Here is a 922,746-nt window from a genome sequence, read left to right on the forward strand (position 1 = left end):
CCAAGTAGCACAAACAAATGAAAGTAATAGTGATACTGTTGCTAACTTTAAACTAACTCTTAATGAATTAGAAGTAGCAGATATTACATCTGTAAAAATAACAGATGGAGATGGAACAGTAACTACTCTTACAACAGCTGCAGAAATACAAGCTTTAGTAGATACAGGAGTAAGTTTAACAATAGATGCAAATAGTTCACAAACACCAACAGTAGAAATTACACCAGTTGATGATTCAATATATGAAATCAGTGAAGCCTTTGGATCAGTAATAACAACTTCTTCAGATGTAAACTTAGGAACAGATACAGCAGTAGCAGCAATAGATGATGAAGATAAAGATGGAGATACACCACCAGATGATAAAGAAGGTGATAAACCAACATTAAATTTAACAGCAACAGATGCACTAGCAATAGAAGGTGTAGCAAATGATGTAGTAATCTTCCAAGTAGCACAAACAAATGAAAGTAATAGTGATACTGTTGCTAACTTTAAACTAACTCTTAATGAATTAGAAGTAGCAGATATTACATCTGTAAAAATAACAGATGGAGATGGAACAGTAACTACTCTTACAACAGCTGCAGAAATACAAGCTTTAGTAGATACAGGAGTAAGTTTAACAATAGATGCAAATAGTTCACAAACACCAACAGTAGAAATTACACCAGTTGATGATTCAATATATGAAATCAGTGAAGCCTTTGGATCAGTAATAACAACTTCTTCAGATGTAAACTTAGGAACAGATACAGCAGTAGCAGCAATAGATGATGAAGATAAAGATGGAGATACACCACCAGATGATAAAGAAGGTGATAAACCAACATTAAATTTAACAGCAACAGATGCACTAGCAATAGAAGGTGTAGCAAATGATGTAGTAATCTTCCAAGTAGCACAAACAAATGAAAGTAATAGTGATACTGTTGCTAACTTTAAACTAACTCTTAATGAATTAGAAGTAGCAGATATTACATCTGTAAAAATAACAGATGGAGATGGAACAGTAACTACTCTTACAACAGCTGCAGAAATACAAGCTTTAGTAGATACAGGAGTAAGTTTAACAATAGATGCAAATAGTTCACAAACACCAACAGTAGAAATTACACCAGTTGATGATTCAATATATGAAATCAGTGAAGCCTTTGGATCAGTAATAACAACTTCTTCAGATGTAAACTTAGGAACAGATACAGCAGTAGCAGCAATAGATGATGAAGATAAAGATGGAGATACACCACCAGATGATAAAGAAGGTGATAAACCAACATTAAATTTAACAGCAACAGATGCACTAGCAATAGAAGGTGTAGCAAATGATGTAGTAATCTTCCAAGTAGCACAAACAAATGAAAGTAATAGTGATACTGTTGCTAACTTTAAACTAACTCTTAATGAATTAGAAGTAGCAGATATTACATCTGTAAAAATAACAGATGGAGATGGAACAGTAACTACTCTTACAACAGCTGCAGAAATACAAGCTTTAGTAGATACAGGAGTAAGTTTAACAATAGATGCAAATAGTTCACAAACACCAACAGTAGAAATTACACCAGTTGATGATTCAATATATGAAATCAGTGAAGCCTTTGGATCAGTAATAACAACTTCTTCAGATGTAAACTTAGGAACAGATACAGCAGTAGCAGCAATAGATGATGAAGATAAAGATGGAGATACACCACCAGATGATAAAGAAGGTGATAAACCAACATTAAATTTAACAGCAACAGATGCACTAGCAATAGAAGGTGTAGCAAATGATGTAGTAATCTTCCAAGTAGCACAAACAAATGAAAGTAATAGTGATACTGTTGCTAACTTTAAACTAACTCTTAATGAATTAGAAGTAGCAGATATTACATCTGTAAAAATAACAGATGGAGATGGAACAGTAACTACTCTTACAACAGCTGCAGAAATACAAGCTTTAGTAGATACAGGAGTAAGTTTAACAATAGATGCAAATAGTTCACAAACACCAACAGTAGAAATTACACCAGTTGATGATTCAATATATGAAATCAGTGAAGCCTTTGGATCAGTAATAACAACTTCTTCAGATGTAAACTTAGGAACAGATACAGCAGTAGCAGCAATAGATGATGAAGATAAAGATGGAGATACACCACCAGATGATAAAGAAGGTGATAAACCAACATTAAATTTAACAGCAACAGATGCACTAGCAATAGAAGGTGTAGCAAATGATGTAGTAATCTTCCAAGTAGCACAAACAAATGAAAGTAATAGTGATACTGTTGCTAACTTTAAACTAACTCTTAATGAATTAGAAGTAGCAGATATTACATCTGTAAAAATAACAGATGGAGATGGAACAGTAACTACTCTTACAACAGCTGCAGAAATACAAGCTTTAGTAGATACAGGAGTAAGTTTAACAATAGATGCAAATAGTTCACAAACACCAACAGTAGAAATTACACCAGTTGATGATTCAATATATGAAATCAGTGAAGCCTTTGGATCAGTAATAACAACTTCTTCAGATGTAAACTTAGGAACAGATACAGCAGTAGCAGCAATAGATGATGAAGATAAAGATGGAGATACACCACCAGATGATAAAGAAGGTGATAAACCAACATTAAATTTAACAGCAACAGATGCACTAGCAATAGAAGGTGTAGCAAATGATGTAGTAATCTTCCAAGTAGCACAAACAAATGAAAGTAATAGTGATACTGTTGCTAACTTTAAACTAACTCTTAATGAATTAGAAGTAGCAGATATTACATCTGTAAAAATAACAGATGGAGATGGAACAGTAACTACTCTTACAACAGCTGCAGAAATACAAGCTTTAGTAGATACAGGAGTAAGTTTAACAATAGATGCAAATAGTTCACAAACACCAACAGTAGAAATTACACCAGTTGATGATTCAATATATGAAATCAGTGAAGCCTTTGGATCAGTAATAACAACTTCTTCAGATGTAAACTTAGGAACAGATACAGCAGTAGCAGCAATAGATGATGAAGATAAAGATGGAGATACACCACCAGATGATAAAGAAGGTGATAAACCAACATTAAATTTAACAGCAACAGATGCACTAGCAATAGAAGGTGTAGCAAATGATGTAGTAATCTTCCAAGTAGCACAAACAAATGAAAGTAATAGTGATACTGTTGCTAACTTTAAACTAACTCTTAATGAATTAGAAGTAGCAGATATTACATCTGTAAAAATAACAGATGGAGATGGAACAGTAACTACTCTTACAACAGCTGCAGAAATACAAGCTTTAGTAGATACAGGAGTAAGTTTAACAATAGATGCAAATAGTTCACAAACACCAACAGTAGAAATTACACCAGTTGATGATTCAATATATGAAATCAGTGAAGCCTTTGGATCAGTAATAACAACTTCTTCAGATGTAAACTTAGGAACAGATACAGCAGTAGCAGCAATAGATGATGAAGATAAAGATGGAGATACACCACCAGATGATAAAGAAGGTGATAAACCAACATTAAATTTAACAGCAACAGATGCACTAGCAATAGAAGGTGTAGCAAATGATGTAGTAATCTTCCAAGTAGCACAAACAAATGAAAGTAATAGTGATACTGTTGCTAACTTTAAACTAACTCTTAATGAATTAGAAGTAGCAGATATTACATCTGTAAAAATAACAGATGGAGATGGAACAGTAACTACTCTTACAACAGCTGCAGAAATACAAGCTTTAGTAGATACAGGAGTAAGTTTAACAATAGATGCAAATAGTTCACAAACACCAACAGTAGAAATTACACCAGTTGATGATTCAATATATGAAATCAGTGAAGCCTTTGGATCAGTAATAACAACTTCTTCAGATGTAAACTTAGGAACAGATACAGCAGTAGCAGCAATAGATGATGAAGATAAAGATGGAGATACACCACCAGATGATAAAGAAGGTGATAAACCAACATTAAGCGTTAGCAGTATAACTGTAACAGAAGGCACAGATGCATTTGCTCAATTTACAGTTAGTTTATCTAATAAATCAACACAAGATGTTGGATTTAATTTGTCATTATCTAATATTCAAGCTTTAGGTTTAGGGGTAGATTATGGGAATAATAGTGCAAGTAATTTACAAGTGTCTACTGATAATGGTGGAACTTGGATAAATGCGACAAGTGCAATTATTCCTTCTGGATCTTCTTCCGTATTGGTTAGAACACCAATTACAAATGATCTTACGACAGAATCTGATGAAACATTTAAATTAACTGCTACTGTTACTTCAGGTTCTGTTACAAATACAACTGATGCTTTTGGAATAGGTACTATTTTAGATAATGATACTAATGTAGTAATAGGAACACCACTTGATGCAGCTGTTGATGAAGATGATTTAAGTGATGGTAATGATACTGGAAAAGAGCCATTGCTTATTACTAAGTCTTTAGATATTACAGCTGGTACTGATTCTTTTGATATAACATTTAATGGAATTACTGATGGACAAGATAGTGGATTAACGCAAAATGGTAATACTATTTATTACTATTTAGACAATAATAGTCATATTTTAACTGCATCCACTTCAAATAGTGAAGGTGGAATAAGTTCATCAAATACAATTTTTACTAATACTATTAATAATCCAACAAGTGCTAATTCTAGTTATACTTTTGAGTTAAAAGATTCAATTGATCATGCGAGCGCAAATGGAGAAAATATAAAAGCTTTAGATTTCAATATAGTTGCTACTGAGGATAATGGATATACAACTACAGATAGTTTTACAGTAAGTGTAACAGATGATGTACCAACTATTTTTGACGTAGAAGACTCTGTATTTATTGGACCAAAGACGACAAATTTAATATTAGTTTTAGATGCTTCTGGAAGTATGCAATGGGATTTCTCACAAAATAGTGGTTCTTCAAATGTGAGAATGAATGCTATGAAAGATGCTGCAAAAGCAATGATTGATGGTTATGAAGAATTAGGTAAGGTAAATGTAATGATCACTTCTTTTGGTGGGGCTAATATTATAACATATACAGCAAATGGTTCAATGACAAATACTCAAAATTCATGGGATGGAACAGGGGAAAGTATTTGGTTAGATTCGGATACAGCAAAAAACAAAATTGGTGATAATTCAAATGGTATTCAAGCAGGTGGAGGAACACAGTATAAAGAAGCTATGGATAATACATCTGATGCATATATTAGTTCTGCAAATGCAGGGAATAATCCTGATTCAGATTTTACATATGTTTATTTTATGTCAGATGGTGAACCTAATGAAGGACATGAACCACAGTTATCAACTAAATGGGATGATTTAATAAATAGAGCTGAAATAGATGCTGTTGATGGTGTAGCAATTTCTCAAGCAGTTAATGTTGATAATTTAGAAATAGTTGCAGGAACTGACGATTCTAATGTATTAGGAATAAATTCAGGTAAAGGGGAAGCTTATTCTGTTACAACTGCAGCTGAAATGCAAGTAAAACTTCTTTCTGAGACAACTATTACTATAACAGGAAGTGTTTTCTCTGATGGGACGCTACCTGGAATTGGAGCAGGGGCTGATGAAGCATATGTAACATCAATAGTTATAGGAAATAAAACTTATAGCTATGATGGAAATTTAATAATTGATGAGTCAAATAATACTATTGGATCAGGTTCAATTATGACTGATATTAATACTACTTTAACAGATGGTACTAATGGAATTGGTTCAAAAATAACTTTAGATTTTAAAACAGGAGAATATTCGTATACAGTTAATTCTAGTCTTTCTGGTAAAGAGTATAGTGAATCATTGTCAACATCGGTAATCGATAGAGATGGAGATAGCATAACTAAGGATATTATTTTAAAGGTAAATACATCTAAAACAGGAACAGGTGGTAATGACACTATGTTATTTGATGATACTCAAGCTCTAGATTTCTTAGCTGGAAATGATTCTTTGGTATTAGATAATGGAATAAATTTAGATTTTGATACAAAAAATGCAACAATTAATAATGTAGAAAAAATAGATTTAAATTCAAATGGTAATCATAATATTACTAATCTAGGAATTCAAGATGTTATTGATATGACAGATTCAAATAATATTTTACAAATATTAGGTAATTCACAAGATAGTGTAAATCTAAAAAATGGAGATGGTGGTAATTGGGTTGATACAGGAAATAATGATACAATAGATGGACAAGATTACGATATTTATAGTAAATCAGGTGATAACACAGCAGTAACATTAAAAATAGACCAAGATATAACAATAATATAAAAATAGGGAAGAAAAATGCAAATTAAAAAAGTAGTAGGATTAGTATTATTAAGTGCAACATTAAGTTTTGGAAGTATGGCATCAATATTCACTGGTGAAAATGTAACAAAGAGTGAATATAAAAATGGGGAAAGAGGAATAATAGTAAAACAAGATATTGATGCTGATGGAATAATAGATAGTAAAGATGATTGTTTAGAAACAATTCCATGTAAAGAAGAGGGATGTAAAGAACCTGAACCAAAACCAGTAGTAATAGGTGATGATGATAAAGATGGAGTTTTAAATAATATTGATGAATGTCCAAATACACCAAAAGGTTTTGAAGTTGATGAAGTAGGGTGTAGTAAATTAGTAAATTTAGAAGTTCTTTTTGATAGAAATAAATATAACATAAAAGAAAACTTTACTCAAAAATTAGATATTTTTGTAGATTTTATGAAAAAACACATAGAATATAAAGCAGAAATACAAGGACATACAGATAGTAGAGCTACAGAGAAATATAATGAAGTATTATCTGAAAATAGAGCAAGTACTATAAAAACATATTTAATCGAAAGTGGAATTGAAGAAGAAAGATTAACTTCAATAGGTTATGGGGAATTAAGTCCCATTGATACTAATAAAACAAAAGAGGGAAGAGCAAATAATAGACGAGTTATTGCAGTTCTTAAAAAATAGTTATTTATAATATTTTACTTTTTTTGTTATAGAATTAAAATATAGAATTAATTAGACAAAATTCATTCTTTTACTCACATTTATAGGGTATAATGATGCTAGAAAGTTAAAATAAGGAAAAATGAGTGGAAAATAATTTTTTTATAAAAAAAGTAATATTATTATGTTTACTTTTAAGCCAAATGAACGCTGCAGAGTATTATAAAAAAGTAGTATTAGCAAGTTTTGTAAATGAAACAAGAGCAGAAGCTAAATTTTCAAAGCTTCAAAATATAATTGAGTCAAAAATTCAAAAACAAAAAGAAGAATATCCCTTTAGTGTAGTTGTAAGACCTTCTGGAAATAAATATATAATTGCAGTAGAACCTTTTAAGAGTTATGAAGAAGCAAAAAAAGTTTTATCAGCATTAAAATCTTCTTTTCCTACAGCATTTATAAATAATAATGCTCAAGTAGTTGATAATAATATAGAAGTTATTCAAGATATGACTATACTGAAAGTTAAAGAAGAGGTTAAAGAAGTTGATAAAACAGTAGTTGTTAAAGAAAAACCTGAACTTAAAAGTGAAGTAAATAAGGTATCTAACCCTTATTCATTAGAACGAATGCTAAATGAACTTATTTATACTGACCCTGAAATTAAAGAGAGACTATTTCAATATAACTCAATAGTAGAAGAAATTGATATTTCAGATGCTGGATATTATCCAACAGTTGATTTTATAGGAAAACTTGGTGAAAAACGAAGTGAAAAAGAGCAACCAGATGACTCGATTACAAAAGATACTTATGGTACATCAGAATTAACACTTAGAGTAGTTCAAAATTTATTTAATGGCTTTGGAACACAAGCTGCTGTTAATAGAGATGAAGCCAGAGCAAAAGCTGCATTTAATAAATATATTGAAGTTGCACAAGATAAAATGTATAGAGCAATTGAAGCATATATAAAAGTAATAAGATATAAAGAAGTTTTAGAAATTGCAAAGAGTAATGTAAAAATACATGAAGAGACACTTGTAAAAATTGAAGATAGATATGAAAAAGGTTTTAGTACATTAAGTGAAGTAGAAAGAGTAAAAGGTAGACTAGCCTTATCTAAATCAAACTATGTATCAGAAACAAATAATCTAATTGATGCAAAGTTTAATTTCCATAAAGCACTAGGAAGAAATGTAGATGAAACAAGATTAGTAATGCCTGAGTTTAATGGTAATATACCAAAATCATTAGAACATGCAACAGATATTGCTATACATAAAAACCCATCAATTTTAGTAGCAAATCATGATATTAAAGTACTACAAGAATCATTACAATATTCAAGAAAAAATGATTATCCTACTTTAGATTTGGAACTTGAGGGTTCAAGATATAATAACCTTAATGGTTCATCAGATGCTAATGAAGATGATTTAAGTGCAATGTTAGTTTTAAACTATAATTTATATAGTGGCGGAGCACATAGAGCAGAGAAACAAAAGTATATAAGTTTGCTAAATTATGAATATGCACATAAAAATAAATTAAAAAGAGATGTAATAGAAGCTTTAGGTTTATCTTGGAGTGCTAATAAAATGATTGAAGAGCAATATAAATATCAATTAGAATACCGAGATTTAACAGCAAAAACAAAAGCAGCTTATGATGAAGAGTTCCAATTAGGAAGAAGAACTTTAATTGACTTACTAGATGTTCAAGATGAAGTTAATAATATAAAAATAAAAGTTATTCATAATAGTTATGATTTATTATTCTCAAAATATAGAATTATTGATGCAATGGGTGAACTATATCAATCATTTGGTCATGAATTTAAAGAAGATTATAAAAAAGATGCAGTTCTTGCTTATGTAGATCAAGATGGAGATAAGATTTTAAATACTGAAGATCAATGTGATAACTCAGCAACTCCAGAAACAAATATTTATGGTTGTGAAGGAATTAACTGTATACAAGTTAATGAAATCAAATTTAATACAGAACTTAAAGATCAAGAAAATCAATTAGATACCACAGGGATTCAAAACTTATGGGGTGTTAAAAACTAAAAGAATTTAAATGAAAAAATATTTAGCTTTTATCTTTTTATCCTTACTCACAGCTCTTTTTTCAAAAGAGCTGTATACTAATAATCTATTAAAGAAAATAAATCAGAAATATGGTAAATATACTGAAAATAGATTTATTTTATTGAAAAAGAAAATAAATAGTGTAAGAAATAAAAGTGATATTGAGAAAATAGAAACAATAAATAATTTTTTTAATAAAGTAAAATATTCATCTGACTTAAAAGTATGGAATAAAAAAGATTACTGGGCGACTCCTTACGAATTTTTAGCAAAAGACAAAGGTGATAGTGAAGATTTTGTTTTTGCTAAGTATTTTACTTTAGTAAATGATTTAAAAATGGATAGTAATAAGTTATCATTCACTTATGTTAAATCAAAGAAAAAAAAAGTTTCATACATGGTGTTAACATATTATAAAAGTAAAAAATCCATACCTATAATCTTAGACTCAATAAATTATAAGGCATTGCCTGCTTCCAAAAGGCAGGATATTGTGCCAATTTATAGTTTTAGTGCAAAAAGTGCAGGATTAAATAGAAAAAGTAATAGTAAATTTAAAGCTTCACAGAGTTTAAAATTTAGAAGACTTTTAGAGAATATCAGACAGGAAAAAATATGAGTTTATTTAAACAATTAACAATTTTAATTACAACTTTTTTAGTATTTATGCTTACTATTTTACTTTGGTTCATATTAAGTTATGATAAGAGTCTAATAGAAAATCAATTAAATTCTAATGCAAAAAATAGTGCTTCTTTTTTAGGTTTATCTATAAGTAAAGCAGTAGATTTTGAAGATATAGCAACTATTGAGGGTATGCTAAGTGCTACTGTTGATAATGGTTTTTATGAATATATTGCTATTTATGATATAGATGAAAATGTAAAAGTGAAACTTTCAAGTCCAAGAGAAGTAGTAAATACACCAAAATGGTTTGCTAAGATATTTGAAATAAATGCACCAAGTTCAACTGCAAATATTATGAAAGGTTGGATAAATGTAGGAACAATAGAAGTAAAAATTCATCAAGATTATGCAAATAATCAGATGTGGGATACTTTTAAATCTATTTCTAATATATTTTTAATTTTAACAATTGTTTTACTTGTGCTATTTTACTTCTTTATTGATAAATTGTTAAAACCTTTAAAAAGGTTAAGCCTTCAAGCTAAAGCAATTGATAATAATGAATTTATAGTTGAAAAAACTCTACCTAATACTATAGAATTTAAAAATGTTGTACATGCTATGAATAAAACAATTTCTAAAATGGAAACAATATTTAATAAAGAAGTTGAAACATTAAATAAATATAATAATTTATTGTATAAAGATAGTGATACAAATTTAGGGAATAAGAACTATTTAATTGTAAAACTAAACTCTTATTTAAAAAATTCTCATGGATTATTAACTTTTATTGAAATAAAAGATGAAATTTCATTTAAGAAAAAAGTAGGCTTTAAAAACTATTTTGCTTTTAAATCTTTTATCATTGATGAAATTAATAACAACTTTTCTTCTAATAAAAATATAGTCTTTTCGGTATTAACTGAAGGTAGTTTTGGAATACTTCTTCCTAATACCTTATATGAAGATGTAAATGAAAAATGGAATGAAATATACTCTAAAGTTCAAAAGTATATAAAAGATACAAAGTTAAATGAGTTATTTGATGTAAAAATTGCATTTGGTATTTCAAATTATGTACAAAATACTTCAGTTGAAGCTATTTTGTCAAAAACAGATCAATCTTTATCTATTGCTATGCAAAATAAAACTTTAAAATTAAACTACCTAGAGGAAGATGTAAAGTTTACAAAACAAGAATGGATTGAACTTTTACAATGGGCCTTTAAAAATGATGGTTTAGTATTTGATACTCAAAATGTTGTAGATATTTTATCTAATAAAACATATATGAAAGAGTATTATACTAGATTAAAAGATGATACAGGAGCAGTATATTTCCCAGGTGATTTTTTATCTATTATTCATTCAATGGGTTGGACTTGTCAGCTAGAAAAACAAATTATTGAAAAAATATTTAAAGATAAAATAGAAAATAAGAATAAAGATAATGCAGTTCTGAACTTAACATCTGATTTTATATCAAATAAAGAAAGTGTTGATTGGTTAATTAATGAGTTAAAATCAAAATTTACTAACTCTAACACAATATTTTACTTCGAATGTTTAAATTCTGAGATTTTAGAATACCTAGAAGATTATAAATATTTTACAAAAGAGATATCTAAAACTAAACATAAGTTTGCAATTGAAAGTTTTACGTTTGATAATGATAATTTAGATTATTTAAAGATTCTTAAGCCTGAATATCTAAAAATCTCTAAATCATATTTAGTAGATAAGAATAGAATCACTGATAGTATTTTATTAAATATTACTTCTACGATTGGTGCTTACTTGATTGTGAAACATGTAGAAAGTAAAGAAGAATTTGAATTTTTAAAAGATATTGGTATTAAATATTTACAAGGTAGATATATTGATAAATTAGAGGTTCGTTAATGTTTAAGAATCTAGAACATAATAAACTATCTTCTTCTTTATTTGATAACTTAATTTACTTTTTAAAGTATTATCATAAGTCAATAAGTGCAAATACACTTATTGAAGGCTTCCCTTTAAAACAAGAAGAGAAAATTCCTGATATGTTAAGCTCTTATGATGGGAAACCTTTATTTGTATCTCTTGCAAGAAAGGCAGGTTTTAAGTCAAAGTATGCAAAAAAAGAGTTTAAAGATATCTCTGCATTAATACTACCCGCAATTATTATTCTAAAAGATAGCTCTTCTTGTATCTTAGAAAAAATTGATAGAAAAAAGCAAACTGCAATCGTTCATGTAAACGATTTTGCAGAAGTCCAAGAAGAAATTGATTTAAATAAACTTGAAGAATTATATTCAGGAGAGATGTTTTTACTAAAAAAAGATCATTTCGAAAGTGAAGTAAAACCATCCCTATTAGAAAAAAATGATAGTCATTGGTTCTGGGGTACAATAAAAAAGAATTTTTCTATATATAAAGATGTGATAATAGCATCAATACTAATTAATATATTTGTATTAACTACACCATTTTTTGTGATGAATGTATATGATAGAGTTGTTCCTAACTTTGCATTAGAAACATTGTGGGCCTTGGCTATAGGTATTTGTATTATATATATATTTGATTTAGTTACAAAATTTATTAGGGCTTATTATATAGATATTAGTTCAAAAAAAGTTGATATTATAGTATCTTCCAAATTATTTGATAAAATACTAAATATTAAACTAGAACATAAACCTAAATCAATCGGATCTTTTGCAAATAATATTAAAGACTTTGAACTTATTAAAAACTTCTTTTCTAGTTCAACAATGGCTGTTTTAGTCGATTTGCCTTTTGCTATTTTATTCTTAGTTGCTATTTTTTATATTTCAGGCTCTATTGTGATAATTCCTTTAATTTTTATTACACTTATTCTAATATATTCCTTACTTATTAGAAATCCATTACAAAAAAGTATAGAAGCATCAAATGAAGCAGTATCTTATAAAAATGGTATTCTTATTGAAAGTTTAAGTGGACTTGAAACAATTAAAAGCTTAGGTGCTTCAGGGCATCTTAGATGGAAGTGGGAAGAGAGTACTGCTGATATTTCAACTAAGTCATTATTTACTAAAATGATAACAACATCAATTACAAATGTAAATGCTTTCTTTGTACAACTTACAACAATTTTCATAGTAATTTATGGAGTATATGCAATTTCTGAAAATGAATTAACACTAGGAGGCTTAATAGCAGCTGTAATTTTAGGCTCACGTGCAATTGGTCCTATGGGACAGTTTGCCTCACTTATAAGTAATTATGAACAAGCAAAAACTTCATATAATATGATTGATAATATTATGAATCTTCCAGAAGAAAGATCTAAAAATAAAGCAGCAATTCATAAAGAATATATTTCAGGTTCTTTTGAATTTAAAGATGTTTCATTCTTTTATAATGAAAATAAAAAAGTATTAGACTCTTTAAATTTTACGGTTAAACATGGAGAAAAGATAGGAATAATAGGAAAAATAGGTTCAGGTAAATCTACAATTATGAAACTTTTAATGAAACTTTATGATGCAAATGAAGGTGAAATAATTGTTGATGGTATTGAAATAAAACAAATAGAACCCTCTGATGTTAGAAAAAATATTGCTTATGTTTCCCAAGATACCTTACTATTTAATGGAACATTAAAAGAGAATATTTTATATAAATACCCTTATGAAAGTGATAAAACCTTAATTACAGCTACAAAAACAGCACAATTATTAGATTTTGTTAATGCACATCCTGAAGGCTTTGACTTGCGTGTAGGGGAGAGAGGTGATACTTTATCTGGTGGACAGAAAAAAGCTATTTCATTAGCTCGAGCATTAGTTGGTAATTATTCTACTTTACTATTAGATGAACCAACAGATAGTATGGATATTTCTACTGAAAAAAATCTAATAAGTGCTTTAAAAAATGAGATTAAAGATAAAACAGTAATTCTTACTACTCATAAAAATTCAATGCTAGAATTAGTTGATAGATTAATTGTTGTTGATAATGGAAAAATAGTTTTAGATGGTGAAAAATCGTATGTATTAAATGCACTATCAAATAAGGTTAAATAATGAAAGAACAAGATAAAACAAATGATTACGAATATATAAATTCCGTATCTAAAGCCTTAGTTGAAAAAGTACCAAATAGTACAAAAGTTCTTTTATATCTAATTTTTTTATTAATAACGTGCTTCTTTATCTGGGCATATTTTGCAAATATTGATCAGTTAGTAAGAGGTGAAAGTAAAGTTATACCTTATGGTCAAAATCAAGTTGTTCAAAATTTTGAGGGTGGTATTATTACTAAGATTCTAGTAGAAGAGGGTGACTTAGTAAATAAAGGTGATATCTTATTAAAACTAAAAAATAAACAATCTTCATCTACTTATGAAAAAAATATATTAGAAATAGATGTCTTGAAAGCACAAAAAAATAGATTATACGCAGAAGCAAATGATAAAGAATTTGTATTTGATGAGAAAAATGATATTTATCAAGAAGAGTATGATTTATATAAAAGTAATATTTCTCAACTTGATTCAAAACTTAGAGTATTAAAAGATCAAATTTCTCAAAAAGAGAAAGAAAAAAATGAAATAAGATCTAGAGTAAGACATTTAAATCAAAATTTCAAACTTATTAGAGAAGAACAAAAAGTTATGGATCCTTTAGTAAAAAGAGGAATCGTTTCTAAAGTTGAATACTTAAAACTACTAAGAGAAGCAAATAGTATTAAAGATGAATTAGAATCTTCTAGATTATCATTAAAAAGAGTTTCATCTTCTGTAAATGAAGCTAAAAATAGATATAAAGAAGCGAAGATAGAATTTAAAAATAATGCGCAAAAAGAATATAATGAAGTTATAGGAAAGATAAATCAGTTTTCAAAACAAAATCAGGGGTTAGCAGATCAAGTTGATAGAACATCAGTCCTTTCTCCTGTAACAGGTTATATAAAGAAAATGCATGTAAATACAATAGGTGGAAGTGTACAACCTGGTATGGATTTAATAGAAATAGTTCCTAAAAATAAAAAGCTTTTAATTGAAGCAAAAATAAAACCAGAAGATATTGCTTTTTTACATCACAAGCAAAATGTAACATTGAAATTTACAGCTTATGATTTTACAATCTATGGATCATTAGATGGAACAATTGAAAAGATATCTCCTGATTCAACAACAGATCAAGAAAATCATACATATTATTTAGTCTATATTCGTGCTGATAAAGATCACTTAGGTACTGATAAAAAACCTTTAATGATTATGCCTGGGATGAGAGGAAGTGCTGATATCTTAACAGGAAAAAAGACGGTTCTAACATATCTTTTAAAACCACTTATTAAAACAAAACAATATGCATTTACGGAAAATTAGAATGCGAATAATTTTTATTTCCCCTAATAGATTATTGCATGAACAATGGAGCAAAGCTATTGAACATCAGATAAAGGTTTCTAATTTATACTTTGAAAAAGAGATAAAAGATTTTGTTTTTTTTAAAGAAGATATAGTCTTGTTTGATTATGATAATTTAAAAGAATATTTATCTTTTACTTTAATAAGTAAAGTTTTATGTTTAAGTTCAAAGTTAGATAATATAAAGGGGTTTAAGCTTTTAAAACAAGGGGTAAAAGGTTATGGTAATAATTATATGACTCCAATGAATTTAAAAGAAGCTATTAAAGTTATCAAAAGTGATAAGGTTTGGGTAAATCCAGATTTAATGAGTTTTATTATTGAGAATTCTACACTATCAAACTTAGTAAAATATGATGATAAAATAGATGAATTAAGTCAAAGAGAATTAGATGTTTCAAAGTTTGTTTCAAAGGGGTTTACAAATAAAGAAATAGCACATGAGCTTAATATTACCGAGAGAACTATTAAAGCTCATATCTCAACTGTATTCCAAAAGTTACAAATAAAAGATAGAGTAACTTTAGGAATTATGATGAAAGAGTATTTAAATTCTTAAGTAAAAAATACTCTTACTCAAAAGTATTAAGAATTTATATTAAACCTACAACATCTCTTAATACTCTCATTTTTTCTACAGCTACTTTAGAAGCTTTTGAAGCCCCGTAAGCTAATATCTCATGTACTTCTTTTGGATTTGCTAAAAGATGTTCTCTTCTTTCTTGATATGGTGCAAAGTATTCAGTCATTTTATCTAATAAAGTTAATTTAAAATGTCCATAACCTTCACCTGGTGTTTCATATCTAGTTTGTAATTCTTTTAACTCTTCATCATTCATAAATAATTCACATAATTTGTAAATATTACAGTTTTCCCACTCTTTAGCTTCCTCAAGTTCTCTTGAATCAGTTACAATTCCCATAACTTGTTTTTTGATTTTCTTTTTTGTATTAAACATATCAATCGTATTTCCATAAGATTTAGACATTTTAGCTCCATCAGTTCCTGGAACTGTAGCTAGTACTTCATCAACTTTTGATTGAGGTAATACAAATAAATCTTGTTTATATGTATGGTTAATTGAAGTTGCAATATCTCTTGCTATTTCAACGTGTTGTATTTGGTCTTTTCCTACTGGAACTATTTGAGAATCAAATAATAAAATATCTGCAGCCATTAATACAGGATATGAGAATAAACCATGGTTTGCTTGAATTCCTCTGGCAGTTTTATCTTTGTAAGAGTGAGCACGCTCAAGTAATCCCATAGATGTATGGTTTGAAAGTAACCAATACAACTCTAAAACCTCTTTTACATGATGCTGTACCCAAAAAGTTGCTTTCTGGGGATCCATTCCTAATGCTAAAAAGTTTACTGTTGCTTCAAAGGTATTTTGCTCTAAAACTTCTTTGTCTTTTACTGATGTTAATGCATGATAAGATGCAATAAAAGCAAATAGTTCTCCCTGATTTTGTGATTCAATAATTCTTTTAATTGCACCAAAGTAATTTCCTATGTGCAGTGTTCCAGAAGGTTGAATACCTGATAAAATTCTCAAAATATATTTCCTTGTAATTTTTTTGTAATTATAGCAAAAGTAGCTAAAATTAATTATTGTTTATTTTACTTTGTATTTTTGAAATTATAAGTTCTAAATGCATTATTAAATCATAATATTCACCCATATAGGATAAAGGTACTTTTGTTTCTGCTTTTATCTCTTTTTTTAATTCTTCAACTTCTAAAAGTTTACTTCTTAATTCCTCAATTTTGAGGCCTTCTAAAGCTAGATCAAGTGCTTGAAGTTCATCATACCATCTATATATTTTTGAACGAACACTCCATTTATAAAGTGGAAAACCACCTTTTATTAAGGGTATTAAAAGTGTTAGTAAAGGTATGATAAGAATTTTTAATCTATCAAGATTTGAAGCAATCCAATAAGGAAAAATTTTCTCAAGCCATGTGTCCCCATAAACAAAATATCTTTGAGCTTCTTCACTTGCAGGAATTGTTATATTTTCAATACTTGGAAATTGATTTTCTACTTCAAATAGACTTTTTTTATTGTGAATAGTTTTAATACTTTTTAAAACTAATCTTGTTAACTCTTCAGAGAAATCATCTCTTACTACAATTGTTGCAGTTGTAGAAAGTAGATTTACATCATGAAAAGGAAGATTTTTATATAAATTTATTGTTCCTTCATAGAGTTCAATTGATTCAAGAAAGTTATATTGTCTACTATATGCCTTTGCTCTTTTAAAACTAAAAAGATTTATATCAGGATTTTCTAGTAACTCTTTAATGGCAGGAGAATGAGGAGAACCTACAAGAAATATTGCATCAAGCTTTCCACTTAAAAGTTTTTCTTTTCCTTCTTTACTTGAGTCGTTAAAGATATTAGAGTTTGTATTATTTATTTTGTTATCACTTAATATCTTTGATGCTAAATCAAATGTACCACTACCTTTTTTACCAATTGATATCTTTTTTGATGTTAATTCAACAATATAATTCATTGTATATTTTTCATTTTTATAAAATATCCATAAGGGCTCATAGTATATAGAAGCAAGTGATTTTATTTGAACATCTTTTTTGTCATAATCGATACCATTTTGAACAAAAGCCATATCAACTTTTTTATTTTTTAATAAATTAAGATTATCAACAGAACCATTTGAAGTAATAATATTAACTTTAACTTTTTGCTTTTCTAAAACTTCTTTATATAATAAAGCAGTTTTATAATATTGACCATTTTTTGAACCAGTTGCAATTACAAACTCTTTTTTAGAAGCAGGTTGTATAAATTGAGAAGTTATGTAAAATGAAGTAACTACTAGTATTAAAGTTAGAAAAGAGACAGTTAAAAATTTATTTTTCATATAAAATCTTTTTTATACATATCTTATACAAAACTTTATAAAAATATATATAAGAAAGTAATAAAAGCTAATTAAAATATGTTTATGATACAATTCGCAAAAATTTAAAGGAAATATGATGGCAATTGTAAGAGTTGAAAGAGCATGTGGTTGTTTTAGAAATTCAGACTTTGAACAAGTTACTGAATGTGAAACAATTGATGCTGCATTAGAAAAAGCAAATGAAATGTGTACAATTATGAACGAAGATTTTTGTGAAAAACATAGATTTAAAACTCAATATGTTGAGGGTGAAGTTCTAATTAAAATGGAAATGAACGGATAATACTTATTTCATCTAATCTCTTTGTAGCAATTTTTAGATATAATCTCAAAAAAATATTAAATACAAAGAGAAAAGATGATTGATATAAAACTACTACAAAAAGATTTTGACAATGTTGCAAGTGCCTTAAAAAGAAAAGGTGTAGCACAAGAAATTTTAGACAACTTAAACTCTATCTCACAGAATGCAAAGCAAAAAAGACAAGACATGGAAAATGTTACAGCTGAGCAAAATAAACTATCAAAAGAATTCGGAAGATATAAAAAAGAAGGGCTAGATATTGCTCCTTTGCAAGCTAATATTAATGAATTAAAAGCAAAAAAACAAGTATTAGAAGATGAAGTTAGAGTAATTGAAGAAGAACTTACTTCTATTATTTTAGGTGTTCCAAATATGCCAGATGATTGTGTGCCAGATGGAGCAGATGAAAATGAAAATGTAGTTTTAGAAACAATTGGTGAAAAACCAGAGTTTTCATTTGAGCCAAAAGAACATTGGGATTTAGGTGAAAAAGATGGTTCATTAGATTTTCCAAGAGGTGTTAAATTAGCAAAATCTAGATTTGTAGCTATGCGAGGGCAAGCTGCTAAAATGGAGAGAGCACTTATAAATTATATGCTTGATTTTAATGCTAAAAGAGGTTTTGAAGAGTGGTATGTTCCTTTTATGGCAAATACTAATACACTTCAAGGAACAGGTCAACTTCCAAAATTTGAAGATGATTTATTTAAAATTGAGGACGAGGATTTATACTTAATTCCTACAGCAGAAGTTGTTTTAACAAACCTTTATAATGATGAAATTATTCCAAGTGAAGAATTACCAATGTTAATGACTTCTTATACTCCTTGTTTTAGAAAAGAAGCAGGAAGTGCAGGACGTGATACAAGAGGTTTAATTAGACAACATCAATTTGATAAAGTTGAAATGGTTGCTATTACTACACCAGAACAAAGTGAAAAAGTATTTGAAGATATGGTTTCTTGTGCAAGTGATTTATTAACTTCTTTAGGTTTATCTCATCAAAAAGTGCAGCTTTGTACTGGTGATTTAGGTTTTTCTGCAGCCACAACAATTGACTTAGAAGTTTGGTTACCAGGTCAGAATAAATATAGAGAAATTTCATCTATTTCTAATACAAAAGAATTCCAAAGTAGACGTGCAAAAATCAGATATAAAGATGGAAAGAAAAACATTTTAACTCATACTTTAAATGGTTCAAGTTTAGCAGTTGGTAGAACACTTGTTGCTATTATGGAAAACTATCAAAATGAAGATGGAAGTATCACTATCCCAGACGTTCTTAAAAAATATATGTAAAAGAATTAAGCTTAAGCTTAGTTCTTTTATCTCTCTTCTAAACTCCTAAAAATTATTACTAAATTGATTAATCGTTAAAATAAAGATATACTATTGTTATAAGGGTATAAAATGAAAATAATAATATTATTTATGATGTTTTTCTCAAGTGTAATAGCACAAATAAATATAGAAAAAAATGAATCTTTCTCAGATATTGAAAAAGAGTATATAAAAACAAATACAGTAACAATTGGAATGATAGAAGATTACTATCCTTTTGCATTTAAAAATAATGGAAAACCAAATGGATATTCATATGATTATTTAAATTTGATTATTAAAAAAAGTGGTTTAAAAATAGATATCAAAATGGATACATGGAGTAATATATTAAAAAAATTCAAAAATAAAGAACTTAATTTAATTGATACTATTTCATATAAAAAAGACAGAGAAAGTTTTACAAACTTTACAGAGCCTTATTTTCAAATTGCAAATGTAATTTTTGCCCGTAAAGGTGAGTTCCTTGATTATGAAAACTTTGAATCTTTAAAAGGAATGAAAATTGGTATAACAAAAGATATCTATTATTACGATACGGTAAAAGATTTAAATCTTTTTGAGCTAGTAACTTATAAGAATTCTAAGGAAAATATGAAAGCATTAGCATTTGGAGATGTTGATGCTGCATTTAATAATCATATGAGTGGACAAAGATATGTTAGTGAAGCTGGATATACAAATATAAAAATTCTTGATGAGTTAAATAGTAATACAATAAAAAAAGAAGATTTGAGAATTGGAGTAGAAAAAGAGAATGATATTTTATATTCAATTATAAATAAGTCTATAAAATTAATCTCAAGAAAAGAACTGGAGAAACTAAATAATAAATGGTTTAGTACACGTATAATACCTGATAATCAAGTTAATGATATTGGTTTAACCAAAGAAGAAAAAAAATATTTAGATGAAAAAGAGTTTATAAATATGTGTATTGATCCTCATTGGATGCCTTTTGAAAAACTTGATGAAAAGGGTAATCATATAGGAATTACGGCAGATTATTATAAAGTTTTAAGTAAGATGATAAATCAAAATATAAGAGTAATAAAAACAACTAGTTGGAATCAATCTATAGAATATGCAAAGAGTAGAAAATGTGATATTTTATCTTTAGCAATGCAAACACCAGAACGAAAACAATATATGGATTTTACAACTCCGTATTTAAAAATACCAATAGTTATTGCTACAAAACTAGATGTTCCTTTTATTGATAATATTGCAAGTTTAAAAAATAAAAGTGTTGGAATTCCTAAAGGATATGCTTTTGTTGAATTATTAAAGAAAAAATATAAAAATATAAATATTATTGAAGTTGATGATATTAAAGATGGATTAAAAAAAGTTAATCAAGGTGAATTATATGGCTATATAGGAACACTAGCTAGTATTAGTTATCAATTCCAAAATGGTTTAGGCACAGCTCTTAAGATAACTGGAAAGTTTGATGAGAAATGGGAACTTGCAATTGCTGTTAGGAATGATGATAAGATATTATTTAATATTTTAGAAAAACTAGTTGAAAAGATGGATGTTTTAGAACATCAAAGGATATTAAGTAATTGGATATCTATAAAATATGAAAAAGAAATTAATTATACAATTATAATATATTTATTAGTTGCAGTATTTGTAATAGCTTTATTATTTTTATATAGACAATATAGCTTAAAAAAATCTAATAGAGATTTAAAAATTGCTGTGGAAAAGAAAACAAAAGATTTACAAGCATTAAATGAAAGTTTAGAATCAAGAATTAAAGAAGAGGTAGAAAAGAACTTAGATATACAAGAAAAGCTTTTTAAATCAGAGAAAATGGCATCTATGGGAGAAATGATAGGAAATATTGCCCATCAATGGAGACAGCCTTTATCTATGATATCTATGGGAGCAACAGGTATGCAATTACAGAAGAGTCATGGCTTACTTAGTGATGAATTCTTTGAGCAAACTTGTATTGATATAAATGAAAATGCTCAATATCTTTCTAAAACAATTGATGATTTTAGAAACTTTATTCTAGGTGATAGAACTAAAGTTGTATTCACTTTAAGTAATGAAATCAATAGGTTCCTAAGTTTAGTAAAAGGTTCTATTACTAATAATAATATTAACATGATTGTTAATATAGAAAAAGAACTTGAATTATTTGGCTATCCTAATGAACTTCTTCAATGTGTGATTAATATTTTTAATAACTCTAGAGATATATTATTAGAAAGAGAAATTAAAAACAAATATATTTTCATTACATCGTATACTGAAAACAACAATATAATCATAAAAATAAAAGATAATGCAAGAGGAATAAATAAGGATATTCTTCCTAAAGTTTTTGATTTATATTTTACTACAAAACATCAATCTAAAGGGACAGGTATTGGACTTCATATGACATATAACTTAATTGTAAAAGGTATGAATGGAAGTATTGAAGTTCATAATGCAAAATATACTTATGAAAATAATGAGTATAGTGGGGCTGAATTTGTGATTAAAATTCCTAAGGAAACTTAGGAAATATTAGATTTAGCCCAAGTCCCAAAAGCTTGTTTTTCAAACTTCATTTTTCCTTTTTTGCTTTTATAAATATTTATCCATGCTTGCCAGTTTTTATTATCAAGATTAGGATAATCTAACCTAAAATGACTACAACGACTCTCTTTTCTCATTAATGATGCTTTTAATTTCATTTTTGCACTTATTATCATATTGATAGTTTCATGTGCAAGTCTTAATTCATGAAAATCTTCTGCTTTTAAATATGGAAGATGAGATTGTTCAAGCTCTTCTACATAAGCTAAAGCACCTTTTAGCATATTTTCTTTTTTTATATATAAAACAAAATTTGGAATCATTATTCCTTGCAGTGTTTGAGTTACCCAAGCAGGAGAATATCCAGCTTTTTTATTTAAAGGTTCTAAGATTTCTTTTTTTATTGTTGCTATTCTTTTATCTGAAATCTTTGTCATTTTTATATTTTTTGCATACTCAGCACTTGCTTTTCCTGCTATATCTCCTTGAACAGCTGATCCTGCCAAAGATGAACCAATTTGAGTATATATACCACCTGACATATAAGAGCCAAGAGCATCTCCAGCAGCATATAAGCCTTTAATTGTAGACTCACAAAATTCATTTATAGGAACTAGTCCCTCTGATTTATGTATTGCTAATCCAGCACTAGAACCTCCAACAGGAGTTCCATTCATACCTGGAGGTAAACCTTCTTTTTTGCCATTTCTTGGAGGAGGAGGTCCTTTTCTGTGTTTATGATCACCTCTTGGGTCTTCAGTCATTTTAAATTCACTAGGAGTATAAGGCCCACCTTTTATATCACTTGTAATCATCCCTGGAGGTCCCATTTTCACATCATTACCACTTGTATATGCCATATAATTAATATCTACTCCTAAATGATGATTTACTTGAACTTGTGTAGTTTCAGGTTTTTTCTCAAACATTCCATGCCAATTACCAAAAGCATCTGCAGGGTTTTTTGAATTCCCAACATGACCATCATTCCACTCTTTCCCTGTAACTTTTGCACCTATATTATAAGCCATAATTGTTCCATCATGAGTTAAATCTCTTAATGGAAAACCGTTAGGTTTAAAGCCTCCTGCTCCTGTACATAAAATCACACTTTTTGCAGTAAAAGTATATATCTTTTCATCATCTAAACTAAATCCTGCTGCACCAGCAATCTTACCATCTTGTTTAATCAAGTGAGTTATCATTACACGTTCTAAAAGTGGAATATTTCTTTCTTCAATAGGTTTAGAAAAAGATTTATTATATAAAGCTGATTCAAAAAAACCCCAATCTTTTAATTCTTTAACTCTTTGTTTTGAATTTTGTGCCATTTGTTTTGTATAAGTTTTATTATTTGTACCTAAAGCTGATCTTGAAACTTTTTCAACAAATTCATCAATAGATAGTTTTTCTTTTTCTTCATCATAAGAGAATATTCCTTTTGCAAATGGAGTTTGACCAGAAGTTCCAAGTCCTCCTTTTGATACCATCATGACTTTTGCACCTGCATCATGAGCTTTTACACTTGCAAAGAGTCCAGCCATTCCACTACCAATTACTAGAACATCAACTTCATAGTTACTCTCTTCTAGGTTTTCTAGATTAATCTTTACTTCATTATTAGCCCATCCAAGTGTAGAACTTAAGCTTGTTAACCAAAGCATACTAATTGCATTACTTGTAATATTTAAAAATTCTCTTCTTGAAGTATTATTTTCTTTCATGATTCTATCCTTTGTTTTTATTTGTTGTAAAATACGATTTAAATAGAAGTATAGAAGCTGCTAAGCTAATTAAAATTACTAAGATACTCATGCTGAGATTCATATGTCTACCTGTTTCAATTGAATGCCAAGAAGCAAAAATTATAAAGACTAAAGCTAAACTTCCATGGAATATTTTCCATGCTTTATAACTCATTTTTAATTTATCTTTTAATATTGAAGTAAGTCCAAGAAGTAATATTAAACACCAGCCAATAATACCTATTATAATTGCTAAGCTATCAAAAGTTGTAATCATTTTTATAAATGAATCTAGAGGTCTTGGTCCAACTTCAAAGAATCTAGGAACAACAATTAAAAAAGGATGAAATAATAGTATAGGTATAGCTGTATATCCAAGAATTTTATGTATTTTTATAATTTTTGAAGATTGAAAAATGCTCTTTAATCCAATATTTAAATTTGATAAAAAGAATTGTAAGAGTACTACAAAAAAAGCAAGGATTGTAATAATTGAAATAGTATCTTTTAAAATGCTTCTTTGTGGTATTTGTGTTAATATAAAAAAAACCATAGGTAAAAAGACAAAAAATATTAATAGCAATACCATATATAAGGATTTAAGATTTAAGTTCATTTCTAACCCCAAGACACTATTACTGGAATTGATTTTTCTGATGTTATTGTTATTGCATCTACAGGACAATAGAGTCTGCATAAATGACAAATCTGGCAATCTTCAACATATTTTATTTCTGCTTTATTTGATTTTCTGTTCATTCTAATTACATCAGTTGGACATACTTTAACACATGTTTCACACCCAATACAACCGCTAATATCTGATATAGCCATAATAATCACTCCATATTTTTATAAAGTAATTATAGGCTTGTTGTTTAAACAAGTTATAAATATTAAGTAAATAAAGGTAAATGAGTAATTATTAAAAATTTTGGATTGTAATTATTTTGATTTTTATATTGAAAGTTTAAAAGAGAAGTCTTATCCTGAAAAAAATTTTACAGCTACGTAATTTCTTTACTAAGGAGAGATAATAGATAAAACTTCTATTTCAAAAATTATATCATAAAAAATGCTATTTTAATGCTACGTTAGTATTTTTTTTTGAAATTTGTATATTAGAATATAAATTTAAGTAAATTTTAATTTTTGTAAAAAGAAAATGAACATAAGTAATGGATGATTTTTTAAGAAAGGTATAAAAGAAGTTTTATCATGAAAAATCTTATATTGACTTTTTATTTTAAAAGGAGGGGAGAGATAAAACTTCTTATTATGGTGTAATTGTATCAGTATCAAAATCTTAAGTTAATGACATAAATCAATAAAATGCTATTTTACAAAAACTTTTGAATCATATAGTTTTTTATTAATTCTTACTTCAAGATAACCTTTTGTCACCTTTTTATGTATAAAGGTTTGTTCTTGCGCTATTTTTATTTTTTGCTTGTTATAAATTGAAATTGACTTAGTTAAAACTCCAGTAGAATTTCCTATTCTTACATCTGCTTTATCTTTATTCATATTTCCAAAAATTACAATTTTTGAATAACAAGTTCCATTGTAATTATCTTTTGTTTCTTTTAGATGTTGAACATTTTCACCTTTGCCATTTTCATGAAAAATTCCAATAGCATGTACTTTTTTAATTTTTGAAGAGTAAGCATTTAAACCGCTTATTGAAAGTAATAGTAAAGTTAAAATTATAAATATTTTTTTCATAAGATAACTTTACTATATTTTTGTGAAATATTTGTAAATTATTTTTTATAAGGTGAATAACTTACATGACGAATTAATTCACCAGAAGTTAATTTTAGTTGGTCATATTTAACTTGATATTCAACTTTTTTTTCAAAACTCATTGGTGTTCTAATAGATTTATATTCAATTAATTTATCATCTTTATATACACCAGAAATTTCAGCATATACCCAGTAATAACCTTGGTCTTTTCGTAAATTTTTTACATAACCTGACCACTTACCTTTTGTTTGTAATTCATTCCATAAGTCTTGAAATACAGCTTTTGGCATATCAGGGTGTCTTACAACATTATGAGATTGACCCAATAACTCATTTGCTTCATATCCTGAAATTTGTGCAAATGTATCATTTACATAAGTAATAACACCTTTTAAATCTGTTCTTGATACGATTAACTCTTCACTTGGTACAATTGTTTCTAATAAAAAATTACTTGAATTATATTCCATGATTATTTTCCTGTATTATCAAATGTTCTTGCAAAACCTTCTAAATCTTTCTTTTTTAAATCCCCATTATAAACTATATCTTTAGGATCTATATCTTCGTCATTTAAAACTTTTGGTACAACTTCCGCATTATCTAAAACTTCCATATGTGCACTTAACTCATCTTCACTATATGCCATTTGCATATCAGCTGATGCTACATGTGGAATTGCTTCTATTACTCTTAATTTCTTTAGCTCTTCTTCAACTCCAGCACCTTCAATAGTAATAATAATTCTTCCTAATTCATCATGCATATGATAATCACATACATCACATTTTTTTAAAGACTCTACTACTTCATCTAGATACTTTGGTAATGTTTGCACTACAATACTTGAAACGTTCATTTTATAATCCTTTTGTTTTAATCAATTAATCTTAATCAATTTTATAGTAATTTATTCTTTCATCATCACTTGTGACAAAAACTTCTTTCTCATTTATAAATACAATATTTGTAAGAGTTGTATTATTACCTTTTAGCATAGATAAATCTCTTTGTGTTTTAGTATTAAAAACTTTTACTTCATTTTGTTCATTACTTGCAATTCCTGCAATTTTTCCACTTGGACTTAATCCTGCACTATAAATTAAAAAAGATGTGTTTTTATGATAAGCACTATTAGCTTTTATATCATAAACAGCAGCACGTCTATCTTGACCTGCTGTTAAAATGATATTGTTTTTTATATCTACTTGAAAAACATTATCTAAGTTTTGTTTTGCAAATGTTTTTATTAAATCAGAACTAGCAACATCTACAAGTTTTAAAATACCACTTTCATCAGCTACTACAACTTGTTTTCTATCTTCGTTTAAAGAAAAGTTAGAAAACTTTGATTGTGATAATTGTATATCATATATTTTTTTATTTGTTTTTAAATCATATAAATATAATTCATTTGATAAAAGTGCAAATAATATTTTATCTTCTGATACAAATTTTGCACGTGCAATATACATTTTTTCTTTTGCTGAAATTATTTCTTTTAGCTTTGAATCTTTATAAATATTTATAGCTCTTCCACCTTTGTTTCCTTGTGAAAGTATTAGTATTGAGTCTTTTAAAACATCAACACTATATATTTTAGAATTAATTTCATCACCCATAAAATCTTTTATTTTAGGTAATGTAATTGAAGATATCTTTTCTTTTGTGTTTATATCAAAAATATCTACTTTTGATGCTTTTGTTGCTACATATAACTTACCATTTTTTATTACAAGATCTGTAATACCACCACTTGCTAAATATGTGTAGCTTGGATTTATATCTTTTGCATTTAATGTAAAAAGAAATAAAACTAGAAAAATAGCTGCTTTGATAAAAGTCATAGTTTTCCTTTATTAGATTATTTTTATAGCTTGTGTTGGACATACTTTTATGCAAAATCCACATGATGTACAGTTATCATTTATTTCAGGTCTAAACATACCTAAAAAATCGATAGCTTCATCAAAACAAGGATCTTTACAAGAAAAACACATAGTATCATTCCATGCTAAACAAGTACTTATATCTATTTGTATTTTAGCATTTATATTCTTTTTATCTTCAATAGATAAAACTTCATTTGGACAAGCAATTGCACATTCATCACAATATGTACATCCATTTAAGGAAAAGTCAATTATTGGAGTTTTATCATCTTTTATAACGATAATATTTTCTTCACAAACAGTACTACAAATTCCATCACACTCTATACAGTTTGTTAAAAAAACTTCTTCATCTTTATAATAAGGTGGTCTTAAAATAATCTCTTGCTTTTCTTTTGTTTTAAAAGAAGAAGCAAGAGAGCTAAATAGCTCTCTTCTTTCCATAACTAATACTTATTTTTTTAATGTATCTAAGTCATCAAGGATTACTTCATCCCAGCTTGATTTAAATTCACCATCTTTTTTAGTAAAAGCTGCTTCAAAATTATTTTTAACTGCTAATTTACCAGTTGTTTGAGGTGCATGACATTGAGTACAATTAAATCTTGCTCCTGCTAATTGCTCAATTGGTTTTACTGAAACTTCATTTTTCATATTATCAATTGATTTTGTAAATTGTTTCCCATCAAATTTATGTTTTGGTCTAAAATCCATAAAGTGTGATTTAGGAATTGGTGTTGCGCCCATTGATTCTGCAACTGCAGGTTCATGACACATTGTACATTGGTTATTATTAATAGTAATTGGTAACATACCATCTACATCATGAGGAATCATTGGTGGAGCATCTTGAAATGCTCTTTTGATTTTCTTAGATGTACCTGCTGCATCTGTTCCATACATTACTTTATCAGCAGTAGTATCTTTTTCACTATAAATAGTTGTTTTTCTTAATCCTAAAGATTCTTCACTAACAGTCTTTTCTGCAGCACTCATTGTTGTAGCGTATAAAGTTGCTACTGCAGCAATTGCTAAAGTTAATTTACCTAACTTCATTATCTTTTCCTTTTTTTAAATTCTTAATTGAAAAATTAAGAGCATCATCATCACACACTTCAATACATCTTCCACAATTTGTACATTCTCCGCTTAATACGGGAATTGATTCTTTTGTAACCATATGAAGAACTTGTACTTCAGGACAAACTTCTTTACATTTCATACAAGCTGTACAATTTGGTGCATTATGATGAACTCTAATTAGACTAGTTTTCCCTATTAGTGAATAAGCTCCACCAAGAGGACAAACATGTCCACACCAGCCATTTTTTAAAACAAATAAATCAAAAAGAAATATTACTAGTATTGCAGCCCAACCAAAACCTAAACCGAATATAATTCCTCTATGAACCATAGAGATTGGTGAAATAAACTCAAATGCAGCTAATCCCATAAAAAATGAAATAACTAAACTAATAGCAAGTACCCAATATCTTATATTTCGTGAAGCTGGTTGCTTTTTTTGGATTTGATTAAATCCAAGTTTTCTTCTTAAATAGTTTGCTAAATCTGTAATCATATTTACAGGACAAACCCAAGAACAAAAAGCACGACCACCAACAGTCATATAAAAAATTGTAATGATTAAAGCTCCAACAATAATATCAATTGATATTACTGCACCTGCAACAAACATTTGTAATACTGCATATGGATCACTAAGAGGAATAATTCCTGCTAATAATGATGAAGATAAATTTCCTGTTAGAAAATTTATTCCATATACATTCGCAATTACATATAAAACCATAATTAAAACTTGTGAGATTCTTCTTGCTATTAAAAATCTATATTTATCTAATAGTGTTTTCATTAGTATAAGTCTCCTGAGTCATTTAAAGAATCTAATGCAGAATCTTTACTAATTTCAGTTCTTGTTTCTTTACTTGTTGCATTTTCAAGTCTTTTTTCATCTGTTTTATCCCAGCCTTTGATATAATAATCACCTGCTTTTCCTTCTGCAACTTCTCTAGGAAGTACAAAAATCGCTGCTTTATCAGTTACACAAGCTTTTTCACACATTCCACAACCAGTACATACGTCCGCGTGAACGATTGGTTTCATAAATGCGTGTTTACCTGTTCTTTCATTCTTTGTGTATTCAATGCTAATAGCTTCTCCTAAAAGAGGACAAGCTCTATAACATGCATCACATTGAATTCCCCAAAAAGCAATACAAGAATTATCATCAATAACTGCAACACCCATATCTGCTTTAGCTATATCTAGTTCTTTTTTGTCATTTTGCACCGAGAAAATATCAAGTGCATCTGTAGGACATACAGGAACACAAGGAATATCAGGACACATATAACAAGGAACATCTCTTGGCTCAAAAAATGGAGTACCAAGAGGTTTATTATCACCTGGTTTTGCTAATTTTAATGTATCAAATGGACATGCTTCAACACACATACCACATTTAATACATGTTGCTAAAAAGTCCTCTTCTTCAAGAGCACCAGGAGGTCTTAATATTAGTCTATTTGCTGTAACTTCACTAACATATGCACTCCATGTAAGACCTCCTAAAACTGCAAGACCAATAGCTCTTGCAATTGTTAGGAAAAATCTTCTTCTATCATTAATAGGACTTTTTTTACCAGTATTCATTTTTGACTCTTTTTTAATTGAAGGATTAATATTGCTCAAAACAATACACCCTCCTTATTTACGCTTTATAAATTTTAACTGCACACTTTTTAAAGTCTGTTTGTTTTGACTGAGGACAAGTATAATCAGCACATACTTTGTTAATGAAAACTTTCTCATCAAACCAAGGTACAAATACTAAACCTTTTGAAGGTCTATTTCTTCCTCTTGTCTCAACTCTAGCTTTAACTTTTCCACGTCTAGATTCAACCCATGCTAAACCACCTTGTTTAACACCATATTTCTTAGCATCTTCAGGGTGCATGTAACATAATGCTTCTGGTACTGCTCTATATAATTCAGGTACTCTCATAGTCATAGTTCCTGAATGCCAGTGTTCTAAAACTCTACCTGTACTTAACCATACTGGGTAAGTTTCATCTGGAACTTCTGGAGGATCCATATATGGTCTTGCAAATATTTTAGCTTTATTTTTTAATGATTTTTTAGCTTTTTCTTTAACACCTAATAAATCACCTTGAGATAATGCTTTTGCTAATGTACCATAGAATGCAAAATCAGTTCCATCTTTACCATATTTTTTAGCGTATGGATCGTATTTAGTATTAAATCTCCATTGAGTTTCTTTACCATCAACAACTGGCCATTTAAGTCCTCTTACTTTGTGGTAAGTATCAAAATCAGCTAAATCGTGAGCATGTCCACGTCCGAAATCTGCGTATTCTTCAAATAAGTATTTTTGAATAAAGAATCCGTATCCTTTAAATACTTTACCATCTGAACCAATCACATTTCTTGAATCACCTAGTGCTTCAGAGTTATCATAACCAGCTTGAATTGGATCTTCTAAATCAACTTTATAAGATTTTGCTTTTTCATTTGCAAAAAGAATTTCATACATAGTTGTATCTTCTGTATATCCCATTGCTTTTGCTGCTGCTATTACGTCTGGTAATTTTTTTCCACCTCTTAGTGGTTGTTCACCCCATACGTCTTTTACAGTAAATCTTTTTGAAAGTTCAACCCATTGCCATGTATCAGACATTGAATCACCTACTGGTAATACTTGTTGTCTCCAATGTTGTGTTCTTCTTTCAGCATTTCCGTAAGCTCCCCATTTTTCATAAATCATAGCAGATGGTAAGATAAGGTCAGAAACTTTTGCTGAAATACCAGGGTATCCATCAGAAGTTACAATAAAGTTATCCATTTCTCTTGCTGCTTTAATCCAGTGAGTAGCAGATGCTGTATCTTGGTAAGGATTACAAACATTAACCCATGCAAATTTAACAACACCATCTTCAATATCTCTGTGGATTTTCATAATATGTTGGTTTCCAACAGGATTTAAAGTTCCAGCAGGTACTTGCCATGCTTTTTCTGTAATTGCTCTGTGTTTAGGATTTGCTACCATCATATCAGCAGGTAATCTGTGACAGAAAGTTCCAACTTCTCTTGCAGTTCCACAAGCAGATGGTTGACCTGTTAATGAGAATGCTCCAGAACCTGGCTTAGCTTGTTTATTTAATAAGAAGTGAACATTGTATGCTAAAGTATTAACCCAAGTTCCTCTTGTATGTTGATTCATTCCCATAGTCCAGAAAGATACAACTTTTCTATTTTTTTCAATATAAAGGTTTGCTAATTCTTGTAATTTAGCTTTAAATTTATTGATATCTTCATCAGGATTACCTTTAGAAATTTTTGCAACATAATCTAAAGTATATGGCTCTAAGAATTTTTTGTACTCTTCAAAAGAAATTTCCCAGTGTTTAAGACCAGCTGGTTTATTTTCCATTTTATCGCCAGCTTTATATCCATAAGGAGCTAATGCAGGTGCTTCAGTTTCAGAAACAACTTTAACCATTTCTTTATCAATAGTTTCCATTTCTAATTTAGAATATTTACCATCAACAATAGATTTTTCACCAGCTCTTCTCATACCATAACCCATATTAACAGGAGATGCTGCAAATACGATATGTTCTTTAACGAAATCCCAATCAATTGATTCAGGTGCGTTATATACGATTTCTCTTGCAATATAATTCCATAAAGCAAGGTCTGTATTTGGAGTGAAAATGATTTCACTATCAGCTAAGTCAGAAGTTCTATGTCTATAAGTTGAAATATTAATTACTTTAACTTTATCAGGAGCAGATAATTTTCTATCAGTAACTCTTGACCATAAAATAGGGTGCATTTCTGCCATATTAGAACCCCAAGATACAATAGTATCAGTAAGCTCAATATCATCATAACAACCAGATGGTTCATCAATTCCAAAAGTTTGGTAGAAACCAACAACAGCAGATGCCATACAGTGTCTAGCATTTGGATCAATTGCATTTGATCTAAATCCACCTTTCATCATCTTTTGAGCTGCGTATCCTTCCATAACAGTGTATTGCCCAGAAGCAAATACACCAACACCTTCAGGTCCACTTTCTTTTAAAGCTTTTTTGATATTAAGTTCCATCTCATCAAAAGCTCTTTCCCAAGAAACTGGTGCGAAGTTACCTTTTTTATCAAAGTTACCTTTTGCATTTACTCTTAATAATGGTTGTTTTAATCTGTCAGCTCCATACATAATCTTAGCATTAAAGTAACCTTTAATACAGTTAAGACCTCTGTTTACTGGTGCTGCTGGATCACCTTTAACTGCAACAATCTTACCACCTTTAGTAGCAAGCATAATTCCACATCCAGTTCCACAGAAACGACAAGCTGCTTTATCCCATCTCCAACCACCTTCGGCTGCAGTTGCTTTTGCTGCTAATTCTGTTGGTACATTCATACCAATTGCTGCTGCTGCTGAAGCTGCTGCTGAGCTTTTAAGAAAATCTCTTCTTGATAGCGACATACTTTCTCCTTTAATCAAGTTAATTTTTTACTTAAGAATTATAGCAATTAATTACTATCTATCAATTGACTAATGTCAAGCAAATTAAGTTTAAATTAAGATAGAATTTGTCCTATATTAAGTAACAGGGGAAACTATGGCCTTTCATGAATATATTAGAGCAGTTGGAACTGGTCCAAAATCTAACAGAGAATTAAAAAAAGAAGAAATGATAGATGCAATGGAGTCGATTTTAAATCAAAATGTACATTCTGAACAAATTGCTGCGTTTTTATTAGGATGGAGAGTTCGTCTTGAAACAATAGAAGAACTAAAAATAACTTTTAATGTATGTGATAAATATATAAAAAGAAAAACTGTTGAAAACTCAATCGAGTTAGGTTATCCATTTGATGGAAAAGCAGATAATCCATATATATTACCTTTAGTTTCAAAACATTTAAAGAAGTTTGATTTGAATTTGGTTATTAGTGGTGACGAATTACAACCTGCTAAAAAAGGTCTAACCTTAAAAGAATTAAATGCAAACATTAAATTAGATAATAATATCCATTATTTCGATAGAGCAGACTATTTTAAAGAGTTAAGTGATTTAACTAAAATTAGAAATATCTTAGGATTAAGAACTGCTTTTAATACAGTAGAGAAGTTGCTAAATCCAGGAAATTCTAAATATGCAATCAATGCAGCTTTTCATAAACCTTATGTTGTAAAGTATAATGAACTATTTGGAAAAAATTATGAACATTTGGTAATTATTAAAGGAAATGAAGGAACACCAGAGATTTTTTCTAAGTGTAAATATTGGTTAAATAATGATGGAGATATAAGTGAACATTTAATAGACCCTGAATACTTTGGTATTAATTATAAAAAATCTACTACTATAATAAGTAAAGAAGAATCTTTAAATATGACAAGAAATCCAAGTGATGAATTAGAAAAACTAGCTAAGTTAAATGCGGCAATGTTTTTAATAGCTGCAAAAAAAACTAAAGATATAAAAAAAGCATACGAAATGATTAATTAGTATCTTATTTTTTTGTGTATAATCCTTTTTTAATTAAGGATTATTATGGATTTTATAAACTTAGCTTTACTTGCTGTATTCATTCCTACATTTTTTGTAGTATCAATTACTCCAGGAATGTGTATGACATTATCTTTAAGTATGGGAATGAGCATTGGCTTAAAGAAAACATTTTATATGATGTATGGAGAATTACTTGGAGTTGCTTTAGTTGCAACTTCCTCTGTTATTGGTGTTGCTACAATTATGCTTAAATATCCTACAATTTTTTTAGTTTTAAAATATGGTGGTGGAGCTTATTTGATTTATCTGGGAGTTCAAATGTGGCTTTCACGCGGGAAGATGGCAATTAACCTTGATGAGTGTAATTACAATATTTCAAAGAAAAGTTTAGCTATTCAAGGTTTTATAACAGCAATTGCAAATCCAAAAGGTTGGGCATTTTTTATAGCACTTTTACCACCTTTTATTGATGATTCTTTGCCTATGACTTCACAACTAGTTGTACTAATAATTATGATTTTACTTTTAGAATTTTTATGTTTAATTATTTATGCAAGTGGAGGTAAAACTTTACGAAAACTACTTCAAGATAGCTCAAACGTTAGATTAGTAAATAAAGTTGCAGGTACCTTAATGATGATTATTGGAGTTTGGTTAGCTAGTAGTTGATGATATTAAAAAGTAGAAATATTGCTACTTTTTAATATGGTTAAGATTTATATTTTAAAAGCTTTCCCATTCGTCTGTATCAACTTTTTCAGTGATTTCTTTTTTAATTGGACTTGTTTTCTTAGTAACTTTTTCTTTTGTAACTTCTCTTATTACTTCTTTTTGTACAAAATCTTGTTTTTCTTCTATTTTACGTTTAGTATCTTTCCCTTCAAAACTGTTTTTATCAACATTTTGAACAACTCTTGATGCTATTGTATTTGTCTCAATTGCAATCTCTTTTGTTTTGTCTGCAATAGCAGCATTTTGTTGTGTAAAGCTATCTAGTTGATTAATTGCATCAGATATTTGTGTCATACCAATACTTTGCTCTTTCGCAGCATTTGTTACATCATCTATTAATGCATTTGTATTAGAAATTTTTGCTTCTAAGTGAGTAAAGCCATCAATCATTTTAGTACTTATTTGTTTACCATTATTGGCTTTAGCTGTTGCATTTTCTACTAAATTCTTAATTTCTTTTGCTGCTTCAGCTGATCTTGTAGCAAGATTTCTTACTTCTTGTGCAACAACTGCAAAACCTTTTCCAGCTTCACCTGCTGTTGCTGCTTCTACTGCGGCATTTAAAGAAAGAATATTAGTTTGGAATGCAATTTGATCAATTACTGAAATTGATTCATTAATATTTATAACAGTATCATTAATTTCATCCATAGCCTTTGCTGTATCATCAGCTAGTTTTTGACCTTCATTTGCAGATGATTTTGTGTCATTAGAAATTGTTGACATCTCTTGTGCTTTTTGATTAGTTTGTTGGATATTACTTGTAATTTCATCAATTGAAGCAGCTGTTTCTTCTAATGATGCTGCTTGACTTGTTGCATTGTTAGAAAGTGTACTTACATTTTCAGTAAGTTGGATTGAACTATTTTGTAAAGTGATACCATCTTCTTGATTTGTTTGTAGTATTTCTGTAATCATATCATGCATTTCAATAATTTTATTTCCAACTTCACCTGAAGTTTTAGAATCAAGTTTAGCAAGAAAATCTCGTTGTGAATACTTACTTAATACATCACTTAATTTATTTAAATCTTCACCTAAAAGTTTTTCTAGATTTTCAAGCATTTCATTTAGAAGATTTTTTAATGAATTAACGCTTTCATTTGAAGTTGAACCTTCAATTCTTCTTGTCATAATCCCAGCTTTTACTTCAGTAACAACACTTAGTGTTGAATTAATAATTACTTCATTTTCTTTTTGTTCTTGAGTGATTTTATTTAAAGTTTCATCAGATTGAATTTTTAATCTTTCAGCAAGAATAAATTGTGCAATTGAAGAGTAAATAATAAATGTTAGTAAAATTGCTTCAAGTGCAAACATTACAATATGAAGTAGTGTAATTTCCCATGAACAACCATAAGAAAAATACATTATAACTTCACCATTCATTTGAACATTGCTTAACTGTAAATATGTAAATAATACGTGATTTATAACAGCTGCTAAAGTTGCAGATAATAATGCTGTTAAGTCTTTGTATCTAGCAAGTGTAGCAGCAAGAATAAAGTAAGCAAAGTGCATTTCAATCATTCCAGAATTTTGAATAATCATAATTGAAGGATAACTCATAAGAACAATACCAAAAATTATTCTTGATATCATTGTTCCTTTAAAAAACTTATAAGCAATAAAACTAAGTGCAAATAGTATTCCCCCAGTAATTAAGCCAAATAAATACATACTATTTGGTATAGAAGAAATACCAACTGTAATTAATAATAACACTGATGAAATAATCATCATATACTTATCACTATCTTCATAATCTTTTGTTAAGATTACTTTAATTTTATCTTCTAAATTACTAAATATTGGAAATAACATATGTAATTTTTCTTTCATTATTTATCCTTTAAGATTTTATTTATATCTTTTTTTATTAAATCTATATCATAAGGTGTATTTGTATAAACATATTTTTGTTTATATCCCTTATCATTCTTTTGAAATAGATATAAAAATCCAGTATGATTTATCTCTTCTTTATTTAACAATGAGGGTGCAAAATTTACTTTTAATTTTGTTGTAATTTTAAAAAGTTCTTGCTTTGAAAAATTTAAAGCAGTAAAATCTTTATTAAAAGACTTAACATAATCGTTAGTTAAATTTTTATCTGCATTTGTTAAAAGATTTATAAAATAGACTGAGACTCTTTTTTTATCTATTGTTTTATATAAATTGTTAAGTTGATTCAAGGCAATTATACAAATGTTTGAACATCCTGTATATCCAAAATATAAAATTGCTATATCTTTTTTTTCTTCTTTTAAGAATTTAAAATTAACATTAAGTTCTTTTTGGATTTTTCCAGAATCACTAAATAAATATATAAAATTAATAAATGCTATCATAGTAAAAGAAATTATAATTAATAATATTCCAAGAAATAATTTCTTTTTTGACACAACCTATCCTTTTTACAGATAAATTCTAACATATTTAAAATTAAAGTATAAGTTTTTTTTATTTTAATAATTTTTAGGTCTTGTAGATTTGTTTAAAGAAAAGAACGAATACTAATCATTAGTATTCGTTTTATTTTTAAGTTTTAGTGGTCTAATATTTGTTCTAAGAACATTTTTAACCTATCAGATTGTGGATTATCAAAGAATTCATTTGGCTCATTTTCTTCAACTATTTGACCTGCATCCATAAAAATTACTCTATCAGCAACTTTTTTTGCAAATCCCATTTCATGTGTTACACAAACCATTGTAATTCCATCATCTGCTAATTCTGTCATTACATCTAAAACTTCACCAATCATTTCAGGATCAAGTGCTGCTGTTGGTTCATCAAATAGCATAATATCTGGATTTGAACATAAACATCTTGCAATTGCCACACGTTGTTGTTGTCCACCAGATAATTGATTTGGATATTTATCAGCTTGGTCTGCAATCTTTACTCGCTCTAAATAATGCATTGCAGTTTCAATTGCTTCTTTTCTAGGCTTTTTACCAACCCATGTTGGTGCTAAAATTAAATTTTCTAAAATTGAAAGATGAGGGAAAAGATTAAAATGTTGGAATACCATTCCAACATGAGTTCTAACTTCTCTAATTCTTTTAACATCTTCAGTTAATTCTAAACCATTAATCATAATTTGACCTTCTTGAAAAGGTTCTAATCTATTCATACATCTAATAGTAGTTGATTTTCCAGATCCTGATGGTCCACAAATTACAACTCTTTCACCTTTTTTTACTTTTAAATTAACATCTTTAAGTACATGAAAATCTCCATACCATTTGTTAACTTCATTCATTTCTATCATATTTTCTAATTTGCTCATAATTCTTCCTATTCTTTACTATTTATGATCTGTATTAAATTTATCTTCAATTGATTTAGCATATTTAGACATACTAAAACAAATAACCCAATATATCATTGTTACAAAAACGTAACCTTCTGTTTCGAATCCTAACCAATTTGTATCACTATTTGTTAATGTAACCATTGCTAAAATATCAAATAACCCAATAATTAAAATTAGAGTAGTATCTTTAAAAAGTGAAATAAATGATCCTACAAGATTTGGTATTGATATCTTAAGTGCTTGCGGAAGAATAATTAATCCCATTGATTGCCAATAAGAAAGTCCCATTGCATCAGCAGCTTCATATTGACCTTTTGGAATTGCTTGTAATCCACCTCTTATAACCTCTGCAATATAAGCAGCTTGGAATAATGTAATACCAATTAAAGCTCGCAGTAACTTATCAAAATCCATTCCTTCAGGAAAAAATAAAGGTAAAATTACAGATGACATAAATAGTAATGTAATTAAAGGAACACCTCTAATAAACTCAATATATAAAACAGATATAGTTTTAATAATTGGCATATTCGATTGACGACCAAGTGCAAATAAAATCCCAATTGGAAAAGATGCAACAATACCAACAGAAGCCACAATAATAGTTAGAAGTAATCCTCCCCATTTTTCTGTTTCAACGTGTTCTAAACCAAAACCACCAGCTACTAAAGTATAAGTGATAATTGGAAAAGAAATAATAATAAATGCTTTTAATTTAACATTAACTCTTTTGAAAGCAATTATATATGCAACAAAAATTACTAAGGCTAAATTAGGTCTCCAATATAATTCTTCTGGATAAAAACCATAAATAAACTGATTGAATTTTTCAAAAATAAAAATCCATCTAGCACCATCTTTTGTAATTTCTTCTTTTGTTCCACTCCAAGTTGCATCAAAGATCATCCAATCTAATAATGGAGGAATAGTAATATAAAGAATATAAAAAGAGATAATTGTTAATATCGAACTTAAAACAGAAGGAAAAAGGTTTTCTTTAACCCAATGTACTATTCCTTTTGTTCCTTGGGGAGCTGGTTTAGCTTCTAATTTTTCATAAATTGCCATCTTATCTCTCCTTTATTTGCATTCTTGAATTTAAGTAATTCATTAAAATAGAGATGATAATACTTAAAGTTAAATATACTGCCATTGTCATAAGAATAATTTCAATTGCTTGACCAACTTGATTTAGCGAAGTACCTGAGAAAACTGTAACTAACTCAGGATATCCAATTGCAGTTGCAAGTGAGGAGTTTTTAACTAAGTTAAGATATTGATTAATCACTGGTGGAATAATTACTCTAAGCGCTTGTGGTAATACAACTTTTTTCAAAATAGTACTATCTTTTAATCCTAAAGCAGCAGCTGCTTCTTTTTGCCCTTTTGGAACAGCTTCAATACCAGCACGAACAGCTTCGGCAATATAAGTAGCTGTATAGATACTAAGTGCAAAAGCAAGTGCTAATAATTCAGGAATTAAAGTCCAACCACCTGTAAAGTTAAACCCTTTAAGTGCTGCAAACTCTAAAGTTGCAGGACTTCCACTTAAAAAGAATACTAAGGTAGGTGCTGCTATTAAAATACCAATAGAAACCCAAAATAAAGGAAAATCCTCTCCGGTTTCATCATGTCTTTTAGTTGCCCATTTTTTTAGATAAATTACAGATGCAATTGCAATAATAAATGCAATAATTACTGCTGTAAATCCACTTTCTAAAATAGGTCTTGGAATATATAAACCCCTATTATTAAAGAAAATTGAATCAAAGAAAGATATACTTTGTCTTGGACTCGGAAGTGAAGCTAATACAACATTATACCAAAATAGAATTTGTAGTAATATAGGAATATTTCTGAATGTTTCAACATAAATCATAGATAATTTTGAAACCATAAAGTTTTTTGATAATCTTCCAATTCCAACTAAAAGTCCAATTATTGTTGCAAATATAATACCAATTACAGAAACTAAAATAGTATTTAATAATCCAACAAGAAATACTTTTCCATGTGAATCTGATTCGTCATATGCAACTAGTGATTGTAAGATTCCAAAGCCAGCTTCGCTGCTTAAGAAATCGAATCCTGTATTAATCCCACGTTTTTCAATATTTTCAAACATATTGTTTAAAATGAAATAGGTAAAGATAAAGATACCTGCAAGTGCAAGTACTTGATATATTATGGCTCTATTTTCGGGGTTATTATAAAAAGCAACCTCTTTTTGTCGAGCTTTTTTGTGTGTTTTCATTTGTTTGCCTTGTCATTAAAAAAGGGGAAATTAAATTTCCCCTTTTTTTTAATTAGATGTGTATATATTAAATTTATATTTGACTATCTAATTGGTGCTCCGTATTGTAATCCACCTTTAGTCCAAAGATTATTTAAACCTCTAGAAATTTTAAGTGGAGAATCTTTACCAACATTACTTTCAAATGACTCACCGTAGTTTCCAACATTTTTGATAATATTGTACGCCCATTTAGCATCTAAACCTAAGTTTTTACCAGCTTCACCAGATTCACCTAAGATTCTTTTAATTCCAGGGTTTTTACTACCTTTCATTGAATCAACATTTGCTTTAGTAATACCAAATTCTTCAGCATTTAACATTGCAATATGAGACCATTTAACGATATTAAACCATTTGTCATCACCTTGTCTAACTACTGGTCCTAAAGGTTCTTTTGAAATAATTTCAGGAAGTACTTTAACTGAAGATGGATCTTTTACTTTTAATACTAGACCATATAATTGAGAAGCATCAGAAGTTACAACATCACATCTTCCTGATTTAAATCCTTCAATTGTTTGACCAGATGTATCATAAGTAATAGGTTTATAAGTCATTTTATTAGCTTTGAAGTAATCAGTTAAGTTTAACTCAGTTGTAGTTCCCGCTTGAATACAAACAGTTGCACCATCTAATTCTTTAGCTGAATTAACACCAATTTTAGTAGAAACTAAAAAACCTTGACCATCATAATAATTTACACCAGCGAAGTTAAGACCTAAAGAAGTATCTCTAGTATTTGTCCATGTAGTTGATCTTGATAACATATCAATTTCACCACTTTGTAAAGCTGTAAATCTTTCTTTTGCAGTTAAAGGAACATATTTAACTTTTGAAGCATCACCAAAAACAGCAGATGCAACAGCTTTACACATATCAACATCTAAACCTTTCCATTGACCACTTGAATCTGTAGCAGAGAAACCAGCAATACCAGTAGAAACACCACAAGATAGTGTACCTTTTGCCTTAACATTATCTAGAGTATCAGCAGATACTACACTTGAAGCTAAAGCTAATGCAGCAACTGATAATGAAGCAGTTTTTAAAAATTTCATTTTTTTAATCCTTTTTATTTTAATCTGAAATAATTGTATATTTTAAATGTAGCAATTACATAGCAAAATTGTATATTATATAAACAATTTCAATATTTGTGTAATTAATAGATAATTTATATGAAATTTAGTGAATAAGAAGTATTTATTAAAAGAAGTAAAATTTGATTTATTTTACTTCTTGTGTAATTATTTAGATAGAGTTATTGGCACATATTTAATACATCTAGCTGAAAAAAATTCTCTTGAATAATTAGGTGAACTAAACATGTGATCTTTTAAAGACCATTCATTTGATTTCTCAATACTAACACTTTGGGCAACTTTTCTAACTGCACGACTTTCACAAAGTACTTTTTCACCACTATTAAAAGCAGTTTCAACTTCTGAAATTCTGCTTGAAGTTACATAATAATGTAATGCTATAAATGTAAAAGAAAGTGAAAACATTAAAAGAAAGCCTTTTTTTAGAGCACCTTTTGGCATAAAAGGTCTTGTCGTTACAATTAATGTTATGACTAATGCAAAGGCTGCAATTCCTAGATAACCAGCTTCTAATTTTAAAAATAGTTCCATTTTTATTCCTTATTTAATATATTTTTCTTCCCAGATTTTAAATTCATCACTAAAGTATTTGATTCTAATTTTTTTAAATTCTCTTGATGAATAAAGTGGCATATTTGATTTATATGGTATTTCTTTTTGAATACTTTCAATCACTGCTTGTGTATCTTCTTTTGTTTTTCCATGAATCATAGTAAATAAATTATAATTCCAAGTAGGATATTTAGGTCTTAAATAACAGTGAGAAACTGCTGAAAACGAAGCTGCTATTTCTCCTATTCTTTCACCTTCTTTTCCTTCTTCTATATCCCAAGCTACCATTGCATTTGCACCAAAGCCTGCTTTTCTATGATTTAATATACAAGCAAATCTTCTCATAACCCCTGCATCTTGCAAGTCTTGGAGTGTTTTGAAAAAATCTTCATAAGTAATATTGAGTTTTTCTATTATTTCTTTAAAGGGTTCAGATACAATTTTGATATCATTTTGTGCTTCTTTTATTACACTATAATGAAATTCATTTAATTCTAAATCTTTAAAGTTCTTTTTTTCTACTTTCTCTTTTTTGTCTTGTTTATTTGTTGTATCAAGTTTAACAGATATTTTAAATAGTTTTAGAGTTGGTAGAAGAATATAATCGTTTGCTTTTGTAAGTTTTGATAGTAATTCAACTGTATCTTCAAGATTAGATTTTGATTGAGGTGAAATAGCAATTGTAAACCAAATATTGTATTTGTGGTTTCTTTCATAATTATGTGATATTCCAGGATTAGAGTTTAGAATAACAACTGCATCATCAATTTTATCTTCATCAATTTCAAAAGCTACAAGTGAAGATTTGTATCCTAATTTTTTAGTATCAAAAATTGCAGATGTTTGTCTTATTATATTATTGGCTTTTTCTTCTTGTAGAATTTTTATTACTTCGTCTTCTGTTGTATTTAACTCTTTTGCTATTTGTTCAAAAGGTTTTTTTACTAGTGGAAAATTCTTTTGTACTCTATATAAAATTTCATCTTTCATACTTATTCCTATTATCAATTTGAGCAAAGTATATCAACAATTTTTTTTCACTGCATTGATTTAAAACAATTATTTTCCTTGATATAAATTAAGGGTTTAACTTATTTTTTTAATTATAATTCTAAGCATAAAACTCAAGGATAAAAAATGAAAACAAAGAATTTATTAATAATTGCATTTTTTGCAATATTTATGTTTTTAGGAATTAGTGCATTAAAACAAGGAATGCCTTCACCTAAGAATGAAAGAGTTTATTCAATATTACAAAAGCACATGCCTTATGTGGTTGAAAAAAGAGCAGGTGGATTTTCTATTAAAAGTAAAATCACAGGAATAAAAGAAAAGCCACCAGCAAAAGATATTTTTCTAAGATTAGAGCAATTAGAAAAACAATGGGGAATGGAGTTTTTAAAACTAGAAGGAAATAATCTATTTATTCTTGATAAAAATAAAAAAGAGATTACAAAAATCATACTAAAAAATCAAGAAGAACTTTCATGGGTAAAAGATTACTTTGAATTTAAATAAAAATATTTAACACTTAACATAAGTCAAGTGTTAAGGTTTAATTTTTAACTATACTTTCATTAAAATAACACCGAAATATAAGGAGTTTACATGAAGGTTAAGTTAAAAGATATTTTCCTATTTCAAGATTTAAGTGATGATACACTATCTCAGATTGAAGAATTTACTACACTTATCAAATTATCAAAAGACAATATACTATTTTATGAAGGTGATGAATCTAAATATCTTTATTTATTAGGTTCTGGAATAATAAAGTTGTATAAAACTGCATCAAATGACAAAGAAATTGTTATGAAATATTTTCATTCAAATGAATTAATAGCCGAAGTTGCAAATTTTGAAGGTATTCCTTATCCTGCAACTGCTCAAGCTTTTAGTCCTTGTGAAGTATTAAGAATTGATTTTATTAAATTAAAAGACATTATGTATAAAGATCCAAAATTATCATTTATGATTCAAACTTCACTTATTAAAAAAATTAGAAACTTAGAAAAACTTGTTTCTTTACATGTAGTACTTGATTCAAAAGAAAGAATTGCAAAGTATTTATGTGAACATACAGAAGATTTTTTCAATACAAAAAACATTATGGTTGCTGAAATATTAAATATTTCTCCTGAGACTTTATCAAGAATGTTAAGAGTATTTAAAAATGATGGTTTAATTGATAGTAAAGCAAAAACAGTAGATAAAGAAAAGTTGAGACTTTTCTTTTCTTAGATTAAAAGGTGAGAAAATTAAAGGACTAATAAGTCCATTTAATTTTTTCTCTTAATTTTACAACTTCTCCTACAACTATAATAGCTGGTGTTGGCATACCTTTTGAATCTTCAACAATGTTTTCTAAAGTTGAAACGGTAACTTCTTGATCAGGTGTTGAACCTTTTGAGATTACTGCACATGGATAGTCTTTACTTTTACCATATTTCATTAGTTTTCTTGTAATTAATCCAATATTATGGAATCCCATTAAAAATACAAGTGTTTCATCATTTAAGAAACTTTCCCATTCTATTTGAGAAATTCTTTTTGTTGATTCATGTCCAGTTACTACTCTAAATGAAGTTGTAATACCTCTGTGAGTTACTGGAATTCCTGCATATGCAGGTACAGAAATAGATGAGGTAATACCAGGAATTATTTCAAATTTAATTTCTCGTTCGAATAAATAAATTGCTTCTTCTCCACCTCGACCAAATACAAAAGGATCTCCACCTTTAAGTCTTACAACTTTTTCATGCTTTAATGCTGCTTGATAAATGATCTCATTTATTTCATCTTGTGGCACTGAGTGTTTTCCATCTTGTTTTCCAACGTAGATTAATTCACATTCCTTTTTTGCCGTTTCTAAAATTTTTGGATTAGCTAATCTATCATAGATAATAATGTCAGCTTCTGTAACAATTCTAGCAGCTTTCACTGTCATTAATTCAATATCACCAGGACCTGCGCCTGTTAAGTATACTTTTCCCATTTTATTTTCCATCCTCATATATAAATATTCCCGAAGGTTTTTTAACATTAAATATTTCTCTATTTAAAAACCACTCTTTTGTATGTATTACTGCTATTTTATTCGTGTCATTTACTGATACATATAATTGTGGTGATTTATTTGACCATCTTATATGTAATACTTTTCCATCAAAATTAAATGTATGTATAATTTTTAATGTTTTTGTGTCTATTATTTGTATTGTAGGAAAATCTTTTCCTGAATAAGTTACTGCTAAATGTTTTTTATCAGGACTTAAACTTGTAAATACAGGTAACCCTTGAGTCTCAATATTTTTGATAAAGTTGAAATCTTTATCATAAACTAAAACTTTATTATCTCCAACAGCAGGAACGAATACTTTATCTCCACCTATACTCCAAAATCCGAAGTGAGGTACTTTTAATACCATTTTTCGCTCATCATTTAAATAGATTTTGATTTTTTTGAAAGTCATTGTATCTAAATCAACAACTCCATAGTGTGCTGAGGTAAAAAATCCTGCAATATAGTTATTATCTTTTATCATTGCATCAAAAGGTAACTCTCCTACATCTTTAAACTCTTTAAAAACTTTAAAATCAGCTTTACTTTTTCCTTCACTCATGTCTTTATAAACAGAAATAGTGTCATTATCCATTTGAGAGAAAATTAAATAGTCTTTATATATTTTAATACCAACATTTTTAGAATTGGTTTTAATCTTTTTAATTGGATTTAAATCTCTATCTAAAATATCAACACTTTTGTCATCATAGTTCGCAACTGCAACATAAGTTTTCCCAATTACAAAGCCAATTGCTGATTTTGATGTTTTGTATTCTGCTAATATTTTTTCAGCTTCTGGGTCAAATTTAATTACATAACCATCTCTTGAAATTACATAACCATCTTTACCTTCAAATTTTACAACCCCATGGTTCATATTTCGCATACCTTCTATATTAGTTCTTTTTAAACCATTATAGATTGTTGCAAGTGAAGAACTTTCTCTTTCAACTACAAAGAATTTTTCTTTTGCATAACTTGAACTTAGTGCAATTACTGCAACTAAAAGTATTTTTATAAGTTTCATTTTATCTCCTAATCTCATCATCTGTTAAATAACATGATGGGTCTTCTTGCCACAAATCACCTGTCATTGCATAAGCTCTGCTTCTTGAACCACCATTACAAATATCTATATATTTACAGTTTGAACATTTTCCTCTTATTTCACGAGGGCTTTGTCTTAATTTATTTAAAATTTCATTTTCATTTGAAGTCCAAATTTCATCAAAAGGAGTTTCTAAATAGTTTCCAACTGTAAAAGGGAAAAATGGGTCTGGTTTTACATTTCCTGCCCAATCCATATTTCCAAGTCTATTTCCAGCAGAGTTTCCACCCCAAGCTTTTAGTTTTTTCTCTAAAATCTCAGCTTTTTGTGGATATTGTTTTTTAAATCTATTTAATAACAGTATTGAATCCATTTCCATGTTTCCAGTTACTAGGTCAATTTTACTATTATCTTTATAATATTCAAAGGCTTTATCGATTATAAACTCAACATATTCTCTTCTTTGCTCTTTTGAAATGTCAATTTCTAGATTCTCTTCTCCCCGTCCTGAATAAACAAGATGAGAGATATAAAGTTTATCTACATTTAATTCTTCACATAAATCAAACATTGCATAAAAACTATCTTGTGTTTCTTTTGTAATTGTAAATCTAATACCTGCATTTCCACCGTGAGCTTGAACTAATTTAATTGCTTCAATAGATTTCTTATAAGAACCTTTTTGACCTCTAAATTGGTCATGGATTTCTTCAATACCATCAATTGAAATACCAATATAATTAAATGTGTCAATAATTTGGTCAACATTCTTTTCATTTATATATAAACCATTTGTAGATAGATAAGTCATAATTCCATTATCTTTCATACACTGTGCAATATCAAAAATATCTTTCCTTAAAAGAGGTTCTCCACCTGAGAAGATGACAAAGTTAACTCCTCCTTTTTTAAGTCTTGAAATAGTTTGTTCTATTTCTTCATAAGTTAAAGTGTCTTTTTCATTTGCATCAGCTTTACTGTAACAATGATGACATGATAAGTTACAACGATTTGTAAAGTTCCATATCATAATAGAACCATTTAGAGTTCTAGATTTTGTATCTTCTAAAGTAGTTTTGATTAAGTTTGACAATCTAAACATTTTATTTATCCTTTGATGATTTAAATGTGTATATAAAATCAGTTATTGCATTTAATTCTTCAATAGAAAGCTTGTCTTGGAAACTTGGCATTACTGATCTTTTGTGACCTAATTGCTTATATGTAGATTTAGGTGCAATTATATGACCTTGAATTTCACCTCTTGTTCTTTTATCTGCCATTTCTTGAAATGAGGGTCCAAAAGCAACTGAGGTTTGGTGATGACAACCCCAACAATACGTTTTAAATACTTTTTCGCCACTTATATCTTGTGCAAAGCTAAATGAACAAAAAAATATTAGTACAAGTGGTATTTTTTTTATTATACTCATTTTGTACTCCTTATTTTTTTTATGTTAAATGTTAACATAAATGCAAATATGAAGACTTGATAGCTATCAATATATTATGAATATAATTAGATAAAATTATAGATATATTTATAAAGGAGATAATAATGAAAAAAGTATTATTAGCTTTATCTTGTGCTTCCTTACTTTTTGCAAGTAATTATGATGATGGATTAGAATCATATAAAAATAAAGAGTTTAAAAAAGCTTATGACTTATTTTTACAAAGTGCAAACAATGGCAATTCGAAATCTGCTCATAATCTATCTATTATGTACAATAATGGGGATGGAGTTAAAAAAGATTTAAAAGAGTCTATTGAATGGTTAGAAATTGCAAGTAATGCAAAAAACTCTTATGCAATGACTCAATTAGCAAGTAATTATATGCAAGGTTATGGAGTTTTAAAAGATTATAAAAAAGCAGTAGCACTGTTTACAGAAGCTGCACTTTTAGATAATTCACAAGCTTCATTTAATTTAGCATATATGTATACAGTAGGACTTGCTGTAAAAGAAAATCCAAAAGAAGCAGTTTACTGGTATGAAAAATCTGCAAACTTAGGTAATACAAACGCACAAGTAAATTTAGGATTTATGTATATATCAGCTCAAGGTGTAAAAAAAGATTTGAGTAAAGCTGCTATGTATATAAAAAAAGCAAAAGATTCTGGAAACCCAAAGGCTTTAGAGCTTTGGAATGAATTTGAATTATCAAAATATTAAGGAATAAAAAATGGAAATAGTATTAACTTTAGTTTTCTCATCGGTACTTTTAGTTTTTATGATTTATCCTGCTATGAAAATAGTAGAATTTGTAGAAACAAAAATAGAAATTAGTGATAGAATTTATGATATTTCAACAGTTGTTTTAACAATTGTACTTTCATTAATTACTGGTGCACTTTTATATTATCTATAATCTTGTTTCATAAAATACTTATTAAGAATACCATGATATATTATATGAAAAACATGAACTAATAAAAATTAATAATAGTAGAATAGTTTTTATCATTTAATTTTTAATTGAACTGTTTGACCTAAGATTTGTTTGGTTAATTCTTTATCTGTAATATCAAGTTTTTTAGCAATTTTTGGAGCTATGATATATGAAACCCACGTGGATTTTATAATATCACCTTTTTTTAACTCTTTAAGTTTATAGATAACTCTTTTTTCTTCTTTTGATTTTAAGTTATTATTATAAATATATCCTTTTGCAAAAGCTGGAAAAGTTGGTTTATTATTTATATCTTTAAATATTATAGAAAAAGTAGTATCTTTATCTTTATAAGGATTTTTATCAAAATTTTGCCATATGATTTTTTTATCTCTTAAAATTTCTGTTTTAGCATATTTAAGTCTCATAGGCTGTGTAATTATGGAATGACCCATTTTATTTTTTATATATAATTCAAATGAATTGTTTGATAGTTGTTTTAATTTTAACTCAATAGCTTGTTTAACCATTTGTTCAGAGTGTATTCCTAAAAACTCATGTGAAGTATATTCTACTCTCGCTTTTGCATTTAATTTTGTAGGTGTTCCTTTTTTCTTTGGCATATGACATGAAATACAATCACTTGTTTGTCCAACTTCATCTAAAGTACTACAAATTTGAATATCATTTTTATTGATTTTATGTGAATGACAACCCATACAGACTTTACTGTTTACATAGTTTGAATTATTACTAGAACTATTATGTTTACTTGAACTCTCTGGACTTTCTAGATTTCCAAAAAATGTTGGTTTTAATTTATCATTCATAGTTGAAAAATTAACACCTTTTTGTTTAGTAAAAATCACTTTTGAAATTTGGTGACAATATGAACAGGAAACTCCATCTTTTAATCTATGATCAAATTCACTTGGCTGAGATTTTCCTTGCATTAAAGGTCTTAAATTTTTTACAGCAGGTGTATGACATATAGCACATGCATATTTTCTTGGACTTATTGCTTCTTTCATTTTAGTATGAATTTCATCAGTATAAATAGAAGATTTGTGATGCATACTTGAAGCGTGCTCTTTATAGATGGTTGGATGACATTCGTTACATGATTTTGAATCTAAGTATTTTGAAAATAAGAGTTGAGAGTTAAAAAGAAGGATTAAAATTAAAAGTTTTATTAAAATATCTTTTTTCATTTTAATCCTTTTGATAAATATTCATCTCAAAAGAGATGAATATTTACATATTCCTAATTATGCACCAGGGATATGTTGTCTGTGTTCAACAGAGTATGTAAATGTAGGAGTAGTTAAGTTATTAATATATTTAATAAATTTTCCACTTTCAGATTCATAAATACCAATTCTACCAGTTGTCCATTCAGAAATCATAGTCCATTTACCATGGTTTGCAGGTTCTGCATGAAGTAATCTTGGTTGTACAGGTTCTTTAACTTTATCACCTAATTTAGAAGTATATTCAATAACTTTATCTTTACCAATTTTTGGATTAGATTCAGGGAATGTTATAGTTTTATACTGTGTTGCATCCCAAGTTTGTAATACTTTTTTAGTTTTAGCATCAATTAATTGACCTTCTTTTTTACCAACTTTTACAATTTTATCAGTTTCTAAAGTTTCTTTGTTAATTAAGTAAACTTCATTATATGTTGCTGGTTTACCAAGAACTGTATCTGCCCATAAATATGGAGTATGTGGTGCAGTTCCGATGAATAATCCACCACCTGAAGTTTCTACTTTTTTAACAATTTCCCAGTTAGAATCCCAAATAACTACAGAACCTTGATTCATAGTTACAGTTGCATGTAATTGTTTACCCATTTTTTTATTAAACCAAGAAGATCCTTGACCTGGATGTGGTTTAGATTTTTTACCTGTGTAAACTTTTGCAGCTAAATTTTTCTCTTTGTAATCAACAATACCCATTACATCTGAACCTTGAGATGCAATCATGTAATATCTACCAAAATCTTCACCTTCATCTTCATTTAAGAATGCATCATGAAGTACTTCACCGATATTTGGAACATCTCCAACGATTGGGAAATCAGGTTTAGAATAATCAATAATATATACTCTACCAGCATCTTTTAACGCCATTGCAAAGTAAGGACCATAAGGAGTATCAGCTAAAGATGCAACTCTTGACGCTTCAATTTGACCTTTCATATTAATTACTGCAGATGTATCATATGCTTTTAATGGCTCTAAAGTCATTGCATCACATAAAACTGCTCCACCTGGAGTATAGTTTCCAGCAATTACATATTTACCATCTGGAGATACTGCTAATCCTCTTGATTCAAAACCAACTTGAACAGAAGCAAGCGCTGGTTGACCAGGTGCTGCAATATCAAACATAGTTAATCTTCCAGATCTTGAAATTGAGTAAGCATATCTTGGGTTTTTCTTATTTGTTACTGTTACGTGAACTGCGAATCCAGCTTTATGTCTAGATAATACTTTTCCATTAGTTGAATCAATAAAGTCAACTAAAGAGGCATCTCTTTCAGTTGCAAATGTAATATCAAGAACTGATTTAGTATCTGCTGATTTAGTATATTTTTTAGCTAATGCTTCTCTATCAGCTAATTTTGTCCAAGTTGAGTGAATTTGATCGAAATCTAATTTATAATTTGTATTATCTTTCCAATCCATTAACCAATCAACCATACCATCTGCATCATCTTTAGAGAATGAATGATCCCATTGAGGCATTGCTGTATTTTCAACACCTGCTAAAATTGCATCTCTTAATACGTGTCTTTCTTTTTTCTTTAAAGCACCTGGTCTTAAATCTGATCCAACCCCACCTTGGTGAATTGGTCCATGACATCCTTGACACTCTTTTTCATACACTTCTGCAAAATTCATATCTGATGTACCTGCAAACAAAGAACCTGCTGTTACAACTGTACACGCTGCTAAACTTAAAACTTTACCTAATTTCATAATTTCTCCCTTTATATTTAATATAAAATAATCATTGAAGGCCAAGATATTAGTTATTTACCCTCTTTAGATAAATAAGTAACATCTCGGCGAAGTTTTCTCTTAAAATCATTTAAACGAGAGGAACACGACTTCCTCTCATTTTTTTAATCTTCTTCTTCCTCTAGTTTTCTCTTCTCTTGTTTATAAATCCAAAACATTGGAATTATAATAAATGTGTGAAGAAAAAGTGTTAGTGTTAAAGGACCTTGGTTTAACGTAGCAAAAAAGCTAGGTACTAGGTCAGTCATTGGTTCAAACATAATATCTCCTTATCTTTCGTGTCTTGCATTTTTTGATGTAGTTAATAAATCTTTTATTAAGTACACAAAACCTATGAAAGTCATTACACCTGTTGCTAATCTCCATCCTAGACCTTGTACAAACCATACCATGTCTTGAGATACAAAGAATGCTTCCCATGTTGCTCCCATTTGAGCACGTTCAACTAATACTTGACCATATCCAGCTACTGTTAAAGAAACAGTCATTCCTAAAACACCAAATGTGATTAAGAAAATCGCCATTTTAGATTCAAATGTAGCTTTCATAACTTTAATTCCATTTTTACCTTGAACACCAAGATAGAACATACCAATTAAAATAGTTGCATAAGCTCCAAAGAACGCTAAGTGACCGTGAGCTGATGTAAACTGTGTACCGTGTGTATAAATATTAACTTGTGGTAATGTATGGAAGAATCCCCAAACACCAGCTCCTAAGAAGTTACCAAAAGCATTTGTAACAAACCATGCAAAAGCAGGTGAGTTATTCATTGTTTTTTCACCAGATTGTGCGCCTTCTTTAATTCCAGTCTCTTTACCCCAGTCATAAACAACGTGTACAAACATAGCTACTAAAGGAACAGGTTCAAGTGCAGAGAATAATGCTCCAATTTCCCACCAGTACTCAGGAGTACCAATCCAGAAATAGTGATGACCCATACCTAAGATACCAGATCCAAATAACATAGCTACTTCAATCCATAACCACATTTCAACTACTTCTCTTCTTGCACCAATGATTTTGATTAATCCATAAGATAATAAACAACCAACAAATACTTCCCAAGTTGCTTCAACCCATAAGTGAATTACCCACCACCACCAGTACTGATCCATAGAAATGTTATCAGTAAAGAACATACCAGCTAGATATAAACCAGCAAGTGCTAAAACATCTGCCATTAATACAGTAACAATACCTGTTTGTTTACCTTTCATTGCAGTTGCAAAAAGGTTAAAAACAAATACTAAAACAACAACAACAATACCGATATCAGCCCATCTTGGAGCTTCAATGTATTCTCTACCTTCGTTAATAAACCAAATAGTAGATTCAGTTGCAGGTCCAATTTGAACTAGAATATATACTAAAACAACTACAGTAACAGCTGCTGTTAAAATATAAAAAGCTAATTTACCAATTGCAATACCAACAGTTTCAATACCAGTTTCTTCAGGTAAAAGGTAATAAACAGAACCAATCATTGCATATAACATCCAAACAACAAGTGCATTAATATGTACCATTCTAGCTACTGAAAAATCAAAGATTTCAAAAAGAAAACTTGGATATAAGAATTGAGTGGCTGCAATAAGCCCCATTAATAATTGTGCACCAAATAAAATAGCTGCAACTACAAAATAGTTAATCGCTAATTTTTGAGATTCAAATTTTAAATTATTTTCCATGAATCGCTCCTGTTACTCCATCAGTTGACATTCTCGCAAAGTTTCTTGGGAAACCGTTTGTATCAATAGATGACATATGTTTTAAGAATGCTACAAGTCCCATAGCTTCTCTTTCAGTAATATCTAAATCCGGCATCATTCTTTCATGAGTTGGATATTGTGAAGGGTCTTGTAAAAATTTAGACATAGCTTCTTCTTTTGTAGTAGAATTAGTCATTCCTAAATATGGCCCATTTGGTCCCCATGCTGGATCTAACCACGCTTTTGTTAAATCAGGAGCATAATAAGCACCATTTCCAAGTAAAGTATGACAGTTCATACAGTTTTTAGCTTGTGAACCTAATTTACCTAAGTGAAGTAACTCACGAGCTTCTTCTTCGCTCCAGTCATCTCTACCAAAGAATTTTTCTTTCTCACCAATAACTGGCACCTCATGACCTCTTTTTGTATCCATTTCGTAAGTAATTTTGTAATTAATTACTGTTGGTCCTGGTACTCTTTTTGTAATACCAGCTTTAAGATCTTCATCTGTCCCCATACTAATTTGACCTAACGAATCAAATGTTAACCAAATTAATAATATTGAAGCAAAACCAGTTACCCACGCTGCTGATCTTCTCCAAAAAGGAATACTCGTCCATACTGAAACAACTTTTTTTGACACTTGTTCCTCCTAATTTTTTTACTGTTCGTATCTTTGTTCACTTCTAATATTCAAATAGTAGTAAAGGTGTGGAAGGATCAAATAACACACCATTGTTACCATTAATGCTTTTATAGTAAAAGCATTACTTTGAATAGTAGTAGCAACGTAATACATACAATATGTTTGTAAAGCCCAAAACATATATGCGAATGGCATATATACTGTTCTTATCTTCTCCATTTTCACTAGCGTATATATTGCTATGTAAAACAGTCCAAATAACAATACAAATGAAGATGATAAAAATATAGGTAAGAAATCATCTAATGCAATTTCCGGTCTAATAATTAAAACAGGTTCCATACTTCTTCTCCTCTTTTGTTAATACAAGAACTATGGAAAAATTTTAGTCTAAAGAGAGTATAAAAAAAATGATATATGTCAATTTTGAGTGAAATTTATAAGGAATTTAAATAAAAAAGTAAATAGTTTTTAAAACTATTTACTATTGGTCTTTTTTAGGTTTACAAGCTTGTAAAAGCGTATTTAATTGGTCTTTTAAATTATTAAGTTTTTCTGTAGATTTTATTAAGTCTTCATGTGATTGAATAACCATATCTTCGCTTTTATCTAGATAAGTTGAAAGATCTCCTGAATGCTTTAGTTCATCAATTATCTTATCAAACTCATCTGTAATTTCTTCAAGCTGTACTGAAGCATTTTGTGATTGTTCAATTGCTTCTTGTGAATAATTAACAGCTGAATTTATCTTATTAATAAAACAGTTAATAGTATCAGAAGCTTCTACAATCTCTTTTTCTGCTTCAATTTTCATTGGTTTTAATTCAGAAACATCAGATGTTTGAACTAATTCTTTAGAATATTGTAAAAACTTTTTTGCATTACTTTCCATTTTTCTTAATTGAATAAAACTATATATTATTAGAAGAATACTAAACAAGAAAAATAAGTATTGAATATATCTAATAAAATCAGTTTTTTCCTCTGCGTGCAATGTATACAAAGTAACTAAGCTATCTACTTCATTTAAAAGTATATTATTTGTATTATGAATAGTGTTTATAATATCTTTTATTTTTTGTTCATTATTTGTTTGTTTATCCATTGTATATTTTTTAAAATTATTTATCTCTAAATAAAAATCATCCCAAAGTTTTTGTATTTTAGAAATTTGATTTGAAATTACTTCTGTAGGAGATTTTTCAATACCAATTAAAGTATTTCCATCTTTTAAAGAGTTTAGATTATATATAAATTCAATAGTTGCCATATCAAGTTCATTAAAAGAATAGTGCTTATTATGATAAGTATAAAAAATATTTTTAGAAATCTTTTGAGTAAGCATTCTTTCTTTTCCTGCAAGATTTATAATCAAGGCATCTTTTTTATTTTTTTCACTAAGATAAATAGTTGTATTAATTATACTTAGCATTAATAGTATGAATAAAATTCCTAGTAGTTTAATTTTTCTGCTTATTGTATTTGTTTTCATATTCCAACTCCTGTGAAGATATTCTCTAAAGAAGTTTTATTTGTAATTATTACTTCACCATTATCAATTTGTATTGTTCCATTTCTTGATAGCTTTTTTAATACTCTAGATAGAGTTTCAGGTTGTATATGTAGCATAAAAGAGACTTCTTGACGTTTAAGTTTATTAAACATTTCAAGATCTTGATTTAACATAAAAGCTACTTTTGAAGTAGCATCAAATACAAGCTCTCTATTTAAAATACATTGTAATTGATGAGTTTTATCTAGTAATATTTCCATAAGCTCTGTTGTTAAAATATTTTTAGATAAAAAATTCTCTTGGAACTGTTTAAAGTCAATTGATAAGACAAGTGAATCTTTTACAAACTCAGCATTTGAAAAACAATATATATCATGATTCTTAATCGATGATAACTCAGATATCATAGAGTTTTTATATATATGATAAAGAAAAATTTCATTATCGAACTTATCTAATTTGAATATTTTTAGTAATCCAGAAACTAAAAAAAGTATATTTTGTTTAGTTTCACTTTCATAGTATAAAATAGAGTCTTTTTCATATTTTGAAATACTTGATATTGAAGCAATCTGTTCTTTTTGCATTTCATCTAAAGTATGGAAAAAACTTATCTCATTTATAGTTTCTTGTATGGTCAAGGTATTCCTAACTTATTGTTTTATTTAAGCAATTCTATATTATCCTTTTGTAAAAGTATATTAAACAATAAAATAAGGTTATTTAAAATGAATTTTAAAAAGTATATTAAAGCAGTTGGAACTGGTCCTAAAGGTAATAGAGAATTAGAAGAAGATGAAGTAATTAATGCAGTAGAAGCAATCTTAGAAAACAAAGTTACACAAAGCCAAATAGGAGCTTTTTTAATTGGATGGCGAACAAAACTTGAGACAAATGAAGAACTAACAGCTGCTGTAAAAGCTTTAAAAAGATACATGAAGTTTAGCAAAGTTGAGAATTCATTAGAATTAGGATATTCGTTTGATGGTAGAACTAATAATCCATTTTTATTTCCTTTATATGAAAATATATTAAAAGAATTTCATGAAAAAAATAAAGATATAAGGGAATTAAATCTAATTATTTCAGGGGATTTACTACAACCTGCAAAAAATGGAATTACAACAAAAGAAATATTTGAATCTCTTGACCTAAAGCAACACGTATACTTTTTCAATAGGATAGAATACTTAAAAGAGTTAAGTGATATAACGCCTTTAAGACATGAATTAGGATTAAGAACTGTATTTAATACAGTTGAGAAGTTATTAAATCCTGCTCAAAGTGAATATGGAGTTACAACAGCTTTTCATAAACCCTATGTAAAAAAATATTTAGCAATGTTTAAAGAATATTATAAAGAAGTTCTAGTTGTAAAAGCTAGTGAAGGAAGTCCTGAGGTATTTAAAGATGGAAAATACTGGAAAGAAGTAAATGGAGAAATCCAAGAATTTCCTTTTTCATTAAAAGATTTTGGAATTTCATATGATAAAACGTATGATAAAATTTCTTTAGAAGAAGCCTTAGAGATAGTTAAAAATCCAGATGAAGAGATTATAAAACTTGCAAAGTTTAATATTGCTCTTTATTTAGTATTTGCCAAAAGAGTTGATAGTTTAGAAGAAGCTTGGGAAAGGTTAAATTAATTTGACCTTTTTAAGTTAAATTATATTAATCTTGCAAGTTAAGAATAGAAGGAAAAAATATGTTAATAGATGGATATGGTAGAAAACACGACTACTTAAGAGTATCAGTTACAGAAAGATGTAATTTTAGATGCCAGTATTGTATGCCTGAGAAACCTTTTTCGTGGGTTCCTAAAGAGAATTTACTTTCATATGAAGATTTATTTAAATTTATAAGTGCATCAATAGATGAGGGTATAAAAAAAGTAAGAATTACAGGTGGTGAACCACTTTTAAGAGAAGGTTTAGATACTTTTATAAAAATGGTTTTTGATTATAAAAATGATATAGATTTAGCATTAACAACTAATGCTTTTTTACTTCCAAATGCAGCTCAAAAATTAAAAGATGCAGGATTAAAAAGAATTAATATTTCATTAGATACCTTAAGACCTGATGTAGCAGCAAAAATTGCACAAAAAGATGTTTTAAAAACAGTTTTAAAAGGTATTCAAGCAGCAGATGATGCAGGATTAAAAATCAAAATAAATTGTGTTCCAATTAAAGGAATTAATGATCAAGAGATTGTTGAGGTATTGGATTTTTGTAAAGAACGTGGTTATGTTATCAGATTCATTGAATTTATGGAAAACAACCATGCAAAAGATGGAGCTAAAGGTTTAACTTCTGATGAAATGAAAGAGATTATTTCAAGAAAATATAAAAACTTCAAAGAAGTTCCAAGAGATACAAGCTCACCTGCACAATATTATGAATTAGAAGATGGATATCAATTTGGTATTATCGAACCTCATAAAGATGATTTTTGTTCAGCATGTAATAGAATTAGACTTACTTCGGAAGGTTACTTAATTCCATGTTTATATTTTGAAGATGCAATGAGTATCAAAGAAGCAGTTCAAAATGATAGAATTGATGAAGCTGTTGAAATCTTGAAAAAAGTATTAGCTGGTAAACCTGAAAAAAATAAATGGTCAGTTGATGATGGTAATGAAGTATCAACTAGAGCCTTCTATGAAACAGGTGGATGATATTAGATAAGTATTAAACATACTTATCTAAAAGAGATGTTGTTCTATCTTTGTCTTTTTTATTAAAAGCATCGATTCCTGCTCTTAGAAGCATTTCTTGATGTGTTTGTGGTATAAGATTTAAATCATTATATCTATCTTCTTCTCTACGTTTAAAATTATTCTCTGTATTTATTTCATTTACTCTTTGATCAATTTTAAAATCTTTTAAAAATAAATTTTTTTCTAGTAAATAAACAATTGCATAAATTTCAAAAGGGTCAATTTTTTGATTCTCTTTTTCTTCATTTATTGATTTCATCCAATATAATGTTGTAATTATGTCATGTGTAATATGATTAATTATATTTAAATTTTTTGCATAATCAATTATTTTGTATTCATTTACATTTAACCATCTATCTTTTAAATTTGTGCCTTTATCATTAAAGTTTTTTTTGTCATCAATTACATTATATAAATTTTTAATTCCGAAATCTTCGATTCTTCTTTGGATATTTATTACAACAGCATTCCAAATAGCAAATAGGGAATAAGTGTATTTTTCTATTTTAATTAAATCATAAGCTTCTTTAAAAGAATAGTTTTCAGATTCACTTAAATTAAAACTTTTATCATTAGGATTTCTTAATATTTCTGGTGTATTAATCATAGTAACCCTTTATTTTTTTGTATAAAAAATATTATAACATATTATTTAATAATATATTATAGTCTTATTTTAACTATTTTATAGTTCTATTTAACTTTTATTAAAGGAACTTTTACTATAATACGCGTCCACTTACAAAAATTGAAGTGAAATACATATACCTATTAGGAGGTCATGATGGCTTTAGATCAGGATTTAAAAGCAGAGATTGTTGCAAAATACGCAAAAAAAGACGGTGATACAGGTTCAGCACAAGTACAAATTGCTATATTAACTAAGCAAATTTCAGTATTAACTGAGCACTTAAAAACATTTAAAAAAGACCACTCTTCAAGATTAGGACTTTTAAAAATGGTTGGAAAAAGAAAAAGACTTTTAAAATATTTAAGAAGAACTGACTTTGCAGGATTTACTGAATTAGTTGCTTCATTAGGAATTAGAGCTAAATAATTTTAGTTTTCTAACTTCTTTAAAAAAGGTTTACAGTTTTACTGTAAGCCTTTTTTTTTACTCAAAAAATTAAATTTTACAATTAATTCTTTAGAATAACGAATATTAATGATGTTTTATGTAAAATATAAACAATAAAATATGTCAGGATATAAATGTTATTAACAAAAAAAAGTGAATATGCACTACTTTCTTTGATTTCAATTGCTAGAAGCGATGAACCAATTAACGTAGATGTATTATCAAAAGAATTAAATATATCAAAATCATTTTTAGCAAAAATTATGCAAAATTTAGCGAAGCACGAAATTGTAGTCTCTCATAGAGGGGTTAATGGTGGATTTGCTTTAAAAAAATCTTATGATCAAATTACTATATTAGAAATTACAACAGCAGCAGAAGAAAAAGTACCTTCTGTTTTTGAATGTTCACCGTCAGTGAATTCTTGTCCAAGTCAAGTAGGAATGTTATGTACTATTTGGCCTTTATTAAATAATTTACAAGCAAAAATTGATGGATTTTTAGGGGATTTAACTTTAAAAGATATTGCTTCATGACTCTATTTCATATTTCACATACAGATTTAGATGGATATGGATGTCAATTAATTACTAAAGAGATGCTTCGTTTAGAACATTTTAAAGAAGCTTTCTTTTACAATGCAAATTATGGTCAAGAAGTTAAGTTAACTATTAAAAAAGTTTTAAAACAAATAGAAGATTATAAAGAAGAAGAGATTTTTCTATTAATTTCAGATTTAAATTTAACTACTCAAGAATCAAAAGATTTAGATAAAAATATAAATGAATTAAATGAAAATGGTTTTAATATAAAGTTACAGGTTCTAGACCATCATGCAACTGGACAAAAAAGTGCAGACATGTATCATTGGTACTATTTAGATATAAATAGATGTGCTACAAAAATTGTATATGATTATATGTGTGAAGAGTATAATGCTTTTAATTGCGATGAAAGAGCATGGCTTTCTCCTTTAGTAGATGCAATTAATGCTGTTGATATTTGGCTGGATCATGAAATTAAAAACTTTGAGTTTGGTAAAGTTTTATTAATGATGGTTTCAAAAGCAAGAGAGGTAAATAATATACTTTTTGCTGATCTAAATAGAGAATATAGAATTTACTTATTAAAAGAAGCTTGTAAATATTTAGAGAAAAGAGATGGAAATATCTTACTTGATAATGCTCTTCATTCTATGAAGAAAGAGTTTTTAAAGCTAGATAAAAAAGATGATACACTAGATAACTTATCGGCTAAGTTTTTAGTAAAATCACTTGCTGATATTAAAGATAAATTAACAATTACATACAAAGGTCATAAAGGACTTTTAACATATTGTTTAGGTTCTATTTCTATTCCAGCAAATGCATTTTTAAAAGCAAATACAGATTTTGATTTTTTTATTGATGTTGGAAGAAAAGGTAATTCTAGCTTTAGAGCTGATGGAAAAGTTGATGTTGCACAAATGGCAGCTAAGCTTGCAAAAGGTGGAGGTCATGTAAATGCTTCTGGTGCAAAATTCCTTGATTTTAAAGAAACTATCAATTATGAAGATGTAAAAACTTATGTACAAGGAAAATTAGACAAAATCTAATTTTCCTTTTCCCCCTTTAAACCCCTATTTTAAACCCTTCCTTCTATACTAAAACTTTTTATATTTTTTAGGATGTAAAAATTAAATACTGTGATATAATTCAAAAAGTTTAATACACTAATCAACTAAAGAGAAAAAATGAAAGAAAAAAAGATAATAGGTAAAAGAGAAATTATCTCAATTTTAGATTTAGATTTATATGATTTAGATGCAAAAGTTGACACAGGTGCAGATTCAAATGCCTTACATTGTGATAATATCGTTATTGAAAATGATATGGTACATTTTTGTTTATTAGATGAAGTACATGAGTCTTATCATGGAAAAAGAATGTCACTTCCTTTATATAAAGTAAAAAAGGTAAAAAGCTCAAATGGTGAGATTCAATTAAGACCTTCTATTAAAGTATCTGTTGAGTTTATGGGAAAGAAATATAAGAGCATTATATCTTTAACCAATAGAGCTGATATGAAATTTCCTATGTTAATAGGGAGAAGATTTATGCAAGAAAGATTTTTAGTTGATGTATCAAAAGAATACATGAGTAAAGAAATAAAAAAGGAAACAAAATGATTGTTTACATATTATCAAGAAATGCAAAGTTATACTCAACTGCAAGATTAGTTGAAGCTGCACAAGAAAGAAACTGGGACGTTCGAGTTATTGATTATTTAAAATGTACAATTGAAATAATGAAAGGTGAATTAGTAATTAATTATTTAGGAAAAGTTCTACCTACACCTGATGCTATTATACCAAGAATTGGTGCGAGTAGAACATTTTATGGAACTGCAATGGTTAGACACTTTGAGATGATGGATGTTTTCTCAACTTCTGGAAATTTAGCAATTGCAAGAAGCCGAGATAAATTAAGAAGTTTACAAGTACTTTCAAAAAATGATGTAGATATGCCTAAAACAGTTTTTGCTTCAAATAAATCAAGTGCAAAAGATGTTATTGCTTTAAGTGGTGGAGCTCCTTTAGTACTTAAAATTCTTGAAGGAACTCAAGGTGTTGGTGTTGTTTTAGTTGATAGTGAAAAAGCGGCTAAATCAGTTCTTGATGCATTTTATGGAATGGATGTAAACTTACTTGTTCAAGAGTTTATAGAAGAAGCAGGTGGAGCTGATATTAGAGCTTTAGTTGTTGGCGGTGAAGTAGTTGGTGCTATGAAAAGACAAGGTGCAGAGGGTGATTTTAGATCAAATTTACATCAGGGTGGAAGTGCAACTGCCTATAAGTTAAATAGAAAAGAAAAATCAACTGCACAAGCTGCTGCTAAAGCTATGGGTCTTGGTTTTTGCGGGGTTGATATGATTCCATCAAGTCGTGGTCCTTTGGTTATGGAAGTTAATTCGTCTCCTGGATTAGAAGGTATTGAAAAATCTACTAAATTAGATATTGCAGGAAAGCTTATGGATTATATTGAGAAAAACGTTACTCCAACAACTCCTAATAAAAAAAGAAAAATAAAAAGAGACAACATTGGAGCATAAGAATTCAAAGGTAGAGTTTGCAGGTACAGAAATATTAAAAGGTACAAACGTAACTTTAAATTTAGAACTACCTAAACTTTATCACTCTCCTATGGATTTACCAATTAGAGTAATTAGAGGGAAGAAAGATGGCCCTACTATTTTTATTAGTGCTGCAATTCATGGTGATGAATTAAACGGTATTGAGATAATTAGAAGATTTAGAAAGCTAAGTGAATTAAAAAGACTTAAAGGAACTGTTGTTTTAATTCCTATTGTTAATATCTATGGAGTGATGACATTATCTCGATATATGCCAGATAGAAGAGATTTAAATAGATCTTTTCCTGGAACAAAAAAAGGTTCACTTGCAAGTAGGGTTGCAAAAGTATTTTTTGATGAAATTGTATCAAAGTGTGATTTTGGAATAGATTTACATACAGCTGCAATTCATAAATCAAATTTACCACAAGTAAGAACAAATCTTAATAATGAGTTTACAAATAACTTAGCTAAGAAGTTTGAAGCACCAATTGTATTACACTCAGAATTAAGAGATAATTCACTTCGTGCAGAAGCACAAGAAAAAGGAATACCTGTACTTTTATATGAAGCAGGAGAGGCTTTACGATTTGATGAAACTTCTATTAGAATTGGGGTAAAAGGCATTGTAAATGTTCTAAGAGAACTTGATATGCTTCCTGCTGTTAGTAAAAAAAGAAAATACAAAATGCCTATTGTTACAAGAAGTAGCCAATGGATTAGATCAACTGAAAGTGGAGTTATTAGAACTATTAAAGCACTTGGTGATATTGTAAAAGAAAATGAAGTAATTGCTTATGTAGATGAGCCTTTAGATGATGAAAGTTTTGAAATAAAAGCATCTTTTGATGGCGTGATTATTGGAAAATCTGAAATACCTTTAATACAAGAAGGTGATGCAATTTTTCATATTGCAAAGCTAAAAGATTTAGAAATTGCAGAGAATAAAATTGAATACTTTAATGAAGACGCAATTTTTGAAAGTGAATTTCGAGAATTAAAAGAAGAAGAAACAATAGAATAGGGTGATGCAACTATAATAAAATTATAGTTGCAAGACCTAAGAAGCTAAAGAATCCTACAATATCAGTTACTGTTGTTAATATTACAGTTGAACCAATAGCAGGGTCAATATCTAATTTTTCTAAAACTAATGGAATTACTGCTCCAAAAAAACCAGCACTTACTAAATTTATAATCATAGATATTGCAATTACAATTCCAAGAAGTGGAATATTAAACCAAAAATATGCAATTACTCCAATAACAAAAGCAAATAATAAACCATTTACAAGTGAGATTATCACTTCTTTTATAATAGTCTTTTTTGCATCATCATATTCAATTGAACCCAATGCCATTTGTCTTACTGTTACTGTAAGTGTTTGTGTTCCTGCATTTCCACCCATTGAAGCAACTATTGGCATTAAAACTGCAAGAGCAACTAGTGATTGGATTGTTGCATCAAATAATCCAATTACAATTGAAGCTAAAATGGCAGTAATTAAGTTTATACTTAACCAAAAAGCACGATTTTTACCAATTTTAAAAATACTTTCTTCTTCTTCGGCTTTATCACTAACCCCTGCAAGTGAGTAAAGTTGTTTTGTATCTTGTTCTTGCATAAGATTTCTTACATCATCATGCGTTACTCGACCAAGAAGTTTATTATCAGAGTTTATGATTGCTAAAGCATTTAAGTTATAGTTTGTAAACATACTAACTACTTCATCTATTTCTTCTTTATCATTAAAGCTATAGTGTTCAATGATATCCTTAGGTAGTTCTTTAAAAGTTTGAGTTCTCTCAAATAAAATCAACTCTTCTAAACCAATTGAACCTAAGTAGTTATTCTCATCATCTGTTAAAAAAGCATGGAAAATATCATGTAAGATATTTAAATCTTTTTCTTTTTTTAATCTTTTTAAAGCAGTATCAATTGTTTCATTTATATTTACAGAAAATAGCTCTTTTTGCATAAATGCACCAGCTTGCTCTTCTTCATAAGCATTAAGCTCTTCAATAATTTGTTTATCTTCATCATTTAGCTTAGATAAAACTGTTTGTGCTGCATCTTCATCTTTTTGAGATATATTATAAATAAGCATAGATGCATCATCACTATCCATACTTGACGTTACTTTTGCAACTTTCTTTTCACTTATTATATTAGTAATCTCTTCTTGAATATATGTTGGCATATTCACTAATATTTGTGCAAATAAATCACTTGGGATTTTTTTACAGATATTTTTGTATTCATTAATTTCAATATCTCTTAAATCTTGTAAATCTTTTGCAATATCAAAAGGATGAATATCACTAATACCTTTTTTATAATCTTCAATAATTGATATTAACTTTGTATTTAATTCTAATACTATTTGTGTTTGATCCATTTCTTCCCTAGTTAAATTTATTATTCTTCACTATCTTTTTTTATAACTTTTTTTGCTGCTTTTAGTTTTATATTCTCATTTTTTTCATACTCTTTTAGTAAAGATATCGATATTTCGCCTCTTTTACTAGATACTGTTTTATAGTTTATTTGATATGAAATTATCGCTATTATAGCTGTTTTTGTAGAGTTTAGTGAATATGAAAGTGTATGTATTAAATCAAACTTTTCAAATACTTTAGCTGTTACTTCTTCAATAAAATCAAAATTATTGTCTATATCAAATTCAAACTCAATTAAATCATTTATAATTCCATTCTTTTTTAAAGAGTAGTTATAAAAAACTTTTGTAAAAATATAGCTATTTGGAATATAAATAGTTCTACCTACATTTTTAATTTCTTTGATATTTGTATAATCACTCACTTCATTTAGTTTGATTTTGATTAGTGAAATATTAGTAATGTCTCCAATAGTATGTTTAGTTTCAAATTGAACCATAACTCTATCTCCCACTCTTATTACATTTGAGAAAAAGATATAAATTGCACCTGCTATATTTAGTATTATCTCACGTGTTGCAATTGTTAAAGCAGCAGCAATAATTCCTAAAAATGTAATAATATACATGATATCGTTGATATATCTTATAATGATAAAAATTAAAATAGAAAGTACAAAAAGTAAGGCCATAAGTTTTCTATAATTCTTTTCAAGTTCTTCACTTTCTTTATTTCTTACAAGATAAAAGAAAATAAATAATGAAATTTTATATATAAAATAAGAAACTATAATTATGCTAAATGTTGTTATATGTTTAATAAAAACTTCGTTTTTATACTCTTCATATTTTCTTTTTAAATCATCTTTTGTTTCTAAAAGTGTTTCATACATTTTTTCTATATTTTCAGTATATTCACTAAAATAGTCAATTTGTTCTTTTAATTGAATTACTCTTTTACCTTTAGAATCAACTTTTAATTGCTCTTCATAAGAGTCTTGAAGATAAACAAAAGCTGAGTAAAACTCTTTTTTTAAAGAGTCATATTTTCTTATTTTATTTCTTAATTCTTCTTCTGAGATATTAAACAAATAATCATAAATATTAATATTAGGAATCTCATATTTTTTGTTTTTAAGTAATTCATCAAAACTACTTTTCTTTTCATATAAAAATAGTTTTGATTTATAAATATTTAATTTATTCATATATTCTTGTAGTTTTGATTGATTGTTTCTTATTTTAGGTTTTAGAATTTCTAATTCAATTTTATTTATATTATTTAAAACTGTATTATAATTTTTATAGTTCGAATATGTTTTTAACCAAATATTTGTATTTGAAATTTTTTTTGTACTAGCTTCATTAAGTTCATTTGTAAAAGCTACTGAAGTAAATAAAAGTAAAAAAAGAATAATAAATTTTATTTTCATTTTTTATTCTTTTGTATAAAAGATAAATTCTTTTTTCTTACATCAACGATAAAATCTTTTTCCAAAAATTCTCTTCCTAATAAAATTGGATAACTCATTTTTTTCCTATCTCTTAATGTAAACTCAACTTCATAACTTTTATTAAAAATTATAACTTCTGTTGAAATCACATATCTTTTTTCAACTATGCCATTTGAACTTCTAACTTTTGCTATTCTTTTAATTGGCATAATATACTTTTGGTCTTTATATTTTTTATGTGATTTATCTAATACATCAAATTCTACTTTTCCATCTTCTATTTGCTTAATAAGCATACAATGTAAAGATGAAGTTTTAGCACCTGTATCAACTTTTGCTCTTAAGTTTTTTAACTTTAATAAAGGTAAATCAACTCTATCATATTTTCCAATTACTGTACTATTTGCGATTAAAAACTGAATAGATATAAATAAAAAAAAGATAAACTTAAACATTCTTTTCTTCTAAATAAAGCTTTTGTAAAACTAATAAAATACTATCAATTGATTGTATTAATGCAGTTTCTTCAACTGTATGATACCCAATAGTAGGAACTTGTAATGTTGTTCCTTGAATACTACCTTTACTTGCACTAATTATTCTTCCAAGCTCTGTAATACCAAGTGATGATTTTGTATTTGTTTGTTTCATAATAGTTTTTAAGTATTCATCTTTATAATGATATTTGATTCTATTTTTTAAAGCTATTTTTTTTATTTTTGCTTTAAGTGGTGATCTAAAATATGCATTCTCATCTCTATTTCTTAATACAATATCTAATAATTTAATATCTTCAATTGTTTTATAAGGACTAGTATCTAAAACTAAAAGTTCATTTGTAGTAATATCAAATCTTCTGAAGTACTCAAGTAAAAATCTCCAGCTCTTTCCAGCTTCCTCACTTGCTGTAAAAAATGCAGTTCCTTGGTATCCTAACTCATACATATAAACTAAAATGGCAACGCTTAAAACATTATCAAGCTGTGCTGCAATTGTTTCATTTCCTATTTGAAGTTTATCCATAAAGGCAATTGGAGTTCCGGGAAATAAATGATCAAACTCGTTTATTTTAAATATGATATTGTTTCTTCTTTCACAAAGAAAAGCATTTTCAATTGTCCCCATTCCTAAATATGAACCAGACCATGGCTCATAAGCTTGAACTTTTTGATTTACAAATCTCTTTTCAAAGTTTTTTAGCATTTGATTTCTATTTGAAACATTATCTAAATCTGATTGATTTTTTGCTACATATGCTGCATATTGAAACTCATTGTGTCCTGTACAAATTAATCCATGTCTATCAGAATGCGCTGAAATATAACCACTTGTAGGATTATTTCCTTTTGCAACAAGTACACCATCATAGTACTCAACAGTAACATTTAAATCTTCTAATTCTCTTTTTAGGTACATAAAAAAAGAGTGTTCATATCCAACTACTGTTGGTATTTTTATAAGTTGTTTTAAAATATCGTAAAAATTGTTCATTAAAGCCATTTCTTCTTTCTAAAAATATATAGTTGTACTACAACTATAAATATTAACGATATTGTAAATATAGAGAAAGAAAAACTATTTTCAGCCCCTGGTATTCCACCTACATTTACACCTAAAAGCCCTGTTAAAAAACCAAGTGGTAAAAAAATCGCTGAAATTATTGAAAGTACATACATTCTTTGATTTAATTGCTCACTTAAGTTATTGGATATTTCTTCTTGAACTAAAGATATTTTGTCTTTTATTGAATCAAGATCTTCAATATACTTAATTAATCTATGATTGATTTCTCTTAATTGTATTTTTTCATACTCATTAATCCAAGTAATTTTTTGCTCATATAGTTTAAATATTGCTTCTTTTTGAGGACTTAAATATCTTTTTAAAGAAATTGATTCTCTTTTTATTTGTGAGATACTTGTTCTTAAGGCGGCATTACTTGATTCAATACTTTGCTCTTCTAAACTTGAAGCTCTATCTTCTAAGTCTAAAATATAATCTTCCATTCTATCTGTTAATCTATCGGTTAGTTCTATTAAAAATTCAGATGAATTCTTAGGTCCCTTACCTTGTTCAAAATATTCTAATATATCATTTACTGAAAAAAGATCTCTTTTTTTAGTACTAATTATTATGTTTTTACTAAGATATAATCTAATAGAAATCATATCTTCAGGATCACTATTAGGATTTAGATTTATTCCTCTTAAAGCTAATAAAACTGAGTCATTTAAAATAGTTGTTCTAGGTCTTGTTATTTGCGATAGTAAAGCTTCTGCTGCGATTGGATCAATACCACTTTTATTTGTAATCCAATCTATACTTTGCTCTTTTGTATAATCAAAATGCACCCACAAAACACCCATTGAAGAATCGTAACTATCAAGTTCTTCAAAACTTATATCTTTTGCTCCACCTTTACCATCGAAAATAATTCCATGGCAAAAGCCATTTTCATTAATAGAGTTTTCCATTATTAATTAGCATTTTTTAAATTATATTTTTCAATAAAAGTAGGAAGGAATGAATAAAAATCTTCAATGATTTCTTCATCTTCTATATCTTCATTTACAATATCTTTTATCTCTTCAGTATTAATAGTTAAAAGTAAAAGTACAATAGCTTTTTTAATACTTATTTTTTCATTTATACAATAATCTATAACTTCATTTCCACATGTTTTTAAACTATTAAGATTAGTATATGGTTTATTTGAATTGATATTATGTTCATATTGAATATTTATCTTATGTATTGATGTTTCAATTATTTCACTTAACTCATTTTTATAATCTGATTTAATAGCAAGTTTATTTTTCAAATCTTTTAAATCTTTGTTTTGAAAAAAGTTTTTAGCACCAAAGTATTTTTTTAGAATAGAAATAGATTCTATTGAATATTCAGTCTCAATATCTTCTATCAAATTTCTTTTTTTATTTACTAAATATTTAACTACAAAAAAGATAATCAAAAGTATAAGTATAATTAAAAGTATTTTCAATGTTTTCTCCATATTAATTTGTGCAATTTTATTCTTTATATACTTAAAATAAGTACTTTTTTGTAAATTAATATAATATAATCATTTATAATATTCAAGGACAGAAAAAAATGAAATATATAATATCTCTTATGCTAGTTGTTTTTACACTTTTTAGTGCACAAATAGATACAAAATTATATGATTTAACACAAAATAAAACATATTTTCAAGAGATTGATGAACAAATTAATCAAAGTGCCAAATTAAAATCAAAAAGTGGAGATATTATAAGTGCAGAAAAAGGCAATTTAAAAAGATTAGAAGAAACATCTTCTATTAAAATAAAGCTTGATGCATTTGATTTAACTTTATTAGAAAAAGAAAAAGATTTAAAAAATTCAATTTTAAAAGCATTATTTTATATATCTGAAATTGAAGTAAAGCAAAACAAACAAAATGAAATTTCTAATGATATTCAAAATAAGTTATCACTTCTTAAAAAAAGAATAGAAAATATTATTGAAAAAGATAAAGATTTTTTATTATCATATCAATTGCAATATGCGTATTATAAAATACAAAAAAATAACCTTGAAAGCAGTCTAAAATTATTTGATATTAATAAAAATATTGTATTAAATGCAATTGTTGAACTATTGGAAAAAAGAGACTCTTTTTCAAACAACAAAGATATAAAAGAGTTAGAGAAAATTAATGAGAATATTAAAAAGATTGAACAGCAAAAAGTTGGATATGAAATTGAGTTAGAAAAAGAAACTATTATTGGAAATGAAAAAAATAAAGAACAACTTCAAAAAGAGATATTAAAAGTAGAAAAATTACTACAAACAGAGTATTTTACAAAAGTTAATTTTTTAACTGAAAAGGTTTTGGATTCCATAGTTTCTAAAGACAATCAAACTTTTCTAAAATTGCATGAAGAAATTAATATTCTAATACCAAATTTAAACACAGAAATTGTAAATATATATCTTGTTCAAAATATAATATTAAAAAATATTTCAAAAAAAATATTTGGAAATACTAAAGCCCTTTTAGGTAAGTCATTATTTGAAAGTAAAAACTATATAGGTGACTTGAAGAGTTATTTTACTACTACTCTTTTTGTGTTTAATGAACAAGCAATAAGTTTTTTAAGTATTTTAAAAGCATTATTTTTGATAATAATAGGATTCTTATTTGGATTCTTCTATAAAAGATGGATTTTCAAAATTTCTGCAAGATGGCCAAATATGAGTCAAATGTCATTAAGATTAATTGCAAATATTGGGTATTACCTAATTATATTAATTACAATAATGGTTTCTATGAGCAGTGTTGGAATTGATATGTCTTCTATCTCACTAATTGCTGGTGCTTTATCTATTGGTATTGGTTTTGGGCTTCAAACTGTTGTTTCAAATTTTATAGCAGGTATTATTCTAATGTTTGAACGAACTATTAGAATAGGAGATATTATTGAAATAAATGACTTATTAAAAGGAACTGTAACTGATATTAGAATTAGATCTACTACTATTAAAACTTTTGATAATATAGATATAGTAATTCCAAATTCATCGTTTATTCAAAATAATGTAATAAATTGGACACTAGATGATGCAACAAGAAGACTTCATATTCCTTTTGGTGTTGCTTATGGTACTAAAATTGAAAGAGTAAAAGAGATAATTTTACATGAACTTCAAAATAGTGAATTAACATATTTAAAAAATATAAAAGATAAGCAACCAGATATAAGACTTGAAAATATGAATACAAGTAGTGTAGATTTTGAACTTTTAGTTTGGGTAAAAGCAAATGATAAATTTAGACCAAACTCATTAAAATCAGACTTTTTAACACTTATTTATAATTCATTATATAAATATGAAATTGAAATACCATTTCCTCAACTGGATTTACATTTAAAGAAAAAGTAGTTTTTTGATATAATCTGTATTTACAAAAATAACAAAAACTAATAAAAGGACATAAATATGGAGTGCGAATTCCCAAGTGTTAATTCAAATAATGAAGAAATAAAAGAGATTTTTAAAAATACAAAAACAATAGCAATTGCAGGTCTTTCTCCAAATGAAGAAAAAGCTTCGAATATGGTTGCACGTTATTTACAAAGAGCTGGTTTTAAAATAGTTCCTATTTATCCAAAAGAAGAGACTATTTTAGGCGAAAAAGTTTATAGAAGTTTAGAAGAAATTCCATTTAAAATTGATATGGTAGATGTATTTAGAAAACCCAATGCAATTGCTGCAGTTGTAGATGCTTGTATTGCAAGAGGAGATATTGATTGTGTATGGACTCAATTAGGTTTAGTAAACAATGAAGCTGCACAAAAGGCTGAAAAAGCTGGAATGAAAGTAGTTCAAAATAAGTGCACTAAAATAGAACACGCTAATTTATTTTAGAATTTAAATATCCATAATATTTGATGTATTGTTAATAACAAGTTTAGCAATACATCCTTCTTTTTGATCTTTTCTATTTTTTATAGATATTTTTGCTCTTAATGCATCTGCTGCATTTTTTGCTAGAAATAGACCAAGTCCAACTCCACTTTGGTTTCCATATCTTTTAAATGGAGCAAATAAATCCATTTTTTCATCAATTCCTGCTCCTTCATCGGTTACAGTAATTACAACTTTTGTTTTAGTTTTTTTCAATCTAATAGCAATTGATTTATTTTCAGGTGTAAACTTGATAGCATTTTGTACGAAGTTTTGTAATATTTGATTTAATAAAGTTACTTGAATAGATGTTTTTAAAGTGTTTACATTTGAGAAAAATGTGATAATGATATTCTTTTGAGCACTTAGCATTCGGTAATCGTTTGATTTTTTCTTTAAGTATTCTACTAAATCTAAATCAATTGTTTGTTCAAACTGAGCACCTTCTGCACGACCTATATCTAAAATAGAAGAAATCATTACATTCATATCATCTATTTGTTTTACAGTTAGCTTTAATGTTTCTTCATAATCTTCTACTTCTCTTGTTTTACGTAATGTTACTTCATTTTTTAGCTTCATTACTGCAAGTGGAGTTTTAAGCTCATGCGCAGCACCAATAAATAACTCTTTTTTAAATTTTACATAGGTTTCAATTCTATTTGTTAATGAGTTAATAGAGTTTGATAAGGAGTGAAATTCAATTGGTAAATCTTTTTTATCAATCTGTGTTAGTGAGTTTTCATCCATATTCGATAGTTTTTTATTTATTTGAATAATAGGTTTAAGTAATGATTTTGAAACAGCAAGTGAATATAAAAGCATTAAAATAAAACCTGGAATTGCTAAAATAAAAAGATTCTTAAATATTATTGAATATACTAAATCTCTTTCAAAATTAATATTTCTGTTAATTTGAACAAAAAGTTTATTATTTAAATCAAGAGGATAAATCAATTTTATATAGTAAGTTTCATTTTTTTTGTATCTGTAGAATTTGTATTTTTTTATACTTATATTACTAACTAGTTCAATTGTAACATCATCATGTTCAATTGCTTCAAAGTTTTCTTTTGTAAGTTTTTTCTTTAGAGATATTAAATAAATTTCTTTTGCACTCTTTAACATCTTTTCTTGGATGTTTTCATAAACAGTACTTCTTGTGTATTCGTAGAATATAAATGAAAGTGTAATAATGAAAAGCGAAGTTGCAATTATTAGTTTTGTATAAAACTGTTTATATATACTCTTCGCTTCCATCTTTGCCTAATTAGCTATTGTTTTTTGCTGCTTTTTCATCTTCAGTTAAGTTAGGGTAACAGAATCTGTAACCTCTTCTTCTGATAGTTTCAATAGTAGAAATTTGTAATGGTTTATCCATTTTTTGTCTAATTTGATTAATTGCAACTTCAATAACATTTGGAGTTACTAATTCTGGCTCTTCCCAGATTGCGTCTAATAATTGTTCTTTAGAAACAATTTGATCTCTATGTCTTGCTAAATGAGTTAAAACTTCAAAAGGTTTACCTTTTAATTCTATTTCATTTCCTGCATATTCGATTTTTTCTTCATCTGGATTGATAATTAAGTCATCAATTTCAATTACATTAGTTCCACCAAATCTTAATCTAGCTTCAATTCTTGCTAATAAAATGTCAAAATCAAAAGGTTTTTTGATGTAGTCATCAGCACCTGATTTTAATGCTTCAATTTCAGATTCTTTATCATCTCTTGCAGAAATGATAACAACAGCAGTTCTTGAACTTCTATTTTTAACCATTTTACATAATTCAAGCCCATCACCATCTGGTAACATCCAATCTGTTAAAACTAAATCATAGTTTCTAATGTCAATAAAGTATTCAGCATCTTTATAGTTTTCTGCAGCATCAACTTGATAACCAAAATCAGTCAAGCCTTCTTGAAGTGTTCTATTTAAAGTTATTTCATCTTCAATTATTAATATTCTCATAAGTTGTATCCCTTAAATTAAGTTAAGTTTAATATTTGTCGGAATTGTATCATAAATAAATCAAAAATTAAAGGTATTTTAAGCTAAATTTTAAAATTCTTTTAAGTTAACCTACTATTAACTTAAAATTGATAAAATAATCAAAAATAAAACTTACAAGGAAAAAAATGAAAAAAATAATTTCAAGTTTAGTAGCAACTTTAGCAATTACTACTGTATCGTTAAACGCAGCTGATTATTATGCGTCAGTAGATGGAGATAAAATTACAAAAGCTGATGTAGCTTTAGTTTTACAAGATCCAAGAATTGATTTTTCAAAATTACCAAAAAATGCGCAAAAGCAAGTATTAGAACAAATTATTAATAAAAAGCTTTTAGCAAAACAAGCTATTAAAGATGGAATTGAAAATGATAAAGCATATAAAGACGCTTTGAGTAAAATGAAACAAGATTTAGCATTTCAAGTTTGGCAAAAAAATGAACTAGCAAAGCATAAACCAAGTGATTCTGAAATTAAATCATTTTATGATAAAAATAAAGCAAACTTTGTAGTTCCAACAACATTAGAAGCTAGTCATATTTTAGTTAAAACTGAAAATGAAGCTAAAAGTATTATTAAGCAAATTAATAGTGCTTCAAATAAATCTGCAAAATTTACATCTTTAGCAAAAACTAAATCAATTGGACCAACTGGTGTTAAAGGTGGTTATTTAGGTAAATTCCCATCAAATCAAATGGTACCAGAATTCTCAGCAGCAGCAAATAAGTTAAATAAAAACTCTTATTCAAAAACACCTGTAAAGACACAATTTGGTTACCATGTTATTTATTTAAAAGATAAAACAGCTGGTAAGTCATTATCTTTTAATGAAGTAAAAGGTAATATTGCACAAATGTTAGTAGGAAATGCTTACAATAAAAGTGTAAAAGAGATTTCTGACAAATTAAGAAAAACAGCAAAAATTGTAATTAAATAAATTTTAAGGGGATTAGTTTTGGGTGTATTAGAAATAGTAAAAGCAGGAGTTTTAACTGGAAGTGAAGCAAAGAAATTATTTGCTTACGCAAAAGAAAATAAGTTTGCCATTCCAGCAGTAAATGTTGTAGGAACAGATTCAGTTAACGCAGTTTTAGAAGCTGCTGCAAAAGTTAACTCTCCTGTAATAATTCAGTTTTCAAATGGTGGAGCAGGGTATTATGCAGGTAAGGGTTTAAAGACTTCTGACGCTGCTGTTTTAGGTGGAGTTTCTGGTGCAAACCATGTTCACACTATGGCAAAAGCTTATGGTATTCCTGTTATTTTACATACAGATCACGCAGCTAGAAAGCTTTTACCTTGGATTGATGGTTTATTAGAAGCTGGAAAAGAACACTTTGAAAAAACAGGTCGTCCTTTATATACATCTCACATGTTAGATTTAAGTGAAGAACCTTTAGAAGAAAATATTGGAACATGTGTTGAATATTTTAAAACAATGAACGAACTTGATATGATGATTGAAATTGAACTTGGAATCACAGGTGGAGAAGAAGATGGTGTTGATAACTCTGATGTTGACAACGCACTTTTATATACTCAACCAGAAGAAGTTTCATATGCTTATGAAGAGTTAAGTAAAGTAAGTCCTAACTTTACAATAGCAGCTTCATTTGGAAATGTGCATGGTGTATATAAGCCAGGAAATGTTCAACTTTCTCCAAAAATCTTAGATAATTCTCAAAAATTTATCCAAGAAAAACATGGAACGCAAATTGAACCTGTTGATTTTGTATTCCACGGTGGTTCTGGTTCTGAACTATCTGAAATTAGAGAAGCAATTGATTATGGTGTTATCAAAATGAATATTGATACAGATACTCAATGGGCAACTTGGGATGGTGTGCGATCTTATGTTGAGAAAAATCATGCTTATTTACAAGGTCAAATTGGAAATCCAGAATGTCCAGATAAGCCAAATAAATCTTATTATGATCCAAGAAAATGGTTAAGAGCTTCACAAGAATCAATGATTGCAAGACTTGAAATAGCATTTTCTGATTTAAATGGTTTAAACAAAAACTAAAAAAACTAGATAAAAATTAAAACATATAAAAGGAATATATCTATGATAAAATACTTTTTTTTAATCATATTTATATTCCTTTCTTCTTCACAAGCTTATCAAAATAGTTCAAAAAAAAATTGTCCAGTACCCTTTAAAGATTTAAAACTTCTTTCTATTAAACATCTAGGATATGATGGAAAAGATAAAATAGGGGAACTTTTAGTTCATAAAGATATCTCTTCAAATGTAGAAAAAATATTTAAAGAGTTATATGAAATAAAATACCCAATTTATCAAATGAAATTAGTAAGTAATTACAATAATGATGATTGGAAATCAATTGAAGCAAATAACACATCAGCTTATAACTGTCGTGTAGTTGCAGGTACAAAAAAATGGTCAAATCATTCTTATGGAAAAGCAATAGATATTAATCCTATTGAAAATCCTTATATTTCAAGAAAGGGCTATATTTCTCATAAAGAGTCCTTAAAATATAGAAAAAGAGTGTATAAAGAGAATACTTTAAAAGATAGAGCTATTTTATTAAAAGATGATGAAGCTGTTAAGATATTTAAAAAATATGGATGGAGTTGGGGTGGAGATTGGATTACAATCAAAGATTACCAACACTTTGAATACAAAAGAAAAGGAAAATAAATGAATATTAAATTATCAAAAAAAGAACTAAGTAATATTGATTGCGATATTGAATTAGTAGTAGTAAAAGATTTAAAAAAATTAGAAAAAAAAGAGCAAAAACTTCTTAAAAAAGTATCATTTGATTTAAAATCATTTGATACATTCTTTGATGCAAATAAAAACAAGTTTTATGTTTCAACATTAAAATTAAAAAAAGAAGATTTAAAACTATGTTTCAGTTCTGCAATTAGATCAATTAAAAAATTAAATATCAAAAGTGTAAAGTTTGATTTAATTCAAGATGAAAAAGAGTTAAAAATAGACGAAATTGTAGAAGGTTTAATTTTAGGTGCATATGAATTTACTAAATATAAATCAGCTAAGAAAAAAGAAAAAAAACTTGAAATTACTATTTCTACAACAAATTCAAAAAAAGATAAAGATGAACTTCAAAAACAATTAGATGAAAGCTTAGCAGTTACAGCAAGTGTAAATATGGTTAGAAATATTATCAATACTCCTCCTGAAGATTATTTCCCAGATACAATGGCAAACGATGCAAAAAATATTGCAAGTGAAAATGGCTTACAATGTATTATTCAAGGAGAAGAATATCTTCTTAAAAATGGTATGAATGCAATGTATAATGTTGGACGAGCTTCAAGACACGAATCAAAGCTTATACACCTATCATATAAGCCAAAAGAACCAAAAGGTAAGATTGTACTAGTTGGAAAAGGTTTAACGTATGATAGCGGTGGTTTAAGCTTAAAAGTTGGTGGAAGTATGGTTTCTATGAAATGTGATAAAGGTGGGGGAAGTGCCGTATTAGGAATTATGAATACTTTAAAAGCTTTAAATTTTGATTATGAAGTTCATGGAATCATTGGAGCAGTTGAAAATATGATAGGTGGAGATGCTTATAAACCTGATGATGTGTTAGTTGCAAAGAATGGTAAAACAATTGAAGTTAGAAATACTGATGCAGAAGGTAGACTGGTTCTTGCTGATTGTTTATGTTATGCACAAGATGAAATAAAAGATATTGATTATATTTTTGATTATGCAACATTAACAGGTGCTGTTGTAGTTGCACTTGGAAATCAAATGATTGGAACTATGGGACATAATGATAAGCTAAAAGATAAAATGCAAAAAGCAGCAAACACTTCAGGTGAATTAATTGGAGTACTTCCATTTAATAGATATTTACCAAAAGAATTAAAAAGTTCAATTGCAGATCTTGTTAATTCTACAAATACAAGAGCAGCAGGATCTATTACAGCTGGATTATTTTTAGATAACTTTATCAAAAAAGAGAATAAAAAGAAATGGTTGCATTTAGATATTGCAGGTGCTGCATATACTGAATCACCATGGGGATATAACTCATTTGGAGCAACTGGAGCTGGAGTTAGATTAACATTAGATTTTATAAGAAATTTAGATAAATAGTAGGATTCCTACTATTTATCTTTATTGTAAGGCAAGAGGAATTTCATAATTAACATCATACTTATTAAATATCTTTTCTAAAGTACCACTTCTTATATATTCTTCAATATACCCCTCAATTTCATATCCTAGGGGTCTAAAATCAGTTCTTACAGCAATACCTATATCCCATTTAGATTTTACATAATCTATTTTTTTTGTCATAAAATATTTGTCTTTGTTTTGATTAAATTTTAGTTGTTGTTCTAGTTGTGACTTCAAGCCCGCTACTGCTTGGATTTTGCCACTTTTTAAATCTTCTATTGCTGTAAGTATTGAAGGATAATGAACTACATTATTACGAAGTTTTCCCATAAATGATGATGTTAAATGAGCGTCAGGCAAAGTATCTAATTCAACACCTATTTTGTTGTACATAAAAACACCAAGTGTATTTATTTCAGGAATTTTTTCTTTATTTGTTGCTATTACCCATCTTTCTGTATGATAAGGTGCTTTCATAACTACAAGATCATTGTTTAATTCACCTGTACTTTTGTCTTTTTCTCTAATAAATTCATAATCATAAGGAATACGAAGCATCACATCAGCTTTTGTTTTGTGAATTAAATGCCCCTTCCAAATTACATTTCTTAAATCATCATCTAAAGTCTCATCTGAACCTGTCCAATACCAAGTTGGTTTTACACCTATTGATTTTGCAATTTGCTTACCAAGGTCTATATCTATACCTTTTGGTTCATCGTTTTCAATATATGAATAAGGAGGGAAATTCTCATATACAGCTATTATAATATCGCCAGATTCTTGGATTTCTTCAAGAGATCTAGCACTTAGGTTTGATATTAGTAAAATGATTAGAAATGTAATTTTATATAACATGATTAAATCTTATAAATCATCTGTTGGTAAAGTTTCAACCCATGATCTAATTGACCAAATTGCAGCTGGTGATAATACTTCTCCAAATGGAGGCATATATACATTACCATTTCTAACAGCACCTTCTATAACTTTAGTAACAAAATATTCATCAATATCATCATCCCCTGCATCTAATGCTCTTAAATCAGGAGCAACACCACCTGAAACTGCACCTAAACCATGACATCTTGCACAGTTAGTATTATAAGCACCTTTCCCAATTTCTATTGCTTTTTCATTTCCTCTAAATGGATTAACTATTACATCATCTGCAACATTTGCTAAACCTTTAGTTTCTACTGAATGTGGTACAACGTCTCCATGACCAAATGCTAATGTAGAAGTAGCTAATGCAACTAATACAACTTTTTTTAAACTTTTCATACTTATCCTTTTTATTTGATATTTTTTTAAGATGTTGAAAGTATATATTTATTTTATAGCTTGATTATAGCGATTATATAGAAAAAAATAGCGCTATAATCAGGCTATTTTCTTGCATTACAATATTGAAAATAAAGAAGGAATAATTATGAAATTAAAACTAATAATTATATTATTTGCTACACTTATAAATCTTTTTGCAAATGAAAAAATCAAAATAGGTGTTTTAGCTTTTGGAACTGTAAATTGGGAATTAGAAGTTTTAAAACATAATAACTTTGATAAAAAATATGGAATTGAAGTAGAAGTAGTAAAACTAGCTTCAAAAAATGCAGTGTCAATTGCTTTACAATCTAATAGTGTTGATGTTATTGTAAATGATTGGATTTGGGTAAATAGACAAAAAGCTTCTAATAAAGATATCTCTTTTTATCCTTATTCTAAAGCAGTTGGAGCTTTATATGTAAATGATAAGAAAATAAATTCTATTTTAGATTTAAAAGATAAAAAACTAGGAATTGCAGGTGGAAGTGTAGATAAAACATGGTTGTTATTTAGAGCTTATTCAAAAAAGATGTATGATAAAGATTTAAAAAATATGCTAGAACCTGTATTTGCGGCACCTCCTATTTTATATAAAAAGATGCTTGATAAATCTTTGAGTGCTGCAATTAATTTCTGGCATTTCAATGCCAAACTAGATTCAAAAAAAATGAAAAGACTGTTAGGTGTAAAAGAAATACTTAATGAGTTTAATATTAATAGTGATATTCCTTTAATTGGTTGGACATTTAATAGTGATTATGGAAGAAAAAACATGAAAACTATTAATAGTTTTTTACAAGCCTCATATGAAACAAAAAAGCTATTAAGCACTTCAAGTGAAGAATGGATTAGAATAAAACCTTTAATGAAAGTAAAAAATGAGAAAATGTTTGAAGCTTTAAAAAATGGATATATAAATGGTACTGTAAAGAATTTTAATAAAGAACATATTGAAAGTTCAAAAAAAGTATTTGATATTTTATATAAGGAAGGTGGAGAAAAACTTGTAGGAAAAAGTAAGTTTTTAGATGAAAAAATATTTTGGGATTTTACTCCAAATATTAAGTGGTAAAATAAAAAATGCCAAGTCAAACTAGATTCCTTTCAATTTTAACTATATTTATCCTTTGGCAAACATTGGCATTACTTATATCTTCCGATACATTTCCAACAGCTGTTTCTGTATTTAAAAGCCTTTTTTATCATATAAGTGAAGGTGAGCTTTTTTATCATTTAGGTATTACTTTATCAAGAGTTGCAATTACATTTTTCATTGCAATGAGTATTGGAGTTTTCTTTGGTATTTTAATGGGGGAATATAAAAGAATTGATAATTCTTTAGATACATTACTAGTAATTGGGTTGAATATTCCAGCACTTGTAACAATAATTATTTGCTATATTTGGTTTGGTTTAACAGATTTTGCAGCTTTATTAGCTGTTGTTTTAAACAAAGTTCCAACTGTAATAGTTACAATTAGAGAAGGTGCGAGAACAATTGATTTAAAATATATGCAAATAGCTCAAGTTTATAAAGTTTCAAAGTATGATACTTTTACAAAAATATATTTACCTCAAATTTACCCATATATAATGGCTAGTGCTAGAACTGGGCTTTCACTTATTTGGAAGATAGTTTTAGTAGTTGAATTATTAGGAAGAAGTTCAGGTATTGGATTTCAGTTGTCTATGTTTTTTCAGTTTTTTGATATTGAAAGTATTATGGCTTATTCTATGGCTTTTATTATTGTAATACTTTTAATTGAAACATATATTTTAAGACCCTTAGAGAAAAAAGCAAACAAGTGGAGATAAGATGTTAAGTATAAATATAAATTCAAAAAAATATCAAGAAAATAAAATAATTGATAACTTTAAATTAAAAATTAACAAAAGCGAATTTATATCTATCATAGGACCATCAGGATGTGGGAAAACATCACTTTTAAATATAGTTTCAAATATTGATGATGACTATTTAGGTTCTATATTATTTGATAATGAAAATATCTCTAAGAGTAATATTGGTGTAATGTTTCAAGACTCAAGAATCATTCCATGGCTTAGTGTTTTTGAAAATATCATGTTAGTTTCTATATCAAAAAATGAAGAAGAGATTAAAAATGCATTAATTGAAGTAGGTTTAAAAGATTATATAAACTCATATGCAAAAGAGCTCTCAGGAGGAATGCAAAGACGTGTTGCACTTGTACGTGCTTTTATAAATAAACCAGAAGTATTATTACTTGATGAACCTTTTATCTCTCTTGATCATCCAACAGCTCAGAGTTTACGAAATGACTTTATGAGGTTTTACGAGAAGTATAAACCTACAGTTATATTAGTGACTCATGATTTAAAAGAAGCAATTACTTTATCAAAAAGAATTGTTTTTTTAGATTCAAAACCTATGAAGGTTATTTTAGATTTTGAAAATAAAAAAGATTTCTCTTCTAATTTAGACTCTTTAGAAATTGAGCAAATAAAAGAGAATATCTTGTCAAAATATCCAAAAATATTAAGTGGAGATATAAGTTAGTATTTTTACTTCTTACACGCAACTTGATAAGATGCAATACCTAAAGTATCCAAATCATTTGTAGGATGTAAAAAGCCATCTTGAGGTGATGTTGATACTAGTGCATTTGGCTGTACTAGAGCAACTGGCATTCTAATTTGTCCATTGAAATCTCTATATGTTAATTTTCTTCCTTTATAAGCTCCTAATTCAAAATCTTTTGAATAAATAAAATTTAAAGCAGTTTTCATATCATTACTTTTTGTCTTAGTAATACTTGTAACAATTGTTCTAATAGCAATCCAAGCGGCAAAATCTTCATCTTCCATCCATCTTGAAGCAAACTTTTCAAACCTTTTTTGCATTTGAGCTGCACCCCATTGTTCAATTACTTTATGCCAGGTTTTAGGCGTTAGTCCTTGTGTTCCAGCAAGTGGTCTTGGAAGCCAAGAATTAAAATAAATAAACTCTCCAAAATCTCCATAATTATCTGCTGTTACTATTACATCATAATCCTTAGCTTGTGTAAATACAGGAATCTCATCAGCAGCTTTTCTTCTAATATCTGCATCATAAGTCCATTGCTTTTCTTCTACAATTTTTGCATTGAACTTTTTTACGGCTCTTTTAATATCTTTTGTAATTTGTAAATCTTTTTGCTTTGTTCCTGAAATTAAAAAGATATCTTTAAAATCTCTTTTTACCAAAAATTGAACTAATCCATCATATAACATTGCATTTGATGCAATTGTATGTAAAAGATTTGTTTGACATAAGTTCTGTCTAAAATCAGAGTTCTTATTTGCAATATTAAAAAATACTGCTTTTTTAAATAAAGGATTATTTATAAGCTCTTGTAAAAAATCATCTTCAACTTTTAATAAAACAAAAGAGTTTTTCTCATTTATAAATTTTTCAAGTGAAGATAATAAATCTTTTTTATCAAATGAAATCTTTTCAATTAAATTATATTTCTGATTTAAAAACCTTGCTGTTTTATTTGAATCTTTTACAGCAATTTTAGCTCCTTGTATTCCTAAATCATCCGGAATTTTAATTACATTTGATAAAACAGGAGGTCTTTTTATCTTTTGTTCTAAGTATAAGATATTTGTTTCTAGAATATCTGCTTTTATAAATGAAAATAAAAGTGTCAAAAATAGTACTATTTTCATAGAGTTCCCTTCTTTTTTCTTTTAGTATATATTATTTTTATAGCTTCAGTTTAGCAAAATATATATTGCTAAACTCAGGCTATAATTATTTACTACACTTTCATAATCAAAAAATTAAGGATAGAAAATGAAAAAAATTGCAATGTTAGTAATGATGGTATTTATAACAGCAGAGTTTGCAAGTGCAAAGAATTTAAAGGGTTTATTACACTCAAGAACTACATTAGCACCTATTAATATTAGTGCAGGTGAACCATTAGCTACAGAACCTTATAAATTAGAAGCAGGTAAGTACTACAAGTTAGTTTTAAAAAGTGATGGTTCAAGAGAAGTTCCAATTGTTGGAGCTGAATTTTTTAGAAATATCTGGGTAAATCAAGTATCTATTAATGATATTGAAGTAAGACCATTAGGAATTGATAGTTTTGAATTTGATGATGAAGGTGAGATTGAACTTACATTTATTCCAATTAAACCTGGAACTTTTACTTTAGGTTTACCAACTGCTAAAAGTGATAGAGAAAGAGCTATTATTATAGTTGAATAAAAATTGTTAATAAAATATTTAAGGAGATAAAAAATGCTAAAGAAAATTGGATTAGTCACTATTTTAAGCTCAGCTCTATTTGCAGATACAATATTTGTATCAAATGAAAAAGACAATACTATTTCTGTAATTGATTCAGTTACAAATGAAGTTGTTAAAACTTATGAAGTAGGTCAACGACCTAGAGGAATAACTCTTACAAAAGATTATTCAAAACTATATATTTGTGCAAGTGATGATGATACTGTTCAAGCAATGGATACTAAAACTGGGAAGATTTTATATAATCTTCCTTCAGGAGAAGATCCAGAACAGTTTTCATTACACCCAGATGGAACTGAACTTTATATTTCAAATGAAGATGATGGTATTGTAACAGTTGTAGATACTGTAAATAAAACTGTTATAAAACAAATTGAAGTTGGAATTGAGCCTGAAGGTATGGCTGTAAGTCCTGATGGATCTGTAGCTATTAATTCATCTGAAACATCTAACTTTTTGCATTGGATTGATACAAAAACTAAAGAAATTGTACATAATACTTTAGTAGATGAAAGACCTAGACATATTGAGTTTTCAAAAACTGGAGATAAAGTTTGGGCATCAAGTGAAATTGGTGGAACTGTAATCATTCTTGATACAAAAACAAAAGAATCACTTGGTAAAATTTCTTTTAAAATTCCAGGTATTTATAAAGACAAAATTCAGCCAGTTGGTATTAAACTAACAAGCGATGGGAAATATGCTTTTGTAGCCCTTGGGCCTGCAAATCATGTAGCTGTAGTTGATGCTAAAACTTATGAAGTTATTAAGTATTTGTTAGTTGGTAAAAGAGTTTGGCAATTAGACTTGGCAAACAATGAAACAAAACTGTATACTACTAATGGTGTTAGTTCAGATGTATCAATTATTGATGTAGAATCTTTAAAAGTTGAAAAAACAGTAAAAGTAGGAAGATTCCCATGGGGAATTGCAGTTAAACCAACAAAGTAGGTCAAATGACAAATCAACTTGAAATAAAAAATGTTTCTTATAAATATGATAAAGATTTAGTTTTAAAAAATGTAAATCTAAATATAAAACAAGCATCATTCTTAGTCCTTCTTGGACTAAATGGTGCTGGAAAATCTACTCTTTTTGCACTAATTACTAGATTGCTTAAACTTCAAGATGGTGATATCTTGATTGACTCTTTTCCTCTTTCAAATTATAAAAAAGCCTTAGAAAATATCGGTATTGTTTTTCAAGAACCAACACTTGATTTAGATTTGACTGTAAAACAAAATCTAATATTTTATGGTTCTTTAAAAGGAATATCTTTTAAAGAAACAATGAATTCAATAAAAGATGAACTAAAAACATTAGAATTAGAAGAAAAATTAGATGTAAAAGTTCGTGCTTTAAATGGTGGTCATAGAAGAAGAGTTGAGATTTTAAGAGCTTTAATAAATAATCCTAAACTACTTTTATTAGATGAAGCAACTTCAGGTCTTGATATAAAAAGTAGATACTCAATAATCTCTTATGTAAAAGATATTGTAAAAAAAAGAGGAATTTCTGTTTTATGGATTACACATTTATTTGATGAAATAAATGAAAATGATGATGTTGCTATTATCAAAAAAGGTGAAATAATTGCAAGTGGAATTGTAAAAGATGTAATTGAACAAAACAACAAAGATTCATTAACTGAAGTTTTTGAATACTTAACTAAGTAAAAGCAAAAGTGAAAGTAGAGAAATGAGAAATGAGAAAATTATATTACTGTGCCTTAGGAATTATTTACAAAGAATTATTAAGATTTATCAAACAAAAAAGTAGGTTTTTTTCAGCACTTGTAAGACCTTTACTTTGGCTATTTATTTTTTCAGTTGGATTTAAATCAGCACTAGGCCTTGCAATTATTCCACCATATGAAACATATATAACTTATGAAACATACATTGTGCCTGGTCTTGTTGGAATGATTTTACTTTTTAATGGAATGCAAAGCTCCTTAGCTATGATTTTTGATAGAGAAATGGGTTCTATGAAAATACTTTTAACTTCAAATATTTCAAGGTCATATCTTCTATTTTGTAAAATGTTTGCAACTGGTATAGTTTCAACAATTCAAGCTACAGTATTTTTATTTATTGCTTTTTTATATGGAATTGATATTCCAACTTTAGGATATTTTCTAGTAATTCCTGTGATTTTATTTACTTCAATTATATTGAATGCTTTTGCTTTATTTATCTCTTCTGTTATAAAACAACTTGAAAATTTTGCTTCAGTTATGAACTTTGTAATCTTTCCAATGTTCTTTTTATCTTCAGCTTTATATCCATTATGGAAGATAAAGGATTCTAGCTTGTTTTTATATGAAGTTTGTGTATTAAATCCATTTACTTATATAGTTGAATTTGTAAGATTTACACTTTATTTAAAATTTGATTTAAATACTTTTTTAATTATTTTAGGAATCTTTATAATTACACTAACACTCGCTTTTATAGGATATAACACTAAGAATGTACTAAAAAGATAGGACTCTTATTTAGTAAAAAACACTACTTTTTTTCTTGCCTATATTCAGGCTATATTTCTCATGTATACTTCTTTCAAGACAACTTAAAGTTGCCAGATTAATCTTAAGGAGAGAGGTATGGGGAAGAGTAAATTTCTTAATAATGTAGCAAAAGTTACATTATCAACATTACTAAGTGCAAGTGCAATAACTGCATTATCAGCTAATGCAGGTTTTGCACCTGTAACTGATGCAGATATTGCAAATGATGCAAAAACTGTTGAAGATGTAGTAACATATGGTTTAGGTCAAAAAGGTCAAAGATATTCACCTTTAGATCAAATTAATAAAAAGTCAATCAAAGATTTAGTTCCAGTATGGAATTTTTCATTTGGTGGTGAAAAGCAAAGAGGTCAAGAAGCGCAACCTTTAGTTAAAGATGGTGTTATGTATGTAACTGCATCTTATTCTAGAATGTATGCTATTGATTTAGCAAGTGGTGAAGAACTATGGCAATATGATGCTAGACTTCCTGGTGCTATTTTACCTTGTTGTGATGTTATCAATAGAGGTCCAGCACTATATGAAAACTTAGTAATTTTTGGAACATTAGATGCAAAACTTGTTGCACTTGATAGAAAAACTGGAAAAGTTAAATGGAAGAAGAAAATAGCTAACTATAAAGATGGTTATTCTTATACAGCAGCTCCTTTAATTGTAAAAGGTTTATTAATTACAGGAAATTCTGGTGGTGAGTTTGGTGTTGTTGGACAATTAGATGCAAGAAACCCATTAACAGGTGAACTTGTATGGACTAGACCAATGGTTGAAGGACATATGGGAACATTAAATGGTAAAGATAATGGAATCACAGGTCAAACAAATGCAACATGGCCAGCTGATTTATGGAAACATGGTGGTGCTGCTCCTTGGAATGGTGTAACTTATGATCCTGATGCTGATTTAATTTATGTTCCAACAGGAAATCCATCTCCATGGAATTCACATGATAGACCGGGTGATAACCTTTATTCTGCTTCAAGAGTAGCAATTAATCCAGATACAGGAAAAATTGTTTGGCATTTCCAAACAACTCCAAATGATGGTTGGGATTATGATGGTATTTCTGAACTAGTTGCTTTTGAATATAAAGATAAAGCAGGTAAAACAATTAAAGCAGGAGCAACAGCTGATAAAAATGGTTTCTTCTATGTATTAGATAGAGTTACAGGTAAATATATCAGATCAGTACCTTTTGTAGAAAATATAACATGGGCAAAAGGAATGGATAAAGACGGTCGTCCAATAGTAAATGAAGATAATAGACCTGGAAAACCAAGTGCTGATAAAAAAGGTAAAACTGTTTACTCAACACCTTCATTCTTAGGTGGTAAAAACTGGAATCCAATGGCTTATTCACAAGATACTGGATTATTCTATGTTCCTGCAAATGAGTGGGGAATGGATATTTGGAATAAACCTGTTGCATATAAAAAAGGTGCTGCTTATTTAGGTGCTGGATTTACAATTAAACCAACATTTGAAGATCACATTGGTGCTTTAAAAGCAGTTGATCCTAAAACTGGTGAGATTAAATGGACTTATAAAAATAAAGCTCCATTATGGGGTGGTGTTTTAACTACTGCTGGTGGACTTGTATTTACAGGAAATCCTGAAGGTAAGTTAATGGCATTTGATGACCAAACTGGTGAAATTGTTTGGCAATTTAATGTTGGTACTGGTATTGTAGGTTCTCCAATTACTTGGAGTACAGATGGTGTTCAATATATCGCTGTAGTTGCAGGTTGGGGTGGAGCTGTTCCTTTATGGGGTGGTGAAGTTGCAAAAACTGTTAAGTATTTAAACCAAGGTGGATCAGTTCACGTGTTTAAATTACACAAATAAAAAGTAAAAATAAAATCTTAATGAAAGGAGATTATCATGGAATGGAAAAAACCAACTTATGTAGATAATAGATTTGGCTTTGAAGTTACAATGTACATTTGTACAATATAATTTCATTAATGATTTGAAAAGATTAGAAGCCTTGGTTTCTAATCTTTTTTTATTTAAATGGGCTTTTTTTAAAGCTTATTTAAATGAAAATGTAAAGGATTTATTTTGAAAATTCAAGTTTTAGGCTCTGGTGCAGGAGGAGGTCTTCCTCAATTTAATTGTAACTGTGATAATTGTAAAGCATATAGAGCAGGTTCAAAAACAGTAAAAAGAAGAACTCAAAGTTCTATTACAGTTAGTGAAGATGGTGTTAATTGGGTTTTATTTAATACTTCACCAGATATTTTAGAGCAAATACATAATTCTCCTTTTTTACATCCTTCAGAATTAAGAGAAACAAAAATAAAAGCTATTATTTTTAATGATGGACAAATTGACCATACAACTGGGCTTTTAATGTTACGTGAAGGCTGTCCTCATGAGGTATACTGTACAAAAGAAGTAAATGAAGAACTATCAACATCTTTCCCATTGTTTAAAATGCTTGAGCATTGGGGTGGAGGTGGTACAAAATGGAATGAAATTCTTCCAGATAGCACAACAAAGTTTGAAATACCTGTGATGCCTTCTTATGAATTTTATGCACATGCATTAATTTCAAATGCACCACCATATTCAAAATATCGAGATATACCTAGAAAAGGTGATAATATTGGAATTACTGTAGTAAATAAAAATACTGGAAAAAGATTATTTTATCTTCCTGGACTTGGAGTTTTAGAAGACCATGTTTTCGAAGAAATGAAAAAAGCAGATGTCTTACTAATAGAAGGAACTCTTTGGACAAATGATGAAATGATTAAAGGTAAGTTCTCAAACAAACTTGGAACAGATATGGGACATATTCCTTTAAATGGAGAGCATGGTTTGATTAAAGTTTTAGATACTTTAGAAAAACCAAGAAAAATATTAATTCATATTAATAATACAAATCCTATTTTAGATGAAGCAAATGATGAATATAAAGAGCTTATCTCACATGGAATTGAAGTTTCATATGATGGTATGAGTATTGAAATTTAAAGATAAAGGAAATAAATATGAGTGAATTATTAAGTAAAGAAGATTTTGAAAAAAAACTAAAAGATATGGGATCAATGTATCATATTCATCATCCTTTTCATGTAAGAATGTATGAGGGGTCTTGTACTAAAGAAGAGATACAAGGTTGGGTTGCTAATAGATTTTATTACCAATGTGCAATTCCAATAAAAGATGCTGCTATTATGTCAAATAATCCTCCTATTGAAGATAGAAGAAAATGGGTTGATAGAATACTAGATCATGATAGTGTTGGTGGTGGAATTGAAGCTTGGCTTGATTTAGGAGTTGCAGTTGGTTTAAAAAAAGAAGATTTAGAATCTCATAAATTTGTATTACCAGCTGTTAAATTTGCAGTTGATGCTTATGTTAATTTTGCAAGAAGAAGTCCATGGAAAGAAGCTGCAATGTCATCTTTAACTGAAATGTTTGCACCTCAAATTCATCAACAAAGATTAGACACTTGGCCTAAAAATTATCCTTGGATAGAACAAAATGGTTTAAGATATTTTCAAAAAAGATTAAGTGAAGCTAGACGTGATGTTCAACATGGTCTTTCAATGACTTTAGTTGAATTTGACACAGTAGAGTTACAAAATAGAGCTTGTGAAATACTACAGTTTAAATTAGATATTCTATGGACAATGTGTGATGCTTTATATTTAGCATATGAATTAAAAAGACCACCATATTTTAATATTAAGGATTGTAATGCAACTAGAAAAATCACTTGCAATTAATGCGCACTTTCAATTACAATGGGAAGAAAAACAAAATTGTTTCGTATTATTATATCCAGAAGGAATGGTTCAATTAAGCCAAAGTGCTGGTGAGATTATGAATTTATGTAATGGAGAAAATACAACTTTAAATATTACAGATTTACTAGAAAAAAAATTTAATTTAGTTGGTTTACAAAGTGATATTATAGAGTTTTTAGAAGACGCAATGAATAGAAAGTGGGTAATTTATAATGACTAATGAAATAAAACCTCCGTTATGGATACTTTTGGAATTAACACATAAATGTCCTTTAGAATGTTCATACTGTTATAACCAATTAGATTTTACAAATACAAAAGATGCTATGAGTAAAGCTGATTGGTTTAGAGTTATGGATGAAGCAAGAGATATGGGTGCTGTTCAGCTTGGAATTTCTGGTGGAGAGCCACTTTTAAATAAAGACTTAGTTGAAATTGTAGAGTATGCAAATAATAAAAAGTTTTATACAAACCTTATTACTTCTGGTGTTGGTGCTCCAAAAGGAATTGTAAAAAAGCTAAAAGAAGCAGGACTTAAAACTGTGCAATTAGGTATTCAATCTCATGATAGAAATACTATGACATTGATTACTAATAATAAAAATTCATATGATGAAAAAATTGCCTTTGCCAAAGAAGTTAAAGAAGCAGGGCTTCAACTTATAATTAATACTTGTATAACAAGACAAAATATTCATCAAGTAGGTGAAATTATTGAGTTTGCAGATGAACTTGAAGGAAACTATTTAGAAATTGCAAATATTCAATATTATGGATGGGCATTAAAAAATATAAATGCACTTCTTCCAACACAAGAGCAGTTAGATGAAGCAAAAAGAGTAACAGATTCTTACAGAAGTAAAGAAAAAGCTATGAAAGTATTTTTTGTAGTTCCTGATTATTTTGCAGATCGTCCAAAAGCATGTATGAATGGATGGGGAACAACTTTCTTAACTATTAATCCAGACGGTGTTGCACTTCCATGTAATACAGCAAATACTTTACCATTAGAGTTTCCAAATGTAAAAGAGTTTTCAATTGAACAAATTTGGAATGAATCTCATGCTTTCAATTATTTCAGAGGTGATAGCTGGATGAATCCAACATGTGCCTCATGTGATGAAAAAGAGAAAGATTTTGGAGGGTGTCGATGTCAAGCCTTTGCACTTACAGGCGATATGAATGAAGCTGATCCTGTTTGTTCAAAATCTGATTTTCATCATGTAGTTACTGATAAAGTTGCTGAAAGTTTGGGTACTACAGATGCAAAGATATGGTACAGAAATAGAAAAAATTCACTATTACTTTCTTAGAAGTTTAGATTATGAAATTTAATTTCATAATCTAGAGTTTTTATCAGTTTATCTTCTTTTTTTACTTCTAGTTTTAGAAACTCTCTTTGGATTAATTTTAAAATTATAATTAAGATATTTTTTTATCATTAATTCAGAAATATCATACATTTCATCAATATCTGTTTTAACTTTCCATGTAGTTTTATTGTCTTTATTTGCTATATTTTTTTTAAGTTCTAAATTATTTTTATTATATATTTGTAATATTTTTTCAATTGGAAAATTATCTATTAATGGATATAAATTTAAAGATTTTCCATGCTCTTTTTTATAATTATAAAGTAGTGAGAAGGCTAATAATTCGGGAATCCACATTGAACCTTTTTGTATCTTTGTAGAAAAAATAGCACTTAGATACTTATAATAGTCTCGCATAGGCTCTAAACTTCTTTTTATTTTACTATTTAGTGCTGATGGATTTGGGTTTTTATATAAATTTACTAAAGTATCTTTGCTTATAATATTTGAATCAAGATAATTTGTAAGACTTTCTACACTTTTATTTATAAGTGTTATATCACTTTTACTAGCACTTATAAGCATTGGATTTGAATCATCAGAGAAATCTAACTTATCAAAATCATTTAGTAAGGAGTGTACAACTAAAAGTAGAGTATCAACTTTTAGTTTTTGTAAATTAATACCTTCACATTGTTTTAATACTAATTTAATTTGACTTTCATTATTCATAATAATCCTACTTGTAAAACTTAAGCACCATTGTATTGATTTTTTTAAATTAGTTCTTCTTATTTATTGCTATAATAATGTTCTATTTGTGCTAATTTATTGGTTTGTTTGTGTTAAAATATATTATGAAAAAAGAAACTCTAGAAAAAAGAACAAAAATTGCTAATGATATTTTGTACTATATTTATACTCACATTGAAATACATATTGATTTAGAAGAGCTTAGTATTGATTTAAAGGTAAGCAAATTTCATATGCACCGTATTTTTAAAGAGGTATTTGGACGAAATATTTATGAAAGTATTAAATCAATTAGATTACAAAAAGCATCAAATCTACTTTTAACAAATAAATACTCAACAATTTCTAATGTAGCAAATATGTGTGGCTATTCATCTCAATCCTCTTTTATAAAAATTTTTAAAGATAGATTTGAACAAACTCCTAAACAGTGGAGAAAAGGTGGATATAAAGAATACTCAAATAAAATTTTAGAACAACTTGAAATTGCCAAAAATTCAACAGCAGACTTTTCAAATGTAAAGCCTGATATTGTAAAAATGCCAGCGATGAAAAGCTACTATATAAGAAACAAAGGTTATACATCCAATATCAAAGAAACTTGGCAAAAACTTAAAACTTGGGTTTTAATAAATGAAATTAAAGATTATAAACAAATCGCACTTTTTCATGATAATCCTACTATCACACCTCTAGATGATTGTCAATATATAGCTTGTATAGTTCCAAGCAATGATGAGAAAATAAATAGTGATAGACTTCCTTCTTTTAATATAGCTTCAGGTGTTTATGCAAAATTTGATTTGCAAGGTAAGCAAGGAGATGTTTTAAAATTCATTCATTGGGTTTATCATGAATGGCTTCCAAAAAGTGAGTATGAAACAACAACAAAACCATCTTATACTGTTTATAGAAAGAATAATCATTTAAATAATTCAAATGAATTTGACATTAGTTTTTATGTTTCTATTAATTTTTAGGATTTGAAATTTGAAATAAAGATAAAAAGACCTAATTAGGTCTTTCTACCATATAGCCACTTCCTCTAATATTTTTAATAAAATCTTCTTTTAAAACTTTTTTTACTCTATTTACTTCTGCTCTTATTGTTGCATTATCTATAAAGTCATCATTCCATACATAGTTTCTAAACATATCATATTGAACAACTAAAGATCTATTATGTGCTAGTAACTCAATAATTTGTATTTGTCTTTTTGGTAGAATATGAGGTTCATTATTAAACAATAAAGTCATAGTTTCTGAATCATAAGAATAATTCTTTGATAGTCTTTTATGTCGTTGAGGAACAATAGTTGTTTTTAAAATCTTGTTTATTCTAATAGTTAACTCTTTTAAATGAAATGGTTTTTTCAAATAATCATGACAGCCAATATCAAAGGCTCTTGAAATATCTTCAATTTCAATAAGTGCTGATATATAAATTGTTGGAATCATTCTTTTTTGTTCATGTAAACTTTCTAATATTGTAAAACCATTAATATCAGGTAAGTTAATATCTAAGATTAACAAGTCAAATTTTTCTTCACTTAAAGTTTGTATACACTCTTTTCCTGTAGTTGCACTTTTTACAACATGTCCTGTTGAGCCTAAGTATTCACTTATCATCTCATTTAACATTACGTCATCTTCTAATAGTAATATTTTCATTTTATTTCCTTAAATATATATGTAAATGATGCCCAGTTTTCACCTGACTCTAGTTGTATACCAACATTTTCTTCACTACAAATTCTTTTTACTAGATTTAACCCAAGTCCAAAACCTTCTTGGTCACTTATTTGTTCTCTATAATACTCTTCAAATATTTTTTGTTGATCTAGTATTTGCTTTGAACGACTTTCAATTACTAAATAACAATCTTGGTTTAAAACATTCATTTTTACTTTTATTGTTTCATTTGGTAGTGAATATTTAATTGCATTTGTAAGGTTATTATCTACAATTCTTTGAAGTTTAATTTCATTAAAGTTTAATAGTATTATTTTTCTTTGCGATGAGAAGTCAAAATTACATTTAAATTTTATTGCAGATTGTGAGAAGAAATCAATTCTTGATCTTACAAAATCAACAAGGTTTATTTCATGTGTTGCTTCATTGACTTGATTTTTTTTAATTAAATAGCTTAAGTCATCATATATACTTGAAATATTTTTCATAGCAACTTCAATATTCGTCATATGTTTATTTTTACCACTTTCCATTTCATACATTTCAATATTCCCCATAATAATTGATAAAGGAGTATTTGTTTCATGAACTGCATGTTTTAGAAATTGTTTTTGAGAATCTACTAGATTTTGCGCATAAATCTTTCCTTCTTCTAGTTCTTTTGATTGTTCATTATAATCTTTTGATGATTGTTGTATTAAATGAGTCAAGGCTTGTAAACTTCTCGCATGTTCACTTATTGGCTGATTTGATGTTTGAATATCACATGATATTTTTTTATTTGTATCATTAATTTTCTCACTTAAAGCAACAATAGTAAATGTTTGATTTAGTAATTCATTATGTCCATTATCATGATAAAACTCTCCATAAGTAAAGAAACCTGAAGTAGGGGCGATTTGTGAAAAAGGCTTTATTTCAATTTCAACCATACTTGGCATATATCTTCTTCTTGCCATACATGAGTAAATGAAAAAAGATTGAGTGTCTTTTATATTACATGTATCAAATAATGACTCTAAGGGATTACTCATGATAAGTTCTACATTACCAAAACCTAATTTTACATTATCTCCTTCATATAAATTACCTGCAAAACTAAGACTTCCATCTTTGTGTTTATTTATAACAGCACGTGCTACTGGTAAACCATTTCTATGTGCAATTAATGGAAATTCAATTCCAGTAGCTGGAAGTGCTTTTGCTACATACTCTCCTAAATACTTTTCATAAAAGTCTAAAGGTTTCATTCCTGATATTTGATACACTCTATTATCTTTAACTTTATCAATAGTATGTTCTATTCCAATTGGTGACCAATTAAAATTGTAAGCATTACAAACTTTTAATGTTTTGGAGTTTAAAGCAACTCCTACTGCACCATTTATAATAACTTCACCTTGTGAAGAAACAAAGGTTTGTGTAAAGTTTGCATTATCACCTGCCATTCCTCCTGAAACTATTACCTTATTATTTACAGATTGAATACCTTTTATAAAAGCTTCACCATTTGTCTTTGCACCATCAGAAAATGTAATAAGAAGTTTAGTATCTTCTTTGCATAACTTTTGAGCTAATTCAACACCATTTGTAAAAGAGTCTTTTTTTCTTACAAAAGTTGTTTCTAATGTAGTGTTTTCAAATATTGAAATAGAAATAATTGTATGGCAAGTTGTTACTTTACTATTATTAATTTCTCCATCAGTAGATGAACCTATACAAATAGCTTGTGGAAGTTTTTCTAATAATTGTGTTGCAATTACTTTTAATACATTTTTATTGTGTCCGCAAAAAATTTGTATTAGAATGTTTTTTTCTTTTTTTAATAATGAAAAGTCTATTAATATATCTAAGTCTTCTTCATTATATGTATAGTTAAATGTTTTCATAAAATATTGTATCATATATATTGAAAAATTAGAAGAAAAAAATCGTGTTAAAAGTACCTAAAATTGGGAAATTGTAACAAAAAAACGCAGCGCTATATTCAAGCTATACAATAGCTATAATTAGGCTATAAATCTCATGTAGAATTTCACTAAGCGAAAAACATAAACTCTTTTAAAGAGATGTTTTTTCATAAAATAAAAACTAAAAGGATATAAAATGGCATACGCTAAACCTCAATATAAAGAACAATTTGAAAATTTCATCGGTGGAGAATGGGTTGCACCATTAAGTGGAGAATATTTTGATAATATCTCACCTGTAGATGGAGAAGTTCTTACAAGAATTCCAAGATCAAATGAAGCTGATGTAGATGCAGCAGTTGCAGCTGGTATGGTTGCTTTTGAATCATTCAAGCATTCTACAGTAATTGAAAGATCAACTATGTTAAATAAAATTGCAGATGCAATTGAAGAAAACTTAGAAGCTTTAGCAATTGCTGAAACTTTAGATAATGGTAAAGCAGTAAGAGAAACACTTGCAGCTGATGTACCTTTAGTTGTTGATCACTTTAGATATTTTGCATCTGTTATTAGAGGTGAATCTGGTGATGTTTCTGACTTAGACGAAAATACAATTTCTCAAGAAATTCATGAGCCTTTAGGTGTTGTTGCTCAAATTATTCCATGGAACTTCCCATTATTAATGGCAGCTTGGAAAATTGCACCAGCATTAGCAGCAGGAAATGCAGTTGTATTAAAGCCAGCATCAGCGACTCCAATGTCAATTTTAATGTTAATGGAAACAATTCAAGAAGTTCTTCCAAAAGGTCTTGTTAATATTATTAATGGTGCTGGTGGAAAAATTGGTAAGCATTTATCAACTCATCCAGATATCAAAAAAGTTGGATTTACAGGAGAAACTACAACTGGTCAATTAATTATGCAGTATGCAACTGAGAATATTATTCCTTCTACATTAGAACTTGGTGGTAAATCGCCAAATATTTTCTTAGAATCAATTATGGATAAAGATGATGAATTCTTCGATAAAGCAATCGAAGGTTTAGTATTATTCGCATTTAACTCAGGTGAAGTTTGTACAGCACCAACTAGAGCATTAATTCAAGAATCAATTTATGAGCCATTTATGAAAAGATGTTTAGAAAGAATTGAAGCAATTACACAAGAAAACCCATTAGATCCAACTACTAAAATGGGTGCACAGTGTTCAGTTTCACAAAAAGAGAAAATTCTTTCTTATATTAAAATTGGTAAAGATGAAGGTGCTGAGTGTTTAATTGGTGGTGAAGCTTATGATAATAAAACTTTCCCTAATGGAAACTATATCAAGCCTACAATCTTTAAAGGTCATAACAAAATGAGAATCTTCCAAGAAGAAATTTTTGGACCAGTTTTAGCAGTAACTACTTTTAAAACAGAAGAAGAAGCACTTGAAATTGCAAATGACACTATCTACGGATTAGGTTCAGGAGTATGGTCAAGAGATGCTCACCAATTACATAAATTCTCAAGAGGAATTGAAGCTGGTAGAGTTTGGGTAAATTGTTACCACATGTACCCATCTCATGCATCATTTGGTGGATATAAAAAATCAGGAATCGGAAGAGAAACTCACATGATGATGTTAAACTCTTACAGACACACAAAAAATATCTTAACATCTTACTCAAAAGATGCTATGGGATTCTTCTAGGCCAAAAGCCTTAAATCTAAACAGTTAAGATAAATGCATAGAAGATTTCTTCTATGCATTTTTTTTTGCATCTTACATAATATAAAGGATTTATTATGAGTATAGAAAGAGTAGCTATAACTCCTGCAGCAGCAGATGTAGTTGAAAGATTAAAAAAAGAAAATGGCGAGTTAGTATTTAACCAAAGTGGCGGTTGCTGTGATGGAACAGCTCCTATGTGTTATGCTAAAAGTGATTTTTATGTTCCAAGTAGAAATGTTAAGTTAGGTGAAGTATGTGGAGTTGAGTTTTTTATTGATAAAGACCAGTTTGAATACTTTAGACATTCTCATATTACTATTGATGTTAAAGAAGAAAAGGGTGCTTTTGGTAATTCTTTTTCTCTAGAGATTGATTTAGGTTATCAGTTTATTACCGTTTCACGGATTTTTACTGATGAAGAATATAATCAGTTAAGCCCTGAAGAGAAAAAATAGAAAAATAAAAAGTAGAATTTATTTTCTACTTTGTTTTATTTTTCTTCCTCATTTGTAACAAGTGCTAAGTTAGATAAATTATACTTTTGAAGCAAATCTAAAACTTTTATTACTCTTTGATATTCAACTTTTTTATCTATTCTAACTATTACAGATTTACTTTTGTTTTCAATTGCTTTCAAGTTTTCTTCAAGTGATTCAAACGATACTTCAATACCTTTAATAGCTAGTTTTTGTGAGCTTAACTCAATAAATACTTGATCTTTATCTACTTGCATTTCTTTTGCATTTGAACTTGGTAAATCAAGTATTAAAGCTAGTTCATCTTTTTTAAAAACAGAAGAAACAATAAAAAATATTAAAAGAATAAAAACAACATCAATAATTGGAGTTAAGTCTAAGCCTAATGCTTCTCTTCTTTTCATTTATTTATGAACCAACTATTTCTTTTTTAGCTTTTAATTCAATTGCATCAAGCATTGAAATAAAATGATTATATGCAATATGATGAGGAATGGCTACTATTAAACCTGCAATTGTAGTAATTAATGCAATTGCAATACCATTTGAAAAAATAGTAGGATCACCTAATCCACTTTTAGTAATTGCTTCAAAAGATTTATATACACCAAATACTGTTCCTAAAAGACCAAGTAAAGGTGCAATAGTTGCAATATTCTTAATAAGTGTTAGTCCAGATTCAAGTTTTTTAACTTCATATTCTATTTGTGAAAATATTGTAGATTTACTATTTAAATCAGTTTTACTTTTTATTCTTTCTATCATTGCATTTTTTCGAGGAAGTGTAAAAAACTTCCAAAGAATTATTGTAAATCCAATTGCATTAAGTGCAATTAAAATATAAACTATTATTCCACCTTTATCAATATAATCCATTAAAACCATAAATACCTCATAAATTTTTCTTTTATTGTACAAAACTTTTGTTAATAGATGGTACAATTTTTTATGAACTATACAAATTCCCCAATACAACAAATTACATTTAACAATCAAGAGATTTTTGTAAAAAGAGATGATTTATTGCATAAAGACTTTTCAGGAAATAAAGCTAGAAAGTTTTACTATTTTTTAAAAAATGACTTTAAAGATATTAAAAAAGTAGTATCTTATGGTTCTTGTCAATCTAATGCTATGTACTCCCTTTCTTGTCTTTGCAAAATTAGAAATTGGGATTTTGAGTATTATGTTGACCATATTCCAAGCTATTTAAAAGATAAGCCAATTGGTAATTATAAGGGTGCTTTAGATAATGGTATGTGTATTATTGAAAAAGAATTAGAAAAAGAAATCCCATCAAAATTTGAAGAGGACACAATTTTTATTCCTGAAGGTGGAGCTTTGCAAGAAGCTCAATATGGAATAAAAATACTAGCAGATGAAATAATATCATGGTCAAAAGAAACAAAACAAAAAGACTTAAAAGTTTTTTTACCCTCAGGTACGGGAACAACTGCTTTATATTTACAAAAGTATTTACCTTTTGAAGTATTAACATGCGCTTGTGTAGGTGATAGTGAATATTTGAAAAAACAATTTAATCTTTTAGAAAGAAATAATCATCCAACAATTTTAGAAATGGAAAAAAAATACCATTTTGGGAAATTATATAAAGAGTTTTATGAAATTCATAAACAGTTAAATAAACAAACAAATATTGAATTTGATTTGCTTTATGATTCTTTAGGGTGGTTATGTGTAAATAAGCATTTATATACTAAGAAATATAATATTTTATACATACATCAAGGCGGATTACTAGGTAATATATCAATGAGAGAAAGATATAACTATAAATATGATAAAATCCAATAAAAATTTGGAAAACTATGCTATCAAAAAATGAAAAAAAGATATTAAAACTAATTAAATATACCCCAGTTTTAATAGTAGGTTTCTTTTCAATCCTTATAACTTATCTAATTTTTTTAGATAAAAACATACAATACAAAAAAGATGTAGATTCTTTAAAAAGTAGATTTCTTGAAGATAATAAAAATAGAATAAACTTAGAAGTAAATCGAGTTTATAATTATATACTTCATGAAAAAACTAACAGTGAAAAAAGACTTAAAATTTTACTTAAAGAAAAAGTAAATGAAGCTCATAAAAATATGACATTTATATATGAAAAATATAAAGACAAAGAGTCAAAAGAACAAATAATAAATAGAATAAAAGATTCATTACGTAATTATAGATTTAATCACAATAGGGGATATTTTTATATTTATGAAAAAAGTGGTAAAAATATTCTATTACCAACTAAAAAACATCTAGAAGGGAAAGATTTTTGGGAATATAAAGATTCAAAAGGTTCTTTTATAATTCAAGATATGGTTAAATTACTTAAAAATAATAGTGAATCTTTTTATGAATGGTATTGGTACAAACCAAATGATAATACGAAACAAAAAAGAAAATTAGGAATTATAAAAGAATTTGAAGCATATGATTTATTTGTTGGGACTGGTGAATATATTGAAGATTTTGAAAATGAATTAAAAGAAAAAGTATTATCTTATATTCAAGATTTAAAATACTCAAAAAATGGCTATGTATTTATTTTGGATTTTGAAGGTAAATATTTAGCCCATGTCAAAAAAGAGTATATAGGTTTAAATAGAATATCTTTAAAAGATAAGAATAATTTTATGATTACAAAAGAGATTATAAAACATGCTAAAAATGGCTCTGGATTCTTAAAATATATTGGAACAGTAAAACCAAATACAAATTTGCCTGCTGAAAAAACTACTTATGTTAAAGGTTTTGCACCATGGGAATGGGCAATTGCAACTGGCTTTTATACAGAAGAATTAGAAGAACAATTAAAAAAGAAAGAAAAAGAAATAGAAAAAAATAATGCTGATGATATTTTTAATTTTCTTTTAATTAGCGCAATACTAATTTTTATTTTTATTTTATTGTCTTTTTACATATCAAAAATCCTAGAAAAGCAATTTTTAAAATATAAAAAAGAAGTTTCTTCACATATTGAAGAAAATAGAAAAAAAGATACTGTTTTAGCACAACAATCAAAAATGGCAGCAATGGGAGAAATGCTTCAAAATATTGCACATCAATGGAGACAGCCATTAAATACGATTAGTACTATTTCTAGTGGAATTAAATTTAAAAAAGAGTTTGGATTATTAGAAGATGATGAACTTATAAAATCAATGGATAGTGTTAATGGTTCTGTTATGTATTTATCCCAAACTATTGAAGATTTTAGAGAGTTTTTTAACCCAGATAAAAAAATAAGTACTTTTGATTTAAAAAAGACAATCAATAAAGCAATAAAACTTCTTGAAATACAATTTGAAAATAAAAATATATTAATAATAAAAAATGTTGAAGAAGTTCAAATTCATGGCTATGAAAATGAACTAATACAAGTAATAATAAATATTTGTAATAATTCAAGAGATGAATTAATAAAAAAAGACCAAAACGAAAAAATTATAATCATTGATATGTATAAAAAAGATAATGAAATAAAACTTATCATAAAAGACAATGCAGGTGGAATTAAAGAAAATATACTAAGTAGAGTATTTGAACCTTATTTTACTACAAAACATAAAAGTCAAGGTACTGGAATAGGGCTTTATATGTCTCAAGAAATCATAGTAAAACATATGAAAGGTTCAATTATTGTGTATAATGAAGAGTTTAGCCATAATGGAATAAAATATAAAGGTGCAACTTTTGAAATAACTCTTCATTAGATTAAGTAAATTAATATAGGGATTGAAAATGCTTTCAGGAAATGAAAAGAAAATTATTAACTTTATTAATTATTTACCTTTCTTAGTATTCATCTGTTTATTACTTCTTATATTCCTTATTTATTTACATAATATTTCTACATATCAAAAAGATGTAAATAATTTAAAAAAAACTTTTATAAAACAAAACAAAGAAATTATTAACTCAGAAGTAAATAGAGTATATAAATATATAGTACATGAAAAATCAAATAGTGAAGAAAGATTAAAAGAATCTGTAAAAAATAGGGTTAATGAAGTACATTCTATAATAACTGCCAATTACAATAAATATAAAGATATAGAAACAAAAGAACAAATTACACAGAGAATAAAAGATATTTTAAGAAATTATAGATATAACAATAAACAAGGCTACTTCTTTATAAATAATTTTGATGGTTTAAATGTTTTACACTCCTTGAATCCTTCACTTGAAGGTACCAATATAAGTAATTTAAAAGACAAAAGAGGGAATTTTACTTTTCTTGATTCTATAAAAACTTTAAAAAATAAGAATAGTTCTTTTACTACAGTATATTGGGGTAAAGAAAATGATTTAGATAATGATTATAAAAAGATTAATTACAATAAAGTATTTAAGCCATATAATTGGTTTATAGGTACTGGAGAATATGTTGTTGATTTTGAAAAAAAGCTTAAAAATAAGATACTTTCTTATATTAGCTCTCTTCGGTATTCTGAATATGGTTATGTTTTTATTATTGATTATGAGGGAAATTATTTAGCTCATATTAAAAAGAATTATTTAGGTCTTAACCGAATTAATTTAGTAGATAAAAATGGTGTTGAGATTACAAAAGAGACTATTAAAACTGCTAAAAATGGAGATGGTTATATCCAATATATGGGTACAATTAAACCAGAACCTAATATTGCTTCACCTAAAACTACTTATACCAAAGGTTTTCAAGATTGGAACTGGGCCGTTTCAAGTGGTTTCTATCATTATGAATTAACTAAAAAACTAAAATTAAAAGAATTAGAACTTTATAATAAAAATAAAAAAGAGCTAATAAGTTTATTAAGTATAAGTATAATTTTTTTAATAGTATTTACATTATTATCTTTATATATTTCAAGGTTATTAAAAAAAGAATTTTCAAGATATAAGAGTGAAGTTTTTAAGTACATAGAAAATAATAGAGAAAAAGATAATCTTCTAGCACAGCAATCAAAAATGGCTGCAATGGGAGAAATGCTTCAAAATATTTCACATCAATGGAGGCAGCCTTTAAGTTTAATAAGTACTATTTCTACAGGAATAAAAGTAAATAAAGAATTAGGACTTTTTGATGAAAAGACATTAATAGAATCGATGACAAGGATTAATGATTCTACAAAGTATTTATCTCAAACAATTGAGGATTTTAGAGATTTCTCAAACCCAAATAAAAAACAAATTGAATTTGATTTAAAAAAAACAATTAAAAAAGCAATAAGTTTACAAGAAGTACAGTTTAAAGAAGAAGATATTAATCTAATTTCTTATCTTGATAAAATAAAAGTATTTGGATACGAAAACGAGTTGATTCAAGTTCTTCTTAATATAATTAATAACTGTAAAGATGAATTTAAAAGATCAAATCTTGAAGAAAGAATAATTATTATTGAACTTATAAAGAAAAACAAAAAAGCAAATATACTTATAAAAGATAATGCAGGTGGAATTGATGAAAGTATCATAAATAGAGTCTTTGAACCATATTTCACAACAAAAGACAAAAGTCAAGGTACAGGAATAGGACTTTATATGTCAAGGGAAATAATTGTAAAACATTTGGAAGGTTCTATAAGTGTTAAGAATGAAGAATTTACTTTTAATAAAAAAGAGTATAAAGGTGCAAGGTTTAAAATATCTCTTGATTTAAAAAATTAAGTTAAATCTTTTTTATACTCTTTTATTTAAGTTTAGATATAATCGCTAACTATGAAAAAGAACAATATAATATTAATAGGTTTTATGGGTGTTGGCAAGGGTACAATTGCAAGAGGATTAGTGAATAATTCTACTATGTTTGCTATTGATACTGATGATTTAATTGAAAGTATGGAAAACCGAAAAATAAAAAAGATTTTCGAAATTGAAGGTGAACCTTACTTTAGAAATTTAGAAAAGAAAACTGCACTATGGTTGGAAGATAATGTATCAAACACGATTATTTCAACTGGTGGAGGTTTTTATAAGCAAGAAAATATTAACAATATTGGAAGAGTAGTTTATTTGAAATCATCTTTTCAAGGGATTTTAGACAGAATAAACGCTTGTCCAAATGCAGATAAAAAACTTAAAAAAAGACCACTTTTACAAAATCTAGAAGAAGCTACAAAGCTTTATGATTCAAGAGTAAGTGATTATGAGAGAGTAGCTGATATTGTTATTGATGTTGAGAAAAAAGAATTAGAAATTATTGTTGAAGAGATTTTAGGACAGATATAAATGAAAATAATAAATACGCAAGATAAAAATTTTAAAGAAGAGTTTGATGGAATTTTAGCACGTGCTAAAAGTGACATAAAAGGTGTTTCATCAATTGTTACAGGAATTATTGACGAAATCGTTGAAGAAGGTAATACAGCTTTAAAAAGACATATTTCAAAGTTTGATAAATGGGAAGTTAAAGATGATAATGAGCTTTTAATTTCAACTGTTGATATGGAAAATGCTTATAATAATATTGATGAAAAATTAAGACAAGCACTTCATACGACATACGATAGAATTAAAAAATACCACGAAAAACAACTTCCTAAATCATGGTTAGATTTTGAATCAAATGGAACTATTCTAGGTCAAAAAGTATCAGCAGTTGATAGAGCTGGACTTTATATTCCTGGTGGAAAAGCAGCATATCCAAGTTCTCTTTTAATGAACGCAATTCCTGCAATTGTAGCTGGAGTTGAAGAGATAGTTGTTTGTACTCCTACACCTGATAATGAAATAAATGAATTGCTTTTAGCAGCTTGCCACCTTTGTGGAATTAAAAAAGCTTATAAAGTAGGTGGTGCATCAGCAGTTGCAGCAATGGCTTATGGAACGGAAACTATTCCAAAAGTTGATGTAATAACAGGTCCTGGTAATATTTTTGTAGCAACTGCTAAAAAGTTAGTATTTGGGGAAGTAAATATTGATATGATTGCAGGACCATCTGAGATTGGAATTCTTGCAGATTCAAGCGCAAAGCCTAAATACTTGGCGATTGATTTATTATCACAAGCAGAGCATGATGAAATGGCTAGTTCTATTTTGATTACAACAGATGAAAATATTGCAAAGCAAACAAGTGATGAGGTAGAAAATTACCTTAAAACTTTAGAACGTGAAACAATTGCACGAACTTCTATTGATAATAGAGGTGCTATTATTGTTGCAAGTTGCATGGATGAAGCAATTGAGCTTATGAATGAAATAGCTCCTGAGCACTTAGAAGTTATGACTGTAAATGCTTTTGAATTATTACCATATATCAAACATGCTGGAGCTATTTTCTTAGGTGAAAATACACCTGAACCTATTGGTGATTATGTAGCAGGTCCAAATCATACCCTTCCAACAGGAAGTACAGCTAAGTTTTATAGTCCCTTAAATGTGGAAAATTTTATGAAAAAAAGTTCAATAATAAACTTTTCAAAAAATGCTATAAATGAACTTGGTGAAGCTTGTGCACTTCTTGCTGATACAGAAGGTTTAACAGCACATGCAAAATCAGTTAGAGTTAGATTAGAAGATAAATAGAATTATAAAATAAAAGAAAATAAAAGGAAAAATAATGTCAGTTTTTAATGAATGGTTAAGTGAAGATGAAGATGATATATTTATGGGAAGCCCAAAATCAAAGTTTTTTGATGTAAGTAGAGAGGCATCTGTTGATGTTGTTGAAGATGAATGGGATAAAGTAATTGAAAAATTAGCAGTATTAGAAATGATGCTTTCAGAAGGAAAAGGCGAAGACTTTGATATCAATCAAGTTATTAAGCAATACACTTTTGATAATATAGAAAAAGTAAATGCAGTAAAAAAAGGTTTATACGTTGAATTTACTGGTGAGATTATTTGTAGATTAGATTCATAAGGTAAAAAGTGGAAGAGTTAGAAGCTGTAAAAAGTAAAATAAAGACATTTGTAGAAGATTGTAATGATGAAAAAAGTTTAGAATTATTAGAAAAATTAGCAACTGGAAAGATGCTAAGATCTAAACTTATTTTAAAAATTGCAGGTGAAAGTATTGAGAGTATAAAATTATGTGCAGTTGTTGAGATGATTCATGCTGCATCACTATTGCATGATGATGTTATTGATGAAGCAGATACTAGAAGAGGAAAACCTTCTGTAAATGCTTTATATGATAATAAAACATCTATTATGTTTGGAGATATTCTTTATTCAAAAGCCTTCACGCAACTTACTTTAATGGATAAAAAAATTGCATATACAGTTTCTAATGCAGTTACACTACTTAGTATTGGTGAAATGTTAGATGTAGATTTAACAAATAGTTTTAATACTTCTTATGAAAAATATAATGATATGATTTATAAAAAAACTGCCTCATTAATTGAAGCAGCAGCAAAAGCAGCAGCTATACTAGCAGGTTTAGATGAAGAGAAATATGCCCTTTATGGTAGAAACCTTGGTCTTGCTTTTCAAATGATAGATGATATTTTAGATATCACACAAGATAGTGCTACTTTAGGAAAACCTGCAATGTTGGATTTTGTAGAAGGTAAAGTAACTATTCCTTATCTTTTATTACATGAAAGATTAGAAGATAAATCAAAGCTAGAAAAATTATATAAAAAAGATTTATCACAAGAAGAATCTTCTTGGATTAAAGAGCAAATGAGTGAAACAAAAGCTTTAGAAGATTCAATTAAAATGGCAAAAGACATTGGTAATGAAGCAATACAAGCTGTTAAAGATGAAGAGAATAGTCAAACTTTAATTTTTATAATGAAAGCAATGATTGAAAGAGAGTTTTAATGAGTTATTTAATAATTAGTTTTTCTCATAAAAATACAGATATTGAAATGAGAGAAAAACTAGCTTTTGGATCTGATGAAGAAAAAGATAGATTTTTAAAATTAATTTTAGAAGATGGTATTACAAAAGAAGCAGTTTTATTATCAACATGTAATAGAGTTGAAATAATCACAAGATCTTTAAATCCCAACAATAGTGCAAAATTAATTTTAAAACAACTAGCAATTTATTCTAGCGTTGAATATGATGTTTTATATAAACGTGCAGATATTTATGATAATGATGGAGCTGTTCACCATCTTTTCACTGTTGCTTCTGCACTTGATTCACTTGTAATTGGTGAAACACAAATTGTAGGACAGTTAAAAGATGCTTTTAGATTTTCTCAATCAAAAGGGCACTGTGACCAAAAGATTATTAGAATAATGCACTATGCTTTTAAGTGTGCAGCAACAGTAAGAAATGCAACATCATTAGGAACTGGTTCTGTTTCAGTGGCTTCCACAGCAGTTGCAAAAGCAAAAGATATTATCAAAAATACATGTGGTGTAAAAGCTCTTGTAATTGGTGCTGGAGAAATGAGTGAATTAACAATTAAGCATTTACTTTCAAGTGGTTTTGATGTAATTTTAACGAGTAGAGATATTAAAAAAGCTCAAAATTTAGCAAATAGTTTTGAAGAAAATATTGATGTAGCACCTTATGAGAGTTTATCTACACTTTTAGGTCAAGTTCCTGTAATGATAACAGCAACTTCAGCTCCCTATCCAATTATTACAGAAGATAATACTCCTGATGTAGATTTTCAAAGATATTGGTTTGATATTGCAGTTCCAAGAGATATAGATGATATTAATAAATTTGGTTTAGAGATTTATTCAGTTGACGATTTACAAGATATAGTAAATGAAAATATGAGTTTAAGAGCAGAACAAGCTAAAACTGCATATTCAATTGTAAGTAAAATGTCTTTAGAATTTTACGATTGGTTAAAATCTTTAGATATAGAACCAGTTGTAAAAAACCTTTATACAAAAGCTGATTCTGTGATAGATAAAAAAGTAGAACATGCAATAAAAAAAGGTTTTATAAGAGCTGAAGATGAAGAGAATATTAGAAAACTTTGTCAAACAGTTATTACGGAATATTTACACACTCCATCAAAGAAATTAAAGAATATTTCTAAAAATATGGAATGTGATATTGTAGTAGGAACAATACAAAATATGTTCGCACAAAATAGTGATGAAAATCATGAACAATATAAATGTGAACATTTATCAAAAAATTAAAATAGGATAACAATTAATGAAATTTAGCAGATTATTTATGCCAACAACTAAAGAAGCTCCAAAAGATGCAACTTTACCATCTCATCAATATTTAGTAAGAGGTGGGTTTATTAATCAAACTGGTGCTGGAATTTATGATTTTTTACCATTAGGTAAAATTGTTCTTGAAAAAATCAAAACAATTGTAAAAGAAGAAATGGATAACGCAGGTTGTAATGAAATTCAAATGGGATTTATTACGCCAATGTCTTATTGGGATGAATCAGGTCGTTCAACTGCAATGGGTCCTGAGTTACTTAAATTTAAAGATAGAAAAGGTGCTGATTATGTATTATCACCTACAAATGAAGAAGCAGTTGTAAATATTGTAAAAAATAGAGTAACTTCATATAAAGATTTACCATTAAATCTTTATCATATTAACTTAAAATTTAGAGATGAAGCAAGACCTAGATTTGGTCTTATGAGAGGTAGAGAATTCTTAATGAAAGATGCTTATTCTTTCCACTCAACGCAAGAAGATTTAGTAAGAGAATTTAATCTAATGGAAGAGACTTATAAAAAGATCTATAATAGATTAGGTTTAGAGTTTAGAGTTGTAGAAGCTGATAGTGGTGCTATTGGTGGAAGTGGTTCAAAAGAATTTCACGTATTAGCAAATTCTGGTGAAGATACTATTGTAGTTTGTCCTGATTGTGAATATGGTGCAAATATTGAAGCTGCTGTTAGAAAAAAAAGACATTTTGATGCATGGTTTGAAAATACAAATACTCCTGCAACTATGGAAAAAGTTTTAACACAAGATTTAAAAACAATAGAAGACGTTTCAAATTTTTTAAGTGTTGCAAAAGCACAGAATATTAAAGCTGTAATGAAAAAAGCTATTTATGAAGAAAATAGTGAAGCTGTTATTTTCTTTGTAAGAGGTGATGATGAATTAGAAGAAACAAAAGCTTGTAATTCTATTGCTGCTTTAGAATTAGAAGATATTTCAGAAGAAGAGCTTAAAGCTGCTGGTCTAACTCCAGGTTATTGTGGACCTTTTAATTTACCTGAGGGAATTAATTTTGTAATTGATAGTGAATTAGAAAATGAAGTAGGTCTTGCTTGTGGAGCAAATGAAGAGCACTATCATTTTGTAAATACTGATTTATCTGCATTAAAAGATGCTAAATATGCTGATTTAATTACAGTTCAAGAAGGTGATATTTGTTCTTGTTGTGGTGGAAAATTAGAATATACAAAAGGAATTGAAGCTGGACATATTTTCCAATTAGGAAATAAATACTCTGAAGCAATGGATGCAAAATTCTTAGATCAAAATGGAAAATCACAATCATTTATTATGGGTTGCTATGGTGTTGGTATTTCTAGATTAGTTGCAGCTGTAATTGAGCAACATCATGACGATAAAGGATGTATTTGGACTAAAACAACTGCTCCTTTTATGGTTGATGTAATTGTTTCAAATGGAAAAAAAGAAGATGAGTTAAACGCAGGACTTAAAATCTATGAAGATTTAAAAAGTGCAGGTATTTCAACTATTATTGATGATAGAGTAAAAGAAAGATTTGGATTTAAAATGGGTGATTTTGAATTAATTGGATTCCCTTACGCTGTTGTTGTTGGTAAAAAATTACAAGATGGTTTAGTTGAAATCGTAGATAGAAAAAATACAGCAGATAAAATTGAAGTTTCAATTGAAAACGTGGTATCAAAATTACAAGAATTAATATAAAAAATTAGGAAAAAAATTGGAAGAATATTTAAACGCAGAAAGAATAAATGCATTAGTTGATATGGCTATTCCTATTGGAATTAATATTTTAGTAGCAATTGCAGTATTTGTTATTGGTAAATGGATAGCTAGAAAAATTACAGATATTATAGTTGTTTTACTTAATAAAGTAAAAGGTATGGATGAAACATTAGTAAGGTTTTTAGAAAATATTATTTACTATATTTTAATGATGGTTGTTGTTTTAACAGCACTTTCAAAATTAGGAGTTGAAACTACATCATTTTTTGCAATCTTAGGAGCTGCTGGTTTAGCTATTGGTCTTGCACTTAAAGATTCACTTGGAAACTTTGCTTCTGGTGTTATGCTAATTATGTTTAAACCTTTTAAATTAGGTGATTTTGTAACAGTTGCTGGAGTATCAGGAACTGTAAAAGAGATTTCAATTTTCAGTTCTGTAATTATTACAGGTGATAATCAAAAAATGATTGTACCAAATGGTGCAATTACATCTGGAACTATTGTAAATGTAAATGCTAATCCAACTAGAAGAGTAGATTTACTTGTAGGTATTGGTTATGATGATGATATTAAAAAAACAAAAGATGTTTTAACAAATATTTTAGAAAGCGATGACAGAATTATTCATAATAAAGGTTTAACAGTAGCTGTTTCAGAACTAGCTGATTCTTCTGTAAACTTTGTAGTTAGAGCTTGGGTTAATACGCCTGATTATTGGGCTGTAAAGTTTGATTTAACTGAACAAGTTAAATTAAGATTTGATAAAGAAGGAATTTCAATTCCTTATCCTCAACAAGATGTGCATCACCATAATCAAGCCTAATATTCCTTCAATATTAGAAGAGATTCTAAATGACCTACAAAAAATAGGAGCAAAACCTATTTTAGTAGGTGGTTGTGTGCGAGACAGTCTTTTACAAATTCCTTGCAAAGATTATGATGTTGAAATCTTTGAAATAAACTGCTTAGAAACTATAGAAAAATCCTTAAAAAAATTTGGTAATGTTAAACTTGTAGGAAAATCTTTTGGAGTTTTAACTCTAAAAATAGATGAATATGACTTTGATTTTGCACTTGCAAGAACAGAAAAAAAAATTGGTCTTGGTCATAATGACTTTGAGGTAAGTACAAATGCTTTTTTAAGCTATGAAGAAGCTGCTTTAAGGCGTGATTTTACAATCAATTCAATTGGCTATGATTTTATAAATGATGAGTTTTTAGACCCCTTTAATGGAATAAAAGATTTAGAAAATAAAAAGCTAAAACATATAAATGATGATACTTTTATTGAAGATGCTTTAAGAGTTTATCGAGTTATTCAATTTGCTTCAAGATTTGAATTTGATGTGGATGAAAAGACAAAAGAACTTTGCGAAAAAATGGTTTTAAATGATGATTTAAAACACTTAGCAATTGAGCGAATTTATGAAGAGTTCAAAAAACTTTTTTTAAAATCACAAAAACCATCAATAGGGTTTAAACTATTAAAAGACTTAGGTGCGTTAAGGTACTTTCCTGAACTTCAAGCCTTAGTAAATTGTAAACAAGATAAAGAGTATCATCCTGAAGGTGATGTTTGGGTTCATACTTTAATGACTTTAGATGAAATGGCAAAAATAATAAGAGAAAAAGAAATAAAAGATGAATATAGAATTTTATATTTATTTTACGCAGAACTTTGTCATGATTTAGGAAAGCCTTTTTGTACTGAAGAAATAAATGGAAGAATAACTTCGCATAAACATGAAAGTTTAGGAATTGAACCTACAAAAACTTTTTTAGCAAGACTTACAAATGAAAAAAAATTTGTAGATTTGATACTTCCTTTAGTAAAAAATCACTTAGCACCTTTTCAATTATATTTAGCAGATTCTTCATTAAAGGCAGTAAAAAGATTATCCTTAAAAGTTAATATTGAAGATTTATGTTTAGTTTGTCTAGCAGATTGTTTAGGTCGAGATATAAAAGATAAAGAAAAATGCCCAAAAGCTACATCTTGGCTTTTAGAGCAAGCAAAAGAATTAAATATTGAAAAATCAGCACTTAAACCACTTGTTCTTGGACGAGATTTAATAGCTCTTGGTATGAAACCATCAAAACAATTTAAAGAAGTTTTAGATTTTGCATTAGATTTACAAATTGAAGAAAATTTAGAAAAGAATAAAATAATAAAGAGAGTAATTAAAAGATATAAAAAGTAATATAGGATAAAATAGAAGAAATTAGGATTTATAATGATATTAATTAAAAATAAGTTTTTAGAAATTATTAATATTTTAAGAGCTTCTTTTATTTCATTAGTGCCTTATTATGTTTTATATTCAACAGTTTTATTATTAATTGAAATATTAAAGCATTTTAATTTATTCTCATCTTTTTTTACATTAGAAGAATCACATAATTTAGTAAAATTAGTAGTTGGTTTGTTGCCTTTATTAGTCAATATTAGTATTTCATTTCATTTGACAAACTCCCATTTCACAAGTGCTAATAGATTTTTGACAATTATTTTATCTTTAATTATTTATTTATGCGTAGAATTAATTGTATTTGGTATTAACATAGAAAAATATATCTTACCTCAATCTATGATATTTGCAATTTTAATACCACTTGTAGTAAATTTTTTACTTTCAAATTATTTAAAAATATCAAAATCTTATCAAGAAAAATTAAATAATAGTATTTCAAATAATATTGCAACTATGTTAATTTATATTATACCTTTTATCTTAATTTTTTTCTTCTAACATTTCTTTTTTCAAGCGTTAGTATTGCATTAGATTTAACCAGTAATATAACTATTTTTGAAGAAGGGCAAGAGACTTTGCTTCTTTTTTTCCGAACAATAATATCTAATTTCTTATGGTTACTAGGAATCCATGGTATTAACTTTTTTGATACATTAATTAATATTCAAATTCTTGATAATTTCATTTCAGAGAACTTAACTTACAAAGAGTTTTTTAATTTATTTGTGCTTCTTGGTGGTTCAGGTGCAGGATTATCTTTACTTTTGTCAATATTTCTATTTTCAAAAGATAAACATACCACATTAATTGGAAAAATGTCTTTGCCTTTTGTTATTTTTAATATCAATGAAATATTAATCTTCGGAATACCTATTTTTATGAATTTTTCTTTAATAATTCCTTTTATATTAGTTCCTATTTTTAATTTTACACTATCGTATATTTTTATTTCTTATACAGATATTATTCTTTTTAATGATACATTTCTTCCTTGGACAACTCCTGCTTTAATGAATATTTATTTAAGTACAGATGGAAATATAATTGCTATACTTTTTCAACTTTTTCTTATTATTATTGGATCTTTTATTTATATGCCATTTATTAAAAGTTATACAAGAACTCAAAGTTCTACTGTTTCGCTAGAAAAAACTGCAAGAAAATTTGATATTTCTTTAGAAGTTGAATCAAGAAGAGACATTAAATTTCAAGAAGCTCAATCTTCTCTTATTAAATCTCATCATAAAATCAATAAAATTATTGATGAGATAAATCAAGATAATCTTACTCTTTATTATCAACCTAAAATAAATATTCAGAATAAAACTTGTAATGAATTTGAAGCACTTATAAGAATAAAAGACAAAAATGGGATTATGAGAGGACCTGATTTTATTATTGATATTGAAGATTCAGGTTTAGCTTCAATTATTGATATTTGGGTATGCAAAGAAGTTAAAAAAGATTTAGAGTTATGGGCTGAAAAAGATTTTTATCCAGAAATTTCAATTAATATTTTTCCTCATACTTTAGAGGACAAAAATTATATCAATGATATTATTAGTATTCTAAAAGGTTATAATATTTGTTTTGAAATTATTGAAAGACGGTCTTCGTTAAATAAAAATGTTTTTGAAAATATTAAATTGATGAAACAAGAAGGTTTTAAAATCTCATTAGATGATTTAGGAGTTGGTTTTACCAATTTCTCTATTCTTTATGAAATACCACTTAGTAGTGTAAAAATAGATAGAAAAATAATCGAGTATACAAAAGATAAAAAAGGGTTTATTTTATACAAAAACATTTGTGAATTATGTTCAGACTTAAATTATCAAATAATTTTAGAAGGAATTGAAACACAAGATGAATATGATAAACTAGTTAATCCCAAAATTAATATAATTCAAGGCTGGTATTATTCAAAAGCTATTTATTTTGATGAAGTTTATCAATATTCAAAATCTTTTTAGAGTAAATTTAGGGTCTAAATATAAAGTTTTCACTTCCATTTACAACATGAAAAATCGTAATATCATATTTTTTTGAATAATACTTAAGTAATAACTTCTGTAGTGTTGGTTCAATTGAAGGTGTAAACCATGCATTATTAGAAGTTGCAATCATATATTTAACATCATTTAAATTTTCAAATATTTTATCCGTTGTTGCTTCATAACATATTGCATTTCTGAACTTTTGTCCTTTTATTTCAAAATCAGTTGCTTCAGAAGCTTTTGCATAATCTTGTGCACCATTGTAAAAAATATCATTAATTATATTAACAAGAAATTTTGGAAAAGGTATTTCTTCACCAAAGGGAACCAAAACAACTTTTTTTGCAATTTTAACAATACCATTTGATATGTGATAAGTTGCATTATAGTATTGATTATCTTCTAAAAATAAAGAACCCGTAATAATATCAATTTTGTATGATTTATCTTTTAATTGTTTTAATAAAACTTCATCTTTATTTAAAAGTGTTGGATATGCAGTTTCCGGTAAAATTACTAAATCTTTTTTATTTTCAATTGCTTTGTTTATTTCAAACAAATTCTTTTCAAATATTGTATTTCTGTAATCTTTTTCCCATTTAAGATTTTGTTTTATATTCATTTGTGGCATAGCTATTTTCGCATTTGGATTGTCTATATATAAACCATTTTGAATATTTATTGCAAAAAGTAGTGGAAGAATTGATAATATTTTCATTCTATGAAGTTTTATCATCAAAAATAATGAAAGTAAAATTAATGCAAAATCTTCTTTCGACGTACCTAAATATGAATCAATAAATATAAGTTCAAACTTCATCCAATTAAAACCAAAAGGAGCTATAAATGTAAATGTAAATATTAAAATTAGTCTTATTGATGTTTTATCAAATATAGCAAATATTAAAAAAATCAAGCCATAAACAAGGCCAATTAAAATTAACAAAATTGGAGTTAAATAAACTAAATCATAATATTCTAAACTTACAGTCATCCAATAACACCATAAAACACCAGTTGTGAAACCTGCAAAAAATACAGATGGTCTTGGAATAGTAAGTAAAAAATATAGTCCTAAAAGCCCTAAAACTGTATTGATAAATCTATATTCGATGTTAAAATAACTTAAGTAAATAAAAGCACTTAATAAAATGCCAGTAATCAAGCCCTTTATTATAAATTTTTTGTTAAAATTAGCGCGTTTTACTAAAAACAAAATAAACTACTTATAAAAAGGAAATTTAATGGACAGTTCAAGTACTGATTTAATAAGCTCATTATTACCTCTTGTTGCATTATTTGCAATATTTTACTTCTTAATCATTAGACCACAACAAAAACAAGCTAAAGCTCATAAAGAGATGATTGCTAACTTAAAAAAAGGTGATAAGATTGTAACAAATGGAGGCTTAATCGTAGAAGTTTCTAATGTAGGTGAAGAAAGCCTTACTGTTAAAAATAGTGACGGTGCAGAAATGAAGCTTGTTAAAGAGTTTGTTTCTAAACTTTTAGAAGACTAAACTTCATTATATAAAACATGTAAATTATTTACATGTTTTACACTTCAAAATACAAAACCCTTACTAAGGACCAAGATTGAAAATCTTTAATTATAGACTTGTTATCTTTGCATTAAGTATTATATTTGGTGTTGTTTTTGCAATTCCATCTTTTTTACAAACAGATAGCGGAAAAAAAATATCTCTAGGACTTGATTTACAAGGTGGACTTCACATGCGACTTGGTGTGAATACTCATGAAGCCGTAATTTCTAAAATCAAAACAATTGCAACAACAGTAAAATATTATGCTGATGATGAAGACTTACTTATTGATGGTTTATCTATTGATGATGAAAGTGTTAACTTTACTGTATTAGATAAAGACGAAATTCCAAAAATGGATGAAATGTTAAAGCAAATAAAAGGGCTTGAAGTTTCAAAAAACGACTTATCTTATACTCTTATTTTGACAGCAGATGATATAGAAAAAACAAAAGATTCAGCAGTATCACAAGCTGTTGAAACAATTAGAAATAGACTTGACCAATTTGGACTTGCTGAGCCTTCTGTTGTAAGACAAGGTGCTACTGATATTGTAGTAGAATTGCCAGGAATTAAAACTCAAGCTGAAGAAAAAGCAGCAAGAGAACTTATTTCAAAACCTGCAAAACTAGAACTTATGGAAGTTGATGAAGAAAGAGCTGATCAAGTATATACACTTACAAGATCACAAGCTTCTGAATATGGTGACATAATTTTAGAAGATACAAATGATGTTAATAGAAAATATCTAGTAAAAGAAATTCCAATTTTAAATGGTTCTCAAGTAATTGATGCACAAGTTGCATTTGATCAAGGGAATCAACCTATAATTAACTTTACACTTAACTCTACAGGTGCTAGAATTTTTGGAGACTTTACAGGAAGAAGTGTAGGAAAAAGATTAGCAGTTGTTTTAGATGGGAAAGTATATTCAGCACCTAATATTAGAGAAAGAATCGGTGGTGGTTCTGGACAAATATCTGGAGGATTTTCAACTTTAGAAGCGGGAAACGTTGCAATTGCTTTAAGATCAGGAGCATTACCTGCTTCTGTTAATTTACTTGAAAAAAGATCTGTTGGACCATCACTTGGTGCTGATTCAATTAAAGCTTCTACAATTGCTTTAGTTTCAGGTTTTTTAATAGTATTTGTATTTATGATAGTTTATTACAGACGTGCTGGAGTTATTGCAAATATTGCATTAATTACAAATATTTTCATAATCATCTCGGTTATGGCAATGTTTGGAGCAACACTTACTTTACCTGGTATGGCAGGAATTGTATTAACAGTTGGTATGGCTGTTGATGCTAATGTTATTATTAGTGAAAGAATTAGAGAATTATTAAAAGCTGGAAACTCAGTTGCAAAATCTATCGAAGATGGATACTCAAATGCAATGAGAGCAATTTTAGATGCAAATGTTACAACACTTTTAGTTGCTGTAATTTTATATGCATATGGAACAGGACCTATTAAAGGTTTCGCTGTTACTATTTCTATTGGTATTTTAGCTTCTATGTTAACTGCAATTTTAGGTACTCATGGTATCTATGAAGCATTGCAAGGAAAAATATCAAAAGATAAAGACTTAAAAAAATGGTTTGGAGTTAGCTAATGGAAATTTTTAAATCAAATAAAATTTATAATTTTATGGGAAGTAGATTACCTTTCTTAGGTTTATCTTCTTTATTAGTTATTGCTTCAATTGTTTTATTGTTTACAAAAGGTCTTAATTTTGGTATTGATTTTGAAGGAGGAACTATTGTTCAAGCTAAATATGAACAAAAAGCTCCAATAAATGATATTAGAAATATTTTAAAAGATACAAAATACAATAATGCTTCAATTACTGAATTTGGAAGCCCTGATGAAGTTGTAATTAGAATTACAGGTTCATCTTCAAATATTGCAAATGATATTGGTGATGAAATGCACCAAATATTAAAACCAACTGGTGATTTTGAAATCAGAAGAGTTGATATTGTAGGACCAAAAGTAGGTGGTGAATTAAGAGAAAAAGGTATCATGGCTTTAGCTTTATCTTTAATTGTAATTTTAGCTTATGTATCATTCAGATTTGAATGGCGTTTTGCAGTTGCTTCTATTTTAGCACTTGCTCATGATATTATAATTGCAATGGGTGCTATTAGTTTATTTAGCATTGAAGTTAATCTTGATATTTTAGCTGCGATCTTAACAATTTTAGGATACTCTCTTAATGATACTATTATTGTATTTGATAGAATTAGAGAAGGTGTTCAAACTTCAAAAGAGTCTATTTTAGAAAAAGTTGTAAATGAATCTGTAAGTAAAACTTTATCAAGAACTACTCTTACTTCATTAACAACATTCTTTGTTGTTGTAACGCTTTATTTATTCGGTGGTGAGATTATTAATGGATTTGCCTTTACAATGCTTGTAGGAGTTATTGTAGGTACTTATTCATCTATATTTATTGCAGCATCTTTTTTAGTTCAATTAAAATTCTCAATTGATGATTTTAGAACTAAAGAAGCAAATAAATTAAAAAGACAAAAAGAAAAGGATAAAATGAGAGCTATGTACGAACAAGGTACTATGTAATTATTTTATAATTTAAAAGTTTGTTTAAAAAGGCTAAGAAGTTTCTTCTTAGCCTTTTTTTATTTAAGACTATTTAATTATATTTGATAAAGTTACATCAAATAATGGAAAAGATTGGGTATTGGCATTTATTTGGATAGTTATTTTAGAACTTTTTTCTAGTATTCTAGAGTATATTTATCTTGATGTTGGAAAAGCTTATGTTTTTCATATGGAAGAGAGTATTTTCAAAGAACTTTTAATCTCTGCAATTTTTGTATCTTTTGTTTGGTATCTTGTAAGTAGTATTATATTTATGTATAGAAAACAGTTTGTAATATTAAGCTTGTATGGTTCAGTTTGTATTTATCTTGCAATTACACATGACTTGACTTTTAATTTATTACTTCATAACCTAAATCCTTTTGAGTTAGGAATTGATGGTTTTGGCTTTTATATGATTTTTCAAGTGCTGTTAAAAATAGTTATTATCTACTTATTAATTAAAATGTTTTTAGCTATCAAAACTAAAAAGCAAAGTTAGTAGAAGCAATTTATTATTAAAAATTAGCTATTATCTCCTATTAATTTAAAAGTAAAACTATAAAAGGATAAAAATGGATTGGGGTAAAGTAACATATATATTTTTCTCACTAATGTCTCTTACAACTACAGCTGGGTTTTTATATGAACAAAATGAAATAGCATTATTCATAGCAGCAGGTGTAAATGTAATATCAACAGTTTTAAAACTTGGTGTTAAAAACTTATTAGCAGCAGAATTACTAGCAAGTTCATTAGTAGCAGATTTACATCTAATTCCAGCATTTATGGTATTAACTTTTATGAATGATATATCTTTAGCAATTTCATTAGCTATTGGTGCAGTTGTTGCAAATATTTTCTCAATAGCCTTAGCATTAATAGAAAGCGCAAAAAGTCAAGACAAGGAAGAATTTTAATGGAATACAGTGCAAAAGCAATTGAAGATAAATGGCAAAAATTTTGGAGCGAAAATAAATCTTTCGAACCAGAAGATGATAAAAGTAAAGAAAAAAAATATATCTTAAGTATGTTTCCCTACCCAAGTGGACGGATTCACATGGGGCATGTTAGAAACTACTGTTTAGGTGATGCTTTTGCTAGACACTTTAGAAAATCTGATTTTAACGTTTTACATCCAATTGGTTGGGATAGTTTTGGAATGCCAGCTGAAAATGCAGCAATAAAACATAAGTCACATCCTAAAAAATGGACTTATGAAAATATTGATTATATGAAAGATGAGTTAAAAGGTTTAGGTTTATCTTTCTCTGAAACTAGAGAGTTTGCTACTTCTGATGAGTTATATACAAAATGGGAACAAGAATTCATCATAAAAATGTATGAAGAAGAGTTATTATATAGAAAATCTACAACAGTTAATTGGTGTGAACCTTGTCATACAGTTTTAGCAAATGAACAAGTAGAAGAAGGATGTTGTTGGAGATGTGACACACCTGTTGAGCAAAAAGAAATGCCAGGATATTATATTGGTATTACAAAATATGCACAAGAATTACTTGATGATTTAGATGGACTAAAAGACACATGGCCTTCACAAGTTTTAACAATGCAAGAAAATTGGATTGGGAGAAGTGAAGGTTTAGAGTTTAAATTTGAATTATCTATTGATGCAAAAAATAAATTAAATAGATCTTTTTCTAAATATTTAGTATTTACAACTAGACCTGATACAATTTATGGAATTTCATATTCAGCACTTGCACCAGAACATCCAATTGTTAAGTATATTTTAGAACATAAGTTGTTACCTGAGAAAAAACTTCAAGCAATTAAAGATATGCAAAAAGTAAGTGAAAGAGATAGAGCAACACAAAATAAAGCTGGAGTATCATTAGAAATTGATGTAATGCATCCTTTAACTGGTGAAACAATTCCTGTATGGGTTGCAAACTTTGTTTTAGCTTCTTATGGTGGAGGTGCAGTAATGGCTGTTCCTGCTCATGATCAAAGAGACTTTGAATTTGCAAAACAATATGATTTACCAATAAAACAAGTAATTGTAGGAAGTGATGGTTTAATCGAAAATCAAACAGAAGCTTATGTCTTTGAAGGTGAATTAATTAATTCTGAAAGTTTTACAGGATTAAAAAATACAAAAGCTAAAAAAGCTATAACTTACCATTTTGAGCAAAATTCATTAGGTATAAAAAAAGTTAATTTCAAATTAAGAGATTGGGGAATTTCAAGACAAAGATATTGGGGAGCTCCTATTCCATTTGTTCATTGTGATTCTTGTGGATTAGTTCCTGAAAAAAGTGAGAACTTACCAATTGCATTACCTGAAGATGTAGAAATTACAGGTGAGGGTAATCCTTTAGATACTCATCCTACATGGAAATATACATCTTGTCCTAAATGTGGAAAAGATGCTACAAGAGAAACTGATACTTTAGATACCTTTGTACAATCATCATGGTATTTCTTAAGATATGCAACAAATCCTAAAAAATGGAATGAAGAAGGTATTTCAAAAGAAGATAGTGATTACTGGATGGATGTAGATCAATATATTGGTGGAATTGAACATGCAATTTTACACCTTTTATATGCAAGATTCTTTACAAAAGCACTTAATTCTTTAGGATATACAAACTCAAAAGAACCCTTTAAAAAACTTCTTACACAAGGTATGGTTTTAAAAGATGGTGCTAAGATGTCAAAATCTAAAGGAAATGTAGTTGATCCTGATTTAATTGTTAAAAACTATGGTGCTGATACTGCAAGATTATTTATGATGTTCGCTGCACCTCCAACTAAAGAATTAGAGTGGAATGATTCAGCAGTTGAAGGAGCATTTAGATTTATTAAAAAGTTCTTTGAACGTGCTTCAAATGTTACTCAAGTTGGAGTAGATGGTTTTAAAAATATTAATCATAATGATTTAAGTAAAGATGAAAAAAATGCTAGAAAAAAAGTATATGAAGCTTTACAAAAATCTAATGAAGTATTTAATAAAACATACACATTTAATACTTTAATAGCTTCATCAATGGAAGCTTTAAATGCCTTATCATCACAAAAAAATGAGCTTGTTTGGACAGAAGGGTATTATATATTATCTAATATTTTAGAGCCTATTATTCCTCATGCTTGTTGGGAAATATCTAATTCATTATTTAAAAAAGAGAATTTCAATAATACTTTAGAAGTAAAAGAAGAAGTTTTCCAAATGGATTCAATAAATTTAGCTGTTACTATTAATGGTAAGAAAAGATGTGAAATTGAAGTTGAACCAAATGCCTCAAAAGAAGATATTTTAGCTCTTGCAAAAGAAAATTCACAAAAATGGATTGAAGGTAAAGAAATTATAAAAGAAATCGTAGTACCTAATAAATTAGTAAACTTAGTAATCAAAGGATAATTAAAGTATGAAAAGTATAAATAATATTAAAAAAGTGCTATTTGTACTTTTAACTTTAAGCCTTTGTTTTTTTACTCTTAATGGCTGCGGATATAAGCCTACAGTTTCTTATGCGAAAAAAGAATTAGCAGGAAAAGTATTTGTGAATTTATTTGTTAATATAAAAGACCCAAGAAATTCTGTTTTAATAAAAGATTCAATGAACCAATTATTAGTACAAAAATTAGGGGCTAAATTAGTTTATGATGAAGCACAAGCTGATACTGTTATGAACTTAAAAATAAATTCAGTTGATATGTCTGTTTTACAATATGATAGTGAAGGATATAATCAACTTTACAGAGCTAGTGTAAATATTTTAGTAAGTTATACTAAAAAAGAGAAAAATATCCCAACAACATTTACTGTTAGTGGAGAAAATGATTTCTCAGTTGGTGATGACGACGATGATACTATTACTGATACAATTAGATTTGAAGCGATTAAAGAAGCTTCAGATGATGCTTTAGATGAAGTATTATCAAAAATTGCAGTAGCTTCATTTAGAAAATAATTAATGAATCTTGATTTAAAAAAAGCTTCATTATCACAATTTTTAGAGTTTAAAACTCTTTATTATGACAAGATTGATTTTACAACAGTAAAATCTTCTTGGGAAATGCTATCTAAAAAAATTAATCTACCTTTTGTAATTCATCTTGTTGGAACAAATGGAAAAGGAAGTACAGGAAGGTTTTTAGCTCACTATTTGAATAAAAGTAATTACAAGGTTTTACATTATAGCTCTCCACATATTATTAAATTAAATGAACGAATTTGGATTAATGGTAGCGATGTAAATGATTTTGATTTAGAAGAAGCACATCAATTTTTACAAGAGTTATATCCTTTAGATTTATTAGAAAAACTTACTTATTTTGAGTATCTTACACTTTTATCGTTTTATTTATCAAAAAATTGTGATTATCTTGTACTTGAAGCTGGTTTAGGTGGTGAGTTTGATGCTACAAATGTAGTTAAAAATGATTTATCTTTAATAACTACAATTGATTTAGACCATCAAAGCTTTTTAGGAAATACTGTAGAAGAAATAGCTGAAACTAAAATGCGTTCAGTTGATAAAAAAATGCTAATTGGGTACCAACTTCATGATAGTGTAAAACAAAGTGCACAAAAAGTAAAAGAACAAATATTAAAAGAAAGAAATATAAATATTGAAATCGACTATGTAGAAAACTTTGAAAAATATTCTTTAGATAAAAAGTTTGCAACTTATTTAAAACGTAATTTACATCTAGTAATCAAATGTTTAGAAGAGCTAAAGATTCCTCTTAATTTAGATTTTTTTGATGATGTTGAACTTTTTGGAAGATGTCAGAAAATTAGAAAAAATATAACTATTGATGTAGGGCATAATCCTCTTGCTGCAAAAGTTTTAAAAGAAGAATTTAAAGATAAAAAAATTACATTGATATATAATTCATATGCAGATAAAGATTATGAAGAAGTTTTAAGAATATTAAAACCAATAATAAATAAAATAATTATAATTGAACTTGATGATAAAAGGATTGTTCCTAAAAATAATTTATTAAAAATTATAGATAAATTGAATATAATAAATGAAGAAATAATTGAAATTAATGATAATGAAGAGTATTTAGTCTTTGGTTCATTTTTAGTTGTTGAAAAATTCTTATATTTGATTGGGATAAATGAAAAATAGATTAATAATTACTGTTTCAGATATAAAAGGAACAAAGTCTTATAATATACATCAGCTATTGAAAAAAGTTCTGGTTTCTGTAATATTAATTGTTTTATTAGTATTAGCTTGTAGTTTTTGGTTTATATCGTATTTAGATAATGAAGTCACAAGTGTTAAAAAAAATAAAGAAATAGAATTTAAAATATTAAATGAAAAAGAAGAAAAACTTCTTGCTCAAAATAAACTTTATTCAATACAAATAAAAAGTAAAATTAATGATATTGATGAATTAAATCAAAAACTTGATGAAATTCACACAATTATTGGAGTTGGCAAAAATGCAACTAAAGATGAAATTAGTAAAAAAACTTTGTCTGCAATTAATCTTAAAAAGAAAAAATATACTTTAAGAGTAATTCCAAATGGTAAACCACTTGATAAAATTAAGGTTTCTTCAAACTTTGGTTATAGAATAAATCCAATAACAAAAAGAAAACAATTTCATCGCGGTATTGATTTAGCAGCTCCTAGAAAAACGCCAATCCGTGCTACTGCTGATGGAATAGTAGAACATGTGCAAAGTAAAAATGTAGGAGATTATGGTAGAGTTATAAAAGTAAGCCATAATTATGGATTTAAGACTACTTTTGCTCATATGCATAAAACTTATGTTAAAGTTGGTGAAATAGTAAAGAAAGGCCAAATTATAGGTCTAGTAGGTAGTTCAGGTAGGAGCTCAGGTCCACATTTACATTATGAAATTAGATATGCAAGTACATTACTTAGTCCAAAAAATTTTATAAATTGGAATCTTAATACGTATGAGAGTATTTTCAAAAAAGAAAGGAAAGTTGAATGGGAGTCTTTAATAAATCTGATAAAGGATCAACACCCAATGGAGCTACTGTAATAGCTCAAGGAACATGTATTATTGGTGGTATTAATACAAAAGGTACAGTTCATATTGATGGAAAGTTTGAAGGTGTTATTTTAGAAGCTGATGTAATTTCAATAGGTCTTACAGGTGAAGTTATTGGAGATATAAAAGCAAATAATTTAGTAGTAAATGGTCTGTTTGATGGAAAAATTGATTGCAATATTGTTCAAATTTTAGCAGAAGGAAAAGTAATTGGTGATATGCAATATAATGAACTAATTATAGAATCTAATGGAAAGTTTGAAGGAAGAGGAATTAGAAAGAATTCTGATTTAAAAAGTCGATACAATGAAGTTGAGCAAAAGATTAATAATATTATTGTTTCACCTTCTGCAATAGCTCATGACAAGTCTTGAAAAAAAACTAGAAGATCTTTATTTACAAAAAGAAAATATTGACGTACAGATTAAAGAACTTGAAGATAAAATAAAAAGTGAAAAAACTAAAAAATCATCAAAAACTACATTTTCAAAACTTGAAAAAATAGATATATTTAAATCACTATTTATTGCACGTTTTGATATTTATGCAAAAAAATGGATTTCTAAGGATGGAAATAAACAAGGGTTTTATCCTGTTACACAAACCTTTCAAGGTGAAGATTTTATACCTATTACAAATAAAGAAATAGAAGCACATTTAAGAGGTTTACTACATCTTGCAACTTATTGTATTGATTCAAATAATTTATCAAAATTTATTGCTTTTGAAATTTTAGATGAAGATAAATTTAAACTTCAAATTGCTTTGAACTCTCTAAATATTAGAGCTTATTATGAATTAAATACTTATAATTCTTTAGTAGCATGGATATTTTTAGAAGAAGCAATAGATAGTAAAATTGTTTATAATTTTGCTTCATATATTTTAAAAAAAGCAAATATAAATGCAAAAACATACCCAAATCAAGAATTCTCAAATAAATCAAATTTAGGTAATTGCATTGAAATTCCTTTGCATTTAAAAAATAGAGAAAAGAATAAAACTATTTTTATTGATGCAAACACAAATAAAATATATGAAGACCAATGGGTAGTTTTAAATAATGTTCAAAAAGTTTCAAAACAAATTATTTATAATAACACACAAACAAGTTCAAGTTTAAATGAAGAAAAAGATTTTGGGAATATTGATTTTCCACTTGATTGTATAGATATGGTTTCATATGATTATTTATATATTCCAACTGCAAAGTTGTCAAAAAGTTTAATTAATAAATTGAAATCTTTTGCATCTTTTGAAAATCCTCAAATAAAAGTATTATTGGCTTTACGAAAGCCTTTGTACAATACTCCACGACTTATACAAAGCTTTGAAGAAGATAACACTCACTTAATGCTTCCAAGAGGTTTACAATCGAAAGTTTGTGATTTTTTTACTTCAAATGCAGTGTCTTTTAATGTTGAAAATAAAAGATATTTTAACTCATGTGAAACTAAAAAAGTGCAATTTACTTTAAGACCAGAACAAAATGATGCTATAAACCAGATTTTGAAAAATGATTTTTGTATTTGTGTTGCACCTCCAGGTTTTGGTAAAACTTTACTTGGTGCGAAAATGTTTGAAAAAAGAGCTTGTTCAACTTTAATAGTAGTTAATAAAAATATGCTCTTAAATCAATGGATAGAAAGATTTGTTGATTATTTTGGATATGACAAAAAAGATATAGGATACCTTGGAAAAAGCCAAAATAAATTAAATGGAATTATTGATGTTGCAACAATGCAAAGTTTAAAAAATAATCCAGATTATATACATAATTATTCTTTTGTAATTGTTGATGAATGTCATCATATACCAGCTCTTACTTTTGAGCAAATAATCAAAAAATTTAGAGGGAAATATATTTTAGGTTTAAGTGCAACTCCTAATAGAAAAGATGGGTTACAGCCAATTTTATATCAACAATTAGGAAATGTTGCCTATGAATATAAAAAGAAAAGAACACATACAAATAAACTTGAAGTTGTAAGAACAGATTTTATTTGTCAAGCTGATAATTATGCAAGTATAATAAATGAACTTTGTATTGATGAAAATAGAAATAATTTAATAATTGATGCAATAAAGAACAATATTAATAGAAAAATTTTACTTTTAACTGATAGAATAGAGCATATAAATATTCTAGAGCATTTATTGATGTGTGAGAATATTGATTATGTAAGTATACATGGAAGTCAAAATAAAAAAGAACAAGTTAAAAATATGAATTTAGTAAAACAAAAATCTTTGATTCTTGCTACTACTTCTTATTTTGGTGAAGGAATTGATTTCCCTCATTTAAATACTATTCTTTTTGCAACGCCAATTTCATATTATGGAAGGTTAGTTCAATATCTAGGACGAATAGGAAGAGGAAATCAAGAGTGTTTAGCTATTGATTTTTTAGATTCAAATAATGCAATGCTTAATTCAGCTTTCAAAAAAAGAGCTGAAGGTTATAAGCAAATGCATTACAAATAAAAAAAGGAGTATATAAAATGTTAGGAATAATTGTTGCGACAATATTTATTGCATTAGTAATAAATTTAATTTTAAAAAAATTTCAATTACCCACTATTATAGGTTATATTATCACAGGGACTATCATTGCTTACTCTTTTAATTTACACGATGCTGTAAATAATCATGATTTAAAAGAAATAGCAGAGTTTGGGGTAGTATTTTTAATGTTTACAATTGGATTAGAATTCTCAATTGAACATTTAAAAAAGATGAAAAAAGAGGTTTTCTTCACAGGTTCTTTGCAGATTATTCTTACAACAATTTTTGTTTTTTTAGTGTCTCATTACGCAATTGGTTTAGATGTTAAATCTTCAATGGTAATAGGTGCTGCACTTTCTTTATCTTCAACTGCAATTGTTTTAAAAACCTTTAATGAAACAAAAGAGATTAAAAAACCTTATGGAAAAAGAGTTCTTGGTATTTTAATTATGCAAGACATTGCTGTAATTCCTATTTTATTAATGATATCATTTTTCACAATGGGTGAAGAAAGTAGTGTTGCATATATGATTTTTGAAACACTTATTGCTGCTGTTGTATTATTAGGCTTATTGTTTTTATCAGGTAAATATTTGCTTGAGCCTTTTTTAACACATGTATCAAAAACAAAGTCTGATGAATTATTCGTGGCTTCTGTTTTACTTCTAGCAATTGGATCATCATACTTAGCTTACTATTTCGGTTTTTCATACTCACTTGGTGCATTTATCGCAGGTATGATGATTGCAGAAACAAAATTTAAACATCAAGTGGAAGCTGACCTTATTCCTTTTAGAAATATTTTATTAGGTGTGTTTTTTATAACAGTTGGAATGCAAATTAATTTTACAGTAATTTCAGATTATATTTTAATTATTCTTGTTTTACTTCCGGTTTTAATGGGTCTTAAATATCTAATTATTTATTCATTAGTTAGGCTTGATGATACAAGAAGAGTTGCTTTTAAAACAGCATTCTCACTAATTCAAATAGGAGAGTTTTCTTTAGCAATTTTAGAATTAGGAAGAAGCCAAGGTTTAGTTGATCCAACATATTCACAAATTTTAATTGTAACTATAGTAATTTCTATGATATTAACACCTATAATTCTAAAAAACCTATCAAAAGCAGCAGGATTATTAATAAGCGAAGATCCTTTAGTTGTAAATACTACATACAATATTGATAAAGATACAGAAAACCATGTTGTTGTTTTAGGATATGGAAGATATGGACAAGCAATTGTTGAAGAGCTTAAATCTTTAGGTCAAAAATATATTATTATTGAGCATAATGTACAGTTTTTCCAACTTGGACAAGATAGGAAAGAACCAATTGTATTTGGAAATGCAGCGCAAAGACATATTTTAACATCTGTAAATGTTACTAGTTCATCAGCTGTAATTGTTGCAGTTAATAATCCTGAAGCCTTACATTTAATTTGTGAAGCAGTTGATTCTTTAACACATAATACAAAAACAATCGTTACAGTTACAACAGAGAGTGAAAAAGAGACTTTAGAAAGTTTACATTTACAACATATTGTAGTTGAAACTAAGCATTTATCAAAAGCAGTTGTTGATGAAGTTATGTATTGTAGACTTGATTAGATAGAGAGTTATTCTCTATCTATATATCTTTTTCTTGGAGCATTTTTAATTTTATTTACATTTACTAAAATAAAACCATCAACACAATCTGCAAAATCTTGATCTACATTAAAACCTAAAAATTTTACACCACCTTCTTCAGTGATTTCACTGTATTGTTTGTATAAAGTTGGAACAGAAACTCCCATCCCTAAAAGAGTAGATTTTAAAAATTTAAAATCTTTTTTCTTATCATCTAAGCAAAATAGCCCTTTAATCTCATTTATATTATTTGAATATTGATAAGGAAGTTTAGGACTTACTAATTGTTTTGGCTCTTTGAAATAATGTGAATAATAGAATATCATCATATCTTTTGCAATACTTGGAAAACTTGCACTAATACTTACAGGACCAAACATATACTTAATATTTGGATTCTTTTTTAAATAAGCTCCAATTCCATACCATAAATAATCAAGTGCTCTCGTACCCCAGTATTTTGGTTGAACAAAACTACGTCCAAGTTCAATAGAGTTTTTTAAATATGGAGTTAACCCTTCATTATATTTAAATAAAGTATTTGAATAAAAACCTTTTACTCCAATATTCTTAAAGATAAAATTAGCATTACCAATTCGATATGAACCTACAATTTCTAAGTCATTCTCATCCCAAAGAATAATATGTTGATAATATATATCATATTTATCAGTATCTCTTTTTTTATTTATACCTTCGCCAACTTTCCTAAAAGATAGCTCTCTTAATCGTCCTAGTTCTTTTAATACAATTGAATCATCTGAGTAATCATATAGATATATTTTTTTCCCATCATTTGTCTCTCCAATTAATTGAGAAGATTTTAATTCATTAATTAGATCTTGTCTTTTTTGAGGATGTGCAATTGCACTTTGTGTTTGGAAAAAACTCTTTTTTCTTTTTTTTAGTGAGTATAAATGTTTTTTATAAAGATTAATTAAATATTTTTTATCTAAGCCTTTTGGTTTAATATTTTCATTTGGAATAATTTCTCCAATTTTAATATTTATTCTTTTTGACTTTTTATTAAACATCTCATTTGAAAGTAAGAGTGTTGAAAAAGTTTTATTTATTAGAGAAATAGTATAAAATGTTTTAGAGTTTTTTGCATCTAAAAATATTGGTAGAATTGGAGAGTTTGAATTTTGTGCGAAATTTAAAAAGCCTTTACTCCATGAAGGATCTTTTATTCCTTTTCCACTAGCACGACTTACTTCACCTGCTGGAAAAATAATGATTGCTTCTTCATTTTTTAGAGCTTCATATATCTTTTTTATGTCTTTTTTTGATTGTCTAATTTTATAATTATCAATTGGAATTAAAAGATTATTTAAAGCATCAAAACCTACAAGAAAATCATTGGCTACTATTTTTACATCTGATCTTACTTGAGAAATCAATCTTAGTAAACAAAGGGCATCTAAACCTCCTAAAGGATGGTTTGCAATAATCACTACTTTTCCTGAACTTGGAATATTTTGTAAATCTGTACTTGAAACATTATAATCAAAATCGAAATAATCTAATACGCAATCAACAAACTCAAGCCCTTTTAAATGTGAGTTTTCTTTTAAAAATTTGTTTATAGAGTCTTCATGGACTATTCTTTTAGCAATTTTAAATAGAGATTTTTTTAAGAAGTCTTGTTTCTTGTTTATATTTGGAAACTTCTTTTCTATTTCTTTTTGTACATCTATCATATGTAATCCTTTTTTTTATTGTAATAATCTTTGATTACAAAGTGGTAACAGCCCTAAGAAAAGAAATAAGTTTTTAAAAATATTTTTTATGTTAAAATCACTTTTTAAAAAAGGATTTTTTACATGAATAAATCAGATATCACTAATATACTTACAATTTTAATAATGGCTTATGGTTACTCAAATGGCTATGATATAATTTTTACTGTTGGGCTATTTGCTCTAAGTGGAGCAATTACAAATACTCTTGCGATTCACATGCTTTTTGAAAAAGTCCCTTATCTTTATGGAAGTGGAGTAATTGAAAAGAATTTTGGAAAGTTTAAAAATTCAATCCATAATTTATTAATGAATCAATTTTTTACAAAAGAGAATTTATCAAGATTTTTTCAAGATGAGATGAATAGTGCAAAAAATACAATAGATTTTGAAAAGATATTAAATAAAACAGATTTTACACCTGCTTATAATTCTTTAAAAGAATCAGTAATGGAATCATCTTTTGGAGGAATGTTAGGAATGTTTGGTGGAGAGGCTGCACTTGAACCTTTAAAAGAGCCTTTTACAAATAAACTTCAATCTTCAATTGTAGATATCACAAAATCAAAAGCTTTCCAAGATGTACTAGAAGAAGCTTTAAAATCAGATAGTTTATCAGATGATATATATGAAAAATTAAGTTCAATTGTAAATAAAAGATTAGATGAATTAACACCTTCAATGGTAAAAGTTATGGTTCAAAATATTATAAAAGAACATTTAGGTTGGTTAGTTGTTTGGGGTGCAGTATTTGGTGGACTAATTGGATTTGTTTCTACTTTTCTTTAAATAGTTTATAAGTAGGCTTTTAAAGCCTACTTAGTAATTCATTTTTCTTTGTATTAAATTCATTATCAGAAAGAATACCTGCTTGATGTAAACGACCAAGTTGTTCAATCATTTCTATAATTTCATTAGATGATTCATTTTTAGTAGAATTAGGTATAGGTGCTTCTTCAATAACAGCAGAAGGTTCTATAAAGTTTGTTTGAGGTGTTTGCGAAAAATCATTGTTTTGCATAGATGGAATATTTCCTCCTGAGATTATTGGAAGAGAAGAAACACTAATTGTTCCATATTGACTAGAAAAAGTAAGAGAGTTATCTCCTCCTTGTTGTTGTGAAACTCCACCTATATTATTATCTAGTGTATCATATACAGTTACTTCAGAGTTTACTTCAACAGCAAGTCTATTTGGGAAAACTGCATATCTTGTATTATTTTGTGAACCGCTTGAAAAAGGAACTCCTAATTCCTTTGGCCACCATTGATTACTTCCTGGTGTTCCTGCTTCAATAACAGGAAAAACTTGCACACTTAATAATGCATTTGAGATTTCAGAACACAAATTATCGACAGTATTTTTAAGGCCATTATTAAACATGTCACCTACCATAGTCATCCCACCTTGCATCCATTGACCTGAACCACCTAGTTCTGGAGAATTAAACTGTGCCATTGTTCCTCCCCCAGTATTTACAGCTCCAATCATATGAATGATGGCATCTGCACTTAAGTTGTATTTATTTGATAGATTATTTACTAGGTTTTGACCTTCTTGTGTAAGTGTTTGCAAAATTTTTCCTTTTAATTTGTTTAAAGTTTTTATGTGACATTCTATCATAGTTTAACATTGTAGATGTTTTTAAATTTATTCAGATTGCTATTTATTTCGCATGTTCTTTGTTTATAATAAATAATTGTTGAATAAATCATATTTAATTGTCTAAATGATATATAATATACAAATAGTAATGCAATTTAATTTTATTTCAGATAGAATTATTGTATCAATATTATACAAATGTAAAATATACTCCATTTACTATAAAAAATAGTTTTTTAGTAATTTGAAGCAGAAAAAATTTTTGACTAAGGGTGTTCAATGTTAGAAAAACCAACGGAAATTAATACAAAATTTTGGGAAATATTTTCAAAACAAGATAGACAAAAGATAGAAGAGTTTAAAGTTTATATGGATAAGTTTGCAGTCAATTTTAATCTTTATAAAGATGGAAATTTTGTAGAACAATCTTTACCTTTTGATGTAATACCACGTATTATTTCTAAACAAGAATTTAGTAAGATTGAAAAAGGATTAGTTCAAAGAGTAACAGCTCTAAACCTTTTTTTAGAAGATTTGTATACAGATGCTAAAATTGTGAAAGATGGTATTGTTCCTAAAGAATTTATTGAAAATGCAGAAGGTTACTTAAAAGAGTTTGTTGGTTTTTCACCATCAAAAAAAATAAGAGCACATATAAATGGTATTGATCTTGTAAAAGATTCTAAAGATGATGAATGGGTTATTTTAGAAGATAACTTAAGAGTACCAAGTGGTTCAAGTTATCCATTATCAGTACGTAATACTTATAGAAAAATATATCCAGAGTTTTTTGAAAACTTTAAAATAGAACCAATTCAATCTTATCCAAAATTTATTACTGATGCGATGAATTATGTAAACACTGGAGGAATTAATGTTTTATTAACTCCTGGACGATTCAACTCTGCTTATTATGAGCATAGTTATCTTGCTGAAAAAATTGGTGCACAACTTGTACGTGCTCATGAATTAGTAGTAATAGATAAAAAAGTATATTTTAAAAATTATAATGGACAAAAAATACTTGTAGGTTCAATATATAGAAGACTTGATGATGATTTTATTGATCCGAAGTTTTTCAATCCTGAAAGTCTTATTGGAGTTCCAGGTCTTGTAGAAGCATATTTAAGTGGTAATGTTGCTTTAATGAATGCAATTGGAAATGGTGTTGCTGATGATAAAGGGATTTATTACTTTGTACCTAAGATGATTAAATATTATCTTAATGAAGAACCTATTTTAAAAAATGCTCCAACTTATCTTCCTTATTTTAAAGATGATATGGATTATGTAATGAAAAATATGGAAAAACTAGTAATAAAAGATGTTGCAGAGGCTGGTGGTTATGGTGTTTTATTCGGACATTCTATGAGTGCATTACAAATTGAAGATCTTAAAGTTACTATTAAAGCAAATCCACGAAGATTTATAGCACAAGAACTTATTCAATTCTATGATGAAAAGTGTTATTTAAATAATGAATTAAAAGATAGAAAAGCAGATTTTAGGGCATATGTTGTTGCAGGAGAAGATGTAAAAGTTTGGAATTGTGGACTTACACGATATGCATTAGAAGAAGGAAACTTCCTTGTAAATTCTTCACAAGGTGGCGGATTTAAAGATACTTGGGTAATGGAGTTATAAAATGGATCAATTATTAACAGCAAATGTTGCTACAAATATGTATTGGCTTGGCCGATATTTAGAGCGTGTTGAAACAGCACTTTATAAAATAGAAAAAGCATTTAATATGACGATTGATGTTGATAAAAATGCTGGTGTAGATCTTTACAAAAAATTTGGTGTAGAATTAGAATATACTGATTCATCAGACTTTTTAAAAGAAGCTATATATGGTGATCATGAAGCTAATGTTATGAATATTACAAGTAATGCTAGAGAAAGTGCAATTATTAGTCGTATTTATATAAATAATTCTGCATTTGGTGAGATTATTGAATTAGATGCACTATTTAAAAGAAAATTTAATGATACTATTCCTATAGATTATAAAGATTTAGATCATGCACTTTCTTTAATAAAAGAAATTTGGGGTGAAACTGCTAGTAGAAAAAAACAAAAAAGTAGTGATTACTTTTTTAAACTTGGCAGACTTATTGAAGAATTAGATATTTGCATAAGATTCTCTAGAGATTTTGAAATACTAAAGCAAATTATCGAAGAGATTAATTCAATATTTGAAATTCTCAATCCAGAATTAGACTTAAAAATTGATTCTCCAAAAGATGAATCAGATATTGATATTAATAAAATTCATAGCTTAGTTAATGAATTAATAGTTGAAGATTAATAGCAATTAGCACTTAGATTTTTCTTTGTGCTAATTACCTTTTCATTTATTGTTGATTTTGTTGTTGAGTTTGTATATTAATTAGTTCTTTTTCTTCTTTTCTTACATCAACCATAACTGTTAATTTACTATTTCCACTACTGTATACTACACCTTTTAAAGGTGAAATATCATTGTAATCTCTTCCTGAACCTAAAAGTATATGTTGATCTGTCGGAATAAGATTATTTGTAGGATCAAACTCTACCCATCCTGCATTTGGTATATATATACTAAACCATGCATGAGAAGCATCAGCTCCAAAAAGTTTTTTCTCACCCTTTGCTGGTAATGTTTCTATGTAACCACTCATATATTTAGCAGGCAAGCCTATTGTTCTTAGTGCAGATATTGCAAATTGTGCAAAATCTTGGCATACCCCTTTTTTTGCTTCAAAGATTTTTTCAATGGGTGTAGTTATATCACTAAAGCCTGAAACAAATTTAAAATCTGTAAAAATACGTTGCATAAATTCTTGAGTAGCTTCGAAAACATCTCTATTTTTTTGAAAAGATACTAAAGCATATTCTTTTATTTTTAAAGATGCTCTTGGAATTAAATCAGATTCAAATAGATATTGCTTTGCATGTAAATCATCAATATTAAACTTTGATAAACGATCAATTGAAGCTCCATATGTTAGGCTATTTTTTTTAATATTTTCAATATATTCTCTTCTTTGTTCAGGATATAATTCTATTTTAGATTTTCCAATAACACTAAGTGATGTATGAGGTTCTCTTATTAACATGTAAGTATTTGTATTTCCAAACATATCAATAAACTCTTTTGAATCGTAAACTTCAGGTGATATCTGCATTGTAAAGTCGATTACCCTTTGATAGTTTGTACTTTTAGGTTTAAGTCTGGCAATATTATGACTAAAAGAAACACTATCTTGATATCTAAATTCTGTCTTATGATAAATATTATAAACCATTGTTACTCGTCATTATGTGAAAAATAAGTATTTGAAAACTCATTCGAGCACTCTAAAAATAAATCTGATAACGAAGATAATTTCTTATCTAATTGCACATATATTCCTTCTTCTTCTTTAATTTCCATTAAAGTTTGTAAATTCATTGATTTTAATAGTTCTTGTGCTTTTAACATAGCTTTTTCGTATGAAGTAAAATCTTTTTTGGCCTTTGGTAATTCCTTAAACTCTTTTAGAAGATTTTCAGTCATATAGGTTAAAGATTTTGGAAATTGTGGATTTAGTATTAAAAAATCTACAACATTTTCTAATGTTAATGAGCTTTTATAATGTGCTCTATAAGCATTAAAGCTACCTAATGAAGTTAATATTCCTTCTAAAACATCATATCCAATTGATTTATCAAGTTTTAAACATAAAATAGACCTAGCTTTTGAAATCAGATGTAATGAATCTTCAATTTTATAACCAATATCGTATAGTATTAAACCTTGTTCTTTAAAGATACTTTCTTTTACTAGTTCTTTATACGCCATCATATAAATAAGAAACTTATCAAGTTCACTTGCCATTGACATAGATGAATCATTTTTTTTGTTTATAAATTTATTCCAACTTTTTTGCATTTCTTCAAAAAGTTTCCAAGATTCTAATGTTAAAAGATCTTTAATATTAACATTAGTATTTGCAAGCATCATTACCGTTGATGCTAAAGAACCAGCTCTATACATATCCTTAATTACAGATGTAATTTCTTTAATTGGATTAATATTTTGAACTTTTTCATTATCAGCGTTAATAAAACCTGGATAAGTCATTGTCATATGTGTTAATGCATTTTGTAATATTATTTGAGATTCATTTGAAGTTAATACTTCATTTCTATAGAAATTTGTAATCTTCTTGATTATATGTAAAATTAATCTAGAAGTAGAAATAGACCTAGAAAGATATCTTCCTAACCAAAAAAGATTTTCAGCTTTTAATGTAGAAATTTCATCAATTGAAGTTTCAATATATGGCGTGTGAGTTAGTGAATTGATTTGACTTAAAGGAATATCATCTTTTCCTAATATCCATAAATCTTTACTAATTCCACCTTTTCTTTTTGATGAAGTAAGTAAGTTTTCTTTATTTTCTGAAATTCTTACAAGTCCACCATTCATTACAGAATAATCTTCATCTTTTTTTAAACAAAAAGTTCTAATCACGGCATTTCGTGGTTCAATTTTTCCTTCTGTATAGTAAGGTACCGTTGAGAATTCTATTTCTTCTTGAGCAACATATTGATGTGGGTTTTGAATAAGAAGATTAATAAGATTTTTTTTCTCATCTTTAGATAATTTTCTTCCAAAATATACTTTTATATTATTTGGTATATCAATTTTTTTGATAATTAGTTTGTCAAAATGTTCTAAAACAAAATCAAGTTCTTTTTTTTGTCCACACCACCAAGTTGCAATTTGAGGAAGTATTAAATCTTCTTTTAAAAAGTATTGACAAATTTTTTTCATAAAAGGATTAAGTCCAATATTTTCAGCAACTGCACTTCCTATTGGATTTATCATATTAAGATTATCTTCTCTTAATGCTTCTACAAGTCCAGCAACACCAAGTCTAGAATCATTTCTTAACTCAAGTGGATCTGAGTATCTATCATCAACTCTTCTTAAAAGTGTATTGATTTTTTTAAGGCCACTTAAACTTTTTAGCCATACTGTGTTATTTTTTACAAGTAAATCTTGGCCTTGAACCATATTTAATTCTAAAAAATTACTAAGGTATGCATGTTCAAAATATGTTTCATTGTAAGGTCCAGGAGTTAACAACGCAGCAGATGAAATATCACCTTTTGTTAGTTTTTTTAATAAGTCTTTAAACTCTTGTATAAATGATGCTAATTTTTTTGTTTCAATACTAGGATATAAATCTTGAGCAACAACATTCATTGTTAATCTATTTTCAATAGCATAGCCTAATCCAGATGGTGCTTGTGTTTTATCACTAACAACCCACATTTTACCATTTGGACCTCTTGCAATATCAGCAGCATAAAAGTAAAGATTAAAATCTTCTTTACTTCCAAAATCAAAAACTTCAGTTGTAAAACCTTTGTACCCATAGATAACTTCTGCAGGTACAATGTTGTTTTTTATAAGTTTTTGTTCTGAATATAGGTCTTTAATAATTAAATTAAAAAGCTTTGCTCTTTGTTGAAGACCTTTTTTAACTATTTTCCATTCTTCTTCTTCAATAACAAAAGGAATTGGATCTAAGCTCCAAGAACGGTTCTTAGGTCCATCATGGTCATCATAGATATTATATGTTACACCATTATCTTGAAGATGCCAATCAATTTCACTTTGTTTATCTTCTAAAGTATGTAATCCAGCATTTTCAATATCAGATACAACTTCTTTCCAACAATCCCTTATGTTATCCTTGTCATCATGCATTTCATCAAATAATGACTCAGAAACATAAGTATCAAATATGCTCATTTATTGCTTTGCCCACTTTCTTCTTAAATCTAATGTATTTGGATATTCTAAACTTACAGGAATTTCTTGGAAAAGGAATTTCTCATTATTAAGTTTATCTTTTAAAACTACTGCTCTTTTAGCGCCATTTATTTCTACTAAGTTTTTTTGTACACTTGAAGAAGAAATATGTTCTATTTCTCCTTGTGTATGATTAAATGGTTGGAATCTATTAATTCTTCTTGATTCTGCTTCACCTGCATTAATTGGGAAAGTTTCATAAGTTCTTCCACCTGGATGTGATACATGATATGTCATTCCACCAATTGATCTTTCATTCCATTTATCAACAATATCGAATGTAAGTGGCGTATCAACACCAATTGTAGGATGTAATGCTGACCAAGGTTGCCATGCTTTATATTTAACACCTGCAACAAATTCACCTTCAACTCCAGTAGGGCTTAAAGGAATTACAACTGAATTACAAGTAAGAATATATCTTTCAGGAACAAAATTATTTACTTTAATTTGAACTCTTTCTAATGATGAATCAACATATCTAGATGTTCCTTGAGAACCACTTTCTTCTCCAAGTACATGCCAAGGCTCAATTGCAGCCCTAAGCTCTAGATGTACATTTTCAACTGTAGCCATTCCATATAGAGGGAATCTAAATTCAAAGAAAGGATCAAACCAATCAAGATTAAAGTCATAACCTTCATTATTTAAAAACTCAACAATATCTTTCATATCTTCTTTTACATAATGCTCTAATAAAAACTTATCATGAAGCTGTGTATTCCATCTTACTAGCTTATGAGTATATGGTTTTTTCCAGAACAATGAAACTAATGTTCTAATTAGTAAATTCTGCATTAGTGCCATTTTAGGATGTGGAGGCATATCAAAACCACGTAGTTCTAAAATACCAAGTCTTCCTGTACTTGAATCTGGTGAATAAAGCTTATCTATACAAAATTCAGAACGATGAGTATTTCCTGTAATATCAGTTAACATATGACGGAATAGTCTATCAGTTAACCAGAAAGGTACGTCTTCACCTACTGGAATTTGAGAAAATGCAATTTCTAATTCATAAAGATTTTCTAATCTTCCTTCATCAACACGAGGTGCTTGAGATGTTGGACCTATAAAAGCTCCTGAGAAAAGGTAAGATAAACCAGGGTGATGTTGCCAAAATGTAATAAAGCTTCTAAGAACTTCAGGACGTCTAAGTAATGGACTGTCTTCTGGTCTCATTGCTCCAATTGTAACGTGATTTCCACCACCTGTTCCTGTATGTTTTCCATCAAGCATAAACTTCTCTGTTCCAAGTCTAGATTCTCTTGCATCATTATAAAGTGTAAATAAATTTGATGTTAAATCTTTCCATGTATTTACAGGTTGAATATTTACTTCAATTACACCTGGATCTGGAGTAACTTTTATAGTTTCTAAACGTAAATCATGAGCTGGTTCATACCCTTCTAGAACTATTTTTATTTTAAGTTTTCTAGCAACTGCTTCAATTGAAGCAATTAAATCTAAAAATGCTTCTGTATGATTTAAAGGTGGTAAGAATATATAAAGCTTACCATCTCTTACTTCAACATTTAATCCTGTTCTAATAAATGTATCTTCTGGATTATTTTTATTTTTTTTATTTCCTGCATCTTGAGCACGTTTTTCTGCTTTTTTCAAAAACTTCTTAAGTTTTGGTGCTTTTGCAAAAAGATCTGGCTCAAAATGTAAAGGTAATTCATTTTCAGGATTTTCAATAAGAGAATCCATAGGTAATCTAAGTCCTAAAGGTGAATCACCAGGAATTAAGAAAATCTTATCCCGTCTAAATGTCCAATAAGAAGTCATCCATTCACTTTCAGCATAGTTTAAAGGTAAGATATAACCAACAGGTTTACTTAAACCTTGACTAAGAACTCTTGCAATAGTTTTTCTTTCAATTGAATTATCAATATCATATTCAGCTGAATCAATATCAATTGGTAATTCAGCTTCTTTCATAATATAATGAATAGGATCTTCGTAAGCTGGAAGTATAGTTTTATCAGATACTTTTAAAGTAAGTGCTAAATATTCAATAAATTTTTTAGCATCATCATTTGTGTATTCATATGTTTCATTCATATTTGCAAATAAATCTGGGTTTTTCCAAATTTTCTTACCATCTTTTCTCCAAATAATTGAAGTTTGCCATCTAGGAACTGGTTCACCTGGATACCATTTCCCTTGTGCGTAATGAAGCATTCCACCTTTACCAAAAGAGCTTAAAAGTCTTCTTGACAATTTATCTGCTAATTCTCTTTTTAAAGGACCATCAGCAGCTGTGTTCCACTGCTCAGATTCCATATCATCAATAGATACAAAAGTAGGTTCTCCACCCATTGATAATCTTACATCATTTTTTTGAAGTTCATCATCAACTTTATAACCTAAAGAATTTATTGCATCCCATTGGTCATCTCTGTATGGTTTTGTAACTCTTGGAGATTCAAAGACTCTTGTTACAGTATTTGAAAAATCAAACTCTGTTTCACATTTATCACTTAAACCTTCAATTGCATGAGCACTTTCATAATGTGCAGTACATGCAAGTGGTATATGACCTTCACCTGCAAATAATCCACTAGTAGAATCAAGTCCTACCCATCCAGCACCTGGAAGATAAACTTCTGTCCAAGCATGTAAGTCTGTAAAGTCTTCTTCAGGACCACTAGGACCATCAAGAGATTTTTCATCTTGTTTTAATTGAACTAAGTAACCTGATACAAATCTTGCTGCAAGACCTAAACTTCTTAATACTTGAACAAATAACCAGGCATAATCTCTACAGCTTCCAAGTTTTTTATCAAGAGTAGTCTCACAATCTTGTACACCAGCTTCTAAACGAACTGTATAATCTAAATATTTATATATTTCTGTATTTAAATAAACAAGGTAGTCATTAATTTTACATTCTTTTAAATCAAGTGATTTAACGAATTTCTTAAGCTCTTTCCCACTTTCCGTAACTTCAAAATATGGTTTTAGTTCTGCTTTCAATTCAGGTTTATATTCAAAAGGAAATTGCTCAGCATATTCTTCAACAAAAAAGTCAAAAGGATTAATTGAGATTAAGTCTGCAATAACTTCTACATCAATTCCAAACTCTTTTACTTTTTCAGGGAAAACAACTCTTGCTAAATAATTCCCATAAGCATCTTGTTGCCAATTAATAAAATGATTCTCAGGAGTTATCTTCATTGAGTAAGCATCAATTGGTGTTCTACTATGAGGTGCTGGTCTCAACCTAATTGTGTGTGGTGAAAGAGAGATATACTTATCGTATTTATAATGTGTTTTATGAGATAGGACTACTTTTAATGACATTTTTTTTCCTTAATAGATTAATTAATAAATATAAAATTATAACATTTAATTTTATGTCAGTTTTGTCTATACTTAAATATTCAATATAGACAAAAAACTTGTAAACTTGTTTACTATTTTAACTTTAATTATAACATTGTAACACTTATAGGAGACTACAAGTTTCTAAAAATCAAATTTACTTCTTGATAGATATCTAACATTGTGTAACCCATACTCCAACATCAAGATTAGATTTTGCATCACCTGCAAATGAGCCAGATATTGGAGGAACAGCATGTGCAAGCCTAGATACTGCAACTGGAATATGATCTTTCCCAACTAAATCTCCAATTGTAGGATCAAAACCTTTCCATCCAACCCCTGGCAAATAAACCTCTGCCCAAGCATGTGTAGAGCCTATTTGTTCAGACATAAGTGGTGCATAAAGATAACCACTTACAAATCGTGTTGCTAATCCTAGACATCTAACAGCTTCCATAAACAAAAATGCAAAATCACGACAAGAACCTGAATTTAAACTTAATGTTTCTTTAATACTTTGAACACCAGTTTCTTCTCTGATGTTATATACTAATGAGCTATAGATATATTTTGTTATTTTTTGAAGAAGTGTATATGTTTGAATTTCTTCATCATATTTCCAGATATTGAAAATCCAATTATTTAATAATTGTCTAGTTTCTTCATCTGGTAAAACTCTATAAGGTGATAATAGAAACTTGTCATCTTCTTTATAGTCAAATGGGTAAGTAATAGCATAGTCTGAAACTATAAAATCCAATGGTGATATATTATATTGTTGAAGTATTACTTCACTTTCAATAAGAAGTTGTTGTGTAATATGATTAAAGTTTGCTACTGCAACTGAGTTGTTTTCAATATCTCTGTGCCACAATATCTTAGTTTCGGGTGTACATTTTAATGTAAAGGATTCTATTCTTAGTTCATAATCTTCTCTTGGACGTAAAAGTAAATGATGAGTTCCTAAGTCTACTCTTTCTGTATAATTATAGTAAGTACGATGAACTATTTTATATCGTTGCATATTAATATCCTAATACAGAGTTATTATAAAGTTAAAGTGCTAGTTATATATAAAAAGCTGTACATATCTTAGCAAATTTTTTGAAGTAATTAATTAACATCTGTTTATTTTATAGTATATATGTAGAATAATTTAGTTTTAAAGAAGTATAAATAAGAGTTTATTTAAAAGACTCTTATTCATAAATTAAACCTATTTTTAATACAATACGATTTAATGAGATAAATATATAGGAATTATAAATTATGGAAAATATTGAAGTATTAGTGTTATTAGATGTAAGTGGTTTAGAAGATGAAGAAAAATTAAATAAATTTTTAAAAAGAAAAAGTTTTAAAGTAGTAGAGGGTGAAAAGAATGTTTATACATCAACATCAACTACAACTTTAGTTACAACAAAAGCATTCATCTTACAAATGTTCAAAGAAGGTTTAGAAAAAGCAGGGTTTAGTGATGCAAATTTAATCTTTTTATTAAATGAAACACCTTATCCAGCATATTACTATGATAAAATAACAAAAGAATTCGAACTTTCAAAAGAAGAAAATCAGTAGTGAATAATATTTATGAATTTTTAAAAAATTTAAAGGATGATAAAAAACTAAAAGAGTGTGAACTTTTAATTGTAAATGACGATAAGCAAGCTCAAATTGCTAGTGATATTGTCTCTTTTTTAGGTTTTACTCCTTTTGTATTATCAGATTTTAGAGCAAACTTTGGTGATGATTTATTATCTTTTTCAACTGAATTACAAGAAATCACTAAAGTATTAAATGAGTTTTACTCTCACAAAAAACAAAATAAGATTTTAATTTCTCCTGTACGTACAATCTCTTTTTCTCTTCCTAAAGAAAAATGCTTTGACTCCTATGAAATAAATTTTGCAGATACTATAAAAATAGAAGAATTCAAGTCAAAACTTTACAATTGGGGATACTATTTTGTAGATATTGTAACAAGTGAAGCAGAAGCTTCAATTAGGGGAGATATTATTGATATTTGTCCACTAGGGAGCGAATTTGGATATAGAATCTCACTTTTTGATGATGAAGTTGAAAGTATTAGAAAATTTGATATTGAAGATCAAAAATCAACTAAAGATGAGATAGAAACTATACAAATTAGTCCTGCTTTTTTAGCTTTAGATGAAGAAACATATGAAGGTATAACAGAAGAAATTCTAAAAGTTTCAAGTGATGCCTTTATTAAGGATATTCATTCTTTAGGTTTTTGGTATTTAAATGACTTAGGTGAATTTTTACCAAATTCTATGAATTGTTTTATAACTCAAGAATCACTTGAAGAACTCGATGAAGTTTATGTTTTTGAAGAAAAAAGAATAAATAAAGATAAGTTTTTAACAACTCCACAAATTTTTAAAAGTAAAACTCATAAAGAAATAGCTCCTGCAAATATTAAAGAGTTCATCTCTTTTCATGAAGGTAAAAAAGTTACTATTATTTCTAGTACAGAAGCTAAAGTAAAAGCTCATGATTTAGATTTAAGTGATAGCAAAATCAAGTATTTAATCGAACCTTATATTATTAATCTTGTAAGTAATGATGAGGTAATAATCTCACTAAATCAAGAGATTAAAAAAAGAAGAAAGAAAAAAATAAAACTAGTAATTGATGAATTACAAGTAAATGATTTTGTTGTTCATGAAAAACATGGAATTGGACAATATAAAGGAATAGAACCTGTTACTGTAATGGGAGCAAAAAGAGATTTTGTAATTGTTACATATGCAGGAGATGATAAGCTTTTAATTCCTGTTGAAAATATTGATTTAGTAGATAGATATGTAGCAGATGGAAGTTCATATGCTGTAGTTGACAAACTTGGAAAAGGCTCTTTTGCTAAATTAAAAGAAAAAGTAAAAGATAGATTATTTGCTATTGCAAATGATATTATAAAATTAGCAGCAGCACGTGAGCTTGTAAATGGTATAAAAATAGATACTAATAAACACACACTACAAGAGTTTAGAAAAAGTTCAGGTTTTGATTATACAAAAGATCAAAGTCGTTCTGTTAGTGAAATTTTTAAGGATTTAAGCTCAGGTCGAGTTATGGATAGATTGCTTTCAGGAGATGTTGGTTTTGGTAAAACAGAAGTTGCTATGAATGCACTTTTAGCAACAATTCTAGATGGACATCAAGCAATTTTTGTCTGTCCTACGACACTACTTGCAACTCAGCATTTCCATGGAATGCAAAAAAGATTTGAACCTTATGGAATTTCAATGGCTAAACTTGATGGAAAATCAACAGCAAAAGAAAAAAGTGAAATCAAAAAAGGTTTAAGTTCTGGAGAAATACAGTTTGTAATTGGAACTCATTCATTATTAGGAATTACTGCTAAAGATTTAGCTTTAGTAATAATCGATGAAGAACATAAATTTGGTGTAAAACAAAAAGAAAAACTTAAAAACTTACGAGAAGATGTTCATATTTTCTCAATGAGTGCAACCCCAATACCAAGAACACTAAATCTTGCCCTTTCAAAATTAAAAGGAATGAGTTCACTACTAACACCTCCTAGTGAAAGATTAGGTGTTAGAACTTATGTAAAAGAGTATAGTGACAAATTAATTAAAGAGATTGTTTTAAGAGAAAAAAGAAGAGGTGGACAGCTTTTTTATGTTCATAATAATATTGCTTCAATTGAAGCAAAAAAAGCAGATATAGAAGAGATTATCCCAAATATTAAAGTTGAGATTATCCATTCAAAAATCAAACCAGCAGATGCTGAAAAAATTCTTGATGCCTTTGAAGAAAAGAAATTTGATATTTTACTTGCAACTTCAATTGTTGAATCAGGACTTCACCTTCCAAATGCAAACTCAATTATAATTGATGGTGCAGATAGATTTGGAATTGCAGATTTACATCAATTACGTGGACGAGTTGGACGAAGTAATAAAGAAGGATTCTGTTATTACGTAGTTGAAGATAAAAAGCAAATTACATCAGATGCAGTTAAAAGATTAGTAGCTTTAGAATCAAACTCATATTTAGGAAGTGGAACAGCATTAGCTCATCAAGATTTAGAAATAAGAGGTGGTGGAAATATTATTGGTGAAGCTCAAAGTGGTCATATCAAACAAATTGGCTATGGTTTATATCTAAAAATGTTAGAAGATGCACTTTCAACTCTTAGTGGAGATTCAAAAGAAGAGAAAAAAAGTGTAGATATTAAGTTAGCTATTTCTGCATTTATCTCAGATGATTACATTGTTGAAGATAGAGTACGACTTGAATTATACAGAAGGCTTTCAAAATCAATAGATAAAGAAGAAGTTTATAAAATAGAAGAAGAAATGGAAGATAGATTTGGAAAACCAGATCTTCCTACAAAACAATTCTTAGAATTAATTATGATTAAGATTTTATGTTTACAAAAAGGTATTCAAACAGTAAGTTCATATGAAATGAATATTACTTTTACAAAAGCAGATGATACAAAAGAAACAATTAAAAGCCCAAGTAAAGATGACGATGATATTATTATTACAACTTTAAAATACTTAAGAAAATAAATTAGCATAAAAAAAGGCCAAATATCTTTTGATATCTGGCCTTTTTTCTTAAGGAGAAAAGTAAAAATCGCAAAAAAATTACTTTTATTTGAGTAAGAAAGATTCGCGGTCTTTCTTAAACGATAAAAGTATTATATACTTCAATTGTTAAGCTTTTGTAAATACTTAATTAATGAAAGGTTAATTCGCACAAAACTTGTGCATGATCACTTGAAAGTAGTGAACCATCATGATTAGTTTTAATAGCTTCATCAAAAACTTCAAAAGAAGAAACAGAAGCTATGTTTTTTTTATTTTTTTTATTAAACTCTTTTGATAAAAAAATATAATCTAAAACGTTTCCTTTTCCAGCAAAGTAACTAGTAGGAACTCTCTTCGCTTCTTTTTGTTCAGGGTGAGGATTATATACTTTATTCTCAATTTGAAAATATGAATCATGTAATATAAATGATTCTCTTCTTTTTTCATCATGATATTTATTGTTACTTAAAGCATCTATTGTAATTGAAAACTCTTTATCATTTAAATCTGTCATTAAAACACATGGTTTCTTAGATTTCTTAATATCAAAGAATAGTGAAGAAGCTTCACAAAGTCTAGTTTTCAATGCTTCGGAATATTTATCTTTAAGTGCTTTATTGATTAATTCTTTTTTGTGTTCTAAAGTATCTTTTTCATTAAATACATATTCAAATTCATTTAATCTATTTGATTTTAGATGACAAACATAAACTAAAAAGTCTTCTTCATTAGGAAGAGTAATTGTAGCTTTAATTGGAATTCTAGAAAATTTAAAAAATCCTTCATATTTATGTTTTTTAATACTTGGAATATGAACTTTTACTTCTTGCATATTAGAAATTGGATATTTAGAAGCAATTGCAACAGTCGTAGACATATAAATTAAAGGATTAGTTTTACTAACTTTTGGAACATCTACTGTTTCAAAATAATTGTATCCAAGTTCATTAACTAAAGTCTTAAGTGCATCTCTAGAGAATACTTCTTGAAAACCAATAATATCTGCGTTCATTTTAAGTATTTGCTTTTTAATCCATGAAGTTTTTATAAGCCATTGCTTTTCTGTAAATCTTTCTTTTTTCGTGTACCAAGAGTATGGAGGTTTTGTAAATTGAAATAGGTTAAATGTGGCAAGTCTTATTTTCATGCCCAAATTGTATCTAATTTTAGACAATATATTCAAGCATCTTTGGTTATTATTAGCAAATGAAAACAAATATATATGATCTAATAGTAATAGGTTCTGGCGGTGCTGGAATGATTGCTGCAATAACTGCAAGAAAATTAGGAAAAAGTGTACTTCTTTTAGAAAAACTTCCAACACTTGGTGCAAAATTAAAAGCAACAGGCGGAGGTAAATGTAATTTAACTAACACATTAAGTAATGAAGACTTTATGAACTCATTTGGGAAAAATGGTCGGTTTATGAGTACTGCAATACAAATGTTAGATAAAAACTCATTGAGAGAATTTTTTGAAAGTATTGGAGTTCAAACTGATACAAAAGATGGTTTTAGAATTTTTCCAGTAACTCACAACTCATCTACAATAATTAAAGCTTTAGAAAAAGAGTTAAATAACTTAGCAGTTGAAATACAATGTGATGTAAAAGTTGAGAATTTACTTTGTAATGAAAACAGTATCTCAGGAGTTAAAACAAACAAAGGAAACTTTAATTGTAGGAATGTAATTGTTGCAACAGGTGGTTTGGGCTTTCCAATGTTGGGTGCTAATGGTGATGGTTATTCTTTTGCAAAAGAGTTAGGACATAAAATTACAGATTTATATCCTGCAATGCTTCCTGTTTATACAAAAGAAACATGGGTGGCAAATTGTACAGCGGATACTATTGCAAAAGCAATTATAAAAATTGATTTAAAAAAAGCAAAGAAACTAAAAGCAGTTGGAGATTTGATATTTACATCAAAAGGTTTAAGAGGTCCAGTTGTTTTAGATTTTTCAAGAGAAATTACACCATTATTAGAAAAATATGATGAAGTGCCTTTACTTATAAACATGGTAAAAGGAAAAACTGAAGATGATATTTTTTCACACTTTAAAAAACAAGCAAAAGAAAAACCAGATGCAAATGTTTTAGAAGTTTTATCTTTACTTCTTCCTCAATCAGTTTCAAAAGAGTTATGCAATATTGTAAATGCAGATACTTCTTTAAAATTTAAAGACCAAATAGGAGAAGTTAGAAATAATCTTGTGAAAATTGTAGCTTTAACTCCATTAACAGTAATAGATTCAGTTGGCTACAAAAAAGCAATGATTACAAGAGGTGGAGTAACATTAAAAGAAATAAATCCAAAAACAATGCAAAGTAAATTAATAAATGGTTTATATTTTTGTGGTGAAGTAATGGATTTAGATGGACCTTGTGGCGGTTATAATTTACAATGGTCATTTTCAAGTGGTAATCTTGCAGGACATCTATTAAAAGAGTAAAAACTTAAATTTTAAAATTTAAGCTTATTTAAAGAAAAACCTCTTGACAAAGCATAAAAAATTCTCTATAATTCCCGTCCAATTTAAGTAGAGCGCAAGCGACACATAAACGGATGATCTTTAACAATGTAATGAAGTTTGTAAAGTAATCTTTATAAACTGAATATAATACTCTAATATATAATCTAAAATAAATAGATTTAAAAAAAATAAAAAAATTATAACAAGAATTAATTCTTGTCTATAAATTTGAGTGATAATTTTGTATAACAATACAAATTTGTCAGTATCAAACTAAACGCGTTTATAAAACTTGACATTAAGTCAACTTTGTATCGCACTTCTTTATGGAGAGTTTGATCCTGGCTCAGAGTGAACGCTGGCGGCGTGCTTAACACATGCAAGTCGAACGAGAACGGATTAAAGCTTGCTTTAATTGTCAGCTAAGTGGCGCACGGGTGAGTAATATATAGGTAACGTGCCTTCAAGAAGGGGATAACAATTGGAAACGATTGCTAATACCCTATATGCCTTTAAGTCTTAAGACTGCAAGGGAAATATTTATAGCTTGAAGATCGGCCTGTACAGTATCAGTTAGTTGGTGAGGTAATGGCTCACCAAGACAATGACGCTTAACTGGTTTGAGAGGATGATCAGTCACACTGGAACTGAGACACGGTCCAGACTCCTACGGGAGGCAGCAGTGGGGAATATTGCACAATGGACGAAAGTCTGATGCAGCAACGCCGCGTGGAGGATGACACATTTCGGTGCGTAAACTCCTTTTATATAGGAAGATAATGACGGTACTATATGAATAAGCACCGGCTAACTCCGTGCCAGCAGCCGCGGTAATACGGAGGGTGCAAGCGTTACTCGGAATCACTGGGCGTAAAGAGAATGTAGGCGGATAGAAAAGTCAGAAGTGAAATCCAATAGCTCAACTATTGAACTGCTTTTGAAACTTTCTATCTAGAATATGGGAGAGGTAGATGGAATTTCTGGTGTAGGGGTAAAATCCGTAGAGATCAGAAGGAATACCGATTGCGAAGGCGATCTACTGGAACATTATTGACGCTGAGATTCGAAAGCGTGGGGAGCAAACAGGATTAGATACCCTGGTAGTCCACGCCCTAAACGATGCACACTAGTTGTTGTGAGGCTAGACCTTGCAGTAATGCAGTTAACACATTAAGTGTGCCGCCTGGGGAGTACGGTCGCAAGATTAAAACTCAAAGGAATAGACGGGGACCCGCACAAGCGGTGGAGCATGTGGTTTAATTCGACGATACGCGAAGAACCTTACCTGGACTTGACATAGATAGAATATAACAGAGATGTAATAGTGCTAGCTTGCTAGAACTATCATACAGGTGCTGCACGGCTGTCGTCAGCTCGTGTCGTGAGATGTTGGGTTAAGTCCCGCAACGAGCGCAACCCTCGTCATTAGTTGCTAACAGTTCGGCTGAGAACTCTAATGAGACTGCCTGGGTAACCAGGAGGAAGGTGAGGACGACGTCAAGTCATCATGGCCCTTACGTCCAGGGCTACACACGTGCTACAATGGGGTATACAAAGAGCAGCAATACCGTGAGGTGGAGCAAATCTCAAAAATATCTCCCAGTTCGGATAGCAGTCTGCAACTCGACTGCTTGAAGTTGGAATCGCTAGTAATCGTAGATCAGCAATGCTACGGTGAATACGTTCCCGGGTCTTGTACTCACCGCCCGTCACACCATGGGAATTGAACTCATTCGAAGCGGGAATGCTAAAGTAGCTACCCTCCACAGTGGATTCAGTAACTGGGGTGAAGTCGTAACAAGGTAACCGTAGGAGAACCTGCGGTTGGATCACCTCCTTTCAGAGAAAGAGACTTAATTCGTTTTAAGTCTCATCAAGAAAAACAATAAAGAGTATTATGTTCGGTTTATAAAGATTATTAAAAACCTTACATATTAGAGTTTAGTTATTCAAACTAAATATAAGTACTTAATATAAAGTATTTATATTTGGTTTAATTACCAAAACGCGTTACCTTGAAAAAACTTGTTTTTTTAAGCTAGCAAGATATTTAAAAATATAATGTTAAAGTCTTTTAATTTTTTCATTAATTAATACTAATTTATTAGTAAAGATTAATAAACAATTTTAAAAACTATCTAAGAGATTAGATAGAACACAATTTATTATTTTATGTAATGTACAGAAATGTATGTTTAATAAGATAGTAGCCAAAGAATAATTATCAAATGCGACAGATTAAATTCTGTTTATTATAAGCTATTAAGGGCTAATGGTGGATGCCTAGACTGTAAGAGGCGATGAAGGACGTACTAGACTGCGAAAAGCTACGGGGAACTGTCAAGAAGTTTTGATCCGTAGATCTCCGAATGGGACAACCCAGCTAATAGAGATATTAGTTACACGAAAGTGGGCAAACCTGGTGAAGTGAAACATCTCAGTAACCAGAGGAAGAGAAATCAAAAGAGATTCCCAAAGTAGCGGCGAGCGAAATGGGATTAGGACAAACCCTATGCTTGCATAGGGGGTTGTAGGACCAAGATGTGAGACTAGAGAATATAGATGAATAACCTGGAAAGGTTAAGCGTAGAAGGTGATACTCCTGTAATCGAAATGTTCAATAGCTCTATTGGTATCCTGAGTAGGACGGAACACGTGATATTTTGTCTGAATCTAGGGGGACCACCCTCTAATCCTAAATACTACTTACAGATCGATAGTGAACAAGTACCGTGAGGGAAAGGTGAAAAGTACTCCAGCGAGGAGAGTGAAATAGAACCTGAAACCATTAGCTTACAATCATTCGGAGCCCTATGATTTATCAGGGTGACGGACTGCCTTTTGCATAATGAGCCTGCGAGTTGTGGTGTCTGGCAAGGTTAAGCCAAGTGCGAAGCCGTAGCGAAAGCGAGTCTTAATAGGGCGACTTAGTCAGATGCTGCAGACCCGAAACGAAGTGATCTATCCATGAGCAGGTTGAAGCTGGTGTAAGAGCCAGTGGAGGACCGAACCGGTGTGCGTTGAAAAGTGCTCGGATGACTTGTGGATAGGGGTGAAAGGCCAATCAAACTTCGTGATAGCTGGTTCTCTCCGAAATATATTTAGGTATAGCCTTGCGTAGTAGCATATAGGGGTAGAGCACTGAATGGGCTAGGGCTGCTTACCGCGGTACCAAACCCTATCAAACTATGAATACTATATGTGTAATCGCAGGAGTCAGGCGTAGGGTGATAAAATCCTATGTCGAGAGGGGAACAACCCAGACTAACAGCTAAGGTCCCAAAGTCATATCTAAGTGGAAAACGATGTGGAGTTACTGTGACAACCAGGAGGTTGGCTTAGAAGCAGCCATCCTTTAAAGAAAGCGTAACAGCTCACTGGTCTAGTGATTCTGCGCGGAAAATATAACGGGGCTAAGATATGCACCGAAGCTTTAGATTCAATATTTATATTGAGTGGTAGGAGAGCGTTCTATTCAGCGTTGAAGATGTACCGGTAAGGAGCGTTGGAGCGGATAGAAGTGAGCATGCAGGCATGAGTAGCGATAATTGAGGTGAGAATCCTCAACGCCGAAAACCCAAGGTTTCCTACGCGATGCTCGTCATCGTAGGGTTAGTCGGGTCCTAAGTCGAGTCCGAAAGGGGTAGACGATGGCAAATTGATTAATATTTCAATACCAACAAACAAGCGTGATGTGGGGACGCATAGAGTTAATCGAGCTCACTGATGGAATAGTGGGTCGAAGGACGTAGGTCGTAATTTAGGCAAATCCGGATTACATGAGACCGAGATCTTACAGGCTCCTGACACTCTTCGGAGGAGATGGAGAATCGATGATACTGTCGTGCCAAGAAAAGCCACTAAGCATATTGTTTGTTGCCCGTACCGTAAACCGACACAGGTGGGTGGGATGAGTATTCTAAGGCGCGTGGAAGAACCCTGGTTAAGGAACTCTGCAAACTAGCACCGTATCTTCGGTATAAGGTGTGCCTACTTTGGTATAGGAATTTACTTCCGAAAGCTAGAGAGGTTGCAACAAAGAGTCCCTCCCGACTGTTTACCAAAAACACAGCACTTTGCTAACTCGTAAGAGGATGTATAAGGTGTGACGCCTGCCCGGTGCTCGAAGGTTAACTGATGATGTTAGATTTATCGAAGCATTTGATTGAAGCCCGAGTAAACGGCGGCCGTAACTATAACGGTCCTAAGGTAGCGAAATTCCTTGTCGGTTAAATACCGACCTGCATGAATGGCGTAACGAGATGGGAGCTGTCTCAACCAGGGATCCAGTGAAATTGTAGTGGAGGTGAAAATTCCTCCTACCCGCGGAAAGACGGAAAGACCCCGTGCACCTTTACTACAGCTTGACACTGTAGCTTGGATATTCATGTGCAGGATAGGTGGGAGGCTATGAAACTAGGATGCCAATTCTAGTGGAGCCATCCTTGAGATACCACCCTTGAATATTTGAGTTACTAACTGGGAAGAGTTATCCTCTTTCAGGACAATGTCTGGTGGGTAGTTTGACTGGGGCGGTCGCCTCCTAAAAAGTAACGGAGGCTTACAAAGGTTAGTTCATGGCGGATGGAAATCGCCAGTTGAGTATAATGGCATAAACTAGCTTGACTGTGAGACATACAAGTCGAACAGAGACGAAAGTCGGTCATAGTGATCCGGTGGTTCTGTGTGGAAGGGCCATCGCTCAAAGGATAAAAGGTACGCCGGGGATAACAGGCTGATCTCCCCCAAGAGCTCACATCGACGGGGAGGTTTGGCACCTCGATGTCGGCTCATCGCATCCTGGGGCTGAAGCAGGTCCCAAGGGTATGGCTGTTCGCCATTTAAAGCGGTACGCGAGCTGGGTTCAGAACGTCGTGAGACAGTTCGGTCCCTATCTTCCGTGGGCGTAGGAAAGTTGAGGAGATTTGTCCCTAGTACGAGAGGACCGGGATGAACGTACCACTAGTGTACCAATTGTTCTGCCAAGAGCATCGTTGGGTAGCTACGTACGGATGAGATAAGCGCTGAAAGCATCTAAGCACGAAGCCAACTCCAAGATTAACTTTCCCTGAAGATCCCAGCAAGACTAGCTGGTTGATAGGCTAGATGTGTAAGCGTTGTAAGACGTTTAGCTGACTAGTACTAATAGATCGTTTGGCTTATTTATAATTCAAATTTAGTATTCTTTGGTTTACTATCTTATTAAGTGTACAGTATGTATGAATAAAAAATAAAATGTGTTGACTTTAACATTATTAATATCTTTACTCACAGATTAAGTTGAGTAATGAGTATACTAGCATTTTTGCAATGGTATATTGATTACTCAGTTTTGCTGGTGGTTATAGAGAAGAGGAAATACCCAGCTCCATTTCGAACCTGGAAGTCAAGCTCTTCATCGCTGATAATACTGCAGGGTCCCCTTGTGGAAACGTAGGCCACTGCCAGCTCTTGAGTATTTATTCAATTAGCTTATCAACTAACAATCTTTATTGTTATTTGGTAAGCTTTTTTTTAGCCTTTTTTTTAGCTTTTTTACCTTCATTTTCCTTTTAAATTAATCATTTTTATTCTTGTTATAATCCGTTAAAATTCTTATGTCATAATTATTCAAATAAAGTAATGAATGAAAAAGAGATAATATGATAAAATCATTTAAACAGTTTAAAACACTTAAGGAAATATTTTGATAGAAATAGCAATGATTGAAGATGATACAGAGCTTGCTGAAATTTTAACAGAATATTTAAAACAATTTAATATTAAAGTAACTAATTATGAAGATCCTTTTTTAGCTTTATCTTCTTTAAAATTAAATACCTATGATTTAATTATCCTAGATCTTACACTTCCTGGTATGGATGGTTTGGATGTTTGTAAAGCAATTGTAAAAGATTTTGATATCCCTATTATAATTTCTAGTGCAAGAAGTGATATTACAGATAAAGTTACTGCTTTACAATTAGGTGCGGATGATTATTTACCTAAGCCTTATGATCCTAGAGAACTTGAGGTAAGAGTAAAAACAATTTTACGAAGATTTAATCATACAAATGTTCAAGAAGAAAAGAGTAAGACTTTTAAATTAGATTTAGACAAAAAAGAAATTACAAAAAATGATAAATATATTAAATTAACAGCAGCAGAATTTGAAGTATTGTCTTTACTTATAAAAAGAGAAGGCTTTGTTATTTCACGTGAAGATATTTTTGATAATTCAGATTTATTAAATCAAGATTATGAAGGTTCTGGTTCTTTAGCAGTTATTATAAATAGAATTAGACAAAAAATTGAAGATAATCCAAAAGAGCCAAAATATCTTCATACAATTAGAGGAATGGGGTATAAATTTCATAATGAATAGACAATCAATATTTTTTACTATTACAGTTAGTTTTATAATTTCAATTATTTTAGTAATTGCAAGTTTTGGTATTTTGATGACTGAAAACTATAAAGTTAAAGAAGCTGAGTTATTAAAAAAATATATGCCAATTATTAAAGTAGTTATTCGTAAACATCACAAAGGTGGATTAAACCTTAGTTTTGCAAAAAGTTTGGAAGATTCAAATTTTACATTATTTAGTAACAATGGTAAAATCAATGCAATTACATATAATCCACAAACGAAAGTTTTGATTGAAAGAAAAGACCCAAGAGCAAAAATTATATTTAGAATATTGCAATTAAAAGATAATAATTACTTGTATATGAAAAGAAAAAATAAAACAATCTTAATTAAAGATAATTCTAATACTGAAGGTAATAGTCAGATTTATATTATTTTAGTTTTTGCTATTGTAATTATTACTATTATCTTAATGTATCTTATTACAATACGAAAATTAATGCCTTTAAAAATATTAAAAGATAAAGTAAAGACTTTAGGGGATGAGAATTTTGATTTTGAATGCTGTAATAGTGATTCAAAAGATGAAGTTTCCCTTTTAGGAATGGAGTTTAAACAAACTGCATTAAAATTAAAAAGTTTGAAAGAATCTAGAAATATTTTTATTAGAAATATTATGCATGAGTTAAAAACACCAATTACAAAAGGAAACTTTTTAACTCAATTAGAACAAAATGAAGAAAACAATGAAAAACTAAAATCTGTTTTTTCAAGACTAGAGCAGCTTATAAATGAATTTGCATCTATAGAAGAGTTAATTTCTTCTACAAAAAATATTGAAAAGAAATTTTATTTTTTAGATGATGTAATTGATAATGCTAAAGATATCTTAATGCTTGAAGATGAATCTGTAATTAGTAAATATGAAAATAAAAAAATAAATGTAAATTACAAACTATTTTCAATTGCTAGTAAAAATTTAATAGATAATGCTCTTAAGTATTCATTAGATAAAAAAGTTACAATTTCTACTGAAAATGAGAATATAATATTCGAGAACTCAGGAAAAGAATTAGAATATGAATTAGAAAAATACTTTGAACCATTTTTTGCAAATGAAGATAAATCAAAAGATTCTTTTGGTTTAGGATTATATATTGTTCATAACATTTTAAAAGCGAATAACTATACATTAGAGTATGAATATAAAGATGGACTAAATAGGTTTATTTGTAAAAAGGAAGAAGAATCTACGATATAGCAATAATAGGTGCGGGAGCCAGTTCTTTAATGCTTGCTTCTAATCTTGATAAAAGAAAATATAAAAACATTTGTGTAATAGATACAAATAAAAAAGTTGGGCCAAAAATAAAAGTTTCAGGTGGAGCTAAATGTAATATAACAAATGAATTAGTTACAAATAAAAACTATTTAGGTGATAGAAATTTTGTTAAAGAAATATTATCTAAATACACTAAAGATGATTTACTGAATTTTTTAAATAAAAATGGTGTAAATCCAAAAATAAATCCTAAAATTGTAAAAGGTACATATTTTTGTAACTCATCTCAAGATGTTATTGATATGTTTTTAAAGCTTATTACTCATGTTAAGAAATATTTAGACACAAAAGTTTTAGATCTTGATTTTATTGAAAAGAACAAATACTATAAAATTAAAACAAATAAGCAAATTATTGAAGCAAAAAAAATAGTTGTTGCCAGTGGTGCTTTATCTTATCCAGTTTTAGGAGCTAGTTCAATTGCTTTTGATATAGCTTCAAAATTTGGTCATAGTGTTGAAAAACTTGAACCTTCACTTGTTGGTTTTACAGTTCAAAAAGATCAATTTTGGTTTAAAAACTTATCAGGAATTTCTACATATGTAAATACTTTTGTTGAAGGAAAAAGATTTGAAGGTTCATTTCTTTTTGCACACAAAGGATGCTCAGGTCCTGTTATTTTAACTTCATCACTGTATTGGAAAAAGGGACAATTAGCTATTGATTTTTTACCAAATAAAAAAATGGAAAGTTTTTTTAAAAGTAATAAAAAAATATCTTCAAGTTTACCACTTCCTAAAAGATTTATAGAAGAGTTTTTAAAATCAATTGATTTAGAAGATAAAGCTATTTCATCACTGAAAAATGATGAAAAAGAAAAATTATCATTATTAAAATATTATGAGTTCTCACCTGCTGGAAACTTTGGATATACTAAAGCAGAAGTCACACGTGGTGGAATAAATACGGATGAAATTGATCATAATACTTTTGAAAGCTTGAAACAAAATGACTTATATTTTATAGGTGAGTGTTTAAATATTACAGGAGAACTAGGTGGTTTTAATTTTCAAATAGCATTTTCACAAGCAAATATTTGTGCAAAGCATTTAAATCAACTCTAAAGAAAGTTATACCTAAACATACACTTGCTACAATCACAAAATATAATGAAAATAGTTTTGAAGGATTCAATTGAGAATTGCATTTATAGGTGACATCGTAGGCCGGCCTGGACGTAAGATTATTAAAGATAATTTATCTAAAATAAAAGAAGAATATAATATTGATTTTGTCATTGCAAATGGTGAAAATGCGAGTCATGGTTTTGGTTTAACTATTAAAAACTGTGACGAATTACTAAAAATGGGAATTGATTTAATTACAGGTGGTAACCACTCTTTTGATAAAAAAAGAGAGATGATGGTTTTACTTGAAACTAAACCAGTTTTACGACCTGATAATTATCCTCCAGGTTTAATAGGAAGTGGCCTAAAAGTATGTGATGTACTCACTCCTAATGGAATTGAAAAATTAGCTGTTATAAACTTAATGGGTCAATATACAATGCCAACAGTTGAAAACCCTTTTAATTGGGCTATAAAATTAGTAAATCAACTTCATGAAGATGGTATAAAAAGTATTTTTATAGATTTTCACGCAGAAGTTACAAGTGAAAAAAGAATTATGCTAATGATGCTTCAAAATGAAGTTAGTATGATTTGTGGAACGCATACTCATGTTGGAACTGATGATTTACAAATATTTAATAATACTGCTTACTTAACTGATATAGGATTAACAGGCTGTAGAGATAATGTAATTGGTATGGATAAAAAGATACCTATACAAAAAGTTACAACTGGTTTAGGTGGTCACTTTGAAGTTCCAAATTCTTGCAAAACAATTCTTCAAATGATGGTTACTGATATAAATGAAGAAGGGAAAGCTACAAATAGTTTTAAAATAAAAAAATTTTGCAATAATCACGAATATATTATTACAAAGGCTATGATTGATTAGTATATCAAACTCTTATGATCTTTTTTTGTTTTTAAAAGAACAAAATTTAATAGATGATAAATATGAATACTGGTGGCCTAATAATGATGCATTTGAAATATTATTAGGGGCAATATTAACTCAAAATACTAAATGGACTAATGTTGAAATGTCCTTAGAAAACTTAAGAGTATTAAATATCAATTCCCTTGAAAAAATAGCAAATATTGATTTAGAAACTTTTATAATAGCAATTACTCCAAGTGGTTTTAAAAATCAAAAATCACGTAGATTAATTGCACTTGCTAAAAATATTATTAAAGATTTTGAAACCTTTGAAAACTTTTGTTTAAAGGTTGACAGAACTTGGCTTCTAGAGCAAAAAGGAATTGGACCTGAAACTGCAGATGCAATACTTTGTTATGCATGTAGGCAAGATTATATGGTAGTTGATTCTTACACAAACAAACTTCTTAAAAGATTCGGATATGAGTTTGAAGATTATGAACAATTACAAGCTTGGTGTGAATTTGGTATTAATGAAAATTACGATAAAATTGCCAAATTATATAATTATGACATCTCATTAAACAAATTATATGCTCGATTTCATGGAAAAATTATTGAGTATATGAAATGTAATCCAAAAGGTTAATTTAAATGATTATTATTCCTCAAACAAAAGGTGGCGTAGGTAAATCTACTGTTGCTATGCAAGTTATTGCTCCTTATCTTTATAAAAAACATGGTAAAAAAATTACATATATCGAAATTGATGATGAAAATAACGATTCTAAATCTTTTACAAGAACTGAAATTGTAAATAAAAGAATGTTAGGGACTAATAAATTAACTGAACTTGATGAATTAATTTTAATGGATGACAATCATGAAGTTATTGTTGATGTTGGTGGTAATAAAACTTCAACACTAGTTTTAGATGAGATTAAAAAAGTTGGTACATTTGGAAATATCAAGTGGATTATTCCTTTAGGGGATGGTGAACTTGATGGTAAAAATGCAATTGCTACGATGAAAAAAATAAAGAAAATTGAAGATAATCCATCTGAAAATGTAATTTTTGCCTTAAATAGAGCTATTTCCATGCAACCTGATTATATAGAAGAACAATTTATTAATTTTTTTGGTCACAAGTATATTGATTCGAACTCAGTTATTTGCGATTTTGTAAAAAATCCAAAATATTTCCCTGTTAAAAATGATAAAGTTATTACTATGAGTAGATATTTAGGCTCAACTGTATGGGAAATGGCTTATAATAATACGGATTTTGCACAAAAAGCAATTAAAGCAAAAGAGTTAGGTGATATTGAAAGTGCAAGAAAATATCTATTTTTTAGAAGAATACAAACAGATGCAAAAGATTATGTAATTACAGTATTAAACAAAATATTCTGTGATTTAGATACTTGGATAGATATTAAGAAATGAGTGAAATGAGTTTTAAACAAGCTAAAGAGCTTGTTGAAAGAATGGAATTTTCAGAGTTAGCACTTAAAAATGCAACTAAAGTTTTAGATGATTCATATAAAACTTTAGGAAAAGCTAGTGAGAATTTTGATAAAACTCTTAATAAACAAGAAAAAATACTAGAACAAATCCCACAAAACAATAAAAAAATGTCTATGATGTTTTTAGCTGTTGCTGTTAATATAGGTTTTATATTAGGACTTATAATTGGGAAATATATACTATAAAATTTTAAACTAGGAAGATATAATTATGGGTAAACAAGAAAAAATTGTCTCAATGTTTAATGACATTGCAGGAACTTATGATGTAGCAAATAGAGTTTTATCAATGGGAATTGATAAGTCTTGGAGAAATAAAGCATGTAATAAAACTTTTGATTTTTATGGAAAAGATAAAATAGAAAAGATTGTTGATGTTGCTTGTGGAACAGGAGATATGATTCAACATTGGAAAAAGATAGCAAAAGAAAATAGTATCGATATTCAAAATATTGTAGGTATTGATCCAAGTGTTGGAATGATGGCTGAAGGTAAAAAGAAACTTCCTGAAGTTGAATTTATTGAAGCAGGAGCAGCTTCTATGCCACTTGAAAATGATAGTACTGATATTATTTCAATTTCTTATGGAATTAGAAATGTAGTTCAAAGACAAGAAGCTTTTCATGAGTTTGCAAGAGTTCTAAAAAAAGATGGATTAGTTGCAATTTCAGAATTTACTAAAAATGAGAAAACAAATCCTTTAGATTATTTAACTGATTTTTATATGAATAAAATTTTGCCAGTTTTAGGTGGATTAATTTCAAGAAATAAAGAAGCTTATACTTATTTACCAGATTCAATTGATGAGTTTTTAACAACAGAAAATTTATGTAAAGAATTAAAACTTGCAGGTCTTGAACCAATTCATGTGAAAGCATTTTCAATGAATATTTCAACATTAATCATTGCAAAAAAAATATAAATAAGAAAGAGATTTTATGAATACACCAATTAATGTGTCAACTTTAAATACACAAATAAAATCTCTTTTAGAAACTACCTTTATTCAAGTTTATGTTGAAGGTGAAGTTTCTAATTTAACTTATCATAACTCAGGTCATATTTACTTTTCAATAAAAGACCAAAGCTCAACAATCTCTTGTGTGATGTTTAGAGGTAATACTAAATATTTAAAATTTCAACTTGAAGTTGGACAAAAAATAACAATCACTGGAAATATCACAGTTTATGCTCCTCGTGGTAATTATCAACTTCTCTGTAATAAGATTGAACCTTCAGGTCAAGGTGCGCTAGCTTTAGCTTATGAACAATTAAAGACTAAACTTGAAAATAAAGGATATTTTGAACAAACAAGAAAAAGAATTCTTCCTAAGTATCCTAAAAAAATTGTACTTGTTACATCAGCAACTGGTGCAGCTATTGAAGATATGAAAAAAGTTGCACTTCATCGTTGGCCTTTAGTAGAGTTCATTTTAATACCAACTTTAGTTCAAGGTGAAGGAGCTGCTTATGATATTTCAAACTCAATTAAATATGCAGATACTTTAAATGCAGATGTTATTATTGCAGGCCGTGGGGGAGGAAGTATTGAAGACTTATGGGCTTTCAATGAAGAAATAGTTGCAAATGCAATTTATGAAGCTAAAACTCCTATTATCTCAGCAGTTGGACATGAAGTTGATTATTTAATTTCAGATTTCGTAGCTGATGTTAGAGCTGCAACTCCATCTAATGCAATTGAAATAGCACTTCCTGATATAAATGAACATAGAATGTATTTAGATACATTAGTAAATGATTATGATAATTTATTAAAAAGAATATTGTTTAACAAAGAACAAGATGTTATTAATTTAAAGCGTTTATTTGAGCAAAACTCTATGGAAAATAAATTCAAATTTATTGAATCAGAAATAAAACTATTAAAATCTTCTTTTCAATCAAATTTATCTCAGAAAATGACAAATTCTAGAAATGAGATAGAGATACTTAGAAAAACTTTTGATAATAGTTATTCTCAAATCATCTTAAAACTTCAAAATAATGTTGATTTATTAAAAAATAATTATGAACTAAACCATCCTGATAAAAAAGATAAAAATGGCTTTGTTCAAATATCAAAAGATAATAAATTAATTTCATTAGATAATATTCAAATTGGAGATATAGTATCTTTACAAAGTCCCAAATATATTGCTACATGTGTAATAAATAATTTAAAAAAACAATAAGCTTTAAGTTTAGAATTGATAAAATAAATTAAATTGTAGAAAAAGAAGTATACTAAAAGGAATTAATATGGATAATAACGAAGATAAAGTAATTGATTATGCAAACACTAGTGAATTTATGACATTTGAACTTGGTGCTATGAAATATGCAATTGAATTACCGAAAATTAGAGAAATTCTAACTTATCCAGATAATATTACAACGCTACCTAATACTTCAAAATGGGTAAAAGGGCTTATCAATTTAAGAGGAGAAGTTGTTCCTATTTTAGATATTAGACTTAAATTTAATACAAGTGTTGGTACATACGATGAAAATACTTCCGTAATTGCTGTAATTACTGAAGATAAAAGAATGGTAGGTATTATTGTTGATTTAGTTGATGATGTTCAAAGATTGGATACTACTGCTCTTGCACCTGTATCAGAAATGGGTTCAGCTATTCCTTCAAAATATTTAAAAGGTTATGTGCGATTAGATAATAATGAAATGTTAGTTATAATGGATATTGAAAGAGTAGTAGATAAAGAAGAATTACAAGACTAACTAAATTGGAAAAAAAATGCATGAAAAAATAGAAAAATTAAGAGGTTTAAAACTTCTTTTTGTTGAAGATGAAGAAGACTTACTTTCTATAATTAGTGATGCATTAACTAAACTACAAGCTAATTTCCTTACTGCAAATAACGGTATTGAAGCCTTAGCTATCTTAAAAGAAAATCCTGATATCGATGCTATTATTACAGATATAAATATGCCTTTAATGAATGGTTTAGACATGATAAAAAATATAATTGATCAAGGATTTGATATCCCAATAATTATTATGTCAGCTCATACAGAAATAGAATATATTACTAAAGCTGAAGAATATGGTGTTAATGAATATTTATTAAAGCCTTTTGATTTTATAAAATTTATTGAATTAATTACAAGTATGGAAATAAAAAAATATGTCAATAGATAAAAAGTTATTAAAAAGACTACGAATATTATATGTAGAAGATGATGCTGTTATTAGAACAGAATTATCTCAGTTATTATCAAACTTTTTTGAAACTGTTTATACTGCAGAAGATGGAAAAGAAGGTCTAGAATTATACTTAAAAAATCAAGATGATATTGATATTATCTTGTCTGATATTAATATGCCAAAACTAAGTGGTATTGACATGGTTAAAACAATTAGAAGGGTTGATACAAAAGTTCCAATATTTTTTGCAACTGCCCATTCTGATAATGAATTTCTTTCTGAAGCAATTAAATTGAAAATTTATGAGTATATAATTAAGCCAATTGATATAAGACATCTTTTATCATTGATGAATGAATTAGCTGGCATTTTATATCAAGATTTTTTAATTGATCAAAAAAATAGAGAATTAGAAAAATATAAAGAAGTAACAGATTTAAATAATATTGTTATTGAAACTGATATTCATATGAAAATTGTAAAAGTAAATGACTTGTGTTGTAAGGTATCTGGATACACAAAAGAAGAATTACTTGGTCAAGATTTTAAGTTTTTAAAACATAGTGAAGCTTCAAATGATTTATATGTAAAACTGTATGCAGATGTTCTTAATAATCAATCTTGGCAAGGTCAATTAAAAAATAGAACAAAAGATAACACAAGTTTTACAACCGATTGCTATATGATTACACTTTTAAATGATGCAGAAGAAGTTGAAGGTGCAATTTCTATTCAAAGAGATATAACTGAAGAACTTACAAAAAAAAGAGAAATGCAACGTGCTTTAATGAAAGATAAAAGTGAAATTTTTATTAGAAGTAAAGAAGGAAATGCAGAACAGTACACAATTATCAATGATTTAAAAATGAAACTAGAAGATGCTCAAGAAGAACTCTTTAAAGTACAAAGAAGTACTGATAAGTATATATATACAGCGGAAAAGTATTCTCTTGAAAATAGAAATCTAAAAACTGAACTAAATACATATAAAAGAAACTCAGATAAATTAAGTAATTCTTTAAAATTAACAAAAGAAAACTCAGATTTAAGACTTGATATAAAAAGATTAAAAATAAAGATTGAAGATAATCAAATAAAGTTTGAAAAAGATAAAAAACAAGCAGAAGTTAATTTCCAAATTGAAATAGATGAAATCACAGAAAAATTAACAAAACTAAAAGAAAAATATGAAGCAATACAAACAGATGATGTACTTGTTCAAAAGTTAGCGTATTGGAAAGAAAAAGCTAATAATGAATCAAAAAGATTTGAAAACTTAGAAAAACAAATTATGACTCATGCTAATAAAGACATTTTAAATAAAGTTTTTAGTTAAATAAATCAAGTTTTACTTGATTTATTTAATTGTAATATTAATTATTTTTTGTTCACTTAATGGTTTATCCCCACCACTTCTTCCTGATGTTGGAACACTTTCGATTTTTCTTACTATATCCATACCTTTAGTTACATAACCAAAAATTGTATGTTTACCATTCAACCAATATGTAGGAACTGTAGTTATAAAAAATTGACTGCCATTTGTATTTCTTCCTCTATTAGCCATAGCTAAAATTCCTGGTTTATCAAATAATGCTTTTGATGAGAATTCATCTTCAAAATTTTTCTTCCAAATAGATTCACCACCTCTTCCTGTACCTGTTGGATCTCCTGTTTGTAACATAAATCCTTTAATAACTCTATGGAAAATTAATCCATTGTAATAACCATTTTTTGAATGTGTTACAAAGTTTTCTACTGCTTTTGGAGCAAGATCTTCTCTTAATTCTATTTCTATATTACCTTGATTTGTTTCTATTATAGCTATTGGATTTGCAGCTTGCAAAGCTAAGATAAATGAACAAAGAATAAAAAGTATTTTTTTCATATGTAGCCTTTTATAATTAAAAATTTGAGTAAATAGTATATTATTTTAGATTTAAAAAAAAATTAAATAGCATTTTTTATTAAGTTTTAATAAAAAAGTGTTAGAATTCACTAAAATTATACAAATTTTATCTATAAAAGGACAAGATATGTCACTGCCTTCAGTTCCGCAACCAACATTTTATATTTTCAAGTGTGAACAAGCATCACCTCCAGGTATGCCAAAACCTTCATGTGTAAATGAAAATACAAGAGATTTATTTAATCATACTGCACAATCATTAATGCAAAAAGGATTAATGGGACCCGTACAGGCAATTAGAACTTCATGTCTTGGTAGATGTCAAATGGGACCAGTTATGTTAATTGAGCCTGGACATCATATGTACTGTCAGTTATCTAAGGAAAAAATAGATAAAATCATAGAAGAACACATATTAGGTGGGAACCCTGTTGTTGAGTATTTAATGCCTGAACAATATTGGGGTGAGCCTGCAAAACTATAAATTTAAAGAGGACTAAATTATATGACATTTGAGATGCTATATAGTAAAATTCATAGAGCAACTGTTACTGATGCAAATTTGAATTATGTTGGATCAATCACTATTGATGAAGATTTAATGAAAGCTTCAAGTTTAAGAGTAGGACAAAAAGTCGAAATTGTTAATGTTAACAATGGCGAAAGATTTGCTACTTATGTTATTAAGGGTAAAGCTGGAAGTAAGGACATGTGTCTAAATGGAGCAGCTGCGAGAAAAGTAGAAATAGGTGATAAAATCATTGTAATTTCTTATGCTTCTTATTCTGAAGAAGAATTAGAAAATTATAAACCTATTGTTGTGATTGTTGATGATGAGAATAATATTGATATGATTACAAATGAATTAGTAGGAAGTGACCATGTTTGATGGAATTGATTTAAAAAATTTAAACTTAAATGATATGATGGGACAGTTTCAAGATATGGCTGCAAATGCAAAAGAAGAAAATGCTTCAAAAGTATTTACTTCTAAAGCAGGTGGAGGAATGATTGAGATGTCAATAAATGGGAACTCAGAAGTTATTGATTTAAAAATTGATGATTCTTTACTTGAAGATAAAGATTCTTTACAAATTTTATTAATATCATGTATGAATGATGTTATCAAACAAGCTGAAGAAAATCAAAAAATGATGGCAATGAATATGATGGGTGGATTAGGTTCAATTGGACAAAAATAGTCAAATGAAGGATTTACTTAATGAATTTGAGAATTATTTATTAGTTAATCTTCCATCTTCAAAAACATTTCATCCTAATTTTGAACAAGCTTTAGCAGACATGTTACAAGCTGGCGGGAAAAGATTCCGTCCTATGCTTTTACTTTCAGTTATAAAATCAAATAAAAGTTTACTTATTAAAAACTCTTTACCTGTTGCTTTAGGTATTGAGATGCTACATACTTATTCACTTATTCATGATGATTTACCTTCAATGGACAATGCAGATTTAAGACGTGGATTTGAAACATTACATAAAAAATATGATGAAGTAACAGCTATTTTAGTTGGAGATGCTTTAAATACAGAAGCATTTAACAAAATAGCTAATGCACCTTTGCATAATGATGTGAAAATTAATCTTATTAAATGTTTAGCAAGCAATGGTGGAATTGATGGTATGATAATTGGTCAAGCAATCGATTGTTATTTTGAAAATGTAAAACTTGAACTTTCTCAATTAGAATATTTACATATCCACAAAACTGCAAAATTAATTGCAGCATCACTAAAAATGGGTGCGATTATTTCTGAATATGATTCAGAAGTGCAAGAAAAATTATATGATTTTGGAATTGATTTAGGATTATTATTTCAAATACAAGATGATATTATAGATGAAACTTGTAGTTCTGAAGAAGCTGGTAAAACAACACAAAATGATGAAGCAAAAAATTCATTTGTAAACTTATTAAGCCTAGATGGTGCGATAAAAGCAGCAGATAAATTAGCAGTAAAATGTGAAGAAACTTTAGCAAGTTTAGATGATAATTTAAAGCAATCATTAGAAGAATTACTACTAAAATATATAAATAGACATAACTCTTAGTCAATTTAACTCAAACTACTTGACAATTAAACAAAAATTATATAAAATTTAGCACTCAAAAAAATAGAGTGCTAAACTATTAATTATAAATAAATATTATAAAACTTAATAAAAGGATTAACATGAATTTCAAACCATTAGGAAAAAGAGTTCTAGTACAAAGAACAGAAGTAGAAAGTAAAACAGCAAGTGGGATTATTTTAGTTGATTCAGCTAAAGAAAAACCAAATACTGCAGAAGTAAAAGCAATCGGTGGAGAAATTACTGAAATTAAAGTAGGTGATACAATCGTTTTTGAACAGTTCAGAGGAACTGAGTTTACACTTGATGGTGTAGATTATTTAGTGTTAGAACAAGAAAATATTATAGGAGTTATGTAAGATGGCAAAAGAAGTATTATTTAGCGATTCAGCAAGAAACAGATTATATTCAGGTGTTGAAAAATTATCAGATGCAGTAAAAGTTACAATGGGTCCTAGAGGACGAAATGTATTATTACAAAAAGCATTTGGAGCACCAACAATTACTAAAGATGGTGTATCTGTTGCAAGAGAAATTGAACTTGAAGATACATTAGAGAATATGGGTGCACAATTAGTTAAAGAAGTTGCTTCTAAAACTGCTGATGAAGCAGGGGATGGAACTACAACTGCAACTGTATTAGCACATAGTGTTTTCAAAGAAGGTTTAAGAAACGTTACTGCTGGTGCAAATCCAATTATTCTTAAAAGAGGTATGGATAAAGCTACTGAAGCTATTTTAGCTGAACTTAAAAAAGCTTCTAGAGTTGTTGCTGATAAAAAAGAAATTGAGCAAGTTGCTACAATTTCTGCAAACTCTGATACTGCGATTGGTGCTATGATTGCTGAAGCTATGGATAAAGTTGGAAAAGATGGTGTTATTACTGTTGAAGAAGCAAAGGGTATCTCTGATGAATTAGATGTTGTTGAAGGTATGCAATTTGATAGAGGTTACTTATCTCCTTACTTTATTACAAATACTGAAAAAATGACTACTGAAATGGAAAATCCATATATTTTATTATGTGAGAAAAAGATTTCTAATTTAAAAGAAATGTTACCTATTTTAGAAGCTGTAAATCAAACTGGACGTCCTTTATTAATTATCTCTGAAGATGTTGAAGGTGAAGCTTTATCTACTTTAGTTGTAAATAGATTAAGAGGTTCATTAAATATTGCAGCGGTTAAAGCTCCAGGTTTTGGTGATAGAAGAAAAGCAATGTTAGAAGATATTGCTGTTTTAACTGCTGGAACTGTTATTTCTGAAGAAATGGGAATGAAACTTGAATCATCTGGAATGGAAGTATTAGGAACTGCAGCTAGAGTTGTAATTGATAAAGATAATACTACTATTGTAAATGGTGCTGGTGAAGCTGATAATGTTCAAGCTAGAGTAAACCAAATCAAAGCTGAGATGGAAGGAACTTCATCTGAGTATGATAAAGAAAAATTACAAGAAAGATTAGCAAAACTTTCAGGTGGTGTTGCAGTTATTAAAGTTGGAGCTGCTTCTGAAACTGAAATGAAAGAGAAAAAAGATAGAGTTGATGATGCATTAAGTGCAACAAGAGCTGCTGTTGAAGAAGGTATTGTAATTGGTGGAGGAGCTGCATTAATTAGAGCTGCTGCAAAAGTTTCATTATCATTAGAAGGTGATGAGCAAATTGGTGCAGATATTGTACTAAGAGCTATTAAAGCACCTTTAAAGCAAATTGCATTAAATGCTGGTTTTGATGCTGGTGTTGTTGCAAATGAAGTTGAAAAATCTGATAATGAAAATTTAGGATTTAATGCTGCGAGTGGACAATATGTAGATATGTTTGAAGCTGGTATTGTAGATCCTGCAAAAGTTGAAAGAGTTGCAATGCAAAATGCAGTTTCTGTTGCATCATTATTATTAACAACTGAAGCTACAGTTACAGATATTAAAGCTGATACTCCAGCTGCACCTTCTATGCCTGATATGGGTGGAATGGGTGGTATGCCTGGTATGGGAATGTAATTTACATTCTCTCTTAGACGTCCTATTCTTAAGGACGTCTACTCTCTTCCTCAAAATTTCGTAACCTATTCTTAACCATAATGTAGATTTTAATATTATTTATTATACTAATTTAACTAATTAATAGATAGAATGTATACTTAAATAAAGGAACTATATTGCATATAAGAAATACAATTTATAAACTTCAAATATTATTTTCATTAATTATCTTAGTAATCTTTTCTTTATTTTACACAACATATAAAAATTCATATCAAACAGATTTAGATACATATATACAAAAAGAAATAGAATTCAATAAAAATCGAATTATAGATTCATTAAAAATAGTATCATCTAAATATGAAGATAAACGTAATTCTTTTTTGAATATTCATAATTATTCATTGAAATTATTAAAAGAAGACTCTTCTCTTACTCTTAAAGAATTAAAAAAAGATATTAAAAATAAATACAATTTAACTGATATTGAAATTGAACTTTATTTAATTGATAAAAACTATGTTATCTATGAAACAACTTTTACAAAAGATTTAGGTTTTGATTTGTCTGTTATAACAGAAGCAAAAGACTTTTTAGATAAAACAAAAATAGATGAAAAAGTTTATTTAGCAGATAATATATCAGAGGATGCTATTGATGGAAAATATAAACTTTATTCATATTCTAAACTAAAAAATGATACTTACTTAGAATTAGGATTTACAGATACCAAACTTTTCAATAGTATTTCAAATGATTTAAACAACCATAAAAATTTATCTTTATATAGAGTAAATACAAATGGAGAATATCAATACTATTATAAGATGGAAAAAAGAAATAAAAATATTTCAAAAGAGGATCATTTTAAAGAATTAAAAAAGTTTTCTGTAAATGAAAAGTCTGATGATATCATTTTGAATACAATTAGAAATAATAAGTCAGTAATAGTAGAAAAAGACAATGAAGTAATTTCATATACCCCTTTATTGGAATATAAAGAATTCTCTCTTTTAAAATATACAGATATAGTTATGCAAATAAAAATTGATATTACTCAAAAAATAAAAGCATTAGAAGATTTTAAAAAAATATTTATTTTTGCTTTTGTTATTACAATATTATTTTTATATTTTATGTTTAATTGGATAAAAAAGAATTTTACAAAACCAATTGAAATTATTGCAAATTCAATTAGAAAAGAGGAAACAATAGATTACTTCAATGAATCTAAAAATGATTGCGAATTAACTTATATTTCAAATGAATATAATAAACTCTATGACAAACTAAAAAATGAAATTCAAATAAATAAAGATTTAACATATATAGATGTACTTACAAATATAAAGAATAGAAAAGCTTATAATGAAAAATTAAAAGAGGATTTATCTTTAAAAAAGCGTTACAACACACCTTTTTGTATGCTTATATTGGATATAGATAATTTTAAGAAAATTAATGATTTTTATGGACATAAAATGGGAGATAAGGTACTTATTGAGTTATCTAAATTAATACAAAACAATATTAGAGTAAATGATAATTTATTTAGAATAGGAGGGGAAGAGTTTGTGATAATCTTTTCTCAAACTATTTTAGAAAATGCAAAAATAGTTAGTGAAAAAGTAAGAGATATTATTCAAAGAGATTTAAATACAATTGAAAATCAAAAAATTACTGTAAGTATCGGCTTATCTGAAGTTACACTTGAAGATAATGAAGATATGATTTTTAAAAGAGTGGATACATTAATGTATAAATCTAAAAATAATGCTAAGAATAAAGTTTCTATAGGATAAATATAAATCAAAAAGAGAACCTATTTTCATAGGTTTTCTCTATGTTCTTTTATTTTTTTATAAGAATTAAGTATATTTCTAATCTACAAGTATTAATAAATCTTAGAACCCACCATATAAATATATATAAAGTGGTATTGTAATAACTGAAACTACGGTACTTAAAAATACTGCTAAGCTAGCTTTCTCTGGTTTTGCATTTAGTAATACAGCTAGAGTTACTGTGTTTCCTGCAAGTGGTACTATTGAAAATAAAAACATTACATCATATAGCTCTTGATTTAAGATAAATAAATATTCTTTATCTATAAAGATAACTCCTAATATTGCTAAGGGCCAAAAAATAAATTTTAGAAAGAATGTAATAGAAATAAACTTCACATCAAAATTATCAGGTTCACTTTTTAATCCAATTAGCCCCATACCCAACATCATCATTCCTAAGATCCCATATGCACCTTTAAATTGTGCAGTATATGAACTAATTGTTTCAGGAATTTCAAAACCAGCTATGTTTAAAACAATACCTAATATAAAAGCATAAAGAATTGGAAGTTTTGACATTTTTTTCAAAGCTTGCGAAACTGTAAAATTTCCTTTTGCAGTTACATAAAAACCTGTTGTACTTTCATATAAAAGAGATGTTAATACTGTAAAAATATAAATATCAGCAAGATGTGGTGGAAATAAAATTATTGCTAAAGGGATACCAAAAAAACCTGTATTTCCAGTTCCTGCAGAAAAAGATAAAATATTACCTGTTGGGTCCTTCCATGAGTTTTTGAATATCGCAAGAGATGCAAAAGCAATAATTGAACAAAAAATAAATAAAAATATTGGAAGCATTGCAACTGCAAAATCTATTTTAACACTTATAGTTGCAGAGAATACTACAATTGGACCAAGTATATAAATTAGTAAAGTAGCAATTGATTCTCTTTGTACATTTAAAACCCTAGAAGATAAATATCCAAGTACAACATTAATATAAATTGGAAACACTTTTAAAAGAATAACAAAAAATAAGCTCATTTTTTTCCTTGCATGACAGTTTAATTTTGAATAATATTAATTGTATTTAAAAATTAATTTATATAGACTGAATAGTCAAGAAGAATGAAACTTAATAATTATTTATTTTTTAATTAAAAGAAACAAAATCCTCAATAATTTCAGCAATTTCATCTTTTTTAATATCTAATTGATCTACTGATAATATTTCTCTAATTTTTTCACTCTTAATATCATTTAAGCTTTTTAAATTTTTATAACCCATATCCCAATTTGGAAATAATCTAGTTGCATCATTTTCATCAACTAAATCTATTATATTTTCATGTCTATCATCTTTTAATATTTTATTATAAACTTCTAGAACATTATGTTTTTCTCCTTCAAGACATTGAAGGAATGTTCTCCCTTTTACAATAAGTAAGCCTGTTAATTCTTTTTCATGATTATTTATTCTAGCTTTTTCTAAGATTTCTTCTAACTCATCATCTAAAATATTGCGAGTTGCAGTACTCATATACATTATTCTATACATAATAATTTCTCCTATATACTTTAAAAACTAATTATAACAAAATAATGTATCAAAAAAGTATCATGTTATGGCTAATATATAAGTTTTATATCATCATTATCAACTATATAATTAATTTTATGAATATTTAATAACTCAATAATTGAGATTAATTCTTTTATATTGCTCTTTTCTTGAATTAAAGTTATTTTTGACAGGTCTTTTATATATGCATAGTAAGTAAATTGTTTCATCACATCTTCAAGTATTTCAATTATGTTAGTTGAAGCTACTGAATATTTACAAGGTAGAGTATGATAATTTTCAATATAATTTACTAAATCATTTGCACTAAGTGGTTTTAGTAAAAGTTTTCTTTTATATTCAAAAGAGCACTCTTTGCATGATAACTCACTATTATATGTTAATGTAGTACTTATTACTAAAAAATTATAATTTTTATTTAATTTAGTAGCTTCTTTAAAAATATTATCTCCAAGGCTTGTTGTTACATCAATTACTAGTAGGTCATAATTTATTTGCTTTATTTTTTCTAAAAAAATATCAGTTCTATTTGTTTTGTGAATAACTGTATTCCTTATGTATTTCTCAACAATATCATAAATATCATTTTCATTAATTTCTAAGTCAAATACTAATATTTTCATCATTTAAGTACCTTGAAACATTTTTCTAATTTTAAAAATCTCTTCTATATTTTCAAGAATAAATAAAGTAAAAAGTAACTTTCAATATCCTTTAAAATTTTTATTTGTTTTTATTTTATCACTTGTTTCTTAATTATATTATAAATAATGGATAATAAATAACATTTTAATGATATTAGAGTTAATCATTTTATAATTCTTCTTTGCTAAAATAAAGCAAATAAAATAAATTAACAAAATGGAATTTTTAATGAAAGATAAATTAATAGAAATTATAAAAGAAGCTGGAGTTATATTAAAAGATGGATATTATTCAAAAAAAGATGTAAGTTTTAAAGCTAAAAAAGATTTAGTTACGAAATATGATGTTGCAGTTGAAAATTTTTTAAAAGAAAAATTTGAAAAAGAATTTAGTGATTTTAATGTCATAGCAGAAGAATCAGATAATACAAATAAGGTTTTCTCAAACTCTATAATAGTTGACCCAATTGATGGAACAACAAATTTTGTAAATAAACTACCACATACTGCAATTTCAGTTGGTGTTTATAAAAATAAAAAGCCATTTATAGGAATTGTTTATAATCCTATTTTAGATGAACTTTACACAGCAGTTGTAGGTGAGGGTGCTTTTTGTAATGGAGAAAAAATTGAAGTTTCAGATGAGAATGATTTCCAAAAGTCACTTCTTTCAACAGGTTTTCCCTATACATCAGGAACGTGTGAGGATGATTTAAATGATGTGATAGAAAAAATTAAGAAGATTTTACCAAAATGTCAAGATATAAGAAGACTTGGTTCTGCTGCACTTGATTTATGTTATGTCGCACGTGGAGTTTATGAAGGCTATTATGAAATGAATCTTAAAGCTTGGGATGTTAGTGCTGGTTTAATCATTTTACAAGAAGCTGGTGGAAAAGTTTCTAATATTGATGGAAATGAATATGTATTATTTGAAAATAAGTATATTGTTGCTTCGAATAATAAAATTCATAATGAATTAATTAAGAATTTAAACCAATAGAAAATAATGTTTTTAGTAAGAAAGCAATTTTTTAGTAACTTTTAAGTACAATCTTTGATTAAATTTAATTTCAAAGGTGTGTCTTTATGTGTGGAATAGTTGGATATATAGGTAAAAACAATACTACTAAAATATTATTAGATGGTTTAAAAGAGCTTGAATACAGAGGCTATGACTCTGCAGGTATTGCTGTTTTAAATAAAGATAAAATTGATGTATTCAAAGCTTTAGGAAAACTTCATAATTTAGAAGAAAGAATTAATAACACAACGACTCAAGATAGCTATGAACTTGGAATTGGTCACACAAGATGGGCAACACATGGGCAACCAACAGAACTTAATGCACACCCACATTTAGGTGAGTATTCTTATGTAGTACACAATGGAATCATTGAAAATTACAAAGAATTAAAAGAAGAATTAACAGCACTTGGACATAAATTCGTATCACAAACTGATACAGAAGTTATTGTTCATTTATTTGAAAATTATAATAATAAATTAAATGATACAACAAAAGCATTTCATAGTACAATTGATAGATTAGAAGGTGCTTTTTCAATTCTACTAATTACAAAAGCAGATCCTACAAAAATATTTTTCTTTAAACATGGTTCACCTTTAATTGTTGCAAATGGAAATGAAAAAGAAGAAGTATTATTTTCATCTTCAGATGCACCATTAATTGGTTTAGCTTCTGATGTTGTTTATTTAGAAGATGGAGTTGGTGGAATTGCAACTGCAAAAGGTATTGAATTTTTTAATGATAATTATTCATGGTCAACACTTCCAACTTCAAAACAATTTGCACAAAAAGATGGTTTTAGATTCTTTATGGAAAAAGAAATTTATGAGCAAAGTGATGTTGTAGGCGATTGTATGTTAGGTCGACTTAATGATGAAGAAATTTTATTTGATGAAATAGATAAATCATTAATTGAAGGAATAAACGAAATTAAAATTTGTGCTTGTGGTACTTCGTACCACTCAGGATTAACTGCATCATATCTTTTTGAAAGACTTTCAAAAGTTAAATGTAATGTTGAAATCGCAAGTGAATTTAGATATAAAGATCCTTTATTAACAAAAGATACACTGTTTATAGTAATATCACAAAGTGGTGAAACAGCTGATACTTTAGAAGCTTTAAAAATGGCAAAAGCTGCAGGACTTAAATCTCTTGTAGTTTGTAATGTTGATAATTCTTCAATGACAAGAACTGCAGATGCAACGATTTTAACACGTGCTGGAATTGAAAAAGGTGTTGCATCAACAAAAGCATTTACTACACAAACAGTTGTATTATGGATGTTAGCACTTTATTTTGGAAAAGCAAAAAATGTTTTACAAAGTGATAAATTACAAAATGAACTTAAAGCATTAAGAGAAGTTCCAAAGTCTTTAATAATTGATGATAAAATTCATGAAAAAACTAAAAGACTTTCAAAAAGGTACCTACATGGTCATGGCTTCTTCTTTATTGGTCGGGATGTATTTTTCCCACTAGCATTAGAAGGAGCTTTAAAGCTTAAAGAAATTTCATATTTACATGCAGAAGGTTATCCTGCAGGTGAAATGAAGCACGGCCCAATTGCATTAGCTGATCCTGAGTTGTTCACTATTGCACTTATGCCTGAAAATTTACTTTATGATAAAATAAAATCGAATGTTGAAGAATTAAGTGCTAGAGATAGTACTATTTGTTCTATATCACCACTTAAATTTGATTTAAGTGATGACTTTATTAAAACTAAAAAAACTGATCATTATATGTTAGAATTTTTTGAAATGTTAATAGCATTACAGTTATTATCAATGGAAATATCAGTTAGATTAGGAAATGATGTTGATATGCCAAGAAACTTGGCAAAATCAGTAACAGTAGAATAGACTCGACTTGCTGTTGTATTTGTTATTTTTTTAGCAGCAAAATTGGAATTAAAAATAATGGAAAACAAAAATGGAAAACCACAAAGGAAAACAAAAATGGAAAACAAAAAAGAGTATTTATTTACTTCAGAAGTAGTAAGCCCAGGTCACCCTGATAAATGTGCAGATATTATTGCGGATACTATTGTTGATAAATTAATTATTGAAGATAAAAACAGCAGAGTTGCATCTGAAGTTTTTGTAGCAGGAAAAAATGTTGTAATTGGTGGAGAAGTTAAATCAACTTGCCAATTATCTAATGAAGATTATGAGAAATTAGTTAAAGATGCTTTAGCAAAAATTGGTTATGACGGAAAGTCAAGCTTTACAAAAGAGCAGTGTTTACATCCTGATGATGTAAATGTTCAAGTTTTATTAAACCAACAAAGCCCAGATATTTCTCAAGGTGTTGATCAAACAACTGGTGATATTGGTGCTGGTGATCAAGGTATTATGTTTGGTTTTGCATCAACTGAAACTGCTGATTATATGCCAGCTGCTATTTCATATGCGAGAATGTTAAGTGATAAAGTTTATAATTATGCATTAGCGCATAATCATAAATTAGGTGTTGATATTAAAACACAAGTTACTGTTGATTATGGAACAAAAGAAAATTTTGAAAATTGTAAACCACAAAAAATTCATACTATTGTAGTATCTGCTCCTTCTGTTGAAGGTATGGATATTAAAGAAGTTAGAGAATTAATTCAAGGTTTAATTGATGATTCTGGACTTCCAACAAATATGTATGATAAAGAAAGTACAATTATTCATATTAACCCAACGGGAAGATATGTATCTCACTCATCGTTACATGATAGTGGATTAACAGGAAGAAAACTTATTGTAGATTCATTTGGAGGTTACTCTCCAATTGGTGGAGGAGCTCAAAGTTCAAAAGATTATACAAAAGTTGATAGATCTGGTTTATATGCAGCAAGATGGCTAGCTAAGCACATTGTTGCAGCTGGACTTGCAAGTAAAGCTGTTGTTCAGATATCTTATGCGATTGGAGTTGCACGTCCTACTTCAGTTTCAGTTGATACAATGGGTACATATACAAGTGCTAATGATGATGATTTATCTGCTTTTGTTATGGAAAACTTTGCATTAACTCCAAAATGGATTACAGATAAATTTGCCTTAGATAAACCAAGTGCAGAGACTTTCCTTTATGCAGATGTAGCTGCACGTGGGCAAGTAGGTCAAAGTGATTACCCTTGGGAAAAACTTGACGAATTAGAAAAATTTAAAAATTTATAAGATTTAAAAAGGATTTAGTATGGATTTAAAAAACTTATTTAGCAAAATATCATTTGACAGTGACTCAAAAGAACAAGCAACAAAAAAAGATGCTCCATCTCACTGGATAAAGTGTCCAGAATGTAATGCTTTGATGTTCTTCAAAGAGGTTGAAAATCAAGATAATATATGTCCTAAATGTAATTTTCATATGAGAATTGGTGCTAAAAGAAGAATTGAAATTTTAGCAGACGAAGGTACATTTGTTGAGTATGATGAAGATTTAAGACCAAACGATCCTTTAAAATTTGTAGATAAAACTTCATACAAAAAAAGAGTTGAAGTTGCAGAGAAAAAAACTGGAAGAACTTCTTCTGTTCTAAGTGGAGAATGTGAAATAAACGGTAATGCTGTTCAAATTGTTGTATTTGATTTCTCTTTTATGGGAGGTTCATTAGGTTCTGTTGAGGGTGAAAAAATTGTTCGTGCTGTAAACAGATCTTTAGAAAAACATCAAGGTTTAATAATTGTTTCTGCATCAGGAGGTGCAAGAATGCAAGAGTCTACTTTTGCATTAATGCAAATGGCAAAAACTTCTGCTGCGTTAAAAAGATTAGATCATGCAAAACTACCTTATATTTCTATTTTAACTGATCCTACAATGGGTGGTGTTTCTGCATCATTTGCATTTTTAGGTGACATTATTATGGCCGAACCTGGTGCTTTAATTGGGTTTGCAGGTCAGCGAGTTATTAAACAAACTATTGGAGCTGATTTACCTGAAGGATTCCAAAGAGCTGAATTCTTACTTGAAAAAGGTTCAATTGATATGGTTGTAAATAGAGCAGATATGAAGCAAACTTTATCTGATTTATTAACAATGTTTAAAAAAGAGAAAATAGCTAACTAGCAAACTAATAAAACTTTGGAAACTTTAGGGTTTATACCTAAAGTTTCTATTTTCTGACTTATATAATCTAACTTTTTATAAAGGCAAAAACTTCTTATGAAAATCAATATTTATTCAATTGTAAAACCTTCAAAAGATCAATTTGACGATTTAATTAAAGAATTTATTAAAATGTCTTCTAAATATGCAAAAGTTGAAGTACATTACATATTTAATAAAACTATAGCAAAAGCACAAACTATCGGTGAAAAAGAAGCACAGCAATCATATAGTGATACTTATGACCCTTTATTAAAAGGTTACAACGTTGCCTTAGATGTTTTAGGAAAGAAAATAGACTCTTATGCTTTTTCTAAGCTATTAGATGGGAAGAATGAAGTAAATTTTTTCATTGGTGGCGCTTTTGGCTTTCAGCGAGATTTTTTAAAGAAATGTGATAGTATAATATCTTTAAGTGATTTAACAATGGCTCATAAAATAGCCAATGTTGTTTTGGCTGAACAGATTTTTCGTGGACTTTGTATTAAAAATAACCACCCATATCATAAATAATTTAAGAAATTTTTTGTATAATGGCAAAATTTTAAATTTAAGGGTATAATGTGGCTAACGCAAAACAAGTTGAAGAGTTAAAACTAACTTTATTAGAAAGAAAAGAATTAATCATTAAAAATATCCAAGGTAGTCGTGATAGTATTGATTCTTTGAAGAATTCTGAATGTAAAGATGAATTTGATTATGCAGAAATATCAAGTGATAGTTTTAAAGAAGGAATTATTGCAAATCAACAAGTTAAAGAATTAGGTGAAATTGAGGACGCATTAAAAAGAGTTCAAGATGGAAGCTATGGTATTTGTGATATGTGTGATGAATCAATTGCAATTGGTAGATTAAGAGCAAAACCATTTGCAAAGTTTTGTACACCATGTAGAGAAATTTATGAAGTAGAAAAATAGTAAAAAGGATTTAATTATGGGTTTTAAAAAATATATTGTTTTTTCAGTATTGTTTATTGGTGTTATTTATGGATATACATTTAGTTTAGAGTTAGGAGATTATAAAGTTACAATACTTGATATCTCATTGCTTTTACCAATAGCAGTTTGGATTATTCTTCCGCTAGCAATTTTATTTATAGCAACAATTGGACATATTTTATTTTATGGTTTAATAAATGCATTTAAACAAAGAGCTATTAATAAAGATAAAGAAACAATGATTACTCTAATTAAATCAAATTTATTAGAAAAAAATCCTCCAAAGAGATTTAAAACAAAAGCTTTTAAAGAACTTTCTTCAGTGATTTCACAATTTAAGTTAAATGTAAAAGAAAGTACATTTTCTTCTTCAGATCCTGAGTTAAATAATTTAATAGCTAATATTCAAGATATTAAAGCTGGAAAATATATTGTTGATAAGTCAATAAAACTAAATGAAATTTCAGATTTAGCAAATCAAAATTTACTTAATAAAGTAAATGAGCAACCAGATTTTGCAGTAGACGTTCTTAAAAAAGTAGAAAATTATGCTCCAAATATTGTAAGACAATCTTTTATTAATGTTATTAATGAAAAAACTATGACGACAATAAAAAAACTTTATAAAAATGTTAAATTAGATAAAGAACTTGCAAGAATGTTATTTGAAAAAGATGCTGCAAATAATGAATTTGGTTTTTCTTCAGAAGAAATTTCTAAAATTGTTAAAGATTTAGATTACACTACAGAAGATTATTTAGCTCTTGCTAGAAATTATGAATCAATTTTACAGCCAGATCAAATTATCGCATTATTTGAGAAACTAAGTTCTGAAATTGATGCTTCAACACCTGCATACTTACATGTTTTATTTGAATATGAAATGATTGATAAAGTTAGAGAAATTGTTGATACTACACCTGAAGGTGAGTATACATCATTTAAAGCACTTTTAGATTTAAAAGATGCTGGAAAACACTACGATTTAGAATCGATTTCATATAAATAATGACAAAAAAAATTGATTTTAGCCAACCCTTAATGGTGTTGGCGCCACTTGCTGGTTATACTGATTTACCCTTTAGATCTGTAGTTAAAAAATTTGGTGCAGATATTACTATTTCTGAAATGATTTCATCAAATGCTTTAGTTTACAAATCAGAAAAAACATTAAAAATGATTGAAAAATCTCCTAGTGAAGATCCTTATATTGTACAAATTGCTGGAAATAGTCCTGAATTAGTTCGAGATGCAGTTTTAATTTTGAATGATATTGATGGAATTGATGGTATTGATTTAAACTGTGGGTGTCCTGCTCCAAAAGTATTCTCTCATGGTTCAGGTTCAAACCTTTTAGGTGATTTAGATAAACTTGAAAGTATTTTATCAACTGTTAAAAAATATTCAACAAAACAATATACAAGTGCAAAAGTAAGAATTGGGGTAAATGATAAAATACCAGTTGAAATTGCAAAAGCAGTTGAAGCTTGTGGTGTTGATTTTGTTTCAGTTCATGGACGAACAAGAGCTGGAAAATATAAAGCACCTGTTGATTATGATGCAATTAAAGCAATGAAAGAAGCTGTTTCAATTCCTGTTATTGCAAATGGTGACATAAAAGATTATGCAAAAGCTAAAGAAGTATTAGAATACACAAAAGCTGATGGCGTAATGATAGGTCGTGGTGCAATTGGACGTCCTTGGATATTTCATCAATTAAAAGAACAAATTGAAGATAAAGATATATCGGAAGCTTTAAAAAAACAAATTGTATTAGAACATTTTGATGCAACACTGAAATTTCATGGTGAACATGGAACGGTAATGTTTAGAAAACTATTACATTCATACTCAAAAGGTTACACTGGAGCTCATGAATTTAGAGATATTATAAATGGTATTTCTGATGCATCTGTAATGAGAGACATGATAGAAAGCTTTTTCAACCCTTCTTAATATTACTTACATAGTAGTTTAGATAAAATATCTCACTTTTTATAAAATAATTTAATTTTATATAGTTAAATAAAAAGGAAATATTTGTCTGAATACTATTTTGAATTAACAATTAATCCAAATAAAAATTATGAACTTTTCTTAGACTTACTTACGTCTTTAACAAACAACGCTATTGAAGAACTTGATGGTACACTAATTGCAAGAAGTGAAGAAGATTTAAGTGATGTAAAAGAAGGTATTGTACAATTTGCAAATGCTTTAAATATTGAGTGTAAAATTACTCATGAAAAAAAAGAGAATATTGACTGGATCAAACAATATCAACAATCTGTAAAGTCAGTTGAAATTGGTAACTTTTATATTCGTCCTTCATGGGAAGAAAAAAAAGATGATAAAATTGATATTATAATTGATCCTGCACTTTCTTTTGGTTCAGGTCATCATGAAACTACTTCATCTTGTATTGAAGCTATTGATAAATATGTGAATGAAAATTCTAATGTTTTAGATGTAGGAACAGGAAGTGGTATTTTAGCAATTGCTGCTGCTAAGAAAAATTGTATAGTTGATATTTGTGATACTGATGATGTTTGTATAAAAGATACTGCAAGTAATTTTGAATTAAATGAAGTTAACTTTAAAAACTCATGGATTGGTTCAGCTAATAAAGCAGTAAAAAAATATGATGTTGTGATTGCAAATATTGTTGCAGATGTATTAGCCATGATTTCAAAAGATTTAAAAAATAGTTTAAATGATAATGGTATATTGATAATTTCAGGTATTTTAGATAAACACATTGATAGAGTGTTAAACAAATTTAAAGATTTAGAACAATTGGAACTTATTCATAAAAATGAATGGGTAACAGTTGTATTTAAAAATAATTAGGAGTTTTAATTTATGAACGATAGACAAGATAATAACAATAATGGTGGAAATAATAATAACTTTTTTAATAATAATCCATTATTAGTATTTGTAATTTTTTCGATAGTTACTATTTTTGCTTTTAAAGCATTATTCCCAGAAAATCAAATGGGTGGTAACTCAAACAATGGTGTAACACCATTTAATTCACAAGCTAAGAATCAAACAATCCCTTATTCAGACTTAAAGAAATTAATAAGTTCTGGAAAAATTGAATATGTTGGAATTGGAAATACTCAAATTAGAGCTGTTTCTAAAAATGGTACTGGTCAAGTTACAACTTATACAGCAAGAAGAGTTATTCCTGATGAAACATTAGTTCCTTCACTAGAAAAATACGGAATTAATTATGGTGGAATTAACGAAGAGAATGTATTAGCAGATATTTTATTTGGTTGGGTTTTACCTATTTTTATTTTCTTTGCTATTTGGATGTTTATTGCAAAAAGAATGTCAAAATCAATGGGTGGAGGAGGCGGTGGCCTTCTTGGAATTGGTTCATCTAAAAAGATGATTAATTCTGAAAAACCAAACGTTAAATTTGAAGATATGGCTGGAAATAAAGAAGCTAAAGAAGAAGTTCAAGAAGTAGTTGAATTTTTAAGAAACCCAGAAAGATATGTAAAACTAGGAGCACAAATTCCTAAAGGTGTATTACTTGTAGGACCTCCAGGAACTGGTAAAACATTATTAGCTAAAGCAGTTGCTGGTGAAGCAGATGTAGAGTTTTTAAGTGTTTCAGGTTCTGCATTTATTGAAATGTTTGTAGGAGTTGGAGCTTCAAGAGTTAGAGATTTATTTGAGCAAGCTAAAAAAGTTGCACCTGCTATTATTTTTATTGATGAAATTGATGCAATTGGTAAATCTAGAGCTAGCGGTGGTCCAATGGGTGGTAATGATGAAAGAGAACAAACTTTAAATCAATTACTAGCTGAAATGGATGGATTTGCTACTGAAGAAGCACCTGTTATTGTATTAGCAGCAACAAATAGACCAGAAGTTTTAGATCCAGCACTTTTAAGACCAGGAAGATTTGACAGACAAGTTTTAGTTGATAAACCTGATTTTGAAGGTAGAAAAGAAATCTTAAATGTACATATTAAAAATGTAGCCGTTGGAAAAGATGTTGATTTAGAAGAAGTAGCTCGAATGACAGCAGGTCTTGCTGGGGCTGATTTAGCTAATATTATTAATGAAGCAGCATTATTAGCAGGTCGAGCAAATAAAGAAGAAGTTACTTATGAAGATTTCAAAGAATCAGTAGAGCGACAAATTGCTGGTTTAGAGAAAAAATCAAGAAGAATATCTCCTAAAGAGAGAAAAATTGTAGCTTACCATGAATCAGGACATGCTGTAATTGCTGAAATTACAAAAGGGGCTAAGAAAGTTAATAAAGTTTCAATTGTTCCTAGAGGAATGGCAGCTTTAGGTTATACTTTAAATACACCAGAAGAGAATAAATATTTAATGCAAAAGCATGAATTAATTGCTGAAGTTGACACACTTTTAGGTGGACGAGCAGCTGAAGAAGTATTTATAGGTGAAATATCAACAGGTGCAGGTAATGACTTAGAGCGAGCTACTGATATTATCAAATCAATGGCTACTATTTATGGAATGAGTGATGTTGCTGGACTTATGGTTTTAGAAAAAAGACAAAATCAATTCTTAGGTGGACAAACACAAAAAGACTTCTCAGATGATATGGCTAAAAATTTAGATGAGCATGTTAAGACTATCTTAAATGAAAGATATGCCATTGTTCTTGATGCATTAAGAGATAATAATGATGCAATTGAGCAAATGACAGCTGAGTTATTAGATATTGAAGTAATTACTGGACAAAGAGTTCGAGATATTATAAAAGAAAACGGTGGAACTGTTTTTGAAGAAGAAGATTTACATAGTGATGCACTTGTAAAAGATGAAGAAGAAAAAGATACTAAATCATCAGAAAATAATAATGATGAAACTACTGAAGAAGAAAATCCAAAAAACGATTAATCAAAATATATAAAAGGTAAAAATAATTATTACCTTTTATATCTATTCTGCTATACTATTTAAAAATAATATTTAGGCTAATGATGAATAATTTACTTAAATTATTACTTATACTTATATTCTCTCTTACTTTATATGCAAAAGAAGATTTCGTAAATCGCTTTGGTTTTTTATCCGAAGGTACAATTTTATCTTCATTTAAAGACGCACGTGTTGCACTTAAAGTTTGGCTGGAAGATACAGCCCATGATAATGATACTAAAGTAGAAATAGAATTTCACAAAACTTCAAATTCTTTATATAAAGCTTTAAAGAATAGAGAACTGGATATGGTTGTCCTAGACCTACCTTTTTTTATTAAGAATCAAAAAGATATTTTTAAAACAAGTGATAACTTCTGGTCTTTGAATATAGTTGATGATAAATTTACACAATATTATTTAATAGCAAAAAAATCTTTAAACGCTAAAGGTTTTAAAGATATAAAAAATAAAACAGTATCTTTAAAAAAAGGTACTTTAGGAAGTTTTGTTTGGGCTGATAAAAACTCTTATATTATTAATAAATCTTCTTTGAAAAAAGTGACAAAAGAAATTCAAGAAAAGAAAAAAGAATCTTTCGCAGTTTTAAATGTTTTTTTTAATAAATCGGATTTTGCAGTCATTAGAAAAAAAACATGGGATATAATGACAGAACTAAATCCTTCTATTAGTAATAAATTAGAAGTTATCAAAAAATCTCAAAAGAATCATATTCCTTTCATAGGAATCTTTCATAAAAACACAAATAAAAAAGTTATTGATATATTTTTTAAATTAAGCAAAGAATTAAAAAATGTTGATGGTATTGAGAAAATGGTTGAGTTATTAAAAGTAAATTCCATATTTAAAATAGATAATGAATTTTTAAAAGTTTTAGATAAATATTATAGTGAATATTTTAGTTTAATAAAGAAGTACAAATGAGTATAAAGAACTTTAAAAATACTATCTTTTTAAAAGTGTTTTTATTAATTTTTATGGCAATCTTCTTAGTTTTAAGTATCTTTTCTTATGAAGTAACACGATTGCAAAAAGAATCAATTCTTGAGACAATTCAATCTCAAGCAAAAAGTATGGCAGATTCTATTATTTTTAGTAATTCAGAATTTATGATTATTGATGATGAAATAAAAATACTTGAATTTGTTTATGATTTTGTACAAGTGAATAAAGTAATAGAACAGCTTATAGTTTCTAGAAGAAATGGTAATGATTTACTTATTCAAGTAAATAAATGGGAACTTAAAGAAAATACTATTAAAGTTGATGATAAAGATCAAGTTAAAGAAGAAAAAGAACGATATAGCATAGGCTTTTCTAAGTCTTTAAATAAAAATGTATTCAAGTATTCTTATCCTGTATACTTGACAGCAATTCATTGGGGATGGCTACATTTTGAATTATCATTAGATGAGTATAATAAAAAACTAAATAGTATGTATAATCAATTTTTATTGTTAGCAATAATTATATTTTTTTCAACATTAATTGTTTCTTTTTTAATTGCAAAAATGGTATCTAGGCCTATTGTAAAATTAGAAGAAATTTCAGAAAAAATCTATAGTGGAGATTTATCAAAAAGAGTAAATGTAAAAAGTACAGATGAAATAGGAAAATTATCGATAACTTTTAATAAAATGATTGATAGATTAGAAAAGTCACAATTAGAATTAAGAAAGTCTCATTTTCAATTAGAATCAAGAGTACAAGAAAGAACAGATGAATTAGAAAATAAATCAAAACAACTTAAAGAACTAAATGATAATCTAGAATCAAGAGTACAAGATGAAATTTCAAAAAGACAAAAACAAGAACAATTACTTATTCAGCAATCTAAACTAGCAGCTATGGGAGAAATGATTGGTAATATTGCTCACCAATGGAGACAGCCATTAAATGCACTAGGTTTAGTTATCCAAAATATTCAATTATCTTATATGATGGATGAAATGAATGAAGAATTTCTTGATAAATCAGTAGAAAAAGCAAATTTATTAACAAAATCAATGTCTAAAACAATTGATGATTTTAGAAACTTTTTTAAACCGAATAAAGAGATTACAGAATTTAAACTTGATGTTGCAATTAATAACTCATTTGAATTAATAGGTTCGACTCTTAATCATAATAATATAGAATTAGAATATGATTTTAATGAAGAAATTGTTGTTATTGGTTTTCCAAATGAATTTTCACAAGTTATTTTGAATATATTAACAAATTCAAAAGATGCAATACTTGAAAATAAAATCAAAAATGGAAAAATCACATTAGAAATTAAAAAGTGTAGTGATTATGGTTATGTAACTATAAAAGATAATGCAGGTGGAATAGCATTAAATATTATTAATAAAATATTTGATCCTTACTTTACAACTAAAGAAGAAGGTAAGGGTACAGGAATAGGGTTATATATGTCTAAAATTATTATTGAAAAAAATATGAATGGACAATTAAGTGTGGATAATACAAATTTAGGTGCAATGTTTACAGTTAAGGTCCCTTTATGTATAATTTAAATAATAATTTTAATACCATTAAGGGAAAGTATAATTGAAAAGAATAAATAAAACATTATTAAGTAATATCACTATCCTTTATGTTGAAGATGAAAAAATGATTAGTGAAGAAGTCTCTTTCTATTTTAAAAAATATGTAAAAGATTTTTTTATTGCAAATAATGGAGAAGAGGGTTTAAAACTTTTTAAAGAAATACAGCCTGATATTTTAATAACTGATATTCAAATGCCAAAAATGAATGGGCTTGATATGATAAAAGAAATAGGTGTAACATCTGTACCTATTATAATTACTACAGCGTATTCTGATATTGAGTATTTTTTAAAAGCAATTGAGCTTAAAATCTGTAAGTTTGTAATAAAACCAATTAATTTAATAGAATTAATCTTAGATGTCCAATCTTGTGTTTCAAATAATTATCTTCAAGATAAATTATTTGAAAAAGAAAACCTCTTAAAAATAGTTGATGAAAATGTTCTTATTTCAATTACAGATAAAGAAGGTACTATTATTGATGTTAGTAGTGCATTTTGTGAATTTACTCAGTATAAGAAAGATGAACTAATTGGAGAAAATCACAGACTTTTAAGGCATGAGGAAACTCCTGATAGTTTTTATGAAAATATGTGGAACATTATTAGTGTAGGAAAAACATTTAATACTGAAATAAGAAATAAGAAAAAAGACGGAACAGTTTATTGGGCAAATTTAACAATAACACCTGTTTTTAAAAATGAAGAAATAATCAATTATACAGCTGTTAGAAGTGATATTACAAATAAAAAGAAATTAGAACAATTAATAATTGAAGATGATTTAACTAAACTTTATAATAGAAGGCATTTTAATAATATACTAAACCAAGAAATTAGAAGAGCAAAAAGAGAAAACTCTACAATTACATTAGTTAGTATTGATATTGATCACTTTAAGAAATATAATGATACTTATGGCCATCCAATGGGTGATAAAGTCTTATATACTATTGGAAAAGTATTAAAAGAAAATACTTTAAGATCTAGTGATTATGCTTTTAGAATTGGAGGAGAAGAGTTTTGTTTAATCTTCTCTAATTCAACAATTACTGATTCTTGTTTGCATGTTGAAGATATTATTAAAGAAATTGAAGATCTAAAAATTGAACATAAAAATAGTAAAAATAGTGACTTTGTAACTGTTTCTGCTGGAATAATTGTGCAAAATGCAAGTGATATAGTTAATGAAGAAACATTATATAAACATTCCGATATCGCTTTGTATCAAGCAAAAGTTAAAGGTAGAAATCAAGCAGTTCTTTCTGAATATTCTAAATAAGTCTTGACAAAATAGATTAAATTAATTATACTACTGCATATTTAAAATTTAAGGAGAGTTCTATGAAAATATTTAATTTTGCTAACAACCATTTCATCAAAAGTGTTAACTCTTCATTGCTACTTACAAAATCTCTCTAATTTCTACAATTAGATTTTCTCAAACAAATAAATTACATTACAGTTTTTCTTTTTTTATATAAAAAAAGATATAATAATATACATTTTAAAGGGTACAACAATGGACAAAAATAGGATTATAGTATTTGATACAACATTAAGAGATGGAGAACAATCACCTGGTTGTTCAATGAATACAGAAGAAAAAATTAAAATTGCATTACAGTTAGAAAAACTAGGTGTTGATGTTATTGAAGCAGGTTTTGCAGCAGCAAGTCCTGGAGATTTTGATGCAGTTTCAAGAATTGCTGAAAGAGTTTCTAATTCTTCTATTTGTTCACTAAGTCGAGCAATTGATAATGATATCAAACAATCAGGTTTAGCAGTACAAAAAGCAGCTAAACATAGAATTCATACATTTATTGCAACTTCACCAATTCATATGAAATATAAATTAAAAATGAGTGAAGAAGAAGTTATCAAAAGAGCAGTTCATGCAGTAGAATACGCAAGAACTTTTGTTGATGATGTTGAGTTTTCATTAGAAGATGCAGGTAGATCTGAAATTCCTTTTATGAAAGAAGTAATGGACGCAGTAATTGCTGCAGGTGCTTCTACTATTAACTTACCAGATACAGTAGGTTATAGATTACCTCATGAATTAGGTGCAATGGTTAAAGAATTATCTGATTTTGCAGGTGATCGTGCGATTATTTCTGTTCATAATCATAATGACTTAGGATTAGCAACTGCTAATACTTTAGATGCTGTAATGAACGGTGCTAGACAAATTGAAGTTACAATTAATGGATTAGGAGAAAGAGCTGGAAATTCTGCTTTAGAAGAAGCGGTAATGGCTATTAAAACAAGACGTGATGCTTTTGGTGATTTATACACGGGGATTAATACAGCTGAAATTTATCCTACATCGAGATTAGTTGCAACAATTACAGGTGTCGAACCACAACAAAATAAAGCAATTGTTGGAAAAAATGCATTTTCACATGAAAGTGGAATTCATCAAGATGGTGTTTTAAAACATCAAGAAACTTATGAAATCATGAAACCTGAAGATGTTGGAGTATTTAAAGATTCTACATTAATTTTAGGAAAACACTCAGGTCGTGCTGCATTTAGAGATAAAATTGAGCACTTAGGTTTTGATAAAGTTACAGATGAAGAGTTAAATGCTGCTTTTGAAAGATTTAAAATTTTAGCTGATAAGAAAAAAGATGTAAGTGATGATGATATCAGAATGTTAATTACTGATGAAGCATTAAATCAAGATAAAACTTATGAGTTAGTTGGTTTACAAATTTCTGATTGCTCAAACGGTGTTCCAACAGCGGCTGTTTCTATTAAATTCCAAGACCAAATTATGCAAGATGCTGCAATTGGTGATGGAACAATGGATGCAATTTTTAAAACTATTGATAGATTAACAGGATACAACGGTGAACTTAAAGATTATAAAGTTACATCTGTATCTGAAGGTAAAGATGCTTTAGCAAAAGTTACAACTAGAGTTGCTTTTGATGAAAGTTCACCTGCATTTGTTGGTCATGGTTTAAGTATTGATACAATGCTTGCAACTGCAAAAGCATATTTAAGTGCATTAAATTCTTATCTTTCTCAAAAAGAAAGATTATCTAAACAAACTTCTCACCAAGTTTAATAATATAAAGTAGAGTTTCTCTACTTTATAAATAACTTGATATAAATCAATTTCTTATCAAAAAAAGGCTATAATATCTATATTAGCTAGATTAAATAATAATCTAGAATAACATGGAGGACATATAGTTATATGATGCAGTTTAACTTCTTTTTAAAACTTTTAAGAGAATCTTTTAGGGATTTAATTCCAATTATTGTTGTGATTTTATTTTTCCAGTTAGCAATTATTCAAGCTGTACCAGAAGGTTGGGTAAATACTGCAATTGGTTTAGGTATTGTAGGTGTGGGACTTGCAATATTTTTACAAGGTCTTGAAATTGGTGTTTTCCCTGTTGGTGAAGGATTAGCAAGGGATTTTGCAAAATCTGGATGGACAACTTGGATTTTAATATTTGGTTTTTTAATTGGTTTTGGTACCACTATAGCAGAGCCTGCACTTGCTGTAATTGCAGATAAGGCAGCTTCAATTTCAAGTGGAAGAATTGATGCAAGTGTCCTTAGATTTGTAGTTGCTGGTTCTGTTGGTTTTGCAATTTTATTAGGTGTATTTAGGATTATTAAAGGTCATCCTATCCATTACTATATCATTGCTGGATATATTTTAGTAGTTACAGTTACATTTTTTGCACCTCCTGAAATTATTGGATTATCTTATGATTTAGGTGGAGTTACAACTTCAACTGTAACAGTACCTTTAGTAGCAGCTCTAGGTATTGGTTTAGCCTCAAATATTAAAGGAAGAAATCCTGTAATTGATGGTTTTGGTCTTATTGCTTTTGCTTCATTAACACCAATGATATTTGTTCAAATTTACGGAATTGCAGTATATAATCTAGTAGATGCACAAGATGTTGCAAATGTTGTGGTTAAAGCTGCTATTTCTTCACCTACAGATATTACATTTGAATCTATTCTTTATGGAATAGCATCAGTAATTAAAGATGTAATTCCTATTTTAGCAATTATCCTTTTCTTTCAATATGGTGTATTAAAAAAACCTATTCAAAATCTTAAAACAGTATTTTTAGGTTTTGCACTTGTAATTATCGGATTATATGCCTTTATTTTAGGTCTTGAAATGGGTCTATTCTCACTTGGTGAGACAATGGCTTATCAATTAACAAAAAGAGATTCTGTATTTGTAATTTATGCTTTTGCATTTGCTATTGGTTTTTCTACAACTATGGCAGAACCAGCTCTTATGGCTATTGCAAAAAAAGCAAAAGACATTTCAGATGGTAAAATCAATGATTTTGCACTAAGATTATTCGTAGCACTTGGTGTTGCTATTGGTATTGCTTTAGGAGCATTTAGAATTGTTGATGGTGGTCATATTCACTACTATATTATTGTTGGATACTTAATTGTTATTCTTCTTACTTTTATAGCTCCTAAATATATTATTCCAATTGCTTATGATTCAGGAGGAGTTACAACTTCAACAGTAACAGTTCCTCTTGTAGCTGCTCTTGGTATTGGACTAGCAACTAATATTGAAGGAAGAAGCCCTTTAATTGATGGTTTTGGTCTTATTGCTTTTGCTTCATTATTTCCAATGATTACTGTTATGGTATATGGAATTTTAACTGAAAAATTTGGTGTTAAATCAGATACTCAAATTGAGCAAGAAGATTTACTTCATGATAATTTAGCTGATGCTGAAAATATGGACTTAGCAACTGTTAATATTGATGGTTCAACTACAAGACACTCTTTATCTTTAGAGTTTTCAGCTGTTGTTGTAATAGTTCCTGTTGATAAAAAACTTGATGCAATTCAAGCTGCACATAAAGCAGGAGCATCTGGTGTTACGGTTTTAAGAGCAGATGGAATTGGACTTGAAGAAATGGCAAACTTCTATCGAACATCTTTTGAAGCAAATGATACTTTACTATTGTTCTTACTTCCAAAATATTTAGTAAATGAAGTTGTAAAACAAATTATTCATTCATTGCATATTACAACAAGTGGAAAAGGTATTGCTTTTGCCTTTCCATTAACACATATGAAAGGTATTTCTTTATCAAAAGAAGATATATTTAAAGAACAAGCTTATCAAGTAAACCTAAATAAAGATGAACCAATCTCTTGTTTAGATGAAGAACATGAGGATAATAATGAAACAAGTACAAAACCTTCAACAATTACAAAATAGTATTAATACAGGTGCTCCTGTATTAGTATATTTTTCAGGAGAAAACTGTTCTGTTTGTAAGGTTTTAAAACCAAAAATAGAAGAAGAGATAAAAAAGAATTTCCCATTATTTGAAACTTATGAAGTTAAAACAGATATACATAAAGAAATTACAAGTCATTTTACGGTATTTTCTATACCTACAATGTTGGTATTTTTTGATAAAAAAGAGTTTTTTAGAAAAGGTCGTAATATGTCAGTTTCTATGTTTATTGAAGAATTAAAAAGACCATATGATTTAATGACAAAATAGAGTATATAAATGAAAAGAACACTTCTTATTTTTTTAATTGTATTTATAGTAATGCAGTTTATTCAAACAGAACAATCAAATGAAGCTATTGTTAAAGATAATGAAATAAAAGCTCCTTTAGAGGTTTTTACTATCTTAAAACAGTCTTGTTATGATTGTCATTCAGATAATGTAAAATGGCCTTGGTACTCAAAAATTGCACCTGCGTCTTGGATTATAAGTTCACATGTAAATAGTGGAAGAGATGCATTAAATTTCTCACAATGGGAAACATATACAAAAGAAGAAAAAGAAAAAGAACTAAAAGATATATATAGAACGGTTTACGCAGTAATGCCATTACCAAGTTATATTTGGCTTCATCCTGAAGCAGATTTAACAAAAGAACAAAGAAGTTTAATTAGAAAATGGACTGGGGTTAGAAAGTAAAGTGAGAGAAGAAGTAGCTGAAATATTAAGTGATAGGAAAACACTTTTAACAATCACATATTTTAAATTACAAAGATTGTTTGAAAAGAAATATGGTAAAAATACTGTAGTTCTTATGGAAATAGGAACATTCTTTGAAGTTTATGAAGTAAATAATGATGAAGAGCAAATTGGTAAAGCAAAAGAGATTGCAGAACTATTAAATATACAACTTACAAGAAAAAATAAAACTATTTTAGAAAACTCTCCAACAAACCCTATAATGGCAGGTGTTCCAGCAATTTCACTTGAAAAACACCTTGCAAGAATAATTTCAGAACAAAAATACACAGTAGTTCTAATAAAACAAAAAGGAATTCCACCTAATGTTACTAGATATTTAGACACAGTAGTAAGTCCTGGAACAAATTTTGATTTTGTATTAGATCAAGATGAAAACAATATCACTTCAATTTTAATTGACCAAATTAGAGGAATATATTTACTTGGATATTCTGCAATTGATGTAACAACTGGAAAGTGTTATTACAATGAAGTTCATGGAACTAGTGAAGATAAATTTTTTGCCTTAGATGAGGTATTTAATTATATGAATATGCATAAAACCAATGAAGTTGTAATTACTTTTGCAGATAAAAATATAAATCAAAAAGAGGTAATCGATTATCTTGAATTATCTTTAAAAACTTTTCATATTGCATCTTTTAGACCTAAGATTTCTTATCAAAATGAGTTGTTTAAGAATGTATTCAATATACAATCACTTCTAACTGCAATTGAGCATTTAGATATGGAAAGAGTTCCTTTAAGTACAGAATCACTTTGTGTTTTAATTGATTTTGTAATAGGGCATGATTCTAATATTATTCAAAAACTCTCACTTCCTTCTAAACTTGATATTAGTAAGTATATTTATTTAGGAAATAATGCAATTGAGCAATTAAATATAATTGAAACATCACATAATCCTAGTTTGATAAAACTAATAAACAACACTTCAACAGCAATGGGAAAAAGACTTTTAAAAGAAAGACTAACTCATCCTGTAAAAGATTCAAAAGAGCTTTTGAGAAGATTTGCTCTATCAAAAGAGTTGTTTGATTATCACGCTCCTATTGAAAATGAATTAGCAAATATTTATGATATTGAGAGATTAACAAGAAGAATTAAATTAAATCGTTTACATCCTTTTGAGTTAAACTATTTATATGATTCACTTCTTAGTATAAAAGAAGTTGTTTCTTTTATGGAAAACTATAAGTTTATTAAACCACCTTGTACAAGTGCACAATTAGAACAATTTATTCAATCAATTGATTCTACATTTGATTTATCAATTTGTGGAAAGTATATGCTAAAAGATGTTGAAGGCAATATGGTAAATGGTGGAATTAATACACAAATTGATGAGCTAAATACACAAAATGATATTTTATATTCAAAACTAGAACTTTTAAAAAAACATATATTAGGCTTTTTAAATAGCAGTGAAGACTCAAATTTTGTAGGAATAAATAGATTAGATAAAGAAGGATTCTTCTTAACTTTAACAAAAAATAGATTTAATTTAATCAAAGAAGATTTATTAAATTCTCATATTATTATTGATGATGATTTACTTTTATTTAAAGACTTTAGTATAAAAATTCAAACAAACTCTGTAAAAATATTTTGTAAGTTAACAGAAGAAGTTTCTGATAAATATGTACATAATTTAAGAAAAATTATTGAATTAAATAAGCTTGTATTTAAAGAAAAGATTACAGAATTTGAAAAAAAGTTTGCAATACTTCTAGAAGAGTTAGTGCAGTTTATAGCAGAAGTTGATTTAACTGTATCAAATATTAAAACAGCAAAAAAATATAATTATGTTTGTCCAAAAATCGTAAAAACAAAAGATAATGAAAATTTTATTGAAGCAATTGATTTAAGACATCCAATAATTGAAGCAAATGAAGAACAAGGTATTTATGTACCAAATGATATTATTTTAGGTGAACTTAGTCTTGCATCAAAAGAGTATAAAAACAATGTAATCATTAAAAACTCAAACCCTGTTAATATGAATAACAATAAAATGCATGGTGTTTTATTATATGGAATTAATTCATCAGGAAAATCTTCACTTATGAAAGCAATAGGAATAGCTGTAATTCTTGCACAAGCTGGTTTTTATGTTCCTGCAAAATCTATGAGGTTTTCAATTTTTGATGCTGTTTATACTAGAATTTCTGGAGCTGATAATATTGCAAAAGGATTATCTTCTTTTGCAGTTGAAATGCTTGAGTTAAAAAACATTTTCAATCGTGCTACAAAAAAATCACTTATCTTAGGTGATGAAATATCTCACAGTACTGAAACCATGAGTGGTTTATCAATAGTTGCAAGCTCAATTTTAAAGCTTTCAAAACTTGAGTCAATTTTTGTTTTTGCAACACATTTACATCAATTACCTGAAATTGAAGATATTGAAAAACTAAAAAATATAATTGCGCTTCATTTATCTGTTATGTACAATAACGATGAAGATAAGCTAATCTTTGATAGAAAGCTAGCTTATGGAAGTGGTTCTTCTATGTATGGTTTAGAGTATGCTAAATCTTTACATATGGATAAAGAGTTTTTATCTGTAGCAAATGATATTAGAAAAAAACTAACAGATGATTATGATTCAATTGAAAGATTAAGCATGCGTAAAACTTCTAAATACAATAAGAACGTATATGCAAGCTCATGTGTAATTTGTGGAAAAGCTTGTGATGATGTTCATCATATAAAAGAGCAAGCAAGAGCAAATAAAGAAGGTTTTATTGAACACATCAATGCAAATCATAAATATAATCTTATTCCTTTATGTAAAGAGCATCACAAGCAAGTACATGATGGAACAATTAATGTAAATGGCTTTGTAGCAACTTCAAATGGTTTAGAACTTCATTATACTGATGCTGGTAAATCATAAGTATATGAAGTTTTAAATAGTTTAATAGTTATTCTTTTATTTCTACTTTAAAGTATTTATCTAAAACCTCATTCATTTCATTATAGACAATTGGTTTTGCAATATGCATATTCATTCCAGCTTTTAATGACTTATCAATATCCTTAGGCATAACACCTGCACTTAAAGCAATAATAGGAATATCTTTATTGTTCTTTCGTATTATTTCTGTTGCTTCATAGCCATCCATAATTGGCATTTGTATATCCATAAAAATAATGTCATATTCATTTTCCATTACTTTATCTACTGCTTGTTTCCCATTTATTGCATAATCAGTATTAAAACCAATTTTCTTTAATGTTTCAGATATCACAATTTGATTAATCTCATCATCTTCTACAAATAGTGCTTTTTTACTTTTTATTAAAGAATAATAAGTACTAGTAGGTATTTCTTTTACCTCATTTTTGATACCAGTACTCTTTAATGAAAGCTCTACAAAGAATGTACTTCCTTGACCTATAGTTGATTGAGTAGATACTTTACCTTCCATAAGTTTAACTAATTGGTAGACAATTGAAAGCCCTAATCCTGTTCCTTTATGCTCTCTTGTATTTGATTGATCAGATTGATTAAAAGAATTAAATAAAGATTTTTGAACTTCTTTATTCATTCCAATTCCTGTATCAACAATAGTGAATTTTAAAATACTATCACCATTCTTTTTAATTTTTTTTCTAATTTTTAGTTTTATATAACCTTTATTTGTAAATTTAGTAGCATTACTTATTATATTCATTAAAATTTGTGAAATTCTAAACTCATCTCCAATTACATTTTCTTGTATTTCCTCATCTATATCAATGATATACTTTAATCCTTTTTCTTTTATATTTATCTCAGTTATTGATTTAATATGAGCAATCATTGACCTAAGTGAAAATTCTTCTTCAAATAGTTTTATATTTCCCGTTGATAGGGCTGAGTAATCTAATATATCATTAACAATATTAGTTAATATCTCTGATGATTTTTGAATGATTTTTAGTTGTTCTTTATGCTTTTGTTTAATATCCTCACTGTCATCTAACATAAGTCTGGTAACACCTACTATTCCATTTAAAGGTGTTCTAATTTCGTGAGACATATTTGCTAAAAACTGAGCTTTTATTTTAGACAGCTCAAGAATTTTTTCATGCTGACTAATTAATTCAACTTGTCTAATACGTAAATCTTCTTCTGTAATTAAAAGCTCTTCATTTGAATTTTGAAGTTCTTGATTTGTAGTTTGTAATTGTTCATTAGATATTGATAATTTTAAGTTAAGGTTTTTTAAATCTTTTGTTTGCTCATTTACTTTCTCTTCTAAATTTTCATTAAATTTTAGTAGTTTAATATTTATCTTTTTTAATTCTTTTCTACTTTTAAAGTCTTTATAAAAATAATAAAAAGCTAAAACTAAAAGTACAATTGAAATCATAATATAAAAGATATTATTCTTCTTTACTTCTTTTATTTCAATTTCCATCCATTTATTTTGGATATCTTTATGCTCTTTTTCAGTAATCTTAGAGAGTGCTTTTTCTAAAATATTATGAAGGATAATTTTATCTTTTCTACTTGCGATACTTAAATTCATTTCGATATCTGTATATCCTGCTATTTGAATATGTTTTGTATTAAAGTGACTTGAATTATATGAAAGTGTAGGTAAAATAGCTAAAGCAGCATAGGCCTCTTCCTTTGATACTTTTCTTAAAGAATCAAGGAAATTCTCTGTCTCAATGATTTTAGTATTTGGATATTGTTCTAAGATTTGCGTAATTGTTGCTGAACCTTCTTTTCTTGCGATTGATTTATTAACTATATCTTCTAATCCTTTTGTAAAAGGTTTATCATCTTTTGTAATAATTGCGTATTTATAGTTAAGATAAGGCTTTGTAAAAAGAGCATATTTAGATCTTTCTTCATTTTTAACTAATATTGGTATGATATCACACTTTTTATCTTTCAAAAACTCTTGTGTTTGCTTCCATGTAGTCGTATGAATGTATTCAAACTGAATATTATTATCAAGTTTTTGTTTAATAAGATTCATAGTATCAATAGAAATACCTTCAGGTTGTTTAGAAGTTTTATTATAAAAACCAATTGGTTCCCAAATTGGATTTGAACACATTTTTATAATTCTATTATTTTTAAGCCAGTTTTGTTCTTCTTGTGATAAAAATGATTTAATAGGAGTTTCAATGAACCATTTATCTTTAAGATTATTTATTTGTGCAACTGATAATGATTGAATAGTTTTATCAAATATAGATTTTAGTATTTCATTAGATTTATTAAATATCATATGAATTGGTTTTCTATAAAAATGTTCATTGTTTAAAAGTTCATTTGAAAGTTCATCGTATAATTGGTTATCTTTTCTTAGGTAATTTAGTATAGAATAATTTGAAATGGCAAAATCACTAGTTTCATTAATAACCGATTGAATTAAATCAAAATTATTATTCAAAAGCTTTATTTTTACTTTTGGATAATATCTCTTTAATAGCTTTACAAGGTGATATCCTTTTATTACACTTATAGTTTTACCATTAATATCTTTAAATGTATAATTTTTACTTTTTTTTGATAATAATCCTGTATTTGCATCAAGAAGTGATTCTTTTGAAAATAAAAACTCTTTTTCTCTTTGAGGAGTTTTCAAATGATGACTTACAAAATCTAGCTTATTATCTTGAAGCATTGAGCTTGCTTCTTTTTTATTTTTTATTACAATATAGTCTATTTTCTTATCAAGTTTTTCACTTATTATCTTCATTAAATCAATAACAAAGCCTCTTTTTTCACCATCTTTTATAAATGAGTATGGGAAATATTGGTCTTCTAATTGTGTTCTAAGAAAAGGTTTAGAATCAAGGTATTCTAATTCTTGATTTGTTAAATTTAGGTTTGATAACTTGACATCATTCCCTAAATATTTCTCAAATATTTTTACTTTTTCATCTGCTGTTATAGAAGATATTGCTTTATCCATAATTGATTGTAATATAATATTATTTTGTTTAATCGCAGTAGTGGTCATAAAATTTAATTCACTTATAGTATATACAGCTTTTATATTAGTAAACCCGTATTTTATACGAACATATTTATCTCTATTAAAAGATATGATAGCATCTAAAGAACCTTCATTTAATTTATAAAAAGAATCAAGTGTATTTTTCATTGGAATAAAATCAATATCATTTTTATATTTATCTAAGGCTTTGTATAAAAATATTATATTTCCATCGAATCCGACTTTTTTTCCTTTTAAATCCTTTAAAGAATTTATTTTATCTGTGTTGTCAGTTCTCATATATATATTTAAAGAACCATTTATAAAGGCACTACTATGCAAAAAACCTTTTTTTTGGCAATATCATAATTCATAATAGGTATTAAATCTATTTTCCCAAGTTCTAAGTTTTCTAATGTTGTTTTCCAATCCTGTATATCATAGTCAAAATTTAAATTATATTTTTCGTTTAAAAGTTTATATATATCAGGTATAACTCCCTTAAGATTCCCCGTAGGTGATTTAATTATATAAGGTTCAAATACATCAGTAAAACCTACTTTAATAATTGGATTGTTTTTTAAATATTCTATTTCTTTTGAATTAAAATTTATTTCTTTATTATTATTTGCAAATGCTGAAAATAAAAAAATGAATAATATTAATAAATACTTCATTCTAACTCCTTATTTTAATATATTATAATATCATAGAGTTACTATAATTAAGCTAGAAGATAAAATTATTTATTTGTTTTTAAGAAATAATTAAGAGGAATTATTCTTTTGTAACATCAGGAAGTTTTAAAGCCATAAATATTCCAAGTATACCAATTAAAGAAAGTAGTAAAATAATTCCATTTAGACCAATTAAAGAACTTAAAAATCCAATGAAGCCTGTAAATAGTAAAACAAAACCAATTATTGTATTACTAACAGCTACATAATCCGTTCTTTTATTACCACCTGCTAAATCTACAAGATAAGTTTTTCTTCCAATTCTTATACCTTGATACCCAACAGTTAAAACAAAATAGATTAAAGGCATTATCCAAATAATAGAGAAAATATTCTCAAAAAATGTAGCTAGAATAAATACTAAAAACCCTAGAGATGTTGCAATACTGGCTCCTAATATCATAGATTTTTTACTAGATACATCAGAAAGTTTTCCCCAAAAAATTGATGAAGAAAAATCTGCAAGTCCAGAAGCTAGAATAAATAAACCTAATAAATAATTATTTGAATCTGCTTGTTGTTGAGCTAAGATTACAAAAAATGGAGCAGATAAAACTGAACATAAAAATAAAGCTCTTGAAATTACAAATAATCTAAAATTTTCATCTGTTTTTAATAAGCCAATTTTTTTTAAAGCAACACTAATTGCATTTCCTCCACCATCAGTTTCACCTTGAAATTCATTAATTTGTAAATAAACAAAACCTGCAATTATCCAAAAGAATCCTGCACAAAATAGTAGTATTCCAAAGTTTTGAGGTGAAAAAGGTTTCTCTCCCACAAATAAAAAATAAACTCCAAGTCCTATAATTAGAACTCCTGCTAAACTCCCTGAGTAACCATTTAAAGCTCCCCGTCTAGTTTTTGGTATGGTTTTTCCTAGTACATCTTTGGCTGCAACTGAGCTTAAACCTCTTGCTAAACTAAAAAGTATAATCAGAAAAATAATAGCAATTCCTGCACTAAGTCCTTGCATATTCCAAGCAACTATTCCAATTCCAATCATTGTCAAAGCTTGTAAAAAAGCTCCAATACTCCAAATATATTTTCTTATAGGAAGTTTTCTTACATAAGCAGCTATTAAAAGTTGAGGTAAAAGTGAACCAGATTCTCTAATTGGAACTAAAAAACTTATTAAAAATAGTGGAACTGCAAGGGACTCCATAATCCAAGGAATGATTACTTTTGTATTAGCAACTGAATCTGCAAGTTTATTAAAAAAATAGCTAATAATAGTTAAAAAGAAATTTCCAGGAACTACTTTACAAGCTTTTTCATCAATAGCTTTACAAACTCTTGCATCTTCTTCATTCATCATTTTTTCATAAATTGATTCTGATTTTAATCTAAGTTTTTCTTTCATTTTGAGTTTCTATCTTTTTTTGTTTTGAGTATATTTCTAAGCATTAATAAAATAAAAAATAAAGCAATAGAAATATTTATATAAAAGCCTTGCATATTTCCATCTTCAAAAAATGTATATGCAAGAAATGAGAATATTATAGAGATAATAAGGCAGATTAAAGAGCCTTAAAACCTTCTTCTAAATCAAGTGTACCTTCATAAAAAGCCTTTCCTACAATTACACCTGCAATGTTTCCATTTTTTTTACAGTTTGTGATATCGTTGATATCTTTTACTCCACCAGAAGCAATTGTATCAACACCAGATGCTAATGCAATTGATTCTGTAAACTCAACATTTACACCACAAAGCATTCCATCTTTTGAAATATCAGTACAAATAATAGCTTCAACACCTGCATTTGCAAACTCTTTAGCTAAAGTAGTAGCTTCCATAGTAGAAACTTCTGCCCAGCCTTCAACTGCAACCATTCCGTTCATTGCATCGATTCCTACAGCAATTGGATATTTAGCTGCCATACTTTTAACAAATTCTGGGTCTTTTACTGCAATTGAACCTAAAATAAGTCTATCAACTCCAAGTTCAATATACATCTTAATAGTTTCTTCATCTCTAATTCCACCACCAAGTTCAATTTTTAAATTACAGTTTTCTCTAATTTTTTTAATTTGTTCTAAGTTTGCTGGTTCTCCTGCAAAAGCTCCATTTAAATCAACAATATGAAGCCATTTAGAACCTAACTCTTCAAATCTTTTAGCAACCATCCATGGCTCATCTGAGTATATTTTTGCACTTTCCATCAAACCTTTGCTAAGTCTTACTGCTTTCCCGTCTTTTAAATCAATCGCTGGTAAAATATCCATAATTTATTATTCCTCTTTTTATATCTTCATAAAGTTTTGTAAAATTTTTAGTCCATTATCATGCGACTTTTCAGGGTGTGGTTGGAAACCGTAAATATTATCTTTATTAACAGCACTTACAAAATCATAACCATAAGTTGTTTTTCCAATAATATTTTCTTCTTTTGTTACTGCATGATATGAGTGAACAAAGTAAAGATAAGGGTCTTTTAAACCTTCAAAAAGTGCATGTTCTTTATTAGTAATTGTATTCCAACCCATGTGAGGTATTTTAAAATCTTCATGCATTTTAGTTTTATCAAATTTAATTACTTCACCTTCAATTAATCCAAGACCATCAGTATGTCCAAACTCTTGTGAACTTTGAAATAAAAGTTGCATTCCAAGACAAATACCAATCATTGGTTTTCCACTTTTTGAAAACTCATGAATCGCACTATACATACCAGTATCGTTTAAGTGTTGCATTGCATCTTTATATGCTCCAACCCCTGGTAGTATGATTCTATCATAGTTTTTTAAGTCGTTTGGATCTTTAATAATTGTAGCTTTTGCATCTAATAAATGACAAGCATTGTAAACACTTGCTAAGTTTCCCATATTATAATCAATAATTCCTATCACATTAATCCCTTTATTAAAACGCAATTATACTAAAGTTTAGCATCTGCTAAGGTTAAAGAAAAGAGGATTTTATTGTTTTTCTTTTCTAAAGTTGCTTTTGCTTCAAGTATTGTGCTACCTGTTGTAATTAAATCATCACAAAGTATAACGTTTTGATTAGAGATATCATTTATTTCAAAATTTCTAGGATTGTTTTTTCTAAACTCTTGGTCTTTTCCTGCATATTTTACAATATTTCTAGCTTTACATATATTATATTTGGGTTTTATAATTTTTGATTTAAGATGTTTTGCAAGTATCGCAGTATGAGAAAACTCATGTCTTGTATGATCATCAATAGCAATTGCAATAATATTTTCATCATAATTGAAATTTTTAGAAAATTTTGCAAAAGAGAGTTTGGCTAATAGATTAAAAACTCTATCCCCATGAAAATAGTATTTTGATAGTATTAAATCTTCAATATCACTAAAAGCATAAAATGAATAATTATAAAAGTCTTTTGATATTTCTCTTTTATGAAAAGAGGGACAGAGGAAGTTTTTTTGACATGTTTTACAAATTATTGAAAAACATAAAGTATCACAAGTTAAACATTTCATATATAATAATACTATTTATTATTATAAATGTAAAGCTTTGGTATTAAAGAATTAAATCTTTAATACCGCCATAAATGCTTCTTGAGGAACATTAACTTTTCCAATAGATTTCATTCTTTTTTTACCAGCTTTTTGTTTGTCAAGTAGTTTTCTTTTTCTTGTAATATCACCACCATAACATTTTGCTGTTACATTTTTACCTGTTGATTTAACAGTTTCTCTTGCAATAATATTAGCTCCAATACTAGCTTGAACTGCTACTTCAAATAGTTGTCTTGGAATTAATTCTTTTAAGGCTTTAATAAACTCTCTACCTTTTGATAAGGCTTTATTTTCTGGAACAATAATAGATAATGCATCTACAACTTCACCTGCAACTTTAATATCAAGTTTTTGTAAAACACCTTCTCTAAAACCAATTGGTTCATAATCAAAAGATGCATAGCCTTTTGTAGTTGACTTTAATCTATCATAAAAATCCATTACAATTTCATTCATTGGAATATCATAATCTAGTAAAACTCTTTTACCTATGTAATCCATTTTATTTTGTACACCTCTTTTATCATTAAGAAGTTTAATTACATTTCCTAAAAACTCATCAGGAACTAAAATAGTTGCTTTTACATAAGGTTCAAAAATTGTATCAATATGATTTGGCATAGGAAGTTCACTAGGGTTTTGAATTGAGATTTTTTCTCCATCAACTTTTAAAACTTCATATACAACAGTTGGAGCAGTTGCTATTAAATCAAGATTAAATTCTCTCTCTAATCTTTCTTTGATTACTTCCATATGAAGCATCCCTAAAAATCCAGTTCTAAATCCACTTCCTAATGCTGCTGAGCTTTCTGGTTCATAAGAGATTGAAGAATCATTAAGTCTTAATTTGTCTAATGCATCTCTTAAATCTTCAAACTTATCTGTATCAATTGGATAAATTCCAGCAAATACGAAAGGTTTAGCAGGTTCAAAACCATCAATAGCTTGAGGAGTTCTGTTTTTTGCATCTGTAATTGTATCACCAACTGCAATAATATCTACAGTTTTAATTCCAAGAACTACAATACCAATTTCACCTGTTTTGATTTCATCAGTTTGTTGCTTTTTTAAAGGATGAGGATACATTAAAGATAATACTTGTTGTTCATGTTCTGTATTCATCATACGAACAACTTGACCTTTTTTAATACTTCCTTCATATACTCTAACAAGTGCTAAGGCACCTAAGTAACTATCAAACCATGAATCATAGATTAATGCTTTTGTAGGTGCATTTGTATCACCTTTTGGAGCTGGAACTCTATCGACAATTGAATCAATTAAATCTCTTACACCTAATCCTGTTTTTGCAGATATTAAGTTGTGCTCTGTACAATCAAGTCCAATAGCTTCTTCAACTTCTTCTAACACTCTATCAGGATCAGCAGAAGGTAAATCAATTTTATTAACAACTGGTAATAACTCTAAATCATTATCCATTGCAATATATACATTTGCAATAGTTTGAGCTTCTACACCTTGAGTTGAATCTACAATTAAAAGTGCACCATCAGATGAAGCTAAAGACCTACTTACTTCATAAGAAAAGTCAACATGTCCTGGAGTGTCAATTAAGTTTAAAACATAGTTTTGACCATCTTTTACATAATCAAGTCTTACACTTTGTGCTTTAATTGTAATACCACGTTCTTTTTCAATATCCATAGTATCCATTACTTGTGCTGACATATCTCTATCGGCTACTGAACCACATTCTTGAATTATTCTATCAGCTAGTGTTGATTTTCCGTGATCAATATGAGCAATGATACTAAAGTTTCTAATATTTTCTTGCAAGGTTATTATCCTTAATGTCTATTATTTATCGCGATTATATCTAAAGTTTTGTAAGTTTATTGTTAAATTTTAAAAGTAGTAGTTTTACTGTGTAGATAAAGACTTAGATAATTTATCTAAGTCTTATATATTTTAGAAGATTATTGTTTGTTATTGGTTAATTAAACCTGTAACTCTTCTGTTTTCTGCTCTTCCTTCAGCTGTATCATTTGTAGCAATTGGTTGAGTTTCTCCATATCCAATTGATTGAAGTCTTGAAGGTAAAATATTTAATTTTTCTAAAGATCTTACTGTTGAAGCAGCTCTTTTTTCAGATAGTCTTTGGTTGTAGCTTTCAGAACCTCTTGAATCTGTATGTGCTTCAATTGTAGCTTTTAAGTTTGTATTTTCATTTAATAAATTTGCAAACTCTTGAAGTTTAGAATTGTATCTAGATTTGATTTTATCAGACATAGTATCAAATTTAATATTTAAGTTGATTGTTGCCACACAACCATCTTCATTAACTTGAACATCAGGAGATGTATTTGGACATTTATCAAGTCTGTTTACAATTCCATCATTATCATCATCAATTTCACAACCATTTTCATTAACAACTGCACCTGGAAGTGAATCTGGACATAAATCTTTTGAATTTAATACTCCATCATTATCGTCATCACCATCAACAACTGGTACAACAGCAACAGGTTCTTCAATAACTGGAACTTTAGCAGCAATATTTTCTGAGTATTTTTTACCTAAAGGCATTGCAAGTCCAAGTGTATACATTACATCATTTGATTTGTCATTAAATCCAAATAAGTGTCTTACATCACCTTTTACAGCAACTCCATAATATGGAAGATCATATCTTAATCCAACACCATAGTTTACTAATGCCGAATCATCATGATCTTTTATTTCTTGAGTTACATCTTGGTATCCCGCACCAACTAAACCATAAGCAGCTAATTTTTCAGTTAATGGTAATTTTTTCACAGCATTTAAAAATACTCTATTAATATTAGTATTTCCATTTGTTGTACCTTTATAATTAAGGCTATCACTTCTCATAATTGCAAGTTCAACTTGGTCTAAAAAAGATTCTTTTAAATTTTTAGCTAATGAAATACCAGCATTTGCATAATTGTCATTTGCAAGATTTGATTGACTATCAGATAAAATTCCTGCAGCAAAAGGAGTTACTTCATAGCTATAGTTACTACTTGGTGCACTTTGAGCGAACATAATAGATGCACATAATGCAGATGTTAATAAAATTTTTTTCATTTAACTTCCTTGTATTTAAATAATTTAATTCATTATAGCAAAATTTATTGATTTTTTTATTAAAAGTTTTTTTTTATGTTATAAAATTTAATTTTGAAGATGTTTTGAGGAGAAAAAGTAATAAGATTAGGATTTAATCCTAATCTTATTTATAAGAAGAAACTAATTATTTAGTAATAACAGCATGAACTCTTCTATTTTGAGCTCTTCCTTCTTTTGTCATATTAGATACAGCTGGTTTAGTTTCACCATAACCAACAGCAGTTAATCTAGATGCATCAATATTTAATGATTTTAAAACTTCAACTGTAGAAGCTGCTCTTTTTTCTGATAATTTTTGGTTGTATTTAGCAGAACCAACTGAATCAGTATGTGCTTCAATTGTAGCTTTTAATTTTGTGTTGTTTTTCATTGCATTTGCAAAGTTAGCAATTCTTTTATTGTATTGATCTTTTACAACTGCAGAGTTAGTATCAAAGTTAATATTTAAATTAACTAATGTCATACATCCAACAGTATCAACTTTTGCACCAGAAATAGTATTTGGACATTGATCTAATCTATTTACAACACCATCTTTATCATCATCCATTTCACAACCCATTGCATTTACAGTAGCACCTGCAACAGTATTTGGACATTTGTCTTTTGCGTCAATTACACCATCGTTATCTGAATCCATTGGAGCTACAACAACAGGAGCTGCAACAACAGGAGCTGCTTTAGCTACTTGTCCAAATGGAATAGAGAAACCTAAGTTATATAATAAAGTGTTATCTCCATGATCAGCTTCAATTAAGTGTCTTACATCTGCTTTTAATGCAAATTGTTCAGCAATTTTATACTTCCAACCAAAACCATAGTTTCCTACAATTCCATTTTCATTATTGTCATTAGCTTCATCATCAAAGAATTCAACACCAGCACCAGCTAATGCATATAATGAAAAGTTTGAAGATAATGGGTAATCTTTAACTAAGTTAACAAAAACTCTAGTAATTCCAGTATCTCTTCCACCTAAGTTATAATACTTTGCATCTTCAACTGTTCTGAATGCTGCAATCTCAACTTGATCTATCATAGAATCAGTTTGATTAAATCCTAAAGCTAAACCACCGTTTACGTAGTTTTGTTGCATACCTAAGTTACCTTCTGTATACGCTCCACCAATCATAGGTGTAATTTCATATTTGTACTCATTTGCTGCTAACATCATTGTTGCACAAGCAACTGTAGATAAAATAATTTTTTTCATTGTTTTTCCTTTAATTTTAATAATTTTTCGTATTATAGCTAAAAAATTGTAATTTGTATATTAAGCGATAAAAATCGAGTTTACAGACTCATTATTTTGAATTCTTCTTATTGTCTCACCAATTATAACAGATGCAGTTAATACTGTAATCTTTTTAGCATCTTTTCGTGTAGGAATTGTGTCAGATACAATTAATTCATCTAAAACACCATTTGCAATTCTATCATATGCTGGTCCTGATAAAACAGCATGAGTACAACAAGCCATTACAGAAGTTGCACCTCTTTTCTTTAATACTTCTGCAGCTTTAACAAGTGTTCCAGCTGTATCAACCATATCATCAACTAAAATTACATCTTTACCTTCAACATCACCAATAATATTCATAACCTCAGATTCATTAGCTTTTTCTCTTTTTTTATCAACGATTACTAAATCGTATCCTAATTTATCAGCATAAGATCTAGCTCGTGCAACTCCACCAATATCTGGACTTGCAATAATAGGATTTGCTAATTTTTTGTCTTTGATATAATCAACAAATAAAATAGAACCAAATAAGTTATCAGCTGGAATATTAAAGAAACCTTGAATTTGAGCTGCATGTAAATCAATAGTTACAACTCTTGTAATCCCAGCAGCTTCTAGTAAATCTGCAACTAATTTTGCTGTAATAGGAACTCTTGGAGCTGCTTTTCTATCTTGTCTTGCATATCCATAGTATGGAATTACTGCTGATATTGATTTTGCACTAGATCTTTTTAATGCATCTACCATAATTAATAGTTCCATTAAATTGTCATTTGTTGGAGCACATGTAGGTTGAATTATAAATACATCTTGACCTCTTACACTTTCTGTAATTTGAACAGACATTTCTCCATCACTAAATGAGTTACATTTAGCATTAGATACTGGTACTCCTAAATACTTTCCAACCTTTGCAGCAAACTCAGGATTTGCAGTTCCACTAAAAATTTTATATCTTGACATGAAAATTCCCTTAATTAATATGTTTATATTTGCGATTTTATCTAAATAGTACTTAATGAATAGAAAAAATAAAATGTATATTTAGTATACAAAATTTATGTATACTAAATTTAAAAATATTGATAAAATTTTAATGTTCTTCTAAAAAAAATAATATGTAGCGCGTACATATTTATAAATAATTAAAATAAAAGGAAATTATATGAATAAAAAAATTAGTTTAGTAACATGTGGTTTATTATTAAGTACAAGTATGGCATTTGGAGCAGATTCAATAGATGAAGCATTCAAAACAGGTAGTGTATCAGGAGATATAACATTATATGGTTCTACAGCAGATAATAAAGATGGAAATCCTGATAGTGATTTTGCAGCAGCAACAACAGGATTAGCATATGAAACAGCATCTTTCAAAGGATTAAAAGCAAAAGCTGGATTTAGAGCAGGACATGTATTTGGTAATTCAGCTCCATTAGGAGCAAAAGCGGTAATGACAGAAGCAAATGTAAGCTATGCAACTGATGCATTTTCTTTAACTGTTGGTAGACAAGCAATTGATTTAGAATGGTTAGGTGATTATAATGAAGCAGTAGTTGCAGGAATTACAGCAATACCAAATACATCAATTGTTGTAGGTTATGTAAACCAACAAGCAGTAGCAGATGAAGATGAAATAGAAGAATTTGCAGAAGTAACAGAAGATGGTGTATATGTAGTTGATGTGAAATATACTGGATTAAAAAATGTTGAATTAAATCCTTATTTCTATAGTGCACCAGATGCCGTTAACTTCTATGGATTAAAAGCAAGTTTCTCTACAGATATGTTTGGTTTAGTTGCACAATATGCAGCAAGTGATGTAGATACAGTATATGGAACTGCAAATAGTATTTCAGATGGATCAATAGGACATGTAGAAGCAAGTACTTCAATTGCAGGAATCTCAGCAGCTTTAGGATATATCAAAACAGATAAAACAGGTGGAACAGGTGGAATTGATTCATATGGTGATAATATTTCTCCATTCGATAAAGGTGAAAATACTTATTCAGCAGATGCAAAAACAGTATATGGTTCTTTAGGATACTCAATTGCAGGAGTTGATTTAGGATTATTATATGGTGAAACAGACTATGCAGTAAATGGTGAGGAAAAAGAGTTAAATTTAATGTCTTCTTATAACATTACTGATAGCTTAGGATTATCTTTATTATATGTAAAATATGATGAAGAAGCTTCTCCTGGTAACGATAGTGATTATGCTACTGCTACTTTAGCTTACTCATTTTAATATAAGAATAATTTAGGAGTTTAACTCCTAAATTATTTAGTACTTTCAATCCACGCACTTCCTAAAACTTTTTCATTATCATAAAAAACTGCAAGTTGACCAGATGCAACTCCAAATGCGGGTTCTTTTAACTTTATATATGCTTTATTATTTTCTATTTTAACTTCGCAAGGATTTGCGTTTGATCTATATCTTAATTTTACATTTGCAGTAAAAGTTTTATCATCAATAAACATATTAAGTCCATTTGCTATAACTTCATTTACTTCTAAGACTTCTTTTTTACCTACAACAATGGTATTTGTTTTAGGATTTAATTCTTTTACAAAGTGTGGATGTTGTGCACCTTTTACTGTAAAACCTCTTCTTTTTCCAATTGTATAGTGCATATAACCTTTATGCTCTCCTACAATATTGCCTTTTTCATCTAAAACATCTCCCGGCATATCTATATTTGCGTGTTTTTTAATCACATCTGTATAAACAGTTTCAACAAAACAAATCTCTTGAGATTCATTTTTTTGTGTAATTTTTTCAAAAACATTATCTAAATCTTTTGCAAATTTAAGAATATCTTCTTTTTTATAAGTACTTAATGGAAACTTCATGAAAGCAATTGCCTTTTTATCAACCTGTGATAAAAAATAGCTCTGGTCTTTTGATTTATCATCAGCTTCATAAACAAAAGTTCCATCACTTTTAGCATAATGTCCTGTTGCTAAAAAATCACAGCCTTTATCTTGTGCAAATTTTAACATTGAACCAAATTTAATTTGTTTATTACATTTTACACATGGATTTGGTGTTGTACCTTCTAGATAAGACTCTACAAAATAATCATAAATCTCACGTGTAAATTTATCACTTAAATCTAAAATATGGTATTTAATATTTAAAAACTTTGTTATATCTTCAATATGCTCTAAGTTTTTTTCATGATAACCATCATTTCTATTATGAAGTTTTAAATAAACTCCTTCAATTTCATAGCCATCTTTTTGAAGCATATAAGCAGTCACAGAAGAATCAATTCCTCCACTCATGCCTACCATTACTTTTTTTTTCATTACAGACACTTAAGAATAATCACTTATAAATCCGCCACCTAAGCAATAATCGCCATCATATAAAACAAGACTTTGTCCTAAAGTTACAGCTCTTTGTGGTTTATCGAATTTTACTATTACTTTATCATCTTTAGTTTCAACAACAGTACATGCTTGTTTTTGTTGACGATATCGAACTTGTGCCATTAATTTATCCCCAACTTTTGCAGGTGTTTCTAAAACCCAATGCATATGACTAGCTTCAACATTTTCATTCATTAGTAGTGGATGAACTGTGTCTTGAACAACTGTTAAGGTATTATTTTCAAGATCTTTTTTAGCAGCATACCATGGTTTATGAATATGACCATCACTTTCTGTTTCTTTAATACCACCAAGACCAATACCTTTTCTTTGACCTAATGTATAACAAATAAGACCTTTGTGTTTTCCTATTATTTTTCCATGTTCATCAATAATATCACCAGGTACTGCTTTTAAATGTTGTGTGATAAATTCATCAAATCTTTGATTACCAATAAAACAAATTCCCGTGCTATCTTTTTTATCACTAACACTTAAATTATGCTCTCTTGCTATTTCTCGAACTTCCATCTTTGTTAAATCTCCAAGTGGAAACATTGCATGTGAAAGTTGTTCGCTTGATAGTGCATGTAAAAAATATGTTTGATCTTTTGAAGAATCTTTTGGAGTATCTAATACAAAATGCTCACCATTTTTTGCTATTTTTGCATAATGTCCAGTTGCTATCATATCAGCACCCATTTTTTTTGCTTCATTTAAAAATACATTAAATTTAATCTCACGGTTACATAAAATATCAGGATTAGGAGTAAGACCTTTTTTTAGACCTTCTAAGAATACATCAAATACTTTTGTTCTATATTCTTCAACAAAGTCAATTCCTTTTACATCAATTCCTAAAAGTTTTCCTACTTTTTTTGCATCTTCAAACTCGATTCTATTAGGACATTGGCTACCTTTAATTCCATATTCCCAATTTCGCATGAATAAGCCTTGTACTTCATAGCCTTGTTGCTTTAATAATAAAGCAGTAACTGAAGAATCAACGCCACCTGACATTCCTACAACTACTTTTTTCTTCATTTATATATCCTTTTCATTTCTTCTAAAGGAATAATCACTGATTCTCTATTTGCCCGATCTTTATGAGGAATAATAAGTTTTTCTGTATTGATTTTTTTATTATCAAAAAAGATTATATCTATATCCAAGGTTCTAGGCGCATCTTGAAAGGATCGCTTTCTTCCGAATTTGTTTTCATATCTTTGCATTGCTTTTAATACAGCATTTGCACTAAGATTAGTTTTAAACGTGATTATACCATTTAAAAAATCATTTTGTTCTAAGAATCCAAAGGGAGGATTAAGTAGAAGTGGTGATGTTCTAAGTACAGTAAATCTCGTATCTTGTTTTAAACATAAGATTAATTTATCAAATGTTTTTTTCATATTTCCAATATTTCCCCCAATACCAATGGTTACATGATATTTTTTTCTTGTATCTTTTTTATAAGATTTAGGAAAATTTGGAGTATAAAAAAGTGTTAAATCTTTGCTAATTTTTTTTTTCAAATTTTTCTTCTTTTATCTTTATTAGCTTTAACTTATAATATTACAGCTTTACCATTTTTCATAACAACAGTATCTTCAATTCTAACACCAAACTCTTTTGGTAAATAAATCCCAGGTTCAATTGTAAAAACCATATTATCTTCAATTATCACATCTGATTTAGCATTTATATTTGGAAATTCGTGAATATCAAGGCCTACACCATGACCAGTACTATGAATAAACTTATCTGCGTATCCTGCTTTTTCAATTACAGTACGTGTTAGTGCATCAATTTGAGAGGCTTTCATTCCTACACGTGCTTTTTCAATTGCATTTAATTGTGCTTTGTAAACTAAATCATAAATTTTTTGATGTTTTTTGTTCTTAAACTTTTGCTCTCTTTTAAAAGTAAGTTTTTCAAAATTAGCAGATGTAACACAAGTTCTATCTGAACAATACCTTTTATATTTTACTCCTGCATCAACTAGTATTAAATCATCTTTTCTTAGTTTTTTTGAAGTAGGTAAGGCATGTGGTTTTGCTGCATTTTCATTTATGGCAATAATTGGATCAAAGCTTAAGTCTAGTTTTCCACTTTGACTCATTTTTTCAATACCTTTGAAAAATAAATATTGCTCACTTTGTTTAAAGCCATTTTTTCTAATAAATTTAGCTAAATCTTTAAACCCTTCACGACCAAGTTTTGCTGCTTTTTTTAATATTTTAACTTCTTCATCTGTTTTTATTATTCTTTTTAATTTTGAAAAGTTCTCTTTTGGAATAAGAGTTGTTTTAATATTTTCTGACAATTTTACATAAGTAGAATATTTAAAATCATTTGGATCAAATACTATTTTTTTAATTTTGTTTTTGATTAATATTTCTTGTGCTGTTTTTATTAAGTTTGATGACTCAATTACTTCACAGTTTTTTGTAAACTCTTTTGCTTCTGTTGTATATCTTGCATCTGTAATAAAATAATTATCTCCACTTAGTGATAAAAAAAGTACATTATCACAAGAAAAAGAAGCTTCAAAATATACAGCATTCTCATTTAATAAAATAAAATTTTTCATAAAATCTCTTTCCTTTGGTATGGTTTAACGTTAATTTAAATATAATCTTACCTAAATTTTATAAAAGGAATATAATATGAAAATAGCCGTAATTCAAGGACCAAACTTAAATATGTTAGGTATTAGAGAGCAACACATCTATGGTCCAATGAACTTAGAACAAATTCACGATCAATTAAAAAACGCAGCTTCACAAAATGGAGTTGAATTAGAGTTTTTCCAATCAAACTTAGAAGGTGAATTAGTTGATAGAATTCAAGAATGTTTAGGAACTGTAGATGGAATTATGATTAATCCAGCTGCTTATTCTCACTCATCTATTGCTATTAAAGATGCATTAAGTGCAGTTGAACTTCCAACAGTAGAAGTACATATTTCAAATATTTACAAAAGAGAAGAGTTTAGACAAAAATCTGTAACTGCAAGCGCAACTACTGGTGTTATTTCAGGATTTGGACCATTTGGTTACCACATGGGATTAATTGCATTAATGCAAATTATTTCTGAAATTAAAGCTGTTGAAGAAGCTCAACAACAAGAAGTAACTGAATAATTCAATATAAATGAATATATTAAGTGCTAAGTGGGTTATTACCTGCGATGAAAACTTTAGCATCATTGAAAATGGTGCTATTGTTTTTTCTGACAAAATTATTGATATTGATACAATTTCAAATATCCAAAAAAAATATCCAAATGAAGAAATACAAGAAGCAGAAGCAAACTCTGTTTTAATGCCTGGACTTATTAATTCTCATGTTCATTTAGAATTTTGCGCAAATACAACAACATTAAAATATGGTAACTTTTTAGATTGGTTAAACTCTGTTATTAAAAATAGAGATACTTTAATAGAAAAAGCTACTCAAAAATTAATTTCTACAAAACTTGATAGAATGAAAAAAACAGGTACTACAACAATTGGTGCAATTTCATCTTATTCATTTGATTTAGAACCATGTGTAAAATCACCTATTAATACTGTATTTTTTTGTGAAATAATTGGAAGTAAGGCAGATATGGCTGATACATTGTTTGCTGATTTTAAAAGTAGACTTGAAAGTGCTAAACAGTGCTCTTCAAAAAGTTTTATTCCAGCTGTTGCTATTCATTCTCCTTATTCAGTGCATCCGTTTTTAGTAAGAGAGAGTTTAGCATTAGCAAAAAAAGAGAATCTTGCTGTTTCAAGTCATTTTTTAGAATCAAGTGAAGAGTTTGAATGGTTACATAAAAATGAAGGTTTATTTATAGATTTTTTTAAAAACTTTTTAAATCAAAGTACAGCGGTTACAAAACCTATGGAGTTTTTAACACAATTCTCAAATGTTAAAAAACTCTCTTTCACACATTGTGTGGAAGCAAGTAATGCTGACTTTGAAAAGATAAAATCTTTGAATGCAGTTATTAATCACTGTCCCACATCAAATAGGGTGCTTAACAATAGTAAATTAGATTTATCAAAATTAAAAGATATAAAGTTTTCTATTGGAACTGATGGTTTGAGTTCAAATAACTCTTTATCTATGTTTGATGAGTTAAGAACTGCTTTAATGATTCATGTAGATGAAAATATAATCGAATTTTCTAAAACTCTTTTAAAAGCTGCTACTTTAAATGGTAATATTGCTTTAGGATTGAATAAAGGAAGTTTAGAAAAACAAAAAGACGCAGATATAATATCTTTTAAATTACCAGATGAAATTGAAGATAAAGAAGATTTAGCGATGCAAATTATTTTACATACTAAATCTGTAAATAAAACTATAATAGGAGGAGAGTTTGTTTAATTTTTTTAAAATATTGTTTTCACCAATTATTGCAATATTAGACTTTATTACAAAATATTTTAAAACAATAGTATTTTTAACAATAATGTATTTTGTTGTTTACTCACCAAATGATAAAATGAACCAAAATGGCACTTTTGAAGTTGCTAATTTACAAAAAATTGAACTTTTTGGTCCAATTCTAGATGTTAGTAAAACCATGGGTGAAATTCAAAAAGCAAAACAAAATGTAAATATTAAAGGTGTGCTACTAGAAGTTAATTCTCCAGGTGGTGCAGTTGCTCCTTCTGTTGAATTAGCATATGCCATCAAAGAATTAAGTGCAATTAAACCTGTTGTTGTATATGCAAGTGGAATAATTGCAAGTGGTTCTTACTATGCTTCTATTTGGAGTGATAAAATTATTGCAAATCCTGGTGCAATGGTAGGTTCTATTGGAGTTATTATGCAAGGTGTTAACACTGAAGAGTTAATGGCAAAAATTGGAATTTCTACACAAACTGTAAAAGCTGGAAAATATAAAGAATCAGGGACTCCTACACGAAAATGGTTTGATTATGAAAAAGAACAATTACAAAGTATAATTGATGATACTTATAATATGTTTATCACAGATGTTGCAAATGCTAGAAAACTTGATGTTAAAAATCACACGCAATTTGCTGATGCAAAAGTATTTACTGCATCTCAAGCAAAAGAAGTTGGTTTAGTTGATGAGGTAGCTACTGTTTCAAGTGCAGAGAAAGCAATTGTTGAGTTAGCAGAAGTTGATATTGCTATTTGGCAAAAACAAGATAAATTTGATAAGTTTATTGATAAATTTATTAGTGAAACTGTTTCATCTATTTCAATGAATTTTGTAAGTGGATTAAAAGCTTATTAGAAAGTTTCTTTTGATTTAAAGAAGACAAAAGCAGATAGTTTTAAACTATCTGCTTTTTTTATGTTTGAATTACTTTTCAAGTCCTGTAACGATTTTATATGTATCATTTGCAATAACATACTCTTCATTTGTAGGAATAACAAAGATTCTAGCAGTAGAACTATTTGTAGCAATATCTCTAGGCTCTTGTGATCTTTTATTATTTTTAGTTGGATCTATATTTAATCCCATTCCATCAAGACCAGCACAAACAATTTCTCTGATTAATGCTGAGTTTTCACCAATACCACCTGTGAAACATAATGCATCAACACCATCAAGTGCAGCAACATAAGCTCCAACATATTTTTTGATATTATATGCTACCATTTCAACTGCTAATTTACATCTTTCATCACCAGCTTGCATACCTTCAAGAACTTCTCTTAAATCTGAAGATTTTCCAGAGATTCCTAAAATTCCTGATTTTTTGTTCATTACATCTAAAGCACCATCAATAGTTAAATTCTCTTGACTCATCATATATGAAAGTGCACCAGCACCAACATCACCAGCACGAGTTCCCATCATTAAACCTTGAACAGGAGTAAGACCCATTGATGTATCAATACATTTACCATTTAAAACAGCAGATACAGATGAACCGTTTCCTAAATGACAAACAATTACTCTTGTATTGTGTTTTTTGTCTAACATACCTTGCGCTTCATTTGATACAAAGTAATGTGAAGTACCATGGAAACCATATTTTCTAATACCATGTTTAGTATATTGGTCATAAGGTAATGCATACATGTAAGCATAATCAGGCATTGTTTGATGGAATGCAGTATCAAATACAGCAACATTAGGTTTACCTGGAATTAATTCTTGACAAATTTCCATTCCCATAATGTTTGCTGGATTATGTAAAGGAGCTAAAGGAATTAACTTTTTCATTGTTTCAATTACTTTTGGAGATACCATTACAGATGAAGCAAATTCTTCTCCACCATGAACAGCTCTATGTCCAATTGCATCAATATCATTAATTGAATCAATAACTTTACCTTCACCCTCACATAATGTTTTTAATACTAATTCAATAGCTTCTTTGTGTGTAGGCATTGCAACTTCTAATTTAAGTTTTGCATCATCACCAAATTCATGTTTTAAAACACCATCAATTCCTATTCTTTCACATAGCCCTACTGCTAAAACTTCTTTGCTTACTGGGTTCATTAACTGATACTTTAATGACGAACTTCCTGCGTTTAAAATAAATACTAACATATTTGCTTCCTTTTTTTTAGTTTAATTTAATTGTTATGCTTGAGTTGCTGTAATTGCAACTAAATTTGAGATATCTTCTACTGAACAACCTCTTGAAAGATCATTTACAGGTTTTGCTAAACCTTGAACAATTGGTCCATGAGCATCCGCTCCTGCAAATCTTTGAACTAATTTATATCCAATGTTTCCTGCTTGTAAATCTGGGAATACTAATACATTTGCATGACCAGCAACTTTTGAACCTGGTGCTTTTTTTGCTCCAATAGCTTCAACAATTGCAGCATCTGCTTGCATTTCACCATCAAAAGCGAAATCAACGTTTCTATCCTTTAAGATTTGTACAGCATTTTGTACTTTATCAACTAATGGATGCTTAGCACTTCCCATTGTTGAGAATGATAACATTGCAACTCTTGGATCTAAACCAACTACAGAACTAGCAGTTGCAGCAGTTGAAGATGCAATATCAGCTAATTGCTCAGCATTTGGATCTGGTAATACAGCACAATCTGCAAAAAGAATTAAACCATTATCTCCAAATTTACCATCAGCTGTTTCCATAACAAAAGCAGATGATACTGTTTTAATACCAGGAGCTGTTTTAATAACTTGAATTGCAGCTTTTAAAACATCAGCAGTCGGTGAGTTTGAACCAGCAACTAAACCATCAGCATCGCCAAGTCTTACCATCATACAACCAAAAAATCTTGGTTCTGTAGTCATGATTTCTGTAGCTTCTTCTCTAGTTAAACCTTTTTTTGCTCTAAGTTCAACTAACTCATCAATATATTTTTCAATACCATCAAATGACTTAGGATCAATAATTGTAGCTCCACCAATAAAAGCTCCACAAGATGCAGCTTGAGTTTTAATAGTCTCTTCATTACCAATTAAAACAACATTTGCTGTTTTTTCATCTAATACTTGTTGAGCAGCTTTAAGTACTCTTTCATCTTCTGTCTCTGGAAGAACAATAGTCTTTAAATTTGATTTTGCTTTCTCTTTAATACTTTCGATTAAACCCATTTTACGTTATCCTTTCTACTTTATAAAGTTGTGAAAGATTATAATTAAAAATCATAGCAAATAGATAGCATAATTTTATAACCTTCTTCGATATATATTGTATATTATATTTTTCTAAAAGTACATAAAATATACATAAAAATTTTAAAAATATAAAATTGTGACTTTTGGTAATAAAATATGATATAAATACCCTTTAAAGAGATTTCTTTAAAGTAAAATGTATAAAAGTTGTACGTTATGTGTAATAATTAAACGATATTAACTATCTGATTTTAACTTTTGGAAAATTTGTTAGTTTTACAAATATTAAAGCAGTCATAACTGCATCATTATATGCATCATGTTTTCCCATAGTAGGAATTTGCAAATCTCTCATTATCGTGTCAAATCTTAAATCAATATTTGCTTGAGGAATTTTTTCAATTTTATAATCATAATAAATTGCAGATACTTCATAATTTTTATTTGGTAGGTATATTCCAAGTTTTGGTTTTATGTATTTATTTATCATTGCAATATCAAACTCTAAGTAATAACCAACAAGTTTTCTATTGCCAATAAAGTCAAGAAATTCTTCAATAACATTATCAATATCTTCTGCTTCTTCTAAATCCATCTCTCTTATATGATGAACTTTTATTGCTTCTATTTGTAGTTTTGTCTTTGGCTTTACAAATCTTACAAACTTTTTACTTGAAATTATTGTATTGTTTTTTATAATTACAGCACCTATAGATATAATATCATCAACTTTTGGATCTAAACCTGTAGTTTCACAATCAAAGCAGACAAATTCATCATCATTAGCTTTATCAAAAAGATAAGAGTACTTTTCATCTTTTAGATTTTTTTTATTAAAGTAGTTTTTTATTTGATTAAACATAATTCAACTTATAATGATGCTCTAGTTTTTTCTTTAATCTATTAACAATTTTAAAACTGTCTTTTAATAAATCTTTTTCCATTGTATTTAAATTATCGGGATTTATATAATTATCAATAACTTCACCACTATCCATTTTTTCAAGATTAGATTTTAATTTTATTGTTAATAAGAATTTAAATGCTTCAATTAATTCTGAAGCAAACTCTTCATCAAGTTCTCCTTTTTCTTGAAGTTCCTTGATTCTTTTTATTGTATTTAATCTCATTGATTTATATTCTAAAGATAATGTTCTTATACTTTGTACAATTATAAAAATACCACCTTTTTTAATATCAATTTCATTATTATGTTCTTTATTTTTTGAATCAAAAACAAAACCATCAAAGAAACCTAAAGGAACATCAAAATCCATAATGATTTTTGCAAAATGCATATAAAATGTTTTTGAAGTTGAGCCTATTTTAAAAATATATTCTTTTAGTTCTGTAAGCATTGCTCTATTTTCATTTACAGCCATTGCATCATAAAAAATTGCAAGATTCATAAAGTTATCACCACTTGGTTGTGTTATCCATTCATAAATTAGATCTTTATAATCTTTTTGTCTTCTACACCAATATGGATTTGAAACCATAATATTACCTTCACATCTAGGAAATCCAAAATCAACAAGATATTCAGTATATTCATGTGTGAATTTTAATATTTCTTCATCGCTTAAAGAACAATTATCATCTATTATTAAAGCATTATCTTGGTCCGTTTTTAGTATTTGCTCACCTCTCCCTTCACTACCCATAACAACAAGACAGGCATTTGTTAATAATTCTTTTGGTGCAGTCATTTTAAATAGTTTATCCATTACATTTCTATTTAATTGATTAATTAATTTAGAAATAAAATCTACTTTTACACCTTTTGCATTAAGAGATTTTATAATTTTTGTAAAAGATTGACTTGCTTTTTTTAATTCTTCAATTGTTTCGGCTTTTGCAATTGTATTTGATACAGAGAATGTATGTGTTGCAAAGAAAGAAGATAAAGATATTTGGTCAATAATTCCACAAATTTCATCATTATCATTTTTTACTACGACTCTTTTTAATCCATGTTTAGCCATGATTAATTGTGCATTAAACAAAAAATCATTTTCATTAACGTATACTAGACCTTCATTTGATATTTTTCCAACAATATCATCAAAATCCATTCTATTTAAAATTACTTTTTCTCTAAAATCTGAATCTGTAACAATATACATTTTATTCTCATCATCTTTTAAAAGTAAAGTTGGAACTTTCTCTTTTTTGATTGTAGTAACTGCATCAAAAATAGATGTTTCATAAGGCAAAACTATAGCCCGATGGACATTTGCTTCTTTTACCTTTGCTACCATTAAATTTGAAAGTTCTTTGTTTTTTTCATTATTAATATTTGCATTTAGTTTTTGAGATATTGATTGAAAGAAAAAACTCTCTAATAAGCTATTTTCTCGTAAAGTTTTAATAAAAACTTCTTTTGCTAAGACATAACAAATAGTCTCTTGAGCAGTTACAAAAGTATGTTTAGAATAATTTTCAATTAGAGAAATTGGATCAAAAAACTCATTATTTGAATAGATTGATAAAACTTCATCTTCATGTTTTTCTTGAACTAAACCTTTTAAAATAAAGTAAATATTTTCTGGTTCGTCTCCTTGCTTTTGTATAATTTCATCTTTTTTCAAGTAGACAATATCTAAGGCTTCAGCAAATTTCTCTAACTGAGCTTTTGTAAGATTTTCAAAAGGGTGAATTGATTTTAGAAAAGTTGTTTGTTCTAGTATACTCATTTTAAAGTCTTTATTATTAATTTTTGATTCTTATAGTTAAAGATTATCATAGGCAAAATGATATAAAACTGAAATCAATAATAAAAATTTACAAAATATTTATTTTTTATTTAACAAAGAGGTTTTATCCTCTTTGTTTTAAACTACTAATGATCAACAGCTCCAGCTGACCCAATACCAGTATTTGCTCTAACATTTTGAGCTCTAAACATCTCTTTTTCATCTTTTCCTCTTTGAGAATTATCTGTTTTAGAGAAGAACCAAATTGAAACAAATGCTAAAGTTACTGAGAATAAAGCAGGGTGTTTATAAGGGAATAAAGCTTCTTCATTTCCTAAAATAGAAACCCATACAATTGGCCCAATAATTACAAGAGTAACAGCAGTGATAAGACCGATAAATCCACCAATAAATGCACCTCTCGTTGTTAATCCTCTCCAGTAAATAGATAAGAATAAAATTGGGAAGTTAGCAGATGCAGCAATACCAAACGCTAATCCAACCATATAAGCAATATTTTGTTGCTCAAATGCAATACCAAGTGTAACACCAACAATTCCAACGATTATAACTGTAATTTTAGAAATTTTTACAACTTTTTCGTCAGTTGCATTTGGGTTAATAACATTTGCATAAATATCATGAGATATTGCAGAAGCACCTGCAAGTGTAAGACCAGAAACAACTGCTAAAATAGTAGCAAATGCAACAGCTGAAATAAATCCTAAGAATGCATTTCCACCTAACATATGTGATAAGTGAATAGAAGCCATATTATTTCCACCAAATAACTTACCATCTACGAAGTATTGAGCTCCATCTGCAGAGTTTAAGAATGCAATTGCACCAAAACCAACGATTGTAATAATAATCCAGAAATAACCAACAAAACCAGTTGCATAAACAACAGATTTTCTTGCTTCCTTAGCATTACCAACAGTAAAAAATCTCATAAGAACGTGAGGTAAACCAGCAGTTCCTAACATAAGAGCCATACCTAAAGAAATAGCAGAAATAGGGTCAGAAATAAATCCACCAGGAGCAAGAATTGATTCACCTGCTGAATGATTTTCAACAGCTTGAACTGCTAAAGATTCAAAAGAGAAATCAAAGTGATATAAAACCATAATTGCCATGAATGATACACCTGAAAGTAATAAACAAGCTTTGATAATTTGTACCCAAGTAGTTGCTAGCATTCCACCAAATGTAACATATACAATCATTAATGCACCAACCATGAATACAGCATATTCATATTCCATACCAAATAATACTTGAATTAATTTACCAGCTCCAACCATTTGAGCAATTAAATATAAAATTACAACGGCAATAGAACCAAACGCAGCAAGAGTTCTAATTTCTTTTTGGCCTAATCTATAAGCAGCAATATCAGCAAAAGTAAATTTACCTAAGTTTCTTAACTTTTCTGCCATAAAGAATAAAATAACTGGCCAACCAACTAGGAATGAAACTGCATAGATAACACCATCATAACCTTTTAAGTAAATAAGACCTGAAACTCCTAAGAATGCAGCAGCAGACATGTAATCTCCAGCAATTGCTAAACCATTTTGAAAACCTGTAATTCCACCACCAGCAGTATAAAAATCACTTGCAGATTTAGTTTTACTAGCAGCCCAGTAAGTAATACCAAGTGTACCAGCAATAAAAATTAAGAACATAATAATCGCAGGAATATTAAGATCTCTTTGAACCGCTTCAAATTCAGCATCACCAGCAGCAAACGCTGTTAGTGCAAAAATTGTAATTAGTGTTAATATTTTAAGCATTAAATTAAATCCTTTACATCTTTTTTAATTTCATTTGTTAAGTCTTCAAACTCACCATTTGCTCTTTTTACATAAATAAGAGTTGTAATAAAACTAATAACTAAGATTGCTAAAGCAATTGGAAAAGCTATTGTAGTAACTCCATCACCAATTTTTGTTGCTAATACTTCTTTGTTAAATGCAATTACCATGATAAATGTATAAAACATTACTAATACAAAAACACCTAATTTTATACCGAAACTAGTTCTTTTAGATACTAATTCTTGATACTTTGGATTAGATTCAATTCGTTCAACTAAGTCCTTGTTCATTCTGCTTCCTTGTCATATAATATAACTAAATATTATACTTATATTTAAATTTTGATAATCAATGCTAATGATTGTAGTAGCATTAAAATAGCAAATCTTAATTTATTATACATAGATAAGATCATAAAAAGTTCAAAAATCATAAAAAGTTATGTAGAAATAATGTACATTTTGTAAAAAAGTAACAAAAATAAGCATAATAAATTATTAAATTTAATAGTAAAATTTAATATCAATTTAAGGTATGTTAAAAAGCTATATTATAATATTAAAAATTATATATTTTGAGTAGTATAGTAATATAAAGAGATAAATTGTTACTAAAGAGATAAACTCTTTAGTAACATTATTTTTCTAATCTAGTGATCAACAGCACCATCAGCGCCGAAACCAGTTTCCGCTCTAACTTTTTGTGCTTCGAAAGCATGAATTTCATCTTTTGCTCTTTGCGATTTATCAGTAATTGAGAAGAACCAAATACTTATAAATGCAACAGCAACAGAGAATAGTGCAGGGTGTTTATAAGGGAAGATAGCTTCTTCATTTCCTAATACAGAGACCCAAACAACAGGACCTAATATCACAAGTACAACAGCAGTGATAAGACCCATAAGTCCACCAATAAATGCACCTCTTGTAGTTAATTTAGACCAATAAATTGATAAGAAAAGAATTGGGAAATTTGCAGATGCTGCAATAGCAAATGCAAGTCCTACCATAAATGCAATATTTTGATGTTCAAAAGCAATACCTAATGCAACACCAACAACACCAATAATAATAACAGATCTTTTTGAAACTGCCATTTCTTTTGCTTCATCAGCTTTACCTTTACAAATTACATTAGCATAAATATCATGAGATATTGCAGATGCACCAGCTAGTGTAAGTCCTGAAACAACAGCTAAAATAGTAGCAAATGCAACAGCTGAAATAAATCCTAAGAATATATCTCCACCAACAAAATGTGATAAGTGAATTGCAGCCATATTATTTCCACCAAATAGTTTTCCATCAACAAAATACTGTGCACCTGCATCAGAATTTAAGAAAACAATTGCTCCTAATCCGATAATTGCAATTACTAAATAGAAGTAACCAATAAAACCAGTTGCATAAACAACAGATTTTCTTGCTTCCTTTGCATTACCAACTGTAAAGAATCTCATTAAAACATGAGGTAAACCAGCAGTTCCTAACATTAATGCAAGACCAAGTGAAATAGCAGAAATAGGATCAGAAATAAAACCACCTGGTGCCATAATATCTTGACCTAAGGTATGTGTTTCAACAGCTTTTGTAGCTAATAATGTAAAATCAAAATCAAATTGTTGTAAAATCAAGAATGCCATAAATGTTACACCTGATAATAATAAAACTGCTTTAATAATTTGTACCCAAGTAGTTGCAAGCATACCACCAAAAGTAACATAAATAATCATCATAACACCAACAAGCATTACAGCATATTCATATTCTAAACCAAATAATACTTGAATTAATTTTCCAGAACCAACCATTTGTGCGATTAAATATAATGTAACAACTGATAAAGAACCAAATGCTGCTAATACTCTAATTTCTTTTTGACCAAGTCTAAAAGCTGCAATATCGGCAAAAGTAAATTTACCTAAGTTTCTTAATTTTTCAGCCATTAAGAATAAAATTACAGGCCATCCAACTAAGAATCCAACTGCATAAACTAAACCATCATAACCTTTTAAGTAAACTAAACCAGAAAGTCCAAGGAATGATGCAGCTGACATATAATCACCAGCAATTGCCATACCATTTTGGAATCCAGTTATTCCTCCACCTGCTGTATAAAAGTCACTTGCAGATTTTGTTTTGCTAGCTGCCCAATAAGTAACACCTAAAGTTGCTCCAATAAATACAAAGAACATTACAATCGCAGGAATATTAATATCTCTTTGAACCGCTTCAAATTCTGCATCACCAGCTGCGAATGCAGCAATTGCAAAAATAGAAATTAGTGCTAAAATTCTAAACATTATAATGCATCCTTTATATCTTCTCTTATTTCATTTGTTAAATCTTCAAATTCACCATTTGCTCTTTTTACATAAATTAATGTAGTAATAAAACTAATAACAATAATAGCTGCTGCAATTGGAAATGCTACTGTCATTACACCATCACCTAATTTTGTACCTAATAAAGTTGGTTCAAATGCTATAGTTAAAATGTATGCATAAAACATAACTAATACAAAAATTGCAAGTTTGATTGAAAAACTTGACCTTTTTTTAATTAGTTCTTGATACTTTGGGTTGTTTTTGATTCGTTGTACTAACTCATCATTCATTTCTGCCTCCTACGGTTTATTAAATGAAGAAAATTAATATATTCTAATTGAAAAATTAAAACATAGCAATAGTCTAGCATTTTAAAAATGAGCCTAATTATAGTAGTATAAAATTATGTTAAAGAGGTGTTTAGGGTATTTAAGTTTAATTTAAATTTAAATAATAATAAGTGTAACTTTTAGAAGCGCCAAGGAGTAAAAGAATAATTTATTCTTTTACTCCTTGATATTTTAGCTTGTGTAAAATGTTGTTTTTGCTGGAGTTAAGTTTCTAAGTTTTAAAAACATCATTGATGTCATAATTGCATCATTTAAAGCATCATGTTTTCCTAAAGATGGAATATCTAGTTCTTTCATAATAGTATCAAATTTTAAATCAATAAATTCATATTCACTAGTTTTTTTCTTTGATTTAAAAAACATTGATGATACTTCAATACTTTCATTTGGTAAGTTTATTCCAATATATTGTTTAGTGTATTTTGAGATCATTGCTATATCAAATTTTATGTAATAGCCAACTATTGGACGAGAGCCAATAAAATCTAATAATTTTAGTATTGCTTTTTTAGGACTTACTGCATTTTCTAAATCTATAGGACGTATATGATGAATTTTAATAGATTCAGCACTAATATTTTTTGAAGGCTTAACAAAAATATTAAACGTTTCTCTCATAATTACCTTATTATCTTTTATATGAACTGCACCAATAGAAAGTATTTCGTCTTTTCTTGGGCTTAACCCTGTTGTCTCACAATCTAGACATACATATTCATTATTTAAAGGTTCATCAAATAAGAAGTCATATTTCTTATCTTTTAATTTTTTTCTATTCCAATTTTTTAAAAACTTGTTAAACATTATGAAATCTTATCTGTTTTAAAAGAGTAGGCTATAAACTTTTTAAAATCAATTACAATTTTGAAAGAATCTTTTAATAAATCTCGTTCAATTTTACCAAGGTTATGAGTATCTATTTCATTGTTTATTTCTTTATTTTCAAGTATTTTAACTAGTTGAGACTTTAATCTTAAAGTATTTACAACATCAAAAGCTTCAAGTAATTCGGCAGCTTTTTCTTTTTCTAAAACTTTTCTTTGCTCTAATATTTTGATTCTTTTTACTGTTGTAGTTTCTCTAATTTTTTCTCTTAATGCTAATGATCTAATACCTTGAACAATTGGGAAAACTGCAGTTTTTTTAATATCTATATAATGTACTTTTGTCATAAAATTTGCAACCGTACTAGGTGTGTCAAAAGCTAAAGTAGCTTTTGCAAAATATGCCATAAAAACATCTTTGTCATGTAGTTTATCAAATAAATCATCTTTTAAATTAATTAAAAGTTGCTTGTCTCCTGCAACTGCAAAAGAATCAAAGAAAATAGCTAAATCCATATAATTTTGCATATCAGGAGCATCGATCCATCTTTTTGTCTCTTCTTTATATTCACTAACAGTTTTACACCAAAATGGATTAGAAACCATAATATTACCTTCACAAGGAGGATAACCAAAATCTATAAGATGTGCTGTCAGTTTTTCCATATAAGGTCGATATAAATTTACGTCAACGCCATCTTTAATAACTAATGCATTGTCTTGGTCAGTTTTTATGATTTGCTCATTTCTTCCTTCACTTCCCATAACAATCAAACATGCATCTTTTTTAAGTTCAGTTGGAACAACTAAGTTATATAGTTTTTGGTAAACTTTTGTATTTAGTTGTCCAATCAAATTTGAGATATGGTTTACTTTCACACCTTTTGCTTGTAAACTTTTAATAATATTAATTAAATCATTACTTGAATTTTTTAATTCTTCAATTGTTTTAGCTTTCTTGATTTTTGTATCAACAACATATGTATTATTAGCAAAATGTGATAGAACATCAATTTGTTCTAAAACACCAATCATTTTACCTTCATTATTTGTTACACCAATTCTTTTGATATTTCTTTTGATTAAAACTGTAAGTGCTTCAAATAAGTAGTCATCATTACAAATAGTCATTAATGGGAATACCGCAATATCAGATACTGGTATATCAAGAGTTCTTTTCTCTAATAATACTTTAACTTTTAGAAGTGAATCTGTAATTATCCCATAAGTTTCATCTTCTTTTTTTACAATAATTGTTGATGTTTTAAAGTTCATTGATTTTTCAATAGCATCTATTAATTTTGTATTCTCATCAACTATACAAGCTTCATGTATAATTGTATCTTCAACTTTTGCAATCATAAAAGATGATAATTCAGATGTATACTCTTTGTCTTTTAATGTTTGAATTTTATTTACAAGGTTTTTTAAAAAAAAATCTTTAAATTTTTGATTTTCTTCAATTAGCTTTAAAAATGTTTTCTTTTCTAATTCGTAACAAATTAAATCTTCATGAACTTTAAAAGTATGTTTTGTTTCATTATATATTAAAGAGTTAGCATCAAAGGAATCTTCTTGATGATAATCCATAACAACTTCATCATCACTATATTCATAAACTGAACCTTTTATAATAATAAAGAAATGATTAGATATTTTACTTGGACAAATTAATGTTGAATCTTTTGGATAATAAGCTATATCCATATGTTTAATACAATCGTTGATTTGATTTTGATTTAAAACTTCGAAAGGATGTATATTTGAAAGAAAGTCTTCTTGATCTCTTAAGCTCATTAAGTTTCCTTGAATTAGTATTTTTTTATATTAATTAATTTTAACATAAAAAAATACTAAAAGTATGCCCAAGGGCATACTTTATAGTAAGTCTAACTAGTGATCAACAGCCTCACCAGCTCCAGAAGGAATTCTGATTGACTCTACAAGATCTTGAATCTCTTGTGGAGGCTCAGGAGTCATTCTAGAAATAACTAACGCCACTACTAAGTGAAGTATTGTTCCAATCGTACCGAAGCTCGCTGGAGAAATTCCTAAGAAGTAATCTTCAGGTTTTCCGCCACCCCAGATGAAATAGAACGCATAACCAACAGTTGCAACAAGACCAGTAATAATACCAGCAATCGCACCCTCTTTGTTCATTCTCTTATCAAATACACCAAGGATAATTGTTGGGAAGAATGCAGCTGCAGCAATACCAAATGCTAAAGCAACAACTTGTGCAACAAATCCTGGAGGGTTAATCCCTAAGTACCCCGCAACACAAATAGCAGCTACTGCTGATATTCTTGCATAAGTTAACTCTGTTTTTTCATTTAATGTTGATTTACCAGTTTCTTTGTCTTTGTAAACAACTTGTCCCATAAGGTCATGAGAAATTGCTGATGCAATTACAAGTAATAACCCTGCTGCTGTTGATAATGCTGCTGCTAAACCACCAGCTGCAATAAATGCAATTACCCAGTTAGGTAAGTTTGCAATTTCAGGATTCGCAAGTACCATGATATCTCTATCAACGTATAACTCATTTGCAATTCCGTTACCTTTAGCAAGTTCTGCAGCATCTGCAGCACCTTTACCATTAGTTACAAGTCTATGTCCATCTTCGCCTCTTTTATCACCATCAAATGCTGGTTTACCTTTAGCTCCATCGAATGCTTTACCTGTAGCATATTGAATTTTACCATCGCCATTTCTATCATGCCATGCAATTAATCCACCATTTTCCCAAGTTTTAAACCAGTTCCCATTGTTACCTTCAATCTCACCATTTACAAACGCTTTATATTCAGTGTTTTGTAAGTTTTTGATTAAGTTAACTCTTGAGAATGCAGCAACAGAAGAAATAGTTGTATACATAATCGCAATAAAGATTAACGCCCATCCAGCAGATATTCTAGCATCTTTAACAGTTGGTACTGTAAAGAATCTAACAATAACGTGAGGAAGTCCAGCAGTACCAAGCATTAACGCTGTAGTTAACATAAATGTATTCCATAAGTTACCTGGTTGTGTATATTCAGTAAATCCTAAATCAGAAATAGACTGATCAAGTGCATGTAACAGATATGTTCCTTCAGGAATTACAGAAACTCCAGAATCAAATGCAAATGTAGTTTGACCAAACACACCTAATTGAGGAATGAATGTATCAGTAACTTGTAATGATAAGAAAATTGCAGGAATCATGTATGCAAAAATCATAACAACATATTGAGCAACTTGTGTATATGTAATACCTTTCATTCCACCTAAAACAGAATAGAAGAATACAACACCCATACCGATTAATACACCAGTATTTACATCAACTTGTAAGAATCTAGAGAATACAATTCCAACACCTCTCATTTGTCCAGCAACATATGTGAACGAAACGAAGATAACTGAAATAACTGCAACTAATCTAGCTGTGTCAGAGTAGTATCTGTCACCAACAAAATCAGGAACTGTAAACTTACCAAATTTTCTTAAGTAAGGAGCAAGTAACATTGCAAGTAGAACGTATCCACCAGTCCAACCCATTAAGAAAGCACCACCATCAGAACCTTTAAAAGAAATAAGACCTGCTAGTGAAATAAATGAAGCTGCTGACATCCAGTCTGCTGCTGTCGCCATACCATTTGCAATTGGATGAACACCACCACCTGCAACATAGAAATCTTTAGTTGAACCAGCTTTTGCCCATAAAGCAATACCAATATAAACTGCGAATGAAATACCTACAAATAGGTAAATTAATGATTGTAATTCCATTTTTTGAATCTCCTATTCGTGAACGCCGTATTTCTCGTCAATTCCTGTCATTACTTTAACGTAAACAAAAATTAATACTACGAATACATAAATTGCACCTTGTTGTGCAAACCAAAATCCTAATTTAACACCACTAATCTCAATAGCGTTAAGTTCGTTAATAAATAAAATACCACAACCGAAAGAAACAATAAACCAAACTACAAGTAGTTTAAGAATCATTGAAATGTTTTCTTTCCAGTATGCTTGTGCCTTTTCTGGACTCATCCTGCTCTCCTTATTTTTTATCATTAAATAAATGAATCATTTAATAATTTAACATTGAAAGTATAATAAGTGTAGATAGCAAAAAGATAGCAATTAAAATTTTTTTTGAAAAGTTTTTTTTGAAGGTAGCGTTAAGGTAGCAAATAACGCTAGTAAAGCCCAAATAATGGGCTTAGTTAAACAGAGTAATATCTGTCAATTTTGTAACCTAAACCTCTAATATTCTTTATGAAATCTTCTTTTAGTGCTTTTTTTAGCCTTGAGATTTCTGCTCTTATAGTAGGATTATCAATATTCTCTCCATCCCAGATGTCAATTCTAAATCGCTCGAAGTCTACTATCATATTTATATTAAGTGCTAGAATATGAATTATCTCTAATTGCTTCTTTGTTAGGTTCTGTGGTTCTCCATTAAAATATAAGGTTTGAGTATCTTTTGCATAAGAGTAATTTTCTGAGAATCTTATGTGAGAAGTATTGCTTTGATCTTTTTTTAATAATTGGTTTATTTTTATACCTAGTTCTTCTAGATGAAAAGGTTTTTTTATATATTCTCTACAACCTAAGTCATATGCTTTAGAAATATCTTCAATATCAATTTGCGCAGATATATAAATTGTCGGAATATATATCTTTTTTTCATTAAGTTCAGACAAAATTGTAAAGCCATCTTTAGTAGGAACGTTTATATCCATAATTAGAAGGTCAAAAGAGGTATCAACACTGTCAATAACATCTTGTCCATCAGTAAAACTTTCAACCATATGCCCAATATTTCTTAAATACTCACATATTGAGTTATTTAACATTAATTCATCTTCAAGTAATAGTATTTTCATTTATTTTAAACCTATAAGTAAATTTTGTTTCTTTATCGTTTGAATCTAATCTTATTATAACTAAATTCTTGTCACAGATTTCTTTTACAATTTTTAAGCCCAGACCAAATCCACCACGGGCAGAATTTTCTCTATAAAAATCATCAAAAATTTTATTTTGATATTCAATTTTTTTAGAATGTGTTGTAATTGAAAATTCAACTTCATTATCATTTATATAATCAAGTCTTACAAAAATAGGTGATTTTGCATATGAATATTTTATGGCATTTGATATATTATTATCTATAACTCTTTGAAATTCTGTAATATTAAATTTTATATAAATATCTTCTTGTATATTACTAACAAAATATAAAGAGTTTGATTTTGCAATTTCTCCAAAAAAATCTAATCTATGCATAACGATATTTGAAAGATTTAAATACTCTTTTTCATATATAACTCTATCTTTTTTTATTAAATATGATAGGTCATCATAAATATATTGAATTATTTTTGCTCCTGATTCTATATGGGTAATATATTTGTTTTCAGGAACTTTCATTTTTAGTAAATCAATATTTGTTTGAATTATTGATAAAGGAGTGTTGATTTCATGTACGGAGTTTTTTATAAAAGTTTTTTGTGATTCAATAAGCTTTGTAAGCTCTTTTGTCTTTTCATCTACTTTATATTCTAGATTTTTATTTAAGTCTTCTAGCATATGAGTTTTTAATTTTATATTATTCATTGCATCTGTTGCATAATTTGCAATAACTTTAAACTCTCCAAAAATAATTCTATTTTGATTTATTGGTTCATCATTTTTTTGTGATTCTTTAAAATATTTACCAATTTCTTTTACATCATTTAAAATAAGTATAGTTGCATTTTTATAAATGAATATAGAATAAAGTACTAACATTATTGTTAGTGATGTTATTTGTAAAGTATAATCAGATATTTTTTGATTGTACTCATAGTTTTTTGCAAGTACAAGTTTATTTATCTTATCTAAATATACACCTTTGCCAATAGTCCAGTTCCATTCTTTATATGAGTTTGCATACGATATTTTTTTTGCATTATCTTCTATATCTGGTTTATACCAAACATAATCAATATAACCTCCCTCATTTTTTTTTGAAATATTAATTAATTCTTCTATAACTTTTTTTCCATTTACATCGGTAAGTTTAATTAAATTTTCTCCAATTTTAGTATTTTCAATTGGATGATATAAAGAGGTTCCATCAAATTCATATATAAATAAATAGTCATTTATATTATCACTTACTCTTAGTTTTGTTAATGCTTCTAATACTTCTTTTTGTATTTGTTTAGTACTTTTATTTTTTTTATGTTTAGTATGGTAATAATCTATAAAATTAATTACAGAGTTAACATCATTTTTTATTAAAGCTTGTTGATTAGTTGAATAATCAGTTTTTAATGTAAGAATTTTTTCTTGTAACTCTTCATGAGCATTGTTAATTATTATAAAAGTAAAAAAAGAAATTAATATAATAATAAAAAGTATACTGTAAAGAATTAGATGATATAGACTTTTGGCTTTGAACATTGAGTTTATCCTAGGTAAATTTAATGAAGTTGTATATTAAGGATATCTTTTTTTTGATAAAGAGTTACTTTGAAAATATGATTTGTAGATTAGTTTATTGTAAGATTTTATGGTGACCCGTGATGGATTCGAACCATCGGCCACCTCCTTAAAAGGGAGATGCTCTACCAGCTGAGCTAACGGGTCACATAAATAAAAAGTGGCGCGGTAGAAGGGACTCGAACCCTCGACCTCCTACGTGACAGGCAGGCGTTCTAACCAACTAAACTACTACCGCGCTTAAAAATACTAAATACAAAAATTGTAAATAGATGTCACAATTAAAATAAGATTTGAAAATCAATGCCACTGCATTTTGTGATTCTTAAAAATGGTGGTCGATGCAAGACTCGAACTTGCGACGTCTACCTTGTAAGGGTAGCGCTCTACCAACTGAGCTAATCGACCATATAAATGTTAGTGGTGATCCCTAGGGGATTCGAACCCCTATGGTTGGAATGAAAATCCAAAATCCTAACCATTAGATGAAGGGACCATAATCAAATAACATTTATAAATGGTGACCCGTGATGGATTCGAACCATCGGCCACCTCCTTAAAAGGGAGATGCTCTACCAGCTGAGCTAACGGGTCACATAAATAAAAAGTGGCGCGGTAGAAGGGACTCGAACCCTCGACCTCCTACGTGACAGGCAGGCGTTCTAACCAACTAAACTACTACCGCGCTTAAAAATACTAAATACAAAAATTGTAAATAGATGTCACAATTAAAATAAGATTTAAAAATCAATGCCACTGCATTTTGTGATTCTTAAAAATGGTGGTCGATGCAAGACTCGAACTTGCGACGTCTACCTTGTAAGGGTAGCGCTCTACCAACTGAGCTAATCGACCATATAAATGTTAGTGGTGATCCCTAGGGGATTCGAACCCCTATGGTTGGAATGAAAATCCAAAATCCTAACCATTAGATGAAGGGACCATAATCAAATAACATTTATAAATGGTGACCCGTGATGGATTCGAACCATCGGCCACCTCCTTAAAAGGGAGATGCTCTACCAGCTGAGCTAACGGGTCACATAAATAAAAAGTGGCGCGGTAGAAGGGACTCGAACCCTCGACCTCCTACGTGACAGGCAGGCGTTCTAACCAACTAAACTACTACCGCGCTTAAAAATACTAAATACAAAAATTGTAAATAGATGTCACAATTAAAATAAGATTTGAAAATCAATGCCACTGCATTTTGTGATTCTTAAAAATGGTGGTCGATGCAAGACTCGAACTTGCGACGTCTACCTTGTAAGGGTAGCGCTCTACCAACTGAGCTAATCGACCATATAAATGTTAGTGGTGATCCCTAGGGGATTCGAACCCCTATGGTTGGAATGAAAATCCAAAATCCTAACCATTAGATGAAGGGACCATAATCAAATAACATTTATAAATGGTGACCCGTGATGGATTCGAACCATCGGCCACCTCCTTAAAAGGGAGATGCTCTACCAGCTGAGCTAACGGGTCACATAAATAAAAAGTGGCGCGGTAGAAGGGACTCGAACCCTCGACCTCCTACGTGACAGGCAGGCGTTCTAACCAACTAAACTACTACCGCGCTTAAAAATACTAAATACAAAAATTGTAAATAGATGTCACAATTAAAATAAGATTTAAAAATCAATGCCACTGCATTTTGTGATTCTTAAAAATGGTGGTCGATGCAAGACTCGAACTTGCGACGTCTACCTTGTAAGGGTAGCGCTCTACCAACTGAGCTAATCGACCATATAAATGTTAGTGGTGATCCCTAGGGGATTCGAACCCCTATGGTTGGAATGAAAATCCAAAATCCTAACCATTAGATGAAGGGACCATAATCAAATAACATTTATAAATGGTGACCCGTGATGGATTCGAACCATCGGCCACCTCCTTAAAAGGGAGATGCTCTACCAGCTGAGCTAACGGGTCACTATTATCTTAAGAATATTTTCTTAAAATGGAGTGGAATTATAATAGATTTCTTTTTATTTGTCAATAGTTTTTTTAATAAATTCATAAATTTTTGCAAGGGCTGTTTTTGCTGCTTGAATTTGTACTTCTTCTCTATTGCCATTAAAGTGATAAATATCAATTATTTTTTCTTCTTTAAAGCCCATTATACCGATAACAACAGTACCTATTGGTTTATTAATTGAGCCTCCACCTGGACCTGCAATTCCTGATACTGCAATAGCATAATTTGAATCAAGTTTTTTTGTAATTCCATCAAGCATTTGACTTACAACTTCTTCACTTACAGCTCCATATTTTTCAAGTGTAGAATTCTTTACATTTAATTGTTTATTTTTTATATTATTTGAATAGCTTACAATTGCCCCATTAAAAATATCTGATGAATTTGGCACTTTTGTAATCATATATGAAATAAGACCACCTGTACAAGATTCTGCTGTTGTAATTGATTGTTTATTAATTCTAAGTATATCTTGAAGTTCTTGCATTTGTATGTCATTGAAAATTTCATCATACATAAGTATTACCTTTATATATTATTAATATATTATGATATACAAAATTAAATTAAAAAAGATTTATTTATGGAAGTTTTGGATTAAAAATTAAGTTAATAAAATAAGAGATAAAACTCTTATTTTATTTTTTAGAAATTAAACAGGTTCTGGATCTGTTAAGTCTGCTAAGAATTGTTCTTCATCAAATTCTAAATTTAAGTAGTCACATACTTCTTTAATATCTCTTTGTGCATTTCCTAAACAAGAAGTTGCACCTGGAGATGGAGTCATATTAAAGATAATACCATTACCTTCACTTAATGATGCTTCTCCTAACATTAGTTTTTGTTCATCTTTATTAAGAACTTGAGGTCTAACACCACCAAATCCTTTTGCATATTCAATATCATCTTTTGTTAATGATGGAACAATTTTTTGTGCATCTTTAACAAATAAACCTTTATTAATTCCTGGAACTTCAAATAAGAAGTTTTTAAATACATAGTTTCTAATTTCTGAATCTTTTAATAAGTCCCAGAATATTTTTAAGATATTTCCATCAATATTCATAGTTTTTAAACATTGACCAACAGAACTTAATCCTTTATATCTTTCTAATACACCAAGTGCTAATGCAGTTGGTCCGAATCTTGTTTTACCATCTTCTAAAATATCTGGATCACCATGTAATGCAGCAAATGGTAATTTATCATTTTGTACCATGTAAACTTTTCCATTTAAAAATTCACCACTAGTAATATAAAACGATCCAGCCATTGATAAAGAACCCATATGTTTACCATAACCCATTTTATGAGCTAAGTATAATGAGTGAGCACCAGCGTTTACAACAACAAAATCAGCTGTATATACAGTACCATTTACAGTTGTTAATTTGTATTTATCTCCAACTTTTTCTATATCTTCAACTTCAGAGTTATAGAAAATATCTGTTGTTTTTGATTCATCAGCTTCTTGACCAGCTTTTGCTAATTCTTCAGTCATAGCACCATAATCAACAGTAGTGTACTCATCTCTAGCACCCATTGCTACGATTTCTTCTGGTCTGTCTTTAGTTTGCTCTTTGTCGGCATAAACTAATTTAGGTTCTAATTCTCTTAATTGTTCTTTATCCCATAATTCTAAGTAAGGGAATAATTCTTTGAATTCATTGTATCTATTTGTAATAAATTCAACTTCTTCTTTTCCAACACCTAAAGCCATTTTTTGATGTTTAAACATGATTTTTTCTTCTAGTCCATATTGTAAACAGAACTTTTCAATCATTTTTGCAGTTCTTTTTGTGATTTTCGCTTTGTCTAAAGTATAGTTCGTTTCGATATCACCAACGTGAATTGTTTGAGAGTTACTACTACCTTTTGAATTTAAAGTAGCTAAAGCTTCATACTTTTCTAACATACAAATATTTTTTGCAGTAGAATATTTTGCTAGTTCGTAAAATAATGCTGCTCCTGAGATTCCCCCACCAACTATTACAACTTCATAATGTTTTTCGTTCATGTACACTTCCTATGTATTGTTTAATTATCTCAAAAATATTAACACATAAATGTTTTGGACTAGCTAAATGAAATTAGAAAACACTTTATAAATCAATAAAATATAGAGATTGGTAACACCTTGTAAAATTTATACACAGTGTAATGATTTTATTTCAAACTATATATAGATTATATAAAATTTAATTTATTTTAGTTATAATCTACGATTTAATGAAAAACAACAAATATGATAATTGAAGGTATTTTGAAAATGGATTATAAAGAGAGTTTACTACTACCAAAAACTGCGTTTCCAATGAGGGGAAATCTTCCTCAAAACGAACCAAAAAAGTATAAACAATGGGATGACCAAAAAGTTTATGACAAGATGAAGAAAAATAGAGAAAGTGCTCCTTCTTTTACACTTCATGATGGACCACCTTATGCAAATGGTCATATTCATATTGGTCATGCTTTAAACAAAGTTTTAAAAGATATTATAAATAAATTTCACTATTTTGATGGAAAATCAATTAGATATGTTCCAGGTTGGGATTGTCATGGTTTACCAATTGAACAAAAAGTTGAAGAAAAAATTGGAAGTACAAAAAAGAAAGAACTGCCAAAATCAAAATTAAGACAATTATGTAGAGACCATGCAACTAGATTTGTTGATATTCAAAAAGATGAATTCAAAAAATTAGGTGTTATTGCTGATTGGGAAAACCCATATTTAACAATGGACTTTAAGTTTGAAGCAAATATTTTTAGAGAACTTTGTGCTATTGCAAAACAAGGTTTATTAATTCAAAGATCTAAGCCAGTTTACTGGTCATGGGCCGCACAAACTGCTCTTGCTGAAGCTGAAGTTGAACATGAAGATAAAGTCTCTCCATCAATTTATGTTGCATTTAAACATGAAACTTTAGATGCAAGTGTAATTATTTGGACTACAACTCCTTGGACACTTCCTGCAAATACTGGTATTTCACTAAATGGTGAAGAAGAATATGTATTAACTGATGATAAATTTATTGTTGCTAAAAAATTATATAACTCATTAATTGAAAATGAAGTAATTTCTGGAAAAGTTGTTAAAGATATTAATCCAAATGATTTAGAAAATACTTATGCGATTAATCCGTTAAATGATAGAAAATCTAAAATTATTTTAGGTGAACACGTAATGATGGATTCAGGTTCAGGTGCTGTTCACACTGCGCCAGGTCATGGTGAGGATGATTATAAAGTAGGTTTAAAATACGATTTAGATGTAATTATGCCTGTTGATGCTTTTGGAAAGTATGACCAAACAATCGTAAGAGAAAAACTTTTTAGAGATACTGATAAATACTTAGGTATTAATGTATTCAAAGCAAATGAACCAATTTTAGAAGAATTGGGTGATGCTTTATTAAAAAGAATTGATATTACTCACTCGTATCCACATTGTTGGAGAACTCATACACCAATTATTTTTAGAGCAACTAAACAATGGTTTATCTCTATTGATGATGAGTATGGAAAAGAGAAAAAAACATTAAGAGAAAATGCTTTAAAAGTTGTTGAAGATTTAACTTTCTATCCTGAATGGGGAAGAAATAGATTAAAAGCTATGCTTGACGGACGTCCTGATTGGTGTATCTCAAGACAAAGAGATTGGGGTGTTCCAATTGCATTCTTTAGAAATAAATTAACTGATGAAATTATTTTTGATGAAGAAGTTATGACTCATACTGCTAAAATTTTTGAAGAAAAAGGTTGTGATGCTTGGTATGATTTAGAAATTCACGAGTTATTACCTGAAAATTCAAAATATAATGCAAGTGAATTAGAAAAAACTACTGATATTTTAGACGTATGGTTTGATTCAGGTTCTACTCAAAATGCAGTTTTAAGATCAGGGAATTATGATGCAGGAACTTTCCCTGCTGATATGTATTTAGAAGGAAGTGATCAACATAGAGGTTGGTTCCAATCTTCACTTTTAACTACTTTAGCTTCATCTGAGATTGCACCTTATAAGTCAATTTTAACTCATGGCTTTACTGTTGATGAAAAGGGTGAAAAAATGTCTAAGTCAAAAGGAAATGTTGTTGCACCTGATAAGGTAATGAAACAGTATGGTTCTGAGATTTTAAGACTATGGGTTGCTATGAGTGATTATCAAAGTGATTTAAAAATTTCTGATAATATTTTAAAACAAAATGCTGAGCTTTATAGAAAAATTAGAAATACAGCTAGGTTTTTACTTGCAAATGTTTCTGATTTAGAAGAAATTATTTCTGTTGATAAAATGGGTCCTTTAGATAAATGGGTTTTATCTCGAGCGAAATCAGTATTTAATGAAATTGAAGAAGCATTTAAAGTTTATGAATTCTCAAAAGGTTTAAATAAATTAAACAATTTCTTAGTTGTTGATTTATCTGGAATTTATTTAGATGTATGTAAAGATAGATTATATTGTGATGATAAAAATGATATTCATAGACTTGCATCTCAAAGTGCGATGGCATTAATTGCTAAAAAGTTAATCTCTACACTTGCTTGTATTTTAACTTATACAATGGATGAATTACTTTCTTTTGCACCAGCATTTTTAAAAGAAGATTGTAATGATATTTTTGATTATAAAAAAGTTGAATTACCAGAAGTTGAAGTTAATATTAATGCAGAAGTGTTATTATTAGCTAAAGAGAAGTTCTCTGAAATCAAAGATTCTTTAAGTAAAGAAAAAGTGATTAAATCAACACTAGAATTAGATTTATATACTAATAATTCTGATATTTTAGTTTTAGATAATACTGAAGCCTCAGATTGGTTCTTAGTTTCTTCTGTTTCAAATGAAAAACTTCAATCAGAAGTTCTAGGTTCTTTTGAGATTGATGGAACAAACTTTGAAGTTTATAAAGCTTCAATGCATAAGTGTCCAAGATGTTGGAAATTTACATCAACAAAAGAAGATTCTCTTTGTTCAAGATGTGAAGAAGTGATGAATTAGGAAATAATATTATGTTTCAAGATGAAGTAACATTAACATTTATATTTCAAACAATAGGAGCTATTTTAGCTCTTACTGCACTTGGAATATTTTTAGTGAAAAAAAAAGCAAAAGAGGAAAAATAAAATGATGCCATTTTCAGATGAAGACTTACAAGCTCCAGTAAGTTCAATTATAAAAACAAAAATTGCTCCAATGTTAGCACGAGATGGTGGTGCTATTGAATTACTAACAATTAAAGATGCAAGAGTATTTATCCAATTACAAGGTTCTTGTGTTGGTTGTAGTGCAAGTAGTAGTACTTTAAAGTATATTGTAGAAAAAGAATTAAAAACTGCAATTCATCCAGACTTAGATATTGTAAATGTACCTCAAGGAATGGAAGATAAATTAGAGGAGCTTTAATGATAAATGAAAGTAGATTATTAAATGAAGCTAATAGCTTTTTCTTACAAAGAAATTTTGAAAAAGCATTATTTATTTATGCTCAATTATCATCAACTTTTAAAGACAATAAAGAATACCCAATTTATGCATTATTTTGTGATATTGCAAGTGAAGATGAAGAAAAAGCCTTGTCTTTATATGACTATTTTTCTGTAGTAAAAGAAGATAGTTTGGAAGAAGCTATAACTTATGTTGAAGACATTGTGGATGCTTATGATGGTGATATTGACAAAATGATGGAAATGCTTAAAGATTTAAGTCTTTCTACTGTTGATGCTTTAGATGCTATAAAATATGAAGATTTTAAGAAACTAATAAGCGCAAGAGGTTCTTTTCGAATTGCTTTTGAAGATATAATGTTTTCTACAAAAGTAGCAATTGAAAATAAAGATGATTTTTTTGATTTTGTTACTAAATTAATTGATAATGATTTTAATAGTACGGCTTATACTTACTTAGATGGGTTTAATGAGTATTTTGCTTATGATGATGAAATTGAAAAACTATATAAAAGATTAGAAGAGAAGAACTTTGCAGCTAACAATCAATAATAAAATATTTACAGATAATTCAAATGAAGCGAATGAAAATGTTGCTTTTGTACTTTCATCTTTTAATGAAAGATTTAAACAAAGTGCTATAGATAATGGTTGTAAGGAAATTATTGCTTCAAGTGATTTAAAAAACTATCTTGATATGTCAAGTATCAAAATAATTGGAATTACTGGAACTAATGGTAAGACTACAACAGCAGCTGCTATTTATTCTATTCTTTTAGATTTAGGATACAAAGTTGCGCTTCAAGGTACTCGTGGTTTTTTTATCAATGATGAAAGAGTTGAAGATTACTCACTAACTACTCCAATGCAACTTGGAAATTTTGCACATATACAAAAAGCTATGCAGAATAAATGTGACTTTTTTATTATGGAAGTAAGTTCTCATGCAATAGTTCAAAAAAGAATTGAAGGTTTGAGTTTTGAGCTTAAAATTCATACTAATATTACAAGAGATCATTTAGATTATCACAAAACTATTGAAGAGTATATCAATATTAAAAATTCATTTTTTTCTGATGAGTGTAAAAAACTTATTAATAAAGATGACAAAATTGTAAAATATAATGTAAAAAATGGTTTTGCATATTCACTTGATGACCCATCAACTTATAAAGTCGGAGCATATTCTTTTAAAAATGGTATGCATGTGATGTTTTCATATTTTAATGAAATGCACTCTTTTTCATCATCAATGATGGGAATATTTAACGTTTATAATTTAATGGCTGCTTTAAGTGCTGTTCATATTACAACTCAAAAGCCTTTAGACGAGATTTGTGAAGCTGTTGAAAACTTTGCAGGGGTAAGTGGACGAATGGAAGTTATTAGTGATAATCCTTTAGTAATTGTTGATTTTGCTCATACTCCTGATGGGATGAAAGAAGTTTTACAAAGTTTTGCTCATAAAGATATTATTTGTGTATTTGGTGCAGGTGGAGATAGAGATCAAGATAAGCGTCCTTTAATGGGGCAAATTGCAGCAAATTATGCAAAACATATTATTGTAACTAGCGATAACCCAAGATTTGAAGACCCTGATTTAATTATTGAAGATATTTTAAAGGGCATTAAAAATCATCAAAGTGTAAATATTGATGTTAATAGAAAAGCAGCTATTAAAAAAGCTATTGAAATGGCTGATGAAAACTCAGTTGTTCTAGTTTTAGGAAAAGGCGATGAAATGAGTCAAATTATTTATGATAAGAAACTTCCTTTTTCTGATAAAGAAGAGATTTTAAAACAATTAAATCACTAGATTTTAAATATACAATTCCTAGTGAACTTCGCGATTTTACTTCATGGCACAAAGGAATTAAGCATTTTGGATTTTGGGCTATTGAAGTTTCAAATTCAAGATGTGCAGAAAAAATTCTACAATTTCAAAATCACTTAAGTAATAAATTACATGCAAATTATTTAAGACAAGCTCATATTACACTAAGTGCAGCAGGTTTACTTCATGATGAACATTTTAATCAAGACTTACTTTTGAAACAAATTCAAAAAATAAAAGAAAGTAAAATAAACTCTTTTCCTTTAAAATTATCAAATTTTGACAGTTTTGCTACTTGTCCTTATTTACAAATAAAAGATGATTCAAAAATATTAGATGAGATAAGAAATTCTTTAAATTCAATATCAAAGGAGAATAGTGCAAGTACTTATACTCCTCATGTAACTTTAGGCTTATATAATAAAATTTATGAAATATCTGATGTATTCAAGGATATATCATTGGCTAGTTTTAATGATATTGAATTTGATGTTAATGAAATTGTTTTTGCTCAATATGAAACAAAAGATGTTCAAGGTCCTTATAAAGTCTTACATCGAATTTGCTTAGAATAATAGGTTATTACTCTTTATTTTTTAAATAAATATATAAGATTAAAAATAAAACAGCAAAAAATAGTGGATAAAAGAATAAGTAGTCTTTTAAAATAATTTTATTTTGGTCAATTTTAGATTTTTCAAGTTTATTAATATCATCATAAATATCAATTAAATCTTCTTTTGAATATGCTGTATAAGATTTTGCATTTGAGTTTGTTGATATTTGATTTAATACATATTTATTAGAGTTTCCAATTCCTATTGTATAAGCTTTGATATTATATTTTTTAAGAAGTTTTATAACTACTTTTAATGGAATTTTGCTTGCAGTATCTTCTCCATCACTTAATACTATTATTACATTTGATTTTGCTTTTTTATCTTTTAATATATTTACACTTCTCGCAATTGAATCAATTAATGCTGTTTGTTTTCCTGCCATTCCTACTTCTAAATAATCTATGATTTCTCTTTGTGCATTTTTATCAAAACTTAATGGACTTGCCATCATTACAGAATCTCCAAAAATTAATAAACCAATATTATCAGAGGGCCTTTTTTTTATAAAATCTTTTACAATATCTTTTACTACATCAAATCTATTTTTACTAGTATCTTCTTTATCTAAATCATTATAATTCATCGAACCACTTGCATCTAAGTCTAATAATATATTTATTCCATCATTTTTTATTAGTTGGGTGTCTTGATTTTTTACAGGAGAAGCTAGTGCTATTATAGAAAGTGTGATAATAGAAAACTTTAATAAATTCATGATTAAAGAAGATTTTTCATTTGATTTTTGAAATATATTTAAATGAGGAATTAAATATGATGGAGTTTTTGCTTTACAATAAATAGAGCAAAAAATAAATACTAAAATCAATAATAAAAGATACGGAAATTCAAAAGAAAGATTATTAAACATCAATTATCCCTAAAATTGTATTTAGTTTATTTTTAATGCTATTACTTATTTGAGGTACTTCTTTTTTGTATTTATACTCTTCTAACTCATTTATTAACTCATTTGCTAATATCTTTTCTCTATCATTCTTGATTAAAAGTCGTAAATATTTTGTAATAGTGTAAGCATCTTCTTTTGAGTTTTTAAACTCTATATTTTGTAAAATATCAAAATAAATCTTTCTTTGATTTACTTTTTTATTTTTAAAATATTTTATAATGGCTAAAACTATTATCAAAGAAAGTAAAAAGCCTAAAAATATTAATCCATAATAAATAAATATAGAGTTATCAGGAATTTCTACAATATCTTTTATATCATGTATTTTTGAAGTAATATCTTCATTCATTACTTTAATAGTCCTATTAGTTTTTTTGTTGCATCTTCATGTGTATAAATTTTTACAAATCTTATTGCATTATCTTGTAAATGAGAAAAAAGTTTATGGTCATTTTCTTTTACTTTGTTTACATAGTTTTTAATTGTATTTGAATTTAAAACACCTTCAAAGTTTTGATTTGTAGATGGGTCATTGAAGTTTACATTTCCAAGTTCACTTGGGTTCTCTTCAAATTTATCTCTTACAATAATTGCAAATATTTCATGTTTTTTTGATAATAGTTTTAAATCCAATTTTTCAATATCAAAAAAATCTCCAATTAAAAAAATTATTGATTTATGATGGATTTTCTTAAATAAATCATTTGTAATAAATTCATAATCAATGTTTTTTCCAATTACATCATAGTTAAAAAGCTGTTCTGCCATAAAATTTACATTAAATATTTTTTTAGATTTTTTAGTACAAAGTTCACAGGTTTCATTTGCAATATATGAAGCAAAAGGGTCACCTTGTTTTACACAAATAAATCCTAACATTGAAGCAATTTGAGTTATTACTTCTTGCTTAAATTTTTTTGTTCCAAAATAAGTAGAACCGTTTAAAAAAGATACAATTTTTATATTTAATTCTTTTTGTGCATGAAAAACTTTTACATAAGGTTTTTGCATTTTTGCAGAAATAACCCAATCAATATTTTTTACATCTTCTCCATACTCATACTCTTTTAGTTCACAAAAATCATATCCTTCTCCTTTTAAAAAAGAAATATTGTTTCCTATGATTTCTGAAAAAACTTGTTTTTTAGTTTTTATGAGTATTTTTTTTAAAGCTTGATTCATAGCTTATGGAATACTAACTTTTTCAATAATTTTTTGAATAATTGAATCAACTGTTATTTCTTTTGCTTGTGCTTCATAAGTTAAAATTATTCTATGTCTTAAAACATTTTTTATAACCATTGTAATATCTAAAGGGGATACAAAATCATTTCCACGAATAAAAGCATTTGCTTTTACAGCTTTAAACATATCAATTGTAGCTCTTGGGCTTGCTCCAAAATGTATTAAATCGCTTAATTCTTCTAAGTCATACTCTTTTGGATTTCTAGATGCATCAATGATATCAACTATATATTCTTCAAGTTCTTTATCTATATGAATATTTAAAACTTCATCTTTTAATGTTTGTAAGGTTTGTTTATCAATTATTTTTGAAATTTCTTCAAAAGAGTTCATAGTAACTTTTTTTGCTATTTCATACTCTTCTTCTTTGTTATTATAATCTACAACAATTTTAAACATAAATCTATCAAGTTGGGCTTCTGGTAGTGTATAAGCACCTTCTTGTTCAATTGGGTTTTGAGTAGCAAGAACTAAAAAAGGAGTATCAACTTTAAAAGTATCATCAGCAATTGTAACTTGGCGCTCTTGCATAACTTCAAGAAGTGCTGATTGAACCTTTGCAGGTGCTCTATTAATTTCGTCTGCTAATAAAAGGTTCGTAAAAATAGGGCCTCTTTTTATTTTAAACTCTGCTGTTTTCATATCATAAATTTGAGCACCAATAATATCACTTGGCAATAAATCAGGTGTAAACTGAACTCTCTTAAAATCTAAATCAATAGAATCAGCTACTGCTTTTACTGCTGTTGTTTTAGCAAGTCCTGGTACACCTTCTAATAATATATGTCCAGAAGTAAGTAATCCTATAAGAATAGAATTTATCATTTCTTCTTGGCCTATTACACCTTTGTGAATCTCTTTTTTTAAGTTTGATAGTTTGTCATGAAGACTCAAATTTCTTCCTTGATTTTTTATAATTTTCTATTTTAGCTAATTACATATAAATAAAATTTAAATCACTTAACCTAAAGCTTTATATTGTAAAATTATTAAAACCTAAAAAGGATTTATAGTGTCTGAAAAGAAAAGTGATAAATTAGCTGTATTAATTGATGCTGATAATGCTCAAGCTTCAGTAATTGCAGAATTATTAGCAGAAGTTTCAAAATTTGGAACAGCAAGTATTAAAAGAGCATATGGAGATTGGACAACACCAAACTTAAAAAAATGGAAAGATTATTTGCATAAACATGCGATTCAACCTATTCAGCAGTTTTCTTATACAACTGGAAAAAATGCAACAGATGCATCTTTGATTATTGACGCAATGGATATTTTACATGAAAGTGATTTAGATGGCTTTTGTTTAATTTCTTCAGATAGTGACTTTACAAGACTTGCAACAAGAATAAGAGAAGCTGGATTAGTTGTATATGGTTTTGGAGAGAAAAAAACTCCTGAAGCTTTTATTGCTGCATGTGATAAATTTGTATTTACAGAGATTTTAAGAGAAAAAGATGTTCCTACTCAAAAATCTGAATCAAATACTTCAAGTTTAAGACCTATTATTGTTTCAGCAATTAATGCAGTTTCAAAAGATGATGGATGGGCAAGGTTATCAAATGTAGGTAATTATATAAATAAAAATAATCCATCTTTTGATTCACGAAATTATGGATATGAAAAACTTGGAAAATTAATATTTGATTTAAACTATATATTAGTTGATGAGCGTGAGTTTAATGATGATTCTTCAAATGTACATATATATGTAAAACTTCGGTAAATTGATTGCTTAAACTAACTTTAAAATTTCTTTGGATAAAATCACGGTTCTAATTTCGTATTAGAAACCTCACATGTATCAATCCTGGTATGGGTTGTGACTAGTTTATCTAGGCATTAAGGGATACAGAGGCTAAACCCAAATTAAAAATATACAAGGAAATTGTCATGGTTACAATGAAAGACTTATTAGAATGTGGTGTACACTTCGGACACCAAACAAGAAGATGGAATCCAAAAATGAAAAAATTCATTTTCGGTGTAAGAAAAAATATTTATATTATTGACTTACAAAAAACACTTAGATACTTTAGATACACTTATAATGTAGTAAGAGATAGAGCTGCTGAAGGTCAAACAATGATCTTTGTTGGTACTAAAAAACAAGCTTCTGAAGCTGTTAAAAGAGCTGCAGAAAATTGTAATATGCCATACGTTAACCACAGATGGTTAGGTGGAATGTTAACTAACTACGGAACAATTAAAAAATCAATTAGAAAATTAGAAATCATCAAAAAGATGAGAGAAGAAGGTCAATTAGACTTACTTACTAAAAAAGAAGCATTAATGCTTACTAGAAAAGAAACTAAGTTAGAATTATACCTTGGTGGAATTAAAGAAATGCACACTATTCCAGACATGATGTTTGTTCTTGATGCAGTTAAAGAAAAAATTGCTATTCAAGAAGCTAGAAGATTAGGAATTACTGTTGTTGCTCCTTTAGATACAAACTGTGATCCAGATGTTGTTGATTTACCAATTCCAGGTAATGATGATGCAATTAGATCAATTCAATTATTCTGTAACGAAATGGCTGCAGCAATGAATGAAGGTAAAGCATCTAGAGAAGAAGAAGTTGAAGAAGAAGCTCCTGTTTCTACTGAAGAAGCTGCAGAAGTTGTTGCTGAAGCAGTTGCAGAAGGTGAAACTGAAGCAAAGACTGAGGAAGCATAATTATGGCAGGTGCTACTCCAAAATTAATTAAAGAATTAAGAGAAAAATCTGGTGCAGGAATGCTTGATTGTAAAACAGCTCTTAACGAATGTGAAGGTAATATTGACGACGCAATCAAATATTTAAGAGAAGCAGGTTTATCTAAAGCTGCTAAAAAATCTTCAAATGTTGCAGCTGAAGGTATCATTACTATTTTAGTAAATGATACTAATACAAAAGCAACAATGACTGAAGTTAACTCTCAAACAGATTTCGTTGCTAAAAATGAGCAATTCCTTAACTTAACTAATGGAATTACTGCACATGCACAAGCAAATGATATCAACGATGCTGAAGCTTTAGCTGCTTCAACAATCGAAGGTCAAGATTTCCCAACTTTCTTAAATGAGAAAATCGCTGTAATTGGTGAAAATCTTGTTGCAAGAAAAGTTACTAATGTTGAAGGTACTGTTGTTAATGGTTACGTTCACTTAGGTAAAGTTGGTGTTATTTTAGCTGCAACTTGTGATGACGCTGCTAAAGAAAAAACTGTTGATTTATTAAAAAAAGTTGCAATGCATGCAGCTTCAATGAAACCAACTGTAATTTCTTATAAAGATTTAGATGCTGAGTTTATTGCTTCTGAAAATAAAGCAATTATTGCAGATATTGAAAAATTAAATATTGAGTTACATAGACTTGGTAAACCAGAGAAAAATATTCCTGAATATGTTTCAAGAGTTCAATTAACTGATGAAGCAATTGCAACTGCAGAAGCTGCTATGAAAGAAGAATTATTAGCTCAAGGTAAACCAGAGAAAATTATTGGAAACATCGTTAAAGGTAAAATTGCTAGATGGATTGAAGATAACTCTCAATTAGATACTGCTCACGCATTATTATCTCAAAAATACGTTATGGATGATTCAATGACTGTTGAAGAAGCTATTAAAGCTGTTGATGCATCAATTGAATTAACTTCATATGTAAGATATGAATTAGGTGATGGTATTGAGAAAAAAGAAGAAGATTTTGCTGCAGAAGTTGCTGCACAAATGGGAAAATAGTAAATATCAATAAAATTGATAAATAAGGATATCATGACATGAGTGAATTAAAACAAAATGAGTCACTCATGACTGGTAACCTTTTACTACAAGCAAACAATATATCTCACAAGTTCGATTATGAACTTTTTAATAACATAACATTATCTTTACAAAAAAAACAATCAATTGCAATAATAGGAATGAGTGGAAGTGGTAAATCAACACTTTTAAATATTCTTTCATCACTATTAAAACCTGTAGAAGGTGAAGTATTATTCAATGATAAAGAAATATATTCTTTAAAACAAAAAGAACTTTTAAATATTAGAAGGAACGATTTTGGTATAATTTTTCAAGCTCATTATCTTTTTAGAGGATTTTCTGCTAGTGAAAACTTAGATATATCTACACTTTTAAGCGGTGAAGAATTAGATATGCAATTATTAAGTGACTTAAAAATTAATCATGTTTTATCTCAAGGTGTTGGAGAGTTAAGTGGTGGACAACAACAAAGACTTTCAATTGCTAGAATAATGACAAAAAAACCAAAAATTATATTTGCAGATGAACCAACTGGTAACTTGGATAAAGATACTGCTAATATTGTAATGGGTACACTATTTAATTATATTAAAAACAATGATGCTGGTTTAATACTTGTAACACATGAAAGTGATTTAGCTTATCAATGTGACAAGGTTTATAAACTAGAAGATTTAGTATTACAGGAGTTGAAATGAATTTATTATTGATATGTGAAACGCTAATAATAGAGCAAATTTTTTCACTTGTATGTAAAAAGTTAAACATTGAGTTAACAATACAAAAATCAAATGATGTTAATGAAAAATTTGATTTAATCGTAATAGATCAAAACTTTATTGACGATAAGTTTAATATAATTAAGCAGTTTTCAAAAAGGCTTGGTGCAATATCAAGTGAGGAATTACCTTTTGATAAATCAAGAGATTTTATAATTCCTAGACCTTTTTTACCTACAAAATTACAAGAAATATTAAAAGAACAAATAGAGTTTATTTCAAAAGAAGAAATTACAACTACATCAAACAATAATAGCACTTATGTTCAAGATTTAGATGAATATGAAGAAGATGAAGAAGTAACAGTTCCTATTATTACTGATTATGTTGAATCTTTAGCTGAAGATGTTTATTTAGATATTGAAGATGAGAATGATGAAAGTATTGTAAATTTAGCTTCATTAAATAATGGTGGTATTCTAGATAATAATGAATTATCAAAAATTAACGATATTTTAAAAGAAGAAGTTATTCATAATGAAGTTGTTATGAACAAAAAAGATTGGAAAGATATTTCAGATATTATAGATGATGCTCTTGATGAAGTAAAAGAGTATGAGTTTGATTTAAAAGATGAGTCAGTTTCTTCTGCTAATCTTTTAAAATTAATACTTACAGATTATAATATTAATGAATTAAAACCCTTACTTGAAAAACTAAACCAAGAAACTATTGATAAGCTTTCACAAGGTGAGAGTATTGATATTAGGCTTATGTTAAAGGATGAGAATTGATTAATGAAAAAAAAGGTGCAATATTAATTTTATCGGGACCTAGTGGCTGTGGTAAGTCTACTTTATTAAAAGAAGTATATAAAGATATAAATGATTATTATTTTTCTATTTCAACAACTACAAGAGCTCCTAGAGTAGGTGAGGTTGATGGAGTTGATTACTTTTTTGTTACTAAAAAAGAGTTTGAAGAAGATATAAAAGATGATAATTTTTTAGAATATGCACTTGTTCATGGAAACTATTATGGAACATCTTTAAAACCTATTAATAAAGCTTTAGATGAAAAGAAGTTAGTTATCTTTGATATTGATGTTCAAGGTCATGAATTAGTTAGAAATAAACTTGATAGTATTGTAACATCTGTATTTATTACAACACCTTCTTTAAAAGTTTTAGAAGATAGATTAAACAGTAGAAACACTGATGATAAAGAAGTAATTGAAAATAGAGTTAAAAATGCTAAAGCTGAAGTAGAATATTTTAGAGATTATGATTACTTAATTATAAATGATAATTTAGAAGAAGCTTCAAAACAGCTAGTTTCAATTGCAAATATTGCTAGAATTAAAACTAAGCTTTTTTCAAAAGAATCAATAGTATCATCTTGGCTATAAAAGCTATTTGATACTTTCGTATCCAACTGGTTTCTCAAAGTAATAACCTTGACAGTAATCTATACCTAACTCTTTAATCTTCTTGTAAATTTCTTCACTTGATACATATTCAGCAACTGTTTTTACTTTAAACTCTTTTGAGAAGTTAGCAATAGTACTTACAATAATTTCTAAATCTTTTGAAGTAGTAATATTTTCAATTAATGAGCCATCAATCTTTACAAAATCAATATCAAGTAGAGTTAATAAGTTAAAGTTAGAGTATCCAGCTCCAAAATCATCAACTCCAACAGTACAATTAAACTTTCTTACATTTGAAATAAATTTTGTTACTTGATTAAAATCAGAGATTTCTTCTGATTCTAAAATTTCAAACTCTAATAAATCAGTATATTCTTTGTTTTTTTCTAAAATTTCATAAATAAATGCTGTTGTTTCATCATTAGCTATATCATCAAAAGAGATATTTACAGAAACTCTTTTCTTTTTATTTTTAATTAATTCAAAAGAATCATTGATAATTATCTTAATAATATTAGGATAAAGTTTTGTTCTTTTTGCAACATCTAAAAAGTTTATTGGTGCAATTTCTTTACCTTCTTTAGTTATATATCTAATTAATGCTTCATATTTATATACTTCTTCTGTCCTTGTATCAACAATACATTGAAAGTATGCTTTAAATAGATTATCTCTAAATCCTACTTTAACTTGTTTAACCCATTTTATATTTTCTTCGAAGGATTGTTGTATATTAAAAGATTCATTATAAATCATAATTCTTTGAAGCTTAGCTCTTGCATAATTTATAACTCTTTGTGAGTATTTATATGCTCTTTCACCATCACCTTTTGCAATACCTATTGTAATATTGATATCAATTTCATCATCATTTATAAATAAAGAATCTTTTTCAATTTTATCCGCAAATGCTACACATAAATTATAAAAAACACTTGTATCTAATTCTTCATCTAAAGATAAAATAGCAAATTTATCTGCATCCATTCTATAAATAGAAAATTTACTATCTTTAAAAAAGTTCTTAAGTGTATTTGCAAGTTCATATAAAATGATATCACCATTCTTTTCACCAAAAAGATCGTTAATTGTAGAAAACTCATCAATATCTAATAATGCCATTAATTGAATGTTTTTATTTTCAAGATCTTTTTTTAGTTTATTTCTATTTGGTAAATGTGTTAGGTTATCTATATATAAATCTTTTAGTTCATGATATAGCAAAGACTGAGACATTACTTGTAAAAGTTTTGATATATCAATAGGTTTTAAAACATATTTATCAATACCTATATCAATAGCTTCAAGTAAGTATTCTTTATTTGAAAAAGCAGTGGCAACAATAATTGGAATATTTAAATTTATTTTTTTAATCTCTTTTACCATTTCTAAACCATTTAGAAGTGGCATATTTACATCTGTAATAATTAAATCAATTTCATTTTCATGTTCTTTAAATAGCTCTAAACCTTCTTGGCCATTTTTTGCTACATATTGTTTTTTAGTAAAGCCTTTTAAGATTTGATGAGTTACTTCTCTTAAATCTTTTTCATCTTCTGCGTATAATATGGTAATATTTTTTAGTATAGATATATTATTTATCATTAAGAATCACTCCAATGTTATTAAGGTATAATATCATAAATAAACATAATAAGTAAGTAAAAATTGATTAAATAATAAAATCTACATTAGGAATTTATACGTGTCCCAAGTAAAGTGTAATCATTGTCACTTAAGTTTTGATGATGAAATAATGATAAAAGAAAATGATTTAAATTTCTGTTGTAAAGGCTGCCAAGGAGTTTATCATTTACTCAAAAGTGATGGCTTAGACTCTTTTTATGATAAATTAGGAAATAAGACAATCACTCCTCCTTTAAATTTAAAAAATGATGACCTTTCAAAATTTGATACTCCTAGTTTTATGAACACATATGTACAAATAACAAAAGATGGGTTTAATGAAGTTGATTTAATTATTGAAGGTATTCATTGTGCTGCTTGTGTTTGGCTAAATGAAAAAATACTTCATGATACAAAAGGCTTACTTGAAGCAAATATAAATTTTACAACTAATAAAGCAAAAATCACCTGGGATAGTGATGAATTAAAACTATCAGATATAATTTTGCGTATTAGGTCTATTGGCTACAATGCTTACGCTTATGATTCTTCAATAGCAGATGAAAATGCTATAAAAGCAAAACGAGAATATTTTATTAAAATGATGGTTGCTGTAATTGCAAGTATGAATATTATGATGCTTAGTGTTGCAAAATATACTGGATTTTTTACTGGAATTACACCTGAAGTAATGCATATGATTCATATTGGCGAGTTTTTATTATCTACACCAGTGCTTTTTTATTCTGGTTGGGTATTTTTTAAAGGTGCTTATTTTGGATTAAAAAACAAAATATTAAATATGGATTTCTTAGTTAGTTCAGGGGCAACTTTAACTTATATTTATTCATTATTTATTCTTTTTGGAGCTAAGGGTGAAAGCTACTTTGATTCGGTTGCTATGATTATCACCTTTGTTTTAGTTGGTAAATACCTTGAAGTAATTGGTAAAAAATCTGCAGTTGATACTCTTGATAAAATCAAATCATCTCTACCTTTAGAAGCTACTATTATAGAAGGCGATAATAAAAAACTTGTAGCATTAAATAGTATTAATATTGGTGATATTGTTGAAATCAAAACAGGAGAAAAAGTTCCTGTTGATGGAGTGATTGTAAAAGGTGAGGGGTCTTTTGATGAGGCTAGTTTAACAGGAGAGTCTATACCTATTTATAAAAAAATAGGTGATAGTGTTTATAGTGGAACAATAAATACAAATAATCTTATTCATTTTGAAGTAACAAAAGATTTTAAAAATTCTACTTTTTCTTCAATTGTAACACTACTTGAAGACTCATTAAATTCAAAACCACAAATACAAGACAAGGCAAATGAAGTATCACGTGGTTTTACAGTTACTATTTTAACTTTATCAATTTTGACTTTTTTAGTTTGGTATTTCTTTGGACTTGATTTAGGTTTTGATTATGAAGGAACTAATCATTTTGAAAAATCATTTATTGTTGCAATTTCTGTAATTGTAATAGCTTGTCCTTGTGCTCTTGCACTTGCTACACCAATTGCTAGTTTAATAGGAATCTCTGAGTTAGCAAAAAAAGGTTTGCTGTTCAAAGAAGCTAAGTTCATTGAATCTTTAGCAAAAGCAAATACTGTAGTATTTGATAAAACTGGAACTCTAACAAAAGGAGAACTTTCCGTTTCTAAAGCTACAATATTTAATGATAGTAAAGAAAATATGGATTTACTCTATTCATTACTTGATTCTTCAACTCATCCAATTAGTAAATCTTTAAAAAAATATTTAGAAGATAAATATGATTTAAATAGTAAAAAATTAAATGATATTAGAAATATTGATGCACGAGGAATGAGTGCTATTTATGAAGATAAAAATGGTAATAACACTACTTTACTTGGTGGAAATTTACAATTAATAAAAGATGAAAATATAAACTTTGATTTAGAAGTTGAAAATAGTGTATATATTTTTGCAATAAATAATCAAGTTATTGCTAGTTTTGAACTAATTGATGAGGTTAAAGATTATGCAAGTGATTTAATCTCTTATTTAAGTTCAAATAATATTGATGTAATAATGCTAACAGGTGATAATGAAAAAGTTGCATTAAGTGTTGCTAAACAATTAGATATTAAAGATTATCATGCTTTTCAAACACCAGTTTCAAAAGCTAACTTTATAAAAAAATTAAAAGAAGAAGATAAAATAGTTATTATGGTGGGTGATGGAGTAAATGATAGTATTGCTTTATCAAATGCTGATGTTGCAATTGCAATGGGAACATCTGCTGATATATCTATGGAAGTTTCTGATATTGTTTTATTAAACTCATCTTTAACTTCACTAAAAGATGCTTTTGAAATATCAAGTAGAACATATAAATTTATAAAGCAAAATCTAGGTATTTCTTTATTATATAATTTAGTTACAATACCATTTGCAATGTTTGGATATGTAATACCTTTAGTTGCAGCTTTATCTATGAGTTTAAGCTCACTAATTGTTGTATTAAATTCACTTAGAATTAAAATAAAATAGGAATATAAATGATAAATGACACACTTTTTTTTATGCTAATTGTAGGAATAATAATTTCAGCAGCACTTTTACTTATCTTCGTTTGGGCAGCAAAAACTGGACAATTTGATGATTCAAATAAATTAATAGATGGAATGTTGTTTGATAGTACAGAAGATTTAAATGATGCTATTGAAAAAGAAAAAAAGATCAAAGAAGCTAAAGAGAATAAGTTAAATAAAGAAAAAGCTAAAGAAGCAGAATAAAGAGATAAATCTCTTTATTCTATTGGTAATTACTTACCGATATACTCTGCTAATTCAGCGATGTCAGCATCAGTAAGTTTCATAACATTACCTTTCATAACACCTTTCATTTTTCCACCATAAGAACCATCTTTATAACCTTTTAAAGCTGTTGCTACTTCTGCTTTAGTTAAGTTTGCTGGAATTTGTGTTGGAGTTGCTGCGAATGCTTTTTCACCTTTTGCACCATGACATGCAACACAAGAACTATAAGACGCTGGAGCCGCTGCGAATGCAACTGCTGCTGCTAAAATTGAACCTAATACGATTTTTTTCATTTTTTCTCCTTAAATTTTAAAGCTACATTTTAGCTTTTTATTTATTTTCCTTAGCTTAATAATTAAAACTACAAGTTAAGTATTAGTATAAGTGTTACCTATAATTGTATATTAATTGTGTATAAATAAAAAATATTTTTGCAAATATAAAGGCATATTTTTATATAGTATATTTTTAATATAAAGGTATTTTATTGAACAAAGAATTGATTTTAAATATAAAGAATCTAAACTTCTCATACAAAGAAAATAATCCAATATACAAAGATTTTTCTTTGTCTTTAAAACAAGGTGAACTTGTTACTATTTTTGGAAAAAGTGGAAGTGGTAAAACAACTCTTTTCGAACTTATAATTGGAACATTAAAAGCAAAAAGTGGAACTATTGAAAAAGAAAATCTAAGTTTGATATTTCAAGATCCATATAATTCTTTTCACCCAAGTTATCCAATTATAGAACAAATTAAAGATGTTGTACAAAGAGATTTTAAAGATGAATTAAAAAGTTTTTTAAAAGAATTAAATTTAGATTATGAGTTACTTTTAAAAAAGCCACATGAGTTAAGTGGTGGTCAATTACAAAGATGTTCAATTTTAAGAGCTCTTTTAATGAAACCAAAATTATTACTTGTAGATGAGCCAACATCTGCATTAGATAATATCATTGCATATGATGTGATGAAACTTCTTATAAAATATTTAGATACGTGTGCAATATTACTTATTACACATGATGAACAAATGGCAAAATGGTGTAGTGATAAAATAATAAGGTTAGATGAAAATGAAAACAAATAAAGCATTAGTTTTACTTAATATGGGTGGAGCTAGAAGTAAAGATGAATTAAAAACTTTTTTAACAAATATGTTTAATGATAGAAATATATTAACTATTAAATGTGGTTTTTTTAGAGGTTTAGTTGCTTCAATGATTGTAAAAAGTAGATTAAATTCTGCATGGAAGAATTATGAAGAAATAGGAAGTGAAACTCCTTTACATAAGTTAACTGAAAAATTAGTAGATAAATTAAATGCTAATCTTGAAGGATACAAAACTTATCAAGTTATGAGATATACTGCTCCTTTTGCAAGTGATGTAATAAAACAAATGGAAGAAGATGGTATTGATGATATTACAATACTACCTTTATATCCTCAATTTTCAACTACAACAACAAAATCATCTCTTGAAGATTTTGAATTATATTCAGATGATAAATTTACTACAAAAATAATTAAAACTTTTTATAAAAATGAAAAGTTTAATAATTGTATAGTAAATGAAATTATGAGTCAAACTGATACTCCAAAAGAGTATAACTTAATTTTTTCAGCTCATGGTTTACCTCAAAAAATAGTTGATGCAGGTGATCCTTATGAAAAACAAATGAATGAACATGTCGAGATTCTAAGTAATATGTTAAAAGAAAAAGGTTATGAGTTTAATTCTGTATCTTTAGCGTATCAATCAAAAGTAGGTCCTTTAAAATGGCTAGAACCAAGTTTGGATGATGCTTTAGTTGATTTCAAAGATAAGAATGTGATTATTTATCCTTTAGCTTTTATTGTTGATAATTCAGAAACAGATTTTGAACTTGATTTAGAGTATAGAGAAATAGCAGAAGAAATAGGTGTTGGTGATTATAAAGTTTGTAAGTGCGTTAATGATAGTGATGAATTTATAGAAGCAATAAAAGATATTATTAAATAAGGGTTTTTATGAATAAAGATATATTACTAAAAATTGCAAATGATGCAATTGCATGTAAGTTTGACGAAAGTTTTAAAATTGATAAAGAGCAACTTATAAAAGAATATCCTTTTTTAGATGAACCTGCAGCTTGTTTTGTGACACTTAATTTAAATGGAGAATTAAGAGGATGTATTGGAAGCTTAGAAGCTTATGACATGTTAATTGATGATTTAATTTCAAATGCATATAATGCAGCTTTTTTAGATCCTAGATTTTTAGAATTATCAGAAGAAGAGTTTGCAAAAATAGACTTAGAAATATCTATTTTAACTCCTGCGATTAAATTAGAATACAAAGACAAAGCTGATTTAAAATCAAAAATAAAAGTAGGGCTTCATGGTGTTGTATTAATGGATGAAGAAGAGCGTTCTACTTTTTTACCACAAGTTTGGGAACAATATCAAAATTTTGAAGAATTTTTTGAAAAACTAATTATCAAAGGAAATTTTGATAAAGATTGTTTAGACAAAAATATTAATGTTTTAGTTTATGAAGTTATAAAAGTAAAATAAATGAGTATTAGAAAAACAGTAGTTTCTGGTAGTTTTTATCCAAATGATAAAGATGAACTAGAAAAGTTAATAAAAAGTTTTTCTAATAATATTAATAAAAATGAAGATAATGGATTTAAACATATAAATGCAATTGTAAATCCACATGCAGGGTATATATACAGTGGAAAGCTTTGTAATCTATCTTTTAATACTGCTTCAAAACAAAACCCTAAAAGAATAATAGTAATAGGACCTTCTCATAATACTTACTTTGAAGGTTCAAGTATTTGTCTTGATAATTTTTATGAAACGCCTTTGGGAAATATTGAAATTGATTTAGAATATTCAAAAGCTTTAATGCAAAGATATGATTTTTTAACTACAAATGAAGAGTGTGCTTTTGAACACTCAAGTGAAACACAAGCTCCATTTATTAAATACTATTTTCCAAATGCAAAAATTATTGAAATAGTTTATGGAAATCAAGACTCTAATACTCTTAGTTTATTACTTGATGAGCTAATAAAAGATGAAAATAACTTACTTGTAATCAGTACAGATTTAAGCCATTTTCACCCATTGCAAATTGCAAAAAAAATTGATGAAAATTGTATAAGTGCAATAAATGAAAAAGATTTAAGTAAATTGGAAAATTGTGAAGCTTGTGGAAAAACAGGAATAAAAGCCTTACTTGAATCATCTAGTAAAAATAGTTTAAATACTAAAGTTTTAGATTATTCTACAAGTTGTGATGTTAATAATGATAAAACAAGAGTTGTAGGTTATTTATCAGCTATTGTAGGAAGTTAAATGTTTTTACTTAAAAAGATTATTTCTGCTTTTTTATTACCTATTCCTATTGGTCTTTTTTTACTATTTATTGCTTTTTATTTTTTAATTACTAATTCATACAAGAAAGCAAAAGTATTTTCTTTTTTTGCACTTCTTTGGTTTACACTTTTATCTTCACAAATAGTTTCAAATGCAATTATAAATCCTTTAGAAAACTCGCACAAAGCACTTTTAGAAATTCCAAAAGTTCAATATGTTTTAGTTTTAGGTTCCGGTCATATTACAAATGAAAACCTAAGTATTACTTCACAATTAAATCAAGTTGCAGTTGTTAGATTAAATGAAGGAATAAGAATTTTTAAAAAACTTGATAATGCTAAATTAATTGTATCAGGATACAAAGGCTTTGATAAAAATTATCATTCAACTATGAGTAAATCTCTTGCTGTTGATTTAGGAATAAAAGATAAAAATATCATAAAGATGGATAAACCAAAAGATACAAGAGAAGAAGCAATACAAGCTAAAAAAATAATAGGGAGTAAACCTTTTATTTTAGTTACAAGTGCATCACATATGAAAAGGTCAATGCTATTATTTAAAAAGCTTGGATTAAATCCCATTGCCGCTGCTACATATCATTTAGGAGAGGATAAAAAAGATTATAGTTCTATCTTTGCTAGTGAGAATTTATATAAGGTAAAAGTAGCTTTTCATGAATATCTAGGATTAGCATGGGCTTATATTAAAGGATATATTTGATACAATTGCGACTTTGTTGCAAATAAAGGTAAATATTGGAAATTTTAAATATAAAAGACTTATCATACGCGTATAAAGAGAATTATAAAGTACTAGAAGATATAAATCTAACAATTAATAATGATGATTTTCTAGCAATTATTGGACCAAATGGTGGCGGAAAATCAACACTTCTTAAACTAATTTTGGGTTTATTAAAACCTCAAAATGGAAAAATATCAAAAAATATCAAAAATGAATTAATCGGTTATGTTCCTCAAAATACAAACTTAAATATTGATTTTCCTATAACTGCACTTGAAGTAGTTTTAATGGGACATATCGGAAATAAAAAGAAGCTTTTTGGATATAGCAAAGAAGATATTTCTTGTGCTATGCACTCATTAGAAAAAGTAGGAATGAGTGATTTTTCAAATAGACGAATTGGTGATTTAAGTGGAGGTCAAAGGCAAAGAGTTTTTATTGCACGTGCATTATGTGCAAATCCAAAAGTAATGCTTTTAGATGAACCAACGGCTAGTATTGATGTAAAAGGTCAAAAAGAAGTTTATGAATTACTAAAAGAGTTAAATAAATCAATTTGTATAGTAGTAGTAAGTCATGATATTTCTGTTTTATTAAACTATGCAAATAATGTTGCTCATGTAAATAAAAATCTTGTTTATCATAATTTAGAAAGTATACAAAAAGATATACATACTGTTGATGACCACTTGTGTGAAGTTGAGCTTTTAAAAGCTTTAGGAAAAACACAAGTTTGTTGTGATCATAAACTTCAGTAGGAAATGAAATGTTAGAAATATTAGAATACGATTTTATTCAAAATGCATTATTAGCTGGTTTATTAATTTCTATAGCAGCTGGAATAATTGGTTCACTTGTTGTTGTAAACAAAATCACTTTTTTAACAGGTGGAATTGCACATAGCTCTTATGGTGGAATTGGGATTGCAATTTATCTAGGTTTACCTGTGTTATTTGGTGCAACTGTTTTTGCTTTAATTACTGCTGTTATAATTGCGATATTGACTTTAAACAATAGAAATAGAGCAGATGCAATTATAGGAATGATGTGGGCTTTTGGTATGGCTATTGGTATTATTTTTGTAGATTTAACACCTGGTTATAATGTGGATTTGATGTCCTATTTATTTGGTTCAATAATCGCAGTTTCAAGCGATGATATCATTTATATGACAGTTTTAGATGTATTTATTGTTCTTATTGTAATGTTTTTTTATAAAGAAATATTAGCTGTATCTTATGATAGTGAGTTTGCAAAATTAAGAGGAATTAATACAAAATTCTTTTATACACTAATTTTAGTATTAGCTTCATTATGTGTTGTTGCAGCTATTAAAGCTGTTGGGCTTATTTTAGTGATTGCTTTACTTACTATTCCTACCTATTTAGCAGAAGCATTTTCAAATAAACTATCTCAAATGATGATAATAAGTTCAATTTTTGCAAGTATTTTTACACTTAGTGGTTTAGTGATTTCATATCTTTATGATATATCCTCAGGTGCAAGTATTATCATCTCAGCTGTAGTAATACTTACACTTGTAAAACTTATAAAAAGAAAATAAGTAGCTTTAATAGCTACTTATTTTCTACTAACTAATTTTTCTTTGGCATCTTTTCTAAAGTAATTTCTCTTTGTATTTTTTTATCTCCAACAGTTTTTGCAAACCATTTATAAACTCTTGCAGACCATTTATTTTTTGAATTACCCTCTGTTATATAAATACTTTGTAAATGCCAACCTGGTTTTGATTTACTATTATCATGTCTAATCATAACTTTTTTAATTTCGCCAAAATATTTATCTACAGGAATATTTTGAATTGTACGAGAACCTCTTTCAAAATCATCACTTATTGTATCAATATGATACTCGGGACTTTCCCAATTATCACCTTTTAAAGTAATAAATACTTTTGCACTTGTACCTGCATTTTTTTCATTACTTGTATTTATTTCAATATTGTAATACTTTAACTCTTTGCTAGGTACTAAATCATTTTCAAAAGCTCCATTATTTTTCATATTAATAACTCTTACTCTACCACTGTATTTATCTAATAAGAATAGTTTTAATTTTGTATTTCTTGCTTTAAAGTATTGAATATTACTCCATTGTTCCATTGGTACTAATCCCATAACAAATTTGTTTCTAAAATAATTGTCATCAATTAGTTTTCCAATTTTTGCATCATTTTTAAGGTTGTTGATTTTATGAATATGCATAATTCCATTTCTACTTACACCTTTACTTATAATTAAGTAAGATTTTTTCTCAGAAGCTTTAAATATATTCATTCTAACCCATCCTGTAGACCAATCTTGCGTATCTATCTGTTCAAAATTAAATTTTTTATTTTTTAAGTAAAATTTACATTGAGAATATATTGTTCTTTTACCTGTATTATTAATTCCATAAATATAAACAGCATTTTCAGTTTCAATTACTTGAATATCTGTACCTACAATAGATTTAGAATTCTTTAAAAAATTTGCTTCTTCAATTACTTTCTCTCCAAGTGTTCCATTGCTATTCATAACTCTAATATGTACTGTCCCATCATCTCTGTTTAAGATTACATAAGTTTTATTTTTAAAATAAAAAAACTCTATTTTATTCCAACCCGAACGCCAGTCATGTTTTTCTATGACTTTATCAATTGTTCCATTATCATTAACTTTGTTTATATGAACAAGTCCATTTGTATAACCATCACCTTTTCCTGCTTTCATTAAAAAAAGATAAGTTTTCCCTTTAACTGTATAGAAATTTATATTACTCCAACCCTTAGTCCAATCATATGTTTGTATGTTTCTTCCAATACTTCCATCTGCTTTTATATTATGAATATGAACAAGTCCATTACTTGGTTTTAATAAAAATAAGTATTGTTTACCTTTTACTTCATATATCTTACTATTCCAACCTTTTGACCACTTATCAGCATATAAAACAGAATCACTTTTTAAACTAATTACTGTTCCTGAAACATAACTTGATGCATATTGTCTTCCCCAAAAACTACTCCATCCTAATATTTTTAAATCAATAAATTTAGCGTAACAATCTTCTCCTGAAGTTAAGTCTAAATACCAAACACATGTCTTTTCAACATCAATATCACCATTAGTTTTATATTTACAATCCATTCCTACAATTGTTACCCAATGATTACCTTTACTAATTAGTGCAACTACAGGAATAGCTCTTCTTAAGTGATGTCTAACTTTTTGTATAATAGAACTATTTGTGCCTTTATTATGTCTTATAGTGTCGTTTTCAATATCTTTTCTAGAAGTTAAATTTTTTTTAGTAAGTTTATCAAGCCCCACTGCTAATTGTGCAGGAGTTGTAAAATAATCATCTCCTGGATTAAAAATTATACCTCCTAAAAGAAGTTTGTTTGCATACTTTCTAAAATCACTTGGTCCTGATGTAACTTTGACATATTTTTTAATTCTACTTCTTGGTATTGCATTAACAAAATAACCCATAAAACTATGTGCAGCATCAATTCCACATCCTACATATGAGCCTGCTTTTGCATTTACTGAATAAGGTGCGCCATTTACGTAAAGTCTTAGTCTTTCATAGTTGTTTTCTTCATCGTTTGTAATTTTGACTTGTCTTGTTTTGTTATATTTTAGGGCATAGAATTCTGTTGACATGATATTTCCTTATGATTTGGACTGTTGTTTAAAACACCTATAGTATAAGCTAAACTAATAGTTTAGCTATACTGTTTCCTTATTCTAATTTTACTCTTATATATCTTAATATGTTATATAATTATTAAATAGCTTAAGAAAGTTTTATTTAGCTATAATGGACAAAATTAAACAAAACGGAATTACTAAAAATGACAGAAAATCAAGAACAGTTAATAAATGAACATATATATGTTGGTGAAATAAATAAACTAGCAGTATATAGAAAAAGCGAACCGGGAATTTACTTAATTAGTGAAGACAAAGAAGAAGTACTTCTTCCAAATGCTTATGTAACAAATGAAATGGAACTAGGTTCTTTTTTAGATGTATTTATCTATACAGATAGTGAAGATAGATTAGTTGCAACTACACTTGACCCATACCTATATGTAAATGAATTTGCATATTTAGAAATTGTAGATACTGCTGCTTTTGGAGCTTTTGTTGATATAGGGCTACCAAAAGATATTCTAGTTCCTAAAAATAAACAAAGAAGTATTTTTCATAAAGGTCATAAAAAAGTTTTAAAAATGATTCTTGATGAAAAAACTGATAGACTTATTGCTACAGAAAAATATACTTTAGAGCAAAATATAAAAGACTTAAGTGAAAAAGATGAGGTGGAAATCCTTGTTTATTCAAAAACTCCACTTGGATATAAAGTAATTGTAAATGACTTATACGATGGAATGATTTTCCATACTGAAATATTTGAAAATATTTATTTTGGTGATAGAAAAAGAGCTTATATTAAAAAAATAAGAGATGATAATAAATTAGATATTTCACTTCAAGAAATTGGTAAAAAAGTAAAAGACGATAAAGTTTTTGAGATTTTAAAGAAAAATGGTGGAAAACTTGATTTTACTTATAAAAGTGATGCAGAAGATATCAAAAAAGTTTTTGGTATTAGTAAAAAAGCTTTTAAAGCAACGCTTACAAAACTGTTAAATGAAGAGAAAATTGTCCTAGAAAGTAATTGTATTAGAGTTAAATAGTAATAGTTACAACTTGATTGCGCACAATTAAGACAAAATTTATCCGAATTTATTATAATGTCAAGAAATATTAAAAATAAAAGGAAATTATATGGCAACAACAAAATTAAAAGGTAATGAAGTAGAGTTAAGTGGAGCAGAAGTAAATGTTGGTGATAAAGCACCTGTAGTTACTGTTGTAGCAAAAGATTTATCTGATGTTCAAGTTGGTGGAGAAAATGGTAAATCACAAGTAGTTGTAGTTGTTCCATCTTTAGATACACCTGTTTGTGCAGCTGAAACTAGAAAATTCAATGAAGAAGCTGCAAAAATGGAAAATGCAGAAGTAATTGTAGTTTCTATGGACTTACCATTTGCAATGGGAAGATTTTGTACAACTGAAGGAATTGAAAACTTAACTGTTGGTTCTGATTTTAGAGCAAAAGCATTTGCTAAATCTTATGGTGTATTAGTTGCATCTGGAGCATTAGCTGGAGTTACTTGTAGAGCAATTTTTGTTATCAATGCATCTGGAGTAATTACATACAAAGAAATTTGTCCAGAAATTACTGAAGAGCCAAATTATGATGCAGCATTAGCAGCATTAAGTGATGCTACTTCAACTTCTTGTTGTGGAACTTGTCAATAATCAAGGTTTAAAAAATCACGATTTGATATACTTCTAAAAATCACAAAAGGTCACTTTCCTGTGACCTTTTTATTTTAGGAGACAATATGTTAGCAACTTGGTATAAGAAGTTTTCTTCTCAACCTCACCAGCCATTTTTTACAAATGGTATTATATTTTTTATTCTTTTTATGATGCTTTTTATAGCAACATTCTCAAATGTTTTAATCTTAGATGATGCAATTTTAACTTATCATGCTTATACAATGATTTTTGTTGTATTTATTCAATTTTTCTTAGGTTTTCTTTTTGTTGTATTCCCAAGATTTTTATCGCAAGCAGAAATCTTACCTAAAGTTTATATGCAACAATTTTTATTATATTTTGCTAGTAGTGTAGGAATACTTTTATCTCTTATTTTTGTTCCTAGTATTACTTTTATTTTTCAAATTTTAATGCTTATTGCTCAAATACTTAGTTTTAATTTACTATATTCTATTCATAAAAAAAGTATAGTACCAATTAAAGAAGATACAAAATGGATTTTAATAGCTTTTTTAACAGGAGTTGTAATGCATGCACTTTTTATAATAAGTACTATTGATTTTAAATATTCATTAACAGTTTCTACTTTTGCTATAAATTGTGGTTTTTATTTGTTTTTATTTATGATTATATTTACTGTTTCTCAAAGAATGATTCCTTTTTTTACAAAAACAAAAGTACCTACTTATGTAATTAATAAATCTAAAAACTTATTACCTATAGTTTATGGTTTATTAATTTTAAAAATCTTTTTTCTATCACTTGGAAATCCTGCTTTTAATCTTTTAGCTGATGTGCCATTATTAGTTGTATTTGTAAGAGAGCTTATAAAATGGAATTTACCAACATTTAAAGTTACTGCAATAATGTGGGTTTTATTTATATCTCTTTATTGGATTCCTTTTGCACTTTTAATATCAGTTATTGAATCTTTAGCTTACTTATATGATCCTAGTATTATTTTTGAAAAAGCTGTAATTCATACACTAGCACTTGGTTACTTTGTGACGGTATTAGTTGGTTTTGGAACAAGAGTTGTTTTAGGGCATTCTGGAACTACTCCTTATGCTGGAAAGTTTGCCATAACAATATTTATAGCAATTCAAATAATTGCATTTTTAAGAATATTCACTTCTTTTTCTTTAAATTTTGATTTAAATTATATATTTTTACTAAATTTAACGGCTCTTTTATTGGTTGCTGGATTGATTATTTGGTCAAGCAAATACCTTACTATTCTTTTAAAAGGTAAATAATCTAAGAAAAGTTCTTTCTAAACATACCCTTTACACTAATGATATATAATAAATAATATAAAAAAGTTAAAGGGTAAATTATGAATATAATAAAAAAACCAAGCTGGGATATTCCTTCAAGTGAAGTTACACCAGAAGAACTATTTAATAAAAGAAGAACTTTCCTAAAATTAGGAGCTGCTTCTCTAGTTGCTTCTGGAGCTTTAATCGAAGCTTTAGCAAAAGACAATATTCCTGTACCTAATTTAAAATATCTAAAAGATAAAAATATCAATAATTTAAAACTAAATACCTATGAACAAATTACAACATACAATAACTTTTATGAATTTACAACTTCAAAAAAAGGTGTAAAAGATTTAGCACATACTTTAAAAACTGATGATTGGGAAATTGAAATTGATGGTTTAGTTGAAAAACCATTTAAAATACAATTAGCTGATTTAAGTAAAAACTTTACACTTGAAGAGAGAATCTATAGATTTAGATGTGTTGAAGGTTGGTCAATGGTTGTTCCTTGGAATGGCTTTTCACTAGCTTCATTTATTAAGTTTGCAAAACCACTATCAAGTGCAAAGTATATTAGATTTGAGACAAAATATGATGATGAAATGTTTCCAGACCAAGCTCGTGGTGTATTTGCAAGTATTGATTATCCTTATGTTGAAGCTTTAAGAATGGATGAGGCTATGAATGAATTATCATTTTTAGCAACAGGACTTTATGGTTCAACTTTGCCTAATCAAAATGGTGCACCACTGCGTTTAGTTGTACCTTGGAAATATGGTTTTAAATCAATTAAATCAATTTCTAAAATATCTTTTGTAGATAAAGAACCTTTAAATACTTGGCAAAGATCAAATAAAAGAGAATACGGATTTTATGCAAATGTAAATCCAAATGTTGATCATCCAAGATGGTCACAAAAGAAAGAGAGAGTTTTAGGAAAATTCTTAAAACAAAAAACCCTAATGTATAATGGTTATGAAAAAGAAGTTGCTCATATGTATAAGGGAATGGATTTAAGAAAGTTTATCTAATGAAACGATTTTTAATATACTTAATAATGCTTTCTCCTTTAGTATTATTAAGTGCACAAATTCTAATTTTTGAAAATGTAGTTGATCCTATTAAATATATTTATACTTTTACAGGAGTAACTTCAACGATTATACTTTTTGTGTCTATTCTTATTTCACTATTTAAAAAGCAAATAAATTTTATGAAATATAGAAAACTAATAGGACTTTTTGGATTCTTTTATGCTTTTTTACATTTAATTAATTTTGTAGTTTTTGATGCAGATTTAGATATATTTTTTATAATTGATGAAACACTTGATAAGCCATTTATTTATCTTGGAATGATTGCATTTTTTATACTTCTATTTATGGCAATTACTTCTACAAAAAATTTGTTTAAAAAGTATAGTAAGTACCATCAATTAGTTTATTTAGCCTTGATTTTAATTACAATACATTTTGTAATGGCACAAAAGTCTATAACTATACTTCAACTAATTTATATCGTAATGATTTTTATAATTGCTTACTGTAAACTTTTACAAAAAATAGTAGAAAAGAATAAAAAATTAACAAGTTAACTATTCATTAATTTTTTATTATATTTTAGTTAATAGTGACTGTGTATAATTTTCTCATAGATAAGTTGACGCAGCGACTTATTTATTCAAATAAATTTTTAAGATAGATTTCTTAAATAAAAATAATTTTTTATGTTTCCTTGTGTAAAAGGTGTCATGACTCATGGCACCTTTTCTTTTTTATAAATACTTCAATAATTAAATCAACAATAAGTCTTTTATGCTACTATTTCAAATATAAATACTACTATAAAGAATCAACTAATAAATGCCATTATCTAACCTAAATAAAGAACAATTAAGTGCTGCAACTTGTCCAAAGGGATATAACCTGATTATTGCAAGTGCTGGTACAGGAAAAACTTCTACAATTGTAGGAAGAATCGCAAACTTAATTAATAATGGAACAAAACCTGAAGAAATATTACTTTTAACTTTTACTAATAAAGCAGCAGCTGAAATGGTACAAAGAGTTGCAAAGTTTTTTGGAAAAGATATTGCAAAGCAAATTATGGCAGGAACCTTTCACTCGGTTTCTTATAAATTATTAAAACAACTAGAAATTAATATCAGTTTAAAACAACCAAATGAATTAAAAACACTATTTAAATCAGTTTATGAGAAAAGAGTATTTTACGATAGAGATGATGAAGCTAATCCATATGACGGTGGATATTTATATGATATGTATTCACTTTATCTTAACTCAAATACAGGTGAAGATTTTGGAACATGGATAAAAGACAAAAATCCATCACATGAAATATATACTTTAATTTATGAAGATGTTGTTGATGAGTTTAATGCTTTAAAGATCAAATATGGCTATGCAAACTTTGATGACTTATTAACAATTATGTTAGAAACTTTAAAAACACAAGACTTTGATTTTAAAGAAGTTTTAGTAGATGAATATCAAGATACAAATCCACTACAAGGTAGATTACTTGATGGTTTTAAACCAAACTCACTGTTTTGTGTTGGTGATTATGACCAAAGTATTTATGCTTTTAATGGCTCTGATATTGGAATTATTTCAACTTTTTCAGATAGATATGATAATGCTACAGTTTTTACATTAAGAAAAAATTACCGCTCTACTAAACCTATTTTGGATTTAGCAACAAAAGTAATTGAACATAATGAAAGAATTTATGATAAAAACTTAGAAGTTATTAGAACAGATGAAACTATAAAACCAAAACTTTTAGCTTTTAATGAATTATTCGCACAATATCAATATATCTCTGAACTTATTTCAAAAAGCCAAACACCTCATAATGATATTGCGATAATTTATAGAAATAACTCAAGTGCAGACGGAATAGAAGCAAACCTACGTGAATATGAAATTCCAGCAAAAAGAAAAGGTGGAATGTCATTCTTTGATTCTGTTGAAGTGAAGTTTATTTTAGATGTTTTAGTTATGCAAATGTCACACAATGATATGATGGCATTTATCCACGTTTTAGAACATGGTAAAGGAATTGGAAAAGCAATTGCAAAAGATGTTTTTGATGCACTTATAAAATTAGGTGATGGAGATATTTTAAGAGGTTTATTTCATCCAAATCCTGATATCAATAATCCATATGATACTAATAAAGTTAAAAACAGACAACTTGGTTTATTTGATGATTTTTTAGAGTTAGGTTCTGTTTCAAAGTTTAAAGATTGTGGTTTTGAAGAAGCATTTTTATCAAATCCAATCTTAAAACATCCCAAATTAAGTGTTGATGGTGGTAAATATATTTATGACTTTTATTTATTAATGAAGCATTTAAGAAGAACAAAAAACCCTGAATCATTAGTTTCTAGTATCAATTCTTCAATGATGTATTCAAAATTAAAAGATTTTTTATCAACTAAAAGAGCAACTGCAAAAGATGGAACAGTAAATCCTATGCAAAAAACAAAATCACTTGCTAAGATAAATCGTAAATGTATGCTTTTAAAAAACTTATCAAGAAACTTTTCAGAGTTATCAAAGTTTATTAATTCAATGATTTTAGGTGGTTCTGAGATGAGTGAGGGCGATGGAGTTAATTTATTATCAGTTCATGCAAGTAAAGGCTTAGAGTTTAAAGAAGTTTATGTAATTGATTTAATGGATGGTAGATTTCCAAATAGAAAACTTATGAGTAAAGGCGGAAGCTTAGAAGAAGAAAGACGTCTTTTTTATGTTGCTGTTACACGTGCTAAAGATGTACTTTATTTATCTTATGCAAAGTTTGATAAAATAAAAAAGATGTCTTTTATTGCATCTCCTTTTTTAAGAGAAGCTGGGTTAATTAAAGAGGATGAAAAAACTTCTATTTAAATATCACTTAACAAAAGTTAAGTCTAGATCTTACGACATTTTTTCCAGATTCTTTCGCATTATATAAATGAGTGTCTGCTTGTTGTAGCATTTCATCTATATTGTTACAATTACTATTATCACTAACTCCAAAACTAGCTGTGATCTTAACTCTTTCTTGATCTATAACTAATTTTATTTCTTCAATACTCTTTTTTAGTTTTTCAGCTTTTATTATTGTATCTTCAAGATTTGTATTTTTAACGATTAAAGCAAACTCTTCACCACCTAATCTACCAAAAATAGTTTTTTCTGTTATAAGATTTCTAATTTTATCTGCAAAAAGAATTAGTACTTTATCACCCACACTATGACCATATTTATCATTAAATTTTTTAAAGTTATCAATATCAATCATAATTACTGATAATATTTCATCATTCTTTTTTGCAAAATTGAAATGATTCTGTGCATGAGTAAAAAAACTTCTTCTATTCATTGTTTTTGTTAAAAAATCTGTATGTGCTATTTTATATAGTTTTTTATTTGCTTTTTCAAGTTCTTGAACTTTTGTCTTTAATTCTTTAGCTTCTTCTTGTATTTTTAAAGCTATTGATTCTTGTTGTAATTTTAATTCTCTTCTATATGAAGTACTAATATATAGTAAAATAAAAATTGCGATACTTGCTAAACCTAAAAATATTATTAATGATATTTCTTTTGTATGATTAATATTTTTTATTATACTTTTTACTCTAATGGTAAATATTAAATCTTTATGATTATTGTAAAAAGATATCTCATTGTAATTTAAATTATTTTTTATTTCTTTATGAATTATAGTTTTGAATGAAGAAGTTTCTTTATTGTTTAACTTACTAGTTTGAGGTTTTATTTTTGAATTTGATATGAATTTAATATTATTAAAACTATGAGAAAGATTGGTTAACTTTTTTATATCTATTTTTGAACCTGTATACAAAAATCCATTTGAAATATTTTCATAATCTGTTTTATAAACAGGTGTTTTAGATAAATAATATGCTTCACTTTTATAAATAATAACTTTATTAATTGTATTTAATTCTTTTGAATCATTTGTAATAAATACTTCAAAGTTTTTTATATCATCTATTTGTGTTCCTCTCTTATATGTAGAAAATTTTATTTTATTTTCTTTATTCGTTAAAATATAATAAGATAAACCTACATCTTCTAAGGTATAAGAACCTTTTCTAAAATTTTTAAAAATGTAATTTTGGTTTTTATTTTCAAGAAAGTTATAGACTTCATCTGAAGTGGAAAATGATAAGGCTAATTTATGATTAAATTCAAGCTGAGATTGAATTTTATATATAAGATTAGAAATATCTTTAGTATTGATTTCTTTTTCAATATCTTGATATTTATTTGTTATTAATATAAAAGAAGAAAATGTGAAAAGAATAAATAAACTTAATAAGATAGTTGTAATTGTTTTATTTTTGTCTATAAAGTTTATATTCATATATATCATCCTATATAATTTAAATATTATTTATTTCTATTTAGTTGATTATTATATCTTATTATTGCTTTATGTAAATAGATAATTTGTATTATTAAATATACTTTAGATATAATCGCGAATAATAAAGCAATATAGGATTTTTAATGAGTGAAAAATACGAACCATCAAAAGTAGAAGATAATTACTATAAAATCTGGGAAGATAGAGGTTATTTTGAAATTGAAGGAAATAAAGATATCCAAGAAGAGGGTAAGAACTTCTCTATCATGATGCCACCACCAAATGTAACAGGAAGTTTACATATTGGTCACGCACTTACATTTACATTACAAGATATCATTACTAGATATAAAAGAATGGATGGTTTTAAAACACTTTGGCAACCAGGAACAGACCATGCAGGAATTGCAACACAAAATGTTGTTGAAAAACAATTACTTGCTGAAGGTACTACAAAAGAAGAATTGGGACGTGAAAAGTTTTTAGAGCGTGCATGGCTTCAAAAAGAAACATCTGGTGGGAATATTGTTCATCAAATGAGAAAATTAGGAGTTACTCCTGCTTGGAAACGTGAGCGATTTACTATGGATGAAGGTTTAAAAGAAGCTGTAAAAGAAGCTTTTGTATCTTTATACAATGATGGTCATATCTCTCAAAATAACTATATGGTTAACTGGTGTACACACGATGGTGCATTATCTGATATTGAAGTTGAACATGAAGAAGTAAATGGTAAGTTTTATACTATGATTTATAAGTTTGCTGATGGTAGTGGAGAGCTTGAAGTTGCTACTACTAGACCTGAAACATATTTTGGAGATACTGCTATTATGGTTCATCCTGATGATTCTAGATATTCTTCAATTGTAGGGAAAGAAGTATTATTACCTTTAACAGATAGAACAATCAAAGTTATTACTGATTCTCATGTTGATATGGAATTTGGAACTGGTGTTGTAAAAGTTACTCCTGCTCATGATCAAAATGATTATGAAGTAGGAAAAAGACACGACTTAGAATTTATTAAAGTATTTGATGAAAAAGGAATTTTAAATGATTACTGTGGAGAGTTTGCTGGACTAGAAAGATTAGAAGCAAGACCTGTTATTGTAAAAGCACTTGAAAATGCAGGATATATTGTAAAAATTGAAGACCATGTTCATCAAGTAGGGCATTGTTATAGATGTAAAAATATTGTTGAACCATTTATTTCTCAACAATGGTTCTTGTCTGAAAAAATGGCAAAATCTTCAATTGATAAAACAAAAGCTCATAATAACTTCCATCCACAACATTGGATTAATTCATATACAGCTTGGATGGATGAGTTAAGACCATGGTGTATTTCTAGACAATTATGGTGGGGACATAGAATTCCTGTGTTTACTTGTGACTCTTGTAATCATCAATGGGCTGATAAATCTGATGAGCCAGAAAAGTGTCCAAAGTGTGGAGAAAAACACTATACTCAAGACCCAGATGTTTTAGATACTTGGTTCTCATCTGCTTTATGGGCAATGAGTCCTTTAGGTTGGGGAAATAATGGAAAATTAGAAGAGTTATATAATGAAGTTCAAGATATGAAAGACTTCTATCCAAATTCACTTTTAATTACTGGTTTTGATATTATGTTCTTCTGGGTTGCTAGAATGATGATGATGGGTGATCATTTCCAAGGTGAATTACCATTTAAAGATATTTATATGCATGCTTTAGTTAGAGATGAAACAGGTGCAAAAATGTCTAAATCAAAAGGAAATGTAATTGATCCACTTGATATGGTTGAAGAGCATTCTGCTGATATTATTAGATTTACACTTGCATATTTAGCTATTCAAGGTAGAGATATTAAACTTGGAGAAAAGAATTTAGAGCAATTTAGAAACTTTACAAATAAACTTTATAATGCAACTAATTTCTTACAATTAAATATAGATACTTTCCCTGATTTAAAAGATATTGAAATTAAAACTGCACTTGGTTTATATATGCAAAGTAGACTAAGTAAGTCTGTTGATGAATTAAGAGATAACTTAGAAACTTTCAAATTCAATGAAGCTGCAAGTACTCTTTATAAATTTGTATGGAATGAGTTTTGTAACTGGGGTATTGAATATTCAAAAGGTTCAAAAGATTCTATTTTAGAACTTGGTGCAATTTTCAAAGAAACACTAAAAATGATATCACCATTTATGCCATTTATTGCAGATTATTTGTATCATAAATTATCAGGAACTACTCTTGAAGAGGGTGACTCTTTAATGATTAATAATTTCCCTAAAGATATTGCAAAAAATCAAGATATGGAAGATATGTTTGCAGTAATTGAAGAAGCTATTATCTCTGTAAGACGTGCTAAAGTTGTAATTGATATGGGTAACTCAAAGATTGCAAAAGCTTATATCAAACTAGATAAGCAAATTGATATTGAAGTTGCACGTCCATTTATTGAAAAACTTGGAAAAGTTGAAAATATAGAGTTTGTAGATGCAAAAGTTGAAAACTCAATTACAGATGTATCAAATAATTTAGAAGTATACTTACCAACTTCAGAAATTGATATGAGTCCAATTATTGATAAATTAACTAAGCAACAAGCAAAAACTCAAAAAGAGTTTGATAAGCTAAATGGAATGTTATCAAATGAAAGATTTGTAGCAAATGCACCTGAAGCTGTTATTGCTGAAAATAGAAAAGCATTAGAAGATGCAAAAAATAAATTAGAAAAAATAGAAAATGAATTAAAGACTATTTCATAAAATAGTCTTTTAAAGGAGTACAAAATGGCAAGAAATCTAATAAAATATTCTTTTTCCCTTATCTTTGTACTTCTTTTTTATGGATGTAGTTTTAGCCAAGATAGTATAAAAAGTGTTGCTCAAAGTAATGCAGCTTCTGAAATTACAAACTATAAAAATGAAACAATCACTTCTTTACTAAAATATAAAAAGAAACTAGATTTAAGAAATCCAAGCTCATATAATAAGTCTTTATCAAAAAATATTCTTCATCAAATTCAAACAAATCAAGACTACATAAATATATTGCAAGATGGAAAAGAGTTACAAACATATAATGAATATTTACATTATGCTTTTTTGAATGAGCAAGTAGAAAATAGAAATGATTTCTTAATTTTAGGACTTTATAAATTAATACACAAAGCTTACAACTTAGGCGGAAATCATAAATTCACAGCTTTTCAATATAATAAAATTGAATTGTCAAAATTATATAAATATTTACAAGTTATAAGATGGAAAATTAGAACTAACAAAGATAATAAAGGTAGATATCTTTTTAATACCTGGCAAAATAATTGGCAATTAGAACTTCTAAAAAAAGATGATAGTGATTTAAATATTATAAAAAATTTAGAGTATATTAAAGCTAATAAAGAGAGTATTTATAAGCATTCAAACTTTTCTTTTGAAATCTTATTTTCAAGAATACTTTTAAATGTAGAATATACTTTAAGAAAAATAAATATTGAACCTTATGCTATGAGTACTTCTGCTATTAAAAGCTTTATTTTTATCTTATAAAGTAAAGTATTTCTACTTTACTTTTTTATGATTTTCTTAGTTTATGAGAGATTGTATATAAAACTGGTAAATAAACTAAGTTTAGAATAGTTCCCCAAGCAAGTCCAAATCCTAAAGCAATTGCAATTGGTTGGAAGATAACTGCTTGTCCTGTTGGGAAGAAGATTAATGAACTCATACCAATTAAAGTTGTAATTGTTGTAATAATAATAGGTCTAAATCTTTTCGTAGCTTTTTGGAATATTTCTTCTAGCGTTTTCGCTTTTTTAAGATAAGTCATCATAATAATACCATCATTAATAACAACTCCAGCAAGTCCAAGTGCTCCAATCATTGAAGGCATTGATAAGTTAAGTCCCATTACTTTATGTCCTATTAATACTCCTAAAATAGAGAAGGGAATAATACTCATAACTATAAATGTTTCTCTAAATGAATTAAATAAATAAAGCATAGAAAGCATGATTAAAATAATAGCAAGAGCAGAAGCTAGAAGCATATCTCTTTTTAATTCTTCTTTCTTTTGAGCTTCCCCTTTAAATACAAGTTTTATCCCATCTTCTTTTATTTGATTTAATAATGGTTGTAGTTTTTCAATTACTTCTGTTGAAGTTATAATATCAGGGTCAACATTTGCAAAGAAATAAAAGTTTTTCTCACCTTGGTCTTTTAAAAGCTGCTCAAAAGCTCTTATTGTATTCAGTTCAACAACTTGCTCTAAGGCTACAAAAGAACCATCATTTAGAGGAATTTGTGTATTTTTAAAAGCTTCAAAATCATCTTTATTTTTAGATTTGATTTTAATATCAAGCATTTCTTTATCATCAAATGAAACACCTTTTTTCTTTAATAAGTAAAGATTTGAAAGATATGAACCTATAAAGGATTCAGTAACTCCATGAGATTCACCATATTGATTCACTTTTAATTTAATCTCATCAATACCAAATTTTAAAGAGTTTGATGCAGATTTTATACCATCTAATTTATTAATCTCATCAGTTAAATCTGCTATGGCTTTGATTACTTTTTGATTATCATGTGAAACCAAACCAATTTTTACATCTGCTTTAATAGGTCCAACTTTACGCTCTAATACACCTATTTCTTCAAGTTGATATTTTTCTTTATAATTTTGTTTATCTAAGAACTTTTTTAATTTTGTAGCAATCTGTCTTGATTTTAAAGTTCTTGTTCTTCCTTCATCATCATAGTAAAAACTTAAATATGGAGTAACATATCTATCTAAGAGATTTGAAGCTTTTAGCTTTTGTAGTTCCACTGTCATATACATAGTATAAGGAAATCTTTCTGTATTATTTCCTGTATCTTTTCTATATCCTGCAACTGAATCAATACTTCTTATAAAGAATTCATCTTTTTGTAGCATTAAATCTTTTTCAATTTCTTGCACTATTTTAAACGATTGTTCAAGTGTTGTATTTGCGTCTGCTTTCATTGATATTTTTACATCTGTTGCATCAAACTTTGGAAACATTTGGAATTTAGATGTTTTAATAGCTGTATATGTTGCAAAAGGCACAAGTATAACAAAAATGATAAGGAATGTTTTTTTCCAATTCATAAAGAAATGAATAATTGCATTATAAACTTTATTAGCTTTTTCCCATGAGGTAACTTTTGCACCATTTTTTAAAGCATGTGCTGCATGAATTGGAAGGAAAATAAATGATTCAATAAGAGAAGCTACAACTAATGCACTAAGTGCAATTGGTATAAGCTTCATAACTTCACCCATTGTTCCACTAATCATTAATACAGGAAGAAAGGAAAATAGTGTTGTAAGTGATGCTACAGTTACAGGCTTAACCATTTCACTAGCACCTTTTACTGCTGCATCTTTTGGAGCCATTCCTTCTTCGATATGTTGTTGGATATTTTCACTTACAACAATAGCATCATCAACAACAATACCAATTGCAATTAAAACTCCAACAAGTGAAATCATATTTATAGAATAGCCACTAAGGTACATATAAATAGCTGCAATTACAAAAGATGTTGGAATACCAAGTGCGATAATTGCAGACATTCTAAAGTTGATTAAAATCATTACTAAAATAGTAATTAAGATTATTCCTAATAAGATATTTGATACAACAATATTTAACCTATCAGTAATTCTTTCACTATTATCATCAGCAATTGTAGTCGTTATATCTGGGTTCTTTTTGTTTATTGAAGGAAGCAAATCTTTTATCTTCTGAGCAAGTACTATTGCATCAGCAGTATCTGACTGTTCAACTGCAAGAGAGATTGCATTTTGTCCATTAAAAGAGTAAAGAGTTGAAGAGTCTTCATACTTTTTAGAGATTTGTGCAATATCTTTTACATAAATATTTGTATTTGAAACCTTGATTAAAGTATTTCCAAAATCTACTGCATTTTTAGCACCATTGTATGTGGAAATATAGTAATGCTTTTTAGGGTCTTCAATTTTTCCAACTGGAAAGATATATGATAAAGTAGAAATTGCAGAGAATACTTCACTTTTATTAAGCCCTAATGCATCAATTTTTTTATCATCAATTAAGACTTCAAAGTACTTATCTGAATCTCCAAATATCGTAACATCATTAATCCCAGTAATTCCTAGAATTTGGCTTTTAATAGAATCTGCAAAGGGTTTTAAATCATCTGTCGAATATTTTTCTGATGTAAGTGTAATATCTATAAGTGCTCTTGAACGATCTAAAACATTTACAGTAGGCTCATCCATATCAGAAGGAAGGTTAGATTGAACAAGTGCAATAGCATCTTTTACTTTATCTGCTTCATTATATTTATTTTTACCTTTTTTAAGTTCTAAAACAATAGTAAATGAACCTGGGCTTATGATTGTTGACATTGTATCAACACTATCAATATTTTTTACATTATCTTCAATTTCAACAACAGCCATTTTATCTAGTATATCAACTGAAGCTCCACTATAAGAGCCTTTAATTGAAATCATATCAAGTTCAAAACTTGGAAAAATTTCTTTTGGTGTTTTTGTATAAGACCAAAGTCCAATAGCAAATACTAATATAAATAGAGTATAATTAACTCTTGAATTTTCTACAAAAAATCTTAAAATTTTATCAAACATTATAATCCTTATTTAATACAAAGAATTATAATATATCTTTATTAACGTAGTATTAATATTATTGGTGGAAGTTATTAACTTGCAATAAATAATATCAATAAGTTAAATTAAATTTTTTTTGATAGAATAAAATAAAAAAATTAAAGAAGTACATAATATGATTGAAGAATCTTTAGAAGATAAAAAAAGAAAGCTAAAGTATCTAAAACAAATAGAAAATGATATTTTAATCAAATCAAATAAAAAATATAGTTTATATAAATCAACATTACTCTGTACTTTAATTGGTTTAGAAACTTTATTTATTGTTCTTGTTTGGACAATAGGATGGGATTTAGTACAACCTATAAGTTGGGTTATAACTTTTTTAATGCTTAATGGTAGTATTATTTGTTACTTAATAATAAGTGAAAAAAGCTGTAATTTATTTAAAATTCTTGATAATAAAAAAGAATCTATTTTAAATAATATTGAACATCAAGAAAATTTTAATAAAATAAAATCACAGAGTTAGAATATACGATAAAAAGCTTTGAAGAAAAAATTAGTTAAATCGATAGTCTAGAAGCTATCGATTTAATTTAGTATTAATATTATTGTTCATTTTTTAATTGTTTTACAAGAGTATTTAAATCACCTAATACCCAAACACTTTTTATTTTCCCTTCTTCGAATTTAAAAAATGTTGCACCATTATAAATAAGTCTATTATTCGTTGCTTCATAATCTAATAATTTTCCAGAATGTTTTCCTGTGTATAAAGCTCTTACTGCAATAGTATCCTCACCTACAACAATATCAACAATACTATGAAATAAGTTAGGAATTGCAGTATGAATCATATCCATGTATACTTCAAACTCTTTTTTTCCATTAGCCGATAAACCCAATGATCCATGAAACGAAATATTATCATCAAAAAGAGTGTTAATAAAGTCTTTGTTTTTTTTATTCCATAATTCTTCATAGTATAAATTCACTAAATCTTTATTTGTTAATTTTTTCATTCTTCAATCCTTTTAATTCTTATAACTTCACTTTTATTTTTAATAAACTGTATATCTAGAAATGCATATTCATCACACTCATTATAATCAGATGTAAAATACTTTTCATAGCCTAGTTTTTGCAATTCATAATCAATATTTTCTTCAGTTAATCTATTTTTAACTCTATCCATAATGTACAGGACATCATTTTCATCAATATTTGCACTTAATAATTCATATTTGATAGATAAATCTAATTGAGCTAACATTTTTTGGTTCTTTCCTTTTTATATTATATAGAATAAGAAAGTTTTACGGCTAAAAGTTAAATAAACTAAATTTACTTAAAGTTATTATTATCTTCTTGTGAATTTTCTTCAAGGTCTTGTTCTTGATTTGTTTCTTTTTCAAATAGACATTTGTCTAATTCTTGTTCACATTTTTCTATACAATCATCATTATTTGTATTGTCACACTTTATAATACAAGATTCGAATTGTTCATCACAATCAATATTGTCGATATTTTTAGTATTTGCACTTAATAATATTGCGAAAGCAAATAGTGCAAGTGAGATTTTTTTTAACATTTAAACTCCTATATTTACTAAATTTAACTTATGTATAAGTTTCATTTGTTAGTATAAAAGTACTCAAGTTTAACAGAGTACAACAAAAATTTCAGATACTTGAATTTTAACGCACGGCCAAATGCAAAATAGAGTGTCTGAAAATACAGAAAACTTTCTTCTTATTCTAATGCGATATTATAAACTATAAAAAAAAGAAAAAACCTGAAAAAAATCTTAAGTTATTTGAAAATTATTTTAAGCCCAATTTAAAGGCATCTTTAGATATCTTTTTATAATAATAAATTTTAAGATATATCTATTTTATTTCTAAAAATATTAAAAAAAAATGTTTTTTTATAAAACATAAAAAGGTGAGTTAATGAAAGAAAAAACTACAATACTAAATTTTGAAAATATTTATGTAAGCTATGAAGTAACACCAATACTTGAAAAAATAAATCTACAAATAAAAGAGGGTGAGCATTGGACAATTTTAGGCTCAAACGGAAGTGGTAAATCAACTTTAATAAAATTAATATCAAATGATTTATACCCTAATACTAAATACCCTTTTAAAAAAGAAGTCTTTGGAAAAGACAGATGGAGTATATTTGATTTAAAAAAGAATCTAGGAATCATTTCAAATGATTTACATAATTACTTTGAAAAGCATGGAAGTTTTCTTAGTGCTTATGAGGTAATATTAAGTGGTTATTTTAGTACTATTGGGGTTTTTAAGCATCAGGATTTCACTATTGAACAACATAAAAAAGCTTTAGAAGTTTTAGATTTTTTAGAAATTCCTCAAATTAAAGATAAAAAAGTTCATCAAATGAGTACTGGACAATTAAGAAGATGTATTATTGGACGAGCTTTAATTCACGAACCAAAAGCATTTATTTTAGATGAGCCAACTGTAGGACTTGATATTAAAGCTCAAAATAGCTTTATTAAGTTTATCAGAAAGTTATCTTCAACTGCATCAATTATTTTAGTTACTCACCATATTGAAGAAATTTTTCCTGAAGTTTCACATATTGCTCTAATGTATAATAGAACGATTTTTAAACAAGGTGAAAAGAAGGATATTTTAACTTCAAAAAACCTTTCAGAGATTTTTGAAGTTGATATTAAACTTGAAGAAGAGAATCAAAAATATTATATAAAAAACAAGTAGTTATCTACTTGCTGCATAAAGGCTAAAACTTTTAATAATGTCTAAGTCTTCTTCATCTTTTACATTTTCTGCAAAAACTTTTATATTCAATAAAGTTGATAACTCTTGAATTGCTTCAACAAAATTTTGCTTAGAATTGTCATTGCAGATATTACAAGTATAATCTCTTGCTAATCTTATATAATCAAGGTTAAAATCTTTAATATTATCAAGTGGTATAAATTTACTCTCAAATCTTTTTATAATTATCTTTGCACCATATTTATGTATTTCATCTGCAAAAAATTTGAATTTATCCATATCTTTAGCAACTGCATATGCAGTAATAGAAAATACTAATTGCTTTGCAATTTTATTATTATTTTGAATTGTACGAGCTATCCAAGCAATAAAAGCAGTATTGTTAATAGATTCTAATGAAAGGTTTATAGAAATATTATGATTTATTTTATTTTCTAAAATATGATTAATTACATTAGACACAATTTTTTTATCTAAGTCTATAATCTTTTCATATTTTTCTGCAATAGATACAAATGTTCCTATTGGGATATCCATTCCATCTTTATCACAAGCACTTGTAAATGCTTCTTGCATAACAAGTTCATTTGAATGATTTAATAATGTAGCATCCCCTATATATTTAACATTAAATTTAGAGTTATCAATAATATCAAAAATTAAATCTCTCCATGATTCCATATCTCTTGATAAATCATTTGAATCTCTAATATAAGCTTCATTTGCTCCAATTAGTGTTGCTTTTTGATAAGCTTCATTTGCAGCTTGTAGCATTTCAGGTGTTGTTCCTATTGGATTAAAAGGTGTTGCTCCTATATGAGCAATTTCTTTTTTCCCGAATTCAAGAGCTAATTTTCCTAAACTTTCTTGTAAAGATTTAGCGAATTTAATACTATCTTCATAAGAAAAACCTTCTCCAATCACTGCAAATTCTGAACCAAAAAATCTATAAGCAATAGTTTTTTTATCTTTAATTGAAGTATTCTTTAAAATACTTCCAAACTCTTTTATAAAAGCATTTACTTCTTTATTTGTATGTGATTTTGCGTAAGTTGCTAAGTCAAATATTTTAATTACAAAAACATAACCTGTTTTTTTGTGAATAAACATATTCTTCATATCAGTTTCAAAACTTTGTTTTAAACTTAGTCCACATAACTCATCCACTGAAAGTTTTTCTGAACTATTTTTTAAATTATTGTTTAGTTTATTTATAATAGCTTCAATTTTTGAAGACATATCATTCATAGCAATTGCAACATTTTTAATTTCTGTTGTCCATGGAAGTTTTTCTATTATTCCAAATTTACCAACAGCAATACTATTTGCAAGTTTTTCTATTCTTTTTAAAGGTTTTAGTAAGTATTGAACAAAAATAAATAAAATTAACATTGAAAATAAAAAAGCAAGAATTGAATATATTATTCCACTTTTAGCTTGTTGATATAATTTTGCATAAGCATCACCTGGATTTGCACTTACATAAATAATTGCTGTTGTTTTCCATCCATCACTAATTTCACTACTTTTTTCCTCAAGTTTAATTGGAATCATATCAATAAACCAATTAGGTACATAATAAAATTTTACAGCTCTTGTAGCTTTTGCTATAACTTTTTGAATTGTTAATTTTGAACTTGTATTAACTTTCATACCGTTTTCATTAATTGCAGTAAAATTAAATGTAATTTTTCCTCCATTTGTATATTCAGCACTTGGAATATAAGAATATGTATCTTCTTCTATATCAATTTGCGATTCATCTATCTCTTCATTCTCTAGTTCAGACAACTCTTTAGAAAGTTCACTATCTGATGTTATTTTCTCTATTTTTCCAAAAGAATTATCAATAGTTAAATCTGAAATCTTCCATAAAGAATCATCTAAATCTACGCTATTTCTAATTAGTTGTGTTTCACTTATTGTAAAAGATGCATCAACTAATCTTATTTCTTTATAAAAACCTCTATTTGAAATTGCAGTAATTATTGATTCAATCTCAGGGTCTTGTTTATCTTTTAATAATGATTTTAAACCCATTCCTAAAGATGTTGCAGTATCCTGTGCTTTAGTTATAGATTCTATTTCTAAGTACTCTTTTGTATTTTTAACACTAATAATAAAATTACCAGTAAAAATCATAAAAAATATGAAAGCAATTATTATATAAAGTTGTTTTGATAAAGACATTTTATTTCCTTTTAAATTCTACTCATTAAATCTTTCCAAGATCTAAGGTTATTTGTTCCTACTCTTACAGAACCTTTGTTTTTGGCTTGCCATAAACCACTTGCATTAAAACTATATACGGGTTTTAAATCTTTTCTTTTTGTTGCAAGTTTTAATTTTTTATTAATATTATCTAAAACAATTGGAGTTGAACCTGGTTTGTGTGTATATGTTAAAACCATATGTGCTTGTTCAAATTTACTTCTTACTCTTTTATATTTTACATATGTGATTCTAAGTTTATTATCAGGAACTCCGATTTTTCTAAGACTAAAATATTTAGCGATTGCATAATCCTCACAATCTCCAGCAGCTGTACCCATAAACTCAAACGGAGTTGCCCAATAATCTTTTCTTTTCCAATGTCTTTGATCTGTTTTATATCTAATCTTATTAAAAAAATCATTAACATTTTTTAATTTGTTTAGTATTTTTTCATTTTTTGAAGATTGAAGCATTGTATCCCATAACTCTACACGAGATTTAGCTTTTGTACCGTATTTATTAGATATAGAATTTAGTTTAGAGTTTGAAATAAAAAAAGTTTTTGAAGCAATTGTAGAAATTGTAATAGCAGAGAGAATCAAAAAAGATATAAATAATATTTTTTTCAATTTCTCTCCTCTTGTAGTTTTATTCTTATTTTATAATAGTAAAGATTAAAACTAGGTATTTAAAAAGTTATATTAATGAACCTTTGATTTTATGTTCACTAATTTTATCATCATTATATTTGATTGCAATAATGTTTTCAGTGTTGTTTATGTACCACTCATCAATAGCATCATTATTTTCTAATACTGAAGTTTTTTCTAAGTCATACTTATCTAAAGGTAAATATAAAAACTTTTTCTTTGTAGGATTTGGCATAGTAATAATTAAAATAGCCCATAAAATACAAATAATAGTTATTGCAATAACTATAGAAGACATTCCCGCACTTTCAAAGAATATTCCACCTACAAGTCCACCTAGGAATGTACCTAAGTAACCAAATGAATTAAAGATTCCTAGTACTAATCCTCTTTGGTGAACTTTTGCAAATTTTGTTGCAAGTGATTGCATGATTGGTTCGTGCATATTGAAACCAATAAAAAATACAACTACACCAATAATAAATACTAAAGTAGATGAAGAAAACCCTATAATTAAGTAAGAAATAGCAAATAATGCAATACCAATTACTAAAATCTCTTTGAACTTACCTTTCTTTTCTGCAATAATTGCAGCAGGTGCCATAGCGATAAATCCAAAAATCATTGCAGGAAGATAAACTTTCCAAAGGTCAGATAAAACCCACTCGTAGTTTTTCATTAAAACCATTGGAATGATCATAAAAGCAAATGTCATTAAACCTTTTTGTAAAAAGTTTGTAATATTCATTTTGATTAAATTTTTATTTCCTAAAACAGAAGAAAGCTTTGCTTTTCCATTGTATGTATGAGTAATTTGTGGAGGATTTGGTACTAATTTAACAATTACAAAAATTGAAGCAAGTGCTAAAATCATTGTAATATAAAATAATACTTCAATCCCAAAAGCAGCACCAAGAGTCGGACCTGCTAACATAGAAACAGCAAATGAAATACCAATAAACATACCCATAGTAGCCATTGCTTTTGGTCTTTGTTCTTCTTTTACTAAATCAGAAATCATTGCAGTAATTACAGCTGCAATTGCTCCTGCACCTTGCAAGAATCTTCCAAGCAATAATGTATAAATATCTGTTGATATTGCACAAATAAGTGAACCAATCGCAAAGAGTAAAAGACCAGTTATAATAGTTCCTTTTCTTCCTAATTTATCACTCATTACTCCAAATGGAATTTGAAAAATCATTTGAGTTAATGCATATCCTCCAACAACAATACCTACAAGAGTAGTTGTAGAGCCTTCTAAATTTATAGCGTATACTGAAATAACTGGTAGTACTAAAAATAGACCTAAAAATCTTAGAGCAATAATTGCACTAAGTGGTAAAACTGATTTAATCATCTGTAATCCTAAATATAATATAATTTAGAGCGATTATATATAATTAATTATAATAATAGGTTGAAAGGATAAGAGTGAAAATAGTTTTAGCTTCTGGAAACAAAGGAAAAATAAAAGAATTTGAGAAATTAATGCCAAATGATGAAGTTGTAGCATTTAAAGAAATTCTAGGTGATATTGAAATTATTGAAGATCAGAACAGTTTCAAAGGTAATGCAATTAAAAAAGCTCAAACTATATATGACAAACTACTTGAAAAAGGATTTAGTGATATCATAGTAATTTCTGATGATTCAGGAATTACAGTTCCTGCTTTAAATAATGAGCCAGGAATTTACTCAGCAAGATATGCAGGAGTTAATGCAAGTGATAAAGAAAATAATGCAAAATTAATCAAAAATTTGAATTTAAAAACTTTAGAAAAAACGCCTGCTTTTTATACTGCTTGTATTGCAATTGTATATCAAGGTGAAGTTTATACAGTTCATGGATGGATGCATGGAAATGTTATAAATGAACAAAAAGGTGAGGGTGGTTTTGGTTATGATCCTATGTTTATAGCTAATGGATTTGATAAAACATTAGGAGAACTTGGTTATGAAGCAAAAAAAGATTTCTCACACAGAACAAAAGCTTTAAATCTTGCAAAAAAAGTATTAGATGTAATTATCTAAATATCTTTTCATGTAAAGATATATCAAACTCTTTTGATTTTACAAATAAATCTATTTCATAAGAGTTTGATTCTTTTTTAATGATTGAATAAATTCCAAAATTAGTATCTTCAATTTCTAAATGTGTTAAGTTTTTTAACTCATCTAATTGCAAAGTATAAATATACTGTTTTAAAAATTCTTTATGATTACTTGCTTGTAAATATAAATATTGACTTTGTAAATTTGTATTTCTTAAAGACTTTGTTTCTAAAATAGAAATAGCTAAATATGAAAATATTGATAAAAGAAATATAGTAATAAGTAAAGTAAAAGATTTTTTCATAATCTTATTTTCCAATTCTCTTTTATTTTTTCTTCTAACTCAAGTGTGATTTCATAATAATTTTCTTTTTTTGAAATAGTAAAATCACTAACATCTTTTAATAAAATATTAGTTTTAAAATAAATAGTATCATTTGAATAAGAAAGAGTATTTTCTAAATTTTGATTGTTTTTTTGTAGAAATATCTTAGTTGAGAGTAAATCTAATTTTAATTCTTCGACTTTTTGCATATTCTTGTTTGTTTGAAATAACTCATTTGAAAAATAACTTGTATTAATAATTACAAGAGATGAAATTAAAATACTTAGAATAATTTCTAATATTGTAAAACTATTTTTCATATTTAAAAATCTTTATATCTTCATTTTCAAAACTATATTTGCTTATTGTTATTTTCTCTTTTTGTGAAAGGTTTTTGATAATTGTAATTTCTTCATTATCTTTTGAAAAGCTTGAATAGTCATTTGTATTAAATTTATTTTCAAGAGTGTTAAGTTTGATCGAATTTTCTAAAGCTTTTTCATCATAATAAGATGAGTTTAAAAACCCACTTATTATGATAAAAAGTATAGTAATACTTAAAAGTGTTTCAAATAGTGTGAAGCTATTTTTTACCAAGTTCAACTGCTTTTGAATAAGCAGCATTAATAGCTTTTATCATTGAATCTCTAACTGCTCCTTCTTCAAGTTTAGTATACCCAGCAGCTGTAGTTCCTCCTGGACTCATAACAGAATCTTTAATAATTGCAGGGTGAGAATTTTCTAATAACGATGCAGTTCCTGAAAACAGACCTTGAACTAACTCTTTACTTAAATGTCTTTCAAGGCCTGCATTTACAGCACCATCTGTAAGTGCTTCTGCCACAAGAGCTAAATATGCAGGACCAGAGCCAGCAATTGCAGTAGCGATATCAAGTTGATTTTCTGTATTTACCCATAATGTTTTACCAATTGATGAAAAAATATCAAGTGCGATATTTTTAGCTTCATTATCACCTGTTATTGTTGTCATTGAGTTTTGAACTGATGCTGCGATATTTGGCATAGTTCTTACATAATATTTTGATTTTATTTGGTTTTTTAATGATGATAGTTTAGTTCCAGCTAAAATTGAAAATAGAATATCACACTCACCTACTAGCCTTGTAGAAACACTTCCTAAAGCATAAGGTTTTACACAAAATATTATATTTTTACCTTCAATATTTTCTTGATCATCAAGTGTTTTTATTGTGATTTGTGGTATTTGTTCTTGTATTGTTTTAAGTGTATTCTCATTTCTACCTATCATTTCTACTTCATGATTTTTAACTAATCCTCTAGCTAAAGATTGAGCCATAATCCCATTACCTATTAAAGTAAGTTTCATTAAATCGCCTTTTAAATTATTTTTAATAATTATAGCAGATATTTCCTAAGCAAGTATTCGATAAAATATTGGCTTTAATAATAAAGGATATTTATATGATTAATAATTCAAAAATTAAAAGTTTATTTTTAGTGCTTGCATCAGTTTTTGTTTTTACAGCTTGTTCTAGCAAAAATGAAGTTACAGAGTACAATAAACCAGCACTTTATTGGTACAATAAAATGCTAACACAAATAGCAAATGGAAATCTTGATGAAGCAGATGATACATACACGTCTTTAGAGAGTGAACATAGAAACTCACCTTTAATTGCTACTTCTTTACTAATTTTAGTAAATGGTCATATTGATGAGGAAGAATATTCACTTGCAAACTTTTATTTAGACGAATACATCAAAAGATTCGCACTTAGTAAAAATATTGATTATGCAAGATATTTAAAAATTAAAGCAAACTTTTTAGGATTTACTTATCAATTAAGAAATCAAGAATTGATTGAAAATACAATTACAGAAATTGCAGATTTTAAAGCAAAATACACTCGTTCACCATATATGCCTTTAGTTGATACAATGAATGCAAGATTATATATGGCAAAAGCTTCACTTGATTTATCAATTGCAAAACTTTATGAGAAAAAAGATAAAAAATTAGCAGCAGAATTTTATAATAAAAAAGTAAAAGAATCATGGGTTAACCCAAAAGAAATTGAAGCTGTAGATGTTCCATATTACAGAGCAATTTTTGAATAAATATAATAAATTTTAGGAGCCAAGATACATGGAATTAGAAAATTACGATAATTTCCCACAAGATATACCCTTAATAATAGAAGATGAAATATTTTTATATCCATTTATGATTGCACCATTGTTTTTAAGCAATGAACAAAATATAAAAGCAGTTGAAAGTGCAATGGAAGAGAACAAATTAGTTATTGTTGCAGTTTCTAAACAAGGACATGAAGACAAAAGAGAAAAAGACTCTTTTTATGATGTTGGTGTTGTTGGAAATATAATGAGAAAAGTATCTCTACCTGATGGTAAAATAAAAGTACTTTTCCAAGGATTAGCAAAAGGAAGTATCAAAGAGTTTAACGAAGAGAATCCTCTTTTTGTAAATGTTGATATTCTAGAAAATAAAGAATTCAATGAAGAAAGTACAAAATCTGTAATTTCTGTGTTAATTGAACAAATCAAAAAACTTTCAAGATTAAATGCAAAATTTCCAGCAGATTTAATAAAAACTATTGAAGAAAATGATGATGCAATTAGAATTGCTGATTTAATCTCTTCTGTTTTAAAAGTTAAAAAAGATGAAGCTTACGCTTTATTTGCGCAAACAGATATTGAACAAAGATTATTAGATATTATAGAAGTTGTTAAAAAAGAGATTGAATCTTATAAAATACAAAAAGAGATTACTCAAAAAGTAAACTCAAAAATTGAAAAAACTCATAAAGACTACTTCTTAAAAGAGCAAATCAAAGCTATAAATAAAGAGCTTGGTACGGATAATAAAAAAGATGAAGAAATAAAACTTTATTCTAAGAAATTAAAAAAACTAAAAAAACATATGCCAAAAGATGGCTATAAAGAAGTAAAAAAACAAATTGAAAAATTAGGAAGAATGCACCAAGATTCTCCTGATGCTTCACTTTTACAAACATATATTGAGCAAGTATTAGATATTCCATTTGGTAAATATTCAGATGAAGAAATTTCTGTTACAAATGTAGAAGAACAGTTAAATAAAGATCATTATTCATTATTTAAAGCAAAAGAGAGAATCTCTGAATTTTTTGCAGTAAAAGAATTACTTGAAAAAAGAAAAGTTGAAAACTTAAAAACGAGAGGAACAGTTTTATGTTTTGTTGGACCTCCAGGTGTTGGTAAAACATCTTTAGCAAACTCAATTTCAAAAGCACTTAAAAGACCACTTGTAAGAATTGCACTTGGTGGAATGGAAGATGTAAATGAGTTAAGAGGACATAGAAGAACTTATGTAGGAGCAATGCCAGGACGACTTGTAAAAGGTTTAGTTGATGCAAAATCAATGAACCCTGTTATGGTTTTAGATGAAATTGATAAACTAGGAGCTAATCATAGAGGTGACCCAACAGCTGTAATGTTAGAAATCTTAGATCCAGAACAAAATAATGAGTTTAGAGATTTATATTTAAATTTCCCAATTGACTTATCTCAAACTATTTTTGTATCAACTGCAAATGATGCAAGAAGAATTCCAGCACCTCTTAGAGATAGAATGGAATTTATTGAGATTTCTTCATATACACCAAATGAAAAATATCATATTGCAAAAGATTATCTAATTCCTCAAGAATTAGAAAAACATGGATTAAAGAAAACTGAAGTATCTTTAAGTAAAGCAACTATTGAAATGATTATCTCTAAATATACAAGAGAAGCAGGGGTTAGAAACCTAAGACGAGTTTTTTCTAAACTATTTAGAAAAGCCGTTAAAAAGATAGTTGAAGATGAAAAGGTTACAAAAGTTACAATTTCTACTAAGAATTTAAAAGATTACTTAGAACATCCAATTTTTGAAATTGACCCTGCTGATAAGAAAAACTCAATTGGAATTGCAAATGGACTTGCATGGACAGCTGTTGGTGGAGATGTTTTAAAATGTGAAGCGATTAAGTTAAAAGGAAAAGGTATTCTTTCTGTAACTGGTAACTTAGGTGATGTTATGAAAGAATCATCTAGAATTTCTTATTCTGTTGTGAAAGTTTTAATAGATACTGGAGCATTAAAAATTGATGACTCAATTATTCCAAAAACTGTAAAAGAAAAAGAAGATAAAACTAAAGTAGATGCTAGTGAAGTTTATAAAAGATTTGATATCCATTTACATATTCCAGCAGGTGCTACTCCTAAAGATGGACCAAGTGCGGGTATTACAATGGCATTAACAATTGCATCAATTTTATCACAACGTGAAATCCAATCTGATATTGCAATGACAGGAGAGCTTTCTCTTTCTGGTAAAGTATTACCAATTGGTGGATTAAAAGAAAAACTAATTGCTGCATTTAAAGCTAAGATGACAAAAGCTTTAATTCCTAGAAAAAACTATGAAAGAGATTTAGAAGATATTCCTGAAGAAGTTAAAAAAGCTATGGAAATTAAGCCAGTCGATGTAATAGATGATGTTCTTAAAGAAGCTTTACTTTAAGAGAGTTTTATGAAAAAAAATAGAAGACAAAGTACAATAATAAACAACTTTTTTACTTTGGCTTCTATTATTATGATTACAATCACTTTAGTTGTTTATATGAAATTCATACGAGATGACAAAAGTAATTCTGCCGAAAATAAAATGCACTTAGAAAAAATAAATGTAAGTGCTTTAGAGTGTGAAGATGAAACTTCAAGCTCAAAACTATTTAATCAAAAACTTTTAAACAATTCCTTATTAGCTTTATCAAAAGGCTATTATAAACTTGATGGTGGCTATATTAAATCTTTAAACTCAAAATCTATTATAGAAGAGTTTATCCAAATAGAAGAGCTTGACTCCTTTTTCACACAAGCTATAAATATCAAAGCTAAAAAAGATATAAAAAAGTTTTTAAAGATAAATTATGAAATAATAGAAAATGATAAAGAAAAAAAGATTGATTTAAAAAAACAAATCAAGTTTAAAGCTGGAACTATAAAAACATCATTTAGAGCTAATTCTATTGAGATTTTTACATTTTCAAAAGACTTCAAGTTTTATGACAAAAAAGAGATACAATCGATTATTGATTGCACAATAAAGGTATATAAAAATCATGCTAAAAAGTATAAGTAAAAAAGATTTCACAGCTACAAATATATTAATTATTATTACAATTTTAATGTATATAGTTCAAATTAATATAGAAAAAGGTGGTTTATATTTAGGTTTAAATATGTACTTTACTGTTTATGATTTTTGGTGGCAACCTTTATCATCTATGTTCTCTCATGGAGGAATAGCTCACTTGGGAATGAATATGTTTGTTTTATATCAATTTGGTAATTTAATTGAAAGAGGACGAGGAGCTAAAGAGTTAGTAACACTTTATTTAGTTACGGGAATACTAACATCAATTTTATCTTTCGCTTATATTTATTATTTAGATAATTATGTAAATCTTGTAGGTGCTTCAGGTGCTATTTGTGCACTTTTAGGTTATGTGGCTTTTTATGATAAAGCTCAACGAAGTGGAATAATTACTTGGGTTTTACTTATCTCTGTGGCACCACTACTTATTGGACTTCCAATTGCTTGGTATGCACACTTTATTGGTCTAGCTCTTGGTTTTATTTATGCAGTAATTAGAAAGTAAGCTTTCTTTTATTGCATAAAATATGTCACAGTTCCCATAACAACTAAAACAATAGCTAAAGCAATAAAAATATCTTTTAATGTTACTGTTGGGTTTAATATCCCACAATAAGGACATTGTCTTTTTTTAGTTTCGATTTCTCTTTTACAATTTTTACAAGGTGCTATTTTATATCCTTTTTCTTGAATACTATCTTTTCTGTGCTATATAATCACTTAATTATACTAAAGTTAGTTATAATAAGTAATAATAAAGTTAGGTGTTCATTATGGAAAATCAAGTTAAAAGTTTATTATTGATTATTAAAATATTTCCTGCTTTTACAGTATTGCTAATGAGTTTTATTATAATTGTAGTACTTATTAATGAAGAAAAAATAGAAATACAAGAACAAAAAAATAATATTGAAAAACAATTTATGTTTTCAGAAAAAAAAAGAATAAAATCTAATATTGATATTATTTATACTTATGCCAAATTACTACAAAGTACATCTGAAAAAGAATTACAAAAAGATCTAAAATATAGAATTAATAACATACATAATTTAATGCTAAATATATATATTAAGAATAAAGATAAAAAATCAAAAGCTGAAATAATCAAGCAAATAAAAGATGCAGTTGATCCTTTAAGATTTGATAATGGAAATGGCTACTTTTCTATTCATACAATTGAAGGAATTAATATTCTTCATCCAATTATTAAAAAATATGAAGGTACAAGTGTTCTTAATAGAAAAGATGCAAAGGGCTCTTATTCTGTACAAAAAGCAATTAATATTGCTAAAACAAAAGGTGAAGGCTTCTTTAATTGGTACTCTCTTAAACCAAATATTGATTCAAGAGAATTTGAAAAGATTGGTATAGTAAAAAGCTTTGAACCTTATGATTTGATTATTACTACTGGTACATTTAAGGATAGTTTCCAAAATTCTTTAAAAAAGAAGATGTTAAATTATATTTCAAATTTAAAATATAAAAATGATGCTTATCCTTTTGTTATTAACTTTAAAGGTGATATTCTTTATCATCCATCTAAAAAAGTACTTAATGCTAATATTTTTGATGAAAAACGATTTTCTCATATAAGTAATATGTTTAAAAAATTAATTACAGAAAGAGGTGATGATATTGAAGATTATCTTTATATAAAGCCAAAAGTACTAGAAAATAAAGAAACAAAAGAAACAAAAATCACGTATTCAAAAAGAATAGATGATTGGCAATGGATTATATTGACGAGTTTTAAACTTTCTAATGCAAATAATTTTATAAGAAATATGAAAAATATAGAAGAAGAAAGATATTCTAAATATAAAAAAGAGGTTATTTTTTATGGGTTAATTGCAATATTCTTCTTTCTTTTTTTCTCATATTTTGTGACTAAACTGCTAGAAAAAAAGTTTTTAAAGTATAAAAAAGATTCAGAAACTCAAAATGAAAAATTAATTACGTTAAAAGCACAATTAGATAATGCAATAAATATTGCTCATCTTGGTATTTGGGAATGGGATGCTATTAAGAATATCACAATTTGGTCAGATATTAACTATGAGATATATGGAATAAAAAAAGGCACTCCTTTAAATATAGAGTTTATTGAATCTTTAGTTCTAGAAGAAGATTTGGATTTTCATAGAAAAGTTGTTGGTAAATGTCTTGAAGATAAAAAAGCAGTTACATTTGAATATAGAATCAAAAAAGATAATGAAATTAGAATATTATTAGTTATATGTGATACGATTGTTGAAAATGATACAGTAGTCAAGCTATTTGGAGTTGTACAAGATATTACAGAAATAAGAAAACAAGAAAATGATTTATTAAATGCCCAAAAAATTTCAAAAATTGGACACTATGATTTTGATATAGAAAAAAATGTTTTTACTTCTTCTTTTGTACTTGATGATATTTGGGGTATAAATAAAGAGTTTAAAAGAAGTTTTGATACTTGGCTTGAACTTGTTTTTGAAGATGATAAAGAAATGATGTTAAATTATTTTAAAACTATTGTAGCAAATAAAACTGATTTTGATAAAGAATATAGAGTTATTAATCAAAAAACAAAAGAAATAAAATGGGTTCATGGATTAGGAGTTATGATATTTGATGATAAGAACATTCCTTTAAGAATGTTTGGAACTATTCAAGATATTACTAAAATAAAAGAATTAGAACTTGATAAAATACAAAAAGATAAATTACTATCACAGCAAAGTAAAATGGCTGCAATGGGTGAGATGCTTGGAAATATAGCACATCAGTGGAGACAACCATTATCAACAATTTCTACTGCATCAACTGGTGCTAAATTACAAAAAGAAATGGATATTTTAAGTGATGAACAACTAATTGAATCTTTAACAATGATTAACGATTCTGCTCAATATCTTTCTCAAACAATTGAAGACTTTAGAGGCTTTTTCAATCCTAATAATAATAAAATAAATGAATTTGATATTCTAGATACCTTTAATAAAACATTAAAATTATTAAACGCACAATTAATATCAAAAGATATAGAAATTATTCAAGATATAAAATCTTTAAAGCTTTCCTCAATAGAAAATGAACTAATACAAGTTTTAATCAATGTTATAAATAATGCAAGAGATGCGCTTCTAATAAATCAAGAAGAAAAAAGATTAGTTTTTATTAGTACTTATAGAAAAAATAAAACAATATATATTGAAATATTAGATAATGCAAAAGGAATCAAAGAAGATATTATAGATAGAATTTTTGAACCTTACTTTACTACAAAATATAAATCACAAGGTACAGGAATAGGTTTATATATGAGTCAAGATATTGTAAAGAATCATTTAAATGGTGAAATCAGTGTTTGTAATAAGAATTTTACATATAAAGATATTGATTGTGTGGGCGCAAAATTTACGATTGAAATGCCTATTTCTTAGACTCTTTTAAACAGTTTTTATAATTTATTGCATTTTGTAATAAAAAAACTAAAAACAAAAAATCTTGAATATAATACAAGCTATAAAGTAGGAGAGTGTATTGTTTATTCATTTAGATTTAGATTGTTTTTTTGTATCTGCACATAGAACTATCGATGATAGTTTATTTCATATTCCAGTTGCTGTTGGAGGACGAAGTAATTTAAATATTTTTTCAACAAAAAAAGAAATAAGAAAAATCTCATCAAATGATGGTGCTTTTGTATCTTCAATTTTAACAAATGAAGGACAAAAAACTTTTAAAGAATACTTTGTGGATGAAAATGGAAAAATAAGAGGAATAATAACTACTTCTTCTTACGAAGCAAGAGCCTATGGTGTTAAAACTGCAATGAGTGTAAATGAAGCCTTAAAATTATGTCCAAATTTAAAGATGCTTTCACCAAATTATCCTTTGTATCATGACTTATCCCAAAAATTAAAAGAGCTTTTAATAAAAGAAATTCCACTGGTTGAGCAGTTTTCAATAGATGAATTTTTTGGAGATTTAAGTGGTTATATTGATGAAAATGAAGTAGTTCAATTTGCATATAATTTAAAAGATAAAATACAAAAAGAGTTAGGACTTCCTATTTCAATAGGGATTGCAAATACAAAATTTTTATCAAAATTAATCACAGAATATGCAAAACCAGATGGTGTTAAATACGTAAGCAAAGATAATATTGGTAACTTTATACGAAATATTCCAATATCAGAGTTTCCAGGAATTGGAAAAGGTTTTCAAGAAAGACTAAAAGGTTATGGAATTAAAACTCTTGGAGATATTAAAAGTAATCAAAAGCTTTTTTATTCATGGAAGAAACCAGGAATAGAACTTTACAATAGAGTTTGTGGAATAAGAGATAATAAACTTACAACCTTTAGAGAAAAGAAATCAATAGGAATAGGTCGAACATTTGATTGTATATATGATAGGGTTGAGCTAAAAAGAAGAGTTGTCATACTTGCTCGTTATTTATGTTTTTTGGTTAAAAAATCTAAAAAAAACCCCTTAACTTATGCAATTAAAATCAAATATGAATCAAATATAAAATCAAAAGATTATATAAATGTAAATACGATATTTAATGAGTTGGATTTTAAAAATCATATGCAAGAACTTTTTATAAAAAATGATAATCATCCAAGCCATGGAGTTGTACAGCTTAATATTACAGTATCAAATTTTGCAAGAGCAAATGAATATACATACAATCTTTTTGAGCATGAAAGTGATGCAAAAAAAAGTGCTTTAACAAATCAAATGCAAAAACTAAGAGATAAGTATGGAATTGATATTATAAAAAGTGCTAATGAAATAAAAAAGGAATGATTAGAAAAACCATTTTAGATTGACATTTGATTTAGAATATGAACTGTTTTCATGTGAGATGGCAATTGAAAAATCATCTAATACTTTATATTGTGCTGAAACTTTTAAGTATTCATTTGTATTTTTATTATAAGGATTTACTTCATATCCAAATTCCAAACTATTTTTTAATTTATTAAAATCAAAATCAAAATTTATATTTGGTTTAACTGTAATATATGGAAATTTTGAGTGTACACTTGCATCAAGCATATAATAAGAAGTTATATTTTCTGATATTTCAAATGTTTTTCCTATTCCTGCAGTTATAAAAATATCATTTGTTGTTTTAGAATTCTTTTCAATTAGTTCACTTCCTATATTAAGTCTCCACGATGGATTAAAACTTTCTTCCCAATCTAAAGCTGTTCTATTTAGTTTTTTAATTTTTATTAAAGAGAATTCATTTATAAATAAATTCTCTTTAGAATTAGGTTTATAAGCAATTGATGTATTACCTACTATTAATTCATTGAAATTAAGACTATTTTGACCTAATGATTCAATTGCAAATATTGAAAAATCTAAAGTAGGATAAGAACCTATTTTTGATAAGCTTGTAAAAGACGAACCTAAAATCATAGGTTTATTTCCCATAGCTGGTGATTTTTTTTCTTTAATTTTTATCTTTTTATTTTCTTTTATTGGAAGTAATAATCTTAAATATAAAAGTTTATTTTTTAATATTTTTTTATCTTTTACTTCTGGATTTTTTATTAAAAGATATTTTTCATATGATAATAGAAAATCTAGAATATTTATTTGCTCATCTTTTTCTAACTTTTGCAGGTGAATCTCTAAATCTTTATAATTTGTTTTAATTGCTTTTATAATAAATTTTTTCTCAATTTTTTCAAGCATTGAATATTTAGTATAAATTACTTTTTGTGAAGAAGGAATATATTTAACTTTTTTTAAAATAGGTGTCTTTTTATTTATTTCTTCTAATTTATGAAATGTTTCAACAGGAGCATACCAATATTTAGCATTTTGGATTATTGGTTCTTCTTTTATTAATTCTATTATTTCACTTACTCTATAGGCACAGTTTTTATCTAAGAAATAGTACTTAAATTTCTTACCTACAATTTCCCACAAATGAAATACTATTAATTGTTTTTCAAAAGTATTTAAATTTAATTCATAATCCCAAATATCTCTAAATTCATTATGCGAATATATTAAATCTTGAGTATAAAAGTACTTATCTGAGAAACCTGCTTCATAACCACCAAAAATTCCTTTGAATATATATTTTATTATTGCTTCATTATCAGGAACTAAAGCACCAAAATTTAGAGATAAATCAAACAAATTATTTGTATTTTGTGCTTCTTTTGAATTTAGTTTTATAAAAGAATGCCCAAATGTTGAAGCAGGGTTTCCTAAATATCCACTAACCAGCATTAATGATATTGATTGAGTATTTTTATATACAGACCATTTCTTAAGATGAGTACAATAATTTGGAACTTCATAATTAATAAAATCAAGTTTTTTTGATAACCAATGGTACCTTGCAGGGTATTTACATAAAGGATGTGTATTGTCTTTTTTTAGATTATTTGAAGTATAGGCATTGATTGTTTCTATTAATTCTTTTTTATATAAATGATTTTTTTCTTTACTTATAAAAAAGTCATTAGATATTATTTCACTTTTTTTATTTTTAATATGAAGTAATTTTTGCCACATTTTATCATTTGAAATTAAATTTAGTTCATTTTGATTAATTGTAATATTATTTGCAAAACAGTAATAATAAAAAAAAGGAAATAAGAATAAGAGTTTGATTTTTGTCATAAAATAATTCTAGCTAATATCTAGTAAAACCTAGATATTAACTAATTAAAAGCTACTAATAAATAGTATTATATAACTTTTGTGATTTTTGGTATGTAGTCATTTCACTATAATCATTGCTAGCAACAATTGATGAAAAGTTTGCTCTTAATGTAGAAATAAACTCTTCATTTGATTGAGTGTCTTTTTTTGCTAGTGAAGCAAGTGTATTTAAATACTCACCATTTCCACTTGCTAAATCTTTTTCAATATTTTCATAACTATCGTTAATAAACGATGCAACTTTTGCTTGACCACCTTTACAAGTATCTTCAGAAGAGATATTTGAAGAAATTGCAGTTGTTCCTAAATCCCAAGTAACATTAGTAACAGCAGCTACAGCTTCATTTTTTGGTGCAATCATTGCACCTAATCCACATTCAGTATATATATCAGCAAATTCTCTAGCTTGAGAGTCTTGCGCAGTTGATAACATTAATGCAGTAATTGCAGCTAATGATAATTTTATTGTTTTTGTAAACATTTGTATCCTTAGTGATGATTTATTAAAAATTATTTTTAACACAAATATTATAGTTGTAAGTTCCTTAATCAATTATTATAAAATAATAAAATACATTTTAATTATTATAATAAGAGTTATCCTTTCATTAATACTGAAATGATATAATGACGAAAACAAATTAATTGGAAAAATAAATGAGTTTGAAACAAATTATAAAAGAAAATGCTAATAAAGCATTTGATTATCCAAAACTAAAAAGTCAAAAACTAAAAGATGCTGTAAATTCTAAAATACGAGAAAAAGCAGTTCTTGCTACTAAAGCTAGATTAATGGAAAACCATAAGACATTTGATGATTATAATGATGAGCAGTTAGAAGTTATTATTGCTGATGAAGAGCGAAAAATAATTGATGATTTAAAGACTAAATCTTTAGTAGTTGCACTTGCTGCTTTAGGTTTAAACTTTTTTGTATAGTAGGCTATTATGTTTAAACAAGTAAAATCTGCACTTTTTTGGTACTACTTAATCAAGTTTAGAAAAAGAATAGTTTTAATAGTATTGCTTCTTATTATTGCGCTGTTTGCAAACTCAATATATGCTGATGTTGTTCAATATTTAACACTAAAAAAGAAGCTAGAGTTTTTAGAAATAGTATTGATTTCTAAATGGGTTATTATAATATTTAATATAGTTTTTTCTATTTATTTACTTTTAACGATGTTCAATAAAGAAGATGAAAAAGAAAAAGTATCTAAAAAGAAAGAAGTAAAAACAAAAGAAAAAGAGAAAGAGAAAAAAGATATTTTCTCTTCAAATGAAAAATTCACAGAACGTGAAAAACAGTTTTTACATAAAAAAAAGTTAAAAACTAAAGCAGATATTTTATTAGATAAATAGAAATTAACTTCTATTTATCTGTATTCATATTTAACTCGTCATCATCATTTTTTAACATAATAGTTTGTGTAGGATATGCAAAATCACAATTATTCTTTTTAACAAGTTCATCTAATTTAATCAATACATCTTCTTTAGTTGCTAACCAATCTTCCCAATCAGGACTTCTTGAAAAGCAGTAAATCATAATATCAATAGAAGAAGGACCATAAGCATCTATGTAGACTAAAAGAGTTCTTTTCACACCATCTAAGTCTTCCTTTTTAATTGCTTCAAATCTTCTTGAGTGACTAATTTGAGAGTTTTTAACTGATGCAATATGAGGATGATTATCCAGCATTTCAAAAATATCATTTTTCAATTGCACAACATCTTCCATTTTACTTTGATAAGTAACACCTAGATTCATTTTAATTCTTCTACCAATTTTTCTTTTTGACCAGTTCATAATAGAAGTATTGGCAAGTTCTGTATTTGGAACGGTAATCATTGCATTATCAAATGTTCTAATTCTTGTTGTTCTCATTCTAATATCAACTACAGTTCCCTCAACAGAACTAGTTCTAATCCAATCTCCTTGTGAAAATGAATTATCAGTCATGATATTTAAAGAACCAAAAAAGTTTGCAAGTGTATCTTTAGATGCAAGAGCAATGGCGATACCACCAACTCCAAGTGATGCAGCAATAGCTTTTATATCAATACCTAATTGTGTAAATAAAAATAGAATAACTAATAAAATAAGAATAATTTTAATAATTCTTAAAATAAATACAATCATCTCTTTTCTAACATTAGGATATTTTTCTAAAAGTGTATGTGCATAAATATTTATACTATTATTTAAAATTGCATATAATCCCCATGTAAGAAGTGCCATATATGTTGTGTAAATCCATGGCATAATTTTTGCAATAAGTTCTTGATCATTTATTAAGATATAAACTGAAATTTGAATTCCTAATAAATATAAACCATATTTTAAAGGAGCGTCAATTGACATTCTTAAATATTGTCTAATTACTTCACTATCAGCATCTTCAATTTTTACAAAAAATCTAGCTATTAAGGATGCAATTAAACTAATTATTTTAAGATTTAATAATCTTAGAACTAACATAATTAGTATTACAACAGCTATTTCACCAATAGAAAACTTTAAATAGTATGATGTAAGACCAGAAACAAATGATATTCCATAAAATGAGTCGATTTGATTCACTAGATATTGTAAGTTAAATTCATCAATAAAAAAGTTTGTAGTTCTATATAAAGACATATTTTCAAGCAGGTAAGTTAAAACATAAGTTTGTAAATGAGTCTGATTATAAAGCTCAATATAGTTTTGTGTAAATGCAATTGAAATAGTGTTTTTATTCTTAGATTCTGTTTCATAAACAGTAGTATACTTTTCATAAAATAAAGTATTTAAATACTTTATATTTTCTTTTAAAATATTTTCAAAATACTTTTTATCTTTGTATTCTTGTTTTGCAATTATTATATTTTTTAAAGTATTTTCATATTTATATTCTTGCTTTAGCGTTTCTCTTCTTAGTTCATCTCTTTTAACTGCAAGTGTGTTTTTCTCGATTTTGTTTATATTTATTTTCTTTGTTAAGAAATCTATTTGCTCTTTGTACTCTTTTTCATCTATTGCATCATTTAAATATGTTTCATTTTTGATATTTTCTACAACAGAATTTAAAAGTTTATTTTGTTCTTCTATTTGCTTTTCTATTGAACTTTTTGCAACTGAGGCAATTGCTTCAACTGTTGTTGTTTCTTTTGTATCATTTTTTATTTCTTCTTTTTTAACTTCTACTTTGGTATCAGGTGTGATTAGCTTTATAGGTTCTTTTTGAATATCTTCTGAATACATTAAAATAGGTAGTATTAATGTAAAAAATATTTTGTAAAATTTGCTTAAATTCATTTCTTCTCCATAATAAATAATTTAAATTATTTATTATTATACGATTTTTAGGCTTACTTTCTGTATGATATATAATGTAAAGACTAGGAAATAAAATGATTAAGAATAATTATGAAAATTTTAAAGTAGAAATCATACTTGTTTTATTTACTTTTGCTGTAATTCTTTCTTTTATATTAACAAATAAAGTTTTATTTGGTGAAAAGATAAAAGGTATTGCAGTATCTAATTCTATTAATATATATTATGAAAAACAAAAAATTTTTGAAGAGTTCTTAGATTTATCAAGAAATAAACTTAACTCAATAAATAACTCAAATTCTTTTAACGACTTTTTAAAATCAAATGATGAAGAAAAAATAAAAGATTTATTTTTAGCTCTTGCTAGAACTTCTGTAGACATAATGCAATTAAGATATATTGATAAGAATGGTAATGAAATAATAAGACTAGATAGAGATAAAATAGCTTCAGAAGTACATTTTGTAGAAAAAGAACAGTTACAAAATAAAAAAGATAGGGACTATTTTTATAACTCAATTAATAAAGCACAAAAAGTATGGTTTTCAAATTTAGATTTAAATATTGAAAACAAAAAAGTTCAAATACCTTTCAATCCTACACTAAGAGCAATTTTACCTTTGAAAAAAGATTCCTCTTTTAATGGAATAGTAATAATAAACTATTTCATGGAAGATTTTTTAAAAATATTTGAAGAAAGTGCGATTTATAATACTATTTTATTTGATAAAAATGGGAATACTTTAAGTCATTACGAAAAAGAAAAAAGTTGGGGATTCTATTTAGATAAAAAGTATAATTTAAATAGTGAATATAAAGAAGAAATCCAAAAAGCTTTAATTTATAATAAATATGAAGATGAAAATACTTTTATAAAAAAGTTTGATTTTGATATATCAAATGAACTTTATATTTTAATTGAATTAAAAGAAGAGTATTTAAAGCAGCTTGATAATCAAGAATTAAAAGAGAACGTAATTGTTTCATTTATTGTATTTATATTTGCATTAATCTCTTCAATGTTCTTATCAAAACTTTTTAGAGGTTTAACTAAAACAATTGTTACAACAAGTGATAGATTAAATGATGCTTCACTTTTAGTAAAACTAGCTTATTACAAGTATAGTTTTAAAACTAATATGATTACTTTTGATGATAATATTTTTAATCTTTTAAACTATAAGGATATTAAAAAGAAATCTTATTATTTAGAAGAATTAGATGACTTTTTTGATGATGAATTTTTAGATAAAATTAAATTCAAAATAAAAAACATTCAAAATGAAGACTTCTTTGAATTTCATAATTTAGATAAGAATAATAAAAAGCTCACTTTTTTTACTAAGTTCAGAGCTATTTCTAAAAATGACAAGATTATCGAATTAGAAGGAATACTTCAAGATATTACAGAAGAAAAAATACTTTTAAAATCTTTTGAAAAAGCAAAAAATGATGCAGAAAATGCAAATGAAGCAAAAAGCAAGTTCTTAGCTACGATGAGTCATGAGATTAGAACTCCTTTAAATGGTATTATTGGTTTAACTAAATTAGCACTAGAATCTAATCCAAATGATAAGATAAAAGATTTTTTAACAAAATCAGATATCTCATCAAGTGCACTTTTAAATGTAATAAATGATATTTTAGATTATTCAAAAATAGAAGCAAATAAATTAACTTTTGAGAAAAAAAGCTTTGAATTTGATAAGTTACTTTTAAATGTAACGAATCTTTTTGATTATCAAGCATATCAAAAACAAATAAGTTTACATATCAATCATGATCATCGTATCCCAAAGATATTATTAGGAGATCATCATAGAATAACTCAGATACTAAATAATCTTGTTGGTAACGCAGTTAAGTTCACTCAAAGAGGTCAAATAGAAATTAAAACATCTTTAATAAAAAAAGATGAAAAACTTTTAGTTTTAAAATGTAGTGTTGAAGATAGTGGTATAGGAATATCTAAAGAAGATCAAGACAAACTATTTAAATCATTTTCTCAAGTTGATGACTCTACTACTAGAGTATATGGAGGAACAGGTTTAGGATTAAGTATAACAAAAGAGCTTGTTGAATTAATGAATGGGAAAATTGAAGTAAGTAGTGTAAAAGGATTAGGAACTACATTTAGCTTTACTTTTGAACTTGAATATGAAAATAACTTTAATTTTGATAATAAACATTTAAAAAATAAAAAGTTTATGATTGTAGATGATAATGAAATTGATATTAGGCTTCTTGAAAATATTTTAAACTCATGGAAAGTTAAATCCTATAGTTTTCTTAATTCAAATGATGCATTAAAAAAACTTAATGAAGAAAATGATTTTGATTATATTTTAGTAGATTGGATTATGGATGATATTGATGGTGTTAATTTTGTAAAACAATTAAAAGAGAAAAACTCTGAAACTTCTCCTAAAATTATAATGGTTACGGCTTTTGAAGAAGATAATTTAAAAGCTAAATTAAAAGAAGAAAAGGTAAAAATAAATAATATTTTACGAAAACCTTTTACACCTTCTACAATTTATAATACGATAATCAATTTTGAAGAAACAAAGAAAACAAATTATTTAAACAATCAAAAACTAGAAGAAAAAATCATAATTAATGCTAAAGTATTATTAGTAGAAGATAATGAGATAAATCAAATGATTTGTCAAGAAATGCTTAAAAGAATGGGACTTAAAGTAATTGTTGCAAATGATGGTATAGAAGCTATAAAGATGTGCAAAGAGAATAATCCTGATATTGTATTAATGGATTTACATATGCCACGAATGAATGGTTTTAATTCTAGTAAAGCTATTAGAGAGTTTAATAAAGATGTTCCAATAATTGCATTAACATCAGCTGTTATGGATGAAGATAAAATTGCTGCAAGAAAAGCTGGTATGCAAGAGCATTTATCAAAACCAATTGATTTTGATGAGTTATTAAACACAATTAGTTCATACTTACCTAATTTAATCACTAAAGAAAAAAAACAAAGCAATGAAATTCATAATCTTGATAAGTATGTAGATAGAAATGAACTTTTAAATAGAGTAGGGAGTGAAGAGTTAGCAAATCAACTTCTAGAAAAGTTTGCTTTAACATATAAGGATTATGGAAAGGAATTAACAAATGATTTTAAAAACCAAGATAAGTTATCAAAAGAAATTCATAAATTAAAAGGTGTGAGTGGTAATCTTGCATTAAAAGTTTTATATAAACAATGTATAAAAATAGAAGAAGAACTTAATTTAGAAAAAAAAGAAAAACTTTTAAATGAGTTAATAGTAGAATTAGAAAATATAACTAAACTAATTTATAAGAAAAATAAAATTTAAAAAAAGAAAAAAAATGAATGAAACAAAATATAAAATATTAGTAGTTGATGATGAAGAGATAAATCTTCAAATAATTGAAGCGAATCTTCAATCTGATTATATTGTAGATTCAAGAACAAGTATAAAAGAAGCATTATCATTAATTGAAGAAAACCTTTATGATGCATTTATTTTTGATATTAATATGGATGAGATGGATGGTTTAGATCTTTGTAAAATTGTAAAAAACTATAGGAAGTATATTTATACTCCTGTAATATTTGTTACAGTTGTTGATGAGGTAGAAAAGATAGAAAAAGGCTTTAGTTATGGAGCTTATGATTATATTACAAAACCTGTAAATCCAAAAGAATTAAAAATTAGATTAAAAGCTCATATAAAAATATCAAAAAATCAAATAGAATTAAATGAAAATCAACTCCATCTAAATGAAGAAATACAAAAATTAACAAAAGAACTTGTAGAAGCTAATAAAAATGTACGTATAAGTGAAGAAATCTTTCAAGGAAGAGAAACTAAATTTAAATATAATGATGAAAGAATAAAAGAAAACCTAAACTTCTCAAAAGTATTTGACCAAAGAGTTTTAGACATGCAAGAGAAATTAGAAAAACAAAAAATACTTTTATCAGAAGTAAAAAAATCTTTAGGTTAAAACTATCATATGGTGCAGCTGGAGGGATTTGAACCCTCACGCCGCGAAGCACGAGCCCCTCAAGCCCGCGTGTCTACCGTTCCACCACAGCTGCATAGATAATTAAAGAGGTGAATTCTACAACGTAATATCATAAAATATGCTTAATCTTTATCTTTCTTGCTTTCTAAAATGTTATAATTGTTTAAGCAAATTTAATTGGATTAATTATGAAAAATTTTGAAGAAAATAAATTTATTGATTTAATTGGAAAAATACCTAATGTAGCAGTGCAAGGTTACGATAAAGAACGTAAAGTTATTTATTGGAATAAAGCAAGTGAACTTATGTATGGTTATACAAAAAAAGAAGCATATGGCAAAAGCTTAGAAGATTTAATAATCCCAGATTTTATGAAAGAAAAAGTTATTGCTTTACATAAAGAATGGTGTAATAAAGGTATATCAATTCCTTCTTCGGAACTTCCATTAATAAATAAAAATGGTGATACAGTTTATGTATATTCTTCACATGTAATGTTAAATGAAAAAAGTAAAAACCCTGAAATGTTTTGTGTTGATATTGATTTAACAGAGCAAAAAAAACAAAAAGATGAACTTGAAGAAAAAAACAAAGTTTTAGAGTATCAGTCAAAAATGGCTACTATGGGTGAAATGTTGGATAATATTGCACATCAGTGGCGTCAACCACTTTCTCTTATTTCTACTACTGCAAGCGGTATAAAACTACAAAATGACTGTGGAATATTAGATAATAATACAATAAGTGATTCCTTAGGCTCTATTGTAGATACTACTAAATACCTTTCTCAAACAATTGAAGATTTTAGAAACTTTGTTAATGGAACTCACGTAAAAACTATTTTTAACCTCTTTAACACTTTAAAGTATTCACTAAAACTTTTAGATGGTATTTTAAAAAAGAATGATATAAAAGTTTATTTATCAACTAGTTTAGATGATATTGAAATACTTGGTTATCCAAATGAATTAATACAAGTTATTATTAATATTGTTAGTAATTCTGTTGATGCCTTTGATAATGATGTTGAAAATAAATTCATTATAATAGATATTAGAAAAGAAAATTCAAATGTATTTATAAAAATAAAAGATAATGCTAAAGGAATTGATGAAAATATTATTGATAAAATATTTGAATTTAGATTTTCAACAAAAGAAAAGAACAAAAAATCAGGAATAGGTTTATATATGTCAAATCAACTTATAAAAGAGGGTATGAAAGGTTCTTTAAAAGTGAAAAATAGTGAATATTTACATGAGGATATAAAATATAAAGGTGCAGAGTTTACAATAGAATTAGCTTCTAATATAGAATAATTATTACAGGTAAAAAAAAAGGCCAGAAGTAAAACTTCTGACCTTTTTTAATTTATAAGCTGTGTAGCTGTTGACTACCCTAAAAATGGGTTTGCATATAATGCAATCATAGCAACAACAAGTGCATAAATAACTTGTGCTTCGATCATCGCTAAAGCAATGAACATAGTAGTCATTAATTTTCCACCTAAACCTGGGTTTCTAGCAGTACCAGCAATAGTAGCAGCAGCAGTATTACCCATACCAACAGCACCACCTAAAGCAGCAAGACCAAGTCCAACACCAGCAGCTAACACAGAGTAAGCTTTTAAAGTTTCGTTTGCAACAGCACCATCAGCAGCAAAAGCAGCTCCAGCAATAGCAAGCATTAATAAAACGATTTTTTTCATTTGTAAATCCTTAAGAATATTTTGACTAAGTTTGTTCGGATAGCGTAACCCTATCAATAAAGACAAAGCAATACTTACATAAATGCAAATATTTCCCTACTAAATACTTAAATCGGAAAAATTATATATAAAAAAACATTATATATAGATAAAACTATAGAGATTTCATTTTTTATTTAAAAATAGCTATAATAATTCTAATTATTAAATTAAGGATTTTTATGAACAAGTTTTTTATAAGTCTAACAATATTGATTATATTCATAATTGGTACAGTTTACGGTGTGTTATTTACAAAAACTGGAAACGGTTTTATCTCATCATACATAGAAAATACAGTAAATGATGAACAAAGTGATGTTAAGTTAAAAGTTAAGGATTTTACATTAACTTTCAATACTATAAATTTTGATGCAAGTATTAATGATGATTCAAATATTAACATTTCAGGTGATTTACAAATATTCAAAAAGAAGGTTGATCTTAAATACGATATTAAAATAAATGAGCTTTCAAATTTAGAAAATTTGACAAAACAAAAACTTAATGGACCTTTTTCTACTTCGGGTATTTTTAAAGGTGATGCAAACTTTTCTGAGATAAGTGGTATTTCTGATATTGCACAAAGTGAGACTTCATATGCTTTAAAGCTTGTTGATTTTGAACCTAAGAATATTGACTTTCTTATAAAAAATGCACGAATCGAAAAGTTGTTACATCTTTTAAATCAAAAAAATCTTGCTATTGGTAACTTGACTTTAAAAGGTGATATTAAAGATGCAAATATTCCAAGTCTTGATGGAGATTTAACTGTAAATATTTCTAAAGGTAAACTAAACAATAAAGTAATAAATGAAGAGTTTAAACAAAATATTGCCTCAGCAATTTACTTTAAAAGTGATATAAAAGCCAAACTTACACCAAATAAAGCAACAATTAAATCTGATTTAATCACATCGTTAGCTGATGCTTTTACAAATCAAACAGAAGTATTTTTAGATTCTGGGAAAATATTAACAGATTATAAATTAGACGTAAAAAATTTAGCTAAACTTGAAGGTATAATTGGAAAAAAACTTTATGGTAATTTCATTACTAATGGAAAAGTAAAAGTTGAGAATAATACAATCAATATTGATGGAAGTTCAGATATTTTTGAAAGTCTTACTAAGTATTCAGCAAAATTAGTAGATTCAAATCCAGAATTTATTAACTTAAATATTGCAAATGCAAAAATTGATAAACTTTTACGTCTTTTAAATGAGCCTGTTTATGCTGATGGTATTTTAAATATTGATGCAAATATTGTAAATGCAAATGTTGGAACTTTAGATGGAACAATAAAAACAAATATCTTAAATGGAAAAATCATTAATCCAGTTGCAAATACAGTATTCAAACAAAATCTTAAAAAAGAAATTGTATTTAGTGCTAATGCAACAACTTCTTTAGTTCCAAGTCAAGCTATTACTGAAGCAAAAATTGCTACATCATTAGCAAATATTGATGTTAAAAAAGCAGTATTTGATTTTAAAGGTGCATCTTTAAATAGTGATTATTTATTACAAATACCAAGTCTTGCAAATTTATATGATATTACTTCTACTAAATTAAGAGGTGCTATTAATGTAGCTGGTAATTTAGAAAGCAAAAACAAATCACTTCTTTTAGCAGGTAATTCAAAACTTCTTGATGGTACATTAGATTTTAATCTAAAAAATGATGATTTCCATGCTGATATCAAAGATGTACAAATCAAAAAATTAACTCATATGTTATATTACCCTGAAGTATTTGATTCAACAACAGCTTTAACATTAGATTACAATCTTCTTATGAAAAAAGGTAAATTAAATGGAAAACTAATTAAAGGTCATTTTTTACCAAACAACTTCTCAAGCTTATTAAACCAGTTTGCAAAGTTTGATATCACAAGAGAAGTATATGAAAGTGTTGATATTGAAACTAATATAAATAAATTAGTTTTAACATCTACAATTAATATGAAAAGTGAAAATACAACAATAGATATAAACAAATCAGTTTTAGATTTAGAAAAAAGTACAATCGATGCCAAAATAAATACTAAAATTAAAAGTACGCAATTTGCTTTAAATGTAAAAGGTAATACTTCAAAACCTAAGATTTCATTGGATTCAAAAGATTTAATCAATAATCAAATAAATAAACAAATAGAAAAAAATGAAGAAAAGATAAAAGAAAAACTAAATAAAGTTTTAAAAGGAAAATTAGGTGAAGATGGTGCAAAAGAAGTATTAAAAAACTTTAAATCACTTTTTTAAAATAAGGGTTAAACCTTATTTTAAATTCTTAGTTACACTCAAAGATAAACTTTCCCACGAAGCCATTCCTCCTCTATACCAAATCATTTTATTTGTTGGATATCCAATTGATGTAAGATATTTAATACTTTTTGATGATATTGGGCACCATGGACCATTACAGAAAAACACTGCTGTTTTTGCATTTGAAAAATCTAATTTATTATTTTCATTTACTTTAATTCCTAAATTTTTATATGCTTCATTAAAATCTTCTTCAAAATCTTCATCATATTTTAAATCTTCATAAGGAACATTAACGGCACTTGGAATTGTCTTAAAATCAAACCAAGATTTTTTTCTACTATCAACTAATACATATGATTCTGGATTTTTTAATGTTTTTGTAAAAATAAAATTCATCACTTCAATTTCTGAGTATGTTTTTATTTTGTCATTTATATACAATCCTTGAATAACACCTTTTGTACTGATTATAGTTTTCTTACATTCATTTGGAATATTTGTAGCTATGTTTTGATCAGTAAAACTCTCTTTTGAAACTGAAATATTAAGACATTTAGAATTAATCACTCTTTCAATAAGATATTTTTCTTTTGTTCCATTTGAATATGTATGTTCAACTTTTATACCTGTAAATTGTAAAGCATAGGGTTTTACTGCATGTGAGTATATAAATAAACACACAATTAGAAGAGCTGTTTTCATTTTTGATCCTTTATTAATTTATAGTATAAATAATAAATACTTAAAACAACACTTTAATATGCTCGAATATAGTTATGATAATAATTATCAGTTTAATATTAATTTAAGTCAAATTTCGATTTAATTTCATTAATGATAATTGATATTAAAATTAAAAGGAACATAATGTTAAATAAAACAAAACTTTTTGCAGCTTCTTTATCTGTAGTAACTGCAATCGCACTAACTGGTTGTGTAACAACAACTGCAAATGATGCAATGACAAAAATGGAAACTGTTAAGTCAAAAGGAATTTTAGGTTCATATGCAAATTTAGCATTAGCAAACTATACTGATGCTTTAAACGATGCAATCGTTTTAGAAAAAGCAATTGATATTTTTGCTTCAAATCCAAGTGCTACAAACTTTACTAATGCAAAAAAAGCTTGGTTAGTTTCAAGAGAATCTTACGGTCAAACTGAAATCTTTAGACTTGCAAATGGTCCAATTGATGCAGAAGAAGGTTGGGTTGCTGATGCTTATGGTGCTTTAGAAGGACAACTTAATGCTTGGCCTTTAGATGAAAATATGATTGATTATACAATTGATGCAAATGGAGCTAAAACTTCAGGAAATATTATTGATACTATGGGTACTTTTAATCCAGGTGGAGAAGATGCACAAGCTGTAAATGTTAAAACTATTACAGAAGATGCTTTATCTGCATTAAATGAAAATGGTGGAGACGCAAATGTTTCAACTGGTTACCATGCTATTGAGTTCTTATTATGGGGACAAGATCAAGATTACTCTAACTTCTTAAAAGATTCAGTAACAAAAGGTGCATTAACAGCAGGACAGCGACCATTAAGTGATTTTACTACTGCTAAAAATGCAGACAGAAGATTAGCTTATTTAAAAGCAGCTGCATCTAAAGTCGTAAATGATTTAACAACTGTTAAAAGTGCTTGGGTAAAAGATGTAAATGGTTCTAATGGTTTATATCAAGCTGCATTACAAGGTAATTTAAGTGATTCAAATTCTTCAAAAAATATTGAATCAAGTGAAGCTTTAAAACAAATTATTGCTGGTATGGGTGTATTTATGAAATCTGAATTAGCAAATGAAAGAATTGCAGTAGCAGTTTTAACTCCTAGTGAAGAAGATGAACATTCTTGTTTCTCTGATAATACACATAGAGATATTTTAAATAACTATCTTGGATTTAGAAATGTTTTAACTTCTACATATAAAGGTCAAAAATTTGGAAACTCTTTATTAGATACTCTTGATGCTGATTCAAAAACTAGAGTTATTTCTTTAATGAAATCAATTGAAGAAAAAATTAATAGTGTTGATAATGCTGCAAAAACTAGTGAGCACTTTGATTATCAAATCAAATCAACAAGTTCTCAATCAAAAGTGATTGTAAAACTTAAAAATGAAATGAGAAAATTAGGTGATGAAATGGTTAATGTTGCTAAAGCAAATGGTATTGATTTAACTAGTGATGATGTAACTGATGCTGAAGAAACAAAAATTTAATTTTTCTTTCTTTCGTTTAGTTCTAACTAAAAGCCTAGTAGCAATTTTTGCTACTGGGCTTTTTGCGGTTAATAATACTGGCGACTTTTTCTCCACAAAGAAAGATAAGTCTTTAATGTTAAAACCAATAAGTGGTATGAATAATGAACAGTATGATAAATTTATTTTAGGGAGAAGCTTTTTTGTAATACCTTGGGTTGAAGCACCAAGTGCTACAACTGCAAGAGATGGTTTAGGACCATTATTTAATGCAAATACATGTGTTTCATGTCATGCAGGAAATGGTAGAGGAACTTTATACAATAAAAAAGGTAAACCCTCTCGTTCATTAGTAGCAAGATTATCTATTGCTTCTAATGGTTCTTTTGAACATAAAGAACTATTAAATAAAAATGGTTTTATTCCGCATCCTGTTTACGGTGCTCAAATATCAATTAATGGTATTCATGGTGTGGATTTTGAAGCAAGAGTAAAAATAGATTTTGAAAAAATTAAAGTAAAGTTTCCTGATGGTGAAATTGATGAACTTTTAAAACCAAAATATGAACTTATAAATAAAAACTATGGAAAAATATCAGAAGATACAGCGATAACTTATCGTATTGCACCTTCTTTACATGGTTTAGGTTTAATTGAAAAAATATCAAATGAAGATATTTTAAAAAATGTTGATGAAAATGATAGCAATAATGATGGTATATCAGGTAAAGCTAATATGGTATATTCACCTAAAACAAAAAAATATGAGTTAGGTAAATATACATGGAAAGCTAGTTCAGCAAGTGTGATTGAGCAATCCGCAGCAGCAGCTTCTAGTGATATGGGATTAACAAGTATGTATTTTATGAATGAAAATTGTACTAGTTCTCAAAAAGAGTGTAATGATGCACCAAAAGCTGTACACAAAGAAGATATAACACCACAGCGATTAGAAGCAATTAGTTTTTATTTAAAAAATACAAAAGCCTATAAACCAAAACAAACACAAGAGTTTAAAGAAGGTTTAGAAATATTTGAATCAATTGGGTGTGTTAAATGTCACGCTAATAATTTTAAAACTTCTGATAACTTAACTATATCACCTTATTCGGATTTTTTACTTCATAATATGGGTGAGCAATTAAGTGATAATAGAAATGAATTTAATGCAAGTTCAAAAGAGTGGAGAACTTCTCCTTTATGGGGACTTTCATTACATGAAAAAATAAACAAAAAAAGACCTAGGTTATTACATGATGGAAGAGCTAGAGATTTCCAAGAAGCGATTCTTTGGCATGGTGGGGAAGCAAATAGTGTAAAAGAAAACTATATGAATTTACCAAAACAAACAAGAAAAAAATTACTTAAATTTTTAGGAAGTATATAATGAAAAAAATTTTATTTACATTGATGTTCTTAGTATCAACTATTTTTGCACAAGAGACAGCATTAATTTCGATATTAAAAAATATATCAATACCAAATGTACAAAACACAATAAACAATGCTGATGCTTTAAAAAAAGATTTAAACGAGCAGAATTTCAAGAAATTTTTAAAGTCATGGAAAAAAGTAGAAGCAATATATTTTGCAGGTGAAATAGACAATGATTATTTAGATTCGCCTAGATATATTGATGTATTTCATAATCTAAAAGAAGATTTAAATGAACAAATGAAAAGAGTAATTGCTTCAAAAGATGATGTGAATATTGCATTATTTAAAAATTCATTTAAAACTATAAATGCTTTAGAGTACGTTTTATTTAATGATAAAGAAATCACAACTAGAGAAAAACTTTTAAGTATTGAAATAATTAAATCAATTCAATCTCATTTAAATGATATAAAAGAAGTTTATACAAACTATTTAAAGCAAAAACCAAAAGAAGAAAAATGGGAAAATGCAATGATTATCAATACATTAGTTGCAAGTACATATAGATTGAAAGAGTGGAGAATAGGTGATCCAAGTGGTAATTCTTCAAAATATAAAGATGATATTGATAATAAAAGAGCAGAATATTTTTTAAGTAAGAATTCATTTGAAGCTATTACTTCAATTTTAGATGCTCATGATGAAATAATGAATACTTCAAACTCTTATAATTTTGGAAAAATGGCTATAGAGTCTGGTGCAAAAGCTGAGGTTATGGAAGTACAAAATGCAATAAAAAATGCAAAAATAGAAGTATCAAAATTGAAAAATGATGATTTTTCAAATGCAAAAGAGTTATATAATAGTGCAAAGAACTTACATAATGCATATTATTTATCACTAATTGAGCAGTTATCTGTAACTGCAAAAATCCTTGATGCAGATGGTGACTAAAATTGAATGATCTTTTTGCATTAGAATATATTATAAACCCAAATAAAAGAATATTTTGGGTTTATATCTTTACTGCAATTGCAATAAGCATAATTTATTACTATTATAATTCAAGAGGTAAAAGAGTGATTTTAAGTTCAAAACTATGGCTTCATCCTAGTGCTAAACTTGATTATTATTACTTTTTTATTTCATATTTTATAAAAGTATTTATGCTAATTCCTATTGTTATTTCTGCAAAAAGTATCGCTTTTTTAGTAAATAAACAACTATATTTACAATTTGATTATTATGAAAATACATACTTCTCATATGAAGTTGTAATTTTAATGTATACAATTTCACTTTTTATAGTAAGTGATTTTTCAAGATATTGGTTACATAGATTTTTACATACAATTCCTTTTTTATGGGAATTTCACAAAGTTCATCATAGTGCAAAAGTTTTAACACCTATTACTTTTTATAGAGTTCATCCAATTGAAAATCTTCTTTTTGGACTGCGATATTCATTAAGTATTGGTCTTGTAACTGGTGTATTTGTCTATTTCTTTGGTGCTATGATTGATATATATTCGGTTTTAGGTGTAAATATTATTGTATTTGTTTTTTCAATTTTAGGATCAAATTTAAGGCATTCCCATGTGCCTTTTTCTTTTGGACAAAGAATTGAGAAATGGTTTATTTCACCAAAGCAACACCAAATTCATCATAGTAGAAATTTTTTTAATAAAAACTATGGAGGAACATTAGCACTTTGGGACAGAGTATTTGGCACTTTAAAACTATCAAAAGAAGTAAAAGTATTAAAATTTGGTTTACGAAGAAATCAAATGAATGAGTATAAAAGTATTTTTGATTTAGTATTTAAACCATTTAAACTTTTAGCAGTAAAAAACATAAAAAATATAAAAAAAGGGAATTAAAATGATTTATTTAAAACTTATAGTATTAGGATTTTTTGCTCTAATATTTACTGGGTGTTTAAGTGATAATACCTTATCAAAAGCAGAAATTTTAAAACAAAAACAAGATAAAGAAATTTTAGGAAAAGTTTTATATTTTGATAAAAACTTATCAAAAAATAGAACTCAGTCGTGTGCAACTTGTCATAATCCTGAAGCTGGGTTTGTTGATGATAGAAATAATGGTGTAAATTCAATGGCTTCATTAGGTGATAATAATACTTCAATAGGGGATAGAAGTGCACCAACAGCATCATATGCAATGTTTTCTCCAAAGTTTCATTATGATATTAAAAAGAAAAAGTATATTGGTGGACAGTTTTGGGATGGAAGAGAAGATGACTTAGAAGGTCAAGCTGGAGGACCACCATTGAATCCTGATGAAATGGGTATGAAAGATAAAAAAGAAGTTAGTCTTAGATTACAAGAAAACTCATATTATGTTGAAAGTTTTAAAAGTATTTATGGAGATGATATTTGGGAAAATGATGATTTGGTATATAAAGCTATGACAGAAGTAATAGCAGCTTTTGAAAGAACAAAAGAGTTTGCTCCTTTTGATTCAAAATATGATAGATTTTTAAAAGGTGAATATAATTTGTCAGCTTTAGAAGATTTAGGAAAAGCAATATTTTTCTCAAATAATAATAACTCTTGTGCAACTTGTCATGTATTAAAAGGTGAAGATAAATTAGGTGAAACATTTACTAATTATGAATATCATAATATTGGTACACCTGCAAATACAAGATTGAGAGCTAAAAATGGTGTTTCAACTATTGATGGTGGTTTATTAAATAATCCAAAAGTTACAGATAAAAAAGAAAAAGGTAAATATAAAGTTCCAACTTTAAGAAATGTAGCAGTAACTGCACCTTACATGCATAATGGTGTATTTAAAGATTTAAGAACTGTAGTAGAGTTTTATGATAAATACAATAATAAAGATAGAAAAATTAACCCTGAAACAAATAAGCCTTGGGAAGATCCAGAAGTTAAAGAAACGATTTCATTAGAAGAGTTAAAATCTAAAAGACAAAGTGATAGAAAAATAGAAGCCTTAGTTGCATTTATGAAAATTTTAACCGATAAAAAATATGAACATCTTTTAATAGATAGTAAATAACAACAAAAATAATTTTGTTGTTATTTATTTATACTTAAGTATAATTTGATAATATGTATTAAATAAAGGATTTATTATCAAAACATTGCTTTTTATACTTATAAGTACTTCACTATTTGCTAGTAGTTCTAATACTTACAAATTTAAAAAATTAGAAGAGGTAAAAACAGAACTAATTAATAAATATGAAATTAGAGTTGAAGTTGCAAGACTTGATAAATTTTATAAACGAGTAAAAGTTTTAAATAGAACTCTTCACTGCTTTAAAAATTCTAGAAGTAAAAGAGAAATAACTGCTTGTAAAATCGATGAAAACAAAAGAATAATGCAACTTATAAAAAAAGGATAACTTGACTATTCTAGATTAAAAACAATTTTAGTCTGAAGTCCTAAATAGTTATCTTTATTAAGAATATATTTTTTATTTTCTATACTCATAGAAGCTTTAAAATGTTTCTTAATAATTTCGTCTGTCATATAAAGACCAATTCCTGTACCTTGTGATTGATGTTTGGTTGTAAAGTAAGGTTCAAGTACTTTATCTAGTATTTTTTTGTCAATACCTCCTCCATTATCACTTATTTCTAAAATACCTTTATTATTGTTTTTATAAGTCTTTATTGATATTTCTCTTGAGTGGTCTTTTGTTATTAGAGCGTCTTTTGAATTATTTATAATATTTATTAATGCTTGAATTAACTCATTTTCAACACCATAAACTTCATATTCTATAAGCTCTTTTTTCAAATTTATATCATTGATTTTCAGTTGTGCATTTGTTAATTTTAAAGTTTTTTCAATTACAGTTAAGATACTTGAATGTTTACTAATTTTATCTGTTTTGAAAAAATTTCTAAAATCATCAATAGTTTTTGATAAATATTGTGCTGAATTTGTAATATTATGAATTGAATCATTAAATGTATCATCATCAAGAGTGTCATAATCTTTTTGTAGCTTCATACCACTAGCAGCTGTTGTAATTAAAGATAAAGGCTGTCTCCACTGATGTGCAATATTCCCAAGCATTTCTCCCATTGCAGCCATTTTAGCTTGCTGTGATAATAAATGATTTTGCTTAGTATTCTCTTTTATATGATTTTGAATATCTTTTCTATATTTATTAAATTTTATATTCAAAATTCTCGATATATAAAAAGATACAGCAAGAAGTATCGATGTTAAAATAATAGCAACAGTAAATATATATAAAATATTTTTATTGAATTTCTTGTTTAATTCTTTTTCTTTTTGAATAAAAAGATTGCTAATATCATTTTCATAAAAAATCTTAGTAATTACCCAATTCCAATTTTCTAAACCTTTTGAATAACTTGTTTTGATTGTATTGTTAGCAGTATTATCATCATTTTTATATGAAAGATAACCACTACCTGTTTTTGCAATATGGATTAGTTCTTTTTTTGTAGAAGTAGTCATTTCTGATAATGTATCCATTTTATTATTATTTGCTAATACTTCGCCATTATAATCTAAAATCATATAATAATTATTTTTATCAGATGATAGTTTTTGAGTATAATTTAATACTTCTTTTTTTACAAGCTTTTCAAAATCTACAAAATATTCTCCTGTCCCTATAAACCAATTATATGGTTCAAAATATTTATTGAAACCTATTTTTTTATATTGCTTAGTCATATCATCTGGTTTATGATAAGACCAAGTTAAAAATCCTTCTTGTTCTTCTTTTACTTGTTTTACAATTTTTCTTGTAAGATATTCACCTTTGCCATCTTTAAAATTATAAAAACTTGTACCTTCAAGTTTTTTTGCAAGTGGTAACAAAATACATTCATAGTTTTCCATTGAATAGATGAAATAATAACCTCTATTTTGATTAAATCTTATATGTCTAAGTGCATTTTTAATCATTTGTTTTATTTCTTGTTCAGATTTAATATCTTTATTTTCATTATATATACTACTTGCAACTCTATGTGCTTCATAAACTCTATTTTTAATATTTTCTTTTAAAAACTTTTCTGTATCTTTTTTTGTTTCTACAATAAAATCATGTAATCTATGAGTATCATTTTTAATTTTTAATTTATTACTTCGTATAAAATTTGTTTTTATTTGTTTTTTTTCTTTTTCTAGTGTTGATTGTTTGTCTATATATAAAAAAACAGAAATAATTATAGAAATTGTTAATACAAATACAGGTGGCGTATATTTAATTATATTTAATATTTGTTTTTCATTTTTATACATTTAATACCACCTTTTATTATTATTTATACTTAAATGCTGTATTGTAAACATAATACATATTATTAAATTAAACCAATATAAATAAAAATTAAACTATTATAATAATATAAAAGATAAACAAGGAAAAATATGTCTAAAAGAGTATTAGTAACAGGTGGAAATAAAGGAATAGGTTTAGCAGTTTCACAAGCTATGTTAGCACTTGATTATGAAGTAATAGTAGTAGCTAGAGATTTCAAAGATTTTGCTTTAGGAGGTCTTCCTAATGTTACAGAAATAGAGTATGACTTATCAAATATTGAAAATTTAGAGCAATTAGCAAAAGAAGTTGGAAATATAGATATTTTGATTAATAATGCTGGTTTTATGCAACCAAAATATACTTATGATAATTATCCTAATGAGGCAAAAGAGAAAATCATGAATGTGGATTTACACGCTCCAGTTGAACTTATGAATTTATTATGCGAAAATATGAAAAAACAAAAAAATGGAAGAATTGTAAACGTTGCATCAATTGCAGGACAAATCGGACATCCTGATGTTTGGTATGGTATTGCAAAAGCAGGGCTTATAAATGCTACTAAAATATACGGAAAACTATTAGGTGCACATGGGGTTTCTGTAAATTGTATCGCTCCAAGTCCAACTGAAACTGATATGCAAAAAGATAACTCAGAGCAGAGAAAAAAAGAGTTTAAAAAGACTGTTTCATCAGGAAGATTTGCTCAACCTGAAGAAGTTGCAAAAGCAATTGTTTGGCTAGCAACTGAATGTCCTGTTTATATTAATGGAATTACTTTAGATATAAACGATTGTTCTTACGCAAGATAAAATTAAATAAAAATAGGATGTTAAATGTTTAAAAATAGTTCATTAAAAACAATATTACTAATGGGTGGTTTTATAATTAGTTTAATTGCAGTTGTAAATATTGTAGTTAATAGTATTCAATTAAAAGATATAGAAAATAAAGTAATTGAAAAAGAAAGAGAAATTCTTCCTCATGTCTTTAGTTTCTTAAATTTGCAAAGAGATGTTATTCAAGTTCAGCAGTGGTTTACTGATGTTTCTGCAACTAGAGCAGCAGAAGGTTTTGATGATGGATTTGGAATTGCAAAAGAATATTTTGTTAGTGGAAATAAAATTCTAGATCATGTAATTACAGAACACGAGAGATATAATGAACCAGAAATGGTACAAGAATTAGAAGAATTTAAAAAAGATTTCGCAAGTTTTTATAATATTGGTTTAAAAATGGCAAATACTTATGTTAAAGATGGCCCAACTGAAGGTAATAAGATGATGCTTGAACTTGATCCTTTTGCAGAAAAATTAACTATTAAACTTGATAAATGGATTAAAGAACATATAGAAGAAAATAATTTAAGAGCTAATGAAATTGATAAGCAAATTGCTTCTGCTGAAACTAGTCAAATTGTATTAGGTTTGATTTTAATAGTTATGGCATGTATTATATTTTTTATTATAATTAAAAGAATAGTTTCTTCTTTAGATAATTTTCAAGAAGGTTTATTAAACTTTTTCTCTTATTTAAACAAAGAAGTTGCTACAGTTGAAAAATTAGATGATAGTAGAAATGATGAGTTTGGTAAAATGTCAAATGTTATAAACAAAAATATTGAACATACTAAAAACTTAATTGAACAAGATATAGCTTTAATTGAAGATGTAAAAAATATTGTAAATAAAGTTAATCAAGGTCAAATTGAAAATACTGTGAATGCAAAAACAGAAAATGAAAACTTAGAAGAGTTAAAAAATCTTTTTAATGAAATGTTAAAAACTATGTCAAATAAAATTTGTTCTGACATGACAAAACTTGATGATGCATTGAAATCTTATCAATCTTTAAATTTTAATCATAGAATTGAAAATGACAATGGGGATATTTCTTTAGGTATAAATTCATTAGCTAATATTATTAATGAAATTTTAGTTGAAAATAAATCTAATGGATTAACTCTTCAAAATAGTTCAAATACTCTTATGTCAAATGTAGAAACTTTAAGTACATCTTCAACTCAAGCCGCAGCTTCTTTAGAAGAAACAGCCGCAGCTTTAGAAGAAGTAACAAGTCAAATGGAAGGTAATACAAATAGTATTATTAAAATGTCAGGTTATGCAAATGACTTAAATTTATCTGCTTCTCAAGGTCAAGAATTAGCAAATAAAACAACTTTATCTATGGATGAAATTAATACACAAGTAAATTCAATTAGTGATGCTATTTCAGTAATTGATCAGATCGCTTTCCAAACTAATATTCTTTCTTTAAATGCAGCAGTTGAAGCAGCAACTGCAGGTGAGGCAGGAAAAGGTTTTGCTGTTGTTGCAGCAGAAGTGCGAAATCTTGCAAGTAGGAGTGCAGAAGCAGCAAAAGAGATTAAAAATTTAGTAGAAAGTGCAACATCAAAAGCTAATGATGGTAAAAATATTGCAGATGAAATGATTAAAGGGTATAGTGAATTAAGTAATAATATATCGAATACATCAGATTTAATAAGTGATATTGAAAAGTCTTCTAAAGAACAACAGCTTGGAATTGAACAAATTAATAGTTCGATATCTGCATTAGATACACAAACACAAAAAAATGCAGAAGTAGCTTCTCAAACTAGAAGTATTGCACAATCAACATTGACAATTGCAAATAAAGTTGTTCAAAATGCAAATGATAAAGAATTTATTGGAAAAGATAAAGTAGAAGCAAAGATTGTAGAACTAGTAAAATTAGAAGAACCTTTAGTTACTAATAAACAAGAAAAAACAAGTAATACAAAATTAAATGATGTAAAAAATAAAGTAGTTCAATCAAATGACTCTTCAGATGATTGGGAAAGTTTTTAAAATAGGTAATTTAAAATATTATGATTAATAAGAAGAAAAAAACAGTATCATTAGTTCTTGGAAGTGGAGGAGCTAGAGGTTATGCTCATATTGGAGTTATTAAAGAGCTTATTTCAAATGATTATGAAATAAAATCTATTTCAGGCTCATCAATTGGTGCATTAATTGGTGGACTATATGCTGCAGGAAAACTTGAAGAGTATGAAGAATGGGTACTTAACTTTGATGTTTTTGATATTTTAAAATTAGTTGATTTTTCATTTAATAGAAGTGGAATGATTAATGGTGAAAAAGTATTTAATAAGATAGAAGAAATGATAGGTGATGTTAATATAGAAGACTTGCCTATTTCTTTTACAGCAACTGCAACTGATATTACAAATAGGAAGCAAATATGGCTTCAAAAAGGCTCTTTAAAAGACGCAATTAGAGCCTCAATTGCAATTCCAACTGTTTTTACTCCAAAGAAGTTAAATGATAAAGAACTGTTTGATGGAGGAATTTTAAATCCTTTACCAATTATTCCAACAATTTCAGAGTTTACTGATTTACTAATAGCAGTTGATTTAAATAGTAGTACTAATGTTCTAAGTAAACATAAACATATATTTGAAAAAGAGAAAAAAGGTATTAAAGAAAATATAAGTAATTTCTTTAAATTAAATATATCAAAAAAAGAAGAGCTTAGTTATTTTGAGATAATAAATAAATCTATTGAAACAATGCAAGAAGTTATTTCAAGATATCAACTAGCATCTCACCAACCTGATATTATGATAAATATACCTAATAAATGTTGTGAATTTTATGACTTTCAAAAAGCAAAAGAATTAATTACTTATGGAAGTACAATAACAAAAGAAATTTTAGAAGATACAGATAAATAGCCTATTTTATTTTTTAAAATAAGTAAATAAAAATAAAGAAAATATTACTAATAAAATAAATATATTTGAAAATAGCAAAATAATAAAAAATAGTATAGCTAGTATTATTGCACTATTTTTAAAAAAACCTTTTTCAAAAATTATAACTGCTGTTATTAAACCAATCAAAGCATTTGCAATAAAAAAGCCATCAGCATAAGCGACTAAATTATCTAAACTTAATATTTTAAAATATACTAAAAGTAATGTAATTATATAGATTAAGGATAAAAAGTTTAAAGCTCCTATTGGTGTATTATTTGATAGATGTTTTGAAGTATATGAACTAAGCTTTAGTGATGATATAAGACGTGCTACACCACCTACAAAAAGTATTAACGTACCAACACAAAGTATCATAGAAACACTTGCTAATATCGCATTTGAGTATTCTTGGAAAATTGGTTCTATTATCCATACTAATTTAAAATCTTCTTCTTTAGGAAACTCTCCAAAACAAATAGCAAGTGTTGTCAAAATATAAACAAGTGATATTATAATAGCTGATAATTTAACTGCATTTGTAAGTGTTTTTTTCTTTTCAACTTCATTTGAATAGTTTCCAATTACTTCCCAGCCTACAATGGACCAGAATACAATAATCAAAGAATGACCAAACTCATCAATTGAAATCTTTACTAAAGAGAAGTTAAACTCATTTGTATTTACTAAAATATTTATACTTGAAATTAAAAAAATTAATGTAATTGCTGAACTTACTATTAACATTAATTTCCCAAGAAAATTAATCTTTATTAATAGAAGTAAATATGTAAGTATATAAATAAAAAAGCCTAATAATTCAAGAGAGGTATTTTGAAAGTAGGGTTTTATAAACTCTGCAGCAATTATTAAAACAGCAACTGGACCAAAGAAAACAGCACAAATAAGATAAAAAGAGGTAAGTAATTGATACTTCTTTCCCATAGCCTCTTTTGTTGCAAGACTAACTCCACCTTCTCCTGGAAATAAAACAGCTAGTTTTCCGAAGATTAATGCAAAGACAAAACCTAATGATAAAATAATAGCCCAAATAATAAGTGAAAAATCACCAACCATATTATAAAGTAGTGGAGGAAGAAGTATTAACCCTGAACCTAAGATTGGACCAATAATTAAACCTGATAGGGTAAAAGTATTTAAATTATTTTTCAATCTTCTTCTTAAATATTACAATATTATTCAAAATTTTTACTGCAATTACTGTTAAAATTACACCAATTATTGTTGTGATATGTACTTCTTCTTTTAAAAATATTATACTAAAAATAATAGCAAAAAATGGAACTAAAAATATAAAAGAACTTACTTCATTTGTCCCAAGTTTTTCAATTCCAATAAAATAAACAGTAGTTGCAAATGTAGTTGCAATTACTGCAAGTACTAATATATTTAGCCAAAAGATTGAATCAAAAGCTTTATAGTTTATGCTAGAAAAATCTACAAAGAATAAACTTACAATAACAGTTGAAATCAAATACATATACATACCAAAAACCATTGGAGAAGTATTTGTTATTTTAGAACTTGTAATTGTTAAAGCGGGCCATAAAATTGAAGCACCTAGAAAATACATATTTTGTATTGAGAATATTTGTTCATGCGAAAATGACCAAACATTTAACATTGTAAGTACTCCGACTGCTCCAAGTCCTAAAGCAAATATATCTTTTTTAAGTATCTTTTTACCCCAAAATAGTGCCATAATAATAAATGTATTAATAGGAATAAGAGTAGTTACAAGTGCACCACCAAGAGATGCTGTTCCATATTTTGTTCCTAAAAAATAACACTTTAAATATACAATCATAATAACAGAAGCTAAAATAGCAAGCAAAAAACTTCTTTTATTAATATAAAAATATTTTCTTGTAATTATTAGTACAGGTGCTAAAGTAATTATTGTAAAAAGGTTTCTAAAAAATATTAATTCATACTCATTTATATAAGAGCTTAGTACTTTTGCATTTACCCACGATGCTCCCCATCCTGCCATTGCAAGAATCATTAAGATATAAAATATGTTTTTGTTTTGTTGTGTCATTGTGATTTCTTTCTACTTTTAAAGATTTTTATATCATTGAGAATTTTAACTGAGATTATAGTTAAAATAGTCCCAATAACAATTGAAATAGTTATTTCTTCTTTCAAAAAGATAGCACTTAAAGTAATAGAAGAAAAAGGAACAAGAAAAATAAAAGAGCTAACTTCTGCTCCTAATTTTTCAACTCCTAAAAAATAAATGGTATTACCAAATACTGTTGCTACAAGTGTAATCATTACAAGATTTATATAAAAAGATGAATCAAAACTTACATAGTTTATTTCTTGCAAATCAACAAAGAAAAACAAACTTATAAGTGAAGCTACAAGATAAATATAAAAAGTAAATACTAAAGGAGAAACCTTAGTAACTTTTGAACTTATAATTGTAACTATTGGCCAAATTAATGAAGCTAATAAAAAATATAAGTTCTGTTCTTTGAATATTTCTTCTGCTTTAAATGACCATATATTTAACATTGTTAATACACCTATTGCTCCAAGTATTAAAGCAAAAGCAGATTTCACTGTAATCTTTTTTACTTTTAAGAATGCTAAAAAAATAAAAGTATTAATTGGAACTAAAGTAGTTACTAAAGCACCACCTAAACTAGCAGTTCCTAATTTTACTCCAACATAAAAATATTTCGTATAAGCAATAAATAAAATAGCTGAAATTATAATTAGAAAAAAAACCTTTAAATCAACACGAAAAGATTTCTTTAAAAACATAATTATTGGAATCATAAAAAGTGCGGTAAAAAAATACCTAAAGAACATCATTTCATATTCATTTATGTAGTTACTTAATACTTTCATATTTACAGATGATGCACCCCATGCAATCATTGCAATAAGAAGTAAAATGTAAAATATATTTTTATTTGTATGTGTCATAATAGTCTTTCTGTAATTTATTACAGAAGTATATATTAAAAAGGAAAATACTTATAGAATAATATTGCTATTTTTTTGTAAGTTTGATGGTGTGTATCCAAAATATTTTTTGAAATTTCTTGAAAAATGTGATTGATCATTAAATCCTACTTGAACACTTGCTTGACTAATTGAATAACCTTTTTGTATTAATCCATTTGCTCGATTTAATCGTTCATTTATAATAAAGGCATGAGGTGTTAATCCAAACTCTTTTTTAAAAAGTCTTAGAAAATGGTATTTACTAAGATTAACATTTGAAGCTAAATTATCTAGTGTAAAATTTGTATCAATTGAATCATTTATATATTCATAGGTATTTTTGATGATTTTTTTATCTTCAAAAATATCTTTATATGATTTTGTATAAATAATTGAAGTTAGGATTAGCGTTGATAAAGCATCAATTAGATTAGTTTCTACTAATATCTCATCTTCATTTTTAAAATAAGAATCAAAAAAATTATGAAGTTTCATAAATAGTATTTTATTATCAACTATATGTCTTTTAAAAAATGGTATTTTTTTATCATAAAATATTTGTTCATATAAATTTGTCATAACATCAACTGTTGGATAAAAGTTCACATGAGACCAATCTTTTGATTTACCTGCATGCACTTCTCCTGGATTGTTTATACGTACTGAGTATTTATACGAATCATAACTTTCATGAGAATTATAAGATTTTAAAACACCTTTATATGTTAATCCAATAGTATAAGTACTATGGTAATGTTTTGTAAAATCTTCAGTTGAGTGTGTAATATTTTCAAAAAGTATATTATTTAATAGTTTTGACATGTAAGAATTATAGCTGAATAAAGAAATAAGAATAGAATAGAATTGCTATTTTAATAGTGTTATTAGTAAAAAAGCATAGAATTAACTATGCTTTTTTTGCTCTTAATATTAATAAAACCCCAATAATAGCTGCAACAAATGAAGCTGCAAAAACTCCAAGTTTTACTGCTGCAATTATATCTTCATCTAAGAAGGCTAAGTGAGTAATAAATATAGACATTGTAAATCCAATTCCACCAAGGAATCCAACCGCAACTACTTCAGCCCATGAAATATTATCAGGTTTTTTAATGATATTTAATTTTGTAGCTAAATATGTAAAACCAAAAATTCCTACAGGCTTACCAATAACCAAACCAAAAACAACACCTAAAACTATCATCAAGTTTGCATTTACCGTTGAAAAGTCTATTAAAACACCAGCATTTGAAAATGCAAATAAAGGCATAATAAAGAAAGCTGAAAGACCATGAAGTTGATGTTCTAATCTAACTAATGGATTTTGAACTTTATCATATTTATAAGCCATGTCTTCTAATGCATCAATTTGATTATGGTTTAACATAGGTATTTCATCTATATTTTTTTCAAAGTCATCAATAGATTTTTTTGAATCTTTTATAAAGCTTTTTTCATCGATTTTCGATTTAATTGGAATAGCAAAAGCTAATAAAACTCCAGCAATTGTTGCATGAATTCCAATTGCATGAATATAAATCCAAAGTGCAATTCCTAAAATCAAGTATGGCAAGATTTTAGTAACACCCTTAAAGTTTAAAGCCCAAATTAATCCATAAATTATTGCTGCATGTAAGAAATACTCACTATGAATCTCACTTGTATAAACAGTCGCAACTACTAAAACTGCTCCTAAGTCATCAACAACTGCAAGCGCAACTAAAAATAGTTTTAATGCTGGATTAACCTTTGTTCCTAAAAGCATTAAAATACCAAGTGCAAAGGCAATATCTGTAGCCATTGGAATACCAAATCCAAATGGATTATCTGGATTAAATGCTACATAAACAAGTGCAGGTATTAGCATACCACCAATTGCTGCTACTATTGGAAAAGATGCTTTACTTATAGAGGATAATTCACCTACAACCATTTCTCTTTTTATTTCAAGTCCAACCATAAGAAAAAATAGAGCCATTAGTCCATCATCAATCCAATATGTAAGCGTCATTGAAATTGATAACTCACCAATATTTATACCAAGAGGCATATGCCATAAATCATAATATTCTTGGCCTAAACTAGAGTTTGCAACTATAACAGCTGCAACAGTTGCAACAAAAAGTAAAATACCACTAAGGGCTTCTTTATTTATAAATTGATTTATTGAAACCAAACTTTTAATCATTGATTTTATCCTTTATTTTTTAAACAATTAGGGCAAATACCCTTTATAACTATATTATTAACTTGATAGTCTGTTAGATTTAAATCAAGCTTTTTATGAATACACTCAATCTTTGAACATATTGTACAAATAAAATGAGAATGTTTCGTTTTTTGAATTTCAAAATACCTTTTTTTATCATTTGATTCAAAAGAGTCTATTAAGTCTTCTTCTTCAAATTTTGTAATATTTCTATAAAAAGTTGCTTTATCCATTGAAAGCTCATTTTTAATATCTTCATAAGACAAAGGCTTATCTGAATTAACAAGTATCTCAAGAATTACTTTTCGAGCAGTTGTTAATTTTATATTTTTATCAGTTGTTAATTTTTCTATATTCATATTTTATTATATCAATTTATGTTTAAAGTTTTTTTACAACTAAGTTGCGTTAAAGAGTTTTTTTATTAAAATTCCAAATGCGCAACCAGGTTGCATAAATATAATAGATTAATTAGGATTATAATGAATAAAATAATATTAGTAGCTTTAATGATGATTTCATCTTTATATGCGACAAAAAAAGATGTAACTGTTAGTATTGTACCTCAAAAATATTTCGTAGAAAAAATTGCAGGAGATAAAATAAACGTTAATGTAATGGTTAAGCAAGGTTTTTCTCCAGCTACATATGAACCACGTACTTCTCAAATGAAGAAATTATCGCATTCAAGTGTGTATTTTGCAATTGGTGTTCCTTTTGAAAAATCATGGCTTGAAAAGTTTGAAAATGCAAATAAAAAAATGTTAATTGTTCATACGGATAAAGGTATTAAAAAGCTAGAAATGGAAGAACATTCACATCATGAGGAAAAAGGTCATGATGATCATGAAGAACATGGACATGAAAAGCACGATGACCATGAAGAACATGGACATGAAGGTTTAGACCCACATGTATGGTTAGATCCAGTTGCTGTTAAAATACAAGCTTTAAATATTTATGAAACATTAGTTAAAATTGATGAAGTTAATAGCTCTTTTTATAAAACTAACTATGAAAATTTCTTAAAAGAACTTGATACTTTAAATGAAAAACTTACTAATATTTTAAAACCTTTTGAGCATAAAGCTTTTATGGTATTTCATCCATCATGGGGATATTTTGCAAATAGATATTCATTAGAACAAGTTGCTATTGAAGTAGAAGGGAAAGAACCAAAACCAAAAGAGTTAATTGAATTAATAAAAGATGCACAAGAACATAAAATCAAAATAGTTTTTGTAGCTCCTCAATTTTCACAAAAAAGTGCAAAAATTATTGCTAAAAGTATAAATGGAAATGTTCATACTATTGATCCTTTATCAATAAATTGGGAAACAAACCTAATTGACTCAGCAAAAAAAATAGCTGATACATATAAATGATAAGATTTCTCACCTTACTTCTTTTTATTCAAAGCATCCTTTTAGGATGCTCGATATGTTCAATAACAACTCCACGAACAGATATTTCTATAAATATAACTGCTGATAAAACACTAATAAAAGATGCCCACTTTAAATGGACTTTTTCAAAAGAATTTACAGAAGAACTTTTACGTTTATATGACACAAATCTTGATTTAACTTTTAGTAAGCAAGAACTTGAACCTATCGAAGAATCTCTTTTAACTTATATTGAACCCTTGAATTATCTTACTTTTTTATCATATTCAAACAAAATTGAAGAACACAGTAGAATTATAAATATTAAAAGTCATAAAATATCATTTGTAAATAATATTCTAAGCTTTGAATATGTTGCTAAATTAAACTACAAAATTATTGATAAAAATAAATTGTATATTCGTCTTTATGATGATTATGGATATTTTTCTATTTTCTTTGATGAGTTAAAGCAATCTTTCACAATTCCTTATAATGTGAGAAAAGATTTTAAAGAAGATAATATTACTTATACTATTGATGCTCCTTCATTGGTAAATGAAAAAAGACCTGCTATCACAAATGAAGATGAAATAGAAATTAAAAAACAAAGTGATGAAATAGTTGAAGAAAAAGAATTAACAATCACACAAAGCTTCAAAGAAGAAAATCTTATAAAAGTAAAAGATACTAACAAAGAAGAAAAAACACTAGATAAATTTGTTCAAAAAATAAAAGAGTATTTATTAGCTGTTGAAAAAGGTGAAGATAAATATGCAATGGTATTTTTACTTTTTGCTTCATTTGTTTATGGGATGATTCATGCTTTAGGACCAGGACATGGAAAAGCATTGGCTTTCTCATATTTTAGTTCAAGAAAAAGCTCTTATACACAAGCTTTTACAATATCATTTTTTACTGCATTTATTCATATCGTTGGTGCGTTAATTCTTGTTAGTATTTCTATTTTTATTATTGAAGGGATTTTTTCAAGTTTTTTAGATGATTCAATTTCATATATAACAAAGACATCAGCTGTGTTGATTATGCTTTTATCTTTATTTATTTTATATAGAAAATTAAAAAATAAATCTTGTGCTTGTTGTGCTTGTAATATTCCTGAAAGTAAAAATCAGATGTTTACAGTGCCAAAAGAAAAATCAAATTTTGTACTAAAAAACCCACAAGCAGTTCACACTAGTGCTAATAACAAGAAAGAAAATCTATTTTTTGTATTAACAGCAGGGCTTATTCCTTGTCCTGGAACTGTTGTATTATTTGTTTATGCATTTATTTTAGAAACTTACCTATCTGTATTTCTAGCTAGTATTTTTATTAGTTTAGGAATGGGAATAGTGATTTTTGCATCTTCATTTTTAGGTGTTTCTTTACATAAAGTATCTGCAAAATCATCGAAGTTTACAAACTTTTTAGAAATTGCATCACCTATATTTATGTTTTTCTTAGGTTTGTTTTTATTACTTAGTTGGGAAACAATTTAGAGTTTAATAAAACAAATTAAAAGACTAGAATCAATTTAGATTATTCTAATTTTCTAGTCTTTTAAACTCATTTATAATTTCATTTATATTTTCAACTCCAACAGAAATACGAAGTAAATCAATTGGCAATCCAATCTCTTCTAAAAACTCATTTCCTTCTTTACTTTGAATCAAATCCCAATGAGCTAAATAAGTATAAGGCATAAGAAGTGTAAATTCTGTACCTAAACTTGGACCTTTTGCAAAATTTAGATTGTCATATATATCTTTAAATGGTTTATTAAATGTTACAGAGATAATTCCTGTTAGGCTATTATCATCTTTTATTGTTTGAGAATAATTCTCTTTATTTTCTTCATTTAAACAATAATAAATATCTTTAATATATGAGCATTTTTTGAAATACTCAACTAATAGTTTTGTATTAGAAGAAATCTCTTTTACTCTTTTTTCATAGCCTTTTATTTGTAGTGCTAATCTTTGTATATCTTTTATATATACAGGTTCACAGTGAGTGAAAAACTCTACATTCATATGTGAGAGATTATGTTTTTTATTTAAGATAATTGCACCCATTAAAATATCTGCATTTCCACAGGCAAACTTCGTAAGTGATTCTACAAATATATCTGCATAAGCTTCTAAATTTAAATTAAAAGGTGTTGCAAAAGTTGTATCAATTACCAAAGGAATATTATATTCATCACAAAGGCTTCTTAATCTTTTAATATCAACAGTTTTTAAAAGTGGATTTGTAGGCATTTCTGTAACTATTGCTGATACTTTTTTCCCATCAATTTTTAAAAACTCTTCAAGTAAGTCAAGATTTAAAATATCTGGGAATATTTTTGATTGATTATAGTGATGATTTACAATATTCATAGTATCTAAATACAACCAACCAAATTGAACTAAAATAGTTCTTCCATTATGTGATTGAATACTATTTAACCCTCGTACAATTGAATATATTGCATTCATTCCTGAAGGTGCTAGGCATACATTTTTTGAAGGTTGATTATAAGCATTTGCTAAAGTATTTATTATAATATCTTTTGCTTTTTTCTCATCTTCTAGTTTTTCTTCATGGACTGTATTAATCAATTCTACATCAAAAAGGTATTTTTCTGCTAATCTTGAAGATAAATTACAGCCAACATGTTGGATATATGTTAATACTTTTTGAAGTTGAGTTGTTCCTCTTTGAACTAATATTACTCCAAAAGGCTCATCTACTTCAATTTTATTATGAATAAAATACTTATCACTTATTAACTCAACTGCTTTTTTAGAAGATAGTAATACTACTTCAAAATTATCAGATACTTTATATTTATCTTTTATATAAAGTCCTAGCTTTTTTAAGTATGGATGTAGTTTAAATCGTGGATAACCACTTTTTATTTTTTCAAAAATTTGAGGTGTTTGTTTCTCATAATCAATAACATCTTGCATTGTTGGCATCGATACAGATACTGCATGCACATTGTTAATAGGTAGTGTTTGACCACATTCAATAGCTTTAAAAAATTCTTTACTCATTTGTCTTTCTTAATTTACAGCTTGTTCTATATCTTTGATTAAGTCTTCAACATTTTCTAATCCAATTGAAAATCTTACTGTAGAATCACTTATTCCAATTGCTGCAAGCTCTTCTTTGGAAAATGTTGCATGAGAAATTTTTGCAGGAATTTCAACTCTTGAATCAGGACTTCCAAATGAACACTTTTCACCAAAGATTTTTGTTTTTTCTATAAATTGCTCAGCTAATTCAACACTTTTAAAATCTACACAAAATAAACCTGGAATAAAATCCATTTGCTCATTTGCAAGGGCATGTTGTGGGTGTGATTTTAAACTTGGATGTGTAACTTTATCTATATAGTTTTGCTCTTCTAAATACTGTGCAATAATAATTGAGTTTTTTTCATGTTCAGCCATTCTTACTTTAAGTGTAGGAATTCCAAGTGTGATTAAATACACATCCATTGGATTCTGAGATCTTCCTCCTGCATTTGCATAGTAGTGTATTTCTTTTGCAAGTTCTTCTGTTTTTGCAACAATTGCACCTGCAACTACTGCTCCATGTCCTGAGATATACTTTGTAGTTGAAAATAATGAGAAATCAGCTCCAAGTTTTAATGGTCTTTGAGAAATAAAAGTAGCAAGTGAGTTATCAACTGCAAAAAGGGCATTATTTTCTTTTGCTAAGGCTCCTACTTTTTTTAAATCAATGATTTTTAATCCTGGGTTTGTAGGACTTTCACATAAAACTAAATCAATCGGATTATTTTTTAAAATATCTTCAATTTTATCAAATTCTAAAAAGTCTGCAAAATGAACTGTAACATTATATTTTTCTTTAAAGATCTTAAGTAATCTAAATGTTCCACCATAACAATCAGCTTCAACTAAAATATGTGAATTTGCTTTTAAAACTGTTTCAAAAAGTAGCGCAACAGAAGCAATTCCTGTGTGCGTACAAACACAACCAGCTCCGCCTTCAACTTCTGTGAAAAGATTTTCTAGCATTTCTCTTGTAGGATTATCACTTCTTGTATAGTCATATATCTTATCGCCATCTTGTTTTTTTAAATCAAATGTTCCTGTATTGTATATTGGAAAATGAGAAGCTCCTGTTTGTTCAGCAAAAGGTGCAAACTTTGCAATGTGGCTTAGTGATGTTTCTACATGTTTTTTCATAAAGTGTCCTAATAGTTATTATAATTTGACGTGATTATATCTAAGTTTTTCTTTGAGTTTAAGTGAATAAATGTGTAGTAATTTGATTGTGATTATATTTATCTTAGGATGTAATCATTTAATAAACAATTACTTTTCTTTTATGACATTTTAAATATGAAACTTTAATAAAAACTTTTATATACTGATAATAAATAATAGCAAGAAAGATTTAATATTAGGAAAATAATATGAAAATAACAAATGATGAAAGAATAATTCTAAATATAATTAAATTCTCTCCCATAATCCTTGTTATTATTGTATCTCTTTTTATATCTAATATATATTTAAATAAAATGGAAGAAGATTTTACAAAAGAAGTAGAATTAACAAAAGAAAAATATCTAATTCAAAATAAAGAAAGAATAAAAAATAAGATAGTAAACATACATAATTTAATTGTATATGAAAAAGAAAAATCAGAACAAATATTAAAACAACAGATAAAAGATAGAGTTTATGAAGCCCATACTATAGCAACAAATATATATATGGAAGCAAAAAACTATGCTAGTAAAGAAGAGATATTTTTAACTATAAAAAATGTCTTAGGTAATATCTCTTATAACAATGGAAGAGGATACTTTTTTATTGATGATGTAAAAGGAACAAGCCTTTTACAACCTCTAAATAAAAAGTTAGAGAATCAAAATAAACTAGAATTTAAAGATGCAAATGGCTACCAATTTGTAAAAACTATTGTTCAAACTATCAAAGAAAAAAGTGAAAAATATGATACTTATCATTGGTATAAACCTAATGATAATAAAAACACTTATAAAAAAATCAGTTTTTATAAATATTTTGAACCGCTAAATGTTGCTATTGGAACAGGTGAGTATATTGATGATTTTGAAAGTGATTTACAAAAAGAGTTATTATTAAAAATTAAAAAAACTAAAAGTGAAGATAGCTCTTATATATTTATATTTGATGATAAAGGAATGGTCCTTTCTCATTATAAAGATTCCTTAGTTGGAACTAATCGATATAATATAAAAAATCCTCTAGGTAAATATGTAATAAAAGATATAATTAACTTTGCCAAGGAAAACAAAAAAGGTTTTATGTCTTATAGTACAGGAGTAAATCCAGAAAATTTAAAGAATAGAGATAAAATCTCGTATATAAAGCTTGTCGATAATTGGGAGTGGATTATTGGGACAGGATTCTTTTTAGAAAAGTTTGAGAAAGAAATTGAGCAAAAAACACAAGATCTACTAGAATCTAAGCAAAAATCAATTAATAAAATAATTATACTTACTACATTTATAACATTAGTATTCATCTTGTTGTCTTTTTATATATCTAATAAAATTTCAAAAAAATTTATAACATATAAAAATAGAATTGAAGATGAAATTAAGAAAACCATAGAAAAAGAAAGATTATTAATACAACAATCTAAAATGGCAGCAATGGGAGAAATGTTAGGAAACATTGCTCATCAATGGAGACAGCCCTTATCAACTATTACAACAGCAGCAACAGGTTCTAAGTTTCAAAAAGAGATGGGCCTTTTTAATGATAATGATTTTATTCATACAATGGATACTATTAATAACTCAGCACAATATCTTTCTCAAACAATTGAAGATTTTAGGAGCTTCCTTGACCCAAGAAATAGTAAAGAAGAAGATTTCTTTATCTCTCATACAATTAATAAAACATTGAATCTTATAAATGCTCAGTTTTCAGCAAAAGAGATTGAAATAATTCAGAATATCAAGGATGTTACTATTTTATCTTTTGAAAATGAAATTATTCAAGTATTAGCGAATATTTTAAATAATTCAAAAGATGTTTTAGTAGAAACTAATTCTCAAAAAAGATTTATTTTTATAAATACATACAAGAAGGAAAATACTTTAATTATTGAAATACTTGATAATGGTGGTGGAATTGCAGATAATATTATAGATAGAATATTTGAACCATATTTTACAACAAAACATCAGTCACAAGGTACAGGTATTGGATTATACATGAGTGATGAGATTATCCGAACACATTTAAATGGAACACTAATTGCAAGTAATGAAAAATATGAGTATAAAGGTGTTCAATATAAAGGTGCAAAATTCACAGTTTCATTACCAACTGATAATATTTGAAAAGGGTTTGATTAAATAATATATTCTACTCCCTATTAAAATCTCACTACACAAACAATAAACGAACTCTTTACGCAAGATACACATAAAAAATCTATAATACACTTATCAAACAAACGAAAATAAAAAATTAATATTTAAAAGGATTTACAATGAAAAAATTATCAACAACTATTATAGGATTAAGTTTATTAGCAGGAAGTGCATTATCAGCACAAGATACATTTGCAAGTTTTTACCCAGTTGAGAACGATGACACTCCAAGTTATCTTTCTTCAGTTCAAGATGATTCAAAAGCTTATCAAACTTTAGGAGTAGCAACTAGTGATAACAAAGTATTTGCATCATTTTATCCACTAGAAAATAGTGATACACCAGATTATTTAAGTTTTAACAATACACAAACATCAGCAGCAAGTACTAATATTTTAGCAGCATCTGCTATTAGTCATTGTACACTAGCTTCTTTTTATCCAGAAGAAGATACTGATACTAGACTTCATACTTCTTGTTAATATTTTAACAAGAAACCCCTCTCCTTAATTTAAGAAGCTAGCAATTTATTTTGCTAGCTTTTTTTCTTTTTTTCAAGAGTATCAAAAGTATATTTTATATCCATATCAAGTTCTATATTATTTTTTAACCAATTTATATATTCTATATCATTGTTATAAATATCACTTATTTTTTTGCCCTTATATTTACCATATTTGAAATTCTTTTGTAATATTGGTGTTTTAGTAAACTCTAGCATTTTCTCTATAGCATTCTCATTTGGGAATTTTTCTTTTGTTAGTATTTGAAGCTTTGAAAATAATAGTTTTGTAACTAATACATCACCAATTGCTGTATGCTCTTTCATAACAACACCATATTTTAATGCTTCTTTTTCTTCCTCTTCATATAATTTAAGTGAATATCTAAGATATGGAAGTGCTATAGATTTACCCTCTACTAAAAGATGCTTAGCAACTCTTAACGTATCAATAATTCTAAACTTATTTACAAAACCTTCTTTTTCTAACATTCCTAAATCAAATGGCATATTATGAGCTATTAAATAGTTTTGTTCATTATTTAATTCAAGTAATCTTTTATAAAATTTTGTTTGAGTAAATTTGCATTTGTCTTTTATCATCTCTTGTGAGATTTTATGGATTAAAGTAGCTTCCATTTTTATAGGAACATCAGTACTACAAAGTTCATCTAAGATTTGGACATCATTATCATCAATAATCATTGCTCCAACTTCTATGATTCTATCTTCTTCATAAAAGCCAGTAGTTTCAGTATCAAATATTATAAATTTCGACATATTACTACTCCTTAAATATTAACTTTGTGTAAGTCCTTTTATATTATACATCTAAATCTCTTCTAAAAGTAAATAGTCTTTCATTTTATAAACTTTTGAAGCGATTCTCTCACAGTCATGTTTATCATGTGTAACCATTATTGTATGAAGTTTATGCTCTTGTGTGATATTTTTTACTAAATCTAGCATTATGATTTTTGTTTGCTCATCTAAACCTGAAAAAGGCTCATCAAGTAATAGTATGGGTTTATTTCTAAGAAGAACTCGTGCAAGTGCAACACGTTGTTGTTGACCTCCTGAAAGTTGTGATGATAAAGTATTTTCAAACTCTTCAAGTCCTACATCTTTTAAAATATTTCTTACTCTTTTTTCATCATTTAAATTTGTTTTTCCTAAACCTAATAAGATATTTTTCTTTACATTCAAATGCTCAAAAAGATTATGATTTTGAAATAAAATACTAATAGGTCTTTTCTCAACACCTAAAGCTAATAACTCTTTTTGATTTAGTGTTATACTTCCATCAAGTGCTTCAATAAATCCAGCAATTAAATCTAAAAGCGTTGATTTACCACTTCCACTTTCCCCTAAAATTGCTACAATTTCTTGCTCTTTAACTTCTAAATTATAAGTATAGTTTTCTTTTGAGTTTGAATTTTCGTAACTATATTGCAAGTTTTTAATTTTAAGCATTTTTACTCCTAAATATTCTTGGTATAAAAATAAATACAAAAAGTACAAGTACTAAAAGTATTAGCGCAACTCCTGCTGCGTCATTTGTATTGTATGAGCCCATAAGTTGATAAAGATACCAAGGTAAGGTTATAAATTCATCAGAGCCAAATAGCGCAATAATCCCTAAATCTCCTAGAGAAAAGCAAAAAGACAAGGTAAAAACATAAGCAAGTGATGATTTTAAATAAGGCAATTCTACTTCTTTGTATCTTCTTAATGAACTAAGATTTAAAGAAAAAGAGAGTCTATCATATCTCTTTGCTATTTTTTGCATTGCTGGTGTTATTACTGCAAGTGCAAAGGGTAGGGACATCAAAACATTTGCTGTTAAAAGAGCCATACTTGACCAAAGAGTAAAAGAACCATCATATTTTTGATACATCATAAAAAAGCCTAAACCAAGAACTAAAGAAGGAATAGCTAGATAAATATTACCAGAAAAGGCAACAAATAAATTTAATACTTTTGAAAAAGGATACTTTGCTAATCTTGTATCAAGACTAAAGTTTCTTCTTGTATTACTTAAAAATATTGCTGCTATTAATGTTATGATTGCTGATAGAGTTGCAATTATTATAGAAGTTACAAATGCTTGAATAAAAACTTTATCACTTAGTATTTTAGCAAAGTTTGCACTAAGACCATCTATAAAAATCACTATTAAAGGTGAGATAAAAAATAGTGTAAATAATGATATGATAAACCATTGTAATATCTGAATTGTTTTAGAGTTTTTTGTAATACTTGATAAGCTATTTGTCTTAATATTTGTAGTATTTATTTTAAATGAAGATGATAATATTACTAAAACAAAAGAAATACCAAGTTGAATAAGAGCTAGTTTTAAAGCAGTTTGAATATCAAAGTCTAACTTTACGGCTTCATAAATAGCAACTTCTAAAGTATTATAACTAGGATTACCACCAAGTAAAAGTACAACTGCAAAAGAAGTAAAACAAAGTAAAAATATTGTAGAAGCAATACTTAATAAACTTGGCCTTAAAGCAGGATACTCTACATAATAAAAGCATTTTAAAACTGAAAAATTAAGACTTTTTGCTAGTTTATATTTCTCTTTTGGAATGGCTTCAAAACTATGAAGTAATGAACGCAGTGCAAAAGAAGCATTAAGATAAACATGAGCTAATAAAATACCACCTAAGCCATAAAGATATGTCCCAAAGTTAGTATCAAATAAATAAAGACTAATTTGGTTTATGTAACCCTGTCTTCCAAAAATTCCAATAATTCCAAAAACAACTATAAGCGTTGGTAAAACTAGTGATGAAGAAAAAAGTGCGATTAAAATACTTCGCCCTTTAAACTTTACTTGATGTGCTAATGCCCAAGCTAAAAGTAGTCCTACAAAAAGTGAAAGAACTGTTGATAAAAAAGCTTGAAAAATTGTAAATTTTAATAAGCCATATATTTTGCTATCAACTGAGGTAAAAAGATTTGTTTCTTGAGCTGTGTATAAAGTATAAAAGATTAGAAAGCAAAAGCTTAATAAGGCTAAAGATAAAGTTCCACCTAAAAGTGTAGAGCTTTTAAATCTTTTTAAATCTTTTAAGCCTTTACTCATTGTTATTTTTTAACAGCTTCAAGCCATTCATTTATAATAGCTTTTCTTTTTTCTTGTACAGTTTTCCCATCCATTAAAATAAACTCTTTTGGAAGGTGTAATTTAGAAAAAGATTCGTGTAGTTTTACATCTTTTATAACAGGATAAGCCCAGTTTGATGTAGGAATTAGTTGTGCAAACTCTTTGCTATATAAAAACTCTAAAAACTTTTTACCTAATTCTTTTTGTTTTGAAGATTTAACAATAGCAGCAACTTCAATTTGTGCATAATGACCCTCTTTAAATGGTGCAGCTTTGATATTGAATTTATTCTCTTCAACCATATGATAAGCAGATGATGTAGTATAACTAAGAGCCATATTTGCTTCACCTTTTAAAAATAAACCGTAAGCTTCTGACCAACCTTTTGTAATAGTTAAAATATGTGGAGCTAAACGCTTCCAATAATCAGATGCTTTATCACCATAAACTGATTTAACCCATAATAACAAACCAAGTCCAGGAGTTGAAGATCTTGGGTCTTGAATTACTATTTTAAAATCATCAGGCATTGATGCTAGCTCTTCAAAAGATTTAGGTACCTTTTTTGTTTTTTCTTCATCATAAACAAAAGCAAAGTAACTATAATCAAAAGGTACAAAAGTGTCATCTTTATATGAATTTGGTAAATCAATAATAGACGTATCTAAGTCATGAGTAGAAAAAAGCTTAGTATCTTTTGCAACTTGTGCAACTGCTGTATCTAAACCTAAAAGTACATCAGCTTTTGTTTTTTTACCTTCAAGTTGTATCTTACGTAGTGTTGCAATTGAACTTGATACTCCTATAAAATTAATATTACAATTACAAGTTTTTTCAAATGCTTTCTTAACCTTAGGAGCTGGTCCCCATGATGCAGCAAAGGCATCATAGGTATATACATTTAGTGTTGGTTTTTCATTCGCATATGCAAAAAAAGTTGTTAAAAGTAATAGATATACTAGTTTTTTCATTTAGTCTCTTTTCTCTTTATATATTCCATCTTTTTTAAGTCTATTGTTTCCAACAAATTTTAATACAAAGATAGAATCAGGAATTTGTGCAAAAACAGAAAACATCTCTTTTTCTAAAAGTTTCATGATTATATTATAATCCCCATGAATTTGAGTACTAAGGTCATTTTTTACTACATCAATACTAGTTTCATTTTCAATAGCATTAATAAATGCTAAAATTGGTTTTCTAAACTCCTCTTGTAGAGGGTACATACTTATATCTACTGAAATTTCCATTAGAAGTCATACCTCGCTGTAAATCCAAATGTTCTTGGATTTCCTTGTTGTGTATAAAGTTCATCACCATTACCTTGTCCATCAAAATAAAATCCTCTAGTTTGATAAGATTTATTTGTAAGATTTTTACCCCATAAAGTAACTGTCCAATCACTTACAAAATATGAAAGACTTGCATTTAAAAGTGCATAAGATTTTGATTTTTGATTATGACTATTTGAGAAATAATATGAATCTTTACCCTCTATATCTGATTTAATTTGAATATCATCAGTAATCATGTAGTCGAAACCTACATTATATTGATAAAGTGGAGATTGTGCAGGTGTTCTTCCATCATTAACATCAGTACTTTCATATTCATCAAGTTTTGATTTAAGTAATCCTAGTGAAGCAAATAAGTGTAAAGTATTATCTGCATAATAGTTTGTTTGAGCTTCTACTCCATAATAACTACCTGATTTACTATTTGATATCCATTCTATCCATTTAGTTCCATAATATGAATTATCAACTTGTTGGTCTTTTCTTAAGCCATAAAAAAAGTTTACTCTAGTTTTTAATTTATTTTCAAAATTAGAAAAACTTTTACCTATGTCTAAGTTCCATAAATGCTCAGTATTAAATGTTTTTCGTTCTTGACTTAATGTATATTCTGAATTTGCTCCTCCAGGTTTATAACCTTTTGAAAGTGTTGCATAATATAAATTATTTTCATTCTCTTGGTAACTTAATCCAATCTTTCCACCTATTAGTACTTCATCTGTCTCTTTATTTAACGAATCTGAATCTTTAAGTTCAGCTTTCCAGTTTTCAACTCTTAACCCTGTTGTTAATGTAAGTTTATTTGTAATATCAGAATCTAACTGTCCATAAATAGCTAAGTTTTCTGAATCAAAATTATTCGTATAATCTGAAGCAAAATAAGTATAGTTTTGTCTTAAGTCTTCACTTTGTTTTTTATAATATGTTCCAAAAGTCCAATCTGTACTATTATTGAAAATTCGACCTTCTTCGTCAGATACTAATCTTAAATCAACATCTGTTTTTTCTCTTTTTCTAAAATATTTATCTTCTGCGATATAAGAAGATACAGCATCATAAGACCAATCTTCATCATAAGAATATTCACTATTAGATTTTGAAAAAGAAGCTTTGCTAATTAAATGCATTTTTCTGTTAATTTTATATGTAGATTTAAGTCCAATCGCATTTGTTTCTTGAGAATCTGTTCCTGGATTACCTGAATAAGTATTATAAGAGTTATCATAAGTAAAAGCATCATATCCATTATCTACATTAACATGAGCAAAATTTATATCTACTTTGTGATCATCATTTGCTAAATAAGTTAATTGTGATTTAAGTGCAACTTCATCAATATTTTGAGTGTCTTTTCTACCTAAGTACTTATTTTCCATAAAGCCATCGCTAGTATTCTTATAAACTGAAAGTCTACCTAATAATTTATTTTCTATTAAACTTCCACCTAGTGCAATACCTGCAGCTTTTGTGTTATAGTTTCCAATTGTAGTTTCAATATGGCCTTCAAAATCTTCTGTTGGTTTATTACTTTGTAAACTAACAATTCCAGCCATACCATTTGAACCAAATGTTGTACCTTGAGGTCCTTTTAACACTTCTATTTGATTAACATCAAACATAGTAAGTGCAAGTGCAGATTCAGATACATCAATACCATCTAAAACTAAACCAACTGAAGGGTTTTTAGGAGATTTGAATTGACTTCTTTGTCCAATCCCACGGATTTGTACATAGTGAGCTCTTGAAGCACCTGAAGTAAAGTTTACATTTGGTACTTGACCTATAACACTTTCTAGAGATTCATGAGCTTTGTCAGCTATTTTATCTTCTGATAATACGCTAATTGCTTTACTAGTTTTATCTAGATTTGCATCTCTAAAATCAGATGTAACAGTAATTGAATCTAGCGTGATGTCTTCTGCATATGCAAAAGGAGTTAGTAATGTTAATGAAGCTATCGCAGATAGCGTTAAATTTTTAATTTTCAATATGTTTCCTTAAATAAATTTTTATTTATGTAGGAAAAAGTTGTATATAAAGTATGATAAGAATATTATTATAAGATTATTTACAATTCTCTTCCTTACGCTGGAATTACCCAGTTCAAGTTCAACGGGACAAGCAATATGCTATCTCAGCTTTTAATCTTTAAAATCAAAGCGCCCCCAGAGGTTGATTCGCGATTTTACTTTAACTTTTATTTGTTGAAGCTTAATGATATTTGATATTTAATTAAGTAGAAAGGAATTTATAAGTTTGAGTATTAATAAATAGTCAAAAGACTATTTATTAAAGAATTTTTCTTCTAAAGTATCAGTAAGTTCTCTTACAGATAAAATTGATTTAGCAAACTCATTTTCTTGGTCTGCATCTAATTTTAGTTCAATAATTTCTTCACAACCTTCTTTCCCAATTTTTACAGGAACACCAGCTGTTATATTTTTGTAACCATATTCACCTTCTAGTAAAACAGCACAAGGATAAACTTCTTTTGAATCATTTAAAATAGCTTCTACCATTAATGATGCTGAATATCCAGGAGCATAATAAGCTGAACCATTTCCTAGAAGTTTAACAATTTGAGCTCCACCATTTCTAGTTAATGTTACAATTTCTTCAATATCTTCTTTTGATAAAAGATCAGTTAAGTTTTTACCATCAACTGTACAATAATTAACTAAAGGAACCATAGCATCACCATGTCCACCCATTACAGATGTTTTGATTTTTCCTTGTGAAGTTCCCAGTTTTTTTGCAATAAAGTGTGCCATTCTTGATGAGTCTAAAATTCCAGCCATTCCTAAAACTCTATTTTTTGGAAGTCCAGAAGCTTTAAGTGCTGTATAAACCATTGCATCAAGTGGATTTGAAACAATAATGTAAATAGCATCTTTGTTTGCATCTTTAACTTCATCAATAACTGAAGTCATGATTTTAGCATTTGTAAGAAGTAAATCATCTCTACTCATTCCTGGCTTTCTTGGAATTCCTGCTGTAATTACAATTACATCACAATTTACAAAATCAGAAGTTTCAGATGATACTTTTGTACTTGCATTTGCTGCATTTGCTGCTTGTGAAATATCAATTGCCATTGCTTGAAGATAATCTTCTCTTAAATCTTTTAAAACAACTTCATCACAAATGTTTTTTGTTGCTAAATTAAAAGCAAGAGTTGCTCCAACATTTCCTACACCAATTACACCAACTTTTTTATTTTCCACTAATAATCCTTTTTTATTTAATTTTCTATTTTCTATTTTTTTTGATTTGATAAATACTCATGAGCCATATATGAACTTCTAGCATATGGAGTACTATGAACAAATTCAAAGCCTAAATCCATTGCAAGAGTTTTATATCTTTCAAATTGCTCTGGCTTAACGTACTCTTTTACTGTTGCATAATCTCCTGAAGGAGCTAAATACTGACCAATACTTAAAAACTTACAACCAACATTTATAAGGTCTTTAAAAACTTGAACCATTTCTTCTTCAGTTTCACCAAGTCCAACCATTAAAGCACTTTTTGTTTTAACTTTTTCGCCACCAAGTTCTTTTATTCTTCGTAAGACTTCTAGTGATCTTTCGTATGTTGCACCTTTTCTTACTTTATATAAGCTTGGAACTGTTTCAACATTATGTCCAATGATAACAGCACCTGAATCAACAACTTTTTGTAGTGATTCATCTTTTGCTTGAAAATCAGGTATTAAAATTTCAACTTGTGTATCTTCTGTATTATTTAAAATACTTTTTGTAACTTCATAAAAATGATTTGCTCCACCATCTTTTAAATCATCTCTAGCAGGACTTGTAATTACAACAAATTTAAGACCAAGTTTTTGAACAGAAATAGTAATTTGTTCTACTTCTTTTTCATTAACATAGCCATTTGGATTTCCTGTTTTTACATTACAATATTGACATCTTCTTGTACATAAATCTCCTAAAATCATAAATGTTGCATTTTTCTTTGCGAAACATTCACTTATATTTGGACATTTTGCTTCTTGACAAATTGTATGTAATCCTGCATTATCAAGTAACTTTTCCATATCTGCTTGCGCTTTATTTGATAGCTTTTTTCTAAGCCATTGAGGTTTTTTAAAGCCAACTTTACTAGGTACTGACATTTAATTCCTTTCTAATAGTTTATTTAATTTTTCTTTTTCTATAGTATTTAATTCATCTAAAACTAATTTTGCATCAAAACATTTTTCAAAAGCACTAATTAGCTTTTCTTCAAGTTGTTTAAATGTTAAATTAATTTTAAAATCTTCTAATGATGAACCAAACTTATCATCATCTTGTGTTTTTATAAGTGGAATAGAACCGTGTTGAAAAATCATTTTTTTTGATCTTTTTTGTGCATTTCCACCAATTTTTTTATTATTTACAATAATGTCATAAGCTTCAAAGCCTACTTGACAAAATTCATTTTTACTTAAATTTATTTGTTCTAAATCTTTTGCAAAACAAGTATTAAATCCTAACTCTTTATAAAAATGTAAAAGAAACTGACATATTTGTTCATATGATTGCTTAACACTTAAGTTCTTAAACCAAGAGCTAGGTATTGTTAAACTATATGAAAGGTCATGTCCATGAAATAATACTCCTCCACCTGTGATTCTTTTTGCACAGTTGTTATTGTATTGTTCTTTTAATTGTGTATAATCTTCAAAATTTTGAGATAATCCTAATGTAAAAGAGTTTTCCCATGTATAAAATCTTAAAATTGGAGTATCATTTTCCTTATAAGATGATGCTATTGCATTATCAATTGCCATATTTATTTTAGCATTATTTCTAGGAGTTAAAATTAATCTAAATTGTTTATTTTTCATTAATATTTTTTTGATACCTTTTAATATGTGTTTCAAACAAGAGTATAATATTAAATTAAACTTAAATTTGAATAAAAGAATTTAAATTTCAGCATAATTTAATATTAAAACCATAAAATTCTAATTAACTTATTTAAAACTTAAAAAAATATAATACTTTTTTAATTAATTTTTTATTAAAATAAGTAAATAAATTGATAAAAAATAAAAGTATATAAATATATAAACAAAATTTAACTACATAAAAGGAGAATAGATGTCAAACGGACATTTAAATGATATTAATGAAGAAGAAACAGGCGAATGGTTAGAAGCCTTTGAAAATGTTTTAGAAGAAGGTGGTCCAAGAAGAGCTCACTTTTTATTAGAAAAATTAATTGATAAAGCTAGAAGAAAAGGTACATATTTACCATTTAGAGCTACAACTGCATATTTAAATAGTATTGATGTTGATGATGAGCCTAAAATGCCTGGAGATAGAGATATCGAAAGAAAAATAAGATCAGCTATTAGATGGAATGCACAGATGATGGTTCTAAGAGCTTCTAAAAAGAACTTAGAACTTGGTGGTCATATTGCATCTTTTCAATCTAGTGCTACTTTATATGATGTTGGATTTAACCACTTCTTTAGAGCACCAAATGAAAAAGATGGCGGAGATTTAGTTTTCTTCCAAGGACATATTGCTCCTGGTATTTATGCAAGATCATTTCTTGAAGGAAGAATTACTGAAGAACAAATGGACAACTTTAGACAAGAAGTAGATGGAAAAGGTCTTTCTTCTTATCCTCATCCAAAATTAATGCCTAGCTACTGGCAATTCCCAACTGTATCAATGGGACTTGGACCAATTCAAGCAATTTATCAAGCAAGATTTTTAAAATACTTAACTAATAGAGGTATTAAAGATTGTAGTGAGCAAAAAGTATATTGTTACATGGGTGATGGTGAATGTGATGAGCCAGAATCTTTAGGAGCAATTGGTCTTGCAGGACGTGAAGGTTTAGATAACTTAGTATTTGTAATCAATTGTAACTTACAAAGACTAGATGGACCAGTTCGTGGAAATGGTAAAATCATTCAAGAACTTGAAGGAAACTTTAGAGGAAATGGATGGAGAGTTGTTAAAGTTATTTGGGGTAAACATTGGGATGCTTTATTAGAAAAAGACAAATCAGGAAAGCTTTTACAATTAATGGAAGAAACTGTTGATGGTGAGTACCAAAACTTTAAACAAAAAGGTGGAGCTTACACAAGAGAACACTTCTTTAATAAATATCCTGAAACTGCAAAATTAGTTGAAAACATGAGTGATGATGAGATTTTTAACTTAAACAGAGGTGGACATGATCCATTAAAAGTTTATGCAGCATACGATGTAGCAGGTAAAACTAAAGATAGACCAACTGTAATTTTAGCTAAAACTATTAAAGGTTATGGAATGGGTGAAGCTGCTGAGGGTAAAAATATTGCTCACGGTGTTAAGAAAGTTGATTTTGCTTCATTAAGACAATTTAGAGATAGATTTAGAATTCCTTTCTCAGATGAAGAAATAGAAAACTTACCATATTATACTTTTGCTGAAGATTCTGCTGAGTTAAAATATATGAAAGAAAGAAGAGAAGAACTTCATGGATTTGTTCCTCAAAGATTAGAAAAATTCACTCAAAAATTAGAAATTCCAAGCTTAGGTGCATTTGATGCAATTACAGCAGGAAGTAAAGATAGAGAAATTTCTACTACTATGGCATTTGTAAGAATTTTAAACACTTTAGTAAAAGATAAAAATATTGGTAAACAAATTGTTCCAATTGTTCCTGATGAAGCAAGAACATTTGGTATGGAAGGTATGTTTAGACAAATTGGTATTTATTCTAATGAAGGACAAAAATATGTTCCTCAAGATAGAGATCAAGTTGCGTACTATAAAGAAGATAAAAAAGGTCAAGTACTTCAAGAAGGTATCAATGAGTTAGGAGCTATGGGTTCTTGGGCTGCAGCTGCAACTTCTTATTCTGTAAATGATGTTCCTATGATTCCATTCTATATTTATTACTCAATGTTTGGATTCCAAAGAACAGGTGATATGGCATGGGCTGCTGGAGATTTAAGAGCTAGAGGATTCTTAGTTGGAGGAACATCTGGTAGAACTACACTTAATGGTGAAGGTTTACAACATGAAGATGGACATTCACATATTTTAGCTAATACTATTCCAAATTGTATTTCATATGATCCTACTTATGGTTATGAATTAGCTGTAATTGTTCAAGATGGTATTAATAGAATGTATGGTGAAAATCAAGAAGATGTATTCTATTACTTAACTACTTTAAATGAAAACTACAAACAACCAGCAATGCCTACAGGTGTTGAAGAGGGAATTAAAAAAGGTATTTATAAATTAGATACAGTGGAAGCTTCAAATGATTACAAAGTTAAATTATTAGGTTCAGGTTCAATCTTAGAACAAGTTAGAACTGCTGCTGATATTTTAGCAAAAGAGTTTGATATTAAATCAGAGATTTACTCTGTTACTTCATACAATGAATTAACAAGAGAAGCACAAGATGTGGAAAGATATAACTTATTACATCCAAATGAAGAAAATAAAACAGCATTTATTACTAGTACTTTAGGTGAAGATGAAGATAATATTATTATTTCTGCAACTGATTATATGAAAATTTATTCAGACCAATTAAGAGGATATGTTAAAGGTAACTTTAAAGTTCTTGGTACTGATGGTTTTGGTAGATCAGATTCAAGAGCAAACTTAAGAGCTCACTTTGAAGTTGATGCTAACTTTATTGCTTATACTACTTTAGCTTCACTTGTAGATGAAGGAAAATTAGATAAAGCTGTATTAGTTGAAGCAATTGCTAAGTTTGATATAAATCCAGATAAAATAAATCCATTATATGCATAAGGTGTGAAAATGAGTATTGAAGAAATTAAACTACCAGATGTTGGTGGAGAAGAAGTAGAAATTATTGAAATTAGTGTTAGTGTTGGAGATAAGTTAGAAGAAGATGAAGCAATAATTGTTGTTGAAACTGAAAAAGCTTCTATGGATATTCCTGCACCTTATAATTGTACAATTGAATCACTAAATGTAAAAGCTGGTGATAAAATATCTGAAGGTATGGTTATTGCTAGTGTTAAAAAAGAAGGTGCAGAAGAAGCTACACCTGAAGTAAAAGAAGAAGCAGCACCTGTTGTTGAAGTCGAAGTTACAAAAGTAGAAGAAAAGTCAATTATTGAAACAAATACAAGTTCAGCAGAAATTACTTCGGTTGTTGAAGATGTTTTTGTTCCTGATATCGGTGGTGAAGAAGCTGTTGATGTTATTGAAATTCTTGCAAGTATTGGTGATTCTATTCTTGAAGAAGATGGAATTATTACTCTTGAAACTGAAAAAGCAACAATGGACGTTCCTGCACCTTTTACTGGTATATTAAAAGAAATTTTAGTACAGCCAGGAGCAAAAGTTAAAACTGGTGATTTAATTGCAAGAATGCAAAAAGATATTGTTGTTGAAACTCCAAAAGAAACTGTTAAAAAAGAAGAACCTAAAGCTGAAGTTATTGTTGAAAAAACTGTAGCAGTTGCAACTTCAAGTGAACCTGTTAAAACAACTGAAAAAGTATATGCTAGTCCAAGTGTTAGAAAATTAGCAAGAGAATTTGGTGTTGATTTAGGAAAGGTTTCAGGAACTGGAAATAAGAACAGAATTTTAAAAGAAGATGTTAGATTATATATTAAAGCTGAATTAACAAAAGTTAACTCTGGGGCTAGTAAAAATTCTGGCTCAGGTTTAGGTTTTGATTTCCCTGAATTAAAAGAGATTGATTACTCTAAATTTGGTGAGGTAGAAACTGTTGAATTATCTAGAATTCAAAAAATATCAGGACCATCATTACATAGAAACTGGGTTAGTATGCCTCATGTTACTCAATTTGATGAAGCAGATATCACTGAACTTGAAAGTTTTAGAAAAGAGCAAAATGCAGTTTATGTAAAAACAGGTGCTGATATTAAAATTTCGCCATTAGTATTTGCTGTTAAAGCTGTTGCAAAAGCATTAGAATTACATCCTAATTTCAATTCATCATTAAGCTCAGATGGTCAAAGTATTATTTTCAAAAAATATGTAAATATTGCAGTTGCAATTGATACTCCAAATGGTTTAGTTGTACCTGTTATTAAAGATGCAAATAAAAAAGGTTTTGAAGATATTGCTAAAGAATTAAAAGAACTTTCAATTAAAGCAAGAGATGGTAAATTAAAAGCTGCTGATATGCAAGGAGGTTGTTTTACAATTTCTTCATTAGGTGGAATTGGTGGAACTTACTTTACTCCAATTATTAATGCACCTGAAGTTGCAATCTTAGGACTTTCTAAATCAGAGATTAAACCTGTTTACAACGGAAGTGAGTTTGAACCTAAATTAATCTTACCATTATCTTTATCATACGACCACAGAGTTATTGATGGAGCAGATGGAGCTAGATTTACAACAACATTATCTAAATTACTAAGTAATATTAGATTATTACTTTTATAAAAAGAAGGTAAAATATGAGTACAGAAATAAAAGCACAAGTATTAGTAATAGGAGCAGGACCTGCTGGGTATTCTGCTGCTTTTAGAAGTGCAGATTTAGGTTTAGATGTTGTTTTAGTTGAAAAGCATGATACTTTAGGTGGAGTTTGTTTAAATGTTGGATGTATTCCTTCAAAAGCCTTACTTCATGTTGCTAAAGTTATTGAAGAAGCAGAAGATATTGCACCTCATGGTGTAAGTTTTGCGAAACCTGAAATTGATATTACAAAAATTGCTGCATATAAAAGTGGTGTTGTAAAAAAACTAACTGATGGTTTAAGTGCAATGTCAAAAATGAGAAAAGTAAAAGTTGTTCAAGGACTTGCAAACTTTGTAGATAAAAACACTGTAAGCGTTTCAAAAGATGGTGTTGATACTATTGTTAAATTTGATAATGCAATTATTGCTGCTGGTTCAAGACCAATTGAATTAGGTTTTATTCCTCATGAAGATCCAAGAGTTTGGGATTCTACTGATGCACTTGATTTAGATAATATTCCTTCTAAACTACTTATTATGGGTGGTGGAATTATTGGTTTAGAAATGGGTACAGTTTATGGTAAATTAGGTTCTACAGTTGATGTTGTTGAAATGCAAGATCAATTAGTTCCAGTTGCTGATAAAGATGTGATAAAAGCCTATACTAAAGCAAATGAAAAAAGATTTAATATTATGTTAAATACAAAAGTTGCTAAAGTTGAAGCAAAAGAAGATGGTATTCATGTTTCAATGGAAGGTGAGGGTGTATCTTCTGAACCTATTGTTTATGATGCTGTTTTAGTTGCAATCGGACGAGCTGCAAATGGTAAACTTTTAAGTTTAGAAAATGCAGGTGTTAATGTAAATGATTGGGGAATTATTGAAGTTGATAAACAAATGAGAACAAATGTAGATAATATTTTTGCAATTGGAGATATTGTTGGTCAACCAATGCTTGCTCATAAAGGTGTACATGAAGGACATGTAGCAGCTGAGGTAATAGCTGGTAAAAAGCATTATTTTGAGCCAAAAATGATTCCTTCTATTGCATATACTTTCCCTGAAATTGCATGGGCAGGTATGACTGAGAAAGAAGCTAAAGAAGCTGGTATTGATTACGAAGTTTCTACTTTCCCTTGGTCTGCATCTGGACGAGCGATTGCAAGTGATGTTAGTGAAAATGCATTTACTAAACTTATTTATGACAAGAAAGACCATACTTTAATAGGTGGTGCAATTGTTGGAGATAATGCTGGTGAATTACTTGGTGAAATTGGTCTTGCAATTGAAATGGATTGTGATGCTGAAGATATTGCACTTACAATTCACGCTCACCCAACACTTCATGAATCAGTTGGATTATCAGCTGAAATTTATGAAGGAAGTATTACAGACTTACCAAATGCTAAGGCTGTTAAGAAAAAGTAAATAAGTTTCCTTATTTACTTTTGAACTTTGGGAATTAACCCAAAGTTCAATACAAATCTTACTTAAACAGATTTCTTATTATCTAAACTATACTTTCCTGCTCCAATAAAAAATATCACAATAGATAGTACTAAATATAATAAAGGAAGCTCAATAACAGGAGCCCCATTTTTAGTTAACATAAATAGCTTTTCTGAATAAACTAAAAATATTGCAAAACACATAGTAATACCCATTCCTAAAGCAGCAAGTCTTGTAAATAATCCTAATATAATTAATATAGGTAAAATAATTTCACCTACATATACTCCATAAGCTAAAAACTCTGGAAAACCTGATTTAACTAAACCTGCAGCAATTTTATCAACACCACTAGATAATTTTGAAAAACCATGAAATAGCATTAATACAGATATAGAAACTCTTAATATTAATTTTCCTACATCTTCACTCAAAACTGATGCTAACTTTTGATCTATTTTTTTATACATTTTTATAACCTTTATTCTTTAAAAAAAGAATTTTACCTAAGCAATATTAATGAAATTTAAACAATAAGAAATATATAAAATTATTAGCTTTTTTTAGCAGCTAATACCCAAAGTTCTACTTTTTCATTTGCTCTTTGGTCTGTACGTTTTGTTTTTCTTGATGAAGCTCTAACTTCTCTTGTCAGATGTAAATCTTTTCTAAATCTTTTATGATTTCTTAATTCATCAATTATAGGATGAGAACTGTTTTCATCAACTACTTGTGCTAAATTTGAGAATATTAATACAATTTTTCCATCAGGATTTAAATGTTTTAATGCTTGTTCGAAAAAGTTATTAAAAAGCTCATCTTCATAATACATAGCTTTATCAATACCTTCTTCAAGTTTGTGTTTTGCTTTTATCCATGGAGGATTAAATACTATTACATCAGCTTTAACATCACAATTTTCAAATAAGTTGGCATGATTTAAAGTAAGTTTATCTTCATATCCTAAACGTTTAGCTTCTTCATGTACCCCAATTATTGCATTTTTATTTGTATCACTTGCATAAATATCATTAAAGCCATTTTGTATTAATTGAAAAGATAAAATACCACTACCAACTCCAATTTCTATTGCTTTTTGTTTTGAACCTTCATATTTTTTTAGCCATTTATCAAATAGTTTTAAATGATCGAATCTTGTAGGGAAGTATGTTCCATAATAAGGATGCAATGTAATATCTAAGGTTTTAATCTCTATTCCTTTTTTATTCCACTGCCAAGAGCTATTCATACCTTGAACTTCAGGAAATGAAATATAAAAATCACTAAGCTCTGGGTATAAAATATCTAACCATCCAATTTTTGGTGCTTTTTTTACAGTGATTTTATTATCAACTATTTTTAATAATAATCTATGAGAAGCTAAACGAAAAGCACTTCTATAATCACGTTGTGTTTGAAAATCTTTATTAGGAAACTTTTTTAATAATTGTTTTTTAAGCTCTTCTAGAACTTGTAAACCATTGCTAAAATATTCTTCAACAATTACATATCTTCCTTCAATCATCTCTTTTACTGTTTGGTTTGTATCCATTTTACGGTAAAAACCAATTGCATTATCAATATTAGTTGTGATTATATTTGGTCTTGTTGGTTTTAAATCTTGTATATCTTGTGTCATTTATTTTCTTTCTATAGTTTTAGTTTTTTGTAATATTTATTTGTGAAAAGCGTAAATAGGGCTATTTGTAATTTTTATATCTTTTGTTAATTCATTTCCATATTTGTCTAAAACTTTATTAAATTCTGTTAACTCAATTTCATCTTGGCTTGACCATACAATATCAAAAGTTTTTCTATCTTTTTTGCAAGTTAATACATATAAACTTTTTGCATTTGAAAAGTTTACAATAGTAGCTTTATCAAGATATGAAATCATAGTTTCATATGCTTGTAAACTTTTTTCATCTTTTAATAACTCTTTATTGAAAAAAAGCTTATCAACTTTTCTTGAAGCAAAGGCTAAAAGTACAGTTCTTAAAAGATTATTGATTTGAGATTCATTTAACTTATTCTTTTTAATTGATAGCTCTACTTGAATATTATCATTTGGGATTTTAGCTCCTAGCATTGACATTGCATGATAAACATTTACAACTTTGAAAAAATCAAAAATATAAGTTTTTACTTCCGGTGCTTTTGAAATATCAACTTGAAACAAAACTTTTGTTTTGTCATAAATTATTGAATCTTTATCAAAAAAGTATTTTATATTTTCATAAAACTCATTATTGTTTGATGTAACTTCTAGTTTTTTTTCTTTGTTGTTTTCATTTTCTTTATCATGAAAAAAATTTGAATAGTCAGTTTTTTTACCTTTTAAAAAATGAGAGAATATTAAAATTAGAGGATATATTAAAGTTGTGTGCAGTTTGTTTTTCATTTAGCTTCTTTATTGTTTTATTTATTATAACATCTTCTTAATCTATTTTCTTAACTTAAGCCCTTTAAATAATAACTAGACTATAATTACAAAAATAAATACAAAGATATATAGATGATAAAAAGAGAGTTTTTACAAGATCACAAAAGTTTAGATTTTAAGTTTTACCAAAATGTTGATGATTTTATTGTTGAAGAAGTTCCTATTAAATTTGCTGGTCGTGGTAACTTTATAATTGCAAAAATAAAAAAGCAAAAGCTTGGAACTTGGGATTTAATAGAAAGTTTAGCAAAGGGTTTACGAATATATGACAATGAATTAGGATATGCAGGACTTAAAGATAAAAATGCGACTACAACTCAATATATTTCAATTCCTAAAAAATATTCAAAAGATTTAAAGCAATTTAGACACAATAAAATTAAAATATTAGAAACAACACTTCATGGATCTAAACTAAATATTGGTGATTTAATTGGAAATAAGTTTGAAATAAATTTACATGAAGTTCAAGCTCAAGATGTTGGAAAAATTGAAAAACTTTTAAAGCAAATTTCAAAAGTCGGAATGCCAAATTATTTTGGTTTCCAGAGATTTGGTTATGATGGCTTAGAAAACTTAGAAAAAGCTAGAAAGTATATTTATGAAGACTACCAAATAAAAGATAGAAAAATATCAAAAATGCTTGTAGCTGCTTATCAAAGTGATTTTTTTAATAAATGGTTAGTAGAAAGACTTAAACAATCAGATGATAGTTTTAAAGCCATGGATGGTGATGTATTTAGAGATTATAGAGAAGATAAATTCTTTACTCCTAAAAACTTCACAGAGATAATGCAAAAAGATTTTGAAGATAAAAAAATAGTACCAACAGGATTATTGCCTGGTCAAAAAGCATTTAGAAGTATTAAGGATGCTAGAAAAATTGAAGAAATGTTTGATGATACTTATATCAAAGAAAAAGGTTACAGACGTGATGCAATAGTATATCCAAGTGATATTTCTGTAAGTTTCGATAAAAATACTAATAAATGTAAAGTTAAATTTACATTACCAAAAGCTTCTTATGCAACTGTTTTAATTGAAAACATTGCAAACAGAAACTTAAAAGCTTAATATTAATAGGTGATATTTTAGTAAGTATGATTACTTACTAAAATAGACTTTCTCATAATTTTCTAATTGCTCAACACTTTTAACACCAAGTTTTTTAGCAACAATTTTTCCATTTTCCATATAAACTAAAGTTGGAATACCTTTAATTTCAAATTGTGCTGTAAGAAGTTTTTGATCTTCTATGTTTAACTTATAAATTTCTACGTTATCTTGTTTTCTTGTATTATATTTTGTCAAGTTTTTACCTAAAACCTTACAAGATGGTCACCAAGTTGCATAAAAATCAATAATTACATTTTTGTTTTCAAGTTTACTTTCTATATTTGCAAGAGTTAAATGCTCAAATGCAAAAAGTGAGTTAAAACCTAAAAATAAAATAGCTATTAACTTTTTCATTTTATGTATCCTTTTTTAAATTTTTCTATTATAGTTTTTGAATGTGTAGTTTTTGTTTAGAAAATTAAAATAAGACATTTTTTATCTTGTTTTATATGTGTTTTTGATATCTTATTTTAAAATTAATATATTATTAAAATAAAGAGAAAAAATGAAATTAAATGACTTAAAAGTTAATATGGAATATTTCCATATGGATGATAATTTATACCAAAAATTAGATGCAACACCTTTAAAAAATCCAAAGCTTATTTCCTACAATAAGCAAGCATGTGATTTAATAAATTTAGATTATAAAGAGTGTGAAACAAAAGATTTTTTAGACTTTATGAATGGTAGTAAAGTCCTAAAAAATTCTCAACCCTTTTCAATGGTTTATGCAGGTCATCAATTTGGATACTTTGTACCACAATTAGGTGATGGAAGAGCAATAAATCTAGGAGCTATAAATAAGTGGCAACTACAAACAAAAGGTTCAGGGCTTACTAAATATTCAAGAAGAGGTGATGGCCGTGCAGTTTTAAGATCATCTATTAGAGAATATATAATCAGTGAAGCAATGCATGCTTTAAAGATACCAACTACCAGAGCTTTAGCAATAATTGATTCAGAGACTTTTGCACATAGAGAATGGGAAAAAGAATCCTGCTCAATAGTTTTAAGAATGTCTCCTTCTTGGATTAGAATAGGTACATTTGAGTTTTTTGCAAATACAAAAAACTCTAAAGAAAATCTTAGAAAGCTTGCAGATTTAGTTATTGAAGAATCATATGTTCACTTAAAAGATGAGAAAAATAAATATGAAAAGATGTTTTATTCACTTGTTGATAAAACAGCTTTAATGATAGCTTACTGGCAAAGCTATGGTTTTATGCATGGAGTTATGAATACAGATAATTTTTCAATGGCAGGTCTTACTATTGATTATGGTCCCTTTGCTTTTATGGATTATTTTGATAAAAATTGTATTTGTAATCACACAGATGCTGAAGGACGATATTCTTACAATAATCAACCATATGTTGCAAGATGGAACTTAATTGTATTAGCAAATGCATTAAAAGAAATTTGTGATGAAGAAAAACTTTTAGAGTATATAAATACTTTTATTCCTCAACATGAAAACGTTTATTTAGAGCAAATGAATAAAAGAATAGGGCTTGATGCAGTAAAAAGTGGCGATAATAATTTAGATTTAATACTTGAATTATTAGGTGCATTAGAGAGTTCAAAAATGGATTATAATGTATTCTTTTATGAACTTACAAAAATCAAATCTTTTGATGAAATTAGTTTAATTACAAATTTATGTGTATTTAGACAGCCTTTAGAAGATTGGTTTAAATCATATGAAAAAGTTTGTCAAAACCAAAATAGTAGTTTTACTAAAAGAGTTGAAATTATGAAAAAAGTAAATCCAAAATATATAATCAAAAACTATATGCTTCAAGAAGCAATAGAATTAGCTCACGAAGGTGATTATTCTCTTGTAAACGATTTACTTAATATTGCACAAAACTCATTTGATGAGCATGAAAAGTTTGAAAACTATTCAAAACCAACTCCAATGGAATATGCAAATGTGAAGCTTTCTTGTTCTTCATAAGATAAGTATTAATTTTATTTCATTTTGTAATATAATTAAAAGAGTTTCATTTTTTAATATAAAATTACAAAATGAAAAAAGATATATATGAAAAAATGGACATTTTAGCAAATAGTGCAAAATATGATGTTTCATGCTCTTCTAGTGGTAGTGATAACAATTACAAAACGGGAGAACTTGGAGCTACTCATAATAGTGGGATTTGTCATACTTTTACAGCCGATGGAAGATGTGTTTCTTTATTAAAGGTTTTACTAACAAATTATTGTATCTATGATTGTTCTTATTGTGTAAATAGAACTTCAAATAGTGATATTCCAAGAGCTGCTTTTAGTCCTAGAGAATTAGCTGACATTACAATTAATTTTTATAAAAGAAACTATATTGAAGGACTTTTTTTAAGTTCAGGAATTATAAGTAGTGAAGACCATACTATGGTTATGATTCTTCGGACTTTAAAAATTCTTCGACATGAGTATAAATTTAATGGTTATATTCATGTTAAACTAATTCCAGGTTCTTCAAATGAATTAACAGAACAAATAGTAAATCTTGCAAATAGAGTAAGCTCAAATATAGAGCTTCCTAGTGATAAATCTTTAAAACTATTAGCTCCAAATAAAACTAAAAAAAGTGTATTACAACCTTTAAAATTTGCAAGAGATGTAAGTATGGAAAAGGGTAAAAAACCAATTGGAATGAGTACACAATTAATTGTAGGCGCAACACCAGAAAGTGATAAAGATATACTAAAACTAAGCTCAGCTTTATATGATAAAGCCTTACTAAAAAGAGTATATTATAGTGCTTATATTCCTGTAAATGATAATAATAAAAACCTTCCTTCAACAATTACAAAACCACCACTTGTAAGAGAACATAGACTTTATCAAGCCGATTGGTTACTTAGGTTTTATGATTTTTCTTACGATGAAATTGTAAATGATGATAATCCAAATTTAGATGAAGAACTAGACCCTAAAACTTTTTGGGCTTTAAATAATATGTCTTATTTTCCAATGGAAATAAATGCAGTCTCAAAAGAAGAGCTTTTAAGAATTCCAGGTATTGGAGCAAGAGGTGTACAAAAAATAATAAATGCTAGAAGATTTAAAAGTCTTGATTTCGAGGATTTAAAAAAGTTAAAAATATCTTTAAAAAGAGCCAAGTATTTTATAACTTGCAAAGGAAAATATCAAAAAGAAGTACCTTTTTATAAAGATGTAATAAAAACAGCAATAATTGAACCCAAAAAGAAAAAGATAATAACTCCTAACTTGTTTGACTTAGCTTATAGTAATATTACTGGTGAGTTATGATATTAGTTTATGATAAAAGTTTTGAAGGCTTTTTAACTCTAGTTTTTAAAGTTTATTATGAAAAGTTAAAACCAATTAGAATATTAAAAGAAATGCCAAATGAGCTTTTTTTAGATGATTTTATAGTTATTGAAAACAATGAAGAACACTCACAAAAAGTTTTAGATGCCTTAAAGAAAAAGTTTTCAAAAGATAATTTTCAAAGGATCTTAAATATTTTTATGTGTGATTCAAAAGATTTTGAACTTGATTTATTAAACTATATAATTATAGGTTTTAAAAACCAAAAAGAGCTTGCAAATATTAATAATTCTTCACTTTTTAATATTTTAAATATTGAAAAGGAGCTATTTAGACATATACATAAAATGGAAGGGTTTTTAAGATTTGAAGAGCTTGACGATGGAACTTTATATGCAAAAATGCAAACAAAATTTAATGTTGCATATTTTTTAGGAAAGCACTTTTTTAAAAGATTAAATAATCAAAAATATATAATTCATGATATAAATAGAAAAATAGCATTTATAAAAAACGATGATTTTTTAGGAATTCAAAATATTGCAAGTTATGAAGAACCAAAACTTTCAGAAGATGAAGAAAAGTTCAAAAAACTTTGGAGTCAGTTTTTTAAATCTGTATCAATTGAAAGTAAAAAAAATGATAGATGCCAAAAAAATCAAGTGCCACTACTTTATAGAACTTATATGAGTGAGTTTTATAAAAGATAAAGCTTTCGCTTTATCTTTTATTTAAAGGGAATTGTAAATTTTATATCTACATCTGAATATGATTTATTTTCATGTAATGCTGCACATTTTTTAGCAAAAGCTAAATATGGAGCTTTCATAGCAAAATCTAAAATTTCAATTGTTCCACTTGCTATAATATTTCCATCTTTAATATCAAATGACATAGGAACTTCTTTTGATACTTCATTCATATTTACATTTAAAACTAATGTTTTATTAGCTTCATCAACACTTTTAATCTTACCTTTAATTACTTTAGACGTTGCAAGTGAAAATAATGTACTTGTAATACTTGCATCTCTTCCTTCATTTTTTGAATCAAAAGATGCTGTTTTGATTTCAACATTTGAACTAGTTAGGAATTTTGACAAATCATCATTTTCTTTGATACTAATTTTTATATCTTTAAAAGTACCAGAAACAGGAATTTTTTTTGCTGTTTTAAAGCCTGTCCATTTTACACCTAAATCACCGTTTATCTCGTATGCACTTAAATTTATACTCAAACCTAAAGCAAGAATTGAACTTAATATAACTTTTTTCATTTTAAATCCTTTCTTTGATTATTAAATAATCACTTTTCTAATTATAACTAAAAAAAGTAAATAACTGTTAATGACCAGTGGTCAGTTTAAAATACTATTAAGAAAAAAAGCACTATACTTTTAAATGACCGACGGTCAGTCAAAAAAGATATTTATAATTAAAGGAAGTTATTTGCCTAAAATTGTTGATAAAGAACAAAAAAGAAAAGATATAGCAATTTCATGTAGTGATTTAATTCACGAAGTCGGAATTAAAAAACTTACTGTTGCCCAATGTGCTAAAACAGCAGGTGTAGGTAAGGGAACTATATATGAATATTTTGAAAGTAAAGAAGACATTATTTTTGAAATAATCAATTTACATATTGAAGAATATCATGCAGAATTTTTAAAAAGTATAAAAGATGTAAAGACTACAAAAGAAAAAATATTTCATTTTTTTAAATTTGTTTTAGATGATAGTATTGAAAATATGAAACATTTTAATGGATATAAAGAATACTTATCAATTGTATTATCTGAAGATAATGAAAATATGAAAGGTTTTAATAAAAGTTGTGATGTTTTTTTTAAAGCACAAATTGAATTAATCATTCAGGAAGGAATAAAAAATAAAGAGTTAATTCCAGAATCAATGAATTTTAGTGAAGGTTTATTGGTTTTTGAAAAAGGATTAGCTTTAATTAAAATGACAAATGATGAATATGATGTACAAAAAAAATGTGAAGTATTTATTAATAATCTCTTTAAATTAATTGAGGTAAAAAAATGATTCCTAAAAAATATGAAAGAGTAGTATTTTCATTTTTTATGTCACTGTTTATGAGTTTTATGATGAGTTTTATAATCACATATATAAATCTTGAATTTGTAGATGGTTTTATATTAATTTGGTTAGAAGCTTTTGTAAAGGCATTTTGCTTTGCCTTCCCAATAATATTTATAGTTGGACCCTTAGTTCAAAAAATAGTAAAAAAAATAGTAATACAAGGAAATTAATAATGTATAAGAAAATAGGTTTTATACTAGCTTTATTTATAGCTAGTTTTACAAGTTTAAATGCAAAAGGACCTGCACTTGTTAATACTGATATTATCAAAAAATCAGAAGTTAACCCACTACAAGAATTTGTAGGTTCAGTTGGTTTTGATAAAAAATCAAAGATTGCAAGTCAAAGTTCAGGTATTGCAAAAAAAATAAATTTTGAAGTTGGTAAAAAAGTTAAAAAAGGTGATGTTTTAGTATCAATTGATTCTGATATTTTAAATGCACAAATTAAAGCTTCTTCTTCATCTGTTGAAATGTATAAAGTTCAATTAGTAAATGCTAAGAAAAACTATATAAGATATAAGTCTCTATTTGCAAAAAAATCAATTGCTCAAAAAGCTTATGATGATTCAAAGTTAGCTTACGATGTTGCAAATTCAAGTTTAATTACTGCAAAAGCTCAATTAAATGAATTAAAAATTCAAAAATCAAAAAAACTTATTAAAGCACCATTTTCAGGTGTAATAGTTGAAAAAAATGTAAATTTAAATGAATGGTTAAATACAGGTTCACAAGTTGCAACAATTGTAAATACAGAAGAGATTGAAGTTGTATTTAATTTGCCATTATCTTTTGTTAATGGTTTAAAGCAAGGTGATATTTATGATATTAATATTGCAGGTAATATTGTAAAAGCAAAACTATATGCTGCAATTCCAAGTGGTGATAAATTAACTAGAACTTTTCCTGTAAGATTTAAAGCAAATGTAGGAAATATGTTTATTTATGATGGTGCACAAGCAAAAGTACAATTTGCAAAAAATGCAAAAACTAGTGCTTTAGTAATAAATAGAGATGCAGTTATTAAAAGATTTGATATGGATGTAGTTTTTGCTGTTGTTGATAATAAAGCTATTATGCTTCCTGTTAAAATTGTTGGTTTTATGGGTATAAATGCAGCAATAGAAGGTAAAGGTTTACTTGAAGGAATGAATATTGTTGTAAAAGGAAACGAGAGAGTTTTTCCTAATATGGACGTAAAAGTTTTAAATGAAATGAAAGAAAAGTAGGAAGTAATGGATTTAATTAAGTTTTCAATTAAAAATCCTGTAACTATTATCGTTTCAGTTTTAATTGTGGTTTTATTTGGGCTTATTTCTTTAGATAAGTTACCATATCAATTAACACCAAGTGTTACAAAACCAGAAATTAAAATTACAACTGTATGGCCAGGTGCAACGCCTTATGAAGTTGAGCGTGAAATTATAGAAGACCAAGAAGATGCCTTAAAAAGTTTAAATAATTTAATAGAGTATGAATCATCTTCAAAAGATAATATGGGTGAAATTACATTAACTTTTTCACTAGGAACTGATATTAGAGCAGCACTTCAAGATGTTTCGAATAAATTAAATGAAGTAAGTTCATATCCTGTAAATGTTGAAGAACCAATAATTGAAACTGCAAATGCAAGTCCAATTATTTGGATGATGATGCAAACTAAAGAAAACAATAGCCGACATATTGATGAATACAAAACATTCTTTGATGATGAAGTTATTCCTGCTATTGAAAGAGTTTCTGGTGTTGCTGGAACTATGACAGCTGGTGGTAGAAAACAGCAAATGCAAATTAATCTTGATTTGTCAAAACTAGCTTCATATAATTTAACAATTGCAAATGTAATGAATGTTTTACAAAGTGAAAATGTTGATGTATCAGCAGGTGTTCAAAATATGGGAAGACGTTCTTATAGAATTAGAACAGTTCATAAGTTTGCAAATATAGAAGATATCAAAGACATTATTCTTGTATCAAATAGAGAGCAAAGGGTATCTTTAAGTGATGTTGCTGATGTTAACTTTGGATACGCAACAGCTTCTTCTGTTGCAATGTTCTTAGGTAAAGATGGAATGTTCCTAGGAGTACAACCAACAGCAAATGCAAATGCAGTAGCACTTACAAATGAAGTTGAAAAAGTTGTAAATGAATTAAATGCAACAATTCTTAAAAAAGAAGATTTAAATATCATTTGGATTTATGACCAAAGAGGTTATATTGTAGGTTCCGTTGATTTAGTACAACAAAACATTGTCATTGGTGGTGTATTAGCCATTTTTATGCTAATACTATTTTTAAGAGCAATTTCACCAACTGCTGTTGTTTCTATTGCAATTCCAATATCTGTAATTGGTACATTTATTATTCTTTCAGCAATGGATAGAAGTTTAAATACTATTTCACTTGCAGGGATTTCTTTTGCAGTTGGTATGCTAGTTGATAGTGCTATTGTTGTTTTAGAAAATATTGATAGACATAGAAAAGAAGGTATGAGTATACCTGATGCTGCTTATAAGGGTGCTAGTGAAGTTTGGGGTGCATTAATTGCATCTGCATCTACAACTATGGCAGTATTCTTACCAATTATTTTCTTAGAAGATGAAGCAGGGCAATTATTTAAAGATATTGCAATTGCAGTTGTATCTTCTGTATCATTTTCTTTATTTGTTTCGATTGCGGTTATTCCAATGTTATGGAAAAAATTTGCATCTTTATCAATAAAAGAAGTTAAAACTGAAACTGCCTTAACAAGATTTGGTAATAAGATCGTAAATGTAATGATGAGTTTTGTTCACTGGTCATTAAAATCAGTTCTTACAAAAGTTGTTACAATTTTAGTTTTAGGAATATTATCTATTTCAACAATTTATGCATTGTTCCCAAAATTAGACTATTTACCACAAGGAAATAAGAACTTAATTTTTAATATTTTGATTACTCCTCCAGGACTTTCATATCAAGAAAGATATGATATGGGTACATATTTAATGAAAAAAATTGAACCAAATGTTAATAAAGATGTAGATGGAACACCTGGCTTAAATAGAGCCTTTTTCGTTTCATTTGGAGATTTTAACCTTTTTGGTGGAACATCTATGCATGAAAGTAGAGCCAAAGAATTAATTCCATTCTTTAGACCAATTGTAAACTCGATGCCTTCAATTTTTGGTGTTTCTTTACAATCAGGTGTATTTGAAAATGGTATTGGTGAGGGTAAAACTGTAAATATTGATATAAGTGGTGAAAAAATAGAAGATATTGCAGGTGTTGGTATGCAGTTATTTATGGCTTCTCAAGGTGCTGTAAAAGGTGCACAAGTTAGACCAGTTCCATCTATTGAATTACTTTATCCAGAAGTTAGAATTAAACCAAATCAAGATGCACTTAAAGCTTTAGGAATGAGTTCATTTGATTTAGGAGTTACTGTTGATGTTTTAATGAGTGGTAGAAAAATATCAGATTTTGAACAAGATGGAAAAAAGAAAATTGATTTAGTTTTAAAAGCAAATGAAGAACAAATTCAAACACCAGAAGATATTATGTCTGCACAAATTGCACTTCCTAACGCTTCATTATTACCAATTTCATCATTAGCAACATCACAAAGTGTAACTGGTATTTCAGAGATTAGACACCTTGCAGGAAAAAGAACAATTACTCTGCAAGTGACACCACCTGCTAATATGACAATTCAAGAAACAATGGTTGCTTTAGATGCTACTATAAAAGGAATGAAAGATTCTGGGAAAATTTCTAATAATGTTGAAATAGGAATATCAGGAACAGCAGATAAATTAACACAAACAATTGGTATGTTAGAGTTAAACTTTATATTAGCACTTGTGATTATTTACTTACTAATGTCAGCGTTATTTGGTAATTTCTTATATCCTATTGTTATTATGTTTACAGTTCCACTTGCTACTGCTGGAGGGTTTATTGGGCTTGCTTTAACAAATACATTTATAGCACCACAGCCACTTGATATTCTAACAATGTTAGGATTTATTATTCTAGTTGGTATTGTTGTTAATAATGCTATTTTAATTGTACATCAAAGTCAAAACCTTATTAAAAATGAAGGATATGATCATAAAAAAGCAGTTATTGAAGCAACAAGGTCAAGAATTAGACCTATTTATATGTCTTCATTGACTTCAATATTTGGTATGTTGCCTCTTGTATTACTTCCAGGACCTGGAAGTGAATTCTATAGAGGTTTAGGTTCTGTAATTACAGGTGGACTTGCACTTTCAACTATATTTACTATTTTTGTAACACCTGCACTTTTAATGTTCTTTATAAAATTAGAGCATAGACTTAGTGGTAAAATAAAAGAACCAGTTGATGTTAGTAAAGCATAGGAGAAATGATGAGAAATAAAAAAACAAAATTATTTATTAGTGTATTAACAGCAAGTTTATTTGCTGTTAATTTAAATGCTTTGAGTTTAAATGAAGCTATTGATATTTCATTAAAAAACAACCATGATATAAAAAGTAAGAACTTTGATTACTTAGAATCACTTGATAATATAGATTTATCAAAATCTAGTTTTTTACCAAAAGTGAATTTAGGATTTACATATAATAATAGAGATGAAGCAAACTCTTATGTAGAAGAAGATGGAATATTAACTGCAAGTGCTACATATAACTTATTTAACGGTTTTAAAGATATTGCAAATAAATCAAGTGCAAAGTATTTATCAAAAAGTTCTAAGTACTCACTTGAAGCATTGAAACAAGATATTGTTTTAAATACAAAAACTGCATATATAAACTATCTTGATAAACAAAATGCACTTGAAACTTTTAAAAGTGCATATAACTTATTTCAAGAGCAGTATGAAGATTCAAAAAATAGATTTGATGAAGGTTTAATTGCTAAAAATGATTTACTTCAAGTCCAAGTAAATATGTCAAGTGCAAAACAAAATGTTGTAAAAGCAAAGGGAGCATTAAAAGTTGCAAAATATTCACTTAGTAATATTTTAGGTGGAAAAGATTTAAGCAATGAAAAAATAGAACCTTTAGAAGACAATAATTTAAAAGCAATGAAATATGATGTAAAAGAATTAAAAAATAGAAGTGAAATTCAAGCTTTAAAAATGAGTATAGAAGCTTTAAAACAACAGAAAAAATCTATTAAAAGTACATATTATCCAAAAGTTGATGCAAGTGCATCACATAATAAATATTATGAAGATGCAGCAAAAATATATGAAGACCAAAATATTTTAGGTCTTAGTGCTTCATGGAATTTGTATAATGGTGGATATGATCAAACAAATCAAAATATATACAGAACTAGATATTTAAAAGCAAAATCTCAATTAGCAAAAACTAATTTAGATATAAAACTTCAATATGAAAATGCAGTATCAAATTTAGATGTTGCTATTGATAATTTAAAAACAGCAAACTTATCCTTAGAGCAATCAAACGAAAACTATGAAATAGTTAAAAATAGATTTGATGAAGGAATTGCTACAAGTACAGATTTAACAGATGCAAACTATTTATTAACACAAGCAAAACAAAATTTCTCTCGAGCTTATTTTGATAAATATTTAGCAATTGCTACACTTGATAGAATATTTGAAAAATAAATCTTAATTAAAAAAGTGGTTTTAACTTGAGTTAAAATCTCTTTTTTTATGATATATTACAAAATGATTAATATAAATAAAGAAACATTAAAACTACTTACATTTATTGTTTTAGCTCTAATTTTTCTAGCCCTTAATTCAATTCTTTGTAAAGCAGCTTTAGTAAACAACTATATTGATGCTTATACATTTACTTTTCTTAGACTTTTTTCTGCAAGTATTACACTTATTGCAATTTATCTTTATAAAAATAAAAGATTTAGTATTTCTTTAAAAAGTAATTGGATTACTTCTTTTATGCTTTTTTTATATGCTATTTGTTTTTCCTTTTCATTTTTAAGTATAGATGCAGGACTTGGTACTTTATTATTATTTGGAGTTGTCCAAATTATAATGGCTCTTAGTGCAATTTTTTTAAAAGAAAAGGTAAATTTACAAAAAATACTAGGAATTGCTGTAGCCTTAGGTGGACTTATTTTTCTACTTTATCCAAAACATGATTTTGAGATATCATATTTTCATGCATTTTTAATGGCACTTGCTGGAACTTCTTGGGCTGTTTATACAATTATGGGTAAAAAGTCTATTGATGCTCTTAGCAACACTATGGATAACTTTATAAAGGCTACTTTATTTATCACTCTTACATATTTTTTGTTTTTAAATGAAGATATGTTTTTTACTACAAATGGAATTTTTCTAGCTTTTATTTCTGGAAGTATTACATCAGCTATTGGGTATGTGATTTGGTATGAAGTCTTACCTAAAATGCAGATATTAACAGCAGGTGTTATACAGCTTTTTGTTCCTGTAATTTCAATATTCTTTAGTGTAGTTTTATTAGGTGAATTATTTACTTTAGATTTATTTTTATCAACTATTATTATATCTTTAGGAATTGTTATTACTTTATTCTCAAGAAAAACTAAAAAAGAAAAGTTATACTAAGATTATGAAATATTTAATATTAACTCTTACTTTTTTACTTTCACTTCATGCTCATTTTGATGAAGAAGACTTATATAATTTTGAAAAAAAGTGCTCAATTTGTCATGATACTTATGTTCAAAATGATATGGCTCCACCAATAGTAGCTATAAATCAAAGATATAAAAAATTTTATGGGAAAGACCTTGACTTATCGGTTTCTAAAATAAGAGATTTTTTAATACAGCCAAGTTATGAAAAAGCAATTATGCATCCAGCAATAAAACTTTATGATTTAATGCCAAAACAAAAATTAAGTCAAAAAGAGATTGAGGCATTTTCTGAAATTATTATGTTACTAGATTTTGAAGTACCTGAGTGGTTTGATAAACATTATGAATCTCATAATCTAAATGACGAGAAGAAATAAATCATCATTTAGAAGGAACTTACTTATTCCTTTATATTATCGATTTTTTTAAATGAATCCTGCCATTCTAATTTTGAGGGAATATGTTTTCCATTTTTACCAATATCACCTTTATATAAAGCAGAAGCAAGTCCCCCTTTGAGTTCTTTTTTTTCTTCTTTCTTTGTTAAAAAGAAAAAAATTATACATACTATTGGGATAGTTAAAAAGATTAGTGTGTATTTTAATTTACTATTTTTGGGTTTTTTTATTTGAACAATGTCTTCCATTTTGGGATTATCTCATAATTTGTATTAATTATTAGTTTAAGGAAATAAATAATGTTATTTCTCTGAATTACTTATTCCTTTAAAAGAATCAAACCACTTCAATTTTGAAGGAATTTGTTTTTCATCAGTTTTTACATTACCTGAATATAAAACTGTACTAAATCCTCTATTAGCTTTTTTGTCTGCAGTAAATAAATAAATTAAAGTAACAACAATTATAATAAGTAAATATATTACAGTTTTTTTCATATTTATATAACAGCACCTGATACTGCCATAATTTCTTTTCCTTCTTCACTTACCATTTCATTTGTCCATCTTGGAGAAAATGTAATATGAACTTTTGCAGCTTCAACTTCAGGAACTGCTAGTGTTACTAATCTTACTTGCTCCATTATAGTTCCTGCAACTGGACATGCTGGACTTGTTAGTGTCATCATAATTACACAATCTAAAATATCATCTTTAATACTTAGATTAATTTCATAAATTAATCCTAAATCATAGACATTTACAGGAATTTCTGGATCAAATACTTTTTTTAAATTTTCAATTATTTTTTCTTTTATTTCATCAAAATTATAATCTTCTGCCATTATAAATCCTTCTATGCTTTTTGTGCATACTCTTTAATTTTTTTAATCATTCCAATAACTCCACTTTGTCTATTAGGAGTTACTACTTCACTAAGACCTAATTCATGAACAATATCCATATCAATCTCTTTTAATTCTTCAACACTTGAACCAGAGAATATTTGTAAAATCATATATACTAAACCTTTTACAATAATCGCATCAGATGTTCCACTAAAGAAAAGTTTTCCATCTTTTTGCTCACAAATTAACCAAACTTGTGAAGTACAACCATGTACTAAATTTAAAGGTATTTGATATTTTTCATTTAATGGTTCTAGTTTTTTTCCTAAGTCAATAATATATTCATATTTTTGTAATTCATCCTCAAAAAAATCTAAATCATCTTTAATATCTGCAACTTTTTGTTCAATACTCATTTTTAGTCCTCTAACATTTTTAAAGCTTTTTTTAACGCAATGATTAATTTATCTACATCACTATAATCATTATAAAAGCTTATTGATACTCTTATTGTACCTTTTATTCCTAGTTGTTTCATAATAGGTTGTGCACAATGATGACCAACTCTAAGTGCTATTTTCATTTTATCAACTAAAATTCCAACATCATCATGAATTAAACCCTTGAAGTTAAAACTTCTACTTCCAACACAGTTTTCTAAATCATTATAAAATTGAATATTAGGAAGCTTTGATAACTCTTCATTTAGATAATTAAAAACATCTTTTTCTATTAGTTCAATATTTTCATAACCTACACGATTTATATACTCTAAAGCTTTTGCAAAACCAATTATTCCTGCTATATTTTGTGTTCCTGCTTCAAATTTATAAGGCGAGTCTAAAAGTGTAGATGAATTAAAATCAACTTCATTTATTGTAGCTCCTCCTGTTTGATAAGCATTTACATCTTTTAAATACTCTTCTTTAATATAAATTGCTCCAACTCCAGTTGGTCCAAATGTTTTGTGTGCTGAAATTGCAAAAAAATCAACATCAAGCTCTTGCATATCAACTCTTGTATGAGCTAAACTTTGAGCTCCATCAATCATTACTACAGCATTATACTTGTGAGCTAATTGTGTAATTTCTTGTATGTTATGAATTTTTCCAAAAGCGTTTGAAATATGTGTAATACTCACAAATGCTTTAGGATTTTGTTTTAAAAGTTCTTCAAAATGATGCATATCAAAATCTAAATTATTATCACATTTTACAACTTCTAAGCCATTTCCTAAGCTTCTATTTTGCATGTGCCATGGCACAATATTTGAATGATGCTCTAGTGAAGAAATAATAACAGTTTTAAAATCTTTTGCATAAGCTGAAGCTATAAAATTTATAGATTCAGTCACACCTTTTGTAAAAATAATCTCTTCATTTTTAGATGCATTAATAAACTCTTTTAAAGTTTTTCTTGCATTTTCAAAATTTTGTGTAGCCTTATTAGCATCACCAAAATTACTTCTATGTGTATTAGAACAGTAACTTTCATAATACTCAATTTGAGAACTTACAACATCTACTGGTTTTTGAGTAGTTGCTGCATTATCTAAATATACAATATCTGAGTTCTCAAAGTATTTAAAATCTTTTTTAAACATAACTTTGCCTTTTATAAGAATCAATAAATTCTTTAATTAAAGTATCCTCAATATTATCATAAATTTTTTTCTCAAAAGCTTTTAATAGAATCTCATAAGATAATTCTTTAGAAATTCCACGTGATTGTAAATACAATAGTTGTTCTTTATCTAAAGTTCCAGTTGTTGCTCCATGACTTGCTTCTAGTTCATCTATTAGTATTTCTAAATGTGGTTGCGCATAAATTGCAGCATCATTAGAAAGTAAAATAGTATTAGAATTTTGAAATGCTTTTGTATATAAAGCCTTATCATTTACAATTGATATTGCTTTAAAAACTGCTCTTGAACTGTCTTTTAATGAATGTTTATAGTTTATATTACTTATTGAATTCTCATTATTATGTGTAGTTCTAATTACATTTGCTGTGTTTGATGCATCAAAAGATTTTACAAGCCCATTTAATTCATAATCACAATTTTTTTCATCTAATGTATTTATATAATTGTTTATAACAACACCCGTACCATATTCAAAATTTGTTATTTTGCATTTTGAATCTTTTTTTTGATTAATATCTGCATTAAAAACAAAATAGTTCTTCTCATTTATATCTTGAATTTTTGCATATTCAAAGTTTGCATTTTCTTCAATATCAAAATTTCTATTCACACTATAAGCACTATTTGTTGATGTATTTGTAAATACCTCAATTACAGATGCTTTTACATTTTCTTTTACTTCAATTTTTAATGAATTTACAAAAAATGTTTCATCATCTTTAATCTTGTGAATTAAACAAATAGGCTCAGGAATATTTGAATTTATTGTTAAAACTACTTGATTTGAATCTATTTTTTTAGAAATATTAAATAAACCATTTCCATAATTTTTTTCATCTTTTACAACTTTTAAACCCATAATATCAAGTTCATAAGTTTTAGTATTTTTAAAATCATATGAAAAAAGATCTTCAAAATTTACTTTTATAAATTCTTCGCTTCTTTTTTTAGGAAGTTCTAATCCTTCTAATTCAATTAGTCTCATCTTTAATTCCTATTCCTTCATAACCTTTTTCATCAAGTTCTAAAGCTAAACTATAATCACCTGTTTTTACAATTTTTCCATCATTTAAAATATGTACATAATCTGGTTTAATTAATTCTAATAATCTATCATAATGTGTAATCATTAATACAGATTTTTTTCCATCTAGCATTGAGTTAATTACATTTGCAACTGTCTTAATTGCATCTACATCTAAACCTGAATCAATTTCATCTAACATGATTAAATCTGGATTTAAAAGAAGTAATTGAATTAGTTCATTTCTTTTTTTCTCACCACCTGAGAAACCTTCATTTAAATCTCTTTGCAATAGTTTTTTATCTAAATCATATTTTGCTGTTTGTTCTTTAATTAACTTTAAAAAATCCATTGCATCAATTTCTTCTTCTCCTGCATAGGCTCTTTTTTCATTAATTGCAGTTTTTAGAAAATAACTATTATTTACTCCTGGAACTTCAACTGGATTTTGGAAACTCATAAAAATTCCTTCATTAGCACGATCTGCTACTTCCATTTCTAGTAAGTCTTTTTTCTTATAAGTAATACTTCCTCCAGTTACAACACAGTCATAGTGCGCACTTAAAGTTTTTACTAATGTAGATTTTCCAGCTCCATTAACTCCCATAAGAGCATGAACTTCACCTTCTTTAATATTTAAATTTAAACCTTTTAAAATCTCTTTATCATTTATATTAACTTTTAAATCTTTTACTTCTAACATTTTTTTTCCTTTAAGTTGGACTTATCCAACACTTCCTTCTAATGATATATTTAATAACTCTTTTGCTTCTGCCGCAAACTCCATTGGTAGCTCTTTTAAAACTTCTTTACAAAAACCATTTACAATCATTGATATTGCATTTTCTTCATGAATACCTCTTTGAGAAATGTAAAATAATTGCTCATCAGAAATTTTAGAAGTAGTAGCTTCATGTTCTATAATTGCATTCATATTTTTTACTTCATGATATGGATATGTATGTGCATTTGATTTATTTCCAATTAAAAGTGAATCACACTCAGAAATATTTCTAGCACCATCAGCATTTTTACCAACTCGTACTAGACCTCTATATGCATTAACTCCACTCATTGCAGAAATACCTTTTGAAATAATAGTTGATTTAGTATTTTTACCTAAATGAACCATTTTAGTTCCCGTATCTGCTTGTTGTGATTTTGATGAAATTGCTACTGAGTAAAATTCACCAACACTATTATCACCTTTTAAAATACATGATGGATATTTCCATGTTAAAGAAGAACCAGTTTCAACTTGAGTCCAAGATATTTTTGAACTCTCGCCATTACAGGCTCCTCTTTTTGTAACGAAATTTAAAATTCCACCTTTTCCGTCTTTATCACCTGGATACCAGTTTTGAATTGTAGAATATTTTATATGTGCTTTATCAAGTGCTACAAGTTCAACAACTGCTGCGTGAAGTTGTCTTTCATCTCTTGTTGGAGCTGAACAACCTTCATTATAAGAAACATAAGAGTTCTCATCACAGATAATAATTGTTCTCTCAAACTGTCCAGTATCTAGAGCATTTATTCTAAAGTAAGTAGATAACTCCATTGGACAAACTGTATTTGGTGGAACATAAACAAATGAACCATCTGTAAATACAGCAGAGTTTAAACAGGCAAAATAATTGTCAGTTACTGGTACTACTGATGCTAAATATTTTTTTAGTAAATCTGGGTATTTATTTGCAGCTTCACTTACAGAACAAAATATAATACCAAGTTCTTCTAACTCAGCTTGATATGTTGTTTTTACTGAAACTGAATCAAATACAGCATCTACAGCAACAGTTTTAACACCTGCTAGTTGTTTTTGTTCTTCTAAAGGGATTCCTAGTTTTTCATAAGTTTTTAATATCTCAGGATCAACTTCATCTAAAGAATCTAAAGCTTTTTTAGGAGCTGAAAAGTATGCAATATCTTGATAATCAATTTTTGGATATTTTAAGTTTGCCCAAGAAGGTTCTTCCATTTTTAACCATTTAGCATAGGCTTTAAGTCTAAAATCTAATAGCCAAGAAGGTTCTTCTTTTTTAGCAGATATTGCTTTTATTACGTTTTCATTTAATCCTTTAGGAAAAGTATCACTTTGAACTAACGTTTCAAATCCTAATTTGTATTCACTATTAATAACGTCATGAATGTGTTTATTATCACTCATAATTGACTCCATAATTATTGGTATTTTTTAAATAAGACAATTATTGTCCTAATTGAAATATAACAGTAAAACAATTAAAAAAAACTTAAAGAGGACAAAAAAAGTCCTATTTAATATTTTTCTCTAATCTATTGGTATAATATGACACAGGATAAGTCAAAGCTAAGTATCCAATTGCAAGTGGAATATAACTTTCTAAAGTAGAGTAGGTAATTGCATCAACTTCTTGAGCATTCATTGTAAACTCGCTAATTGCTATTATTGATAAAAGAGAAGAATCTTTGATAATAGAAGCGAATTGACCAGTTAAGGCAGGAAGCATTCTTTTAAAAGCTTGAGGAAAAATTACATATCTATATGTTTGATAGTTACTCATTCCTAAACTAACACTTGTTTCAAATTGGTCTTTTTCAACAGAACCTAATGCTGCTCTAATTATTTCAGATACATAAGCTCCTGAAAATATTGCAAGTATAAATGTTCCTACAATATATCTATTATCAAAACCTAAGTTATTAGCAAAAACATAAAAGAAAATAAGTATTTGTACAAGTAAGGGAGTACCTCTTATTATTTCAATATAAAATCTTGCAAAAAATCGTAGAATTATTAGTTTTGAATTTTGTGCATATGCAAAAAATAGTCCGATTATAAAACTTAAAATAAGTGCAAAAAATGAAATTGTAATGGTCATAAAAAAACCATTGATGAATTTTTGTTTGTATTCATATACATGAGCCCAATTAAAATCATAAGAGATATTTGAGAACATAATATAAACAGGTGTTATTACAATAATAGCTAGAAAGATTAAGTTAAAAAGATAAACTCCCTTTGAAAGGGAGAAATCTTTTTTAAAAGTTGTTTCGTTTATAAATAAATTTTTAATTCTAAAGATAGCTTTTTCCTAGAAGAAAAATGGAATTTTTAACTCATCAAAAGTAGCTTTTGCTTCAGTTAAATGAGTTTTTGCAAAAGTTGCAAACGTACCATCAGCTTTAGCTTTTTTGATAAATTCATCAACTTGTTTCTTTAATTCAACATTCTTTTTATTAATTGCAACTCCCCAATGTTCAGGATCTTTTTGGAAAGGTTTTAAAAGTGCAACTGTTGTATCTTTATGTTGTGCATAGTTTTTAAATATTGTTAATTGGTCATATAAAAAACCATCAACTTTACCTTGAACTACTTCTAAAACACAAGCATTCTCTTTATCAAAAACTAAAATATCTGCATTAGGTAAATTTTTTGTTGCGTAAATATGTCCAGTTGAACCTTTTTTAACAGCAACTTTTTTGCCTTTTACATTTAATTCATCAATATTTGAAACACCTGATTTTTTATTTGCTAAAATTGCTAAAGATGTTTGTGCATAAGGAATTGAAAAGTTAATTGATCTTTTTCTCTCTTCTGTTATTGTCATTGATGAAATAATTAAATCAATTTTTCCAGTTTTTAAAGATGGAATTAATCCACTCCAAGCTGTATTTTCAATTACAACTTCTCTTCCTAAATATTTTCCAAGAGCTTTTGCAAAATCTACAGAAACACCTTGAGGGTTTCCTTCTTTATCACTCATTTCAAATGGAGGGTAAGCTAGTTCCATTCCAACTGTAAGTTTTTCTTTTGCAAATGCTGATATACCTAATGAGATTAATGCAATCATTAATACTGATATGATTTTTTTCATTTACTTTCCTTTAATAATTTTTATTTATTATCTCATATTAATCTTAACATCACTTTAGTATTTAATAACTAAATAGCATACTTTAAGAGTATTTCTTTTTCTATAAATTTTGTTGTAGCAATCGATGTAGCTTCTGCAATAATATTTGGAGCACAGTTAGCCTCATAAGACTCTTTCCATCTTAAAGCACATAAACACCATTTATCTCCTTCTTTTAAACCAGGAAATCCATACTGGGGCATTGGTGTTGTTAAATCATTTCCTTTTGACTTTGAATATTGTAAAAAATCATTTGTTAATATTGCACATATTGTATGTGTTCCTGTGTCCTCTTGGCTAGTTCTACATATTCCGTCTCTATAAAATCCAGTAATTGGGCTTGAACAACATAGTTCTAAATTTGTTCCTAAAATATTTGTTTGCATTTTTATCCTTTTTATATATTCGATAATTTAAAAATAAAAGCTTATCTATTTTTTTATTACAATTGCACTATAATACGTGCAAAATTTATAAAATATCTTAATATAAGTTACTTTTATTTTTGCCTTAGTGTTACGATTTGATATAAGCTTTTTAGAAAGAATTCTAATTAAGACAAAATTTATCCTATTTACACTAAAATACAAAATCAATTTAACAAATATATTAATTTAAAATTAAAAATATCAAACAAATAGGAATATAAAATATGATGGATGTTTATTTAGATAACAACGCAACAACTGTAGTTGATCCAAAAGTATTCGAAGAAATGAAACCATTTTTTTGTGATATTTATGGAAATCCTAACTCATTACACAAATTTGGAGCAGGAACTCACCCTAAAATGGTTGAAGCACTTGACTTCTTATATGAAGGTATTAATGCAGCAGACGAAGATGATATTATTATCACTGGGAATGCAACTGAAAGTAATAATACAGTTATTAAAGGTATCTGGGTTGATAAGATATTAAAAGGTGACAAAAATCACGTGATTACAAGTGAAGTAGAACATCCAGCAATTACAGCAGCCTGTAAATTCTTAGAGACACAAGGTGTTGAAGTTACTTACTTACCTGTAAATGAAGAAGGTGTTTTAGAAGCATCAAAAGTAAAAGAATTTATTAGAGAAGATACTGCTTTAGTTACAATTATGTGGGCAAATAATGAAACTGGTAAAATTTTTCCAATTAAAGAAATTGGTCAAATTTGTAAAGTTGCTGGAGTTGCTTTCCATTCAGATGGAACTCAAGCTATTGGAAAAGTTCCAGTAGATGTTCAAGACTGTAATTTAGATTACCTTTCATTTTCAGCTCATAAATTCCATGGACCAAAAGGTGTTGGTGGATTATATGTTAAAAAAGGTTCTGAATTAACTCCTTTACTTCACGGTGGTGAGCAAATGGGTGGAAAAAGAGCTGGTACTGTTGATGTTGCATCAATGGTTGGTATGGGATGGGCTATGCATTTAGCAACATCTACTATGGCAATTGCTTATGAAAAAAATCATGTAAGTAAATTAAGAGATAAATTAGAAAATGCAATTTTAGAATTACCAGAAACTATTGTAATTGGTGGAAAAGATAATAGAACTCCAAATACAACTTTAATTTCAATTAGAGGTGTTGAAGGTGAATCAATGTTATGGGATTTAAATCAAAAAGGTATTGGAGCTTCTACAGGAAGTGCATGTGCTAGTGAAGATTTAGAAGCAAACCCAGTTATGAATGCTTTTGGAAGCGATAGTGAATTAGCTCACACAGGTGTTAGATTTTCATTAAGTAGATTTAATACAGAAGAGCAAATTGATTATGCAATTGATGTAATTGTAAATGCTGTTAAAAGATTAAGAGGTATTTCAAGCTCTTATGCTTATGCACCACAATCTCACAAATCAGAATTATAAAAAATAAAGAATAAATAAAGGAAAATGATATGGCAAAAAATGATTTAATTAGCGGATCAATTTGGGATGAATACTCAAATCAAGTTGTAAATAGAATGAATAGCCCTCAACATCAAGGTGAAATCACAGAAGAAAGAGCTAAAGAATTAGGAACAAAACTTATTGTTGCTGATTTTGGTGCAGAATCATGTGGTGATGCAGTAAGATTATACTGGGCAGTAAATGAAGAAACTGATGAGATTGTTGAATCAAAATTCAAATCTTTTGGTTGTGGTACTGCAATTGCATCTTCTGATGTTATGGCTGAATTATGTGTTGGTAAAACTGTTGATCAAGCTGTTAAGATTACAAATATTGATGTTGAAAAAGCATTAAGAGATAATCCAGATACTCCAGCTGTTCCACCTCAAAAAATGCACTGTTCTGTTATGGCTTATGATGTTATTAAAAAAGCAGCATCTGAGTATAAAGGTGTTGATATGGAATCTTTTGAAACTGAAATTATTGTATGTGAATGTGCAAGAGTTTCATTAGCAACTTTACAAGAAGTTATCAAAATCAATGACTTAACTACAGTTGAGCAAATTACTGACTTTACAAAAGCTGGTGCATTTTGTAAATCATGTATTAAGCCAGGTGGCCACGAAGAAATGGATTATTACTTAGTTGATATTTTAGCTGATACAAGAGCTGAAATGGCAGAATCTAAAATGAAAGAAGCAGCTGATGCTTCTGAATCTGGAGAATTAACTTTTGATAAAATGACTTTAGTTCAAAGAATTAAAGCAATTGATTCAGTATTAGATGAAGATATTAGACCAATGTTAGTAATGGATGGTGGAAACATGGAAATTATTGATATTAAAGAAAATATTCCTCATTATGATTTATATATCAGATACTTAGGTTCATGTTCAGGATGTTCGTCTGGGTCTACTGGAACTTTATATGCAATCGAATCTGTATTACAACAAAAAATTGATGAAAACTTAAGAGTTTTACCAATTTAATTTTATAAATACTATCAAATATTAAAAAAGGCTTGTGCTATTTGCATAAGCCTTTTTTTATGACCAAAGTTGTAAATGTGGTAAGTTAGAAACAGCTTTTATAATATCTGTTTTTGAAACAATACCTATTACTATATCTTCTTCGTCTACAATTGGAATTGCATGAAGTTTGAAATCAATCATTACTTTTGAAACTCTTCTAATATCAGATATTGGATCAGCTGTAATTAATTCAGGTAAATAAATATCTTCTATTTTTCTATTTAAAATTTCATCAGTATTATCAAGATTTTCAAGTATTAAATTTAAGATAGTCTTATTATCAATTAAACCTTGTATTTTCTTCCCAAAAGTTACTACAGGAACTTGACTAATATTTAATTCTTTTAAAATATCGTATGCTTCTTTTATAGTTTGTTTAGAATCAATTGTTGCACAATCTCTAGTCATTATGTCTTTTACATGATAAACTGGCTCTGTTGTATCTATATTTGCCATTTTTTTATAGATATTTAAAGCTTTTTGATTATTTGAACTTTCATTTTTTTTTGAATCCATATAATCTTGAAATAATGTATCATCATCTGGTTTTAATTGAATATTTGATGGAGCATCAATTTGTTTTAAATCATATAAATTATCAGCTGTACTTCTCATTGAAACACTACCATTGTTATAAATAGCAAACATTTTAACTCCTTAATTTTTATTCTTTTTAAATAATGACATACTAGAATTAATAGTTAATTAACTAATATGTTATTTTCAGTTATACTCGCAGAAAAATAAAGAGAAGAAATGGAATTTTTACAAGATATTACATATACATGGATTATTATTTTTATAATTACTGGATTTATAGCAGGTTATATTGATTCAATTGCAGGAGGTGGAGGAATGGTTCAAGTTCCTGTCTTGCTATTAAGTGGAATTCCTCCTGTTTTTGTGCTTGCAACAAATAAAATGGCTAGTTTATTTGGTGTTACAATGGCAACAATTAAATATTATCTTAGTAAAAAAATATCTATAAAAGTTGTAAGTATTGCAATAATTCCTTGCTTAATAGCTTCATATATTGGAAGTGAACTAGTAATGTTTTTATCAGATGAAATTATTCAGTGGGCTATTTTAATATCAATTCCTATTGCTTTACTTTTTTTATTTAAAAAAAGCAATACAATTGTAGAAGAAAAAACTGAACTTACAAGTAAAAATATTGTAGTTGCAACTGCACCAATTGGTTTTTATGATGGACTTTTAGGACCTGGTACTGGAACTTATATGACAATTTCTATGAAAAAGTTTTTACATTTAGATTATATTGTATCAACAGCTTCAACTAAACCTTTAAACTTAGCTACAAATTTAGGTTCTGCTATTGCTTTTGTAGCTGCAGGAAAGGTTTTATGGATGATTGCTTTGCCAATGGCATTAGCAAATATGGCTGGTTCATGGGTTGGAAGTCACTATGCTATTAAGGGTGGAGAAGAGTTTATAAAAAAAGTTTTAATAGTTGTTCTTGTTTTTATGCTTTTAGCAAATATTATTAAGATTATTGTTTCATAGTACTTTATTGATTGCTATCAATTTAAAGTCTTAGGCTTTTTTATATAATGTTAAAAATTAAAACAAGGCATTATAATGGAAACGATATCATCTTTTTTAACACAAGATCACAGAGCATGTGATGAAGAGTTTGCAAGTATGGAAAATGAAGTTGCAAGCGAAAACTGGGAAGAAGCTAACACAAAGTTAATCAAATTCTCAAATGATTTATTACATCACTTTGATATGGAAGAAAAAGTAATGTTTAGTGCTTTTGAAAGTAAAACAGGAATGACTCAAGGGCCAACGGCAATGATGCGAATGGAACATGAACAGATGAGAGGACTTTTAGAAGATTTAAAAAATGATGTAAACTCTACAGATAAAAATCATTTTTTTGGTGTAAGTGAAAGTTTAATGATGTTAATGCAACAACATAATATGAAAGAAGAACAAATGCTGTATGCAATGGCTGATGCTCATTTAGGTGATGCGGTAAGCGATGTTGTAGAAAATATGAAAGCTATATAAATATTTTGTTCAATCAAGGACTAAGTTTAGATCAAGCCCCTCCTATTAGTGTTCCTTTTAGATTCTTTTTAAGTGCTCCTATTTTTGGAGTACTTTTAGGATTATTATTTCTTTTTTCTTCACCTTTAGAAATTACAAATCAATACTCACCTCTTGCTATTGGAGCTGTTCATTTATTTACTTTGGGTATTTTATCTATGATAATATTTGGAGCAATGCAACAAATGATGCCAGTTCTTGCAGGTGCTGTTATAAAAAAGCCATTACTCTTTGGTAATATTGTACATTCTAGTTTAGTACTTGGAACACTTGGGTTTACTTTATCTTTTATCTTTGATATTAAAATGTTTTTGCATATTGGAGTATTGTTTTTATCAATTTCTTTTTTAGTATTTTTTACTCTATGTATTAAATTACTATTTAAAGTTGAATTTTTAACTTCAACTGTAAAAGCAATGCGATTATTTTCTATATCAGGTTTGATTACATTTATTTTAGGATTAATTCTAGCTTTCTTTCATATAAGCTCTTCTATGCCTGATAATTATTATTCTTTTGTAAATTCACATATATTATTTGCACTTTTTGGTTTTACACTTTTACTTATTATGGGTGTTTCTTTTCAAGTAATACCGATGTTTTATGTATCAAAAGATTTTCCAAAATTTGTACAAAATAAACTACCTTTGATTGTCTTTTCACTTTTATTTATTACAGCTTTTTTCTTCTTCTTTGAGATAAATATTTTTATTTTAAAATTGATTTTTGCAGGAATGTTTTTAAGTTTTTCTTATTTTGGATTAAACTCTTTAAATAATAGAAGAAGACCCGTATTTGATGTTACTTTGTGGTATTGGAAACTATCTTTATTTATGTTAAGTTTTTCTATGGTTTTATGGTTATTTGATATTTTTGAATCAAATTTTATTTTAGCTATTATTTTTGGTTTTGGTTTTGTTTATTCTTTATTACAAGGAATGGTTTATAAGATTATTCCATTTTTAGCTTGGTTTCATTTAAGTTCAAAGGGATATTTTTCACTTCCTACTATTAGAGAGTTTATTGAAGAAAAAAAGATTAAATATCATTTTTTTATTCATTTATCTTCTGTAGTTTTTTTTATTATAGGCTATTTTATAAATATTTTTCTATATTTAGGAGCAATTGCTTTTATTATTTCTAATATTTTATTTTTTATCAACTGTTTAATTGGTATAAAAAAATACGCAAAAATAGCAAAAACTGATCCTATGGATATGACAGCTTTTAAATAATATCACTTATGTTATAATACGAAAAATTAATGCTTTTCATATATAGGAAAATAGATGTCAAATCAAAATAATCAAATATTAAAAAATACAAATGCACAAATTCTTGATGAATTTAACGCTTCAATTATGTTCGATAAAGAACTTTATTCACAAGATATAAAAGGTTCAATTGCACACTCACAAATGTTATGTGAACAGGGTATTTTAACAAAAGAAGAACAAGAAGTAATAGAGTCTGGTTTACTACAAGTAAAAGATGAAATCGAATCTGGAAAGTTTGAATTTTCACTAGCTTATGAAGATATTCATATGGCAGTTGAAAATAGACTAACTGAAATAATAGGAGAACCAGGAAAAAGACTTCATACAGCAAGAAGTAGAAATGACCAAGTAGCAACAGATTTTAGACTTTATGTTCAAGAAAAATCACTTTCAATAAAAGAGCAATTAAAACAACTTGTTGATACTTTTGTAAATGTTGCTTCAAAACACACAGATACTTTAATTCCAGGAATGACACACTTGCAACATGCACAACCACTTAACTTTGGTTATCATATGCTAGCTTATGCAAATATGTTTAAAAGAGATTTTCAAAGATTTGAAAGTTCATATGAAAGAAACAACTATTCACCTTTAGGAAGTGCAGCACTAGCTGGAACTCCACATAATATAAATAGACAAAGTACAAGCGATAAACTAGGATTTACTGCACCAAGTGCACATGCTATGGATACAGTTTCAGATAGAGATTTTGCACTAGAAATTTTATTTAATATCTCAACTTCAATGATGCATGTATCAAGAATTTCTGAAGAGCTTGTAACTTGGTCTTCTTATGAGTTTCAGTTTGTTAGAATGAGTGATGAGTATGCTACAACTTCATCAATTATGCCTCAAAAGAAAAACCCTGATGTACCTGAGCTTTTACGTGGTAAAACGGGAAGAGTTTATGGAAACTTGATTTCATTATTTACTGTTATGAAAGGTTTACCATTAGCTTATAATAAAGATACCCAAGAAGATAAAGAGGGTGTTTTTGATTCTGTAAGAACTATTGAAATTTCTTTAAAGATTTTAAATGAAGTAATAAAAACAATGATTGTAAATGTAGATAAAATGGAAAATGCTTGTAAAATTGGGCACTTAAGTGCAACTGATTTAGCAGACTTTTTAGTTCAAAAACAAAATATGCCTTTTAGAACTGCATATTATATTACAAAAGATGTAGTTGAAAAAGCTAATAGTTTAAATAAAGATATTAGTGAATTAACTGTTGAAGAAATTAGAGAATCAAATGATGAAATTAAAAATATTGATGAAGAAATTGTTATGTATTTAGATTTAAGAAATTCTATGAACGCTAGAACATCAATAGGTGGAACATCAACAAAACAAACAGAAAATCAAATAGAAGATTTTAAAACGTGGTTAGAAAAAAACTAAACTAGAAGATTATCTTCTAGTTTAAAATTAATTTTAATAGTTTATAGTAAGAATTTTTTAGTTAATTCAAATAAGTTAGGAATATCAGTTTTTCCAACAAAACCATCAACACCAATTTGATCCATTTTCCCTCGTACTGCATCTGTCGTCATAGAAGAGTTTACAACTACAGGTATGTGACTAAGTTTAGAATTTGTTTTAATAAATGACGCTACTTGATATCCATCTGTTCCAGGCATTTCAATATCTGTTATAATTAGACCAATTGAATCTGGGTCTAATTCTTCAACTCTTTTTATAAGTTGTGTACCATTAGTATATATCTCATACTTAACACCAGTTTTTTTGAAGAAGCTATTTAATACTTCTCTTGCAACTCCTGAATCTTCAGCTGCTAGTATTACTTTTTCAGAATTAAGTTTACCATCTACATATTTTTGTAAATCATCTTCTCCATCATCAGTCCAACCAATATCTCTTAATAATTGTTCTGCATTAAAAGTAGTACATAGTTCATCTTTATCTTGAACTTTTACATAAGTTGTATAAGTGATTTTTGAATTTGTTTCTTCTGTATGTCTTAATTGATCTGTAGTTTTTTCTACAATATCAAGCATATCTTTTACTAGGAAACCTATTTTTTTATGATTAAATTCACAAAAAATAATTAATTTATAATCATCAACAGGTAAAGCTTTTAATCCTAACCATGCATCTAGGTTTATTAAAGTTACTGGTTCTCCTCTAATTGTTGCAATTCCTGCGATTACATCAGAGTCAGTTGGAGTATCATTAATAGCTACTTCATTAGTGATAATAAAGGCTTTTACCTTTGCTATATTAATTGCGTAAATATTATTGTGACCAGTATAAAACACTGCTAACTGTTGAACATTTCTTAAATGCGCTTGTGTCATTTGTTCAACACTACCACTAATTCCGCTCATATTAATCCTTTTAGTTCTTTAGTAATCTATTATATATGTTTTATTCTTTAAGTAACTTTAAGTTATTTTTTCATTTTACTAAGTATTTTTTGTATAGTCACAGAAGCCATCATTAAACCAAATGAACCCGTAACTCCCTCAAAACTACCTTTTTCAATACATAAAGGGTTTTCAGATGAAAAAATTACTTTAAACTTTTTCTTAAATCCTTTTTGCTTTAATTCTGTTCTTATCTTTCTTATAAATGGATCATTAAAAGTATCCCAAATTGATTTATATTCAATCTTACTTGGATCTATTCTTTTAGCTCCTCCACTTGTTGTAATAATCTTTTTATAGTGTCTTTGGATTAAATGAACCTTTGGTTTTACATCATCGATTGCATCTAAAATATAATCATAAGATGAAAAATCAAACTCATCAATCCATTCAGTTGTTATTCTTTCATTTATTGCTATAACATTTGGATATTTTTCTTTCATAACATCAACTTTAACTCTACCAATATTTCCAACACTTCCTAATTGTCTATTCATATTTGATTCTTCATAAGTGTCAAAGTCAACAATGGTAATATTTGTTATTCCAGTGTTATAAAGGGCATCAAGTGCAAAACTTCCAACACCTCCAACACCTAAAAGTAATAATTTGGTATCTTGAAATTTATTAAATGTCTCATCACCAAAAAGCTTTTTTGTTCTATCATATTTCATCTAAACTACTCTTTTAAAAATTTTCGCTATTATATCATAAATTAAAGATTGGAGATGTTGATGGATAAAGAGCCAATGACAAATGTCGGATACGAAAAAATTACAGGAGAATTAGATTTTCTAAAATCAAAAGAAAGACCTGAAACAGTAATTGAACTTGATGAAGCAAGACAATTAGGAGATTTAAAAGAAAATGCAGAATACCATGCTGCAAAAGAAAAACTTGCTCTTATAGATTCACATGTTGCTGAATTAGGTGCAATTATCTCTAAAGCTGTAATTATTGATCCAGCAACACTTCCACATAATAAAATAAGTTTTGGTTCAACAATGGAATTAGTTGATGTTGAAACGGATGAAGAATTTAAATATGCAATCGTAGGTGGAGTTGAAGCTAATGTTGATAAAGGTTTAATTTCATTTAACTCTCCTTTAGCAAAACAACTATTAGGAAAAGAAGAGGGTGATGAAATTAGAGCATCTCTTCCAGGTGGAATTAAAACTTTTGAAGTTTTAAGTGTAAAATTTGAGGAATTAAAAATATAATGAACGTAGCAATTATTGGAGCTAGTGGTTATACTGGCTTAGAATTAATTAAATTACTTTTAACTCATCCAAAATTTACTATCACTTATATAGCAAACTCAACAGGGGATATAAATGTTCAAGATTTACATCCTTGTTTAAAAGATGTTTTAAATATTGAAGTGTCAAAAGCAAATGCTAATGATGTTGCAGCAAAAGCTGATTTAGCATTTTTAGCACTTCCTCATAAAACTTCAATGTCTTTTGCCAAAGAGTTATTAGCTTTAGATGTAAAAGTTGTTGATTTATCAGCTGATTATAGACTAGAACTTGATACTTACGAAGAGCATTATTGTGCTCATGAGGATAAAGATAATATTCCAAATTCAGTATATGGATTACCTGAATATTATAAAGAAGAAATTTCAAGTGCAAAGCTTGTAGCAAACCCAGGATGTTATCCTACTGCTTCACTTTTAGCTTTATTACCTTTTGTTGATTATATTGAAGAAGGTACACAAGTATTTATTGATGCAAAATCTGGAATAAGTGGAGCTGGTAAAAAACTAACAGAACTTGCGCATTTTGCAAATTTAAATGAAAATATGATGGCTTATAATCCTTTCAAACATAGACATATGCCAGAAATTGAAGAAAAAATAAAATTAGTAAAAAACAAAGAGTTTCAAATCAATTTTGTGCCTCAGTTAATTCCTGTTACAAGAGGAATGCTAATTTCAGTTTATGCAACATTAAAAGATGAAGTTAATGTTGAAGAAATCTTAGAAGAAACATACAAAAACAATGAATTTGTAAGAGTTAGAAAAAGTGCTGTAGATATTAAATCAACAGCTGGAACAAACTTTTGTGATGTTTTTGTAGCTAGAAATAAAAAGGCATTATTCATAAATTCATCTATTGATAACTTATTAAGAGGCGCATCATCACAAGCTGTTGTAAATGCAAACTTAATGTGTGGGTTTGAAGAAAATGAAGGAATCCCTAAATTAGCTTATGTTCCTTAAACTTCAAGACAATGCTATTTTTGTAGCAGATTCTCACTACAACTTAAAGAATAAAGAGTTTTTAGTCTTTTTAGAACAATTAGATTCTAAGAAGATTGAATGCTCACAACTTATTTTAATGGGTGATAACTTCGATTTTTTATCAGGTGAAAGTAAATACTTTATAAAACAAAATGAAATATTAATACAGCTTTTAAATAAACTGTCTTTAAATATAGAAATATTTTATTTAGAAGGTAATCATGATTATAATTTACAAAAACTCTTTCCTCATATTCAAGTTTTAAAAAGAGAAGAGCAACCACTTCTTGGAAAATATAAAGATAAAACACTTGCTTTATCTCATGGTGATAATTTTATTAATTGGCAATATGATTTATATTGTTCAGTAATTAGAAATCCTATATTATTAAAGTTTTTAAATATGATTGATTTTGGAAATTTTATTTCTAAAAAAATTGATTCTTCACTATTAGGTAAAAATATCTGTCATAAAATGAAAGATTTCAATTTATTAGTAAAAAAAAGAATTAATAATTATAAAAGTGATATAATTATTGAAGGTCATTACCACCAAGGCTCAACTTTTGAGTTTAAAGATAAAAAATATGTAAATATTCCTTCTCTTTGTTGTGATAAAAAATATATAAAAATAATCAATTATGAATTCATAGGAGTAAATATATGAATACAATTTTAGTAATAGGAATACTTATATTATTAATTATATGTATTTCTTTACTCGTAATTTTATTAAATATTAATAGTAAGAAAAAAAATAAATCAAATAAGAATAAAATAGATTATGAAAAATCTGATTACAAAAAATTAAATTTTTCAAATATAGAGATTCCTAAAAAAATTGAAAGAATGGATGAATACTCTTTAAATAAAGCCGCAAGAGTTGTATTTGATTCTTTTAAATCTTTAGATTATGTAAGTAAACCAGCCTCAAGCCTTGATAAAATAGAATGGCATACTTGGCAAGTTTCTTTAATAATGGCTTTAATTAAAAAAAACAAAGGTTCTTTTGTTCCCAATAACAATGAATTATTTCATGAGTTAATTACTAATATTAATAATGATTTATTAGTTAATGAAACTCAAAAGATTATAAATAAATTTAATAATAAGGTTGATGTTTTCAAAGGTAGAGAAGAATTATCTCAAGATATTGTATGGTCTAGTAAAGATGTATCAATTTTATTTTATTATATGGCAAGGCATTAAATGGCATCAGGAATATTTGCACTTTTAGATGATATAGCAATATTAGCAGATGATATTGCAGTTAGTACAAAAATAGCAACACAGAAAACAGCAGCAATACTAGGTGATGATTTAGCAGTAAATGCTGAAAAAGCAACTGGCTTTAAACAAGATAGAGAATTAAAAGTAATATGGGAAATAACAAAAGGTTCTTTAAAAAATAAAGCTATAATCTTACCTATTGCTTTTATTTTAAGCTCTGTTGCTCCTTGGTTGATTACTATAATTTTAGTATTAGGTGGTTTATTTCTTTTATATGAAGGTGCTGAAAAAATAGAAGAGTATTTTCATAAAAAATCAAATAATAATGATGAAGAAATTTTAAAGAATTCAACAAATGAAAATATTGTAGAAATAGAAAAAGAAAAAATTAAATCAGCTGTTTTTACAGACTTTATACTTTCTATTGAAATAATTGTATTAGCACTAACTACAGTACTTGATAAACCTTTAACAACTCAAATTATATCTACAACTATAGTTGCGTTAATAGCTACTTTTGGAGTATATGGAATAGTGGCATTAATTGTACGAATTGATAACTTAGGTTTTTGGTTTATTAAAAAAGAAAAAATTAGTCTTGGAAACTTCTTTATTGCATTAATGCCTAAATTAATAATGGTACTATCAATAGTTGGTACAGTTGCTATGATACTTGTTGGTGGCGGGATTTTATCTCATAATATTGATTTAATACATCATTTTTTACCAACATCTATTCCTTCAATTATAAATGATTTGGTATTAGGCCTTATTATTGGCTTTATTGTTTTATTTGTGGTTCATAAGCTAAAAGGATTAAGAAAAACATTTTCATAAAAATCATTTAATTGGGAGTGTAATTATGAATTCTACTCCCTTTTGATTTTTACTTTTATATTTGTAACTTAAATTATTTGTATTGATTGTTCCTTTCATTCCTTCAACAATTAAACTATAAGTCATATGTAGTCCAATTCCTGTACCTTGTAATTGATGCTTTGTTGTAAAATAAGGTTCAAAAATTCTAGGTAAGACCTTATCATCTATTCCCCCTGCATTATCTTTTATTTTTATAATTGCTTTATTATTTTCAATACTTGTTGATATAAAAACAAATTTATTTTTGATATTGTTTTCTACAAAAGCATCTTTAGAGTTATTAAATATATTTATAAAACATTGTATAAGTTCATTTGGATATCCCATTATTTCAATATTAGAACTTGTATCTAAAATAAGATTTATCTTATGGTTTTTTACAACACCTTCAACTAAGTTATTAAAGTTATTAATATTTTCATTTAATAAAAATTTAGTTTTTTGTCTATCTCCTAGAATAAAATTTCTAAAATCATCAATCGTTTTTGAAAGGTATTGTGCATTGATATTTATATTTTCACATGTTTCATAAAAAGATTCGTCATTTAGCACTCCATATTCTTTATTTACTTTCATACCTGTAGCACCTGCTGATATTACAGATAGTGGTTGTCTCCATTGATGAGCGATATTTGATATCATTTCTCCCATAGCTGCCATTTTTGATTGTTGAAGCATAACTTTTACTATATTTTTTTCTTCATTTAATTTAATGTTTTTATTATTTAATAAAATTAAGAAATATAAAACTACTAATATTGGTAGAGCAAGTAAAGCTAAAAATAGTACAAACCATTTAGAAAAAAAACTTCTGTTTGTATTTATTTGATTTATTCCACGTAGAATAAAAGGTGTATTTTTAATATTAATATCAAAATAACTATTTTTATTAAGTGAAGATAAATCATTTTCTAAATAACCTTCCATAGAGTATAAAGCTAAAGTATTATCTAACTGTATTAGTTTTTTAAAGATAGTATTTATATTAATTGAGGCAATTATTTTTGCAGTTGATTGATTTTTAAAATAAATATTCTTGTATAAATATACATCAATTTTATTTTCATTTTTTTTGATTATAAATCTTGCTTCATTATATTCAGCATCTTCTTTTAAGTCCAAGTTTTTTAAATCTATAAGATTGTCTATATTACTTGTAGATAATACTTTATTATCTTTTGTGTATATATTGATTTCTTTAAATGATTTAATTCCGTTTATATTTTTTATATCAATATTGTATTTTAATATTCTATCAATTCTTAATAAAGAAGCTTTAAGTCCATATTGCATCGACATACCTAAGTCTTTATTCTGAAAATATGTATAAATTTCTTTCTTATTACTAATATCATTAAAATCTTTTTTAATAGAATTAAAAAAGTATTCTAGGGTTACAGCTTTAGTTTTTATATGAGATTGTATTTCTTTACTTTGATACTGTTCAATCTTTTTTTGATCTAAATATGTAGTTGATATTAATAATAGTATATAAGCAATTATAAGTAAACCACCAATAATAATATATAAATTTTTTATCCTAAAGGATTTAATCATTTTTAAAGAAATCTCCATAATAATAGAATATATCTGGATAGTATTTTTTTACTAAATCATTATAAGTTCCATCTTTTTTAATTTTTTCTAAGTAGATATTAAATTCTTTAAGTAGTTCTGGTGAATCTTTTCTAAATCCTACTGCCATATTTTGTTTTTTTGATATTGGACCTATTACTTTTATTAATCCTGGCCATTTTTCTAAAGCAACAAGTGCATCTGGAACATCTAATAAAGTCGTTTCTGCTTTCCTACTCATAATTGCTGGTACTAATTCATTTAGTTTTATTTCTTTTGATTGTAATAAGATTTTAGCATTTGTATTTTTTAAATTATATAATCTTGGATCTAAGCAAGTGTCTTCAATAGCTAGTACAGTTTTATCTTTTATGAAACTTTTTACCTGTTTTATGTCTTTTTGTATATCTCCAGAAGGTTTGATTGGATTTAGCTTTGATTCTGCTCTTGCGATTAACCAAACTCCAGAAGGAAATGTTGGTTTAGAAAAATTCACAACTTCTTCTCTCCAATTTAAAATAGTTAATCCACTAGCTATAACATCACCTATAATTGGTGTATTATCTAAAAGTTTAAGACCATTTTCACTATTTTTAGCATGTTGTCCTGTTAAATCTCCAAAGAATTTTTCTAAGTTTGAAGGAACAAATTTATAATTTACATTTAAATGTTTAGCGAAGCCTTTCATAACTTCTACTGATAATCCATCACCTGAACCTGTTACAAAGTTTGCATAAGGCATTCCTAAATGTCTTAATTCACCTTTTTGTTTTATCTCTTTTAAGTCATAAGAAAACAGTGAAGATGAAAAAATTAATATAATAATTATTAATTGGGATGACAATTTTAATATGGTGAACCTTGTATGAGTGTATTAGTTGTATTTTACATCTTATTATATAAAAGATAACTTTTATAAATAATATAAAAATATAAGTAAGTGATATATAAAAGAATTCATAATTAAATCTTAGCTATAATCACAGAAAATAATTCTAAATAAAAGGATTTATTATCACAAAATTTGAAGTAATAAGTGAATATACTCCTTCTGGAGATCAACCACAAGCAATTAAAGCTTTAAGTGATTCTCTTGATGCGGGAAATCAATACAATACTCTTTTAGGAGTAACTGGTTCTGGTAAAACTTATACAATGGCAAAGGTAATTGAAAAAACTCAAAAACCAACGCTTATTATGACACATAATAAAACACTTGCTGCTCAGTTATATTCAGAGTTCAAACAATTTTTTCCAAATAATCATGTTGAATATTTTATTTCATATTATGATTATTATCAGCCGGAAGCGTATATTCCTAGATCTGATTTATTTATTGAAAAAGACTCATCTATAAATGAAGAGTTAGAACGATTAAGACTTAGTACTACAGCATCGCTACTTTCTTTTGATGATGTTATTGTAATTGCATCAGTTTCGGCAAATTACGGTTTAGGGAATCCTGAAGAATACCAAGCAATGGTTCAAAGACTTGAAGTTGGTTTTGAATATTCTCAAAGAGAATTACTGCTAAAACTTGTAGAAATGGGATATAAAAGAAATGATAAATTTTTTGATAGGTCTGATTTTAGAGTAAATGGTGATGTAATTGATATTTATCCTGCATATTATGAAGATGAATTTATTAGAGTTGAATTCTTTGCTGATGAGGTTGAATCTATTACTAAACATGAGTATTTAACAAATAATAAAACTCAAGATTTAAAAGAGATAATTATTTATTCTGTTAATCCTTTTGTTGTATCAAATGATAAGCTTTCTGTTGCTGTAAAGCAAATTGAAGAAGAGTTAGATGAAAGACTTAAAAACTTAAAAGAACATGATAAATTAGTTGAGTACCAAAGGTTAAAACAAAGAGTTGAATTTGATTTAGAAATGATTGAAGGAACTGGAATGTGTAAGGGAATTGAAAATTACGCTCGACATTTAACTGGTCAAAAACCAGGAGAAACACCATACTCTTTAATGAACTATTTTGAACAAATTGATAAAGACTTTTTACTAATTGTTGATGAATCACATGTTTCTCTTCCACAGTTTCGTGGGATGCATGCAGCTGATAGGTCTAGAAAAGAAGTATTAGTTGATTATGGTTTTAGGCTTCCAAGTGCTTTGGATAATAGACCTTTAAAATTTGATGAGTTTATTAAAAAAGCTCCAAGCTTTCTTTTTGTAAGTGCAACACCAAATGAACTAGAACTTGAGTTAAGTTCAGTAGTAGCAGAGCAAGTTATAAGACCAACAGGTTTAGTTGAACCAGTAATTGAAATTATGGATTCAGAATTTCAAGTTGAAAAACTTCATGATGAAATAAAAAGAGTAATTGCAAAAAATGAAAGAGTTTTAGTAACAGTGTTAACTAAAAAAATGGCAGAAGAATTAGCTTCATACTACAGTGATTTAGGTATTAAAGTAAAATATATGCACTCTGACATTGATGCAATTCAAAGAAATCATATTATTAGACAATTAAGACTTGGCGAATTTGATGTATTAATTGGAATTAACTTACTTAGAGAAGGTTTAGATATCCCAGAAGCTTCCCTAATTGCAATACTTGATGCAGATAAAGAAGGATTTTTAAGGTCACGTACTGCACTTATTCAAACAATGGGTAGGGGTGCACGTAATGAAAATGGAAAAGTAATTCTTTTTGCAAAAAGAATTACAGATTCAATGCAGTTCGCAATTGATGAAACAAATAGAAGAAGAAAAATTCAAGAAGCTCATAATAAAGAACATGGAATAACTCCAAAATCTACTAAGAGAAAATTAGATGATAGTTTAAAACTTGAAGAGTATGATGAACTAGCTTGGAAAAAAGAAAAAGTTGAAAAAATGCCAGCTGCTGAGAGAAAGAAAATTTTAATTGAATTAAATAAACAAATGAAAAAAGCCTCTCATGATTTAAACTTTGAAGAAGCAATTAGATTAAGAGATGAAATAGAAAAAATTAAGAAAATTTAAAAGATATAAAGATTTGATATGAAAAAAGCCACAAAAAAAGAAATAGAAATACTTAAAGTTGCCTTTGTAGAAAAGTATGCAGATGCGGTAACAGAGCTAGATTATAAAAATGATTATGAGCTATTAATAGCTATTATACTTTCAGCACAGTGTACGGATAAAAGAGTAAATATAATTACTCCTGCATTATTTGAAAAGTATCCAAGTGTATATGAGTTAGCAGATGCTTCACTTGATGATGTAAAAGAGTTACTAAAATCATGTTCATTTTTTAATAATAAATCAAAAAATATTATAAAAATGGCACAAAGTGTTATTGATAATTATGATGGAGAAATTCCCCATATTCAAAAAGAGCTAATGAAATTAGCAGGTGTTGGGAATAAAACTGCAAATGTATTTATGATTGAGTTTGAGGGTGCAAATTTAATGGCTGTTGATACACATGTATTTAGAGTTGCACATAGACTTGGATTATCTGATGGTAAAACAGTTGAAATTACTGAAGCTGATTTAGTTAAAAAACTAAAAGGTCATGATTTACATATTTTTCATCAAGCAATGGTATTATTTGGAAGATATATTTGTAAGGCTGTTAAACCTGATTGTGATAATTGTTTATTTCCACAAGTTTGTAAAACAAAAAAGAGTTTTAAACCTGGGTGATAATAAGTTAGGATTATATAAAATAAAGTATTATTAATACTTTATTTTAATCTACAATTCTCATTGTATTTTTTGAAAATATATTCATCTTCAATTTTTTGAACTTCAACATTTTTTGCTTCACAAACATATTCTTTATCATTCTTTTTTATGATATATAAAAAATCATATACAAATTTTGTACTTCTTAAAACTTCAAAATTTACTTGTGTATAGGAAAGTTTAGAAATTTCAATATTTTTTTCTTGTAAGTAATTTGCTTTAAATGCATTTGGTAACTTTTGTTCTTGTGAATTATTGTAGTACGTAATTGCTATAATTATAGCTGTTATTATTACAAAAAAGATAATAAAATCTTTTTTAGTAAATGATCTTTTAATCTTATAAATTATGTATATCAACACTGCTAAAATTATTAACGAAAATAGAATTATTTGCATTATTTAACCTTTTGTAATTTATTTTTGTATTCTGTTTTTGACAAGTATTTACCCATACTTGGTCTTTTACTCATAAATTCATCTTCTTCTATATTTTGTTGTTTTAATACTTTTTTTGCTTGCATTCTAGAATTTATATTATTCGAAGTTGTAGATAAATTTTTGATTAAACCTGGTTTTAGATTATTTAAAATTGTTAATACAGTTTCAATATTTTTATCATCAATATCTAATGTTATTTTACTCAAATGATTTCCTTTTTATTTTTGTAATTATATCTCATCTTAGCAAAAAATTAAAATTAATTAGTTAACAAAGATAAATAAAAGTTAACAGAAAATTAACAACTCTTTGAGATAATTACGAATAAATTATTTTAAGGAACTTTAATGAAAAAAATTATTGGTTTATCTTTATGTTGTGCAAGTATTATTTTACATGCAAATGAGACTCAAACTTTAGAAACTATAAATGTAGAAGAAAAAGTAAATACAAAAATAGTAAAAGATGTTAGTAATGAACAAATCAAAAGTGCTGATTTAGCTGAAGCACTTACTAAAAATATTCCTTCAATTTCAATTGTAAGAAGAAGTGGTATTGCAAATGATATTATTCTAAGAGGTCAAAAAAAAGATAATATCAATATCTTAATTGATAATGCAAAAATATATGGAGCATGTCCAAATAGAATGGATCCTCCTACATCTCACATTTTATCAAATAATATTGAAAGTGTAAAAGTTATTGAAGGTCCTTATGATGTAGAGAACTTTGGAACACTTAGTGGAAATGTAATAGTAAAAACAAAAGAACCAAGTAAAGAAGTAAGTGGTGAGATAAATCTTGGTGCTGGAAGTTTTGGATATAAAAAAGCTAGTGCTAGTATTAGTGGTGGAACTGATAAATTTAAAGTTCTAGTTTCAACTTCTATAGAAAAAGGTGATCAATATGAAGATGGAAATGGCAATGACTTCTTAGAACAGCAAATTCAAAATGGGATTACAACTTCTCCTAATCCTTTGGTTAGTGGAAGAGCTTACTCAGAAAGTAATTTAGAAGCTTTCGAAAAAAAAACATTATTAACAAAAGTGGTATATAATATAGATGATAACTCAGAAGTAAAGTTATCATATACAGCAAATAGAAGTGATAACGTTTTGTATCCTAATACTCCAATGGATGCTGCTTACGATGACTCAAATATTTATTCAGTTGCTTATGTTGCTAGAGATTTAGGTGATTTTTCTAAAGATTTAAATATAAATTATTCCTATTCTAATGTTGACCATCCAATGGATACGTCTTTGAGATTAGCAGGACTTACAAATTATACTACTAATCATATGAATTCATCAATTTGGGGAACAAAAATAAAAAATAGTATGGAAGTTGCAGACTCTTTAGTTACTATTGGATTAGATACTAGTGTAAGAAATTGGAAAGGAAATAGTTACTCAACTTCAGTAGCTACTGGAATAAGCACGCCAATAGCTACTACTTTGGCTTCTACAGATACTACAAATAAGGCAATTTTCACAGAAATAGAAAAATCATTTGGTGAATTAGATTTAGAAGCAGGGCTTAGATATGATTATACTGATATAGATTCAATTAATTCTACTAAAACTGATAGAAAATATACTGCTTTAAACGCAAATATTTTTGCTATTTATAATGCAGATGAAAATACTAAATATTTTGCTGGAATTGGAAAATCATCAAGAGTACCTGATGCAAGAGAATTATATTATGGTGGGAATAATAATGATTTAGAAGATACTAAAAACTATGAAGCTGATATTGGTTTTGAAAAAACAATAGGTAGTTTTAACATTAGAACAAAAATATTCTATTCTGTATTAAAAGATTATATTTACAGTAAAAATGGAACAGGAATTTTTGAAAATGTTGATGCAAAAATTTATGGTATTGATGTAAGTGGGTTTTACTATATGAATGATGAATTCTCGATTGATTATGGTCTTGCTTTCCAAAGAGGTAAAAAAGATGAAAGTCTTAGCGGACAAAATGATAAAGATTTAGCTGAAGTTCCACCATTAAAAGCAAATATTGCATTAAATTATGAATTTGATAGTTCAAAAATTACTTCAGAAATTATTGCAGTTGATAGATGGGATAACTACGATAGTGATAATGGAGAACAAGAGTTAGCTGGATATGCTGTAGTTAATTTAAAATATAACAATAAACTAAATAAAAACTTTGGATTTACATTAGGGGTTGATAATGTTTTAGATAAAACTTATGCAAGTACAAACACATATAATGACATTAAATACATAGGTGTTGGAGATACTGAATTACTAAACGATCCAGGAAGATATTTCTACGCAAACTTAAAATATAGCTTTTAAAAGCTATATTTTAATCAAAATCTATTCTAACTTGAGTTTGTCCAGTCGTACCAAACTCTTGGTCAATATTGTTTGCAATCTCTTTAAAATCAATTCCTTGAATTTCTTTTAGACTTTTTAAAATCTCTTTTTTCCCATTTATAAGTTCTTTTGATTTAATACCATGAGAAATAGATAAACTAGCTTCAACAAATGCTGATAATTTATCACACTGTTTTAAAGCAAGTCCATCAATAGGATTGTATTTGTTTTGATTATATTTTGATACATCATCTACAACTTCAATTTTATCTTCATAGATTTTATTTTCAAACTCTTCTTTTTTACCATCATAAAGTCCTAAAATATATGAAAATTCATTATGTAACTCCTCTGGTACATTTGGTAAAATATCATCTTCAATTTTTTCTAATTCATACTCAGCAATAATATCTGATAATTCATCCACGCAATATTTTACTGGTGTTATTATATCTCTTGTTAGTGCTTCTGGTAAATCATGAAACAAAGCGGTAAAGAAGTTATTTTGAATTCTTTTATCACAAGCATTTACATCAATTGAGAAAAAGTATCCAAATATTGCAACTGTTAGCATATGACCTAAAACTGATGTTTCAGGAACTCTTGGAGTTTGTGCCCAACGTTTTTGAAATCGAAGTCTACCACTTAAATCAATAACTTTTGCAAGCTTTTTATTTAAAGCAATTTTTCTAACACCAATTAATTCATAATAATCTTCAATTTCTTCTTCAACACTTTTTTTAACATCTTCAATATCTGTTAAAAATTGACTGGTTTGATAAACAATTGAAAATTCCCATTTAGTAGCTAAGTAAGAAGCTGCTTTTAAGATAAATCTCTCTTTTTTATAAATCTCAGGATTATTTAAATAGTCTTCAAATTTTTGTAAAAATGTTCCATTGTCTATATCTTTTAAAGAAGGTGATAGTTTTGAGATAACCCAAGTGTTTATCTCTTTAGATTTTTTTTGTAAGGCTTTTCTAAATACGTCAGGTCTAATATCAGTTACAACTACACGTCTTAGAAACTCAAAAATACCTGCTTCTATTAAGTGTGTATAGTTTACATCTTTTTCTAGTTTTGCAATAAAATATGCAATGATAAACTTATGAGCTTGTTTATCAAGCTCAACAAGTTCTACCATTCTTGGATAATCATTCCATCTTTGGATTGATGCAGAAGAGAAAATTGAATCAATTATTTTTGAATTAATCAATTTTTATCCTTAGGCTTATTCTTTTTAGTATCTTCTTTATCATTGGAAAAAAACATCATCTTTTTTCCAAGAAGTATTAAGATAACAACTACAAACATCATTAAATATATTTGCCAAGGTTCTCTCATTAATTATCCTTTTTTAATAAATCTAAGCTCTACAACTTCCTATTTTACTAATAGCATTGATTTTTTCAACTCTACCTTCATGTCTCCCACCTGCAAATGATGAATCATTCCATGCATCTACAATAGCTTCAACCATACCAAATCCAGAAACTCGCTCACCTAAACAAATCACATTTGCGTCATTATGTTCTCTTGCCATTTTAGCTGAGTATTCATTATGACAAAGTGCTGCTCTAATTCCATCAAATTTATTAGCAGCCATGCTCATTCCAATTCCCGAACCACAAATTAAAATACCTTTGCTTCCTTCATTTTTAAGAACATTTTCACATACCTTTGCTGCAAAATCTGGATAGTCAACTCTATCTTTTGTATTTGGTCCTAAATCAATAACTTCATGACCTCTTTTTTCAAATAACTCTTTTACATAAGCTTTGATATCAATACCTGCGTGATCTGCACCAATATAATATTTCATTTAGTATATACCTTTTTCATGATTTATTTCTATATTTTTTGTATTCATTTTTTCTTCAATTGTATCAACTTGTTTTAATACTCTATCCCATCTAATTTCTTTTTCATCATTCCATGAAAAATAAATAACCCAAGGAGTTCCAACTACAAACTTATAAGGAACAGTTCCCCAAAATCTAGAATCATTTGAGTGGTCTCTATTATCACCCATCATAAATGTTTCATCTTCAGGAACCATAATTGGCATCATATTAAATAATTCACTTGGATTTAATCCATTATTTACAACACTTGGATCATTGTGAATACCTGGATGTTCTTTTTTATATGGATTTACAACCCATAATTTATCACCAACTTCAATAATACTATCTTTATCATAATTAGCTTTTACATACTCATTACCTTCTTTTGGATGAAGTAACAAGTTCTTGTCTTTTAATGCAACGATGTCTCCACCCGTTGCTACTGCTCTTTTTACATAATGAATAGCTTCATTTTTTGGATATCTAAATACTACAATATCTCCACGTTTTGGTCTAGGACCTTCAATTAAATGGCCATTGTCATTAAAATCAGGAAGCATTTTAACTTCTAACCATGGTATTCTTGGTACTGGAATTCCATATGAAAACTTTTTTACAAAAAGCATATCACCAATTAAAAGAGTGTTTTTCATAGATCCACTAGGAATCACGAAAGCTTGTGCAATAAATGACATAATCACAAGAACTATAACAATAGTTCCTGTCCATGTTGATGACCAATTGTAGATTTTTCTAAACATTTATTTAGCTTCTCTTTTTTCTCTTAAATTTGCAGCTTTAACTGTATTTTTAAGAAGCATTCCAATAGTCATTGGTCCAACTCCACCTGGAACTGGTGTTATAAATGATGCTTTTTCTTTACAATCTTCAAAATCTGCATCACCTGTTAATTTTCCAGTATCTAGTCTATTAATACCAACATCAATTACAACAGCACCTTCTTTTATCATATCAGCTTTTAAAAGATGAGGAACACCAACTGCAATAATTACAATATCAGCAGCTAAAGTCTGAGCTTTTAAATCTTTTGTTTTTGAATTACATACAGTTACAGTTGCTTTTGCATTGATTAAAAGTGATGCCATTGGTTTACCAACAATATCAGAACTTCCAATAACACAAGCATTTTTACCAACTAAGTCAATTCCATACTCTTCAAACATTCTCATAACACCAAATGGAGTTGCTGGTAAAAATGAATCTAAATTTGAAACCATTCTTCCTACATTGTAAGGATGGAAACCATCAACATCTTTTAATGGATCAATTGCTTCAAGAACAACAGTTGTGTCAATATGTTTTGGCAATGGTAATTGAACTAAAATACCATCTAATGATGGGTTTTCATTCATTCTTTTAATTGTCTCTAATAACTCATCTTGAGTAATAGTATCTGGCATTTCATGTACAACAGAATAAATGCCAGCATTTTTACAAGATTTTGCTTTACTAGCTACATATGTAGCACTTGCAGCATCGCTACCAACTAAAATAACTGCTAAACCTGGAGTTATGTGTTTTTCTTTTATAAGTTCTTCAACTTCAACTTTTACTTCATCTTTAATTTTATTCGATAATGCTTTTCCATCTAGTAATGTCATGGGATTGAACCTTCTAATAATATGTTTTATAATGTAGATGATAATAGCTAAAATTCAATTACAAAAAGTTAAATTAAAAGTCATAATATAGATTAATAAAAAATTTAGCAAAATTTAAATATAATTGCGCCCTAAAATAAAAATACAAAAGGATCGTTTATGTTAGAGGGTATCGTAAGAGATAGTATGACAAAACAAGCAACTAAAACTTTAAGAAGAGATGGTTATTTAATAGCTAATATCTATGGAAAAGGTTTAGAAAATGTTTCAACTGCATTCAAAAAGAATGAGTTTATCAAATTTTTAAGAACAAAAGAAACTATCGCATTTGATGTTACAGTTTCAGGAACAGTTTATAAAGTAGTAGTACAAGAGTACCAAAAATGTCCATTAACTTCAGATTTATTACATGTTGATTTAATGGTTGCACAACCAGGTGTTATTGCATCTTATAAAGTTCCAGTAATTGGAACAGGTACTGCAATTGGTATTAAAAACAAAGGTCTTTTAATGACTCACACTAAAAGAGTTCCTGTTAAATGTACAATTGAAAATTTACCAGAAAACATTACTATTGATGTAACTGATTTAGATACAGGTGATAATGTATTAATTAGAGATTTAAACTTACCAGAAACTGTTAAATGTTTCTTAGATCCAAGAGTTCCAGTAATTGGTATAATTAAAGCTAAGTAATTTAACTTTATGCATCTAATAATTGGTCTTGGAAATATAGGTGAAAAATATCAGCTAACAAGACACAATGTAGGATTTATGGTTATCGATGAGATGACCAGAAATCTTGCAACTACAAATATAAATAAATCAAACTTTCAATCTACACTTTTAAAATCAGGTTATAACTTATTTTCAAAACCAACAACATATATGAATAATTCTGGTGTTGCAGTTCATTCGATTATGGAATATTATAAAATTGATATTGAAGATATTATTGTAATTCATGATGATTTAGATTTACCTTTTGGTACAGTTAAGTACAAAATAGGTGGAGGACATGGTGGTCATAATGGATTAAGATCTATTGATGCACATTGTGGAAAAGAATATATTCGTGTAAGAATAGGAATTGGAAAACCTCAAAACAAAAGTGATGTTGCGAATTATGTACTTAGCAACTTTTCAAAAGAAGAATTAAATAAACTACAAGATATAATAACTCATACTATTAAAGCGATTGACGCACTTAAAACTGAAGAAATTGATCAGGTAAAATCCAAATTTACATTGAAATAAAATGAGCATATTAACAAGATATATTTTAAAAAAGTATTTATTAAATTTTATTGTTGTCCTAATCTCGCTTGAACTATTTTTTGTTGGAATTGATTTCTTGCAAAATTTTAAAAAGCTACCAGATTCTGCGAATTTACAACTTTTATACGTATTATATAATGGCTTTTTTACTTTAACATTAGCACTACCTTTATCTATTGTTTTTGGATGGATAGTTACATTAGTGATATTTATTAAAAACAATGAATTAGTAGCTTTTAATGCACTTGGTAGTAGAAGTAAAGATATTTATGCTCCTGTTGTAAAAATATCACTATTTCTAATATCTTTATTGATTTTAATGCAAGCGACTCCTTTAGCTTACTCTTATGATCAGAAAAGAAAAATTTTACATGATGAATATTTTACAAGTACAAAAACTGATATTTTTTTAAAATATAATGATAACTATGTATATTTTAAAAAACTTTTACCATTAGAAAAGAAAGCAGAAGGTATACATATTTATAAGGTAAAAGATAAAGATATTGTACAATCAATTGTTGCAAGAAATGCATATTTTCAAAATAATAAATGGTATGTAGTTGATGCAAAAATTATAAATAAACCTTCACAATTAGATTTAGAAACATCAAGATTAGATATTAAATATGAAAAGTTTTTAAATACTCTAGAAGGTTTTAAACCAAAAATTCTTGATAATGTATATGAGTCAAAATCAAATTTCTCTATACTTGATGCAGTATCTGCATTGGTTTTATTGTCAAACCAAGGTATTAACACTGATAAAATTAGAGCTGCTTTATACAATCAAGTTGTTGTTTCTTTTTTTGTAATACCAATACTTTTATTAGTATTTGCCTACGCTTCATTAAATAGTAGGTTTTTTAATATGGGTAAGTTTACATCTTTATCTATTTTTGGAACATTGATTGTTTGGGGTGTATTTTTTATGCTTTACAAGTTTACAAATGGAGGAATTACAATTCCTGAAGTATCAATTTTATTGCCTTTTATCTTATGGATAATTGGTTCTTTACTATTTTACAAAAAGAAAATGAATTCTTAGAAGGTAATTATGAAATCACATATTAAAGCATACGGTATTGTTCCTTATCTTGTTACAAAAGATGATATAAAAATATTATTATGTAAATCTATCGCTAGTAAGGAAAAATGGGGATGTTTAAAAGGTCTTAAAGAAAAAGATGAAAACGCTTATGAATGTGCTCAAAGAGAATTATTTGAAGAAAGTAGTATAAAAGTTGAAATAGGATTATTTGAAGATTATTTTGAACAAATAAACTTAGAAAAAGATATTGGTATTTGGTTAGTTAATGCTTCAAATATTGAAAACATAAATGAAATGTTTTTTGATGATAAACTAAAAAACAATTTTTTATCTTGGGAGAATTCAAAAGTAAAATTCTTTTCTATTTATGATTTACCAAATATAAGAAAGAAACAAATGACTTTAATAAAAGAGATAAAAAGTTTTTTAAAGAATAAAAAACTTCATCCCTAGTCAAATCTTGATTTCATTTCAAAATAAGCATCAATACCATTAGCCATTCCTTGTGCTAATAACTTTTGATAAGCACTATTATATAGTTTTCTACCTTCTTGTGGATGTGAAATATATCCAAGTTCAACTAGTATCGATGCTTGTGGAGCATCTAATAATACCCAGAATGGTCCTGGTCTAGAACCTTTATCTTTTACTTTATGTTTTGTTCGTACAGATGCTAGCATCTCTCTTTGTACATCAATTGAAAGTAATCTTGAGTATCTAAGTTTAGGACTATTCAATGATGATAAAAAGGCTTGAGTATTAGAGTTACTCATTTTTCTTATATCAGATTTATTCTCTTTTGCTGCAACTCTTTTTGCTCTTTCAGTTTTTGCAGGACTTAAGTAATATGTTTCAATACCACTTACTTTTGCTGCATTTTTTTTAGCAACTGAGTTTGCATGGATTGATACAAATACATCTGCATTTTTTCTTAATGCTAAATCTGTTCTTTTCCCAACTTTAATAAACTCATCTTTACTTCTAGTTAAATAGACTTTGTGTCCACGTTGTTTCAAAATAGTATATAAATATTTGGCTACTTTTAAAGTAACAACTTTTTCATATTTCTTGTTTGATCCAACTGCACCTGGATCATGTCCACCATGTCCTGCATCAATTACTATAGTTTTACTTTGGAAGTTTTTATATGGAGTTGTTTTTACTTTTTTAGTAGTATTAGAACTTTTTGAAATCCCAGAGATTTTAATCGTTAATTTTCTTTTATTTAAAATATAGTAAACTTTTAAATTCTTCTTATCTGAAATTCTAATTCTCGTTTTATCTTTATCTTTTGAGGAAACAATAATTCTTCTTAATCCATCTATTGATAATTTAATTGGTTTTGTATATTTAAACTTACCTTTTAAATCAAAAACATCTTCATAATATCCATTGTTTTTATATGCTACATAAGCTAGATCTTTTTTTGAAAAGTTTTTATTAAATTCTATTACTATAGAGTTGTCTTTTGTATTTATTGATCTTATTTCATTATCATTATCTATAAAATTATTTGAACTTTGATTTTCTTTTATTGGAACGATTTCTTTTTTAATTTCTTTTTTAATTTCTTTTTTTACTTGTTTCTTATTATTTAAATCACGTATATTTATGATTATTTGTTTTTCTTTTACTGTATAAAATGTTTTTAAATTCTTTTCATTTGCTAATACAATCCTAAGTGTTTTAGCCTTAAATTGACCTATTGATATTTTCTTAATATTTTTTATTTTTAAAACTGTAGGCTGTGCATCTTTAAAATTACCATTTATATCAAATACATCTTTGTAAATACTTCCTTGATGTAGTTCAAAAAATCTTATATAATCTTTTGATATCTTATTGTTAAAGTTAATAATAATGGAGTCATTTTGAGTATAAACCGATTTAATCGTATATTTACTATTTGAATTTGTAGAAGTTGATTTTTGAGTAGTTTTTCTATCTCGTTTTCGTAGTATTTCTAATTTCTTAACATCAGGTGTAGTATTTTTATTTAGTTTTTTTCCTAATACAATAAGTTTTTCTAACTCTTGTATTTTTGCAGCATTATCTTTTCTAAGCACTGCTTTTAAGTAAGCCATTTTAGCAGCACGATACTCTTCTTTGTAATCTGCAGCACTAAGTGCTGAGATTGAAAAGATTAAATACGTTAATATTAGAATAAAAAATCTGTTAAAAATTTTTATTCTCCTTGAGTTAATTTTGTAATTAATTCTTTAACTGTAATTATTTTATTTACTTTATAACCATTTGCTCCAGAGAAGAATAATCCTGTATCTAAATCTCCATTATATGCAGCACCTAATCTATCAGCAATACAATATCCTACAGCCTTGGCTTCAACACCTCTATTACAAGGTGCTACACAGTTTGAAATACACTGTACTTTTGGAGCTGTATTATTAGCCATTGAAAATTGTAAATTAGTTCTAACTGATCTTGCTGGTAATCCAACAGGAGATTTTCCTAATTTAATATCTTCAGATTTTGCATTTAATAATACATTTTTTAAATTAGGATGAGCATCACATTCAAAAGTACCAATAAACCTTGTAGCCATTTGTACACCAGTACATCCCATAGCTTGGAATTTATCAATATCATTTTTATCCCATACTCCACCTGCTGCAATAATTGGAATATCTTCACCCCAGTTTTTTGCTTCTTCAATAACTGGACCCACAATATTTTCTAATTGGAATTCTTCTTTGAAACAATCTTCATATTTGAAACCTTGGTGCCCACCACTTAAAGGACCTTCAACAATAATTGCATCAGGAACTCTGTTGTATTTTTTCCATTTTTTACAAATAAGTTTTAATGCTCTTGCACTTGAAACAATTGGAACTAGTGCAACATCTGGAAAGTCTTTTGTAAATTCTGGCATATTTGTAGGTAATCCAGCACCAGTAATAATAATATTAATACCTGCTTCACAAGCATCTTTTACCATTCTTCCATAGTCATTACATGCATGTAAAATATTACAAGCTAATGGAGCATCTCCACAAATTTTTCTAGCATTTGCTACAATTTCAAAAAATGAATCTCTTGAGTAAAAGTTTAAAGCATCTTTTGGCTTATCTTTTCTCATTACAACATTAACATTTTCACTTTTATTTCTGTAGTATCCTGTTCCAACTGAAGAAATAACACCAAGTGCACCTTCTTTAGAAACATTTCCAGCTAATTGATCCCAGCTTATTCCTACACCCATACCACCTTGGATAATAGGGTGTTTTATCTCATATTTTCCTATCTTCAAAATTAGCCCTTTTATTTTATAATTATCTTAGCGAAATTCTTTTTACCTTTTTGTAAAATGTACTCACCAATTTGTAAATTTAGTTTATCATCACTTACTTTTTCTTGATTAAGTGATACAGCGTTCGCTTTTACATCTCTTCTTGCTTGTGAAGTTGAATTTACAAGTTTAGCCTCAACTAAAGCTTGACAAATCCAAATCTCTCCTTCAAAAGTATATTCATTCATATCTGTAGGGATGTCTTTTTTTGCAAAAACTTTTTTAAACTCTTCTTTTGCTTTTTCTCCACTTCCAACTCCGTGAAATCTATCAACAATTTCAATAGCAAGTGAATCTTTTACATCTTTTGGATGTAATGTTTTGTTTTCTACACCTTTTTTTAAAGCAGCTATTTCATTTAACGATTTTGAAGATAATAATTCAAAATATCTCCACATTAATTCATCAGAAATAGATAATACTTTTCCAAACATATCAAAAGCTTCATCAGTAACACCAATATAGTTACCAAGTGATTTTGACATTTTTTGAACGCCATCTAATCCTTCTAAGATTGGCATCATTAAAACAGCTTGTTGTTTCTTACAATTATACGCTTTTTGTAATGTTCTTCCCATTAAAAGATTAAACTTTTGGTCTGTTCCACCAAGTTCTATATCTGTATTCATAGCAACTGAATCATAACCTTGTAATAAAGGATACATAAATTCACTAACAGCAATAGGAGTATTTGACTCATATCTTTTTGAAAAGTCATCTCTTTCAATCATTCTAGCAACTGTTAGATTTGAAGCAAGTGAAATTAAACCACCTGTACCCAATTCTTTTAACCATTTAGAATTAAACATAACTTCTGTTTTTGATTCATCTAAGATTTTAAAAACCTGTGTTTTATAGCTTTGTGCATTATCTAATACATCTTGTTCACTTAAAACTTTTCTAGTTTCACTTTTTCCAGTTGGATCACCAATCGTTGCAGTAAAATCTCCAATTAAAAATTGAACAATTCCTCCAAACTTTTGAAATAGTGCTAATTTTTGGATTAGTACTGTGTGTCCTAAGTGTAAATCAGGTGCAGTTGGATCAAATCCTGCTTTTACATAAAAGTTTTCACCTGTTTCATAATATCTTTTAATTAATTTTTCAATTGACTCAATGTCAATAATTTCAGATGTACCTCTTTTAATCTCTTCTAGTGCTTCTTGAACTTTGTTTTCCATTAATTTTATGCCTTTTTACTACTTGTTATATGCATCTTTTTTTGATGAGAATTCTATAACTTTTACTTTTCTTTCTATAATTTTTCTTACTTCATCAATATTAGATTTATTTATTTCAAATTCAATATCACAATATTGTCTATATAGATGTTGCTGTCTACCATACTCAACAGAAAGGATATATCCTTCATATTGTGACATATAAGTAAGAACTCTCGCTAGTTCGCCTTTTGTATTTGGCATACTAACTACCATTTTATATTGGTACAAAGTATCTTTTGTCCATTTACAAAATAGCATTTGATGTTTATTTTTTATTTTATCATAGGCTTTATCACACATCTTGTGATGAATAACCGCTTCGTTTCCATTTTTAAATGCAACCATATCATCGCCAAATTTAGGATGACAACAGTGGTCAAATGATACAGAATTTATACTAAAATTTGAATATATTAAGATATTATCAAACTTAAATTCTTTAATTTTACTAGTAAGTATTTTAAAACGTGTTAGGATGCCTCTATCTTTAACAATGTTTTTTTCAATTGTCTGCTTTACATGCTTGAAATAATCAAGGATTTCTGATATTTTATGTGGTGTATCTATATCGTATTTTCTTGAGACTTGTACATTATATCTAGAGAAAACAGTATCAATAATATTCTTTCCATACATCTCATCTATTTCTTTTATTTTATGTCCACAAAGAAGCTTGATTTGTTTTTTTGCTCTTGATGTTTTAACCATATCTACCCATGAACACCTAGCTATTACTACATCGCCTGTTTCTATTGTAACAATATCTGTACTTTTAAGTTCAGTTAATAAAGGTTTTCTAATTTTATTAATTAGGCAAGATACTGCACTTTTACCTACATCTGTGTGTACAGCAAATGCGAAATCATAAGCAGTTGAACCTACTGGTAAATTAAATATTTGCCCCTTAGGTGAATAAACAACTATTTCTTCTGTATATAAATCATCTTTTGTTTCTTGATAAAATTCTTCAACGTTTTCATTAGAAAATTCTAGAGATTTTAACCAGTTTAAATTTGTAGTCTGTTTAGCACCTGATTTATATTTCCAGTGTGCAGCAATACCAAATTCAGCTACTTTATTCATTTCAAATGAACGTATTTGAATCTCATAAATTTTTGAATTATAAAAAACAGTTGTATGTATCGTTTGGTAACCATTTTCTTTAGGTGTTGCAATATAATCTTTAAATCTTGAAATTAATGGCTTATACTCAATATGAATACATCCTAAAACCTTGTAACAATCGATATCATCATCGACTAAGATTCTTATTGCAAAAAGATCTAATACTTCATCTATTGAAATACCTTTTCTTTGCATTTTTAAGTAAATAGAATAATGATGTTTAATTCTACTATAGATTTTAATTTTGTCTAAGTCATAACCATTTTTTTCAAGTAATTTTTTTGTTGTTGAAATAAATGTATTAAAAGTTAATTGAATTGCATGTTGTTCTTCTTTTAAAAAATCATCAATTATTTTATATTCTTTTGGATAAATATAATAAAAAGCTAAATCTTCTAATGCATTTTTTAAAGTAGAGATTCCTAATCTATTAGCAATTGGAACATAAACTACAAGTGTTTCTTCAGCAATTCTTTTTTGCTTATTAGATGGTAGTGCATCAAGTGTAAGCATATTATGTAGTCTATCACATAATTTTACAACTAAAACTCTTACATCATCAATAGATGCAATAAGCATTTTTCTAAATGTTAGTGCTGATGAAATTAGTTTTGAATCATTTGTGTTATTTGAGGAAATGAACTCATTTTCTCTTATTTCTACAATTTTCGTAAGACCATCAACCATATGAGCAATATCACTTCCCCACCGTTGTTTTACATAATCAAGTGAAAAGTTTGTATCTTCAACTACATCATGAAGTAGTGCAGTTGCAATAATTGATTCTTCATTAGAAAAATGTGCAGTAATGGAAGCAACTAAAATTGGATGAACACAATAAGGTTCTCCACTTTTTCTATATTGACCTCTATGGGCTTCTATTATAAAATCTATTAAATCTTTTAATTTGGGAGTTATTGTAGTTTGAGCTTCAAGCTCTTTGATAGCGTCTTCGACATTATTAATATGTCGAACTTTGTTAATAAATGGATCCATACTTAAATAGACAAGTTATAAAAGCTAGGCTTTTATAACTATTCTTTGTCTACTAAACCTTCAATTTTTAATAAACCACTTGCAATCTCATCAATTGCAATATCAGTATATTTCATTTTTTGAGTGTTTTGCTCTAATAAAGGCTTTGCACCTTTACTTAATTCATCTGCTCTTTGACCAACAGCAATAGCTAAAATATATCTATCATTATTTACTTGTTTTAAAGCTTGTGACATTCTTTCTTCTAATCTCATGTTTTTTCCTTGATTTAAATTCTTACTTAACGATTGAACATTTACTTGTATCACCATTGATGATTTTAAGTAAATTCCCTTTTTCATTCATATTTGCTACTACTATTGGTAATTTGTTATCTTTTGCTAATGCAATTGCTGTATCATCCATAACTTTGATATGATCTTCTAAAGCTTGATCATAAGAAATAGTATCTAATTTTACTGCATCATCAAATTTCATTGGATCTTTATCATAAATCCCATCAACTTTTGTTGCTTTAATTAATAAAGAAGCTCCAATTTCTGTTGCTCTTAGAGTTGCTGCTGTATCAGTAGTAAAGTAAGGGTTTCCTGTACCTGCACTAAAAATAACAACTCGGTTTTTTTCTAAATGTCTAGCTGCTTTTCTTACAATAAATGGTTCAGCAATTTGTTCCATTTTAATAGCTGTTTGTAATCTTGCATTTAAACCTTTATGCTCTAGTGCTTCTTGCATAGCAATACCATTAATAACAGTTCCAAGCATTCCCATGTAATCACCACTAGTTCTTTTGATAATACCATCAGCTGCTGCGCTTACACCTCTAATAATATTTCCACCACCAATAACAATACCAACCTCCACATCATTGTCTACAAGTTCTTTAATCTCTTCAGCAATATAATCTAGTATTTTTGTATCAATACCATAACCTTCTTCACCTGCTAATGCTTCACCTGAAAATTTTACAAGTACTCTTTTGTTCATGTGTGTGTCCTTTATAGTTTTGCGATTTTATCTTAATTTTGTTTAATTTCTAATTAATAAACTAGCTAAGTGCCCATTCGTAAAATGGAATCACATTGATTTTAAAAGTATCATGAGAAATTTTTTCATCATTTGATACCGTAATAATATTTAGTTCTTTAATCTCATATTCATCCATTATTTTATAGATTTTTCTTAGTGTTGATTTGACTAAAAAGCTATTAAAAAAGGGAATTCCTACAATTGCTAATTTTTTGGATTTTATATAAAAATCGATATTATCAAGATAATAAATATTTTTATATTTATCAATTAGTTCTAAAAAAATCATATTTGTAAACTCATTTTTGAACTTTTTATGATGTGAAATAGAGTTTAAAAAAGAGTGATTATATGAATATATTTTTTTATTTGCCTTTTCTTGATTATATTTTTCAACAAAATATATTGTTTTATTGATTTCTAAAGTTTTGCATGTTTCATAAAACTTATCTTTTGATATTTTTATTTTATTTTTTAAGTTAGTAAAGAGTTGATATAAAGATTTCTTTTCATCAATGTTTTCAAAAAGTAGTTTTAATATTTCAAATTGAGTGTCATTTTGAGCTTGTAACTTTATTATTTCTTGTAGTCTTTGAACTTTTTTATGTTCTTCATTATTTATTATTTCCGGTAGGTTTCCATATTTGAAAAAGTTATTAAAACTTTGTGTAATATTTTGGTGTCTATTATCGTGAAGTAAATATTCTTCAAAATCTAAAGCACTAACAGTAATATTTTTAAATCCTCTTATACTCTTTGGTGTATTTGTAGAAATAATTATATTATCACAATATGGTAGTTCAAACTCAAATGAAAAATTTTCAAGAACTAAAACTGTAATTTGATTTTGTCTTAAATATTTATCTAAATTATCTGTAATTTCTTCTAAATTATTTCTTGAATCTTTTAGGTCTATATAAATATAATCTTTACTTTTGAAATTTGATAAAAAATCATAAATAAGATAACTCTTTCCAGTTTTACTAGCACCTGTTAGAATAGTTTTTGGATGAGTTATTCTTATTTTACGTTCTATGAAATTTATTTTTGAAAAGTTTAATTCATAACAGTTTTCAAGTGTTTTCATAATTTATTTTTTGCTATTTGCTAAAACTATCGCTTCTTTAATTGCATTTATATAACTTTTTAAATTTACTTTTTCATTTTTGTAAGCAATATTAAAAGCAGTTCCATGATCAACTGATGTTCTAATAATTGGTAAGTTTAAACTTACATTTATACTTTGGTCAAAATATAAGGCTTTTAATGGTGCTAATCCTTGGTCATGATACATTGCTACAAAGTATTTGTAGTTTTTTCTTGACATTGGAGAAAATGCAGTATCTGGAACAAGAGGGCCTGTAAAAATCTTTTCATCAAGCATTTTATTTGCATTTTTTATTGCTTTAAATATTTCAACTTCTTCATTACCTAAAACACCATTATCACTTGCATGTGGATTTAATCCTAAAACACCAATCTTTTTTGATTTTACACTTTTTTGAAAATCAATTAAAAATCTTGTTAAATCTTCTACATTTATTTTTTTAGGAACTTTTTTTAAAGGAATATGTTCTGTAAAAAGGCTTACAAACATTTTTTTACAACCTAGCATCATGATTGCATTTTTACCAAAATAATCTCTTAATACTTCTGTATGACCTTTATATGAAATATCTGCTTTACTCCAAGCTTCTTTATTTATAGGAAGTGTACAAATTGCATCTACTTGTTTTTTATCTGCTAATTTAATTGCATCCATAAATGAATCAAAAGAATATTTTCCAGATTTTTTTGTTACATCTCCTGGTTTTATTTCAAAATCACCTTTTGTTTCAAAAGTTTTGAAATCTTTTGGAATTTTTATATTTAATTGTTTTGAGGCAGCTTTCAATAAGTTCTTATTTATACAATAAATAGGTTTACAAATTTTAGCTATTTTTTCATGAGAAAGTAGGGCTATTTCTATTCCTATTCCATTTATATCGCCAATACTAATAGCTATTTTAGGTTTCATATTAATTCTTTCATATCAATAATCGCTTTTTCAAGTCCTGTAAATACAGATCTTGCAATTATAGTTTGCCCAATATTTAATTCACTAATATGTTTAATTGAAGAAATTAGTGTTACATTTTGATAGTTTAAGCCATGTCCTGCTGCAACTTGAAGTTTCTTTTTATTTGCAGTCTTAGAAGCTTTTTTAATCTCTTTTATTGATTGTTTTAGCTTCTTTTTTAACTCTTTTCTTGGAAGTTCTAATTCTTTTATTGTATGATGAGTATTTGAAAGTCCTGAGTTTAACATTGCATATACATTTGCAAAAGTTCCTGTATGTAGTTCAATCCATTCAACATTTAATTTTGAAGAAAGTTCAATTACTTCTTCATTTGGATCAATAAATAATGAAACTTCAATTTCATTATCATGAAGTTTTTTTATTACTTTTTCAAGTTTTTTATAGTTTCCTTTAACATCTAATCCACCTTCTGTTGTCACTTCAGCTCTATTTTCAGGAACTAAGGTAGCACGTGAGGGTTTCATCTTACAAACTATATCAATAATATCTTCATTTATTGAACATTCTAAGTTTACAGGAAGTGCAGATTGTTCACATATAACTTTTGCATCATTATCATGAATATGTCGTCTATCTTCTCTTAAGTGAATTGTGATTTGATCAGCACCTGCAAGTTTACAAATTGATAAAGCATCAATTGGATTTGGGTCGTTTATTTTTCTAGCTTCTCTTAAAACTGCAATATGGTCTATATTTACTCCAAGTAACATGCTACTTCCTTTTAATTATTATATTAAGCTAAATCTTTTAATGTAGCAATATTTGCTGCAAGCTTGTTATGTACTTCTAAATACTCATCTTCAGGTTTAGAATCAGCAACTACTCCTGCTCCTGCTTGAAAAATTACAGTATCTTCTGTAAGCATTGTTGTTCTAATAGTAATTGCTGAGTCCATGTTTCCATCGAAACCAAAATATGCAATACTTCCTGAATAGAAATTTCTTTTTATACCTTCAAATTGTGCTATTAATTCCATAGCTCTAATTTTTGGAGCTCCTGTCATTGTTCCTGCTGTAAATGTTGCTGCAAATAAATCAAACATGTCATACTTTTCATCTATCATTGCTTCAACATCTGAAACAATATGCATTACATGTGAGTATCTTTCAATTCTCATCAAATCAGTCACTTTTACAGTTCCTGGTTTTGCAACACGTCCAACATCATTTCTTCCTAAATCGACAAGCATTAAGTGCTCAGCTCGCTCTTTAGTATCAGAAATTAGCTCTTTTTCCATTTCTAAATCTTTATCAATTGTAGAACCTCTTTTTCTTGTACCAGCAATTGGACGAAGAAGTAAGTGTCCATCTTGAAGTTTTATCATAACTTCAGGTGAAGAACCTGCAATAGAAAAGTCTTCATATTCTAAAAAGAAAAGATATGGACTTGGATTTTTACTTCTTAAAGCTCTATAAAAACTAAAGTGATCTACTTTTGCTTTTTGTATAAATCTATTTGACATTAAAATTTGGAAAACATCACCTGATTTGATCATCTCTTTAGATTTTGCAACCATTTCAAAGAATTTTTCTTTTGAGAAATTGAATTTACCTTCATCTAATAAAACAGCTTTTTTGGGAGCTTGATAATTATATGGAGTATATAAGTTTTTTTCAATTTTATCTAATTCATCTTTTTTAGATTCAACAGAAGTTAACATAACAAGTTTAGAAGTTTTATGTGAAAAACCTAAAATGATATTTGGTCTTATTAAATCTAAATCAGGAATATTTAATTGATCTACTAAATTATTCATTGAATCTTTTAGTTTAGGTTCAAACTCTTTGCCAATATCGTAACCAATATTTCCAATAAAGCCATCAACTAATCCAATACCTAATTCTTGTGCTTTTTGTTTGTAAAATTTTTTATCAAATTTCTTATAGTATTCTTGCAAAAACTTTAATGGGTTTGAAGTAACTTCAAAAATTTTCCCTTCTTCATTTTTGTGATAACAAACACCATTTTCATACCATACTCTTTCTCTTACGCCTATTACTATAAAAGAGTAATTCCCATCACTAGAATTTATTGTACTTTCGAAAAGAAATGTAATTTCTTCTTTATAAGATTCTTTAATTTTTTCATAAATTGAAACTGGAGTAAATTGGTCTAAAAAAAGTTCTTTACTATAAAAATTCATATATCCCTAACTTCTTAAAATTTAAGTATGTAAGCACTTGATAAGTTTAGCTTACTTTTAATATTTTCAATATTATCATTTGCACTTGCTCTTGATGAATATGGACCAATTAGAACTTTATTATAAATCTTACCTTTTACTTCAACTTGATGAACTTTATATTTTAAATTAGCATTTTTAATTTTACTAATATATGAATTTGAAGGTTTTTTAGAAAATGCTCCTATTTGTACAAAGTAACCTTTTGGTGCACTACTTGAAATATTATTTACTAATTCTTTTACAGATTTTTTAGTTTCTTTTTTAACCACTGGTTTTTGCTTAATTACTTTTTTAACCACTGGTTTTTTTGCAATAACTTTCTTCTCTGGAGCAATTTGTGCTTCAATCTTTTTGATTGTTTCATCTAGAATTTCATCTGAAGTTTTTGTTTTAACTTCTTCAGGTATTTCTTCTTTATTTATTGCATTAATTTTTTCTTCTGAACTTATTTCTTTTTCTACATTATCTTTTTTAATTCTTTCATTCATTATCTTTTGAAAGTTTTCTTCTATGTTAGAATCTTCAGTAGTAGTTTTTGTTTCAATTGGATCAGTTTTATTTGAAGTAAAAGTATCTTCTTTTGAAGTATCAGTTAAAAGGCGTATCACTATAATAGTAAGTAAAAATAAAATTACAAGAATAAGACCTAATATTAGGTACTTTTTCTTATTAGTCTCTTCATTAGAACTTGGATTATCAAGCATTATATTACCTAGTTCATTATCTATAGGTTCTTTAATACTTTCATTTTGAATAGTATTATTTTGACCTATTGAAGTTTGTACTTCTTCTAATTCACTTAGTTTTTGCTCTAGTTCATCTCTTTCTTGTTGAAGTTGAACTTTTTTTATAAACTCTTCGCCTTTTATTTCCATAACTGATCCTTATTAAATAAAATTAATATTATAAATACTCACTAGTAAGTAGATTGATTGTAAATCACAAAATTAGATGCAAGTTCTTTTAACTCATTTGCAATTGTTTCTTGTAATTTAGTGTTTTCAATATCATCTAATACATCACACATTTTATTTGCAATGATTTCAAACTCTTTTTCTTTCATTCCACGTGCTGTTAATGCAGGAGATCCTACTCTAATCCCTGATGTTACAAATGGAGATCTTGTTTCACCTGGTACTGTATTTTTATTTACAGTAATTCCAGCATTTCCTAATGCAGCATCTGCATCTTTTCCTGAGAATTCTTTATTAAGAAATGATACTAATACTAAGTGATTATCTGTTCCACCAGATACAATATCATATCCTCTTGAAACTAGTACTTCACCTAGAACTTTTGCATTTGCTTTTACTTGTTTTGCGTAATCTTTCCAAGCAGGACTTAGAATTTCTTTAAATGCTACTGCTTTACCAGCAATTACATGTACTAATGGTCCACCTTGTAATCCTGGGAAAATAGCAGAGTTTAATTTCTTTGCTATATCTTCATCATTACACATTATCATTCCACCTCTAGGTCCTCGAAGTGTTTTATGTGTTGTAGTTGTTACTACATCTGCATAAGGGAATGGACTCATATGCTCACCCGCTGCAACTAATCCCGCAATATGTGCAATATCAGCAAATAAAATAGCTCCAACTGCATCAGCAATTTCTCTAAATTTAACAAAATCAATTTCTCTAGCATATGCAGAAGCACCACAAACAATAATTTTCGGTTGAACAATTTTAGCAATATCCATTACTCTTTCATAATTAATTCTTCCATCTAATTCTACACCATAATAAAAAGGAGTATAGTTCTTACCTGAAAATGATGGTTTTGAACCATGAGTTAAATGTCCACCATGAGATAAATCCATACCAAGAATTTTATCACCAGCTTTTAATAGTGCTGCATATACTGCACCATTAGCTTGAGAACCTGAATGAGGTTGTACATTTGCATAATTACATCCAAAGATTTCACAAGCTCTATTTATTGCAAGTTGCTCAACTTTATCAGCTTGCTCACAACCACCATAATATCTTTTATAAGGGTAACCTTCTGCGTATTTATTAGTAAATACAGAACCCATTGCTTGCATTACTGCTGGAGATGTAAAGTTTTCACTTGCAATCATCTCTAAATGGTCTGTTTGTCTTTCTAATTCATTTTCACATATTTCAAATACTTCTGAATCTGCTTCTTTTAGGTTTGCGTTTGATATATAGTTCATTTTATATTCCTTATTTATCTTCTTCACTATCATCGTGAAGGTTTATTTCATTTTTAATTGGTTTCATTGCAGGGAAAAGTAACACATCTCTAATTGAATGCTCATTTGTAAGCATCATTACTAATCTATCAATACCAATTCCTTGACCTGCTGTTGGAGCCATACCATATGATAGGGCATTTACAAAGTCTTCATCCATTTCATGAGCTTCATCATCTCCACCAGATTCTTTTGCTTCCATTTGACCTTCAAATCTTTGAAGTTGATCAAGAGGATCATTAAGTTCTGAGAATGCATTTGCTATTTCTTTTCCACCAATGAATAATTCAAATCTATCAGTTAAATGAGGTTTCTCATCATTTCTTCGTGCAAGTGGAGAAATTTCAACTGGGTATTCTGTAATAAAAGTAGGGTTGATTAATTTATCTTCAACATATTCATCAAATAATTCACCTTGAAGTTGTCCTAGATTCATTTTTTCATTTACATCAACATTTGCAGCTTTTAAGTGTGCAATAATTTTATCTTTATCTTCTGTAATATCAGCGGGAACTCCACCAATAGTAGTTAAAGATTCAATTAATGGAATTTCAGTAAAGTTTTTAAAATCTATTTCAAGTTCACCATAAGGTAAAACAGAAGGCAATTCTAAATGTTCAAATAAAAATTCAAAGTATTCTTTTGTAAGTTCAATTAAATCTTTATACGTTTTATATGCCCAATAAAATTCGATTGATGTAAACTCAGGATTGTGTGTTGCATCCATTCCTTCATTTCTAAAACATCTATTGATTTCAAATACAGCTTCAAAACCACCTACAATACATCTTTTTAAATATAACTCAGGTGCAATTCTTAGGAATCTATCTACACCAAGTGCATTATGATGAGTTGTAAATGGCTTAGCATTTGCTCCTCCTGCAATTGGATGCATCATTGGAGTTTCAACTTCTAAGAAACCTTTATTTTCAAAAAATCTTCTTGTTAATGAGATAACTCTAGATCTAATATGAAAAGTTTTTCGCACTTCAGAGTTCATAATAAGGTCTAAGTATCTTTGTCTATATCTTAACTCTTTGTCTTGAATACCATGATATTTTTCAGGAAGTGGAGAAATTGATTTAGTTAGAATTTTTAAACCATCTACATGTAAAGATAATTCACCTTTACCTGTAACAAATGGATACCCAGAAACTTCGATAATATCACCAACTTCAACAGTTTTTTTGAAAATATTATTATAAAAACCTTCGGGTAAAAAATCTCTACTTACATAAATTTGTAATAATCCAGATTCATCTTCTATTTTTAAAAAAGAGGCTTTCCCCATAAGTCTGAAGAATTTAATTCTTCCTGCAACTGTATAGTTTCTATGTTCATCTCTTTTATCTTCTTTTTGAAATATATCGCTATTTACATTAATGAATTTTCCAATTGTAGTGTTTCTTGTACTTTCATTTGAATAAGGATTAATACCTGCTTCTCTTAATTTTTCAGCTTTTTCTATTCTTTGTTGTATATATTTATTTTCGAACAATCTAATATTCCTTTATTTGTTTTCTTCTGTTTTATTTACTATGCTTTGTAATTTTTCTTTTACAGTATTAATTTGTTCTTCTGTTACAGTTGTAGTATTTGAAATTGTTTCTTCAACTTTTTTTACTACTTCTTCTTCTACAGATTTCTTAACATCATTAATTGTGCTTTCAACACCTTCTTTGATATCTTTTTTTGTCTCTTCTAAACTTTTTTCAATATCTTCTTTTAATTCTTTTGCTGGTGTTTCCTCAGTTTTTGTAGCATCTTTTGCAGTATCAACAACTGTATCAACTGTTTTTTCAATACTTGAAGTAATTGAAGAAGTGTCAAGTTTTATGATATATGAACCAACACTTATTAAATGTGGCATTACAACAGAACCTACTGTCTTATTATCAATAGCATTTTTGAAAGATTGAACTTGATATAAAGCGTAAGCAATAACTGAAAAAATTAAAAATACTTTCGCAGCTCCAAATACGAATCCAAAAATTCTATCAAATAATCCTAGGCCACTTGCAGAAAATATTTTACTAACAATTACACCTAAAGCATAAACAATAATCCAAAAACCAACTAAGGCAACAATAAAACCAATTAGTTTAATAGTAGTTTGATTTTCCAATGCTAAAACAGGAGCAATTAAATTACCAATATCAGCTGATACTCTTGATGCTACAAAAATTGCACCAATAATTCCAATGATTCCAAATACTTCTTTAATTAGACCTCTAAATAGTCCCTTAAGTCCTAAAACTAACGTAATACCTAGTATTACCATATCAAAAATTGTAAACTCTTGCATAGATTTCCTTTACATAATATGCGCTATTGTATCTAAAAGTTTTAAAATTAAAGTTTAAAAAAACTTTTGACTTTAATTTAAACTTTTTTAGATAAAATCCAATTATGATAAAAAGATACCCAACAAAACAAATATTCGTAGGAAACGTACCAGTTGGTGGCGATGCCCCAATTCCTGTTCAATCGATGTGTTTTACTAAAACTTCTGATATTGAAGCAACTGTAGAACAAATAAGAGCTTTGCACTTTGCAGGTGCAGATATTGTAAGACTTGCTGTACCAAATAAAGAAGCAGCACTTGCTTTAAAAGAGATAAAAAAGCAAGTAGATTTACCAATAGTTGCAGATATTCATTTTCACTATAAATTAGCATTAATAGCAGCAGAATCTGTAGATTGTATTAGAATTAATCCAGGAAATATTGGCGATAGAAAAAGAGTTGCTGAAGTAGTAAAGGCTTGTAAAGAAAGAAAACTTCCAATAAGAATTGGAGTAAACTCAGGCTCACTAGAAAAGCAATTTGAAGATAAATATGGTCAAACTCCTGAAGGTATGGTTGCAAGTGCTGATTATAATATTAAGTATCTAGAAGATTTAGATTTTACTGATTTAAAAGTATCTCTAAAAGCATCAGATGTTCAAAGAACAGTGCAAGCTTACAGAACTTTAAGACCTATGAATAACTATGCTTTTCACCTTGGAGTTACTGAAGCTGGAACGCAGTTTCACTCTACAATTAAATCATCAATTGCTTTAGGTTCATTATTACTTGATGGAATTGGAGATACTTTAAGAGTTTCAATGACAGGTGAACTTGAAAAAGAGATTGAAGTAGGAAAAGCAATTTTAAAAGATGTTGGAATTGCAAAAGAGGGATTAAATATTATTTCTTGTCCAACTTGTGGACGAATTGAAGCTGATTTAGTAAAAGCAGTTGCCGAAGTTGAAAGAAGAACAAAACATATAAAAGCTCCTTTAGATGTATCTGTTATGGGATGTGTTGTAAATGCAATTGGAGAAGCTAAAAGTGCGGATGTTGCAATTGCCTTTGGAAAAGGTTCTGGTTTGGTTATGAAAAAAGGTGAAATTATTGCTAAGTTGTCTGGCGATGAATTAATTAATAAATTTTTAGAAGAAGTAGAATTTGAAGCAGAAAAAAGAACATAATGGATAGCGTTTATAGTATAAATATTGAAAGAGCAGTTCTTAGTTCAATATTATTTAATCCTGAAGAGTTAGAAGATGTTTTAGCTTCCTTAAAACCCAAAGATTTCTATCTTCCTGCACATCAAAAAATATATCAAGTGATGATTCAACTTCATGATGATGATATGCCAATTGATGAAGAGTTTATTAGAAAAAGAATTAGTTCAAAAGACGTAGATGATTCTATATTAATTGAAATTCTTTCAGCAAATCCTATTACAAATACAATAGCTTATGTAAGAGAAATAAAAGATGGTTCTGTAAAAAGAGAACTTGCTACATTAGCTACTACTATTAAAAAAGTAGCACTTGAAGAAGAAGTTAGTGGAAACGAAGCTCTTGATACTGTTCAAGGTGAATTATATAAAATATCTACAGATTCTGCTACTTCTGAACTTAAAGATATGCAAGAAATTACAGGTGATACTCTTTCATATATTGAAAGAATGAAAAAACTTGGAAATAAACACTTAATTGGTGAAACAACAGGTTTTGATGCACTAGATAGAAAAACAACTGGATTTAATGAAGGGGATTTAATTATTATTGCTGCACGTCCTGCAATGGGTAAAACAGCACTTGTTTTAAATATGGCTTTAAAAAATGTTGAAGCAAATAAAGGTGTGATTTTTTTCTCACTTGAAATGCCAGCTGAACAACTAATGTTAAGAATGCTTGCCGCAAAAACTTCAATACCTTTACAAAATCTTAGAAAAGGTGATATGAGTGATAATGAATGGAGTCAATTAAGTGGTGCATTTGATGATATGAATACAAAAAAACTATTTGTTGATGATGGTGGAAGTATTAATATTAATCAACTTCGAGCACGGGTTCGAAAATTAGCTCAAAATGAAGATAATAATATTTCATTAGTAATTATTGATTACCTTCAATTAATGCAAGGAACTGGAAATAAGGATAGACACCAAGAGGTATCAGATATATCAAGAGGTTTAAAAATGCTTGCAAGGGAGATGAAAATCCCAATTATAGCCTTGTCACAGTTAAACAGGGGACTTGAAAATAGACCAGATAAAAGACCAATGCTTTCAGATTTAAGAGAATCGGGAGCTATTGAGCAAGATGCGGATATTATTATGTTTGTATATAGAGATGATGTATACAAAGAAAGAGATGAAGCGCGAAAAGAAAAAGAAGCAAAAGATAAAGGTGAAGAGTATCGATCATCTTTTGTAAATAAGCCTGTTGAAGAAGCAGAAGTAATTATTGGAAAACAAAGAAATGGACCAATTGGAACTGTTAAACTTGATTTCCAAAAAGCACTTACACGATTTGTAGATAAAGAGAATGATATGAGTTCGACTGCACCAATTGAAGTTGTATTTGAAAATGTTGCAGATGTAGAGAGAGAAACTAATATGGATATGCCTGATATCTTGTAAGCTTAAATAAAATAATTAATTTAATATTTTAATTAATTATTTTATTATTTATAGATAATCTTAAATATTATTTTAATATAAAGGATTATTTATGAAAAAAGGTTTTTCTCTTTTAGAGTTAATATTCGCTATTGTTGTTATTGGTATTATTGCATCTTTTGCAATTCCAAAATATTTAGATACACGTGATTCTGCTTTAGTTTCAACTCTTAAGAGAGATATTGGAACAGCTACTACATCTATTCAAAGTTATCATTTAGTTGAAGGAAATATTACTAAAATTTCTGAGGCAGTGACTTTAAATCCAACTAATTGGACTGTTGAAGATTTAAAAATCACTTACAAAGAGGGTGATACAGATTGTGCAGTATTAGAAGTGACAAAAGATGATACAGCTAATTCTTTAAATCTTACTGTAACACCAGGTGCAGGTGATGTTTGTAAAAAGTTAGATGAATCAGGAATAAAAACTACAACTTATGACTTATACTAAGTTATTCATTTTTTCTAATTCTTAAAAAAGATGCAAATTTAGGTTTTCCAAATTTTGTTAGATTATAATATTTAAAAGTAACTATATCTGCAATTTTTGGATGATTTATTCTTTCTTGTTTTGAAAAACCATTCCCTAGATTAAAAATTACTCCGTTTTTTAGTTTTAACTTTAGGCTTTTAAATTTACTTTTTTCTGGAGTATTTTCATTATAATTTATTCCAATTACTTCACCTTCCATATCATTGAATTTTTTAACTTTTAAGACATTAGAACTTCTACCTGTAAAATAATCTAAGTTTGGATTTTTTAGTATTATTCCTTCTACTTGTTTTTTTATCAATTCATTTAGATATTGATCTAAATGCGCTTTATTTTTACATCTTATTTGCTTAATGATTTTTATGTATTCATTCTTATTCTTTTTCTGCCAGTTTTTTATTTTTTCTAATCTTGTTAAAAAATCACCTTTTGCATTTGGTACTTCAAATATATTGTATGTTATTTGCTTCCAATGTTTTGAAGGTGTTTTATCTAAGACTATACTTTGTATATTTTCAAAGTCATTTCTTTTTGTCCATAACTCGCCATCAAGTTCAAAGTTTGGAAAGTCTTTTATAAAGTATTTTGGTGCAAAAATTATATTACCATTTTTACTTATTAGATTTTTGCCATTCCAATATGCTCTAATACCATCTAGTTTTTCACTCATCATCCAGTTTTTTATTTTCTGTGATTTATCATAAGTTTTTGCTTTTTGTAAATCTAATGCAAAACTAATTTTTTGTAAAAATAGTAAGATAAAAATTGCTATTAATAACTTCATATACTCTCTTTTAAATAATTTAATTAATTATATTTAAAATCAGATTAAATATTTGAAATAAATCATAAAGTCATAATGATTATTTAGATAAAATAATTTACTTTTCACTACATTTATAAAAAAATTAAGGATTGTTTTGAGTAAAAAGATATTAACACAAGATGAAAAAAATAGATTATTAAGCTCAATTAGAAGTATTGAGAACTTCCCAAAAGAGGGAATTATATTTAAAGATATTACAACATTATTAAACGACAAAGATGCTTATGCATTAACAATGCAACATTTTGAAGATAGATATAAAGATTATAACTTAGATTATATAGCAGGAATTGATTCAAGAGGTTTTATTTTTGGAGCGGCACTTGCTGATAGATTAGGTATTGGGTTTGTTCCTGTTAGAAAAAAAGGAAAACTTCCAAGTACAACTGCATGTGAAAAATATGAATTAGAATATGGTTTTGACGAAGTAGAAATACATTTAGATGCTTTTAGAGGCCAAAAAAATGCAAGAGTACTTTTAATCGATGATATTATTGTAAGTGGTGGAACAGCTTATGCAGCTGCTAATTTGATAAACAAATTAGATGTAAATTTAGTAGAAATGTGTTTTTTAATGGATATAAAAATTTTAGGTGGTGCGCAAAAATTACAAAAAGTTGCACCTGTTTATTCAGTATTAGAAATATAAGAAAGAGATATTATGAGTGATTATATACCAAAAGCAAGCCCTTTTGACCCAGATTCAAAAGGACAATTCGGAATTTTTGGAGGACAATATGTTCCTGAAACTTTGATGCCAGTTTTAAAAGAATTAGAAATAGAATATAAAAAGTATAGATTTGATAAAGAGTTCTGGGCTGAAGTAAATGATTTATTAAGAGATTATGTAGGAAGAGAGAACCCACTTTATTTAGCAAAAAATGTTTCAGAAGAAATTGGTGCAAAAGTATATTTAAAAAGAGAAGATTTAAACCATACTGGTGCACATAAAGTAAATAATGTTATTGCGCAAGGCTTACTTGCTAAAAAACTTGGAAAAACAAAAGTAATTGCTGAAACTGGTGCAGGGCAACATGGAGTTGCAAGTGCTACAATTGCTGCACTTATGGGTTTAGAGTGTACTGTTTTTATGGGTGCAAAAGATGTTGAAAGACAAGAATTAAATGTATTTAGAATGAAACTTTTAGGTGCAAAAGTTGTTGCAGTTGAAAGTGGAAGTAAAACACTTAAAGATGCTATGAATGACGCAATTAGATACTGGGTTACAAATGCACGTGACACTTTTTATATAATAGGAACTGTTGCAGGTCCTCATCCTTATCCTATGATGGTTAGAGATTTCCAATCAATTATTGGATACGAAGCTAGAAAGCAAATTTTAGAAAAAGAAAATAGACTTCCTGATTATGTTGTAGCTTGTATTGGTGGTGGTTCAAACGCTATTGGTATGTTCTCTCATTTTTTAGAAGATAAAGAAGTTACATGTGTAGGAATTGAAGCTGGTGGTTTAGGGCTTGATACAGATAAACATGGATGTTCGCTAGAAAAAGGAAGCCCAGGTGTTTTACATGGACAATGTTCTTACCTTTTACAAGATGAAGATGGACAAGTTTTAGAAGCACACTCTATTTCAGCAGGTCTTGATTATCCAGGAATTGGACCTGAACATTCATTTCATAAAGATAATAAAAGCGTACAGTATGATTCAATAACTGATAAAGAAGCATTAGATGCTTTTGTATGGTTAAGTAGAGCTGAGGGAATTATTCCAGCTTTTGAAACTGCACATGCAATTGCTTACTTAAAAAAAGCAAAAGATAAATTAAAAGGTAAAACTGTAATTATAAACTTATCAGGTCGTGGGGATAAAGATATGATTCAAGCAAAAAGTTTATTAAACTTTGACTAAAAGGTAAAAAATGAAAGAAATCTTCAAGAAATTACAACCACATGCAGGAAAAATACTAGCATTTATAGTAATTATATTTTTTTCTTTTTTAGCTTACAATCTATTCCAAGCTCCTGTTGAAGGTTTTGAAAATAGTTTTGTTTATTTACTAAAAGAGTATGGATATATAATTCTTTTTGCATGGGGAATGCTTGAAGGTGAAGCCGGTCTTATTATGGCTGGTCTTTTATCACATACAGGTGATATGAATTTATATATCGCAATTTTTGTAGCAGGACTTGGTGGTTTTGCTGGAGATCAAGTTTATTTTTATATTGGAAGATTTAATAAATCTTATGTTCACAGTAAGTTCAAAGGTCAAAGAAGAAAGTTTGCCCTTGCTCATTTATTATTACAAAAGTATGGTTGGCCAATTATTTTTGCACAAAGATATATGTATGGAATGAGAACTATTATTCCAATATCAATAGGTCTTACAAGATATGATGCTAAAACATTTGCTTTTATAAATCTTATATCTGCTTGGTGTTGGGCTGCTATTACAATAGTACCTGTTTGGTATTTTGGTGAAGAGATTTTAAAAGTTTTACATTGGGCTAAAGAGCACTGGTATTTTGCCTTGCCTATTGCTTTAGGATTTGGTGGAAGTATTATTTATTATTTTAATAAAGCTTCAAAGAAAAATACAAAAAAAGAAAAAGAGATATCAAATGAAAATTAATTTAACAAATTCAAAAATTGAAGAGATACAATCAGATTTACAAATTGTATTAACAAATAATATTGAAAATTTAGAAGATAAAGAGTTATTAAAGAGTTTAGATTTTAAAGCTAAAGATGAAGAGTTAGTTTTTTTAGCAGAATCAAAAAAGATCTTTGTTGGTTACGAAGAAGAAACTTACGATTCTTTAGCAATAGCAATAGCTACTGCAATTAAGAAATTTCAAACTACATTATTTAAAACTGCAAAAGTTGATTTAACTTCTTTTGACTCACTTGTATTAAAATCAATTGTAGAAGGTACATTGTTAGGTTCTTATACGTTTAATGATTATAAATCTAAAAAAGAAAAAAAGAAAAAACAAGAATTAATAATTTGTATTCAAGAAGATTCTCCAAGTTTAGATAATATTGAGTTAAACTCAATTTTGGAAGAATCGAAAATTATTTCTAAAGCAGTTAATAAAGCAAGAGACATGGTAAATACAACTCCAGGAGATTTTTATCCTGAAGTAATGGCAAGTTTAGCTAAAAAACTTGCAAAAGATGCAAAAATTGATTGTAAAATAAAAGGTGAAAAATACCTAGCAAAAAATGATATGAATGCAATGCTTAGCGTTGGACGTGCTTCAATTCATGAATCAAAATTAATTCATTTATCATATAAACCAAAAGATGCAAAGAAAAAGATTGTACTTGTTGGAAAAGGTCTTACTTATGATTCAGGAGGATTATCTTTAAAACCTGCTGATTATATGGTAACAATGAAATCTGATAAAGGTGGAGGTTGTGCAGTATTAGCTACTATTTGGGCAATTGCAAAACTTGAATTACCTTATGAAGTTCATGGAATTATAGGTGCAGTTGAGAATATGATTGGTGGAGATGCATATAAACCTGATGATGTATTAGTTGCAAAAAATGGTAAAACAATAGAAGTTCGAAACACAGATGCAGAAGGAAGACTAGTACTTGCTGATTGTTTATGTTATGCACAAGATGAAATCAAAGATATTGATTATATCTTTGATTATGCTACATTAACGGGTGCTTGTGTTGTAGGAGTTGGGCAGTATACAAGTGGAATTATGGGAAATAATGAGAAGTTAAAAGCTAGTGTTGTTAAGAGCTCTTTAAAAGCAGGAGAGTATGCTACAACTTTAGATTTTAATAGATATTTACGAAAAACAATCAAATCTGAAATCGCAGATATTTCTAATATTGCAAGTACAAGATATGGTGGAGCAATTACAGCTGGACTGTTTTTAGATAATTTTATAGAAGAAAAAAATAAAGAAAAATGGGTTCATTTTGATATAGCTGGACCTGCATTTGTAGAAAGTGCATGGGGATATAATCCTCATGGTGCAAGTGGTGCTGGAGTTAGAATGACAATAGAGTTTTTAAAAGATTTAAAAAAATAAAATGATACTTTTCTAATACTCTTTTCTAATATACTAAAAAATAAAAATATTTAAAGGAGTACTTATGAAAAAAATTATATTTTTTACACTTATTGTTACATACTCAATGGCTACGGAAATTACACTAGGTATTGTTCCTCAACAAAGTCCGCTTAAGCTTGCAAAAAAATGGATTAAAGTCACTGATTATTTATTTAAAGAGACAGGTATAAAAGTTAATTTTAGAACTGAAAAATCAATACCTCAATTTGAAAAAGAATTAAAAATGGGAACTTATTGTATTGCATATATGAATCCTTATCATTTTACAGTAGCAAATAAATCTCAAAAATATGAAGCTTTTTTAAGAGCAAAAAAGAATATTGTAGGTATTTTCCTTTCAAAAGACAAAGAAGTTGATTTTAGTAAAGAAAATTTAAAAGGAAAAACTTTTTTATTTCCAGCTCCAAATGCTTTTGCTGCAACTCTTTTAACTAAATTTGAATTTAAAGAAAAATTTGGATTTGATATAGATAAAGAAGCTAAAGTACTATACGTTAATTCCCATGATTCTGTTTACAAGGGAATTTCTAGAGGTATTGGATACCTTGGTGGTGGAATTATAAGAACTTATAATAATTTTAAAAGTAAAAATGATAAAGATAATATAAATATTGTTTATAAAACTAATCCTTATCCTAGTCATCCTTTTGCATATCATCCAAGAGTTAGTAAAGAAGTAGTCTTAAAAATACAAAATGCTTTTTTAAATATGCCTGATGATATAAAAGAAATATTAAGTATAAAAGATTTTAAAATTACAAATACCCAAGAATTTGATATAATTAAAAATATTGGTGTAAAGTAGGTTTTTATGTCTTTTAAATTTAGATTTATACTTTCCTTTGTTTTATTAGAAATATTTTTTATTGTTTTAATTGTAAGTGTTAATTTCTTTACAATTAAAAACTCATCTGATAAATTAATTTCAGAAAAGATTGAATCAAACGTTACTTTTATCGAAGAGCTTATAAAAGTGCCTATGAGTATATTTGATTTAGCTACTTTAGATAACCTTGTTGAGAATTCTGTTAAATATTTAAATTCTATTGTTATTCTAGATACTCAAAATAGAATTTTAGCTAGTTCTTATTCATATAAATATTTACCTATTGAAGACCTTATTAAATTAAAAAGAAATAAAGACGTCTTTATTAATAATAATAGTTATAAAATCATATTTAATGAAATATATGAAGAGAATGTATTATTAGGATCAGTGTATGTTATTTTTGATACCACTAGTAATTCTCAATTTATTGAAAAAAGTAAAAATACTACTTTCTTAATTATTTTATTAGAAATCTTGATTTCTATAATACTTTCTTATTTAATTGGAAATAGAGTAACTAAAAAACTAGATGATTTATCCTCTATTGCTAAAAGAATTGGTAAAGAAGAGAATACCTCTATTCCTTATTTAGATTCAAGTGATGAAATTGGTATCTTGGCTAATTCAATGGATAGAATGCAAACAAATTTACAAAATAGAAATAATACAATAATACAATCAAATAAGCTTCTTGTAAAACAAAAGGAAGAATTAGAAGTTGCAAATAAAGTAAAAGATGATTTTTTAGCAAATATGAGTCATGAATTGAAAACACCTCTAAATTCAATTAATGTTCTTTCTTCAATAATGAAAAAAAATAGTAAAAATACTTTTAGTGAAAAAGAAGTAAAAAATTTAGAAATTATAAATAGTTGTGGTAAAGATTTATTATTTTTAATTAATGATGTTCTCGATATATCAAAACTAGAAGCAGGGAAAGTTTCTATAAATAATAGTGATGTTGATATTTATAATCTTACAACTATTATCAAAGATATGTTTTTCACTCAATTTAAAGATAAAAATGTAGATTTTTATTTTGAATGTGATAAAAATATTAATTCAATTTATAGTGATGAACGAAAAATTAGTCAAATAGTAAAAAACTTTTTATCAAATGCTTTAAAATTTACAAGTGAAGGAAAAGTTTCTTTAATTGTAAAAGAAAAAGATGAAAATATTCTAATTGAAGTAAAAGATAGTGGTATTGGTATTAATAAAGAGCAAATAGATGATCTATTCGATCGTTTTAAACAAGTTGATGCAAGTATCTCTAGAAAACACTTAGGAACAGGTTTAGGATTAGCTATCTCAAAAAATCTTGCTGAATTGTTAAAAGGAAATATTACAGTTGAAAGTGAATTTGGTCATGGCTCAAAATTTACACTATCTATTCCTAAAAATATAAATGAAATAGAAATTAAAAATAATACTATTGTAAGTAAAGATATTATTCCTTCTCATACTAATAATTTATATGAAACAATGCCTGAAAAAAAACCAGTAATAGTTGAAGATATTAAAAGAAAAAAGATTTTAATTTATAATAATGATCATCTTTTGTTTTTTAATATAATAATAAAACTAAAGAAAAATAATGAAATTCTACAAATAAATACAGAAAATGAATTTTTAGATGAACTTAATAATAAAACTATTGATGCTATTATAATTGATATAGATAAATTATCAGAAGATTTTATAAATAAGATTTTGTTAAATAAACATAAGAAGTTAATAATTATTACAAGTAATGAAGTAAATGAAGAAATAAAGATAAAAGCTAAAAGCATAATTTTAAAACCCGTTGACTTAAATAAAATTATATTTTCTTTAGATGATTAAAATGATATTATTTTGATACTTTTACTTAGTATAATAAATAACGTTTTGGAATAGGTATTAATAAATGAATATTAAAAAACATTTGAGCATTCTTTATATTGAAGATGACGAAATAATGGCTTTAAAATTAAAAAGCATATTAGAAAAAATATTTTATGAAGTAATTATCGCAAAAAATGGTCAAGAAGCCTATGCAATCTTTAAAGGTACTCATAAAATTGATCTAATTATTAGTGATATAAATATGCCCAAAATGGATGGTTTAGAATTCCTTGAAAAGGTAAGAGAAATAGATGAGAATATTCCTTTTATTTTTTTAACAGGAAGAAATGAATCAAAAAAAATGTTAAGAGCAATAGAGCTTAGCATTACAAATTATTTATTAAAACCCATTGATTTAGACAAATTACTTCTAGCAATAAATAAAATTCTAGAAAAAAAAATCAAAGATCAAGATTTGTTAGAAAATGATTTAATTATTAATAAAGATTATTCTTGGAATAAAAGTAAAAATATATTATATAAAAATAATATTATTATAAAACTTACTAAAAAAGAGTTACAATTTATTGGTTTTTTATTGTCTTCTCCAAATAGGATCTATTCTGAAAGTGATATTATCGATTATATCTGGAAAGATGAATTTAGTTCTTTAAACTATAGTTCAAATTTAAAGAACTTAATAGTAAGACTAAAAAAGAAAATACCAGATTTAAAGATTATAAATCATTATGGCCTTGGCTATAAAATAGAAATTAACTAAAGAGATTAATATTATGAATGAATTACAAACATATATGAAAAAATTAAATGTTTTATATGTTGAAGATGAAAAACCTGCAAGAGAAATATTTTCAAGAATACTAAATCGACAATTTACAAATGTAACTATTTGTGAGAATGGTTTAGATGGTTATTTAGCATATAAAGAAAGTTTTGATAAAGAAATCAAGTTTGATTTAATTATTAGTGATATTAATATGCCAAAAATGAGTGGTATTGAATTAGTTGAAAAGATCAGAGAAGATGATAATGAAACATTAGTTATATTAGTAACTGCAAGAAGTGAAGCTAATGTAATAATGAAGGCATTAGAATTACAAGTTACAAATTATATAACTAAACCAATTGATATTAATAAAACTAATGAAGTAATAGTTAGTACATGTGAAAAAATATATTTAAAATCTCGTTTACTTGATAAGCAAAAAGAATTGGAAACCTACACTAAAACAATTGAAGATGTTGCTTTAGTAGTAAAAATAGATGTGAATAATAATGTAACATATGTAAATGATGTTTTTTGCTCTAATACAGGCTATTCAAAAGATGAAATTATTAACAAAAGTTCTAATTTTTTATTTAATCAAAGAAATGAAAAACAAATAAATGATATGTGGAATATTATTAAAGAAGGTAATACTTTTAACGATACAATAAAAAGTATTACTAAAAATAATGAAATTTATTACAATAAAGTTACTATTGTTCCAGTAATTGATAATAATAATTCTATGATTGTAGAATATGTATTTATAGGTTTTATAACAACTGATGAAGAAAAGAAAAAACAAGAATTAAATAAAAAGTTATTGCATAGTATTGCAGATAGTAAAAAAGAAAAATTTAATATATTAAAAGAAAAAGAATCATATGAAGAAAATATAAGTTTGTTAAATAGAACTATATTAAATGCAGAAGAAAGATATGCTTCTTTATTAAAAACAAATCAAAGTCTTTTAGTTCAATTAGAAGCATATGAAACAAATAGTTTAGGTACTTCAGATAATCATATAAAAACACTTAAAAGTAAAAATGATGAAATTGCAAAACTACAGAAAAATTTAATTATTATGAAAAACGATAAGTTATCAATGTCTAATAGATTAACTGCATTAGAAGAAACTTTAGCTTCTAAAAATCATAGTATAGAATTTTTAGAACAGAGTCATCAAATAGATAAAAAAAAGATTGAAAGTTTAGAACGTATAATCTTAGATTCGGAAAAAAATCCAGATAAAAAAACAAAGAATTTCTTCTAAATCAGATTTTAGTTGTTAAATTCTAAAATTTATCAATATAGCTGTCTCGTACAAGTAAGAAATCATCTAAATTATCTAGCATTAAATCTACAAGTTTTGGATCAAAATGTTTCCCTGATTCATTTTTTATTAAATCTAAAACTTTTTTTAATGGCCACGCTTCTTTATAACATCTAGCACTTCCAAGTGCATCAAATACATCAGCAATTGCAGTAATCCGTCCATAAATATGAATATTATCACCTTTTAATCTTCTTGGATATCCTGACCCATCCCATTTCTCATGATGTTCATAAGAAACTTTTGCTGCAGCTTTTAATATTTCTCTATTAGAGTTTTTCAACATTTCATAACCAATTTCTGCATGACTTTTCATAATATGAAATTCATCTTGCGTTAATTTCCCTGGCTTGTTTAAAATGCTGTCAGGAATTCCAACTTTCCCAATATCATGCATTGGTGAGGCTATTTTTAATAATTGTGCTTCTTTTTCTTCTAAACCATATTTTTTAGCAAGGATATATGAATATTCTGCAACTCTTTTTACATGATTTGCAGTTTCATTTGATCTACTTTCAGCAATTGATCCTAAAGTAAAAATTACATCTTTTTGAGTATCTTCAATTTCTTGATGTAAATTGATTGTTTCCGTAATATCATTACCTAAGGCTACATATTCTAGAGTATTACCAAATTGATCTTTTATAATAGTAAAGTTAAAATTAATATAACTAATTGCTTCTTCATTTTTAAATGTAACAATTTTTTGAATATTCTTATTTGCTATTAATGATTCTAAAATTAAAGAAATATCTTCTTTTTCTAAGTTGCTTAAAATAAATGAAATATCTTTTTGTATTAAATCTGATGTATCATAATTTGTTACTTCTAAGAATTTTTTGTTTACATAAGTTATTTTAAGATTTGTATCAATTTTAACTAATAAGTTTGAATGATTAACCATATTTTGGTATTCATTAAGAAGATGTCTTTTACTTGTTACATCTCCTTTATAAGTATCTATTTCACTTATTAAAGAATTATTTAAAACTTCACTATCTGTAATATCTTTTGATAATGATATATATTCTATTATATTATTATTAAAATCTAATATAGGAGAAAAAGATGCAGAAACTATATACTCTTGATTGTATTTAGTTCTTTTTTTTAATTTTCCTTCCCAAGTTTTTTTATTTTTTAGAGCTTCCCAAATTTCATAAGTTTTTTCTATGGAAGTATCTTTAATCACATCAAAATCAAATTTACTACCTAATAATTCATCTTTTGTATAATTAGATAATATTTCATATTGTTTATTTATATAGGTATTTTTTCCTTCAAGATCAAACTTTTTTACAATTAGATTTTTATCAACAACGTTTTTGTATTGCTTTAATAAGTTTTTAGTTTCTTCTGCTTGTATCTTTTCACATACTTTATATAATTTATTGACTAATTGATTAAGAATAATTGGTTTTATAAGATAATGATTTATATTAAGTTCTATAGCTTCAAGTAAGGTATCTGTTTCATTTCTTGCTGTTGTAAGAATTATGGGAATATCTTTATTCTCTTCTCTAATATGTTTACACATTATTAAACCATCCATAATAGGCATATTAATATCACTTACAATAATATCAATAGGATTGTCTTTATAAAGCTGCAAACCTATTTTACCATTTGAAGCAGTATAAACATTTGCGAACATTCTTTTTAGTATTTTAGTAAACATTTCAGCTGTTTTTAGACTATCTTCTACGTACAAAATGTTTAATTTCTTTAAAAACTTTTTATTATCCAATATAATGCCTTTCATCTTTTACAGATTAATTTTATAATTATTACCTTAAATATTTTAAGATAGGAATATCTCAAATTTCAATCCTATATTAGAATTGGATATTTTTAGGTCACCATGCATATAGTTTTTTACTATTAAGTTAACCATATATAAACCAACGCCTGTTCCATTTTCTTTTGTTGTGTAATATGGGTCTAATATTTCTTCAATATTATTATTAGATATCCCACCAGCATTATCTTCTAATGTAATTAGAATTATATCAGATTCTTTTTTAACTGAAATATTTATTATTTTATTGACATCTTCATTATTAGGATATTTTTCTATGAAAGCATCAATTGAATTATTAACAATATTAACTACAACTTGTGTAAATTCCATTTCTGTGCCTAATATTTCTATTGTTTCATCAATATCTATATTCAATTTAATATCATTAATATGTATTTTACTTTTTAATAATTCTAAAGCTTTATTTATTGCTTCTGAAATATAATAATTGCTTTTTATTTTATTAGGATTAAAGAAATCTAAGAAGCTATCAATCGTTTCATTCATATATGTTATTTGATTTTTAGTATTTTCTGAATGTTCTTTAATATATTCATCATTTATTTCACCATATTCATGAGAGAGTTTTACATCTGCACAATATAAAGATAAGGTATTTAAAGGTTGTTTTAATTGATGAGATATTAATCCTATTATTTCTCCCATACTTGCCATTTTACTGTTATGTACAAGTAGACTTTCTGTTTTTTCTAGTTTTTCATCTTTTTGTTTTTTTTGATTGTAAATATCAATATATACATTTAATTTTGAATAGAATAATTCATCATTAATAGGTTTTGTAATATAGTCAACAGCTCCTAAGTCATAACCTTTGCTCTTATATTCATCTTTATTATAGATTCCTGTTATAAATACAATTGGTATATCTTTTGTATTTTCAATTTCTTTCAAGTATTGTGCGAATTCAAAACCATCAATATCAGGCATTTGGACATCACATAAAATTAAATCTATTTTATTTTCTATTATGACATTCATTGCATCTTCAGCACTTAGTGATTTGAAAATATTTAATTCAAAGTTTTCTTTTATTAATAGTTCTAATGAGTATAAATTATCTTCAATATCATCAACTAATAAAATATTAAAATCTTTAATATTAGTTTTCATTGTTGTACCTTTGTTTAATTATATTATTTATTATTGATTCAATTTTTGTATTTTCTTCTAATTTTATCGAATCATACTTATTTTTTAATATCGATGACTCTAAATTTTCAAGGTTTTCTATATTTTCATCGAATATTATAAGTGCATTATTTTCTTCTTGATCATTTAAATATTTATCTAATTTGATTGTTGAATCAAAAGGGGTAACTAAAAAATGTTTTTTTAATGCAATTGTAAATGAAAAGAGTTTTAAAGAATTTGAATGTAATAACAATATATTCATCTCTTCTTTTTTATTGTTAATTATATTTTCTTCTAGTTTTTCTTCTTGCTCTTCTTGTTCTTTATTTTCTATTTCATCTAGTATCATATAAAAAGATTCTTTCTTAGGAACCTTAAGAGTAAAAATACTACCTTTATCAAGTTCACTTTCTACACTTAAAGAACAATTAAGCAAAGTAGCTAATTCCTTAGATATAGCAAGCCCAAGACCTGTACCTTTAAATTCTCTATTACATGAAGTTTCTATTTGTTTGAATCTGTCAAAAACATTTTTTAGATTATTCTTATGTATTCCAATTCCAGTATCTTTTACAGTAATATTAAAATAATTTTTGTTATCTCGAAGAGAAATTTTTATTTCCCCTTTCTTTGTAAATTTAATAGCATTACTTAATAGGTTTTTTAATATTTGCTTTAAACGAAGCTTATCTGAGTATACATTGAAATTTACATCTTCAAATTCATATGTAAAGTTAACAAGATCTTTTTTTACTAAGGGTTTTAATATTTCATATTCATCTAAAATAAATTCTTTTATATCAAATGTATCTTTTAAAATATTTATTCTTCCTGCTTCTATTTTTGACATATCTAAGACATCACTTATTAAATCTAAAAGATCATGTGCACTATTGTTTATTATCGATATATTTTTTATTTCTTTAGGAAGAAGAGTATTCTCTTTATTTTTTTTCATTATTGAAGATAAGATGATTATAGAATTTAATGGAGTTTTTAATTCGTGACTCATATTTGCTAAGAAATCATCTTTTATATTATTAGCTTTTATTAACTCTTCTTTTTGTTTCTCAAGTAATTTATTAGACATAAGAAGTTTTTCAACATTTAAACATGCATTAACACTAAGATTCAATTTAGGTAATAAGCTTTCAAACATTGATCTGAAAAATAAACAATCTGCACTTAAGTTTTTAGAAATTAAAAAAATTATTCCATTATCTAATTTTATTGATAGTATTTTTTTATCTTTGTCTTCTATTAAATTTATTGAGTCTGTATACATTAAATGTTTTTTATAATCAAATTCAATAAATCTTCCAAAAGAATCAAATTTTTTACAAGGATTATTTTCATCACATAAGTAAAACTCACCATAAACTGCATAAGTTTCATTTATAAAAGTTCTTAATACTTCATGTATCATTTCTTTTAAGTCATTACTGTTTCCAATAGCACTATGACATTTAAATGCTACTGATAGCTGTTCAACTAACATAACATACCCAACACACAAGTTCTATTATAAAAGCTTAAATACTCATCACTTGTGTTTGCAATTTCACCTACTGAAAGTACACCAAATAATATCGATCCTTGTTTTAATTCTTTTGTAATTTCTTTTAGTTCTTCATCTATAAAAAATGACCTTGAAATACAATCAAATATTAATATATTCTTATGGCTATCTAAATCTTTATTTAATTTTAAAATAGCTTTATTCCCTGAATCAATTAAGTTTTGTTTATTCCCTTTTAAAATATTGATTGTAGAATTTTGTGGAATATCTCCTACTATAACTATGTTATTATCCTTATCTATTGCAATAGGATCTCTTACAATTACTTCTTTATCAAATTTTATTATTCCTAATGGATAAGATTTTGATATAGTAAAAAAGTTGTCTTTAGTAATTTTTTTGCCAGAATCTTTTTCTACAAAATCTTTATATACTTCAAATGAACTAGAAAAATTTAAAGTTTTTAATACATTCTTTTCACTACTAGTAACTACAAAAGGACCTTGAAGTTTTTCCCAAGCATTTTCTATTCCTATATGTAACTTAGCATTAGTAGATAGAACAATTGCAGCATTTTGATGTAAAGTTCCATCATGGAAAATCACAGGGTCTTGTTTAAGCGTCATTTTCCCCGAACCTCCACCAATAATCTTTGTTTGCTCAGAAACACTTTCAAATAAGTTATCTAAAAATAATGATATATCAGAACTTAATGCATCAAATAAAACGATTAAACTTTCTTTGTCTTGAAAGGTTTTCTCATTTGATTCAAAGGTTTTCATATCTTTTATTAGGTCTACATTAAAATTATCATCAATAACTGAAGCTAATAAACCTTCTTTATAATGAGAATTATTTAAAATGATTTCAGGAAAAATTGCTCCTGATATTTTAAAATCTTCTAATTTATCTATATCAAGATTTGTATTTTCAGTAATAAGAATTAAATATCTTGAATCTTTGTTATTTTCAACTATAAAGTCTTCAATATTCTTATAATACTTTGGACTAATCATATCTTTCCTCTCCCTTTAATTTATTATTTAATTATTGTATTTGAAAAAAGTATTATAAAAGTATCATTTGAGATATATTTATATAGATAAGTTAATTTTAGTAAAAAGAAGAACAAATTGATGAGGTTGATATTAGTAAATATTTATACATCTTTTAAAACTATTGTAAAGCAAGCACCTTCTTTCAAGTTCTGAACACTTATATCACCATATAATTTCATAGTTAAAATATTTTTTGCTAAAAATAATCCAAGGCCAGTTGAATTGGAATTTGTTAAATCTTTTTTAAAAATAGAATCTATTGGATATTCTTTTACTCCTCCAGCATTATCAGCTATTTTTATTGTAACTATTTTTTCTGAGTTTGTTATATTAATACCAATTCTAGGTTTTTTTATATTTCTATTTCTAAAAGTTTTTATACTATTTTCTAAAACTATCATTAATACATTAGAAACAAGATATTTGTCTGCTAATATAAAATTATTATAATTTGAATTAATTTCAATTTTCACATTCATTTGTGATATATCTTTTTTCAAAATATCAATAATTAACTCTATAGACTTTGTAATTTCAATATTTTTTATAATCGTTTTGTCTTGATATATAGATAAGAAATCTTTTGCAGTATTTGTCATATATTTAGCTGTATCTTTAATTTGATCTATAGAACTATCAATTATATTTTCTAAATTTGGGTCTTTAAACTCTTTTGCTGCAATTATATTATTAACTGCATAATATATGTGATTAATCGGTTCTTTCCATTGGTGAGAAATATTAACCATCGATTGTCCTATATTTGACAGTTTTGAGTATTCATTTATTAATACTAATGCATCATCTTTTTCTTTTTTAATACGAAGTAATCTTCGAACAATCAACATACCTATAAATAATATATTAAAAATAGAACCAATACCTAAAGAAAAATAAAATAAACTATCAGCTTTTACAAGACCTAAAATTCCAAGTGAAAAATATATTGCAGCAATAGTAAAAGATGTATTTGCAAATAAATAGAAAATAGCTCCATCTATTTTTTTTAAATATAAGTTAATAGAAACATAACCTAATATAAAACTTACAAGAAGAAATATAGAGTTTGCAATTGTTGATAAATAAAGTAAATCATAGTTCAATGGATAAAAAAGAAATAAGATTGCAAAAAATAAAAGAATAAAACTTAAAATATATAATAATAAAGTAGTTTTAGGCATAAGTTTTTTTAAATCAAAAAAATAAATAGGGAAAAAACCAATACATGCAGCTGCAAAATTACCAAAGCTCCAAGATAAAATAGTATTAAGATATATCGGTACTCCTATTTGATACAAAATTCCAGTGATTGAAAACTGCATAGATAAAGAGCCAATCATTACTACAAAATATAATTTATGAGACATTGAGGGAAGAAGTCTATCTATAAATATTATATAACTTGAAATCAAAACCACAAAACCTGCAATAAAACCAAAGATTAGTGATTCCTTTGAGATGTAGGAAACATAGCTGTTTTTATTATAGATTTCCCAGTTTAAATCAATAGGACCATAAGATTTATATCTTATAAATATCTCGTACTCTTTATTTGGTAATAACTCTAAAGCAAAATCAGATTTTCTATAAATAAACCTTGTTTCATTTTGACTTACCATATCTCCAAGAGTTATTTCATCTAATACTTTATTGTTATGAGTAATATAAACATTTATAAAATCAATCCCCGATCTTGGGTTTGAAAAAATGAGATTTTCTATTTTGTTTGTTGTGTTTTTTATCTTGTTATATGTCCAAATAGGGTGTTTTTTAATTCCTATATTATTTTTTTTTACTTCTTTGAAAATACTTTTATCTTCTAATATGGATTCTATTTTTGTAAGATTATTTTTATCTTCATAGATTAAAAAATCTTTCATTAAATGTAAATCTTGATTTTTATTTATAATCAAACTATTTGCAAAAGAAAATATTGTAAAAAAGAAAAAAAGAAAATACTTAAAAATCATTATTTTATACCAACTATTGTATATCCTACATCTTTAATATTTTTAATTATAGGACTTGATAGTTTTTTATTTATCTTATAAACTAGGCTTGTCAAAGATTTTTTATTTGTATCATTACTATCTAAAGCATAAAATATTTCTTCAAAAGTTACTACTCTATTTTTATTTGTTAAAAGATACTCAAATATCCTATATTCATAAGAAGTTAGTGCAATAATATCATCATCTATTGTTCTTATTGTTTTTGTAGAATAGTCATACAAACAATTTTCTGAAATATTAACTTTTAATAATCCATGTTTATTCATCCAGAAAGCACACTCTTCAAGAACATCTTTTAACTCACTAAACTCTAAAGGTTTTACTAAATAAGCTACAAGGTTTAACTTTATAGCTTTTAATAATTTTTCTTTATCATTATAAGAACTAATTATTACTGCTGGAATAGAATTGTTTATTCTTCTTATTTCTTGTAAAAAAGACAAACCATTCATAATAGGCATATCATAATCAACTAATAAAAGATGTACAGATTCTTTTTGATATGTTTTTAAAGCATTTAATCCATTATATTCAATAAATACTTCTTTAAAAAAATAAGATAAGGTTGCTTGCATATGTTTACAAGCTATTTTATCATCATCTATATATAATACATTTAATTCTTTTAGGTTAGTTATCAATAGTTACTACTTTTTAATTATTTTATCAAAAATTATATCATATCAAAATGAATGGAAAATCAATGAATATGTGAAATGACTTTATATTTTAGATTGTATATTTTTTACATAAACTAAAACTTTTACTGTTGTAAATATTGTTTTATTGATTTTGTGTTGATGTTAGTTTGATATATTAATAAAATATGTTTAGTTTTTAAAAGATGAATAGGAAGTCCCAAGTAATCTGATATAAATTCTAAAATTATATTTTACAAAAGCTTTAGCTTTTAAATTTAATGATTTTAAGGAATCTAATGCAAAATTATAATTTTAATCCTGAAAAGAATAAAGAAGAAAAAATTAATCTTGCTTATTCAAAAAATATTATTGAGTTTTTCAAACAAACAAAAATAAGTATACTTATCACTACTTATCAAACAAATAAAATCATTATTTTAGGTCAAGATAATGGGAAGATTGATCTAAGATATAAAGATTATCCAAGACCAATGGGTATGTGTAAAAAAGATGGAAGATTATATGCGGGACTAGGTCATAGTATCTACCAATTTTCTAATTTTTTAGGAGTAACACAAAATCTTGAAGGTGGAAATTTTGATGCATGTTATATTCCCCAAAATATTCACTTTACAGGAGATATAGATATTCATGAAATGGAATATTTAAGAGATGAATTATATTTTATAAATACCAAATTTTCATGTTTATGTATAAAAGAACCTAATAGTAGTTTTAAACCTATTTGGAAACCGCCTTTTATATCATTGCTTCAACCCCTTGATAAATGCCATTTAAATGGGTTTTGTTCAAAAGATGGAGAACCAAGATATGCAACAGCATTAGGAACAAATAATGAACCTTTAGGATGGAGAGAAACAAAAGCAAATGGTGGAGTTCTTATGGATGTTACAACAAATGAAATATTAGCTTCAAATCTTTCAATGCCACATTCTCCTAGGTGGCATCAGGAAAAATTATATTTATTAGAATCAGGAAAAGGAACAATTTCAAGATATGATTTTGATACCAAAGAAGTGGTAGATATTGCAAGAGTTCCAGGATTTACAAGAGGTCTTGATATAGTTGGGGACTTTGCTTTTATTGGAGTATCCAAGGTACGAGAAAGTGCTACATTTAGTGGACTTGAAATCACTAAACTTCCTAAAAGAGTTAGTGGAGTTTGGATTGTAAATATTAAAACAGGTGATATTGTTTCCTTTGTAGAGTTTAAAAGTGGAGTAGATGAAGTATTTGCAATAACTGTGCTCCCTTATCAAAAATTAGAGATTTTAAATCAAGAGAGTAAAGAATCAAAGATAAACTACATGATTGACAATGAAGACATAGAAGAAGTTAAAATGCCAGTATCAATTATTGAACAGGCATCAACATATTTTGAAAAAGGAAACGATTCTATTAATGGAAATAGGAAAGAAGAAGCTATTATTCATTTTAAAAAAGCATTAGAAATTCAAAAAGACCACCTTCCTTCTAAATTTAATTTAGCGATTTGTTTAGGAGATTTAAAAAGATATAACGAAGCAGAAAAGATTCTTTTTGAAGTAATTTCGAGTGATGCTTCTATTTTAGAAAGTTATGATTCACTAGGTTTTATATATTATAAAAAAGGTGATTTTAAAAAAGCAGAAGAAAATTTTAAAAAGATACTTGAATATGACCCAGGAAATGTAAAAGCAAAGAATTCATTAGAAATCCTAAAGAGAGAACAAAATGATAGATCTTAATCTTAAATTTGTTTATCAAAGTTTAACAAAAGAGGAAAAACAAGATATTTTATCATTGTGGATTTCTTCTGGAGTATTATCAAAAGAACAAGCTTATAAAAGGATAGAAGAAGTCTCAACACTTATTTTAAATAATAATAAAATAGTAGGAGTGAGTACGGTTTATCCTCAATACTTTATTAGATCAGATAGTATATTTTTCTTTTTTAGGATGTTTATACAACAAGAATTTCGAGGGAGTAATTCTATTAGAAAAAAGCTAATGCAGCTAAATTATAGTGAATTAAAAAAAAGATTTGAAAATAAAGCTTATGGTCTGGTTGTAGAGTTAGAGAATAAAAAATTAGATAATTTAGGTAAGAATACAAACTACATGACAAAAAGGGGATATACCTATTATGGAAAAAGTCCAAGAGGATTACAACTGTGGTATGTAATGTTTGATGAACCTAAAGGTATTTTTAATATAAAATAAATTTTAACAAAAGAGAATAAAATGATAAAAACAAGAGATACAAATCAAAATATCAAATGGCATAATCAAATTATAACTAAAAAAAGAAGAGAAGTATCTCTAAATCAAAGGCCTTGTATCTTATGGTTTACAGGATTAAGTGGTTCAGGAAAATCAACCATTGCAAATGCAGTTGAGAACAAATTATTTAAAAGAGGAATAAAAACTTATCTTTTAGATGGAGATAATATAAGACATGGACTAAATAAAGATTTAGGATTTAATAAAACTGACAGAATTGAAAATATAAGAAGAATAGGAGAAGTATCAAAACTATTTGTAGATGCAGGTCTTATTGTTCTTACTGCTTTTATTTCTCCTTTTAAATTAGATAGACAAATAGCAAAATCATTAGTAAACTGTGATGAGTTTATTGAAATTTTTGTAAATACACCATTGGAAGTTTGTGAAAATAGAGATTCAAAAGGTTTGTATGAAAAAGCAAGAAATGGTGATATTAAAAACTTTACAGGAATAGATTCACCTTATGAATCTCCAAATGAACCTCAAATAGAGATAAGAACAGATAAGTTTGATATTCAAAATTGTAGTGATCAAATAATAGATTATCTTGAGAAATATAGTTATATTTAAATTTATTTATTTAATGCTTATCTATTTAAAAAATAATTATTTTTCTTGTTTTTATATAAAATTACAGTAGGTGAAATTAGCAATAAATTAATAAAATTGAAAATTCCTTAAAAATAATTACTCTTGTTGATTTTAGATTGATATGGGTTTGATATATTAATTAAATAATTTTAATGTTAGGAAATAGAATGTTGAAAAATAAGTTTAATTACAAGTCACAATTTAGAATTCTAAAAGGTGGAAAGATATCATTGGTAGTATCAGCAATTTTAGGATCAGTTGTAATTGCAAGTGCAGCACCAAGTGGTGGAACAGTAACAAGTGGAACTGCAAGTATTTCACAAAATGGGACTGTTACAAATATCAATCAAGATTCTTCCAAAGCTAGTATAAATTGGGATGACTTTTCTATTAAAGCAACTGAGACTGTAAACTTTAATCAACCTAATTCATCTTCTATTACTTTAAATAGAGTAATAGGAAATGAAAAATCTGTTATTAGTGGAGCACTTAATGCAAATGGTCAAGTTTGGATTCTAAACTCAAATGGAGTTTTATTTAATTCTAGCGCAAGTATTAATACAGCAGGTATTTTAGGAACTACTGCAGAATTATCTGATAGTGATTTTCAAGCTGGAAATTATGACTTCAAAAACACAAGTGACAACTCGGTAATAAACCTAGGAACAATAAATGTTTCAAATGGAGGTTCAGTAGTATTAGCTTCAAATGAAGTAAAAAATTCTGGAACTATAAAAGCTGTAAAAGGAAAAGTACACCTAGTAGGTGCAGATTCTTACTCTTTAAACCTAAATGGAAATTCTTTAGTAAACCTAACAGTAAATAAAGGTGTACTAGATTCTATGGTTGAAAACTCTGGAAGTATTATAGCTGATGGTGGAGAAGTTTACTTAACTACAAATGCAGTTAATGAACTTTTAAAAGGTGTAGTTAATAATACTGGTATTATTGAAGCTAACTCTTTAGATGGTTTAATGGGGAAGGTTGAAGTATTCGCTCATGGTGGCGAAGCTAAAGTTGATGGAACTATTGAAGTTAAAGATGGTTTTGTTGAGACTTCGGGGAAAGAAGTAACAATAAATAATACAACAAAAGTACAAGCTGAAAATTGGTTGATTGATCCTACTGATATTTCAATAGATGATTCAAGTGCTTATGAAACATCCTTAAATGCGGGAACAAATGTGACAATAGAAACACAAGCAGCTGGTAGCGAAGATGGAGATATCAATGTAAATGATGAAATTGAATGGAACACAGCTAATACACTTACTTTAAAAGCTCATAATAATATCAATATAAATAAAGATATCACAGCTACAAATGATAATGGAAAACTAGCACTACATTATGGTCAAGCAAATGTAAATGCAGGTAATGATTCAACATATAATGTAAATGCAGTAGTAAATCTGAAAGCTGGAGATAACTTCGAAACAAAACAAGGAAGTGATGGTGTAGTTACATCATGGAAAGTAATAACAGAACTAGGAAGTGAAGGCTCAACTACTGGAACTGATTTACAAGGTATAAATGGCAATCTAGATGGAAGTTTTGTGTTAGGAGCTGATATTGATGCAACTTCCACTTCTACTTGGAATGATGGAGAAGGTTGGGATGCAATAGGAGAAGATTCTGAAGGTGGAGGATTTAATGGGAATTTCAATGGTCTTGGTCATGTAATAGATAATCTTTTTATAAGTAGAAAAGAAGAAGATTTTCAAGGACTTTTTAGTTCAATAAATTCTTCAACTATTCAAAATATCAGTTTAACAAATATTGATATTGAAGGAGGATATCTTGTTGGTGGACTTGTTGGTATAATGATTAACAGTACAATAACGAACTCACATGCAATAGGAAATGTCTATGGTGATGAATATGCTGGTGGACTTGTTGGATATTCTGAAGATTCTACAATAACGAACTCACATGCGATAGGAAATGTCTATGGTAATTATGTTGTTGGTGGACTTGTTGGTGGACTTGTAAATTCTACTATTACAAACTCATATGCAACAGGAAGTGTCGATGGAGATAAATATGTTGGTGGACTTGTTGGATATTCTGGAGATTCTACAATAACGAACTCACATGCGATAGGAAATGTAACAGCAAAATATACTGATGGTGGGGGACTTATTGGCTATTCCGAAGATTCTACAATAACGGATTCACATGCAACAGGAAGTGTCGATGGCGATGATTATATTGGTGGACTTGTTGGCTATTCTCAAAATTCTACAATAATGAACTCATATGCAACAGGAAGTGTCGATGGCGATGATAATGTTGGTGGACTTGTTGGAAAAAATGATAATTCTAATATTACAAGTTCATATGCAACAGGAAACGTTTTTGGTGATGATGATATTGGTGGACTTGTTGGAGACAATGAAACTAATTATGATGCTGAAATTGTTATGGGTACGATCACTGACTCATATGCAGAAGGTAATGTAATAGGAAGTTCTGACACTGGTGGACTTGTTGGAGATTTACAATCTGGGACAATCACAAATTCATATGCAACAGGAAGTGTTGATGGCAATTATCTTGTTGGTGGACTTGTTGGACATTTAGAATCTGGGACAATCACAAATTCATATGCAACAGGAAGTGTCGATGGCAGTGATAAATATGCTGGTGGACTTGTTGGATATTCTAAAGATTCTACAATAACGAACTCATATGCAACAGGAAGTGTTGATGGCAATTATAATGTTGGTGGACTTATAGGGGATGATGATGAGAGTGATGTTTCTAATAGTTTCTACGATAAAACAATAAATGAAAATATGCCAGATGAATCATCATATGGAAAAACAACAAAAGAGATGCAGACAATAGATACCTTCAGTAATGTATCATGGGACATAGAAATAAATGAAGCACAAAAAAAAATCTATCCATATTTAACGTTTGATACTAATGGTGGTGCAATTTGGAAAATAGGAAAGTACCCAACTGCAATAAACTATATACTAAGTACTGCTAATACAATTTATAATGGAACTTCTCAATCCCTTGATAATTTTTGGACAAACTCTGTTTTTGGAGAAGATGGTAGTTCTTTAGTATATGGAGATGATTATAAATTTATTTATGATGCTTCTATTGTAAACGGTTTAACAAATACAGGTACATATAGTGATATTTCTATAAAGTTATTAAATGATGATTATGAATTTGATGAAACAGGAACAAATACTTTAGGAAGTTTAACAATTACTCCAAAAGCAATAACAGTAAGCGCGGATGATTTAAATAAAGTATATGGATCTACAGATGAAGCTTTAACATATACTGCAAGTGGATTAGTAGGAACTGATACATTAGCTGGAAGCTTAAAAAGAGAAGTAGGTGAAGATGTAGCAGATTATGCAATTTCACAAGGAACATTAACAAACTCAAACTATAAAGTTACATTCACAGATGGAAAATATACAATTACTCCAAAAGCAATAACAGTAAGTGCAGATAATTTAACAAAAGTATATGGACAAGAAGATGAAACTCTAACATATACAGCAACAGGATTATTAGGTGAAGATACATTAGTTGGAAGTTTAAAAAGAGCAGCTGGTGAAAATGCGGGGGATTATACAATCTCTGAAAATACAGCTTTAACAAACTCAAACTATACAGTTACATTCACAGATGGAAAATATACAATTACTCCAAAAGCAATAACAGTAAGCGCAGATGATTTAACAAAAGTATATGGTCAAGAAGATGCAACTTTAACATATAAAGCAACAGGATTATTAGGGGAAGATACTTTAGCTGGAAGCTTAAAAAGAGAAGTAGGTGAAGATGTAGCAGATTATGCAATTTCACAAGGAACATTAGCAAACTCAAACTATACAGTTACATTTACAAATGGAAAATATACAATTACTCCAAAAGCAATAACAGTAAGTGCAGATAATTTAAGTAAAGTATATGGACAAGAAGATGCAGCTTTAACTTACACAGCAAATGGATTAGAAACAGGTGATACATTAGTTGGAAGCTTAAAAAGAGCAGAAGGTGAAGATGCTGGTGAATATACAATTTCACAAGATACAGCTTTAACAAACTCAAACTATACAGTTACATTCACAGATGGGAAATATACAATTACTCCAAAAGCAATTGAAGTTCGTGCAGATGATTTAACAAAAGTATATGGAGATGAAGATGAAGTATTAACATATACTGCAAATGGATTAGTAGGTGAAGATACATTAGTTGGATCTTTAAAAAGAGCAGCTGGTGAAAATGCTGGTGATTATACAATCTCTGAAAATGTAGCTTTAACAAACTCAAACTATACAGTTACATTTGAAAATGGAAAATATACAATCACTCCAAAAGCAATAACAGTAAGTGCAGATGATTTAACAAAAGTGTATGGACAAGAAGATGCAGCTTTAACTTACACAGCAAATGGATTAGAAACAGGTGATACATTAGTTGGAAGCTTAAAAAGAGCAGAAGGTGAAGATGCTGGTGAATATACAATTTCACAAGATACAGCTTTAACAAACTCAAACTATACAGTTACATTCACAGATGGGAAATATACAATTACTCCAAAAGCAATTGAAGTTCGTGCAGATGATTTAACAAAAGTATATGGAGATGAAGATGAAGTATTAACATATACTGCAAATGGATTAGTTGGACAAGATACTTTAGCTGGAATTTTACAAAGAGTAGAAGGTGAAGATGCTGGTGATTATGAAATTTCACAAGGTAATTTGGCAAATTCAAACTATGTAATTTCATTTGAAAATGGAATATATACAATCACTCCTGCTACAAATAGTAATATAGATAATATTATAGCTACTATAATAAAAACAAATGTAAAAGTACCAACTGCACCAGTAAAAGTAGTTGTAAACAACAATCCAAATATTGTTTCACAACCAGAAGCAGAAGAAGTAGCTACACAAATAGTAACATTAAGTGAAATAAAAACAAATCAAGAGAATAGTCAAACAAATGAAGGTTCACAAACACAACAAGATGTAAGAGTTCCAATTTCAAAAAATTCTGTAATAGAATTAGTAAATGGTGGAGTTAACCTTCCAGAAGGTGTTGATCAACAATTTTTTGTAGCAAATACAGATAGTCAAGAAAACTAAAAGAATAAGGAAATAAAAATGAAACAAATGAATAAAATAATAACAATATCAGTACTAAGTTCTTCTATTCTTTTAGGAGCAACTGTACCAAATATAAGTGAAATACAAAAACAAGTAGTACCACCAAAAGATTTAATCAAACAAAAAGAGACTCCACTAGTAGAACTAGGTGGAGTTAAAAAATATGCTCCACCAATGAAAGATGATAAAAGTGGAAGAACAATCTTTGTAAAAAGCTTTAAAATAGATGGTGCTATTCATGTAAATGAAGATAAGTTGCAAAAACTCATCTCTTCTTATACAAATAAAGATTTAACTTTTAACCAATTACAAGAAGTAACAAGTGTAATTACAAAAGAGTATAGAAATCAAGGCTACTTTGTAGCAAGGGCTTATTTACCTGTTCAAAATATCAATAAGAATAATGGTGTAATTACAATTGCAATTATTGAAGGAAACTATGGAGAGTTTAAACTTGAAAATAATTCAAGAGTAAAAGATTCTGTAGTTCAAGGAATGATTGATAATGCAAAACAAAGAGATAATGTAATCTCAACAAATACACTTGAACGAGCTATGCTTATTATAAATGATACGCCAGGTGTAGTTGTAACTGCTGCTGATGTAATGCCAGGAAAACAAGTAGGAACATCAGACTTTGCAATTACAACACAAGAAAGTAATCTAATTGATGGATATATTGTAGCTGATAATACAGGAAGTAAATATACAGGAAAAAATAGAGTAATGGCTGGAGTTAATGTAAACTCACCATTTAAACTAGGAGATAAACTTTCTATTTCAGGACTTGTTTCAAATGGAGCAGATTTAAAAAATGGAAGAATAGCATATAGTTTACCTTTGGCTTCAAATGGTTTAAGAGGTGAAATGTCTTATTCTCAAACGAACTATTCACTTACAAAAGATTATGAATCATTAGATGCTGTAGGTACCTCAAAAACTTTAGATGCAACTATAACTTATCCAATAAAAAGAACAAGATTAGAGAATCTAAACCTATCTTTAAATATTGCTAATAAAGATTTAAAAGATGAAGTAAGAAGTACATCTTCTATCACAAAAAAAGACACAAAATCTTTAAACCTAGGATTAGCATATGATAAAAACTATCTAGCCTATGGAAAAAATACACAATCTCAAATAAATTTAAATCTTACATATGGAAAGTTAAACTTTGATGATATTGCAGATAAAATACTAGATGAAGCAGGAGCCAATACAAATGGTACTTATTCAAAAGTAAATCTAAAACTATCAAATACAATTGCTTTGACAAATAAATTTACATTTGATTCGTCTTTAAAAATGCAATATGCTCTAGGAAATAAAAACCTAGATGGAAGTGAAGATTTTTCTGTAGGAGGAGCTAGTGGAGTTAAACTATATCCATCAGGTGAATTAAGTGCTGAAAATGGATATTTATTAAATCTTGAAGCAAAATATAGATTGCCAAACCTAAATAAACTATCAAATACTGTAGGAGTATTTTATGATAGAGGAAGAGTTTTTATGTCTGATAATAGTCAAGTAACATTTGAAGCTAAGTCATTACAAGATGTAGGAGTAGGGTATTATGCATCTTATGATAATTTCTTTGGAAAACTACAAGTAGCATGGAATGCAAATAGTAAAGATGTTACAAGTGAAGAAAATAGAAACTCTAGGGTTTTATTTCAAGGTGGTTTGAGTTTCTAGGAACTTAAATCTCATAGTTGCGGTCAAAATGCTAGTAACATAAAGGGCTGACCGCAAGTATCAAATTTATATAAAAAGAAGGGTTAGTACTATGACTAACCCTTTATTAGTTTAAACTATTAAGAAAGAATTTCTTCAATAGTAATATAATCACCAACTCTACCAGTCATTTGCTCTACGTCAGTATTTACTGGAAGTGTTTTTTTACCTGGTCTCCAACCTGCTGGACAAACTTCACCTGTAGCAGTTGCATGTTGCCAAGCTCTAACTTGTCTTAAGAATTCATTTACGTTTCTTCCAACCATTGGTGCTTGAACTTCCTGTGCTACACAAATTCCTTCTGGATTGAATAAGAATCTACCTCTTAAAGCCATTCCTTCTTCTTCAATTAATACTCCAAATTTTTCACTAACTTCAGTAGTTGAATCAGCACCAATAGTAAGTTTTAATCCTTCTAAAATTGGTTCAGTTTCTACAAATCTTTTATGTGAAAATTTAGTATCTGTTGATACTGCTAAAATTTCTACACCTAATTCTTGAAATTCATCATAGTGTGCATTCATAGCTGCAATCTCTGTTGGACAAACAAATGTAAAGTCTGCTGGGTAGAAACAAACTACTGCCCATTTACCCATATAATCTTTATCTGAAACTGTTGTGTAGTGACCTGTTTTTGCATCATATGCATCCATTTTAAACTGTGGCATTAATTTTTGAACCATACTTGAACTCATTTTTTTATCCTTTTTTATTTCTGTATTATTTTCTATATGATTATTATTTAAATTATTTTCTTTTCTAGCTTTTACACTTGTATCACAAGCCATATTAAATCCTTTCTCTCAAAGGATAATATTTTTCCTTTGATAAAAGTATTCTAATATAATAAAAATAAAATTTTGCTTAATTTTAATAAGAATAACTTATTTTATTAAATAAGTTATTCTTATAATATTTTTAAAAAAATGATTTTGATTATTAAGTAATACTATTCTAGATAGATTATGTAAGTAGATTTTATAAAATTTCTATTTCAATATTAAATTTAGCACCCATGTATTTAATATCTTCATATATTAACTCTTCGTTTACTGCAGTTATTGTTCCTTTTAAGTGTTTTTCTACAATCTGTTTTGACATATGTAATCCAATACCGTTCCCTTCCTCTTTTTTTGTAGTAAAGTATAGTTGAAAAATATTATTCATATGTTTTTTTTGAATTCCACCTGCATTATCTTGTATTGATATTAGTAGTTTATTATCTATTTTTTTAGTAGTGATTTTTATTACTTTTGCATGATCAACTTTTGATAATTCATCTATTGCATTTTTTTTTATATTTATTAAAACTTGTATTAGCTCATTTTCATAATTGTAAACTTGAGTATCTTCTATATCTTTTATAATAGTTATATCAAAAGTCTTTAATTGTGAGATAATTAATTTATCAATTTTTTCTAAAGTGTTTTTAATATAGAAAGTAGATTCATATTTATTAGGTTTTAAATAAGATTGAAAATCATTAAGTGTTGTATTCATATAATTGAAAGCATCATTCATATTAGAAATCATATTATCTAAACTATCATTTTTATCAATTAGATTACCAAATTCTTTTTCTAATTTGATTCCAGAAGAGCATATAGATATTGTATTTAAAGGCTGTCTCCATTGATGTGCAATATTTGGTAGCATTTCTCCCATTGCAGCCATTTTTAATTGACTAAATATTGCGCTTTCTATTTTCAAACTTTCTTCTTTTTCTAAAAGTTTAGTTTGAAATTTCTCTAATTCTCTAATTATAATATTAAAATCTATTGGTTTTGCTATAAACTTATACACATCAAGTTTAATTGCTTCAATAAAATAATCAGTTTTTTCAAAGGTAGATATAAAAATAATAGGAATATTTAAGTTGTTTTTTAATAACTCATTATATAAATAAACACCACTTAAATTAGGCATATTTAGTTCAGAAATAATAATATCTGGTTTTATGTTATTTATATTATTTAATGCTTCGATTCCATCTGAAAATGGATATAGAGACTGTACTTTAGGAGCTATTATATCGATGAATTGTTTTATTATTGTCTCATCATTTTCAATTATTATTATATTTAAGTTTTGCATTATTTATCTACCTTTTCTGATCTATAATAATCTTATCATATTTTTAAGTGAAATAAGTTAAAATGACAAAAACTACAATAATAGGTATTTAAGATAATGGAATCGAATTTTTTAAAGAGTATTAGTATATTAATCGTAGATGATAATGAATCAGATTTAGAAATAATCGATAAATCAATAAGTCGATACTTTAAAGAAGTACATACTGCTTCAAATGGTGTAGATGCTTTTGAAATTTACAAGAATAACAAAAATATTGATATTATAATATCAGACATTAATATGCCTAAAATCAATGGATTAGAATTACTTGAACTTATAAGACGTTCAGATATGTATCTACCATTTTTAATTGTCTCTGCTACATTTGATCAAGAAATGCTTATTAATGCAATTAATTTAAATGTTAGTTCTTTTCTTCCTAAACCTATTAATTTACAATCATTAATTGAAAAAATTGATATGCTTTGTGAAAGAAAATATTTTAAATATAAAGAAGAGTTAAGAAAAAATGAAATAACGAATTATTTAGATTCAGTAAACAGCGTAGCTTATATCTATAAAATGGATTCTGATGGTAAAATATCATATATGAATAATTTGATGTTTGAAATCACAGGATATAAAGAAAAAGACATAAAAAGTTTATCTTTCACAGATATTATTCATCCTCATATACCTAAAAGTACTATTGTTGATACTTTTAAGACTTTAAAAGAGGGAAAACTTTGGAAAGGTAATACGAAATTTATAAGTAAAACAAAAGAAGAATTTTATTTAAATAATACAATTTTTAAACTAGTTAGTGAAGAAGATAGTTATATTACTATATCTTTTTTAACTACAAAAGAAAATCTTGAAAAAAGAGATTTTCATAAAAAAGTTATACAAAATATGAATGAGTTACACTCTCGTGAGTTTTATTATAAAAAAAAGTTAGAAAAACTTTCTTCTGAAAAAATGGATTTAATAGTAAAGGTTAATGCTACATCTAATTTAGAAGATAAAATACTTTCTTTAAATTCACAAATTGACAAATATGAAAAAGAGTTGACATCAAAAGATGAAAAATATGACTTAATGTTAAAATCGAAAAAAGAAGAAATTGAGAAGTTTATTGAAAAAGCACAAAAAGAAATGATAAAAAATAGTGATTCTCAAAATTTTAAAGATTCAAATAACAGTAAAGTAAAAGCACTGATAATAGAAAATGAAAAATATAAAAAACTTAATAATAAACTAATTAAACGTGTTAAAGACCTAGAAGAAGTTTTTAAAATAGAAAAGAGATAGTTTATTAGATAAGGATGATGAGAAATTATATTTTTTCTTTTTATCAATATTATTTTATTAAGTACACTTTATCTATTTCTTTGGGATTTTTGTTTATAATCTGTTTATAAAAAATACCTTCCTATATTGTAGGAATTCTTTTGATAGTGTTTTTAAATTTGTCATTTTTAGTCCTTATAAAATCCTTGTGATTTGATAAATATTGATATTTGATTTTACTACTATGTATAATAAGAGCTCTCAAAAAAGTACTATATAATGGATGTTGTAGATTAATTATAGAAAATAAATAATGATAAAAGGAAATAAATGGGATTAGGTGTAGGAATCGTAGGATTACCAAATATAGGAAAGTCAACAACGTTTAATGCGTTAACTAAAGCACAGAATGCTGAAGCACAGAATTATCCATTTTGTACTATTGAGCCAAATAAGGCAGTTGTTCCAGTACCTGATAAAAGATTAGATGCATTAGCTAAAATTGTTGATCCAGAGAAAATTCAGCACTCAACAATTGATTTTGTTGATATTGCAGGTTTAGTAAAAGGTGCATCAAAAGGTGAGGGCTTAGGAAATCAATTCTTATCTAATATTAGAGAGGTTGAAGTTATCTTACATATGGTTAGATGTTTTGAAGATGAAAATGTTGTTCATGTTGAAGGTGGAATAGATCCTTTAAGAGATATTGAAATCATTGAAACAGAACTTATTTATGCAGATATCACACAAGTTGAAAAAAAATGTGATAAGCTAAAAAAAGAATCAAAATTTGATAAAATTGCAGCAGCTAAATTACCAATTGCACAAGCTTTATTAGCTCATTTAGAAGATTTAAAATCTGCATCTTCATTTGAAGATAGAGATGATGAAAACTTTATTGATTTAGATAGAGAGTTAAGATTATTATCAAATAAAAGCATAATTTATGGAACAAATGTTGATGAAGATTCGTTAGCAGATGGTGGAAATAAATATGTTGATTTAGTAAAAGAACATGCAAATAGTGTTAATGCTGATGTAATTGTATTATGTGCAAAAATTGAAGAAGAACTTGTTGGACTAGAAGATGATGAAGCACAAGAATTTTTAACAGATTTAGGTGTAGAAGAATCTGGTTTAGAGCAAATTATTCATAAAGCATTTGATAAATTAGGTCTTCAATCATATTTTACAGCTGGTAAAATGGAAGTTAGAGCATGGACTATAAAAAAAGAAACTAAAGCACCTCAAGCTGCTGCCGTAATTCATAATGACTTTGAAAAAGGTTTTATTAAAGCAGAAGTTATAGCTTTTGAAGATTTTGTATCATTAGGTGGAGAAGCAAAAGCAAAAGAAGCTGGAAAGTTAAGACTTGAAGGTAAGGATTATGTTGTTAAAGATGGTGATGTGATGCACTTTAGGTTTAATAACTAATCTAAAGTTAGAAATTTAAATAATTCATTAACAATTGATAATTAATTAGATATAATTAAAAAATAATAAAAACTTAGGAGTTGTTTTGTCTGTTAATATAGTAGAAAAAATTGAGTCTTTACCTCCATTACCAAAGACAATTATAGAAATTGAAGAGTTTAGAAAAAAGTATGAAAAAGAAGCTCCTGAATTATTAGAAATAATAGAAAAAGATGCTTTAATAATCTCGACTTTATTAAAAATTTCTAACTCTGCAATGTTTGGGTTTAGATCAAAAGTCGAGACACCAGGTAGAGCAATTAATTTACTTGGAATTAATTTTACAATTTCTATTGCTATTGGTGGAACAGTACAAAACTTACTTAATACAAATTTAGAACCTTATGGAATTTCAAGTGATGATTTTATGAAAGCTTCAAATCTTTCTTCAACACTTACAAGTTTATGGTTATCAAAAGTTGATTTTGAGTTGAAAGATGAATTATTACTTCCTACTTTATTACAAGAAGCAGGGAAGTTTATATTAGCAGATATAATTACATCTGAAAAAAAGACTGAAGAGTTCAAAGCAATAATTGTTTCAGGTGCACCTTTATCAGAAGCAGAAAGAAAAACCGTTGGACTTACTACATCTGAAATTACAGCTAAAATATTTAGACATTGGAAGTTAAGTGAAAATTTAATTGATTTAATTGAGTTTGTTGATGATATTCCAAAATGTAATGATGCCGTTAAAGAAAAAGCACAAATCCTTGATGTAATCAAAACAGTTTGTGATATTTCTAATCCACTAAGTGATGAAAATGTTGCAAAAGGGATTGAAAAAGCTTCTAGATATGGCTTGAATGTTAAAGCATTAGAACAATCAATAGAAAAACTACAAGATAGATTATTAGACGAATAAAGTCTAATAATTCTACTTTAAATTATAAACCTTGTAAAATTATATTCCATAAATACTCAACTTCTTCATCATTTAAATTAATCAACTTCTTTTCTTCAAATAATTCTTTTATTTTTTTTATTTCGAATATTCTTGAATAAGTACATTTTGCATGTACAGGTAAAAAACCTCTAACTAGTGAAATGTTTTCTGTAATTTTATTTTCACATATTAAACATTCATAATCAGTGTGAAGTCGTCCTTCATATTCTAAAATAGAAAGATATGATTCACAAATTGCTCTAAGTGCATTTTGTTTAATCATTATATGTACTAAATTATCTAAATTATAAAAATAAAATGCATCAATTTCTTCTAAATCTTTTAAATGCGGTTTAAAATTTTTTATAAATCTTTGCCAACAATACATTTTTTCATAATCTAAAATCCAAGGGAATCCAAGCTGAATTACGTCTTTTAATCTTGGTATTGTTGAGCGAGTTTCTTCTAGTTCAAAGTCTATTTTATAGCCTATATTTATATTAGAGTGTCTAGCTCCATAAAATCTATAAGTAGTTAAAATAGATGTTTCTGTTAATATTGTTACTATTAAGTCATCATCTTTTACAGGTTTAATATCTATAATATAACCTTGCATAAAAAGTTTTAGTCCTCTTTTCTCATTTCATTTATTTCTTCCATGATTTCTTTTGCTTCTTCATCATCAATTTCATTTTCTTCTAAATCTTTTAACATTTCATTAAAGTCATCTCTCATTTCTTGCATTGAAGCTAATTCTTCTTTTGTTCTTTCATCTTCTTTTTTTGCTGCAATTATTTCAAATAATTCATCTATATAATCTTCTATTTCAATTAGTACATCATTTTTTATTAAAGAGGCTAATTCTTCTTGAATTGTCATTATTTATCCTTGTTAATTTATTTTTGATTATATCAAAAAAGAACTAGCCTTTTGCTTCAATAAAAGCAAATAAAAAATCTGATATAATCTTGTAAATAATTATGTAAGGAAATTAAATGGCAGAATTTAATAATGTTTCTATAGCAAAAGCTGCAAGTGTTCTTTTTGAAGGTAATATCACTAGTAGAAGTATTGAATTTGAAGACGGTTCAAGAAAAACTTTAGGAATTATGTTACCTGGTGAATATGAATTAAATACGGTTCATACACAAATAATGGATATTCAAAGAGGTAATTTAGAAGTTTTATTACCTGCAAAAGAATGGGTTACATATGAAGGGCCGACAACATTCGAGGTTCCAGCAAATTCAAAATTTAAATTAAGAGTACATTCACTAGTTGATTATTGTTGTCATTTTGTAAAAAATGGAATATAAATAGTACTTATTAAAACAATGCGGACTTAACCGCATTGCACTTTTATTAATATAAAAGTTCTTCTTTAATCTCTTCAAATTTTAATATCTTTTTCCCAAAATGACTTTTTGAAAAACTATTAGCTTCTTTTTTATTTTTAAAAGGAATTAACTCTTCTCCCATTGGTCCATATATATTAGATCCTATTACATAAAAAGCATTCTTAGCATCAATTGCATTTAAAGTATAATAATCTGTTACTAGCATTTTTGATATATCATTTTTTGAATGATTATGTTCAAATTTCTCAGGATTAAAATAAAACTTCATCATATCTTTTACACCATCAAAATAATGAGTATGTTTTTCTTTAACATCTATTTGAGCAACCCATTTTGGATATTTTGAAACAAACATTCCACATACCGGACATTTTGCATCATTAGGTACTTTTATCATCTTATCTTTATTTGCAGCTAATACAGGATCATATAAAAAAATAGCTACAGCTTGTTGCATTTTAGGTTTTAAAGGTTTACATAGATTATTATCTATAATATATTTTTTACTTTCACCAACTGAATTAAATTCAGGATATACATCTTGCTTACACATAGCTGCATATATCTTTTTGCCTTTTTTTGCCATTTTAATTCTATTTTTATCAACTTTTGTATTATCTTTTTTCATAGAGTTTTTCGCAATTTCTAAAGCTTCATCAAATGTATGAATTTTTCCACCGAACTTTTTTTGAAATGTCTTTGCTTCATTTTCATTTAAAAAAGCATATTTACTAATAGCACTCATTGTTCCTTTTTTAGAACTTCCTACTACATAATAAGCATCTTTAGCATTAATAAGTTTTAAAGAGTTTGTATCTACAACCTCTATACTTTTTATTTTATCTTTGTGATGATTATGTATCTTTGCTTGACAATGAATTGAACAATATTGTTCTTTGTTTCCATTTTTAAATGTACTAACATGAGAAGTTTTATAAAACTTTGTAAGATGCATTCCACATACATTACAAAATTCCTTACTTGAATCAGTTTTAACTAAAGTTGCATCTTTAGGATTTACTGTTTGAAACATTTTATTTTCAGCTGCACTTGCCGTTGTAAAAAGTAATCCAATAATAGCAAGTGAAATTAACAATTTTTTTAACATATTTGTCCTTTGTGTATTTGTAAAAGTATATAATGAATAAGTTAAATTAATGTTAATATTTAGTAAGATAAGTTTTTTTAAGGAGAATTATAATGAGAAATTTTTTTATCATAGGAATTGTTGTTATTGCAATGGCTTATATGTTTTCAATTTTAGCTACAAAATATGAAACAATTAAGACTACAAATGAAACAATAAATAAAGTGAATAATAAATAAGCTATTTATAAAACATAAAAAAAGGTAGAAGCTAAAAGCTCCTACCTTTTTAATTTATATTAATTAAAATTACGAAACAGTAACAGTAACTGGAGTTGATTCCCAGATACCATGTTTAGTACAGTAACCATGAGCTACTAAGTTTAATTTTTTTCCAGTTGGAATAATTGTGAAAGTAGTAGTATTATGTGCTTTAACATTTCCTAATGTTCCTGGAACGTAAGTAGCTACTGCTAATTTAGTTTCACCATTAAATAATGTAACTGATTCAATATAGTGATCAAAATCATCTGGATGAGTATATTCGTTACCCATTTTAACTGTTACTTCAAAAGGCTCACCTGCAACTGCAGTTTCAGCACAGTGAATAAATGGACTGTGTCTATCAATTAAATCTTTTTTTGCTTCTCTTTCTACTGTATCAATATCAACGTATTTGTTAATTTTTGGCATATTATCTCCTGTATTTTTTAAATTAGATTTATTATACAATAATTTTATTAAAATAAATAGGATATTTTTTATCCTATATGAATAATTATCCAAAATATGATTATACGTGTATATTTTGCTCATATTTGGTATAATCACGAATGAATAAAGAAGACTATTTTATAAAACAATTTTCAAGTAATAAAATTATTGGTGATGATGGGGCAGTTATTAAAAATACTGTTTACTCAATGGATGCATTTTTCCAAAATGTTCATTTCAAAAAAGAGTGGATGAGTTTAAAACAAATTGCTTATAAGTCTATGATAGTGAATATCTCAGATGCAATTGCTATGAATGCAAAACCAAAGTATGCACTTTTAAGTGTAGCAATTCCAAGTACCTATAAAAAACAAGATTTAAAAGATTTAGCAAAAGGTTTTAAAAAAGCTGCTAAAGAGTTTGGAATACAAATTATTGGTGGCGATACAATATCAAATGAAAAACTTGATATTTCTGTGACAATTGTTTCAAAAACAAAAAATCCAATCTATAGATCTGGTGTTAAAAAAGAGGACTTACTTTGTTATACAGGTGAGTTAGGATCTTGTAAAAAAGATTTAGAAAAACTTTTTTCAAACAAAAAAGTTTCAAAAAAATCAAAATTTATAAAACCAAAATTAAACCCTGAGTTTTTTTATGAAATATCAAAATATGTAAATGCATCTTTAGATATCTCTGATGGTTTATTTTTTGAACTTGAAAGATTATCAAAAGCTTCAAAAGTAGGTTTTGAGTTTTTTAAGAAAATACATGAAGATATTGGAACATCAGGAGAAGAGTATGAAATGCTTTTTTCTTTCTCAAAAAAAGATTTAAAAAGAATTGAAAAAATAGCAAAAAAATATAAAGTGAAATTAAATATATTTGCTAAAGCAGTTGAAGGTAAATATGAAACTAAAAGTAAAAACCACCACTTTTAAAAATAAATAATATAAAAAATAAAAATATACAAGGAAATATATTGAGCCAATTACAAAGATACTTAAACCATTCAAACATTGATGTTTTATTTAAACAAAACAAAGATGATTTTGTTGTTACAGAAATACCGTTATATGAATTTTCAGGTGAAGGCGAGCATTTAGTTTTAAAAATTAGGAAAAAAGATTTAGCAACTTGGGATGCTTTAGAAATAATTGCAAAATTTGTTGGTTGTAGAAGCAGAGATATTGGTTATGCAGGACTTAAAGATAAAAATGCAATGACAGTTCAAAGTATTTCTATTCATAAGCAATACGAAGAAAAGTTAAAAACATTTAATCATCCAAATATCAAGATTTTAGATACGACTTATCATAATAATAAAATCAAAGTAGGGCATTTAAAAGGTAATAGTTTTTTTATTAGACTTAAAAGAGTAAATGTAATTGATTCAAGAAAAATTGAAAGTGCTTTAGGAAGTATTGTATCTTTAGGTATGCCAAATTACTTTGGATTTCAGCGATTTGGAATTGATGGTGATAATTACAAAAAAGGCAAGGCAATTATTGAAGGAACTTTAAAAGAAAAAAGAAGAAACTTAAAGCAAATGTATATAAATGCTTATCAATCTCATTTATTTAATTCTTGGCTTTCTAAAAGAATTGAAATCTCAAAACTTGTAGATGCTTTTGAACCAAAAGAGATTTATCAAAAATTAAACCTACCTCTAGATGTTGTAAAAAGAATGAAAAAACAAAAACATCCATTAAAAATTATGACAGGAGATTTATTATCTCATTATCCGTTTGGAAAGATTTTTACAATTGAAGATTTAGAAACTGAATCTGATAAATTCTTTGAAAGAGATAGAGTTCCAACTGGCTTATTATCAGGGAAAAGAGTTAAAAATTCAGTAGATTTAGCTTATGAAATAGAAAAAGAATTCGAAGCACCAACAGGTGAAGATGGAGCAAGAAGATTTGCTTGGGTTTTTCCTTCTGATGTTGAAAGTAACTATAAAGAGGATAAAAACTGGATGGAATTAAAGTTTACATTACCAAAAGGTTGTTATGCAACTGAATTAATTGCTGAAATAATTCACTAATAATTTAATAATAACTTTTAAATAAGTGTCTTTTACTTAAGTTTAAATTGGTTAAAATTGATAACTTAATGGTTTTAAAGGACATTTATGAAATATGAAGAATTAATAAGTGAATTATGTGATGTAATAAAAGAATCAGAAAATAATGCAGCTTTAATATATGAAGACTTAGAATGGATAAATCAAACTGTTGATAGTTTCTCTCTTTTATCACATGAAAAAGAAAAAGTTCAAAAAAAAGTTTCAAATGCTTTAGGTTTATTACAACACCAAGATTTACATAGACAAAAAATAGAAAGAGTTGTAAATTTTGTATGTGAACACAATAATATAGACAAAACTAAATATGGTTTAGCTCCAAGTGCCAAAAACATTGATTCTTCAGATGAGATTATCAATGAAGATGAATTAGAAGCACTTATTAAACAAATGCAAGCTCAATAAAAGAAGATTAACTTCTTTTATTCTTTAGATAAAATATTACTTTTTACAAGCAATTCTTTTTACATTATTTAAGTTTCCAAATATTCTAAGAGAATTTAACTCTACTTCTTTTGCTTTTTGATTTAAAATTTCATTATTTTCTTTGTTTGCATTTGCATCTACTAGTGATTGTAAATCATTATGAAATTGTTTGTTTAGTTCAGTTATTTTATTCATAGTTTCTATATCTATTTTTTTACCTGAATTTAGATGATTATTTGACCATTGCTCTAAACTTGTATTTTCTTTTACTTTCCATGAGTTAAAAGTGCCTAATTTTGCATAAACTTCATCTTTTGTATTTAATATATCAACTTTTATTTGTGCCGTATCATAAACTAAATCCACATCACAAACTTTATCCATAGTTTCTTCTATAAATGAAGCTCTAGAAGCTGCTGTAACAAGTGCATTTGACATATCAGAAATATTTTTTGCCATATCAGAGATTTCATCTGCCACTTGTGCATTTTTTTGTGTTGCTTGATCTAATGTATTAACAGCATCATTAATTTGTATAATACCTCTTTCTTGCTCTTTAGATGCATTGGCAACTTCTTCGATAATTGTGATTGTGTTAGATATATTTTGATTTAATTCACTGTATCCTTCTATCATATTATCTGAAATTGTTTTTCCATGTTGAGCTTTTGATGTTGCTGCTTCTACAATATTTTTAATCTCTTTAGCAGCTTCTGCACTTCTACTTGCAAGATTTCTTACTTCTTGTGCAACAACAGCAAAACCTTTTCCAGCTTCTCCTGCAGTTGCTGCTTCAACAGCTGCATTTAAAGATAAAATATTTGTTTGGAATGCAATTTGATCAATAACTTCAATTGCATCATTAATAGATGATACTTGTACATTTATTTCATCCATAGATTCTGCTGTTCTATTTGCAAGTTCTTGACCTGTTTTTGCTGAACCTGTAACATTCTGAGCTAACTTTGACATTTTAACAGTCGATTGTGTATTAGCACTTATTATCGCTGTGATTTCTTCTAATGCCGCAGCTGTTTCCTCTAAAGAAGCTGCTTGTTGATTTGAAGAAAGTGATAAATTATTTGAGGCACTTGATAAAACAGCAGTATTTTGATTCAAGGAATCACCTGTATTCATAATCATTGCTAAAATTTCTGATGTATTATTTCCTACTAGTTTAATTCCAGCTGTTAAAGAACCTAAATCTCCATATATTCCTTCATCATCAATCTTATGATCAAATTTTGATTCAGAATATTTTCTAAGAGTATCATTGATTTTATCTAGCGTATCTTTTGTGTTTTTGATCATTTCATTTAATTTATTTTTTAAATCTTCAACATGAGGGTTTGATGCAGTTTCTCCTACTTGATAAACAAAAAAACCATTACTAGCTTTCTCTAAAATATCACTTGCTTCTTCAATTACAATTTCATCTTTCTTAAGACCGGCTCTTACTTTATCCATATAAGAATTAAATAGCTGCGATACTTCACCTATTTCATCTTTTGATTCTACATTTAATGAAATTGATGGATCATTTGATTCAAGTAAGTTTTCAAAACCTTTTTTAAGTTTTTCAATTGGATTTGTAGCTTTTTTAACAATAAGTAATATTAGTATAATTGTTAACAATCCTAAAACAGCCGATATAAATGAAATATATAATACTAATTCTGAGATTTCACTATCTGCTTTGTCAAGGGAAAATGTTAAGTCCATTACACCAATTACATCACCTTCTTTTTGATTTGCATGACACATTAGACATTCTTGTGTTGCAATCATAGGCTTAATCATTCTAATATTATGACCTTGATTATTGTTTGTTTCTAAAAGGGCAGATTTTTTACTTTTAAATGCTTTTATAGTTTCTATATCTTTAGTGAAAATAGATTCAGAAGGATATAATTCCATTAATTCTTTGCTTTTTGCAACTGTGAGATTTTTTACACCCTCAATTTTTCTAGCATCATCTTCTGCTTTTGCAATTTGAGCAGGATCTCCAGTGTTCATTGCATTTTTTAAACTTTGGAACATTGCTGCATTTAGCATCGCAAGATTTTCTTTTTTATTAGTAATCAAGTCTTCTGATACTTTTGAAGTACTTAAAATAACAATTGCAATACTTGAAATTGTCATTAAAATAAAGAGTGCAAAAATAATCTTATTACTAATTTTTTTTGTTATTAAATCAATCATGATACTAACCTTTTAGTTTAAGTACAAATATTATATAATTATATTAATTTATAGAATATTAAATTAGACGATTAGTTGTACAAAGAGAAGAATTAATGATAGTAGGCCTTATAGGTAAAATAATTAAAAAAGAACCAACATTATTAAATGTTAATGTTAATGGGATAATTTATGAAATATTTGTTTCACTAAATTGTAGTTCAAAAATTATTAGTGATGATGTGACATTAGATATTACACACATAATTAGAGAAGATTCTCAAACTTTATATGGTTTTTTAGACTCAAGTGAAAAAAAGCTTTTTGATACAGTTATCAAAATAAATGGTGTTGGACCAAAAGTTGCACTTGCAATTTGTTCAACATTTACTCCTTCATCTTTTGCGCAAATAGTAAATGAAAACGATGTTTCAATGCTAAAAAGAGTACCTGGTATTGGTCCTAAAGGTGCTAGTCGTATTTTAGTAGAACTTTCAGGAATAGTTATTGACTTAAATGCAGAAGATGATAGTAGCAGTAATTCTGCTTCTTTAGAAGCATCATTAGCTTTAGAATCATTAGGATTTAAAAAAGATGTTTTAGCAAAAGTTTTAAAAACTTGTACTTCTACAAATACAAGCGATTTAGTAAAAGAAGCATTAAAAAAATTACAAAAATAGAAATCAAGGGAATTTAATGAAAATAGCAGTAGTTTTTGGTGGGGTTAGTTTTGAACATGAAATTTCAATTGTAAGTTCAATTGCAATGAAAGATGTGTTAAGTGATGAATTAGTTTATATATTTTTAGATGAAAATAGAGACTTTTATCATATTCCAACTAACACTATTAAATCAAAATTATTTAGCTCAGGTGAGTATAAAAAATGTGATAAAGTTACTATTTCAAAAAATGGTTTCTTTAAAAAAGCAGGACTTTTAGGAAAAGATAAACCTATAGATTTTGATGTTGTTTTAAACCTTTCTCATGGTGGAGATGGTGAAGATGGTATTTTATCTTCAGTATTAGAATTTTTTAATATCCCTTTTATTGCACCAAGAACAGAAGCATGTGTTGTTAGTTCAAATAAATTTTTAACAAAAGGTTATGCTTCTTCTGTTGATGTTAAAACTATTGATTATAAATATTACACAAAAGGTGATAGTGTTACAGTTGATACTTTTCCTGTAATTGTAAAGCCAGTTAGACTTGGTTCTTCAATTGGTGTAGCAATTGTTAAAACACAAGAAGAATTAGATTATTCTTTAGATGTTGCATATGAGTTTGATAATGCAATAATTATTGAACCTTTTATTTCAGGTGTTAAAGAATACAACTTAGCAGGTACTAAAGTAAATGGTGAATTTAAATTCTCAATTATAGAAGAGCCTCAAAAAACAGAATTTTTAGATTTTGATAAAAAATATTTAGATTTTTCAAGAACTTCAAAAGCTGTAGAAGTTGATTTAGGTGAAGAATTAAATGCAAAAGTAAAAGATGCTTTTGAAAAGATTTACAATAATTTATTTGAAGGTTCAATAATTAGATGTGATTTCTTTATAGTTGATAATGAAGTTTATTTAAATGAAATAAATTCAATCCCAGGTTCTATGGCAAACTATTTATTCTCTAATTTTGATACTTTATTTAAAAGTGTTGCAACTTCATTACCAAGAAAAAAACATATTCCAGTTACTTATGAATATGTAAATAAAATTCATGCAAGCAAAGGCAAATAACTTTGGCATTAAAAAGTGTAAGTATTGATAATAAAACTTATGATATTTCTTATGAAATTGTAAATCCTTCTTGTAAAAAAGATATAGTTTTTTTACATGGTTGGGGCTCAAATAAAGATATTATGAAAAATGTATTCTCACCTTATTTAAATGATTTTAGACATATTTATATTGATATGCCAGGTTTTGGGAAAAGCTCAAATGAATACGAACTAAAAACTCAAGATTACACTAAAATTATAGATGAATTTTTAAAACTTTTAAACTCTACAAAAGATGTAATTACAGGTCACTCTTATGGTGGAAAAGTTGCTACTTCTTTAAATCCTAAAAATCTAGTTCTTTTAAGTACAGCAGGTATTTTAGAAGAAAAATCTTTTGAAGTAAAAGCTAAAATTGCAATTGCAAAATTCTTTAATGCACTTGGTTTAAAAAATATTACAAAAGTGTTCAGAAGTTCAGATGTTAATACTATGAATGAAGGAATGTATTCAACATTTAAAAATGTTGTAAATGAAGATTTCTCACAAAACTTTAAAGATTATAAAAATAATGCCTTAATTTTTTGGGGAGAAAAAGATACAGCTACATCTTTAGAATCTGGTAAAAAAATTGCATCTTTAATTGATTCATCAACTTTTATATCTTATGATGGAGATCATTACTTCTTTGTAAAAAATGCAAAAGATATAAGCGAGAGAATAGAAAATGGAATACTTTAATTTATTTACACAAATTTTATTAATTATGTGTTTAGGTTATTACCTAATCACAAACTTACAGTGGTACAACTATAAACTAGAACGAGTTGTTTTAAAACATCATAAATGGCAATGGCATATAACTTACTTTTTTACTCCTATTGTACTTTTTTATTTAATACCAACTATTTACTATTCAATATATTTTTATGTATTGTATTTAACAAGTTTTATTATATGGAATAGAAAACTTGACCGTCCTGTTGTTTTAACATCTAGAGTGAAAAGATTTCTAGCAATACTTTTATTCGCAACATTTGCAATTTCTGGTTTATGTTTAGCAAGTCCTGAATGTAATAATACCTTTGTATTTATTCCTTTAATAATCGCTTATGTAGTATCACTAGTATTAGAAAAAATATTCTTTATATCTTTTAAACATAAAGGAAAGCAAAGAGTTCATAGTATTACTGGTTTAAAAATTATTGCAATTACTGCATCTTACGGAAAAACATCAATTAAAAACTACTTACATCATGTTTTAAAGAAAAAATATAAAACATACAAAACTCCAAGATCTGTAAATACAATTGGTGGAATTGTATTAGATGTAAATAGAGATATTCCTCTTGATACACAAATATACATTGCAGAAGCAGGTGCTAGAGAAAAAGGTGACATTGAAGAAATATCAATGTTTCTTGAACCTCAAATTTGTGTGATTGGTAGTGTTGGAGAGCAACACATTGAATATTTTAAGACCTTAGATAATATTATTCATACAAAAATGGAACTTTTAAAATCTCCTCGAATGCAAAAAGGTTTTGTTCACGAAAGTGTACCTATTAAAGATTATGAAACTATTACAAAATTTCCAAATAACTTACATATTACAAAAAGCTCACTAGATGGCATTTGGTTTGATGTGGAAGTAAATGGTAATTTAGAACATTTCCATGCACCAATTCTTGGAAGTTTTAATGCAATTAATTTAACAGCAGTAATATTAGTTGCTCATGAATTAGGTATGAGTATTGATGAGATTAAACTTGCACTAAAATCTTTACCTCAAGTTGAACATAGATTACAACTTATAAAAGCAGGTGGAAAAGTAATTGTTGATGATTCTTTTAATGGAAATTTAGAAGGAATGCTTGAAGCTGTAAATATCTGTTCTACTTATGAAGGTAGAAAGGTAATTATAACGCCAGGTTTAGTTGAATCAACAGATGAAGCAAATATCTTACTTGCAAAAGAAATAAACGAAAAATTTGATTATGTAATTTTAACAGGAAGTTTAAATACTCAATTATTAAGTGCACACATAGATTCACAAAAAATATTTATTTTAAAAGATAAAGCTTTAATGGAAAATACCTTGGCTGAGCAAACACGAGTAGGGGATCTAATACTTTTTGCAAATGATGCACCAAACTTTATATAGGATATAAAATGGAACACTTATATGCACCATGGCGATATGAATATGTTAGTGAAGAAAAAATTGAAGGATGTATTTTTTGTCATATATCTAAAAATATAGATGATGAAAAACTTCAAGTTCTTTTTAGTGATGAATTTTGTTATGTTGTTATGAATAAGTTTCCATACTCACCAGGTCATATGATGGTTATTCCACACTTTCACACAGATAAAATTGAAGAACTAGATGATAATACTTGGAACGCTATGAGTGTAAGAGTAAGACAAGGGGTAAAGCTTTTAAAAGATGTTATGTCTTGTGAAGGTGTAAATATTGGTATGAATCTTGGAAAAGCAGCAGGAGCTGGAATTGAACAGCATGTTCACTATCATATGCTTCCTAGATGGCTTGGCGATACAAATTTTATTACTTCAATTGCAACAGCTAGAGTTTATCCTGCAAATTTTGACGAAATTTATACAAAGTTAAAATCTAAATCAAATAAATATTTTATTTAATCAATTATGTAGTAAAATTCTAAATTATTAATTTAGGATTTATATCTATGAAAAACTCACTTAAAAACTTTTATAAGAACAACTTTACTTATTCAGGAAAAGAAAAACTATCAAAACTAACAATATTATTTATAATACTTCTTAATATATTTGTTTTTATAACAATTGGATTAGGAATTGATTTTCAAATAAAAGTTTTAAATAATCCAAATACATCTTTTTCTTCACAGTGTAGAAATATTCTAAACTCTAAAAGTCTAAACGATTACAATAATTATATTTTTATGTCAGGAACATACAATAGTAAATATCAAAGTATTAAAAATTTAGAAATTGATGAGAGGTGTACTACTATTATTGATACTAAATTAGATGCAGTTAAAAAAGAGCATAATATTAAAGTATTAAGACAAAATGAAAGAATACTAAATAACAAGCAAAATAAGATAAATAATGAATTATCGTATTTAAGAGAAAATTATAATACAGTATTATTTGAAAAAATGTCGGCACAAAAATCTGATAAATCAATTATAAAAGATGATATCTCATCTGAGAATATAAAAGAAAAATACAACTCGTACTTAGAAGAAAATGAAAAGTTAAAAAAAGAAAAGCAAAATATCAGAAAGGAATTTACTGATTCTAAAAGTGTAAAAGAATTAAATGCCTTTGTTAACATTAATAAAAAACAAATATTAGATGATTATAAAACTCAAAGTAAATCTTACGCACTTAAAAAAGAGTTAATTACATTAATATTTTTATTACCACTTTTTTTATTGTCATTTTATATAATGAAAAGGTATTTAAAGAATGAAAAATACACATTATATGTAATGTTCAAAAACATTGTAGTAGTTATATTAATTCCAATAGTTATTTCTGTATTAACTCTAATTTATATGTTACTACCAAAAGTCTTTCTTGAAAAAGTATTAAAATTCTTTTATGAAATAGAAGTACCTTTTGTAGTGTATTATTTTGCAATTGCTTTTTTTGTATTTGTTTTTGGATATTTAATAGTAAAAATTCAAAAAAGATTTAGAGAAAATCAGAAAAAACTAGAAGAAAATTCTATTTCAAATACTGAAAGTTATAACAAAAGTATTTGTTTTAAATGTTCTAATAAAGTAGACTACTTAAATATGAGCTTTTGTCCATGTTGTAAAAATGAATTAAAAGTTAAATGTCCTAATTGTAATAAGGAAACGATAAAGAATTTGAAGCATTGTTATAATTGCGGTAATGATCTAAAATAAATAGTTGAACTTAAGTTTTAAACTTATTACTAACTTAAAAACATATTCAAAATACAATAGTTATCCTTTTTAAAAGGAAATAAATTAGTGCTTTTTCAATACAAAACCCCATTATACTTGACATTTAATCCCATTTAAGTTATAATCCGCGTCCATAAAAAGGGTTAGAGTGCGATTTATCGTGTATCTAACGAGTTCTTTAAAGGAAAAAAATGGAAAAAATTAGATTAAAGTTAAAAGCTTACGATCACAGAGTTTTAGACAGAAGTGTTGCTTCAATAGTTGAAGCTGTTAAGAGAACTGGTGCTGAGTTGAGAGGTCCTATACCTTTACCAACAAAGATTAGAAGATATACAGTTCTAAAAGGTCCTCACGTTAATAAGGATTCTAGAGAGCAATTTGAAATCAGAGTTCATTCAAGAATGATTGATATTATAGCTGCAACTCCAGATACAGTAGATTCATTAATGAAACTTGACTTAGCTCCAGAAGTTGATGTTGAAGTTAGATCTATGGGTCAAGAATAAGAAAGGGTAATAAATGGAATTTATCGTAGAAAAAATTGGTATGAGTAGAACTGTTTCAGTTCCTGCTGTTCCTGTTACACTTTTAAGAGTTCTTGATACTAAGGTATGTGAAGTGACTGACGGTGTAGCATTTGTTTCTTATGCATCTGGTAAAAAGATGAATAAAACAATTGAAGGGCAACAAAAGAAATTCGACTTATCTAAAGAGTTTAACAGATTTGCAACTTTAGAAGTAGCAAACACTGAAGCTGGTGATTTAGATGTAAGTGGTTTATCAGAAGCAAAAGTATTAAAAACAACTTTTAACACTAAAGGTAGAGGTTTCTCTGGTGTAGTTAAAAGATGGAACTTTGCAGGTGGTAGAGCATCTCACGGTCATAGAATGGGTAAAAGAACTGGTTCAATTGGTAATGCTGAATGGCCAGGTAGAGTTCAACCAGGTAAGAAAATGCCAGGACAATACGGAAATACAACTGTTAGCGTTAAAAATGATGTAGTATCATTTGATGCAGAAACTGGAATTTTAGTAGTAAAAGGTTCAGTATCTGGTGCAAACGGTAGATTAGGAAAAGTAAAGGTTGCTAAATGAGTAATGCAATAGTATTAAATGACAAATTTGAAGCTAATGGTGATGTAGCATTACCAGCTAAGTTTGCTGAGATTAACTCTCACAACTTATATTTATATGCTAAATCATACTTAGCAGCTCAAAGAGCAAATACTGCTAGAGTTAAAAATAGATCAGAAGTTAGAGGTGGTGGTAAAAAACCTAAAGCTCAAAAAGGTTCTGGTGGTGCTAGATGGGGTTCTAAAAGATCTCCTTTATTCGTTGGTGGGGGTCAAGTTTTTGGTCCTACTAAGAGAAACTATGTACAAAAAGTAAATAAAAAACAAAAAGCTTTAGCATTAAGTTTTGCCTTAAATGCACAAGCTGAAAATGGTTCTTTATTTATAACTGATTCAATTACAGTTGAATCTGGTAAAACAAAAGACGCACTAGCGATTTTAAACAAATTAAACCAAAGAGATACTCTAGTTGTAGTTGATACAATTGATGAGAAAACATACTTAGCGTTTAGAAATGTTAAAAATTGTTACATGATTGAAAAGCAAGAAGTTAACGCTTATTTAATTGCAGCATACCATTCAGTACTAATTGAAAAATCAGTATTTGAATCATTAACAAAAGAGGCTTAAGATGGCAGATATAACAGATATTAAAGCAATATTATATACAGAAAAAACGATTGAGCTTCAAGAAAATGGTGTAATCGTTGTTCAAACTAGTCCAAGAATGACTAAGAATGGACTAAAAGAAGTATTTAAAGAATATTTTGGTGTTACTCCATCAAAAGTTAATTCTTTAAGACAAAATGGAAAAGTTAAAAGATTTAAAGGGAAATTAGGTGCTAGACCAGATTTCAAAAAATTCTATGTAACATTACCAGAGGGCGCTGAAATAGCGAACCTTTCAGCTTAAGGAGATATGAATGGCAATTAAAAAATTTAGACCAATAACTCCTGCAAGAAGATTTATGTCTGTAATGGATACTTCTGATATTACTTCTAAACCAACAGTTAGATCTTTACTTGTAAGAGTAAAAGCTGCAGCTGGTAGAAATAATAACGGTAGAATCACTTCTAGACACAAAGAAGCAGGTGCTAAGAAATTATATAGAATTATTGATTTCAAAAGAAATAAATTCGGTGTAGAGGGTACTGTTTCAACTATTGAGTACGACCCATACAGAAACTGTAGAATTTGTTTAGTAACTTATGCTGATGGTGATAAAAGATATATCTTACAACCTTCTGGTTTAAAAGTTGGTGCTAAAATTCAAGCTGCTGAGTCAGGACTTGATATTTTACCAGGTAACGCAATGAGATTAATCAATATTCCAGTTGGTACTATGGTTCATAACATTGAAATGAAACCAGGTAAAGGTGGACAAATCGCTAGATCTGCTGGTGGATATGCTCAAATCATGGGTAGAGAAGATAAGTATGTTATTCTTAGACTTCCTTCAGGTGAAATGAGAAAAATTCTTTCTGTTTGTATTGCAACAATTGGTATTGTTGGAAATGAAGACTTCTCTAATATGGTTATCGGTAAAGCTGGTAGACAAAGACATTTAGGTAAGAGACCACAAACAAGAGGTTCTGCAATGAACCCAATTGATCACCCGCATGGTGGTGGTGAAGGTAAAACTAACTCTGGAAGACATCCTGTTACTCCATGGGGTATGCCAACTAAAGGTTATAAAACTAGAAAGAAAAAAGCTAGTGATAAACTAATCATTTCAAGAAAAAAGAAGTAAGGGTTTAAGATGTCAAGATCAATAAAAAAAGGTCCATTTATAGACGCACACTTATTAAAGAAAGTTCAAAAAGCTGTTGAAGCTAATGATAAAAAACCAATCAAAACTTGGTCAAGAAGATCTATGATCTTACCAGATATGATTGGACTTACTTTTAATGTGCACAATGGAAGAAACTTCGTTCCTGTAAATGTTACAGAGAACCATGTTGGATATAAATTAGGTGAATTTGCACCTACTAGAACGTTTAAGGGCCATAAAGGTTCTGTTCAAAGAAAGGCGTAATTGATGGCAAGAGCAATATTAAAATTTATTAGACTTTCTCCTACAAAAGCAAGATTAATTGCTAGAGAAGTTCAAGGTATGAATGCTGAATATGCAATCGCATCATTAGAATTTACTCCTAACAAGGCTGCTGGAATTATTTCTAAAGTAATTGCATCTGCTGTAGCAAATGCAGGTTTAGAACCAGAAAATGCTGTTATTACTTCTGCAAGAGTTGATAACGGTCCAGTTCTTAAGAGATTTACTCCAAGAGCAAGAGGAAGTGCTTCTCCAAAGCATAAACCAACTGCACATATTATGATTGAAGTAGCTGCTGCTGAAAAAGGAGACAAGTAATGGGTCAAAAAGTTAATCCAATAGGTTTAAGATTAGGTATCAATAGAAACTGGGAATCAAGATGGTTTCCAAAATTTTCTACAATGCCAGCAAACGTTTCTGAAGACGATAAAATTAGAAAATTCATTAAAAAAGAATTATACTATGCAGGTGTTGCATCTACTATCGTTGAAAGAACTGCTAAAAAAATTAGAGTAACAATCGTTGCTGCTAGACCTGGTATCGTTATCGGTAAAAAAGGTGCAGACGTTGAGAAATTAAAAGCTAATCTTTCTAAATTAGTTGGAAAAGAAATTGCTGTTAATATTAAAGAAGAGAGAAAACCACAATTATCTGGTCAACTTTCAGCTGAAAATGTTGCACAACAATTAGAAAGAAGAGTTGCATTCAGAAGAGCTATGAAAAGAGTTATGCAAAATGCACTTAAAGGCGGAGCTAAAGGTATTAAAGTTTCTGTTTCTGGTAGACTTGGTGGAGCTGAAATGGCTAGAACTGAGTGGTATTTAGAAGGTAGAGTTCCTTTACATACATTAAGAGCTAGAATTGATTACGGTTTTGCTGAAGCTCATACAACTTACGGTTGTATTGGTATTAAAGTTTGGATCTTCAAAGGTGAAGTACTTGCTAAAGGTATTCCAGCTGAAAAAACTGAAGAAGAAAAACCAAAAAGAAGACCACAAAAGAGAAGAGGTAAATAATTATGTTAATGCCTAAAAGAACTAAATATAGAAAAATGATGAAGGGTCGAAATAGAGGTAAAGCTTCTAGAGGAACTTCATTAGCATACGGTGATATCGGTCTTAAAGCTGTTGAGCACGGAAGAATTGATTCTAGACAAATCGAAGCTTCAAGAGTTGCAATGACAAGAAAAGTTAAAAGACAAGCTAAAGTTTGGATTATGGTATTCCCTGACAAGCCTCTTACTGCTAAACCATTAGAAACAAGAATGGGTAAAGGTAAAGGTGCAGTTGATAAATGGGTAATGAATATCAAGCCAGGTAGAATTTGTTTTGAAATGGCTGGTGTTAGTGATGAGTTAGCAAGAGAAGCTTTAACTTTAGCAATGCACAAATTACCATTTAAAACAAAAATTGTAACAAAAGATAGCGAAAATGAACTATACTGATTTAAAAGACAAAAGCTTACAAGAGCTTACGGAATTATTAAAAGAAAAAAAGGTGCTTCTTTTTGAATTAAAAGCTAAGCTAAAAACTATGCAGTTAACAAACACTTCTGAATTAAGAGTGGCTAAAAAAGATATCGCTAAGATTCAAACAGCAATTACTGCAGCAAAAGCTAACTAAGGATCTATAGATGACACATAAAAGAGAGATTCAAGGTGTAGTGGTAAAAATTTCTGGAGACAAAACAGCTTCTGTTTTAGTTACTAGACAAGTTATTCACCCAAGATACCACAAAATGGTAAAAAGATTTAAAAAATATTTAGTTCATGACGAAAGAAATGAATTAAAACTTGGAGATAAAGTTGTAGCTGTTGAGTGTAGACCTTTATCTAAAACTAAATCTTTTAGATTAAAGACGATTGTATCTACAGGAGCTAACTAATGATTCAAAGTTTTACTAGATTAAATGTAGCTGATAATACAGGTGCAAAACAGATCATGTGTATTAAAGTTCTTGGTGGATCTAAGAGAAGATACGCAACTGTTGGTGACGTTATCGTTGCTTCAGTTAAGAAAGCTTTACCAACTGGTAAAGTTAAAAAAGGTCAAGTTGTTAAAGCAGTAGTTGTTAGAACACATAAAGAAGTTCAAAGAGAAAATGGTTCTTTAATTAGATTTGATGATAACGCAGCAGTTATCTTAGATGCTAAAAAAGATCCTATTGGAACAAGAATTTTCGGACCAGTTGCTAGAGAAGTTAGATATTCAGGTTTCATGAAAATCGTTTCACTTGCACCGGAGGTATTATAATATGGCAATTAAATTAAAAATCAAAAAAGGTGATACTGTAAAAATTATCGCTGGAGATGATAAAGGTAAAACTGGAGAAGTTATTCAAGTATTACCTTCTAAGAGACAAGTAATCGTTAAAGATTGCAAAGTAGCTAAGAAAACTGTTAAACCTGATCAAGAAAAAAACCCAGATGGTGGTTTTGTTAATAAAGAGATGCCAATGGATATCTCTAATGTAACTAAAGTAGAAGGTGAGTAAGATGGCAGCAAGATTATTAGAAAGATATAAAGCAGAAATTAAACCAGTTTTAGAAACAGAGTTCCCAAAGAACAAAATGTTAACTCCTAAGTTAGACAAAGTAGTTATCTCTGTTGGTGCTGGTGAAGCAATGAAAGATAGTAAATTAATGCAAAACATTCAAGATACTATCTCTTTAATAGCTGGTCAACAAGCTGTTAAAGTTATTGCAAAAAAATCTGTTGCTGGATTTAAAGTAAGAGAAGGTTACCCTGTAGGAGTAAAAGTTACTTTAAGAGGTGAACAAATGTACACATTCTTAGATAAACTTTGTTCAATCGCATTACCAAGAGTTAAGGATTTTAGAGGACTTAACAGAAATGGTTTTGACGGTAGAGGAAACTTTAACTTTGGTTTAGACGAACAATTAATGTTCCCAGAAGTTGTATATGATAACATCATCACAACTCACGGTATGAATATTTCAGTTTCTACAACTGCAACTAATGATGCTGAAGCTTTCAGATTATTAGAGTTAGTAGGAATTCCATTTACTAAAGGAAGAGCGTAATGGCAAAGAAATCTATGATTGCAAAACAACAGAGAACTCCTAAGTTCTCTTCAAGAGCATATACAAGATGTTCTGTTTGTGGTAGACCTCACTCTGTTTACAGAGATTTTGGTTTATGTAGAGTTTGTTTAAGAAAAATGGCTAACGAAGGTTTATTACCTGGTGTTAGAAAAGCTAGTTGGTAGGAGAATTTAAGCTATGATGAATGATATAATCGCAGATGCTTTAACAAGAATTAGAAATGCAGCTCTAAGAAAATTAGATGTTGCAACATTATTACACTCAAACACTGTAGTTGGCGTTTTAAACGTTTTATTACAAAAAGAGTATATTACTGGATTCAAAGTTATTGACGGTAAAAACAACAAAAAGACAATTCAAGTTGAATTGAAGTATGATGACAATGAAAAATCAGTAATTAATGAAATTACTAGAGTTTCTAAGCCTGGAAGAAGAGTTTACAAAAACGCTTCAGAAATTAAAAGCTTTAAAAATGGATACGGTACAATCATCGTTTCTACTAACAAAGGTGTAATTGCTAACGATGAAGCATTTGCAGCTAAAGTTGGTGGCGAAGTTCTTTGTACTGTATGGTAGGGAGTAATAATGTCTAGAATTGGTAAAAAACCTATCGCAATTCCAGCTGGAATTGAAGTATCAGTTAATGGTACTGTTATTGATGTAAAAAAAGGGAACAAAGTTTCTTCAGTTGAAACTCATGGTAGAGTTGGAATTGAAGTTGCTGAAGGTAACGTAGTACTTTCTAGAGTTGGAGAAACAAAAGAATCTTCAGCTTTCTGGGGAACTTATAGAGCTTTATTAAGCAATGCAATTGATGGATTAGCTACAGGTTTTCAAAAATCTTTAGAAATCAATGGTGTTGGTTATAGAGCTGCTGTTAAAGGTAAAGTTTTAGAACTACAATTAGGTTATTCACACCCAATTAATTTCGAAATCGAAGAAGGTTTAGAAATTACTGTTGAGAAAAACTTAATTCACGTAAAAGGTGCTGACAAACAACAAGTTGGTCAAGCTGCTGCAATTATTAGAGGCTACAGAAAACCAGAACCGTACAAAGGTAAAGGTGTGAAGTATACTGACGAGCATATCGTTAGAAAAGCCGGAAAAACAGCTAAGTAAGGTATGACACTATGAGTAGAGCAAAAGATTTAGCAAAAAAGAATTCATTAAGAATTAAAAGAAAAAAAAGAGTTAGAGGAAATATTTTTGGAACAGCAGAGTTACCAAGAGTTTCTTTCTTTAAATCTAATAAGTACATTAGTGCGCAAGCAATTAATGATGTTGAAGGTAAAACTTTAGCAGCAGTTAGTTCTCAAACAATGAATTTAAACGTGAATAAAGAAAATGCAGGAAAAGTAGCAGCAGAATTTGCTGGAACTTTAAAAACTGCAGGAATTGATACAGTAGTATTTGACAGAAATGGTTACCTTTATCATGGTGTTGTTGCAGCATTCGCTGACGCACTTAGAGATAACGGTATCAAATTATAAGGGTTAATGATGGCAATTAATAGAGAAGACTTTGAAGAAGCAATCGTTAAAATTGGTAGAGTTACAAAAGTTGTAAAAGGTGGTAGAAGATTTAGATTTACTGCTTTAGTTGTTGTAGGTGACAAAAAAGGTACTATTGGTTTTGGAACTGGTAAAGCTAAAGAGGTTCCTGATGCTATTAAAAAAGCATTAGATGACGCTTTTAAATCTTTAATCAAAGTTAATATTCATGGTACTACAATTGCTCATGATATTGAACATAAATATAATGCAAGTAAAATCTTACTTAAGCCTGCATCTGAAGGTACAGGACTGATTGCTGGGGGAGCTGCTAGACCAGTTCTTGAGCTTTCAGGAGTAACAGATATTATTGCGAAATCTTTAGGTTCAAATAATCCAAATAACTTAGTACAAGCTACTGTTGAAGCATTAGCTAGAATTAAAGGATAGATTTATGGCATTAAATAATTTACAACCAGCACCAGGTAGTACTAAAAATACTAAAAGAGTTGGTAGAGGTCAAGGTTCAGGAATGGGTAAGACTTCTACTAGAGGTCAAAAAGGTCAAAAATCTAGATCTGGATATAAAATCAAGAGACATTTTGAAGGTGGGCAAATGCCTATCCAAAAAAGAATGCCAAAAATTGGATTCTTTTCAAGAGTTGCAAAACCTTATTCTATCAATGTTGATAAAATCAAGCAAGTTGCAGCTTTAGAAGAAATTACAGTTGAGTCAATCAAGTCTGTATATAAATTATCTAAATCAGTTGTGAAAGTTAAATTAGTTGGATCAACTGCTAAAGATTTAGCATCAAAGATTAAAGACGAAAACGTTACAACTACTGGTAACTAACCATGAGTAAAGATCTAATAAATAAGATTCTTATCACATTAGGTTTTATATTTCTTTACAGGTTATTGGCATACGTGCCAGTACCTGGGGTTAATATAGACGTAGTAAAAGAATTCTTCGATTCAAATGCAAACAATGCATTAGGTCTTGTTAATATGTTCAGTGGTAATGCAGTTGAAAGACTGTCTATCATATCACTTGGAATTATGCCTTACATTACAGCTTCAATTATTATGGAATTACTTGCAGCTACTTTCCCCGCACTTGGTAAAATGAAAAAAGAACGAGATGGTATGCAAAAATATATGCAAATCATTAGATACGCAACTATTGTTATTACATTAATTCAATCAATTGGTGTTTCAATGGGTCTTAATTCACTAACAGGTCAAAGTGGTCAAAGTGCTATTTCTATAGATATGGATACATTTGTTGCTGTTTCATCAATTTCGATGTTAACTGGTACTATGCTTCTTATGTGGATTGGTGAACAAATCACACAAAAAGGTATAGGAAATGGTATTTCATTAATTATCTTCGCTGGTATTGTATCTGCAATTCCTAGTGCAATTGGTGGTACTATTGATTTAGTTAATAATGGACAAATGAACTTCTTAACAGTTATTGCTATTGTTGTTATTATTTTAGCAACAGTTGGTGCAATTATTTATGTTGAGTTAGGTGAAAGAAGAGTTCCAGTTTCATATTCAAGAAAAGTAATGATGCAAAACCAAAATAAAAGAGTTATGAATTATATTCCTATTAAGGTTAACCTTGCAGGTGTTATTCCAGCTATTTTTGCTTCGGCGATTTTAATGTTCCCAGCTACTATTTTACAAGGTTCTCAAAATGAGTATCTTTTAATCGTTGCTGATTACTTAAGTCCTGCATCATATACGTTTAATGTATTTATGTTTTTATTTGTTGTTTTCTTTGCATTCTTCTATGCATCGATTACCTTTAATGCAAAAGATATTTCAGAGAATTTAAAAAAGCAAGGTGGATTTATTCCTGGTATTAGACCAGGAGCAGGTACAGCAGAATTTTTAAATGAAACTGCAAGTAGATTAACATTCTGGGGTGCAATTTATTTAGGATTAATTTCAACTGCTCCATGGCTTATTGTTAAAGCTATGGGTGTACCTTTCTACTTTGGAGGGGTTGCTGTACTAATCGTTGTACAAGTTGCTATTGATACTATGAGAAAAATTGAAGCACAACAATATTCAAATAAATATGAAACGCTTAGTGCGGTTGGTCTATAAATATTATGGCAATCCCATTAAGAAAAGCAAATGAAATTGAAAAACTTCGCACTGCAAATATTGCAGTTGCGAAGACTTTAAACCATTTAGCGCAAAACGTTAAAGCTGGTATGACTTTGAAAGAAGTTGATGCCATGGGTGAAGCATTTTTAGATAATTTAAATGCTAGACCATCTTTTAAGGGCTTATACGGTTTTCCTGCTGCTATTTGTACTTCATTAAATGAAGTAATCATTCATGGTATTCCATCAGATGTAGTTTTAAAAGAAGGAGATATCTTAGGTATCGACATTGGAACTGAAATTGATGGTTGGTATGGTGATGCTGCTATTACAATGCCTATTGGTAAAATATCAAAAGAAGATGAAGATTTAATTGCTTGTGCAAAAGATTCTTTATATCACGCTATTGATTCTATTCATGAAGGTATGAGATTCAAAGAACTTTCAAAATTGATAGAAGATTTTATTGTAAGCAGAGGTTATCAACCGCTTGTTAGATTCTGTGGACACGGAATTGGAAAAAAACCTCATGATGAACCTGAAATACCTAATTATATTGGGAATGGAAGTACTAAATCTGGTCCAAAAATAAAAAACGGAATGGTTTTTTGTTTAGAACCAATGATTTGTCAAAAGGAAAGAGAACCAGTTATTTTAGATAATAAATGGGATGTTGTTTCTGAAGATGGATTAAGAGGTAGTCATTATGAGCATACAGTTGCCGTTGTAAACGGAAAAGCAGTAATATTAAGTACAGTAGACTAGGGAGATAGTAAATTGGCAAAAGATGATGTAATTGTAATTGATGGTAAAGTAACAGACGCACTACCAAATGCAATGTTTAAAGTAGAATTAGATAACGGTCATAATGTATTATGTCATATCTCAGGAAAAATGAGAATGCATTATATTAAAATATTACCAAATGATAAAGTAAAAGTAGAAATTACTCCTTACTCTTTAGATAAGGGTAGAATCACTCACAGATATAAGTAATTATATCTTTTTAAATAAGGAATTCGTTCCTTATTTAATTTCTTCAAAAATAAATAATCTACAATATAAAAATTCAAATTAAATATACATAATTATGAAGCAGTAGTTTCAGATATTTCGCGTGCTTTTAAAAAAGTCATACCAAAGCTATTGCTCCATAAGTTTATATATTTAAATCACTCTATTTTTTGTAATATCTATTTCTTCTTCAATTAATTTTTTTTGTTTAATCATTGATTCTAAATGCATTTTTAAAATCTCTCTATCTTTATATGATTCTACGATAAACTCATATAGTTTTGGTCTATTCTTTTTCCAATTATGTAGAGTAGTTTTATTAACATCTAAATCAACTTCTAATTTACGTAAACTAGGTGTTGTCATTACGATTCCTGATTTGATTTGAAAGATTGTACAAAATATAAGGACAAATGTCAATAAAAATATCACATTTGTACAAATTATTGGAACAAATAATCATAAAAGAAAATTTTTTGTACAATTTGTAATGACAAATACAGTTAAACAAAAACTTTTATATAATTTACATTCACTAAAATCCATGGGATATGATTATCACAAAACTATCGATTTACTTCCAAATGATATTAAGAATATAAAACTACCTGATAATATTTTTACATTAAAATCTAATGTTGAAAACTGTTATTTATGTGAACTTTCAAAAAGTAGAAAAAACGTTCTTTTTGGAACGGGTAGTCTTCATGCTAATGTTATGTTTATTTCTGATGAACCATCTAATAGTGAAGATGAGTTAGGTTCTTTTTATACAGGAAAAACTGGTGAGTTATTATCAAAAATGATAGAGAATGTATTAAATATAAAAAAAGAAGAAGTGTACATTACAAACTTAGTTAAATGTAAGAGTTCAAATTCATTAAATAAATTACATGTTGACTCATGTAATGATTATTTACAAAAGCAAATAGAATTAATAAAACCAAAACTAATAGTTAGTTTAGGTGAGAATACATATTCTTATTTATTTAATGAAAAAGATAATTTTAGTCAAAATAGAGGAAAAGAACTTGTGTTTAATAATATTAAGCTAGTTCCTACTTTTTCAGCTAATTATTTATTGAGAAACCCTTCTTCAAAAAAAGACGCATATTATGATATGCTTAGAATCAAAAATATATTGGAGCTTTCAACTTGAAACATTTATTATCACTTATACTAATTACTGCTTTTTTTGTAGGTTGTTCTATAAAACAACAAGAAGTCGAAATCAAACTTCCTCCTAAAGAAAATATTGGTACTCCTGTAAATCCTACTGAAGAGAGAATTGAGGAGAATATTGATCCTTTAGAAGAAATAGAAATTATTGAAGATGAACTACCTAATATTGATAATAGTGAAGTAATGAAACTTGCATTTATTTATCCTTCTAAAATCGTAGCAAAATATGCGAAATCATCAATGAATACTGTTTTAGGATATTTTGATTATAAAAATATTAAATATGAAATAAAAGTATTTGATACAATATCTGAAGATCAACAAAGTATAGAAAAAGCTTTTTTAAGTGCAAGGGAGCAAGGTTTCTCAAATGTATTAGCTTTATTTACACCAAGAGTTACTGAACTTTTACATACTATTGATACTAATGATTTAAAAGTTTATTTACCACTTACAAATGAAGATTATATAACAAATGCTAAAAGCAATTTCTTTTATGGAGGAATCTCTTATAAAGACCAAATTTCTAAGTTATTAGAATATTCAAACACTAATAATACAATGTTTTATCAAAGTTCTTTTTTAGGAGATAAGCTAAAATCACTTTATGAAAATTTAACACCTGATGTTAAGGTCGTAAAAGAGATTAAAAAGAAAAGAAACTACTTTAAAGGTATTGTTAAAGATTATAGAATTAGAAATTCAACTTTATTTTTAAATACTCCAATTGTAAAAACATCTATTATTTTGTCACAATTAAGAGCTTATAGTATTTATCCAAAGGTTATACTTTCAACTCAAATAAATTATAATCCAAAGATTTTAACTTTAACACAAGTAAAAGACAGAAGTAATTTTGTACTTGCTAGTTCTATTGATAATGTTGATGATAATTTAAGAGATACTCTTAACTCTTATGGTGCTGATATTATTTATAACTGGGTTGATTATTCTACTTTAGTTGGAGTTAATTATTTGTATGATGGGAATCAATCAGGATTAATTGAAACTCAGATTGAGAATAATCATGTTGTTTATAAACCAAAATTATTAAAAACTACATCGTTTGGCTTTTTAGAAATTAAGTAAGATTTAGATAAAATCGCGGATATTTATATTTATGGAGTTTTGAATTGAGAACACATTATTGTACAGAAGTTACAGAAAAAAACATCGGTGAAGAAGTTACTGTTGCAGGTTGGGTAAACAGCAGACGTGATCACGGTGGGATTATTTTTATTGATTTAAGAGATAAAGGTGGATTAGTTCAGCTAGTTGCAGATCCTGCTATTCTTCCTATTTCAGAAACAGTTAGAGATGAGTTTGTATTAGTTGCTAAGGGATCAGTAAGAGCTAGAGGTGAAGGATTAGAAAATCCTAACTTAGTTACAGGTAAGATTGAAATTGTTTTAAGTGAATTAACTATTGAAAATAAATCAAAGCCTATGCCTTTTGATTTAAATGATGATAAAGTTAATGATGAAATTAAACTTAGAAATAGATTCTTAGAATTAAGATCAAAAAAATCATTTGAGATTTTCCAATTAAGATCTAAAGCTGCTATTCAAGTTAGAAATACTTTAGATGAATTAGGTTTCTTAGATGTTGAAACTCCAATTTTAACAAAATCTACTCCAGAAGGTGCAAGAGATTATTTAGTACCATCAAGAGTTCATGGTGGAGAGTTTTATGCACTTCCACAATCACCTCAGTTATTTAAACAATTATTAATGGTATCTGGATTTGACAAATATTTCCAAATTGCTAAATGTTTTAGAGATGAAGATTTAAGAGCTGATAGACAACCTGAATTTACTCAAATAGATGTTGAAATGTCTTTTTGTGATCAAGAAGATGTAATTAAAGTTGCTGAAAAAGTAATTACTGATGTATTTACAAAATGTGGTAAACCAGTACCTTCAGAATTTCCAAGAATGAGATACTGGGATGCAATGGAAACTTATGGTTCAGATAAACCTGATATTAGATTTGATATGCCATTAGTAGAAGTTATTGATATTTTTGCAAACTCTACAAATGAAATCTTTGCAGATATTGCAAAAGATAAAAAGAATAACAGAATTAAAGCACTTAAATGTCCAAATGGAGATAACTTATTCTCTAAGAGACAGATGAAAGGTTTTGAAGACTACGTTAGAAAATTTGGAGCAAAAGGTCTTGGTTACTTCCAAATGAAAGAAGATGGATTAAAAGGTCCATTAACTAAATTCTTCTCAGAAGCTGATTTAGAAGAAATTGTTAAAACTACAGAACTTGAAGTTGGTGATGTTGTATTCTTTGGAGCAGGTGATAAAAAAACTGTATGGGATTACATGGGTAGATTTAGACTTTACTTAGCTGAGCAAATGGATATTATTCCTGAAGATGCTTATGAGTTCTTATGGGTTGTTGATTTCCCAATGTTTGAAGTTGAAGATGGAAAAATGAAAGCACTTCACCATCCATTTACAATGCCTAAATCATTAGAAGATACAAGTGATTTAGAATCAATTGAATCTATTGCTTATGATATTGTATTAAATGGTATGGAATTAGGTGGTGGATCTATTAGAATTCATAAAGAAGAAATTCAATCAAAAGTATTTGAACTTATGGGAATTTCAGAAGAAGAACAAAGAGAAAAATTTGGATTCTTACTTGATGCACTTCAATATGGAGCTCCATCTCATGGTGGTTTTGCAATGGGGCTTGATAGACTTATTATGCTTCTTGCTGGAACTGATTCAATTAGAGATGTTATTGCATTCCCTAAAACTCAAAAAGCACAATGTCTATTAACAGGTGCTCCATCACCAGTTGATGCTGAGCAGTTAAAAGATTTAAGTTTAAGAATAAGAAAAACTGAACAACAATCATAAACTAAAAGGAAGTAGTGGTGTATAAACTTTTATTATTACTACTTCCAACACTACTATTTTCAAAATTTCAAGTTACAACTAGCTTACCCTTTGAAGCTCATATAATTAAGCAAATCGGTCAAAATCATATTAGAATAAAAACAATTTCAAATAACTTTTCAAATAAAATTCTAGATTTAAGTCCAACAGAAATTTCTAGTCTTGCAGGAACTAGAGTATATTTTAATTTTGGTCTTGATATTGAGAAAGAATATGAAAAGATTTTTCTTAAATCTAGAAAAGAATTAAATGCTGTTAATATGTCTAAAGATATAAAAAAACTAAAATATGAAGGAGAAGATAATCCCTTTGTATGGCTTGATCCAATTTTGTTAAGAGAAGTTGCAAAAAATATTTATGAGACTTTATCTAAAATTGACCCTTACAATAAAAATGACTATGAAGCTAATTATTATAATTTTTTAAATAAATTAGATGCTTCTTTTTTAGAGATAAAGAAAAAACTAGCAGATAGTGAAATTTACAATATTTTTGTTTTTGATGAAAAATTTGACTATTTTGCAAAAAGATTTAAAATAAATAAATACATAAGAAAAAAAAGAATATTAAGCGCTTCAGAAATAAAACCATTAGTAAGATTTGTAAAAAAAAATCAAATAAAAGTTGTTTTTATAGAAGAGAATAAAAATATTAATTTTGCTAAGTCTTTATCTGGACATTCAAATATTTTAATAAAAACTTTTAACCCTTATGAAGAACTTCTTTTTTATAACTTATCAAAAATTGCACAAGAGTTTATTGAATAAAAACAGATAACTTTTTAACACTATTAAATTATTTTTTCTAATTGTATATTAATTTTACATATGTATATAATTATTATCTTCGCTATCCTATATAATTGATTAATAGATTATGGGAGAAATTATGGATAATTCATTAATTAATTACAAAGGGATAAATATAAAAAAAGATTTATACCCAATAATAAAATATATAGAAGATGTAGATAAATATAGAGAAGAGTTGGGACGATTAAGCTCATCATGGGATGTTTTAGCATTACTTGGACAATTAGGTGATATAAACATTGATATAGAAAAAATAAAAGGTAACTTTTTAAACTTAACTTCAACACTACTAAATCATTTAAGTGAACAACAAATTGATAAAGTTAGACATGAAATGAGATTTAAAGCACAAGTGGCTATTGATATAGTTATTAGAAACTTATTTGAAAGAACTGCGGATATTGGTTTTTTAGCTACAGATGATGATATTAGATATTTTCTAAAAAATTATGTTTCAAAATATGATGATAAAAGTAATGAATTAAGTCTTAATATGATTGAAAGATTCAAAGAGTATGTTGAAAAATACTCTGTTTATTTTGATATTGTATTAGCAGATACAAAAGGTAATATTCTAGTTAGACTTGATGACTCAACTGATGTTAAAAAGATTTCTTCAAAACAAGTTGAAAAAATTTTAAATACTTCTGAAGATTATGTTGAAACTTATAAATTTCACCATTTTTTACCTCAATATAAAAAATCTCTTGTTTACTCATATAAAGTTACAGAAAATAATAGTCCAAATTCAAAGAATATTGGTATCTTATCTTTATGTTTTAAGTTCACAGGTGAGATGAATGATATTTTTAATAATTTAATTGATGAATCTAACAAAGAGTGTTTAACAATACTTGATGAAGAAGGTTTTGTAATTGCATCAAGTGACAAAAATCATATTCCTTTAAATGCACAGTTACCAATAATTATAAATGAAGAATATAAGTTAATTAGCTTTGCAGGACGTGATTATATAGCAAAAAGTTGTGATACAAATGGCTACCAAGGTTTTATGGGATTAAAATGGTATGGACATATTATGATACCTTTAGAACATGCATTCTTAAGTGATGTTTTAAATGATATTAAATATGAACCAAGTGTAATTGACGCAATGATATCAAATAAAGATCATTTTTCTAAAGATTTAAAAGATGTTTTTAATAAAAGTAATTCTATTCAAGACAACTTGAAAAGGATTATTTGGAATGGTAATATTGCACAGAGCAAATATAACTCTGTTAATAGAGACTTCTCAAAATCTTTATTAACTGAAATTGGATTAACAGGAACAAAAGCGAATGCATCGCTTTCAAATTTAAATCAAACAATAATAAGCTCAATTTTAAAAAATAGTGAATTTTTATCATCTTTAGCAATTGATATAATGGATAGAAACCTTTATGAAAGAGCTAACGATTGTAGGTGGTGGGCTTTAACTTCATATTTTAGGGAAGCTTTAGAAAATATTGAAAATATAAATACAAAAAAAGATGAATTATCATCCATTTTAAAATATATTAATGATTTATATACTGTATATACAAATATATTTATTTTTGATAAAAATGGAAAAGTTATTGCAGTTTCAAATAAAGAAGAAGAGTATTTACTAGGAAAAATAATTAATACAAAATGGGTGGAAGATACATTCACATTAAAAGATACTTCTAAGTATTGTGTATCAAATTTTGAAAAAACAAATCTTTATAATAATGAATCAACTTATATTTATTCTTCTGCAATAAGATCTATAAAAAACTCATCAAATATAATTGGCGGTATTGCTCTTGTTTTTGATTCTACCCCTGAGTTATATACAATGTTAGCTGACACCTTACCAAAACATTCTGATGGAAAAAAAGTTAATGGTATCTTTGCTGTTTTTACAAATAGAAATAAAGAAATAATTTCAACAACTAATAAAAGTTTAGAAATTGGAAGTCTTTTAAATTTAGAAGATGACTTTTTTAGTATTAATAATGGGACACAAAAAAGTAAAATTGTAAAAATTGCAGATACTTATTTTGCAATTGGAGTTAAATGTTCTTCTGGATATAGAGAATATAAAAGTGAAGCTGATGATTATAAAAATGATATTTTATCTTTTACTTTTATTAAAATAGGAGAGGATAAGAATAATAATACATCTACTACTATAAATAAATATATTAATAATATAAATAAGAAAAAAACAGGAAATAGTGTTGAATTAGCAACATTTAATATCGGAAGTAAATTTTTAGCAGTTAAGGCCAAATGTGTGATTGAGTCAATAGGAATTGATGATTTACAATCTTCAATTGAAATGGATAAAACAAATCATTTTAAAGGTATGGTTATTTATAAAGAAAAGTTAATTGCAGTTTTAGATATTAGAGATTTTATAAATGAAGAAATAACTGATGATGAATTAAAGGATATAATATTATTAGAATATGATAAAGATAATATTGACCATTGTGTAGGAATTTTAGTATCTTCTTTAGAACATAGCTCTCTTGTAGAAGAAAAATCAATTCAACATATTCAAAACCATTTCTTAGGATCAGGAACACTAATTGAAAGTTTAGTTGATATTGATGAATATGAAAAGTCTAAAGTTGCAATGCTTTTAAATATTCAAAAACTAGATGAAAATTTAACTAAAAAGATTTAATATCTATCTTTTATAGTAGAGGTTAAAAGATATTAAGGCACAATACGAAAAACATATTATAGATTTTAAAAATTATTAAAAAAGAAGAATTATGAGTAATATTAATAAGCCAAATAAATTTTTACCTACTACTAAAGAAGAGATGAGTGAGCGTGGATGGGATGAGCTTGATGTTGTTTTAATAACAGGTGATGCTTATATTGATTCACCATTTATGGGAATTGCTGTAGTTGGAAGAATTCTTGAAGATATTGGTCTTCGAGTTGGAATTATTGGACAACCTGATGTAAATAGTGATGTTGATGTTAAAAGATTAGGTGAGCCAAAACTATTCTGGGGAGTAAGTGGTGGAAGTATTGATTCAATGGTTTCAAATTATACTGCTACAAAAAAGTTTAGAAACTCAGATGATTATACTGCTGGTGGAAAAAACGAAAGAAGACCAGATAGAGCAACTTTAGTTTATACAAACTTAATTAGAAGATATTTTAAAGGCACAGTGCCAATTGTACTTGGTGGAATTGAAGCTAGTCTTCGAAGATTAACTCACTATGATTATTGGTCTAATAAACTTAGAAAACCAATTTTATTTGATACAAAAGCTGATTACATGATTTATGGAATGGGTGAGCAAGCTATTATAGATTTAGGAAACACTTTAAGAAATGGTGGTGATCCTAGAAATATTAGAGGACTTTGTTATATTTCAAAAGAACCAGTAGAAGATTATATTCAAATACCAAGTCATCAAGAGTGTTTAGACGATAAAGGTAATTATATAGATTTATTCAAAACATTTTATGACAATAATGACCCTGTATACTCAAAAGGCTTATGTCAAGGTGTTGATTCAAGATATTTAATACAAAACCCACCAAGTGATCATATGGATGAAAAAGAAATGGATAAAATTGCATCTTATCCATATCAAAGAGATGTACATCCTTATGATGGAAAACATGGAAAAGTTAAATGTTTAGAAACAATTAAGTTTTCAATTATGACACACCACGGATGTTGGGGAGAGTGTAACTTCTGTGCAATTGCTGCTCACCAAGGTAGAACTATTCGTACTAGAAGTGAAGAGAATATTTTAAAAGAAGCAAAACACTTTACAACTATTAAAGATTTTAAAGGAATTATTTCTGATGTTGGAGGACCAACAGCAAATATGTATGGTTATGAGTGTAAGAAAAAAGAAAAACTTGGAACTTGTGTTGATAACAAAAGATGTGTAGATGCACATAGATTATGTAGAACAATGAAAGTTGATCATAGTAGAAATATAAAATTATTAAAAGATATTAGACAAATACCTGGGATTAAAAAAGCTTTTGTAGCTTCTGGTGTTCGATATGATTTAATTACAGCTGATAAAAAACATGGAGAAAGCTATTTAAAAGAGATGGTTGACCATCACATTTCAGGACAAATGAAAGTTGCACCTGAGCATACAAATGATGAGGTTTTACATCACATGGGGAAACCAGGAAAACAAACACTTATTGATTTTAAAAAAATGTATGATGATTTAAATAAAAAATCAGGTAAAAAACAGTTCTTAACATATTACTTAATAGCAGCGCATCCAGGTTGTGAAGAGAAACATATGCATGATTTAAAACAGTTTACTACACATGAATTAAAAATGAATCCAGAACAAGCCCAAGTATTTATTCCAACTCCTGGAACTTATTCTGCTGTAATGTATTATACAGAAATGGACCCTTTTACAAAGAAAAAAATATTTGTAGAAAAAGACCCAAGAAGAAAAGAAAAACAAAAAGAAATTGTAGTACCAAGAACAAACCATAATGTTGCACGTGCTAAAAAAATGGCAAATGCAGGAATGCAAGGATAAAAGGAAAATATATATGAAGAAACTTTTTTTAATTATTGGAGCTCCTGGCTCTGGAAAAACAACTGATGCAGAATTAATTGCTTTAAAACATGATTCAATCACTCATTATTCAACAGGTGATATGCTAAGAGCAGAAATTGCAAGTGGAAGTGAGCGTGGAGCTATTATTGATGCAAGTGTTTCAAAAGGAAATATTGTGCCTTTAGAGATTGTTATTGAAACAATTTTAAGTGCAATTAAAAATTCTCCTACAAATACAGTTGTAATTGATGGATATCCAAGATCAATTGAGCAAATGACTGAACTTGATAAGTATTTAGAAAATGAAAATGAAGTATCATTGCAAAGTGTTATTGAAGTTGCTGTATCAAAAGAGACTGCATTTCAAAGAGTACTTGGTCGTGCAGCAGATGCTGAGATTGTAAGAGATGATGATAATGAAGAAGTATTTTTAAATAGAATGAAATTATATACAGATCCTTTAAAAGAAATCCAAGAGTTTTATAATAAAAAAAACCTTTTAAAACAAATTTCAGGTGAAGGTACTATTGAAGCAATTGTTAATGAAATGAATGCCTTTATACAAACAAAAATCTAATGACAAGTAATAAAAAAGTTAATTTTTATAGTGTTATTATAGGAACAGAACTTTTAAATGGGCGTAGAAAAGATGCCCATTTCCCTTTTTTAAATCAAGAACTTCTTAAACGAGGATGGGAACACAAAGCTTCTTTTGTAATAGAAGATGACCCAACATTAATGAATAATGTTTTTAATCTTATTAAAGCTGATGAAAACTCAGTGATGTTTTGTTTTGGAGGAATTGGCTCTACACCTGATGATTATACAAGAGTAGCTGCTGCTAAAGCTTTTACAAACTATAAAATGGAGTTTCATGAAGAGGCTAAACAATTAATAGAAAATCAATTTAAAGAAGAAGCTTATCCTCATAGAATTCATATGTCTTATCTTCCAATAAATGCAAAACTTTTAAAAAATGTAGTAAATAATGTGCCTGGATTTTATCTAAAGAAAAGATTTTTCTTTACTCCTGGATTTCCATCTATGAGTCAAGCTATGGTAGTAGAAGCTTTAGAAAAATACTACCCAACTTCAATACCAAAATATAGAGTGGTATTAACTGCATCATGTAGTGAAAATGACTTAATAGATGTTATGCTAAAAGTATCAAAAGACTTAGACTTATCAGTATTACCTAAATTCAAAGATGAAAAAAGAAAAGCAGTTATTTCATTAGCTGGTTTTGACAAAAATCATGTCGATGAAAATTTTGAATTATTCACAAACTTTCTAGAAAATAATAAAATTGAATATATATTAAAAGATATTAGTTTATAAAAGAGTAATTGTTCTAATTAGATAAATTTTATTCAATTTTTTATTTTAAAAATATTATTTTATAATATAATATAATTATATATTGAACAAAATAAGGATAAACATGAATTTTATTAATAATTTAGCTATAAAGAAAAAGTTATTATTACTTGTTTCTTTACCGTTATTAGGATTATTATACTTCTCTTTTTCACAAAATATTACTATTTATAAAGAAATAAGTAAGATTGAGAAAATAGAAGTGGGTATTGAGTTTGCACAAGCTATTTCTTTACTCTTACATGAAACACAAAAAGAAAGAGGTATGACTGCTGGTTTTATTGGTAGTAAGGGTGAAAAGTTTGCAGAATCATTACTTAAGCAAAGAAATTTAACTAATGAAAAAATGGAACTTTTTTTAATTGCAAAAGATAAAATACATAATTCTTCTCACTCTGAACGATTAGCTCAAAAGATTAATATTGTTATTGAAAGAATGCAAAACATTGAAAAAATTAGAAAAAGTGTAGATAATCAAACTATCTCTCTTGTAAATGCAATCTCATATTATACAAATACAAATAAATTACTTCTAGATTCAGTTGTTGTCCTTTCCAAACTAACTGATAATGCTGATATATCACAAAGAATTACTGCTTTTGCATCTTTTTTATTATCAAAAGAAAGAGCAGGAATTGAAAGAGCAATTGGAACTAATACACTAAGTAGAGATTCTTTTGCTCCAGGTATGAGAGAAAAACTTAATAAACTTGTATCTGAACAAGATTCTTATATAGCTACTTTTAAACATTATGCAACTAAAGACGCAATTGATTTTTACACTCAAACTGTTAAGGGAAAAGAAGTTGATGAGGTAAATAGAATTAGACAAGTTTTAGTTTCTTCTGTTGAAAAGCATAAAATAATAGCTTCTATTGGAGAATATGTTGGGTATGGTGGTATTATTCACAACTTTAAAAACTTTGTAATTAGAGGAGATGAAGAATACAAAATTAATGTTGATAATCAATATAAAGAGTTCCTAAAACTAATTAATAAATATAGAGAATTTCCAAATCTAAAGAGTGAAGAAATAGGTTTTTTAGATGTTGTTGAGAAAACTTTTAAAAAATACCATAATGGCTTATCAAAAATTGAGTATGCGTATAAAAATAATATCGATATTAAAACTTTAGATAAAGATGTAAAAGTTCATGATACTGAATCGATGATTGCTTTATATAAATTAGGAATAAATCTATTTAGTGAAGAACCTACATATTGGTTCTCTACAATTACGAAAAAAATTAATCTTTTAAAAGAAGTAGATGATTATTTATCTTCAAAAATGGTAAGTAATATTCATGCATTAAAAGATTCTTTTTATACAACATTTATTACAACTTTAATTTTTACAATTTTAGCATTAATTGTTGTTCTTATTATGGCTTCATACATTACTAGAAATATTAATGTTTCATTAGAAACATTTAAAAATGGATTATCTGACTTCTTTAAATACACACTTAGAGAAAAAGATACAATTACAGTTTTAGAAGTAAAAAGTAAAGATGAATTTGGACAAATGTCTGAAGATATTAATGAACAAATAGAAAGAACTTCACAATTAATGGAACAAGATAAAGCAGTTGTTTCAGAGATTGATGATGTTATGAAAAAAGTAAAAAGTGGATTCTTCTGTTACACTATAAAATCTCATGGAGCTACATCTGAAGTTGAAGCTTTAAGAACAAATATAAATGAAATGCTTATTGATACTAAAGAAAAATTTGATTTAATCAATAAATTATTAGATGGTTATGCAAGTGGAGATTATCAATACTCTATAAATGAAAATCAATTGAATAAAATGGGTGGAGATATGGGATCTTTAGTTACTTCAGCACTTCTTTTAGGATCAAATATTTCTCAATTAGTTGCTATGATAACAAACTCTGGAACAGAATTGTCAAACTCTACAAATATTCTTTCTGAGGGTGCTCAAAAATTATCTTCTTCATCTACAAGCCAAGCAGCATCTTTAGAAGAGACTGCCGCGTCAATTGAAGAAATAACTTCAACTATTAGATCTAATAATGAAAATATTATTCAAATGGCTTCTTTATCTGATGAATTAAACAAGTCTTCAAGTACTGGAAAAGATTTAGCATCATTAACTTCATCATCAATGGATGAAATTAATGATAAAGTAACTGCTATTAATGAAGCAATTACAATTATTGATCAAATAGCATTCCAAACGAATATTCTTTCACTTAATGCAGCTGTAGAAGCAGCAACTGCAGGAGAAGCTGGTAAAGGTTTTGCCGTTGTTGCACAAGAAGTACGAAATCTAGCAAGTAGAAGTGCAGATGCTGCAAAAGATATTAAAACTTTAGTTGAAGATGCAAGTAATAAATCTAAGCATGGTAAAGAGATATCTTCTAAAATGATTGATGGATATAATGAACTTAATGAAAAAGTTATTCAAACAAAAAATATTATAGATGATGTATCTGTTTCAAGTAAAGAACAAGAATCTGGAATGATTCAAATTAATTCTGCTATTAATAATTTAGATAAAGTTACTCAAGAAAATGCACAAACTGCATCATCAATTGATACTTTATCTATTGAAGCAAAAGAGTTATCAAGAAGATTATTAGAAATTACAAAAAGTGCTAAATTTGAAGAAAAGACTTTAAATCAAGTTTGTGATGTTGAACTTATTGCAGATATTGCAAAATATAAAAATGATCATATTAACTTTAAAGATAATAACTTCAAAAAATTAGATACTTTTGAATCTTGGAAAGTTGTTGATTGTCACTCTTGTAACTTAGGAAAATGGATTGATTCTTGTGAAAGTAACTCTAGAATATTTGTAAATACATCAGCATGGAATCAATTAAAAATTGCACATGAAAATGTTCATCAAGGTGTTCAAAAATACATTGATGCAAATGCTAGTAGAGAAGACAATACTAAGTTAGCAAACTTATCAATAGGTATTGAAGCAGCTACTAAAGAAGTATTTAATGGCTTAGATAATGTTCTTATAGAAAATTGTAAGTTAACAACAAAATAGATAAAAGATATAATAAGCCTTATTTAACAGGCTTATTATAATCTCCTATATTCCAACCTTTATCTTTTGGATATTTTCCTAAATTATAATCTTTCCAAACTTTTTTACATACTTTATTTCCACGTGCATATTCACTTTTTGCAAATACATTAGCTCTTCCAAAATTTGGAAAAACTCCTTTGCCACTTGCATACATATATGCTATATAACAGTTTGCATTGTATTCTTTTTGTTTAGAAGCTTCTTTAAAATAATACAATGCTTTTTCATAGTCTTTTTCAACTGCAGCACCTATTAAGAAAAACCTTCCAATTAAAAGTTGTGATTTTGCATGATTTTTATTTACATTATCTACTAAAATATTATAGGCTTTTTTTATATCATAATTTTTTGATTTTTTTGATGAGTATTTTTTTGCAAGTTTATACTTTTCTTCTAAGATATCAAAACTTGTAGAATTTACAAGATTTGAAAAAATTAATAAAGATATGATTGTTTTTTTCATTATATTATTCTTTTATATTAATATTAAATTTATTACAAATACAAGCATAAATGGTACTTTAACCTTATTCATTTAATTGCTAAAGTTATTATATCTAGAAAGAGCATATAATCAATAAAATTAAAGACTATAAATATATAGTGAAGTTTTTCACATATACTTTTCACATATTCTTTTAAGACCCTTTAAATAGAGCTTCTGAAAATAAAGTTTTTATATAAATTATTTGTATTTAATATGATAATAAAAAATTGATTTTTTAAATCATATAGCTATAGAGACTTAAAAAAGGGGTTTTTGCTTTATTTATAAAGATTCTAAACTTATTTAGATTGGTATCCACTTTAGTATAATCTTTGATACCATCTGGTAAATTATCAATATATTTAAAAGAATTTAAATATATGTGAAAAGCATGTGAATAAGTATAGGTTTTCTTTTATTCTTCTTTAAAATAAGTTGAAATTACAATCGCATCTTTTTCGTTTAGAACTTCTTTTAACTCTTCTATTGAAGCATTTCTAATTTTCTCAAATTCTCCAAAATATAAAAGAAGTTTTTTTACCTTTGCTTCTCCTATTCCTTTTATTTGAAGTAATGAAATTTGCTTATCTTCTTTTCTTTTTTGTTTTTTATGAAAGCTGATTACAAATCTATGAGCTTCATCTCTTTGTCTTTGAACAAATTGTAATCTTTGATCACTTGTTTCTAGTTTTAAAGACCTGTATTCACCTTTTTCATCTTTATAGTGAACAATATCTTTTGCAGCACCTTTTGCTCTATGAGCTTTTGCATCAACTTTTTCTTTTGCAATTGCAATAATATCTAAATTCACACCAGTTGAATTAATAATATCATAGGCTAATTTTAGCAGTGCTGACCCACCATCTAATATCCAAAGATCAGGTGCTGGATTTTTCTCAAAACTATCAACCCTTCTCATTAATATTTCTCTCATTTGAGAATATTCATCTTTTGATTCAAGATTATAGTGTCTGAAATCTTTTTTATCAAAGGCATTTAGTTCTTCATTCCAAACAACCATAGCTCCAACAGTTGCTTGTCCCATCATATGTGAGTTATCATAGGTTTCAACTCTATGTGGAAGTATTTGAAGATTAAATAGCTTCTGAAGTTCTTCATATATAGTACTTTGATTTCTAGAGGAATCAATTCTAAGGAGTTCATCACAATTGTTAAGTGCAATTTGAATTAAATCTTTTTTCTTATCTTTCTTAGGATTAACTAGTTTTATTCTTTTTTCAAATCTATTGTATAAAAACTCTTCTAAGTCATTTTTTTCTTCAATATCAATTGCTGTTAAAATCTCTTTTGGTAATAATGGAATTTCATTGTCATAATAATTTACAATAGCTCTTTTATATGCTTCATCTAAATCAATATTAGTTTCATCTTCTAAAAAATTTACTTTTATAAAATCATAAGAAGAAGAGGTTAGTTTTCCATCTCTTATAAACATTCTTACTATTACAGCTTTTTGTTTTGATGCTTTTATTGCAAATACATCAAGATTTTCATTTGTTGCTAGGTCCATACCTGATTTTATTTGTGATTTTTCAATTGTTTTAATTCTATCTCGAAGTTTCATTGCTTCTTCAAATCTAAAATCTTCAGAGTATTCAAGCATTTTTTCTTGAAGTTTTACAATTAATTTTGATTTATTATAAATATAATCAATAGCTTCTTCAACTATTTTATAATACTCACCTGTTGTTATTTTACCTTCACAAGGTGCATGACACCTTTTAATCTGATGAAATAAACATGCTTCTTTTCCTTTTATACATGATTTTTTTTGAACTAAAGGAACTATTTCATAAATACTATCAAGCATATCACGAGAGCCAGTAGAATAGGGTCCAAAATATTTAATATTTTTATTTTTATAAACTTTTCTTGTAATTTCAAGTCTAGGGTAAAGTTCTGAGTAATCTATGTAAATGTATGGATAGGTTTTATCATCACGAAGTAAAATATTGTACTTTGGTTTTAGTTGTTTAATTAAAGAATTTTCTAAAATTAATGCATCATGTTCATTTGGTACTACAATCCACTCAATACTAAAAGCTTCACTTATCATTTTATAAATTCTAGGACCTAATCTATCAGAAGGAAGTAGTTTTGGTGTAAATTTAAAGTAAGATTTAACTCTATTTTTTAGTACTTTTGCTTTTCCTATATATAGTAGTCTTCCATCTTTATCGAAGTATTGATAAACGCCAGCATCATTTGGTAATTGTTTTAGTTTTTCTTCTAATTGCATTGTCGAATTTTACCAAAATAAACCTTTTTCTAAATGAAGATATTTAAATTTTATTATTATATACTTCAAAAAAAGATACAAGAAGATTGATATGCCTGGACGATTAAGTATTTATGATGATAAAGTATTTAAAATAGATGCTTCAACTATAATTGAAAATGATATGGTAGGGAAGTTAAACCCTAGATATAATATTCCTCCTACCACTCCAATTCCTGCTTTATTAAACAATGGTAACTATTTATATACACACTTTGGTTATTTGCCTTCTTGGGCATCTTCAAAGACTTCTATGAATATGAATGCACGTAGTGAAAGTATTTTTGAAAAGAAAACTTTTCGTGATTCTTTTAAATATAGACGCTGTATTATCCCAATTAATGGCTTTTTTGAATGGGCTAAAGAAGATAAAGAAAAAACTCCATATTTTGTAAGTGATATTAAAAATGATTATTTAGCACTTGCAGGAATTTGGGATGAGTATTTTGATGTTGATTTAAATATGAAAATAGTTACAGTTGCACTTATAACTTGTGATGCAAATGAAAAACTTGGGAAAATTCATCACAGAATGCCAGTAGTTTTAGAAAAGAAAGATTTTAATACTTGGCTAAATAATGATGATTTAAAAGAAGTAAATAAGCTATTTAATATTTATCCTAATGATAAAATACAAATTCATGAAGTAAGTGCTGAGGTTAACAAAGTTTTATTTGATATGCCTTCTTGTATTAAAAAGATAAAAAAGGTTGAAGAAAATACTAAAGAAAAACAAGAAATAGGGCAGTTATCTTTATTTTAGTATTTTTCTTTTTTAAACCATAAAATCCAAAGGTTTTCATATATTATTTTATATGAAGCCAATTTTTTAATATCTCTTTTTCTGATTTTTTTGAAGTATCTTTTTAAAACTTTCTTTTCTTGTTTTTTATTTAATTTAAATTCAAAACAAATATTTGCTAAATCAAAGAATAAATCATTTACACATGCAAATTCCCAATCAATTAATTTTAAACTATTTTTATGAAATAAGACATTATTTATATTTATATCATGATGAGAAGTAACAGCCTCAAATTTGTATTTTTGTATTTTCTTTAACTCTTTTAGAGAATTTTTAACTGTTTTTTGTGATTTTTTATCTTTTAATATTTCTTTATAGTATTTAAAATCATCTTTTAAACTATATACTTTTTTATTCACTTTTATAGAATGAAGTTTTTTAATAGTATTTACTAAGTTATTTAAATCTTTATTTTTTAATTTGCTTTTATGTTTACCTTGTAAGAAGTCACAAATCATTAAAGAGTTTGCTTTATCTAAAAGATAAGGCTTTGCAGCAATACCTTTTAAATAAGCTTTTTTTTGAATAAGAAACTCAAATTCTCTACTATTTGCATCTTGGTGAGTATGTTTAAAAACTCTTATTAAATACTCTTTTTTATTACTTGTTAGTTTATATATTGTATTACAAGTACCTTGATTTTTTAATTTTTTTAATTTTTTTAATTTTTCTTTTTTAAATAAACTATATTTTTCTAAATCATTAATCTTCATTTATTATACTAGTTCAAAAGCTTTTTAATATCATCTTCAATACTAGCTGGCGTTGTAGTTGAACCAAATCTATCAACAACTTTTCCTTCTTTATTTACTAAGAATTTTGTAAAATTCCATTTTATAGCTTCTGTTCCTAGTATTCCTGAAGCTTCTTTTTTAAGATATGAATATAATGGAATTTCATTATCACCATTTACATCTATTTTTGCGAACATATCAAAATCAACACCATATGTTAATGTACAAAATTCTTTTATTTCTTCATTAGATCCAGGCTCTTGATTTGAGAATTGATTTGAAGGAAATCCTAAAATCATAAAGTCTTCATTTTTATATTTCTTATATAAGTTTTCTAAACCTTCATACTGTCCTGTAAATCCACATTTACTTGCTACATTTACTATTAGTAGAACCTTACCTTTATACTTTGACATTGATACTTCATTTGAATTTATATCTTTTACTTTAAAATCATAAATTGACATTTTATTTTCCTTTGCTATTAAAATTGAAAGAGAAAGAATAAACATTAATATAATTCTTTGAATCATAATATATTCCTTTTTTATTGGTATTTTAGCCTAAATTATTGTTAATTGGTATAGTTTTTATATAGGTTTAGTTAAATAATTTTGTGTGAATTTAATAAGTTTTGTAATTTAGAAATTGTTAGTATAAATGGTCGGAGTGAAAGGACTCGAACCTTCGACCCCCTGGTCCCAAACCAGGTGCGCTACCAGGCTGCGCTACACTCCGACTGGTATTAGGTCGGAATTTTAGTATTTTTTTGAAGATTTGTCAAGGCTTATTTTACTTTTTTTGATAAAATTAGTTGTTTTTTACTATTTTTATTGAATTAACGTCTTCAACTAAGACTTCTAATACTCCATTTTTCATTTCAAAATAACCATCGCTTTTGATTCTATTTTTAGAATTGTAAATAAATTTATAGTTTTTATCAAATTTTACATCAATGAACTTATTCTTTTTTACTTCAATTCTTTCATTTTTGATATCATTTGCAGCAGCTTTTTGTAAAATATAAACAATTGCATATTTATCTTTTTTATATTTTGTATTCGAATCATCTTTCTTACCAGTATAATCTTCATTATAAAAGACAAACTTGTCTTTTCCTAGTAAAAAACGTGCAATACTGTTTGTAACATCTGCTTCTAAATAATTGTCTTTTAGTGTATCAAAGTTTTTTATCGTACCAAGTGTTAAGCCTTGATATTTGATTGTATAACTTGCGAATGCAAGGTTTGTAAATAATAATATTGTTAATATGAATTTCATTAGTTTCCTTTAAAAAAGCAATATTATATCTAAAATGTGAAGTTATTGTGGAAGAATAAATTTATTTATTAATTCCAATCTTATTAGCAATATATGTATCACAGCAGACATCATTATCTTCACTTGTTACCTCACCATGTTCACTTGCGTATGAAATACCCCAGTTGTACATCTCTTTAAATACACCTTTTAGTCTCGCCCCTGCAGGAGTTAATGAATATACTACCTTAGGTGGAACTTGAGGATATACTTCTCTATTGATAATATTTTTTGCTTCTAACTCTTTTAATTTTACAGTTAGAGTTTTTTGAGTTATATCTGACATTATTTCATGTAATTCTTTAAATCTTTTTTCTTCACTTAATAAGTGCCATATAATTGAAAGCTTCCATTTGTCATTAAAAATATCAGAGGTAAGAGCAACTGAACATTTATACTCTTTATCATTAACTTTATACATTTAAAATCCTTTATATTGAAAGTATACAATATAAAACATTAATATTCCTTACTTACAAAAATTACTATAAGGCTAAATTAAGTATTAAATATGTAAACTTTCATTACTAACAAAAATTACAGTAAAGATAATTACTTTACAAAATGGAGATTAAAATGGAAAATAAGTTTTTAGAAGCAATGAAATTCAGACATGCAACAAAAGAATTTGATGCTACAAAAAAGATTAGTGATGAAGATTTCAATCAAATTTTAGAATATGGTGTTTTAAGTCCAAGTTCTTTTGGTTTTGAACCATGGAAATTTATTGTAGTTCAAAATGAAGACTTAAGAGTAAAGTTAAAAGAATTTTCATGGGGAGCACAAGGAACACTTCCCACTGCAAGTCATTTTGTAATTATTTTAGCTAGAAAAGTTTCTGGAATGAAATATGATAGTAATTATATAAAATATATGTTAAATGATATAAAAGAGTTTCCTAAAGATGTTCAAGAAATATATAGTGGATTTTATGAAAAATTCCAAAAAGAAGATTTTTCTTTATTAGAAAATGATAGATATGTATTTGATTGGGCTTCAAAACAAACATATATAGCTTTAGCTAATATGATGACAGGTGCTGCTTATATGGGTATAGATTCTTGTCCAACAGAAGGTTTTGATTTAAAATTAACAGATAAGTTTTTAGAAGAAGATTTAGGTATTGATACTAATGAATATGGTGCTTCAGTTATGGTTCCATTTGGATACAGAAAAGAAGCTCCTAAACATGAAAAATCAAGACAAGACGTGGAAACTGTAAGCACATGGTATAACTAATAGTTAAATATTATATTAAAGGAGTCCACTATGGAAACTAAATACAAAGAAAGTTTTGAATCTATCAATAATGGATTTAATTCAGTTTTTCGTAATAATAAGCTAAGTATTGGACTTGTAATTCCTTTAGAGAATTACCCAAGATCACCAATTCCAACTATGGTTAATCAAATGGAAAAAATTCTTTTAGCTGAAGAATTAAATTTTAAAGCCATTTGGTTAAGAGATATTCCTTTTAATGACCCTTCCTTTGGTGATGTTGGGCAAATGTATGATCCTTTTTCATATTTAGGATACTTAAGTGCTAAAACTTCAAAAATAGCATTAGGTGTTGGGAGTTTGATTTTACCACTTAAACATCCTGCAAATGTTGCAAAAGCAGCAGCTAGTATTGATACTTTATCAAATGGACGCCTTATTTTAGGAGTTGCTTCCGGAGATAGAGCAAAAGAATACCCTGCTATGAATATTGACTATGATAACAGAGGCAATAACTTTAGAGAAAGTTTTAAATATATAAATCAAATTTGGGAAGATTTTCCAATATTTGATAATGAATTTGGAAATCCAAATGCCAATTTAGATATGCTTCCCAAACCCACTAATCAAAAAGTACCAATGCTTATTACTGGGGCATCACAACAAAGTCCTTCGTGGTTAGCTTCAAATGGTGATGGTTGGATAACTTATCCAAGACCTGTGCATACTCAAAAAATAATAGTAAATCGAATTAGAGATAATGCAAAAGAAAACTATACTCAAAATAGACCAATCTCTCAATCTTTATATATAGATTTAGTAGAAGGTTTAAATTTTAGTCCACAACCAATTCATTTAGGATATAGACTTAATGTTAAGCATTTAATTGAACATTTAAAATCGTTAGAAGCAATTGGTATTAATCATGTTGCTTTAAATCTACGTTTTAATCAAGCGGATATTGAAAAAACATTAAAAATTATTGGTGATGAAATATTGCCAGAATTCTCATAAGGAAAAACTATGCAAAAAACTATTTTAATTACAGGGTCAACAGATGGTATTGGATATTTAAGTGCTAAAACTTTTATAGAACAAGGACATAATGTAATTGTCCATGGTAGAAATTTTGATAAGTTAGAAAAAGTTAAAAAAAATTAGAAGCTTTTAAAACTTCAGGAAATATCTACAGTGTTTTAGGTGATTTATCAGTATTAAAAAATGTTGAGGTATTAGCTAATAGTATTTTAAAGAAGTTTACAAATATTGATGTTTTAATAAACAATGCTGGAATTTACAAAACACAAGATGAAAGAACTGTAGATAGTTTTGATATTAGGTTTGCTGTTAGTACAATTGCACCTTATCTTTTAATGAAAAAATTACTTCCAATTTTAAGTAAAAATGCAAGAGTCATAAACTTATCTTCAGCAGCTCAAGCTCCTGTTGATCTAAATGCTTTAAAAGGAGATGTCCTTTTATCTTCTAGTAGTGAAGCTTATGCTCAAAGTAAATTAGCAATCACAATGTGGACAAATCATATGGCAAGTTTATTCAAAGATAATAACCCAATAATTGTAAGTATTAATCCAAAATCACTGCTTGCTAGTAAAATGGTAAAAGAAGCTTATGGAATACAAGGAAGTGACTTAAGTGTTGGTTCTGATATTTTAGTTCGTGCAGCACTTAGTGATGACTTTAAAGATGCTTCTGGAAAATATTATGATAATGATATTGCTTCTTTTTCAAATCCTCATCCTGATGCTTTAAATACTCAAAAATGTCAAGATTTAGTTGTTGAAATGGAAGCGATTATTCATAATAATAAATAAAATTTAAATGACTGATTTAATTATCAGACTATTACATTATACTTTATTAGAAAATGAAGAAGAATCTATCATAGATTTTTATGTATCTATTAGAGTTATTTATATTTACTTAAATAGATTTGTTTTTTCAATCAAAATATCTTGATGATTAACAAACCTATCACATCTTAAGCCCTCTAACTTTTTACAAATTTCTTGCCATTTTTTTGTATGACCCTGATTTTCATTAGAAAAGTTTCCTAATGCAAACATAATTGCATGAGCATATTCATGTGGCATTACATCATTTATCATATAATTTTCATTTTCTTTAAATCTTTTTTTATTCAAATATAAATTTATCTGTCCATTTTTTGAATAAACTGCCATTCCATATCTACTAGAATCTAATTCATCAGTAATTGTAATAGGAAAAACTCTTTTAATATTAAAATATTTATTTGTTAAATATTTTAACTTCTGATGTTTTTCATATACTTTTATTTGAATTTCTTTAGATAAAGGATTTGAGTTAAATGAGTAATCTTTATACCAAAGATAAGTAAGTAAGAAAGATGAAAGAATAACAACTACTAAGAAAAACTTTTTAAGTTGTTGAATAAACATATAATTATTTATTCAACTGTTTTCATTAAAACATCACGATAATTATTTAAATCTTTCATCATGCTATCGTCGTTATCATTAATATCTGGATGATATTTTCTTGCTAATTCTTTATATTTCTTTTTTATCTCTTCTTTTGTAGGAGAATGTGTAAAACCAAAGAAATCTTTTGCTTTTTGAACTTCATCAAATCTTGGGGCATTATTAAAACCATTAAAGTTTGAGTTATTAAAGCCTGAGTTATTGAAGTTTTGGAAATCATTTGGATTAAAACCTGCACCTTGTTTAAATTGAAAATTAAAACCACTTGTTTTCATCTTCTTTTTTAAATTATAAATAAAGAAAAATCCAAGTATTAGAATAACCCCTATAATCATTAGAAATGTTCCAAAATTAGTAAAAATTAAGTATAAAATAAAAAATAAAATTGATAGTCGAACTATTCTATTAAAAATATATATAACTGTATTGTTTGGCATAAAATATTAATCCTTTTTATAGTAGGCAGTATTATAGTATTGTTTGCACTATAATAAAATTAAACAAGTAAACTTATTTTAAACTTAAACTTAATAATTAGATGTGTTACAAAAGTAAGCATTAAAAGTGTAAATAATTGCTATTTTAATGCTATGTAATTTTTATCATAAAAATATCATATTTAAGGATTATTCTTTTTTTTGAAATAAAATCAAGGAGAATCTAATGGAAATAGGTTTACAAGCATTTTTTGCTGCACTACCAATTTTTTTAGCAGGTATATTATTAGTAGGACTTCGAGTTTCTGCAAAAAAGGCAATGCCTTTAGTTTATATTGCAACAGTAGCTGTTGCATTCGTAGTTTGGGAAGTTTCATTCAATAGAGTTTTAGCTTCAACAATACAAGGTCTACTTATTACAGTTGCAGTTTTATGGATTATATTTGGAGCTATACTGCTTTTAAATACATTAAAACATTCAGGTGCAATTGCAGTAATTAGACAAGGATTTAACAATGTTAGTTCTGATAGAAGAGTTCAAGTAATTATTATTGCATGGTTATTTGGTTCATTTATAGAAGGAGCTTCAGGATTTGGAACGCCAGCAGCAATTGCAGCACCATTACTTGTAGCAATTGGTTTCCCTGCAATGGCAGCTGTTATGGTTGGGATGATGATTCAAAGTACTCCTGTATCTTTTGGTGCAGTTGGAACTCCAATTTTAATTGGTGTAAATAAAGGCTTAGATTCGGATGGTATTGGCTTAACATTACAAACTATGGGTTCTTCTTGGGATCAATATTTACAAATCATTACATCACAAGTTGCAATTACACACGCTCTTGTAGGTACTTTTATTCCTTTATTTATGGTTGTAATGCTAACAAGATTCTTTGGTGAAAATAAATCATGGAGTGAAGGATTATCTATTTTGCCTTTTGCAATTTTTGCAGGTATTGCTTTTACAATTCCTTATGCTTTAACAGGAGTTTATTTAGGTGCTGAGTTCCCATCATTAATTGGTGCACTTGTTGGGCTTCCAATTGTTGTATTAGCAGCAAAAAAAGGTTTTTTAATTCCAAAAAACACTTGGGATTTTGCTCCAAAAGAAAAATGGCCAGTATCATGGGTTTCAAAATTTGAAGTTAAACTAGATGATTTAAGTTCAAAGGTTCCAATGTCTTTAACTAAAGCATGGATTCCTTATGTTTTAGTTGCTGTTATTTTAGTATTAACTAGAGTTTCTGATGAGGTAAAAGCTTTTGTAAAATTTTGGGTAATTCCATTTAAAGATATTTTAGGTGAGGGTTTAGGTTATTCTATTACTCCTTTATATCTTCCTGGTGGAATTCTAGTTTTTGTTGTTTTAATTACTTACTTTTTACATGGTATGAAATTTAAAGATATAAGTGCAGCTGTAGGTGAATCTTCTAAAGTAATGCTAGGAGCTGGGTTTGTTTTAATTTTTACAATTCCATTAGTTCGAATTTTAATTAATTCTGGAATTAATGAATCAGGTTTTGATTCAATGCCTGTTGCTATGGCTAACTTTGTTGCAAGTTCTGTTGGGGATATTTACCCTGTGTTTGCTCCAATGGTTGGTGCTCTTGGTGCATTTATTGCAGGAAGTAATACTGTATCAAATATGATGCTAGCTCAATATCAATTTGGTGTTGCAGATGCACTTGGGGTTTCAACTGCATTTATGGTAGCACTTCAAGCAGTTGGAGCAGCAGCTGGTAATATGATTGCAATTCATAATGTTGTAGCCGCATCTGCTACTGTTGGATTATTAGATCAAGAAGGTGAAACTTTAAGAAGAACAATAATTCCTACAATTTATTATTGTTTACTTGCTGGAATTATAGGTTTAATAGGAATGTATGTTTTAGGAATTACTGATCCTTTAATGAAATAGTATATTTTACTTAAAACTAAAAAAGAAAAGGTAAAAACCTTTTCTTTTTAAAAATATGTATTTTCTCTCATGTTCTCAATTTGAGCAAGCATTGCTTTATAATCGCCAAATTGAATATTTATAGGATATATCTCTTTTTTATATTTTAAAACTAAAGATGGAAAACTGTTCACATAAAGCGAACGCCTAAAATTTAGTTCATTATTTAAATCTTCTTCAATTTTTTGTGATTTTAAATCTTCTTCAAATTTCTTTTCATCCATTCCAATTTGTTTTGCAAGTTCAATCAAAGTTGAAGCATCACTTGGATTTTTAGCTTTTAAATAATAAGCTTCTTGAATTGCTGTAATCATTTCATCTTCTAAGCCCTCGTATCTTGCAAGCATTGTTGCTTGACATGAAAGATAAGTTGAACGTCTAGGTGTATTTTCTCTCCAAAAGTTATAATTAAACTTTGTTCCTACTTTTTGTTCAATCTCATGCCAAATATTTTCAATCATTTCTCTTTGATGTTGGGGCATTGGTTCAGTTGAGTGTGGAGCAAGGCCTCCAACTACATGAACTAGTTTAGTATCTTTACTTAAATTTTTTCGTAATTCATCAAGTGTTGGCTTAAAGGCATAACACCAAGAACACATTGGGTCATGCACATGATAAAGTGTGTAAACCATATAAATCCTTTTTTATTTTTAAAATTTTTACTTTACAATAATTGCACAATAATAGCATAGAATTTTGCTTTAAAAAAAATATTGTAGAATGTTATTCATATTTAAAGGAAAATTTATGGATTACGAAGAATTTGAAAAAGCTGTTGATACATTAGGAATATTATCAAGATTATCAAAAAAAGATTTAAAACAAAAATATTTAAAACTTTCGAAAAGATACCATCCTGATATGCCAGAAGGAAGTGAAGAAAAGTTTTTAGAGATTAAAAAATCTTATGATTTGTTATCTGCTTATATGGATTCTTATTGTTTTACTTTTGATAAAGAAGAATTTTTACAACAGTTTCCCTCATTTACAAATTATAAAAATTGGAATAGGTAAAATTATGAAAAAAATAAATATAGTAGTATCGTCTATAGTTTTAAGTACAGTTGCATATGCGAATATAAATATTCAAAGTTTAGATATTTATAAAAACAAAACTTTTGTAAATCAAGAATTAAACACAACACAAAATAGTGTTGATTTAATAGGAAAAGTTAGATTTGAAGATATAAGATTCTTAAATAATGGAAATTGTAAAGTATCAAATGTATCTGTTGTAAGTGAAAACTATTCAAGTGATAGTTTATCTTCACAAATTGCAGAATATCAACAGAAAGTTGCTTTTAAAAGCAATGAGATAACAAGTGTAAAAAATAGTTTAGAGCATTTAAATTCAATTAGATTTGAAAAAGGTGCAGTGAATTTAAAAAATATTAAAGAAGTTTCTACTTACACAAAAAATGAAATAGAAGCAAATTATAATTTAATATATAAACTACAATTAGAATTAAAAAAATATGATCAAGAACTAGCAAAATTAAAAAATAAGAAAAACACTAGTGTTTATTCAAAATTAAATTATGATGCAAGTTGTTCAAGTAATTCAAAGATTTTAGTTTCATATCCAAGTTATAATATATCAAAAAATAGTTTTTATGAAATAGATGTAAACTCAAAAGAAAAAAACTTAGAAATTAAAAACAAATCTTTTATTACTCAAAGTTCAGGTTTTGATTTTGAAAATATTGATATAAATATGTATACATACAATTATTCAAATGCAGTTAATCCTCAAATATTTAGAGCAAATTACTTAGATATAAAACCAGTTCTTTTAAGAAAAAATGTACAAGCTGATGTAGCTATGATGGAAATGGCAGCACCAATGATGAAAAGTAAAAGTGTTAGAGCAATGCCTAGTTTTTCATATAATGAAACTACAACTAAAGCTTTTTTCAAAGCTTCTCATATTGATTTAAAAAGTGGAATTAAAAATGCAGTAACTTTTTCTAATGATAAATTTAAAATAAAAAATAAAATTGAAATAGATGGATATTCAAGTTCAAATGCATTTTATAAAGTAGATTTTAAAAGTGATAAATTATATAGTACTCAAAATACAAAACTTTACTTAGATGGTACGTATATAGGTCAATCTTATATTAGAGAAATAAAGAAAGATAAAGAGACATCACTTTATTTAGGAATAAATAGTTTTATTGATGTGAAAAAAGATTTAATAAAAGATATGAAAGAAAAACCATTTTTTTCACAGTCAAAAATTAAAACTGAAAAGTCATGGAAATATGTAATTACTAATAATTCAAATGAAGAAAAAACTATTACCTTAATTGAAAGAATTCCTGTTAGTAAACATGAAGATATAAAAGTTTCTTTAATTTCTAACACTAACTACACAAAAAAAGAAGATAATGGTAAAATAAGCTATGATATAACTTTAAAACCAAGTGAAGAAAAAACAATTGATTTTGGATATATTGTAGAAAAACCTTATAAAAAATAAAAGGAAAATTTAATATGTTTGATAGAAAAAAAATAGAAGAATTAATTTTAACATCTTTAGTTGCAGATGCTTATTCATTAGGTGCACATTGGGTATATGATGAAAAGCAATTAAAAGAAAATAATCTAAACTGGGAAGAATTAAACAATCCCTTATCTGTATGGCATAAAGATAAAAAGGCAGGAGAGTTTACTCATTACGGAGACCAAACGTATTGGTTATATGAATTTTTAAAAGATAAAGATACATTTGATGAAAATGAATATTTAAAATATTGGGAAAGCAAAATTGCTTCTTATAATGGTTATATTGATGGTTCAAGTAGAGAAACATTAGAAAATATTAAAAATGATGTAGTTCCAAGTGGTTCATCATCAACTGATTTATCTATAGTTGGAAGAATTACTCCTTTACTTTTAGTTTCAAAAACAAAAGAAGAATTTATTTCAAATGTAGAAAAACTTGTAAAACTTACGCATAATTCACAAAAGTCAATTAATGCTTCAAAGTTTTTTGCTAAAGTTTTATTAGAAAGTCTTGAAAGCAAAGAAATAGAAACAATTTTACTTGAATTAAAAGAGCAAAGTGATTCACATATTCAAGGGTTGATTTCAAGAGGTATTGCCTCAAAAGCAGAAGATACGTTTGATACAATTAGAACTTTTGGTCCAGCTTGTGATGTTGATGAAGGCTTCTCTGGAATAATTCACTTGTTAAGTAAATATTCAAATTTAAAAGATATGTTAATTTGTAATGCAAAAGCAGGTGGAGATTCAAGTGCAAGAGGAATGATTGCATCAGTTATATTAATGGCTAATAAATCTATCAAACAAATTCCACAAAATTGGTTAGCAATTAAAGTAGTAATTTAATAATAAGAATAGGAATAAAATGAAACGTACAATACTTAACTTTTTTAAAGACAAATTATATATTGAAATATCAATTGCAAGTGTGTTATTTATTATTGCACTTTCTATGGATATGCTTATGGATTTTATTATCTATATGTTATATTTTATAATCTTCTTGGAAATTGTAAGAGCAGTTGTTAATTATGTCAGAGAAGAAAGAGTAGTTTTATCTTTATTAGTTGATGCGTTTATCATATTAGCTTTAAGAGAGTTTATTGTAAATGTTGTGAAAGTTAATAAAGAAGATTTACCCACTTTTGAAGCACTTTTTACAAGTTCGGTTAATTTAAACTTAATGGTTTTATCTGGTGTAATTATATTTTTATTGGTAGTTAGATTTTTATCTGTTAAAACTTCACAAAGATATTTATTTGGAAAAAAAGAAGTAGAAACAAATATAGAAGAAGTTGAACACTCTAGTAAATGATAGAGTATAACCAACCTCTTTATAGACCTCCTGCAGAAGCTAATTCAGTTATCATACAAGTTACATTAGGATGCAGTTTTAATAAATGCACCTTTTGTACTATGTATGAATCTAAAGATTACAAAGTAAGAAAACTAGAAGATGTTTTTAAAGATATTGATACCATGGCTTCATTTTATCAAGATAGTGTAAAAATGTTTTTAGCTGATGGTGATGCTCTTAATATGGAAACAAATCATTTAATAAAAATACTAGATTACGCATATTTGAAATTTCCTAAATTAAGACGAGTTTCTGTTTATGCTTCGGCTTTTAATTTAAATGATAAATCACTTGAAGAGTTAAAACTATTAAAGGAAAAGGGTTTAAACTTAATTTATTATGGAATTGAAAGTGGATCTTATGAAGTATTAAAAAAAATACAAAAACCAATTTCACAAATAAAAATGATTGATAGTTTAAATAAAGCCTATCAAGCAGGATTAAAAACCTCTGTTACTGTAATATTAGGATTAGCAGGTAAAAAATACTCCTTTGAGCATATTAAAGAAACTGCAAATATTATAAACCAGGTTAAAGTTACATATCTTTCTACTTTACAATTAATGTTAGAAGAGGGCAGATATCAAAAGTTTATAAAAAATTTTGATGGAGGTTTTAAAATGTTAAATGAAAAAGAAATGCTAGAAGAACAAAAAAGCTTTTTAGAGCAGTTAAATCCTTCTAATAAAGTGATTTTTAGATCAAACCATGTTTCAAATTCTTTAGCCCTTGCAGGAACAATACCAAAAGATAAAACAAGATTAATAGAAGAACTTAGTTTTATTTTAAAAAGTCTTTGATAAACATATATTAAATTGTCAAGAAATTGTCAAGAACTATTGCCTTTTTTTCTTTACAAAAAAGTTTTATAATTATTTATATAAAACAAATAAAAGGAAAAATCATGGAAGAAGTAAAAAAAGTAGCTATATTTGTAATATTATCATTCTTAACTATTGGAGTAATCTCTTCAACTTTTGCAGGTTAGAAAGTTATAGCAAATATATTATATGAGTCTTTATATTTATAATTTAAGGTAAAATTATGAAGTTCAAGTATTTTATATACAATATTTAAGCCTAACCCATGTCCTTGCTGTTGGTTAGGCTCTCTTGTAAATGGTTGAATATAATATATTAAATCATTTGAAAGCTCACTTGCAATATTTTTTATATAAATTTGATTATTTTCTGTTTGTATAATAATTGGAAATTCATCTGCATATTTTATTGCATTATCAATTAAATTTTTAAGTACAATAGTTAGATAATAAAAATCTCCCTCAATAAAAAAATCATTATTAATTATTACTGTTACTTGAGATTCATCTTCAATAGCTAGTTTAGATAAAGATTCTAATATTAAGCTACTTACTTTAAATTTCTTCATTTTTAAGACTGCAAAATTTAACTTTTCTCTTTCTAATAATTTACTTGTAAGTTTTTCAATATCATAAAAAATTGTGCTTATATCTTTAATAACTTCATTGTTATTAGTACTTTCAATTTTTTGAAGCATGAACTTACCTTTTGCTATAGGAGTTTTTAGTTCATGACTTATATTTCTTAATAATTCTTCTCTTGAAGATATAATATCAGATTGTTTTTTTAAATAAGTATTTAAATTTTTTGTTATTTCACTAAGCTCATTATTTTCTCCAATATCAACATTTATTGTTTTATCACCATTTTTAAATAATTGCAAAACACTTTGATTAAGTTTTTCAAGTTTATCTTTTATTCTATTAATGATTTTTGAAGAAAATATAAAACTAAGCAAAAATAAAAGAATGAATAATATAACTAGTTCTAGTTTTATAATATCTAGAAAATCATCTCTTTTATTTTGTGTCTGTTCAAGTTTATCTTGTAAGAATCTTTCTTCTAGTTCAAGTAATTTTTGAGTATTAATATTTACTTGCTCAAACTCTTTATTAAAATTGTCAAAATTACTATGTTTATTTGAAACTAGAGTATATAAATCTTCTTTTATCTGTTTTTTCATTAGATTAAAATATGAAAAAATTAAATCTAAATTTTTCTTCTCTTCTCTTGATTCAGAATTATCTATTACATTATTTTTCTGAATATCTAAATCTTCAAAAAGTTTATCTGCTTTTTTTATTCTTTCATTTACAATTTGTATCTTGTCGTAATCAGTAGTAATATCAAGAACAATCCATGAAAAAGAATTATTAAACTCTTTTAATTTTTCTACTCTTATTAATTGTTCATACCTATGATTTTGTTGGTAGTTACTACTATTTAAATTATAAATTGTATAGAAAAAAACACCAATAATAAATGCCACTATTAATAAAATAAATGAAAATGTAAGAAGTAAACGTTTTCTAATTGTCATAAAAAAATTTATACCCAATACCCCAAATAGATTTTATATATTTAGGTTCCTTTGAATCGTCATCAATTTTATATCTGATATTACTTACATGCATATCTACAGTTCGATTTTTTGTATCATCTTTAAGTGAACTTTGATTTACTATATCTTCTCTTGATATAGTTTTATTTAAATTATCTATAAATAATAAGAAGATTTCTTTTTCAATTTTAGTAAATTCTATTTCTTTATTATTTAAAAAAACTGTATCTTTATTTGTATCTATTTTTAATTCATGAATTTGAATATAGTTTGATTTATTATGTTTTTTTAATATAGCTTCTATTCTTAAAACTAATTCTCTAGGTTCATAAGGTTTTGAAAGATAATCATCAGTTCCAAGCTCAAAACCATAGATTTTATTTCCTATATCATCTCTAGCAGTTGAAATTATAATTGGGATATCTTTTATTTCTTTTAATTTCTTAAATAAATCAAAACCATCCATATTAGGAAGTCCTAAATCAAGAATAGCAATAATAAAATCATTTGAATTTTCTTTGAAGGTTTTTATAGCATCTAAGGGATTTGAAAAAGCACTACATGAATAATTATATTCTTCCAAATATTCATTTATCAATTTTTGTAAAACTAGGTCGTCTTCAACAAGTAGTACTTTTTTCATTGTTTTATTTGTTATGATTCTTTTTTAATTTAGCTTTTTTCTTAGCTTTTTTCTTTTTAGCTTCTTTTCTTTTTTCAAAAGCTTTTTTATCTTCTTTTTTTGCTTTTCTTTTCTTGTTAAGTTTAGTGATTTTTGGCTTTCTTTGTTTTTTTACAACTTCATAGCTTTTTTTCGTAACTTCTTCAGATTGAATTATTTCAGTAGATTCTTCTTGAATCTCATCTAACTGTAGTTCATCTTCGTGTGACATTATGTCTCCTCTTATAATAATAATGTGATTATATCTCTTTTTTGTAATATTTTTAATAAAACATGAATTTGTAGTAGTTTAGGTGAGTGATATTTACTAGGCATGAAAGAATTCATGCCTTTAAATTATTTATTTTTTTTAGCTGTTTTTTTCTTTTTTAAAGCTTTCTTTTTCTTATTTTGCTTTTTAGCTTCTTTTTTAGCTAACTTTTTTTTGTTAGTTTTTTTAGCTTCTTTTTTTGTTTTAGTCTTTTTAGAACTAGCTTTCTTTTCTTTTTTTATTTTTTTAGCTTTCTTCTCTTTTTTCTTTTTATCTTCTTTTTTAGTAGCTTTCTTTTTTTCAACTTTTTTCTTAGCTTTTTTTGTTTTTAATTCTTTTTCTTCTTTTGACATTTGTCTTTCCTTATTTTAATTTTGAGAATAATATCATTTTTTATTAATAAAGTCAATAAATTATAGAGTTATTCTTTAAATTATAGATTTATTGCTTTAAAAGATTACTCTTATCATTAGTTATATTTTGATATACTCCATTAAATTTTAATTTAAAGAAGTAAAAATGATAAAAAAAATCACATTATTAGCACTATTAACTACATATGTTTTTTCTGCACAGAATGATTATAGTAAAGAGCAATTAGAAAAGATGATTGCTAAAATGGTTGTTTTAGGTTTTAAAGGTGAAAGTATTGATAAAAAATCTAAAATATATCAAGATATTAAAAAATATGATTTAGGTGGAGTTATTCTTTTTGATAAAGATCCTAATAATAAGAAAAAAATCAAAAATGTAAAAAATCCTAAACAATTGCAAAATTTGACAAAACAACTACAAAGTATAAATAAAACTAAACTTTTTATAGCAATTGACCAAGAAGGTGGAATTGTTCAAAGATTAAATAGTAAAAATGGTTTTATGTCAATCCCAAAAGCAAAAGATGTTTCTACAAAAGGTCTTTCATTCGCCAAAGATATATATAAAGATTTAGGAAAAATGTTAAATACTAATGGTGTAAATGTAAATTTTGCACCTGTTGTTGATTTGAATATTAATCCAAATAATACTGTTATTGTAAAACTAGGGCGTTCTTTTGGAAAAGATCCTAGAAAAGTTATTGAGTATTCTTCTGTTTTTATTGATGAATTAAAAAAGCAAAATGTAGTTTCTGTTTTAAAACACTTTCCAGGGCATGGTTCATCATTAGGTGATTCACACAAAGGCTTTGTAGATATTTCAAATACTTGGGATGCAAAAGAATTAGAACCATATAAATATTTTATTAAAAATAATCAAGCTGATATGATTATGACAGCTCATGTTTTTAATAAATTTCTAGACCCAAAATATCCAGCAACATTATCCAAAAATATTAATACTAAACTATTAAGAAATAAGCTTAAATTTAAAGGTGTATTAGTTACTGATGATTTACAAATGAGAGCAATTTCAAAGCATTATAGCTTAAAACAAACTGTAACTTTAGCTATAAATTCAGGTGTTGATATGCTTTTATTTGCTAATCAATTAGCAAAACCATTAAGTTTAGAAGAGATAATAAATACTATTTATTTACAAGTACAAAACAAACAAATATCAATAAAAAGAATTGAAGTTGCAAACAAAAGAATCAATGCTCTAGTAAATAAATACTAGTGCATTGATAAAAAAGACTTAATTAAAGTCAGGTTTTGGTGTATCTAAAGTTGATTCTGGTAATTGTGGATAAGTAATTACCGGTTTTTTACCTTTTAATGAAGCTAAGAAATCTTTAATTTCATCTGCTTCTTGATCTGTAATAGTTATTCCTAATTGAACTGAACCCATTTCTTTAATAGCTTCATTTAACGACCAGATTTGTCCATTATGGTAATATGGTGCTGTTTCTGTAATATTTCTTAAAGTTGGTGTTTTTACCATCCCTTGCTCATTTCCTGCAAAATCACCTACTGAAGCAAATTTGTATTTTGCTGCTAATTCAAAAGGTTGCATAGTTCCACCAATTGCAATACCATTGTGACATGAAGCACAACCTTTATCAATAAATGTATTTAAACCTTTTTTCTGTGCATCATTTAAAGCATTTTCATTACCATGTAAATAATCATCAAAAGGTGCAGGAGTAACAAGTGTTTTTTCAAATAAAGATATTGTTGATGAAATTAAATCAAAATCAATTTTTGCATCTTTACCATAAGCAACATTGAATTCTTTTACATACTCTGGAATTGACGTAATTCTTTTTTCAACTAATGATGCAGGCGCAGCCATTTCAGGTCCTGCTTCAATTGGTCCTTTTGCTTGGTCAGCTAAGTGAGGACTTCTTCCATCCCAAAACTGTGATTTAAAGAATACTGAATTATAAACTGTTGGAGAGTTTAAGTGATGAGGATTTGCAGTCCATTTATGTCCCACAGCAGCTGGAACACCATCGACACCACCAAGTCCTAGGTTATGACATGTATTACATGAAATAATTCCACTTTTTGATACACGAGGATCAAAATAAAGTTTTTTACCTAGTTCAATTTTTTCTGCAGTTAATGGATTTTCTTTATCATCAATTAACTTTAAAAGTTCAGCATTGTTTGTTGGAATTGCTTTAAAGCCACTTTCTTTTGCTTTTGTAAGTAAAGAACTACTTGCAAACATAACACTAGCACTAAGTGCACAAATTGAGAGAGTTTTAATTATTTTCATAATGTTTCCTTATTTTTTGTATAAGGTAATTATATGACTTAAATTCTTAAATTGAAATAAAACATATAAGCTAAATAAATAATTATAATATAAGTCTTGGTTATAATAATTGATCTTGATAGAGAGTATTGTTTTAGTAGAAATTTATAATAAGTTATAAGAGAAAATCCCTTATAACTCTATTTCTAAAGCAATAGGGCAGTGGTCACTTCCCATAACATCATTTAGAATATATGCATCTTTAATATTGTCTTTTAAATCATCACTTACATAAAAGTAATCAATTCTCCAGCCAACGTTATTAGCTCGTGCATTTGCTCTATAAGACCACCACGAATAATGTTCAGGTTCATCACCAATTACATGTCTTAATGTATCAATATAACCTGCGGCTAATAGTTTATCCATCCATTCTCTCTCCATTGGTAAGAAACCTGATGTCTTTTCATTTGCTTTTGGTCGTGCTAAATCAATTGCCGTATGCGCTGTATTTACATCTCCACAAACAATGATTGATTTTCCTTGTTTTTTTAATTCCTCGCAATGGTTTAAAAACCTATCGTAGAATTCCATTTTATAGACAAGTCTTTCTTCTTTGCTTTGTCCATTTGGAAAATATACATTAAAAAATGCAATATCTTTATCTCCTAATGTAAAATGAACTTCGTTTATTCTTCCTTCATCTAATACATCAACACTTGGACAAGTACAAGTAAAAGTTGTTTCAATATCAGTAAAAAGTGCTGTTCCACTTCGACCTTTTATTGCTGATTGTGAACCAAAAAGAGTTTTATACTCTTTTTCAAAAATTGTTGTAGGAATTTGATCAACTTGAGATTTTGTTTCTTGAACTCCAAGTAAATCAACATTTGCTTCATCAATCCATTTTAATGCTTCTTTTTTATCAACTGCTCTAATTCCGTTTACATTCCATGATATAAATTTGTATGTTTTCATCTTAAACCTTATAGTATTTAAATTCAGTATTTTGAATTTTTTGTATTATATCTAAGATGTTTTTATATTAAAGTTTTTTGCTATTTCTTTTCATTAAAAATAACTACTTTATTTCGACCACTATCTTTTGCCTCATATAATGCAATGTCAGCTCTTTTTAATAAACTATGTACATCTTTATCTTTATTTTCATCAAAAAGTGTAATTCCAATACTTACAGTAAAATTAATTAAAATATCTTTTTTTACTTCAATTTTAAGATTCTCAATTACTTTTCTTATTTTATCAGCAGTTTGATATCCTGCTTCAATTGGTGTATTAGGAAAAACAATAGCAAATTCTTCTCCTCCAATTCTTGTAATAACATCACTGTTTCTTAATAACTCTAATAAGTTGTCTGCAAGTTTTTTTAATACTTCATCTCCAATATCATGACCATAAGTATCATTAATATTTTTAAACTTATCTATATCCAACATAAGAAGACAAAGTTTTTCTTTTCTCCTAATTGCTAAGGAGATTAATTTTTCTATAGTATGTTCAAAATAACGTCTATTATAAAGATTTGTCAGAGGATCTCTTAATGCCATTTCTTTTAATTTATTTTTTGAATTTTCAAGTTCTTTTGTTCTATTCTTTACTTTTATTTCCAATGTATTATTTATTTCTTTTAAGTCATTTTTATAGATATTAATTATATTTCCGACTTTTCTCGAAATTAGAGTCATTATGATCATACTAAAAATTGTAATTAAAAATGAATATTCAATAACTTTTGAAATAGTGTAATCTAAGTTTTCCTTCATTAATAATTGTTTCTTTTTTATATTATTAAGCATAATACTATTGTACATACCAGTACCAATAGCCCAGTTAGTTTTTTTAAACAATTTAATATAAGAAATTTTTTCAGAAGGTTGTTTTGTAAGAGGATTAATCGTAGCTAAATAACTGATATATGAACCTTTTGTATTAAATGCAGTATTAATAATTTCTTGTATTAATAACCTACCTTCAACAGATAAATTAAATCTATTTTTACCAATTAACTCTTTTTTAATATGAGAAATAGTGTTTCCTAATTTATCATAAGCAAAAATATAATTATTTTTGTCATAAGTAATAGTATTTAATAATTCTTGTAATTTGTTTTTTACATGTTCTTCTACATCTTCATTGTATTTTGCACTACCTACAAAAATATTTAAAGGTTTAAATTTTTTCAAATATCCAATCTTTTGTTTTATAGTTGTTTCTTGTGGTTTATACCATTCCCAAGTTATATAACCATAATCATTTTTATCTAAAAAATTTATAAACTTATTTATTGTATTTTTTGCTTTATAATCTTTATAATCTTTATAGTTTATACCTTCTAAGTGAGGTAAGGGTGGATGTAAAACGGTAGTGCCTTCATCTGAGAAAATAAAATAATAACCAGATAAATTTTCATAAAATCTAAGATCTCTTAATTGATTATTGATTTCTGAGAGAATAAGGTCTTTGCTTTTATCTTTATTTTTATTATAGGTATTTTTGATTATATTATAAGCAATGTCAACAATATTTTTAACATCTTCTTTTTCTGCTTCTATTTGTTGATTGTAATCTTTTTCTAAAAGACTTATAATATTATCTATTCTATTTTTAACTATTTCTTTTACTTTTATTTCTTCGTCAATTAATAATTGTTGAACTTCTGTTTTATATTGAGACTTTACTTCAGATATAAAAAGCTTTGTAAGAATAAATGATGTTAATATAACACCAAGTAGAGGAGTTAAAACAATAAAGTTTTTTATATTTCGTTCATTTAACATTATAAGCCCTTCTATAGAATATAAATATAAAAAATATGTATTCTTTTAATTATGCCTTATTTTCTAAAAAAAGAACTAAAACAGTGTTATTTACTTATCTAAGAGTATTTATATAGTTAATAAGTTGAATCATACAGTCTTCAAAATCTTGATTGTCTTGAGATTTTTTTGAAAGTAAAATTGCTCCTTCTATTGAAGCAATTAAAAATGTAGCACATTGTTGAGTGTTTGTATTTTGATTGATTTGATTTTTTTGTTTTGCTTTATTTAAAATAGAAATAAAAATCTCTTTCCATTTATTTAGAATTGAATTTAAAATATTTGTAAAATCTTCATCTTGATTTAAGTGCTCTTGTAAAAGGTTGCCAAGAGGACAACCTTCTATTAGATTAAAACTTTTTGTATCTTGTAGTATTGAGATTAAAATATCAATAAGATTTCCATCTTCATTTAAAATTGTTTCCCATTTATTTTTTGTTCTTTGTTCTAGTTTTTCATCAATCATAGCAAGTACCATATCTTTTTTTGAGGGGAAATAATGATACATTGCCCCTTTTTTGACTTCAGCTCGTTTTAAAATATTTGCTAAAGATGCAGCAGAATATCCTGTACTAAATACTTCATGAAAGGTTGCGTCAATTAGTTTTTCTCTTACTGTACTCATAGAACTCTTTTAAATTTTTTTGTATTATATCTTATATTAATTTAATGATTTAATTGTTTTGCTAATTGTGTTAAAGAATCAACTGTAATAGTAGGCTGTATTTCCCATGGATCAAAAATAGCTTTGCTAGAACGTTGTATCCAAGCTGCTTTCATTCCTGCTGATATTGCTCCTGTTACATCAAAAGGATTTGAAGAAATTAGCCATGCTTCATTGCTTTTTACATTTGCACTTCTTAGAAAATGTCCATAAACAGCAGGTGAAGGTTTAAAAGTTTTTATATCATCTACACTAACAACGTCTAGGAATAATTCACTTATTCCTGCATTTATTAGTAGTTTTTCAACAGCTGCTTTTTTGCCATTTGAAAAAGCAAAAAGTCTAAAGCCTTTTTGCTTTAGTCTTTCAAGTGCAGGTTTTACATCATCAAAACTTGGTAAAATTGCATAAATTGCCATTAGTTCTTCTTTTTGTTTTGAAGATAATTCTACATCGTGGAATTTACAAGAATACTCTAAAGCCTGAGCTGTACATACTTCAAACCCTACATAATTTTGCATATGACCTCTTCTAAAAGAGTATTCAAGTTGTTTATCTCTCCAAGTTTGAGAAAAAATATTTGCTTTATTTGGAATGAACTTTTCAAGTAAAACTTGCACGCCATTTGTATTTATTAGTGTTCCATATACATCAAAAGCTAAAGTAGTATTCATTGTAAACTCCTATATTTATTAATTATTTTTTACTATTTTGCTGCTTTTATTGCATCAACAACATCTTGTGGCTCACATCTTTTTGTATAATCTTCATTAACAAATGAGAAAATAATCTCTTTATTTTTGTTGATTACATAAGTTGCAGGCATTGGTAATTCGTATGAATCTTCATCATTATTTGCTGGAATGTCAATATTAAAACTTAAGTAAATAGGTCTTAATTCTTCTGCTAAAGAAAATACTAAACCATACTCTTTTGCAATTACGTTTTCATTATCACTTAATACTTCAAAAGCTAATTCATTTTTTTCTTTTGTGCTTAGACTTGCATCTGGAGATTGTGGAGATACTGCTAATAGTTTTGCACCTAAACTAATTAGTTCCTCATTTTTTTCTTGTAATGCTTTTAATTCTAAATTACAATACGAACACCAAACACCTCTATAAAAACTTACAACTGCAAAGTCATTTTCTTCTAAAGTTTCATATAAAGAAACTTCTTTCCCTACAGCATTTGGTAATTTCATATCAGGAGCTTTGTCTCCAACTTTTAAAGCATTTTTACTAATTGACTGTTCTTCTAGTTTTTTTGTAGCTTTTAACATGATTTCTTGTATTTCTAGTGGAGCTTTTTTCTTGAAAGCTTCTTGATAATTTTTAATTTCTTCTATTAATCTTGACATTTTATTTCCTTTAATTTTTGTACATATTTTTAAAACCAACCAGTTGGTCTGTTGGAATAATAACAAGAATCAAAACTTTTGTCAAGGTCTTTTTTGATTCTTATTTTATTTAGTTTATTTAAATATTTATTTTGTAGGTTTTAAATCAGTTTTATCTTCAGTGATTTTCTTTTTCTTTTCTATAAGTTCTACTGGTTTATTAGGTGCTGTAGGCTTTTTTATACCAATATTACTTAAAGGATTAATCCTTATATTTGAAAACTTGTTCTTATTTGTTAATAGATTATCGCCTTTTCCTCCATGCATATCAATTTTCCCTGAGTTCTCACCTGTATAAGCATAGTTTGCAAAAAGTGATGTTGATAAAAGTAGGATAGTCATTAGTATTTGTTTCATTGTATTGTCTCTTTTTTTATAATTTTAAGAAATTATATCTTTTTTTGATAAATAAGGCATTATTGGGTATTTTAAATTTATATTAATATTTAGGAAATTTTATGAATGAACTACTTTTAGGTTTACTTACATTTTTCACTTCAACAATAGCAGGTGTTGTAGGAATTGGTGGGGGAATGATGCTAATTGCAATACTTCCAGCTTTTTTACCTTTAAATGCTTTAATACCTGTGCATGGATTAACTCAAATGTCAAGTAATTTTTCACGTGCAGTTTTTGGATACAAAGATGTACAATATGAAACAATACCAAAGTTTTTGATAGGTTCTATTGCAGGAATTGCTCTTTTTGCTTCGATTTTATCTATGATTTCTTTAGAGTATGTTCCTTTATTTATTGGGGTTTATATTCTTTTATCTCTTTGGTCACAAAAGTTTAATGATAAGATTAAAAAATATGAAAACTACTATTTAGTTGGGTTTTTACAAACAGGTTTATCTATAGTTGTAGGAGCAACGGGTCCTTTAACTATGACTTTACTTTTAAAAGATTATAAAGATAAAGACAAAGTTGTAGCAACAGGAGCAGCACTTATGAGTATTACTCATATTTTAAAAGTGTTCGTTTTTATGTATTTTGGTTTTGTATTTTTTGATTATATCGGAATTATTGTTGCAATGATAATTGGAGCAGTTGCAGGCTCTTATGCAGGAACAAAGCTAAGAGATAAAATAGATGGTAAAAAGTTTTTAATGCTTTTAAAAGTACTTCTTACAATTCTTGCTATTAAAGTTATTATTGGTGTATTTCTTTGAGAAAAACTTTTTTTACTAAAATAACTACATCAAAAGTTGCACTGCTTTATGTAATGTCTATTTCTATGGTTATTTCATTTTCAGCTTGGATGAGTTTACTTAATAACTTTACAATTGAAGTAGCTTCATTTAATGGAAGCCAAATTGGAATACTTCAAAGTTTAAGAGAAATTCCTGGCTTTCTTGCCTTTACAGTTATTTTGGTATTAGCTTTTATTGCACAACAAAGACTAGTTTATATTTCAATGCTTTTATTAGGACTTGGAACGGCAGTAACTGGCTTTTTCCCTAGTGCTTTTGGTTTGTATATGACAACAATTATTATGTCATTAGGGTTTCATTATTTAGAGACTTTAAATCAATCTTTGAGCCTTCAATGGCTTGATAAGAAAAAAGCTCCAATAATTTTGGGAAAAATATCTGCTGTTAAATCTTTTACAGGTCTTAGTGTATTTATTTTGATTTATATTTTGATGAATTATTTGGCACTTGAATATAAATATGTCTATTTAATTTTTGGAGGGATTACAGCAATACTTTCTATTGTTTGTTGGATTGCTTTTACACATTTTAAAGAGACAGTTATTCAAGAGCGTAAAATAAGACTTAAAAAAGAGTATTGGCTGTTTTACACATTAACTTTTTTGGCAGGTGCAAGAAGACAGATATTTGTAGTCTTTGCAGGATTTTTATTAGTTGAAAAATTTGGTGTAGATGTTCATAATATGGTTTTATTACTTTTTATAAATTCAGTTTTAAATATGTATCTAGCTCCTAAAATTGGAAAATTTATCTCAATTTTTGGTGAAAGAATAGCTTTACGATATGAATATATTGGACTTGTGATAGTTTTTATATCTTATGCTTTTGTTGATAATTTATATATAGCTTTTGCACTTTATGTAATTGACCACCTTTTATTTGCAATGGCAATTGCACTTAAAACATATTTTCAAAAAATTGCAGACCCAAAAGATATTGCAAGTGCAAGTGCTGTTTCTTTTACTATAAATCATATAGCAGCTGTTTTCTTGCCAGTTTTATTAGGATTGGTTTGGTTATATTCTCACTCACTAGTATTTATAATTGGCGGATTAATTGCTGTTATTTCTGTAGTTTTATCTTTTTTAATTCCTCGTAATCCCAAAAGAGGATTTGAGACTACTTTAGTTAAAGAAGTTTAAAACTGCTATTATAAACAGTGCTGATATTAGTGTCTGCACTGTTATAATTGAAGACATTAAACCAATATTCCCACCAAGTTGACGAGCAAGTATAAAAGAACTAGGCGCGGTTGGTAAAACTGAAAATATCAATAAAACTAAAATCATAGTATCATCTAAACCAAAGTATTTAGCTACACAAAACATAATTAGTGGTGTGATTAAATGCTTTGCAAAAGAAGATGTGAAAATATCTTTTTTTGAAGCTTTAATCTCTTTTAAAACTAAACCAAAACCAACAGATAAAAGTCCTAAAGGAAGTGCTGCTTGTCCTAATATTTGTATTGTATTTTCTAAGATAATAGGTATATCAATTGATAGAAAATTAATACTTCCTCCAATAAAACATCCGATTATTAAGGGATTTGTAATAATAGATTTTACTAAATAAAGAAAAGTCAATTTACTTTGACTTATATATAAAGCAAAAATACTAATACATAAAACATTTATAAAAGGAATTACAAATGTAAGTAAAATTGCAGCTAAAACAATTCCATTGTCTCCTAATACAGCATCTGCAAGAGCTAAAAAAACATAAGTATTAAATCTTATTCCACCTTGCACTATTGAAGTAAATGAATCTTCTTGAAAGTTTAAAAATTTATTTAAAAACATCAATATTAGTAAAACTATAAATATTGTAATTAAAGCAGTTAATACATAATTTACACTATTACTTGAATCAAGTGATGCAGTTGAAAGTTTATATATAAGTAATGAAGGCATTAAAACATAGTAAGTCAGTTTGTCAGCTTGTGGCCAAAAATCATATGATGGAAACTTTATTCTTTTAAAAAAATAACCAATCATAATAAGTGAAAAAATAGGAATAAGTGCTGTAAATATATGGATCATGAATACTCTATAATGTGCTGATTTATTAAGGTGTTAGAAAATTAATTAAAAAATTGTACTAGGATATTAAAAGTATCCTAATACTTTGTGATGTTTATATAAAAAGCTTTTTGATACATCAAAAAATTCTATAAAAATAGAATTTATTTCATCAATCATGCTTCTTTTTACACTAGAATTTGAAAATGTAGTCATAATAAATCCTTTCTCTTTTGATAATTATAATTAGTTTTAATTTAAATGTAAAGTATTTTTTATAAATTACTTTAAATTTCTTAACTTTATGTTAAAATTAAGAAAAACAAAGGATTAGAATGTTTGTACAATTAAATGAAAGAGTTTTTTTAAACTTAAATAAAATCACAAGAACAAAAATTGACCATGTTGAAGATGGAATTAGAGTAAGATTCTATGAAGGTCAAGATCAAGTTGCAAAGTCACAAAGATTTGATGATGTAAAAAAAGCTGAAAAATGGTTGAAAAAACTTCTTAAGAGTGCATAGCTAAAAGGATTATTAAATGAACTTAAAAAATGAAAGCAAATTACTTTTTATAATTAGATATGCTCTACCATTTTTTATTTTAATAATCTCAATATTTGCAACTTTATTTTTACATTCTCAAAGTAAATCTGATTTTGAGAATGTAAAAAAAGAAATCGAAGAAAAATTTATTCAAAATAATAAATTAATCATAAAAGAACAAATTGAAACAATTTATTCTCAAATTATTTCAAAGCAAGAATCTACAGAAAAAAATCTAAAAGAATCCCTTCAATCAAGAATTTATGAAGTTCATTTGATAGTCTCAAATATTTATAAAAAATATAAAGATACTCACTCTAAAAAAGAAATAAGAGATATTATAAATGTGATTATAAAATCAATTAAATTTAATGATAATAGAGGCTACTTTTTTATTTATGATAAAAATGCAACTGGTGTTATTCATCCTTTATTACCTGATTTTGAAGGAAAGAATTTAGTAAATCTTCAAGATAGTAAAGGTGAGTTTATATTAAAAGAATCCTTAGATTTATTAGAAAATAATGATGAATCATTTCAAGAGTGGTATTTTAGAAAAGATAAAAATGATTTGAACGATTATAAAAAAATTGGTTTTATAAAAAATATTTATGAATTAGATTGGTTTATAGGAACTGGCGAATATATTCAAGATTTTACAAAAGAAGTAAAAAAAAGCATTTTAGATGAGTTTAATTTAATAGATTTTGATAATGCTAATAAATATCTCATAATTATAGATGAAAATAATAAATATATAAAACATACAAACAGTGAACTTCTTGGTAAAAGTATTAGTGCTGCTGCAAAAAAATATAAAGTTAATATTAATACACAAGAAGTACGAAATATTTCAAAAGCTGGTGGATATATAACTATTAAGTTTCCAAAACCTAATAATATTACACCAAGATTAAAAATAATATATAGTAAACTAATACCAAAATGGAACTGGATGATTTCAACTGGTTTTTATGTTGATGAAGTGCAAGTTTTAATTGATAAAGAAAAAGAAAAATTCGCTAAAAAACATGATAATGAATTAAAGAATATTTATTTACTCTCTTTGCTAGTTACTTTTGCACTTTTACTAATATCTTTTCTTATTTCTAAGCTTATTGAAAAAAGATTTAATGAATATAAATTAAATATAAATAAACAAATAAAAGAAAATCAAAAACAATATGAATTACTTTCTCAAAAATCTAAACTTGCAGCAATGGGAGAGATGATAGGAAATATTGCTCATCAATGGCGACAGCCTTTATCTGTAATTACAACAGCTTCTTCTGGAATAAAAATACAAAAAGAAACAGATTTATTGACTGATAAAATTTTATTTGATTCTTTGGATATTATTATCTTAACATCTGAGCATTTATCAAATACAATTGAAGATTTTAAAGATTATTTTAAGCCAGATAAAGAGAAAAGTATTTTTCTTATTGAAAAACCTATTAAGAAAACTTTTAGGCTTTTATTATCACAATCAAATATTAAAAAAGTAACTTTTATAAAAGATATAAATACTTTAAAAATTGAAGGATATGAAAGAGAACTTTTACAAGTTTTATTAAATATTTTAAATAATGCAATAGATGCTTTTGCTGAGGATACGAAGAATAAATACATATTTGTTAGTGCATATGAGAAAAATCAAAATGCAATTATTGAAATAAAAGATAATGCAGGAGGAATAGAAAAAGATTTATTAAAAAGAATTTTTGAACCTTATTTTACTACAAAACATAAATCACAAGGTACAGGTCTTGGACTGTATATTTCTCAAGAGATAATATCTAGGCATATGAATGGAAAAATTGAAGCTAAAAATACAAGTTTTACTTATAATGATGAAAAATATACTGGAGTTAAATTTTGTATTATTCTGCCTCTTCTTAAAGATTAAAGCACACTTTTTATATACTTTTGTTTTATATGATTTTAACACAAAAACAAAAGGCAAATAATGCAAGAAGAACACAGAATTGAAAAAGATTTTTTAGGCGAAAAAGAGATAGAAAAAAATGCTTATTACGGAATACAAACATTAAGAGCAAAAGAAAATTTTGATATAACAAATACAGATATATCTTTATTTCCAACTTTTATTAAGTCACTTGCAAAAGTTAAAAAAGCTTGTGCTTTGACTAACTTCGAATTAGGTGATTTAAATGATAGACAAAGAGATGCTATTATTCAAGCTTGTAATGAAATAATAGATGGAAAGTTTCATGACCAGTTTATAGTTGACCCTATTCAAGGAGGAGCTGGAACTTCAACTAATATGAATGCAAATGAAGTTATTGCAAATAGAGCCTTAGAAATTCTTGGTGAAAAAAGAAGTGCTTATCATATTATTCATCCTAATAATCATATCAATATGAGTCAATCAACAAATGATGTATATCCTACAGCCATTAAAATCACACTTTATGAATTAATTTATAGATTGAAAGATTCACTTCGATATTTAAGAGATTGTTTTCATGAAAAAGCACATGAATTTAAAGATGTTTTAAAAATGGGAAGAACTCAACTTCAAGATGCCGTTCCTATGACACTTGGACAAGAGTTTAAAACTTATGAAGTTATGATTGATGAAGATATTTTTAGATTAAGAGATGCCCAAGCAATGCTTAAAGAAGTTAACTTAGGTGCAACTGCAATTGGTACGGGAATTAATACAAAAGACTCATACCAAAGAAAAGCAATAAGTAATTTAAGAGAAGTAACAGGTATTGATTATGTAAGTGCTGGAGATTTAATAGAAGCTACACAAGATACAGGCGCTTTTGTTCATATTTCTGGAATCTTAAAAAGAGTTGCTATTAAAATTTCTAAAATTTGTAATGATTTACGTCTTTTAAGCTCAGGACCACGTGCTGGATTTAATGAAATAAATCTTCCAAAAGTACAACCAGGTTCTTCAATAATGCCAGGAAAAGTAAATCCTGTTATTCCTGAAGTTGTAAACCAAGTTGCTTTTGAAGTAATTGGTGCTGATGTTACGATTTCAATGGCTAGTGAAGGGGGACAATTACAATTAAATGTTTTTGAACCAATTATTGCTTATAAACTTTTTACTTCAATTAATATGATGAGACGTTCATTTTATACTCTTGCTGATAAGTGTGTAAAAGGAATAACTGCAAATGAAGATATTTGTATGGAATATATTTTAAACTCAGTTACAATTGTAACTTCATTAAATCCAATTTTAGGTTATGAAACATGCTCAGCAATCGCTAAAGAAGCCTTAGCAACAAACAGAAGAGTTTATGATATTGTCTTAGAAAAAGAACTATTTACAAAAGAAGAATTAGATAAACTTCTTCATCCAAAAAATATGGTTCATAATTATTCGAGTGTACTATAATGAATGTAACTATCATAAACACAGGTGGAACTTTTAATAAAAGATATAACCCTTTAAAAGGAATTCTAGAAGTTCCAAGCGATAATATTGCTTTAAATAAAATCATTGAATCTTGTCATAATGTAAACTTTGAAATTAAGAATATAGTTTCAAAAGATAGTTTGGATATGGATGATAATGATAGACAAGTTATTACAAAAGCTGTAAATGAAACAGCAAATGATAATATTATTATAATTCATGGAACAGATACTGTTGATTTAACATCAGCATTTTTAAGACAGCAAGTAAAAAATAAAAAGATTGTGTTTACAGGTGCAATGGTTCCTATGAGTATTGATGAAGTTGAAGCGACAATGAATTTCTCGCAAGCTTTAGGCTTTTTAAGTGCAAATGTTGAAAATGGAATATATCTTGCTATGCATGGTGTTGTAGTTGATGCTTCTAAGTTGGTTAAAAATAGAAAAGAAGGAAAATTTTTAATTCAAGAGTAAAGCCTAGGCTTTTACTCTTGAGTTGGATCTACAAAACTTCTAGAAGCTAGTTCTTTATCAATTGTATACAATCCATAACCATTATCTCCAACAAGCTTAATATGGTCAATAATCTCTCCAACAGTTGCTTCTTCTTCAACTTGTTCTGTTACATACCATTGCAATAAATTATATGTAGCATGATCTTTATCTTTCATTGCTAAATCAGATAAGTTATTTAAATTTTTTGTCATAGTTTGTTCATGTGCTAATGACTTTTTAAATACATCAAGTAATGATTTATATTCTACTTTAACAGCGTCAATTGTAGGAAGTGAGAGTTCTACATTTTGATCTTCAAGATATTTAAATAATTTCATACCATGAGATACTTCTTCTTGATATTGAATTAAAAACCAAGATGCTGCACCATTAAACCCCTCTTTAGATGAATATGCACTCATACCTAAATAAATATATGCTGAGTGAAATTCTTTATTTAATTGTATAATTAATTCTTTTTGTAATGCTTTACTAATCATTGTTACTCCTTAAAGGTTTATTATACATTAATTTTAGTAATTGTTCTTTAAAATACTCCTAACAAAAGTTTAGATAAAATGGGCAAAAATATATAATATAGGAAAATACAATATGGCAATTTATACATGTGGACATACAACTCCTGATTCAGACTCAATCTGTTCAGCGATTTCATTAGGATATTTATTAAATAAAATTGGACGTGAAGCAATTCCAGCACGTCAAGGTCCTGTTTCTCCTGAAACTCAATTTATTTTAGATAAGTTTGGTTTTGAAGCACCATTATTAAAAACTGAATTTGCAGGTGAAGAATTATTTATCACTGATTATTCAGACAAAGGTCAAGCACCTGCTGATATTGATCAAGCGACTGTAGTTGGTATCGTAGATCATCATAAATTAGGTGATATTACAACTTCAACTCCATTAGAGTGTTGGATTAGACCTGTTGGTTGTACTAATACAATTGTAAAAGAAATGTATGATTATCATGGTGTTGAAATTCCAGTAAATATTGCAGGTATTATGTTATGTGCAATTTTATCTGATACTGTAATTTTTAAATCACCAACTTGTACTCCAATTGATATGAAAATTGTAAAAGAATTAGCGGAGATTGCTGGTATTAATGATTTTGCTGCACTTGGAATGGAAATGTTTAAAGTTAAATCAGCAGTTGAAGGTGTTCCTGTTAGAGATTTAATCTTAAGAGATTATAAACCTTTTGATATGCACGGAAATGCTGTTGGAATTGGACAACTTGAAGTAATTGATTTGGCTATTTTTGATTCAATAAAAGATGATTTAGAAGCAGATTTAGAAGACTTAAGAGCAGAAAAGAATCTTCATACAGCATGTTTAATCTTAACTGATATTATGAAAGAAGGTTCAGAAATTTTAGTAGCTTCTGTTGATAATTCAATTTTTGAAACAGCATTTAATAAAGAATTAGTTGATGGAAAAGTTTGGTTAGATGGGTGTTTATCTAGAAAAAAACAAATTATTCCTTTCTTAGAACCAGCATTTGCTTAAATGCTTTAAATAATCCCTTCTTGGGATTATTTGTCTTTTTTTAACTCAAAAGTTTATTATAGTTAATAAGTCTTTTTTACTATTTATTTGTTTCTCATAAGCTTGTATCCCTTTTGAAAGTAGTGAGTTTTTCAATCCTTCTCCTATCTTACTTGATACAAATACATTTACATTAAAATCTAAAAATATTTTAGGTAAAACAATTGCAGGTTTTGAGTTATTTATAAAAACTTCATTTTCAAATACTTTTATTAAAGTTACATCATTTTCTTGCATTTTATAAATATGTATAAATTCATCAGTTGCTAGCATAGATTCAAAATCATTTTTATTAGAACTACAAATAGCAACAATATAACTTGTACTTTCGTCTTCAATTGATATCTTATTTCCATATACTATTGCTCTTGTCAATTTTTGTCTTGCATTTTTTAATATTCTAGTAAATGTAGGTCTTGAAACTTGCATACTAATAGCAGCTTCTTCTTGATATAAATCTAAAATATCCATTAAATATATAGCTTCCATCTCTTCATTTAATAAAGTACTAACTGCATTATATTTTTTATTTTCAGGAACAAACTCTTTAAATGATGGTTTAAAAGTTAAGTTTCTCTTTGTTTTTTCTCTTCCCATTATTATCCTTGTTTAAAATAATATCTAAATTCTCTTGAAATATTCTTGACATATGTTCAATAAAGTGTTATCATTTTGAACATATGTCAACAAAAGGAGATTTTATGTTGAATATCAAAAATATTTACTCTTTTTATATTAATGGTTTTAAAAACATGACTATTGGAAAAACATTATGGAAACTCATATTAATAAAACTATTGGTTATATTTCTTTTTCTTAACTATTTTGTACATGATAAATCTTTAAAAAGTGAATATAAGACATATGAGGAAAAAGTTGATTTTGTATATAAAAATTTAACTAAAGAAAATTGAGGATAATAAAATGGAAGAACATTTAGTTGATTGGTCAAGAGCACAGTTTGCACTTACTGCAATGTATCATTGGATATTCGTTCCATTGACATTGGGGCTTGGTTTTATTGTAGCTATTATGGAAAGTATTTATGTAAAAACAAATGATGAATTTTGGAAAAAAACAACAAAATTTTGGATGGGTTTATTTGCAATAAATTTTGCTATTGGAGTTGCAACAGGAATTATAATGGAGTTTGAGTTTGGTACAAACTGGGCAAATTACTCTTGGTTTGTAGGTGATATTTTTGGTGCACCTTTAGCGGTTGAAGGTATTTTAGCATTTTTTATGGAAAGTACTTTTTTTGCTGTTATGTTTTTTGGATGGGATAAAGTAAGTAAAGGTTTTCATCTTCTATCAACTTGGCTAGTAGCTGTTGGTTCAAACTTATCAGCACTTTGGATTTTAGTTGCAAATGGATGGATGCAATATCCTGTTGGAATGACTTTTAATCCAGATACTGTAAGAAATGAAATGAATAACTTTTGGGATGTTTTATTCTCACCTGTTGCAGTTAGTAAGTTTTTGCATACAATTGCTAGTGGTTATGTATTAGCTTCTTTATTTGTAATTGGTATTAGTTCATGGTATTTATTAAAGAAGAGAGATATTTTATTTGCTAAAAGATCTATTATTATAGGTTCTACTTTTGGACTTATTACTTCGCTTTTTTTAATTTTAAGTGGAGATGAGTCAGCTCATCAAGTTGCACTTAAACAACCTATGAAACTTGCAGCAATGGAAGGATTATATGAAGGAACAACAGATGCAGGAATTGTGGCTATGGGAATATTAAATCCTAAAAAAACAATTTCAAATGATGAAGAACCTTTTCTTTTAGAAGTAACAGCTCCTTATGCACTTTCACTTCTAGGGTATCACGATATACATGCTTTTGTCCCTGGAATTAAAGATTTAGTTTATGGAAATGTAGAACAAGGAATTATCAGTACACAAGAGAAAATGCAAAAAGGAAAACTTGCAGTTCAAGCTTTAGAAAATTATAAAGAAGCTAAGAAAGCAAAAAATGAAGATCAATTACTTCAATCAAAAGCAGTTCTTGATGAAAATATGAAGTATTTTGGTTATGGACATATTAAAAAAGTAGAAGATGTAGTTCCTCCTGTTGCTATTAGTTTTTATTCTTTTCATATTATGGTTGCACTTGGTTCTTGGTTTACACTACTTTTTACAATGGTATTATTTTTTGCAACAAAAAGAGATATTTTGAAATACCCATTACTTTTAAAAGCAGCTTTATGGAGCATTCCTTTAGGTTATATCGCAAGTGAAGCTGGATGGGTTGTTGCAGAAGTTGGAAGACAACCTTGGGCTATTCAAGATTTAATGCCAGTTGGAATTGCTGCTACTAAAATAGCTACAACAAATGTAATGATAAGTTTCTTTATTTTTGCAACTTTATTTACAGTATTACTAATTGCAGAAGTGAAAATAATGACTAAACAAATAGGTCTTGGATCTGAAAGTAAGGAGCATTAAATGGGTTTTGGAACATTAGAACTTTTAACACTTCAACAATATTGGTGGATGATAATATCTTTATTAGGTGGTCTTTTTGTGTTTATTATGTTTGTACAAGGTGGACAAACTTTAATGGATAAATTAAGTGATAGTGAAATAGAAAAAACTATGTTAATTAATAGTATTGGAAGAAAATGGGAATTAGGTTTTACAACTTTAGTTCTGTTTGGTGGTGCTTTATTTGCAGCTTTTCCACTATTTTATGCAACTAGTTTTGGTGGAGCTTATTGGGTATGGTTAGCTATTTTATTTTGTTTTATTATTCAAGCTGTAAGTTATGAATTTAGAACAAAACCTAATAATTTTCTAGGACAAAAAACATATGAAATGTTTTTAAAAATCAATGGAAATATTGGAACTTTTTTATTAGGAGTTGCTATTAGTACATTTTTTAGTGGGAGTGAGTTTATAGTTGATTCAAACAATTTTGTAGATTGGCAAAACCCACTAAGAGGTTTAGAATCACTACTTAATCCATATAATTATTTACTAGGCTTTGCGCTTGTATATTTAGCAAAAATAAGTGGAGCTTTATATTTTATTAATAATATTGATCACCATGAAATAAGACAAAGAGCTGTTTTATCTATTAAAACAAATATGATTTTCTTTTTACTCTCGTTTTTAAGTTTTATGACTTGGATTCTTATAAAAGATGGATATGCAGTTGATAGTGAAGGTTTTGTGTCTATAGAAAGATTTAAATATTTTCAAAATTTTATTGATATGCCAATTGTTTTAGTTATGTTTTTAATAGGTGTAGCAATGGTAATTATTGCTGTATTTGTTACAGTTATTTTTAGAAAAACTTGTTGTATTAAGACAGGTGGAATTGGAATAGTTCTTACTGTAATGGCTGTTTTATTAAATGTTGGATTAAACAACACAGCTTATTATCCTTCAACAGTTGACTTACAAAGTAGTCTTACAATAGTAAATAGTTCAGGAAGTCATTATACTTTGATAACAATGTCTTATGTATCATTGATGGTACCTTTTGTATTAGCTTATATTACTTACGCTTGGTATAGCATGGATAAAGTAAAAATTACAAAAGAAGAAATTCAATCTCCTGATTCTCATAATTATTAAAAAGGTTAAAAATATGGAATATTTAAGTGAATTAATTTGGTTAAGTCTTTGGCCCGTGGTTATATATCTAGGATATAAAATCTCAATAATAAACGCAACAAAGGAAATAAAATGATTGCAATACCAGTAAAAACAAATAAAGAAAATACAGCAGTGTCAACAATGTTCGGGAAAGCTAAATATTTTGCTTTAATCTCAAATGATAAAATAGAAATTATAAGAAATGAGCATGCAGGTGGAAGAGCAGTTGCGACATGGTTAAAAAGTATGAATGTAGATATCCTTATAACTTCTCATATGGGTGATAATCCATTTTCTGTACTTTTAGAAATGGGAATAAAAGTTTATTTTGCCGGAAACGAAAGAATTGAAATGAATGATGTTTTATTAAAATATGCAGATGGAGAATTACCACCTTTAACTTTAGAGAATTTTAAAACACTTATGAAAGATGATTTACACAATAATCGTAAATCAAAAAATAAAGAATTAAATAAAAGTTCTATATTTATTTAGTTTATAGTAATATTAATGCTTATATTAATTTAAACAAAAAGGATAAAAAATGAAACATGTATTAATGACTTTACCTTATACTTCAGATGCATTAGAACCATTAATGTCAAAAGAAACTTTAGAGTTTCACTATGGAAAACACCACCAAACTTATGTTAATAAATTAAATGAATTAATTGAAAATACTAAATATGAAAATTTATCATTAAATGAAATAATAAAAACTTCAGAAGGTGGGGTTTTTAATAACGCAGCACAAGTTTCTAACCATGATTTTTTCTGGAATGGTTTAACTCCTAATCAAACAAATATTCCTTCAAATCTTGAAGATGAGTTAGTTAAAGCTTTTGGAAGTGTTGAAGAATTTAAAAAAGAATTTACGGCAAAAGCAATAGGACAATTTGGTTCAGGTTGGGCTTGGTTGGTTCAAGATGAAAATAAAAACTTAAAAATAATTACAACTTCAAATGCACAAACACCAATTCAAAGTGATTTAAAACCACTATTAGTATGTGATGTTTGGGAACATGCTTATTATATAGATGTAAGAAATGCAAGACCTGCTTATTTAGAAAATTTTTGGAAACTTGTTAATTGGAATTTTGTAGAAAAAAACCTTGATTGATTAATATTTGATTGTAATCAATATTATTTTGAAGTAAGTAAGTTATAATCACTGATAATTTATATTATAAGGCTAATTTATGAAAAAATACTCTTTATTTATTTTATTCTTTATTTTAACTTACTGTTGTAATGCTCAAATGTTTAATGAAAGTGAATCTATTATAAAAGATACAAATACAAATTTATTATGGGAAGACACAAAGGAAGCTAAGAGTATAAAAAGAACTTTTAAACAAGCTAATGATTATTGTAAAAATTTAGAGCTAGATGGGCATAAGAATTGGAAAGTACCAGGTTTTATGCCTTTATTTTCACTTGTTGATACAAAAGTTTATAATCCTACTTTATCAAAAAAATTTAAATATTTTGTTTCTGATAATTACTGGACAAGTAAAACTTTTGGACATGCTACAAGTGGCGAAGCTTTTGTTATAAACTTTCTTTCTGGTGCTTTTAATAGGGAATTGATGGAAGACAAGTTTTTTGTAAGATGTTACAAAATTTTAAAATAAGAGAAAATAGATTATTTATATTCTATTTTCTCATTAGAAGCTAAAAGTGCTCCACAAAGTTGATATAAAATTCTAGCACCTACATTTTCATCCCATCCATTTTTACTAGTTCCAACCTCACATAAATCAAAACCAATAATATTTCTTCCACTTTTGACTATTAAAAATATTAGATACTCAAGTTGTGAAAAACTAAGACCACTAGGAACTGGTGTACCTGTATTTGGGCAGTTAATTGGTTCTAGACCATCAATATCAATTGATAAGTAAACATTATTTGGAAGCTGTTCAATATATGGAGTAAAAACTTCTTTTAAAGATTTTCCATTTGCTAATTCTTCTTTCATTTGTGAGTCATATAAACAAGAACCTTTATTTCCATAATCTTTTAATCTATTTGCTTCTTCACTTGAATAATCTCTAATTCCAAATTGAACAAGTTTTGAGATTTTTTTACATTCATTCATTGCATTATAAAAAATAGAAGCATGAGAATAGGTAAAGCCTTCATAAGCACATCGTAAGTCATGATGAGCATCGACATGAAGTATTCCAAAATCTTCATCTTGTGTATCATTTAAAGCTTTTATAAGACCAAGTGGTGAAGAGTGATCACCACCTACAACGCCAACAGATTTACCTTTTTTGATTTGTTTGATTGCTTTTTTATAAACAGAAGTATTTAAAATATCTGATGCCTCATTTACAAATTTGAGTGCTTTTTTATCTTCATTACCTTTTTCTATGGCATCTATTACTTTAATAGCTTTTTTTCTAGCTTTATTGCTTAACTCTAATAAATCCTTATCAGTTTCAAGCATAGCAATACCAGCAGTATAAGGTTTAATATAATGGTAGTTTTCTACATCAAGTTGATGACTTGAAAGTTTAATAGCATCAGGAGCTTTTGCTGTACCTTGTCCATATGACACTGTAGCTTCCCAAGGAACTGGTATTAAAACTAAAGAAGCTTCTTTGGGATTTAATCTTCCTCCTATAAAACCATCATTTTGAGCAGGTGGTAAGCCTTGTTCTAAAATTTCTATTTCTTCTTCTAATGTTCTGTATGACATTAATTTTCCTATTTAATAATATGAATAAATTATATGATAAAAAAGTCAATAAAAATGTTAATTTTGATTTATTTAAAAAATTTTGAGTAAAATGATTTCAAATATTAAAAAAAGAACTTCTAATGGCAACACAATTAAAATATGTATATACAAAAGAATATATTACAAACCTTGCAATAAAAATCAATGAAATTGAAAAAAGTTTTGATGTAAATAAGTTTATAAAATCAATTTTTGATTCTACTTGGGATGATTTAGAATTAAAACAAAGAATGAGGCAGATTGCAAATAAGTTAAATGATACTTTAATTTTTACTTATGAAAAACAACTTGATATTTTAAAAGAAGTTTCAAAAAGCTTTTCATCTTTTGAGGCTATGTTTTTTCAAGATTTTGTAGAAGTTTATGGACTTGAAGATTTTGATAATTCTATAAAAGCTTTAAAAGTCTTTACAATTGATTCAAGTAGTGAATTTGCTATAAGACAGTTTATTTTAAAATATGAAGATAAAACTATGAAGGAATTAAAAATATGGGCAAAAAATGAAAATGAACATATTAGAAGACTAGCTTGTGAGGGCTGTCGTCCAAGACTTCCTTGGGCAGTTTCATTGAGCATTTTTAAGAAAAATCCTGCAAAAGTTTTAGAAATTATTGAAATACTTAAAAATGATAAAAGTGTATATGTTCAAAAATCTGTCGCAAATAATTTAAATGATATTTTAAAAGATAATCCATCTTTAGTAATCAAGTTTGTTAAAAATAATCTAGAAAAAACAAAAGAACTAGATTGGATTTGTAAACATGCAAGTAGAACCTTACTTAAAAATGGGGATAAAGAGATATTAAAACTTTTTAATTTTGACAAATCTTCACATATAAAAATTAAAGATTTTACTTGTGATAATTCTGTAAATATTAATGAAAATCTAAATTTCTCTTTTGAATTAAAAAGCGATGAAAAAATTGGAAATATAAGAGTTGAATATATTATTGATTATTTAAAAGTGAACAAAAAACATAATAAAAAGATTTTTATGATAAGCCAAAATGAAATTAAATCTAAATCTAAAAAATTTACAAAAAAACAAAGCTTTAATAATATGACTACAAGAAAACATTATATTGGAAAGCACTATATTTCAATTTTAATAAATGGTGAAGAAAAAATAAAGAAGGAGTTTGAGTTAAATGACACCAGCAATTAATTTACTTAAAAAAAATAAATGTGATTTTAAAATACATAAATATGAACATGACCCACTTTGTACAGATTTTGGAAATGAAGCAGTAGAAAAATTGGGACTTAATGCAAAACAAGTATATAAAACACTATTAGTAGAATTAAGTCCAAAGCAATTGGCAGTTTGCGTAATTCCTGTTGCAAATCAATTAAGTCTGAAAGATGTTGCTAATGCTTTTGGTGTAAAAAAAGCTATTATGGCAAATAAAGATGAAGCCCAAAAGGTTACGGGTTATTTACTTGGGGGAATTTCTCCTTTAGGACAGAAAAAAAGACTTAAAACTGTTTTAGATACAAGTTCACAAGAATTTGAAACAATATTTATAAGTGGTGGAAAAAGAGGTTTAGATATTGAAGTTAAATCAAAAGACTTAATAAAGCTTTTAAATGCAATTAATTTTAAAGTTACTGCATAGTATGAAAAAATAAAGAAGTTAAAAGATATTTTTTATCTTTTAACAAAGATTTAACTTTTAAAGAGTAAGATTTTAATATAAAACTATATAAGGATTATATTATGTCAACATCAGATATTCAAGCTATTTGTTCTCAGTTATTAACACCTGATGATTTAGCAGTTGATGATAAACTTTTTGAACAAGTATTAAAAGAAAAAATAGTTACTAAAATATTAGAAAATAAAAAAACTAAATATATAAAAATATTCTCAAAAGAACAACTTTTTTTATCTCATATAACACCATTACTACATAATATTGGTTTTGAGATTATTGATGAAGTTACATATAATGTAGCAAATGAAAAAGAACTTATTTATATTTCAAGGTTTAATCTAAATGTAGAAAATTTTGAAAAAATTGAAGAAGCAAAAGAAAATATTGAAGCAATAATTTCTTATTCTTTAAAAGATTGTAGTGTTAAACACTCAAAAGCTTATAGTTTAGTTTATAAAGAAAACCTAGATTTACGAAAAATAATGCTAATACGTGCTTTTATAGAATATATAGATCAAGCAGTTTTAACAATAAATTCAGCAACAATACTAAAAACTCTTACAACAAATCATATCTTAGCTTCTATTTTTGTAAAATATTTTATTACAAAATTTGAACCAAATATTGAAGATAGAAGTGCTAAATTAGAAGCAATTGAAAATAGTATAAAAGAAGAGATTAAAAATATTCCTCAAATCATTGATGATAAAATTTTAAATATAACACTGTTATTTTTAAAATCACTTTTAAGAACAAACTACTTTTTAAATCAAGAAACAATCTCTTTTAAAATAAATACAAAAGAGTTTGCTAAAGATTTAAAAGGCCTACAACCAAATATTGAAAACTTTATTTTCCATAGAGATTTTTATGGTGTTCATTTAAGAATGTCAAAGGTTTCAAGAGGTGGTTTAAGATGGTCTGATAGACATGATGATTATAGACAAGAAGTAAAGTCTTTAATGATTACACAAGAAGGTAAAAACTCTATTATTATTCCTGATGGATCAAAAGGTGGTTTTGTAATTAACAAAAATCAAGCCGATATTACAAAAGAATATTTTAAAGAAATTTATTCATTATTTATAAATGCAAATTTAGATTTAGTTGATAATATGATTGATGGAAAAATTGTAAAAAATGATAAAGTAGTTTGTTATGATGAAGATGATGCATATTTTGTAGTTGCTGCTGATAAAGGAACTGCTGCAATGAGTGATGTTGCAAACTCAATCGCAATAAAACGTAATTACTGGTTAGGGGATGCCTTTGCAAGTGGAGGTTCTAATGGTTTTGGTCATAAAGATTTAGGTATTACTGCTCGTGGTGCAATTATGTCTTCAAAGAGGTTTTTTATAGAAGAGGGCGTTGATATTTATAAAGATGAAATATCAATAATTGGAATTGGCTCTATGAGTGGAGACGTTTTTGGTAATGGAATGATTGAATCAAAAACATTTAAATTATTAGGTGCAATTTCTCATAAAGATATATTTATAGATCCAAATCCAGATATAAAAAAATCGTTTATTGAAAGAAAAAGATTATTTGAGTCTAACAGTGGTGGCTGGAAAAGTTATGATAAATCTCTTATTTCAAAAGGCGGTGGAGTATTTGCAAGAAGTGATAAACAAATACCCGTGAGTGCTGAGATTAAAAAACTTTTAGGAATAGATATTGATGTAATATCAGGTGAAGAATTATGTAAAAGATTACTAACATTAGATGTTGATATGCTATTTAATGGTGGGGTTGGAACTTATGTAAAAGCAAGTGATGAAAATAATCTTGATATTGGTGATAAGCAAAATGAAGCAGTGAGGGTTGATGCAAATGAATTAAAAGCAAAAATTGTTTGTGAGGGTGGGAACTTAGGTTTTACTCAAAAATCAAGAATAGAATATGCTTTAAATGGAGGACGAATTAATCTTGATGCAATTGATAATTCAGCAGGAGTAAATACATCAGATCACGAAGTAAACTTAAAAATATTACTAAAAAGTATTCAAGAACAAGGTATTTTAAATCAAAAACAATCAGAAGAAACACTTGATTCCCTAAAAGAGCAAGTTGTTCAAATGGTTTTACAAAATAATTATGACCAAGCTTTTATTGTTTCTATTGATGAAAGATTTTCAAGAAAATATTTAAATGATTATATACGTTCAATTGAAATTCTAGAAGAAAATATTGAAGCATTTAATAGAAGAGATTTTTATATTCCCAAAAATGAAAGTATAAATGAGATAATAGATATAAATGGTTCAATTGTACGACCAGTTTTAGGTTCATTAATTTCATATAGTAAAATATTTGTAAAAAAAATATTAATAGAATCAAAACTTATTGATGAAGCTTTTGCCTTACAATACTTATATAAATATTTTCCAAAATCTTTTGTTGGAGCTTATGAGCATGAAATATTAAACCATCCACTAAAAAGAGAAATTATTGCAACAATGATTGCTGATATTATAATTAATCATCAAGGTGTTACATTTATTTCTGATTATAAGAAATTAGGAAAAGAGAGATATTTATTAAAAATAAAATCTTATTTAGTTGCAAAACAATTATTTGGAACATATGATATTAGAAAAAAAATATATTCTCAAGACTATATTATGGATATAGAAGAGCAATATAATCTTGTTAATAAACTAGAATATATATTATATGCAAGTACAAGATGGATGGTAAAATATCTTAAAAAGAATGAATTAGATTCTGTGCATATTTTAGATTATAAAGATGAATTATTTACATTGTTATCACAGGTACATAGAGAAGATACTAAAGTTTTAATTAAAGGTGATGAGCAGTTTAATCAGTTTTTTACTGTAATTGATTACTTACGATTTGCAATTGCTGCAATTGTTATTAAACAAGATACTCATCACTCTTTTAAAGATGTAATAGTATTGTTCTATTCATTAATTCATGAGTTTAATATTCTTGAAATTATAATAGAATTAAATAAAGTGAAAATTACAAGTGCAAGTGATATGACACTTCGAGGTCAAGTATTACAATTTATTGAGTTTATTGTAGTTCACTACACAAAAAAAATACTAGAGTTTCAAAGAGTTGATGAAGAACCACAAGATGCTTTTTCAAACTTTATATCAAATGAAAAAGCAATTTTTTATAAAGTAAGAGAGCATTTAGATAATTTTATGGCAAAAGAAAACAAAGATATTAAAGAAATAGCGATAACTGTTAATCAATTAATGGTATCATTAATATAAGATGATATTATAATAGTATATTAAGTTTTAGTAATATATACTTAAAAAAGAAAGGATAAAAAATGAGTAATTTTAATAATGAACCAACAAACGATAAAATTGAAGATTATAATGGAAAAGAATCACCAGAAAAAAGAAATATTGTTAGATTAGTAGTAATTCTGATTTTAATAATAGGAGCTTTTTTTGCTTACTTAAAAACAACATCTTTACCAAGTGATTATATAGGTACTCCTGAAAACCCAGGTATTAATACTAGTAAAAATTAAATCATGTTAAAAAAGCAAGTTTTAAACTTGCTTTTTTTAATTAATCTTGTGTATTCATCATCCCCACAATGACTTTTCTACTATAAAATCTACATAGCCTATTTTAAGGCTACAAGTCCTATTAAGTAGCATATACAAGTTTTTTAAGTGTTCATCTATTAACCCCTTTTAACTCCGTTAAAACTATATAAAATCTATTTTAGGGTATAAATAGGGTATAAAAAATAAGGGCACTTCTGATGATAAAAACAAAATACACTGGCGTGTATTATCGAGAGAACCAAAATAAAACTAAAACATTTTACATTAAGTACAAGATTAAAGGTAAACAGCAACTTAAAAAGATTGGAACTAGTGCAGAGGGAATAACAGCTGCATATGCTTCTAAATTAAGAGCAAAAGAAGTTTCTGTTGATAGATTAAAAGATGATGCTCCATTTGCTAGTATTGATAAGAATTTGACTTTTGATGAATCTTTTAACTTATACTATGAATACTCAAAATATAATCAAAAAGATTACTATACTAATTTGAAAAGATATAACAAGCATATAAAAGACGAAATAGGGCATATGCCTTTAGCCAGAATAGATAAAAGAGTAATATCAAATCTAAAAAAAGTTTTTTTAAGTAAGGTAAATGATAGAACTAAAAAACCATATGCCCAAGCAACTATAAATCACTTCTTTGATTTAATTAGATCTGTTTTTAATTATATTATTAATGAAAAAAGTTTAAACCTAATAAACCCAGCTAGTAGCAAGTCATTAAAGAGATTGAAAGTTGATAATAAAAGAGAAAGATATTTAGAGCTTGATGAAATAAAGGTTCTATTTGAAGAAGTTGTAAAAGAGTTTGATAGAAAGTTTCAGCATACAGATGTGAAAGTAAAAATATTAAGTTTTTTAATGTTAAGCTTTTCAACTGGCGCTAGACTTGGTTCTGTAACAACAATAAAAAAACAAGATCTAAATTTCAAGCAAAAAACCATACTGATTAAAAACCATAAAACAGGTAAAACATATACAGGATATATTCATCCTAAATACGAAGACTTTTTATTAAAGAGGTGTAATGACTTAAAAATAAATGACTATATTGTATCAGGTACTAAAGAAGTTTATAAACAGCCAACTATTAACTATCATCTAAAGCCAATACTTGATAAACTTTTTAATAAAGGATTAACTTCAAATGATTCACAAAACAGAGCAGTGATACACACTTTCAGACACACATTTGCTTCTCACCTCGCAATAGATGGGACACCACTTTATACTATAATGAAATTAATGAATCATGAAGATATAAGTCAAACAATAAGATATGCAAAGTTAAGTTCTGACAATGGATCTGTAAATGTTTTTGGTTTACAGTTCTAAATATCCAGCACTTTTACTTGTTTATTGATTATTTGCTCTGCAATAGTAACTATACTATAAAGTGGTTTACTCCTTTGCTTTCCATTAAGTCTAGTAAAGGGCAATCCAGTTCCATTGTTTCTTGCATTTTCAAGAGCTTTTTCTGTAAGACCTAAAACTTCTGAAACTTCCTTTGGTTCTAAAGTTAGTTTTCCGTATTTTGTAAATAGTAAATCTACTTGAAATTTGATTTTGTCTTTATCATTCATATTTCTTCTTTCTTGACATTTATTTTCTTTTTACTTTGATAATTATTGGTAAGTAAACATTAAAATTGTATAAAGATTTATGTGCAATATAATGCGTATGAAATATACTATACAATTAAATATCCTCTATTGAGTTCCTGAATATGCAATTACTATTGCTAAATGTGTTATAGTAACTTTACTTTTTAATAATAGTATACTTCTACTAGTTATAAGTGTTAGTATTTTTCCTTTAACTTTGGAGTTCAACACTAATTCTAAAAGTATTTGGCTAACCCCGAATTTAGCTGTTAAAGATACTTTACGTTCATTTGAAGTTTTTTAAATTATCTCATTTTAATAGAATTTTAGAGTAGCAATTTTATCTTTTAAATTTTATTTAGACTTAGTACATTTTAATATTTTAGAGACTAGGGAAAAGTGTTGGGATATGGGATGTTTTAAATAAAAATATCACAATTAATGTAATTGGATTTAGTGTCCCGTTTTATTTGCTTATCAACTCTCCTCTATACCCTTTAAAATAGATGCTCTGTAGAATTTTATAATACTTACTTTTATTCTTAGTCCTTGAAAAATCCTTGCTTCGTATGCCATTTAATAAGCTTAATAAAAACTAACATTTTATAATTAGTATCTTACTTTAAGTTAATAAATTAATTTTAGTTTTTTTAGTATTACAATATATGACATTTTTAATAAATAATATACATTATTCATCGTTTTCTATCAAGTTTTTTTATATTTACTTAGCTTACAAAATCATATATACTTGTTCTATAAATATTTAGAGCTTGGCAAGCTACATATCTGCTTGGTAGATTTATCACTTGATAGATTTGCTAAGCTCTAAGTATTTTATTTAGATGTGTAACTTGCCAATTTCATAATCTAATTTTAATACAAATCCAAAATATCTTAATTTAAATACAAATTATTGAAGCCACTTAAGTGTTGGAGAATATTTTTATGTTTAAAAAAAGGAGGTACTCTAGCAATTCTTAACATGTTAGTTTGGCGACTACAAGAATTGCTAAAATGATTACTAATCATAACAAATATCTAAATAAAAATCAACCTATATTTATTACATTCTCAAAATCTACTTAATTGTTGAGAATAAAGTAATGTCTAAAATAACTAAAAAAAGCGGTAGAGTATAAGGACTGAACAGTAAGCGAAATCTTGCGATAAAAATTAAAAACTTATACAAGGCAAGTAGCCACTTGTCGTATAGAGGGTAATTCCCTTTTAGTAAGGTTAGCCAAATAAGAGACCAAATCAGCAAGGTGTGAGGAAGTGTATGTGGTACGATTCACCTTGGAGATGCCCGTTCTACTATTTTAATAGTAGCAAGGACACTCCTATAGATTTACCAGTTAAGATATAAAATAGAGGTTTTTAAATAAACAAAAATGTTTTACTGGATTTAATTAAATTTGTAGGTTATTAGATAAGGGGAACCGTCTAGTGTAATTGTGTCGTAGATTAAGAGCTGAACAATAATCTACTAAATGTCGAAGCATAAGTCCTGCAAAAGCCGTGTCATTTGCAAATTTTTAGACTAACTTGTCCTGTACTATTTTGTTAAATACAAAGTAGTACAAGGGCAAGTTGTCTCCACTCCAGAGCCATTCCCTACCATATCATTCTTTAGCCCAAGTCGAACAGAAAGATTACCCTAAAAGACAGGAGACAACTGAGACAAAAAAGGTGGAACTATTTATTAATATAAATAATAAATGATTTGAGCTTTATAATAACTATGATTTTCTCTAGCAAAAATATTTAATACTTTATTCCAAACAGATATTAAATTCTAAAAGAGTGTCATTTCATTAAATAAAACAAAACAATAAAGGATAGTATACAAATGAAGATTTTTTATAAAAGAACAGATCTTACAGAACTTGAATATAATAATTTACTTAAATGTATAGATTTTGATAAATTAAAAGAAGTTGAAAAACAGTATAAAGATTATGAGTTTTTTAAAGGATTTAATATAATAGAAAAATTATATAATCCCAAGAATATAGAATATAGTTCTAGTAAATCTACGGCAGCATCTAAAGCTACTAAAGCTAGAAGTAAAAAAGTTAAATATAAAATAAATATAGCAATTTAAATACTTCAAACAGAAAAAAAAACTATAACTCATTATGCATTAGCTAAAAAATCTGGAGTAAGTTTTAACACTGTGAAAAAACATATATCTGATAATAATTTAGTTTCATTAAATGAAATGAAACAGTAAAGAGTATCCTACATATTAAATATATTAATAATCTTTGTTCCATATTTCCTTAATGTTTGTGGAACTTTACAGTTTTTACTTTTTGAACACTTTGTGGAACATCGAAAGCCTGTAATAACTGACTTAGTTCCAAATATAAGAGGTTGTTGACAACGAATGTGAATTTGATATAAATAAGCGATAATAGTATATTTATATCAAATTTAACAACATTTAAAATCAATCACATTTTATTAAATGTGATTGATTCTTTAATGTGATAAATCACAATCTGCCATTTTCCCTTTTTGTTTTATTGCCAAAATATAAAATATTGCAGGTATTATAATTAGTGTTAGAAATGCTGAACTTATCATTCCTCCAATCATTGGAGCAGCAATTCTTTGCATAACTTCACTACCAACACCATTTATATACATAATAGGAATTAGTCCACCTAAGATTGCAAAAAGAGTCATTAGTTTTGGTCTAAGTCTTAATACAGCACCTTTATAAATAGCATGAAATATATGAGTTTTATCTGGCTCTATACATTTTTCTTTTAATTCAAGCATTGCTTCATGTAAATAAACTAACATTACAATTGAGGTCTCTGCAGCAACTCCTAGAAGTGCAAGAAAGCCAACAATAACTGCAATAGAAATATTAAAGTTTAAAAAGTCAAGATAAAATATTCCACCTGTTAAAGCAAAGGGAAGAGTAAAGAAAATAATCACCGTATATGTTAAATTTCTAAGTGCAAAATATATAAGAATAAATATAATTACAAAGGTTAAAGGAATAATATATGTTAATCTTTGCATTGCTGATTCTAAATACTCACTTTGCCCTGCCCATTCAAAGTAGAACCCTTCAGGAAGCTTAATATCCGTTAAAAGTTCTTTTGCTTCATCTTTATATTGTTTTGCAGAAATACCATTTTTAGGAGTTATATATATAAAGTTTACATTTAAAGCCTTTTCTGATTTTATTACAGAAGGTCCCTCTTCATATTTTAAATTTGCAAACATTTCTAGAGGTTGAAATCCTAACTTAGTTTTTACTTGAAGATTACGCAAAGTTGTAATATCTTCTCTTTGAGTTGTTTCAAATCTAAGAGAAATAGGATACCTTTCAAGACCATCTAAAAATGTAGATACTTTTGCTCCGGCAACACCTAATGAAACTGTAGACAATACATCATTTTTTGTAATTCCAAAACGTGTTAACATTTCTTCTTTAACATCAATATTTAAGTAATAACCAGAGTTAATTTTATCAGTTGATACAGAAAGTGTTTTATCAAACTTCTTTAACTTTTGTTCAATTACTCCTGCAGTTTCTTCTAACTTATGATGATCATTTCCATAAAGTTTTATACCAAGAGGCGTTCTAATACCAGTAAGAAGCATATCAATTCTTCCACGAATAGGATAAGTCCAAGAGTTAATTAACCCTGCTACTTGAAGTTTTCTATCCATCTCTTCCATTAGTTTTTTATAGGTCATTCCTTCACGCCATTGATCTTCTGGTTTAAAAGTGATAATAGTTTCAATCATAGCTAAAGGTGCTGGATCTGTAGCTGTATCAGCTCGTCCTGCTTTTCCAAATACAGTATCAACTTCAGGAAAGGATTTTAATATCTTATCTGTTTTCTGAGTTAACTCACGTGATAAATCTACACCAATTCCATACGGAGTTACTGGCATATACATAAAAGTCTGTTCATTCATCATAGGCATAAATTCCCAGTTTTGTTTTTTATAAACTGGATATGCAGCAATTATTGTTCCTATAAAAACAAGAACAATTAAATATCTAAATTTAAGTGAAAGTTTTAAAATTGGGGAATAAAGTTTTATAAAGAATTTATTCAATAAATTTTTATCTTCTCTTAATATTTTCCCTCGTATAAAAAAGACCATAAGAATTGGTACAATTGTAATAGAAAGAAAAGCTCCTGCAATCATAGCAAATGATTTTGTAAATGCTAATGGGGTAAAAAGTCTTCCCTCTTGACCTGTTAAAGCAAAAATTGGTAAAAAAGATACAACTACTAGAACAAGTGCAAAGAATATTGGACGACCAACTTGTTTTGCTGATTTTATTATAATTTCTGTTCTTTCTTCATTTGAGATATTTTCTTTTCCTTGAAGATACTTATGGGCATTTTCAACCATAACAATAGTTGCATCAACCATTGCTCCAATTGCAATTGCAATTCCTCCAAGGCTCATAATATTTGAACCCATTCCAAATGCTTTCATTAGAAGAAATGTGATTAATACTGTTATTGGTAAAGTAATAATTATAATTAAAGCACTTCTAAAATGAAATAAAAATAATCCCGTGATTATCATTACAATAATAGACTCTTCTAAAAGTGTATTTTTTAATGTATCAATTGCTTTATCAATAAGAGATGATCTATCATATGTTTCAACAACTTCAACACCTTCGACATTTAGTGTTTTAATTTTCTCTTTTACAGCTTTTATAACTGCATATGGATTCTCTCCATACCTTACAACTACAATACCACCTACAGTATCACCTTCACCATTTAAATCAGCCATACCACGTCTATTAGAAGATGTAATATTAACATCAGCAATATCTTTTATTTTAAGAGGAATTGAGTTGTTTGTTTTTATTGTAATATTTTCAATATCAACTACTGATTTTAGATATCCTTTAGCTTGAACCATATGTTCAAAGCCATTTTCTAAAATAATTCTACCACCCTTTTCATCATTATTTTTTGTAAGTGCTTTTTTTACTTCTTGAATACTTAAATTGTATTGAACTAATTTATCCTGGTTTAGTGTAATTTCATAGTTTTTAATAAAACCACCAATTGAAGCAATTTCACTTACTCCATCAACTCCAAGTAAGGCATATTTATAATAATAGTCTTGCAAAGTTCTTAGCTCGTCAAGTGATTTTGTATCAGATTTTAAGGCATATTCATAAGCCCAACCAACACCTGTTGCATCTGGTCCAATTGCAACATTTACACCTTGAGGAAAAGTTCCCTGTAATTGTGATAATTGTTCTAGAATTCTATTTCTTGAATCGTATAAATCTGTCCCATCTTTAAATATAATATATATTAAAGCATTTTGAAATGAACTCATCGCCCTTACAGTATCAATATTTGGCAAAGACATTAAATTTGAGATTAAAGGATAAGATACTTGTTCCTCAATTGTTTTTGGACTCTGCCCTGCCCATTTAACCTGAACAATCACTTGTGGTGGTGATAAATCTGGAAGTGCATCAAGACTCGTATTTTTTACTGCCCAAAAAGATGCTACTGTTAAAACTATTACCGAAAATAGAATTAAAAATTTATTTTTAATACTATATGAGATTACACTTTCTACCATAATCTTATCCTACCAATCATCGTCATCTGAACTATAAAGTCCATTTGTGATTGCATCAGAGTCAAGTAAGAATAGAGCATTATTTATTACTTCTTGTCCATCTTCTAAGCCTTTTAAAACTTCATATTTATTTGATGAGATTCTTTTTGCTGTTACTTCTATAGGCTCAATCTCAGTTTTTGATAATTTTTGAAAAACATAATGTTTATCTCCTTTACTTAAAACAGCAGTTTTAGGTAAAGTCAACATTTCTTTTGAAACTTTTTTAAGTGCAACCTTTGCAAACATATTTGGATAAAGTTTTAAATCTTTATTAGGTATTACAAACCTAACATCAATACTTTTTGTTTTTAAATCAACTGTTGGATAAATCATATCTACAGTAGAATCAATTGGAGTAGCTATTCCATCAATATAAATTTTAGCTTTCATATCTTTTTTTATAAAATCTAAATCTTTTTGATAAACAGAAGCTATAAACCAAAGCTCATCTAAAGAGGCTAGTTGAAGTAAAAGTTTTCCTTTTTTTGCAAAACTTCCTTGATTTATATTTTTTTGTAAAACAATAGAATTTGTAGGAGAATAAAAAGGAATATTTTTTATTGTCTTTCTTGAATTTCTAATTTTTTTAATTGTTGAAGAGTTTATATCTAAAGATTTTAGTTTTTCTATATTTGAATTAACTAGTGATTTATTAAATCTTTTTGCAATTTGAAGTTCTTGTTGGATTGAAGAAACTTCATCTGAATAAATTGTAAAAAGTGGATTTCCTTTTTTTATAGTTTTAAATTGTTCGTTTGCATACAATTTTGTAATATATCCATCAAATCTTGTAACAATATCATAAATTTTTGTTTCATTTAGAGCTGTAGTTCCATAGAAACTTTTTACTTCTCCTATTTGCTCTTTTTTAACTTTTGTAAGCTTTGTGTTAAAAACCTGTGATACTTCAAGAATTTGAGCATTTAATAATGTTATTCCAAAAAAGAGTAGACTTAATATTAGTTTCATTTTATTTCCTTAGTAAAATATATTGATTTAGATAATGCAGTAAAATATTTTTGTTTTTCATCCACTACTTTTAATTCATATTTTATGATTTCATTCAAATTATTTATTAGTGCTTTTGAATCCATATTTTTATATGAAGAAAAACTATTATAATTTTCTATAATCTTTTGAAGTTGATTGAATTTTGGTAAAATATCTTTTTTTATTATGTTATATGTAATATGTGCATCATCCATATTTTGTTGAAATGTTTTTATTTTATTTTCAAAAGTTAATTTCATATCTTTAAACTTATGACTTATTTCCATAGCTTTAAATTTTGCTTTTCTTGATTTTATATCTTCACTTCCTCTTACAGATAAAGGAATGGCAAAAGATATATTTACATAATCTTCATATTTACTATCTCTTTGAAAGTATGCTAAATTCACTTTTATATCAGAGTTCTTTTTCTCTTTTTCTAAAGTTGAGATATTATCAAATTTTTTAGATACTTGTAATATAGATAAAAGTTTTGGATGGGTTTCTGTATTTTCATTAAGTTTTATATTTTTTAATTTATTATCAAACTCAATATTTTCTTGCTTTGAATAAGTTATTTGTTCAAGTTTTAGATTAAGTGTGTTTATCATTGTTTGTAAATTTTGTGATTTTAAATTTAACTCTTGATTCATTATTTGAGTTTTTAAAATTTGTGCTTGATTTGCTTTATTATATTTGTATAATTCTTTTAATAGTTTTTCTAGTTTTTTAGTATTTGATTTATATTTTTCAAATAGTTTTAATCTTTCTTCAAGTAGTTTAATATTATAAATGTATTCATAAATTTTTGATTTTAACTGTAATTTTTTATCTTCAACTTCATATTTTGAAATTTGATAGTCATCTTGTGCAATTTTCTTTTCAATTTTTAATTTATCTCCAATAGGAATAACTTGAGAGATACCTATAAATTGAGCTTGCATTGGCTCTATATCTCTTGCTGTAATATCATTTAATTGTATGTCAGTTGCTCCAAAAGATAGAGTTGGATTTTTCCACTTTGTAGATAATTCAATTTGTTCTTGTGCAATATTAATTGAACTTTCTAATGCTTTGATACTATAATTTTGGTTTATTGTTTCTACTACTACATCATCTATGCTTTTTGCATACATAGATGATATAGTTAATACTAATAAACCACTATAAATAAATGATTTTTTTAACATATTATTTCTTTTATAAGTTTACACTTGATCTGATTTTATGAACTTCACCATCTGCAGTTTTAAACATTAAATGAAATTGCCAAGTACCACCCATAGCAAAATTAATTGACATTTTATATTTACCATCAACTAATTTACCTTTATCCTTATATTCCATATATGGCATACCAGGCATCTCCGGCATAAAGAATTTTGCTTTTACTTTTACATCAGTAACAACTTTTCCATCTTTTGTTACAGTAACAAACATAACATTATCACCAACAACCAAAGTTTTTTCAGATGAAAAATTTACGTCATATCCACCTTTACTACCATTTAAATTAATTGGTTCTGCATTTAGAAGACCTATTGTTAACGCTAAAATTGAAATCACTTTTAAAAATAACTTCATTTTTACTCCTTTTTATAAATTTGAAAGGAGTTTACTTATCTAATGAGGAAGGAATGTGGAAAGATAATACTTTATGTAGTTTTGAAGTAAAAACTAAAAGTTGTACCTTCGTTTAGTTTAGAATCAATGTTATATTTAATATCATATTTTAGACAAATATTTTGAACAATATTCAAACCTATTCCAAAACCACCTTGCTCTTTTGTTGCTCTATAGTATCTATTAAATATATCTTTTATTTTTTTTTCTTCAATTCCTATACCTGTATCTGTAACAATTAAAGTATTATTTTTTAGCTCTATTTTAACTTTTCCATGAGCTTTATTATATTTAATAGCATTTGAAACAATATTATTAAATAGCCTTATAAAATCATTTTCTATAATCTTAAAGTCAACTTCTTCAATTTCACATGAGAGTTCAATTTTCTTTTTTTCAGATAAAACCTCAAAGTATTTTAATTGATTAGGAATAGTTTGATTCAATAAAATAATAGGTAATTCTTTAATTTCTTCTTGATCCTCTAAAAAGACATATGTTAAGTCTTTATATATCTCAGAGACTCTATGTGCTGCAAGTTGGATTCTTTGAACTTGTTTTTTAGTAAGTTCATTTGATTCTGAGGACATTAAAATTGCACTTATAGGTGTATTTAACTCATGAGTTGTATCTTTGATGAAGTTATTTAATTTTTTTCTTTCATCTTTTATTGGTTTTAAAAATAGTTTAGCTAGAAAAAAACCCATAAGTGATATTATTGAGTAAATTACTAAAAATAAGACTAGTATATCTACTTTGAGTTTTTTTAAAGTTTTAAAAAATAGGTTTTCTTCAATTGCAATATAATGAACACCTAAATGTCCATAAGTTGAATTATTAACTAATATGAAATGTTGATCATGTTGTATTATTTCTTTATTAAAATCTATCTTATCATCAAAATTACCAACTATTTTCTTTTTATCTTTGTCAAAAAAAGAGATTTTATAAATATCTGTTTTTAAAAATTGCTTTAAATCTAGAGTATTTCCATTCATATGTGTAGATATAATTTGTGAAGAGATATTAGAAACTACATTTTGCATTTTCGTTTTTGCCAAATCAAAATATAATTTTTTTTCATTTTGATAATATAATAAAGCAATAATAGTCATTAATATAAAAGACCCACCAAGATATAATCCAAAAAATCTTATAAATGTTCTTTTTTCACTTTGTGTTAAATTAATTTCAGTCTCCAAAATTCAATTTTCTCTGATTATATCATAAATATTTTTTTAAAAGAAAGGACTTTTTTATAGCCCTTTTCTTTTATTTTATTAATAAGAGTAAATAAGTCTCGTTCTTAAATCTGTTGCATCACTATTTGCTGCCTCATAATCAAGAATCGAATAGTCTAATTGAACTTTTAAATTTTTATTAAAAGTATATTGAAGGTTTAATGTTACTTCATCTAAATCTGCATTAGCAGTAGGTTGGTCAAACTGAGAATATCTTAATTTAGTTTTTAATTTATCAAAAGTATACCCAGCACCTATTTGCCAAGAATCTGTTCCTGCTTTAAATGCATTTGCTCCTGCTGTTTTTGTAGTTGCAGTATATTGTGCATATGCTCCCTGTCCTAAACCTCTTACAACATCTCCATCATCATCTGTAGACGTATATCCAGCAAAAAGATTTATATCTTGGATTTTTGCTCCTATCTTTAAACCATACATTGAAGAATCTTGTGAAGTTGATGCATCATAATTTGTATCATAATATTGTGCGGCTACATATGCTGGCCCAAAATTATATTTTGCATCTACATATATTAAATCTGCAATATCAACAGCATCAGCATATTGGAACTGAGCAGTTAAATTTGGAATAGATGTATTTTTAATATAAATAGTATTAATACCATCTGTACCAATTTTTTCAAACTCACCTGGTCCACCATTTGCACTAGCATTTGTAGATGTAAAAGGTGCAGTTGTTGTAAAATCTGTTCTTTGTTGATATTTAGTAACTTTTCCAGCAACAATTGTAGTATTAGGAATATCTGTGTTTGCTAAAAGATAAGCTTCAAAAGACTCTTTGATTAGTCTTGATCCAGAACCTGCTAATAAAGGTGTTTTAACAAATTGTCTACCACCTTTAAATGTTGTATTATTTAAATTATATTGAAAATATGCTTCTGATAATACAGAACCTTGTGCATCCATTGTAGATTTTGTAACTGAACTATCATCATCTATTGAAGTAACATGTGATGTTTGAAATGTTCCACCTAATTTGATTCCTTTATAAGAATCTGTAACATAATTAAAACTTCCTCCATTTGCCCATATTGAACTATCCTTTTTTGAGGGTGAATCAAAAGTTTGTGCATAATAAAATGATTTTAACTCTCCTTTAAACTTACCATTAGTAAATGCCTCAGAGATTGACTCTGCTGCAAACAAAGATGAACTACTAATTGCTATAGAAGCAATTAAACTAATTTTTGCGAATTTTTTCATATTTTTTCCTTTATGTGTTTTCCATTTATGGAATAAACTAAAGAACTTTAACAAACTAAAATGTAGTGAAAATGTAGTGAAAATGTAGTTGTTTACATATTGCTTCCATATTAAGAAGTTAGAATCCAAATGAATTTATATCTAATAAAAGGAGTTGTCTTGAAAATATTACTATTAGAAGATGACATAATATTTTCAGAAATAATAGAAGAGTATTTGAATTTTTTAGCGTATAGTGTTGAAACAGTTTTTGATTTAGAATCTGCAGAAGAATTACTGTATAACAATAAATATGATCTTTTAATTCTTGACATAAACATCCCAGGGGGAAATGGATTAGATTTATTAGAAAATTTTAGAAGCCTTGGATTTAAAACCCCTTCAATAATAATCACTTCATTTACAAATATAAATGAAATAGAAAGAGCGTATAATGTTGGTTGTGATGATTATCTAAAAAAACCTTTTGAACTTAAAGAGCTTAAAGCAAGAATTAATTATCTTGAAAATATTCATAAAATAAATTTTAAAGGACAAATAAAAATTGATAAAGACTTGATATTTGATTCATATAATATGAATATAAGAAAAAAAGATATTACAGTTAGAATTGCAAAAAAAGAAGCTGAAATTCTTAGATTTTTTTTATTAAATAAAAATAGAGTCATCTCAATCGATGAGTTAATTATTAATATATGGGAATATGGTGAAGAACCTTCAATAGCTACTATTAGAACATATATTAAAAATATAAGAAAAGTTCTAGAGAAAAATCTTATTGAAACAATAAAAAATGTAGGTTACAAATTTAACACTACATATTAAATACATTTTAAACAGATACACTTCTTTTGTCGAAGTAAAAACTCTCCTAGGGTTTCGAAATTAATAAAGCGCGAACTTTACTTTAAAATACTTCGACATGTTTCCACATTCTTTCCTCACTAGCTAAATATAATTTCTCATAAAAAAGAAAGGGCAACTTATGTTTGAATATATGAATATGAATATGACTATGTTTCATGGAATAGGAATGTTAATCTTTTGGATTATTGTTTTCTTTTTAATTTTTTCAATTTTTTCAAAAGATAAAGAAAATTCAAGAGAAACACCTTTAGATATTTTAAAAAAAAGGTTAGCTAAAGGTGAGATATCAAGAGAAGAGTATTCTAAGTTGAAAGACTCTTTATTAAATTAAAAGGTAAGTATTATGAAAAATTATTTAATACCAATAGGCCTATTAGTTTTGGGTATTACTATTTATAGCTTTGACTTTAATAAAGATAAAGTTGATGGAAGATGGTATTCAAAAGAACAAGTTTCTTTAGGGAAAGAAGTATTCTTAAAAAACTGTGCTTCTTGTCATGGAGAAAAAGCTGAGAAGACTGTTGAGTGGAGAAAAACATTAGCAGATGGTTCATATCCTCCTCCACCTTTAAATGACAAAGCGCATGCATGGCATCATCCCAAATGGCAACTTATGCAAATAATAGATAATGGCGGAGCTGCATATGGTGGTAAAATGCCTGGATTTAAGGATACACTTACAAATACTGAAAAAGAAGCAACAATAGCTTATTTTCAGACTTTTTGGGGTGATGAATTTTATAACCTTTGGAAAGATAAAAGAAAAGGACTTGAGGATAAAAAATGAAAGTATTATTACTAGAAGATGATGAGTTACTAAATGAAATAATTGAAGAGTATTTAATATCATTAAACTATAGTGTTGTTACAATTTATGACGGACAAGAAGCTTTAGAACGTATCTATGAGGAGTCTTTTCAACTTCTTCTATTAGATGTAAATGTTCCATCATTGACTGGATTCGATTTATTAAGAACACTAAAAGAAAATAAGATAGATATCCCAACTATTTTTATTACATCTTTATATACAGCAAGAGATGTAGAAGATGGTTTTAATGCAGGGGCTGATGACTATATTAAAAAACCTTTTCAATTAAGTGAATTAAAAGTGAGACTAAATAATATCAAAAGATTAAGAAATATAGATGCAGCAGGAATAGTTAAAATAAATGAAAACATAGAATATAATTTTGATTCTAAATTAATAACTGTTGATGAAAAAACATATACTCTTTCAAAAATAGAATCAAAAGTTTTAGAATTTTTTATTAAAAATAAAGATAAAGCTATTTCAATAGAAGAGATATCTTTAAACAATTGGGTATATGATGAAATGCCAACTGCAACTACTATTAGAACATATATTAAAAATTTAAGAAAGATGTTAGGGAAAGATATGATTATTACAATAAAAGGTATTGGTTATAAACTAAACACCTAAAAAACAACTATAAAGAATAAGTTTTTAACAACTTAAAGGCTTTTTCTTTTAATTAATACTTACAAAAAGCTCCTTATTCAGATAAAACATCTAAATAAACTATACAAAAAATGATGTAAATAATTCTATCAAGTGTTTAGAATTAGATATCAAAAATATAATTATCAAAAATCTTGTTTTATTAAAAAAGTGGGAGAAAGACTACTTTATAAACATGATGAATTATTCATCATATTTATAAAAGAGAAACTATAAAACTTTTTTTAGTTTGTTGAATTCATCAATAGTTATATCCCCTGTAGCTAATCGATTTTCTAAAATACTCCGTACACTCTCTTTTTTACTATCAAATAAATAAAAAGTAGTCATTATTAGTATGAACCAACCAAACATCATTATCCAATGATGCATTTCATATGAATTAATATAATCTAACATAATATATCCTTTGTTTTTTGTTATGTTGTATTATAAAACTTTTATATGGAGTGTATATCCAATATATGGGGAGTGTATGTGGAATTTTATAAGCTTAATTTTTTAATTAAATTTAATTTCTGGCATAAAAAAACCTCCAAGATTAATTATCTTGAAGGTTTAAAAAAGAAGAAGGAGAGAGATTATTTTAACAACTTTTTCTTGGCCCATCAACATCCTCTTCTGGGAAAAGAGCACATACTGTTTCAGCATTTATTGAAGATTTTGCTGCTGTATATACTACTGAAGATTGGTTATCTTGAACTCTATCCAACAAATAATCTGGTGTATCATTATCCTCTAATGGGTATAAAGCTAATAATGTATCTTTTGATACTGAGGCTTTTGCTAATTTATTAGTTACCTTTGAATCAATGTCATGATTATTACTTAAAATATAATCTGGAGTATCATTATCCTCTAGTGGGTATAAAGCACTAATTGTATCACTCGCCATTAATGAACTACTTGCCATTAAACCTAAACCTAAAACTATTTGTGTTAACCTTTTCATAATATATCCTTTGTTTTTTGTTATGTTGTATTATAAAACTTTTATATGGAGTGAATATGCAATATATGGGGAGTGTATGTGGAATTTTATAATCTTATTTTTTTAATATAAATTAAAATATAGGCATAAAAAAACCTCCAAGATTCTTATCTTGAAGGTTTTAAAAAGGAGAGATGAAATAAATCATCTCTAAATGAAAAATTATATGATTATACTGGTCCTATGTGGAAGGAATATGGAAAAATATTTATAATCTTTTAACTTTAAGTCTTAATGAATTTAAAACAACAGTTACAGAGCTAAAACTCATTGCAATTCCTGCATACATAGGACTAAGCATTACTCCAAAGAAAGGAAATAATACTCCAGCTGCAAGTGGTATTCCTAGAATATTATAAGCAAAAGCCCAAAATAGATTTTGTTTAACTATTCTCATACTCTCAACTGATAAGTTAATACTTTTTATTACAGATTTTAGTTCATTATTTATAAGTACTATATCACCTGCATCTTTACTAATATCTGATCCTGAATTTAATGTTATTCCTATATCTGCTTGCTTTATAGAAGGTGCATCATTTATACCATCCCCTATAAACATTACCTTTGATTCTTTTTGTAATTCTTTTATAACATCATATTTTTCAGTTGGAATCACTTGGGCATATACTTTTTCAATATTTAATTCCTGAGCAACTTTTGAGGCAGTAATTTTATTATCACCTGTTAATAAAATAGGTGTAATATTCATCTTTTTTAGATTCTCAATAACTTCTTTTGCATCTTCTTTTATCTCGTCTTCTAAAGAAAAAGAACCAATAGTTTTTTTACCAATGGATACTAATATTAACCCATTTGATTTTTCAAGCTCTTTTTCATAGAAATCTAAATGTTCTGCTAAAATTGTAATATTATTATCTTCTAAAAGTTTTTTATTTCCTAGTATAAACTCTTGTTCTTCAAATATAGCCTTTATTCCATGGCCTGGAATTATCTCTACTTTATCTATTTGTTCATTACAAGTAATTTTTTGATTTTCTACGAATGAAACAATCGCTTTTGAAATAGGATGTTCACTTAAGTTTTCAATATAGCCTATAGTTTTAAAATATTTCTTTTCTATATCAGTTTTAGTAACTTTTATATTTCCTTTAGTAAGAGTTCCAGTTTTATCAAATACTGCGTATTTGATATCTTTTATCTGCTCAAGAATTTCTGGGTTTTTAATTAATATTCCCTCTTTTGCCCCACGGCTTACTGAACTTACTATTGCAATTGGAGTAGCTAAACCTAAAGCACAAGGACAAGAGATAATTAGAACACTAATACTTGCAATAATTGCATTTTGAAAATCTCCAATAACAATTCCCCACACTAAAAAAGTAAGTATAGAAATAATAATTACAGTTGGAACAAAAATATTTGCTATTTTATCTGCAAACCTACTTATTGGTATTTGTTTACTTTGTGCAGATTTTAAAAGAGTGATAATTTTAGAAAGAGTGGTGTCACTTGACTCTTTTAAAACCTTTATCGTAATCACTCCATTTGTGTTTAAAGTTCCAGATAAAACTTCATCATTAGTTTTTTTAAATAGAGGTAGAGATTCTCCTGTAATCATTGAGGTATCTATATCCGCATTTCCATCTATTATAACTCCATCAGCGGGTATCTTTTCTCCTGTTTTTACTAAAACTTTATTTCCTATTTTTAATAAATTAGCTTGAATAATTTCAATTGAATTATCTTCTTTAACTAGATTTGCATTTTGAGGAGCTAAAGATATTAGTTTCTTTAAAAAATCACCTGCTTTTTGTTTTGAATTCTCTTCTAAATATCTTCCTAAAAGCATAAAAGTAATAATAACTGCTGCCCCGTCAAAATACATAAATCTTAAATTTTCAGGAAATAAAAATGGAAAAAATAGAACTGTACTAGAGTAAAAATATGCAGCACTAGTACCTAAAGCTACTAAAACATTCATATCATAGTTTTTATTTATAATAGCCTTAAAGGCTAAGTTATAAAATCTAGCACCACAATAGAATTGAACAATTGAAGCTAAGATAAAGATTGCATAAGTTTTTATTGAGATATCCAAAAGATTAGAAAAAGCAAAAATAAAAATAGTTATAGCAAGAGTCATAGATATAAAAAAAAGTTTTTTTATTTTAGCAAAAGTTTTTTTCTCTTGTTCTTCTAAATGTTTTATATCTTCTTCTACTTTATATCCTAGTTTTTCAATGTTTTGAATAAGTTTGTCTTTAGAGTATAGTTGTTTATCAATTTCAAATAAACCTTCATGGGCTGCAAAACTAACTTTTGTATTAATAATACCTTTTTGCTTATTTAAGAACTTCTCAATTCCATTTGAACAATTAACACAAGTCATTCCTGAAATATTCAGGTTTATTTTTTCAGTTGACATTTTAAACTTCTTTCTCTTTTAATAATAGGGTTAATATCTCCCTTACATACTCATCTTTTATATAATAAAATGACATTTTTTTCTCTTTATTAAAATCTACAATTCCATATTTTCTTAGAGCTTTAAGTTGATGAGAAACATGAGATTGAGGTAGATTTAAAACATTAACCATCTCCCCGACACAAATTTCATAATCCATTAGAGCATACAGAATTTTAAGTCTTGTTGGATCACTCATTGCTTTTGTTACATTAGATATGTTTTTAAGTAAATCATCATTTGGCAAAGCTTCTTTTATATCAGTAATAAAACTTACGCCTTCACAACAAGAACGGATTAGTTTTGTTTGATTTTCCATTTTAGTCTTCTATAATGTTAAATCCAAGCTCTTCCATCTCTTTTTTAAATTCAGATTCTTGAACTTCATTTGTTATTTCAACCATAACTTCTTTTGGACTTGTTTCTAAATTAACTTCAATTTCTCCAAATGACTCTTCAAGTGAAACTTTTATTAAGTTTGCACAGCTTCCACAAGCTATATTTTGAGCTTTAAATGTTTTTTTCATAATAGTTCCTTTTATATGATAAATTTATCATATGAATATATTATCATATAAAAGAAGGGTTTGTCAAGTTTTTATTTACTTCTCTCCTAATAGTTCTATTGCATTTTTAGTCCATTCAATCATAGATTCTTTATCTTTTTTAGATAGTTTGGAATCCCAATGAGCTACTATATATCTAAGTGGAGGCATTCCACCTTTTTGTCCTATTTTATTTAAGCTTTTTAAATCATTTATTGGTGTTTCATGGGATATAAAAAGAAAGTCTTTACTAAAATCAATATGCTTTTTAGCCTCTTTTATATCTTTATCTATCATATTTTTTACCCCTGGAATTTTATAGTAGAAAGGATAGTTTGTAGTACTGGAATGACAATTAAAACATTTTGCTTCAAATATAGGTTTTATATTTTCAAGATACTCTTCATTTATCTTTTTATATTTATTTTGAAGTACTGTCTCTTTTTCTTTTAAGGCTTTTTTTATTTCTAAACTTTTTTCCGAATTATCATTTACCGATGGTTCTTTTTTTTGAACTACTTTTTTTTCATTATTATCATGTTTTTCAGTTCCATGTGAAAATCCTGATATTGCAAATATACTTAAAAGAAGTGTTGATAATAATAATTTTGTTTTCATAACGAGCTCCTTTTATTTTTTAACTATAAATTGTCCCATCATACCTGCATCTTCATGTTCTAATATATGACAGTGATACATATATGGGTATTTTTTTGTTGATTCATATTCAAACTTGACCGCAATATTTACAGTTTCATTGCTAAGTAATAATACAGTATCTTTAAGTCCTGACTCATTTAGGTATGGTTTATTCCCATTTCTTGATATGATTTTAAAACTACATCCGTGTATATGAAATGGATGTGGCATTCTTTGTGGGTTTTTTATTCTCCAAATTTCAGTCTTTCCAAGTGGTACAATTTCATCGATTCTTTTCATATCCATTTGTTTACCATTTATTGCAAGCCATCCTGGTCTTATATTTAATTCAAATTCTCTAACATTTGCTTCTATTATATTTTTGTATTCATTAATAGTAGTGAGTTTTTTTGGAATTTCATATTTTTGTGCTTTCTCATCTTTTACAAAAATTTTAAGAAGAGGTTTCCCTCCTAACTCATCTCCAAATAGTATCCCTTTTCCAGCAAGATCTGATAAATCAACTAATATCTCTGCTCTCTCCCCTGGACTTAAAAGTAAAGTTGTCATTTTTACTGGTTTTGGTAAAAAACTTGAATCACCAGCTATTTGATAAAATGCTCTTTTATCATTAAACATAAATCTATAAATTCTTGCATTAGAACCATTTAATATTCTAAATCTTATAGTTTTTGCAGATACTTTAACATATGGGTCAACGATACCATTAATAAGTGAAAAATTTCCAGTAACTCCCATCATTGTATCATGCATTGATTGTTTATATAAAAATTGACCTTGAGTATCAAAACGTCTATCTTGAACTACTAAAGGAATATCATCAATACCATAGTTTTTTGGAATATCTAAATTTAAAGAATCTTCATCATCAATTATAAACAGACCTGATATTCCTTTGAAAACTTGTTCTCCTGTTTTTTCATGAGTATGTGGATGGTACCAACACATTGATGATCTTTGATTTATTTGAAATTGAGTAGTCCAGGTATCATTTGGATGAATTGACCTATTTGGACCTCCATCATTTTTCCCAGGAACTTTTAGTCCATGCCAATGAATAACAGTCTCTTCTTTTAAAGAGTTTTTTACATTCATTTTTAAAGTGTCATTTTTATTGACTCTAATAGTTGGTCCTAAAAAATCTATATTTACTCCATAGGTTTTTGTTTTTGAACCATTTAGAAACTCAACTATTCCTTCTTGTACATTTAAATTATATTCTTTAGTTCCATCTTTTAATAGTTTAGGTTTTAAGATTGGTGGAATTGCAAGAGGTTTTGAAAAACTTGGAAAAACCGAAATCTTTTGTTTTGTATTATCTGCGTTTAAAAATGTACTCCAAGAAGTAATTAGTCCTAGTTTTACAAAGTCTCTTCTTTTCATTTGCAATTTCTCTATTTAATGTTTTTCATAAATTTCTGTTGTTCCATCTTTTTTAATAGCTAAAATATTATAAGGATCTTTTTTATTTCCCATTTCCATTCCTGGACTTCCAACTACCATTCCAGGAACTGTGAGTCCTTTTACATCTTTTGGTTTATCAGTAAGTAATCTTTTTATAGCAGAGTAATCTACATGCCCCTCAATAACATAGCCATCAATTAAGGCTGTATGACAAGATGAAGTCCCTGCTGTAATTCCATTTTGTTGTTTGATATCATTAATATCATTTTTTACAATAGTATTTATTTTAAAGCCTTCTTTCTTCATAGCCTTAACCCACTCTCCACAACAACCACAATAAGGTGTTTTATAAACAGTCATCTCTTTTGCCATTTGAGCATAACTTAAAGTTGCCGCAACAAGTGTTAAAAATAGTGTTTTCTTCATTTTATTCCTTTTATAAGTTTTTAATATAATTTACTAAAATAGATATTTTATCATCAGGTATATTTTTCATTTGTTGTTTCATTATTGGACCATAACCATAAATATCAATAGTTCCTTTTTTATACTCTTTTAATTTAATGTTTAAAGTATTAATATCCATATCTTTTATTGCAGGTACAAGGTCAACATATGTTTTTTCTGCATTGATTCCATGACAAAACTTACATGAGTTATATAATACAGGCCCTTCTTCCATAGAAAAAAGAGATGAAACAAAAAATAAAGAAAATATATAAAACTTCATAAGCTACCTTATATTTTAAATTGATGAATTATGACATTTATGTGTGGAAGGAATATGGAAAACTATTTACTAATAATTACTTTTTATTTTTTAAGAATAAAAAATTGATACAAAGATGAGTTTTAAAATTAGTTCAACAACCTGTACTTTTTGAACAAGTTCCAAATTTCAACTCTTTTTGGAACATTCTATTTTTTAGTAAAAACTGCTCCAAATGTAAGAGGTTGTAGAACAGTAATTTAAATCAAATAATAGCTGTAACTTGGAAAATAAACATACGAATTTATATTTAAAATTCTTATATTAAATATATATATAAAGAAAAACCAACTAATGACCTTAATCTAAAAATGATGACAATTTTTTGATATATTGTGAAGAAATATAATAATTAATCATAAGTCCTTCTCTCTTAGAAAAAAGTATCCCTGCATCTTTTAACTTTCTTAAATGTTGAGATACAGGAGATTGTTTCATACATAATATATCACTAATATCACAAACACATAATCTTTCATATTTTAAGAGAAGATAGACAATTTTTAATCTAACTTCACTTCCTAACAATGAAAAGAGTTTCTCTTTTTCTGAAAACATATCCTGTTTTAAAATTAATTGTTGTTTTTCATAATCAATTTTATCTTTATCAACTGTTATTCTTAGACAAGTAGTATCATTTTTCAATCTTATTCCTTCTCTCTAAACATATTCTTTTGTGGTATATGATTACTAAACTTAGGCTTTGATGTCAAATCAATATTTTTATTTAAATTAGTAGTAAATTTCTTCTCTTCTATGTTATCAGGTTTCTTGAATGTAGTATTAATATTATTACTTAATTTATTTGGAGAAAGACTATTGTTTACTGAGAATGTATTATTCTTAGGAGCAATAGAACTATCACTGCTATTAGTATAACTATTTACTTTTTTATTGAACCTATCTTTTAGTAAGTGATAGAATATTAATAACATCATTGCAACAGAAGATAAAATATTAAAAATACTTACATCATCATTATCCATAGTAATTGTTAATAGACTAAGCTCTTTAAAAAATGTATCATATAGATATCCAAAGAAGAAAGCCAATATAGCTATTACCACTAAGTATATAATTAAAGATGTTCTTCCCAACATTTTATAAACAACACTCATTGTAACTGCACTTGTAGCAGGTCCAGCAGTTAAGAATATAAATACAGCACCTGGTGACATACCTTGTAACATAAATGCAGCAGCAATAGGAAGTGAAGCAGTTGCACAAGTATATAAAGGCATAGCAAATAACATAACTACTATATAAGTTAAGAATTGATTTTCAAATAGGATTTCTGTATATTCTTTTGGTGTAAATGTAACAAATACTGAACCTAAAATTAAACCAATTAGAAGTGCTTTCGCCATATCATTAAATAATGTACCATAACCATATTTAAAAACATTTTTAAATAAAAACTTCTTTTTTACACTTGGAGTATCACAATTTGAAGAACAACCACAAGAAGATTCAGAAGCTTCTACTTTTATATTGTCATCTTTTTGAACAAAGTTTTGAACAAGTCCTACTGTAATTGCAATTATAATTGAAGATATAATTCTAAATGTTGTAAATACAAAACCAAATAATGAGTATGTAGCTAATATTGAATCAACACCAGTAATTGGAGTTGATATTAAAAAACTTTGAACAGCACCCTTACTTGCTCCTTCTTTCCTTAATCCTTGTGCTAATGGGATAACAGAACAAGAACAAACAGGTAAAGGTATCCCAAACAATGTTGCTTTTACAACGGCACTTGTAGAATCTTTTCCTAAATGTGATGAAACAAAATTGTCTGGTATTAATTGTTTTAAAATACCTGCAAAAAATAAACCTAAAATTATATAAATTGACATTGCATTTAATAAAATTATAAAATTGTCTAAAAAACTTGATAATAGTTCCATAATAATTCCTTTTAGAATATGTGATAGTATATTAGCATATTCTAATATAGATATTAATTATACACACTAAAAGTGCTCTTGTTTTTTATAATATGCACTAACCCAGAAATATGAGTTATAAAAATAAGTTCAACAACCTGTAGAGACTGTGAACTATTATATAATTTAAATGTCGGCTACTGACGAAAACTCTAAACAGTCTATATTAGAACGAATATCTAATTTTGTTAGAGGTAACTAAATTTCTAGTTGTGAAGTCATATCAATACTTCCACCTTTGATAATTTGAGCTCTTAATCCTGCTTTATGAATCATTTTAGTTAATACTTGTTTATTGTCTAGTTTTTCTGAAAGATATTTACAAGGTTCACATAGTCTTATCCCTTTTAAAACTACATTTCCTATTTGAAACTCTTTATCTACTAAAGAATTTAAATCACAATTTGATACAACAATATTTCTTCTAAGATCTTCATCTGTTATATTTTCATTAAACTTATCATTAAATTCATTTATCTTTTCTATCTCAATTAAAGTTACATCTCTGTCAGGCTCAATTTTACCTTTGTTTGAAAATGTTCCTTCTTGATTATAATATCTATCTCCATAAATACCTTTTCCTTCTTCTAGAATTATTTGATTTACTTTTTGCATAGAACTTTTAGTATCTTGGGATATAAGAAGATTTACTATTTTACCTGACATGGTTATCCTTTTTATAATTTTTTATTTGTATATAATTTATTTATTACTTTATCAAAGTATTTCAAAAAGAAGAGTTATTTGAGGATATATTTATTATCTTTTTGCAAGACTAAGTTTTAGAAATAGTATAAATAGCCATATTAAATATGTTTAAAAATATTTAATGAAACTGATCTATCAATAGAAAATAGAACAAAAAATAATGAGTTATAAATACAAGCTCAACAACCTGTAGATTTTGGAGTTATCTTAAAAGTCATTTTGATACAACTATTGAAGTATTGTAATATTTTATGCAATTGGATAGTAGAAATTAATTCTAAAGAATTTCTCTATTTTGGCATGTTTTTTAATAATGTCATCCTCATCCAGGCAGAAGTAGTAATATTAACACCTACTTCTGTTGACATTTTAGAAGCTTGCTCTTCAATCCATTCTTTTTCTTTTTTGTTTAATGCTACTGGAATAGCTGTATTTCTAACTTCATTCACAGCCTTTTTAGGTCTTCCCATTGATTTCTTTTTTACTATCTTTTTTTCATCTAAAACTTTTTCACCAGTTTGAATTTTAGAAGTATTTTGTTTTAATTTATCTGCATATCCCATATTAATCCTTCAAAGCTTTTTCAAGTTGATTCATATCTTCAATAGCATTTCTATAGATATGTCTTTTAAATCTATTTGTACCTGCTTTTGTTTCAATATACTCACAGTCAAATAAACTATCTTCTAAAACAGAAGATTCTCTTACAAATAAAATTGTTGCTTTTATGTCTTTATATGATTTATTTATCTCTTCAAGTAGATACTCTTTTAATTCTATTGCTTTATTATTGTTCTTTGTTCTATTAATTACAATAACAACATTTTTATTTATTTCATATACATCTTTTAATGTAGCAATTGTTGCTTGCACATCTACAATAGATGTCAAAGTAGGAATTATAACTTTATCAGACTGCTTAATAATATTGTTAATTCTAGGATCTTTAAATCCACCAAAATCATAAACAATATTATCATCAAATGGTATTTCTTCATATTCTTCACTAGAAACTAAAAAGCCTTTTTCTTCAGGCATTAAATTGTGTGCAGAGGAGTGAGAATCGTTAGTTACATATGTGTAATCTAGCATTTGTGAAATTTGAACTGATAGTGTTGTTTTTCCAACACCACCTTTTATACTATAAACTACGATTGACAAAATTGGATCCTTTAATTGTATATACTTTTATATAAAAGTATTATAACTAATATAATATTAATATAACTTATATAGAACTATATAATAGTTTTATATATTTCTATATATAAATATAACAATTATAAAGTAGATCACAATAGATTGTGTTGTTAAGAAACTTGATAATTAATATTAAGCTCACTCCCATACCTAATAATATCTACACCATATTTATCTCTGATTTTAAGTAATTTTTCATTTAAAGCTTTAAATTTTTTGTCTTTTTCATAATCTATTAAAGAAAAAGTCTTTTGATTATGTGCATTAGAAAAGTTTGAAGCTGAAATTGCTATATAGTGTATTTTATGAGTAAGATGATTATCTAACTTTTTAATCATATCTTTTGAAAGATCTATTAAAAACTTTTCATTAAAAAGTCTATTATGACTAATGGATTGAGAGTTTTTTGTTCCATATTCATATCTTATTTTAAAGTAATAACTAGTAGGATTTAATGCTAGTTTAGCAATAGTAAAACTTAAATATCTAGCAAGTATTAAAACTCTTCTATATAATTCATCTCTATTTATTATTGCTTTAAAGTTTCTACTTATTCCAATACCTCTTCTATCACTATAAGCAATTACTCTTTCATTATCAGTACCACAGATTCTTTTATATAATTGAACTCCTGTTTTACCATATGAATATAATAAACTAGGTTTTACTCTTAACTCTCCTAATGTTTTAATTCTATGTATTTCAAGTTTTTTTGATATTGCACGTCCAACACCTGGAAAGTCATTTACATCAATATTATTTGTATATTCATATACTCGGTCTTGTCTTAATGCTAAAGCACCATAAGGTTTTGCTTCATCTGTTAATAGTTTGGCTATCCATTTACTTTTGCTTGCACCAATTGTAATAGGTAAATCAAACTTAGCCATAATATCATCTCTTAACTCTTCAATAAACCCTTGTGTATCTTCATCTTTAATCCAACCATTTAAATCTCCAAAGAATTCATCTATTGAATATTGTTCTAATACTGGTATTTTAAACTCTAAGTATTTTTTTAATTTTTGAGATAACTCTTGATAAAATAGATGATCACTTTTTATAATTAATAAATTAGGACACATATATAAAGCCTCTTTTAAAGGTGTTCCTGTTTTTATTCCATATTTCTTAGCTTCATAAGATTTTGCAATAACAATACCATGTATATTTCCTTCTTCGTCAATATATTCATCCTTCCAAGCTCCAAGAACATTATCATGCTGCTTATTCTTAAACTCTAAGACACTATTAAAAGCTCCCGTATCTCCAAGCATAACACCATCTTTTTTTATATTGGAAAAAATTCTATTGTCACTTCCTTTTACTACTACAACATTTTTACCTTTTAAAAAAGGATATCTTGTTCTTTCAGCACTCACAAAATAACAATCTAAATCTAAATGTATGTTCATTTATATTACACCTTGTAATCTTTTTACATAATGTATTACATATGTGATATTATTCAAAATAAATTAACATATAGGTCAATAAATGATAAGTAGCGATTTTAATGCTGTAATGAATAAAATTAGAATACATATAGAACAAACGCAAGATAATAAAGATAAAAAAGTTTATGATGCAGATATAGCAAAAGCTTTAGATATCTCAAAAGAACACTATTGTAGATCTAAGAAAGAAAGTAAAATACCTTTACAAGCTATTATAAATTTTTGTGCAAAAGAGAATATTGTAATTAACTATATATTATTTGATCAAATGCCTGATTCTCTAAATCAAATTACAGATAAGATTATTAATATTAAATATTTTAAAAATATAAATACTAGTGCAGGTGGGGGCGCTATTAATGAGAAAGAAAACTTTGAGTACTTAGGCTTAGATAAAGATGTTGTAGAGCAACTAGGTGGTAAAGAAGCTATTAAAAACATTGAAGCTTTAAATGTAACAGGTGAATCAATGGAACCTTTAATAAAAGATGGTTCAATTATATTTATAGATAAATCTAAAACAATTCCTTCATTTCGAAATAACGATATCTATGTAGTTAATACACAAAATGGAGTAGTAGTTAAAAAAGTAATTTTTTTGCCAAAATATAATAAGCTTCAATTGCTATCGTGTAATCCCTTATTCTTACCAGAACTTCATGATTGTGATGATGTTGAAGTACTTGGAAAAGTTGTAGGAACAAGTGAGTGAATTAATTCATTAATATTTTTAAAATTTTAAGTTATAATTGTTGATAATAAACTTAATGATATAGCTTATAAAGGAAATAATATGCAAGACATTTTTCATGTTTTAATTCTTGGAACATTGTCTTTTGGGTCATTATCTTTAGCTTATAAATTACCTAAAAAAAATTAAACATATTTTTATTCTATTTAACCCTTCTATTTACTATTTTCTTTGGGGTTTGTAATTCATATTATTAATTTTGTTACATATCTAGAACTAGTAAAAAATCATTTCATAAAAATAATATTTTTATATTACTTTTAATATCTTAGAAGTCTAAATCAAGTATAATAAAAATCAAATCAAAAAATTATTTACAAAATCCAAGGAACAAATAAATATGGGTGAAGAACAAAAAAAAGCGTTAGAACAACAACTATGGAATATAGCAAATGAACTTAGAGGTAAGATGGATGCTGATGAGTTTAGAGATTATATTTTAGGATTCATATTTTATAAATACCTATCTGAAAAAATTGAAGATTTTGCAAATGAATTATTAGAAGAAGATAAAATTGAATATACAACAATTGATGAATCAACAGAAGATGGAAAAGAACTTCTTGAAGGAATCAAAGAAGATTGTATAGAACAACTTGGATATTTTTTAAAACCGAATGACTTATTTAAAGCAATGGCTAAAAAAGGTAATTTAGATAAAGACAATTTCATATTAGAAGAATTAACACAAGTTCTTAGACATATAGAACAATCTACTATGGGTCATGAAAGTGAAGATGACTTTGAACACTTATTTGAAGACTTAGATTTAACTTCTACAAAACTTGGAAAAACAGAAGAACAAAAAAATACACTTATCTCAAAAGTATTAGCACACTTAAATAAAATTGATTTCCAATTAAAAAACCATGATAGAGATGTATTAGGTGATGCTTATGAGTATTTAATCGCTCAATTTGCTAGTGGAGCAGGAAAGAAAGCAGGAGAGTTCTATACACCTCAAGAAGTTTCTAAAATCCTTGCTAAAATTGTAACAAATAAAAAAAGTAGACTAAAATCTGTATATGACCCAACATGTGGTTCTGGATCACTACTTCTAAGAGTTGCAAAAGAAGTTGAAGATGTATCAAACTTCTATGGACAAGAATTAAATAGAACTACTTATAACTTAGCAAGAATGAATATGATTATGCATGATGTGCATTATAGAAAGTTTGATATTAAACAAGAAGATACTCTTGAAAATCCTCAACATACAGAAAATAGATTTGAAGCAATAGTAGCTAATCCTCCTTTTTCAGCTCAATGGTCAGCAAATCCATTACACATGACTGATGATAGATTTTCTCAATATGGAAAACTTGCACCTAAATCAAAAGCAGACTTTGCATTTGTTCAACATATGATTTATCATCTTGATGATAATGGAACAATGGCTATTGTATTACCTCATGGTGTATTATTTAGAGGAGCAGCAGAAGGACATATTAGAAAATATTTAATAGAAGATAGAAACTATTTAGATGCAGTTATTGGACTTCCTTCAAATATATTTTATGGTACTTCTATTCCTACTTGTATTTTAGTATTTAAAAAGTGTAGAGAAGATAGTGAAAATGTATTATTTATAGATGCCTCAAACCATTTTGAAAAAGCTAAGAATCAAAACTATCTAAGAGCACAAGATATTGAAAAAATTGTATCTACTTATAGAAATAGAATCGTTGAAGATAAGTATTCTTATTTAGCTTCGATAAATGAAGTGAAAGAAAATGACTATAACTTAAACATTCCAAGATATGTAGATACCTTTGAAGAGGAAGAAGTAATTGATTTAGACAAAGTTTCAAGTGAATTAAAAGCTCTTGAAATTGATATGAAATCAACAGATGAAACTATTGCATCATTTTGTAGAGAACTTAATATCTCTACACCATTTTAGGGTTTGTTGTGAGTAATATACCTAAGTTGAGATTTAGTGAATTTAATGGGGAATGGGAATCTAAATATTTAAATGAAGTTTCTAAGATTAATCCAAAAACAAAAGAACTGCCATATGAATTTGTTTATATTGATTTGGAAAGTGTTAAAAAAGGATTATTGGTTAAATCTAATAGAATATTAAAAATTGAAGCACCAAGTAGAGCACAAAGGTTATTGTCAATAGATGATATTTTATTTCAAACTGTTAGACCTTATCAAAAAAACAATTATTTTTTTAATATTACGGGTGATTACGTTGCTTCAACTGGATATGCTCAAATTAGAGCTAATGAATCAGCATCTTTTTTATATCAAAAGTTTCATACTCAAAAGTTTGTAAATAAAGTTTTATTAAGATGTACGGGTACAAGTTACCCTGCTATTAATTCTACAGATTTATCAAAAGTGAAGATTTCAATACCTGAAAAACAAGAGCAGGAAAAAATAGCTTCTTTTCTAACATCAGTTGATACAAAAATAGAACAACTAACAAAAAAAGAATCATTGCTTCAAGAATATAAAAAAGGTGTGATGCAAAAGATATTTAATCAAGAGATTAGATTTAAAGATAATGAGGGGAGTGAGTTTTGTGATTGGGAAGAGAAAAGTTTTGGAGAAGTATTTAAGAGAATTACAACAAAAAATAAAGAAGACAATCAAAATATCTTAACTATTTCTGCACAACAAGGGTTAATTAATCAAGAGAAATATTTTAATAAATCAGTTTCTGCAAAAGATGTGACAGGATATTATATACTTAAAAATGGGGACTTTGCTTATAATAAAAGTTATTCAAAGGGTTACCCTATGGGTGCAATAAAAAAATTAAATAATTATGATAAAGGTGTTGTTTCAACATTGTATATTTGTTTTAGAACAAATATTGAAAATGATTCAAATTTTTATGAAAAGTATTTTGATAGTGGCTTTTTAAATAGGGAACTACATAAAATTGCACAAGAGGGAGCAAGAAACCATGGACTACTCAATATGAGTGTAGTTGAATTCTTTAGTGATATAAAAATTCCTGTCCCATCTATTGAAGAACAAATAAAAATTGCAAACTTTTTATCATCAATAGATAAAAAAATTGAAAATGCAAAAGATGAAGTAGAAAAAACAAAACAATTTAATAAAGCATTACTTCAACAAATGTTTGTGTAAAAGGATTTATAAAATGGCAAATTACATTAATGTTAAGCCAGTTAAAAATGGTTTTTCTAATACAAATATTATTACCCTAAAAAAAACAAGTCAAACTGAAATAAAGATTCAGGCATTCCATATCCCAAATCCAAAAGATGATGGAAAGATACACCATTATGCAATTGAATTATCTATTTGGAAAAAAAATAAGCAAACAAAAGAGTATGAACCTTATTTAAATGAAGATATTGAACATATGTATTCAACAACTAAAAGTATTAAAATACAAGAGAAGGATGTATTAGATAAATTATTGAAATTTTTGATTTCTCAGGATGCATTAATAGGTAAAAGAATTGAGAAAGAAATAATCTTAGCTGATAAAGAAGAGTTTATTGAAATAAATAAAATTAAAGATCAATTATCTAAAAATGAATTAACCATTAGTGACTTAAATAGTCTAGATACTATTATAAATATAAAAAAATTTACAGCTTCTAGAAATTCATTAATAAAATTAATAGAGTATCTAAATGATAAAAATACAAACTTTTTAAATAATGCTAAGAATGACCCTTTGACTAATATTTATACTGCTAATCAAAAAGAAAAGTTCTTTCAAAATTGGATTGAATCTAACTTATGGGTATTTGGAACATCTTATATTAGAAAGCTTGATAAAACTAAATTATCTTTTAATAGTGACAGTGATATTGTTATGGAAACTTTAGATGGGTTTTATGAATTAATAGAAATTAAATTACCATCTGTTGTTTTATTTAAGTTTGATGATAGTCATAATAGCTATTACCCATCACCTGCTTTATCTTCAGCAATAGGTCAGGTTTTAAAGTATTTACAGGATGTAGCTGAATATAAACATCAAATAGAGAAGGTTAATAAAACAACAATTTTGTTTCCAAAGGCAAAATTGATTATTGGAATAGAACCAACAGAAGATGGAGAAAAAGAAGCATTAAGACGATTTAATTCATCATTGAATAATATAGAAATATTAACTTATGATAACTTGATTAAAAATGCAGGAACATTAATTGAGATTTATAAAAGTAAAGTGATTTAAAATGAGCAAACAAAGTGAAGCAATCCTAGAAGAAAATCTAATAAAACAACTCGTAGCAAACCAATACGAAAGAGTTGCAATCAAAGATGATAAAGCATTAGAATCAAACCTAAAATCACAACTTGAAAAACATAATAAAACTACTATTACAGAAACAGAATTTAAAAGAATCCTAAATCATTTAAATAAAGGAAATATTTTTGAAAAAGCAAAGATTCTAAGAGATAAGTTTGTTCTTCCTTGTGATGATGGCACTACAAAATATATTGAGTTTTTAGATTCTGAGCATTGGTGCCAAAATCTTTTTCAAGTAACTTCACAAGTAACAGTAGATGGAAAATATAAGAATAGATATGATGTAACTATACTTATAAATGGTTTGCCACTTTGTCAAATTGAATTAAAAAGAAGAGGATTAGAGTTAAAAGAAGCTTTCAACCAAACTCTTAGATATAAAAGACATTCTCATAGTGCCAATAATGCTTTATTTAATTATATTCAACTGTTTGTTATTTCAAATGGTGTTAATTCAAAATATTATGCAAATAGTAAATTAGAATCAATGAATTTTAAACAAACATTCTTTTGGGCTGATAAAGACAATAAGAATATAACAAACCTTGATGAATTTACAGATAGTTTTTTAGAGCGATGTCATTTATCAAAAATGATATGTAAATATATTGTTCTTGCTGAAGTTCCAAAGATACTTATGGTGCTTAGACCTTACCAGTTTTGGGCAGTTGAAGCTATTATTGAAAGAGTTAGAGATACAAATAAAAATGGATATATTTGGCATACAACAGGAAGTGGAAAAACTTTAACATCTTTTAAAACAGCTCAAATATTGATGAAACTGCCAAATGTTTATAAAGTAGTGTTTGTTGTAGATAGAAAAGACTTAGATTATCAAACAACAAAAGAGTTTAATAGTTTTTCTGATGGTTCAGTTGATGGAACAGATAATACAAAAGCATTAGTAAAACAATTTTCTGATGAAACTAGATTAATAGTAACTACTATTCAAAAACTTAATACTGCAATTTCGAAAAAACAATATCTAGCACAAATGGAAAAAATAAAAGATAAGAATATTGTATTTATCTTTGATGAGTGCCATAGAAGTCAATTTGGAGAAACACATTTAAATATAACAAAGTTCTTTCCTAAAAATCAAATGATAGGTTTTACAGGTACTCCAATATTTGTAGATAATGCAACTGGAAATAAACTTGGAAAACGAACTACAAAAGAGTTATTTGATGATTGTTTACATAAGTATGTAATTACAGATGCAATTAATGATGATAATGTTCTTAAGTTTTCAGTTGAGTATATTGGAAAATATAAAGAAAAAGAAGGAAGTGCAACAAATATTGATATAGAAGTTGAATCTATTGATACAAAAGAGCTACTAGAAAGCCAAGAAAGACTTGAGAAGATAGTTGATTACATTTTAGCTAATCATGGTCGCAAAACTCATTCTAAAGAGTTTACAGCAATGATGACGGTTAGTTCAGTTGATATGTTAATTAAATATTATGAAGCATTTAAAGCAAAAGAACATAATCTAAAAATCGCAACAATATTTTCATATAGTGCAAATGAAGATGATAAAGATGCAAATGGAGTAATAACTCTAGATGATGCAGATGGTTCCTTTGTTGATGAAGAACATATTAATGTTCATTCAAGAGAAAAACTAGATGAGTTTATAAGTGATTACAATAAAATGTTTGGGAGTAAATTCTCAACAAAAGACTCTCAAAGCTTCTATAATTATTACAATGATATTTCAAAGAAAGTTAAAAATAAAGAAATAGATATTTTACTTGTAGTAAATATGTTCTTAACAGGATTTGATAGTAAAACTTTAAATACTTTGTATGTAGATAAGAATTTAAAATATCATGGTTTAATTCAAGCATTTAGTAGAACGAATAGAATTTTAAATGAACAAAAATCTCAAGGTAATATAGTTTGTTTCAGAAATCTAAAAAAGAATACTGATGATGCAATTGCCCTTTTTTCAAACAAAGATGCAAAAGAGATAATTCTAATGGAACCTTATGAGGATTATGTAAGTAGTTTTAATGAAAAGTATGATGTCTTAAAAACTATTGTTCCAACTGTTGATAGTGTTAATGATTTAGCAAATGAAGAAGAAAAACTAGAGTTTGTAAAAGCATTTAGAGAATTACTGAGAATTAAAAATATACTTGGTGGATTTAGTGATTTTAAATGGTCTGATTTAAAAATGAGTGAACAAGAGTTTGAAGACTATATGTCTAAATATCTTGATATGAAACCAACTGTAACTCCAAATGATGAAAAGGTTTCTATTTTAAATGATGTTGACTTTGAACTGGAATTAATACATAAAGATGAAATTAATGTAACTTATATTTTAAAACTTCTTGCACAATATAAAGATTCAGATGATGAAGAGAAAAAAGCAGAACAAAGAACAAATATTACTAATATGTTAAATAACAACCCACAACTTAGAAGTAAAAGAGAATTAATTGAAAAGTTTATAAATGAAAATCTTCTAAAAATAGATGATAGTGATGATATTGAAGAAGAGTTTGAAAAGTTCTGGGATGTTGAAAAAGAAAAAGCTTTTGAAGAACTTTGTGTAGTTGAAAATATTAATAATGATGAAATGAAAAAAGTAATTGATACATACGTTTATGATGGAAGAAAACCTTTGGCAAATGATGTTGCACATACTTTAAAAATAAAACCTAAATTTTTAGAAAGAAAAAAAATAGTACCAAGAATACTTGATAAGATTATTGGATTTGTTGATAAGTTTTACGAGAGGTAATAAAAATAGTTACAATGAATAAAAAGAAAGATTTTAACAGTATATTCTGGAAAATATGGGGTGTAAATAATAGAGTTTATGAACCTTTAGATGTTTTTAAAATAAAAAGAGATAAACAAAGAGAATCGAAAAAGCATGATAACTTTTTAAATGATGATAAAAAGCTTAGTAATGATGAATTTCAACATCATTTAAATCGAGAAGCATATAATTTTTATGATTTATTTACTATTCATTTATTAAATAATACAAAACAAGTAAATTTTTATGTTCATCAATTGAATAACATAAATAATAATTACAGATTATTTGAGAAAGTACATTTCGAGAAAGAAAAATTTATAAATTTATTCTCTTTTCAAATTGCATTTATAATTGAAAACATGAATTATAATGATATTGACATATCAATGTTTGATAATGCATTAAAAGATAATTCTTTAATGCCTTTTTTTGATAAATTTAGAGAACTTAGAGATCAGAATAATAAAATAAAGAAAATGAGTCAAAAAGACTTGGCAACTCAATTATCACATGTAAATTATAATTTAAAAGAAAGATTTGAAAAGAGTGAAATATTCATAGAAGATGTTACTGCTGAGAAATTTGAATCAGATTTATCAAAATGGAAAAAGAATAAAGAACTACCAACTTTTACTAAAATGCTTGTAATTATAAATACTATTCATAAAGTGTCTAATGAAGAAAAGATAGGTAAACTTTTTCAACTATTAATTATTAGAGCATTGCTACATATTCAAAAAGAATTCGATATCTCTGAAAGTATAAAATTAGAATTAATAGGAAGAATCAATAAATTTAGAGAAGTTATAAAAAAATATTATTCTACTAATGAAGAATCTAAAATTTATGAAGAACAATTGAAATATCTCATTGATATGCCCGATGAATCAAAAGAACTAACCCTTAAAGAATCTTTACTTCATCTCGGATCTAAATTACCAGAATTTTTAAAACATAATGACAGCGATAAACTAATTAATATAAAGATAATGGATAGAGAGCTTATTATCAATAAGTTTAATAAGTGTAAAACAAAAAAAGATTATAGAGTTCTATTATCTGAAATTATTGATATCCCAGAGAATTATGCATTTAGCTTGCTTATTAATAATAGTTATGCTTTTATGAGATTTATTGTTTCAGTAAAGATTGAAGAAACAAGACTATTTACTAAGCAATTTAAATATCTTGATAGAGTATTTGGAACATTACTTTCTAAGGGAACAAGTGACAATACTTTAACTGAGTTTATTAATCTTCTAAAAGGCAAAAATGATTTTCTTGAGTGCATGGATATTGTAAGAGATTATTTTAAAAAATGTCAGGTTTAGGGTAATTTTCTAATAAAAAAAACTTGTATACTTTCCTTATCTTAATAAATAAAGGAAAGAAAATGGCAAACAATAACCATAAAAACAATCAAAAGAATGACAATAGAGGAACATCTGGAACAAACAATGAATATCAAAAAATGCTTGATAATAGAAGTAATCAGATGAACATAAATCATCCAGAATATAAAGGAGCAAAAAATGGGAAGTAGACCAGTTAATGCACCATCAACAACAGCTAATCCATCTGGTGGTAGAAGAGGTAATAACCCTCCCTCAAAATAGAAGCTATTATGCTTCTATTTTATAACTGTATTTTCGTGATTAGTATTAAATATACTGACTAATTAATGCAAAATAAGAATCAAAAATACAAAAAATCTAATTTTATTAATGACTACTTATATTGAAAAATGAAAAAAAATATTTAAAAGAAATCAAAAAAACTGTTTACTCAACTGTTTATTTTTTGTTTATTTTAATGTTTTTTGCTAAATCTTAATTTTTATTATAACCTTTTATATTAGAGCTTTTATCAGTTTATTTAGTAAAAATGGAAACCGTAAAAAACAATTACCTCTCTTGATTTTTATCCTTGCACTTCAATAAACAAAACTTCATGTTATAATTTTTCATAACTTTATTTTAATACAAAACTAAATTTATAGTTGGAGCTCAGTCTCACTTACGAGTGTTACCACCCATCTTAATCAAAAGAGCATGAAATATTTTTTATTACTTTGATTAAAGAAATATTTTGATTAGTAAAAATCAAAGAAGTTTGGCAAGCTTTGATATGCAAGTACAACGAAATAAATATAATAAACTTTTACTCTTAACAAGTACGTACGAAATGTTAAAAGATTCAAATGCAAGAATTTAAATAAATGCAGATTGACTTAACTTTAAACTGCCTAGGTTAGAGGCTAAAACTATCCAAATTAAAATACAATATTGACATAATTATAAAAGCTAAAGAGGAAAATTTTGAGAGGAAGTGTATATTATCAAAGTTCACAACTTGTTAAACAAATATTTCAAGCTGGTCTAAAAAAAGAAGATAAAGTTGACCCTAATCATCCACACTTTCAATTTGTATCATCGTATAAAACTATGGAAAGCTATAGAGCTGTTTGGAATAACTTTTTTAACTATCTATTAGAACAATGGAGATTAAGAAATTTTGAAAATATAGAAGATTATCATGTAGCTGCATATATGGATTATAAAATAGAATACTATCCTTCTAAACAATACTTAGAAAAAATAAGTGCAGCAATTGGAAAGTTAGAAATTGCACTGAAGAACTTTGCAAAGAATATACATAATGAAGATCGAGAATATGATTTTTCAATTAGACAAACTATATTAGATGAAGCTAGAGATTTAAAATATGTTAGCAATAACTATCATAATCGTGCATATAAAAATCCATTGAAAGTAATTGAAAATTTAAAAAATCCACAACATAAACTTGCTGCTTCTATTCAGTTTGAAGGTGGTGCAAGAATTGAAGGTATAGCATTAATAAAAAAAGAACAATTGCATGATATTAAATATGATCCAATTACTAATGAAAAAAAAGGATCCTTATTCACAAAAGAAAAAGGCGGTAAAGAAGGCGAAGTTTTAATATCAATTGATACATACTTAAAGCTAGAAATATGTTTGCAGTTTGATAGTACATTTAAAATAAATCGACAGAAATATTACAACGATATAAAACAATCGTGTTTACTCAATGGTGAAATTGCTGAAGGAAGTCATGGTTTGCGTTGGAACTTTGCTAAATCTAGAATGTTTGAATATGCTCAAGCAGGATATTCATACCAAGATTCACTTCAAGAAGTATCTTATGAAATGAAACACAATCGAGCCTCGATAACAGAACATTATTTATCTTAGTACAGTTTTATTACCTTTTCTTAGTATAATTTATTCATTTTGCTAATCGTTTTTCTTTTAATTCTAAATATCTTTCATATCTTTCAAACCCATTTTTAAAATCATTGCTTATAAAGAAATACTCTGTTAATAAAAGCCCTAAACTAAGTATAAATATCATAATTGTAGATGAATCATATGAACTTGTGATAACGATAGTTATTGTATCAATAATTAGAATATACATAAGAAACTTCTCAAAGAATTTTTCTTTAATTTTGTATAAAAGTATAAAAATTAATCTGTCTAATAATCCTAAAGGTTTCATTTTATCTTTCCTTAGATAATTCAGTTTTTGTTTCTGTATCATTACTAATCCAAAATGATGCAAATATTGGAAGAAAGATTAAAAGTAATAATTTCAATACTTTTAATCTTAATTTAAAAGATAGATATGAATAGTGTTCTTCTTTTACTTTATTCATAACTCACTCCTTATTTATTGATTACATATACAGGTTTTGTTTGTGAAAAGAAAGCTAGGGCAATTAACAATAGAAAAAATGATATTACTGCTAATGGTACAAATATAATTGTTTGTAGTAATGTAATTCCTACACCAACAAAGAAAGTTGTACGTTTTATATTTAATACTAAAATAAATATAAATAAAGCTGCTGCAATTGACATAAGTAATATTCCATTTAAAATATCACCATCAACTGCTAATGCTTTTAAATACCAACTATTTCCATAATATGCAATACCTGTAATTACTGCATAAATAAAAAAGAAATCCATTTCTATACATTTAAATTTGTATTTTTTATAAGTCTTGTCATTTATGTAATTTATAAACATCAATAATAAGTAAGATAAAAGTAGAACTCCGATTACTGTTAAAACTTTCATTATAGCTCCTAGTGTATCCATATTGGATAAATTTAATAAAAGTATAACCTAATATAGTACAATTTGTCAAGTACTAATTATCTGTAACAGTTAATTTTATGATATAATACTGCTAATATAGATAAATAAGGATGTTTATGACAAAAGGTCAATTTAACTTAAAACTAAAAGATTTAGAACTTTCATTAAATGATTTCTCAAAAATTTCTAATATATCTTATTCAACAATCAATAATTGGGGTTTTGTTAAAGATAATGGTAAAGCTATAGCAGTTCCAGATTGGGTTGAGTCTTTTTTAGATTATTATGAAAAAGCAAAAAAATATGATTATTTGAAAAATGAGATATGTGATGTAATGAATGAATTGGAAAATAAATAATAGATTTTAAAAAAGTTTTTTGATATAATATCTTAGCAAATCATAAAGGAACAATGAAAACTGAGTTTTTACTCTAACATTGCTGTTTTATGATTATCTATCTTGTATTAAAGACATAAGTATATGTGCTATTTACAATTATATCTTTAAAACTGCAATACTTTTATGTATAATTATCCTTTTAATATCATTTAATCTATTTAAAACCAATAACTATTACTTCATGAAATAAAACAAAATCCTATTTAATTTCAAATTGAAATATTTTTATGCTACTAAATTTAAAAATGATAGTATTATAAAAATTAAATTGAAAGAGAATATATAATGTTTAATAATCAAACAGAACTTCAAGTAGCTTGTCCTAGATGTAAAAGTGAAAATATATTTATAGGTAGAAGCTTAGATATCAAAGCAACTGATACTGTTAAGTGTAATGATTGCAGTTACTCTCAATTAGCTCAAAGATTTAAAGATCAATGGAAGATATTGAATACTAAAAGAACTAAGGAAAAAATATTAAATTAATAATAGCAATTATACTACTTGCATTATGTATTAATGCAAGTAGTCTTTCAAAATCAAAAAAAATACTTTTAAAGAAAATTTATTTCGATAATCAAATTACTTTCTATTGCTCAAACCCTTATGAAATGAAAAGAGTTAAAAATAAAGAAAAAGCTTTAATAGTTCAAGATAGTAAATATTACACTCCAAGAAACCCTTATTTCAAATCTGGAAAAGAAAATGATAGAGCAAAAAGAGTAGAGTGTACATGTTAATTTAATCAAAATGTACAATATCCAATATTTATTTTAATGGACATTTTGATACAATACAATAAGATTTTAAAAGGATATAGCAATGTTAAAATCAATATTACTTTTCTTTCTACTTTTTTCATTTGCTTTTAGTCTTGGCAATGAAAATATATCTAGCTTTTCTAAGTCCAAAAAAATACTTAATAAAAAGATTTATAATACAGAAAAACTACGTTATGCATTTTATTCAAGTTGTAAATATAATTATGAAAAATACAAATACGATAGTGGAAAAGAAAGATGGAAACTCATAGTAAATAAAGAGAGTTGTGGATACATACCGAGAACAAAATCAAATAGAGCTAATTCTATTGAATTTGAACATATAGTTCCTGCTCATGCCTTTGTACAATATTTGCCATGTTGGAAAAATGGTGGTAGAAAAAACTGTAGAAAAGTATCTGAACAATTTAGACTAATGGAAGCTGATTTATACAATCTTGTTCCAGCAATCGGAGAATTAAATGCAGACAGAAGTAATTTTACTTTTTCAGAACTAGAAGGGGAACCTAGAAAATATGGAAAAGTTGATTTTGAAGTTGATTTTAAAATAAGAAAAGTAGAACCTAGAAATGAGATTAAAGGACAAATTGCAAGGACATATTTTTATTTTCATAAAACATATAATTTGCCAATTAGTAAAAAGCAACTACAGCTTTTTAATGCTTGGAACAAACAATATCCAGAGTCAGTCCAAGAGTTGAAGGTTAATAAAATAAAAGAAAAAATTCAGGGGAATAAGTTTACATATTAAAATGAAAAAAGCCACACTGCCTAAACTAGATATTTATACTCCATTAAAGAACAATAATCAAATTCTTAATGAAGACTACGATATCGATAACTATTTACATTATCCAATTTTAATAGATGAAGATGGTATTCCGTGGAAGTATGGAAATTTATATCTACTATCAAAGTTAAAGAATTACAAAAAACCATCTAGTAAAACATTAGACTCTATTGCTAATGATCTTAAAGATTTTATGTTATGGTGTAAAGAATCTGATATAGATTATTTAAAAGCAAAAAGAAAAATTCTAACACCTACTTATAAATATAGAGGCTATTTGCAATCATTGTATGAAAATGAAAAAATATCTTCGTCAACAATTAAAAGAAAAATTGGATCAGTAATAGGGTTTTATAGATACTTAATCAACGAGCAAAATATAGAATTTAAATTTCCTTTGTGGGAAGAAGGTTTTACTTCAATAACTTATCTTGACAATAAGGGATTTAGCCAATCTAAGAAAATCACAACTACAGATATTGCAAAGGTACCACTAGTTCAAAATCAAGAAATTACGAACGAAGAATTTATAAAAGATGGTGGAAACCTAAAACCTCTAACAGAAGAGGAGCAAATAACAATTGTAAAAGCTTTATTGCAAATTGATAATAAAGAGATGACTTTAGGCTTTTTAATATCTATGTTTACAGGAGCAAGAATAAGTTCAGTATATACATTGAGACTTAAACATTTTAATAAAAATATTGATTCTGAAAGTAAAGATGATATTCCAGTGAAAATTGGTTTGGTTACAGATTGTGATACAAAAGCTGATAAACAATATTTGCTTTATTTTCCAACATGGTTGTACCAAATGATAAAAATATATATACAATCTCCTAGAAGTCTTCTTAAAAGAGAGAAAGCAAAACATATATTTGAAGATTATGATAAACAGTATATTTTTTTAAATAATAGGGGAAGACCATATTATGTATCGAAATATGATCCATATAAACAAGATTATAGAGATGTCCCAAACGGTAATACGGTAAGGTTATTTATACTAAATACATTACAAAAAGTGTTAAAAAAGGATAATCAAAATATCAATTTTTCTTTTCATGATTTAAGAGCTACTTTTGGGATGAATACATTAAATAGATTATTGCCATTAGTTAAAGATGGAGAAATCGATATAAGTTTTGCACTTCATTATGTTAAAGAACGAATGGGTCATAATAGTCTTATAACAACAGAGAGATATTTGAATTTTCAGAAATTAAATCAAGTAAAACTAAAAATCCAAAGTGGATTCGAAGAGCAACTAGCAAAGTTAATACTCAATGAATTATAAAAAAATAGAAATAAATTATATTAGTATTGATGAAGTAGAAAAACAATATATTGATAAAAGTCTATTATATGATAGTTTAGGTATAAAACTTAATCGCAATTTTGCAATATGTCAAATTCTTTATCCTCGCTCGATTAAAAAATCAAACTCAAAATTTGTATTAGTTGAATCTGAAAATTATGATCAAAGAAGATGCAATATATTGAATTATTTAATTGAAAATATTGTAATTAAGAATAGACAACTTGGTTTAAAACCTGCAACTACAATGAGAAGAATAAAAGAAGTTAAGTACTTTATAGAATATGCTGATAATGCTAATTTAAATTTTATTAATGATATCAATCAAGCTATAAAAGCTTTTTTAAGATATACTAAATATCTTCAATCATCTATCCAACAAAGTAAATATGCTCAAAGAACAGCAAGTAGATTGCAAAAAGAAGCCATAAAGTTACTATCACATTTATTTTGTGTCGAGCCTATAGAAATAAAACAATCAACTACATTGATTCATTCAGGTAATGAAACTAGAACAACAGTGGCAATGAATGAATCTGATATTCAATTTTGTTTTAATTTTTATCATGATTTATTTGAAAGTATTTATGGTTTTATCATTAATAATGCTAACTATCCATATAAAGTAAAAATTGCAAATACTAATTATTGGTTTCTCCCTTATACAAAAGGATTAATTGCAAATGAATCAAAAGCAATGAAGAATAGTGCTTTTAATTGTCAGACAGGTAAAGTTTTGGCATATGAAGACTTATATCATGAACCATATTTAAATATTGATAAACAAAAAAGAGATGGATATAAAAGAGCAATAAGACTATTCAATCAATATTTAAAAAATGCAAATAGCAATAGTTTTACTGATGAGCGTTTAGCTATAGCACAAATAGGAGTTCAAGCCTACTATATTTTGTTTTTGTTTACAACAGGAATGAATGATTCAACTGCATCTACATTAAAATGGAATGAAGACTATACTGTTCAGAAAGAAATGCAGGATTTTAAAAATATAAAATATCGTGCAGGAAATAAAATTGTTGAATTTCAAATTGCTTCAAAATTTTTAAAGCTTTTTAAAAATTTCCTAGATTTAAGAAAATATTTACTTCTAAACAATTTTAAGAGTGACTATTTGTTTTTTCAAGGCTATGGTGAAAATTCTTACATTTCTACTACAGCAAAAAGTGGTAACTTGTCATCTTCAATAAATAATCGAATAAGTAAAATATTCAATACGGAAAAGTTGAAATTTTTAACATCAAGAACAATAAGATTATATAAAACAAAATATTTAATAAAGCATCATGGAGTAATTCAAGCAGCAAATACAGCTCAAGTAAGTGTAGTGACATTACTAAAGCATTATACGGGGGAAAATGAGGAAACTAGTGCAGAGCAAATGACAAAATATTATGATGATTTAAATAAATCTGTATTAATGCATTCGCCAAATGATAAAGCAATTACTGCTGGACATTGTTCGTCTTTTACTAATCCTGATAGTGATATGAAATTAAAATCTATAAATATTGATTGTGAAAAAAGTGAAGGTTGTTTATTTTGTAAACATTTTCGATGTCATGCTGATAGTGATGATGTAAGAAAATTATTGAGTCTTCTATATATTATTGAAGAAACAAAGAATAAAGCTGATTCAATTGAACATTTCAATTCAATTTACTTAGTTGTTATTGACAGAATTAATTATCTCTTGGAAGAAATCTCTAAACACCAAAAGGATTTAGTTGAGAAAATTAGAGAAGAGGTTTTTGAACATGAAATATTATCCTATTATTGGGAAAAAAGATTAGAAATGCTTATAGAAATTGGAGTGTTATAAATCATGGTTGAACAGAAAATAATATCTAACTCTACTTATTGGTATGATAAGGTAGGTAAAACACAGGAATTTTCAAAAGTAAATGATTTAACAATTATTTCAGCAGATAACACTGGAAATACTATTTCCTATTTTTATGATGACATATGGGACTTAAGCTCATATTCCATCAAGTCAACTAGAACAGATAGTAAATTAGATTTTAGCCAAATTGAAAAAGCCCTTAGAAAACAAGCAAAAACTATTGCTTATATGATTTTAATGTATGGTAAAAGTCGCTTTGGAAGACAACTTGAAGCTAAGACAATTAAAGGACAATATTTTAGAGGGTGTATTGTTCCTATATCAAAATGGCTTACAGAAAAGAATTTAAATTTTACTGACTTTTTTTCAGATGAGAGTATATTGTTTCAATATGTTAAATATCAAATTTCAATGAAAAAAGATTTTATACACTTGCCAGCTTTTTTTAAATTTTTGTCAAATACTTACCATGAAAGTTTCCATTATAAAATAGTAATCAACAAAAAAACAAAAACTTATTTAGATGAAGCAAGAAAAATTAGAGAAAAAAGTAAAAAACAAACTCCTATTATTCCATCAAGAATATTATCTTATGCAATAGAAGTAAGGTGGAAGCATATTGAATATATTTTTAATCATATTGAGGAAATATCAAATTTTATTGAGAATTATATGAATCAAAAAGCAGATCATGAAAAACCTCAAAAAAAATTCCTTAATGCTATAAATCTTTATAAACTAGAAAATTTATTCAAAAAATATAATATTAATAATCGTGCAGAATTTATCACATTTATAAAGCAAATACAAGCAACTTCTAAAAATTTAATTCATACTTATAGTGGAATGAGAAGTGAAGAGGCTTATAGTTTAAATATAAATTCTTTTAAGCAAGACGGTTCCACAAGTTTTATAATTGGATTCACAACAAAATTAGATGGAAGACAAAAAGAAACTAGATGGGTAACTTCAAACAAAATCAAAATGATATTTGAAATTTTTCAGAAAATAAACATTTCAATGCTCAAAAAACATAAAAATTATATAAATTTGAATAATTCTCCTTTATTTCTTTCTGTTAATTTTTTAAGATTAAATAATATGGAATCATTATCATTAAGTAGTTTAGATGCTAATAATGAGCTATATTTAGATGAAAGTAAAGTTCTACTAACACCAAAAGATTTGGAAGAATTAGAATCAATTGACCCTTTTAGGAATTGGACAGAAGAAGACAAGTTTCAACTTAATTCTAGATGGCACTTTGCAACTCATCAGTATAGAAGATCTTTAGCAGTCTATTCAATAAAAAGTGGTCTTGTTAGTATTGGAGCATTGCAAATTCAATTAAAACACTTATTTAGAGATATGACATTGTATTACTCAAATGGAGCTACGAATAATGTTAGTATTAATAAATTGTATAGTGAAGATTTAATTAAAACACTTAAAGATACTAAACCAGAAATTAAAATATTAGAATTTATAAAAAACGTAATTTTTAGTGATGAAAAATTATTTGGAAGTTATGGTAAAAAAATAGAGTTAAAAAAATCTTCAATAACAAGTAATTATACATCATATATATTAGAAGATAAGCAGAAAACTCTAAAATTATTCCGAAAAGGCGATTTGTATTACAAAGAAACTGCATTAGGTGGATGTATCTCAGTAGATCCTTGTGATTCTTTTTTAACAAATTCATTTACAGAGTGTTTTTCTTGCGATTGTGGTATTTTAAAAAAGAGTAAAATTGAAAAAGTGATTACCAAGGAAAAAAATCTTTTGGCACAATTCAAACATGAATCTATTGAATATAAAACAATTAATATGGAATTAAATCAGTTGAAATCTTTATATCAAAAAACTAATGGAGAAAATAATGAGTAGTGAAACAATAGATGATTACTTTGAAGCATTAGAAAGACTTAAGAATAATGTACCTATACGAATACCAAAAGGTAGTAAAATTAACAATGATAATGTATCTCTTGAAGCGGGTAGGAAAAAAGGTACAATTAAAAAATCACGACCTGTCTTTGATGAGCTTATTGAGGAAATCAAAAAAGCCAATGAAAAAGATATCAAGCCTATCCTAGAAGCACAAGACAAGGCAGACAAGTACAAAGAAAAGTTTATTCATTATAAAAAATTACATGAAGAATGTTTGAATAGAGAGCTAATGTATTTAGAAAGAATTGATAAATTAGAGCAATTACTCAAAACAAATAGACCTATAAATAGTGAACATTTTAATTAACTATAATAATAATAATTAAGATATATTAATGTATAAAAACAGAGAAAGGCTATTAGGTTTGGAAATAAAAAGAAGTGCAATAACTTATGCTGGATATGAATATCAAACTTTACAAGGGCTTTTAGTATTAGCTTATTGGTTAGATAATCCTAATGCTTTTAAAAGAGTTTGTTTTGAAGCGGATCAAGATGATATAGCTCAAGGAATTGATGATATTGTTATTGAGCGTCAAGATAGTAAGATTGACTATATACAGGTAAAATTTACTCCATCCCCTTACAAAGAAGAAAATTCATTTAGTTGGGATTGGTTACTAAAAAAAACAGGTAAAACAGCTAGGTCAAGATCTATATTAAAAAAAATATTTGATGCCGTAAAAGAAGTTCCACTAGAAAAAAGAGGTGATATAACCTTATTAACAAACAAAATTCCAAATCGAGAAATTGAAAATTGTTTGAAAGATGGAAAGATCATATATGATTTTATAGGTCAAACTATACAAACAGAGATAAAATCACAACTAGGAAATGAACATTTAGCTCGAACTTTTTTTGAAATACTTGATATTAAAGATACTCAGAAAAATTATCTAGAGTTATCACGAGAAGTTAGAACTGAATTAGAAAAACATTCTCTTAGTGATGGTATTGATAGATTGATTAATAGAGCTAGAGAATGGGCTAAACTTATAAATTATCCAACAGAGAATGGTTGGATAGAGTTGCATCATGTAAGAGAAATATTATCATCAAAAAGAGCAAAGCCAATACCTGAGTCATTTACTATCCCTGAAAACTATTGTCTTCCAGATAAAGAGTTTCATAATTTTCTATTGAACAAGGTTTCTAAATCAACTGGAGAAGTTATATCAATTAGCGGTGAACCAGGAAAAGGGAAAAGTACTTATTTAAGCTATTTATTTAATGAACTAGAAAGATTAGATATCCCAGTAATTCGTCATCATTATTTTTTACCAATTGATGATGGAACTCATGATAGATTAAGTTTTAATGTAATTGCTGAATCATTAATATTTCAGATAAAAAATGATTATAAGGAAGTTGACTCTATTTTTGATGATCCAGAAAAATTATATGAATCGTTAAAAAATTGTTCGGAGTATTATAAGAATCAAGAAAAACCATTTGTATTAATTATTGATGGTTTAGATCATGTATGGAGAGATAATCATAGAGATAAAAAACCTCTTGATTATCTATTTAGAGAAATTCTTCCACTTCCTGATAACTTAGTTTTAATAGTAGGAACACAGCCTGTAGATGATGCATTACTACCTGATATTCTTCTTGAATATTCTCCTAAAAAAAGTTGGTTTAATTTACCTTCTATGTCAGCAGAATCCATATATGAATATTTAAATAGCCAAATTGCTTTTAATAGACTTTATATGAATTGTAGTAATGATATGATTGCAGAAGAAACTAAATCTATTTCAATTAAGCTATTTGAAATTACATTAGGCTATCCACTGCATGTAATTTACTCCTGTGAATATATTGCAAATAGTGGTAATCCATTATCTATTTATGAAATAGATAAATTACCTCCTTGTGATGATAATAATATTGAAAGCTACTATACTAGATTATGGCGTAATTTAACACATAGTCAAAAAGATATACTTCATTTGTGTGCAGGTTTTTCTTTTATTTGGCCAAGAGATGCTTTTTCTGAGATTTTTGGTCAACCTAATAGTTATTCCAATTTAAATGCTGTTTCGCATCTTTTATATGAAGCTAAATCTGGAGTAAGACCATTTCATGAAAGTTTGATAGTCTTTGTTAGAAAGCAAACGGATCATATTGATAGAATTTTAGGTTTAGGTGATAGTGTATGTACTTGGCTTGATACTCAAGCTCCAGAGTATTTAAAAGAAAGTTGGCTATGGCTTTGTCAATCAAAAAGTGGAAATGCTCAGCCTTTAAGAGATGGTCTTTCAAGAGACTGGGTTATTGAAAGGTTATCAGAAGGATATAATGAAAAGCAACTAATACAATTATTTTCTAATGCTGAATCTATTGCTTTTAATGAGTTGAATTATTCTGAAGCATATAAGCATAGAGCACTAAAAATACGATTAATTAATGGTCCAGAGTTTCAAACTTGGAATCTTTCTCTTTTAAAAATATTATCTTTTAATTTATCCCCTGATTCATTAATTAATTTTGAGCTATCTGTATATCAAAACAATACTCCTAGAGAACTTGCAGTTTTATCAATTGCATTGTGGAATAGAAATGATTTTAGTAATGCAAAAATGATTGCTAATCAAGCCCTATCAAAATATAGATCTCAAAGAAAACTTTATCAAAAAAGAAATAATGATGATGACACCATAGAACTCTTAGTACACGCAGGAGTTCTATCAGATGAATTAAATTATGATAATATTTTTACTGAAGGTGTTTTTGAAAATTGGGATGAGTCTCTAATAACTGTCTTTACTAAAGCAGTTATTTATAAAAACGATATATCTCTCTTAATTAAAGCTTTTAGTTATCTAATTGAATATAAAAGTGCCTATGAAATTGAATTATCCCTTCTTAAACAAAGTATTCTTGAAGAGTTTGATATTTTCTCTTGGGAAGAATTTGAATTAAACTATGAGCATCCAATGACAGAGTTTTATAAATTACTAATAGAAGAAGAATTTAATATAACTACTGATAATTTTCATGTGACAGATGGAAATTTTCCCTATGAATTAATAACATCTGTAAATTATTATGATTGGTTTTTTGAGTTATTAAGAATTAAACTTAGTGCTCAAGGAGATTTTTGTTGGTTAAATTTTCGGGCTGAAGAAAAACCCAGTGATACTACTTTTTTCTTAAATGAACTTACTGAATTGGCTAGTCTTATTGCTAATAACATAATAAATAAAAATAAAATGGATTTTTCTTCATTTTGTAGTTTATTAGAAACAGTATCTTTTTCTGAAGATATGAACTTTAGAATCAAGAGATCTATAATTTTATTTAAACGTGATTGGATAAAAATTTCTGCAGATTTACATTTATTAATTAATCATACAACTATTAATTCTGATATTTTAAAAGAAGCTATGGATGGAGAGTTTTATTTGATAGATTGGATTAGGCTTTGGTATACTGACTCTAATTTAAATTTATTAACTGATGAAGCTGCAAATTTATTATTAGAAGAAGATTTAAAAAAACAAGCAATTGATTTAGAAGAAACAATAGAGCGTGGAAATAGAAATCTTGAATTAGCAAATATTGCTTTTAGACATAGTAATAACACTCTATTCAAAAAATGTATTTATCTATGTTGGGATTATGTGATTGGTTATGGGCACCACAAAGATACAACTATCTTTCATTTATTAGATTCTATAGAACATTTATCAAATAAATGTCCAAAAGAATCATTAACTTTTTTGAAAAGAATAGCCCCAATAATATTTAATATCTCTGATTTTACAGATGGAGATGAAACAAGACATGCAAAAAGTGATTTGACAAAGTTATTAGCCAAGGTAAACTCTTCCATTTTAGTTTCAAAATATAAAAATGAAGTTGATGATGGAGAGTGGTATCATGCAGATGAAACCTTATCTGAATTATTAAAAGTATCTAATTTTAATTCAATTACAACAAAAAGATTTTGTTTAACTGGTTTACCTGACCAATGTCATGAAACAATAATTAATAAAGCTAATACAGATAATCCAATAGCTGTAGAATTAATAGAAGAAATCAATAACTTATTTAATATAAACATATTAGAAGAAAAAGAAACAACTCATAATACTTCTAGCAATTCATTATTATCCTCAGAAGTGGAAAACTTAGATCCTTCACTTTATCCTCCTGAAAATGTTTTAGAATTAGATGAACTTATTAAAAATGATTATAAATCAAAAGACTTTTGGCCAGAGTGGTATACTTTTTGGGTTGAAAATGGGAAAGAACAAGAATTGGTAGAAACACTTCCAGATTTTTTATCTAATGTTATAGATAAGTTTAATTATAAAGCTTGTTTATATGATAACCTTTTTCATAGTATTAAAAAATTTAAAGGAAAGAAAAAAGCTTTTGAATATTTAATTAATGCACATATTTATTCAAGTGGCTGGGAAAAATGGTATAGTTCGGAAGAAGATTCGTTTAATCGATTAGATATTGTTGCAAATATTTACCCTAAAGAAATAGATGGATTTATATTAAAAACTACAAAACAAATTGATAAATGGAAATCTTATTCTGAAAACTTGATTATTCCAAGTGATAGACTAGTTTACTTGATGGTAGCTGCTGATAAAAAAGATGAAGCAGTTGATCTTATAGAATCAATGTTATTCTGCATTGAAAATGATGTAAGAAACCTAAATCTTAAAGAACCTAGCTGGGATTGGAATATCACATTAACTGAAGATGAAATATTTATTAACATGTTAACTCCAAGATTAAAATGGCCTGTACCAACTATTAAGCTTTTTGTTTTACAACAATTATCACAACTATTATTAGAGAAAACTGTTCTTGTTGAAAATGCTCTAATAAAACTATTACAAGAAACAAAACAAGAATCAGAATATATTGAAATTTTATCGATATTATTACTAGCAAAAGATTTTGGATATAAACCTAGTCTTGAGTTTGGTAATTATATTAATGCTAGATCTATACTTTCAGATATGATAATTGATGAACTTAAGCTTACAAAAAAAGGTAAATATTCAACTAGCTTTACTCCTTATATTATATATTCCGAGGATGATAAAGGATTTAAAAAAGTACAAGGTGGACATGTTCACCTTATATACAAAACTCTTTTACAAAAAGAAGAAGATAAAACAGATATACCTTTTGTAGATTATTACCAGTCAGAATGGGTTAGGACTTTTGAATATGCCCCAAGTAAAAGTGATAATATAGACTATTTCTTCGGTTCAAAAAGGGAAAATACAGCACAATTTTATACAAACACAACACATAGAGGACGTTCTGCATATTTAAGAACATTAGAAATTGCAAAACAATTTTATGGAATGCCAATAGATTATGCTAAACACCTTGCTATACCAGCCTTGCCAATTGAACCTACATTTAATAAAATGTTACCTATCAAATCAAATTGGATTGCAAATTGGGTTTATCAAGATGAAGTTAATGAATCTAATTTATTAGATTTTATTAATCAATGTGTAGTAAATTTACAAAAGGAAGATAAAAATTTAGAATTAGGTAGTCTTTCTTTCCCTTTTCAAATTGATGAAAATAATTGGCTAGATATCACAATTGTTAAAGCCGTAGTTTGTCCTGATGAAATTATATCTAATATTATGATAGAAGAAAAAAATAATGCAATTTGCTATGGAGAAAAGCTAGATAGTAAAATTACTTATTTTTGTCATGAGCTAGAGAAGGGAAAAAGTATTTTTCAACTAACTGGCACAACATATCCTATATCACGATTTGGCCATTTTTATTCAGATTTAGAAACTAGAGGTATTTATATACCATTAACCTATGATAAAAACAAAGACGTTATAGCTGAACCAGGTAATGGACAGTTGAATTTCCTACTAGAAGATAATATAATAGGAACAGCAGGTTATTGGTATTACAAATGGGAACCTACACATCCTAAAAAGATAATATCATTATGTGGAACTTATACCTTATTATCAAAATCTACCATTACTCAATGGATTAATAAAAATTTTAATAAATGGGAACATGTATATATTTGTAAAGTATCTATAATTGAAAGGGATAGGATACATAACCAATACAATACAAGAGAAAAATATTTTATTCTAGAGATATAAAAATTTAAAAAGGAACTAATATGAGATTTGAAGAATAACTATTAAATATAAAAAACAAAGCTTATTTATATACTAAATTTTTAATAGGGATTGAAGCTCTTTCTTATGAAAAAAGATTAATACCTTTATATTTAGATACTAATCATACCTTTGAAAGAAAATATGATAATACTTTTGCTAATGCAATTTATTCTTATGAAGATGAGAATTTGCACATATACCATCTTGAGGTTTTAGAACATGGTATGTATTCAGATGATTATACTGCATCTATAGATAAAATTGAAAGTGCACTAAAGAATGAAGAAACTTATTTAGAAAATGAGATTAATGAAACAAAAGTTAATCTAAATGATTATAAATTAAATAATCAAGATAAAACTATATTGTTTAACTTTGAATTTTTAGGCACTATGGATGATGCCTTCACAATTGATGATTGGGGATATTATATTTATTTAGAACTATTGAAAGATAATTCAGAGAATTTTTGGAGCTTTTTACTTATCCAGTCAGAAGAACTAAAAGAAGAAAAGAGATTTGACTTAGCTTTTTTGCTAATATTTTCAGCACTTGAGAATTATTTAAATTTAAATATAGAATTACTTCAAAACAATTATTATAAAGAATTAAATTTAGAAGGTATGGATTTAAAGTTAAAATATAGTTTTTTACTAAAAGATAAATTAGAAGTTAATACAGGTGATAAAGAAGAACATCCATGTAAAGATCTTATAATGAAAAATTTAGTGAATTATATAAGTTTAGAAATAGCGTTGCACACGGAAAAGAACGTAATATAACTGAGCAAGACTGTGAAGAGTGTTTTGATACATTTATCTTTACATATATTACGATTAATTATAAACCTAAAAACAATCAAGAATTATTAAATTACATTAAAAAATATTAATTGTTATGAAATATAAATATGGACAATTCTAAATTTGAAATTATTGTATTTACTAGATAAATGGACATGTTTTAAAATTTTAAAAGTAGGATTTTAATGTATTTTATAGCTTGTCCATTTTTTAAAATATTTTCGTATAATAGGGAACATGTAATGCCAGCACATAACTTTGGTAAGCATTTACCTTGTTGGAATAAAGGTGGTAGAAAAGCTTGTAGAAGAGATAATACCTTTAGCGTAATGGAATCTGATATGCATAATTTAGTACCTTCTATAGGTGAAGTAAATGGTGATAGATCTAATTATAGGTTTGCATCTAATAATCCAAGAATAGGGCAGTATGGTAATTGTGAATTTGAAGTAAGTTTTAAAACAAAAAGAGCATATCCTAAAAAAGAAATTAGAGGAGATATTGCAAGAATATATTTCTATATGAGTGATAAGTATAATATAAGACTCTCAAAACAAGAACGAAGACTAATGGAAGTTTGGAATAAACAAGATCCTGTTGATAATTGGGAAAGAATCAAAAATAAAAGAGTTTTTAAATTACAAGGTACTATAAATAAGTTTATTAAGTAGTTTATTTATTTAATATATTATAATACTTTAAATTATTTTTAAAGGTTGCAAATATGCCTACAATAACTATTAAATTAGATCTTTCATCTGACTTACAATATCGTATTGATAAAAAACTCAAAAATAAAAAGAAACCTTTAGAAGAATATTTATTAGAACTTATTGAAAATGACTTTGCGCCTATTTTTCAGTTTGAGCATGAGTATTATTTTAATTCATCATCTAATAAACTTTTCCATAAAGAACAAGAAATTGAATTAACAAAGCTTGAAAAGAAGTTTTTACTATACTTACTATCTAATCAAGATAAATTTTGCTCAATTGAAGATATAAAAGAAAATGTCTGGGAAGGTAAGAATATGAGTATTTTTACAATGAGAAATATAATAAAGAATATAAGAGAAAAAACATATTATCAACTAATCAGAAATAAGTCTAATCATGGATATAGGATAATTATCAAGTAAATTATTATTCTTTCATTTAATGAATCAAAGTTCCAAAATTTAAACTTAAAAGACATATAATAAATATATAATTTTATTATCAATTAAATAAATTTAATATCGATATAATTTAGGAGAAGTATGTTTAATAATGTAATCCGTCCATCTATTCTTGGAAAATTTTTAAATAAATATTCTAAAATAGAGTATGATAATAAATATTTATATCTATTTATTAAGAATAAACAAGAAGAAAGTTTTAGTTGGAGAGAAGCAACTGGTTTTGTTAAAATTAATTCTAGCATATTTAGTTCAAGCATAGAATTTACTTTTGATTCAACTCATTTGAAAATCGACTTTCTTAGAAAATCTGATTGTAAAAATAGTTTTAATGTTATAAATGAATTTCTTAAAAATATTATAGATGAAAGAATTATTAACAAGAAGAATATACTTTATAAATATACTCAGTTAGAATATTTAAGAGATTCAAATGTTGTAACGCTAGAAAATGAATTACTTCCATTATTTAACTCATATAATAATCAAAGAGAGTACTGGGATAAAAGCCTTTCCATAGAATCATGCAAGTTTCTTAATGGTTATTTAGAATATTTTCCTCTTACTGAACTGTCTATAAAACAATTACGTGAAGAGTTTGAATCTAAGACTTTAAATAATAGGTCATCTTTCTATGATAAAATTGAATCAAATCCCCTTACTGAAGAACAACGACTTGCAGTAATTAGAGATAATGATAGAAATTTAGTTTTAGCTGCAGCAGGTACAGGTAAAACATCTGTAATGGTAGCTAAAGCTCTTGATATTATTGATAGAGGAATAGCAGAATCAGAGAATATATTAATTCTTGCATATAATAAAGATGCATCTAAAGAACTACAAGATCGATTAAATTTTAGAGGAAAAGACGTTTTTTCTGATGATAATAAAAAACCTCAAATTAAAACATTTCATGCACTAGGTAGAGAGATTCTATTTAATGCAAAAAAATCTGTTAAGATATCTGTCTTTAGTGAAAAACCTGAAACTCTTGAAAAGTGGATTTCGGAATGGTTTGTAACTAAAATGGAATCTGACGATAAATTTATGGAAAAGTTTATTAACTTAAGTTATCAAGCAATAAATCCTTTTGATTTCAAATCAAAAGAAGAATATGATAGCTATATTCGTGATAACGATTATTTAACTCTTCAAGATGAATATGTTAGAGGATATCAAGAACTATTGATAGCAAATTGGTTATATCTAAATGGTATAGAATATGAATATGAACCTTCATATGTTTCAAAACAAAGAGTTGAAATTGGGTTTGATTATAGACCTGATTTCTTTCTAACTGATTATGATATATATCTTGAACATTTTGGTATTGATAGAGTAGGAAATACGAGAGTAGATATAGATAAAGATAAATACAATTATGAAATTGAACAAAAAAGAGACCTTCATAATAGTTTTAATACTAAGCTTATTGAAACATATCATTATAATTGGACTGAAAAAAATTTAGAAAGTACTCTTTACCAACATGCAGTTGATAATTGTATAACAATTAAAAAACGACCAAAAGATGAAATCTTTGAAAGACTTAATAAAACTGAATTCTTAGTTGATGGGATAAAACGATACTTAAAATGTCTTCAAGCAATTAGAGTGGAAAGACTATCGGATACTGATATATACACTCGTTTAGAAGAAGAAAAGATAGTAAATCCTAAAGAGTATACAGAACTATTGTCATCTATTCATAGTGCGTATGTAGAAGAACTTAGAATACAAGACTCTATTGATTTTGATGATATGATCATTAGAGCAATTACAGAGGTTAACAATAAAAACTTTAAACCTAAATGGACTCACATATTAGTAGATGAGTTTCAAGATATTTCTGCTGCAAGAATGGAGTTTTTAAATAGTTTAATTGAAAATGGTCCTTCTCCAAGATTAACTGTCGTAGGAGATGATTGGCAATCAATATACCGTTTCTCTGGTGGAAAGCTTGAATTGACTACTCAATTTGAATCACGCATTGGTTCATGTTCCACAACAATGCTCCAAAAAACATTTAGATATAACAATAGCATCGCATTTACTGCAGGTGAATTTGTTATGCAAAACCCTGAACAGTATAAAAAAAATGTAGTTACTCATACCCACGTAAATTCATCCCAAGTATATTTATTAGATAGTCAAGTTTCAAAGGTTGAAAATTTAGAATTAAAAACTCTTAGAGTCATAGAAGAAATCATTAAAAATGAACCTAATGCTTCAATCTCTATTATTGCCAGATATAGATATTTATTGAAAAATACAAAAAAAGAAGTTTCAAAATATCTACCAAAAAAAGAGATAAAGTACTGGACATTTCATGGGTCAAAAGGATTAGAATCAGATTATTGTATTTTAATTGGTTTCTTCCAAGGAAAAAAAGGATTCCCAAATGAAAATAAAGAAGAATCTGTAGTAGAAGCACTATTACCTTCTTTGGATACATTTGAACACTCAGAAGAAAGAAGATTACTTTACGTTGGAATTACTAGAGCAAAAAAGAAGAGCTATTTAATAGCAGACCCTAAAGCAACTTCAGTGTTTATAAATGAACTATTATCACCAAAGTTTAAATTACATATTGCATCAAAAAGTTTTAATGAGAAATATAGAGAAATCTTTAAATGTAATGTATGTACAACTGGATACTATAAAATAAGAAAAGGGGAGTATGGCGAATTCTATAGCTGTTCTTCTGGAAAATCATGTAGGTCTAATCCGAGAATTTGTTCTAAGTGTGGTGCTCCATCTATTGATTATGAGAAAGAGAGTATTTGTAATAATCCAAATTGTGGTTTTGTTATGAAAATTTGTGATGTATGTGGGAGACCTATGAAGAAAAGAGATGGAAAGTTTGGTTCTTTTTGGGGATGTACAGGATATGGTTTAAAAGAAGATCAATGTAATAATACAAGAAAACTTTAATATATTAAAAAACTAATAAACAACTTTAGCACTTATTATAAAAGTGATCTATCAACAAAAAATATTACATGAAATTCTGAACAGTTTCTTCCTCAACCTCATATTTTAGAATAGTTTTTACTAACTGAGAAGGTATTCTAAAAAGAGTCGGATTTTGAACATACTCAATAAGGTACAGGTTGTTGAACAGTTTATAAAGATTTTTATCACTCATCTTTAGAACTATTTATTCATCATTTTTTATGTCCTATTTTCTGTTGACAGATCAGTTCTGAGAAAGAATATCTTTTAGTTTTTCTATTATTTCAATATAATTATTCATCCAAGAATTATAGTCATAAATAACATCAAGGAATCTAAATGGAAAATACTCCTACATTGTTTAAAGACCTTTCAGGTTTACTGATAGATGGAATGTCAGCAAATTATAAATCAGCCGTTACGAAAGGTATGCAATATTATGAAAGAAGAAGGCAAGAAGGCTTCAATGAGTTTCATCGTCAATTATTATCAGGTACGGCAACAAAAGAAAAGGTTGAGTATGAACAGATGTTTAAAATAACAGAAGATCAATACTATGCTCTTTTATCTGCATCAATCAATGATGAAGAAAAACAAAAAAGTCATATTTATGCCAATGTTTACAGAAGTATATTAAACGAAAATATTTCTAAAGAGAAATACTCAAAAATCATAGGTTATTGAACCTTCGAATATTAGAGTCATCATTTATAATAAAAATAATATTCTAAATATTTGTTTATTAAAGATTGACACATCAAACATAACAACTCTATTCTTTTATAGTATTAAAATTAAAAATTATGTATAGTAACTTTATACACCTCTTAAGAGAAGGATAAACTTGTGAATGAAAGTAAAATTATAGATTTTTTTGAAGATATGAAAAATTTCAAAGAAAAACAAACAAAACAAAAACAAAGAGGATTAAATGATTATAATTTATTAACTACTGTTTTAAATGCTCATGATGAAGTAAGATTACATTCACGAGTCATAGGTTCTTTTTTAGATATCAATGGATTACATTATCAAGGAAGTTTATTCTTAGAAAAGTTTCTATCAATACTAGATGTAAAAGATTTTGAATTTGATATAGATAATTCTAAATTAGTTTTAGAATACAATAATATTGATTTATACCTGACTGATGGACAAAAGCATATAATTATTGAAAATAAAGTTTATGCGTATGACCAAGAGAATCAAATTAAGAGATATATTGAGTTAATAAAGGAAGAAAATGGAGAATTGGTGTCAAGTGCAATCCAAAAATGCACCAATATGCAGTGCAAAAGTGCACCACTTTGTAACACCTATTTATTAGAAATATTTAACAATCCAGCTTCCCTTTTTTGTTTCAATCTATAGCTTTCACCTGTAACATTTATTAAATGTGAGTGATGAATTAATCTATCTAATATTGCTGTTGTTAATGCTTCATCATTATTGAGTACCTCCTTCCATTTTGTAAATGATAAATTTGATGTAATTATTATTGATCCTAATTCATATTTTTTATTAATTATTTGAAAAAATAAATTAGCTTGATTTTCATTGAACTTTACATATCCAAACTCATCAATAACTAAAAGTCTTGGAGTACCTATAACTCTTTTAAAGTAGTTATCAAGTTTATTTTGAGATTGTGCACTTTCAAGTTGTATAATTAAATCGCTTGCAGATATAAATTTAGTTTTTATTCTTTTTTGTGTTGCTGCATATGCTATTGCACTTGCCAAATGTGTTTTTCCAACTCCACTTGGGCCAAATAGTAAAATATTTTTAAATTCATCTATAAATCTAAAAGTTAGAAGCTCATTTATTAGTGTTTTATCAACTGATGAAGATTTATAATCGAAGCTATCAATTGTTTTTATTTTAGGCAACCCTGCTATTTTTAAAAGCATATCTTTACTTCTTTGTTCTCTTCCTATATTTTCAAACTCTAATAATTTATGTAGATATTCACTATAAGACATTTTCTCTTTTGAAGCTGTATCTGCTAAGTGTTGATACTGTTCTAAAATACCAGGAAGTTTAAACTTTGAACAATATTCATTAATTGATTCATGCAGTAGCATACGAGACTCCTAACACTTTTTCATAATCTGAAATTGTTGTATGATATTTTATATCTATATTTAGTTTCTCTAAATTTATACTGTTAGTTATATGATTATCTTCTTGTTTATTTTTTACTTCTTTTACACTTGAGTAAAATGGCTGTAACAAATGTTTCTCTTCTTTAAACAGATCAATTGGCTTTTTCTTTGTTGTATCATGGATTCTTGAGTTTGCCATTTCTAACCAAGTAAATACTTTATTATTTAGTAAGTCACAATTCATTTCTACTTGACTACCTTTTAAAGCAGCTTTTAGTGGTACATAGAAGTTACGTTTTAAATATAGATTAAATCTTTCCACTTTTCCTTTAGTTTGTGCACGATAAACTTTACATAATTTTGGAATAAAATTATCTTTTGCAAACTCTAAAAAATCATTATTAAATCCATGTTGATTTTTCCCATATTTATCTCTTTGTATTACTACTGATTTTAAATTATCATAGAGAAGTGTTTGTGGAACTCCACCAAAGTATTCAAATGCTTTAACATGGCAATCTTGCCAAGTCTCTTGTCTCATATTATCTGTAAAATATACAAATGCCATTCTACTAAATCCTAATACCATAACAAAGCCATATACAGGATTTTTCCCTGTTCTTATAAATGTCCAATCAACTTGTGCTTGATAAGATGGCTTTGTCTCAAATCTTATTACTTCTTCTGGAGCTGAATCTATTTTTAATGAACTTAAAAATGTTTGTAATATTCTCACTTTTCCATCATATCCATATTTCTTTATCTCTTCATATATTACACTTGATGGAATATTATCTGGTAAAGCTTGTTGTACTCTGGAAATTATATATTCTTTATATGGATCTAATTTTGATTTATACTGAATATTTTTATAAGATTTTAATTCATTTTCTTTTAATCGTTTTGAAACTGTTCTTCTATTCAATCCAACTATTTTTGATATAGCTCTTATACTATATCCTCTTTTATGTAAAGTATGTATCACGGTAAATTCCTCTTTATCAATCATACCAACTCCAAATATTTTATTTAGAGTTTATTGTATTTATTTCTATTAATAAAGTGGTGCACTTTTACTTTGCACTACTGGTGTATTTTACCTTTGCACTTGACAATTGGAAGTTAATGATATTTTAGTAGTTTACTTATCTATTAATAGGAAGAACCCTTCAATGTATAGTTTAGATCACTTAACTATAAAAGATAATTACATTTTTAAAGATGAAGAAAAATTAACATTATTTAAAAATATAAACTATCATACAGAAATTATTGATTGGTTAAAATTATGTTTAAATGAAGTACAAAATATTACAAATTTAAATGAATCAATTTTACAATATCTTTCAGTTGTAGAAAAAATTACTAATAAATACAAGGGAAAAGTAATGGAAATAAAAGATTTTTTATTAGAAGAAGATAATTTAAAATTAGTAACAGAACTTGAAACTCCAATAAAAGATGCAAAAGCTCAAATACAATATAAGTTTTGGATGTCTCTACAAGAATCTTTAAATTCGAAACATCATATTTTCGATTTTGTTAATAGTAAATTTAATGAAATTGAAATAGAAGAATATACAAAAAAATATTATTATAGTAATAAAAACAATAGATGTTATGGGTTAAAAAAAGATTTATTTGAAATTGATGATACTCATAAAGTATGTTTCTATATTGAAGTTGATTGGCGTATTTATTATGGTTTTACAATATCCGAAAATGGAAAAAGAAAAGAAATTTCAGAAAATCAAAAAATAAAAGAAATTTCAGAAAATCAAAAAATAAAAGAAATATTAAATAAAACTTTAAATGAAGAAAATAGTGAATGGAAATCACCAAATAATTACAATCAAAAACTTTTTATCTCTTGGAAGCTTTTAGACAAAGGACTTAATTTTAATTCTTTTAAACCTGAAAGAATTTTTGATTTGAATAAAAAAAGTAAACGAGATATAATTATTGAAGAAATTGCAACAGAAATTGATAAGGTAATTAAAGAGATTATTGATTAATAAGGATATTAATGAAAATGTATTTAGATGATATAAGAACACCCAAATATAAATTTGATGTAATTGTAAGAAGTTTTTATGAGGCTACATCATATGTTGAAGAAAATGGAATTCCTGAATATATATCATTTGATCATGATTTAGGTTGTGATAAAGAAGGAATTGAATTAGAAAGTGGCTTTGATTTTGTAAAGTGGCTTGTAGATATGGATATTGAGAATAAATATAACTTTCCCAATGATTTTGATTTTAATGTTCATAGTGCTAATCCAATTGGTAAAGAGAATATTGAAAGTTTATTGAATAGTTATCTTAATTTTAAAAATAAGAAGATAAAAGTATATAATAAGTATTAATTTAATGTTTTATTTATTGGGACCAGATTAGTTTGATCTGTCAGGCATAAAATTGTAGACAGCCTCTTATTTTTGGAACATCTCCAAAATGTACAGGTTGTGGTACTTGTTATTTTAATTTAGATACTTTTAAATTCTAAGTATGAATTTATGTTACCACTCCAATATTTAAAAGAAGATATTATTGGAGTAAAAGAAGAAGACTTTATAAAATTAATGAACTACTTTGCACAAGATGTAAATGTTAAGTTTAACAACTTGGATGGATACTTCCCTGTATTTTTTGAATTTGAAAATGCGTATTTATTCTCTTGTTATAATGTGAAAACCTCATTATCATCAAGAAACTTATTATATCTTTTGAATAAATTTGACAAGAAACTATTTGATAACATCATATCGGATTATTTAGAGCCTAATCTTATAGAAAGATCTATAGATTTATTAACAAAGATCCCTAATATTAAAATTGAAAAAAATAAAAAATGGGATAAAAGTGAATTTGATTTATTAGCTTATTTTGAAGATCAAAATGTTGTTTTACACATACAAGTCAAAGGCTCTATACCTGTATCTGGAGCTAGAATGACGGAACGACTTGAAGATAGAATGGAAGAAGGAATTGAGCAAATTACTAAATTTAAGGGTTTAGAAAAATCAGCAAAAGAAAGCATGCTTTCTGATATTTTTAAAAAAGATATTTGTGATATAGCCATAGTTGATATATTGTTAGGATGGGGAGGTTTTGGAACCAATAAGATTTGGAACAAATTGGAAGAAAATAATATTACACCACTTAATTTAGTATTACTAAATCAATATATAAAACTATACGATGCTGAAACAGAAATAGTTTACTTTAAAAGAGATATAGATAAACTAATTAGTGAAATTATACGTAATACTCAAGCTATCAAGACAACTATTCTATACGAGATTGGGGATAAAACAATACATTATGAAAGTTTTAATTATGAAGATATTAAACTATTAAAATATAAGTATTAAATTTATACAAAATGAAATTAATTTTGATGAAGAAAATACTGCTCTGTGAATAAAAAGTATGAATAAAATATATGATTCTATATAACCTTTTTCTCAACCTCTTATATTTTGAGCAGTTTTTACTAATGAAAATCTTGTTTCAAAAAGAGTTGAATTGTTGAACATTCTCTAAAATACGGTTTTTAGTGTTATATCTATACCAATAGTATTATATTTCTTATTGTAAATGTATTTGCTATAATTTACAGGTTGTTGAACTTGTTTTTATAACTCATATTTTTGTCTTATTTTCTGTTGACAGATCAGCAAATGCTAAACAAGTATCACTTAAAAAATTTCCTAAGTTTCTTACAGAAGCAATTGCTGACGGTTCACCAGAGAACTTATCAGATTTTATAATTAAGGCTGCATATGAACGTGCAGAAAAAGAAGTATTAATCTAACTAATCCTTCTCCTTATTAACCCATAAAAAATATATAATTGGTTATTATTTTGCAACTATTTTAAAAGGTTTAAAATGATAATAGATACTTTAAAAGGTCAAGAAGACGACAATCAATATACAAATTTTAATTTCTTAGATAATGGAGGAATGGGATATGTTTATACTGCACATGATAATGTAAATAATCATGACGTAGCAGTAAAACTAATTGCTATTCCAAGAGAAGAAGTTGAAGATTTACTTTCAAGAGAACTTATTGTTTCTGAAGAACTTGCTTCTCCTTACTTAGTTGAAACTCACTATTGTGATAAAACTACTATTCACGGCAATGACTATTTTTATATTGTTCAGAAATACTATCCAGAGGGAAACTTAATAAAAAGAATTAAAAAAGATATTCCTTACGATACTTGCATAAAAATGTTTTTAGATTTATTGGAAGGATTAAAAGTATTGCACACTAAAGTAATTCATAGAGATCTTAAACCTGGAAATATTTTAGTAAATAGTGACGATACTTTGCTTATTACTGATTTTGGTCTTGCAAAGTTTGTTGGAGAAAGAACTAAAACAAAATCATTCAAAGGTGCTGGTACTATTCCATATAAATCGCCTGAATGTTGGTTAATGCAAGATAATCAGATCCAAATGGATATTTACTCTTTAGGAATTATCTTTTATCAAATTCTTACAGGAGAGTTACCTTTTAACGGACAAACAGAACAAGAATGGCAAGATTTTCATATTTACGAACAATTACCAAATATTGACAATAAAAGACCTGGGGTTCCTGCAAAGGTGAAGCAAATTATTTCTAAAATGACAAATAAAAGAGCTAAAGAAAGATATGCTAATGTTGACGATATTATTAATGCTATTAATCAGTCTATTGAACAGGAAAAAGAAAGAAATGCTGTATTTGAAAGATTAGCTGAAAAAGGACATAAGAAGTCAGAAGAAACAAAACAAGCTGAACTTAAACAACAGCAAGAGCTAGAGAAAAAAGAAAAATTTAAAAAACTTGTAAAAATGCATATACAAGAATTAAAAGAGAAAATCAAATTACAAATTAAAGAATATAATTCTAGAGTTGAAGACAATCATATAACATTCAGAGATAATGGATTAACACTTCGTTCTACAGCAGATAAGTTCAGTCTTAATTTAAATACTATGAGAGCTTTTTTTGAATTCTTTGATTATGAAGCTATAAATGAATTTGAAAAAGATAAAATAGAAACCTCTAATATGGATCAAATTAGAAGACATGGAGGAATTATTGCTCAAACTTCAGATAGTATTTTCAAACAAAAAAATATTGTATTTTTAGGAAAAGTATCTACAAACTATTTCAATCCTAAGATTAATGGAACATTAGGTTTTAATCTTGTACTTGTACTTGAACCAGGCGAAATTTATGCTGATTGGTATGTAGCTTCTTTTTATGATACAGGATTTTCTGATAGTAGTAAAAAAGAATATTGTTTAGACTTACAAGAATTCTTAAATGAATTTCCTTTATGTTTTGTAATGCATACAGTTGCGGTAAACTATAAAGAATTAGAAGATTCACATATTCATAGAATTATTGAAGAGTTAATTGAGTTTAGTTAAACTTACATTTCTAATATAAATAGTTTTATATAATAAGTTTTAGGACTCAGGTAACCTTCTTAATCTCTTAGGTTTGGAATTCTTGCAGATATGTCTAAATCTATAAAGGAGTTTATTGAGCATAGTGATATAAAAATTACTATGAGGTACATAAGATCTACAGATGAAGATTTGAAGAAATGTTTGATTAGATAGTAATAATTCTTTGAAATATGATAAAACAATCAATAGAGATATTATATTTTTGGATACAATTTAAAAAATTAAGGATAATTAAAATGGATATTTTTCTTCCCCCTTTTTGTGATATTTTAAATAATAATCACATACTTTTAGCTAGTTCAAACAGTAAAGAAAAAAAAGCAATAAATGATAAACTAATTAATAAGCGTGAATTCATATTAAATGACACTCAAAATCAAAAGTGTTATATTGGTATGCTAGAAAATACATTTATAATTCATTTGACTGGTAGTTCTGGAATTTCGGCAACAGATTCTATTTCTAGATTAATTATTGAATATATATCAAATGACAAACTTCCAATTCCAGCATTTGCGATAATTGCCGGATTTTGTTGGGGTAATCCAAATAATACGAAAAAAGGGGATATATTAATCTGCAATGAAATATATTCATTAAACTATAGAAAGGTTAATGCGCAGGGGAATAATTATAAAAAACTTGTTTTTAAGAGTAAATTCCAAATTGAAGAAGATATCGTATGCAGTTTAAATAATCAAATTAAAACTGGAAAGATGGTTAGTACCGAAAAGTTGTTTTCATCTACAGGGAAAAGGGATGAAATTATAAAAAAATATCCAGATATCGTCGGCGGAGAGATGGAAGGATTTGGATGTATTCCAAATTTTCAGAAAAATTCTATTCCTTGGTTAATTTTAAAAGCAGTATCTGATTTTGGAGATAATGACTATAATATGAATATACAAGCTGAAATGGCGCAGAATGCTGTTAATCAAATAACAAGTATTATTCAAATTATAAAAGATGATAATCAAATAAAATTAAACTTAGATAATGACTTTGTAAATATATTAACAGGAGATGTTTTAGAAGTTACAATAGATAATATTTTAGGTGATGATTTAAACGACTATTTAAATGATATTATTGGTCCAATAATTGAACAAAAGTTAGAGATTTATTATGTAGAAAAAGATGAGAATAATACTTTTATTAGATTATTCTGTGATTTGATTTTAGAGGTATTGCAAAATGCATTTAAGCATGCAGGTGCCGAAAAAGTTAGGGTAAACTTTTTTCAAACTAAAATAACTATAATAGAAACGGGAGAAAGACATACCTTCCGTAACTTAGAGGAACTAGAAAGTGGTAAGGGTGGATTTAATGCATGGAGAAACATACAAGAAAAATTTATTGATACTAATAAAGTAAGCTATTCGAGTAATAAGAAAAAACACGAATTTAAGTTAGATTCCTTAATAACTTATTTAAAAGATTTAATTGAAAATTGTAAAGTATCAATAATCAAATCATCTATAGGTTCTAGTTTACCTGCAAAAAAAGTCATAAAATACAATAATACCTGTAAAGAAGTATATGTTGATGATACAAATGTAAGAATGTCATCAAGAAGACTTGCCTTAGCACGTGAAGTAAAAGATCTTTTAGATAAAGGCTTAAAAGTCTATCTTTTAGTTAATGATGATCAAAATGCATTAATGTATAGAAATGTATTCAGTGAAAATATAAAGAATCTAAAAGTTGTGATTAAATAACTTCTATTAATTTAGTTTAAATAATATTTGATTAAAACACTCAAATTAATATATTTTATGTGCTTTTTTATATCTATCTAATCAAGTTCACCATAATATCCTTGTCCCATAACCTCTTACATTTGGGACAAAGTCAGTTGTTACATGCTTTACATGTTCCACAAAGTGTTCAAAAAGTAAAAATTGCAAAGTTCCACAAAGCTTAAGAAGATATGGAACAAAAATTACAAGCATATATTTTTATCCAAATGATGTACTTTGATATTTTATGTTAACTTATTTTTTAAAGTACACAAGAGTTTAGCTTCTATTTAAACTATCAATCAAAGTACTTCTTTTTACATTAAATGTCCTACATATTGCAGCTTTACTCATACCATCATCCAAAGCTTTTTTTATTGCAATTAATTTTTCATCATCTATTGTTCTTGGTCTTCCACCTCTTACTCCTCTTTTTTTAGCAGCTTCTAATCCAGCTTTAACTCGTTCTTGTATTAAAGATCGTTCAAATTGAGCTAGTGCTCCAAATATGTGGAAGAATAGTTCTCCTGATGCTGTTGTTGTGTCCATCCCTTCAGTAATTGATACAAATGATATATTTCTATTTTTTAAAGAAGTAATTACACTAATTAGATGAGCTAAGCTTCTTCCTAATCTATCTAGTTTCCAAACAACTAAAGTATCTCCTTCTTTTAAAAATTCAATTGCTTTATCTAGACCAACTCTTTTATCTTTTGATCCAGATGTTTTATCAGAAAATATATTTCTTTCATCAACACCATATTTAATTAGTGCATCTTTTTGTAAATTCAAATTCTGATCATCTGTTGATACTCTTATATATCCTATTAGCATACGAAAAACCCCTTTACTATAGTATTCGTATTGTATCACAATCCGATAGTATTTATCGTATATTATTTAGGTGTTTTTTTAAATGTTTATAGATTTTTCAAGAGGGTGTCGAAAAACAGATGTTTTCCATTTGTTTAACTATTTTTAATTTTAGATATAAATTAATAATTTGATGTAAAGTTTACTAATAATTTTTACTTGTGATGTCTTTTAATTCTTATTCTTTTTTAAATTATATTTATATTAATTTCAATTGATTTTTTGTCAAGAATGTGGAACAGAAGACAATAATAGAAATAGTATATATACTTAATGTGGCTTAGAATTTAATAGTGGAGGGGTAACAACATGAACTCATACTAAAAGTCTTATTTATTATGGACAGTTTATGTAAAGAATAAGTAATCAAAAAACTCTGTTAAGTAAATTAGAAATTACTATATTCTTACATATAGAAGTTATTATAAAATTCTTTGAAAAAGTTTTTTCGGTAATTTATTTCTTCTTATCAACTGTTCTGGAATTTCAGTATCATTGTATGGTTCAGTTTCTACTGAACGAAAAGCGTGAGAAATTGAATTTTTAATAAAGATGATTTCTTCATCATTTTCTTCAACTAACTCAAGAATATATTCTATTAAATTGTTATGCTCATAATCTTTTAGCAGTTCTTTGATAATATCATTAGGAACATTATGTGAAAGATAATGAACTGACATCTTTAATATAAAAATCATAATTGATAATAAAATATTTTGTGCATCATTTTTGTTAAATTTTCTTATATCATGAATACAATCAAATATTGTAAATTCAATAATTTGTTTAGTGTTATAAACCTGGTATGTCTTTGATTTTTGTGTTTGATTATGTGAACCTCTTGTATTAATTGTTATAACTATTGCGGTTGGATCAATAATCATTAATTCATTATCATTTATCATTATCAGAAAATCATAAAATTTTGAATGAAAGGGTTCATTTATCCATAAGTTTTCAATGACTACCCTTTTATATAAATATTCAATTTCATCAAGACCTTCTTTTTTAGGGTGATATAATAAATATTTAATTTTATTTACATTAAGTTGATAGAATTGTTCTGGTTTTTCTTCTGGTTTTCCATCATTTTCTTTTGTAAGAATTTCTAGGTTCTCTACCTCTTCTGGTTCTTCTTGATGTTTCTCTTCCTGAGAAACATCTTTTTGTTTATCTTTTCTAGAGAAAGATAATAATTTATATGCTATGTATAATATGAATATAACAATAGATAATATTATCAATGTAATCACAGAACTATCCTTCTAAAAGTTGATTTTTATGTAATACTTTTGACAAAATCTGAGGTGTGAATTTAAATTCTTTTTCAAGAACACTGGCAACTGAATAACCTAAAAATGCAAGGTTAAATATCTTATACATTGCTTTTGCTTCTGATCTTGAAATAAAAATATTCTTTTCATTATTATGTATTAATTTCAAATTTTTTATTTTTTTATATTCCGTAATATCTAGGTACTTATTTTGATTATTACCAAAATCAAATAAACTTAATTCTTCCATGAAGTGTATGGTGTCAGCAAATGTTGACGTTAATATTTCATTTTCCACAATGACCAATTCATTTCGTATAAATTTTTTATTCAATTCATAATTTTCCTCAAAAACATGAAGCAAAAATATATTTTTATCAAGATTTAATGCAACTTTCATAATTTTTAATTTACCTCCAGATTCATCATTTATTGTTAATAATTTATCATATGCCATTTAATTATCCTTTTTTATTATTATTTTCTATCTCATTCCACATTTCATAAATTGTAGAATAGGAAACATTCAATCTGTGATATTTCAAAAAATATTTAGAAATATCCCTAAAGCTCATCTTTTGTTCAATTTTTAAAGAACGAACTATTGACCAAAGTGCTAGTATTTTTTCCCTTTTTACATTTGACTTAATGTTTTCTGCTCTAAACTTTAAAACATTCAGATTTGTGGTACTAAGACTTTTTTCAACATCATTGATTGCTAAAATTAAAGAGCATAACGTTAAAACTGAATTATCAACTTCTCCATGAATACTATTTAACTTATAAAACAATTGTTTTTGATAATAAAGTATCTTTAGTTTTGTAGTAATATCTACTTTTGCAAATAGTCTCAGTTTCTGATTTTGCATTTTAATTGTCATTTTTGTCAATTTTTCACAATTAATTTGATTTTGTTTCATTTATATATTTTCTCCTTTCTTTTGATTAATTTACAACTTTTATTGTATTTGCCAAATGCTCTGCGACCCCTTGAACAGGGAATAGATAACTAGCTTTTTTCCCATTTGAGCTTCTAATGTATGGAGGGATATTAAGTGATTGTAATATCCTTCTGTCAATGCTTTGTGTTGATATTTTTAGCACTTCAGATAATTCATTTTTTGTTAATGTAAAGCCGTATTTAAAGTAAAGTAAAACAATATATTTATCTAGAACGCTCTGTATTTCAGATAAAGTTTTAGTTAGTTCTAACTGTTCTTTATTAAGCTTTTTAATATCAAATTTAATATTCTCTCCTTTTGTATATTGATGTAATTAATCGATTAACTATTGAAATTGTAGAATATTATATATGCAGAATATTGCGTATATAATTTGCTATCAAGAATTATTACTATTTAATCTATATTTTAATCTACAGAAAAGAATTTTAAAAGATATGTTGATAAGTTATTTTTGCTATTTAAAAAAATTTGATTAAGTGATATTATTTCATATCAAGAAGGAGTATCAAAATATGAAATTAAATAACAAATATTTAAATTTAAAAAAAATTTTAGAAATTTATAATGAAAGATATGCAAGAAGAGAAGAATTAGAAGATGAACTTGATCTTTCAAAAGATCAAGTTGGCAGAATAATTACTTTATTAAAAAAAATGAATATATTTGAAAATTTTGAAAAAGGTAATAATAAAATAAGCGAAAACTTATATAATAAAAGTATTTTTAATTCAAAAGAGTTTAATATTGCATTATTAGCATCTTTAGCATATGTAGAAGAAGATAAATCAAAAGAAATTATTAAATACTTTTTTAAAGATACAATAAAAAACTTAACTTTTGCAATAACAAATAACTATTCACGAAACTTTCAAGAGAATATTATTAAACTTATAGACGAAAGTAAATATAACATTTTTGCAAGTATCATAAAAGATAATAATAATACTTCAAAAACCTGTTGTAATGTTTCATTTATTGAATCAGAAAGAAGAGAAAATATAATACCATTAGAATTTTTTATATTTGATGATAGCTGGTTTATTTGTGCATATTTTGTAAAAAATAAAAAAATTGATATCATCGACACAAAAAATATAGAAAGTGCTATTCGAGTAGATTATAATTTTTCTGATTACATTAATATATCCGATGTTGATAAATGTATTAAACGTTATATTTCTGAAAAAAATATAATGACTGAAGAACTAGTACTTTTACGATTAAACCCCACTACACTAAGTTTATTAGTTGAATTTGATTTAATTTCAAGCTACGAGATATTTGAAAATAGAAATAATGATAATGAAAAATTATTTTTATTAAATATAAATAGATCTAGTGATGAATTATCGAAAATTAATATTGATAACTTAATATCAAATATTGATACTCCTGAAGATTTAATTGAAAATAAAAGAATAGTTTTTTATGAAGAAGATACAAAAAGTTATATTATTAAAACAAAATTAAGCAAATCAAAATTGAAGTTTATTTTAAATGCTTTTGATAATATTCAACAAATAAAGTAATTTATATGCCTGAAAAAACAATTACAACAGAAGATCTTGAAAAATTTGAAAGTAGTTTAAATTCTGAATTTTGGAGAAATTTATACAAACGTACAAGAGAAAATTTTGAAATATATAAAAAAATCATTAGAGAGCCTAAAGATATAAAATTGACTTTACGATATTCAAAAGATATTAAAAAGGTTTATTATGAGAATAATGAAATTAAAATTAGTAAGTTTTTTATTATCTACATTGTTTTTTATTTTATTGAAAACTATAAAAAGAATGATAGCTTAATTTTTGAAAATATTGATGAAAAAATGTTTTGGTATATGCTAGAATTAATGGTAGATTTTATAATTGAATTTGTAATTCTACATGAATTCTTTCATGCTAAAGGAAATCATTTAATAATAAAAAATAAGTTCAGAGAAAAAAATATTGAATTTGAAGAAGCTAAAAAGGCATTTGAATTAATGACTAGAAATTCTTTTACATTATGCAGTAAAAAACATTCTCTAATTGAAACAAGTATTGAATTAGATGCTGATAAAAAGGCAATTGAACTTTTGTTAGAAAAATATCTAAGACTTAGTTACAAGAACGATACTCTTATTGAAAAGTATATTTATGCAATATTACATCTTACTAATATTTTTAAATATTTAGGAAATAATAATGATAATATTAAAGTTAGACAGGTATTCTTAATGGCTTCAATTGTTGATTTAAAAAGAAAGATTCCTTCTTGTACTAATATATCAATTGAAGAACTTGAAAATATTAAAGATAACTGTGTTATTAAATTTAGTAATAAATATAAAGATCTTAACGATTTTAAATATGAAGATCTTGAATTGAATCAAGAATCAGTTAAAGAATTTTTTGCCTTCAGAAGAGAAAATCACGATGATTTGAATAATAATTATTGATATGAATAGCGATTTAAAACATATAATACTGAAATTAATAGAAATGAAAGAGTTTCTTTCAATAGCTTTAATAGAATGATTAAATGACTTTAGTAGTTTTTAAAAGTGTTGTTTTATTATTATATATTACTAGATATTTTAAAATTTCTTTTAGGGTATAAATAGGGTATAAAATAAAATTTATATATTATTTAATATTTCTATAACCCTTACTGTAAAGAGGTTATAGATATATTAGATATTTTATTCAGTTGTATTCATCATCCATATAGAGAAGACATCTAAATAATTCCAAAATGATTGTTTTAAATCATCTGGCATAGCATGAGGTTTTAAAACCATAATATAAGATTCTAACCAAACTCTTCTAGCTTCTTGAGTAATAGCAAAAGGAGCATGACGAGCAGCCATCATGGGTTTACCTCTACTTTGATCAAAATGCCTAGTTCCTCCACAAATTTGAATGAAAAAATCAGCTGAATGTTTTTTTGCTAATGCAAAGCCTTCATCAGAAGGTGGGAATAACCCTTTGATATTACTTTGTCTTAACAAATCATAGTGATCAGAAATAAGCTGTCTCATTCCATCTTCACCTAAGTATTCTAATACTTTTGGATCTGGTTTTACAACTGGGGGTCTAGTTCCTATTTGACCTTCTGTTATATTAAATTCCATATTATTAACCTTTTTTATATAAATTATTTGTATTTTATGTGCATTTTTTGCAAAGTAATCATACTATATATATTCTAAATCTTTATAAAATTCATCTTTATTTTAAATATGATAAAATAATATAAAATCAAAAATATGGAAGTAAATGGCAGTTAATACAGAAAAAATTTTAGAATGTTACAGCTGTGGTTTATTTGTAAACAAAGAAGTTGGTATAAAACCAGTAAAATTAAGATGTCCTAGATGTAATAGTAAATTAGTAAGTGAAAAAAAACATAGTATTAATGCTTTGTATTATTCTATTTCTGCTTTATTACTTTTCGCAATAATTAATATTTATCCTTTATTAACACTTTCCCTTGGAGTAACAGAACTAAAAGCTACACTAATAGGCACTGTTTTAATTCTTTTAGAACAAAACTTTTTCTTTGTGGCTTTGATTGTTTTTTTTACAGCAATTGTAGCACCTATATTAAACTCAATTATAATCATAATTTCATTTATACAAAAATATACGAAAATTAAACTACTTACGAAAACATTTTTACATGATAGTTTCCATTTCTTTAAGCATTGGGGATTTGTTGAAGTATTTATTATAAGTATAATAGTTACGTATATAAAACTTATTGGTATGGTTTCTTCAACAAAGTTTGATATTGGCTTTTATGTAATGCTTGCATATATCTTTTGTTTGTATATGGCAAATAAAAGCTATGAAGATAAAAATGTGTTTGGTGAATAAATGCTCTTAATATCTTGTAAAAACTGTCATAAAGTATATGAAAAAGAAAATTATGATGAATTTGTCTGTACTAGATGTAATCATAAAGTGAGAAAAAGAGTAAAGAACTCATTACAAGTTTCACTAGCTTTAACTATTTGTGCAATACTTTTATATATTCCAGCAATGCTTTATCCAATGATGGAAATTACAAAGTTTGGAATTAAAACGGAAAGTACAATACTAGAAGGGGTTGTAAGCTTTATAGAGTATAAGAGCTATTTTATTGCTTTTGTTATTTTTACAGCTAGTGTTATAATTCCTCTTATAAAATTAGTTGGTTTATTATTGATTTTTATTTCATTAAAAATTGATATTAAGATTAGGAATAAAAATAAAAATAGAATTTTTAAATTTATTGAAATGATTGGCAAATGGTCTATGATTGATATATATGTTGTAGCATTATTAGCGTCAGTTGTTCAATTAGGAGAAATCTTTAATATAAAAGGTGGACTTGCAGCTACATCTTTTGCATTAGTAGTAATACTTACAATGGTTGCAGCACATAGATTTGATACAAGGATTATATGGGATGAGCGATAAAGAGATTATTGAAAAACAAAATGATGATGTTATTTATAAAGCAAAAGAAGATGATAAAAAAGCAGTTTCTTCTATATGGCTTTTGCCTATTATTATTTTAGGAATTTTAGCTTGGATTTCGTATGAATCATATATGAAAAAGGGTACAAATATTACAGTAGTATTTAAAAGTGCAGAAGGTTTAAAAGAGGGTGCAACTGTATTAGAATATAAAGGTCTTCAATTAGGAAAAGTTACAAAAATTGATATTAATGATGATTTAGAAAATGTAAAAGTTAATATATTAGTTAAAAGTGAAGCTAGTAAATATGTAGCTAGTGAAGGTTCAAGATTTTGGATTAGAAGACCTACTATTTCTTTAACAAAAGTATCAGGTTTAAGTACACTTGTAGATGGTTATAAAATTGAAATATCACCAAAATTTAGAACAGATAAAGAGTTCGAAAATGCAAAAGAAAAATACGATTTTATTGGACTTGATAGTAAGCCAGATGATGAATTAGCAAGTAATGGTTATTATGTTTCATTAATTGCAAATGACAAAGATAGTATTGAAGTGGGAACGCCAATATTTTATAATAAATATCAAATAGGTGAGGTTGTTTCAAAAGACTTTAAGTTCGAGAAAGTATTCTTAAATGTTTATATTTATGATAAGTATAATTATTTAGTAAATAAAAGCTCAAAATTTGTATTAAATGAGGCTTTAAAAGTAAGCTATGGTCCGAGTGGTTTAAATGTTGAAATTGGTTCTTTATATTCTGCATTAGTTGGAGGAGTAACTGTAATTACTCCTGATAAAAATGATATCAAAATTGAAAAAGATGAGGTATATACTTTATTTGCAGGAAAAGATTCTTTAGAGAAAAAAGAGTATTTTCATATTAAATTCGCAAATGCAAACGGTATTGATGCAAATACACCTATTATTTATAAAGGCCTTGCTATTGGAAAATTAACAAGCTTAGATTTAAGAAATGACACTCTTACTTCTAAAGCTTTTATTTATGAAAAGTATAAATATTTACTTACAAATAAAACGCAATTTTATATTGAATCTCCTGAAATTAGTTTAGAAGGGGTTAAAAATTTAGGCAATATAGTAAAAGGAAATTTTGTATCATTAAATTATGAAGAAGGTGAACCTAATAATATTTTTACTGTTAATAATTCTAAAGAAAGTAAAGAGATAGATTCTTCTTTAATTTATACTTTAAAAAGTGATAGTCTAAATTCAATTACTAAAAAGTCAAAAGTTTATTTTAAAAATATTGAAATAGGAAAAGTTATTTATTATTCTTTAACTAAGGATTTAAAAAAAGTAAATATTCAAATATTAATTGATGAAAAATATAAAAAACTAATTCATAATCATACTCTTTTTTATGATATGAGTTCAAAACTTTTAGAGTTAAAAAACTTTGATATTGATATAAATTATGCAGGAGTTAATCCTTTATTAAATGGTGCAATTGCAATTGAAGAAATTAGACGTGATAAAAAACTTAGTAGAAAAAGTTTTAAATTATACGAAAGTTATAAAGAAGTAGAAAAATTAAAAAGACTGCATAATGATGGTTTTACTATTGATGCATATTTTAATAATGATTTTAAAATCAAAAAAAATATGGCAATAGTTTATAAAAATCAAGAAATTGGTTTTGTAAAAGCTATTAAATTTGATAGCAAAAAATCAAATGCAAAGCTATTTATATATAAAGATTATAAAAAATATATAAATAAAACAAGTAGATTTTATAAAAAAGGTGTAATAGATTTAAATGCAAGTTTAAATGGGATTTTATTTAATATGGATAATTTCACTTCTCTACTTGAAGGTTCAATTGTCCTAGAAAACAATACAGATATGCTTTATTCTAAGTATAATATTTACTCATCAGAAGATGAAATGAAAGATTCTTCAAATAGTATTACTATAATTTTTGATGATGTAGAAGGTGTTCATGAACAATTTTCTCAACTTACATATAAAGGTGTAAAAGTTGGGAAAGTTACAAAAGTTTCATTAAATGAAAAACAAAAAGTTGTAGTTAAAGCACAGATATATAATGATTATAAATCTTTTACAAAAGAAGGAACAGTTTTTTATTTAAAAAAGCCAAAAATTTCACTTCAAGAAGTATCTAATATTGGTTCTTCTGTAATGGCTGTAAATATTGGAGTTATAAAAAGCAATAACAAAAAATCACAAATTAGATTTAAAGGCTTCGATACTCTTCCTTCGCTTGACAAATCATATCATGGAACAATTTTCAAGGTTCACGCAAAACACGCTTCAAGTGCAAATGTAGATGCTCCTATTTATTATAAAAATGTACAAATAGGAAAAATAAATAAAATTGATTTATCAAATGATGCTAGTAGTGTTATTATGGATTGTTTAATTTATGAGAAATACACGAATTTTGTTAGAAGTAATTCAGTGTTTTATGATATAAGTGGCTTTAATATGAAGTTCTCACTCTTTTCTGGTTCAAAAGTTGAATCAAATACATTTACAAGTATTTTAAAAGGTGGCTTAGTTGTTGTTACACCGTATTTATATGATAGACCAGCAAACAGTAAAGATAAGTTTTTATTAGTAGAAGAACTCACAGAAGATTGGGAAAGTATAAGTCCAAGTATTAAGAAGTATTAAAAATATTAAGAAGTTTATAAAATAAGAAGTAAAAACTTCTTATTTTATATAATTTTCTTTTTTATCATTTGTATCTAATTCTTGCCCAATTGCTTGGTATCTTTTAAAGTAATATTTTACAAATTCGTTTATTTTTTTATTTACAGGCATAAAATATTTACCTTCTTTTATAGCATAAATATTTAAAAACTCGCTCGCATCTTTTTTATCTAAATAGTGTTTTGCTAAAGAAGTATATGTTTGAACATACCATTTTTTAAGCTCTTCATATTTTGAATCTGATAAGTCAATAATTAGTTTATTATCTTTAAAATCTAAAACTTCTGAATCAAATAATCCGCTTAAATGAATAATTCCTTCACAATAATATGGTTGAACTTCATCAACTTCCATCCAACCCATTAATCCAACAGCTCGTTTAACTGTATCTATTAATACTTGTTTTTCTAGTTGTTTTTCATCGTTTGATTCATCTAGAAAGAATGATACTAATCCACCAGTTGTTGCTTTAAACTCTTCAATATTTTTAAAGTTACCGCTTTTATTCATAACAGATTCTGTTTCATCATCGCACCATAAAATATGACCAAATTCATGACCTATTGTCGTGATATCATAAACTTTATGCCAAGAAGCTGTTTCATTAAACAAAAACTTTCTATCTTCATTTAATATTTCATGTCCAAAGATTTCGCTACTTAATTTTAAAAATGGTTTAGCTCTAGTTGTTTGCAATATTTCATCAGAAAAAGCAAAAATCTTTTTTCCCATTTCTTTTGAAACAATTTCATCATTAGGTACAACTTGTGCTGAAAATAAGCCATTTAATTCAGCTCCAAAAAATAGTGCAGGACGTCCTATATAAAGCTGAACTTGGTCAAGTGATTTTAATGAAAAATCATAAACAGATTTATTTTTTTCATTTTGTTCAACATTTTCAAAAACTTTTGCAAATGCAGATTTGATTTTATTAACTCTGTTATCATCTTGTGAAAATTCAGGGTTTGTAAGTCTAATATCCCATTCTAATGCAACTGCTTTTCTAAAATGATCTTCATAATATTCTAAAGGATGACCAATTTGAACTGGAGATTTTATTTTCATCCAAGCTCTATCAACATCAGCCCATCTAGAAACTAATAAATGAGTTTTATCTTCACCAAAAGCTTTTATAAGAGATTGAATATATAGAATATAATTCCATTTTTCATTATATTCTTCATCTTCAAGCTCAATTAAACTCTCTTCAAAATCTTCAAGTGCATCAATAACTGCTGTTGTTTGTGTTTTAAAAGCGTTTATATATGCTTTTGAATGATATGAATCTTTTTCTTTTACGAGTGCTGAATATGATCTATCTGCTATGATATTATTATGTCCTAAGTCTAGTAAATTTTCATCTTCAAGATATTTAAATACTTTTTCTTCATTACCATCAAATTTATTCATTAACTCTTTATTTATTCCATTGATAATATGTGCAGTCCATAAACTTTGCCAAGAAGACATTTTTAAACCAACTTGATAAACACCTTCAAAAACTGCTCTATAAAATGGAGTTAATAGTTTATTATTTTGAATATACTCAACTGTATTTTTATGTTTTTCGTGCCAAAAATCTCTAGTAAAACAATAAGCATCTTCTTGTAATTCAATAATCTCTTCTTCATTTTTATTGTTTTTCTTTAATACTTGAACAAGTGAATCATCTCTTAAATTAACAAGTCTAGTAACAAGTGCAAATCTTAAATCTTCACTCATTGGAAGTTCAAGATATTTTGCAAATTCTTCTATAATTGTTAGTTTTTCAAATTCATTATTTTCAAGATATGAAATAAGTTTATTTACATTAGATTTTTGAGTATTTAAAAAAGTATAAACTTCATCTAAGTCATTTAAAAATTTATCATTATTCATTATATTATTCCTCTTGTATTATTAGTCGTAGTTTATCTATTAATTGCTTTTTTATTAATAAGTAAATAGTTTTATATGGGTTTAAGTTGTATTTTTACATAATAGATGATAATAAAAAACATATATACTGTAAATAAAGTACATATGTTATGTAATAGGAGTTAGTATTAGTAAAAAGAAATTAATAGTTAAAAATGTTTTTAAAGTCTTTGGGAAAGAACCCAAAAAAGCTTTAAAAATGCTAAATGAAGGTGAGAGTAAAGATAATATCTTTACAAAAACAGGTATGACCATTGGTGTACAAGATGCAAGTTTCGAAATTAATGAAGGTGAAATCTTTGTAATTATGGGACTTTCTGGTTCTGGTAAATCAACACTTGTAAGACTTTTAAACAGATTAATAGAGCCAACTTCTGGCCAAATTTTTATTGATGATATTGATGTTACAAATTTAAGTGATAAGGAATTAATTGATATTAGAAGAAAAAAAATATCAATGGTTTTTCAATCTTTTGCTTTAATGCCACATATGAATATTATTGATAATGTTTCTTTTGGTTTAGAATTAAGTGGAATAGAAAAAGACAAAAGATATGAAGCTGCACAAAAAGCACTAGAGCAAGTTGGTCTTAATCATCATGCATTATCTTTTCCTGATGAATTAAGTGGTGGTATGCAACAGCGTGTTGGTTTAGCACGTGCTTTAGCAAACGATCCTGATATTATGTTAATGGATGAGGCATTTTCTGCACTTGATCCTCTTATTAGAACTGAAATGCAAGATGAACTTGTAGAACTTCAAGAAAAAGAAAAAAGAACAATTGTATTTATTTCTCATGATTTAGATGAAGCCATCAGAATTGGCGATAGAATTGCGATTATGCAAAATGGTGAAGTTGTTCAAATTGGAACACCTGAAGAGATTATCAATGAACCTGCAAATGATTATGTAAGATCTTTCTTTAAAGGTGTTGATGTAACTTCAGTATTAAATGCTTCTCATATTGTTAAAAAAACAAAGGCAACTATAATCAATAAAGAAGGAGTAGGTATTAAATCTGCTTTACAATATATTGGTGATTATGATGAAGATTATGCATATTTTATTGAAAAAAACGGTAAATATATTGGTCTTTTAACTGTAGAATCTTTAAAAGAACAAAAAAAGATTGATGGAAATATTCATGATGCAGTAATTGATGAAAAGCCAATTAATGAAAATCTTCAAATTGGAGAGTTTATTTCAGATGTAGCAGGGCATGCTTATCCATCTGCTGTAATTAGTGATGATGGAAAATATAGAGGAACAATTTCAAAAAGTAGATTGTTGAAAGTATTTGATGAAGGAGTTGATAATGAGTAATGATCCTTGGGGAAATGCATCAACTGCACAAGAAAATAGAGAATCATCAGTTGATTGGACACAAGAAGCTGCACAAGCTCCTATTGAAGAAGCTAATGAATTCAATATTTTGAATCCATTTGAAAATGTTCTTATTCCTTTTGACAAATGGACAAATGATGGAATTGATTGGTTAGTTGTTAATTTTAGAGAAGTATTTTTAGCAGCAAAAGCTCCTATTGATATTGTTTTAAAATCAATTGAAAGTTTTTTACTATTCTTAAATCCTTATGTTGTAATTTTATTCTTTGTATTATTAGCTTTACAACTTGCAAGTAAAAAACTTGCAATTGGAACATTGATTTCATTTTTTATCATTGGATTTATAGGTGCTTGGGAAGAATCAATGATTACACTTTCTTTAGTTATAACAGCAGTACTCTTCTCTGTAATAATAGGCTTGCCTTTAGGAATTTGGTCTGCAAAAAGTGATACTGTTGATAAAGTTTTACGACCTATTCTTGATGGAATGCAGACAACACCTGCATTCGTTTACTTAATTCCTATTGTAATGTTATTTGGTATTGGAAATGTTCCTGGAGTTATTGTAACTATTATTTTTGCACTTCCTCCACTTATTCGTCTTACAAACTTAGGAATTAGACAAGTACCTGAGGACTTAATTGAAGCTTCAAGATCTTTTGGAGCAAGTTCATCTCAAATGTTATGGAAAGTTCAAATTCCCGTTGCAATGCCTACTATTATGGCAGGAATCAATCAAACATTGATGCTTTCATTATCAATGGTTGTTATTGCTTCAATGATTGCTGTAGGTGGTCTTGGACAAATGGTTTTAAGAGGTATTGGAAGACTTGATATTGGTCTTGCTGCAGTAGGTGGTCTTGGTATTGTATTACTTGCAATTATCTTAGATAGATTAACTCAAGAAGCAGGTAAAAAAGATAAAAATGATAAAAGACGATGGCATGAAAAAGGGCCTATTGGTTTTATTTTAAATTTAAGGAGAAAAAATGTTAAATAAAAAAAGTTTAATTAGTCTTGTTGCTTCTGTTGCAGTAGCTTCAAGTTTATTTGGGGCAAAAGTAACTGCTGTTAAAACAGCAATTGCAGAAGAAGGTTTCCAAATGCAAGTTGTTGTGGAAGTTTTAAAAAAAATGGGACATACAGTTGAAGTTACAAATGATGTAGATTATGCAATTGCTTTTCAAACTATTGCAAACAATGCACAAAGTGATGATGTTTATTTTATGGCAGCTCATTGGGATCCATTACAAAATACAATGGTAGAAGGTGCAGGTGGAGAAGCTAAACTTACTAAATTCTCTGACTTTGTAGCTAATTGTGCTCAAGGTTATTTAATTGACAAAAAAACTGCTGATAAATATAATATTAAATATGTTAATGATTTAAATAAACCAGAAATTGCAAAACTATTTGATTCAAATGGAAATGGTAAAGCTGATTTAACAGGTTGTTCTGGTGGTTGGGGATGTTCTAAAGTAATTGAACATCAATTAGATGCTTATGGTTTAAGAGATAATATTGACCATAACCAAGGTTCTTACTCAGCACTTATTGCTGATACAATTGCAAGATATAAAACAGGTAAGCCAATATTCTATTATACGTGGACTCCTTATTGGGTAAGTGGTCAATTAGTACCTGGTAAAGATGTTACATTTTTACAAGTAACTAAATCAGCTAATCCTGATGGATACTCTACAAAACTTCCAAATGGTACAGATTATGGATTTGCTGTTAATAATCAAAAAATTGTTGCTAATAAAAGTGTACTTACAAAGCACAAAGATATAGCAAAATTATTTGATATTATAAAGCTTAGTGTAAATGATGTAAGTGGTGAAAATATGTTAATGGCAAATGGTCAGAATAAACATACAGATGTTCAAAGACACGCACAAACATGGTTAGAAAATAATAAAGCTACAGTTGATGCATGGATTAAAGAAGCAAAAGCTGCTAAATAATTCTTCTAAAATATAATTTTAAAACTAATTAAACAACAATTATAATTATACTAGTTATAATTGGAGTTTATTGGTTTTAAATTACTTTAGGAGAGAAAATGATTACTAAAAAAATATTACTAGGTGGATTACTTTCACTAGTTCTTACTTCAAATTTATTCGCTGCAAAAGTTACAGCTTTAAAAACTGTACTTGCTGAAGAATCTTTTCAATTACAACTTATTGTTGAAATGCTTAAAAAAATGGGACATAACGTAGAAATTTCTAGTGATTTAGAGTATGCAATTACTTTCCAAACAATTGCTGATAATGCAAAAAGTGATGATGTTTATTTTATGGCCGCTCATTGGGATCCAATTCAAACAAATATGATTAAAGGTGTAGGTGGTACTGAAAAACTTGCAATATTTTCTGAATATATATCTAATTGTGCATCAGGTTATGTAATTGATAAGAAAACTGCTGATAAATATAATATTAAATATATCAGTGATTTAAAAGATCCTAAAATTGCTAAACTATTTGATTCAAGTGGTAATGGTAAAGCTGATTTAACTGGTGCTAGTTTAGGATGGGAAGTTGCAGATACAATCAACCATCAATTAGATGCTTTTAAATTAAGAGATACAATAGACCATAATCAAGGTGCATATTCAGCAATGATTTCTGATACTATGGCTAGATATAAAACTGGTAAACCTATTTTATTTTGGACATGGACTCCTTATTGGGTAACAGGAAAATTAGTTCCTGGAAAAGACATTACATTTTTACAAGTAACACAGTCTGAGCATCCAAAAGGTATCGATACTCAAATTTCTAATGGAGCAAATTATGGATTTGCTATTAATTCTCAAAAAATAGTTGCAAATTCAAGTGTTTTAACAAAACACCAAGATATTGCAAAATTATTTGATATTGTTAAATTAAGTGTTAATGATGTAAGTGGTCAAAATATGCTTATGAGAAATGGACAAAAAGAGCCTAAAGATATTAAAAGACATGTTCAAAAATGGATTCAAGCTAATGAAACAAAAGTAAATTCTTGGATTAAAGAAGCACAAGCTGCAAAATAGTTTAAATTTAAATAAGGGTTTTAACCCTTATTTTCAGCAAACTTGGCTAAATCATTTATAGCTTTTACAATAGCATCACTAAATGATTTTATATTATCCCCATTTACACTTTTTCTACTAATTAAATTCATATCAATTCTATCATCAATCAAGTTATACCAAAAACCAAAACCATCAGGAACAACAGGACCAAAACCACCAAGGTCAAAATATTTTGATTCTATTCTACTTGTTGAGATATAACTGTATGTAAGTTTATTATATCCAACATCGTTAAAAAACTCTGGCATTTCTTTTAAACCTAACTCTTCACCAAAAAGTGTATACATATTTTTCATAGCAAAAAAGTATCTCTCAACTCCATTTGAGCGTAAACAATCTTTTATTCTTCTTGATTGTTTTTTACAAGCATCAGACATTAAATCTTTAAGTGTACTCTTATTTGAATCCTCATTATCAAATGCTTTTACAAATTCTAAAAGTTCCATAGATATAGGACGAGAACACTCTGTTCTACCATTTAAATAAATTCTAGTAGTAACAGCTTCATAGGTACTTTTTAATGTTCCAAACTTTCTATATTGTGCAAGTTGAAGTGCTAATTGTAAAAATGCATCGGGACTATAACCCATTTCTTTAATTTCATTACTTCCAAAATCTTTGAAATATAAAATCTCTTGATGAAGGTCCTTAGTTTTTTTAATATGTTTAGCTCTTAAATCATCTAATTGTTTTTTTAATTCTATAGATATTTCCCAATCAAGTTTTTTTACTTCTATGATTTCTTTGCTGTTATTTTCAATATGACTAGCCATAATCGAAGTATTTGTGATGTCTTCATAAACCATATTAATAACATTTATCCAAGAACCAGCATCAGAGCCTGTATGCTCTAAATTAAATCCAAAATCACCATTTTGATTAAAGATTAGTTGTAGGTTTTTGTCAAAATATCTATTATTTTCATTTGAAGCAATTAAACTCATTGCAAACTCATATAAACTTTTAGAGTTTTCATCCATACAAACAATAAATAAAGCATCTTTTAGTGTTTCGAAATTCTCACTATTTTCTTCAATTTCTACAATTTGTTCTAATAATACAGCTGCTTCATCTCTATATGCAGTAGTTATAATTCCTACACTTGTATCATTCTCTTTTATTTGCGATGTTAAAAGATTTTCTAATGTATTAGTGATTATTTTAGATGAATATCTTTTTGCATTTTCATCATTTAAAGCTAGTTTAAACATATGGTTTTTATACATCACAATTATATGAGAGTTTTTTGTTTTTTCTTTTACAATATACTCATCACGATTTTGTTTTGGAATTTTTGTTGCTTTAAACATCTCTTTATAAGCTGACATACATAAAGGTGTATTTTTTATTTTCTCAGGTTCAAAAGACTCATCTAAAATACTCTCATATATATCCATAAGTTTACTTATAATAACACCTGCAATCTGACAACTTGAATACTTAAGTTTAAGTTCATCTGTTATTAATTTGACAAAATAATTTACATCAATAGCAACAGGTTCTCTAATGTCTAAATACATATTTTTCCAAAGTGGTGCTAACCAATTACCTTCATTTTTTTTTGACCATTCTTCTAGTTTTTTTTCAAGAATAAGTCCTTCATTACTTGAAAAAGTTTCTAAATTAGCTTTTGTAGTTTGGAATTGTTCTTTAGAAATTAAAGGTTCAACCCAATCTAAAAAATTTTCACTAGCATCATTTAGATTTGAGAGTGGAAGAGTTTTTAATTGTTCTTGAAGTTCAAAAGTTTTTGACATTATTTTCCTTATTAACTATGATTATAATTTCTTTGATTATATCAAAAATTATTATAATAAGATATAATAAATAAGTAATAATCAGCATTTGGAGTTAAATGTGATAGAAAATAAAAATGATGAATATATAAACGGATATACTGTTTATAAAACGCAAGTTAATCCTAAAAGTGTGAGTTTAAATGATAGAATAATAAGAGTAGGTTGGGATAATGGTGAGCAAAGTGATTATCATTTTTTATGGCTTAGAGACAATTGCCATTGTGACGAATGCGTAACTTCTCTTAGTAAAGAACAAGTATTTGAAATTTGTGATGTTCCTTTTGATATTAAACCTTTAAGTGTTGAATTGTCAAAAGATAATATGATTAATATTATCTGGGATTATAAGTCCCATAAAAGTAGTTATCATCCAGCTTGGTTAAAGCAACACTGTTATAGTCAAGAAGCAAGGGAAAAACGAAATTTAAAATATAAAATTTGGGATAAAAAATTAATAGAAAAATCACTGCCTTTATATGAATATCAAGATGTAATGAATAAAGATGAGATTTTATTAAGTTGGTTATATGATCTACGTGATTATGGAATTAGCAAAATTGTAAACGTTAAAAATAAACTAAATGAAGTACAAAAAGTTGCACAAAGAATTTCTTTTATACGTGAAACAAATTTTGGTATAGTTTTTGATGTAATCTCTAAAAAAAGTGCTAATTCAGCAGCCTATACAAACCTAAAACTTCCTTTACATACAGATTTACCCACACGAGAATTACAACCAGGATTGCAGTTTCTTCATTGTTTAGTAAACGATGCTAGTGGTGGTGAATCTATTTTAGTTGATGGTTTCAAAATTGCTGAGTATATGCGTGAAAAACACAAAGATGAATATAAAGCTTTAAGTACTTTACCTATGTCTTTTTACAACAAAGATAAAAATAGTGATTATAGATTTGTAAGTCCTATGATTATAAGTAATGATAAAGATGAAATAGTAGAAATAAGAATGGCTAATTTTTTACGTGGACCTATTGATATTGATGGCAAAGATATGGAGTCTTTCTATAATGCTTATAGACTATTTATTCTATTGACAAGAGATGAAAAATTTCAATTTTATCATAGACTTAATCAAGGTGATTTAATTGTTTTTGATAATCGTAGAATATTACATGCCCGTAATTCTTTTGATTTAAAAGAAGGTGAAAGACATTTACAAGGCTGTTATGTTGATAAAGATGAATTATTATCAAAAATTAGAATTTTAGAAAGAGAGATTATATGAATAAAATACCAAAAACAATGAAGGCAATGCTCATGATTGGCAATGGCGATTATGATAAATTAGAATATGTTACAAATTATGAAACACCAATTCCAAAAGAAAATGAAGTCTTAATTCAAGTAAAAGCAGCAGGTGTTAATAATACAGATATAAATACAAGAATTGGCTGGTATTCTAAAAATGACAATAATCCTGAAGATGCTTCTTGGGGAGGTGAGAGTTTAAACTTTCCTCGAATTCAAGGTGCAGATGTTTGTGGATATATAGTAGCAGTTGGTAAAAATATTGATGAAAAAAGAATAGGGCAAAGAGTATTAATTGAGCCATCATTACAAAAAATAAATGGTGAACAGTTAGAAAATCCTTGGTATTTTGGAAGTGAGTGTGATGGTGGATTTGCCCAATTTACTGTTATTTCAAATGAACATGCACATGAGATAAAGAGTGATTATACTGATATTGAATTAGCATCTTTCCCTTGTTCTTATTCAACTTCTGAAAACTTATTAACAAGAGCACACGTAAATGAAAATGATATTGTATTAGTTTCAGGAGCTTCAGGAGGAGTTGGAAGTGCAACAGTACAACTAGCATGCGCAAGAGGTGCAAAAGTAATTGCAATTACATCACCTTCAAAGTTTGAAGAGATATTAGCTTTAGGTGCAAGTAAAGTGATTTCAAGAGATGATAATTTAGTTGAAGTTCTTGGAGAAAACTCTGTAACAGTTGTAATTGATTTAGTTGCAGGAAAAAAGTGGAATGAGTTTTTAGATGTGTTAAAACCTCATGGTAGATATGCAGTATCTGGTGCAATTGCAGGTCCAATTGTAGAACTTGATTTAAGAACACTTTACTTAAAAGATTTATCATTTTTTGGATGTACAATTTTAGAAAAAGAAGTTTTCCCAAATCTTATAAAAAGAATTGAAAAAAAAGAGATAAAACCTTTAGTTGCTAAAACTTTTGAATTAGAAAATATTGTTGTTGCGCAAAAAGAGTTTTTAACTAAGAAACATATTGGTAAAATAGTATTAGAAGTTAAATAAAAGGAATAAAATTGGCTTTATTAGATAACAATAAAGATGTACTGCCATTAAGTAGTATTGCTGAATTACTGACAGCAAAAGCACGAACATTAAAAATGTATGAGGAAAAAGGTTTATTTCCTAAGAAGAAAGAATTAAAGAAGCTTTATTCTATAAACGATGTTCAAATTATATCATTTGTTCATTATCTTGCAAGTGTTAAAAAAATAAATGCAAATGGTATTAAGTATATTATTGAAATGTTAGAAAATAATATGGATGAAAAAAACAAAGCAGATTTCCTAGAAATTGTTGAAAAAAAACTAGAAAAACTTTCTGCAAAAGAGATTGTAGACGTAGAGTCTATGTAATATTATATAAAATGAAAGATAAATTAATATTTATCTTTTAATTTATATGAAATATCTAGAATAATTAAAAACACTAAAGGCGTTAATATTTTAGTAAAACTATCTCCTATACTAAAATGTGAAAAAGACGCAAATATAAAATCAAATGCAAATCCACTATAAGCTACAAGCTTAATTGATTCAAACTTTCTAGGTAATACTAAGGCTATAGCTCCTAATATTTTAAAAATTCCTAATAGTGTAAAGAAATACAAAGGGTATCCCAATTCTTGTGATGCAGAAATTACACCCTGTGTTTGTAAAATATCCACAACACCACTAAATAAACCAACTAAGATAACTATGATTCCTGTTGTTAGTAAATATAAATTTTTTATATTAAATATTTTTGATTTCATTTTTTAACCTTTTCTCAACCTTTATTTTTATAAAAAAAGTATATTATTTTTTTGTTTAGTAAGTATTTATTAATTTAAATTAGCACTTTTGGGCTCATAGTGCTAATTTGTCTTTAAACTTTAGCTTTCTTTTATAAAGTTTTGATAAAATTACATCTATTATATTAAAAAATACAGGAGATTTTTATGGCAAAACATCAATTTCAAACAGAAGTAGGTCAACTTTTACAATTAATGACTCACTCATTATATTCAAACAAAGAAATATTTATTAGAGAATTAGTATCAAATGCAAGTGATGCAATTGATAAATTAAATTACTTAAAATTAACAGATGAAACAATCAAAGCTGCATTACCACAAGATTGGGCTGGTCAAGTAAACATTACTTTCGATGAAGAAGATAAATCATTAACAATTATTGATAATGGTATTGGTATGAATGAAGATGATTTAATCGCTTCAATTGGTACAATCGCAAAATCAGGAACAAAATCATTTGTAGAAGCAATGACAGGTGATGCTAAAAAAGATTCAAACTTAATTGGACAATTTGGTGTTGGTTTTTATTCAGTGTTTATGGTTGCATCACATGTTGATGTAATTTCTAAAAAAGCTGGTGAGGATACTGGTTATAAATGGTCAAGTGATGGTACAGGTGAATTTGAATTAGCACCTTGTATTAAAGAATCATCAGGAACTGTTATTTATATTAAATTAAAAGATGAAGAAGCAGAAGAGTTCGCAAGTAAAGAAAGAATCAAAAATATTGTTGGAAAATATTCTAACCATATTGCATACCCAATTTTTCTATCTTACAAAGAAGAAGTTACTGAAACTTTAAGTGAAGAAGATGAAAAAGCTGGTAAAGAAGCAAAGAAAACTATTGAAGATAGAAATGAAAAAATTAATGAAGCGACAGCTTTATGGATGCAACCAAAGTCTAAGTTAAAAGATGAAGAATATAATGCATTCTATAAATCAATTTCTCATGACTCTACTGATCCAATGGCTACAATTCATACAAAGGCTGAAGGTGTAAATGAATATACAACTCTTTTCTATATTCCAGCAGTTGCACCAATGGATATGTATAGAGCTGATTATGAACCAGGTGTTAAGCTTTATGTTAAAAGAGTATTTATTACAGATTCTGAAAAAGAATTATTACCAACTTACCTTAGATTTGTAAAAGGTATTATAGATTCTGAAGATTTACCATTAAATGTTTCAAGAGAAATTTTACAAGAAAACAGAGTAATGGCAAATATCAAACAAGCTTCTGTTAAAAAAGTTTTAAATGAAATCAAAAAAATGTCAAAAGATGAAGAAAAATATGCTTTATTTATTGAACAATATAATAGAGCATTAAAAGAGGGTGCTTACCAAGACTTTACAAATAAAGAAGCATTATTAGAGCTTATTAGATTTAAGTCTTCAAAAGCAGAAAAAATGACTTCATTAAAAGCTTATAAAGAAGCTGCTGATAGTGAGCAAAAAGCTATTTACTACATCGTTGGTGAAAATGAAAATGTTCTAAGAAACTCTCCATTATTAGAAGCATATAAGAAAAATGATATCGAAGTTCTTATCTTAGATGATAAAGAAATTGATGAAATCATTACTCCTATGTATGGTGCTTACCAAGAATGGGAATTTAAAGATATTACATCTGCTGAAGCTCCAAAAGTTGAACAAACGGAAGAAGAGAAAAAAGAAGTAGAAGAAAAATTTGAAGATATCACTAAAAAGATCAAAGAAATTTTAGGTGAAAGTGTATCTGATGTTAGAGTTACAAATAGATTAAGTGAGTCTCCATCTTGTGTAGTAAAAGACGCAGGTGATGCACAAATGGCTCAAATGGCACAAATGATGAAAGCAATGGGTCAAGCAATGCCAGATACTGCTCCAATTTTAGAAATTAACCCAGATCATGAAATCGTTACAAAATTAAATGGTTTAGCTGATGACTCATTAGTTTCTGATGTTTCATGGGTATTATTAGATCAAGCAAAATTATCTGAAGGTATGGAAATTACTGACGCAGTTGCATTTGCACAAAGATTAAATAGAATTACTGCAAAAGCTTTATAAAAACCTTATATATTAGTAACGTAATATTTACGTTGCTAATATTTCTTTCAAATATCTTTGATTCATATCATTAGTTAAATAAAAATTTTTTGTTAAAATGATCTTTAGAATAAAATAAAAATGAAAGATTAATATGCAAAAAATTATACTTTTGGCATTAACAATTATAATATTAAATGCTAATACAACAACACCTATAAAAAATAATTTGCCAAGAACAGTAGAGCCAAAAGCGCAAGCTAAAGCTGATGCACAACTTAGAATACAAAATAAAAAAATTATAAAAATGGTTGTAGCTGAAATAGGGAAAAATCTTCCTCAAAAAATTGATAACTATACTACTTTTGTATCTATTACTGATGAAAATTTAACTTTAGTTTCTACGTATGAAATTAATACAGGTGAAAAAAGTGATGAAAAAGTGAGAGTTGAAGATCAACCTAGAATGCAAGAATTTGTTGTCGAAGGAATTTGTAGAAGTTCTAAGCGATTTTTACAAGCAGATATAAATATTACATATGTTTATAAAAACAAAACTACTAAAGTTGAACTTTTTAGGTTTGAAGTAGAAGCAAATAATTGTATAGATTTTTGGAAAGAGTAAGATTGATTTACTACTTACTTTCCAAAGACTTTAAAGAAATTATAATTGACTCAGAAACTTCATCACTTATCATTTCTTCATATTTTTTAATTTGATTAGGTATATTTTCATTACAAATATCTAGTGTAATTTGATTAAAAAACAGATTGTCATTTATCATATTCAAAGTGTCTTCAATATCCAACTCTTTATTTTTAACTGCATTAATATTTTCATTTGCAAAATATTGTAAAGCATCCATTGCAGCTTGTTTTTGTAATTCAATTTCAAATATATTATCTATATCTTCGTTTAACTCTTTTAACATCTCATAAATAGATCCAAGTGCGTATTCTAATTTTATATTAAAATCTAACTCTTTAGTATTTGTAGTATTTACCAATATTCCAAGTGATACTTGATAATATGTATCATATTTAGCTAAATTATTTATTATTGCTAGTTTGTTAAAGTATTTGTTAATATCCATTTTTCTTCCATTATTTTTTCAAATTATAGCAAATTAGTCTTGTATTAAATTCATAAAGATGTTAAGATACATTTCTTAATATTAAATAAAGGACAAATCTTGGGTTTTATAACTAATAGTTTAAAGTCAATTGTAAAAAGTTTTACAAAACTTTCAAGACCAGTTTTTAATTTTCAAGATAATACTTTAAAGTTTAAAATAAACTCAGATCAATTCTATACGTATACTTTAGAAGATTTTGATACTAAAACTAGGCATGACCCATATACTATCCAAGCATATACATTAAAATCTCAAAACATATTTATTGAATATATACAAACTGACATAGATGTGCAATGGAATGCCCTTCCTAGTTCTTTATATATAGATTTAGTTAAAAAAAAGCTAAACTTAAAATCTATGAAGGTTTTAGAAAAATATGATTTTAATAATTACGAATTTATCACTTTTAAACTTGATGAGCATTATATATTAAATTTTATTTATATTTTTGAAACAAATAAAGATGTATTTATCTTAGATATAAACTCAAAACTATATACAAATTTATTAAAAAACTTTAAAAAAGATTATACTTATACTCATGAAAGAAACGCAGAAGATACTGTAGATTTTAATTTTTCAATCACAAGAGAAAATAATCTTAACAACTATTTCTCTTATGAAGGCTCAGGAAATTAGTTTCCAAACACTTGTTTTAAAAGTGATGTAGTTTGAGCAACTGGGTTAGTTCTAATTTGGGCTTCTTTTTGTGCAATCATAGTAAATAAACCATTAATTGCTTTATCTGTTACATAATCATCAATTGATTGATCTGAACTTCCAGGTAAATATGAATCTACACCAAAACTTTTAGCCATATCCATCACACCAGTACTTTCAACCATACCTTTTGCATTTTCTTTATAAAAATTGTTTGCCATATCATAGTAAGATGCTACTTGATTTTCTTTCATTGTTTCTTTAATAATTGGTGCAATCATTTCTTTTAATGAAGCTGTTGTATTTGTTTTAAAATATTCTGTTGCAGCATTATTACTTCCTGCTAAAATATTTTTTGCATCATCTACTGACATTTTTTCAATTGCATTTGCAAATATACTTGCAGTTTTTGGTGCGGCTGTTGTTGCTGCTTTATTCATTGAGTTGATTAAATTATCTGCCATTTTATCTCCTCCTGCACTTCTTAAAAGAGTTTCAACTTTTGCTAAATTTTCAGGTAAAGGAATTTTTACTAATGAATTATTTAAATATCCATTATCTTTACTTAAATTCTCTACTGCATATGTAACACCAGTTTTCAAAGCTTGTTTTAAACCACTTGTAACAGTTGAGTTATCCAGATTTGAGTTTACTGTATTTGTACTAGATTTTGAATCTGCTGTTTTCGTTTCATTTGTAACATTATCAATTACACCTTTTGCGATACTTCCTAAGTCAAAGGCATAACTTAGACTTGAAGTTAAAATTAAAGATGCAATAATTGTACTTTTTTTCATTAAATATCCTATTTATATTTTTGTTTTATTTTAACATTATATAATGTAATAATTGTGAAAAGGATAATAAATATAATGATTAATGAAATTTCTGAATATTTACATAGTTTTAAAAATAAAGTTATGGAAGCAGAACAAATATTACAAGAGTGTGAAATAAAAATATCTACATATGCTCAAAAATTAGAAAAACAATCTTTAAAAAAAGAGTTTGAAGAAAACTTTTATACAATTTTAGGATATACATATAGATTAGAAGATAATAAACAAAGACTTTTTTACACTTTTCAAGAAGCCGTTTATGCAATTGATTTAGATAAATTGATGAGAAATGATGACTCTTTAAAATTAAATAGTATTGTTTATATTTTAGTTCTTGATTCAATTATTAAAGAGTATAAAACAAAAATGGTAAATGAAGAAGAAAAACAAAAAGCACTAGACACATATAAAATAGTTCAAGATAGACAAGCAAAAGAAAATTCAAAATATCATATGTATCAAAACTAGGAGATAAGATGGCAAAATTCACTGAAAAATTAAGTTCTAAAGAGATTGATTTTATAAATGAGCAAAAAATGTTTTTTGTATCAACTGCTCCTAAAAATGGGAAAATAAATATTTCTCCCAAAGGCTTAGATAATACTTTTAAAATTTTAAATGAAGATACCATTTTATGGTTAAACTATTTTGGAAGTGGAAATGAAACAGCAGCACATTTATTAGAAGATAATAGAATGACTATTATGTTTTGCGCTTTACAAGGTGATGCAAATATTTTAAGATTATATTGTGAAGCTAAATGCATTCAAGAAAAAGATGATGATTGGAGTGAATATATAAATCACTTTCCAATTTCAAGAGCAGCTAGACAAGTATTTGAAGTAAAAATAAAAAGTGTAAATAACTCTTGTGGAATGGGTGTTCCTCTATATGATTTTGTTGGACAAAGAGATGAGCTAAATGATTTTTATGATAACTCTACAAAAGAAGAACACCTTGCATATATGAGAAGAAAAAACTTAATTAGTTTTGATGGAAAAGATACTAAACTATTTGATTAGTTTTAGTATCTGTTTTTCTATTAATTTTATATCATCTGTTAAAGTCATAATTTCTAAATCTTCTTTTTGAATCATATTATTTGCACATAATGATTTTTCAAAGAATTTAATTAAATATTTCCAGTAATCATAACCAACTAAATATATTTTTAATCTATTTAATTTTCCTGTTTGAACTAGTGTTAATACTTCAAATAATTCGTCTAAAGTACCAAAACCTCCAGGAAATACGACTATTGCTTTTGAATATTTAACTAACATATATTTTCTAGAAAAAAAGTAATTAAAAGTCATACTTCTTGTTGTATAAGGATTTGGAGTTTGTTCTTTTGGAAGAGTGATATTTAAACCAATAGATTCAATATTTTTGATTTTAAAAGCACCTTTATTTGCCGCACCCATTATTCCAGAACCACCACCAGTTATGATATTTATATCATTTTTAGCTAATTTTTTTGAAAGTTTTTGTGCTAATTTTGCATAAATATCCACATCTTTTGTTCTAGCACTCCCAAAAATAGTAACATTGTTTTTTAAATCTTTTAATATCTTTTCTGCATCTTTAAAATCTTTTAGTATTTTTTTATTATCAAGAATTTGATCTTTTTTCATTTTTATTCCTTATTAATATTATTATATAATCAAATTGATAAAACTCACTTATATCTCACTATAATTTATTAAAATATAAAAAAAGGATATTACTCTTGTTTAATGAAAAAAATATTCCAAGGCTTATTATTTTAAGTCCAATTATGACAGTAGTACTAATTGCTTTCTTTACTATTTATTTTTTTATCAAAACTCAAAATGATTATTTTAAAGAAGAGAGTATTAGATTTGAGAAACAGTATATCTTAAAACAAAAAAATGTACTACGAAGAGAAGTATCAAGTATTATAAACTATATAAACTTTCAAGACAATCATAATACAAAGCTAAGTAAAGAAGAATTAAAAGATCAAATTCTAAGATATACAGAAAGTATAAGTTATGATAAAAATGGTTATATTTGGGTTCATGATACAGAGTATAATTTAAAAGCACATCCCTATAGACAAAACAGTTTAAACGAGAATGATAAATATTTAAAAGATGCTGTTGGAACATATATGATTAGAAAACAAGTTGATAATGCGTTAAAGAATAAAGAGGGTGCTTTTATTGAATATTATTGGATGAAACCAAATGAAGAAAAACCTTTTAAAAAATTAGGTTTTGTAAAACTTTATGAAAAATATAATTGGGTTATTAGTGCTGGATTATATACTGATGATATTCAAAAAACGATTTTAGAAAATAAAAAACTATTAGAAAAAAGAATTGACAAATATATTAGATTAGTTGTTATTATCTCTTTTTTTGTTGTTTTCTTTATAGGTCTAATTTCTTTTATTATGTCAAAAAAAATTACTGAAGTTATTCAACGTTATCAAGAAAATGTTGTTAGAAAAGAACTACTATTAGAAGACTTAAATAAAAACTTAGAAAAGAAAGTTCAAGTAGCAATTGTTGAAGCTCAAAAAAAAGATAGAGCAATGCTTCATCAATCAAGACTTGCAAGAATGGGAACTATGCTTTCTATGATTGCTCATCAATGGAGACAACCTCTTAGTGAAGTTTCTGGAATTTTAATGGAGTTAGAAACTGCAAATAAATTTAAAAAAGTTGATGATAAGATGATAAATGAAGTAGTTGCTGATTCAAATAAACTTATACAATTTATGTCTTATACAATTGATGACTTTAGGAACTTTTTCAAACCAGATAAAAAGAAAGTTGATTTTTATATTGAAGATTCATGTATGGAAGCAATATCTTTAATTAGTGCATCTATTAAAAATTACAATATAAAGCTTCAATATAATATAAAGATGAATTATGAAATATATGGTTATAAAAGAGAGTTTGCTCAAGTTTTATTAAATTTAATGTCAAATGCAAAAGATATCTTGAATCAAAGAGAAATTAAAAATCCGCAAATAAACTTGGAAGTAGATTTTAAAGATGGCTATGCATTTGTTAGTGTTAAAGATAATGCTGGTGGGGTGGAAGAAGAATATTTAGATTTGATTTTTGAACCATATTTTACTACAAAAAGTAGTGCAAAAGGAACTGGTCTTGGACTTTATATGTCAAAAATGATTATTGAAAAAAATATGGATGGCGAATTAAGTGTAAAAAATGACGAAGACGGTGCAATTTTCACAATAAAAATAAAGGCATAAAATGGAAGATATACTAAATCAATTAAAAAACTATACTGTTCTTTGTGTTGAAGATGAAGATGGAATTAGAAAAAGATTAGTAAATACTTTAAAATACTATTTCTCAGAAGTATATGAAGCTTCTAATGGAGAAGAAGGTTATTATTTATATTACGATAAAAGACCTAACCTTATTATATCTGATATAGAAATGCCAGAAAAAAATGGTATTGAAATGGCTGAAGAAATAAGAAAAGATGATTTAACAACAACAATAATTATGTTGACAGCTTATTCAAATGAAGAATATCTCTTAAATTTAATTAATCTAAATATTAATCACTATATTTTAAAACCTATTGTGTCAGAAAATCTATTAAATGGGATTATTAAAGCTTTAGGAAATAAGTTAGAAAAGAAAATTGTATTTGCAGAAAGACTTTATTTTGATACACAAAAAAGAGAACTTTTTTATAAAGATGAACTTATACCTTTAAGAAAGAGAGAAAAAGATTTTCTATTATTACTTAATGAAAATAAAGATAAAGTCCTAGTATATTCTACTATTGAAGAATATATATGGAAAGATAAAATAATGAGTACAAGTGCATTAAAAACATTTATAAAAGAATTAAGACAAAGATTACCTCTTGATTTAATCATTAATGTTCATCAAGAAGGCTACAAATTAAAAAACTTATAAAGTATTAATAAAAACTCACCTTTAACTCACTTGAAATTCCTACAATAACTTATCTAAAAATTAAGGAATTACAATGTTAAAAAAATGTTTACTTCTAGCGTCTCTTTCAAGTTTAGTATTTGCAGGAAATGTTAAAATGGATTTAAATGCGAGACAAGGTTCAAATAACTTTCATACGCAAGGTGTTGAAAAATTTGCTTCTTTAGTAAAAGATTATACTAAAGGTAGTGTAAATATTACAATACATCCTGGTTCTTCACTTGTAAAAGGGAATCCTTTAAAAGCTGTAAAAGATGGTACTGTTGCAATGGCTGATATGTTTATACCTTTTACAGCAGGAGGAGGTAAAGTATTTGGAATTTCTGCTTTACCTTTTATTGCACAATCTTATGAAGATGCATATAAACTTTATCAAATCTCAAAACCAGCTTATGACAAAGTTGCTAAGAAATGGAATCAAAAACTACTTTATAGTGTAACTTGGCCACCATCAGGATTTTATGGAGATAAAAAACTTGAAGCTTTATCTGATTTAAAAAATTTCAAAACTAGAACTTATGATAAAAACTCTGCAAACTTTGCAAATGGTGCAGGTGGAAATGCTGTTGCCTTACCTTGGGGTGAAGTTTACTCAGCACTTAGAACAGGTATGGTTAACTCTGTAATTACATCTTCATCATCTGGAAAAGATGGTAAATTTTGGGAAGTATTAACAGATTTTACAAAAATTAGCTATGCATATCCTTTACAAGCAGTTACTATTAATCTTGACTACTGGAATTCTTTAGATGCATCTCAAAAAGAAGCAATGTTAAAAGCAGCAAGTGAAATTGAAAAAGAACAATGGGAAGTTGTACGAGTTGAAGATAAAAATGCACTGGATACAATGGCTAAAAATGGCATGAAAATATCAGAAGCTAGTGATGCATTAAAAGCTGAGTTATCTAAAGTTGCAGATAAAATGCTTGAAGAATACTTATCTGATGCTAAATCTGATACTAAAAAAATCTTTGAAGAATATAGAAAGTAAGTTATGAAAGCTTTTTATAATTTTGCAAATAAGCTCTCTTTATGGGGGGCTTATCTTTCATCAGTTCTATTGATTTCTCTAGTATTGTTGATTTTAACTGAGATATTTATCCGATATTTCTTTGATATGTCCACATTAATAGCAGATGAATATAGCGGATATTTATATCTGTCATCAATTTTTTTAGGTTTAGCTTATACTTTTAAAGAAGGTGCGCATATTAGAATTAATATTTTGACTTCAAGAATGAGTAAAAAATCTAATAGATTTATTGATATTTTTGCAGGAATGATTACAATTATTGTTTTATTTTTTGCATTGTATAGAAGTGTTTTATACACTTTTGATTCGTATGAGATGGAAATGCTTTCTGAAGCTGTATCTGAAACACCGATCTATTTAACACAATTAGTTATGCCTTTAGGTATTTCATTATTTATTTTAAGTGTTATAGTTTTTGTTATACAAGGATTAAAAAATGATATCTGATCCACTAATTTTATCAATTGTTATTGTAATTATAATGTTTACATTTTTATTATCTTCAATTTGGATTGGTGTTTCTTTAATTCTAACGGGAATTATTGCAATGTTGATATTTGAACATAATCTTCCTCCAACTCTTTCAATATTTGATAAAATTGGAGACTTATTAGCTTCATCTATGTATGATTCATTAAATTCATGGTCGCTTGCAGCTTTACCTATTTTTATTCTCATGGGTGAAATATTGTATAAGTCATCAATTTCTACAAGACTTTTAAATGGTTTAACACCATGGCTTAGTTTTATTCCTGGAAAATTACTTCATGTAAATGTAGTAGCATGTTCTTTATTTGCAGCAATTTCTGGTTCAAGTTCAGCAACGACTGCAACTGTTGGAAAGATTACACTTGATGAGCTTCAAAAAAGAGGTTATTCAAAATCTTTAGCATTAGGTTCTCTTGCTGGAAGTGGTACTTTAGGGTTTTTAATTCCTCCATCACTTATTATGATTATTTATGGAGTATTATCAAATGTATCAATAGGTAAGCTATTTATGGCAGGTTTACTTCCAGGACTTTTACTTGCAACTTTGTACTCTATTTATATAATGATTGCATCAAGGGTTGATAGTAGTGTAGTTCCAGTTGAAGAAAACAAATATACTATTAATGATTATTTATACTCATTAAAAGACTTATTCCCTGTTTTTACTTTGATTATTGTCGTATTAGGTTCAATTTATGGTGGACTAGCAACTCCAACTGAAGCAGCTTCTTTAGGAGTATTAGGTGCAGTTATTCTTGCTACTTATTTTAAAAGTATATCTATTGATATACTAAAAAATGCTTTATTGAATACTATAAAAACTTCAGTGATGATTAGTTTTATTATTGTTGGAGCTGGTTTTTTATCACATGTTGTAGGTTTCTTAGGAATAGCAAGAGCTATTAGTGAGTTTATTGGAGCAATGGGACTGTCACCATTTATGTTAATTGTAATTATTGGAATAATGTATGTCTTTTTAGGAATGATTTTAGATGGTATTTCAATTGTAGTTATGACCCTACCTATTGTATTACCAATTATATTATTTGCAGGATTTGATCCTTTATGGTTTGGTATTTTTTTAGTATTTATGGTTGAGTTATCTCAAATCACACCACCTGTTGGATTCTCCTTGTTTATCATACAAAGTATAAGTGGAGAGAAAATCGAATATATATTAAAAGCAACATTACCGTTCTTTTTACTAATGATAGTTGCTGTTGTTTTAATTACAGTTTTCCCTGAAATTGTACATTTCTTGCCTCAATATATGACGGCAAAATAGAATAAAATATAAAATAAGTAAGGATTAATAATGAGTATAAAATTAAATTGTGATATGGGTGAAAGTTTTGGACTTTACAAAATTGGACTAGATGAAGAAATTATGCCCTATATAAATATGGCAAACTTAGCGTGTGGTTTTCATGCAGGTGATAGTGTTACAATGAATAAATCTGTGCAATTAGCTAAAAAAAATAATGTTGAAATTGGTGCTCATCCTGGGTACCAAGATTTAGTTGGTTTTGGTAGAAGAAGTATTGCTTGTACCCAAGAAGAAATTATATCAATGCTTGTATATCAAGTAGGTGCGCTAGAAGCTTTTTGTAAAATGTATGATACAAAAGTTACATATGTAAAACCTCATGGTGCACTATATCAAGACATGATGAAAGATGATGCTGTATTTATGGCAATTGTAAAAGCAATATCATCTTATAATACTAACTTAAAATTAATGATATTATCAAGTCCAAGAAATCATGAATATGCAAAAATGGCAAAAGAATATAATATTGAATTATTATTTGAAGTGTTTGCAGATAGGAACTATAATGACAATGGAAGTCTTGTTTCAAGAGCTTTAGATAATGCTATAATTAAAGATGAAGCAGATGTAATTAGTAGAATTAAAAGTCTAAAGGAAAAAGGTACTCTTCTTAGTATCTCAGGTAAAGAACTATCTTTACAAACGGATGTACTTTGTGTTCATGGAGATACTAATAATGCATTAGAATTCATTCAAATACTTAGAAAGGAAATATCTGCATGATATTTAAAATAGCTTCTGTTGATTCTCTTACAATAAATTTTGGAAATGAAATAAGTAAAGAAATTGCAAGTGATGTTCAAAAAGCTTATTTATCATTAAAAAGTTTGAATATTGAAGGAATAATTGAAATTATTCCTTCATATACAACTATATATATTTCATACGATGTTTTTAAATATGACTATTCTTCTTTATGTAAACTACTAGATAATAGTATAGATTTAAATTATGAAGATAATAGTATAAAAAATATTATTAACATTGATGTTTATTATGGAAAAGAAGTAGGTTTAGATTTAGAAGATATGAGTGTAAAGAAAAACCTTTCTATTAAAGAGATTATTCAAATACATACACAAAAAGAGTATGATGTTTATGCTATTGGTTTTGCACCAGGTTTCGGATTTTTAGCAAGTGTTGATGAACGAATTGCACTTCCTAGACTTTCAAGTCCAAGAAAAAGTGTTCCTAAAGGTTCAGTTGCAATTGCAGATAAGCAAACAGCTGTTTATCCTCAAAGTTCACCTGGGGGTTGGAATATTATTGGAAGAACTGCAATGGAACTATTTGATAAAAGTTTAAAAGAATTATCTCCTTTAAGTGTTGGAAGTAAAGTAAAGTTTAATTCAATAAGTAAAGAAGAATTTTTAGCTCAAGGTGGAATATTATGAGTTTAGAAGTAATAAATAACCCAATACTAGCAACCATACAAGATAAAGGACGTTTTTTTTATTCTCATATTGGTGTTTCAAATTCAGGTGTATTAGATGAATATGCTTATTGTTATGCAAATAAAATTCTCTCAAATAATTATGGAACTAATATAATAGAAATATCTTTTTCAAACGTAATCTTTAAAGCAAATGCTTCTACTATTATTGTAGTAACAGGTGCAAAATGTGAATTTTTTATTAATGATATTTTATGTAATTCTTGGCAATCTTATACTATTAAAAATGGTGATATTATTAAAATAGGGAAAATTCTAGAAGGTACTAGAGTTTACTTAGCTGTTAAAGATGGTTTTAATATTAAAAAAGTTTTTGGAAGTAATAGTACAACTATTAAAGAAGGACTTGGAGGGATAAATGCAGATAAACTTAAAAAAGGTGATATTTTAGAATTTAATTCCGCTTTTGAACAGATTACACAAAGATTAAATGATGAATATATTCCTAAGTATACTGATGAATTAGTTTTAAGAGTAATTTTATGTGCTGAAGTTGACACTTTTGAACAAGAAGAAAAAGATAAATTTTTTCAAAATGATTATACTGTAACAAATGATTTTAATAGAATGGCTTGTAAGTTAAATGGAGAAAAAATAAGTAGTAATATTAACGGTATTATTTCTGAAGGAATAGGTTTTGGAACAATTCAAATACCAAGTGATGGGCAACCTATAATATTATTAAAAGAACGACAAACAATTGGTGGTTATCCAAGAATTGGAGCTGTATTTAGTTTAGATTGTTTTAAATTAGCGCAAGCCAAAGCAAATAGTAAAATAAAATTTGAAGAAATTAGTATAAATGAAGCTCAAGAAAAGCTAAAAGATTTTTATAAATATTTTATTGAATAAATTGAATTTATTTTTTATATGGTAAAATGTATTAATAATAATGCAAGGTGAAGCTATGAATATTAAATTAAATTGCGACATGGGCGAGAGTTTTGGTATTTGGAAAATGGGAAATGATCAAGAAATAATGCCTTTTATTGATATGGCAAACCTTGCTTGCGGATATCATGCAAGTGATGCTTTAACTATGAATAAATCAGTAGCCCTTGCAAAAGAATATAATGTTACAATTGGAGCACACCCCTCTTACCAAGATTTAGTAGGTTTTGGTAGACGTTCAATACTTTGTTCACTTGAAGAAATTAAATCTATTATTCTTTATCAGTTAGGTGCTTTATCAGCTTTTTGTAAAGCACATGGAACTGCTGTTTCTTATTTAAAACCTCATGGTGCATTGTATAATGATATGATGAAAGATGAAAATATTTTAAAAGCAGTCTTAAGTGCAATCTCTTCTTTTGATAAAAATATCAAATTAATGGTTCTTTCAACTCCTAATAATGAAGCTTATAAACATACTGCACTTTTATATGGAATAAACTTACTTTTCGAAGTTTTTGCAGATAGAAACTATAATGATAATGGTACTTTAGTTTCAAGAGCAATGCCTAATGCGATGATTAATGATGATTTAGAACTAGCACAAAGAATTATAAACTTGCGAGATAGAGGATATATAGAAACAATAAATAAAGAAAAACTTTTTATTGAAGCGAATACTATTTGTGTGCATGGCGATAACAAAAATGCATTAGGTTTTATTAAACTACTAAAAAAATCTCTTAATTAATTTTCTTCTTTTAGTTCATGAAATAGTGCTTCAAAAACTTCTTTTGATTCTTCATTATTTTTAAATCTAGATATAGCATAATTATAGTCTGCTCTTATTACTAAACCAGTCTTACTTTTTAGTGTTGTATTTTTTAATAATTGTTGTATATTAAAAATTAAATCTGATACCTCTTTTTTATTTTCATGATTAACAAAAATAAAAAATTTACTATCGAAGAATCTTGCTGTTTTAAAGCTTATCTTTTCTTCATTTAGTTTTTCTTTTATAAAATTATTTATAAATATAATTAGATTATTAGAAAGTAATTCTCCATATTCATTTTGTATATAGTCAAAGTCTATAACATCTATTATCACACAAATTCCATTATCTTTAAACTTTGAGTCTTTATCTAAAAATTTATTATATATCCATTTTCTATTGTAGCAAGTAGTTAAATCATCAACAAAAAGTTTTTTGTTTAAACTTTTTACTTCTTTTTCTAGTTTTACCATTTGTGAGTATATATCAGTAAGAGTATCAATATCTTTATTAAGCAGTGCCTTTTGTGTTCCTTCAACTGCATTCTTTACTATTGAAGCATTTTTTTCTATAGAAAACATATATTCTTCAATAGAATTGAAATCTTCAATTAGTATTTTATTTAATTCTTTTTCAAATGATGAATCTTCAAGGTTAACATCTAAAGTTCGTGCATTTTTATTAAACTTTTCAAAATAGATAGATGGCATAATTACATCTTTATTTAATAAATCATTAATTGTTACATCAGTAATTTTTTTTAGTTGAATCTTCATTATTTATCTCCAATTATTTCAGTTATTTCTACAGGTTTACTTATATAATAGCCTTGGGAATAATCTATGCCAATTGCTTTTACATATCTTAATATTTTTATATCACTAACAAATTCTGCAACTATTTTTATTTCTTGCTGTTTACAAAACTGAACAATACTTTTTATTAAGTTTAAGTAGATTTCTTCATCAATCTTTTTGATTAAAGAACCATCAATTTTTATATAGTCTACATTCAAATTTAGTATATATTCATAATTTGAAAAACCAGTCCCAAAGTCATCAATTGCAATCTTTACATTATATTTTTTTACTTCTGAGATAAAATCATTAACAATATTAAAGTTTGCTATTTTTTCGCTTTCTAAAATTTCTATTGTTAAATATTTACCAATATTATTTTTTCTTATTTTTGCAATTAATGATCTTTTTATATTAGGATTTAAAATATCTGTATAATCAAGATTAATACTAATGTTTTTTTTGTATTTATTAATATAAAAAACAATTTTATCTATTAATAATTCCATTAGTTTTGTATATAATCGACATTTTTTAGATTTGTGAATAAATACATGAGGTAAAAGAATATTACCTTTCTTATCATATAACCGCATTAGTGCTTCATATTTTATAATCTGTTCTGTTTTATTATCCATAATAGCTTGAAAATATGGTTCAACTAATTCATTTTCAATATTATAATTTAAAATATCAAGTAAATCTTCATTTATTGCTTCATTTTTGTAAAGATAAGAATCATAATACATATAATGAACAAAGTTTAATTTTGCTTGATGTAGTGCTTTTTCTGCATAAATTCTAATTAATTGATCATCACTTTTTGAACAACCAATTGTAATATCAATATTTATATTTGCAGATTTATTATTCAATTTAAAAGGATGATTAATAACATGCTCAAAGATTAAGTTTTTGATTTCTAGAATTTCATCAATTGTAAAATCTTCATATATTGTTAATTCAAAGACGTCAGCATGGGTGTTTGTTAATTCTATTAATATTTTTTTATTAATCTTTTTTCTTATTAAAGATGTGATTTTATTTTCTAATAGTTTTTTTAATTGTTTAATTATATAGTCACCATTTTGAAAATTATAAATGGCATTTATATCTTTCATATATAAAATATCAATTAAGAAAAGTGTCTTAATATTATTTTTATTGAAAAATTTATATATATAATTTTGAAGTGACAAAATATAGCCTTTAATTAAAAAATAATGTTTAGGGATTGTATATTAAATTAACTTTAAGAAATGTAAAAAAAACATTATTTCTTGTAAAATTTATATATTTAATACTCTTTTTGATAGAATCGCCTTAAATATCTTTAGGATTAAAAAATATGAAGAAAATAAATATAAAAAATATAGAACTAAACATTGATATGATACCACTTTTAGAATTAAAAGATGTAAATAATAAAATTATTATAGATATCGATGGTAATAAATATATAAATAAAGAAGTTCCAAAGAATAAAGCAATCATTTTTATTAATGATAACTATATAAAAGATGAAAATACAAATGATATTAAATCATTATCAAATAGTTTATTTGAAAAATATAAACCAATAGTATCAGGAACAACTTGTAAAATAAAACCATTAAATAATTGGCAAAAGATTATTGGAATGAATAGAGAAAATATGCTTTATTTTGACCATCCAAGTGATGGAATTGAGATTTTTGAAGACTCTATTTTAGAAGAGTTCGGTTGGCATGCAGTTGCTTTAGAAATTGAATATAGAGATATTAGTGATTTTATTGAAGAGTATTGTGACGGAATTTTTCTTTGCTATGACAATGAAATCCAGTTTAATGGCTTTGCTATAGTTGATGATATAAATAAAGTGCGAGTACAGGTAAAAGAATTCATTATTAATAAGACAAAAGAAAATATAAAAAATGATGAAGTTGATTTAGATGAAGATGATGCAATTGAAGCTTTAGAATTTTTTGGAATTGAGGCCAAATAATGGAAGAATTGATTAAAGACTGGGGATATTTAGCATTATTTGCCTACTCTTTTGGTGGAGGGTTTGTTGGTTTAATAATAGCAGGTGTTTTATCCTTTGCAGGTGATTTAAATATATATATTTCAATCGCAGTTGCTGCTACTTCAAACTTTTTAGGGGATCAGTTTTTATTTTTTCTTGCAAGAAAGAATAAATCTTATGCGAAAGATATGATGAAAAACTACGGAAGAAAGATTGCACTTGCACATTTAATGATGCGTAGATATGGATCTTTCGTAGTTTTTGTACAAAAATATGTTTATGGAATTAAAACATTAATTCCTCTTGCTATGGGATTAACAAAATACTCATCAATTAAATTTACAATTTTTAATATTATTGCAACTATTATTTGGGCTTGTATTGTAGGATATGGTTCTTATGCTGCTGGTGAATATATTCTAGCAATAGCCGATGATTTTAAATATGTAGGAATTGGAATTGTTTTAGTAATTGTAATTGGAGTTTCATATATATTTAAAAGAATTGATAAAAAATAGATAATTGAGTAAGATTTTTAATTATTTTAGTTATACTCTAAGAATTTAATTTCTTGGAGTAAAAAATCTTGCAATACGATGTATCTTATGATAATGATAAAGCTCTTTATACTACAATTCTTAACAATACCACTGAGGGTATTATCATTGTTGATGAAAAAATTAGAATCATTGAATTAAATAAATCTTGCGAAGATATCACAGGATACTCCTTTAAAGAAGTAAAAAACAAAAATCCAAATATTTTTTCTTCAGAAACAATCTCCAGTGATAGATATAAAAAAATATGGAAGCAGATTTCTAAGAGTGGTTTTTGGATTGGTGAACTTCAGAATAGACATAAAAATGGAAATATCTATCCTATAATTATAAAAATCTATAAGTTTTATAATAAAAAGTCAAAAAAACTTAATTACTTTGGAATATTTTCAGATATTTCATCACAAGAAAGAAAGAATGACAATTTATTACATTTAGCTTATCATGACCCTTTAACAAATCTTCCAAATAGACTTAAACTTGAAGCACAATTAGAATATGTTGTGAATAACTCTAAACGAAATAATTTACAATTTGCAATTTTATTTTTAGACTTAGATGATTTTAAAATCATAAATGACACTTTAGGTCATTCAAGTGGTGATGAAGTTTTGATCTCCTTTGCAAATAAATTTAAAGAAATTATTAGAACGAATGATATGATAGCAAGAGTTGGTGGAGATGAATTTATTGTAGTTTTAAGTGATATTTCTAACTATTTATTTATTGAAAGAGTTTGTAGTAAAATTTTAGCCCTAGTAAATAAACCATTTAATATTAATAATACTAGTTTTAATATAGGTGTTAGTATTGGAATTGCAGTTTATCCGCAAAATGCCGATAATTATAAAGATTTAATTCATAATGCAGACTCGGCAATGTATTATGCAAAAAACAAAGGTAAAAATCATTTTAAATTTTATTCAAAACAAATGAATAAAAATCATAATTTTCAAGCTGAAAAAGAAATAGAACTTTTTAATGCTATTAAAAATGATGAATTCATTATTCACTTTCAACCAGAAATTGATCTTAAGACTAATAAAGTTTTTGCCTTAGAAGTTTTATCTAGATGGAAAAAAAATAATAAAGTAGTTATGCCTAATGATTTTATATCAGATTTAGATAATACAAATCATATAATAGAGTTTGAAAAACAAATCCTAATAAAAGCCTGTAAACAGTTAAAACTTTGGCAAGATAGAGATATCTATAATGGTGTTATTTCTATAAATATTTCTGGAAAACATCTAGAAACAGGTGATTTATATAAGCTAGTTGTAGATGTGTTGAAAAGTCACAAGTTAGAAGCAAAATACTTAGAATTAGAATTTAATGAGTATGATGTAATGAAAATATCAACAAAAACACTTTTTACATTAAATAATCTATCGGTATTGGGAGTTAGTTTATCTATAGATAATTTTGGAAAAGGTTTTTCTTCTTTTAATTATTTAAGAGAATGCTCAATTTCAAAACTAAAAATTGATAAATCATACATTGATTCTTTAACAAAAGAAAATAATGATGAGGATATTGTTAAATCAATTATTGATTTAGGTATTAATATGGGATTATCTGTAATTGCTGAAGGTATAGAAGTTCCTTTGCAAGATGAAATTATAAAGAAAAATTCATGTACTAAAGTTCAAGGCTTTTTTTATGCAAAACCAATGGATAGTAAAGAGTTTGAACATTGGTACAAAAATTTCAATCAATTAAATATAAAAGCTTAAGTTTAGATATAATATCAAAAAATTATAATAAAAAAGGCTTTATCATTTCTACAAATATAAAAGAAGATGAAAAATTCTCAAAATTAAAACTTCCAGAAGAGTTCTTAAAAAACCTTGAATCTTTAGGTTTTGACAAAATGACAGAAATTCAAGCAAAATCTTTACCTTCACTTTTAGATGAAAAAGATGTAATTGCACAAGCAAAAACAGGTTCAGGAAAAACTGTTGCTTTTTCTATTCCTATTGTTCAAAAACTTGATGTAAAAAGATTTAGAATACAATCAATAGTTCTTGCACCTACACGTGAACTTGCTAATCAAATTGCAATTGAAATTAGAAAACTATCACGACATATTCATAATGTAAAAGTTCTTACACTTTGTGGCGGAGTTGCATATAGACCTCAAGTATCATCACTTTTTCATGGAGCACATATAATTGTTGGAACTCCAGGAAGAATTTTAAAGCATATAAATGAAGAGAATATCAATTTAAATGAAGTTAATACTTTAGTTCTAGATGAAGCTGATAAAATGCTTGATATGGGTTTTTTAGAAGATATTGGACTTATTATTGATACACTTCCAAAAAATAGACAATCTATGCTATTTTCTGCAACATACCAAGAAAATATTGATAATTTAGCTAAGTTTGTTACAAAAAATCCATTAAATGTAAAAAATGAAAATGAAGAAAAAACTATAATTGATCAAAAGCTTTATGAAACAAATCAAGATGCAAAAACATCGATTATTCCTTCTTTAATCTCATCAAATAAAGCAAAATCTGTGATTATTTTTTGTAATACAAAAATACAATGTGATGCTTTAAGTGATGATTTATATGACTTAGGACTTGATGTATTAACTCTTCATTCTGATTTAGAACAAAAGCAAAGAGATGAAACAATTATCTTTTTCTCAAATAAATCTTATCCTATTTTAATTGCAACTGATGTAGCCTCAAGAGGTTTACATATTGATGATATTGATTTAGTAATCAATTATGATATTGCAAGAGATTTAGAAACGCATACACATAGAATTGGCCGAACTGCAAGAGCAGGGAAGGGTGGTTTAGCTATTTCTTTATTTACAATTGATGATGAGGATAAAATAGAAGATTTAAAAGCTGATTTTGATAACTTGCAGTTTGAAAGAGTCGAACACTTAGATGATGATTTATCATATAAAATTGATAGTGATTACAGAACACTGTTTATAAATGGTGGAAAAAAACAAAAAGTAAGAGCAGGTGATATTTTAGGAGCCCTTACAGCAGGTGTTGGACTTGCTAAAGATGATATAGGAAAAATAAACTCTCTAGATTTTTGCTCTTATGTAGCAGTAAAAAAAGAAGTAGTGAAAAAAGCTTTAGATGGTTTAAGTAATGGTAGAATTAAAGGTAAATACTTTAAGATTTATGAAAAATAACGATTCAATAGTTAGCCAAAAGGCTAACTATTATGAATCTTGATTGATAATATGTACATCTCTTTGTGGGAAAGGAATTGATATATTTGCTGCATCTAATGCATTTTTAATATCTTCTCTTACACCAAAATAAACATCCCAATAATCATCAGTATTACACCAAGGCATTACAAGTAAATTAACTGAAGAATCAGCTAATGCATTTACTCCAACTGCACAAGCAGGGTCTTTTAATACTTTGTCATTTTTAGCAATTGTATCAAGTATTACTTTTTTAGCATCAGCTATATTACTATCATAAGAAATACCAATTTCCATATCAACTCTAATAGTACCATTTGCAGTTACATTTGTAATTGAGTTAGAAGAAACTGCTGAGTTTGGTAAAATTACTGTTTTATTTTGGAACGTTGTTAAAACAGTATTAAAGATTTGAATTTCTTTAACAATTCCTAATTGACCTTGTGATTCAATTAAATCACCAATTTTATAAGGTCTAAATACTAATAATAATACTCCTCCTGCAAAGTTTGCAAGTGAACCTTGTAATGCTAAACCAATAGCTAAACCAGCAGCACCCAGAACAGCTACAAATGAAGTAGTAGCAATTCCTACCATTGAAGCAACAGAGATAAATAGTAATATCTTTAATCCCCATGATGTTAAACTTTGTAAAAACGGAATTAAAGTTTCATCTGTTTTTGAAGCAACTAATGCTTTACCTAATACTTTTGTTACTGCACTAATAATCCATAGTCCAATGATTAATGTTACAATTGCAAGTGCAAGCTTAGGTGCATATTCCATTGTTAAATTAACCGCAGTTGATGCGTATTTTTCCATATCCATTTCCATGTAATAATCCTTTTTATGTATTAAATAATAATATATGAAATTATAGTGAAATTAATGTGTAACATTATTAAGTTATGATAAAATCTCAAAATTTTTAAAAAAGGAATAAAATGAAATCAGCATCTGCTAGACACTTATTAGTTGAAAGTGAAGAATTCTGTAATGAATTAAAAGAAAAAATTGCAAACGGAGAAAAGTTTGAAGATCTTGCAAAAGAACATTCAAAATGTCCATCAGGTCAAGATGGTGGGAACTTAGGTAATTTTCATCAAGGACAAATGGTTCCTGAATTTGATGCAGTAGTATTTAATGAAGCAATCAATGTTGTTCATGGTCCAGTTAAAACACAATTTGGATACCACTTATTAGAAACTACTTCTAGAAACGACTAATTAGAAAACTTAATACTTCTTTTATTTAATTTTATTATAATAAATAAAAAGGAGTATTATGAAATTATTACTATTAATCTCAACACTTACAATAAGTTTATTCGCAGGCTCAATAAACTTTGAAAAAGATTTATCTACTGCTAAACAAAAAGCAATTGACTCAAATAAAAAGCTTATGATAATGTACTCAACACCTACTTGCCCGGAGTGTAATTATATGAAAAAAAAAGTTTTAAAAGATAAAGAAATTGTATCTTTTGTAAATGAAAACTTTGTATCTGTTATTATGGATATTAAAGAAGATGAAAAAATTCTACCTTATAAATTTATTGGTATTCCAACTTTTTATTTCTCAAATGCAAAAACAATGGAACTTCTATCAAAGAAAATAGGTGGAACAAGAGAAAAACAATTTTTACAAATTGTTCAAAATGTGAAGTAAGGTCAAGAATATGAAATATCTATTAATATTAACATTTTTAATATCTTCATTATTCGCTTATGAACAAGCAGACTTAGATAAATTTTTAAAAACAAAAGATTGTCAAGAATGTGACTTAAGTGGTGCAGATTTAAGTAAAAAAGATTTAAATGCTGCAAATTTAAGTGGAAGTGATTTAAGTGGGGCAAACTTAAGCGACACTAATTTAGTAAAAGCTAATATGTGGGGTGTAAATCTTGAAAATGCAAATTTAATTAATACAAACGCAAGAGCTTCAAATCTTACTGGTGCTGATATCATAAACATAAAATGTGATAATACAACATTTAAAGGTACAAATTTTGCAAATGCAACATTTGAAAATGTAAAGTGTACAAATCTTTCAATTTGGTCTGCTAACTTTTTAGAAACTAGTTTTGAAAATACAGATTTCGAAAATGCAGGTGGAGCTTATGCTATTTTTAGAGATGTTGATTTAAGCCAATTAAATATAAAAGGTGCAATTTTTTGGAATGCAAAGTTTACAGATTCAATTGTTAAAAAAGAAGATTGTAAGCATTTAAAAAATGAAGAAGCAATATTAAAAAATGTAGAGTGTGAGTAACTTAAATTAATTTAAGTTCTTACACTTTTTCTTCTTCTTTTTCTACTTCTTCATCCCATAAAATTGAAACACCATATTCTTTATCTGGTATTACATATTTAAAATACTCACTAGTACCTTTTCTTCCATGTAACCTTATAGTAACTTGACCATCTTGTAAAAGTTTTTTCATTTCATATTGACTAAAACTTCGTTTATTCCATCGTAAAAAAGCATTTGAGTAAACTCTAAAAGTACAAGTTGATTCTGCTGTAAATACAAAAGATTCACTTTCATCATAAACTTTTTGTGCATGTTCACAAGTATAAAGTTTTATTTTCTTTCCTTGTGCAACAAAATCTCTTGCAATTACACTTCCCTCACAGTAGGGGCATTTTCCTAATATCATAATAATACTCCTTTGTTTAATTTAGAGTATTCTAACAATTTTTTTTTAGCTTTTTAAAAAATATCTCAAATTGTAATATTATGGAGCTAATCTTTTTATTGTCCATTCCCCATTTTCTTCTTTTTCATAAAGAAATCTATCATGAAGTCTATCTTGTCCACCTTGCCAAAATTCAATTCTTACAGGCTTAATTATATATCCACCCCAAAAGTCAGGAAAAGGAACTTCTCCTTTTACAAATTTTCTTTTTATTTCATCAAACTTTTGCTCTAGTAAACTTCTTGAAGTAATAATTGAGCTTTGATGTGAAACCCAAGCTCCAATTTGACTACCTTTAGGACGTGAAAGAAAATATTTTAAAGAATCTGTTGTTGATATTTTTTCAATTTTACCTTCAATTTTTATTTGTCTTTCCATTGGAATCCAAGAAAATAAAGATGAAGCTTGTGGATTCTCATCTATTTGTCTTGCTTTTTTACTTTTGTAATTTGTAAAAAATACAAATCCTTTTTCATCAAAAGTTTTAAGTAATACTGCTCTAACACTTGGCATCATATCTTTTCCAACTGTGGCTAACATCATTGCATTTGGTTCAGGCATTTGCTCATCTATTGCATCTTGAAACCATGTTTCAAACTGCTTAATTGGATCTTTATCTAAATCCGGAATATCTAAACCTTTTGTAGTATATTTACCTCTAATTGCACTTAAATCCAAAGCTTATCCTTTTTTCTTATTACCCAATTTTATCAAAATAATACTTTTTTTAATCATTAAAAAATGTCGAATAATATATCTTTTAACTCTTTTTTCATTTCTTCATTTAAAACTTTTTTATTTGAGTAAATATAAAAAGGAACTGTGTTTAACATGGATTGTTTAAGCCTTTTTCTTAATGTTGAAATTTCATCAATATTAATTAACTCTCCACCATCATAAAATGAAAACTCTTTTTCAAGACCAATATTAAAAGAGACTACTTGATATGAAAAAAATGTTTTATCATTAGTTTTTTCCCATTTTTTTGTAAAACTATCAAGTGCAAGTTCTAGTTTTTTTGCTTTTTCACCTTTTATATATCCAAAGCTTTCTCTAAATTTATATCTCTCAACTGTAGAAAATCCAAGAACTTTATAAAATTCATTTAGATTTTTCCATGGACTTCTAAATTTTCTTTTTCCAAATAATACCTCTTCAAAACAATAAAGGTATTTTTTATCTTCAGAACTTAATTCATCTTTTTCTTTTATTATAAAGTACTCATTTTTAAATAGTGAAATAAGCCAGTTTTCATCTAACATTGAAATTGTATCTAGCTTTTTTTCTATATTTCTATTATTAAAATTCCAAAGCATTGATATATTGTCAGATGTCTTTTCATTCATTTTTGGATTTTGAAAATACTTGATAGCAAGGTATTGAATTACATTTTCTAGTAAAGCATCAGTTTTTGCAATACCATGGTTAAAGATTACTTTTTTGTAAAGATTAAATCTCATCTCTAGCATATGCTCAATATCAATTAAGGACATATCAAAAAAGCTTAAGTAAAATTTTTCATTTTGTTTTACTAAAATAGCTTGTTTTGTAATTCTTATATGATCGTTTGGTCCTGTGATATATCCACTTGCAAGCATATCTCTATTAACGTAATCTAATCTATCAGCATCTACTGTGCTATCAATAAATCTATGTAAAACTTTAAAGTCAAAACCATAAATTGTTTTTTCTTCTAAAATATATAAACAAAGTTTTTCAATTAGTTTTATATATTTTTTATCATTAGATTTTTTTAATAAATCATTAACTTCATATTCAAATAATAATCTTAAAAACTCTTTTCCAATGGCTTCGTGTAATACTTCGTTTGAATTATTAGTAATTTTTTCATAATTGTTTTTAAATTCAATCTCTTTTTCAAGTAAAACTTCTTGATTTTCTTCTTTTTGAATAATTCTTGAATAAACTTTTTTCAAAGCATTTTCAGCTTGATGAGAGAAGGGTAGGTGTCCTACATCATGAAGTAATCCAACAATTCTAATAGTTTGTAATATAACTGTATATGCTGTTGAGTGAGCTTTAGATTTAGTAGGTACATTAAATTGATATAAAGCTTTATTATCAAAATAATCCATTGTTTTTAAATCTAAATTTAAATTTTCATCTTTTACGATTTTTTTAATTGCACTTTTTAATGATGATAAAAAATCATCTCTTGTTAGTTTATCAGCATTTAAAAGAGAGTTTTTAAACATAAAAGATGCTAAATGCATAGTTCCAAGAGAGTGGATAAATCTCTTGGTAGTAATTGATGGATATGAAAAATATGCAAGTGCATTTTGTGTAATAAATTGTAATCTATTTACTATTTTTGTTTGAAGAATTTTATCTTCTAATTTTGTGTATTCAATATGATTATATATCGTATCATTTATTAATCTATTTTGTATTTTAAATCCTTAATTTACTGCTTTTTATTTTCAAATATACGCTCTGTAAATTGTGCAAATTTACCACGAACTGCTTTATCTAATTCTATTGCAAACATCTTTAATTCTGGATGAGTTACATTAGTTTGTTTAAGTAAAGTAGTAAGTCCATTATTGTATTTATTTAAATACAAATTATCTATTTGTCTATTTGAACCAATTACAATTGCCATACATGATTCATCTAATCTTGAAAGTATCAGTTGTGTAGTTTTTTCACTAGAATTTTGCCATTCGTCCATAATTACAATTGATGAACTTAAAGTTCGTCCTCTAGCTTCTCCTGGCCATAAAGTCTCAATAGAATACTTGGCTTGAAGCTCAGATATCTTTGTTTGTATTGATTCTGGATTATCCTTGCTTTCACTTTTTTTTAGTTGTTTTTTTGCAATAAACTCTAAAGTATCTTGAACAGCCATATTATAAACCCTAAATTTCTCATCATTTCCACTTAAATATCCGATATCCTCGCCTTTATCAAGTGATTCTATAGAGTTTCTAACATATACTATTTTGTCATAAAAACCTAAGTCTATTAATCTCATAGCACTTACAATTGACATCAAAGTTTTACCACTTCCCGCTTTTGCATCAATTACAAGTAGTTCAAACATATTTGAAATAATAGCTTTTGTAAATAGTTTTTGTTTTAAATTTACAGGTTTTATACTAAGTGCTTTAAAATCTGTATCTTTTAATGTATCAATTTGTTCATTGTAAATAACAGCATATTCACTATTTCCATCAGGGCTATTAAAGATATAAGAAAAATTTTCTTTTTCATAACTTTCATCAATTTTTAAAATATTTTTCTTATCCAAAGAATTAAACTTTGAAGAATCAAGTTCAAGAGTTTTTACAAAACCAAATTTTGGAAGTGTTGATTTATCATCATGTAAAGTTTCTGTTTTAATACCTTTAAACAGTGCAAAGGTTCTAGCATAAACATCAAGTGAGAGAAAAATAGTTTGAGCACCTTTATAGTAATCTCTTGCTACACAAGCAGTTTCAATTATTCTTTTATCATTGCTTTCAGATAAATGAACTTGTTCAATCACTGTTTCATAAGTATCTTTTGAAATTATATCAATATTAATTTCATCATTAAAAAGTTTTACAACTTTAAATCCTTGTTTATAATCGACTTCTTTTATTTTCATCAAAGCTAAAAGTCTTGCAAAGCCTCTTGCGTAATATCCTAATTCATTTGACAGTTTTTTCTTATCCTCTAATTCAAGTAGAACTGTTTCAGGTATTACAATATGGTTAGTTTTATTTTGTGAAATTTTGTAGAGATTTTGCAAGTTTTGTAAGATGATATTTGTATCTAATACGTATATTTTATCTTTCATAAAAAATTGTAACATTTAAAAGTTACAAGCTAATAACAATTTAGGATAAAAAATAGATAATTGAGAAAGTTTTAATTTTGGAATTAAAGTTTAGGAGTGATCCTAAACTTTTGATAATCTTGAAAGTGCTTGGATCATTCCAATTGCAGTTTCTTCATTTAATGGTTTTTCATAAGTTGTTAAAAGCTCTCTTGCTAAAATATTTGCACCTAGATGCTGGAACTGTATTCTCATAGCTTGAAGACCTTTAGCTCCACCACCGCCACTGTGAGTTGCTAATCCAACGATTTTATCATTAAATGCATCTCTCCAATCTTTTGTAGCTCTTGAAGTCCATGCCATTGCATTATTAAGAACTGGTGGCATAACTCCATTATATTCAGGGGCAACAATGATAAAAGCTTTTAAGTCTAATATTTTTGTAGCTAAATCTAATACAGCTTCAGGTATTCCATTCTCTTCTTCTTCAATTGTGCTATATAATGGTAATCTTAAATCTACTAAGTTAATTAGTTCTACTTCGCAGTTTTCTTTTAGTGCTAATTCTTGAAGTTTTAAAGCTAATTTTTGATTGTTATTTGAACTGGCTACTAATATTCCAATTTTTGACATATATTATTCCTTATATTTTATATAAAATTTTTGTAATTATATCTAAGGAATACTTGAGTTAGTACCTAATAAATAGCTTTTGATTTGATAATATTGAAATTTGTTGATTTTTTAATTAGTGTAGAATTTTAATTTAATAACACAGTGGTGCGAATGGTCGGAATCGAACCGACACTCCGAAACCGGAATTGGATTTTAAGTCCAACGCGTCTACCTATTCCGCCACACTCGCACTATTTGGTAGTTAATTCATTTGTGTTATTAATATTAAAAAAATGGTGGCTCGAGACAGAATCGAACTGTCGACACAAGGATTTTCAATCCTTTGCTCTACCGACTGAGCTATCGCGCCATTAATGGTGGGAAGAGAAGGATTCGAACCTTCGAAGCCGTAGGCGACGGATTTACAATCCGTAGGATTTGACCACTCTCCAACCTTCCCGAAAATACTTAAAACAATGGATGGGGTAGAAGGATTCGAACCTTCGAATGACGGCACCAAAAGCCGTTGCCTTACCACTTGGCGATACCCCAATCGTTTAAGTGGCAGAATTATAATTGCTTTTTGTTTAAAGTTAGCTAAAATTTTAAGTGAATTAATTAAAAAGCTTAAAATTTATATGCAAGCTTTACTTGTGATGATTTTTCTTCTTTATTATGTGCAATAAAAATACTTGTATTATTATTTAAATAATTTGAAAACACAGCACCACTTAAAGCTCCAAGAACATTAAATACCATATCTTCATTTGAAAATTCATCATCTGTTAATTCTTTTGCCAAACCTGGAAGTGATCCAATAGCTGTTGCATAAGAAATTGTCTCAATATCATCAAATTGTTGATAATTCTTATGAAGTATTGTCTCACTAGCAAGTCCAAAAATCGCTGAAAACCCAAAATGTTTAATAGAGTTTGAATCTGCAGCATTTAAGCTAATTGCACTTAAAACTGATATTGCTAATATTTTTTTTAATGATTTCATTTTTATCCTTTTATTCGTATGGTGTAATAACTGGTGGAAACTGTTCAAATGATTTTTTAATAGCATTTGCTATTAATTTTTTATTTTTATGATTTTGAACTGGGTTTGAGAACTGTAAAAACTCGATTGAACCTTGTTCGGTTTTTTCTCTTTTATAAACAAAGGCAACTTTTTTACCAAGTTTAACTGCATTGTCATATAATACTTTTGCATATTCTTGAATATAAGGGAACTCTTTAGAAGAAATTTTATCTCCCCATGCAAAAAATACAAATTTACCACTTGGAATCAAATTTGCAGCATCTAAATACATGATTTCTCTTTCAAACTCTGTGTTTTGAGCTGAATTATAAATTTCTAAATCATCATTAAATTTCATTAGTAGAGTTGAGGCATCAATATTTTGCTCATTTAAATTAAATAAGTTTCTAATCTCAACTATTTTACCTGCACAATGTTCTCTCATTGCTTGTTTAAAAATAGTGATATATGTTTCAGCTTTTAACTCAACCATATCTCCAAAGCTATCAAAATCTTGATCTAAAAGGTAGTTGTTTGAATCGTATCCTACAGGAGTTACTACAGGGTTATATAAATAAACTGTACCTATTACATTTTTCTTTTTTTCTTTTGCTGATTTAATCTTTGCTTTTAGCTCTTTTGGTGTTATTACTTCATCTTCTGCACCAAAATACATGTAACTTGATGTTACGAAAATCTCTTCATATTTAGTTTCAATCGTTCCAAAATATTGCATAAAATTCCTTGTTTCTTTCTATTTGGATATTAACAAATCTTAGTATATAGTTAGCTTATACTAAGATTATTTGCTCTTTTGATAAACTCTTAAGTTTGCACATTCTTTTAAAACTTCTTCATAATATTTTGTATTTGAATATTCATCTTTTAATTTATCGAAATATTTTCCATAATTATTATTTATATAGTTATTATATACTTTATTTTTTGTATATGACCACTGTCTTTTTAAATCATAAGAGCTTATTTCTTTTGTATTAAAATAATGGTATTTAGATTTTTCTGAAAAGTTTATATCAAAAAGTGCAAGTTCTGATTTTGCTAACATATATGTAATTTTTGCTTTAAATTCATCTTTTTTTGAATATTTCAATGCTTTTTCATAATATTTTATAGAATTATTAACTTTTTGCAATTCTAATTTTTTATTTCTAAATGAATAAACACTTCTATATTCAGTAGTAATTTTATTAGAGTTACCAAAATAACTTAGATTATATATCGCATTTGCATATAGATAATTATCCATTACACTATTTGGATTGTTTTTTAAGATTTTTTTAATTTGGGTTATTTTGTCTAAAAACTCTTTTATTGTATATGTTTGAGTTTTTCCTGAGCGATTATTTCCTCTAATTGAAACATTAAAAGGGTTGAACTTAATTATTTCATTTAAATATTCACTTTTTATTTTTCTTGCTTTTTCAAATTGTAAATTATTAATCAATAGTTTAATCTTAGTTCTTTTTAAACTTTCATCAAATAAATATTTATCCTTTACTTTTTTTATTTTTGATTGTTCTTTGTATCTTTCTTTTAGGTATTCATCTATTTTTGATTTACTTTTTGTTTTAATAAATTGATTAAATTCATTTAAAGATTGCAAAGAAAAAGAGCTATTATTCAAATAATTTATATTAGCACTTAGAAATTCTTTTAATTTGTTATCTTGTTTTTTATATAGTTTTTCTAAAATTACAAAGGTATAATCATTTGTAGCTTTTGTACATTCATTTGTATTGCTTGATAATTGTATCATCTGTGAATAGATATCATTTTCTACTTGAGTATCTATACTTTTTAGTTGATATAAATTTACAAGATAGTTAAATGTTTGAACTTCATGATTGTTTCTTAATGTTAAAAGTTTGCTTGCTATATTTTTAGCTTTTTTTAAATTATTTGTATACAAGTTAAAATAACCTAGTGCTAAACTAACTAAATACATATCATCTTTTTTTATTGTTTGAAGATAATTAATAAAATCTTGTGTTGGAAAATTACGTACATAAAAATCTTGATTATCAAAGAAGTGCTGTGAATCTAATAATGCTCTATATAAAAGAAAATCAAACCAAATAGAGTTTTTATCTATTTCATAAATATTTTTTAATTCTTCAATTATATTACTATTTTTATTTAAAGCACGAAGAGTAATAAGTTTTGTCTTTTCAAAATCTGTTGTTGGAATATTTATTAAATTATTCCATTGTTTAGCTGTTTTTATATGATGAAAATTATAATATGACAAATGCCAATTTATTTTGTTTTTATCAAAAAGTTTAGAAAACTCATACACACCTTTTTCTATATTATTATTTTTGATTAAAGCACCTGCATATATTCCTTGTATCCAATCTTTTACTATAGTTTTTTGCTTTGTATTTAAAAGATATTTATACTCTTTATATATTTTTAAAGGATTTAATTTTTTGTAATGAGCAAGTCTTATGCTTAAGTAAAAGTATCTAAGTTTTAGCCAAGGGTTTATATTTGTATTAATTCTTTTTATAGCTTCATTTATTAATAGTTCTTCTTTTTTCTTTTCTTTTGTCTGTTTTTTCCCATAATAATAATTTGTTACGTACTCTTCTTGATTATGTACAAACTGCAAATATTTTTTTGTATTTAAATTCTTAATTAATGAAAGCTCTTTTCCTTTATAAACAATTTGTTCAATTGTATCAAGATCTAAATTTTCTTTTAAATCTTTTTTTAAATATGCTTGCCATTCTTTTAGATTGATTTTTTTTGCAGTAGTTTTATATTTGTAATTAATATCATTATAAACACTTGGACTATTTAAATTTTTATCAAGGTTAGAAAAAGGAAGTTCTCTTTGTTTTAAAAATACAAAGGATTTATCACTATAGTCCCATCCTGATGCACATGAGAATAAGCTAATATTAAAGCTAAGAAGAAGTATTAAAATTACTTTAATCATTTATAATCCTTTATTAATTTATCTAAATCATATTTGTTTTTATATTTTATTGTATAGAATATTATTTCATCAAAGTTATTTGAAGAAATTGAAAAAAAATCTTTTAATGCAGTTTTTATATCTTCTTCTTTTGAATCTTCGAATCTAAATATATCATTTTTGTAAATATATCTACCTTTGAAATAATCACTTTTTAAACACTTATAAATATTAGGTTTTATCATCTCAAAGTTAGTTGAAAAATCTTTTTCATTTACTCCCTCCAATATTTCTAAAGCTTGAGTTTTTCTAAACCATATAGCTTGAGAATATAAAGGAAGAGCTAGTTTTAATTTTAAAGGATAAGTCTCAAAGTTATAGTGATATTTTTTTGCAATAGTATTATCTAAAATTGAATTTTTAGTTTCTAGTTTTGTAATTGTAGACATATTATAATACATTAATAAGCCATAATCAACTGGTGGAACACCTGTTCTTTTATAATATTTGATTTGATGTAATCGAATGGTTGCACTAATTTTTAAAGGAAGTTTTGATTTTAAATCTTCTAATAATTTAAAGTAATTAACTTTTGTTAAATCAGACCAATCACAATCGATTTGTACTTCTTTATACTTTACATTAATGTTTTTTAGTGTTTGAACTATACTTTTTGAGATGTCTTTAAAAGATAGATTTTTCATTGCTTCATTTGTTATATAAACAACGGGAACAAAGTTTTTGTTTGGATTTGTTATAAATCTTGTTTTTATTAATTCAATTTTATTTGAATATTTAACTTCAAGTACTTTGATATAAAGTTTATCTTTTATATTTGTTTGATTGTAGCTATTTTTCCAATGATAAAAAGAATAGTTAAGCTCTCTATTTTTATCATTAAAAATAAAAAAAGCTATAAGTATAGTTCCAATAATAAGTAAAGATATAAAAATACTTTTTTTCATATTCTTAAAAAGCATTAACTTTATTTACTCTATTTTGTTTAAGCCATTCTTCTTGCATTTGTTTCATTTTTTTAGAGCTTGTTTTTTTACTAGAGTATTTTGATTTTGCAAAATTATTTTCATCACCTTCTTTGTAAACATAATCAAGATTTAATGATGCTTGCCAAATGGCACTTTTAACTCTAGTTGCTGCAACGTAATAAATATTTAACTCTTCTTGTAGTTTTAAAAATGATACTTTGCTTTTTGGATTTGATAACTCTTTTTTTGTAATAAAATCATCTGCCATAATAATTTGTTCATACTCTAAACCTTTTGATTTATGAGTTGTTGTAAAAATTAAATCTGCGTCTTTTTTGTTTGTTGTAATTTTTGTTTTAATCTTTTTATTGATTTCAAAAATATTATCTCCGTAAGTGTTGATGAACTTTATAATATTTAAATAGTCTTGATTTTTTGTATCTTTTGCAAACTGTTCAAGCTCTTGAATAGTTTCAAAATCTTTAATTTCATCAATTGTAATCTTGTCATTTTTCTTTTCTTTTAAATAAAAAATTGAATATACAGTTTGATTCATAAAAGAGTATGAATTATAACCACCTTCAAAGTATATTTTTTTATCATCTTGAATAAAGTGCACAATTTGTTGAATTAACCCAAAAGTAGAACGAGCAATTACACAAATAGGTTTTTTATAATCAATAGCTTTTTCACCTAAGTTTGTAGTTGTATCAACACCTGAGATTTTTAATAATTTTTTACTATTCATACCGTATAAAGTGTTTAAGTTTTTTTCTAAAACCTTTGCATAAGAATCACTAAACCTAAAACTTTTTGATAATTCATAACTTGGCAATTCTATTTTATTTAAAGCGTTTATTGCATATCTAAAAGAATATATTTGTTGAAAGGAATCACCTACATAAATACGCTTACAATTTTGTGCTTCAACAATTGCTATCATTACATCTGAAATATCTTGTGCTTCATCTACAAGTATCAAATCATAGCCTAAGTTTGTACTTACTTTTTTATTTAAATAAAACATTTTTAAGTAAAAATCATGAGTTGCATCTATGATTTTATTTTTCATAGCGGATAAGATATGTTTTAAATGATTTAGAGCCTTTTGTTCATCTTTGTTTAAAAGTTCAAGTATCTTTGCACTTAAATCACCTTGTTTTTTGTATGATTCTAAAAGTTTTAAATCAAGTGCTATTAATGATGAATTACAATAAAAATTAACCAAATCTTTTATAAGTGCAACATATTCAGCAACAGGATAATAGTTTGTTCTTTGATTAAAAGTTTGCTCATAACCATTTAAAAGTTTTTCAATTACTTGAATCTTTAAATCATGTGCTAAATTGTATTGATATGCACTTATTTTTTGATAGGCAAGAGAGTGAATAGTACTTACATTCATATGTGTTAGTTTATATTCATGAAGTTTTTTTTGAAGACTTGTTTGCAGGGATTTATTATATGCTAAATATAAAATTCTTAAATGAGAGTTTTTCTTTGCATATTCAAGCAAGGTTGTGGTTTTTCCACTTCCTGCTACTGCATTTATTTTAAACGACTCTTCTTTTGCATTTATTATATTTGTCTGCTCTTTAGTTAATGTCATTATTTAAGTAAATACTCTTTTATTATCTATCTTTTTGATATTTGAAAAATTATCTAGATAGTCTAAATAAGTAACTAAATATTTTCTACTCATTGGAAATTTTGCTTTAAAGTTTGCAATATCAATATGTCCATCTTCTTTTATGATTTCTTTCATTTTCATAATGATATTATTTAAACTCTCAGCATGAATAAAAAGATTATGTTGAAGTCTAACTACATGTTTTTTAGCAGTTAAAGATTTTAAAATATCATCACCTAATTTTCTATCTAAGTCTAATTCATCATAAATATTATATGGTGCAGTTGGTGTAATATCTTCTTTTTTTAATCTAGCTAAAAACGAATCTTCTAGGTTTTTAGCAAAATTTTCTATTATGTTTGCATTTTTATATAAGTTATTATCTTTACTTAAAAAACCTTCATTCTCAAGTTCATCTAGTGCTGCTTGAATAAAAGAAGTACTTGCCCATTTTAAACGAAGTGCTATTGAAGCATTTGAAAGTAGGGCATAATTGTTTTTTGTATAAATTTCTCTAATTGAATCTACAATTAACTCTTTTGTTTCAATTGGATAAATTACAAGCTCTTTTTCATCAATAAATACATTTTCTAAATTTTTAGCAAATTCTATTGCTTCTGAGTGTGAAAGTGCAAATCTTTGAGCTGAAGATATTATTCCTAAGCCTTTTTTATGTGCTTGAAGCAGTTCATAATATGCATCTTTAAAGTTATTGTTTTCTAAGTGTTCTAAAAGTTGTCTTTTTTGATTTTTTTTCATTGGATCAATAATTGGATTTAAAACTTTTCCTCCACTTATAGTTTGATTTCCTTGTCGAATAATTAGTTTTTCTGCAAATATTGTAAAAAGCTTTTCATCTGCTTTAATAGTTGCAAATCCACTTTCAAGCTCTTGTGTTGAATCAAATAGTAAAATCTTTGCTTCAAGTTTTTTTGCACCTATAAATATTGTATATGATTTATTATGATGAAGTTTCTTTCCCTTTAAAGCTTTAAAAGAAATATCAATTTCATCAAAACCACGAACGTGACCTTTTTTTGTAATTAAATCACCTCTTTTGATATTTGAGCTATTTACACCTTGTAAATTTAAAGCTGCTCTATTTGAGATATTTGCTTCAAGCACGTTTTCATTATGTACTTGAATATTTTTGATTTTTGATTCTTTTTGTGCTTCACAAATAAATACTTTTTCATTTAATTCTAATTTTTTACCTAAAACAGTTCCCGTTACAACTGTACCAATACCTTTAGGAGAAAAAACTCTATCAACATAATATCTAAAGAAGTTTTCTTCTTGTTTCGTTGAGTTTTTAATAGTGAATAGATTGTTTTTTAGTTTTTCTATTGATTCAGATTCAAAGATTGAAACTTCTTGAGTAAATTTAATATCAAAATCAAACTCATTTAAAAAAGCTAATGATTTTTCTTTTGTTTTTTCAAGCTCATCACTACTTACTAAATCACTTTTTGTAATAACTAAAATTAAGTTCTTGATTCCAAGTAAATTTATAATTTCAATATGCTCAACAGTTTGAGGCATAATTCCTTCGTACGCAGAAACAACAAGCATTACATAATCAAAACCAAAAGCACCTGCAATCATATTTTTTACAAGTTTCTCATGACCAGGTACATCAATAAAAGCAATATTTTGCTGTCCACGACTTAAATTTGAAAAAGATAAATCAATAGTGATTCCTCTTTGTTTTTCTTCATTTGTAATATCACCTTCGTAACCATTTAGTGCTTTAATTAAAGCAGTTTTACCATGGTCAATATGTCCTGCTGTTCCTATAATTATATTTGCCATTACTTAAATACCTTTGTTATAATTGCTTCTATTTTATATATTTCATTCTCTTTTATACTTCTAAAATCAATTAAAACTTTTTCATTTTCAATTCTTGTTATTAGATTCTCTTTTCTAAACATTTGTTCAATTTTATTTGCTTTATAATTTTTATATGAAATACTTAAAGCAACTGTAGGTATTTTTTTATTAGGAGTTGTTCCTCCACCTATAAGTGTTTGCGTATGAATAACTTCACATTCACAAATATCATTTATTGCTTCTTTTAAACTTCTAGCTCTTTTTTCTAATTCAATAACAGAAGTATTTAGCATTTTTAAAGTTGGTATGTCATCAAGTCTGTTTTCTAAATATGAAGTTAAATTATCTTCAAGTAGTGCAAGTGTTATTTTATCAACTCTTAGCATTCTTAAAAGTTGATTTTGTTTGATTTCTTCAATTAATTCTTTTTTACCTATAATTACACCAGCTTGAACAGAACCTAGAAGTTTATCACCTGAGAAACTTAATAAGCTTGGATTATATTGCATGATTTTTAAAATTGAAGGTTCAGCCTGATCTAAATTAAAAGGCAAGTCAATCATATGTCCACTTCCCATATCATAGTAATCAATTACATTTTTTTCTTTTGCAATTTCTACAACTTCTTCATAAGGAACTTCTGAAGTAAATCCTTCTATTGTATAGTTTGATTTATGAACTTTCATAAGCATTGAAGTGTTTTCATTCACAGCGTTTCTATAGTCTTTTGGATGTGTTTTATTAGTAGTTCCTATCTCTTTTAAAATAGCACCACTTTGACTCATTACATCAGGAACTCTAAAACTTCCACCAATTTCTACAAGCTCACCACGACTAACAACTGCTTCTTTATTTTTACAAAAAGTATTTAGTACTAAAAAAACTGCACTTGCATTGTTGTTTACAACAATTGCATCTTCACAACCTGTTAGTGCTTGAAGTGTTTTTACAATATGAGAGTATCTTTCACCTCTTTTACCTTTTTCTAAATCATATTCTAAATTGTTATATGAAGTTGCTACTTTCATTGCTTTATTAAAACTCTCTTCATTTATTAGTGATCGTCCTAAATTTGTATGAACAATAATTCCTGTTGCATTTATTACACTTTGAAGAGATGGAGATATTAATAAATTATATTTATTTATTACATTTTGAATAAGCTCTTCTTCATTTATTGCATCAATTTTATTATTTAAGATATCTTCTCTTAAATTAACTATTAATTCTTTTGATAACTTTGTTATAAGAGATTTTGAAAACCCGTTAAACTTTTTGTTGTTGATAAACTTATCAACCTTTGGAATACTTTTTAGTAGACTCATAATTAACTCTTTCAGATGGTTTTAAAACTAAATAATGTAAACTTCTACTTCAAAAGTGGGGGGTATGTGACCCTGGTGGGCACCGCAGGTTTCAACCCTGATCGGCGGTTTACGTGTGTACGCCGCGGTAGGTTCAATTCCTACACCTTCTCGCCACTTATCTACAATAATTTAATTCATTAATTTTTATGGATTGTATCTAAACAAAAATCAACAAAACCTTAATATTTTAATATTGAAACTATCGATAAATTAGATTCTAAAGACTTATTATTACTTTAGCTTATGCTAGAATTAATAGTTCTATTTAACATAAATTTAGACTTAAGTATTATTTTTACGAGGTAAAGAAATAGTGAGTTTTGCACCTTTGTATGTCATATTATCAGCCTCAAAAGTGTCATTAAATACACTTATATTACCATTTAAATGTTTATTTACAATTTCTTTTGACATAAATAGTCCAATACCTGTACCTTGAGACTTATGTTTAGTTGTAAAATATGGCTCAAATATTTTGTCGATAATATCTAAAGAAATACCTTCTGCATTATCAAGAATTTCTATATGTACATTTATTTTATCTTGGTAAGTTCTTATCTGAATAACTTTTTTCTCTTTCTTATTTAAAAGTGCATCTTTTGAATTATTGATTATATTTAATAAAACTTGAATGAGTTCATTTTCATAAGTACTTATTTTAAAATCATCAATTATTTTTATTAATTCAATTTCCTTATTTTTAAGTTGGCTATTGACAAGACTTAGAGTTTTATCTATTAAGTTACTTATATGAAATGTAGTGACTTTTATATTTTTATGATTAAAGAAACCTCTGAAGTCATCAATTGTTTGTGATAAATATTTTGTTGTACTAATTATATTATCCATTGCATAAGTAAAATCTTCATCACTTATAATACCAAGCTCTTTTTCTAGTTTTAACCCAGATGCTAAAACTGATATTGATGATAAAGGTTGTCTCCATTGGTGTGCAATATTTCCAATCATTTCACCCATTGAAGCAAACTTCGCTTGTTGGAATAATAGTTTTTCTTTTTGAGCTAACTCTTGATTCTTTTTATTTAATTCTGTTACGTCATTTGCAATTACTAATATAAAATCTTCATTATGCTGATTTCTGAAAGGTTTTTTAATAGACATGTAGTTTTTTACTTCATTTGTTTTTACATCTATTGAATCTTCGTATACAATTTCAGTTTTTTTATTATTCATAATTTCTTGAACATTTTCTTTAAAAAATTCTGCTAATTTTTTATCTGGAATAAAATCTCCATCATCTTTTCCTATCATTTCATCTGGTGTTGAATTGTACAGCAGAGCTGTTGCTTTGTTCACAAGTACAAATTTAGCATCATAATTTTTTAATACAATAGGATTTGGATTTTCATCTATTACTGTTTTTAAAAGTTTGGATTGTTCTTTTATTTCATTTCTCATATTAATTGTTTCAGTTATATCAACAATCATCCATAAGAAGAGATTATCATTTTTTGAAGGATTACCAGATATCTTAGCCCAAAAAGTACTACCGTCTTTCTTTTTAAATTCATATTCAATACTCACAGGTTCATTTTTAATGATTTTTTCAAAAGCAATTTTTCTAAAATCATCAAAATAATTATTATTTATATGAAATTTATTAGTATCTTTTCCTATAATTTCATCTTTTGTATATCCATATAATTTACAAAAGGCATTATTAACTACTCTAGTGATTCTTTCTTTATTTACAACAATTATTGCGACAAATTCATTATCAAAAACATCATTGAGAATTTCATTTTTGTGTATCTGTGAGAAGCTATCCATTTATTACACCTTTTAATTATGTTATCTTTAACTATGTGAAAAATAACTTAAGGAAAATGAATGAAAATAATAAAAAAAAGTTGATGTTTAAACATCAACTCTTAATTTGAAGTAGTATTTTTAGTGAACTATAATATCTTTAGCACCTTTTGGTATAACTTCTCCAATAATAGAAGCATAACCTAAAGATAAATCTTCGATTTCTTTGATATATTCTTTAGCATCATTTCTATCCATGGCTATTAATAATCCTCCAGATGTTTGAGCATCACATAAAATAGTCTTACAATAGTTAGCTAATCCACTCATATATAAAACTTTGTCTTCCATATATTTCATATTCTTTTTTGTTCCTCCAGGAATTACATTATCTTCTGATAATGCAATTGCATCAGTTACTAAAGGAACAGCAGAACATTCAATAGAAAAAGATGTAAGTTCATTTACTGATTCTAAACTATGACCTAATAATCCAAAACCTGTAATATCTGTACAAGAACTTACATCATATTTTCTCATTATCTTTGATGGTAAGTAATTTAACGATGCCATAATATCAGCACAATGTCTCGCAACTTTTTCTTCTAATAAATCTCTTTTTATAGCTGTAGTTAAAATACCCATTCCAAGAGGTTTTGTTAAAATTAAAACATGACCTATTTTAGATGTGTTATTTCTTACTACATCATTTGGATGAATTATTCCTGTTACTGATAAACCATAATACATTTCTGGTGATTCAATTGTATGTCCACCTAATAAAAGTCCACCACATTCTTTTATTTTTTCATTTCCACCATTTAGGATTTCACCTAAAGCTTCTGAAGATAGGTTTTTCTTATCAAATCCAACAATGTTTAAAGCTGTTTTTACTTCAGCTCCCATCGCAAAAACATCTGATAATGAATTAGCTGCTGCAATTTGTCCATAAATATATGGATCATCTACAACAGGAGTTATAAAATCTAATGTTTGAACAATGGCTTGGTCTTCATTTATTTGATAAACACTAGCATCTTCTGCTGTGTCAAATCCTACTAAAATTTTTTCATCTTTTGGAGAAAGATTACAAAGAGTTTGTTTAAGATCCCCCGGACCCATCTTTGCAGCTCATCCAGCAGCTTGAACGAATTTAGTTAGTTTATATTCGTTGTTCATTGATTTCCTCTTTTAGATTTTTTTCTTATTTGTGGATTTTACATCTTTTTATTTTAAATAGTTATTAATAAAGAGTAAAAAGTAAAAAAAAATTTACCATTTAATCTTTTGTTTACTATTCATATTGTATTATTTCGTACAAAATAGCATTTAGACCTAAGGTTTAGGTTTGACATAAAGAAATGATTATTTAAAATCTACTTTATATCTTAATGTATGCTTCAAATTATTGAGGTTTTTTCATGAAAAAAATACTTATTTCATTCTTAGTACTTTCATCAGTACTATTTTCACAAACATTTACTTTCACAGCGATTCCAGATCAAGATGAAACTAAATTAAAAGAAAGATTTTCAAAATTAGCTGTTTATTTAACAAAAGAGTTAAATGTAGACGTTAAATTTGTTCCAGTTAAGTCATACTCAGCATCAATTGCTGCGTTTAGAAACAATCAAGTTCAATTAGCATGGTTTGGTGGATTATCAGGTGTTAAAGCTAGATTAATCGTTCCTGGTTCTGTTGCAATTGCACAAGGTGTTGAAGATCCAGAATTTCATTCTTATATCATCGCAAATTCATCAACTGGCTTAGAAAAAAGTGAAGCATTCCCAGCAGGAATTGCAGATAAAACATTTACTTTTGGTTCAAAAGGTAGTACAAGTGGTAGATTAATGCCAGAATATTTCATCAGAGAAAATATGAAAAAAGCTCCAAATGATTTATTTAAAAAAGTTGGTTTCTCTGGAAATCATACTAAAACTATTTCACTAGTTCAAAGTGGTGCTTATGAAGTTGGTGCCGTAAACTTTAAAGTATGGGATAGAGAGCTTAAAGCTGGAAATATTGATACTTCAAAAGTAAAAGTTTTATGGAAGACTCCTGCTTATCCTGATTATCAGTTCACAGCTCATGGTAACTTAGATGAAGTTTATGGTGCTGGATTTACTACTAAACTTACAAACGCATTATTAAATTTAAAAGATAAAGCAATCTTAGATGCATTCCCAAGAGCTGCATTTATTAAAGCTAAAAATGCTGATTTTGACCCAATTTTAAATGTTGGAAGAAAAATAGGTTTAATAGACTAATTATTATGGCATTTTATTTACAAAATGAATCTATTTCATATTTTGATACAGTAATCTTAGACTCTTTATCTTTAGAGATAAAAAAAGGAGAAAAGGTTGCTTTATTAGGTAAAAGTGGAAGTGGTAAATCCACACTTATAAAAAGACTTTATGAACTTAAAAAAGATGAGTCTTCATATATTCCACAAGAATTAGGTTTAGTAAATAATTTGTCAGTTTTTCATAATGTCTATTTAGCAAGATTAGATGATTATTCAACTTTTTATAATATTAGAAATCTAATCAAACCAGCTTCAAAAGAAGTTGAACAAATCAAGAATATACTTATTGATTTTGATTTAGAAGATAAGATTTTTGTAAAAAACCATGACTTATCAGGTGGTCAAAAACAAAGATCAGCAATTGCAAGGTCAATTTATAATCAAAAAGATATCTTATTAGCTGATGAGCCTATATCTGCTTTAGATGAATATCTAAGTTCAAAAGTTCTAGAAGTTTTAAATCAAAAATTTGAAACAATTGTTTGTGCCTTACATAACGTTGATTTAGCAGTAGAGCATTTTGATAGAGTAATTGGTCTTAAAAATGGAAAAGTACTTGTTGATAAGAAATGTACTGAATTAACAAATGAAGATAGACAAAAGTTATATTATGTCTGTGACTAAAAATACTAAAGTTTCTATATTATTCATTTTTATAGGAATTCTTTCTTTTATTCTTGCTGATTTAGAAGTATCAACTGTTGATACAACTCAACTTACAAAAGATTTTTTTTATTCTATTTTTGATTTGAAATTTAATGATTATTCAATTTTATTTGATGCATTTTTAAATACTATTTCAATTGCAATATTAGCAATATTTTTCTCTTCTATTATTGGATTTTTTTTAGCACTGTTTTTTAATTTTTTATTAGTGCGAATTTCATTAGCAATTACAAGAGCAATACATGAACTTTTTTGGGCTTTAATTTTTTTACAAATATTTGGTCTTAATACATTAACAGCATTACTAGCAATTGTAATACCATATAGTGCGATTTTAGGAAAAGTATACGCAGAAATACTTGAAGAGCATGATACCTTTCCTAAAGTTTTACGAGGTAAAGATGCCTTATCTTACTTTTTATTTACAAAAATACCCGATGCTTTCCCACATTTAGTATCTTACACACTTTATAGATTTGAGTGTGCTTTACGTTCAACTGCTATTTTAGGTTTTGTTGGAATTACAACACTAGGTTATTATTTATCATCATCATTTATGCAAGGAATTTATTCTGAAGTATGGATGATTTTAATTTCGTTTTATATTGTAATTGCAACTATTAAATATTGGTTTACAAAATATTCTTTTCCTTTTTTAGTTATTGCTTCATTTTTTTATTTAGATGATTTTAAAGGTTTTAATCTTGATAATTTAATTAGATTTGTTACAAATGATATTGTCCCTCATCCAATTAGAAATGACCTAGGTTTTGAAAAAACTCTTTCTTGGTTTTCAAATATTTTTACAAATGAGATAGTTCCTGGAACGATTAATACAATTGTTTTAACGCAATTATCACTTGTTCTAACAGCAGTTTTAGCTTTGATTTTATTTCCATTATTATCACAAAAATTTGTTTCAAAACCTACAAGGGTTTTAAGTCATATAGTTTTAGTAATACTTCGTTCAACTCCTGAGTATATATTAGCTTATATTTTCTTACAGCTTTTTGGTCCTTCAATGCTTCCTGCAGCTTTAGCTCTTATGCTTCATAATGGTTCAATTATTGGGCATTTAATGGGTAATGAAACGACTTTAATTACTTTAAGAGCTGGGGTAAGTAAAAAAAGAATTAATCTTTATTTTTATGAAATAATGCCAAGAGTTTATAATCAGTTCTTAGCTTACCTTTTTTATAGATGGGAAATAATTATGAGAGAGAGTGCGATTTTAGGTATTTTAGGAATTGCTACATTAGGTTTCTTTATTGATTCTGCTATTGCAGATTTTAGACTCGATAAGATGTTTTTACTTTTAGTTGTAACGGCATTGTTAAATATACTTGTAGATTTAATCTCAAGAAAAGTAAGAGCTTATTTAAGAGTTGATGAAAACATTACATCTTGCGGATGTTCTTTGAAGTAAAATGAGTTTAAATATTTCTTGATATAATACGAAAAAAATATAAAGAAGTTTAAATATGAATGAAGTTATGAACAAAGATTACGAACCTGTAGAAGTATTTGATTATGCACAATATCAAAAAGATATGGAAGCAAAAATAGTTAGAAATCCACGAACAAATACACCAATTGATTATATTTCAGATGAAAAATTAGCACAATTAGAAAAAGATGGAATTACAGATTTTAGACCTTATATTCCAGTTCCAAAAGATATTAAAGCTCATTTATTATTTGCTGTAAATATTTGGATTAAATTAACTAAAACATACCCAAATGATGAGTATCTAAAAAGCTTAGACAATGAAGCTAATCATCATATTGTATTATCTTATGATTGGTATAAAAAGTTTGGAGTTGATAAACCAGTGCTTTAGATTTATTTTAAAGCACTTTGATTAAATTTATAAGTTTTATGAGCTACTTTTACTAAAATATCTTTTTGGGCTAAATCTTTAAATAGTTTTATCAACGTAGGTTTTGATATTGATATCTCTTCCATAATATCTGTATAAGAAGCTGTAAAATGATTATCATTGTCTAAACTATTTATGATATATTTTATAATATCAACTTGCTTACTATCTGTAATTGCTGAAATAGTTTTGATTACATAAATGTTTTTTAAAATCTCTTGTTTTTGTACAATTGGAAGTAAAATATCATGTAAGCTATTTAGTAGTTCTTTAATATTAATAGGCTTTACAATATAATTTTCTACTTTTAGTTTTATTGCATCAAGTAAATATTTTGTATCTGTATGTGCAGTTGTAAGTATAGTTGGAATAAATATTTCTTTTTCTTTTATATGTTTTAAAAAATCAATTCCATTTTCATTTTCAAGTAAAATATCTGAGATAATTACATCAACTTTTTTATTTAGTAATATATTCATAGCTTCTTTTGAAGTCTTAACTGCATAAATATTGTTAACAAAATCTTCTAATAAATCTTTTGTATGTTTTAATAAATTCTCATCATCTTCTAAATATAAAATATTAAAATCTTGTAATATATTTAAATCTTTATTTTGCATTTATTTCCTTTTTAAACTCTTGCTTTATTGGGATTTTGATTGTAAAGAGTGAACAATTAAAACTTCTTTTATCAATAATTTTATGACTAACAGTTTTATATAATATTGTACCATTCATATGTTTTTCAATAATTTGTTTTGACATATAAAGACCAATTCCTGTACCAGCACTTTTATACTTTGTTGTGTAATATGGTTCAAAGATTTTAGGAATAATTTCTTCATCTATTCCACCACCATTATCAATCATATTTATGATGATATTTTCTTTATATTTATGTACTATTATTTTAATAATTCTATCATTTTTATTAGATATAGCACATAAAGCATCTTTTGAGTTAGATAAGATATTTAAAAAAACATGCGATAGTTCATTATAAAAACTATTAATCTGAATATCTTGTTTTACAATTAGTTTTATTTGTATATTTTCTTTCTCTAATAAATATTTCGCTAGTTGCATTGAATGTTCAATACAGTTTTTTATAAAAAAATCACTTCTTGCTTTATCTGGACTAAAAAAGTTTTTAAAATCATCAAGTGTATTTGACATATTATTAGCTAGCAATAATGCATCTTCTACTTTTTCATCTACAAATTTCTCACTTAATTTTCCTAAAGACATTTTTGTCTGAAAACTCTGTACTATCATTGTTAAAGAACCTAAAGGTTGTCTCCATTGGTGAGCTATATTTCCAATCATTTCACCCATTGAAGCAAGTTTTGCTTGTTGAAACATGATAATATCTTTTTTTCTATTTTGAGCAACTTCTTTTGATACTTTAGTCTCAAGGTAGTTATTTAACTCTATTAATTCTTTTGTTTTATCTTCAACTTTTTGCTCTAAGGTATTATGTAAAACTTTAAAATTATTGATTATTAATACTGTAAGAATTATTGAAAATAAAAAAACTAAAATAATAGATATAAAGGAAAATATCATTATTGTATTAAATATTTTTTGAGTGTTTCTTTTTTCATTAACTGCAAGTGATAAATCATAATTAATCAAACTAGTAAGATAGATTGATATTGCATTTATATCAAGGTTTAGTTTTGCAAAGTTTTTATTATTTTGATTGATATTAAGATTATCTTTTATATCTAAAAGTTTTTTATTTATATTTTTTATAATATTTTGTTTTAATATTTTATTTTCATAATATTTTTCTTCATGAATTAAAAAATCTTTTATAAACTTTGTTATGAATATTCTAGTTTTTTTATTTTGTATATTTATTTTGTATTCACTCCAATTTTTATCAATCAATTGTTGTGCTAAAGCTAAAACTTCATCTGCTTGATTATATGTTATGTCTGCTTGTTCTAAATCTTTTAATGTATCTTGAATATTCACGCTATAAATATCTTTTATATTTTCAAGTTTGATTAATGTTTTTGTTCTGTTATCAAATAAAGTATCAAAATCTTCTTTTATCGTAAAAGTTGAAATTTGTGATAAGACAACAATACAAATCATTCCACCTGTAATAATAAAAATCAAAAATGATGTTTTATATTTAAAGCTAAGATTATCAAAGAATATTAGTATTTTTTTTAAACTCATGTTAGTTCTTCACTTCTACAAATTTTGAGTTTTCATAATGAAATAGATAAACTTTATTTAAAAGTTGTGTGTTTCTAAAGTTTAAATATATTCCATCTAATGAATTATAAGGTGTTTTTTTCAATGCACTTAGAAATTTCTTTCTTGTTAAGTCTCCTTTTACTCTATTTAATGCATTAACTAATATTTTTGCACTAAGATAAGCTTCCAATGAAATAAAACCAAGTTCTTCTTCAGGGTAGTATTTTTTCATCAATGTTTGATATCCTAAAATTGTAGGAATACTAGTATCTGTATAGTTTGGAACAACTTGTGAAAACAAAAGATTATTAGTATTTGTATTTTGTTTTTTTAACTCTTTTATCATTTCATTTGCATCTCCAAATGAAATATTGCAAAATATTGCATCTTTTAAATATTCATTTTCTTTTGCTTTTTTTATAAATAAAGAGTTTGTTTTATAAGCTCCAACCATAACTATTGCTTGCGGGTGTGCATCTTTGATTTCATTAAAAGCATGGTTTATTGAAAATGTATTTCTTTTATATGAACCTTGTGCTACTAAAGATAAATTTCTTTTTTCTAAAGATTTTAATAATGATATGTAACCTTCTTCTCCATAATCATCATTTTGATAAAAAACTGCAATTGATGTTAATCCTTTATCGTCATGTAAATGAGAAACAATAGCTTCGATTTCCTCTTCATAAGAACTTCTAAAATTCACTAAGTTTTCTTTTTTACTGTTTCTTAAAAATGAAGCTCCTGTAAAAGCTCCAAAGAAAGGAATATCTTCATCATATAAAATTGGTAAAATACTTTTAACCGTTGGAGTTCCTACAAAACCAAAAAGTGCAAAGACATTATCTTTAAATGTAAGATTGTTAGTATTATCTATTGTAAGCTCTGGTTCATATTTATCATCATAAATTAAAAAATCAATTTTTTTATTTCCTAGAATATTTTTTTCATTCACAAACTTAAAATATGAGTTTGCTCCTGCAGTTACTGAATCACCCCATGCTTTTATTATTCCTGTTTTAGGAATGGATGTTCCAATAGTAATAGTTTTACTTGTAAATACTTCATCCTTAAAATAAATATATAGTAATGCAAAAATAAAAAGTAATATAGGTATACGTTTAATCATAAGACAGTTTACTAAAAAATGAACAAAATATGGCTTTAATTATTTAGATATAAAAATAATTAAATTTAAATTAGAGGTTAAAAGTAACAGTCTATTTTTTTTTGGTAAAATATTTTTTAACTTTTAAGCTTTGTTTAATTTTTATACATATATTATTAAAATAAAATATTATTGACTAAAAAGGCATGTTAAATGCAAGAATTTATTTATTATAACCCAAAAGAACTAGATTTCCCACTAAGTGAAGAAATTTTAGTTACAACAAATATCGAAGATACAAAAGAAAAGAATTTTTTAATATCAAATACAAAAGAAGTACAATCAGAATTAAACGCAAGTGAAATAGAATTTTATATAAATAATTCAAAAGATTCAGTATCAGCAAAAATTGAAAATGTATTAAAGCTTTATGAAATTGCTGCAAGTAAATATGATTTTGCACAAGATATATCTTATTCAGAAGAAGTTTCAAAACAATTATTACTAATTACAAACTCTCAAGAAGAATATGAAGCTTTTACAGCCTGTATAATGCCTGATGATTTTGAACTATTTTCTGTAAATGAAGATATTGTAAAAGAAATCTCAGGCCATATTGGAAATCTTACAGTTATAGTTGATGATGAAGGTAAAGATGTTACTTTAAACGTTTCTCAAATTGTTTGGTTTGATGCTAAACAAATAGGTCTTAATCAAAGTGGAACATTTGATCCAAATCTTTCAAGTGTAGAAGAAGTTGTACAAACTTTAAAAGAGAATATTAATGAATATTCTTACAAAAAATTTACAACATATGATCAAAGTATTTGCCAGTATCATGAAAGAAGAGAAGAAATTTGTTCTAAATGTGAAGAGGTTTGTCCAACTGTTGCAATCACTAAAGATGATGAAACAAAAACATTAGGCTTTTCTCAAATTGATTGTCATGGTTGTGGTGGTTGTGTTTCTGTTTGTCCAAGTGGTGCAATAGATTATGCTCCATCAAACAAAGAGTCATTATTTGAAATGAGTAAGTTCTATGAAGAAACACACCCTTTAGTAGTTCCTGAAAAAATGAATATAGGTGATTTAAATCTTTCTTTAAAAGAAAATGTTTTACCTTTTGCAGTTGAAGGAGAAAAGTTTTTACATGAAGCTTCATTTTTAACACTACTTCAAATATCTGGTTCACAAGTAATTTTCTATAGTGATTTTATTTCAAAAGGAAGTGGAGATGCTATTAGAATTGTAAATGATATTTATCAAGCTAAATATGGTAAAGATGCTATTTTAGTTGCTATGAACGAAGAAGAACTTCAAAATGCACTTGAAGAAGTTTCATTTATTGAAGGTTCAGAATTTAACTTCAATCAAGATACACTTAAAAAAAGAGAAATTTTCTCTCATAGATTACAAAAAATTGTAGGTGATGAAGATTTAGGTGAGGTTAAAACTGGAGAACACGTTCATTATGGACTTGTAAAAGTAAATGAAGATAAATGTACTTTATGTCTAGTTTGTGTGGGAGCTTGTAATGTTGATGCACTACAAGCAGATGCAAGTGATAATACTTTAAGACTTAATCCATCATTATGTACATCATGTGGTTATTGTGAAGTTTCATGTCCTGAAGCTGATTGTTTAACTATTGAAAGAGATGTAATAAAATTAGAGCCAACTTGGTTTAAAGAAAGTGTTTTAGCACAAGATGAATTATTTGCATGTGTTGAGTGTGGGGTAGAGTTTGCAACAGTAAAATCTGTAACTAAAATTGCAGATATGATGGCTCCGTTATTCTCACATGACCCTGTTAAAGAGAGATCTTTATACTGTTGTGCTGATTGTAAACCAAAAATTATGATGCAAAATTATTATGATCAAAAAAATAAAGGAAATGACTAATGCAAGATACTCAAGGAATAAATAAAGCTAGAGCTCTTTATTATAATTTATTTGCAAACTTTTTTATAGTTTCATCTAAAAGTGAAAACTATTTTGAATTAGTAAGATTAATTAATATTCTAAAAGATAGTCCTTTAGATATTGAATCAGGAAAAGCTTTACAAAATATTTCAGATGAATTAGATCCTAGTTCAAATGTTGCTTTAGTTCAAGAATTTGATGATTTATTTCATAGTCCTTTAAACAAAAAAATAAGACTTACAGCTTCTTATTATGATGAAGGTGTTGAATCAGGTAAAAAAAGAGTAGAAATGATTCAATTTGTTGCAAAAACAAAGCTAAGACGTGATGAAAAAAGCTATTTTGATTATGAAGATTCAATTGGATTTATTTTTTCTTTTATGGCTCAATTATGTGATAATATTGCTAATGGAGAAAAAGAGTATGAAAATACAGTTCATTGTATTTTCTCACAAATTTTAAATGATTTTGTAGATGAGTTTGCAAAAGAAGTTTATGAAAGTGAAAATGCAAAAATATTTGCACAATTGATGATTGTATTACACTCATTTGCTGAATTTGAAAGATTATATTTAGAAGTTTCAAAACCAAAGCCAAAAGAAAAAATTAAAAAAGAAGTAAAAAGTGATGGAATTTCTGATGAAGAATTAGAAAGACGAGCAAAAAATAAAGCTTTAAAAGCTTTAGGTCCAAAAGAAGACATAGTTACAGGACCTGTTGATACAGCAACAGCAATGGAAACAGATATATAAATAATAAATCCTTAGAGATTTTATTAAGAAAATTAAGTTTTTTTAATAAAGTCTCTAATTCAAGGGACTTAATTTCTATAAGGAGGTCAGTCATGCAAGAAAGTAGAAGAAATTTTGCAAAGAAGACAGCACTTGTTGCTGCGGGTGCTGCAGCAGTTGCGGGAACTAGTGTATTGGCGGCTAACGGTGATTCACATACACAAAGTGATGAAAATAATGGTGTTGTTTTAGGAAGCTCTACAAAAAAAGAGATTCTATACAAAAAATCTGCGGCTTGGGAAGAATATTACAAGACTGCAAAATAAAAGGAGTAATGTATGTCAGCAAATACATATGAAACTCTAAATGCAAAGGTAGGAAGACGGTCATTTATGAAAATGGCTGCGGTTGCTACTGCATTTGGTGTTACGTCTTCTTTTGCTAGTACAAATGCAACTAGAAAAGCTACAGAGGAAGAGATTAAAAATCCATTCCCTGGTTCAAAAATGGTGAAAACTGTTTGTACAGCTTGTTCTGTTGGTTGTGGTGTAATAGCAGAAGTACAAAATGGCGTGTGGGTAAGACAAGAAGTTGCTCAAGATCACCCTGTATCACTTGGAGGGCACTGCTGTAAAGGTGCTGATATGATTGATATGGTTAGATCAGAAGTAAGACTTAAGCATCCAATGGTTAAGAAAGATGGACAATGGAAAAGAATTTCTTGGGATGAAGCTTTAGATGGTATTGCTTCAAAATTAGAAGATCTTAGACAAAAAGATGGTCCAGATTCAACAATGTTTTTAGGATCAGCAAAATTCGGTAATGAGCAATCATATTATTACAGAAAATTTGCTGCAATGTTTGGAACTAATAATATAGATCACCAAGCTAGAATTTGACATAGCTCAACAGTTGCCGGGGTGGCAAACACATGGGGTTATGGTGCTATGACAAATTCTTTAGGAGATATTCAAAATTCTAAAGCGATAATTATTTTTGGAGCAAATCCAGCAGTAAATCATCCAGTAGGGTTCCAACATTTCTTAAAAGCAAAAGAAAGAAATAACACAAAGATTATTGTAGTAGATCCTAGATTTACTAAAACAGCAGCAAAAGCTGATTATTATGCACAAATTAGACCTGGTACTGATATTCCATTTATGTATGGAATGTTAAATATCATCTTTAAAAATAATTGGCATGATAAAAACTTTATCAACGATAGAGTTTTTGGTATGAAAGATATCATGGAAGAGGCTAAAAATTGGCCTATTGAAAAAGTTGCAGAAGTAACGGGTGTTGATGCAGATTTAATTGTACAAATTACTAAGCATTACGCACACAATACACCAGGTACATTAATTTGGGCTATGGGATTAACGCAACACACAAATGGTACTTCTAATACAAGAATGGCTCCAATTTTACAATTGGCACTTGGTAATATGGGTGTTGAAGGTGGTGGAACTAATATTCTTAGAGGTCATGATAATGTTCAAGGTGCAACTGATTTTGGTTGTTTAGCTGATTCATTACCTGGTTATTATGGTTTATCAGAAGGTTCATGGAAATACTTCGCTTCTTCATGGGGTGTAGATTTTGATTGGCTTCAAGGTAGATTTAAAGATCCTTCATGGATGGGTAAAAAAGGTTTCACATTAGCTAGATGGTGGGCTGGTGTACTTGGTGAAAATGAAGGCGAAGATGCAATTCACAATGCAGGAACAAGATTAAAAGCTTTATTTGTTATGGGTAATGGTATTACATCAACTGCACAAACAAAAAAAGTTAAAGAAGCTCTAGATAACTTAGACATTGCAGTATTCTGTGATCCATTTGTTAATGAGGGTGCTATTATAACTGATAAGCAAAATGATGTGTATATTTTACCAGCAGCTACTCAGTTTGAAACAAGCGGTTCAGTAACAGCTACAAATAGATCTGCTCAATGGAGAGATAAAGTAGTTGAACCAATGTTTGAATCTAAAACAGATGAAGACATTATGTTTGAATTAGCAAAAAGACTTGGATTCTATGATGAATTTACAGCTGGTATGAAAATGAATGATGATAAAAAAGATTTCAAATGGCCAGAAGATGCAACAGATGAGATAGCTAGAATTATCAAAACTATTGGATTAACAGGTTGGACAGCTAAAAGATTAAAAGCACACCAAGAAAATTGGCACATGTTTGACGAAGTAACTTTAAGAGGTTATGGAGATATGACTGGTGAGTACTATGGTTTACCATGGCCTTGTTGGACAGAAGGACATTCAGGAAGTCCAGTACTATACAATATTAACAGAAGTGTTAAAGAAGGTGGTATGGGATTCAGAAACAGATTTGGTATGGAAAGAGATGGTGAGAATTTACTAGCTGGTAAAGGTAGTGCACCAAAAGCTTCAAGTAACAAAGATGGATATCCTGAAATTAATAAAGATAACATTGAAGCTGTTTTAGGAATTACTTTAACAGAAGATGAGAAATCTAGAATTGGTAAAAACTGGAAAGTTGATAAATCAAATATTATTGCTGAAAAATGTATGGAAGCTGGAATAGCTCCTTATGGAAATGCAAAAGCAAGAGCAAAAGTATGGGGATGGGCAGATGAGATTCCAAAACATAGAGAACCTCTACATTCGCCTAGAACAGATTTAACAAAAGATTATCCAAGTTTTGCAGATAAGCCAAATCACTGGAGAGTAGATACAAGATATATTTCTGAGCAAACTAAACAAGATTGGGCAAAAGATTTCCCAATTAACCTTGTAACAGGAAGACTTGTAAATATGAATGGTGCTGGTATGGAAAATAGAGCATCTAAGTATCTTGCAAAATTAACACCAGAAATGTTCTGTGATATTAATCCAGATTTAGCTGGTAGATACGGAATTAGAGATGGTTCAATGATGTGGATTCATTCACCTCAAGGAACTAAAATTAAAGTAAAAGCACATTATTCTTATTCAGTTAGTCCTGATAGAATATTTATTCCAATTCACTTCGCAGGTGTAATGGAAGGTGAAAGTTTACTTCATAAGTATCCTGATGGAACTGCTCCTTATGCTACAGGTGAGAGTGCAAATACTGTTACTAACTACGGTTATGACATTGTTACTCAAATACCTGAGACTAAGGGTGGATTATGTCAGATATCAAGAGTGTAGGAGAGCAAAATGAGTAATAATAATGTAGATTTCGCAAGTATGAGATTTTACTGTGATGAAAACAGATGTATTCATTGTGATGGTTGTTCAGTTGCTTGTGCCGAAGCTCATGAGTTACCTGTTGAGATCTCTAGAAGAAAAGTTGTAACTGTAAACGAAGGTAAGCAAGGGATGGAGTTTTCTTTATCTGTTGCTTGTATGCACTGTACAGATGCACCTTGTGAGCAAGTATGTCCAGTAGATTGTTTTTACATTAGACAAGATGGTATTGTTTTACATGATAAAGATAAATGTATTGGTTGTTCATATTGTTTATATGCTTGTCCATTTGGAGCTCCACAGTTCCCTAAAAATGGAGCATTTGGAACAAAAGGTGTAATGGATAAGTGTACTATGTGTGCTGGTGGTCCATTAGAAACAAATAGTGAACATGAAAGAGAATTATACGGTCAGAATAGAATTTCTGAAGGTAGAGTTCCTGTTTGTGCTGCTATGTGTTCAACAAAAGCTTTATTAGTAGGTGATGCAGAATCTGTATCAAATATTTTTAGAGAAAGAGTAATGGCATCTGGACATGGAGTTCAGTCTGCACCTTACGGTTGGGATAAAGCGTATGGAAAATAAAAGTTTTCTAAGTGAGTATAAGGTCTATTTAATTATAGGCCTTCTATTCGTCCTTTTAACATATTGGTACTTTTGGTTAGCAACTATTGCAGATATTTCATATGTATATGAATTTATTTTACAAATGCTGCAAGGTAATTTTACAGGGCAAATTGTTCCATTTGAAAGTTTAACTAACTATCAACAAATGGAAGTTGGTTTATTTGGACCAGATTACCATTCAATTGCACCAGAAGTAATAAGAGCATTTGAAGAGAGACAACATTTACTACCTATAGTATTTTTAGTTGAATTTTTATTGTTCTTAACAATGTTTATTGTTGCAAAGGGAAGAAAACAAGCAAAAATTACTAGAGCAGAAGATACTGTTCAAGTATATTCTATTTTTCAAAGATTAGTACTAATGTTAAATATTATCATTATGATATATTTATTTATCACTGGTTTTTCAATTACATTTGGAAATGTAACTGGTGGTGGAGAAATTGCTAGATTTATGAGAGCAACTCATGAAATTGTTGGAGTAGGTTGGATACCAGTTTGGCTTATTATGACAATAATTGCTTTTAAAGATCATAAGTATTTTGCAAGACCAAGTATGAAGATTTGGAATAAGATCTTTTTGCGAGGAAAATATGAAGCAATGAATAGAATTAATTATTATGCGTACGTAGCTTTTGGCTTCTTACTTGTATTAAGTGGTTTTATTATTTGGTTTATGTTCCCTGATGCAGCAACACATGCTGAAACTATTCAGGTTAAAAGATTGCTTTTATTTGTTCACTTTATGGGAAGTGCGATTATTTCGTTCTTTACATTTGAAACAATTTATTCATATTTTGTTTCAGTGAAAGGTTATATTCCTGGTATAATTACTGGAAGATTACCTGTTGAATATTTAGAACAATTTAGACCAGAAATTTTAGAATACGAAGATTTAAAAAAATAGATTAAGTAGTTTTACTCCTTAGGGAGTAAAGCCTCTTTTCTTTTTTATAATATAGATATATGCAAGATTTGCATATTAAGGAAAAACATGGAAAATATAGAAAACGCCAAATATTTAAAAACAGTAATTATTGACAAACTTATAGAAAATGAAGCGACAGAATTTGAGGATGTGACAATAGATGAATCACGTCTTAACTTGTATTTAAATGGTGAAAAAACTATATCTATGATGTGTATTCCAAAAGATCAAGATGCTCATGCAATTGGTTTTTTAATGAGTGAGAATGTAATTTCAAGTGTTGATGATATAGAAGAATTAAGTGTTAGTGAAGATGGATTAAGAGTAGATGTAAAGGCTAAAATTAATGATGGTTCATTAGAAAACCTTTATAAAGAAAAAACACTTGTAAGTGGTTGTGGTGGTGGAGTTACTGGAAATATTGAAGGTTCTTTAGAAATACCTTTTAACCAAACTGCATTTACTATAAAACCAGAAACAATCTCAAAAGAAGTAAAAATCTTTTACAAAGAGAGTGAATTATATTATCTAACTGGTTGTGTTCATAAAGCTATGATTTATTTACTAGATGGGTCTACTATTACTGCTGAAGATATTGGGCGACATAATGCAATTGATAAAGTTGTTGGTAAATGTAAATTAAAAGGTTTAGATACATCAAAATCAGTTTTATTTGTATCAGGACGTTTAAGTTCTGAAATGGTTACAAAAGCTGTAATGCACAAAATTCCTATTATTGTATCAAGAACTGCACCTACATATTTAGGTGTGCAAGTTGCACATAAACATGGAGTTACAATGATAGGTTTTGCAAGAGGTAAAAAAATGAATTTATATACACATCAAGGGAGAATAGATGTCTAGTATTGATGATAATTTAGATTTTAAACTTGATAATATTCAAAAAGAATTAATAATGACAAATTTAGACGAAGACGGAAAAATGTCTTGTCTAAAGGCGTTTAAAGTTGCACGTTTAATTGGACGAGAGCCAAAAGAAATGTCTGCTATTACAAAAAGTTTAGGTTTAAAGATAACAAATTGTGAGTTAGGTGTGTTTGGAAAGATTAAATTTCAAGATCCAAATATGGCAGTTTATAATAAATTAGAAGAAAACTATAATGGGAAGAAAAGACTTGGTTGTGAAATTCTATGGGAAGAAGCTAAGAAAACTTCTTTACGTACAGTAGGTTCTACAGTTAAGGGTACTGATATTGATGTAGTACATTGTCAACTTGGATGTTTTAGAGAAAAACAAGGACATAAAGCGGGACATCATGAAAGTAAAAGTTAAAATTTGGATTGAAGATGAAGAACAAAATCTAATTTTTGGTGGTGGAAAAACTGAAGTATTAGAATTAATTGATGAAACAGGTTCTATTTCAAAAGCAGCTCAAAAAGTTGGGATGAATTATAAAAAAGCTTGGTCACATATAAAAATATTAGAAAAACATATTGAAGATGATTTAGTACATACAAATAAAGGACAAGGTGAGCTAAGTGGTAGCTCACTTACTCCAAAAGCAAGAGAAGTAATACAAACATATAAAATCTTACAATATGATATTAAAAAATATGCAGACAAAAGATATAAAGAGCTATTTTTGAAAGATAACAAAGAGATACTAAAGATTAAAGAAGGTGAAAAGTGATTAAATTAAATTCTTTACAATACCCAAATGTGCAAAATTTGCATATATCAAATGAATTATCATTAGGAATATTAAAAAGTAATGATGAATATGAAAAACTTGAAAATAGTTTTAAAAAAGAATATTCATTTTCTAAGTTAAATACTTTTTCATTCTCTAAAAGTGGTTTTCTCGGACTATTTTTAGAATTAAAAGAAAAAGGGAAAATTGCTGTAAGTATTGGAGAATCACATGCAATTGTTCAAGCAGCTAAACAGTATGAAGCATTAGGCTTTGAACTTGATTGGATTAGCTTACAAAAAGATGGAAATATAAATGTAAATGATATTAAAAATACAAATGCAGATTTTATTTTTATCTCTTCTTATGTAATTGATACTTTTGTAAAAGTTGATTTAGAAGAAATCAAAACACTTAGCAAGGCTACAATTATTTCAAATGCAAGTGCACAGTTTTCATCTTTTAGTGATGCTGTTTATTTTGATGCATATAAATTAAGTGGTTATGCCTTATCTTCAGTTTTATTATATAACAAGGAATTATTTGAAGAGCAAGTTATTGGTTTTAAAGATGTAGCCTCTTTAATTGCTATTAGTGAAGGTTTAAAAATACAATCTTTTCATACTTCACAAAAAGATATTTTCAAGCAAAAGCTTATTGAGGCTTTTGGTGAGGATTTATACTTTTTTGTAGATTCAAAACAAACACTTCCTTTTTCTCTTCATTTTGCATTAAAAAACATAAAAGCAAGAGAAATTATTAGAACATTAGCATTAAACTCTATTCATATTACAAATGGTGAAGGATGTTCTCTCGGTTTATCAATGCCTTCTCGAGTTATTCAAGAAATGGGATATGAAGAAATCATTTCAAGAAATGCAATTTCATTAACTTTTACACAAGAGTTTGAAGAAGAAGAGATTGAAAAAATTATAAAAACATTTGTAAAAAAATATAAACAAATAAAGGTTTTAAATGAGCAATAAAATGAATTTTTTAGATTTTCAAGAAGCTGTAAAAATTAGCTTAGATTTAGCAAAAACAACAACTCTAAAAGAAATAATACCAATTTCAAAAGCTTTAGGAAGAGTTGTAGGAAGTGATGTACTTTGTAAGAAGAACCTTCCTTCTTTTAATAACTCAGCTATGGATGGATTTGCTTTTAAAATCAAAGATGCAGGAAAAACACTAAAAATCAAAAAAGTGATTTTTGCAGGTGATAAAGGTGATGATGTAAAAGCAATTTTAAAAGAGGAAGAATGTTATAAAATTATGACAGGAGCAAAGGTTCCAAGTGATGTTGATACTATTATTCCAATTGAAAATTGTATAAATGCAAATGAACAAACTGTAACACTTCCAAGTGATTTAAAAGAAGGAAGTAATTTAAGATTAAAAGGTGAAGAGCAAAAAGAGGGAAATGTATTATTTAAAAAAGGTGAAGTTATAAACTCATCTCATATTACTCTTTTAGCTTCTCAAGGTCTTATGATGATTGAAGTTTTTAAGCAAATTTCAATAGCAGTTGTATCAACAGGAAATGAGCTTAAAGAACCTTGGGAAGAAGCAAATGAAGAAGAGATTTACAACTGTAACTCTTATGCTTTAGTTTCACTTTTAAGCGAAGCAGGATTTGACGCAACTTATAGTGGTGTAGTTCCTGATAATTTAGAAGAATCTATAAATTTTATATCTAATCTAAAAACTTATGATGTTGTAATTACTACAGGTGGTATTTCTATGGGAGATGCTGATTTTGTTGGTGAGGCATTTATTCAAAATGGTTTAAAAACTGCTTTTCATGGTGTAAATGTAAAACCAGGACGTCCTATTATGATGGGAAGTATAGAACATGAAAATAAGCAAACTTTTGTAATGTGTTTACCTGGAAATCCACTAACAGCAATGGTAAATATGCAACTTTTTGCAATTCCTGTATTAAATAAAATACAAGGTAATAGTGGTTTTTACCATGATATTTGTATTGCAAATAATGTACAAGAATTTAAAACAAAAAAAGGACGAGTAAATTTAGTACTTGGAAATCTAGAAAATGGAGGATTTAGCGTAACAAGAAACAATAAATATGGTTCAGGAATGATTACTGCTTTATATGAAAGTAATTGCATCTTAGTAACAGATGAGAACACTTCAAATATAGAGCAAAAGCAAATGGTTAAGGTTATTAAATTTAATAACAAGTTATTACAAACACAAATAAATATATTTAATTAAAAGGAAAAAATAAAATGAATTTAAAAAAACTGGCTTTACTTACAGCATCCGTGTCAATGGTTTTTGCAACAAGCTTAAGTGCAAAAGACTCATTAATGATGGCAACAACAACAAGTACTGATAATACAGGTTTATTAGATTATTTAGCTCCTATTTTTGAAAAAGAAACAGGAACAAATTTAAAATGGGTAGCAACTGGTACTGGAAAAGCTCTTAAAATGGGTGGAAATTGTGATGTTGATATCTTATTTGTTCATGCACCTGCATCTGAGAAAAAATTTATAGCTACTGGATTTGGTGTTGATAGAAAGCAAGTTATGTATAATGATTTTGTAATAGTAGGACCAAAAAAAGATCCAGCAATGGTAAATGGAATGACTCCAAGTGATGCTTTACAAAAAATCAAAACTAACAAATCAAACTTCTTCTCACGTGGTGATAATTCAGGAACGAATAAAAAAGAACTTTCTTTATGGAAAAATGCAAATGTAGATACAAAAGCTGAATCTTCATGGTATGTTCAAACTGGTCAAGGAATGCTAAGAACTATCAATATGGCATCTGAAAAAGGTGGATATACAATGACTGATAGAGGTACTTGGATTAAATATATGTCACAAACTGGTGATAAAAATATGATGAAAGTAGTAGTTGAGGGTGATAAATCATTATTCAATCAATACTCTGTTGTTTCTATTAATAAAGAAAAATGTGCAAATGTAAAACCAGAACTTGCAAAAAAATTCACAAACTGGGTTGTTTCACCAACTACTCAAAAAACAATAGCTGACTTTAGATTATTAGGTCAAGCTTTATTTATTCCAAACGCTGATAAATAGACAAAAGGTTTTAATAGAAAATGAATTTATTCACCGATGGTTTTAATGAGGCAATTGATTTATTAGTCTCAGGTAATGAGAGTGTGTACTCTGCAATTACTACAACTATAACTGTGTCATCATGGTCTTTACTAATTAGTTTAGCAATAGGGCTTCCTTTAGGATTTGCTCTTGGTTATTATAACTTTTTTGGTAAAGCAGTAATAAGAACTATTGTTGATACGCTTCTAGCCTTACCAACAGTAGTAATTGGTCTTATTGCATATACTATGCTTTCGCAAGCTGGGCCATTTGGTGAGTATAATTTACTATTTTCACAACAAGCAATAATAATAGGTCAAATAGTACTAGGTTTACCTATTATAATTGCACTTACAGCAACTCAAGTTGAATCAGTTGATAAAAGACTGTATACCTCTTTAAAAGGCATGGGAGCTAGCTCTTATCAAATATTAGTAGCAACTCTAGTAGAAGCTAGATTTGGTCTTATGACAGCTGCTATGACTGCTTATGGAAGAATTATTACAGAAATTGGTATTTCGATGATGGTTGGTGGTAATATTAAATACCATACAAGAACAGTAACAACTGCAATTGCACTTGAAACTGGAAAAGGTGAGTTTGTAACTGGTATTGCTTTAGGGCTTGTATTATTTGCAGTAGCATTGATTGTTAATATCGCATTATCATCTTTAAAAAGGAAATGGACACAGTGAGTACTTTGTATGAATTAGAGAATATCGAGCAACATTATGATGGTAAAAAAGTATTAAGTATAGATAGCTTATGTCTTGAAGAAAATAAAATTATTGGTTTTTTTGGACCAAATGGTAGTGGTAAATCAACGCTATTTTCATTACTTTCTTTTATAGATAAGCCAACAAGTGGAACTTTACATTTTAATGGAATTGATAATAAACATATAAATCAAGAAACAAAACAAAACATAGTTATGGTTCCCCAAAATCCATATTTGTTAAAACGAACAGTATATGAAAATGTAGCGTTTGGATTAAAGCTTAGAAAAGATTTTAAAGATATTGAGCAAAGAGTTGAAGAAGCTTTATCTTTAGTTGGACTTGATAGCTCATTTATCAATAGAAAATGGTCACAGCTTTCAGGTGGAGAAGCACAAAGAGTAGCACTTGCAGCAAGACTAATACTAAAACCAAAAGTTTTAATCTTAGATGAACCAACAAGTGGAGTTGATACAAACTCAGCGCAACTAATCAAAGAAGCGATTCTAAGTGCAAAACAAAAGTACAATACTACAATATTTATTTCAAGTCATGACCATAACTGGCTAAATCATATCTGTGATAGTAGAGTAGCACTTTTTCAAGGTAATTTAGTAGAAAGTGGTAGTGTAAACTTACTTTTTGCACCATGGGAAAAAAGCCCTGAAGGAAATCTTGTAAAAGTATTTATAGATGGTCAAAGATTACTTATACCAAATAGCTATTCTAAAAAAAGAGACTCAGTAGTAATGATAAACTCAGATGATATAGAAATCTGTAGAGAAAACTGTGATGATATGAAAAATTCTAATACTTTAATAGGTGAAATTCAATCAATAAGACAAGAGTCCTCAACTCAAAACCTTCTAATAGAGTTTAGTATTGGAGGTATTTCTTTTAATAGTAAAATCACAAGAGAAGAAATGCAATCTCAGACCTTACTACCTGGTGATAAAATCCATGTGAATATTAATGTTGATGAGGTTTGTTGGATTTAAAATTTCAATGAGTCTATGAATTAAGCTACTAGAAAGAATTAATACATCTTTGAGTAAATCAAATGGTACTTCAAAAACTTCTGGAGAATTAATATCTGAAGTAACTGACAAAGCCAATTTAGTTAATGAGAAACAAACTTGGGAGTTATTTGAAGATAAAAAATGATATTGAATGTATGAAGCAATGCTTACAAAATAAATACTTAACAAGGTGTTTTAATAAATTCAAAAGAATTATTTCACAGAATTCCGGGGACGTTTACTTAATTAATTAAGTAGTTAAATTAGTAAACTATCCCTCTTTTTTACTAATGTTTAAAATTTGTAAAGTACATTTTCTCTTTATTTAATTTATTACTCCATGGTAACCCTGAATTTTTCCATCCATTTTCCAATCTAAAACCTTTTTTATCACCAGTTTTAGTTTTTGAACCTTCAAATCCATCTGTTACAACATAAACTTTTGAATATCCATGACCTTCTAATAATTTAGTTGCAGGTGCACCTCTTGTTCCACCACTTCTACACATAATCAAAATAGGTGTGTCTTTTGACATACCTTTCATTTTTAATGCATTCGCAATATCTTCTTCAAAATATTTATTTTTTTCTAATTTAAATACAGGTTTTTTACTGTGCCACTCATTTGTATTAGTAGTCATAAATGGAATATTATAATCTACGACATCAGTAAAACCTACAAACATGATTTCCACAGGATCACGAACATCTATAAATAAAACATTATCTGGATCAGCTTTTTTCATTGAATTAGCTTCTTTAGCATCCACATATAAGCCCCATTTCGTTTGTTTTTTTGGTGATGTTGGTGTAGGTGCTGATAGTAAAGCACTACTCATAACTATTGATAATAATGTTGTAATTAATATTTTTTGCATATTTTTCCTTTTAATCTGATTTTTAAAATTATATATAATTATTCTTAAACTTAGCCAAATTATTATAATTATAAATTATTAATATAGTATAATTTTTAATTATAATAGTAGGCGATTTGACAACTATATTACTTTATTTAAATACTGAATCAAGACTAATTATGTGACAATACAAAATCAAAAATACTTAAAAAATATAAATATCAAGGAAATATTAAAATGGAAACAAGTTATTCAAAAAAAAATCATCTAGAAATTAACACTAGTGTTTTATATAAATCTTCAGAATTCAAAGAAAGTGTGATGAAAGAATCGGCAGAAAAATTTGTACTTATTTCTCAAACGACAAGATATATGCCAGATATAAATCATAAAGGAGATTTTACTAATATTGTTTCATTTTTTGACAAAATGAAAGAAGAATATCTAAACGAGAGCTCTTATAAAAATATATTTAATGGATGGGAAGAAGAGCCTTCAAAGCTAGTTTCCTTTTTAACTCCTCTGTATCATATGGGGTATTTTTTACTTTTAGCAGATATTTCAAATAATAAAGATTTAAAAAATAAACTTAAAAACAGAGCTTCAAGTTTTTTAAGAACTTACTATAAATTTGAAGAATATCAAGCTATTATCGCTGCTAATGAAGATGCAAAAGTAAATATAAAATCTTTAGATTTTAAAGGGTTAATTGCTCAATGGATGTCTTTTATCAATTCATTTTTAAGTGATTTTTCTGTTTATTTAATCAAATCAAATCAAAAAATGACTAGTGAAAATAAAGATGAAATAGAATTAAATTTTAAAAATTTAATGAAAGATATTAAACCAAAAACTCTTAATATTAATGAAGAGGTTTTGACTTACTTAAAATAGAATTAATAGATGATTCATTTTCCTCAATGTAATTAGATATGACCTGTTTTAACAAATATTATTGTTTCTTCTTTTACAAAAGGAAAATGTTCACTTAAGTGGGGGCTTCTTAGCCAAGTGTTTTTTACATAAGCTCCATATTCATCCATAAATGTACCACTTAAAACAAATATTTCTTCTCCACCCCAATGTTTATGAGCTAAAAAACGTTCATTTTCTGGCCATTTTACTAAAGCAGTTTGATCAGATAAAGGCATAACCTCTAGATTACCTTGGCCTTCTAACCAATTTGTTTTTTGTGTATTGATAATAACTTGTTCATTATTTGAAAAATGATTAGTTTTTCTAAATATTACACATGTATTTTTTGAGGATACTTGGGCTTCATCTTCTTTTGAAAGTTTTAAATATGTACCTTTTTCAAACTCTCCATATTCATTAACATAAATACCTTCAAGTACGAATATCTCCACACTATTTATTAATGAGTTTTTATTTAAAACACTTGAATTATCTAGTTTTATTAAAGCTGTTTCTTGATTGTCTTTTATTGCTAAAATTTTTTTAAAGACATTTTCATATTTACTTTTTTCCCATATTAATTTATCTGTATTTATTAAAGCTCTTTTTTCATAATCACTATTCACAGTATTTTCCCTTAGTTACAATAAGGACAATCATAATCTGCATCTTCAGGTTTTTTGGGATGCGTTTTATTGTCTAGTTTCTTTTTATCAAAAGCGTGATAATTTTTGCACTCTTTTACAAAAGCACTTTTAGGACTTGAGGCATAGAAGAATTTAAATCTTTTATATTTACCAATCCAGTTTTTAACTTCTTGATTTAAATCTGTATCAGAACGACCAAAGTTTTGAACTACAAATAGACCACTTTTACTTTCATATCCTAAAGCAAAGTTACCAGCTGATATTTTTGTGATTTCATCATCGACACTTTGATTTGTTAGAGCATGAGAACTTTTCATTCCAATAGATCTTTTCATTTATTTTCCTTACAATCATTTTTCTAAATGATATTGATATTAAGCGTACGATACCATCCTTTGCCTGAAAATATAGCTAATATGTATTGTGATATAATTGCTTTTATATAAAGAAACAAAAGAACGAGGAACAATAAAATTATGAAAATATTAAAATCCTTCTTTTTTATATTAGCACTTGTATCTACTTTGTTTGAATATTTATCTGCAGAATCATCTACTAATTCAAATGATGCTTTATTATCCTTAGCAAAATCAAAACTTGGCAGTCCCTATGTTTATGCTAAAACTGGTCCTAACAGTTTTGATTGTTCTGGATTTGTGTATTATGTTTTTAATAAAAATAACATTCAAGTTCCTAGGACATCGATTGCTCAATCAAAAATAGGACGGAAGATTACAAGAGATAAAATCAAAAGAGGTGATTTAGTTTTTTTTGATACAAGTTTAAAAGGTCACGTAAATCATAGTGGGATATATCTAGGCAATGGTAAATTTATTCATGCTAGTTCTGGAAGAGCAAATAGTGTAACTATTTCTAATATAGATGGATGGTATAAAGATAAATTTAAATGGGGAATAAATAGGAAATAAAATTAATGTACACAATATGAACTTTATTCCAATCCTAAGTTACACTTAGATAAAAATTATCGGTTTTTAACTTTGTTTTTTATTTTTATTAGCTTATAATATAAGCTATAAATTATTAAAAAATAAAGGATTAACTATGAAAAATAATACTACAGAATATGATAACATCCCTCAAGAAGCATTTGATTGGTATGATGAATATGCACACGGCATAATAGATAGACGTACTTTTATGAAAAAACTTGGAGGTTTAACTGCTCTTGGTTTTACTATGGCTACATTAACTTCTGCTTTATTACCAAATTATCTTTTAGCAGAGCAAGTATCTTTTAATGATGAAGGTATAAAAGCAACATATGAAGAGTTTGATTCGCCTGAAGGTCATGGTAAAGGAAAGGGTTATTTAGTAGTTCCAAAAAATTTAGATGGAAAAGCTCCCGTAGTATTAGTAATACACGAAAATCGTGGCTTAAACCCTTATATCAAAGATGTTGCAAGACGACTTGCTAAAGCTGGTTTTATTGCTTTTGCTCCTGATGCTTTATATCCTTTAGGTGGATATCCAGGGAACGATGATGAAGGTCGTGCTATGCAAAAAACAATGGATAGAGCAAAAATTCAAAATGATTTTGTTGCAGCTGCACACTTTTTAAAATCGCACTCTAATAGTAATGGTAAATTAGGCGCTGTTGGTTTTTGTTTTGGTGGTTATATTGTAAATTATTTAGCTGCTGTTGATTCTAAGCTTATTAATGCTGGAGTACCTTTTTATGGTACACCTGCAAGTGCAAACTTACGTAAAAATATTAAAGCACCTCTTATGATTCAATTAGGTGAATTAGATAAAAGAGTTAATGCCACATGGCCTGAATATGAGCAGGACTTAAAAGCTAATAATGTTGAATATACAATGCACATGTATAAAAATGCTAACCATGGTTTTCATAATGACTCAACAGGTCGATATGATAAAGGAAATGCTCAACTTGCATGGGAAAGAACAATTGAGTTTTTTAATAAAAAATTAACTTAATATTTACTCTTACGACCCATAATAAATTAAAGACTTTAACTCTTATAAATAATTTAAGAGTTAAAGTATTGTCTAATAAAAATGATGAAGCATTAGAATTTTTTTAAAGCATCAATAATATCTTCAGGTTCAGCTCTTGTTCTATAGTCTACATCTACATGCCTCCATGTAATAATTCCATCTTTTCCAAGTACATACGTAGCAGGAATAGGTAATATATCTGCATTTCCATTATTGATTGATTCTAGGTCAAGGCCTCTATCTACTTTCATATGGTCTGTTAAAAATTCAGGTACTTTCCATGCTACACCATATTTCGATGCTACACTTGCGTTTTGGTCTGATAGCACAATAAAGTCAATCTTTGATATCTCATCTTTGTTTAGTGAATTATCAGGTATTTGAGGACTGATAGCTACAAGTTGTGCACCAAGTGCATGAATATCTGCTAATCTTGATTGCATTGCTTTTAACTGTAAATTACAATAAGGACACCAGCTTCCACGGTAAAATGTAACAACTACAGGACCATCTTTTATTAATGTTTCTAAAGAAATGATTTCATTTTGTGCATTTGGTAATTCAAAGTTCGGAGCTTTTGTATTAACTTTTACTGCATTTTTACCTTCTTGAAATTCTTTTGCAGTGTTTACTACTTCATCAACTGTTTTCATAAAATCAGGATTTGCTTCTCTTCCCATTGCAACTTTTTCATCTGTTTGTTCTTTTAATGTTTTCATATTGTTCCTTTGAGTTTTTAATAAAAAATTAATTTAATGTTCTTTTTTCTAGAATACTAGTTAGGGTATTAAGGAAGTTAAAGAGTTAGATAAATCCTATAAAAATAGGATTTATCTTAGTTTATTTCTTTTCTGATAAACTTTTTAGTGAGCTTAAAATATCATATTTTCTTAAGTATAGTAGGTTTATAATTGATGTTATCACAATAAAAAGAGCGATAATAACAAGAGGTAATTTAGGTTCATCTCTTAGTATAAACTCTGCTAGTAAAGCACCTATCATTGCACCTATTCCATATAGATAAAAAAACACTATGTAGATTAATTCTTTAGATTGAGTTCTTACTTTATTTCTTATTAGTAGATAAAAACTTATTAAAAAACCTAAACAAGCTATCATAATAATAACTCCTGTGAATAATCTAAAGAATGTTGGGTCTATTCCTATAGGCTTAGCCATTTCGATAAATGCTTGAACTGAAACTGGCCAAGCAAAAAACTTTGATAAAACAAATCTTATTAGAAGAAGACCACTTAACAATGTTGTGATTTTCGTAAATATACTCATAATTTTCCTTAATTTTTATTTGATTTTATAATTTATAATTATTAGATTTTAGCTAACGCTACAAGTTCCATCAGTACAGATTTCATCATTATTATCATCCCAGCTAGATAAGGCTGTTCTTGAAATAACACCAGCACTAGTTATTGCAACAAAATCTGAAAGATCTATTAATTCTTTTTTAGAAATATCATCTTCTAATGCTTCTGTAAACCTTCTAGTTGAACATACAGTACAGCCTAATGTTAATGTAACGGCTAACCCTACTAAATGTTTTTCTCTTTTTGATAGAGATGAATCCTCACTTATTTCTTTTAATGCTTTTACTGCTTTTAAATCTTCACCTGTCATTTTTAATCCTTTATTTTTAATTTTTATTATCTAATCATATTTAGAATATTTTTTATTATAATTTCACCATCTTCTTTTGATGAATTATATTTACCATGTACATGAAAACCATGAACCATTGTTATAATAGTTAGAGACATTGCTCTCTCATCTGCACTAAATTCATCCATTTCTTTTGCCTGTTGAAGGTTAAGCTCTAATTGCATACGAATTTTTTTAAAAAACTCTTCTGGAATTTCATATGCCTGTGTATCTAAAAAATCTTTTTCACACATTGTATTAGAAAATAAACAACCTTTGTAATTCTCACTAAAGGCAAAATTCCTAAAAAAAAGTTCAATACCTTTTTTTCCAGGATTGTCTTTTAAAATAGAAACTTGATTTGAAGCTCGTCTTTTATAATAATTATTTAATGCATCTTTAAAAAGACCTTCTTTATCTTTAAATAAAGAGTACATAGTTCCACGATTTAATCCTGTATGTGAAACCAACTCTGCCATAGATACTGCTTCATATCCTTTTTGCCAAAATATTTCCATTGCACGATCAAGTACATTTTCTAAATCATATTCAACAGGTCTTGCCATTATATATCCTTTGTAAATACATTATAGAATAGTAATTCTATAATGTCAAGTAAAAAAAGCCAACAAAAGAATTGTTGGCTTTTTTTATTAAGGAGAGGGATTTCTTGTTAAATTATTAACAAGAAGTATGAAGTCTAGTATCAGTATCTTCTTCTGGATAGAAAGAAGCTAGTGTACAATGACTAATAGCAGATGCTGCTAAAATATTAGTACTTGCTGCTGATGTTTGTGTATTGTTAAAACTTAAATAATCTGGTGTATCACTATTTTCTAGTGGATAAAAAGATGCAAATACTTTGTTATCACTAGTTGCTACTGCCAAAGTTTGATAAGCTTTTGAATCATCTTGAACTGAAGAAAGATAACTTGGAGTGTCATCGTTCTCAACTGGGTAAAAACTTGCAAATGTATCTTGTGCTGATAATGCACTTCCTGCTAATAAACTTAATCCTATAATAGTTGTTGATAATTTTTTCATTGTAAATCCTTTTAAATATTAATTTTTTATTTTCGTTTGTTTGATAAGTGTATTATAGATTTTTTATGTGTATCTTGCGTAAAGAGTTCGTTTATTGTTTGTGTAGTGAGATTTAAACAATATATTAACTCTAGTATCATAAAATGGCAGTAAGGTATGTAAAAGTTAAAAGGACACATCTAATGTTAAACGCTAATGACAATCATCAGCACTTCAAAATATTCAAACCACATGGTTTTTTAAGTCAGTTTGTACAAGAAGCTAAAAGAAAGAAAAAACTATTAGGTGACTTATTTAATTTCCCTGATAAGACTATGGCTATTGGCCGTTTAGATCATGACTCAGAAGGATTATTGTTACTTACAACTGATGGTATGATGAGTTATAAAATAAGAGACAAAGGTATAGAAAAAGAGTATTATGTACAAGTTGATGGAGATATTACCGAAGATGCAATGACTAAGCTTCAAAATGGTGTTGAAATTACAGTTAACTCAAGTAAATATCAAACACTACCTTGTAAAGCATTTACTCTTGATATTGAACCTAAACTGCCCAATCGTGGACGTAATATTCGTGACCAAAGACATGGACCTACAAGTTGGATTTCTATTACTTTATGTGAAGGTAAAAAGCGCCAAATAAGAAAAATGACAGCAGCTGTTGGTTTTCCTACTTTAAGACTAGTTAGAGTTAGAATTGGCGATATTCACATTGATGAGATGAATGCTGGTGATGTTGTTGCACTAGCAAATTTTAATGATGTAATTGAGTGACAGTTTCAGATATAAACGGATGTCTAAAGATAAATTAAAACTTTTTATTCTTCAGTTACATCAGGCATATAATCTAAACTATCATGAATTGCATGATGAATAAATGAAAGTTTTGTTCTTACAGCTTGAGTTAAAACAAATGGGTAAGCATCATTCATCCCCATACTACGATTTAATGAATTAAGAATAATTGCAAAATCCATCCATGTATCTAAAATTGTATCTATTGATGTTTGAGAAGAAAAGAAATATGAATCTTGTGGTAAATTTAAATCTCCAACATGTTCTTTTATATCCGTTCTTCCTGTTGTTGAACCAGTAATATTAAAGTTTTTTGCAGTTTCTAATGTATCCATTATATGCATATAATGAGCCCATGTTTCTGCCCAATCTTCATAAGGATGCATTGTTGCATATTCACTAATAAAATCTTTATCCCAATCTTTTGGTGCACCATTTTTATAATATTTTTTAAGTGCTTTTGAGTAATCTTCTTCATCATCTCCAAAATACTTTTTACATAATTCATGTTTCTCTTCAGAAATTAGAATTAGTTTATTAAAATAGTAGTGTCCTAGTTCATGTCTAAAATGACCAAGTAATGTACGATATTTTTCACTCATAGCAACTTTCGTATGTGATCTAGCTACTTCATCTGCTTCAGCTAAGTTAATAGTGATATGACCATTGTCATGACCTGTAAAAACAGCTTCTTGGTCTTCTAATTTGCTTACAAAGTGATCTTCTACATCTCTATCAGTTATAAAATCAAAACTCAAACCACTTTCTTCATTTTGAAGAATATTTTCTAATGGAAGGTTTAATTCTTTTAAAGTATAAATAGCACGACGCTTTGCAACTTCCATTTTTTTCCATAAAGGAATATGTTTAACAATAGTTAAATCAGGAATCGTTTCATTAAAACGACAAGCAAAACACAATACTTCGTCTTTATCAGGCACTGGTTCAAAAGTATCCATGTTTACCATACCATTACAAGCTTGATATGTTTTGTGATTATCACATTTTTGATAAGGTACTTTTGATTGTGATGCTTTATAATAATAACCGCTTTCTTCATCAAAATCATAAGGTTCAACTTTATTAAAAGTGTCATCAACTCCTACAACTCTTTCACAAGCAACACAAGATTGGCTTTCAAAAAATAGTATTTGTTGATTTTCACAACTACATTTAAATGTTCTCATTTAGGTACTCTACTTATTATATGGATTTGTTAGATATAAAAAACGCAACTATTGCATATAGAAGCTTTTAAAAGGATTAAAAGTATACAGCTGATTACTTTTATCTAATTTATTGTTAAGTATAGATTTATTTAATGTACAGTAAATTGTGGCAATTTTAAATAAGGACAATTATGGATAATACTTTAATTTATATACCTTTAGCATTTATAGCTTTTATCGCTTATAAAAAATACGCTCAGTATAAGGTCTTAAAACTCGTTCCATCTTTACTTAAAGAGGGTGCTTTGATTATTGATGTTAGAAGTGTAGATGAGTTTACTATAGCAAATAAAAAAGGAAGTATAAATATACCCATAACTTCGATTAATGAAAAAATATCACAAGTTGATAAAAATAAACCTATAATTCTTTGTTGTGCAAGTGGAAGTAGAAGTGCAATAGCAAAGCGTGTTTTTATTTCTAAAGGATTTAAAAGTGTTCATAATGCAGGTTCATGGCATGCTCTAAGAAAATTTTAAACATTTATTACTAAGGAAGATATTATTTTTACAATCAAAGAAATGTGGATTTTTCCAATGTGTGTTACAGTATATCTTCTTATGGATATATATTATGAAATTCTAGGAGGAATCTCTCTTTACTTATTTTGTATAGTTGCTTTTGGTGTAATTTTTGCCTTTTCCTTTATAATTACTAGAAAAGGTAAACGTTTGGAATACGTTGGTATATACTTTATGACTTATTTAATAACTAGTATATTTTGTATAGTAATGTTATTCCCTCAAACGAGTAAAGAGCAGTACTTAGAAGCACCAGTTCTTAATAAAATTAGAAAAAGCACATCAAGATCAACTGGAGTTTATGCATATCTTCTAGAACTTAATATTAATGACAAAGAAAAGTTTGAATATTTTGTACCAAAAAGAATTTGGAATAATATAAGACCAAAAAATATTGTTTTTGTATTTTATAAAGAGAATATTTTTGGTTTCAAAGTTGTTAAGGATGTTAGACAAACGATTGAAAAAAGAAAAAGGTATTAACAAATCTAGCAAATGTACTAATAAAACAATCTACTTAGTTCTTGAAATTTGGACTTCAAGTCCTCGTTTTAAAAACTAGATTATTTTTAATCTAGTTTATTTGTTAGACTTTCTCCAAAGGCTTCTTCTATATATGGCGAGATTTGCCACTGATTTTTAAACTCTTTGTATTCATTTACTACTTTTTGTATATTTTGTGTATCTTCAAAAAAAGCTCTTATCATAATATTTTTAGGTGTGTGTTCCATATCTACAAATTCTAAAACTTGCGTACGATAACCCATGATTTCTAATACATTCGCTCTTACACTATCTGTTAAAAGTGAAGCTAATTTTTCTTTTATAATTCCAAATTTCATCATTGGATTCATTTTTTGATTTTTGATTTTCTTTAAGAATTCATGTTGACAACAAGGAACTGCAAGTATTACTTTAGAACCCCAATTTACTGCTTTTGCTAAGGCTTCGTCTGTTGCTGTATTACATGCATGAAGTGAAATAACCATATCAACATTTGAAAATTGATTAAATCCTTTAATATCACCTTGCTCAAATCTTAAATCATCAAAGCTAAGTTTTTTAGCTAAGTTTGAACAAAATTCAATAACATTTTCTTTTAAGTCAAGTCCTACAATTTCTACATTGTAACCCATTTTTAGTACTAAATAATCATAAAGTGCAAAAGTTAAATATGCTTTTCCACAACCAAAATCAATGATTCTAATTGTTTTATTTTTATCTAAATAAGGAATACAATCAGAAACAAGCTCTAAATATCTATTTATTTGCTTAAACTTATCATATTTTGAGTTTACGATTTTCCCTTCTTTTGTCATAATTCCAAGTTCAATTAAAAAAGGTGTTAACTCGCCTTCATTTAGAATATATTTTTTCTTTCTATTATGAGAGGCTTCTTCAAACTTTTTTGTAGGTTTTTTTTGATTGATATTTAACTTACCTTTTTTATTTATTAAAACATGATAATCAGATTTAATTGTATTAATAAGTGCTTGTTTGAAATATGTTTCAAGAAGCTTTGTCATTTCTTCTATCGTTTCATTATTATTTAGATTTTTATGTTCTACATTTTTATCATAGAAGTATTCAAATTGATATTTTTCTTCATTTTTTATTATTACTTTTTTTATTGTCACTTTATTAAAAGTTTTTGAAGCTTTATTTCTTATTCCAGAAAAACTTGCAGATATTATACTTTCTTCGTTTATTACTTTTTTTACTAATTCAGATATATTTTCCAAAACTTTAAAACTCCTATTTTTTGTATGATATCAAAACACAAGTGAAGTTTAATTAAAATACGAAACAAATATATAAAAAGGCAATGATAATGTCAATAACAAGACAAATAATATTTTTAGCAAAAAAAGATTGTATTAATGAATTAAAAGCACTACTAAAAACAACAATTGAAGGTAGTAAAAAAGAAGAAGGATGTTTAATGTATGAAGTTTTTCAAACAAAAAACAATCCAGTAGAATTTATTGTTATTGATTCATGGGAAAATGAAGAAGCTTTAAATGCACATTATGAAAGTGAACACTATTTACATTTTATAAACAACTTCCAACAATATAATGCTCATATAGAGCCATTTGAACTTGAAGTTTTATAAAAATTAAGGATTACACTAATGAAAAAACAACGTAGAATTATAAATGCTTTAGTTCTAATAATAGTTTTAATAATGGGATACATTACTTTTTTTCCAGGAAGAGAAGCTATAAGTGAAGAGATTAAAAATAAACACTTTACAAATATAAGTATAAATAAACTTTATAAAATTAAAAATGCAAATGAAAGAAAATACTTTGTAATAGAAGATAAAAAAACTATCAAAGTTTTTGAAGTAGATGAAAATACAAATGAAATTCAAAAAAAGACAATAATTCCTTTTGATGAATACTGGTTTACAGAAAAAAACCAAGGAATAGATACCTATTTAGTTCTTTTTAAAAATACAACAAAAACTGAAATACTGCTTTTTGATAATGATATCAGAACTTTAAGTAAAGAGTTAAAATAGATTTAAAGTTCAAAAGTTAAATAATACTTTTGAACCATATTTGTGAAAAAATATCAATTGCATCTTCTATTTCATTTTCTTGAAGACCCCCAAAGCCCATCATTATTGCTTGCCAATTATCTCCACTTCTTGTTTTTGCAAAGTAAAGTTTTAGTGATTCTTCTTTTGATAATTTTATTAATTTATTCCAATTAAAAGGAACACTTGGGTTTATAAGTATTGCTAACCCTCCACCTTGTGATTCTATTTTTATTGTATTTTTTAGTTTTTCTTTTAATAGTTTATACATTAAATTATGTTTCTTTTTATTTAATGTTCTAATTTTACGTAAATGCTTATCCCAATGTCCTTTTTTTATAAACTCTTCAAGTACTTTTTGTGTAGTCAAACACACTCTTGCGCCATGATATGAAAAGTCTTTTTTAAATTTATCAAGTAAAGTATTTGGTAAAACTAAATAACTAACACGAAGACTAGGTGAGAGTGCTTTTGAGAATGTACCAATATAAATAACACGTTCTTCTTCATCTAAACCTTGAAGTGAAGGTATTGGTCTATTTTGATATGTTAATTCACTGTCGTAATCATCTTCAATTATAAAAGCATTCTTTCTTTTTGCCCAATCAAGAAGTTTAAACCTATTTGATATAGGTATACTAACTCCTGTTGGGTACTGATGAGAAGGTGTTATATATACAAGTTTTGATTTTGAATACTCTAGCTGCTTAATATCAATTCCATCTTTATTTATATTTATTCTATTTATATTATAAGAATGGTTTTCAAAAACTTTTCTTGCAACATGATAACCTGGTTCTTCTATTGCTAAAGTGTCAAAATCTTCTTTTAATATCATTGCCAATAAGGACATACAGTCTGCAAATCCATTTCCTAATATAATTTGATTCTCATTACACTTGACTGCTCTTGAATGGTTTAAATATTTTGCAATTTGTACTCTTAATCCTAATTCACCTTGATTATTTGTATATTCTCCTAAATTAATTTGATTATCTATTACTTTATTAAAAACTCTTTTCCATGTTTTTAAAGGAAAAGAGTCTTTTTCTAATTTTGCTGGTGCAAAATCATATTTAATTATATTTACTTCTATATTTTTATCATTTATTTGTTTAGAAATTTTAAAATTACTTGTATTTGTATTTATTACGTAATATCCACTTTTTGGTCTACTATTTATAAATCCTTCTACTATTAATTGAGAGTAAGCAGTTTCAACGGTGTTTTTACTAATATTGTAAGAACTAGATATTTTTCTTATTGAAGGTAATTTTTGATCAATCGTATAGTTAGAGATGATGTCTTTTTTTAGTTCTTCAAAAAGTTGAATATGAAGAGGTTTTTTAATTTTAGGATTAAGTATATACAAAACTGTCCTTAATATTTTTTTATTATTTGGCACTTACAATAAGTACACTTTAATGATATACTACACAAAAAAAATAAAAGGAAGGTTTAATGAATATTGGAATTTATATTTATGATGATGCAGAGGTATTAGATTTTTCTGGACCTTTTGAAGTGTTTTCTGTAGCTTCAAGATTTTTAAAAGAAAGTGAAAAGTTTAATGTTTTTCTAATAAGTGAAAATAAAACTACGATAATTGCAAGAGGAGGGTATGAAGTAAATTCAAAATATACTTTTACTAATCATCCAATTTTAGATGTTTTAATTGTTGTTGGTGGAGTACATACAAAAGAAGTAAAAAAACAAAATGTAATTACTTGGATTACTAATCAAGCTAAAAGTACTAAACTAATAGCTTCTGTTTGTACAGGTGCATTTTTATTAGCTCAAGCAAAAGTAGTAACAAATCATAAAGTAACTACTCATTGGGAAGACATAGAAGACTTAAAAAATGATTATCCCCATTTAGATGTTATAAAAAATGTTAGGTGGGTAGATGAAGGAAATATTGTAAGTTCAGCAGGAATATCAGCTGGTATTGATATGAGTTTACATTTAGTTTCTAAACTTCATAGTAATGATTTAGCTCTTAAAACAGCAAAACAAATGCAATTTGATTGGACAAAGAATAATTAAGATGAAAAAAATACATGAAATAAAAGACAAGATTTTAATAAATGGCGTTTTGGAAAAAGTAGAGTTTGGAACACTTGCTTTATGTTTTGAAAATAAACCATATTCTTTACCTTTAAATTTTGTACAGTTCAAAAATGATATTTATTTTCATGGTACTAAGAAAGGAAAGAAAATAGATATGATAAAAGAAAATTCTAATGCTAGTTTCTCAGTTGTTGAAAATATATCTTTTCTACCTTCTTACTTTAGTACAGCAGACGAAAATGCATCACCTGCAACTCACATGTATAAATCTGTAATAATTGATGGAATTATTGAAATAGTTGAAGATTATGAACTAAAAAAGTCAGCGTTATCTGCATTAATGGAAAAATATCAAAAAGAGGGTGGATATAAAACTTTAGATGATGAGATGTATGAAAAAATTATAAATGCTACAGGTGTTTATAGATTAATAAATAAAGAAATTAGTGCAAAGTTTTACTTAGGACAAAACTTCAATGAACAAAGGTTTAAAAGAGTAAGTGAACATTTAAAACAAAGAGGAAGAAAAGAAGATTTAGCTACTTTAAAAATATTAGAGGAGTTTAGAAAATAACTCCTTTATATTTATTTAGTTTGAATATTTGCTGCATATCCAAGATTGGAACGATTTTTTATTATTCCATAATAAGTTTGATCTCTTATTTTTTTAATCATATTTCTAAATGTATAAATAGAAACATTATCTTTTTTCCAAGATACTTCCATTAGTTTTTCAACAGAAACGATTTCGCCATTAGCTTGGATAAGGTTACGTAAAAGTTCTTTTCCAATTCTTGTTAAGAGAACTTCTTTGTTTTCTTTATCATATAGTTTATTTAATTGTTTATTATAATTAAAACCTTCTCCTAAATCTATTCTTAATAAATCATATTCTATTAAATCTAAAATATATTCTGAGTCGGTTAAATTTCTTCTTTTGAGTTTATAAGATAATTCATTTTCTAATTGTTCTGATAATTTAAAAGTTATTGTCCTCATATAATCTCCTTTAACTTTAAAGAGATTATACATTAAATTTATTTAATAACTAATATAAGTCCTATGAAATAGATAGTTGCTATAATAATAATTTTATAACTTTTTATATGCTTCCGAAGAATAGTATTGTTGAAATTATTGATTAAGTTCTAATTTTTTTAATATATCTATAAATAGATGGCTCTGACATAGCAAGTTTATTTGCCACTTCTTGAACAGAACCTCTTATATTGAAAATTCCACACTCTTCAAGTGCTTTCATTACTTCTGTTTTTTCTTTAGGAGTCATTCTTGTAGGAGTTACATTAAATTGGTCAATAATTGTATCAATTTTATTAAGTGTTAACTCTTGTCCATCTGAACTTAGATTTTCTTTGATAATATTTAATGATGATAATTTATCATCAACATAATTAGGTAATAAAGAAGTTAAAAAAGATAAAGAGTTTTTTACTTCTTGATAATCTGAGTTTAAACCTAATGCTCCAACAATTTTATTTGAATCATCTCTAATAAAGTATGTAGAAGAGTATAAAAGTTTGCCTTCAATATTTTTTGAATTATAATTACAAATAAACTGTTTATTTCCTTTTGATTCGCTAAGAATAAATTCTAACATTAAATCTGTAATTGAATCTCCAATTTTTCTACCACTTATATGTCCATTTACTATATAAACAATTGACTTTTGATAATCAGTTAAATCATGAAGTATCACTTCCGTGTTTGAGCCTAGAACTTCTGCTAAAAAATCTGCAATTGATATGTATTTATTAATATATTTATTCAAAAAAAGCCTTAGATATTTTATGAAGAGTTATTATAGAAGAATAATAAATTATTGTCAAAAAAATGATAAAAAATTATTACAATAATAAATTTGTATTAAAAATATACAATAAAAGTATAAAAATGATAAAAATTTATTATATAATACTTTTAATGAAAATAAATTATCATAAAAAAGGAATAAAATGAAAGCTATTAACTCAACAAAAGCACCAAGTGCAATCGGACCATATTCTCAAGCTGTGGACAAAGATGGTTTTATCTTTGTATCTGGACAATTACCAATTGATGAAAATACAGGAGAATTTGCAGGAGATGACATTGCATCACAAGCAAGACAATCAATGGAAAATATCAAATATATTTTAGAAGAAGCTGGATTAGAAATGAAAGATATTTCAAAAACTACTATACTATTAAAAGATCTTGAAGATTTTGTAACTGTTAATGAAATTTATGGAGAGTATTTTACTGTGCCTTATCCAGCACGTGCAACATATGAAGTTGCAAGATTGCCAAAAGATGCTTTGATTGAAATTGAAGCAATTGCTAAAAAATAAAAAATAAAATTTATTATAAAATTAATGGAGAAATAAAATGAAAAAAGATGTGATTATTGTAGGTGGTGGTTGTATTGGACTTATGAGTGCATATTGTTTACAAAAAAGTGGTAGAAGTGTAACTGTAATTGAAAAAAATGATATTACAAATGGTACATCTTTTGGTAATGCAGGATTATTGTCAGCATTTAAAAAAGCTCCATTAAGTGCTCCAGGAGCTATTACTGATACTATTAAATTAATGCTAAAAGGAGAATCACCTGCAAGTGTTCATCCTACATTTAATTTACATTTATATAAATGGCTTTTAAAGTTTGCTGCAAGTTCAACTGAAGCTAGATTAAGAAGAACATTAGCATTATTTGAAAGATATGGGCAAATTAGTTTAGATATGTATGAAGCTATGGTTGAAGATGAAGGAATGGATTTTCACTTTAGAAAAGATGGATTACTAATGATTTATACAGAGCAACAAACATTTGATGCAAAAGCTGCTCATTGTACAGACCCAGATGCTTATGAAATTCTTTCTAAAGAAAAAACTAAAGAGTATATGCCAATTTTAAATGATAAGGTAATAGGTTCTATTTTATTAAAAGAAAATGGTCACATTGATCCAGGTGAAATGATGCTTGAATTAAAAAAATATTTAGAAGCAAAAGGCGTTGAGTTTCTTTTAAATGAAGAAGTAGATAGATTAGAGTTTGAAGGTTCAAAAGTTAGTAAAATAAGAACTTCTAAAGGTGTTTATGAAGCTGAAACATTTATTCTTTCAACTGGAGCTGATGATAAACTTGCACGACAAGCTAAAAACAAATTTATGATGACACCTGCAAAAGGTTATAGTCTTACATTTAAAATGAATGAAGAATTAATGCCTAAAACTACATCATTATTTGCAGATCTATTTATTGCAATGACTCCAAGAAAAGAAACACTAAGAATGACTTCAAAATTAGAACTTGGAACTACAGATCCATCAATTGTAAAAAAACAAATTGATAGTATGAATAAAAACTTAGCTCAATATACAAATGAATTTGAAAGAAGAGATGTTGTTGAATGGTCAGGATTTAGACCACTTACTCCAAATGATATTCCAATTTTAGGATTTGATGAAAACTATAAAAACTTAGTTCATGCAACTGGTTTAGGATGGTTAGGAATTACATTTGCCCCTTCAATTGGAAAAATTATCAATGATGTTATTACTATTGATAAGAAAAATGAAACTAATGCGGATATTTTATTGTTTTCATCATTTTTTCAAGGATAGATTTTAAAGAAAGAGTTTTTCTCTTTCTTTAGTTAAAAAAAGCTTATTTACTAAATCAATTAATTAATAATTAGATAGTTACGTAACAAAAAATTAATAATGTAATGTCTTATTACATTATATAAAATAAAAGGAGATATCATGAACAAGTTTAAGAATGTGCTATTTTATATGGCAATGATGTGTATACCAAGTCTAAGTTTTGCAGAGGAAATTGTAGGGATTGATCAGAAAATCGATCAATTTTTTACTACATATTTTGGTTGGTTTGCAAGTGCAATTTTTTATGGTGTAAAAATAGAAGATGGAGTAACTTTTCCCCTTATTGTTGGTTGGTTATTTGTTGCTGCAATAGTTTTTACTTTTTATTTTGGTTTTATACAATTAAGAAAATTTAGATTATCTGTAGATATAGTATCAGGTAAATATTCTGATCCTAAATCTAAAGTACCTGGTGAAGTTTCACATTTCCAAGCACTTACTACTGCTTTATCAGGTACAGTTGGCCTTGGAAATATTGCAGGAGTTGGTGTTGCTTTAGCAATTGGTGGACCAGGAGCTACTTTTTGGATGATTGTTTGTGGTTTATTCGGAATGGCTTCAAAGTTTACGGAGTGTACACTAGGTGTAAAGTATAGAAATGAGAATGCTGATGGTACAGTATCTGGTGGTCCAATGTACTACCTATCAAAAGCATTTAAAGAAAAAGGTAATGTAAAAACTGGTAAATTTTTAGCTGTTGGTTTTGCAATTATGACAATATTTGCAGCACTTGGTGCAGGAAATATGTTTCAAGGAAATCAAGCTAATGCGATGATTGTTCAAACATTTGGAATTGCTCCTGGTTATGGTTGGGTTACAGGTATTGTTTTTGCTGTACTTGTTGCAGGAGTTATCATAGGTGGTATGCCTTCAATTGGGTCTGTTACTTCAAAATTAGTTCCTTTTATGGCAGCTTTATACATTGGTATGGCACTTATTGTTTTAATCTCTCATTATGATCAAATAGGCGGTGCTTTTGAACAAATATTTGTTGGAGCATTTACTGGTGCTGGTGTTGCAGGTGGTTTTATTGGAGCATTAATACAAGGACTAAAAAGAGCAACTTTCTCAAATGAAGCAGGTGTTGGATCAGCTGCAATTGCGCATTCGGCTGTAAAAACTAAAGAACCAATAACTGAAGGTTTTGTTTCTTTACTTGAACCGTTTATTGATACTGTATTAATTTGTACAATGACAGCTTTAGTTATTACTATTTCAGGAATGAATACAGGTGAACTAACTGGTGTTGCATTAACTGCTGCTGCATTTACAGAAACTGCATCTATTTTTGAATATCTTTTAGCACTTGCAGTAGTTATGTTTGCCTTTTCAACAATGGTATCATGGTCATATTATGGACTAAAAGCATGGACTTATCTTTTTGGTGAAGGTAAAACAACTGAACTTGTTTATAAAGGAATGTTTTGTTTATTTGTAATTGTTGGTACAAGTATAAGTTTTGGTGCAGTTATAGACTTCTCTGATGCTGCAATGTTTGCAATGTCTATATTTAATATTATTGGGTTATATTACTTAATGCCAATTGTTAAAGAAGAACTTAAATCTTACCTTTCAAGAATTGAATCTGGAGAAATTAAAAAATATAGATAAAAGTATAAATGGTAGCTTCCTTTTTATAAGTGAAGCTATTTATACTTATTAAAATCTTACCTTAGGTTTAGTAAATATTCTTATGGTAAAATTATACCTTATAGAATAGTAGGAGAAATGTACGTGAATTTATCAAGACCTGTGTGGGCTGAAATTAATTTAGATAATTTAGCTCATAATATGAAAGAAACAAGAAGAGTTGTAAATAAAAATACATTAATTACAGCAGTTATAAAAGCTGATGGATATGGCCATGGTGCCGTTTGTATTGGACAAACTTTACTTGATAATGGAGCTAATAGATTTGCAGTTGCTACTTTAAGTGAAGCTATACAATTACGAGCATCTTTTCCAAATACTGAAATAATGGTTTTAGGTTACACTCCAAATGACTTAACAGAAGATATTTTAGCAAACAATATTATTCAAACTATTTATACTTTAGAGCAAGCAGAATACTTTTCAAAATTAGCACTTTTATCAAATAAAAAAATTACAGTACATATTAAACTTGATACAGGAATGAATCGTTTGGGTATGCAAGAAAGCCAAGAAACAATTGATACTATTTTACAAATGAGTAAACTTGAAGGCTTATTTATAGAAGGGATTTTTACGCACTTTGCAATGGCTGATGAAATTGATAAAGAATATACTAACAATCAAGTAAAAAAATATAAAAGAATTGTAAATACATTAGAAGAAAATGGTTTAAATATTCCTATTAAACATGTATCAAATAGTGCAGCTATTATTGATATGCCTGAACTTAATATGGATATGGTTCGTGCTGGTATTATGTTATATGGTTTATATCCATCAAAAAATGTTAATCAAAATAATGTAAATTTAAAAGAAGTAATGTGTTTAAAAGCGAAAATATCTCAAGTAAAAGAAATACCTAAAGGTACAGGTGTTAGTTATGGTTTAAAATACAAATGTACTAAAAATTCAAAAGTTGCAACACTACCAATAGGATATGCAGATGGATTAACTCGAATGTTATCAGGAAAAGCATCCACAATGCTTCAAAATAAAAAAGTTCCCATTATAGGAAATATTTGTATGGATCAATGTATTATTGATATAAGTGGTCTTGATGCAAAAATTGATGATGAGGTTGTTTTATTTGGTGGAAATGATAAAAATGGAATTTCTATCACTAGTGTTAGTGAACTTTTAAATACAATTAATTATGAAATAGTTTGTATGGTTGATAAACGTGTTCCTAGAGTATATATAAAAGATGAAAAGGCAATTTACTATAAAGATTATCTCAAACTTATTACAAGTTAATTCAAATTTTAATAGAATACGATAATTATAAACATTAAGGTAAAACATGTCAAGAAAAAACACTTCAAGCGTTGATACAACTAAAGGTGATAAGATTGCAATGAAGTCTAATCAAAATAAAAATCCTGTATTAGTTGATTTTAATCATAAAGAGATTGGTAAGCAAGTAGTAAACGCTAGAAAAGGTGCAAATGTAGATTTAGCAAAAGCTAAAGCTAAGAAAAAAGCCAAAATGGCTAAAGCTTCAAAAAAGAAGAATAAAAAATAAAATAGATTTTTTAATTAACAGAAAATTTAATTTCTGTTAATTAAGTTCTTTTTCTAAATCTTTTAAAATTTCTTTGTATTCTGAAGTTTTATTTGCTCCCATTCGTGCAATTTTATTATTAAATATAATAGTTGGAATTGCATAAACACCTTGGTCTCTCCAAAACTTCTCTTCATTTTCAATAGCTTTAATTTCTTTTTCATCATCTAAAAGTTTCATTGCCTCATCTGCATTTAATCCAACTGCTAAAAGTTCTTCTCTTAAAACACTTCTTTGGCTAATATCTTTTCTTTCTCCAAAGTATGCATGTTGTAATCGTACTTTTAATTCTGTTTGCTTGTTAAATTTTTTTGCATATTTAAGTAAGATATGAGAATTAAATGAATTTACTTTTTTCATTTCAGCAAAATAGTCAAATTCAAATCCTGTTTCTTTTCCTAAATTTGTCACTCTATTTCTTGTTTCTTGAAGCTTTTTCTCAGTTAAATTATATTTATCCATTAAGTATTCATTCGCATTTCTACCTTCTCTTGGCATATCAGGGTTAAGCTCAAAAGGATGCCATACAATTTCAACTTTTTCATTAAGTTTCAACTCATCAATAGCTACACTTAATCGTTTATAACCAATTGCACACCACGGACATACAACATCAGATACGATATCAATTTTGATTTTATCTGCAGCTGTCAAGTGCAAAGGTAAAATACACCAGTAGTGCAAAGTAAAAGTGCACCACTTTATTAATAGAAATAAATACAATAAACTCTAAATAAAATATTTGGAGTTGGTATGATTGATAAAGAGGAATTTACCGTGATACATACTTTACATAAAAGAGGATATAGTATAAGAGCTATATCAAAAATAGTTGGATTGAATAGAAGAACAGTTTCAAAACGATTAAAAGAAAATGAATTAAAATCTTATAAAAATATTCAGTATAAATCAAAATTAGATCCATATAAAGAATATATAATTTCCAGAGTACAACAAGCTTTACCAGATAATATTCCATCAAGTGTAATATATGAAGAGATAAAGAAATATGGATATGATGGAAAAGTGAGAATATTACAAACATTTTTAAGTTCATTAAAAATAGATTCAGCTCCAGAAGAAGTAATAAGATTTGAGACAAAGCCATCTTATCAAGCACAAGTTGATTGGACATTTATAAGAACAGGGAAAAATCCTGTATATGGCTTTGTTATGGTATTAGGATTTAGTAGAATGGCATTTGTATATTTTACAGATAATATGAGACAAGAGACTTGGCAAGATTGCCATGTTAAAGCATTTGAATACTTTGGTGGAGTTCCACAAACACTTCTCTATGATAATTTAAAATCAGTAGTAATACAAAGAGATAAATATGGGAAAAATCAACATGGATTTAATAATGATTTTTTAGAGTTTGCAAAAGATAATTTTATTCCAAAATTATGTAAAGTTTATCGTGCACAAACTAAAGGAAAAGTGGAAAGATTTAATCTATATTTAAAACGTAACTTCTATGTACCACTAAAAGCTGCTTTAAAAGGTAGTCAAGTAGAAATGAATTGTGACTTACTAAATAATAAAGTATTTACTTGGTTAGAAATGGCAAACTCAAGAATCCATGATACAACAAAGAAAAAGCCAATTGATCTGTTTAAAGAAGAGAAACATTTGTTACAGCCATTTTACTCAAGTGTAAAAGAAGTAAAAAATAAACAAGAAGATAATCATATAACTAACAGTATAAATTTAGAGAAACTAAATATAGATATAAAATATCATACAACAATTTCAGATTATGAAAAAGTGTTAGGAGTCTCGTATGCTACTGCATGAATCAATTAATGAATATTGTTCAAAGTTTAAACTTCCTGGTATTTTAGAACAGTATCAACACTTAGCAGATACAGCTTCAAAAGAGAAAATGTCTTATAGTGAATATCTACATAAATTATTAGAGTTTGAAAATATAGGAAGAGAACAAAGAAGTAAAGATATGCTTTTAAAAATAGCAGGGTTGCCTAAAATAAAAACAATTGATAGCTTCGATTATAAATCTTCATCAGTTGATAAAACACTAATAAATGAGCTTCTAACTTTTAGATTTATAGATGAATTTAAAAATATTTTACTATTTGGCCCAAGTGGAGTTGGAAAAACACATTTGGCAAGTGCAATAGCATATGCAGCAACACAAAAAAGAATAAAAACTAAATTTATATCTGCAAGCGATTTAATTATACAACTTGAAAGTGCACAATCTCAAAATAAACTTGATAACTACTTTAAAAGAGTTATAGGTACTCCAAGACTTTTAGTTATTGATGAGTTTGGATATGTAAAGTTCAATGAAAATCAAGCTAATTTATTTTTTCAAATAATTAATAAAAAATATGAATTAGGATCAATAATAATTACATCAAATTTATCATTTACAAAATGGAAGGAGGTACTCAATAATGATGAAGCATTAACAACAGCAATATTAGATAGATTAATTCATCACTCACATTTAATAAATGTTACAGGTGAAAGCTATAGATTGAAACAAAAAAGGGAAGCTGGATTGTTAAATATTTCTAATAAATAGGTGTTACAAAGTGGTGCACTTTTGCACTGCATATTGGTGCATTTTTGGATTGCACTTGACAGCAGCAAAAGAAAATTGGGAAATTATTGTTATTGAGAGTATTGCTTTTAATATTTTTTTCATATTTTCACTTTATATTGGGATATGAAATAATAGAATGAATGTTCTAAAATATAACTTAAAAAAAGAGTAACTAACTAGTTACTCTTTTTTTATCTTATTAAAGTTTAATATTATTCTGCAAGTAAGTTTCTGTAAAAGTCTCTATAGTTAGTGTCTTTTTCATCTCTAGCTTTCATCGCAGCTCTTGGATGTTCGTTTAATTGTCCTGTTAACATGTATGGAATTGAGTAACCCCAGTCAAGTTCTTTTTCTAATGGAATAATAAACTCTTCAATAAATTTTAATACTGGCATTAATTTATATTTTGGATTTTTTAAAAAACCAATTAAAAGTTCCATAGGACAGTTTCCAGCACCTCTTCCTAATCCAGAGATTGTAACATCAAGAAAACTTGTACCATATGTTAATGCTTCAATAGTATTAGCATATGCTAATTGCATATTATTATGTGCATGAATACCAATTTGTTTACCATGTGCTTGTGCAATAGTTAAATATTTTTCAGTTAATTTATTGATTTGCTCAGGGTAAAATGAACCAAATGAATCAGCAATATAAATTACATCAACACTAGATTTAGCAACTGTTTCTAAAACTTCAGTTAATTCATCATCAAATGATTTTGAAATAGCCATAATATTAATAGTCGTTTCATAACCTTTTTTATGTGCTTCTTCTACAAGTTCAATTGCAGCAGGAATTTGATGAATATAAGTTGCAATTCTAATCATATCAACTACAGATTCACTTTTTGGAAGTAATTCTTCATTTACAGTTCTTCCAATATCAGACATTACTGCAATTTTCATATTAGTATCGTTGTTTCCTACAATTCTTCTAATATCTTCTTCTTTACAGAAATTCCAAGGTCCAAACTCTTCTTCACTCATAATTGAAGGTGAATTGTTTTTTCCAATTTCCATATAATCAATACCAGCTGCTACACATGTGTCGTATTGTGCTTTTACAAACTCATCTGTAAAATGAAAATTGTTTACTAAACCACCATCTCTTATAGTACAATCAAATACTTTTATGTCTTCTCTTACAGTTAGTATTGAACCTTTTCTTTCAATCATAAATATTTCCTATTCTCTTTTAATAATATTTTTCCAAATAATATCTTAACACTGCTCAATTCATCTTTAAATATATGATAAACCTTGATTTATTTCAATGAATTAAATAAAGATTATATGTATACTGTCCTAAACAAAGGAATTTTAATGAAAAAACTAATATTTACAATTATAAGCATAGCTTTTATTTCTTCTTTATCAGCGCAAGCTACAGAAGTAAATAAAACAATTACAAAGAAAGAAAAAACTGCACTGACATTAGAAATGTGTAAAAAGAAAATGGGTCAAGATAATTTCAATTTTATTAAAGAAGTTTTCAATGATGAAAATGTGTTACTATTAAAATGTAAGGAAGCACTTAGTAAATAAATTTTTGTTATAGTATTAGATATGATGATTTAATAAAAGGAATTTATAATGAAAAGAATACTATTTATATCTATTTTAATAATACTAGACTTATTTGCAAAGAGTGAATTTATAAGAGATGATCAAACAGTAATTGATAAGAAATTAAATCTTCAATGGCAAGATAATAAGCAATCACAAGAAACAAAACTTTTTTTAGAGGATTCTATTAATCATTGTAATAGCTTAGCTTTACAAGATAAGAAAGATTGGAGGCTTCCAACTTATGAAGAGTTATTAAGTTTAGGTGATTATGAAGTATATAAACCCACTATAAATGATATATTCAAATATACAGCTTCTGGTCATTATTGGACAATTTTATATAAAACTACACAATTAGGTGAACATATTACATTGAAAGATTCCACAGAAGTAAAAAGAATTTACTTCAGCGATGGCTTTTCTTATGATAATGATAGAACTGGTAAAGCCTATGTTAGATGTGTTCGTAATATGATAAAAGATTAGTAAGAAGTTAAGTTTAAAACTTCTTCTATCTTGTCATAAGAATACATCTCATAGTTTGTAGTTTGCTCTTTTATAGCAGTTACTGCCATTCTATCAGCAAGCTCATTACCTTCAATTCCAGCATGACCTTTTACATGTTTGATTTCTATTAAATCTTTTATTCTCTCATATAGTTCATGAGTTTTTTTAATAAGTTCAAGGTTTTTAATCTCTCCTCCTTTTTTAGTCCAGCCTTTTGCTTTCCATCCATAAGCCCAAGTTGTAATACAATCAATAGAATATTTTGAATCAGAATAAATAGTAATAATATTTTTAGAACTTGTTTGCTTTGCTATTATTAAAGCTTGATAAAGTGCATTTAATTCTGCAATATTATTTGTACCATTTTCTACAAAATCGCCATGTAATAAAACTGGGTTTCTTTCATTTGAGTAAATAGCTAAACCACTTCCTGCAAGTCCTGGGTTTCCAGAACATGCTCCATCACAATAAATTCTAATATGCTCTTCATCTTCATCTATTTGTGTAGTATTTTGTGTGTTAGTTTTTGATGTTTCTTGAACTTTGTTACTTGTAGTTTTATTTGGTGTCTTTATATTATTAAACTCTAAAACCATATTGTAGTTTTTTAATATTTGTTCTTGTGCTTTTAATGCTAGTTTACCTTTTAAAAGCATAAGTCTATTTGCATCATTTTTTAGTATATCTTTATTTAGAACTACTTCTTTCCAGTTGTCTTCACAAGGGAAGGGTAGTTCTAATATTTTACATTGCTCTTTATTTAGTGTTTCCTCAAAGGAAATAAGGTGTATAAATTCGTAAGTGATTTGCATAAATTATCCATAATTTTTTCGCTGATTATATCAAAAAAAACTACATTTATCTATTTTTATTTATGCCCAATCTAAAAGTCTTTTATCACCTTCAAGTTTTTTAATATCTGTAATATCTTGAGACATTTCAATTACACCTTTGTAGTTTTTTTCTTCATCTCTAATTGCAAAATATCTAATATGAATAAACTTGCCTTTAAATTGAATCCAAAACTCAGCCGTATCTTGACGTCCTGCTTTAAACTCTTCAAGTATTTTAAGTACTTGGTCAACACTTTTTGGAGGATGGCAAAATTTAACTTCACGTCCTATTATTCCTGCACTTCTTGGAAATACTCTATCATCACCTCTATTGTAAAAAATTACAATATCATTTTCATCAACATAAGTAATATCTATAGGAAGGAATTTAAAAATAAAATTAACTTGTTCAGGAGTTAAATAACCTTCATCAAAATGTGTTCTATCTTCAAGTGAAAAAGGTAGTTTTCTTCTTTTTTTATCTTCACTTGGGTGAACATAATCTTCTTCTTTTACTTCAGGATATCTAACAGGAGCATCTGCAAACATCCAACCAATCTCTTTATCTCCTTCATACATTTCTTTCCAATCATCTTCATTTAACATTTCAAGTGCTCTTGGAAGAAGTCTTCCTTCTTCTACTTGTAAAAGATGATCTATACTATTAAATAGACTCATAGCATCATTTAAAATGTCACTTGAATCTTTTGCTTCAACTTTTTTTCTTACAAATTTAATCTCTTCTCTAATTTGGTCATGAAAAGCCCACATTCCCTGACTTGGACCTGTCCATCCGTATTTTTCTAAGTATGGGAAGAGCTGATTTTCTTTTCTTGCAAAGTGCTTTTCGATTTCACAGATTTGATTAAAGATATTATAAAACCTTTGGTAGTCTTCTTGCATATTAGTTTGTAAAAGTTCTTGAAAAAGTTTTCTTGTTAGTATATTTTCTTCAAGATAGACCCTTACTGGATGACCTTCTTGAAAGTTTTGTATATTTGATAAATCATTCATGTAAATTATATTCCTTAAGTTTTTTCTTTTAAATATAACTTAATGAATACAATTTTCCATGATATTTATCAATTTTTAGTTTTTTATGTAGTTAACTTACATATTCCAAGGAATTCCTGCAAGTATTAAAATTAAACCAATTGTAAAATAGATGATTTGAGTTTTGTATTTTTTTCTTTCATCTTCAATTCTTTTTGCTTTAAAAGAACCAATTGTTATTATAATTATTGCTATTAGCATAATTAAACTATGCTCAACTGCATAAAATCTTAATTCACTAATTGCCATAGAGCCTTTTACATCACTTAAAAAAATACTTGTTTTTTCACTAGTATAGTAAACATATAAACCTACAACAAACTGTAAATGAATGAAACCAACAGTTACATGAGAGAAGATATTATTAAATTTTGTAAATGGTTTATGTTTAAAATATCCTGTATAAATGCAATATAAATGCACTAAAAGTGTAATTAGTATTATCCAACGTAAACTTGAATGTATAATTAATTCTGTTTCCAATTTTATTTTTCCTTTAAGTTCCAAATGTGAGTATCGTTTTTATCACATAAGATTTTTTTTGTATTATCTTTTTTAACTATTTTTAACGAACCTTTACACTTTGGACAAATACCTTGAAGTTGTGTAAGATAAACATCACCTGCACTTGAGCATTCAAGATTATACTTTCCAAAGTATAAAATTCTTTTAAACATTAAAAATGCTGAAATTCCTAATAAAATTAAAAGTAAAATTAAAAATACTAAAGGCGTATAAGAGTGAGTTTCATTAAATAGCATTCCCGTATATAAAATACCCGCACCTGCAATTAGTATTACTCTAATAATTTTTAATTGTTTACCAAAAACTTTTATAGGTTTTTCTAAAATTCTTTCTAGTTTTGGAATTTTATCATTTTTCATTAAACTTCTTTCTTATAAACTGCAAAAAAATGAGGAATACTAGGTGTTTGATTATCATTATAAGCTTTAAAACTAATTTCTTTTAGTTTATCATCTGTTACAAACTTATTAATTTCTTCATAATCTAAAGGTAATGGTATTTCATCTTTTTTTTCATTTTTTTCTCTGCTTCTACATGATACTAAGATATGAGCATTTTTACTTAATAAATTTGACATAGCAATTCTTGCTTGAATTCTATACTCTCCAGGAAGAATTTGTATAGTGTTACACTCATAAACTACATCAAAATTTTCAAGCCATGCTTTATCATAATCAAATAAATCAGCGACTAGATAATCAACCTTAGTATTTGGGTATCTTTTCTTACATAGTTTAATAGCTTCAGGTGAAATATCAAAAGCTGTTACTTTATATCCATAATCACTTAAAGCTTCTGAGTCATCACCAACTCCACATCCAATTACTATTGCTTTTTTATCTTGTAAGTTACTTGTTAATTGATTTTTATTTTCTTCAAGCCACTTTACTAAATAAGGACTTGCTTCTAAATCTGCCCAAAATACTGCTTTATAATCACCTTGTGCATCTGTATAAACAGAATCACACCATGAAAAAGGTTCATCATTTTCATGGTGTTCTTTTACCATTTGTTTATATTTTACTGCATCAAACTCTATCATTTAGCTTCATCAATGATTTTTAATAGTGTTTCTTGTGTACTTTGCGCTAATTCAATAAAATCAGGGTTAATATCATCAATTAATTGAGTTAAAGAATTCATTGCAATATTTGTAATTCCTTCATCTTTATAAACTGAAATTTTACATGGCATAATTACTGATAAAGACATATCAGAACTTAAGAATTCTTTTGCAACTTTTGGATTACAAACATCTAAAATTTGACATTCGTTTTCAAAATCTATTCCTTTTGAATTTAGTGTATTTTTAACATTATGAATATGTAATACTCCAAAACTATAATTTGAAACGATTTCTTGTATTGTATCAACTACTTCTTGTACGCTTTTTTCTGATTGTTCTATATAATGCATTTTAATTCCCTAATAATTTTTCGTAATTATAATATACTATTTTTTTAAACTGGCTTTCTTCTTTTTTATAAAAGAAGTAGTAAAAAATATCTCTTTTTGAAATAAAATTAATGAAACAATCAAAGATAGCATTGCAAAGATAAACAAAGTTGCTATAAATACTGAACCATTAAACTGAAATATTGAACTTAAAAACATTGTTACAATAACAAGTGCTATTAATAGTCCAGTCATAGTACATAAAGAAATTGCATAGTTAATATTTTGCATTCTAAGTGTTAGTGATAACCTTCTATCTTCATGCTCATTATTTATACTAGTAGCATCAAATTTTTCTACTTTATCAATAATTCTTGATAATCTTCCTGTAAAAACATTTAGTAAGCCTGCCACACCCGCTAGTAAAAAAACAGGTGCGACTGAAAGCTGTATTAGATGAGAAACTGTGTTTACTCCCTCTTGTGTTATTGCTGTAATCATATTATATGCCTATAGTTTGTATTTTGTATAGAAGTTTATCATAATTTTGATTTTACTAATTCAATTGTTTTAATTTAGATATAATGCTAAAAAATCATATAATATATATTACAAAAGGAGCTAAAGTGGCTAAAGGGAAAAAGACAAGTATTAAAGAAATCAAAAGACTTGATAACAATGAAATAATGATTAATGGAAAAGAATATATTATTACAGAAGATACAAAAGATATTGAAAGTGCGATAACTATGAAAATTTCTTCAAATGGTAATAGAATTTTAAGATTTGAAGATGCTAATAAAAAAGCAAGAATTGATGTAAAAAAGAATTTTAATATCGTAAAGTATTCTTTTGTAGATAAAGATGCAGCTTCAAAATTTAAAAAAGGACATGATCAAAACTTCTTAACAAAAGATGATTTAAAAGAAGTAATTGGAAATGCAAATTGTCATAAAGATGCAATGGAAATGATATATAAATTTACAGATAAAAAAAGTGATTCTTATGATTCAAAATCTGGCAATATGAACTTTTATTTATTTGAAGAAATAAAAGATTAAGAGTAAAAAAGACTAAATATTACAAACTGACATAAAATTAAAACAAAATCATAAAATTTTGTATACTCTCATTTAATATTAATAAAAGGATTATTAAATGAGAGTATGTGGAATCGAATTAAAATCAAACTATACAGTATTAACAGTTGTTGATTTTTTATCTGATGATATTGTTGACTATATTGATTTAAAAATAAAAAAAATCACTTTAGACGATGATGAAAATAAACAAAGTATAATTTCTTACCTCAATGAAATAAATAGTTTTTTCAATAATGAAAAAGTTGAAAAAATAGTAATAAAAAAACGCTCAAAAAAGGGAGCCTTTTCAGGTGGTGCACTAACTTTTAAAATGGAAGCTTTAATACAGTTATATCCTAATGCTGAGGTAAAATTGATATCACCTCAAGCACTATCCTCTTATGAAAGAAAAAATGAAATCACTTATCCTAAAAATCTAAAAAAATATCAAGAACAATCATATTTAGCTATATTATCTATACTTTTTAAATAATTAAATGTAAAAAAGTGTAAATTTTACAATAATTAATTAATTATTTCTAAGTTTTATAGTAATATATCGAAATAAATTAGATATGGGAAATATATGATAAACGAAGAACTTCTTTCAACTTTGACTATTCTTTATGTTGAGAATGAAGAAAAAGAGATAAATAACTTTAAAATAACATTTGAAAAATTATTTAAATCAATTATATTTGCTTCAGATGGATTAGAAGCAATGAATAAATTTAATGATGCGCTTTCAGATAATATTATTATTGATTTAATAATTAGTGAAGTTTCTTTAACCCATTTAAGTGGAATAGATTTTTTAACTCATGTAAAAAAAGTTGATACTAATATACCATTTATCTTTACAAGTAGTACAATAAAAACACAGGATTTAATTAGTGCTATTAAAAATGGTGCAAGCAATTACCTTCTTAAACCAATAACAAAAAATCAAATAATAGATGAAATTGAAAAAAAATGTTTAAATCAAAAAGAAAAAAAAACTAACTCTACATATATCAACGAATTAGAAGAATATTTAAATTCAATCAATAAAGTAGCAATTGTTTCAATCTTTGATGATAATGGGAAAATACTTTATGTAAATAATTTTTTTAGTGAAGTTTCAAAATACCTTGAAGAAGATTTACTTGAACAAGATTATAGATTTACTTATCATAGTGATATTTCAAAAACTATATTAGAAGAACAATGGAATGAGCTTAAAAAGACTAAAAGTTGGAAAGGTAAAATAAAACATTTATCAAAGAATAACTCAGTGTTTTATACAAATACTACAATTACCTCTGTTCTTAATAATAAAAAGAATAAATTTATAAGTATAAATTTTTTAACAACAGAAGAAGAAAATAAAAAAAGAGATTACAAGAAAAAAGTACTTTATAACTTACAAGAAACGAGAAGAGTATATAATGTTGCACAAGATAAAATTCAAGAATTAAAAACAGAAATCTCAAAATATGAAGATGTTAATAAATATGAAGAAGAATTAATTAATCAAAAAGAATTAAGCATAAGGTATTATAAAGAAATTAAAGAGCTAGAAAAAAGAATTTCAAACTTAGATAGTAAACAAAGACAGCTTTCAATTGGAATTAACAATAAAATAAAAGAGATTACAACTATTACACAAGAGAAAATCAATAAAAAGACTAGTACTGAAAATAAAATAAAAGAAATTCAAAGTGAAATAGAAACAAGAGAAGAATTAATAGTAAGAATATCAAATGAAATAACTAAAAGATCATCAAAAGTTAATGAACAAGAAAATAGGATAAAAGTTTGATAAATTATAAGTTTTTAAAAACAATAAATATTTTATATATCCAAAATGATGAAAATATTAAAAAAGATTTTCTACGCTTAATGGATGGCTTATTTAACAAAGTTATATGTGTTAATAAAGGAAAAGATGGAATTGAAGAATTTATAAAAAATAAAGATGAAACTTTTATTTTTGATCTTATAATATGTGATATTGATTTGCCAGATATAAATGGAATTGAAATAATAAAAAGTATAAGAAATGAAGATTTGGAAATACCAATTATTTTACATACAGATAATACAGAGCAAGAAAAACTCTTTGAAGTAATCAAATATAATATAACAGATTATTTACCAAAAAACAGTTCTAAGAAAACATTAATTGATTCTGTACAAAAAGCTTCACGAACTAGACATCATGATAAATTTATGGAAGATATAGAAGAAGACTTAGAAGAATTAATTAATGCAATTAATGATGTTGCCTTAGTTAATAAAACAGATATTGAAGGTAATATAACTTTTGCAAATAAATATTTTTGCGAAACATCAGGTTATTGTCAAGAAGAAATAATTGGTCAAAATCATAGTTTGATAAGAGCTAAAGATGTAAATGTTGAACAAGTAAAAGATATGACTAATACAATGAAATTAGGAAAGGTGTGGGAAGGAAAGATGAAATATATTTCAAAAAACAAAGAAATATTTTTTGCTTACCTTACTATTATTCCTATTAGAAATTCTTTTAATAATGATATAAAAGAGTTTATGTGGATTAGATTTATATCAACTGATGAAGAGATAGAACAGAGTGAATTTAAGAAAAAAGTTGTACAAAGTATTCATTCTAGTAGAAGAATTAATCTTGAAGCTAGAGCTGAAATAGATACTTTATTTAAACAACTAGATAAATGCAAAGAACTTGAATGTATTAAAGGTTCATTATTTGAAGAGAAAAAGCGAGTTTCAAAATTTGCGAATCAAATAGCTTATTATAAAAAAGAGTTAAAAACTAAAGAAGATAATTTAAGAATTATAAGCCAAAATGCAAGAGAAAAGATTAACAGCTTATTACTTAAAACAAAAAAAACTACACCTGATACAAAAGTTAAAAGTGTTAATAATGTAGAAGTTTTATGCACAAAACTTAATATAAAAAATAAAAGTATTAATGAATTAACAAAAGAATTAGATAATCAAATTGATATTATCGAAGAATTAGAACTTCAGATTGATCATGAAGAAAGAAATTTAAGTTTAATATAATAAAAAGGTCAGTTATGGATATAAAAGAGATTATTAACTCACTTAACTTAATATATTATGAGTTTGATACTAAGAAAAATATTTTAATCAAAGATGTTAATTATTCTAACAAATATACAAAATTAGAATTTTTTAAAATCACATATTACTTAAGCAAAAATAATATCTTTTTTAAAGTTTTAAAAGATAAATCTATTCAATTATCACAAAACAAATTTGAAATAAAAAAATGCTTTACATCATTTCTTGAAAAAGTAAAAGATTCAAATAAAGATATTTTTTTATTAAATGATAAAAAAGTAAAAGGTGCTAAAAATATTCCTTTATTTAAAATTGTTTATACAAAAGAACAAATTAAATTAGATGGATATGATGCCTTGATTTTTACATCAAAAAATTCTATAAATGCAATAGATTCTATAAATGAAAAATGGAAAAAAATACCCTCTTATGTGATTTCAGAGCAAACAGCAAAATTAGTAAAAGATTTAGATGGAAATGTAGAATTTATTAGTAAAACAAAACATGGAAATGAATTTGCTTATGAATTAATAAATAAGTTAAAAGGTAAGAGAGTCTTGTATCTAAGAGGAAAAAATATTGTCTCAGATTTAATAAACATATTAAAAGCTAATAATATTGATTGTTTAGATGAAATTATTTATGAAAATAGATTTGATGAATCGATAAAGAAGAAAAAGATACCTAAGAATTCAAAGATTATTTTTACTTCACCTTCTACTATTGAGTATTTTTTTAAAGTTTTTTCATGGGATGAATCTTTTACTGCTGTATCAATTGGTAAAACTACAGCTAAATATTTTCCTTCAAATATAAAACCAGTACTTGCAGATGATACCTCATTTAAATCTTGTGTTGATAAGGCTTTGTCTCTATAGGTTTTTAGGTAAATGGTTATTTAAAGTAATATCGAAACTAGCACCTTTATACTTTTTGTTGTTATACATATATGTAACGTTAGTGGCACTTACTTTTCCTTTCATACCGTTTACAATCATATTATAAGCAATATGAAGGCCTAATCCTGTTCCTTTACTTTTATGCTTAGTAGTATAGTAAGGGTCAAATATTTTCATTAATATATTTTCAGGAATTCCTCCTGCACTATCTTTTATTTGAATATGAGTTTGTTTATCTTCATAATAAGTATTTATAAATATTAGTTTATCTTCATCATTTAAACTTATTAAAGCATCTTTTGCATTATTGAAAATATTTATTAGACACTGTTTTAATTCATTTGGATAACCATCAATTTTTATGTCATCTTGGAAGTCTAATATTAAATTTATGTTATTTGTCTTTGCACTTGGATTAACAAGTTCAATAAAACTTTCCATACATTCTTTTAAATCATAAGTTTCAAGAATTCTTTCACCTTTAATAAAGTTTTTAAAATCCTCAATAGTCTTAGACAGGTATTGAGTTTGAGTATTAATTGTTTCGCATGCATCATTTAAACTTTCATCTGTGAGTATATTATACTCTTTTTGCATTTTCATACCTGTAGCAGATGTGGATATTACACTTAATGGTTGTCTCCACTGATGAGCAATATTTCCTATCATTTCTCCCATTGATGCCATTTTAGTTTGCTCAAATAATTGTATATCTTTTTTTCTATTCTTTTCTATTTCGATAAATATTTTTTTCTCTCTATTAATAATTTTATCTTGCATAAAGATAAAACTTTTTAATAAATTATCAAGTTCAATATATTCTGTTTTTTCTGTTTTTCCATGATATTTATCATGTGCCATATTATTCATATTTGTTATAACTGTATCTAATGGTTTCCAAATAGATTTAAATAATCTTATTGAAAAATAAATTGACAAGAAAATCAATAATAAAATAAAACAAGAAATAAGAAATAAAAGTTGATTAAATGATTTGAATAAGGAGTCATAAGATTCTCTTACTATTATATACCAATCGAGTTTTTGTGATATTCCGTATATCCCAATATTATCATCTTTATTAATGCTATCAAAATGTATTTGTTGATACTCTTGTTTTTTTAATATAAACTCTTTATACAATTGCGTATTTTTAATTGTAATTCTTTGAGAAATTAATTCTGGTTTTTCTGGATTTGCTAAAAAAATACCTTTTTGATCCAAAATACGGACCATACTCGTACCATCTTCACTTTTGAACTTACTTGCAAAATCATTTAATGTGCTTAAATTAATAATTAATACTGCAAAAAAGTTTTCATTTATTTTTAATGAATAAGAAATTTCAGGTTTCAAACTTATATTTGATAAATAAACATCTGACCAATATTCTTTATCTGAATTTTTAATATTTAAAAATGATTTTGAATTCGAATAATCAAAGCCTTTAAATACCTTGTTTTCTAGTGTTTTAGAAGAAAAATCTACTAGTATACCTTTTTTATCAAGTATTAAAATAGTAGATATATCTTTTTGAACATTTAATATATTTTCAATTAGATTATGTTTTTTCGAAGGATATGAGTCTTTTATAAATCTAGCTACATATTCGATATTTGAAATAATATTATTAGATGCTTCTTCTACAATCTTTACTAAGTGCAGATGTTTATTATAAACTGAATCTTCCTTTGCCTTATACATCTCGAATAAAATCCAACTTGAAGCTAATAATAAAGGTATTGTTGCAAATATTATAAAATAAAGTATAATTTTAGCTTTTAAACTAGTCCTTTTAATCATTTTTATTCTTCAATTCTTACGTATTTTGCATTTTTCACTTTCATCATAAAATATTCTCTTGTTACATCACCATATTTATCAAAAGTTATATTTCCTTGAAGACCTTTATATATTTCTTGTTTAAGTATTCGTTGTTTTAAAGTGGAAATATCACTTGATTTAGAAAGCTTATTTATTAAAATTTTTCCAAGTTCATATCCTTGGGTTTCTATAGCAGAAGGTTCTTTGTTGTATGTTTTCATAAATAGATTTCTAAACTTTAAAAAATCTATATCCTTAGAATTTTCATCATATTCAGTAGAAAAAAGAACATCTTCAACTGCTCTTCCTCCATTTGAAATAAAATCCTTAGTTTTTGCCCAGCCTGAAGCTAGTATTTGACCTTTGATATCATTTACTTTTAAATATTGAATAATATTTGCACTATCAATTGAATTTGCTATGACTACAATTAAGTCTATTTTTTTTATTTTTAAATTTTCAACAATATTTTTATATGGTTCATTTATATCAAATTTTTCAACAAAGCTATTTTGCCATTTTAGCTGAAGCTCTTTTTTAAAGAATTTTTCATAATCACTTGAATAATCTTGGTTTTTAGAATCGTATATAAAAACAATATTTTTATTTTTTTTAACATATTCTATTAAGCCTTTAAATTTTTTATCAGAATTTTCAACTTGAATTCTTAAAAAATTATCATCTTTTTTATTGAAATAATTTGAACTAGCAGTTGGAGATATTAGTAATGTATCTGTTTGTTTATCTATTATTTGATAAGAAACTTTCGACATTGAGCTAGTAGTGTTACCAACTATTAGTTTTATATCATTTTGCAGAAAATATTCAATTGCTTTTTTTGCTTCATTTTCATCTTGTTTATCATCTTTTTGAATAATTTCTACTTTTTGATTGTTAATCATATAGTCTATTTCTTCAAAAGCAAGAGTAAATCCATCTCTTATGCTTGTACCTAGAGCAGAATATTTTCCACTAAGACCTGCTACAAAACCTATTTTAATATCTTCTTCTTTTGTATTTACACATGAATTAAAAAAAATAATTATAATAAGAAATGATATATATTTCATCTTTTACCTTTCTATGCAAGAATGTCTATTTTAATTAATTGTAACATAACTTTTTATTATCTAACTTTTTCAAGTATGAATGCTTGGATGATATAAGCTCTAATTTGATAAAATGCAAATTTTAAAATAGTATCAAAAATCAAAAAGGTTTAATAATAATGAGCGAGAAAAAAGATTTTTTACGTCTTAAAGTTGAAGAAGATTTACAAGCTGGTAAATATAATAAAGTTATAACACGATTCCCTCCTGAACCAAATGGTTTTCCACATATAGGACATGCTAAATCAATTTGTATAAACTTTGGTATTGCCGAAGATTATGAAGGTTTTTGTAATTTAAGAATGGATGATACAAATCCAACAAAAGAAGATACTAAATATGTTGAAGCTTTAAAAGATGCTGTGCAATGGCTTGGTTTTAACTGGGGAGATAAAGTACATTTTACTTCAGATTATTTTCCTAAATTATATGAATATGCAATACAACTTATAAAAATGGGTAAAGCATATGTTGATAGTATAAATGAAGAAGAAATGAGAGAATTTCGTGGAACTGTAAAAGAAGCAGGAAAACGAAGTATTTATGCAAACAGAAGTATTGAAGAAAACCTAGAACTTTTTGAAAAGATGAAAAATGGTGAATTTAAAGATGGTGAGCATGTATTAAGAGCTAAAATAGATATGAGTGCTGCTAATATGAAACTAAGAGATCCTCTTTTATACAGAATTAGACATGCGCATCACTTTAGAACAAATGATGATTGGTGTATTTATCCAATGTATGATTTTGCTCATTGTTTATCTGATTATTTAGAAGGTGTTTCTCACTCAATTTGTACTTTAGAATTTGAAAATAATAGAGACATTTACAACTGGGTACTTGATACTTTAGGTTTAGAACTTCCACGACCTTACCAACATGAGTTTGCGAGGCTTGGAATTAATTATACAGTAATGAGTAAAAGAAAGCTTTTAGAGCTAGTTCAAGGTGGACAGGTTTCAGGTTGGGATGACCCAAGAATGCCTACAATTGCTGGGTATAAAAGAAGAGGGTACACAAAAGAATCTATTTTAAATTTCTGTGATCAAATTGGGATTGCAAAAGCAAATTCAATGGTAGATGTTGCACAATTAGAATTTTGTATTAGAGATGATTTAAATAAAAAAGTTCCTAGAGTTATGTGTGTTCTTGATCCTTTAAAAGTAACAATTGAAAACTATGAAGGTAGTGAAGAAATTGATGCTTCTTATTATCCTCATGATGTACCAAAAGAGGGTTCTAGAAAAATACCTTTTTCAAAAGAGATATTTATAGAAAAAGATGATTTTTGTGAAAATCTACCAAAAGGATATTTCCGTCTTACACCTACACAACCTGTACGATTAAGACATGGGTTTATAATTACTTGTAAAGAAGTTATAAAAGATTCAAATGGAAATATTATAGAAATAAAAGCACAATATCATCCAAACTCAAAAAGTGGTGAAGATACAAGTGGTATAAAAGTAAAAAGTGCAATACAATGGGTAAGTTCTAAAGACGCAAAGCAAATTGAAGTAAGATTATATGACAGATTATTTAAAGATGAAGCACCTGAAGGTTTAGAAGACATTAATCCAAATTCATTAAAAGTTATCAAAGATGCTTTAATTGAACCTGCTGTTATAACACAAAAACCAGATACTAGATTTCAATTTGAAAGACAAGGTTATTTCTATGCTGACCCAATTGATTATAGTGATGAAAAACCAGTATTTAATAAAATTGTAGGTTTAAAAGATTCATGGGCTAAAAAAAGTGTTAGTAAAGAAAATGCTAAACAAGAGCCAAAAAAAGAAGTAAGAAAAGAGCAAGTAGTTGGTTCTGAAACTCCAATGAATGATGAGCAAAAAGAGTTATTTGAAAAATATACAAATGAACTAAAACTAAATAGTGAAGTTGCAAATATTTTAGCAAGAGATGAAAAACTTTCTTCTTTTTATGAAGAAGTTTTAAAAGAGTTAAATAGTCCTATTAGTATTGCAAATATTGTAGTAACTGAAGTAGCAAGAGTGTTAAAAGAAAAACAAATAGATGAGCTTAAATTTAATTCAAAACAAATAGCACAGCTTGTAAAAATGCTTGATGATGAAACTATTTCAAATAAGATTGCAAAAGAAGTATTTGAAGAAATGTCTAAAATAGGTGAAAATCCAATAACAATAGTTGAGCAAAAAGGTCTTGTTCAAATAAGTGACCCTGCTATAATTTTACCTATTATTGAAGAGATTATTGCAAAGAACCCTGATAATTTAGAAAAATATAAAGCAGGAAACAAAAAACTTCTAGGTTTTTTTGTAGGGCAAGTATTAAAAAATACAGGTGGAAAAGCTAATCCTAAAGTTGTTAATGAACTTGTAGGTTTAAAACTACAATAAAAAAGAAGAGCTCTTGGCTTTTCTTTTTTCCTTTGATAAATAATAAATAATATTTACTGAATTCAAAGAAGATACCATTTTTACAATCTTTTAAATAAAATATTAAAAATCAATATTTATTAATAATTAAATTATAAGATGATAGACTTAGATAAAAATTAATATTTTATTTAAAATGTGAGTAAAAAACAAATGAAAGAAAACCAATTTACTATACTATTTGTGGATGATGAATCTGATATTCGAGAAGAAATGGAAATGTACCTTCGTAATATATCAAAAGAGTTTTATCTTGCAGAAAATGGTGTTGAAGGTTTAAAATTATTTAAAGAAAAAAAGCCTGATCTTATTCTTAGCGATATTGTTATGCCTAAAATGAATGGTCTTGAAATGTCTGAGGAGATTAGAAATATTTGTTCTGATGTTCCTATAATTCTTCTTACAGGAAATAGTGATGCCGAATTTTTTAAAAAAGCTATTGATCTTTCTATTGATAAATATATAAATAAACCAATTAATTTAAAACTATTAAATAAAACTATTAATCAAATTACTAAAAACTTAAATACAAAACTAGAAATAAAAAAACAAGCTACTCTTTTAGAACAATATAAAGAAACAGTAGATATGAGCTCAATTGTTTCAAAAACAGATATAGAAGGAAACATTACTTATGTTAATGAGCAATTTTGTTTAATATCTGGCTATAAAGATTTTGAAATTTTAGGGAAAAAACACAATCTTATAAAACACCCTGATATGGATGCTAAAATATATACTAATTTATGGAAAACTATTAAAAGAGATAAAAAACCTTGGAGTGGAGAACTAAAAAATAAGAAGAAAGATGGTACTCACTATTGGGTAGATACAACAATAAATCCTATTTTAGATCATGACAATAATATTATTGAGTTTATTGCTTTAAGAAGAGATATTACTCATGAAGTTCAAATGCGTGATTATTTTAAAAATGAATTAAATATTACTAATAAACAATTTAGTTCAGCATTAAATATTTCAAAAGAGTATGAAAAAGCTATTAATGAAAGTACAGTAGTATCAAGAACTGATGCAAGTGGTAAAATAATATATGTTAATGACCAATATATAGATATTTCTGGGTTTTCGAAAGAAGAGTTAATAGGTAAAACAAATAGAATAGTAAGACATCCTGATAATCCAAATAAGATATTTGAAGACTTATGGAATGTAATCACTTCTGGACAAATATGGCACGGCGTTTTAAAAAACCAATCAAAAAATAAAAAACCATATTGGATAAATACTACTATTGTTCCTATTACAAATGAGAATAAAAAAATTATTGAGTATATGGCAATAAGTAATAATGTTACAGAAATTTTTTATCTTCATTCTGAAATTGAAAATACCCAAAAAGATGTTATTTATAAAATGGGACAAATAGGAGAAACAAGAAGTCAAGAAACAGGAAACCATGTAAAAAGAGTTGCTAATTATTCTAAAATATTAGCTAAATTATATGGTTTAGATGATAAAAAAGTAAATCTTCTTTATTCTGCAAGTCCTATGCATGATATTGGAAAAGTTGGTATTCCTGATAGCATACTTAATAAACCTGGGAAATTAAATGATGAGGAATGGGAAATAATGAAAACCCATACCCAAATAGGGAAAGAAGTACTTTCTGGATCTTTAAGAGAAGTTTTAAATGCGGCAAGAGTAGTTGCATATGAACATCATGAAAAATGGGATGGAAGTGGATATCCTAGAGGTTTAGAAGGTGAATCTATTCATATCTTTGGTCGTATTACTGCACTTGCTGATGTATTTGATGCACTAGGAAGTAATAGGTGCTATAAAAAAACATGGAGTGATGAAAAGATTTTTAAACTATTTAAGGAAGAAAGAGGAAAACATTTTGAACCAAGACTAGTAGATTTATTTTTTGAAAATTTAGATATGTTTTTAAATATCCGAAATAAATTTAAGGATTAAATTATGAAAATAATTAAATTAATAGTTTCCTTAGTGCTTTTTTATAATGTTAGTTTTGCGAAAGAATTTTTAAATGTTGGTTATGATTTAAGTAACACTACTATGCTTTCAAAAAAAGATATGAAAGTTGCAACGGATATATTATTGAAAAAGTTATTGGAGAACTTAGATATTCAATCAAGTTTTATATATTATTATAATCCTTTAGAAATACAAAAAGATATTGACACAAGTAAACTTGATTATATTACAGTAACTCCTTTAAGGGTTGTAAAGTATTTAGATTTAGATAGTTTAGAAAAAGCTTTTGGTCAGGGTTCAAACAATATGAAAGAATATAATTTGATTCTAATATCAAGAAGTGAACTTAATATTGATAATGATAAAGAATTAGCGGACAAAAAAATCCTAATGAATACAAAAAATGAACTTCATACTTTATATATAGATTATATTTTTCTAAAAAATATAGGAAATCAAAAAGCAAAACTACATTATTCTAGATCCTATCAAAGATCAATTTTAGATTTGTTTTTCAAAAAAGCTGATGTAGCTATTGTTACTCAAAAAAGTTATGATATAGCAATTGAATTAAACCCTCAAATTGCAAAAAAAGTTTCAATTTTTAAGAAAACTAATATTTCAGACGCACAATTAGGTTTTTTTAGAAAAGGTTTAGATGAAAAAATTAAAAAAAGTATGAGAAATGCTACTGATAATATTAATTCAACAGTTAAAGGGAAACAACTTTTATCTTTATATAAAACAGAAAAAATTGTTGAAACAGATTTGAACTTATTAAAACCAATTAGAGAATTAGTAAACAAATTTAATAAACTAAAAAAGGTTAAAGGTATAAAGTGAGAAATCATATTTTTAGTATATTTAGAATAATGCTAATTATTCTTTTGCCATTACAATTATTAGCCGATGATTCCTCGAAGTTAAGTGGAAAAATGGGATATTTAATCGATGGATTAAGTAGTGTAAAATATAAAGATGCAAGAATTGCATTTGATTTATGGAAAATTGAAGTAACTAAAAATAATGATATTGATGTATCAATAAAATATCTTGATACAGAAAAAGAAATAATTAAAGGATATAAAAATTCTGAATTTGAATATATTTCAATAAATCCTTTTTTCTATTTAAAAAATAGTAAGCTTATTGATAGTCTTACTCAAACTTGTTCTATAACATTAGAAGGGGATAAAGAGTTTGAACAATATGTTTTACTTGTTAAAGATAAAAATATAAAAACATTAAAAGATTTAAGAGGGAAAAAAATTGGAATTGAGAATGATGATTATCTAGCAAAAATCTTTTTAGAATATGAAAGTTTAAAAAAATTATCTAAAAATTTAAAAAAATCTCGTTATGAGATTGTAAAAACGAAAAAAAAATCAACTGCCATTTTAAACACATATTTTGGGAAAATAGATGCCTGTGTAGTTCCAATAAGTACATATAATTTGGTTCAAGAACTTAATCCTTCTGTTAGTAAAAAATTAAGAGTATTAAGTGTTTCCCAAGAGATATTTATGCCGCTTATAACTTTTTTTCATAAAGATGCAAATAAGCAATTTGTAGACATTTTAATAAATGAAATAAATATTCTTCCTACTACTTCTCAAGGACAAAATATTTTAAATCTTTTTAAAATAAAAGGTGTAAAAAAAATAGAGTGTAAAAAATTAGAACCTCTTAAAACGTTTTATAAAAAATACGAATTATTAAAAAGTAGTAAAAAATGAGAAGAATTAAACTATTTTCTAGTTTCTTTCAAAAAATATTCGTTCTTCTCTCTAGTACAATTTTAATACTTGTATTATTTTCAGAATACTTAATTTTAAAGTCTCAAGAACAATCATTAGTTAATGTAATGTATTCAAAAGCAATTACTATTGCAAAAGCAATTACTCTTGTAACTTCTGATGCAATGGTTACAAATGATAATAGTTTTATTGTTGAGCACTTACAAAAAGTAATTGAAGATAATGATGTAATAAAATATGCAATAGTTACAAAAGCTCAATATGAAGATGAGATTATACTTTTAACACAGGAAAATTGGTCTTTATTATCAAGTCTTCCTTTAAATATTAAAAACACACATAGTGAAACAATTAATTCTGAAAAGATTAAATCTAGAATAGTAGATGAAAAAGTTTTTCATGTTTCTTTTCCTGTAGTTTTTACAGGAATTAAATGGGGATGGATAGATATTGGTTATTCACTTGATGAGTATAATAATGATTTAGATTTTTTATATAAATCAATGCTTATTATTTTAATTGTAGTTTTAGGAATATCTTTTTTATATTCATTTTTTATTTCAAAATGGATAGTAAACCCTATTTTATTAATTAATAAAGCTGCTCATAACGTTTCAATTGGAAAACTTGATACAAAGGTTGAGATTAACTCACAAGATGAATTAGGACAATTGTCAAACAGTTTTAATCATATGACTAATACTTTAAAACTTTCAGATGAAAGACTTAGAAAATCAAATGAAGAATTAGAAATTAGAGTACAAGAAAGAACACATGAATTAAATCAACTTAATCTTGATTTAGATAAAAAAATTCAAGAAGAAGTATCAAAACAATCACAACAAGAAAAAATGCTTATTCAGCAATCACGTTTTGCTGCAATGGGAGAAATGATTGGAAATATTGCTCATCAATGGAGACAGCCTTTAAATGCAATGGGTCTTGTAATTCAAAATTTAGAACTTGCTTATGAAATGGAGATGATTGATGAAAAATATATTAATAGAGTTATTACTAAATCAAATAGATTATTAGGTTCTATGTCTCAGACAATTGATGATTTTAGAAACTTTTTTAAACCAAATAAAAAAGTTGAAGTATTTTCAATAAAATCTTCTATTGATATTTCAATAGATATTATTAAAAATACTTTAGAAAATAATATGATAAATATTATAGAAAATATAGATGAAAAGCTTACTATTAAAGGTTTTCCAAGTGAGTTTTCACAAGTTATTTTAAATCTTCTTGGAAATGCAAAAGATGCTTTAGTTGAAAATAATGATAGTAATAATAGAGAAATAATCATAAATGTTTCAAAAGAAGGTAAAGATGTATTAGTGAAAATATCAGATAATGCAGGAGGAATACCTTTAAATATAATAGATGATATTTTTGATCCATATTTTACAACAAAAGAAGAAGGGAAGGGTACTGGAATAGGTCTTTATATGTCTAAGATGATTATTGAAAACAATATGGATGGTTCTCTTCTTGCTAAAAATGAAAATAATGGTGCAAGTTTTCTAATAAAAATGAAAATAAATGAAGAGATACTTTAAAGTTTAAACTTTAAAGCATCCTCTAAAATCATAGGTTTAGAAATAAGATAACCTTGGATTACAGGACATTTTCTTTCAATTAAAAAATCTTTTGTTTCTTCTGTTTCAATACCTTCTGCTACAACAGTTTTTTTCATAGTTTTTGCCATAAGAATAATTGTTGATACCAATTCTTCATCATCTTTATTTCCTGGAATATTATTAAAGAAACTTTTATCAATTTTTAGTTCATCAATTTTAAGAGTTTTAATTGAGTTAAGAGATGAATATCCTGTTCCAAAATCATCAAGAGAGATTTTAAAACCAAGCTCTTTTATTTTTTCAATTATCACTTTTGTTTGATTAATATTAATCATAGCGGCACTCTCTGTAATCTCTATTTTTAGAATATTAACTAAGTTTTTATCTTTTAATATAATTGCTTCTAAAAGATTAATAAGGTCGTGGTTTATTTGTAAACGTGAAACATTTACAGCTATTTTAAAATCTTCTTTAAATACTTCTTTTATTTTGTAATAATCTTCTACTGCTTGTTTAATTACCCAAGTTCCAATAGGTATAATTAATTTTGATTCTTCAGCATAAGGAATAAATTCATCAGGAAAAACTTCTCCATTTATTGGATGTTTCCATCTAACTAATACTTCAAAACCTACAAGTTTATTTTTTGTTAAGTCGCACTGTGGTTGATAAGTTAAATAAAATTCTTGATTTTGAATAGCTAAATTTAAATCATTATGCAATAAAGAAATCTTATTTACTTTATCTGCCATATTTTGAGAAAAGAAATGATAATTGTTTTTCCCACTATTTTTAGATTTGTACATAGCAATATCTGCGTTTTTAATTAGTGTATCAATATCATCTTTTTGTGTGTCATTTGGATATATACTAATACCAATACTACAAGATATAAAATGATTGTTTTCATCAATTTTAAAAGGTATTTGTAATTTAGTAAGAATGTTTTTTGCTACCATTTCAGTATCTTCTTGGGTTTTTATTTCATTAAGTATTACAATAAACTCATCTCCACCTAAACGCGATACAATATCACTTTCTCTTAAAACACTTTTTAATCGATTAGCTGTTTTCTTTAGTACTTCATCTCCAGTTTCATGTCCATATGTATCGTTAATTTGTTTGAATCTATCTAAATCAATAAACAAAACTGCAAATTGATAATCATGTCTTTTTGATATTTTTATTAATTGAGACATACTTTCTTTAAGTAAAAGTCTATTTGGTAATTTTGTTAAGGTATCATAATGAGCTAAAGATTGTAACTCTTTTTGGTTTCTTTGAATTTTTGAATAATCTGAATAAATAGCTACATATTGTATGGCTTTATTATTTTCATCATAAATAGTTGAAATAGCAACCCATACTTTATAAATTGTTCCATCTTTCTTTTTATTGTAAATCTCACCTTTAAATGTGCCATTCTTTATCAGCTCTTCCCACATATTTTTATAATATTCTTTATCATGTTTATTTGACTTTAAAATTGCTGGAGTTTTACCTAATATATCAGATTTTGTATAACCTGTCGTTTTTGTAAAAGAATCATTAATTGAGATAATCTTAGCTTTAATATCTGTAATTAGGATGGATTCTATTGTTTGTTTAAATATTCTCGAAGTTTGTTCTAATTTTAATTCACGTACCTTATGATCGGTTAAATCATGAATTATTGATTGTAAATAAACTTTATTTCCTATATTTATTAAAGAAGCATATATTTTTAAATATTGAGTTTTCCCATCTTTCAAAGTTCTAGATGCCTCATATGTATCAATTCCAAACTCTTCTAGATTTCTTAAGTGAGTGCTGAAATTGTGTTTATTATGAAGTATACTAAAAATCTCAACAGAAGATAATTCTTCTATATTTGTATTCTTTAAATCAAGAAGTATAGATGCTTTTTCATTAACTGATTTGATTTTTCCAATACTATGATCTATTAAAATAATTGCATCAGAAGCATAATAAAATAGTTGATTAAACATATTTTCTGATTCAACTCTTTCTGATATATCTTCAATCGTAATTAAATAAACATTACTTTTATTATCTATTTCTTCTGGAATTATTCTAAAAAAATAGTTTTTATTTTTGTAGCTAAGTTGCTTGGTTGTAATTTTATCTATTTGATTTAAATTATCTAAAGTATCACAAAAATTACTTGCTTCTTTATTCTTAAATATAGGAAAATCAGAAAATTTTCTTTTATATAATAAATCAGAAGAAATATTGAAAAATTCAAAAGCTTTTTTATTTCCAAATAATATATCTTGTTGTTCATTTATTCGTAATATTACTTCTGGCAAGTTATTACTTAGAACTTTAAAGTTTTCTAATCGTTGTTCTAGTTCTTTATTTAAGGCATGTTCAATTGTTATATCTGTAAATATACAAAATGCACCTAAAAGTTTATATTCAGCTGAAAAATAAGGTATTGCTTCAATTTTGAGCCATATTGTTTGATTAGGTACTTTATGTTTAATAGAGAAGATAGAAGTATCTTGTATTTTTTTAGTTTTAATAGCTTTAGTAGAAGGGAAATCATCAATAGATATAGCTTGAGATTTTTCATCAAGAAAAAATGAATTTATATCATTTAAGTTTTTAGATATTAAAGCTTTCTTATCTCCAAGTATTTTAGAAGCAAGATGATTTAAATCTATAATATTATTTTGTTTATCAAAATAAATAATACCTTGTTGAGAGTTCTCGAAAAGTGCTTTAAATCTGTCTTTTTGTTCTTTTTCATCTTGTATATCTCGAATAGATAAAAGAAAAGTATCATTATTTTGTTCTGACCAATTATGATAGCTTAAACTACAGTATCTAAATCCATTTTTTGTTTTAAGTAATATTTCTAAAGATGTATTTTCTTTCTCTTTATTTCTTACCCAATCTAGAAATTTTGTAATATGTTCAGTGTATATATATGAATATAAAGGTACTAAATTAGAGGTTAAGTTAAAAGAGCTAAACATTGAAAGTATTTCTTTATTTGCCCTTAATATTCGAAAATCATTAGATATTAAAGCATAAGCAATTGGAGCATTATTAAATAAAATTTCTAATTCATTTTGTGCATTTTCTAAATCTAGAATATGAGTTTGTAATTCATTATTTTGAGCTTCTAATTCAGCTTGATAAATTTCTGTAATTTGAGTAATTTCTTTTAAGCTTTTATTATTAAAATTATTAGAATTATTTGATGAAGAATTTTCTATATCTTTTAGTGCAATAGCTTTTAGTCTTTCGTATTCTTGTTTTTTCAAATTAACTTCTTTTGGAATTATTTACTTTTGATTATAACATAGTACAAAGAAATAACTAAACTTCGTCTAATTTCTTTGCAAATTCCTTATTTAATTTTTCAAGCTCTTTTTGTAATTCATTAAGTCTTGCTACTTTTTTATTTTTTTCAGTAAGACTTAGTTCTTCAATTTGTGCAATTTCATTTCTTATATCTAAAGTTGCTTTTGCTTTTTGTGTTACTATTAAAGCTCTTAATTTCTTTATTTCTTTTTTATTTCTTTTTGGTTTTACTACTTTTTTCTTTTCAGTTGAATCATCCTCTTCCCAACCAATTTTTTCTAAGAATTCATCATAAGTTCCATTAAAGTAATCAGCTCCATTGTTTGTAAAAACAATTAATCTATCACAAACAGCTCTTAATAATTCTTCACTATGCGTTACAATCATACAAGAACCCTCAAAGGCTTTTATTGCATTTGTAAGTGCGTCTATTGAGTCAATATCTAAGTGGTTTGTAGGCTCATCAAGAAAAAGAAGATTTACATCTTGTGCAATAATTTTACCAAGCATTACTCTTGATTTCTCACCACCTGATAGAAGTGAGATTTTTTTCTTTGCATTATCTCCACTAAACATCATTAAACCACAAATTTTTCTAATAACTGGTTCTGAAAGTTTATGGTTTACACTATAAATTTCATCCATAATTGTATTTTTAGCATTTAAGTGAGAAATATTTGTTTGTCCAAAATGTCCAAATTCACAAGAGGGATGAAAATCAACTTTTCCACTTAAGGCTTGTAATTCACCTGCAATTGTATTTAAAAGAGTTGATTTACCTTTACCATTTTTACCAATGATTCCAACTGTTTCACCACGAGATAGTGCAAATGTTATATCTTTGAAAAGTATATTATCTTTTGTATATCCGAAGCTTAAGTCTTTTGCTTCTATTAAAAACTTCGCAGCTGTATCTTTGTAGTTAAAATCAAAATTTAAATTTGCATCATAATTTATATCTTCTAAAATATCCATTTTTTCTAAGATTTTTACTTTTGATTGTGCTAGTGTTGAAGTTGCTGCTCTTGCTTTATTCTTTGCAATAAACTCTTCTAAATCTTTAATCTTTTTTTCTTGAGCAATTTTTTGTTTTTCATGATGCTCTTCATTTGCTAAAATCTGATCATGGAATTTTTTTGTTCCACCTTGAATTAAGAAAGCTCTTTTTCTTACAATTCCTAAAGTATGAGTACAAACGCTATCCATAAAATCTCTATCATGTGTGATTAGTATTACTTCACCTTGAAAAGATTTTAAAAATGCTTTTAACCATCTAATTGACAAAATATCAAGGTAGTTTGTAGGCTCATCTAGTAAAAGCATATTTGGTTCAGTTAAAAGAAGTTTTGCTAAATTAATTCTAATTTGAAAACCACCTGAGAAAGATTTTGGGTCTTTTTCTAAGTCTTCTTCTGCAAACCCTAATCCAAATAAAATCTTTTCAGCTTTGTAAATATCATATTTATCATCTTCACTTAAAGCTAAGGCAGTTTCACTTATAAGTGTTTTTTCTGAGAAGTCAAAGTACTGTTTTAATGCACCTATTTTATAAGCTTTGGGAAATTTTATTTCACCTAAATCTTGATGCTCTTCACCTAAGATTAGTTTAAATAGTGTAGATTTTCCAGTACCATTTCGTCCTACAAGGCCAACTTTATCACCAGAATTTAAACGTAAGTTTAGTTCACTATAAAGTTCACTTGTTGGATAGCTTTTTGATATATTTATTAGTTCAATCATAATTCTCTTTTTATTATTAAGGTTTTAATTTCGCGATTATATGATATGAAGAGTTATAGCTTGATAAATTACTAAGACTCTTTATTAAGAGTTACTTTAAAACATGCTCCTTTATAAAGCTTTTTATTATATTTGTATTCTTCATTATTTACAGTAATTAATCCATAATGTCTTTCTTTTATTATTTTTGAAGCCATTGAAAGTCCTAATCCTGTTCCTATAGATTGGTGTTTTGATGTGAAATATGGTTCAAATACTCTATTTATGATGGAATTTGGAATTCCACCACCACTATCTTTAAAACTTATTTCAATTTTTTCATTTTCAATTTCTTTAACATCTATAAAAATGAACCTATCATCTGTATTTTTTATATTTGTTTTAAGAGCATCTTTTGAATTATTAATTATATTTATAAAGGCTTCACTTAGTTCATTTCTACTTCCATAAATAGATAAGTTTTTATCTGTATTATCTATTAATGTAATAAAGTTGTCTGAAATACTTGCATTTACAATAGAAATAGTATATTGAATAACATCACTTAGTTTTATTAAGGAATGACTCTTGTCACCTTTTAAAAAATCTCTAAAATTATCAATTGTATTTGAAAGATATTTGGTCTGATTTAGAATTGTTTTTGAAGACCCTAGTATATCTTCTTTTGTAAATTCCATTTCCATTTCAGATTTGAGCATCATTCCACTTGCACTTGTAGAAATTATCGATAATGGTTGTCTCCATTGATGAGCTATGTTTCCTATCATCTCACCCATACTCACCATCTTTGATTGTTCTGCAAGAAGTTTAGTTTTGATTTTATTATCTTCTATTTCTTTTTCTAATTGTTTAGTCATTTCATTTATATTTTCAGCTAAATCTTTAAATTCATCTTTTGTATCTATTTTTATTAGTTTATGTAAGCTATTAATATTTATTTTACTTGTACTATTAGATATAAAGTTGATTTTACTAATTAGGAAATATTTTACTATTAAAATCAAAATCACTATTAAAAGACTTGTAATAAGAAGGGATATAATAATTATAGTTTGGATTCTTTTATTTACTATTTTTGTATTTTCAGAATTTGAGATTTCTGAAACAACTCTTGCTAATATTTCTCCATCAATTACAACATTAGATTTAAATAAACTCTTCTCATCTTCAGTTAAACCTTTATTATAAACTTGAGATACTATTTTGTTATTTATAACCACTCGTACAGAAGATATATCTTTATAGGCTTTTAAAGTATTTTCTACAATTGTATCAATAGCTGGATAATCTTTTAATAATACAGCATCAACAATAGATATTGAAATAGTATTTACTATTGCTTTACCTTGCTTATTTTGAAGATACTGTAAAAATTCTTTTTCATCTTTTATTATAAAAAAACCAAAAAACAATAATAAAGACATCACAGTAACAAGAACTATTGATGTTATTTTAAATGTTAGTTTCATTAAAATTTAGATGAATTATCCATACTCTTTTTTACAAGGGCATAGTCTTCATCATCTACCTCTAAGAATCCAGTTTTTTTAAGAGATTTTAGTATTTTTTTATCTTTTAATTTTAATAAAGATTTTTTTAAAAAACTATAAATCTCATTATCCATTCCTGCTTTTACTAACCATGGTTTTGTAATATTTTCAAAACTGTAAATAGTTTTTAAACCTCTATCTTTATATTTTTTATAAGTACTTTCTTTTATTACACCTGCATCAAAATTACCATTTGCAACAGCTAATGCTACTTTATCATGTCGACCTAAGTATTCATAGTTTTTTAGATCTTTTGAATTAATTCCTACTTTAAGCATTTCATTCTGTGCAAGATATTTTCCAATTGTTGAACGTTTATCTCCAAATGCAAAACTTTTACCTCTTAAATCTTCTAAAGATTTAATATCAGAATTTTTATTAACAATAAACACTCCGTTAAAAACTTTTTTACCTTTATGTTCTTCTTTTACAAGTAGTTTTAACTCTTTATTTTTTTTCTTAGCCAAAATATAACTCGCGGGACCAAAGCGAGCAAAGTCATAATTACCTTTGATAATCCCTTCTTGTGCACTTTCATAAGTAGGATAAATTTTAATGGATATTTTTAAGTCTAGGCCTTGTTTTTTTGCATCTTTTTCTAGATAATTAATTATAGGTTTAAACTGTTTATACATTACAGAAGCCTTATCAGAAGTATAAACACCAAATTTTATATCTATTGCAAAAACAGTTGTAATCATAAATATTGAGAGAATAAAGAAAATTATTTTTAAAGTTTTTTTCATTTTTTATCCTTAAAACAAAGATTGTAAAAATTATTTATTATAAGGAGTATATCATAAGTAAATATAAAAAGACTAAATTAGGACTTAAGTTAATTAATTATGTTTAAGATGTTTTATTTAGAATTACTTTAAAACAAGCTCCTTTATAAAGTTTGTTATTATATTCATATTCTTCATTTTTCACAGTAATTATTCCAGAATGTCTTTCTTTTATAATTTTAGAAACTATCGCAAGTCCTAACCCTGTTCCAATAGATTGGTGTTTTGATGTGAAATATGGTTCAAATACTCTACTAATAATGGAATTTGGAATTCCTTTTCCACTATCTTTGAAGCTTATTTCAATTTTATCATTTTCAATTTCTTTTACGTCTACAAATATAAATCTATCATCTGTATCTTTTATATTTGTTTTAAGAGCATCTTTTGAATTATTAATTATATTTATAAAGGCTTCACTTAGTTCATTTCTACTTCCATAAATATATAAGTCTTTATCAATATTACTTACAAAAGTAATATAGTTGTTTGATATACTTGCATTTATTAAAGAAAAAGTATATTGCATAACATCGTAAAGACTGATTTTAGAATGACTTTTATCTGCTTTTAAAAAGTCCCTAAAGTTATCAATAGTATCAGAGAGATACTGTGCTTGTTTTAATATATTTTTTGAAGACCTTAATATATCATCTTCATTTAAATCCATTCCTAAATCTGATCGCACTATCATTCCACTAGCACTTGTAGAAATAACAGAAAGTGGCTGTCGCCACTGATGTGCAATATTACCTATCATCTCTCCCATTGAAGCTAATTTAGATTGCTCTTCTAAAAGTTTAATATTACTTATATCTCTTAATGATAAGATTAGATGCTTTTTATCTGGTAATAATGCAATACTTACATGAACAGTAATATGCTTATCTTTTTTTGTGATGCAAGATTTTTCCATATTATCAACAGAAATATTATTAATAGCATTATTAATAGCTTCTTTATAGTTTTCTTTATCTTCATCAATAGTTAAATCAAAACAATTTTTTTGTAATAGTTCTTCTAAAGAATAACCAAGTAAATCAATAAAAGCTTGATTACAATTAACAAATTTAGTATCTAAATCAATAATTGCAATACCATCTTTAATTGTTTTAAATATTGTTTCGAATTCTTTCTTTTGTTCTAATATTTTTTGTTCAAACAGTTTTCTTTCATCAATATCTGTATGAGTTCCAATAAGCCTAATAGGTTTTCCTTCTTCGTCTCTTTGAACTATGATACCACGGTCTAAAATCCATTTATACTTTCCATTTTTACAAAGTATTCTATGCTCATTTTTATAAGAACTGGTTTTTTCTTCTAGATGATTATTTACATCTTTTAAAACTTGAACTATATCTTTTGGATGAACTCTTTTTTCCCATTCATGAAAACTATTTTCTATTTCACTTTCTTCATATCCAAGCATTTCCTTCCATCTTTTCGAAAGATATACTTCGTTTGTTTTTATATTCCAATCCCATAAACCATCACCATTTCCATCCACAGCAAACTTCCATCTAAATTCACTATCTTCTAAAGCTTGAGTCCTTTTTTTTAGTGCATTTTCTAAAGCACTATTATAGTTTTCTAAAATTTCATTGTTTTTTAAAGTTAGCTTTTCATTTTTGTAAGCAAGCCATGCAAATAAGAAAGAAATTAATGTTATTAAAATATATATCATATTATATAAATTCCTTTATTTTTCACTATTTTGTAAATGAAAAATCCATTTGCCATTTGGCACTACAACTTCAAATTTAAGAGAGTTTTCTTCTGTAAAGTTTTTACTTTTTGAAAGTAAAGGCCTATTTGTCATATCAGGATTAAAGCCTTCAAGTTTATATTCAAAGCCATTTTTTATGATTTTTTCTTCTAATGATTTCATAATCCCATCTACATAAAGTATTACTATAGAAAAGCCCCAAAACTTTTCTTTTTGGTTATTATTTATAAAAATAGGTTTTCTTGCAATTAGGGCATATTTCTCATTTTGCATTAGTTTTACAGGACCTACAAATATTATCTCTCTTTTTTCTATAGCTAACAAGGCACTATCATCTCTTCTTTTATCTTCTAATAAATTATGTCCCATAGCTGTTTTATGTGCTTCATATGGATAAACATTTGACACAATACCATCTTTAGCTATTTGTATACAAGCTAATGCGTCTTTCCCTTTCATAAGATTTTTTGCCCAAATATCAAAATTTTTTGTATTGTAGTTATTTTGTTTAAGTAATACAATTTGAGAATCTATAACTGTAATTCCTTGTGATATTTTTGATTGTATTTCGTTAACAATATTTAACATTAATAGATTTGCTTTTTTTGAAGTTCTTGTCTCTTCTTTTTCTTTATAAAACATGTAAAAACTAATTAATGTTGAAAATATAAACGTAAATGTCAGAATAAAAACTATTAAAGGTCTTTTTTCTCTAAAACTATCTATCATTTGAATCCTTGTAAGGTTTATTATATCTTAAAACAATAAAACTAGTAAATATTTAGTTTTAAACTTGACTATAGGATTTCAATCCTATTTCTACCATTATCTTTTGCTTTGTATAGTGCATCATCAGCTCTTTTAATTAAAGAATAAATATCTTCATTTTTTTTATAAACTGCAATTCCAAAACTAGCTGTTTTTTGTTCATTTATTGAAAAAGAATAAGAAGCTATTTCTTTTTTTATATTATTTGCAAGTTGATTTATGCCTTCTAAATTTGTATCTGCACAAACTACTAAAAATTCTTCACCACCCCATCTTCCAACAGTATCAGTTTTTCTTGAATTAGACTTTATAATATTTGCAACTTCTTTAAGTACAACATCTCCCATTTGATGACCATATACATCATTTACTTTTTTAAAATAATCAATATCAATCATTATTATTCCAAAACTTGTTTTGTATCTATTTGCTCTATTTACTTCAAGTGATAAAACTTCATCTAATTTATTTCTATTAAAAAGTTTTGTTAAATTATCTCTAATTGAAAGTTCTTCAAGTTGTTTGTTCTTTTCATCTAGCTTTTTATTTAACTTATTAATAGTTCTATTTCTATGCATAACTAAAGATAAGACAATTACAAAAAACAAAGTAATCAATATGATTTTTTTATAATCAATAGATTGCTCAATTTGAATGGCTATCCATTTACCTATAATTGTTCTTATCTTTTCATCACCTATATTATTTAACGTTTTTTGCATAATAGTATTAAGAAGTGCTTCCTCTTTTTTTGAAGCAAGACTAAGTTGTTGATCAAATTCTAATCTACCAGCAACTTTTAAATCTACAAACCCATATTTTTGTATCGCATATGCAATAGCAGACAAGGCATCCACATACCCAAATAATTCACCTTCTTGTACTTTTCTTAGTCCTTCTTCAGCACTTTCAACTTTTACAATATTTATATTTGGATTACTTTTTTTTAATAATTCTACAGTTGAGTATCCATTTATAACTCCTATATTATGATTTGAAAGAGCTTTACTATCTTTTATAAAAAACTGTTCTGTTTTTGTTGCAACGGCTAATGAATCAATAATATAAGGTTTAGTAAAGTTCATATAAGCTTCTCTACTTCTAGTCTTTGTAGCCATTGGCAGAATATCACATTTATTATTTTTAATATTTTCTAGCGACTCTTTCCATGTTTTACTTGGAATTAATATTATTGGTTTATCAATTGATTTGGAAACTAGATTCATTATATCTGCACCAATACCAATATACTTGCTTTTTGTATCAATACTTTCGTACGGAAGGAAATTTGGGTCTACACACATGCTTATAAATTTTTTAGTGGATAAATACTCTTTTTCTTCTTTTGAAAACGGTATTATTTCTTTATGTCTTTCTTTTGATAACCACTTTTTCTCTAGTTCATCTCTTTGTATTTTCGTTAGATTTATTGTTTTATTTAAAGCTGATTGTAATAAAGTCCAATCTTTTCTTATTCCAAAAGCTTCTTTTGTTATTCGAAAAACAGGTTCTATTCTCATGGGAATACTAAGTAATTTATTTCTTAAATCCATATTATTAATCGTATATTCTATTACTTCATATATACCAATTGAGGCATCGAACTCTTTATTTAATAATGCATTTATTACTTGGTGATTGTCTTTGTAAGTTTTTATTTTAATATTAGGATAATGTTTTCTTAAAATTTCTTCTTCAAGGTATCCTTTTACAACACCTACAGTTTTATTATTTAATAAAGATAGACTAGTTAAATGACTATTTTCTTTTCTTACTATTATTCCTGTAAAATAATCATAATAGTCTTGACTAAAAATAGCAAACTCTCTTCTTATTTTTGTGTTTACCATTTGTCCTATCATATCAATATTTTTATTTTTAAGGTTCTCTAAGGCACTGTTCCAAGTCATTGTTTTTGTATATTCAAATTTTACACCTAAAAGTTTTGATAGTAAATCAGCATATTCAACAGAGAAACCATTTAATTTATCATTTTTAATAAATGAGTAGGGTGGATATGAATAATCCATATAAACTTTTATTACAGGATTATTATTTAAAAACTCTCTTTCTTCATTTGATAAAGTTATATCATCTGATTGAAATATAAAGTCTTTAAAGTCTACATCTTTCATACTACTTACTAATTCTGCTTGCATAAAATTTTTTGATAAAAACTCTACTCTTGCAACATCAATTTGTCCTATAGGATAGGTTTTTGTAAGCATTAACTGTTCAATTTGTTCAGCTTCAAATAAAAGTTCTTTTTTAGTTTTATTTTGAGTATTATATTTTTTTAAAATCAGTTCTACAATTTCTTCTTTATTTTCTAAAGCATATTTCCATCCTTTATTAGAAGCTTCTTTAAATTCTTTTACAAGAGTTGTATTATTTTTTAAGAATTCTTTTGATGTAAAAAGATTCACATCATAATTTTCATATCCGTATAAAGATGGATTAAAGATATTATATTTAATACCAAGTTCATCTAATTTATATATTTCATTTGTTGTAAACACAGCCATTGCATCTATTTCTTTATTTATAAACTTTTTAGTATCAAAAGATGTACCAATAAAATCTATATTAGATAAAGAGACTCCTGCTTTTTGAAGCATCAGTTTTAAAATAATAGTATCGATATTATTAGATACACCCATTACTTTTTTGTTTTTTAGATCTGAAAGTGTTTTTATTTTTTTTTGTGTAACTAGAACTAACGGCGATTGTTTTAGATAATTTGCAAGAAATATTACAGGTTTACCATTTATATATTCAGCTATTAAAGAAGAATAAGTAACTCCAAAATTAGCCTTTTTATTTAAAACATTAGAAACAATATTGTCATCTGCTTTATACTCAATAAAGTCTAAGTCTACACCAATATCTTTATAAAAGCCTTTTTCTTTTGCAGCATAAAATCCTGCAAATTCAAATTGATGTTTCCATTGTAATTGCAACTTTAATTTTTTTATTTCTGTTGCATTTAAAATTAAACTAAGAAAGATAAATAATAGTAAAAATATTTTTTTAAATAAATTCAATTTAATCCTTTTAATAAGTTTACTCTTTTTATACTAAATTATAAAAAATAAAACATTTTCTAATCACAAAGGATAATAATTATCTTTAAATAAATATTGTTAATAAAACTTTAAGAATAAAATGGTAAACTTCCATCAATAATAAAAAATATCAAAGGAAAAAAAATGTTAGTAACAAAAAAAGCTCCAGATTTCACAGCAACAGCTGTATTAGCAGATGGTCAAATTGTAGAAGATTTTAATTTATATGAAAATATTGGTGAAAAGGGTGCAGTATTATTTTTCTGGCCTTTAGATTTTACATTTGTATGTCCTTCAGAAATCATTGCTTTTTCAAAAAGAGTTAAAGATTTTGAAGAAAGAGGTATTCAAGTAATAGGTTGTTCAGTAGATTCACAATTCTCTCATTTTGCATGGAGAGAAACACCTGTTGAAATGGGTGGAATTGGTAGAGTAGAGTTTCCAATGGTTGCAGATTTATCAAAACAAATTGCACGTGATTATGATGTATTACTTAATGATGAAGTAGCTTTAAGAGGATCTTTTTTAATTGATTCAGATGGAACAGTTAGACATTCAACAATTAATGATTTACCACTTGGAAGAAACATTGATGAAATGATTAGAATGGTTGATACAATGATTTTTACAAATGAAAATGGTGAAGTTTGTCCTGCAGGTTGGGCAAAAGGTGATGAAGGTATGAAAGCATCAACTGAAGGTGTTGCTGAGTATTTAGCAAACAATGAAAATAATTTATAGAATACACTTTTAAAAGGAATACATAATGTTAGATTTAGCAATTATTGGAGGAGGACCTGCAGGATTAACAGCAGGTTTATATGCAACAAGAGGTGGTTTACAAAATGTAACTATGTTTGAAATGGGTATGCCAGGTGGTCAAATTACAGGGAGTTCAGAGATAGAAAATTATCCAGGACAAGGTAAGGTTATGACAGGTATGGAACTTATGGAAAACTGGCCAGCTCAAGCTTTAAAGTTTGGTTTAAAGCATGAAATGAATCAAGTTAAAACAGTAGTTAAAGATGGTGATATTTTTACTATTATTACAGCAGATGGAAAACAACAAGAGTCAAAATCTGTTTTATTAGCAACAGGTTCTGTTCCAAGACGTGCTGGATTTAAAGGTGAAAATGAATTCTTTGGTCGAGGAATTTCAACTTGTGCAACTTGTGATGGTTTTTTCTATAAAGGGAAAGAAGTAGCACTTATAGGTGGGGGTGATTCTGCTTTAGAAGAAGCCGTTTACCTTTCAAAGATTTGTTCAAAAGTTTATTTAGTTCATAGACGTGATACTTATAGAGCAGCTCCATCTACGATTGAGCATATGAAAGCTCGTGATAATATTGAAGAAGTTACAAATGTAGATGTAGAAGAAGTATATGGTGATAATATGGGTGTAACTGGTCTAAAAGTTAAATCAAAAATTGATGGAACAATTAGAGACTTAAATGTACCTGGTGTATTTGTCTTTGTAGGTAGAGATGTATTAAATGAACCATTTAAACAAGAAGATGGAACTTTCCTTTGTGATGTAAATGAGCAAGGTGAAATAATAGTTGACTTAAAAATGAGAACAAATGTTCCAGGAATTTATGCAGCTGGTGATGTAAGAATAGACGCTGCTAAACAAGTTGTATGTGCAGCAGGTGACGGTGCTACTGCTGCTGTAGATATTATTGAATACGTAGGATAAAAAGAGTTTTTAATAACTCTTTTTAGGATTTGCTTCTTTAAATTGAATTTATTTTCATTAGAATAAGAAGCTAACATAAGTAAAGTCTCATAAAAATAGGGACTATTTTAAGGAATAAAATAATGAGTAAATATATAGAATTAACAAATGAAAATTTTGATGCAACTGTAAAAGAAGGTGTATCACTAGTAGACTTCTGGGCTCCATGGTGTGGACCTTGTAAAATGATATCTCCAATTATTGATCAACTTGCAGTTGATTTTGATGGAAAAGCAAATATTTGTAAAGTAAATGCAGATGAACAACAAGACTTAACAGTTAAATATGGTGTAAGATCAATACCAACAATTATTTTTATTAAAAATGGTGAAGTAATAGATCAAGTAATTGGTACATCTGCTAATAAAGAAGTTCTTACAGAAAAGATTAATTCATTAATTAATAAATAATTATTTTAATAATTGAAATTCATAGTAGTTTTTATATAATGAAGTTTAACTGAAACAAATGTAATTTCTTTTTTTAGTGATATACATTTTTAACACTTCATTATATGCTAATGATATTAATTGTTCTATTTTTCTAAATTTGAAATAAGTGCTTGCCCTAATTGAATATTTGTCTGTGAACCGTTTATAGCTTTTCTAGTATCTTCAACTACATTATGGATTTTATTTTTAATTGTATCTGAGCTTTGTAATTGTTGGTTTACATTACATAATATTGTATTAGAATTTTCACTATTCTGATTTGCTACTTCAATAAGATTTTTAAGTTTTAATATAGCATCTTTAGAAATTTCTACACTATTTTTTACTAAAACTTGAATATCTTCATTTTTATTTGTTACTGAACTTGTCATTTTTTTGATGTTATCTATTTCATTTCCAATATTTAGTGTGGATTCTTTTGATGAAGCAGCTAGTTTTTTAACTTCAGTTGCAACAATAGCAAAACCTCTTCCAAACTCTTTTGCTTTAGATGCTTCAATAGCAGCATTTATAGCTAATAGATTTGTTTGCATTGATATTTTATCGTTCACTTTTACTAAATCTGTAATTGAATTGTTTTTTTCATTTAACTCTTCAATTGTATATGAAAACTCGTCTATGGCTTTTGACATATTATTAATTAGGTCAAATAGTTCTTGAACTAAAGTTATAACACTTGTACTTTCTTGTGATGCTAATTTTGCAGAATTTAAAGAATCATCGGACATAGTTTGTATTTCATTTGAATGATTAATAAAAATATTTACTAACTGCTCAATATTTTCAACTTCAGATAATCTTGTTTTTGAAGCACTATTTACTTTTATTGCATTGTTTGTTATATTTTGAGCTATATTTAATGACTCATTTAAATTTAATTTGTCAAAAAGTTCTGCTTTTCGTTTTAATTCTTGTAACTCTTCTGATTCTATTTCTTCAATTGACACTTTTTATCCTTGCTTTAGCTTATTTTTCATTGCTTTTTCTCAACATGCAAATTCAATTTCATTGTAATTGCTGTATACATTGATACACTAAAAGGAACAATAAATGTTAAAAAAAATTTGTAATAGTTTATATCTTCAAAGGCTAAGATAAATATCTTTTCACCTTGATTAATTAGATTTAGAACAATTCCAACAAACAAAGCAATCTTTATGGCTTTTAATAATAGTGTTTTATTAGAAGCAATAGAAATTATTAGTTGTAGTTTATTCAAAATGTATCCTATTTTTTTAGTTGTTAGAGTATATCATAAAAATTATTTAGTACTTGTTTAGAACATTTTTGTAGTTTTTAATTAAATATTTGAATTTAGAAAATGGAGGAGCTAGTCGGACTCGAACCAACGCATACCGGATTTGCAATCCGGGGCATTACCAGCTTTGCTATAGCTCCAATGTTAGATAAATCATTTTTATATTGGAAAGAAAATGATTAGTTGTAAATAAAAGTGGCAGAGAGCAAGGGATTCGAACCCTCGGAGGCGTGAACCTCGCCGGTTTTCAAAACCGGTCCATTCGACCAACTCTGGCAACTCTCTACTTTTATAATTAGTGGTGCGAATGGTCGGAATTGAACCGACACTCCGAAACCGGAATTGGATTTTAAGTCCAACGCGTCTACCTATTCCGCCACACTCGCACTATTTGGTAGAATCTAAAAAACTGATGTTTCTTAAATTGGAGTGGGATTATAATAAAATAAACTTTAAAATTAACTTTAAAAACAACTATTTTCTTGCAAATTTCTAAAAAAATCAATTTATTATGTAAAGTAGGGTATAATCTTTATAATTAATCTACAAATAATACAAAAATCAAGAACAAATTATAAGGTACAATATATGTCATTTTCAAACTTAGGATTAAGTGATCCTATTTTAAAAGCTATTAAAGAGCAAGGTTATACAGAACCAACTCCAATTCAGAAGCAATCAATTCCAATTATTTTAACAAAAAAAGATGTTTTAGCAGGTGCACAAACAGGTACAGGTAAAACAGCTGGTTTTACACTTCCTTTATTACAAAGAATGAGAGAGCGAAAAACAAAAGGTAAGCCTTATGTTAGAGCACTTATCTTAACGCCCACTAGAGAACTTGCAGCACAAGTAGGCGAAAGTGTAAGTACTTATGGAAAGTATCTTCCTTTTAAATCAGCAGTTATTTTTGGTGGAGTTGGTATTAATCCTCAAAAAGCAGCAATTAGAAAAGGTTTAGATATTTTAACAGCAACTCCTGGACGACTTTTAGACTTAGTTAACCAAGATTGTTTAGACTTAAGTAGAGTTGAGTTCTTTGTTCTTGATGAAGCTGATAGAATGCTTGATATGGGCTTTATTCACGATATTAAAAAAGTATTAGCACTTTTACCAAAACATAGACAAAATTTACTTTTTTCTGCAACTTTTTCAGATGAAATAAAAAAATTAGCAGATGGACTTCTTAATAAACCAACTTTAATAGAAGTTGCAAGAAGAAACACTTCTTCAGAAATTGTGTCACAAGTAATCCACAGTGTTGATAAAAGTAGAAAAAGAGAGCTTTTATCTACAATTATTATAAAAGGTAAATGGAAACAAGTTTTAGTATTTACAAGAACAAAGCATGGAGCAAATAGACTAGCAGAACAACTTGGAAAAGATGGAATCTCTGCAGCTGCAATTCATGGTGGAAAATCACAAGGTGCAAGAACAAGAGCTTTAGCTAATTTTAAATCATCTGAAATTAAAGTATTAGTAGCAACTGATATTGCAGCTAGAGGTATTGATATAGACCAACTGCCTCATGTAGTAAATTATGAGTTACCAAATATCGCAGAAGATTATGTTCACAGAATTGGAAGAACTGGTCGAGCAGGAAACGAAGGTGAAGCTATTTCTTTAGTTTGTATTGATGAATTAGGTCTTTTAAAAGATATTGAAAAACTAATTAAAAAAACAATTAAAAACGTCCCAATTGAAGGCTTTGAAGTAGACCCACGAATTAAAGCAGAACCAATTCAAAAGAAAAAAACTCCAAGAGGTTCTAATGGTTCTAATTCAGGCAATAGAAATAATTCAAATAGAAGAAAACCAGAAAGCAAGAAAAACAATCCAAGAAGAAATCCAAGAGCAAATACTAAAAGACCGAGTTAAAAAATGATTTATAGTTTAGAAAATAGTGAAATAAAAATTGAAGTAAATAGCTTTGGAGCTGAACTTAAAAGCTTAGTGTTATTAGAAGATAAGCTTGAGTATTTATGGCAGGGAAATCCTGATTTCTGGAATAGAAGCTCACCTGTATTATTTCCAATTGTTGGAAAACTATTAGATAATACTTATACTTTTAATAATAAACAATATTCAATGTCTCAGCACGGTTTTGCAAGAGATAAAGAGTTTTTACTTGTAAAGCAAAATAAAAACTCTTTAAAGTTTTTATTAAAAAGTGATGATAAAAGTTTCGAAATCTATCCTTTTTCTTTTGAGTTATATATTAGCTATGAAATTAAGGACAAAAAACTAAAAGTATCTTATGATGTTTTAAATAAATCAGAAGACAAAATGTACTTCTCAATTGGCGCTCATCCAGCTTTTAATTGGCCTCTAACACAAGATAAAAATGATTGCCAAGAAGATTATTACTTTGAGTTTGAAGCTTTAGAAGATGATACTTTACAAAGATTACCATTATTAGAAAATGGAATTTCATCTAAAAAAGAAGATGTAATAATAGAAAATAAAAAACTAGCAATTTCAAAAAACACTTTTACAAAAGATGCTTTGATTTTCAAAACAGAAAGTAAAACTAATAAGCTAAATACAATAAAACTAAAAAATAGTAAAAATGATAAATTTATACAAATGGATTTTGAAGGCTTTTCACATTTAGGACTTTGGTCAAAACCAAGTGGTGCACCTTTTGTTTGTATTGAACCTTGGCATGGAATTGCTGATTTTATTGAACATAATCAAAAACTTGAAGATAAAGAAGGAATAATCAAACTAGAAAAAGATGATACTTTTTCTAGTTCTTATTTTATTAGTATTTAATTTTAAAAAAATATAAAATAAACTACTACCATTGAAGCTAAGTATATTAAACCTAAAAGAGCTAATAGTGTAAGCCAAGTAGGTTTTTCATACTGCTTTGATAAACTATAATTTAAATATGCAAATACAGGTGCTGAAATAAATGAAGCTGTCATTGCAAATGGTATCATTTTCCCAATTGAACTGCTGAAAAATTGTATTACAATAAATGCAACACTAGTTGTAAAAAGCATAGAGTATTGTAAGGCTTTATGTGAAAAAACTTGGGCAGTTTTATCTTTTAATAAAACAATACTTTGATGATTACATCTAGAATATCCATCAACAGCAACAATAGTAGTTCCATATAAACAAATAAAAGCTATAAAAGTAATAAAGCCTCTTGTCCACTCTCCAATACTAGTAGCATACATATCAATAAATTGATTGATAAACTTTCCACCACTTAATGGCGTTATATCTTGTCCATATTGAACTAATGCACCCAAAGACATAAACATCAAAGCTAAAACAATAGTTATTAAATAACTGCTATTAAAATCAATCAGTCTTCTTCTCTTATACTCAGGATTTAATTTGTTTTTCTCAACAACCCAAATAGAAGCAGAAACACTAAGCTCCATAGGTGAGGGCATCCAACCCATAAGTGCTATTAAAAAAGGAATTGCTGCTATTTGAAATGCATTTGGTTCTATAAAATCAACTTTTGCTTGCATATTTGTTTGAGTAAAGGCTAAAATTAAAGCTATGATAGTCACTACACTTAAAAATAGCATAATGATTTTAGAAACACTATCTAAGGCTTTATATTGTTTATAATAAAGTATAAACAAATATGTAAGAAGTATAAATATACTATAAACTTGCAGTGATAAATCAAGTGGTATTAGCATTTTTAATAAAACTGCACTAAGTAGTGTTCCACCTGCAACATTCACAACTGTAGCAAAGGCATTAAAAACTAGAAAAACCCATAAATAAGCATTTCCTTTTTCACTATAACCTTGAAGTAAAGTTTTATTATGAATAGTACTATAATCAAAAGCAAATCTATAAAATGGGTATTTTAATAAATTTACTACAATAATAAATAAAGCTAATTGATATCCATAATAAGCTCCCGCTTGTGTAGAAGCAATAATATGCGATCCCCCAACAGCTGACGAAGCCATAATAATCCCAGGCCCAAAATTCTTTAAAAATTCTTTCACTTTATACCTTTTAGTTTTTTAAATTATGTATAGTTTTTTCCATATCTTTTGATTTTGTAATAGCAGAAATTATTGCAAGACCATTACAACCACATTCCAAAATATTCTTTGCATGTGCTTCTTGTATTCCTCCAATTGCAACTAAAGGCTTTTTGATATTTTGTTTTCTAATATCTTTGATTAAATCTAGTCCAACACTTGGTTTTGCATCGCTTTTAGAGTTTGTTTTATATATAGGTCCTACTCCAAAATAATCAATACCTTCAATATCTTTAGCCTGAAGTGCTTGTTCTAAATTATTTATAGAAAGTCCTAGTAAAAGTTTTCCTTGTATTTGTTTTACAACTTCACATACCTCTTTGTCATCTTGACCTATGTGAATACCGTCAGCTTTTAATTTTAAAGCTAGGTCTATATTATCATTTATAAAAAAAGGTACATTATATCTTTTACAAAGAGTTTGAGCTTTTTTAGCTAGTTCAAAAATCTCTCTTTCATTTTGTAAACAGTTTTTACCTTTTTCTCTAAATTGAAAACAAGTAATACCATTCTTTAAAGCTTCTTCTAAAATATAAAGTAAATTTTCTTGTGCAGAATTTTCTAAGTGAAGACAATCCTGTGTTCCTGCTATAAAATAAACGCCAAGCATTTCTTTAACATTAAACATTTTTATCCTTTAAAGAGTATGCCCAATGATTTGTAGGTCCATGTCCTGAGCCTATATTTAAAGGATTACTAATAGCTGCACTTATAAAATCTTTTGCTAAGACTATACTTTCTTTAATACTATTTCCCTTTGCAAGTTGTGCTGTTATACAAGCACTAAAAGTACAACCCGTACCATGTGTTTGAACTGTATCAAATCTTACAGCGCTTAGCGTAAACTCTTCATCTTGCGTAAATACCCAATCTTCACAAATTTCACTTGTGCTATTATCTGTATGTCCACCTTTTATGATTACTATTTTTGCTCCCATTTCTTGAAGTTTTAAAGCGGCTTTTCTTGCACTTTGTTTGTCGTTTATATCAATATTTGTTAAGGCTTTTGCTTCAGGTAAATTTGGAGTTATTATGTCACAAAGAGGAATCAACTCTTCTTTTAAAGCTTTTGTTGCATTTTCTTGTAAAAGTGCAACTCCACCTTTTGATATCATCACTGGGTCTAATACAAAATATCCAAAGTCATACTTCTTAATACAGTTTGCAACACAAGTTATAACTTCTTGACTTCCTAGCATTCCTACTTTAAAAGCTTTAATATCAAAATCATCAGCAATTGCTTTTAGTTGGGATTGTATAGTTTCTAAAGGAATTTGATGAATATCAAATACACCTGTTGTATTTTGAGCTGTTATTGCTGTAATTGCAGTTGTTCCAAAAACACCTCTTTCTTGAAAGGTTTTTAAATCTGCTTGAATTCCAGCACCACCACCACTATCTGAACCTGCTATACTTAAAGCTTGTGCTACTTTACTCATGTTTTTTCCTCTTATTTAAATTATTACAATTATTCAAAACTTATTTTTGCGTATTTTTCTACTGTGGTATCATCTAATTTTGCTAGACTATCAAGTAAGGCTATATAAAACTGTCCTGTTTGATTATCATTTAGTTGTTCTTTTACAATTTGTCCTGCAATTGCGTAAGAAGTACAAGCACTTACAGTTAGTTCAAAACTATTTTCTCCAAGTGTTAAAAATGCTCCACAAACTGCACTTAAAAGACATCCTGAACCTGTGATTTTTGGGAATAGTGTTGTTCCATTATCTATTTTTGCTACTTTAAGTCCATCACTTATATAATCAATCTCTCCACTAATTGAGACAATACAATCATATTTTAAAGCTACATCTTTTGCTATTTGTGAAAAGTTGGCTTCTCCACTTCCTGCATCAACGCCTTTTGCCTTCCAATTAACTTGGGCAAGATGTGCTATTTCTCCTGCATTTCCTCTTATTAAATCAAACTTTATTTCTTTTAATAAAGTCTGTACAGTTTGTTTTCTAAAAGAAGTAGCTCCTACACCAACTGGGTCTAAGACTACTGGTATATTGTTTTTATTTGCACTTTTCCCTGCTTTTATCATAGACTTTACTTGCTCTGATGTAAGTGTTCCTATGTTTATAACTAAAGCTTGACAAATAGCAGGTAGTTCGTCCATTTCTTCAATTGCATTTGACATAATAGGTGAACAACCCATACTTAATAAACCATTTGCTACATAATTTGCTACAACTATATTTGTAATATTATGTATTAAAGGACTATTTTGTCTTAATCTTTTTATATTATCTGTTTGCATTATTTAGCCTTTATTTTAATAACTCTTTTGCGTAATCATCTAAGTTTGGAATAGTTTTAATAAGCTTGTTTTCTTTCATAAATGTAGCCATTTTTTTATATACAACTTTATCGAAAACAGCTGGATTTTGTGCTAAATATGGTATTGTATCATTCCATGCAAGAGTATTTAATTTATTATTTAACTCTTTTGGTTTATAACTTACAAATGATTCCCAAGATTTTTTAGGATTTTCTTTTAAGTATTTTGTAGCTTCTTGTAAAGCTTTTACAAAGTTTTTATATTTTTCTTGCGACACAGTTTCTTTATTTGCTACAACTACAAGCTCATCATATTTTGGAACACCATAATTTTCAGGGAAAAATGCTACTCCTTCTTCTTTTTCTATTTTTAATTGATTTAATTCAAAGTTTCTAAAAGCACCTATTACTGCATCAACTTGTTTACTCATTAAAGATGGAGATAAAGACCAGTTTACATTTATAAGTTCAACATCTTTTGCTGATAAATTTACAGATTTTAACATAGAATCTAAAAGTGCTGTTTCAAATCCACTTACAGAGTATCCTACTTTCTTACCTTTTAAATCTTCTATGTTTTTTATACCACTGTCTTTTAATACAACTAAGCTATTAAGAGGTGAGTTTACAAGAGTAGCAATTCTAACTAATGGTAAACCTTGTGCTACTTGCATTTGTAGTTGTGGTTGGTAATCAACTGCTAAATCAGCTTTTTTTGCAGCTACAAGTTTTGGTGGCATTGATGGATCAGCTGGTTCAATAATTTCTACTTCTAAATTATTCTTTTCAAAAAAACCTTCTTGTTGTGCAATTATAATAGCTGCATGGTCAGGATTTACAAACCAGTCTAAAAGCAAACTTACTTTTTCTTTGTCTGCAAATGCACTTGAACTTAATAGTAATAAACCTAGTGTTATTTTTGATATTATTTTTTTCATTTTATTTAATTTCCTTATGTTTTTTATATTTATGATAGGTCTAAACCCATTTGCCAAAATGATATTTCCATTCTTGTTGCTGTTGTAAAAATATCTTCTATTTTTTCCATTTGTTTTTGTGATAAATCTTCACACAGTTTTTCAAAAAAACTTGTTGCTTCTTTTGCTGCTTCTTGATACTCTTTTGAAGAGTACATATCTATCCAAGATTGATATGGATTATTTTGCACACTTAGATTGTTAGAAGTTATATAATCAGCTACTTTTGCATAACCTACAAAACAAGGTATTAAACCTGCATAAAGTTGTGTTAAATCTCCATTTAATCCACAATCTAGTACAAACCTTGTGTAAGCTATACAAGCCGTTGATTCTTTTTGTTCATAAATTGATTTTTCATCAATTCCAAACTCCTTACAATAACTTATATGAAGTTGTATCTCATCTAGTATTGAATTTAAAGCTTGTCTTGAGAATTCCATTTGTTCAAAAGTATCACTTTTATACATAGCAAGTGCAAAAGCACGGCTATAATGAAATAAATAAATATAATCTTGCATTAAATAGTGTTGAAAGTTTTTAAGCTCTAATGTTCCAGAAGCTAATTTTTGAACAAATTCATGTTTAATATAATCATCCCAATAGGGTTGAGATTTCTTGATAAGATTTTGTGTAATAGTCATAATTCTCCTTATAAGTGTTTATAAATAAGAAGAAGAGTTTATCTTTAAAAAAAGATAAAAAAATTGAAGTATAAAAATACATTTGTAAAAAACAAATCCCTACGTTAGCATTACCTAAATCAGGTTCAAAGGTCGAAGTTTTAAACTCCCTCTCAGCCTATTTATAAGCTCCCTATGTATTAAAGCAAAATCTTATCACAAAAAAAACCTTAAGTCAATTTAATGTAAATGACTAGCCCATGGAATAAATTTCTTTGTAAGATAATCTGTTAGAAAATAGATACTTAAAGTAAGTATTATTAATATAAAAAGTGCAGAAAACATTAAATCAATTTGCATTCGTGCATTTGCATGTAACATTAAATATCCAAGTCCTTTAGATGAACCAACCCATTCGCCAATAACCGCTCCAATAGGTGCTATACAAACTGCTATTTTAAGCCCTGAAGCTAATGAGGGTAAACTAGCTTTAAATCGTACTTTAAACAAAGTTTGTAAAGGTGTTAGCTTATATGTATGAGCTAAGTCAAGCCACTGTTTTGGTGTGTTTTTAAGTCCATCATAACAAGCACTTGTAATTGGAAAATATATAATAATAACTGTCATAACTATTTTTGAAGCTAAGCCATAACCAAACCATAAAACTAAAAGTGGAGCTATTGCAAATACAGGAATAGCTTGAGAAATTACAAGTATTGGAAGTAAGTATTTTTCAATTTTTTTAAAGTATAGTAGGGCAAAAGCAGAGCTTAGACCAAAGAAACATCCAAGGATTATTCCTAGTATTATTTCTAAAAGTGTAGTTTGTGTATGTTCTAAAAGTAAGTCATATTGATTTATTAATTGTAAAAATACATCTTTTGGTTGCGGTAACATATAATGAGGTAAATCAAAAATTATAATAAGAGCTTGCCAAAGTCCTAATAAAAAAATAGTAGGAAGTAATATTTTAAAAAGCTTTTTCATAGATTACTTTCTTTTAATTTTGAGATTAACTCTTCTTGTAAATTCCAGAGCTTTTCATTTGAAAGTTGATGAGGTAAATTACCTTCTAAACTTGCCACTTCTTTTATGCTTACTGGTTGATTTTCTAAAATATAAATATGATTTGCTAGTTTTATTGCTTCTTGTGGATCGTGTGTTACTAATACAACGGTTTTATCTTTTAATAAATCGCAAGTTAAATCTTGAAGTTGTATTTTTGTAATTGCATCTAAAGCTGAAAAGGGTTCATCCATTAAAATTAGATTTGAATCTTGCATAAGTGTTCTAGCTAAGGCTACTCTTTGTTTTTGTCCACCTGAAAGTTCATAAGTTTTTTTATCTAAATGTTTAGACATATTTACTTGGTCCAAAATCTCTTTTGCTTTTTGTAGAGTCTTTTTTGTTTTACATCCTTTTAAATGATAAAAAAGTTGTACATTATCTAAAATACTAAGCCATGGATAAAGTGAATTTTCTTGACTAAGCCAAGCTATATTTGTATTTTCTTTAAGTGTAATTTCTCCACTTGTTATAGTTTCTCTTTCAAGATTTGCAATACATCTAAGAAGTGTTGATTTTCCAACTCCTGAACTTCCTAATAAAGCTGTATTTTTATTTTCTAATATATTAAAGTTAAGATTTTTAAATAGAGATTTACCTTTGAAATCAAGGTTTAGGTTTTGTATTTGGGCTATGAAATTATTATTCATGGTTTTATTTTTTATAAATAAAGAGGATAATTTTTAATTATCTTCTTCATTTGTTTCAGTAGTTTCATCACTTACAACTTTAGGCTCTCTAATACCAGCAACGCTTAAAATTTCCATATATAAAGTTTCACATTTTTCATTTGAAGCTTCATCTATATTTTTTGTAATATCAATAAAATCAATTACTTTTGGTTCTTCTTCATTTTTTCCAAATTTACAGTTAAATTTCCAAAAATCAACACCTTCAGGTCTTGGCTTATTTTTTTCTCTTTTAATGTATTTTCTAATTTCATGTTTGATAGCTTCTATTTGTCTATCTGGGTGTTTGTTTTCAACGTTTAATTTGAATGTTTTCTTCATTTCTTTCCTTTTGGCGCATTATATCTGAACATTAGTTGATATCACATTTTCCAAATCTGCATTTTAAAAATTTATATAACATGTATACAAAATATATTAAAATTGCTATTTCAAATATTTGGTAAATTATTTCCATTTAAATATTCCCTAATGCTCATGATCTTCTAGATTTTGTGAAATATAATCATAAATTCTTTGATATTCACTATCTTCTGTTTTATCTTCTTCAATAACTGCTAGTACATTTTGAAGTTCTACTAAAAGTGATTCCATTTCTGTTACAGCAAGTTCGTCATCTTCACTTTGTTTACCTTCAGCTAAAAGTATATGCAAATCATCAAGATATGCTTCTACTTCTGGAATCATTCCATTTTCTACTAAATCTTTTAGTTTGTCTTTTATTTCTGACATTTATTATCCTTAAGTTAAAATGTAATTATATAGTGAAAAATATTGGTTTAGCTTAGATACAATAAATGATGAAAAAGTTATTACTTATTTTAACAATATTTTTAAACTTAGAAGCTATAGAAATAATAAAAAAACCAATTGTTTTTGATAAAATGAGAATGGATTTAACAAAAGATTATATAAAGAATCATTATGGTTTAAGTGTTGATAATATTAATATTATTCCGAAAATGATTGTAATTCATCATACGGCTGTAAATAGTCTAAAGAGATCTTTTCACAGATTTAATCCTTCAAGATTATTAATTGATAGAAAAGATATAGCAAAGGCTTCATTACTTAATGTATCTGCACATTTTCTAGTTGCTAGAGATGGTACTATTTATTCACTTATGAATGAAACTCACATGGCTAGACATGTTATTGGTTTAAATTATTCAAGTATAGGAATTGAAAATGTTGGAGGCCAAAAAAAGAGTGATACTTTAACAAAAGAACAGTTAGAAGCTAATATTAAGTTAGTAAATTATTTAAAGAAAAAATATAAAACAATTGAGTACTTAATCGCACATAGTGAATATCTAAAATTTAAGACTCATGAATTATGGTTAGAAAAAGACAATAGTTATAAAACTATTAAAAGTGACCCTCATAAAAAGTTTATGAAAGCATTGAGAAAAGAAATAAAAGGATTAAAAAACTAAAGTTCGCGTTTTAGATTTTTATCTCAACTTTTATTCTCTTTCATATTATATACTAAATAAGTTTAGTTTTACTAATAATAACTCCATCATTATCCGCATAAAGGTAATCTCCTTTATTAAAAGTCAAACCTTCAAAGCATATTTCTTCACCTCTTGATGAAGATGTTTTTTCAAAATTTCTTAAAGGACAAGTTCCAATTGCAAATAATCCTACATTAATATTTTTAGTTTCATCTGTATCTCTTACATAACCATTTAAGATTATTGCTTGCCAATTGTTTTTAGCTGCAAATGCCATTAATCTATCACCTACAACTCCAAAAAATTCTTGTGCATTATCTACAACTACAATTTTTCCTTCTCCATCTTCATCTCTTAGCATTTCTAGTAAACGCCAATTACTTTTATCTAGTTTTATTGTTTCAATTTGTCCATAAAATCTTTTTAAACCACCATAATTTATAAATTTTGTTGGTAGTACTTTTATCTCTTTATCTTGATTTTCATCACATAAATCTGCTGTATGTATATTTTTCATTTCTTTTCCTCTTCCTTTATCTCAAATTATGAATTTGAGATTTATATAGTAGTGAAAATAAATGTAAAAAAAATGTATAAATTAAATGAATATTAAAATTTATAATTAATCTAAATAAATAAGCTAATAAAAATAATATTTAAAACTAACTAACTATAAAGCTATTATATAATTCGTAAAAAATAAAGAATTTATATGAAAAAATTTACAAATGAATCTATGTATGAGATTATTCATTATTTTGAAACTTCATTAAAAAAATATGAAATAATAAGTATTGAAGTTTTAAATCCAGATTTAGGAATTGATAATTATGCAGGTTATACTATTGATTTAGATGAATCATATATCTATAGGTCATATAAATCATGGACCGATTTAGCTGAACTAATGTTTTGTAAAATGCTTACACCTATAGTTCTTTCAGAAAATACAATATGCTTAAAATTTAGGAAACTAGATCTTTCTAGCTCTTTTCATAATGATTTAAATGATGAAGAAAATGAAAAGTATGGAATAAAATCAGACTTTTCTAAAATAAATAAAAACGAAGAGCCAGCTTTTGTTTTTCCTTACACAAAAGCTTTAATACATACAAAAGTATATGAAAAAAAACAAATACTAAATCTTGGTGTTAATAAAGCAGATGAATTTGAAATCATAAAAAATATTGTTTATTCTGAAGTTTTTGAAAAGATTAATTTTGTTGGAATTGATTATTCAAAGAGTGCAATTAATCAAGCAAAACAAAAATTTCCAAATAAAAACTTTGAGTTTTATTCACATGATATAAATAAATTAGATGATTTAAATTTAAAGAAATCTGATTTAATTATTTCAATTGGAACACTACAATCAAGTAGTATTAACTTTAAATTAGTATTTATGTCTTTAATTCAAGATTACTTAGAAGATGGTGGAAGTATTATTCTTGGTTTCCCAAATTGTCGATGGGTTGAAGCTGATATGATTTATGGTGCAAAAAATCCTACTTATACATATTCTGAACAATCTTTGCTTTATAAAGATGTTTATTTTTGTAAAAAATATTTACAACAAAAAAAGTTTAAAGTTACGCTAACAGGTAAGAATTACCTCTTTTTAACTGCAACTTGCATTAAAAAGAAACAGAAATAAGTTTTTTTATTTTTTTATTTATGATACAATTATTGCATAAAAATTCAAGGAGTATATTATGCCATGTAAACATATAGAAGTAAAAACATTTAAGTTAGCTCATTCTACAAGTGACACAGTTAAAATAGAACACGTTGAAAAACCTTATGGTGAATATTCTAGCCCAGTTGTTAGTATTGCTATTTATTCAGAAGGAAAAACTAAAACTTCAGAAGTTGAAATACCTTATGAAAATATTGAAATATTTTTTAAAGCTTTAAATGAATCAGTTGCACTTTGTGATTCAATTCCAAGAAGTGAAATACATGCTGAATTAAATTCAGAAATTGGTGGTGGAGCATAAAAGGTGAGTTGACTCACCTTTTATAAGTTCTACTTATATCTTAATAAATTAATCTCTAATTCCTAATCTAAAATAAGAAATTTTTCTGATATAATTTTCGAAAATTTTAATAGGAATTAATTTGAATTCAACATCAACTTATGTTTTTTTATCGTTTATAACTGCTACTATTGCTACTTTAGGAAGTCTATTTTTTTCTGAAGTTATGGAGTTTATACCTTGTTCTATGTGCTGGTATCAAAGAATATTTATGTATCCATTGGTATTAATATTTTTAGTAAATATGTTATACCCAGATGATAAAATTGTAAAGTATGCAATGCCTATAGTATTAGTAGGTTTGTCTTTTTCTATTTATCATAATTTACTGATGTTTGAAATAATACCTGAAAGTATTGTTCCTTGTGTTCAAGGTGTTCCTTGTTCAACTGAATATATTAATTGGCTTGGTTTTATTACTATTCCTTTTCTTTCATTAATTTCCTATTCAATTATTTTAATCTTATTATTATTTATAAAAAAAGGAATTTCATCAAATGAAAAATAAAAAAATTGTCGTAATCTCATTATTAGTTCTTGTAATCGCATTTATAGCAGGCACATATCTTTACAAAAGTAATGAAACAAAAAAAGTTCAAAATGTCACTACTAGTGAAGATGGAGCACCTTATATAAGAGCTCATTCTCCAAAGTTTGGAGATAATAAAAAGAATGTAGTTGTTGTGGAATTTTTAGATCCTGAATGTGAAGCTTGTGCAGCATTTCATCCAATTATGAAAAGAATGTATAAAGAAAACTACGAAGATATCTCTTTAGTTATTAGATATTTACCAAATCACAGAAACTCTAGATTTGTTGTAAAACTTCTTGAAGCATCAAGATTACAAAATAAATATAATGAAGCTTTAGATGTAGTTTTCTCTACACAAGATAAATGGGCAAATCATAACAATCCTCAACCTGGATTATTATGGACTTATATTGCTAAAATTGAAGGTATAGATATTAAAAAAGTTGAAGAAGACGTTAAAAATTCAAATTTTGATGAAATGATGGATATTGACTCTAATGATGGAAGAACTTTAGGTGTACGAGGAACTCCTACTATTTTTGTAAATGGAAAAAAATTAGCAGTATTATCTTATTCAACATTAATCGAATTAGTAGAATCAGAAATATACAAATAGTCTGTTTTTGTAGCAGATTTTTAAAATAGGTATTTTTAGGCCAAATACCTATTTTATATAGAGAAAATATTAAGAAAAATTATGTATACTATGTATTAAATATTAAACGTAGAAAACAAAAGGAATTTTAATGTCATTTCTAGAAAAAGTTAATGCATTTTTCGCAATTGCAAAAGAATCAAATTTTGATATTGCTAAAATTTATGCACAAGATCCAAATGGTGTATACGCAGCACTTTTAGTAGTGTTAGTAATTGTACTAATTATAGTATTTTTCATAAGAAGATCTATGAAAATATCTTCAGCTGTAAAATTAGTATCTAATATACAAAACTCTAATGATTTTGATGAATACGACTCTTCATTAACTAAACTTGCAACAGAACTACCTAAAAGAGGTCCTAGACTAGCAAACAGTATCAATGCGCAAAAAAATGATATTCTACAAAGAGAATTAAATTTATTAAAAGATTTTAATATTAAAGATAAAATCAATAAATATAAGCAAATTTCAGCTCAATATGCTTTAATTGCACAGAATTCTAAAAAATATAAAATGGATGATTTAACATCTTACTATGAAGAAAAATCTAAAACATTATTAGATGAAAACTTAAGTGCTGAAATTAGTGCATATAGTGAAAATACAGACTTTGATGAAAATGATGTAGATTTTGTTAATAGTATTGTTTCTTATGCTAATACTACAAGTAATCCAGAATCATTATTAAATCCACTTATTGAACAAATTAATAAATTCTCTTACTCTTATAATTTAGATTTATTCAAATTTACAAAAGCACTTGAAAAAGATAAATCAGGATTAGTATATAAAAATTGTAATGAAAAGTTAAAAGAAGCAATTACAAGCCAAGAGAATAGAATCTCTAATGTAATTTTATCTTATATGTTAGAAAATGATGAAAAAGAAGCTGTATATTCATATATTACAAACCTTCAATCATCTACTTATTTACAAGATTTATATCATAATTTCTTTGCAAAAACAGAAGATATTGATTTAGATTTAGCATTTGTAGCAAATGAAACAAAAATCCAATCTGATTATTCAAATCATATAGATTGCCAAATTACAGATAATTGGAGAGATTTAACATATATTAATCATATTATTAAATCTCCAAGAGTTCTTGAAACAATCGGACATATATCTTATAGAAATGTTTTAGAAAGAATTGAAAGATTAGAAAAAGATGAAGAGACTAATAAAGCAATAGCAGAAGCACTTCAAGTAGCACGACGTGCAGAAACAATTGCAAACGAAGCAAAAGAAATCGCAAGACAAAAATAAATAGAAGGTGCATTTAGATGCACCTTCTATAACTTAAAGATTAAATATGGACACTCTTACACTTATTTTAATATTTCTTATATTTTTCGCAATTTTTTTATTTTTTGCTGCAAGTAAAAAAAAGAATATAAAAGAACCTGCTGTAAAAAAAGATGAGTTAATACAAGCTTATAAAATTCAAATGAGAGACTTACTAAAGAAATATGAGAATGATAAAGAAACTCAAACAGTTGAAAAAATAAAACTACTTAAACAAATAAATCATGAACTATCAATGAATCTTTTTTTTAATGAAAATGAAGCTACAAAACTTTTAAAAGAACTTTCTTCTTATAGTTAATATCATTTATGATTTATTAACTTATTTTTACTATAATTTCAAATAATTAAACTTACAATATAGGATAACTATGAAAACAAAATACATTATATTCACACTACTTACATCAATTTTTTTATTTTCAGGATGTGACTCAAAATCAGAATTTGATGAAAGCTTAGTTGCAGATGTAAAAAAGAATACTCCAATTATTAAAGAGTTTGTTTCAAGAACACTTAAACTTACAACTACTGATGGCAAAATAATTGAACTTACTACAACAAAAGAAGGTATTGACTTTAAAGATTATAAAGGCAAAAAAGCAATCTTAGTTGATGTTTTTGCAACATGGTGTCCGCCATGTATTAAAGGTATTCCAGTACTAAAAGAATTAAGAGAAAAATACAAAGATGATTTTGAAATAGTATCAGTACTATTTGAAAAAGAAGAAGATAAACCAAAAGCTGAAGTTTTAGAGTTTATTGAGAAATATGGTATTACTTATCCAATTACTATTGGAGAAGAAAACTTTAAACTTGCAAAAGATTTAGGTGATGTTCAAAGAATTCCTGAACTATTTTTATTTTCAAAAGATGGAATGTTTGTTAAAAAATTCCTAGGTGAAACAGAGTTAGAAACTTATGAAGAGTATGTAAAAATGGCAATTGGTAAAAAATAGATTTGAGATATGAAAATGTTTCTTCATTCATTGTAATGGATATAGTAAGAGAGGCTCAAAAATATGAAGATACTATTCATTTTGAAATAGGTCAACCTGATTTAAACCCAAGTTTAAAAGTAAAAAAAGCACTTCAAAAAGCTGTTGAAGACAATAGATTTTCATACACTGAAAGTTTAGGCCTAATAGAACTTAGAAATAAAATATCTACAATGTATAAAAAAAACTACAATGTAGATATTGAACCTCAAAGAATACTACTAACACCTGGAACTTCAGGTGCATTTTTAATTGCTTATACTTTAACTTTAAAATATAAACAAAACTTAGGACTTTCGGATCCTTCTTATCCTTGTTATAAAAACTTTGCTAATATGCTAGATATTAATCCTTGTTTTATGAATATTGATAAATCTTCTAATTATGAATTAACTGTTGAGCATTTAAAAAAAGAAAATATCCAAGCTTTACAAATTTCTTCACCATCTAATCCTACTGGTAACTTATATTCAAAAGAAAACTTAGAGCAAATGATTTCTTATTGTAAGGAAAAAGATATATCTTTTATATCAGATGAACTTTATCATGGTTTAACTTATGAGCAAAATGCTCATACTGCATTAGAGTTTAGTGATGATGTTTTTGTAATAAATGGTTTTTCAAAATATTACTGTATGCCTGGAATGAGGTTAGGGTGGATAGTAGTACCCAAAAATTTAAGTAGAGAAGCTGAAAAAATAGCACAAAATATTTTTATATCTGCACCCACACTTTCTCAATACGCAGCAATAGAAGCTTTTGATGACAAATACTTAAGTAGTATCAAAAATACTTTTAAAGAACGTAGAGACTACTTATATGATGAATTAAGCACTATTTTTGAAATAGATGCTAAACCTGATGGAGCATTTTATCTTTGGGCAAATATTTCAAAGTATAGTGATGATAGTTTTGCTTTTGCAAAAGAGTTATTAGAAAATATTCATGTAGCAACTACTCCTGGAATTGACTTTGGTTCTAATAAAACAAATCAATATATTAGATTTGCATATACAAGAGATATAGAGCATATGAAAGAAGGAATAAAAAGATTGAAAGAGTATTTAAGTAAATGAAAAAATTTATACTATTTGACAACGACGGAGTTTTAGTCGAAACTGAACCTTTATATTTTGAAGCTAATGTAAAAGCTTTGAGTGAACTTGGAATCAAGCTTACGTTTGAGAGATATATGAAAATTATGGCAAGAGGTGGAACTGCTTGGGAAGTTGCAAGAGAAGCTGGAATTACAAAAGAAGTAATTGATAAAAAAAGATTTCAAAGAGATGAGTATTATCAAGAATTTATTAAAACAAGAGATATTGAGATTCCTGATGTAAAAGAGATATTAAAAGAGCTTTCAAAAAAATATAAAATGGGAATTATTACAACTTCAAGAAGAGTTGATTTTGAACTAATTCATAAAAATAGAGGAATTACTGATTTTATGGATTTTGTTTTATGTGTTGAAGATTATCCTAAAGCTAAGCCTTATCCTGATCCATATTTAGCAGGTTTAGAAAAGTTTAAAGCAAATGCTTCTGAAGCTATTGTAGTAGAAGATTCACAACGTGGTCTAAGCTCTGCTGTTAATGCTGGAATTGATTGTGTTATTGTTAAAAATGAGTTCACTTTAACTCATGATTTTTCAAAAGCAAGTTATAGAATAGATACTTTAAAAGATTTACTTAATATTCTTTAATCTGTTGCTATTACAAAACCATGGTTTTCTTCTTCTTGAAAACAACCAATTTGGCATTTTGTTACTTTAAGGTCTGATTTTTTAAGAGTTGAGCCTATTTTATTTATTGAATGGTTTTTCTCTTGAGCTATTTTCCAAGCTACTTGGCATTCTATTTTAGAATTATTAGAATTTGATTTTAACATATCATAAATATCATCATTCATATCTGTAAATTTTAAATCTCCAAATACTCCTAGTTCACAATTAGTGATTTTAAAGTTCATATCTTTAGCTATTTGTGCAATCTCTTTTGGTTCTTTACCAATTAATTTAGCAACTCTAAAAGCTTTTAAACATGATAATGCACCGTTCTCATCTAAATTTGTAAGAACTAAGTCTGTTTGTATTGAATCTAATTTAACCATTAATTTTACTAACCTTTTATTTTGTGATATTATAAAGTTTCAAGCTTATGATAACTTTATATTATAAACTAGTTATTTAAATATATTATAATTTTATTGTATAAAATTTGTATAATTGTATTTTATAAATAGAGTGAAAGGAGAAGACACTCTATTTATTAACTTGTATGTTTGTAGGAGAATCAAGTTTATAGTTTTTATTATTTATTAGGGTCGTGTAACCTAATGCATGTAAAAATTATAATAGCTTAGTATTAACCTTTTTTAAATAAAAGGTTAATGCTTTGTAAATGGTTTTAATAATATTATTAATCTTGGAAGTAAAAGTAGTGCTGAAGCTAAGATTGTAGCCATTACAACTACTGTTAATAAACCAAAGTAAATAGTAGGAATTAAATTTGATAAAACAAGTATAGAAAAACCTACTACAACTACTAAAGAAGTGTAATACATAGCATATCCAATACTTTCATGAGATCTTTTCATAGCATTGATATAATTATGATCAAACTTGTACTCTTCTTTAAATCTATGAATATAATGTATTGTATCATCTACTCCAATACCAATAGAAATAGCTGCAATTGTAATAGTCATAATATCTAAAGGAATATTTAACCAACCCATAATTCCAAAAATAGCAGAAATAGGAATAATATTAGCAATTAGTGCAATAAATGCAATTTTAAGTGATCTAAAAAGAAGTAAAAACATTATAAATAAAATCACTAAAACAAAACCTAATGTAGAGATTTGAGAATCAAATAATGATTGAAGCATATTGTTATATAAAACCATTAGGTTTGATAATTTATATGACGTTTCTTTATTTTCAATAATATCTCTTAAATCAGTATTGATTTTATTTAATAATTCATTTCTTCGTAAACTTGGATTTGAATCGACTATTCTCATAGTAATTCTAGCTTCATTATGCTCAATATTTACATATGGAGCTAAAATCAAATCTTTATATCTTTCTGGAAGTTTTTTATATAAAAGTGCTAGTGTTATTCCATCTAATTCTTTATTGTCATTTAAAAGTTTTCCTACTTTTAAAATACTTGCTAAAGATTGTACTTTTCCAACTTCTTCCAGTGAGTCTAGATAGTTATGAACTTTTGTAATTGTATTCATTTTATCTTGTGAAAACCAATATTGTTCATCGTTTTCGCTTTCTTTATACTCATCTTCAAAGTCATCAAAAAAGTCATCTTCGCTAGCTTTTTCTACAATTTTTACTGTTTTTTCTTCATCTTTGAATTTTATAATTACATCTAAGGGCGTTGTTCCACCTAAATTTTCATCAATTACTTTCATTCCTTTATAAATATCTGTACTTTGTTTAAAGTAGTTAATAAAACTATTCTCTACAATTAATTGTGATGCTCCTGAAAGAGAAAATACAACTACAAGTAAAGAACCTATTAAAATACTACTTCCTTTGTTTTCTACAAGGTATGAAGCTTTTGAAATAAGTGAAAACTTAGAGTTTTTTTCTCTTTCATGTTCATCTTTTTTATTCACCATTATTAAAACAATAGGAAAAACTAAAAAAGCAATAATAAGTGAGATTGCAATTCCAGCACTCATCATTAAACCTAAGTTTTTAACAGGTTGAATACTTGATAATACTAAAGATGCAAAACCTGTAATTGTAGTAATAATTGCAAAAAATGAAGGATTCATTTTTGATAAAATAGTGTTTATCACTAGCTTATATTGACTGGCATTTTTATATTTTACATTTAATTCTCTATATCTTACAATTAAGTGTAAAACTATTGAAATGGTTATTATTAACTGTAAAGCAATAAAGTTTGATGATATTACAGTAACTTCCCAATTAAATAAACCCAATACTCCAGCTGTTGAAACAACAGATAAAAGACAAATAACAATTGGTAAGATAATCCATCTAGGATGTCTAAAAATAAACCATAAAATAAAAATAAGTAAAAATACTAAAGTAGAACCATAAATTAATAAATCACTTCTAACAAAGCCTACAATATCATTTGCAATCATATTTATTCCACCAAGGAAAATACTTGCTTGATTATCGTACTTACTAATTATTGCTCTAATATTTTTAATATCACTTGTTTCTTGTTCTCTTAAAAAATCTCTATATTCTTTAAACTCTAATACAGTTTTATTTAAAAGATTTAATTCATCTTTTGTAATATTATTTGCTCTTTTTTTAGCTAATAAATCATTTCTTTTTTCTAAAAGTTCAAAATACTTTTTGTCTTCTTTTAGATTTAACATTAATGCAGTCGTTTTAAAATCTGGACTTACTAAGTTATTTGAGTAAAGTTCAGATGTTAAAAACTCTTTTTTAACTAAAGTTAAATCATACTCTTTAGTACTAAGAGTTTCAACTCCATCAACTAAATCAGAAATTGGTCTTATTGGAGATTGAACTAAAGGAACATTTAATATTGAAGTTATACTTTCTATATTTTCTAATTTAAGTAAATCATCTGAAAGGCTTGATAATCTATCTAAACTTGTTTTTGAAAGTAATTCATCATAGGGAGAGTAAGTAATAACTAAAAAGTTTGGATTGTAATATCTTTTGTTTACTTCTCTAGAAAATTTTAAATCTTTATCATCATCAAGTAGAAGTGTTTCAGCCGAAGCATCAATTTCAAGTTTTGTAGCGTAGTATCCTAAAACAGTAATGCTAGTGAATAATACTAGTAAAACTGCAATTGGAAATTTTAAAATGACATTGTCATAAATCTTTTTTATCATTTAGTTTTTTTCGTTTGCTTCTTTTAAAACAGCTAACATTTCATCGAAAGTTTTTTCTTTTAATAATCCTGAAAATTGTTGTCTATTTGTTTGCATAATACTTACACCAATTAAATCAACATCATAAATCAACCACTCATTACTAGCTCTATTTTTGTAAAAGTTATAGTTAATTGTGTATACATCATCTTGACCAATTAACTCTGTAACTAACTGTAATCTACTTCCTTTATAATCTTCTAAAGAAATAATCTTTACTTCTTGATTTGTATATAATTCAAGTTTATCAATATATGAGTTTTTTAGTTTTCTTTCAAAAACTTTTACAAATTCATTTCTTTGTTCTTTAGAAATTGATGTCCAAGTTTTTTTACCTAAAGCAATTTTTGACATAGTATTATAATCAAAAACTGAATCAATTATAGAAACTATTTTTTCACCTTTTTGCTTAGTTTGAAGACTTTCATCTTTTAAAATAAGTAAAATTGTATTGATTTTATTTCCCATTTCTTCTTTTATTGTCTCTTTTTTCAAAGCACTTGCAGATGTAATTGCAAAAGTAATCAATAATAATATTTTAAATAAGTTCTTTAATTTCATTTTTATTCCTCTATTTGTTTATTTCTTCTTTGATTATATACATCTCTTAAAAATGGATATAAATCTAAAGCATCTTTTTTAATACTTTCATATTGACCAAGTCTAAGTGAAGTAGAATTTATCGTATCTGTAGCGATTATTCCTACATTTTCTAAACTATTATTTGGAATTTTATATCCAATATCACTTGAACCAGTTGTGCTTAGAGGACTAATATATCCATCAGCTGCAAGTCCTACAATATCTCTAAGATTTGAAGGTCCTAAAAAAGGTAAAACAACATGAAAACCTTCTCCAACTCCATAATATCCAAGAGTTTGTCCAAAGTCTTCGTCATGTGCTTCCCAACCTAATTCAGTTTTAGCAGGATCCATAAAACCAGCTAATCCAAAAGTAGTGTTAATTAAAAATCTTCCTAACTCTTCAACTGAGTTTTCAAATTTTAATTGTAATAAATTGTTTATAAATCTTAAAGGAAATAGCAGATTTGAAAAAAAGTTAGAAATTCCAACTCTAAGGGTTTGTGGAAATACATAAGTATATCCAGTTGCAACAGGACTTAAAGCATAAGTATAAATACCATCATTAAAAGATGTCATTACTCTATTATAACCACTTAAAGGGTCAAATACTTCTACTTGTGTATTTGCAAACTCATCTGCAAATTCATCTTCAAAATCATCATATTCAACTGTTTGTGATTTATTAGTTTGTGAGGAAATTTTTATTTTCTCATCAATTTTATTTTTTGCATTTGATGCTTCTTTTACTGCGCAGGCATTAAAAATGAAAGCTGTTAAAATAAGTAAAATAATATTTTTCAAACTTTTCCTTTGTGCTATTTTTTTGTATTATATAGAAAAAATGTGTAGATAATGTTTAAGTAAGTTTTTTATTGCTTTTTTAAGCTATTTAAAACCTCTATTGCATTTAATGGATCTACCTGTATACCGTTGATTCTAAAAGAAAAGTGTAAATGTGGACCAGTTACTCTTCCTGTACTTCCACTAAGACCTAGTATTTCACCTTTTTTGATAAAATCTCCAACTTTATAATTCATAAGACTTAAGTGAAAATAACAAGAATAAACTCCAAAACCATGATCTATTACAATAGAATTACCTGAATAGAATCTATTTTGTGCAATTTTTACAATACCTGAATTTGAAGCAATAATTGGTGTACCATTTTTTGCTCTAAAATCTGTACCACTATGATAGGATTTAAGCATTCCATTATAGACTCGTTTTGTTCCAAAATTACTGGTGATTTTAGAATTTAATGGATAAATGAACTCTTCATCCCATAAGATTTTATTTGTTTTACTTTTATATATTTTTATAGCTTCTGCATACTCTTTTTTAGTTCTGGCAACTCTTGATGGATTTGGTTTTAGTTTCTTTTTTGAAACATTTATTACTTCACTTTTATATTTTCCATCAACAACTTTTAGATTTAAACCTTTAAAAACTTTTTTATTGTTTTCAAGATAAGAGATAATAACTCTATAATTGTCTTTCTTCTGATAGTATGAAATTGGCAATAATGCAGAGTATGTATTTTTTTTAAACTTATTTTTAAAAAAATCTATATTTTGTGTATGAAACGTCAGTTTTACATTTGATATATTTTCTTTTTGTATTTCCAACAGAACTGTGTTGGCATTTTTTACAACATTTTGGCTTATTGTTAAGGCAAATAAATTGCAAAATAGGATTACTTGGATTATTAATATTTTTTTCATAAATAAATAATATCTAAAAATATTTAAGTAATAGTTTTATTAACTTATTTATCTATTATTACAAACTTGGTATAATCAGCGAAAATTAGAAAAACAAACTATTGGAGTTATAATGGGTAGAGCCTTTGAATATAGAAAAGCGTCAAAATTAAAAAGATGGGGAGCAATGTCTAGATTGTTTCCAAAATTAGCAAAAGCTATTGAAATGGCAGCAAAAGCTGGGGTTCCTGATCCTGAAATGAACTCAGCACTTAGAACAGCTATTTTAAATGCAAAAGCTGAAAATATGCCAAAAACAAATATTGAAGCTGCTATTAAAAGAGCAAGTGGAAAAGATTCTGCTAACTATACAGATGTAAACTTTGAAGGAAAAGGACCTCATGGTTCTTTAATCTTTGTAGAAACTGCTACTGATAATAATACAAGAACAGTTGCGAATGTTAAAATGTATTTTAATAAAAATGGTGGTTCAATGGCACCAACTGGTTCTTTAGAATTTATGTTTGATAGAAAAGCATTATTTGAATTTAATAAAACTGAAGATATGGATATTGAAGAATTAGAATTAGAACTAATTGATGCAGGATTAGAAGAAATTGAAGAAGAAGACGGTATTGTTTTAGTAACTGCTGATTACACTGATTTTGGTACATTAAATACTGCATTTGAAGAAATGGGAATTGAACTTACTAAAGCAAAATTAGAAAGAATTTCAAATAATCCACAAACATTTACAGAAGAACAAGAAGAAGAGATTGGAAAGTTATTAGAAAAACTTGAAGATGATGATGATGTTCAAGCTGTTTATACAAATATGGCATAAACAACACTAGAAGAAATCAATTTAATTGATTTCTTCTGAACTTCTTTCAAACTCTTCTAAAATATTTAGATTAAAATCTTTTACAATATTATTTAACTTAAAACCATCTATTACCCATAAAATAAAAAGACCTATTAAAATCAAATAACCTATAAGAATAAAAGTAGTAATTAGTCCAATAAATCCTACAAGTATATATATCCACCAACGCTTTTGTTTTGTATATAGTCTATGCATTCCAAAGATACCTAAAAACCACCATAGAAGATAAGCTAATACAACACTTAGTTGTTGTGTTTTTGCTTTTTCTAAATCAATATTATTCATTTTTATTTTCTTTTTAATTTAGCAATTGTATTTTTAATATCTTTAATTCTTGTATTCGAACTTGGATGTGTTGAAAAGAATTCATTTTGAGTTTTTTTACCAGCACTCATATTTTGCCAAAAGTTTAAAGCTTCATAAGGATTGTATCCTGCTTTAACCATTAAATAAATACCAATTTCATCAGCTTCACTTTCTTGTAATCTACCATAAGGAAGCATTACTCCTAATTGTGAACCAAGACCATAAGCTTGATTAAATGCATTTGTATAGCCAGGTGCAGTTGCTGCTAATACTACATTTCCAATAAGTTGTATTCCTTGTTGTACTTTTGCTGAACTCATTCTCTCAGCTCCATGACGAGCAAGAGCATGTGCAACTTCATGAGACATAACAGTTGCTAACTGATCGTCATTTTTAGCAGCTTTTAAAATACCTGTATAAACTACAACTTTTCCACCAGGCAAACAAAACGCATTCATTGCGTCATTTTGAACTAGATTAAATTCCCATTTAAAATCAGGTCTATTTGCAGCAGCTGCAATTTTTGCACCAATTGCTTTTACTCTTCTTGCATCATAAGTATTGTTAATTACTTTTGCTTTTGATAAAGCTTGCTTATATGATGTTTCTCCTAGTGCTAATTCTTCTTTAGGTGACATAAAAATCATTTGCGATCTATTTGTATAGGGTGTTTTATGTGTACAACCTATGATTATTAATACAGTGATACCTACAAAAATGAAATTTCTTAATAGTTTCATAGCTCTTCCTTTTTATATTTTACTTATATCTTTTATTATATCTAAAGAAAATTATCTTAAACTGTAATCTAATAATCATATAATTTATTTTAAACTTTTAGAAAAATCTATTGATAATAATAAATATTGTATTATTACAAAAATTATTATAAAGAATAAATATGAAATGTCCTCATTGTCAAACTAGCGTTGAATTAGATTCAAAAATGTATTTTAAAACCCTTACTGGAAAATATACTTGTCCTAGTTGTTCTAATAAATTTAAATTAGATAGAAGTATCAAATATTATGGTTGGATTGCAATTGCAATTTTTATAGCTTTAATCGATTCTTATTTTGTAATGAAGTTTGCACAAACTACAACTTTTTCAAGCGTGATATTTGCTTCTTGGTTAGTGGTACTGTTTTTTGCATATTGTTATATAGATAGAAGATTAGAAAATAACATGCCTACAAAAAAGATTAATTAGTGCAAGCAAAAAAGGGTAATATTTATGGTGTTATAACCATTTTACTATACTCTTCACTAGCACTTTTTTCAATATTTACTAGTAATATTCCTGCTTTTGAATTAACATCATTATCTTTTTTTGTAGCTTCTTTTGTAGGATTGGCTTTTTTAAAAAAACAAAAAGTTCACATATCTAAGCTTTTTAAAATTCCTGTAAAAGTCTGGTTTATTGGAATAAATGGTTTATTTGGTTATCACTTTTTTTACTTCTTGGCTATTAAAAATGCTCCTGCTGTTGAAGCAAATCTAATAAATTATTTATGGCCATTATTGATAGTAGTATTTTCATCTTTTTTACCAAATGAAAGATTAAAATGGTTTCATATCTTAGGAACAATTCTTGGATTATTTGGAGCTTTTCTTTTAGTTTCAAAAGGTGGAAGTTTTTCTTTTGAAGCACAATATATTTCAGGATATATATTTGCAATAATTGCAGCTTTAATATGGTCATCATATTCTGTGATTTCAAGAACATTATCTCATATTCCTACCTATGCAGTTACGGGCTTTTGTATGGCTACTGCTATATTATCAGGTATTTGTCATTTTATATTTGAAACTACTGTTATTCCAAATGCTACAGAATTATTTGGAATATTAATGCTTGGACTTGGACCTGTTGGAGGGGCGTTTTATTTATGGGATTATGCAGTTAAAAATGCAGATATAAAACTACTTGGTTCAATTTCATATTTTACACCATTACTTTCTACGCTATTACTTGTACTTTTAGGATATGCCGAATTTACTACGGCTATTACATTAGCTTGTATTTTTATTATTTTAGGTTCATTTGTAAGTTCAGCGCAGTATTTAAAATCAATAAAAAACTTCTTTTTTAAGAAATAAGGAAAACAAAATGCAGAATAAAATGCAAGACATAATCAACATTAGTGAGATAAATGATCCCCAAATAAAAGAGTTTATAAGTTTACGAAAATCACAAGTTGAAGAAAATCAAGTAGTAGTAGAGAGTAAAAATGTTTTCAAAAAACTTTTTTCAACAAATATAAAAATACATAAAGTTTTTACAACTATTGAGCATCTTGATTTTTTAAAAGAAAACTGTTCAGACATAGATTTTCCAATATACACTGCAAGTAATGAACTAATGAAAGATATAGTAGGGCACAAAATACATCAAGGTATGTTAGCACTTATAGATAAACCTAAATATATTACTTTTGATGAAATACAAGGTAATGTTGTAGTATTAAATGGACTCACATCTCCTGAGAATGTAGGCTCAATTGTTCGCTCTTGTGCAGCTTTTAATATCACTACTTTAATTATAGATGAAAATACATGTTCACCATTTATTAGAAGATGTATTAGAGTTTCTACTGGAAATTTATTTAATATAAAAGTATATAAAACAAGTACTTTAAAAGATGATTTAATAAAACTACAATCTTTAGACTACAAAGTATTAACAACTGCAAATCATGAAACAGCAGTAAGCTTGCATGAATTTACTTTCCCAAAAAAATCAGCAGTAGTAATAGGAAGTGAAGGTTTTGGAGCACAACAAGATATTATTGATTTATCAGATAATATTCTTAGAATTGATATAAGTGAAGAAGTTACAAGTTTAAATGCTGCTATTGCTGCATCTATTGTGTTTTTTCAGATGGGTAAATAGCTTTTATTAATGAAAGAAAATTCTCTTTAAAAAAATAAAAGAAAATAAGAGGAAATGATTTTATAAGTTAGTTCCTTGCTTAATCAAGTATTGATTTTGATCACTTCATTATCTAATTTAACTATTCTATATAGTATAAAGTAGGTCTATTTGTTCTGTTAGAATCAATCAATACCCTATGACTTACTTTTATTTTTAACTTTACTTTATTTGTATTTGAAATTATCCATAGTCAAGTATTCACAGCTCTTACTGTTGCTAATATATCCTAAAATTTAGTGTTATTGCTTCTATTTTATACCTTTATTAATACCCCTTTTACTCTATTTATTATTTCAAACTCATCTAATTCTATATCATTATATAAAGAGTTTAAACTTTTTATATATAAATTCTTCAATATTATCGGTGAGATACAAAGTTATGTTTATTAGTCATTTATCGTTTTTATCTATAAATACTAAACTATTATTAGCAATAGTCTGGTCTATAATTGAATAGTTTCTTATTTCCTATTTCATGAGATATGACGTCTTTTAATTTATCTATTATTTCATTATAATTATACGTAAAGTATTATATTTAAAAGGACATAAACTGAAAAATCCAATGGAACTATATAATGAATTTGAACCAGCATTTGGACTTATAGGAAAAGCATACAATTTATTTGATAAGTGGCAAACAAAAAAGCATGTAGATGTTGTAACATCATTTCATAGAAATATATTAGATGGTGAAGAAACAGAAGAGCGAATAAACTATGAAAAAGAGAATATACAAGTAAATCAAGATGACTATTTTACATTATTGAAATTTGCAATAGCTGATGATGAAGAACAAAAAACAGATATCTATTCAAATATTTATAAATATATTAGAGATCATCAAAATATAGAAAAACGTGAAAAGAATAGAATCATAAGAATTACCAAAGCTTTACCTTTTTCTGCAATAGAACTTTTACCTGAAATTTATGTATATAATAAGTTTGATAACTTAGATAAAGACATAAAGCTATATTTAAGTACATTAGCAAATAACTTTAATTTTGCATTTGAAATAAATTTATTCATTCAATATGGCTTATTTGTTGAAGAATCTATCGTCGGTCAGGATAAAAGAATCCAAATAACAGAACTGCTTAATAAAATGACAGAAATATTTTTTAAAAAAAATGAATTAACTCCGGAGTTCTTAGATATTTCAAAGAAGGAAAAAAGAGGAAAAATTATTCTAACTTATGATTTAGAAGATAATAAAAATATTAATAAATTAAAAAGTATTTTCTTTCAATCTAAACTAGACGTAATTTCAGAAGTAAATTTTGAAACAAATTTAAATGGAATAATACAGAATATTGCTTTTTTGTTTACAAAAAAACCACTATCTAATCAAACAATTAATATTTTAAAAAAGAATTTAAGAAGAAATAACAAAATTATAAAAGTAACTTTTGATAAAGATGCTATAGATCCAATTCCTGAAATTGGTAATGAATTAATCTTTTTAAATAATAAATCTTGTATAGATGCATTTATAGATAGTATTGTAATTGAATAATATACAAAAATAAAAAGTAGGGTAGTCACCACCTTTTATGTTTATGCAGCTTGGAATAGTGCTAACTCTACAGTCAATGAAGAATATATAGATTAAAAAAGGCGTTTTAAACGCCTTTTAAATCTGATAGTCGTTGTTGTTATCTTTCCAATCAAAGATAAAACACATAGGTAGTTTATTTTTCTTATTTAGAAGTAGTGCTGTTATGATTCCTGAAACCATAATAGAAACGATTGCTAAAAAAGATGCAAAAGCAAGTGTAGAAAGTCCAGTTAATCCTTGTCCAACTGTACAACCAATTGATAAAACACCACCTGTTCCCATAAGTGCTCCACCAATCATATTATATTTTGTTCTATTAATATTTTGTGCTGCTGTACAACCAAAGCTATATTTTTTATTAATAAATGACATTACAAATGTTCCAAATAAAACACCAATTACAATTGATATTGCAAATGATAATTCATTTACTTGATAAAACATAAATAGTTCTAAAGATTTTGCAGTTGGATAAACAAAAGTAATACCTGTTAAGTCAATCACTCTTTCCATACTTTCAGCACCTACAACACCAGTTATATACCAAGCAATTGAGATTAAAATCCCAATAACAACTCCATCCCATAATGTTAATACTCTTTTAACTTTTTTAACTAAAAATAATAGTAAGGCTACTAAAATAGCAAGTACTACAAAAATATTCATTTGTACATTTTCAATATATGATGAAAGATGTATTAAAGTTTCATTATTGATAATTGGATTTAAAACACCATGAAGAATACCTTTAGTTGTAGCATAAGCAAAGATACCAATAAAGATAATTGTGATTAAAGAGTTTGAATCACCTTGTGCAAATTTAATTAATTGTCTATTTCCACAACCGTCAGCTAACATCATTCCAATACCAAATAAAGCTCCACCAAAAATGATAATAAAGTAATTGATATCTTCTTTAAAGAACACAGTTTCAGTTAAGTCAATTTCAAAATAACTAGATAGTAAAGATGTGGCAATAATTGCAACAATCATTGCCATTACTACAGAAGAACCTCTTCTTGTTGATTTTGTAAGAATAAAATCTTTTACAGAACCACTAAAACAAAACTGCTGTTTTTGAGCCACCATTCCAAAAACTGTTCCAAGAAGTAAAGCTAAGATATTTACTGTTTCAAATATTTCTAAATCAAACATACTATTTATCTAATCTCATTTCTTCTAAAACTTCTAATATTTCAATTGCATCTTCATCTTTTAAGTTATTGTTTTCAATATCCAAGATCACTTCATCAAAATATAATTTGATATCTTCCATATATTTTAATTCGTCTTTATCTTCTTTAGTAGATTTTTTACCTTCAGCTATGTCAAGAAGTTCATCAATGTTTTCTTCTACTTCAGGTAGTACATCTTCTTTTAATAGTTTTTCTAATTCTTGAATTTTACTCATTCTCGTTCCTATATTAGTCTAATTTTTGAGATTATATCAAAATAAGTTCTATAGTAAAGAATAAATGTAAAAAAATTAGTAAATAAAAAGGGATTAACCTTTTTATTTATAACAATGTTCGGCTTTCATTTGACCAAATTTGTTTTTAGTTCCAGCTTTATATTTTTTTGAAGAATAACCAGTTGTTACAGGATTACACGTATCAATCCAAGAATAAATATCAAATATTTTAACTGTTTTAAATCCCATTAATTTAAAAGTTTCTGCCTCAATAGAAGCTCTTTTTGCTGTGTTACAAACAACAATAAGGTTTTGTTTTACAAAATTATCATCATCATCTAATGCAAAGTTCGCAAGAGCTTTTTCAGGTGCTTGTCTTCCAACTCTAACACTTCCTTTTATTCTTGCCGAAGCCCATTCTAGTTGAGTTCTAACATCTGCTACAATCCAATCTTTTGAATCAAGAGCTTTTTTTACGTCCTCAATACTTGCATAATTTCCAGCTTTTTTATTTTCTTTTATAAGCTTTGATGCTATCTCATTATATCCAACAAATTCATTAGCTATTAATGATGTAGTAACAAGAGTAGTAGCTAATAGTAAATTCTTTAGTTTCATACTTAATCCTTAAAATCTCTTTTTAGCATTATATAAAATAAAAATTAATTTATAATAAAAAATTATAATAATATTATAATTATTACTAATAAAGTACTTTTACTCTTTGAAAATAATTTAAGAATATCTTGTAAATTTTGTATTGACTTTGATAATACTTATTGATAATATACTTAAAAAGGAAAGAAAAATGAAGAAATTTTTTAAAATGGTTTTAATCATGTTATTTATATCTTTTACAAGTGTAAATGCCCAAGATGAAAGCGAAGAAAAAATACATAAAGTAGTAATCCAAGTTAGCACAGATGATTTAAGAACTCAAAACATCGCACTAAATAATGCAGTAAATTTACAAAAATTATATGGACTAGATAATGTTGAAATAGAGATTGTAGCTTATGGTCCTGGATTAACTTTACTAACAACAAAAGGTATACATAATAAAAGAGTTGAAAGCCTAGCTTTACAAAATATAGAGTTTTCTGCATGTTCTAATACTATTAAGAATATTGAAAGAAAATTTGGTACAAAAATTGTTTTACTTGATGGAGTACAAACAGTAACAGCAGGAGTTGCAAGAATTATAGAATTACAAGAAGAAGGTTATTCTTATATTAGACCATAAACTTAAATTACTAAGTAGATATATTTATACTACTTAGTAATCACATAAAACCCAGTATAAACTACACAAGTTTCATTATTCTCAATAATTTGAGATTCAATTTTAATTGAAGCACTACCTTTTTTATCTATTTTTTCTTTTACTATTAAAATATCTTCAAAGCTTGGTTTTTTCGTATGACATACAATATCTTTTGTTACAGGTTTAAAAAAAGAAGTTTCATTTTTAATAACTACAATATTTGTACTATTAATTTCTAATTCTTTTGAAATCAACCAACACATACTCCATGCTGATATAGTTGTTAGTGTACTTAAGCTTCCACCAAAAGCAGTACCTTTATCATTTATATTTATCTCTAAAGGTATATTTGAAACTAATTCTTCTTTATTATATTTATTAATATTTACTTGCATTAGTTTTGTCAGTGGTATTTCATTATGTAATTTTTCTTGTAATTCTTGAATCAAAATAATCCTTTTTAAATATTTAATAACAAATTATATTAATAAATACTTTAAATTATAGCTCAGCCAAAAGAACAAAAATTGTACACTAATTATAAGAGTTACAAAATATAAACTATTAAAAATAAAAGTGTGTATAAAAGTAGCTATTTTTAATTGGATATAATAATCTTAGAAGGTACTATAAAATAGGACTTGGTATTAGTTTTGTATTTTTACTTTTTAAGTGAATGTAACTTTTATTTACAAAATAAAGAACTTGTACACACGTTTACAATAATTGTACATCTCTTTTTCTACCTTTATGATATAATTTGAACAATAAAATTAAATAAATAGGAGACAATATATGAGTTTATTAGTAGATTATAAAGCACATGCACAAGAAAGAGCAAATGAAGGTGGATTACCTCCATTAGCATTAACTCCTGAGCAAGTTGCAGAATTAGTAGAATTATTAAAAGCTGATACAGTTGCTGAATCTGAGTACGTATTAGATTTATTCAACAATAAAATTAACCCAGGTGTTGATGATGCTGCTTACGTTAAAGCTGCATTTTTAAATGACGTGGTTCAAGGTAACGTTACATGTTCAGTAATTTCAAAATCTGAAGCTGTAAGAATCTTAGGAACAATGATGGGTGGATTCAATGTTACTCCATTAATCGAAGCACTTAAAATTGACGAAGTAGCTGCTGATGCTGCAGAACAATTAAAAAACACTATCTTAGTATATGATGCATTTAATGACGTTAAAGATTTAATGGATGCTGGAAATGCAAAAGCTAAAGAAGTTATTGAATCTTGGGCAAACGCTGAGTGGTTCACTAATAAACCTGCATTAGAAGAAGAAATTACTTTAACAGTATATAAAATTCCTGGTGAAACAAATACAGATGATTTATCTCCTGCAACTGTTGCATTTACTAGATCAGATATTCCATTACATGCTACTGCAATGTTACAATCAAGAATGGAAGATCCATTAAACAAAATGATTGAACTTAAAGAAAAAGGTCATCCTTTAGCATACGTTGGTGATGTTGTTGGTACTGGTTCATCTAGAAAATCTGGAATTAACTCAGTTCAATGGCACATGGGTAGAGATATTCCAGGTGTTCCTAATAAAAGAACTGGTGGTGTTGTAATTGGTTCTATTATTGCTCCAATTTTCTTCAATACTGCAGAAGATTCTGGATGTTTACCAATTGAAGCTCCAGTTGATGCTTTAGAAACTGGTGATGTTATTACTGTTAAACCATATGCTGGTGTAATTGAAAAAGATGGTTCAGTTGTTTCTGAATTTGATTTAGCTCCAAACACATTAACTGATGAAATGAGAGCAGGTGGAAGAATTCCATTAATTATTGGTAAAGGTCTTACTGTTAAAGCTAGAGAAACTTTAGGATTAGATGCAACTTCTGCATTTGTTGCTCCTACACAACCTGCTGATAATGGTAAAGGATTTACTCAAGCACAAAAAATGGTAGGAAGAGCTTGTGGTATTGAAGGTGTTAAACCTGGTATGTACGTTGAGCCAATTGCTACAACTGTTGGATCTCAAGATACAACTGGACCAATGACTAGAGATGAGATTAAAGAACTTGCTGCACTTAGCTTTGGTGCTGATATGGTTATGCAATCATTCTGTCATACTGCTGCTTATCCAAAACCAGCAGATATTAAATTAAGACACACTTTACCAGAATTTATTTCTTCAAGAGGTGGAGTTACATTAAGACCAGGTGATGGTGTTATTCACTCATGGTTAAATAGATTATGTTTACCAGATACAGTAGGTACTGGTGGAGATTCTCATACTAGATTCCCAATTGGTATTTCATTCCCAGCTGGTTCTGGACTAATCGCATTTGCTGGTGTTACTGGTTCTATGCCTTTAACTATGCCTGAATCTGTACTTGTTAAATTCAAAGGTGAAATGCAACCAGGAATTACTTTAAGAGATTTAGTAAATGCTATTCCTTACCAAGCTATTCAAGATGGTTTATTAACTGTTGAGAAAAAAGGTAAAAAGAATGTATTCGCTGGAACAATTATTGAAATTGCAGGTTTACCTGATTTAAAAGTTGAGCAAGCATTCGAATTATCAGATTCAGCAGCAGAAAGATCAGCAGCAGCTTGTTCTGTTCAATTAGATAAAGAACCAATCATTGAGTACTTATCTTCAAATATCGCTTTAATTGAAAAGATGATTGAAGAAGGTTATGAAGATGCTAGAACTTTACAAAGAAGAGCTGATAAAATGAGAGAATGGATTGCTAATCCAGAGTTATTAACTCCAGATGCAGATGCAGAATATGCAGAAGTAATTGAAATTGATTTAAATACAATTACTGAACCAATCTTAGCTTGTCCAAATGATCCAGATGATGTTGATACATTAACTAACATTTTAGCTGACGATAAAAGAATCAAAAATATTGACGAAGTATTCGTAGGTTCTTGTATGACTAATATCGGATTATTCAGAGCACTTGGTGAAGTACTTAAAGGTGAGGGTGAAGTTCCAACTAAACTATGGGTTGCACCACCAACAAAAATGGATAAAGAACAATTAACTGAAGAAGGGTACTACTCAATCTTTGCAGCTGCGGGTGCTAGACTTGAAATTCCTGGATGTTCTTTATGTATGGGTAACCAAGCAGCAGTTTCTGAAGGTGCAGCAGTATTCTCTACATCTACAAGAAACTTTGATAATAGATTAGGAAAAGGTTCTCAAGTTTACTTAGGATCTGCAGAAGTTGCAGCAGTAACAGCACTTCTTGGAAGACTTCCAACTAAAGCTGAGTACATGGAAATTGTACCTAAGAAAATTACTGAAGATAACAAAGATGGTGTTTATAAATACTTAAACTTCCACCAAGTTACAGGTGATCAATTAACAAACTTAGTTCACTCTTAGGAACTAAACTCAAATCAAACTAGGACTTCCTAGTTTGATTTTTATTTAAAACCTCTTTTCTCAACAAATTAATTTTAATTTTTACTTAATAAAAATCTTTTATATTATTAAAAAAACTTACACTATAATAGAAGTTCAAAAGGATTATTATAAATGTATAAAAAAGTCTATTTAATTACACAAGAAGAAGATAAGTCAAATATAGAAGATATAGTTGCTAATATAAAAGAAAAATATAATAGTGAAATATTAGAAATTCAAGCAAATCAAATGTTTGATATTGATGATAAAAATAAAAACTCTTTATATTTATTATATTTAGATGATACAAATATAAAACAGTTTTTTAAAAAATATCTCAATAGTAATATTTCAATTGGAATACTTCCAAATGATAAATGCTCAATTGCTGTAAAAAACTATGCAATTTCAAAAGATTTAGATGAAGCAATTGAGGATGCTTTTAATATTGAGCTGTTAAGTAGTATTGATATTTTAAAATGTAATGAAGAAATTGCATTTACAAGAATTTCAATTGGTGATATGCATGGTATGAATAGACTTGACTATAATAAAAACACAAGAATAGACAAAATAAAGATTTTTTTAAAAAACTTAAAAGAAATATCTTTTAGAAGTTATACCTTAACGACATCTAAAGATCACTCAATACAAACAGCAGCATCAGGAATTACGGTACTTGAGCATACAAGTGCCATTAGTGAAGATTCTGCAATACGGGATGAATTATCCATTCATGATGGTAAATTAAATGCATATATTTTAGCTCCAACTTCATTAATCTCCTATATTTGGTATTTAATATCAATCTTTTTTTATCAAAAAATATCTTTAATCTCATTACCAAAGAGTTTAGGGTTTATTAAAACAACTAAGCTTACAGTTACTTCTGATAAAGACTTAGGATATAAAATTGATAATATGGATTTTTATGAAGCTAGAACAATTGAACTTGAAGTAGTACAAGATTGCATAAATATACATTTAGGAAGACCTTTATTAGATATTGTAAAAAAAGATGAAAAACAATTAGAAGAAAAAGATGAAATAAAAATAAACTCTCTACCAAAAGCTGAGTTAAGTAGTATTTTAATAGGTGGAAAACTGCCTTTATTTAAAAAAGCAAGTGATGATGAATTTAAAGATTTATTAGTTAGTTTAAAAGATAGCGCAAGTTTTTCTTATACTTATTTAACTTTAATGATTCTAAGTACTTTATTAGCTACTACAGGGCTTTTTGCTAATTCATCACCTGTAATTATTGGTGCGATGATATTAGCACCTTTAATGGCTCCTATCATCTCTTTATCAATGGGAGTTGCACGTGCTGATGAGTATTTATTAATTAAAAGTGCAAAAACATTAGTTATTGGTATTTTTATGGCTTTACTGTTTTCTAGTATTTATACTTTATTTATTCCTTTAGAACAAATAACATCAGAAATGCAAGGAAGGTTAAATCCAAACTTACTAGATTTAATGGTTGCAATATTCTCAGGAATTGCAGGAGCTTATGCTACTTCAAAAGAAGAGGTTGCTAAATCACTTGCTGGGGTTGCAATTGCAGTTGCTTTAGTTCCACCTTTAAGTGTAACAGGAATTGGTCTAGGACTTGGAAATATAGATGTTATACTTGGTTCGTTTTTACTATTTATTACAAACTTAGTAGGTATTACATTAAGTGCAACATTAACTTTTATGGTTTTAGGATATGCACCTATTAAAAGAGCAAAAAAAGGAATCTTTTATACTTCAATTTTAATGGCTTTAATTACAGTACCTTTATTTATTTCATTTATGCAAGTAGTTGAGAAAAATGATTATATGAGTAAATTAAATAGTATAAAAACACTTGAATTTAATGATAAAAAAATAGAGTTAAATATTAAAAGTCTTGAGAATAAAAGTACTGCAATTTTCTTAGATATTGAAGTAGTGTCAAGTAAACATTTAGACTTAGTAAACTACAATTTTATCAAACAAAAATTAGAAGAACAAGTAGACAAAAAAATAGTTTTAAAAATTATACCAATAATAAAAATACATTAAATCTGCAAATAGAGTAGGGGATATATGACTTTTTTGAAAGCAAGAAATATCCTCTAAAGAAGAAAACTCGAAATATCCAAAAAACCGATAAAAACTAAAAAATAAAGTTTATACAAAATGAAAGTGTTTTATATATCTATTATATATTTATAAAATGGATATTTTTATTCTATATGAACTGTATATAAGTATTTATAGAAAAAATAATTTTTTCAAAAAACACAATAATATAATAAAACTAAAACAGTAAATATTTTCACTTTAGAGTTTTACATATTGTATAAATTTAAATATATTTAAAATATATACATATAATTTCTAAAAGAAAATAAAATAACCAATATGTTAGAATGAAAAAAAACTCAAGGCGAACACTTATGATAAAAACTACTCATGAAATATCAAATGAAGATGGATATATTAAATACAATTATTTTGAAATTCATCCAGATTTAGAATCAATAATCGCTGATGATTATTATACTTATTCAACAGAAAATTTTAAAAAACAAGAATTATGTGAAGCTTTATACAAGCAAAATTTTTATGATAAATATGACAAAACACAATACAAAGAAGTGTATGAAAAATATATTGATAATGAAAGTTTTAAATCAAAAGCAATGTTTATTTATTCAATAATTGATTTAGATAAATATACAAAATTTGTAGAGCAAAATGATGAAGTTTCTAATCCAAATGAATTAACAATAAAATATGCTATTTTAGACAGTTCAGGTGTAAAAGTAGATATTTATAATATTAGTATTGTAGATATTTCTTTTGTTTTTTAAGTAAAAACAATGGAAACAATAGATTTATATTTTTTAGGACTTGGTATATTATCAGGTTCTGATGGGATTTTGGATATTTATTACCTGTAATATTAAATAGAATTCATTTAAGTTTTTATGGTCTTTATCCTGTTTTTACAATTGCTTGGATTTTACTTCTATTTTCTTCAACATTATTATTGGAAGGAAATATTTTTTTAGCAGTTTATATTGCCGGAATTGTGGCAAATACAAGAGAGTTTGTTCATAAAAAAAATTTAGTTGGTTTTAATGATGGACTATCATGAATTATGTAAATTGCAGTATTCTTAGCTCTTGGACTGTTAGTTTTTCCTTCTGAATTTCTAGATGTTGCCTTATCAGGACTTGCAATTGCTTTATTGTATTTTTTATTGTTTTATTTTCAATATTAATTCAAGGTGCAACACTTCCACTTATGGCAAAATGGTTAAAAGTGGAAACTAAAAAGAAAAAAGTTAAAACAGAAGATATTGTTGATTCTCCTCGTAATAGTGATAGAAAATATAAAAAAGTTTTAAAAACTTTTAAAACAGAAAAGATATAATTTAATACATTTTCTAAAAGGCTTATGCTATAATCGCGATTAATAAAAACAAGGTACAGTAATAATGGAAAAACCCGAAGTTAAAACACAAAAATTCATAATTAAATTTTTCCCCGAAATTATGATAAAAGGTAGTAAAGCTAAGAGACAGATGATTAATCAGCTTTACAATAATCTTAAAAAGATGCTAACAAAAATTGATGAAGATATATCAATAAAAAAATTTCATGATAAGATTGAAGTTGTATGTTTAGTAGATTTTGTAACAGAAATTAGACAAATACTATTACAAACTCCAGGTGCTCAGCTTGTATTAGAAGCATTACAGTTTGATAATATCACAACAATAGATCAAATGAAAGTTATAGTTAATGATGTAACAAAAGATCAAGTTATTGGTAAAACTTTTGTTGTTAGAGTAAAGCGTTCAGGAACTCATAGTTTTAAATCAACAGAGATCGAAAAAACTATTGGCGGATATATGTTGGCTCATAATGATACAAAAGGAGTGAGTTTAAGAGAAGCAGAAGCTACAATAAACGTAGAACTTTTTGATAATCAATTAAATATTATCACATTAAAGCATAAAGGTTTAGGTGGTTTTCCAATAGGAACTCAAGGAGATGTATTATCTTTAATGTCTGGTGGATTTGATTCTACAGTAGCTTCTTATCTTACAATGAAAAGAGGAATTAAAACTCATTTTATTTTCTTTAATCTTGGTGGTGTTGCACATGAAATTGGTGTAAAGCAAGTTGCCTTATATCTTTGGAATAAATTTGGCTCATCTCATAATATTACATTTATATCCGTTCCTTTTGATGATGTAGTTACTGAGATATTTAGATCTACATCAGATTCGTACATGGGTATTACACTTAAAAGATTAATGATTAAAGCTTCTGAAAAAATTGCAGACGATATGGGAATTGATGCCTTACTTACAGGTGAGAGTGTGGCTCAAGTATCTAGTCAAACATTAAGAAACTTAGCTTTAATTGATCAAGTTACAAACAAATTAATTTTAAGACCCTTAGCTACTATGAATAAAACTGATATTATGGATATTGCAAATGATATTGGTACTAGAAGATTTGCAGAAACAATGCCTGAATATTGTGGTGTAATTTCAAAAAATCCAAATACTCATGGTTCATTTAAAAGATTAGAAGAAGAAGCAAGAAAGTTTGATTACATAGTATTAGATAAAGCTGTAGAAAATGCAGTAAGTTTAAGAGTTCATGAAATCGAAGATGATATTTCTGATATTGGACAAATAGAAACTGTTAGTGATTTAAGTAGTGCAGAGTACACAGTTATTGATATTAGACAAAGTGATGATTGTATTGAAACTTCTGCTGAAACTATTAAAATTCCATTTTATAAATTAAAAAGTGAATTTAAAAACCTTCCACAAAATAAAGAGTATTTATTTTACTGTGATAAAGGTATTTTAAGCCAGTTACATGCTCAATATCTAAGAGATGCAGAGAACTTTACAAACATAAGAGTTTATCGACCATAAGCTCTTATATTTAATTCTTCTATTATTACAATAGGAGGATTTGGAAGTGCTGGATAAGATTTTTGTACTATATTTGTTACCCATTGTGGATATATTCTAAAGTTCAGTTTTACTTCTACATTTAAAGGAAAAGATAGATTTTTAGGGAGTTCATACTTTTCTAGTCTTCTTTCTTTTGCTTTTATTCTTGTATCTCTTAATAATATTTTATATCTCCAAAATGCTAAACCAACTTCTTTAGCATTTTCATCTGCAAATACTTTCATATAAGGTCTAGCATCTTTACCTAGATTTCCATCTTTTTTTAATTTACCACTTGAAAATATAACTTTATTTTTTGAATCTTTTACTGTAATATCTAACCATAATTCTCTAAAATCTGCAACGCCCGTTGGCAAATGATGTCCTGCACCTATATTTGTAACTCCAACTTCTAAAATAGTATCTTTAACACTAGCATCAAGCTTTGCAGCAGTTCTTAAAAGTTGAAGTGTTTGGTTTTCATGTTTTTTACTTTTTAAACCTGATAAAAAGTGATTTGAACCAGAAAAATAGTGTACTTTTACATCTTTTTTAAGAACTCCTCCTTTAGTTGATGTGCCTACAAGTGGTGTGAACTTATCATTTTCTAGGTTTGTCATATGACAGTCTATACATGATTTGTGTTTTGTTTTATCTGCAAGATTATTATAAGGCGATTCTTCCCACTCTTTAAATGTTGATACTATTTGTTTTCCTGTTGTTGGTGATGTTTCATCATGACAAGAAGCACAGTATGCACTTTTTTTATAAAGAGGTTTCATATAGCTTTCTTTATGTACATTTGGCTTTGCATTTATAAACTTTTTACCTAAATATGAGCCAAGTGTTCCTTCTTCATCTTCAAAAGGATATTTTTTTCTATTTGTTAAGTCCAATTTATAAGAAGCATTTCCTTTTGAACTTGCATCACTTATTCTATGGCAAGTAAGACAAGATACTCCTTCTTCTAGTCTTGAATTGCCATGTTGTTTATAATTATTTATTAATGTTTTAGCCCCTTTATCAAAAAGAGTATTTGCTAAAGAGTTTTCATTCATATAATGTGAAGACTTAGTCAATCCTGTTGTAATACCACTTGGATTGTGACAAGACATACACCATTGCCTAAACTCATGACCTTCAAGTTCTCCTGCTAGATTTTCCATAACCATATAGTATGGATTTGAGTCTACAAGATTTTTATGATTTGAATCTGCCCATTGATTAAATATTTCACTATGACATGATTTACATTTTGTAGAGTTTGTCCAATCCTCACTATGATACATAGTTTTACCATCTTCAAGTTCAAAAGAGACAAGTTTTGTTTTATATTCTTGTTCTAAAGAATAAGAAGGTGTTGGATTAATAAATGTAATAGATATACCTACCATAAACAATAATACAAGTTTGTTTTTCTTAGGATTTTTTGTATGATAAAATAAAAATGCAAGAAGAATAAAAGATGAATATAGGTGAATATTAAATGAGTAAATTCCTAATATATTTCCACCTGTATTTCCAATAAAGAACAAATAAAAACCACTTAAGGTAGTTAAGAGTAGAACAAAACCTAAAATCCAACCAATCTTACTATTTACTTTTTTTATTACTATATATTTGTAAGCGTGTTTATTCACAAAAGGAATAATATAAAATATTGAAAATAATATAGAAGTAAAAGCATGGATAATAGATATATCTGTTAAATATTTCCATTGGATATTAAAAATATCCATTTGTAAGACACCTGTAATAAAAATTAGAATAATTAGTATTTTGATATTAAATAGTTTCATTATTTAATTTCCTTCTTTGATTGTTTAATTACATTCCCCTCTAAGGTCTTCAAAAAAGCTACAATATCATCTATTTGTGTATTTGTAAGATTTATTCCTACTTGATGCCTTCCCATTATTTCTACTGCTTTTCTTATTTTATCAACTGAACCATTATGAAAATATGGAGACGTTTTTGTAACGTTCCTTAAAATAGGAACCCTAAAAAAGCTTGTATTTGCTCTTCCTTTATATTCTCCTTTATTTTCAAAAGGAAAAGTATTATCAATTATTTCAAAATCAGGAGCAGGACCAAGATTAGGTCTTAAATCATGAATACCAGCAAAGTTTCTTAAAGGAAACCTTTGAACACTTTGTCCTCCTACACTTCTTCCCGTATGACAACCACTACACCCAAAGTTCATAAAATTTACTAAGCCTTGTTTTGCCTGCTTATTAATTGCATTATTGTCACCTTCTAAAAACTCATCAAAACTACTTCTTGTCAAAAGTGTTTTGATATAAGCTTCTATTGCATCAATTATTTCTTCATAGTTGTAATCAAATCTTTTTTCTAGTTCTTCTGCTGATATATTTAATTTATGTGTTGATTTAATTGAGTTTATGATTTGTTCTTTTAATATTTTTACTTCGCCGCTCCATGTAAAAGTTTTTGCAAGTGATGAGTTTAAAATAGTTATAGTATTTAGATGGTGAGGATTTAAAGTATTGTTATCTCCTAGAGAGGAAGAAAATCTATCTGTACCGCTTTCGTCTTTTAAATGGCATCTTACGCAATTATTTGTATCTATTAATACTTGCTCTTCTTTTGTTATACTATTTTCTTCTTTACTAATCATATGACAAGTAGTACAAGAAGTTTTTTTATTTAGTGAAAGATTAGGATTAAAAAATAACTCTTTTCCTAAAGCTATTTTTTCTTTATTTAAAATAGTATTTTGTTCATATTTTTCTAAATACTCTTCATAAGATTTAGGAATTGATTTAAGTCCTTTTTTTATAGCTGTTTTTCTTAATGAATCGTCGTTGTATGAGGGAAAATCTCTTTGTTTAAGAAGTGAAGGAAGTGATAATAGTATTGATATTACAACAAATGCAAATAACAATATTCTCATAAATATTTTCATAAATAGTATCCAATAAATATATATTTATTAGATACTATCAAAAAGATAGGTTTTAAAAATTGTAAATTATCAATTTTTATTTAAAATAAAAATAAAAATAGATAAATACATACTCCCATTAATGAACTGATCGTAAGTCCTAGAAATATTAACTTACCTAATTTTTTATGATTTGAGCTTTTAATCTGTTCTAATTGCTTGTTTCTGTATAGTTTAATAAAGGTAATAAATAAATACACCCATGAAATTAAAGCAATAATAGCAATAATTATATGAATAATTAAAAAAGATAGCATAAAGGTATATGAAATATTACTAGCTTTTGAGTACTCTAAAAAGCCACCAGAAATTCTAAGTCCAATTTCAAAAACAATTATAATAGTAATAGTAATAGCTAATAGCTAATAAAAAAGCTTGAGATATAAAATGCTCTTTATATTTTCTTTTAACGGCTAAATATATTGTAAAAGCCATTAATAGTGGGAATACAGCAAAATATATAGTTACAAAATCTATATAAAAAGGTGCTGCTGTTCCCAAAAAACCCTGATTAAATAGCATACAATTAATCTTTATTTTGTTTTTTAATTACATTTTCAATTATGATAAAACCAAATGGAATTAATGAATAAACAAATAATTGAAATCCTAAACCTTTGTCCCATTTACATTTAACCATTACATGAAAAAGTGCCATACAAAATAATATAAATAATACACCATGTCCCATTCCAACTATTTTTACGGGATATGGATTATCGCCTAAATACTTAATAGGCATTGCAACAAATACTAATAATAAATATGAAAGACCTTCTATTATTGAAATAAGTCTAAATCTTCCAAATGCTGTTTTTAACATTTTTATTCCTTTAAATTTTAAATTTGATTATATGTAAATATACTTAATGATTAACTAAAAACTTTATAAAAAATATGTATAATTAAAAGAAAGAGTTTAAATATATGAGTACAAATAAAATCATTTTTGCACTATTGGTGTTGTATATATTAGCAGATGTTGTTAAAACATATTTTTTTTAAAAGAAAAAAGAATTAATCTTCTTTCTTTTCTAAATCACATTTCTTAGAGATAATGCAAGCAGGGCAAAAGTTAGCTAATCCTGCAATTAAAGGAAGTACCCCTAAATAAAACCATGCATTGCCTGTAAAAAATCCTACTGCAATTAGCACAAGTCCTAAAACAATTCTAAATGGTCTACATACCATTCTCATCTTTTCGAAAAAATTCATAAGTTTTCCTTATTATTAATAGTTTAATTTTTATAATTATAGCTTATGAAACTTATAAAAATTTAAAAGTTTATTTAATAGACATGAATCAAGTGTTATTTTTTCAAAAGATGATACAATAAAAATATAATTTATAAATCAAAAGTTTTAATATGAAAAAACACTTCCTCGAACAATCAATTATCTTTTTCTCAGTTAGTAAATGGCTTATTATCTCAACAATCATAGGTATAGTAATAGGTGCAATAGTTACTTTTTTTGTGACAGTCTTACAGTATTCAGAAGACTCAAGAGATTTACTAGGCTTTAAATACTACTATTTATTGCCCTTTGCTTTAATGCTTACCATATGGCTTACAAAAACTTTTGCTCCAAATGCAAAAGGTCATGGAACAGAAAAAGTAATAGAAGCAATTCATAAAAAACATGGAAAAATAGATATTTTAATAATACCTGTGAAATTAATAGCCACTGTTCTTACAATTTTTGCAGGAGGTTCAGCAGGGAAAGAAGGACCAGCTGCACAAATAGGTGCTGGTGCTGCTTCTTTAATAGCCGATATTTTTAGATTTTCAAAAGAGCATAGAAAAAAAATTGTAATTTGTGGGATAAGCGCAGGTTTTGCAGCAGTTTTTGGAACACCAATTTCAGGTGCTATTTTTGGTGTTGAAGTATTAATTGTTGGAATTATTATGTATGATGTACTACTTCCTTCTTTTATAGCGGGCTTTGCAGCTTTTTCTACGGCACAATTTCTTGGTTTAAACTATACATATTTTGATATGAGATTTTCACAAGCTATTCCACTTGAACTTACACTTATTAGTCAAGTTGTACTTGCTGGTTTATTTTTTGGAATTATTGCAGATTTCTTTATTACTTTTTTAAAAACTACAGGAAAGTCTATTCAATCATTTAAAATGAATGCTTACTTAAAAGCTTTTCTAGGCGGAACATTTTTAATTGTATTATCTTTTTTCTTTGGTGAACAGTATTTTGGTTTAGGATTAGAAACTGTAAATAGTACATTCTTTTCAGATCAGAGTGTAGTAGAAGAGATACCTTGGTATGCATTTGTTTTAAAAACTATATTTACATCAATTACTCTTGGAGTTGGTGGAAGTGGAGGAGTTTTAACACCTTTATTTTTTGTAGGTGCAACTAGTGGGAATTTATTTGGTTCTTTAATGGGTGATCATATTGCATTCTTTTCAGCTATTGGTTTTGTAAGTTTACTAGCAGGTGCTACAAATGCGCCAATAGCTGCTATTATTATGGCAGTTGAACTTTTTGGACTTGAAATTGCTCCTTATGCCGCAATTTCTGTTGTAATTACTTTTTTAATTACAGGACATAGAAGTGTTTTTCCATCTCAAATATTAAAAATGAAAAAAAGTGAAATGCTTGATATTTCAATGGGTGAAGATATGGATCATTCTTCTGCAAATGTACGAGCTGAAGATAAACAAAAGTTCAAAGATTTAAAACAAAGATTAAGAAGTAAAAGTAAAAATACAAATAAAAGGTTACCAAAATGATTAAAGAAGAACAAAATACAGCAAAAATTTTATGGACAACAGACAATAAAGATACAGCAATAAACATGATATGTTTATATGCACATAATGCAAAACTAAAAGGTTGGATACAAAATGTTCAAATACTTGTTTGGGGTGCTTCTCAAACACTAATAAGTCAAGATAAAGAATTACAAGACAAAATCCAAGAAATGATTAAAGATGGTGTTGAAGTAATAGCTTGTAAAAAGTGTGCAGAAGATTTAGGTGTTAGTGATACTTTACAAGCTTGTGATATGCAAGTATATTACACAGGTGAGTTATTAAGCTCATGGGTAAAAGAAGGTAATAGTATTATCTCTGTATAAAATAGAACAAATAGTTCTATTTTATTTTGATATATATAAAAGATGAAAAAACAATAATAAGTAATGATATACCAATAGCTAAAAAGAAATGCTGTACACCTAAAAAATCAACAGGCCAATGAAATATAATAGGTGAACTAAACTGTCCTAAAAAAATTGCACTTGTGAAATATCCAGAAGTTTTGACTCTTTTTTTTGCACTTGTACGACTTAACATCCAAGCAGTTATATTTGTCATCATCAAACCACCACCAAAGCCAAGTAATGGACTTGTTAAAAAGAAATAGTAAGTATGATTTACAAAACCAACACCTGCAAATCCAATACCAATAATTGCTAAACCTATAATGTAAATTATAGAGAATGAAAACTTTTGTTTTAACTTTGAAAAAGTAATAGCTCCCAAAGCATTACATAAAAAAGCAATTGCAATAATAGTTCCAGCAAAACTTCCACTAGCTTTAAATGTTTCAATTAATAAAAATGGAATTTGAGTAGGTAGTATAAAGAAAATCAACATATAAAAAAAAGCAAGAAAATATATATAAAACATATTAGAATTAATTTCAATATCTTCATCTTTCTCATCTTTTACTATAACTTCTTTAAGTTGTGTAATAGCAAGAGGAACAAGTAAAAAACCAATTAAGTATATACCAAAAGAGTAACGCCAAGAAATATCAGATAAAACTCCACCGCCTATTACAAATACAACTCCACCTAAAGCCATAAAAGCACTTTGATACCCCATAAACTTGTGTCTATCTTGTTCTTTAAAATAATCCCCAATAAGAGAAGTTGATACAATCATTAACGTTGCTACACATACACCAAATAAGGCCCTTGAAAATAAAAGCATTTCGATATCTTGTAAATATAATCCTGCACTTCCTGTTATAGAAAAAGCACTAAGTGCGATAATAACAGCACGCTTCTTTCCATACTTAAAAATTAAATGTCCAAGAAAAGGTGCTAATATAGCAATAACAAGAGAAGGAATTGTTAACATAAGCCTTGAGTAAAATTCAATATTTGCTATATCTGTAAAGTACTCTTTTAGATGAGGTAAGGCTGTTACTATTGCAACATTTGACATTGATGTTGTCATTGCAATTAGTAATAAAGTAAGCATTGTAAGTTTTTTGATATTTTTCATTTTTGGATTATAGGGTAAATTTTATTATTTACCCAATATTAAAAGGTCAGTTATAAAAAGATTAGTCAAAAATCTTTTTATAAACATGACAATAAGGACTTTTTCCAGTTCTTATATAATAGTTTTGATGATATCCTTCTGCTGCATAAAAAGGAGTGTCTTTTGTACTTTTAAGTGTAGTTGCCACATCTATACCTTTTGATTTTAAAATATCAATTAGTTTTTCTGTTATTTTCTTTTCTTCTTCATTATTATAAAATACTACAGACAAATACTGACTTCCAATATCTGGACCTTGTCCATTTTTTTGTGTTGAGTCATGTATTTCAAAAAATAGCTTTGCTAAACTTTCATAAGAAATTTCACTAGGGTCATATATAACTTCAACAGTTTCAACATGTCCTGTATCACCTTTTATTACACCATAATAATCAGGGTTTTCTTTATGACCACCCATATATCCACTAATTACATCTTTTACACCTGCTTGTTTTTCAAATAAGTGTTCAACTCCCCAAAAACAACCACCTGCAAAATGTGCAGTCTTCATTTTTGTATAGTCAATGTTTTTATTTTGTGGAACTACAACTTCTTTACTAAAATTTGTAGAGATAAACGCTAATAGACCAAGAGCTATAATTACTGCATATTTATTAATCTTCATTTTTTATCCTTTTTGTATTTTATATTTTAGTGAAGTTTTGTTTAGTGCTTATTTATCAAAAAAGTTCTTTCTAATTATCTTTCCATATATTGCTTCAAATAAAATAGCAAAAGCTATAAAAGCAAAAAATATCATAATTGCATTTTTATCACTACTGTATGTATGAACTAGTAAAGTAATAAGTGCAAGAAAACTTACTATACAAGATAGAAGAACTATTATTCTATTTGCATTTAAGAGCTTATATAGTTTTAAAGCTGCAATATTAACTATAAAGAAAATAAGTAAAAAACTAGCACTTCCTATTATTGCTATTTGAGTTAGTTCAATACTGTTTGCAATAATCAAAGAAAAAAACGCAGTTACTAAAATACTAGTACTAGGAATACTTTTTTTCTCTTTATTAAGTTTTGAAGGAAGCTCGCCTTCTTTTGCTAGTATAAATCCTAGTCTTCCATTGCCATATATAGTTGCATTAATAGCAGAAAAGGTTGCTAATAGTGCAGCAATAGAAACAATAGTAAAACCAATTTGTCCTAAAGCCGGTTTTGCTGCAATTGCCAAAGCATAATCTTTAGCTTCTAATAATGCACTTTCTTCAACAGTTCCTACTGTAATTAATGCAATTAGTATATATAGAAAGATAACTATAATAACGCAAGCATAAAAAGCTCTTGGTAAATTTTGCTTAGGATTTTTAATATCTTCTGCTGCATTAGCAATTAACTCAAAACCTTCATAAGCTACAAAGATAATCATACCAGCAACTAAGATAGAAAAGCTATCGCTCCATTGTGAAGGTGATAATCTTTGTGTATCTACATAAGAAAAACTTGATAGAATAATTACTACTAAAAGTACTACTTTAATTACAACTATAATAGTCTCAGACCGACTTACAAAAGAAGCACTAATTAAGTTAATAAGTAAAGGGAGTATAATAGCAAGAGAAATAAACAAATGCTTACTTAATAAAGTAGACTCTTTGAAAAACAAAACTTCAGCATAAGAAGAAAAAGCAACTGCATATAAAGAAATTGTAACAAGATAAGATAACCATAGTATAAAGTTTACAGCTCCTGATAAAAAGTTATGACCAAAAGCATTATCTATGAAACTAACTGTCCCACCTTTACTTTGAAATTTTACAGATAGTTTTGCATAAGAGTATGAAGTAAGTAGGGCAACGATTCCTGCAAATAAAAAAGCAATTAAAGTTGCTCCTTTTGCTAAAGATACAGCTTCACCTAAAACAGCAAAGATTCCACCTCCTACCATTCCTCCTATACCAATTGAAATTGCACCTATTAATCCAATTGTTCTTTTGTTATCATTTTCGTTATTCAAGTACTTACCTTAGTATTTTTAAAATATTATAGTATAAATATTTAGTATTTAAAATAAAATACTTTTAATATGTAATTAATATAAGCAATGATAAAATACTAAAAGTACTAAAAAATAAATACTGATAAAAGTATTAAAAAAAGGCATAAAATGAAATCACCATTTCCTTATGAGATAATAGCAGATAGTAAAACATTCTATGGAAGAGTAGAAGAGATAGAAAAAATAAACGATTTTATTAAAACTTCAAACAATATATTAATACACTCAAAAAGAAGAATGGGTAAATCAACTTTAATACAAGAAGTACTAAGACGTAATAGTAATGAGTATACTTGCATATATTGTGACATCTTTGATATTACTTCAAAAGAAGATTTTATAAAGTTACTATTAAAGGGCATATCAAACATAGAAGAGAGTGATTTCAAAGTAATGTATAAAAAATTTAGTGAGATGTTTAAACGTGTAAGAGTAGAACCATCATTTGATCCTAATACTTCAAAATTCTCATTAAGACCAATAGTAGCAACACTTTCTTTTGATGAGATGATAGAAGACTTCTTTTTAGCACTAGAGGAAATATCAAAAGATAAGCAAGTAGTATTTGCAATAGATGAGTTTCAACAAATATCACTAATAACAGATATAAAGCTAGATGCGCTATTAAGAAAGTATATACAAACACTGCAAAATGTATCATGGATATTCTTAGGTTCAAAAAGACATTTATTAACTTCACTGTTTGAATACAAAGCACCACTATATGAAATGGCAACGCATTTAGAATTACAACCTTTAGCTTTAGAAGAAGTATATACATATACAAAGAAACATATAAATATATCAAAAGAGTTAATGTCTTATATATATGAAGTATCTGATAGTGAAACAAAACTCTTACAAAACATATGTCATATCTTATGGTTAGAAAAGAAAAATGAGGAAATTAGTAAAGAGTATATCGATGAGGTTGTAAAACAAATTGTAAATTCTAAAGATTCAAGTTATAGATTAATATATGATATGTTAAACAATAATCAAAAGATTGCACTAAAAATATTATCAAAATATAAAAAGAAAATATATACACAAGATGTACTTAATGAATTTAATATAAAGAAGCAAACTTTACAATCAGCAATAAAGGCACTATTTGAAAAAGAGATATGTGATAAAAATGATGATGTAATATATATTCCAGATAGAACATTTGAATTGTGGTTACAAAAAACATTTACTAGAATCTAAAAAAATTGCAGAAGAAGTGTCTAAATAATAATCACTATTATGCATAAAATTTGTAACTTTTGTATATATTATATAAATAAATAAGCTGTTTTTACAGATTTTTTACATAGAATATAACAAATTGTTAAAATACAAAAGGAGATTCAATGAAGAAAATGTTAAGTATTGCACTTGCATCTGCATTAACTTGTGGTGTTGTAATGGCAAAAGAGATTAAAGTAGGGGCAGTTATGCCAATGTCTGGACCAATAGCTGCTTATGGTCAAGTAACTCACTTAGGTTTAGAACTTGCAAATAAATTACAACCAACTTTAGCAAATGGTGATACTGTTAAATTAGTATTATTAGATAACAAAGGTGATAAAGTTGAAACTGCAACTGCTACAACTAGACTTATCTCTTCTGATAAAGTTGTTGCTATTTTAGGTGCTTTAACTTCTACAAATACTGCGCAAACAATTGCTATTGCTGATAAGAAAAAAATTCCAGTAATCGCTTCTGTTGCTACAAATGATAAATTAACTGCTAAGAGAACTTTTGCAAATAGAGTTTGTTTTACAGATAGTTTCCAAGGTGAAGTTGTTGCAAACTTTGCTATTGAATCAGGTTATAAAACTGCTGTTGTTGTAATTGATCAAGCACAAGTTTATTCTTTAGGTCTTTCAAAAGCATTCCAAAAAGCTTTTAAAGCTAAAGGTGGAAAAATTGTTAAAAAAATCAAAGTTACTTCAGGTGATAAAGACTTTAAAGCTGTAGTTTCTCAAATTAAGAAAATTAATCCAGACTTTATGTTTATGCCTTTATATCACCCAGAAGCTTCTATGATTGCTAGACAATCTAAGCAATTAGGTTTAGATAAACCAATGTTCTCAGGTGACGGTGTTGCAAATCAAACATTTATTGATTTAGGTGGAAAATCTGTTGAAGGATATATGTTTACAGACTTCTTTGATTACAAAAACCCTCCATCAAAAACTTCAGCTGATTTCGTAGCTTTCCACGAAAAAGAAACAGGAAATGCTGAAATGAATTCATTTACTGCTTTAGGTGCTGATACTTATAATGTATTAATTGCAGCAATGAATAAATGTGAAGACCCAACAAACTCTGTTTGTATTAATAATGAAATTAAAAAAACAGTTGATTTTGATGGTGTTTCAGGAAAAATTTCTATTAATAGTGAAGGAAATGCAACAAGATCTGCAGTTATTAAAGAAATTAAAGATGGTAAAGCTGGATTTAAAGCGACAGTTAACCCATAATAAAAATATAAATATAGAAAAAATCTAGCAAGAAATTGCTAGATTTTTTTTTGTAATAGTAAAAGTAATAATGTTGTTTTTACTATTAGAAAAGAAGTTTGTAAAAAAATCAGGAGATTTAATGGATTTATTAACATTAATGCAACAACTAGTAAACGGATTCTCTTTAGGATCTATGTACGCTTTAATTGCAATTGGTTATACAATGGTATACGGAGTGCTTAGGCTTATTAACTTTGCACATGGTGATATTATGATGGTTGGTGCCTTTTTAGGTTATACATTTATGGCAGTATTTGAATTGTCTTTCCCTGTTACAATGTTATTATCAATTGTAATAGCTGCACTTTTAGGGGTGCTTATGGACAAGATTGCATATAAGCCTTTAAGAGAAGCTCCAAAAATTTCATTACTTATTACTGCAATTGGTATTTCATTTTTTCTAGAAAATACATTTACAGTTTTTGCTGGTGGAACTCCAAGAGCTTTTCCAGTTCCTGAGTATATGGAAAAAATATTTGATGTTTCAGGTGTAGTATTTTCAGTAGCATCTATTACTGTTCCAATTGTTACATTAGGATTATTACTAGGTATTTTGTATATATTATATAAAACAAAATATGGAATGGCAATTAGAGCTTTATCATTTGATATTAAAACTGTAAATTTAATGGGTATTGATGCAAATAGAATTATTGCAATTGTATTTGGATTGGGTTCTGCTCTTGCTGCTGTTGGTGGTTTATTTTGGGCAGTTAATTACCCTAGTGTTGAACCAATGATGGGAGTTTTAGTAGGACTTAAAGCCTTTGCAGCAGCTGTTGTTGGGGGTATTGGTTCAGTTACAGGGGCTGTTATAGGTGGATTTATTATTGGGTTTACTGAAGTTGTATTTATTGCTTTTTGGCCAGAACTTGGTGGTTATAAAGATGCCTTTGCATTTATTTTATTAATATTTGTATTACTTTTTAAACCAACTGGAATAATGGGTGAAGACCTTGAAAAGAGTAGGTTCTAATATGATTGAAGATAAAATATTTACTAAACAAAGATTAATTAATCTAGCAATTATAGTAACTGCTATTTGGTTTACGTGGTTTGCACAGGTTACTTTTGATGAATATACAGTAAGAATTATAAATAATGTTGCAATTTTTATTATTCTTGCAGTTTCGTATAACCTTATTAATGGTGTTACTGGTCAGTTTTCTCTTGAACCAAATGGATTTGTTGCTATTGGTGCATATGTTACTTCTATTTTGATTGTTGATGCTGATACGATGCTTTATCAATATGATATTGAAGACCCATCAGCTTGGGTTTTAGCTATGCAAGCAGATTTTGCATGGGCATTATTATTTGCAGGTATTATCTCAGCGTTGGTTGCTTTATCTTTATCTTTTCCTGTATTTAGAGTAAGAGGAGATTATCTTGCAATTGTAACATTAGGATTTGGTTTTATTATTAAAATTTTAGCTATTAATAATCCTCAAATCACAAATGGTTCTTTAGGTATAAATGATATTCCTGAATATTCAAACCTTTATTGGACAGGCGGTATTGCTATATTTACTGTTCTTGCTATTTTAAATATTATCTATTCAAAATATGGACGGGCTATGAAAGCTGTTAGGGACGATGAAGATGCCGCAACTGCAATGGGTGTTAATACTTTTAAGATTAAAACTTTAGCGTTTTCTACTTCAGCTTTTTTTGAAGGTGTTGGAGGTGGTTTATTAGCTGCATTATTAACATCTATATCACCAGATTTATTTACATTCTTCTTAACATTCCAATTACTAATTATTATTGTATTAGGTGGATTAGGAAGTACAACAGGTGCAATATTAGGAACTATTTTTGTAATGGCAGGTTTAGAATATATGAGATTCTTAGATGAACCTATGAGTTTTATGGGAATAGAAACAGAAGGAACACCTGGAATGAGAATGGTTGTATTCTCACTTATTTTAATTCTTGTAATGCTTTTTGCAAGAGAAGGATTAACAGGTAAAAAAGAATTAAAAGACTTCTTCAAAAAGAAAAAGGCTGACAAATGATATTAGAAGTATGTAATGTTACTAAAAAGTTTGGTGGAGTAACTGCCATTAAGGACACATCTTTTAGTGTAAAAGCAAAAGAAATATATGGTCTTATTGGTCCAAATGGTGCTGGTAAAACTACAATGTTTAATATTATTACTGGAAATTATGAACCTACAGAAGGTGATATTAAATTTCATGGACAAAAAATAAATGGAATAAAACCATATAAAATTGTTCATCGTGGAATTGCAAGAACTTTCCAAAATATTAGACTTTTTACATCAATGACAGTATTAGATAATATTTTAATTGGATTTGATTATCAAGCATCATATACTTATCTAGAAACTATTTTTAGATTGCCTAGATTTTTCAAAGAAGAAAGACGTGTTAAACAAAGAGCTTTTGAAATCATGGAAGTACTTGGCATAGCAGAGTATGCAGATGAATTAGCAACTTCACTTTCTTATGGACAACAAAGAAAAGTAGAGATTGCTCGTGCACTTGCTGCAAATCCTCAACTTTTACTTTTAGATGAACCAGCAGCTGGTATGAATCCACAAGAAACACATGAGCTTGCAGAATTATTCTTTAAAATAAGAGATGAATTTGATATTACTATTTTATTAATTGAACATGATATGAAGTTTGTAAATAAACTATGTGATAGAGTTATGGTTTTAGATTATGGAAAAACGATTTTTGAAGGTGATATTAAAGATGCTATTAAAGATGAAGAAGTAATAAAAGCCTACCTAGGAGATTTTAAACATGCTTAAAGTTAAAAATTTAGAAGTATTTTACGGACTTATCAAAGGTGTTAAAGATGTAAACTTTGAAGTTAAAGAAGGTCAAATTGTTTCATTAATTGGATCTAATGGTGCTGGTAAAACTTCGACTTTACAATCAATTGTAAATGATGTTAAGAAAAATGGTGAAATCACATTTAGAAATGAAGATATTTCTAAAATGAAAACTCATACAATTATTCAAAATGATATAGCGCTTGTTCCTGAGGGAAGAAGATGTTTTCAAAACTTAACAATTGAAGAAAACCTCAGAATGGGTGCTTTTAACAATGATGACAAATATGAAGAGCTTCAAGAAGAGATGTTTAAACTTTTTCCAAGACTTGTTGCTAAGAAAGGTCAATTAGCAGGAACAATGAGTGGAGGGGAGCAACAAATGCTTGCAATTGCAAGAGCTTTAATGTCAAGCCCAAAACTTTTAATGCTTGATGAACCATCTTTAGGATTAGCTCCTAAAATTATTGGTGAACTTTTTGAAACAATCGTACGACTAAAAGAAGAGGGTATAACTATTTTATTAGTTGAACAAAATGCTTTTGCTGCTTTAGAAGTATCTGATTATGCTTATGTACTTGAAAATGGTGTAGTTGCACTTGAAGGACCAGGATCTGAGCTTATTGATTCTGATGAAATTAGAGCTAAATACTTAGGTGCTTAATACTCTAATATAGATAATAGATAGTATTTTTATACTATCTATCTACTTTTTTTGATTTAATTTATAATTGATTAACGTTTAACCATTATAATAGATTATATAAATATAAAATAGGATTTTAATATATGTTATTAATGCAATTAGAAGCAAGAGAAAAGTTTTCATTGGATTTAATACTATCTATACTTCTTAATAACTTTTAATATATTTATTACTTTTTTAATTATATAATGATTTATATATCTATAAAGAAAATTAATGAAAAAATATAATCAAATTCTTCTTATACTTATTTTCCTAAACTCTTTTTTATATGCTAATAATCAAATATCTATTAGTAATTCTTCTATTTTTATTGATAAAGAAAATTTAAATATCGAAGCTATTAAAACTAAAACCTTTGAGCCTTTAAATAATATTCACAAGAACTTTGGGTTTAATAAAAACCTTACTGTTTGGTTAAAAATACAAATAAAAAATAATACAAATAAAAAGATACAAAAAATACTAGATCTTGACAATCCTTTATTAGAGGAAATTGTTTTATACTCAAATAAAGATATTAGAAGAAGTGGTATGTTATATATAGATGAAAAAAGAAAGACAATCAATCCTTCTTTTACTTTAAATATTTCTGCAAATTCAACGCAATCTTATTATGTTAAAATCAAAAATAACACAACAGCCTTACAGTTTTCTATTAAGCTTGAAGATGAAGAAGTATTTTTAAAAAAAGATTTTGCTAAACAATTCTCTATTATATTATTAATAGGAGTTATTAGTTCTTTTCTTATTTATGCAATGGTTTTATTCTTTTATGCAAAGGATATAAGCTATTTATATTATTCCTTTTATATTATTGTCTTACTCTTTCAGCAACTCACTTATATTGGTTTACTACCCTTATACATGCCCTTATGGTTTACTAGAATTGATAATTTGATAGTTGTTCCTAAAGTTGGTGCTGTAATAATTATGGGGATAGTTTTTGCAAGAAGTTTTTTAAAAACAAAGAATTATGAGAACATAGATAAAATATATAAATATCTTATATATATAGTACTTTTGCAAATAGTATTTATTTCAAGTCCTTATTTTTATTATCCAGAAATTACCGTTTTAACTGGTTTAGTATTTATATTTTTTAATTATTATGCTGCAATCTATGTTTATAAAAGAGGGAATAAGCAAGCTAGATTCTTTATAGTAGGTTGGAGTTTTCTTATAATTGGATTTTTTCTTACAATTATTGATGCCTTAGGAATTTATTCTATTATGTATAATATTCCAATTTTAGTTTTAGTTTTTACAGCAATTGAAGCTTTATTTTTATTACTTGCATTTGTTGATAAGTTAAATATTTTACAAAAACAAAAAGATTCAATTGATAATAAATTAGTAGAAGAGCTACATGAACGAAATGCAATTATCAAAGAAGAAGTTGAAAATAGAACTTTAATGTTAAAGAATCTATACAGAGAACTTCATCATAGAGTTAAAAATAATTTACAAGTTATGCTTTCAATTATCAGATTGCAAAGTAATAAAATTGATAATATTGAAACAAAAGAACAGTTTTTAAAGCTTGAAAATAGAATCAAATCTATATCTAAAACACATGAGATTCTAAGTTTAAATGATGATATTGAAAAAATTGATATGTATGAATATATTTATAGTTTAAGTGAAGATATTGAAACTTCATATTCTAAAGAGATAGATTTTGATATAAGAACTGTTGTTTTCATATCCTTGAAAGATGCTGTATATATAGGTATTATAATAAATGAATTACTTACTAATAGTATGAAATATTCTGAATGTACGAAAATCTCAATTTACTTAACTCAAAAGAAAAATGAATTATTTTTGCATATATCAGATAATGGAAAAGGTTTTAAAAGCTCAGATATAAATGAAAAGTCTTTAGGTTTAGAACTTGTTAATAGTTTAGTTGTAGGACAACTAAATGGTACTATATCAAAAGATATAGATAATAAATGTGAATACAATATAAAGTTGAAAATATGAAAATACCTGTAATGATAATAGAAGATGAAATGATTGTTGCTATGGAAATAGCTGATTATTTGGAAAACCTTGGATATGAAGTTGTAAATATTTCAAATAACTCATTAGATGGATATAACAATGCCTTAAAATACCAACCACATATTATAATGATGGATATAAGAATCAAAGGTGATAAAGATGGTATTGATACAGCTTCAATGATACAAAAAAAGATAAATACAAGTATTATTTATTTAACTGCATATTGTGATGAAACTACAGTTGAGAGAGCTATTAAAACTAACCCAAGTGCCTATTTAACAAAGCCTTTTAATAAACAAGAATTATTTGTTTCTCTTAAAATGGCAGTATCTTCGTATGATAATAATATTAAAAGAGAAGATCATAAAGTCGGAGATATACTATTTGATAATGAGTTTAGTTATGACTCTAAAAATAATCAACTTATTTATAATAATGAATACCTACATCTTACAAAAAGAGAAATTCAACTTCTAAATCTTTTAGTTATTTCTAAAAACTGCATTATTTCAATTTATGAAATGGAGAATAAAATATGGCCAGATAAATTTCCCAATGAAAATACTAGAAGAGCCTTAGTTAGTAGACTTAGAGCTAAAATGAAGTATAAATTCATTGAAACTATCCCTTCTATTGGTTATAGAATAAATATCTAAATCTTTTGTTTATAACTCTAATCATAATTATTTTATAATTTAATATTTTTTTTATTATTTTTGCAATGCTTTTGCAATGCCTTTTTCTTATACTTAGTAACAAGAAAAATAAAGGATTAAGCATGAAGAATATTAAGATATCTATACTATTATTAATATTTACAATAGTATTAATTGGTTGTAATAGTGGTAATAAAGTATCATCATCAAGTTCAAGTGGTATTGCACAAAAAGGTCCATTTTTAGATGGCTCTACTGTAACGGCATACAAGCTTAATAATGGTGAAAGAAGTACTACTGATAAGAAAAGTACAACAACAAATGATGATAAAGGTTCTTTCTTACTTCCTCTACCATGGTCAGGTGCAACTGAATATGAAATTAAAGGTGAGTATTTAGATGAGAATACTGGTAATTATGTAAGTAATGGGATACTATCTGCGATTGTTAATCTCCAAGCCAATTCTTCTCCTAATATAAATATAAATATTTTTACTCATATTGCTGCAGCACAAATAAAAGACATGTTAAAAAATGGTGAAAATATTAATGTTGCAAAAGAAAATGCAAGAGAAAAAATAAAAGAAATGTTTTCTTTAGAATTATCAAATGATACTCAATTAGAAGACCTAGATTTAACAGATGGAATAAGTTCTAATAAATCTGATAATGCACAGCTTTTAAAAATTTCAGCTGCAATACTAGCTTCTGATAATCCAGATACTTCATTAGATAAGTTAACTAAACTTATTACTGTTGAGGGAGATATAAATACTGATGTTATAAATACTTATAATGATATATTAGAAAAAGCTGATAATGTAGATTTATTTAGTGTTAGTAATATCTTATCTTCTACAATTGGTGTATCAAACGCTCCTAGTGAAAATACAAGACAAGGTAGCTTACCTTTTAATCATAATCTATCTTTTGATACAAAAGTTGACCAAGATATAAATAAAGGTTTAATTTCTAATTATATTGTAATTAACAAGCTTTCTTCAACTGCAAAATTAACTATAAACAATGGTTATTATAGTTTAAATGATGGTGAGTTTACTGATATAGAAACAACTGTAAAAAATGGTGATTCTATAAGAGTAAAACATTATTCATTAGATTCTTTTTCTAGTGAAAATATAAGTACTTTAAATATTGGAGTTTCACGAATTACTTTTAAATCAATTACAAAAGCAAATCCAACTTTAAATATAACAAGTCCAAATAAGTTTTCTTTTCCAATTAGAATAAATGCTCCTTTAGGAGGACTTATTACAAGTGATGAAATTATTGTAAGTGGTTTAAGTAATGGAGTTGTTTCAAAAGTTGGAATAACAAGTGGTGCTTCATATAAAATCAACGATGGAACTTGGAAAAGCAATCAATATGAAGATACTTTACAATTTGCAAGTGTTAGAAATGGTGATATTGTAAAAGTTAGTAAAGCTGCTAGTTCTTCTTATGGTGGAAAAGAAGAAGCAACTTTAACTATTGGTGGTATTGAGGGGAAATTTATCATTTTCTCAAAAGAAAAAGATTTAAAACCTGATTTATTCTTTCCTAAAACTGTATATTTAGCTGAGTTAAATACTAAATATGAAACTTCATATTTTAAAATGAGTGGATATGAGGGTGGTTTAGATATTAAAGTTACAAATGGTGAAGTTCAACTTGAAGGTGAAAAAATTTGGTTGAGTGAACTTTCTCAAGTACCTACAGGCTATAAAGTTAAATTTAGACAAACATCTTCATCATCGTATGGAACAATAAAAAATACTCATATTGAAGTAGGTAAAAGTATAGTAAACTTTGAAACTAAAACAATAGATAATCCTAGTGTTCCAAGTTCAAATGTTGATAAAATAGAGTTTAAAACAGTTTTTGATGCAGATTTTAATAGCTTTGTTGAAAGTGAAGAGAGAATTATCTCCGGAATCAATGATACTGCAACTTATGCTTATGTTTCGAATGGAGCACAAATGAGTGTAAATGGTTCTGCTTGGACGAGTGAAGCTATGGACATTGGTGCAGGAAGTAAAATAAAACTAAGAATAAAAACAGCTTTAGATAATAATAGTACAAATGCGGGATATCTTTATTATGGACCTGAAAAAAAATTATTCGCTAGTTTTCATGTTTATAATAAAAAAATTGATACTAAAATAGATAGTATAGATTTTATTGATAAAGAAAATGCTGCTATTAATACTTATTATGAATCAAATATTGTTACAATAAAAGGTATTGATTCTTATACTAATGTAAAAATTGTAAATGCTGAATTTAAAATTAATGGTGGTGAATGGAAAACAAGTTCTGATAAATTGTTGCTTTATGTTGATAATACATTACAATTAAGACATAAAAGTTCACAAGAAGCAAATGATATTGTAAGAAGTATTGTTAGTTTTGATAACGCACAGTATGAATTTAAAACAAAAACTTCAAATGCTCCTGTACTTCTAAATGAAATTCCTACAAGAGTAAATCAAAATTCTAATTATACTTTTATTCCAAATGTAAGTGATTTTCATACTTTAACTTATTCTTTAATAAGTAAACCAACTTGGATGAGTATAAATACTCAAACAGGAGAAATAAATGGAACTGCAGGTCAAAATGATATTGGACAATCTGATACTATTTCTTTATTAATTAAAAGTTCAAGTGGACTTGAAACAAATATAGATTTTAAAGTTATGGTAGATGATGTTAATGATGCCCCAATTTTAAGTGATATTTGGACTTCATCTACTACAGATGAAAATAGAAATTATTCTAAACAAGCAAGAGCTATAGATATTGAAGGTGGAGACTTAACTTGGAGTATTTCTAATAATCCTACTTGGTTGAATATCAATACTCAAACAGGAGAATTAACAGGAATTCCAAGACAAACTGATGTTGGAATAAAAAAAGATATTAAAGTAATTGTAAGTGAAGAAGGTGGACTATCTAGTTCTTTTACTTTTAATTTAACAGTTATTGATAAAAATTCTAATGTTACATTATCAGCAATATCTGATAAAACAGTAAATGAAAATGAAGAACTAACCGTACAAATTCATGCAAATGATTTAGATGGAGATATTTTAATTTTTAATATACAAAATCAACCATCTTGGCTTACTTTTGATAAAGAAGCACAAACTCTTAGTGGAACACCAACTAAAGATGATATTGGAGATATAAATATCACTATTAGTGTAACAGATGGAAAGGGTTCAACTCGTTTTGAAAGTTTTAAAATCACTGTTATAGATGTAAATGAAGTACCAATTATTACTAGTGCTGACTTTAAAAAAGAGTTTATTCTAGATGATACAAGTGCAACTCCTAATAATTATACTTTCACTTTTGATATATCAGATAATGATAATACTTTAAACTCATCAAATGTAACTTATGCTGGTGTTATAACTGAAACAAGAGTAGGTTTTGCAAAAACAGCTAATTTTTCAAACACCACTTTAGAATGTCTTAGAGGAAAATGTACTGCAATTATAAGTTTTGCTTTTCAAGATATTGATGATTTTCATCCAAGTTTAAAAACAAGACATACTTTTACTGTAAGTGATGGTGATAAAAGTGTAAGTAATTATATAGATATTTGGTATGCTCCAACTACTCCTATTCTTAGTGGAGAGCTTTCACATACAATTGAACCTAAAGACAAAACATCTTATGAAGCATTCTCATTTACTCCTACAAATAGTGGAAACAAAGCTAGAACATGGGAAATAAAAAATATGCCAAATGGTTTTGAATTTAATAAAAGTACTGGAGAACTTAAATATTCACGATTAATTAAAGGTTTATTATCAGATGATACAACTTTTAAAGGTATAGAAATAACAGCAACAAATGATAGAGGTACAAGTGAAAAGTTTATATTTAATATTCTAGTAAAAGGAAAACCAGCTACACCGAAATTTCAATTTAATGATAAAGTAGGAGTTGAAATACAACAATGGTTTGATTCTAGTGTTACAGTTGATTGGTTAGAAACAGGTCTTAGTAAAGCTGTTATAAGTAGTGGATATCTTGGGCAAAACGTACATTTCGGTTTTAAAGTAAATGGACAAGATGGAATATCAGGAACTACTACTGTTCAAAATGGTGATATTCTTACAGTTTGGCATAAATCATCAAATGAATATGATACTACTTTAGATACGACTATTACAATTGGTAATGATAGTGATACTTTTAGTACTACAACTAAAGAAAATGAAAATACAAAATTACCTTTAATCGTAGGTGCTCCTAATACTAGAGCTAATGTCGGTGAAGTTTATTCTTATATTCCACAACTTAGTACAGATTATACAAAATTCGCAGCAGTTACAAAACCTTTTACTATTGAAAATAAACCTTCATGGGCAACATTTAATACAGTTACTGGAGCGTTAAATGGAACACCTAGAGAAATTAATGTTTATAATCAAGTAAGAATCACTGCATTTGGAGATAATGGATTAGATGATATTACATTTAACATTACAGTTTCTAATGATGCACCTTATATAAATGGAGCAGGGCATAGTTTAGAAAACCCAGATTTATCATTTAATTTTACTGATAATGCTACTTGGAGAGATTCAATTACAGAAGTTTCTATGTTTGGATGTTATGATGAAAGTACGAGTGTTATTTTAAATCCTAGTGATTATACATTTTCAGAAGGAAGTTTAAAACTTCATGCTTCAACTACTACAAATCCAATTCTACTTACTCCATATATTGGTGGAGCTGGACTTGTTGTAAAAGCAAGTAATTATCCAAATAGTGAAGTTATTATCAATATGGTTGAAGATGGTCAATATGCAGTAAAAGCAACAAGTATTGAATTTGCTGATAATAAACCAATAACAGAGGCTAATTTAAATGAGGCAAGAATAAATATACATTTATCAAATCATTTAAAATTTATTGATAATTCACTTTCAAAAAATAACTTCTCACTTTATAGTTCACCAAATGGAGTATCAATATCTAATGTAGCTTATATAAATGAATCAATTGCTCAAGTAACACTTCAGTTTGATGGTACAGATTTTGATGAAGATAAATTAATACAAATATCAATAGCAGCAAATGAATTAAATATTTGTCAAGAAGTTATCACTAATAGTCTTGATGTAACAGCAGTAGTTGAAATACCTTGGTCAAATGTTATTTATCCAAGTGATCCAATAGATAATGCACATTTTGGAAACTCTGTAGATGTAAAAGATGGAACAGCTGCAGTGATAGCAAGATCAGGAATTTATATTTACAATAAAGATATAAATGGAGATTATCAAGAAACTCAAAAAATAGCTGCATTTGAAGGGACAGAAATTCTTGGCGCTTCAATAGCTTTAGACGGAGATTATTTAGTTGCTGGTAATGGAAATTATTATGTTGAAGGTAATGGTTTAGAAGGCAGAGTAGAGCTTTATAAAAAGAATGAAAATGGAATTTATTCTTTAATTCAAAATATAACAGTTTCAGGTTTAAGTGACTCAGCTCATTTTGGTGCATCTGTTGATATTAGTGGTGATTTATTACTAATTGGTGCTTATAATGATGATAATCATAAAGGAGCTGCTTACTTATTTAAAAATAATGGAAGTGATAATTTTGCTTTAGTTGAAACAATAAAAAGAGCTGATGGAAAAAGTTCAGATAGTTTTGGTTTTGATGTAGCAATTGATGGAGATTATTTTGTAATCGGTTCTTCGGTATTTCCAGATTTAGGAGCAACCCCAATAGATACAAAACCTGAATTAGGTGCAGGATTTGCAAATTATTACACTTATTTAAATGATACTTTAGAGTTAATAAGTGTAATTACTCCAAGTGATTCTTCAAGATTAGCTGATCATTTTGGATTTGGTGTTGCAATTTCAGGAGATCATATAGCTATTTCTTCTTTTGGAAATAATGATACAGGTTCAGTATATTTATATAAAAGAGCTTTTAATACAGTGATTTCTAATGGAAAAATAGAAAATACACAAGCAATAACAGGTAGTGTTGGTATATATCATGATGCTTTAAATTATATAGTTGCAGGTAATAATTCTTATACACCTCAAGGTAATGATTATATAAAAAGTACAGTACCTAGTGTTTATGGATATGATGTAGCAATTGACCAAAATGAGGTAATTTTTGGAAACTGGAAAAATGATGATAAAGCAATTGATGGTGGAGCTGTTTTAATTACAAATATTGGTGAAACAATTAGTGAAGAAGTAAATGATACTATTCCTCATCAATTTACTTTTACAGATAAAACTGATGCTTCCTTAGATGAAGTAGTAAGTTCATCTATAACAATTACGGGAATAAATCAAGAGACACCTGTATCAATAATAAATGGTGAATATTCATTAGATGATGGTATAACTTGGCAAACTGAAGCATTAACTCTAGAAAATAATCAATTAGTAAAAGTAAGACATCAATCTTCTTCTTTTTATGCAACTAGTGTCGATACAATTTTAACAGTTGGAACTATAAGTGATACTTTCTCTTCTAGTACAATTACAGAGCCTTTAAAAACAGTTCCTACAATAATTGGAAAAGTTGGATACAGTTTAGAAAATGATGCTTTTATCTTCTCTTTTGAAGAGGATGAAGCTTGGGAAAGTGCTATTAGTCAAGTTTATTACAAAGCTGGAGTAAATAGTGAATATTCATTATTAAAAACATATGAATATGAAATAACAAGCGGACAAATAAAACTTATAATCAATAGTTCAACAACAGTTGATTTAAGAACACCATATTCAGTTAATGATACAAATGGATCAATAAAAATTATTGCAGATGGATATGAAGACAATACTCATTCAATAGCGTCTGTAACAAGTGGTAAAAATGCTATTAAAATAGAAAATAGTCCACATCAAGATAATACTACAATAACAGAAGCAAATCTTGATGCTGCAAAGATTTATGTAATTTTAGGAAATTCTTTAGAGTTTAAAGACAACATCTTAGATGTAAATAACTTCACTTTAAATCTTGCACCAATAGGTACTACAATTTCATCTGTAACTTATAATGATAGTAGTTCTGCAATTGTTACTTTAGCTTACGATGGAAGCGATTTTGATACTAATGCTGAAGTAAATGTAGTTGTTAATAAAAATGAATTAAATACTAATGTAACTGTAAGCGGGAAATATCCAATTACAGTTACTGCTATAGATGAACAAAACGGTGGTTCAACTAGAGGACAAGCAATAGACCCATATATTGTAAATGCAAGATTTTGGTATGATGCAGATGGTGATTCACAAGAAGATGAAGATGAAATATCTTCTTACTCAAATGAAAATGGTGAGTTTATTTTTAACATTCAAGTTCCTGAAAATGCATTGATTACAATGCTTGATAAAGGTTTACATAATGGTAAGGTTTTTGATGGTAATTTAAGTGCTAAATATTCTAGTTCAAAACAAGGACTTATTTCACCTATTACATCAATTAGTACTTTAGGTTTCACGAATCAAGAAATTATTAGCTTATTAGTTACTAATGGTTTTGATGCAAATTTAAGTGTAGAAGAACTTTATTTGGATCCTTTTGATTCAAGTATTTTACTTGAAGATATGAGTATAGCTACAGATGAACAAAAAGCAAAACTTAGAAGAGTATTACTTTCAAATGTAATAATTAACTCTGCAATTATGGCAAATTCAAGTGGATATGACATAACTAAATCAAATTTAGAAGATTTTTTTAATACAGTTTATTCAGCTAGTGAGGAAGGTGATTTTGAAGGTGCACCCCAAGATACTACAATCTTAAAATTCCTAATATCTTTGGGAAATGAGGTTTTATCAAATGATAAATTAGGTTCACAATCGAAAATAAGAGCAAGAATCTTTGTAACAGTTTCTGAATATGTAAGTAAAAGATTAAAAGATTCTATTTCAGGAGGAGGAAATCCGATTTGGGAGTTTGGATCTATACTTTCGGAATCTCAAAATATGATATATCCTTTATCTTATGCATATACAAAATCTTTATTCAACAATATGACTAATCCAAAATTTGCTTGGGTAGAAATTGATTTTAATTATAGACCAATATTAATGGTAAATAATCAAATATTAGGTGATTTTAAAAAGCTTACACTTATTTACAAAGACAGCTCAAACGATGAACAAACAATAGAATTTATAAGAGATAATCAAGATTTTACTGAAAATGATGTTACATCAGGACAATGGATGATTCAAGATAGAAAAGTTCTAGCAAATGGAAAAGAATACGAGATTTTAGGAGATAAAATCATTGTAAATGGTGAAACTTTTGATATTCGTGATGTAATAGTTCAAAAAGAAGATGATAGTTTAGAAAACTACTATGAAGAACTTCCTCAATTTGAAAGTTCAAACTTAACTAATAATGAAACATATGTTGATTTAGATACTAATATTATATTTAATTATGACAAGGTTTTAGAAGCAATTCATGTTAATAATACTAAGTGTTATATACAAAAAGCAAATGAATATAATGCCGTTGAAGTTACACCACAGCAATTTTCAGGAGCTAGTATAATATATAAACCAAGTGAAGATTTACTTTACAATCAAAAATACTCTTTTACTTGTTCTATTTCTTATGGAGAACAATCTTCGTATAAAAGTATAAGTTTTACAACTCTTCCAAAACCTTTACCTATTGTAAAAACAGGACAAGAAGATAACTTCTCTTTAAACAATGATATAAGTAGATCTAGAAACGGAAATATTGTAAAAGATGAGAATACAGGTTTAATGTGGAATGATGATGGTTTCAATGAAACAAGAACAAACTCTTCTGCAAAACTATATTGTAGTGCTTTAACTGTAGATACATATGATGACTGGAGATTACCAAGTGCAAAAGAGATGCAAACACTTATTATTTTTGATGATACTTCTCCTTCAAATATAGATAGTTTCGTTAATTTGATTCATTTTGATTATTGGACTAGTACAAAAAGTGTTGAATCAAGTACTTGGAATTCAGATCAATATATAAAAATTAAATTTCCGAATGAAATGGGAACAGAAATTGAAGCAGGTGGAAATAAATTTATTTGTGTAAGAGATTATGAACCCAGTGAAGAAATCACTGTAACAGAACTACAATGGCAAGATTTATCAAATGATGCAAAAACTTGGGCAGAAGCAAACACTTATTGTGAAAGTTTAGCAGGAACATGGAGATTACCAAGTATTCAAGAGTTATTAACGACAGCAGGAGGAAAAGAAGTTATTAATGATACTTATTTAAATTCATTAAACTCAAGCTTTCAAGGCTCTTTAGTTGATAACTATTGGTCTTCAACTATTTATAATTCGGATAATACAAGAGCTTATAAAATGTCTGCAAGATATGGTTCAATTAGTACAAGTTCAAAAGACACTACTAATAAAGTGCTTTGTGTTGGTGCTTTATAAATAATTAATATAACATGAAGAAATTTAATCAAAGATTTTTTCGTGTTATGACTCACTCACAAGTATAACTATTCAACAAAGAATTCTAAGTGCTGAAATTATGATTATTTATTATTGATTAACTTAAAATGAATATAATAGAATACAAGATAAACATAAAATAGGATTTTAATATATGTTATTAATGCAATTAGAAGCAAGAGAAAAATTTTCATTTTTACAATTAGCTCATTATTTAGCTAGAATTGATAAGAGTTATGGAAAAAGAGAAGAAGAAGTGATCTTAGATTATTGTACTGAAATGGGAATTGAGAATTTAGATTCATTTGAAATTGACACTTTTTGTTTAGAAGAGAATTTAAATAACTATAAATCTACTCGAAGTCAAAGAATAATTCTTTTAGAACTAATGATTTTAATTCACATTGATAATAATTTTCATGTTAATGAAAAACATTTAATAAAGAAAATGACAGAAAAATTTGGATTTGATTTAAAAGATATTGATGACTATTCTCAATGGGGAAAATCAGTAGCAATGCTTTCACAAGTTGCAAATATCTTTATAAATGAAGGAAATTAGTAAAATAACAATTATTTAAATTTTTTTACTAGGAAAATTTAGGTAGAATGCGATTATGGAAATAATAGAAACATTAAATAATAAACTTGATAAATTATTACATGATTACGAAAGATTAAAGCTTGAGAATCAATCATTAAAGCAAGAACTTGAATCAATGCAAAATGATAATGATGAATTAGCTAGAAATAATCAAGATATGTTTCTTCGAATTGATAGTACATTAGCTCTAATAAAGGCACAAAAAGGTGAATAAAGACATAACTTTTCATATTAATAATATGGCTTATACTATAAATGTTACTCCTGATATGGAAAAAGAACTTACTAAATTTTTAGACTTAAATAAAAACAATGATACTAAAGATTTACTAGCTGCATATATTAGAATCACACAAGAATACTCAACATTTAAAGAAGATGTTAATCAACTTTCAACAAAATTAGCAAGATTTTAATGGCTAAAGCCTTCTCTTTATTAGAAGTTTTACTTGTAATTGCAACAATTTCAATAGTTTTAACATTTGCTATTCCTAAGTTTACAAATATCATCTCAAATTCAAATATCTCAGACTTAAAATCAAATCTTGCAATTATTAGAAATAACATAAGCAAATTAAAAACTTCACAAGTTTTATTAAATAAAAGTACAATAATAGATAGTTTAGACAATGCAACAATTGATAAAAAAGATGAACTACTATTTACAGAAGTTCTAGACTTTTCAATAATTTCCACAAATTCAGCTATAAATGAAGTTGGTAAATGGTTAAAGGTATCAAATAATTCATATAAATATATATTATCTTCAAGTAAAAATGTTGTGTTTTTACTTGAAGATAATAGTTTTAAATGTAAAAGCAGTTTTGAAATATGTAAGGAAATAGAATAATGTTTTATTATGAAGTATCACTATTAAAATCTCCGCTTAATCCTCTTACATACCAAAGCGAAGAAGAACTACAAGTAGGTAGAAAAGTAGCTGTAAAAATACGAAATAGAAAAACTTTAAGTGATGGTGTAATAATAAAAGTAGTAGAAAAACCAGAATTTAAATGTGTAGATATTGAAGAAATTACAAATGAATATTATGATAGTAAAATGCTTGAAATTTCTCATTTTGTATCTCAGTACTATGTATGTTCTTTAGGCGAAGCTTTAAGTGTTTATGCACCTTTTAATAATGAAATCAAAGATAAAGAAGAAGAACTAACTTTTGATTGCCAAATTAGCTTATCAACTCAGCAGTCAAAAGCATATGATTTTTTAAATGAAAAAAAGCAAGCACTACTTTTTGCAAATACAGGTTCTGGAAAAACTGAGATTTATATTAAAATAATAGAAAAACATTTAAATGAAAATAAACAAGCAATTTTATTAATGCCTGAAATCTCACTAACTCCTCAAATGCAAAAAAGACTTGAAAAAGTTTTTGATAAAAGCGTTGCTATTTGGCACTCAAAAATCACAAAAAAGAAAAAAACAGAAATACTTCAAGGTTTACAAGAAGGAAGTATAAAGTTAATAGCAGGTGCTAGGTCTGCTTTATTCTTGCCATATTCTAACTTAGGCGTAATAGTTGTAGATGAAGAGCATGATGAGTCTTATAAGAGTGATTCAAAGCCAAGATTTCATACAAAAGATTTATCTATTTATATGGCTAAGAAATTTGATATTCAGCTTGTACTTGGAAGTGCGACAGTATCAACAAGTTCTTTTCATAAAATACCATTTTTTAGACTTACACAAACATATCATGATACTAGTAAAAAATACAGCTTTGATGATAGTGACGATAGCTTATCAGTAAGTGTTTTAAATCAAATTTCAAAAACATTAGAATCAAAAAATCAAGTGATTATATTTTTGCCAACACGAGCAAATTTTAAGTATCAAATATGTACATCTTGTGGTAAATCAGTTGAGTGTCCTTATTGTTCTGTTTCTATGAGTTTACATAAAAATGATTTAGCTTTAAAATGCCATTATTGTGGCTATGCACAGCAAATTCCACAAGTTTGTCCTTCTTGTAATACAGGGATTATCCATAATTTAAGAGTAGGAACTGCTCAAATAGAAGAAGAGTTAAACGAAATCTTTAAAGACAAAGTAATCAAAAGATTTGATAGAGATAAGGTAAAAACAAATACGCAGTTAAAAACTATATTAAATGAGTTTAATAAAGGTGATATTGATATCTTAGTTGGAACACAAATGCTTTCAAAAGGACATGATTATCATAATGTAAAATTAGCAGTAGTTCTAGGAATTGACTCACTACTTAATATGAACTCATACAAAGCAAGAGAGCGAGCCTTATCTTTACTTATTCAGATATCAGGAAGAAGTGGAAGAAAAGGTGAGGGTGAAGTAATCATCCAAACTAAGAATGAAGAGTTTTTTGACTTTTATTTAAATGAATCAAATTATGAAGAGTTTTTAGAAACAGAATTAGAGTTTAGAGAGGGTCTTTATCCTCCATATTTAAAAATGGCAAAAGTAATATTTGCACATACAAATGGACTAAAAGTAAAAGATGAACTTGATTTTTATGTAAAAAAATTAAAAGAAAATAAAGATATTGAAGTAGTGGGATTTGGACAATCACCAATTTTTAAAATGGCAAATAAGTTTAGATATGAAATTATTTTACGTTCATCAAATGTAAAAGCTCTTTTAACCTCTCTTCATAGTATTACGTCGCCTATGGCTTCTATTGATATGGATACTATTTATTAGTAACCAATACTATTACCCCAGAAAATGAATCTGCACTTTTTACTTTTATGATATAATGAGATAAGTTATTATATTTACAAAATAGGATAGTCATGTCTAAAAGAATAGAAGCCTTACTTGATAATAAAGCACTATTTCTAAACTCTGCTTTAAAAGAAGCACAAGAAGAAAAATCAAGACTATCTATGCTTTTATCAAGAAATAAACAAAGAATAAATGAAATCCAAGAAGAAAAAGCTAGCTTTATTAGCCAGTTTAAAGATACAAAATACCAAGAACTACTAGCTATAAAAAAAGAACAAAGAAACGTAGAATCAGAAATAAACGCAATAAAATTCCAAAATAAAAAACAATCTATTATTTCTCCAACAGATGGCTTTGTAGCAAAAATGATGATAAATACAATAGGTGGTGTAGTAACACCAGCTGAAAAACTAATATCAATAGTTCCAAAAGACGCACAACTAATAGTAAAAGTAAATGTACTAAACCAAGATATAGGTTTTATAAAAAATGATATGATTTCAAAAATCAAAATAGATACCTTCTCTTTTCAAAAGTATGGATTCTTTGAAGGAACTATCATAAACGTAGGAAGCTTTTCCCTTGATGATGAGAAACTTGGACCAATTTATGAAGTGAAAATTGAACCAAATGGTAAAACTTTGATGGTAGAAGGGAAAGAGCGATATTTAGAAGCTGGTATGAGTCTAACTGCTGAGATAAAAGTAGGTAAGAGAAGAGTTATTGAGTTCTTTATATATCCAATTATTCGGTATTTGGATGAAGGGTTGAGTGTTAGATGATGAAAATAATATGTAATAAAAAAATTAAACTAAAAAAGGAAAAAAGATGAGCCTTGAATTAGAAGATATTGAAGAGATGGATAAGGTAGTAGAAATAGTTGAAAAAAATGGAAAAAGATATATAGATGATGAAGAGATACTTATAGAACTTAGATTAATTACTTTAGGTAATTTCTCGATTAAGATATTTTTGTTTTTATGTGGATTAGTTACATTATTAGCTTTTATTGATAAAGGAGAATATGCTAATCCTATTACATATATCGTGTTTGGGATATGTTTATATATTTTTATTATGACAATAAATATGTTTATAAATATTTATAAATATAAACTATATATTACAGAAAATCATTTTATTACATATAGATATGTAAAGATTCATAAAAATGATATATATTTTAAACATATGTCTAATCTGGAGTCAAAATTTTTAGGAAAACAATGGAAGTTATATACTAACAATTTTTTTATATGTAATTATTTTGAAGAATCAAATTATGATAAACCAAATTTTAGAGATGTGATGTACAAAATCTCAAAAAATGATTTTTTTTATAAAGATCCTGCCTCGGATCTTTATAAAAAAATAAGTATTCTTAATAATAATATAAAGATAAAACTAATTAAAAAAGGAGAAGAATAGAATGGCAATTGGAGAATATACAAATATAGGTGGAAATGCTGGTAATTATATCCCTATAACGATAGTGAATGAAAATAGGGGTCAGGTCATGAATTTCCACTTTTCAAACAAGAACACTTTTTTTTAATTAAATAAGATATAATATTATTAAAAATCCAAAAGGGTTTCTAATGCCAAGACGAGTAAGAATTGAATTAGCAGGTTATCATCACGTATATAATAGAGCCGTAGAAAGAAAATACATATTGCAGAACATATCTGATAAAGATAAGTTTTTAGAGATATTAAATGAAGTGAGTGAGGAAAATAGGGGTCAGGTCATGAATTTCCACTTTTCAAACAAGAACACTTTTTTTAATTAAATAAGATATAATATTATTAAAAATCTAAAAGGGTTTATTATACCAACTAAAATAAGAATAGATTTAGTCGTATATCACCATGGGATATAATTAAAAATAATACCAAATTAAGACTAAATTTAATACAATATATTATCTTAAATTTAAAGGTGGATAAAATGCATTTGAGTCAAGATATAAAACCAATTAGTTATTTAAAAACAAAAACAGCTGATATTATAAATAGTGTAAATGAAAATCAAAGAACTATAATCATAACGCAAAATGGTGAGGCTAAAGCAGTTGTTCAAGATATTAAAACTTATGAAAACTTACAGAATTCTTTAAATTTATTAAAATTAATTGTTCAAAGTGAAAATGATATCGAGAACAATAATACAACAAAACAAGAAAAAATGTTTGATAATTTAGAGCATAAGCTATTTGGATAAAATCATATGAACCAATTTGAAGTGATATGGACAAATAGTGCCCAATTTGATTTAGAATCAATTATTGAATACATTAAAATTGATAGTTTAAGTATTGCAAAGAAAATATTTTTTGAAATTAAAGAAGAGTGTAATAGTTTATATACTTTTCCAAAAAGAAAAAGAATTGTACCCGAGTTACAGCAAATAGGTATTTTAAAATATAGAGAAATTATATATAAAAGATGGCGAATAATATATAAATTTGATGATAAAAAAGTATATATTTTATTAGTAGTAGATTCAAGTAGAAATTTAGAAGATGTACTATTTCAAAGATTACTTAAAACAAAATGATAACAAGCTAGAGAAAGGGAATAGGAATAAAAGAAATAATAGGTATGAATTAAAAATAGAAAATATTATTCATAAAGAATTATTAGCAAAAATCTATGACTAATAAACAGAACATCTATCTAGTATATTTAGATAGATATTCTTATTTAGTTTTTTATTTTATGAACCAACAATTCCATTATCATTTTTTGTAATAACAACAGTAGCAGACCTAGGCCTAGCTGTTCCTTTATCTGGCCAATTACTTCCATATAATGATGCATTCTTTAAATCTTTAGTTTTTTCACCTGGGTGTTGGATATTTACAAAGATTGTTTTTCCATCAGGAGTTTCAGCAATTCCAGTAATCTCACACTCTTTTGGACCAACTAAAAATCTTTTTAGATTTTTAGTAGAAGCTTCTGCTCCTACTTTTGTAGTTATTGTTTCATCTTGATTATTATTTGTAGGAACATTTTTATTTGTGATTTGTTTACTTCCTCCATCATTGTGTTTTCCAGGAAGAGCAGCAAGCATCATACAGTTTGAGACATCTGTATAAGCACTATCATCAGTTTGTAGCCACATTAACCCTTTTGAAGCCTGACTAAAATATAATCCATCAGGACTTGAAAAGTCATTATCATCTGTTAGTTTTGAAATATTTATATTTCCATTAGCATCAGCTTGTGCACCAAATAAATAAATATCCCAGTTAAAAGTGCTTGCACTTGGATTATTTTCTAGCTCTTGAATTCTCATTATTTGACCATTAACATTTCCATCTCTTGAAGAACTATTTTTTGTATCAGAATAATATCTTGGATTTGATGCATCTAATTGCATACTATTTCCTCTTTTTGAATTATTAGTTAATGTTACGTAGATATCTCCTGTGTTTGGATGAACTCCTGCCCATTCTGGTCTGTCCATTGGAGTTGCTCCTACTGCATCAGCTGCATGTCTAGTATTTACTAATAAATCTCCTAAATCATCAAATGAATATTTTTTATAAGATTTAATATCTTCATTTGACATTGAAAGTTCTAACCACTCTCCTGAACCATCTTCATTAAACTTTGCAACAAAAAGTTTTCCATCATCTAAGTATTTATTTCCAATATCTAATCCACCATTTCTATCTTTTTCATTCCATTTTAATCTTGATACATATTTATAAACATATTCACCTTTTGAATCATCACCCATATAATAAACTAAAGGTTCTCCTTCTTTTACATTTCCTGGCATTGCACCTTCATGTCCCATTCTTCCAAGTGCTGTTCTTTTTCTAGGAGTCATTGTTGGGTTAAAAGGATCAATTTCAACTACCCAACCAAATGTATTTGCTGCATTTCTGTAATCTTCATTTGCTTGTTTTGCATTAGGAATAATATTCCATCTATCATAAAGATCATTATTAGTTTTAGAATTTGCCCAACCATAAGAGCCATCTGACTCTTTTGATCCCATATATCTATTTTGTGTACTAGCTGCTTTTTTATCAGATAATAAAGTACTATTAGATCTTTTAAAATATCCCGCCCAATTTTCTTCACATGTAAGATAAGTTCCCCATGGAGTTAATCCACTAGCACAGTTATTTAAAGTTCCTCTTGTTTGTGAACCATCTTTTGAGTATTTAGTTTTTACTAAATCATGATTTTGTAAAGGACCGTTAATATCTATTGGAGTTTGTGCAGTAATTCTTTTATTAAAAACTGAATTTTTATTTAAATTAAAGCCATTTTTACCTTTTTTGATTTCAATAACTGATACACCATGAGCTGATACTTCTTTATCTATTTGTGCAGCTGTTCTACTTGTTCTATCGTAATTATCCCATTCTTTTTCAGTATGTAAAAATATCTCTGTAATATTTTCATGATTCATACATAATAATCCTCTATTAGAATTATTTAAATCTTTTGCTGTTCCTTCATCATTCATTCCAAAATAAAACATTCCATCATGATGATCTCCAGCTCTATTATTAAAGTCTGTATCTGTTCCATCATTTTTATACTCAGAAGTAAAGTTATTTATAGGATCACCTAATCTATATAATACATCTATGCTATAACCTTCAGGTATTGTAACTACATCATTTAAGTTTTTTGGCACTGGATTAAAATCTAATAGGGCATTTGCTACTGCATTTGAAATACTATTTTTATTACTAGCATGTGCTGTTGAATTTAAACCTAAGAAACTTCCTGCAACAAGTGCTAAACTTCCTTTTATTAAGGTTCTTCTAGAAACTCTAGATTCAATAATTTCTTCTAATGATAGACTATTTGAATTGTTTTTAGAAATTGAATCTTGACCATTTGGTGACATTGGATGATTTTTACTAAGTGGAGTATTCATGTATTTTCCTTTTTTTTATTGATGACATTGTATATATTGGAAATTACAAAATGATTACAAATACTAAGAGTTGTTATTAAGATATATTTATATCTTTTAAACTTGCTTTATTTTACTTTATAGTATAATCCCCAAAAAAATTATGGAGTTTTTAATGGCTAACACTAAAGAAGAATTTAAACAATTAATAGAAGACGTACAATCACAAGACTGGTATAGAAACCCAATTGGATTTGGTATTGCAAGAATAGATAGAGGTCAATTAGACTCATCTAAAGTATTACAAGCAACTTTCCCAATCATTAACTGGAACGAAAACTTTGGAAGTGCAGCTGTTTTATTAAATGCACTTAAAATTGCTGGAGAAAATGTTGATACAAAAGGTACTGAACTTGTTTGTAATATTTCTGATGTATTTTTAGAAGAATGTGTTAAAGCATTTAGTCCTTATATATCTGAAGCAAAAGGTGAAGACCATAAAAATGTTCAAGTTATTTCAACACTTGCATCTTTACCAATTGATTCTGGATTTACTGCTGATGATTACAAAGCTGTATTTATTTTTGAAGATGAAAATGCACAATCGGTTGAAACTTCATATTTAAAATTATATGCATTATCAACTGGAAAAGCAGCAATTCGATCTTTAAATCTAAATGGAATCTTTGGTCAATTACATAATGTTGCTTGGACTGGTAGTACACCAATTGAATTAGATTGGTTAAGAGCAAATGAAATTGCATTAAAATTATCAGGTAAATATCCTACTATTGATATGGTTGATAAATTCCCAAGATTCTTATCTCATGTAATTCCTGCAGATAATACAAGAATTCTAGAAACTTCAAAAGTTAGAATGGGTGCACAATTAGCAGCAGGAACTACTGTAATGCCAGGTGCTGCATACATTAACTTTAATGCTGGAACTGAAGGTTCTGTAATGGTTGAAGGAAGAATTTCTTCATCTGCTGTTGTTGGTGCTGGTTCTGATGTTGGTGGTGGAGCTTCTATTTTAGGTGTTCTTTCAGGAACTGATGGAGTACCTGTTTCTATTGGTGAAAATACATTATTAGGTGCAAATTCTTGTACGGGTACTGCTATTGGAGATGCTTGTATCTTAGATGCAGGTGTAACTATTTTACCAGGAACAAAAATAACATTATCTGAAAAAGCAGTTGCTGCAATCGCAGAAGCTAATCCAGAAAAAGAAATCAAAACTCTAATGAGAGGTATGGATTTCTTAGGTGTTAATGGTGTTCACTTTAGACAAAACTCTGTAAATGGTCAAATTATTGCAATGAGATCAACAAGAGAAATCAAATTAAACGCTGACTTACACTAAAAATTAACAAATACTAAACATAGTTATCCTAATATGTATTATTATATATTAGGATGCTATTATGAAATTAAAACTTCTTACATTTACAATATTTTCAATTCTTTTTCTTAATCTTAATGCAAATGAAACTTATACTAATAATCTTATAAATGAAGATTCACCTTATTTAAAACAACATAGTACTAATCCTGTAAATTGGTACGCTTGGAATCAAACAGCTTTTTCAAAAGCTAAAAAAGAAAATAAACCAATATTTTTATCAATTGGTTATAGCACTTGTCATTGGTGTCATATTATGGAAGAAGAATCCTTTGAAAATAAAGAAGTTGCCAAAATATTAAATAAAAACTATGTATCAATTAAAATTGATAGAGAAGAAATGCCTCACATTGATAAATACTATCAAAATGTTCATAGTTTGTTAAATAATACAAGTGGAGGATGGCCACTTACAGTGATTTTAACTCCAAATAAAAAAGCTTTTTTCGCAAATACATATATTCCTTATGATGCTAGAAATGGTAGTGTTGGAATAAGAGAAGTTTTAAAAAACATTAATGATATTTTCATTAATGAAAATGAAAAAGTTGTAAAAACTGCAAATCAAATCGAAGAAGTTTTAAAAGAATATTCCAATGAAAATATAAAAACTAGTAATATTGATATAAAATTATTAAATAAGTTCATAAAACAAATAGATAAAAATTATGACAAAGAAAACAATGGCTTTACATTAAGACCAAAATTCCCTCAAGCATCAAAAATAGAAACACTTTTAGACATTTATACTGTTACGAAAAATAAAAAAGCCTTAGATATTGCACTAAAAACATTAACAACTATGGCAAAAGGTGGAATATATGACCAAATTGAAGGTGGCTTTTACAGATACAGTGTAGATAAAAACTGGATGATTCCACATTTTGAAAAAATGCTTTACACAAATGCTGAGTTAATAAGCGCATATTCAAAAGCTTATAAAATTACTAATGATAAGTTTTATAAAAAGATTGCAAAAGAGATTATCTCTTTTGTAGAAAAAAGATTTGAAGTGAATAATCTTTATTATAGTGCAAGTGATGCTAGTAGTATTTTTGAAGGAAAAAAAGAAGAAGGATTTTATTTTGTATTTGTTTATGATGAAGTAGAAGAGTTTTTAGAAGATAAGGGTTACAAACAAAAAGAGATTTTAAAAATTTTAAAATATTTTAATATTATATATGAAGGGAATTTTGGACATCATTATAATAATACATATCTAAGTGACAAATCACTAATAAAGATACCAAATAACTTAGAAAAAGTAAAAAAAGATTTAGCATCTTTAAGAAGTAAAAAAGAGTATCCCTTTATTGATTATAAAATCTTAACATCTTGGAATTCTATGTATATTTCTTCTTTATTAGATGCTGGAAAGTTTGATGATAAATATAGTAAAAAAGCACTTCTCAGTCTTGATACAATGATTAAAAAAATATATGTAAATAATACTTTATACCATCAAATAATCAATAATAAACCAGTAAAAGTAAAAGCTTTATTAGAAGATTATTCTTTTTTGATTACTGCACTTTTAAAAGCTTATGATTATTCTCTTGAATCTTACTATCTTACTTTTGCAAAAAAATTAACAAAAGAAGCAATATCAAAATTTTATAAAGATAAAAAATGGAATATGAGTAATGATGATTTCGTTTCAATTGCAGAAATTTACGATGATGCATATAAAAGTCCATTGTCTAATATGCTTGATAATATTCTAAAAATCGCAGTTTTAAATGATGATTTTGCAATGCAAGATATTGCAAAAGAAACTTTTACTTCTAGTTCTTCAATATTATCAACAAGTCCTAGTTCTTCAGCATGGTTAGTTAGAAATTATATAGCTTTTAATAATTCTTATATAGTTTTAAAAGCTACAAAAGATATGTTAAAAGATAAAAATATAGAAAATCTTCCTTTTGTATTGAAAAAAGAAAATATTGATGAAAAGTATTTAGCTTGCAAAATTGGGGTTTGTTTTTCTTATAGTGATAGTTTTAATTCTATAATAAAAAGTATAAAAAAAGAAGCAATTTTAGATAAATAAATATACCTATTAATTATTTTGTATTCTAAAAAGGTATATAATATAAAAAAAGGATGCAAAATGTTAAAAGTTGATTTAAAACAAAAAGAATCTATTGTTATTTTGGAACCTGATGGTGACTTATGTAAGAGTGATTTTAAAAGAGCTAGTGCAATAATTGATCCATATATTTTAGAAAATGACAAACTTAATGGTCTTATTATTCATGTTGAATCTTTTCCTTCTTGGGATAGCTTTTCATCTTTACTTGAGCATTTAAAATTTGTTAATAATCATCACGAAAAAATATCTTATCTTGCTTTTGTAACAGATTCTAGTTTAGGAATTTTTGCAGAAAAGTTTATGGATTTTTTTATTGGTGCAGAAATAAAAACTTTTCCTTTTAATGATATGCAAAAAGCAAAAGATTGGATTTTACAATTGGATAATGAAAAATAAGAGATATTTTAATTAGCCTATAAATGAGTATTGCGTATAATCGCGAATACTAAATAAATAAAAAAGAGTAATATGATAGAGCTATCAAATATTTCAAAATCTTATGCACAAAAAGAGTTGTTTTCAAATTTAAATTTTAGATTAAATTCTGGAAATAAAATTGGATTAGTAGGAAGAAATGGTAGTGGAAAATCTACACTATTTAAGATAATATTAGGCGAAGAACATAGTGATGATGGAACTATAAGCATTCCAAAAGGTTATAAAATTGGTTCACTTAAACAGCATTTAGTTTTTACTGAAAAAACTGTAAGACAAGAGGGTGCTTTAGCTTTAAGTGAAGAAGACCAATATAATGTTTATAAAGTAGAAAAAATTCTGTTTGGGCTTGGTTTTACACAAGATGATTTAGAAAAAGATCCTATGAGTTTCTCAGGTGGTTATCAAATTAGAATCAATCTTGCAAAACTTTTAGTTACTGAACCAAACTTACTTTTACTCGATGAGCCTACAAACTACCTTGATATTCTTTCTTTAAGATGGTTAAAATCTTTTCTAAAAACATTTCCTGGTGAAGTAATCATTATTACACATGATAGAAACTTTATGGATAGTGTAACTACTCATACAATGGGATTAGTTCGAAGAAACTTAGAGATAATACCAGGAAATACTCATAAGTTTTATGCACAATTAGCAAGTAATGATGAACATTTTGAAAAACAAAAACTTTCACAAGATAGAAAAAGAAAAGAGCTTGAAGAGTTTATTGCTAAAAATAAAGCGAGAGCTTCAACAGCAGCACAAGCACAATCAAAACAAAAAGAGCTAGATAAAATGGAAGATTTGGGTTCACTTGTTCATGATAGTACTTTAGATTTTGATTTTAATTACAAAGATACTCCTGCAAAAGTTTTACTTGATATTAAAGATGTAAGCTTTGGTTATAGTAGTGATAATATTTTATTTAAAGATATCTCTTTTACATTAAAAAAAGGCGAAACATTAGGAATCATTGGAAAAAATGGTAAGGGTAAATCTACACTATTAAATGTAATAGCAGGTGAATTAAAACAATTAAGTGGGAAAGTTGATTATCATGGAAGCTCAACTTTTGGTCATTTTGGGCAAACAAATATTGATCATTTAAATCCAGCAAATACTATTATGGATGAAATTTATTTAGGTAATCCAAAACTCCCAGAAGCAATTGTACGAGGTATATCAGCTTCAATGATGTTTACAGGAGATGATATAAAAAAGAAAGTATCACTTCTTTCAGGTGGAGAAAAATCAAGAGTAATGCTTGGAAAAATTTTAGCTACTGATGTTAATATTTTGTTTCTTGATGAGCCTACAAACCACCTTGATATGGAATCTATTGATTCTTTAACAAAAGCAATTGAGAATTTCGATGGCTCTTGTATTGTTGTAACGCATAGTGAAGAGTTACTTCGTAGAGTTTGTGATAGACTGATAATCTTCTCAAAAGGTGGAGCAGATTACTTTGATGGTGGATATGATGACTTCTTAGAAAAAATTGGTTGGGAAGATGAAGATTTAGGAGAAAAAGTTAAAAAAGCTCCTAAAATAAATAAAAAAGATAATAAGAAACAAAGAACATTTTTGATTAATGAAAGAAATAAATTAACATCACCATTAAAGAAAAAAGTTGATAAGTTAGAGTCTGAAATTATGGAAATTGAAGACATAATCGAAACAGAACAACACGAACTAATTCAAGCATCGAATGCAGGTGATAACTCAAAAGTAATTGAACTATCAAAAACTGTACGAGAAAATGAACAAAAAGTTGAAGATAAATTCGAAGAATTAGAAATTTCACAATTAAAACTTGATGAAATTACAGAAGAATACGAAGAAAAATTAAATCACTTATAAAAGGAAATAGAATGATAACAAGAAAAGAAGTAAATGAAAGAATGAGTAGGGTAGTTGAACACAATGGAACAGTATATTTAGCTGGAATCGTATCAGATGATAAAACATTAGATATCAAAGGACAAGCGCAAAGAGTTTTAGCAATCGCTGAAAAAAGACTTGAAGATATTGGAAGCTCAAAGCATGACATTTTAAGAGTTGAAATTTTTGTAAAAGATATTTATAGAGATTTTGCTGGATTTAACTCTGTTTGGGACGAATGGGTTTCAAAAGAAAATCCTCCTGCACGTGCTTGTGTTGAAACAAATATGGCAAGTGTTGAAACTTTAGTTGAAATTATTGTAACAGCTGCTAAGTCTTAAAAAATCAAATAGAAAAAGATAAAACTCTTTTTCTATTTATTTGGAATAAAATACATAACACTTTCGTATATACCTTCCATATAATGCCGTATAAAGACCTTATAATCATTTCTAATTTCTAGTACTATTTGTGGTACTTTGTACCAATCTTGGGCTTTATGATAGATACAAATGGCAAGAATAGGGTGATATTTTAATATAGTTTGTTTTGAACCCATAATTGCATCTTGCTCTGCACCTTCAATATCAAGTTTTATAAAATCTACTTTTTCTTTTATTAGATTATCTAAAGTGTTTATATCTTCAGCTTGATAGTCATGGTAGCAATTATCTTTTACTTCTTGTTCTTGTATAGCCTTAATCTCTTCTTTTCCTAATCCACAGTTTATGAACTTTATATCTCTTTGATTTGGAAAGTTTTTTTTAGCAATTCCTATATGTAAATTATTTGGTTCAATACAATATATTTTATTATAGTCAGGAAATTCTTTTATTATTTGAGGAAGAGTATCTCCAATATAAGCTCCACCATCAACGAAGTTTATATTTTCAATTTTAGGAATGATATCTTTATCGAAATATTGTTCTTCATGATTATTAGTAAAACCCTCCATAAAGTCTAAATCAAATGATATTTTAAAGTTGATTACTTTAGTAAATACTTCTTTTGATTTTTCATCTTCTAATAAATCATAAGTTTGTTTGTATTTTGATTCATTTTTTAGAAAATCTTCTTTAAAATCCATAATAAAAGGAGGGTGAACTAAATCAAGTTTTGAATATTTTATAAGTGCAAGATAGTTAAAGTGTGTATATCCTAGCTCATCTAGTTTATTTTTTACTTCAAGAGGACTTCCTGATGCAGTTACAAGAATAATAGAGTCTTTAGGAACTTCTTCAATTTGTAGAATAGATTTTTTTCTAGAAGTATGAACTCTTGAAAAATCATCGATAATACCATCAACTTCAATTTGTTTTGCTACGCATTTACCAAGCTTATTGATTCCTAGAATATATTTCTTTATTTTTGAATCAGAGATAAAAAGTTCAACTAACTTTTTATCTTTTTCATTAATATAATCAAGTCCTACTAAATTCATATATTAATCTTCAAGTAAAAGTTTAAAACTTTTTTCTGTATACAGTTTTAAAGTATCACCTTTTAAAGATTTTAATTCATTTGAAAAACCAGTTTTTGTAAATAGTACAAAGATATCAGGTTCAAAACCTATTTCTTTACAAGTATTTTTTAAATTTGTAAGTTCACTTTTTTTAACTTTTGAGTTTGAATATTTACAAGAGGCTGCTATTAATTTTCCTGATGTTGTTCTTGCTATTAAATCAATATTATTGTTTTCATCCCAATATTTACCACTATTTTTTAACTTATCATCTTTATAAAGATCTGTTAGTAATTCAAGACATAATTCTTCAAAAACAAAATCTGTAAATTCAGCTTCTCTGTTTTCATAGTTTTTATAAAACTCTTCATACTTACCTTCTTTAATTCCTTTATAAATTGGAGAAATAAAAGCATACCAAAATCTTAAAAATGGAGTTGTAAATAATAGCTTTTTAGCAACTTTATTATCACCTCTTTGATTTGTGATAAAGTGTTGTGAAGCTTCAACTTCAATAACTCCACGTTCACTTAATTTTTCAACACATTTCATACCTTCTTCAAAGCTTACAAAAGCTCTTTTAAAAGATGTAGTTGTTCTTCTATCACCAAGTGCTATTCCACTTAAAATGGCTTGGTCAACATTATAACCACCTGTAAAAAGTGTAAGTTCATTTTTTAAGTATGAGTATTTGTTTAAAATTTCTTTTTCAATTAATTCTTTTAAAGGAATAGTTGTATCAATTTTTATATCTAAACCTCCAAAGATTGTGAAGTATTTAATGGCAGTTTCCATATCTTTTGGTTTGTTTTTTTCACAGAACTTTTTGAATTGTTTTTTAGTTGCATCGTCTATTAGTAAGATGGTAAATCCTTTGTATTATATTTCTATTTGTATTTTTGCAAAAAACTGTTTAAAGAGTTTGCAAATTGTTGTGAATCTTTAGCGCTAAAAGCAGCAGGGCCTTTTGTCATTTCTCCACTATCTCGTATTTCTTGCATAAGGTTTCTGTATGCAAGATACTGTTTTATATTATCTTCTGTATACATAGCACCTCTATGATCAATTGCATGTGCTTTTTTAGATATAACTCTATCTGCTAGAGGAATATCTGCTGTTATTACTAAATCATTTTCTTTTAATAGTTCAACGATTTTATTATCAGCTTCATCGGCTCCTGCTTCTACAATCATATATTTTACATATTGTGATTTTCCTATATTTATTTTTTTATTTGCTATTACAATTGTTTCAAGTTTTAATCTTTCAATTGCTCTTATAACAATAGGTTTTAAAAGGTTCGGGAAAGCATCTCCATCTATATATAATATCATAATTTTTCTCTTTTTATTTTTTGTAAATTCCGTAATCTTTGCCATTTTATTTTATTAAATTGTCTATAAATAAGTAAACATCCAATATCAAAACCAAAGTAAAAAACGCTGATTCCACTTGGTGGATTTGCACTACTTATAAATGTAATCTTATCAAACCAAACCTCTGGCCAAACCCAACATTCAAAGTATGTTCCTAAAAGTTCTAAGTAAACTATCATAAAAAACATAACAAGAAAGAAAAGTTTTGTATGTGGCTTTTTATTTAGTAAATAAATAATTACTAACATACAAATAAAACCAAATACATCATTTGCAAAGATTAACCATGCTGTTGAGTATATTATCATTAATACATAAAGTATTTTGATAACTAGCTCTTTATTCTCTTTTAAAACAGCTTCTTTTGAAATATAAAAAACTCCTGCATATATAATACTATGTCCCAAAGGAACATAAAAAGGCAGGTTTTCTAGTCTATAAGTATACATACCAAGAACAAGAGAAAAAAACACTTCACCAAAAAATGCTAAAATAAGACCATAAAGCATAAGCTTTTTTATTTTTGCAGATACTTTAAAATATATCCATATAAAAGTAATAAGTGTAATAAAATTAGCTATAAATTGACTATTAATAAATTTATTTGAAATATCTTTACTATCTAGAAAAAGTCCTAAGAAGAGTGCAAATAATACAGGTAAATAAATATGTGAATATTTATACTTATACATCAAATTCTAAATAAATCTTTTGGGTTAATATGTGCTGAATTTTTTGTTGCTTGAAATGTTAAGTTTTTGTTCACTCTTCCTACTACATAACCTTTTTTAATCCATTTACCAACCTTTAGTGTTGGTGCAATTTCATCTAAATGTGAATAAATAGTATGTAGTCCATTTTCATGTTGTATTATCACAACATTTTCAAGCATTCCTGAGTTCTTCTTTGCATATACTACTTTTCCATTTAAAACAGATACAACCTTTGCTTTTGGTCTTTTTGTCTTTAAAACAATAGATTCATTGAATAGTTTAATTTTATAAATAGGGTCATAATATGTTCCAAACTTTTTAACTACATTAAAAGATTTTAATGGAGCTATTGTTCTTTTACCTCTATATCTAACAACTTTAACACCTGAAGTAGAAGAACCTATTTTCTTTACATCCAAGTTTAAATTTTTAGCATATTTTTGGTTTCTTACTTCTGCTGTTTGAATTGTTTCTTCTTTTGCTTGCGTTTTACTTTTGCTTTTACTTTTCTTTGCATTTCTTCTTTTTTTCGCTTCTGCTTTTTTCTTTTTTAATGCAAGAAGTCTTTGAATTTTTGCTCTTCTAATTCTTTCTTTTTTTAGTTCTGCTTCTTTTAAAATATTTAAATTTGATAAAAGTTTTTTAAGTGATTCTTGCTGTTCTACAACTTTTTTTAATTCTTTTTGATATGACTTGTGTTGATCTTCTAAATTAACTAAAGACTTAGAGTGCTTATTTTTTAGAGTATTTAATGTCTTTTTTGTTTTCTTTCTTTTTTCAATATAAGAAGAGATTTTTTCAATTTTCTTTTTATTTATTTTTGTATTGTTTGTTAGTAAATCATAGTTATTATCAAGTTTTAAAATTTGATCTTTAGAATTTTCTGAAAGAATAGTATATATCTCGCTATCAATTAACTCTCCTAGCGTATTTTTAGAAGCTAATTTGAGTGCAATAGAGGTAGAAAAGTCTTCAATAATAGTATCAACTATTTGTTCTTCGTTACCTTTTTTTTCTTTTATTAAGTTTGAAGATTTTGTTCTTAGTTGAGCAAGTTTTGATTTTGATTCTTCTAATAAAACTTCATGTTCATTAATATCTGAGTTTACTTTTTTTATATCTTTTTCTAACTTAATAATATTTTTATTTTGATCTGCAATTTTATTTGCAAGAGATTTTACTTTTTGTGATGTTTGTTTCTTCTTTGATGCACTTTTATTTAAGTTACTTTTATTACTTTTAATTTTTTTATCAATTACTTGTGTTGATGAAAATGAAATACTACTAAAAATAAATAGCAGTAAGAATAATATTTTATTCATCATTTATTTTATACTTTAACAATACACCAAGTATTGTAAAAATTGAAATAGTAAAAGATAAAATAAATAGTTTAAATAGTTCATAATTTAAATCAATTTGAACATTTATTATCTCATGTAACTCAATTGGAAATAGCAAAATCATATTATTTGAAATATAATATAAGAAAGCACCAACAATTAAGAAAGCTAAAAATGAACTTATAATTGCATAGTTTAAAACAGTAGAGGCACTATATAAAACAGATGCACCATGTAATCTTAAAATTGCAATTCTAGTGCTATGTTCATGAAACCATAGTTTAATTTGTTTTGCAATTATTATAATTGCAAAAATTGTAATAATAAAAAATAGTATAAAAGAGATACTACTTAAAAGAACTAAAAGTAAATAAGTTTGATTATGGTTTTTATAAAAAACTTCTACTTTTCTTATATTTTTATTCTGAAGTAGAGTTTCTTTTATAGTTTCAAGTTCACTTGTAGTTGGGAAAACTTCTAAATATATTTGATAAAAATGCGGAAGTTTCTTTTTTAATAACTCTACTGAACTAGTAGATAGATTTGATTTTATGTCATTTATAATTTTTTCATTAGGTAAGGTTTGAATTCTTTCAACTTTTATACCTGCTAATTCATCTATGTTTTCTTTAATCAATGGTGTGTTTGTAACTATTACTATTGAATAGTCTCTTGATATTTTCTTCTTGTAATTTTCTACTACATTATCAATTAATAAATATAGTGAAAATGTAAGAAGCATCGCACATAAAGGAATTAAAAAAGCAAATATATTTTTAAGAAACTTCATATACCATACCATCCTCTAAAGATAACTGTCTAAATTTTATTCCTAAGTTTTTAGGAACTCTATGTGTTACAACAACTATTGTAATTCCAAGTTGTTCATTTGCACCTTTTAATAAATTCCATACAACTTCAGCTGAATAATCATCAAGATTTCCTGTTGGTTCATCTGCAATGATTATTTTTGGATTATGTGCTAAAGCTCTTGCAACTGCAACTCTTTGTTGCTCTCCACCACTTAATTCGTTTGGATAATATCCCGCACGATGTGATAGTTTTACATGTGATAGTAGTTTTTTAGCTTGGTCTTTTGATATTTCATTTGAATAGCCATTAATTTTTAATGGAATCATAATATTTTCTTCAATTGTATATTCATTTACAAGTTTATAGTCTTGAAAAATTACTCCAATATCTTTTCTTAAAACTCTAAGTCTTTTCCCTTTTATACCAAAAACTTCAACACCATCAATTTTTAAACTACCATGTTTTAATGGAATTTCTCCATAAAAAGATTTTAATAAAGTAGATTTCCCACTACCTGAATTTCCACCAATAAAGATGAATTCTTTTGGTTTAATAGAAAAGTTTCCTTTTTTTATAATATATTTATTATCATCATAAGATAAGTATATATTTTTAGCTTCAAGCATTAGTTTAGAATCTCTTTTAGCTTTTTATGAGCTTTAATATTTGAGCTTGTTGGAAGAGGTGAACCTTGATAGTAATCTAATTTACCATTTCTAATTATTATATATTTACTTACAGGTCTATCAAAATTACCCATTGTAATTTGAATTAAACCAGAATTTTCTTCATTTAGAATTGTAAATAAATCCTCAATATGTACAAAGAAATCTTTTTCTACAATTGATTTTGTAGGAAGTTTTGATATCTTTTCTTCATAATTGATTTCAAAATCAAAAGTAAAATCTTTTTCGATTACAAGTGCTTTATCTTCTGTATGAGATAATAAAACGACATCATAAATGTTTTTACCTTGTTTTTTCCATCTATCTTCATATTTACTTGAAATTTCTAAATCTTTGTTTATGTCAATTGTAATTTTTCCAGTAGGCAAGTTTGTTAATAACTCAGTACAATAATCAAAATACTTTCTACTATCAGTTCTAAGCTCAAGCGTACCTTCAACTTTTAAAACTCTTAATGCTTCATTTATAAACTCATTTGAATAGATTCTTCTATGAGGTTTTTTATCCCAAGGAACAGGGAAGTGTACGAATATTCTTCCTACTTTATTTGAATCAATAAATTCCATGAAAAGTCTTGCATCATAATTTACAATCAATACATTTGTTATATCTTGCATTTTCATTTGTTTTAAAGCTTGTTCAATTGATGGAGTATGAATTTCTAAACCAATAAATTGAATATTAGGATTATTTTTTGCTTGATGTAAAAGATGCCTTCCGCTACCAAATCCAACTTCAATTTGTATTTCTTTATCTGTTTGAAATTCATCAACAAAATAGTTGATATCTTTTAAAAACTCTTTTTGAGGTGGAGCTTTTTGATGAATACTATGAGTATTTGAAAATACAATTGTTGGTTTAATAGAATCTGTATATGCATTTAATGCATCCTTTACAACAGTAATAGGTGCAACTCTTGTTATCTTGTCGATTTTGATCATTTGATCATCATCTTTATCTTTTAGTGTTAATAAAAAATCTTTGTTTTCATTTTTAACTGCAATTTTATATTCAGTATTTCTTTGGTGTGAGGTAAAGTTATATGATTTTGCAATAAATTTAAAATCTACACCATCTTTTGAAGATGGTGTATTAATTAATTCTGCTTTGTTAAATACAATATGAGGCATATTCTAAAACTACTTTTTTACAGATATTTTTGGAAGAATTAATGATGCATCATCAGTTTTTTCAGACATTAATCCATAAGTATCATTTGCTTGAATTGAATATCTATATTCAACTCCTGTTATAATATTATTATCTTCAAATCTTGTATCTCTAACATCTGTAAACTTTTCAGTTTTTGATTCGAAGAAATTTAACATTGTTTTTTTATAAACATTATATGAAATAGCTCTATTATCAGCAGCTGTCCAATTTAAAATTGCTTTTGAACCTTGAATTTGAGCTAATGTAATAGTTGGTTTCCCTGGTTTATTTAAACTAGTACCTTTAACTGCATCAATTTTTGATGAACTTTTTAAGTTGTCTTTATCAACTGCTATTACTTTATAAAAATACTCTTTTCCATCTTCATCAACTTTATCAGTGTAAACAAAAGTATTTTTATTAACTTCTTTTACTTTTGAAAAACCAAAAGATTTAATAGAACTTCTATGAATTTCATATTTTAATACATCATGTGTTGATGATGCGTCCCAAGATACTAATATTTTTTTAGGTTCAGTTGTTGTTGCTGCTAAGTTTTGAACACCCATTGGTAAAGCTTTTGTTTTAGCTGTTACAACTTCACTAGGCTTTGTTGAAACATCTTCAAAAGTATAAGCAGTAACTCTATATTTAAAAGTTTCATTATTATCTAAACTATCATCGATATATTCAGATTGAAGTCTTCCTTTTACTTTTTCTTCAGTATTCCATTCATTTAGTGTTGAGTTGAATTTTTCAATTTTATAATATTCAACTCTTAAATCAGGATGCGGTCTCCAAATAACTTTAATTCTATTTGGTAAATCTGATAATGCTTGAACAAAACTAACAGGAACTATTCTTGGTAGAGTTTGTGTTATGTATGCACTTGTAGTATTTGATTCTACGCCATTAGCAGCTTTAGAAGAAATTTGGTAAACATATTTTGTATTTGGTTCAAGTTCCGTATCAACGAAATGAGTAGCATATTTATTTTTTACAGTATCAATAAGCTTAAGTCTTCTACCATCTTTGTGCATATTAGCTCTGTAAAAATTATAACCAATAACTCTAGGATCTTCTACTTTTTTCCATTCAAAAGCAATTGCTGTCATATCAGAAATTGATTTTAATGTTGTGTTGTCAATAATTTCTAGTGTTTCATCAATTTTTGGTTTTGCTGGTGTATTTAAATTATTGTTTAAGTTATTACAACCACTAAGTAAAAGAAGTAAAGCTGTTAATGATGTTGTTTGCATCAATTTTGTCATGTATGTTCTCCATTTGAAAATGTTTTTTTAAAAATTCATTCATGTCATCTGGTAAATCCGCTTTAAATGTCATTAACTCTCCGCTTCTTGGATGAATTAAATACAGATTATATGCATGTAAATAAAATCTATTTATTGTATTTAAATCGCCCTTAAAACCATATAAATTATCACCGAGTATGTGCCTATTCATCGAACTTAAGTGAACTCTTATTTGATGAGTTCTACCTGTGAATAATTTCGCTGCAATTAATTCAAAATTTTCATTTTTTGATAGATCAATTTTTTTAAATGCTGACTTTGCATTTCTTCCATTTTCTTCAATTGACATTTTAAGTCTATTATTTGCATTTCTTCCAATTGGTTTATCTACTATTACATCATCTTTTAAAGGTAAATCAGTAATAGCAAGGTAATATCTACCCATTGTTTTATCTTGCAATTGTTCTGATAAAAGTGCGTGTGCTTCGTTTGTCTTTGCAACAACCATAACGCCAGTTGTTCCTTTATCTAGTCTATGAACAATTCCATGTCTTTCTTCGCCACTAATAGTGGAAAGGGATATTTTTTTCAATTTTAACCAATCAACTAGTGTTGCATCTTTTACACTTGGTGCATCATGAATTGTTAAATTTGCAGGTTTATTTAATACTAAAATATCTTCATCTTCATAAATTATTTTTACATCTTTGCCTTCTAAAGATTTCTTAATAAATTCTTCATCTTTTACTGGATTTATTTCTGCTTGTGGAAAATGAACATCGATTATTTGATTTTCTTTAAGTTTTAAACCTGATTTTACAACAGTTTTACCATCTACTTTTACAAACTCTTTTTTTATAAGTTGTTCTATTTGATTTCTTGAAGCATCAATTTGTGATGCTAAGAATTTATCTAATCTATTTGCTTCTTGAACAATAAAATTTTTATACATTTTTAGATACTCTTTCACTATGCGTTTATTTGATAAGAGAATTATTTCCCATTTTGATTATTTGTTAATACTTTTTGTTTTACCTTTGATATATTTATCATATCATCTAATTAGTGAAACAAATGAAATATTAGCGAATAAACAATTAATATACTTTACACTTTCATTTTTTGCTTTTATTATAGTATTTATTTTACCAATTAGAAAAAAACTTCGATGGATTCCTTTTCTTTATTGGCTAGGAATCTTTCTTTTAATTGCAGTTGAATTCTGGGGTGTTACAAAACTAGGTGCTAAAAGGTGGCTTCCTTTACCTATTTTAAATACAACAATGCAGCCTTCTGAACTAATCAAACCTATATACATTTTGATGCTTGGGTATTTAATTCATAATAGACCTCCACCAAAAAATGGTTATGGTTTTAACGATTTTGTGTATTTTTCTTTTTATATATTATTACCTTTTGTTTTAATTGCTAAAGAGCCTGATTTAGGTACTGCATTAGTATTATTACTTGTGGGTTATGGAATTTTATTTATTGTTGGAGTTAATTGGAAAATTTGGACTTCTATACTTTTAGTTATTGGAATATCATCACCTTTTATTTATACATATTTAATCAAAGATTATCAAAAGAAAAGAATAAAAGATTTTATTTCTGAAAAACCAAGTTATCACGTACAACAATCAATCATCGCAATTGGTTCAGGTGGTTTAGTTGGAAAATTAAGTGAAGAAGCAACACAAACACAGCTAAAGTTTTTGCCTATTGCTACAAGTGATTTTATTTTTGCATATTTTGTTGAAAGATACGGATTTTTAGGTGCAATTGGATTAATCTTTTTATATGGATTATTAATAGCTCATTTGCTAACTTTAAATTATTACTTTAAAGATGATTACGTCATCCGGGTATTTGCCTCAGGATTGGGGCTATTACTGTTTTTTAATATGAGTGTAAATATTTTAATGGTTATTGGTTTTGCACCTGTAGTTGGTCTTCCTTTACCTTTATTTTCATATGGGGGAAGTTCTTTTATTAATTTTATTGTGATTTTTGCAATTTTGGAGAACTTATTAGCCTTTAGATATATGGATTTATATAATTATGAAAGAAAACTATAAAAAGCCTTTACAGGCTTTTTATTATTCTATTATTTCTAAGATTCTTTCGATTCTTTGAAGATTACCTTCTAAAACTAAATTATCATTATTTTCCTCATAGGCATTTTGATTAAAAAGTAATAGTTCTTCTAATTTTCTTTTTATTTGTAACTCTTTTTCATTTATGTTTTTTGTTTCAAAATCTTTTTCAAGTTTGTAGCTTAGATTTGAATTGACTTCAAGTAAAAAACTTAAAGAGTATTCAACTTCTTCGCCTTCATAATAACTTCTATTTATAATAAAATGATCAGATGAAAAGCTAATATCATCCATTTCTCTTGAAAGATAAGCCATTTTAACTAGACCTTTTATATTATTAATTAAATCTTCTTTGAAATAAATTTCATCTAATTTATCTAAAATATCCATCACTTTTTTTAAGTCAAATTCACTTAAAAGTTTTTCTTGTATTTGTTCTAAATTCATTTTTTATAAAACCTTTTAATTTTCATTTCTTAGTATTTCTCTAAGAATTTCTAAGTCATAAATACTTTTACCACAACTTAATTTATTTGTTATTATATTTGTAAATTTTTCTTCATTTTTATCAACATAAGTATAATCTAATACATAATCCTTTTTCAAAAGTTTTAATGTGTTTTCATCTTCACAAAGAGAGTCTTGAACTTGTGATTTAAACTTATTTATATTTAGTTTTGAATTTGCTTCAATATTATCAAGTAAATAAGTATAATAAATATTCTTCTCTTTTATATCAATATTAATCAAATAACTAAAAGAATCAACTTTTAAAGGAAGACTCTTTTTGAAGTTATTTATTTCACTTTTTATTGCATAATCTTCAAAAAAATAAACTCTTAATAAATCATAAGCTTGAAATAATGAGAAGAAAAGATTTATTGTTATAATTACTCTTGCTAAAAAAGACCAAAGTTTATTACCAATATAGTTTAAGGCACTTTTTTGTACTGCTATAAAAATAAATATAGAATATATAAAAATTAAAAAATAAATAGTGATACTAAAAAACATTTCACTATTATTTCTATGAAATTCTACTTCATTAAAACTATTATCAATAAAAAAGTTAATCATAAGGCTTATAAATACAAACCATAACCAAAAAGTTATACTTAAGCTAATTTTTCCTTTTATTAGTTTCTTTAAATATGATTCTTCTGTAATCATTTTGTCCCTTTAATAATATCTATATCGTACATTAAATCTTAGTTTAGTTGTTGTTTTTGGTTTAGGATAATCTTTATACGCTATTTGAATTAATCTTAATGTATATTTATCAAATACTTCATATCCAGATGAATTTATAATCCTCAAGTTCGAAATATCTCCATTTGGATGGAATAAAAATTCAACTACATTTTTTCCAGATAATCTTCTTTGTATTGCTAGTTGTGGATATCCTAATCTTGTTAACACTCTTTGTGTTATTACTTGAAAACTATTGAAATTTTTCTTTATAAAAGCTTTTTGAACTTTTGTAAATGTTTCAAACTCTTTACCGTATAATTTTTGAATATCATCTAATATTCTTTTATCAATAGGATCAGGTTGTGATAAAAAGTCTTCTAAAGTTCTATTTTTTACAGCTTGTAATTTTTTCTTTGACGGTAACTTTGTTACTCTTTTTTTATCATAAGTAATCTTTTTAGGTGCTTTAACTAATTTTTTTGCTACTTTTTTTGTTATAGGTCTTTTTTTCGTAACTTTTTTTACTCTTTTTTTAACAATTTTTCTTTTTTCAAGAAGTTTGGGTTTTGTAACTTTAGCTTTAAGAATTTCTTTTTTGACAATTTTCTTTTCTTTTTTAATTTTTGCAAAAATAACATTTGCTTTTTTCTCTTTTTTTATTTCATTTTTAACTACTTCTTGCTTTTTTTGAAGTTCATAATCATTGAATATAAATAAATGTAAAGATATTGAAATAATAAAGCTAAGTATAATAAGTTTCATAACGTGATTATAGTAGAATAACGCTAATAGAAAATTAATAGGAATATAAATGTTTGATAATTCAATAAAAGCATATACTCAAGCTTGTGAAGTAATACCAGGTGGTGTTGATTCTCCCGTTCGTGCATTCAAAAGTGTTGGAGGAACTCCACCTTTTATAACTAAAGGAAAAGGTGCATATATTTATGATGTAGATGACAATAAATACTTAGATTTTGTACAATCATGGGGACCTTTGATATTTGGTCATTGTGACAGTGATGTTGAAGAAGCTGTTATTAAAACTGTTAAAAATGGTTTGTCTTTTGGAGCTCCAACAGAACTTGAAACACAATTAGCACAAGAAATTGTTGATATGTATGATTATATTGATAAAGTTAGATTTGTAAGTTCTGGAACTGAAGCTACAATGTCTGCAATTAGATTAGCACGTGGTGTTACACAAAAGAATGATATTTTAAAATTTGAAGGATGTTATCACGGACATTCTGATTCATTACTTGTTCAAGCAGGTTCTGGCTTAGCTACTTTTGGAACTCCAAGTTCTCCTGGTGTTCCAGCTGATTTAACTAAACATACTTTAGTTTGTGAATACAATAATATTGAAAACTTAAAAAAATGTTTTGAAGATTCAAATGATATTGCTTGTATTATTATTGAACCAATTGCAGGGAATATGGGATTAGTTCCAGCTACTGAAGAATTTTTAAGTGCTTGTAGAGAATTATGTGATAAAAATGGTGCTTTATTAATTTATGATGAAGTAATGACAGGGTTTAGAGTTTCTTTAACAGGAGCTTCTGGAATAGTTGCTGCAAAGCCAGATATTATTACTTTTGGTAAAGTAATTGGTGCAGGAATGCCAGTTGGTGCTTTTGCAAGTTCTTGTGAAATCATGAATTATCTTTCTCCAGATGGTGCAGTTTATCAAGCAGGAACTTTAAGTGGAAACCCAGTTGCAATGACAGCAGGATTAACAAACCTTAGAAAATTAAAAGCAAATCCAAATGTTTATACTGAACTTAATAATAAAGCTTTACGATTAGTAAATGGCTTAAAAGAAGTTGCAAGTGCAAATAACATTCCTTTACAAGTAAATACTAGAGGTTCTATGTTTGGTTTCTTCTTTTGTGAAGAACAACCTTTTAATATCAAACAAGTAGCAAAATGTGATTTTGATAGATTTGCTAAATTTCATCATGAAATGTTAAAAAAAGGTTTCTATTTTGCTTGTTCACAATATGAAGCAGGTTTTATATCAACTGTTATGACAAATGACGATATTGATGAGTGTATTAGTGCAGCATCAGAAGTAATGAAAAGTTTATAAAAGGAATAAAATGATTAGTTTTAAAAATGTTGAATTAGTAAAAAAAGCAAATATTTATTTTGATGGTAATGTTACAAGTAGATCATTTATTGATGGAAATGGTGAAAGTAAATCTTTAGGTATTATGATGCCTGGAACTTATAACTTTGGAACACAAGAAGCTGAGTTAATGGAAATTTTAGCAGGTGAGGTTGAAGTTAAACTAGCAGGTGAGGATACTTGGAATACATACACAGCTGATACTTCTTTTAGTGTAATTGCAAATTCAAACTTTGATATTAAAGTGAAAACAATAACTGATTATTGTTGTTCATATATTAAATAGGTTTCAAGATGGCAAATAAAGAAGAAAAAATTACTCCAAAACATAGAGATAAACTTGAAGCTTTAGATAATTTATCTTTAGGTATTTCAATGGTAGCAGCAGTTGCTATTGGTTTTGGAATTGGATATGGATTAAAAGCACTTTTTGAAATTGATTGGTTATTGTGGCTTGGAGTATTTTGGGGAATAGCAGCAGCTGGTCTTAATGTATATAGAGCTTATAAACGAGCTCAAAAATCTTATGAGGGTATGGAAGATGACCCTAGATATTCTTATAGAGCTAAACATGGGGATAAGAAATACGACGACGATGAAGATTAATCAATCTATTAAAAATTTTGCACTAGTATTTATTGTACTTGATCTTTGTTTGATTATTTATGCTTTAGTATTTAATACACCAATATGGTTGTTAAATACTCAAGTAGCTTTTGTCTCATCATTACTTATTACTATTGCTTCTTTTTTATCTTATAGAAAAAATATAAATAGAAGACTTTCAAATCTTGATTTATCAAAAGAAATTAAAACTCAGAGTAGGGATAAAGTTGATGAAATAGATGATCCTTATGATTTATATACTGAATATGAAGAAGTTCCAGAAGAAGAATTAACACCTGAAAAGATAAAAGAGATTATTACTGAGGAAAAGTCTAAAGTAAAAAAGAATTCGGTTAAAAATACTATCTTTTCTGCAACAGGTTTTTTATCAATATATAGAATTTTAGGTTATGGAACATTAATATTTGGTTTCTTTGCTTTAAATAATAATAAGCTATTTATTCCAATAGCTTTTATAATTGGATTAGGAATTGTTCCTATTGGAGTATTATTCTCAAAGCTTTTAGAGAAAAAATAAAAGCTTTGAAAGATTAATATTAAATAACTAGTGGTAAATCTATACTTATTTTATTTTCATTACATGTTAAAATAAAAGAGCTATCTTCTTTATATTGAAGAAGTTCTTTTATTGCATTTTTATTAGATGTTATTTCAACTGCAATTAATGAATACTTTTTCCCATCAATTCTAATATATTCTCCAATTTTAAGTAAAATAGAACATTCAATACTATCCGAGCCATCAAAAGCATCAAATACTTGATTTAATGTTTTTATAAATAAACTTGCATCAAGTTTAAATTCAGGAATTGAAGGGTCATAATTTTTAGAATAAGTAGTATTCGTTTTAATTTTATTTGTAGAAATTGCTAAATCTACAAGTGTAAAAATATTTGTACTATTTATATTTTTTATATTAAGAGTTGATTCTTTCTTTACCATTGCACTTTTATAAAGTTTCATATGAATTTCATCTTCATTATCATATTTAACAGTAATTGCATAAAATGTATAATTTTGCATACTTATGTCAATATATGAAGTTTGTGCTCCAAAAGATTTTGGAGCATACTGTAAAGCCATATCATAAAGCTCTTTTGGTTTTATTCTATTTAATAAAAACTGAGCTTCTGAATTACTAAATAAAATCTTCGACGTAGAAGAAAAAGTGATAATAGGGTTTAAGTCTAGCTCAACCCAATCTTCAAAAAAATCCATTTTCTAACTTTCTACGTAATTCTTAAGGTTTTTACCAACTTTTGGATGCTTTAACTTCTTAATAGCACTAGATTCAATTTGTCTTACTCTTTCTCTTGTAACTGAAAGTTCTTTTCCAATTTCTTCTAATGTTCTATCACTAGCATCATGCATAAGTCCAAATCTCATTCTAACAACGGCTTGTTCTCTTTCATTAAGTTGAGCTAAGATTTGATCAATTTGACCTTGTAAATCTTCTTTCATAATATTATCAACAGGAGTTGGAGCTTTTTCATCAGGAACAAAATCACCAAATTTACCATCATCATCAGAACCAATAGGTGCTTCAAGTGATACAGGCTCTTTAGTAATTTTAATTACTTGCTTAACTTTATCAACAGGTAATCCAACTTCTTTAGAAATTTCTTCAACATCTGGCTCTTTACCATTTTCTTGAATACCTTTTCTAATAATTTTATTAATTCTATTAATAGTTTCAATCATATGTATTGGAATTCTAATAGTTCTAGCTTGATCCGCAATTGCTCTAGAAATTGCTTGTCTAATCCACCATGTTGCATAAGTAGAGAATTTGTATCCCTTTTTATACTCAAATTTATCAACAGCTTTCATTAAACCAATATTACCTTCTTGAATTAAATCTAGGAATGGTAAACCTCTATTTGTATATCTTTTTGCAATAGATACAACAAGTCTAAGGTTTGATTTTGCCATTCTTGTTTTAGATTTATCAGTAATATCTTTACCACGTTTAATTTGCTCTAATACATCTTTAAGTTCTTCTGGTTCTAAATCAAAACCATCTTTAGAAGCTTCTGCTGTTTGAAAAAGTTTTTTGATTTCCATATATGTAGAAACCATAGTTGCTTCAGGAACCATAGTAGTAATTTGTACTTTTGTTAAATTTACAATATTATCTAAAATCTTTTGGTGATTTTGTAATAAAGTATCATTAAATAAAGGTAATTTATACTCTAATCTTTTAAGCTCATGCTCAAATCCTGTATCAGATTTAAGTGCAGTTTCCATAGCTTTTACAATTTCAGTAATTAGTTTAGACGTAGGTCCAAGGTCTAATAATGCTTCTTTTAAGATTCTTTTTTTGAAAGCAATTGCTAAGTTGTGTTGCATTTGGTCAGCATCTTCTTCAGATTTTGCAGTCTCTTTTGTTAAGAATTTAAGCCAATCTTTTTTTGCTTTTTCTAGTATTTTGAAAGCATCAACAATAGTTTGTGCTCTTTTATCAAGTTTCTTTTGTTTTTTCCCATCTGCTTTATCATCATCAGAATCATCAGTTTCTGTTTTATCATCATCAGATGAATCATCAGAATCTTCATCGTCAAAGTTTCTGAATAATTCTTTTACTTTTCTTTCTCTATTTACTAAAGGTTCTTTGTACTCTAAAATAAAATCTATTAAGTATGGTACATAACAGATTGCATCAAGAATTACATCTTCACCCATTTCAATTTTTTTAGAAATTTCAATTTCTTCTTCTTTAGTAAGTAAAGGAATTTGTCCCATTTCTCTTAAGTACATTCTAACAGGAGAATCAGATCTAGACCATTCTAATAATTCTTTATTTTTCAGAAGATCATAAACATCATCTTCATTCATTATTAGTTTTTCTCTTTGTTCTTTTCTCTTCTTAGCTTCTTCTGCATTCATTCTTTTTGCTTGTTCTTGCGAACTAATTACAGTAACGTTATATAATTGTATGAAAGCTAAAAGTTTTTTTACATTAGCACCCGATGGTGCTTTTGGAAATATTTTAATGATTTTTTCATAAGTAAGAATAGAGTCTTTGTACTCTTTAACCGTTTGTTCAATTGCTTTATTTAAATCTTTTGCGCTCATATATCGAACATCCTCTTTTTAAAATAGATGGATATTATACCCAAAAGAGCTGAAATTTCGATTAGTTTAGTTTATTTAATCAAAAATTACTAAAGTATTAGATAAAATGCATCTTTTAAAAAATAATTCTTTGAAAATATAGAAAAATTTATTGAAGACCAAGGATACAAAATATGAATAAAATTACTGGAAAAGTATGGAATTTTGGAGCTAACATCGATACTGATGTTATTATTGCTGCTAGATATTTAAATAGTTCAGATCCAGAACATTTAGCAAAATATGTAATGGAAGATGCAGACCCTGAATTTCCTAATAAGTTACAAAGAGGTGATATTATAGTTGCTGGTGAAAACTTTGGATGTGGTTCAAGTAGAGAACACGCTCCTATTGCTTTAAAAGCTGCTGGTGTTGCTGCTGTTGTTGCACCATCTTTTGCAAGAATCTTTTATAGAAATGCATTTAATATGGGATTACCTATTTTTGAACTTCCAGAATCTTTAGAAATTAAAGAGGGTGAAAAGATTAGTATTAATTTAGACAATGGTGTTATTACTAATGAAACAAATAATAAAGAATATAAATTCACTCCAATTCCTCCATTCATGCAAGAATTAATTGCAAGTGGTGGATTAATTAATTATGCAATTGAAGAAATGGCAGAAGGAAAATAAATGAAAAAGTATAATATATCTGTAATTAAAGGTGATGGAATTGGTCCTGAGATTGTTGATGAAGCAATTAAAGTTCTTGATGCAGTTTCAGGTGCTTGTGATTTTACATTAGATTATGAAGAATATTTAATGGGTGGAATTGCAATTGATGAAACAGGTGTTCCTTTACCTCCTGAAACTGTTCCTGGTGTATTAGCATCAGATGCTTGTTTATTTGGTTCAATTGGTGGTGAGAAATGGGATGATTTACCAAGAGAGTTAAGACCTGAAACTGGACTTTTAAAATTAAGAGAAGAGTTAGGTGTTTATGCAAACTTAAGACCTGCAATTGTTTATGACGAATTAGTAAATGCATCAACTTTAAAGCCTGAAGTAATTCAAGGTTGTGATATCATGGTTGTTAGAGAGCTTATTGGTGGTATATATTTTGGTCAACCAAGAGCAAATGATGGGCAAAAAGCATACAATACAATGGTATATACAAAAGATGAAATTATCAGAATTGGTAAACAAGCTTTTGAATTTGCTATGAAAAGAGATAAAAGAGTTTGTTCTGTTGATAAAGCTAATGTTTTAGAAGTTTCTCAATTATGGAGAGATACAATGAATGAATTATCAAAAGATTATCCTGCTGTTGAATTAACTCATATGTATGTTGATAATGCTGCTATGCAACTTGTAAGAAATCCAAAACAATTTGATGTTATTGTAACTGGAAATATCTTTGGTGATATTTTATCTGATACAGCTTCAATGGTTGTTGGATCAATTGGATTATTACCATCTGCTTCATCTGGAGATAAAACAGCTGTTTATGAACCAATTCATGGTTCAGCTCCTGATATTGCAGGACAAGGAATTGCAAATCCAATTGCTACAATTGAATCTGCTGCTATGATGCTTAGATACTCTCTTGGAGAAGAAAAAGCTGCAGATATGATTACAAATGCAATTAAAAATGTATTAAAAGATGGATATAGAACTAAAGATTTAGCTGAATTTGATGCTAAAGAAGTTTTAACTACTACAGAAATGGGTGATGTAATCGCCAACTATATAAACAAATAATAAAGAAGGATACTCCTTCTTTATTCCTCTAAAGATGTTTTCTTAAAAAATAACTTATTTTATTGTAATTAATAATCTTTTATGTTAGAATGTAAAAAAGCCTAACTAGGAAATCAGATTATGAATGAAAAAAAATATAGATTAGTAACACGAAGTGACATGGATGGACTTGTATGTGGTACTTTATTAAAATATCTAGATATTATTGATAAAATTGAGTTTGTACACCCAAAAGACATGCAAGATGGAAAAGTTGAAGTAACTTCTAATGATATTACAACTAACCTTCCTTATGTAGAAGGTGTGAATCTAGCTTTCGATCATCACTATTCTGAAACACTAAGAAATGAAAAGAAAGATAATCATATAATTGACCCGGATGCTAACAGTGCAGCTCAAGTTGTTTTTGAATATTATGGAGGTGATGATAAATTTCCTGGATATTTCACTGCAATGATGAATGGAGCAAATAAAGCAGATTCTGCAGATTTTACTGAAGAAGAGATTCTAAGTCCAAGAGGCTGGCCAATGTTAAGCTTCTTAATGGATTCTAGAACTGGTTTAGGAAGATTTAGAGAATTCAGAATTTCAAATTATCAATTAATGATGGATTTAATTGATTATTGTGCTAAACATAATATTGATGAAATCTTAGAATTAGAAGATATAAAAGAAAGAATTGACTTATATTTTAAATATGAAGATCAATTTAAAGAACAATTAATAAGATGTACTACTATTAAAGATAATTTACTAATTATTGATTATACAAATGAAGAGATTATTTATCCTGGAAATAGATTTATGATTTATGCAATGCATCCTGAAATAAATATATCTATTCATAAAGTTTGGGGTAAAGATAAACAAAATATTGTATTTAGTACTGGAAAATCAATTATAAATAAAAGCTCGAAAACAAATATTGGAGAATTAATGCTTTCATATGGTGGAGGAGGGCATAAAGCTGCTGGTGGATGTCAAATAGACATTGATAAAGCTGATACAGTTTTAGAAGAGTTAATTAAAAAAATTAATGAAGATGGTTAAAAATTAAATAAAAAGCTTATAGCTTTTTATTTAACTCTTCATAAAACTTATCAAAAGATGGTAAGTCAAGTTTTGCAACTCTCTGAAGTTTTCCCCACATAGGTTCAGGAAAATATGAATCTTCTTCAAATCTTGCCATAATATGAAAATGCACATGAGGCATATAGTTTCCAAATGATGCAATATTTATTTTTTTTGGTTTGAAATATTCTAACATCTGTTTTTCAATAATATCAAGACATCTAAATATTTCTAATTTTGTTTCATTATCACATTGAGAGAATTCTTTTATTTCTTTATTTGTAAAAATCTTTAGCCATGGAATTTCACTATTTTCTATTTCTATTTTAATTAATTCATTTTTATATATTATTGACATTTCTTACCTTTTATAATTTATGAAATTCTACTATAAGCTTTATTAAACTACTTAAATACTATATATTAACCTTCCTTTAAGTAAAAATTAAATATAATCCAAATCCATTTTACAACCATAAAAGAAGTTTTTATAAAATGTTTTGTGTTTTATAAAGAGTTGGATGAATGTATTAGGAATGTACTTGATCGTTCAGTCCTGTTGTAATATTGGCAAAATACACAAAAAAAGAGGGACGACTTATGAAAGTTAGAGCTTCAGTAAAGAAGATGTGTGACAAATGTAAAATTGTCAAAAGAAGAGGTGTCGTAAGAGTGATTTGCGAAACTAAAAAACACAAACAAAGACAAGGATAAGACACATGGCAAGAATCGCAGGTGTTGATTTACCAAATAAAAAAAGAATGGAATATGCTTTAACGTATATTTTTGGAATAGGGTTACATAACTCAAGATTAATTTTAGATGCTGTTGGAATCGATAAAGATAAAAGAGCTCACGAATTAACTGAAGATGAAGCTGCAGCAATTAGACAAGAATTACAAAAAAACTATATGGTTGAAGGTGATCTTAGAAAAAAAGTTGCTATGGATATTAAATCATTAATGGACTTAGGTTCTTATAGAGGTTTAAGACATAGAAAAGGTTTACCATGTAGAGGGCAAAAGACTAAGACTAATGCTCGTACTAGAAAAGGTAAAAAGAAAACTGTTGGCGCAGCAGCGAAGTAAGGATAACTAATGGCAAAAAGAAAAGTTACTAGAAAAAAAATTGTAAGAAAAAATATTGCTGACGGTATCGTACATATTGCGGCTACTTTCAACAATACTATGGTTACAGTTACAGACAGCGTTGGAAATGCAATTGCATGGTCATCAGCTGGAAACTTAGGTTTCAAAGGTTCTAAAAAATCTACTCCATTTGCTGCGCAAGCTGCTGTTGAAGATGCTGTTGCTAAAGCTATGGAACATGGAATCAAAAACGTTGGTATCAAAATTCAAGGACCAGGATCTGGTAGAGACACTGCAGTTAAAGCTGTTGGTGCAATTGAAGGTATCAGAGTTACATGGTTAAAGGATGTTACACCATTACCACATAATGGTTGTAGACCTCCTAAAAGAAGAAGAGTGTAAGGAGTAGTTATGGCAAGATATAGAGGACCAGTAGAAAAAATCGAGAGAAGACTTGATGCAGACCTTGGATTAAAAGGTGAGAGAAGACTTAACGGAAAATCTGCTTTAGAAAAAAGACCATTTGCTCCAGGACAACACGGACAAAGAAGAACTAAAATTTCTGAGTACGGTTTACAATTAAGAGAAAAGCAAAAAGCTAAGTTCATGTATGGTGTTTCTGAAAAACAATTCAGAAAATACTTTAAAAAAGCTTCTACAAACGAAGGTAATACAGGATCTAACTTAATTACATTAATTGAGCAAAGATTAGATAACGTTGTTTACAGAATGGGATTTGCTACAACTAGAGCAAATGCTAGACAATTTACAACACACGGTCACGTTTTAGTTGACGGTAAGAAAGTTGATATTCCTTCTTACGTTGTAAAACCAGGACAAAAAATCGAAATCAAAGAAAAATCTAAATCTAACCCACAAGTTGTTAGAGCTTTAGAATTAACTAATCAAACTGGTATTGTTGATTGGGTTGATGTAGATACAGCAAAAGCATTTGGTATTTTTACTAGAGTTCCTACAAGAGAAGAAGTAGTTATTCCAGTTGAAGAAAGATTAATCGTAGAGTTATATTCTAAGTAATAAATAAAGGTAGCCAATGAAAAAGTTTGCAGACACACCGTTTTTACCAACAGAAGTTGAAATCGAAACTATCAATGATAATGAAGCAAAGATTTCTGCATATCCATTTGAAAGTGGTTTTGCAATAACTTTGGCACACCCTTTAAGAAGACTTCTTCTTAGTTCTTCAGTTGGTTACGCACCAATTGCAGTAAAAATTGAAGGAGCTTCTCACGAGTTTGACTCGTTAAGAGGGATGCTAGAAGATATAGCTATTTTTATTATTAACCTTAAGAATATTAAGTTTAAAATTAATGGTGATGAAGAACAAGTAGTAGTAGAATATTCTTTTGATGGACCAAAAGAAATTAAAGGTGAAGACTTAATCAACTCTGATGTTGAAGTAGTTTCTCCAGATGTTCACTTAGCTACAATTAACTCGGATTGTAATTTAACATTCTCTGTTATTATTCAAAAAGGTATAGGTTATATGCCTTCTGAAGATATTAGAGAAATTGTTGGACCAGATTATATTCCAGTAGATGCTTTCTTTACACCAGTAAAAAAAGTAGTTTATGATATTGAAAAAATGTTAGTTGAAGATAATCCTAACTTTGAAAAAGCTGTATTTAATGTACAAACAAATGGACAAATTTCTCCAATAACTGCTTTTAAAGAAGCTGTTTCTGTTATGTATTCTCAAATGTCAGTATTTAATAAAGTATTTGATTTATCAGAAGTAACAGTTAGTGATGCAGGTGAAGAGCCAGTAGAACTAAAAGATTTAGTTGTCAAAATTGATGACTTAAATTTAAGTGCTAGATCATTCAACTCTTTAGATAGAGCTGGATTAAAATTCTTAGGTGAATTAGTACTTATGAGTGAAGTTGAAGTAAAAAATATCAAAAACCTTGGGAAAAAATCTTATGATGAAATTGCTGAAAAGCTTGAATCACTTGGTTTCCCAGTTGAAGATACACTTCCAGAAAACGTTGCTTCTGCATTAAGAAGAAAATTAGAGCAACTTAAAGCATAATTAAGGGTTTAGAAGATGAGACATAAGCACGGATATAGAAAGTTAAGTAGAACTTCTTCTCATAGAAAAGCATTGTTAAAAAACATGGCAATTGCAATTATCGAAAGAGAAAAGATTGAAACAACTGTTCCAAAAGCAAAAGAATTACAAAGATATATTGAAAGATTAGTAACTACTGCTAGAAATGCAGATTTAAATACTCATAGACAAGTATTTGCAGCATTACAAAGTAAAGAAGCTACTAAAAAATTAATAAACGAAATTGCACCTAAATACGAAGGTAGAAACGGTGGATATACTTCAATTATTAAAACAAGAATTAGAAGAGGTGATGCTACTCAAATGGCATTCATTTCATTCGTATAATAACTAATTTATACATTCTTGAAAGGTAGGAGTCTTAAGACTTCTACCTTTTTTTATACTCATAAATACACTCAAACTTAAATTTTTCTTTTTATTTTCAATTAATATTTGCTTTACCATTTTTTAATCATTTTTTAGATAAAATCCGGTGTAATACTATAATTATAAATTACAGGAGACCGTTTGATAACTCTAAAAGAAGCACTTACTTTAGGTAGTGACGATATTAATAAATTAAGAGATGATTTAACTACAAAAATAAAAGAAAATACTGTTGGTGCATATATTGAGCAATTAACTTCAACTGATATTTCTACTTCAGGTTCTGGAATTCCAATTGCTATTAAAGATAATATAAATGTTAAAAATTGGGAAGTTACTTGTTCTAGTAATATCTTAAAAGGTTATATTTCACCATATAATGCGACTGTAATCAACAACTTAGAAAAAGCAGGTTTAAGCGCTTTTGGTCGTGCAAATATGGATGAATTTGCAATGGGAAGTTCTACTGATACTTCTTGCTATGGTAAAACATTAAATCCAATTGATAATTCAAAAGTACCTGGTGGAAGTTCTGGTGGAAGTGCTGCTGCTGTTGCTGCTGGTATTGCTATTGCTGCACTTGGTACTGATACAGGTGGTTCAATTAGACAACCTGCTGCTTATTGTGGTGTAGTTGGAATGAAACCAACTTACGGAAGAGTTTCAAGATACGGAATTACTGCATATTCATCTTCTTTAGATCAATGTGGACCAATAACTCAAAACGTTGAAGATGCTGCAATTTTATATGACATTATTTCAGGGCATGACGATAAAGATTCTACATCTGCTAATGTTAATTATGACGCAGTTACTCCAAAGCTTGATGCTAATAAAAAACTTACTATTGCGGTTATTGATAATTTTATTGAGCAAGCTAGTTCGGCTATTCAAAAAGCATTTAGTAAATCTATTAAAGCTTTAGAAGAAGCAGGACATAAAATTGTTCATAAAAACATGTTAGATACTGGAAAGATTCTTTCATCTTACTATATTGTAGCAACTGCTGAAGCATCTGCAAATCTTTCTAGATTTGATGGTGTTAGGTACGGAAATAGAAAAGGTGAGGGTGGACTTAAAGATATGTACGTTCAAACTAAATCCCAAGGATTTGGAGATGAAGTACAAAAAAGAATTATGTTAGGTTCTTTTGTATTAAGTTCTGGATATTATGATGCTTACTATATCAAAGCACAAAAAGTTAGACACTTAATCAAAGATGAATATGAAGAGATTTTTAAAGATGCAGATTTAATTCTTTCTCCAGTTGCACCTACAACTGCACCTAAGTTTGGAAGTTTTAAAACATCATTAGAAATGTATTTAAGTGATATATATACAATCTCAGTTAACTTAGCAGGACTACCTGCTATTTCTTTACCTGTTGATAAAGATGAAGATGGAATGCCAGTTGGTTTACAGCTAATTGGACCTGCATTCGATGAACAAACTATGTTTGATGGTGCATTGTCACTAGAAAAAGCAATTAATTATAAAAAATAAGAAAGGGATATTATGAGAATAAGAAAAAGAGCACTTACATTTGAAGACGTTTTATTAGTACCAGCAAAATCAGAAGTTTTACCTAAAGAAGTATGTTTAAAATCTAAATTAACTAAAACAATTGAGTTAAATGTACCTTTTATTTCTGCAGCTATGGATACAGTTACAGAATTTGAAGCTGCTATTGCAATGGCAAGACTTGGTGGTATTGGTATTATCCATAAAAATATGGATATTGAAACTCAAGCTATGCAAGTTAGAAAAGTTAAAAGATCAGAGTCAGGAATGATTACAGATCCAATTACAATTAAGAAAGATCAAACTCTTCAAGATGCAGAAGATATAATGGCTACATATAAAATCTCTGGTATTCCTGTTGTAGATGATACTAATTCATTATTAGGAATTATTACAAATAGAGATATGAGATTTACAAAAGATTTCACAAAAGTTATTGCAGATAAAATGACACACTCTCCATTAATTACTGCAATTAAAGGTACGACTTTAGAAGAAGCTGCCGAAATTATGCATGCTAATAAAATTGAAAAATTACCAATTGTTAATGATGAAAATAAATTAATTGGTTTAATTACAATTAAAGATATTAATAAAAAAAGAGAACATCCAAATGCTTGTAAAGATACTTTTGGAAGATTAAGAGTTGGTGCTGCTATTGGTGTTGGTCAATTAGATAGAGCAACTGCATTAGTTGAAGCTGGTGTTGATGTTTTAGTTATGGATTCTGCTCATGGACATTCTAAAGGTATTTTAGATTCTGTTACTGCAATTAAGAAAGTATTAGATGTTGAAATTATTGCAGGTAATGTTGCAACTGCTGAAGGAACTAAAGCATTAATTGATGCAGGAGCTGATGCAGTTAAAGTTGGAATCGGTCCTGGTTCAATTTGTACAACTAGAATTGTTGCTGGTGTTGGAGTTCCTCAAATTTCTGCAATTGATGAGTGTTCTGCTGAAGGTGCTAAATATGGTATTCCAGTTATTGCTGATGGTGGAATTAAATATTCTGGTGATGTTGCAAAAGCATTAGCTGTAGGTGCATCATCTGTAATGATGGGTTCTGCATTAGCAGGAACTGATGAATCTCCAGGTGAATTAATTTTATACCAAGGAAGAAAATTCAAAACTTATAGAGGAATGGGTTCTATTGGTGCAATGACTAAAGGAAGTACGGATAGATATTTCCAAGAAGGAACTGCTGCTGATAAACTTGTACCTGAAGGTATTGAGGGTAGAGTTGCATATAGAGGTTCAATCGCTGATATTATTCATCAAATGACTGGTGGATTAAGATCTTCTATGGGTTACTTAGGATCTGCAGATATTAAAATATTCCAAGAAACTGCAGAGTTTGTTGAAATTACATCAGCAGGACTTAAAGAGTCTCATGTTCATGATGTTACAATTACGAACGAAGCTCCAAACTACCACGTATAAAACTACAGTAAAGAGTTAATCTTTACTTTTTAAATATGATGAAGGATAACAAACTTCATCATATTCTTTTAAAGGCTTTTAATGTCATATTTTGTATATATACTAGAATGTAATGATGGTAGTTTATATACAGGAATTACTAAAGATATTTCAAAACGATTAAATGAACATAATTTAAGTGATAAAGGCGCAAAGTATACAAAGGTTAGACGACCTGTTAAACTTGTATATAAAGAGTCTTCTGAAAACAGAAGTACTGCATCAAAAAGAGAATATGCAATAAAAAAACTAACTAGACTAAAGAAACTTGAATTAATTTATAAAGGCAATTCTTCTAAACTTGTTAAAGATAATTAAAACAAAGGTGCATTTTATACACCTCTTTTCTAACTATTTAATTTTATTCTGTGTAAAATCATGAGTTACTGCATGATTATTTAGGTGTTCTTCTAATGCTAATTTATATTCTTTTGCAAAATACTCTATAATTTCATCTTTTTCTGCAAGCATATCTTCTGCTGTATGATATGCTGTACATGCCATATAAGTACTAAATCGTACTGAACCATACATATATGAAGCACTTACTTCACCTAATGTTAATCCTTGTTGTAGTTGTTCATTTGCAATTGCAATCTGAGCATCTGCTCTTTGTAAAAATTCGTTTGATTTTTCGCTCATAATATATTATCCTGTTTTTATTTGAATTATAGTCAAAAGAGTGTTATAAAATAGAATTATGGTAAAATGTTTTTTACTTAAATTTATCCTAAGTAACTTTTATACTCTTTCTTAATAGTTTATTTTTCTAGTCTTTTACTATATCAAATTTTATAATCAATAAAATCCTTAATACTAAAAGTTTGATATTTAACTAATCGTTTATATATTGCATCTTTTTCTCCAGCTGTATTAGCCTTTTCATACTCTTTTTCTATTTCAAGTATTTTTTCCAAAGTTGCTTTGATTTTTATAACTTCTTCTGTAGTCATATAGTCATTATATTTTCCATGACCTACATAAAAAGCCACTTTTCTTATACTATCTAGTATTTGTTCGATTTGTTCTTCTATTTTCATTACTTCTCCAAAATATTAAATTAGTGTATCAAAAAGGTTTTTAAACTTAGTATTTTCAGGCTATATTCTTATGATAGACTTTTGTTAACTTTAAAAAGTTAAATAAAAAATAGGATAATAAAATGATAAAAGTAAGTGTACTGTACCCAAATTCAGATGAGTTGATTTTTGATAAAGAATATTATTTAAATACTCATGTTCCTTTAGTTTCAAAACTTTTAGGCGATTCTTTAAAAAATGCACAAGTAGATTTTGGACTTGCCAGTGGAGTACCTGGTGAAGCTGCAATGTATGTTGTTATGACTCATATGTCATTTGAATCACTTGAGTCTTTTCAAGCAATTTTTGAGCCAAATTCAGTAGAAATACTTTCTGATATTGCAAACTTTACTAACTGCCAACCACAACTGCAAATTAGTGAAATTCAAATATAAGAAAATAGATGCTAATATTTTTGCTAAAAGAATAAATATATAGGATAGTAATGATAAAGTTAGGCCATAAAATAATTGGAACTGGTAAGAAGAATATAATAGTTTTACATGAATTAATGGGAAATTATAAAAACTATGAGCCTACATTTACTTACTTAGATACAGATAGTTTCACTTATATATTTGTAGATTTGCGTGGTTATGGATTATCTAAAGAGATTGAAGGTAATTATTCTTGTAATGAAGCATCTAATGATATTAAAAATCTTATTACATATTTAAATTTAGATGATGTAACATTACTTGCACATTCAATGTCAACACTAATTGCTCAAAAAATTGCACTCATTGACGCAAGAGTTTCAAAACTTATACTTGTTACTCCCATACCACCAAGTGGAATAAAACTTCCACAAATAGCTCAAGATAAACTTATAAATGAAATGAGTGAAAATAAAAATAAAATTGAAGAAATAGTTTATAGTGCAAGTAAAAGACATAATAAAATATGGGCTAAAACTAGAATCAAAATGGCATATGAAGCTTCTACTCTTAGTGCTCGAGTAGGATATATGAAAATGTATTTAGAAACTGATTTTTCTAATGAAGTAGAAAATATAAATATACCTATAAAAATTATAGTTGGGAAATATGATTTTCCAATTTTTGGAATAAAATCAATTACAAAACTATTTTCAAATTATTATAATAATTTAGAAATTATTGAATGTCAAGAAGCAGGGCATTACCCAATGTTGGAATGTCCTGTTTATTTTGCTTCTAAAATTGAAGAGTTTGTTAACAAAAAGTAGGTTTATACGTCTTTGTGCTTTTTACCATTAAAAGTAATCACTGTATCTAATCTTATTTTTTCTTTTGAATCTAAAATCATAAACTCAATTCCATCAACAACTTCCATAGTTTTAACAACACCTTTTACCGTTTCTTTTTCTTCTTCATTTTTTAAGTAAACAACTGTTGATGGTATTTTTCTTTGCATTGCAACATTTAATTGGTCAAAAAACTCGCATGATATAGGATTATACATATTTCTCTTTTTTTATTGATATTATACACAAATATAAAATAAAACTCATATCTCTAAATTTTCTAATGTAATTTATTCCTCTTAGGTACTATTAACTACTTTTTTTATACAATCACAAAAACAAATCAAGGAAGTTGAACATGAATTTAATGGTATTTGGAGCTCCAGGCGCAGGAAAAGGTACACAAGCAAAGTTTTTAATAGAAAAGTATGATATCCCTCAAATCTCTACAGGTGATATTTTAAGAGCTGCAATTGCTGATAAAACTGATATGGGTATGGAAGCAAAGAATTTTATGGATGCTGGAAAATTAGTTCCTGATTCAACTATTATTGGTATTATCAAAGATAGACTAGCTGAAGATGACTGTAAAAAAGGATTTATTCTTGATGGTTTCCCAAGAACTCTTCCACAAGCTGAAGCTTTAAAAGATTTAATGGCTAATATGAATATTTCTTTAGATAAAGTAATCTCTTTAAATGTTCCTGATGAATTAATAGTTGAAAGAATTACGGGAAGAAGAACATCTAAAGTAACTGGTAAAATTTATCACATGAAATTTAATCCACCTACAGATGAAAAAGAAGAAGATTTAATCCAAAGAGCTGATGATACAGAAGAAACTGTAAAACAAAGATTATCAGCTTACCATGAGCAAACTGCTCCATTAATTGATTTCTATACAAACATGGGCGTTATTGTAGAACTTGATGGTACAAAAGAAGTATCAGAAGTAACTGCTGATATGTTTGCTTCTTTAGCTAAATAGTTTTCACACTTATCTAGGAGTAGGAATATATTTCCAACTCTTAGAATCTTAATTTTATATTCTTGCTACATTACTTTGATAAACTCTATTTTAAGGAGTAATTATGATTTTTAAAAGAACTTTTTTAATCGTACCATTTTTATTTTTTTCTACTCTTTTTGCCTTTGAAGATTTAACTTCAGAAAATTTTGAAGAAAAAACAATAAATAAAAAAGTAATATTAGATTTTTATACAATTGGATGTAGTGCTTGTGTAGACGTAGAAGAAAGTCTTATAGTTTATAATAAAAATAAGAAAGATGATGTACATATTTATAAAATAGATATGTTAAAAGAAAAGTCACTAGCTAAAGAGTTTAGCGTAAATGTCTTACCTACCTTGATTTATTTTAAAAATGATGAAATAATAGAACGTGAATTAGGTAGAAAAACCCCAGAACAAATTGCTAAAAGTACAAAAAAGTATCTTTTATCAAATTAAGTTAAAAGTTTAAAAGGATATTCATATGGATGAATACAAAAGAGTGTCTTGTCATTTTTATGATGTTTTAGAAACGGCAGCTGTTAAAAAAACATTATCAAAGATTGTTTATATAGAAGATGATAAAGAAAAAGAAATACAGCAAAAAGTAATTGATTTTAAAATTATTGATAAGGCTGAATATATGATACTTGATAATTCACAAAAAATTAGATTAGATAAGATAGTTTTATTTAATAATATGAATCCTTTTGCTTGATATAGTCTATATTAAAGGCAATCCTGCTTCTGGAACTTTATCACAACATGAACAAATGAATGCGTCCGTTTATGAACTAATAAAAGAATATAAGTATGAAATAATTGATTCAGAAGCTAAAAACTTATCAAATAAAATAATACCAAAAGCAAAAGTATATATAGGCTTTTCAAGAGGCTCTAGATATTTAAATAAATTAGATTCTAATTGTTTAAAAATATCAATAGGTGGAATTTCAGGTTCTAAAGTGCATCTTTTTAAGAATATTGATGATCATATTTTAATAGGTGATATAAGCGCTTCATCTCTAAAAGCTCATTTTATTATTTCTAATATGGATAAATTGAGTATTAAAACAATTCTAAAGGAGTATATTTCATAATGAAAATAGAAGTTTTCTATGATAAACAATGCCCTTTTTGTAATCTATATTCAAAATATTTAATTATAAAAGAATCTCATGATTTGATTTTATTAAATGCCAGAGAAAATATAGAAGAATTAAACAGTTTTAAAAAACTAGGCTTTGATATTGATGAAGGTTTTATTGTTAGAGTTGACAATAACAAGCTTTATCATGGAGCTGATGCAATAAACTTTTTAAATACAATTACAAAGAGAAAACTTTACTTTACAAATAATAAAGTTTTCAAAAATGTAATCTATCCTTTTGTAAAATTACTTCGTAAAGCTCTTTTAGCTATTTTAGGAAGAAGTTCAGATTTATTAAAATAGATTTTTATTAAATTATTGATTTAATTTCTACTCTAAATTCTAAATCACAACCAGCAAGAGGGTGATTGTAATCAACTGTAACATTCTCTTTTGTTACATCTGTTACAGTGGCTTTAATTAGTTCGTCATTACTATTTTCAGCTTCTAATACCATTCCAATTTGTAAATCAATACCTTCAAAATCTTTTATATCAATTGTTTCGCTAAGTTTTTCATCATATTCACCATAAGCTTGTGATGCAGGTATTTTTAAGATTTTTGAATCGCCTTCATTCATATCTTTTATACCGCTTTCTAAACCTTCGATTAATTGTCCTTCTCCATAAACAAACTCAATTGGTTCTTTATCAAAATTTGTATCTACTATTTCATCATTTATTTTTAACTCATAATTTAAAATTACATTTTGTTTTTCTTTAATTGCCATATTATTCCTTATTTTGTAGCTTTTACTATATCTAAATACTATTTTAATTAAAATACATTATGATGAAAAAAACAATACTTTTAATTTTAATCTTTATTTCTTTCTCTTTTGCATCTTATGAAAAGATAAAAATAGGGAAAATAGATAATTACTACCAAAATAAAATAAATAAACAAGAAATACGTAATATGCTAAATGAGATAGAATATCTCTTTGAATCAAATCTTGATATGAATATTTTTGATTACTCACAAGATGGTAAACCAATTGATATATTATATGTACCTGCTTCAAAACTTGAACAAAGAATAGAAAGAAAAAAAGAAAGAATTGAATTAAAAAGAAAGAAAATAGAAAATATTCAAGCTTCTTTACCTGCTAAACTAGAAAAAATAAATATCAAAAAAAGATATATACAAGAAGATGGCAATATTGTAAATAAAAAAATCAAAGCTTTAAATGCTTATGTAAGTGAAGTAAATAAACAAAAAAAGTTCCCAAAAGATGAACTTGACAGAATTAAAAATTATATAAAACTAGAAAAAAGTAAAATTAAAAAACAGAGTAATAAAGTAAAAAGAGATGAGAGAAAACTAAAGTCCGATTTAAACTTTTATAATCAAAAAATTAGATTACAAAATAGTTTAATTCGTGAGTATAATAGATTAAATAATGAATTAGAAAGAATAAGCAGAAGTTTTAGAAAAGTAAAAGGCAATACAATTGGTCAAAGACAAGTTACTACAAAAGTTTTTTATCAAAAAGGTAAAAGAGTAAAAGAAAAGAATATTAAAAATATTATGAATAAAATTGAAGTTTATGGTTTTGAAAGTAAAAATGAATTAAAAGTGATTTTAGCTCATGAAATAGCACATTTAGTTGGAATTCCTCATATAAATGTAAAAGATGCATTGATGAATCCAATTTTACAAAAAAGTCAGATTAAGCAATTATCTTTAACACAAAGTGATATTAGAAACTTTAAGAAAAATTTCTAATACTTCTTTCTACTTATATAATTACTTCACCATTTGGTATTTTTCTTAAATCATCAATTTGAAAACATGCATTTGCAATATTTCTAGGACTTACATCTTTAAATTCTGAGACAATTTTATGAATTGTTTTCATTTCATCTGCATCAAAAATTGATTCATCGAACTCTTCTTCCATTTTAATAAACTTTAATTCAACAAATTTCTTTCTCTCAACAAGTTCAATATCAAGGTAATCAAGTAGTTCTTGAATAAAATATAATCTTTCATCTTCTTCATCTAAATCTTCATTGTTTGCAATTACATCAAATAATTCACCAAGAAGAACAGGTTCTGGATTTCTTGAATTTTTTATAAATTCTTCATTGAATATTTTTTTATCACAAAACTTAAGATGATTGTACTCCATTAGGAAAAGCATAATTGATAGTTTTTTATCATTTAAATGCTCAACTTTTTTATGTAACATATATAAAATTACATTTGCTACTTTTGTCATATCTACGTTCAAATAACTTCCTTTTTATTAGTATTGGGATTATATAATATTATGCATAAATATTTGTTTTATTGGCATTTAAGTTTATTAATATAAAGTACGATTTTAAAAGGAATTTAATGAATTGGTTAGCACATGCATTTTTATCAGAAAATCATATTGATTTTCAAATTGGCAATATTTTAGCAGATCCATTAAAAGCTAAAACATGGGAAAATGCAAGCTCACAAATGATAAGTGGTATGAAAACCCATGTTCAAATCGACTCCTTTACAGATTCACATGAAATTGTAAAATTAAGTAAAAAAAGATTAAGAGAAAAAGGTTTACTAAAGCCTGTTATTATTGATTTAACTTATGATTATTTACTTACTAAAAATTGGGATCTGTATTCAAAGGTTTCAATACAAGAGTTTACTAATAATTTTTATATTAAAGCAAATAAAAGCTTAGATTATTTACCTTCAAAAGCTCATACAATTGTTACAAACTTAATTAACAAAGATTTATTAAATAAATATCATACTTTAGAGCAGTTAAACAGTTCATTTAAAAGAATGGATTTAAGACTGTCTGAGCGTTTACTAAAAAGAGAAACTGCCTCTGGATATTTTTATGATGTTCATATAAATATCGAAGATTTAGAAAAAGATTTTTTAGAGTTCTTCCCTTTATTGTGTGAAGATGTAAGAAAAGATTTAGATAATAAAAAACTAAATCATTGGAAGATTTAATTTTTTACTAATTCAAGAGGTATTTTTATAACTGCTTTATAAACCAGCTCTTTTTGAGTTGTTTTTATACAAGGTTGATGAGCATCACTTGGATAAAATATTGCTAATTCTTTTTCTTTAATTAAAAGCTTAGATATATCATTTTCTTTGCCTTCATACTTTATAAAATCTGTTTTATCATCGTACTCTTTTATGACTTTTAACGATTCAATACAACTTACATCCATGTACTCATCACCTTTTACCATGAACTGAACATCAACATACTTTCTATGAGATTCAAAAAAACAATCACTTCTTTCTTTTGTAGTATAAGCTTGTTTAAGAACAAAAATATCTTCACTTAACATCTCTTTTATACATTCATTTTCATCGATTGTTTCAAAATCATCACTGATATTTTGTAAATAATCAAAAGCTATTTGAAAAGCTTTATTATTTATTTGTTTTTTTACTTCTTCTAATTTTCCAAAAATTGCCATGTTTTAACCTTTGTGATTTGATACTGTTGATGGGATTGTATTTCCACTTGCTTGTTTACTTAAAGCTTGAGGATGTTTTTTATAAAAAGTTCTAACTTCATTTGCTAGTTTTTCTTTTGTTTTGCTATCAATTTTTCCTTCATCATTTATAACTTTTACTAAATTAGAAACTAATTCATCTTGTGGTTTTTCTGCATTTTTTTCCCATGATTTTAGTAAGTCTTTATTAATAAAAGAAGGTAGTGAACCCATTATTCCAATATCATTTTGACTATGAACTAAAAGCCCTGAAGTTGTACCCCTATCAAGTGTTAAAACCTGAAATAAGTATAAAGTATGATAATCAAGCTGTTTTTGAATATCTTCAGAACTTATTTCTTTTCTTGTTTCAAAAGCATTTGTAATAATATTTATATATGTGTCAATAATGCCTTCTCCAAAATTATTTGCAAAATTAAAATCATCCTCTTTTTTTGATGATTTATAGTTTTCTAAATAAAAATGAGAAATACCTCTATGTCGATTTAAAGCAGGAATATTAAAATACTTATCGCCTTGCTTTATTCCTTCTTCAAAGTTATCTTGAGAAAGTTCTTTTAAGGATTTTTCAAATATTTCTTTATCTTCAATATTATTAATACTTGGATTTAAATCAGCCATAACTCTCCAATAAGAATCATTTCCTCTAGTTTGTGTCAAAGAAATATGAATATGAATCGAAGGAACATTTGGATTTTTTGGATGAATTATCGTAGAAATTGCAGTTGCACTTTGAAGTTTTTTACTTTCATCTTCATCATAATGAACTTGAGAAACATTTACACTAGCAGTGTTAAAAAGTGTTTTGTCACTTGCTTCAAATCTATTCCCTCCACCATGAACTCCTTCATCTCTTAGCCATATAACTTCATCAAATTTTTTATCTTCACCTATTAATTTACTTAAATTGTCAAGTTTTTTTACAAATCTATTTTGTAAAGATGTAACTAAACTCAAAGCTTTAATTGCATCTTGTGATTTTGCTTTTATCATATTTTATTTCTCTTTTTTCTTGAACTTTATTTTATGAAGAAATTATATATAAATTAACTTAATTGAGTACACTTGTAATGTATAATTACGCGAAATATTAATATAACTGGAATTATTTGATGATAGAATTTATAAAACAATTACCAAAAGCGGAGCTACATTTACATATTGAAGGCTCATTAGAACCTGAACTTATGTTCAAACTTTCAAGAAGAAACAATATTGAAATACCTTACAAAACAATTGATGATATTAAAAAAGCATATAACTTTACTTCTTTACAAAGCTTTTTAGATATTTATTACGCAGGTGCAAAAGTACTTATACATAAGCAAGATTTCTATGATTTAACTTGGGATTATGTTCTAAAATGTGTTGAGAATAATATTGTTCATACAGAAATATTTTTTGATCCTCAAACACATACACATAGAGGAATTGAGTTTAAAACAATTATTGAAGGAATACAAGAAGCTTTAAATGATGCAAAAGAAAAGTTTGGAATCACATCTGCAATTATTATGTGTTTTTTAAGACACTTAGACCAAGAAGATGCTTTAAAAACTTTAAATCAAGCCTTAGAATATAAAAAATATATATTAGGAGTTGGGCTTGATTCTTCAGAACTAGGAAATCCTCCTTCAAAATTTGAAGAAGTATTTAAAAAAGCAAAAGAAAAAGGCTTTAAACTTGTAGCTCATGCAGGAGAAGAGGCTGATGTTTCATATATTTTTGAAGCACTTGATATTTTAAGTATCCAAAGAATTGATCATGGAGTACAATCTTATAAATCAGATGAATTAATGCAAAGATTAAAAAAAGAGCAAATACCTTTAACTGTTTGTCCTAATTCAAATATTGAACTAAAAGTATTTGAAAATTATTCTCAACATAATATAAAAAAGCTTTTAGATTATGATTTAAATGTTACAGTTAATTCTGATGACCCTTCCTATTTTAAAGGTTATTTAAATCAAAACTTTATTAATCTATATGAGAACTTAGACATTAGTGAAGAAGATATTATAAAGCTAATTAAAAACTCTTTTAATTCATCTTTTATATCTGAAAGCTTAAAAAAACAGTATATAAACAAACTAGAAGAAACAATAAAAAAACAAAAGTAAAAGGAAATATATGGAAAATATTTTAAACTATATAGAAATAAATGAATTAATTTCGACATCAGGACAGCCAAGTGTTGAACAGTTTAAACAAATAGCAGACAATGATTTTGAAGTTGTAATAAATCTAGCTTTACATAATGCTTCAAATGCAATAGAAAATGAAGATAAAATAGTAACAGATTTAAATATGGCATATTTTCATATTCCTGTAGATTTTGAAAATCCAAAAGCCTCAGATGTAAAACTATTTTTAAATACCTTACAAGCCTTAGGCTCAAACAAAGTTTGGGTTCATTGTGCTTTAAATTATCGTGTTAGTGCATTTATGTATATTTACCATAAATATGTTCTAAAAACTCCTTTTGATGATATTGATATTTCATTGTTTGAGCAGTGGTCACCAGATGTAACTTGGCAAGAAATTATAAAAATATCTTATGATGAAATAAAAAATGCTTAAAGCTAGTCTTATCTTAGCTTTTGATAATATAAAAGCAATAAAATTCAGGAATAAGATAATTTGAAAATAGAAACAAAAACGCAAGAATTTAATCAACCTTTACATTTAGAAAGTGGACGAATCTTAGAAAAATATCAAATAAGATACGAAACTTACGGAGAATTAAATGAAGATAAATCAAATGTAATTGTAATTTGTCATGCACTAGCAGGTTCACATCATGCAGCTGGAAGGTATGGAGATGAAGCGAAACCGGGTTGGTGGGATAAATTTATTGGTGATGGAAAAGTAATTGATACACAAAAATACTTTGTAATTTGTTCAAATAATCTTGGAAGTACTTTTGGTTCTACTAATGCATTAAGTATTGACCCTTCGACTAAAAAAGAGTACAGATTAAAATTCCCAATTTTAACAATTTCTGATATTGTAAAGGCACAAATGAATTTGTATGAAAAATTAGGTATCAAAAAAGCTGTTGCAGTTATTGGTGGTTCTATGGGTGGAATGCAAGCACTTTGTTATTCTATTGAATATCCAGAGTTTACAGATACTGTAATTGCTCTTGCAACAACAGCATATACAAGACCTTGGGCAATTGCAATTAATAAAATTGCAATAGAAGCAATAAGACATGACCCAGCTTTCAAAAATGGTCTTTATGAAAAAGAAGATTTAGAAGCACGAGGTTTACCAGGCTTGGCAATTGGAAGAATGGCAGGATTAATTGCATATTTATCTCCAACTTTATTCAATAATAAATTTGGAAGAGAATACAGCAGAACTGATGGTTTATATGAATTATTTGGAAGCTTTGAAGTTGAGAGATACTTAGAATACAATGCATATAGCTTCCCAAAAATATTTGATCCTCTATCATATCTTTATATATGTAAAACAATGAATATTTTTGATGCAGGAAGAAATAAAGATAAATTAGAAGACTCATTTGATAAGTTAAAATGTAACTTACATTTAATTGCATTTAAAGATGATATGCTATTTTTTCCAGAAGAAATGGAAGAAATAAGAGATATTATGATTAAACTTGGACGTGAAGAGCAAGTAACTTATAAATTAATTGATAGTAAATCAGGTCATGATTCATTTTTAGTTGAAGTTGATAAATTTGAACAACACGTAAAAAATATATTAGAAGGAAAATAATGAGTAAAGAAAACGAAAAATTAATTTTTGAAGATAAAATATTAGAAGCAAAACAGCTTTTAGAAAAACTGTCAAATCCTCAAATAACATTAAGTGATTCAATTGAAGTTTATAAAAACGGAATCAAAGAATTAGAAGAAGCACAAAAACTTCTAGATGAAGCAAAACTAATTTTTACAGTACAAGAAAAGAACTAAACAAAAGGTAAAGACGTAATAACTCTATCAAAAGAAATAATCAAAATATTAGAAGAAGATTTTACTTCAATAACTTTAGAAAAAGTAACTGTTCGGAATTTCCGAACAACTCAAAAGTAATAATATGATTGTTTTAAATTGTATATATCTGTAGTTATAGTTGAAAACATAATGTAATTACAAATATATAGGAATTATGTTTTTAATATGAAAAAGGTCAAAAAACTTTAAAGTAAATCTGCTATTATTATAAAAATATATAATAAAAATAAACTATACTTATTTACTAAGGAATAAAATATGAGTGAAATACATGAATTTTTTAATAGACAAATAAAGCTTTGGGGCGAAGAAACACAAGACTCACTTCAAGATAAAAAAGTAGCAATTATAGGAAGTGGTGGGCTTGGATGTTCACTTGCTATTGCACTTGGAGCTTCTGGAATAGGGGAGTTTGCACTTGTAGATTTTGATGATGTAGGTGTTCATAATATTCATAGACAAATTGGTTTTAAAGTTGGTGACGATGGAAAGTATAAAGCTGAAGTTTTAAAAGAACTTGTTGAATCAAGATGTCCATATACAAAAGCTACAGCTTATGTTGAAGGTTTTGAAGATTTTGCAAAGAGAGGTTTGAAGTTTGATTTAGTAATTGATGCAACGGATAATCTTCCAACAAGAGCAGCTATAAATGAATATTGTATGAAAAACAAACAGCCGTGGATTTATGGTTCAGTAGAAGAGTTCCATGGTCAAGTTTGTTTCTTTGAAAATGCTTCTTATGAAGCAGTTTTTCAAATAAGTGATAGAAAACCAAATGGAATTGCTTGTCCAATTGTAATGCATATTGCATCACTTCAAGCAAATCTTGCAATTAGACATTTAACAGGACTTCCTATAAAAAAAGATATTTTATATTATCTTTCATTTGATAGTGAAGGTGTGCTTGACACAAAAAGATTTAATCTACCAAAATCTTAATATAAAAAGCATCTTTTTTGATGCTTTTTTACTTACAAAATAATTTGTATAATAATTATACTTTTTAATTTTCACATAACCGAATTTTAAGCACTTTAAAGATATAATCTCCAAATTTATAAAAATATATGTGGGGAATTTTTATGCCAAAAAGAGAAGATATAAAATCGATATTACTTATTGGGTCTGGACCAATTGTTATTGGTCAAGCATGTGAGTTTGATTACTCAGGTACTCAAGCTACTAAAACACTAAAAGAATTAGGTTATAGAGTTGTTTTAATTAATTCAAATCCAGCTACTATTATGACTGATCCAGAATTTGCTGACAAAACTTATATAGAACCAATCACTGAAGATATGGTTGCAAAAATTATCAAAAAAGAAAATATTGATGCAATACTTCCTACTATGGGTGGGCAAACTGCACTTAATGTTGCTACATCTATGTATGATAAAGGTATGTTAGAAGGAGTTCAATTCCTTGGAGCTCATCCTGATGCAATTAAAAAAGGTGAAGATAGACAACTTTTTAATGAGGCAATGATTAAAATTGGTATGGATTTACCAAAAAGTGCAAATGCTTATACTGTTGAAGAAGCAATGATCGAAGCTAAAAAAATCGGTTTTCCAGTTATTTCAAGAGCATCATTTACACTAGCTGGTGGTGGTTCTGGTGTTGCTTATAATATGGAAGAGTTTAAAGCCTTAGCTGAAGCTGGAATTGATGCTTCTCCTATTAATGAAATTGAAATCATGGAATCAATGCTAGGTTGGAAAGAATATGAAATGGAAGTTATCAGAGATACTAAAGATAACTGTATTATTGTATGTTCTATTGAAAATTTAGACCCTATGGGTGTTCATACAGGTGATTCAACTACAATTGCTCCTGCACTTACACTTACTGATAAAGAATACCAAGATATGAGAAATGCATCTTTTGCAATTTTAAGAGAAATTGGTGTTGATACTGGTGGTTCAAATGTTCAGTTCTCAATTTGTCCAAATACAGGAAGAATGATTGTAATTGAAATGAACCCAAGAGTTTCAAGATCTTCTGCACTTGCATCAAAAGCAACTGGTTACCCAATTGCAAAAGTTGCAACACTTTTAGCTGTTGGATTTACACTAGATGAAATTGAAAATGATATTACAGGTACAACTGCATCATTTGAACCTGTAATTGATTATATTGTTACAAAAATCCCACGATTTACTTTTGAAAAATTCCCTAAAGCTGATTCTACTTTAACAACTGGTATGAAATCTGTTGGTGAAGTTATGTCAATGGGAAGAACTTTTAATGAATCTATTCAAAAAGCACTTTGTTCTTTAGAAACTGGTCTTACTGGTTTTGATGTAATTTCTACTGATTTAGAATTAATCAAAAAAGAAATTAGACGTCCAAACTGTGATAGATTACAGTATTTAATGGATGGTATGAGACAAGGTTTAACAAATGATGAAATCTTTGATTTATGTAAAGTTGATCCATGGTTCTTAACTAAATTTAGAGAAATGTATAATATTGAAAAATCAATGGATGCATCTATTTTAGAAAATGAAGAAGCTTTAAGAAATGCAAAAACAAATGGTTTCTCAGACACAATGATTGCAAAACTTATTTCTAAAACAGAAGAAGATGTATACCAAGCAAGAAAAGCTTTAGATATAAACTTTGAATACAACGAAGTTGATACTTGTGCTGCTGAGTTTAAAGCATTAACTCCATATCTTTACTCTACAACTAATATTACAAAATTACCAAAAGTTGAAAAACCAGAATCGTCTGATAAAAAAGTTATGATTATTGGTGGAGGACCAAATAGAATTGGTCAAGGTATTGAGTTTGATTATTGTTGTGTACATGCATCATTTGCGTTAAATGAAATGGGTATTAAAACTATTATGTATAACTGTAATCCTGAAACTGTTTCTACAGATTACGATACATCAGATATTTTATACTTCGAACCAATTGATTTTGAACATGTTCGATCAGTAATTGAAACGGAAAACCCAGATGGTGTTATTGTTCATTTTGGTGGACAAACTCCATTAAAATTAGCAAATGCTTTAACAGATATTGGTGCTAAAATTATTGGTACTACAGCTGAAGTTATTGATTTAGCAGAAGATAGAAAAAAATTCTCTAAATTTGTTGATCAAGTTGGATTATTACAACCAGAAAATGGAACAGCAGTTGAAGTTACAGAAGCAATTGAAATTGCAGAAAAAATTGGATATCCAGTATTAGTTCGACCTTCATTTGTACTTGGTGGAAGAGGAATGAGAATTGTTTACTCAACTACAGAATTAAAGCAATATATGGACGCAGCTGTTTCTGTATCAAATGATGCACCAGTTTTAATTGATAAATTCTTAGATAGAGCAATTGAGCTTGACGTTGATTGTATTTGTGATGGAAAAGAAGTTTATATTGGTGGAATTATGCAACATATTGAAGAAGCAGGAGTTCACTCAGGTGATTCAGCTTGTTCTTTACCTCCAATTTCTATTTCAGATGAATTAATCAAAGAATTAGAAGAAAAAACAAAAGCAATGGCATTAGGACTTGGTGTTGTTGGTTTAATGAATACACAATACGCAATTCACAAAGGTCAAATTTATTTAATTGAAGTAAATCCAAGAGCTTCTAGAACAGTTCCATTTGTATCAAAAGCAACAGGAATGCCACTTGCAAAAGTTGCAACTAGAGTTATGTGGGGTGAGAGCTTAAGAAATGCACTTGATACTTATAATTCTGATTTAATCTGGGAAGATAATGGTGTATTAAAACCAATTTTAAAAGATCATGTTGCTGTTAAAGAAGCAGTATTTCCATTTAATAAATTAAGTGGTTCAGATATGATTTTAACACCTGAAATGAAATCAACTGGTGAAGTTATGGGTATTTCTGATAGCTTTGGTGAGTCTTATGCAAAAGCGCAAAGTGCTGCTAAAAATGATTTACCAACATCAGGAAAAGTATTTATCTCTTTATGTGATTTAGATAAAGAGTTCGCACCAAAAATTGCTTCTGGTTTAGTAGATCAAGGTTTTACAGTTGTTGCAACTGGTGGAACACATAAAGCTATTAGTGATGCTGGAATTACTTGTGAAAAAGTACTTAAAATTTCTGAAGGTAGACCTAATATTACAGATTCTATTACAAATGGTGAAATTGCATTAGCATTTAATACATCAGATGGAAAAGAATCATCAAAAGATGATGGTAAAAATATTAGACGAGCTGTATTAAAAGAAAATGTACCTTATGTTACAACAGCTGCTGCTGCACTTGCTTGTGTTGAAGCTATGTCTGTATTAAACAAAAAAGATGGATTAGGTGTTAAATCAATCCAAGAGTTTCTTAACGACTAATATTATAAAGATAAACTAATATGGATTCATCACTAGTTTATCTAGTTCAAACTGATACAACTGTTGGCTTCTCATCTTCAAACCATGAAAAGCTTTCAGATGTAAAGCAAAGACCAAGAAGTAAAAAAATACTTCATACGGTTGACTCTTTTAAAACTCTACAAAAACATACACGAATTCCTAAAAAATATAGAAAAGAAGTACGACGAGCATCTTTAACTACATATATTTACCCAAATCAAAAATCTTTTAGAGTAATAAATAAAAACAGTTCTTTTTATGAGTTTATACATAAGTTTGGTATTCTTTATTCCACTTCTGCAAATAAAACTGGTAAAAATTTTGAATATAACTTCGCAAAAGAACATTCTGATATAATAATAGAAGACAAAAATAATTTTTTTGAGTCCTCCGCTTCAAAAATTATTAAAATAACTAAGAGTACTAAATATACTATTAGATAGTATATTTAAAAATTAATTTCTAGTTATTTTGTACTAGTATATCTCCTTATGTATTTTTATAGATAAGAAATAATTAAGTATTTAAAGAATATGATAAAGAATATACTTAAATAAGGAAGGTTAATAATGTTTTTGTACAGAGAAAAAGAAATTAGTCTTTTAAAAGAAGACTTTAATAAACCTCGGTCTAGTATGAATTTCATTTTTGGAAGAAGAAGAGTTGGAAAAACTTCTTTAATAAATGAATATGTAAGAAATAAACAGACATTACACTTAGTTTGCTTTGAAACTATGAGTTCTTTATTAATAAAAGAGTTTCAAAAAAATATTAATACTTTTTTTAATATTGATGAAACGATTAATACTAAAACTTTTGAAGAATTATTTGCTTACTTATCAGAAATGAAAATTGATTCAAAAACAATTATTGTTTTTGAAAATATTCAAGAGCTTATAAAAATAGATAAAGATTTTTTGATTAATTTAAATAATTATTGGAATAAATATCTTAGTAAAATGAATATTCAACTAATAATTACTTCTTCACTTTTACCAAATGATTTTGATAATTTACTAATTTCAAAAAAAGTAGATAATAAAATTAAACTAAAATCATTAAGCTTTAATGTAATAAAAGAATATTTTCCAAACTTAGATAAAAATGAAACAATGTACTTATTTACAGCATTTGGAACTAACCCTGAATACCTTAAGTTATACGATGTCAAGAAAGATTTTATTTCAAATATTAAAAATACCTGTTTAAGTTTTGATGCATCATTATATAATGAAGGTATGAATATTATCAAGAAAGATTTAGGTGAAGCAGCTACGTATTGTTCAATATTATATGCTATTTCAATAGGTAATAATAAAATTGGTGACATAGCTGATTGTTTAAACCTGAAATCTTCATATCTTACAAGATATATGCAAAAACTTTTAGATTTGATGTTAATAAACAAAGTAGTACCTTTAACTCAAACAGCAAATAAAAGTAAATTTGGAAGATATGAAATTGAAGATAATTTCTTAAAGTTTTGGTTTTGTTATGTGTATACTAATATAAATAGTATCAATTCAAACAATATAAATAATGTAATTAGTTATATAGAACAAGACTTTTCTAAAAGACTTGTATCCTCTGCATATAAAAAATATTTTTATGAATTATTGGAAGATGAAAATTCACAATTTTTTAATTATGAACCTATAAAAATTGGTTCTTGGTGGAATAATAAAGATATTGAATTTGATTTTGTAGCTTATGATTCAAAAACTATCACTTTTATTGATTGTAAATGGGATAAAAACGAAGGCATTGAAAATGATTATAAAAAGCTAGAAATCAAAGCTCAAGAATTTGATACACAATTAGAAAGAAAATATGAAATATTCTAAAATCTATTAATATGAAACTATAATTTCATATTTAATAGTATATTTCTAACTTTTTAAGCAACTATAAACAAAAAGTAAATTATAATCTCTCTCTTAAAATGACCCTGTCGTCTAGCGGCCAAGGACCTTAGGATTTCCTCCTAATGACGAAAGTTCGAATCTTTCTGGGGTCGCCACTGTACAATACTTCAAATAATGATAAACAATTAATGGAATGTAATGTGCTTTACAAGTTTATTGAAAACACTCAATTCAAAAAAGAAAAGAAAATAAACATCTACTCAATATTTTTTTAGTATTTTTTTGCTATTATCTAGTAACTTATACTAAATAATACGGATATACTAAAATGACTGTAAAAATTAATTTACCCCACGATAATTCTTATGAAATCTTTATTGATAAACTAAACGAACTATATTTTGATACAAAAGTTGTAATTGTTACAAACCCAACTGTTAGTGGCTTTCACTTAGAATACTTAAAAAGTAAATTAAATGCTAAAGAGCTTAGTATTTGTACTATTCCTGATGGTGAACAATATAAGCATATGGAAACAATTGAATCAATACTAGAGCATTGTTTTACAAAAAGATTAGATAGAAAATCTTTACTTGTAGCTTTTGGTGGTGGTGTTATTGGTGATATGACAGGTTTTGCAGCATCTATTTATCAAAGAGGTATTGATTTTGTACAAATTCCTACTACACTTTTATCTCAAGTTGATGCAAGTGTTGGTGGGAAAACTGGTATTAATAATAAATTTGGAAAAAACTTAATAGGTGCTTTTCACCAACCAAATGCTGTTTATATCGATCCTTCAATGTTAAAAACACTTCCAAAAAGAGAGTTTGGTGCAGGTGTTGCAGAAATTGTAAAAATGGCAGTTACTTTTAACAAAGAGTTCTTTGAGTGGTTAGAGCAAAATGATATTAACAAAGAAGAAAATCTAAAAATTGCAATTCAAAAATCTGTTGAAACAAAAGCTTATGTAGTTTCTCAAGATGAAAAAGAGCATGGAATTAGAGCTGCTTTAAACTATGGACATACTTTTGGTCATGTTGTTGAAAATGAAACAAATTATAATACATACTTACATGGTGAAGCTGTTGGTATTGGTATGATGATGGCAAATGAAGTTTCTGTTAAACTAGGACTAATGAGCAAAGAAGATGCTTTAAGAGTAAAAAGATTACTAGAAGTTTATGATATTCCTACTAGTTACAAAATTAAAGATGTAGAAGATTTTTATGAGCATTTCTTTTTAGATAAAAAATCTCTAGATAATAAAATTAAGTTTATTTTAGCACGTGGAATTGGTGATTGTTTAATTACAGATGAGACAAGTAAAGAAGATATTATAAAAGTTTTAAAAGGTTTCTCACGTGATTAAAAATTTTTTATTAGCACTTGTATTTTCAATATCTTTATATGGTGAAAATAATGCGATTGGTAATATTGATACTATTGATACAAAAGATAAAGCAGAAGTTAAACAAATTGAACAAGATATTATAAAAGAAAAATTTGATGAAGCACAAAAAGAACAAAAAGAAAAAGAATTAAGAGAATTAGAAGAACAAAAATCAAAAGAAATTGATATGCAAAATCTTGCAAAAATTAATATTCTTCTTGCAAAAATAGAAAAAATAAAACTAGAATTAAGAAACAATATTCTTTTGAAAAGATATTCAAACTATATTTCATACAGAAAAATATCTACTGAACTTGCAGTTTTAAAGAAAAGCTTAACAAAAAAGAAAGATGTAGATGAAGAAGAAATCTATCAACTTCATAATAAAATTAGAGTAAAAGAAAATGAGCTTGAATTAATTGAAGAATATAAAGGGTCACCTATTGGTGGTTTTATCAATCCTCCTGAGATTGAAAAATATGACCACATAACAAATCCTTTTGGAATTATAAACGCACTTTCTCAGATTAAAAAACTTGAAGATAATAAAAATAGATTTAAAAGTTTAGAAGAAAATATTAGTGATTTAACAATTAAACTTGATGATGAACTTTTTCTTTATTTAGAACTTTTTAATTTAGAGCAAAGAAGTGACTATAAAGAAGAAATTACTTTTCTAGATAAGCAAAAAAAAGACTTTAACATGGTTTTAGAAATTGTTTCAACTACTGAAGAAGTTTATACAAGAAAAATTGAACAAGTAATTTTAGAAATTAAAAACCAAATATCACAACAAATTCAAAAAATATTAATAATCTTTACAATTATAGTTGTTTTATCTTTTTTAGCATTTTTAGTAAAACTTGCACTTAAAAAATACTTCTCACAAAATGAGAGTTATTACATGACAAATAAAATAATCAACTTTACAGTTGTATTTTTAATTGTAATGGTTTTAATGTTTTCATATATTGATAATGTTTCATATCTTGTTACAATCCTTGGATTTGCATCTGCAGGTATTGCTATTGCTTTAAAAGATTGGTTTATGTCAATTTTTGGATGGATGGTAATAGTTACTTCTGGTTCAATTCAAGTAGGGGATAGAATTAAAGTAAATAGAAATGGTGTTGAAGCTGTTGGAGATGTTTTAGATATTTCACTATTTAAAATAACAATTAGAGAAGATATTACTTATACATCATATACAGTAAATAGAAGAACAGGAAGAATTTTCTTTATTCCTAATAACTATATTTTCTCAGAAATGATTGCAAACTACACTCATTCAGGTCTAAGAACTGTATGGGATGGTATTGATATTACAATTACTTTTGATTCAAACCATAAAAAAGCACAAAAAATTTCAAGAGATATTTTAAAGCATTATTCTAAAGGTTATACAGATATAACAAGAAAACAATTAAGTAAAATGAGAAGTAAATACCAGTTACGTGCTACTGGAGTAGAGCCACGAGTATTTACTTTTGTTGAACCTTATGGAATTGTAATTTCAGGATGGTATCTTACAAACTCTTATGCTGCTTTACAATTAAGAAGTACTATGAGTCCAGAAATATTAGAAGCATTTATGAAAGAAGATGATATTCATATTGCTTATCCAACTCAACAAATTAATATGAATAATACAGATAATCATTATGGTCCATCACGATCAAAAAGACCTAAACCAGAAGAATTAGAAGATATATAGAATAGAAGGCTAAAGAAATATATGAATTTTACAAAAGATAAACAAAAAGTATATTTTAAAACATTTGGATGTAGAACAAATGTATTTGATACACAAGTTATGATGAGTAATCTAAAAGATTTTGATATTACTCAAGAAGAAAAAGATGCAGATGTAGTTGTTATAAACTCTTGTACTGTTACAAATGGAGCAGATAGTACTGCACGTGGATATATAAATGGTCTTAAAAAACTTCCAAAAGATCCAAGAGTTGTATTTACTGGTTGTGGAGTTTGGACAAAGGGTGAAAGCTTATTTAAAGAAGAAAAAGTTGATGCACTATTTGGACATTCTGAGAAAGAAAAAATCAATGAGCTTTTACAAAAAGAAGATAGGTTCTTTCAAGCAGGAGATTTAGAACATTTAGATAATACTATTGTTGAAGAGTTTGTTGGAAAAAGTAGGGCTTTTATTAAAATTCAAGAAGGTTGTGACTTTAGATGTTCATACTGTATTATTCCTCATGTTCGTGGTGATGCAAGATCTTACAGCGAAGATAAGATTTTAGAACAGGTTGAAACATTAGCTTCAAATGGTTTTGGAGAGTTTATTTTAACAGGAACAAATGTAGGTTCTTATGGAAAGAAACAGCACACATCATTAGCAAAACTTTTAAAGAAAATGTCTAAAATAAAAGGTGTTAGAAGAATTAGAATGGGAAGTATTGAACCTATTCAAATTGACGATGAGTTCAAAGAATTAGTAAATGAGCCATTTATGGCAAAACATCTTCATATTGCATTACAACATACTTCAAAGGATATGTTAAAACTAATGAATAGAAGAAATAAAGTTCTTTCAGACTTAGAACTATTTGAATTTTTAAAAGAGAATGGTTATGCCTTAGGAACTGATTTTATTGTTGGACATCCAGGTGAAACTGATGAATTATGGAAAGAAGCTATGACTAATCTTCATAAATTTCCATTAACACATATACATGCATTTACATACTCAAAAAGAGATGGAACACCAAGTGCAACAATGAAACCTGAAGTAAGAGGTGATGTTGCAAAATTACGATATAACGAATTAACAAAAATTATTGAAGATAAAAATTTAAATTTTAGAAAAGATAATAATAAAACTTTAGAAATTTTAATAGAACAAGAAAAAAATGGAAAATATATAGGTTTAGATCAGCATTTCAATCAAATCGAAATAGAATCTTCTGTTGATTTAGTAGGAGATTGGATCTTTATAGATGACTATGAAGTAAAGGCTAAAAACAATGTCGCAAAATTCAGATAACAAAGTACTCGATAAAAATTTTAAATTAATGGCAATGTCTGCTGTTGTATTATTAATATTATTTGTATATACACTATATAAAGGTGGTTCACATATTGAAGGTGGGTCTTATTATTTAGGAATTGGTTTCTTATTTATTTTACTTTTTGTTGCATTAATAGTGAAAATGAAACAAGATAAATTAAAAGAATATTTTAATAAAAATAAAAAGAATTCTGCATTTGGTACACAACTAGAACAATCAAAAGCTAATGCTTCAAATGAAGATTTAAATACAAATATTCATGCTGTAAACTCAAATGTAACATTTAAAGATGTTGCAGGAATTAAAGAAATCAAAGAAGAGCTAGAAGAAGTAGTTGATTTTTTAAATGAGCCTCAAAAGTATTTAAAACATGGTGTAAAACTTCCAAAAGGTGTAATTTTAGTTGGACCTCCTGGTGTTGGTAAAACTTTAATAGCACGTGCTGTTGCAGGTGAAGCTGATGTACCATTCTTTTATCAAAGTGGTGCTTCTTTTGTGCAAATTTATGTGGGAATGGGTGCTAAAAAAGTAAGAGAATTATTCGCAAAAGCCAAGCAAAATGCACCTGCTATTGTATTTATTGATGAAATAGATGCTGTTGGTAAAAAAAGAAGTGGAACTTCAAATGATGAAAGAGAATCTACACTAAACGAGCTATTAACTCAAATGGATGGTTTTGAAGGTGATAGTGGTGTTATTGTTATGGCTGCAACTAATAAAGTTGAAGTACTAGATGAAGCACTTTTAAGAGCTGGAAGATTTGATAGACGTGTTCATGTTGGTCTTCCAAATATTGAAGATAGAAAAAAGATTTTAGAATTATATTTAGATGGTAAAAATCATGAAATAAATATTGAGCAATTATCAATTGACACTACAGGTTTTAGTTCAGCTGCCTTGTCTACACTTATTAATGAAGCTTTATTAAATATGATAAAAAGAAAATCTAAAATATTAGATAGTGATGATATTGAAATAGCAAAAAACAAACTTCAGTTTGGTAAAAAACAAATTAAAATATTAGATGAAAAACAAAAAGAAATTCTATCTATTTATCAAGCATCAAAGGCTTTTATTTCAAAAACAAAAGTTTCATTATTTGATGAAAGTATAGAAAAAATATCTGCTACATATCCGTCTTATCATGAACTTTGTGAGAATATCAAAAGGGATTTAGCTGGTTTTATTGGTGTTGAAGTAATAAAAAAAGAAAAATACGCAATCAATCATAAAGATTTAGAAGATGCAGATACTTTAGCTGATGAAATTGTAAATAAATACAAAATGTCAAATTCAAAAGAAGAATTATTAAACAATATTAAAAATGATTTAAGAGCTGAATTATCACATAATGCAGATGAAATAAATAGATTAAAAGAAATTATGCTTAAAAATGAGGTTATAACGACTAATGATATCTAAGACTTATTTTTCAGGTTTTTGCTTAGAAAATGAAGAAGAGCTTTTTAGTGAATATATCATTAAAAATGATTTTACAGTTTCAGGCTTTTCTTATGGAGCTATAAAAGCTTTTGAAGAAGTTTTATCTTCAAAGCAAAGAGTTGATAAGTTACAACTTTTTTCACCTGCTTTTTTTCAAGAGCAAGATGAAAAATTTAAAAGAATGCAATTAATGTTTTTTAAAAAAGATGCAAATGCTTATTGTGCTAATTTCTTAGAAAATATTGCCTACCCAAGTAATATTGATTGTAGTAAATATTTTGTTCAAGGAAATTATGAACAATTAGATGAACTAATTAATTATGAATGGTCTGAAGATAAATTAGAACAATTAGAAAGAAAAGGCACAAAAATAGAAGTATTTTTAGGTGCTGATGATAAAATATGTGATTCTTTAAAAGCAAAAGATTTTTTTGCTAAATATGCAAGCGTTTATTACATAAAAAATGTAGGACATATATTAAATAAGTAAAACAAAATTAAATAAATATGAAGGAATTATAATGAATGAAAAAAAAGCAAAAATAGGAATAATAACAGCAAGTGATAGAGCAAGTAAAGGAATTTATGAAGATTTATCTGGACGTGCAATTATAGATACAATGAATGATTATTTAACTTCACCTTGGGAAGAAGTTTATAGATGTATTGAAGATGACCAAAAAACTTTAGAAGAAACAATGAAAGACTTAGTTGACAATGAAGGATGTTGTTTAGTAGTGACTACTGGTGGAACAGGACCAGCAGCTAGAGATGTAACTCCAGAAGCTACAGAAGCTGTGTGTGATAGAATGATGCCAGGGTTTGGTGAATTAATGCGTGCAGAATCATTAAAATTTGTTCCAACTGCTATTTTATCAAGACAAACAGCAGGTTTAAGAGGAAGTTCATTAATAGTAAATCTTCCAGGAAAACCTAAATCAATTAGGGAGTGTTTAGATGCAGTTTTTCCTGCAATTCCATATTGTATTGATTTAATGGAAGGTCCATTTTTAGTTTGTAATGAAGATGTAATTAAACCTTTTAGACCAAAAGCAAAATAAAATTTTATGCAAGATATTATAAAAAAATTAGATTTAGCAGATTATTTAGAATCTTTTTCAAATTTTTTAGCTAGAAAAAAATCAATAATCTTGGAAGGAGATATTAATCTTCATCATAAACTAATAAATGAACTTGGTAAATTTGATGTTAAAGCTCCCAACGAAGTTGCTAATTTAGATACTGCATTAATGCATATTCAAAAGCAGGGTGTTTTAAAAGTTGATGAGATTATTGAGTTTACGAAGATAATCAAATATTTTAATTATTTAAAAAGATTTAGCTTTGATGGTAAACTTCAAGAATGGATTGATAAGATTATAATACCAAATGATATTACAAATATTTGTGATTATTTTGATGATAGGTCAAAATTAAAAGATGGTGTTAATGAGCAATTTGATTCAATTAAATATGCAATTTCATCAAATAAAGAAGAAATAAAACAAAGTTTATATAGAACAATTAATAACCAAAAAGTTAGATCTTACTTAGTTGATTCTCAAGTTCATTACATAAATGGAGAAGAATCATTGCTTGTTCGTGGTGGGTTTAATCATGTTTTAAAAGCACAAGTAATAAATAGATCAAATGCAGGTTTCTTTTATGTTTTACCTCATAGTGTAAGTTCATTAAAACAAAAACAAAATGATTTAGTAAATAAACAAGAAGAAATACTTTTAAAAATTTGTAAGCAAATTTCATCAACTTTTGAAAAAAATTTAATGTTTTTAAAATTTATAAATAAAGAGTTTGATAGATTTGATCATTACCAAGCAAGACTATTTTTTGCAAAAGTAAATGATAAAAACTTCATAATTCCAAGTAAAAAAAACATAAATAAATTAGTAGATTTCTCACATCCAGCACTTCATGATGCAAAGCCTATTAGTATTGATTTTTCTAAATCAGTTGTAATGATTACAGGAGTAAATGCTGGTGGTAAAACAATGATGTTAAAATCAATTTTATCAGCTGTTTTACTCTCAAAATATCTTATTCCATATAATGCTCATCAAGATACAACAATAGGAAACTTTAAAAGTATAAATGCCGTTTTAGATGACCCTCAAAGTGTAAAAAATGATATTTCAACCTTTGCAGGAAGAATGCAAGAATTCTCTAAATTATTTACTAGTAAAAATGCAATTGTTGGTGTTGATGAAATTGAGCTTGGAACTGATTCTGATGAAGCAGCTTCTTTATTTAAAGTAATTATCGAAGAGTTAATTAGTAAAGATATTAAAATTATTATTACAACACACCATAAAAGACTAGCAGCGCTTATGGCTTCAAATGATGATGTTGAACTAATTGCTGCACTTTATGATGAAGAAAATAGATTACCTACTTATGAGTTTTTACAAGGAACTATTGGAAAATCTTATGCATTTGAAACAGCTTCAAGATATGGAATTCCAAATAATGTAGTTAAAAAAGCAAAAGAAGTTTATGGTGATGATAAAGATAAACTAAATGAGTTAATTGAAAGAAGTTCTGAGCTTGAAAAAGAGTACAAACTTAAGATTGAAAAACTTAATAATGAAATATCAAAAATGGAAAAATTATCAAGAAACTTAAGTGAGCAAAAAGAGACTTTAGATGAGCATATATATTCAGAGAAGTCAAAACTACATAAAGAGTATAAAGATGCACGGGATGAAGCTAAAAAAGCTATTAAAGCTAAATTAGTAGGAGAATCACATCAGCATTTAAATATTGCTCATAAAAAAGCAAGTGATATTAAAACTACAAAAGTTCAAGAAGCTGTTGAGTTAAAAGTAGGGGATAGAGTAAAATATAGAAGTACTAAAGGTGTTCTTGTTTCAATAAAAGGTGCTAAAGCGTTTATTGAAAATGATATGGGAATGAAAGTACAAGTTAAATTAGCTGATTTACAAAAATCAGGAAATCCTCCAAAACTAAAAAAGAAACCTATTAAAGCAACTGTAACAGTTCAAAAACCCTCAGGTGGGCATGTTAAATTAGATTTACATGGACAAAGAAGTGATGAAGCAATAGCAAATCTTGATAAGTTTTTATCGGATGCACTAATAGCAGGTTTTGATGAAGTTTTAGTTTATCATGGAATTGGAACTGGAAAGTTATCATTTGCTGTTAAACAGTTTTTAGATTCTCATCCAAGAGTTGAAGGGTATACAGATGCACATCCAAGTCAAGGTGGCTTTGGTGCAAAAGTTATAAAGCTTTAAAAGCTTTATAACCTTTTTATATATAATTTATTTTTTTAGAGATTTAATAAAGTTTTCCATTGTTTCATTTGCAGCCTCATTTGGTGCTTCTAAATAGTTTATAACAAATAAATCTTCTAATTCACAAACTCCAATACTTCTTGGTCTTACTGCTAAAACCTCAGGTGTTGGTAACTCTTTTCCAAAACAGAATATAATATTTTTAGCTGCTTTTATTTTTGGACTTACTTCACCCATTTCTAATGATGATGTATGAGCATATTGGTCAAAAATTGCTATAAATGCAATAACAGGATGAGAATCAATCTTTACTTGTAATGCGTTTATTATTTCATCAACACTTTTGAATTCTACTTCATCTTTTTTAAACTCAATTTCAAAAATAGAATATTTATCTTTAAATAGTTTTTGTTTCATTTTATTCCTTTATTTTATTGATAAGAATGAGTCAATAACACAATTCATTCTTTCTTCTATATCTTTGCCATCTATATCCATGTAATCTGTTTGGATTTTATAAACTAGCTTTCCATCTAATTTAAATTCAAAAACTAAATAACCTGCATAAAGTTTTGATTTAGCACCTTTCTTACCTTTGTCCTCTTTATCATTTTCATAAATGTAGTAATCGATTTCAAGTTTTTTATCACTAACTTGATTTGATTTTATATGTTTTTTTAATACTTTATTTAAGATTGCATCTGCTTGAGATACATCTAAAATATTGATTAAATGACTTTGCATTAATTTTGAATATTCAATATCTGATTTGATTACAAAATTGTTTGTTTCTATTAAGTTATTTGTTTCCCAAATAGGATTCTCAAACTCTATTTTTTCAAATGTTATTGTTTTTTCTTGACACTCTAATCTTTTTTTCTTTGGATCGAATTTATTTAACTCTTCAAAAACTGCAAATGTAACAAATAATATAATAGCAATTAATATAATTGGTAATATTTTTTTCATAAGTTTTCCTTATTCAGTATTATAATTAATACTTATTTTTGGTATGATAGCAAATAAACTTTTATATGTCAATAAATTATAGTTTACATAAGTAAAAATTATAATTATAGTAAAGAAAGAATCTTTACTATAATTACTTAGAGATTTTTAAATCAATATTTGAAGTTTTTTCTGTAGTAGTTTTTATCTTAATCTTTTTAGATGTTTTTATTTGTTTAGCAGGTATTTTCTTTTTTTCTAATAAGTATTTTTTTATATTATTTACTCTATTTAAAGCTATTTTTGAAAGTTCAGCTTTTTTAACTTCTTGTTTTGAAGTTACAAATGATTCTAAAGCATTTGTATAAGCTTTTAAATCATTAGGAAATTTGTTTTTAAGTGTTTCTAACTCTTGGTCATAATCTTCATAAAGCTCTTCTAATAGTTCAAGATAATCTTCTTGATAATTTTTTGCTTGTTTATTTGGTAGTTCATTTGAAATAAATTTATTAAGTTTATTAGTTTTTAGAGCATATAAGTCTTTTCCCTTTTCATAAGATGGATCAAATTCTAAAACTAGATTTGGACGTTTTAAAAGTATTACAGATACCTTATCAAGTGTTTCTTTTTGAATTGGAGTTATTTCATCTTGGGCATAATTAAAATTAACACTATTGATTTCATCTGCTTCAAATCCAAAAATTGAACCAAGAAGTGAAAATGGTGCAGTAATTGCTTTTGTAATTAAATTTACAAATGCTTTCCAAACAATAGGTCCAATAGAAAATTGAGGATCATCCATATTCCCAGATACTGGAATACTTAAATCGATTACTCCATTTCTATCTTCAAGTAATGTAATTGCTAAGTCTAAAGGAAGAGAAACAGCATCTTTACTTACTACTTTTTTACCAAGTTCTAATTTTGTGATTACAATATTGTTTTTTGCATCAAGGTTTGATTTTTCTATATTATATTTTAAATCAAGGTCTAATTTTCCACTTTTTAACTCTTTTCCTATAAATTTACCAGTATATGGTGTAAAATTCTGCATAGAAATATTTTTGAAAATCATATTTATATCTGTTAATATTTTGATATTATTAGGATCTACAAGACCTGTAATTTGTGTTGTTCCATATTTATCAACAATACCGTCAACTTTTAGTTTTGAAGTTGATGCTACTGTTGTATTAAGTCTTGATACTTTACCGTTTAAAGCACTAACTGTTGTTTTAAAAGGAAGTGGTAAATTTTTATCTTCAAAAGATAAAGTTGCATTTTTTATATTTATTGGTCCAATATTCAACTTAGCACTTGATTCTTTAGAACTTTTGTTTTCAGTTTTTTTAGCAACTGTTGCTTTTGCATTGTTTTTTTCAAGTATTACAGAAATATTTGGTTTTGAAATATCTGTTTTTAAGACTTTTAATCCATTTTTACTATTTGTAATACCACTTACACTTATGTCAATATTTTTTGCAATTATATTTGTTTTATCTTTTTTATTCTCGATTGTAACGCTAGGGTCATAAACTCTAATAGAAGATAAACTTAAAGTGTTATTGTTTTGTTTAAGTCTATTGATATTTACTTCTGCATTTGATGAATAAATATTCATACTATTTTTATTATCGTTTAGAGTCAATTTCCCTTTTTTGATTTTTGCAGTTTTTATAGAAATATTATTATTGTTTAATAAAAATGAGTTAATGTTTGCATTTATTTTATTAATATCTAGTTTTAAATTATTTGCTTTGTCATTTATATTTAACTTTGGGTTAACTAAAGAAGCACTGGCAAGTGATATTTTAGAACCATTTATATTTAATTTATTTGCTGTTAAACTAGTATTATTCGTACTTATATCTAATTTTGCTTTTGCATCATTAAGTTTTAAACTAGGAGTATTAAGCTTTATTCTATTTATTGAAACAATAGATTTTATGATATTTAAATCATTTACATTCAAGGCTGTATTACTTGTTTGAATACTAAGTTTATTTTTTAAATCTTTAAATGAAATTTTCGGTGTATCTAACTTTGTTTGTTTTATATAAACATCTGCACCTTTTATTTTAAGGCTATTTATATTCAGTTTTGGTTTATTTATATTGATATTTAATGAAGCTTTATTATCTTTAAATGACAAATTACTTTTTGAAAGATTAACATTAGAAATATCTATATTATTATTTAAAATTGAAAGCTTGTCAAATGAAATATCACTATTATCAGTACTAATAAACATTGAGTTTTTATTGTCTTTATAGTCTATATTGGGATTAGATATTTTAAAACTATTAAGATAAATATTTGAACCATCAATATTAACACTTGAAACATTTGTATTGAATTTTTTTGTTTCAACACTCATATTTTGAACTTTATCTTTAAAAATAAAATCAGAGTTTGTTTGTTTTAAATTTGATAATAATACTTTCCAAGGTTTAGAAATAGTTTTTTCATCACTTATTGGTGCTTCTTTTTTTGTCTCTTTTGAAGCTTTTACTAAACTTGCTAAATTTATACCATTTTTATCCATAATAAGATTTGTGTAAAGTGTATTAATTTCTATATTGTTTAGTTTTAAATCTTGTTTTAGTAAATCAAGATTTAAATTTCCTATTTTTAACTTATTTAGCTTGATAATATCATTTTTATTTTGTTTTAGTTTAATATCTGATAGTTCTAATTTTGTAGTATTAACTTTTAAATCAAAATCATCTTTCGCATCAATATTATAATCTAGAGCTAAATCAAATCTAGCTTCTTCATTTATATCAAAGTTTAATATCTCTTTTTGTTGGTAAAGAATCTCTTTTAATCTTAGATCACTAATTTTAGCTTTTCCATACATTTTAAAAGGAGATACATTGAAAGCACCTTTTAAACTTAACTTTGTATGCTCATTTATATTTAATTCTAAATCATTTGAAGCTAAACTATTTTTATAGGTTCCTACGTCATATAGAGTGTAGTTAGCATTTTTTATAGTAAGTTCATAAGGTTTATCTTTTGTAATCTTTTTATAGTTTACATTTAGATTTTCAAGTTTTATTTTTGAGATTAAAAATTTTATATCTGATGAACTTTCATCTTTTATCTCTTCTTTTTTTTCCGTCTCTTTTTCTTTTACAATTTTTGTAAGATTTATTATTCCATTTATATCTTCTTCAACATTAACAACTGTATTTTGAAGTAAAACATTATCTAAACTTACATGTGCTTCAAGAATCGAACGTAATAAAGCAATATTTAACTTAAACTGCGAAAATGAAATGACTTTTTCACTATCTTTATTATTTAAAGCCAAATTATGTATTTTTGCCTCGAGTGTAAAGGGGTTAAACTCTACTTTTTCAATTGTTGTTTTTAAAGTTAAGTTATCATCTAAGTTTTTTACTAACTGATCTTTTAAAACATAAGGAATTAATTTAAATCCAATTGTTATATAAACAGCTAGAAAAAAACAAAGCCAATAAAATGTTTTTTCTATTTTTCCCATTTTTTAACCTTTTATATTTAAGAAATTTGTATATTTTCTAAAATTAGAAACTGGTATTCAAACTTTGATTTTTCATTACCAATTTTAATAATATCACCATCTTTTAATTCTTTTTCAAATATTTCTTTTTTTCCACCCATTGAAATTCCATTGATAGTCATTCCATTTGAGCTTCCTCTATCTTTTAAAAAATAATTCATTTCTTTTTTTTCAATTTGAAAATGTTCTTTGGATATTTGTAACTCTTTTGAATTATTTAATAAATAAATATCATTATTTGGCTTAGTTGGACTTGCAATTCTAAGTTTTATAAATATTCCTTTTTCACTTTCTCCTAATCTTGATTCTCTTCCAATTTTAAAAGGAAAATCTTTCATAGCAATTAAATCGTTTTTTGAAGAGCTTTTTGTAATTGATTGTGAAGCTTCTTTTGTTAATGGCAACAACACAGCATTGGGTGTAATTCTTTTTATTAAATTAATTTTAATGTTTTGCATAAAACATATACCTTTTAAAATAGTTATATCAATGATTATAACAAATATAATATCAATTTTGATACAATCACGTATTAAAAAGGAAACAAATGACTATTATAGAATTATTTCAAAAATTATTAAGATTTAAATCAGTAACTCCAGATGATGATGGAGGTTTTGATTTTATAGAAGAATATTTAGGCGAAGATTGGACTTGTATAAATGTAGATAGAGAGGATACAAAAAATAGAGTATATTATAAAAAATTTAATGACAATCCTCAACACCTATGTTTTGCAGGTCATATCGATGTAGTGCCCCCTGGTGAGGGTTGGGATGTTGATCCTTTTGCTGCTGATATTATTAATGGAGTTATTACTGCACGTGGAACACAAGATATGAAAAGTGGTGTTGCTGCTTATCTTTATGCTTGTAAGCATGCAGAAAACTTTGATGGAACGCTGAGTATTTTAATGACTTCTGATGAAGAAGGTGAGGGTACTTATGGAACTATTAAAGCTTTAGAATATTTAAAAGAAATTGACTTTATTCCTCAATATGCAGTTGTAGCAGAACCAACTTGTGAGCAAGTTTTTGGTGATGCAATAAAAGTTGGACGAAGAGGAAGTATAAATGGATATTTAAATATCCAAGGAAGACAAGGTCATGCAGCTTATCCTGAAAAAGGAATAAATCCAATTCATCAAATTGCACCAATTTTAAATGAAATTGCAGCTCATGATTTAGATAATGGTGATGAATATTTTGCACCTTCAAAAATGGTTCTAACAGATATGAGATCTGGAATGCAAGTTACAAATGTAACACCAAACAAATTGGATTTAATGTTTAATGTAAGAAACTCAACAAATACAAAAAAAGAAGATGTAGAAGCTTATATCCAAAAAGTATTTGGGCATTTAGATTATTCATTACGAACTACACAAGGTTCTTTTCCATTTGTGACAAATAAAGAATCAAAAGTAGTAAAAGCAATGGAAAACTCAATTAAAGATGTTTTAGGAGTTACTACAAAACACTCAACAGCTGGTGGAACATCTGATGCTAGATACTTCGGAGCCTTTGGAATTGAAGCAATTGAATTTGGTGTAATTAATGACACTATTCATAGTATTGGTGAAAGAACTACCGTTAAAGAAGTAGAAGGTTTATGTGAAGTTTATATGGATTTGATTAAGAAGTTTTAAGTATATGTTTTTTACTCAAGATATTTAACTACTAACGCTACCCTTAGTCCTTTTAATACTATATCTAAGAGTTGAAAGGACATATATTATATTAAAGGTCATATTTTTAGAAATGATAAAGTTACTTTACATTTGATTAAATTTATCTTATAATGATAAGTAAAATTATCATTTAAGGTTAAAAATGAAAGATATAGAAGTTAAAATTGATAATCAAAAAGTAGGTTCACTTTTTTTTGAAAAAGAAAGAAATGAATATGGATTTAATTATACTTCAAATTATAAGCCAATATCTTTGATTATGCCATATAAAAGCTCTACTTATATTTGGAAAAATAAACTTCATCCTATTTTTGATATGAATATACCAGAAGGGTATCTTTTTGAAATATTTAAAAAATATTTAACGAAAGAGTATGGTTATATTGACGATTTCCTAATCTTTTCTTATATCTGTTCTAATATTCAAAGTAGAATCACTTATAAAAGCTTTTCAGATAAAAAAGACTTTTTTGCATTTGATTTAGAAGATGTTTTACAAAATGATACACAAGATAACTTTACGAAAATAGTTAGTGCCTTTTTAGATAAAAATGCCATAAGTGGAGTTCAGCCAAAAACCTTAGCTATTTTAAAAGATAAAGAATCTCTTAGTTCAAAAGAGTATATTATTAAAACTTGGGGAGAAGAATACCCACAATTAGCGTTAAATGAATATTTTTGTTTAAAAGCAATTGAAAAAACTGGTGTAAAAATTCCTAATATTAAACTGTCTAAAAATAATAAATTTTTATTAGTTGAACGATTTAACTATAATAAAAAAAGCAATAATTTTTTAGGATTTGAAGAGTTGATTACTTTACTTGGAAAAAATAAAGATGAAAAATACAGTGGAAGTTATGAGCAAATAGCCAAAGTAATATATAGTGTTAGCACAAATAAACTCGAATCTATGTTAAGTTTTTATAAATTAATGATAATGAACTATTTATTAAAAAATGGTGATGCTCATTTGAAAAACTTTGGAGTATTATACAATGAAGACTTTTCAAAAATATGGTTTGCTCCTGCTTATGATGTTGTGAATACACAAGTATATTTTTATAAAGATAAACCAGCACTTACAATGCAGGGTAAAAAGTTATGGTTTGGGAAAAAAGAATTAATTACTTTTGGAGAAAATAATTGTTATCTATCAAAAAAAGATGCAAATAAAATTTATGATGAAGGAATATTTTCTTTAAAAAAATCTATTAATGAATTAAAAGACTATATTAAAACCAATAAAGATTTTAAAGATATTGGTTCTAGAATGATTGATACATGGGAACTATCACTAGAAGAAAAAACACATAAGGAGATTCCAGTTGAAACTATACGAAATTGGACAAGAAATTAGACTCTTAAGAGAAGCAAAAAATTTAACGCAAGAAGAATTAGCAAATATCTGCGGTATTAGTAGAGTAACCTTAGGTAAAATTGAGCAAGGAAAATTAGGTAATACTTCTGTAAGAACTTTAGATTTAATTTTAGCACGATTAGGACTAGAAATAGAGTTTAAAACAATCACTAACTTTGGATTAAAAAACTTAGATGAATTATAAAAGAAACTCGACAAAATAAAAAGGAAAAATAGATGCCAAATATGATTTATGGAACAGCTTGGAAAAAAGAAAACACAGCTAAGCTTGTAGAAACTGCACTTTTATCTGGCTTTAAAAGCATTGACACAGCTTGTCAACCAAAGCACTATAGAGAAGACCTAGTAGGACTTGGACTTGAAAATGCTTTTAATAAAGGAATTAAAAGAGAGGATATTTTTGTTCAAACGAAATTTACTCCAATATCAGGCCAAGATATAAATAATATGCCTTATCTTTCAAGTGATGATATTATAACTCAAGTTGAAAAATCTCTTTTAAAATCAAAAGAAAATCTAAAACTTGATTTTATAGATTCATATTTAATTCACTCACCATTTAATCCAATTGAAGATTTGGTAAAAGTATATAGAACTATGGAAGAGTTTGTTCAAAATAAAGAAGTAGGGCAACTTGGTATTTCTAATTGTTATGACTTAAAACTTTTTTCATATCTTTACGATATTGCAAAAGTAAAGCCAAAAGTTTTACAAAACAGATTTTATGCTGCTTCAAATTATGATAAAGATTTAAGAGAATTTTGTAAGCAAAAGAACATCACCTATCAAAGTTTTTGGTCTTTAACTGCAAACCCAAATATTTTAGCTTCAAATGAAATTACTAGTTTGGTTTTAAAATATGGAAAAACAAAAGAGCAAATTTTCTATAAATTCTTAAAACAAATAGGAATAACTCCATTAAATGGAACAACTTCAAAAGTTCATATGCTTGAAGATTTAGATATTGATGATTTTTTACTAGAAGAAAATGAAATTATTTTAATACAAAACTTACTATAAGTGTCAAGATTTTAGATATAATGCGAAATATTTAATCAAAGGAAAAAAAATGGAACAACTACCAAATTGCCCAAAATGTAACAGCGAATATACTTATGAAGATGGTTCATTATTAATCTGTCCTGAGTGTGCTCATGAGTGGACTGCAAGCGCAGATGAAGAAGATACAGAATTTACTGTAAAAGATGCAAATGGAGCAACTTTAAGAAGTGGTGATGATGTTACTATTATTAAAGATTTAAAAGTAAAGGGTAGTTCTTCTGTTGTTAAAGTTGGTACTAAAATAAAAAATATTAGATTAGTTGAAAGTGCAATTGACCATAATATTGATTGTAAAATTCCTGGTGTTGGTGCTTTAAAAATAACTCCAATGTATGTAAAGAAATCTTAATATGAAAACAACTAGAGTAAAAAACCTGATGATTTCAGGTTTAAGTGTTACTACTAATAATGCTACAGAATTTGAAGGTGAATCTAAAATTCAAAAACTATGGGATGATTACGAAGAAAAAAACATCTACAGTGCAACACATAATAAAGCAAATAATAGCTCGATGTATGGTGTTTACAATAATTATACATCAGATTTAAATGGTGATTTTGATGTAACAATTGGTGTAGAAGTTACTAAAGCTAAAAATGCAATTGTAATTACTGATGAAAAGTACTTAGTATTTAAAAAAGTTGGTGAATTACCACAAGTTGTAATTGATACATGGACACAAATTTGGGAATATTTTGAAAATAATTCTGAATATAAAAGAGCTTATACAATTGATTTTGAGCACTATACAAAAGAAAATGAAATAGAAATATATATTTCTATTGAAAAATAAAGATTAAATAAAAAACTAGATGAAAACAATTGGATTACTTGGTGGAATGTCTTGGGAAAGTACAGCACTTTACTATAAGCAGATTAATGAACAAATCAAAAAAGAACTAGGTAGTTTACATAGTGCCAAAGTTGTAATCTACAGTGTTGATTTTGATGAAATAGAGAAATTACAACATATTGGTGCTTGGGATAAAACAGCAGAAATTCTTTCAAGTGCTGCAAAAAATATAGAAAATGCCAATGCAGATTTTTTATTAATTTGTACAAATACAATGCATAAAGTTGTGGATTCAATTGAAAAAAATATCAATATTCCAATTGTACACATAGCAGATGCAACTGCAAAAGTACTTCAAAAAGATGGAATTAAAAAAATTGGTCTTCTTGGAACTGCTTTTACTATGCAAGAAGATTTTTATAAAAAAAGAATTTCTGATAACTTTGATATTGAAGTTATTGTTCCTTCTTTAGAAGATATACAAATAGTACATAAAATAATTTATGAAGAGTTGTGTCTTGGAATTGTAAAAGATGATTCAAGAAAAGAATACTTAAGAATTATAGATTCTTTAACTTCAAAAGGTTGTGAGGGAATTATTCTTGGTTGTACAGAAATTTGTATGCTAATTAAAGAAGAACATACAAAGACAAGACTTTATGATACTACAACTATTCATGCACAGCAAGCAGTATCAAAAGCTTTAAATTAATTTTATATAATCGCCATTTAATACTATTAATTAGGTATCAAAAAATCTGGAATATTAATTCCTTTTTCTTTATAAAACTTTACAGCACCAGGATGTAAAGGCATTGGTAATCCTTGAATGGCTTTTTGTAAAGACATCACTTTTGTTGCTTTATGAACAGTATTCAAGAAAGCTAAATTCTCATAAATAGCTTTTGTTAAAAGATATACAGTCTGCATTGGAGTCTCTTTTGTTACAACTAATAAATTAGGCTGTGCAATTGTATGAATATCTTTTATTTGATTTGGATAAGTTCCTGCTTTAATAATAAATGAATTCCATACTGGATAATTATTATTAATAACTTTTAAATTCTTTTTCTCAAATTCCAATACTTTAATATCATCTCCAATTGAACTAAATAAATTTGTTACAGCTGCTGTAGGAGGTCCTGATGGTGTATTCATACCTTGTATCTTTCCATCATTTAGTGCAATAGAACTTGGAGTATATCCTAGATATTTAATATTCATTTTATTAAAATTAATTCCCAATGAATTCATTATCGTTTCAGCAGAAACCCTTGACCCTGAGTTCCTTCCACTAATAGAAAAAATTTTACCATAAAGATTTTTTAAGTCCATTATATTTCCGGTTTTAACAAAGTCTTTATTAATCGTAAACTGTTCAACATTTTGCCACAACATTGAAATTGATCTAAGATTTTTCTTTGCTTTGTTTTCATATGTAGCTTTTCCTTGCCAAGCCATAGAAGCAAAAAGACCTTGTAATAGTGCAAAATTAACCTTTCCATTTTCTAACATATCTATATTTTCTGCAGATCCTGCAGATGTAATGGCAGAAAAGATAAGTTTATTTTTTTTGGATAACTCTAAAGATGCAATAGTTGCAATTCCAACTCCAACAGGATAAAAAGTTCCTCCTGAATTTGCTGTTGCTATTAAATACTTTTGATTATCTTTATTAGCACTAAGGAATGTAAGAAATAAGCTTGTTATAATTAGCTTTGTTAAAATGTTATTCAATTATATATCCTAAACCTTTTTTTGAAACGATAAAATCATCTTTTGCAATTTTATCTTTAAGTCTTTTAATAGCTGTTCGTAATGTAGCATCTGAAATATTAGTATTATTCCATACTTCCATTTTTAATGTTTCTATTGTATTTATTTCATTTTTTCTTTTAATCATTGCATCTAGTAATAATGTTTCTTTTTTTGAAAGATTCACCATTGTATCTGCTTCATATAAAAGTCTTTTATCTTTATCATAGTTAAATGTATCATTGATTTTTACTTGTTTTATTTCAACTTCTTTATTTTGTATAGTTTCCGCTTTTTCTAAAATAGATTTTTTTACTTTCTTTAAAAGTTGCATAATATTTTCTACAACTAAAGGTTTAACAAAATAACCCATTACATTTAAATTGATAGATCTAAATAAGAACTCTTCATCTTTGTGCGCAGATACTATAATAAATTTTTGATTCTCTTCAATACTTGCTATTTCTTCAATCATAGTCATTCCATCTTTTCTTGGCATTTGTATATCTGTAACTATCACATCAAAATACTCTTCTTTTTCCTTTTTTTGTAAAAATTTATCTAGCCCTTCTTGACCATCACATGCAATCTGTACTTCATCAAAAATTGTATCAAGATAAAAACCAAGTATTTCTCTAGCATCTTCTTCATCTTCTACTAATAAAACTTTTGTAATTTTACTCATCTTATCTTCTCCATATTAAGTGGTAATTTTATTTTAAAACTCACACTATCATTTTCTATATTTTTAACTGTAATAGTTCCATGCATATTTGTTTCAATAATTGATTTTGTCATATAAAGACCAATTCCAGTACCTTGTGATTCGAATTTTGTTGTAAAGTAGGGTTCAAAAATTCTTGAAATTGTTTCTTCATCTATTTTCCCACCATTGTTCTTTATAAAAATCTCTAAGAAATCCTTATTCAATTGTGTTTCAATTTTTATGAATGCATCAAACTTTTCTTTTTCTCTTTTTTGTTTTATAGCATCTTGGGCATTACTAAATATGTTTAGTAAAGACTGTTTTAATTCATTTTCAAAGCCTAGAAACTCTTTATCTTCTATTTCTAAGATTAATTCAATATCTTCAACTTTTAGTTGTGCCTTGATTATCTCTAAACTTGATGAAATTGCAGACTTAATACTAAAATATTCTTTTTGCTTAGATGGTTTATAAAAATTTCTAAAGTCATCAATAGTTTGAGACATATATTGTATTTGAGTAAAGGATTTATCAAAATATTTATTTACCATTGCCTCATTTGGGTTTTCTTTTAAATGTCCATTTTTATAATTATCTTTAATAAACTGCAAAAATAGTGAAACATTATTTAAAGGTTGTCTCCATTGATGCGCAATATTTCCAAGCATCTCACCCATTGCTGCTAGTTTACTCTGTTGGATTAATATCCTATCTTTTTCTCTATTTTTAGAAAGTTCTTCTTCTACTTTTATTTTTAAGTCTTGTTCACTTAATTTTATTTTTGTAATATCATTTATATATCCATAAAAATTAACAACATTTCCAGAATGATCTTTTAATACTAAAGTTCTACAAGAAATCCATCTTATTTCATTTGATGCATTTAATGCTCTACATACAAAAGTAAAATCTTCCAAGTTTTGACTTAACGCTGCATTCATTGCAACTTTTATAATATTTATGTCTTCTTTATAAATCAGATCTAAAAAGTTCATTTCTCTGTTTTCAAAAAGTTTTTTCGAATAACCATAATTTTTAATAGCATTTGAGATATATTTCACGCTTAGGTTTTCATCATTAAATAGTTTAAATAAAACTATTTTACCATCTTCAACAAGAAGTTCTACATCAAGAAGCTCTTTTTTTAGACGTTTATCTTTATCTATATCCATTGACATCATAAGCATTCTTTTATGACCTGTATCTTTATCAATAAAAAGACGTCCACGTGCTAGTATCCATTTAAAACCATCATTTTTTGTTTTAAGTCTATACTCACACATAAAATCGTTTTGTTTACCTGCAAAAATTTGTTCAAATAGTAATTCTACATCATTTTTATCATCTTTGTATATTAGATTAAACCAATCAGAGAAAGAAACTATTTCACCTCTTTTATAACCTGATATTTCAAGCCATTTATTTGAAAAATAAATTTTATTAGTCTCAAAGTCAATATCCCAAAGACCATCATTTGAGGCAATAATTGCAAGTTCAAATCTATTTTTCCAGTGAGTCAAGGATTTTGTTTTATCTTCAAGTTCATTGTTGTACCTATCTAAAATTTTTTTTGTAAACCTTGAAAAAAGTAAAGATGCAATAATAATCACAAGTGTAAAAATAAGTATATATATTGTAACAGTTTTAAAAAAAGAGTGATATTTTTGTTTTATTTTTGTTGTATTTAAATTGAAATTTTTATTATAATCAATAGATATTGCAAATTTATATTTTGAGTTATATAAAGTTCTATTTAAAAAGTCTTTATTCATTTCTTCATTTTCATCAAAATGTTTTAAGACTTTGTATTTATAACTATTGCTTTTTTTAGATAAAAGTGTAGGTACATGTGCATATAAGTTTTCATTTTCAAAATTATAAGTACTTTTAGTAAGTAAATCATAAAACCAAATATTATAATCATTACTTTTATTTAACTTATCAATCTCATCAATAATGATACTTCTAGTGATCAATCTTATATTTTCATCTCTTGAAAAAGCTCCCACATAATATGTTCCATCTTTTTTTTCTAGAATATCAAAAAAACTAAGTTTTAGAACTCCTGTTAAATTGTTTTTCCACTCTTGAAGGTTATACCGTCCTTGTGAATAGATATATTGTAAAACTATGTCTTTATAAGTTTTATTCTTCTTTCCAAAAATAAGTTTTGACAAGTAATCTACTTTATCATCCCCATAGAGTACTTCTAAGTTTGACTTCTTAAAAAGTACTATTTTTATATTATTTTCATATTCATATTTTTCTAAAAACTTTATCGTATTATCATTTTCTAAATTTGAGAAACCATTATTCAAACTTCCTATTACTTTATAAGTATGCTCTTGAAGCACTTTATTTACAGATGAAAGCTCTTCATTAACAGCATTTTTAACAATATTAGAAAAATTTGCGAGTTTTTCTTTTTTATAAAATTGATTATTTAGAAGCTCTTTTTGTTGTAAAAGATCTATATCTCTTTTTTGTTTTGATTCTAAGATAATAAAAGCTACAAAAATAGAAACCATTGATAATATTAAAATAAATGTAATAGGAATAACCCTAAATATTTTTTCAATATATTCAAGAGTATAAGTTCTGCTTTTTTGTTTTTTAACCATTAGTAATAATAACAAAATATTGGTAAAAAAATAAATAAAAGTAAAAAAAGTATTATAAAATTGTTTCAAAATTGTTTCATTTTAGTTCTTTTTTAAGAATTTTTTAAAGAAGTGACTGATAGAATCATTTTATAAAATATAAAAAAGGATTACTATGAAAAAATTAACATCAATTGTAGCTATGAGTACATTATTAGCTGTTGCTGCTCAGGCACAAACTACGTGGAATGTTTCACTATGGGGTAAACAAAGAGCATTTACGGAAAATGTTGAAAAATTAGCGCAGCTTGTTGAGCAAAAAACAAATGGTGACTTTAAACTTAACATTTCTTATGGTGGATTATCAAAATCAAAAGAAAATCTTGATGGTATATCAATTGGTGCTTTTGAAATGGCACAATTTTGTTCTTTCTATCATAAAGGTAAGAACCCAACTATTACAGTTACAGAATTACCATTTTCAAAAGATGTAACATTAGCGCAGGTTGCAAAAATTTCTCAAGAAGTTTATAAACATCCAACAGTTGTAAAAGATTTAGCAAGATGGAATGCAACACTTTTAATGCCAACACCACTTCCTCAATATAATATTGTTTCAAAATCTGATGATTTAAATTCATTAGAAGACTTTAAAGGATTAAGAGTTAGAGGTCCAGGTGGAATTATGGGAGTATTAGGAAAGTTAGGTGCTATTAAAACAGGTGTTCCTTTTTCTGAAGTAAGACAAGCAATGAACTCAGGAGTTATTGATGGAGCATCTTTTGCACCTCATGCTCACCTTGCTACAAAATCGTATAAAGTAGGAAACTGGGCAACTACAAACTTAAACCTTGGTTCTGCAAACTGTCCTGTTGTTGTAAATACTGAAGCTTTAGATTCATTATCTAAGAAAAACAAAGAAGCACTTTTAGGTTCAGTTGATGAAGCATTAGAATATTATGTTGCGAACTATGAAAAAACAACTAAAAAATATGAAGCTGAATTAGCTGAGTCTGGTCTAAAACTAGTTACATTTACACCAGAGCAAACAGCAAAATTAAGTGAATTATCTCAATCTGTAAATTCAGAGTGGATAAAACAGTATTCAAAAAAATTCAAGTCTCAAGAATTATTTGACTATACAAAAAACTTATTTAACAAGTAAGAATTATTATGTCTTTAGACTCAAAAATAAAAACTGATCAATCAACTTTAAGTAAGGTTGATCAGTTCTTTCTAAAAATAGAAAGTTTTATGAGCTTTTTAGGTGGTGTTGTTATTTTTTTAATTGTAATGATTTCAACTGTTAATATCTTAGGTCGATGGTTGTTTTCTATGCCTGTTAATGGATATATTGACTGGATAGAACAATTTATGGCTTTTTTTGCTTTTTTAGGTATTGCTTATACTCAAAGAGAAGGTGGTCATATTCGTATGGATATGCTAGTTTCGAAATTAAAAGGTAGATTTTTTTATGTTACTGAATTATTTACAACTACAATTATTCTTTTTTTAACATTAGTTTTAATATATGGTTCATCTTTACACTTTTTAAGAGCTTACAACCTTGGAGATACATCTTTAGATATTGATCTTCCAACTTGGCCTGCAAAACTTGTAGTTCCCGTTGCTTTAACATTTTTAGCACTTAGGCTTATAATTCAAATATGGGCATATATTAGAGCTATTAAAAATAATGATCATGACCCTGTTGCAGTTCCTAAAGTAGAAAATGCAGCCGAAGCGGTTGAATCTGATAATAAATCGTATGGAGTAAAATAATGGATATTATTTCAATAATGGCTGGTATGGATAAACTTGATATTGGCCTTGTAATGACTGGTTTTATGCTCTTTATGGTAATTATTGGTATGAGAGTTGCTTTTGCAGCAGGTATTTCTGGTTTTCTTGGCCTTGTTTGGATATTCGCTGCAAAATTAGGTTTTGAGAAAGGTTTTATAGTAGCTGTTAAAATGGCTGGTACTATTCCTCATTCAAAAGTATCATCATTAGCACTTTCACTAATCCCAGCTTTTATATTAATAGGTTTTTTAGCTTATCATACGGGATTAACAAAAGCTTTATTTGAAGCAGCAAAAAGATGGGTAGGGTGGCTTCCTGGTGGTATGGGTGTTGCAACAGTATTTTCAGCAGCTGGATTTGCCGCAGTTTCTGGAGCCTCGTTAGCAACATCAGCAGTATTTGCAAAAATTGCAGTACCTGAAATGTTAAAACTTGGATATAACAAAAGATTTGCAGCAGGTGTAGTTGCTGCTAGTGGAACACTTGCTTCACTTATTCCTCCTTCTGCTATTTTAGTTATATATGCAATTATAGTAGAACAAGATGTTGGAGCATTATTAATGGCAGGGTTTTTACCAGGAGTTACTTCTGCACTTATTTATGCTGGACTTGTTATTTTTCTTGCAATGAGTAATAAAAACTTTGGACCACCAGTTACAGGATATACATGGAAAGAAAGATTTGCATCAATTCCTGAAACACTTCCTGTTTTTTCTGTTATTGCAATTATTATAATTTGTATTTATGGTGGAATTGGAACTCCAACTGAAGCTGGGTCTTTAGGTGTATTTATTATCTTTATGATGGCTGTATACAAAGGAATGAAATTAGGAGACTTTAAAAAAGTTTTAATTGAAACATCAAAACTAACTGTTATGATCTTTAGTATAATCTGGGGTGTTTTAATTTATGTGAGATTTTTAGGTTTTGCAGAACTTCCTGATGCATTTTCTTCTTGGATTGTTACGCTTGAGCAAAGTCCAATGATTACTTTATTAGCAATACTTTGTGTATATGCAATTTTAGGTATGTTTATGGATGCAATTGGAATGTTACTTTTAACGCTACCAATAGCTTATCCTGCAGTAATGGCACTAAATGGTGGTGAATCTGTAGCTGCAGCTGATAGTGCTTTTGGATTATCTGGTCCAGCTTGTGCTATTTGGTTTGGTATTATTGTTGTTAAGATGGCGGAACTATGTCTTATAACCCCACCTATAGGACTTAACTGTTTTGTTGTTGCAAGTGTTAGACCTGAGTGTTCAGTTCAAGATGTATATAGAGGAACTACACCATTTTTTATTGCAGATGTAATTACAATTGCAGTTTTAATTGCTGTACCTTCGATTGTACTATGGCTTCCAAAAATGGTTGGACTTTTATAGATTTAAAATATTGATATAAAAATTGATATTGTAAAAAGCAGCTTTTATAGCTGCTTTTTTATTATATATTATCTGTAGTTATAATATGTCATTTCTAACATACAAAAGTATTAATCTTTATTGTACGTTTACACCATACTTTTGAAGCATATTAGGCCAAGCAACGCTTTTCCCATCTTTATCAAATACAGCAGGTGTTCCTTGAACGCTTAATTTTGTAGCTATTTGCATTTGTTCTGCTAATTGTGCTTCTAATTTTGCTAATTCAGCATCTGAATACTTTCTATTTTTATAAGCGTCACTAGTTACATCTAAATCTAACATAGCTTCAATTTTTTCAGCTTTTGTTTTTTTACTCATGATATAAATAGACATATCTTTTGCATTTCTATGCATTTCTAATGGATAATAGAAAACTCTAATTTTTACATTTTTTTCAACTTGTGATAAATATGATTCAAACTTCTTACAGTATGGACATTCTGGATCTGTGAATAAGAAATATTCATCTGTACCACTTCCATAAACAAACGCTTCTTTTCCTCTAACTCCTGTTAAATCTGCAGGTGCAGATATTTTAGCTCCTGAATTAGTATCAATAACTTCACCTGTAATTAAACTTTTTTTGTCTTTTGTTAAAAAAACTTCATCATTATTACCTTGAACATTAATTTTTAAAGCATATAAGTTTCCCATATCATAAGCTTTTGTAACACTTATTTGTGCTCTTTTAAATAATTCTAAATTTTCTATTTGTTTTATTTCATTTTTAGATAATTCACCAGCTGCATTTAAGCTTGTAGTAATAGCTGCAGCTAATAATAATTTCTTTGTTGTTTGTATCATCGGATTTTCCTATATTAAATTTGTAAGTAATATTACTGTTATAGTGTTAACAAATAGTTAAGAGATTTTCTTTACATGATTAATTTGAAAATAATTCCCGTAGTTATGAAAGAAATCAATATTCCATAACCAACAATTGCAACACTTAATCTTGGGGCTAATCCAGCCATTGAAGCCATTGCTCCTGCAGTTATCATTGGAGCCATTCCTGCTTCAAATATTGATACTTGACCTGCTAAATTATTCCAACCAAATAAAACAATAGTTAAATAAGCAATAATAGGAGCAATGATTAGTTTAATAATAAGAGCAATACTCAAAGGTTTTATATCATCCCTAGGTAGTCTAAATTGTAATTGTAAACCAACAGCTACAAGTGCAACTGGAATTAAAGTATTAGCAAATGTAGCAAGTATGTTTGAAATAATTGGCGGAAATGTTTGACCTAAAAAAAGTAGAGCAACTAAAAGTGCTAAAAATGATGGAAAAGTAATGATTTTTACAATAATTAATTTAAAACTCAAATTAGAATTTGATGAATAGTACGCAGTAATAAAAGCTCCATAAACAGCAAGTGCCAAAAAAGTACCCAATTGGTCATATATAAGTACAAAAGGAAGTGCTTCTTCACCTATATATGCGTTTATTATAGGAATTCCCATTATTGAACTATTTGTTAAAATAGCAACTAATAGTAAACTTCCTGTTATTTCTTTACTCCAGTTTAAAGCTTTTGAAATACCAAGTACTAATAAGGCTGATAAAAGCATAACAATCCATGCAATAACTGCTGGTATTAAGATATCTAATGAAAAGTTTAATTTAGGAACTTGTAATAAAATTATTGCAGGTAGTGAAATATAAATGATAAATTTATTTAAGATATTAGGTGTTTCTGTAGGAAAGATATTTAATTTTTGTAATACATATCCAATAGTGATTGCAAGAGCAATTAAAGCAAAATTTTCCATAATTTAGTTTATTTTTTACCTTCTTTAATCTTACATTGTACATTAGGTGTAATTTTTCCAAACTCTTCAACATACCCAACACCCCAAGTAAACATATCGTCTAATACAGGTTTTAGCCTTCTTCCTGCATCTGTTAGTGAATAAACAACTTTAGGTGGAACTTGGGCAAATACTTCTCTATTTATAATATTTTTCTTTTCTAATTCTTTCAATTTTACAGTTAATGTTTTTTGAGTAATTTCATCTATTTCATTATGTAATTCTTTAAATCTTTTATCTGAATCTAACAAATGCCATATAATTGATAGTTTCCATCTATCATTAAAAATATCTAAAGTTACGGAGATTGAGCAGTTAAATTCTTTGTCATTTACTTGATACATATATATCCTTCTAATTAAAATTAATTATAACACAATAAATATAAAACACTATTGCTTACCTAAAGTAAAGTAAGAGATAATTAAGTTTATAAGTACTATAATTTTCAAAATGATTTAGATAGATATAGGCAAGGAAATAAAAAAATGAAAAATGTTTTAATAATTAACGGACATCAATATTATGATGTAGTTGCCTTAGGTGAACTAACAAAAAAATACGTAAACAAAGCTGATGAATTTTTAAAAAATAATAACTTTGAAGTGAAACATACACATATTGAAAAAGGTTATGATATTGAAGAAGAGGGTAAAAAGTTTAAATGGGCTGATTATATAATCTTACAGTTCCCTGTTTATTGGATGGGACTTCCATGGATTACAAAAAAATACTTTGATGAAGTTCTTGTTCAAGGTGTACAATATGCAAACGATGGTAGAAGTAGAACTGATGCTTCTAAAACTTATGGAAGTGGTGGATTATTACAAGGAAAAAAATATATGTTATCTTTAACTTATAATTGTCCTTTCTGTGAGTTTGACAATAAAAATGGTTTTTTTGATGGTTTATCATTAGACCAAGCGCATATCTCTACTCACAAAATCTTTCAATTCTGTGGCTTGAAACCTCTTAAAACATACTCAGTACATGACATTTTTAAAGATGATTTAGATATAAATTTAGAGTTAAAAAAATTTACAAATATTTTACAAACAAATTTTAATATAGAAAAGGAATAACAATGAACAAAACATTTGAAGAAGCAATGGATTTTAGACACGCATGTAAAGTTTTTGATGAAACAAAAAAAATATCAGATGAAGATATGAATTATATCTTAGAAGCAGGAAGAAAATCTCCATCATCTTTTGGTATGGAACCTTGGAAGTTTTTAGTAATTACAAATGAAGAGTTAAAAGCTAAGCTTAGACCTGCTTGTTGGAATCAAGTTCAAGTTACTTCTTGTTCTCATTTAGTACTAGTGTTAGCAGCTATTGATGCTGTTAAACCAGAGTTTGGGATAGTTGAGAGAAAATTTAAAAGAAGAGCAATGCCTCAAGAAAAATTAGATTTTTATTTAGGTTTATATGCTGATCATTTAAAAGAAACTTTATCAAGTGATGAAAATGTTTATTCATGGACAGCAAGACAAACTTATATAGCAGCAGGAAATATGATGACAGCTGCAGGAATTAAAGGAATTGATTCATGTCCAATTGAAGGTTATGAAAAAGAGAAAGTTGAAGAAATTTTAGGTTTAGATACTACAAAATACCAATTATCAGTTGTTTTACCTTTTGGATATAGAATAAATGAACAATCATCTCAAGAGCGAGAAAAACTTGAAGATATTGTTGAATTTATAAACTAATTTATTAGACTTTAGTTAAAGTTGGTGCAAAAGCTTTTGTACCGACTCTTACTTTATCTGTTATTTTAAAACTTTTAGCTTCGTCTTCACACAATACAACTTCAACTAACTGTTGTCCAATTGAAATAATTGCAATATAAATAACATCAGTTTTAATAATATCTAATATTTCACCTTCAAAAGAGAACTTTTGAGAACCAGATGTTTTTAATAATACTTCAGTTGGATTCCCGTCATTTATAATTTTCCCTTGATTTAAAACTATTACACGATTTGCTAAACGATAAATTTCGCTAGGCTCATGACTTACCATAATTGTAGTTGTATTAAACTCTTTATGTAAAGTTAGTATTTCATTTTGAAGTTTTATTCTCATACTTGGATCTAGTGCTGAAAGAGGTTCATCCATTAGTAAAAGCTCAGGATTATTCATCATAGCTCTACATAGTGATACTCTTTGCTTTTGTCCACCACTTAAAGTATTAGGCAATCTTTTTGCTAACTTTGTTAGTTCTGTAATTGCTAAAAGCTTTTGAGCAAGCTTTTTATCTTTATTTACATATAAAAGATTTTGCTCAACATTCATATTGTCAAATAATGCATAATCTTGAAAAACAAAACCTATTTTTCTTTTTTGAATACTAAGAGTATTCTTATCATCAAGCCAAACTTTTTCATCTACACTAATAAAGCCTTTTGCATTCTCTAAACCAGCCAAAATACGAAGTAGGGTTGTTTTACCACTTCCACTAAGCCCTGAAAGTGCAATAAAATCACCTTTATTTATATCAAGTTTTACTTGCAAATTCATGGCTCCAGATGAACCATGTAGTTGTTTATTTATATCTATTTTTATCATATTAAACTGTAAGTGTTGACCAAGTTTTATCATTTTGTAAGGCTTCATTCAAAAGTTCACCTGTATGATTGCAAACAATGCCATGTTTTTCTAACTTTTTAACAGCATCATATTCTTGTGCACATACAATACAAGAAGAAAACTCAACTCCATCTTTTTTAATCTCTTTGATTTTTTTTCTAATTTTTTTGCTTTTAACAACAGCTTTAATAGAAGCTCCCCAAAACATTATATGGACTCTTTTCCAATAATTTCTAGGTATTGAAACACCACCATAAAGCAAAGGGAATTTTAATATACTATCAATATCTTTAGTTGAAATAACTATAAGTAAATTTTCTTTTTTCATTATCTTTCCTATATAAATGTTTTTTTCTGTTTTGCATTGAAAACATATACTGCAAATAAAACTACAAAACTCATTATTAGCATAATAGCACTATAAATATGAGCATTTGCATAATCTAAAATCTCTACATATTCATATATAGCAACAGATGCAACTTTTGTTTCTTCAGGAATACTTCCTCCAACCATTAAAACAACTCCAAACTCTCCAACTGTATGAGCAAAAGTTATGATTATTGCAGTTAAAAGTGCAGGTTTAATATTTGGAAGGGCTACTTTTAAAAGTGTTGTAAACTTGCTCTTACCACTTATATAACTAGCTTCAAGCATATTTTTATTTAAACTTTCAAAACCACTTTGCATTGGTTGAACCATAAAAGGTAAACTATAAAAACAAGAAGCAACAACTAAACCTGTAAAATTAAAAACTAGTTTAATCCCAAAATATTCATCAAAGAAACTTCCAATAGGTGAGTTTAGAGACAAGACATAAAGTATATAAAAACCTAACACTGAAGGAGGCAATACAATTGGAAGAGCGGTAATTGCTTCAATAAAAGGCTTAGCTTTTGATTTTGTTTGTGATAAATACCAAGCTAGTGGTAATGCTATTATAAATAATATTATAGTTGTTACAAGTGCCAATTTAAAAGATAAAATAAAGGGTTCAAATTCCAAATTATTAAGGTAGTTCATTACGATATAACCTTTTGTATTGATAACTCACTTGCTTTTATTAGGGCTAATACCTTGTCTTTTTCTTTTAAATTCATTCTATTTACAGAATTTGTAGTTATTATACTTGTTATAATTGTATCTTCAATATTTAATCTTAAAGAGCTTAAAAGTTCACCTTTATCAAGCCTTTCAATTATACAAGGAAGTTTATTTGATAAGCTTATTTCACCTTCAAAATCTTTTGCAATCGCAATATGTGAAGCATTTACGCTTAAAATAACTTTATTTCCTACATTAATATTTGATAATCCTAAACTCATCATTGATAAGTTGATTCCACTAAAATCAAATTGAACTATATTTAGATTTTCTAGAGTGTCAATTTTACTTACAGTAACTTCAAGTTTATTCATTGATTAAATATCCATATTGCTTAAAAATACTTTGTGCCTTTTTATCTAAAATGAAATTATAAAAAGAAAGAGCTTCTTTATTGTTTTTCGCATGTTTAAGTAAAACAATACCTTGTTCTATAGGCGTATATAAATTACTATCAAGTTCTTTCCAGTTAAGATTTTCTTTATACTGCTTCATTTTGTCTGAAAACAGTGATGATTTAGCGATTATTCCAATATCAGTAGCACTTACAGCATAAGAAATTGTTTGAGAAATTGATTCTCCATAAACAAATTTTGATTTTACATCATTAAAAACTTTTGCATTTTTTAAAGCTTCAAAACTTGCAATTCCATAAGGTGCTGTTTTAGGGTTTGCTATAGCTATTTGTTTGATCTTCTTATCTTTTAAGAGTTCATTTAAATCTTTTTTCAAATCTAATTTTCTACTACTAAATAAAGCTAATGAACCTTTTGCATAAACTTTTGGTATAGAAATTGCCTTGGAATTATTATACAAATTTTGTGGATATTTCATATTTGCAGACATAAATAAATCATAAGGTGCACCATGTGTTATTTGAGCTGTTAATTTACCACTACTTCCTAAAACTACATTAACTTTTGTACTAGGAAAAGTTGTATTAAACTCTTTGATTAAGTCATTAATTGCATAAGAAACATTAGCTGCAACTGCGATTGTAATTGAATTAGCGTTAATATTTAATACTAATAAAATATTAACAAAAAGTATTTTGTATAGCATTTAATTACCTTTAATAGTGTAAGTAAGTATATTTTATAGACATAAATTTAATCTTATATTTTATAAATATTATCTAGTGCTTACTTAAAATCAAGTGAATTACAGCATTCTATAAAATAATTAAAAAACTATAAGAAAGAAGATGATAGAATAATATAAATAATATGTAAAAGTATAGTAAAGGTAAGATATGAAAAGTGTTCCAGATATAGAAGATTGGTTAAAAAAGTTTTCTATAACTAATTACATTATAAGTGATGATTTATATGTAAGCGTTTTTGGGAATGTAAATTTAAATGGAAAACTACAAGATAAAAAATTACCGATTAAATTCAAAACAGTAGATGGTTATTTTGATATAAGTAATAACTCTTTAGAGTCATTAGAAGGTTCTCCTGAAAGTGTATTAAAAGATTTTAATTGTTCTAATAATAAATTGAAATCTCTTTTAGGTGCACCCTATAAAGTTGGTGATTTTGATTGTTCTAATAATAAATTAACATCTTTATCTTATTGTCCAAAAGAAGTAAATGGTTTTTTTGATTGTAATGAAAATGAGCTTTTATCAATCAAAGGAAGCCCCAGAACGGTTAAAGGTTACTTCAAATGTTCAAATAATAAAATTGGTTCATTAAAAGGTGGTTCACGATATGTTGAAACTCATTTCGACTGTTCCAATAACTTTTTAGAAGAACTAACAGGTGGACCAATAACTGTTGGACATGATTATATTTGTAATGGAAATAAGCTAACAGATTTAGAGAATATTGCAGATGAAATTGGCTGGGATTTAGTTACAGATATAAGATTAAATCATGTTACAAGTTCTCATGATGAAGAGCAAAATATTTGGAGATATAAAGGTAGTGAAGTTGTTGATCATATTTATAAACCTCTTGTAGAACTTTCAAATATTGATGATATTAACAGATGGTTAAGAAAACATGGAATTAGTAACTTCCATATTTTAAAAGATAATTCTGTGGATGTAAATGGAGATGTAAAATTAGCAGATAGATTATCTAATTTATTGAAACTTCCTCTTAAATTTAATATTGTAGATGGTGATTTTGATATAAGTGATAATGAGTTGATTTCATTAGAGGGTTCTCCTACTAAAGTTACTGGAAATTTTCATTGTTTCAAAAATGAAATATCATCTTTAAAAGGTTCTCCTAAAGAAGTAGGTGGTAGTTTTATTGTCTTAAGAAATAATATTGCATCTTTAAAATATTCACCATCAATTGTTAAAGAAGATTTTGTATGTTCTCACAATCCTATAAAAGACTTAGAAGGTCTGAAGACTGTTCATGGTGCTGTATTTACTGGAATTAAACTAAAAGACGTTAAGTGTCATAAGTATATTTATAAATCTGTACCAACTTACAAATATCCAGGTTCAGCTGTTATGGCTTATTTAGATAAAGCTTATATTTCCTTAACTGATGAAGAAAAAAAATATGAAAATACGAAAAATAATTTAAATGAACTTATCAGTGGAATGATTAAAGATGGAACTTTAACAAAAGAGAAGATTAATGATATATTAATTCAGAATTTATCAAAATATAATTTAAATGAATTGAAAGATAAAGTATTAAAAATCAAAAATCCTCCTGTTAAGAAAGAAAATAAAGAATTAACACAAGAAGACTTAATGACACTTGCATTTGAAAGTGAGCTTTAATTTTAGAATAATTTTTTTTAGATATAATCGCGATATAACTAGAAAAAGAATATCAATACGGAGAATAATATAATATGGTTCAAACTGTAAATCTAAAAAAAGCTTTTGGTTCAAGAGTTTTATTTCAAGACATAAATGTAAAATTAGATACTGGGAAAAGATATGGTTTAATTGGTGCTAATGGTGCTGGTAAAACAACATTCTTAAAAATTCTTTCAGGAATAGAAGATGCAACTGAAGGTGAAGTACAAGTTCAAAATGGTAAAAAAGTTGGAACTTTAGGACAAAATCAATTTGCATATGAAGAGTATTCAATTTTTGATACAGTTCTTTTAGGGAACAAAAGACTTTACGATGCAATTAAAGAAAAAGAAAAACTTTATCTTGAAGAATACACTGATGAAATTGGTGATAAATTAGGTGAGTTAGAAATTGTATGTTGTGAAGAAGACCCAACTTATGAGTATGATGTAAAGATTACTAAAATCCTTGAAGATTTAGGTTTCCCTGCTGCTCAACAAAATGATTTAATGTCATCAATTACTGGTGGAGATAAATTTAAAGTTTTACTTGCACAAGTTTTATATCCAAAACCTGATGTCTTATTCTTAGATGAGCCTACAAATAACCTTGATATCGCTACTATTGGTTGGTTAGAAAATCAATTACAACACCATGATGGTACTATGGTAGTTATTTCTCATGATAGACACTTTTTAAATGCAGTTTGTACAAATATTTTAGATGTTGATTACAAACAAATCAGAGAATTTACTGGAACATATGATGATTGGTATATTGCCTCTACATTAATTGCAAAACAAAATGAAACAGATGTAAATAAAAAACTAAAAGAAAAAGATGAGTTAGAAAAGTTTATTGCAAGATTTAGTGCAAATGCTTCAAAAGCAAAACAAGCAACATCTAGACAAAAACAATTAGATAAATTAGACGTAGGTGCTATTCAAGTTTCTTCTAGACGTGATCCATCTATTATCTTTAGACAAAAAAGAGAAGTTGGTAAAGAGCTATTAAGTCTTAAAAATATTTCTAAGTCTTTTGATGGAGAGGTTGTACTAAACAATGTTTCTTTTACAGTTGAAAAAGACGATAAAATAGCATTAATTGGACCAAATGGTATTGGTAAAACAACTATGTGTGAAATTATGGTTGAAAATATTAAACCTGATGAAGGTGTTGTTCATTGGGGAGCTACTATTCAAAATGGATACTTTCCTCAAAATGCAACAGATTTAATCAAAGGTGATGTAACTCTTTACGATTGGTTAAGAGATTTTGATAGAGATGCTGATTTAGCAGAAATTAGAAACTGTTTAGGAAGAATGTTATTTAACGGAACTGAACAAGAAAAATCTGTTAAATCTTGTTCTGGTGGTGAAAAACATAGAATGATGCTTTCAAAAATTATGTTAGAGCAACCAAACTTTATGATTTTAGATGAGCCAACAAATCACCTTGACTTAGAAGCAATTATTGCTTTAGGTGAAGGATTACTTGCATATCCAGGTTCTGTTGTTTGTGTATCTCATGATAGGGAATTATTAGATGTATATGCAAATAGAATTATTGAAATTCAAGCTGATGGATCAATTATTGATTTTAAAGGAAGTTATGAAGAATATATTGAGCAAAAAGCTTAATATATTTTACTAAACATAAAAAAAGGGGAATGAATTTATTCATTCCCCTTTTTTATTATCTAAATAAAATTTAACTATTTATTTAAATTTCTAGATGACATTCTTGATTCTTTTCTTCTAATAGCATCTTCATATCTTCTTTTATCGTCTTCTGTAACAAGATTTAATTTTGGAACTGGTGTTGGTTTTCCAGCTTCATCAACTGCAATCATAGTAAAGTAACATACATTAGTATTTTTGATTGTATGATCTTTGATATCTTCAGAAATTACTTTGATACCTATTTCCATTGATGTTCTTCCTGTATAGTTTACAGATGCATGAAATGTAACTAATGAACCAATTTTAATTGGATTTTCAAAAAGTACCATGTCAACTGATAATGTAACTGCATACATTCCTGTATATCTTGCCGCACAAGCATATGCAACATGGTCAAGCATTTTTAATATTTCACCACCATGCACGTTTTTCCCAGAAAAGTTTGCTTTATCAGGAGTCATTAACATAGTCATTGTTAATGATTTTTCTCTTTTTATATCTTCACTCATTTAATAGCCTTATTATTATCATTATTTAAAATTTTATCTATTATAAAGTAAAAGCGTATCAAAAAGATAGCAATTCTCAATATTTTTTTGATTCTTTATAGAACTATAGAAAAAAAGTAACACATTTATTTAATCATTGCGTTCATTTCTTCTTCTGTAAGAGTAGTTACTTTTAAATCAACTGCTTTATCATATTTACTTCCAGCATCTTCACCATATACTAAATAATCAGTCTTTTTAGATACAGAAGAACCTACCTTTGCTCCAAGGGCTTCGAGTTGTTTTTTGATTACTCCTCTACTAACACTCATTGTTCCTGTTAATACAACAGTTTTATCCTTGAAACTATTTTCTTCAACTTCGATTTTTTCTTCTACAAAAGGCTTAATAATATCAAGTAGTTTTAAAACTAATTCATTATTTACTCTCATAAACTCAGTAAAAGAATTAGCCATTTGCTCGCCAATTCCATCAAGTGCTACAAGTGAATCTAAATCAATATTTACAACATTTAATCCAAATTCTAAGCAGATTTGTTTTGAGGCTACTTCACCAATATGTTCAATTCCTAAAGCATTTATAACTCTATGAAGTGTTGTACCTTTTGTATTTTCAATTGAATTTAAAAGATTGTTTATTTTCTTTTCTTTAAAACCTTCTAAATCTTGTAGTTTTTCATAGTCTAAAGAGTATAAATCTAAAATATCATATATCTTTTTTTCTCGCACTAATTGCTCAACTATTTTAATTCCTAATCCATCTATATTCATACAGTTTTTACTTGCAAAATATATAATAGAGTTTGCAACAATGCTTGGACAATCAAGATTTTGACACTTAATTAATGTTCCTTCATCAAGTAGTTCACTTGAACATTGTGGACAACTATCTGGTCTTTTTATCTCTTCTTGTGTTCCATCTCGTCTATCTTTAAAAACTTTTGTAATCTTTGGAATAATATCACCACTTTTGATAATAATTACTTCATCATTTATTCTTAAATCAAGTCTTGCAATTTCATCATAGTTATGTAAAGATGCTCGCTCAACTGTTGAACCATCAATTAGTGTAGGTTCAACTACTGCAACTGGAGTTATAACACCTGTTCGTCCAACTTGTTGAATAATATTTACAATTTTTGTAGTTTTTTCAACTGCTGGAAATTTATAAGCACAAGAGTATCTTGGGAATTTTACTGTATGTCCTAATTCTTCTTGTGTTTCTAAGTCATCAATTTTAATTACCATTCCATCTAGCATCATTTCGATGTCATTTCTTGCAGCAATTATTTCATGATAAAGTTTTTCAATACCTTCGACGGTTTTAGTATGAGTGGTCATTGGAGGATGAGCAAAACCAAGTGAGTAAATATATTCCATCATCTCTGAATTCTTTCTAAACTCTAATGAGTTTTCACCAATTCCCCAAACATTAAAAAATAGTTTTCTTTTAGCTGTAATACTAGGGTCTAGCTGTCTTAAACTTCCTGCTGCTGCATTTCTTGGGTTTGCAAAAAGTGCTTCATTGTTTTTTAATCTATCTTGATTAATTTTTTCAAAGTCTGCTTTTTTGATTACAATTTCACCTCTAATTTCAAGAAGTGATTTCTCTTTTATTTGAAGTGGAATAGAGTGAATTGTTTTTACATTATTTGTAATATCTTCACCAACAGTTCCATCTCCTCTAGTGATAGCTTGTTTTAATAAGCCATTTTCATAAATAAGATTTAAAGATGCACCATCAAATTTTGGTTCACAATAAAATTCAAGATTGGTATTTACTTTTTTTGCTCTATTAATCCAATCTTCTAGCTCTTTTGTATTAAAAACATCTTCTTGTGACCACATTCTGCTTAGGTGTGAGGCTTTATTAAAACCTTCCATAACAAAACCACCAACTCTTTTATTTGGTGAGTTTGGATGTGATAGAGCAGGGTTGTCTTGCTCGTAAGCTAGACATTCTCTACTTAGTAAATCATACTCTTCATCACTTGCTAATGGATTATCTTCAACATAATAAGCATGTGCCCAAGATATCAGTTTTTCTATTTTTGTTATGTATTCATTATTTGTCATTTTTTCTCTTATCTAATATTTATTTTATATTTTTTGTAGAATATCAACTCTAAAAGGTTTCATAAATGATGTTTGTTCTCCATCATTAAAGCTATTAAATTTATTTTCAATCTCTTCTTCTAGTTGTTTTGTAATAGTATGATCATTATACGTTTGGTTCATTTGCTTGTTTTTAAAGTCTTCAAAGTTTTCATAAACTATTTCTGTTTGAAAAAAGATTTCTCTAAATAGTTTAAACTGTTCAGACTCAACAGCTTCTTTAATATGTTCAAAAGCATCAATTCTTACTTGTTGCTCATCATGAAACATTGCGATTAGTTCATTTTGTTCACCCATAAAAAGTGGTTCAGAAATATAAACTAAGCCATTTGGTTTTAAAACTCTTTCGATTTCACTTAATGCTTTTTTCATTAAATCGTATGGAATATGATGAAAAGATTTAAACATAAAAATCATATCAATACATTCATCTTCAAGCTTTATGTCTTGTGCAGAGTTTAATTTAAACTCTATATTTTCTATATTCAAGTTTAAGTTTTTTTTATGTTGTAATTCATCAACTTCACAAGCTATTATTTTTCTATTAGAACCATTAGTTGCAAGTTGTTTTGTCATAGATGCATTTCCACAACCTAGTTCTAAAATTGTTTTATTATCTAAGTTTAGTGTTTCTATTAAATAAATTTCATCTAGTGTTTGTGTGATATTCTCTTCAATTAATTTCATTATTTACCTTAAGTGTTTTAAAAGTTTATTATACAAAGATGTTCCTAATCTTCAACTGTTAAAGTAAGCTCATATAACCATTCTCGAAGATTATCCATATCTTGATAAACTTTAAAAGTTTTATCTACAATTTCTTCAGTAAAAAACACATCATCAATATCATATGTAACAAATCCAAACATTGCATTATATTTTGAAAGATATGAGTACTCATCTTCTTCTTTAAAGCCTTGAGGAAGTCTTTTGTATTTAGGATCTGGTAACTTATAGCCTTTTTGTTTTATATCTTCTAAAATTTTATGTAAATTTCTTGCATTTGTTTTGTTTTGAATATATTTTCTATAGGCTTTAAGTAAAGGTGGCTTAAAAGTTCTAATACCAGTTGCTATATAATATTGTTCAATATTATAAAAAATATAATAACTTGCACTTTGCATTCTATGCGCACCTCCTTGCCAAAAGATTATTCCAATTTTATCCTTCATAGGAGTTTTGTCTTTTGAAAATCTAGTATCTCTATATATTTTAAATAAAGAACCAGATACTTTAGGCTTTGCATTAATCATAGGAACTAGCATTTCTAAAGTTTCGCCCATTTCTTCTACAAAAGCTACATTTGGTTTTAAAATATTCTCTTCCCAAATATGTCTATTGTTTTCAAACCAAACTTTTGTATTGTTCATTTCAAGGTCTATTAAAAACTCTATTGCTTCTTTTTTAAATCCATTAAAAGTCATACTTTCCCATTTTGTTAATTTTTTAAAATTATATCAAAAACAATTTGATATAATCATCCTAATAAAAATTGGAGAATTAATGAGCTACTTAGATATATGTATAATTGGATGGAATTTAAATGCTTTAATGTTTGTTTTAAACTTTTTTTTAGCAATTAAAGTTATTTCATCACAAGATAGAGACACTTTACAAGAAGAAAGTCTTGTTTTAAAAGAATTAAAAGAAGAGCTTGATAACTATTATCCATATAGAACATACTCAACTTTTTTAACATACGCAATTCCTTTCGCAGGATTTTTTAGAATGTCATTTAGATTTGTTGAAATGTTCTTTTTCTTCCAAAAAAATCAAAATACAAAGATGTTTGATTTTATGGTATATAAATATACAAATGAAATAAATAAAATTAAAAATAATAGAGGTTAATAAATGAAGAAATTACTACTTACAACATTATTCATAAGTTCAATGTTTGCAAATGAATCTTTTGAGAAAAATAAAGAATATACTTGTTTAAATACACATAATATTAAACAAGGTCAACAGTTTAATGTAGAGGAAAAAGAAGCTGTCAAAAAACCTTTTATTTTTTCAATAAAAGAAAATCAATTAATTACAAAAGAAAATATTGTCTTTGATTTTAAAATGAGTAGGGGATCTATGTCATCATATTCAAATTCTGAATATATGTTACTTTTAACACCTGATATGGGACTAGGCTTAGTTCCTAGAAAAGCAAAAGGTTCTATACAGTTTTACTTTACTTGTAAATCAAAATAGTTAATATTATGCACAATCAGCTAAGAGGTTTTTGCAATACCCCATCTTTATTTGAAAATGATTTTTATGGATTTAAATTATTTGAGTTAGAAGATATTGACCTTGATAATTTTGATATCAATAATATTCAAATTCTTCAACAACTTCCTCTTGGAAAGAGAGTAGAACACTTTTTTGATGCGATTATTGAACAATCACCAAACTATGAAAGAATTTTAAAGAATAAACAGATTATTCAAAATAAACATACTTTTGGTGAAATAGATTTTATTCTTTTTAATAAAAAAAGAAATATATACGAACATATAGAAATGCAATATAAGTTCTATGTTTATGATGACAATATAAAAGAAGAAATTCATAGATATGTTGGACCAAATAGAAGTGATACTTTATATTTAAAACTAGAAAAACTAAAAAACAAACAATTACCTTTATTATTTAATGAAGCTACAAAAAGTTATCTTGAAGATGTTGATTTAGAAAATATTGAACAAAAGATATTGTATAAAGGGAATATCTTTTTACCAAGGCATTTAAAAGGACAAAGCTTACCTTTGATAAATAATGACTGTATAAATGGATATTATCTAAGTTTTAAAGAGTTTATTAAAGATGATTCATTTAAACAAATGTCTTTGTTTGTTCCTCATAGGTTTGACTGGTTAAGCGACCCAACTACTAATGAAACTTGGAAAAGTTACGAAGAAGCTAAAGAAGAAATAGAATTTTTTGCGAATATGAAAGCTTCACCACTTATTTGGTCAAAACAAATAATAAATGATGAAACTATAATTGAACGATTCTTTATTACTTGGTGGTAGAAAACTCTTTGAAGAGTGCTAAAATATTAGCAAACCTCTTTTACTATTTTTTGAACAACTGCAAAAACATTTTCAACTGATTGTTTTGAAACTCTTTCTTTTCTTGAATGTGGAAATTCAATACTAGGACCTATTGAAGCTACTTTTATATGTGGATATTTATCTTTAAATATTGCACACTCTAGTCCTGCATGAATTGCTTCAAGTGAAGCATTAGGATTAACTTCTTTGTATATTTCTAGTACTTTATTTGTAAACTCATTTATATCAGGTTTCCATGCTGGATACTTTCCATCTGTTGAAGTTTCAAAATTATGTTCTTTTAATTTTTCTAGTGTTTCATCTTTTAGTTGTGCTAATTCATCATTAGCCATAGACCTAGCTGATATTTCTAGTTTAATACAATCTTGGTTTGTTTTAATAATTGCTAGGTTTATTGAGTTTTGAACAACACCTAATTCATCATTTAAAGACCTTACCCCATTTTTGAAATCATATATAAAATCAATAATATTATCATCAAAAATATTTAAGTGTTCACTTTGCGTATCAATCTTTTCTATTTTCATATTTTCATGACTAGCAAGAGGTTTTGTTTTACAAGCTATTATTGCTTTTACATTAACAGGAATTGAGTTTATTCTTTCACCACCGTTTATATCTAAAAGTTTTGCATTTGCTTCTTTTATTGTTTTTGCTATTAATTTTATTGCATTTGGAATATTTTTATTTATATCAACACCTGAGTGTCCACCTTGTAGTTTTGAAATACTTACTTCATAAAGTTCAAGATTCTCATCATTTGGAATAATCTTTTTGTTAGAGTTTGTTGCAAAAATATCAACACCTCCAGCACATCCAATACAAATGCCACCTTCTTCTTCACTATCAAGATTTAGCATATATGGAGCTTTTAATTCTAAGTTTAAATTATTAGCACCAATTAAACCTATCTCTTCATCTGATGTAAAAAGATATTCACCATCTACACCATCTAAAATAAGCTTAATCATATAAGCACAACCAATTCCATTATCACTTCCAAGAGTTGAATCTTTTGCAGATAAGATATCACCATTTTCAATAATTTGTGGAATACAGTTGTCATCTAAACAAACAATATCATAATGCGATTGGAAAGCTAATTTTGCTTTTGAGTTTTCTTTTTTTACTAAAATATTATTGTGATTATCAACTAAGCATAAGAAGTTAGCTTTTGATGATATTTCTTTCATGTAATTTATAAAAGGTGAGTGTGTTCCTGAACATCTAGGAATTGAAGTAATTTCTTTAAATATATCTATTATTTGACTCAAAAAGTATCCTTTAATTTTTTAAGATTATATCAAAAAAAATTAAAGGAGATATGAGAACTAAGAATTAGTTTTCATATTTTCTTCTTGAGATATTTGTGGTTTTAAATCTCTATTTTTATATGCAAAAGCAATAGTTACAAATATTAATCCTAAAACATAGTAAACCCATGTAGGAATTGGAACAGGATCACCTGTTGCGTATGAGTGCATTCCAGCTAAATAGAAGTTTACTCCAAAGTATGTCATTAAAATTGTTGAGAATGATAATAATGAGGCTACTGCAAATACAAACGGAGTTGCAAGACCTTTTATAAATCTTAGGTGAATAACAATTGCATACATTACAATTGATACATAAGCCCAAGTCTCTTTAGGATCCCATCCCCAGTATCTACCCCATGATTCATTTGCCCAAATTCCACCAAGAAAGTTTCCTATTGTAATTGCAGCAAGTCCAACAATTAATGCAATTTCATTAATTGCATTTACATGTTTAATTGTATCATCAACATGAGGTTTGTTTTTTCTAAATATAAACATAATTAATGTCATATATCCTAAAACTGCTCCAAGTGCAAAGAATCCATAAGATGCAGTTAAAATTGATACGTGGATTGTAAGCCAATATGATTTTAATACAGGTACTAGGTTTGTAATTTGTGGGTCAATTCCAGTTAAATGTGCTACAAACATAAAAATACCTGCAACAATTACAGCTGAACTTAATGCTAATAAATGTCGTCTAAAGAACATAACACCAGCGAAAATTGCTGACCATGAAATATATAATAATGTCTCATAAGTATCAGACCATGGTGCATGTCCTGAAATAATCCATCTAAATCCCATACCAAATGTATGAACTGCAAAAATAGCAGATAAAATTACAAAGAAAACAAATGTAGTTTTTCTTGGTTTGATTTTTGGATTAAATACTACAATAAATGCAGCTATTAATATAAAGAATCCTAAAATTAAATATGCAATCATAACTTTTGGAAAAATATCAAGTTCATTAAACATAATTTCATTATCAATTTCTGCTTTACTTAAAGTAACTTCAGCTCCAACTTTTTCTTGGTAAGTTGTTAATAAAGAAATATAGTTATTTGCTTCTTCCCAATTATTTTGAATAATTGTATTAATTAACCCTCTTGTCATTTGTTCAACTGCAGTTTTGTTCTTTCCTTCAAAACCGTCTATTGCTTCCATAGGTGTATACCATTTGTTGTTATGTTCTTTATCGTCTTTTAGAACTACTTTAGGATAAATATTAAATAAACTCGCATTAAATACTGCGTACATAATATTTAATCTTTCATCTACTTTAATAATATCTTTTTCGTATGTTCCTCTTTCATTTGGTTTTGTAAGTGAAGCTTTTTCAGATTCTTTTGAAAGTAAATATGCTCCATCTTTAAAAACTTCAGAAAAAGCAATATATTTTCTTGATTCATCAACACCAATAAACTTCTTTAATTTAGGAGTTTTGATTTTTATGATTTTTAAATCTCTCCAAATTTCAGGACGAGATAACATACCAAGTACAATTTGGTCTGAATTCATTCCAAGTAATGAAGTTTTACCACTTAATTTTGTAACAATTTCTCTATTTAAAGATGAAATTGGTTTCATTCTTCCTGATGAACTTTGTGTAACTAATCTTGCAAATTTCTTTGCTGTTACATCTGAACTTTCTTTAAACGTTTTTAAGTATTCAACAGTTTGTTGTGCTTTTACTTTAAATTCTTCATCCGTTTGTGCAGCATTTGAACTTGTAGTTGCAAATGCTAATAAACAGGCAACTGTAAGAGAAGCAATGTTTTTTGAAGCAACAAATTTAGTTAATTTTGCAAATCTAGATTTTTTATCAAAGAAATTAAGTACTAAACCTAAAGTTAATAAAAAGTATCCAAAGTAAGTAGGCCATTTTCCTGGGTCATTATTTACAGATAATACTGTTCCTGTTTCATCAGGGAAATATGAACTTTGGAAGAATAAAAAGTTACCTTGATGTAAAGTTCTATTCATAAAAATTCTATAATCATAAGATGTATTATCTTCTTGAATTACAGTAACTTCAGAAGCATAAGATGATGGAGACATACTTCCTGGATATCTATCTAATTGAAAGTCATTTAATTTAATTGCAAATGGTAAATAAAGTATTTTAGAACCATATTCTAAGGAAACTGTAGTATCACCAAATTGTAAATCTCTTTGCATACCTTTTTGACTTCTTCTTCC

909 protein-coding genes, 28 tRNA genes, 3 rRNA genes, 1 pseudogene and 2 riboswitches (2 of these 943 only partly in view) are annotated in these 922,746 nt (G+C 27.2%); of the genes and pseudogenes, 530 read left to right on the forward strand and 411 right to left on the reverse strand.

From position 1 onward, the window contains the following. The 8 genes from LPB137_RS02285 to LPB137_RS02320 form a co-directional block, all read left to right on the forward strand. On the forward strand, positions 1-6,298 hold the 3' portion of the coding sequence (locus LPB137_RS02285; RefSeq protein WP_076083844.1) for a beta strand repeat-containing protein. The gene continues 5,054 nt to the left of window position 1, outside the view; the window shows 6,298 of its 11,352 coding nt (coding positions 5,055-11,352); the start codon falls outside the window, past its left edge; the stop codon is at positions 6,296-6,298. A 15-nt stretch (positions 6,299-6,313) separates the two neighbouring features. Next, positions 6,314-6,982, forward strand: coding sequence for an OmpA family protein (locus LPB137_RS02290; RefSeq protein ID WP_076083847.1), 669 nt, complete (start codon positions 6,314-6,316; stop codon positions 6,980-6,982). Between the two features lie 125 nt (positions 6,983-7,107). Next, entirely contained in the window at positions 7,108-9,033 is a 1,926-nt protein-coding gene (locus tag LPB137_RS02295) for a TolC family outer membrane protein (protein WP_076083850.1), read from the forward strand. Between the two features lie 10 nt (positions 9,034-9,043). Continuing rightward, positions 9,044-9,673 carry a transglutaminase-like cysteine peptidase gene (locus LPB137_RS02300; RefSeq protein WP_076083853.1) on the forward strand — a complete coding sequence of 210 codons (630 nt, stop codon included), beginning with the start codon at positions 9,044-9,046 and terminating at the stop codon, positions 9,671-9,673. Further along, positions 9,670-11,586 carry a sensor domain-containing phosphodiesterase gene (locus tag LPB137_RS02305; protein ID WP_076083856.1) on the forward strand — a complete coding sequence of 639 codons (1,917 nt, stop codon included), beginning with the start codon at positions 9,670-9,672 and terminating at the stop codon, positions 11,584-11,586. Before LPB137_RS02300 ends, LPB137_RS02305 begins: the two co-directional genes overlap by 4 nt. Then, complete coding sequence (locus tag LPB137_RS02310; protein ID WP_076083859.1) at positions 11,586-13,739, forward strand: type I secretion system permease/ATPase; 2,154 nt, start codon at positions 11,586-11,588, stop codon at positions 13,737-13,739. The genes LPB137_RS02305 and LPB137_RS02310 overlap by 1 nt, the downstream gene beginning before the upstream one ends. Next, positions 13,739-15,049 (forward strand): HlyD family type I secretion periplasmic adaptor subunit, encoded by a 1,311-nt coding sequence (locus LPB137_RS02315; protein WP_076083862.1) that lies wholly within the window; start codon positions 13,739-13,741, stop codon positions 15,047-15,049. Before LPB137_RS02310 ends, LPB137_RS02315 begins: the two co-directional genes overlap by 1 nt. A 1-nt stretch (position 15,050) precedes the next feature. Next, positions 15,051-15,650: a response regulator transcription factor gene (locus LPB137_RS02320; RefSeq protein WP_076083865.1), complete on the forward strand. Its 600-nt coding sequence runs from the start codon at positions 15,051-15,053 to the stop codon at positions 15,648-15,650. A gap of 34 nt (positions 15,651-15,684) precedes the next feature. On the opposite strand, the gene trpS is transcribed toward LPB137_RS02320, so the two are convergent. Further along, complete coding sequence (gene trpS, locus LPB137_RS02325) at positions 15,685-16,650, reverse strand: tryptophan--tRNA ligase (protein ID WP_076083868.1); 966 nt, start codon at positions 16,648-16,650, stop codon at positions 15,685-15,687. 49 nt (positions 16,651-16,699) lie between these two features. After that, the gene (locus tag LPB137_RS02330; RefSeq protein ID WP_076083871.1) at positions 16,700-17,983 is read right to left on the reverse strand and encodes a TAXI family TRAP transporter solute-binding subunit; all 1,284 of its coding nucleotides are present in this window, start codon (positions 17,981-17,983) and stop codon (positions 16,700-16,702) included. A 118-nt stretch (positions 17,984-18,101) separates the two neighbouring features. On the opposite strand from LPB137_RS02330, the gene LPB137_RS02335 reads away from it, so the two are divergent. From LPB137_RS02335 to LPB137_RS02345, 3 genes are all read left to right on the forward strand, one after another. Next, positions 18,102-18,308 (forward strand): hypothetical protein, encoded by a 207-nt coding sequence (locus LPB137_RS02335; protein ID WP_076083874.1) that lies wholly within the window; start codon positions 18,102-18,104, stop codon positions 18,306-18,308. Positions 18,309-18,383: 75 nt separating this feature from the next. After that, a complete protein-coding gene (serS, locus tag LPB137_RS02340; protein WP_076083877.1) occupies positions 18,384-19,628 on the forward strand; it encodes a serine--tRNA ligase in 1,245 nt (414 codons plus the stop codon). Between the two features lie 111 nt (positions 19,629-19,739). Beyond that, positions 19,740-22,193, forward strand: a complete 2,454-nt coding sequence (locus tag LPB137_RS02345; RefSeq protein WP_076083880.1) for a transporter substrate-binding domain-containing protein — start codon at positions 19,740-19,742, stop codon at positions 22,191-22,193. Here the strand turns inward: LPB137_RS02345 and LPB137_RS02350 are convergent. From LPB137_RS02350 to napA, 12 genes are all read right to left on the reverse strand, one after another. Next, positions 22,190-23,935, reverse strand: coding sequence for an FAD-dependent oxidoreductase (locus LPB137_RS02350; protein ID WP_076083883.1), 1,746 nt, complete (start codon positions 23,933-23,935; stop codon positions 22,190-22,192). The genes LPB137_RS02345 and LPB137_RS02350 overlap by 4 nt on opposite strands. Positions 23,936-23,939: 4 nt before the next feature. After that, entirely contained in the window at positions 23,940-24,572 is a 633-nt protein-coding gene (locus LPB137_RS02355) for a ferric reductase-like transmembrane domain-containing protein (RefSeq protein WP_076083886.1), read from the reverse strand. Between the two features lie 2 nt (positions 24,573-24,574). Continuing rightward, positions 24,575-24,790 carry a 4Fe-4S dicluster domain-containing protein gene (locus tag LPB137_RS02360; RefSeq protein ID WP_076083889.1) on the reverse strand — a complete coding sequence of 72 codons (216 nt, stop codon included), beginning with the start codon at positions 24,788-24,790 and terminating at the stop codon, positions 24,575-24,577. 501 nt (positions 24,791-25,291) lie between these two features. After that, entirely contained in the window at positions 25,292-25,681 is a 390-nt protein-coding gene (locus tag LPB137_RS02365; RefSeq protein ID WP_076083892.1) for a hypothetical protein, read from the reverse strand. A gap of 38 nt (positions 25,682-25,719) precedes the next feature. Continuing rightward, the gene (locus LPB137_RS02370; protein ID WP_076083895.1) at positions 25,720-26,175 is read right to left on the reverse strand and encodes a PAS domain-containing protein; all 456 of its coding nucleotides are present in this window, start codon (positions 26,173-26,175) and stop codon (positions 25,720-25,722) included. A gap of 2 nt (positions 26,176-26,177) precedes the next feature. Next, positions 26,178-26,564, reverse strand: a complete 387-nt coding sequence (locus LPB137_RS02375; protein ID WP_076083898.1) for a chaperone NapD — start codon at positions 26,562-26,564, stop codon at positions 26,178-26,180. A 31-nt stretch (positions 26,565-26,595) separates the two neighbouring features. Then, positions 26,596-27,552: a WD40 repeat domain-containing protein gene (locus LPB137_RS02380; RefSeq protein ID WP_076083901.1), complete on the reverse strand. Its 957-nt coding sequence runs from the start codon at positions 27,550-27,552 to the stop codon at positions 26,596-26,598. A gap of 12 nt (positions 27,553-27,564) precedes the next feature. Further along, positions 27,565-28,041, reverse strand: a complete 477-nt coding sequence (locus tag LPB137_RS02385) for a ferredoxin-type protein NapF (RefSeq protein ID WP_076083904.1) — start codon at positions 28,039-28,041, stop codon at positions 27,565-27,567. A 9-nt stretch (positions 28,042-28,050) separates the two neighbouring features. Next, positions 28,051-28,653, reverse strand: a complete 603-nt coding sequence (locus LPB137_RS02390; protein ID WP_076083907.1) for a nitrate reductase cytochrome c-type subunit — start codon at positions 28,651-28,653, stop codon at positions 28,051-28,053. Next, positions 28,640-29,470: a quinol dehydrogenase ferredoxin subunit NapH gene (napH, locus tag LPB137_RS02395; RefSeq protein ID WP_076083910.1), complete on the reverse strand. Its 831-nt coding sequence runs from the start codon at positions 29,468-29,470 to the stop codon at positions 28,640-28,642. The genes LPB137_RS02390 and napH overlap by 14 nt, the downstream gene beginning before the upstream one ends. Beyond that, positions 29,470-30,270, reverse strand: coding sequence for a ferredoxin-type protein NapG (gene napG / locus LPB137_RS02400; protein WP_076089168.1), 801 nt, complete (start codon positions 30,268-30,270; stop codon positions 29,470-29,472). The genes napH and napG overlap by 1 nt, the downstream gene beginning before the upstream one ends. A 58-nt stretch (positions 30,271-30,328) precedes the next feature. Then, positions 30,329-33,133, reverse strand: a complete 2,805-nt coding sequence (gene napA / locus LPB137_RS02405) for a nitrate reductase catalytic subunit NapA (protein ID WP_076083913.1) — start codon at positions 33,131-33,133, stop codon at positions 30,329-30,331. Positions 33,134-33,269: 136 nt separating this feature from the next. Here napA and LPB137_RS02410 point away from each other — a divergent pair, with 136 nt between their 5' ends. Then, entirely contained in the window at positions 33,270-34,163 is an 894-nt protein-coding gene (locus tag LPB137_RS02410) for a glycosyl transferase (RefSeq protein WP_076083916.1), read from the forward strand. A gap of 45 nt (positions 34,164-34,208) precedes the next feature. Next, complete coding sequence (locus LPB137_RS02415) at positions 34,209-34,835, forward strand: LysE family translocator (RefSeq protein ID WP_076083918.1); 627 nt, start codon at positions 34,209-34,211, stop codon at positions 34,833-34,835. A gap of 54 nt (positions 34,836-34,889) precedes the next feature. Here the strand turns inward: LPB137_RS02415 and LPB137_RS02420 are convergent, their stop codons facing one another. The 8 genes from LPB137_RS02420 to ahbA form a co-directional block, all read right to left on the reverse strand. Beyond that, positions 34,890-36,740: a methyl-accepting chemotaxis protein gene (locus LPB137_RS02420; protein ID WP_076083921.1), complete on the reverse strand. Its 1,851-nt coding sequence runs from the start codon at positions 36,738-36,740 to the stop codon at positions 34,890-34,892. Continuing rightward, positions 36,740-37,303, reverse strand: a complete 564-nt coding sequence (locus tag LPB137_RS02425) for an SCO family protein (RefSeq protein ID WP_076083924.1) — start codon at positions 37,301-37,303, stop codon at positions 36,740-36,742. The genes LPB137_RS02420 and LPB137_RS02425 overlap by 1 nt, the downstream gene beginning before the upstream one ends. A gap of 143 nt (positions 37,304-37,446) precedes the next feature. Continuing rightward, complete coding sequence (locus LPB137_RS02430) at positions 37,447-38,193, reverse strand: amino acid ABC transporter ATP-binding protein (RefSeq protein WP_076083927.1); 747 nt, start codon at positions 38,191-38,193, stop codon at positions 37,447-37,449. A gap of 18 nt (positions 38,194-38,211) precedes the next feature. Beyond that, on the reverse strand, positions 38,212-39,288 hold the full coding sequence (locus tag LPB137_RS02435) for an amino acid ABC transporter permease (protein ID WP_076083930.1): 1,077 nt from the start codon (positions 39,286-39,288) through the stop codon (positions 38,212-38,214). A gap of 1 nt (position 39,289) precedes the next feature. Continuing rightward, positions 39,290-40,474, reverse strand: a complete 1,185-nt coding sequence (locus tag LPB137_RS02440) for an amino acid ABC transporter permease (RefSeq protein ID WP_076083933.1) — start codon at positions 40,472-40,474, stop codon at positions 39,290-39,292. An 83-nt stretch (positions 40,475-40,557) separates the two neighbouring features. After that, entirely contained in the window at positions 40,558-41,574 is a 1,017-nt protein-coding gene (locus LPB137_RS02445) for an amino acid ABC transporter substrate-binding protein (RefSeq protein WP_076083936.1), read from the reverse strand. A gap of 189 nt (positions 41,575-41,763) precedes the next feature. Continuing rightward, the gene (locus LPB137_RS02450) at positions 41,764-42,150 is read right to left on the reverse strand and encodes a hypothetical protein (protein WP_076083939.1); all 387 of its coding nucleotides are present in this window, start codon (positions 42,148-42,150) and stop codon (positions 41,764-41,766) included. A gap of 9 nt (positions 42,151-42,159) precedes the next feature. Beyond that, positions 42,160-43,161 carry a siroheme decarboxylase subunit alpha gene (ahbA, locus tag LPB137_RS02455; RefSeq protein WP_076083942.1) on the reverse strand — a complete coding sequence of 334 codons (1,002 nt, stop codon included), beginning with the start codon at positions 43,159-43,161 and terminating at the stop codon, positions 42,160-42,162. A 147-nt stretch (positions 43,162-43,308) separates the two neighbouring features. On the opposite strand from ahbA, the gene LPB137_RS02460 reads away from it, so the two are divergent. Together LPB137_RS02460 and LPB137_RS02465 are read left to right on the forward strand one after the other, a co-directional pair. Next, positions 43,309-43,689 carry a hypothetical protein gene (locus LPB137_RS02460; protein ID WP_076083945.1) on the forward strand — a complete coding sequence of 127 codons (381 nt, stop codon included), beginning with the start codon at positions 43,309-43,311 and terminating at the stop codon, positions 43,687-43,689. 90 nt (positions 43,690-43,779) lie between these two features. Continuing rightward, positions 43,780-44,412, forward strand: coding sequence for a Crp/Fnr family transcriptional regulator (locus LPB137_RS02465; RefSeq protein ID WP_076083948.1), 633 nt, complete (start codon positions 43,780-43,782; stop codon positions 44,410-44,412). A 25-nt stretch (positions 44,413-44,437) separates the two neighbouring features. Here the strand turns inward: LPB137_RS02465 and cobA are convergent, their stop codons facing one another. The 4 genes from cobA to LPB137_RS02485 are packed head-to-tail and all read right to left on the reverse strand — an operon-like array spanning position 44,438 to position 47,716. Beyond that, positions 44,438-45,166 carry a uroporphyrinogen-III C-methyltransferase gene (gene cobA / locus LPB137_RS02470; RefSeq protein WP_076083950.1) on the reverse strand — a complete coding sequence of 243 codons (729 nt, stop codon included), beginning with the start codon at positions 45,164-45,166 and terminating at the stop codon, positions 44,438-44,440. Between the two features lies 1 nt (position 45,167). After that, on the reverse strand, positions 45,168-46,262 hold the full coding sequence (locus LPB137_RS02475; protein ID WP_076083952.1) for a cytochrome D1 domain-containing protein: 1,095 nt from the start codon (positions 46,260-46,262) through the stop codon (positions 45,168-45,170). A gap of 1 nt (position 46,263) precedes the next feature. Beyond that, entirely contained in the window at positions 46,264-47,385 is a 1,122-nt protein-coding gene (locus tag LPB137_RS02480) for a radical SAM/SPASM domain-containing protein (protein ID WP_076083954.1), read from the reverse strand. 1 nt (position 47,386) lies between these two features. After that, positions 47,387-47,716, reverse strand: coding sequence for a c-type cytochrome (locus tag LPB137_RS02485; RefSeq protein WP_122893521.1), 330 nt, complete (start codon positions 47,714-47,716; stop codon positions 47,387-47,389). 125 nt (positions 47,717-47,841) lie between these two features. On the opposite strand from LPB137_RS02485, the gene LPB137_RS02490 reads away from it, so the two are divergent. Next, entirely contained in the window at positions 47,842-48,459 is a 618-nt protein-coding gene (locus tag LPB137_RS02490) for a tetratricopeptide repeat protein (protein ID WP_076083956.1), read from the forward strand. 10 nt (positions 48,460-48,469) lie between these two features. Continuing rightward, entirely contained in the window at positions 48,470-48,655 is a 186-nt protein-coding gene (locus LPB137_RS02495) for a hypothetical protein (protein WP_076083958.1), read from the forward strand. Between the two features lie 92 nt (positions 48,656-48,747). Here LPB137_RS02495 and LPB137_RS02500 read toward each other — a convergent pair whose 3' ends face one another. The 8 genes from LPB137_RS02500 to LPB137_RS02530 form a co-directional block, all read right to left on the reverse strand. Next, a complete protein-coding gene (locus LPB137_RS02500; RefSeq protein WP_076083960.1) occupies positions 48,748-49,887 on the reverse strand; it encodes a multiheme c-type cytochrome in 1,140 nt (379 codons plus the stop codon). A 57-nt stretch (positions 49,888-49,944) separates the two neighbouring features. Further along, on the reverse strand, positions 49,945-51,663 hold the full coding sequence (locus LPB137_RS02505) for a nitrite reductase (protein ID WP_076083962.1): 1,719 nt from the start codon (positions 51,661-51,663) through the stop codon (positions 49,945-49,947). Between the two features lie 146 nt (positions 51,664-51,809). Next, positions 51,810-51,965, reverse strand: coding sequence for a hypothetical protein (locus tag LPB137_RS14280; RefSeq protein ID WP_164707213.1), 156 nt, complete (start codon positions 51,963-51,965; stop codon positions 51,810-51,812). A gap of 9 nt (positions 51,966-51,974) precedes the next feature. Beyond that, a complete protein-coding gene (locus LPB137_RS02510; RefSeq protein ID WP_076083964.1) occupies positions 51,975-53,396 on the reverse strand; it encodes a cbb3-type cytochrome c oxidase subunit I in 1,422 nt (473 codons plus the stop codon). Next, entirely contained in the window at positions 53,386-54,060 is a 675-nt protein-coding gene (locus LPB137_RS02515; protein ID WP_076083966.1) for a c-type cytochrome, read from the reverse strand. Before LPB137_RS02515 ends, LPB137_RS02510 begins: the two co-directional genes overlap by 11 nt. Positions 54,061-54,078: 18 nt before the next feature. Continuing rightward, positions 54,079-54,405 (reverse strand): hypothetical protein, encoded by a 327-nt coding sequence (locus LPB137_RS02520; RefSeq protein ID WP_076083968.1) that lies wholly within the window; start codon positions 54,403-54,405, stop codon positions 54,079-54,081. A 142-nt stretch (positions 54,406-54,547) separates the two neighbouring features. After that, entirely contained in the window at positions 54,548-55,555 is a 1,008-nt protein-coding gene (locus LPB137_RS02525; protein ID WP_076083970.1) for a type IV pili methyl-accepting chemotaxis transducer N-terminal domain-containing protein, read from the reverse strand. Further along, positions 55,552-56,217: a Crp/Fnr family transcriptional regulator gene (locus LPB137_RS02530; protein ID WP_076083973.1), complete on the reverse strand. Its 666-nt coding sequence runs from the start codon at positions 56,215-56,217 to the stop codon at positions 55,552-55,554. Before LPB137_RS02530 ends, LPB137_RS02525 begins: the two co-directional genes overlap by 4 nt. A gap of 87 nt (positions 56,218-56,304) precedes the next feature. On the opposite strand from LPB137_RS02530, the gene LPB137_RS02535 reads away from it, so the two are divergent. Both LPB137_RS02535 and moaA read left to right on the forward strand, forming a co-directional pair. Then, positions 56,305-57,222 (forward strand): glycosyl transferase, encoded by a 918-nt coding sequence (locus LPB137_RS02535; RefSeq protein ID WP_076083975.1) that lies wholly within the window; start codon positions 56,305-56,307, stop codon positions 57,220-57,222. Between the two features lie 59 nt (positions 57,223-57,281). Then, entirely contained in the window at positions 57,282-58,253 is a 972-nt protein-coding gene (gene moaA / locus LPB137_RS02540) for a GTP 3',8-cyclase MoaA (RefSeq protein WP_076083978.1), read from the forward strand. A 13-nt stretch (positions 58,254-58,266) separates the two neighbouring features. Here moaA and LPB137_RS02545 read toward each other — a convergent pair whose 3' ends face one another. Then, a complete protein-coding gene (locus tag LPB137_RS02545) occupies positions 58,267-58,905 on the reverse strand; it encodes a hypothetical protein (RefSeq protein ID WP_076083981.1) in 639 nt (212 codons plus the stop codon). A 177-nt stretch (positions 58,906-59,082) separates the two neighbouring features. On the opposite strand from LPB137_RS02545, the gene rpsO reads away from it, so the two are divergent. The 6 genes from rpsO to LPB137_RS02575 all read left to right on the forward strand — a co-directional run bounded on the left by rpsO (position 59,083) and on the right by LPB137_RS02575 (position 63,511). Beyond that, positions 59,083-59,355 (forward strand): 30S ribosomal protein S15, encoded by a 273-nt coding sequence (gene rpsO, locus LPB137_RS02550; RefSeq protein ID WP_076083984.1) that lies wholly within the window; start codon positions 59,083-59,085, stop codon positions 59,353-59,355. Between the two features lie 155 nt (positions 59,356-59,510). Then, on the forward strand, positions 59,511-59,912 hold the full coding sequence (locus tag LPB137_RS02555; RefSeq protein WP_076083987.1) for an RrF2 family transcriptional regulator: 402 nt from the start codon (positions 59,511-59,513) through the stop codon (positions 59,910-59,912). Further along, complete coding sequence (locus LPB137_RS02560; RefSeq protein WP_076083990.1) at positions 59,909-60,970, forward strand: DHH family phosphoesterase; 1,062 nt, start codon at positions 59,909-59,911, stop codon at positions 60,968-60,970. The genes LPB137_RS02555 and LPB137_RS02560 overlap by 4 nt, the downstream gene beginning before the upstream one ends. Before the next feature lie 138 nt (positions 60,971-61,108). Further along, positions 61,109-61,543, forward strand: a complete 435-nt coding sequence (locus LPB137_RS02565) for an ATP-dependent zinc protease family protein (RefSeq protein WP_076083993.1) — start codon at positions 61,109-61,111, stop codon at positions 61,541-61,543. Continuing rightward, on the forward strand, positions 61,540-62,466 hold the full coding sequence (gene rimK, locus LPB137_RS02570) for a 30S ribosomal protein S6--L-glutamate ligase (protein ID WP_076083995.1): 927 nt from the start codon (positions 61,540-61,542) through the stop codon (positions 62,464-62,466). The genes LPB137_RS02565 and rimK overlap by 4 nt, the downstream gene beginning before the upstream one ends. Then, positions 62,456-63,511, forward strand: a complete 1,056-nt coding sequence (locus LPB137_RS02575; RefSeq protein ID WP_228144681.1) for a succinylglutamate desuccinylase/aspartoacylase family protein — start codon at positions 62,456-62,458, stop codon at positions 63,509-63,511. Before rimK ends, LPB137_RS02575 begins: the two co-directional genes overlap by 11 nt. Positions 63,512-63,521: 10 nt before the next feature. Here the strand turns inward: LPB137_RS02575 and mgtE are convergent, their stop codons facing one another. The 6 genes from mgtE to LPB137_RS02605 are packed head-to-tail and all read right to left on the reverse strand — an operon-like array spanning position 63,522 to position 69,341. Further along, entirely contained in the window at positions 63,522-64,886 is a 1,365-nt protein-coding gene (gene mgtE / locus LPB137_RS02580; RefSeq protein ID WP_076083998.1) for a magnesium transporter, read from the reverse strand. Between the two features lie 20 nt (positions 64,887-64,906). Continuing rightward, the gene (locus LPB137_RS02585; RefSeq protein WP_076084001.1) at positions 64,907-66,319 is read right to left on the reverse strand and encodes a mechanosensitive ion channel family protein; all 1,413 of its coding nucleotides are present in this window, start codon (positions 66,317-66,319) and stop codon (positions 64,907-64,909) included. Beyond that, a complete protein-coding gene (locus LPB137_RS02590; protein ID WP_076084004.1) occupies positions 66,316-66,795 on the reverse strand; it encodes an ATP-dependent zinc protease family protein in 480 nt (159 codons plus the stop codon). Before LPB137_RS02590 ends, LPB137_RS02585 begins: the two co-directional genes overlap by 4 nt. Beyond that, positions 66,788-67,831 (reverse strand): peptidase M42, encoded by a 1,044-nt coding sequence (locus LPB137_RS02595; protein WP_076089174.1) that lies wholly within the window; start codon positions 67,829-67,831, stop codon positions 66,788-66,790. Before LPB137_RS02595 ends, LPB137_RS02590 begins: the two co-directional genes overlap by 8 nt. Continuing rightward, positions 67,831-68,814: a zinc transporter ZntB gene (locus tag LPB137_RS02600; RefSeq protein ID WP_076084007.1), complete on the reverse strand. Its 984-nt coding sequence runs from the start codon at positions 68,812-68,814 to the stop codon at positions 67,831-67,833. The genes LPB137_RS02595 and LPB137_RS02600 overlap by 1 nt, the downstream gene beginning before the upstream one ends. 2 nt (positions 68,815-68,816) lie before the next feature. Beyond that, on the reverse strand, positions 68,817-69,341 hold the full coding sequence (locus LPB137_RS02605) for a hypothetical protein (protein WP_076084010.1): 525 nt from the start codon (positions 69,339-69,341) through the stop codon (positions 68,817-68,819). 110 nt (positions 69,342-69,451) lie between these two features. On the opposite strand from LPB137_RS02605, the gene LPB137_RS02610 reads away from it, so the two are divergent. Then, entirely contained in the window at positions 69,452-71,266 is a 1,815-nt protein-coding gene (locus tag LPB137_RS02610) for a mechanosensitive ion channel domain-containing protein (protein WP_076084013.1), read from the forward strand. A 57-nt stretch (positions 71,267-71,323) separates the two neighbouring features. Beyond that, complete coding sequence (locus LPB137_RS02615; protein ID WP_076084016.1) at positions 71,324-71,752, forward strand: CoA-binding protein; 429 nt, start codon at positions 71,324-71,326, stop codon at positions 71,750-71,752. Positions 71,753-71,755: 3 nt separating this feature from the next. Here the strand turns inward: LPB137_RS02615 and LPB137_RS02620 are convergent, their stop codons facing one another. After that, positions 71,756-73,051, reverse strand: a complete 1,296-nt coding sequence (locus LPB137_RS02620) for a sensor histidine kinase (RefSeq protein WP_076084019.1) — start codon at positions 73,049-73,051, stop codon at positions 71,756-71,758. Positions 73,052-73,061: 10 nt separating this feature from the next. Further along, positions 73,062-73,763 (reverse strand): homeostatic response regulator transcription factor HsrA, encoded by a 702-nt coding sequence (gene hsrA, locus LPB137_RS02625; protein WP_076084022.1) that lies wholly within the window; start codon positions 73,761-73,763, stop codon positions 73,062-73,064. Positions 73,764-73,930: 167 nt separating this feature from the next. Here hsrA and LPB137_RS02630 point away from each other — a divergent pair, with 167 nt between their 5' ends. The 4 genes from LPB137_RS02630 to LPB137_RS02645 are packed head-to-tail and all read left to right on the forward strand — an operon-like array spanning position 73,931 to position 77,905. Further along, positions 73,931-74,740 (forward strand): foldase protein PrsA, encoded by an 810-nt coding sequence (locus LPB137_RS02630; RefSeq protein WP_076084025.1) that lies wholly within the window; start codon positions 73,931-73,933, stop codon positions 74,738-74,740. An 18-nt stretch (positions 74,741-74,758) separates the two neighbouring features. Continuing rightward, the gene (fbaA, locus tag LPB137_RS02635) at positions 74,759-75,826 is read left to right on the forward strand and encodes a class II fructose-bisphosphate aldolase (RefSeq protein ID WP_076084028.1); all 1,068 of its coding nucleotides are present in this window, start codon (positions 74,759-74,761) and stop codon (positions 75,824-75,826) included. Between the two features lie 42 nt (positions 75,827-75,868). Next, the gene (locus LPB137_RS02640) at positions 75,869-76,468 is read left to right on the forward strand and encodes a M15 family metallopeptidase (protein ID WP_083657075.1); all 600 of its coding nucleotides are present in this window, start codon (positions 75,869-75,871) and stop codon (positions 76,466-76,468) included. Beyond that, positions 76,469-77,905, forward strand: coding sequence for a leucyl aminopeptidase (locus LPB137_RS02645; protein WP_076084031.1), 1,437 nt, complete (start codon positions 76,469-76,471; stop codon positions 77,903-77,905). Between the two features lie 21 nt (positions 77,906-77,926). Here LPB137_RS02645 and LPB137_RS02650 read toward each other — a convergent pair whose 3' ends face one another. After that, positions 77,927-78,787, reverse strand: coding sequence for a substrate-binding periplasmic protein (locus LPB137_RS02650; protein ID WP_076084034.1), 861 nt, complete (start codon positions 78,785-78,787; stop codon positions 77,927-77,929). Between the two features lie 9 nt (positions 78,788-78,796). Further along, the gene (pedF, locus tag LPB137_RS02655) at positions 78,797-79,213 is read right to left on the reverse strand and encodes a cytochrome c-550 PedF (protein ID WP_076084037.1); all 417 of its coding nucleotides are present in this window, start codon (positions 79,211-79,213) and stop codon (positions 78,797-78,799) included. A 148-nt stretch (positions 79,214-79,361) separates the two neighbouring features. On the opposite strand from pedF, the gene LPB137_RS02660 reads away from it, so the two are divergent. The 3 genes from LPB137_RS02660 to LPB137_RS02670 all read left to right on the forward strand — a co-directional run bounded on the left by LPB137_RS02660 (position 79,362) and on the right by LPB137_RS02670 (position 81,797). Continuing rightward, positions 79,362-80,330 (forward strand): ABC transporter substrate-binding protein, encoded by a 969-nt coding sequence (locus tag LPB137_RS02660; protein ID WP_076084040.1) that lies wholly within the window; start codon positions 79,362-79,364, stop codon positions 80,328-80,330. A 65-nt stretch (positions 80,331-80,395) separates the two neighbouring features. Continuing rightward, positions 80,396-81,073: an ABC transporter permease gene (locus tag LPB137_RS02665; RefSeq protein WP_228144682.1), complete on the forward strand. Its 678-nt coding sequence runs from the start codon at positions 80,396-80,398 to the stop codon at positions 81,071-81,073. Position 81,074: 1 nt separating this feature from the next. Continuing rightward, the gene (locus LPB137_RS02670; RefSeq protein ID WP_076084046.1) at positions 81,075-81,797 is read left to right on the forward strand and encodes an ABC transporter ATP-binding protein; all 723 of its coding nucleotides are present in this window, start codon (positions 81,075-81,077) and stop codon (positions 81,795-81,797) included. A 5-nt stretch (positions 81,798-81,802) separates the two neighbouring features. Here LPB137_RS02670 and LPB137_RS02675 read toward each other — a convergent pair whose 3' ends face one another. Continuing rightward, a complete protein-coding gene (locus tag LPB137_RS02675; RefSeq protein WP_076084049.1) occupies positions 81,803-82,951 on the reverse strand; it encodes a type 1 periplasmic-binding domain-containing protein in 1,149 nt (382 codons plus the stop codon). 127 nt (positions 82,952-83,078) lie between these two features. On the opposite strand from LPB137_RS02675, the gene LPB137_RS02680 reads away from it, so the two are divergent. The 10 genes from LPB137_RS02680 (at position 83,079) to pqqE (ending at position 91,138) form a co-directional block, all read left to right on the forward strand. Next, entirely contained in the window at positions 83,079-83,498 is a 420-nt protein-coding gene (locus tag LPB137_RS02680) for a cupredoxin domain-containing protein (protein WP_076084052.1), read from the forward strand. 33 nt (positions 83,499-83,531) lie between these two features. Further along, positions 83,532-84,491, forward strand: coding sequence for a PQQ-dependent catabolism-associated beta-propeller protein (locus LPB137_RS02685; protein ID WP_076084055.1), 960 nt, complete (start codon positions 83,532-83,534; stop codon positions 84,489-84,491). 5 nt (positions 84,492-84,496) lie between these two features. Further along, complete coding sequence (locus tag LPB137_RS02690; protein WP_076084057.1) at positions 84,497-85,216, forward strand: ATP-binding cassette domain-containing protein; 720 nt, start codon at positions 84,497-84,499, stop codon at positions 85,214-85,216. A gap of 29 nt (positions 85,217-85,245) precedes the next feature. Beyond that, positions 85,246-86,028: an ABC transporter permease gene (locus LPB137_RS02695; RefSeq protein ID WP_076084060.1), complete on the forward strand. Its 783-nt coding sequence runs from the start codon at positions 85,246-85,248 to the stop codon at positions 86,026-86,028. Between the two features lie 117 nt (positions 86,029-86,145). Then, positions 86,146-87,912, forward strand: a complete 1,767-nt coding sequence (locus tag LPB137_RS02700; RefSeq protein ID WP_076084063.1) for a methanol/ethanol family PQQ-dependent dehydrogenase — start codon at positions 86,146-86,148, stop codon at positions 87,910-87,912. 36 nt (positions 87,913-87,948) lie between these two features. Beyond that, positions 87,949-88,023, forward strand: coding sequence for a pyrroloquinoline quinone precursor peptide PqqA (gene pqqA, locus LPB137_RS02705; protein WP_076089178.1), 75 nt, complete (start codon positions 87,949-87,951; stop codon positions 88,021-88,023). A 105-nt stretch (positions 88,024-88,128) separates the two neighbouring features. Then, positions 88,129-89,046, forward strand: coding sequence for a pyrroloquinoline quinone biosynthesis protein PqqB (gene pqqB / locus LPB137_RS02710; RefSeq protein ID WP_076084066.1), 918 nt, complete (start codon positions 88,129-88,131; stop codon positions 89,044-89,046). 17 nt (positions 89,047-89,063) lie between these two features. Further along, the gene (pqqC, locus tag LPB137_RS02715) at positions 89,064-89,804 is read left to right on the forward strand and encodes a pyrroloquinoline-quinone synthase PqqC (protein WP_083657078.1); all 741 of its coding nucleotides are present in this window, start codon (positions 89,064-89,066) and stop codon (positions 89,802-89,804) included. Next, positions 89,776-90,045, forward strand: a complete 270-nt coding sequence (gene pqqD, locus LPB137_RS02720; protein ID WP_076084073.1) for a pyrroloquinoline quinone biosynthesis peptide chaperone PqqD — start codon at positions 89,776-89,778, stop codon at positions 90,043-90,045. The genes pqqC and pqqD overlap by 29 nt, the downstream gene beginning before the upstream one ends. Further along, complete coding sequence (gene pqqE, locus LPB137_RS02725) at positions 90,038-91,138, forward strand: pyrroloquinoline quinone biosynthesis protein PqqE (RefSeq protein WP_076084076.1); 1,101 nt, start codon at positions 90,038-90,040, stop codon at positions 91,136-91,138. Before pqqD ends, pqqE begins: the two co-directional genes overlap by 8 nt. Positions 91,139-91,186: 48 nt before the next feature. On the opposite strand, the gene LPB137_RS02730 is transcribed toward pqqE, so the two are convergent. Further along, positions 91,187-91,870 (reverse strand): hypothetical protein, encoded by a 684-nt coding sequence (locus LPB137_RS02730; protein ID WP_076084078.1) that lies wholly within the window; start codon positions 91,868-91,870, stop codon positions 91,187-91,189. A 125-nt stretch (positions 91,871-91,995) separates the two neighbouring features. Between LPB137_RS02730 and LPB137_RS02735 the strand changes: the two genes are divergently transcribed. Further along, on the forward strand, positions 91,996-92,871 hold the full coding sequence (locus LPB137_RS02735; RefSeq protein WP_076089180.1) for an AraC family transcriptional regulator: 876 nt from the start codon (positions 91,996-91,998) through the stop codon (positions 92,869-92,871). Between the two features lie 31 nt (positions 92,872-92,902). Here LPB137_RS02735 and LPB137_RS02740 read toward each other — a convergent pair whose 3' ends face one another. Both LPB137_RS02740 and LPB137_RS02745 read right to left on the reverse strand, forming a co-directional pair. Beyond that, positions 92,903-93,562 carry a response regulator transcription factor gene (locus tag LPB137_RS02740; RefSeq protein ID WP_076084080.1) on the reverse strand — a complete coding sequence of 220 codons (660 nt, stop codon included), beginning with the start codon at positions 93,560-93,562 and terminating at the stop codon, positions 92,903-92,905. Beyond that, on the reverse strand, positions 93,559-95,472 hold the full coding sequence (locus tag LPB137_RS02745; protein ID WP_076084082.1) for an FIST N-terminal domain-containing protein: 1,914 nt from the start codon (positions 95,470-95,472) through the stop codon (positions 93,559-93,561). Before LPB137_RS02745 ends, LPB137_RS02740 begins: the two co-directional genes overlap by 4 nt. Positions 95,473-95,689: 217 nt before the next feature. Here LPB137_RS02745 and LPB137_RS02750 point away from each other — a divergent pair, with 217 nt between their 5' ends. Both LPB137_RS02750 and LPB137_RS02755 read left to right on the forward strand, forming a co-directional pair. Further along, a complete protein-coding gene (locus tag LPB137_RS02750) occupies positions 95,690-97,186 on the forward strand; it encodes an aldehyde dehydrogenase family protein (RefSeq protein ID WP_076084084.1) in 1,497 nt (498 codons plus the stop codon). A gap of 95 nt (positions 97,187-97,281) precedes the next feature. Further along, complete coding sequence (locus LPB137_RS02755) at positions 97,282-97,662, forward strand: DUF779 domain-containing protein (protein ID WP_076084086.1); 381 nt, start codon at positions 97,282-97,284, stop codon at positions 97,660-97,662. A gap of 35 nt (positions 97,663-97,697) precedes the next feature. On the opposite strand, the gene LPB137_RS02760 is transcribed toward LPB137_RS02755, so the two are convergent. Both LPB137_RS02760 and LPB137_RS02765 read right to left on the reverse strand, forming a co-directional pair. Beyond that, positions 97,698-98,087: an ExbD/TolR family protein gene (locus LPB137_RS02760; RefSeq protein WP_076084088.1), complete on the reverse strand. Its 390-nt coding sequence runs from the start codon at positions 98,085-98,087 to the stop codon at positions 97,698-97,700. 4 nt (positions 98,088-98,091) lie between these two features. After that, the gene (locus LPB137_RS02765; protein ID WP_076084090.1) at positions 98,092-98,568 is read right to left on the reverse strand and encodes a MotA/TolQ/ExbB proton channel family protein; all 477 of its coding nucleotides are present in this window, start codon (positions 98,566-98,568) and stop codon (positions 98,092-98,094) included. Positions 98,569-98,631: 63 nt separating this feature from the next. Between LPB137_RS02765 and LPB137_RS02770 the strand changes: the two genes are divergently transcribed. The 13 genes from LPB137_RS02770 to LPB137_RS02830 are packed head-to-tail and all read left to right on the forward strand — an operon-like array spanning position 98,632 to position 113,734. Continuing rightward, the gene (locus tag LPB137_RS02770; RefSeq protein ID WP_076084092.1) at positions 98,632-99,498 is read left to right on the forward strand and encodes a 1-aminocyclopropane-1-carboxylate deaminase/D-cysteine desulfhydrase; all 867 of its coding nucleotides are present in this window, start codon (positions 98,632-98,634) and stop codon (positions 99,496-99,498) included. Positions 99,499-99,512: 14 nt separating this feature from the next. Then, positions 99,513-101,417 carry a sensor histidine kinase gene (locus LPB137_RS02775; RefSeq protein WP_076084094.1) on the forward strand — a complete coding sequence of 635 codons (1,905 nt, stop codon included), beginning with the start codon at positions 99,513-99,515 and terminating at the stop codon, positions 101,415-101,417. A 28-nt stretch (positions 101,418-101,445) separates the two neighbouring features. Then, complete coding sequence (locus tag LPB137_RS02780) at positions 101,446-103,356, forward strand: sensor histidine kinase (RefSeq protein ID WP_076084097.1); 1,911 nt, start codon at positions 101,446-101,448, stop codon at positions 103,354-103,356. Positions 103,357-103,407: 51 nt separating this feature from the next. Further along, positions 103,408-103,917 (forward strand): shikimate kinase, encoded by a 510-nt coding sequence (locus LPB137_RS02785; protein WP_228144684.1) that lies wholly within the window; start codon positions 103,408-103,410, stop codon positions 103,915-103,917. Then, on the forward strand, positions 103,918-105,213 hold the full coding sequence (hisD, locus tag LPB137_RS02790; protein ID WP_076084103.1) for a histidinol dehydrogenase: 1,296 nt from the start codon (positions 103,918-103,920) through the stop codon (positions 105,211-105,213). It abuts the gene before it with no gap. A 34-nt stretch (positions 105,214-105,247) separates the two neighbouring features. Beyond that, positions 105,248-105,550 carry a DUF2018 family protein gene (locus tag LPB137_RS02795; RefSeq protein ID WP_076084106.1) on the forward strand — a complete coding sequence of 101 codons (303 nt, stop codon included), beginning with the start codon at positions 105,248-105,250 and terminating at the stop codon, positions 105,548-105,550. Between the two features lie 8 nt (positions 105,551-105,558). Beyond that, on the forward strand, positions 105,559-106,458 hold the full coding sequence (locus tag LPB137_RS02800) for a polyprenyl synthetase family protein (protein WP_076084109.1): 900 nt from the start codon (positions 105,559-105,561) through the stop codon (positions 106,456-106,458). Further along, positions 106,458-107,750: a glutamyl-tRNA reductase gene (hemA, locus tag LPB137_RS02805; protein ID WP_076084112.1), complete on the forward strand. Its 1,293-nt coding sequence runs from the start codon at positions 106,458-106,460 to the stop codon at positions 107,748-107,750. Before LPB137_RS02800 ends, hemA begins: the two co-directional genes overlap by 1 nt. 16 nt (positions 107,751-107,766) lie before the next feature. Further along, complete coding sequence (locus LPB137_RS02810) at positions 107,767-109,488, forward strand: proline--tRNA ligase (RefSeq protein ID WP_076084115.1); 1,722 nt, start codon at positions 107,767-107,769, stop codon at positions 109,486-109,488. A 16-nt stretch (positions 109,489-109,504) separates the two neighbouring features. Further along, entirely contained in the window at positions 109,505-110,332 is an 828-nt protein-coding gene (locus LPB137_RS02815) for a mechanosensitive ion channel family protein (protein ID WP_228144685.1), read from the forward strand. Next, on the forward strand, positions 110,307-111,710 hold the full coding sequence (locus tag LPB137_RS02820) for a CCA tRNA nucleotidyltransferase (protein WP_083657079.1): 1,404 nt from the start codon (positions 110,307-110,309) through the stop codon (positions 111,708-111,710). Before LPB137_RS02815 ends, LPB137_RS02820 begins: the two co-directional genes overlap by 26 nt. A 33-nt stretch (positions 111,711-111,743) precedes the next feature. Then, a complete protein-coding gene (locus tag LPB137_RS02825; RefSeq protein ID WP_076084118.1) occupies positions 111,744-112,259 on the forward strand; it encodes a hypothetical protein in 516 nt (171 codons plus the stop codon). Between the two features lie 23 nt (positions 112,260-112,282). Then, entirely contained in the window at positions 112,283-113,734 is a 1,452-nt protein-coding gene (locus LPB137_RS02830) for an EAL domain-containing protein (RefSeq protein WP_228144705.1), read from the forward strand. A 7-nt stretch (positions 113,735-113,741) separates the two neighbouring features. Here the strand turns inward: LPB137_RS02830 and LPB137_RS02835 are convergent, their stop codons facing one another. Next, entirely contained in the window at positions 113,742-114,974 is a 1,233-nt protein-coding gene (locus LPB137_RS02835) for an apolipoprotein N-acyltransferase (protein ID WP_076084124.1), read from the reverse strand. A gap of 28 nt (positions 114,975-115,002) precedes the next feature. Here LPB137_RS02835 and yajC point away from each other — a divergent pair, with 28 nt between their 5' ends. The 12 genes from yajC to LPB137_RS02895 all read left to right on the forward strand — a co-directional run bounded on the left by yajC (position 115,003) and on the right by LPB137_RS02895 (position 128,036). After that, a complete protein-coding gene (yajC, locus tag LPB137_RS02840; RefSeq protein ID WP_076084127.1) occupies positions 115,003-115,278 on the forward strand; it encodes a preprotein translocase subunit YajC in 276 nt (91 codons plus the stop codon). Positions 115,279-115,354: 76 nt separating this feature from the next. After that, positions 115,355-116,920 (forward strand): protein translocase subunit SecD, encoded by a 1,566-nt coding sequence (gene secD / locus LPB137_RS02845; protein WP_076084130.1) that lies wholly within the window; start codon positions 115,355-115,357, stop codon positions 116,918-116,920. Further along, complete coding sequence (gene secF, locus LPB137_RS02850) at positions 116,920-117,888, forward strand: protein translocase subunit SecF (RefSeq protein WP_076084133.1); 969 nt, start codon at positions 116,920-116,922, stop codon at positions 117,886-117,888. The genes secD and secF overlap by 1 nt, the downstream gene beginning before the upstream one ends. A 121-nt stretch (positions 117,889-118,009) precedes the next feature. Continuing rightward, entirely contained in the window at positions 118,010-118,411 is a 402-nt protein-coding gene (locus LPB137_RS02855; protein WP_076084136.1) for a hypothetical protein, read from the forward strand. Between the two features lie 73 nt (positions 118,412-118,484). Continuing rightward, positions 118,485-118,829, forward strand: coding sequence for a DUF6394 family protein (locus LPB137_RS02860; protein ID WP_076084139.1), 345 nt, complete (start codon positions 118,485-118,487; stop codon positions 118,827-118,829). Then, positions 118,829-121,294, forward strand: a complete 2,466-nt coding sequence (leuS, locus tag LPB137_RS02865) for a leucine--tRNA ligase (RefSeq protein WP_076084142.1) — start codon at positions 118,829-118,831, stop codon at positions 121,292-121,294. The genes LPB137_RS02860 and leuS overlap by 1 nt, the downstream gene beginning before the upstream one ends. A gap of 7 nt (positions 121,295-121,301) precedes the next feature. Continuing rightward, positions 121,302-121,847 (forward strand): LPS assembly lipoprotein LptE, encoded by a 546-nt coding sequence (gene lptE / locus LPB137_RS02870; protein ID WP_228144686.1) that lies wholly within the window; start codon positions 121,302-121,304, stop codon positions 121,845-121,847. A gap of 3 nt (positions 121,848-121,850) precedes the next feature. After that, a complete protein-coding gene (locus LPB137_RS02875) occupies positions 121,851-123,020 on the forward strand; it encodes a Mur ligase family protein (RefSeq protein ID WP_076084145.1) in 1,170 nt (389 codons plus the stop codon). Further along, complete coding sequence (locus LPB137_RS02880) at positions 123,010-123,912, forward strand: M23 family metallopeptidase (protein ID WP_076084148.1); 903 nt, start codon at positions 123,010-123,012, stop codon at positions 123,910-123,912. Before LPB137_RS02875 ends, LPB137_RS02880 begins: the two co-directional genes overlap by 11 nt. Further along, positions 123,858-124,295, forward strand: coding sequence for a bactofilin family protein (locus tag LPB137_RS02885; RefSeq protein ID WP_076084151.1), 438 nt, complete (start codon positions 123,858-123,860; stop codon positions 124,293-124,295). The genes LPB137_RS02880 and LPB137_RS02885 overlap by 55 nt, the downstream gene beginning before the upstream one ends. Next, the gene (locus LPB137_RS02890; protein WP_076084154.1) at positions 124,282-126,405 is read left to right on the forward strand and encodes a DEAD/DEAH box helicase; all 2,124 of its coding nucleotides are present in this window, start codon (positions 124,282-124,284) and stop codon (positions 126,403-126,405) included. The genes LPB137_RS02885 and LPB137_RS02890 overlap by 14 nt, the downstream gene beginning before the upstream one ends. Before the next feature lie 17 nt (positions 126,406-126,422). After that, positions 126,423-128,036, forward strand: a complete 1,614-nt coding sequence (locus LPB137_RS02895) for a cation:proton antiporter (RefSeq protein WP_076084157.1) — start codon at positions 126,423-126,425, stop codon at positions 128,034-128,036. A gap of 8 nt (positions 128,037-128,044) precedes the next feature. Here LPB137_RS02895 and olsF read toward each other — a convergent pair whose 3' ends face one another. Beyond that, the gene (gene olsF, locus LPB137_RS02900; protein ID WP_076084160.1) at positions 128,045-129,757 is read right to left on the reverse strand and encodes a bifunctional ornithine lipid synthase OlsF; all 1,713 of its coding nucleotides are present in this window, start codon (positions 129,755-129,757) and stop codon (positions 128,045-128,047) included. A gap of 123 nt (positions 129,758-129,880) precedes the next feature. Between olsF and LPB137_RS02905 the strand changes: the two genes are divergently transcribed. Further along, positions 129,881-130,585, forward strand: a complete 705-nt coding sequence (locus LPB137_RS02905) for a DUF445 domain-containing protein (protein WP_076084163.1) — start codon at positions 129,881-129,883, stop codon at positions 130,583-130,585. A 19-nt stretch (positions 130,586-130,604) separates the two neighbouring features. Here LPB137_RS02905 and LPB137_RS02910 read toward each other — a convergent pair whose 3' ends face one another. Then, positions 130,605-131,372, reverse strand: coding sequence for an SHOCT domain-containing protein (locus tag LPB137_RS02910; protein ID WP_076084165.1), 768 nt, complete (start codon positions 131,370-131,372; stop codon positions 130,605-130,607). 309 nt (positions 131,373-131,681) lie between these two features. On the opposite strand from LPB137_RS02910, the gene LPB137_RS02915 reads away from it, so the two are divergent. Continuing rightward, positions 131,682-133,046: a circularly permuted type 2 ATP-grasp protein gene (locus tag LPB137_RS02915; protein WP_076084168.1), complete on the forward strand. Its 1,365-nt coding sequence runs from the start codon at positions 131,682-131,684 to the stop codon at positions 133,044-133,046. 1 nt (position 133,047) lies between these two features. Beyond that, positions 133,048-133,713: an alpha-E domain-containing protein gene (locus LPB137_RS02920; protein WP_076084171.1), complete on the forward strand. Its 666-nt coding sequence runs from the start codon at positions 133,048-133,050 to the stop codon at positions 133,711-133,713. A gap of 46 nt (positions 133,714-133,759) precedes the next feature. Here LPB137_RS02920 and LPB137_RS02925 read toward each other — a convergent pair whose 3' ends face one another. The 4 genes from LPB137_RS02925 to LPB137_RS02940 all read right to left on the reverse strand — a co-directional run bounded on the left by LPB137_RS02925 (position 133,760) and on the right by LPB137_RS02940 (position 141,610). Beyond that, positions 133,760-134,692 (reverse strand): transglutaminase family protein, encoded by a 933-nt coding sequence (locus LPB137_RS02925; RefSeq protein WP_076084173.1) that lies wholly within the window; start codon positions 134,690-134,692, stop codon positions 133,760-133,762. 2 nt (positions 134,693-134,694) lie between these two features. Then, positions 134,695-137,193 carry a circularly permuted type 2 ATP-grasp protein gene (locus tag LPB137_RS02930; RefSeq protein WP_076084176.1) on the reverse strand — a complete coding sequence of 833 codons (2,499 nt, stop codon included), beginning with the start codon at positions 137,191-137,193 and terminating at the stop codon, positions 134,695-134,697. Then, positions 137,194-140,562 carry a transglutaminase family protein gene (locus LPB137_RS02935; protein WP_076084178.1) on the reverse strand — a complete coding sequence of 1,123 codons (3,369 nt, stop codon included), beginning with the start codon at positions 140,560-140,562 and terminating at the stop codon, positions 137,194-137,196. A gap of 196 nt (positions 140,563-140,758) precedes the next feature. Beyond that, positions 140,759-141,610, reverse strand: a complete 852-nt coding sequence (locus LPB137_RS02940; protein WP_076084181.1) for a transglutaminase family protein — start codon at positions 141,608-141,610, stop codon at positions 140,759-140,761. A gap of 245 nt (positions 141,611-141,855) precedes the next feature. Between LPB137_RS02940 and LPB137_RS02945 the strand changes: the two genes are divergently transcribed. Beyond that, complete coding sequence (locus tag LPB137_RS02945; RefSeq protein WP_076084184.1) at positions 141,856-142,164, forward strand: hypothetical protein; 309 nt, start codon at positions 141,856-141,858, stop codon at positions 142,162-142,164. After that, on the forward strand, positions 142,164-145,151 hold the full coding sequence (gene mfd, locus LPB137_RS02950) for a transcription-repair coupling factor (RefSeq protein WP_076084187.1): 2,988 nt from the start codon (positions 142,164-142,166) through the stop codon (positions 145,149-145,151). The genes LPB137_RS02945 and mfd overlap by 1 nt, the downstream gene beginning before the upstream one ends. A gap of 169 nt (positions 145,152-145,320) precedes the next feature. Here the strand turns inward: mfd and LPB137_RS02955 are convergent, their stop codons facing one another. Next, positions 145,321-146,319: an endonuclease/exonuclease/phosphatase family protein gene (locus tag LPB137_RS02955; RefSeq protein ID WP_076084190.1), complete on the reverse strand. Its 999-nt coding sequence runs from the start codon at positions 146,317-146,319 to the stop codon at positions 145,321-145,323. Between the two features lie 59 nt (positions 146,320-146,378). On the opposite strand from LPB137_RS02955, the gene LPB137_RS02960 reads away from it, so the two are divergent. From LPB137_RS02960 to LPB137_RS03035, 16 genes are all read left to right on the forward strand, one after another. Next, entirely contained in the window at positions 146,379-147,623 is a 1,245-nt protein-coding gene (locus LPB137_RS02960) for a BaiN/RdsA family NAD(P)/FAD-dependent oxidoreductase (protein ID WP_076084193.1), read from the forward strand. 344 nt (positions 147,624-147,967) lie between these two features. Then, positions 147,968-149,484: ribosomal RNA gene (locus LPB137_RS02965) — 16S ribosomal RNA — on the forward strand. Between the two features lie 412 nt (positions 149,485-149,896). Next, positions 149,897-152,811, forward strand: a 23S ribosomal RNA gene (locus tag LPB137_RS02970). A 167-nt stretch (positions 152,812-152,978) separates the two neighbouring features. Next, positions 152,979-153,094, forward strand: a 5S ribosomal RNA gene (gene rrf, locus LPB137_RS02975). Together the 16S, 23S and 5S rRNA genes form the textbook arrangement of a ribosomal RNA operon. A 236-nt stretch (positions 153,095-153,330) precedes the next feature. Continuing rightward, positions 153,331-154,008 (forward strand): response regulator transcription factor, encoded by a 678-nt coding sequence (locus LPB137_RS02980; RefSeq protein WP_083657081.1) that lies wholly within the window; start codon positions 153,331-153,333, stop codon positions 154,006-154,008. After that, positions 154,001-155,254: an ArsS family sensor histidine kinase gene (locus tag LPB137_RS02985; RefSeq protein WP_076084196.1), complete on the forward strand. Its 1,254-nt coding sequence runs from the start codon at positions 154,001-154,003 to the stop codon at positions 155,252-155,254. Before LPB137_RS02980 ends, LPB137_RS02985 begins: the two co-directional genes overlap by 8 nt. Positions 155,255-155,283: 29 nt before the next feature. After that, positions 155,284-156,399, forward strand: a complete 1,116-nt coding sequence (locus tag LPB137_RS02990) for a BaiN/RdsA family NAD(P)/FAD-dependent oxidoreductase (protein WP_076084199.1) — start codon at positions 155,284-155,286, stop codon at positions 156,397-156,399. Positions 156,400-156,469: 70 nt separating this feature from the next. Next, entirely contained in the window at positions 156,470-157,297 is an 828-nt protein-coding gene (locus LPB137_RS02995; RefSeq protein WP_076084201.1) for a TIGR00282 family metallophosphoesterase, read from the forward strand. Continuing rightward, entirely contained in the window at positions 157,290-157,931 is a 642-nt protein-coding gene (locus tag LPB137_RS03000; protein WP_172802461.1) for a 3-methyladenine DNA glycosylase, read from the forward strand. The genes LPB137_RS02995 and LPB137_RS03000 overlap by 8 nt, the downstream gene beginning before the upstream one ends. Before the next feature lie 5 nt (positions 157,932-157,936). Continuing rightward, the gene (locus LPB137_RS03005) at positions 157,937-158,728 is read left to right on the forward strand and encodes a P-loop NTPase family protein (protein WP_076084203.1); all 792 of its coding nucleotides are present in this window, start codon (positions 157,937-157,939) and stop codon (positions 158,726-158,728) included. A gap of 5 nt (positions 158,729-158,733) precedes the next feature. Further along, positions 158,734-158,994, forward strand: a complete 261-nt coding sequence (locus LPB137_RS03010; RefSeq protein WP_228144687.1) for a hypothetical protein — start codon at positions 158,734-158,736, stop codon at positions 158,992-158,994. 25 nt (positions 158,995-159,019) lie between these two features. After that, entirely contained in the window at positions 159,020-159,730 is a 711-nt protein-coding gene (gene ubiE, locus LPB137_RS03015; protein ID WP_076084207.1) for a bifunctional demethylmenaquinone methyltransferase/2-methoxy-6-polyprenyl-1,4-benzoquinol methylase UbiE, read from the forward strand. 16 nt (positions 159,731-159,746) lie between these two features. Next, entirely contained in the window at positions 159,747-161,000 is a 1,254-nt protein-coding gene (xseA, locus tag LPB137_RS03020) for an exodeoxyribonuclease VII large subunit (RefSeq protein WP_076084209.1), read from the forward strand. A 67-nt stretch (positions 161,001-161,067) separates the two neighbouring features. Further along, positions 161,068-161,547 carry a chemotaxis protein CheW gene (locus LPB137_RS03025; protein WP_076084211.1) on the forward strand — a complete coding sequence of 160 codons (480 nt, stop codon included), beginning with the start codon at positions 161,068-161,070 and terminating at the stop codon, positions 161,545-161,547. A 16-nt stretch (positions 161,548-161,563) separates the two neighbouring features. Then, the gene (locus tag LPB137_RS03030; protein WP_076084213.1) at positions 161,564-161,968 is read left to right on the forward strand and encodes a response regulator; all 405 of its coding nucleotides are present in this window, start codon (positions 161,564-161,566) and stop codon (positions 161,966-161,968) included. Beyond that, positions 161,955-163,310 (forward strand): response regulator, encoded by a 1,356-nt coding sequence (locus tag LPB137_RS03035; RefSeq protein ID WP_076084215.1) that lies wholly within the window; start codon positions 161,955-161,957, stop codon positions 163,308-163,310. Before LPB137_RS03030 ends, LPB137_RS03035 begins: the two co-directional genes overlap by 14 nt. A 21-nt stretch (positions 163,311-163,331) precedes the next feature. Here the strand turns inward: LPB137_RS03035 and LPB137_RS03040 are convergent, their stop codons facing one another. Beyond that, a complete protein-coding gene (locus LPB137_RS03040; protein ID WP_076084217.1) occupies positions 163,332-163,862 on the reverse strand; it encodes a peptidylprolyl isomerase in 531 nt (176 codons plus the stop codon). A 148-nt stretch (positions 163,863-164,010) separates the two neighbouring features. Between LPB137_RS03040 and LPB137_RS03045 the strand changes: the two genes are divergently transcribed. From LPB137_RS03045 to LPB137_RS03075, 7 genes are all read left to right on the forward strand, one after another. Beyond that, positions 164,011-164,367, forward strand: coding sequence for a (2Fe-2S) ferredoxin domain-containing protein (locus tag LPB137_RS03045; protein ID WP_076084220.1), 357 nt, complete (start codon positions 164,011-164,013; stop codon positions 164,365-164,367). Positions 164,368-164,388: 21 nt separating this feature from the next. Continuing rightward, positions 164,389-164,772, forward strand: a complete 384-nt coding sequence (panD, locus tag LPB137_RS03050) for an aspartate 1-decarboxylase (RefSeq protein WP_076084223.1) — start codon at positions 164,389-164,391, stop codon at positions 164,770-164,772. Next, the gene (locus LPB137_RS03055; RefSeq protein ID WP_076084226.1) at positions 164,765-165,085 is read left to right on the forward strand and encodes a YbaB/EbfC family nucleoid-associated protein; all 321 of its coding nucleotides are present in this window, start codon (positions 164,765-164,767) and stop codon (positions 165,083-165,085) included. Before panD ends, LPB137_RS03055 begins: the two co-directional genes overlap by 8 nt. A 4-nt stretch (positions 165,086-165,089) precedes the next feature. Next, complete coding sequence (locus tag LPB137_RS03060) at positions 165,090-165,953, forward strand: polyprenyl synthetase family protein (RefSeq protein WP_076089192.1); 864 nt, start codon at positions 165,090-165,092, stop codon at positions 165,951-165,953. Positions 165,954-166,075: 122 nt separating this feature from the next. Continuing rightward, positions 166,076-166,333 (forward strand): co-chaperone GroES, encoded by a 258-nt coding sequence (groES, locus tag LPB137_RS03065; protein ID WP_076084228.1) that lies wholly within the window; start codon positions 166,076-166,078, stop codon positions 166,331-166,333. Position 166,334: 1 nt separating this feature from the next. Continuing rightward, a complete protein-coding gene (gene groL / locus LPB137_RS03070) occupies positions 166,335-167,975 on the forward strand; it encodes a chaperonin GroEL (RefSeq protein ID WP_076084231.1) in 1,641 nt (546 codons plus the stop codon). Positions 167,976-168,133: 158 nt separating this feature from the next. Further along, positions 168,134-169,762 (forward strand): GGDEF domain-containing protein, encoded by a 1,629-nt coding sequence (locus LPB137_RS03075; protein ID WP_076084234.1) that lies wholly within the window; start codon positions 168,134-168,136, stop codon positions 169,760-169,762. Positions 169,763-169,864: 102 nt separating this feature from the next. On the opposite strand, the gene LPB137_RS03080 is transcribed toward LPB137_RS03075, so the two are convergent. The 3 genes from LPB137_RS03080 to LPB137_RS03090 form a co-directional block, all read right to left on the reverse strand. Then, complete coding sequence (locus LPB137_RS03080) at positions 169,865-170,794, reverse strand: AEC family transporter (RefSeq protein ID WP_076084237.1); 930 nt, start codon at positions 170,792-170,794, stop codon at positions 169,865-169,867. 109 nt (positions 170,795-170,903) lie between these two features. Continuing rightward, the gene (locus LPB137_RS03085) at positions 170,904-171,308 is read right to left on the reverse strand and encodes a BLUF domain-containing protein (protein WP_076084240.1); all 405 of its coding nucleotides are present in this window, start codon (positions 171,306-171,308) and stop codon (positions 170,904-170,906) included. A 71-nt stretch (positions 171,309-171,379) separates the two neighbouring features. Then, positions 171,380-171,958, reverse strand: a complete 579-nt coding sequence (locus tag LPB137_RS03090) for a hypothetical protein (RefSeq protein WP_076084243.1) — start codon at positions 171,956-171,958, stop codon at positions 171,380-171,382. 247 nt (positions 171,959-172,205) lie between these two features. On the opposite strand from LPB137_RS03090, the gene LPB137_RS03095 reads away from it, so the two are divergent. The 18 genes from LPB137_RS03095 (at position 172,206) to LPB137_RS03180 (ending at position 194,444) form a co-directional block, all read left to right on the forward strand. Continuing rightward, positions 172,206-172,979, forward strand: coding sequence for an inositol monophosphatase family protein (locus tag LPB137_RS03095; protein ID WP_076084246.1), 774 nt, complete (start codon positions 172,206-172,208; stop codon positions 172,977-172,979). A gap of 86 nt (positions 172,980-173,065) precedes the next feature. Continuing rightward, a complete protein-coding gene (gene glmS / locus LPB137_RS03100) occupies positions 173,066-174,871 on the forward strand; it encodes a glutamine--fructose-6-phosphate transaminase (isomerizing) (RefSeq protein WP_076084249.1) in 1,806 nt (601 codons plus the stop codon). A gap of 96 nt (positions 174,872-174,967) precedes the next feature. After that, positions 174,968-176,176, forward strand: coding sequence for a methionine adenosyltransferase (gene metK / locus LPB137_RS03105; RefSeq protein WP_228144688.1), 1,209 nt, complete (start codon positions 174,968-174,970; stop codon positions 176,174-176,176). Between the two features lie 19 nt (positions 176,177-176,195). Next, positions 176,196-177,065, forward strand: a complete 870-nt coding sequence (gene accD / locus LPB137_RS03110; protein ID WP_076084254.1) for an acetyl-CoA carboxylase, carboxyltransferase subunit beta — start codon at positions 176,196-176,198, stop codon at positions 177,063-177,065. Between the two features lie 96 nt (positions 177,066-177,161). Beyond that, the gene (locus tag LPB137_RS03115; RefSeq protein ID WP_076084257.1) at positions 177,162-177,617 is read left to right on the forward strand and encodes a 23S rRNA (pseudouridine(1915)-N(3))-methyltransferase RlmH; all 456 of its coding nucleotides are present in this window, start codon (positions 177,162-177,164) and stop codon (positions 177,615-177,617) included. 50 nt (positions 177,618-177,667) lie between these two features. Beyond that, a complete protein-coding gene (gene dksA, locus LPB137_RS03120) occupies positions 177,668-178,021 on the forward strand; it encodes an RNA polymerase-binding protein DksA (protein ID WP_076084260.1) in 354 nt (117 codons plus the stop codon). Positions 178,022-178,037: 16 nt separating this feature from the next. Then, positions 178,038-179,051 carry a hypothetical protein gene (locus LPB137_RS03125; RefSeq protein ID WP_076084263.1) on the forward strand — a complete coding sequence of 338 codons (1,014 nt, stop codon included), beginning with the start codon at positions 178,038-178,040 and terminating at the stop codon, positions 179,049-179,051. After that, positions 179,051-179,998, forward strand: coding sequence for a tRNA dihydrouridine synthase (locus LPB137_RS03130; RefSeq protein ID WP_076084266.1), 948 nt, complete (start codon positions 179,051-179,053; stop codon positions 179,996-179,998). Before LPB137_RS03125 ends, LPB137_RS03130 begins: the two co-directional genes overlap by 1 nt. A gap of 84 nt (positions 179,999-180,082) precedes the next feature. Further along, positions 180,083-180,892 (forward strand): 50S ribosomal protein L11 methyltransferase, encoded by an 810-nt coding sequence (locus LPB137_RS03135; RefSeq protein WP_076084269.1) that lies wholly within the window; start codon positions 180,083-180,085, stop codon positions 180,890-180,892. 12 nt (positions 180,893-180,904) lie between these two features. Beyond that, complete coding sequence (gene ftsH / locus LPB137_RS03140; RefSeq protein WP_076084272.1) at positions 180,905-182,935, forward strand: ATP-dependent zinc metalloprotease FtsH; 2,031 nt, start codon at positions 180,905-180,907, stop codon at positions 182,933-182,935. Between the two features lie 83 nt (positions 182,936-183,018). Continuing rightward, positions 183,019-183,900 (forward strand): type 2 periplasmic-binding domain-containing protein, encoded by an 882-nt coding sequence (locus LPB137_RS03145; RefSeq protein WP_076084275.1) that lies wholly within the window; start codon positions 183,019-183,021, stop codon positions 183,898-183,900. After that, positions 183,897-185,495 (forward strand): sensor histidine kinase, encoded by a 1,599-nt coding sequence (locus LPB137_RS03150; RefSeq protein ID WP_076084278.1) that lies wholly within the window; start codon positions 183,897-183,899, stop codon positions 185,493-185,495. The genes LPB137_RS03145 and LPB137_RS03150 overlap by 4 nt, the downstream gene beginning before the upstream one ends. 34 nt (positions 185,496-185,529) lie before the next feature. Next, positions 185,530-186,810, forward strand: a complete 1,281-nt coding sequence (locus LPB137_RS03155) for a GGDEF domain-containing response regulator (RefSeq protein ID WP_076084281.1) — start codon at positions 185,530-185,532, stop codon at positions 186,808-186,810. 240 nt (positions 186,811-187,050) lie between these two features. Then, positions 187,051-188,604 (forward strand): 2-isopropylmalate synthase, encoded by a 1,554-nt coding sequence (locus LPB137_RS03160; protein ID WP_076084284.1) that lies wholly within the window; start codon positions 187,051-187,053, stop codon positions 188,602-188,604. A gap of 132 nt (positions 188,605-188,736) precedes the next feature. Then, positions 188,737-190,761, forward strand: coding sequence for a DUF1538 domain-containing protein (locus LPB137_RS03165; protein ID WP_076084287.1), 2,025 nt, complete (start codon positions 188,737-188,739; stop codon positions 190,759-190,761). Then, the gene (locus LPB137_RS03170) at positions 190,724-191,053 is read left to right on the forward strand and encodes a thioredoxin family protein (RefSeq protein ID WP_076084290.1); all 330 of its coding nucleotides are present in this window, start codon (positions 190,724-190,726) and stop codon (positions 191,051-191,053) included. Before LPB137_RS03165 ends, LPB137_RS03170 begins: the two co-directional genes overlap by 38 nt. A gap of 9 nt (positions 191,054-191,062) precedes the next feature. Beyond that, positions 191,063-191,482 (forward strand): heme-binding domain-containing protein, encoded by a 420-nt coding sequence (locus LPB137_RS03175; protein ID WP_076084293.1) that lies wholly within the window; start codon positions 191,063-191,065, stop codon positions 191,480-191,482. A gap of 1 nt (position 191,483) precedes the next feature. Further along, positions 191,484-194,444, forward strand: a complete 2,961-nt coding sequence (locus tag LPB137_RS03180; protein WP_076084296.1) for a MutS-related protein — start codon at positions 191,484-191,486, stop codon at positions 194,442-194,444. Between the two features lie 28 nt (positions 194,445-194,472). Here LPB137_RS03180 and LPB137_RS14605 read toward each other — a convergent pair whose 3' ends face one another. From LPB137_RS14605 to LPB137_RS03230, 11 genes are all read right to left on the reverse strand, one after another. Further along, the gene (locus LPB137_RS14605; protein ID WP_272936865.1) at positions 194,473-197,793 is read right to left on the reverse strand and encodes a transporter substrate-binding domain-containing protein; all 3,321 of its coding nucleotides are present in this window, start codon (positions 197,791-197,793) and stop codon (positions 194,473-194,475) included. 20 nt (positions 197,794-197,813) lie between these two features. After that, positions 197,814-198,170, reverse strand: coding sequence for a transporter substrate-binding domain-containing protein (locus tag LPB137_RS14700; RefSeq protein WP_076084302.1), 357 nt, complete (start codon positions 198,168-198,170; stop codon positions 197,814-197,816). 100 nt (positions 198,171-198,270) lie between these two features. Further along, entirely contained in the window at positions 198,271-199,593 is a 1,323-nt protein-coding gene (locus LPB137_RS03195; RefSeq protein WP_076084305.1) for an MFS transporter, read from the reverse strand. Continuing rightward, positions 199,590-199,751, reverse strand: coding sequence for a protein YpmT (gene ypmT, locus LPB137_RS14790; RefSeq protein WP_420041071.1), 162 nt, complete (start codon positions 199,749-199,751; stop codon positions 199,590-199,592). Before ypmT ends, LPB137_RS03195 begins: the two co-directional genes overlap by 4 nt. Then, positions 199,751-200,458 (reverse strand): 1-(5-phosphoribosyl)-5-[(5-phosphoribosylamino)methylideneamino]imidazole-4-carboxamide isomerase, encoded by a 708-nt coding sequence (gene hisA / locus LPB137_RS03200; RefSeq protein ID WP_076084308.1) that lies wholly within the window; start codon positions 200,456-200,458, stop codon positions 199,751-199,753. Before hisA ends, ypmT begins: the two co-directional genes overlap by 1 nt. Before the next feature lie 18 nt (positions 200,459-200,476). Continuing rightward, positions 200,477-201,082: an imidazole glycerol phosphate synthase subunit HisH gene (hisH, locus tag LPB137_RS03205; RefSeq protein WP_076084311.1), complete on the reverse strand. Its 606-nt coding sequence runs from the start codon at positions 201,080-201,082 to the stop codon at positions 200,477-200,479. 29 nt (positions 201,083-201,111) lie between these two features. Then, positions 201,112-201,684 carry a ComF family protein gene (locus LPB137_RS03210; protein WP_076084314.1) on the reverse strand — a complete coding sequence of 191 codons (573 nt, stop codon included), beginning with the start codon at positions 201,682-201,684 and terminating at the stop codon, positions 201,112-201,114. 51 nt (positions 201,685-201,735) lie between these two features. Then, positions 201,736-203,523, reverse strand: a complete 1,788-nt coding sequence (gene lepA / locus LPB137_RS03215) for a translation elongation factor 4 (RefSeq protein ID WP_076084317.1) — start codon at positions 203,521-203,523, stop codon at positions 201,736-201,738. Positions 203,524-203,673: 150 nt separating this feature from the next. Further along, positions 203,674-204,798 carry an OmpA family protein gene (locus LPB137_RS03220; protein ID WP_076084320.1) on the reverse strand — a complete coding sequence of 375 codons (1,125 nt, stop codon included), beginning with the start codon at positions 204,796-204,798 and terminating at the stop codon, positions 203,674-203,676. Positions 204,799-204,964: 166 nt separating this feature from the next. Further along, positions 204,965-206,053 (reverse strand): OmpA family protein, encoded by a 1,089-nt coding sequence (locus tag LPB137_RS03225; protein WP_076084322.1) that lies wholly within the window; start codon positions 206,051-206,053, stop codon positions 204,965-204,967. Between the two features lie 60 nt (positions 206,054-206,113). Then, positions 206,114-207,046 (reverse strand): ribose-phosphate pyrophosphokinase, encoded by a 933-nt coding sequence (locus LPB137_RS03230; RefSeq protein ID WP_076084324.1) that lies wholly within the window; start codon positions 207,044-207,046, stop codon positions 206,114-206,116. A 202-nt stretch (positions 207,047-207,248) separates the two neighbouring features. Here LPB137_RS03230 and LPB137_RS03235 point away from each other — a divergent pair, with 202 nt between their 5' ends. Then, a complete protein-coding gene (locus tag LPB137_RS03235) occupies positions 207,249-208,337 on the forward strand; it encodes an Opr family porin (protein WP_076084326.1) in 1,089 nt (362 codons plus the stop codon). Positions 208,338-208,369: 32 nt separating this feature from the next. On the opposite strand, the gene mnmA (LPB137_RS03240) is transcribed toward LPB137_RS03235, so the two are convergent. From mnmA (LPB137_RS03240) to LPB137_RS03255, 4 genes are read right to left on the reverse strand one after another with little or no spacing between them, the layout of a single operon-like run. Then, a complete protein-coding gene (gene mnmA, locus LPB137_RS03240; protein ID WP_076084328.1) occupies positions 208,370-209,404 on the reverse strand; it encodes a tRNA 2-thiouridine(34) synthase MnmA in 1,035 nt (344 codons plus the stop codon). Between the two features lie 9 nt (positions 209,405-209,413). Beyond that, complete coding sequence (gene mnmA, locus LPB137_RS03245; protein WP_076084330.1) at positions 209,414-210,511, reverse strand: tRNA 2-thiouridine(34) synthase MnmA; 1,098 nt, start codon at positions 210,509-210,511, stop codon at positions 209,414-209,416. Further along, entirely contained in the window at positions 210,508-210,999 is a 492-nt protein-coding gene (gene folK, locus LPB137_RS03250) for a 2-amino-4-hydroxy-6-hydroxymethyldihydropteridine diphosphokinase (RefSeq protein ID WP_076084332.1), read from the reverse strand. Before folK ends, mnmA (LPB137_RS03245) begins: the two co-directional genes overlap by 4 nt. A 32-nt stretch (positions 211,000-211,031) precedes the next feature. Further along, entirely contained in the window at positions 211,032-212,057 is a 1,026-nt protein-coding gene (locus LPB137_RS03255; protein WP_076084334.1) for a M24 family metallopeptidase, read from the reverse strand. A 76-nt stretch (positions 212,058-212,133) separates the two neighbouring features. Here LPB137_RS03255 and aroQ point away from each other — a divergent pair, with 76 nt between their 5' ends. From aroQ to sppA, 3 genes are read left to right on the forward strand one after another with little or no spacing between them, the layout of a single operon-like run. Further along, positions 212,134-212,610 carry a type II 3-dehydroquinate dehydratase gene (gene aroQ, locus LPB137_RS03260; protein ID WP_076084336.1) on the forward strand — a complete coding sequence of 159 codons (477 nt, stop codon included), beginning with the start codon at positions 212,134-212,136 and terminating at the stop codon, positions 212,608-212,610. Between the two features lie 10 nt (positions 212,611-212,620). Beyond that, the gene (gene mqnF / locus LPB137_RS03265) at positions 212,621-213,844 is read left to right on the forward strand and encodes an aminofutalosine deaminase family hydrolase (protein WP_076084338.1); all 1,224 of its coding nucleotides are present in this window, start codon (positions 212,621-212,623) and stop codon (positions 213,842-213,844) included. Beyond that, positions 213,837-214,727: a signal peptide peptidase SppA gene (gene sppA / locus LPB137_RS03270; RefSeq protein ID WP_076084341.1), complete on the forward strand. Its 891-nt coding sequence runs from the start codon at positions 213,837-213,839 to the stop codon at positions 214,725-214,727. Before mqnF ends, sppA begins: the two co-directional genes overlap by 8 nt. A 69-nt stretch (positions 214,728-214,796) precedes the next feature. Here sppA and LPB137_RS03275 read toward each other — a convergent pair whose 3' ends face one another. The 33 genes from LPB137_RS03275 to LPB137_RS03435 all read right to left on the reverse strand — a co-directional run bounded on the left by LPB137_RS03275 (position 214,797) and on the right by LPB137_RS03435 (position 235,546). Beyond that, complete coding sequence (locus tag LPB137_RS03275; protein ID WP_076084344.1) at positions 214,797-215,999, reverse strand: acetate/propionate family kinase; 1,203 nt, start codon at positions 215,997-215,999, stop codon at positions 214,797-214,799. Positions 216,000-216,032: 33 nt separating this feature from the next. Then, positions 216,033-217,025: a phosphate acetyltransferase gene (gene pta, locus LPB137_RS03280; RefSeq protein ID WP_076084347.1), complete on the reverse strand. Its 993-nt coding sequence runs from the start codon at positions 217,023-217,025 to the stop codon at positions 216,033-216,035. A gap of 265 nt (positions 217,026-217,290) precedes the next feature. Then, positions 217,291-217,911: a 3'-5' exonuclease gene (locus tag LPB137_RS03285; protein ID WP_076084350.1), complete on the reverse strand. Its 621-nt coding sequence runs from the start codon at positions 217,909-217,911 to the stop codon at positions 217,291-217,293. Then, entirely contained in the window at positions 217,904-219,745 is a 1,842-nt protein-coding gene (locus LPB137_RS03290; protein ID WP_076084353.1) for a putative nucleotidyltransferase substrate binding domain-containing protein, read from the reverse strand. Before LPB137_RS03290 ends, LPB137_RS03285 begins: the two co-directional genes overlap by 8 nt. A 146-nt stretch (positions 219,746-219,891) precedes the next feature. After that, entirely contained in the window at positions 219,892-221,541 is a 1,650-nt protein-coding gene (locus LPB137_RS03295) for a cation acetate symporter (RefSeq protein WP_076084356.1), read from the reverse strand. Next, positions 221,541-221,855, reverse strand: coding sequence for a DUF485 domain-containing protein (locus LPB137_RS03300; RefSeq protein WP_076084359.1), 315 nt, complete (start codon positions 221,853-221,855; stop codon positions 221,541-221,543). The genes LPB137_RS03295 and LPB137_RS03300 overlap by 1 nt, the downstream gene beginning before the upstream one ends. Before the next feature lie 359 nt (positions 221,856-222,214). Then, positions 222,215-223,867, reverse strand: coding sequence for a cation acetate symporter (locus LPB137_RS03305; RefSeq protein WP_076084362.1), 1,653 nt, complete (start codon positions 223,865-223,867; stop codon positions 222,215-222,217). Further along, positions 223,867-224,181, reverse strand: a complete 315-nt coding sequence (locus LPB137_RS03310) for a DUF485 domain-containing protein (RefSeq protein ID WP_076084365.1) — start codon at positions 224,179-224,181, stop codon at positions 223,867-223,869. The genes LPB137_RS03305 and LPB137_RS03310 overlap by 1 nt, the downstream gene beginning before the upstream one ends. A 231-nt stretch (positions 224,182-224,412) precedes the next feature. Next, positions 224,413-225,045: a 3'-5' exonuclease gene (locus LPB137_RS03315; protein WP_076084368.1), complete on the reverse strand. Its 633-nt coding sequence runs from the start codon at positions 225,043-225,045 to the stop codon at positions 224,413-224,415. Then, on the reverse strand, positions 225,045-226,862 hold the full coding sequence (locus LPB137_RS03320) for a DUF294 nucleotidyltransferase-like domain-containing protein (RefSeq protein ID WP_076084371.1): 1,818 nt from the start codon (positions 226,860-226,862) through the stop codon (positions 225,045-225,047). The genes LPB137_RS03315 and LPB137_RS03320 overlap by 1 nt, the downstream gene beginning before the upstream one ends. 96 nt (positions 226,863-226,958) lie before the next feature. After that, on the reverse strand, positions 226,959-228,839 hold the full coding sequence (locus LPB137_RS03325) for a sodium:solute symporter family protein (RefSeq protein WP_076084374.1): 1,881 nt from the start codon (positions 228,837-228,839) through the stop codon (positions 226,959-226,961). A gap of 12 nt (positions 228,840-228,851) precedes the next feature. Further along, a complete protein-coding gene (locus tag LPB137_RS03330) occupies positions 228,852-229,106 on the reverse strand; it encodes a DUF4212 domain-containing protein (protein ID WP_076084377.1) in 255 nt (84 codons plus the stop codon). A 176-nt stretch (positions 229,107-229,282) separates the two neighbouring features. Further along, a complete protein-coding gene (locus tag LPB137_RS03335; RefSeq protein ID WP_076084380.1) occupies positions 229,283-229,945 on the reverse strand; it encodes a response regulator transcription factor in 663 nt (220 codons plus the stop codon). Then, complete coding sequence (locus LPB137_RS03340) at positions 229,926-231,509, reverse strand: sensor histidine kinase (RefSeq protein WP_076084383.1); 1,584 nt, start codon at positions 231,507-231,509, stop codon at positions 229,926-229,928. The genes LPB137_RS03335 and LPB137_RS03340 overlap by 20 nt, the downstream gene beginning before the upstream one ends. Positions 231,510-231,619: 110 nt before the next feature. After that, positions 231,620-231,695: transfer RNA gene (locus LPB137_RS03345), tRNA-Lys, on the reverse strand. A 14-nt stretch (positions 231,696-231,709) separates the two neighbouring features. Further along, positions 231,710-231,786: transfer RNA gene (locus LPB137_RS03350), tRNA-Asp, on the reverse strand. Positions 231,787-231,880: 94 nt separating this feature from the next. After that, positions 231,881-231,956: transfer RNA gene (locus LPB137_RS03355), tRNA-Val, on the reverse strand. A gap of 13 nt (positions 231,957-231,969) precedes the next feature. Further along, positions 231,970-232,044: transfer RNA gene (locus tag LPB137_RS03360), tRNA-Glu, on the reverse strand. 22 nt (positions 232,045-232,066) lie between these two features. After that, a tRNA-Lys gene (locus LPB137_RS03365) sits at positions 232,067-232,142 on the reverse strand. Between the two features lie 14 nt (positions 232,143-232,156). Next, positions 232,157-232,233: transfer RNA gene (locus tag LPB137_RS03370), tRNA-Asp, on the reverse strand. A 94-nt stretch (positions 232,234-232,327) separates the two neighbouring features. Continuing rightward, positions 232,328-232,403, reverse strand: a tRNA-Val gene (locus LPB137_RS03375). 13 nt (positions 232,404-232,416) lie between these two features. Beyond that, a tRNA-Glu gene (locus LPB137_RS03380) sits at positions 232,417-232,491 on the reverse strand. Positions 232,492-232,513: 22 nt separating this feature from the next. After that, positions 232,514-232,589: transfer RNA gene (locus LPB137_RS03385), tRNA-Lys, on the reverse strand. Between the two features lie 14 nt (positions 232,590-232,603). Continuing rightward, positions 232,604-232,680 (reverse strand) — tRNA-Asp (locus LPB137_RS03390). Between the two features lie 94 nt (positions 232,681-232,774). Next, positions 232,775-232,850, reverse strand: a tRNA-Val gene (locus LPB137_RS03395). A gap of 13 nt (positions 232,851-232,863) precedes the next feature. Then, positions 232,864-232,938: transfer RNA gene (locus tag LPB137_RS03400), tRNA-Glu, on the reverse strand. 22 nt (positions 232,939-232,960) lie between these two features. Continuing rightward, positions 232,961-233,036 (reverse strand) — tRNA-Lys (locus tag LPB137_RS03405). A gap of 14 nt (positions 233,037-233,050) precedes the next feature. After that, a tRNA-Asp gene (locus LPB137_RS03410) sits at positions 233,051-233,127 on the reverse strand. 94 nt (positions 233,128-233,221) lie between these two features. After that, a tRNA-Val gene (locus tag LPB137_RS03415) sits at positions 233,222-233,297 on the reverse strand. Positions 233,298-233,310: 13 nt separating this feature from the next. Continuing rightward, positions 233,311-233,385 (reverse strand) — tRNA-Glu (locus tag LPB137_RS03420). Between the two features lie 22 nt (positions 233,386-233,407). Next, a tRNA-Lys gene (locus tag LPB137_RS03425) sits at positions 233,408-233,483 on the reverse strand. A gap of 56 nt (positions 233,484-233,539) precedes the next feature. Beyond that, positions 233,540-234,046 (reverse strand): CinA family protein, encoded by a 507-nt coding sequence (locus tag LPB137_RS03430; protein WP_076084386.1) that lies wholly within the window; start codon positions 234,044-234,046, stop codon positions 233,540-233,542. Between the two features lie 135 nt (positions 234,047-234,181). Beyond that, on the reverse strand, positions 234,182-235,546 hold the full coding sequence (locus tag LPB137_RS03435; protein WP_076084389.1) for an FAD-dependent oxidoreductase: 1,365 nt from the start codon (positions 235,544-235,546) through the stop codon (positions 234,182-234,184). Between the two features lie 252 nt (positions 235,547-235,798). Between LPB137_RS03435 and ileS the strand changes: the two genes are divergently transcribed. From ileS to LPB137_RS14010, 5 genes are all read left to right on the forward strand, one after another. Beyond that, a complete protein-coding gene (gene ileS, locus LPB137_RS03440; RefSeq protein ID WP_076084392.1) occupies positions 235,799-238,528 on the forward strand; it encodes an isoleucine--tRNA ligase in 2,730 nt (909 codons plus the stop codon). 126 nt (positions 238,529-238,654) lie between these two features. After that, on the forward strand, positions 238,655-238,933 hold the full coding sequence (locus tag LPB137_RS03445) for a NifU family protein (RefSeq protein ID WP_076084395.1): 279 nt from the start codon (positions 238,655-238,657) through the stop codon (positions 238,931-238,933). Further along, entirely contained in the window at positions 238,933-239,526 is a 594-nt protein-coding gene (locus LPB137_RS03450) for a hypothetical protein (RefSeq protein WP_076084398.1), read from the forward strand. The genes LPB137_RS03445 and LPB137_RS03450 overlap by 1 nt, the downstream gene beginning before the upstream one ends. Further along, positions 239,507-240,790, forward strand: coding sequence for a UDP-N-acetylmuramoyl-L-alanyl-D-glutamate--2,6-diaminopimelate ligase (locus tag LPB137_RS03455; protein WP_076084401.1), 1,284 nt, complete (start codon positions 239,507-239,509; stop codon positions 240,788-240,790). The genes LPB137_RS03450 and LPB137_RS03455 overlap by 20 nt, the downstream gene beginning before the upstream one ends. A 113-nt stretch (positions 240,791-240,903) precedes the next feature. After that, on the forward strand, positions 240,904-241,383 hold the full coding sequence (locus tag LPB137_RS14010; RefSeq protein WP_228144708.1) for a 2'-5' RNA ligase family protein: 480 nt from the start codon (positions 240,904-240,906) through the stop codon (positions 241,381-241,383). Between the two features lie 7 nt (positions 241,384-241,390). Here the strand turns inward: LPB137_RS14010 and LPB137_RS03465 are convergent, their stop codons facing one another. The 4 genes from LPB137_RS03465 to LPB137_RS03480 are packed head-to-tail and all read right to left on the reverse strand — an operon-like array spanning position 241,391 to position 244,474. Beyond that, positions 241,391-242,296, reverse strand: coding sequence for a VWA domain-containing protein (locus LPB137_RS03465; protein WP_076084407.1), 906 nt, complete (start codon positions 242,294-242,296; stop codon positions 241,391-241,393). After that, a complete protein-coding gene (locus LPB137_RS03470) occupies positions 242,289-242,684 on the reverse strand; it encodes a hypothetical protein (protein ID WP_076084410.1) in 396 nt (131 codons plus the stop codon). Before LPB137_RS03470 ends, LPB137_RS03465 begins: the two co-directional genes overlap by 8 nt. Continuing rightward, complete coding sequence (locus LPB137_RS03475; RefSeq protein WP_083657088.1) at positions 242,684-243,517, reverse strand: DUF58 domain-containing protein; 834 nt, start codon at positions 243,515-243,517, stop codon at positions 242,684-242,686. The genes LPB137_RS03470 and LPB137_RS03475 overlap by 1 nt, the downstream gene beginning before the upstream one ends. 3 nt (positions 243,518-243,520) lie before the next feature. Next, positions 243,521-244,474 carry an AAA family ATPase gene (locus LPB137_RS03480; RefSeq protein WP_076084413.1) on the reverse strand — a complete coding sequence of 318 codons (954 nt, stop codon included), beginning with the start codon at positions 244,472-244,474 and terminating at the stop codon, positions 243,521-243,523. A gap of 118 nt (positions 244,475-244,592) precedes the next feature. On the opposite strand from LPB137_RS03480, the gene LPB137_RS03485 reads away from it, so the two are divergent. From LPB137_RS03485 to gmk, 6 genes are all read left to right on the forward strand, one after another. Beyond that, a complete protein-coding gene (locus LPB137_RS03485; protein WP_076084416.1) occupies positions 244,593-245,306 on the forward strand; it encodes an NYN domain-containing protein in 714 nt (237 codons plus the stop codon). A gap of 167 nt (positions 245,307-245,473) precedes the next feature. After that, entirely contained in the window at positions 245,474-246,259 is a 786-nt protein-coding gene (rpsB, locus tag LPB137_RS03490; RefSeq protein ID WP_076084419.1) for a 30S ribosomal protein S2, read from the forward strand. Between the two features lie 2 nt (positions 246,260-246,261). Next, on the forward strand, positions 246,262-247,305 hold the full coding sequence (gene tsf / locus LPB137_RS03495; protein WP_076084422.1) for a translation elongation factor Ts: 1,044 nt from the start codon (positions 246,262-246,264) through the stop codon (positions 247,303-247,305). A gap of 38 nt (positions 247,306-247,343) precedes the next feature. Next, entirely contained in the window at positions 247,344-248,027 is a 684-nt protein-coding gene (locus LPB137_RS03500; RefSeq protein ID WP_076084424.1) for an ABC transporter ATP-binding protein, read from the forward strand. Continuing rightward, entirely contained in the window at positions 248,024-248,842 is an 819-nt protein-coding gene (locus LPB137_RS03505; protein ID WP_076084427.1) for a hypothetical protein, read from the forward strand. Before LPB137_RS03500 ends, LPB137_RS03505 begins: the two co-directional genes overlap by 4 nt. Next, the gene (gene gmk / locus LPB137_RS03510) at positions 248,842-249,456 is read left to right on the forward strand and encodes a guanylate kinase (RefSeq protein ID WP_076089196.1); all 615 of its coding nucleotides are present in this window, start codon (positions 248,842-248,844) and stop codon (positions 249,454-249,456) included. Before LPB137_RS03505 ends, gmk begins: the two co-directional genes overlap by 1 nt. A 3-nt stretch (positions 249,457-249,459) precedes the next feature. On the opposite strand, the gene LPB137_RS03515 is transcribed toward gmk, so the two are convergent. Beyond that, complete coding sequence (locus tag LPB137_RS03515) at positions 249,460-251,082, reverse strand: EAL domain-containing response regulator (RefSeq protein WP_076084429.1); 1,623 nt, start codon at positions 251,080-251,082, stop codon at positions 249,460-249,462. Between the two features lie 100 nt (positions 251,083-251,182). Here LPB137_RS03515 and LPB137_RS03520 point away from each other — a divergent pair, with 100 nt between their 5' ends. Continuing rightward, a complete protein-coding gene (locus tag LPB137_RS03520; protein WP_076084431.1) occupies positions 251,183-253,621 on the forward strand; it encodes a heavy metal translocating P-type ATPase in 2,439 nt (812 codons plus the stop codon). Positions 253,622-253,629: 8 nt separating this feature from the next. Then, positions 253,630-253,866 (forward strand): cbb3-type cytochrome oxidase assembly protein CcoS, encoded by a 237-nt coding sequence (ccoS, locus tag LPB137_RS03525; RefSeq protein ID WP_076084433.1) that lies wholly within the window; start codon positions 253,630-253,632, stop codon positions 253,864-253,866. A gap of 29 nt (positions 253,867-253,895) precedes the next feature. Here the strand turns inward: ccoS and LPB137_RS03530 are convergent, their stop codons facing one another. Then, positions 253,896-254,183: a c-type cytochrome gene (locus tag LPB137_RS03530; RefSeq protein WP_076084435.1), complete on the reverse strand. Its 288-nt coding sequence runs from the start codon at positions 254,181-254,183 to the stop codon at positions 253,896-253,898. Between the two features lie 194 nt (positions 254,184-254,377). On the opposite strand from LPB137_RS03530, the gene LPB137_RS03535 reads away from it, so the two are divergent. The 7 genes from LPB137_RS03535 to LPB137_RS03565 are packed head-to-tail and all read left to right on the forward strand — an operon-like array spanning position 254,378 to position 259,571. Beyond that, a complete protein-coding gene (locus tag LPB137_RS03535) occupies positions 254,378-254,980 on the forward strand; it encodes an ATP-binding cassette domain-containing protein (RefSeq protein ID WP_076084437.1) in 603 nt (200 codons plus the stop codon). After that, positions 254,967-255,893 (forward strand): ferrochelatase, encoded by a 927-nt coding sequence (gene hemH / locus LPB137_RS03540; protein WP_083657090.1) that lies wholly within the window; start codon positions 254,967-254,969, stop codon positions 255,891-255,893. The genes LPB137_RS03535 and hemH overlap by 14 nt, the downstream gene beginning before the upstream one ends. Positions 255,894-255,901: 8 nt before the next feature. Continuing rightward, complete coding sequence (gene amrA / locus LPB137_RS03545) at positions 255,902-256,447, forward strand: AmmeMemoRadiSam system protein A (RefSeq protein WP_076084441.1); 546 nt, start codon at positions 255,902-255,904, stop codon at positions 256,445-256,447. After that, complete coding sequence (gene amrB, locus LPB137_RS03550) at positions 256,448-257,239, forward strand: AmmeMemoRadiSam system protein B (RefSeq protein WP_076084443.1); 792 nt, start codon at positions 256,448-256,450, stop codon at positions 257,237-257,239. Continuing rightward, the gene (locus LPB137_RS03555) at positions 257,240-257,983 is read left to right on the forward strand and encodes an ElyC/SanA/YdcF family protein (RefSeq protein ID WP_076084445.1); all 744 of its coding nucleotides are present in this window, start codon (positions 257,240-257,242) and stop codon (positions 257,981-257,983) included. Between the two features lie 35 nt (positions 257,984-258,018). Further along, on the forward strand, positions 258,019-258,765 hold the full coding sequence (locus tag LPB137_RS03560) for a metal ABC transporter ATP-binding protein (RefSeq protein ID WP_076084448.1): 747 nt from the start codon (positions 258,019-258,021) through the stop codon (positions 258,763-258,765). Positions 258,766-258,773: 8 nt separating this feature from the next. After that, complete coding sequence (locus tag LPB137_RS03565; protein ID WP_076084451.1) at positions 258,774-259,571, forward strand: metal ABC transporter permease; 798 nt, start codon at positions 258,774-258,776, stop codon at positions 259,569-259,571. A 31-nt stretch (positions 259,572-259,602) separates the two neighbouring features. Here the strand turns inward: LPB137_RS03565 and LPB137_RS03570 are convergent, their stop codons facing one another. Further along, positions 259,603-261,675, reverse strand: a complete 2,073-nt coding sequence (locus tag LPB137_RS03570) for a PLAT/LH2 domain-containing protein (RefSeq protein WP_076084454.1) — start codon at positions 261,673-261,675, stop codon at positions 259,603-259,605. Positions 261,676-261,890: 215 nt separating this feature from the next. On the opposite strand from LPB137_RS03570, the gene LPB137_RS03575 reads away from it, so the two are divergent. The 6 genes from LPB137_RS03575 (at position 261,891) to LPB137_RS03600 (ending at position 268,546) form a co-directional block, all read left to right on the forward strand. Then, positions 261,891-262,715, forward strand: coding sequence for a CvfB family protein (locus tag LPB137_RS03575; RefSeq protein WP_076089198.1), 825 nt, complete (start codon positions 261,891-261,893; stop codon positions 262,713-262,715). A 91-nt stretch (positions 262,716-262,806) separates the two neighbouring features. Further along, complete coding sequence (gene prx-suh / locus LPB137_RS03580; RefSeq protein ID WP_076084457.1) at positions 262,807-263,343, forward strand: thiol peroxidase Prx-SUH; 537 nt, start codon at positions 262,807-262,809, stop codon at positions 263,341-263,343. Positions 263,344-263,429: 86 nt separating this feature from the next. Beyond that, on the forward strand, positions 263,430-264,623 hold the full coding sequence (locus tag LPB137_RS03585; protein WP_076084460.1) for an NnrS family protein: 1,194 nt from the start codon (positions 263,430-263,432) through the stop codon (positions 264,621-264,623). A gap of 80 nt (positions 264,624-264,703) precedes the next feature. Next, positions 264,704-265,663, forward strand: a complete 960-nt coding sequence (gene msrP, locus LPB137_RS03590) for a protein-methionine-sulfoxide reductase catalytic subunit MsrP (RefSeq protein WP_076084463.1) — start codon at positions 264,704-264,706, stop codon at positions 265,661-265,663. After that, complete coding sequence (locus LPB137_RS03595; RefSeq protein WP_076084465.1) at positions 265,663-266,226, forward strand: protein-methionine-sulfoxide reductase heme-binding subunit MsrQ; 564 nt, start codon at positions 265,663-265,665, stop codon at positions 266,224-266,226. The genes msrP and LPB137_RS03595 overlap by 1 nt, the downstream gene beginning before the upstream one ends. Positions 266,227-266,494: 268 nt before the next feature. Beyond that, entirely contained in the window at positions 266,495-268,546 is a 2,052-nt protein-coding gene (locus LPB137_RS03600; RefSeq protein ID WP_076084467.1) for an ATP-dependent helicase, read from the forward strand. A 7-nt stretch (positions 268,547-268,553) separates the two neighbouring features. On the opposite strand, the gene LPB137_RS03605 is transcribed toward LPB137_RS03600, so the two are convergent. Further along, entirely contained in the window at positions 268,554-270,032 is a 1,479-nt protein-coding gene (locus LPB137_RS03605) for a sensor domain-containing diguanylate cyclase (RefSeq protein WP_076084469.1), read from the reverse strand. 146 nt (positions 270,033-270,178) lie between these two features. On the opposite strand from LPB137_RS03605, the gene LPB137_RS03610 reads away from it, so the two are divergent. Together LPB137_RS03610 and LPB137_RS03615 are read left to right on the forward strand one after the other, a co-directional pair. After that, entirely contained in the window at positions 270,179-272,794 is a 2,616-nt protein-coding gene (locus LPB137_RS03610; protein ID WP_076084471.1) for a valine--tRNA ligase, read from the forward strand. Positions 272,795-272,818: 24 nt separating this feature from the next. Then, positions 272,819-273,580, forward strand: a complete 762-nt coding sequence (locus LPB137_RS03615; RefSeq protein ID WP_076084473.1) for a hypothetical protein — start codon at positions 272,819-272,821, stop codon at positions 273,578-273,580. Positions 273,581-273,605: 25 nt separating this feature from the next. Here the strand turns inward: LPB137_RS03615 and LPB137_RS03620 are convergent, their stop codons facing one another. Continuing rightward, positions 273,606-276,692, reverse strand: coding sequence for an efflux RND transporter permease subunit (locus tag LPB137_RS03620; RefSeq protein WP_076084475.1), 3,087 nt, complete (start codon positions 276,690-276,692; stop codon positions 273,606-273,608). A gap of 157 nt (positions 276,693-276,849) precedes the next feature. Here LPB137_RS03620 and LPB137_RS03625 point away from each other — a divergent pair, with 157 nt between their 5' ends. Next, complete coding sequence (locus tag LPB137_RS03625; protein WP_076084477.1) at positions 276,850-277,206, forward strand: hypothetical protein; 357 nt, start codon at positions 276,850-276,852, stop codon at positions 277,204-277,206. A gap of 79 nt (positions 277,207-277,285) precedes the next feature. On the opposite strand, the gene LPB137_RS03630 is transcribed toward LPB137_RS03625, so the two are convergent. The 3 genes from LPB137_RS03630 to LPB137_RS03640 all read right to left on the reverse strand — a co-directional run bounded on the left by LPB137_RS03630 (position 277,286) and on the right by LPB137_RS03640 (position 278,270). After that, positions 277,286-277,699, reverse strand: coding sequence for an ester cyclase (locus tag LPB137_RS03630; RefSeq protein ID WP_076084479.1), 414 nt, complete (start codon positions 277,697-277,699; stop codon positions 277,286-277,288). Then, positions 277,696-277,950, reverse strand: coding sequence for a hypothetical protein (locus LPB137_RS03635; protein ID WP_076084481.1), 255 nt, complete (start codon positions 277,948-277,950; stop codon positions 277,696-277,698). Before LPB137_RS03635 ends, LPB137_RS03630 begins: the two co-directional genes overlap by 4 nt. Positions 277,951-278,021: 71 nt before the next feature. Continuing rightward, positions 278,022-278,270: a hypothetical protein gene (locus LPB137_RS03640; protein WP_076084483.1), complete on the reverse strand. Its 249-nt coding sequence runs from the start codon at positions 278,268-278,270 to the stop codon at positions 278,022-278,024. Positions 278,271-278,631: 361 nt separating this feature from the next. Between LPB137_RS03640 and LPB137_RS03645 the strand changes: the two genes are divergently transcribed. After that, on the forward strand, positions 278,632-279,429 hold the full coding sequence (locus LPB137_RS03645) for an ABC transporter ATP-binding protein (RefSeq protein ID WP_076084486.1): 798 nt from the start codon (positions 278,632-278,634) through the stop codon (positions 279,427-279,429). On the opposite strand, the gene LPB137_RS03650 is transcribed toward LPB137_RS03645, so the two are convergent. The 3 genes from LPB137_RS03650 to LPB137_RS03660 all read right to left on the reverse strand — a co-directional run bounded on the left by LPB137_RS03650 (position 279,430) and on the right by LPB137_RS03660 (position 283,674). Continuing rightward, positions 279,430-281,640, reverse strand: coding sequence for an EAL domain-containing protein (locus LPB137_RS03650; RefSeq protein WP_076084489.1), 2,211 nt, complete (start codon positions 281,638-281,640; stop codon positions 279,430-279,432). Positions 281,641-281,651: 11 nt separating this feature from the next. Next, positions 281,652-282,293 (reverse strand): transglutaminase-like cysteine peptidase, encoded by a 642-nt coding sequence (locus LPB137_RS03655; protein ID WP_076084492.1) that lies wholly within the window; start codon positions 282,291-282,293, stop codon positions 281,652-281,654. Positions 282,294-282,360: 67 nt separating this feature from the next. After that, positions 282,361-283,674 carry an MFS transporter gene (locus LPB137_RS03660; protein WP_076084495.1) on the reverse strand — a complete coding sequence of 438 codons (1,314 nt, stop codon included), beginning with the start codon at positions 283,672-283,674 and terminating at the stop codon, positions 282,361-282,363. A gap of 74 nt (positions 283,675-283,748) precedes the next feature. Here LPB137_RS03660 and LPB137_RS03665 point away from each other — a divergent pair, with 74 nt between their 5' ends. After that, positions 283,749-284,348, forward strand: a complete 600-nt coding sequence (locus LPB137_RS03665) for a non-canonical purine NTP pyrophosphatase (protein ID WP_076084498.1) — start codon at positions 283,749-283,751, stop codon at positions 284,346-284,348. Here LPB137_RS03665 and LPB137_RS03670 read toward each other — a convergent pair. From LPB137_RS03670 to LPB137_RS03685, 4 genes are read right to left on the reverse strand one after another with little or no spacing between them, the layout of a single operon-like run. Next, the gene (locus LPB137_RS03670) at positions 284,341-284,673 is read right to left on the reverse strand and encodes a hypothetical protein (RefSeq protein WP_076084501.1); all 333 of its coding nucleotides are present in this window, start codon (positions 284,671-284,673) and stop codon (positions 284,341-284,343) included. The two genes, LPB137_RS03665 and LPB137_RS03670, sit on opposite strands and share 8 nt — an antisense overlap. Further along, on the reverse strand, positions 284,670-285,014 hold the full coding sequence (locus LPB137_RS03675) for a hypothetical protein (RefSeq protein WP_076084504.1): 345 nt from the start codon (positions 285,012-285,014) through the stop codon (positions 284,670-284,672). Before LPB137_RS03675 ends, LPB137_RS03670 begins: the two co-directional genes overlap by 4 nt. Next, a complete protein-coding gene (locus LPB137_RS03680) occupies positions 285,004-285,291 on the reverse strand; it encodes a hypothetical protein (RefSeq protein ID WP_076084507.1) in 288 nt (95 codons plus the stop codon). The genes LPB137_RS03675 and LPB137_RS03680 overlap by 11 nt, the downstream gene beginning before the upstream one ends. Beyond that, positions 285,278-286,042 (reverse strand): pyrroline-5-carboxylate reductase, encoded by a 765-nt coding sequence (locus LPB137_RS03685; protein ID WP_076084510.1) that lies wholly within the window; start codon positions 286,040-286,042, stop codon positions 285,278-285,280. Before LPB137_RS03685 ends, LPB137_RS03680 begins: the two co-directional genes overlap by 14 nt. Before the next feature lie 95 nt (positions 286,043-286,137). On the opposite strand from LPB137_RS03685, the gene LPB137_RS03690 reads away from it, so the two are divergent. From LPB137_RS03690 to LPB137_RS03715, 6 genes are all read left to right on the forward strand, one after another. Beyond that, positions 286,138-286,794, forward strand: coding sequence for an outer membrane protein assembly factor BamD (locus LPB137_RS03690; RefSeq protein ID WP_076084513.1), 657 nt, complete (start codon positions 286,138-286,140; stop codon positions 286,792-286,794). A gap of 28 nt (positions 286,795-286,822) precedes the next feature. After that, the gene (gene lon, locus LPB137_RS03695; RefSeq protein ID WP_076084516.1) at positions 286,823-289,240 is read left to right on the forward strand and encodes an endopeptidase La; all 2,418 of its coding nucleotides are present in this window, start codon (positions 286,823-286,825) and stop codon (positions 289,238-289,240) included. Between the two features lie 9 nt (positions 289,241-289,249). After that, on the forward strand, positions 289,250-289,861 hold the full coding sequence (locus LPB137_RS03700; protein WP_076084519.1) for a hypothetical protein: 612 nt from the start codon (positions 289,250-289,252) through the stop codon (positions 289,859-289,861). Further along, positions 289,842-290,381, forward strand: coding sequence for a rhomboid family intramembrane serine protease (locus LPB137_RS03705; protein ID WP_076084522.1), 540 nt, complete (start codon positions 289,842-289,844; stop codon positions 290,379-290,381). The genes LPB137_RS03700 and LPB137_RS03705 overlap by 20 nt, the downstream gene beginning before the upstream one ends. A 268-nt stretch (positions 290,382-290,649) precedes the next feature. Beyond that, positions 290,650-293,304: a cache domain-containing protein gene (locus LPB137_RS03710; protein WP_076084525.1), complete on the forward strand. Its 2,655-nt coding sequence runs from the start codon at positions 290,650-290,652 to the stop codon at positions 293,302-293,304. A 100-nt stretch (positions 293,305-293,404) separates the two neighbouring features. After that, complete coding sequence (locus LPB137_RS03715) at positions 293,405-294,679, forward strand: Y-family DNA polymerase (protein ID WP_076084528.1); 1,275 nt, start codon at positions 293,405-293,407, stop codon at positions 294,677-294,679. Here LPB137_RS03715 and LPB137_RS03720 read toward each other — a convergent pair whose 3' ends face one another. Both LPB137_RS03720 and LPB137_RS03725 read right to left on the reverse strand, forming a co-directional pair. Beyond that, positions 294,680-296,521 (reverse strand): Lnb N-terminal periplasmic domain-containing protein, encoded by a 1,842-nt coding sequence (locus LPB137_RS03720; RefSeq protein ID WP_076084531.1) that lies wholly within the window; start codon positions 296,519-296,521, stop codon positions 294,680-294,682. It abuts the gene before it with no gap. A 55-nt stretch (positions 296,522-296,576) separates the two neighbouring features. Continuing rightward, positions 296,577-297,044, reverse strand: coding sequence for a DUF3015 family protein (locus tag LPB137_RS03725; RefSeq protein ID WP_076084534.1), 468 nt, complete (start codon positions 297,042-297,044; stop codon positions 296,577-296,579). A 176-nt stretch (positions 297,045-297,220) separates the two neighbouring features. Here LPB137_RS03725 and LPB137_RS03730 point away from each other — a divergent pair, with 176 nt between their 5' ends. Continuing rightward, the gene (locus tag LPB137_RS03730; RefSeq protein ID WP_076084537.1) at positions 297,221-297,502 is read left to right on the forward strand and encodes a hypothetical protein; all 282 of its coding nucleotides are present in this window, start codon (positions 297,221-297,223) and stop codon (positions 297,500-297,502) included. Positions 297,503-297,511: 9 nt separating this feature from the next. Then, positions 297,512-297,925, forward strand: coding sequence for a hypothetical protein (locus LPB137_RS03735; RefSeq protein ID WP_076084540.1), 414 nt, complete (start codon positions 297,512-297,514; stop codon positions 297,923-297,925). A 10-nt stretch (positions 297,926-297,935) separates the two neighbouring features. Here LPB137_RS03735 and LPB137_RS03740 read toward each other — a convergent pair whose 3' ends face one another. After that, a complete protein-coding gene (locus tag LPB137_RS03740) occupies positions 297,936-299,861 on the reverse strand; it encodes a mechanosensitive ion channel family protein (protein WP_076084543.1) in 1,926 nt (641 codons plus the stop codon). A gap of 95 nt (positions 299,862-299,956) precedes the next feature. On the opposite strand from LPB137_RS03740, the gene LPB137_RS03745 reads away from it, so the two are divergent. Together LPB137_RS03745 and LPB137_RS03750 are read left to right on the forward strand one after the other, a co-directional pair. Then, complete coding sequence (locus LPB137_RS03745; protein ID WP_076084546.1) at positions 299,957-303,223, forward strand: response regulator; 3,267 nt, start codon at positions 299,957-299,959, stop codon at positions 303,221-303,223. A gap of 13 nt (positions 303,224-303,236) precedes the next feature. After that, positions 303,237-303,878, forward strand: coding sequence for a response regulator (locus LPB137_RS03750; protein WP_076084549.1), 642 nt, complete (start codon positions 303,237-303,239; stop codon positions 303,876-303,878). A gap of 10 nt (positions 303,879-303,888) precedes the next feature. On the opposite strand, the gene LPB137_RS03755 is transcribed toward LPB137_RS03750, so the two are convergent. Then, positions 303,889-303,972: transfer RNA gene (locus LPB137_RS03755), tRNA-Leu, on the reverse strand. Positions 303,973-304,087: 115 nt separating this feature from the next. Here LPB137_RS03755 and LPB137_RS03760 point away from each other — a divergent pair. Beyond that, on the forward strand, positions 304,088-305,218 hold the full coding sequence (locus LPB137_RS03760) for a PAS domain-containing sensor histidine kinase (RefSeq protein ID WP_076084552.1): 1,131 nt from the start codon (positions 304,088-304,090) through the stop codon (positions 305,216-305,218). A gap of 74 nt (positions 305,219-305,292) precedes the next feature. Here LPB137_RS03760 and LPB137_RS03765 read toward each other — a convergent pair whose 3' ends face one another. Next, positions 305,293-305,607 (reverse strand): F0F1 ATP synthase subunit C, encoded by a 315-nt coding sequence (locus LPB137_RS03765; RefSeq protein WP_076084555.1) that lies wholly within the window; start codon positions 305,605-305,607, stop codon positions 305,293-305,295. Positions 305,608-305,828: 221 nt separating this feature from the next. On the opposite strand from LPB137_RS03765, the gene LPB137_RS03770 reads away from it, so the two are divergent. Continuing rightward, positions 305,829-307,910, forward strand: coding sequence for an AsmA family protein (locus tag LPB137_RS03770; RefSeq protein ID WP_076084558.1), 2,082 nt, complete (start codon positions 305,829-305,831; stop codon positions 307,908-307,910). A gap of 15 nt (positions 307,911-307,925) precedes the next feature. Here LPB137_RS03770 and LPB137_RS03775 read toward each other — a convergent pair whose 3' ends face one another. Next, positions 307,926-308,618 (reverse strand): rhodanese-like domain-containing protein, encoded by a 693-nt coding sequence (locus LPB137_RS03775; RefSeq protein WP_076084561.1) that lies wholly within the window; start codon positions 308,616-308,618, stop codon positions 307,926-307,928. A 165-nt stretch (positions 308,619-308,783) separates the two neighbouring features. On the opposite strand from LPB137_RS03775, the gene LPB137_RS03780 reads away from it, so the two are divergent. The 6 genes from LPB137_RS03780 to LPB137_RS03805 all read left to right on the forward strand — a co-directional run bounded on the left by LPB137_RS03780 (position 308,784) and on the right by LPB137_RS03805 (position 314,892). After that, complete coding sequence (locus tag LPB137_RS03780; RefSeq protein ID WP_076084564.1) at positions 308,784-310,142, forward strand: imelysin family protein; 1,359 nt, start codon at positions 308,784-308,786, stop codon at positions 310,140-310,142. A gap of 115 nt (positions 310,143-310,257) precedes the next feature. Continuing rightward, a complete protein-coding gene (locus LPB137_RS03785; protein WP_228144690.1) occupies positions 310,258-311,508 on the forward strand; it encodes a di-heme oxidoredictase family protein in 1,251 nt (416 codons plus the stop codon). Beyond that, on the forward strand, positions 311,508-312,452 hold the full coding sequence (locus tag LPB137_RS03790; RefSeq protein WP_228144691.1) for an imelysin family protein: 945 nt from the start codon (positions 311,508-311,510) through the stop codon (positions 312,450-312,452). Before LPB137_RS03785 ends, LPB137_RS03790 begins: the two co-directional genes overlap by 1 nt. 2 nt (positions 312,453-312,454) lie before the next feature. Further along, a complete protein-coding gene (locus LPB137_RS03795; protein WP_076084573.1) occupies positions 312,455-313,378 on the forward strand; it encodes a sterol desaturase family protein in 924 nt (307 codons plus the stop codon). Position 313,379: 1 nt separating this feature from the next. Further along, complete coding sequence (locus LPB137_RS03800; protein ID WP_083657094.1) at positions 313,380-314,543, forward strand: cytochrome-c peroxidase; 1,164 nt, start codon at positions 313,380-313,382, stop codon at positions 314,541-314,543. Positions 314,544-314,628: 85 nt separating this feature from the next. Continuing rightward, on the forward strand, positions 314,629-314,892 hold the full coding sequence (locus LPB137_RS03805; protein ID WP_076084576.1) for a hypothetical protein: 264 nt from the start codon (positions 314,629-314,631) through the stop codon (positions 314,890-314,892). A 5-nt stretch (positions 314,893-314,897) separates the two neighbouring features. On the opposite strand, the gene LPB137_RS03810 is transcribed toward LPB137_RS03805, so the two are convergent. Further along, positions 314,898-316,778, reverse strand: coding sequence for a sensor histidine kinase (locus tag LPB137_RS03810; RefSeq protein WP_076084579.1), 1,881 nt, complete (start codon positions 316,776-316,778; stop codon positions 314,898-314,900). Positions 316,779-316,907: 129 nt separating this feature from the next. Between LPB137_RS03810 and LPB137_RS03815 the strand changes: the two genes are divergently transcribed. Genes LPB137_RS03815 through LPB137_RS03825 form a run of 3 tightly spaced genes read left to right on the forward strand, consistent with a single transcriptional unit; the run spans position 316,908 to position 320,536 of the window. Continuing rightward, positions 316,908-317,612 (forward strand): SDR family NAD(P)-dependent oxidoreductase, encoded by a 705-nt coding sequence (locus LPB137_RS03815; protein WP_076084582.1) that lies wholly within the window; start codon positions 316,908-316,910, stop codon positions 317,610-317,612. Between the two features lie 24 nt (positions 317,613-317,636). Beyond that, positions 317,637-319,649 (forward strand): methyl-accepting chemotaxis protein, encoded by a 2,013-nt coding sequence (locus tag LPB137_RS03820; RefSeq protein WP_076084585.1) that lies wholly within the window; start codon positions 317,637-317,639, stop codon positions 319,647-319,649. Between the two features lie 20 nt (positions 319,650-319,669). Continuing rightward, complete coding sequence (locus LPB137_RS03825) at positions 319,670-320,536, forward strand: patatin-like phospholipase family protein (protein WP_076084588.1); 867 nt, start codon at positions 319,670-319,672, stop codon at positions 320,534-320,536. 6 nt (positions 320,537-320,542) lie between these two features. Here the strand turns inward: LPB137_RS03825 and LPB137_RS03830 are convergent, their stop codons facing one another. From LPB137_RS03830 to LPB137_RS03855, 6 genes are all read right to left on the reverse strand, one after another. Further along, positions 320,543-321,730, reverse strand: a complete 1,188-nt coding sequence (locus LPB137_RS03830; protein ID WP_076084591.1) for an APC family permease — start codon at positions 321,728-321,730, stop codon at positions 320,543-320,545. After that, positions 321,720-322,619 (reverse strand): DMT family transporter, encoded by a 900-nt coding sequence (locus tag LPB137_RS03835; RefSeq protein WP_076084594.1) that lies wholly within the window; start codon positions 322,617-322,619, stop codon positions 321,720-321,722. The genes LPB137_RS03830 and LPB137_RS03835 overlap by 11 nt, the downstream gene beginning before the upstream one ends. Beyond that, positions 322,616-323,515, reverse strand: coding sequence for a DMT family transporter (locus LPB137_RS03840; RefSeq protein WP_076084597.1), 900 nt, complete (start codon positions 323,513-323,515; stop codon positions 322,616-322,618). Before LPB137_RS03840 ends, LPB137_RS03835 begins: the two co-directional genes overlap by 4 nt. 51 nt (positions 323,516-323,566) lie before the next feature. After that, on the reverse strand, positions 323,567-324,358 hold the full coding sequence (locus LPB137_RS03845; RefSeq protein WP_076084600.1) for an AraC family transcriptional regulator: 792 nt from the start codon (positions 324,356-324,358) through the stop codon (positions 323,567-323,569). 85 nt (positions 324,359-324,443) lie between these two features. Continuing rightward, positions 324,444-325,724: a Na+/H+ antiporter NhaA gene (nhaA, locus tag LPB137_RS03850; protein WP_076084603.1), complete on the reverse strand. Its 1,281-nt coding sequence runs from the start codon at positions 325,722-325,724 to the stop codon at positions 324,444-324,446. Between the two features lie 5 nt (positions 325,725-325,729). Next, entirely contained in the window at positions 325,730-326,104 is a 375-nt protein-coding gene (locus LPB137_RS03855; RefSeq protein WP_076084607.1) for a Fur family transcriptional regulator, read from the reverse strand. Between the two features lie 123 nt (positions 326,105-326,227). On the opposite strand from LPB137_RS03855, the gene LPB137_RS03860 reads away from it, so the two are divergent. Then, on the forward strand, positions 326,228-327,130 hold the full coding sequence (locus LPB137_RS03860) for a metal ABC transporter solute-binding protein, Zn/Mn family (RefSeq protein ID WP_076084610.1): 903 nt from the start codon (positions 326,228-326,230) through the stop codon (positions 327,128-327,130). After that, positions 327,127-328,632, forward strand: coding sequence for a HoxN/HupN/NixA family nickel/cobalt transporter (locus LPB137_RS03865; RefSeq protein ID WP_076084613.1), 1,506 nt, complete (start codon positions 327,127-327,129; stop codon positions 328,630-328,632). Before LPB137_RS03860 ends, LPB137_RS03865 begins: the two co-directional genes overlap by 4 nt. A gap of 45 nt (positions 328,633-328,677) precedes the next feature. Here the strand turns inward: LPB137_RS03865 and LPB137_RS03870 are convergent, their stop codons facing one another. Both LPB137_RS03870 and LPB137_RS03875 read right to left on the reverse strand, forming a co-directional pair. After that, positions 328,678-330,174 (reverse strand): PLP-dependent transferase, encoded by a 1,497-nt coding sequence (locus LPB137_RS03870; RefSeq protein ID WP_076084615.1) that lies wholly within the window; start codon positions 330,172-330,174, stop codon positions 328,678-328,680. Between the two features lie 9 nt (positions 330,175-330,183). Then, positions 330,184-331,335, reverse strand: coding sequence for a trans-sulfuration enzyme family protein (locus LPB137_RS03875; protein ID WP_076084617.1), 1,152 nt, complete (start codon positions 331,333-331,335; stop codon positions 330,184-330,186). A 230-nt stretch (positions 331,336-331,565) separates the two neighbouring features. Here LPB137_RS03875 and LPB137_RS03880 point away from each other — a divergent pair, with 230 nt between their 5' ends. After that, positions 331,566-333,491: a sensor histidine kinase gene (locus LPB137_RS03880; protein WP_076084619.1), complete on the forward strand. Its 1,926-nt coding sequence runs from the start codon at positions 331,566-331,568 to the stop codon at positions 333,489-333,491. A 152-nt stretch (positions 333,492-333,643) separates the two neighbouring features. Further along, complete coding sequence (locus tag LPB137_RS03885; RefSeq protein WP_076084621.1) at positions 333,644-334,006, forward strand: hypothetical protein; 363 nt, start codon at positions 333,644-333,646, stop codon at positions 334,004-334,006. A 53-nt stretch (positions 334,007-334,059) separates the two neighbouring features. Here LPB137_RS03885 and LPB137_RS03890 read toward each other — a convergent pair whose 3' ends face one another. The 9 genes from LPB137_RS03890 to LPB137_RS03930 all read right to left on the reverse strand — a co-directional run bounded on the left by LPB137_RS03890 (position 334,060) and on the right by LPB137_RS03930 (position 343,288). Beyond that, the gene (locus LPB137_RS03890; protein ID WP_076084623.1) at positions 334,060-334,806 is read right to left on the reverse strand and encodes a 3'-5' exonuclease; all 747 of its coding nucleotides are present in this window, start codon (positions 334,804-334,806) and stop codon (positions 334,060-334,062) included. 51 nt (positions 334,807-334,857) lie between these two features. Beyond that, on the reverse strand, positions 334,858-335,499 hold the full coding sequence (locus LPB137_RS03895) for a thiamine ABC transporter ATP-binding protein (protein ID WP_076089202.1): 642 nt from the start codon (positions 335,497-335,499) through the stop codon (positions 334,858-334,860). Next, on the reverse strand, positions 335,492-337,123 hold the full coding sequence (locus LPB137_RS03900; RefSeq protein ID WP_076084625.1) for an ABC transporter permease subunit: 1,632 nt from the start codon (positions 337,121-337,123) through the stop codon (positions 335,492-335,494). Before LPB137_RS03900 ends, LPB137_RS03895 begins: the two co-directional genes overlap by 8 nt. A 2-nt stretch (positions 337,124-337,125) precedes the next feature. Beyond that, a complete protein-coding gene (thiB, locus tag LPB137_RS03905) occupies positions 337,126-338,115 on the reverse strand; it encodes a thiamine ABC transporter substrate binding subunit (protein WP_076084627.1) in 990 nt (329 codons plus the stop codon). Then, on the reverse strand, positions 338,116-338,394 hold the full coding sequence (locus LPB137_RS03910) for a hypothetical protein (protein WP_076084629.1): 279 nt from the start codon (positions 338,392-338,394) through the stop codon (positions 338,116-338,118). Then, positions 338,394-340,427 (reverse strand): TonB-dependent receptor, encoded by a 2,034-nt coding sequence (locus LPB137_RS03915; RefSeq protein WP_076084631.1) that lies wholly within the window; start codon positions 340,425-340,427, stop codon positions 338,394-338,396. The genes LPB137_RS03910 and LPB137_RS03915 overlap by 1 nt, the downstream gene beginning before the upstream one ends. 75 nt (positions 340,428-340,502) lie before the next feature. Then, positions 340,503-340,616: riboswitch (TPP riboswitch) on the reverse strand. Positions 340,617-340,721: 105 nt separating this feature from the next. After that, positions 340,722-341,663: a malate dehydrogenase gene (locus LPB137_RS03920; RefSeq protein ID WP_076084634.1), complete on the reverse strand. Its 942-nt coding sequence runs from the start codon at positions 341,661-341,663 to the stop codon at positions 340,722-340,724. Between the two features lie 32 nt (positions 341,664-341,695). Beyond that, complete coding sequence (gene lipA / locus LPB137_RS03925) at positions 341,696-342,574, reverse strand: lipoyl synthase (RefSeq protein ID WP_076084636.1); 879 nt, start codon at positions 342,572-342,574, stop codon at positions 341,696-341,698. Beyond that, entirely contained in the window at positions 342,575-343,288 is a 714-nt protein-coding gene (locus tag LPB137_RS03930; protein WP_076084639.1) for a lipoate--protein ligase family protein, read from the reverse strand. It lies immediately after the preceding gene. Positions 343,289-343,544: 256 nt separating this feature from the next. Between LPB137_RS03930 and aceE the strand changes: the two genes are divergently transcribed. Genes aceE through lpdA form a run of 3 tightly spaced genes read left to right on the forward strand, consistent with a single transcriptional unit; the run spans position 343,545 to position 349,300 of the window. After that, a complete protein-coding gene (gene aceE / locus LPB137_RS03935; protein WP_076084643.1) occupies positions 343,545-346,217 on the forward strand; it encodes a pyruvate dehydrogenase (acetyl-transferring), homodimeric type in 2,673 nt (890 codons plus the stop codon). 9 nt (positions 346,218-346,226) lie between these two features. Next, the gene (locus LPB137_RS03940; RefSeq protein ID WP_076084646.1) at positions 346,227-347,855 is read left to right on the forward strand and encodes a dihydrolipoyllysine-residue acetyltransferase; all 1,629 of its coding nucleotides are present in this window, start codon (positions 346,227-346,229) and stop codon (positions 347,853-347,855) included. Between the two features lie 14 nt (positions 347,856-347,869). Next, complete coding sequence (lpdA, locus tag LPB137_RS03945; RefSeq protein WP_076084649.1) at positions 347,870-349,300, forward strand: dihydrolipoyl dehydrogenase; 1,431 nt, start codon at positions 347,870-347,872, stop codon at positions 349,298-349,300. A gap of 62 nt (positions 349,301-349,362) precedes the next feature. Here the strand turns inward: lpdA and LPB137_RS03950 are convergent, their stop codons facing one another. The 3 genes from LPB137_RS03950 to LPB137_RS03960 form a co-directional block, all read right to left on the reverse strand. Continuing rightward, positions 349,363-349,791, reverse strand: a complete 429-nt coding sequence (locus LPB137_RS03950; RefSeq protein WP_076084652.1) for a DoxX family protein — start codon at positions 349,789-349,791, stop codon at positions 349,363-349,365. Between the two features lie 83 nt (positions 349,792-349,874). Further along, complete coding sequence (locus tag LPB137_RS03955; RefSeq protein ID WP_076084655.1) at positions 349,875-350,960, reverse strand: methyltransferase; 1,086 nt, start codon at positions 350,958-350,960, stop codon at positions 349,875-349,877. A 36-nt stretch (positions 350,961-350,996) separates the two neighbouring features. Continuing rightward, positions 350,997-351,722, reverse strand: coding sequence for a hypothetical protein (locus LPB137_RS03960; protein ID WP_076084658.1), 726 nt, complete (start codon positions 351,720-351,722; stop codon positions 350,997-350,999). Positions 351,723-351,836: 114 nt separating this feature from the next. Here LPB137_RS03960 and LPB137_RS03965 point away from each other — a divergent pair, with 114 nt between their 5' ends. After that, positions 351,837-352,838 (forward strand): tRNA pseudouridine(13) synthase TruD, encoded by a 1,002-nt coding sequence (locus LPB137_RS03965; protein ID WP_076084661.1) that lies wholly within the window; start codon positions 351,837-351,839, stop codon positions 352,836-352,838. 30 nt (positions 352,839-352,868) lie between these two features. On the opposite strand, the pseudogene LPB137_RS03970 reads toward LPB137_RS03965, so the two are convergent. Together LPB137_RS03970 and LPB137_RS14705 are read right to left on the reverse strand one after the other, a co-directional pair. Continuing rightward, positions 352,869-353,087, reverse strand: a pseudogene (locus LPB137_RS03970) (thioredoxin family protein); the annotation flags it as partial. A gap of 15 nt (positions 353,088-353,102) precedes the next feature. Beyond that, on the reverse strand, positions 353,103-353,234 hold the full coding sequence (locus tag LPB137_RS14705) for a YbbN family protein (RefSeq protein ID WP_265936469.1): 132 nt from the start codon (positions 353,232-353,234) through the stop codon (positions 353,103-353,105). A 151-nt stretch (positions 353,235-353,385) separates the two neighbouring features. Between LPB137_RS14705 and LPB137_RS03975 the strand changes: the two genes are divergently transcribed. From LPB137_RS03975 to LPB137_RS03985, 3 genes are all read left to right on the forward strand, one after another. Beyond that, the gene (locus LPB137_RS03975) at positions 353,386-354,840 is read left to right on the forward strand and encodes a protein adenylyltransferase SelO (protein ID WP_076084667.1); all 1,455 of its coding nucleotides are present in this window, start codon (positions 353,386-353,388) and stop codon (positions 354,838-354,840) included. A gap of 71 nt (positions 354,841-354,911) precedes the next feature. Beyond that, entirely contained in the window at positions 354,912-356,159 is a 1,248-nt protein-coding gene (locus LPB137_RS03980; RefSeq protein WP_076084670.1) for a putative DNA modification/repair radical SAM protein, read from the forward strand. Further along, positions 356,156-356,890, forward strand: coding sequence for a TIGR03915 family putative DNA repair protein (locus tag LPB137_RS03985; protein ID WP_076084673.1), 735 nt, complete (start codon positions 356,156-356,158; stop codon positions 356,888-356,890). The genes LPB137_RS03980 and LPB137_RS03985 overlap by 4 nt, the downstream gene beginning before the upstream one ends. Before the next feature lie 17 nt (positions 356,891-356,907). Here the strand turns inward: LPB137_RS03985 and LPB137_RS03990 are convergent, their stop codons facing one another. Then, on the reverse strand, positions 356,908-357,456 hold the full coding sequence (locus tag LPB137_RS03990; RefSeq protein ID WP_076084676.1) for a YceI family protein: 549 nt from the start codon (positions 357,454-357,456) through the stop codon (positions 356,908-356,910). Positions 357,457-357,628: 172 nt separating this feature from the next. Here LPB137_RS03990 and LPB137_RS03995 point away from each other — a divergent pair, with 172 nt between their 5' ends. From LPB137_RS03995 to LPB137_RS04025, 7 genes are all read left to right on the forward strand, one after another. Then, positions 357,629-358,228: a TetR/AcrR family transcriptional regulator gene (locus tag LPB137_RS03995; protein WP_164707208.1), complete on the forward strand. Its 600-nt coding sequence runs from the start codon at positions 357,629-357,631 to the stop codon at positions 358,226-358,228. After that, the gene (locus tag LPB137_RS04000) at positions 358,225-358,455 is read left to right on the forward strand and encodes a DUF2798 domain-containing protein (protein WP_076084680.1); all 231 of its coding nucleotides are present in this window, start codon (positions 358,225-358,227) and stop codon (positions 358,453-358,455) included. Before LPB137_RS03995 ends, LPB137_RS04000 begins: the two co-directional genes overlap by 4 nt. Before the next feature lie 2 nt (positions 358,456-358,457). Then, on the forward strand, positions 358,458-359,513 hold the full coding sequence (locus tag LPB137_RS04005) for an efflux RND transporter periplasmic adaptor subunit (RefSeq protein ID WP_076084682.1): 1,056 nt from the start codon (positions 358,458-358,460) through the stop codon (positions 359,511-359,513). 6 nt (positions 359,514-359,519) lie between these two features. Beyond that, the gene (locus LPB137_RS04010; protein WP_076084684.1) at positions 359,520-362,648 is read left to right on the forward strand and encodes an efflux RND transporter permease subunit; all 3,129 of its coding nucleotides are present in this window, start codon (positions 359,520-359,522) and stop codon (positions 362,646-362,648) included. Between the two features lie 8 nt (positions 362,649-362,656). Beyond that, the gene (locus LPB137_RS04015) at positions 362,657-363,895 is read left to right on the forward strand and encodes a TolC family protein (RefSeq protein ID WP_076084686.1); all 1,239 of its coding nucleotides are present in this window, start codon (positions 362,657-362,659) and stop codon (positions 363,893-363,895) included. 63 nt (positions 363,896-363,958) lie between these two features. Next, positions 363,959-364,843 carry a DMT family transporter gene (locus LPB137_RS04020; RefSeq protein WP_076084688.1) on the forward strand — a complete coding sequence of 295 codons (885 nt, stop codon included), beginning with the start codon at positions 363,959-363,961 and terminating at the stop codon, positions 364,841-364,843. Between the two features lie 4 nt (positions 364,844-364,847). Next, a complete protein-coding gene (locus LPB137_RS04025) occupies positions 364,848-365,252 on the forward strand; it encodes a hypothetical protein (RefSeq protein WP_156981718.1) in 405 nt (134 codons plus the stop codon). A 23-nt stretch (positions 365,253-365,275) separates the two neighbouring features. Here the strand turns inward: LPB137_RS04025 and LPB137_RS04030 are convergent, their stop codons facing one another. The 11 genes from LPB137_RS04030 to LPB137_RS04080 all read right to left on the reverse strand — a co-directional run bounded on the left by LPB137_RS04030 (position 365,276) and on the right by LPB137_RS04080 (position 373,074). Further along, complete coding sequence (locus LPB137_RS04030; protein ID WP_076084692.1) at positions 365,276-365,521, reverse strand: hypothetical protein; 246 nt, start codon at positions 365,519-365,521, stop codon at positions 365,276-365,278. 54 nt (positions 365,522-365,575) lie between these two features. After that, positions 365,576-365,770: a hypothetical protein gene (locus tag LPB137_RS04035; RefSeq protein WP_076084694.1), complete on the reverse strand. Its 195-nt coding sequence runs from the start codon at positions 365,768-365,770 to the stop codon at positions 365,576-365,578. Positions 365,771-365,772: 2 nt separating this feature from the next. Further along, complete coding sequence (locus tag LPB137_RS04040) at positions 365,773-366,117, reverse strand: metal-sulfur cluster assembly factor (RefSeq protein ID WP_076084696.1); 345 nt, start codon at positions 366,115-366,117, stop codon at positions 365,773-365,775. Between the two features lie 11 nt (positions 366,118-366,128). After that, positions 366,129-366,536 (reverse strand): SufE family protein, encoded by a 408-nt coding sequence (locus LPB137_RS04045; RefSeq protein ID WP_076084699.1) that lies wholly within the window; start codon positions 366,534-366,536, stop codon positions 366,129-366,131. 2 nt (positions 366,537-366,538) lie between these two features. Beyond that, complete coding sequence (locus LPB137_RS04050; RefSeq protein WP_076084702.1) at positions 366,539-367,723, reverse strand: aminotransferase class V-fold PLP-dependent enzyme; 1,185 nt, start codon at positions 367,721-367,723, stop codon at positions 366,539-366,541. Further along, positions 367,716-368,750, reverse strand: a complete 1,035-nt coding sequence (locus LPB137_RS04055) for a SufB/SufD family protein (protein WP_076084705.1) — start codon at positions 368,748-368,750, stop codon at positions 367,716-367,718. The genes LPB137_RS04050 and LPB137_RS04055 overlap by 8 nt, the downstream gene beginning before the upstream one ends. Then, positions 368,737-369,492, reverse strand: coding sequence for a Fe-S cluster assembly ATPase SufC (gene sufC, locus LPB137_RS04060; RefSeq protein ID WP_076084708.1), 756 nt, complete (start codon positions 369,490-369,492; stop codon positions 368,737-368,739). Before sufC ends, LPB137_RS04055 begins: the two co-directional genes overlap by 14 nt. 21 nt (positions 369,493-369,513) lie before the next feature. Further along, positions 369,514-370,959 carry a Fe-S cluster assembly protein SufB gene (gene sufB, locus LPB137_RS04065; RefSeq protein ID WP_076084711.1) on the reverse strand — a complete coding sequence of 482 codons (1,446 nt, stop codon included), beginning with the start codon at positions 370,957-370,959 and terminating at the stop codon, positions 369,514-369,516. A 106-nt stretch (positions 370,960-371,065) separates the two neighbouring features. Continuing rightward, a complete protein-coding gene (locus tag LPB137_RS04070) occupies positions 371,066-371,731 on the reverse strand; it encodes an amino acid ABC transporter permease (protein ID WP_228144692.1) in 666 nt (221 codons plus the stop codon). A 135-nt stretch (positions 371,732-371,866) separates the two neighbouring features. Continuing rightward, on the reverse strand, positions 371,867-372,649 hold the full coding sequence (locus tag LPB137_RS04075; RefSeq protein WP_076084717.1) for a transporter substrate-binding domain-containing protein: 783 nt from the start codon (positions 372,647-372,649) through the stop codon (positions 371,867-371,869). A 68-nt stretch (positions 372,650-372,717) separates the two neighbouring features. Then, the gene (locus LPB137_RS04080; protein WP_076084720.1) at positions 372,718-373,074 is read right to left on the reverse strand and encodes a DUF2237 family protein; all 357 of its coding nucleotides are present in this window, start codon (positions 373,072-373,074) and stop codon (positions 372,718-372,720) included. Between the two features lie 269 nt (positions 373,075-373,343). Here LPB137_RS04080 and LPB137_RS04085 point away from each other — a divergent pair, with 269 nt between their 5' ends. Both LPB137_RS04085 and LPB137_RS04090 read left to right on the forward strand, forming a co-directional pair. Further along, positions 373,344-374,540: a NifS family cysteine desulfurase gene (locus tag LPB137_RS04085; RefSeq protein WP_076089204.1), complete on the forward strand. Its 1,197-nt coding sequence runs from the start codon at positions 373,344-373,346 to the stop codon at positions 374,538-374,540. A 29-nt stretch (positions 374,541-374,569) separates the two neighbouring features. Continuing rightward, on the forward strand, positions 374,570-375,550 hold the full coding sequence (locus LPB137_RS04090) for an iron-sulfur cluster assembly scaffold protein (protein WP_076084723.1): 981 nt from the start codon (positions 374,570-374,572) through the stop codon (positions 375,548-375,550). A gap of 57 nt (positions 375,551-375,607) precedes the next feature. On the opposite strand, the gene LPB137_RS04095 is transcribed toward LPB137_RS04090, so the two are convergent. Continuing rightward, positions 375,608-376,240, reverse strand: a complete 633-nt coding sequence (locus tag LPB137_RS04095; protein ID WP_076084726.1) for a CBS domain-containing protein — start codon at positions 376,238-376,240, stop codon at positions 375,608-375,610. A gap of 108 nt (positions 376,241-376,348) precedes the next feature. Here LPB137_RS04095 and LPB137_RS04100 point away from each other — a divergent pair, with 108 nt between their 5' ends. The 4 genes from LPB137_RS04100 to argH all read left to right on the forward strand — a co-directional run bounded on the left by LPB137_RS04100 (position 376,349) and on the right by argH (position 380,346). After that, positions 376,349-377,116 (forward strand): sulfite exporter TauE/SafE family protein, encoded by a 768-nt coding sequence (locus LPB137_RS04100; RefSeq protein ID WP_076084729.1) that lies wholly within the window; start codon positions 376,349-376,351, stop codon positions 377,114-377,116. 75 nt (positions 377,117-377,191) lie between these two features. Beyond that, a complete protein-coding gene (locus LPB137_RS04105; RefSeq protein WP_076084732.1) occupies positions 377,192-377,626 on the forward strand; it encodes a hemerythrin domain-containing protein in 435 nt (144 codons plus the stop codon). A gap of 5 nt (positions 377,627-377,631) precedes the next feature. Further along, the gene (locus LPB137_RS04110; RefSeq protein ID WP_076084735.1) at positions 377,632-378,900 is read left to right on the forward strand and encodes a hypothetical protein; all 1,269 of its coding nucleotides are present in this window, start codon (positions 377,632-377,634) and stop codon (positions 378,898-378,900) included. A 54-nt stretch (positions 378,901-378,954) separates the two neighbouring features. Further along, positions 378,955-380,346, forward strand: coding sequence for an argininosuccinate lyase (argH, locus tag LPB137_RS04115; RefSeq protein WP_076084737.1), 1,392 nt, complete (start codon positions 378,955-378,957; stop codon positions 380,344-380,346). Positions 380,347-380,387: 41 nt separating this feature from the next. Here argH and LPB137_RS04120 read toward each other — a convergent pair whose 3' ends face one another. Further along, entirely contained in the window at positions 380,388-381,293 is a 906-nt protein-coding gene (locus LPB137_RS04120) for a chemotaxis protein CheV (RefSeq protein WP_076084739.1), read from the reverse strand. Positions 381,294-381,355: 62 nt separating this feature from the next. Beyond that, a complete protein-coding gene (locus LPB137_RS04125) occupies positions 381,356-382,006 on the reverse strand; it encodes a ThiF family adenylyltransferase (RefSeq protein ID WP_076084741.1) in 651 nt (216 codons plus the stop codon). 60 nt (positions 382,007-382,066) lie between these two features. Here LPB137_RS04125 and greA point away from each other — a divergent pair, with 60 nt between their 5' ends. Genes greA through LPB137_RS04150 form a run of 5 tightly spaced genes read left to right on the forward strand, consistent with a single transcriptional unit; the run spans position 382,067 to position 385,644 of the window. After that, positions 382,067-382,552: a transcription elongation factor GreA gene (greA, locus tag LPB137_RS04130; protein WP_076084743.1), complete on the forward strand. Its 486-nt coding sequence runs from the start codon at positions 382,067-382,069 to the stop codon at positions 382,550-382,552. Continuing rightward, positions 382,552-383,556 carry an N-acetyl-gamma-glutamyl-phosphate reductase gene (argC, locus tag LPB137_RS04135; protein WP_076084745.1) on the forward strand — a complete coding sequence of 335 codons (1,005 nt, stop codon included), beginning with the start codon at positions 382,552-382,554 and terminating at the stop codon, positions 383,554-383,556. The genes greA and argC overlap by 1 nt, the downstream gene beginning before the upstream one ends. After that, positions 383,546-384,244 carry a UDP-2,3-diacylglucosamine diphosphatase gene (locus LPB137_RS04140; RefSeq protein WP_076084747.1) on the forward strand — a complete coding sequence of 233 codons (699 nt, stop codon included), beginning with the start codon at positions 383,546-383,548 and terminating at the stop codon, positions 384,242-384,244. The genes argC and LPB137_RS04140 overlap by 11 nt, the downstream gene beginning before the upstream one ends. Continuing rightward, complete coding sequence (locus LPB137_RS04145) at positions 384,241-384,786, forward strand: hypothetical protein (RefSeq protein ID WP_076084749.1); 546 nt, start codon at positions 384,241-384,243, stop codon at positions 384,784-384,786. The genes LPB137_RS04140 and LPB137_RS04145 overlap by 4 nt, the downstream gene beginning before the upstream one ends. Next, on the forward strand, positions 384,787-385,644 hold the full coding sequence (locus LPB137_RS04150; RefSeq protein ID WP_076084752.1) for a DUF808 domain-containing protein: 858 nt from the start codon (positions 384,787-384,789) through the stop codon (positions 385,642-385,644). Positions 385,645-385,647: 3 nt separating this feature from the next. Here the strand turns inward: LPB137_RS04150 and LPB137_RS04155 are convergent, their stop codons facing one another. Both LPB137_RS04155 and LPB137_RS04160 read right to left on the reverse strand, forming a co-directional pair. Further along, complete coding sequence (locus LPB137_RS04155) at positions 385,648-387,243, reverse strand: sensor histidine kinase (protein WP_076084754.1); 1,596 nt, start codon at positions 387,241-387,243, stop codon at positions 385,648-385,650. Further along, on the reverse strand, positions 387,236-388,105 hold the full coding sequence (locus LPB137_RS04160) for a transporter substrate-binding domain-containing protein (protein ID WP_197682250.1): 870 nt from the start codon (positions 388,103-388,105) through the stop codon (positions 387,236-387,238). The genes LPB137_RS04155 and LPB137_RS04160 overlap by 8 nt, the downstream gene beginning before the upstream one ends. 170 nt (positions 388,106-388,275) lie before the next feature. Between LPB137_RS04160 and uvrB the strand changes: the two genes are divergently transcribed. After that, on the forward strand, positions 388,276-390,249 hold the full coding sequence (gene uvrB, locus LPB137_RS04165) for an excinuclease ABC subunit UvrB (protein ID WP_076084759.1): 1,974 nt from the start codon (positions 388,276-388,278) through the stop codon (positions 390,247-390,249). A gap of 18 nt (positions 390,250-390,267) precedes the next feature. Then, positions 390,268-390,915 (forward strand): endonuclease III, encoded by a 648-nt coding sequence (gene nth, locus LPB137_RS04170; protein WP_076084762.1) that lies wholly within the window; start codon positions 390,268-390,270, stop codon positions 390,913-390,915. Positions 390,916-390,956: 41 nt separating this feature from the next. Here the strand turns inward: nth and LPB137_RS04175 are convergent, their stop codons facing one another. Both LPB137_RS04175 and LPB137_RS04180 read right to left on the reverse strand, forming a co-directional pair. Next, positions 390,957-391,355, reverse strand: coding sequence for a hypothetical protein (locus LPB137_RS04175; RefSeq protein WP_076084765.1), 399 nt, complete (start codon positions 391,353-391,355; stop codon positions 390,957-390,959). After that, a complete protein-coding gene (locus LPB137_RS04180; protein ID WP_076084768.1) occupies positions 391,355-391,603 on the reverse strand; it encodes a hypothetical protein in 249 nt (82 codons plus the stop codon). Before LPB137_RS04180 ends, LPB137_RS04175 begins: the two co-directional genes overlap by 1 nt. Before the next feature lie 141 nt (positions 391,604-391,744). On the opposite strand from LPB137_RS04180, the gene LPB137_RS04185 reads away from it, so the two are divergent. Then, positions 391,745-393,730, forward strand: coding sequence for a TonB-dependent receptor (locus LPB137_RS04185; protein WP_076084771.1), 1,986 nt, complete (start codon positions 391,745-391,747; stop codon positions 393,728-393,730). A gap of 10 nt (positions 393,731-393,740) precedes the next feature. Here the strand turns inward: LPB137_RS04185 and LPB137_RS04190 are convergent, their stop codons facing one another. Genes LPB137_RS04190 through folD form a run of 5 tightly spaced genes read right to left on the reverse strand, consistent with a single transcriptional unit; the run spans position 393,741 to position 397,220 of the window. Further along, complete coding sequence (locus tag LPB137_RS04190; RefSeq protein WP_076084774.1) at positions 393,741-394,967, reverse strand: HD domain-containing protein; 1,227 nt, start codon at positions 394,965-394,967, stop codon at positions 393,741-393,743. Beyond that, positions 394,964-395,095, reverse strand: a complete 132-nt coding sequence (locus tag LPB137_RS14710) for a hypothetical protein (RefSeq protein ID WP_272936866.1) — start codon at positions 395,093-395,095, stop codon at positions 394,964-394,966. Before LPB137_RS14710 ends, LPB137_RS04190 begins: the two co-directional genes overlap by 4 nt. A 22-nt stretch (positions 395,096-395,117) precedes the next feature. Next, entirely contained in the window at positions 395,118-395,573 is a 456-nt protein-coding gene (rpiB, locus tag LPB137_RS04195) for a ribose 5-phosphate isomerase B (RefSeq protein ID WP_076084777.1), read from the reverse strand. Continuing rightward, on the reverse strand, positions 395,574-396,359 hold the full coding sequence (gene lepB, locus LPB137_RS14015) for a signal peptidase I (RefSeq protein WP_083657104.1): 786 nt from the start codon (positions 396,357-396,359) through the stop codon (positions 395,574-395,576). It abuts the gene before it with no gap. After that, on the reverse strand, positions 396,360-397,220 hold the full coding sequence (gene folD, locus LPB137_RS14020; RefSeq protein WP_083657106.1) for a bifunctional methylenetetrahydrofolate dehydrogenase/methenyltetrahydrofolate cyclohydrolase FolD: 861 nt from the start codon (positions 397,218-397,220) through the stop codon (positions 396,360-396,362). A gap of 159 nt (positions 397,221-397,379) precedes the next feature. Between folD and LPB137_RS04205 the strand changes: the two genes are divergently transcribed. From LPB137_RS04205 to LPB137_RS04220, 4 genes are read left to right on the forward strand one after another with little or no spacing between them, the layout of a single operon-like run. Then, a complete protein-coding gene (locus LPB137_RS04205; RefSeq protein ID WP_076084780.1) occupies positions 397,380-397,916 on the forward strand; it encodes a 50S ribosomal protein L25/general stress protein Ctc in 537 nt (178 codons plus the stop codon). Between the two features lie 9 nt (positions 397,917-397,925). Continuing rightward, entirely contained in the window at positions 397,926-398,477 is a 552-nt protein-coding gene (gene pth, locus LPB137_RS04210) for an aminoacyl-tRNA hydrolase (protein ID WP_076084783.1), read from the forward strand. A 1-nt stretch (position 398,478) separates the two neighbouring features. Further along, positions 398,479-399,546, forward strand: a complete 1,068-nt coding sequence (locus tag LPB137_RS04215; RefSeq protein WP_076084786.1) for an LptF/LptG family permease — start codon at positions 398,479-398,481, stop codon at positions 399,544-399,546. A gap of 9 nt (positions 399,547-399,555) precedes the next feature. Next, positions 399,556-400,002: an NUDIX domain-containing protein gene (locus LPB137_RS04220; protein ID WP_076084789.1), complete on the forward strand. Its 447-nt coding sequence runs from the start codon at positions 399,556-399,558 to the stop codon at positions 400,000-400,002. Here the strand turns inward: LPB137_RS04220 and LPB137_RS04225 are convergent. The 14 genes from LPB137_RS04225 to LPB137_RS04290 all read right to left on the reverse strand — a co-directional run bounded on the left by LPB137_RS04225 (position 399,999) and on the right by LPB137_RS04290 (position 416,014). Further along, positions 399,999-401,633 carry an N-acetylmuramoyl-L-alanine amidase family protein gene (locus tag LPB137_RS04225; protein ID WP_076084792.1) on the reverse strand — a complete coding sequence of 545 codons (1,635 nt, stop codon included), beginning with the start codon at positions 401,631-401,633 and terminating at the stop codon, positions 399,999-400,001. The genes LPB137_RS04220 and LPB137_RS04225 overlap by 4 nt on opposite strands. Positions 401,634-401,734: 101 nt before the next feature. Beyond that, a complete protein-coding gene (locus tag LPB137_RS04230; protein WP_076084795.1) occupies positions 401,735-402,817 on the reverse strand; it encodes a nitronate monooxygenase in 1,083 nt (360 codons plus the stop codon). Positions 402,818-402,828: 11 nt separating this feature from the next. Next, positions 402,829-404,037: a tyrosine--tRNA ligase gene (gene tyrS, locus LPB137_RS04235; protein ID WP_076084798.1), complete on the reverse strand. Its 1,209-nt coding sequence runs from the start codon at positions 404,035-404,037 to the stop codon at positions 402,829-402,831. Positions 404,038-404,055: 18 nt separating this feature from the next. Next, complete coding sequence (locus tag LPB137_RS04240) at positions 404,056-406,200, reverse strand: RelA/SpoT family protein (RefSeq protein ID WP_076084801.1); 2,145 nt, start codon at positions 406,198-406,200, stop codon at positions 404,056-404,058. Between the two features lie 38 nt (positions 406,201-406,238). Next, a complete protein-coding gene (locus LPB137_RS04245; RefSeq protein WP_076084803.1) occupies positions 406,239-406,454 on the reverse strand; it encodes a DNA-directed RNA polymerase subunit omega in 216 nt (71 codons plus the stop codon). Positions 406,455-406,476: 22 nt separating this feature from the next. Beyond that, entirely contained in the window at positions 406,477-407,184 is a 708-nt protein-coding gene (gene pyrH / locus LPB137_RS04250) for a UMP kinase (protein ID WP_076084806.1), read from the reverse strand. 61 nt (positions 407,185-407,245) lie between these two features. Then, the gene (locus tag LPB137_RS04255) at positions 407,246-408,313 is read right to left on the reverse strand and encodes an ATP-binding protein (RefSeq protein WP_076084809.1); all 1,068 of its coding nucleotides are present in this window, start codon (positions 408,311-408,313) and stop codon (positions 407,246-407,248) included. 3 nt (positions 408,314-408,316) lie between these two features. Further along, positions 408,317-409,243: a 4-hydroxythreonine-4-phosphate dehydrogenase gene (gene pdxA / locus LPB137_RS04260; RefSeq protein WP_076084812.1), complete on the reverse strand. Its 927-nt coding sequence runs from the start codon at positions 409,241-409,243 to the stop codon at positions 408,317-408,319. Beyond that, positions 409,240-410,016 (reverse strand): pyridoxine 5'-phosphate synthase, encoded by a 777-nt coding sequence (locus LPB137_RS04265; protein WP_076084815.1) that lies wholly within the window; start codon positions 410,014-410,016, stop codon positions 409,240-409,242. Before LPB137_RS04265 ends, pdxA begins: the two co-directional genes overlap by 4 nt. A gap of 23 nt (positions 410,017-410,039) precedes the next feature. Next, a complete protein-coding gene (locus tag LPB137_RS04270; RefSeq protein WP_076084818.1) occupies positions 410,040-411,449 on the reverse strand; it encodes an anthranilate synthase component I family protein in 1,410 nt (469 codons plus the stop codon). Between the two features lie 14 nt (positions 411,450-411,463). Further along, positions 411,464-412,366 (reverse strand): SPOR domain-containing protein, encoded by a 903-nt coding sequence (locus LPB137_RS04275; protein WP_076084821.1) that lies wholly within the window; start codon positions 412,364-412,366, stop codon positions 411,464-411,466. A 41-nt stretch (positions 412,367-412,407) separates the two neighbouring features. Beyond that, on the reverse strand, positions 412,408-413,670 hold the full coding sequence (locus LPB137_RS04280; RefSeq protein WP_076084824.1) for a serine hydroxymethyltransferase: 1,263 nt from the start codon (positions 413,668-413,670) through the stop codon (positions 412,408-412,410). A 10-nt stretch (positions 413,671-413,680) separates the two neighbouring features. After that, the gene (lysS, locus tag LPB137_RS04285) at positions 413,681-415,207 is read right to left on the reverse strand and encodes a lysine--tRNA ligase (protein WP_076084827.1); all 1,527 of its coding nucleotides are present in this window, start codon (positions 415,205-415,207) and stop codon (positions 413,681-413,683) included. A gap of 12 nt (positions 415,208-415,219) precedes the next feature. Continuing rightward, positions 415,220-416,014, reverse strand: a complete 795-nt coding sequence (locus LPB137_RS04290; protein ID WP_076084830.1) for a CvpA family protein — start codon at positions 416,012-416,014, stop codon at positions 415,220-415,222. A 104-nt stretch (positions 416,015-416,118) separates the two neighbouring features. Here LPB137_RS04290 and ispG point away from each other — a divergent pair, with 104 nt between their 5' ends. The 3 genes from ispG (at position 416,119) to LPB137_RS04305 (ending at position 419,118) form a co-directional block, all read left to right on the forward strand. Then, a complete protein-coding gene (gene ispG, locus LPB137_RS04295; protein ID WP_076084833.1) occupies positions 416,119-417,180 on the forward strand; it encodes a flavodoxin-dependent (E)-4-hydroxy-3-methylbut-2-enyl-diphosphate synthase in 1,062 nt (353 codons plus the stop codon). Continuing rightward, the gene (locus tag LPB137_RS04300; protein WP_076084836.1) at positions 417,180-418,625 is read left to right on the forward strand and encodes a replicative DNA helicase; all 1,446 of its coding nucleotides are present in this window, start codon (positions 417,180-417,182) and stop codon (positions 418,623-418,625) included. Before ispG ends, LPB137_RS04300 begins: the two co-directional genes overlap by 1 nt. A 91-nt stretch (positions 418,626-418,716) precedes the next feature. Next, the gene (locus LPB137_RS04305; RefSeq protein ID WP_076084839.1) at positions 418,717-419,118 is read left to right on the forward strand and encodes a type II secretion system protein; all 402 of its coding nucleotides are present in this window, start codon (positions 418,717-418,719) and stop codon (positions 419,116-419,118) included. Between the two features lies 1 nt (position 419,119). Here the strand turns inward: LPB137_RS04305 and LPB137_RS04310 are convergent, their stop codons facing one another. Beyond that, positions 419,120-419,944, reverse strand: a complete 825-nt coding sequence (locus LPB137_RS04310) for a DNA ligase (protein ID WP_076084842.1) — start codon at positions 419,942-419,944, stop codon at positions 419,120-419,122. A gap of 136 nt (positions 419,945-420,080) precedes the next feature. Here LPB137_RS04310 and LPB137_RS04315 point away from each other — a divergent pair, with 136 nt between their 5' ends. The 8 genes from LPB137_RS04315 to LPB137_RS04350 all read left to right on the forward strand — a co-directional run bounded on the left by LPB137_RS04315 (position 420,081) and on the right by LPB137_RS04350 (position 428,758). Continuing rightward, the gene (locus LPB137_RS04315; RefSeq protein ID WP_076084845.1) at positions 420,081-420,635 is read left to right on the forward strand and encodes an adenine phosphoribosyltransferase; all 555 of its coding nucleotides are present in this window, start codon (positions 420,081-420,083) and stop codon (positions 420,633-420,635) included. Between the two features lie 12 nt (positions 420,636-420,647). Then, positions 420,648-421,856, forward strand: coding sequence for a tryptophan synthase subunit beta (trpB, locus tag LPB137_RS04320; RefSeq protein WP_076084848.1), 1,209 nt, complete (start codon positions 420,648-420,650; stop codon positions 421,854-421,856). A 10-nt stretch (positions 421,857-421,866) separates the two neighbouring features. Beyond that, complete coding sequence (locus tag LPB137_RS04325) at positions 421,867-422,577, forward strand: DedA family protein (RefSeq protein ID WP_076084851.1); 711 nt, start codon at positions 421,867-421,869, stop codon at positions 422,575-422,577. Further along, the gene (locus LPB137_RS04330) at positions 422,567-424,000 is read left to right on the forward strand and encodes a leucyl aminopeptidase (RefSeq protein ID WP_076089206.1); all 1,434 of its coding nucleotides are present in this window, start codon (positions 422,567-422,569) and stop codon (positions 423,998-424,000) included. The genes LPB137_RS04325 and LPB137_RS04330 overlap by 11 nt, the downstream gene beginning before the upstream one ends. A 64-nt stretch (positions 424,001-424,064) precedes the next feature. Next, complete coding sequence (locus LPB137_RS04335) at positions 424,065-424,847, forward strand: phosphate/phosphite/phosphonate ABC transporter substrate-binding protein (protein ID WP_076084855.1); 783 nt, start codon at positions 424,065-424,067, stop codon at positions 424,845-424,847. 6 nt (positions 424,848-424,853) lie between these two features. Next, positions 424,854-426,716, forward strand: a complete 1,863-nt coding sequence (locus tag LPB137_RS04340; RefSeq protein WP_076084858.1) for a HAMP domain-containing histidine kinase — start codon at positions 424,854-424,856, stop codon at positions 426,714-426,716. 64 nt (positions 426,717-426,780) lie between these two features. Then, complete coding sequence (locus LPB137_RS04345; protein ID WP_076084862.1) at positions 426,781-427,479, forward strand: response regulator transcription factor; 699 nt, start codon at positions 426,781-426,783, stop codon at positions 427,477-427,479. 13 nt (positions 427,480-427,492) lie between these two features. Continuing rightward, on the forward strand, positions 427,493-428,758 hold the full coding sequence (locus tag LPB137_RS04350; RefSeq protein ID WP_076084865.1) for a response regulator: 1,266 nt from the start codon (positions 427,493-427,495) through the stop codon (positions 428,756-428,758). A gap of 22 nt (positions 428,759-428,780) precedes the next feature. On the opposite strand, the gene LPB137_RS04355 is transcribed toward LPB137_RS04350, so the two are convergent. The 6 genes from LPB137_RS04355 to LPB137_RS04380 all read right to left on the reverse strand — a co-directional run bounded on the left by LPB137_RS04355 (position 428,781) and on the right by LPB137_RS04380 (position 437,001). Then, a complete protein-coding gene (locus LPB137_RS04355; RefSeq protein WP_076084868.1) occupies positions 428,781-430,565 on the reverse strand; it encodes a response regulator in 1,785 nt (594 codons plus the stop codon). A gap of 54 nt (positions 430,566-430,619) precedes the next feature. Next, positions 430,620-431,750: a sensor histidine kinase gene (locus LPB137_RS04360; RefSeq protein WP_172802462.1), complete on the reverse strand. Its 1,131-nt coding sequence runs from the start codon at positions 431,748-431,750 to the stop codon at positions 430,620-430,622. Next, entirely contained in the window at positions 431,740-433,269 is a 1,530-nt protein-coding gene (locus LPB137_RS04365; RefSeq protein ID WP_076084871.1) for a sensor histidine kinase, read from the reverse strand. The genes LPB137_RS04360 and LPB137_RS04365 overlap by 11 nt, the downstream gene beginning before the upstream one ends. Continuing rightward, positions 433,263-434,306, reverse strand: a complete 1,044-nt coding sequence (locus tag LPB137_RS04370; protein WP_083657111.1) for an FIST signal transduction protein — start codon at positions 434,304-434,306, stop codon at positions 433,263-433,265. The genes LPB137_RS04365 and LPB137_RS04370 overlap by 7 nt, the downstream gene beginning before the upstream one ends. Before the next feature lie 143 nt (positions 434,307-434,449). Continuing rightward, on the reverse strand, positions 434,450-436,228 hold the full coding sequence (locus LPB137_RS04375) for a 7TM-DISM domain-containing protein (RefSeq protein WP_172802463.1): 1,779 nt from the start codon (positions 436,226-436,228) through the stop codon (positions 434,450-434,452). 89 nt (positions 436,229-436,317) lie between these two features. After that, a complete protein-coding gene (locus tag LPB137_RS04380) occupies positions 436,318-437,001 on the reverse strand; it encodes a response regulator transcription factor (RefSeq protein ID WP_076084877.1) in 684 nt (227 codons plus the stop codon). Positions 437,002-437,297: 296 nt separating this feature from the next. Here LPB137_RS04380 and LPB137_RS04385 point away from each other — a divergent pair, with 296 nt between their 5' ends. The 5 genes from LPB137_RS04385 to LPB137_RS04405 all read left to right on the forward strand — a co-directional run bounded on the left by LPB137_RS04385 (position 437,298) and on the right by LPB137_RS04405 (position 446,729). Then, entirely contained in the window at positions 437,298-438,749 is a 1,452-nt protein-coding gene (locus tag LPB137_RS04385) for a TIGR03032 family protein (RefSeq protein ID WP_076084880.1), read from the forward strand. Continuing rightward, on the forward strand, positions 438,736-439,224 hold the full coding sequence (locus LPB137_RS04390) for a hypothetical protein (protein ID WP_076084884.1): 489 nt from the start codon (positions 438,736-438,738) through the stop codon (positions 439,222-439,224). The genes LPB137_RS04385 and LPB137_RS04390 overlap by 14 nt, the downstream gene beginning before the upstream one ends. Before the next feature lie 21 nt (positions 439,225-439,245). Continuing rightward, on the forward strand, positions 439,246-439,857 hold the full coding sequence (gene cysC / locus LPB137_RS04395) for an adenylyl-sulfate kinase (RefSeq protein WP_076084887.1): 612 nt from the start codon (positions 439,246-439,248) through the stop codon (positions 439,855-439,857). 188 nt (positions 439,858-440,045) lie between these two features. After that, on the forward strand, positions 440,046-445,013 hold the full coding sequence (locus LPB137_RS04400; RefSeq protein ID WP_076084890.1) for an MBG domain-containing protein: 4,968 nt from the start codon (positions 440,046-440,048) through the stop codon (positions 445,011-445,013). An 18-nt stretch (positions 445,014-445,031) separates the two neighbouring features. After that, on the forward strand, positions 445,032-446,729 hold the full coding sequence (locus LPB137_RS04405) for a ShlB/FhaC/HecB family hemolysin secretion/activation protein (RefSeq protein WP_076084893.1): 1,698 nt from the start codon (positions 445,032-445,034) through the stop codon (positions 446,727-446,729). Between the two features lie 119 nt (positions 446,730-446,848). Here the strand turns inward: LPB137_RS04405 and LPB137_RS04410 are convergent, their stop codons facing one another. Both LPB137_RS04410 and LPB137_RS04415 read right to left on the reverse strand, forming a co-directional pair. Next, entirely contained in the window at positions 446,849-447,556 is a 708-nt protein-coding gene (locus LPB137_RS04410; protein WP_076084896.1) for a peroxiredoxin, read from the reverse strand. A 190-nt stretch (positions 447,557-447,746) separates the two neighbouring features. Further along, a complete protein-coding gene (locus tag LPB137_RS04415) occupies positions 447,747-448,862 on the reverse strand; it encodes a hybrid sensor histidine kinase/response regulator (RefSeq protein ID WP_076084899.1) in 1,116 nt (371 codons plus the stop codon). Positions 448,863-448,958: 96 nt separating this feature from the next. Between LPB137_RS04415 and LPB137_RS04420 the strand changes: the two genes are divergently transcribed. From LPB137_RS04420 to LPB137_RS04430, 3 genes are all read left to right on the forward strand, one after another. Beyond that, complete coding sequence (locus LPB137_RS04420) at positions 448,959-450,155, forward strand: response regulator (RefSeq protein WP_076084901.1); 1,197 nt, start codon at positions 448,959-448,961, stop codon at positions 450,153-450,155. 309 nt (positions 450,156-450,464) lie between these two features. After that, the gene (gene ychF, locus LPB137_RS04425) at positions 450,465-451,568 is read left to right on the forward strand and encodes a redox-regulated ATPase YchF (RefSeq protein ID WP_076084903.1); all 1,104 of its coding nucleotides are present in this window, start codon (positions 450,465-450,467) and stop codon (positions 451,566-451,568) included. Positions 451,569-451,653: 85 nt separating this feature from the next. After that, on the forward strand, positions 451,654-452,472 hold the full coding sequence (locus LPB137_RS04430) for an HDOD domain-containing protein (protein WP_076084905.1): 819 nt from the start codon (positions 451,654-451,656) through the stop codon (positions 452,470-452,472). 22 nt (positions 452,473-452,494) lie between these two features. Here LPB137_RS04430 and recO read toward each other — a convergent pair whose 3' ends face one another. Both recO and LPB137_RS04440 read right to left on the reverse strand, forming a co-directional pair. Next, positions 452,495-453,109 carry a recombination protein RecO gene (recO, locus tag LPB137_RS04435; RefSeq protein WP_076084907.1) on the reverse strand — a complete coding sequence of 205 codons (615 nt, stop codon included), beginning with the start codon at positions 453,107-453,109 and terminating at the stop codon, positions 452,495-452,497. Between the two features lie 8 nt (positions 453,110-453,117). Then, complete coding sequence (locus LPB137_RS04440) at positions 453,118-453,372, reverse strand: hypothetical protein (RefSeq protein ID WP_076084909.1); 255 nt, start codon at positions 453,370-453,372, stop codon at positions 453,118-453,120. Positions 453,373-453,488: 116 nt separating this feature from the next. Here LPB137_RS04440 and ppnP (LPB137_RS04445) point away from each other — a divergent pair, with 116 nt between their 5' ends. After that, positions 453,489-453,809, forward strand: coding sequence for a pyrimidine/purine nucleoside phosphorylase (gene ppnP, locus LPB137_RS04445; RefSeq protein WP_076084911.1), 321 nt, complete (start codon positions 453,489-453,491; stop codon positions 453,807-453,809). A 46-nt stretch (positions 453,810-453,855) separates the two neighbouring features. Here ppnP (LPB137_RS04445) and LPB137_RS04450 read toward each other — a convergent pair whose 3' ends face one another. Next, positions 453,856-454,959 (reverse strand): nitrous oxide reductase accessory protein NosL, encoded by a 1,104-nt coding sequence (locus LPB137_RS04450; protein ID WP_076084913.1) that lies wholly within the window; start codon positions 454,957-454,959, stop codon positions 453,856-453,858. 92 nt (positions 454,960-455,051) lie between these two features. On the opposite strand from LPB137_RS04450, the gene LPB137_RS14715 reads away from it, so the two are divergent. Next, on the forward strand, positions 455,052-455,177 hold the full coding sequence (locus LPB137_RS14715) for a hypothetical protein (RefSeq protein WP_265936467.1): 126 nt from the start codon (positions 455,052-455,054) through the stop codon (positions 455,175-455,177). Between the two features lie 69 nt (positions 455,178-455,246). On the opposite strand, the gene LPB137_RS04455 is transcribed toward LPB137_RS14715, so the two are convergent. Next, positions 455,247-455,630, reverse strand: coding sequence for a class II SORL domain-containing protein (locus LPB137_RS04455; RefSeq protein ID WP_076089212.1), 384 nt, complete (start codon positions 455,628-455,630; stop codon positions 455,247-455,249). A gap of 140 nt (positions 455,631-455,770) precedes the next feature. Between LPB137_RS04455 and LPB137_RS04460 the strand changes: the two genes are divergently transcribed. The 3 genes from LPB137_RS04460 to LPB137_RS04470 all read left to right on the forward strand — a co-directional run bounded on the left by LPB137_RS04460 (position 455,771) and on the right by LPB137_RS04470 (position 458,142). After that, the gene (locus LPB137_RS04460) at positions 455,771-456,592 is read left to right on the forward strand and encodes a thiamine-phosphate kinase (RefSeq protein WP_076084915.1); all 822 of its coding nucleotides are present in this window, start codon (positions 455,771-455,773) and stop codon (positions 456,590-456,592) included. A gap of 41 nt (positions 456,593-456,633) precedes the next feature. Next, the gene (gene truD, locus LPB137_RS04465) at positions 456,634-457,698 is read left to right on the forward strand and encodes a tRNA pseudouridine(13) synthase TruD (protein ID WP_076084917.1); all 1,065 of its coding nucleotides are present in this window, start codon (positions 456,634-456,636) and stop codon (positions 457,696-457,698) included. An 87-nt stretch (positions 457,699-457,785) separates the two neighbouring features. Next, positions 457,786-458,142, forward strand: a complete 357-nt coding sequence (locus LPB137_RS04470; RefSeq protein ID WP_076084920.1) for a hypothetical protein — start codon at positions 457,786-457,788, stop codon at positions 458,140-458,142. 36 nt (positions 458,143-458,178) lie between these two features. Here LPB137_RS04470 and LPB137_RS04475 read toward each other — a convergent pair whose 3' ends face one another. After that, positions 458,179-460,365 carry a methyl-accepting chemotaxis protein gene (locus LPB137_RS04475; RefSeq protein WP_076084923.1) on the reverse strand — a complete coding sequence of 729 codons (2,187 nt, stop codon included), beginning with the start codon at positions 460,363-460,365 and terminating at the stop codon, positions 458,179-458,181. A 95-nt stretch (positions 460,366-460,460) separates the two neighbouring features. Here LPB137_RS04475 and ruvA point away from each other — a divergent pair, with 95 nt between their 5' ends. From ruvA to infA, 29 genes are all read left to right on the forward strand, one after another. Continuing rightward, the gene (ruvA, locus tag LPB137_RS04480; RefSeq protein ID WP_076084926.1) at positions 460,461-461,024 is read left to right on the forward strand and encodes a Holliday junction branch migration protein RuvA; all 564 of its coding nucleotides are present in this window, start codon (positions 460,461-460,463) and stop codon (positions 461,022-461,024) included. 16 nt (positions 461,025-461,040) lie between these two features. Beyond that, positions 461,041-462,081 carry a D-alanine--D-alanine ligase gene (locus LPB137_RS04485; RefSeq protein WP_076084929.1) on the forward strand — a complete coding sequence of 347 codons (1,041 nt, stop codon included), beginning with the start codon at positions 461,041-461,043 and terminating at the stop codon, positions 462,079-462,081. Between the two features lie 2 nt (positions 462,082-462,083). Continuing rightward, on the forward strand, positions 462,084-462,803 hold the full coding sequence (locus LPB137_RS04490) for an alpha/beta fold hydrolase (protein ID WP_076084932.1): 720 nt from the start codon (positions 462,084-462,086) through the stop codon (positions 462,801-462,803). Further along, on the forward strand, positions 462,790-464,226 hold the full coding sequence (locus LPB137_RS04495; protein WP_076084935.1) for a Mur ligase family protein: 1,437 nt from the start codon (positions 462,790-462,792) through the stop codon (positions 464,224-464,226). The genes LPB137_RS04490 and LPB137_RS04495 overlap by 14 nt, the downstream gene beginning before the upstream one ends. An 8-nt stretch (positions 464,227-464,234) precedes the next feature. Continuing rightward, the gene (locus LPB137_RS04500) at positions 464,235-464,723 is read left to right on the forward strand and encodes an HIT family protein (RefSeq protein WP_076084938.1); all 489 of its coding nucleotides are present in this window, start codon (positions 464,235-464,237) and stop codon (positions 464,721-464,723) included. A gap of 47 nt (positions 464,724-464,770) precedes the next feature. Continuing rightward, complete coding sequence (locus LPB137_RS04505; protein ID WP_076084941.1) at positions 464,771-465,985, forward strand: zinc ribbon domain-containing protein; 1,215 nt, start codon at positions 464,771-464,773, stop codon at positions 465,983-465,985. Between the two features lie 212 nt (positions 465,986-466,197). After that, positions 466,198-466,512, forward strand: coding sequence for a 30S ribosomal protein S10 (rpsJ, locus tag LPB137_RS04510; RefSeq protein WP_071627220.1), 315 nt, complete (start codon positions 466,198-466,200; stop codon positions 466,510-466,512). 13 nt (positions 466,513-466,525) lie between these two features. After that, positions 466,526-467,101 (forward strand): 50S ribosomal protein L3, encoded by a 576-nt coding sequence (gene rplC, locus LPB137_RS04515; RefSeq protein ID WP_076084944.1) that lies wholly within the window; start codon positions 466,526-466,528, stop codon positions 467,099-467,101. After that, positions 467,098-467,709, forward strand: a complete 612-nt coding sequence (gene rplD / locus LPB137_RS04520; protein WP_076084947.1) for a 50S ribosomal protein L4 — start codon at positions 467,098-467,100, stop codon at positions 467,707-467,709. The genes rplC and rplD overlap by 4 nt, the downstream gene beginning before the upstream one ends. A 1-nt stretch (position 467,710) precedes the next feature. Continuing rightward, positions 467,711-467,992 carry a 50S ribosomal protein L23 gene (locus tag LPB137_RS04525; protein WP_076084950.1) on the forward strand — a complete coding sequence of 94 codons (282 nt, stop codon included), beginning with the start codon at positions 467,711-467,713 and terminating at the stop codon, positions 467,990-467,992. 10 nt (positions 467,993-468,002) lie between these two features. Continuing rightward, positions 468,003-468,830 (forward strand): 50S ribosomal protein L2, encoded by an 828-nt coding sequence (rplB, locus tag LPB137_RS04530; RefSeq protein ID WP_076084952.1) that lies wholly within the window; start codon positions 468,003-468,005, stop codon positions 468,828-468,830. 9 nt (positions 468,831-468,839) lie between these two features. Further along, positions 468,840-469,115 (forward strand): 30S ribosomal protein S19, encoded by a 276-nt coding sequence (gene rpsS / locus LPB137_RS04535; RefSeq protein ID WP_076084955.1) that lies wholly within the window; start codon positions 468,840-468,842, stop codon positions 469,113-469,115. Between the two features lie 3 nt (positions 469,116-469,118). Then, entirely contained in the window at positions 469,119-469,451 is a 333-nt protein-coding gene (gene rplV, locus LPB137_RS04540; RefSeq protein WP_076084958.1) for a 50S ribosomal protein L22, read from the forward strand. Next, a complete protein-coding gene (rpsC, locus tag LPB137_RS04545) occupies positions 469,451-470,149 on the forward strand; it encodes a 30S ribosomal protein S3 (protein ID WP_076084961.1) in 699 nt (232 codons plus the stop codon). Before rplV ends, rpsC begins: the two co-directional genes overlap by 1 nt. 2 nt (positions 470,150-470,151) lie before the next feature. Then, entirely contained in the window at positions 470,152-470,577 is a 426-nt protein-coding gene (rplP, locus tag LPB137_RS04550; protein ID WP_076084964.1) for a 50S ribosomal protein L16, read from the forward strand. Beyond that, on the forward strand, positions 470,564-470,755 hold the full coding sequence (rpmC, locus tag LPB137_RS04555) for a 50S ribosomal protein L29 (RefSeq protein ID WP_076084968.1): 192 nt from the start codon (positions 470,564-470,566) through the stop codon (positions 470,753-470,755). Before rplP ends, rpmC begins: the two co-directional genes overlap by 14 nt. Before the next feature lie 10 nt (positions 470,756-470,765). Continuing rightward, on the forward strand, positions 470,766-471,017 hold the full coding sequence (rpsQ, locus tag LPB137_RS04560; protein WP_076084971.1) for a 30S ribosomal protein S17: 252 nt from the start codon (positions 470,766-470,768) through the stop codon (positions 471,015-471,017). Next, entirely contained in the window at positions 471,017-471,385 is a 369-nt protein-coding gene (gene rplN, locus LPB137_RS04565) for a 50S ribosomal protein L14 (protein ID WP_076084974.1), read from the forward strand. Before rpsQ ends, rplN begins: the two co-directional genes overlap by 1 nt. Position 471,386: 1 nt before the next feature. Next, entirely contained in the window at positions 471,387-471,626 is a 240-nt protein-coding gene (gene rplX / locus LPB137_RS04570; RefSeq protein ID WP_076084977.1) for a 50S ribosomal protein L24, read from the forward strand. A gap of 1 nt (position 471,627) precedes the next feature. Continuing rightward, the gene (gene rplE, locus LPB137_RS04575) at positions 471,628-472,176 is read left to right on the forward strand and encodes a 50S ribosomal protein L5 (protein WP_076084980.1); all 549 of its coding nucleotides are present in this window, start codon (positions 471,628-471,630) and stop codon (positions 472,174-472,176) included. Then, complete coding sequence (locus LPB137_RS04580; protein WP_076084983.1) at positions 472,176-472,361, forward strand: type Z 30S ribosomal protein S14; 186 nt, start codon at positions 472,176-472,178, stop codon at positions 472,359-472,361. Before rplE ends, LPB137_RS04580 begins: the two co-directional genes overlap by 1 nt. Before the next feature lie 13 nt (positions 472,362-472,374). After that, complete coding sequence (rpsH, locus tag LPB137_RS04585) at positions 472,375-472,773, forward strand: 30S ribosomal protein S8 (protein ID WP_076084986.1); 399 nt, start codon at positions 472,375-472,377, stop codon at positions 472,771-472,773. Between the two features lie 9 nt (positions 472,774-472,782). Continuing rightward, positions 472,783-473,316, forward strand: a complete 534-nt coding sequence (gene rplF, locus LPB137_RS04590; protein WP_076084989.1) for a 50S ribosomal protein L6 — start codon at positions 472,783-472,785, stop codon at positions 473,314-473,316. A gap of 11 nt (positions 473,317-473,327) precedes the next feature. After that, a complete protein-coding gene (gene rplR, locus LPB137_RS04595; protein WP_076084992.1) occupies positions 473,328-473,687 on the forward strand; it encodes a 50S ribosomal protein L18 in 360 nt (119 codons plus the stop codon). Positions 473,688-473,696: 9 nt separating this feature from the next. Beyond that, positions 473,697-474,137: a 30S ribosomal protein S5 gene (gene rpsE, locus LPB137_RS04600; RefSeq protein WP_076084995.1), complete on the forward strand. Its 441-nt coding sequence runs from the start codon at positions 473,697-473,699 to the stop codon at positions 474,135-474,137. A gap of 4 nt (positions 474,138-474,141) precedes the next feature. Next, the gene (rplO, locus tag LPB137_RS04605) at positions 474,142-474,540 is read left to right on the forward strand and encodes a 50S ribosomal protein L15 (RefSeq protein WP_076084997.1); all 399 of its coding nucleotides are present in this window, start codon (positions 474,142-474,144) and stop codon (positions 474,538-474,540) included. A gap of 2 nt (positions 474,541-474,542) precedes the next feature. After that, a complete protein-coding gene (gene secY / locus LPB137_RS04610) occupies positions 474,543-475,805 on the forward strand; it encodes a preprotein translocase subunit SecY (protein ID WP_076085000.1) in 1,263 nt (420 codons plus the stop codon). Positions 475,806-475,810: 5 nt separating this feature from the next. Next, positions 475,811-476,572: a type I methionyl aminopeptidase gene (gene map, locus LPB137_RS04615; protein WP_076085003.1), complete on the forward strand. Its 762-nt coding sequence runs from the start codon at positions 475,811-475,813 to the stop codon at positions 476,570-476,572. A 12-nt stretch (positions 476,573-476,584) separates the two neighbouring features. After that, positions 476,585-476,803, forward strand: coding sequence for a translation initiation factor IF-1 (gene infA, locus LPB137_RS04620; protein WP_076085006.1), 219 nt, complete (start codon positions 476,585-476,587; stop codon positions 476,801-476,803). A gap of 171 nt (positions 476,804-476,974) precedes the next feature. On the opposite strand, the gene LPB137_RS04625 is transcribed toward infA, so the two are convergent. Then, entirely contained in the window at positions 476,975-477,187 is a 213-nt protein-coding gene (locus tag LPB137_RS04625) for a hypothetical protein (RefSeq protein WP_076085009.1), read from the reverse strand. Positions 477,188-477,311: 124 nt separating this feature from the next. Between LPB137_RS04625 and LPB137_RS04630 the strand changes: the two genes are divergently transcribed. From LPB137_RS04630 to LPB137_RS04670, 9 genes are all read left to right on the forward strand, one after another. Then, positions 477,312-477,980 carry a uracil-DNA glycosylase gene (locus LPB137_RS04630; RefSeq protein WP_076085013.1) on the forward strand — a complete coding sequence of 223 codons (669 nt, stop codon included), beginning with the start codon at positions 477,312-477,314 and terminating at the stop codon, positions 477,978-477,980. After that, a complete protein-coding gene (locus LPB137_RS04635) occupies positions 477,977-479,092 on the forward strand; it encodes a hypothetical protein (RefSeq protein ID WP_076085016.1) in 1,116 nt (371 codons plus the stop codon). Before LPB137_RS04630 ends, LPB137_RS04635 begins: the two co-directional genes overlap by 4 nt. Positions 479,093-479,136: 44 nt before the next feature. After that, a complete protein-coding gene (aspS, locus tag LPB137_RS04640) occupies positions 479,137-480,882 on the forward strand; it encodes an aspartate--tRNA ligase (RefSeq protein ID WP_076085019.1) in 1,746 nt (581 codons plus the stop codon). 17 nt (positions 480,883-480,899) lie between these two features. Next, the gene (locus LPB137_RS04645) at positions 480,900-481,688 is read left to right on the forward strand and encodes a metal ABC transporter substrate-binding protein (RefSeq protein WP_076085022.1); all 789 of its coding nucleotides are present in this window, start codon (positions 480,900-480,902) and stop codon (positions 481,686-481,688) included. 121 nt (positions 481,689-481,809) lie between these two features. Beyond that, positions 481,810-484,392, forward strand: a complete 2,583-nt coding sequence (locus LPB137_RS04650; protein WP_076085025.1) for a chemotaxis protein CheW — start codon at positions 481,810-481,812, stop codon at positions 484,390-484,392. A 91-nt stretch (positions 484,393-484,483) separates the two neighbouring features. Continuing rightward, positions 484,484-486,253 (forward strand): YgiQ family radical SAM protein, encoded by a 1,770-nt coding sequence (locus LPB137_RS04655; RefSeq protein WP_076085028.1) that lies wholly within the window; start codon positions 484,484-484,486, stop codon positions 486,251-486,253. A 13-nt stretch (positions 486,254-486,266) separates the two neighbouring features. After that, positions 486,267-486,851 (forward strand): adenylate kinase, encoded by a 585-nt coding sequence (locus LPB137_RS04660; protein ID WP_076085031.1) that lies wholly within the window; start codon positions 486,267-486,269, stop codon positions 486,849-486,851. Continuing rightward, entirely contained in the window at positions 486,851-487,612 is a 762-nt protein-coding gene (locus LPB137_RS04665) for a competence/damage-inducible protein A (protein WP_076085034.1), read from the forward strand. The genes LPB137_RS04660 and LPB137_RS04665 overlap by 1 nt, the downstream gene beginning before the upstream one ends. A 103-nt stretch (positions 487,613-487,715) precedes the next feature. After that, positions 487,716-490,679, forward strand: a complete 2,964-nt coding sequence (locus LPB137_RS04670; RefSeq protein ID WP_076085039.1) for a methyl-accepting chemotaxis protein — start codon at positions 487,716-487,718, stop codon at positions 490,677-490,679. 19 nt (positions 490,680-490,698) lie between these two features. Here the strand turns inward: LPB137_RS04670 and LPB137_RS04675 are convergent, their stop codons facing one another. Both LPB137_RS04675 and uvrC read right to left on the reverse strand, forming a co-directional pair. Beyond that, positions 490,699-491,184 (reverse strand): tetratricopeptide repeat protein, encoded by a 486-nt coding sequence (locus LPB137_RS04675; protein WP_076085041.1) that lies wholly within the window; start codon positions 491,182-491,184, stop codon positions 490,699-490,701. A 439-nt stretch (positions 491,185-491,623) separates the two neighbouring features. Further along, positions 491,624-493,468, reverse strand: coding sequence for an excinuclease ABC subunit UvrC (uvrC, locus tag LPB137_RS04680; protein WP_076085044.1), 1,845 nt, complete (start codon positions 493,466-493,468; stop codon positions 491,624-491,626). Positions 493,469-493,559: 91 nt separating this feature from the next. Between uvrC and LPB137_RS04685 the strand changes: the two genes are divergently transcribed. Next, positions 493,560-494,270 (forward strand): SOS response-associated peptidase, encoded by a 711-nt coding sequence (locus LPB137_RS04685; protein WP_076085047.1) that lies wholly within the window; start codon positions 493,560-493,562, stop codon positions 494,268-494,270. On the opposite strand, the gene LPB137_RS04690 is transcribed toward LPB137_RS04685, so the two are convergent. From LPB137_RS04690 to LPB137_RS04710, 5 genes are all read right to left on the reverse strand, one after another. Continuing rightward, a complete protein-coding gene (locus LPB137_RS04690) occupies positions 494,267-495,025 on the reverse strand; it encodes a phosphotransferase (RefSeq protein WP_076085050.1) in 759 nt (252 codons plus the stop codon). The genes LPB137_RS04685 and LPB137_RS04690 overlap by 4 nt on opposite strands. A gap of 8 nt (positions 495,026-495,033) precedes the next feature. Next, positions 495,034-495,513: a glutathione peroxidase gene (locus tag LPB137_RS04695; RefSeq protein ID WP_076089214.1), complete on the reverse strand. Its 480-nt coding sequence runs from the start codon at positions 495,511-495,513 to the stop codon at positions 495,034-495,036. A gap of 194 nt (positions 495,514-495,707) precedes the next feature. After that, positions 495,708-495,784, reverse strand: a tRNA-Pro gene (locus tag LPB137_RS04700). Positions 495,785-495,856: 72 nt separating this feature from the next. Further along, positions 495,857-496,327 carry a hypothetical protein gene (locus LPB137_RS04705; protein WP_076085053.1) on the reverse strand — a complete coding sequence of 157 codons (471 nt, stop codon included), beginning with the start codon at positions 496,325-496,327 and terminating at the stop codon, positions 495,857-495,859. A 61-nt stretch (positions 496,328-496,388) separates the two neighbouring features. Next, entirely contained in the window at positions 496,389-496,787 is a 399-nt protein-coding gene (locus LPB137_RS04710; RefSeq protein WP_076085056.1) for a winged helix-turn-helix transcriptional regulator, read from the reverse strand. 155 nt (positions 496,788-496,942) lie between these two features. On the opposite strand from LPB137_RS04710, the gene LPB137_RS04715 reads away from it, so the two are divergent. The 4 genes from LPB137_RS04715 to LPB137_RS04725 are packed head-to-tail and all read left to right on the forward strand — an operon-like array spanning position 496,943 to position 499,416. Further along, positions 496,943-497,605: an NAD(P)H-dependent oxidoreductase gene (locus LPB137_RS04715; protein WP_197682251.1), complete on the forward strand. Its 663-nt coding sequence runs from the start codon at positions 496,943-496,945 to the stop codon at positions 497,603-497,605. A gap of 30 nt (positions 497,606-497,635) precedes the next feature. Further along, positions 497,636-498,598 carry an LLM class oxidoreductase gene (locus LPB137_RS04720; RefSeq protein WP_076085062.1) on the forward strand — a complete coding sequence of 321 codons (963 nt, stop codon included), beginning with the start codon at positions 497,636-497,638 and terminating at the stop codon, positions 498,596-498,598. Positions 498,599-498,607: 9 nt separating this feature from the next. After that, complete coding sequence (locus tag LPB137_RS14720) at positions 498,608-498,745, forward strand: SDR family NAD(P)-dependent oxidoreductase (protein ID WP_197682252.1); 138 nt, start codon at positions 498,608-498,610, stop codon at positions 498,743-498,745. Between the two features lie 23 nt (positions 498,746-498,768). Then, positions 498,769-499,416 carry an SDR family NAD(P)-dependent oxidoreductase gene (locus LPB137_RS04725; RefSeq protein WP_197682261.1) on the forward strand — a complete coding sequence of 216 codons (648 nt, stop codon included), beginning with the start codon at positions 498,769-498,771 and terminating at the stop codon, positions 499,414-499,416. Positions 499,417-499,521: 105 nt separating this feature from the next. Here the strand turns inward: LPB137_RS04725 and LPB137_RS04730 are convergent, their stop codons facing one another. Next, positions 499,522-500,022, reverse strand: coding sequence for a SprT-like domain-containing protein (locus LPB137_RS04730; protein ID WP_076085065.1), 501 nt, complete (start codon positions 500,020-500,022; stop codon positions 499,522-499,524). 8 nt (positions 500,023-500,030) lie between these two features. Then, positions 500,031-500,399 (reverse strand): DnaJ domain-containing protein, encoded by a 369-nt coding sequence (locus LPB137_RS04735; protein ID WP_228144693.1) that lies wholly within the window; start codon positions 500,397-500,399, stop codon positions 500,031-500,033. Positions 500,400-500,727: 328 nt separating this feature from the next. Between LPB137_RS04735 and LPB137_RS04740 the strand changes: the two genes are divergently transcribed. Continuing rightward, positions 500,728-502,419: an L-lactate permease gene (locus LPB137_RS04740; protein WP_076085071.1), complete on the forward strand. Its 1,692-nt coding sequence runs from the start codon at positions 500,728-500,730 to the stop codon at positions 502,417-502,419. Between the two features lie 47 nt (positions 502,420-502,466). On the opposite strand, the gene LPB137_RS04745 is transcribed toward LPB137_RS04740, so the two are convergent. Continuing rightward, positions 502,467-503,090: a DsbA family protein gene (locus LPB137_RS04745; protein WP_076085074.1), complete on the reverse strand. Its 624-nt coding sequence runs from the start codon at positions 503,088-503,090 to the stop codon at positions 502,467-502,469. Positions 503,091-503,205: 115 nt separating this feature from the next. On the opposite strand from LPB137_RS04745, the gene LPB137_RS04750 reads away from it, so the two are divergent. Genes LPB137_RS04750 through LPB137_RS14180 form a run of 6 tightly spaced genes read left to right on the forward strand, consistent with a single transcriptional unit; the run spans position 503,206 to position 507,311 of the window. Beyond that, the gene (locus LPB137_RS04750; protein WP_076085077.1) at positions 503,206-503,472 is read left to right on the forward strand and encodes a DnaJ domain-containing protein; all 267 of its coding nucleotides are present in this window, start codon (positions 503,206-503,208) and stop codon (positions 503,470-503,472) included. A gap of 4 nt (positions 503,473-503,476) precedes the next feature. Beyond that, a complete protein-coding gene (locus tag LPB137_RS04755; RefSeq protein ID WP_076085080.1) occupies positions 503,477-504,940 on the forward strand; it encodes a DUF4139 domain-containing protein in 1,464 nt (487 codons plus the stop codon). Between the two features lie 14 nt (positions 504,941-504,954). Beyond that, positions 504,955-505,812: an ADP-ribosylglycohydrolase family protein gene (locus tag LPB137_RS04760; protein ID WP_076085083.1), complete on the forward strand. Its 858-nt coding sequence runs from the start codon at positions 504,955-504,957 to the stop codon at positions 505,810-505,812. A 19-nt stretch (positions 505,813-505,831) separates the two neighbouring features. Then, on the forward strand, positions 505,832-506,281 hold the full coding sequence (locus tag LPB137_RS04765) for a phosphate-starvation-inducible PsiE family protein (protein WP_076085086.1): 450 nt from the start codon (positions 505,832-505,834) through the stop codon (positions 506,279-506,281). After that, the gene (locus LPB137_RS04770) at positions 506,278-507,123 is read left to right on the forward strand and encodes a radical SAM protein (RefSeq protein WP_076085089.1); all 846 of its coding nucleotides are present in this window, start codon (positions 506,278-506,280) and stop codon (positions 507,121-507,123) included. Before LPB137_RS04765 ends, LPB137_RS04770 begins: the two co-directional genes overlap by 4 nt. Positions 507,124-507,149: 26 nt before the next feature. Further along, positions 507,150-507,311 (forward strand): hypothetical protein, encoded by a 162-nt coding sequence (locus LPB137_RS14180; protein WP_156981720.1) that lies wholly within the window; start codon positions 507,150-507,152, stop codon positions 507,309-507,311. Here the strand turns inward: LPB137_RS14180 and LPB137_RS04775 are convergent. From LPB137_RS04775 to LPB137_RS14185, 4 genes are all read right to left on the reverse strand, one after another. Beyond that, a complete protein-coding gene (locus LPB137_RS04775) occupies positions 507,308-508,684 on the reverse strand; it encodes an ATP-binding protein (RefSeq protein WP_156981721.1) in 1,377 nt (458 codons plus the stop codon). The genes LPB137_RS14180 and LPB137_RS04775 overlap by 4 nt on opposite strands. Beyond that, positions 508,674-509,348 carry a response regulator transcription factor gene (locus LPB137_RS04780; RefSeq protein ID WP_076085095.1) on the reverse strand — a complete coding sequence of 225 codons (675 nt, stop codon included), beginning with the start codon at positions 509,346-509,348 and terminating at the stop codon, positions 508,674-508,676. The genes LPB137_RS04775 and LPB137_RS04780 overlap by 11 nt, the downstream gene beginning before the upstream one ends. A 4-nt stretch (positions 509,349-509,352) precedes the next feature. After that, a complete protein-coding gene (locus LPB137_RS04785) occupies positions 509,353-509,598 on the reverse strand; it encodes a hypothetical protein (protein WP_076085098.1) in 246 nt (81 codons plus the stop codon). A gap of 125 nt (positions 509,599-509,723) precedes the next feature. Further along, complete coding sequence (locus LPB137_RS14185; protein ID WP_122893237.1) at positions 509,724-509,990, reverse strand: hypothetical protein; 267 nt, start codon at positions 509,988-509,990, stop codon at positions 509,724-509,726. Positions 509,991-510,156: 166 nt separating this feature from the next. Between LPB137_RS14185 and LPB137_RS04795 the strand changes: the two genes are divergently transcribed. Beyond that, the gene (locus tag LPB137_RS04795) at positions 510,157-511,251 is read left to right on the forward strand and encodes a glycoside hydrolase family 3 protein (protein ID WP_076085101.1); all 1,095 of its coding nucleotides are present in this window, start codon (positions 510,157-510,159) and stop codon (positions 511,249-511,251) included. A gap of 18 nt (positions 511,252-511,269) precedes the next feature. Here LPB137_RS04795 and LPB137_RS04800 read toward each other — a convergent pair whose 3' ends face one another. From LPB137_RS04800 to LPB137_RS04830, 7 genes are all read right to left on the reverse strand, one after another. Beyond that, positions 511,270-512,295, reverse strand: coding sequence for a cytochrome-c peroxidase (locus tag LPB137_RS04800; protein ID WP_076085104.1), 1,026 nt, complete (start codon positions 512,293-512,295; stop codon positions 511,270-511,272). A 171-nt stretch (positions 512,296-512,466) separates the two neighbouring features. Continuing rightward, positions 512,467-513,252: an exodeoxyribonuclease III gene (locus LPB137_RS04805; protein ID WP_076085107.1), complete on the reverse strand. Its 786-nt coding sequence runs from the start codon at positions 513,250-513,252 to the stop codon at positions 512,467-512,469. Between the two features lie 80 nt (positions 513,253-513,332). After that, complete coding sequence (locus tag LPB137_RS04810) at positions 513,333-515,072, reverse strand: sensor domain-containing diguanylate cyclase (RefSeq protein WP_076085110.1); 1,740 nt, start codon at positions 515,070-515,072, stop codon at positions 513,333-513,335. A gap of 94 nt (positions 515,073-515,166) precedes the next feature. Then, on the reverse strand, positions 515,167-515,736 hold the full coding sequence (locus tag LPB137_RS04815) for a TetR/AcrR family transcriptional regulator (RefSeq protein WP_076085112.1): 570 nt from the start codon (positions 515,734-515,736) through the stop codon (positions 515,167-515,169). A 41-nt stretch (positions 515,737-515,777) separates the two neighbouring features. Further along, a complete protein-coding gene (locus LPB137_RS04820) occupies positions 515,778-516,449 on the reverse strand; it encodes a haloacid dehalogenase type II (protein ID WP_076085115.1) in 672 nt (223 codons plus the stop codon). Positions 516,450-516,481: 32 nt separating this feature from the next. After that, entirely contained in the window at positions 516,482-517,135 is a 654-nt protein-coding gene (locus tag LPB137_RS04825) for a peroxiredoxin-like family protein (protein ID WP_076085117.1), read from the reverse strand. Positions 517,136-517,261: 126 nt separating this feature from the next. Continuing rightward, complete coding sequence (locus tag LPB137_RS04830; RefSeq protein WP_076085120.1) at positions 517,262-517,531, reverse strand: hypothetical protein; 270 nt, start codon at positions 517,529-517,531, stop codon at positions 517,262-517,264. 101 nt (positions 517,532-517,632) lie between these two features. On the opposite strand from LPB137_RS04830, the gene LPB137_RS04835 reads away from it, so the two are divergent. Both LPB137_RS04835 and LPB137_RS04840 read left to right on the forward strand, forming a co-directional pair. Further along, positions 517,633-518,346 carry a sulfite exporter TauE/SafE family protein gene (locus tag LPB137_RS04835; RefSeq protein ID WP_076085123.1) on the forward strand — a complete coding sequence of 238 codons (714 nt, stop codon included), beginning with the start codon at positions 517,633-517,635 and terminating at the stop codon, positions 518,344-518,346. Next, positions 518,343-519,530, forward strand: coding sequence for an MFS transporter (locus tag LPB137_RS04840; RefSeq protein WP_076085126.1), 1,188 nt, complete (start codon positions 518,343-518,345; stop codon positions 519,528-519,530). Before LPB137_RS04835 ends, LPB137_RS04840 begins: the two co-directional genes overlap by 4 nt. Here the strand turns inward: LPB137_RS04840 and LPB137_RS04845 are convergent. Continuing rightward, positions 519,513-520,427, reverse strand: a complete 915-nt coding sequence (locus LPB137_RS04845) for an AEC family transporter (RefSeq protein ID WP_076085129.1) — start codon at positions 520,425-520,427, stop codon at positions 519,513-519,515. The genes LPB137_RS04840 and LPB137_RS04845 overlap by 18 nt on opposite strands. A 66-nt stretch (positions 520,428-520,493) precedes the next feature. Continuing rightward, positions 520,494-520,622 (reverse strand): hypothetical protein, encoded by a 129-nt coding sequence (locus LPB137_RS14725; RefSeq protein WP_272936867.1) that lies wholly within the window; start codon positions 520,620-520,622, stop codon positions 520,494-520,496. 119 nt (positions 520,623-520,741) lie between these two features. Between LPB137_RS14725 and LPB137_RS04850 the strand changes: the two genes are divergently transcribed. From LPB137_RS04850 to LPB137_RS04865, 4 genes are read left to right on the forward strand one after another with little or no spacing between them, the layout of a single operon-like run. Continuing rightward, the gene (locus LPB137_RS04850) at positions 520,742-520,930 is read left to right on the forward strand and encodes a sodium-dependent tyrosine transporter (RefSeq protein ID WP_076085132.1); all 189 of its coding nucleotides are present in this window, start codon (positions 520,742-520,744) and stop codon (positions 520,928-520,930) included. Positions 520,931-520,946: 16 nt separating this feature from the next. Further along, the gene (locus tag LPB137_RS04855; protein ID WP_076085135.1) at positions 520,947-522,860 is read left to right on the forward strand and encodes a sensor histidine kinase; all 1,914 of its coding nucleotides are present in this window, start codon (positions 520,947-520,949) and stop codon (positions 522,858-522,860) included. A 60-nt stretch (positions 522,861-522,920) separates the two neighbouring features. Beyond that, positions 522,921-524,330 (forward strand): aspartate ammonia-lyase, encoded by a 1,410-nt coding sequence (gene aspA / locus LPB137_RS04860; protein WP_076085138.1) that lies wholly within the window; start codon positions 522,921-522,923, stop codon positions 524,328-524,330. Further along, positions 524,330-524,824, forward strand: coding sequence for an asparaginase domain-containing protein (locus LPB137_RS04865; protein ID WP_076085141.1), 495 nt, complete (start codon positions 524,330-524,332; stop codon positions 524,822-524,824). Before aspA ends, LPB137_RS04865 begins: the two co-directional genes overlap by 1 nt. A gap of 11 nt (positions 524,825-524,835) precedes the next feature. On the opposite strand, the gene LPB137_RS04870 is transcribed toward LPB137_RS04865, so the two are convergent. Next, positions 524,836-525,345: a ferritin gene (locus tag LPB137_RS04870; protein ID WP_076085144.1), complete on the reverse strand. Its 510-nt coding sequence runs from the start codon at positions 525,343-525,345 to the stop codon at positions 524,836-524,838. Between the two features lie 112 nt (positions 525,346-525,457). On the opposite strand from LPB137_RS04870, the gene LPB137_RS04875 reads away from it, so the two are divergent. Then, entirely contained in the window at positions 525,458-526,378 is a 921-nt protein-coding gene (locus tag LPB137_RS04875; protein WP_076085147.1) for a manganese-dependent inorganic pyrophosphatase, read from the forward strand. A 45-nt stretch (positions 526,379-526,423) separates the two neighbouring features. Here the strand turns inward: LPB137_RS04875 and LPB137_RS04880 are convergent, their stop codons facing one another. After that, a complete protein-coding gene (locus LPB137_RS04880; RefSeq protein WP_076085150.1) occupies positions 526,424-527,014 on the reverse strand; it encodes a DUF134 domain-containing protein in 591 nt (196 codons plus the stop codon). A 104-nt stretch (positions 527,015-527,118) separates the two neighbouring features. Between LPB137_RS04880 and LPB137_RS04885 the strand changes: the two genes are divergently transcribed. From LPB137_RS04885 to LPB137_RS04910, 6 genes are all read left to right on the forward strand, one after another. Next, positions 527,119-527,331, forward strand: coding sequence for a DUF4492 domain-containing protein (locus tag LPB137_RS04885; protein WP_076085153.1), 213 nt, complete (start codon positions 527,119-527,121; stop codon positions 527,329-527,331). A gap of 10 nt (positions 527,332-527,341) precedes the next feature. Continuing rightward, positions 527,342-528,871 carry a cytochrome ubiquinol oxidase subunit I gene (locus LPB137_RS04890; protein WP_076085156.1) on the forward strand — a complete coding sequence of 510 codons (1,530 nt, stop codon included), beginning with the start codon at positions 527,342-527,344 and terminating at the stop codon, positions 528,869-528,871. Further along, a complete protein-coding gene (cydB, locus tag LPB137_RS04895) occupies positions 528,872-530,005 on the forward strand; it encodes a cytochrome d ubiquinol oxidase subunit II (protein WP_076085159.1) in 1,134 nt (377 codons plus the stop codon). It abuts the gene before it with no gap. A 111-nt stretch (positions 530,006-530,116) separates the two neighbouring features. Beyond that, complete coding sequence (locus LPB137_RS04900; protein WP_076085162.1) at positions 530,117-530,521, forward strand: NifB/NifX family molybdenum-iron cluster-binding protein; 405 nt, start codon at positions 530,117-530,119, stop codon at positions 530,519-530,521. A gap of 49 nt (positions 530,522-530,570) precedes the next feature. Beyond that, the gene (locus LPB137_RS04905; protein WP_076085166.1) at positions 530,571-531,146 is read left to right on the forward strand and encodes a superoxide dismutase; all 576 of its coding nucleotides are present in this window, start codon (positions 530,571-530,573) and stop codon (positions 531,144-531,146) included. A gap of 79 nt (positions 531,147-531,225) precedes the next feature. Continuing rightward, positions 531,226-531,660 (forward strand): Lcl C-terminal domain-containing protein, encoded by a 435-nt coding sequence (locus LPB137_RS04910; RefSeq protein ID WP_076085169.1) that lies wholly within the window; start codon positions 531,226-531,228, stop codon positions 531,658-531,660. An 11-nt stretch (positions 531,661-531,671) separates the two neighbouring features. On the opposite strand, the gene LPB137_RS04915 is transcribed toward LPB137_RS04910, so the two are convergent. Continuing rightward, positions 531,672-532,733 carry an agmatinase family protein gene (locus LPB137_RS04915; RefSeq protein WP_076085172.1) on the reverse strand — a complete coding sequence of 354 codons (1,062 nt, stop codon included), beginning with the start codon at positions 532,731-532,733 and terminating at the stop codon, positions 531,672-531,674. A gap of 122 nt (positions 532,734-532,855) precedes the next feature. Here LPB137_RS04915 and LPB137_RS04920 point away from each other — a divergent pair, with 122 nt between their 5' ends. The 5 genes from LPB137_RS04920 to LPB137_RS04940 all read left to right on the forward strand — a co-directional run bounded on the left by LPB137_RS04920 (position 532,856) and on the right by LPB137_RS04940 (position 539,330). Then, on the forward strand, positions 532,856-533,941 hold the full coding sequence (locus tag LPB137_RS04920) for a DNA alkylation repair protein (protein ID WP_076085175.1): 1,086 nt from the start codon (positions 532,856-532,858) through the stop codon (positions 533,939-533,941). Further along, on the forward strand, positions 533,925-534,392 hold the full coding sequence (gene ybaK / locus LPB137_RS04925; RefSeq protein WP_076085178.1) for a Cys-tRNA(Pro) deacylase: 468 nt from the start codon (positions 533,925-533,927) through the stop codon (positions 534,390-534,392). Before LPB137_RS04920 ends, ybaK begins: the two co-directional genes overlap by 17 nt. A gap of 101 nt (positions 534,393-534,493) precedes the next feature. After that, positions 534,494-537,679 (forward strand): NAD-glutamate dehydrogenase domain-containing protein, encoded by a 3,186-nt coding sequence (locus LPB137_RS04930; RefSeq protein ID WP_076085181.1) that lies wholly within the window; start codon positions 534,494-534,496, stop codon positions 537,677-537,679. A 62-nt stretch (positions 537,680-537,741) separates the two neighbouring features. Beyond that, positions 537,742-537,948, forward strand: a complete 207-nt coding sequence (locus LPB137_RS04935; RefSeq protein WP_076085184.1) for a hypothetical protein — start codon at positions 537,742-537,744, stop codon at positions 537,946-537,948. A 239-nt stretch (positions 537,949-538,187) separates the two neighbouring features. Continuing rightward, on the forward strand, positions 538,188-539,330 hold the full coding sequence (locus tag LPB137_RS04940) for a tyrosine-type recombinase/integrase (RefSeq protein ID WP_076085187.1): 1,143 nt from the start codon (positions 538,188-538,190) through the stop codon (positions 539,328-539,330). Here LPB137_RS04940 and LPB137_RS04945 read toward each other — a convergent pair. Further along, the gene (locus LPB137_RS04945) at positions 539,327-539,578 is read right to left on the reverse strand and encodes a hypothetical protein (RefSeq protein ID WP_076085190.1); all 252 of its coding nucleotides are present in this window, start codon (positions 539,576-539,578) and stop codon (positions 539,327-539,329) included. The two genes, LPB137_RS04940 and LPB137_RS04945, sit on opposite strands and share 4 nt — an antisense overlap. A gap of 1,873 nt (positions 539,579-541,451) precedes the next feature. Between LPB137_RS04945 and LPB137_RS04950 the strand changes: the two genes are divergently transcribed. After that, the gene (locus LPB137_RS04950; RefSeq protein WP_076085193.1) at positions 541,452-541,706 is read left to right on the forward strand and encodes a hypothetical protein; all 255 of its coding nucleotides are present in this window, start codon (positions 541,452-541,454) and stop codon (positions 541,704-541,706) included. Between the two features lie 380 nt (positions 541,707-542,086). On the opposite strand, the gene LPB137_RS04955 is transcribed toward LPB137_RS04950, so the two are convergent. From LPB137_RS04955 to LPB137_RS04980, 6 genes are all read right to left on the reverse strand, one after another. After that, a complete protein-coding gene (locus LPB137_RS04955) occupies positions 542,087-545,203 on the reverse strand; it encodes an efflux RND transporter permease subunit (RefSeq protein WP_076085196.1) in 3,117 nt (1,038 codons plus the stop codon). A 9-nt stretch (positions 545,204-545,212) separates the two neighbouring features. Beyond that, the gene (locus LPB137_RS04960) at positions 545,213-546,214 is read right to left on the reverse strand and encodes an efflux RND transporter periplasmic adaptor subunit (RefSeq protein ID WP_076085199.1); all 1,002 of its coding nucleotides are present in this window, start codon (positions 546,212-546,214) and stop codon (positions 545,213-545,215) included. Next, positions 546,211-547,425 carry a TolC family protein gene (locus LPB137_RS04965; protein WP_076085202.1) on the reverse strand — a complete coding sequence of 405 codons (1,215 nt, stop codon included), beginning with the start codon at positions 547,423-547,425 and terminating at the stop codon, positions 546,211-546,213. The genes LPB137_RS04960 and LPB137_RS04965 overlap by 4 nt, the downstream gene beginning before the upstream one ends. 10 nt (positions 547,426-547,435) lie before the next feature. Beyond that, on the reverse strand, positions 547,436-547,819 hold the full coding sequence (locus LPB137_RS04970; RefSeq protein ID WP_076085205.1) for a FixH family protein: 384 nt from the start codon (positions 547,817-547,819) through the stop codon (positions 547,436-547,438). 71 nt (positions 547,820-547,890) lie between these two features. After that, the gene (locus LPB137_RS04975) at positions 547,891-549,060 is read right to left on the reverse strand and encodes a sensor histidine kinase (RefSeq protein ID WP_172802464.1); all 1,170 of its coding nucleotides are present in this window, start codon (positions 549,058-549,060) and stop codon (positions 547,891-547,893) included. Positions 549,061-549,138: 78 nt separating this feature from the next. Then, complete coding sequence (locus LPB137_RS04980; protein ID WP_076085208.1) at positions 549,139-550,323, reverse strand: OprD family outer membrane porin; 1,185 nt, start codon at positions 550,321-550,323, stop codon at positions 549,139-549,141. A gap of 159 nt (positions 550,324-550,482) precedes the next feature. On the opposite strand from LPB137_RS04980, the gene LPB137_RS04985 reads away from it, so the two are divergent. From LPB137_RS04985 to LPB137_RS05000, 4 genes are all read left to right on the forward strand, one after another. Beyond that, positions 550,483-551,148: a response regulator transcription factor gene (locus LPB137_RS04985; protein ID WP_172802465.1), complete on the forward strand. Its 666-nt coding sequence runs from the start codon at positions 550,483-550,485 to the stop codon at positions 551,146-551,148. A gap of 160 nt (positions 551,149-551,308) precedes the next feature. Beyond that, positions 551,309-551,521, forward strand: coding sequence for an SHOCT domain-containing protein (locus tag LPB137_RS04990; protein ID WP_156981722.1), 213 nt, complete (start codon positions 551,309-551,311; stop codon positions 551,519-551,521). A 12-nt stretch (positions 551,522-551,533) separates the two neighbouring features. Further along, positions 551,534-551,977, forward strand: coding sequence for a c-type cytochrome (locus tag LPB137_RS04995; RefSeq protein WP_076085214.1), 444 nt, complete (start codon positions 551,534-551,536; stop codon positions 551,975-551,977). After that, a complete protein-coding gene (locus tag LPB137_RS05000; RefSeq protein ID WP_076085217.1) occupies positions 551,974-552,633 on the forward strand; it encodes a response regulator transcription factor in 660 nt (219 codons plus the stop codon). The genes LPB137_RS04995 and LPB137_RS05000 overlap by 4 nt, the downstream gene beginning before the upstream one ends. A gap of 249 nt (positions 552,634-552,882) precedes the next feature. Here the strand turns inward: LPB137_RS05000 and LPB137_RS05005 are convergent, their stop codons facing one another. From LPB137_RS05005 to LPB137_RS05075, 15 genes are all read right to left on the reverse strand, one after another. Next, the gene (locus tag LPB137_RS05005; RefSeq protein ID WP_076085220.1) at positions 552,883-553,071 is read right to left on the reverse strand and encodes an SHOCT domain-containing protein; all 189 of its coding nucleotides are present in this window, start codon (positions 553,069-553,071) and stop codon (positions 552,883-552,885) included. A 187-nt stretch (positions 553,072-553,258) separates the two neighbouring features. After that, positions 553,259-553,624, reverse strand: a complete 366-nt coding sequence (locus LPB137_RS05010; protein WP_076085223.1) for a hypothetical protein — start codon at positions 553,622-553,624, stop codon at positions 553,259-553,261. Positions 553,625-553,871: 247 nt separating this feature from the next. Continuing rightward, a complete protein-coding gene (locus tag LPB137_RS05015; RefSeq protein ID WP_076085226.1) occupies positions 553,872-556,052 on the reverse strand; it encodes a heavy metal translocating P-type ATPase in 2,181 nt (726 codons plus the stop codon). A gap of 1 nt (position 556,053) precedes the next feature. Further along, entirely contained in the window at positions 556,054-556,410 is a 357-nt protein-coding gene (locus LPB137_RS05020; protein ID WP_076085229.1) for an ArsR/SmtB family transcription factor, read from the reverse strand. Between the two features lies 1 nt (position 556,411). Then, a complete protein-coding gene (locus tag LPB137_RS05025) occupies positions 556,412-556,618 on the reverse strand; it encodes a heavy-metal-associated domain-containing protein (protein WP_076085231.1) in 207 nt (68 codons plus the stop codon). Positions 556,619-556,693: 75 nt separating this feature from the next. Next, entirely contained in the window at positions 556,694-557,254 is a 561-nt protein-coding gene (locus LPB137_RS05030) for a heme-binding domain-containing protein (protein ID WP_076085234.1), read from the reverse strand. Positions 557,255-557,266: 12 nt separating this feature from the next. Next, positions 557,267-558,679, reverse strand: coding sequence for a multicopper oxidase family protein (locus LPB137_RS05035; RefSeq protein WP_076085237.1), 1,413 nt, complete (start codon positions 558,677-558,679; stop codon positions 557,267-557,269). Positions 558,680-558,694: 15 nt separating this feature from the next. Further along, the gene (locus LPB137_RS05040) at positions 558,695-559,126 is read right to left on the reverse strand and encodes a DUF411 domain-containing protein (protein WP_076085240.1); all 432 of its coding nucleotides are present in this window, start codon (positions 559,124-559,126) and stop codon (positions 558,695-558,697) included. 10 nt (positions 559,127-559,136) lie between these two features. Next, positions 559,137-559,430, reverse strand: coding sequence for a c-type cytochrome (locus LPB137_RS05045; RefSeq protein WP_076085243.1), 294 nt, complete (start codon positions 559,428-559,430; stop codon positions 559,137-559,139). A gap of 339 nt (positions 559,431-559,769) precedes the next feature. Next, entirely contained in the window at positions 559,770-560,114 is a 345-nt protein-coding gene (locus LPB137_RS05050; RefSeq protein WP_076085246.1) for an ArsR/SmtB family transcription factor, read from the reverse strand. A gap of 2 nt (positions 560,115-560,116) precedes the next feature. Further along, positions 560,117-561,379: an SO_0444 family Cu/Zn efflux transporter gene (locus LPB137_RS05055; RefSeq protein ID WP_076085249.1), complete on the reverse strand. Its 1,263-nt coding sequence runs from the start codon at positions 561,377-561,379 to the stop codon at positions 560,117-560,119. 237 nt (positions 561,380-561,616) lie between these two features. Next, positions 561,617-562,084, reverse strand: coding sequence for an MOSC domain-containing protein (locus LPB137_RS05060; protein ID WP_076085252.1), 468 nt, complete (start codon positions 562,082-562,084; stop codon positions 561,617-561,619). Positions 562,085-562,416: 332 nt separating this feature from the next. After that, complete coding sequence (locus LPB137_RS05065; RefSeq protein WP_076085255.1) at positions 562,417-562,689, reverse strand: hypothetical protein; 273 nt, start codon at positions 562,687-562,689, stop codon at positions 562,417-562,419. A 1-nt stretch (position 562,690) separates the two neighbouring features. Further along, entirely contained in the window at positions 562,691-563,287 is a 597-nt protein-coding gene (locus tag LPB137_RS05070; protein ID WP_076085258.1) for a ParA family protein, read from the reverse strand. 149 nt (positions 563,288-563,436) lie between these two features. Beyond that, on the reverse strand, positions 563,437-564,741 hold the full coding sequence (locus tag LPB137_RS05075; RefSeq protein WP_076085261.1) for a DNA polymerase Y family protein: 1,305 nt from the start codon (positions 564,739-564,741) through the stop codon (positions 563,437-563,439). Between the two features lie 82 nt (positions 564,742-564,823). Between LPB137_RS05075 and LPB137_RS05080 the strand changes: the two genes are divergently transcribed. From LPB137_RS05080 to LPB137_RS05115, 9 genes are all read left to right on the forward strand, one after another. Further along, on the forward strand, positions 564,824-565,495 hold the full coding sequence (locus tag LPB137_RS05080) for a S24 family peptidase (protein ID WP_076085264.1): 672 nt from the start codon (positions 564,824-564,826) through the stop codon (positions 565,493-565,495). A gap of 379 nt (positions 565,496-565,874) precedes the next feature. Next, positions 565,875-567,437: a type I restriction-modification system subunit M gene (locus tag LPB137_RS05085; protein ID WP_076085267.1), complete on the forward strand. Its 1,563-nt coding sequence runs from the start codon at positions 565,875-565,877 to the stop codon at positions 567,435-567,437. A gap of 8 nt (positions 567,438-567,445) precedes the next feature. Continuing rightward, positions 567,446-568,642, forward strand: a complete 1,197-nt coding sequence (locus LPB137_RS05090; protein WP_197682253.1) for a restriction endonuclease subunit S — start codon at positions 567,446-567,448, stop codon at positions 568,640-568,642. 13 nt (positions 568,643-568,655) lie between these two features. After that, positions 568,656-569,708 carry a Shedu anti-phage system protein SduA domain-containing protein gene (locus tag LPB137_RS05095; protein WP_076085273.1) on the forward strand — a complete coding sequence of 351 codons (1,053 nt, stop codon included), beginning with the start codon at positions 568,656-568,658 and terminating at the stop codon, positions 569,706-569,708. Between the two features lies 1 nt (position 569,709). Next, positions 569,710-572,538, forward strand: coding sequence for a type I restriction endonuclease subunit R (locus tag LPB137_RS05100; protein WP_076085276.1), 2,829 nt, complete (start codon positions 569,710-569,712; stop codon positions 572,536-572,538). A 14-nt stretch (positions 572,539-572,552) separates the two neighbouring features. Continuing rightward, complete coding sequence (locus LPB137_RS05105) at positions 572,553-573,893, forward strand: hypothetical protein (RefSeq protein ID WP_076085279.1); 1,341 nt, start codon at positions 572,553-572,555, stop codon at positions 573,891-573,893. A gap of 62 nt (positions 573,894-573,955) precedes the next feature. Continuing rightward, positions 573,956-574,105, forward strand: coding sequence for an alpha-amylase (locus LPB137_RS05110; protein ID WP_076085282.1), 150 nt, complete (start codon positions 573,956-573,958; stop codon positions 574,103-574,105). A gap of 545 nt (positions 574,106-574,650) precedes the next feature. After that, a complete protein-coding gene (locus LPB137_RS14730) occupies positions 574,651-574,776 on the forward strand; it encodes a hypothetical protein (RefSeq protein WP_272936868.1) in 126 nt (41 codons plus the stop codon). A 104-nt stretch (positions 574,777-574,880) separates the two neighbouring features. After that, the gene (locus LPB137_RS05115; RefSeq protein WP_076085285.1) at positions 574,881-575,798 is read left to right on the forward strand and encodes a hypothetical protein; all 918 of its coding nucleotides are present in this window, start codon (positions 574,881-574,883) and stop codon (positions 575,796-575,798) included. Between the two features lie 34 nt (positions 575,799-575,832). On the opposite strand, the gene LPB137_RS05120 is transcribed toward LPB137_RS05115, so the two are convergent. Genes LPB137_RS05120 through LPB137_RS05125 form a run of 3 tightly spaced genes read right to left on the reverse strand, consistent with a single transcriptional unit; the run spans position 575,833 to position 576,689 of the window. Then, on the reverse strand, positions 575,833-576,105 hold the full coding sequence (locus tag LPB137_RS05120) for a hypothetical protein (RefSeq protein WP_076085288.1): 273 nt from the start codon (positions 576,103-576,105) through the stop codon (positions 575,833-575,835). A 1-nt stretch (position 576,106) separates the two neighbouring features. Then, the gene (locus LPB137_RS14190; protein ID WP_156981723.1) at positions 576,107-576,262 is read right to left on the reverse strand and encodes a hypothetical protein; all 156 of its coding nucleotides are present in this window, start codon (positions 576,260-576,262) and stop codon (positions 576,107-576,109) included. Between the two features lie 10 nt (positions 576,263-576,272). Further along, on the reverse strand, positions 576,273-576,689 hold the full coding sequence (locus LPB137_RS05125) for a hypothetical protein (RefSeq protein WP_076085291.1): 417 nt from the start codon (positions 576,687-576,689) through the stop codon (positions 576,273-576,275). Between the two features lie 137 nt (positions 576,690-576,826). Here LPB137_RS05125 and LPB137_RS05130 point away from each other — a divergent pair, with 137 nt between their 5' ends. From LPB137_RS05130 to LPB137_RS05195, 15 genes are all read left to right on the forward strand, one after another. After that, positions 576,827-577,069 (forward strand): hypothetical protein, encoded by a 243-nt coding sequence (locus LPB137_RS05130; RefSeq protein WP_076085294.1) that lies wholly within the window; start codon positions 576,827-576,829, stop codon positions 577,067-577,069. A 327-nt stretch (positions 577,070-577,396) separates the two neighbouring features. Then, positions 577,397-577,597 (forward strand): hypothetical protein, encoded by a 201-nt coding sequence (locus tag LPB137_RS05135; RefSeq protein ID WP_076085297.1) that lies wholly within the window; start codon positions 577,397-577,399, stop codon positions 577,595-577,597. 125 nt (positions 577,598-577,722) lie between these two features. Next, positions 577,723-577,851: a hypothetical protein gene (locus LPB137_RS14735; RefSeq protein WP_255469320.1), complete on the forward strand. Its 129-nt coding sequence runs from the start codon at positions 577,723-577,725 to the stop codon at positions 577,849-577,851. Between the two features lie 82 nt (positions 577,852-577,933). Continuing rightward, positions 577,934-578,644, forward strand: coding sequence for an endonuclease (locus LPB137_RS05140; RefSeq protein ID WP_076085300.1), 711 nt, complete (start codon positions 577,934-577,936; stop codon positions 578,642-578,644). Position 578,645: 1 nt separating this feature from the next. Then, on the forward strand, positions 578,646-579,980 hold the full coding sequence (locus LPB137_RS05145; protein ID WP_076085303.1) for a tyrosine-type recombinase/integrase: 1,335 nt from the start codon (positions 578,646-578,648) through the stop codon (positions 579,978-579,980). Beyond that, positions 579,970-581,841, forward strand: coding sequence for a hypothetical protein (locus LPB137_RS05150; protein WP_076085306.1), 1,872 nt, complete (start codon positions 579,970-579,972; stop codon positions 581,839-581,841). Before LPB137_RS05145 ends, LPB137_RS05150 begins: the two co-directional genes overlap by 11 nt. Positions 581,842-581,844: 3 nt before the next feature. Next, positions 581,845-583,755, forward strand: a complete 1,911-nt coding sequence (locus LPB137_RS05155; RefSeq protein WP_076085309.1) for a hypothetical protein — start codon at positions 581,845-581,847, stop codon at positions 583,753-583,755. Beyond that, positions 583,748-584,125: a hypothetical protein gene (locus LPB137_RS05160; protein WP_076085311.1), complete on the forward strand. Its 378-nt coding sequence runs from the start codon at positions 583,748-583,750 to the stop codon at positions 584,123-584,125. The genes LPB137_RS05155 and LPB137_RS05160 overlap by 8 nt, the downstream gene beginning before the upstream one ends. A gap of 58 nt (positions 584,126-584,183) precedes the next feature. Beyond that, positions 584,184-589,943: a dsDNA nuclease domain-containing protein gene (locus tag LPB137_RS05165; protein WP_076085314.1), complete on the forward strand. Its 5,760-nt coding sequence runs from the start codon at positions 584,184-584,186 to the stop codon at positions 589,941-589,943. Between the two features lie 209 nt (positions 589,944-590,152). Continuing rightward, positions 590,153-590,746 (forward strand): hypothetical protein, encoded by a 594-nt coding sequence (locus tag LPB137_RS05170; RefSeq protein WP_156981724.1) that lies wholly within the window; start codon positions 590,153-590,155, stop codon positions 590,744-590,746. A 206-nt stretch (positions 590,747-590,952) separates the two neighbouring features. Then, a complete protein-coding gene (locus LPB137_RS05175; RefSeq protein ID WP_076085319.1) occupies positions 590,953-591,438 on the forward strand; it encodes an endonuclease in 486 nt (161 codons plus the stop codon). 53 nt (positions 591,439-591,491) lie between these two features. After that, positions 591,492-591,905 carry a winged helix-turn-helix domain-containing protein gene (locus tag LPB137_RS05180; protein ID WP_076085321.1) on the forward strand — a complete coding sequence of 138 codons (414 nt, stop codon included), beginning with the start codon at positions 591,492-591,494 and terminating at the stop codon, positions 591,903-591,905. Between the two features lie 120 nt (positions 591,906-592,025). Further along, positions 592,026-594,878: a UvrD-helicase domain-containing protein gene (locus LPB137_RS05185; RefSeq protein WP_076085323.1), complete on the forward strand. Its 2,853-nt coding sequence runs from the start codon at positions 592,026-592,028 to the stop codon at positions 594,876-594,878. A 360-nt stretch (positions 594,879-595,238) separates the two neighbouring features. Further along, positions 595,239-595,583 (forward strand): hypothetical protein, encoded by a 345-nt coding sequence (locus LPB137_RS05190; RefSeq protein WP_076085325.1) that lies wholly within the window; start codon positions 595,239-595,241, stop codon positions 595,581-595,583. Between the two features lie 162 nt (positions 595,584-595,745). Then, complete coding sequence (locus tag LPB137_RS05195) at positions 595,746-596,270, forward strand: PDDEXK-like family protein (RefSeq protein ID WP_076085327.1); 525 nt, start codon at positions 595,746-595,748, stop codon at positions 596,268-596,270. Here the strand turns inward: LPB137_RS05195 and istB (LPB137_RS05200) are convergent. After that, the gene (gene istB / locus LPB137_RS05200) at positions 596,216-596,983 is read right to left on the reverse strand and encodes an IS21-like element helper ATPase IstB (protein ID WP_076085329.1); all 768 of its coding nucleotides are present in this window, start codon (positions 596,981-596,983) and stop codon (positions 596,216-596,218) included. The genes LPB137_RS05195 and istB (LPB137_RS05200) overlap by 55 nt on opposite strands. Continuing rightward, positions 596,970-598,013, reverse strand: coding sequence for an IS21 family transposase (istA, locus tag LPB137_RS05205; protein ID WP_076085331.1), 1,044 nt, complete (start codon positions 598,011-598,013; stop codon positions 596,970-596,972). Before istA (LPB137_RS05205) ends, istB (LPB137_RS05200) begins: the two co-directional genes overlap by 14 nt. Before the next feature lie 163 nt (positions 598,014-598,176). Here istA (LPB137_RS05205) and LPB137_RS05210 point away from each other — a divergent pair, with 163 nt between their 5' ends. The 5 genes from LPB137_RS05210 to LPB137_RS05230 all read left to right on the forward strand — a co-directional run bounded on the left by LPB137_RS05210 (position 598,177) and on the right by LPB137_RS05230 (position 604,203). After that, on the forward strand, positions 598,177-599,019 hold the full coding sequence (locus LPB137_RS05210) for a hypothetical protein (RefSeq protein ID WP_076085333.1): 843 nt from the start codon (positions 598,177-598,179) through the stop codon (positions 599,017-599,019). A gap of 11 nt (positions 599,020-599,030) precedes the next feature. Next, entirely contained in the window at positions 599,031-599,375 is a 345-nt protein-coding gene (locus tag LPB137_RS05215) for a cyclic-phosphate processing receiver domain-containing protein (protein ID WP_076085335.1), read from the forward strand. A gap of 150 nt (positions 599,376-599,525) precedes the next feature. After that, on the forward strand, positions 599,526-600,383 hold the full coding sequence (locus LPB137_RS05220; protein WP_076085337.1) for a hypothetical protein: 858 nt from the start codon (positions 599,526-599,528) through the stop codon (positions 600,381-600,383). Positions 600,384-600,901: 518 nt separating this feature from the next. Further along, entirely contained in the window at positions 600,902-602,443 is a 1,542-nt protein-coding gene (locus LPB137_RS05225; protein ID WP_076085340.1) for a serine/threonine-protein kinase, read from the forward strand. Between the two features lie 278 nt (positions 602,444-602,721). Further along, complete coding sequence (locus LPB137_RS05230; RefSeq protein WP_076085343.1) at positions 602,722-604,203, forward strand: hypothetical protein; 1,482 nt, start codon at positions 602,722-602,724, stop codon at positions 604,201-604,203. Between the two features lie 300 nt (positions 604,204-604,503). Here the strand turns inward: LPB137_RS05230 and LPB137_RS05235 are convergent, their stop codons facing one another. The 4 genes from LPB137_RS05235 to LPB137_RS05250 all read right to left on the reverse strand — a co-directional run bounded on the left by LPB137_RS05235 (position 604,504) and on the right by LPB137_RS05250 (position 607,291). Then, a complete protein-coding gene (locus tag LPB137_RS05235; protein ID WP_076085346.1) occupies positions 604,504-605,058 on the reverse strand; it encodes a recombinase family protein in 555 nt (184 codons plus the stop codon). A 461-nt stretch (positions 605,059-605,519) separates the two neighbouring features. Continuing rightward, positions 605,520-606,350 (reverse strand): hypothetical protein, encoded by an 831-nt coding sequence (locus tag LPB137_RS05240; protein WP_076085349.1) that lies wholly within the window; start codon positions 606,348-606,350, stop codon positions 605,520-605,522. Between the two features lie 4 nt (positions 606,351-606,354). After that, positions 606,355-606,828 carry a hypothetical protein gene (locus tag LPB137_RS05245; protein WP_076085352.1) on the reverse strand — a complete coding sequence of 158 codons (474 nt, stop codon included), beginning with the start codon at positions 606,826-606,828 and terminating at the stop codon, positions 606,355-606,357. 4 nt (positions 606,829-606,832) lie between these two features. Further along, the gene (locus LPB137_RS05250; RefSeq protein WP_076085355.1) at positions 606,833-607,291 is read right to left on the reverse strand and encodes a hypothetical protein; all 459 of its coding nucleotides are present in this window, start codon (positions 607,289-607,291) and stop codon (positions 606,833-606,835) included. A gap of 557 nt (positions 607,292-607,848) precedes the next feature. Here LPB137_RS05250 and LPB137_RS05255 point away from each other — a divergent pair. Together LPB137_RS05255 and LPB137_RS05260 are read left to right on the forward strand one after the other, a co-directional pair. Continuing rightward, positions 607,849-608,865, forward strand: coding sequence for a hypothetical protein (locus LPB137_RS05255; RefSeq protein ID WP_076085358.1), 1,017 nt, complete (start codon positions 607,849-607,851; stop codon positions 608,863-608,865). 5 nt (positions 608,866-608,870) lie between these two features. Then, entirely contained in the window at positions 608,871-609,779 is a 909-nt protein-coding gene (locus LPB137_RS05260; RefSeq protein ID WP_076085361.1) for a hypothetical protein, read from the forward strand. A 243-nt stretch (positions 609,780-610,022) separates the two neighbouring features. On the opposite strand, the gene LPB137_RS05265 is transcribed toward LPB137_RS05260, so the two are convergent. Next, a complete protein-coding gene (locus tag LPB137_RS05265) occupies positions 610,023-610,454 on the reverse strand; it encodes a globin domain-containing protein (protein ID WP_076085364.1) in 432 nt (143 codons plus the stop codon). Positions 610,455-610,599: 145 nt separating this feature from the next. Here LPB137_RS05265 and LPB137_RS05270 point away from each other — a divergent pair, with 145 nt between their 5' ends. Genes LPB137_RS05270 through LPB137_RS05280 form a run of 3 tightly spaced genes read left to right on the forward strand, consistent with a single transcriptional unit; the run spans position 610,600 to position 614,443 of the window. Then, complete coding sequence (locus tag LPB137_RS05270) at positions 610,600-611,199, forward strand: paraquat-inducible protein A (protein ID WP_076085367.1); 600 nt, start codon at positions 610,600-610,602, stop codon at positions 611,197-611,199. Further along, positions 611,200-611,784 (forward strand): paraquat-inducible protein A, encoded by a 585-nt coding sequence (locus LPB137_RS05275; RefSeq protein WP_076085370.1) that lies wholly within the window; start codon positions 611,200-611,202, stop codon positions 611,782-611,784. Then, positions 611,774-614,443, forward strand: a complete 2,670-nt coding sequence (locus LPB137_RS05280) for an MlaD family protein (protein ID WP_076085373.1) — start codon at positions 611,774-611,776, stop codon at positions 614,441-614,443. Before LPB137_RS05275 ends, LPB137_RS05280 begins: the two co-directional genes overlap by 11 nt. A 39-nt stretch (positions 614,444-614,482) precedes the next feature. On the opposite strand, the gene ciaB is transcribed toward LPB137_RS05280, so the two are convergent. Beyond that, positions 614,483-616,360 (reverse strand): invasion protein CiaB, encoded by a 1,878-nt coding sequence (gene ciaB, locus LPB137_RS05285; protein WP_076085376.1) that lies wholly within the window; start codon positions 616,358-616,360, stop codon positions 614,483-614,485. A 238-nt stretch (positions 616,361-616,598) separates the two neighbouring features. Between ciaB and proV the strand changes: the two genes are divergently transcribed. From proV to proX (LPB137_RS05305), 4 genes are all read left to right on the forward strand, one after another. After that, positions 616,599-617,723, forward strand: coding sequence for a glycine betaine/L-proline ABC transporter ATP-binding protein ProV (proV, locus tag LPB137_RS05290; protein ID WP_237671627.1), 1,125 nt, complete (start codon positions 616,599-616,601; stop codon positions 617,721-617,723). Further along, positions 617,716-618,744, forward strand: coding sequence for a glycine betaine/L-proline ABC transporter permease ProW (proW, locus tag LPB137_RS05295; protein WP_076085382.1), 1,029 nt, complete (start codon positions 617,716-617,718; stop codon positions 618,742-618,744). The genes proV and proW overlap by 8 nt, the downstream gene beginning before the upstream one ends. After that, positions 618,734-619,711 carry a glycine betaine/L-proline ABC transporter substrate-binding protein ProX gene (proX, locus tag LPB137_RS05300; RefSeq protein ID WP_076085385.1) on the forward strand — a complete coding sequence of 326 codons (978 nt, stop codon included), beginning with the start codon at positions 618,734-618,736 and terminating at the stop codon, positions 619,709-619,711. Before proW ends, proX (LPB137_RS05300) begins: the two co-directional genes overlap by 11 nt. Positions 619,712-619,809: 98 nt before the next feature. Further along, positions 619,810-620,787 carry a glycine betaine/L-proline ABC transporter substrate-binding protein ProX gene (gene proX, locus LPB137_RS05305; RefSeq protein ID WP_076085388.1) on the forward strand — a complete coding sequence of 326 codons (978 nt, stop codon included), beginning with the start codon at positions 619,810-619,812 and terminating at the stop codon, positions 620,785-620,787. Positions 620,788-620,807: 20 nt separating this feature from the next. Here proX (LPB137_RS05305) and LPB137_RS05310 read toward each other — a convergent pair whose 3' ends face one another. Beyond that, positions 620,808-622,586 (reverse strand): choline/carnitine O-acyltransferase, encoded by a 1,779-nt coding sequence (locus tag LPB137_RS05310; protein WP_076085391.1) that lies wholly within the window; start codon positions 622,584-622,586, stop codon positions 620,808-620,810. A 100-nt stretch (positions 622,587-622,686) separates the two neighbouring features. Here LPB137_RS05310 and LPB137_RS05315 point away from each other — a divergent pair, with 100 nt between their 5' ends. Genes LPB137_RS05315 through LPB137_RS05325 form a run of 3 tightly spaced genes read left to right on the forward strand, consistent with a single transcriptional unit; the run spans position 622,687 to position 625,267 of the window. Next, positions 622,687-623,871 carry a TauD/TfdA family dioxygenase gene (locus tag LPB137_RS05315; protein WP_083657126.1) on the forward strand — a complete coding sequence of 395 codons (1,185 nt, stop codon included), beginning with the start codon at positions 622,687-622,689 and terminating at the stop codon, positions 623,869-623,871. Further along, on the forward strand, positions 623,868-624,917 hold the full coding sequence (locus tag LPB137_RS05320; RefSeq protein ID WP_076085394.1) for an alcohol dehydrogenase family protein: 1,050 nt from the start codon (positions 623,868-623,870) through the stop codon (positions 624,915-624,917). Before LPB137_RS05315 ends, LPB137_RS05320 begins: the two co-directional genes overlap by 4 nt. An 11-nt stretch (positions 624,918-624,928) precedes the next feature. Then, the gene (locus LPB137_RS05325; RefSeq protein WP_076085397.1) at positions 624,929-625,267 is read left to right on the forward strand and encodes a MerR family transcriptional regulator; all 339 of its coding nucleotides are present in this window, start codon (positions 624,929-624,931) and stop codon (positions 625,265-625,267) included. A 23-nt stretch (positions 625,268-625,290) separates the two neighbouring features. On the opposite strand, the gene LPB137_RS05330 is transcribed toward LPB137_RS05325, so the two are convergent. After that, entirely contained in the window at positions 625,291-625,665 is a 375-nt protein-coding gene (locus tag LPB137_RS05330; RefSeq protein WP_076085400.1) for a DoxX family protein, read from the reverse strand. A 186-nt stretch (positions 625,666-625,851) separates the two neighbouring features. On the opposite strand from LPB137_RS05330, the gene htpG reads away from it, so the two are divergent. Next, entirely contained in the window at positions 625,852-627,759 is a 1,908-nt protein-coding gene (htpG, locus tag LPB137_RS05335; protein ID WP_076085403.1) for a molecular chaperone HtpG, read from the forward strand. A 133-nt stretch (positions 627,760-627,892) separates the two neighbouring features. Continuing rightward, complete coding sequence (locus LPB137_RS05340; RefSeq protein WP_076085406.1) at positions 627,893-628,363, forward strand: hypothetical protein; 471 nt, start codon at positions 627,893-627,895, stop codon at positions 628,361-628,363. 10 nt (positions 628,364-628,373) lie between these two features. Here LPB137_RS05340 and LPB137_RS05345 read toward each other — a convergent pair whose 3' ends face one another. Beyond that, positions 628,374-628,832 carry a hypothetical protein gene (locus tag LPB137_RS05345; RefSeq protein ID WP_076085409.1) on the reverse strand — a complete coding sequence of 153 codons (459 nt, stop codon included), beginning with the start codon at positions 628,830-628,832 and terminating at the stop codon, positions 628,374-628,376. Positions 628,833-628,931: 99 nt separating this feature from the next. Between LPB137_RS05345 and LPB137_RS05350 the strand changes: the two genes are divergently transcribed. Then, the gene (locus LPB137_RS05350; protein WP_083657129.1) at positions 628,932-629,516 is read left to right on the forward strand and encodes a hypothetical protein; all 585 of its coding nucleotides are present in this window, start codon (positions 628,932-628,934) and stop codon (positions 629,514-629,516) included. Here LPB137_RS05350 and LPB137_RS05355 read toward each other — a convergent pair. Beyond that, positions 629,513-630,334 (reverse strand): DUF4197 domain-containing protein, encoded by an 822-nt coding sequence (locus LPB137_RS05355; protein ID WP_076085415.1) that lies wholly within the window; start codon positions 630,332-630,334, stop codon positions 629,513-629,515. The genes LPB137_RS05350 and LPB137_RS05355 overlap by 4 nt on opposite strands. A 75-nt stretch (positions 630,335-630,409) precedes the next feature. Here LPB137_RS05355 and LPB137_RS05360 point away from each other — a divergent pair, with 75 nt between their 5' ends. Together LPB137_RS05360 and LPB137_RS05365 are read left to right on the forward strand one after the other, a co-directional pair. Continuing rightward, entirely contained in the window at positions 630,410-630,844 is a 435-nt protein-coding gene (locus LPB137_RS05360; protein ID WP_076085418.1) for a hypothetical protein, read from the forward strand. A gap of 8 nt (positions 630,845-630,852) precedes the next feature. Then, entirely contained in the window at positions 630,853-631,398 is a 546-nt protein-coding gene (locus tag LPB137_RS05365) for a pyridoxamine 5'-phosphate oxidase family protein (RefSeq protein ID WP_076085421.1), read from the forward strand. On the opposite strand, the gene LPB137_RS05370 is transcribed toward LPB137_RS05365, so the two are convergent. Further along, complete coding sequence (locus LPB137_RS05370) at positions 631,387-632,010, reverse strand: LOG family protein (RefSeq protein ID WP_076085424.1); 624 nt, start codon at positions 632,008-632,010, stop codon at positions 631,387-631,389. The genes LPB137_RS05365 and LPB137_RS05370 overlap by 12 nt on opposite strands. A gap of 95 nt (positions 632,011-632,105) precedes the next feature. Between LPB137_RS05370 and LPB137_RS05375 the strand changes: the two genes are divergently transcribed. The 9 genes from LPB137_RS05375 (at position 632,106) to LPB137_RS05415 (ending at position 640,294) form a co-directional block, all read left to right on the forward strand. Then, a complete protein-coding gene (locus tag LPB137_RS05375) occupies positions 632,106-633,626 on the forward strand; it encodes a cache domain-containing protein (protein WP_076085427.1) in 1,521 nt (506 codons plus the stop codon). A 1-nt stretch (position 633,627) separates the two neighbouring features. Next, positions 633,628-634,308 carry a response regulator transcription factor gene (locus LPB137_RS05380; RefSeq protein ID WP_076085430.1) on the forward strand — a complete coding sequence of 227 codons (681 nt, stop codon included), beginning with the start codon at positions 633,628-633,630 and terminating at the stop codon, positions 634,306-634,308. Between the two features lie 73 nt (positions 634,309-634,381). Further along, complete coding sequence (locus tag LPB137_RS05385) at positions 634,382-635,338, forward strand: TRAP transporter substrate-binding protein (RefSeq protein WP_076085433.1); 957 nt, start codon at positions 634,382-634,384, stop codon at positions 635,336-635,338. Between the two features lie 3 nt (positions 635,339-635,341). Further along, positions 635,342-635,827: a TRAP transporter small permease subunit gene (locus tag LPB137_RS05390; protein ID WP_076085435.1), complete on the forward strand. Its 486-nt coding sequence runs from the start codon at positions 635,342-635,344 to the stop codon at positions 635,825-635,827. Further along, positions 635,817-637,154: a TRAP transporter large permease gene (locus LPB137_RS05395; RefSeq protein ID WP_076085437.1), complete on the forward strand. Its 1,338-nt coding sequence runs from the start codon at positions 635,817-635,819 to the stop codon at positions 637,152-637,154. The genes LPB137_RS05390 and LPB137_RS05395 overlap by 11 nt, the downstream gene beginning before the upstream one ends. Before the next feature lie 30 nt (positions 637,155-637,184). Beyond that, positions 637,185-637,922 carry a 5-oxoprolinase subunit PxpA gene (locus tag LPB137_RS05400; RefSeq protein ID WP_076085439.1) on the forward strand — a complete coding sequence of 246 codons (738 nt, stop codon included), beginning with the start codon at positions 637,185-637,187 and terminating at the stop codon, positions 637,920-637,922. Beyond that, positions 637,919-638,593 (forward strand): 5-oxoprolinase subunit PxpB, encoded by a 675-nt coding sequence (pxpB, locus tag LPB137_RS05405; RefSeq protein ID WP_083657131.1) that lies wholly within the window; start codon positions 637,919-637,921, stop codon positions 638,591-638,593. Before LPB137_RS05400 ends, pxpB begins: the two co-directional genes overlap by 4 nt. Next, positions 638,590-639,504 carry a 5-oxoprolinase subunit C family protein gene (locus tag LPB137_RS05410; RefSeq protein ID WP_076085441.1) on the forward strand — a complete coding sequence of 305 codons (915 nt, stop codon included), beginning with the start codon at positions 638,590-638,592 and terminating at the stop codon, positions 639,502-639,504. The genes pxpB and LPB137_RS05410 overlap by 4 nt, the downstream gene beginning before the upstream one ends. A gap of 55 nt (positions 639,505-639,559) precedes the next feature. Continuing rightward, positions 639,560-640,294, forward strand: coding sequence for a 5-oxoprolinase subunit PxpA (locus tag LPB137_RS05415; RefSeq protein WP_076085443.1), 735 nt, complete (start codon positions 639,560-639,562; stop codon positions 640,292-640,294). On the opposite strand, the gene LPB137_RS05420 is transcribed toward LPB137_RS05415, so the two are convergent. After that, the gene (locus tag LPB137_RS05420; protein ID WP_076085445.1) at positions 640,291-641,094 is read right to left on the reverse strand and encodes a diguanylate cyclase domain-containing protein; all 804 of its coding nucleotides are present in this window, start codon (positions 641,092-641,094) and stop codon (positions 640,291-640,293) included. The two genes, LPB137_RS05415 and LPB137_RS05420, sit on opposite strands and share 4 nt — an antisense overlap. Beyond that, complete coding sequence (locus LPB137_RS05425; protein WP_076085447.1) at positions 641,094-642,314, reverse strand: EAL domain-containing protein; 1,221 nt, start codon at positions 642,312-642,314, stop codon at positions 641,094-641,096. Before LPB137_RS05425 ends, LPB137_RS05420 begins: the two co-directional genes overlap by 1 nt. 149 nt (positions 642,315-642,463) lie before the next feature. Here LPB137_RS05425 and LPB137_RS05430 point away from each other — a divergent pair, with 149 nt between their 5' ends. From LPB137_RS05430 to dbpA, 4 genes are all read left to right on the forward strand, one after another. Beyond that, entirely contained in the window at positions 642,464-643,099 is a 636-nt protein-coding gene (locus LPB137_RS05430) for a hypothetical protein (protein ID WP_076085449.1), read from the forward strand. Next, the gene (locus LPB137_RS05435) at positions 643,099-643,638 is read left to right on the forward strand and encodes a DedA family protein (RefSeq protein ID WP_076085451.1); all 540 of its coding nucleotides are present in this window, start codon (positions 643,099-643,101) and stop codon (positions 643,636-643,638) included. Before LPB137_RS05430 ends, LPB137_RS05435 begins: the two co-directional genes overlap by 1 nt. 68 nt (positions 643,639-643,706) lie before the next feature. Further along, positions 643,707-645,413: an EAL domain-containing protein gene (locus tag LPB137_RS05440; protein WP_076085454.1), complete on the forward strand. Its 1,707-nt coding sequence runs from the start codon at positions 643,707-643,709 to the stop codon at positions 645,411-645,413. Continuing rightward, positions 645,374-646,846, forward strand: coding sequence for an ATP-dependent RNA helicase DbpA (gene dbpA / locus LPB137_RS05445; RefSeq protein WP_228144694.1), 1,473 nt, complete (start codon positions 645,374-645,376; stop codon positions 646,844-646,846). The genes LPB137_RS05440 and dbpA overlap by 40 nt, the downstream gene beginning before the upstream one ends. A gap of 30 nt (positions 646,847-646,876) precedes the next feature. On the opposite strand, the gene LPB137_RS05450 is transcribed toward dbpA, so the two are convergent. Beyond that, positions 646,877-647,701, reverse strand: coding sequence for a mechanosensitive ion channel family protein (locus LPB137_RS05450; protein ID WP_197682254.1), 825 nt, complete (start codon positions 647,699-647,701; stop codon positions 646,877-646,879). A gap of 110 nt (positions 647,702-647,811) precedes the next feature. On the opposite strand from LPB137_RS05450, the gene LPB137_RS05455 reads away from it, so the two are divergent. Genes LPB137_RS05455 through LPB137_RS05465 form a run of 3 tightly spaced genes read left to right on the forward strand, consistent with a single transcriptional unit; the run spans position 647,812 to position 649,139 of the window. Continuing rightward, positions 647,812-648,093, forward strand: coding sequence for a peptidylprolyl isomerase (locus tag LPB137_RS05455; RefSeq protein WP_076085457.1), 282 nt, complete (start codon positions 647,812-647,814; stop codon positions 648,091-648,093). A 58-nt stretch (positions 648,094-648,151) separates the two neighbouring features. Further along, positions 648,152-648,535, forward strand: coding sequence for a thioredoxin family protein (locus LPB137_RS05460; RefSeq protein ID WP_076085460.1), 384 nt, complete (start codon positions 648,152-648,154; stop codon positions 648,533-648,535). Between the two features lie 10 nt (positions 648,536-648,545). Beyond that, positions 648,546-649,139: a pentapeptide repeat-containing protein gene (locus LPB137_RS05465; RefSeq protein WP_076085463.1), complete on the forward strand. Its 594-nt coding sequence runs from the start codon at positions 648,546-648,548 to the stop codon at positions 649,137-649,139. A 19-nt stretch (positions 649,140-649,158) separates the two neighbouring features. On the opposite strand, the gene LPB137_RS05470 is transcribed toward LPB137_RS05465, so the two are convergent. The 16 genes from LPB137_RS05470 to selA all read right to left on the reverse strand — a co-directional run bounded on the left by LPB137_RS05470 (position 649,159) and on the right by selA (position 663,700). Continuing rightward, on the reverse strand, positions 649,159-649,527 hold the full coding sequence (locus tag LPB137_RS05470; RefSeq protein WP_076085466.1) for a hypothetical protein: 369 nt from the start codon (positions 649,525-649,527) through the stop codon (positions 649,159-649,161). Between the two features lie 78 nt (positions 649,528-649,605). Next, a complete protein-coding gene (gene pdxH, locus LPB137_RS05475; RefSeq protein ID WP_076085469.1) occupies positions 649,606-650,244 on the reverse strand; it encodes a pyridoxamine 5'-phosphate oxidase in 639 nt (212 codons plus the stop codon). Positions 650,245-650,300: 56 nt separating this feature from the next. Beyond that, a complete protein-coding gene (locus tag LPB137_RS05480) occupies positions 650,301-651,782 on the reverse strand; it encodes an HD domain-containing protein (RefSeq protein WP_228144695.1) in 1,482 nt (493 codons plus the stop codon). A gap of 209 nt (positions 651,783-651,991) precedes the next feature. After that, positions 651,992-653,368, reverse strand: coding sequence for a PhoH family protein (locus tag LPB137_RS05485; RefSeq protein ID WP_076085475.1), 1,377 nt, complete (start codon positions 653,366-653,368; stop codon positions 651,992-651,994). A 102-nt stretch (positions 653,369-653,470) separates the two neighbouring features. After that, a complete protein-coding gene (locus tag LPB137_RS05490) occupies positions 653,471-653,980 on the reverse strand; it encodes an NADPH-dependent FMN reductase (RefSeq protein WP_076085478.1) in 510 nt (169 codons plus the stop codon). Positions 653,981-654,125: 145 nt separating this feature from the next. Beyond that, positions 654,126-654,212 (reverse strand) — tRNA-Leu (locus LPB137_RS05495). Positions 654,213-654,256: 44 nt separating this feature from the next. Continuing rightward, positions 654,257-654,332: transfer RNA gene (locus tag LPB137_RS05500), tRNA-Phe, on the reverse strand. Between the two features lie 5 nt (positions 654,333-654,337). Next, positions 654,338-654,422 (reverse strand) — tRNA-Tyr (locus LPB137_RS05505). Positions 654,423-654,439: 17 nt separating this feature from the next. Further along, positions 654,440-654,514, reverse strand: a tRNA-Gln gene (locus LPB137_RS05510). Positions 654,515-654,589: 75 nt separating this feature from the next. Beyond that, on the reverse strand, positions 654,590-654,964 hold the full coding sequence (locus LPB137_RS05515) for a hypothetical protein (RefSeq protein ID WP_076085481.1): 375 nt from the start codon (positions 654,962-654,964) through the stop codon (positions 654,590-654,592). A gap of 10 nt (positions 654,965-654,974) precedes the next feature. Continuing rightward, positions 654,975-655,721, reverse strand: coding sequence for a hypothetical protein (locus LPB137_RS05520; RefSeq protein ID WP_076085484.1), 747 nt, complete (start codon positions 655,719-655,721; stop codon positions 654,975-654,977). 66 nt (positions 655,722-655,787) lie between these two features. Beyond that, positions 655,788-657,947: a hypothetical protein gene (locus LPB137_RS05525; RefSeq protein ID WP_076085487.1), complete on the reverse strand. Its 2,160-nt coding sequence runs from the start codon at positions 657,945-657,947 to the stop codon at positions 655,788-655,790. Then, complete coding sequence (locus tag LPB137_RS05530; RefSeq protein WP_076089228.1) at positions 657,944-658,891, reverse strand: hypothetical protein; 948 nt, start codon at positions 658,889-658,891, stop codon at positions 657,944-657,946. Before LPB137_RS05530 ends, LPB137_RS05525 begins: the two co-directional genes overlap by 4 nt. A 4-nt stretch (positions 658,892-658,895) precedes the next feature. Beyond that, the gene (locus LPB137_RS05535; protein ID WP_076085490.1) at positions 658,896-660,521 is read right to left on the reverse strand and encodes a UvrD-helicase domain-containing protein; all 1,626 of its coding nucleotides are present in this window, start codon (positions 660,519-660,521) and stop codon (positions 658,896-658,898) included. A gap of 3 nt (positions 660,522-660,524) precedes the next feature. Continuing rightward, a complete protein-coding gene (gene selB, locus LPB137_RS05540; RefSeq protein WP_076085493.1) occupies positions 660,525-662,354 on the reverse strand; it encodes a selenocysteine-specific translation elongation factor in 1,830 nt (609 codons plus the stop codon). Continuing rightward, positions 662,354-663,700: an L-seryl-tRNA(Sec) selenium transferase gene (selA, locus tag LPB137_RS05545; protein WP_076085496.1), complete on the reverse strand. Its 1,347-nt coding sequence runs from the start codon at positions 663,698-663,700 to the stop codon at positions 662,354-662,356. The genes selB and selA overlap by 1 nt, the downstream gene beginning before the upstream one ends. Before the next feature lie 57 nt (positions 663,701-663,757). On the opposite strand from selA, the gene LPB137_RS14195 reads away from it, so the two are divergent. Continuing rightward, positions 663,758-663,856: transfer RNA gene (locus LPB137_RS14195), tRNA-Sec, on the forward strand. 168 nt (positions 663,857-664,024) lie between these two features. On the opposite strand, the gene LPB137_RS05550 is transcribed toward LPB137_RS14195, so the two are convergent. Further along, on the reverse strand, positions 664,025-665,533 hold the full coding sequence (locus LPB137_RS05550) for a PAS domain-containing sensor histidine kinase (protein ID WP_076085500.1): 1,509 nt from the start codon (positions 665,531-665,533) through the stop codon (positions 664,025-664,027). Positions 665,534-665,653: 120 nt separating this feature from the next. Then, positions 665,654-666,691, reverse strand: a complete 1,038-nt coding sequence (selD, locus tag LPB137_RS05555; RefSeq protein ID WP_197682255.1) for a selenide, water dikinase SelD — start codon at positions 666,689-666,691, stop codon at positions 665,654-665,656. 242 nt (positions 666,692-666,933) lie between these two features. On the opposite strand from selD, the gene LPB137_RS05560 reads away from it, so the two are divergent. The 4 genes from LPB137_RS05560 to LPB137_RS05575 are packed head-to-tail and all read left to right on the forward strand — an operon-like array spanning position 666,934 to position 670,327. Further along, positions 666,934-667,779 carry a putative selenate ABC transporter substrate-binding protein gene (locus tag LPB137_RS05560; protein WP_076085506.1) on the forward strand — a complete coding sequence of 282 codons (846 nt, stop codon included), beginning with the start codon at positions 666,934-666,936 and terminating at the stop codon, positions 667,777-667,779. Between the two features lie 5 nt (positions 667,780-667,784). Then, complete coding sequence (locus LPB137_RS05565) at positions 667,785-668,444, forward strand: ATP-binding cassette domain-containing protein (protein WP_076085510.1); 660 nt, start codon at positions 667,785-667,787, stop codon at positions 668,442-668,444. Continuing rightward, positions 668,437-669,912, forward strand: a complete 1,476-nt coding sequence (locus LPB137_RS05570; RefSeq protein WP_172802467.1) for a PhnE/PtxC family ABC transporter permease — start codon at positions 668,437-668,439, stop codon at positions 669,910-669,912. Before LPB137_RS05565 ends, LPB137_RS05570 begins: the two co-directional genes overlap by 8 nt. 55 nt (positions 669,913-669,967) lie before the next feature. After that, positions 669,968-670,327 (forward strand): hypothetical protein, encoded by a 360-nt coding sequence (locus LPB137_RS05575; protein ID WP_076085516.1) that lies wholly within the window; start codon positions 669,968-669,970, stop codon positions 670,325-670,327. A 2-nt stretch (positions 670,328-670,329) separates the two neighbouring features. On the opposite strand, the gene LPB137_RS05580 is transcribed toward LPB137_RS05575, so the two are convergent. Genes LPB137_RS05580 through LPB137_RS05590 form a run of 3 tightly spaced genes read right to left on the reverse strand, consistent with a single transcriptional unit; the run spans position 670,330 to position 673,706 of the window. Continuing rightward, positions 670,330-670,986: a response regulator gene (locus LPB137_RS05580; RefSeq protein WP_076085519.1), complete on the reverse strand. Its 657-nt coding sequence runs from the start codon at positions 670,984-670,986 to the stop codon at positions 670,330-670,332. Then, positions 670,976-672,556 (reverse strand): sensor histidine kinase, encoded by a 1,581-nt coding sequence (locus tag LPB137_RS05585; protein ID WP_076085522.1) that lies wholly within the window; start codon positions 672,554-672,556, stop codon positions 670,976-670,978. Before LPB137_RS05585 ends, LPB137_RS05580 begins: the two co-directional genes overlap by 11 nt. 1 nt (position 672,557) lies before the next feature. Next, complete coding sequence (locus tag LPB137_RS05590; RefSeq protein ID WP_076085525.1) at positions 672,558-673,706, reverse strand: ABC transporter substrate-binding protein; 1,149 nt, start codon at positions 673,704-673,706, stop codon at positions 672,558-672,560. 192 nt (positions 673,707-673,898) lie between these two features. Here LPB137_RS05590 and LPB137_RS05595 point away from each other — a divergent pair, with 192 nt between their 5' ends. The 14 genes from LPB137_RS05595 to LPB137_RS05665 all read left to right on the forward strand — a co-directional run bounded on the left by LPB137_RS05595 (position 673,899) and on the right by LPB137_RS05665 (position 687,564). Continuing rightward, positions 673,899-675,587, forward strand: a complete 1,689-nt coding sequence (locus LPB137_RS05595) for a 4Fe-4S binding protein (protein WP_076085528.1) — start codon at positions 673,899-673,901, stop codon at positions 675,585-675,587. Then, on the forward strand, positions 675,587-676,360 hold the full coding sequence (locus tag LPB137_RS05600; protein WP_076085531.1) for a TorD/DmsD family molecular chaperone: 774 nt from the start codon (positions 675,587-675,589) through the stop codon (positions 676,358-676,360). Before LPB137_RS05595 ends, LPB137_RS05600 begins: the two co-directional genes overlap by 1 nt. Before the next feature lie 92 nt (positions 676,361-676,452). Next, positions 676,453-676,665 (forward strand): Tat pathway signal protein, encoded by a 213-nt coding sequence (locus tag LPB137_RS05605; protein WP_076085534.1) that lies wholly within the window; start codon positions 676,453-676,455, stop codon positions 676,663-676,665. Positions 676,666-676,677: 12 nt separating this feature from the next. Further along, complete coding sequence (locus LPB137_RS05615) at positions 676,678-679,509, forward strand: formate dehydrogenase subunit alpha (RefSeq protein WP_122893185.1); 2,832 nt, start codon at positions 676,678-676,680, stop codon at positions 679,507-679,509. Between the two features lie 9 nt (positions 679,510-679,518). Continuing rightward, positions 679,519-680,133, forward strand: coding sequence for a formate dehydrogenase FDH3 subunit beta (gene fdh3B / locus LPB137_RS05620; RefSeq protein WP_076085540.1), 615 nt, complete (start codon positions 679,519-679,521; stop codon positions 680,131-680,133). Beyond that, positions 680,123-681,082 (forward strand): cytochrome b/b6 domain-containing protein, encoded by a 960-nt coding sequence (locus tag LPB137_RS05625; protein WP_076085543.1) that lies wholly within the window; start codon positions 680,123-680,125, stop codon positions 681,080-681,082. The genes fdh3B and LPB137_RS05625 overlap by 11 nt, the downstream gene beginning before the upstream one ends. Before the next feature lie 87 nt (positions 681,083-681,169). Beyond that, positions 681,170-681,967 (forward strand): formate dehydrogenase accessory sulfurtransferase FdhD, encoded by a 798-nt coding sequence (fdhD, locus tag LPB137_RS05630; RefSeq protein ID WP_228144696.1) that lies wholly within the window; start codon positions 681,170-681,172, stop codon positions 681,965-681,967. Beyond that, the gene (locus LPB137_RS05635; protein ID WP_076085546.1) at positions 681,960-682,397 is read left to right on the forward strand and encodes a ModE family transcriptional regulator; all 438 of its coding nucleotides are present in this window, start codon (positions 681,960-681,962) and stop codon (positions 682,395-682,397) included. The genes fdhD and LPB137_RS05635 overlap by 8 nt, the downstream gene beginning before the upstream one ends. Continuing rightward, positions 682,381-682,755 (forward strand): winged helix-turn-helix domain-containing protein, encoded by a 375-nt coding sequence (locus tag LPB137_RS05640; protein WP_076085549.1) that lies wholly within the window; start codon positions 682,381-682,383, stop codon positions 682,753-682,755. Before LPB137_RS05635 ends, LPB137_RS05640 begins: the two co-directional genes overlap by 17 nt. Further along, positions 682,752-683,741, forward strand: coding sequence for a cysteine desulfurase (locus LPB137_RS05645; RefSeq protein ID WP_076085552.1), 990 nt, complete (start codon positions 682,752-682,754; stop codon positions 683,739-683,741). Before LPB137_RS05640 ends, LPB137_RS05645 begins: the two co-directional genes overlap by 4 nt. Continuing rightward, entirely contained in the window at positions 683,731-684,990 is a 1,260-nt protein-coding gene (locus tag LPB137_RS05650) for a molybdopterin molybdotransferase MoeA (RefSeq protein WP_076085555.1), read from the forward strand. The genes LPB137_RS05645 and LPB137_RS05650 overlap by 11 nt, the downstream gene beginning before the upstream one ends. Positions 684,991-685,004: 14 nt before the next feature. After that, positions 685,005-685,829, forward strand: coding sequence for an ABC transporter substrate-binding protein (locus LPB137_RS05655; protein ID WP_076085558.1), 825 nt, complete (start codon positions 685,005-685,007; stop codon positions 685,827-685,829). 20 nt (positions 685,830-685,849) lie between these two features. Next, the gene (locus tag LPB137_RS05660; RefSeq protein ID WP_076085561.1) at positions 685,850-686,545 is read left to right on the forward strand and encodes an ABC transporter permease; all 696 of its coding nucleotides are present in this window, start codon (positions 685,850-685,852) and stop codon (positions 686,543-686,545) included. Further along, positions 686,533-687,564 (forward strand): energy-coupling factor ABC transporter ATP-binding protein, encoded by a 1,032-nt coding sequence (locus LPB137_RS05665; protein WP_076085564.1) that lies wholly within the window; start codon positions 686,533-686,535, stop codon positions 687,562-687,564. Before LPB137_RS05660 ends, LPB137_RS05665 begins: the two co-directional genes overlap by 13 nt. Before the next feature lie 308 nt (positions 687,565-687,872). Here the strand turns inward: LPB137_RS05665 and LPB137_RS05670 are convergent, their stop codons facing one another. Further along, positions 687,873-688,463, reverse strand: a complete 591-nt coding sequence (locus tag LPB137_RS05670; protein ID WP_076085567.1) for a rhodanese-like domain-containing protein — start codon at positions 688,461-688,463, stop codon at positions 687,873-687,875. Positions 688,464-688,682: 219 nt separating this feature from the next. Here LPB137_RS05670 and LPB137_RS05675 point away from each other — a divergent pair, with 219 nt between their 5' ends. After that, a complete protein-coding gene (locus tag LPB137_RS05675) occupies positions 688,683-689,339 on the forward strand; it encodes a hypothetical protein (protein WP_076085570.1) in 657 nt (218 codons plus the stop codon). Between the two features lie 32 nt (positions 689,340-689,371). On the opposite strand, the gene LPB137_RS05680 is transcribed toward LPB137_RS05675, so the two are convergent. Continuing rightward, on the reverse strand, positions 689,372-689,986 hold the full coding sequence (locus LPB137_RS05680; protein WP_076085573.1) for a cupin domain-containing protein: 615 nt from the start codon (positions 689,984-689,986) through the stop codon (positions 689,372-689,374). A gap of 11 nt (positions 689,987-689,997) precedes the next feature. Next, positions 689,998-690,342, reverse strand: coding sequence for a hypothetical protein (locus LPB137_RS05685; protein ID WP_076085576.1), 345 nt, complete (start codon positions 690,340-690,342; stop codon positions 689,998-690,000). Positions 690,343-690,483: 141 nt separating this feature from the next. Between LPB137_RS05685 and LPB137_RS05690 the strand changes: the two genes are divergently transcribed. Both LPB137_RS05690 and LPB137_RS05695 read left to right on the forward strand, forming a co-directional pair. Beyond that, the gene (locus LPB137_RS05690; RefSeq protein ID WP_076085579.1) at positions 690,484-690,936 is read left to right on the forward strand and encodes a C40 family peptidase; all 453 of its coding nucleotides are present in this window, start codon (positions 690,484-690,486) and stop codon (positions 690,934-690,936) included. A gap of 136 nt (positions 690,937-691,072) precedes the next feature. After that, positions 691,073-691,969 carry a dienelactone hydrolase family protein gene (locus LPB137_RS05695; protein ID WP_076085582.1) on the forward strand — a complete coding sequence of 299 codons (897 nt, stop codon included), beginning with the start codon at positions 691,073-691,075 and terminating at the stop codon, positions 691,967-691,969. 92 nt (positions 691,970-692,061) lie between these two features. Here the strand turns inward: LPB137_RS05695 and LPB137_RS05700 are convergent, their stop codons facing one another. The 5 genes from LPB137_RS05700 to LPB137_RS05720 form a co-directional block, all read right to left on the reverse strand. Beyond that, positions 692,062-692,709, reverse strand: coding sequence for a peroxiredoxin-like family protein (locus LPB137_RS05700; protein WP_076085585.1), 648 nt, complete (start codon positions 692,707-692,709; stop codon positions 692,062-692,064). A gap of 121 nt (positions 692,710-692,830) precedes the next feature. Then, positions 692,831-693,277, reverse strand: coding sequence for a spermidine synthase family protein (locus tag LPB137_RS05705; protein WP_076085588.1), 447 nt, complete (start codon positions 693,275-693,277; stop codon positions 692,831-692,833). A gap of 48 nt (positions 693,278-693,325) precedes the next feature. Beyond that, a complete protein-coding gene (locus LPB137_RS05710; RefSeq protein ID WP_076085591.1) occupies positions 693,326-693,625 on the reverse strand; it encodes a carboxymuconolactone decarboxylase family protein in 300 nt (99 codons plus the stop codon). 26 nt (positions 693,626-693,651) lie between these two features. After that, complete coding sequence (locus LPB137_RS05715; protein WP_076085594.1) at positions 693,652-694,212, reverse strand: TetR/AcrR family transcriptional regulator; 561 nt, start codon at positions 694,210-694,212, stop codon at positions 693,652-693,654. A gap of 115 nt (positions 694,213-694,327) precedes the next feature. Then, the gene (locus LPB137_RS05720; protein ID WP_076083344.1) at positions 694,328-694,690 is read right to left on the reverse strand and encodes a hypothetical protein; all 363 of its coding nucleotides are present in this window, start codon (positions 694,688-694,690) and stop codon (positions 694,328-694,330) included. Between the two features lie 182 nt (positions 694,691-694,872). Between LPB137_RS05720 and LPB137_RS05725 the strand changes: the two genes are divergently transcribed. After that, a complete protein-coding gene (locus LPB137_RS05725; RefSeq protein ID WP_076085597.1) occupies positions 694,873-695,466 on the forward strand; it encodes a pseudouridine synthase in 594 nt (197 codons plus the stop codon). A 44-nt stretch (positions 695,467-695,510) separates the two neighbouring features. On the opposite strand, the gene LPB137_RS05730 is transcribed toward LPB137_RS05725, so the two are convergent. Then, positions 695,511-696,674, reverse strand: coding sequence for a zinc-binding metallopeptidase family protein (locus LPB137_RS05730; protein WP_076085600.1), 1,164 nt, complete (start codon positions 696,672-696,674; stop codon positions 695,511-695,513). Positions 696,675-696,847: 173 nt separating this feature from the next. Between LPB137_RS05730 and LPB137_RS05735 the strand changes: the two genes are divergently transcribed. Both LPB137_RS05735 and LPB137_RS05740 read left to right on the forward strand, forming a co-directional pair. Next, entirely contained in the window at positions 696,848-697,195 is a 348-nt protein-coding gene (locus LPB137_RS05735; RefSeq protein WP_083657134.1) for a rhodanese-like domain-containing protein, read from the forward strand. Positions 697,196-697,387: 192 nt separating this feature from the next. Continuing rightward, entirely contained in the window at positions 697,388-697,720 is a 333-nt protein-coding gene (locus LPB137_RS05740; protein WP_156981726.1) for a hypothetical protein, read from the forward strand. 86 nt (positions 697,721-697,806) lie between these two features. On the opposite strand, the gene LPB137_RS05745 is transcribed toward LPB137_RS05740, so the two are convergent. Next, on the reverse strand, positions 697,807-698,979 hold the full coding sequence (locus LPB137_RS05745; protein ID WP_076085606.1) for a class I SAM-dependent methyltransferase: 1,173 nt from the start codon (positions 698,977-698,979) through the stop codon (positions 697,807-697,809). Between the two features lie 89 nt (positions 698,980-699,068). Here LPB137_RS05745 and LPB137_RS05750 point away from each other — a divergent pair, with 89 nt between their 5' ends. Together LPB137_RS05750 and LPB137_RS05755 are read left to right on the forward strand one after the other, a co-directional pair. Then, positions 699,069-699,353 (forward strand): putative quinol monooxygenase, encoded by a 285-nt coding sequence (locus LPB137_RS05750; protein WP_076085610.1) that lies wholly within the window; start codon positions 699,069-699,071, stop codon positions 699,351-699,353. 18 nt (positions 699,354-699,371) lie between these two features. Then, positions 699,372-699,764, forward strand: coding sequence for a hypothetical protein (locus tag LPB137_RS05755; protein WP_076085613.1), 393 nt, complete (start codon positions 699,372-699,374; stop codon positions 699,762-699,764). A 16-nt stretch (positions 699,765-699,780) separates the two neighbouring features. Here the strand turns inward: LPB137_RS05755 and pdxR are convergent, their stop codons facing one another. Beyond that, the gene (gene pdxR / locus LPB137_RS05760; RefSeq protein ID WP_076085617.1) at positions 699,781-701,154 is read right to left on the reverse strand and encodes a MocR-like pyridoxine biosynthesis transcription factor PdxR; all 1,374 of its coding nucleotides are present in this window, start codon (positions 701,152-701,154) and stop codon (positions 699,781-699,783) included. Positions 701,155-701,243: 89 nt separating this feature from the next. On the opposite strand from pdxR, the gene LPB137_RS05765 reads away from it, so the two are divergent. Further along, the gene (locus tag LPB137_RS05765; protein ID WP_076085620.1) at positions 701,244-701,828 is read left to right on the forward strand and encodes a DJ-1/PfpI family protein; all 585 of its coding nucleotides are present in this window, start codon (positions 701,244-701,246) and stop codon (positions 701,826-701,828) included. Position 701,829: 1 nt separating this feature from the next. Further along, positions 701,830-702,426, forward strand: coding sequence for a pyridoxamine 5'-phosphate oxidase family protein (locus tag LPB137_RS05770; protein ID WP_076085623.1), 597 nt, complete (start codon positions 701,830-701,832; stop codon positions 702,424-702,426). Between the two features lie 11 nt (positions 702,427-702,437). On the opposite strand, the gene LPB137_RS05775 is transcribed toward LPB137_RS05770, so the two are convergent. Together LPB137_RS05775 and LPB137_RS05780 are read right to left on the reverse strand one after the other, a co-directional pair. After that, complete coding sequence (locus LPB137_RS05775) at positions 702,438-702,851, reverse strand: helix-turn-helix domain-containing protein (protein ID WP_076085626.1); 414 nt, start codon at positions 702,849-702,851, stop codon at positions 702,438-702,440. Positions 702,852-702,993: 142 nt separating this feature from the next. Next, a complete protein-coding gene (locus tag LPB137_RS05780; RefSeq protein ID WP_076085629.1) occupies positions 702,994-703,641 on the reverse strand; it encodes a helix-turn-helix transcriptional regulator in 648 nt (215 codons plus the stop codon). Between the two features lie 184 nt (positions 703,642-703,825). On the opposite strand from LPB137_RS05780, the gene LPB137_RS05785 reads away from it, so the two are divergent. From LPB137_RS05785 to LPB137_RS05805, 5 genes are all read left to right on the forward strand, one after another. Beyond that, positions 703,826-704,200 (forward strand): RidA family protein, encoded by a 375-nt coding sequence (locus LPB137_RS05785; protein ID WP_076085632.1) that lies wholly within the window; start codon positions 703,826-703,828, stop codon positions 704,198-704,200. A 37-nt stretch (positions 704,201-704,237) separates the two neighbouring features. Then, positions 704,238-705,476: an NAD(P)/FAD-dependent oxidoreductase gene (locus tag LPB137_RS05790; RefSeq protein ID WP_076085635.1), complete on the forward strand. Its 1,239-nt coding sequence runs from the start codon at positions 704,238-704,240 to the stop codon at positions 705,474-705,476. A gap of 141 nt (positions 705,477-705,617) precedes the next feature. Next, positions 705,618-707,129 carry an alanine/glycine:cation symporter family protein gene (locus tag LPB137_RS05795; RefSeq protein WP_083657140.1) on the forward strand — a complete coding sequence of 504 codons (1,512 nt, stop codon included), beginning with the start codon at positions 705,618-705,620 and terminating at the stop codon, positions 707,127-707,129. Between the two features lie 123 nt (positions 707,130-707,252). Then, entirely contained in the window at positions 707,253-708,425 is a 1,173-nt protein-coding gene (gene alr / locus LPB137_RS05800; RefSeq protein WP_083657142.1) for an alanine racemase, read from the forward strand. Positions 708,426-708,471: 46 nt separating this feature from the next. After that, entirely contained in the window at positions 708,472-708,693 is a 222-nt protein-coding gene (locus LPB137_RS05805; protein WP_076085641.1) for a hypothetical protein, read from the forward strand. 36 nt (positions 708,694-708,729) lie between these two features. On the opposite strand, the gene LPB137_RS05810 is transcribed toward LPB137_RS05805, so the two are convergent. Beyond that, on the reverse strand, positions 708,730-709,416 hold the full coding sequence (locus tag LPB137_RS05810; RefSeq protein WP_197682256.1) for a DsbA family oxidoreductase: 687 nt from the start codon (positions 709,414-709,416) through the stop codon (positions 708,730-708,732). 69 nt (positions 709,417-709,485) lie between these two features. On the opposite strand from LPB137_RS05810, the gene istA (LPB137_RS05815) reads away from it, so the two are divergent. Beyond that, a complete protein-coding gene (istA, locus tag LPB137_RS05815) occupies positions 709,486-710,529 on the forward strand; it encodes an IS21 family transposase (protein ID WP_076085331.1) in 1,044 nt (347 codons plus the stop codon). After that, complete coding sequence (istB, locus tag LPB137_RS05820; RefSeq protein WP_076085329.1) at positions 710,516-711,283, forward strand: IS21-like element helper ATPase IstB; 768 nt, start codon at positions 710,516-710,518, stop codon at positions 711,281-711,283. Before istA (LPB137_RS05815) ends, istB (LPB137_RS05820) begins: the two co-directional genes overlap by 14 nt. Positions 711,284-711,516: 233 nt before the next feature. Here istB (LPB137_RS05820) and LPB137_RS05825 read toward each other — a convergent pair whose 3' ends face one another. Continuing rightward, positions 711,517-712,485 (reverse strand): aldolase catalytic domain-containing protein, encoded by a 969-nt coding sequence (locus LPB137_RS05825; RefSeq protein WP_076085647.1) that lies wholly within the window; start codon positions 712,483-712,485, stop codon positions 711,517-711,519. 147 nt (positions 712,486-712,632) lie between these two features. Here LPB137_RS05825 and LPB137_RS05830 point away from each other — a divergent pair, with 147 nt between their 5' ends. Both LPB137_RS05830 and LPB137_RS05835 read left to right on the forward strand, forming a co-directional pair. Beyond that, a complete protein-coding gene (locus LPB137_RS05830; protein ID WP_076085650.1) occupies positions 712,633-712,854 on the forward strand; it encodes a hypothetical protein in 222 nt (73 codons plus the stop codon). Positions 712,855-712,902: 48 nt separating this feature from the next. Continuing rightward, positions 712,903-713,364, forward strand: coding sequence for an Lcl C-terminal domain-containing protein (locus LPB137_RS05835; RefSeq protein WP_076085653.1), 462 nt, complete (start codon positions 712,903-712,905; stop codon positions 713,362-713,364). Here the strand turns inward: LPB137_RS05835 and LPB137_RS05840 are convergent. The 7 genes from LPB137_RS05840 to LPB137_RS05870 form a co-directional block, all read right to left on the reverse strand. Then, a complete protein-coding gene (locus LPB137_RS05840; protein ID WP_076085656.1) occupies positions 713,361-714,197 on the reverse strand; it encodes a ribonuclease H family protein in 837 nt (278 codons plus the stop codon). The genes LPB137_RS05835 and LPB137_RS05840 overlap by 4 nt on opposite strands. 60 nt (positions 714,198-714,257) lie before the next feature. Further along, positions 714,258-715,232, reverse strand: coding sequence for a DUF438 domain-containing protein (locus tag LPB137_RS05845; RefSeq protein WP_076085659.1), 975 nt, complete (start codon positions 715,230-715,232; stop codon positions 714,258-714,260). A gap of 96 nt (positions 715,233-715,328) precedes the next feature. Beyond that, entirely contained in the window at positions 715,329-715,754 is a 426-nt protein-coding gene (locus LPB137_RS05850; protein WP_076085662.1) for a hypothetical protein, read from the reverse strand. 2 nt (positions 715,755-715,756) lie between these two features. After that, positions 715,757-716,155 (reverse strand): hypothetical protein, encoded by a 399-nt coding sequence (locus tag LPB137_RS05855; RefSeq protein WP_076085665.1) that lies wholly within the window; start codon positions 716,153-716,155, stop codon positions 715,757-715,759. Then, entirely contained in the window at positions 716,155-716,838 is a 684-nt protein-coding gene (locus LPB137_RS05860) for a class I SAM-dependent methyltransferase (protein WP_076085668.1), read from the reverse strand. Before LPB137_RS05860 ends, LPB137_RS05855 begins: the two co-directional genes overlap by 1 nt. Further along, positions 716,835-717,212, reverse strand: a complete 378-nt coding sequence (locus tag LPB137_RS05865; RefSeq protein ID WP_076085671.1) for a DUF302 domain-containing protein — start codon at positions 717,210-717,212, stop codon at positions 716,835-716,837. Before LPB137_RS05865 ends, LPB137_RS05860 begins: the two co-directional genes overlap by 4 nt. 36 nt (positions 717,213-717,248) lie before the next feature. Beyond that, on the reverse strand, positions 717,249-717,692 hold the full coding sequence (locus tag LPB137_RS05870; protein ID WP_076085674.1) for a DUF2721 domain-containing protein: 444 nt from the start codon (positions 717,690-717,692) through the stop codon (positions 717,249-717,251). A gap of 125 nt (positions 717,693-717,817) precedes the next feature. On the opposite strand from LPB137_RS05870, the gene LPB137_RS05875 reads away from it, so the two are divergent. The 5 genes from LPB137_RS05875 to LPB137_RS05895 all read left to right on the forward strand — a co-directional run bounded on the left by LPB137_RS05875 (position 717,818) and on the right by LPB137_RS05895 (position 722,220). Further along, a complete protein-coding gene (locus LPB137_RS05875; RefSeq protein ID WP_076085677.1) occupies positions 717,818-718,252 on the forward strand; it encodes a hypothetical protein in 435 nt (144 codons plus the stop codon). A 97-nt stretch (positions 718,253-718,349) separates the two neighbouring features. Continuing rightward, positions 718,350-718,766, forward strand: coding sequence for a DUF3010 family protein (locus LPB137_RS05880; RefSeq protein WP_076085680.1), 417 nt, complete (start codon positions 718,350-718,352; stop codon positions 718,764-718,766). 93 nt (positions 718,767-718,859) lie between these two features. Next, complete coding sequence (locus LPB137_RS05885; RefSeq protein WP_076085682.1) at positions 718,860-720,074, forward strand: response regulator; 1,215 nt, start codon at positions 718,860-718,862, stop codon at positions 720,072-720,074. Further along, positions 720,071-721,321: a response regulator gene (locus LPB137_RS05890; RefSeq protein ID WP_076085685.1), complete on the forward strand. Its 1,251-nt coding sequence runs from the start codon at positions 720,071-720,073 to the stop codon at positions 721,319-721,321. The genes LPB137_RS05885 and LPB137_RS05890 overlap by 4 nt, the downstream gene beginning before the upstream one ends. A gap of 14 nt (positions 721,322-721,335) precedes the next feature. Further along, on the forward strand, positions 721,336-722,220 hold the full coding sequence (locus tag LPB137_RS05895) for a uroporphyrinogen-III synthase (protein ID WP_083657144.1): 885 nt from the start codon (positions 721,336-721,338) through the stop codon (positions 722,218-722,220). On the opposite strand, the gene LPB137_RS05900 is transcribed toward LPB137_RS05895, so the two are convergent. Next, entirely contained in the window at positions 722,215-724,044 is a 1,830-nt protein-coding gene (locus tag LPB137_RS05900; RefSeq protein ID WP_076085688.1) for a sensor histidine kinase, read from the reverse strand. The two genes, LPB137_RS05895 and LPB137_RS05900, sit on opposite strands and share 6 nt — an antisense overlap. A 2-nt stretch (positions 724,045-724,046) precedes the next feature. After that, entirely contained in the window at positions 724,047-725,135 is a 1,089-nt protein-coding gene (locus tag LPB137_RS05905; RefSeq protein ID WP_076085691.1) for an ABC transporter substrate-binding protein, read from the reverse strand. A gap of 158 nt (positions 725,136-725,293) precedes the next feature. Between LPB137_RS05905 and LPB137_RS05910 the strand changes: the two genes are divergently transcribed. From LPB137_RS05910 to LPB137_RS05930, 5 genes are all read left to right on the forward strand, one after another. After that, entirely contained in the window at positions 725,294-727,552 is a 2,259-nt protein-coding gene (locus tag LPB137_RS05910; protein ID WP_076085694.1) for a glutamine--tRNA ligase/YqeY domain fusion protein, read from the forward strand. Positions 727,553-727,744: 192 nt separating this feature from the next. Then, positions 727,745-729,532: a response regulator gene (locus LPB137_RS05915; protein ID WP_076085697.1), complete on the forward strand. Its 1,788-nt coding sequence runs from the start codon at positions 727,745-727,747 to the stop codon at positions 729,530-729,532. Between the two features lie 3 nt (positions 729,533-729,535). After that, positions 729,536-730,396, forward strand: coding sequence for a PhnD/SsuA/transferrin family substrate-binding protein (locus LPB137_RS05920; RefSeq protein ID WP_076085700.1), 861 nt, complete (start codon positions 729,536-729,538; stop codon positions 730,394-730,396). Continuing rightward, positions 730,393-731,289, forward strand: a complete 897-nt coding sequence (locus tag LPB137_RS05925; RefSeq protein WP_076085703.1) for a PhnD/SsuA/transferrin family substrate-binding protein — start codon at positions 730,393-730,395, stop codon at positions 731,287-731,289. The genes LPB137_RS05920 and LPB137_RS05925 overlap by 4 nt, the downstream gene beginning before the upstream one ends. Continuing rightward, positions 731,286-732,872, forward strand: coding sequence for a HAMP domain-containing sensor histidine kinase (locus LPB137_RS05930; protein WP_076085706.1), 1,587 nt, complete (start codon positions 731,286-731,288; stop codon positions 732,870-732,872). The genes LPB137_RS05925 and LPB137_RS05930 overlap by 4 nt, the downstream gene beginning before the upstream one ends. Here LPB137_RS05930 and LPB137_RS05935 read toward each other — a convergent pair. The 7 genes from LPB137_RS05935 to LPB137_RS05965 all read right to left on the reverse strand — a co-directional run bounded on the left by LPB137_RS05935 (position 732,869) and on the right by LPB137_RS05965 (position 745,818). After that, positions 732,869-736,165 (reverse strand): EAL domain-containing protein, encoded by a 3,297-nt coding sequence (locus tag LPB137_RS05935; protein WP_076085710.1) that lies wholly within the window; start codon positions 736,163-736,165, stop codon positions 732,869-732,871. The genes LPB137_RS05930 and LPB137_RS05935 overlap by 4 nt on opposite strands. A 55-nt stretch (positions 736,166-736,220) precedes the next feature. Further along, complete coding sequence (locus LPB137_RS05940) at positions 736,221-737,945, reverse strand: ABC-F family ATP-binding cassette domain-containing protein (RefSeq protein WP_076085713.1); 1,725 nt, start codon at positions 737,943-737,945, stop codon at positions 736,221-736,223. Positions 737,946-738,016: 71 nt separating this feature from the next. After that, positions 738,017-739,414 carry a sensor histidine kinase gene (locus LPB137_RS05945; RefSeq protein WP_076085716.1) on the reverse strand — a complete coding sequence of 466 codons (1,398 nt, stop codon included), beginning with the start codon at positions 739,412-739,414 and terminating at the stop codon, positions 738,017-738,019. Next, on the reverse strand, positions 739,414-740,241 hold the full coding sequence (gene phnD, locus LPB137_RS05950; RefSeq protein WP_076085719.1) for a phosphate/phosphite/phosphonate ABC transporter substrate-binding protein: 828 nt from the start codon (positions 740,239-740,241) through the stop codon (positions 739,414-739,416). The genes LPB137_RS05945 and phnD overlap by 1 nt, the downstream gene beginning before the upstream one ends. Before the next feature lie 103 nt (positions 740,242-740,344). After that, complete coding sequence (locus tag LPB137_RS05955) at positions 740,345-741,964, reverse strand: PAS domain-containing sensor histidine kinase (RefSeq protein WP_076085723.1); 1,620 nt, start codon at positions 741,962-741,964, stop codon at positions 740,345-740,347. 15 nt (positions 741,965-741,979) lie between these two features. After that, positions 741,980-742,735 (reverse strand): CHASE domain-containing protein, encoded by a 756-nt coding sequence (locus tag LPB137_RS05960; protein ID WP_076085726.1) that lies wholly within the window; start codon positions 742,733-742,735, stop codon positions 741,980-741,982. 68 nt (positions 742,736-742,803) lie between these two features. After that, positions 742,804-745,818 (reverse strand): diguanylate cyclase, encoded by a 3,015-nt coding sequence (locus LPB137_RS05965; RefSeq protein WP_076085729.1) that lies wholly within the window; start codon positions 745,816-745,818, stop codon positions 742,804-742,806. Positions 745,819-745,983: 165 nt separating this feature from the next. On the opposite strand from LPB137_RS05965, the gene LPB137_RS05970 reads away from it, so the two are divergent. From LPB137_RS05970 to trxA, 3 genes are all read left to right on the forward strand, one after another. After that, positions 745,984-746,580, forward strand: a complete 597-nt coding sequence (locus LPB137_RS05970; RefSeq protein WP_076085732.1) for a peroxiredoxin — start codon at positions 745,984-745,986, stop codon at positions 746,578-746,580. A gap of 25 nt (positions 746,581-746,605) precedes the next feature. Next, positions 746,606-747,535, forward strand: a complete 930-nt coding sequence (trxB, locus tag LPB137_RS05975) for a thioredoxin-disulfide reductase (RefSeq protein ID WP_076085735.1) — start codon at positions 746,606-746,608, stop codon at positions 747,533-747,535. A gap of 122 nt (positions 747,536-747,657) precedes the next feature. Continuing rightward, complete coding sequence (gene trxA, locus LPB137_RS05980) at positions 747,658-747,984, forward strand: thioredoxin (RefSeq protein ID WP_076085738.1); 327 nt, start codon at positions 747,658-747,660, stop codon at positions 747,982-747,984. Between the two features lie 125 nt (positions 747,985-748,109). Here the strand turns inward: trxA and LPB137_RS05985 are convergent, their stop codons facing one another. The 5 genes from LPB137_RS05985 to LPB137_RS06005 all read right to left on the reverse strand — a co-directional run bounded on the left by LPB137_RS05985 (position 748,110) and on the right by LPB137_RS06005 (position 749,670). Further along, entirely contained in the window at positions 748,110-748,973 is an 864-nt protein-coding gene (locus tag LPB137_RS05985; protein ID WP_076085741.1) for a methyl-accepting chemotaxis protein, read from the reverse strand. Positions 748,974-748,999: 26 nt separating this feature from the next. Further along, a complete protein-coding gene (gene nrtS / locus LPB137_RS05990; RefSeq protein WP_083657146.1) occupies positions 749,000-749,245 on the reverse strand; it encodes a nitrate/nitrite transporter NrtS in 246 nt (81 codons plus the stop codon). A gap of 103 nt (positions 749,246-749,348) precedes the next feature. Next, a tRNA-Cys gene (locus LPB137_RS05995) sits at positions 749,349-749,424 on the reverse strand. A gap of 56 nt (positions 749,425-749,480) precedes the next feature. After that, positions 749,481-749,569: transfer RNA gene (locus tag LPB137_RS06000), tRNA-Ser, on the reverse strand. 14 nt (positions 749,570-749,583) lie between these two features. Next, positions 749,584-749,670 (reverse strand) — tRNA-Leu (locus LPB137_RS06005). A gap of 202 nt (positions 749,671-749,872) precedes the next feature. Here LPB137_RS06005 and LPB137_RS06010 point away from each other — a divergent pair. Then, positions 749,873-751,162: a DEAD/DEAH box helicase gene (locus tag LPB137_RS06010; protein ID WP_076085744.1), complete on the forward strand. Its 1,290-nt coding sequence runs from the start codon at positions 749,873-749,875 to the stop codon at positions 751,160-751,162. A gap of 3 nt (positions 751,163-751,165) precedes the next feature. Further along, positions 751,166-752,059: an aldose 1-epimerase family protein gene (locus LPB137_RS06015; protein WP_076085747.1), complete on the forward strand. Its 894-nt coding sequence runs from the start codon at positions 751,166-751,168 to the stop codon at positions 752,057-752,059. Between the two features lie 2 nt (positions 752,060-752,061). On the opposite strand, the gene LPB137_RS06020 is transcribed toward LPB137_RS06015, so the two are convergent. The 10 genes from LPB137_RS06020 to LPB137_RS06065 all read right to left on the reverse strand — a co-directional run bounded on the left by LPB137_RS06020 (position 752,062) and on the right by LPB137_RS06065 (position 759,678). After that, positions 752,062-753,270 (reverse strand): NRAMP family divalent metal transporter, encoded by a 1,209-nt coding sequence (locus LPB137_RS06020; RefSeq protein ID WP_076085750.1) that lies wholly within the window; start codon positions 753,268-753,270, stop codon positions 752,062-752,064. A 10-nt stretch (positions 753,271-753,280) separates the two neighbouring features. After that, a complete protein-coding gene (gene thiE / locus LPB137_RS06025) occupies positions 753,281-753,937 on the reverse strand; it encodes a thiamine phosphate synthase (protein WP_076085753.1) in 657 nt (218 codons plus the stop codon). Beyond that, complete coding sequence (gene thiD, locus LPB137_RS06030) at positions 753,930-754,748, reverse strand: bifunctional hydroxymethylpyrimidine kinase/phosphomethylpyrimidine kinase (RefSeq protein WP_076085756.1); 819 nt, start codon at positions 754,746-754,748, stop codon at positions 753,930-753,932. The genes thiE and thiD overlap by 8 nt, the downstream gene beginning before the upstream one ends. A 29-nt stretch (positions 754,749-754,777) precedes the next feature. Next, positions 754,778-755,572 (reverse strand): hydroxyethylthiazole kinase, encoded by a 795-nt coding sequence (gene thiM / locus LPB137_RS06035; protein ID WP_076085759.1) that lies wholly within the window; start codon positions 755,570-755,572, stop codon positions 754,778-754,780. A 10-nt stretch (positions 755,573-755,582) separates the two neighbouring features. Further along, positions 755,583-756,530 carry an ABC transporter substrate-binding protein gene (locus LPB137_RS06040; protein ID WP_076085762.1) on the reverse strand — a complete coding sequence of 316 codons (948 nt, stop codon included), beginning with the start codon at positions 756,528-756,530 and terminating at the stop codon, positions 755,583-755,585. Positions 756,531-756,559: 29 nt separating this feature from the next. Next, positions 756,560-757,213 carry a thiaminase II gene (gene tenA / locus LPB137_RS06045; RefSeq protein ID WP_197682257.1) on the reverse strand — a complete coding sequence of 218 codons (654 nt, stop codon included), beginning with the start codon at positions 757,211-757,213 and terminating at the stop codon, positions 756,560-756,562. Between the two features lie 79 nt (positions 757,214-757,292). Beyond that, positions 757,293-757,398, reverse strand: a riboswitch (TPP riboswitch). Between the two features lie 34 nt (positions 757,399-757,432). After that, positions 757,433-758,179 (reverse strand): ABC transporter permease, encoded by a 747-nt coding sequence (locus LPB137_RS06050; RefSeq protein ID WP_076085765.1) that lies wholly within the window; start codon positions 758,177-758,179, stop codon positions 757,433-757,435. Beyond that, positions 758,176-758,907, reverse strand: coding sequence for an ABC transporter ATP-binding protein (locus LPB137_RS06055; protein WP_076085768.1), 732 nt, complete (start codon positions 758,905-758,907; stop codon positions 758,176-758,178). The genes LPB137_RS06050 and LPB137_RS06055 overlap by 4 nt, the downstream gene beginning before the upstream one ends. A gap of 33 nt (positions 758,908-758,940) precedes the next feature. After that, positions 758,941-759,267, reverse strand: coding sequence for a DUF6172 family protein (locus tag LPB137_RS06060; RefSeq protein ID WP_076085771.1), 327 nt, complete (start codon positions 759,265-759,267; stop codon positions 758,941-758,943). Between the two features lie 147 nt (positions 759,268-759,414). Further along, the gene (locus tag LPB137_RS06065; RefSeq protein WP_076085774.1) at positions 759,415-759,678 is read right to left on the reverse strand and encodes a hypothetical protein; all 264 of its coding nucleotides are present in this window, start codon (positions 759,676-759,678) and stop codon (positions 759,415-759,417) included. Positions 759,679-759,743: 65 nt separating this feature from the next. On the opposite strand from LPB137_RS06065, the gene LPB137_RS06070 reads away from it, so the two are divergent. After that, positions 759,744-760,382, forward strand: coding sequence for an N-acetylmuramoyl-L-alanine amidase (locus LPB137_RS06070; protein WP_076085777.1), 639 nt, complete (start codon positions 759,744-759,746; stop codon positions 760,380-760,382). A 52-nt stretch (positions 760,383-760,434) separates the two neighbouring features. On the opposite strand, the gene rraA is transcribed toward LPB137_RS06070, so the two are convergent. Beyond that, complete coding sequence (gene rraA, locus LPB137_RS06075) at positions 760,435-760,920, reverse strand: ribonuclease E activity regulator RraA (RefSeq protein ID WP_076085780.1); 486 nt, start codon at positions 760,918-760,920, stop codon at positions 760,435-760,437. 195 nt (positions 760,921-761,115) lie between these two features. Here rraA and LPB137_RS06080 point away from each other — a divergent pair, with 195 nt between their 5' ends. From LPB137_RS06080 to LPB137_RS06120, 9 genes are all read left to right on the forward strand, one after another. Next, positions 761,116-762,057, forward strand: a complete 942-nt coding sequence (locus LPB137_RS06080; RefSeq protein ID WP_076085782.1) for a methyltransferase domain-containing protein — start codon at positions 761,116-761,118, stop codon at positions 762,055-762,057. 58 nt (positions 762,058-762,115) lie between these two features. After that, positions 762,116-762,400 (forward strand): hypothetical protein, encoded by a 285-nt coding sequence (locus LPB137_RS06085; RefSeq protein WP_076085784.1) that lies wholly within the window; start codon positions 762,116-762,118, stop codon positions 762,398-762,400. Between the two features lie 121 nt (positions 762,401-762,521). Beyond that, a complete protein-coding gene (locus LPB137_RS06090) occupies positions 762,522-762,947 on the forward strand; it encodes a disulfide oxidoreductase (protein WP_076085786.1) in 426 nt (141 codons plus the stop codon). Continuing rightward, positions 762,937-763,587, forward strand: coding sequence for a DsbA family protein (locus LPB137_RS06095; protein WP_076085788.1), 651 nt, complete (start codon positions 762,937-762,939; stop codon positions 763,585-763,587). The genes LPB137_RS06090 and LPB137_RS06095 overlap by 11 nt, the downstream gene beginning before the upstream one ends. 130 nt (positions 763,588-763,717) lie before the next feature. Further along, positions 763,718-764,899 (forward strand): hypothetical protein, encoded by a 1,182-nt coding sequence (locus LPB137_RS06100; protein ID WP_076085790.1) that lies wholly within the window; start codon positions 763,718-763,720, stop codon positions 764,897-764,899. A 46-nt stretch (positions 764,900-764,945) separates the two neighbouring features. Further along, the gene (locus LPB137_RS06105; RefSeq protein ID WP_076085792.1) at positions 764,946-765,239 is read left to right on the forward strand and encodes a hypothetical protein; all 294 of its coding nucleotides are present in this window, start codon (positions 764,946-764,948) and stop codon (positions 765,237-765,239) included. A gap of 70 nt (positions 765,240-765,309) precedes the next feature. After that, positions 765,310-765,897, forward strand: coding sequence for a TlpA family protein disulfide reductase (locus tag LPB137_RS06110; RefSeq protein ID WP_076085794.1), 588 nt, complete (start codon positions 765,310-765,312; stop codon positions 765,895-765,897). A gap of 2 nt (positions 765,898-765,899) precedes the next feature. Beyond that, a complete protein-coding gene (locus tag LPB137_RS06115) occupies positions 765,900-767,012 on the forward strand; it encodes an aminotransferase class I/II-fold pyridoxal phosphate-dependent enzyme (protein WP_156981727.1) in 1,113 nt (370 codons plus the stop codon). Continuing rightward, entirely contained in the window at positions 767,009-767,638 is a 630-nt protein-coding gene (locus tag LPB137_RS06120; protein WP_076085796.1) for an HAD family hydrolase, read from the forward strand. The genes LPB137_RS06115 and LPB137_RS06120 overlap by 4 nt, the downstream gene beginning before the upstream one ends. Here the strand turns inward: LPB137_RS06120 and LPB137_RS06125 are convergent. From LPB137_RS06125 to pgp3, 5 genes are all read right to left on the reverse strand, one after another. After that, positions 767,635-768,045 (reverse strand): ModE family transcriptional regulator, encoded by a 411-nt coding sequence (locus LPB137_RS06125; protein WP_076085798.1) that lies wholly within the window; start codon positions 768,043-768,045, stop codon positions 767,635-767,637. The two genes, LPB137_RS06120 and LPB137_RS06125, sit on opposite strands and share 4 nt — an antisense overlap. A 276-nt stretch (positions 768,046-768,321) precedes the next feature. Further along, the gene (locus LPB137_RS06130) at positions 768,322-770,805 is read right to left on the reverse strand and encodes an efflux RND transporter permease subunit (RefSeq protein WP_076085801.1); all 2,484 of its coding nucleotides are present in this window, start codon (positions 770,803-770,805) and stop codon (positions 768,322-768,324) included. Further along, positions 770,806-771,405 (reverse strand): Tgt2/MlaC family protein, encoded by a 600-nt coding sequence (locus tag LPB137_RS06135; RefSeq protein ID WP_076085804.1) that lies wholly within the window; start codon positions 771,403-771,405, stop codon positions 770,806-770,808. A 2-nt stretch (positions 771,406-771,407) separates the two neighbouring features. Then, a complete protein-coding gene (locus tag LPB137_RS06140) occupies positions 771,408-772,133 on the reverse strand; it encodes an MlaA family lipoprotein (protein WP_407641344.1) in 726 nt (241 codons plus the stop codon). 164 nt (positions 772,134-772,297) lie between these two features. Then, positions 772,298-773,149, reverse strand: coding sequence for a peptidoglycan metallopeptidase Pgp3 (pgp3, locus tag LPB137_RS06145; protein WP_076085807.1), 852 nt, complete (start codon positions 773,147-773,149; stop codon positions 772,298-772,300). A 112-nt stretch (positions 773,150-773,261) separates the two neighbouring features. Between pgp3 and LPB137_RS06150 the strand changes: the two genes are divergently transcribed. Further along, positions 773,262-773,972, forward strand: a complete 711-nt coding sequence (locus LPB137_RS06150; protein ID WP_076085810.1) for a YebC/PmpR family DNA-binding transcriptional regulator — start codon at positions 773,262-773,264, stop codon at positions 773,970-773,972. Between the two features lie 21 nt (positions 773,973-773,993). Here LPB137_RS06150 and LPB137_RS06155 read toward each other — a convergent pair whose 3' ends face one another. Both LPB137_RS06155 and LPB137_RS06160 read right to left on the reverse strand, forming a co-directional pair. Next, a complete protein-coding gene (locus tag LPB137_RS06155) occupies positions 773,994-774,299 on the reverse strand; it encodes an NINE protein (protein WP_076085813.1) in 306 nt (101 codons plus the stop codon). 2 nt (positions 774,300-774,301) lie between these two features. Beyond that, complete coding sequence (locus LPB137_RS06160) at positions 774,302-775,060, reverse strand: M48 family metallopeptidase (RefSeq protein WP_076085816.1); 759 nt, start codon at positions 775,058-775,060, stop codon at positions 774,302-774,304. A 161-nt stretch (positions 775,061-775,221) separates the two neighbouring features. On the opposite strand from LPB137_RS06160, the gene LPB137_RS06165 reads away from it, so the two are divergent. The 4 genes from LPB137_RS06165 (at position 775,222) to LPB137_RS06180 (ending at position 778,776) form a co-directional block, all read left to right on the forward strand. Then, positions 775,222-775,530, forward strand: coding sequence for a hypothetical protein (locus tag LPB137_RS06165; protein WP_076085819.1), 309 nt, complete (start codon positions 775,222-775,224; stop codon positions 775,528-775,530). Then, entirely contained in the window at positions 775,530-776,420 is an 891-nt protein-coding gene (gene yddG / locus LPB137_RS06170; RefSeq protein ID WP_076085822.1) for an aromatic amino acid exporter YddG, read from the forward strand. Before LPB137_RS06165 ends, yddG begins: the two co-directional genes overlap by 1 nt. Before the next feature lie 10 nt (positions 776,421-776,430). Continuing rightward, complete coding sequence (locus LPB137_RS06175) at positions 776,431-777,213, forward strand: TrmH family RNA methyltransferase (protein WP_076085825.1); 783 nt, start codon at positions 776,431-776,433, stop codon at positions 777,211-777,213. 609 nt (positions 777,214-777,822) lie between these two features. Further along, positions 777,823-778,776 carry a hypothetical protein gene (locus LPB137_RS06180; protein WP_076085828.1) on the forward strand — a complete coding sequence of 318 codons (954 nt, stop codon included), beginning with the start codon at positions 777,823-777,825 and terminating at the stop codon, positions 778,774-778,776. A 117-nt stretch (positions 778,777-778,893) separates the two neighbouring features. Here the strand turns inward: LPB137_RS06180 and LPB137_RS06185 are convergent, their stop codons facing one another. The 3 genes from LPB137_RS06185 to LPB137_RS06195 all read right to left on the reverse strand — a co-directional run bounded on the left by LPB137_RS06185 (position 778,894) and on the right by LPB137_RS06195 (position 780,847). Next, positions 778,894-779,973, reverse strand: a complete 1,080-nt coding sequence (locus LPB137_RS06185) for a YeeE/YedE family protein (protein ID WP_076085831.1) — start codon at positions 779,971-779,973, stop codon at positions 778,894-778,896. Position 779,974: 1 nt separating this feature from the next. Next, positions 779,975-780,229, reverse strand: coding sequence for a hypothetical protein (locus LPB137_RS06190; protein ID WP_076085834.1), 255 nt, complete (start codon positions 780,227-780,229; stop codon positions 779,975-779,977). A 102-nt stretch (positions 780,230-780,331) separates the two neighbouring features. After that, positions 780,332-780,847, reverse strand: coding sequence for a rhodanese-like domain-containing protein (locus tag LPB137_RS06195; protein ID WP_076085837.1), 516 nt, complete (start codon positions 780,845-780,847; stop codon positions 780,332-780,334). A 190-nt stretch (positions 780,848-781,037) separates the two neighbouring features. On the opposite strand from LPB137_RS06195, the gene LPB137_RS06200 reads away from it, so the two are divergent. Continuing rightward, positions 781,038-781,472: a DsrE family protein gene (locus tag LPB137_RS06200; protein WP_076085840.1), complete on the forward strand. Its 435-nt coding sequence runs from the start codon at positions 781,038-781,040 to the stop codon at positions 781,470-781,472. A 29-nt stretch (positions 781,473-781,501) separates the two neighbouring features. Here the strand turns inward: LPB137_RS06200 and LPB137_RS06205 are convergent, their stop codons facing one another. Beyond that, entirely contained in the window at positions 781,502-781,942 is a 441-nt protein-coding gene (locus tag LPB137_RS06205; protein WP_076085843.1) for a YiiD C-terminal domain-containing protein, read from the reverse strand. Positions 781,943-782,288: 346 nt separating this feature from the next. Between LPB137_RS06205 and LPB137_RS06210 the strand changes: the two genes are divergently transcribed. The 5 genes from LPB137_RS06210 (at position 782,289) to thiI (ending at position 789,816) form a co-directional block, all read left to right on the forward strand. Further along, positions 782,289-784,862 (forward strand): bifunctional aconitate hydratase 2/2-methylisocitrate dehydratase, encoded by a 2,574-nt coding sequence (locus LPB137_RS06210; protein ID WP_076085846.1) that lies wholly within the window; start codon positions 782,289-782,291, stop codon positions 784,860-784,862. Between the two features lie 153 nt (positions 784,863-785,015). Further along, positions 785,016-786,932 carry a TIGR00341 family protein gene (locus LPB137_RS06215; RefSeq protein WP_076085849.1) on the forward strand — a complete coding sequence of 639 codons (1,917 nt, stop codon included), beginning with the start codon at positions 785,016-785,018 and terminating at the stop codon, positions 786,930-786,932. A 377-nt stretch (positions 786,933-787,309) separates the two neighbouring features. Beyond that, on the forward strand, positions 787,310-787,726 hold the full coding sequence (locus LPB137_RS06220) for a hypothetical protein (protein ID WP_076085852.1): 417 nt from the start codon (positions 787,310-787,312) through the stop codon (positions 787,724-787,726). 436 nt (positions 787,727-788,162) lie between these two features. Continuing rightward, positions 788,163-788,291, forward strand: a complete 129-nt coding sequence (locus LPB137_RS14740) for a hypothetical protein (RefSeq protein ID WP_265936465.1) — start codon at positions 788,163-788,165, stop codon at positions 788,289-788,291. A gap of 64 nt (positions 788,292-788,355) precedes the next feature. Beyond that, positions 788,356-789,816, forward strand: a complete 1,461-nt coding sequence (gene thiI, locus LPB137_RS06225; protein ID WP_076085854.1) for a tRNA uracil 4-sulfurtransferase ThiI — start codon at positions 788,356-788,358, stop codon at positions 789,814-789,816. On the opposite strand, the gene LPB137_RS06230 is transcribed toward thiI, so the two are convergent. The 5 genes from LPB137_RS06230 to LPB137_RS06255 all read right to left on the reverse strand — a co-directional run bounded on the left by LPB137_RS06230 (position 789,804) and on the right by LPB137_RS06255 (position 794,017). Beyond that, a complete protein-coding gene (locus LPB137_RS06230) occupies positions 789,804-791,636 on the reverse strand; it encodes a multiheme c-type cytochrome (protein WP_076085857.1) in 1,833 nt (610 codons plus the stop codon). The genes thiI and LPB137_RS06230 overlap by 13 nt on opposite strands. Then, positions 791,636-792,763, reverse strand: coding sequence for a cytochrome-c peroxidase (locus LPB137_RS06235; protein ID WP_076085860.1), 1,128 nt, complete (start codon positions 792,761-792,763; stop codon positions 791,636-791,638). The genes LPB137_RS06230 and LPB137_RS06235 overlap by 1 nt, the downstream gene beginning before the upstream one ends. A gap of 80 nt (positions 792,764-792,843) precedes the next feature. After that, a complete protein-coding gene (locus tag LPB137_RS14795) occupies positions 792,844-793,155 on the reverse strand; it encodes a DUF420 domain-containing protein (protein ID WP_083657148.1) in 312 nt (103 codons plus the stop codon). 173 nt (positions 793,156-793,328) lie between these two features. Then, positions 793,329-793,625 (reverse strand): DUF3817 domain-containing protein, encoded by a 297-nt coding sequence (locus LPB137_RS06250; protein WP_076085869.1) that lies wholly within the window; start codon positions 793,623-793,625, stop codon positions 793,329-793,331. 194 nt (positions 793,626-793,819) lie between these two features. After that, positions 793,820-794,017, reverse strand: a complete 198-nt coding sequence (locus LPB137_RS06255) for a YgaP family membrane protein (protein ID WP_076085872.1) — start codon at positions 794,015-794,017, stop codon at positions 793,820-793,822. A gap of 152 nt (positions 794,018-794,169) precedes the next feature. Between LPB137_RS06255 and LPB137_RS06260 the strand changes: the two genes are divergently transcribed. Next, entirely contained in the window at positions 794,170-795,555 is a 1,386-nt protein-coding gene (locus tag LPB137_RS06260) for a chloride channel protein (RefSeq protein ID WP_076085875.1), read from the forward strand. Beyond that, positions 795,552-795,902: a DsrE family protein gene (locus LPB137_RS06265; protein ID WP_076085878.1), complete on the forward strand. Its 351-nt coding sequence runs from the start codon at positions 795,552-795,554 to the stop codon at positions 795,900-795,902. The genes LPB137_RS06260 and LPB137_RS06265 overlap by 4 nt, the downstream gene beginning before the upstream one ends. 16 nt (positions 795,903-795,918) lie before the next feature. Here LPB137_RS06265 and LPB137_RS06270 read toward each other — a convergent pair whose 3' ends face one another. From LPB137_RS06270 to LPB137_RS06280, 3 genes are all read right to left on the reverse strand, one after another. Then, positions 795,919-797,058 carry an MFS transporter gene (locus LPB137_RS06270; RefSeq protein ID WP_076085880.1) on the reverse strand — a complete coding sequence of 380 codons (1,140 nt, stop codon included), beginning with the start codon at positions 797,056-797,058 and terminating at the stop codon, positions 795,919-795,921. 61 nt (positions 797,059-797,119) lie between these two features. Beyond that, positions 797,120-797,722: a peptide-methionine (S)-S-oxide reductase MsrA gene (gene msrA / locus LPB137_RS06275; RefSeq protein WP_156981728.1), complete on the reverse strand. Its 603-nt coding sequence runs from the start codon at positions 797,720-797,722 to the stop codon at positions 797,120-797,122. 48 nt (positions 797,723-797,770) lie between these two features. Then, positions 797,771-799,069: an APC family permease gene (locus LPB137_RS06280; protein WP_076085883.1), complete on the reverse strand. Its 1,299-nt coding sequence runs from the start codon at positions 799,067-799,069 to the stop codon at positions 797,771-797,773. A gap of 150 nt (positions 799,070-799,219) precedes the next feature. On the opposite strand from LPB137_RS06280, the gene LPB137_RS06285 reads away from it, so the two are divergent. From LPB137_RS06285 to LPB137_RS06375, 20 genes are all read left to right on the forward strand, one after another. Then, positions 799,220-800,320, forward strand: a complete 1,101-nt coding sequence (locus LPB137_RS06285) for an AAA family ATPase (protein WP_076085886.1) — start codon at positions 799,220-799,222, stop codon at positions 800,318-800,320. A gap of 146 nt (positions 800,321-800,466) precedes the next feature. Beyond that, complete coding sequence (locus tag LPB137_RS06290; protein WP_076085889.1) at positions 800,467-801,582, forward strand: ABC transporter substrate-binding protein; 1,116 nt, start codon at positions 800,467-800,469, stop codon at positions 801,580-801,582. A gap of 121 nt (positions 801,583-801,703) precedes the next feature. Next, entirely contained in the window at positions 801,704-802,600 is an 897-nt protein-coding gene (locus tag LPB137_RS06295; protein WP_076089249.1) for a branched-chain amino acid ABC transporter permease, read from the forward strand. 1 nt (position 802,601) lies between these two features. Next, positions 802,602-803,642, forward strand: a complete 1,041-nt coding sequence (locus LPB137_RS06300) for a branched-chain amino acid ABC transporter permease (protein ID WP_076085892.1) — start codon at positions 802,602-802,604, stop codon at positions 803,640-803,642. Beyond that, positions 803,639-804,406: an ABC transporter ATP-binding protein gene (locus LPB137_RS06305; RefSeq protein ID WP_076085895.1), complete on the forward strand. Its 768-nt coding sequence runs from the start codon at positions 803,639-803,641 to the stop codon at positions 804,404-804,406. The genes LPB137_RS06300 and LPB137_RS06305 overlap by 4 nt, the downstream gene beginning before the upstream one ends. Next, positions 804,399-805,094: an ABC transporter ATP-binding protein gene (locus LPB137_RS06310; RefSeq protein ID WP_076085898.1), complete on the forward strand. Its 696-nt coding sequence runs from the start codon at positions 804,399-804,401 to the stop codon at positions 805,092-805,094. The genes LPB137_RS06305 and LPB137_RS06310 overlap by 8 nt, the downstream gene beginning before the upstream one ends. A 258-nt stretch (positions 805,095-805,352) precedes the next feature. Then, the gene (locus tag LPB137_RS06315) at positions 805,353-807,125 is read left to right on the forward strand and encodes a 7TM diverse intracellular signaling domain-containing protein (RefSeq protein ID WP_076085901.1); all 1,773 of its coding nucleotides are present in this window, start codon (positions 805,353-805,355) and stop codon (positions 807,123-807,125) included. Further along, positions 807,122-807,805, forward strand: coding sequence for a response regulator (locus LPB137_RS06320; RefSeq protein WP_076085904.1), 684 nt, complete (start codon positions 807,122-807,124; stop codon positions 807,803-807,805). Before LPB137_RS06315 ends, LPB137_RS06320 begins: the two co-directional genes overlap by 4 nt. A 122-nt stretch (positions 807,806-807,927) precedes the next feature. Beyond that, positions 807,928-817,257 (forward strand): Lcl domain-containing protein, encoded by a 9,330-nt coding sequence (locus LPB137_RS06325; protein ID WP_076085907.1) that lies wholly within the window; start codon positions 807,928-807,930, stop codon positions 817,255-817,257. A 175-nt stretch (positions 817,258-817,432) separates the two neighbouring features. After that, complete coding sequence (locus LPB137_RS06330) at positions 817,433-817,840, forward strand: hypothetical protein (RefSeq protein WP_076085910.1); 408 nt, start codon at positions 817,433-817,435, stop codon at positions 817,838-817,840. A 55-nt stretch (positions 817,841-817,895) separates the two neighbouring features. Then, complete coding sequence (locus tag LPB137_RS06335; protein WP_076085912.1) at positions 817,896-818,096, forward strand: hypothetical protein; 201 nt, start codon at positions 817,896-817,898, stop codon at positions 818,094-818,096. Beyond that, on the forward strand, positions 818,089-818,298 hold the full coding sequence (locus tag LPB137_RS06340; protein WP_076085914.1) for a hypothetical protein: 210 nt from the start codon (positions 818,089-818,091) through the stop codon (positions 818,296-818,298). The genes LPB137_RS06335 and LPB137_RS06340 overlap by 8 nt, the downstream gene beginning before the upstream one ends. Then, positions 818,298-818,732: a type II secretion system protein gene (locus LPB137_RS06345; protein ID WP_076085916.1), complete on the forward strand. Its 435-nt coding sequence runs from the start codon at positions 818,298-818,300 to the stop codon at positions 818,730-818,732. Before LPB137_RS06340 ends, LPB137_RS06345 begins: the two co-directional genes overlap by 1 nt. Next, the gene (locus LPB137_RS06350; RefSeq protein WP_076085918.1) at positions 818,732-820,579 is read left to right on the forward strand and encodes a primosomal protein N'; all 1,848 of its coding nucleotides are present in this window, start codon (positions 818,732-818,734) and stop codon (positions 820,577-820,579) included. Before LPB137_RS06345 ends, LPB137_RS06350 begins: the two co-directional genes overlap by 1 nt. Before the next feature lie 92 nt (positions 820,580-820,671). Further along, on the forward strand, positions 820,672-821,385 hold the full coding sequence (locus LPB137_RS06355; protein ID WP_076085920.1) for a beta-barrel domain-containing protein: 714 nt from the start codon (positions 820,672-820,674) through the stop codon (positions 821,383-821,385). A 46-nt stretch (positions 821,386-821,431) separates the two neighbouring features. Next, on the forward strand, positions 821,432-822,031 hold the full coding sequence (locus LPB137_RS06360) for a hypothetical protein (protein WP_076085922.1): 600 nt from the start codon (positions 821,432-821,434) through the stop codon (positions 822,029-822,031). A gap of 1 nt (position 822,032) precedes the next feature. Next, positions 822,033-822,158 (forward strand): hypothetical protein, encoded by a 126-nt coding sequence (locus LPB137_RS14745; RefSeq protein WP_265936464.1) that lies wholly within the window; start codon positions 822,033-822,035, stop codon positions 822,156-822,158. 43 nt (positions 822,159-822,201) lie between these two features. Next, positions 822,202-822,393, forward strand: a complete 192-nt coding sequence (locus LPB137_RS06365) for a hypothetical protein (protein WP_076085924.1) — start codon at positions 822,202-822,204, stop codon at positions 822,391-822,393. A gap of 158 nt (positions 822,394-822,551) precedes the next feature. After that, positions 822,552-822,824, forward strand: coding sequence for a type II toxin-antitoxin system Phd/YefM family antitoxin (locus LPB137_RS06370; protein WP_076085926.1), 273 nt, complete (start codon positions 822,552-822,554; stop codon positions 822,822-822,824). Between the two features lie 6 nt (positions 822,825-822,830). Beyond that, positions 822,831-823,160: a type II toxin-antitoxin system RelE/ParE family toxin gene (locus tag LPB137_RS06375; protein ID WP_076085928.1), complete on the forward strand. Its 330-nt coding sequence runs from the start codon at positions 822,831-822,833 to the stop codon at positions 823,158-823,160. 159 nt (positions 823,161-823,319) lie between these two features. Here LPB137_RS06375 and LPB137_RS06380 read toward each other — a convergent pair whose 3' ends face one another. Beyond that, the gene (locus LPB137_RS06380) at positions 823,320-825,509 is read right to left on the reverse strand and encodes a PhoX family protein (RefSeq protein WP_228144697.1); all 2,190 of its coding nucleotides are present in this window, start codon (positions 825,507-825,509) and stop codon (positions 823,320-823,322) included. Between the two features lie 154 nt (positions 825,510-825,663). Here LPB137_RS06380 and LPB137_RS06385 point away from each other — a divergent pair, with 154 nt between their 5' ends. The 5 genes from LPB137_RS06385 (at position 825,664) to LPB137_RS06405 (ending at position 831,642) form a co-directional block, all read left to right on the forward strand. After that, entirely contained in the window at positions 825,664-826,851 is a 1,188-nt protein-coding gene (locus LPB137_RS06385; protein ID WP_076085931.1) for a tetrahydrodipicolinate N-succinyltransferase N-terminal domain-containing protein, read from the forward strand. Positions 826,852-826,912: 61 nt separating this feature from the next. Next, positions 826,913-828,940: a thioredoxin domain-containing protein gene (locus tag LPB137_RS06390; protein ID WP_083657152.1), complete on the forward strand. Its 2,028-nt coding sequence runs from the start codon at positions 826,913-826,915 to the stop codon at positions 828,938-828,940. A 60-nt stretch (positions 828,941-829,000) separates the two neighbouring features. Next, positions 829,001-829,378, forward strand: a complete 378-nt coding sequence (locus LPB137_RS06395; protein WP_076085933.1) for a SpoIIAA family protein — start codon at positions 829,001-829,003, stop codon at positions 829,376-829,378. 72 nt (positions 829,379-829,450) lie between these two features. Beyond that, positions 829,451-831,280: an ABC-F family ATP-binding cassette domain-containing protein gene (locus LPB137_RS06400; RefSeq protein ID WP_076085936.1), complete on the forward strand. Its 1,830-nt coding sequence runs from the start codon at positions 829,451-829,453 to the stop codon at positions 831,278-831,280. An 11-nt stretch (positions 831,281-831,291) separates the two neighbouring features. After that, entirely contained in the window at positions 831,292-831,642 is a 351-nt protein-coding gene (locus LPB137_RS06405) for a RidA family protein (protein ID WP_076085939.1), read from the forward strand. Positions 831,643-831,674: 32 nt separating this feature from the next. Here the strand turns inward: LPB137_RS06405 and LPB137_RS06410 are convergent, their stop codons facing one another. The 10 genes from LPB137_RS06410 to LPB137_RS06455 all read right to left on the reverse strand — a co-directional run bounded on the left by LPB137_RS06410 (position 831,675) and on the right by LPB137_RS06455 (position 841,051). Further along, the gene (locus tag LPB137_RS06410; RefSeq protein ID WP_076085942.1) at positions 831,675-832,742 is read right to left on the reverse strand and encodes an FkbM family methyltransferase; all 1,068 of its coding nucleotides are present in this window, start codon (positions 832,740-832,742) and stop codon (positions 831,675-831,677) included. Between the two features lie 3 nt (positions 832,743-832,745). Next, positions 832,746-833,558 (reverse strand): DUF234 domain-containing protein, encoded by an 813-nt coding sequence (locus LPB137_RS06415; RefSeq protein ID WP_172802468.1) that lies wholly within the window; start codon positions 833,556-833,558, stop codon positions 832,746-832,748. A gap of 92 nt (positions 833,559-833,650) precedes the next feature. Beyond that, positions 833,651-834,097, reverse strand: coding sequence for a YaiI/YqxD family protein (locus LPB137_RS06420; protein ID WP_172802469.1), 447 nt, complete (start codon positions 834,095-834,097; stop codon positions 833,651-833,653). After that, positions 834,094-834,831, reverse strand: coding sequence for a hypothetical protein (locus tag LPB137_RS06425; RefSeq protein WP_076085948.1), 738 nt, complete (start codon positions 834,829-834,831; stop codon positions 834,094-834,096). Before LPB137_RS06425 ends, LPB137_RS06420 begins: the two co-directional genes overlap by 4 nt. Then, entirely contained in the window at positions 834,831-836,177 is a 1,347-nt protein-coding gene (locus LPB137_RS06430; RefSeq protein ID WP_228144698.1) for a murein hydrolase activator EnvC family protein, read from the reverse strand. The genes LPB137_RS06425 and LPB137_RS06430 overlap by 1 nt, the downstream gene beginning before the upstream one ends. Continuing rightward, positions 836,167-836,985 (reverse strand): cell division protein FtsX, encoded by an 819-nt coding sequence (locus LPB137_RS06435; protein ID WP_076085951.1) that lies wholly within the window; start codon positions 836,983-836,985, stop codon positions 836,167-836,169. The genes LPB137_RS06430 and LPB137_RS06435 overlap by 11 nt, the downstream gene beginning before the upstream one ends. Continuing rightward, entirely contained in the window at positions 836,972-837,634 is a 663-nt protein-coding gene (locus tag LPB137_RS06440) for a cell division ATP-binding protein FtsE (RefSeq protein WP_076085954.1), read from the reverse strand. The genes LPB137_RS06435 and LPB137_RS06440 overlap by 14 nt, the downstream gene beginning before the upstream one ends. Further along, positions 837,634-838,824, reverse strand: a complete 1,191-nt coding sequence (trmB, locus tag LPB137_RS06445; RefSeq protein WP_076085957.1) for a tRNA (guanosine(46)-N7)-methyltransferase TrmB — start codon at positions 838,822-838,824, stop codon at positions 837,634-837,636. Before trmB ends, LPB137_RS06440 begins: the two co-directional genes overlap by 1 nt. Positions 838,825-838,833: 9 nt before the next feature. Next, complete coding sequence (locus LPB137_RS06450) at positions 838,834-840,117, reverse strand: fibronectin type III domain-containing protein (protein WP_228144699.1); 1,284 nt, start codon at positions 840,115-840,117, stop codon at positions 838,834-838,836. Then, complete coding sequence (locus LPB137_RS06455) at positions 840,065-841,051, reverse strand: RluA family pseudouridine synthase (RefSeq protein ID WP_076085960.1); 987 nt, start codon at positions 841,049-841,051, stop codon at positions 840,065-840,067. The genes LPB137_RS06450 and LPB137_RS06455 overlap by 53 nt, the downstream gene beginning before the upstream one ends. 19 nt (positions 841,052-841,070) lie before the next feature. Between LPB137_RS06455 and LPB137_RS06460 the strand changes: the two genes are divergently transcribed. Continuing rightward, positions 841,071-842,177: an FtsW/RodA/SpoVE family cell cycle protein gene (locus tag LPB137_RS06460; protein ID WP_076085963.1), complete on the forward strand. Its 1,107-nt coding sequence runs from the start codon at positions 841,071-841,073 to the stop codon at positions 842,175-842,177. 21 nt (positions 842,178-842,198) lie between these two features. Here the strand turns inward: LPB137_RS06460 and LPB137_RS06465 are convergent, their stop codons facing one another. Genes LPB137_RS06465 through LPB137_RS06475 form a run of 3 tightly spaced genes read right to left on the reverse strand, consistent with a single transcriptional unit; the run spans position 842,199 to position 844,148 of the window. Continuing rightward, a complete protein-coding gene (locus tag LPB137_RS06465) occupies positions 842,199-842,642 on the reverse strand; it encodes a hypothetical protein (protein WP_076085966.1) in 444 nt (147 codons plus the stop codon). A gap of 15 nt (positions 842,643-842,657) precedes the next feature. Further along, complete coding sequence (locus LPB137_RS06470; protein ID WP_076085969.1) at positions 842,658-843,365, reverse strand: hypothetical protein; 708 nt, start codon at positions 843,363-843,365, stop codon at positions 842,658-842,660. A gap of 9 nt (positions 843,366-843,374) precedes the next feature. After that, positions 843,375-844,148 carry an energy transducer TonB gene (locus LPB137_RS06475; RefSeq protein ID WP_076085972.1) on the reverse strand — a complete coding sequence of 258 codons (774 nt, stop codon included), beginning with the start codon at positions 844,146-844,148 and terminating at the stop codon, positions 843,375-843,377. A 49-nt stretch (positions 844,149-844,197) separates the two neighbouring features. Between LPB137_RS06475 and hemL the strand changes: the two genes are divergently transcribed. The 4 genes from hemL to LPB137_RS06495 are packed head-to-tail and all read left to right on the forward strand — an operon-like array spanning position 844,198 to position 846,661. Continuing rightward, the gene (gene hemL / locus LPB137_RS06480) at positions 844,198-845,478 is read left to right on the forward strand and encodes a glutamate-1-semialdehyde 2,1-aminomutase (RefSeq protein WP_076085976.1); all 1,281 of its coding nucleotides are present in this window, start codon (positions 844,198-844,200) and stop codon (positions 845,476-845,478) included. 10 nt (positions 845,479-845,488) lie between these two features. Next, entirely contained in the window at positions 845,489-845,803 is a 315-nt protein-coding gene (ppnP, locus tag LPB137_RS06485; RefSeq protein ID WP_076085979.1) for a pyrimidine/purine nucleoside phosphorylase, read from the forward strand. Between the two features lie 8 nt (positions 845,804-845,811). After that, positions 845,812-846,123: an AtpZ/AtpI family protein gene (locus tag LPB137_RS06490; RefSeq protein ID WP_076085982.1), complete on the forward strand. Its 312-nt coding sequence runs from the start codon at positions 845,812-845,814 to the stop codon at positions 846,121-846,123. Further along, on the forward strand, positions 846,113-846,661 hold the full coding sequence (locus LPB137_RS06495; protein ID WP_076085985.1) for a hypothetical protein: 549 nt from the start codon (positions 846,113-846,115) through the stop codon (positions 846,659-846,661). The genes LPB137_RS06490 and LPB137_RS06495 overlap by 11 nt, the downstream gene beginning before the upstream one ends. A gap of 19 nt (positions 846,662-846,680) precedes the next feature. Here LPB137_RS06495 and LPB137_RS06500 read toward each other — a convergent pair whose 3' ends face one another. After that, on the reverse strand, positions 846,681-847,361 hold the full coding sequence (locus LPB137_RS06500) for a hypothetical protein (RefSeq protein WP_076085988.1): 681 nt from the start codon (positions 847,359-847,361) through the stop codon (positions 846,681-846,683). Positions 847,362-847,364: 3 nt separating this feature from the next. Beyond that, positions 847,365-849,218 carry an RNA polymerase sigma factor RpoD gene (rpoD, locus tag LPB137_RS06505; protein ID WP_076085991.1) on the reverse strand — a complete coding sequence of 618 codons (1,854 nt, stop codon included), beginning with the start codon at positions 849,216-849,218 and terminating at the stop codon, positions 847,365-847,367. Positions 849,219-849,391: 173 nt separating this feature from the next. Here rpoD and LPB137_RS06510 point away from each other — a divergent pair, with 173 nt between their 5' ends. The 3 genes from LPB137_RS06510 (at position 849,392) to LPB137_RS06520 (ending at position 852,010) form a co-directional block, all read left to right on the forward strand. Then, a complete protein-coding gene (locus LPB137_RS06510; protein WP_076085993.1) occupies positions 849,392-849,892 on the forward strand; it encodes a 3-isopropylmalate dehydratase small subunit in 501 nt (166 codons plus the stop codon). Next, complete coding sequence (gene leuB, locus LPB137_RS06515) at positions 849,893-850,960, forward strand: 3-isopropylmalate dehydrogenase (RefSeq protein ID WP_076085995.1); 1,068 nt, start codon at positions 849,893-849,895, stop codon at positions 850,958-850,960. It abuts the gene before it with no gap. 120 nt (positions 850,961-851,080) lie between these two features. Beyond that, positions 851,081-852,010: an exopolyphosphatase gene (locus tag LPB137_RS06520; RefSeq protein ID WP_076085997.1), complete on the forward strand. Its 930-nt coding sequence runs from the start codon at positions 851,081-851,083 to the stop codon at positions 852,008-852,010. 16 nt (positions 852,011-852,026) lie between these two features. On the opposite strand, the gene LPB137_RS06525 is transcribed toward LPB137_RS06520, so the two are convergent. Beyond that, entirely contained in the window at positions 852,027-852,389 is a 363-nt protein-coding gene (locus tag LPB137_RS06525; protein ID WP_076085999.1) for an HIT family protein, read from the reverse strand. Between the two features lie 242 nt (positions 852,390-852,631). On the opposite strand from LPB137_RS06525, the gene rpmJ reads away from it, so the two are divergent. The 9 genes from rpmJ (at position 852,632) to LPB137_RS06570 (ending at position 858,898) form a co-directional block, all read left to right on the forward strand. Then, positions 852,632-852,745, forward strand: coding sequence for a 50S ribosomal protein L36 (rpmJ, locus tag LPB137_RS06530; protein ID WP_072682678.1), 114 nt, complete (start codon positions 852,632-852,634; stop codon positions 852,743-852,745). Positions 852,746-852,750: 5 nt separating this feature from the next. Beyond that, positions 852,751-853,119, forward strand: coding sequence for a 30S ribosomal protein S13 (gene rpsM / locus LPB137_RS06535; protein ID WP_076086001.1), 369 nt, complete (start codon positions 852,751-852,753; stop codon positions 853,117-853,119). A 9-nt stretch (positions 853,120-853,128) separates the two neighbouring features. Next, positions 853,129-853,521 carry a 30S ribosomal protein S11 gene (gene rpsK / locus LPB137_RS06540; protein WP_076086003.1) on the forward strand — a complete coding sequence of 131 codons (393 nt, stop codon included), beginning with the start codon at positions 853,129-853,131 and terminating at the stop codon, positions 853,519-853,521. A 9-nt stretch (positions 853,522-853,530) separates the two neighbouring features. Then, a complete protein-coding gene (rpsD, locus tag LPB137_RS06545) occupies positions 853,531-854,157 on the forward strand; it encodes a 30S ribosomal protein S4 (protein WP_076086005.1) in 627 nt (208 codons plus the stop codon). Between the two features lie 16 nt (positions 854,158-854,173). Then, positions 854,174-855,172 carry a DNA-directed RNA polymerase subunit alpha gene (locus LPB137_RS06550; RefSeq protein WP_076086007.1) on the forward strand — a complete coding sequence of 333 codons (999 nt, stop codon included), beginning with the start codon at positions 854,174-854,176 and terminating at the stop codon, positions 855,170-855,172. 15 nt (positions 855,173-855,187) lie between these two features. Next, positions 855,188-855,538: a 50S ribosomal protein L17 gene (gene rplQ / locus LPB137_RS06555; RefSeq protein WP_076086009.1), complete on the forward strand. Its 351-nt coding sequence runs from the start codon at positions 855,188-855,190 to the stop codon at positions 855,536-855,538. Positions 855,539-855,721: 183 nt separating this feature from the next. Beyond that, complete coding sequence (gene gatA / locus LPB137_RS06560; RefSeq protein ID WP_076086012.1) at positions 855,722-857,083, forward strand: Asp-tRNA(Asn)/Glu-tRNA(Gln) amidotransferase subunit GatA; 1,362 nt, start codon at positions 855,722-855,724, stop codon at positions 857,081-857,083. 12 nt (positions 857,084-857,095) lie between these two features. After that, the gene (gene guaB / locus LPB137_RS06565) at positions 857,096-858,541 is read left to right on the forward strand and encodes an IMP dehydrogenase (RefSeq protein ID WP_076086015.1); all 1,446 of its coding nucleotides are present in this window, start codon (positions 857,096-857,098) and stop codon (positions 858,539-858,541) included. An 81-nt stretch (positions 858,542-858,622) separates the two neighbouring features. After that, entirely contained in the window at positions 858,623-858,898 is a 276-nt protein-coding gene (locus tag LPB137_RS06570; protein ID WP_076086018.1) for a GIY-YIG nuclease family protein, read from the forward strand. Positions 858,899-858,931: 33 nt separating this feature from the next. Here the strand turns inward: LPB137_RS06570 and LPB137_RS06575 are convergent, their stop codons facing one another. Together LPB137_RS06575 and LPB137_RS06580 are read right to left on the reverse strand one after the other, a co-directional pair. Further along, positions 858,932-859,222, reverse strand: coding sequence for a DUF3144 domain-containing protein (locus LPB137_RS06575; RefSeq protein WP_076086021.1), 291 nt, complete (start codon positions 859,220-859,222; stop codon positions 858,932-858,934). A gap of 143 nt (positions 859,223-859,365) precedes the next feature. Further along, on the reverse strand, positions 859,366-859,620 hold the full coding sequence (locus tag LPB137_RS06580) for a hypothetical protein (protein ID WP_076086024.1): 255 nt from the start codon (positions 859,618-859,620) through the stop codon (positions 859,366-859,368). A 122-nt stretch (positions 859,621-859,742) separates the two neighbouring features. Here LPB137_RS06580 and LPB137_RS06585 point away from each other — a divergent pair, with 122 nt between their 5' ends. Together LPB137_RS06585 and LPB137_RS06590 are read left to right on the forward strand one after the other, a co-directional pair. Further along, positions 859,743-860,054 (forward strand): EthD family reductase, encoded by a 312-nt coding sequence (locus LPB137_RS06585; RefSeq protein ID WP_076086027.1) that lies wholly within the window; start codon positions 859,743-859,745, stop codon positions 860,052-860,054. A 50-nt stretch (positions 860,055-860,104) separates the two neighbouring features. Further along, complete coding sequence (locus LPB137_RS06590) at positions 860,105-860,866, forward strand: alpha/beta fold hydrolase (RefSeq protein ID WP_076086031.1); 762 nt, start codon at positions 860,105-860,107, stop codon at positions 860,864-860,866. A gap of 2 nt (positions 860,867-860,868) precedes the next feature. On the opposite strand, the gene LPB137_RS06595 is transcribed toward LPB137_RS06590, so the two are convergent. Beyond that, positions 860,869-861,102, reverse strand: a complete 234-nt coding sequence (locus LPB137_RS06595) for a transcriptional antiterminator Rof (protein WP_076086034.1) — start codon at positions 861,100-861,102, stop codon at positions 860,869-860,871. A 140-nt stretch (positions 861,103-861,242) separates the two neighbouring features. Here LPB137_RS06595 and LPB137_RS06600 point away from each other — a divergent pair, with 140 nt between their 5' ends. The 5 genes from LPB137_RS06600 (at position 861,243) to LPB137_RS06620 (ending at position 863,347) form a co-directional block, all read left to right on the forward strand. Next, positions 861,243-861,872 carry an adenylate kinase gene (locus tag LPB137_RS06600; protein WP_076086037.1) on the forward strand — a complete coding sequence of 210 codons (630 nt, stop codon included), beginning with the start codon at positions 861,243-861,245 and terminating at the stop codon, positions 861,870-861,872. A 103-nt stretch (positions 861,873-861,975) separates the two neighbouring features. Next, positions 861,976-862,353 carry a thioredoxin family protein gene (locus LPB137_RS06605; protein ID WP_076086040.1) on the forward strand — a complete coding sequence of 126 codons (378 nt, stop codon included), beginning with the start codon at positions 861,976-861,978 and terminating at the stop codon, positions 862,351-862,353. A 25-nt stretch (positions 862,354-862,378) separates the two neighbouring features. Beyond that, entirely contained in the window at positions 862,379-862,612 is a 234-nt protein-coding gene (locus LPB137_RS06610) for a hypothetical protein (RefSeq protein WP_076086043.1), read from the forward strand. Next, positions 862,605-862,994, forward strand: coding sequence for a hypothetical protein (locus LPB137_RS06615; protein ID WP_076086046.1), 390 nt, complete (start codon positions 862,605-862,607; stop codon positions 862,992-862,994). The genes LPB137_RS06610 and LPB137_RS06615 overlap by 8 nt, the downstream gene beginning before the upstream one ends. Further along, a complete protein-coding gene (locus LPB137_RS06620) occupies positions 862,994-863,347 on the forward strand; it encodes a thiol-disulfide oxidoreductase DCC family protein (RefSeq protein WP_076086049.1) in 354 nt (117 codons plus the stop codon). Before LPB137_RS06615 ends, LPB137_RS06620 begins: the two co-directional genes overlap by 1 nt. Positions 863,348-863,354: 7 nt before the next feature. Here LPB137_RS06620 and LPB137_RS06625 read toward each other — a convergent pair whose 3' ends face one another. Next, complete coding sequence (locus tag LPB137_RS06625) at positions 863,355-863,774, reverse strand: FKBP-type peptidyl-prolyl cis-trans isomerase (RefSeq protein ID WP_076086052.1); 420 nt, start codon at positions 863,772-863,774, stop codon at positions 863,355-863,357. 62 nt (positions 863,775-863,836) lie between these two features. Between LPB137_RS06625 and LPB137_RS06630 the strand changes: the two genes are divergently transcribed. After that, the gene (locus LPB137_RS06630) at positions 863,837-864,772 is read left to right on the forward strand and encodes a matrixin family metalloprotease (RefSeq protein WP_076086055.1); all 936 of its coding nucleotides are present in this window, start codon (positions 863,837-863,839) and stop codon (positions 864,770-864,772) included. 13 nt (positions 864,773-864,785) lie between these two features. Here the strand turns inward: LPB137_RS06630 and LPB137_RS06635 are convergent, their stop codons facing one another. Further along, positions 864,786-865,280: a type II toxin-antitoxin system antitoxin SocA domain-containing protein gene (locus tag LPB137_RS06635; protein WP_076086058.1), complete on the reverse strand. Its 495-nt coding sequence runs from the start codon at positions 865,278-865,280 to the stop codon at positions 864,786-864,788. 107 nt (positions 865,281-865,387) lie between these two features. On the opposite strand from LPB137_RS06635, the gene LPB137_RS06640 reads away from it, so the two are divergent. Continuing rightward, the gene (locus LPB137_RS06640) at positions 865,388-866,002 is read left to right on the forward strand and encodes an acyl carrier protein phosphodiesterase (RefSeq protein WP_076086061.1); all 615 of its coding nucleotides are present in this window, start codon (positions 865,388-865,390) and stop codon (positions 866,000-866,002) included. Here the strand turns inward: LPB137_RS06640 and LPB137_RS06645 are convergent. Together LPB137_RS06645 and LPB137_RS06650 are read right to left on the reverse strand one after the other, a co-directional pair. Beyond that, positions 865,999-866,484: a NanQ anomerase/TabA/YiaL family protein gene (locus LPB137_RS06645; protein ID WP_076086064.1), complete on the reverse strand. Its 486-nt coding sequence runs from the start codon at positions 866,482-866,484 to the stop codon at positions 865,999-866,001. The genes LPB137_RS06640 and LPB137_RS06645 overlap by 4 nt on opposite strands. Before the next feature lie 3 nt (positions 866,485-866,487). After that, positions 866,488-867,516, reverse strand: a complete 1,029-nt coding sequence (locus LPB137_RS06650) for a coproporphyrinogen III oxidase (RefSeq protein ID WP_076086067.1) — start codon at positions 867,514-867,516, stop codon at positions 866,488-866,490. Between the two features lie 119 nt (positions 867,517-867,635). Between LPB137_RS06650 and LPB137_RS06655 the strand changes: the two genes are divergently transcribed. The 16 genes from LPB137_RS06655 to LPB137_RS06725 all read left to right on the forward strand — a co-directional run bounded on the left by LPB137_RS06655 (position 867,636) and on the right by LPB137_RS06725 (position 885,857). Further along, positions 867,636-868,643 carry an adenosine deaminase gene (locus LPB137_RS06655; protein ID WP_076086070.1) on the forward strand — a complete coding sequence of 336 codons (1,008 nt, stop codon included), beginning with the start codon at positions 867,636-867,638 and terminating at the stop codon, positions 868,641-868,643. Between the two features lie 10 nt (positions 868,644-868,653). Then, positions 868,654-869,103, forward strand: coding sequence for a protein tyrosine phosphatase family protein (locus LPB137_RS06660; protein ID WP_076086073.1), 450 nt, complete (start codon positions 868,654-868,656; stop codon positions 869,101-869,103). 60 nt (positions 869,104-869,163) lie between these two features. Next, the gene (gene metX / locus LPB137_RS06665; protein ID WP_076086076.1) at positions 869,164-870,270 is read left to right on the forward strand and encodes a homoserine O-acetyltransferase MetX; all 1,107 of its coding nucleotides are present in this window, start codon (positions 869,164-869,166) and stop codon (positions 870,268-870,270) included. Then, a complete protein-coding gene (gene xseB / locus LPB137_RS06670; protein ID WP_076086079.1) occupies positions 870,270-870,467 on the forward strand; it encodes an exodeoxyribonuclease VII small subunit in 198 nt (65 codons plus the stop codon). The genes metX and xseB overlap by 1 nt, the downstream gene beginning before the upstream one ends. A gap of 300 nt (positions 870,468-870,767) precedes the next feature. Beyond that, complete coding sequence (locus LPB137_RS06675) at positions 870,768-871,448, forward strand: HesA/MoeB/ThiF family protein (RefSeq protein ID WP_172802470.1); 681 nt, start codon at positions 870,768-870,770, stop codon at positions 871,446-871,448. Positions 871,449-871,591: 143 nt separating this feature from the next. Then, on the forward strand, positions 871,592-874,834 hold the full coding sequence (gene carB, locus LPB137_RS06680; protein WP_076089263.1) for a carbamoyl-phosphate synthase large subunit: 3,243 nt from the start codon (positions 871,592-871,594) through the stop codon (positions 874,832-874,834). A 20-nt stretch (positions 874,835-874,854) separates the two neighbouring features. Beyond that, complete coding sequence (locus tag LPB137_RS06685; RefSeq protein WP_076086082.1) at positions 874,855-875,298, forward strand: Sua5 YciO YrdC YwlC family protein; 444 nt, start codon at positions 874,855-874,857, stop codon at positions 875,296-875,298. Positions 875,299-875,424: 126 nt separating this feature from the next. Beyond that, positions 875,425-876,699: an ATP-binding protein gene (locus LPB137_RS06690; RefSeq protein ID WP_076086085.1), complete on the forward strand. Its 1,275-nt coding sequence runs from the start codon at positions 875,425-875,427 to the stop codon at positions 876,697-876,699. Between the two features lie 100 nt (positions 876,700-876,799). Continuing rightward, positions 876,800-876,875 (forward strand) — tRNA-Glu (locus tag LPB137_RS14200). Between the two features lie 173 nt (positions 876,876-877,048). Continuing rightward, positions 877,049-878,092 (forward strand): 3-dehydroquinate synthase, encoded by a 1,044-nt coding sequence (gene aroB / locus LPB137_RS06695; RefSeq protein WP_076086088.1) that lies wholly within the window; start codon positions 877,049-877,051, stop codon positions 878,090-878,092. Then, positions 878,085-879,827 carry a mechanosensitive ion channel family protein gene (locus LPB137_RS06700; RefSeq protein ID WP_076086091.1) on the forward strand — a complete coding sequence of 581 codons (1,743 nt, stop codon included), beginning with the start codon at positions 878,085-878,087 and terminating at the stop codon, positions 879,825-879,827. The genes aroB and LPB137_RS06700 overlap by 8 nt, the downstream gene beginning before the upstream one ends. Before the next feature lie 21 nt (positions 879,828-879,848). Continuing rightward, positions 879,849-881,117: a tRNA (N(6)-L-threonylcarbamoyladenosine(37)-C(2))-methylthiotransferase MtaB gene (gene mtaB, locus LPB137_RS06705; RefSeq protein ID WP_076086094.1), complete on the forward strand. Its 1,269-nt coding sequence runs from the start codon at positions 879,849-879,851 to the stop codon at positions 881,115-881,117. Continuing rightward, the gene (locus LPB137_RS06710) at positions 881,098-882,564 is read left to right on the forward strand and encodes an AAA family ATPase (RefSeq protein ID WP_076086097.1); all 1,467 of its coding nucleotides are present in this window, start codon (positions 881,098-881,100) and stop codon (positions 882,562-882,564) included. Before mtaB ends, LPB137_RS06710 begins: the two co-directional genes overlap by 20 nt. Beyond that, positions 882,554-883,075, forward strand: a complete 522-nt coding sequence (gene bioV, locus LPB137_RS06715; protein ID WP_076086099.1) for a pimelyl-ACP methyl ester esterase BioV — start codon at positions 882,554-882,556, stop codon at positions 883,073-883,075. The genes LPB137_RS06710 and bioV overlap by 11 nt, the downstream gene beginning before the upstream one ends. A gap of 31 nt (positions 883,076-883,106) precedes the next feature. Continuing rightward, positions 883,107-883,646, forward strand: a complete 540-nt coding sequence (gene mog, locus LPB137_RS06720) for a molybdopterin adenylyltransferase (protein WP_076086102.1) — start codon at positions 883,107-883,109, stop codon at positions 883,644-883,646. A gap of 6 nt (positions 883,647-883,652) precedes the next feature. Further along, positions 883,653-885,857: an endonuclease MutS2 gene (locus LPB137_RS06725; protein ID WP_076086105.1), complete on the forward strand. Its 2,205-nt coding sequence runs from the start codon at positions 883,653-883,655 to the stop codon at positions 885,855-885,857. Positions 885,858-885,884: 27 nt separating this feature from the next. On the opposite strand, the gene LPB137_RS06730 is transcribed toward LPB137_RS06725, so the two are convergent. The 4 genes from LPB137_RS06730 to LPB137_RS06745 all read right to left on the reverse strand — a co-directional run bounded on the left by LPB137_RS06730 (position 885,885) and on the right by LPB137_RS06745 (position 890,810). Further along, the gene (locus tag LPB137_RS06730) at positions 885,885-886,274 is read right to left on the reverse strand and encodes a DUF6858 family protein (RefSeq protein ID WP_076086108.1); all 390 of its coding nucleotides are present in this window, start codon (positions 886,272-886,274) and stop codon (positions 885,885-885,887) included. A 9-nt stretch (positions 886,275-886,283) separates the two neighbouring features. Continuing rightward, positions 886,284-886,826: a hypothetical protein gene (locus LPB137_RS06735; RefSeq protein ID WP_076086112.1), complete on the reverse strand. Its 543-nt coding sequence runs from the start codon at positions 886,824-886,826 to the stop codon at positions 886,284-886,286. Positions 886,827-886,959: 133 nt separating this feature from the next. After that, complete coding sequence (locus tag LPB137_RS06740; RefSeq protein ID WP_076086113.1) at positions 886,960-890,313, reverse strand: DUF748 domain-containing protein; 3,354 nt, start codon at positions 890,311-890,313, stop codon at positions 886,960-886,962. A 17-nt stretch (positions 890,314-890,330) separates the two neighbouring features. Then, positions 890,331-890,810 (reverse strand): FHA domain-containing protein, encoded by a 480-nt coding sequence (locus tag LPB137_RS06745; RefSeq protein WP_076086116.1) that lies wholly within the window; start codon positions 890,808-890,810, stop codon positions 890,331-890,333. An 89-nt stretch (positions 890,811-890,899) separates the two neighbouring features. Here LPB137_RS06745 and dapE point away from each other — a divergent pair, with 89 nt between their 5' ends. The 7 genes from dapE to LPB137_RS06780 all read left to right on the forward strand — a co-directional run bounded on the left by dapE (position 890,900) and on the right by LPB137_RS06780 (position 895,988). Further along, positions 890,900-892,000: a succinyl-diaminopimelate desuccinylase gene (gene dapE, locus LPB137_RS06750; RefSeq protein ID WP_076086119.1), complete on the forward strand. Its 1,101-nt coding sequence runs from the start codon at positions 890,900-890,902 to the stop codon at positions 891,998-892,000. Between the two features lie 184 nt (positions 892,001-892,184). Beyond that, positions 892,185-893,399 (forward strand): type II toxin-antitoxin system HipA family toxin, encoded by a 1,215-nt coding sequence (locus LPB137_RS06755; protein WP_076086122.1) that lies wholly within the window; start codon positions 892,185-892,187, stop codon positions 893,397-893,399. Then, entirely contained in the window at positions 893,368-893,604 is a 237-nt protein-coding gene (locus LPB137_RS06760) for a helix-turn-helix domain-containing protein (RefSeq protein WP_076086125.1), read from the forward strand. The genes LPB137_RS06755 and LPB137_RS06760 overlap by 32 nt, the downstream gene beginning before the upstream one ends. Before the next feature lie 32 nt (positions 893,605-893,636). Beyond that, the gene (locus LPB137_RS06765) at positions 893,637-894,440 is read left to right on the forward strand and encodes an aldo/keto reductase family protein (RefSeq protein ID WP_076086128.1); all 804 of its coding nucleotides are present in this window, start codon (positions 893,637-893,639) and stop codon (positions 894,438-894,440) included. A 49-nt stretch (positions 894,441-894,489) separates the two neighbouring features. Further along, entirely contained in the window at positions 894,490-894,831 is a 342-nt protein-coding gene (locus tag LPB137_RS06770) for a zinc ribbon domain-containing protein YjdM (RefSeq protein ID WP_076086131.1), read from the forward strand. Position 894,832: 1 nt separating this feature from the next. After that, positions 894,833-895,276 carry a GyrI-like domain-containing protein gene (locus LPB137_RS06775; protein WP_076086133.1) on the forward strand — a complete coding sequence of 148 codons (444 nt, stop codon included), beginning with the start codon at positions 894,833-894,835 and terminating at the stop codon, positions 895,274-895,276. A 19-nt stretch (positions 895,277-895,295) separates the two neighbouring features. After that, entirely contained in the window at positions 895,296-895,988 is a 693-nt protein-coding gene (locus tag LPB137_RS06780) for an aspartate/glutamate racemase family protein (RefSeq protein WP_076086135.1), read from the forward strand. Positions 895,989-896,014: 26 nt separating this feature from the next. On the opposite strand, the gene LPB137_RS06785 is transcribed toward LPB137_RS06780, so the two are convergent. From LPB137_RS06785 to LPB137_RS06795, 3 genes are read right to left on the reverse strand one after another with little or no spacing between them, the layout of a single operon-like run. Next, positions 896,015-897,013 carry a TAXI family TRAP transporter solute-binding subunit gene (locus LPB137_RS06785; protein WP_076086137.1) on the reverse strand — a complete coding sequence of 333 codons (999 nt, stop codon included), beginning with the start codon at positions 897,011-897,013 and terminating at the stop codon, positions 896,015-896,017. Further along, positions 897,006-897,716: a response regulator transcription factor gene (locus LPB137_RS06790; RefSeq protein WP_076086139.1), complete on the reverse strand. Its 711-nt coding sequence runs from the start codon at positions 897,714-897,716 to the stop codon at positions 897,006-897,008. Before LPB137_RS06790 ends, LPB137_RS06785 begins: the two co-directional genes overlap by 8 nt. Beyond that, the gene (locus LPB137_RS06795; RefSeq protein WP_156981729.1) at positions 897,713-900,358 is read right to left on the reverse strand and encodes a PAS domain-containing sensor histidine kinase; all 2,646 of its coding nucleotides are present in this window, start codon (positions 900,356-900,358) and stop codon (positions 897,713-897,715) included. Before LPB137_RS06795 ends, LPB137_RS06790 begins: the two co-directional genes overlap by 4 nt. Positions 900,359-900,512: 154 nt before the next feature. On the opposite strand from LPB137_RS06795, the gene LPB137_RS06800 reads away from it, so the two are divergent. Genes LPB137_RS06800 through LPB137_RS06810 form a run of 3 tightly spaced genes read left to right on the forward strand, consistent with a single transcriptional unit; the run spans position 900,513 to position 903,525 of the window. After that, a complete protein-coding gene (locus LPB137_RS06800; protein ID WP_076086143.1) occupies positions 900,513-901,502 on the forward strand; it encodes a C4-dicarboxylate TRAP transporter substrate-binding protein in 990 nt (329 codons plus the stop codon). A gap of 8 nt (positions 901,503-901,510) precedes the next feature. After that, complete coding sequence (locus LPB137_RS06805; RefSeq protein WP_076086145.1) at positions 901,511-902,119, forward strand: TRAP transporter small permease subunit; 609 nt, start codon at positions 901,511-901,513, stop codon at positions 902,117-902,119. Continuing rightward, positions 902,119-903,525, forward strand: a complete 1,407-nt coding sequence (locus LPB137_RS06810; RefSeq protein WP_197682258.1) for a TRAP transporter large permease — start codon at positions 902,119-902,121, stop codon at positions 903,523-903,525. Before LPB137_RS06805 ends, LPB137_RS06810 begins: the two co-directional genes overlap by 1 nt. A 117-nt stretch (positions 903,526-903,642) precedes the next feature. Here LPB137_RS06810 and LPB137_RS06815 read toward each other — a convergent pair whose 3' ends face one another. The 3 genes from LPB137_RS06815 to LPB137_RS06825 all read right to left on the reverse strand — a co-directional run bounded on the left by LPB137_RS06815 (position 903,643) and on the right by LPB137_RS06825 (position 905,725). Then, entirely contained in the window at positions 903,643-904,371 is a 729-nt protein-coding gene (locus tag LPB137_RS06815) for a thioredoxin fold domain-containing protein (protein WP_076086147.1), read from the reverse strand. A 71-nt stretch (positions 904,372-904,442) separates the two neighbouring features. Then, positions 904,443-905,342 (reverse strand): AEC family transporter, encoded by a 900-nt coding sequence (locus LPB137_RS06820; protein WP_076086149.1) that lies wholly within the window; start codon positions 905,340-905,342, stop codon positions 904,443-904,445. 8 nt (positions 905,343-905,350) lie between these two features. Then, complete coding sequence (locus tag LPB137_RS06825; protein ID WP_076086152.1) at positions 905,351-905,725, reverse strand: winged helix-turn-helix transcriptional regulator; 375 nt, start codon at positions 905,723-905,725, stop codon at positions 905,351-905,353. Between the two features lie 144 nt (positions 905,726-905,869). On the opposite strand from LPB137_RS06825, the gene LPB137_RS06830 reads away from it, so the two are divergent. Both LPB137_RS06830 and LPB137_RS06835 read left to right on the forward strand, forming a co-directional pair. Further along, entirely contained in the window at positions 905,870-906,463 is a 594-nt protein-coding gene (locus LPB137_RS06830; RefSeq protein ID WP_076086155.1) for an NAD(P)H-dependent oxidoreductase, read from the forward strand. A gap of 2 nt (positions 906,464-906,465) precedes the next feature. Next, on the forward strand, positions 906,466-907,095 hold the full coding sequence (locus LPB137_RS06835) for an NAD(P)H-dependent oxidoreductase (RefSeq protein WP_076086157.1): 630 nt from the start codon (positions 906,466-906,468) through the stop codon (positions 907,093-907,095). A gap of 4 nt (positions 907,096-907,099) precedes the next feature. On the opposite strand, the gene LPB137_RS06840 is transcribed toward LPB137_RS06835, so the two are convergent. From LPB137_RS06840 to modA, 5 genes are read right to left on the reverse strand one after another with little or no spacing between them, the layout of a single operon-like run. Beyond that, positions 907,100-907,954 (reverse strand): ABC transporter ATP-binding protein, encoded by an 855-nt coding sequence (locus LPB137_RS06840; RefSeq protein WP_076089267.1) that lies wholly within the window; start codon positions 907,952-907,954, stop codon positions 907,100-907,102. Position 907,955: 1 nt separating this feature from the next. Continuing rightward, positions 907,956-908,303, reverse strand: a complete 348-nt coding sequence (locus tag LPB137_RS06845) for a DsrE family protein (protein WP_076086159.1) — start codon at positions 908,301-908,303, stop codon at positions 907,956-907,958. A gap of 8 nt (positions 908,304-908,311) precedes the next feature. Then, positions 908,312-908,998, reverse strand: a complete 687-nt coding sequence (modB, locus tag LPB137_RS06850; RefSeq protein WP_076086161.1) for a molybdate ABC transporter permease subunit — start codon at positions 908,996-908,998, stop codon at positions 908,312-908,314. Continuing rightward, on the reverse strand, positions 908,998-909,393 hold the full coding sequence (locus LPB137_RS06855; RefSeq protein WP_076086163.1) for a TOBE domain-containing protein: 396 nt from the start codon (positions 909,391-909,393) through the stop codon (positions 908,998-909,000). The genes modB and LPB137_RS06855 overlap by 1 nt, the downstream gene beginning before the upstream one ends. Beyond that, positions 909,386-910,141, reverse strand: coding sequence for a molybdate ABC transporter substrate-binding protein (gene modA / locus LPB137_RS06860; protein ID WP_076086165.1), 756 nt, complete (start codon positions 910,139-910,141; stop codon positions 909,386-909,388). The genes LPB137_RS06855 and modA overlap by 8 nt, the downstream gene beginning before the upstream one ends. Before the next feature lie 190 nt (positions 910,142-910,331). Here modA and LPB137_RS06865 point away from each other — a divergent pair, with 190 nt between their 5' ends. Further along, positions 910,332-911,828 (forward strand): hypothetical protein, encoded by a 1,497-nt coding sequence (locus LPB137_RS06865; RefSeq protein WP_076086167.1) that lies wholly within the window; start codon positions 910,332-910,334, stop codon positions 911,826-911,828. A gap of 74 nt (positions 911,829-911,902) precedes the next feature. Then, positions 911,903-913,489, forward strand: a complete 1,587-nt coding sequence (locus LPB137_RS06870) for an ABC-F family ATP-binding cassette domain-containing protein (protein WP_076086169.1) — start codon at positions 911,903-911,905, stop codon at positions 913,487-913,489. A 74-nt stretch (positions 913,490-913,563) separates the two neighbouring features. On the opposite strand, the gene LPB137_RS06875 is transcribed toward LPB137_RS06870, so the two are convergent. The 4 genes from LPB137_RS06875 to LPB137_RS06890 form a co-directional block, all read right to left on the reverse strand. Next, on the reverse strand, positions 913,564-914,040 hold the full coding sequence (locus tag LPB137_RS06875; protein ID WP_076086171.1) for an acyl-CoA thioesterase: 477 nt from the start codon (positions 914,038-914,040) through the stop codon (positions 913,564-913,566). Positions 914,041-914,165: 125 nt separating this feature from the next. Continuing rightward, complete coding sequence (gene ligA, locus LPB137_RS06880) at positions 914,166-916,115, reverse strand: NAD-dependent DNA ligase LigA (protein ID WP_076086173.1); 1,950 nt, start codon at positions 916,113-916,115, stop codon at positions 914,166-914,168. Positions 916,116-916,139: 24 nt separating this feature from the next. Next, entirely contained in the window at positions 916,140-916,841 is a 702-nt protein-coding gene (locus LPB137_RS06885) for a class I SAM-dependent methyltransferase (RefSeq protein WP_083657159.1), read from the reverse strand. A gap of 44 nt (positions 916,842-916,885) precedes the next feature. Beyond that, positions 916,886-917,578, reverse strand: coding sequence for a TIGR02453 family protein (locus tag LPB137_RS06890; RefSeq protein WP_076086178.1), 693 nt, complete (start codon positions 917,576-917,578; stop codon positions 916,886-916,888). Between the two features lie 79 nt (positions 917,579-917,657). Here LPB137_RS06890 and LPB137_RS06895 point away from each other — a divergent pair, with 79 nt between their 5' ends. From LPB137_RS06895 to LPB137_RS06905, 3 genes are read left to right on the forward strand one after another with little or no spacing between them, the layout of a single operon-like run. Beyond that, positions 917,658-918,005 carry a hypothetical protein gene (locus LPB137_RS06895; protein WP_076086181.1) on the forward strand — a complete coding sequence of 116 codons (348 nt, stop codon included), beginning with the start codon at positions 917,658-917,660 and terminating at the stop codon, positions 918,003-918,005. A 3-nt stretch (positions 918,006-918,008) separates the two neighbouring features. Further along, positions 918,009-918,359, forward strand: coding sequence for a hypothetical protein (locus LPB137_RS06900; RefSeq protein WP_076086183.1), 351 nt, complete (start codon positions 918,009-918,011; stop codon positions 918,357-918,359). An 8-nt stretch (positions 918,360-918,367) separates the two neighbouring features. Beyond that, positions 918,368-919,183 carry a DUF1853 family protein gene (locus LPB137_RS06905; RefSeq protein ID WP_076086186.1) on the forward strand — a complete coding sequence of 272 codons (816 nt, stop codon included), beginning with the start codon at positions 918,368-918,370 and terminating at the stop codon, positions 919,181-919,183. 26 nt (positions 919,184-919,209) lie between these two features. Here LPB137_RS06905 and LPB137_RS06910 read toward each other — a convergent pair whose 3' ends face one another. Further along, on the reverse strand, positions 919,210-920,499 hold the full coding sequence (locus tag LPB137_RS06910) for a zinc-binding metallopeptidase family protein (protein ID WP_076086189.1): 1,290 nt from the start codon (positions 920,497-920,499) through the stop codon (positions 919,210-919,212). Between the two features lie 57 nt (positions 920,500-920,556). Continuing rightward, positions 920,557-922,746, reverse strand: partial view of a cytochrome c biogenesis protein CcsA gene (gene ccsA, locus LPB137_RS06915; RefSeq protein ID WP_076086192.1) — the 3' portion only. It continues 585 nt past the right edge of the window; the window shows 2,190 of its 2,775 coding nt (coding positions 586-2,775); its start codon lies off the right edge, out of view; its stop codon occupies positions 920,557-920,559.

The sequence above is a fragment of the Poseidonibacter parvus genome (assembly GCF_001956695.1).
Lineage (GTDB): Bacteria > Campylobacterota > Campylobacteria > Campylobacterales > Arcobacteraceae > Poseidonibacter > Poseidonibacter parvus.

Excerpts from the sequence above, each read along its gene's own strand:
- LPB137_RS02290 (WP_076083847.1), top strand. The coding sequence starts at position 6,314 with ATGCAAATTAAAAAAGTAGTAGGATTAGTATTATTAAGTGCAACATTA.
- LPB137_RS02300 (WP_076083853.1), top strand. The coding sequence starts at position 9,044 with ATGAAAAAATATTTAGCTTTTATCTTTTTATCCTTACTCACAGCTCTT.
- LPB137_RS02305 (WP_076083856.1), top strand. The coding sequence starts at position 9,670 with ATGAGTTTATTTAAACAATTAACAATTTTAATTACAACTTTTTTAGTA.
- LPB137_RS02310 (WP_076083859.1), top strand. The coding sequence starts at position 11,586 with ATGTTTAAGAATCTAGAACATAATAAACTATCTTCTTCTTTATTTGAT.
- LPB137_RS02315 (WP_076083862.1), top strand. The coding sequence starts at position 13,739 with ATGAAAGAACAAGATAAAACAAATGATTACGAATATATAAATTCCGTA.
- LPB137_RS02320 (WP_076083865.1), top strand. The coding sequence starts at position 15,051 with ATGCGAATAATTTTTATTTCCCCTAATAGATTATTGCATGAACAATGG.
- LPB137_RS02330 (WP_076083871.1), bottom strand. The coding sequence starts at position 17,983 with ATGAAAAATAAATTTTTAACTGTCTCTTTTCTAACTTTAATACTAGTA.
- LPB137_RS02335 (WP_076083874.1), top strand. The coding sequence starts at position 18,102 with ATGGCAATTGTAAGAGTTGAAAGAGCATGTGGTTGTTTTAGAAATTCA.
- serS (WP_076083877.1), top strand. The coding sequence starts at position 18,384 with ATGATTGATATAAAACTACTACAAAAAGATTTTGACAATGTTGCAAGT.
- LPB137_RS02345 (WP_076083880.1), top strand. The coding sequence starts at position 19,740 with ATGAAAATAATAATATTATTTATGATGTTTTTCTCAAGTGTAATAGCA.
- LPB137_RS02350 (WP_076083883.1), bottom strand. The coding sequence starts at position 23,935 with ATGAAAGAAAATAATACTTCAAGAAGAGAATTTTTAAATATTACAAGT.
- LPB137_RS02355 (WP_076083886.1), bottom strand. The coding sequence starts at position 24,572 with ATGAACTTAAATCTTAAATCCTTATATATGGTATTGCTATTAATATTT.
- LPB137_RS02360 (WP_076083889.1), bottom strand. The coding sequence starts at position 24,790 with ATGGCTATATCAGATATTAGCGGTTGTATTGGGTGTGAAACATGTGTT.
- LPB137_RS02365 (WP_076083892.1), bottom strand. The coding sequence starts at position 25,681 with ATGAAAAAAATATTTATAATTTTAACTTTACTATTACTTTCAATAAGC.
- LPB137_RS02370 (WP_076083895.1), bottom strand. The coding sequence starts at position 26,175 with ATGGAATATAATTCAAGTAATTTTTTATTAGAAACAATTGTACCAAGT.
- LPB137_RS02375 (WP_076083898.1), bottom strand. The coding sequence starts at position 26,564 with ATGAACGTTTCAAGTATTGTAGTGCAAACATTACCAAAGTATCTAGAT.
- LPB137_RS02380 (WP_076083901.1), bottom strand. The coding sequence starts at position 27,552 with ATGACTTTTATCAAAGCAGCTATTTTTCTAGTTTTATTTCTTTTTACA.
- LPB137_RS02385 (WP_076083904.1), bottom strand. The coding sequence starts at position 28,041 with ATGGAAAGAAGAGAGCTATTTAGCTCTCTTGCTTCTTCTTTTAAAACA.
- LPB137_RS02390 (WP_076083907.1), bottom strand. The coding sequence starts at position 28,653 with ATGAAGTTAGGTAAATTAACTTTAGCAATTGCTGCAGTAGCAACTTTA.
- napH (WP_076083910.1), bottom strand. The coding sequence starts at position 29,470 with ATGAAAACACTATTAGATAAATATAGATTTTTAATAGCAAGAAGAATC.
- napG (WP_076089168.1), bottom strand. The coding sequence starts at position 30,270 with ATGAATACTGGTAAAAAAAGTCCTATTAATGATAGAAGAAGATTTTTC.
- napA (WP_076083913.1), bottom strand. The coding sequence starts at position 33,133 with ATGTCGCTATCAAGAAGAGATTTTCTTAAAAGCTCAGCAGCAGCTTCA.
- LPB137_RS02410 (WP_076083916.1), top strand. The coding sequence starts at position 33,270 with ATGGCCTTTCATGAATATATTAGAGCAGTTGGAACTGGTCCAAAATCT.
- LPB137_RS02415 (WP_076083918.1), top strand. The coding sequence starts at position 34,209 with ATGGATTTTATAAACTTAGCTTTACTTGCTGTATTCATTCCTACATTT.
- LPB137_RS02420 (WP_076083921.1), bottom strand. The coding sequence starts at position 36,740 with ATGAAAGAAAAATTACATATGTTATTTCCAATATTTAGTAATTTAGAA.
- LPB137_RS02430 (WP_076083927.1), bottom strand. The coding sequence starts at position 38,193 with ATGAGCAAATTAGAAAATATGATAGAAATGAATGAAGTTAACAAATGG.
- LPB137_RS02435 (WP_076083930.1), bottom strand. The coding sequence starts at position 39,288 with ATGGCAATTTATGAAAAATTAGAAGCTAAACCAGCTCCCCAAGGAACA.
- LPB137_RS02440 (WP_076083933.1), bottom strand. The coding sequence starts at position 40,474 with ATGAAAACACACAAAAAAGCTCGACAAAAAGAGGTTGCTTTTTATAAT.
- LPB137_RS02445 (WP_076083936.1), bottom strand. The coding sequence starts at position 41,574 with ATGAAATTTTTAAAAACTGCTTCATTATCAGTTGCTGCATTAGCTTTA.
- LPB137_RS02450 (WP_076083939.1), bottom strand. The coding sequence starts at position 42,150 with ATGGAACTATTTTTAAAATTAGAAGCTGGTTATCTAGGAATTGCAGCC.
- ahbA (WP_076083942.1), bottom strand. The coding sequence starts at position 43,161 with ATGAAAGATGAAATTTTATATAGAGTACAAAAGAATTTTCCACTAGTA.
- LPB137_RS02460 (WP_076083945.1), top strand. The coding sequence starts at position 43,309 with ATGAAAACAAAGAATTTATTAATAATTGCATTTTTTGCAATATTTATG.
- LPB137_RS02465 (WP_076083948.1), top strand. The coding sequence starts at position 43,780 with ATGAAGGTTAAGTTAAAAGATATTTTCCTATTTCAAGATTTAAGTGAT.
- cobA (WP_076083950.1), bottom strand. The coding sequence starts at position 45,166 with ATGGGAAAAGTATACTTAACAGGCGCAGGTCCTGGTGATATTGAATTA.
- LPB137_RS02475 (WP_076083952.1), bottom strand. The coding sequence starts at position 46,262 with ATGAAACTTATAAAAATACTTTTAGTTGCAGTAATTGCACTAAGTTCA.
- LPB137_RS02480 (WP_076083954.1), bottom strand. The coding sequence starts at position 47,385 with ATGTTTAGATTGTCAAACTTAATCAAAACTACTTTAGAAGATACAAAA.
- LPB137_RS02485 (WP_122893521.1), bottom strand. The coding sequence starts at position 47,716 with ATGAGTATAATAAAAAAAATACCACTTGTACTAATATTTTTTTGTTCA.
- LPB137_RS02490 (WP_076083956.1), top strand. The coding sequence starts at position 47,842 with ATGAAAAAAGTATTATTAGCTTTATCTTGTGCTTCCTTACTTTTTGCA.
- LPB137_RS02495 (WP_076083958.1), top strand. The coding sequence starts at position 48,470 with ATGGAAATAGTATTAACTTTAGTTTTCTCATCGGTACTTTTAGTTTTT.
- LPB137_RS02500 (WP_076083960.1), bottom strand. The coding sequence starts at position 49,887 with ATGAAAAAAGATATTTTAATAAAACTTTTAATTTTAATCCTTCTTTTT.
- LPB137_RS02505 (WP_076083962.1), bottom strand. The coding sequence starts at position 51,663 with ATGAAATTAGGTAAAGTTTTAAGTTTAGCAGCGTGTACAGTTGTAACA.
- LPB137_RS14280 (WP_164707213.1), bottom strand. The coding sequence starts at position 51,965 with ATGTTTGAACCAATGACTGACCTAGTACCTAGCTTTTTTGCTACGTTA.
- LPB137_RS02510 (WP_076083964.1), bottom strand. The coding sequence starts at position 53,396 with ATGGAAAATAATTTAAAATTTGAATCTCAAAAATTAGCGATTAACTAT.
- LPB137_RS02520 (WP_076083968.1), bottom strand. The coding sequence starts at position 54,405 with ATGGAACCTGTTTTAATTATTAGACCGGAAATTGCATTAGATGATTTC.
- LPB137_RS02525 (WP_076083970.1), bottom strand. The coding sequence starts at position 55,555 with ATGAAAACAAATACAATAAGCAGAAAAATTAAACTACTAGGAATTTTA.
- LPB137_RS02535 (WP_076083975.1), top strand. The coding sequence starts at position 56,305 with ATGAATTTTAAAAAGTATATTAAAGCAGTTGGAACTGGTCCTAAAGGT.
- moaA (WP_076083978.1), top strand. The coding sequence starts at position 57,282 with ATGTTAATAGATGGATATGGTAGAAAACACGACTACTTAAGAGTATCA.
- LPB137_RS02545 (WP_076083981.1), bottom strand. The coding sequence starts at position 58,905 with ATGATTAATACACCAGAAATATTAAGAAATCCTAATGATAAAAGTTTT.
- rpsO (WP_076083984.1), top strand. The coding sequence starts at position 59,083 with ATGGCTTTAGATCAGGATTTAAAAGCAGAGATTGTTGCAAAATACGCA.
- LPB137_RS02555 (WP_076083987.1), top strand. The coding sequence starts at position 59,511 with ATGTTATTAACAAAAAAAAGTGAATATGCACTACTTTCTTTGATTTCA.
- LPB137_RS02560 (WP_076083990.1), top strand. The coding sequence starts at position 59,909 with ATGACTCTATTTCATATTTCACATACAGATTTAGATGGATATGGATGT.
- LPB137_RS02565 (WP_076083993.1), top strand. The coding sequence starts at position 61,109 with ATGAAAGAAAAAAAGATAATAGGTAAAAGAGAAATTATCTCAATTTTA.
- rimK (WP_076083995.1), top strand. The coding sequence starts at position 61,540 with ATGATTGTTTACATATTATCAAGAAATGCAAAGTTATACTCAACTGCA.
- mgtE (WP_076083998.1), bottom strand. The coding sequence starts at position 64,886 with ATGGATCAAACACAAATAGTATTAGAATTAAATACAAAGTTAATATCA.
- LPB137_RS02585 (WP_076084001.1), bottom strand. The coding sequence starts at position 66,319 with ATGAAAATAAAATTTATTATTCTTTTTTTACTTTTATTTACTTCAGTA.
- LPB137_RS02590 (WP_076084004.1), bottom strand. The coding sequence starts at position 66,795 with ATGTTTAAGTTTATCTTTTTTTTATTTATATCTATTCAGTTTTTAATC.
- LPB137_RS02595 (WP_076089174.1), bottom strand. The coding sequence starts at position 67,831 with ATGAACAATTTTTACGATATTTTAAAACAACTTATAAAAATACCAACA.
- LPB137_RS02600 (WP_076084007.1), bottom strand. The coding sequence starts at position 68,814 with ATGGAAAACTCTATTAATGAAAATGGCTTTTGCCATGGAATTATTTTC.
- LPB137_RS02610 (WP_076084013.1), top strand. The coding sequence starts at position 69,452 with ATGAAATATATAATATCTCTTATGCTAGTTGTTTTTACACTTTTTAGT.
- LPB137_RS02615 (WP_076084016.1), top strand. The coding sequence starts at position 71,324 with ATGGAGTGCGAATTCCCAAGTGTTAATTCAAATAATGAAGAAATAAAA.
- LPB137_RS02620 (WP_076084019.1), bottom strand. The coding sequence starts at position 73,051 with ATGGAAGCGAAGAGTATATATAAACAGTTTTATACAAAACTAATAATT.
- hsrA (WP_076084022.1), bottom strand. The coding sequence starts at position 73,763 with ATGAGAATATTAATAATTGAAGATGAAATAACTTTAAATAGAACACTT.
- LPB137_RS02630 (WP_076084025.1), top strand. The coding sequence starts at position 73,931 with ATGAAAAAAATAATTTCAAGTTTAGTAGCAACTTTAGCAATTACTACT.
- LPB137_RS02640 (WP_083657075.1), top strand. The coding sequence starts at position 75,869 with ATGATAAAATACTTTTTTTTAATCATATTTATATTCCTTTCTTCTTCA.
- LPB137_RS02645 (WP_076084031.1), top strand. The coding sequence starts at position 76,469 with ATGAATATTAAATTATCAAAAAAAGAACTAAGTAATATTGATTGCGAT.
- LPB137_RS02650 (WP_076084034.1), bottom strand. The coding sequence starts at position 78,787 with ATGTTATATAAAATTACATTTCTAATCATTTTACTAATATCAAACCTA.
- pedF (WP_076084037.1), bottom strand. The coding sequence starts at position 79,213 with ATGAAAAGTTTAAAAAAAGTTGTATTAGTTGCATTAGCTACTTCTACA.
- LPB137_RS02660 (WP_076084040.1), top strand. The coding sequence starts at position 79,362 with ATGAAATTAAAACTAATAATTATATTATTTGCTACACTTATAAATCTT.
- LPB137_RS02670 (WP_076084046.1), top strand. The coding sequence starts at position 81,075 with ATGTTAAGTATAAATATAAATTCAAAAAAATATCAAGAAAATAAAATA.
- LPB137_RS02675 (WP_076084049.1), bottom strand. The coding sequence starts at position 82,951 with ATGAAAATAGTACTATTTTTGACACTTTTATTTTCATTTATAAAAGCA.
- LPB137_RS02680 (WP_076084052.1), top strand. The coding sequence starts at position 83,079 with ATGAAAAAAATTGCAATGTTAGTAATGATGGTATTTATAACAGCAGAG.
- LPB137_RS02685 (WP_076084055.1), top strand. The coding sequence starts at position 83,532 with ATGCTAAAGAAAATTGGATTAGTCACTATTTTAAGCTCAGCTCTATTT.
- LPB137_RS02690 (WP_076084057.1), top strand. The coding sequence starts at position 84,497 with ATGACAAATCAACTTGAAATAAAAAATGTTTCTTATAAATATGATAAA.
- LPB137_RS02695 (WP_076084060.1), top strand. The coding sequence starts at position 85,246 with ATGAGAAAATTATATTACTGTGCCTTAGGAATTATTTACAAAGAATTA.
- LPB137_RS02700 (WP_076084063.1), top strand. The coding sequence starts at position 86,146 with ATGGGGAAGAGTAAATTTCTTAATAATGTAGCAAAAGTTACATTATCA.
- pqqC (WP_083657078.1), top strand. The coding sequence starts at position 89,064 with ATGAGTGAATTATTAAGTAAAGAAGATTTTGAAAAAAAACTAAAAGAT.
- pqqD (WP_076084073.1), top strand. The coding sequence starts at position 89,776 with ATGCAACTAGAAAAATCACTTGCAATTAATGCGCACTTTCAATTACAA.
- pqqE (WP_076084076.1), top strand. The coding sequence starts at position 90,038 with ATGACTAATGAAATAAAACCTCCGTTATGGATACTTTTGGAATTAACA.
- LPB137_RS02730 (WP_076084078.1), bottom strand. The coding sequence starts at position 91,870 with ATGAATAATGAAAGTCAAATTAAATTAGTATTAAAACAATGTGAAGGT.
- LPB137_RS02735 (WP_076089180.1), top strand. The coding sequence starts at position 91,996 with ATGAAAAAAGAAACTCTAGAAAAAAGAACAAAAATTGCTAATGATATT.
- LPB137_RS02740 (WP_076084080.1), bottom strand. The coding sequence starts at position 93,562 with ATGAAAATATTACTATTAGAAGATGACGTAATGTTAAATGAGATGATA.
- LPB137_RS02745 (WP_076084082.1), bottom strand. The coding sequence starts at position 95,472 with ATGAAAACATTTAACTATACATATAATGAAGAAGACTTAGATATATTA.
- LPB137_RS02750 (WP_076084084.1), top strand. The coding sequence starts at position 95,690 with ATGGCATACGCTAAACCTCAATATAAAGAACAATTTGAAAATTTCATC.
- LPB137_RS02755 (WP_076084086.1), top strand. The coding sequence starts at position 97,282 with ATGAGTATAGAAAGAGTAGCTATAACTCCTGCAGCAGCAGATGTAGTT.
- LPB137_RS02760 (WP_076084088.1), bottom strand. The coding sequence starts at position 98,087 with ATGAAAAGAAGAGAAGCATTAGGCTTAGACTTAACTCCAATTATTGAT.
- LPB137_RS02765 (WP_076084090.1), bottom strand. The coding sequence starts at position 98,568 with ATGGTTTTAATGGATTATATTGATAAAGGTGGAATAATAGTTTATATT.
- LPB137_RS02770 (WP_076084092.1), top strand. The coding sequence starts at position 98,632 with ATGAACTATACAAATTCCCCAATACAACAAATTACATTTAACAATCAA.
- LPB137_RS02775 (WP_076084094.1), top strand. The coding sequence starts at position 99,513 with ATGCTATCAAAAAATGAAAAAAAGATATTAAAACTAATTAAATATACC.
- LPB137_RS02780 (WP_076084097.1), top strand. The coding sequence starts at position 101,446 with ATGCTTTCAGGAAATGAAAAGAAAATTATTAACTTTATTAATTATTTA.
- LPB137_RS02785 (WP_228144684.1), top strand. The coding sequence starts at position 103,408 with ATGAAAAAGAACAATATAATATTAATAGGTTTTATGGGTGTTGGCAAG.
- hisD (WP_076084103.1), top strand. The coding sequence starts at position 103,918 with ATGAAAATAATAAATACGCAAGATAAAAATTTTAAAGAAGAGTTTGAT.
- LPB137_RS02795 (WP_076084106.1), top strand. The coding sequence starts at position 105,248 with ATGTCAGTTTTTAATGAATGGTTAAGTGAAGATGAAGATGATATATTT.
- hemA (WP_076084112.1), top strand. The coding sequence starts at position 106,458 with ATGAGTTATTTAATAATTAGTTTTTCTCATAAAAATACAGATATTGAA.
- LPB137_RS02810 (WP_076084115.1), top strand. The coding sequence starts at position 107,767 with ATGAAATTTAGCAGATTATTTATGCCAACAACTAAAGAAGCTCCAAAA.
- LPB137_RS02820 (WP_083657079.1), top strand. The coding sequence starts at position 110,307 with ATGTGCATCACCATAATCAAGCCTAATATTCCTTCAATATTAGAAGAG.
- LPB137_RS02825 (WP_076084118.1), top strand. The coding sequence starts at position 111,744 with ATGATATTAATTAAAAATAAGTTTTTAGAAATTATTAATATTTTAAGA.
- yajC (WP_076084127.1), top strand. The coding sequence starts at position 115,003 with ATGGACAGTTCAAGTACTGATTTAATAAGCTCATTATTACCTCTTGTT.
- secF (WP_076084133.1), top strand. The coding sequence starts at position 116,920 with ATGGAAATTTTTAAATCAAATAAAATTTATAATTTTATGGGAAGTAGA.
- LPB137_RS02860 (WP_076084139.1), top strand. The coding sequence starts at position 118,485 with ATGGATTGGGGTAAAGTAACATATATATTTTTCTCACTAATGTCTCTT.
- leuS (WP_076084142.1), top strand. The coding sequence starts at position 118,829 with ATGGAATACAGTGCAAAAGCAATTGAAGATAAATGGCAAAAATTTTGG.
- lptE (WP_228144686.1), top strand. The coding sequence starts at position 121,302 with ATGAAAAGTATAAATAATATTAAAAAAGTGCTATTTGTACTTTTAACT.
- LPB137_RS02875 (WP_076084145.1), top strand. The coding sequence starts at position 121,851 with ATGAATCTTGATTTAAAAAAAGCTTCATTATCACAATTTTTAGAGTTT.
- LPB137_RS02880 (WP_076084148.1), top strand. The coding sequence starts at position 123,010 with ATGAAAAATAGATTAATAATTACTGTTTCAGATATAAAAGGAACAAAG.
- LPB137_RS02885 (WP_076084151.1), top strand. The coding sequence starts at position 123,858 with ATGGGAGTCTTTAATAAATCTGATAAAGGATCAACACCCAATGGAGCT.
- LPB137_RS02890 (WP_076084154.1), top strand. The coding sequence starts at position 124,282 with ATGACAAGTCTTGAAAAAAAACTAGAAGATCTTTATTTACAAAAAGAA.
- LPB137_RS02895 (WP_076084157.1), top strand. The coding sequence starts at position 126,423 with ATGTTAGGAATAATTGTTGCGACAATATTTATTGCATTAGTAATAAAT.
- olsF (WP_076084160.1), bottom strand. The coding sequence starts at position 129,757 with ATGATAGATGTACAAAAAGAAATAGAAAAGAAGTTTCCAAATATAAAC.
- LPB137_RS02905 (WP_076084163.1), top strand. The coding sequence starts at position 129,881 with ATGAATAAATCAGATATCACTAATATACTTACAATTTTAATAATGGCT.
- LPB137_RS02915 (WP_076084168.1), top strand. The coding sequence starts at position 131,682 with ATGTTAGAAAAACCAACGGAAATTAATACAAAATTTTGGGAAATATTT.
- LPB137_RS02920 (WP_076084171.1), top strand. The coding sequence starts at position 133,048 with ATGGATCAATTATTAACAGCAAATGTTGCTACAAATATGTATTGGCTT.
- LPB137_RS02925 (WP_076084173.1), bottom strand. The coding sequence starts at position 134,692 with ATGGTTTATAATATTTATCATAAGACAGAATTTAGATATCAAGATAGT.
- LPB137_RS02930 (WP_076084176.1), bottom strand. The coding sequence starts at position 137,193 with ATGAGCATATTTGATACTTATGTTTCTGAGTCATTATTTGATGAAATG.
- LPB137_RS02935 (WP_076084178.1), bottom strand. The coding sequence starts at position 140,562 with ATGTCATTAAAAGTAGTCCTATCTCATAAAACACATTATAAATACGAT.
- LPB137_RS02940 (WP_076084181.1), bottom strand. The coding sequence starts at position 141,610 with ATGCAACGATATAAAATAGTTCATCGTACTTACTATAATTATACAGAA.
- LPB137_RS02945 (WP_076084184.1), top strand. The coding sequence starts at position 141,856 with ATGGAAAATATTGAAGTATTAGTGTTATTAGATGTAAGTGGTTTAGAA.
- LPB137_RS02955 (WP_076084190.1), bottom strand. The coding sequence starts at position 146,319 with ATGAAAATAAGACTTGCCACATTTAACCTATTTCAATTTACAAAACCT.
- LPB137_RS02960 (WP_076084193.1), top strand. The coding sequence starts at position 146,379 with ATGAAAACAAATATATATGATCTAATAGTAATAGGTTCTGGCGGTGCT.
- LPB137_RS02985 (WP_076084196.1), top strand. The coding sequence starts at position 154,001 with ATGAATAGACAATCAATATTTTTTACTATTACAGTTAGTTTTATAATT.
- LPB137_RS02990 (WP_076084199.1), top strand. The coding sequence starts at position 155,284 with ATGCTTGCTTCTAATCTTGATAAAAGAAAATATAAAAACATTTGTGTA.
- LPB137_RS03005 (WP_076084203.1), top strand. The coding sequence starts at position 157,937 with ATGATTATTATTCCTCAAACAAAAGGTGGCGTAGGTAAATCTACTGTT.
- LPB137_RS03010 (WP_228144687.1), top strand. The coding sequence starts at position 158,734 with ATGAGTTTTAAACAAGCTAAAGAGCTTGTTGAAAGAATGGAATTTTCA.
- ubiE (WP_076084207.1), top strand. The coding sequence starts at position 159,020 with ATGGGTAAACAAGAAAAAATTGTCTCAATGTTTAATGACATTGCAGGA.
- xseA (WP_076084209.1), top strand. The coding sequence starts at position 159,747 with ATGAATACACCAATTAATGTGTCAACTTTAAATACACAAATAAAATCT.
- LPB137_RS03025 (WP_076084211.1), top strand. The coding sequence starts at position 161,068 with ATGGATAATAACGAAGATAAAGTAATTGATTATGCAAACACTAGTGAA.
- LPB137_RS03030 (WP_076084213.1), top strand. The coding sequence starts at position 161,564 with ATGCATGAAAAAATAGAAAAATTAAGAGGTTTAAAACTTCTTTTTGTT.
- LPB137_RS03035 (WP_076084215.1), top strand. The coding sequence starts at position 161,955 with ATGTCAATAGATAAAAAGTTATTAAAAAGACTACGAATATTATATGTA.
- LPB137_RS03040 (WP_076084217.1), bottom strand. The coding sequence starts at position 163,862 with ATGAAAAAAATACTTTTTATTCTTTGTTCATTTATCTTAGCTTTGCAA.
- LPB137_RS03045 (WP_076084220.1), top strand. The coding sequence starts at position 164,011 with ATGTCACTGCCTTCAGTTCCGCAACCAACATTTTATATTTTCAAGTGT.
- panD (WP_076084223.1), top strand. The coding sequence starts at position 164,389 with ATGACATTTGAGATGCTATATAGTAAAATTCATAGAGCAACTGTTACT.
- LPB137_RS03055 (WP_076084226.1), top strand. The coding sequence starts at position 164,765 with ATGTTTGATGGAATTGATTTAAAAAATTTAAACTTAAATGATATGATG.
- LPB137_RS03060 (WP_076089192.1), top strand. The coding sequence starts at position 165,090 with ATGAAGGATTTACTTAATGAATTTGAGAATTATTTATTAGTTAATCTT.
- groES (WP_076084228.1), top strand. The coding sequence starts at position 166,076 with ATGAATTTCAAACCATTAGGAAAAAGAGTTCTAGTACAAAGAACAGAA.
- groL (WP_076084231.1), top strand. The coding sequence starts at position 166,335 with ATGGCAAAAGAAGTATTATTTAGCGATTCAGCAAGAAACAGATTATAT.
- LPB137_RS03080 (WP_076084237.1), bottom strand. The coding sequence starts at position 170,794 with ATGAGCTTATTTTTTGTTATTCTTTTAAAAGTGTTTCCAATTTATATT.
- LPB137_RS03085 (WP_076084240.1), bottom strand. The coding sequence starts at position 171,308 with ATGTATAGAATAATGTATATGAGTACTGCAACTCGCAATATTTTAGAT.
- LPB137_RS03090 (WP_076084243.1), bottom strand. The coding sequence starts at position 171,958 with ATGATGAAAATATTAGTATTTGACTTAGAAATTAATGAAAATGATATT.
- LPB137_RS03095 (WP_076084246.1), top strand. The coding sequence starts at position 172,206 with ATGAAAGATAAATTAATAGAAATTATAAAAGAAGCTGGAGTTATATTA.
- glmS (WP_076084249.1), top strand. The coding sequence starts at position 173,066 with ATGTGTGGAATAGTTGGATATATAGGTAAAAACAATACTACTAAAATA.
- metK (WP_228144688.1), top strand. The coding sequence starts at position 174,968 with ATGGAAAACAAAAAAGAGTATTTATTTACTTCAGAAGTAGTAAGCCCA.
- accD (WP_076084254.1), top strand. The coding sequence starts at position 176,196 with ATGGATTTAAAAAACTTATTTAGCAAAATATCATTTGACAGTGACTCA.
- LPB137_RS03115 (WP_076084257.1), top strand. The coding sequence starts at position 177,162 with ATGAAAATCAATATTTATTCAATTGTAAAACCTTCAAAAGATCAATTT.
- LPB137_RS03125 (WP_076084263.1), top strand. The coding sequence starts at position 178,038 with ATGGGTTTTAAAAAATATATTGTTTTTTCAGTATTGTTTATTGGTGTT.
- LPB137_RS03130 (WP_076084266.1), top strand. The coding sequence starts at position 179,051 with ATGACAAAAAAAATTGATTTTAGCCAACCCTTAATGGTGTTGGCGCCA.
- ftsH (WP_076084272.1), top strand. The coding sequence starts at position 180,905 with ATGAACGATAGACAAGATAATAACAATAATGGTGGAAATAATAATAAC.
- LPB137_RS03145 (WP_076084275.1), top strand. The coding sequence starts at position 183,019 with ATGAATAATTTACTTAAATTATTACTTATACTTATATTCTCTCTTACT.
- LPB137_RS03150 (WP_076084278.1), top strand. The coding sequence starts at position 183,897 with ATGAGTATAAAGAACTTTAAAAATACTATCTTTTTAAAAGTGTTTTTA.
- LPB137_RS03160 (WP_076084284.1), top strand. The coding sequence starts at position 187,051 with ATGGACAAAAATAGGATTATAGTATTTGATACAACATTAAGAGATGGA.
- LPB137_RS03165 (WP_076084287.1), top strand. The coding sequence starts at position 188,737 with ATGATGCAGTTTAACTTCTTTTTAAAACTTTTAAGAGAATCTTTTAGG.
- LPB137_RS03170 (WP_076084290.1), top strand. The coding sequence starts at position 190,724 with ATGAAACAAGTACAAAACCTTCAACAATTACAAAATAGTATTAATACA.
- LPB137_RS03175 (WP_076084293.1), top strand. The coding sequence starts at position 191,063 with ATGAAAAGAACACTTCTTATTTTTTTAATTGTATTTATAGTAATGCAG.
- LPB137_RS14605 (WP_272936865.1), bottom strand. The coding sequence starts at position 197,793 with ATGAGAACTGACAACACAGATAAAATAAATTCTTTAAAGGATTTAAAA.
- LPB137_RS14700 (WP_076084302.1), bottom strand. The coding sequence starts at position 198,170 with ATGAAGTATTTATTAATATTATTCATTTTTTTATTTTCAGCATTTGCA.
- LPB137_RS03195 (WP_076084305.1), bottom strand. The coding sequence starts at position 199,593 with ATGAAAGAAAAACTTAGATTAAAATCAGAATCAATTTATGAAAAAATG.
- hisA (WP_076084308.1), bottom strand. The coding sequence starts at position 200,458 with ATGGATATTTTACCAGCGATTGATTTAAAAGACGGGAAAGCAGTAAGA.
- LPB137_RS03210 (WP_076084314.1), bottom strand. The coding sequence starts at position 201,684 with ATGAAATGTTTAACTTGTGATACTTTATGTTTTTCAATAATTTGTAAA.
- LPB137_RS03220 (WP_076084320.1), bottom strand. The coding sequence starts at position 204,798 with ATGAAAAAAATTTTATTAACATCTGCATTATGTGCATCTATTATGTTC.
- LPB137_RS03225 (WP_076084322.1), bottom strand. The coding sequence starts at position 206,053 with ATGAAAAAAATTATTTTATCTACAGTTGCTTGTGCAACAATGATGTTA.
- LPB137_RS03230 (WP_076084324.1), bottom strand. The coding sequence starts at position 207,046 with ATGTCAAGATATAAAATTTTTAGTGGAACTGCAAATCCTGAGTTTGCT.
- LPB137_RS03235 (WP_076084326.1), top strand. The coding sequence starts at position 207,249 with ATGAATAAAAAAATTAGTTTAGTAACATGTGGTTTATTATTAAGTACA.
- mnmA (WP_076084328.1), bottom strand. The coding sequence starts at position 209,404 with ATGAAAAAAAAAGTAATGGTAGGCATGAGTGGAGGAATTGATTCTTCT.
- mnmA (WP_076084330.1), bottom strand. The coding sequence starts at position 210,511 with ATGAAGAAAAAAGTAGTTGTAGGAATGTCAGGTGGCGTTGATTCTTCA.
- LPB137_RS03255 (WP_076084334.1), bottom strand. The coding sequence starts at position 212,057 with ATGAAAAATTTTATTTTATTAAATGAGAATGCTGTATATTTTGAAGCT.
- aroQ (WP_076084336.1), top strand. The coding sequence starts at position 212,134 with ATGAAAATAGCCGTAATTCAAGGACCAAACTTAAATATGTTAGGTATT.
- mqnF (WP_076084338.1), top strand. The coding sequence starts at position 212,621 with ATGAATATATTAAGTGCTAAGTGGGTTATTACCTGCGATGAAAACTTT.
- LPB137_RS03275 (WP_076084344.1), bottom strand. The coding sequence starts at position 215,999 with ATGTTAGTATTTATTTTAAACGCAGGAAGTTCGTCATTAAAGTATCAG.
- pta (WP_076084347.1), bottom strand. The coding sequence starts at position 217,025 with ATGGGTTTAATCGAAAGTATTAAAGAGAAAGCAAAATCAAATTTAAAG.
- LPB137_RS03285 (WP_076084350.1), bottom strand. The coding sequence starts at position 217,911 with ATGTTTAATCAAATAAAAAACTACTTTAATAAAAAAAATCTAAAAGAT.
- LPB137_RS03290 (WP_076084353.1), bottom strand. The coding sequence starts at position 219,745 with ATGAGTATACTAGAACAAACAACTTTTCTAAAATCAATTCACCCTTTT.
- LPB137_RS03295 (WP_076084356.1), bottom strand. The coding sequence starts at position 221,541 with ATGCTTAAAATATTAACACTAATTACAATTTTTGCACTAACAGCGTTT.
- LPB137_RS03300 (WP_076084359.1), bottom strand. The coding sequence starts at position 221,855 with ATGAACAAGGACTTAGTTGAACGAATTGAATCTAATCCAAAGTATCAA.
- LPB137_RS03305 (WP_076084362.1), bottom strand. The coding sequence starts at position 223,867 with ATGTTTAGAATTTTAGCACTAATTTCTATTTTTGCAATTGCTGCATTC.
- LPB137_RS03310 (WP_076084365.1), bottom strand. The coding sequence starts at position 224,181 with ATGAATGATGAGTTAGTACAACGAATCAAAAACAACCCAAAGTATCAA.
- LPB137_RS03315 (WP_076084368.1), bottom strand. The coding sequence starts at position 225,045 with ATGTTTAACAAGTTTTTAAAAAATTGGAATAGAAAAAAATTAAAAGAT.
- LPB137_RS03320 (WP_076084371.1), bottom strand. The coding sequence starts at position 226,862 with ATGAGCTTAAGAGATCAAGAAGACTTTCTTTCAAATATACATCCTTTC.
- LPB137_RS03325 (WP_076084374.1), bottom strand. The coding sequence starts at position 228,839 with ATGGAATTACAATCATTAATTTACCTATTTGTAGGTATTTCATTCGCA.
- LPB137_RS03330 (WP_076084377.1), bottom strand. The coding sequence starts at position 229,106 with ATGAGTCCAGAAAAGGCACAAGCATACTGGAAAGAAAACATTTCAATG.
- LPB137_RS03335 (WP_076084380.1), bottom strand. The coding sequence starts at position 229,945 with ATGAAAATACTATTACTTGAAGATGAATTAATGTTAAATAACTCAATA.
- LPB137_RS03340 (WP_076084383.1), bottom strand. The coding sequence starts at position 231,509 with ATGTTCAAAGCCAAAAGTCTATATCATCTAATTCTTTACAGTATACTT.
- LPB137_RS03430 (WP_076084386.1), bottom strand. The coding sequence starts at position 234,046 with ATGTATGATGAAATTTTCAATGACATACAAATGCAAGAACTTCAAGAT.
- LPB137_RS03435 (WP_076084389.1), bottom strand. The coding sequence starts at position 235,546 with ATGAACGAAAAACATTATGAAGTTGTAATAGTTGGTGGGGGAATCTCA.
- ileS (WP_076084392.1), top strand. The coding sequence starts at position 235,799 with ATGGATTATAAAGAGAGTTTACTACTACCAAAAACTGCGTTTCCAATG.
- LPB137_RS03445 (WP_076084395.1), top strand. The coding sequence starts at position 238,655 with ATGATGCCATTTTCAGATGAAGACTTACAAGCTCCAGTAAGTTCAATT.
- LPB137_RS03450 (WP_076084398.1), top strand. The coding sequence starts at position 238,933 with ATGATAAATGAAAGTAGATTATTAAATGAAGCTAATAGCTTTTTCTTA.
- LPB137_RS03465 (WP_076084407.1), bottom strand. The coding sequence starts at position 242,296 with ATGTTTAATAATCTTTCTTTTGAATTTCCGTATCTTTTATTATTGATT.
- LPB137_RS03470 (WP_076084410.1), bottom strand. The coding sequence starts at position 242,684 with ATGAATGAAGATATTACTTCAAAAATACATGATATAAAAGATATTGTA.
- LPB137_RS03475 (WP_083657088.1), bottom strand. The coding sequence starts at position 243,517 with ATGAATCAAGCTTTAAAAAAAATACTCATAAAAACTAAAAAACAAGTT.
- rpsB (WP_076084419.1), top strand. The coding sequence starts at position 245,474 with ATGGTTACAATGAAAGACTTATTAGAATGTGGTGTACACTTCGGACAC.
- tsf (WP_076084422.1), top strand. The coding sequence starts at position 246,262 with ATGGCAGGTGCTACTCCAAAATTAATTAAAGAATTAAGAGAAAAATCT.
- LPB137_RS03500 (WP_076084424.1), top strand. The coding sequence starts at position 247,344 with ATGAGTGAATTAAAACAAAATGAGTCACTCATGACTGGTAACCTTTTA.
- LPB137_RS03505 (WP_076084427.1), top strand. The coding sequence starts at position 248,024 with ATGAATTTATTATTGATATGTGAAACGCTAATAATAGAGCAAATTTTT.
- LPB137_RS03515 (WP_076084429.1), bottom strand. The coding sequence starts at position 251,082 with ATGATAAATAATATATCTATACTAAAAAATATTACCATATTATACGCA.
- ccoS (WP_076084433.1), top strand. The coding sequence starts at position 253,630 with ATGATAAATGACACACTTTTTTTTATGCTAATTGTAGGAATAATAATT.
- LPB137_RS03530 (WP_076084435.1), bottom strand. The coding sequence starts at position 254,183 with ATGAAAAAAATCGTATTAGGTTCAATTTTAGCAGCAGCAGTTGCATTC.
- hemH (WP_083657090.1), top strand. The coding sequence starts at position 254,967 with ATGAAAACAAATAAAGCATTAGTTTTACTTAATATGGGTGGAGCTAGA.
- amrA (WP_076084441.1), top strand. The coding sequence starts at position 255,902 with ATGAATAAAGATATATTACTAAAAATTGCAAATGATGCAATTGCATGT.
- amrB (WP_076084443.1), top strand. The coding sequence starts at position 256,448 with ATGAGTATTAGAAAAACAGTAGTTTCTGGTAGTTTTTATCCAAATGAT.
- LPB137_RS03555 (WP_076084445.1), top strand. The coding sequence starts at position 257,240 with ATGTTTTTACTTAAAAAGATTATTTCTGCTTTTTTATTACCTATTCCT.
- LPB137_RS03565 (WP_076084451.1), top strand. The coding sequence starts at position 258,774 with ATGTTAGAAATATTAGAATACGATTTTATTCAAAATGCATTATTAGCT.
- LPB137_RS03570 (WP_076084454.1), bottom strand. The coding sequence starts at position 261,675 with ATGTCAACAGAATTCTATGCCCTAAAATATAACAAAACAAGACAAGTC.
- prx-suh (WP_076084457.1), top strand. The coding sequence starts at position 262,807 with ATGGCAACAACAAAATTAAAAGGTAATGAAGTAGAGTTAAGTGGAGCA.
- LPB137_RS03585 (WP_076084460.1), top strand. The coding sequence starts at position 263,430 with ATGTTAGCAACTTGGTATAAGAAGTTTTCTTCTCAACCTCACCAGCCA.
- msrP (WP_076084463.1), top strand. The coding sequence starts at position 264,704 with ATGAATATAATAAAAAAACCAAGCTGGGATATTCCTTCAAGTGAAGTT.
- LPB137_RS03595 (WP_076084465.1), top strand. The coding sequence starts at position 265,663 with ATGAAACGATTTTTAATATACTTAATAATGCTTTCTCCTTTAGTATTA.
- LPB137_RS03600 (WP_076084467.1), top strand. The coding sequence starts at position 266,495 with ATGCCATTATCTAACCTAAATAAAGAACAATTAAGTGCTGCAACTTGT.
- LPB137_RS03605 (WP_076084469.1), bottom strand. The coding sequence starts at position 270,032 with ATGAATATAAACTTTATAGACAAAAATAAAACAATTACAACTATCTTA.
- LPB137_RS03610 (WP_076084471.1), top strand. The coding sequence starts at position 270,179 with ATGAGTGAAAAATACGAACCATCAAAAGTAGAAGATAATTACTATAAA.
- LPB137_RS03615 (WP_076084473.1), top strand. The coding sequence starts at position 272,819 with ATGGCAAGAAATCTAATAAAATATTCTTTTTCCCTTATCTTTGTACTT.
- LPB137_RS03620 (WP_076084475.1), bottom strand. The coding sequence starts at position 276,692 with ATGTTTGATAAAATTTTAAGATTTTTTGTAGAAAATTCAAGAGTTAAT.
- LPB137_RS03625 (WP_076084477.1), top strand. The coding sequence starts at position 276,850 with ATGATTGAAGAATCTTTAGAAGATAAAAAAAGAAAGCTAAAGTATCTA.
- LPB137_RS03630 (WP_076084479.1), bottom strand. The coding sequence starts at position 277,699 with ATGAAAAAATTAACAAATAAAGATTTAGTGAATTTATACTATGAAGAA.
- LPB137_RS03635 (WP_076084481.1), bottom strand. The coding sequence starts at position 277,950 with ATGTTAGCTCAATTAGATTTATCTATCAAATATGAATTATTAAGTGCA.
- LPB137_RS03640 (WP_076084483.1), bottom strand. The coding sequence starts at position 278,270 with ATGTTAAAAAAAATCTCACTTGCACTATTTGCTTTCGCAATATTATTA.
- LPB137_RS03645 (WP_076084486.1), top strand. The coding sequence starts at position 278,632 with ATGAAAGAAAAAACTACAATACTAAATTTTGAAAATATTTATGTAAGC.
- LPB137_RS03650 (WP_076084489.1), bottom strand. The coding sequence starts at position 281,640 with ATGTCTTTATCAAAACAACTTTATATAATAATTGCTTTCATATTTTTT.
- LPB137_RS03660 (WP_076084495.1), bottom strand. The coding sequence starts at position 283,674 with ATGATTAAATCAGTTTTACCACTTAGTGCAATTATTGCTCTAAGATTT.
- LPB137_RS03670 (WP_076084501.1), bottom strand. The coding sequence starts at position 284,673 with ATGAAAAAATCTTTTACTTTACTTATTACTATATTTCTTTTATCAATA.
- LPB137_RS03675 (WP_076084504.1), bottom strand. The coding sequence starts at position 285,014 with ATGAAAAATAGTTTTACAATATTAGAAATTATTCTAAGTATTTTAATT.
- LPB137_RS03685 (WP_076084510.1), bottom strand. The coding sequence starts at position 286,042 with ATGAAACTTACTTTAATAGGTAATGGGATTATGGCTCAATCTTTAGCT.
- LPB137_RS03690 (WP_076084513.1), top strand. The coding sequence starts at position 286,138 with ATGATTAATAATTCAAAAATTAAAAGTTTATTTTTAGTGCTTGCATCA.
- lon (WP_076084516.1), top strand. The coding sequence starts at position 286,823 with ATGGAATTAGAAAATTACGATAATTTCCCACAAGATATACCCTTAATA.
- LPB137_RS03700 (WP_076084519.1), top strand. The coding sequence starts at position 289,250 with ATGAAAAAAAATAGAAGACAAAGTACAATAATAAACAACTTTTTTACT.
- LPB137_RS03705 (WP_076084522.1), top strand. The coding sequence starts at position 289,842 with ATGCTAAAAAGTATAAGTAAAAAAGATTTCACAGCTACAAATATATTA.
- LPB137_RS03710 (WP_076084525.1), top strand. The coding sequence starts at position 290,650 with ATGGAAAATCAAGTTAAAAGTTTATTATTGATTATTAAAATATTTCCT.
- LPB137_RS03720 (WP_076084531.1), bottom strand. The coding sequence starts at position 296,521 with ATGACAAAAATCAAACTCTTATTCTTATTTCCTTTTTTTTATTATTAC.
- LPB137_RS03725 (WP_076084534.1), bottom strand. The coding sequence starts at position 297,044 with ATGTTTACAAAAACAATAAAATTATCATTAGCTGCAATTACTGCATTA.
- LPB137_RS03730 (WP_076084537.1), top strand. The coding sequence starts at position 297,221 with ATGAGTTTGAAACAAATTATAAAAGAAAATGCTAATAAAGCATTTGAT.
- LPB137_RS03735 (WP_076084540.1), top strand. The coding sequence starts at position 297,512 with ATGTTTAAACAAGTAAAATCTGCACTTTTTTGGTACTACTTAATCAAG.
- LPB137_RS03740 (WP_076084543.1), bottom strand. The coding sequence starts at position 299,861 with ATGAATTTAAGCAAATTTTACAAAATATTTTTTACATTAATACTACCT.
- LPB137_RS03745 (WP_076084546.1), top strand. The coding sequence starts at position 299,957 with ATGATTAAGAATAATTATGAAAATTTTAAAGTAGAAATCATACTTGTT.
- LPB137_RS03750 (WP_076084549.1), top strand. The coding sequence starts at position 303,237 with ATGAATGAAACAAAATATAAAATATTAGTAGTTGATGATGAAGAGATA.
- LPB137_RS03760 (WP_076084552.1), top strand. The coding sequence starts at position 304,088 with ATGAAAAATTTTGAAGAAAATAAATTTATTGATTTAATTGGAAAAATA.
- LPB137_RS03765 (WP_076084555.1), bottom strand. The coding sequence starts at position 305,607 with ATGAAAAAAATCGTTTTATTAATGCTTGCTATTGCTGGAGCTGCTTTT.
- LPB137_RS03770 (WP_076084558.1), top strand. The coding sequence starts at position 305,829 with ATGAACAAGTTTTTTATAAGTCTAACAATATTGATTATATTCATAATT.
- LPB137_RS03775 (WP_076084561.1), bottom strand. The coding sequence starts at position 308,618 with ATGAAAACAGCTCTTCTAATTGTGTGTTTATTTATATACTCACATGCA.
- LPB137_RS03780 (WP_076084564.1), top strand. The coding sequence starts at position 308,784 with ATGTTAAATAAAACAAAACTTTTTGCAGCTTCTTTATCTGTAGTAACT.
- LPB137_RS03785 (WP_228144690.1), top strand. The coding sequence starts at position 310,258 with ATGTTAAAACCAATAAGTGGTATGAATAATGAACAGTATGATAAATTT.
- LPB137_RS03790 (WP_228144691.1), top strand. The coding sequence starts at position 311,508 with ATGAAAAAAATTTTATTTACATTGATGTTCTTAGTATCAACTATTTTT.
- LPB137_RS03800 (WP_083657094.1), top strand. The coding sequence starts at position 313,380 with ATGATTTATTTAAAACTTATAGTATTAGGATTTTTTGCTCTAATATTT.
- LPB137_RS03810 (WP_076084579.1), bottom strand. The coding sequence starts at position 316,778 with ATGTATAAAAATGAAAAACAAATATTAAATATAATTAAATATACGCCA.
- LPB137_RS03815 (WP_076084582.1), top strand. The coding sequence starts at position 316,908 with ATGTCTAAAAGAGTATTAGTAACAGGTGGAAATAAAGGAATAGGTTTA.
- LPB137_RS03820 (WP_076084585.1), top strand. The coding sequence starts at position 317,637 with ATGTTTAAAAATAGTTCATTAAAAACAATATTACTAATGGGTGGTTTT.
- LPB137_RS03825 (WP_076084588.1), top strand. The coding sequence starts at position 319,670 with ATGATTAATAAGAAGAAAAAAACAGTATCATTAGTTCTTGGAAGTGGA.
- LPB137_RS03835 (WP_076084594.1), bottom strand. The coding sequence starts at position 322,619 with ATGACACAACAAAACAAAAACATATTTTATATCTTAATGATTCTTGCA.
- LPB137_RS03840 (WP_076084597.1), bottom strand. The coding sequence starts at position 323,515 with ATGACACATACAAATAAAAATATATTTTACATTTTACTTCTTATTGCA.
- LPB137_RS03845 (WP_076084600.1), bottom strand. The coding sequence starts at position 324,358 with ATGTCAAAACTATTAAATAATATACTTTTTGAAAATATTACACACTCA.
- nhaA (WP_076084603.1), bottom strand. The coding sequence starts at position 325,724 with ATGATTAAAAGTTTGGTTTCAATAAATCAATTTATAAATAAAGAAGCC.
- LPB137_RS03855 (WP_076084607.1), bottom strand. The coding sequence starts at position 326,104 with ATGAATATAGAAAAATTAACAACTGATAAAAATATAAAATTAACAACT.
- LPB137_RS03860 (WP_076084610.1), top strand. The coding sequence starts at position 326,228 with ATGAATAAAATAATATTAGTAGCTTTAATGATGATTTCATCTTTATAT.
- LPB137_RS03865 (WP_076084613.1), top strand. The coding sequence starts at position 327,127 with ATGATAAGATTTCTCACCTTACTTCTTTTTATTCAAAGCATCCTTTTA.
- LPB137_RS03870 (WP_076084615.1), bottom strand. The coding sequence starts at position 330,174 with ATGAGTAAAGAATTTTTTAAAGCTATTGAATGTGGTCAAACACTACCT.
- LPB137_RS03875 (WP_076084617.1), bottom strand. The coding sequence starts at position 331,335 with ATGAAAAAACATGTAGAAACATCACTAAGCCACATTGCAAAGTTTGCA.
- LPB137_RS03880 (WP_076084619.1), top strand. The coding sequence starts at position 331,566 with ATGAAAATAACAAATGATGAAAGAATAATTCTAAATATAATTAAATTC.
- LPB137_RS03885 (WP_076084621.1), top strand. The coding sequence starts at position 333,644 with ATGAAAAAATTATCAACAACTATTATAGGATTAAGTTTATTAGCAGGA.
- LPB137_RS03890 (WP_076084623.1), bottom strand. The coding sequence starts at position 334,806 with ATGTCGAAATTTATAATATTTGATACTGAAACTACTGGCTTTTATGAA.
- LPB137_RS03895 (WP_076089202.1), bottom strand. The coding sequence starts at position 335,499 with ATGCTTAAAATTAAAAACTTGCAATATAGTTACGAAAATTCAAACTCA.
- LPB137_RS03900 (WP_076084625.1), bottom strand. The coding sequence starts at position 337,123 with ATGAGTAAAGGCTTAAAAGATTTAAAAAGATTTAAAAGCTCTACACTT.
- thiB (WP_076084627.1), bottom strand. The coding sequence starts at position 338,115 with ATGAAAAAACTAGTATATCTATTACTTTTAACAACTTTTTTTGCATAT.
- LPB137_RS03910 (WP_076084629.1), bottom strand. The coding sequence starts at position 338,394 with ATGGAAATTTCAGTAGATATAAGTATGTACCCTCTACAAGAGGAGTTT.
- lipA (WP_076084636.1), bottom strand. The coding sequence starts at position 342,574 with ATGTCAGTACCTAGTAAAGTTGGCTTTAAAAAACCTCAATGGCTTAGA.
- LPB137_RS03930 (WP_076084639.1), bottom strand. The coding sequence starts at position 343,288 with ATGAAAAATAAACAATTTAGATTAATTTTAACTCCTAGAAATAATGCT.
- aceE (WP_076084643.1), top strand. The coding sequence starts at position 343,545 with ATGTCAAACGGACATTTAAATGATATTAATGAAGAAGAAACAGGCGAA.
- LPB137_RS03940 (WP_076084646.1), top strand. The coding sequence starts at position 346,227 with ATGAGTATTGAAGAAATTAAACTACCAGATGTTGGTGGAGAAGAAGTA.
- lpdA (WP_076084649.1), top strand. The coding sequence starts at position 347,870 with ATGAGTACAGAAATAAAAGCACAAGTATTAGTAATAGGAGCAGGACCT.
- LPB137_RS03950 (WP_076084652.1), bottom strand. The coding sequence starts at position 349,791 with ATGTATAAAAAAATAGATCAAAAGTTAGCATCAGTTTTGAGTGAAGAT.
- LPB137_RS03955 (WP_076084655.1), bottom strand. The coding sequence starts at position 350,960 with ATGACACAAGATATACAAGATTTAAAACCAACAAGACCAAATATAATC.
- LPB137_RS03960 (WP_076084658.1), bottom strand. The coding sequence starts at position 351,722 with ATGAAAAACAAACTGCACACAACTTTAATATATCCTCTAATTTTAATA.
- LPB137_RS03965 (WP_076084661.1), top strand. The coding sequence starts at position 351,837 with ATGATAAAAAGAGAGTTTTTACAAGATCACAAAAGTTTAGATTTTAAG.
- LPB137_RS14705 (WP_265936469.1), bottom strand. The coding sequence starts at position 353,234 with ATGAAAAAGTTAATAGCTATTTTATTTTTAGGTTTTAACTCACTTTTT.
- LPB137_RS03975 (WP_076084667.1), top strand. The coding sequence starts at position 353,386 with ATGAAATTAAATGACTTAAAAGTTAATATGGAATATTTCCATATGGAT.
- LPB137_RS03980 (WP_076084670.1), top strand. The coding sequence starts at position 354,912 with ATGAAAAAAGATATATATGAAAAAATGGACATTTTAGCAAATAGTGCA.
- LPB137_RS03985 (WP_076084673.1), top strand. The coding sequence starts at position 356,156 with ATGATATTAGTTTATGATAAAAGTTTTGAAGGCTTTTTAACTCTAGTT.
- LPB137_RS03990 (WP_076084676.1), bottom strand. The coding sequence starts at position 357,456 with ATGAAAAAAGTTATATTAAGTTCAATTCTTGCTTTAGGTTTGAGTATA.
- LPB137_RS04000 (WP_076084680.1), top strand. The coding sequence starts at position 358,225 with ATGATTCCTAAAAAATATGAAAGAGTAGTATTTTCATTTTTTATGTCA.
- LPB137_RS04005 (WP_076084682.1), top strand. The coding sequence starts at position 358,458 with ATGTATAAGAAAATAGGTTTTATACTAGCTTTATTTATAGCTAGTTTT.
- LPB137_RS04010 (WP_076084684.1), top strand. The coding sequence starts at position 359,520 with ATGGATTTAATTAAGTTTTCAATTAAAAATCCTGTAACTATTATCGTT.
- LPB137_RS04015 (WP_076084686.1), top strand. The coding sequence starts at position 362,657 with ATGAGAAATAAAAAAACAAAATTATTTATTAGTGTATTAACAGCAAGT.
- LPB137_RS04020 (WP_076084688.1), top strand. The coding sequence starts at position 363,959 with ATGATTAATATAAATAAAGAAACATTAAAACTACTTACATTTATTGTT.
- LPB137_RS04025 (WP_156981718.1), top strand. The coding sequence starts at position 364,848 with ATGAAATATTTAATATTAACTCTTACTTTTTTACTTTCACTTCATGCT.
- LPB137_RS04030 (WP_076084692.1), bottom strand. The coding sequence starts at position 365,521 with ATGGAAGACATTGTTCAAATAAAAAAACCCAAAAATAGTAAATTAAAA.
- LPB137_RS04035 (WP_076084694.1), bottom strand. The coding sequence starts at position 365,770 with ATGAAAAAAACTGTAATATATTTACTTATTATAATTGTTGTTACTTTA.
- LPB137_RS04040 (WP_076084696.1), bottom strand. The coding sequence starts at position 366,117 with ATGGCAGAAGATTATAATTTTGATGAAATAAAAGAAAAAATAATTGAA.
- LPB137_RS04045 (WP_076084699.1), bottom strand. The coding sequence starts at position 366,536 with ATGAGTATTGAACAAAAAGTTGCAGATATTAAAGATGATTTAGATTTT.
- LPB137_RS04050 (WP_076084702.1), bottom strand. The coding sequence starts at position 367,723 with ATGTTTAAAAAAGATTTTAAATACTTTGAGAACTCAGATATTGTATAT.
- LPB137_RS04055 (WP_076084705.1), bottom strand. The coding sequence starts at position 368,750 with ATGAGACTAATTGAATTAGAAGGATTAGAACTTCCTAAAAAAAGAAGC.
- sufC (WP_076084708.1), bottom strand. The coding sequence starts at position 369,492 with ATGTTAGAAGTAAAAGATTTAAAAGTTAATATAAATGATAAAGAGATT.
- sufB (WP_076084711.1), bottom strand. The coding sequence starts at position 370,959 with ATGAGTGATAATAAACACATTCATGACGTTATTAATAGTGAATACAAA.
- LPB137_RS04070 (WP_228144692.1), bottom strand. The coding sequence starts at position 371,731 with ATGTTCTCAAATATCTCTTATGATTTTAATTGGGCTCATGTATATGAA.
- LPB137_RS04075 (WP_076084717.1), bottom strand. The coding sequence starts at position 372,649 with ATGAAAAAAATCATATCAGTATTAATGATTGCATTAATCTCATTAGGT.
- LPB137_RS04080 (WP_076084720.1), bottom strand. The coding sequence starts at position 373,074 with ATGCAAACAAATATTTTAGGAACAAATTTAGAACTATGTTGTTCAAGC.
- LPB137_RS04085 (WP_076089204.1), top strand. The coding sequence starts at position 373,344 with ATGGATGTTTATTTAGATAACAACGCAACAACTGTAGTTGATCCAAAA.
- LPB137_RS04090 (WP_076084723.1), top strand. The coding sequence starts at position 374,570 with ATGGCAAAAAATGATTTAATTAGCGGATCAATTTGGGATGAATACTCA.
- LPB137_RS04095 (WP_076084726.1), bottom strand. The coding sequence starts at position 376,240 with ATGTTTGCTATTTATAACAATGGTAGTGTTTCAATGAGAAGTACAGCT.
- LPB137_RS04100 (WP_076084729.1), top strand. The coding sequence starts at position 376,349 with ATGGAATTTTTACAAGATATTACATATACATGGATTATTATTTTTATA.
- LPB137_RS04105 (WP_076084732.1), top strand. The coding sequence starts at position 377,192 with ATGGAAACGATATCATCTTTTTTAACACAAGATCACAGAGCATGTGAT.
- argH (WP_076084737.1), top strand. The coding sequence starts at position 378,955 with ATGTCAAATCAAAATAATCAAATATTAAAAAATACAAATGCACAAATT.
- LPB137_RS04120 (WP_076084739.1), bottom strand. The coding sequence starts at position 381,293 with ATGAGCGGAATTAGTGGTAGTGTTGAACAAATGACACAAGCGCATTTA.
- LPB137_RS04125 (WP_076084741.1), bottom strand. The coding sequence starts at position 382,006 with ATGAAATATGATAGAACAAAAAAGCTTTTTGGTGATGAGACATTTAAT.
- greA (WP_076084743.1), top strand. The coding sequence starts at position 382,067 with ATGGATAAAGAGCCAATGACAAATGTCGGATACGAAAAAATTACAGGA.
- argC (WP_076084745.1), top strand. The coding sequence starts at position 382,552 with ATGAACGTAGCAATTATTGGAGCTAGTGGTTATACTGGCTTAGAATTA.
- LPB137_RS04140 (WP_076084747.1), top strand. The coding sequence starts at position 383,546 with ATGTTCCTTAAACTTCAAGACAATGCTATTTTTGTAGCAGATTCTCAC.
- LPB137_RS04145 (WP_076084749.1), top strand. The coding sequence starts at position 384,241 with ATGAATACAATTTTAGTAATAGGAATACTTATATTATTAATTATATGT.
- LPB137_RS04150 (WP_076084752.1), top strand. The coding sequence starts at position 384,787 with ATGGCATCAGGAATATTTGCACTTTTAGATGATATAGCAATATTAGCA.
- LPB137_RS04155 (WP_076084754.1), bottom strand. The coding sequence starts at position 387,243 with ATGATTAAATCCTTTAGGATAAAAAATTTATATATTATTATTGGTGGT.
- nth (WP_076084762.1), top strand. The coding sequence starts at position 390,268 with ATGAAAAAAGCCACAAAAAAAGAAATAGAAATACTTAAAGTTGCCTTT.
- LPB137_RS04175 (WP_076084765.1), bottom strand. The coding sequence starts at position 391,355 with ATGCAAATAATTCTATTTTCGTTAATAATTTTAGCAGTGTTGATATAC.
- LPB137_RS04185 (WP_076084771.1), top strand. The coding sequence starts at position 391,745 with ATGAAAAAAATTATTGGTTTATCTTTATGTTGTGCAAGTATTATTTTA.
- LPB137_RS14710 (WP_272936866.1), bottom strand. The coding sequence starts at position 395,095 with ATGAGAGAACCTTGGCAAATATATTTAATGATGTTTGTAGTTGTTATC.
- rpiB (WP_076084777.1), bottom strand. The coding sequence starts at position 395,573 with ATGAAATATTATATTGGTGCAGATCACGCAGGTATTGATATCAAAGCT.
- lepB (WP_083657104.1), bottom strand. The coding sequence starts at position 396,359 with ATGTTTAGAAAAATCTACAATTGGTCATCAACATGGACAGGAACTATT.
- folD (WP_083657106.1), bottom strand. The coding sequence starts at position 397,220 with ATGACATTACTAGATGGAAAAGCATTATCGAATAAAATTAAAGATGAA.
- LPB137_RS04205 (WP_076084780.1), top strand. The coding sequence starts at position 397,380 with ATGTTAGAGGGTATCGTAAGAGATAGTATGACAAAACAAGCAACTAAA.
- pth (WP_076084783.1), top strand. The coding sequence starts at position 397,926 with ATGCATCTAATAATTGGTCTTGGAAATATAGGTGAAAAATATCAGCTA.
- LPB137_RS04215 (WP_076084786.1), top strand. The coding sequence starts at position 398,479 with ATGAGCATATTAACAAGATATATTTTAAAAAAGTATTTATTAAATTTT.
- LPB137_RS04220 (WP_076084789.1), top strand. The coding sequence starts at position 399,556 with ATGAAATCACATATTAAAGCATACGGTATTGTTCCTTATCTTGTTACA.
- LPB137_RS04225 (WP_076084792.1), bottom strand. The coding sequence starts at position 401,633 with ATGGCTTACTTAAAAGCAGTGCTTAGAAAAGATAATGCTGCAAAAATA.
- tyrS (WP_076084798.1), bottom strand. The coding sequence starts at position 404,037 with ATGGAAAACAAAGTTCAAGAAGCACTAGAAGAGATTAAAAGAGGTACA.
- LPB137_RS04240 (WP_076084801.1), bottom strand. The coding sequence starts at position 406,200 with ATGGATCCATTTATTAACAAAGTTCGACATATTAATAATGTCGAAGAC.
- LPB137_RS04245 (WP_076084803.1), bottom strand. The coding sequence starts at position 406,454 with ATGAGATTAGAAGAAAGAATGTCACAAGCTTTAAAACAAGTAAATAAT.
- pyrH (WP_076084806.1), bottom strand. The coding sequence starts at position 407,184 with ATGAACAAAAGAGTACTTGTAAAATTTTCAGGTGAAGCATTAGCAGGT.
- LPB137_RS04255 (WP_076084809.1), bottom strand. The coding sequence starts at position 408,313 with ATGAAAACACTTGAAAACTGTTATGAATTAAACTTTTCAAAAATAAAT.
- pdxA (WP_076084812.1), bottom strand. The coding sequence starts at position 409,243 with ATGAAACCTAAAATAGCTATTAGTATTGGCGATATAAATGGAATAGGA.
- LPB137_RS04265 (WP_076084815.1), bottom strand. The coding sequence starts at position 410,016 with ATGTTACTTGGAGTAAATATAGACCATATTGCAGTTTTAAGAGAAGCT.
- LPB137_RS04270 (WP_076084818.1), bottom strand. The coding sequence starts at position 411,449 with ATGAATTTTTATAGTAAAGAACTTTTTTTAGACCAATTTACTCCAGTT.
- LPB137_RS04275 (WP_076084821.1), bottom strand. The coding sequence starts at position 412,366 with ATGGAAATAAAAGGCGAAGAGTTTATAAAAAAAGTTCAACTTCAACAA.
- LPB137_RS04280 (WP_076084824.1), bottom strand. The coding sequence starts at position 413,670 with ATGAACTATATATCAAACGCAAACCTAAAAGAAGCAGATTCAGAAGTA.
- LPB137_RS04290 (WP_076084830.1), bottom strand. The coding sequence starts at position 416,014 with ATGCAAGAGTTTACAATTTTTGATATGGTAATACTAGGTATTACGTTA.
- ispG (WP_076084833.1), top strand. The coding sequence starts at position 416,119 with ATGATAAAAAGATACCCAACAAAACAAATATTCGTAGGAAACGTACCA.
- LPB137_RS04300 (WP_076084836.1), top strand. The coding sequence starts at position 417,180 with ATGGATAGCGTTTATAGTATAAATATTGAAAGAGCAGTTCTTAGTTCA.
- LPB137_RS04305 (WP_076084839.1), top strand. The coding sequence starts at position 418,717 with ATGAAAAAAGGTTTTTCTCTTTTAGAGTTAATATTCGCTATTGTTGTT.
- LPB137_RS04310 (WP_076084842.1), bottom strand. The coding sequence starts at position 419,944 with ATGAAGTTATTAATAGCAATTTTTATCTTACTATTTTTACAAAAAATT.
- trpB (WP_076084848.1), top strand. The coding sequence starts at position 420,648 with ATGAGTGATTATATACCAAAAGCAAGCCCTTTTGACCCAGATTCAAAA.
- LPB137_RS04325 (WP_076084851.1), top strand. The coding sequence starts at position 421,867 with ATGAAAGAAATCTTCAAGAAATTACAACCACATGCAGGAAAAATACTA.
- LPB137_RS04330 (WP_076089206.1), top strand. The coding sequence starts at position 422,567 with ATGAAAATTAATTTAACAAATTCAAAAATTGAAGAGATACAATCAGAT.
- LPB137_RS04335 (WP_076084855.1), top strand. The coding sequence starts at position 424,065 with ATGAAAAAAATTATATTTTTTACACTTATTGTTACATACTCAATGGCT.
- LPB137_RS04340 (WP_076084858.1), top strand. The coding sequence starts at position 424,854 with ATGTCTTTTAAATTTAGATTTATACTTTCCTTTGTTTTATTAGAAATA.
- LPB137_RS04345 (WP_076084862.1), top strand. The coding sequence starts at position 426,781 with ATGAATATTAAAAAACATTTGAGCATTCTTTATATTGAAGATGACGAA.
- LPB137_RS04350 (WP_076084865.1), top strand. The coding sequence starts at position 427,493 with ATGAATGAATTACAAACATATATGAAAAAATTAAATGTTTTATATGTT.
- LPB137_RS04360 (WP_172802462.1), bottom strand. The coding sequence starts at position 431,750 with ATGAAAACTAATATTAAAGATTTTAATATTTTATTAGTTGATGATATT.
- LPB137_RS04365 (WP_076084871.1), bottom strand. The coding sequence starts at position 433,269 with ATGTTAGTTGAACAGCTATCAGTAGCATTTAAATGTCATAGTGCTATT.
- LPB137_RS04370 (WP_083657111.1), bottom strand. The coding sequence starts at position 434,306 with ATGATTAGTCCAAAGTATTATAAGAATATTGAAGACTTTATAGTTGAA.
- LPB137_RS04375 (WP_172802463.1), bottom strand. The coding sequence starts at position 436,228 with ATGAAAGATTTTTTAATCTATGAAGATAAAAATAATCTTACAAAAATA.
- LPB137_RS04385 (WP_076084880.1), top strand. The coding sequence starts at position 437,298 with ATGCAAAATTATAATTTTAATCCTGAAAAGAATAAAGAAGAAAAAATT.
- LPB137_RS04390 (WP_076084884.1), top strand. The coding sequence starts at position 438,736 with ATGATAGATCTTAATCTTAAATTTGTTTATCAAAGTTTAACAAAAGAG.
- cysC (WP_076084887.1), top strand. The coding sequence starts at position 439,246 with ATGATAAAAACAAGAGATACAAATCAAAATATCAAATGGCATAATCAA.
- LPB137_RS04400 (WP_076084890.1), top strand. The coding sequence starts at position 440,046 with ATGTTGAAAAATAAGTTTAATTACAAGTCACAATTTAGAATTCTAAAA.
- LPB137_RS04405 (WP_076084893.1), top strand. The coding sequence starts at position 445,032 with ATGAAACAAATGAATAAAATAATAACAATATCAGTACTAAGTTCTTCT.
- LPB137_RS04410 (WP_076084896.1), bottom strand. The coding sequence starts at position 447,556 with ATGGCTTGTGATACAAGTGTAAAAGCTAGAAAAGAAAATAATTTAAAT.
- LPB137_RS04415 (WP_076084899.1), bottom strand. The coding sequence starts at position 448,862 with ATGCAAAACTTAAATATAATAATAATTGAAAATGATGAGACAATAATA.
- LPB137_RS04420 (WP_076084901.1), top strand. The coding sequence starts at position 448,959 with ATGGAATCGAATTTTTTAAAGAGTATTAGTATATTAATCGTAGATGAT.
- ychF (WP_076084903.1), top strand. The coding sequence starts at position 450,465 with ATGGGATTAGGTGTAGGAATCGTAGGATTACCAAATATAGGAAAGTCA.
- recO (WP_076084907.1), bottom strand. The coding sequence starts at position 453,109 with ATGCAAGGTTATATTATAGATATTAAACCTGTAAAAGATGATGACTTA.
- LPB137_RS04440 (WP_076084909.1), bottom strand. The coding sequence starts at position 453,372 with ATGACAATTCAAGAAGAATTAGCCTCTTTAATAAAAAATGATGTACTA.
- ppnP (WP_076084911.1), top strand. The coding sequence starts at position 453,489 with ATGGCAGAATTTAATAATGTTTCTATAGCAAAAGCTGCAAGTGTTCTT.
- LPB137_RS04450 (WP_076084913.1), bottom strand. The coding sequence starts at position 454,959 with ATGTTAAAAAAATTGTTAATTTCACTTGCTATTATTGGATTACTTTTT.
- LPB137_RS14715 (WP_265936467.1), top strand. The coding sequence starts at position 455,052 with ATGAGAAATTTTTTTATCATAGGAATTGTTGTTATTGCAATGGCTTAT.
- LPB137_RS04455 (WP_076089212.1), bottom strand. The coding sequence starts at position 455,630 with ATGCCAAAAATTAACAAATACGTTGATATTGATACAGTAGAAAGAGAA.
- LPB137_RS04460 (WP_076084915.1), top strand. The coding sequence starts at position 455,771 with ATGAATAAAGAAGACTATTTTATAAAACAATTTTCAAGTAATAAAATT.
- LPB137_RS04470 (WP_076084920.1), top strand. The coding sequence starts at position 457,786 with ATGAAATATGAAGAATTAATAAGTGAATTATGTGATGTAATAAAAGAA.
- LPB137_RS04475 (WP_076084923.1), bottom strand. The coding sequence starts at position 460,365 with ATGATTGATTTAATAACAAAAAAAATTAGTAATAAGATTATTTTTGCA.
- ruvA (WP_076084926.1), top strand. The coding sequence starts at position 460,461 with ATGATAGTAGGCCTTATAGGTAAAATAATTAAAAAAGAACCAACATTA.
- LPB137_RS04485 (WP_076084929.1), top strand. The coding sequence starts at position 461,041 with ATGAAAATAGCAGTAGTTTTTGGTGGGGTTAGTTTTGAACATGAAATT.
- LPB137_RS04495 (WP_076084935.1), top strand. The coding sequence starts at position 462,790 with ATGGAATACTTTAATTTATTTACACAAATTTTATTAATTATGTGTTTA.
- LPB137_RS04500 (WP_076084938.1), top strand. The coding sequence starts at position 464,235 with ATGGAACACTTATATGCACCATGGCGATATGAATATGTTAGTGAAGAA.
- LPB137_RS04505 (WP_076084941.1), top strand. The coding sequence starts at position 464,771 with ATGAAAAACTCACTTAAAAACTTTTATAAGAACAACTTTACTTATTCA.
- rpsJ (WP_071627220.1), top strand. The coding sequence starts at position 466,198 with ATGGAAAAAATTAGATTAAAGTTAAAAGCTTACGATCACAGAGTTTTA.
- rplC (WP_076084944.1), top strand. The coding sequence starts at position 466,526 with ATGGAATTTATCGTAGAAAAAATTGGTATGAGTAGAACTGTTTCAGTT.
- rplD (WP_076084947.1), top strand. The coding sequence starts at position 467,098 with ATGAGTAATGCAATAGTATTAAATGACAAATTTGAAGCTAATGGTGAT.
- LPB137_RS04525 (WP_076084950.1), top strand. The coding sequence starts at position 467,711 with ATGGCAGATATAACAGATATTAAAGCAATATTATATACAGAAAAAACG.
- rplB (WP_076084952.1), top strand. The coding sequence starts at position 468,003 with ATGGCAATTAAAAAATTTAGACCAATAACTCCTGCAAGAAGATTTATG.
- rpsS (WP_076084955.1), top strand. The coding sequence starts at position 468,840 with ATGTCAAGATCAATAAAAAAAGGTCCATTTATAGACGCACACTTATTA.
- rplV (WP_076084958.1), top strand. The coding sequence starts at position 469,119 with ATGGCAAGAGCAATATTAAAATTTATTAGACTTTCTCCTACAAAAGCA.
- rpsC (WP_076084961.1), top strand. The coding sequence starts at position 469,451 with ATGGGTCAAAAAGTTAATCCAATAGGTTTAAGATTAGGTATCAATAGA.
- rplP (WP_076084964.1), top strand. The coding sequence starts at position 470,152 with ATGTTAATGCCTAAAAGAACTAAATATAGAAAAATGATGAAGGGTCGA.
- rpmC (WP_076084968.1), top strand. The coding sequence starts at position 470,564 with ATGAACTATACTGATTTAAAAGACAAAAGCTTACAAGAGCTTACGGAA.
- rpsQ (WP_076084971.1), top strand. The coding sequence starts at position 470,766 with ATGACACATAAAAGAGAGATTCAAGGTGTAGTGGTAAAAATTTCTGGA.
- rplN (WP_076084974.1), top strand. The coding sequence starts at position 471,017 with ATGATTCAAAGTTTTACTAGATTAAATGTAGCTGATAATACAGGTGCA.
- rplX (WP_076084977.1), top strand. The coding sequence starts at position 471,387 with ATGGCAATTAAATTAAAAATCAAAAAAGGTGATACTGTAAAAATTATC.
- rplE (WP_076084980.1), top strand. The coding sequence starts at position 471,628 with ATGGCAGCAAGATTATTAGAAAGATATAAAGCAGAAATTAAACCAGTT.
- LPB137_RS04580 (WP_076084983.1), top strand. The coding sequence starts at position 472,176 with ATGGCAAAGAAATCTATGATTGCAAAACAACAGAGAACTCCTAAGTTC.
- rpsH (WP_076084986.1), top strand. The coding sequence starts at position 472,375 with ATGATGAATGATATAATCGCAGATGCTTTAACAAGAATTAGAAATGCA.
- rplF (WP_076084989.1), top strand. The coding sequence starts at position 472,783 with ATGTCTAGAATTGGTAAAAAACCTATCGCAATTCCAGCTGGAATTGAA.
- rplR (WP_076084992.1), top strand. The coding sequence starts at position 473,328 with ATGAGTAGAGCAAAAGATTTAGCAAAAAAGAATTCATTAAGAATTAAA.
- rpsE (WP_076084995.1), top strand. The coding sequence starts at position 473,697 with ATGGCAATTAATAGAGAAGACTTTGAAGAAGCAATCGTTAAAATTGGT.
- rplO (WP_076084997.1), top strand. The coding sequence starts at position 474,142 with ATGGCATTAAATAATTTACAACCAGCACCAGGTAGTACTAAAAATACT.
- secY (WP_076085000.1), top strand. The coding sequence starts at position 474,543 with ATGAGTAAAGATCTAATAAATAAGATTCTTATCACATTAGGTTTTATA.
- map (WP_076085003.1), top strand. The coding sequence starts at position 475,811 with ATGGCAATCCCATTAAGAAAAGCAAATGAAATTGAAAAACTTCGCACT.
- LPB137_RS04625 (WP_076085009.1), bottom strand. The coding sequence starts at position 477,187 with ATGACAACACCTAGTTTACGTAAATTAGAAGTTGATTTAGATGTTAAT.
- LPB137_RS04630 (WP_076085013.1), top strand. The coding sequence starts at position 477,312 with ATGACAAATACAGTTAAACAAAAACTTTTATATAATTTACATTCACTA.
- LPB137_RS04650 (WP_076085025.1), top strand. The coding sequence starts at position 481,810 with ATGGATAATTCATTAATTAATTACAAAGGGATAAATATAAAAAAAGAT.
- LPB137_RS04655 (WP_076085028.1), top strand. The coding sequence starts at position 484,484 with ATGAGTAATATTAATAAGCCAAATAAATTTTTACCTACTACTAAAGAA.
- LPB137_RS04660 (WP_076085031.1), top strand. The coding sequence starts at position 486,267 with ATGAAGAAACTTTTTTTAATTATTGGAGCTCCTGGCTCTGGAAAAACA.
- LPB137_RS04665 (WP_076085034.1), top strand. The coding sequence starts at position 486,851 with ATGACAAGTAATAAAAAAGTTAATTTTTATAGTGTTATTATAGGAACA.
- LPB137_RS04670 (WP_076085039.1), top strand. The coding sequence starts at position 487,716 with ATGAATTTTATTAATAATTTAGCTATAAAGAAAAAGTTATTATTACTT.
- LPB137_RS04675 (WP_076085041.1), bottom strand. The coding sequence starts at position 491,184 with ATGAAAAAAACAATCATATCTTTATTAATTTTTTCAAATCTTGTAAAT.
- uvrC (WP_076085044.1), bottom strand. The coding sequence starts at position 493,468 with ATGCAATTAGAAGAAAAACTAAAACAATTACCAAATGATGCTGGCGTT.
- LPB137_RS04685 (WP_076085047.1), top strand. The coding sequence starts at position 493,560 with ATGCCTGGACGATTAAGTATTTATGATGATAAAGTATTTAAAATAGAT.
- LPB137_RS04690 (WP_076085050.1), bottom strand. The coding sequence starts at position 495,025 with ATGAAGATTAATGATTTAGAAAAATATAGTTTATTTAAAAAAGAAAAA.
- LPB137_RS04695 (WP_076089214.1), bottom strand. The coding sequence starts at position 495,513 with ATGTCAATTTATGATTTTAAAGTAAAAGATATAAATTCAAATGAAGTA.
- LPB137_RS04705 (WP_076085053.1), bottom strand. The coding sequence starts at position 496,327 with ATGAAATTCATATTAACAATATTATTATTTACAAACCTTGCATTCGCA.
- LPB137_RS04710 (WP_076085056.1), bottom strand. The coding sequence starts at position 496,787 with ATGTATAAAGTTAATGATAAAGAGTATAAATGTTCAGTTGCTCTTACC.
- LPB137_RS04715 (WP_197682251.1), top strand. The coding sequence starts at position 496,943 with ATGGAAAATAAGTTTTTAGAAGCAATGAAATTCAGACATGCAACAAAA.
- LPB137_RS04720 (WP_076085062.1), top strand. The coding sequence starts at position 497,636 with ATGGAAACTAAATACAAAGAAAGTTTTGAATCTATCAATAATGGATTT.
- LPB137_RS14720 (WP_197682252.1), top strand. The coding sequence starts at position 498,608 with ATGCAAAAAACTATTTTAATTACAGGGTCAACAGATGGTATTGGATAT.
- LPB137_RS04730 (WP_076085065.1), bottom strand. The coding sequence starts at position 500,022 with ATGTTTATTCAACAACTTAAAAAGTTTTTCTTAGTAGTTGTTATTCTT.
- LPB137_RS04735 (WP_228144693.1), bottom strand. The coding sequence starts at position 500,399 with ATGATTATAGGGGTTATTCTAATACTTGGATTTTTCTTTATTTATAAT.
- LPB137_RS04740 (WP_076085071.1), top strand. The coding sequence starts at position 500,728 with ATGGAAATAGGTTTACAAGCATTTTTTGCTGCACTACCAATTTTTTTA.
- LPB137_RS04745 (WP_076085074.1), bottom strand. The coding sequence starts at position 503,090 with ATGGTTTACACACTTTATCATGTGCATGACCCAATGTGTTCTTGGTGT.
- LPB137_RS04750 (WP_076085077.1), top strand. The coding sequence starts at position 503,206 with ATGGATTACGAAGAATTTGAAAAAGCTGTTGATACATTAGGAATATTA.
- LPB137_RS04755 (WP_076085080.1), top strand. The coding sequence starts at position 503,477 with ATGAAAAAAATAAATATAGTAGTATCGTCTATAGTTTTAAGTACAGTT.
- LPB137_RS04760 (WP_076085083.1), top strand. The coding sequence starts at position 504,955 with ATGTTTGATAGAAAAAAAATAGAAGAATTAATTTTAACATCTTTAGTT.
- LPB137_RS04765 (WP_076085086.1), top strand. The coding sequence starts at position 505,832 with ATGAAACGTACAATACTTAACTTTTTTAAAGACAAATTATATATTGAA.
- LPB137_RS04770 (WP_076085089.1), top strand. The coding sequence starts at position 506,278 with ATGATAGAGTATAACCAACCTCTTTATAGACCTCCTGCAGAAGCTAAT.
- LPB137_RS04775 (WP_156981721.1), bottom strand. The coding sequence starts at position 508,684 with ATGACAATTAGAAAACGTTTACTTCTTACATTTTCATTTATTTTATTA.
- LPB137_RS04780 (WP_076085095.1), bottom strand. The coding sequence starts at position 509,348 with ATGAAAAAAGTACTACTTGTTGAAGACGACCTAGTTTTACAAAAATTG.
- LPB137_RS04785 (WP_076085098.1), bottom strand. The coding sequence starts at position 509,598 with ATGTCACACGAAGATGAACTACAGTTAGATGAGATTCAAGAAGAATCT.
- LPB137_RS14185 (WP_122893237.1), bottom strand. The coding sequence starts at position 509,990 with ATGTCAAAAGAAGAAAAAGAATTAAAAACAAAAAAAGCTAAGAAAAAA.
- LPB137_RS04795 (WP_076085101.1), top strand. The coding sequence starts at position 510,157 with ATGATAAAAAAAATCACATTATTAGCACTATTAACTACATATGTTTTT.
- LPB137_RS04800 (WP_076085104.1), bottom strand. The coding sequence starts at position 512,295 with ATGAAAATAATTAAAACTCTCTCAATTTGTGCACTTAGTGCTAGTGTT.
- LPB137_RS04805 (WP_076085107.1), bottom strand. The coding sequence starts at position 513,252 with ATGAAAACATACAAATTTATATCATGGAATGTAAACGGAATTAGAGCA.
- LPB137_RS04810 (WP_076085110.1), bottom strand. The coding sequence starts at position 515,072 with ATGTTAAATGAACGAAATATAAAAAACTTTATTGTTTTAACTCCTCTA.
- LPB137_RS04815 (WP_076085112.1), bottom strand. The coding sequence starts at position 515,736 with ATGAGTACAGTAAGAGAAAAACTAATTGACGCAACCTTTCATGAAGTA.
- LPB137_RS04820 (WP_076085115.1), bottom strand. The coding sequence starts at position 516,449 with ATGAATACTACTTTAGCTTTTGATGTATATGGAACACTAATAAATACA.
- LPB137_RS04825 (WP_076085117.1), bottom strand. The coding sequence starts at position 517,135 with ATGTCAAGATTAATAGAAGAAATTAAAAATTATCAAGAAGCTTTCAAG.
- LPB137_RS04830 (WP_076085120.1), bottom strand. The coding sequence starts at position 517,531 with ATGAAACAAATACTAATGACTATCCTACTTTTATCAACATCACTTTTT.
- LPB137_RS04835 (WP_076085123.1), top strand. The coding sequence starts at position 517,633 with ATGAATGAACTACTTTTAGGTTTACTTACATTTTTCACTTCAACAATA.
- LPB137_RS04845 (WP_076085129.1), bottom strand. The coding sequence starts at position 520,427 with ATGATCCATATATTTACAGCACTTATTCCTATTTTTTCACTTATTATG.
- LPB137_RS14725 (WP_272936867.1), bottom strand. The coding sequence starts at position 520,622 with ATGACTACATTTTCAAATTCTAGTGTAAAAAGAAGCATGATTGATGAA.
- LPB137_RS04850 (WP_076085132.1), top strand. The coding sequence starts at position 520,742 with ATGTTTGTACAATTAAATGAAAGAGTTTTTTTAAACTTAAATAAAATC.
- LPB137_RS04855 (WP_076085135.1), top strand. The coding sequence starts at position 520,947 with ATGAACTTAAAAAATGAAAGCAAATTACTTTTTATAATTAGATATGCT.
- aspA (WP_076085138.1), top strand. The coding sequence starts at position 522,921 with ATGCAAGAAGAACACAGAATTGAAAAAGATTTTTTAGGCGAAAAAGAG.
- LPB137_RS04865 (WP_076085141.1), top strand. The coding sequence starts at position 524,330 with ATGAATGTAACTATCATAAACACAGGTGGAACTTTTAATAAAAGATAT.
- LPB137_RS04870 (WP_076085144.1), bottom strand. The coding sequence starts at position 525,345 with ATGATTAGTAAAGCATTACAAAAAGAATTAATTATACAATTAAATAAA.
- LPB137_RS04875 (WP_076085147.1), top strand. The coding sequence starts at position 525,458 with ATGGCAATTTATACATGTGGACATACAACTCCTGATTCAGACTCAATC.
- LPB137_RS04880 (WP_076085150.1), bottom strand. The coding sequence starts at position 527,014 with ATGGGAAGAGAAAAAACAAAGAGAAACTTAACTTTTAAACCATCATTT.
- LPB137_RS04885 (WP_076085153.1), top strand. The coding sequence starts at position 527,119 with ATGTTGAATATCAAAAATATTTACTCTTTTTATATTAATGGTTTTAAA.
- LPB137_RS04890 (WP_076085156.1), top strand. The coding sequence starts at position 527,342 with ATGGAAGAACATTTAGTTGATTGGTCAAGAGCACAGTTTGCACTTACT.
- cydB (WP_076085159.1), top strand. The coding sequence starts at position 528,872 with ATGGGTTTTGGAACATTAGAACTTTTAACACTTCAACAATATTGGTGG.
- LPB137_RS04900 (WP_076085162.1), top strand. The coding sequence starts at position 530,117 with ATGATTGCAATACCAGTAAAAACAAATAAAGAAAATACAGCAGTGTCA.
- LPB137_RS04905 (WP_076085166.1), top strand. The coding sequence starts at position 530,571 with ATGAAACATGTATTAATGACTTTACCTTATACTTCAGATGCATTAGAA.
- LPB137_RS04910 (WP_076085169.1), top strand. The coding sequence starts at position 531,226 with ATGAAAAAATACTCTTTATTTATTTTATTCTTTATTTTAACTTACTGT.
- LPB137_RS04915 (WP_076085172.1), bottom strand. The coding sequence starts at position 532,733 with ATGTCATACAGAACATTAGAAGAAGAAATAGAAATTTTAGAACAAGGC.
- LPB137_RS04920 (WP_076085175.1), top strand. The coding sequence starts at position 532,856 with ATGGCAACACAATTAAAATATGTATATACAAAAGAATATATTACAAAC.
- ybaK (WP_076085178.1), top strand. The coding sequence starts at position 533,925 with ATGACACCAGCAATTAATTTACTTAAAAAAAATAAATGTGATTTTAAA.
- LPB137_RS04930 (WP_076085181.1), top strand. The coding sequence starts at position 534,494 with ATGTCAACATCAGATATTCAAGCTATTTGTTCTCAGTTATTAACACCT.
- LPB137_RS04935 (WP_076085184.1), top strand. The coding sequence starts at position 537,742 with ATGAGTAATTTTAATAATGAACCAACAAACGATAAAATTGAAGATTAT.
- LPB137_RS04940 (WP_076085187.1), top strand. The coding sequence starts at position 538,188 with ATGATAAAAACAAAATACACTGGCGTGTATTATCGAGAGAACCAAAAT.
- LPB137_RS04945 (WP_076085190.1), bottom strand. The coding sequence starts at position 539,578 with ATGAATGATAAAGACAAAATCAAATTTCAAGTAGATTTACTATTTACA.
- LPB137_RS04950 (WP_076085193.1), top strand. The coding sequence starts at position 541,452 with ATGAAGATTTTTTATAAAAGAACAGATCTTACAGAACTTGAATATAAT.
- LPB137_RS04955 (WP_076085196.1), bottom strand. The coding sequence starts at position 545,203 with ATGGTAGAAAGTGTAATCTCATATAGTATTAAAAATAAATTTTTAATT.
- LPB137_RS04960 (WP_076085199.1), bottom strand. The coding sequence starts at position 546,214 with ATGAAACTAATATTAAGTCTACTCTTTTTTGGAATAACATTATTAAAT.
- LPB137_RS04965 (WP_076085202.1), bottom strand. The coding sequence starts at position 547,425 with ATGTTAAAAAAATCATTTATTTATAGTGGTTTATTAGTATTAACTATA.
- LPB137_RS04970 (WP_076085205.1), bottom strand. The coding sequence starts at position 547,819 with ATGAAGTTATTTTTAAAAGTGATTTCAATTTTAGCGTTAACAATAGGT.
- LPB137_RS04980 (WP_076085208.1), bottom strand. The coding sequence starts at position 550,323 with ATGAAAAAATTCGCAAAAATTAGTTTAATTGCTTCTATAGCAATTAGT.
- LPB137_RS04990 (WP_156981722.1), top strand. The coding sequence starts at position 551,309 with ATGTTTGAATATATGAATATGAATATGACTATGTTTCATGGAATAGGA.
- LPB137_RS04995 (WP_076085214.1), top strand. The coding sequence starts at position 551,534 with ATGAAAAATTATTTAATACCAATAGGCCTATTAGTTTTGGGTATTACT.
- LPB137_RS05000 (WP_076085217.1), top strand. The coding sequence starts at position 551,974 with ATGAAAGTATTATTACTAGAAGATGATGAGTTACTAAATGAAATAATT.
- LPB137_RS05005 (WP_076085220.1), bottom strand. The coding sequence starts at position 553,071 with ATGTTAGATTATATTAATTCATATGAAATGCATCATTGGATAATGATG.
- LPB137_RS05010 (WP_076085223.1), bottom strand. The coding sequence starts at position 553,624 with ATGAAAAGGTTAACACAAATAGTTTTAGGTTTAGGTTTAATGGCAAGT.
- LPB137_RS05015 (WP_076085226.1), bottom strand. The coding sequence starts at position 556,052 with ATGTCAACTGAAAAAATAAACCTGAATATTTCAGGAATGACTTGTGTT.
- LPB137_RS05020 (WP_076085229.1), bottom strand. The coding sequence starts at position 556,410 with ATGGAAAATCAAACAAAACTAATCCGTTCTTGTTGTGAAGGCGTAAGT.
- LPB137_RS05025 (WP_076085231.1), bottom strand. The coding sequence starts at position 556,618 with ATGAAAAAAACATTTAAAGCTCAAAATATAGCTTGTGGAAGCTGTGCA.
- LPB137_RS05030 (WP_076085234.1), bottom strand. The coding sequence starts at position 557,254 with ATGAAAACAAAATTATTATTATCAACACTTCTTTTAAGTATATTTGCA.
- LPB137_RS05035 (WP_076085237.1), bottom strand. The coding sequence starts at position 558,679 with ATGAAAAGAAGAGACTTTGTAAAACTAGGACTAATTACTTCTTGGAGT.
- LPB137_RS05040 (WP_076085240.1), bottom strand. The coding sequence starts at position 559,126 with ATGAAGAAAACACTATTTTTAACACTTGTTGCGGCAACTTTAAGTTAT.
- LPB137_RS05045 (WP_076085243.1), bottom strand. The coding sequence starts at position 559,430 with ATGAAGTTTTATATATTTTCTTTATTTTTTGTTTCATCTCTTTTTTCT.
- LPB137_RS05055 (WP_076085249.1), bottom strand. The coding sequence starts at position 561,379 with ATGGAACTATTATCAAGTTTTTTAGACAATTTTATAATTTTATTAAAT.
- LPB137_RS05060 (WP_076085252.1), bottom strand. The coding sequence starts at position 562,084 with ATGTCAGGTAAAATAGTAAATCTTCTTATATCCCAAGATACTAAAAGT.
- LPB137_RS05065 (WP_076085255.1), bottom strand. The coding sequence starts at position 562,689 with ATGGGATATGCAGATAAATTAAAACAAAATACTTCTAAAATTCAAACT.
- LPB137_RS05075 (WP_076085261.1), bottom strand. The coding sequence starts at position 564,741 with ATGAACATACATTTAGATTTAGATTGTTATTTTGTGAGTGCTGAAAGA.
- LPB137_RS05080 (WP_076085264.1), top strand. The coding sequence starts at position 564,824 with ATGATAAGTAGCGATTTTAATGCTGTAATGAATAAAATTAGAATACAT.
- LPB137_RS05085 (WP_076085267.1), top strand. The coding sequence starts at position 565,875 with ATGGGTGAAGAACAAAAAAAAGCGTTAGAACAACAACTATGGAATATA.
- LPB137_RS05095 (WP_076085273.1), top strand. The coding sequence starts at position 568,656 with ATGGCAAATTACATTAATGTTAAGCCAGTTAAAAATGGTTTTTCTAAT.
- LPB137_RS05100 (WP_076085276.1), top strand. The coding sequence starts at position 569,710 with ATGAGCAAACAAAGTGAAGCAATCCTAGAAGAAAATCTAATAAAACAA.
- LPB137_RS05105 (WP_076085279.1), top strand. The coding sequence starts at position 572,553 with ATGAATAAAAAGAAAGATTTTAACAGTATATTCTGGAAAATATGGGGT.
- LPB137_RS05110 (WP_076085282.1), top strand. The coding sequence starts at position 573,956 with ATGGCAAACAATAACCATAAAAACAATCAAAAGAATGACAATAGAGGA.
- LPB137_RS05120 (WP_076085288.1), bottom strand. The coding sequence starts at position 576,105 with ATGAAACCTTTAGGATTATTAGACAGATTAATTTTTATACTTTTATAC.
- LPB137_RS14190 (WP_156981723.1), bottom strand. The coding sequence starts at position 576,262 with ATGAATAAAGTAAAAGAAGAACACTATTCATATCTATCTTTTAAATTA.
- LPB137_RS05125 (WP_076085291.1), bottom strand. The coding sequence starts at position 576,689 with ATGAAAGTTTTAACAGTAATCGGAGTTCTACTTTTATCTTACTTATTA.
- LPB137_RS05130 (WP_076085294.1), top strand. The coding sequence starts at position 576,827 with ATGACAAAAGGTCAATTTAACTTAAAACTAAAAGATTTAGAACTTTCA.
- LPB137_RS05135 (WP_076085297.1), top strand. The coding sequence starts at position 577,397 with ATGTTTAATAATCAAACAGAACTTCAAGTAGCTTGTCCTAGATGTAAA.
- LPB137_RS14735 (WP_255469320.1), top strand. The coding sequence starts at position 577,723 with ATGAAAAGAGTTAAAAATAAAGAAAAAGCTTTAATAGTTCAAGATAGT.
- LPB137_RS05140 (WP_076085300.1), top strand. The coding sequence starts at position 577,934 with ATGTTAAAATCAATATTACTTTTCTTTCTACTTTTTTCATTTGCTTTT.
- LPB137_RS05145 (WP_076085303.1), top strand. The coding sequence starts at position 578,646 with ATGAAAAAAGCCACACTGCCTAAACTAGATATTTATACTCCATTAAAG.
- LPB137_RS05150 (WP_076085306.1), top strand. The coding sequence starts at position 579,970 with ATGAATTATAAAAAAATAGAAATAAATTATATTAGTATTGATGAAGTA.
- LPB137_RS05155 (WP_076085309.1), top strand. The coding sequence starts at position 581,845 with ATGGTTGAACAGAAAATAATATCTAACTCTACTTATTGGTATGATAAG.
- LPB137_RS05160 (WP_076085311.1), top strand. The coding sequence starts at position 583,748 with ATGAGTAGTGAAACAATAGATGATTACTTTGAAGCATTAGAAAGACTT.
- LPB137_RS05175 (WP_076085319.1), top strand. The coding sequence starts at position 590,953 with ATGTATTTTATAGCTTGTCCATTTTTTAAAATATTTTCGTATAATAGG.
- LPB137_RS05180 (WP_076085321.1), top strand. The coding sequence starts at position 591,492 with ATGCCTACAATAACTATTAAATTAGATCTTTCATCTGACTTACAATAT.
- LPB137_RS05185 (WP_076085323.1), top strand. The coding sequence starts at position 592,026 with ATGTTTAATAATGTAATCCGTCCATCTATTCTTGGAAAATTTTTAAAT.
- LPB137_RS05190 (WP_076085325.1), top strand. The coding sequence starts at position 595,239 with ATGGAAAATACTCCTACATTGTTTAAAGACCTTTCAGGTTTACTGATA.
- istB (WP_076085329.1), bottom strand. The coding sequence starts at position 596,983 with ATGCTACTGCATGAATCAATTAATGAATATTGTTCAAAGTTTAAACTT.
- istA (WP_076085331.1), bottom strand. The coding sequence starts at position 598,013 with ATGATTGATAAAGAGGAATTTACCGTGATACATACTTTACATAAAAGA.
- LPB137_RS05210 (WP_076085333.1), top strand. The coding sequence starts at position 598,177 with ATGTATAGTTTAGATCACTTAACTATAAAAGATAATTACATTTTTAAA.
- LPB137_RS05215 (WP_076085335.1), top strand. The coding sequence starts at position 599,031 with ATGAAAATGTATTTAGATGATATAAGAACACCCAAATATAAATTTGAT.
- LPB137_RS05220 (WP_076085337.1), top strand. The coding sequence starts at position 599,526 with ATGTTACCACTCCAATATTTAAAAGAAGATATTATTGGAGTAAAAGAA.
- LPB137_RS05225 (WP_076085340.1), top strand. The coding sequence starts at position 600,902 with ATGATAATAGATACTTTAAAAGGTCAAGAAGACGACAATCAATATACA.
- LPB137_RS05230 (WP_076085343.1), top strand. The coding sequence starts at position 602,722 with ATGGATATTTTTCTTCCCCCTTTTTGTGATATTTTAAATAATAATCAC.
- LPB137_RS05235 (WP_076085346.1), bottom strand. The coding sequence starts at position 605,058 with ATGCTAATAGGATATATAAGAGTATCAACAGATGATCAGAATTTGAAT.
- LPB137_RS05245 (WP_076085352.1), bottom strand. The coding sequence starts at position 606,828 with ATGGCATATGATAAATTATTAACAATAAATGATGAATCTGGAGGTAAA.
- LPB137_RS05250 (WP_076085355.1), bottom strand. The coding sequence starts at position 607,291 with ATGAAACAAAATCAAATTAATTGTGAAAAATTGACAAAAATGACAATT.
- LPB137_RS05255 (WP_076085358.1), top strand. The coding sequence starts at position 607,849 with ATGAAATTAAATAACAAATATTTAAATTTAAAAAAAATTTTAGAAATT.
- LPB137_RS05260 (WP_076085361.1), top strand. The coding sequence starts at position 608,871 with ATGCCTGAAAAAACAATTACAACAGAAGATCTTGAAAAATTTGAAAGT.
- LPB137_RS05265 (WP_076085364.1), bottom strand. The coding sequence starts at position 610,454 with ATGGAATTTAATATAACAGAAGGTCAAATAGGAACTAGACCCCCAGTT.
- LPB137_RS05270 (WP_076085367.1), top strand. The coding sequence starts at position 610,600 with ATGGCAGTTAATACAGAAAAAATTTTAGAATGTTACAGCTGTGGTTTA.
- LPB137_RS05275 (WP_076085370.1), top strand. The coding sequence starts at position 611,200 with ATGCTCTTAATATCTTGTAAAAACTGTCATAAAGTATATGAAAAAGAA.
- LPB137_RS05280 (WP_076085373.1), top strand. The coding sequence starts at position 611,774 with ATGAGCGATAAAGAGATTATTGAAAAACAAAATGATGATGTTATTTAT.
- ciaB (WP_076085376.1), bottom strand. The coding sequence starts at position 616,360 with ATGAATAATGATAAATTTTTAAATGACTTAGATGAAGTTTATACTTTT.
- proV (WP_237671627.1), top strand. The coding sequence starts at position 616,599 with ATGCTAAATGAAGGTGAGAGTAAAGATAATATCTTTACAAAAACAGGT.
- proW (WP_076085382.1), top strand. The coding sequence starts at position 617,716 with ATGAGTAATGATCCTTGGGGAAATGCATCAACTGCACAAGAAAATAGA.
- proX (WP_076085385.1), top strand. The coding sequence starts at position 618,734 with ATGTTAAATAAAAAAAGTTTAATTAGTCTTGTTGCTTCTGTTGCAGTA.
- proX (WP_076085388.1), top strand. The coding sequence starts at position 619,810 with ATGATTACTAAAAAAATATTACTAGGTGGATTACTTTCACTAGTTCTT.
- LPB137_RS05310 (WP_076085391.1), bottom strand. The coding sequence starts at position 622,586 with ATGTCAAAAACTTTTGAACTTCAAGAACAATTAAAAACTCTTCCACTC.
- LPB137_RS05320 (WP_076085394.1), top strand. The coding sequence starts at position 623,868 with ATGAATAAAATACCAAAAACAATGAAGGCAATGCTCATGATTGGCAAT.
- LPB137_RS05330 (WP_076085400.1), bottom strand. The coding sequence starts at position 625,665 with ATGAAATCAAAAATATTTAATATAAAAAATTTATATTTACTAACAACA.
- htpG (WP_076085403.1), top strand. The coding sequence starts at position 625,852 with ATGGCAAAACATCAATTTCAAACAGAAGTAGGTCAACTTTTACAATTA.
- LPB137_RS05340 (WP_076085406.1), top strand. The coding sequence starts at position 627,893 with ATGCAAAAAATTATACTTTTGGCATTAACAATTATAATATTAAATGCT.
- LPB137_RS05345 (WP_076085409.1), bottom strand. The coding sequence starts at position 628,832 with ATGGATATTAACAAATACTTTAACAAACTAGCAATAATAAATAATTTA.
- LPB137_RS05355 (WP_076085415.1), bottom strand. The coding sequence starts at position 630,334 with ATGAAAAAAAGTACAATTATTGCATCTTTAATTTTAACTTCAAGTCTA.
- LPB137_RS05360 (WP_076085418.1), top strand. The coding sequence starts at position 630,410 with ATGATTAATGAAATTTCTGAATATTTACATAGTTTTAAAAATAAAGTT.
- LPB137_RS05365 (WP_076085421.1), top strand. The coding sequence starts at position 630,853 with ATGGCAAAATTCACTGAAAAATTAAGTTCTAAAGAGATTGATTTTATA.
- LPB137_RS05370 (WP_076085424.1), bottom strand. The coding sequence starts at position 632,010 with ATGAAAAAAGATCAAATTCTTGATAATAAAAAAATACTAAAAGATTTT.
- LPB137_RS05380 (WP_076085430.1), top strand. The coding sequence starts at position 633,628 with ATGGAAGATATACTAAATCAATTAAAAAACTATACTGTTCTTTGTGTT.
- LPB137_RS05385 (WP_076085433.1), top strand. The coding sequence starts at position 634,382 with ATGTTAAAAAAATGTTTACTTCTAGCGTCTCTTTCAAGTTTAGTATTT.
- LPB137_RS05390 (WP_076085435.1), top strand. The coding sequence starts at position 635,342 with ATGAAAGCTTTTTATAATTTTGCAAATAAGCTCTCTTTATGGGGGGCT.
- LPB137_RS05395 (WP_076085437.1), top strand. The coding sequence starts at position 635,817 with ATGATATCTGATCCACTAATTTTATCAATTGTTATTGTAATTATAATG.
- LPB137_RS05400 (WP_076085439.1), top strand. The coding sequence starts at position 637,185 with ATGAGTATAAAATTAAATTGTGATATGGGTGAAAGTTTTGGACTTTAC.
- pxpB (WP_083657131.1), top strand. The coding sequence starts at position 637,919 with ATGATATTTAAAATAGCTTCTGTTGATTCTCTTACAATAAATTTTGGA.
- LPB137_RS05410 (WP_076085441.1), top strand. The coding sequence starts at position 638,590 with ATGAGTTTAGAAGTAATAAATAACCCAATACTAGCAACCATACAAGAT.
- LPB137_RS05415 (WP_076085443.1), top strand. The coding sequence starts at position 639,560 with ATGAATATTAAATTAAATTGCGACATGGGCGAGAGTTTTGGTATTTGG.
- LPB137_RS05420 (WP_076085445.1), bottom strand. The coding sequence starts at position 641,094 with ATGAAGATTCAACTAAAAAAAATTACTGATGTAACAATTAATGATTTA.
- LPB137_RS05430 (WP_076085449.1), top strand. The coding sequence starts at position 642,464 with ATGAAGAAAATAAATATAAAAAATATAGAACTAAACATTGATATGATA.
- LPB137_RS05435 (WP_076085451.1), top strand. The coding sequence starts at position 643,099 with ATGGAAGAATTGATTAAAGACTGGGGATATTTAGCATTATTTGCCTAC.
- LPB137_RS05450 (WP_197682254.1), bottom strand. The coding sequence starts at position 647,701 with ATGGAAATGGATATGGAAAAATACGCATCAACTGCGGTTAATTTAACA.
- LPB137_RS05455 (WP_076085457.1), top strand. The coding sequence starts at position 647,812 with ATGAAATCAGCATCTGCTAGACACTTATTAGTTGAAAGTGAAGAATTC.
- LPB137_RS05460 (WP_076085460.1), top strand. The coding sequence starts at position 648,152 with ATGAAATTATTACTATTAATCTCAACACTTACAATAAGTTTATTCGCA.
- LPB137_RS05465 (WP_076085463.1), top strand. The coding sequence starts at position 648,546 with ATGAAATATCTATTAATATTAACATTTTTAATATCTTCATTATTCGCT.
- LPB137_RS05470 (WP_076085466.1), bottom strand. The coding sequence starts at position 649,527 with ATGATATTAGGAAAATGCCCCTACTGTGAGGGAAGTGTAATTGCAAGA.
- LPB137_RS05480 (WP_228144695.1), bottom strand. The coding sequence starts at position 651,782 with ATGTTTAAAAACTCTCTTTTAAATGCTGATAAACTAACAAGAGATGAT.
- LPB137_RS05485 (WP_076085475.1), bottom strand. The coding sequence starts at position 653,368 with ATGAAAGATAAAATATACGTATTAGATACAAATATCATCTTACAAAAC.
- LPB137_RS05490 (WP_076085478.1), bottom strand. The coding sequence starts at position 653,980 with ATGTCAAAAATTGGAATATTAGTAGCCAGTTCAAATAACAATCAAAAA.
- LPB137_RS05515 (WP_076085481.1), bottom strand. The coding sequence starts at position 654,964 with ATGAAATCATTAAAAAAAATATTAGCAATATCAGTTTTAAGTGCAATT.
- LPB137_RS05520 (WP_076085484.1), bottom strand. The coding sequence starts at position 655,721 with ATGCAATATTTTGGAACGATTGAAACTAAATATGAAGAGATTTTCGTA.
- LPB137_RS05525 (WP_076085487.1), bottom strand. The coding sequence starts at position 657,947 with ATGATTAAAGTAATTTTAATACTTCTTCTTAGCTTTAATATTAGCTTA.
- LPB137_RS05530 (WP_076089228.1), bottom strand. The coding sequence starts at position 658,891 with ATGAAAAAAAGTATTTTTATATCTTTACTTATTATTGGAACTATACTT.
- LPB137_RS05535 (WP_076085490.1), bottom strand. The coding sequence starts at position 660,521 with ATGACATTAACTAAAGAGCAGACAAATATAATAAATGCAAAAGAAGAG.
- selB (WP_076085493.1), bottom strand. The coding sequence starts at position 662,354 with ATGGCAAATATAATTATAGGAACAGCAGGACATATTGACCATGGTAAA.
- selA (WP_076085496.1), bottom strand. The coding sequence starts at position 663,700 with ATGAGTCTACTAAAAAGTATTCCAAAGGTTGATAAGTTTATCAACAAC.
- LPB137_RS05550 (WP_076085500.1), bottom strand. The coding sequence starts at position 665,533 with ATGGATAGCTTCTCACAGATACACAAAAATGAAATTCTCAATGATGTT.
- LPB137_RS05560 (WP_076085506.1), top strand. The coding sequence starts at position 666,934 with ATGAAAAAAATACTTATTTCATTCTTAGTACTTTCATCAGTACTATTT.
- LPB137_RS05565 (WP_076085510.1), top strand. The coding sequence starts at position 667,785 with ATGGCATTTTATTTACAAAATGAATCTATTTCATATTTTGATACAGTA.
- LPB137_RS05575 (WP_076085516.1), top strand. The coding sequence starts at position 669,968 with ATGAATGAAGTTATGAACAAAGATTACGAACCTGTAGAAGTATTTGAT.
- LPB137_RS05580 (WP_076085519.1), bottom strand. The coding sequence starts at position 670,986 with ATGCAAAATAAAGATTTAAATATATTACAAGATTTTAATATTTTATAT.
- LPB137_RS05585 (WP_076085522.1), bottom strand. The coding sequence starts at position 672,556 with ATGAGTTTAAAAAAAATACTAATATTCTTTGATAATCTTAGCTTTAAA.
- LPB137_RS05590 (WP_076085525.1), bottom strand. The coding sequence starts at position 673,706 with ATGATTAAACGTATACCTATATTACTTTTTATTTTTGCATTACTATAT.
- LPB137_RS05595 (WP_076085528.1), top strand. The coding sequence starts at position 673,899 with ATGCAAGAATTTATTTATTATAACCCAAAAGAACTAGATTTCCCACTA.
- LPB137_RS05600 (WP_076085531.1), top strand. The coding sequence starts at position 675,587 with ATGCAAGATACTCAAGGAATAAATAAAGCTAGAGCTCTTTATTATAAT.
- LPB137_RS05605 (WP_076085534.1), top strand. The coding sequence starts at position 676,453 with ATGCAAGAAAGTAGAAGAAATTTTGCAAAGAAGACAGCACTTGTTGCT.
- fdh3B (WP_076085540.1), top strand. The coding sequence starts at position 679,519 with ATGAGTAATAATAATGTAGATTTCGCAAGTATGAGATTTTACTGTGAT.
- LPB137_RS05625 (WP_076085543.1), top strand. The coding sequence starts at position 680,123 with ATGGAAAATAAAAGTTTTCTAAGTGAGTATAAGGTCTATTTAATTATA.
- fdhD (WP_228144696.1), top strand. The coding sequence starts at position 681,170 with ATGGAAAATATAGAAAACGCCAAATATTTAAAAACAGTAATTATTGAC.
- LPB137_RS05635 (WP_076085546.1), top strand. The coding sequence starts at position 681,960 with ATGTCTAGTATTGATGATAATTTAGATTTTAAACTTGATAATATTCAA.
- LPB137_RS05640 (WP_076085549.1), top strand. The coding sequence starts at position 682,381 with ATGAAAGTAAAAGTTAAAATTTGGATTGAAGATGAAGAACAAAATCTA.
- LPB137_RS05650 (WP_076085555.1), top strand. The coding sequence starts at position 683,731 with ATGAGCAATAAAATGAATTTTTTAGATTTTCAAGAAGCTGTAAAAATT.
- LPB137_RS05655 (WP_076085558.1), top strand. The coding sequence starts at position 685,005 with ATGAATTTAAAAAAACTGGCTTTACTTACAGCATCCGTGTCAATGGTT.
- LPB137_RS05660 (WP_076085561.1), top strand. The coding sequence starts at position 685,850 with ATGAATTTATTCACCGATGGTTTTAATGAGGCAATTGATTTATTAGTC.
- LPB137_RS05665 (WP_076085564.1), top strand. The coding sequence starts at position 686,533 with ATGGACACAGTGAGTACTTTGTATGAATTAGAGAATATCGAGCAACAT.
- LPB137_RS05670 (WP_076085567.1), bottom strand. The coding sequence starts at position 688,463 with ATGCAAAAAATATTAATTACAACATTATTATCAATAGTTATGAGTAGT.
- LPB137_RS05675 (WP_076085570.1), top strand. The coding sequence starts at position 688,683 with ATGGAAACAAGTTATTCAAAAAAAAATCATCTAGAAATTAACACTAGT.
- LPB137_RS05685 (WP_076085576.1), bottom strand. The coding sequence starts at position 690,342 with ATGAAAAGATCTATTGGAATGAAAAGTTCTCATGCTCTAACAAATCAA.
- LPB137_RS05690 (WP_076085579.1), top strand. The coding sequence starts at position 690,484 with ATGAAAATATTAAAATCCTTCTTTTTTATATTAGCACTTGTATCTACT.
- LPB137_RS05695 (WP_076085582.1), top strand. The coding sequence starts at position 691,073 with ATGAAAAATAATACTACAGAATATGATAACATCCCTCAAGAAGCATTT.
- LPB137_RS05700 (WP_076085585.1), bottom strand. The coding sequence starts at position 692,709 with ATGAAAACATTAAAAGAACAAACAGATGAAAAAGTTGCAATGGGAAGA.
- LPB137_RS05705 (WP_076085588.1), bottom strand. The coding sequence starts at position 693,277 with ATGAGTATATTTACGAAAATCACAACATTGTTAAGTGGTCTTCTTCTA.
- LPB137_RS05710 (WP_076085591.1), bottom strand. The coding sequence starts at position 693,625 with ATGACAGGTGAAGATTTAAAAGCAGTAAAAGCATTAAAAGAAATAAGT.
- LPB137_RS05715 (WP_076085594.1), bottom strand. The coding sequence starts at position 694,212 with ATGGCAAGACCTGTTGAATATGATTTAGAAAATGTACTTGATCGTGCA.
- LPB137_RS05720 (WP_076083344.1), bottom strand. The coding sequence starts at position 694,690 with ATGAAAAAATTATCAACAACTATTATAGGATTAAGTTTATTAGCAGGA.
- LPB137_RS05725 (WP_076085597.1), top strand. The coding sequence starts at position 694,873 with ATGTTAAACGCTAATGACAATCATCAGCACTTCAAAATATTCAAACCA.
- LPB137_RS05730 (WP_076085600.1), bottom strand. The coding sequence starts at position 696,674 with ATGAGAACATTTAAATGTAGTTGTGAAAATCAACAAATACTATTTTTT.
- LPB137_RS05735 (WP_083657134.1), top strand. The coding sequence starts at position 696,848 with ATGGATAATACTTTAATTTATATACCTTTAGCATTTATAGCTTTTATC.
- LPB137_RS05750 (WP_076085610.1), top strand. The coding sequence starts at position 699,069 with ATGTCAATAACAAGACAAATAATATTTTTAGCAAAAAAAGATTGTATT.
- LPB137_RS05755 (WP_076085613.1), top strand. The coding sequence starts at position 699,372 with ATGAAAAAACAACGTAGAATTATAAATGCTTTAGTTCTAATAATAGTT.
- LPB137_RS05765 (WP_076085620.1), top strand. The coding sequence starts at position 701,244 with ATGAATATTGGAATTTATATTTATGATGATGCAGAGGTATTAGATTTT.
- LPB137_RS05770 (WP_076085623.1), top strand. The coding sequence starts at position 701,830 with ATGAAAAAAATACATGAAATAAAAGACAAGATTTTAATAAATGGCGTT.
- LPB137_RS05775 (WP_076085626.1), bottom strand. The coding sequence starts at position 702,851 with ATGAGGACAATAACTTTTAAATTATCAGAACAATTAGAAAATGAATTA.
- LPB137_RS05785 (WP_076085632.1), top strand. The coding sequence starts at position 703,826 with ATGAAAGCTATTAACTCAACAAAAGCACCAAGTGCAATCGGACCATAT.
- LPB137_RS05790 (WP_076085635.1), top strand. The coding sequence starts at position 704,238 with ATGAAAAAAGATGTGATTATTGTAGGTGGTGGTTGTATTGGACTTATG.
- LPB137_RS05795 (WP_083657140.1), top strand. The coding sequence starts at position 705,618 with ATGAACAAGTTTAAGAATGTGCTATTTTATATGGCAATGATGTGTATA.
- LPB137_RS05805 (WP_076085641.1), top strand. The coding sequence starts at position 708,472 with ATGTCAAGAAAAAACACTTCAAGCGTTGATACAACTAAAGGTGATAAG.
- istA (WP_076085331.1), top strand. The coding sequence starts at position 709,486 with ATGATTGATAAAGAGGAATTTACCGTGATACATACTTTACATAAAAGA.
- istB (WP_076085329.1), top strand. The coding sequence starts at position 710,516 with ATGCTACTGCATGAATCAATTAATGAATATTGTTCAAAGTTTAAACTT.
- LPB137_RS05825 (WP_076085647.1), bottom strand. The coding sequence starts at position 712,485 with ATGATTGAAAGAAAAGGTTCAATACTAACTGTAAGAGAAGACATAAAA.
- LPB137_RS05830 (WP_076085650.1), top strand. The coding sequence starts at position 712,633 with ATGAAAAAACTAATATTTACAATTATAAGCATAGCTTTTATTTCTTCT.
- LPB137_RS05835 (WP_076085653.1), top strand. The coding sequence starts at position 712,903 with ATGAAAAGAATACTATTTATATCTATTTTAATAATACTAGACTTATTT.
- LPB137_RS05840 (WP_076085656.1), bottom strand. The coding sequence starts at position 714,197 with ATGCAAATCACTTACGAATTTATACACCTTATTTCCTTTGAGGAAACA.
- LPB137_RS05845 (WP_076085659.1), bottom strand. The coding sequence starts at position 715,232 with ATGAATGATTTATCAAATATACAAAACTTTCAAGAAGGTCATCCAGTA.
- LPB137_RS05855 (WP_076085665.1), bottom strand. The coding sequence starts at position 716,155 with ATGAAAAATGATAAAATTCCAAAACTAGAAAGAATTTTAGAAAAACCT.
- LPB137_RS05860 (WP_076085668.1), bottom strand. The coding sequence starts at position 716,838 with ATGATAGAGTTTGATGCAGTAAAATATAAACAAATGGTAAAAGAACAC.
- LPB137_RS05865 (WP_076085671.1), bottom strand. The coding sequence starts at position 717,212 with ATGCATTATATAGAACAATCAGAAAAAAGCGTACAAGAAGTAGTTGAT.
- LPB137_RS05870 (WP_076085674.1), bottom strand. The coding sequence starts at position 717,692 with ATGATTACAGCAATAACACAAGAGGGAGTAAACACAGTTTCTCATCTA.
- LPB137_RS05880 (WP_076085680.1), top strand. The coding sequence starts at position 718,350 with ATGAGAGTATGTGGAATCGAATTAAAATCAAACTATACAGTATTAACA.
- LPB137_RS05885 (WP_076085682.1), top strand. The coding sequence starts at position 718,860 with ATGATAAACGAAGAACTTCTTTCAACTTTGACTATTCTTTATGTTGAG.
- LPB137_RS05895 (WP_083657144.1), top strand. The coding sequence starts at position 721,336 with ATGGATATAAAAGAGATTATTAACTCACTTAACTTAATATATTATGAG.
- LPB137_RS05900 (WP_076085688.1), bottom strand. The coding sequence starts at position 724,044 with ATGATTAAAAGGACTAGTTTAAAAGCTAAAATTATACTTTATTTTATA.
- LPB137_RS05905 (WP_076085691.1), bottom strand. The coding sequence starts at position 725,135 with ATGAAATATATATCATTTCTTATTATAATTATTTTTTTTAATTCATGT.
- LPB137_RS05910 (WP_076085694.1), top strand. The coding sequence starts at position 725,294 with ATGAGCGAGAAAAAAGATTTTTTACGTCTTAAAGTTGAAGAAGATTTA.
- LPB137_RS05915 (WP_076085697.1), top strand. The coding sequence starts at position 727,745 with ATGAAAGAAAACCAATTTACTATACTATTTGTGGATGATGAATCTGAT.
- LPB137_RS05920 (WP_076085700.1), top strand. The coding sequence starts at position 729,536 with ATGAAAATAATTAAATTAATAGTTTCCTTAGTGCTTTTTTATAATGTT.
- LPB137_RS05930 (WP_076085706.1), top strand. The coding sequence starts at position 731,286 with ATGAGAAGAATTAAACTATTTTCTAGTTTCTTTCAAAAAATATTCGTT.
- LPB137_RS05940 (WP_076085713.1), bottom strand. The coding sequence starts at position 737,945 with ATGATTGAACTAATAAATATATCAAAAAGCTATCCAACAAGTGAACTT.
- LPB137_RS05945 (WP_076085716.1), bottom strand. The coding sequence starts at position 739,414 with ATGAAACTAACATTTAAAATAACATCAATAGTTCTTGTTACTGTGATG.
- phnD (WP_076085719.1), bottom strand. The coding sequence starts at position 740,241 with ATGAAAAAAACTTTAAAAATAATTTTCTTTATTCTCTCAATATTTATG.
- LPB137_RS05955 (WP_076085723.1), bottom strand. The coding sequence starts at position 741,964 with ATGATATATATTTTAATAACATTAATTTCTTTCTTATTTGCATGGCTT.
- LPB137_RS05960 (WP_076085726.1), bottom strand. The coding sequence starts at position 742,735 with ATGATAGATAGTTTTAGAGAAAAAAGACCTTTAATAGTTTTTATTCTG.
- LPB137_RS05970 (WP_076085732.1), top strand. The coding sequence starts at position 745,984 with ATGTTAGTAACAAAAAAAGCTCCAGATTTCACAGCAACAGCTGTATTA.
- trxB (WP_076085735.1), top strand. The coding sequence starts at position 746,606 with ATGTTAGATTTAGCAATTATTGGAGGAGGACCTGCAGGATTAACAGCA.
- trxA (WP_076085738.1), top strand. The coding sequence starts at position 747,658 with ATGAGTAAATATATAGAATTAACAAATGAAAATTTTGATGCAACTGTA.
- LPB137_RS06010 (WP_076085744.1), top strand. The coding sequence starts at position 749,873 with ATGTCATTTTCAAACTTAGGATTAAGTGATCCTATTTTAAAAGCTATT.
- LPB137_RS06015 (WP_076085747.1), top strand. The coding sequence starts at position 751,166 with ATGATTTATAGTTTAGAAAATAGTGAAATAAAAATTGAAGTAAATAGC.
- thiE (WP_076085753.1), bottom strand. The coding sequence starts at position 753,937 with ATGTTTAATGTTAAAGAAATGCTTGGCGTTTATTTTATAGCAGGAACA.
- thiD (WP_076085756.1), bottom strand. The coding sequence starts at position 754,748 with ATGAGTAAAGTAGCACAAGCTTTAAGTATAGCAGGTTCAGATAGTGGT.
- thiM (WP_076085759.1), bottom strand. The coding sequence starts at position 755,572 with ATGCAAACAGATAATATAAAAAGATTAAGACAAAATAGTCCTTTAATA.
- LPB137_RS06040 (WP_076085762.1), bottom strand. The coding sequence starts at position 756,530 with ATGAAAAAAATAATATCAAAAATAACACTAGGTTTATTACTATTAAGT.
- tenA (WP_197682257.1), bottom strand. The coding sequence starts at position 757,213 with ATGACTATTACACAAAATCTTATCAAGAAATCTCAACCCTATTGGGAT.
- LPB137_RS06050 (WP_076085765.1), bottom strand. The coding sequence starts at position 758,179 with ATGAAAAAGCTTTTTAAAATATTACTTCCTACTATTTTTTTATTAGGA.
- LPB137_RS06055 (WP_076085768.1), bottom strand. The coding sequence starts at position 758,907 with ATGAATAATAATTTCATAGCCCAAATACAAAACCTAAACCTTGATTTC.
- LPB137_RS06060 (WP_076085771.1), bottom strand. The coding sequence starts at position 759,267 with ATGAAGAAAACATTCAAATTAAACGTTGAAAACAAACACCCAGATAGA.
- LPB137_RS06065 (WP_076085774.1), bottom strand. The coding sequence starts at position 759,678 with ATGTCAGAAATAAAAGACAAACTAAAAGATTTAGTAGAAAATGGAATG.
- LPB137_RS06070 (WP_076085777.1), top strand. The coding sequence starts at position 759,744 with ATGATGAAAAAGTTATTACTTATTTTAACAATATTTTTAAACTTAGAA.
- rraA (WP_076085780.1), bottom strand. The coding sequence starts at position 760,920 with ATGAAAAATATACATACAGCAGATTTATGTGATGAAAATCAAGATAAA.
- LPB137_RS06080 (WP_076085782.1), top strand. The coding sequence starts at position 761,116 with ATGAAAAAATTTACAAATGAATCTATGTATGAGATTATTCATTATTTT.
- LPB137_RS06085 (WP_076085784.1), top strand. The coding sequence starts at position 762,116 with ATGCCATGTAAACATATAGAAGTAAAAACATTTAAGTTAGCTCATTCT.
- LPB137_RS06095 (WP_076085788.1), top strand. The coding sequence starts at position 762,937 with ATGAAAAATAAAAAAATTGTCGTAATCTCATTATTAGTTCTTGTAATC.
- LPB137_RS06100 (WP_076085790.1), top strand. The coding sequence starts at position 763,718 with ATGTCATTTCTAGAAAAAGTTAATGCATTTTTCGCAATTGCAAAAGAA.
- LPB137_RS06105 (WP_076085792.1), top strand. The coding sequence starts at position 764,946 with ATGGACACTCTTACACTTATTTTAATATTTCTTATATTTTTCGCAATT.
- LPB137_RS06110 (WP_076085794.1), top strand. The coding sequence starts at position 765,310 with ATGAAAACAAAATACATTATATTCACACTACTTACATCAATTTTTTTA.
- LPB137_RS06120 (WP_076085796.1), top strand. The coding sequence starts at position 767,009 with ATGAAAAAATTTATACTATTTGACAACGACGGAGTTTTAGTCGAAACT.
- LPB137_RS06125 (WP_076085798.1), bottom strand. The coding sequence starts at position 768,045 with ATGGTTAAATTAGATTCAATACAAACAGACTTAGTTCTTACAAATTTA.
- LPB137_RS06130 (WP_076085801.1), bottom strand. The coding sequence starts at position 770,805 with ATGATAAAAAAGATTTATGACAATGTCATTTTAAAATTTCCAATTGCA.
- LPB137_RS06135 (WP_076085804.1), bottom strand. The coding sequence starts at position 771,405 with ATGAAATTAAAGAACTTATTTAAAATATTATTATTGATTACTTTTGCA.
- pgp3 (WP_076085807.1), bottom strand. The coding sequence starts at position 773,149 with ATGAAAAAAATATTAATAATCCAAGTAATCCTATTTTGCAATTTATTT.
- LPB137_RS06150 (WP_076085810.1), top strand. The coding sequence starts at position 773,262 with ATGGGTAGAGCCTTTGAATATAGAAAAGCGTCAAAATTAAAAAGATGG.
- LPB137_RS06155 (WP_076085813.1), bottom strand. The coding sequence starts at position 774,299 with ATGAATAATATTGATTTAGAAAAAGCAAAAACACAACAACTAAGTGTT.
- LPB137_RS06160 (WP_076085816.1), bottom strand. The coding sequence starts at position 775,060 with ATGAAACTATTAAGAAATTTCATTTTTGTAGGTATCACTGTATTAATA.
- LPB137_RS06165 (WP_076085819.1), top strand. The coding sequence starts at position 775,222 with ATGAAATGTCCTCATTGTCAAACTAGCGTTGAATTAGATTCAAAAATG.
- LPB137_RS06175 (WP_076085825.1), top strand. The coding sequence starts at position 776,431 with ATGCAGAATAAAATGCAAGACATAATCAACATTAGTGAGATAAATGAT.
- LPB137_RS06180 (WP_076085828.1), top strand. The coding sequence starts at position 777,823 with ATGGAACTATATAATGAATTTGAACCAGCATTTGGACTTATAGGAAAA.
- LPB137_RS06185 (WP_076085831.1), bottom strand. The coding sequence starts at position 779,973 with ATGTTTGATTTAGAAATATTTGAAACAGTAAATATCTTAGCTTTACTT.
- LPB137_RS06190 (WP_076085834.1), bottom strand. The coding sequence starts at position 780,229 with ATGAGTAAAATTCAAGAATTAGAAAAACTATTAAAAGAAGATGTACTA.
- LPB137_RS06195 (WP_076085837.1), bottom strand. The coding sequence starts at position 780,847 with ATGAAACTAAAGAATTTACTATTAGCTACTACTCTTGTTACTACATCA.
- LPB137_RS06200 (WP_076085840.1), top strand. The coding sequence starts at position 781,038 with ATGAAGAAATTTTTTAAAATGGTTTTAATCATGTTATTTATATCTTTT.
- LPB137_RS06210 (WP_076085846.1), top strand. The coding sequence starts at position 782,289 with ATGAGTTTATTAGTAGATTATAAAGCACATGCACAAGAAAGAGCAAAT.
- LPB137_RS06215 (WP_076085849.1), top strand. The coding sequence starts at position 785,016 with ATGTATAAAAAAGTCTATTTAATTACACAAGAAGAAGATAAGTCAAAT.
- LPB137_RS06220 (WP_076085852.1), top strand. The coding sequence starts at position 787,310 with ATGATAAAAACTACTCATGAAATATCAAATGAAGATGGATATATTAAA.
- LPB137_RS14740 (WP_265936465.1), top strand. The coding sequence starts at position 788,163 with ATGGCAAAATGGTTAAAAGTGGAAACTAAAAAGAAAAAAGTTAAAACA.
- thiI (WP_076085854.1), top strand. The coding sequence starts at position 788,356 with ATGGAAAAACCCGAAGTTAAAACACAAAAATTCATAATTAAATTTTTC.
- LPB137_RS06230 (WP_076085857.1), bottom strand. The coding sequence starts at position 791,636 with ATGAAACTATTTAATATCAAAATACTAATTATTCTAATTTTTATTACA.
- LPB137_RS06235 (WP_076085860.1), bottom strand. The coding sequence starts at position 792,763 with ATGAAAATATTTATGAGAATATTGTTATTTGCATTTGTTGTAATATCA.
- LPB137_RS06250 (WP_076085869.1), bottom strand. The coding sequence starts at position 793,625 with ATGTTAAAAACAGCATTTGGAAGATTTAGACTTATTTCAATAATAGAA.
- LPB137_RS06255 (WP_076085872.1), bottom strand. The coding sequence starts at position 794,017 with ATGAATTTTTTCGAAAAGATGAGAATGGTATGTAGACCATTTAGAATT.
- LPB137_RS06260 (WP_076085875.1), top strand. The coding sequence starts at position 794,170 with ATGAAAAAACACTTCCTCGAACAATCAATTATCTTTTTCTCAGTTAGT.
- LPB137_RS06265 (WP_076085878.1), top strand. The coding sequence starts at position 795,552 with ATGATTAAAGAAGAACAAAATACAGCAAAAATTTTATGGACAACAGAC.
- LPB137_RS06270 (WP_076085880.1), bottom strand. The coding sequence starts at position 797,058 with ATGAAAAATATCAAAAAACTTACAATGCTTACTTTATTACTAATTGCA.
- msrA (WP_156981728.1), bottom strand. The coding sequence starts at position 797,722 with ATGAAGATTAATAAATATGCAGTAATTATAGCTCTTGGTCTATTAGCG.
- LPB137_RS06285 (WP_076085886.1), top strand. The coding sequence starts at position 799,220 with ATGAAATCACCATTTCCTTATGAGATAATAGCAGATAGTAAAACATTC.
- LPB137_RS06290 (WP_076085889.1), top strand. The coding sequence starts at position 800,467 with ATGAAGAAAATGTTAAGTATTGCACTTGCATCTGCATTAACTTGTGGT.
- LPB137_RS06295 (WP_076089249.1), top strand. The coding sequence starts at position 801,704 with ATGGATTTATTAACATTAATGCAACAACTAGTAAACGGATTCTCTTTA.
- LPB137_RS06300 (WP_076085892.1), top strand. The coding sequence starts at position 802,602 with ATGATTGAAGATAAAATATTTACTAAACAAAGATTAATTAATCTAGCA.
- LPB137_RS06305 (WP_076085895.1), top strand. The coding sequence starts at position 803,639 with ATGATATTAGAAGTATGTAATGTTACTAAAAAGTTTGGTGGAGTAACT.
- LPB137_RS06310 (WP_076085898.1), top strand. The coding sequence starts at position 804,399 with ATGCTTAAAGTTAAAAATTTAGAAGTATTTTACGGACTTATCAAAGGT.
- LPB137_RS06315 (WP_076085901.1), top strand. The coding sequence starts at position 805,353 with ATGAAAAAATATAATCAAATTCTTCTTATACTTATTTTCCTAAACTCT.
- LPB137_RS06320 (WP_076085904.1), top strand. The coding sequence starts at position 807,122 with ATGAAAATACCTGTAATGATAATAGAAGATGAAATGATTGTTGCTATG.
- LPB137_RS06325 (WP_076085907.1), top strand. The coding sequence starts at position 807,928 with ATGAAGAATATTAAGATATCTATACTATTATTAATATTTACAATAGTA.
- LPB137_RS06330 (WP_076085910.1), top strand. The coding sequence starts at position 817,433 with ATGTTATTAATGCAATTAGAAGCAAGAGAAAAATTTTCATTTTTACAA.
- LPB137_RS06335 (WP_076085912.1), top strand. The coding sequence starts at position 817,896 with ATGGAAATAATAGAAACATTAAATAATAAACTTGATAAATTATTACAT.
- LPB137_RS06345 (WP_076085916.1), top strand. The coding sequence starts at position 818,298 with ATGGCTAAAGCCTTCTCTTTATTAGAAGTTTTACTTGTAATTGCAACA.
- LPB137_RS06350 (WP_076085918.1), top strand. The coding sequence starts at position 818,732 with ATGTTTTATTATGAAGTATCACTATTAAAATCTCCGCTTAATCCTCTT.
- LPB137_RS06355 (WP_076085920.1), top strand. The coding sequence starts at position 820,672 with ATGTCTAAAAGAATAGAAGCCTTACTTGATAATAAAGCACTATTTCTA.
- LPB137_RS06360 (WP_076085922.1), top strand. The coding sequence starts at position 821,432 with ATGAGCCTTGAATTAGAAGATATTGAAGAGATGGATAAGGTAGTAGAA.
- LPB137_RS14745 (WP_265936464.1), top strand. The coding sequence starts at position 822,033 with ATGGCAATTGGAGAATATACAAATATAGGTGGAAATGCTGGTAATTAT.
- LPB137_RS06365 (WP_076085924.1), top strand. The coding sequence starts at position 822,202 with ATGCCAAGACGAGTAAGAATTGAATTAGCAGGTTATCATCACGTATAT.
- LPB137_RS06370 (WP_076085926.1), top strand. The coding sequence starts at position 822,552 with ATGCATTTGAGTCAAGATATAAAACCAATTAGTTATTTAAAAACAAAA.
- LPB137_RS06375 (WP_076085928.1), top strand. The coding sequence starts at position 822,831 with ATGAACCAATTTGAAGTGATATGGACAAATAGTGCCCAATTTGATTTA.
- LPB137_RS06380 (WP_228144697.1), bottom strand. The coding sequence starts at position 825,509 with ATGAATACTCCACTTAGTAAAAATCATCCAATGTCACCAAATGGTCAA.
- LPB137_RS06385 (WP_076085931.1), top strand. The coding sequence starts at position 825,664 with ATGGCTAACACTAAAGAAGAATTTAAACAATTAATAGAAGACGTACAA.
- LPB137_RS06390 (WP_083657152.1), top strand. The coding sequence starts at position 826,913 with ATGAAATTAAAACTTCTTACATTTACAATATTTTCAATTCTTTTTCTT.
- LPB137_RS06395 (WP_076085933.1), top strand. The coding sequence starts at position 829,001 with ATGTTAAAAGTTGATTTAAAACAAAAAGAATCTATTGTTATTTTGGAA.
- LPB137_RS06400 (WP_076085936.1), top strand. The coding sequence starts at position 829,451 with ATGATAGAGCTATCAAATATTTCAAAATCTTATGCACAAAAAGAGTTG.
- LPB137_RS06405 (WP_076085939.1), top strand. The coding sequence starts at position 831,292 with ATGATAACAAGAAAAGAAGTAAATGAAAGAATGAGTAGGGTAGTTGAA.
- LPB137_RS06410 (WP_076085942.1), bottom strand. The coding sequence starts at position 832,742 with ATGAATTTAGTAGGACTTGATTATATTAATGAAAAAGATAAAAAGTTA.
- LPB137_RS06415 (WP_172802468.1), bottom strand. The coding sequence starts at position 833,558 with ATGGAAACTGCCATTAAATACTTCACAATCTTTGGAGGTTTAGATATA.
- LPB137_RS06420 (WP_172802469.1), bottom strand. The coding sequence starts at position 834,097 with ATGATATTATATATAGATGGAGATGCTTTCCCGAACCTTTTAAAACCT.
- LPB137_RS06425 (WP_076085948.1), bottom strand. The coding sequence starts at position 834,831 with ATGTATAAGTATAAATATTCACATATTTATTTACCTGTATTATTTGCA.
- LPB137_RS06430 (WP_228144698.1), bottom strand. The coding sequence starts at position 836,177 with ATGATGAATAAAATATTATTCTTACTGCTATTTATTTTTAGTAGTATT.
- LPB137_RS06435 (WP_076085951.1), bottom strand. The coding sequence starts at position 836,985 with ATGAAGTTTCTTAAAAATATATTTGCTTTTTTAATTCCTTTATGTGCG.
- LPB137_RS06440 (WP_076085954.1), bottom strand. The coding sequence starts at position 837,634 with ATGCTTGAAGCTAAAAATATATACTTATCTTATGATGATAATAAATAT.
- trmB (WP_076085957.1), bottom strand. The coding sequence starts at position 838,824 with ATGCCTCATATTGTATTTAACAAAGCAGAATTAATTAATACACCATCT.
- LPB137_RS06450 (WP_228144699.1), bottom strand. The coding sequence starts at position 840,117 with ATGACAAAATTGATGCAAACAACATCATTAACAGCTTTACTTCTTTTA.
- LPB137_RS06455 (WP_076085960.1), bottom strand. The coding sequence starts at position 841,051 with ATGTATAAAAATTTTATTGTTCAAGAAGCAAATAGATTAGATAAATTC.
- LPB137_RS06460 (WP_076085963.1), top strand. The coding sequence starts at position 841,071 with ATGCGTTTATTTGATAAGAGAATTATTTCCCATTTTGATTATTTGTTA.
- LPB137_RS06465 (WP_076085966.1), bottom strand. The coding sequence starts at position 842,642 with ATGAATTTAGAACAAATACAAGAAAAACTTTTAAGTGAATTTGACTTA.
- LPB137_RS06470 (WP_076085969.1), bottom strand. The coding sequence starts at position 843,365 with ATGATTACAGAAGAATCATATTTAAAGAAACTAATAAAAGGAAAAATT.
- LPB137_RS06475 (WP_076085972.1), bottom strand. The coding sequence starts at position 844,148 with ATGAAACTTATTATACTTAGCTTTATTATTTCAATATCTTTACATTTA.
- hemL (WP_076085976.1), top strand. The coding sequence starts at position 844,198 with ATGTTTGATAATTCAATAAAAGCATATACTCAAGCTTGTGAAGTAATA.
- ppnP (WP_076085979.1), top strand. The coding sequence starts at position 845,489 with ATGATTAGTTTTAAAAATGTTGAATTAGTAAAAAAAGCAAATATTTAT.
- LPB137_RS06490 (WP_076085982.1), top strand. The coding sequence starts at position 845,812 with ATGGCAAATAAAGAAGAAAAAATTACTCCAAAACATAGAGATAAACTT.
- LPB137_RS06495 (WP_076085985.1), top strand. The coding sequence starts at position 846,113 with ATGAAGATTAATCAATCTATTAAAAATTTTGCACTAGTATTTATTGTA.
- LPB137_RS06500 (WP_076085988.1), bottom strand. The coding sequence starts at position 847,361 with ATGGATTTTTTTGAAGATTGGGTTGAGCTAGACTTAAACCCTATTATC.
- rpoD (WP_076085991.1), bottom strand. The coding sequence starts at position 849,218 with ATGAGCGCAAAAGATTTAAATAAAGCAATTGAACAAACGGTTAAAGAG.
- LPB137_RS06510 (WP_076085993.1), top strand. The coding sequence starts at position 849,392 with ATGAATAAAATTACTGGAAAAGTATGGAATTTTGGAGCTAACATCGAT.
- leuB (WP_076085995.1), top strand. The coding sequence starts at position 849,893 with ATGAAAAAGTATAATATATCTGTAATTAAAGGTGATGGAATTGGTCCT.
- LPB137_RS06520 (WP_076085997.1), top strand. The coding sequence starts at position 851,081 with ATGAATGAAAAAAAATATAGATTAGTAACACGAAGTGACATGGATGGA.
- LPB137_RS06525 (WP_076085999.1), bottom strand. The coding sequence starts at position 852,389 with ATGTCAATAATATATAAAAATGAATTAATTAAAATAGAAATAGAAAAT.
- rpmJ (WP_072682678.1), top strand. The coding sequence starts at position 852,632 with ATGAAAGTTAGAGCTTCAGTAAAGAAGATGTGTGACAAATGTAAAATT.
- rpsM (WP_076086001.1), top strand. The coding sequence starts at position 852,751 with ATGGCAAGAATCGCAGGTGTTGATTTACCAAATAAAAAAAGAATGGAA.
- rpsK (WP_076086003.1), top strand. The coding sequence starts at position 853,129 with ATGGCAAAAAGAAAAGTTACTAGAAAAAAAATTGTAAGAAAAAATATT.
- rpsD (WP_076086005.1), top strand. The coding sequence starts at position 853,531 with ATGGCAAGATATAGAGGACCAGTAGAAAAAATCGAGAGAAGACTTGAT.
- LPB137_RS06550 (WP_076086007.1), top strand. The coding sequence starts at position 854,174 with ATGAAAAAGTTTGCAGACACACCGTTTTTACCAACAGAAGTTGAAATC.
- rplQ (WP_076086009.1), top strand. The coding sequence starts at position 855,188 with ATGAGACATAAGCACGGATATAGAAAGTTAAGTAGAACTTCTTCTCAT.
- guaB (WP_076086015.1), top strand. The coding sequence starts at position 857,096 with ATGAGAATAAGAAAAAGAGCACTTACATTTGAAGACGTTTTATTAGTA.
- LPB137_RS06570 (WP_076086018.1), top strand. The coding sequence starts at position 858,623 with ATGTCATATTTTGTATATATACTAGAATGTAATGATGGTAGTTTATAT.
- LPB137_RS06575 (WP_076086021.1), bottom strand. The coding sequence starts at position 859,222 with ATGAGCGAAAAATCAAACGAATTTTTACAAAGAGCAGATGCTCAGATT.
- LPB137_RS06580 (WP_076086024.1), bottom strand. The coding sequence starts at position 859,620 with ATGAAAATAGAAGAACAAATCGAACAAATACTAGATAGTATAAGAAAA.
- LPB137_RS06585 (WP_076086027.1), top strand. The coding sequence starts at position 859,743 with ATGATAAAAGTAAGTGTACTGTACCCAAATTCAGATGAGTTGATTTTT.
- LPB137_RS06590 (WP_076086031.1), top strand. The coding sequence starts at position 860,105 with ATGATAAAGTTAGGCCATAAAATAATTGGAACTGGTAAGAAGAATATA.
- LPB137_RS06595 (WP_076086034.1), bottom strand. The coding sequence starts at position 861,102 with ATGTATAATCCTATATCATGCGAGTTTTTTGACCAATTAAATGTTGCA.
- LPB137_RS06600 (WP_076086037.1), top strand. The coding sequence starts at position 861,243 with ATGAATTTAATGGTATTTGGAGCTCCAGGCGCAGGAAAAGGTACACAA.
- LPB137_RS06605 (WP_076086040.1), top strand. The coding sequence starts at position 861,976 with ATGATTTTTAAAAGAACTTTTTTAATCGTACCATTTTTATTTTTTTCT.
- LPB137_RS06610 (WP_076086043.1), top strand. The coding sequence starts at position 862,379 with ATGGATGAATACAAAAGAGTGTCTTGTCATTTTTATGATGTTTTAGAA.
- LPB137_RS06620 (WP_076086049.1), top strand. The coding sequence starts at position 862,994 with ATGAAAATAGAAGTTTTCTATGATAAACAATGCCCTTTTTGTAATCTA.
- LPB137_RS06625 (WP_076086052.1), bottom strand. The coding sequence starts at position 863,774 with ATGGCAATTAAAGAAAAACAAAATGTAATTTTAAATTATGAGTTAAAA.
- LPB137_RS06630 (WP_076086055.1), top strand. The coding sequence starts at position 863,837 with ATGAAAAAAACAATACTTTTAATTTTAATCTTTATTTCTTTCTCTTTT.
- LPB137_RS06640 (WP_076086061.1), top strand. The coding sequence starts at position 865,388 with ATGAATTGGTTAGCACATGCATTTTTATCAGAAAATCATATTGATTTT.
- LPB137_RS06645 (WP_076086064.1), bottom strand. The coding sequence starts at position 866,484 with ATGGCAATTTTTGGAAAATTAGAAGAAGTAAAAAAACAAATAAATAAT.
- LPB137_RS06650 (WP_076086067.1), bottom strand. The coding sequence starts at position 867,516 with ATGATAAAAGCAAAATCACAAGATGCAATTAAAGCTTTGAGTTTAGTT.
- LPB137_RS06655 (WP_076086070.1), top strand. The coding sequence starts at position 867,636 with ATGATAGAATTTATAAAACAATTACCAAAAGCGGAGCTACATTTACAT.
- LPB137_RS06660 (WP_076086073.1), top strand. The coding sequence starts at position 868,654 with ATGGAAAATATTTTAAACTATATAGAAATAAATGAATTAATTTCGACA.
- xseB (WP_076086079.1), top strand. The coding sequence starts at position 870,270 with ATGAGTAAAGAAAACGAAAAATTAATTTTTGAAGATAAAATATTAGAA.
- LPB137_RS06675 (WP_172802470.1), top strand. The coding sequence starts at position 870,768 with ATGAGTGAAATACATGAATTTTTTAATAGACAAATAAAGCTTTGGGGC.
- carB (WP_076089263.1), top strand. The coding sequence starts at position 871,592 with ATGCCAAAAAGAGAAGATATAAAATCGATATTACTTATTGGGTCTGGA.
- LPB137_RS06685 (WP_076086082.1), top strand. The coding sequence starts at position 874,855 with ATGGATTCATCACTAGTTTATCTAGTTCAAACTGATACAACTGTTGGC.
- LPB137_RS06690 (WP_076086085.1), top strand. The coding sequence starts at position 875,425 with ATGTTTTTGTACAGAGAAAAAGAAATTAGTCTTTTAAAAGAAGACTTT.
- aroB (WP_076086088.1), top strand. The coding sequence starts at position 877,049 with ATGACTGTAAAAATTAATTTACCCCACGATAATTCTTATGAAATCTTT.
- mtaB (WP_076086094.1), top strand. The coding sequence starts at position 879,849 with ATGAATTTTACAAAAGATAAACAAAAAGTATATTTTAAAACATTTGGA.
- LPB137_RS06710 (WP_076086097.1), top strand. The coding sequence starts at position 881,098 with ATGTCGCAAAATTCAGATAACAAAGTACTCGATAAAAATTTTAAATTA.
- bioV (WP_076086099.1), top strand. The coding sequence starts at position 882,554 with ATGATATCTAAGACTTATTTTTCAGGTTTTTGCTTAGAAAATGAAGAA.
- mog (WP_076086102.1), top strand. The coding sequence starts at position 883,107 with ATGAATGAAAAAAAAGCAAAAATAGGAATAATAACAGCAAGTGATAGA.
- LPB137_RS06725 (WP_076086105.1), top strand. The coding sequence starts at position 883,653 with ATGCAAGATATTATAAAAAAATTAGATTTAGCAGATTATTTAGAATCT.
- LPB137_RS06730 (WP_076086108.1), bottom strand. The coding sequence starts at position 886,274 with ATGAAACAAAAACTATTTAAAGATAAATATTCTATTTTTGAAATTGAG.
- LPB137_RS06735 (WP_076086112.1), bottom strand. The coding sequence starts at position 886,826 with ATGAAAAAAATATTACCAATTATATTAATTGCTATTATATTATTTGTT.
- LPB137_RS06740 (WP_076086113.1), bottom strand. The coding sequence starts at position 890,313 with ATGGGAAAAATAGAAAAAACATTTTATTGGCTTTGTTTTTTTCTAGCT.
- LPB137_RS06745 (WP_076086116.1), bottom strand. The coding sequence starts at position 890,810 with ATGCAAAACATTAAAATTAATTTAATAAAAAGAATTACACCCAATGCT.
- dapE (WP_076086119.1), top strand. The coding sequence starts at position 890,900 with ATGACTATTATAGAATTATTTCAAAAATTATTAAGATTTAAATCAGTA.
- LPB137_RS06755 (WP_076086122.1), top strand. The coding sequence starts at position 892,185 with ATGAAAGATATAGAAGTTAAAATTGATAATCAAAAAGTAGGTTCACTT.
- LPB137_RS06765 (WP_076086128.1), top strand. The coding sequence starts at position 893,637 with ATGCCAAATATGATTTATGGAACAGCTTGGAAAAAAGAAAACACAGCT.
- LPB137_RS06770 (WP_076086131.1), top strand. The coding sequence starts at position 894,490 with ATGGAACAACTACCAAATTGCCCAAAATGTAACAGCGAATATACTTAT.
- LPB137_RS06775 (WP_076086133.1), top strand. The coding sequence starts at position 894,833 with ATGAAAACAACTAGAGTAAAAAACCTGATGATTTCAGGTTTAAGTGTT.
- LPB137_RS06780 (WP_076086135.1), top strand. The coding sequence starts at position 895,296 with ATGAAAACAATTGGATTACTTGGTGGAATGTCTTGGGAAAGTACAGCA.
- LPB137_RS06790 (WP_076086139.1), bottom strand. The coding sequence starts at position 897,716 with ATGAGTAAAATTACAAAAGTTTTATTAGTAGAAGATGAAGAAGATGCT.
- LPB137_RS06795 (WP_156981729.1), bottom strand. The coding sequence starts at position 900,358 with ATGGTTAAAAAACAAAAAAGCAGAACTTATACTCTTGAATATATTGAA.
- LPB137_RS06800 (WP_076086143.1), top strand. The coding sequence starts at position 900,513 with ATGAAAAAATTAACATCAATTGTAGCTATGAGTACATTATTAGCTGTT.
- LPB137_RS06805 (WP_076086145.1), top strand. The coding sequence starts at position 901,511 with ATGTCTTTAGACTCAAAAATAAAAACTGATCAATCAACTTTAAGTAAG.
- LPB137_RS06810 (WP_197682258.1), top strand. The coding sequence starts at position 902,119 with ATGGATATTATTTCAATAATGGCTGGTATGGATAAACTTGATATTGGC.
- LPB137_RS06815 (WP_076086147.1), bottom strand. The coding sequence starts at position 904,371 with ATGATACAAACAACAAAGAAATTATTATTAGCTGCAGCTATTACTACA.
- LPB137_RS06820 (WP_076086149.1), bottom strand. The coding sequence starts at position 905,342 with ATGGAAAATTTTGCTTTAATTGCTCTTGCAATCACTATTGGATATGTA.
- LPB137_RS06825 (WP_076086152.1), bottom strand. The coding sequence starts at position 905,725 with ATGTATCAAGTAAATGACAAAGAATTTAACTGCTCAATCTCCGTAACT.
- LPB137_RS06830 (WP_076086155.1), top strand. The coding sequence starts at position 905,870 with ATGAAAAATGTTTTAATAATTAACGGACATCAATATTATGATGTAGTT.
- LPB137_RS06835 (WP_076086157.1), top strand. The coding sequence starts at position 906,466 with ATGAACAAAACATTTGAAGAAGCAATGGATTTTAGACACGCATGTAAA.
- LPB137_RS06840 (WP_076089267.1), bottom strand. The coding sequence starts at position 907,954 with ATGATAAAAATAGATATAAATAAACAACTACATGGTTCATCTGGAGCC.
- LPB137_RS06845 (WP_076086159.1), bottom strand. The coding sequence starts at position 908,303 with ATGAAAAAAGAAAATTTACTTATAGTTATTTCAACTAAAGATATTGAT.
- modB (WP_076086161.1), bottom strand. The coding sequence starts at position 908,998 with ATGAACTACCTTAATAATTTGGAATTTGAACCCTTTATTTTATCTTTT.
- LPB137_RS06855 (WP_076086163.1), bottom strand. The coding sequence starts at position 909,393 with ATGAATAAACTTGAAGTTACTGTAAGTAAAATTGACACTCTAGAAAAT.
- modA (WP_076086165.1), bottom strand. The coding sequence starts at position 910,141 with ATGCTATACAAAATACTTTTTGTTAATATTTTATTAGTATTAAATATT.
- LPB137_RS06865 (WP_076086167.1), top strand. The coding sequence starts at position 910,332 with ATGAAAAGTGTTCCAGATATAGAAGATTGGTTAAAAAAGTTTTCTATA.
- LPB137_RS06870 (WP_076086169.1), top strand. The coding sequence starts at position 911,903 with ATGGTTCAAACTGTAAATCTAAAAAAAGCTTTTGGTTCAAGAGTTTTA.
- LPB137_RS06875 (WP_076086171.1), bottom strand. The coding sequence starts at position 914,040 with ATGAGTGAAGATATAAAAAGAGAAAAATCATTAACAATGACTATGTTA.
- ligA (WP_076086173.1), bottom strand. The coding sequence starts at position 916,115 with ATGACAAATAATGAATACATAACAAAAATAGAAAAACTGATATCTTGG.
- LPB137_RS06885 (WP_083657159.1), bottom strand. The coding sequence starts at position 916,841 with ATGAAATTAATTGAAGAGAATATCACACAAACACTAGATGAAATTTAT.
- LPB137_RS06890 (WP_076086178.1), bottom strand. The coding sequence starts at position 917,578 with ATGACTTTTAATGGATTTAAAAAAGAAGCAATAGAGTTTTTAATAGAC.
- LPB137_RS06895 (WP_076086181.1), top strand. The coding sequence starts at position 917,658 with ATGAGCTACTTAGATATATGTATAATTGGATGGAATTTAAATGCTTTA.
- LPB137_RS06900 (WP_076086183.1), top strand. The coding sequence starts at position 918,009 with ATGAAGAAATTACTACTTACAACATTATTCATAAGTTCAATGTTTGCA.
- LPB137_RS06905 (WP_076086186.1), top strand. The coding sequence starts at position 918,368 with ATGCACAATCAGCTAAGAGGTTTTTGCAATACCCCATCTTTATTTGAA.